This is a genomic window from Streptomyces sp. NBC_01384 (assembly GCF_045040035.1).
GTDB lineage: Bacteria > Actinomycetota > Actinomycetes > Streptomycetales > Streptomycetaceae > Streptomyces.
Genome location: NZ_CP109559.1, coordinates 3,143,768 through 4,066,513, shown reverse-complemented (window position 1 = coordinate 4,066,513; position 922,746 = coordinate 3,143,768). Strand labels below are relative to the sequence as shown.

Genomic DNA, 922,746 nt, shown 5'->3' with positions numbered 1-922,746 from the left:
GCGGCTCCTTCTTCAACCTCGGGCTGACCCACACCAAGGACCCGGAGAGCGGAATCCGCAATCTCGGGCTCTACCGGCTCCAGCGCCACGACAAGCGCACCATCGGCATGCACTGGCAGATCCACAAGGACAGCCGGAACCACTACCAAGTGGCGGCCAGGCGCGGAGAGCGACTGCCCGTCGCGATCGCCTTCGGGTGTCCGCCGGCCGTGACGTACGCCTCCACCGCCCCGCTGCCCGGTGACATCGACGAGTACCTCTTCGCCGGGTTCATCCAGGGCAAGCGGATCGAGATGGTGGACTGCAAGACGGTGCCGTTGCAGGTGCCCGCGCAGGCCGAGGTCGTCCTCGAAGGGTGGCTGGAGCCGGGGGAGATGCTGCCGGAGGGGCCGTTCGGCGACCACACCGGCTTCTATACGCCTCAAGAGCCGTTCCCGGCGCTGACCATCGACTGCGTCACCATGCGCAAGCGGCCGTTGCTCCAGTCGATCGTCGTAGGCCGTCCTCCGACGGAGGACGGACCTCTCGGTCGGGCGACGGAGCGGTTCTTCCTCCCCCTCCTGAAGGTCATCGTGCCGGACATCGTGGACTACCACCTGCCCGAGGCGGGCGGTTTCCACAACTGTGCGATCGTCGCGATCGACAAGAAGTACCCCAAGCACGCCCAGAAGGTGATGCACGCCATCTGGGGGGCGCACATGATGTCCCTCACGAAGCTCATCGTGGTCGTGGACTCGGACTGTGACGTCCACGATCTGCACGAGGTCGCGTGGCGGGCCCTCGGCAACACGGACTACGGCCGCGATCTCACCGTCGTCGAAGGCCCCGTCGATCACCTCGACCACGCCTCCTACCAGCAGTTCTGGGGCGGCAAGGCGGGCATCGACGCGACGAGGAAGTGGCCCGAGGAGGGCTATACGCGGGATGGGGGATGGCCGGAGATGGTCCTCTCCGACCCGGAGACGGCGGCGACGGTCGACCGCCGCTGGAAGGAGTACGGCCTGTGAGGTCCTTGAACAGCGGACGGGTGGGCGGCCGGTGAGCAGCGCATCCGCCGCGCTCCCGCAGCCGGGGCGTACCAGGGCGTTTCTGCGCCTCGTCATGATCGAGCACTCGGTGTTCGCGCTGCCCTTCGCCTACATCGCCGCGCTGACCGCGATGTTCGAGTGGGACAGGAACATCCACTGGGGCCGGCTGCTGCTCGTCACGATCGCGATGGTCGGGCTGCGCACGTTCGCGATGGCGGCGAACCGGATCATCGACCGCGAGATCGACGCCCGCAACCCGCGCACGGCCCACCGCGAGCTGGTCACCGGCGCGATGAGCGTGAAGAACGCGTGGACGGGTGCGCTGGTCGCGCTCGTCTTCTTCCTGGGCGCCGCCGCGCTCCTGAACCCCCTGTGCCTGGCCCTGGCCCCCATCGCCGTGATCCCGATGGTGGTGTACCCGTACGGCAAGCGGTTCACGAACTTCCCGCAGGCCATCCTGGGTCTGGCCCAGGCGATGGGCCCGGTCGGCGGCTGGCTGGCGATCTCGGGCGAGTGGTCCTGGGACGCCGTCGTCCTGGGGCTCGCGGTCGGCATCTGGATCGGCGGTTTCGACCTGATCTACGCCTGCCAGGACATCGAGACCGACCGCGAGATCGGGGTCATGTCCGTACCGGCGCGCTTCGGCATCCCGGCCGCCATCTGGGGCGCGCGCGGCTGCCACGCCGTCACCACCGCCCTGCTCGTCTGGTACGCCGTCGCCACCGACGCGGGTGCGTTCTTCTGGTTCGGCCTGGTGATCGTCGCGGGCGCCTTCCTCTACGAGCACTCCATCGTGAAGCCGAACGACCTGTCCCGCCTGAACCGCGCGTTCTTCCAAGTCAACGGTTTCATCGGCATCGCCCTGTTCGTGTGTGCCCTGCTCGATCTGCTGGTCCGCGGCCTCACGGTCTGAATCCCGACAGGCGCCGGATACCCTCGACACCATGAAGCCAGGACAGACGCAGCGCCGGCCTTGGATCGTGGGGGTGTCGGGCGCCTCCGGTACGCCGTACGCCGCCGCCGTGCTGCGGGCTCTCCTGGCGGCGGGGGAGAGCGTCGACCTGGTGGTCTCGCGCGCTTCCCGGCTCACGCTGCTCGACGAGACCGGCCTCCCCTTCCGCGACGCCCACTGGCAGGCCGACCTGCGGGAATGGCTGGCGCGGGGCGCGGACGGGAAGCCAGGCACCTTTCACGCCTTCGAGGGGCGCCTCGACGCCGTACGGCACTGGAGCGCCGGTGACCTGGCGGCGGGGCCGTCCTCGGGCTCGTACCCCTCGAAGGGCATGCTCATCGTGCCCGCCTCGACGGCCTGCGTGGCCGGAGTCGCCCTCGGGCTCTCGAAGGACCTGTTGCAGCGGGCCGCGAGCGTGACCCTCAAGGAGGGGCGGGGGCTTGTCGTCGCCGTCCGCGAGACCCCGTTGAGCGGGCAGACGCTGCGTCACCTGGTCTCCCTGGACGACGCGGGCGCCACCGTGCTGCCCGCCTCGCCGGCGTTCTACGCGGGCGCCACGCACATCCAGGACCTGGTGGACTTCGTCGCCGGGCGGGTGCTGGACGCGGCGGGCGTCGAGCACGGGCTGTACCGCCGGTGGGAGGGCGAACTCGGCGGCGGCTCCCGGGCGACCTGAGGTCCGTCCCGGTGTCACCTCGGCACCACTTGAGCACGCACCTCGGCACCACTTGAGTACGACTGAGCAACTACGACTGAGCAACATCGCACCACCCACGACTCACACACTTCAGCGGAAGGCTAGCGATCGCATGGACGCGGTGGACAGGCAGCTCATCCAGGCCCTGAGAGAGAACGGCCGGGCCTCCTACGCGGAGCTGGGGCGCCTCGTCGGTCTGTCGGGACCCAGCGTCACCGACCGCATCAACCGGCTGGAGGCGGCCGGGGTCATCACCGGTTACCGCGCCACCGTCGACTCTGCCTCGCTCGGTCTTGGCGTCATCGCCCTGATCGGCATCTCGCTGTCCGACGCCGCCGACCACGAGGACGTGGCCCACCGGCTGCGGGACCTCAGCGAGATCGAGGACTGCTGGTTCATCGCGGGCGACGACTCGTTCATGCTCAAGGTGCGGGCGAGTGATGTCGACGGGTTGGAGAAGACCATCCGACGGCTGTCGGGGACGAAGGGCGTCTCCCGCACCCGTACGACGATCGTGCTCTCCACGAAGTGGGAGAACCGGGTCGGAGAGCTGCCTGAGGAAGGCTAGGGCACGAAGTGCCTGATGGGGCCCCTCCCGCCCGGAGGGTGGGGGAGTACGGTTGTCAGGATTCGTCACGAGGAGAGGTAAAGGCATGGATGTCGGGCTCAAGCGCGAGCTGGAGGACAAGGTCCGGGCCGGTGAGCGGCTGACCCGCGAGGACGGCATCGCGCTGTACGAGTCGGACGACCTGGCCTGGCTGGGCGGGCTCGCCCACGAGGTGCGCACCCGGAAGAACGGCGACGTCGTCCACTTCAACGTCAACCGCCACCTCAACATGACGAACGTGTGCACCGCGTCCTGCGCGTACTGCTCGTTCCAGCGCAAGCCGGGCGAGAAGGACGCGTACACGATGCGCATCGAGGAGGCCGTCCGCCTCGCCAAGGCGATGGAGAACGACAACCTCACCGAGCTGCACATCGTCAACGGCCTGCACCCGAACCTCCCGTGGCGCTACTACCCCCGGTCGCTCAGCGAGCTGAAGAAGGCCCTGCCGAACGTCTCCCTGAAGGCCTTCACGGCGACGGAGATCCACCACTTCGAGACGATCTCCGGGCTGTCCGCCTCCGAGATCCTCGACGAGCTCATCGACGCGGGGCTCGAATCCCTCACCGGTGGCGGCGCCGAGATCTTCGACTGGGAGGTCCGGCAGCACATCGTCGACCACCGCACCCACTGGGAGGACTGGTCGCGCATCCACCGCCTCGCGCATTCCAAGGGCCTCAAGACGCCGTGCACGATGCTGTACGGGCACATCGAGGAGCCTCGCCACCGCGTCGACCACGTCCTGCGGCTGCGTGAACTCCAGGACGAGACCGGCGGCTTCCAGGTCTTCATCCCGCTGCGCTACCAGCACGACTTCGTGGACATGAAGGACGGAAAGGTCCGCAACAAGCTCCAGGCGCGCACGCAGATGGCGACCGGCGCCGAGGCGCTGAAGACGTTCGCGGTGTCCCGGCTGCTGTTCGACAACGTGCCGCACGTCAAGGTCTTCTGGGTGATGCACGGCGTCCAGACCGCGCAGCTCGCGCTGCAGCACGGCGCGGACGACATGGACGGCTCGGTCGTCGAGTACAAGATCACGCACGACGCGGACAACTACGGCACGCCGAACAAGCTGACCCGCGAGGACCTGCTCGACCTGATCCGCGACGCGGGCTTCCGCCCGGTCGAGCGCAACACCCGCTACGAGATCATCCGCGAGTACGACGGTCCGGACCCGGCGCGCCGCGAGTCGCCGCAGCCGATGCGGGTCTGACGCGGGTCTGACGCGGGTCTGGCGCGGGTCTACGTGGGTCTGGCGTGGGTCTGGCGCTTTGCGGGCCGGCTCCGGTGGCCCCGACCGTCACGCTCTACCCTCGGTGGTTGTGCCACTGACCTTCACCCTGTTCACCCGGGACGCGAAGCCGACCCACCCCCTGCCCGACCAGTTGCTCACCCTCTGGACGGATGTCACCAACGCGGGCGGTGCGGTCGGTTTCGTGCCGCCGGTGACGCCCGCCGACATACGTCCCCGCGCCGAGGCCCACCTTGCTGCGATAGCCGGGGGCCGTACCCAGCTTCTCGCCGGCTTCACCGCCGACGGCCGACTCGGGGCCACCGCGTTCCTCGCCCTCAACGACCACGTCCTCATGCGCCACTGGGCCTGGCTCTACACCGTCATGGTGGACCCCGCCCACCAGGGCCGCGGCTACGGCGCCGAGCTGCTCCGCGCGGCCGAGGACCGGGCCCGCGCCCTCGGCCTGGAGGGACTGCGCCTCACCTGCCGGGGCGGGGAGGGACTGGAAGGCTTCTACGCCTCCTGCGGCTACAAGGAGATCGGCCGGGCGCCCGACGCGCTGCGTGTCGCGCCGGGTGACGACCGCGACGAGATCACGATGCTGCTGCCCCTCCCACGTGTTCCGGGCGTTCCGGGTGAGGACTGAGGCCCCCCTGCACGTTTCGCCGTACCGGCGTGCTTCACTGGACGGTGCCCTTTGGGAACGTTCGAAACGGATTCGGAACGGAAGAGTGGATTGACATGGGCCGCTACACACTGATGCGCCTCGGCGTCTTCGCCGGCTGCCTCGTGGTCGTCTGGGGCCTCGTCTACTCGGGCATCGCCCCGCGTGGCCTGGGTGACTCCAACTACATGTGGATCGCCCTGCTCGCGCTGGTGATCTCCGCGCCCATCAGCTTCGTCGTGCTGCGCAAGGAGCGCGACCGCGCCTCCGTCCAGGTCGTCGCGCGCGTGGACCGCGTCAAGGCCAACCTGGAGCAGAACCGCAACCAGGAGGACGTCGCGGACGACGCGGCCCGTGGCGGCGCGCAGGGTCACGCGCAGGGGCACGCGCAGGGTCACGCGCAGGGCCAGACCTCGTAACGCTCTTCCGCGCCGGGTCGGTGGCGGCCGATCGTACGCTTGCCCGTATGGGTGCAGTGAAGAACAAGCGGATGCCGCGCGCGGTACGTGAACAGCAGATGCTGGACGCCGCCGTGCGGACATTCGGGCAGCGGGGTTACCGGTCCGCGTCGATGGACGAGATCGCCGATCTGGCGGGCGTGTCCAAGCCGTTGGTGTACCTGTACCTGAACTCGAAGGAAGACCTCTTCACCGCCTGCATCCGACGCGAGGCGGCCGCACTGACCGCGGCGGTTCGCGCGGGCGTCCAGTCCGGCCTGCCCGCCGACCGTCAACTCTGGGAAGGCCTGCGGGCGTTCTTCACGCACACGGCGGAGAACCCGGACGGCTGGGCGGTCCTGCACCGTCAGGCACGCACGCACGGGGAGCCGTTCGCGGCCGAGGTCGCCGCGATGCGTGAGGAACTCGTCGCGTTCGTCACCCAGTTGATCGTGGTCGCCGCGCGCGAGGCACACCGGGACCCGTCCCTGCCCGAGCGGGAGGTCGCCGGGCTCGCCGAGGCCCTCGTCGGCGCCGCCGAGTCCCTCGCGGCCTGGGCAAACGCCACGCCGGGCGTTTCGGCGAGGCAGGCGGCGGCGACGCTGATGAACTTCGCCTGGGCGGGCCTGGGCGACCTGATGGAGGACCGCCCGTGGTCGCCCCCGCAGGACTGACACCTCACCCTCACGCAGATGCCGCGGGCCGGGGCAGGGACCGTACCTCACCCACCAGATGCAGCCGGTCCGAGCCGCCGCCGCGCAGCTCGAACGCGGGGCCGTCGGCGGCGTAGGTGACGGTGCCCGGCAGCAGAACGGGTGCCTTGAAGTCGGCACGTACGCGCACCGCGTCCTGGGGGCCGTGTTCGGCGAGGCAACGGGCCACCGTCCACATGCCGTGGGCGATGGCACGGGGGAAGCCGAAGAGGCGGGCGGTGAGGGGGTGCAGGTGGATGGGGTTGCGGTCCCCTGAGACGGCTCCGTAGCGCCGCCCGACGTCACCGGCGAGCCGCCATTCGGCGCGGACGGGAAGGGGCTTGCCGCCGTCGGACTCGTGCCGGGGCGTGGACGTTGGCCGCGTGGTTGTCCGATGCCGAGCGAGATAGGTACTCCTCGACTCCCACACCAGTTCGCCGTCGACCCGTGCCTCGGTCACGACGCGGGCCTGCGTCCCACGACGATGAGGTTCCAGCTCCGCGACGCGCACGGCGAGTTCGTACGCGCCCGTGGCGGTCAGTGCACGCCGCTGGGTGATCTCGATCGAGGTGTGCACCAGCCCGAGCAACGGCAGCGGAAACGAGCGGCTCGCCATGATCCGCATCGCGAGCGGAAACCCGAGCACATGCGGATACGTCACCGGCAGCGCGTCCGCCCCCGTGGCGAACCCGCAGACCCGCTCGTACGCGGCGAGCCGGGCGAGGTCGATATGGACGCCGGGGAGGACGAGGCCGGTCGGGGGGACGGGGGCGTCCGGGCGGGGTCGCTTGAAGGGGGAGAGGAGGGCGCCTTGGGCGAGGAGAGGGGTCAGGTAGCGGTCGGCCATGGTCCAGCTCCCTGCTCGGATGTATTTACTCCGGAGTCAGGTTACCCAGGGTAAGGCCACGTCAATACCTGCCGGGACAGAGGGTCACCACGGCCGGAGTGGCCGCCGTGATGAGGAGTGCGATGGTCAGGCGCAGGAGGTGCATGGACCGAGGGCGCCCGGCTGGTGCGGCGGGCGGGATGTGACACTCGGCGTCGAAGTGTCACATTTTCGCGAGGGATGGTCGTGCCGGCGGGCCTCGGTGGAGGACTGCACCGCTCACCTTCGAAGGCCCGGTATCCCTTGAGCTAGCGGGTCGGACGGTGTCGCAGGCACGCGAAGAGTTCCTCGCGGCCGCTCACACCCAACTTGCGGTAGACGGCTCCCAAGTGGTCGTTGACGGTGCCGTACCGTCCGGTGCCCGGCGCGCGGTGGCCGTGATGTTGCAGACGGGGCTGAGCAGGGCCTCGTGGTCCAGCTTCGGGGGGCCCGGGGGGCCCGAGAGGCCCGTTGGTCTGTCGTCGGGTGCGGGCAGACACTCGTACAGCCAGTCCTGTACGCCGGGACTCGCCGCCTTGACCGTGTCGTCCCGGCCCACGACCACCACCCCGGGCGGGCCCTGGACCGAGTGCCCGATCTCGACGGACAGGGCTTCGCCGAGTTCCGCCGCGTTCGTCGCGTCGTCCGCGTCAGGTGTCCGCAATCCCGGGCCCGGAGGTAAGGAAGGCGGACCAGGTGGTGGGGGAGAGGGTGAGGTGGGGGCCGGTGGGGTTCTTGGAGTCGCGGAGGTGGATGGCGCGGGGGCAGACGGCGACCTCCACGCAATCACCGCCCTCACCGCTGCTGTAGCTCGACTTCCGCCAGGTGTAGGCGACTTCGAGACAGTCGCCGCCCTCGCCGTCGCTGTAGCTGGACTTGAACCAGTTGAGTTTCTCGGTGCTCACAGTTTCTCCAGCTTCTCTTCGATCAGGGCCCGGGACTCCATGGGGTTGAGCGCCAGTGCGCGCATAAAACCATAGCGGTCGGCGATCTTTCGGACCTCTTCTTGATCGGTGATCAGCCGGGGGTACCCCTGAGCCTCCGTGTACGCCACCTGCGCGTGCCTCTTGGGGACCAGCATGTTGAACGCGCTGTCCAGGTTGGGGTGTTCCTCCCGGTAGGTCGGCATCACCTGGATCTCGACGTTCCGCATGCTGCCGACGAGCAGCAGCCGCCGCAGCTGCTCCTTGTGGACGTGCCGTCCACCGAGCGGCCGGTCCAGTACGACCTCTTCGAGTACGTAACTCACGATGGGCGGCGGCCAACGGTCGAAAACCTGTTGGCGGGAGAGCCTGTCGGCGATCCGCTTCTCAATGGTCTCCTCGCTGAGGAAGGGGCGCCGTTTGCTGAACACGGCTCGGGCGTGATCCTCGGTCTGAAGAAGCCCGTGCATCGCGTGGTTGCAGTAGTGGTGCAGCTCGACAGCCTCCGCCTCCATCCCGGCGTATCCCCGATACCACTCCGGATGACGCGTCCGCGCCTTCTTCATCGCCTCCTTGACCTCGGGGATCGCCTGCTTCAACAGCCCCCCGGCATCAAGGAGTTCGTCCGCCCTCTCCAACAACTCGGGCCGAGTCACCCGTACGCCCCGCTCCATGGCGGAGATCGCGTCGGGCCCGTACCCCACCGTCTGCCCGAACTCCTTCTGCGTCAGTCCCGCCCGCTCACGCAAGAGCTTCAGCATCTTGCCGAGTGCCGTGAACAAGCCCGTCGTTCCCTCGGCCTCCGCCGGAGTCTCCGGCCTCCGGTCGGTCTCTTCCGTCACGCACGCCACCGCCTTCACACGCTCACCGTCACGGCCGACAACCCGCACACCCCGCGCACCGCACCCGTACGGCTACGCAGCGTCGCCGGGTTGCTCCTGGTCAGCGTAGGACGAGCCGACCACGCTCTGTGATGTGAACTCTCGAATCTCCACCCCCACCGACGAACTGATCCAGCGCCTCAGCTCCACCCCGCGCGGCGCCCGCCTGGCCCGTCGCCTCACCGCACACCAACTCGCCGCGTGGGGATACCCGCACGACAGCGACGCGAACGACACCGCACAGCACGTCGTGGCCGAACTCGCCGCCAACGCGGTCACCCACGGCCGCGTACCGGGACGCGACTTCGAACTCCGCCTGCTGCTCCTCCCGGAGGGCACCCTGCGTATCGAGGTGAGTGACACGCGCGGTGACCGGCAGCTGCGGTTCGGCGCGGGAGAGGTGGACGGTGAGGGAGGGCGGGGTCTGGTCATCGTGGCCCTGCTCGCCCCTGTCTGGGGCGTCGCGGACCGCCTGGTCGGCAAGACGGTATGGGCCGAACTTCCTTTGAAGGCTTAACATTTACCCGGGGTAACCCGCACCTCGCCCACCTCAAACACCCACAAACCCAACACTTCGGCCCCGTACGATCCTGGTCACCCCTGCCTCGCCTGAACCCCCCATGGCCCGGGGCCGTATGAGGCTTCTGAGGCTTGGCGCCCTCACCCCGCCTCACGCCCCCTGGTCCCGGCAGACAAGGAGCCGCCCCCGTGTCCAGCCCGTACCACTCCGACCCATCCGTCCCCTCCCTCGTGGAGCCCGAGATCAGGCGGCTGGACGGAGTCGTGCGAGAGGTGTCCGTGCCACCTTTCGTCGGCCAGGTCACCCACGGCTCGCTCGCGGACATCCCGTTCGACAACGCGACCGTGGCCCCGAACGAGGCGGTCCTCAGCAGGAAGAACGCCGACGGCGACTGGGAGGACGTGACCGCCACCGAGTTCGCCGCGCAGGTGCTGGCCGTCGCGAAGGGGCTGATCGCCGAGGGCCTGGCCCCCGGTGACCGCATCGCGATCATGGCGCGGACGACGTACGAGTGGACGCTGCTGGACTTCGCGGCCTGGGCGGCGGGTCTGGTCACCGTCCCCGTCTATCCCACCTCCTCCGTCTTCCAGGTCCGCTGGATACTCCAGGACTCGGGGGCCGTCGCCCTCGCCACGGAGACGGTGGCGCAGGCGTCCGCGCTCGGCCCGGAACGCGACCGGATTCCCGACCTGCGGCACATGTGGGTCTTCGAGAAGGGGCACGTGGAGCGGCTGGCCGAGCTGGGCCAGGACATCCCGGACTCGGAAGTGGCGGTACGCCGTGGGGTGTTGGGCCCCGACACGCTCGCCACCCTCATCTACACCTCGGGCACGACCGGCCGCCCCAAGGGCTGCGCGCTCACCCACGGCAACTTCTTCGCCGAGATCGACAACGCGATCGAACTGCTCTACCCGATCTTCAAGGCGAAGACCAAGGACGCCGCGTCGATGCTTCTCTTCCTCCCCCTCTCGCATGTCTTCGGGCGGATGGTCGCGGTCGCCTGTCTGCGGGCGCGGGTGCGACTCGGTCACGCGCCGAGCCTGCGTACCGAGGATCTGCTCGCGGACCTGGCGAGCTTCAGGCCCACCTTCCTGCTGGCCATCCCGTACGTCCTGGAGAAGGTGTTCAACACCGGCCGGGCGACCGCCGAGAAGATGGGCCGCGGGTCCTCCTTCGACCGCGCGGCGCGCATCGCGTGCAGTTACGGCGAGGCGGTCGAGGCCCAGCAGCACGGCACCGGCTCCGGGCCCTCGCGCTCCCTGCGCGCCGCCCGCGCCCTCTACGACCCGCTGGTCTACCGCCGTATCCGCAACGCGTTGGGCGGCAAGGTCCGGTACGCGATCTGCGGCGGCTCCCCGCTCGGCCGCCGCCTCGCCGCGTTCTACGCGGGCGCCGGCATCGAGATCTACGAGGGCTACGGCCTGACGGAGGCGACCGGCGCCGCGACGGTGACGCCCCCGCTCAAACCCCGGCTGGGAACGGTGGGCTGGCCGATCCCCGGCACCCGGGTACGGATAGCGGGCGACGGCGAGATCCTGCTGGGCGGCGAGCAGATCTTCCGCGGCTACTGGGACCCGCACGCGGGCGGTGTCGTCGACGCGGCCCCCGACGGCTGGTTCGCGACCGGTGACATCGGCGAACTGGACGACGGCGGCTACCTCACCATCACCGGCCGCAAGAAGGAGATCCTGATCACCGCGGGCGGCAAGAGCGTGGCCCCCGCGCCCCTGGAGAACTGGCTCCGCTCGCACCCCCTGATCGCCCAGTGCATCGTCCTCGGCGACCGCCGCCCGTACGTCACCGCCCTCGTCACCCTCGACCAGGACGGCATCAACCACTGGCGCCAGATGATCGGCAAACACCCCGTACCCCCGGAACTCCTCATGGACGACCCGGAGCTGAACGAGATCATCCAGCGCGCGATCGACGAGGCCAACAAACTCGTCTCCCGCCCCGAGTCCATCCGCCGCTTCGCCGTCCTCCCGGTGGACTTCACGGAACTGGCGGGCCATGTGACCCCCACCATGAAGCTCAAGAGGGCGGCGATCGAACGGGACTTCAGCGAGGAGATCGAGGAGCTGTACGTGCGGTAGGGCATAGGACGCCCCCCCCGCACAAAGGCAGGAGCCCCGCGACCGGCTGGCGCGGGGCTCCTTGGGTACTGCTATTCGTTCCGGATCAAAGCATTGGGCTCATGGAGCCGAAGGCTTAGATCGGGGTGACGTTCTCCGCCTGCGGGCCCTTCGGACCCTGCGTGACGTCGAAGGAAACCGACTGGTTCTCTTCGAGAGAGCGGAAACCGCTCGCGTTGATCGCGGAGTAGTGGACGAAGACGTCCGGGCCGCCGCCTTCCTGGGCGATGAAACCAAAGCCCTTTTCGGCGTTGAACCACTTCACGGTTCCGGTAGCCATAAGCCCTCCTTGGGCCCAAAGGGTTGCCCTGCTCCAGAACCTGCGATTGTGTAAACAACTGCATACGTCTGAAAACGACGAGAGCCCGCGGTCACATGCTCCGCAGGCTCTGTACTGCAAGGGAAACCAAACTGCAACTTGCGGCGAGCCTAGCACGCAGGCAGCCGAAAGCAATAGGGGGAAAGATCACGTCACCCGGATGTTTGACCCGCAAGGCGGATGGGTTGACGTGGTGGTGTCGACTGGCTGTCGCAAGGGTTGACACAAGAGGGCGGAAGGGTTTCAGAAACCACACGGGCACCCTGGAGACTGCACCGTACCTCATGGGGTCTAGCCTCGCGATGTGGACAATTACCGCACCCGGCCGCGCGTCGGCCACATCCAGTTCCTGAACTGCCTGCCCCTCTACTGGGGGCTCGCGAGAACGGGCACGCTCCTCGACTTCGAGCTCACCAAGGACACCCCGGAGAAGCTCAGCGAGAAGCTGGTACAGGGCGACCTCGACATCGGGCCCATCACGCTCGTCGAGTTCCTCAAGCACGCCGACGAGCTGGTCGCCTTCCCGGACATCGCGGTCGGCTGCGACGGCCCGGTGATGTCCTGCGTGATCGTCTCGCAGGTCCCGCTAGACCAGCTGGACGGCGCCCGTGTCGCGCTCGGCTCCACCTCTCGTACGTCTGTCCGACTCGCGCAGCTGCTGCTCGCCGAGAGCGTGGGCGTCCAGCCGTCGTACTACACGTGCCCGCCCGACCTCAGCCTGATGATGCAGGAGGCCGACGCCGCCGTACTCATCGGTGACGCGGCGTTGCGCGCCAACCTCCTCGACGCCCCGAAGTTCGGCCTGGAGGTGCACGACCTCGGCACACTGTGGAAGCAGTGGACGGGCCTGCCGTTCGTCTTCGCCGTGTGGGCGGCCCGGCGCGACTACCTGGAGCGCGAGCCGGTCGTCACCCGCAAGGTGCACGAGGCCTTCCTCGCCTCCCGGGACCTCTCCCTCGACGAGGTCTCCAAGGTCGCCGAGCAGGCGGCCCGCTGGGAGGCCTTCGACGAGCAGGTCCTGGAGCGGTACTTCACCACGCTCGACTTCCGCTTCGGCGGCCCGCAGCTGGCGGCCGTACGGGAGTTCGCCCGGCGGGTCGGTTCGACCACCGGTTTCCCGACAGATGTGAAGGTCGAGCTGCTGACGCCCTGAGACGACGAGAGTCCTGAGACGACGAGACTCCTGGGGCTCGGGCGCGCGTACGGAACTACCCTGCTGGGCAGTGCGTCCACTGCGTACGGGGGAGGTGTGAGCGTCATGCAGCCGCTCGGAGTCGACGAACCCACGGTCGTGGGGCCCTACCGGCTGCTCGGCCGGCTGGGTTCCGGCGGCATGGGGCGGGTGTACCTGGGCCGCAGCGCGGGCGGCCGTACGGTCGCGGTCAAGATCGTGCACCCGCACTTCGCGCTCGACGAGGAGTTCCGCGCCCGCTTCCGCCGTGAGGTCGAGGCGGCGCGGCGGGTGGGCGGCGCCTGGACGGCCCCGGTCCTGGACGCGGACCCGGAGGCGTCGGTGCCCTGGGCCGCGACCGGGTACGCGGCCGGTCCCTCGCTCGCCGCCGCCGTCGCGGACGCCGACGGTCCGCTTCCGGCGCATTCGGTACGGGTGCTGGGCGCGGGCCTGGCCGAGGCGCTCACGGCGGTCCATGCGCTGGGCCTGGTCCACCGGGACGTGAAGCCCTCCAACGTCCTGCTGACCCTCGACGGCCCCCTGCTCATCGACTTCGGCATCGCCCGGGCCACCGACGGCACGGCCTCCCTCACCTCGACGGGCGTCTCCGTCGGTTCCCCCGGATACATGTCGCCCGAGCAGATCCTCGGCAAGGGGGTCACGGGCGCGGCGGACGTCTTCTCCCTGGGCGCGGTGCTGGTGTACGCGGCGACGGGCGAGTCCCCGTTCCCCGGCGACTCCTCGGCCGCCCTCCTCTACAAGGTGGTGCACGAGGAACCCCGGCTCGGCTCCCTGGAGGGGGAGCTGCGGGAACTGGTGGCGGCCTGCCTGGCCAAGGACCCGTCCGGGCGGCCGACCCCGGGCGAGGTGGCCGCGCGCCTCGCGCCCGAGGGGGCGGCCCGGCTGGTGACGGCGGGCTGGCTGCCGGGTCCGCTGGTGGAGCAGGTCAGCCGCAGCGCGGTGCAGTTACTGAACCTGGAGGCGACGGACGCGACGCCGTCCGGGCCCGTGGGGTTCAGCAGCCCTTCGGTGGGCGCGGACGCCGACGTCGAGGCGCCGGTGAATCGCGGGGCGTTCGGGCCGCCGCCCGCGATGCCGACGTCCGCGATGCCGCCGCCCGAGATGCCGACGTACGTACCGCCGCCGTACGTAGCGCCGACGTATGGACCGCCGACGTATGTACCGGGGCAGCGCGAGGTACAGGACACCGTCGCGCCGCCCGCCGACCCACCGGGCAAACTCTCCGTCAGCCTGGCCGCGACCTCGGCCCCCACCGCGAACGGCCGTGGTCGCAGACTGAGTTGCACGGTCGCGCTGGCGGTCGCGGGCGCGCTGGCGGCGGTGACGGTGGGCTCGGTGTTCCTGTTCCGTCTGCTGCCGGGCGGCGGTGACGACGACACGGCTTCCAGCGGCTCCGGCTCCGCGGCGAGCCCTCCGGCGGCGAGCCGTCCGACGGCGACGCCGAGCGCGTCCGAGTCGGCCGAGCCGCCGCTCGGTTCCGTGCCCGCGCACTACCTCGGCACCTGGGAGGGCGACGCCTTCGCACTGAGCGGGAAGCTTCCCGCGGGCACGTTCCGCGTCACGCTCCACCAGGCCGCCGTGGGCAAGGAGGTGGGCACGTTCCGGTCGACCGACCTGATCGGCGGCGTCTGCGACGACGTACTCGTCCTGAAGAAGGCCACGGAGAACCAGCTCACCGCGACGAGCATCGCCAAGACGTCCAACCCCAGCACATGTACGACGGGCAGCCACGAGGTGCGGCTGACGCCCGCCGGGGGCGACCTCAAGTACGAGACGGACAACCCGGACGCGGGGAATCCGGTGGCGCGCATGTCGAAGGTCGAGTAGCCGAGGGCAGCAGCCGGACGATCCAAGGGAGTTGGGCAGCTACCGGTTGCTTCGGAGACTCGGTGCTGCTGGCCGCCGACGGGCCGCGCGTCATCGACTTCGGTATCGCCCGCGCGGTGGACGGAAACCGTATGACGCAGACGGGAGTTGTCGTCGTCGGTGAACAACAAGGACCCCGGCGAGCCCTGGCGGATGGCTCTCGGCGGCAACCGCCTTCTGGTGACCCATGATTACGAGATCCATGCCCTGCCCGCGGTGTGACGCCGCTGCGTAGGGTGGGCCCGTGGACCTCGATCTCTGGTCGATCCGGCCTCTCTGGCTGACCGCCGTCGCCGCGCTCTGGGGTGCGGCGACGGGGCTGCTGGTGCCGCGCGCCGCGTACCGGTTCGCGGTGCGGCCGGACGAGGCATGGCGCGACCGGTGTCCGCGGGGGCACGCGATCACGGGCGCGGCGGGCGGCTGGCTGGGCCTCGCCCGCTGCGCCACCTGCGCCTACTCCGTTCGTACGGCCCTGTCGGCATCCGGCGATACGTCGTTGCCGGCGCCCGGCGACGCGGGGCGCGAGACCTCTGACGACGCCCGGCCCCCGTATGGCTATGACTACGGCTACGGGTACGGGTACGGCCACGGGTACCGCTACGGCCCCGGCGCACTCCTCACCGCCCTCACCACCGCGCTGGTCTGTGCCGGCCTCGCTCTTGCCACCGGTGCCCGTCCCGAGCTGGCCGTCTGGCTGCTGCTCGCGCCCCTAGGCGTCCTGCTCGCGGCCGTGGACTTCCGCGTACAGCGATTGCCGGACGTGCTGACCCTGCCGCTCGCGGGCCTGGCGCTCGCGCTGCTGGGTGCGGTGGCCGTGGTACCCGAGCATGCGGGGGAGTGGTCGACGGCGCTGTTCGGATCGCTCGCGCTCGGCGGCGCGTACTTCCTCCTCTTTCTCATCAATCCGCACGGGATGGGCTTCGGGGATGTGAAGCTCGCGCTGGGGCTCGGGGCGGTGCTCGGCTGGTACGGGTGGGGGACGGTGGTGCTCGGCACCTTCGCCGGGTTCCTGTTCGGTGGTCTGTACGGCCTGGGGCTCGTCCTCGCGCGGCGCGCCGGGCGGAAGACGTCCATCCCCTTCGGACCGTTCCTGATCGCGGGGGCGTACGTCGGGCTCCTGATCGGGGCGTACGCGGCCTGACGTCGGGCTCCGGGCGGGGCTGGCGTAGGCTGGCCAGGTCCGCCCACCCGTCTCCCACCACCACCCTTGTTTCGAAGCGCTTCGCGCCTGTTTGATTCCTTACGAAAGGGACGCTCCCGGTGACCGAGAAGGCCGACCTCACGTCTTTTGATGTCACAGCCGTCCTCGACCGTGCGGCCGCGGGCGGGCGGATCACCCCCGAAGAGGCGCTCGTCCTCTACCGCGACGCCCCGCTGCACGCGCTGGGCGCGGCCGCCGACACGGTACGCCGCCGCCGGTACGCGGGCACCGAGCACATCGCCACGTACATCATCGAGCGCAACATCAACTACACGAACGTGTGTGTCACGGCGTGCAAGTTCTGCGCCTTCTACGCGGCTCCCAAGGACACCGCCAAGGGCTGGACCCGCGACCTCGACGACATCCTGCGCCGCTGCGCGGAGACCGTCGAGCTCGGCGGTACGCAGATCATGTTCCAGGGCGGACACCACCCGGACTACGGCGTCGAGTACTACGAGAAGCACTTCGCCGCGATCAAGGCCGCGTACCCGCAGCTGGTCATCCACTCCCTCGGCGCGTCCGAGGTCGAGCACATGGCCCGTATCTCCAAGGTGAGCGTGGAGGAGGCCATCCAGCGCATCCACACCGCCGGCCTCGACTCCTTCGCGGGCGCGGGCGCCGAACTGCTTCCCGAGCGGCCGCGCAAGGCGATCGCCCCGCTGAAGGAGTCCGGCGAGCGCTGGCTGGAGATCATGGAGACCGCGCACGGGCTGGGCGTCGAGTCGACGTCCACCATGCTCATGGGCACCGGCGAGACCAACGCCGAGCGCATCGAGCACCTGCGGATGATCCGTGACGTGCAGGACCGTACGGGCGGTTTCCGCGCGTTCATCCCGTACACCTACCAGCCCGAGAACAACCACCTGAAGGGCCGCACGCAGGCCACGCTCTTCGAGTACCTGCGGATGATCGCGATCGCGCGCCTCTTCCTCGACAACGTCGCCCACATCCAGGGCTCCTGGCTGACCACCGGCAAGGAGGTCGGCCAGCTGTCCCTGCACTATGGCGCGGACGACCTCGGCTCGATCATGCTGGAGGAGAACGTCGTCTCCTCGGCGGGCGCCAAGCACCGCTCCAACCGCATGGAGATCATCGACCTGATCCGCAAGGCCGGCCGCGTGCCCGCCCAGCGGACCACGACGTACGAGCACATCGTCGTCCACGACGACCCGGCGAACGACCCGGTCGACGAGCGGGTCATGTCCCACATCTCGTCCACCGCGATCGAGGGCGGCACGGCGCATCCCGAGCTGAAGCTGCTCGCCTCCAACTAGCGCCGCCGTGCTGACGATTCACACCGCCGACGAGCTGCGGTCCAGCTGGGACGCGGAGCCGGTGAAGGACGGCGCGGTGGCGGTGGAGGGCACCCGGGTCGCGGGCATCGGACCACTGGACGCGCTGCTGGAGCGTTTCCCGGGGGCGCGGGTGCGCAGGTGGCCCGGGGTCCTCGGGCCCGCACTTGTCCACGAGGGCCCACTGCCCGAGGCGCCGTCCCCACGGGAACGCGTTCACGCGGTGCTGAAGTCGGGCGCGGTGGCGGTTCTTGAGGGGCATGTCGACACGCCGGAACTCCGAGCCGCGGCCCAGCGAAACGACGTCGTCGTCCTGCCCCGCACCCGGCCCACGGCGATCGTGGACCAGGGCCGGGCCGACTTGGCGGTCTTCGACGCGGACGGAGCGTGCATCGCGACGGTGTGCGCGGGCCGCTTGGTGCACAGACGCCGCTGAGTTCTGGAGCCACTCCGGCCCGTGGATCAGGAGTCGGCCCGTGGATCAGGAGTGCCCGCTCACCCGGCGAACGCCTCCGCGAACGCCCCAGAACTCTGTGTCACCCCACTGCAATTGGTGGCCGCATTGTCCGAGGAAGCGTTATCGCTCGAACACTGCTGGTCCCGGAACGTCGACCACATCGACACCCAGGCGATCTTCTTCGACTCGGCAAACGCCCGCACCTGCGCCGCGTCCGAGAGGCTGAACGTCTCATTGGCCACGTCGTTGTCCCCGATCATCGAGGTCAACGCGAGTCCCTGCCAGGCCCCCGCGCTGGACAGCCCGAACACCTTCTGCAATTGATCATGGGATGCCTTGGCGGACGTCTCGGCATAGTCGCCCATGTCCCCGGCGTACGAAGTCCCGTAATTCATGGTCATGATGTTGACGGTGGAGACCGTCACGGAGTTGTCGTTAGCGGACTCCAGCAGCGCGAGGCTGTCGGAGTCCAGCCCGGACGGCATGACCGGCAGCGTGAAGGACACCTTCAGGTCACCGCGCTCCTTCTGGAGCAGCGCGATCGCCTTGGAGCGCAGCGCGACCGACGCGGAGTCGGTCAGCGCGTCCCCCTCGATGTCGAAGTCGGCCTGCGTCGACCCGGCGGCGTCGAGCGCCGCCCCGTAGGCCGCCGCGAGCGCGCTCGCGCTGTCGCAGACCTCCGCCAGCTCCTTGCCGGACGCCCCGCCGAAGGAGACGCGCACGCTCGCGCCGGACTCCTTCAGCGCGGAGATCCGGGACTTCACGGCGGCCTTGCCGATGGCGTCCGTCCCGTTCCACTTGGCCGTGCAGTTGGTGCCGTCGGAGATCACGAAGGCCAGGTTGTACGTGGCCGGAGATCCCTTCGAGTCCATGGCGGAGGCTTCCGTGGCGCTCACGTAGGGCGCGTACGAGGTGCTGGACGAGGTGCTGGACGAGGCCTCGGCCTCGGAGGTCTCGGGGGGCGCCGCACTCGTCCGCGGGGCCTCGGAGGTCTGCGTGGGCGCCGCATCCGAGGCGCCCGCACCGCCGGAAGAGCACCCCGCCGCTGCCAGAGCAAACAGGCAGGTGAGCCCGGCGGCCGGCCTCATAAAACCCGTCATTACGCATGCACCCGCTCTCGTGATTTCTGTCTCAGGACCGAAACAAATTGCGATTCGGGAGTTCCAAGGTGGCACATCCGAAGGGGATTCCTGAATACAGGAATTGCATAGGTGACCCATGGATAGGGGCGCTCGAATCGGATAAGTCGGGTCATGAAGCGGGGCATAAGGTCAATATATATCGACCCTGGGCTGCGCGGATGTTCAAGGATTCTCTCAGGAAATGGACAGCTTGGGCCAAGTTTCATGGGCGCCTCACATGAGAACCAGAGAATTGGCCACACAAAGGCGCCCTAATATCCGGGGAATGCAATCCGAGTCAGCCATCGAAAACAGCGCCCAAGTGCGCGGCCGTCGCCGCAAACGCGGCAACGGGTCCGGAGAGGGGCCCGTGTTCGTTGACAGCTCTGGGCGCAGAGCCCGTCTGCTGCGCAGAATCGGCATGCTCGTCGGAGCCGTCTGCCTCGGCTACGCGGTCGTACTCGTGATGGCCTTCATGGGCGTGGGCACCTCGCTCAGCCCGTCCTCACTGTTGCCGTTCGGCGGCGGCCAGGCCGGCTCCGCGCCCGGCGGCGGCTTCCAGCGGCAGGGCGGCGTGGCCCCCACCGGCAAGCCCACCGGCACCCCGCCGTCGGGCCTGTCCACCGGCGCGGCCCCCTCCTCGGCCTCTTCCTCGGCCCCGGCCTCGTCCGCCTCCACCGGCGCCAACTGACCGGAACGGACCCACCTCCATGACTTCGACGACGCCCTCGCGCGGCCGCCGACGTGCCCCCTCCAAGATGGAGCGGGCCGCAGGCAAGGCCGCGGCGCTGCAGAGACCGCGTGTGATCCTCGCCCTGCTGCTCCTGTTGGGGCTCACCAGCGTGATGCTGCTCGACGGCTATCTGCGTTCCGAGATCGGCAACGACGCGCGGGTGCGCGACGGCGCGGCCTACGACAAGGTGCCGCAGAAGATCCTCGACGGCGGTCCGCTCCTGACGTTCAACAGCGGCAACGCGAAGACCCAGTCCATCCCGAAGAAGACCATCGCGCTCACCTTCGACGACGGTCCGACCCCGACCTGGACCCCGCAGATCCTCAAGGTCCTCGAGGACAACGACATCGAGGCCACGTTCTTCATGGTCGGCTCGATGGTCTCCCGCTACCCGGGCGTCGTGAAGGACCTGGTGAACCAGGGCAACGAGGTCGGCATCCACACCTTCACCCACGTCGACCTCTCCTATCAGAGCTCGGCGCGGCTCAAGCGCGAGCTGGCCCAGACGCAGCTGGCGCTCGCGGGCGCGGCGGGCATCACGACCACGTTGTTCCGGGCCCCGTACTCGTCGGAGATCAACGCCGTCGACAACTACAGCTGGCCCGTCTACAAGGAGGTCGGCGGCCTCGGCTACGCCAGCGTCTTCGTCGACACCGACAGCGACGACTGGAAGAAGCCGGGCGTCTCGAAGATCGTCCAGTGGGCCACGCCGAAGAACAACAAGGGCGCCGTCGTCCTCATGCACGACGCGGGCGGCGACCGCTCGCAGACCGTCACGGCGCTCGACAAGTACATCAAGCAGATGAAGGCGAAGGGGTACTCCTTCACCACCGTCAGCGGCGCGATGGCGAAGCTGAACGGGGCGCCGAACGGCGCCGGTCGGACGGCCGCCACCGGTTCCGGAGGGGCCGTCGAGGCCGGCGTCGGACAGACCGGTGCGCAGACCGGTATGGAGACCGGTACGCAGAGCGGTGCGCAGACCGGTGCGGTGGGCGGGCAGCCGGGCGGCACGCAGTCCGCGCCCGGTTCGAGCTCCGCCGGCAATTCGAGCTCCGCCGGCAAGGTGAACGTCGAGCAGTCCGGCCAGCAGAAGGCCACCGGCGCCACCCTCTACGAGGGCAAGGCCCTTATTTACGCGGTCGCGGTCGCCGAATGGGTCCTGCCGCTGCTGTCCTGGCTGCTGCTCGTCGTCGGCGTCTCCGTCATGGGCCGCTTCGGGATGATGCTGCTCCTCGCCCGCCGCCACTACAGACAGCGCAACAAGAAGCGCGGCAAGGGCGGCAAGTTCAGCTGGGGAACGACGGTCACCAGGCCGGTGACCGTGATCGTGCCCGCGTACAACGAGAAGGAGTGCATCGCCAACACGCTCCACTCGCTGGCGAAGAGCACCCACCCGATCGAGATCATCGTCGTCGACGACGGCTCCACGGACGGCACCAAGGAGATCGCCGAGTCGCTGGGCCTTCCCAATGTCCGGGTCATCCGCCAGGAGAACGCGGGCAAGCCGGCCGCCCTCAACAACGGCGTCCGCAACGCCAGTTACGACATCGTCGTGATGATGGACGGCGACACCGTCTTCGAACCGGATGCGGTGCACCAGCTCGTGCAGCCCTTCGCGGACCTGGAGATCGGCGCGGTCGCGGGCAACGCCAAGGTCGGCAACCGCGACACCGTCATCGGGGCCTGGCAGCACATCGAGTACGTGATGGGCTTCAACCTCGACCGCCGCATGTACGACCTGCTGCGCTGCATGCCCACCATCCCGGGCGCGATCGGCGCGTTCCGCCGCGATGCGGTGCTCGGGGTCGGCGGGATGAGCGAGGACACGCTCGCCGAGGACACCGACATCACCATCGCCATGCACCGCGCGGGCTGGCGGGTCGTCTACCAGGAGCACGCCAAGGCCTGGACGGAGGCGCCGGGTTCGCTGAAGCAGCTGTGGTCGCAGCGCTACCGCTGGTCGTACGGCACCATGCAGGCGCTGTGGAAGCACCGCAAGTCGCTGACGGACAAGGGCCCGTCGGGCCGCTTCGGGCGCATAGGCATGCCGCTTGTCGTGATCTTCCAGATCATCACCCCGGTCCTCGCGCCGCTCATCGACGTGTTCACCATCTACTCGATGATCTTCGTGGACTTCTGGGCCTCACTGCTGGCCTGGCTGGCGGTGCTGGTCGTCCAACTCGTCTGCGCCGCGTACGCGTTCCGCCTCGACCGTGAGAAGTACCGCTACCTCGCGATGCTGCCGCTGCAGCAGCTCGCCTACCGTCAGATGATGTACCTCGTCCTGATCCACTCCTCCGTCACGGCCCTGACCGGCGGTCGCCTCCGCTGGCAGAAGCTCAAGCGCACGGGTGAGGTCGGGACCCCGGCAGGAGTGAGCTGACATGAGCTGGGGCTCGGAACAACAGGGGTACCAGGGGTACCAGGGGTACCAGGGGTACCCAGGGCAGCAGGGATACGAGTACGGGCAGGGCTGCGGGCACCCCGTACAGCCCGTCCCGTACGAGCAGCCGTGGCAGTACACATCCGAAGAACCGCAAGCCGCGTCGAGCACCATTCAGATGGACCCGGTTCCGGCTGGGCCCCCGCCTCCCACCCCTCCGTCCGAGCCCGAACCGAAATCGGAACCGGAACCGGAACCGAAATCGGAACCGGGACCGGGACCGGGACCGGAGTCCAAGCGCGAGCCCAAGCCGAAAGCCGGCGGACGCGACCGTTACTTCGACGCGCTGCGTGCCTTCGCGCTGGTCCGCGTCGTGGCGTACCACACCTTCGGCTGGGCCTGGGCCGGCATGGTCTTCCCGTCGATGGGCGTGATGTTCGCGCTCGCCGGCTCGCTGATGGCCAAGTCCCTTGAGCGCCCCGCGTTCAAGGTGGTCAAGAGCCGGATGCGGCGACTGCTGCCGCCCTTCTGGTTCTGGGGCTTCTTCGTCGTCCTGGCGATGCTGATCCACGACTGGATGCCGGGCTGGCAGATCGTCTTCTGGATCGTGCCGGTCGGTGACCCGCCGGGCAACCAGTGGGGCATCCAGGCCTGGGAGATCCTCTGGTACCTGCGGACGTACCTCTGGTTCGTCCTGATGTCCCCACTGCTCCTGAAGGTCTTCCGCAAGGCCCCCCTTCCGGTCCTGTTCCTCTCCCTCCTTCCGATCCTGGTCTTCCAGTACGCCTGGCAGCCGCCGTACAACCGCTTCGGCAGCGGCCTGACGGACTTCGCGACCTTCCTGTTCTGCTGGCTGGTCGGCTTCGCGCACCGCGAGGGCGTGCTCCAGCGGCTGAAGCCGGCCCTGGTGATCCTGGCGTCGCTGGCCCTGCTGGCGTACGGCGGCTGGTACGCCTTCGCGCACCAGGCCGAGTTCGGTACGTACGACCTGGACGAGGTCCCGGTCGCGCAGACCTTCTGGTCGGCCGGGTTCGTGACGCTCCTGATGTACTTCAAGGCGTACTACAACGTCGACTTCGCCTGGCTCGCCCGCTTCAAACGGCTCGACCGGATCGTGACGATCTTCAACGGGCGGGCGGTGACGATCTATCTCTGGCACGAGATCGCGCTGGTGCTCGCCGTCCCGCTGACCGACCAGTTCTGGAAGGTGCCCGCCTTCGAGAAGTGGCTGCCGCTGGAGAGCCAGTGGTTCATGTTCGGCGTCGGCTGGGTGCTGATCTGGATCGCGATCCCCCTGGTCGGCTGGGTCGAGGACGTGGCCGCCAAGAAGAAGCCGAAGCTGCTGCCCTGACAGGGGTCCGCAGGCGTTGCCTGAGACCGGCGTACGGGCCGGGCGCTGGAGAGTCGCCCGGCTCGTACTGCCACAATGGGACCGTGACCCGCGCATCCCTGGACAAGCAGCCGCACGAAGTCGCCTCGATGTTCGACGACGTGGCGGAACGGTACGACCTGACGAACGACCTGCTGTCGCTCGGCCAGGACCGGGTGTGGCGCAGAGAGGTCGCGAAGGCGGTCGACGCGCGCCCCGCGCAGAAGATCCTGGACCTGGCGGCCGGTACGGCCACCTCCTCGCTCCCCTTCGTGCGCACAGGCGCCTACGTCGTCCCCTGCGACTTCTCACTGGGCATGCTCCGGGTCGGCAAGAAGAACCACCCCTGGCTGCCGCTGACCGCGGGCGACGCGACGAGGCTGCCCTTCAAGGACGACACCTTCGACGCGGTGACGATCTCCTTCGGGCTGCGCAACGTCCAGGACACCGACACCGCGCTGAGCGAGCTGTACCGGGTGACCAAGCCGGGCGGCCGGGTCGTGATCTGCGAGTTCTCGCACCCCACCTGGGCGCCGTTCCGCACGGTCTACACCGAGTACCTGATGCGCGCGCTGCCGCCGGTCGCCCGTGCGGTGTCCTCCAACCCCGAGGCGTACGTCTATCTCGCCGAGTCCATCCGCACCTGGCCCGACCAGCCCGCGCTGGCCGAACGGCTGCGCAAGGCCGGCTGGTCGAAGGTGGCATGGCGAAACCTGACGGGCGGCGTGGTGGCCCTGCACCGAGGCTTCAAAACCGCCTAGCGGACCACCTGAACCTGAGCCCCGGTCTCACGGGAGCCCCGTCTCACCCGACCACCTGGCGCACCCGACCACCTGGCGCACCCGACCACCTGGCGCACCCGAGCTCCTGGCCGACCGGGTCGCCTGTCCCACCTGAGCGTCTCTGATTGGCTTAGTGATCCCAAGTGCTGCCGGGTGCAAGCCCATCGCCTTCGTGCCCTGGTGCTGACGGCAGGAGCCGTCAGCCCGCGTGGCACGTCCCTCCGGATGCTCGTCGGCCCAGCCCGCACAGCTATGGGGCCGAGGAGGGTGCCCTACGTCGCCTGAGCGCCGGGCCTGCGCGTGACAGCCTGGCACAGGCCCGTTACGGATCGCTCATCCGACCGGAGAGCCTCCGTCTCACCTGAGCCTCCGTTTCACCTGGGCCTCCGTCTCACCTGAGCACCTCGAACGGGTCCCCCGGCTCGTCGAGCTCACGGCGCATTCCGCCCGACGGCGGCCGTGGCAGCCGCGGCTCCCGCACCCCCGCACCGCCCTCCGCGTCACCGAGGTCGAACCAGACGGTGACCACGGCCCCGCGCGGCACCTCGGCCCCGGGCGGCGGAAATTGGCGTACGACGTAGTCGACGACCGTGAGATGGAAGTCGGGCCGATCGGGCGCCACGAGCAGCACGCCTTGCGCCTCGGCCGTCTCGCGTGCGTCCACGGCCATCAGGCCGATGAGCCGCGGCACGCGCACTTCGGGTGTCTCGGGTGTTATGCGCACAGACGTCACCCCCAGCGGTACCGGAAGGGTAAGCCTGGGCCGGGCCCTTCCGGAAGGCGTCAGGGAGCTCGCCCGCAGGGGTGAGGCCCGTCAGAGGGCGAGCCGGTAGCAGTGCGAGGGTTCGTCCAGCGTCGGGTGGGTGAAGACCTCGGCCAGTTTCATGCCGACGCGGCGGGTTACGGCGACGGACCGCTCGTTGCCGGGCCTGACCATGGCGACGACCCGGGAGACACCCGCCGCGCGGACCCGCTCCAGGGTGGTGAAAGCGGCGGCGGTGACATACCCCTTGCCCCAATGTGCCCGCCCGAGCCGCCAGCCGATCTCGATCTCGCCCCTGGGTCCCCACTCGCGTGGCCACGGCTGCGCGCCGGTGAAGCCCAGCACCTCGCCCTGCGAGTCGACCATGGTCCACAGGCAGAACCCGAGTTCTGCGTCGTGCCGGCGCTGCCGTGCGGTGAGTTCCTCATAGGCGGACAACTCGGCCGCCTTGCCGCCGTGGAACTCCATGACCTCCGGGTCGGCGAAGATCCGGTGCCAGGCGAAGGCGTCCTCGTCGGTGGGGACACGAAGGCGTACGTCGGGGAGAGCTCGGTTCACGGGGCAGCCCTTCAGCCGGGTGATCAGTACCGCTGCATAGACTGCCCATGTCCAGTGCCCGTCAGCACGCAGATTTCGAGTCTTGGGGAGACCCCGCCGTGACCGAGCCCCAACCCCTCTCCGAAAACACCGCAGATGTGATTGTCGTCGGGGCGGGACCAGCCGGTTCCACGACCGCGTACTACCTGGCGAAGGCCGGACTCGACGTCCTGCTCCTGGAGAAGACCGCGTTCCCGAGGGAGAAGGTCTGCGGTGACGGACTGACCCCGCGCGCCACCAAGCAGCTCGTCTCCATGGGCATCGACATCTCCGAGGAGGCCGGCTGGCTGCGCAACAAGGGCCTGCGCATCATCGGCGGCGGCGTCCGCCTCCAGCTGGACTGGCCGGATCTCGCCTCCTACCCCGACTACGGTCTCGTCCGTAAGCGGGACGATTTCGACGAGCAGTTGGCACGGCAGGCGCAGAAGGCGGGCGCGCGGCTGTACGAGCGCTGCAACGTCGGTGCCCCGATCATCGACGACCGCACGGGCCGTATCACGGGCGTGCACGCCAAGCTGGGCGACGCGGGGGAGAAGCGGGAGGTCACCTTCCATGCCCCGCTGGTGGTGGCGGCCGACGGCAACTCGACCCGCCTGTCCCTGGCGATGGGCCTGCACCGCCGCGAGGACCGCCCGATGGGCGTCGCGGTCCGTACGTACTTCACGTCCCCGCGCCATGACGACGACTACCTGGAGTCCTGGCTGGAACTGTGGGACCGCCGGGGCCCTGAGGACCGTCTCCTGCCCGGCTACGGCTGGATCTTCGGCATGGGCGACGGCACCTCGAACGTCGGCCTCGGCGTCCTCAACACCTCCGACTCCTTCAAGGAACTCGACTGGCGCGAGGTCCTGAAGGCCTGGTGCGCCTCGATGCCGGAGGACTGGGGCTACACGCCCGAGAACATGACCGGCCCGATCCGCGGGGCCGCCCTCCCCATGGCCTTCAACCGCCAGCCGCACTACACGAAGGGTCTGCTGCTGGTCGGCGACGCCGGCGGCCTGGTCAACCCCTTCAACGGCGAGGGCATCGCCTACGCCATGGAGTCCGGTCAGATCGCCGCGGACGTCATCGTCCAGGCCCACGCCCGCTCGACCCCCGCCCAGCGCGAACTGGCCCTCCAGCGTTACCCCCGCGTCCTCAAGGACACCTACGGCGGCTACTACACCCTCGGCCGCGCCTTCGTGAAGCTCATCGGCAACCCGAAGGTCATGAAGATCGCGACCCAGCGGGGCCTGACCCACCCGATCCTCATGAAGTTCACCCTCAAGATGCTCGCCAACCTGACCGACCCGACCGGCGGCGACGCGATGGACCGCATCATCAACGGCCTGTCCAAGGTGGCCCCGAAGGCGTGACGCCGTGACGGGCCCTGGCGGGCCACCAGGGCCGCGAACACGACGGACAGGGCCGCCGCCCTCAGGCGGCGGCCCTCAAGCCGTGTGAGTCGCGTCTGCGACTCGGGAACCCGTGCGACTCAGAGAACGCGCACCGCGCCCGTGGCCGGGTAGCCCGAAAGGTCCTGAATCAGCACACCCTTGGAGGGGTTGGCCGCGTCCAGGTACTGGCCGTTACCGATGTACACACCCACGTGGTACGCCGAACCGGCCGCACCCCAGTACAGGATGTCGCCGACCTGGATGTTGGACAGCGAGACCGGCGTACCGAACGTCGACTGGTCCTGCGAGACGCGCGGCAGATCGACACCGACCTGCTTGAACGCGGCCTGTACGAGGCCGGAGCAGTCCCACGTGTTGGGGCCCGTACCGCCCAGCACGTACGCGTCGCCGACCTGCGCCTTGAGGAAGGCTATGACGGTGGCGACACTGCCGCTGGCCGGGGCGGAGACGTTCGAGCTCGCGGAGGCGGACAGGACCGTCCGTGCGGAGGACCGCGAGACGGCCTGGGCGGCCGCGGCCTTCCGGGCGTCCTCGGCCTTCTTCTTGGCCTCCGCCTTGTTCTTGGCGTCGGCAAGGTCCGACTTGGCCTGCTTGGCGGCCTTTGCGGCGGCTGCGTCGCGCTCAGCCTGCAGCTCGTAGTTCGCCGCGGCCTGCTGCGTGGCGTCCGCGGACTGTGCGAGCTGCGTGGCCAGGTCGGCCGTCAGCGTGGGCAGTTCGAGGGTCTGCGTCACGGGTTCGGCCGCGTTCGCCGAACCGGCCGCACCGGCCACTGCCAGGGTGCTGAGAACGCCACTGGCAACTCCGGTACGCATCGCGAGCGTCGACGCGTTGCGGCGGGGCTTCCGGTGGCTGCGTATGTGAGCGGTGTGGGACATGGGTACAACCGGTATCAGGGGCTCCCTCATACCTTCAAGAAACGTGTGGTGCGCCACAGTTGTTCAATCCACGGCCGAATCCCGGGCGCGTCACTCTTTATTGACGCCGTAACGGGCATTACGGACAGAGGTGATCAAGCCTTTGATCATGGCCTTTCGGTATTACGTCCGAATTGCCCTCCGCTTACCACTGGTGGCAACCAGTGGCCAAGCCCGGCTTATCTGGCGCATAGGTAGATGTGGTGCAGGTCACAGAGTGGTCACTCCGGCGGCCGCGCCTCGCGCGTACATCCTGACGACCTCCGCTCGTGAACGCGCGCACGCACCCGCGGTCGTCCACACCCGTCCGCACACCTCCCCCGATGTGTGAATGCGCTCCTCTACCAAGCCGTCCCGTCCAGCACCAATTTGCATGCAGCGGAAGTCTCTTGATATTGAGACGCGGCCTCGGACCTGTGGTGACGAGCGGAAATGTCACGTCTGGTGATCGCATGGATGCTTCGCGTATGAAGATCACTGCTCATCCGACTTGATGATCGTTCGTCAGGTGGTGGAGATCACAAAGCTTGTGCAATACCCCGTGTCGCAGATCACAGACCGGCGGGCATAAGATGCGAGGCAGTTGGGCTTGTGACCTGCTTCACATGTACGCGATCTTCGTCGGGACGCACGGGGCTCGTGGGACGGGTGGGGCAGAAGTGCTTGCCTGACGCAACCGCCATGCAGTCAGTGCCGACTGAGAGGAGCGAGGAGCGTGAACGCGTATGCGCCGATCCTCGTACTGGGAGCCCTCGGGGCAGGCTTTGCGATCTTCTCCGTGGTCATGGCCACGCTTATCGGTCCAAAGCGATACAACCGGGCCAAGCTCGAGGCCTACGAGTGCGGTATCGAGCCGACCCCCACGCCGGCCGGCGGCGGGCGCTTCCCCATCAAGTACTACCTGACGGCGATGCTCTTCATCGTCTTCGACATCGAGATCGTCTTCCTCTACCCCTGGGCCGTCACCTTCGACGCCCTGGGTGTTTTCGGGCTCGTGGAGATGCTGCTCTTCGTGCTCACCGTCTTCGTCGCATACGCGTACGTATGGCGGCGCGGCGGCCTGGAATGGGACTGAGGGGCCTTAAGACATGGGACTCGAAGAAAAGCTGCCGAGCGGATTCCTGCTGACCACCGTCGAGCAGGCCGCGGGCTGGGTACGCAAGGCGTCCGTCTTTCCCGCCACATTCGGACTCGCCTGCTGCGCCATCGAGATGATGACGACCGGCGCGGGCCGCTACGACCTGGCGCGCTTCGGTATGGAGGTCTTCCGCGGATCACCGCGCCAGGCCGACCTCATGATCGTCGCCGGTCGAGTCAGCCAGAAGATGGCGCCGGTGCTGCGGCAGGTCTATGACCAGATGCCCAATCCCAAGTGGGTGATCTCCATGGGGGTCTGCGCCTCGTCGGGCGGCATGTTCAACAACTACGCCATTGTGCAGGGCGTCGACCATATCGTCCCGGTCGACATCTATTTGCCCGGCTGCCCGCCGCGGCCCGAGATGCTGATCGACGCGATCCTCAAGCTCCACCAGAAGATCCAGACCTCGAAGCTCGGCGTGAACGCCGAGGAGGCGGCCCGCGAGGCGGAGGAAGCGGCGCTCAAGGCGCTTCCCACCATCGAGATGAAGGGCCTGCTGCGGTGAGCGACGTGAACGGCAACGGCGCCAAGGGCGTGAGCGGCGCGGGCAACGGGGTCAACCCAGAGAAGGACCTCGGCGCCTCGAACCTCCCCGGCCGGCGAGGCGAGGGCGGCGAGGAGATCCGCGTCCAGCGCGGCATGTTCGGTGCCAACAACGGCGGCGACACCTCCGGCTACGGCGGCCTGGTCCGCTCCGTCCGGCTGCCCGGCCCGGCCACCCGCCCCTACGGCGGCTGGTTCGACGAGGTCGCCGACGAGCTGGAAGGTGCCCTGGAGGAACAGGGGCTCGTCCCTGAGAACGCCATCGAGAAGACGATCGTCGACCGCGACGAGCTCACCTTCCACATCGAACGCGAATACCTGGTCCGCGTCGCCCAGACCCTCCGCGACGACCCGGCCCTGCGCTTCGAACTGTGCACGGGCGTGAGCGGAGTGCACTACCCCAGCGACAAGGGCCGCGAGCTGCACGCCGTCTACCACCTGCGCTCGATCACCCACAACCGGCTGATCCGCCTCGAAGTCAGCGCCTCCGACGCCGACCCGCACGTCCCCTCGCTCGTCTCCGTCTACCCGACGAACGACTGGCACGAGCGCGAGACGTACGACTTCTTCGGCCTGATCTTCGACGGCCACCCGGCGCTGACGCGGATCATGATGCCGGACGACTGGCAGGGCCACCCGCAGCGCAAGGACTACCCCCTCGGTGGCATCCCCATCGAGTACAAGGGCGCCCAGATCCCGGCTCCGGACCAGCGGAGGTCGTACTCATGAGCACGCAGACCCCTTCTTCCGGCGCATCCGCCGCCTCGGCCCGCGAGACGACCGAGGGCACCGTATATACGGTCACCGGCGGCGACTGGGACGAGATCGCCCAGTCCGCAGCGAAGTCCGACGACGAGCGCATCATCGTCAACATGGGCCCGCAGCACCCATCCACCCATGGCGTGCTCCGGCTCATCCTGGAGATCGACGGCGAGACGGTCACCGAAGCCCGCTGCGGCATCGGCTACCTCCACACCGGCATCGAGAAGAACCTCGAGTTCCGCACGTGGACGCAGGGCACCACGTTCGTGACGCGCATGGACTATCTGACGCCGTTCTTCAACGAGACGGCCTACTGTCTCGCTGTCGAGAAACTCCTCGGCATCGAGGACCAGATCCCCGACCGCGCCACGATCATCCGTGTCCTCCTGATGGAGCTGAACCGACTCTCCTCCCATCTGGTGTGCATCGCCACCGGAGGCATGGAACTCGGCGCCACCACGATCATGATCTACGGCTTCCGTGATCGTGAACTCATTCTCGACATCTACGAGCTGATCACCGGCCTGCGGATGAACCACGCCTACATCCGCCCCGGTGGACTCGCCCAGGACCTGCCGCCCGGCGCGGTGGACCAGATCCGCGAGTTCGTGAAGAAGATGCAGAAGAACCTCCCCGAGTACGACAAGCTCGCCACCGGGAACCCCATCTTCAAGGCCCGTATGCAGGACGTCGGCTACCTCGACCTGACCGGCTGCATGGCCCTCGGCGCCACCGGCCCGATCCTGCGCTCGGCCGGCCTGCCGCACGACCTGCGCAAGGCCCAGCCGTACTGCGGCTACGAGACGTACGACTTCGAGATCCCGACCGCCGACACCTGCGACTCCTACGGGCGCTTTTTGATCCGTCTGGAGGAGATGCGCCAGTCGCTGCACATCGTCGAACAGTGTCTGGACCGGTTGCAGCCCGGGCCGGTCATGGTCGCCGACAAGAAGATCGCCTGGCCCGCCCAGCTCGCGCTCGGCCCCGACGGTCTGGGCAACTCCCTCGACCACATCAAGAAGATCATGGGCACCTCCATGGAGGCCCTGATCCACCACTTCAAGCTGGTCACCGAGGGCTTCCGCGTTCCGCCGGGACAGGCGTACGCGGCGGTCGAGTCGCCCAAGGGCGAGCTCGGGGTGCACGCCGTTTCCGACGGAGGCACCCGCCCCTACCGGGTCCACTTCCGTGACCCGTCCTTCACCAATCTGCAGGCCATGGCGGCGATGTGCGAGGGCGGCCAGGTCGCCGACGTCATCGTCGCCGTCGCGTCCATCGACCCCGTGATGGGAGGCGTCGACCGGTGACCACCACCCCCGAGGGCGTCAGCCTGGGCATGCCCCAACTGCCCGCGCCCGACTATCCGGACGACGTTCGAGCCCGGCTCGAAGCGGACGCGCGCGAGATCGTCGCCCGCTACCCGGACTCCCGTTCGGCGCTCCTTCCGTTGCTGCATCTCGTGCAGTCGGAGGAGGGCCATGTCACGCGCACGGGGCAGCGGTTCTGCGCGGACGTACTGAACCTGACCACGGCCGAGGTCACCGCCGTCGCGACGTTCTACTCGATGTACCGGCGCAAGCCGAGCGGTGACTACCAGGTGGGTGTGTGCACCAACACCCTGTGCGCGGTCATGGGCGGCGACGCGATCTTCGAGGCCCTGCAGGACCACCTGGGCGTCGGCAACGGCGAGACCACCGACGACGGCAAGGTCACGCTGGAGCACATCGAGTGCAACGCGGCCTGCGACTTCGCACCGGTCGTGATGGTCAACTGGGAGTTCTTCGACAACCAGACGGTGGCCTCCGCGAAGCGCCTTGTGGACGACCTGCGCACGGGAGCACAGGTCGCACCCACCCGCGGCGCCCCCTTGTGCACCTTCAAGGACACCGCGCGGATCCTGGCGGGCTTCCCCGACGAGCGCGAGGGAGCCGTGGAGGCGGGCGGCAGCGCGGGCCCAGCCTCACTGATCGGTCTCCGCCTGGCCAAGGGGGAGAGCGTCTCCGCGCGCGTGGTCCACCCACGAGGCGGTGGGGCACCGCAGGACCAGCCGCCGGCCGAGCACCTGAGCTCGCACGACGCGCCGCAGGACACATCGGCCTCCGATCCGTCGCACCCGGCGGGTCCTGCAGCCGAGGAGGGGGAGTGATGACGTTGGCAGCCGAGATCGACGAGACCAGCCCCGAGAAACTGCTCGCACCGGTGCTGTCGGCCTTCTGGGACGAGGAGAAGTCCTGGACGCTGGACGTCTACCGGAGGCACGAGGGGTACGAAGGGCTGCGCAAGGCGCTGGCCATGTCGCCGGACGACCTGATCGCGTACGTCAAGGACTCCGGTCTGCGCGGCCGGGGCGGCGCGGGATTCCCCACCGGAATGAAGTGGCAGTTCATTCCTCAGGGCGATGGCAAACCTCACTATCTAGTTGTCAACGCCGACGAGTCGGAGCCGGGAACCTGCAAGGACATCCCGCTCCTCTTCGCGAACCCGCATAGCCTCATCGAGGGCATTGTGATCGCGTGTTATGCCATCCGGTCTTCGCATGCGTTCATCTATCTCCGCGGTGAAGTCGTCCCCGTATTGCGGCGGTTGCACGAGGCCGTCCGAGAGGCCTACGCGGCGGGCTACCTGGGCGAGAACATCCTGGGCAGCGGGCTCGACCTCAAGCTCACCGTGCACGCGGGCGCGGGCGCGTACATCTGCGGTGAGGAGACCGCACTGCTCGACTCGCTCGAAGGCCGCCGTGGTCAACCGCGGCTTCGTCCCCCCTTCCCAGCCGTCGCGGGCCTCTATGCGTGCCCGACTGTTGTAAATAACGTCGAGTCGATCGCGTCAGTTCCCGCAATTCTCCAAAAAGGCAAGGAATGGTTCAGGTCGATGGGAAGCGAGAAGTCCCCGGGCTTCACGCTGTACTCGCTCAGCGGCCACGTCGCCAGCCCCGGCCAGTACGAGGCCCCGCTCGGCATCACACTCCGTCAACTCCTTCACATGAGCGGCGGGATGCGGCCCGGCCACCGGCTGAAGTTCTGGACGCCGGGCGGCTCCTCGACCCCGATGTTCACCGACGAGCACCTCGACGTCCCTCTTGATTACGAAGGAGTGGGTGCCGCGGGTTCCATGCTCGGCACGAAAGCACTCCAGTGCTTCGACGAGACGACCTGTGTCGTCCGGGCGGTCACGCGGTGGACCGAGTTCTACGCCCACGAGTCCTGCGGCAAGTGCACGCCGTGCCGCGAAGGGACCTACTGGCTCGTGCAGTTGCTGCGCGACATCGAGGCCGGCAAGGGCGTCATGTCCGACCTCGACAAGCTGAACGACATCGCGGACAACATCAACGGCAAGTCGTTCTGCGCCCTCGGCGACGGCGCCGCCTCGCCGATCTTCTCCTCGCTCAAGTACTTCCGCGAGGAGTACGAGCAGCACATCACGGGCCGCGGCTGCCCCTTTGACCCGGCCAAGTCCACGGCTTGGGCCGATCGCACGGAGGTGAACGCATGACGGTGACCACCAGCGCTCCCTCGGGAGGGGGAGAGGCGGCGGTGCCGCCGGAAGATCTCGTCTCGCTGACGATCGACGGCGCCGAGATCAGCGTGCCCAAGGGCACTCTGGTCATCCGGGCCGCCGAAGAGCTCGGCATCGAGATCCCCCGGTTCTGCGACCATCCGCTGCTCGACCCGGCCGGCGCCTGCCGCCAGTGCATCGTCGAGGTCGAGGGCCAGCGCAAGCCCATGGCGTCCTGCACGATCACTTGTACGGACGGGATGGTGGTGAAGACTCACCTCACCTCGCCCGTCGCCGAAAAGGCCCAGCACGGTGTGATGGAGCTACTGCTCATCAACCACCCGCTGGACTGCCCGGTCTGCGACAAGGGCGGCGAGTGCCCCTTGCAGAACCAGGCGATGTCGCACGGCAATGCCGAGTCCCGTTTCGAGGGCAAGAAGCGGACGTACGAGAAGCCGGTCCCGATCTCCACGCAGGTGCTGCTCGACCGGGAGCGGTGCGTGCTGTGCGCCCGCTGCACCCGCTTCTCCAACCAGATCGCGGGCGACCCGATGATCGAGCTCATCGAGCGGGGCGCGCTCCAGCAGGTCGGCACCGGCGAGGGCGACCCCTTCGAGTCGTACTTCTCCGGGAACACCATCCAGATCTGCCCGGTCGGCGCGCTGACCTCGGCGGCGTATCGCTTCCGCTCGCGCCCGTTCGACCTCGTCTCCTCGCACTCGGTGTGCGAGCACTGCGCGGGCGGCTGCGCGACCCGCACCGACCACCGGCGCGGCAAGGTCATGCGGCGCCTGGCCTCCCCCGACCCCGAGGTCAACGAGGAGTGGCTGTGCGACAAGGGGCGGTTCGGGTTCCGGTACGCGCAGCAGCGGGACCGCCTCGACACCCCTCTTGTACGTGGCGAATCGGGTGAACTGGAGCCCGCTTCCTGGCCGGAGGCCTTGGAAGCCGCGGCTCAGGGTCTGTTGGCGGCCCGCAGCCGCACCGGCGTCCTGACCGGCGGCCGCCTCACCGTCGAGGATGCCTACGCGTACAGCAAGTTCGCGCGCGTGGCGCTCGACACGAACGACATCGACTTCCGCGCGCGCGTGCACAGCGCCGAGGAGGCCGACTTCCTGGCGGCGCGGGTCGCCGGACGCGGACGGGACCTCGACGGTACGGGCCTCACGTACACCTCTCTGGAGAAGGCGCCCGCCGTCCTGCTCGTCGGCTTCGAGTCCGAGGAGGAGGCGCCCGGCGTCTTCCTGCGGCTGCGCAAGGCCTGGCGCGGGCACGGGCAGAAGACCTTCTCGCTCGCCACGTACGCGACACGCGGCCTGGAGAAGGCGGGCGGCACGCTGCTGCCCGCCGCGCCCGGCACCGAGACCGAGTGGCTGGACGCCCTCGCGAGCGGCATCGGCCTGGAGGGCGACGGAGCCAAGGCCGCCGAGGCGCTGCGCACAGAGGGCGCGGTGATCGTCGTCGGCGAGCGGCTCGCGGCCGTGGCGGGTGGGCTCACCGCCGCCGTACGGGCCGCGTCCGCGACCGGTGCCACCCTGGTGTGGATCCCGCGCCGGGCAGGGGAGCGCGGCGCGATCGAGGCGGGCGCCCTGCCGTCGCTGCTGCCGGGCGGGCGTCCGGCCACCGACCCGCGCGCGCGGGAGGAGGTCGCGGCCGCCTGGGGCGTCTCCGAACTTCCGCACCGCTACGGGCGCGACACCGGCCAGATCGTCGAGGCCGTCCTCGGCGGGGAGCTGCAGGCCCTGGTGGTGGCGGGCGTGGAGGTCGCGGACCTTCCCGACCCGGCACGCGCGCGTGCGGCCCTCTCCGAAGTCGGCTTCCTGGTCTCGCTCGAACTGCGGCCCGGTGAGGTCACCGAGCACGCGGATGTCGTCCTCCCGGTGGCCGCGGTCGCCGAGAAGGCGGGCACCTTCCTCAACTGGGAAGGCCGGGTCCGCTTCTTCGAGGCCGCGCTCAAGCCCGACCAGATGACCCGCCGCCTGGCGCCCACCGACATGCGCGTGCTGCAGATGCTGGCCGACGCCATGGACGTACACCTGGGTCTGCCGGATCTGCGCACCACGCGCGGGGAGCTGGACCGGCTCGGGGCCTGGGGCGGTCTGCGGGCCGCCGGGCCGGTCGAGATCGCGGCGTCGCTGCCGCGGCCGGCCGCCGGGGAGGCCGTGCTCGCGGGCCATCGGCTGCTGCTCGACCAAGGCCGCCTCCAGGAGGGCGACGACGCGCTCGCCGGGACCCGGCACGCCGCACGCGCGCGCGTGTCGGCCGCCACGGCAGCCGAGGCGGGCGTCAAGGAAGGCGACCTCCTCGCGGTCACCGGCAGCGCCGGAACCGTCGAACTCCCGCTGCAGATCACCGAGATGCCCGACCGTGTGGTCTGGCTCCCGCTGAACTCCACCGGAGGGGGCGTCGCCTCCGACACGGGGGCGCTGCCCGGCGCACTCGTCCGCATCGGCCCGGCGACGCTCGCCACCGAGGCCCCCAAGGAGGTGGAGGCATGACGCCGTACCTCGCCGCTGAAGACCTCTCCATGTTCGGCCGCGACCCGTGGTGGCTGGTCGTCGTCAAGGCGGTCTTCTGCTTCGCCTTCCTGATGGTGACCGTGCTCTTCTCCATCGTGTGGGAGCGCAAGGTCGTCGCCTGGATGCAGCTACGCATCGGACCCAACCGGCACGGGCCCTGGGGCATGCTCCAGTCGCTCGCCGACGGCGTCAAACTGATGCTCAAGGAAGACGTCATCGTCAAACGCGCGGACAAGGTGGTCTACATCCTCGCGCCGATCGTCGCGGCCATCCCGGCCTTCATGGCGATCGCGGTGATCCCCTTCGGTCCCGCCGACAACGAGATCTCGATCTTCGGCCACCGCACCACGATGCAGCTCACCGATCTGCCGATCGCGATGCTCTACATCCTCGCGGTCGCCTCGGTGGGCATCTACGGGATCGTGCTCGCGGGCTGGAGTTCCGGATCCACCTACCCGCTGCTCGGCGGTCTGCGGTCCTGTGCCCAGATGATCTCGTACGAGATCGCCATGGGCGCCGCCTTCGCCTCGGTGTTCCTCTACTCCGGGTCGATGTCGACCTCGACGATCGTCGAGCAGCAGCACGACCGCTGGTACATCATCCTGCTGCCGGTCTCCTTCGTGATCTACATCATCACGATGGTCGGCGAGACCAACCGCGCCCCCTTCGACATGCCGGAGTCCGAGGGCGACCTCGTCGGCGGCTTCAACACCGAGTACTCGTCCATCAAGTTCGCGCTGTTCATGCTCGCCGAGTACGTGAACATGGTGACGGTCTCGGCCGTGTCGACCACGCTCTTCCTGGGCGGCTGGCGGGCCCCGTGGCCCATCAGCACCTTCTGGGAGGGCGCCAACCACGGCTGGTGGCCGATGCTCTGGTTCGTGGTGAAGGTGCAGCTGCTGCTGTTCTTCTTCATCTGGCTGCGCGGCACGCTCCCGCGCGTCCGCTACGACCAGCTGATGAAGCTCGGCTGGAAGGTCCTCATCCCGGTCTCCGTGGTCTGGCTGATGCTCGTCGCGACCGTACGGACCCTTCGGAACGAGAACTACGACTTCGCCGACATCGCCCTGTACGTCGGCGGCGGTGTTCTCGTCCTGTTGCTGCTCTCGTTCGCCGCGGACATCTTCCGCGACAAGCAGGGGGCCCAGGAGACGCCCGCCGAGCCCGCCGCCTTCGACCCGATGGCCGGTGGATTCCCGGTGCCGCCGCTGCCAGGACAGGAGCTGCCGCCCGTGCCGCGGCGCCGCCCGCGCCGCGAGCGCGAGTTGATTGTCAGTGGCGGGTCCGATACTGCGAGTGACGGATCGAATGGCGGATCTCGTGACGGAAAGGAGGGGTCCGATGGCTGAGGAGCCGAAGGAGACCAAGCCCGGTTTCCAGAACCCCGTCGCCGGCTTCGGCGTGACCTTCAAGGCCATGTTCAAGAAGCGCCTGACGGAGCAGTACCCGGAGCAGCAGAAGACCACCGCCCCGCGGTTCCACGGCCGGCACCAGCTCAACCGCCACCCGGACGGCCTGGAGAAGTGCATCGGCTGCGAGCTGTGCGCCTGGGCCTGCCCCGCGGACGCCATCTATGTGGAGGGCGCGGACAACACCGAAGAGGAGCGCTACTCGCCGGGCGAGCGGTACGGCCGCGTCTACCAGATCAACTACGCCCGCTGCATCCTGTGCGGCCTGTGCATCGAAGCGTGCCCCACGCGCGCGCTCACGATGACGAACGAATTCGAGCTGGCCGACTCCAGCCGCGCCAACCTCATCTACACCAAGGAGCAGCTGCTCGCCGGGCTCGATGAGGGCATGGTCGACACACCGCACTCGATCTTCCCCGGCACGGACGAGCAGGACTACTACCAGGGTCTGGTGACCGAGGCGGCGCCGGGTACGCAGCGCCAAGTCGCCGTCTCCAAGGGCGAGAAGCCCACGGAAGAGGGGGTGGGGGCATGAGCGCGCAGCTCGCCGCCTACTCCACCTCCACCGGAGAGGCCTTCCAGTTCTGGGTCCTCGGCACGGTCGCTGTGATCGGCGCCCTGTGCACCGTCTTCATGAAGAAAACCGTGCACAGCGCGCTCTGTCTCGCCGGCACCATGATCATCCTGGCGGTGTTCTACCTCGCCAACGGCGCCTACTTCCTGGGCGTCGTGCAGATCGTCGTCTACACCGGCGCGATCATGATGCTGTTCCTCTTCGTGGTCATGCTCGTCGGTGTCACCGCGGCAGACTCCTTGAAAGAGACCATCAAGGGTCAGCGCTGGCTGGCCCTGGTGTGCGGACTCGGCTTCGCTGTCCTGCTGATCGCGGGCATCGGCAACGCGTCCCTGAAGGACTTCAACGGCCTGAGCAAGGCGAACGCCAACGGGAACGTGGAGGGCCTCGCCGCCCTCATCTTCACGAAGTACGTGTTCGCCTTCGAAATCACCGGCGCCCTGCTCATCACGGCCGCCGTCGGCGCGATGGTGCTCACGCACCGCGAGCGCACCGAGCGCGCCAAGACCCAGCGCGAGCTGTCCGAGCAGCGCGTACGGGAAGGCAAGCACGTACCGCCGCTGCCGGCACCTGGTGTCTATGCCCGGCACAACGCGGTGGACATCGCGGGCCTCCTCCCGGACGGTACCCCGTCCGAGCTGACCGTCAGCAAGACGTTGCGGGAGCGCGGCCAGATCCGTGATGTGTCCACCGAGGCGCTGAGCGATCTGAAGGCCCTGGAGCAGCGTGCCGAAGAACGCCTGGAGCGCACGAAGCCGGAGGAGGCGTCCAAGTGAACCCGGTCAACTACCTCTATCTCGCGGCCCTGTTGTTCACGATCGGCGCCACCGGCGTGCTGATCAGGCGCAACGCGATCGTGGTGTTCATGTGCGTCGAGCTCATGCTCAACGCCTGCAACCTCGCGTTCGTGGTCTTCTCCCGCCTGCACGGCAATCTCGACGGCCAGATCATCGCCTTCTTCACGATGGTCGTCGCCGCCGCGGAGGTCGTGGTCGGGCTCGCGATCATCGTGTCGCTGTTCCGTTCCCGCCACTCGGCCTCGGTCGACGACGCCAGCCTGATGAAGCTGTAAGGGGTCGCTGAATCGTGGAGAACCTGATTGCGCTGCTGGTAGCGGCGCCTCTGCTCGGAGCGGTCGTACTGCTGTGCGGCGGCCGACGGCTCGATGCCGTCGGTCACTGGATCGGCACGGCGCTCGCGGCCGCGTCCTTCGTGATCGGCGTGATCCTCTTCGCCGACATGCTGGGCAAGAGCGCCGGCCACCGGACCATGAGCCAGTACCTGTACAGCTGGATCCCCGTCGAGGGCTTCCAGGCGGACGTCTCCTTCCAGCTCGACCAGCTGTCGATGACGTTCGTCCTGCTGATCACCGGTGTCGGCTCGCTGATCCACCTGTACTCGGTCGGGTACATGGAGCACGACGAGCGGCGCCGCCGCTTCTTCGGCTATCTGAACCTGTTCCTCGCGGCGATGCTGCTGCTCGTCCTCGCCGACAACTACCTGCTGCTGTACGTCGGCTGGGAGGGTGTCGGCCTCGCCTCGTATCTGCTGATCGGCTTCTGGCAGCACAAGCCCAGCGCCGCCACCGCCGCGAAGAAGGCCTTCCTGGTCAACCGTGTCGGCGACATGGGCCTGTCGATCGCCATCATGCTGATGTTCACCACCTTCGGGAGCTTCGCCTTCGGACCGGTGCTCGGCACCCAGGAGCACCCGGGGCTCGTCGGCGGCGCCACCGAGGGCAAGCTCACCGCCATCGGCCTGATGCTGCTGCTCGCCGCCTGCGGCAAGTCCGCCCAGGTGCCGCTGCAGTCCTGGCTCGGGGACGCGATGGAAGGCCCGACCCCGGTCTCGGCCCTCATCCACGCCGCGACCATGGTGACCGCCGGTGTGTACCTGATCGTCCGCTCCGGCGCGATCTTCAACGCCGCGCCCGACGCCCAGCTCGTCGTCACCGTCGTCGGCGCCGTCACGCTCCTGTTCGGTGCGATCGTCGGTTGCGCGAAGGACGACATCAAGAAGGCGCTCGCCGGCTCGACGATGTCGCAGATCGGCTACATGGTGCTGGCCGCGGGCCTCGGCCCCATCGGCTACGTCTTCGCGATCATGCACCTGGTGACGCACGGCTTCTTCAAGGCCGGACTCTTCCTCGGCGCCGGCTCGGTCATGCACGGCATGAACGACGAGGTCGACATGCGGAAGTACGGCGGCCTTCGGACGTACATGCCGGTCACCTTCGTCACCTTCGGCCTCGGCTACCTCGCCATCATCGGCTTCCCGGGCCTGTCCGGCTTCTTCTCCAAGGACAAGATCATCGAGGCGGCCTTCGCCAAGGGCGGCACCGAGGGCTGGATCCTCGGCGGCGCGGCCCTGCTCGGCGCGGCGATCACCGCCTTCTACATGACACGCGTGATGATCATGACCTTCTTCGGAGAGAAGCGCTGGCAGCCGGACGCGGAAGGCCACGAGCCGCATCCGCACGAGTCGCCCAGGTCCATGACGATCCCCATGATCGTGCTGGCCTTCGGATCGGTCTTCGCGGGCGGCTTCTTCAGCATCGGTGATCGCTTCCTGCACTGGCTGGAGCCGGTGACCGGCCACTCGGAGGGCAACTCGCCCGTCAGCGCCCTCACGGTCACGCTGGCCACCATGGTGCTGCTCGTCGTCGGCGCCGGCATCGCGTACGCCCAGTACGGGCGCAGCCCTGTCCCGGTCGTCGCCCCGCGCGGTTCCCTGCTCACCCGGGCCGCCCGGCGCGACCTGCTCCAGGACGACTTCAACCACGTCGTGCTGGTGCGCGGCGGGGAGCACCTCACACGCTCCCTGGTGTACGTCGACCACACCCTGGTCGACGGGGTCGTCAACGGCACCGCGGCCTCCATGGGCGGCCTCTCCGGGCGGCTGCGCAAGCTGCAGAACGGCTATGCGCGCAGTTACGCGGTCTCGATGTTCGGCGGTGCGGCGATCCTCGTCGCCGCGACCCTGCTGATGAGGGCGGTCTGATACCGATGTCCTTTCCACTGCTGACAGCGACGGCGGCGCTCCCGGCCCTCGGGGCGATCGCCACGGCCGCCGTGCCGGCCGCGCAACGCGTCGCCGCGAAGTGGCTGGCGCTGCTCGTCTCACTCGGCACCCTGGTGCTCGCCGCGGTCGTCCTGGTCCGCTTCGACCCCGGCGGTGCCCGCTACCAACTCACCGAATCCCAGCCCTGGATCAAGGACTTCGGGGTGCGCTACGAGCTGGGCGTGGACGGCATCGGGGTGGCGCTCGTCGCGCTGACCGCGCTGCTGATCCCGTTCGTGATCCTGGCGGGCTGGCACGACGCCGACCCGCATGAGACAGGAAGCAGGCGCTGGCGGCCGACGCAGGGCTTCTTCGCCCTGATCCTGGCCGTCGAGGCGATGGTGATCATCTCCTTCGAGGCCACCGACGTCTTCCTCTTCTACATCTTCTTCGAAGCCATGCTGATCCCGATGTACTTCCTCATCGGCGGCTTCGGGGACCGTGCCCACGAGCACGGGGACGAGGCGGCGGCGACTCAACGCTCGTACGCCGCAGTGAAGTTCCTCCTCTACAACCTGGTCGGCGGCCTGATCATGCTGGCCGCCGTCATCGGTCTCTACGTAGTAGCCGGAAACTTCTCGCTCCAGGAGATCGTGCAGGCCCGCGCCAACGGCTCGCTGCACATGGCGACCAGTACGGAGCGATGGCTGTTCCTCGGCTTCTTCTTCGCGTTCGCGGTGAAGGCGCCCCTGTGGCCGCTGCACACCTGGCTGCCCAACGCCATGGGGGAGGCCACGGCCCCGGTCGCCGTACTGATCACGGCGGTCGTCGACAAGGTCGGCACCTTCGCGATGCTCCGCTTCTGCCTCCAGCTCTTCCCGGAGGCGAGCAAGTGGGCGACGCCGGTCATCCTCGTCCTCGCCCTCATCAGCATCATCTACGGGGCGTTGCTCGCGGTCGGCCAGCGGGACATCAAGCGGCTGGTGGCGTACGCGTCGATCTCGCACTTCGGATTCATCATCCTGGGCATCTTCGCGATGACCAGCCAGGGCCAGTCGGGCGCGACGCTCTACATGGTCAACCACGGGATCTCGACCGCCGCCCTGATGCTGGTGGCGGGCTTCCTGATCTCGCGGCGTGGCTCGCGTCTGATCGCCGATTACGGGGGGGTGCAGAAAGTCGCCCCGGTGCTCGCCGGCACCTTCCTGATCGGCGGCCTCGCGACCCTCTCGCTCCCAGGGCTCGCGCCCTTCGTAAGTGAATTCCTGGTCTTGGTGGGTGCGTTCGCGCGCTATCCGGCCGTCGGCATCGTCGCCACCTTCGGCATCGTCCTCGCCGCGCTCTACACGCTCGTCCTCTATCAGCGGACGATGACGGGCCCGGTGAAGGCGGAGGTCGCCGAGATGCCCGATCTGAGGGTGCGCGAGCTCCTGGTGGTCGCCCCGCTGATCGCGTTGCTGATCTTCCTGGGCGTCTACCCGAAGCCGGTCACCGACATCGTCAACCCGGCGGTCCAGCAGACCATGTCCGACGTACATCAGAAGGACCCCCAGCCCAAGGTGGAGGCGGCCAAGTGAGCACAGTAGCCGTCCACAGCCTGTGGACAACCGCGGCCGACCCGATCTCCAAGATCGACGCGCCGAAGATCGAATACGCCCAATTGTCGCCCACCTTGATCGTCATCGGGGCGGCGATCGTCGGAGTGCTGGTCGAGGCCTTCGTCCCGCGCAAGTCCCGTTACTACGCTCAAGTGTTCGTGTCCGTCGTCGCGCTCGCCGCCGCATTCGCCGCGGTCGTCGCCCTCGCGGCGGGCGGATACGGCACCACGAAGGCGCACATCGCGGCCATGGGCGCGATCGCCGTAGACGGGCCCGCGCTGTTCCTCCAGGGCACGATCCTGCTCGCCGGAATCCTCGGTGTCTTCACCTTCGCCGAGCGGCGGCTCGACCCGGAGGCACACGGCAATCGCGTGGACTCGTTCGCCGCGCAGGCCGCGTCCGTTCCCGGCAGCGACAGCGAGAAGGCGGCGGTGAAGGCCGGGTTCACCACCACCGAGGTGTTCCCGCTGCTGCTCTTCGCGATCAGCGGCATGCTGGTCTTCCCCTCGGCCAACGACCTGCTGACGCTGTTCATCGCCCTGGAAGTCTTCTCGCTCCCGCTGTACCTGCTGTGCGCCGTGGCCCGCCGCAAGCGGCTCATGTCCCAGGAGGCCGCGGTCAAGTACTTCCTGCTCGGCGCCTTCGCCTCCGCGTTCACCCTCTTCGGCATCGCCCTGCTCTACGGCTACGCGGGCTCGGTGTCGTACGCGACGATCGCGCAGGTCGTCGACGGCACGATCCCGAACGTCGACCCGGCGCTCGCCGGCACCATGGGCAACGACGTGCTGCTGCTCATCGGCACCGCCATGGTCGTCATGGGCCTGCTCTTCAAGGTCGGCGCGGTGCCGTTCCACATGTGGACGCCGGACGTCTACCAGGGCGCGCCGACACCGGTCACCGGCTTCATGGCGGCGGCGACCAAGGTGGCCGCCTTCGGAGCGCTGCTGCGTCTGCTGTACGTCGTCCTGCCGGGCCTGCGCTGGGACTGGCGGCCGGTCATGTGGGCCGTCGCGATCGTCACCATGCTGGGCGGTGCGATCGTGGCGATCACGCAGACCGACATCAAGCGTCTGCTGGCGTACTCGTCCATCGCGCACGCCGGATTCATCCTCGCGGGTGTCATCGCGACCTCGCCGGACGGCGTCTCGTCGGTCCTCTTCTACCTGGGCGCCTACTCGTTCGTGACGATCGGGGCCTTCGCGGTCGTGACGCTCGTACGGGACGCGGGCGGCGAGGCGACGCACCTGTCCAAGTGGGCGGGCCTCGGACGCAGGTCACCGTTGGTGGCGGCGGTCTTCGCGGTCTTCCTGCTGGCCTTCGCCGGTATCCCGCTGACCTCCGGTTTCGCCGGGAAGTTCGCCGTGTTCAAGGCGGCGGCGGAGGGCGGCGCGGGCCCGCTGGTCGTGGTCGGTGTGATCTCGTCGGCGATCGCGGCGTTCTTCTACATCCGGGTGATCGTGCTCATGTTCTTCAGCGAGCCGCGGCCGGAGGGACCGACGGTCGCCGTGCCTTCGCCGCTGACCATGACGGCGATCGGGGTCGGCGTGGCGGTCACGCTGGTGCTGGGCGTGGCGCCGCAGTACTTCCTGGACCTGGCGAGCCAGGCGGGGGTCTTCGTCCGCTGAACCACGCAGGCGTCGGGGCCCGCTCCCTCCTCGGGAGCGGGCCCTGAGGCATGTTCAGTGGGCTGAGTGCGCCGAGTGGCCTGCTGCGTGAGCGTCGTGGCCCGGGACCGCCGGGCACGTGACCCTGGGATTCCACCGGTCGAACACGCCGTTGGGGTTGTGTTTCCAGAGCCAGACGTGCAGGTCGTAATGGATGGATCGGCATGGTGGCGTTGTGGCCGGGCATCGGGCCGTCGAACTTCTGCCCTCCGAACATCGAGGGTCTGTCGTCGCTCGTCTTCAGGTTTTGGTCGGCATCCGGGACGATCCACTCCACCCCGGCGAGCCTGCGCCTCCCGTCCTTCCCGTCCTCATAGAGGAGAGCGGCGGGTTTGGCCGGGTCGACCGAGCCGTAGAGGGACTCATTGAAGTAGTGGGAGCCCATGCTGCCGTGGCCCGCGGGGTCCGAGGAGCACGGATTGGGGACGTATCCGTCGGCGATGGCGACCGATTCGTCGAGGTACTTCGCCGTTGCGGCGTACGCCGTGGCCAGCTCCGCCGGGACCGTCGGGTCGAAGGGACCGATCGCGGCGGCAGGAGCGGGGGCGGTGGCCAGGGAGATGGCCGCGACAGCGGCTGTCGCGAGCGTGCTGGCGGTCCTGAGAGGACGCTGGGACATGCGATGACTCCCAGAGGCGCGAGAGGCGCGAGAGGCGCGAGAGGCGTACGCGACGGCGCCGGTCCGTCGGCCGCGGGCCCCCTCCGCCCGCCCGAGCAGCATGTCCCCTGGTCACCAAGGGCTGCCATGCGAGCGGGGCCAACGGATTGAACGCACGCGGGGCGCGTCGTGGAGGAGAGCGAGACGGGAGTGAGACGGGAGCGGGGCCGGAGTGACAGGGGAGCGAGATGAGCCGGGCGCCGGTGCGTACTGAAGTCGGTCGGTCGCAGCCTGTGGATAACTCTCGGACTGTCGGCGCGGACCCCTATCGTGGACGCAGTGGTCGAGGCGCGACGTACGGGGGACAGGACGATGGGCGGGACGGGTGTGATGACCGAAGCGGACGCGACGGAGAAGCTGGGGGAGAGCGAGGCACTGGCCACGCTCCACCGGGTCTTCGGGTACGACGCCTTCCGCGGCGAGCAGGAAGCGATCATCGAGCACGTGGTGGCGGGTGGTGACGCCGTCGTCCTGATGCCGACGGGTGGCGGCAAGTCGCTCTGTTACCAGATTCCGGCACTGGTCAGACCGGGTACGGGAGTCGTGGTCTCCCCCCTCATCGCGCTGATGCAGGACCAGGTGGACGCGCTGCGTGCGCTGGGCGTGCGCGCCGGGTTCATGAACTCCACGCAGGACTTCGACGAGCGGCGCGTGGTCGAGGCCGAGTTCCTGGCGGGGGAGCTCGACGTGCTCTACCTGGCCCCGGAGCGGCTGCGCCTGGACATCACGCTGGACCTGCTGTCTCGCGGGAAGATCTCCGTCTTCGCGATCGACGAGGCGCACTGCGTGGCCCAGTGGGGTCACGACTTCCGCCCTGACTACCTGGCGCTCTCGCTGCTCGGCGAGCGCTGGCCGGACGTCCCGCGCATCGCGCTGACGGCCACGGCCACGCGCGCGACGCACAAGGAGATCACCCAGCGCCTGGCCATGCCGGCCGCCCGCCACTTCGAGGCGAGCTTCGACCGGCCCAACATCCAGTACCGGATCGTCCCCAAGGCCGACCCCAAGAAGCAGCTGCTGACCTTCCTGCGTGACGAGCACGCGGGTGACGCGGGCATCGTGTACTGCCTCTCGCGCAACTCGGTGGAGAAGACGGCCGAGTTCCTCTCCCGCAACGGCGTCGAGGCGGTGCCCTACCACGCGGGCCTGGACGCGGGCACCCGCGCCGCCCACCAGTCGCGCTTCCTGCGTGAGGAGGGCCTGGTCGTCGTTGCCACCATCGCCTTCGGCATGGGCATCGACAAGCCGGACGTGCGGTTCGTCGCCCACCTCGACCTGCCCAAGTCGGTCGAGGGCTACTACCAGGAGACGGGGCGCGCGGGCCGCGACGGACTGCCGTCCACGGCCTGGATGGCGTACGGGCTTCAGGACGTCGTCCAGCAGCGCAAGCTGATCCAGGGCTCAGAGGGCGACGAGGCGTTCCGCCGCCGGGCCGCCGCCCATCTGGACTCGATGCTGGGCCTGTGCGAGACGGTCGAGTGTCGGCGCTCCCAGCTTCTCGCCTACTTCGGCCAGGACCCGCACACCCCCGCGTGCGGCAACTGCGACACATGCCTCGCGCCGCCCGAGACCTGGGACGGCACGGTCGTGGCACAGAAGTTGCTGTCCACGGTGGTGCGGCTGCAGCGGGAGCGCGGGCAGAAGTTCGGCGCGGGCCAGATCGTCGACATCCTGCTGGGGCGGCGGACCGCCAAGGTGATCCAGTTCGACCACGACCAGCTGTCCGTCTTCGGTATCGGCGAGGAGCTCGCAGAGTCCGAATGGCGGGGCGTCGTAAGGCAGTTGCTGGCGCAGGGGTTGATCGCGGTCGAGGGCGAGTACGGGACGCTGGTGCTGACCGAGGGGAGCGGGACGGTGCTGCGGCGCGAGCGCGAGGTACCGCTGCGCAAGGAGCCGCCGAAGCCGACCGTTGCCCGCTCCTCGTCCTCTTCTTCCTCTTCCTCGCGGGGCGATCGCAAGGCCAAGTCCGCCGCGGCCGAGCTGCCCCAGGAGCTCGTGCCCGCCTTCGAGGCCCTGCGCTCCTGGCGCGCCGAGCAGGCCAAGGAAGGGGGCGTCCCGGCGTACGTCATCTTCCACGACGCCACGCTCCGGGAGATCGCCACGGTATGGCCCACCTCGGTCGAAGGCCTCGGCGGCATCAGCGGGGTGGGCGAGAAGAAGCTGGCGACGTACGGGGAGGGTGTGGTCGGGGTGCTTGCCTCCCTGGGCGGCGCCCCCGGAGGGGCGGCGGCTCCCGCGGCCGATGAGGCGCCGGACCCGGACTGGCCCGAGATGGACGCGGAGCCGGAGCCTGAGGACTGGATATAGGACCTCGCCCTGCGCCTGACCCTGCGGTCACAGCGCTCGTGACGCGTACGCCCTGACGTCCGCGTCGGAGTCCGCCGTGGCCGTGGTGAGGGCCGCGCGGGCGTCCTCGTCGACCGCCGAGTGCCGTACGAGTGCCAGAACCGCCGCCCTGCGGGCGTCGGCGTTCGGGTCGCCGAGCGCCTTGGCCGGAGCCGGGACGGCGATGTCGGTGCCCGCGGCGGACAGCGCGGTGGCGGCGCCGGAGCGGACCTGCCGGGCGGGGGCGGAGCGGACCTGCGGGTCGGGGTCGGCCAGGGCGGCGACGCACGGGCGGCCAGGGCCGCCGGGCAGCCCGCGAGGGTCGCGTCGCGAAGGCCGCCGCCCGGACCAGGTCGTCCGGGTCGGTCGTGAGCCGGTCCAGGGTGCCCTCGACGAGCCTGCCCGGGGTCAGGAGGCCGGAGCGATCCTGCCCGTCACCTCGCCCAGCCCCACCCGGATTCCGCTCGGGCCCGGAGCCCAGGCCGTCAGGGTGACCTCGTCGCCGTCCTCGAGGAACGTGCGCTTGCCGTCGGGGAGGTCGAGGGTGTCGCGGCCGTTCCAGGTGAGTTCCAGGAGCGAGCCGCGCTCGCGCTCGGAGGGGCCGCTGACGGTGCCCGAGCCGTACAGGTCGCCGGTGCGCAGGGAGGCTCCGTTGACCGTCATGTGGGCCAGTTGCTGGGCGGCCGTCCAGTACATGGTGGAGAAGGGGGGTTCGGAGACGACCTGTCCGTTGATGGCGACGGAGATGCGGAGGTCATAGCCGCTGGGCTCGTCCTCGGAGTCGTCCAGATAGGGGAGGAGAGGGTGGGTGCGGGTCGGGGGTGCGACCCGGGCGTCGTCCAGGGCGTCGAGTGGGGTGATCCAGGCCGACACGGAGGTGGCGAAGGACTTGCCGAGGAAGGGGCCCAGGGGGACGTACTCCCAGGCCTGGATGTCGCGCGCCGACCAGTCGTTGAGGAGACAGAGGCCGAAGACATGGTCGCGGAAGGAGGAGAGGGGGACGGGCGTGCCCATGGTCGAGGGCGCGCCTACCACGAAGCCGACCTCCGCCTCGATGTCGAGTCGGGTGGAGGGGCCGAAGACGGGGGCGGGGTCGGTGGCGGCCTTGCGCTGGCCCGACGGGCGGACCACCTCCGTGCCCGACACCACGACCGTGCCGGAGCGGCCGTGGTAACCGATCGGCAGGTGCTTCCAGTTGGGGGTGAGGGAGTCGGCGGCGTCGGGGCGGAAGATCTGTCCGACGTTACGGGCGTGGTTCTCGGAGGCGTAGAAGTCGACGTAGTCCGCGACCTCGAAGGGGAGGTGCAGGGTCACCTCGGAGAGGGGGATCAGGAGGGGCTCGACGGTCTCTCGGTGGGCCGGGACCGTCACCCAGGCCGTGAGCGCGCGGCGTACGTCGGACCAGGCCGTGCGGCCCGCCGCGAGCAGCGGGTTCAGGGTCGGCTGCGCGAGCAGTGCGGCGTACGGGGAGCCGAGGGCTCGCGCGGTCGCGCCCACGTCGAGGACGTGGTCGCCGAGTCGGACGCCGACGCTCCGCTCGGGCGCGCCGGCCCGGGAGAAGACACCGTAGGGGAGGTTGTGCGGGCCGAAGGGATCGCCCTCGGGGACATCGAAGGGGGGCATCGGGTGGTGCCTCGCTTTCGTGGTCGTACGCGCCGTACGCGCCGCGTGATCCGTGTGGTCCACGCGGTCCATGTGGAGGTGTTCCACCTGTTCCACGTGTCCCACGTGTTCCGTATGCATGTGTTCCACGTGTTCCGTGTGGTCGCGGCACACGTTACGGGGGAGTGACCTGCTGCGGCAGTGCCCAGAGAGTCGTCGTGAGTCGCCATGGGAGTACTCGAAGAGTTGCCCCGCCAGCGACTAAAGAGTTCGCAATGTCCGAATAGGCCTTGTCGGACGCGGCAATTCCGGCTTAGCGTCCTTTGGGGACATGGACGGGGTGGGTCCGGTCCGTAGGGGGGACACGTGGGGGGACCCGTGGCCAGGGGCGCCAGCAGAGTGCCGGTCGACGCCGACCGGGACGTTCCGGGCCTGATTGTGAAGTTCGGCGACTATCCGCTGCACCACGGCGGAGTGGGCGCCATCCGAAGTCTGGGCCGCCTCGGCATACCGATGTATGCGATCACCGAGGACCGTTACACGCCTGCCGCCGCCTCGCGCTATCTGCGCCGCGCCTTCGTCTGGCCGACGACGGGGACGGAGGAGCCGGAGCGTCTTGTCGAGGGGCTGCTGCGGATCGGTCGCCGCATCGGGCGGCCGACGGTGCTCGTCCCGACGGACGAGGAGGCGGCCGTCCTGATCGCCGAGCACCAGGACGAGCTCGGGGACCGTTTCCTCTTCCCGCGGGTGGACGCCAAGCTGCCCCGCCGCCTCGCCAGCAAGCAGGGACTGCACGAACTCTGTGAGGAACACGGCATCCCCAGCCCGGCGGCGGCCTTTCCGCAGTCCTACGACGAGATCGTGGCGTTCGCCGAGAGCGCCCGCTTTCCGATCGTCGCCAAGAACCGCGAGGCCTTCGTCAGAAGGAAACAGCCCGCCGTGAACGGGACGACGAAGATCGCGACCCGGGAGGGGCTGCTGACGCTCGCCCGGGACTGGGGTGATCAGCCGGGCGTGATCCTTCAGGAGTACCTGCCCAGGGAGGAGGCGGAGGACTGGATCGTGCACGCGTACTTCGACGCGGACTCGACGCCGCTCGCGATGTTCACGGGCGTGAAGGTCCGCTCCTGGCCGCCGCACGCGGGAATGACGGCGAATGCGTATGTCGTCGACAATCCGGAACTCGCGGACCTCGCCGCGCGTTTTATCAAACAGATCGGCTTCAGCGGCGTCATCGACCTCGACCTGCGCTTCGACCGCCGCGACGGACAGTACAAGCTCCTCGACTTCAACCCCCGGATGGGCGCGCAGTTCCGACTCTTCGAGAATGAGTCGGGGATTGACGTCGTCCGAGCCATGCATCTGGATCTGACCGGGCGCGCCGTTCCCGAGGGGGAACAGCGGGCCGGTCGCCGTTACATCGTCGAGAACATCGACCTGCCGGCCCTGCTCGCCTACCGGCGCAGCGGTTATACGACCCCGCACGCGCCGACTCGTGCGAGCGGCACCGAGCTGGCCTGGCTTGCGGGTGACGACCTGCGGCCTCTCTTTACGATGCTCGCACGCTTCGTGCGGCCGGGCGCGAAGCACCTGTATCAGCTGTGGCGGACCAACCGCCGTGGCAGCAGCACCAGTACGACCACGAAGTGACGGAAAAACGTCCTGGGGAGGGGACTTCGTGAATCATCCGGTAGCAGTCATCGGTGCCGGGCCATTCGGCCTGTCCACCGCCGCTCATCTGCGGGCGCGGGGCATTCCGGTGCGCGTGTTCGGCGAGCCCATGGTGAGCTGGCGCGACCACATGCCCGAGGGGATGCTGCTCAAGTCGACCCCGGCCGCATCCAGTATCGACGCCCCGCAGCGTGGACACACGATCCTCGACTACTGCAACGCGGCGGGGATCCGTCGGCTCGTCACGGACGAGGACATCATCCCGGTCGAGACGTTCATCGCGTACGGCGAGTGGTTCCAGCAGAAGTTGGTGCCCGAGCTGGAGCGGGTGCGGGTGGTGTCCGTCGACCGACGGGGCGGCGAGGGTTTCGAACTCAAGCTGGACTCCGGTGAGTCGTTCACGGCACGGGCGGTCGTCGTGGCCACCGGGCTGTACGGGCTCGCCCATCTGCCGCCCGAGCTCGGCGGCGCCGCGGCGGACGGGCCCACACCCACCGGCCCTGTCTCGCACAGTTCCCAGCACCACGACCTCAGCCGGTTCTCCGGCAAGGAGCTGATCATCGTCGGCGCGGGCCAGTCAGCCCTGGAGACGGCGGCGCTCGCGGCGGAGGCGGGCGCGCGGGTGCGGGTGGTGTCCCGGGGCCGCGGCAAGGTCGCCTTCGGCGCGCCGCCCTGGGAGCAGCCGAAGCTGCGCCCGGAGTCGCCCTTCGGGCGTGCCTGGTCGCTGTGGGCGCTCAGTTACTACCCCCACCCCTACCGCTATCTGCCCGCCGAGGCCCGGCACTACCTGGTCCGCCGGGTACTCGGTCCCCTCGGCGCCTGGTGGCTCCGCGACCGCTTCGAGGGCAAGGTCGAGGTCAGCGAGGTCTCCGGGATTGTCGGCGCCGGTGTTTCCGGCGGACGCCCCGTCCTCTCCGTCCAGACCCTGGGCGGCCGGGCCGAGGAGCTCTCCGCCGACCATGTCATCGCGGCGACCGGCTATCGCGTCGACATCGCCGCGATGGACTTCCTCGGACACGAGTTGCGTACGGAGCTCGCGGTGAGCCGCGGTACCCCGAAGCTCGGTGCCGGGTATCGGTCCTCCGTGCCCGGGCTGTACTTCACGGGGTTGCCGGCGGCGGCTTCGTACGGGCCGGTGATGCGGTTCGTGTGCGGTACGGAGTTCGCTTCGCCGCGGCTGGCCAAACACTTGGCGGGCGCGCACGGGTGAGGTGGCCGGGGTCCGTACGGCCGAGGGGGCGGTGGCTTGTGGGCCACGCCCCCGGGCCGGGGGCAACCCATCGCTCCAGAGCATGAGTTGGGGTTCGGCGGTCACATCCGGCGGTGCCGCGTCATCCTCTGGAGTGACATTCCGCTCGGAGTTTTTTCGTACCGCCCACTTCGGTGCGTGGGGGCGGAACCGGACGTTGTACGCCTGGAACGCCCCGTACGGTGGGCTGTGTTGCTGACGGGATACCGGACGTCGTCCGGTTCACGCCGGGCCGATGAGTCGTTCGATCCGTATTCTTCGGATCATGGCCGCTCCGACTGCATATTCACTCATCGCCACTGACTTGGACGGAACGCTGCTCCGCGGCGACGACACACTCTCCGACCGGTCCCGGGCCGCGCTGGAGAGGGTGGCCGAGGCGGGCGCCCGGCATTTGGTGGTGACGGGGCGCCCGGCGCCGAGAGTACGACCGCTGCTCGACGAACTCGGCGGTGTGGGGCTGGCGGTGTGCGGCCAGGGGGCGCAGTTGTACGACCCGGCGGAGGACCGCCTGCTGTGGTCGGTGACCCTGGACAGGGAGCTCGCGGAGACGGCGCTCGGCAAGATCGAGGCGGAGGTCGGGCTGCTCTACGCGGCCGTGGACCAGGACGGCGTGGACGGGCTGACGCTCATCGAGCCGGGGTATGTGATGCCGCATCCCACGCTTCCGGCGGTACGGGTGCGCCGCCGCGACGACCTCTGGACGGAGCCGATCAGCAAGGTGTTGCTCCGTCACCCGTCATTGTCCGATGACGAGTTGGCGGCGGCGGCCCGTGGAGTGGTGGGCTCCCTGGCCACGGTCACCATGTCGGGGCCCGGCACCGTCGAACTCCAGCCATGCGGCGTGACCAAGGCGACCGGCCTGGCCCTCGCCGCCGCTCACCTCGGCCTGACCCCCGCCGAGACCATTGCCTTCGGTGACATGCCCAACGACATCCCCATGTTCGACTGGGCCGCCCACGGGGTCGCCATGGCCAACGCCCATCCGGAACTGAAGGCGGTGGCCGACGAGGTGACCCTGTCGAACGAGGACGACGGGATCGCGGTGGTACTGGAGCGGTTGTTCCCCATCGACCTCGGCGGCCCCGTCGGCTCTGTCAGCTCTGTCAGTAGGGCCCGTTGACGTTGTCGATCGAGCCGTAGACCTTCGCCGCGTAGTTGCAGGCGGCGGTGATGTTCGCGACCGGGTCGTAGGGGCTCATCGAAGTGCCCGCCACGTGGTAGGCCTTGAACGTCGGGTCGATGACCTGGAGGAGGCCCTTGGAAGGGATGCCCTTCGCGGCGTTGGAGTCCCAGTTGTTGATCGCGAGGGGGTTGCCGGAGGACTCGCGCATGACGTTGCGGTAGATGCCGTTGTAGGTTCCCGGAATCCGGTTGCGGGCCATGATGTCCAGCGACTGCTTGATCCAGCCGTCGAGGTTGTTCGTGTACTTCTTCGGGGAGGCGGCGGTGGACTTGGCGGTCACCTTTTTCGCCTTTGTCGTATTGGCGGTGCTTTTGACGGTTCTCGTGCCCACGGTCAGTGTGAGGCCCGGGGGGAGCACCGTCGGGTCGGGACCGATGACCGCGCGGTTGGCCTGGTACAGCTTCTGCCAGCCGCCGCTTGAGGGGTACTTCTGCGCGATCGTGGCCAGGGTGTCGCCCGCGACCACCTTGTACGTGATGAGCTGGACGTCAGTGGTGGTCGCGGTGACGGTGGCGGCCTGGGCGCAGGTCGCGCCCAGGATCGGGAGGGCGAGCGCGACTCCACCCATTCCCGCGGCGAGGATGCCGCGGGCGAGGAAAGTGCGGGTCTTCGGGCAGCGGCCATTACCACGTGCGGCCATGACGGATTCCTCTCCGGCGCCTGCGAGGTGAGCTGTCGGGTTCGGGCGGGAGCTGCCCGGCCGCACGATATGTGCGACTTCACCCCTAGCCGTTCCGGTGTCCGGATCGGCGGCTTACCTGGGTCCCCCGCTCCTGCCGCGCGTGTGTGTGGGTGGGGTGGAATTTTCCGGGCGGCGGCAGGATTGGGCGGTCCGTCCGGATTGACGTGAACGTATGCGAGAGCACATGTCGGGAACAAGTCCTGATTTCCCGGTGTTGATCGCTTTCACCTGGGTTTAGTGAGGGGTGAATTGCCCGATTATTCCGGAACGTGACGCTCAACTTGCCTTATGCAAAGGGAGAGTCATTGGGCGGGGGTGGGGGATGTTCCCTGTTTGCGCGTGACCCAACTCACGCGACCAAGCGTGCGTAAAGCGACAATGGCGGCAACTCGGGCATTAAGGTGCGAGCGTCCAGGCGGCCGAGTCTTCGGGCGGGGCCGGGCGCACCTCCCACACGGACAGGTCCGTGTCGGGGTCGTCGTCGGGGAGCCGGCCCGCGTTGGGCTTGAAGTAGAGGCCGTAGGCCCAGTATCCGGGGAGTTCGTGGCACATCAGGTCGGGGTGGGGGCTGAACTCATGCCCCGCGTAAGTCCTGTTGATCCTCGCCACCGCTTCGGCCCGTGAGATCCCGAAGCGCGTGACCATCTCGTCGGCCATCTCGCGGAAGTACGCGAGCATCCCCTCGTCCAGGGCCATGAGGAATTCACCGGTCCGCGCCATGCTCCTCAGGGTTGCCCATGGCACTGCCAGGACTCCAGCCCGCCGTGCGCGGGATTCTCTTCTCCCACGTCCGGTGGAAGACCACCTCGTGGCCGTCCTTGCAGATCAGTTCGTTGGAGGTGATGAACTCGCGTGCGTCGCAGGTGATTTCGGAGCGGGTCTCGACCCTCGCGTCCCAGGACAGATCCGGGCGGTGCAGACGGATCGACCACGTCGAGCGGGCGCGGGCCGAGAGGGGGTCCGACTCGACGATCGCGTACGTGTCCAGCGCGTCCTGGGTGTATTCGAGGCCGTCCGGGTGGATGAGGGTGCCGCCGTGGCGGGGGGCCACCTCCAGGCGCCATTCACCTTTTGCCACGTCACGTACGACCAGGCGTTCGGGGCGGAGTTCGTCGAGAGTGGCCGGGACGGCCACCCCGAGGGGTTCGGACTGTTCAGGCTCCCCGAAGGCGATCTCGGGGTCCGACTCCCGCGCCCGTACCGGGAGTTCGAGAGAACTGCCCGCCGGGTCCAGGGTGAAGCCCGCCTCCGAGCCCGGCTGGGGCCAGATCCACGGCCAGTACGCCGAGGAGAGGGAGAGGCGGATGCGGTGACCGGGCGGGAAGGCGTAGCCAATGGCGGTCAGGTCGAAAACCACGTCCTCCGTAGAGCCCGGTTTCCAGGAGACCGCCTGATCGGGGCCGTAGCGCGCTGACAGGTCCAGGGCACCCCGGGTGACCAGGGTCGAGGAACCGTCGGGCGCCACGTCGCACACCCGGGCGATCACCTGGCCCCAGGGGGAGTGGGACGTCAGACGCAGGCGGACCCTCGGGCGGCCCAGGATCCAGGTCTCCCCAGGGACCTCGAACTCGAAGCAGGCCGACCTCGCGTCCTCCTCCCGCTGGTTCGGCGGCAGGTCCCCGTCGTTGCCGGCGGGACGGAAGCGGCCCGCGTCCACGCCGGTGTGCTGGGGGGAGCGCACCAGTACGGGTGCACCCCGGAGCACGTACGCGATCGGGGTCACGGAGGGGGAGGGCCAGACGGCGTCGCCCACCCAGCGGCCGGGGAGGGACGGGTACGTCGTGGCCGGGGGGCGCGCGTCCATGACGTACGAGCGCAGGAGCGGGAGCGGGAGCGGCGTCGCGTCTGTGCCGGTTACGTTCGCGGCGGTCGAGTCTGTGCCGGTTGAGCCTGTGGCGGTCGCGTCTGCGTGGGTCGCGTACGCGTCGGGCGGGTTCGTGTCGGGCGCGTTCGTGTCGGTCACATCCGTGGTGGGTGGCTTGAGCCAGTGGTCCCACCAGTTCAGCGTCTCCTGGAGGAAGCCGATCGCCGGGCCCGGCGGGAGGCCCCGGTCCGGGTACTGGTGGGACCAGGGACCGATCAGGCCGCGTACCCGGTCCGGGGGGCGCAGCACCGTGTCCCGGTACGGGTCGTGCCAGCCGCCCACCGCCAGTACGGCCGCCCCGATCCCGTCGTAGCCCCCGGCTTCGCGGACGCTGTCGTGGCGCCAGTACGCGTCGCGGGTCGGGTGGGACAGCCACGTATGGATGAACGGTTCCACCGTCTCCAGGCGCTTCACCCACATGTCGCGCCACATCACCTGGCCCACGTGCGCCGGGTCGGGCGGGCGGGCGACGTGGGCGAGCAGTCTGGCCGCCCGGGCGTGTGTGTCGAGGCCGAGGGCGGAACCTCCCATGTGGTGCACGTCGTTGTCGTAGCGATCGTCGGTCGAGCAGACCGCGACGATCGCCTTGAGCGGCTCGGGCGCGAGGGCCGCGATCCGGAGGGAGGTGAAACCGCCCGAGGAGATGCCGAACATGCCCACCTTGCCGCTGCACCAGGGCTGGGCGGCCAGCCAGTGGATCACCTCCACCCCGTCGGCCCGCTCGACCTCCCCGGACTCGTCCGACGGCATGCCCTCCGAGTTGCCGTGGCCGCGGGCGTCCACCCGGATGGAGGCGTAGCCGTGGCCCGCGTACCAGGGGTGGCGCTGCCAGTCGCGGGGCGCGGTCCAGTCGGTGAGGCGGGCGGGGAGGTATTCGAAGAGGGTGGGTACGGGGGCGTCGGTCAGTGGGCGCCATACGCGCGCGTACAGACGGGTGCCGTCCGGGAGTGGGATCCAGAGGTCCTTGTGGTTCGTCTCGTAGGGAAAGGACGTACGGATGTGCATGCTCATCACGGTGTCCTTGGTGTCCTGGTGTCCTGGTGTCTGTGTCTTTGGTGTCCCCGGTGGTCTCGGTGTCCTCGTCGCCTTCGTTCTCTTCGGCGGCCGGCCCTCGAGTGATTCGTTATATATCCGGTCGTATCAGATGATCAAGAACATACCGTTCGTGATCCGAAAACGCCCGGGCGTGGGACTGTCTGCCGCTCGGGGGACATCGGGTGGCGGGCGAGGGGGAAGTCGAGAGGAAGTCGGCAGTGGGGACGGTGGGCGCTCGTGGTGATCGAAACGTGACCGGATACGCTGACTTGAGTGATGGCAGCGACACATCGACAAACCGTGTCATCGACCGAATGATCGACCGAGTTCGCCATGTGATCGTCAGCAGACAGGAGAACCTCTCGTGACCGTCGTCGGGCCGTTCGGGCTGAGCGTGCGGGACCAGGCTCTCGAAGCCGATATCCAGGCCGGATTGGCGGCTGTGGAGGAGGGCTTGCTCGAAGTCACCAAGAGTGAGGTCCCCTTCATCACGGAGGCCGCACAGCATCTTCTGCGGGCCGGCGGGAAGCGGTTCCGGCCGCTGCTCGTGATGCTCGCCGCGCAGTTCGGTGACCCGTACGCGCCGGGCGTCGTGCCCTCGGCCGTGGTCGTCGAACTGACCCATCTCGCCACGCTGTACCACGACGACGTGATGGACGAGGCCGATGCCCGGCGCGGGGTGCCCAGCGCGAACACCCGTTGGGGCAACTCGCTCGCCGTCCTCACCGGTGATTTCCTCTTCGCGCGCGCGTCGCACACCCTGGCCGACCTCGGGCCGGAGGCCGTCCGCATCCAGGCCGAGGCGTTCGAGCGGCTCGTCACCGGGCAGATCCTGGAGACGGCGGGGCCGCGCGACGGGCGCGACCCGGTCGATCACTACCTCGACGTGCTCGGCGGCAAGACCGGCTCGCTGGTCGCCGTGGCGTGCCGGTTCGGCGCGATGATGTCGGGGGCCGACGAGACGGTCGTGGACGTGCTGACGCAGTACGGGGAGCGGCTGGGCGTCGCCTTCCAGCTCGCGGACGACGTGCTGGACATCGCGTCCGACTCGCACGAGTCCGGGAAGACGCCCGGGACGGATCTGCGCGAGGGGATCGCCACGCTGCCGGTGCTGCGGCTGCGTGAGCGGGCGGAGCGGCTCGGTCTGGCCGAGGACATCGCCCTGTGCGAGCTGCTCGACTCCGACCTCACGGACGACGAACGGCACGCCGAGGCGCTGGCTCTGCTGCGGGCGCACCCCGCGCTCGAGCAGGCCCGGCGGGACACCGTGCGGTACGCCGAGGAGGCCCGGTCCGCGCTCGCTCCGTTGCCGGAGTGCGATGCGAAGGCCGCGCTCGTGGAGCTGGTGGACGCGGTGGTGCACCGGGCCGGGTAGGTGCCCGGCGTTCGGCGCCTGGCCTGTGCCGCTGGTTTGCGCCGGTGCGCGCCGGTGCGCGCTGACGTGCGCTGACGTGCGCCTCTCGCGGTGTGGCGCACGTCACATAGCTGGATTGAGTCCAGGCTAGGAATCGATCCGTACTCCCGTACAGAAGCTGACGCAGGGGGTGTCAGCTGCAATACGGGGAGAAAACAGAATCATGGGATCGAACTCCACGTTCAGTGTCACGTCCGGTACGCGTCGCAAGAGCCTGATCCTGACCGGTGTCGTGGTGGCCGCCGCGACCGGTGTCGCCGCCGCCGTCATCCCGGCGGTCGCCGACAGCGGCAGTCACCACAACGGCATGACCCACTCGACGCAAGGCGACCAGGCCATCGTCGCGCAGAGCGGAGTCGTCGGCGGCAGCGGCGGCACCATCCTCGCCACCAGCCTCCGCGGCGCCAACGAGGTGCCCGTCCAGGGCGGCCCCGCCGTCGGCGACAAGGACGGCGCGGCGCTGGAGTTCATCAAGGTCAAGGGTGACAAGGTGTCCGTCGCCGTGACCTGGCGCGGCACCGGCAGGCCGACCATGCTCCACATCCACCAGGGCGCCAAGGGCACCAACGGCGGCGTCAAGGTCGACTTCGGCAAGCTGCTCGGGAAGATCAAGGGCCACCATGTCGTCGGCACCGTGAAGGTGAAGGACGCCGCCCTGTTGGAGCAGTTGACGAACGACCCCGGCGCGTTCTACGCCAATCTGCACACCGCCGAGTTCCCGGGTGGAGCCGTCCGCGGCCAGCTCCACAAGGTCACCGGTGCCTTCGACTTCCGCGACGCCCTCGACAACTTCCAGGCGTCCGTGGTCAAGGGCAAGCAGATCTACGAGTGCAAGCCGGTCGAGGGCGGCGGCTATGCCTTCGCGCAGCGTGACGTCGCGGCCCTGCTCGGCGGCGGCATCGCACACTCGTTCGTGAAGCCCAACTCCGGTACGCCGCAGTGGGTCGCGCCCGACCGCAGCGCGGTCACCGGGGCGCTGATCTCCAAGACCCCGAACGGCGACAAGAACATCCCCGAGCTGGACCTCAAGGCCACCCAGTCCGGCAAGCACCGTGGTCTGCTGGCCGACACGCAGGAGATCCTGCGACTCAACACCGTGGGCGGCATCGCCCCGGCCGGGTCCTGCACGCCGGGCGCGATCGTGGGCGTGCCGTACCAGGCGGACTACGTGTTCGTGCAGCGCTGACGGGTACCGGGGCTCAGTGAGGCCCAGGCGGTGGTTTCCCCAACCCCTACGGGTCGGGGGAGCCACCGCCTCCTCACGTCATACCGCAGGAGTACGTGGAGTTGAGTCCGGGGTCTGACGCTTCTCGTCGGCCGATTTGGTCAGATTGAGAACACCACTCCTCACCGGTTCGGGTGAGAATGGCGGCCATAGGGGTGGAGAAGTGCAGGACGGTAGGCCGCCGCCGACGACGGAGGTAAGGCACACATGGCACCGTACGAATCCGACAGGACCGCCGGGGCGGAAGGGCTGCCCGACGAGGCCGACGACGTCCGCGCCGGCCGGCGCAAGGCGGCTCGTTACGTCGTCCCGGTCGCAGTGGTGGGGGTGGCGGCGGCGACCATCGGGCTCGTCCCGGCGCTCGCCGACTCCGGGGACCCCAGCCTGCCGAAGATCACCGCACAGCAGCTGATCGAGAAGATCGCGGGGTCGGACGTCCAGCAGCTGTCCGGCACGGTCAAGGTCAGCACCGACCTCGGACTGCCCAGCCTGGGCGGCCTGGAGAGCAGTTTCCTGTCCGGCGCCACCCGGGGGTCCGGCGGCTCCTCCGCCGACCCGCAGTCCAAGCTCCTGGAGCTGGCCTCCGGCACGCACACGGTGCGCGTCGCGGCCGACGGCCCGGACAAGGCCAAGGTCTCCGTCCTGGACAGCGCCGCCGAGTACAGCGTCATCCACAACGGCAACGACGTATGGGCGTACGACAGCAAGTCGAACGAGGTGTACCACTCGACGGTCCCCACGTCCGACAAGGGGCAGGAGAAGGCGCCGAAGGACGTCCCGTCGACGCCCAAGGAGCTCGCCGACGAGGCCCTGAAGTCGGTCGACGACACGACCTCCGTGACCGTCGACGGTACGGCGCAGGTCGCGGGCCGTGATGCCTACAAACTGCTCATCAAGCCGAAGCAGTCGGGCTCCACGGTCGGCGCGATCACCATCGCGGTGGACGCGAAGACCGGGGTGCCGCTGAAGTTCACGCTGGTCCCGAGGAGCGGCGGCGCGGCCGTCGTGGACGCCGGCTTCACCAAGGTCGACTTCGCCAAGCCGACCGCCTCGACGTTCGACTTCGCCCCGCCGAAGGGCGCGAAGGTCACCGAGGGCAAGGACGCCAAGGGCACCAAGGACGCCAAGGGCACCAAGGGTTCCATGGCGTCGGAGTCCGCCGCGAAGTCCGGTGACCTCGGCAAGGGGCTCGACGGCCTGAAGACCATCGGCAAGGGCTGGAGCTCCATCGCCGAGTTCGGCACGGGCGGCCAGGGCGTGCCCTCCGGCTCGGCGTCCGGCAACAGCGATGTCTCCGGGTTCCTGAGCTCCCTCGGCGACCACGTCAAGGGCAAGTTCGGCTCGGGCACGGTCTTCTCGACCCGCCTGGTCAACGCGCTGATCACGGACGCCGGCAAGGTGTACGCCGGTGCCGTCACCAAGGACGCGCTGGTGAAGGCGGCCAACGCGGCCCAGTAGGCCCGTACGGTGAAATCCCGTACGCACAGGACGAAGTGAGGAGCCCATGGAGGAAGCGTCCGCCGCGGAGCCCGACCTGGTGGACAAGGGAGGCACCGCCACCGCGCCCGCCGAGGGCACGGTGATCGCCACCCGCGCGCTCACCAAGCGCTACCGCGGTGGACAGCTCGCCGTCGACGGTCTCGATCTGACCGTCCCGGCGGGCAGCGTCTTCGGCTTCCTCGGGCCGAACGGCTCGGGCAAGACCACCACCATCCGCATGCTGATGGGCCTGATCGAGCCGACCTCGGGCACGGCGCGCGTGCTGGGGCAGCCCATGCCCCGCGCCACCCGCGCCGTGCTTCCGCACGTGGGCGCCCTCATCGAGGGCCCCGCGCTGTACGGCTTCCTCTCCGGCCGCGACAACCTCCTCCGGTACGACGCCGCCGACCCGACCGCCGACCCGCGCACCCGGCATACGCGCGTCGCGGCCGCCCTCGACCGGGTCGGACTCACCGCCGCGGCGGCCAAGAAGGCGAAGGCCTACTCGCTCGGCATGAAGCAGCGGCTCGGGCTCGCGGCCGCGCTGCTCCAGCCCCGCCGCCTGCTCGTCCTGGACGAGCCGACCAATGGCCTCGACCCGCAGGGCATGCGCGAAATCCGCTCCCTGGTACGAGAGCTGGCCTCGGACGGCACGACCGTCTTTCTCTCCTCGCACCTGCTCGACGAGATCGAGCAGGTGTGCACGCACGCCGCTGTGATGGCGCAGGGGCGGCTGATCACCCAGGGCCCGGTCGCGGAGCTCGCGGCGGGGGCGCGCGGCCGGCTCGTGGTGACCACGCCCGACCCCGGGGACGCGGCGCGCGTCCTGAAGGAACAGGGCGTGGGGGACCTCGTCATCACGGATACCGGGGTGACGGCCGAGCCGCCGGACCGGGACCGCGAACTCGCCGAGCTGAACGCCGCGTTGGTCACGGCGGGCGTCCGGGTGCGCGGCTTCGGGGTGGAGCGGGCTTCGCTGGAGGACGCGTTCGTGGCGCTGACGGGGGAGGGGTTCGATGTCGCAGGCTGAGCAGGCTGAGCAGGCTGAGCAGGCTGAGCAGGCCGAGGCGGCTGAGGCGGCGTCCGTGCGGGGCGGGACTCAGGCCCGGGCCACGCGAAAGCCCAGTCCCCTCTGGACGTTCGGGTTGTTCCGGAGCGAGCTCGTCACCACCTTCCGGCGGTGGCGGACAATCGCGCTGCTGGGCGTGCTCGCCGCTGTACCGATCCTCATCGGGGTCGCCGTCAAGGTCGAGACGCGGAACGGTTCGTCGGCGGGCGGCGGAGGCGGTGGAGGCGGCCAGGGCCCGGCGTTCATCGCACAGGTCACCAACAACGGCCTGTTCCTGGTGTTCACGGCGCTCGCCGCGACGCTCCCCTTCTTTCTGCCGATGGCCATCGGCGTCATCGCCGGCGACGCGATCGCGGGCGAGGCGAACGCCGGCACCCTGCGCTACCTCCTCGTCGCCCCCGCGGGCCGGACCCGGCTGCTGGTCACCAAGTACGCGACCACGATGACGTTCTGCCTGGTCGCGACCCTGGTGGTGGCGATCTCGGCGCTGGCCGTGGGCGCGCTCCTCTTCCCGCTGGGCGAGCTGACGACGATCTCCGGGACACGGATCAGCTTCGCCGAGGGGCTCGGTCGGGCGTTGCTCATCGCGCTGGTCGTCGCCGCGTCACTGATCGGCGTCGCGGCTCTCGGCCTGTTCGTCTCGACGCTGACCAGCAGCGGCATCGCGGCGATGGCGACCACGGTCGGCCTCCTCATCACCATCCAGATCCTCGACCAGATCCCCCAGCTCCACGCCCTCCAGCCGTACTTCTTCTCCCACTACTGGCTGTCCTTCGCCGACCTCTTGCGCGATCCGGTGTACTGGGACGACCTGGTCCGCAACCTCGGCCTCCAGGGCCTGTACGCGGCGGTGTTCGGCTCGGCGGCGTGGGCACGGTTCACGGCGAAGGACATCACCGCGTAGGTGTCGGGTGTCGAGCACTGCCGGGGTTCAGGGGTGGTATGCGGCGCCGGTCAGGCGGGCCAGCGCGGCCGTCTCGCGGGGTGCTTCGACGGTGAGGTCGCCGATGCGCCAGGCCGGCACCCACGGCACCCGGTAGACGTCGATCGAAGATTCGATCACCTTGATGCGCTGAGCGAGTTGGCGGGGCAGCCGTCCGGGCGCGTCGGCGACCAGAACGACGGCGTCGAGGTCGAGCCCCGGGGGCGCGTCGCCCCGGCGGAAGGTGTCCAGGGTGTGCGCGACGGCGTCGAGTCCCGTCGCGTGCGTACGCCCGACGAGCAGCACCGAGCCCGGCTCTCCCTGCTCGGGCCGGGGCCAGTTCCGCCCCGTGTCGTGGCCGCCGAAGACCGCGGCGAGCGTCGAGGTACCGGCCCCACCGTGCGTGGCCACCCAGGCGAACCGGCGTGCGCCGACCACGACGGGGCCGCCGGACGCACCCACCGGTGCCGGTGAGGGTTCCGGTCCGGCGACCGGCCCGCGGATCCAGATCCCGGGCCCGTCCACCCCCTGCCGTGTGCTCCCCTGCATTGCCACTCTCCTCCGTCGTCGCCCCGTCGATCTTCGCGGCGTCCGGCACGTTTCGGTAATGGGATATCAGTTCCTGGGACGAGCCTGTGACGTCGTAGTGACGCATGCAGTGGGTGCGAGCGGAGAGACTCGACGACATGTCCGCCGTCGACGTCAGCGCCGGACAGAGCGGTGAGGTCGGTTAGCAGGCGGCAGGTGAATCCGGCACGATGGCTGAGGCGGAAGGGGAGAGAGGCGAGGATGCGTAGGACGAGGATGGTGACGAGGACGGTCGCGGCCGGTCCTTCGCCTTCGCCTTCCCCTTCTATTTCCCCTTCGCCTTCCCCGTCCTGTTCTTCGTCTTCCCCTACCCCGTCTGCTACTGCTTCTCCTTCTCCTTTTTCCTCTCCTTTTCCTTCTCCTTCCTCCCCCGATCGACCCGAGTGAGGGAATCGATGTCTCGACTCAGCCGCGAACAGAAGCGGGAATTCAAGTGGCAGCGCTCGGCGGCCGCCGCCGGGGGCACCCCGATCGAGGTGCGGGTACCCGCGCCCGTCGGGGGCACCGGGGGCGGGGCCACGGTCGGCGGTATGCCGGTCGTCGCCGCGCCCGGCGAGACGGTTCAGGCCGCCGTCCTGAACCACCTCCACCACCTCGCCCTGACCACCGGCCACCCCGTCCTCGCCACGGTCCACGACGAACGGATCGGTTTCCTCGTACCGCTTCAGGTGTACGTGGACGGGTCGAGCGGGTATGCGGGGGAGCCGGTGCGGGTGGGGCCGCCGGCCGAGGCGCCCGCCGTGCCGGCAACCCCTCCCGCGGTACCGGTACCCCCTCCCGCCGTATCGCCGGTTCCGCTGGGGGAGTTCGGCCCGGCCCCGGTGCTGGAGGCCATGTCTGTCACGGGTCCCGGGCGGGAACTGGAACCGAAAACGGAACCGAAAACGGAACTGGGACTGGAACTGGAATCTGAATTGGAATTGGAGCTGGAACCGGAGCCGAAGCCCACTCCCGCGCGCGGGTTCGACGCCGTCGCCGAGTCGGTGCTGGCACCGGTAGTGGGGGCGACGGAGGGCGCGGCGTTCCTGATGGAGCCCGTGGCGCGGATCAACGAGGCTGTGAAACAGGGGTGGATCGAAGAGGCCGCGGGGATGGCGGAACGGGCCGGGGTGGAGGCGTCGCGGTCGCTGGGCCCCGAACATGCGGAGGTGCTGCGGCTGCGTGAACTGACCGCGTACATCGCCTACTTGGCCGGTGACCCGCTCCGGTCGTTCCACCTGTCGCTCGACCTCGCCCAGGTCCGCAGGCGGCACCGGGACCCCGATGCCGCGTACGGCAACGTACAGAGCGCGGCGGCGGCCTGGCGTGCGGTCCGCGACCCCCTGCAGGGACTGAACCTGGGGCATGACCTGATCACGCTGTGGGCCGAACTCGTCGCCGACGGCGGCCCCGCCGCCGACGACCTCGAACAACTCGAGTCGGCTCGCACCCGCATGAACCGCCTCGCGGACCGAGCCAGGACCCGGGCCGTGGCCGACAATCCGTACACCCAGAGCCTGTACACCCAGAACCCGTACACCTAAAACGCGTATACGTAAACGCGTACACCTGGAACGCATACGCCTATAGAACCCGTCAGTGCACGCAGAATTCGTTCCCCTCCGGGTCGGCCATCACCACCCACTCACCCGCCGGCTCCCTGACGTGCCGCAGCACGCTTGCGCCCAGTCCCTCCGGTCGGGCGACCTCGTCGGCGCGTCGGCCCTCGCCCGGGTGCAGGTCGAGATGGAGCCGGTTCTTGACGTCGACGAGCCCCCACCGGCCCGCAGCAGCCCAAGAACCTCTACGGCTTGGCGTCGACGGGGTCGGCACCCCGCGCCCCGGCAACGGCGGCGCCAAGGCCACCCCCACCCCCACCGGCGCCGGCCCTGAGCATCCGAGCCGAACGGCGTGCGGTACGCAACGCGTCGAAGGTGAGCAGCGACAGCGCGAGCCAGACCAGCGCGAACCCGGCCCACCGCTCGGGCGGCATGGCCTCGTGGAAGTAGAGGATGCCGAGGAGGAACTGGAAGACAGGCGCGAGGTACTGCAGCAGCCCCAGCGTGGACAACGGCACCCGTATCGCGGCCGCGCCGAAACAGACCAGCGGCAGCGCGGTCACCACTCCCGTCGCCGCGAGCAGCGCCGAGTGCCCCGCCCCCTCCGAAGCGAAGGTCGCACCCCCGCTCGAACCCAGCCACAGCAGATACCCGAGTGCGGGCAGGAACTGGATCGCGGTCTCGGCGGCGAGCGACTCGAGGCCGCCGAGGTTGACCTTCTTCTTCACCAGCCCGTAGGTGGCGAAGGAGAAGGCGAGGGTGAGGGAGATCCACGGCGGACGGCCGTACCCGATGGTGAGGACGAGGACCGCGGTGAAGCCGACGCCGACCGCCGCCCACTGCACGGGGCGCAGCCGTTCCTTCAGGAGCAGTACGCCGATGGCGATGGTGACGAGCGGATTGATGAAGTACCCGAGGGACGCCTCGACCACGTGCTCGCTGTTCACGGCCCAGATGTAGACGCCCCAGTTGACCGTGATCACGGCCGCCGCGACGGTGATCAGCCCCAGCTTGCGCGGCTGCCGCAGCAGCTCGCCGAGCCAGGCCCAGCGCCGCATCGCCACCAGCGCGACGCCGACCACGGCGAGGGACCACACCATCCGGTGGGCGAGGATCTCGATGGCTCCGGCGGGTTTGAGCAGGGGCCAGAAGAGCGGAACGAGCCCCCACATGCCGTACGCGGCAAAGCCGTTCATCAGCCCGACGCGCTGCTCGCCCTTGGAGCCCTTGGAGCCGTTCGCGCCGTCGGAGCCCATCGCGCCCGTAGAACCCATCGCGCCCGACGAACCTGTTGAGCCCGACGAACCTGTTGCGCTCCCCGTCCGCTGCTGCACGGTCACTGGCCCTCCCTCTCGTACAGCTGCTCCCGCGCAGCCTCCAAGAAGGTAGCGCCGAGCACTCCCGCCTGTCATGCCCGTATCGCCATACGGTCATGACAGGCGGGGATTCGGAGGGTGACGGCGCCCCAGGGCCCTTAGGGCCTAAGGGCCCTTAGGCCCTGGGGGAGTCAGCCCTTCAGGGCCGCCGCGATCGACTCGGCGACCGGCGTGGTCGGACGGCCGGTCAGCCGGGACAGGTCACCGCTGGTGCCTGCGAGCTCGCCCTTCTCGATGGACGCGTCGACGCCCGCCAGGATCGCGGCGACGGGGCCGGGCAGTCCGGCGCCGGTCAGGATGCCCGTGAGGGCCTCGACGGTGACGGCGTTGTAGACGATCTCCTTGCCGGCCTGCTCGGCCACCAGGGCGGCGTACTCGGCGAAGCTCCACGCGGCGTCGCCGCTCAGCTCGTACGTCTTGTTCTCGTGGCCCTCGCCGGTCAGTACGGTCACGGCGGCGGCCGCGTAGTCGGCGCGGGCGGCGGAGGCGACCTTGCCGTCACCGGCGGCCTGGGTGACGGCTCCGTACTCGAGGACCGGGGCGAGGTTCTCGGTGTAGTTCTCGTTGTACCAGCCGTTGCGCAGCAGGGCGTAGGGCACACCGGACTCCAGGATCGCCCTCTCGGTGCCCTTGTGGTCGTCGGCGAGGGCGGCGGTCAGGCCGCCCGGGGCGCTGGTGTACGCGAAGAGCGCGACCCCGGCGGCCTTGGCGGCGTCCAGGACGACCCGGTGCTGGCCCACGCGCCCCTTGTCGAACTCGTTGCCGGAGATGAGCAGCACCTTGTCACCGGCGGAGAAGAGGGTCCCGAAGGTCTCGGGCTCGTTGTAGTTGGCGACCGCGATCTTCACACCGCGGGCCGCGAAGCCGGCGGCCTTCTCCGCGTCGCGGACGACGGCGGTGATCTGGTCGGCCGGAACCTTCTCCAGCAGCCCCTCGATGACGTGGCGGCCGAGGTGTCCGGTGGCTCCGGTGACGACGATGCTCATGGGTTAACTCCTTGTGGGGTGGGCCTTCCGCTAACCATAGGAGGTGCGCTAACTCTTCGAAAGTACTCACTTTGAAGTAAGGTACTGGCATGGGAGTAAGTGGGAAGCCTCCGGCAGCGACTCGGGCAGCGACTCGGGCCGTGACTCCGGTCGTGGACATGGCCGTGACTCCGGCTGTCTCCAAGTACGACACCGGCGAGGCGATGTGCCCGTACCGCCTTGTCCTGGAGCACGTCACCAGCCGCTGGGGCGTGCTCGTCCTGATCGAGCTCCTCGACCGCCCCTACCGGTTCAGCGAGCTGCGCCGGGCCATCGGCCGTGTCAGCGAGAAGATGCTTGCCCAGACCCTTCAGACCCTGGAGCGCGACGGCCTCGTCCACCGCGACGCCAAGCCCGTGATCCCGCCCCGCGTCGACTACTCCCTCACCGACCTGGGCCGCGAGGCCGCCGAGCAGGTGCGAGCGCTGGCCGTCTGGACCACGGACCGGATGGACGACGTCGAGAAGGCCCGCTACGCATACGACGAGGCCCGGGCGTCAGCCACCCGGGCCCCATGAACCGTTGATCAGCCACTGGCCAGCCGTTGATCGCCACTGATCAGCCACTGGCCAGCCGCTGGTTGATCAGTGATCAACCACTGATCAACCACTGAGGTTGCTCAGCCGACGACCGTCCAGGTGTCCCCGCCCGCCAGCAGCGTCGCCAGATCCCCCTTGCCGTTCTGTTCGATGGCCGCGTCGAGCTGGTCGGCCATCTGGGTGTCGTAGACCGGCCGCTCCACGGAACGGAACACGCCGATCGGGGTGTGGTGCAGGGTGTCCGGGTCGGCGAGCCGGGAGAGCGCGAAGGCCGTGGTCGGGGACGCGGAGTGCACGTCGTGGACCAGGATCTGCGCCTCGTTCTCCGGTGTGATGGTGACCACCTTCAGGTCGCCGGTCGCCTGATCCCGTACGACACCCTTGGCGCCTCCCCCACTCTCGGCTTCGCTCGAGCGGGAGGTGCCCTCACCGCCGAAGCGGATCTGTTGCCCGTGCTCCAGGCGGATCACCGCCTCCTTGGCCTGCTGCTTGTCCTTGAGCACCTCGAAGGCGCCGTCGTTGAAGATGTTGCAGTTCTGGTAGATCTCCACCAGTGCCGTGCCCGGGTGGGCGGCGGCCTGTCGCAGCACGTCGGTGAGGTGCTTGCGGTCGGAGTCCACGGTCCGGGCGACGAAGGACGCCTCCGCGCCGATGGCCAGGGACACCGGGTTGAAGGGCGCGTCCAGGGAGCCCATAGGCGTCGACTTGGTGATCTTGCCGACCTCGGAAGTGGGTGAGTACTGGCCCTTCGTCAGCCCGTAGATCCGGTTGTTGAAGAGCAGGATCTTCAGGTTCACATTGCGGCGCAGGGCGTGGATCAGATGATTGCCGCCGATGGAGAGGGCGTCGCCGTCACCGGTCACCACCCACACGGACAGGTCCCGTCGCGAAGAGGCGAGCCCCGTCGCGATGGCGGGCGCACGGCCGTGGATGGAGTGCATGCCGTATGTGTTCATGTAGTACGGGAAGCGGGACGAGCAGCCGATGCCCGAGACGAAGACGATGTTCTCCTTGGCGAGGCCGAGCTCGGGCATGAAGCCCTGCACGGCCGCCAGGACCGCGTAGTCACCGCAACCGGGGCACCAGCGCACTTCCTGATCGGACTTGAAGTCCTTCATGGACTGCTTGGCCTCGGCCTTGGGCACCAGAGTGAGCGCCTCGATCGTGTCCGCGCCTTCCGTGGTCGTCTCAGCCATCGATGGCCTCCTTGAGCGCCGTGGCGAGCTGTTCGGCCTTGAACGGCATGCCGTTGACCTGGTTGTAGGAGTGCGCGTCGACCAGGTACTTCGCCCGGACGAGCGTGGCGAGCTGGCCGAGGTTCATCTCGGGGATCACCACCTTCTCGTAACGCCCCAGCACGGTGCCGAGATTCCGCGGGAAGGGGTTGAGGTGGCGCAGATGGGCCTGGGCGATGTTCTCCCCGGCGGCGCGCAGTCGCCGCACCGCCGCGGTGATGGGTCCGTAGGTCGAACCCCAGCCCAGGACCAGGGTGTCGGCCTCGCCGGAGGGGTCGTCGACCTCGATGTCCGGGACGTCGATGCCGTCGATCTTCGCCTGCCGGGTGCGGACCATGAAGTCGTGGTTGGCGGGGTCGTACGAGATGTTGCCGGTGCCGTCCTGCTTCTCGATGCCGCCGATACGGTGCTCGAGCCCCGGTGTGCCCGGGATCGCCCACGGGCGGGCCAGGGTCTGTGGGTCGCGCTTGTACGGCCAGAAGACCTCGGTGCCGTCGTCGAGGGTGTGGTTCGGGCCCTGTGCGAACTGCACCCGCAGGTCGGGGAGTTCGTCGACCTCCGGGATGCGCCACGGCTCGGAGCCGTTGGCCAGATAGCCGTCGGAGAGGAGGAGGACGGGGGTGCGGTAGGCGAGCGCGATCCGGGCCGCCTCCAGGGCCGCGTCGAAGCAGTCGGCGGGTGTGCACGGGGCGACGATCGGGACCGGGGCCTCGCCGTTGCGGCCGTACATGGCCTGAAGGAGGTCGGCCTGCTCGGTCTTGGTCGGCAGGCCGGTGGAGGGCCCGCCGCGCTGGATGTCGATGACCAGCAGCGGCAGTTCGAGGGAGACCGCGAGCCCGATGGTCTCCGACTTCAGCGCCACGCCCGGCCCGGAGGTGGTGGTGACGCCGAGCGAGCCGCCGAAGGCCGCGCCCAGGGCGGCGCCGATGCCCGCGATCTCGTCCTCGGCCTGGAAGGTGCGGACGCCGAAGTTCTTGTGCCGGCTCAGCTCGTGCAGGATGTCGGAGGCCGGGGTGATCGGGTAGGAGCCCAGGAAGAGGGGCAGGTCCGCCTGCTGGGAGGCGGCGATCAGGCCGTAGGAGAGGGCCAGGTTCCCGGAGATGTTGCGGTAGGTGCCGGTCGGGAAGGTCTTGGTGGCCGGGGCGACCTCGTAACTGACCGCGAAGTCCTCGGTCGTCTCACCGAAGTTCCAGCCGGCCCGGAACGCGGCGATGTTCGCGGCCGCGATGTCGGGCTTCTTGGCGAACTTGGCCTTCAGGAACTTCTCCGTGCCCTCGGTGGGCCGGTGGTACATCCACGACAGCAGGCCCAGCGCGAACATGTTCTTGCTGCGCTCCGCCTCCTTGCGGGACAGGTCGAAGTCCTTGAGCGCCTCGAGCGTCATCGTCGTGAGGGGGACGGGGTGGACGGCGTATCCGTCCAGGGAGCCGTCCTCCAGCGGACTGGTCGCGTAACCGACCTTCGCCATGGCCCGCTTGGTGAACTCGTCCGTGTTGACGATGATCTCCGCGCCGCGCGGCACATCGCCGATGTTCGCCCTGAGAGCGGCCGGGTTCATGGCGACGAGGACGTTGGGCGCGTCGCCGGGCGTGAGGATGTCGTGGTCCGCGAAATGCAGCTGGAATGAAGAAACGCCCGGCAGGGTGCCTGCGGGCGCTCGGATCTCGGCGGGGAAGTTCGGCAGCGTCGAAAGATCATTGCCGAAGGACGCCGTCTCGGAGGTGAAGCGGTCGCCGGTGAGCTGCATTCCATCACCGGAGTCGCCCGCGAACCGGATGATCACCCGGTCGAGCCGGCGAGTTTCTTTCGCCCCCGCCGGTTTGCGCTGTTCTCCTACGACGGCTTCGTCGGCCTGCTCCGCTGGGCTACTGACCTGGCTGGTCACTTAACTGGACCTCCTTCGAGGCGGCTGTCTGGGAGCGGCCCTCCCGCAGGCCATCCCAGGATCAACCCTACGTCTGTAAGGGTCGCCTTCCCTCGGCCGTTCGCATGATGGACACCATTTTGAGACGGTTCGACGCCCTGATTTGTCATGATTTACTCGCCCCGCCGCTCCTCTGGAAGACGCTCCTACCTCATCCTTTGGTTCTTGCGCCGGCCTTGTGTCGCTCTGGTGCCGTGCCTGGCACAGTGTCAGGCCATTAGGAGTTGAGGTAGGTGAGGACGGCCAGAACACGCCGGTGATCCCCGTCGCTCGGGGACAGCCCGAGCTTCAGGAAGATATTGCTGACGTGCTTCTCGACCGCTCCGTCGCTCACCACCAGCTGGCGCGCGACCGCCGAGTTGGTCCGGCCCTCGGCCATGAGTCCCAGGACCTCCCGCTCCCGCGGGGTGAGCCCGGCCAGCACGTCCTGCTTACGGCTGCGTCCGAGCAGCTGCGCGACCACTTCCGGGTCCAACGCGGTACCCCCCTGGGCCACCCGCACCACCGCGTCCACGAACTCCCGGACCTCGGCGACCCGGTCCTTGAGCAGATAGCCGACGCCGCGGCTCGAACCGGCCAGCAGTTCGGTGGCGTAACGCTCCTCCACGTACTGCGACAGCACCAGCACCCCCAGTCCCGGGTGGTGCTTGCGCAGCTGCACGGCGGCCTTGACACCCTCGTCGGTGTGCGTCGGCGGCATCCGTACGTCGGCGACCACGACGTCCGGCAGCTCGCTCTGGGCCGCCAGGTCGGTGATGGTCTTGATCAGCGCGTCGCCGTCCCCGACACCGGCCACGACATCGTGCCCACGGTCGGTCAGCAACCGGGTCAGGCCCTCCCTGAGCAGCACTGAATCCTCGGCGATGACCACCCGCACCCTGTCCTCCACGATTTCTCGGCCCCCCAGCCCGTTGCCGGCCGACGCCGGCTGCGTCCCGCTCGTACGTCAGTCCTCAGCATTCCAGCATTCGGACCAAATGGCGGCCGTTCTTCAGCCTGTCCGCCGTTTGAGCGCGATTCCCTCCGGGCGAGCGGGGGCCAGGGGGCGGAGCCCCTTGGCGGGGGCCGGGGGGCGGAGCCTCAGGGGATGGATGGGGGTCCGTTCACCTGCTCGGGTGAAGCCGAGAGCTTGGGGGAGCGTGGGGGCGGGTGGAGGAACGTGGGGGCGGTGGGGGCGACTCACCCGCGCCAGGGCAACTCCGCCGTGATCCGAGTAGGACCGCCCACGGGCGAGTCCACCACCAGAACCCCGTCCACCGCATCGAGCCGCTCCGCCAGCCCCGCCAGTCCGGACCCGCCCGACACATCGGCTCCGCCCACACCGTCGTCCGTGACCTGGAGCATCAACCGGTTCTCCACCCGCCACACATCCACCATGGCGCGCGTCGCCCGCGAGTGTTTGCTGATGTTCTGCAGCAGTTCGGAGACGGTGAAATAGGCGATCCCCTCGATCGCGGGGGCGGGCCGGGCCGGAAGGTCCACCTCCACCTGCACCGGCACCGTGCACCGGGAGGCCACGGAGGACAGCGCGGCGTCCAGCCCGCGGTCGGTCAGCACGGCCGGATGAATCCCGCGCGCCAGATCCCGCAGCTCCTGCAACGCCGTCTTCACCTCACCGTGCGCCTCGTCCACCATCCGCGCCGCCGCCTGCGGATCCTCGGTGAGCTTCTCCTTCGCCAGGCCGAGCCCCATCGCGAGGTTGACCAGCCGGGCCTGTGCCCCGTCGTGCAGATCCCGCTCGATGCGCCGCAGGTCGGCGGCGGCCGTGTCGACCACGACCCCCCGGTCCGACTCCAGCTCGACCACCCGGGTCGCCAGCCGCGACGGCCCCAGCAGCCCCAGCACCATCAGCCGGTCCACCGTGGTCAGCGCCCGTACGATCCACGGCGTGGCCATCGTGATCAGCAGCCCTAGCAGCGCGGTGACCGTGATCTCGAAGGGGTTGTCCAGGTAGATGCTGTGCGTGTCGTCGCCGTAGAGCTGAAGGCCGCCCTGACCGCCGTACACCGGGAAGAGCCAGAACCACAGCGGATACGTCAGCATCGCCCAGCCGTACGCCCAGAAGCTCAGCGCCACCGCGAATGAGAACGCCGACCACGGGAGCTGCATCACCGCGTACAGCAGATGCCGCCACGACGAACCGCTCTTGAGGATCGCCCCCATCCACGCCGGCGCCCCCTGCTTCCGCACCCGCAGGGGCTCCGGCGCGGCCACGTCGAGCCCGAGCAGCCCGCGCGCCCGCGCACGCTCCAGTGCGCCGAACCCGCGGCAGCCCGCCAGCGCCCCGGCGAGCACCGGGATGCCCAGGAAGGTGATCAGCAGCCCCGCGCCGAGCGAGAACATCGTGACGGCGAACGTGAACATGATGATCCCGAGCGGCAGGCTCAGCATCACATAGCCGAACTCGCGCCAGCTGCGGGCCTCGATCGGTGCCCGCAACGGTGCCGGGAGACGGTGCCGCCGCTCCCCGGCACCCGCCCCGTGGAATCCGGGCCCGCTCCGGTGCCCGTACCCCTGTCCGTACTCCGTGGCCATCGGTGTCGTCCGTTCTAGTCGTCCTGCTCGTCGGCTCTGTACCCCAACCCTGCTGTTTCCGGCCCTCGCCGACCATGGAGCGGGTAGGGGTCTTGGAACGGGGGTTTTCCCTACCTCAAAGGGTCCGGAGGTCAAGAGGTCTGGAGGTCTGGAGGTCAGGATGCGCGGTCCCGCCATGGCAGCTCCGCCGTGATGGTGGTCGGCCCGCCGGGCGGGGAATCGATGACAAACAGCCCGTCCACCGCGCCGAGCCGGTCCGCGAGCCCCGCCATCCCCGTACCGCCGTCGAGGCCGGCCCCGCCGCGTCCGTCGTCGCGGACCTGTATGAGCAGCCGTTCGTCCGTCCGCCAGACGTCCACGGACGCGGATCTCGCCCCGCTGTGCTTGCTGACGTTCTGCAGCAGCTCGGAGACGGTGAAGTACGCGATGCCCTCGATGGCCGCGGCAGGCCTCGACTCGAGGTCGGCCGTCACCTTCACCGGCACGGTGCAGCGCGAGGCGACCGATGACAGGGCCGCGTCCAGTCCCCGATCGGTGAGGACCGCCGGATGGATGCCGCGGGCCAGGTCGCGCAGCTCCTGCAGGGCCAGTTTCACCTCGCCGTGCGCCTCGTCGACCATGGCCGCGACACTTTCGTCGGCTTGACCCTCCAGGAGCTTCTCCTTGGCCAGGCCGAGCCCCATCGCGAGGTTGACCAGCCGGGCCTGTGCCCCGTCGTGCAGATCCCGCTCGATGCGCCGCAGATCGGCGGCGGCCGTGTCGACCACGACCCCCCGGTCGGACTCCAGTTCGGCGATACGCCGCTCCAGCTCGTCCGAGGGCGACAGCAGCCCGCGCACCATGGCCCGGTCCACGTTCGTCAGCCCACGTGCGAGGAACGGCAGCACCGGCCACAGCACGAACAACGACACGAGCGTGACCGTGAAGGTGGCGATGCCCCACGGCAGCCGGATGAAGTCGTACAGCACCGTCCGCCAGCCCACCGGATCCTTCAGGCTCGACCACAGCCAGGGCAGGAAGCCGGTCCGGCGCACCGGCAGCGGGCTCGGCTCGTCGATCCGTACGCCGAGCAGCCTGCGCGCCCGCGCCCGCTCGAACTTGCCCAGCTGCCGTGAGCCCAGCAGCCCGAGCGCGAGCAGCGGCAGCCCGATCACCGTGACCGCGAGCAGCGAGCCCGCGAACGTCATCGTCACGACGTACACGAAGCCGAAGATCGAGACCGGCAGATTGGCGAGGAGGTGCGAGATCTCCTTCCATGTCTGCCGGTCGAGGGCGAGGCGCGCGGGAGGCAGCCGGTCGCTGTCGGCCGACTCTGCGGATGCGGCGGCCGAGTCCGGTGGGCCGACGAGGGTGAGGCGTTCGGTCATATTCGCTAGCCTGCCCGGCGGCGAGCCGCCGCGCCATGAGGTAGACCGCCACGATCCACTGGGGAAATCCCCACCCCTTGAGGTGAAAGTGGACGTTTCCGAGAGGTGTGCTGGGACGCTTCCGGGGGTGCGCGGGGACGTCTTCGCGAGGTGAAATGGGGAGTGACCGCGAGGTGCGAACGGGAAGCCGGAGACGTGCGAGGCGGACGAGCCCATGGCCAGCCCACGGCCAGTCCATGGCCAGTCCAAGGCAAGCCCATGACGTGTCCCCGAAAAGGCAACGCGTGACGGGCTGCTTACCGTCTCTTTAGCAGGCCCTAGACTCCCGTCCGTACAGATCGTCGAACAGGGCGCATCACGGCGTGCGCAACGGGGCGTATGCCGGGGCGCAACGAGGTCAGGAAGTTCAGGGAGTGAGGGGCTGACGTGCCGGAACCGACCGTTGTCACGGCAACCGGGGCCGTCGTCGCGGCGGGCTACTTCCAGTCCTACTCGGTCGTCGGACTGCTCGCCGTCGTCGGCGTGCTCTTCGTCGCCGTCGCCTTCGGGGCGGGCCGTCTGCTGCGGCCGGTGGTCCCCACCCCCGAGAAACTCCTGACGTACGAGTGCGGTGTCGACCCCGTCGGCGAGGGCTGGGCGCACACCCAGGTCCGCTACTACGTCTACGCCTTCCTCTACGTGATCTTCGCCGTCGACTCGATCTTCCTCTTCCCCTGGGCGACCGTCTTCGCCGCGCCCGGCTACGGCGCGGCCACCCTCGTGGAGATGTTCATCTTCCTCGGCTTCCTGGCCTTGGGCCTGCTGTATGCATACAAGAAGGGCGTCCTGACATGGACGTGACCCCCTCGCCGACCTCCGAGCCGGTGCTGTTGCCCGAGCCGAAGCGGCTGGGCGCGCTCTCCCGGCTGGCCCCCGAGCCGATGAAGGTGGTCCTGAACTGGGGCCGCCGCTACTCGCTCTGGGTCTTCAACTTCGGCCTCGCCTGCTGCGCGATCGAGTTCATCGCCGCGTCGATGGCCCGGCACGACTTCATCCGGCTCGGAGTGATCCCGTTCGCTCCGGGCCCGCGCCAGGCCGACCTGATGGTCGTCTCCGGCACGGTCACGGACAAGATGGCCCCCGCCGTCAAACGTCTGTACGAGCAGATGCCCGAGCCCAAGTACGTCATCTCCTTCGGCGCGTGCTCGAACTGCGGCGGCCCGTACTGGGACTCGTACTCGGTCACCAAGGGCGTCGACCAGATCATCCCGGTGGACGTGTACGTCCCCGGATGCCCGCCCCGCCCGGAGGCGCTGCTCCAGGGCATCCTCAAACTCCAGGAGAAGATCGCCCGGGAGTCGCTGGGCGAGCGCTACAGCTCCTCGCCGCGCCCGTCGGCGGCAGCTCTCCAGAGCGGCCTGGTACGCCCGCCCGCCGTGGGGGAGGACCGATGACCGTCGGCTGGCTCCCCGCCCCGGCCGAGGAACTCTTCGGCCCGGAGGCCACGGCCGAGGAGTCGTACGAGGTCCTGACGGTCGATGTGCCGCCCGCTTCCTGGATCTCCGCCCTGGAGACCGCGCGTGACAGGCTGGGCTGCACCTACTTCGACTGGCTGAGCGCCGTCGACGAACCCGGCACGGGCTTTCGCGTCGCGGCACACGTGGTGGCCCTGTCTCCCGTACGCCGCCTCCTCGTCCGTACGACCGTCCCGCACTCGGCACCCGTCCTGGCGTCGGCGGTCTCCGTGTACGCAGGTGCGGGCTGGCACGAGCGCGAGACCCACGAGATGTTCGGCGTCACCTTCGAGGGCCACCCTGGGCTGGCCCCCCTGTTGTTGCCAGAGGGCTTCGAGGGCCACCCTCTCCGCAAGGACTTCGTCCTCGCCGCCCGCGTCGCCAAGGCCTGGCCCGGCGCGAAGGAGCCGGGGGAGTCGGATCACGGTGGCCCGAAGCGCCGCCAGATGCTTCCGCCGGGCGTCCCCGACCCCAACGAATGGGGCCCCCTGAAGGGCCAGCTCCCACCGGCCCCCGCCCGCCCGGCCCGCGGCGCCGCCCGCGCCGCCGGCGACCGCCCGGTGCGCCCCGCCCGCACGGCGGGAGAGGGCTCAGCGAGCCAGGCCCCCGCCGTGGGTGCGGGCGAGGGTGCGGGGACTGGTGCCGCCACGGACGCTCCGGTGACGCCGCGCCGGGCACGCAGCGCGAGCCAGGGCTCGGCAAGCCAACAGCAGACGACTCCGGCCCCTGAACAACCGCCTGCTCAGCCTGCTTCAGATGCTGCGACTGCTGCGACTGCGGCGGCGGCTCCTGCCGGTCCCCGCCGTGCGCGCAGCGCCAGCCAGGGCTCGGCTTCGCAGCGGACCGAGGCGACGGGGGAGGACACCGGGCCGACGACTCCCCCCACCCCGACGAGGCCCACCGCGCCGCGCAGCGCGGACGCTCCGTGGCACCACGCCCGCCCCGCCTTCGACGAGCCGAATCCGGTACCTGAATCGGAATCGGAGGCGCGCCCGGAACCGGAATCGGAGGCGACGCCGAAGCCCTCCGCCAAGGCCGCCCCCACCCCCGACAAACCTCAGCCCGACCCCGCCGCCCCCACCCCTGACCCCGACGACACCTCCGGAGGCACGCAGTGAACGACGCTCTCGACGTTGCCCTACGCCTCCTCGTCGTCTTCGTCGTGTTCCTGACGTTCCCCCTGATCGTCGGTCAGACCGAACACAAGGTGATGGCCCACATGCAGGGCCGCCTCGGCCCGATGTACGCCGGTGGCTTCCACGGCTGGGCCCAGCTCGTCGCGGACGGCGTGAAGTTCGCACAGAAGGAGGACATCGTCCCCGCGGGCGCGGACCGCCGTATCTTCCAACTCGCCCCCGCCGTAGCCCTCCTCCCGTACCTCCTGGTTCTTCTCGCCATCCCGATCGGCCCGGGCCAGGGCGCGGTCGGCCAGGTCGTCGACGCGGGCATCTTCTTCGTCCTCGCCGTGATGGGCGTCGGCGTCCTCGGCTCGCTCATGGCGGGCTGGGCCTCGGCCAACAAGTTCTCCCTCCTCGGCGGCCTGCGCACCGCCGCCCAGCTGCTCGCGTACGAACTCCCGATGCTGCTGACCGCCGCCTCCGTCGCGATGGCGGCCGGCACCGTCTCCCTGCCCGGCATCGTCGACGCCTTCAAGTGGTGGTGGCTGCCCTGGCAGATCGTCGGCGCGATCGTCTTCTTCGTGGCGGGCCTCGCCGAACTCCAGCGCCCGCCCTTCGACATGCCCGTCGCGGACTCGGAGATCATCTTCGGTGCGTACACCGAGTACACGGGCCTGCGCTTCGCGCTCTTCCTCCTCGCCGAGTACGCCGGAATCGTCGTCCTGTGCGCCCTGACCACCGTCCTCTTCCTGGGCGGCTGGCACGGACCGTGGGGCGTCGACGGCCTCGGCTGGGTCTGGACCCTCCTCAAGGCGGCCATCCTCGCCTTCGTCGTCATCTGGCTGCGTGTCACCTATCCCCGCCTGCGCGAGGACCAGCTCCAGAAACTCTCCTGGACCCTCCTCGTCCCCCTCTCCCTCGCCCAGATCGCCCTCACCGGCATCGTCAAGGTGGTGATCTAGACCATGGCTGAGTCCCTCCCGCCCACCCGGCACAGCTCTCCCCCGCCCACCCGGCCCCGCATTCCTGGCTCCGGTCTCGCCAAGGGCCTGGCCGTCACCCTCCGCACGATGACGAAGAAGACCGTCACCGCGCAGTACCCGGACGCCCAGCCCGAACTGCCGCCCCGCTCCCGCGGCGTCATCGGCCTGTTCGAGGAGAACTGCACGGTCTGCATGCTGTGCGCCCGCGAGTGCCCGGACTGGTGCATCTACATCGACTCCCACAAGGAGACGGTCCCGCCGGCCGCCCCCGGTGGCCGCGAGCGCAGCCGCAATGTCCTCGACCGCTTCGCCATCGACTTCTCCCTGTGCATGTACTGCGGTATCTGCATCGAGGTCTGTCCTTTCGACGCGCTTTTCTGGTCCCCGGAGTTCGAGTACGCGGAGACCGACATCCACGAACTCACCCACGAGCGCGACAAGCTCCGCGAGTGGATGTGGACGGTCCCGGCCCCGCCCGCACTCGACCCCGGCGCCGAGGAACCCAAGGAACTGGCCGCCGCCCGCAAAACCGCCGACAAACTCGCCGCCGAGGCAGCCACGGAGGCAGCGCAGACCGAGGAGCCCCCGGCTCCGGGCCCGCAGCCTTCCGAGCCTGCCAAGGCCTTCGAGCGGCAGGAGGGTGAGTCGTGAGCCTCGCAGCAGCCGGCGTCGCCGCGGCGCGAGCCACGACCACCGCCGCAGAGAGCCACGGCTTCCTCTCCCCGACCGGCGTCGAGATCGCCTTCCTCCTCGTCGGTCTGGTCACTTTCGGCGCCGCGATCGTCACCGTCACCACCAAGCAACTGGTGCACGCCGCCCTGTGGCTGGTGGTGACCCTCGGCGGCCTCGCCGTCGAGTACCTCCTGCTCACGGCCGAGTTCATCGCCTGGGTGCAGGTCCTCATCTACGTCGGTTCCGTCGTCGTCCTCCTCCTCTTCGGCCTGATGCTCACCAAGGCCCCCATCGGCCGTTCCCCGGACGCCGACTCCGGCAACCGCTGGGCCGCCCTGACCGTGGCCGTCGCCGCGGCCGCCGCCCTGGTCTGGGTCGTCGTGGACGCCTTCCGCACGACCTGGGTCGACCTGGGCGGTCCCGCAGCAGGCTCCACCGAGGTCATCGGGGCGAGCCTTTTCCAGAGCTGGGTCCTCCCCTTCGAAGCGCTCTCCGTCCTTCTCCTCGCCGCCCTGGTCGGCGCGATCGTCCTCTCCCGCAAGGCGAAGGCGGACGCGACGATCACTGCGGGCGCGACGACCACCACCACGGGTGCCCAGAGCCGCCGGAGTGAGAAGGAAGGGCCTCGCTGATGCACCTCGCCTATCCCGCCGTGCTCTCCACCCTCCTCTTCTGCACGGGCCTGTACGGAGTCCTCGCGCGCCGCAACGCGATCCTGGTTCTGATGTCCGTCGAGCTGATGCTCAACGCCGTCAACCTCAACCTCGTCGCCTTCGACGTCTGGCTCTCCAAGACCGCCCGCGACACGCTCCACTCCGGCCAGGCACTGACCCTGTTCACCATCGCCATCGCCGCGGCCGAGATCGGCATCGGCCTGGCGATCGTCCTCGCCGTCTATCGAGGCCGTGGCACCTCGGACATCGACAAGCTCCGCGACACCGCCGAGGGCCCCGAAACGGACGGCCCCGACGGCGACGGCACCCACGGCGACGGCACCGAAGAAGCCCGCGTCCCGGGAGACGAGAAGGCTGAGGCCACCGCGTGACCACGACCACCCTCGCCGTCCTCGTCCCTCTCCTTCCGTTCCTGGGCGCCGCGGCCGGACTCCTCCTCGGCCGCACGGCCCCCGGCTATGTCCGCCCCCTCGCGGTCCTGCCGCCCCTCACCTCGCTGGTCCTCGCCGTGCTGGTCGCCGTGCGCCAGGGCGGCGACCAGGCCATCAACGCGGCCACCGAGCTGACGCCCACCGGCTCGGTCCCCGTCGAACTCGCCCTGCACATCGACGGCTTCGCCGCTCTCGTCGCCGTACTCGTCGGCGTCGTCGCCTCCTGCGTGCAGATCTACTCGACGGGCTACCTGCGCGACGACCCGCGCTACCCCTCGTACGCCGCTCTCGTCTCCCTCTTCACCTCCGCGATGCTGCTCGTCGTCTATTCCGGCGACCTGATCGTGCTCCTGGTCGGCTGGGAGGTCATGGGCATCTGCTCGTACTTCCTGGTCGGCCACTACTGGGAGACCCCCGAGGCCCGCGCCGCCTCGATCAAGGCATTCCTTGTCACCAAGCTCGGCGACGTCCCCTTCCTCATCGGTCTGTTCGCCCTTGCCACCGACGCCGGGTCTTTCCAGATCACCACGGTCCTCGGCACCGTCGCGAGCGGCGGGCTGCACCATCCGACGCTGGTCGCCCTGCTGCTCCTCGCCGGTGCGGCGGGCAAGTCGGCGCTGTTCCCTCTGCACACCTGGCTGCCCGACGCGATGGCGGGCCCGACACCCGTCTCCGCGCTGATCCACGCCGCGACGATGGTCGCCGCCGGTATCTACTTCATTGCCCGGCTCCTCCCCGTCTTCCAGGCCTCCTCGGCCGCGATGGTCGTCCTCGCCGTCATGGCCGCCGTCACGATGGCGGGCTCGGGGCTCGCCGCGCTCGCCCAGGACGACATCAAGCGCGTCCTCGCCTACTCGACGATCGGCCAGCTCGGATACATGGCCGGCGCCCTCGCGGTCGGCGACCGCGGTGCCGCCGTCTTCCACCTCCTCTCCCACGGCGCCTTCAAGGCGCTGCTGTTCCTTGCCGCCGGCGTGATCATCCACGCCTCCGGCACCAACTCGCTGGCCGTCATGTCCCGTATGACCGGCCTGCGCGCCCGCGTCCCCGACGCCTACTGGACGATGACCGTGGCGTTGCTCGCACTCGCCGCGATCCCCCCGTTCAGCGGCTTCTTCTCCAAGGAAGCCGTCCTCGGCGCCGCAGAGCACGTGGCCACCGGCCACACCGAACACGCTCCCGGCGCCGCGGGCTGGATCGTCCTCGTCGCCGGCCTGGTCACTGCCGTGCTCACCGCCGCGTACGCCACCCGCCTGTGGCTGCTGGCCTTCCACGGACGGGGCGCCGAAGCTCCTGACCACGGGCGGCAGCCACTCACGATGACCGCCGTGCTGTGGGTGCTCGCCATTCCGTCGCTCGCCTTCGGCCTGGCGTACGGCCCGCTGCCCGACTGGTTCGACGGCCGCGATCTGTCGCCGGTCCTCACCACCTCCGTCCTCGGCACGGGGCTCGCCCTGGTCGGCGGACTCGTCACCTACGGCGCCTGGCGGCACACGAGCACGGTGGCGGTGCGCGTACCTCCCCCACTCTCGGCTTCGTTCGAGCGGGGGCACCCCCACGGTGCGGTGGTGGCCCACCCCGACGCCGACGCCGGAACGGTCGAGGCCGAGGCCATCGCGCTCCACGCGTCGGCGTTCGGAGACATGGCCTACGCCCCCGATCCGGCGGACCCGGGCCGGCTGTTGCTCGGCCCGCTGCACCGGCACGCGGCCGTCGGCTTCCACCTCGACGCCGTGTACAACGTGCTGTTCGTCCGCCCGGTCCAGGCCGGAGCCGCACTCGTCCGGTTCCTCGACCGTGAGGTCGTCGACACCTACGTACGCGGCGCGGGCGCCCTACCCCGCCTGCTCGGCGCCGCCGTACGGCGCGCGCAGACCGGCAATGTGCAGACCTATGTGAGCGCGCTGCTCGCCGGCACCGTCGTCCTGGTGGTCGCCGCCCTCCTCGTCGCCACGGGAGCGTGAGCAGGCGTGATCGATATCAGTGAATCCGTGATGCAGATTCTTCTCGCGTTGATCGTCGTCGGGCCGCTCATCGGCGCCGCCACAGCTCTCCTGCCCGCACCGCCCGGACTGAAGGGGAAGTCGCCGGAGCAGGCCGTCCTTCGGCACGGCGTGATCGTCACCGGCGCGGTGCTCATCGCCGCGATCGTCCTCGCGCTCGGCTTCGACCACGACCACCCGTCGAAGATGCAGGCCACGACGGACATCAGCTGGATCCCCGCACTCGATGTGCGGATCCACCTCGGCATCGACGGCATTTCCCTCCCCCTTCTGGTCCTGACCGCGCTGCTGACCTTCCTCTGCGCGCTCTACAGCTACTTCAAGATGCCCGCGGGGCCGACCCCGAAGGCCTTTGTCGCACTGCTGCTCGTCCTCGAGTCCGGCACGCTCGCGACCTTTGCCGTCCTCGATCTGCTGCTGTTCTTCCTCGCGTTCGAGACGGTGCTCATCCCGATGTACTTCCTCATCGCCCGGTGGGGCGGTGCCCAGCGCCAGGCCGCGGCCTGGAAGTTCATCCTCTTCACACTGCTCGGTTCGGTCGTCATGCTGCTGGGCCTGCTCCTGATCGGAATCAAGGCGGGCACATTCGACATGGTGGCACTCGCCACTGACAACGGCCGGTCGCTGAGCACATCCGTGCAGGTCATCGCCGTTTTGGCGATCGGAATCGGACTCGCGGTCAAGACACCGATGTGGCCGCTGCACAGCTGGCTGCCGGACGCCCACACTGCCGCGCCCACCGTCGGCTCGGTCCTGCTGGCCGGTGTAATGCTGAAGATGGGTACGTACGGGTTCGTCCGGATTCTGCTGCCGATCGCGCCGGACGGGATGCACACCTTCGCCCCCTACCTCGCCGCCTTCGCCGTGGTCGGGATCATCTACGGATCCCTGGCCTGTCTGGCCCTCGCGAAACAGGGCGCGAAGGGCGATCTCAAGCGGCTCATCGCGTACTCGTCCGTCGGGCACATGGGCTTCGTTCTGCTCGGCATCGCGACGATGACCCCGACCGGCGTGAACGGCGCGCTGTTCGCCAACATCGCCCACGGCCTCATCACCGGCCTCCTCTTCTTCCTCGTAGGGGCGCTCAAGGACCGCACGGGCACGACCGACCTCGACACCCTCGCCGAGGAGACCGGCGCCGCGCTCTACGGCAAGGCCCCGCGCCTCGGCGGCCTGCTCGCCTTCGGCGCCGTCGCCTCGCTCGGGCTGCCGGGCCTCGCCGGATTCTGGGGCGAGATGCTGGCGCTGTTCGGCGCGTTCAAGCCCGCCGCGGACCTCAGCCGTCCCGCGTATCTGACGTTCATGGCGATCGCCGCCTTCGGCACGCTGCTCACGGCCGCGTACATGCTCGTCGTCGTACGCCGGGTGTGCATGGGCGAGACCCCGCGGCAGGAGGCGCCGACGCTCGCCGACGTCCAGAGCTACGAGTTCGCGGCCTGGACGCCGCTCGTCGCCCTCACGGTCGTCGCCGGCCTATGGCCCAAGGCTCTCCTCGGCCTGACCGATCCGGCCGTACAGCAGCTCCTCGCAGGAGGCACCCGATGAGCTCCTTGGTCCAGTCCGTCGACTGGCTCGCGATCGCGCCGCCCACCATCACCGCGGTCGTCGGACTCGCCGTGCTCGTCGCCGACCTCTTCATCGGAGAGGAGAAGAAGGCGGTACTCGGCTGGGTATCGGTGGCGGGCCTCGCCGCGTCCGCGCTCATGCTGCTGCCACTCCTGGACGGCGACCGCGCCACGTTCTGTCTGACGGGCGACGCGAACGCCTGCAGCTATACGGCGGACCGCTTCACCCTCGTCATCCAGTTTCTGGTCCTCGGCGGCGCGCTCCTGGCGGCCCTGCTGTCGGTCACGGCCTTGAAGGACGCCAACAAGGAACTCCCCGAAGGGGAGTTCTGGTTCCTGCTGCTCTCCTCGGCCGCGGGTGCCGCCCTGCTGCCCGCCTCCCGCGACCTCGCGACCCTCATCGTCGCCCTCGAAGTCGCCTCCCTGCCCGCCTTCGCGCTCGTCGGCATCAAGCGCGGCGACAAGAAGTCCTCCGAAGCGGCCCTGAAGTTCTTCCTCTCCTCCGTCACCGCGACCGCCGTGAGCCTGATGGGCGTCAGCTTCGTCTACGCGACGACCGGCACCCTCTACCTCACGCAGATCGCGGACAAGATCCAGCACGTAGACGGACAGTTCCACACCCTCGCCCAGGCGGGAGTCGTTCTCACCCTCGTCGGCTTCGCCTTCAAGACGGCCGCCGTGCCGTTCCACTTCTGGGTGCCCGACACCTATGTAGGGGCGCCTTTGCCGGTCGCCGCCTACTTGTCGGTCGTCGGCAAGGCGGTCGGCTTCTCAGGCCTGATCCTCGTCACCGTCGTCGCCCTCCCGTCGTACGCGGACGTGTGGGGCCCGGCACTCGCCGCGCTGGCCGCCCTCACCATGACCGTCGGCAATGTCGGTGCCCTGCGCCAGCAGGCCACGCGCGCGTACAGCGCGGTCCGGCTGCTCGCCTGGTCCTCCGTCGGCCAGGCCGGCTACCTCCTGGTGCCGATCGCGTCCGCCGCCTACTCCAAGGACGCCGGGAAGGCCATCGGCTCCACCGTCGCGTACGCCCTGATGTACGCGGTCGTGAACCTCGGCGCTTTCGCCGTGGCCGCCCTCGTCGCCCGCAGGAGCCCACTGAACCGCATCAGCGACTACCGAGGCCTGTACGCGACGAGCCCCCTCTCAGCCCTCCTCCTCGGCTTCTTCCTGCTGTGCCTCGCGGGACTGCCGCCGGGCATCATCGGACTCTTCGCCAAGGTCACCGTCTTCTCGGCGGCCGTCGACGCGGGACTCGGCTGGCTGGCCGTGATCATGGCCGTCAACGTCGTGATCGCGCTCTTCTACTACCTCCAGTGGACGACGCTGCTCTTCCGCGCCCCCGAGGGCGAACCCGAGAAGCACCGCGTCCCGGCCCCCCTCACGGCGGCGATCGCCCTGACAGCGGTCCTGGGCATCGCCCTCTCCGGGGCACCCCAACTGGTCCTGCGCTTCTCGGGCACCGGCCTGTTCTGAGGCCGTCACCCGGACGGCCCACGCGCGCCGCTGCCCGCACAAGGGAACTAGTGCTCCCCGCCTGGCGTTGACCAGTACGGGAGGTTCCACTGAAGAGTGGAAGCAAGGCACCAGCAAGCAAAGGGTTCCCCTGCCGCACCACTTGGAGGGCGTACCGTGCACCGCCGGCACAACGGGCTCAGGACCGCCGTACTCCTCGGGGGACTGTCCGCACTCATCATCGTCATCGGCAGCTTCTTCGGGCGTACCGGCCTCGTCGTCGCGCTGTTCATCGCGATCGGGACGAACGCGTACGCGTACTGGAACAGCGACAAACTGGCTCTACGCGCGATGCGCGCGCGCCCGGTGAGCGAGTTCGAGGCCCCGGCCCTGTACCGCATGGTCCGTGAGCTCTCGACCCAGGCCCGCCAGCCCATGCCACGTCTGTACATCTCGCCGACGGAGGCACCGAACGCCTTCGCGACGGGCCGCAACCCGCGCAATGCCGCCGTGTGCGTCACCGACGGAATCCTGCGCATCCTGGACGAGCGCGAACTGCGCGGCGTCATCGGCCACGAGCTCAGTCATGTCTACAACCGCGACATCCTGATCTCGTCGGTCGCGGGCGCCCTCGCCTCGGTGATCATGTTCCTGGTGAATTTCGCCTGGCTGATCCCGGTCGGCCGTTCGAACGACGACGAGGGCCCCGGCATCCTCGGCATGCTGCTGATCATGATCCTGGGACCGCTCGCCGCGTCCCTCATCCAGCTCGCCATCAGCCGCTCCAGGGAGTACGAGGCGGACGCGTCCGGCGCCCAGCTCACCGGCGACCCCCTCGCCCTCGCCAGTGCCCTGCGCAAGCTCGACGCGGGCACCAAACAACTGCCGCTGCCTCCGGAGCCGCGCATCGAGACCGCGAGCCACATGATGATCGCGAACCCCTTCGGCCCGGGACAGGGAATGTCGAAGATGTTCTCCACGCATCCGCCAATGGCGGAGCGCATCGCCCGGCTTGAGCAGATGGCAGGTCGCCAGCAATGAAGACAATTCTGAACGTCATTTGGCTCGTCCTGAGCGGCTTCTGGCTGTTCCTCGGCTACCTGGCCGCGGGTGTACTGCTGTGCATCACCATTATCGGCATCCCCTTCGGGATCGTTCTTCTGCGTTCAGCATCGCGCTCGGCTCGACCCGTCCTTCGATGACCATCGAGGGCAGTAGCTGAAGTTCCGGGAGAGGTACCTGTTCTACGTCCGCCAGGGCAGCGCACACACGGCTCCAGGTGTCGTCGGACGTCCAGGTGTTGAAGTGCTTCGAAGCCTGGATGGTGGCGCCGGTTTCCTTGATCACAACGGGCCAGGACTTGCCGGTGCGCGCCTTATAGAAGATGGCGTCCACGGATCGGCGAACGGTGCCCCGGCGCCCCTTAGGGAGTAGGGAAGCGACCTTTGCCCACTCCTCGTCGGAGAGCGCGGCAGCAGGGATGCCGAGGCCAGCAGCGGCGTACCAGGCACGAACGGTGCAGGGGACGCCGCCGCGCCGATCGACAGGCACCGGGCCCGTGATCGTGACCTTTAGTTCCATCATGGATAAAATGGCCGCTTGCTGCTCCGGAGCCATGCCCGGGAACGACTCCTTCGCCATGCTTGCCAGCGCGATGAGATCCCGGGCCTGCCGTTCGGACTCCTCCATCTCCGCGAGCCATTCGGCCGCCTCGTCGCGCAGGTTCTGAAGCTGTTGGAGTTCGTCGTTCAGGACGGCTGTAGCCGTTTCAATGGCGTCGGCTGACTTGCTTTGCTTGGCCGACGCGACGATGACGGCCGTGATCGACGCGTTCATACCCTCGATCTGGTGGTCAAGGGCTGCGATCCGGTCGACCAGGGCAGTGGTGTCCCCTTCCGCCATCCCGATCCATTCGGCAGCCAGCGCCTGGAGCTTTTTGCTATCGCTCGCGATCTCGGTGACGTGCCTCCACACATGCCTCTCAAGCGCGTTGGCGTCGATGCGCGAGCAGCCACAGGACTTCTGGCTAGGGTCTTTGGGCGTGTTGCCGGAGCATCGGTAGAACCGGGCGCCCTCCCGTGTTGGGGTGAAGCTGATCCCCGAATACGTCTTCCCGCAAAGGCCCAGGACCCGACCGCTCAGCGGATAGAACCACCGCTGCCCACTGCTCTGCTTCGCTGTCTCGGCGACCTTGCGCCGAAGCTCCGCGCTCTGTTCCGCGGTCAGGATTCGAGGCAGGTCAATGCGTACGGAGTCGCCCCAGATGGGATTGCCGTTCTCATCGGTACTGGCGTGCTTTCCGCGGAAGACGAGTACGCCGTCGAGGACAGGTATCGACATGATGCGATCCCGGAGGTTGTCGCGCGTCCACGTCTTGCCGGAACGCGCTGTGACCCCTTCGGCGATGAGACGGATGGTGGCCTTGCGAAGGTTGAGCCCTTCGCCGACGACCAGGTCGTACACATGCCGGATGATCTTCGCCTCGTCCTCGTCGATCACCAGGTATGAGCCGGGGGTCCCCTTGTTGGCGATGCGGTAGCCGTACGGCGGACGCCCGCCGATGTGCGCGGCCGGTGTCAGTTCGGCCTTCTCCTGCAAGCCGCCCTGAGTGCGGTCGCGGATCGTCTCCCACTCTGTCTCGGCGTAGTCGGCGTCACGGCGCATCTTCTTGCGCCCTTCGGTCGTGGTGTTGTCGTAGTCGTCGGCGACGACAGCGACGTACACCCCGATGTCTTCAAGGGCCCAGACTCACCGCCAGAAGGCACGGCCCTTGCGACCGATCACCAACGCCGGCTCCGAAGGCACCAACCGGGTCATCAAGACCATCGCCCGCGACGCCTACGGCTTCCGCAACCCCGGCAACCAGCGCTTACGCACCCGCTGCGCGACCACCCGTCGAGCCCGTGGACACCTCGATGCCCGCTAATTTCGTTGAGCCCGCACCCTGCAATCGTGTTGGCTAGCGGCACCGAACTGTCAGTACCGCAGGTGTCCGCTTGGCTGTAGCAGGGAGTTAAACGTGCAGGACATTGCTGTCGACCCCGTTGCCCACAATCGGGCAGCCTGGGACAAGTATGTCCAAGAGGGCAACGAGTGGTCGAGGCCGGTGAGTGCTGAGGATGTCGAGCGCGCCCGCATGGGCGACTGGTCGATTGTTCTCATCGGGCGTGAGCCAGTCAACCGCTCCTGGCTGCCGACGGACCTGACCGGCAAGGACGTGTTGTGCCTGGCCTCCGGCGGTGGCCAGCAGGGTCCGATCCTCGCCGCCGCAGGGGCGCGGGTCACCGTATTCGACAACTCACCCCGCCAGCTCGGCCAGGACCAGATGGTGGCGGCGCGCGACGGACTCGAGCTGCGCACCGTCCTAGGCGACATGCGCGACCTCAGCGCCTTCGGCGACGCAACATTCGACGTCGTATTCCATCCGGTCTCTAACCTATTCGTACCAGACTTGGCACCGGTGTGGCGTGAGTGCTTCCGCGTCCTGCGACCGGGCGGAACTCTGCTCGTGGGCTTCCTCAACCCTGATGTGTACTTGTTCGACCACGAGGCGCTCGACGAGCGCGGCGAGCTGATCGTCGTGCACAAGCTGCCCTACAGCGATGTCACGCAGTACTCCGCCGAAGAACGCGCCACGAAGTTCGGCGCGGATGCCGCTCTTGAATACAGCCACACCCTTACCGACCAGATCGGCGGGCAACTCGCCGCGGGGTTCGTCCTCACCGGCTTCGCGGAAGCGCCGCACCAATCCAACGCATCCGCTCAATACATGTCGAACTATTTTGCGACGCTGGCGGTCAAGCCGGGCTGACCCAGCCGTGGGGCCGGCCTAGACGACCGTGTCTCCGAATGGCCAAATGGAGCGCTGTGCCAGCCCGACCCCCACTAACTGCAGGCCCGTCAGCATCGACCTCAGATCGTCCTCTTCCTCACTCCCCGACAACTGGATGTACCGGGCGGGCCGGTACGAAGGCTCCCTCGAATTGCTCCGTTCAGGGGATCACCCTCCCTTGGTTGAGAGCTTCTGCTTGATAATTTCCGAGGCGGCGGTCAACGAACTGAAGAATCCACAGCCGCCGAACCAGACGATCCGCTTCTTCCGCAACGACGTGACCAAGTTCGCCTCTTCTGGCAAATCCTCAAACTGCTACCGAAGGGATACGGATTAGAGACCACAGAACGCCTCCCGATCGAGGAAGGCGCTCAGAAAGCCGCACTGCCGCTCGGAGTTCCCCTAACGAGCCTCAGACCCGCCGAGCAGCGACCTCGGTCAGCGCCCGCCGAACCGCTGATCCGTCGCAACCACCTCACGCCCAAGCGGCATGAGTGAGATCGGGATGAGCTTCAGGTTGGCCCACCCAAACGGGATACCGATGATCGACAGGAACAGCGGGATACTCGTGATCAAGTGCGCCAGAGCAAGCCACCAGCCTGCGAAGACCAACCACAGGACGTTGCCGATGCAAGAGGGCGCCCCGGCATCCGGTCGCTCTACAGTGGTTCGGCCGAACGGCCACAGCACGAACCCCGCGATACGCAGCGACGCGATGCCGAACGGGATGGTGACGATCAAGATGAAGCACACCAGCGCCGCGATCAGGTATCCGATCGCCATCCAGATGCCGCAGAAGACGAGCCACAGAATGTTCAACAGCAGGTTGAACAGCTTCATGATCGATACCTTTCCAGGTCGCTCCGCCGGCACTGCCTGCCAAGACAAGTATCAGCTCGTCAGGCGTTCAGGCGGAACCGCAGCGGCCTTGTGGCGTGATCGGGAACGTTCCGAGACGATCCCGTTCGGGATCGCCGCGTTCCGCATCGGCGTCTACGCCCTGTGACCCTTCGGCTATACGACGGTGGAGCGCCGTGACGCGGGCGCGGCCTCCTGTATCGGCAACGTCCTGTGGCTGGTCCTCGCGGGCTGGTGGCTCGCCCTCGCCCACATCATCACCGGCATCCTCCTGTGTATCACGATCATCGGCATCCCCTTCGGCATCGCCAACTTCAAGCTCATCCCGGTCTTGCTGCTCCCCCTGGGCCGCGAAATCGTCCGTACGGACGAGCCGTTCGCGACGCGCTAGCGGCGGGACGAGAGGGTGCAGAATCCGAAGTACGCGATGGCGGCGTACAGCAACAGGGGTGTCGGCGACTCGTTATGGGCCCTGTGCTAGGACGCCGCCGACGACCTCTACACCGATCCGCTCCCTCCGGCGCGGGTCCAGTACGACCTCCTCGGCTGCGCACCCCGGGGCGAGCTGGCCGGAGCCCTGGAGCGGGCCCGCACCACCGGCTCCGCGCCATTGGGCGGCCTATTACTACGGACGCTCGACGCCGCGCACACCCCGGTCGGGGAGGAATGGTCACTGGAGTACGTACGCGTCCTCGGCGACCGCCCGTGTCCGCTCGACCTGACGCGGCGGGACATCACCATCGAGGCGTCCGCGATACCCGACGACCAGGACGAATATCCCCAACGGCCGTCACTCTCCTCGGGATACCGGCTCCATGGTGCGGACGGCGAGCCATGGGGCCACTGCCGGGACCTCGGCCAAGTCCCGCGCGAGTTCTTCGAACCGGCCGAGCCACCCGTGCGCCTGCTCGGCTGTTCCCCGCACGGAAGTCTGCGCGACGTGCTGGAAGCGGGCGACGAGGACCTGGGGCACGCCCAGGTGTTGCGCCTCAACTGGGTCGGCTGGACGGTCGGCACCGTACTCGAAGGCGAGATCACCGCGTGGATCCCCTTCGCCCACGGCCGGTGTCTGGTCGATCTCACCCACGACACCTGGTCGCGGCGGCTGCCCCGCGCGGCCCGCGAGGCCTGGGACGTGTCGTGGCGCGAACGCCAGTCCGAGCCGAACAGCTGGGCCCGGTGCAGCCCGCAAGGACGCGAGTTCTGGCTCGACCGCGCCCAGGAAAGGACCAACCAGTACGGGTCCGACGAGGCGCCCGGCTCCACCTACCACCTCGACGGCCGTCACGTCACCGACGCGCCGGCCTTCCACTGCGCCCTGGGCGAGGCGGTGAACGGTCCCGGTGGTTACTTCGGCCACGACCTGAGCGAGGTCGTCGGCTGTCTGAGAGGCGGCTACGGCGCCGAGCCGCCCTTTACCCTCGTCTGGCACGACGCCGACGTCGCCCGCGCCTGCCTCGGCGTGTCGCCGTGCCGTGACCGCAGACCGCCGACGTTCGAGGAACTGCTCGTCTTTCTCGCCGATCACGGCGTCGACGTACGCCTGGCGTGATGGGTTATCCACAGCCTGCCCGATTGTCAGTGGCGCGCTGCATCATGAACCCATGACCGAAATCGAGCAGTTGCTGGCACGGGTCGGTGTGGAGGCCCGCAACACCCGCCCGTGGGGCTGGCCTTCGCTCCCCGAGCCCCTGGACGCGGCGGCGGTCACCCGCGCCGAGGCCGTCCTGGGCTTCGCCCTGCCGCCCCTGCTCGCCGCGCTCTACCTGCGGATAGGGGACGGCGGATTCGGCCCGGAGTACGGCCTGCTGCCGCTGCTCGACGGCTCCCCGTCCGGCGAGCCCGCCGCCGTCCCGCAGTACCTCGCCCATCGAGAGGACGGCCGCAAGGACCCGGACTGGCCCTGGCCCGAGGGCGTCCTGCCGATATCCCACTGGGGTTGCGGGATGTATGCGTGCGTGGACTGCCGCAGCCCCCAGGGCACGGTCCTGCTCTTCGAGCCGAACGCCAACGACGCCGACCACGCCTGGTACGTGGACGCCCCCGACCTCGAGGCCTGGCTGTGCATTTGGCTCGAGGGATCCGGCTGGTACGAGGAGTCCAACGACGATACGGACCTGGCCCCTTGGCCCGACTTCCGCATACGCACGGCGGCGGCACAGGCGTCGTAGCGTCCCGCCCCGCTATCGAGACTCGCTGGTGGCTACCGCGAGGCCGCCCACGCCCTCACGCCGTACGCCGCCGCCCCCACGCCCAGTACCGCCGCGCCCGCGACCACGGAAACCCCCGGCAGCGCGAACGCCAGCGTCACGCACCCGACGAGTCCCAGCACCGGCACCGCCCGCGCCGCCGGAGCCGGACTCAGCGTCCAGGCGGACGCGTTGGCCACCGCGTAGTACGCCAGCACCCCGAAGGAGGAGAACCCGATCGCGCCCCGCACATCCACCGTCGCGGCCAGCGCGGCGACCACCGCGCCCACGGCCAGCTCCGCCCGATGCGGCACCTGGAAACGCGGATGTACGGCGGCCAGGGCGCCCGGCAGATGCCGGTCGCGGGCCATGGCCAGCGTGGTCCGCGAGACGCCCAGGATCAGGGCGAGGAGCGAGCCGAGCGCGGCCACGGCCGCACCCACCCGCACCACGGGCACGAGCCCCGGCACACCGGCCGCCCGCACCGCGTCGGCCAGTGGCGCCGAGGCATGCCCGAGCCCGGCCGAACCCAGCACGGAAAGGACCGCGACCGCGACCGCCGCGTACACCAGGAGCGCGATGCCCAGAGCCGTCGGGATCGCGCGCGGAATGGTGCGCGCCGGATCCCGTACCTCCTCACCGAGCGTAGCGATCCGCGCGTACCCGGCGAACGCGAAGAACAGCAGCCCCGCAGCCTCAAGCACCCCGCCCACGCCACCGGAGACCCCGATGTCCAGTCGTCCGGCGTCAGCGGCGTCCGAGCCGAGACACACGACCACCACGGAAGCGAGGACCGCGAGGACCACCGCCACGATGGCCCGCGTCAGCCAGGCGGACTTCTGTACGCCGCCGTAGTTCACCGCGGTGAGGGCCACCACGGCCCCGACCGCCACCGCGTGCGCCTGCCCCGGCCAGACGTACGCCCCCACGGTGAGCGCCATCGCCGCGCAGGAGGCCGTCTTCCCGACGACGAACGACCAGCCCGCCAGGTACCCCCAGAAGCTCCCGAGCCGCTCGCGTCCGTACACATACGTGCCACCGGAAGCGGGATACAGCGTGGCCAGCCGCGTCGAGGACATCGCATTGCAGTACGCGACCACGGCGGCGACCGCGAGTCCGAGCAGCAGCCCGGACCCGGCCGCCCGTGCCGCGGGGCCCAGTGCCGCGAAGATCCCGGCGCCGACCATCGACCCGAGACCGATGACCACGGCGTCTGGGACGCCCAGGGTGCGTCGCAACTCGGAACCGGACTGAGTCATGGGCTGCACCCTACTGATCGCTGCAACCGATCGGCGCCGGCGAGGCGTCCTCCCAGACAAAGGCGCCATGAACACCAGCACGACCACGGGTACGACCACCGGCTGTTCGAACTCGAAGGCATGGACACAGCCCGGCCGGAGCAGGAGCACAGCACAGGCACAGCAGGGAGAGGCAGGTTCACGGCATGGGCATCATCAGCTGGATCATTCTGGGACTGTTGGCCGGAGCCATTGCCAAATTCCTGCTGCCGGGGCGTGACCCGGGCGGATTCATCGGCACGACCCTCATCGGCATCACGGGGGCCTTCATCGGCGGCTGGATATCCGCCCGCTGGCTGGACCACCCGATCACCAAGCAGTTCTACGACGGTGCCACGTGGGCCGCCGCGATCGGCGGCTCGCTCGTCCTGCTCATCCTCTACCGCATCCTGTTCGGCGACTCGCGCCGTTGAGGCCGTTGAGCGCGCGCTCTGAGACCGCAGCCAGCAGGCGAGAAGGGTGGGCACCTTCGGGTGCCCACCCTTCCTCGTACGCGCAACGAACCAATGGCCGGGCCCAGTTGACGGCCAACCGCTAGCGGTAGTTCACGAACTGCAGCGCGAAGTCGAAGTCCTTGCCCTTGAGCAGGGCCTGCACGGCCTGCAGGTCGTCACGGCTCTTCGAGCTGACGCGCAGCTCGTCGCCTTGCACCTGTGCCTTCACGCCCTTCGGGCCCTCGTCGCGAATGATCTTCGCCACCTTCTTCGCGTTCTCCTGGGAGATGCCCTCCTCGATGGATGCGAAGATCTTGTACTCCTTGCCGGAGAGCTGCGGCTCGCCCGCGTCCAGCGCCTTCAGCGAGATGCCGCGCTTGACCAGCTTGGTCTCGAACACATCGAGGACGGCCTTGACCCGCTCCTCGGAGTTCGCCTCCATCAGGATCTTCTCGCCGGACCAGGAGATGGAGGCGCCCACGTTCTTGAAGTCGTAGCGCTGCGAGATTTCCTTGGCGGCCTGGTTGAGGGCGTTGTCGACCTCCTGCCGCTCGACCTTCGAGACGATGTCGAAACTGGAGTCGGCCATGTCCTGTGGCTCCTTGTATCGGGGTGCGTAGGGGCGGCCGTCGAGCCCAGCATCGGTCCCCGGCCGCATCCGCATAAGCCTAGCCACCCGCTCCCCTCCGAGCGCAGATCAATCGGGTGGCGAAGCACCCCCGAGCATCAGGTATCGTTTACGTCGTTGCCAGGGAACACCGCCGAAAAGCGGTCCTCACGGCAGCAACCCCGGCGGTGTGCCCGAGCGGCCAAAGGGAGCAGACTGTAAATCTGCCGGCTCAGCCTTCCCAGGTTCGAATCCTGGCGCCGCCACACGACCGAAAGGGTCTGTGACCAGCAGCAATGCTGATCGCGGGCCCTTTCGTCGTTCCCGCGGCTGCGGCATCGATTTGGCCGCCTGATGTACTTCCGCGACAGCAGTCGCGTGTCCGCGACCTCTGGTCGAGTTCATTGACGTGGATGAGATCGACATCCAGGTCCAGCCCGGCGTGCCCCAATGGGGCACCGCCCGCCATTGGGGCCGAGCGCCTGTCTTGGTCACTGAGCGCGTGCCTCGCCCCGGGTGCGGCATTCACCGGCTGGCAAAGCGAGTTCACCGGTACGCATGCGTTGCTCCACCATCAGCCTTGACGTGACCGCGTCACAGCTCTACTGTCGCGGCACCAAGTGTTCATGTTGACATATGTAGTTCATGTACATGAACACTCCATGCTGAGAAATACGCGCGCCCGCCAACCGAGCCCACCGAGCCGACAGGAAGGCACCCCCCATGCGCATGCGTACGCTGCTCACCTCCCTGGCCACCGCCACCGCCGTCACCGGCGGCCTGGCCCTTGCGGCTCCCGCCGCGCCGGCCAGTTCACTTTCCGCCGCCGCGGGCGTAGCCGGCACACCCAGCGGCCAGCGCAGTACAAACGTCGTTTCCTCACCCATGGCGGACCCGTCCGTCGCGCCCGGTGGGAATTTCGACCTGTCGGTATGGCAGCTTCAGGAGCCGGTGGGCTCTCCCGGCTCACCGACGACGATCCCGTCCTCCCGGCTTCAAGGGGCCAACGGGTTCCAGGACTCGTACTTCTACACGGACACCCGTGACGGCGCGATGACCTTCTGGGCACCGGAGAAGGGTGTCACCACACCGAACTCGAACTACGCCCGCTCCGAACTGCGGGAGATGAACAGCAACGGCAGCGCCGCCAACTGGTCGCTCAGCGGCACGCATCAAATGAAGGCGACGCTGCGGGTCGTGTCCGTCACATCGAACGTCTGCGTCGGACAGATCCACCTCGGCACAGGAGGTTCGTCCACCAAGCCGCTGCTGGAGCTGTACTACCGGTCGAGCGGCGACATCGTCCTCGGCACGGAGAACTCGCCCTCCGGAGGCCAGACCACGCACACCGTCGGCCACGTATCGGTCGGCAAGACGTGGAGCTACACGATCGGCGTCTCGGGCGGGCACACCATCGACCTGACGGTCAACGGGAGCACCACGCACTACGCCATCCCGTCGTCGTTCGACGCCTACAAGCAGTACTTCAAGGCCGGTTCATACAACCAGTCGTCCTCCGACAGCACCACCAAGGGCGCTCGGGTCGCCTTCTACGGCCTCACCGTCTCCCACAGTTGAGCGAACCTCGACGCATCCCGCACCGTCAGCGAGGTCGTCAACCAGGCAGTCGGTGCGTCTCTTGGCCGCACGGCGCACCGCCGCGCCCCACCGAGACTGCCGCGGCGCGGTGGCCGCGCTGACAGGTTCCGGAATGTCGCGGGGGCCAGAGGCTGGTGCCCGCCCCGCTGCGAGGGCGCCGATCCTGGCGTTTGGTTGTGGGGCCCTTGCGGGGTGAGGGCGCCCGTCCGCAACGTTTCCGCAGGTCACGTTGGTTTGACTGCGAGGTCTGTAGATCTGCCGGCTCAGCCTTCCCAGGTTCGAATCCTGGCGCCGCCACACGGGAACAAAGGCCCCGTGACCTGCGTGAAGCGCAGGTCACGGGGCCTTTGCCATGGGCTCTCGTGAGGGGTGCGCTGTCGCGCCCTGTCGCGCATTCGAACGCTCCGTCTCGGGGGGCGTGGACGGGCCGGGGACGGTGACGCTGTGGCCGGCGCGCTTGGTCACGGGCTGAGCTTCTACTCCTGAGCCGAGCCACAATGGAGACTGCCGCGTGGCGTAGGTCATATGGTCGCTTGGCCAGCGGCGATTCCTTCTACGCGGCTGTCAGGGCGCATGATCGGGCTTCGGCCCAGACCTCGCCGTATCCGCCGTCCTGGATCAGCCCACCGCGCTGGGTCTGAAACAGCCGACCGTCGGGCGCCGTGCCGTACGCGGTGACGTGCCAGTGCAGTAGGGCCACGAGTTCGGGCGGGATCCGAACCGGTCGGACCGTCTTACTCGAACGGTGCTGCAGCCCCGCTTGTCGTGCGCTTCGCCGCTGTCCGTCCACGCTGAGCCCGATCGCGGCCGTGTCTGCCTGAGCCGAAGAATGCCCCAGCCGCGGCGCGGCAGGTCGCAGTCCTGGAGTCGTAGCCCGATGACCTCCGCCGGCCGCGCGGCGGCGTAGTACATGCAGCCGAAGAACCCCGACAGACGGCGACCCCGGGGGCTCTGGTCCCGCACGGCGGTCAAGGGTTCGGCGGCCTGCTCGGTCCGGCGCACGGGCCGGGTCCGCCTCCTGCTCCGCCTGCCCTGGCGCTTTCCACTTGATGCGGGTGGGCGGGTTCTCGGTGAGGAGTTCGGCCTTCACCGCGCACTCCGGGGAGTTGCGGAAGATCGCTCGCTTCCGCCGGATCGTTGCTGCCGCGGCCGTCTTGCCGTCCAGTTTCTTGGACAGGGTGGTGGCGAGCAGGCTGTAAAGCTCCCTTCGGACAGTCGAGTTGCACGGCCTCGAACATGTGGCATATCGGCTCAAGTGGATCAGTTCTGGATTTGTCGCACTGCCATGCATGATGTGTAACAAGGGGTGATTAGGTCACAGAGCTGGCTACAACCTCCCTATGACACCAGGAGCCGAGCGCGTACTGCTCATCTCAAGCGTTGCCGCCAACGTCCTTTCAGCGACTAGCGTTGCCGCCGGCGCGGCAGAGAAACTGCCCGATTTCCTCTTGCTGCCGGCTGTACTGGTCTTCGGGGGTACCGCCCTCTACCTGCTGCAGCGTTTTGTGCCGGTTGGAAGCGCCGCGCCGGCGAGACGCGTCATGCTGGCCACCACGCTGGTTCTCACGCTGCTCGTGGCCTACTGGGCTTCCAACAGCGCCTGGCCCGACCGATTTCCGCTGGGGAAGCAGTCCGAGGAGGCCGCGAATTCGGAAGCGCGGAAGCCGACTGCTGGGCCCACCTTCGTGAGCCTGGCGCGAGGGCTTGAGGTACGTGAGCCCCGGAAGCTCGCCCGGATCGGCACCTGTACAGCGGTCGCGGGCACCGGACAGATCCCGAAGGGCTACCAGATCTGGGCCGCCAACCTGAACGATCAAGGCGGCGCGCCCGACACACAAGGTCTGTTCAACCTTCGTCGCGCGACGCAGGGTGAGGGTGAGCGGGACTGGCGGACGGATGCCTTCGGTGTTGGCAGTACTGAGGCTGCGGGTAAGAACTTTTGGATTTACGTCTACCTGCTGCCCGACTTCGCCGGCAGCATCGTTGAGAATCTGATCAAGCCTGAGAAGGACAAGGGATGGCACCCGAGCCTGAGCGCACCGATTGCCGGCGTGGCACCGTTCGACAAGATTCCTGTTCAGAGGACCGCTGATAAAACGTGTGGGGGCTCGTGATCCTCAGTGTGCCGCCTCTCGCTCGGTGGGGGGTACGCATGGGGCTGCCCAGCGCCGGACGGCGGCCACAGGGGCTCTGGGTAAGAGCTTGGCGATGATCGCTAGGCGGCCGACCTCGTAGACCTTTGCGGGGAGCTTCTCCTTGAGAAACTTCTCGATGGACTCAAGGTGGTCGGCGCGGACGTAGTCGCCCTCGTCGGGCTCCACCGCGATCTCCACGGGCATTTCGGCCGGGGGTGAGGAACGGTCGCGGTCGTTGGCCCGAGCCGCGTCGGCTATCACGCCGTGCATCACGGTGTAGGCGAAGGAGCGGCCACCGTCCTGCCGGTCCAGCGTGAAATCAGCTTCGGACCAGGCGCGTACCAGCTTGACGGCGGTGGTCTGGACCAGATCCTCCCTCGCGTATTACATGCGCGCCCGGTTCACCAGGGTGGTCAGCAGCGCGGAGATTGGCTTCAGGAAGCTCATGGGGGCTGAAGGCAGGTAGGGGCATAACCCTATGGACTGCCTGTCGTTCTGCCTGGCGTACCCGCCGCGTGCTCGAAATGCGCGCGGTCCCCGCCGCCGGTGCCACGGTTTCGCCGAGGTGACCGGCCCAGCGTCCGGCGGGGCGGCAATCCCAGGGTGCGCTCGACCCGCAAGGGCCAGGCGCAGTCCAGATGTCGGCAATGCGTCACCGCCAGTGACGCCGCGCCCGACGGGGTGCGCCGGCCGTCGCCGAGGTGAGGGGGACCCTGGCCGGACGGATGGTGGGGTGTCCCAGGTGACGTGGGGTTTACCGCCCGAAGGTACCGTCGGTACGTCGGTACAACCCCTCCCCGCCGGGCACACTGATCGCATGTCATCGCGTCGCAGGAACTGCCCCGAGTGCCGTCGGGAGATCGCCGTCGTCGCGGGGCGGTTCGCCCGGCACGATCCGCCGGGTGCGCGCGGCAGCGGGGAGTTGGTCTCGTGTCCCGGGTCGCGCAGGCAGGCGCAGCTGGGGGCCGCCCAGCCCGCGCTGGACGAGTACTCCGTTCCCGAGTTCCCCGGGCAGCTCCCGCTGTTCTGACCGGGTTCCGAAGGCCCGCCGGGCGTCCGGGGCGCTCCGGTGGTGTTTCCTGGTGTTCCCCGTCGGTTCCCGTCGGTTCCCGTCGGTCCCTGACTCCCTAGTTTCCCGCCACCGACTTGACCGCCACCGAAATCGGCATCGAGCCGCTGATCAGCTCCAGGGTCAGCCCGGCCGTCGCCGGAGTGTCCACCAGCTCCGCGAGGACCGCGGCGACGTCGTCGCGCGGGATCGTGCCGCGGCCGGTCGAGGCCTCCAGGCGTACGAGGCCGGTGCCGGCGTCGTTGATCAGGGTTCCGGGGCGCAGGATCGTCCAGTCCAGGGCCGTACGACCGCGTACGTACTCGTCGGCCTCGCCCTTGGCGCGCAGATACACGTCGAAGACGTCGTCGCCCGGGTGTGACGGGTCCGCGCCCATGGACGACACGACGACGTAGCGCCGCACGCCTGCCCGCTCCGCCGCGTCTGCGAAGAGCACGGTGGCGCCCCGGTCCACGGTGTGCTTGCGTTCCACGCCGCTGCCCGGGCCCGCGCCCGCCGCGAAGACGGCCGCGTCCGCGCCCTGCAGGTGCGCGGCGACCTCCTCCACCGAGGCCGACTCCAGATCGCACAGGACCGGCTCGGCACCGGCCGCCCGCAGATCGTCGCCCTGCTCGGCGCGGCGGATGATCCCCGCGACCTCGTCCCCGCGCGCGGCGAGCAGTCGCTCCAGCCGCAGTGCGATCTGACCATGACCTCCAGCGATGACAATGCGCATGTTTCCGACCGTACGCCCGGATGGACGCCTCTGCCGTACGACCCTGTGGACAACTCACGGGTTATCTGAGCAATCGTCCCCCGGTCGGATGAGCGTCGGATGAGTAGTAGCCCTCCGGTCGGAGCGGCGCGCACAACGTGCCAACCGGCAGACGCCAGTTACGCGCGCGTGGAGGCATGAAAACGTCCCACGCGTGCGGAGCGGTCGGAGCGTTCTAGGACGGCTCCCCGCGTCCCTGCCGAGGCAGGTCCAACCCCACCGCCGCCGCCGAGTTGCCGTACTCCCGCACCGCGCTGGTCCGCGCCACCACGCGCCCCTGGTGCACCACGATCCGGCTGTACGCGAGTGACAGCGCCCCTGCGAGCCGGTCTCCGCGTACGGCGAGCAACTCGGCCGGAAAACCCGCCTCCACGCGCACCTCGGGCAGCCCGAGGGCGGCGCGCGCGCCGGAACTCACGGCGTCGTACGCGTCCGCGGGGCGCAGCCCGTGCCGTGAGGCCAGCAGGTACGCGGCCTCCAGGGGGTCCCCGCGGCCGACCGGGTTCGATACGTCGCGGAGGGCGCCGCTGCCCGCCGCGATCCGTACCCCGGCCGCCCGCAGTAGTCGTACCGGAGCCGTTCCGCGCCGGTCCACGCCCCCGCAGCCGCCCTGGGGCAGGCACACCACGGTGGCGCCGGCCGCGGCGAGTTGGTCGGCCGCGCGGGAGGCCGCCTCGGTGGGCAGTCGGCCGAGCCCGCCGCACGGGCCGAGCGTCACCCCCGGCCGCAGACCGCCCGCCATCGCCGCGAGCCGGGCCAGGCGGGCAGGGTCGCTGGCGTCCGTGTGCAGGTCGACCGGGCAGCCGTGCTCGGCGGCGAGTTCCAGGACCGCCTCCGCGTACCCCGTCGGATCGGGGTCGGCGTCCGGACAGCCGCCCACCACCGAGGCGCCCATCTTCACGGCGTCCCGGAGCATGGCGAGCCCGTCCGCCCCGGCGATCCCGGTCAGCACCCGCGGCATCGCCACCGTTGTCACCTCGGCCAGCCCGCGCAGCGCCCGCCGCGCCTGGAGCACCGCCGTCAGCGCGCCGAGCCCCTGTACGTCGCCGACGCGCACGTGCGAGCGCAGCGCCGTCGCGCCGTGCCCGAGTTGCAGCAGCGTGGCCTCGGTGGCCCGGCGCTGGACCTCCTGGGTGTCGTACGAGAGGGGGCCGTCGCCGTCGGCTGTCAGGGCCGTGTCGCCGTGTGCGTGAGGCTCGGCGGGGGCCGGCAGCAGCAGGTAACCGCTGAGGTCCACCTTCGCGGCGAGCGCCCCGGGGGTGCCTGCTGCCAGGCTTCCGGCGGTGCCGACCGCCTCGATGCGCCCGCCGCCCAGCCGCACGTCCACAGTCCGGCCGTCGGTGAGCCGCGCCCCGCACAGCAGCAGGGAGGCGGTGTCGGTCTGGCCCGACGAGGAGTGGGGTGGCTGCGGCTGGCTGTCGGGCATCGCGCTCCTGGGGCTCGGGGGCGGCTGCGGGGAGGGGCGACTACGCGGAGGGGCGACTACGGGGAGTGGGGTTGCGCGAGTGACGTTGCGCAAGTCGGTTTGCGGGATCGGGCTGTGGGATTGGCCTGTCGAGGTGGGGTTGCGGGCAGTGAGGGGCAAGATCACGCAGCGTGAGTCGAGCCTAGGGTGGCGAACCGTCCTCGTCGGGGAGGAGCGCAATAGTCGTACCGGTGTGGTCCGTCCACGGACAGAGAGCTCGGAGAAGCCCGCGCGGAGGTGGCAGAAGCCGGACGCAGAGGCGGCGGGAGAAGCGGCGGGAGAAGCCGGTGCGCGAAGGCGGGTGAATCGGACGGAGAGGCTGGTGAAGCGGTGGTGCGTCCGGGGTCCGCGGGGCGGAAGCGGCGCGAGTCACGGCCGTGAAGCACCGTCCGTGAGGGGCCGCAGAAACGGCCGGGGAACGCCCGGGAACAGGCCGGGGCGGGTGCCGCGAAACGGATTTGGGCGATCGGCGGGCGAGCGTGTAATGTCTTCATCGCTCGCCCCAATAGCTCAGTCGGCAGAGCGTCTCCATGGTAAGGAGAAGGTCTACGGTTCGATTCCGTATTGGGGCTCTGGTGTGTGAGGTTCCCGTCGCAAGACGGGTTCCGATCGCATCGCAGCGGTGTAGCTCAGTCGGTAGAGCAAGCGGCTCATAATCGCTGTGTCACCGGTTCAAGTCCGGTCACCGCTACAGACAGTAGCCGATTGCGGGGTCGGTCCTTCGATCGGCTACTCTTCTATGCGTTAATGTCCCATCCGTTCGTCAAGGAGCACTCCTGTGGCTGCCACCGACGTCCGCCCGAAGATCACGCTGGCCTGCGTGGAGTGCAAGGAGCGGAACTACATCACCAAGAAGAACCGGCGTAACGACCCGGACCGACTGGAGATGAAGAAGCACTGCCCGCGTTGCAACGCGCACACCGCGCACCGCGAGACGCGATAAATCAGGCTCGTACACGAGGCCGTCCCCAGTAACGGGGGCGGCCTCGCGTCGTTCATCGGCCGAGTGGTCCCGTTCGACCGGACGGACTCCGTCGGCCACCGGCCCTGTGCCGCCGCGACGGACTGTCGCCGCGACGGACACGGGCCGAGATTCGCTACAGCGGCTGAAAACCAGGAGGTGCCGAGCCCATGGCGCTCGACCAGTCCTTCGTGGGGCGGTCCTACCCGCCCACCGACCCGTATGAGGTCGGCCGGGAGAAGATCCGCGAGTTCGCGGAGGCCGTGGGGGACACCAACCCGGCGTACACGGACCCGGAGGCCGCCAAGGCGCTCGGGCACGCCGATGTGATCGCCCCGCCGACCTTTGTGTTCGCGATCACCTTCAAGGCCGCGGGGCAGGTTGTCCAGGACCCCCGACTGGGCCTCGACTACAGCCGTGTGGTGCACGGTGACCAGAAGTTCGCCTACACCCGCCCGGTGCGCGCGGGTGACCGGCTCACGGTCACCTCGACCATCGAGGCGATCAAGTCCATGGCGGGCAACGACATCGTGGACATCCGTGGTGAGGTTCACGACGAGCTGGGCGAGCACGTGGTGACGGCCGTCACCAAGCTCGTGGCACGCGCGGCGGAGGAGGACTGACCATGACCGCGAAGATCGCGTACGGCGACGTCGAGGTCGGCACCGAGCTGCCGGCCCAGACCTTCCCCGTGACCCGCGCCACACTCGTGCAGTACGCGGGCGCCTCGGGGGACTTCAACCCCATCCACTGGAACGAGAAGTTCGCGGTCGAGGTCGGCCTCCCCGACGTCATCGCACACGGCATGTTCACCATGGCCGAGGCGATCCGCGTCGTCACCGACTGGGCCGGCGACCCGGGCGCGGTCGTCGAGTACGGCGTGCGCTTCACCAAGCCCGTCGTCGTCCCGAACGACGACAAGGGGGCGACCATCGAGGTCAGCGGCAAGGTCGCGGCCAAGCTGGACGACAACACCGTCCGCGTCGACCTCACCGCGATGAGCGCGGGCCAGAAGGTCCTGGGCATGTCGCGTGCGGTCGTACGGCTGGCCTGACGGCACACCAGGAGTGATGGGTAAGGGGCGCTAGCCATTGGCAGGCGCCCCTTACGTGCACTCGCCCCGGCTCGCCCCTCATCCCTGTCCCCGGCTTGCCGCCCCATCCCCGCACCCACGCGCCGCGAGCCTGCTGATGTTCCTCGGGATGTTCGGCTCGATTTTCCTGCTCAGCCACTACATGCAGGGCGTCCTCGGCTACTCGCCCACCCAGGCCGGCCTGCGGATGCTGCCCTGGACCGGCATGCCGATGCTCGTCGCGCCGATCGCCGGGTACCTCTCCGACCGCATCGGCGGTCGTCCAGTGGTCGCCACCGGGCTCTTCCTGCAGGCCGCCGGGCTCGCGTACTACGCCACCGTGATCGCCGCCCACGCCTCGTACGCCGCCCAGCTGCCCGCCCTGATCATCAGCGGCATCGGAATGTCCCTGTACTTCGCCCCGGCCTCCAACCTGGTCATGTCCAGCGTCCGCCCACAGGAACAGGGCATCGCCTCCGGCGCCAACAACGCGCTGCGTGAGGTGGGCGGCGCGCTCGGTATCGCGGTGATGTCCTCGATCTTCTCCGCGCAGGGCGGCTACGGGACCGCGCAGACCTTCGTGGACGGCCTGCGGCCCGCGCTGGTGGTGGGCTCCGCGGTGGTCGCCCTGGCGGGTGTCGCGGCGCTGCTCATCCAGACGGCGCGGCGCGCGGCACGCACACAGGTTGGCGCCTCCGAGTCTGCCCAGGGTCTCCAACGGTGCGGCGATTGGCTTGGTGAAGCCGCGGAAAGCTGATTCCGGCTCGGGCGTGACCCTATGGACTGCCTCTCGTTCTACCTGATATACGCGCCGCGTGCTTGAAATGCGCGCGGTCCCCGCCACTGGCATCGTGCTTCACCTGCGGTGACCGGTTCAGCGTCCGGCGGGGCAGCGATCCCAGGGTGTGCCCGACCCGAAAGAGCCGGGCACAGTCCAGACGCCGGCACCGCGTCACCGCCAGTGACGCCGCACACGGGCTCTACCCGAGGATCGGCCCGGACTCGTCCGCGCTCGTTACCGCTTCCACCCCTCGGGGCCACGCGATAGCCCAGGATCCTTAAGAGTTCCAGAGACGCTCCAGCGCCGGTCATGGAAACCGCCTCGCACTGAGTCCGGAAGCCAAACGCTCACCCTCGTGCAGGGACCGGGATTCAAACCCTGGCACCGGCATCGCGTCCAGTATCCAAACCCTCGTATCCAAACCCTCGATCGACGCACCTCGTGAACCACGCAGAAGCGGCCCCGCCCCGACCGGCGGGGCCCTTCTCGTACTCTTGGCCCGTGCAGGAACTCCACGACGCCCCGCTCGCCCCGCTGACCACCTTCCGGCTGGGGGGTCCCGCGACCCGGTTGATCACCGCCACGACCGATGCCGAGGTGATCGCCGCCGTCCGCGAGGCCGATGACACCGGTACGCCGCTGCTGCTCATCGGCGGCGGATCGAACCTGGTCATCGGTGACAAGGGCTTCGCGGGGACCGCTCTGCGCATCGCGACGAGCGGCTTCGCCCTCGACGGTACGAGGCTGGAGCTGGCGGCGGGCGAGGTGTGGGCCGACGCGGTCGCCCGCACCGTCGAGGCCGGGCTCGCGGGCATCGAGTGCCTCGCCGGGATCCCCGGCTCCGCGGGCGCGACCCCGATCCAGAACGTGGGCGCGTACGGCCAGGAAGTGTCGTCGACCATCACCGAAGTGATCGCGTACGACCGCAAGGCGCGCGAGACGGTCACACTGACGAGCGCCGACTGCGCCTTCTCGTACCGCCACAGCCGCTTCAAGGCCGACCCCGAGCGCCATGTCGTGCTGCGGGTCCGGTTCGAGCTGGAGGACGCGGACGGGCTGTCGGCGCCGATCAAGTACGCCGAGACGGCCCGCGCCCTCGGGGTCGAGCCCGGCGACCGGGTGCCGCTCGCCACCGCCCGCGAGACCGTCCTGAAGCTGCGCTCCGGCAAAGGCATGGTGCTCGACCCCGAGGACCACGACACCTGGTCGGCCGGGTCGTTCTTCACCAACCCGATCCTCACGGACGCGGAGTTCGCCGCGTTCCACGCGCGCGTGGCGGAGCGGCTCGGCACCGAGGTCGTGCCGCCCGCGTACCCGGCGGGCGACGGCCACACCAAGACTTCCGCGGCCTGGCTGATCGACAAGTCCGGCTTCACCAAGGGCTATGGCTCCGGACCCGCCCGGATCTCCACCAAGCACACGCTGGCCCTCACCAACCGGGGCCAGGCCACCACCGAGGACCTCCTCGCGCTGGCCCGCGAGGTCGTCTCCGGCGTCCGCGACGCCTTCGGGATCACCCTGGTCAACGAGCCGGTGACGGTGGGCGTAGCGCTCTAGTGGTCGTAGCGCTCCAGCGGTCGACGACGCGGTTGTCGACCCGGTAGTTGATCCAGTGAACGACCGGGTGCCCTAGTAGGCGACTCCGACGCCCTGCTTCACCGTCCCCGGGTCGTTGATCATCGCCAGCATCGCGTGCGCCACATCGGCGCGCCCGATGAACCTGCCCTTGAGCGGGAAGCTTCCGACGACCGTGCGGTACGAGGTGGTCACCGGCTTGTTCTGCAGCCGCGGCGGGCGCACGACCGTCCAGTCGGTCGCGCTCCGGGCCAGTTCGCCCTCCATGTCCGCCAGGTCGGCGTAGACGTCCTTCAGAGCCAGTGAGACCAGGCCCCGCGCGGCGCGGTCGATGAATGCGGCGCCCTCGGGATCGGGGCCGACCGGCCCGGCGCTCACCACCAGCAGCCGGTGCACCCCTTCGGCCTCCATGGCGCCCAGCACCGTACGGGTCAGCCGGGTCGCGATTCCGGCGTCCTTGCGGCTGCGGGCGCCGAGCCCGGAGAGGACCGCGTCCCGGCCCCTGACCGCGGGGCGCAGCGCCTCCGGGTCCATGAGGTCCGCGCGGAACACCTCCAGGCCCGCGCCCCTGAAGGTCAGCCGCGCCGGATCCCGTACGACGGCCGTGACCTGGTGGCCGGAGTCCAGCGCCTGCCGGACGATCTCCTGGCCGATGCCTCCTGTGGCACCGAAGACGGTGAGTTTCATGGCGTGTTCCCATCGGGCGGACGTGGGTGGGAGTGAAGGGTGAGGGTGAAGGGTGGTGAGTATTCACTAACCCCTGCACTCTTCTAGAGTGAGTAAGTACTCACCCACCCGTCAAGCTTGAATGGGGCGGCCATGGAATCCTTGGGGCCCATGCAGCCCTTGCATCCCTCGCGGCCCACGCGGCAGAAACCGGCCCGGATCCGCATCCTCGACGCGGCGCACGAGTTGATGCTCACCATCGGCCTCGCCCGCGCCACGACCAAGGAGATCGCCAAGGCGGCGGGCTGCTCGGAGGCGGCGCTCTACAAGTACTTCCCGAGCAAGGAGGAGCTGTTCATCAGCGTGCTCAGGGAGCGCCTGCCACAGCTGGCCCCGCTCCTGGCCAGCCTCGCGGCCGAGCCGGGCCGGGACACCCTCCTGGAGAACCTCACCGAGATCGCCCGCCAGGCGGCCCTCTTCTATGAGCAGAGTTTTCCGATCGCCGCCTCCTTGTACGCGGAAACCCAGCTCAAGCGCCGGCACGAGGAGTCGATGCGCTCCATGGGATCGGGCCCCCACATGCCCATTCGGGGCCTCGACGCCTATCTCCGCGCCGAACAGGACGCGGGCCGTGTCCGCGCCGGAGTCGACACCTACGCCGCCGCCTCGCTTCTGCTGGGCGCCTGCGCCCAGCGCGCCTTCGCCTACGACTCCACGGAGGAGGGCAAGCCGCCGCCCGTGGACGAGTTCGCCGCCGCGATCGCCCGCACGCTGCTGGGCGGAATCTCCGTTGCGGACGAGCCCTCGTGACGGTCACCCTGGGCCGATGAGGCAAGCCCCTACCGCCGTGAGGCACCCCCTGTGCGGCTGAGCGTCACGGAGTTCACCCACTTCAGGCGACCGGGCCGGACAGCCAGTCGTCGACGCCGGACAGCAGCTTCTCCTTGACGTCCTTGGGTGCCGCCGTGGCCCGTACCGACTGGCGGGCCAGCTCGGCCAGCTCGGCGTCCGTGAAGCCGTGGTGGCGGCGCGCCAGCTCGTACTGGGCGGCGAGCCGGGAGCCGAACAGCAGCGGGTCGTCGGCGCCCAGGGCCATCGGGACCCCGGCCTCGAAAAGCGTGCGCAAGGGGACGTCCTCCGGCTTCTCGTACACCCCAAGGGCGACGTTCGACGCCGGGCACACCTCGCAGGTGATGCCGCGGTCCGCGAGCCGCTTCAGCAGCCGAGGGTCCTCGGCGGCGCGCACGCCGTGCCCGATCCGGGTGGCGTGCAGGTCGTCCAGGCAGTCGCGGACGGACGCCGGGCCGGTCAGCTCGCCGCCGTGCGGCGCGGCCAGCAGCCCGCCGTCCCGCGCGATCGCGAAGGCCCGGTCGAAGTCCCGCGCCATGCCCCTCCGCTCGTCGTTGGAGAGCCCGAAGCCGACGACACCGCGGTCCGCGTAGCGCACGGCCAGCCGGGCCAGCGTGCGGGCGTCCAGCGGGTGCTTCATCCGGTTCGCGGCCACCAGGACCCGCATCCCCAGCCCGGTGTCGCGCATGGCCGAGTCCACCGCGTCCAGGATGATCTCCAGAGCCGGGATGAGCCCGCCCAGCCGGGGCGCGTACGACGTCGGGTCGACCTGGATCTCCAGCCAGCCGGAGCCGTCCTTCAGATCCTCCTCGGCGGCCTCGCGCACCAGCCGCTGGATGTCCTCGGGCCCTCTCAGGCAGGACCGCGCCGCGTCGTACAGCCGCTGGAAGCGGAACCAGCCACGCTCGTCGGTGGCCCGCAGCTTCGGCGGCTCTCCGCTGGTCAGCGCGTCGGTCAGCGCTTCGGGCAGCCGGACGCCGTACTTGTCGGCAAGTTCCAGCAGGGTGGTCGGCCGCATCGAACCGGTGAAGTGCAGGTGCAGATGGGCTTTCGGCAGTTCAGAGAGATCACGTACGCGCTCCATTCCAGGATCCTGCCGCACGTTCCCGCCGTCCCGGTAGCGCTTTCCCCGTTAGTGGTCTTGCTCGCACGAAGAAGCGGGCCGTCTCCCCGGAGGGAAACGGCCCGCACACGCGCGTGGAGCACGGAAACGTCAGGCCTGTGCCTCGGCCAGCAGCTTCTGGATCCGGCTGACGCCCTCGACGAGATCCTCGTCGCCCAGGGCGTACGACAGACGCAGGTACCCCGGGGTGCCGAAGGCCTCGCCGGGTACGACCGCGACCTCGGCCTCCTCCAGGATGAGCGCGGCCAGCTCGACCGTGTCCCGGGGGCGCTTGCCGCGGATCTCCTTGCCGATGAGGGCCTTGACCGAGGGGTACGCGTAGAAGGCGCCCTCGGGCTCCGGGCACAGCACGCCGTCGATCTCGTTCAGCATCCGCACCATGGTCTTGCGGCGGCGGTCGAAGGCCTCGCGCATCTTGGCGACGGCCTCCAGGTCGCCGGAGACGGCGGCGAGGGCCGCGACCTGGGCGACGTTGGACACGTTCGACGTGGCGTGCGACTGGAGGTTGGTCGCGGCCTTGATGACGTCCTTCGGGCCGATGACCCAGCCCACGCGCCAGCCGGTCATGGCGTATGTCTTCGCGACGCCGTTCACGACGATGCACTTGTCGCGCAGCTCGGGCACGACCACGGGCAGGGAGTGGAATTCCGCGTCCCCGTAGACCAGGTGCTCGTAGATCTCGTCGGTCAGGACCCACAGGCCCTTCTCGGCGGCCCAGCGGCCGATCTCCTCGATCTGCTCGCGGCTGTAGACCGCGCCCGTCGGGTTGGACGGGGAGACGAAGAGCAGCACCTTGGTGTTCTCGGTGCGGGCGGCCTCCAGCTGCTCGACCGAGACGCGGTAGCCGGTGGTCTCGTCGGCGACGACGTCGACCGGGACACCGCCGGCGAGACGGATCGACTCCGGGTACGTCGTCCAGTACGGCGTCGGGACGATGACCTCGTCGCCCGGGTCGAGGATCGCGGCGAAGGCCTCGTAGATGGCCTGCTTGCCGCCGTTGGTGACGAGGACCTCGGCGGCCTCCACCTCGTACCCGGAGTCGCGGAGGGTCTTCGCGGCGATCGCGGCCTTCAGCTCGGGCAGGCCGCCGGCCGGCGTGTAGCGGTGGTACTTCGGGTTCTTGCACGCCTCGATGGCGGCTTGGACGATGTAGTCCGGGGTCGGGAAGTCGGGCTCGCCTGCGCCGAAGCCGATCACCGGACGCCCGGCGGCCTTGAGGGCCTTGGCCTTGGCGTCCACGGCGAGGGTGGCGGACTCGGAGATCGCGCCGACTCGGGCGGAGACCCGGCGCTCGGTGGGAGGGGTTGCAGCGCTCATGGGACCCATCGTTTCAGACCGGAAACGTCCCCGGCACGCGGGTTTCACAGACTGAACAACGGGAGAACAACCGTGCGGATCCGGACCTCTCACCGGTCGATCTTCGACGGACAAAGCCCGTACGGACACTTTCTGTTCGACGCCCGGCTCCGGACCACGTACACTCTCACCTCGTTGGCCTTCACCGGCCGCACTCATCCGGTGCACACCGAGCATCCGGACGGATGCGGTACGTTGGGGGAACAAAGGGTCGTAGCTCAATTGGTAGAGCACTGGTCTCCAAAACCAGCGGTTGGGGGTTCAAGTCCCTCCGGCCCTGCTACACACACCATCGCCAGGATGTGTGCGCATGTACGTACTGCAATGCACCGCCGTGCGGCTCAACCGGGCGCGGCACGGCCACGACCCGGAATCAGGTGAGGACGAGTGACGGACGCCGTGGGCTCCATCGACATGCCTGACGCCGAGGCGCCCGAGTCCCAGAAGAAGGCCCGCAAGGGCGGTAAGCGCGCCAAGAAGGGCCCGCTGAAGCGCCTTGCCACCTTCTACCGCCAGATCGTCGCGGAACTCCGCAAGGTCGTCTGGCCGACTCGCAATCAGCTGACGACGTACACCTCAGTGGTGATTGTCTTCGTCGTCATCATGATCGGCCTGGTGACCGTGATTGACTATGGGCTCAACCACGCCGCCAAGTACGTCTTCGGCTGAGCCGAGAGCGAAGGGCGCCGTCACCGGCGCCCCTTTCGCGCGTTCCACCCCCATGTATCCAGGAAGAAGCAGCCACCGTGTCTGACCCGAACCTGAACGGCGCCATCGAGTCGGTCGAGTCCGTTGACGACGAACTCGACATCGTCGAGGGCGCGGACGTCGAGGACGAGGTCGAGGCTGCCGACGAAGCCGCCGGCGAGCCCGCCGAGGAAGCGGCTCTGCACGTCGAGGACGAGTCCGGTGAGGACGTCGAGGACGAGGACGTTCCCGCCGAGGCTCTCGCCGTCGAAGCCGATGACGACGCCGACGAGACCGAGGACGCCGAAGACGAGGCTGAGGCCGAAGACGAGGCTGAGGCCGAGGAAGAGGCCGAGCCCGTCGACCCCGTGACCGCCCTGCGCGAGGAGCTGCGCACGCTCCCCGGCGAGTGGTACGTCATCCACACGTACGCGGGTTACGAGAACCGCGTGAAGACCAACCTCGAGCAGCGTGCCGTCTCGCTGAATGTCGAGGACTTCATCTTCCAGGCCGAAGTGCCGCAGGAAGAGGTCGCGCAGATCAAGAACGGCGAGCGCAAGACGATCAAGCAGAACAAGCTCCCGGGCTACGTCCTGGTCCGCATGGACCTGACGAACGAGTCCTGGGGCGTCGTCCGCAACACCCCCGGTGTCACCGGCTTCGTGGGCAATGCCTACGACCCGTACCCGCTGACTCTGGACGAGATCGTCAAGATGCTCGCCCCGGAGGCCGAGGAGAAGGCCGCCCGTGAGGCCGCCGAGGCCGAGGGCAGGCCCGCTCCGCAGCGCAAGGTCGAGGTCCAGGTGCTGGACTTCGAGGTCGGCGACTCGGTCACCGTCACGGACGGTCCGTTCGCCACGCTGCAGGCGACCATCAACGAGATCAACGCCGACTCCAAGAAGGTCAAGGGTCTGGTGGAGATCTTCGGTCGCGAGACTCCGGTCGAGCTGTCGTTCGACCAGATCCAGAAGAACTAGCACCTTCTGGACGTACGTCTTCCGAACAGGTCAGACGGGCTCTCGCAGCCCGTCTGACCTGCTCGGTTTTTGGCCGCGCATGGATACCCGTTATCGTTGTGCGGTATGCCTCCATCCGGATCATCACCTCGGTTGAAGGCAGCCGTCCGGGGCGACTCGGACGTAGGAAGGCGAAAACGAAAGAGGACCCGGAATGCCTCCCAAGAAGAAGAAGGTCACGGGGCTTATCAAGCTCCAGATCAACGCCGGTGCGGCGAACCCGGCCCCGCCGGTCGGCCCCGCGCTCGGTCAGCACGGCGTCAACATCATGGAGTTCTGCAAGGCCTACAACGCCGCGACCGAGTCGCAGCGTGGCTGGGTGATCCCGGTGGAGATCACGGTCTACGAGGACCGCTCCTTCACCTTCGTCACCAAGACTCCGCCGGCCGCGAAGATGATCCTCAAGGCCGCGGGTGTCGAGAAGGGCTCCGGCGAGCCGCACAAGACCAAGGTCGCCAAGATCACCCAGGCGCAGGTCCGCGAGATCGCCACCACCAAGATGCCCGACCTCAACGCCAACGACCTGGACGCCGCGTCGAAGATCATCGCCGGCACCGCCCGTTCCATGGGCATCACGGTCGAGGGCTGACACCCACCTTCGTAGGAACCATGCGGCGCGAGCCGCACGTGGCAGGGCCTGCTCGGCCCGTACCACGACTCCTCAGAACACATCAGGAGCAGTAGTGAGCAAGCGCAGCAAGTCTCTCCGCGCTGCGGACGCCAAGGTCGACCGGGAGAAGCTCTACGCCCCGCTCGAGGCCGTCCGTCTCGCCAAGGAGACCTCCACGAGCAAGTTCGACGGCACCGTCGAGGTCGCCTTCCGTCTGGGTGTCGACCCGCGCAAGGCCGACCAGATGGTCCGTGGCACCGTGAACCTCCCGCACGGCACCGGTAAGACCGCCCGGGTCCTGGTCTTCGCGACCGGTGACCGTGCCGAGGCCGCACTCGCCGCGGGCGCCGACATCGTCGGCTCCGACGAGCTCATCGACGAGGTGTCGAAGGGCCGTCTGGACTTCGACGCCGTCGTCGCCACCCCGGACCTCATGGGCAAGGTCGGCCGCCTCGGCCGCGTCCTCGGCCCGCGTGGTCTGATGCCGAACCCGAAGACCGGCACCGTGACCCCGGACGTGGCCAAGGCCGTGACCGAGATCAAGGGCGGCAAGATCGAGTTCCGCGTCGACAAGCACTCGAACCTGCACTTCATCATCGGCAAGACCTCCTTCGAAGAGGACAAGCTGGTGGAGAACTACGGCGCCGCGCTGGACGAGATCCTTCGTCTGAAGCCGTCGGCCGCCAAGGGTCGCTACATCAAGAAGGCCGCGATCAGCACCACGATCGGCCCCGGCATTCCGGTCGACCCGAACCGCACCCGCAACCTCCTCGTCGAGGAGGACCCGGCCGCCGTCTGAGCCTTCCGCTCACCCTGCAGGCCGCGTCGCATACGCGCTCTTGGCACGGGCCCCGCAACCTTTCGAGGTGCGGGGCCCGTCCCTATTTCCGGACACGTTTTCGGACACTTTCCCGGATGCCTTCCCGGCGGCCTCCTGGACGGCTTCCCGGACACGAAATCCGGATACGTGTGTCAGTGGGCTGCGCTAGCGTGCAGCTCTCAGGATTCACATAGGGGTGGGACGAATGAAGAGCACGACCGTGCGCCAGGTGACTCTCTCCATCGCGCTGGTGAGCGCGCTGACGGGAGTGGCCGCCTGCTCCTCGGGCTCCTCCGGGGGTTCCAGCAAGGACGACAAGGCGGCAAACAAGGGCACGACCCGTGTCAGCCCCATAGCGGCCCTGCAGTCCGCCGAGAAGTCCACAGACGGCGCCGACTCCGCCAAGATCGAGTCCACGACGAGCATGGGCACGCTGATGTCCATGAAGTCGGAGGGTGTCATGGGCTGGGGTAACGGCATCACCGGCAACGCGACGATCACGTACACCGGCGGCACGATGGCCGAGGCGATGCGCAAGGCGGGCAGCACCTCCATGGAGGCCCGCTATCTGTCCGACGCCTACTACGCGAAGATGGGCGAGACGTTCGCCAAGCAGGCGGGCGGCAAGCACTGGATCAAGTACGCGTACGTGGACCTGGCGAAGCTCGCGGGCGGTTCCGGCGCGTTCCTGAAGGACCAGATGCAGAACAACTCGCCGAACCAGTCGGTGAAGCTCCTGCTGGCCTCGGGAGATGTGAAGAAGGTCGGCGACGAGACGGTTCGTGGCCAGAAGACCACGCACTACGCGGGCACGGTGAACGTCACGGACCTCGCGGCCAAGAGCTCCCACCTCACCGCGAGCCAGCTCGCCAGCCTGAAGAAGCAGTTCACCAAGGCAGGCATCACGACGGAGGACGTCGACATCTGGGTCAACGGTGACGACCTGCTCGTCAAGGCGGCCTCGAAGGGCGAGCTGGCGAGCGGCACGATGTCCTCCACGACGTACTACAGCGACTACGGAGTGAAGGTCTCCACCGTGGCGCCCCCGGCCGGCGACACCGCGGACTTCAAGGATCTCCTGAAGAAGCAGGGCTTGACGCCCGGCAGCAGCGACACGTCGAGCGGGTCCGGCACGAGCTCTCGCTCCTGAGCTCGACAACTCTCCTGAGGCCCACGGGAATTCAGAAGATCCCGGAGACCCCCCTGAGTTACGCTCACGCCCAGTCTGTGAATCGCTCATGCGTTCCCTGGGGGGGATCTTGATGTTTTCTGTGCGTGACTCCGTACGGCATGGAGCGGCGGGCGCCGCACTCGCCGCGCTGGTGCTGGGGGGTGGCGCGGTCGCCTGTTCGAAGGGTGGCGGCGAGTCGCCGAAGATGACGCCCGCGGCGGCCGTGGCGAAAGCGGCGAAGAACAGTGAGGCCATCACGTCCCTCAGCTACCGCATGAGCGGCAAGGTCCCCGAGACGGGCCGTGTCGAGGCCCAGGCGTCGATGAGCATGAAGCCGCTGGCCATGAGCATGAAGATGACCGCCCTCGACCAGGGCGCCGACGGCAAGATGGAGATCCGGGTCGTCGACGGGGCGATGTACCTGGGCGGGGGCGAAGCCGCCGCCAAGGAGATGGACGGCAAGAGCTGGATGAAGTTCGACATCTCCGGGATGGCCAAGGGGGCCGGCAGCTCTCCGGGCATCGACGCGAGCAAGCTCTCGGACCAGGCCAACCAGGACCCGACCCAGGAGTCCACCTTCCTCACCGGCTCCAAGGACGTGAAGAAGGTCGGTACCGAGAAGGTCGGCGGCGTCCAGACCACCCACTACAGGGGCACGGTCACCCTCGACGACCTCCGCGCGGCGCTCAAGAAGGAGGGCAAGGCGACGCGGGACAAGCGCGAGAAGAGCCTGAAGCAGTACGAGGACATGGGCGCAGACAAGCTCACCATGGACATGTGGATCGATCCGGACGACCACACCAAGCAGCTCCGGATGCGCGCCGCCGCCGACAAGGGCCCGTTCGACGTGACCATGACCTTCCTCGACTACAACAAGCCGGTGACGGTGAAGGCCCCGCCCGCCAAGGACACCGTCGACCTCGCACAGATGGTGAAGGACGCCCAGAAGGGCTGATCCGGCACCGGACCGCCGCTGACATGAGGCGCCGCTGAGCGGATTTGCTTGACAGCGCCCCCGTCACGTACTGTGCTCCAGAAGCCAAAGACCGCTGGTCGTTGCCTTGCGCTCGCAAGAGGGCAAGGTGGCCGAAGGATCCGCTGAAACTGCGGACGACCCGCGTAGGTGACTGTGGATGTGCTCCCGGAGTTCGCTCGCTCAGCTTGCGGACGTACCGGTCGAGCTACGCCCCGTGCGCCTGCGCCGGGGCGTTTCGTTTTGCCCAGCCCCTTCCGAGCGGTCCTCATCACCCGGAAGGAGGCCGACGCTCTATGGCAAGGCCCGACAAGGCTGCCGCGGTAGCCGAGCTCGCGGACCAGTTCCGCAGCTCGAACGCCGCTGTGCTGACCGAGTACCGGGGTCTCACCGTGGCGCAGCTCAAGACGCTGCGCCGTTCGCTCGGTGAAGACGCCCAGTACGCCGTGGTGAAGAACACGCTGACCAAGATTGCGGCCAACGAGGCCGGGATCTCCACGCTCGACGACCTGTTCAACGGTCCGACGGCGGTCGCCTTCATCACCGGTGACCCGGTGGTGTCGGCGAAGGGTCTTCGTGACTTCGCCAAGGACAACCCGAACCTCGTCATCAAGGGCGGTGTCCTTGACGGCAAGGCGCTGTCCGCCGACGAGATCAAGAAGCTTGCGGACCTTGAGTCCCGCGAGGTTCTGCTCAGCAAGCTGGCCGGTGCGTTCAAGGGCAAGCAGTCCCAGGCTGCCTCGCTCTTCCAGGCGCTCCCGTCGAAGTTCGTCCGCACCGCGGAGGCGCTTCGGGTCAAGCTGGCCGAGCAGGGCGGTGCCGAGTAATTCGGCTCGCGCATTGACCGCCGCCTGAGGCGACGGTCGTAGCGGGCCGAACGTACGCCCGCCTCACATGTACATCCCGGCACCAGCCGAATTAGTGGAAGGATCGCCCATCATGGCGAAGCTCAGCCAGGAAGACCTGCTCGCGCAGTTCGAGGACATGACCCTCATCGAGCTCTCCGAGTTCGTGAAGGCGTTCGAGGAGAAGTTCGACGTCACCGCCGCCGCCGCGGTCGCCGTTGCGGGCCCGGCCGGTCCGGCCGCCGCCGCTGAGGCCGTCGAGGAGCAGGACGAGTTCGACGTCATCCTCACGGGTGCCGGCGAGAAGAAGATCCAGGTCATCAAGGTCGTGCGTGAGCTGACCTCCCTGGGTCTGAAGGAGGCCAAGGACCTCGTGGACGGCGCCCCGAAGCCCGTTCTCGAGAAGGTCGCCAAGGAGGCCGCCGAGAAGGCTGCCGAGTCCCTCAAGGGCGCCGGCGCCTCCGTCGAGGTCAAGTAGTCCCACGGGTCCGCTGCGGACCCCTCGCGAGCTGATACAGGTCTACTAGTGGCTCTGTAACGCTGACGCACTGAGGAGCGATCACCCATCTGGGTGGTCGCTCTTCGGCGTTCCAGGGGGTCCGGCGGCGGCTGCCTTGCACTGTCGGTGGCGACGAGTATGGTGATCTTCGTTGTGCCTCCGGCTGCGCCCGTGACGGGCTGCAAGACGGGTTGCAAGACAGGTTGTACGTGACGATCGCGGCACTTGCTTTGGGCATGGGGGGCCTTGACGAACCGCACGCAGCGCGCAATTCTCAGGACGCGTCGTCACAACGATCCGTATCCGAGGCATGGATCGACGACGAAGAGGGCAGTATCGATGTGCATTGAGGGCGTGGCTTGCGGCAGGTGTTGAGAACAACGAGGGTCTCAAAAAACCGGGACTGGACATCAGTGGGCCAACTGGCTACACTGACCCTTTGCGCTGCCTGTTAGCTGCCTCCTGCCCGTCACCAGGGGCATGCCCTCGCTTGAGCACCGATGACCGGATCATCTCTGACCTGGCCTTTTAGGCTGAGTCGGGAACGCTCTGTCTCTGTGCCCCAGTGGGGGGCCGGTACGCGCGTAGTGAGTCCGAGCCCTCGGAAGGACCCCCTCTTGGCCGCCTCGCGCACTGCCTCGACCGCGAATACGAACAACGGCGCCAGCACCGCCCCGCTGCGCATCTCCTTTGCAAAGATCAAGGAGCCCCTCGAGGTTCCGAACCTTCTTGCGCTGCAAACCGAGAGCTTCGACTGGCTGCTCGGCAACGACGCGTGGAAGGCTCGTGTCGAGGCGGCTCTGGACAACGGACAGGACGTCCCCACGAAGTCCGGTCTGGAGGAGATCTTCGAGGAGATCTCCCCGATCGAGGACTTCTCCGGGTCGATGTCCCTGACGTTCCGGGACCACCGCTTCGAGCCCCCGAAGAACTCCATCGACGAGTGCAAGGACCGCGACTTCACGTACGCGGCCCCGCTCTTCGTCACCGCCGAGTTCACCAACAACGAGACCGGCGAGATCAAGTCCCAGACGGTCTTCATGGGCGACTTCCCGCTCATGACCAACAAGGGCACCTTCGTCATCAACGGCACCGAGCGTGTCGTGGTGTCGCAGCTGGTCCGCTCGCCGGGCGTCTACTTCGATTCCTCGATCGACAAGACGTCCGACAAGGACATCTTCTCCGCGAAGGTCATCCCGTCCCGGGGTGCCTGGCTGGAGATGGAGATCGACAAGCGCGACATGGTCGGTGTCCGCATCGACCGCAAGCGCAAGCAGTCCGTCACCGTTCTCCTGAAGGCTCTCGGTTGGACGACCGAGCAGATCCTCGAGGAGTTCGGCGAGTACGAGTCCATGCGCGCCACCCTGGAGAAGGACCACACCCAGGGCCAGGACGACGCGCTGCTCGACATCTACCGCAAGCTGCGTCCGGGCGAGCCCCCGACCCGTGAGGCCGCGCAGACGCTGCTCGAGAACCTCTACTTCAACCCGAAGCGCTACGACCTCGCGAAGGTCGGCCGCTACAAGGTCAACAAGAAGCTGGGCGGCGAAGCCCCGCTCGACGCCGGCATCCTGACCGTCGAGGACATCATCTCGACGATCAAGTACCTGGTGAAGCTGCACGCCGGTGAGACCGAGACCGTCGGTGACAACGGCACGCAGATCGTCGTCGAGACCGACGACATCGACCACTTCGGCAACCGTCGTCTGCGCAACGTCGGCGAGCTCATCCAGAACCAGGTCCGCACGGGTCTGGCTCGTATGGAGCGCGTCGTTCGCGAGCGCATGACGACTCAGGACGTCGAGGCGATCACGCCGCAGACCCTGATCAACATCCGGCCGGTCGTCGCCTCCATCAAGGAGTTCTTCGGCACCAGCCAGCTGTCGCAGTTCATGGACCAGAACAACCCGCTGTCGGGTCTCACCCACAAGCGCCGCCTGTCGGCTCTTGGCCCGGGTGGTCTCTCCCGTGAGCGGGCCGGCTTCGAGGTCCGTGACGTGCACCCGTCGCACTACGGCCGCATGTGCCCGATCGAGACCCCTGAAGGCCCGAACATCGGTCTGATCGGCTCGCTCGCCTCCTACGGCCGGGTCAACGCCTTCGGTTTCGTCGAGACGCCGTACCGCAAGGTCACCGGCGGTATCGTCACCGACGAGGTCGACTACCTCACGGCCGACGAAGAGGACCGGTTCGTCATCGCGCAGGCCAACGCGCCGCTGACGGACGAGTTCCGCTTCGAGGAGTCCCGCGTCCTGGTCCGCCGTCGTGGCGGAGAGGTCGACTACGTCCCCGGTGAGGACGTCGACTACATGGACGTCTCCCCGCGCCAGATGGTGTCGGTCGCGACCGCCATGATCCCGTTCCTGGAGCACGACGACGCCAACCGTGCCCTCATGGGCGCGAACATGATGCGTCAGGCCGTGCCGCTCATCAAGTCCGAGGCGCCGCTGGTCGGCACCGGCATGGAGTACCGCTGCGCGGTCGACGCCGGTGACGTCCTGAAGTCGGAGAAGGACGGTGTGGTCCAGGAGGTCTCCGCGGACTACGTCACCACCGCCAACGACGACGGCACGTACACCACGTACCGCCTGCACAAGTTCTCCCGCTCCAACCAGGGCACCTCCGTCAACCAGAAGGTTGTCGTGGACGAGGGCGCCCGGGTCGTCGCCGGTCAGGTTCTGGCCGACGGCCCGGCGACCGAGAACGGCGAGATGGCGCTCGGCAAGAACCTGCTCGTGGCGTTCATGCCGTGGGAGGGTCACAACTACGAGGACGCGATCATCCTGTCGCAGCGCCTCGTGCAGGACGACGTCCTCTCCTCGATCCACATCGAGGAGCACGAGGTCGACGCCCGTGACACCAAGCTCGGCCCCGAGGAGATCACCCGGGACATCCCGAACGTCTCCGAGGAGGTGCTCGCCGACCTCGACGAGCGCGGCATCATCCGCATCGGTGCCGAGGTCGTCGCCGGCGACATCCTGGTCGGCAAGGTCACGCCCAAGGGTGAGACCGAGCTGACCCCGGAGGAGCGCCTGCTCCGCGCGATCTTCGGTGAGAAGGCGCGCGAGGTGCGCGACACCTCGCTGAAGGTGCCGCACGGCGAGATCGGCAAGGTCATCGGCGTCCGCGTCTTCGACCGTGAGGAGGGCGATGAGCTGCCGCCGGGCGTGAACCAGCTGGTTCGTGTCTACGTGGCGCAGAAGCGCAAGATCACGGACGGTGACAAGCTCGCCGGCCGCCACGGCAACAAGGGTGTCATCTCCAAGATCCTGCCGATCGAGGACATGCCGTTCCTGGAGGACGGCACCCCGGTCGACATCATCCTCAACCCGCTCGGTGTCCCGTCCCGAATGAACCCGGGACAGGTCCTGGAGATCCACCTCGGCTGGCTCGCCAGCCGCGGCTGGGACGTCTCCGGGCTCAGCGAGGACTGGGCGCGGCGTCTGCAGGCCATCGAGGCCGACCAGGTCGCCCCGGGCACCAACGTCGCCACCCCCGTCTTCGACGGTGCGCGTGAGGACGAGCTCGCGGGTCTGCTGCAGCACACGATCCCGAACCGCGACGGCGAGCGCATGGTGCTCCCGTCCGGCAAGGCGAGGATGTTCGACGGCCGCTCCGGTGAGCCGTTCCCGGAGCCGATCTCGGTCGGCTACATGTACATCCTCAAGCTCCACCACCTGGTCGACGACAAGCTCCACGCCCGTTCGACCGGTCCGTACTCGATGATCACCCAGCAGCCGCTGGGTGGTAAGGCCCAGTTCGGTGGCCAGCGCTTCGGTGAGATGGAGGTGTGGGCGCTGGAGGCGTACGGCGCCGCTTACGCCCTCCAGGAGCTGCTGACCATCAAGTCCGACGACGTGACCGGCCGCGTGAAGGTCTACGAGGCCATCGTCAAGGGCGAGAACATCCCCGAGCCCGGCATCCCCGAGTCCTTCAAGGTGCTCATCAAGGAGATGCAGTCTCTCTGCCTCAACGTGGAGGTGCTGTCCAGCGACGGTATGTCCATCGAAATGCGTGACACCGACGAGGACGTCTTCCGCGCGGCGGAGGAGCTCGGCATCGACCTGTCCCGGCGCGAGCCGAGCAGCGTCGAAGAGGTCTGACGGGAGTTCGGTACGGAGGCTCGGCGATGAACGTCAATGAGCCTCCGGCCGGCCCCAGGACCCCCGTATCAGACCCCATGACTTACAACCCTGAGAGGGATTGACGCATAGTGCTCGACGTCAACTTCTTCGATGAGCTCCGGATCGGTCTGGCCACCGCTGACGACATCCGTCAGTGGAGCCACGGCGAGGTCAAGAAGCCCGAGACCATCAACTACCGCACCCTCAAGCCCGAAAAGGACGGACTCTTCTGCGAGAAGATCTTCGGTCCGACCCGGGACTGGGAGTGCTACTGCGGTAAGTACAAGCGTGTCCGCTTCAAGGGCATCATCTGTGAGCGCTGCGGCGTCGAGGTCACTCGCGCCAAGGTGCGTCGTGAGCGGATGGGCCACATCGAGCTGGCCGCTCCCGTCACCCACATCTGGTACTTCAAGGGCGTTCCGTCGCGTCTGGGCTACCTGCTCGACCTCGCCCCGAAGGACCTTGAGAAGGTCATCTACTTCGCGGCGTACATGATCACGTTCGTCGACGAGGAGCGCCGCACCCGCGACCTGCCCTCGCTGGAGGCGCACGTCTCCGTCGAGCGTCAGCAGATCGAGAACCGTCGCGACGCCGACCTCGAAGCCCGCGCCAAGAAGCTCGAGACCGACCTGGCCGAGCTCGAGGCCGAGGGCGCCAAGGCCGATGTGCGCCGCAAGGTGCGCGAAGGTGCCGAGCGTGAGATGAAGCAGCTGCGTGACCGTGCGCAGCGCGAGATCGACCGTCTCGACGAGGTGTGGGCCCGCTTCAAGAACCTGAAGGTCCAGGACCTGGAGGGCGACGAGCTCCTTTACCGCGAGCTGCGTGACCGCTTCGGCACGTACTTCGACGGTTCGATGGGTGCCGCGGCGCTGCAGAAGCGCCTGGAGTCCTTCGACCTGGACGAGGAGGCCGAGCGCCTCCGCGAGATCATCCGCACCGGCAAGGGCCAGAAGAAGACCCGTGCGCTCAAGCGCCTCAAGGTCGTCTCCGCGTTCCTGCAGACCAGCAACAGCCCCAAGGGCATGGTGCTCGACTGCGTGCCGGTCATCCCGCCGGACCTGCGTCCGATGGTGCAGCTGGACGGTGGCCGCTTCGCGACCTCCGACCTGAACGACCTGTACCGCCGCGTGATCAACCGCAACAACCGTCTGAAGCGACTCCTTGACCTCGGTGCCCCCGAGATCATCGTGAACAACGAGAAGCGCATGCTTCAGGAGGCCGTCGACGCGCTCTTCGACAACGGCCGTCGTGGTCGCCCGGTCACGGGCCCCGGCAACCGTCCGCTGAAGTCCCTCAGCGACATGCTGAAGGGCAAGCAGGGTCGATTCCGTCAGAACCTGCTCGGCAAGCGTGTGGACTACTCCGCGCGTTCCGTGATCGTCGTCGGTCCGCAGCTGAAGCTGCACCAGTGTGGTCTGCCCAAGGCCATGGCGCTGGAGCTCTTCAAGCCGTTCGTGATGAAGCGTCTGGTCGACCTGAACCACGCGCAGAACATCAAGAGCGCCAAGCGGATGGTCGAGCGCGGCCGCACGGTCGTGTACGACGTCCTGGAAGAGGTCATCGCTGAGCACCCGGTTCTGCTGAACCGTGCGCCCACGCTGCACCGCCTCGGCATCCAGGCCTTCGAGCCGCAGCTGGTCGAGGGCAAGGCCATCCAGATCCACCCGCTCGTCTGCACCGCGTTCAACGCGGACTTCGACGGTGACCAGATGGCCGTCCACCTGCCGCTCTCCGCGGAGGCGCAGGCCGAGGCCCGCATCCTGATGCTGTCCTCGAACAACATCCTCAAGCCCGCCGACGGCCGCCCGGTCACGATGCCGACCCAGGACATGGTCCTCGGTCTGTTCTTCCTGACCACGGACGGCGAGCTGCGCGACGTCAAGGGCGAGGGCCGTGCCTTCGGCTCGACCGCCGAGGCGACGATGGCGTTCGACGCCGGGGAGCTCGCGCTCCAGTCGGCCGTCGACATCCGCTTCCCGGTGGGCACCATCCCGCCGCGCGGCTGGACCCCGCCGGCGCAGGAGGAGGGCGTTGCGTCCGATGGCGGCTACGCCGCGGGCGAGTGGCAGCAGGGTGACACCTTCCGCCTCCGTACGACCCTGGGCCGTGCGCTCTTCAACGAGCTGCTGCCCGAGGACTACCCGTTCGTCGACTACTCGGTGGGCAAGAAGCAGCTCTCCGAGATCGTCAACGACCTCGCCGAGCGCTACCCCAAGGTCATCGTGGCGGCGACGCTCGACAACCTGAAGGCGGCCGGCTTCTACTGGGCGACCCGTTCCGGCGTCACCGTGGCCATCTCCGACGTCGTCGTTCCCGAGGCGAAGAAGGAGATCGTCAAGGGCTACGAGGCGCAGGACGAGAAGGTCCAGAAGCAGTACGAGCGCGGTCTGATCACCAAGGAAGAGCGCACGCAGGAGCTCATCGCGATCTGGACCAAGGCGACCAACGAGGTTGCCGAGGCGATGAACGCGAACTTCCCGAAGACGAACCCCATCTTCATGATGGTTGACTCGGGTGCCCGAGGAAACATGATGCAGATGCGTCAGATCGCCGGTATGCGTGGTCTGGTGTCGAACGCCAAGAACGAGACGATCCCGCGTCCGATCAAGGCCTCCTTCCGTGAGGGCCTGTCGGTGCTGGAGTACTTCATCTCGACGCACGGTGCTCGTAAGGGTCTGGCGGACACGGCTCTGCGTACCGCCGACTCGGGTTACCTCACCCGTCGTCTGGTCGACGTCTCCCAGGACGTCATCATCCGCGAGGAGGACTGCGGCACCGACCGTGGCCTCAAGCTGCACATCGCGGAGCGCGGCGCGGACGGTGTCCTGCGCAAGGCGGAGAACGTCGAGACCAGCGTGTACGCACGTGCGCTGGCCGAGGACATCACCGTCGACGGCAAGGTGCTGGCCCCGGCCAACACCGACCTCGGCGACGTCCTCATCGACGAACTGGTCAAGCACGGCATCGAGGAGGTCAAGACCCGCTCGGTCCTGACCTGCGAGTCCGCCGTCGGCACCTGCGCCATGTGCTACGGCCGTTCGCTGGCCACCGGCAAGCTGGTCGACATCGGTGAGGCGGTCGGCATCATCGCCGCCCAGTCCATCGGTGAGCCCGGTACGCAGCTGACGATGCGTACCTTCCACACCGGTGGTGTGGCCGGTGACGACATCACCCAGGGTCTGCCCCGTGTCGTCGAGCTCTTCGAGGCTCGTACGCCGAAGGGTGTCGCCCCGATTTCGGAGGCCTCCGGCCGCATCCGGATCGAGGAGACCGAGAAGACCAAGAAGCTCGTCGTCACCCCGGACGACGGCAGCGACGAGACGGCGTTCCCGATCTCGAAGCGTGCCCGGCTCCTGGTGTCCGAGGGCGAGCACGTCGAGGTGGGCCAGAAGCTCACCGTGGGTGCCACCAACCCGCACGACGTGCTGCGCATCCTGGGTCAGCGTGCCGTCCAGGTCCACCTGGTCGGCGAGGTCCAGAAGGTCTACAACTCGCAGGGTGTGTCGATCCACGACAAGCACATCGAGATCATCATCCGGCAGATGCTGCGCCGGGTGACGATCATCGAGTCGGGCGACGCGGAGCTGCTGCCCGGCGAGCTGGTCGAGCGCTCGAAGTTCGAGACCGAGAACCGTCGTGTGGTCCAGGAAGGCGGCCACCCGGCCTCCGGCCGTCCGCAGCTGATGGGTATCACCAAGGCCTCGCTGGCGACCGAGTCGTGGCTGTCGGCGGCGTCCTTCCAGGAGACGACCAGGGTTCTGACGGACGCGGCGATCAACGCCAAGTCCGACTCCCTGATCGGCCTCAAGGAGAACGTCATCATCGGTAAGCTCATCCCGGCCGGTACGGGTCTGTCCCGCTACCGCAACATCCGGGTCGAGCCGACCGAGGAGGCCAAGGCCGCGATGTACTCGGCCGTCGGCTACGACGACATCGACTACTCGCCGTTCGGCACGGGCTCCGGCCAGGCCGTCCCGCTGGAGGACTACGACTACGGTCCGTACAACCAGTAAGGCGTACGTCTGAAGTACTGAAGGGCGGCCACTCCGTTTCGTACGGGGTGGCCGCCCTTCGGCGTTGTCGGATGCCAGTCGTCAGGTGCTGGTACCGGTGCCGGTGTCAGTCGCAGCGGTCAGCGGTCATCGGTCATCGGCTCAGCTGGAGGTAGGGCTCCAGGGCGCGCAGGCGGGTGTAGTTGTCCGGGTGGGTGGTCAGCAGTTTGGCCAGGCCGCCCGGTTCCTTGAGCTTTTTGCCGTGCGCCGCGGCCTGTGCCTTCACCGCGTCCTCCTGGGCCTGGAAATGGTGCAGGACCTGGGCCAGTTCGCGCGCGAAGCCGAGGTCCGCGGCCTGCCGGTCGGCGCGCAGCTCGCCCTGGCGGCCCATGTAGGCGAGCAGGTACGGGGCGGCGACGAGCGGGATGGTGATGTACCAGACGGTGACGAACCCGGCGAACACCGTGATCCCGATGAAGAAGTAGACCATCCCGGTCGCGGCCAGCGAGAAGACACCGGCGACCCGGATCGCGATCCGGGCGATGCCCCGCATGAAGGCCCAGGCGATCCGGCCGGGCAGCGAGTACCAGTAGCCGAGCAGACCGGTCCAGGCGTGGCCGCCGGTGTGGTGACCGAGTTCGTGGGCGAGTACGGCGGCCAGGTTGCTGCTGGGGATCTCGTTGAGCGCGTACGTGGTGACCCCGACGACGTGGCCGGCGGCCGCCACGGCGTTCAGTTCCACGCTGTTCTCCACCATCAGCTCGTACGTCTGTGCCTCGATGCCCGCGCGGGCGGTCACCTCGCGCCAGATCGGCTCCAGGCGGGCCCGTTCCGCGGCGAGCGGCACCCGGAGCTTCATCACATGGCGGGCGAAGGCCAGTTCGGTGGGCCGGTGGAAGACGAGCGCCCCGGAGGCCAGCCAGGCCAGCAGGACCAGCCAGCCGACGGCCGTGCCGAAGATCGCCACGGAGAAGGAGGCGACCACGGCGAGGCTGACCAGGAAGCCCGGCACCTGCACGGCCAGCTGCCCGATCGCGGTGGCGTCGGTGCCGCGCTGGTGCGCGGCCACGTGGACGCGGGAGCCGAGGTGGCGGTAGTCGAGGTCGTCCGGGGCGGCGGTGGGGGCGGGCGGGGCCTGCGGCGGTACCGGGGGAGCGGCGGGGGGCATCTGCGGCGGGATGTACGGCGGTGTGGTGGCGGTGGGGGGCTGGGGGCCGCTCGGGTACGTGGGGGGAGCGGCCGGGTAGCTGGGCGCAGCTCCTGGGTAGGAGGGTGCGGCGCCTGGGTACGAGGGTGCCGCGCCTGGGTAGGAGGGTGCGGCGCCTGGGTAGGAGGGTGCGGCGCCCGGGTAGGAGGGTGCGGCCCCGGCCCCCGCTCCCGGGTACTGGGGGGCGCTGCCCGGATACGGCGGGGGCGCGGGGGTTCCCGGGTACTGGGGCTCCGGTGCCGCCGGGTCTGGCGGGTAGGACATGGTGGGCTCCTTCAGGATGGGGACGTCAGCCGATGAGTAACCCGGCGGGAAGCAGCACCGTGCCCGCGCAGAAGGCGATCAGGCCGGTACGGATCCACTGGTGCTTGCGGGCGGCGATACGGCTGGTTTCGGTGAGCGCCGCGGTGAGTCCGGCGGCGGGGTCGCGGTCGGTGTCGGCGAGAGCGGTGGCCAACTGGCCTTCCCGTACGGCTCGTTGGATGTCGCCGAAGTAGCAGAGGGGCCGGCCCGGGGCCCAGGAGCTGCCGCGGTACCGGGGGAGCACCGCGAGCAGCAGCGCGAACAGGGCGAAGGTGAGGGCCAGGGCTCCTGCCCACCAGACGGCCGTGCCCGGCGCGGAGAGGTCGCTCGGCGACCAGTTCCGTCCGGCCAGCAGTCCGCTGAACACCCCTGCGGTCATGCCGAGCGCCGCCACCAGCACGGCCGCCTTGCTGTCGGCCCGGGCGATCTCGCCGCGCAGCTCGTCCAGCAGGCGTTCGGCGGACCTGTTGCCGGTGTTCGTACTGGAAGTGGTCATTCCGGTCCTGTCTCGGGGGACTCCGGAGACGGAGACGAAGACGGCGGCGGATAGGCCGAGGGAGCCGGCGGAATGGCGGGCGTGGGAGCGACGGCGGGCGGAACCGGGGGCTGAGTCTCGTACGGCTGCGGTGCGTACGGCTGCGCCGCGGGTGGCTGTGCCGCGTACGGCTGTGGTGGCTGTGGTGGCTGCGGCGGCACGGGTCCGGGCGCGGGCGGGACGTACGGCTGGTGGGACACGGGCGGGGCATAGGGCCGGCCCGGTACGCCGCCGGGCGCGGGCGGGGCGTAGGGCTGGCCCGGTGCGGCTCCGGGGGCCGGAGCGCCGTACGGCTGAGCGGGTCCGTACGGCTGTGGGGCGCTGTACGGCTGTGAGGGGTCGTACGGCTGCTGGGGTACGCCCCCGGGTGGCGGCGCCGGGTGTCCGGGCTGCGGCGGGGGCGGCGGAGGCGTCTGGCGGCTGCTCAGTTCCTTGACGACGCGCAGGGTGGAGCGGGCCGATTCGGCCTTCTGGAAGTCCTCCAGGGTGTCTCCGGCGATCAGTTCCAGCTGGCTCTCGATGACGGACAGCTGGTCCTTCTGGAGGGCGTTGATGACCATCCGGGTGTCCTCGGGGTGCGTGGCGAGGTGAAAGGCCCACTGGGCGACGCCCCCGTGCTGCAGGTGGTACTGGTAGAAGGCGATCTTCTGGGCCATCAGCTCCTGGGACTGCGTCTGGCGCAGCACCTCCAGCTCGTGCATCTGCTGGGCCTGGTGCAGCCGGTACGCGTGCTCGGGGTCGAGCATGTCGGTCTCGTAGCGCAGCGCCCGCTGCCGTCGGCGGTGGGCGATCGCGTCGTCGTCCAGGCGCAGCCGCACCACACAGGTGACCGCGAGCCCGATGCCCGCGGCGAAGACGCCCTTCTCGACGGCGTCCTGGACCTCGGCCTCCGCGTCCCGGCTGTCCTCGATCGAGAACCGCCGGCTGACCGGTCGCGCGAGCTGGTGGAGTTCGCGGGTGAGCCGGGTGGGCACGTCGCGCTCACCGCCCACCACGTACGCGATCGGGTCCGAGACCCGCCAGGTCAGGTCGGCCGTGGCGCCGAACGCGAACGCGTCGTCGTCACTGGGCAGTTCCAGCTCCAGTTGCACCGGGTGGCTGCCCATGTCCACCTCGTAGACCGAGGTGTAGCGGCGGGTCGCGGCGTCCGTGCGGCTCGGCCGGTGCGGCGGGATGTACTTGTGGTAGTCGCCGCCCACGGTGGCGAACACCAGGGCGTGGTCGATCGCGGAGACCGGCCGCCGGGCCGTGTAGTCGAAGCGGGAGATCGGCCGCACGGTGAGCACCGGGTCGATCAGCGTGCTGTGCCGGTCGGCCTGTTGCTGCCACTCCGGCGGGCGGCGGAATTCCGCCATGGGTCAACTCCTCGTGAAATCAGCGGGGATCAGCGTGGGTCAGCGGGGGGCTGCGCGGGTCTCCGTGGGTCGGCGTGGATCAAGACGTGGATCAGGGCGTGGCGGCGGTTGTCGGGTGCAGCAGGGTGAGCAGGCGGTCGGCGAGGGGCGGGCGCGGGCCGCCGTCCAGCGGGCGGAGCGTGCGCAGTTCGTGGCTGAGGCGTTTGTGGTCGTCCGCCGTGACCACCAGCGCGGGCAGCAGCAGCTCCAGGGCCTGGGCCGCGTCAGGGCGGCGCTCGGCCACGTACACCCAGGTGTGCAGGGCGTTCAGGGCGCCCCGGGTGTGGGCGCGGTCGCCGAGGGCGGTGCGCCAGAGGGTGGCGAGGTCGCGGGCCGAGTCCGCCTCGTACATGCCGGTGTCGGCGTACCACTCGACGAGCGCGCCCTCCTCGGCGTTGTCGCAGGCCCGTACGAACGCGCCCAGCGCCAGCGCGCGGACCGCCGGGGTGTCGTGGTGGAGGAGGCGGACCAGCTCGGAGAGCATTTCGCCGCGCCGGAGGCCCACGGAGAGCAGCAGGGCGGTGGACTCGATCAGGTTGGTCGCCTCGGCCGGGCTGCTGTTGTCGGCGCGGGCCCGGGCCGCGAGGGCGCTCAGGGCCGGGCCCGCCAGATCCGGGCGCAGCGGCGTGAGCAGCCCGAAGGCGCGGATGGCGGTCCAGCGGCGGGCCCAGTGGGAGTCCGTGCACCACTGGGTGAGCAGACGCAGGACGACGGGCGCGTCGAGGAGCTGGGCGAGCGTGAGCGTGTTCGCGGCGGTGACCCGGGGGCCGAAGGTCTTCGACACGGCCCAGCCGTCGATCAGCAGGGCGACTGCCGAGGGCAGGTCGGCGAGGGCGAGCATCGCGGTGGCCGCGGCGGCCCGGGTCCGTACGACGGGGCGGCCGTCGCGGGCCAGTTCCTTCAGCCAGGCGATCAGCGCGGGGCGGGCGGAGGGATGGCCGTTCCACACCTCGGTGAGCAGGACGCGCGGGGTGCGCTCCTCCCGGAAGCGCGCCGTGTACTGCGGGACCGGTCCCCAGTCGGTCGGCTCCTGCCGCAGCTCCCCGTCGGCCCGCGCGAGGTCGAGGCGGGCGGTGGGGGCGGGCCCGAACACCGGGATCTCCGGGGGCTGTTCGGGATGCTGGAGCCGCTGGAAGTGGACGAAGAGCTGGTCGGCGAGCTCGGCGGCGAGGACGTAGGGCGCCTGGTCGAAGACGGCGAGCGAGATCAGGAAGGCCTTGTCCCGCAGTTCGGTGTCGGGGTCGCTGAGCCAGCTGCGGCACTGCTTCTCGACCGCCGTCTGCCCGAAGTCCGCCAGCCGGGCCGCCGCCCGCTCGCTCCCGTCGTACCCGGCCAGCGCCTCGGCGAACTCGGCGACCTCGGCCGGGTGGGGGCGGCCGGGGGCCAGGAAGTCCCGGACGGGGCCGAGGGCGAGCAGCCGCTCCACGTCGTCGGCGGCGTCGGCGGCGTCGGTGCCGCCGGAGCGCCGGGCGCACAGGTGCGCCCGCACCACGGCCGCCGCCTCCGGGGGCTCCCAGGTCGTGGGAGAGATCCCCAGCAGGAAGGGCGAGTTCTCCACGGTCACCACCAGGTGGCCGTCGACCTTGGCGAGCTGGTCCCGGGCCGCGTACAGGTGGGTGTCCCGCAGCGGCCGGTTGCGGCTCAGCGGCAGATCGCGCAGGACGTGCCCGCCCGGGTGGACGAGATGGGCGGCCAGTGTCGCCGGGCCCGTCTCGGAGGGCAGGGCGTGCACGCTGGGTACGTTCAGGCGGTGCAGCAGGGCCAGCGCGGCGGCGTAGCGGCCGCTGGCGTGGGCGCCGGCCAGGACGAGGACGCGTTCCTCGCGCAGCCGCTTGAGGGCGGTCTCGAAGGCCGGGCTCTCGACGAAGACCGCGGCGAGCGCGTCGAGCCGCTCGCGCGGGATCTCTCCGGAGGCGTACGTCGTCGATGCCGACGGCCCGTAGTGGTGGATCTCCGTCTTGCCGCCCATGAACACGTCACCGGCGACCTCGCCGCCGGACACCCCGTGCTGGGCGCCGCCGACCAGGCTCCCGCCGAAGGACGCGGCCGAGCCGAGGATGAACCCCGGGGTGTGCGCGAAGAGTTCCCGCTGCGCGGCGCGCGCCTCCTGGGTCTGCTCCTGTTCCTCGGGCTCGGTGTCCGGTTCGAGGGCGGGGGCGGGGGCGGGATACGGGCCCTTCGGGGGTACGTCGTCGGGGGCCGGCGCCGGGGGAGGGGGCACCGTCATGCCGACTCACCTCCGGAAGTGCCGAGGTAGACGTTTCCGGTGACCTGGCCGCCGGAGACGCCGTGCTGGTCGCCGGCGACGAGGCTGCCGCCGAAGGAGGGGGTACCGCCGTTGAAGTTGAAGACGGCGCCCGCGGGAGCGGCGGAGGCCTGGGGAGTTCGAGCCTCGGGGGCCGGGGCTTCGGGGGCCGGGGCCTCGGGAGGCTGTGTTGCTCCCGTCTCCGGCGTTTCACCCGTCTCCGGCGTTTCGCCCTTCTCCGCCCTCGGTGCCGGGCGCTCCCCCGAGCTGGCGCCCGGCACCGAGGTTCCCCCCTTTTCACGGTGGTCGTTGTCGGTTCCCGGCGCCGAACCGTCCGGAACCGGGCCGTGCAGCCAGGCCCGCAGGGTGCCGTTCTTGCTGTCCACGGTCACCTGGTGGAAGTCCTGTGCCGGGATACCGGGGTGGTCGTGCCGCACGATCCCCATGTGCACGCCCTCCGAGACGCACAGGGCGAAGTCGTTCGCCCGCTCCCGCAGGGCGGCGCGCAGCAGCTGGGCGTCGAGGAGCCGGCAGGCGTGGTTGAGGTCGGAGCCGACCCAGCCGTCGTGCTCGTCCACGGCGACGTACCCCGTGGCGACGACGCCCCGCAGTCGGATCTGCGCCGAGCTGGACGCCATGCGGTTGACCGCCCGCAGCTGGGTGGGGACCTCGGTGAGCAGGGCGCGCAGCAGTGCGGTGACGGAGGCGTTGGCGTCGATGAGCTCCATCACGGAGTCGCCCCGGTCGGCGCGCAGGCGCAGGCGCTCGTCGATGCCGGCGCTCTCCAGGGTGCGGTCGGCGATGTCGTAGAGCATGCGCCGCAGGTACGCCTGCTCGATGTCGTCCCGGTCGCTGTACTTCTCGATGTCGAGCAGGAGGATCGTCCGGCTCACGGGGTCGGTCATGGTCGCCCTTCGCAGGTGGTACGGCGGTGATAAGGCGGTGGTGCGGCAGTGGCAGAAGAGTGGCGGGCGGTGTCGTGTTGCCGTGAGGGCGGATGACCCAGTCGGAGTGTGACCGTGTGCACAGAACCCCACGGCCGCCGCACGCCCTGAAGCCTCCGGCCGGGCACGGCGCCCCTTCAGAGGCGCGGGGACCTGCGCGACCGGCCCTCGCCCACCCGCGGTGATCCGCCGGGTTCTGGCCCCGCCTGTCGGCGGTGATCCGCGGGGTCCTGCCCTGGCCCCCGCCCACCTGCAGTGACCCACCTGCAGTGACCCACCGGATCCCGGCCCCCACCCACCCCCGCACCGACGCACCCCGCCTCACCCCCGTGCGATCTGCCGCAGTACATCCGGCCGCACGATCACCAGAGCCCGCCTCCCCGTCACCACGGCCCCCCGCTCGCGCAGGTCCTTCAGGAGCCGTTGGACCATCTCCCGGGAGGCGCCCACCGAACCCGCCAGTTCCTGTTTGCTCAGCGGGACGGAGAGCTCGATGCCCTGGTCGGTCCGGCGTCCGTGGGTGCGGGCGAGATCGAGGAGGAGGATCGCGAAGCGTTCGCGGACGCTCAGGGAGGCAAATTCCAGGCGGCGCCGGTCGGCGGCCCGGGTGCGGTCCGAGGTGAGGCCGAGGAGGGCGAAGGAGACGGCCGGGGAGCGGGAGAGGAACTCGGTGAAGCGGCCGCGTTCGACGGCGACCGTACGGACCGGCTCCAGCGCGGTCACGGTCGCCGAGCGCGGCCTCCCGGTGAGCGCCGAGGACTCCCCGATGATGTCTCCGGGGCCTCGTAGCGCGAGCAACGCCTCGTAGCCGTTGGTGGCCGCCGCGGTCACCTTCGTCCAGCCGTGCGTGACGAACAGGACGTGCGAGGACGGCTCGCTCTGGTGCAGGAGCACCATCCGGGGCGCGAAGGAGAGCTCATGGCCGAGTTCCAGCAGCGCCGAGCGGTCCTCGGTCTCCAGCCGGGCCAGGAACGGCACCCGGTCGTCGAGCCCCCCGTCGCCCGATGACCCCGGTAACCCCGATGCGTGTGCTGCCGTCATGTGGTCCCCCGATCGCCGCAGCCGACCGATCAAGGTACTGAAGGTGCCGCGGCCATGGACAGCGAATGCGCAGTACCGTCCGGGAACGGATACTTTTGGTGACGATGGGACCGCGACGGGACCGCGATGGGACGGCGACGGGATGGCACGGCGACCGCGACCGGGGCGTGATGGGACCTCGAACGGGTGACGGCGCGGTGGCAAGAAGTCCGGCGTGTCGCCCTGGACAGCATTTGTTTTGACCGGAGTCCGTGAGGTAGGTACGCTCAGACCTTGTGCCTGGGGTGTGCCCTGGCTCCCGTGCGTGCCTTCAAACCGCCGAGGGGAGCCGTAACCGGCCACCGTGATCTGCGCCCTTTTCGCCTTCCGGCGGGAGTCTGCAGCATTCGACACACCCGACCGCGTGGGTCGGCGACGTTCCAGGTTAGCTTCACCATTCGGCACATAGAAACCGGAGAAGTAGTGCCTACGATCCAGCAGCTGGTCCGGAAGGGCCGGCAGGACAAGGTCGAGAAGAACAAGACGCCCGCACTCGAGGGTTCCCCTCAGCGTCGTGGCGTCTGCACGCGTGTGTTCACGACCACCCCGAAGAAGCCGAACTCGGCCCTGCGTAAGGTCGCGCGTGTGCGTCTGACCAGCGGGATCGAGGTCACCGCTTACATTCCGGGTGAGGGACACAACCTGCAGGAGCACTCCATCGTGCTCGTGCGCGGCGGCCGTGTGAAGGACCTGCCGGGTGTTCGCTACAAGATCATCCGTGGTTCGCTTGACACCCAGGGTGTCAAGAACCGCAAGCAGGCCCGCAGCCGCTACGGCGCCAAGAAGGAGAAGTAGAAATGCCTCGTAAGGGCCCCGCCCCGAAGCGCCCGGTCATCATCGACCCGGTCTACGGTTCCCCTCTGGTGACCTCCCTCATCAACAAGGTGCTGCTGAACGGCAAGCGCTCCACCGCCGAGCGCATCGTCTACGGCGCCATGGAGGGTCTGCGTGAGAAGACGGGCAACGACCCGGTCATCACGCTGAAGCGCGCGCTGGAGAACATCAAGCCGACCCTCGAGGTCAAGTCCCGCCGTGTCGGTGGTGCGACGTACCAGGTTCCGATCGAGGTCAAGCCCGGTCGTGCCAACACGCTCGCGCTGCGCTGGCTCGTCGGTTACTCCCGCGCCCGTCGCGAGAAGACCATGACCGAGCGTCTGCTCAACGAACTTCTCGACGCCTCCAACGGCCTCGGTGCCGCTGTGAAGAAGCGTGAGGACACCCACAAGATGGCCGAGTCCAACAAGGCCTTCGCGCACTACCGCTGGTAGTCGCTACCCCCATCGAGACCGAGAGAAGACTGAAGCCTTATGGCTACCACTTCACTTGACCTGGCCAGGGTCCGCAACATCGGGATCATGGCCCACATCGACGCGGGCAAGACGACCACCACTGAGCGGATCCTCTTCTACACCGGCGTCAGCTACAAGATCGGTGAAGTCCACGACGGCGCTGCCACCATGGACTGGATGGAGCAGGAGCAGGAGCGTGGCATCACGATCACCTCTGCTGCCACCACCTGTCACTGGCCGCTTGAGGACAACGACTACACGATCAACATCATCGACACCCCGGGCCACGTCGACTTCACGGTCGAGGTGGAGCGCTCGCTGCGCGTCCTCGACGGTGCCGTCACGGTGTTCGACGGTGTCGCCGGTGTCGAGCCGCAGTCCGAGACGGTGTGGCGTCAGGCCGACCGTTACGGCGTGCCGCGCATCTGCTTCGTGAACAAGCTGGACCGTACCGGCGCCGAGTTCCACCGCTGTGTGGACATGATCTCGGACCGCCTGGGCGCCCAGCCGCTCGTCATGCAGCTTCCGATCGGCGCCGAGATGGACTTCAAGGGCGTTGTGGACCTGGTCCGCATGAAGGCGCTCGTGTGGTCCGCCGAGGCCGCCAAGGGCGAGATGTACGACGTCGTCGACATCCCGGCCACGCACACCGAGGCCGCTGAAGAGTGGCGCGGCAAGCTGATCGAGGCCGTCGCGGAGAACGACGAAGAGATCATGGAGCTGTACCTGGAGGGCCAGGAGCCCACCGAGGAGCAGCTGTACGCCGCGATCCGTCGCATCACCATCGCGTCCGGCAAGTCCAACGATGTCACGGTCACCCCGGTGTTCTGTGGCACCGCGTTCAAGAACAAGGGCGTTCAGCCCCTGCTCGACGCGGTCGTGCGCTACCTGCCGACTCCGCTTGACGTCGAGGCCATCGAGGGCCGCGACGTGAAGGACCCGGAGCTGGTCGTCAAGCGCAAGCCGTCCGACGACGAGCCGCTCTCCGCCCTCGCGTTCAAGATCATGAGCGACCCGCACCTGGGCAAGCTCACCTTCGTCCGGGTCTACTCGGGCCGCCTGGAGTCCGGCACCGCGGTGCTGAACTCCGTCAAGGGCAAGAAGGAGCGCATCGGCAAGATCTACCGTATGCACGCGAACAAGCGTGAGGAGATCGAGTCGGTGGGCGCCGGCGACATCGTCGCCGTCATGGGCCTGAAGCAGACCACCACCGGTGAGACGCTGTCCGACGACAAGAACCCGGTCATCCTGGAGTCCATGGACTTCCCGGCGCCGGTCATTCAGGTCGCCATCGAGCCCAAGTCCAAGGGTGACCAGGAGAAGCTGGGTGTCGCCATCCAGCGTCTCGCGGAGGAGGACCCCTCCTTCCAGGTTCACTCGGACGAGGAGACCGGCCAGACCATCATCGGTGGTATGGGCGAGCTGCACCTCGAGGTGCTGGTCGACCGTATGCGCCGTGAGTTCAAGGTCGAGGCCAACGTCGGCAAGCCGCAGGTCGCGTACCGCGAGACGATCCGCAAGGCCGTCGAGCGTCACGACTACACGCACAAGAAGCAGACCGGTGGTACCGGTCAGTTCGCCAAGGTGCAGATTGCGATCGAGCCGATCGAGGGCGGCGACGCCTCGTACGAGTTCGTGAACAAGGTCACCGGTGGCCGCATCCCGAAGGAGTACATCCCTTCGGTCGACGCGGGTGCGCAGGAGGCCATGCAGTTCGGCATCCTGGCCGGCTACGAGATGACTGGCGTCCGCGTCATCCTTCTCGACGGTGGCTACCACGAGGTCGACTCCTCCGAGCTCGCCTTCAAGATCGCCGGTTCGCAGGCCTTCAAGGAGGCCGCGCGCAAGGCCAGCCCCGTGCTGCTCGAGCCGATGATGGCCGTCGAGGTCACCACGCCCGAGGACTACATGGGTGAGGTCATCGGCGACATCAACTCCCGCCGTGGTCAGATCCAGGCCATGGAGGAGCGGGCCGGTGCCCGCGTCGTGAAGGGCCTCGTGCCCCTCTCGGAGATGTTCGGCTACGTCGGCGACCTCCGCAGCAAGACCTCGGGTCGCGCAAGCTACTCGATGCAGTTCGACTCCTACGCCGAGGTTCCCCGGAACGTCGCCGAGGAGATCATCGCGAAGGCCAAGGGCGAGTAACACACCCCGTTTACACGCTTTAGGCTTGACACCGACCGCCGGGGTCGGACCTCACGGAAAAACCCCGGCGGGCGGCATCCCAGCAAAGATCACCTGGCGCCGATGAGTAAGGCGTACCAGAACCACTCCACAGGAGGACCCAGTGGCGAAGGCGAAGTTCGAGCGGACTAAGCCGCACGTCAACATCGGCACCATCGGTCACATCGACCACGGTAAGACGACCCTCACGGCCGCCATTACCAAGGTGCTGCACGACGCGTTTCCGGACCTGAACGAGGCCTCGGCCTTCGACCAGATCGACAAGGCTCCCGAGGAGCGCCAGCGCGGTATCACCATCTCCATCGCGCACGTCGAGTACCAGACGGAGACCCGTCACTACGCCCACGTCGACTGCCCCGGTCACGCGGACTACATCAAGAACATGATCACGGGTGCGGCGCAGATGGACGGCGCCATCCTCGTTGTCGCCGCCACCGACGGCCCGATGCCGCAGACCAAGGAGCACGTGCTCCTGGCCCGCCAGGTCGGCGTTCCGTACATCGTTGTCGCCCTGAACAAGGCCGACATGGTGGACGACGAGGAGATCATGGAGCTCGTCGAGCTCGAGGTCCGTGAGCTGCTCTCGGAGTACGAGTTCCCGGGCGACGACCTTCCGGTCGTGCGTGTCTCCGCTCTCAAGGCGCTCGAGGGCGACAAGGAGTGGGGCCAGTCGGTCCTGGACCTGATGGCCGCCGTCGACACCGCGATCCCGGAGCCGGAGCGCGACGTCGACAAGCCGTTCCTCATGCCGATCGAGGACGTCTTCACGATCACCGGTCGCGGTACGGTCGTCACCGGCCGTATCGAGCGTGGTGTCCTCAAGGTCAACGAGACCGTCGACATCATCGGTATCAAGACCGAGAAGACCACCACCACGGTCACCGGCATCGAGATGTTCCGCAAGCTGCTCGACGAGGGCCAGGCCGGTGAGAACGTCGGTCTGCTGCTCCGCGGCATCAAGCGCGAGGACGTCGAGCGCGGCCAGGTCATCATCAAGCCCGGTTCGGTCACGCCGCACACCGAGTTCGAGGCCCAGGCCTACATCCTGTCCAAGGACGAGGGTGGCCGCCACACGCCGTTCTTCAACAACTACCGTCCGCAGTTCTACTTCCGTACGACTGACGTGACCGGTGTTGTGACCCTCCCCGAGGGCACCGAGATGGTCATGCCCGGCGACAACACTGAGATGAAGGTCGAGCTCATCCAGCCCATCGCCATGGAAGAGGGCCTGAAGTTCGCCATCCGTGAGGGTGGCCGGACCGTCGGCGCCGGCCAGGTCATCAAGATCAACAAGTAGGTCTTGTTGGCTTGATCGCCTGGTAGCTCCTCGCGAGCTCCTTGAAGGGGCCCGTACGACTTCGGTCGTACGGGCCCCTTTGCCGTTGCCCGTCCGCGACCGGGACCGCCGACGTCCCGACGATCTTGCCCGTGCCTCACCGTCGACCGTCCGCGTGGTCGGGTCGACCGGCAGACGCGGGCGGTGGTGAAGGCGGACTGGTCGCGGGCGCCGCGGGGCCGTACGGATGGTCGACCCGACGGTGGTGCTGCAACGGCTGGTGATCGACACGGGTGGGCTGCGGCCGACGTATCCCGGCCCGCCGGAGAGCCACCGCGTCGGCTGACCCGCACGCCAGGTGACCGTTCACCAGGTGACGGGGAGAGCCACCGGGCCGCGGATCATCGTGCGCTGCCGGAAGGGGACCTCGTGGGCGGACACGGCGAGGCGCAGATCCGGAAGGCGTTCGAGCAGGGTGTCGATGAGCAGTTCGATCTGCATACGGGAGAAGACGGCGCCCGTGCAGAAGTGCGGCCCGTTGCCGAACGCCAGATGGCCGCTGGTGTCCCGGTCGAGGTCGATCCGGTCGGGGTCGGCGAAGACGTCCGGGTCGCGGTTGGCAGCGAGGTAGGAGACGTAGACGGCGTCGCCCGCGCTGATGAGGGTGCCCTGGACGTAGACGTCCTCGACGGCGATGCGGGGCAGTCCGACGGCGGCGCGGTGCGGGATGTAGCGCAGGAGTTCCTCGATGGCGGCGGGGCGGGACGCGGGGTCGTTGCGGAAGCGTTCCAGCAGGTCGGGCCGGGTCAGCAGGAGGTAGAACATCTGGCCGGAATTGTTGGTGACGGCCTCGCCGCCGATCTGGAGCGGCCCGGCGACGCTGATCGCTTCCTCCTCGCCGAGCTCGCCCCGCCGCACTGCGGCACCGAGCAGGGACAGCACCTCCTCGCTGTCACCGTCGCTCTCGCTGTCGCAGCGTGCGCGGACGGCCTGCCCGATCCACCCGAACAGGCCCTTCTTGGCGTGCTCGGAGGCCGCGGCGCCGCCCGCGGTGCAGATGATCTCCCGCGTCCAGTCGTGCAGCTTCTCCCGCTCCTCGACGGGCACGCCCATGACCTCGCAGACGACGGAGATGGGGAAGGGTTCGAGGACCCGCGCGATGAGATCGGCGGGCGGCCCGCCGCGCACCATGTCATCCACCAGGGTGTCGAGCATCTCCTGGGCGCGGGGGCGCAGCCGGTTCACCGCGCTCACGGTGTAGGCGTTCGTGATGGCGCGGCGCAGCCGGTTGTGGTCGGGCTGGTCGACCCAGGCCAGCGCGCCGGGCCGCGGCGCGAAGTGCGGCGCCAGCCGGGTGACCTGCCGGACGGCGGCCTCCTTGCGGCTGAACCGGGGGTCGTTCGTGATCATCTTCACGTCGTCGTAGCGCGTCGCCAGCCACGCCCAGCCCTCCCCGTACGGTAGCTGGATCCGCGTCAGCGGCCCCTCCCGCATCAGCTCCGCGAGCACCGGCTCGAACTCGGTCGCGTTCAACTGACCGGCGGGCCAGTCCCGAACGGGGGGAAGGGGCTGCTCGGGCTCCTCGATGAGCGTGGTGGTCTGTTCTGCCATGCGTCCACCATCGTCCGGCGGGGGCGGGGTGTCGCGCGGGAGTGCTCCAGGCGGAGTGATGGCGGACTGGTGGCCGCCTGGCGGCGGAGTTGATCGCGGAGTTGATGGCGGAGTCATGTCGATGGGGAAAGCCCCTCGATGGCGCCTGATCTTCACCAGCCCCCGCTGTACGGCACCAGTTCCCGCTGTGCGGCACCAGCCCCCTCTGTACGGCGAGTCAGGACTTGGGCAGGGTGTTGACGTAGTGGGTCCCCGCGGCGCTGAAGCCGGTCACGGCCTTCTGGGCGTCCTTCACGGGCAGCGCCTTGCCGGCCTGGTAGTAGAGCCAGTCGACCCGCATGTCCCAGGTGCGCGGCCCCTTGAAGGGAAGGTCGATGAACCACGCGCTGAAGTTGATGCTCATGCCCTCGCGCGGGAAATAGCGGCTGCCGCTCCTGAACAGCGTGTGGCCGTCCACGGAGTAGGTGGTCATCCCGTCCACCGCGGTGATCACCATGGTGTGCCAGCCGCCGAGTTTCTCTGTGTGGGAGCTGGTGACCCGGTCCCCCAGCTCGCTGTTGCGCCAGCTCGTGGTGTCGAGCCGGGGCCCCAGCAGGCCCCACCCACCGTTGGGCATGTACTCGAAGTCGAGTTCGCTGTACTTCGACGACGCGTGGTTGGGGGAGATGGTGAAGAAGGACTCGGAGATGTGGTCGCCGTCGCTGCCGCTCGTCGGCTCGTCGCTGAGGTACACCCGGGCGACGAGGGTGCCGGTGAGGACGGTCGGCCCGGCGCGGTGGAACTCGGACTGCCGGGTGCCCTGCTCGGTGCCGTCCGTGTCGGCCCGCAGCTGGAGGGCCTGACCCCCCTGGGCGTCCTCCCCGGCAGGGAACGTGACGCCGTCCTTCGACCAGGTGTCCTTGACCCCCGGGCCGCCTTCGCCGCCGCGGACTTCCCAGCCGTTGGCCGAGAGGGCGGGGTCGTCGGGACCGGTGTAGTCGAAGTCGTCGAAGAGGACCCCCGTGGGCGGCGAGGCCACGGCCGCCTTCGGTGCGGGGGTGGACGTGCCCTGACCGGACGCGGGGGTGTCGCCGTTCGGTTCCTCTCCCCGCCCGCGCCGGCTGTCGCCGGTCACGGTCGCCCCTCCGGATTCCCTCCGGATGGAATCGGGAGGGAATGGGGATTTACCGGCCGGGTCGGCTACGAGGTTGTCGGGGGTTGCCGTTCGTCGGCCTGGCTCCTGTAGCGCGGCAGGTTCTGGGTCGAGATGGTCCAGTCGCCGATGGTGACGTCCTCGCCGTAGACGAAGTCCTTGCGGGTGGCGTAGCGGGGGCCGTCGGGGGTTGAGTGGATGTCGGTGAGGACGGCGCCGGTGCCGGTGCGGGGGTCGAAGACGGCATAGATGGGGATGCCGATCAGGGGGTAGTCACGCATCTTGCCGACCCAGTCGTTGTCCGGGTTGGAGCGGGAGACCACTTCGATGGCGGCGATGACGGTGCGTGGATCGATGGAGGCTTCGGTGTCCAGATCGGTCCAGGCGATCACCATGACGTCAGGGTGGCGCATGATGCCCTCGGGCTCGTCCTCCACGTCGGGGGTGCCGTTGTGGGCCAGCAGCTCGTCCGGCATGACCTTCTCCAGCCGACGGCTGATGTGTGCTGCCGTGACCTCGTGCGGCCCTCCCGGCGACATCATGTCGTGGACGATCCCTTCCTTGGTGATCTCGAATTTGCCGGGGAGGGTGTCGTCCATGGACTGAACGAAGCCCCTCATGGTCCGGTACAGGTGGGAGGCGCCCTGCTGCGCGTCGTCCGGGGCGATGGTCATGGCGCTCGCTCCTCGTCTGTGCCTGGGGGGAAGGATCGTCACGTTCATGCTAAGGCGGCCTCCGGGAGATCGGATCGGCAGTCGCGGCAGTGGCCGGGGGCGGGGGAGCGGAAGGCGCGGTCGCAGCCGTCGCAGGTCTGGAGCGGGTGCCGGGCGTCCGGGGGCGGGACTGGGGCTCTGAACGGGGGTGGGGGCGGGAGCTGGGCAGCCAGGCGATGGGCCAGGAGTGCAGCCGGGCGGCGCAGGGGGACCAGGGGGAGGTCCGTGGTCAGGCCTTGTTGTACGGCGGTGGGGGTGAGGTCGCGTTCGAGCCAGGCTGCGACGCCGGGGGCGAGGTGTTCCGTGTCGGTGGCGGAGAGGAGAAGGCGGGGGTCGTGGCGGCGGAGGGTGGCAAGGAGGTCGGTGGCGGTCTGGAGGAGGGTGGGGGAGGGATACGCGGGTCGGGGGACCGCCGGGAGTTTCTTGCGGGGTGGGCGGTCGTCCGGGGCGGGCCGTCGGGCGGGCGTCCTGGGGCCGTCGGCTGAAGTTCGGTGGTGTCCGGGCTGGTTGCAGGAGATCGTGCGGGTGACGATCCGGCCGCCGGGGGCGCGTTCGCGGGTGCGGCGGAGGTAGCCGTGGGCTTCGAGCTCGCGCAGGGCGGCGGCGATACGGGTCGCGCCCTCGGGGAAGCGTGCGGCGAGGGTCTTGATGTCGACGCGGGCGCCGGTGGGGAGCGACTGGATGTGCACGCCGAGCCCGATCGCGAGCCCCGACAGCTCGGGGTGCTGGGCGAGGTGGTTGCCGATCACCGTGAAGCGGGTGGTGTGGCGGGCGTTGTCGTGGACGACGCCGGAATGAGGGTGCCTGTGGGGGTGGTTTTTGCCCGGGATACGGGACTGGGCGTGCGGGGGCGCGCTAGGGTTTTCGGTGTCCATCGGGAAGCTCCTACTTCCTCGGTGGTCAGGCCCTCGCACTGGGATTGCAGTCCCGGCGGGGGCCGTCGCATTTTCTGCCGCATGTCTGCGGTGGTGCTGTGTCGCGCTGAGCGTAGGGCAGGCAACCCGTCCCGAATCCAGCTGAGTTGGGCATATTCACTCGGGGGAGTGAGTTTGCGCGGTGGTCGCCGCTGCGGCGGGCGGGAGGGGTGGGGCTTGGTGGGGTTTCTTTCTCCCCATGGTTTTTAGAAAAGACCGCCGGTCGCACCGGAGCACGGTTCGTCATGCCTCGGTGCCTGAAGGTGCAGTTCGGCCCAGACGGTCTTGCGCGGGACCGGGCCGAGTACGACGCCCCAGCGGTCGGCGAAGGCCTCGACGAGGAGGAGCCCGCGCCCCGATACGGCGTCCGTGGACGGGGGTTGGCGACTCGGAAGGTCGTCACCGCGTGTGTCCGTCACCTCGATCCGGAGTACGTCGGTGGTGGCGTGGAGGGCGAGGCGGAAGTCCCGGCCGGGGAGTCGGCCATGGGTCGCGGCGTTCGCGGCGAGTTCGGCGACGACGTGTTCGGCGGGGTGCATGACGCCGTGCGGCAGGTCCCACGTGCGCAGCCACTCCATGGCGAGGAGGCGGGCGAGGCGAGCGCCGCGTGGGGTGGGCGACAGGAGGACGCCGAAGTGACGGGTGGGGGAGTGGAGTTGGGTGGACTTTTCCTGGTTCACGTCACTGAGTGTGGCGGTATGTGCTTACCGTGAACGGTGACTCAGCCGGTCCGTACCGTGACTGTCCGGAGTTTGTCCGGTGCTGTCGGGGCTGTCGGCACGGGCTGTACGGGTAAGGGGCGTTGCGGCGCGGACATACGACGGAGGGGCGCGGGATGCAGCAGGTGAACGGTGACGCGGGTCGACTCAAGGGCGAGGCGGACGAGCCAGGTTGGGAGGTGGACCCGGACGACGACTGGGGTGTGGCGGTCGTCGCGACCGTCGGGCGGCAGTTGAAACTGCGGCGGGAGGCGAAGGGGATGCGGGCCGCCGAGTTCGGGGTGGCGGTGGGGTACGGGGAGGACATGGTCTACAAAATCGAGGGAGGTAAGCGGATCCCCCGGCTTGAGTTCCTGGACAAGGCGGACGAGGTGTTGGGGGCCGGTGGGCTGATCTCGGCGATGAAGGAGGACGTGGCGCGGGTCCGGTATCCGAAGAAGGTTCGAGACCTGGCCAAGCTGGAGGCCAAGGCTGTGGAGCTTCTTTCGTACGGCAGCCATGCCCTGCACGGCCTCTTGCAGACCGAGGAGCACGCGTGGGCGTTGCTGAGGACGCGGCGGCCTTCGCCCCCGGAGGAGGAGCTGGAGCGGGCGGTGGCCGCACGCATGGCCAGGAGGGAGATCTACCAGCGCTCACCGGCTCCCGAGCTCAGCTTCGTCCTGGAAGAGGCGACGCTGAAACGCCCGGTCGGAGGCAAGATGGTGAGGCGTAGGCAATTCGAACACCTCCTGGAGCTGGCGCAGTTGCGGAACGTCGAAATTCAGGTGATGCCGACGGCCCGCTGGGACCACCCTGGTACAGGAGGACGGATCCAGGTGCTGAAGTTCGGAGACGGAACTGCGGTTGGGCGCATGGACGACGAGTTCGGCGGGCGTCCCGTCTCCGACCCGAAGCAGCTGAGGATCCTCGAATTGCGCTATGGCATCATCCGGGCCGAGGCTCTGACCGCACGGGAGTCACTGGCCTTCATCGAACAACTGCTGGGAGAGACATGATCCGCAAGGCCTCTGCCGGAGACGCTTCCGAGCTGGCGTGGTTCAAGAGCAGCTACAGCGACACCAGCAACCCGAACGACTGCGTCGAGGTCGCCACCACCCCCGGCGCCATCCACGTCCGCGACTCCAAGAACATCAGCGGCCCCCAGCTCGCGCTCACCCCGGAAGCGTGGGCGGCCTTCGTGCCATACGCCTCCGAGGGCTGACCCACCGGGACACCTCGATAACTTCACCAGGGTGTGCGTCCTGCCCCGTGAGTACCCGTGCTCACGACCTTCACCGACGGTGCGTCGTGGCGGCGGCGCTCGTGGTGGCCACCGGCACCATCGGGGGTCTTCGAAGTCGAGCGGTGCGGCCATCTGCCGGCGCCCGCCCGCATTACCTTCGCCCACGAGGATGTGACACTTCAGGGTCGAGTGTCACATCCTCGTGCCTCACCACTCGGGCGCCTGCGCTCCCCGCCGCTCAACTTCGAAGACCCACCATCGGACGGTCGGTGATCGGGCTGATCCTGACCGCTACCGCGTCCCAGCACCCCGCCGTCCTGGACGACTTCCGGGACTTCGTGCGCACAGTCCGCCCGGACACCGGCGCGGCTTGGTAACGCGTCCCGCGGAAGCTCCCCCCGCGGCAGCGGCAGATCTTGAACCGACAATCCGACCCTTCATAGGTTGATTTCATGGGACTCTTTGACAAGCTGACCGGAACCAAGCGCCCGGCCGACGGTGTCGCCCCGCGATCCGCCGCCGAGGTCCACGCGGCCCTGCTCGGCCTCAACCGCCCTGATGTCCCGTACGTCATCCGGGACGGCCGTGCGGAGGGCGCCGACCTGGTGGCGGAGTGGCGGATGCTGGAACCGGCCTGGCAGACCTTCTTTGCCCGCACCCAGGTGAGTCGAGTGTTCCAGGTCCGTATGCGCCTAGTCCCGGAGAAGAACGAAGTCCGCTCCCTCGACCAGCAATACGAGGTCACATGGGTCGGCGGCACCCCCAGGCTGTCCATCTCGGCCGAGGCCCAACGCGGCCAGGTACAGACGGTCTCGAAGCAATGGACGCTCGGCGGGGGCAAAGAAGGCGACCTCGAAGCGACCGAAACGTTCAGCTTCGACAGCTCTGAGCTCAAGAACCCCCTGCAGGACGCCGTCCTGGGCGCGGGGTGGACCTGGCGCGGAGTCATCACCGGCAAACTGTGAGGTCGGCGGGACCCTGACTCGCCGCCTTGGCGCACGGCTTCCCCCACCGTTTGCCCGGACTGTGGACCCGGTGGACTCAGACGGATGGCGTTCGCCCTGGCCGATCCTGCTGACACCGGTCACGCAGGTCGCAGTGGGCGCTGCCGTACTGGTCGGGCTCTACTTCGCTCCGGGCTTTCGCCGCCTGGCCCGAACGGCTCGGCTCGCACTGCTCGGGCCCCTGGCCTGTGCCGTACCCGTGTTCGTCGTCCTGTGGGCCGCTGCCGTCGCCGCATGATCCGGAGCCCGCTCCGCGCGGACTCCTCGGCCACCGGCTGTCCGATCCACCGGCTGCCCGATCGTCGCCCACCGTGTCAGCGAGTGTCACGTACCGTGGCTGGATGTCCGCTCATCGTGAGCGCGCATCTCAGTCGAGCACCCCGAAGGGGGTGAGGGCGGCCTCCGCCGGGAGGTGCGGGCGCCCAGGGTTTGACCCACGTCACCCAAGGGGTACGATCCTCGGCTCCGATTGGCCAGCCCCCCACCTCGTATGGCAGACTAACGGGGTTGCTCGGTCGAGTGCCGATGCTGCGCGCCTCCCGCCGGGAGGACTGGAAGCGAGTCCCACAGTACTCGTCGCCCGATCTGCCGTAAGGCAGCGCTGGGGCGGACGTACGGGAATCTTCCGGGAAGTGTCAGCGGGGTGCAGACCAGGCGCCCGGTGGCCACGCATCAGCGAATTGGATGCAGCCGGCCCCCGGTCCTGCGGTTGTCTTTTGGGCTGAGCCGCGTCCCTGGGTAGGGAAATCCCTTGTGGATATCTCTGTCAGCAGGAGCGCGACACGCCCGACCGCGTGGGTCGGAGGTGACGGACACGGAACCCGGGCTCCAGAGCGTTTTAACGAGACAAAGGACTACTGAGTAGCCATGGCGGGACAGAAGATCCGCATCCGGCTCAAGGCCTACGACCACGAGGTCATCGACTCCTCGGCGAAGAAGATCGTCGAGACGGTGACGCGCACTGGTGCGTCGGTCGCGGGCCCGGTGCCGCTGCCCACTGAGAAGAACGTGTACTGCGTCATCAAGTCGCCGCACAAGTACAAGGACTCGCGCGAGCACTTCGAGATGCGTACGCACAAGCGCCTGATCGACATCCTCGACCCGACGCCCAAGACCGTTGACTCTCTGATGCGACTCGACCTCCCGGCCGGTGTCGACATCGAGATCAAGCTCTAGGGATCGGTGATCTGAGAATGGCTAAGCAGATCAAGGGCATCCTGGGCGAGAAGCTCGGCATGACGCAGGTGTGGGACGAGAACAACCGTGTTGTTCCGGTCACCGTCGTCAAGGCCGGCCCGAACGTCGTCACCCAGGTTCGTACCAACGACATCGACGGCTACGAGTCGGTCCAGATCGCCTTCGGCGAGATCGACCCGCGCAAGGTGAACAAGCCCCTCAAGGGTCACTTCGCCAAGGCCGACGTCACCCCCCGTCGCCACCTCGTCGAGATCCGCACCGCGGATGCCTCCGAGTACACCCTCGGCCAGGAGATCTCCGCCGAGGTGTTCGAGGCGGGCGTGAAGGTCGACGTCACCGGTAAGAGCAAGGGCAAGGGCTTCGCCGGTGTCATGAAGCGTCACAACTTCAAGGGCCTCGGCGCCGGTCACGGCACCCAGCGCAAGCACCGCTCCCCCGGCTCCATCGGTGGCTGTGCCACCCCGGGCCGTGTGTTCAAGGGCCTCCGCATGGCGGGCCGCATGGGCAACGAGCGGGTCACCACCCAGAACCTGACCGTTCACGCCGTTGACGCGGAGAAGGGCCTGCTCCTCATCAAGGGCGCGGTTCCTGGTCCGAACGGCGGCCTCGTCCTGGTCCGCACCGCGGCCAAGGGGGCCTGAGGACTATGAGCACCATTGACATTCTGTCGCCCTCCGGCGACACCGCCGGGACCGTTGAGCTCCCGGCCGAGATCTTCGACGTAGAGAAGATCAGCATCCCGCTGCTTCACCAGGTCGTCGTCGCACAGCTGGCCGCCGCCCGTCAGGGCACGCACAAGGTCAAGCGTCGTGGCGAGGTCCGCGGTGGCGGTAAGAAGCCTTACCGTCAGAAGGGCACCGGCCGCGCGCGCCAGGGTTCGACCCGTGCGCCGCAGTTCGCCGGCGGTGGCGTCGTCCACGGCCCCACGCCGCGTGACTACTCGCAGCGGACCCCGAAGAAGATGAAGGCCGCGGCCCTGCGCCACGCCCTCACCGACCGGGCCCGCAACGCTCGCATCCACGTCATCACCGGCGTGATCGAGGGCGAGACCCCCTCCACCAAGGCCGCGAAGAGCTTCCTCGGCAAGGTCAGCGAGCGCAAGAACGTGCTCCTGGTCATCGAGCGCTCCGACGAGGCCGCGCTGCTCTCCGCGCGCAACCTGCCCCAGGTCCACATCCTGGAGCCGGGCCAGCTGAACACGTACGACGTTCTCGTCTCGGACGACGTGGTCTTCACCCAGGCCGCTTTCGAGTCCTTCGTGACTGGCGCCCCGTCGAGGTCGGACGCTGACACCGAAGGGAGCGAAGCCTGATGGCTACGCGTCACCCGAGCATTGCCTCGAAGGCCGCCAAGGCCGCCAAGGCCGCGCGCGTCGCCAAGGCGAAGCGCCACGAGGCCGAGGGCAAGAACACCGTTGAGACCCCGCTGAGCAAGAGCTTCACGGATCCCCGTGACGTCCTCCTCAAGCCGGTCGTCTCGGAGAAGAGCTACGCGCTGCTCGACGAGGGCAAGTACACCTTCGTCGTGGACCCGCGGGCCAACAAGACCCAGATCAAGCAGGCCGTCCAGGCGGTCTTCTCGGTCAAGGTCACCGGGGTCAACACGATCAACCGTCAGGGCAAGCGCAAGCGGACCAAGACGGGCTTCGGCAAGCGTGCTGACAGCAAGCGCGCGATCGTGACCCTCGCTGAGGGCGACCGTATCGACATCTTCGGCCAGGCCTCCTAACGGAGCGCCCTGGTCCGAATATCGGACGAGGACTGAGAAATGGGAATCCGCAAGTACAAGCCGACTACGCCGGGCCGCCGTGGCTCCAGCGTCGCCGACTTCGTCGAGGTCACGCGGTCCACGCCGGAGAAGTCGCTGGTTCGCCCGCTGCACAGCAAGGGCGGCCGTAACAATTCCGGTCGTGTGACCGTGCGCCACCAGGGTGGTGGCCACAAGCGCGCCTTCCGAGTGATCGACTTCCGTCGTCACGACAAGGACGGCGTGCCGGCGAAGGTCGCGCACATCGAGTACGACCCCAACCGCACCGCGCGCATCGCGCTGCTGCACTACGCGGACGGCGAGAAGCGCTACATCCTCGCCCCCCGCAACCTGTCGCAGGGTGACCGCGTCGAGAACGGTCCTGGGGCCGACATCAAGCCGGGCAACAACCTGGCGCTCCGCAACATCCCGGTCGGTACCACGATCCACGCGATCGAGATCCGTCCCGGTGGCGGTGCCAAGTTCGCCCGCTCCGCCGGTACCTCGGTGCAGCTGCTCGCGAAGGAGGGCACCATGGCCCACCTCCGCATGCCTTCCGGTGAGATCCGCCTGGTCGACCAGCGCTGCCGCGCCACGGTCGGCGAGGTCGGCAACGCCGAGCAGAGCAACATCAACTGGGGTAAGGCCGGCCGTAAGCGCTGGCTGGGCGTTCGCCCGACCGTCCGCGGTGTGGCGATGAACCCGGTTGACCACCCGCACGGTGGTGGTGAGGGCAAGACCTCCGGTGGTCGCCACCCGGTCTCCCCGTGGGGTCAGAAGGAGGGTCGTACTCGTTCGCCGAAGAAGGCTTCGAACAAGTACATCGTCCGCCGCCGCAAGACGAACAAGAAGCGCTAGGAGCGGGTTTAGATGCCGCGCAGTCTCAAGAAGGGGCCCTTCGTCGACGACCACCTCATCAAGAAGGTGGACGTACAGAACGAAGCCGGCACCAAGAACGTCATCAAGACCTGGTCCCGTCGCTCGATGATCATCCCGGCCATGCTCGGCCACACGATCGCGGTGCACAACGGCAAGACCCACATTCCGGTGTTTGTCACCGAGTCGATGGTCGGCCACAAGCTCGGCGAGTTCTCGCCGACGCGCACCTTCCGGGGTCACGTCAAGGACGACCGGAAGTCGAAGCGCCGCTAACGCGGGGTGGAATGACCATGACAGACACTGGAAGGACAACCATGGAAGCCAGGGCCCAGGCGCGGTACATCCGCGTTACGCCCATGAAGGCCCGCCGCGTGGTGGACCTTATCCGTGGCATGGATGCCACGGAGGCTCAGGCGGTCCTGCGTTTCGCCCCGCAGGCCGCGAGCGTGCCGGTCGGCAAGGTGCTGGACAGCGCCATCGCCAACGCCGCGCACAACTACGACCACACCGACGCCGACAGCCTCTTCATCTCCGAGGCGTACGTCGACGAGGGTCCGACCCTGAAGCGGTTCCGTCCGCGTGCCCAGGGCCGTGCCTACCGGATCCGCAAGCGGACCAGCCACATCACCGTGGTCGTCAGCAGCAAGGAAGGAACCCGGTAATGGGCCAGAAGGTTAACCCGCATGGGTTCCGGCTCGGCATCACCACGGACTTCAAGTCCCGTTGGTACGCCGACAAGCTGTACAAGGACTACGTCAAGGAAGACGTCGCCATCCGTCGGATGATGACGTCCGGCATGGAGCGCGCCGGCATCTCGAAGGTTGAGATCGAGCGCACCCGTGACCGCGTGCGGGTGGACATCCACACCGCGCGTCCCGGCATCGTCATCGGCCGCCGTGGCGCCGAGGCCGACCGCATCCGCGGTGACCTCGAGAAGCTCACGGGCAAGCAGGTCCAGCTGAACATCCTCGAGGTCAAGAACCCCGAGACGGACGCTCAGCTGGTTGCTCAGGCCGTTGCCGAGCAGCTGTCCTCCCGCGTCTCCTTCCGCCGCGCCATGCGTAAGAGCATGCAGTCGGCGATGAAGGCGGGCGCCAAGGGCATCAAGATCCAGTGTGGTGGCCGTCTCGGCGGCGCCGAGATGTCCCGCTCGGAGTTCTACCGCGAGGGCCGTGTGCCCCTGCACACGCTCCGCGCGAACGTCGACTACGGCTTCTTCGAGGCCAAGACGACCTTCGGCCGTATCGGTGTGAAGGTCTGGATCTACAAGGGCGACGTCAAGAACATCGCCGAGGTCCGCGCCGAGAACGCCGCTGCCCGCGCCGGCAACCGCCCGGCCCGTGGTGGCGGCAACGACCGCCCGGCCGGCCGTGGTGGCCGTGGTGGCGAGCGTGGCGGCCGCGGCCGCAAGCCGCAGCAGGCTCCCGCTGCCGAGGCCCCCAAGGCCGAGGCTCCGGCGGCCGCTCCGGCTGAGAGCACCGGAACGGAGGCCTGACCGACATGCTGATCCCCCGTAGGGTCAAGCACCGCAAGCAGCACCACCCCACGCGCCGTGGTCAGGCCAAGGGCGGTACGCAGGTTTCGTTCGGCGAGTACGGCATTCAGGCCCTCACGCCGGCGTACGTGACGAACCGTCAGATCGAGGCCGCTCGTATCGCGATGACCCGCCACATCAAGCGTGGCGGCAAGGTCTGGATCAACATCTACCCGGACCGCCCGCTCACGAAGAAGCCCGCCGAGACCCGCATGGGTTCCGGTAAGGGTTCGCCGGAGTGGTGGATCGCGAACGTGCACCCGGGCCGGGTCATGTTCGAACTGTCCTACCCCAACGAGAAGATCGCCCGTGAGGCCCTCACTCGCGCAGCCCACAAGCTGCCGATGAAGTGCCGGATCGTCAAGCGCGAGGCAGGTGAAGCGTGATGTCGGCCGGTACCAAGGCGTCCGAGCTGCGCGAACTGGGTGACGAGGAGCTTCTTGCGAAGCTTCGCGAAGCCAAGGAAGAGCTGTTCAACCTCCGCTTCCAGGCGGCGACCGGTCAGCTCGAGAACCACGGTCGGCTCAAGGCCGTCCGCAAGGACATCGCGCGGATCTACACCCTGATGCGTGAGCGCGAGCTGGGCATCGAAACGGTGGAGAGCGCCTGATGAGCGAGAGCAACGTGACTGAGAACGCAGCCGAGGCGCGCGGATTCCGCAAGACCCGTGAGGGTCTCGTCGTCAGCGACAAGATGGACAAGACCGTCGTCGTCGCCGTCGAGGACCGCGTCAAGCACGCCCTGTACGGCAAGGTCATCCGCCGTACGAGCAAGCTGAAGGCCCACGACGAGCAGAACGCCGCGGGTGTCGGCGACCGCGTCCTCCTCATGGAGACGCGTCCGCTGTCCTCGACGAAGCGCTGGCGCATCGTGGAGATCCTCGAGAAGGCGAAGTAATCAGCGGGGGCTCAGCCCCCACTGCCCCCCGCCGGGGGTCGGCCGCACCGTGAGGTGTGCTGCCCCCGGCGGAGGTTTTCTCCCTCAAGAGGCCAAGTAATTCCTGCGGGGGCTACCCGCAGGACGGTTCCGCCAGGCTCGCGGGGTGACCCGAAAGGGACTCTGCGGGAACCGGCAGACAATCAGGAGATAGACGTGATCCAGCAGGAGTCGCGACTGCGCGTCGCCGACAACACGGGGGCGAAGGAAATCCTTTGCATCCGTGTGCTCGGTGGCTCCGGTCGCCGCTACGCGGGCATCGGTGACGTCATCGTCGCCACCGTCAAGGACGCGATCCCCGGTGGCAACGTGAAGAAGGGTGACGTCGTCAAGGCCGTCATCGTTCGCACCGTCAAGGAGCGCCGCCGTCCGGACGGCTCGTACATCCGCTTCGACGAGAACGCCGCTGTCATTCTGAAGAACGACGGCGACCCTCGCGGCACCCGTATCTTCGGCCCCGTCGGCCGTGAGCTGCGCGAGAAGAAGTTCATGAAGATCATCTCGCTCGCGCCGGAGGTGCTGTAAGCATGAAGATCAAGAAGGGCGACCTGGTCCAGGTCATCACCGGTAAGGACAAGGGCAAGCAGGGCAAGGTCATTGCCGCTTACCCGCGCGACGAGCGCGTCCTGGTCGAGGGTGTCAACCGGGTCAAGAAGCACACGAAGGCCGGCCCCACCGCCAGCGGCTCGCAGGCCGGCGGCATCGTGACCACCGAGGCCCCGATTCACGTGAGCAACGTTCAGCTCGTCGTGGAGAAGGACGGCAACAAGGTCGTCACGCGCGTCGGTTACCGCTTCGACGACGAGGGCAACAAGATCCGCGTTGCCAAGCGGACGGGTGAGGACATCTGATGGCTACCACCACCACTCCGCGTCTCAAGACGAAGTACCGCGAGGAGATCGCGGGCAAGCTGCGTGAGGAGTTCTCGTACGAGAACGTCATGCAGATTCCCGGCCTCGTCAAGATCGTGGTCAACATGGGTGTCGGCGACGCAGCCCGTGACTCCAAGCTCATGGACGGTGCCGTCCGTGACCTGACCACGATCACCGGTCAGAAGCCGGCCATCACCAAGGCCCGCAAGTCCATCGCGCAGTTCAAGCTGCGTGAGGGTCAGCCGATCGGTGCCCACGTCACGCTCCGTGGCGACCGCATGTGGGAGTTCCTGGACCGCACCCTGTCGCTCGCGCTGCCGCGCATCCGCGACTTCCGCGGCCTGTCCCCCAAGCAGTTCGACGGCCGTGGCAACTACACCTTCGGTCTCACGGAGCAGGTCATGTTCCACGAGATCGACCAGGACAAGATCGACCGTACCCGGGGCATGGACATCACCGTGGTGACCACGGCGACCAACGACGCTGAGGGCCGTGCCCTTCTCCGTCACCTCGGCTTCCCCTTCAAGGAGGCGTAAGCGAGATGGCGAAGAAGGCTCTGATTGCCAAGGCTGCTCGTAAGCCCAAGTTCGGCGTACGTGGCTACACGCGCTGCCAGCGCTGCGGCCGTCCGCACTCCGTGTACCGCAAGTTCGGCCTGTGCCGCGTCTGCCTTCGTGAGATGGCTCACCGTGGCGAGCTGCCGGGCGTGACCAAGAGCTCCTGGTAGTCCCGGTAATTCGGGATTCCAGAGGCTCTCGGTAAGTAAAGGGTTTGGTCAGGTGCCCACCTCTCCATGGCTTAGGCTAGGAGGGTTGGGCGCCTGCCGCCCCAATCGACTTACTACGCCGTAGGTCCCCGCACCGCACCCGTCCCGCCACTGAGTGGGGAGAGGGATGGCGCATACAGGAAACCCCGGCGAGAGAGGCCGAAGGCCAATTCATGACCATGACTGATCCCATCGCAGACATGCTTACTCGTCTGCGTAACGCGAACTCGGCGTACCACGACGATGTCGCGATGCCGCACAGCAAGATCAAGTCTCACATCGCGGAGATCCTCCAGCAGGAGGGCTTCATCACCGGCTGGAAGGTCGAGGACGCCGAGGTCGGCAAGAAGCTCGTCCTCGAGCTGAAGTTCGGCCCGAACCGTGAGCGCTCCATCGCGGGCATCAAGCGGATTTCGAAGCCGGGTCTGCGCGTGTACGCGAAGTCCACCTCCCTGCCCAAGGTGCTCGGTGGCCTCGGCGTGGCGATCATCTCCACGTCGCACGGTCTCCTCACCGACAAGCAGGCCGGCAAGAAGGGCGTAGGCGGAGAAGTTCTCGCCTACGTCTGGTAACGGAAGGGAACGGAGGAAACAGCTATGTCGCGTATTGGCAAGCTCCCCATCACGGTTCCCGCCGGCGTGGACGTCACCATCGACGGCCGTACGGTCCAGGTGAAGGGCCCCAAGGGCACCCTCTCCCACACCGTCGCGGCGCCGATCGAGGTCGCCAAGGGTGAGGACGGCATTCTCAATGTCACCCGCCCGAACGACGAGCGTCAGAACAAGGCCCTGCACGGCCTGTCCCGCACGCTGGTGGCGAACATGATCACCGGCGTGACCCAGGGTTACGTGAAGAAGCTCGAGATCAGCGGTGTCGGTTACCGCGTTCTGGCGAAGGGCTCCAACCTGGAGTTCTCGCTCGGCTACAGCCACTCGATCACCGTCGAGGCCCCCGAGGGAATCTCCTTCAAGGTCGAGAACCCGACGCGGTTCTCGGTCGAGGGCATCGACAAGCAGAAGGTCGGAGAGGTTGCGGCCAACATCCGCAAGCTGCGCAAGCCTGACCCGTACAAGGCCAAGGGCGTCAAGTACGAGGGCGAAGTCATCCGCCGCAAGGTCGGAAAGGCGGGTAAGTAAGCCATGGCATACGGTGTCAAGATTGCTAAGGGCGACGCTTACAAGCGTGCTGCCATCAAGCGTCGTCACATCCGGATCCGTAAGCACATCTCGGGTACGGCCGAGCGTCCGCGCCTGGTCGTGACGCGCTCGAACCGTCACATCGTGGCCCAGGTCATCGACGACGTTAAGGGTCACACCCTCGCGTCGGCGTCGACCCTGGACACGACGATCCGCGGTGGCGAGGCCGACAAGTCGGCTCAGGCCAAGTCGGTCGGCGCCCTGGTCGCCGAGCGCGCCAAGGCCGCCGGTGTCGAGGCTGTCGTATTCGACCGTGGTGGTAACCAGTACGCCGGGCGCATTGCCGCCCTGGCGGACGCCGCCCGCGAAGCCGGACTCAAGTTCTGAGTCGCCCGTCGCGCAGCGACTTGATTGACGCTGCGTAGCTAGCGGAAAAAGAGAGAGGTAATCCAATGGCTGGACCCCAGCGCCGCGGTGGCGGTGCCGGTGGCGGCGAGCGGCGGGACCGGAAGGGCCGTGACGGTGGCGCAGCTGCCGCCGAGAAGACCGCGTACGTTGAGCGCGTTGTCGCGATCAACCGCGTCGCCAAGGTTGTGAAGGGTGGTCGTCGCTTCAGCTTCACCGCGCTCGTCGTGGTAGGCGATGGTGACGGCACCGTCGGTGTCGGTTACGGCAAGGCCAAGGAGGTGCCGGCCGCGATCGCCAAGGGTGTTGAAGAGGCCAAGAAGCACTTCTTCAAGGTCCCCCGTATCCAGGGCACCATCCCTCACCCCATCCAGGGTGAGAAGGCCGCGGGCGTCGTCCTGCTCAAGCCGGCTTCGCCGGGTACCGGTGTTATCGCCGGTGGTCCCGTGCGCGCCGTGCTCGAGTGCGCCGGCGTTCACGACATCCTGTCGAAGTCCCTCGGCTCCGACAACGCGATCAACATCGTGCACGCGACTGTGGCGGCCCTCAAGGGTCTGCAGCGTCCCGAGGAGATCGCGGCTCGCCGTGGTCTGCCCCTCGAGGACGTCGCTCCCGCCGCTCTGCTGCGTGCGCGTGCGGGAGCGGGTGCGTAATCATGGCTCAGCTCAGGATCACGCAGACGAAGTCGTACATCGGTAGCAAGCAGAACCACCGCGACACCCTGCGTTCGCTCGGGCTCAAGCGCCTGAACGACGTGGTCGTCAAGGAGGACCGCCCCGAGTTCCGCGGAATGGTGCACACCGTCCGCCACCTCGTGACGGTTGAGGAGGTCGACTGATCATGGCGGAGAACAGCCCGCTCAAGATCCACAACCTCCGTCCCGCCCCGGGCGCCAAGACCGCCAAGACCCGTGTGGGTCGTGGTGAGGCGTCGAAGGGTAAGACGGCCGGTCGTGGTACCAAGGGCACGAAGGCCCGTTACCAGGTTCCGGAGCGCTTCGAGGGTGGGCAGATGCCCCTCCACATGCGCCTCCCGAAGCTGAAGGGCTTCAAGAACCCGTTCAAGACCGAGTTCCAGGTCGTGAACCTCGACAAGCTGGCCGCGCTGTACCCGGAGGGTGGCGAGGTCACCGTCGAGGGTCTCGTCGCCAAGGGTGCCGTTCGCAAGAACAGCCTCGTCAAGGTCCTTGGCCAGGGCGAGATCTCCGTGGCGCTGCAGGTTTCGGTTGACGCCGTCTCCGGCTCCGCCAAGGAGAAGATCACCGCCGCCGGCGGTACCGTCACCGAGCTCGTCTGATCCGTTCAGGCGTCTCGATGACATGAGCGATCCCGACCGGGGGTGCCCTTACAAATGGGGCATCCCCGGTTGGTCGTTCCAAGGTGGGCAGTCTCGCCGGTAAGGTGGCCTGCACTGCCGACTTTCGTCCGGCGTTCCGCCGGGCGGCAGCCGACCGATACCTACCTATTCGTCGAACCTCAAGACCGTCACCTCTGACGCACTTGCGCGGGGGTCGCAGGAGGCACCGTGCTTACCGCGTTCGCCCGGGCGTTCAAGACGCCCGACCTGCGCAAGAAGCTGCTCTTCACGCTAGCCATCATCGTGGTCTACCGGATCGGCACACATATTCCGATCCCAGGTGTCGACTACAAGAACGTCCAGACCTGTATCGACGTGGCCAGCTCGAACCGCGGTCTGTTCAGTCTGATCAACATGTTCAGTGGTGGCGCGCTGCTGCAGATCACGATCTTTGCGCTCGGCATCATGCCGTACATCACGGCGAGCATCATCCTGCAGCTGCTGACGGTGGTGATCCCGCGCCTCGAAGCCCTGAAGAAGGAGGGCTCGGCCGGCACCACGAAGATCACGCAGTACACCCGTTATCTGACGGTGGCCCTCGCCATCCTCCAGGGCACGGGTCTGGTCGCGACCGCGCGCAGCGGCGCCCTGTTCAGCGGCTGCCAGGTGGCCAATCAGATCGTTCCGGACCAGTCGATCTTCCAGACCGTGGTCATGGTCGTCACCATGACCGCTGGTACGTGTGTCGTCATGTGGCTGGGTGAACTCATCACCGACCGTGGCATCGGCAACGGCATGTCGATCCTGATGTTCATCTCGATCGCCGCGACCTTCCCGTCCGCCCTGTGGACGGTCAAGCTCCAGGGCAAGCTGGCCGGTGGCTGGATCGAGTTCGGCACCGTCATCGCGGTCGGCCTGGTCATGGTCGGTCTGGTCGTCTTCGTCGAGCAGGCCCAGCGGCGGATCCCGGTGCAGTACGCGAAGCGCATGATCGGGCGCCGGTCGTACGGCGGTACGTCGACGTACATCCCGCTGAAGGTCAATCAGGCGGGTGTGATCCCTGTGATTTTCGCCTCCTCACTGCTCTACATCCCCAGCCTGGTGGCCCAGTTCTCGAGCGGCAGCTCCAGCTGGAAGACGTGGGTCCAGAACAACCTGACCAAGGGCGATCACCCGGTCTACATCGCCGTGTACTTCCTGCTCATCGTGTTCTTCGCGTTCTTCTACGTGGCGATCTCGTTCAACCCCGAGGAAGTCGCGGACAACATGAAGAAGTATGGTGGCTTCATCCCGGGCATCCGGGCCGGCCGACCGACCGCTGAGTACCTGAGCTACGTACTCAACCGGATCACCTGGCCGGGGTCGCTGTATCTGGGTCTGATCGCTCTCGTGCCGACTGTGGCGTTGGTTGGTTTCGGGGCAAACCAGAACTTCCCGTTCGGTGGTACCAGCATCCTGATCATCGTGGGTGTCGGTCTCGAGACGGTGAAGCAGATCGAGAGCCAGCTTCAGCAGCGCAATTACGAAGGGTTCCTCCGCTGATGCGAATCGTCCTCGTCGGGCCGCCCGGTGCCGGGAAGGGAACGCAGGCCGCGTTCCTTGCCAAGAACCTGGGGATTCCGCACATCTCCACGGGCGACCTCTTCCGCGCCAACATCAGCCAGGGCACGGAGCTGGGCAAGCAGGCCAAGGCGTACATGGACGCCGGCAACCTGGTGCCGGACGAGGTCACCATCGGGATGGCCAAGGACCGCATGGAGCAGCCGGACGCCGCGAACGGGTTCCTGCTCGACGGCTTCCCTCGTAACGTCTCGCAGGCCGAGGCGCTCGACGAGATGCTCAAGGCCGAGGCCATGAAGCTGGACGCGGTCCTGGACCTGGAGGTCCCCGAGGACGAGGTGGTCAAGCGCATCGCCGGCCGCCGCATCTGCCGCAACGACTCGGCGCACGTCTTCCACGTGGCGTACAAGCCGGCGAAGCAGGAGGGCGTCTGCGACGTCTGCGGCGGCGAGCTGTACCAGCGGGACGACGACTCCGAGGAGACCGTCCGCAAGCGTCTTGAGGTCTACCACACGCAGACCGAGCCGATCATCGACTACTACAAGGCCCAGGGCCTGGTGGTCACGATCACGGCGCTCGGCAAGGTGGAGGACGTCACGGCGCGCGCCATGGAGGCGCTGCAGAGCAAGGCCGACGACAAGTAGTCGTCACGCTGCCATCGGCCGCGGCGCCCTCCGGGGGTGCCGCGGCTGCTCTTTGCGGCTGGACCGCCGCCGCTCTCGCGGACGTGGTGACTCGCCGTTGTGGTTGCTCAATTGATGGTTGCGGCAGACTTGAGCCAAGACGTTACTGGAAGCGGAGAGGCGACAGCCCGATGGTGCAGATCAAGACCCCCGAGCAGATCGCCAAGATGCGTGAGGCGGGGCTGGTCGTCGCCGCCATTCACGCGGCCACGCGTGAGGCGGCCGTGCCGGGTGCCACGACGAAGGACCTGGACGAGGTCGCGCGCAAGGTGCTCGCCGAGCACGGGGCGAAGTCGAACTTCCTGGGGTACGGCGGTTTCCCCGCCACCATCTGCACCTCGGCCAACAACGTCGTCGTCCACGGCATCCCGTCCGACGAGGTGGTCCTGAAGGACGGCGACATCATCTCGATCGACTGCGGCGCGATCGTCGACGGCTGGCACGGGGACGCGGCGTACACCGCGTTCGTGGGCTCCGGCCACTCTCCGGAGCTGATCGAGCTCTCCCGGGTGACCGAGGAGTCGATGTGGGCGGGCATCGCGGCGATGAAGCAGGGGAACCGGCTCGTCGACGTCTCGCGCGCCATCGAGACGTACATCCGCCGCCAGCCGAAGCCCGGCGGCGGCCGGTACGGGATCATCGAGGACTACGGCGGTCACGGCATCGGCACCGAGATGCATATGGACCCGCACGTGCTGAACTACGTCGAGAAGCGGCGCGGCAAGGGCCCGAAGCTGGTCCCCGGCTTCTGCCTGGCGATCGAGCCGATGGTGTCCCTCGGCACCCCGAAGACCGAGGTCCTCGAAGACGACTGGACGGTCATCACGACGGACGGCACGTGGTCCTCGCACTGGGAGCACTCGGTCGCTTTGACGGAGGAGGGCCCGTTGGTCCTGACCTCTCCGGACGGCGGCAGGGCGAAGCTGGCGGAGCACGGCATCACGGCGGCACCGGACCCGCTGGCCTGACGGCGGCCGCCCTGTGCCGCGACCACCGGTCGAAGCGGGCCCGTCGGTGCCGGCGGCTCCTGATGGCGGCAGGGCGAAGCCGGCGGAGCGCGGGGTCATGGCGGCACGGCGGCACCGGACCGGCTGGCCTGACGCGGCGGCCGACCTGTGCCACGACCGCGCGGGTGGCGTGGGACCCCGCCGGCACAGGGCCCCCTGGGGAGGGCGCGCCTGCGCCGGTGTCGTGGGGGCGGCGGGGCGGGGCCGGGGGTATCCGGCCTCGGCCTCGGGCCGGCGCGGCCCGGCGCGGAGTCGGAGTCGGAGTCGGAGTCGGTCGGGTTTCGAAGGAGCCGGTGCGGGCGGATGCCCCCGGCACATGCCCGTCGGCCCGCTCGTGGTCGACGGGCGCGGGGTGTCGGTTAACGATCTCCGTAGTGGGGCATTCTTTCTCGATTCGTCTTTCCAGGGGCCCTGACGTAGACTGACTCGTCGGCTCTCGTGCACCCGCATGTCTGCATGCGCTCGTGCGGAGTCGATCAAGGTAGTCGATTCGAAGGGCGAAGCGTGGCCAAGAAGCAAGGTGCCATCGAGATCGAGGGCACTGTCGTCGAGTCTCTTCCGAACGCCATGTTCAAGGTCGAGCTCCAGAACGGCCACCAGGTCCTGGCACACATCAGCGGCAAGATGCGTATGCACTACATCCGCATCCTCCCTGACGACCGGGTCGTGGTGGAGCTGTCTCCGTACGACCTGACGCGTGGCCGGATCGTCTACCGGTACAAGTAGATCTTGCCTTTGCTCCGTGTTCCCGGTTCGGGGACGCGGGTGGTGGCACTGACCCGGAGAACCTCACCTAATGAAGGTCAAGCCGAGCGTCAAGAAGATCTGCGACAAGTGCAGGGTGATCCGCCGTCACGGCCGGGTCATGGTCATCTGCGAAAACCCGCGCCACAAGCAGCGCCAGGGCTGACGCACGACCGCACCTTCTGCACCCGCAGATATTTCGCGCGACGCAAGCAGTACATGTTCATACGCAGAATCCAGGACTGAGTGTTATCAGTCCTGACACCCCCGGTCGGAGGCCGGGGACCCGGTTCGTACCGAATCTTCAGAAGAGAAGAGGACGGCGGGCGGGATCCGGTTCTGCGGAAGACCTCCGAACGACAACTGGAGCCATTGAATGGCACGCGTTTCCGGTGTTGACATCCCGCGCGAAAAGCGTGTGGAGGTCGCCCTGACCTACGTGTTCGGCATCGGCCGGACCCTTTCCCAGCTGACGCTGGCCGAGACCGGCGTGAACCCGAACACGCGCGTTCGTGACCTCTCCGAGGAGGAGCTGGTCAAGATCCGCGAGTACGTGGACGCCAACATCAAGACCGAGGGTGACCTCCGTCGCGAGATCCAGGGCGACATTCGCCGCAAGATCGAGATCGGCTGCTACCAGGGTATTCGCCACCGTCGTGGCCTGCCCGTCCACGGTCAGCGCACCAGCACGAACGCTCGTACCCGCAAGGGCCCGCGTCGCGCCATCGCCGGTAAGAAGAAGCCGGGCAAGAAGTAGTCCTCAGCGGACGCACTGTGTGTTCTGGGGGGATGCCCCCCAGACTCCCCAAGCGGTCTTCGCTGTAGGACCGACCACCTCCCGTAGGAGTAATAGATGCCCCCCAAGGGTCGTCAGGGCGCTGCCAAGAAGGTGCGCCGCAAGGAAAAGAAGAACGTCGCTCACGGGCACGCTCACATCAAGAGCACGTTCAACAACACGATCGTCTCGATCACGGACCCCGCGGGCAACGTGATCTCCTGGGCCTCCGCCGGCCACGTCGGCTTCAAGGGCTCGCGCAAGTCCACCCCCTTCGCCGCGCAGATGGCCGCCGAGTCGGCCGCCCGCCGCGCGCAGGAGCACGGCATGCGCAAGGTCGACGTCTTCGTCAAGGGCCCGGGCTCGGGTCGCGAGACGGCCATCCGTTCGCTGCAGGCGACCGGTCTTGAGGTCGGCTCCATCCAGGACGTCACCCCCACCCCGCACAACGGCTGCCGTCCGCCGAAGCGCCGCCGCGTCTGACGCACGGCCGCCGGTTGGTGGTTTGAGGTTTTCGGGCGGTACGGCTCCGTAAAAGGGCCGTATCGCCCGTACCCTTGCAATACCCGGCCTCTTCTGAGGTGCGGTTCCGTCGGGCGTCAAATAGCGGGCGTCCACGAGAGAAGGATCTGATCCACACATGCTGATCGCTCAGCGTCCCTCGTTGACCGAAGAGGTCGTCGACGAATTCCGCTCCCGGTTCGTGATCGAGCCGCTGGAGCCGGGCTTCGGCTACACCCTCGGCAACTCCCTCCGCCGCACCCTCCTGTCGTCGATCCCCGGTGCCGCTGTCACCAGCATCCGCATCGACGGCGTCCTGCACGAGTTCACCACCGTGCCGGGCGTCAAGGAGGACGTCACCGACCTGATCCTCAACATCAAGCAGCTGGTCGTGAGCAGTGAGCACGATGAGCCTGTGGTGATGTACCTGCGCAAGCAGGGTCCGGGTCTCGTCACCGCCGCCGACATCGCGCCCCCGGCCGGTGTCGAGGTGCACAACCCCGACCTGGTCCTCGCCACGCTCAACGGCAAGGGCAAGCTGGAGATGGAGCTGACCGTCGAGCGCGGTCGCGGTTACGTCTCCGCCGTTCAGAACAAGCAGGTGGGCCAGGAGATCGGCCGTATCCCGGTCGACTCCATCTACTCGCCCGTTCTGAAGGTCACCTACAAGGTCGAGGCGACCCGTGTCGAGCAGCGCACCGACTTCGACAAGCTGATCGTCGACGTCGAGACCAAGCAGGCCATGCGCCCCCGTGACGCCATGGCTTCCGCCGGTAAGACGCTGGTCGAGCTCTTCGGGCTCGCCCGTGAGCTCAACATCGACGCCGAGGGCATCGACATGGGCCCGTCCCCCACGGACGCCGCCCTCGCCGCCGATCTCGCGCTGCCGATCGAGGAGCTGGAGCTCACGGTCCGCTCCTACAACTGCCTCAAGCGTGAGGGCATCCACTCCGTGGGTGAGCTCGTCGCCCGCTCCGAGGCCGACCTCCTGGACATCCGCAACTTCGGTGCGAAGTCCATCGACGAGGTCAAGGCGAAGCTGGCCGGCATGGGCCTGGCCCTCAAGGACAGCCCGCCCGGATTCGACCCCACGGCCGCTGCCGACGCCTTCGGCGCCGACGACGACGTGGACGCCGGGTTCGTCGAGACCGAGCAGTACTAAGAACTCGGGTTCGACTGCCGGATCATGGCTGCGGGCAGGCTGTGGCTGGTCGCGCCCACGCGACGGAGCCGCAGAACGTCACAGCCCCGCGCCCCTTGGGACGCGGATCCTCCGGGCGCCTTGAAAGAGGCGCCCGGATCTCCGACGGGCAATCGCCCGCTCGGACACTGACCTCGGTACCTGATACGGCCGGGGCAGACACCTAGGAGAAACACCATGCCGAAGCCCACCAAGGGTGCCCGTCTGGGCGGCAGCGCCGCGCACGAGAAGCTGCTCCTCGCGAACCTCGCGAAGTCGCTCTTCGAGCACGGCCGTATCACCACCACCGAGGCGAAGGCCCGTCGCCTGCGCCCGTACGCGGAGCGTCTGGTCACCAAGGCGAAGAAGGGTGACCTTCACAACCGCCGTCAGGTGCTCTCGGTGATCACGGACAAGAGCATCGTGCACACGCTCTTCACCGAGATCGGCCCGCGCTACGAGAACCGCCCGGGTGGCTACACCCGTATCACCAAGATCGGTAACCGCCGTGGCGACAACGCGCCCATGGCCGTCATCGAGCTGGTGGAGGCCCTGACCGTGGCCCAGCAGGCCACCGGTGAGGCCGAGGCGGCCACCAAGCGTGCCGCCAAGGACGCCGAGGTCAAGGTCGAGGCTCCGGCCGAGGTCGTCGAGGACGCCAAGGTCGAGGACGCCAAGGTCGAGGACGCCGCCGAGGCCCCCGCCGAGGCTCCGGCCGAGGAGTCCAAGGACGCCTGAGGCACTGCCTGGCTGCGAAGCGGGTCCGTCCCTTCGGGGGCGGGCCCGCTTCCGCGTTCTTGAAGAGGATCTGGCCTTGAAGAGGATCTGGTGTTGAGAGGATCTAGGTGTGAGTGACGAAGTGCAGCCCGGGTTCGTACGGGTGCGGTTGGATCTGTCGTACGACGGGACCGAGTTCTCCGGGTGGGCCAAGCAGGCCGGGGGACGCCGGACCGTGCAGGGGGAGATCGAGGACGCCCTGCGGACCGTCACGCGGTCGAAGGACATCGCGTACGAACTGACCGTCGCCGGGCGCACCGACGCCGGCGTCCACGCGCGGGGCCAGGTGGCGCACGTCGATCTGCCCGCCGAGCTCTGGGCCGAGCACGAGGAGAAGCTGCTCAAGCGGCTGGCCGGGCGGCTGGCGAAGGACGTGCGGATCTGGTCGCTCACCGAGGCCCCCGCCGGCTTCAACGCGCGGTTCTCCGCGATCTGGCGGCGGTACGCCTACCGCGTCACCGACAACCCCGGGGGAGTGGACCCCCTGCTGCGCAACCATGTCCTCTGGCACGACTGGCCGTTGGACGTCGACGCCATGAACGAAGCCGCCGGGCGGCTCGTCGGCGAGCACGACTTCGCGGCCTACTGCAAGAGGCGTGAGGGCGCCACGACCATCCGTACCCTCCAGGAGCTGAGCCTCGTGCGCGGCGAGGACGGGATCATCACCGCCACCGTCCGCGCCGACGCCTTCTGCCACAACATGGTGCGCTCGCTCATCGGTGCGCTGCTGTTCGTGGGGGACGGGCACCGCGGGCCCGACTGGCCCGGGAAGGTGCTCGCGGTCGGCGTACGGGATTCGGCTGTCCATGTCGTACGGCCGCACGGACTGACCCTGGAGGAAGTCGGCTACCCCGCGGACGAGTTGCTCGCCGCGCGGAACAAGGAGGCGCGGAACATGCGGACCCTCCCGGGAGCCGGCTGCTGCTGACCCATGACTCCGGGCGGCTCGGGGGCGGCTCCAGACGGCTCCAAGTGACTCTGAGCGACTGTGATCGACTTCGAGCGACTCTGAGTGATTTGTGGGGCCTGTGGGGCTCCTGTTACCGATGACGAAACCCCTGCGTAACATAAACGTTCGGGCATACCTGTGAAAACTCGGTTAGGCTTTCGAGGCCCGGTTGAGAGTTTGAATAGGGGTCAACCGGGCACGGTGGGGGTTTATCGGGCCGATCCGGCCCCGGGGGTTTTTCATGAGTGGTGCGGTGGGTACCGCTGCGCGTTCTTCGCAGCACCGCAAGCGCAGGCGCATACCGGACAGTCATGGACTGTTGCCGCAGCCGCCGGACGATGCGGAGAAGTACTCGTACGCGAGACGTCATCTGTGGATGCTGACCTTCGGCTCGCTGGTCAGCTTCGCGTGTCTGGCGGTGAGTCAGTTCCTGTTCACGGCGTCCAGCCCGTGGTTCTGGCTGACGATGCCGCTGCTCGCGTTCGTCGTCGCGGACTATCTGATCTCGTTGTATCTGGACGGGCTGAGCAAGGACTTCGCTACGCGGCGGCCGGCACCGTCGGCCTGTGCTTCGTGATCCCGATGGCGATCCAGGGCTCGGGCGACCTGCGGGACGTCACCGGCTGGAACCAGTGGCAGAACACCTAAGCGGTATGCCGAAGGCGACGGCGACCGCGGCTTCCGCGTCGTGAAGACCCGCAAGCTGGACAGTCTCACGCTCGTGCTGTTCGAAAAGTCCGCCAAGGCGGCCACGGGCGACACCTCGGGCAAGAAGGACGACGCCGCCCGGCGCAAGATCCACACCTGAGCGCAGCACCCTCCCGGGCGGCTGTGCGGAACACGGCCGTCCCGCGGGGGAAAATTTGAGACCACATGGACGACATATGGGGAGGGGAAGGGAAATGACGAACAACGTGGGGGCGGGCACTGCGGTCACCGTGGTGATGCCCACCTACAACGAGGCGGCCAACCTGCCGAGAATGGCCGAATCCGTACTGCAACTGCCGCTCGACGGGCTCCACTTGAAGATCGTGGACGACTCCAGCCCGGACGGTACGGGCCGGATCGCCGACGAACTCGCGGAGAAGTACAACGCCGACGGGCGCCGCCGGATGAGCGTGCTGCACCGCACCGAGAAGGACGGGCTCGGGCGCGCCTACGCGGCCGGGATGAGCCTCGCGCTCGACGAGGGCGCCGAGTATGTCGTCCAGATGGACGCCGACGGCAGCCACCCGGTGGAGGCGGTGCCGCGGATGCTGGGTACGGCCCTCGCCAACGGGGTCGGGCTCGTCGTCGGCAGCCGGTATGTCGAGGGCGGCTCGCTGGACGAGGACTGGGGCGCGCACCGCGTCCTGCTCTCGCGCTTCGCGAACCGGTACGCCCGCGCCGTGCTCGGCACCCGCATCCGGGACATCACGGCCGGGTTCAACCTGTGGTCGGCGCAGGCCCTGCGCGACATCGACCTTTCCACGCTGGACAGCGCCGGTTACAGCTTCCAGGTCGAGCTCAAGTACAAGGCCGTACGGGCCGGGTACAGCGCCGTCGAGATCCCGATCCGCTTCGAGGAGCGGACCGAGGGGGTCTCGAAGATGACGCTGAAGACCCAGCTGGAGTCGGCGGTGGTGCCGATTCGGCTGCGCATGAAGCACAACAAGTAGCCGGGTGTACGGCGGCGGTGGTCGGCCGGTGGGCTGGTGCCTACTGGTTGGCCGCCGTCGACGCCTGGGCCTCGCCGCGGCGGCGGATCTGGCGGAAGGCGAACTCGGCCAGGTCGTCGCCGGTCGTGAAGACCTTGGTGTCCTTCGTCGTCACGTCCTTGCCGTTGGTGAAGCCGGCGAGGGTGAAGTAGGCGTAACGGCCGTAGGAGTTGGTGGTCGAGCGGCAGATCGCCGTACGGCAGAAGGTGGCGACGCCGTGGCCGGGCAGTGAGGTGAGGATGCTCTTGCTGTCCGCCTCGCCCTTCGCCTTGACCGCCTGGGCCGCGGTGTCGAAGACCGCGACGCCGACGGTCACCCCGACGCCGTCCTTGCTGTACGTGACGCGCATCAGCCGGGTGCAGTCGTTCTTGGTGAGGACCGCGGGGAGCGTGCCCTGCACGGCCGACGCGCAGTTCGTTGTCGAGGCGGTCGGGCCCTTGCGGTAGACGCGGTCACCCATTGTGAGCTGCGAACCCGGGAAGAGGATGTCCGGGCTGAGGGGCGCGGTGTCCTTCTTCGCGCTGGAGATGAACTCCACCGGGTCCAGCGGGGGTGGCGCCGAGGTGGGCGCGAACGACGGTGTCGACGCGGTGGTGTCGCTCGGGATGTCCGCGGTGGTGGGCAGCTTGGTCGGCCCGTTCGCGGCCTGGTTGTTGCCGTTCGAGGAGACCACGGCCACGGCGACGGCAGCGCCGACCGCGAGCGTGGCCACCGCCGCGCCGACGATCACCAGCAGCCTGCGGCGCCGGTTGCGCGTCTCGGACGCCTCGGCGAGTGCCGCCCAGTCCGGAGTCTGGTTCCGCGGGCCCCAGTCGGGTTGCTGAGAACCAGGCTTCCAGGGATCCCACGGGGGCTCGCCCTGCCCACCCTGCCCATAATTCATGGGCGCATCTTAGACGGGGCGCGGGGGGTGCCGTTCCGCACCGGAGGGCACTTGAACCCTTAGCGTGACCTGAGTGCACACGGGCAAAACTGACATCTCCGGGTGGTTGGTGCGTCACGCTTCCTGGCATGCGTGGCTGGTACTGGGCGTGGTGCTGTGCGCTCCGGTCGTGGAGGTCACGCGGCGCGGTCCGGACGGCGGGATGGGCAACGCGATCGGCGTACGGGCGGCACGGACCTGGCTCGACGGCGGCTCGCCGTACGCCGACCCGCACTTCCTCCACCTTCCGAGCGCCGTGCTCGCGGCGGTGCCGCAGGCGGTGCTGCCGACGGCCGTGCTGCGGGTGCTGGTACCGCTGACGGTGACCGCGCTGCCGGTCGTGGGCTGGGCGTGCGCCCTGCGCATCCACGGCGTGGGGTTGCGCAGCCGGTTCGCGGTGCTCGGTCTCACCGCGCTCGCGCTGGGTTTCGCGCCCTTCGGGCACCTGATGACGCTGGGCAACTGGACCGTGACCGCGGTGGTGGCGCTGGTCCTGGTCCCGGCGGTGGCCTCCGGCGGGGCGGCGCTGGTGATGCCGGATCCCGTGGGGTTCTTCACATGGACGCTGCCGTTCCTGCTCCGCGGACGGGATGACTTCGTACGGTTGCACGAGGCTTCGCCGGGGGCGGTACTGGCCGTGGCGGGGTGGGGGGTGTGGTGTGCGTACCGGCGGTGGGGGCGGGGAGACGCCGGGGCGCCGCGGGTCACCGAGACCGCCGCGCTGCTGATGCTCTTGGCCTTCCTGGTTTCCAGACCGTCGTACGACCACTATCTGCTGGTCGTGCTGCCGCTGCTGCTCGCGGGTGCGCTGACCCCGGGCTCGGCCGCCCGCGACCCCTGGTTCCGGCTCGCCCTCGTGCCGCAGGTGCCGGGCTTCACCTGGCCCGTTCCGGAGCCGTTGACCCGGCGGGCCTTCAAGGACTGCCTTACTCTGTGTGTACTTACCGCTTGTGTGGCCCTGCGTACCGCGGTAGCGGGGTCGTGTGTCCGCGTTTTGACCCGTCCGGGGAAGCGCGGGTACTCTTGCAGTTCGTTATGTGTATTGGCTTGCCCATTCTCACGTGGGGGGCCCTTACACCGGTCCACCGGGGCCGATGACCAGCGACCAGCACTCGGTATGCGTCACCGAGGTGCGGTCAGGGCTGTCGTGATCGTCCGTGGTGGCCATGTCAGGACCCACTCACTGAAGAAGCGAAGGCTACGACCGTGCGTACGTACAGCCCCAAGCCCGGCGACATCACTCGCCAGTGGTACGTCATCGACGCCCAGGATGTCGTCCTGGGCCGTCTGGCGACCACTGCCGCGAACATCCTGCGGGGCAAGCACAAGCCGATCTACGCGCCCCACGTCGACGCTGGTGACTTCGTCATCATCATCAACGCCGACAAGGTGCACCTCTCCGGCAACAAGAAGACCCAGAAGCTGGCGTACCGCCACTCCGGCTACCCGGGTGGTCTGCGCTCCGTCCGCTACGACGAGCTGCTGGCCAAGAACCCCGAGAAGGCCATCGAGAAGGCCATCAAGGGCATGATCCCCAAGAACACCCTGGGCCGTCAGGTGCTCTCGAAGCTGAAGGTCTACGCGGGCGAGAACCACCCGCACGCTGCTCAGCAGCCGGTCCCGTTCGAGATCACCCAGGTCGCGCAGTAGTTCCGGCCACCACCCCCTAAGACAGAAAAGAATCTGAGGAGAATCGTGGCCGAGACCACCGTTGAGCAGCCGGTCGAAGAGACTGAGCTTGTCGACATCGACCAGTACACCACCGAGTCCGAGGTCCCCGTCGAGGGCGAGTACACCTCGGAGTCGCTGGCGTCCCGCTTCGGCGAGCCGCAGCCGGCCGCCGGCCTGGGCCGTCGCAAGAACGCCATCGCGCGCGTTCGCATCGTGCCCGGCACCGGCAAGTGGAAGATCAACGGGCGCACGCTCGAGGACTACTTCCCGAACAAGGTGCACCAGCAGGAAGTCAACGAGCCCTTCAAGGTGCTCGAGCTCGAAGGCCGCTACGACGTCATCGCCCGCATCTCCGGCGGCGGTGTCTCCGGTCAGGCCGGTGCGCTCCGTCTCGGTGTCGCCCGTGCGCTGAACGAGGCCGACGTCGACAACAACCGCGGCCCCCTGAAGAAGGCCGGCTTCCTCAAGCGCGACGACCGTGCGGTCGAGCGCAAGAAGGCCGGTCTCAAGAAGGCCCGCAAGGCCCCGCAGTACAGCAAGCGTTAATCGCTGGCTGCTGCACATTCGTACGACCGTTCGCCCCGGCGGCACGCTGTGTGCCGTCGGGGCGTTCGTTTATCACAGCTCAGGGCGTATAACGGCACAAGGCGCTCAAAGGCTTGCACGATCGGATGACTTCCGAAAATTGAGTTTCATCAGGAGGACACCAGTGGGACGACTCTTCGGCACGGACGGCGTGCGCGGTGTCGCCAACGCGGATCTGACGGCGGAGCTGGCGCTCGGCCTCTCCGTAGCGGCGGCACATGTGCTGGCCGAGGCGGGTACGTTCGAGGGCCACCGGCCGGTGGCAGTGGTCGGGCGGGACCCGCGCGCGTCGGGGGAGTTCCTGGAGGCCGCCGTGGTCGCGGGCCTGGCCAGCGCAGGTGTGGACGTCCTGCTCGTCGGTGTGCTGCCCACCCCCGCGGTGGCGTACCTCACCGGTGCGCTGGGCGCCGACCTCGGCGTGATGCTCTCGGCCAGCCACAACTCCATGCCGGACAACGGCGTCAAGTTCCTCGCGCGCGGCGGCCACAAGCTCGACGACTCGCTGGAGGACAAGATCGAGACCGTCTACGAGGAGCACCGCACCGGCGCCCCCTGGGACCGGCCCACCGGTGCCGGGGTCGGGCGCGTGCGCTCGTACGACGAGGGGCTCGACCAGTACGTCGCCCACCTCCTCGGTGTGCTCCCGAACCGCCTCGACGGACTGAAGATCGTCCTCGACGAGGCGCACGGCGCCGCCTCCCAGGCTTCGCCCGAGGCCTTCACGCGCGCCGGTGCCGAAGTCATCACCATCGGGGCCTCGCCCGACGGCCTGAACATCAACGACGGCTGCGGCTCCACCCACCTCGGCCTCCTGAAGGCCGCCGTCCTCGAACACGGCGCCGACCTCGGCATCGCGCACGACGGCGACGCCGACCGCTGCCTCGCCGTGGACCACACGGGCGCCGAGGTGGACGGCGACCAGATCATGGCCGTACTCGCGCTGGCGATGCGGGAGCGTTCCGCACTGCGCTCCGACACTGTTGTCGCGACGGTCATGTCCAATCTGGGCTTCAAGCTGGCCATGGAGCGCGAGGGCGTGTCCCTCATCCAGACCGCGGTCGGCGACCGTTACGTCCTGGAGGAGATGAAGGAGCACGGTTACGCGCTCGGCGGCGAGCAGTCCGGCCACGTCATCATCCTCGACCACGCCACCACCGGCGACGGCACGCTGACCGGCCTGCTGCTGGCGGCCCGCGTCGCCCAGACCGGCCGTACGCTCCAGGACCTCGCGTCCGTCATGGAGCGGCTGCCGCAGGTCCTCATCAACGTGCCCGACGTCGACCGCTCACGGGTGCAGAGCTCCACCGAGTTGGCGGCCGCGGTCGCCGAGGCCGAGCGGGAACTCGGCTCCACCGGGCGGGTGCTGCTGCGCCCCTCCGGCACCGAGCCGCTGGTCCGGGTCATGGTCGAGGCCGCGGACATCGACCACGCGCGGTCGGTGGCCGGGCGGCTCGCGGACGCGGTGAAGTCCGCGCTCGGCTAACCGAGTTCCTGCGCACGCTCGCGCCGGCCCGCCCAGAACCGCTTCTGGGCGAGCAGCGTGAGCGTGCCGGACGCCACGATGCCGCCGAGGTTGGCGAGCGGTTGCCAGGTGGACCCTGCAGCCCGCGACTACAGCTACAGCTTGCGCAGACTCAGCCGCTGCACCTTGTGGTCCGGGCCCTTGCGGACGACGAGGGTGGCGCGGCCGCGGGTGGGGGCCACGTTCTCCAGCAGGTTGGGCTTGTTGATGGTCCGCCAGGTCGTACGGGCGTAGTCGAGCGCCTCCTCCTCGGAGACCTGGGTGTACTTGCGGAAGTACGAGTCGGGCTTCTGGAAGGCGGTCTGACGGAGCTTCTTGAACCGGTTGAGGTACCAGTGCTCGATGTCCTCGGTGCGGGCGTCGACGTACACGCTGAAGTCGAAGTAGTCGGCGAGACCGACGCGGGTGCGGCCGTCCTTGCCGGGGAGGGCGGGCTGCAGCACGTTCAGCCCTTCGACGATGAGGATGTCGGGGCGACGGACCGTCAGCCGCTGCCCGGGGACGATGTCGTAGATGAGGTGGGAGTAGACGGGGGCGGTGACCTCGTCCTTGCCCGCCTTGATGTCGGCGACGAAGCGAGTGAGGGCGCGGCGGTCGTACGACTCGGGGAAACCTTTCCGCGACATCAGGCCGCGCGCCTCCAACTCCTTGGTGGGGAGCAGGAAGCCGTCTGTCGTCACCAGTTCGACGCGCGGGTGTTCGGGCCAGCGGGAGAGCAGGGCCTGGAGCAGCCGGGCGACGGTGGACTTGCCGACGGCGACCGACCCCGCCACCCCTATGACGAACGGGGTGCCGGCCTGGGAGCCCTTCTCGCCGAGGAAGGTGTTCAGCGCCCCTCTGAGCCCGTCGGTGGCGCCGACGTAGAGATTGAGCAGTCTGGACAGCGGCAGATAGACGTCTCGCACCTCGTCGAGGTCGATGACATCGCCCAGACCGCGCAGCTTCTCGACCTCCTCGGCGTTCAGCGGGAGCGGCGTCTTTTCGCGCAGCGCGCTCCACTCGGCACGCGTGAGGTCGACGTAGGGAGTCGCCTCCGGCTTGGACCGGTGGGCGCTCCGGGGCATCGGGGAGACCGGAGAGATCACAGTCCATTGTTACGGGAGTGTGGACGGGATGGGGGGTGGGGTCGGTCACGCAGTCCGTCACGCAGTCCGTCACGCGGGGTCACCCAGGGGCGTGCCGGGGACCCGGCGGCCCCTGCGGAGGGTGGCTGGAATTTCCGATATCGGGCACGCGGTGCCGGGTTGGGGCCCGTGGTGGCGCTTAGGCTGCGGCCATGTGCGGAATCGTGGGATACGTGGGGTCGCAGTCGGCGCTTGACGTGGTGATGGCCGGACTGAAGCGGCTGGAGTACCGGGGATACGACTCGGCGGGCGTCGCCGTGCTCGCGGACGGTGGGCTCGCCGCCGCGAAGAAGGCCGGGAAGCTGGTCAACCTGGAGAAGGAGCTGGTCGGCCGGCCGCTGCCGACGGGAACGACGGGGATCGGGCATACCAGGTGGGCCACGCACGGCGGTCCCACGGACGCGAACGCGCATCCGCATCTCGACAATGCGGGGCGGGTCGCCGTCGTGCACAACGGGATCATCGAGAACTTCGCTCTCCTGCGCGCCGAACTGGCCGAGCGGGGGCACGAACTGGCCTCCGAGACGGACACCGAGGTGGTCGCGCACCTGCTCGCCGAGGAGTTCTCTGCGTGCGACGATCTGGCGGAGGCGATGCGGCTGGTGTGCCGCCGCCTTGAGGGCGCGTTCACGCTGGTCGCGGTGCACGCGGATGAGCCGGATGTGGTGGTGGGGGCGCGGCGGAACTCGCCGCTCGTGGTGGGCGTTGGAGAGGGCGAGGCCTTTCTCGCCTCGGACGTCGCCGCGTTCATCGCCCACACGCGGTCGGCGATCGAGCTGGGTCAGGACCAGGTGGTGGAGCTGCGCCGGGACGGGGTGACGGTCACCGGCTTCGACGGCCGTCCGGCGGACGTGCGCTCCTACCACGTCGACTGGGACGCGTCGGCAGCGGAAAAGGGGGGTTATGACTACTTCATGCTCAAGGAGATCGCCGAGCAGCCCAAGGCGGTCGCCGATACGCTCCTGGGCCGCATCGACACGGCCGGTTCGCTGACCCTGGACGAGGTGCGGATTCCGGTCCATGAGCTGCGCGAGGTCGACAAGGTCGTCATCGTGGCCTGCGGGACCGCCTTCCACGCCGGGCTGATCGCCAAGTACGCCATCGAGCACTGGACGCGGATTCCGTGCGAGGTGGAGCTGGCGAGCGAGTTCCGTTACCGGGACCCGATCCTGGGCGCGCGTTCGCTGGTCATCGCGATCTCGCAGTCCGGCGAGACCATGGACACGCTGATGGCGCTGCGGCACGCCCGCGAGCAGGGCTCCAAGGTGCTGGCGATCTGCAACACCAACGGCTCGACGATCCCGCGCGAGTCGGACGCGGTGCTGTACACGCACGCGGGCCCGGAGGTCGCGGTCGCGTCCACGAAGGCGTTCCTGACGCAGCTGGTCGCCTGCTATCTGGTCGCGCTGTATCTGGGCCAGGTGCGCGGCACCAAGTGGGGCGACGAGATCCAGGACGTGATCCGGGACCTGTCCCAGATCTCCGGCGAGGTCGAGCGGGTCCTGGAGACGATGGAGCCGGTACGGGAGCTGGCGCGCTCGCTCGCGGAGAAGGACACGGTGCTGTTCCTGGGCCGGCACGTGGGGTACCCGGTCGCGCTGGAGGGTGCGCTGAAGCTCAAGGAGCTGGCGTACATGCACGCGGAGGGGTTCGCGGCGGGTGAGCTGAAGCACGGGCCGATCGCGCTGATCGAGGACGATATGCCGGTGGTGGTCGTGGCGCCGTCCCCGCGCGGTCGCTCGGTCCTGCACGACAAGATCGTGTCCAACATCCAGGAGATCCGGGCGAGGGGTGCGCGGACGATCGTGATCGCGGAGGAGGGGGACGAGGCGGTCGTTCCGTACGCCGATCATCTGATCCGGATTCCTGCGACGCCGACGCTGTTGCAGCCGCTGGTGGCGACGGTGCCGTTGCAGGTGTTCGCGTGCGAGCTGGCGACGGCTCGGGGGAACGAGGTGGATCAGCCGCGGAACCTGGCGAAGTCGGTGACGGTGGAGTAGGCGTAGGTGGGCAGTGGGAATGTTACATACCGGGGGTATGTGTAACATTCGTGGATTTGCCTACCGTCGGGCGGTGGCCGTATGGCATGTCCGTGGACGCGACCGCCTCGACGAAGGCGCTGAAGGCTCCGGCCGGGAAGGTGAGGGTGGCCCTGGCCGGGGCCTTCGAGTCGCGGATGGCTATGTGGGTGGGTGAGTTCGCGATTTCCACGCACTCGTTGCCATCGTCGGGGCCTGAGTAGGACGACTTCCGCCAGTTGTCCATGGGGTGCCTCACAGCTCTTTCGCCAGCCGGTGGATGAAGTCACGCGACCGTTCGGGGTCGAGTGATACGGCTTCCACCTTACGGAAGCGCGTTCGAAAGGCGCTGAGCTGTGCTTCGGAGTCAATAAAGGCCGAGCCGTGAGGTACGTCGCGCACCACCGTGTCCAATTTGGGTACGGGGCCGCCCAGGTAGGTCATGGTGCTCGCGGCTCTGGCGAAGCCGTCCAGATCGAAGGGGATGACACGCACGGTGACGTGGTCCGCTTCGGAGAACTCCAGGAGGCGGGCGAGTTGGGCCCGGGAGGCGGCACGGTTGCTGACCCTGATGCGTAGGGCCGCCTCGTGGACCACCAGCTCGTACGGGATGGTGATCTCCTGGCGTGCCATTCGGTGGCGGACGCGCAGTTCAAGCTCTTCATGGGTGAGTTCGGGCACCCTGGAGGAGAAGACTGCGCGGGCGTAGTTCTCCGTCTGCAGCAGACCCGGTACGTACAGGATCGCCACGTCGCGCCGGAACGAGGCGTGGTGGTTCAGGTCGGAGAGGTCTAGAAACGACGTGGGTAGCAGGCCTCGGTACTCCTCCCACCAGCCGCGTGTCCGATCGGTGGCCAAGGCGACCAAGGCGTCGATGAACTCGCTGTCTTCACAGGCGTAGTGGGACGCAAGCCGGCGCAGCCGCTTCTCGCTCACGCCTGTGAGGCCCGACTCGATCTGGCTGATCTGCGCGGAGCTCACGCCGAGCAGTGCTGCCGCCTCGCGGGCCGTGAGGCCTGCCGCGTCGCGGAGCCTGCGCAGCTCGACCGCCAGGCGCATCTGGCGTGCCGTTGGCTCGCGCCTCAATGCCATCGCGTGCTCCTCCCAACGCGCGTGTATGCGCGACTCGTTCGGGGGTCAGGTTACGCGACCGGCTTGCGAAACTTAAAAAGCTAGGTCTACCGTCGGTGACGCGACGCACACGCTGCGAAACCCCGGGGTACCGGAAGCGCACCACTCCGTCCTGCCACGACGGCTGCGGCCATGCCACCACCCGCCACCGCCGCGTATCTCCAACCCCCCACCGCCCGAACGGAGTTCACCATGCCCGAAACCGTCGCCGAACCCTGGGAGTACATGATGTACATCCCCCACGACCTCCGCGCCGTCACCGTCAGTCGTCGTACCGTCCGCCTGATCCTCACCCTGCACGGCCTGATCCGCCTCACCGACGCCGCCGAGCTGATCGCGGCCGAGCTGGTCTCCAACGCCGTACGACACACGAAGGGCCAGGCGGCGCTACGGGTGCAGTGGCGGGCCGGGGTGTTGCGTATCGGCGCCTGGGACGCGGACCCCCAGCCGCCCGAGCCGTCCCTGCCGTGGGACCGGCTCACCGATGCCGAGGAGGGCCGCGGCCTCGGCCTCGTGCGGGCCTGTGCCGATCTGTGGGGCTGGCAGCCGCTGGCCAGGCACGGGCAGCGCGGCAAGTACGTGTGGTGCGAGCTTGCCGCCGCGTAGGCGACCGTAGGGTGCACGACATGAGCATCATCGGGGTTGGTATCGACGTAGCCGAGATCGACCGGTTCGCGGCGGCCTTGGAACGCACGCCCGGGATGGCCCAACGCCTGTTCCTGGAGAGCGAGTTGAACCTGCCGAGTGGGGAGCGCCGGGGCATCGCGTCCCTGGCAGCGCGCTTCGCCGCGAAGGAGGCGCTCGCCAAGGCGCTGGGCGCTCCGGCGGGAATGTACTGGACGGACGCGGAGGTGTACGTCGAGGACAGCGGTCGGCCGCGGCTGCGGGTGACGGGGACGGTGGCGGCGCGGGCGGCCGAACTGGGCGTCCGTTCGTGGCATGTGTCGCTGAGCCATGACGCGGGGGTGGCTTCGGCGGTGGTGGTGGCGGAGGGGTAGGCCCCGCGGAGGGACAGGCCCCGTGGAAGGGTGGTCGTCCTGGCCCGGGGCGGCACGGAGCGCCTCCGTGCGGGAGACTCGACCCATGCGTACTGCGTACAGCGTGGAGACCGTAAGGGCTGCTGAGCGGGAGCTGATGGCGCGGCTTCCCGAGGGAGCGTTGATGCAGCGCGCGGCCGCCGGACTGGCCGCCGCCTGCGCCGATTTGCTGGGGCGGGTGTACGGCAGCCGGGTCGTGCTGCTGGTCGGCAGCGGGGACAACGGCGGGGACGCCCTGTACGCGGGGGCGCGGCTCGCCCGGCGCGGGGCGGGCGTCACCGCGGTGCTGCTCGCACCCGAACGGACCCATGCCGGGGGCTTGGCTGCGTTGCGGCGGGCGGGCGGGGGTGTGCTGGCGAGTGAGGCGCCGAGCGAGGCTGGGAGTAGTGGGGACGGTTTCCGGAGCGCTGCTCAGTCGCTGATCCGGCGGGCCGACCTCGTCATGGACGGCATCGTCGGGATCGGGGGCAAGGGCGGGCTGCGGCCCGATGCCGTGCCGCCGGCCGAGTTCGCCGCGGACTCCCGGGCGGCCGTGGTCGCCGTGGATCTGCCGAGCGGGATCGAGGCCGATACCGGGGAGGTGCGCGGCGCGGCGGTGCGGGCGGACCTGACGGTGACCTTCGGGACGCACAAGCCGGGGCTGCTCATCGATCCGGCGCGCGAGTACGCCGGTTCCGTACGCCTCGTCGACATCGGACTCGAGCTGCCCGACGAGGCCGAACTGGAGGCTTTGCAGCACGCGGACGTGGCGGCGCGGCTGCCTGCGCCGGGGGCGGAGAGCGACAAGTACCGGCGGGGGGTGGTCGGGATCGCGGCCGGGTCCGCGCGGTATCCCGGGGCCGCCGTGCTCGCCGTGTCCGGGGCGTTGCGGGGTGGGGCGGGGGCGGTGCGGTACGTCGGCCCCGCGGCGGATGCCGTGATCGCCCGCTTTCCCGAGACGCTCGTCTCGGACCGGGGGCCCGCGCGGGCCGGGCGGGTCCAGGCCTGGGTGGTGGGGCCCGGGATCGGGGACGACGCGGGGTCGGTGGCGGAGGTGCTCGGGGCGGAGGTGCCGGTGCTGGTGGACGCGGACGGGCTGCGGCTCGCGGACCGTTCCGCGGTACGGGCCCGTACCGCGCCCACGCTGATGACCCCTCATGCCGGGGAGGCGGCGGCGTTGCTCGGGGTGTCGCGGGAGTCGGTGGAGCGGGCTCGGCTGGCGTCCGTGCGGGAGCTGGCGGTTCGTTACGGGGCGACGGTGCTGCTGAAGGGGTCCACGACCCTGGTTGCCGACCCGGGGGGTGGGGCGGTGCGGGTGAATCCGACGGGGACGGCGTGGCTGGCGACGGCGGGGAGTGGGGACGTGCTGTCGGGGCTGGCCGGGGCGTTGCTGGCGGCGGGGTTGTCGGCGTTGGACGCGGGGAGTGTGGGCGCGTATCTGCATGGGCTGGCGGGGCGGTTCGCGGCGGGTGGGGCGCCGTTGGGGGCGCATGATGTCGCGGCGGCGATTCCGGAGGCGTGGCGGGACGTACGCGACACGGCGCGCTGAGGACCTGTTCCTCGCCTTCCTCGCCCCCGGTTGCCCATAACGGGGGACCCCGTCCGCGCGGCTCACCCGGTCCTGCCCCGGCGTTGCGTATCGCTGGTCGCATGATGATGAGCAGACGAATGGGATGCCGGAGTGTGACGGTGCTGCTCGCGCTCCTGGCGGTGTTGCCGGTGCGGGGCGCCCTGGCCGAGGCCGGTGGGCCCCCGGCGCCCGGCCCGGGGAGTGATCTGGTGCCGGGGGTGGCGCCGGGGCCGCATCAGCCGTGGCAGGTGGACACGCCGGATCAGAGACTGCCGCCGAAGGTGTACACGCCGAGCGCGCGGGAGGACGCCGTGGAGCCGCGGGACGCTCCCGCCGAGACGGACGCGCTCATCGAGTACGTACCCCTTGGTGAAGCTGTTGCGGGCCGGGCCCTGGTGTGCAGCAAGCTGCCCGGGCCGTATCAGCGGCAGGTCGAGCGGTGGCTGAAGCGGAAGGTGGACGGGAAACAGTCGGCGAGCGACTGTGCCGCCACCCGGGCGTTCCAGAAGAAGCAGGGGATCGAGCCGGACATCGGCTTCGCCGGCCCCGTCACCTGGGCCCGGATGCGGCTGCGGTCCGCGATGAAGAACCCGAACGCGGCCGGGAAGTGCCCCGTCCGCTCCTACCGCGTCGCCTGTGTGGACCTGACCCGTCAGCTCACCTGGGTGCAGAAGGGGAAGAAGGTGTTGTGGGGACCGGTGCCGATGCGCAGCGGGCGGGCCGGGTACCGGACCAGGACCGGCTGGTTCAAGATCTACTGGAAGCACAAGAACCACTGGTCGACGCTGTACAACAGCCCCATGCCGTACAGCCAGTTCTTCAGCGGCGGGCAGGCCTTCCACGCCATCTACGGCAGCATCTACGATCCGAACGGCTCGTGGGGCTGTGTCAATCTGCGCCTCGCCGACGCCCGCACCCTGTGGAACCTCACCAAGACGGGCGACCGGGTGTACGCGTGGGGCCGCAGGGTCGGCACCTGACCGTACGAGAACCGGTCCCGGAGCCTGCGGAGCCTCTGGAGCGTACCGGCACAGGGGCGCTGTCAGACCCCTCTGAGACACTGGGGGCGCGATGAACGAGACAGCACCCCTGCGCGCCCGCGCAGAGATCGACCTGGCCGCCCTGCGAGCCAACGTGCGGACCCTGCGCGCCCACGCGCCGTCCGCGGCCTTGATGGCCGTGGTCAAGTCCGACGCGTACGGCCACGGGGCGATCCCGTGTGCCCGCGCGGCGCTGGAGGCGGGTGCCACGTGGCTTGGCACCGCCACCCCGGAGGAGGCCCTCGCCCTGCGCGCGGCGGGACTCCCGGGACGCATCATGTGCTGGCTGTGGACCCCGGGCGGGCCCTGGCGGCAGGCCATCGAGGCCGATCTCGATGTGTCGGTCAGCGGGATGTGGGCCCTGCGTGAGGTCACCGCGGCGGCCGAGGAGGCCGGGCTGCCCGCCCGCGTCCAGCTCAAGGCCGACACCGGACTCGGGCGCGGCGGCTGCCAGCCCGCCGACTGGCTCGACCTCGTGAGCGAGGCGCTGCTCGCCGAGGGGCGTGGGCTGATCACCGTCACCGGTCTGTGGTCGCACTTCGCCTGCGCCGACGAACCCGGGCATCCGTCCATCCAGGCCCAACTGAACCGTTTCCGCGAGATGGTGACGTACGCCGAGGAGCAGGGCGTGCGCCCCGAGGTGCGGCACATCGCCAACTCACCGGCCACGCTGACCCTTCCCGAGAGCCACTTCGACCTGGTACGGACGGGGGTCGCGGTGTACGGCATCTCGCCCAGCCCCGAGATCGGCACCCCGGCCGACTTCGGACTGCGCCCGGTCATGACACTGAGCGCGTCCCTCGCCCTGGTGAAGCACGTGTCGGGCGGCCACGGCGTCAGTTACGGGCACCACTACGTGACTCCGGGTGCCACCACCCTCGGCCTGGTGCCCGTCGGGTACGCGGACGGCATCCCGCGCCACGCCTCCGGCACCGGACCGGTCCTGGTGGGCGACAAATGGCGGACGGTCGCGGGCCGGGTCGCGATGGACCAGTTCGTGGTCGACCTGGGCGGGGACGAGCCGGCGCCCGGCACGGAGGCGATCCTCTTCGGCCCGGGCGACCGGGGCGAGCCGACCGCCGAGGACTGGGCACGGGCGGCGGGCACGATCGCGTACGAAATCGTCACCCGGATCGGAACCCGCGTGCCGCGTGTGTACGTGAATAGGGAACAAGACGGGTAACCCGCAAGGAGTACAGGGGGTGCCCCGCGCAGGACAACAGGGCAACAGGACATAGTTGCACCACCAGCGGCACCCGGTACGACCATCGGCACCACCAGCACCATCGGCAGCACGAGCACCACCAGCAGCATCACCTCCTGAAGTGAACGACATCCCGGTGAAGAGGAGCGGTACGTGAGCGAGAGCAGTACGGAGGCCGTCACGGGCGCCGCCGCGGTGGCCGTCGCCTCCGCCGCCGGGAACTGGCGCAAGGCCGGTATCGCCGGCGTCGCCATAGGCGTGGTCGCCGCGGGCGCCGCCGCCGGAGTCGCCATAGAGCGGCTCACGGTCGGCCGCGGTATGCGCAACAAGGCCCGCCTCGCACTCGACTCGACGGGCCCGTACGGCTCGCTGCGGGGCACCCCCGGCAAGGCGCACGCCGACGACGGCACCGAGTTGTACTACGAGGTGGACGACATCGAGCAGGATGTGACGTTCACCCCGCGCCGGCGCCGGCTCTTCGGGCGCAAGGCCCCGGCCCCCGTCACCGTCGTCTTCAGCCACGGGTACTGCCTCAACCAGGACTCCTGGCACTTCCAGCGCGCCGCGCTGCGCGGGGTGGTGCGCACGGTGCACTGGGACCAGCGCAGCCACGGCCGCTCCGGGCACGGGATCGCCCAGCTTCAGGAAGGGAAGCCGGTCTCCATCGACCAGCTCGGCCGCGATCTGAAGGCCGTCATCGACGCGGCCGTGCCCGAAGGGCCGATCGTGCTGGTGGGACACTCCATGGGCGGGATGACCATCATGGCGCTGGCCGACCAGTATCCGGAACTCGTACGGGACCGGGTGGTCGCCGTCGGCCTCGTCGGTACGTCGTCGGGGCGGCTCGGCGAGGTCAACTTCGGGCTGCCCGTCGCGGGCGTCAACGCGGTGCGGTGGGTACTGCCCGGCGTCCTGAGGGCGCTCGGTCAGCAGGCCGCCCTGGTGGAGCGGGGGCGGCGGGCCACGGCCGATCTGTTCGCCGGGATCATCAAGCGGTACTCGTTCGCGTCCCGGGACGTCGACCCGGCCATCGCCCGGTTCGCCGAGCGGATGATCGAGGGCACCCCGATCGACGTGGTCGCGGAGTTCTACCCGGCGTTCACCGATCACGACAAGACCGAGGCACTGGCGTCCTTCGCCGAACTGCCCGTGCTGGTGCTGGCCGGGGTCGGCGACATGGTGACCCCGAGCGAGCACAGCGAGGCCATCGCGGACCTGCTGCCGGACGCCGAACTGGTGCTCGTACCGGACGCCGGACACCTGGTCATGCTGGAGCACCCCGAGGTGGTCATAGACCGGCTCGCCGACCTCCTCATGCGCGCGGGCGCCGTCCCGGCAGGGGCTACCGTGGGTGGCTATGGAAGCACCAGCCACACCGCACAGCCCGGCTGAGCCCGCCGCCGCCGAGGGCGCGGGCGTCCGGATCACCGTCAACTCGCCCGAGCAGATGCGGGAGCTGGGCCTGCACCTGGCCAAGCTGCTGCGCGCGGGTGATCTCGTGATGCTGAACGGGGAGCTCGGCGCGGGCAAGACGACCCTGACGCGCGGGCTCGGCGAGGGGCTCGGCGTGCGCGGCGCGGTCACCTCCCCGACCTTCGTCATCGCCCGTGTGCACCCCTCTCTCGGCGGCGGTCCGCCGCTCGTGCACGTGGACGCGTACCGCCTGGGCGGCGGGCTCGACGAGATGGAGGACCTCGACCTCGACGTCTCGCTCTCCGACTCGGTGATCGTCGTGGAGTGGGGCGAGGGCAAGGTCGAGGAGCTGACCGACGACCGGCTGCGTGTCGTCATCCACCGGGCCGTCGGAGACACCACGGACGAGGTACGACACGTCACGGTCACCGGGCTCGGGGGGCGCTGGGCGACGGTGGACCTGAGCGTGCTCGCGACCTGATCTTTGCCTTTGTCCGGTCTTCGAACGTTCCGACAAGTCGTCGGCAAAATGTTGCGTTCGGCATCCCGGCCGTGGTCACATGGAGATCAGTCCTTAGTTAGGTCTACCTAACCACGCTTGCCCCCGAAGCCCCAGGAGGCGTCCATGTCGGCTTCAGAACGTGACGTGCCGGCGCAGCAGCCGCGTGTGGCGATGGCCGGGGTGTCGATGCGGGATCTACTGGCGTCGTGTGCCGCCGCCGACGCGGTGTCCCGGCCGCCGCGGGCGCCGTCGCCGGAGGCGCCGCGTGTGGCCGAGCAGCCCCGTAAGGCTGCGTGAGCGCTCCGCCGGGAGGTCGGTTCTCGGGCTACTGGATCACTACGACCTTTACGCCGATCGTCGCGAAGTTCCACATCGCGGTGCCGTCCGCGAGGGACTCTCGGATGCCGCCGAGTTTCTTGGAGGAGTCGGGGGAGGCCGTGGAGCCGTCGACCGCCGCGCTGAAGCCGACCGTGACGCCGTCGACGACGGTGAAGCGGACGACGTGCTCGATCTGGGCGCCGTCCGATCCGGTGAAGACCTTGGAGCGTGAGGTGACGGCGTGGGTGCCGACGGCCGGGTCCACCGTGCCGGGGGTGACCTTGAAGGTGCGCTGGGTCCTGTTGTCCGCCCCGACCAGCCAGACGCGGTCGTCGTCGACCGAGTAGACGACCCGCTCGCCGGTGCCGGAGCCGGTGGGCAGCGCCACCGGGTTCTTCTTGTCCCGGGGGGCCTTCGTGGCGGTGGCCTTGGGGGACGCGCTCGCCTGGGGCCTGCCAAGGGTGTCCGGCACGTTCGCCGACGCCTGGTAGGCGAGGAAGCCGACCACCGCGACGGCCGCCGCGGTGAGCCCGGCCACGAATCCCGAGCTGCTGCTAGCCACCTTGGGTGCCCACCTCTCCGTATCGCGTTAGTGTCCCTTACGTCCTGTGTGGTGACGGTAGCAGCCACTGTCCCGCAGACCGGGGCGGCCGTGCTTCCCGCTCGGGCGCCGTAGGCTGTTTGCGTGCTCTTGCTCGCTCTGGATACCGCCACTCCCGCCGTGACCGTCGCCCTGCACGACGGCACGTCCGTCATCGCCTCGTCGAGCCAGGTGGACGCGCGTCGGCACGGAGAGCTGCTGCTGCCGGCCGTCGACCGGGTACTGGCCGAGGCAGGCCTCAAACTGGACGCCGTCACCGGCATCGTCGTGGGCGTCGGCCCCGGCCCGTACACGGGGCTGCGCGTCGGCCTCATGACCGCTGACACCTTCGGCCTGGCGCTCGGCGTGCCCGTGTACGGCCTGTGCACCCTCGACGGGCTCGCCTACGCCACCGACGTCACCGACGGCACCGGCATCGAGGGGCCGTTCGTCGTCGCGACGGACGCCCGGCGCAAGGAGGTGTACTGGGCGCGGTACGCAGACCCCCGTACCCGTCTCTCGGAGCCCGCCGTCGACCGGCCCGCCGAGATCGCCGACACGGTCGCCGGCCTGCCCGCCGTGGGCGCGGGCGCGCTGCTCTACCCCGACACCTTCCCGGACGCCCGCGCGCCCGAGCATGTCTCGGCCGCCGCGCTCGCGTCTCTGGCGGCGGAGAAGCTGGCCGCGGGCGAGGAACTGGCCGCCCCCCGGCCGCTCTATCTGCGCCGCCCGGACGCCCAGGTGCCCAAGAACTACAAGGTGGTCACCCCGAAGTGACCGCCGAACTGCGCGAGATGCGCTGGTGGGACATCGATCCCGTACTGGCTCTGGAGAAGGACCTCTTCCCCGAGGACGCCTGGTCACGCGGGATGTTCTGGTCCGAGCTGGCGCATGCGCGCGGGCCCGAGGCGACGCGCCGGTATCTGGTCGCGACCGAGGGCGAGCGGCTCGTCGGATACGCCGGACTCGTCGCCTCCGGCGACCTGGGCGACGTACAGACCATCGCCGTACGCCGTGATCAGTGGGGCACCGGCCTCGGTGCCCGGCTGCTGACCGAGCTGCTGCGGGCCGCGACCGACTTCGAGTGCGCCGAGGTGATGCTCGAGTGCCGGGTGGACAACGTCCGCGCGCAGAAGCTGTACGAGCGCTTCGGCTTCGAGCCCATCGGTTTCCGCCGCGGCTACTACCAGCCGGGCAACGTCGACGCCTTGGTCATGCGCCTCCATGACCCTTCCGCATCCGTACGAGGAACAGAGAACAATGGCTGACGAACCGCTTGTCCTGGGTATCGAGACCTCCTGCGACGAGACCGGCGTCGGCATCGTCCGCGGCACCACTCTGCTCGCGGACGCCGTCGCGTCCAGCGTCGACGAGCACGCCCGCTTCGGCGGCGTCGTGCCGGAGGTCGCCTCCCGCGCCCACCTGGAGGCGATGGTGCCGACCATCGACCGGGCGCTGAAGGAGGCGGGGGTCGCGGCCTCCGACCTGGACGGCATCGCCGTCACCGCGGGGCCCGGGCTCGCCGGTGCGCTGCTCGTCGGGGTCTCGGCGGCGAAGGCGTACGCGTACGCGCTGGGCAAGCCGCTGTACGGCGTCAACCACCTCGCCTCCCACATCTGCGTGGACCAGCTGGAGCACGGGCCGCTGCCGGAGCCGACGATGGCCCTCCTCGTCTCCGGCGGCCATTCGTCCCTGCTGCTCTCGACCGACATCACCTCCGATGTACGTCCCATGGGCGCGACCATCGACGACGCCGCGGGCGAGGCCTTCGACAAGATCGCGCGCGTGCTCAACCTCGGCTTCCCGGGCGGTCCGGTCATCGACCGGTACGCGAAGGAGGGCGATCCGTCCGCGATCGCCTTCCCGCGCGGGCTGACCGGGCCGCGCGACCCGGCGTACGACTTCTCCTTCTCCGGTCTGAAGACCTCGGTGGCCCGTTGGATCGAGGCCAAGCGGGCGGCCGGGGAGGAGGTGCCGGTGCGTGATGTGGCCGCGTCCTTCCAGGAGGCGGTGGTGGACGTGCTGACCCGCAAGGCCGTACGGGCCTGCAAGGACCAGGGCGTCGACCACCTCATGATCGGCGGCGGGGTGGCCGCCAACTCCCGGCTGCGTGTGCTGGCCCGGGAGCGCTGCGAGGCCGCCGGGATCCGGCTGCGGGTGCCGCGGCCGAAGCTGTGCACGGACAACGGGGCGATGGTGGCCGCGCTGGGCGCGGAGATGGTCTCCCGCAACCGGGCCGCCTCCGACTGGGACCTGTCGGCGGACTCCTCGCTGCCGGTGACCGATCCGCATGTGCCGGGCCGCTCCCACGCGCACGATCATGTGCACGATCATGTGCACGAGGTCAGCAAGGAAAATCTGTACTCGTGACCGTCGCGCTGATGTGGGAGGCGCGGGCCGTCGCCGGGCGGGGCGAGGAGCTGCTCGCCTGGGTGCGGGCGCAGGAGCTGCCGGGGGAGCCGCTGCGGCGGGAGGTGCTGCGCGCGCCGCAGGACCGGGTGCTCGTCATCACCTGGTGGGATGCGGCATACGACGCCGAGCTGCCCGAACTCCCGGAGCCGGACGGGGAGTTGGTGACCCGGGCGGTCCATCGGTGGCGGTTCGAGTCGGTCTCCTGACGCCTTCGTTTCCGGCTGGGCTTCACGCCGACCTCATTTTTCCGGAAGACTCCTGCAAAGTTTCGCGCGTGGGCGTGGAACGGTAGAGGGGCGCTTGGACGTGTCGACGGAGGTGGGCGCAGTGGCCCGGGAGAGCATCAAGAACAAGGTGACGATCACCGAGATCGCCCGGCAGGCCGGCGTCTCGGTGCCCACCGTGTCGCGTGTCGTCAACGGCCGCTCCGACGTGTCGCCGGAGACCCGGGCCCGTATCGAGGATCTGCTGCGGCACTACGGCTACCAGCGCAAGTCGTCCGCGCCGGGTGACCGGGCGGCCCTGATCGACCTGGTCTTCAACGACCTCGACAGCCCCTGGGCCGTGGAGATCATCCGAGGGGTCGAGGAGGTCGCGCACGCGTCGGGCGTGGGCACGGTGGTCTCCGCCATCCATGGGGCGTCGGGCATCCATGGGGCGTCGGGCTCGGCTCAGCAGTGGATGACCAATCTGCGGGCCCGTGCCTCGGACGGCGTGATCCTGGTGACCTCGGTCCTGGAGCCCCGGCTGCACGAGGAGTTGCGGCGGCTCGGGGTGCCGCTGGTCGCGGTGGACCCGGCGGGGTCCCCGACCCTGGACGTGCCGACCGTCGGCGCCGCCAACTGGGCGGGCGGGATGGCGGCGACGGAGCATCTGCTCGGGCTCGGCCATCGCCGGATCGGGTTCGTCGCCGGGCCGGTGCGGTTGCTGTGCTCGCGGGCGCGGCTGGACGGATACCGGGCGGCGTTGGAGGGGGCGGGGGTCGCGGTCGACGATGCCCTGATCGTGCCGGGGGATTTCTACCACCAGTCGGGCTTCGACGGGTGCAATGCGCTGCTCGACCTGGAGGAACCGCCGACCGCGCTGTTCGCGGCGAGTGACCAGATGGCGCTGGGTGCCATCGAGGCGTTGCGGCGGCGGGGGTTGCGGGTGCCGGAGGACATGAGTGTCGTCGGGTTCGACGATCTGCCGGAGGTTCGGTGGTCCGCGCCGCCGTTGACGACCGTGCGGCAGCCGCTCGCGGACATGGGGAAGTTGGCCACGCGGACGGTGCTGCGGCTGGCGCTGGGGGAAGAGCCGGTGTCTCCGAGGGTCGAGCTGGCTACCGAGCTGGTGGTTCGGGCCAGTACCGCGCGTCGGGGTTGAGGGGCGCCCCGTAAGGGGCGCGGGGATCTACGCGACCAGCCCTCACCGGCCCGCACCCGAAGAACCACCCGAGATTTGTCAGGAGCGTTGACACGCCTGTCGCCGCCCCGTAACTTCCGGCGCACTCCACCGATAATTATCGGCCCTCTTCCGGAAGGTCTGCGATGCGAGCGTCGGGCAACACCTACACCTCTCTCTCCCGCCGGAGGTTCCTGGCGGCCTCCGCGGCGACCGGACTGGGGGCGGCCGCCCTGAGCGCGTGCGGCTCCTCCGACAGCGGGAACAGTTCGGGCAAGACCACCATCGAGTGGTGGAACATCACCACCACCCAGCCCGCGAAGAAGCTGTGGGCCCAGCGCGCCAAGGACTTCGAGGCCGCGCACCCGGACGTGAAGGTCAAGGTCGTCACGCTGGAGAACGAGGCGTACAAGTCGAAGATGACCGCGCTGACCACCTCGGGGAAGCTGCCGGACATCTTCCACACCTGGGGCGGCGGCGTACTCAAGCAGCAGATCGACGCGGGCCTGGTCGAGGACCTGACCGACAAGACCGCTTCGTGGACAAAGGACTATGTGCCCGCCTCGCAGGCGGCCTACCAGTTCGACAAGAAGACGTACGCCGTTCCGTTCGACATCGGCATGGTCGGCTTCTGGTACAACAAGGCGCTCTTCAAGAAGGCCAAGATCACCACCCCGCCCACCACCTGGTCCGGCTACCTCGACGCCGTCAAGGCCCTCAAGAGCGCCGGGATCACGCCCATCGCGCTGGCCGGCAAGGAGAAGTGGCCCGGCATGTACTACTGGGCGTATCTGTCGATGCGCGTCGCCGGGCTGGAGGCGATGCAGAAGGCGGCCACCGACGCCGACTTCACCGGCGAGGGCTTCGTGACGGCGGGTCAGCACCTCAAGGACCTCGTCGCGCTCGAACCCTTCCAGAAGGGTTTCCTCGGCGGGGCCTACTCCGACCCCAACGGCGAGGCGGCCCTGATGGGCAACGGCAAGGCGGCCATGGAACTGATGGGCCAGTGGGCGCCGACCGTCGAGAAGGACTCGGGCAAGGGCATCGGCGACGACCTCGGCTTCTTCTCCTTCCCCTCCGTGGAGGGCGGAAAGGGCGCACTCACCGAGGTGTTCGGCGGGGGCGGCGGCCACGCGCTCCGCAAGGGCGCGCCGGACGCGGCGGTGGAGTTCCTGAAGTTCTTCGCCGAGAAGGAGTTCGCCTCGAAGCTCGTCAAGGAGACCGGCCTGATACCGGTGTCCAAGGACGCGGCCGGCGCCCTCACCGACCCCAACCTCACCGCCGTCTCGGACGCCCTGAACAAGGCCACCGGCTTCCAGCTCTACCTCGACCAGGCGTACGCCCCTGCCATCGGCCAGGAGATCAACGACAGCGTCGCCGCGCTGATCGCGGGCTCCAAGTCCCCCGAGCAGGTCACGCGGTCGGTCACCCAGGTCGCCAAGAGCGAGAAGAGCTAGCGGGCGGCGATGACGCACTCGACCTCGACCTCGACCTCTGCTTCGACCTCGACCCCATCGACGTACGTGCCCGGTCTCGGTAAGTCGACCGGCGTGACCGCCGTTTCACCGGGCCAGGGGCCCCGCCGTCCCGCCCTGCGGCGCGTGCGCGACTGGTTCGCGGCCTTCGTCTTCACGGTCCCGGCGCTCGTCCTGTTCGGGATGCTCGTCCTCGTACCGATGGGCTACGCCTTCTACGTCAGCTTCTTCAACTGGGGCGGATTCGGGTCGCCCACCGACTCCGTGGGGTTCGATAACTACACCCGGCTCTTCCACGACCCCGTGTTCCTCGGGGACTTGTGGCGCGGCTTCCTGCTGGTCGCCTTCTCCCTCGTCCTCCAGCTGCCGTTCGCACTCGCCATGGCCGTGCTGCTCAACCAGAAGCTGCGCGGCCGGGCGATCTACCGGATGCTGTTCTTCGCGCCGTACATCCTCTCCGAGGTCATCACCGGCGTGCTGTTCAGCATGATCTTCTCGCCGGGCGACGGGCTCGCCGACAAGGTCCTCGGCGCGGTCGGCCTCGACGGCCTGGGCGGGCTCTGGTTCGCGGGCCAGAACACCGTCCTGCCGACCCTCTTCCTCGTCATGACCTGGAAGTACTTCGGCTTCCACATGATGCTCTACCTGGCGGGCCTGCAAGGTATCCCGGCCGAGCTGCACGAGGCGGCGCGCATCGACGGCGCCGGCAGCTGGCAGCGCTTCCGCCACGTCACGCTGCCGCTGCTCGCGCCGACCCTGCGGATCAGCGTGTTCCTGTCCGTGATCGGCGCCATCCAGCTGTTCGACCTGGTGTGGGTGATCTCCGCGGGCGGTCCCGACCATCACTCCGAAACCATGGTCATCAGCATGTTCCAGTACGGCTTCAAGCGCTACCAGATGGGCTACGCCAGCGCGATCAGCGTGGCCATGTTCCTGATCAGCCTCGTCTTCGCCCTCGCCTACCAGCGCTTCGTGCTGCGCCGCGACACCGAAGGAGCCATCACCACCATGCGAGCCAACCGATGAGCGCGGTCGTGAAGAGCACGGTCTCGAAGACCATGGTCCCGAAGAACACGGTCCCGAAGAGTGTCGTACGCCGTCGCAGGCTGCGCACCCTGCCCGTGTACGTGATCCTGTGGCTGGTCGGCGCGGTCATGGTGACCCCGCTGCTCTACGCCCTCGTCTCCGGCTTCAAGTCCACCGACCAGCTCTCCACCAACACCTTCGGCCTCCCGCACCCCTGGGTGACCTCGAACTACACATCACTGCTCGGCTCGGGCCCCTTCTGGCGGTCCGTCGGCAGCAGCACCCTGATCGCCGTGGCCACCGCCCTGCTGACGGTCGGCGCGTCGGCGCTCGCCGCCTACGCGCTCGCCCGGTTCGCCTTCCGGGGGCGGGAGGTGCTGTTCACCGTCTTCACGATGGGCCTGATGTTCCCGTTCGCGGTGGCGATCCTGCCCCTCTTCATCCTGCTGCGCACCTTCGGGCTCCTCGACAACCCCTGGGGCGTGATCCTGCCCCAGGCCGCCTTCGGGCTGCCCATGACGATCGTCATCCTGCGCGGCTTCTTCCGGGAGATCCCCGGCGAACTGGAGGAGGCGGCCACGCTCGACGGCTGCTCCTCCTTCGGTTTCTTCTGGCGCATCCTGCTGCCGCTGGCCCGCCCGGCGCTCGGCACGGTCTCCGTCCTCGCCATCGTGGGCAGCTGGAACAACTTCCTGCTCCCCCTGCTCGTCTTCAGCGAACCCACATGGTGGACGGTCCCCGTCGGCATCCAGCAGTTCCAGGGCCAGTACGCCTCCGACGTGGCCCGCATCTTCGCGTACCTGGTCCTCGCCATGGCGCCCGCCCTGGCCTTCTACGCGGTCGCCGAACGACAGCTGATCGGCGGCATCACGATCGGCGCGACCAAGGGCTGAACACCAGCCCCTCCAGATGCCTCAGTAGATGTGTGTATATACGCATAGATGTGTAGATGTGAGGAGTTATATGACCGACCCCTGGCAGGACCCCGCTCTGCCCGCAGACGTCCGCGCCGCCGATCTGCTCGCCCGTATGACCACGGAAGAGAAAATCGCCCAGCTCTACAGCGTGTGGCCCGGCTCGAACGAGACCCCGGGCGGCGACATGGCGCCGCTGCAGCACGCCCTGTCCGAGGAGATCGACCTGACGGAGCTGCTCCCGCACGGGCTCGGCCAGCTGACCCGCCCCTTCGGCACCGCGCCCGTCGACCCGGCCGAGGGCGCCGCCCGCCTCGCCTCCCTCCAAGAACGCATCCGCTGCGCCAACCGCTTCCGGCTGCCGGCGCTCGCCCATGAGGAGTGCCTCACCGGGTTCACGGCCTGGCAGGCGACGGTCTTCCCCACCCCGCTCGCCTGGGGCGCGAGTTTCGACCCGGCCCTGGTGAAGGAGATGGCGGCGGCGATCGGCGCCTCGATGCGCTCGGTCGGCATCCACCAGGGCCTCGCCCCCGTCCTCGACGTCGTACGCGACCCCCGCTGGGGCCGTACGGAGGAGTCGATCGGCGAGGACCCCTACCTCGTGGCGACCGTCGGCACCGCCTACGTCCAGGGCCTGGAGGCGGCGGGCATCGTCGCCACCCTCAAGCACTTCGCCGGGTACTCGGCCTCCCGCGGCGCCCGCAACCACGCGCCCGCCTCGCTCGGCCCGCGCGAACTGGCGGACGTCATCCTGCCACCGTTCGAGATGGCCGTACGGGAGGGCGGCGCACGCTCGGTGATGGCCTCGTACAACGACCTCGACGGGCTGCCCGCCCACGCCCACCGCCGCCTGCTCACCGAACTCCTGCGGGAGGAGTGGCAGTTCACCGGCACGGTCGTGGCCGACTACTTCGGGGTGTCCTTCCTGGAGTCCGCGCACGGACTCACCGACTCCCCTGCCGGGGCGGCGGCGCTCGCGCTCGCGGCGGGCGTGGACGTCGAGCTGCCCGCCGTGCGCTGCTACGGCGCCGGGCCCCTCGACGAGGAGGTGGTGGACCGGGCCGCGCTGCGGGTGCTGACGCAGAAGTGCGAGCTGGGGCTGCTGGATCCGGGCTGGGCGGCAGAGACCGCGGACTCCGGACCCGTCGATCTCGATCCGCCGCACATGCGGGCGCTGGCACGGCAGTTGGCGGAGGAGTCCGTCGTCCTGCTCGCCAACGGCGGTACGTTGCCGCTGGCGTCCGGGGTGCGGCGGATCGCCGTCCTCGGTCCGCTGGCCGACGATCCCGCGGCCATGCTCGGCTGCTACACCTTCCCCCGCCATGTCCTCCTCGACCACCCCGAGGTCGAGATGGGGGTGGGCGTGCCGACGCTGCTGGAGGCGCTGCGCGCGGAGCTGCCCGACGTGGAGTTCACGGACGATCCGGTGGCCTCCGATGTGTGCGTGGTGGCTGTGGGCGACCGCTCGGGGCTGTTCGGGCGCGGGACGTCGGGCGAGGGCTGCGACGCGGCCGACCTCGAACTGCCCGAGGGGCAGGGGGAGGTGGTGGACAAGGCGCTGACCGCCGGGACGCCGGTGGTGCTGGTGCTGCTCTCGGGGCGGCCGTACGCGCTCGGGCGCTGGGCGGACCGGTGCGCGGCGGTGGTGCAGGCGTTCTTCGCGGGTCAGGAGGGGGGTCCCGCGGTGGCCGGGGTGCTGTCCGGGCGGGTGAACCCCTCGGGGCGGCTCCCGGTGAGCGTGCCGCGCGAGCGCGCCGGGCAGCCGTGGACGTATCTCGCCCCGCCCCTCGGACAGCGCGGCGAGGCCAGCAACCTCGACCCGACGCCGCTGTTCCCGTTCGGACACGGGCTGTCCTACACGACGTACGACTGGCAGGTGCCGTCGGTCGACGACACCGCGTTCCCTACGGACGGCGAGACGACCCTGCGGCTGACCGTCCGCAACACGGGGGAGCGGGCCGGTACCGAGGTCGTGCAGCTCTATCTCCACGACCCGGTCGGCAAGGTGGCCCGTCCGGTGGCCCGGCTGGTGGGCTATGCGCGGGTGCCGCTGGAGGCGGGGGCATCGGCGGAGGTCCACTTCACCGTCCCGGCGGACCTGGCCGCGTACACCGGCCCGGACGGCGACCGGATCGTCGAACCGGGGGCGCTGGAACTGCGGTTGGCGGTCTCCAGCGCCGGGGGGGATGTGGGGTACGCGGTGCCGGTGACGCTGACCGGGCCCGAGCGGGTGGTGGGGCGGGAGCGGCGGATGCGGTGCGAGGTGCGGGTGAAGTGAGCCGTCGGTTGCTGTGGCCTCCGAATGTTCCGAATGTTTCCTTCCCATCCCCGAATGTTATGGATCTTCCTTAGGTCGGAGAGGGGTCGCCCCGCGTGTGACCGGGGATACCATCGCGCCCATGAATCCCGCGAAGCCCGTGGAAAAGCGGACGACTGACCGGCCCTCGGGGACCGCGACCCTCGCCGAGATCGCCCGCGAGGCCGGCGTGTCCGCTCCGACTGTTTCGAAGGTGCTCAACGGCCGGGCCGACGTCGCCCCGGCCACCCGCACCCGCGTCGAGGAGCTGCTGCGTGCCTACGGCTACCGGCGCCGCCGGGCCGAGGCGACCCGCTCACCCCTCATCGACCTGGTCTTCCACGAGCTGGAGAGCGCCTGGGCGATGGAGGTCATCCGGGGCGTCGAGAACGTGGCGCGGGACGAGGGACTGAGCGTCGTGCTGTCCGAGAGCGCGGGCCGGCTGACCCCCGGCCGGACCTGGGCCGACCAGGTCGCCGCCCGCCGCCCGCACGGCGTGATCCTCGTGCTGTCCCGGCTCGACGAGTCCCAGCGCGCGCTGCTGACCAGCCGGTCCATCCCGTTCGTGGTGATGGACCCGGCGGGCGACCCCGGCGACGACGTACCGTCCATCGGCGCCACCAACTGGCACGGCGGGCTGGCCGCGACCCGCCATCTCGTCGAGCTCGGGCACCGGCGGATCGGTGCGATCAGCGGGCCCTCGCGGATGATGTGCAGCCGCGCGCGGGTCGACGGATACCGGGCGGCGCTGGAGACGGCGGGCCTGCCGGTGGACCCGGAGCTGATCGTGACCGGGAACTTCCACCACGAGGACGGCTACCGGCTGGGCCTCGACCTGCTGCGCCGCCCGGACCGCCCGACGGCCGTCTTCACCGGCAACGACCTCCAGGCCCTCGGCCTGTACGAGGCCGCGCGCGAGCTGGGGCTGCGCATCCCGGAGGACGTGAGCGTCGTCGGGTTCGACGATCTGCCGGTGGCGCGCTGGGTCGGGCCGCCGCTGACGACCGTACGACAGCCGCTGACGGAGATGGCGGAGGCGGCGGCCAGGCTGGTGCTGGAACTGGGGCGCGAGGAGCAGCCGGCGGCGGGAACCAGGGTGGAGCTGGCGACGAGCCTGGTGGTGCGCAGCAGTACGGGGGCGGCTCCGGCATAGGGAACGGATTGCTGTTCCCGATATTGACGAGTGGGGCGCATGGCCCGACACTCTCCGAAGCCAATCGGTTGCACCACCGAAACTTTCGGAGGCACCCGCAATGAGAACCTCCCGAAACTCTCGAACTTCCTTACGTGCGCGCCTCACGGCGCTCCTCACCGGCTGCGTGGCGGTGGGCGCCCTGCTCGCGGTCGGAACGACCGCCCACGCGGCCGACACCCCGCTGCGCGACCTCGCCGCCGCCAAGGGCAAGGTCATCGGCACCGCCGTCACCGGCTCCAAGCTCACGGGGACGTACGGCGACATCGCCGGGGCCCAGTTCGGTTCGCTTACCCCCGGCAACGCCATGAAGTGGGAGACCGTCGAGCCCAGCCGGGGCACGTACAACTGGACCGAGGCCGACCAGATCGTCGCCTTCGCGCAGGCCCACAACCAGCAGGTGCGCGGCCACACCCTGGTCTGGCACAGCCAGAACCCGAGCTGGCTGACGAACGGCACCTGGACGTCCGCGCAGCTCAGTTCGCTGCTCCAGGACCACATCACCACCGAAGTGACCCGCTACAAGGGCAAGCTGGCCTCCTGGGACGTGGTGAACGAGCCCTTCAACGAGGACGGCACCTACCGCTCGACCCTCTGGTACAACGGCCTCGGCTCCGACTACATCGCCCAGGCGCTGACCTGGGCGCACGCGGCCGACCCGAGCGCCAAGCTCTACATCAACGACTACAACGTCGAGGGCGTCAACGCGAAGAGCACCGCCCTCTACAACCTGGTCAAGTCGTTGAAGCAGCGCGGCGTCCCGATCGACGGGGTCGGTCTCCAGGCCCACCTCATCCTCGGCCAGGTGCCGTCCACGCTCCAGCAGAACATCCAGCGCTTCGCCGACCTCGGCGTCGACGTGGCGGTCACGGAGCTGGACATTCGTATGCAACTCCCGTCCGACAGTACGAAGCTGACGCAGCAGGCCGCCGACTACAAGGCGGTGTTCGACGCGTGCGTGGCCGTGTCCCGGTGCTACGGCGTCACCGTCTGGGGCTTCACCGACTCCGACTCCTGGATTCCGGACGTCTTCTCCGGGTACGGCGCGGCGACCCCGTACGACGAGAACTACCTGCCGAAACCGGCGTACTACGCCATCGCGAGCTCACTGGGCGGGACCTCGACGCCACCGCCCACGGGGGCGTGCACAGCCACCTACAGCGTCCAGAGCCAGTGGAACACGGGGTTCACGGGACAGGTGAAGATCGCCTGTTCCGGGGCCGCGCTTTCATCCTGGAAGGTGAGTTGGACGTATGGCGCGGGCCAGCAGATCACCCAGGCCTGGAACGCCGACTGCACCCAGTCCGGGGCGGCGGTGACGTGCGCGAACGCCTCGTACAACGGAACGGTACCGAACGGCGGATCAGTGACGTTCGGGTTCAACGCGTCATGGAGCGGGAGCAATCCGGTGCCCACAGTGACGCTGGGCTGAGGGTGGCGTGAGAAGTCTGAGATTTTCCGAAGGAAACCCCAGAAGAGGTTCCTGCTCGTAATAATTCGGACTTACGTTCCTCCGCGTGACTGCAGAAGAGGAGCGTGGGGGCGAACGTGGGGCCGGGCGCGGGGACAAGAACGGGGCCGAGAACGGGGCCGAGAGCGGAGACGGGAACGAGGGCGCCGCGAGACGGAGTGGCCGGCGGCGAGGCCTGCTGAAGGTCGCCGGTGCCACGCTCGCCGGCGTCCTCGTGCTCTCCGTCGTGGGGGCGGGCTGGGCCTACTGGCATCTGAACCACAACATCAAGAGCGTGGACATCAACAGCGCGCTGGGCGACGATCGTCCGGCGAAGGCGGTGTCGACCCCGTCGGCGTCCGCCTCCGCCTCCGCGGCCCCGCTGCCGAGCGAGGCGCTGAACATCCTGGTCCTCGGCTCCGACTCGCGCAGCGGCAAGAAGAACGCGGCGCTCGGCGGCGGCGACAGCTCGGGCGCCCGCTCGGACACCGCGATGGTCGTCCACATCGACGAGGGCCGCACCAAGGCGACGGTGGTGAGCATCCCCCGGGACACCCTGGTGACCCGCCCGTCGTGCCCGACCTCGTCCGGCGGGACGACCTCGGTGGCGTACAACACGATGTTCAACAGCGCGTACTCGATCGGTGGTCCGGTCTGCGCGGTGAAGACCGTCGAGTCCATCACCGACGTCCGCATGGACCACTACATCGAGATCGACTTCTCGGGCTTCGCGAGTCTCGTGGACGCGCTCGGCGGCGTCACGGTGACGACGGACCAGAACATCGACGACGACAAGAGCCATCTGCACCTGAAGGCGGGCACGCACCACCTGGGCGGCACCCAGGCACTGGCGCTGGCCCGCACCCGCCACGGCATAGGCGACGGCAGCGACCTCGGCCGCATAGGCCTCCAGCAGAAGCTGGTGAAGGCGCTGCTGGAACAGATGGCGTCGACCTCCCTGCTGACCGACCCCACCAAGCTCTACAAGGTCGCCGACGCGGTCACCGGAAGCCTGACGACGGACACGGGTCTCGACTCGCTGGGTGAGTTGATGAAGCTCGGCCAGAGTCTCAAGTCCCTGTCCTCCGACAAGGTCAAGACGATCACCATGCCGGTGGTCACGGCTCCGTCGAACCCCAACCGGGTGGTGGCGAACGAGCCGGAGGCGAGCGACCTGTGGGCCTCGCTCAATTGACTGCTCCCCTCCCTGAAGGAAGGGGGTTCCTTCCCTTCAGGGCTGAGCGGGGATTCCTGGCTCAGGCTGCCTCTGGGAGCAGCGCTCCCGGTGGTCTTACGCCCTCGGTACCAGCCGGGTTCAGACCTGCCCGGACGAGCATCACGCGGGCGGAGTTCTTGTCTCTGGGGGAGACGGCTCCGCATGCGGTGCAGGTGTAGGTGCGCTCGGACAACGGCAGTGCGTGCTTGGTTCTCGCTCCGCAGGATGCGCAGTCCATGGTGGTGTGTGCAGGATGCACGAGACGGATGTCCCGTCCGTGCTTGCGGCCCATCTCGATCAGGGCCTTCTTCGTGGCGCCGATCGCTGCGTCCGCCGCCTTGCGCGCCATCGAGGACTTGGCGAGAAACTTCGGCCTGAAGTCCTCGACGGCGATGGCGTCGTGGTCGCTCACGACCTTCTTCGCCCACTTGCGGCCGGTGTCCTGCCGCTGCCGGGCGATCTTCGCGTAGGTCTTCGCCCGCCACTTCTTCGCCTCGCGGTAGCCCTTCGAGGCGGCCTGCCCCTTCTTCGGTCTGCGGCGGGCCATCATCCGGTCGTAACGGGTCAGCCCGGCCTGCGCCTTGCGGCCGTGCTGGGCGTGCGGCAGGTCGTGGGCGTTTGAGGTGGTGGTCGCCGTCTCCTTCACGCCCCAGTCCACGCCGAGCACCTGGGCGGTCTCCGGCAGCGGCCGCACCTCGGTGGGGACCACGAACGAGCAGTACCAGTGCCCGACGCTGTCCCGGTACACGCGCGCCGAGGAAGGGTCGCCCGGCAGGCTGCGCGACCACACCACCCTCAGCACGATCCCACCCGCCAGGTGCAGGCGATCGTCCTTCAGCCGGAACCCGCGCCGGGTGTAGTTCAGCGTCACCAAGGCCTCGCGCTTCTTCTTCCACCTCGGCATACCGGCCCGCTGCCGCTGAGGCAGGCGCTCCCGAATGTCCTTGTGCGCCTTCGCACGGGACCTGCCGAAGTCCCGGATCACCTGCTGCTGAACAACCGAGCTGCCCTCCCGCAGCCACGGCGTACGCTCCCGCGCCCCGGTCAGCATCCGGTCGAGCTGCGCCGGGCCACAGGTCCGCTTCTCCCCCGTGGCCTTGTTGTGCAGGTGGACCGCCTTGGACTTGGCGACGCACTCGTTCCAGATCCACCGGCACCGTGCCCACTCCGCCTCCAGCGCCGTACCAGCGCCCGAGGACACGCGAAGCCGGTACGTGTACCGGGCGCGCCCGGCCCCGTCGGCTTCACTGGGTGTCATCATGGCGCCAACATAACGTCATGATTCGTTTGTCACTCCGGATCCCGGCAGGCCTACCCGAACGGGTGACCGCTCAGACCACCGCGGACCGGGGGTCCCTCAACTCCGAGATCCTCCACCTCCTGGAGATCGCCCTCGCCGCTCACCGGGCGGACGCCGGATCGCCCGGCAGCGATCCGGCTTCTCCTGCCCCGCTCCGCGGGAAACCGGATTCCTCCCCAGCCTGAAGGCCGCGGCATCCTCCGGGAATCCCGGTGACGCCACCGACCCGGTACGTCAGCGGATAACGCCAGTAGAGGAGTTGGCGGACGCGGAAGCCCGGCAGCGGCCAGTTCGCCTCGCTTTGGACGTCCGCCAATGACATCCGCGGCTCGCGCACCGGCGCCGAGACCGGCACGGCCTCGCCGCGACGACGCCTGGTGGAACGCCTTCCTCGCCGGGGAGACGCCGGTGACCGAGCGGCCCCCGGCGGAGGCGGCGCGCTCGTCGGCGTACGGCGTGCTGACCCGGCTCGGCCGTGTCGACCCCCGGCTGACGCTGTCGGCGGGGGAGTGCGCGGAGCTGGAGGAGCGGGCAGCCGAGTGGTTCGCGCGGGGCGCCGGTGAGGCGCAGCTCGTACAGGCGATGACGTCGGGACTCCCGGACCAGGTGGCGCACGCGTTCGGCTTCGTACGCGCCCGGCTCCTCGCCAAGCTGCCGCCGTCGCCCGAGCCACAGCCGTCGGCGCCGGCGCCCCGGTACGAGGCGGTGTGCACGGGGTGCGGCGAGCCGGGCGGGGACGGTGAGGGGCTGCGGGGCGGGTTGTGCGGGGGGTGCTGGGGCGGGCGCCCCGCCCTCGCGACCGGTGAGGTGCACGCCCACGCCGGGCGGGTGCGCGCCGCTCTGCGTACCGGGACCCGTACGGAGAAAACAGAGAAAACGGAGAAAGGAGCGGGCGCATGACGACCTTGCAGCACGGACCGCCCGTGGTCGGGGCAGGATGGAGGGAAGGAGGCGACGCCATGACCCCCAGCACTGCCGACCGGCCCCAGATGCTCGTCGAGGAATTCGAGGAGCTCGCTCGTTACGCGCCCGAGTCGGCGCGGTTGGAATTCCTGAACGGAAAGATCGGGGTCAAGCCCATGCCGGACGGCAATCACGGCCAGATCGTCGCCTGGCTCCTCAAGCGGTGCATGCAGTACCGCCCTGAGCTCTTCCTCTTTCCGGAACAAGGTCTCCGAGTCGAGGCATATCGCAAGGGGCGTGCCCGGCCGGACGGGGCGTTGGCGCCCGAGGAGTACTTCATCGGAAAAGGCGAGTGGTCCGAGCCCGACGGCGTCCTGATGGTTGTCGAGGTCACCTCGCACGACCGGGACGCCGACCGGCGTGACCGGATCGAGAAGCCCGACGGATACGCGGCCGCGGGCATTCCCGTCTACCTCCTCGTCGACAGGGACACGAGCAGCGTGACCGTGCACTGCGACCCCGAGGGCGGTGTCTACCGCTCCCTCACCACCCGGGCGTTCGGAGCGGTGATCAAGCTGCCGGATCCGGTCGGGTTCGCGCTGGAAACGGCGAAGCTCAAGGACTTCGCCGACTGAGCCGCCTGACCCGGCTCCCCGCCCCCGGAAAAAAGTCGAAAGAAATCCGGGGACGGTGTCGAAACCGTCGTCTCCCGTTCGACGCAGGGGTGAGAGGCGGGGAGAAACCCCGCCTCCGAGACGCAAGAGACGCACGAGGAGTCACCATGCCGCGCTACCTGTCGCTCGTCCAGATCGACGAGAGCACCGCGCCCGCCGAGGGCCCGAGCCCGGAGCTGATGCAGCGGATGGGCGAGCTGATCGAGGAGATCACCAAGGCGGGGGTCATGCTCGACACCGCCGGGCTGACGCCGTCCGCCCAGGGCAAGCGGGTTCACTGGTCGGGCGGGCAGCTGTCCGTCACCGACGGGCCCTTCACCGAGTCCAAGGAGGTCGTCGGCGGCTACGCGCTCATGCAGTGCAAGGACATGGCCGAGGCCTTGGAGTGGACCAAGCGGTTCCTGAAGGTGCACGAGGAGCACTGGACGGTGACCTGCGAGGTGCGGGAGATCGCCGAGGGCTGAGCGGTTCCTTGGCCTGCGGCCGAAGCGGGTGTCTGATGGTGGGTTGTGGAAGAGCAACAGCCCACCGTCACGCCCGTCACGCAGCCCGTCGTGTCCGGGGCCACCCGAGGTGCCGACGAAGCGGTCGAAGCGGTCGAAGCCGTCGAGACGATCTTCCGGATCGAGTCGCCCCGCATCATCGCGGGCGTCACCCGTATCGTCCGCGACGTCGGCATCGCCGAGGAGCTCGCGCAGGACGCCCTGGTCGCGGCGCTGGAACAGTGGCCGCGCGACGGTGTCCCGGACAACCCGGGCGCCTGGCTGACGGCCACGGCCAAGCACCGCGCGATCGATCTCGTACGCCGCCGGGAGCGGTACGCGCGCAAGCTGGAGGAGGTGGGGCGGGACCTGTCGGTGACCGCCCCGCACCACCTCGACGAGCCCTCCGACCCGGACGACATCGACGACGACCTGCTGCGGCTCGTCTTCACCGCCTGCCACCCCGCCCTCTCCGCCGAGGCCCGTATCGCCCTCACCCTGCGCCTGCTCGGTGGTCTGACCACCCCGGAGATCGCGCGCGCCTTCCTGGTCCCGGAGGCGACCGTCGCCCAGCGCGTCGTGCGCGCCAAGCGGACGCTGGCGACGAAGGGCGTCCCCTTCGAGGTCCCCTACGGCCCGGAGCGCGAGGCCCGGCTCGGCTCCGTCCTCGAAGTCATCTACCTGATCTTCAACGAGGGGTACGCGGCCACGGCGGGCGACGACTGGCTGCGCCCCGCCCTGTGCGAGGACGCCCTGCGCCTGGCCCGCGTGCTGGCCGAGCTGATGCCCAAGGAGCCCGAAGTGCACGGGCTGGTCTCCCTGTTGGAGCTCCAGGAGTCCCGTGCCGTCGCCCGCACCGGACCGTCGGGCGAGCCCGTCCTGCTCAAGGACCAGAACCGGCGCCGCTGGAACCGCCTGCTGATCCGCCGCGGCTTCGCCGCCCTCGCCCGCGCGAACGCCGTCACGACCGGCGCCCCCGGCCCGTACGCCCTCCAGGCCGCCATCGCCGCCTGCCACGCCCAGGCGTACGCCTACGAGGACACGGACTGGCGGCAGATCGCCACCCTGTACAGCCTCCTCGCCGTCCGTTCCCCGTCCCCCGTGGTCGAGTTGAACCGCGCCGTCGCCGTCTCGATGGCGGACGGCCCCGGCCCCGCTCTGGAGATCGTCGACACCCTCGCCGCCGAGCCCGCCCTGCGCGACTACCACCTGCTGCCGAGCGTGCGCGGCGACCTGCTGGCCCGCCTCGGTCGTACGACGGAGGCCCGCGAGGAGTTCGTACGGGCCGCGGGCCTGGCCCGCAACGAACGGGAGCGGGAGCTGCTGGAGGCGCGCGCGAAGAACTGCCGCTAGGAGGGCTAGGAGGGCTACGAGGATGACTCCGGGGCGGCCGGGTGGCCCAGCAGCATCGTCGGTGCCCCCGCGACCCGGGTCAGGAAGACGGTGGCCGAGTGGGGGCCGTGCGACTTGGGCAGGGCCTTCCTGCGGAGTTCCTCCGGCTCGACCGCCGACCCCCGCTTCTTCACCGTCAGTACCCCGACCCCCCGCTCCCGCAGCAGCGCCTTCAACTTCTTCACGTTGAAGTGGAGGTGGTCGGTGATCTCGTACGCGGAGGCGTACGGGGTCGGGCGCAGCGTGTCCGCCGTGACGTACGCGATCGTCTCGTCGACGAGCCCGCCGTCGAGCTCCTCGGCGACCTCGGCGACCAGATGGGCGCGGATGACGGCGCCGTCGGGCTCGTACAGATAACGCCCGACCGGCCGCACCGCCGGGTCGGGCAGGCCACGGCCGCGCAGCTCACGCGGGCCCGGCAGCAGCGTGGCCCGCACCAGCCCCGGCTCGGTGCCGAACCACAGCACCGCCTCCTTCACGTCCCCGCCGTCCGAGATCCACTCCGCCTCCGCCTCGGCGGGGATCGCCTCGTGGGGGATGCCCGGGGCGATCTTCAGGGCGGCGAGCGGGGCCTTCAGGGCCGTACCGATCGCCCAGGAGAGCGGGGGTGAGTACGCCTCGGGGTCGAAGATCCGGCCGCGTCCTCCGCGTCGTGCCGGGTCCACGAAGACCGCGTCGTACGCGGCCGTGTCGACCTCCGTGACATCCGCCTCGCGGACCTCGATCAGGTCGGCGAGGCCGAGTGCGTCGGCGTTGGCGCGGGCGACCTCGGCCGTCAGCGGGTCGCGGTCGACGGCGAGGACGCGGATGCCGGCGCGGGCCAGCGCGATCGCGTCGCCGCCGATGCCGGAGCAGAGGTCGGCGACCGAGCGGACGCCGAGGGAGCGCAGGCGCTCGGCGCGGTGGGTGGCGACCGTGGTGCGGGTCGACTGCTCGACGCCGTTCGGCGTGAAGAACATCCGCTCCGCGTCCTCGGCGCCGAACTTCGCCGCCGCCCGCTGCCGCAGCCGCGCCTGCCCGAGCGCCGCCGAGACCAGCTCGGCCGGATGGTCGCGGCGCAGCCGGGTGGCGACGGCCAGTTCCTGGGCGGGTTCGGTGCCGCGCACCTCGTCGAGCAGGGCGTGGCCCTCGGGGGTGAGGAGGGAGGCGAAGGAGACGTCGTTCACGGGCCCATTGTCGGCCAGGGGCGACCGGTGTGGGCCAGTCGGTGGACGGTGCGCCTCCGGTCGCGGTGTCGGAGCCCCGTACGGGCGGTGTCCTGGAAGTATCCGGCACCATGCGATCAGTACGACAAAATGACAAAAACAGCGCAAAGGTGAACCCGGTGAAGAGCGCAAAGAGGAACCCGGCAAAGAGGGCAGGGGTGCGGGGCGGGGTCGCCTTCCTCGCTGTCGCCGCCCTCACCTCAGCCCTCGCATCCGGCTGCGCCGGCGGTGACGCGGAGGGCGCACACCAGGCGCCCGCGCAGCGGCAGGCGCTGCATGCCCCCCCGGCCGACGCCCGCGACTCGTACGCCACCCGACTCCGCAACGAACGAACCGCGCGGGTCGCCGCGGCCAAGCGCTGGGGGCTGGCCAAGGTCCCGCTGACCGCGCCGCCTGCCCCGGCCAGGAAGCCGGTCATCACACCCCGCGACGGCTTCGAGGTCAACAACCAGGAGGAGCTCGGCCTGCCCCCGGTCTTCACCACGGTCCCCACCAGGAACAAGGTCGTCTTCCTCACCATCGACGACGGTTCCGAGAAGGACCCGGCGTTCCTGAAGATGATGAGCGACCTGAAGATCCCGTACACCGCCTTCCTGAGCAACTACCTGGTCAAGAACGACTACGGGTACTTCCGCAAGATGCGCGACCAGGGCGTCACCCTCAACAACCACACCCTCACCCACCCCTACCTGCCCGGCCTGTCGTACGAGGAGCAGAAGGACGAGATCTGCGGCATGCAGGAGGTGATGAAGAGACAGTTCGGCAAACGCCCGACGGTCTTCAGACCGCCCTACGGCAACTACAACCGGGACACCCTGCGCGCGGCCAAGTCCTGCGGCATCAAGTACGCGCCCATCTGGGACGAGGAGGTCTTCGTCGACCACTGGGAGTACCGCGACTGGGACCGCGACCTGCACCCCGGCGACATCGTCCTCACCCACTTCCGCGGCAGGCAGGAGTGGGACGGCACCATGCCCGACATGATCCGCCGCTTCCTGAAGATGGTCACCGACAAGGGGTACGCGGTGGCGCGGCTGGAGGACTACCTGTGAGAACTCGGGTGCTGGTCGCGGGGGCGCTCGCCGTCGCGCTCCTGACCGGCTGCACCGGCTGTGCCCAGTCCGTCGACCCGATCGAACGGCTGGGCAAGAAGGCCGCGCAGGAGGTGAGCAGGTCGAAGCCGCACGGGCCGAGCCCCGCGACGTACCGCCGCTGGGGCCTGTCCACCCCGCTCACCCCCGCGCCGCGGCCGCCCACCCGGTCCGGCGTCCGCAGCGCGGCGCCGGGGCTGTTGCCCGTCGTGGCTCGCGTCCCCACCCACGACAGGGTGGTCTTCCTGACGTACGACGACGGTGCCGAGCGCGATCCGCGGTTCGTCGACATGGTCCGTGAACTGCGGCTGCCGGTCAGCATGTTCCTCACGGACAGCGTCGTCGGGCCGGGGTACGGGCACTTCGCGCAGCTGCGGACGGTCGGCGCGAGCGTCCAGAACCACACCCTCCACCACGCCTCGCTGCGCGGTCTGCCGTACGCGGGCCAGCGGGCCGAGATCTGCGGCCAGCAGGAGAAGCTCAAGGCCCGCTTCGGCATCCGCCCCCGGTTCTTCCGCCCCCCGTACGGCACATACGACACCACCACGCTGCACGCCGCCGCCGACTGCGGGGTCACGGCCGTCGTCCTGGGCCGGGCGGCCGACACCCGCCGGCTGCGACCCGGCGACATCCTCTCCGGCTTCGCCGAACCCAACCTCACGGACGCGACGGTCCGACTGCTGCGCCGCATCCAGGCGGAGGGCTTCACCCCGGCCCGCCTGGAGAACTACCTCTGACCATCCAGCGTCGGAGACCCTGGGGTGGCCTCAATCAGCGTTGGAGACCCTGTCCGGCGCTTGAGGAAGAGGCCGTTCAGGCCGATACGGGGGTCTGGGAGCGGAGCCCCCAGGGGACGCCCACACCAACGAACGGCAACCAAGAACCCCACGCCACGCCGAAGGCCTTTGGCACTCCGCTTGACCGAGTGCTAATCGCAGTCATAGTCTCGGCTCTGGCACTCCCCCCTGGAGAGTGCCAATAGCGACGGGCAGGTCCGGCACCCGCGACGACGGATCGACCTGGTCGCCACCTCAGACAGTTAACCCCGTGAGATCTCCGAAGGGGGAGGTCGGATCGTGACGACCGCCAGCTCCAAGGTTGCCATCAAGCCGCTCGAGGACCGTGTTGTGGTCCAGCCGCTGGACGCCGAGCAGACCACGGCCTCTGGCCTGGTCATCCCGGACACCGCGAAGGAGAAGCCCCAGGAGGGCGTCGTCCTCGCTGTGGGCCCGGGCCGCTTCGAGAACGGCGAGCGCCTGCCGCTCGACGTCAGCACCGGCGACATCGTGCTGTACAGCAAGTACGGCGGCACCGAGGTGAAGTACAACGGCGAGGAGTACCTCGTCCTCTCGGCTCGCGACGTGCTCGCGATCATCGAGAAGTAATTCACCCAGCTTCATCCAGCTTCACCCAGTTCCACCTGGCTTCACCCAGTTTTGCAGTGAACTGCGCCCCTGGCCCCCGCGACCTTTACCAGCCGGGCGTCGGGGGCGCGGTTCGTTCACCCCAGTTTTCCGAGAGGGCTGAATCGCTCCCATGGCGAAGATCCTGAAGTTCGACGAGGACGCCCGTCGCGCCCTCGAGCGCGGCGTCAACAAGCTTGCCGACACGGTCAAGGTGACAATCGGCCCCAAGGGCCGCAACGTCGTCATCGACAAGAAGTTCGGCGCACCCACCATCACCAACGACGGTGTCACCATCGCCCGCGAGGTCGAGCTCGACGACCCGTACGAGAACCTCGGCGCCCAGCTGGTGAAGGAGGTGGCGACCAAGACCAACGACATCGCGGGTGACGGTACGACCACCGCCACCGTGCTGGCCCAGGCGCTCGTCCGCGAGGGTCTGAAGAACGTTGCCGCGGGTGCCTCCCCGGCGCTGCTGAAGAAGGGCATCGACGCGGCCGTCAAGGCCGTCTCGGACGAGCTCCTCGCCACCGCGCGCCCGATCGACGAGAAGTCCGACATCGCCGCCGTCGCCGCGCTCTCCGCCCAGGACCCGCAGGTCGGCGAGCTCATCGCCGAGGCGATGGACAAGGTCGGCAAGGACGGTGTCATCACCGTCGAGGAGTCCAACACCTTCGGTCTGGAGCTGGACTTCACCGAGGGCATGGCCTTCGACAAGGGCTACCTGTCGCCGTACTTCGTGACGGACCAGGAGCGCATGGAGGCCGTCCTCGAGGACCCGTACATCCTCATCCACCAGGGCAAGATCAGCTCCATCCAGGACCTGCTGCCGCTGCTGGAGAAGGTCATCCAGTCCAACGCCTCCAAGCCGCTGCTGATCATCGCCGAGGACGTCGAGGGCGAGGCCCTGTCGACCCTGGTCGTGAACAAGATCCGCGGCACGTTCAACGCCGTCGCCGTGAAGGCCCCCGGCTTCGGTGACCGCCGCAAGGCCATGCTCGGTGACATCGCCACCCTCACCGGCGGTCAGGTCATCGCCGAGGAGGTCGGCCTCAAGCTCGACCAGGTCGGCCTGGACGTGCTCGGTACCGCCCGCCGCGTGACCGTCACCAAGGACGACACCACCGTCGTCGACGGTGGCGGCAGCCACGACGAGGTCGCCGGCCGAATCAACCAGATCAAGGCCGAGATCGAGAACACCGACTCCGACTGGGACCGCGAGAAGCTCCAGGAGCGCCTCGCGAAGCTGGCCGGCGGCGTGTGCGTGATCAAGGTCGGCGCCGCCACCGAGGTCGAGCTCAAGGAGAAGAAGCACCGTCTGGAGGACGCCATCTCCGCGACCCGCGCCGCGGTCGAGGAAGGCATCGTCTCCGGTGGTGGCTCCGCGCTCGTCCACGCCGTGAAGATCCTCGAGGGCAACCTCGGCAAGACCGGCGACGAGGCCACGGGTGTCGCGGTCGTCCGCAAGGCTGCCGTCGAGCCGCTGCGCTGGATCGCCGAGAACGCCGGCCTGGAGGGTTACGTCATCACCTCCAAGGTCGCCGAGCTCGACAAGGGCCAGGGCTTCAACGCCGCCACCGGTGAGTACGGCGACCTGGTCAAGTCCGGTGTCATCGACCCGGTCAAGGTCACCCGCTCCGCCCTGGAGAACGCCGCCTCCATCGCCTCCCTGCTCCTCACGACCGAGACCCTGGTCGTCGAGAAGCCGGCCGAGGAAGAGGCCGACGCCGGTCACGGCCACGGCCACGGGCACTCCCACTGACGTGTGACGCCTTGAAGAGGTCCCCGTTCCCTGGAGGGAGCGGGGACCTCTCGCGTGTACGGCAACCCCGTGCTCGTACGGGAACGTCTGGCTCGTACGGCAACCCCTGGCGCGTACGGGATTCAATTCTCCAGTGCGTCCAGCGCCCCGAGCTGACCCATCAGCCCCAGCCGGTCGTACTGCCACCAGCCTTCGGTGATCTTGCCGTCCTCCCGGCAGCGGAAGATGGTCGCCCCGGTCATGGAGGCCTGCTTCCCGGTCACCGCGATCCCCAGGAAGTCGCCCTTGTGGGTGCCGTTCCAGGTCCACCGCGTGCAGACCCGGTCGCCCTCGGTGATCTGGTCCTCGACAGTGACGGTGAAATCGAACCCGCCGCGCCACATCTCGATCTCGCGCCGCATCGCGTCGAGGCCGAGGGTGTCCTGCTCGTTGGCGGGATCGTGGTCGTGGTAGTTCTCCGCCATCAGGCTGTTGAGCGGCGGCAGTTCACCCTTGGCGGCCACCGTCTCGAAGAACCTGCGGACGTTGGCCGCGTACAACTGCTCGTCGCGCACCACGTCCAGGTCGGTGAACATGGGCATCTCGTCGCAGAGCGCCACCATCTCCCGGAAGATCGTGTCGGTCTCGGGGAGGTTCGAGTTCCGCATCGCCTCCTCATACGAGGGGAACTCCACGATCTCTATGAAGTGGGTCGCGTCGGACCGGTCCTTGCCGATCACACTGTGCGTCGCGGTCCGCTTGCCATGGGTCCTCTCGACCCATGTGTCCATGAGCCGGTTCATCTCATCGAATCGGCTGGTCTTGCAATCGATGAGCTGCACGAATGTCATGACGCCGCCTCCCGGCCCCCCTGGGTCCGGTCTGATACGCCCATCTTCCCACTGGGACGGCGGCGCCACCCTGCTTCCGCCGTGGCGTTGCTTCTGCCGTGGCGTTCTGGCGCGTTGTGCGGGAGGCGTTCTACTGCGGCCCGTACTTCCGGCCCGTCTTCGAGGTGATCCCGCCCAGCAGCCCCCGCGGCGCCACCTTCACCAGGCCCATCAGCGCCTTGTAGCGGGGGTCGGGGATGGACAGCGACTTGCCGCGGGCCAGGTCCGCGAGCGCCGCCGCGACCAGCTTGTCCGCGTCCAGCCACATCCAGTTCGGGATGTTGTCCGTGCCCATCCCGGCCCGCTCGTGGAACTCGGTGCGCACGAAACCGGGGGCCAGCGCCATCAGCCGTACCCCGCTGCCCGCGAGATCCTTCGCCGCGCCCTGCGTGAACTGCACGACCCACGCCTTGGACGCGCCGTACGTACCCCGCGGCACGAACGCGGCCACCGACGCGACGTTGACGACGCCGCCCCGGCCGCGCTCGCGCATCGCCTCGGCCGCCGCCGAGGTCAGCCGGAGCACCGCCTCGCAGTGCACCTTGAGCATGGTCAGCTCATCGGCCATCGGTACTTCCAGATAGCGGCCCTTGTTGCCGAAGCCCGCGTTGTTGATCAGCAGGTCGACCGGGTTCTTGCGGTCGGAGAGGCGGGCGGCCACCGCCTCGATGCCCTTGTCCGTCGCCAGGTCGGCCGTCAGCACCTCCGCCTCGATGCCGTGCCGGTCGTGCAGCTCGGTCGCCTGCTCGCCCAGCCGCTTGGTGTCGCGCGCCACCAGCACGAGGTTGTGCCCGTCAGCCGCCAGCCGCCGCGCGAAGGCGGCGCCGATACCCGCGGTCGATCCCGTAATCAGAGCCGTTGTCATGGCCCAAGGCTAGTGACCTGACCAGGAGCCCCGCGCCCCCCGTCACCCAACGATCCGGCCATGCTCCACCAGTCCTGCGCACACCCCGGAGGGGCTGTTAACCGCCGTGCTGCGCCACGTACTTCTCCGCCGCCTCCCGCGACTCCGGGTGCAGCGCCCCACCCGCGGCCAACAGCCGTGGCAGCAGCCCCCGTTCGGTCGTCACGGCACGGAACTGGAGGGCGACCGTCACCTCGTGGTCCGGCCGGAGCACGACCTCGATCGGGTCGCCCGCCCGGATCTCGCCCGGCTCGATCACCCGCAGATACGCACCGGGCGCGCCCTTCTGGGTGAACCGCTTCACCCAGCCCCGCTCACCGACGTGTTCCTGGAACGTGCGGCAGGGGATGCGCCCGCAGGTGACTTCGAGGACCACCTCGGAGCCGATGCGCCAGCGCTCGCCGATCCGCGCGCCGGACACGTCGAGCCCCTGGGTCGTCAGGTTCTCGCCGAACGCGCCGCCCGCCAGCGGCCGGCCGAGCTCACGCGCCCAGTCGTCGAGATCCTCGCGCGCGACCGCGTACACGGCCTGGTCGTCCCCGCCGTGATGGCGCAGGTCGCACACCGAGTCCCCGGCCAGACCGCTCGCGCCGACACCCTTGGGCCCGGGCGCCGCAACCCGCACCGGCCCGTCCACCGGTTGCTTGCCGATGCCGGTCACGCCCTCGGCCTGGTCCGTGTACGGGACGGCCCGCGGACGGCCCACGTTCAGAGACAGAAGCTTCATGTCAGCACGCTAAGCGATGCGGGTCAAAGCGGCGACGCAATATTCGCCGCCGTATCCAAGGCTCGCTTATGCTCGAAAGGTGATCGAGGCCCGTCATCTCCGCGTCCTGCGCGCCGTCGCCGCCACCGGCTCCTTCTCGGCGGCGGGACGCGAACTGGGCTGCACCCAGCCCGCCGTCAGTCAGCAGATGAAGGCGCTCGAATCGTCCGTCGGCACCCCGCTGCTGGTCCGGACAGGCCGCGAGATGCGCCTCACCCAGGCGGGTGAGGCCCTGGTCAAGCACGCGGCGAGCATCCTCGCCGGTCTCACCGCCGCGGAGGAGGAGGTCGCCGCGATCGCGGGCCTGCGTGCGGGCCGGGTCCGGCTCGTCTCCTTCCCGAGCGGCAGTTCCACCCTCGTCCCCACGGCCCTCGCCGCGCTGCGCGCCGCGCACCCCGGCACCCGGGTCTCCCTGGAGGAGGCGGAGCCGCCCGAGTCCGTCGAGAAGCTCCGGGACGGCGACTGCGACATCGCGCTCGCGTTCCGTTATGAGGGCGCGGCAGGTGTCGAGGAGTGGGACGACCTGGTCGTACGGCCCCTGCTGCGGGACCGGCTGGTCGGGCTGGTCCCCGAGGGGCACCGGCTGGCCCGGGCCGGGTCGGTCGCGATCGCCGAACTCGCCGGGGAGCCGTGGATCGCGGGCTGCCCGCGCTGCCGGGGACAACTGGTGGAGGTCTGCCGCGCCGCGGGCTTCGCGCCCCGGATCGACTTCGCCACCGACGACTACCCGGCCGTGGTCGGCCTGGTCGGTGCGGGTCTCGGCGTCGCGGTTCTGCCGGAGCTCGCCATCGAGTCCGTACGCCCCAAGGGTGCACGGACCGTGACCGTGGAGCCGCCGGTGCGACGGGAGATCGTCGCGCTCACGCTGCCGGACCTGGCCCAGGTGCCGGCGGTGGCGGCGACGCTGGACCAGCTGGCGAGGGCGGCGAGCCGGTAGCCCGGGTCGGGGCCGCGCAAGCGGGTCGGGGCCGCGAAGGGCCGCAAAAGTGCCGCAAAAGCAGGGGCGCGTGTGCGCGTGCCCGGCGGTGGAACTGATGTGTATCTGGCCGAGCTGGCGGATCTGGCGGATCCAGTGGATCTAGCGGGTCTTGCGGATCTGGTGGCTCTGGTCAGCTCTGCTGAATCTGGTGACTCTGACTGAAGAAACGTTCCTTCAGTTGTTCGAAGCGGAGTCGTTCCCGGTGGTCGACGCCGTCACCAACCGGTTGCGCGCTCGCCCCATGAGCTCTTCGCGCTCGTCCTCGGTCAGGCCGCCCCACACGCCGTACGGCTCGCGCACCGCCAGGGCGTGTGCCGCGCACTGGGCGCGCACCGGGCACCTCATGCAGACCTCTTTGGCCGAGTTCTCGCGGGCGCTCCGTGCCGCACCGCGCTCGCCCTCCGGGTGGAAGAAGAGCGAGCTGTCGACCCCGCGGCAGGCCGCGAGGAGCTGCCAGTCCCAGAGGTCCGCGTTCGGGCCGGGAAGGCGGGAGAAATCTGCCATTGCGTGTCCCCTTGTTGCCGTTCTGGGCTGCTCTGTGCCCACCGACCGTACATCTACGATCTAAGGAGATGAAAATATGACTCATTGCGAATCTAGCCGCAGACACCGGTAAATGGGAAGAAAACAGGCTGAATGGGGCATAGGTTGTGATGAAACGTTGAGGGTCCGTTGCACATGTCTGCACCGTGTTCGCCCCCTCACGTAGAGTGCCGAAGACGACTGGCTGCCCCGTAACTCTTTCGAGTGACCATCGTTGAGAGTGCGGTGGCGGTTGAAGGAACAAGCGCTCGGGCAGACGGCAGTTCCGTCGGCGAGTGTCGACCGCACAGGTGACGATTCGTACCAGCCTGGAGGCTCAAGGTGACGCGCATCAGCTGCGGAGGGCGGCCATGACATCCGTCCTCGTCTGCGACGACTCCCCGCTTGCCCGAGAGGCGCTCCGCCGCGCGGTGGCGACAGTGCCCGGCGTCGAGCGCGTGACGACGGCAGCCAACGGCGAGGAAGTCCTCCGCCGCTGGGGTGCCGACCGCTCGGACCTGATTCTGATGGACGTACGCATGCCCGGTCTGGGCGGCGTGGAGACCGTCCGGCGGCTGCTGTCCGCCGACCCCGGTGCGCGCATCATCATGCTCACCGTGGCCGAGGACCTGGACGGGGTGGCGCTCGCCGTCGCCGCCGGGGCCCGCGGCTATCTGCACAAGGACGCCTCCCGCGCCGAGCTGCGCGCGACCGTCACCCAGGCGCTCGCCGACCCCACCTGGCGGCTCGCCCCGCGCAGACTGCGGTCCGCCGAGATGGGTGCGGCGCCGACGCTCACAGCGCGTGAGATCCAGGTGCTGGAAGGCATGAGCCACGGCCGCTCCAACGCCGAGATCGGCCGTGAGCTGTTCCTCTCCGAGGACACCGTGAAGACCCACGCCCGGCGGCTCTTCAAGAAGCTCGGCGCCTCGGACCGCGCGCACGCCGTGGCGCTCGGTTTCCGGTGGGGTCTGGTTCGCTAGGTGAGCCGTCGCGGGGGTACGACGAACCCCGCCTACCGCATGGTGGGCGGGGCCGACAAGGGGGCTCTCCGGGCGTCCGCTGCGCGTTTCGCCGCGGATGCCGCATCCTTGAGGTGTGGAGTTCCTCGGGGACGAGTCGGTCGAGCGGAAGGGGAGGGCGCAGGAGATGAGTTCCGGCGCACCTGCTCATAACGCTTCGGTGCACAACTACGGACGCGGTGCCACGGACAGAACGACGCCGAGGCACCATGGACCGATGCGTGACGACGAGACGACGGTGATCGGTGCGCTCGTCCATCGCGCGGTCGACGGCGACGAGCAGGCCACGCACGACCTGCTCGCGCATGTACATCCCTTGGCGTTGCGCTACTGCCGCACCCGCCTTTCCCGACTTCCGGGTGACGCGCGGCATTTCGTCGAGGATCTGGCCCAGGAGGTCTGCGTAGCGGTGCTTCTCGCACTGCCGCGCTACAAGGACACCGGGCGCCCCTTCGAGGCGTTCGTCTTCGCCATCGCCGCGCACAAGGTCGCCGACCTGCAGCGCGCCGCGATGCGCCATCCCGGGTCGACGGCGGTTCCCTCGGACGAGATGCCCGAGCGCCCCGACGACTCGCTGGGCCCGGAAGAGCGCGCGCTGCTCAGCAGTGACGCCGAATGGGCCAAGAAACTCCTGGCCAACCTCCCCGAAAACCAGCGCGAGCTGCTCCTGCTCCGCATCGCGGTGGGCCTCACGGCCGAGGAGACGGGCCAGATGTTGGGAATGTCACCGGGCGCCGTACGGGTGGCCCAGCACCGCGCGCTGAGCCGGTTGCGCGCACTGGCGGAGCAGTAGGCGGGTCCCGGGGGCCTTCGGCCACCGGGACTTCCGGATACCGGGTTCTCCCGGGCGGCTGGTTCGCCCGCCGGTGTCTCCAAGGCGGCGGGTTCGCCTCGGGGGCCGGTGTCTCCAGGGCGTCTGGTTCGCCCCGGGGCCGGATTCTCCGAGGCGGAGGGCTCCCCCCCCCGGGAGGCCTGTTTCCCTTGGGTTTCCCTTGGGTGAGGGGTTCGCTCCGTTCCATTCCGCGCGTGTTCCGTGCGTGTTCCGCGCGTTCCTCCTGTCCTGCGCGTTCCTCCTGTCCCGCGCGTTCTTCTTGTTCCACCGGTTCCTCCTGCTCCCCCTGCTCCCCCTGCTCCGCCGCGAAGGCGAGCAGCCGCACGGCGGAGTCAGGCGGTGCCGAGCGAAGCTCGCTCGGGACGGCCTTCCCGTGCCGCAGGACGGCCTTCCCGAGCCCCAGGGGTGAGAACCGACACCATGAAGTCCCTCACTGGCGTCGAACCACCCCCCAGGGACCCGGCCCCGGCCAGTAAATGAACGGCCCAGCCACCCCGCCCGTACGAACCTACGAAGCCCGAGGGCAACCCGCACCATGGAATGAGAGAGCCTTGCTTCCCGTTAGCATGGACATCCGCACCGATCAAGGCCATTTGGGGAAGGTGTCATGACTGCCAACGTCGACGGAGTGCCCGCCAAATTCGCGACACTCGGGCTGACCTACGACGACGTGCTGCTGCTGCCGGGCGCCTCCGAGGTGCTGCCCAACGCGGTCGACACCTCGTCCCGTATCTCCCGCAACGTACGCGTGAACATCCCGCTGCTCTCCGCGGCGATGGACAAGGTGACCGAGTCGCGCATGGCGATCGCCATGGCCCGGCAGGGAGGCGTCGGCGTACTGCACCGCAACCTCTCCATCGAGGACCAGGTCAACCAGGTCGACCTGGTGAAGCGCTCCGAGTCCGGCATGGTCACCGACCCGATCACGGTGCACCCGGACGCGACGCTGAACGAGGCCGACGCGCTGTGTGCCAAGTTCCGCATCAGCGGCGTCCCCGTCACCGACGGCAGCGGCAAGCTGCTCGGCATCGTCACCAACCGCGACATGGCCTTCGAGACAGACCGGTCGCGTCAGGTCCGCGAGGTCATGACGCCGATGCCCCTGGTCACCGGCAAGGTCGGCATCTCCGGTGCCGACGCCATGGAGCTGCTGCGCCGCCACAAGATTGAGAAGCTTCCGCTGGTCGACGACGCGGGCGTCCTCAAGGGCCTCATCACGGTCAAGGACTTCGTGAAGGCCGAGAAGTACCCGAACGCCGCGAAGGACGCCGAGGGCCGTCTGCTGGTGGGTGCCGCCGTCGGCGCCAGCCCCGAGGCCCTGGAGCGCGCTCAGGCGCTGGCCGAGGCGGGGGTGGACTTCCTGATCGTCGACACCTCACACGGGCACAACAGCAACGCGCTCAACTGGATGGCGAAGATCAAGTCGAGCGTGCACGTCGACGTGATCGGCGGCAACGTCGCCACCCGTGACGGTGCCCAGGCCCTGATCGACGCCGGCGTCGACGGCGTCAAGGTGGGCGTGGGCCCCGGCTCGATCTGTACCACCCGTGTGGTCGCCGGCATCGGCGTCCCGCAGGTCACCGCCATCTACGAAGCGGCCCTCGCGGCCCGTGCCGCGGGTGTTCCGGTGATCGGCGACGGTGGTCTGCAGTACTCCGGCGACATCGGCAAGGCGCTGGCCGCCGGTGCCGACTCGGTGATGCTCGGCAGCCTCCTGGCGGGCTGTGAGGAGTCGCCCGGCGAGCTGCTCTTCATCAACGGCAAGCAGTTCAAGTCGTACCGCGGCATGGGCTCCCTCGGCGCCATGCAGTCCCGGGGCCAGGGCAGGTCGTACTCGAAGGACCGCTACTTCCAGGCGGACGTGGCCTCCGACGACAAGCTCGTGCCCGAGGGCATCGAGGGCCAGGTGCCCTACCGCGGCCCGCTGGCCAACGTGCTGCACCAGCTCGTCGGCGGTCTGCGCCAGACCATGGGGTACGTGGGCGCCGCCACCATCGACGAGATGGAGTCCAAGGGCCGTTTCGTCCGGATCACCTCGGCGGGCCTCAAGGAGAGCCACCCGCACGACATCCAGATGACGGTCGAGGCGCCGAACTACAGCCGTAACGACTAGTCGTACAACTACTTGAGGGCGGTCCCGGAGGTTCCGGGGCCGCCCTTGTCGTAGGCGTCGGGGATACTGGGAGGCGCAGAAGCGAAGAGGGAAAGGCCACACACGTGACTGAGATCGAGATCGGGCGCGGCAAGCGCGGCCGCCGGGCGTACGCCTTCGACGACATCGCCGTCGTCCCGAGCCGCCGTACGCGAGACCCGAAGGAGGTCTCGATCGCCTGGCAGATCGATGCCTACCGCTTCGAGCTGCCGTTCCTGGCCGCCCCGATGGACTCGGTCGTCTCCCCGGCCACCGCGATCCGCATCGGCGAGCTGGGCGGCCTGGGCGTACTGAACCTCGAAGGCCTGTGGACGCGGTACGAGGACCCGCAGCCGCTGCTCGACGAGATCGCCGAGCTGGACGCGGACACCGCGACCCGCCGCCTCCAGGAGATCTACGCCGCTCCCATCAAGGAGGAGCTGATCGGGCAGCGCATCAAGGAGGTGCGCGACTCGGGCGTGGTCACCGCGGCCGCCCTGTCGCCGCAGCGCACGGCCCAGTTCTCCAAGGCCGTCGTGGACGCGGGCGTGGACATCTTCGTCATCCGCGGTACGACGGTGTCGGCGGAGCACGTCTCCGGTGCCGCCGAACCGCTGAACCTGAAGCAGTTCATCTACGAGCTCGACGTCCCGGTGATCGTCGGCGGCTGCGCCACGTACACCGCGGCCCTGCACCTGATGCGCACGGGCGCGGCCGGTGTCCTGGTCGGCTTCGGCGGCGGCGCCGCGCACACCACACGCAACGTGCTGGGCATCCAGGTCCCGATGGCCACGGCGGTGGCGGACGTCGCCGCCGCTCGCCGCGACTACATGGACGAGTCCGGCGGTCGGTATGTGCACGTCATCGCGGACGGCGGCGTCGGCTGGTCCGGCGACCTCCCCAAGGCCATCGCCTGCGGCGCCGACTCGGTGATGATGGGCTCCCCGCTGGCCCGCGCCACGGACGCACCCGGCAAGGGCCACCACTGGGGCATGGAGGCGGTCAACGAGGAGCTGCCGCGCGGCAAGAAGGTCGACCTCGGCACCGTCGGCACCATCGAGGAGATCCTGACCGGCCCCTCGCACATCCCCGACGGCTCCATGAACATCTTCGGCGCCCTGCGCCGCGCCATGGCCACCACCGGCTACAGCGAGCTCAAGGAGTTCCAGCGCGTCGAGGTGACGGTCGCGGACTCCCAGCACAAGCGGTGACACCGCGCTCGGCTTAGACCGACGAAGGGGCCCGGTCACTCCACGTGTGTGGGTGACCGGGCCCCTTCGCGTGTCCAAGTGGCCCTGGTGGGGCGCGTTTTACGGCGGGGGCGCATGGTTGCGTTCGGGGCGAATGCGCGGCTGACCGCCGTATCGAGGCGATAGTGTCCGTGTCCGGCGCCCCAGTTGTTGGGGGCGCCCCCTTCCAAGGAAAAGGTTCCGGACCCCGGGCGTCGGGGCCCGGCCCGAGTTCCAACGTGCCGCCCACCGGGCCTCTGGGTGGCGTCGTGGAAGGGGGCGCCTATGGGCCGCCACCGCAAGCCCACCCACTGGGACCGGATCCGTCTGCGGATGGTGAAGTGTCGGAGGAGGTGGATCTTGCGGATTTTCGGATGGTGAGCGGCCACCCCTACAACCATTAGGGGTGGACACTCCGTGAACCATCCTGGAGCCTGCCGCAGTGTCCGCTGCGGTGGGCTCCACCTTTTTTGTACGGTACCGGATCCGCCGTCGGGCGGTGTGGTACCGGAGGAGGTGGATCTTGCGGATTTTCGGTTGGTGAGCGGCCACCCCCACACCAACTAGGGGTGGACACTCCGTGAACCATCCAGGAGCCTGCCGCAGTGCCCTCTGCGGTGGGCTCCACCTGTCCCCACGCTAGCGGTGCGGCCGCCCCGTACGCCACCAGCCCCAGGGGCACAGCCACCCGCACGCGCCCCCTTCACAACCTGTGCGCCGCCCCCGTAGGCGTAGCCCCCCGGGTGTCCAGGAGGAGCTGGGCCTTCACGGAGAGCCCCTGGAGGTCGTACGTGCGGTGCTGCTGGAGCAGGATCGTGAGGTCGGCGTCGGCGGCGGCCTCGTAGAGGGAGTCGGCGCGTGGGACGGGGCGGCCGAGGACGTTCCAGGCCGGGACGTGCGGGTCGTGGTAGCTGACGGTCGCGCCGAGCTCCATCAGACGCAGGGCGATCTCGTGGGCGGGCGTGCCCTGTTGGTCGGCGAGGTCGGGCTTGTAGGTGACGCCGAGGAGGAGCACGCGCGCGGCGCGGGCCGATTTCCCGTGCTCGTTGAGGAGCGTGGCGGCGCGCTGGATGACGTACCGCGGCATGTGGCTGTTGACCTGCTGGGCCAGTTCGACCATCCGGAGGGTGCGGCCCGAGTGGCCCGCCAGGTCGTGGGCGATTCCATGGCCGCCGACGCCCGGCCCCGGCCGGAACGCCTGGAATCCGAACGGCTTGGTCTCGGCGCAGCGGATGACGTCCCACAGGTCGACGCCGAGGTCGTGGCAGAGCACGGCCATCTCGTTGACCAGGGCGATGTTGACGTGCCGGTAGTTGGTCTCCAGGAGTTGCACGGTCTCCGCCTCGCGGGGGCCACGCGCGCGTACGACCTTGTCGGTGAGGCGCCCGTAGAAGGCGGCGGCCGATTCGGTGCAGGCGGGGGTGAGGCCGCCGATGACCTTGGGGGTGTTGGCGGGGGTGAAGTCGCGGTTGCCGGGGTCGACGCGGCTGGGCGAGTACGCGAGGTGGAAGTCGCGTCCCGCGCGGAGCCCGGAACCCTCTTCGAGGAGCGGTCGCAGGAAGTCCTCGGTGGTGCCGGGGTGCACCGGTGACTCCAGGATCACGGTGGTGTGCGGGCGCAGCCGCTCGGCGAGGGTGCGGGCGGCCGCGGCCACCTGGCCCAGGTCGGGTCTGCCGTCCAGGCCTTTTGGGGTCGGGGCGCAGATGACGGCGGTGCGGACGCGGCCGAGCTCGGCGGGGTTGGTGGTCGGCCGGAAGCCCCCCGAGAGCATCCGGCGCAGTTCGGCGGGGGTGAGCGAGCCGCCTTCCGGCCCGGTTTTGTAGCCGAGGGTGGGGATGCCGGCGGCGACGGCGGCCTGGGCCAGGGGCAGGCCGAGATGTCCGAGTCCGATGACGGCGAGATCTGCGGGCATGGCGTGGGCCGTCCTTCCCAATAACCGAAGCGGGACAGGTGCGCAAGCCCTGTGGACAGAACGGGCGAGCGCAATGTCAGACTAGGAGTAAATATGACCGATATGCGGGATTGGGTGGGCGAGTTTCCGGGAGTGTTGTCCACAGGCTGAGGGCGCGTGGTGGCCGATGACGGGCATCGCGGTCAGACTTTGGGGCAGGGGGACGTGAGCCGGGCGTCGCCGGACGGGTGCGGCCAGCGCGACAGACAGCGGGAGGCAGCGGTGAGGACAGCGACACTGGGGCCGGCGGAACGCGCCGAGTCCCTGGCGGGAATGGCCGAGCGCGAGCTGGATGTGCTGGTGGTGGGCGCGGGCGTGGTCGGCGCGGGCACCGCGCTCGACGCCGCGACGCGCGGCCTGACCACGGGCCTGGTCGAGGCACGTGACTGGGCGTCGGGTACCTCCAGCAGGTCCAGCAAGCTGATCCACGGTGGCCTGCGCTATCTCGAGATGCTCGACTTCGCTCTCGTGCGCGAGGCCCTGAAGGAGCGCGGACTCCTCCTCGGACGGCTCGCACCGCACCTGGTGAAGCCGGTGCCGTTCCTCTATCCGCTCCAGCACAAGGGCTGGGAGCGGCTGTACGCGGGATCGGGCGTCGCGCTCTACGACGCCATGTCGCTTTCGAGCGGCCATGGACGCGGACTGCCCACACACCGTCATCTGACCCGCGGCCACGCCCTGCGCGTCGCCCCGGCCTTGAAGAAGGAAGCGCTGGTCGGAGCGCTGCAGTACTACGACGCGCAGATGGACGACGCCCGCTATGTGGCCACCTTGGTGCGCACGGCGGCTGCGTACGGCGCGAAGGTCGCCAACCGCGCCCGCGTGACCGGCTTCCTGCGCGAGGGCGAGCGCGTGGTCGGCGCCAGGGTGCAGGACGTCGAGGGCGGCGGGGAGTACGAGATCCGCGCCAAGCAGATCGTCAACGCCACGGGCGTGTGGACCGACGACACCCAGGCCATGGTGGGGGAGAGAGGCCAGTTCCACGTACGGGCTTCCAAGGGCATCCACCTGGTCGTGCCGAAGGACCGGATCAACTCCTCGACCGGTCTGATCCTGCGCACCGAGAAGTCCGTCCTCTTCGTGATCCCCTGGGGACGGCACTGGATCATCGGCACCACGGACACCGACTGGGACCTCGACAAGGCTCACCCCGCGGCCTCCAGCGCGGACATCGACTATCTGCTGGAGCATGTGAACTCGGTGCTCTCGGTGCCCCTGACCCGCGACGACGTCCAGGGCGTGTACGCGGGGCTGCGGCCGTTGCTCGCCGGCGAGTCGGAAGCCACCAGCAAGCTGTCGCGCGAGCACACCGTGGCCCACCCGGTGCCGGGACTGGTGGTCGTGGCGGGCGGCAAGTACACGACGTACCGGGTGATGGCCAAGGACGCGGTCGACGAGGCGGTGCACGGCCTCGACCAGCGGGTCGCCGAGAGCGTCACCGAGGACACCCCGCTGCTCGGCGCCGAGGGATACCGGGCGCTGTGGAACGCGCGGGCGCGGACCGCCCAGCGCACCGGGCTCCATGTGGTGCGCGTGGAGCACCTGTTGAACCGTTTCGGAGCGCTCGCCGAGGAAGTCCTCGACCTCATAGCCGCCGACCCCGCGCTGGGCGAACCCCTTCCGGCCGCCGAGGACTATCTGAAGGCCGAGATCGTCTACGCCGCCTCGCACGAGGGCGCCCGGCACCTGGACGACGTGCTCACCCGGCGCACCCGCATCTCCATCGAGACCTTCGACCGCGGTACGCGCAGTGCCCGCGAGGCCGCCGAACTGATGGCGCCGGTCCTCGGCTGGGACAAGGACCAGATCGAGCGCGAGGTGGAGCACTACGAGAAGCGGGTCGAGGCCGAGCGGGAGTCCCAGCGCCAGCCGGACGACCTGACGGCGGACGCGGCGCGGCTGGGGGCGCCGGACATCGTGCCGCTCTGATCGGACTCCCTCTTTGACGGCCTCACCGGCCTGCCCCGGGAGTTCCGAGGACAGGCCGGGAACCGGGAGTTCCGAGGACAGGCCGGGAACCGGGAGTTCCCGGGACCTCCGGGGAATGTCACTCGAACGAGTGTCGGGAGCTGGGATCTTTGCTCGAAACCCGTCCGTTCTACTGGGTGCGGGGGCAGAACTCGGCGGAGAGCAGGGCGGGTTCGAGGTCCGGGTCTGCGATCCCGTCCGTGTTCACCCGGAAGGTGAGGACACGACGGCCGTCGACGGTGGCTGCGGTGCGCACGTAGCTGCCGGATATGCGGCCGTTGTGCCCCCACACCGTGGTGCCGCACGGCAGCTTCACGGGGTAGAGGCCCATGCCGTACAAGCCGTGTGCGGTACGGGTGTTGAGCATCTCGCGCAGTTGGCGGGACGGGAGCAGGTCGCCGGCGAGCAGGGCCGCGTAGAAGCGGTTCAGATCGGCGAGCGTGGTGACCAGCTCACCCGCCGCACCGGCCACGCGCGGGTCGAGGTCGGTGACGTCGGAGCCGTCGGCGGCGTACGCGCGGCCGTGCGGGGAGGGCAGCGAAGTGCGGGCGCCGGGGAAGGAGGTGTCCGTCAGACGGAGGGGGTTGATGATGCGCCGCTCGGCCTCGGTGGCGTACGAGTGGCCGGTGGCCTGGCGGATGACCAGGCCGAGCAGGACGTAGTTGGTGTTCGAGTAGGCGAATTGGCCGCGGGCGGCCGGAGGATGGGTGAGCGCGATGCGTACGGCCTGGCGCGGGGTGAGGGGGACGGCGCCCCTGGTGTCCGCGGTGAAGTCGAACAGACCGCTGGTGTGGGTGAGCAGGGAGCGCAGGGTCAGCCGTCGCCCGTCGTTGCCCGCCCCGCGCACCAGACCCGGAAGATGAGCGTCCACGGAATCGGACAGGGACAGCCGGTGCTCGGCGGCCAGTTGCAGCACCACGGTGGCGATGAACGTCTTGGTGATGCTGCCCGCGCGGAAGTGGTCGGCACGGGCGATTCCCTCGCCGGCACGGACGAAGCGCGCGCCGGAAGCGCCCGCGTCCGCAGGGCCCGAAACGCTTGAAGCGCCCGAAGTGTCACTGGCCAGCAGGGCCGCGGCGGGGGCTTTGCCGCGGGTGACGAGGAGGGGGAGAAGGCGGAGGAGCGCGCGGGCGGCATCCGTTGCCGGGGCGGCGGGTGTGTGCGAGCCCGCCGGGGTACCGGATGAGTCCTCTGGGGCACCGGATGGGCTCGCTGGGGCGCCGGACATGAGGGAGGTGAGGGAGTGACGGGCAGCCGAGGACATGGGGGAGTGGGAAGGGGAACCGGCTGGGATCAAGCCCGGCAGACCGGTCGGGGTCAGGGCAAGCAGTGTCAGGGACAGGGGTATGACCAAGAGTGTCCGAGGTGTCCGGCGCGGCGGCATCGGCGGTCCTTCCTTGTCGCGGCTCATCATGGGCGACGAACCTGTGCGGGCGACAGGCGGTCCGCAGGTGAGGGGCGTGCCGGTCGCCGGGGGTTGTCGCCCGAAGGGCCCCCTGGGCGCTGAGCGCTTGTCGGGTGAGGGACAATGGAGGCTCTGTCAGGGTGGGTTGCATGAGGGGACGCATGTCGGAGGCGGAGCGGGCGGGAGCATCCCGTCAGGACAAGAGCGAACGTCTCCTCGCCGGGCGCTACCGGCTGGGAGATGTTCTCGGCCGCGGCGGCATGGGCACGGTGTGGCGGGCCCAGGACGAAACGCTGGGGCGTACGGTTGCCGTCAAGGAGCTGCGGTTCCCGTCGAGCATCGACGAGGACGAGAAGCGGCGGCTGATCACGCGCACCCTGCGTGAGGCCAAGGCGATCGCGCGGATCCGCAACAACGGCGCGGTGACGGTCTTCGACGTGGTCGACGAGGACAACCGGCCGTGGATCGTGATGGAGCTCGTCGAGGGCAAGTCGCTCGCCGAGGTCATCCGCGAGGACGGCCTGCTCACGCCGAAGCGCGCCGCCGAGGTGGGGCTCGCGATACTCGACGTGCTGCGTTCGGCGCACCGCGAGGGCATCCTGCACCGTGACGTGAAGCCGTCGAACGTGCTGATCTCCGACGACGGCCGCGTCGTGCTGACCGACTTCGGCATCGCACAGGTCGAGGGCGACCCGTCCATCACCTCGACCGGCATGCTCGTCGGCGCGCCTTCGTACATCTCGCCGGAGCGGGCGCGCGGTCACAAGCCCGGCCCCGCGGCCGACCTGTGGTCGCTGGGCGGTCTGTTGTACGCGTCGGTCGAGGGCGTGCCGCCGTACGACAAGGGTTCCGCGATCGCGACGCTCACCGCGGTGATGACCGAGCCGGTGGAGCAGCCGAAGAACGCGGGTCCCCTGGAGAACGTGATCTACGGGCTGCTCGTCAAGGACCCCGCGCAGCGCCTCGACAACGAGCGCGCGCGGGCGATGCTCAGCGAGGTGATCCACGCCCCCGAGCCCAAGGAGACCGTGCCGGAGCCGGCGGACGCGACGAAGGTCGTGGCGCTGCCGCCGGTGCCGGACGAGGGACCGGGCAAGGGGAGTTCGGGCGGCACGAGCGGCTCGGGCGGCTCCGGAGCCAAGCGGGGCGAGGAGGCCGGGGAGCGGTTGCGCGGGGCGCTGCGTTCCGTGCGCAAGGCCGCCACGGCGGCCGGCGCGGCCACCGCGGCGGCAACGGCACGCGCGAAGTCAAGTGGTGCGAGCGGTGCGGGGAGTACGGCGGCATCCGGTTCGGTGGGGACGGAGGGGGCGGCTCCGAAGCCTCCTACGGCTCCGAAGGCTCCTACGGCTCCGAAGGCTCCTACGGCTCCGAAGGCTCCTGCGGTTTCTGCGGCTCCTGCGACTACGGCGAGCGTGGATGTGCCGAAGCCGGCCTCGGTGTCGGGGAAGCCCGGGGCTGCCACGCCGGGCCAGGGTGCCAAGGCGGCCGAGGCCTCCCGGAAGCCGGGCGCTCGCGACAGCGCGACGGTGGGCTTGAACTCCGGTTCTGTCGGCTCGAAAGAGTCCACGGGGTCGACGGGTTCCGCGGGTTCGACGGGTTCCGCGAGCTCGACGGGTTCGAGTGGTGCTGCCGGTACTACCGGTGCTGCCGGTGCGGCGCGGCAGGCCTCGGGGTGGCCCGTGGCGCCCGAGAGGCCGCCGCGGCCCGTGCCGCGGGCGGCGCTCACGGATGTGGTGCCGCGGCGGACGCTGGTGATCATCGCGGTGGTCGTGGCGCTCGCCGTCATCGGGACCGTGCTGGCCTTCATTTACGGGGGCGGTGACGACAGCGGGTCGAAGGGCAGCAAGAGCGGCGACACCAAGGCGGCCGCGTCCAGCGGGGTGACCGCGGGCAGCGGTGGCAAGGACGCGACCAGCGGCTCTCACACCGACAGTGGCGATAAGACGGACGGTGCCACCGGGTCGGCCGGGGACGGGAGTTCGGGCAGCACGCCGAGCACCGGTGCGTCGAGCGACGCCAGTGCGACGAACGGGACGAGCGGCGACGGCAAGGAGTCGGGCTCCACCGTCGTCTTGACGTACAAGGGCAGCCAGGGGTTCTCGATCGGGCTGCCCAAGGGGTGGAAGTACGTGTCGACGGAGGATGCGGGGGCCCGGTTCACCGGTCCCGACGGGCAGAAGCTCCTCGTCGGCTGGACGACCACGCCCAAGAGCGACCCCGTTGCGGACTGGAAGAACCAGGAGGGGTACATGACGCGCTCGCAGTACAAGCGGGTGCGCATAGAGAAGGTGGACTACCGCAACTGGAACACGGCCGACTGGGAGTTCACCTATCAGGAGGGCGGCACGAAGTACCGGACGATCGACCGCGGCTTCGTCGTCAACTCGCACATGGGGTACGGGCTGATGTACACGGCGAAGGCCTCCGACTGGGACAGCCAGCTGCGCAAGGACACCTGGCAGACGTTGACGGCGACGTTTGAGCCGAAGTCGTAGGGCTCACTATCACGTAGTGAGGTTCGAGAGGTTCGAGACGGTTCGCCCGGGGTGTCTGTTGTAGGGGTCGGTCACGGGGCGGTGACATCTCGCATCCCCGCTTTGTGGGTTGCCTCCGGCACGTATCGTGAGTGGTTGCGGACCGTACGAAGCCGTAACGGGACGCGAGGCGAACGGAATTGACCACCGGGCGGCCGGGGGAGGCATCGTGGACGACTATGCGGGACGGGTACTTGCCGACCGCTACCGCCTGCCGCGGCCGCCGTCCGACGAGTACGAACTCGCCGAGACGCGGGCCTTCGACACCTACAGCGGACAGGAAGTCCTGGTCCGGCAGGTGCCGTTGCCGGAGGTCGTCGAGGCGGAGGTGCTCGACGCGGACGGGTTGCCCGAGGGCTTCGTCGCGCGGGACGGAGGGGTGCGGCGCGCCTCCGCGCGGACCACGCGCCGGCCCACCGAACCCGCTGTGCGACGGGCGATCGAGGCCGCGCAGGCCGCCGCCCAGATTCCCGACCATCCCCGGCTGGACCAGGTCTTCGACGTGTTCGCCGAGGGCGGGTCGCTGTGGATAGTGAGTGAGTTGGTGCCCGCGCGGCCGCTGGCCGCGCTGCTCGCCGAGAAGCCGCTGAGTCCCTACCGGGCGGCCGAGGTCGCCGCCGATGTCGTCACCGCGCTGCGGGTGCTGCACGCGCACGGCTGGGTGCACCGCAACATCACCGCGCGCACGGTGCTCGTCTGCGACGACGGCCGTGTGATGCTGACCGGCCTGGCGGCCGGGGCCGCGGAGGAGGCGCTGTGCGGGTACGACCCGGTGCCGGTACGGGACTTCGAGGATTCCGGGGATTCCGGGGGTGACGGAGGCGCGGGCGCTGGTGTTTCCCCGCGTGGTGCGGGTGGTGCGGGTGGTGCGGGTGGTGCCGGGCCCGGTGGCGCGCGCCGTATGCCCGGGGCCGTGACCGGAGGCCTGCCCGGTGGGGTGAGCGGAGGTCTGCCCGGCGCGGGGGCCGGCGGAGCGACCGGCGGGGGCCCTGGCGGCTCGTTCGGCGCGGTGGTCGCCGGTGCGCAGGGGGCCGACGCCGAAGCCGCACGGCGGGCCGCGATCGAGGCGCGGGCCGAGAACGGTACTCCGGTGGGAGAGCCGCCCGCCGGAGGCGGAGCGGCCCTGGCACGCAGGGCACTGGAGACCGGGGGCGATGCGCGCGCGGCGCGGGCCGGGGCCATCGCCGCGTACCGTGCCGGAGCACGCGCCGCCGCCCGGGTGCACGAACAGCAGCGGGGCGGCCCGGCAGCCCTGCCCGCGCCCCGCCCTGTCCCGCAGCCCGACCCCTCCACTGCCTCCGCGCCGCCGGTCCAGGGCTCCGGGCAAGGGGTGGAGCAGCGGCCCGAGAACCCGCCACCCGGCCAGATCGCCGACCCGTACGGCGTCGGTGTGGGGCGCGCGGGCGCCTGGCACGGCGCCCAGCCCCGCCCCAGCGCCGGTACTGGCACTGATACCGGCACTGATACTGGTACCACCGGCAACGGTGGCAACGGCGGTCAGGGGCGTACGGCGCTCCCCGGCCCCGGCCCCGCAGCCGGAAACGGCATGAGCAGCGGCAGCGGCACCCCGATACCCCCGGGGCCCCAGGGCAACGGCACGCCCTCCCTCGTCCCCGCACCCGGGCAGCAGCCCACCCCCGCGACCTCCAACGGCCGTTGGGACGAGCTGGTCGCCGGTGCGCCGCCGCGCCGGGGTCCCGCCACCGCGCTCGCCGCGGAGCGGGCCCGGCAGACACGGATGGCCGTCGTCGGACCGGTGACGGAGCGATGGGCGCCGGAGCAGGCCGGGCCGGTGCACGAGAACTGGCAGTTGGCGGCGCCGATCGGGCCCGCGACCGATCTGTGGGCGCTGGGCGCGCTGCTCTTCCGGGCCGTGCAGGGGCACGCGCCCTACCCGGAGGAGAACACCGCCGAGCTGGTGCAGCTGGTGTGCGCGGAGCCGCCCGCGTTCGCCGAGGAGTGCGGGCCGCTGCGGCCCGTGGTGGAGTCGCTGCTGCGTCAGGACCCCATCGAGCGGATCGACTTCGAGGAACTGAGCGGCTGGCTGCGCTCGCTCGTGCGGTCCGCGCCCGAGCCCGAGGCGGGCACGCATGTCGTAGCGGCGCCCCCGGTCGACCCCAGCAGGCTGCCGATCGTACGGCGGCGGGGTGAGCTCGTCCGCAGGCGCCGCGCCGGACTGTCCGCGACCAGCCCGCACGCCCGCCACAAGCGCGCCAAGAACGACCGGCACGACCGGCACGACCGGCATGATCGGCGCGACCGACGTGATCGGCAGGCGAGGCCGGCCAGGGCGACGGGCTCGGCCCAGCCCCGAAAGCTGGGCCGGAACCTGGTCCTGCTGGTCCTGCTCCTGCTGGTCGCGGGAGTCGCGTACGCGATGGTCTTCCTGCCGAAGAAGACCGACCCGAACAGCGATGCGAACGGTCAGCGGACCGGCTCCGCGGGCCAGGTGAGCCCGGCACCCGGGAACTCCTCGGGCACGGGCGCCGATGGCAGTGCCAGCAGCCGGCCGCGCCCCGACCAGACCTCTCCCGGCACGGACACGAGTCCTTCGGGCGACTCCAGTTCGACGACCACGCAGTCCAACGACCCCACAGTCGCTCAGGGCTTCACGCTCCGCAAGGACTCCGAGGGCTTCCAGGTCGCCGTGGCCACCGGATGGAATCGCACGCCCAAGAACGGGCGCGGCCAGGTCGTCTACTCCCAGGGCGACTTCGAGCTCATCGTCGTCCCCGGACGGGACAGCACCGCGACGTACGGCAGTGATCCGCTGACGTACCAGCGGGAGCGGGAGAGCGAGCTGCAGCCGTTCCGCGACTCGACATGGGCCACCTCCAGCGGGATGCGGCGGATCGACGTGGGCGGACGGACCATGGCCGAGGGACAGTTCACCTGGCAGGACTCCGCGGGGCAGTCGCTGTATGTCCGCAATCTCGCGATCATCGTCGGCGGGCGCTACCACGTGGTGCAGGTACGCGGCCCGGAGGCCGAACGGGACGAGGTCACGCGGCTGTACGAGCAGGCGTCGGCGACGTATCAAGTCACCGGCTGAGCCACTTCCGTACTCATGTGGCGCTGAACGCCGGATGGTTCCCTCCCGTACTCGGAAGGGAGAACCGTCACAGTGCGGTCTCCGTACGACCCCGCTGGTTCCCTGCACGGGGACCGCTCTTTAGTCTGACCCTGTCAATACCATTGCGGGGAAACGTGAATCAAATGCAGGGCTTGCTCCTCGCGGGCCGCTACCGGCTTGTCGAATCCATCGGAAGCGGTGGCATGGGCCGGGTGTGGCGCGCGCACGACGAGGTGCTGCACCGCGCGGTCGCGATCAAGGAGCTGACGGCAGCGCTGTACGTGACGGAGAGCGACCGGGCCGTGCTGCTGGCGCGCACCCACGCCGAAGCGCGGGCCGCCGCCCGGATCAACCACTCGGCCGTCGTCACCGTGCACGACGTCCTGGATCACGACAACCGGCCCTGGATCGTCATGGAGCTGGTCGAGGGCAACTCGCTGGCCGACGAGGTCAAGGAGCAGGGGCGCGTCGAACCGGCCGAGGCGGCGCGGATCGGGCTGTGGGTGCTGCGCGCCCTGCGCGCCGCGCACTCCGCCGGCGTACTGCACCGTGACGTGAAGCCCGGGAACGTCCTTCTGTCCTCCGACCGACGGGTACTGCTCACCGACTTCGGGATCGCGCAGGTCGAGGGCGACACGACCATCACGCGCACCGGTGAGATCGTCGGTTCGGTCGACTATCTGGCGCCCGAGCGGGTGCGCGGCCACGATCCCGGTCCGTCCGCCGACCTGTGGGCGCTCGGCGCGACGCTGTACACGGCGGTGGAGGGGCGGTCGCCGTTCCGGCGCACCTCGCCGCTGACCACCATGCAGGCCGTGGTCGACGAGGAGCCCGCGCCGCCGCGCTACGCCGGTGCGCTCGGGCCCGTCATCACCGCGCTGCTGAACAAGGATCCCGCGGTGCGGCCCGGAGCGGAGGAGGCCGAGCAGATGCTGGCCGAGGCCGCCGAGGGGCGTCGGCCGAGCGCGGCGCAGGCGTATGTGCCGACGCAACACGTGGATACGAGCACCGTGGGGATAGGTGAACAGGGGGCGGCGTCCTACGGGATGGCGGCGCATGGGACGGCCGCATATGGGACGGCGTCGCACGGGACGGCGTCGCATGGTTCTGTGGCGCATGGTTCGGTGGCGCATGGGGTGACGCCGACGGTTCATGCGCCTGTGCCCGGGTCCATGAGCGAGGCCCCCGCTACCCCCAGGAAACGGCGTCGCGGTCGCATGATCGCCCTCGTCGTCGTCCTCGCCGCACTGATCGGCGGTGGTGGGGCCGTGGCCATGAACTACGTGAAGGGCTCGGGGACGGACCGCGCGGAGAGCGGCGCCTCGACCAGCACTAAGAAGCCCGGCAGCACGCCGACCGGTGGTACGCCGACGGGCAGCACGCCGACCGGTACCGGGGAGACCGAGCAGCCGGGCGGTGCCGTGCCCGACGGCTGGGTGCACAAGGACGACGTCGAGGGTTTCAGCCTCTCCCTGCCCAGCGACAGCTGGAAGCGCCAGGCCAACGGCAACCAGGTCGACTACACGCCCGACGGCGGCAAGCACTTCGTCCGTATCGCCATCGACGACTCGCCGGACTTCCCCACGCCGTACGCACACCAGCAGGACCTGGAACAGCAGTTGACCAAGCTGGTCGACTACAACCAGGTGCTTCTGCAGGCCAACACGTTCCGCGACTGTCCGGGCTCCCTGTGGGACTTCACCTGGACCGCGCTGCCGAAGCAGACGCCGTTCCCGGGCAAGCGCCGGGCGATCGAGCAGACGTATCGCAGCCGGGAGGGTGTCGAGTACGCGATCTACATGTCCGCGCCGGCGGCGGACTGGGCCACAGCGCGCCAGCAGTTCGACGTGATACTGCGCGGCTGGCTCCCCAAGACCTGACGGGTCCGGACTGGTCCGGAGTGGTCTGACGAGGCCGGATAACAGCCATCGCGGGAGCGGGAGCCCGGAGCGTATCCGTCCGGTGGGGCATGATGGGGCGCATGGGGACCGAGGGGGAGAACGTCCGTGTGATCGCGGGCCGCTACCGGCTGGAGGCCAGGATCGGGCGGGGCGGCATGGGCGTCGTCTGGCGCGCCACCGACCAACTGCTCGGCCGTCAGGTGGCGGTGAAGGAGCTCGCCCTCGACGACTCGCTCTCCGGCGAGGAGGCCCGGACGCAGCGCGACCGGACCCTGCGCGAGGCCCGCGCGGTCGCCCAGTTGCACCACCCGCACATCATCGTCGTGCACGATGTCGTCGAGGAGGACGAACGGCCGTACATCGTCATGGAGTTGATCGACGGCGGTTCGCTCGCCGAGCGGATCTCCGCCGACGGTCCGGTCGACGCGCGCGAGGCCGCCCGGATCGGCATCGCCCTCCTCGGCGCGCTGCGCCGCGCGCACGACGCGGGAGTCCTGCACCGTGACCTGAAGCCCGCGAACGTCCTGATGGAGGCGGGCACCGACCGCGTCGTGCTCACCGACTTCGGCATCGCCCAGGTCGCGGGCGCCACGACGCTCACCGAGAGCGGATCCTTCGTCGGCTCGCCCGAGTACACCGCGCCCGAGCGGATGTCCGGGGCCAGGACCGGCCCCGAGTCCGACCTGTGGTCGCTGGGCGCGCTGTTGTGCACGGTGTTGAGCGGTGAATCACCGTTCCGCCGGGACTCGTTGGGCGGCATCCTGCACGCCGTCGTCATGGACGAGATCCGCCCACCCGCCCAGGCGGCACCGCTGCTGCCCGTCGTACGGGGGCTGCTGGAGCGCGATCCGGAGCGGCGGCTCGACGCGGTGGAGGCGGAACGGCTGCTCAGTGCGTTCCGGGAGACGGGCCGAACGCCGCGGGCCGCGTCGGCCGGGTACACGCCGACGCAACGTGACGTACCGAAACGGAAGCCACCGGTCCAGTCGGCTTCGCACCCCTCTCCCGCACCGGTTCCTCCCCCTGCCGCCGCGCCCGACCGTGCGCCGAAGCGCTCGGCACGAGGCATGCTGGTCGTCGCGGCGCTCGTCGCCGCCGTGGCCGGGGCGGGCGTGTCGGCGGCGCTGCTGGTGAACGGCGACGGGGACGGCGGTGGGGGCGGTCGGTCGACTCCGTCCGCCCATTCGGCGCCGGGGACGTCCGTGAGCGCGTCGCATTCCCCGAGCGTGCCGGGCGTTTCGGGAGCGTCGGGGTCGTCGGCGTCGCCGAGTCCCGCACCCACGGTCACCGTCACCCGGCAGCAGACGCCGACCCCCTCCTCCCGTACGGCGCCTTCGGGGTACCAGATGGTGCACGATCCGAACGGGTTCTCGCTCGCGGTGCCCGACGGCTTCACGCGCGACCCGCAGGGCGAGCGGATCTTCTACATGTCGACGGGCCAGATCTTCCGGCTCGGCATCAAGGTGGCCGACCCCGAGACAGGAGGTCCGCTCGCGGTGATGCGGCGCGCCGACGCCGACGGGCCGTCCACGAACCCGGGCTACCACGACGGCACCGTCACCTCGACCACCCACGACGGACAGTCGGCCGCGCTCTGGGAGTTCACCTGGAACGGCTTCACCAAGGCGGAGGGCGCGCGGCACACGTACGACCTCTGCTGGGAGCAGGGCGGCCGGATGTACGACGTGTGGGTGTCGGCGCCGGTCAGCAAGGTGACGGAGGCGAAGGAGTACTTCGACGTGGCGCTGGACACGTTCACGGCGACTGCGACCGGCTGACGACGCCGACGACGCCGGCGAGGCTCACGGCAGTTCGGCCGCGCGAACGGGCGCGGCCGAACTGCCGTGTCCATGAGGTGAAAGGACCAGGAGGCAGAGGTCGAGGGAACGCCAAGCGAGTGAAGCGGGAGCCAGCGTGGCGTCTGGCTCCGTTGGTCACGGCTTCAGTTTGCCCGCGACCGCCTTGGCCAGCTTCGTCTTCGCCACCAGCAGCGCGAAGCGGTTCGCGGCACCGGGTGCGGGCTTCGCGTACCAGGGCAGGCCCCGGCGGCGCCACTTGGACGGTGCCAGATCCTTCGGGAGCCGGGGAAGGGGCACCGACCAGTCGGAGAGCCGCAGTTCGCCGCTCCAGGTGCCCTCGGAGAGGTCGGACACGGACACCCGGGCGGTGAAGGTGTCGCCGTGCGCGGTCCGGGTGACCGGGAAGGTGGCCGTCTCGCCGCTGTCGCTGCTCAGTGCCAGGATCAGCGGCCCGTCGGGGTATGCGCCGAGCGTCCACCGTCCGGTGATCTGCAGTTCGGTGGGGGTGCTGGCGTTCCAGCGGGCCGCCCCGATCTTCAGGTGCGACAGCACCTGGTGCTTCTTCTCGCCGAGGTCGATCGTGAAGTTGCCGTGCGGGTTGGTGGTGTACACCGTGAGGGGGCGGACGCCCCGCGCGGTGTCGATGACACGGGTGTCGGCCTTGCCGGACACGTCCTCGGCCCGCTTGCTGCCGATCCGCACCTCGCGCGACAGCCCCTGAGCGCCGACCGCCAGGGAGATGTCCCACAGCCCGTCACCGAGCGGCGCGCCGTCGGCGGCGGTGTCGATGTCGATGGAGGCCACGAATCCGGCCTTTTCGTAGGCGTAGTGGCCCTCGTCCTCGTCCGCGCCGAGGCCCGGGGTGGGGGTGTGCGTGACCGGGAGGCGGTATTCGGTCCCGTTGTCGCGCTCGCGCAGGACGAGTTCGGTGGTCACGTCCTTGGTCGCCACGCGGTGCAGATACGCGTGCCCGGCGAGGTGGAGCGTGGCGCCGCGCAGCTCGGCCAGGGAGACGTGGTGCCGGACGCCGACCTTGTCGGTGACGTCGTAGCAGATGTCGGGGACGGCGCGGGCGGGGTCGCGGAGGAAGGGGTAGCGGGCGTAGGCCCTGCCGTCCTCGATGAGGAGGGGGGTGGAGATTCCGCTCCTGCCCAGATCCTTCTCGAACTGGATCAGTTCGAGGATCTCGTCGAGCATCTGATGGCGTATGAGGTGCACCCGCAGCCGGGCCATGGCCGAGAGCTGGTCGTTCATCCCGTCGTGCCACACCCGGTCGATGATCTCGGCCATCCGGGCGAGGGTCTTCACCTGCTCGCTGCGGGCCTCGTGCACCAGGCAGCCCTTGAGGAGCACCTGCACCTCGACGGTCAGGTGACGGTGCGCCAGGTGGTCGCGGCCGATGCCGAACGGCACGTTCTCCAGCAGCAGGTCGACCATCGCGGAGAGGAACTGCAGCCGGGGCTCCGCGCCCACGGTGCGCGTGGTGACGTTGCCCCCGTCGTCCCGCAGGGTGCAGAACAGGCAGTCGTAGTCGGCGATCACGGAGACGCCCGACGCGTGCAGATAGGCCAGGGCCGTGAACGGCTGGTCCTCTCCGACGGGCAGGCCGGTCGCGAAACGCAGCTTGTGCCGCTCCAGCAGCTCGCGCCGGAACAGTTTCAGCGGGCTGAGGGTCCAGTACACACGGGAGTTGAAGACGTCGGTCTTCGGCTGATTGCGCTTGAACATGGAAGCAGGCATTCCGCGTCCGCCGACGCCCACCATTTTTCCGAGGACGATATCCGTGTTGTTCTTCTCCGCCATGGCGACCATGCGTTCCAGGGTCTCCGGGCCGACATAGTCGTCGGCGTCGAGAAAGAACACGTACTGCCCGCGCGCGAGTTCGAGCCCACGGTTTCGCGGGGAGCCGGGGCCGCCGGAGTTCTCCTGCCGCTCGACGTGTAGCAGGCCCGGGTACACGCTGGTCAGGCGTTCCAGCTCCGCCGAGGTCCCGTCGGTGGAGCCGTCGTCGACGATGATGACTTCCATCTGCTCTTGGCCGATGCTTTGCTCGGCGAGAGAGGAAACGCTGCGCGTCACGTAGGGCATCGCGTTGTAGGCAGCGATAATCACCGACACTGTGGGCACAGTCATCGTCACATTCTCCTGGGCAGGGCGGGGCACGCCTTGTTCTTTGACCGCATCGAAAACCGTGTGAGCGAGGTTCATTAGCGGGGGAGAAGGCGCCGACAGCGATGTGAACATACCGTGAGTTGCCAGTGCGTTCAACATGAATGATCCATGAAGCAGCAGCTCAGGCCGTGGTTAAGGTCACCATCACGATGGCCGATTTGCCCATCCTTGTCAGGAATACATTGTTCCGGTTCGTTGATGCCCGAGGGGTGCGGTCGCGAACTCCTGTATGCCGCTCGTAGCGACAAAGCACATGTAAAGCAGGGGTTGTCACTTTGTATAGCCCAGAAATCCAGTCCGCTTTTGCGACGGCGGGGCGTGGCTGCCCGAGCCCTGGCCGTGTGTGGGTGCTGTCGGTGGGTGTCCAGTGGGTGTCCCCGCGGCGGCCGGCGGGTGCCTGGTGGGAGCGCGGCCGGTACCTGGCGGACGTGATCGGTGACCAACTCGTGATCGCCGGGGCCACAACGCCCTGATCAGGTCATTCGTTGCCAGCGATCACTGGCGCCGTGTGTGTACTCCGTGAAAGCCGATTACCGACGGGTACCCAAAGCCCTCGCTCCGTCATACGCTGCGCGTCATGACGGACTCGCAGGCCTCGGAAAAGACCAGTACGGACAGGCCGGAAAAGACCGGTACGGACCAGCTGGAGAAGACCGGCACGGCCACCACTGGCACCAACCCCCTCGCCCCCGTCCCCGTGGGCGCCCGCACGGCCGCCGACGTGGTCACGCCCGAGCTGGTCGCACAGCTCACCAAGGGAGTGGTCGGTTCCGGACGGACCGCCAACCACACCCCGTTCACCGGCGAGAAGCTGGCCGACCTGCCCGAGTCCACCCCCGAGGACGTGAGAGCCGCCTTCGAGCGGGCTCGCGCCGCCCAGCAGGCCTGGGGCGCCACCCCCGTACGGCAGCGCGCCGCCGTGCTCCTGCGCTTCCACGACCTGGTGCTCGCTCGCCAGGCCGAGGTACTCGACCTCATCCAGCTGGAGACCGGCAAGGCCCGGCTGCACGCGCATGAAGAGGTCCAGGCCGTCGTCGTGGCCGCCCGCCACTACGGCCGCAGGGCGCCCGCGTACCTCCGCCCCAAGCGGCACGCCGGTGCCATGCCCACCCTCACCAAGGTCACCGAGCTGCGCCACCCGCGCGGCGTCGTCGGCCAGATCGCGCCCTGGAACTACCCGCTGGAGCTTTCGGTCGGCGACGCGCTGCCCGCCTTCGTCGCGGGCAACGCCGTCGTCATGAAGCCGGACACCGAGACCTGCCTCACCGCCCTCTGGGCGCGCGATCTGCTCATCGAGGCCGGGCTGCCCGCCGAGGTCTTCCAGGTGGTCATCGGGGACGGCCCGGTCGTCGGCCCCGAGGTCGTCAAGCACGCCGACTACGTGTCCTTCACCGGGTCCACGCGGACCGGCCGCGAGGTCGCCCAGGGCGCCGCCGCCCGCCTCATCGGCGTCTCCCTCGAACTCGGCGGCAAGAACGCCATGGTGGTCCTGGAGGACGCCGACATCGACAAGGCCGCCGCGGGCGCCGTCCGCGCCTGCTTCTCCTCGGCCGGCCAGCTCTGCATCTCCATCGAGCGGTTGTACGTCCACGAGTCCGTCGCCGACGCGTTCACGGAGCGCTTCGCCGCCCGCACCAGGGCCATGCGGCTCGGCACATCCCTCGCGTACGGGGCCGACATGGGCTCGCTGGTGGGGGAGCGGCAGCTGGAGACCGTGACGCGGCATGTGGAGGAGGCGGTCGCGAAGGGCGCGAAGGTCGTCGCCGGTGGCGTAGCCCGCCCGGACGTCGGCCCCTACTTCTACGAGCCCACCATCCTCGACGGCGTCGAGGCCCCGATGGCCGTCTGCAACGAGGAGACCTTCGGGCCCGTCGTCTCCCTCTACCGCTTCAAGACGGACGACGAGGTCGTCGAACTCGCCAACGCGACCCCGTACGGCCTCAATTCGTCCGTCTGGACGAAGGACGGGCGGCGCGGACGCGCGGTCGCGGCCCGGCTGCGCACCGGCACGGTGAACGTCAACGAGGGGTACGCGCCCGCGTACGGCAGCGTCCAGTCGCCGATGGGCGGCATGAAGGACTCCGGCCTCGGCCGCCGGCACGGTTCCGAGGGCATCCTCAAGTACACCGAGGCACAGACCGTCGCCCAGCAGCGGCTGCTGCCGATGGCGCCGTCGCTCGGCATGGACGACGAGAAGTACGCGCAGTTCATGAGCCGGAGTCTGAGGGTCATGAAGGCGCTGCGGCTCCGCTAGCGCCCCTTTGGGGGGGATCGTTCTCAACGAGGAGAGTACGTGTCGTACGACTACGACGTCATCGTCGTCGGCTCCGGCTTCGGCGGGTCGGTGACGGCCCTCAGGCTCACCGAAAAAGGCTACCGCGTAGGTGTGTTGGAGGCGGGCCGTCGCTTCACCCGCGACGCGCTCCCCAAGAACTCCTGGGACATCAAGAACTACCTGTGGGCTCCGGCGCTCGGCATGTACGGCATCCAGCGCATCCATCTGCTGGGCAACGTCATGGTGCTGGCGGGCGCCGGAGTCGGCGGCGGCTCCCTGAACTACGCCAACACCCTCTACGTACCGCCGAAGGCCTTCTTCGACGACCCGCAGTGGAAGGACATCACGGACTGGCAGGAGGAGCTGAAGCCGTACTACGACCAGGCCCGGCGCATGCTCGGCGTACGGCTCAACCCGACGATGACCCCCTCCGACGTCCACCTCAAGGCGGCCGCGCAGCGGATGGGGGTCGGCGACACCTTCCACATGGCGCCGGTCGGTGTCTTCTTCGGCGACGGACAGGACGCGGACGGGACGGCGAAGACCAGGCCCGGCGGCGAAGTGGAAGACCCCTACTTCGGCGGCGCCGGACCCGCCCGCAGGGCGTGCACCGAGTGCGGCGAGTGCATGACCGGCTGCCGGCACGGAGCGAAGAACACCCTCAACGAGAACTATCTGTATCTGGCGGAGAAGGCGGGCGCCGTCGTGCACCCGATGACGACCGTCGTCTCCGTCACCGACGACTCGCAGGGCGGATACGCCATCGCCACCCTGCCCACGGACGAGAAGCGCAAGGGCGCGGGGCGGACCTTCAAGGCGCGCAGGGTCGTCATCGCCGCGGGTACGTACGGCACGCAGACGCTGCTGCACCGCATGAAGGCGGGCGGCCAACTGCCCTACCTCTCCCCGAGGCTGGGCGAGCTGACCCGCACCAACTCGGAGGCGCTGGTGGGCGCGCAGACCGACAACCGCCGCTACCGCAAGGCGCACGGCACCCCCAGGGCCGACTTCACCCAGGGCGTCGCCATCACCTCCTCGATCCACCCGGACGAGAACACCCACATCGAGCCCGTCCGTTACGGCAAGGGCTCGAACGCCATGGGCGGCCTGTCCATCCTCCAGGTCCCGTACGCGGAGGGCTCGTCGAGGGTGGCGGGGTGGCTGGCGAACGCGGCGAAGCACCCGCTGCTCGTGCTCCGCTCGCTCTCCAACCGCCGCTGGTCGGAGCGCACCATCATCGGCCTGGTGATGCAGTCGCTGGACAACTCGCTGACGACGTATCTGAAGCCGAAGGGCGCGGGGAAGGGCTTGCTGACGGCCCGCCAAGGCCACGGCGCACCCAACCCCAAGCAGATCAGGGCCGCGTCGAAGGCCGCGTCCGCCGTCGCCGCCGAGATCAACGGCTTCGCGGGCAGCAACGTGGGCGAGCTGATGGGAACACCGCTCACCGCGCACTTCCTGGGCGGCTGCCCGATCGGCGACTCCCGGGAGACCGGCGTGATCGACCCGTACCACCGGCTGTACGGCCACCCGGGCATCTCGGTCGTCGACGGCGCCGCGATCTCCGCGAACCTCGGCGTGAACCCGTCGCTCACCATCACCGCCCAGGCCGAGCGCGCGATGTCGTACTGGCCCAACAAGGGCGAGGCGGACCCGCGTCCGGCGCCAGGTGCGGCGTACGAACGCCTCAAGCCGGTGGAGCCCCGCGACCCGGCGGTGCCGGCGGACGCCTTCGGCGCGCTGCGGCTGCCGTTCCTGGGGATGCCTACGGTGCCGCCGAAGCAGTGACTCCGTAACACCCTGTAACACCTTGACCCCCGGATACGCGAAGAACCTGCACCCCCCTCCGAGCGCAGGTCCTTCGCGTAGCCGTAGCCACTGGCTCCTTACGCGGCCGCGTCACCCGACTTGCGGCGACGCACCACGAACACCGCACCCGCACCGGCGACGACGGCGAGACCGCCGGCGAGCGCGATGGCCGGGAGGGCCGAGGAGGAACCGGTCGACGCGAGGCTGCCGGTGGCCGGGATCTCGTCGGCGCCGCCCTGCGGCTGCTTGCCGCCGGACGGCTTGTCACCCTTGCCCGGCTTGGCCTCGCCGGGGTTGTCGTTGCTGCTGCCGGCCGCGAGGACGGTCAGGTCGTAGAGCGCGAAGGAACTGTGGACGCAGTTCTTCTCCTGGTCCACGTAGCCACCGAAGCCGAGGGCGAAGCCGTCGCCGGCCGGGGCCTTCGCGCCAATGTTGACGCGGAGCTTGATGGCGACCGTCTGCTTGGCGTTCAGCTTGGTCTCGCCGAAGTAGAAGCCGTTGCCGACCTCGTCGGCGATGGAATCCCACGACTTGGTCGCGGGGTTGAAGTACTCGAGCTGGGCGTAGGTGCTCAGCCAGTCCTTCTCGTTGTCACTGTCCGAGTAGTTGTCGACGGTGGCGAGCCACTGGACCTGACCGAGGTCCTTGTCGCTGTGGTTGGAGGCCGTCAGCGAGAAGTTGTGCCAGCCGCTGCCTGCGACGATCTTGCCGGGCAGCCCGGAGACGGCCAGCGACAGCTGGGAGTCGGGGTCCACGCCGTTGCCGTCGACGGGGCAGGGGCTCGGCAGCTCCGTCGGCTCCGCGGACTGCGTCGGCGAGGCCGAGGCCGAGGCCGAAGGCTTGCTCGACTCGGTCGCGCTGGCGCTGGCGCTCGCGCTGCCGCTCGGAGCCGGGGCGGACTCGCTCGCCGACTCGGAGGCGGAGGAGGAGGCGCTCGGCGCGGGAGCGGAGTCGCTCGGCGACGCGGACGCCGACTCACTCGCGGACTCGGACACCGTCGTGCTCGGGGAGGAGCTCGCGTCCGTCGCGAACGCGGCCGGCGCCGAAAGCAGCGCCAGTGGGGCTATGGCTGCCGTCGCGGCCGCAACGGCCATGGCACGGCGAAGCTTCATGAAGACCTCGGAAGTCCGGTGTACCGCTGTGCCGCGGTACTCGTATGGGGTGAGGCCTCCGCGTGTGGGGCGCGGGTGTGGCCGTTGGTTCTGCAGGTGTGACGTGGGAAACCTGTAAAGGGTTGTGTCTCCATTCACAGAATTCTTATGTGTGCTGGGTCACACATGGATGTGGCTTGCGCGCAACCTTTCGATCGACTTAGAACTGACCTTCGTGTCTGACAAGCAGCCCGAAGGGGCGGGGGAGTTCGGGAAGTCCGGGGGGTCCGGGGAGTCCGGACAACCCTCCGTTCCCGATGACGTGTGGGAGCGGTTCGCCCGCGACACCGAACGCGACATCCGCGACTCGGCCCCGAAGGAGCCGTCCGCACGGGCGCGCATGGTGACGGAGCGGCTGCGCCGGCAGGACGCCCGCGGTGGCCTGCCGGACGGGTGGCGATCCGGCCCCGCTTGGCGGGAGATGGACGGTCGCGCGGCCCGTCGCCGCCGGCTGTGGGCGATCATCGGCCTGCCCGTCGCGATCGCCGTGGCGCTGGTGGCGGTGAAGCCGTCGTTGCTGCCCGGCGACCCCTTCGGAACATCGTCCTCGTCCGACGGCGCCGCGGCCGCCTCCCCGCTGCCGGCCGAAACCGCGCCCCCGACCGCCGCTCCTTCCAGCGCCGCGCCCGACACTCCCACGCTCGACAGGCCGTTCGCCGGATCGCCCGCCGAGCGCTGGGCCGACGGCGCCGCCGGCATCGTCGTACCGAAGGCCACGCCGGTCGGCTCGCTCACCCGGGCCCAAGTGGCCACCGCCCTGGAACAGACGAAGGCCCTGCTCGTCGGCGCGAACCTCAACCCTCGGACCCTGCGCGGCGAGCGCCCCGCGGCCGCGATCGCCACCCTCGACCCGAAGCAGCCCGGAATGCTCGACGATGTGAACAGCTGGCTGCGCGCACCGGACAAGAAGCATGATCCGCTGCTGCTCTTCAGCCGGTTCGATCCGGACGAAGTGCGGCTGGTCGGGGATGTGGTCAAGACCCGTGGCCGGATCACGTTCAAGGCGGGCAAGCACGCGTCTGTCGCCATCCACGCGGACTACACCTTCGTCTACCCCTTGACTCCGGCCGGCAAGGCGGCGAGCGGGACCCCGACGGCGGCCGCGAGCGGGGGCTCGAGCGGGGGCTCGACCGAAGTGGCCCGCACCATCGTGCGCCGCGTCCTCGACGTGGAGGTGTCCGACCCGAGGAAGTACCAGGTCACCCCCGGCAAGCTGTCGATCCTCCGGTACGACCAGGACCTCGGCAACACCGCGTGCGGCATCTACGACGGTTTCCTGCACCCACAGTTCTCGTCGTCCGACCCGACCGGCGCGGCTCCGACGGGGCCCACGACCGATCCGTACGACCGGAGCCGGGACATCGAGCACTCCGGAACGGAGTCGTGCGGCACGCTGTCCCGGACCTGACGCGCGGACGGAAAGACGCTGTTGGCGCATCCCGGTCGGCGTGGTGGGCGGTCTGGCCGGTGCCCCGGGGGCCATGGTGTGTGGCCCGGCGAATGTGACACTTGCGCGGCGAGTGTCACATTCCCGCGGCCGACCACCCGGCCGCAGCGGCTGCGCCAACAGCGTCGACGGAAACCGCGGGGCCCTTCTTCGTCAGCACCGACGTCAGTGCAGCGCCGGTGCCTGGGGAGCGGCGCCGGGGGTTGCGCCGGGGGGTTGCGCCGGGGGGTTGCGCCGGGGGGTTGCGCCGCGGGTCTGGAGTGACCGCCGGTCGGCCCCGGGCGTCCCCGGAGCCGACCGTTCTCTTGAGTGACCGGGCCGCTGTCCCCTGCCGTCCAGTCACACCCCTGGGACGAGGTCCCACGACGCACAGCACGATCCGTACGTCTCATCGCCCCAGCGGAGCCACGCGTGGTTCTTTCGGGCCCGCCCCTGGCTGGCACGGACACCGGGACCAACGAAGCCCGCGGCGCCCCGGTCACGCGCCGTACGGGTGAGGGGCCACGCGTACGTGCGTACGTGTGCGTACGTGGGTCCGGAGTACGGGCGCGGTCCGGGGGTTCAGATACGGCCGCGGCACAGCTCCAGCAGCGTCATGGCCAGCGACGTGCCCGGCTTGCCCAGCGCGTCGCTGTAGTGGCTGAGGATCTCCATCTCGCGGGAGAGGTTCACGCGACGGCCGCCGGACTCGATCCGGGCCTTCTGGATCACCGCCGAGACGGCCATCCGTTCCTGGATGAGGCCGATGATCCGGTCGTCGAGGGCGTCGATGCGTTCGCGGGCGCCGGTGATCACGTCGGCGGCCTCGTCGGTACGGGCGCCGGTCCTGTCGAGTACGTCGGTCACGGTGGGGCTCCTTCTGTTCGGTTGTTCGGTGGAAGGGGTGCCCCGGAGCGACAGCGCCCGGAAACGGCAGGCGCCCCGGGCCTTGTCGGCCCGGGGCGCCTGGGAAGTCGCTTGTCAGTAGCTCAAGCAGCACGACCATGGCAGCCGGTGGGCCGGTTGCCATAGGTAAAGACGTAGGTCTGGTGCGTGAGCATGACGCCAGTATGCCCGCCAGGGCGGAGCGGGTCCAAGCCGGTTCGCATACTGAGACCCGGTCGTGCCGCGCCGGGGTTTCCTTCGGCCGAGGGCGGGCGGGGGCTGATCGCGCAGTTCCCCGCGCCCCTTTCGCGGCGCTCCTACCAGGGCCGCTCAGCTGATGAGAGACGCTTCCGAAACCCGCCGAAGGCACCCCCACGCCCACCCCCGGTAGACTTGACACCCCACACCCCATGCTCACCGCCGGAAGGCAAACCGTGCCAGAAGCGTCCCCCGCCGCCCCCGACACCGTCCTGGTCGTCGACTTCGGTGCGCAGTACGCCCAGCTCATCGCCCGTCGCGTCCGCGAGGCCCGGGTCTACAGCGAGATCGTGCCGAGCACCATGCCGGTCCAGGAGATGCTCGCCAAGAAGCCGGCGGCGATCATCCTCTCCGGCGGCCCCTCGTCGGTGTACGCCGAGGGCGCCCCCCGCCTCGACCGAGAGATCTTCGAGTCCGGCGTCCCCGTCTTCGGGATGTGCTACGGCTTCCAGCTGATGGCGACGACCCTCGGCGGCACGGTCGACAACACCGGCGCCCGCGAGTACGGCCGTACGCCCCTGCACGTCTCGCAGTCGGGGTCTCGCTCCACCCTCTTCGAGGGCACCCCGGACGAGCAGTCGGTGTGGATGTCGCACGGCGACGCGTGCAGCGCCGCCCCCGAGGGCTTCACGGTCACGGCGTCCACGGACGTCGTCCCGGTCGCGGCCTTCGAGAACGACGAGAAGAAGCTGTACGGCGTCCAGTACCACCCGGAGGTCATGCACTCCACGTACGGCCAGCAGGTCCTGGAGCACTTCCTGTACCGCGGCGCGGGCCTCACCCCCTCCTGGACGACCGGCAACGTCATCGACGAGCAGGTCGCCCTCATCCGCGAACAGGTCGGCGAGAAGCGCGCCATCTGCGGCCTCTCCGGCGGCGTGGACTCCGCCGTCGCCGCCGCCCTCGTACAGAAGGCCATCGGCTCACAGCTGACCTGCGTGTACGTCGACCACGGCCTGATGCGCAAGGGCGAGACCGAGCAGGTCGAGAAGGACTTCGTGGCCGCGACCGGCGTTCAGCTGAAGGTCGTGGACGCGGAGGAGCGTTTCCTCACCGCGCTCAAGGGTGTCTCGGACCCGGAGGAGAAGCGGAAGATCATCGGCCGGGAGTTCATCCGGGTCTTCGAGCAGGCCCAGGCGGAGATCATCGCCGAGGCGGCGGAGGGCGAGGACGTCGCCTTCCTCGTCCAGGGCACGCTCTACCCGGACGTCGTCGAGTCCGGCGGCGGCACCGGCACGGCCAACATCAAGTCCCACCACAACGTGGGCGGCCTCCCCGAGGACCTCGAGTTCGAGCTCGTCGAGCCGCTGCGCAAGCTGTTCAAGGACGAGGTCCGGATGGTCGGCCAGGAGCTCGGCCTGCCGGACGAGATCGTCCAGCGCCAGCCCTTCCCCGGCCCCGGCCTCGGCATCCGGATCGTCGGCGAGGTCACCAAGGAGCGCCTCGACCTGCTCCGCGAGGCCGACGCCATCGCCCGCGAGGAGCTCACGGCGGCCGGCCTGGACCGCGACATCTGGCAGTGCCCGGTGGTCCTGCTCGCCGACGTTCGCAGCGTGGGCGTCCAGGGCGACGGCCGCACGTACGGCCACCCGATCGTGCTGCGCCCCGTCTCGTCCGAGGACGCGATGACCGCCGACTGGTCCCGCCTCCCGTACGACGTCCTCGCCAAGATCTCGACCCGCATCACGAACGAGGTCGCGGACGTCAACCGAGTCGTCCTCGACGTGACGAGCAAGCCCCCGGGCACCATCGAGTGGGAGTAGTCCCGAAGCTCGTCCGCGTTCATCGGCGCCTGAGAGTCCGCACCGGCTCTCCGGGCTTCCAGATCTCGACGACCAGATACGTGTCGTCCTCGACGTAGGTCCGTACGACCTCTGTCAGCTCGGTGCGGAAGAGGTGGAACGGCTCCGGCGGTTCCACCTCTTTCACGTACGCGGCCTTGGCCGCCCCGTCGTCGACCTCGACGGCCCGTCCGCTGATCCGGACGTCTCCGCCCCCCATCGCCGTGCCCGGCCCCGGGTTGGCCTGGAGCGCGAAGCGCGGGTCGCGGCGCAGGTCGAGCGCCTTGAGCGAGTCCGGCATCATGCCGAGCCACAGCTCGCCGCGCAGGAAACGCACCTCCAGGCCGGTGGTCCGGGGCGAACCGTCCTCGCGGAGAGTCGCGAGGACGTGGTGCGTGAAGGCCCCGAAACGCTCTTCGACCGACTGGGCGAGTGAGGGTTCGGCTGCGGCGAAGGTGCCCCAGCGCGCAGGGTTCGCATGTTTGGCTGGGCTCTCGGTAGCGCTCATACGGTGAGTGTGGCACCAATACCCGACACCCCCTGTCGGGTATTGGCGGGCGCTCGGCAGGCGCCATCGGGCAGCGGCCCCGGCCGTCTCGTAACGGTTGCGCACTCTCTTCACCGAACGGCCCTGTTCTCCTGTGCCGACCGGAGGTAACTTCCGCTCGTTACCGAACACGCCAGTGCTGGAGGACCTATGCAAGGGCCCACGCCGCCCCTGCCCCTGCCCACCGACCAGCTGCAGTTCGCCATGCCACCGATGTACGACTCGCTGGACGACGAGCGATGTCACCGCAAGGAGCGGCTGGCCGGGGCGCTGCGGATTTTTGGGCGGCTCGGCTTCGAGGACGGGGTCTCCGGGCACATCACCGCGCGCGACCCGGAGTACAGCAACTGCTTCTGGGTGAACCCCTTCGGGATGCCCTTCAAGCACGTCACCGTCAGCGACCTGGTCATGGCCAACCAGGACGGACAGGTGATCGAGGGCCGCTATCACGTGAACCAGGCGGCGTTCACCGTGCACGCCCAGGTCCACGCCGCCCGCCCCGACGTCGTCGCCGTCGCGCACTGCCACTCCGTGCACGGCCGCGCCCTCTCCGCCCTCGGCGACCTCCTCGACCCGATCAGCCAGGAGAGCTGCGCCTTTTACGAAGATCACGCACTGTATGCCTCCTACACCGGTGTCGCCGTGGACACCGAGGAGGGCCGCCGGATCGCCGCCGCGCTCGACACCCACAAGGCGCTCGTGCTGCGCAACCACGGGCTGCTGACCGTCGGCGACTCGGTGGACGCGGCGGCCTGGTGGTTCCTGTCGATGGAACGCTCCAGCCAGGTGCAGCTGACCGCGCGGGCCGCGGGCCGCCCGATCCTCATCGACCACAAGCAGGCGGTCGCGACCCGGGAGCAGCTCGGCGGCGACCTGGTGGCGTGGATCAACTACCAACCGCTGTGGCAGGACATCAGCAGAAGCGAACCCGACCTCCTCAGCTGAAAGCCCCGGAGTGTGGCCGTCACAACCCTTGAGCGCCGCCGACGACCCCGGAGCGCAGCCGTCAAAAACCTCGGAGTACCGCCGCCTTCGTCGCCGCGAACTCCTCGTCCGTGAGCACACCGTCGCGGTGCAGCTCGCCCAGCTCCCGCAGCCGGCGCAGGAGTACGTCGTGGTGGTCGGCCTGGGGCGGTACCGGTCCTGCCGGTCCTGGTATCGGCCTTGGTCCTGGTACCGGTCCTGGTGCCGGTGCGGCGGCGGCGAGTTGCGGCGGCCGGTCGACGTACCCGTTCGCCCGGACGGACGGATGCGGCAGCCGGGCGGTCACCGCGGCGGCGACGAGCGCCGTCAGCAGATCACGGCGGGCGCTGCCCCACAGGTCGAGCGCGAACGGGTCCTTCTCGGGCGGCAGTTTGGAGAACACGGTCTCGCGCGTCACGAACCGCAGGAAGCCGTCCTCGTAGCCGGAATTGGGCAGCCACTCCACCTGGACCAGGTCCCCGACGGAGATGATCCGCGGGCCCGTCGCCCGCTTGACCCGGTCGGAGGTGTCGGCCCAGTCGATCCGCACCTGCGCGCCGTCGAAGGAGACCGTGCCGTCGCTGGACCGGACGGACACGGGCACGGGCGGCCCCATGAGGAGGAAGGCCTTCGCCGGTTCCTTGGGGATCTGGTCCAGGAGCAGGGCGTGCCGGATCTCCTCGGCGACGTACTCGGCGACTCCGGAACGGTCGATGTCGACCGTCAGCCGGTACGGGTCCGCCGGGTCGGGAAGCCGGCCGCCGGTCGCCTGGAGCAGCGGGTCGGCACCCTCACGGAGCCTGAGGCGCAACCGGCCGCGCTTGCGCTCGGGTTCGTAGGCGATGCCGGAAACCGCCTCCAGGGGAACGGCGATCTCCCCGTATGTCTGCCGGAACAGCGGCACGGAGCGGTGGAGTCCCGGTGTGATCCTGACCGTGCTGCCGTCGAAGGCCCAGGTCCCGTCGCGCTGGATGATCTCGGCCATAGGGAAATTCTCGCAGCCGGGTCAACACGGGGTCCGCCGCTTCACCCGCGCTGACCAGACCTGCCGGACGCGAGCACTGATTCGTACGGCACAATGCGCTGTCATTGCAGGGCAGTTGCAAGGTCGGCGTGGCTTGCGGGTCAGCTGTACGGCAGTTGTACGGCAGTCAGGTGTGCGGAGTCGTACGGAAACGTGCGGGGCGCGCGGAAGTTCTGGCCGCACGGGAGTTCTTGGGCGCGGGGAAGGCGGCAGCGGGCGTGGCGGTGCAGGAGGCGAGACACGGCGCGGAGCGCGGTGGCGGGCTCGGCGCGGGGCAGGGGGCCGCGCACGGGGGCGGCTGCACCTGCGGGGACTGTCCGCACGGGGCGCGTGAGGGGCACCGGCGGGCCGTCGCCGCGTTCCTCGCCAAGCGCGACGAGTTGGCGTCCGGGCAGGGACTGCCCGCGGCCGTCGCACACTCGGCGTCCGCGTCCCGGCAGTGGGTCTCCGACGAACTCACCCAGTCCGCCGACCTGGTCGCCGAACGCGGACGCGTCGACGGCGAGGCATGGCTGGGGCGCCTGTGGCGACGCACGGCATACGCCGTGTGGGCAGCCGTCCTGGCACTGCTCCTGGTGCAGGCACTGACGGCGATCGGCGCGGGCTGGACGGCGGCGCGAACGGCGGGCCTGCTCGCCGCTCTGTTGGTGGCCGGCGGGCTGACGGGCGCGGGCTATCTGCACCGGGCGCGCGGCGGCGCCCTCGCCCCGGTCATCGGCGAGGACAACCGCCTCTCCACCTCGCGGGCGATGGCGGCCGGCTGGGTCCTGTTCGTGGTGTACGCCGTACTCGTCCTGGTGGGCCAACTGGCGGCGGCCTCCGCCCACGGCAAGCGCGACGACCTGATCGCCGGCCTCGAACTCGCCCGCGGTGCCGGAGTGGTGACCGTCATCGCCGTCGTCTGCGCGATCGCGGTACTGGTACGACGGGTGGTGGGCCTGCGGGTCCTCGGGCAACGCCTGCAGAAGGTACGCGCCGACCGGCCGCGCGCCGCCGACCTTCTCACGGACGACTCCGGCCGGGGCAGCTTCGCCGACATCCAGTACGTCGTCGTCGGCGCCGTCGCCCTCGTCTTCGCGGCGGTACGGCTGGCCCGGCGCCCGGAACAGCTCCCCGACCTCCCCTGGGGCCTGGCGCTCCTGGTCCTCGTCTCGGCGGCCACCTACCTCGCCGGAAAGTACGCCGAGGGTGGCCGGCCCGTCATTCTCTCCGTCGTCCGCTCCCGCGAGGCCGGCGACCTCGACGCGCCGATCCGCACCGGCGACGACATCGAGATCCGGGGGGCCGGTTTCGTCCCGCCGGGAGCACAGACCGCGGACCGCCTGTCCCGCATGGTCGTCCGCATCGGTGCCGTGCATGTCCACGTTCCCCTCGTGCCGGTCCCCGGCGGCTTCAGCAACCCCACGGACGCCGTCCTGACCGTGCCGGTCCCGGTGGACGTGGAGCCGGGCCGGGTGGAGGTCCAGGTGGTGACGGCGGCCGGCGTCGAAACAAACCGCTGCGTGATCGAGGTAACGGACTGAGCTCTCTCCGCCCCCGGGGCGGCGGGTGCGAAAAAACTGGGGCCCGGCGGTTGAACGGGGACCCGCAGTCGTACGTATGGTCTATTGAGGGGTCACGGCACGTGGGCGAGAGGCGGCGAGAGTGATGACTCACGGTATGCAGACAGACACCCAAAGCCCCTACCTGAACGGTGGCGGACGAAGCTGGCGGGACACCGCCACCCGCTACGCCCTGTTGCCCATGCGCATCTTCCTCGGTGTCACCTTCATCTACGCGGGCCTCGACAAACTCACCAACAGCGCCTTCCTGTCCGACTCCGGCTCCGGCTCGGTCGGCGACCTGATGCGCGCGGTGCGCGACTCCACGGCGATCCCGGCCCTGGTCGACCTCGCCCTGAAGAGCCCCGTCGGCTTCGGCTACGCCATCGCCTTCGGCGAGCTGGCCGTCGGCATAGGTACCCTGATCGGCCTACTGGCCCGTCTTGCCGCGCTCGGCGGCGCGCTCATCTCCCTCAGCCTGTGGCTGACGGTGAGCTGGGCCTCCGACCCGTACTACTACGGCAACGACCTCCCGTACATGTTTTGCTGGGTGCCTCTCGTGCTGGCCGGGGCGCCCTACTGGTCACTGGACGCCCTGATCAGGCGCAGGCGGGCGGCTACCACCTGAGGGGCGGGAGCTACCCGAGGTAGGGGGGTCTCCCGGCCCTCCAGGAAGTGACTCACACACCGGACGCACCCTTGACGGGTCGGTGCCGCCCAGCCACCCCAGGCCGAGCGGTCCGTCCGCGCACGCCCGGCACTGCCCCGGCGCGCCCGAACCCCCAGGCTCGGCGCCCCGCCCGTCCCAGCTCGCTCCGCTCGCCCCGTCCCGGCTTGCCCCGCCCGATCCCTGTTACCCGGCCACCCCCGTGTCCGACGGCGAGGAATCCGCGCCGCCCGCGCCCCGCCCACCGGACCGTCGTCGGCGTATGCCATGGGTCAGGGACGCCACCGCCCCCGCCAGACAGAGCCCGCCCATGACGACGGGGATCACCACGAACCACGGTGTGTCCCACCAACCGCCGGCGTCACCGGCGTAGATGGTGCCCGCGGCGGTGAGGAAGAGGCCGGCGACCAGCTTTCCCGGCTGGAACTCATGACGTAGCACGGATCACCTCCGCCTGTCCCACGGCGACCTGGAGGCTCAGGTCGAGCGTGCCGCCGTCCTTGCCGCCGGTCGTGGGCGGCAGGGTCACCTGCTTGTGCTTGCCCGGTGCCACGTCCACATCCTTCTTTTTGTCGCCCGGCAACTGGATGTCCCCGAGGCCCACGTCGATGGTCAGTTTCACGGTCGCGTCCTTGGGGACGAGCACCTTCAGCTGGCCCGCGCCCACCTCCGCGTTCGTCGACACCGTCTGGCCCTTGGCGAGGTCGAGGCGGGTGAGGTCGAGGGTGCCCACCCCCGTGCCGAGGTCGTAACTCTGCTGTACGTCGGCCGCGGTCGCGGGAGTCCACTCGGTCCGTGTCCAGTGCGTGCTGATGTCCTTCGGCAGGGCCACGGAGCCGGCGAGCAGCGCCGCGGTGATCACTGCGAGGAAGACGGACCCCGCGCCCGTGCGCCCGACGAACGCGCTGAGTGCGATGCCCAGGCCGAACACGATGAGCGCGCAGGACAGACCGATCTGCAGGCTGTTGCCGAGTGTGTGGTCGTGCCACGTCAGGTCCGTGCCGAGGCCGTCGGCGAGGAGCGCGAGCAGGAACACCCAGCCGCCGATCCAGCGCGGGCCGCGCGGCCGTGACTCCCGCGCCGCGCGGAGGTCCCGTATGTCCGGGCGGGGGATGCCGCGGGCGATGTTGAGCGCGGCCGCGACATCCCGGTCCCGGGCGTCCTGGGGGCCCCACAGATAGCCGGTGCCGCCGACGTGCGAGCCGTCCTTGACGATCGGGTCGCGCCACCAGGAGGGGTAGGAGGCGGGGACGGGCGGGGCCTGTGCCTCGGGCGGGGCGTCGGCCACGGCCTGCGCGGCGAGCTGGTCGGGGTCGGGGGCGCCGCGCTGCTGCGACCAGTACCCCGCGCCCGCGAGAAGCAGGGAGAGGACGACGGCGAACGTGAGCACGCTGCCGTTCTTCAGCATCGACAGGAACACCCCGCACCCGACCAGGGCGAAGAGCACGGCCGTCAGCGCCTGGCCGTCGACTCGGCCGGTGAGGAGCTTGCGGACCTCGTTCTCCTCGTCGTCGTCGTACGGAACGAACAGCCAGACGAAGCCGTAGAAGATGAGTCCTATGCCGCCGGTCGCGGAGAGCACCGCGAGCACGATCCGGAAGATCACCGGGTCCATGTCGCACTGCCGCCCCAGCCCGGCGCACACCCCGCCCAGCAGCTTCTGCCGCCGGTCGCGCCGGAACTTGCGCGGAACCTCCGGCGCCGCCGGACCCTCGTGCGCGCGCGGCTCCTCACCGATGGCGCCCGGGGTGCCTGCGGCGGCGCCCGGGCCCGGGCCGGGCCCGGGGTCCGGCTCCGCTGCCGCGTGCTGCTGATCTGTCATGCGTCCATGGTGACGGGCGGGGCGGCGCGATGGCAGTCGGGATGACCCTGGCCGAACCCTGATATCGGCCCTGACGGGGGCGGCGGGATCCGTTCGATCCACGGCTTCTCGAAGATCAGGGGAGTCTCGGGGGTCGACCCTGATGCTCCGGCCCTCCGGCCGTGTGAACATCGATGGCATGCCGGAAGCCGCAGCACTGCCCGTCGACGATCCGCGGCCCCCGCGCAAGCTCTACCGCAGCAGTGACGGACGCTGGCTCGGGGGCGTGGCGCGAGGGCTCGCCGGGCATCTCGGGCTGCCCGTGATCTGGGTGCGGCTGGTGTTCGTCGGCCTGTTCATGGCGGACGGGCTCGGGGCGTTGCTGTATGCCGCTTTCTGGTTCTTCGTGCCGCTCGGCGTCGGCGGCGTCGGCTCCGGGCGCACCCCGGCCTTCACCACCGAGACCGCGCCCGACGGCCGCCGCAGACTTGTGGCCCGCAAGCCGGACAAGGGCCAGATCGTCGCCCTGCTCCTCATGGTCGTCGTGGCCATGGTCTTCGTCGGCAATGTGAATCTCGGCGGCGGGGCGAAGGCCTATCTCTGGCCGACCGTCCTCGTCGGTGCGGGCGTCGCCCTGGTCTGGCGCCAGGCGGACAACGCACGGCGGGCCCGTTGGGTGGAGGTCGGCCGCCGTCGCCGCACGCTCACGCTGCTGCGGTCCGCGGCCGGGGTGCTGCTCGTCACCGCGGGCGTCTCCGGGATATTCGTGCTCCAGGGCTCGGCCGCCCACCTCGGCTCGGTCCTGCAGGCGGCGCTCGCGGTCCTGGTCGGCATAGCCCTCCTCGCCGGCCCCTACCTCGTGCGCATGACACAGGACCTCTCCGAGGAGCGCCTGATGCGTATCCGCGCCCAGGAGCGGGCGGAGGTCGCCGCCCACGTCCACGACTCCGTGCTGCACACCCTGACCCTGATCCAGCGCAACGCGGAGAACGCGAACGAGGTACGACGGCTCGCTCGCGCCCAGGAGCGCGACCTGCGCGCCTGGCTGTACAAACCGGCGGGCAGCGGCAAGTCCGCGGAGGACGCTGCCGACGAGCCCACCACCCTCGCCGACGCGGTCCGGCGCAACGCGGCCGAGGTCGAGGACAAGCACGGCGTCCCCATCGAGGTCGTCGTGGTCGGCGACTGCCCGCTCGACGAGGGCCTGACCGCACAGATGCAGGCCGCGCGGGAAGCGATGGTGAACGCCGCCAAGTACGGTGGCGAGGGCGGCGCCGTACAGGTCTACGCCGAAGTCGAGGGCAGGACGGTCTTCGTGTCCGTCCGTGACCGTGGCCCCGGCTTCGACCTCGACGCGATACCCGCCGACCGCATGGGCGTCAGAGAATCGATCATCGGCCGTATGGAGCGCAACGGCGGCACGGCGCGGCTGCGCGCGGTGCCGGACGGCGGCACGGAGGTCGAGTTGGAAATGGAGAGGGCGGAGAAGACGTCATGAGCGACGCGAACGGGCCGACCGGGCAGACTGCTGGGTCGTCCGCGCACACCGGCCCGACAGAGCCGAGCGGCACCGCGACCGCAGCGGGGGCGGTCGGAGGGGCTCCGGCATCGAGCGGTTCGGTCGAGGTGGGAGCCAACGGGTCTGCCGAGAGCGGCAGTTCGGCAGCCACGGGGGCCTCCCTGGTTTCCGGCGAGCCTCAGGTGCCCGGCGGAGCCCCGGTGTCCGGAGAGTCTGACCTGGCCACCGAGTCCGTGGCCGCCACCGAACCCGTGGCCGTCATCGAGCCCGTGGTCGCGGCAGCGTCGGTGGGTGCCGCAGGCGGGCGTCGCGTGCGGGTCGTGCTCGTCGACGACCACCGTATGTTCCGTACGGGCGTGCAGGCCGAGATCGGGCAGACCGAGCAGACCGGCGTCGAGGTGATCGGCGAGGCCGCGGACGTCGACCAGGCGGTCACGGTCATCACGGCCACCCGGCCCGAGGTCGTCCTGCTCGACGTCCACCTGCCGGGCGGCGGCGGTGTCGAAGTGCTGCGCCGCTGCGCCCCGTTGATGGCCGACGCCGAGCAGCCGGTCCGTTTCCTCGCGCTGTCCGTGTCGGATGCCGCGGAGGACGTCATCGGCGTGATCCGCGGCGGCGCCCGGGGGTACGTCACCAAGACGATCACCGGCGCGGACCTGGTGGACTCCATCTTCCGCGTCCAGGACGGTGACGCGGTCTTCTCGCCCCGCCTGGCCGGATTCGTCCTGGACGCGTTCGCCTCGACCGACGCCCCGCCCGTCGACGAGGACCTCGACCGCCTCACCCAGCGCGAGCGCGAGGTGCTGCGCCTCATCGCTCGCGGCTATGCGTACAAGGAGATCGCCAAGCAGCTGTTCATCTCGGTGAAGACCGTCGAGTCGCATGTCTCGGCGGTCCTGAGGAAGCTCCAGCTTTCCAACCGGCACGAGTTGACGCGGTGGGCGACCGCGCGTCGACTGGTGTGACGTGACATGACGGTCCGGTGGGCGTGGCCCCGTCCGCACCACACCGGAGCGGCTCCCGCGTTTTTCACGCCACCCGGGTGGCCCCCGCGAACGGCATCTCGTCGACCGGTGCCAGGCGGACCGGCGCCGACGGATTCGGGGCGTGGATCATCTGACCGTTGCCCACGTAGATGCCCACGTGGCTGATGCCCGAGTAGAAGAACACCAGGTCACCGGGGAGGAGTTCGGAACGCGAGACCCGGCGGCCGGCAGCGATCTGGGCGTACGTCGTGCGCGGCAGCGAGATGCCCGCGGCGCGGTACGCGGCCTGGGCCAGGCCCGAGCAGTCGAAGGCGGCGGGCCCGGTGGCGCCCCAGACGTAGGGGCTGCCGAGCTTTCCGTAGGCGTACGAGACGGCGGCCGCCGCACGGGAGTCGGGAGCCGCGACGGAGCCGGACGACGCCGGCGGTCCCAGGTCCCGCGCGGCGGAGCGCGAGGCGTGCTGCCCGGCGCTTCTCGCGCTCCCCGCGCCCCCGGCCGCCCCGAGGTCCCCGAGCCGTGCGCGCTGCTCGTCGGTGAGCTGTCCCCACAGCAGCCGCGCCGTGTCCAGTTTTCCGGTGATCGTCTTCTTGGTTCGCTTCAGCTCCGCCTGACGCGACGTGAGCGAGGCCAGCTCGACGCGCGCGGCCCCGCGCAGCTGCTCGATCTCCCGCAGCTGCTTGCGTACGCGGGCCACTGCCTCCGCCTGCCGGCTGCCGGCCCGCTCGGCGAACGCGGCACCTTCCAGGTACTGGTCGGGGTTGTCGGAGAGCGCGAGCTGCAGCGCGGGGTCCAGGCCTCCGCTGCGGTACTGTGCCGCGGCGAGCGAACCCAGTGCGTCGCGCGCCGAGTTGAGCCGGTCCTCCTTGCGTGCCGCCTCGTCGCGCAGTGCGTTCAGCCGCTGCTCGGCCTTGTCGGCCTTCTCCTTCGCTCCGTCGTACTTCTGGGTGGCGATCTCCGCCTCCTCGTACAACTTGTCCACCTTGGCCTTCACCTGCGCCGGTGAGAGCTGTGGGTCCGCGTGCCCCGTTCCGTCGAAGCCCGCGGCCGTCGCCGCGCCCGCGAGGGCGATGGTCGCGGCGGTGCGGGCCGTGTTCCCGCCGAGCGAGCGCTGTCTGGGCTTGCGGTGCGCTGCCACGAGGGCCCACATCCTTCCCGGGGGGACTTCCGTACGACCGCCGGGACGAGCGCGGTCGGCGGGGGACGCGTCCGGCGGCGGCTCACACAGGGGGAGCGGGCCGCCGCCGGACCTTTCTCGGCGGTGGTGTCCGGCGGCCGCCCCTGGCCCGGGCGGCGGTGGGGAGCCGGTCACCTGGTGGAGGACGCTAAACCTCAGAGTGATGCGCCGGTAACGTCATGTACGGAACTGGCGCCACTGGATCGCCGGGTGACCGTATGTGACCGTGATCCCAGCCTGGCGCCGTCGACTTCACGCAGTGCGATGACCGATGGGGTGGTTCCGGGACAACCGGCGGTTCCCAGGTGGTACAGGTCTACATGGGGTGGGCCGGTGACAAGGGGGACCAGGGCCGCCTATTAGGCTCCGGCTCCATGGACGTACTCATCCATCTCTTCGTCGGCCTGCACATCATCGGCATCGCCGCGCTCCTCGGCGGTTTCCTCACCCAGATGAAGGCGATGGGCCAGGGCACCGCCCGGTTCGTCCCCGCCATGCTGCACGGCGCGCTGACCATGCTGGTCACGGGCATTGTTCTCGTCGGTCTCAACCAGGCCGACGACCACTCGGTGAACACGATCAAGATCGGCGTGAAACTGGCCCTGCTGATCGTGATCCTCGGGCTCGTCTATGTGAAGCGGGACGACGAGAAGGTGGAGAAGCCCCTGTTCGGGCTGGTCGGGCTGCTGACCATGGCGAACATCTTCATCGCGGTGCTGTGGACCTGAGCAGTGCCGTGGACCTGACGGTTCCGGCCGCCATCACCAACCAGGCCGCCACCGCGATCCACAGCAGCACCCGCCCGAGCCCCTTGGGCCACGAGACGTCGACGGCGGTCGCGACCGTCAGGGCCGCCGCCGCGGTCATGCCCATCGGGAACACGGTCGCCCAGCGCCGCACGTCGTAGCGCGGGCGCGGCCACAGCAGCTCCGCGACGGCCAGGACGAGGTACCAGCCGAGGCCGAGCACGAGCAGGCCGACGGTCACGCCGTGCAGCACGCCGTTGTCGTCGTCGTTCCAGAGGTAGGGGTTCACTCGGTACGCGGCGATCAGCTTCGATCCGGCCAGGGCCGAGATGGTGAGCGCGCCGCCCGCGATCCAGTGTTCCCCGGCCCCCACGGCGACCTCGCGGAAGTCGAAGCACAGCAGCGCCACCACGTACAGCGCGATTCCCAGCCAGAACAGCACCAGCGCCGTGTGCGCGAGCCAGTCCGCGCGCACGGCCGGGGCGAGCGCCGCGCCCAGCACCGCGAGCCCCTCCGTGGCCACGGCCGGGAGAAACACGGTTCCGGGCATACCGCGCGCGATGTGCCGTACGACCAGGAAGAGCAGTCCCGGCCAGAGCGCGGCCGACAGGGCGAGCAGGGCCTCCGCCGGCACCTGCCACCCCAGCGTGACCAGCCGGGTGCCGAGCACGGTGGTGGCCGCGACCGAGGTGAGCGCGCCGGGCGTGCCGGCCTCCGCCACCCACCGCCGCCGCTCCCGCAGCAGCCGTACGACGAAGTCCGTGGCGAGCCCGAGCCAGCCGACGGCCGCCAGGGCCAGCGCGATGCGGGAGAGGGTCTCGTAGCCGGTCAGCTGCAGCCCGACCGAGAGGGTTCCGGTGGCCATGACGGCGGCTCCGGCACTGGGCGGACGCTGCGCCCACCAGGTGTGCAGTCGGGCCCACCGGGCGCGGGGCGGGGAGGTGGCTGGCATGGGCCCGATGCTAGGGATCTTTGAACGGGTTGCCCGCGGGGCACGCGCGCGAAGCCGGGAAAACGCCCCCACGCGCGTGTGGCGCACGAAAACGCGGGGCACGCGCGCGTGGAGCCCGATGAGTTTCACGCGCGCGTGCCCCGCGGCAAGGCGTTATGCCGGACGCACCACGCTGTGGATGATCGACTCGCCGCCGTAGAAGATCGACTCCTCGCGGACGTACGCGCCCGGCTTGGGGGCGTGGATCATCATGCCGTTGCCGATGTACAGGCCGACGTGGCTGATGTCGTCGTAGAAGAAGACGAGGTCACCGGGCTTGATGTCGGCGAGGGCCACGGTGGTGCCCACGTTCACCTGGTCGTAGGTGGTGCGCGGGAGGGCGACGTCGGCGGCCTTCCAGGCGGCCTGGGTGAGGCCGGAGCAGTCGTACGAGCCGGGCCCGGTCGCACCCCACACGTACGGCTTGCCGATCTGGGCGCGGGCGAAGGCGATGGCCTTGTCGGCCTTGGTGGCGTAGGAGGAGTCGGCCGCCGAGGTCCCGGAGGTTCCAGAGGTCCCGGTGGTCGCGGAACCTGTCTGCTGCTGGGCCGCCGCCTCCTGGGCCTTCTTCGCCGCCGCGGCCTGCTGCTGCGCCAGCTCCGCCGCTTTGCGGTCGGCCTCTTCCTGCTGCTTCTTCTCGATCGCCGCGAGCCGGGCCTTGTCCTCGGCGGTCAGCTTCGAGAGCAGTTCGCGCGCTTCGGCGAGCTTGCGCTGGACATCGGCCTTGGACGTCTTCAGGGAGTCCTGCGACGTGGTGAGCGTCTGCAGGCTCTGGGAGGCCTCCGCACGTTTCTTCGTGGTGGCGGCCTGCTCGGTGACGTAGTCGTCGACGGCCGCCTTCTGGCGGGTGGTCAGACGGTCCATCAGCTGGCTCTGGTCGAAGTAGTCCTGCGGATTGTCGGCCAGCAGGAGGCTCGCGGTGTCGGGGACGGCGGCACCGGTGCGGTACTGCGCCGCCGCGAACGAACCCAGCTCCTCGCGCGCGGTGTTGAGCTTCTCCGTGCGCTTGGCCACGTCGGTGAGGAGGGAGTCGACGCGCTTGCGCTGCTGGGCGGTCTTCTCCCTGGTCGCGTTGTACTTCTCGGTGGCCGTCTCGGCCTGGTGGTAGAGATCGTCGACCTTCTTCTCGACCTCTTCGATGCTCGGCTTGGAATCGGCCGACGGCGCGGCGTTCGCCGTCTGGGAGAGCAGGGCCACGGAGGTGAGGGCCGCGGTGGCGAGGGCGGGGGTCCGTATGCCCGCTATGCGCGTACCCGTAGGACTCCACTTGCGATGTGACGCCAAGAGAGGCGACTCCTTCCGTCATCCGCCTACCGAGTTAGCTGTCGGGTTCGGGCGGGTACTTCCGGAAGGTTTGCCCTACGGTCCTTGCCCCACAAGGCAGTTGGACCGATTCACCCCAAGGTCGGTTTGGGTCCCCGGTTCCGGCTGCCGCGCGGGCGCACCGGATTCGGCGGAGACCGCACGGCCCGACGACGTTCGCCGGTTGCTGTCGAGCGGTCTGCCCGGCACGGTAGCCAAGTCATAAGTGTTCTGTGAAGTTTGATGTGCGATATGCCCGATACATTTTCGTGACCTTGACCCTGGGGGCCGCCGGTCATGGCTGACCGTAAGGAAGCGATTCTGAACGGTGACGGCGGGCCGTGGTGGGTGATGGTGGGCTGTGGCGGCGGAAAGACGGCACGCGGTCACGGAAAAACCGGTCGGGTTTCCAGGGTGGCCTCGGGTTGTCAGTGGGGCGGCCTAGACTCGGAGAGCGATGAGCAGCCTCTTTGACGACAGCTTCCTGGCGGACCTCCAGCCTTCAAGGGCCCATGAGGAAGAGCCCCCGCCGCCGCCCGAGGACGGGGCGCCGGAGCCGCTTCCGGACGACCTGTTCGGCGGCCGTTTCGACGTGCCCGCGAGCCGGGACACGTACTACCGCGACGGTGCGCACCGCCCTGCCGTGGACCCGGCGGCCCTGCTGGACGGGCTGAACGAGAACCAGCGCGCGGCCGTGGTGCACTCCGGCTCCCCGCTGCTCATCGTGGCCGGTGCCGGCTCCGGCAAGACCCGGGTGCTCACGCACCGGATCGCGCATCTGCTGGGCGAGCGCCATGTCCACCCCGGCCAGATCCTCGCGATCACCTTCACGAACAAGGCCGCGGGTGAGATGAAGGAGCGCGTCGAGCAGCTCGTCGGCCCGCGCGCGAACGCGATGTGGGTGATGACCTTCCACAGCGCGTGTGTGCGGATCCTGCGCCGCGAGAGCAAGAAGCTCGGCTTCACCTCCTCCTTCTCGATCTACGACGCCGCCGACAGCAAGCGTCTGATGGCGCTCGTATGCCGTGATCTGGATCTCGATCCGAAGCGTTTCCCGCCGAAGTCCTTCAGCGCCAAGATCTCGAACCTGAAGAACGAGCTGATCGACGAGGAGGACTTCGCCGCCCAGGCCGCCGACGGTTTCGAGAAGACCCTCGCCCAGGCCTACGCGATGTACCAGTCCCGGCTGCGTGAGGCCAACGCGCTCGACTTCGACGACCTGATCATGACCACGGTCAACCTGCTGCGCGCGTTCCCGGATGTCGCCGAGCACTACCGGCGCCGCTTCCGACATGTCCTGGTCGACGAGTACCAGGACACGAACCACGCGCAGTACGCCCTGGTCAGGGAGCTCGTCGGCCCGGCCGCCGGTGACCGGTCCGAGGACGTGTCGCCCGCCGAGGGCGACCTCGAGCCCGCCGAGCTGTGCGTCGTGGGTGACGCCGACCAGTCGATCTACGCCTTCCGTGGCGCGACCATCCGCAACATCCTCCAGTTCGAGGAGGACTACCCGGACGCGACGACGATCCTGCTGGAGCAGAACTACCGCTCCACCCAGACGATCCTGTCCGCCGCCAACGCGGTCATCGAGCGCAACGAGTCCCGCCGCCCCAAGAACCTCTGGACCAACGCGGGCGCCGGTTCGAACATCACGGGCTATGTCGCCGACACCGAGCACGACGAGGCCCAGTTCGTCGCCGACGAGATAGACCGTCTCACCGACGCGGGTAAGGCCAAGGCGGGCGACGTCGCCGTCTTCTACCGTACGAACGCCCAGTCCCGTGTCTTCGAAGAGGTCTTCATCCGCGTCGGCCTGCCCTACAAGGTCGTCGGCGGCGTCCGCTTCTACGAGCGCAAGGAGGTCCGGGACGTCCTGGCGTATCTCAGGGTCCTGGCCAACCCCGAGGACTCGGTCCCGCTGCGCCGCATCCTGAACGTTCCCAAGCGCGGTATCGGCGAGCGCGCGGAAGCCATGATCGACGCGCTCTCGCAGCGCGAGAAGATCAGCTTCGCGGGGGCACTGCGCCGCGTCGACGAGGCGTACGGGATGGCGGCGCGGTCGACGAACGCCGTGAAGCGGTTCAACACGCTCATGGAGGATCTCCGTACGATCGTCGAGTCCGGCGCGGGCCCGGCGACCGTCCTGGAGGCGGTTCTCGAACGCACCGGCTACCTCGCCGAGCTGCAGGCCTCCACCGACCCGCAGGACGAGACCCGGATCGAGAACCTTCAGGAACTCGCCGCCGTGGCCCTGGAGTTCGAGCAGGAGTCCGGCGAGGGCGAGGGCGAGGGTGAGGGAGAAGGCACGGGTGCGGCGGCCGGCGCGGGCGCGGCGTCCGGTGGGCTCTCCGCCTTCCTGGAGCGGGTCGCGCTCGTCGCCGACTCCGACCAGATCCCGGACGAGGAGGACGGCAACGGCGTCATCACGTTGATGACCCTGCACACCGCCAAGGGTCTGGAGTTCCCGGTCGTCTTCCTCACCGGCATGGAGGACGGCGTCTTCCCGCACATGCGCGCGTTGGGCCAGGTCAAGGAGCTGGAGGAGGAGCGGCGCCTCGCGTACGTCGGCATCACGCGCGCGCGGGAGCGGCTGTACCTCACCCGCTCCTCCATGCGCAGCGCATGGGGCCAGCCCTCGTACAACCCGCCGTCCCGCTTCCTGGAGGAGATCCCGGACGTACACCTGGAGTGGAAGCGCACGGGCGCGACGGCTCCCGTGTCCTCGGGCCCCGTCTCCGGCGTGGCCGCCTCGCTGTCGGCCTCGCGTTCGCGGTCCGCGGCGTCCGGCGCCTCCGGCTTCGCGACGCGTCGCGGGGCCTCCGAGAAGCCGGTGGTCTCGCTGGCGGTCGGCGACCGGGTCACCCACGACCAGTTCGGGCTGGGCACCGTGGTCGGCGTGAAGGGGACGGGGGCGAACGCGGAGGCGACGATCGACTTCGGCGAGGCGAAGCCGAAGCGGTTGCTGCTGCGGTACGCGCCGGTGGAGAAGCTGTAGCTCCACGGGGGCTGTAGCTCTACGGGGCTACAGCTCTACGAGGCTGTGGCTCTACGGGTCTGTGGCTCTACGGGTCTGTGGCTCCGAGCGGCGTGGGGCGGCCCGGCGGTGGGTTACGTCGGGTCCAGGCCGTGGCTGCGCAGCCACGGCAGCGGGTCGATCGCCGAACCGCCGGCGGGGCGGACCTCGAAGTGCAGGTGCGGCCCGGTCGAGTTGCCGGAGTTCCCGGAGAACGCAATCTGGTCACCGGCCTTCACGACCGTCCCCGACGGCACCTTGTAGCTGGAGAGGTGGCAGTACCAAGTCTCCGTGCCGTCCTTCGCGGTGACGATCGCCATGTTCCCGTACGCGCTGTTCCACTGCGTCCGTACGGTCCCGTCGGTCGCGGCCATCACCGTCGTGCCGTACGACACCGGGAAGTCGATGCCCGTGTGCACGGACATCCAGTTGATGCCGGCCTGGCCGAAGTAGGCGCTGAGGCCCTTCTGCGTGACAGGGAGGACGAATTTCGGCCGCAGCCGCTCTTTGCGGGCCGCCTCCGCCGCCGCCTTCTGCTTCTCGGTGGCCTGCTGAGCCTTGAGGTCGATACGTTCCTGCGTCCGGCTGGCCCGGTCGGCGAAGTCGTCCGCGCCCGCGGAGAGGCTCTGGAGCTGGGTGTCCAGTTTGTTGTTGGCGGCCGACGGCTTCACCGCGATCCCGTCGGACGCGCTGAGTGTCGTGTCCTTGCTGTCGTTCCCGCCGATGGTGCCCACAGAGGCGGCGGCGATCCCCGCGACCCCCATCACACAGGCCGAGGGCACGGCGACGGTCAGCAGGGCGGAACGCTTCGCCGGGGTGCGACGGCGGGAACGGGAGGCGGACCGGGTCGCGGAGCGAGGGGCCGGAATGACCTCTTCCATGTCGTCGAGCAGTGGCGTGTCCTGCGCCTCACCGGCGTCCTCGAACTCGTCCTCCGCTGCGGCGGGTTGCTCGTACGACGCCTGTTCGAAGGTGGCGGTCGCCTGCTGGTCGAAGGGCTCGGGGCCGGCGTCGGTCTCGGGCTGGTGCTCGTGCGCGTCGGTCGGCGTCTGCTGCTCGTACGCCTCGTGCGTCTCGTACGTGGTGTGGTCGCCCGTGGTGTTCCACTGCGTGGCGTCGTACGCGCCCGTTTCCTGGGTCTGCAGGGTCCACTGCTGGGTCTGGCCGGTCTGCTCGGCCTGGAGCCAGGCGGCCGCGTCCCACTGGCCGGTGGCGTCGGGGCCCGGGTACTGCGCGGGGATGTCGGCGAGCTGCTGGTAACCGGTTGCCCAGGCCGTCGTGTCGTAGGCGCCGGTGTCGTACGCGGCCTGGTGCTGCGCCGCGTACGGGTCGTAGTACGGCGTCTGGTGGTCTCCGGCGTTCCACTGCGTGGCGTCGTACGAACCCGTGCCGTCGCCGCCCACCATGTGACCGAAGAGGGGATCGGTGGCGTAGCTTCCGGTCGTCTCGTAGCTTCCGGTCGCGTAGGCGCCGGTGGCGTAGCCGTCATGCGTGGTGAAGTCGCCGTACTGGGCTTCCTGGCCACCGTACGACGCATAGGGCGCCGAGGCGGCATCGGAGGCCGGAGCCGGGGGCATTGTGATCCCCGACGGGTGACGGTCGTTCACCAACTTCTCTTTCGCCTCGACAACAGGGGCTGGCAGAGCAGTGCGGCGACTGTACCCGGCGGTACGCGGGCGCGACAATCGTCGGCAGGTTTCCTCCATTCAGGAAACGGGCATTCGGCAGTGTTTCGGGGGAGTGCGGGCACGGCCTTGGCCTGGCGTTCGATTGGCGTTCGAGGGCGAGGCGGTGTCCGAGGGCTGCCCCCAGGGTCTCCAACGGTGCGGCGATTGGCTTGGGGAAGCCGGGGAAAGCTGATTCCGGCTCGGGCGTGACCATATGGACTGTCTCTCGTTCTACCTGACATACACGCCGCGTGTTTGAAATGCGCGCGGTCCCCGCCACTGGCATCGCGCTTCCCGTGCGGTGATCGGTTCAGCGTCCGGCGGGGCAGCGATCCCAGGGTGTGACCGATTCGAAAGTGCCGGGCACAGTCCAGACGCCGGCACCGCGTCACCGCCAGTGACGCCGCACACGGGCTCTACCCAAGGATCGGCCCGGACTCGTCCGCGCTCGTCATCGCTTCCACCCCTCGGGGCCACGCGACAACCCAGGATCCTCAAGAGTTCCAGAGACGCTGTCAGGCCACTGTCAGGCCGCCTGTGTCGGTGTCGGTGGCGGTGGTGGCCGCGTGGGTGCGGGCTCCCGTCTCCTCCATGTCGAGTGCCTGCCCTATGCCGGCGGCGACGGCGGGGTGGAAGGGCAGGGCGAGATGCCCGATACCGCTCACCTGGACGTTCTGTACGAGCAGGTCAGGGTGGTCGATGGCGGCGGTCCTCAGCGGCTCCATCAGATGGTCGAGGTCGCTCCAGAAGCACACGAACTGTGTGCGGCAGTCCGGCGCGGGTTTGCGCAGCTCCTCGATCACTTTGGAGCCCGGGCGCATCTGACGGACGATCGGATGCGCGTTCATCAGCGGGATGACCCGGGTGCCCGCGTGCGGCGTACCGAGCGTGACCAGGGTGCGGACACGCAGGTCACCGCCGAGGCGCTGGACGTAGTACCGCGCTATCAGTCCGCCGAGGCTGTGCCCGACGATATCCACCCGCTCCTGTCCCGTTCGGTCACATATGTCCTCTATGTGTCGACCGAGCAGCTCCGCGGCGGTGCGGATGTCGTACGTCAGCGGCGAGTAGTTGAGCGACTCGATGTGCCGCCTGCCGTGCTGCGCGAGCTTGCGGCGCAGGAGGACGAACACCGAGCGGTTGTCGATGAAGCCGTGCAGCAGGACGACCGGGGGCTTGGCTTCGGTGGGCAGTCGGGGGGCGTCGGGCGAGGGAGGTGCGGGGATGGTGCGGCGCTCCGGGGCAATGCCGGACGGATAGAGGAAGAGGTGCCCGGCGAGGATGGCGATCTCCAGGGCCGTCGCCTTCAACAGGGCTGCCGAGAGCCCCGCCAGGCTGCTGGGCAGCAGGCGCTTAGGGAGACGGGGAAAGGGCAACTGTGCCCCGGTGACCTTCATGGCCGACCTCCAGTCGGCACGCCGCGGGACCGCTTTGTCCCCCGTGTGCCCTAGTGAAAAGCTGCCGGTGGTGGCGCTGGCGATGCTACCGGCGGTGGCCGACGGTGCGTCCGTGATGTGCGTTACGTCGGTGACGCGACGGGATTCCCTGTTCATCCCTGCCGTCGTGCTCCCGCCGATGTGCCTCCCTGGCGCGGCGGTGGTGCTGCCCCCTGCTGGCGGCTTTCCTTGCGCAGGCTCCGGCCATGGTCCGCGCACCGCGATGTCCGCGGTGCGGGTGCCGCAGAAACGCGGAGCGGTGCGCGGCGAATGTGTCCCACCGTGTGATTTCCCCCTCGGTCTTCAGCGGGAAACTGCGGTTTGCACGGATCTGGCGATAACGTTCGTTCACTTCCCCGGCCCGTGCGGCGCGGGGCGCCTGTGCCGCAGAAGGGCGTCCGGTGCGGCGAGCGGCGGTATGTTCGATAAATGTCGGTACAGGTTGATGTAGTCCGTTCATGGAGGCAGTGATGGGTGTGGCAGCCGGTCCGATCCGCGTGGTGGTGGCCAAGCCGGGGCTCGACGGCCACGATCGTGGGGCCAAGGTGATCGCGCGGGCGCTGCGCGACGCCGGTATGGAGGTCATCTACACCGGGCTCCATCAGACCCCCGAGCAGATCGTCGACACCGCGATCCAGGAGGACGCCGACGCGATCGGGCTCTCGATCCTCTCCGGCGCCCACAACACGCTGTTCGCCGCCGTCATCGAACTCCTCAAGGAGCGCGACGCGGAGGACATCAAGGTCTTCGGCGGCGGGATCATCCCCGAGGCGGACATCGCGCCGCTGAAGGAGAAGGGCGTCGCCGAGATCTTCACGCCGGGCGCGACGACCGCGTCGATCGTGGACTGGGTGCGAGCGAACGTGAGGCAGCCGGCCGGGGCGTAGCGCCTCGCCGGCGGGGGCGCGGTCCCGTTCGCTTGTGGGGCGGCCGCGGGTGGGTGAGGGCTGGCCGCGCAGCTCCCCGCGCCCCTGAAGGAGCGCTCCTGTCAGTGCGGGCCTGCGCCGTCCAGCTCCGAGGACATCACCGCGCGCAGGCGCAGCGTGGTGACGAGCCGTTGGAATGCCTCGGCCCAGTAGCCACCGGCGCCGGGCGCCGCGTTCTCCGGCTCGTCGGAGAGCGCCGTGAGCCCCTCCAGCCGCCCCGCCTCGGAAGGATCGAGGCACCGCTCGGCCAGCCCCATCACCCCACTGAAGCTCCACGGATAACTCCCCGCGTCCCGCGCGATATTGAGCGCGTCGACCACCGCCCGTCCCAGGGGCCCCGCCCACGGCACCGCACACACCCCGAGCAGCTGAAACGCCTCGGACAACCCGTGCGTGGCGATGAACCCCGCAACCCACTCGGCCCGCTCGGCGAAGCCCAGCGTGGCGAGCAGCTTCGACCGCTCCGCCAGTGACACCGCCCCGGGCCCGCCGGCCTCCGGGGCGGACGGTGCGCCGAGGAGCGCCCGGGACCACCCCGGGTCCCGCTGCCGTACCGCCGCCCGGCACCACGCGGCATGCAGCTCGGCCTGCCAGTCGTCCGCCACGGGCAGCGCCACGATCTCCTCCGGCGTACGTCCGCCGAGCCGCCGCGACCACGTGCGAAGCGGCGCTGATTCGACCAACTGGCCCAGCCACCACGACCGTTCCCCTCGTCCCGCCGGAGCTTTCGGTACTACACCGTCTCGCTCCATGCTCGCGTCGCACTCGTGCGGCGCTTCAACGACGATCGAGGGCGTGTGGTGCGTACGGTCGACGGCCACACAGGAACCGGCCCGGGCGGCCATCCGTGCGGCGAGTGCCGAATCCGGCAGTGCGGACAGCAGCTCCGCAGCCGTGGCCCGCACATTGCGGCTCCGGTCGGCGAGCGCCCGCTCCAGGAACGGTTCGTCCGCCGCGCACAGTCCGGAGCGCAGGGAGTCGAGGAACATCAGCCGGTCCTCGGCCCGCTCCGTGGTCCAGGTGGTGGCGAGCAACGCGCGGGCTGCCGTGGGGTCCTTGACGCGCAGGGCGGTGAGCAGCGCGACCCGCTCGGCGAAGAGGCCCTCCTGCCAGAGCTGCCCCGCGCGCTCGGGTTCCCCGGGGCCGGGCAGCGCGGCGCCGCCGCCCGGCATGGAACGCAGTGCGAACCGCCAGTCCGGGTTCAGCCGGGCGAGCCACAGGGCGCGTGGCCCGGCGAAGGCCAGCGCCGCCGGCCGCAGGTCCGTACGTCCCCGGGCCGCGTCGAGGAGTGCGGGCAGGGTTTCCGGAGGCGGAGCGAAGCCCCGCGCGTTTGCCAGCGCGAGCCATTGGGGCAGCAGCTCCATGAGGTCGGGCGCCGCGCCCCTGCGGCCACCGCCTCCCGCGCCGGGCCGGTCGGCCAGCAGCATCGCGAGCCGGCGGGCCGCGGCGGGCGGGAGAGACGGTCGTGGGTCCGGCGCCGCGGGCTCGGGCCGGGCGGCTGCCTTCGCGGGTCGTACCCCGGCCCGTCGCCGCAGGGTCTCCACGGCGGCCGCGTCCAGCAGGGCCACCGGTGCCTCCCGCCCGGCCGCCCATCCCGGAGGCGTACGCCGCTCGGTGCCGAGCAGCGCCATGGTGACGAGCTCCTCCCAGGAACTCCCGAGGGGCGCGCCCGCGGGAGCGGAGGTCGTGTTCATGAGCGTCCTTTCCGTACGGGCATGGTGGCGGGGGTGGTGGCGGGAGTGGTGGAGGCCGCGTGAGTGGCGCCGGTGATCAGCACAGCGGCACCGGCTCCCCTTCGCTCTCCGGCCAGGCAGTCAGGGGGGTGAAGCCGCGGTGGCCGCACTCGCCGAAGACCGTGACGGGGGCGCCGCCGGAGAGTGCGGCGAGGCGCCACAGGCCGGGGCGGGAGAGAGAGGAGAGCGTGATCGGGAGTGCGACGTCGCCCTCGGCATCCGCGAGTTGCCAGGTGTCGCCGTCGGGGGTGGGTATCACCCGGGCCAAGGTGACCGGGTAGGAGTCGAGCCAGGGGTCGGCCCGCAGGGCTTCGCCGTAGCGGGCTGTCGCTTGGGCGGTGGTCAGCGCTGGTGGGCGTAGGTGCGCGGGGGCGGGGAGCGTGAACTGCTTGCCCAGGGAAACTCGGAGCTGCCCCCCGCCCTGGTAGGCGGACATCTCCGCCTCGAAGGCCAGGCCCGCGGGCAGCGTCAACTCCGGTGCGCGGCCGGCGGCCCCGTAGGAGAGGAGCAGTGCGGTACGGCCGCACTCTGTGCCGTACAGCCAGATCCTGCGGGTCGTGAGCCGGCTGTCCGCCGTGTCGTACTGGGCGAGGACCAGCCAGCGGTCGCGCTGCGGCGGGCCGTCGGCCGGACCGGTCAGGCCGACCCGCGAGCGTACCGTCGCGGCCAGGGCGTCCGGCAGCCGCTCGCGGCGCAGCCAACCCTGGTCGAGGAGGTGGAGCAGCGCGCACTCCTCGAGCAGCCGCACCGGCCAGCCCGGGCCGGAGGAGGGAATCGCCCCCAATTCCCTGACCCGCGCGGCCAGTCCGGGCGCCTGCGCGTCGACCATGCGGGCCGCCGTCTCCTCCCACATTCCGTACCCCGCCTGCTCGGCCGACGCGAGGCCGGCCCGCAGCAGGTCCGCCAGCCGCTGCTCCAGCTCCGCCGCCCCGGCGGTGATCCGCTCGGCCCGCCGCGCCGCCCTCCGCCGCGCCGCCTCCGGATCACCCGGTGACGCCGTCCCAGATGCCGCGCCCGTCGTCCGCTTCTCCTCGACTCGCCCTCTTCTCCCCTCTATCCACTGCTCCGCCCAGTCCGGCGCCTGTCCCCGCGGCACCTCGCCGTCCTCGCCCGCCCAGAGCAGCAGCAGCCCCAGCGCGTGTTTGCACGGGAACTTCCGGCTCGGACAACTGCATGTGTACGCGGGCCCGGTGGAGTCCGCGATGTCGATGACCGTCTGATAAGGCTTGCTGCCACTTCCGCTGCACAGTCCCCACACCGTCCCCTCGTCAGAACTGCCCGTCCCCGACCACGGCCCGGCCGCGCCGAGTTTGCTGCCCGCCGCGCGTGACGCTGCGTCAGGCGCCAGCGCCAGCACCTGATCCGCCGTCCAGCGCACCCCCTGCTGAGTCATGTCATCGAAGGTAGGTCCCGCCACTGACAATCGGTCTCCGCGGGCGCGTTTGTGCAGGTCAGGACGCATTGTCAGTGGCGTGGTGCACGGTGGAACCAGATCCGAACCGGCCGAGCTGGAGGGGGACCGAGTCATGTCCGTGTCAGTTGAGTCTGTTGAGCCTGTTCAGTCCGTCGAGTCCGTCGAGTCGACGGACGTTCGTCGGGCTTCCGTCCATCCGCCCGCGGGTGAGGCGCTGCGGCCGCATGCCGAGCACGCCTTCGCCGCCGAACTCGCCGCGCTGGCCGCGCAGGACGACCGGCCTCGACCGGCCCGCTGGCGGCTGTCGCCGTGGGCGGTGGCGACCTATCTGCAGGGTGGCACACTGCCGGACGGCACCGTGATCACACCGAAGTACGTGGGACCGCGCCGCATCGTCGAGGTCGCCGTCACCACGCTCGCCACCGATCGCGCCCTGCTTCTGCTAGGCGTGCCCGGCACCGCGAAGACCTGGGTCTCCGAGCACCTGGCCGCGGCGGTCAGCGGCGACTCGACCCTGCTCGTGCAAGGCACGGCCGGCACACCGGAGGAGGCGATCCGGTACGGCTGGAACTATGCGCAGTTGCTCGCGCACGGGCCCAGCCGGGACGCGCTCGTGCCGAGCCCGGTCATGCGGGCCATGGCGGACGGGATGACCGCCCGCGTCGAGGAGCTGACCCGCATCCCGGCCGACGTCCAGGACACGTTGATCACGATCCTCTCCGAAAAGACCTTGCCGATACCGGAGCTGGGGCAGGAGGTGCAGGCCGTCCGCGGCTTCAACCTGATCGCCACGGCCAACGACCGCGACCGCGGGGTGAACGAGCTGTCCAGCGCCCTGCGCCGCCGCTTCAACACGGTGGTGCTGCCGCTGCCGGAGAGCGCGGACGCCGAGGTCGACATCGTCGCGCGCCGCGTCGACCAGATCGGCCGCTCACTCGACCTGCCCGCCGTGCCCGAGGGCATCGACGAGATTCGCCGCGTCGTCACCGTTTTCCGCGAGCTGCGCGCCGGGGTCACGGCCGACGGGCGGACGAAGCTGAAGTCGCCCAGCGGCACGCTGTCCACCGCCGAGGCGATCTCCGTCGTCACCAGCGGTCTCGCCCTGGCCGCTCACTTCGGCGACGGTGTGCTGCGCGCGTCCGACGTCGCGGCGGGCATCCTCGGCGCCGTCGTCCGTGACCCGGCCGCCGACCGGGTGATCTGGCAGGAGTACCTGGAAGCGGTCGTCCGCGAGCGGGACGGCTGGAAGGACTTCTACCGGGCCTGCCGGGAGGTGAGCGCATGACGGTCTTCACCGGAGGGCCGTTGCTGCTCGGGGTGCGGCACCACGGTCCCGGGTCGGCCCGTGCCGTGCGGGCCGCGCTGGAGGCGGCCGCTCCTGGGGTCGTACTGATCGAGGGGCCCCCGGAGGCGGACGCGCTCATCCCGCTCGCCGCCGAGAAGGACATGCGTCCCCCCGTCGCCCTCCTCGCCCATGTAGTGGACGAGCCCGGCCACTCCGCCTTCTGGCCGCTGGCCGAGTTCTCCCCCGAGTGGGTGGCGATCCGGTGGGCCCTGGACCACGGAGTCCCGGCCCGCTTCATCGACCTTCCGGCGACCCACACGCTGGCGTGGGGAAAGGAAGCGCCGCCCGAGGTGGAAGAGGAGAAGGAAAAGGAAGAGGAGGAGGGGGAGGAGAAAGGGGAGGAGAGAGGGGACGAGAAAGAGACCGTCGCATCCGGCCGGCCCGTCGACGAAGCCGTGCGGATCGACCCCCTCGCCGTACTCGCCGAGACAGCCGGTTACGACGATCCCGAGCGCTGGTGGGAGGACGTGGTCGAGCACCGGGGCGGGGCCGGCAGCGGAGCCGACCCGTACGCGCCGTTCACCGTGCTCGAGGAGGCGATGGGGGAGCTGCGGGAGACCTACGGGGTCGGTGGACACGACCGGGACCTGCTGCGCGAGGCGTACATGCGGCTCCAGGTGCGGTCGGCGCAGCGGGAGTTCGGGGACGAGGTGGCTGTGGTGTGCGGAGCCTGGCACGTGCCCGCGCTGCGGCAGAGGACCACGGTCGCCGCCGATCGGGCGCTGCTCAAGGGGCTGCCCAAGGCGAAGGTCGACATGACGTGGGTGCCATGGACGCACCGGCGGCTGTCCCGGGTCAGTGGGTATGGAGCGGGCATCGACTCGCCGGGCTGGTACGGGCATCTGTTCGGCGCCCCCGACCGCCCCGTCGAGCGCTGGATGACGAAGGTGGCCCGGCTGCTGCGCGACGAGGACCGGATGGTGTCGTCCGCGCACGTCATCGAGGCGGTGCGGCTGGCCGACACACTCGCCGCGATGCGCGGCCGCCCACTGCCGGGGCTGACCGAGACCACCGATGCCGTACGGGCCGTGATGTGCGAAGGCTCGGACGTGCCACTGGGGCTCGTGCACGACCGGCTCGTGGTCGGTGATGTGCTCGGCGAGGTGCCTCAGGCCGCTCCCGCGGTGCCGTTGCAGCGCGACCTCGCGCGGACGCAGAAGCGGTTGCGGCTCAAACCGGAGCCGCTGGAGCGCGAGGTGGAACTGGACCTGCGGGGGGAGACCGACGCCGGGCGGAGCAGACTCCTGCATCGGCTGCGACTGCTCGGTGTCGGGTGGGGCGAGCCCACCGTCTCGCGCGCCGGCACCGGCACCTTCCGCGAGACCTGGCGGCTGCGCTGGGAGCCCGAGTTGTCCGTGCGGGTCGCCGAGGCCGGGGTCTGGGGCACGACCGTCCTGTCGGCGGCGACCGGCAAGGCCGAGGCGGACGCCGTCGCCGCGCCCTCCCTGGCCGACGTCACGGCACTCGCCGAGCGCTGTCTGCTCGCCGAACTCCCGGACGCGCTGCCCGTGGTCATGCGGGTCCTCGCCGACCGGGCGGCCCTGGACGCGGACGTCGGCCACCTCGCCCAGGCCCTGCCCGCGCTGGTCCGTTCCCTGCGGTACGGCGATGTGCGCGGCACGGACACGCACGCCCTCACGGACGTCGCCGTGGGTCTCGCCGAGCGGATCTTCGTCGGACTGCCCCCGGCCTGCGCGGTCCTCGACGCCGAGGCCGCCGAGGACATGCGACGCCATGTGGACGCGGTGCACGGGGCGGTGGGGTTGTTGGGCGAGATGGCCACGATCTCCGCCGGTGGCGGGCCGTCCGCCGGTGGCACGCCATTCTCCAGTGGCAGGCCGTCCGCCGGTGGCATACGCGAGCGCTGGCACTCGGTGCTCCGGGTGCTGACCGGGCGGGACACCGTTCCGGGGGTGATCCGCGGGCGGGCCGTACGACTGCTGCTGGACGACGGCGAGTTGGCGCAGGGCGAGGCCGCGCGGCTCATGGGGCTCGTGCTGTCGCCGGGGACGGCACCGGGGGACGCGGCCGCGTGGATCGAGGGATTCGTCGGCGGTGGTTCCGGGGGCGGGATGCTGCTCGTGCACGACGAGCGGCTGCTCGGGCTGGTGGACGCATGGCTGACCGGCGTGCCGGCGGAGGCGTTCACCGACGTACTGCCGCTGCTGCGACGCACGTTCTCGGCGTACGAGGCAGGGGTGCGCCGGACGCTGGGCGAGCTGGTCCGGCGCGGCCCGGGGGCGCGGGGGAGCGCCGAGGCCGCCGCCTCCGGCGTACCGGGGTTCGCCCCCGAACTCGACGCCGAGCGCGCGGACGCCGTTCTGCCGGTGCTGAGCCTGCTGCTGGGGCTGGACGAATCCGACGACAACGACTTGGTGGAGGTGGCCCGATGACAGCGACGCAGGTGGACATGACCGGATCGACCGCCACTGCCGACGAGCGGCTGCGGCGATGGCGGCTCGTGCTCGGGGGCGAGGACGCGGACGGCACCGGATGCGTGCTCGCGGGGCAGGACGCCGCGATGGACGGGGCGCTCACCGCGTTGTACGGGAAGGGGGGCAAGGGGCCGTCGGGGCGGGACCGTTCGGCGGGGCTCGGGGCGTCCGCGCCGTCGGTCGCGCGCTGGCTCGGGGACATCCGGACGTACTTCCCCTCGTCCGTCGTCCAGGTCATGCAGCGGGACGCCATCGACCGGCTCGGGCTGGCCGCGCTCCTGCTGGAGCCCGAGATGCTGGAGGCGGTGGAGGCCGACGTTCACCTGGTGGGCACGCTCCTCTCCCTCAACAAGGCCATGCCGGAGACGACGAAGGAGACGGCGCGGGCCGTCGTGCGCAAGGTCGTCGAGGATCTGGAGAAGCGGCTCGCCGGCCGCACCCGGGCCACGCTCACCGGCGCCCTGGACCGCAGCGCCCGCATCACCCGTCCCCGTCACCACGACATCGACTGGAACCGCACGATCGCGGCGAACCTGAAGCACTACCTGCCCGAGTACCGCACGGTCGTGCCCGAGCGGCTGATCGGCTATGGGCGCGCCGCGCAGTCCGTGAAGAAGGAGGTCATCCTCTGCATCGACCAGTCGGGGTCGATGGCGGCGTCCGTCGTCTACGCGTCCGTGTTCGGCGCCGTCCTCGCGTCGATGCGGTCCATCGCCACCAGGCTCGTCGTCTTCGACACGGCCGTCGTCGACCTCACCGACCAGCTCGACGACCCGGTCGACGTCCTCTTCGGCACCCAGCTCGGCGGCGGTACGGACATCAACAGGGCGCTCGCGTACTGCCAGTCGCAGATCACCCGGCCCGCCGAGACGGTGGTCGTGCTCATCAGCGACCTCTACGAAGGGGGTATCCGCGACGAGATGCTGAAGCGGGTCGCGGCGATGAAGGCGTCGGGGGTGCAGTTCGTGACGTTGCTGGCGCTGTCCGACGAGGGGGCGCCCGCGTACGACCGCGAGCACGCGGCGGCACTCGCGGCGCTGGGCGCACCGGCGTTCGCCTGCACCCCCGATCTGTTTCCCGAGGTGATGGCGGCGGCGATCGAGAAGCGCCCGCTCCCGATACCGGACACCGTATGAGGAGAGTTGAAAAAGCGGACATGAACGCCCATCGGTAAGGGGACTTGCGCAACCTCGGGAGCGTCTCCAGAACTCTGTGTGTGCCTGTGGTTTCCAGGCTTTTCTGGCGCGGCGTGGTACTACGGTCCCGTTCGCCCTGGTGCGAACGCCGACCGAGTTGCCGTGCGCGGCGAGCACCGTGGTGTGGCAGCGAGGCCGACCCCCGCGCGTCAGGCACCTCCCGGCGACTCCCACGACCCCATGGGTGCGCTGGGCGATCGGTCGGCCGTCGGCAGCGGTGGGCCGCGGCACGGCGACCCGCACCCTCGCGTACGGCGTCGAGGACGGCGTCGGCGGCTTCGCGAGCGGCGTCACCGGCGACGTGCGGCCGTTCGTCGGCGGCGTCACCGGCGAGGTCGGGCCGCTCGCGGGGCACGCGGTCACCGGGGTCCAGGGCGTGGCCGAGTCCGTCACGCCGGGCTATCTGCGGAACGCCCACGCGTCGAGCCGGCTGCCGCACGCGCAATACGGCCAATACGGCACGTACGCCCTCTGACGTCCCTGCCACCGACTCCGTGGGGCCACGGCCCCGTGCGGCCGAACGCCATTGGGCCGTGCGACCGAAACCCTGCGGATAGGGCGGGTGGTCCCCATTGGGGTGAGGACCACCCGCCCTGGGCCCCTTCGGGGCCGTTCAAGGGGCCTTACCAGGCAAACCCCAGCCTGGTGGGGCCCTGTTTAGGCCAGATCTGTGACAGGTATCACCGCGCAGGTGTGATCTGCGATTTAGGGACCCACGTCCTGCGGCGATAACCTGCGAGACGGACATGCCGCGCGCTCGGACACCGTGTGCGCCACCCTTGTGACAGCGGACGTCACGTTGCCCTTCGCGGCACGCCCACGCATCCAACGAACCGCGAGATCACTGATAGGGACGGACGCGCGTGGACCTGTTCGAGTACCAGGCGAGGGACCTCTTCGCCAAGCACGGTGTACCGGTGCTGGCCGGTGAAGTCATTGACACGCCTGAGGCAGCCCGCGAGGCGACCGAGCGTCTTGGCGGCAAGTCCGTCGTCAAGGCCCAGGTGAAGGTCGGTGGCCGCGGCAAGGCCGGCGGCGTCAAGCTCGCCGCCACCCCGGACGAGGCCGTCGCCCGTGCGACGGACATCCTCGGCATGGACATCAAGGGCCACACGGTCCACAAGGTGATGATCGCCGAGACCGCGCCCGAGATCGCCGAGGAGTACTACGTCTCGTACCTCCTCGACCGCACCAACCGCACCTTCCTCGCCATGGCGTCCGTCCAGGGCGGCGTGGAGATCGAGGTCGTCGCGGAGGAGAACCCCGAGGCCCTCGCGAAGGTCCCGGTCGACGCCAACGAGGGCGTCTCGATCGAGAAGGCCCGCGAGATCGTCGCCCAGGCGAAGTTCCCGGCCGAGGTCGCCGAGCAGGTCGCCGAGATCCTGGTGACGCTGTGGGACACCTTCATCAAGGAGGACGCCCTCCTCGTCGAGGTCAACCCGCTCGCCAAGGTCGCCGACGGCCGCGTCATCGCCCTCGACGGCAAGGTGTCGCTGGACGAGAACGCCGAGTTCCGTCAGCCCGAGCACGAGGCGCTCGTCGACCACGCCGCCGCCAACCCGCTCGAGGCGGCGGCCAAGGCCAAGAACCTCAACTACGTCAAGCTCGACGGTGAGGTCGGCATCATCGGCAACGGCGCGGGTCTCGTCATGAGCACCCTGGACGTCGTCGCGTACGCCGGTGAGAACCACGGCGGCGTGAAGCCCGCCAACTTCCTCGACATCGGCGGCGGCGCCTCCGCCGCGGTCATGGCGAACGGCCTGGAGATCATCCTCGGCGACCCGGACGTCAAGTCCGTCTTCGTCAACGTCTTCGGTGGCATCACCGCCTGTGACGAGGTCGCCAACGGCATCGTCCAGGCGCTGCAGCTGCTCGCCGACAAGGGCGAGGAAGTCACCAAGCCGCTGGTCGTGCGTCTGGACGGCAACAACGCCGAGTTGGGTCGCAGGATCCTGTCGGACGCCAACCACCCGCTGGTCCAGCGCGTGGACACCATGGACGGCGCGGCCGACAAGGCCGCCGAGCTCGCGGCTGCGAAGTAAGGGACGAGGGACTAAACAGCCATGGCTATCTTCCTCAACAAGGACAGCAAGGTCATCGTCCAGGGCATGACCGGTGCCACGGGCATGAAGCACACCAAGCTCATGCTGGCCGACGGCACGAACATCGTCGGTGGCGTGAACCCGCGCAAGGCGGGCACGTCCGTCGACATCGACGGCACCGAGATCCCCGTCTTCGGCACGGTCGCCGAGGCGATGGAGAAGACGGGCGCCAACGTGTCCGTCCTCTTCGTGCCGCCGGCCTTCGCCAAGGCCGCCGTCGTCGAGGCGATCGACGCGGAGATCCCCCTCGCGGTCGTCATCACCGAGGGCATCGCCGTCCACGACTCCGCCGCCTTCTGGGCGTACGCGAAGTCGAAGGGCAACAAGACCCGCATCATCGGCCCGAACTGCCCCGGTCTCATCACCCCGGGCCAGTCCAACGCCGGCATCATCCCGGGCGACATCACGAAGCCGGGCCGCATCGGCCTGGTCTCGAAGTCCGGCACGCTGACGTACCAGATGATGTACGAGCTCCGTGACATCGGCTTCTCGTCCGCCGTCGGCATCGGTGGCGACCCGGTCATCGGTACGACGCACATCGACGCGCTCGCCGCGTTCGAGGCCGACCCCGACACCGACCTGATCGTGATGATCGGTGAGATCGGTGGCGACGCCGAGGAGCGTGCGGCGGACTTCATCGCCAAGAACGTGACGAAGCCGGTCGTCGGCTACGTCGCCGGCTTCACCGCGCCCGAGGGCAAGACCATGGGCCACGCCGGCGCCATCGTCTCCGGCTCCTCCGGCACGGCCGCCGCGAAGAAGGAGGCCCTCGAGGCCGCCGGCGTCAAGGTCGGCAAGACGCCGACCGAGACGGCGAAGCTGGCGCGCGAGATCCTCGCCGACTGAAGCCGGACGAGTCCGAACGCGGATGGGCCCGCACTCCCTTGCCGGGGGTGTGGGCCCATCCGCGTAGGCATCCCGCCGTACGGCGTACGGCGGGATGCCTACGGCGCGCGACGGATACGGCGTACTCAGCGTGGCTGCGGAACCAGTCGCTCCGGACCGTTCACCGCTTCCGCCCTGAGCTTGGCGCGCAGGAGCAGCTTCTCTGCGGACAGCGGCCCGGGCGCGACCCGTGGCGGCAGCCCGAGCACCAACGCGCCCGGGGCGAGCGGCGGCTCGTAGTGGTCGGCTGCCGTACGGAGCGTCACCGTCGTGGCGCCGATGAGGACGACCGTGAAGGCGATGGCCGCGCGGGTCCACTGCCGGGCGCGTTGCTCGCCGCCACAGCGGACGTTGAGGGGTTTCGCGGCGCGCAGCCGCTCCGTGCCGGCGAGTTCGACGAGCCGCCGGTGCAACTCCTCCGGCACCGCCAGCTCCGGCAGCCGGGCGGTGATTGCCTCGCGTGCGCGCAGCAGCCGGTTGGCCGCCGCGGGCGTGCTCGCCTCCGTCTCGGCCGCGGTCTCCGGCAGGCCGAGCCCGACCCCGTCGTAGAGCAGCAGGGTCCGCCGGTACATGGGCGGCAGTTTCAGGAGTACGTCGAGCAGTGCGCGGTCCGCGGCATCCGCGGGCGGCGGTTCCGGGTGCCGGTGCCGGGGGCGCATCTTGTGCCAGGGTGAGAGCGCGAACTCGTGTGCCGTCGCCCGCACCCACCCCGCCGGATCCCGGTCCATGGCCACCTCGGGCCAGCGGTGCCAGGCCAGTTGGAAGGCCCGCTCCACGGATTCGCGCGCCAGTTCGCGCCGTCCGGTGAGCAGATAGGTCTGCCGTACGAGGGCGGGGGCGCAGTAGGCGTAGAGGGCGTCGAACGCCTGAGCCGGGGTCAGGGAGGCCGCTTCCGGCTCGGAAGGGGAACCGTGGGAGGGCTCGGGCCGGGGCTCGCGCACCGGCTCGGGCTCGGGCTCGCGTCGGGGCTTGGGTTCGACCTTGAGGTCGGACTGGGCCTGGGGCTGGGACTGGGGCTGGGGCCTGGGTTCAGGGGCGACCTTGAGCTCGGGCTGGGGTTCGAGCTCGGGTCCGGGTTCGGGTGTGGGGTCCGTCTGTTCCTGGGATGTCTGTACGGGGCCGGTGGCGGCGCCGACCAGAGACGGAGCCGACCGCTCCTGAGGAACGGTCACCTCGGCGGCCGTCAGCAGCCGTACGTACGCTTCCCGTTTGCGACCGCGCGGTGTCTTACGGCCGGTCTCCCATGAGCGGACCGTCTCGCGGGTGACGCCCACCGCGGCAGCGATGTCCGCCTGGCTCAGCGACTTGGCCTCGCGCAGACGGCGGCGCTCTTTGGGGGAGGGCAGGGGGGGTGCAGGGTTGCGTGTCATTTCGGACCCCACCCGGTGCCCTTTAGTACGAAAAGGTACATAGCTGCATATTGAGCGACACCGCCGATGTTCGCCTGTTACGAGGAGAAAGCGCGTGTCGTTGGGAGCATGGTGGGTGTGACCCAAATGACCGACCGCAGGCTGTCGTTGTCGCCCCTGCTCACCCGGATGCGCCACCGATCACCCGGACTGGCCGCCAGCCTCCTGGGTGGCGCCCTTGCGGCGGGGCTCGGACTGGGCTCGTTCGCCGCCCTCGTCATGGTGCTGTGGATCAGCTCGCCGTACCCGGACGGCGGACCGGGCGGAGCGCTGCATGTGGCTGCCGCGTTGTGGCTGCTCGCGCACGGCGTGGAGCTGATCCGCACCGAGACGTTGTCGGGCCTGCCCATGCCGGTGGGGGTGACACCGCTGCTGCTGGTCGTCCTGCCGGTGTGGCTGTTGTACCGGGCGGCGCGCGACGCGGCGGACGCCGATGCCGAGGCGATGGCGCACACGGTGTGGGCCGGGACCGTCGTGGGCTATCTGACCGTCGGCGGGGCGGCCGCGCTGTACGCCTCGGGCGGGGAGTTGCGGCCGTCGTGGGGGTGGACGGCGGTGTGCCTGCCGCTGCTCGCCGGGAGCGCGGCCGGGGCGGGGGTGTGGCCGGAGTGCGGTCGCCCCCGCGGGCGCGTTCCCGCGTGGATGCGCCGGATTCCTGCCGTACTGCCCGCCGGTGTGCGCCGTTGCTTCCCCGAGCTTTTCGGGGCCTCGGCGCGGGCGGCGGGGGCCGGGGCGGCGGTGCTCGTCGGAGGTGGGGCGCTGTTGGTGGGGGCGTCACTGGTGTGGCACGGCGGCGCCGCCCGGGACTCGTTCCAGCAGGTCACCGAGGTGTGGTCGGGGCGGTTCGCGGTGTTGCTGCTCTGTCTCGCCCTGGTGCCGAACGCGGCGGTGTGGGGCGCGGCGTACGGGCTCGGGCCAGGGGTGGTGCTGGGGGTCGGGCATGTCGCGGGGCCGTTCTCCGTGGCGGGGCCGGAGCCGTCGCTGCCGGCCTTTCCGTTGCTGGCGGCGGTGCCGGTGCCGGGAGCGGGGGCGGGGGCGGAGTGGGGTTGGGTGGGTGGGGTGGTGCCCGGGGCGGCGGGGGTGACGGTGGCGTGGTTCCTGGTGGCTGCGGGGGTGCCGCGGGTGCCGCGGGTGCCGGGGGAAGGGCGTGAGGTTTGGTCGTGGGGGCGGATGGTGGTGGGGATGGGGCTGGCGGGGGTGTTGTGCGGTGTTGTGCTGGCGGTGCTTGCCGGGGTGGCGGGTGGGCCGTTGGGGGTGGCGGCGTTGGCGCACTTCGGGCCGGTGTGGTGGCAGGTGGGGGGTGCGGCCGTTGTGTGGACGGTGGGGGTGGGAGTTCCGGTGGGGGTGGGGGTACGGGGGTGGAGGCTTCGGGAACGGCATCGACGTTCGTGGCGGGTGTGGCCGTCGCGGCCGGTGTGGCCGGCGTGGCTCTCTTGGCCGGGGCGGGCTGGGTGGCCGGGGTGGCCCGCGCGGGCTTCATCGGGCTCGTTGACGCCATTGGTCTCATGGCGGTCATGGTGCGCACGGCCCTTGCGGCTCTTGTGGCTGTTCCGGGGGAAACGGTCGCGTGGTGACGGGGTTCAGGTGTCGCCCGCCACGCCTGCCATGCCTGCCGTGCCTGCCATGCCCGCCTCGTCGGCTGCGCCGGTCTCGGGTCCGGAGCGGGATTCTGGGGGCGAGCTGTATGATTTTCTGCCCTCCGACGCCGCGGGATCGGCGTGGCACGAGGATGCGGCTCGTGAGTCCCGGTGGGAGGCGTTGAGGGAGGCGTCGTCGTTGCCGCTGGAGTCGCTGGAGTCGCTGGAGACTCCAGCGACTCCAGAGCCGGATCGGTGACGCGCCGTGCGTGATGCGTCCCGCCGCTGCCCCCCGCCCCTTCCCCTGCCCGTCCCATCCAGCGGGTGGGCGGGGGCGCCGGTCGGCACCGTCAGCTGCGTGTTCCCAACAGGCCCCGCAGGTCCTTCGGGAGAAGGTCGTTGCAGGACTGTTTTGCCGTGTTGGTGAGGGCGTCGTTCGTGCAGGAGTAGTAGTCGCTGTAGACGAACTGCGCGGTGAAGGTCGCGGCGACCATGACGATGGCCAGGGACGCGGTGACCAGACCGCTCACCGCGGCGGTCGTCTGAGGGCGGGCGTTCGAGTCGGGAGCCGGGGCGTCCGGGTCCGGGGTGCGGGGCTTGGCGCGCAGGGCACTGCCGCCCCAGTACAGGGCGAGCGCGCCGAGCAGCAGCGCCACGTACGGCCAGCTGAACAGGGCGAAGAAGAACGCCCACATCCCGGAGAGCAGCGCGTACCGCGCACGGCGCTGGGCCGGGTCCGTCGGGTCCCAGCGCATCCCGGAGCCCGGACCGCCGCCGGGTCCCTCGGGGCCGCCCTGGCCCTGCGGGGCCCCGGGTCGGTCACCGAAACCGCCGCCGGTCGAACGCCCCGGCTGCCGGTCGCTCCACTGACTGCCCCACGGGAGCTGCCCGGGGCCGGGACCGGAACCGGAGTCACCGTTCTCGTCCGAACCCTGCCCGCCGGTCGGACGCCTCGGCTGCCAGGGCCGGTCGGGCGTCCCCTCCGGCGGCGGAGCGAACGGATTGTCGTCGGAGCCGGAGCCGGAGCCGGAGCCGGAGCCGGAGCCGGAGCCGGAGTCGGAGCCACCCGTCGAGCCGCTCCCGTCCGCGGAGTCACGTCCGCCCGAGGAGCCGTACCCGCCCGCGGGCGAGTCCCCGCTCTCCTGCGGCGGGGTAGGCGAAGGGCGCCGCTCGCGCAGCAGCAGCGGAGGGAGTCGGAGACTGCGGTCCGGCATCAGGTGTGCGTCTTCCCCTTGGTGGTTCTGGCGGGCGGCGTGTCCACACGGCATCGTGCTCGCGACGCGCACCCCGAGCTTCCTGACCAGGGCCCGCACCCTGGACGTTCGTTTCGAGGACGTTCGTTTCCAGGACCGGCACCCCGAGCGTTCTACCGTCCCTGGTCAACGTTCCACGCGTACAGGGCGTTCCCCATGCGGAACGGCGTCCCCGGGGATGGTCCTCCCTAGACGCTACCTTCCGGCCACGCCCCCGTCCCGTGGGGGCCGCCCGGTGTGCCGGTATCGTTGCTGACGGTCGGCCGCTTCGTAGACTTCCCCGTATCCCGGGGCGCGAAGCATTCGTACGACCGTACAAACGCTCCCCCGAGAAAGGGCCCCGCCGTGGCCAAGACCAAGCGCCTCGTCGTGCTGGTCTCCGGATCAGGCACGAATCTGCAGGCACTGCTCGATGGCATTGCCGAGGCCGGGCCCGAGGCCTACGGGGCCGAGATCGTGGCCGTCGGTGCCGATCGCGACGGCATCGAGGGGCTCGCCCGGGCCGAGCGGGCCGGGCTTCCCACCTTCGTGTGCCGCGTCAAGGATTACGACAGCCGGGACGAGTGGGACCGAGCGCTCGCCGAGGCCGTCGCCGCCCACGAGCCCGACCTCGTCGTCTCCGCGGGGTTCATGAAGATCGTGGGGAAGGAATTCCTGGCCCGGTTCGGTGGGCGGTTCGTCAATACGCACCCCGCCCTGCTGCCCAGTTTTCCGGGGGCCCACGGCGTGCGCGACGCGCTCGCGTACGGCGCGAAGGTCACCGGATGCACCGTCCACTTCGTCGACGACGGCGTCGACACCGGACCGATCATCGCTCAGGGCGTGGTGGAGGTCCGGGACGAGGACGACGAGAGCGCTCTGCACGAGCGCATCAAGGAAGTCGAGCGAAGGCTGCTCGTCGATGTCGTGGGGCGGCTCGCCCGCAACGGCTATCGCATTGAGGGACGAAAGGTAGTTATCCAGTGACCGCCGACAGCACAGTCACGGCCGAGAGCACCGAGAGCACCAAGCGGATCATCCGGCGCGCGCTCGTCAGCGTCTACGACAAGACCGGGCTGGAGGAACTGGCTCGCGGGCTGCACGAAGCCGGTGTCGAGCTCGTCTCCACCGGGTCCACCGCCGCCAAGATCGCCGCGGCCGGTGTCCCCGTCACCAAGGTCGAGGAGCTGACCGGCTTCCCCGAGTGCCTGGACGGCCGGGTCAAGACCCTGCACCCCAAGGTCCACGCGGGCATCCTCGCCGATCTCCGTCTCCCCGATCACCAGCGGCAGCTGGCGGAGCTGGGCGTCGAGCCGTTCGGCCTCGTCGTCGTCAACCTCTACCCCTTCCGCGAGACCGTCGCCTCGGGCGCGTCGCCCGACGAGTGCGTCGAGCAGATCGACATCGGCGGGCCCTCGATGGTCCGCGCGGCCGCCAAGAACCATCCCTCCGTCGCCGTCGTCACCAGCCCGGCGCGGTACGGCGACGTCCTCGCCGCCGTCAAGACCGGTGGCTTCGACCTGCGCACCCGTAAGCGGCTAGCCGCCGAGGCCTTCCAGCACACCGCCTCGTACGACGTGGCCGTCGCCTCCTGGTTCGCGGACGACTACGCGGCCGCCGACGACAGTGGCTTCCCCGACTTCCTCGGCCACACCTACACGCGCAAGAACACCCTGCGCTACGGCGAGAACCCCCACCAGGGCGCGGCCCTGTACGTCGACGGCACGGGCGGCCTCGCCGAGGCCGAGCAGCTGCACGGCAAGGAGATGTCGTACAACAACTACACGGACACGGACGCCGCACGCCGTGCCGCGTACGACCACGAGGACCCCTGCGTCGCGATCATCAAGCACGCCAACCCGTGCGGCATCGCGGTCGCGTCGAACGTCGCCGAGGCGCACCGCAAGGCGCACGCCTGTGACCCGCTGTCCGCGTTCGGCGGTGTGATCGCGGTCAACCGGCCGGTGACGAAGGAGATGGCCGAGCAGGTCGCCGAGATCTTCACCGAGGTCATCGTCGCGCCGGAGTACGAGGACGGCGCCCTCGAAGCCCTCACCAAGAAGAAGAACATCCGCGTGCTGCGCGCCCACCGGGCGCCCGCGGGCCCGGTCGAGGTCAAGCAGATCGACGGCGGCGCGCTGCTCCAGGCCGCCGACCGCCTGCAGGCCGCCGGCGACAACCCGGCGACCTGGACCCTCGCGACCGGCGAAGCCCTGAACGAGGGCGAGCTCGACGAGCTGGCCTTCGCCTGGCGGGCCTGCCGCGCGGTGAAGTCCAACGCGATCCTGCTCGCCAAGGACGGCGCCTCGGTCGGTGTCGGCATGGGCCAGGTCAACCGCGTCGACTCCTGCAAGCTGGCCGTGGAGCGGGCGGGTGCGGAGCGGGCGCGTGGCTCGTTCGCCGCGTCGGACGCGTTCTTCCCGTTCCCGGACAACATCGACGTGCTGAGCGCGGCCGGTGTCAGGGCGATCGTCCAGCCCGGCGGTTCGGTCCGCGACGAGCTGGTGGTCGAGGCGGCGAAGAAGGCCGGCATCACCATGTACTTCACGGGGACGCGGCACTTCTTCCACTGACCCGCACACGGCTGCTCGCGGACGTGCGCGGCGGTGGCCTCCAGTCCTCCCCGAGGGGGCCGGAGACCACCGCCGCGTTGTCGGCCTCGTGGCGGGGGTGTGTGCCGCCGGTGGGCTCAGACCGAGTACACCGACGGCTTCGGCACTCAGACCGAGTACTTCGTGCGGTTGAACCAGGCGGCGCCGTCCGCCTTGCCGACGAACACCGCGATGAGGATGGCGAGCACGGTGTGCACCAGGCCGACGACGATGAACGGGTAGATACCGAGGATCGCGGTGAGGATGCCGAACACCAGCGCGGCGACGCGGACGCCGTTGCCGCCGTTCGCGCACTTGACGCCGAGCCAGATCGCGAAGACGCCCCAGGCCAGGACCGCGACCGTGACGCCCCACAGGACGCCGGCCGAGTAGTCCGCGAGCTGCTGGAACCGGACGTCGTCCTTGTGGCCTGCGTTGTTCTTCGCGGCGGCGACGGCGAGCGCCGAGATCGCGATCAGGATGGCGCCGAGCACCTGCAGACCGGCGATGACGAACAGCATCACGCGCGCGGCCTTCACCCCGCCGGGCATCTCCATGGGGCCGCCGGGGTAGCCGCCGTAGCCGCCGTACTGCTGCTGCCCGAGCGGCGGGGCCTGCGGGTAGCCGTAGCCGGGCTGCTGCGGGGCGCCCTGGGGGTAGCCGTAGCCGGGCGGCTGGCTCTGGGGCGGGTAGCCGGCCGGCTGGCCCTGCGGGGGACCGTAGGGGTTGTTCGGGTCGCCGAAACTCATGGCGGGTGTTCCTCCGTTGCCTGGTGCGGGGACGACGCGCGGCAAGGTGCGGAGGAGAGTTCTACAGAGCGGTCCGTCCCCCCGGTACTGCCCGCGGCACTGTGTGGTTCATCGTTCTAAAAGCCTTACTTATTTGTCCAGGGCCCTTCCGGTTGTGTTGTGCACGTGTTGTGCAAGCGCAACATCGCTGATCGCAGGGGGAAAGGGGCGCCCGGATTGGAACCGGGAGCGGGTCATCCGCGAGGATGGGTCCATGACCGCCCAGATTCTCGATGGCAAGGCCACCGCAGCCGCGATCAAGTCCGATCTGACCGTCCGCGTGGCGGCCCTGAAGGAGAGGGGTGTCACGCCCGGCCTGGGGACCGTCCTGGTCGGCGACGACCCCGGCAGCCAGAAGTACGTCGCGGGCAAGCATCGCGACTGCGCCCAGGTCGGTATCGCCTCCATTCAGCGTGAACTGCCCGCGACCGCCACGCAGGAGGAGATCGAGGCGGTGGTGCGCGAACTCAACGAGGACCCCGCCTGCACCGGCTACATCGTGCAGCTCCCGCTCCCCAAGGGCATCGACGAGAACCGCATCCTCGAGCTGATGGACCCGGACAAGGACGCGGACGGCCTGCACCCGATGAACCTCGGGCGCCTCGTCCTCAACGAGCCCGCCCCGCTGCCCTGTACCCCCAACGGTGTCCTCACCCTCCTGCGCCGCTACGGCGTGGAGATCAAGGGTGCCGAGGTCGTGGTCGTCGGCCGCGGTGTGACCATCGGGCGTCCGATGCCGCTGCTGCTGACGCGGCGCAGCGAGAACGCCACGGTCACCCAGTGTCACACCGGCACCCGGGATCTGTCCGCGCACCTGAAGCGTGCCGACATCATCGTCGCCGCGGCCGGTTCCGCGCACCTCATTCGGGCCGAGGACGTCAAGCCGGGCGCCGCCGTCCTGGACGTCGGTGTCTCGCGCAGCGCCGAGGGCAAGATCGTCGGAGACGTCCACCCGGACGTCGCCGAGGTCGCCGCGTGGATCTCCCCGAACCCGGGCGGCGTCGGCCCGATGACCCGCGCCCAGCTGCTCGTCAACGTGGTGGAAGCGGCGGAGCGCAGTGTCGGCTGAGGGCAGGTCCAAGGACAGCGGGGCACGGCGGGCGCGGGCCGCCGGTGCCGAGTCGGCCCTGCGGGATGCCGAGGCCACCTTGCGGGACGCCATCGGCGCGACCGACGCCGGCGCTGCGACCGAGGTCACCGGTGCGACGCACACCACCGGTGCGACGCACGCCGTCGGTGCGACCACCGCCATCAGCGCGCCCGGCGGCGAGGGGCGGCCGCGTCGCACCACGCGCCGCTTCCCGCTGTTCACGAGGGACACCGCGCGGCCCGAGGGCGGCGGCCGGGCGGCGCCCCGTGACGCTCCGGCCCCCGCCCGTCAGTGGCCCATCCTCGCCGTGCTGTCGGCCGTCGGCCTCGGTCTGCTGCTGACCGCCCTCGACGTGTTCCGGCTCGGCACGATCCTGATCGGCGCCGCGCTGCTGGCCGGCGCCGTGATGCGCTGGATACTGCCCGACGTGGGCATGCTCGCGGTCCGCTCCCGCTTCACGGACATGGTCACCTACGGCGTGCTGGGCGTTGCCATCGTGATGCTCTCGCTGATGGCACAGCCCCACCCGTGGCTGGTGATTCCGTTCCTGGACGACACCCTGCACTTCACGGTCCGCTGAACCCCGTACGACCCCCGGACGAGACGCGGCCCGGCAGTTCGCTGTGGCACGGAAGTGACCATTCCGCCACGGTGTCCGCGCCGCGTGACGGGAACCGTCCACTGCCGGCCGTCGTCCCTCGCTCACGGGGAACGCCGCAGGAGCGCGGGGTCGGTACAGGGCTGGAGGTGGGTGAGCGATGGGTGCCTGGCAGCCGCTACCGGAGGAATTTCCGGCGGAGGTGCGGCACTTCGTCGAGCAGTTGCGGCTGCTCAAGGACCGCACGGGGCTGAGCCTGGTCGCGCTGGGCGCACGCACCGCGTACAGCAAGTCCTCCTGGCAGCGCTACCTCAACGCGACCCAGCCGCCGCCCCGGCAGGCGGTCGTCGCCCTGTGCCGGGTCGCGGGTCTGCCGGGCGAGGAGACCGAACGCTTCGGAGTGCGCTGGGAGCTGGCGGTACGAGCCTGGCCCCGCGAGCCCGCGCCCGTATCCCCCGTATCCTCCGCGTCCTCCGTATCTCCCATATCTTCCGTATCGCCCGGAAGATTCTCGGAGGCCGGATACGAGGAGGACCCCACCCTCCCGTGGTGGGATCTGCTCGACGAGGAGCCCCGGCCCGCCGCCGCCCCGCGTACGGGCCGTCTCCTCCTCTACGCGGCCCTGCTCGCCCTCGCTCTCCTCCTCGCCGTCGTCGCGGGTGCCGTCACTCTGGGGTGATGCTGAGCGCTCTTGTGACGCGTGAGGTCGCATCTGTGTTCCCGTTGTGTCGATGTCTTGACAAGTTCAGGGATTTACCCTGATCCGTCCCAACGACCCGGTTAACGTGGGTAATCGGCACGGTCCCGGACATCCCATGCGGAGGCGGAGCATCCGATGGGCGGGCACGTTGTCGATGGGACACTGGACCGGGGTCCGACGGGCGTGCAACGGTGCATGCCCCGGCCCGAATGCTCCCGTACGCCCCCACTCCGGGAACTGAGATCCTGACCGAGCGCATCCCTGTGGGTAGCCAGAACGGGGATCAGCGGGGACGAGTGGGGACTCGGCGGAGCGGGGGGACCCCCGCGAACGCAGTTGAGAGCTCGGGGGAGCCACGTACGGGGGCAACAGTCAGGCACATACGGGGGGAAAGAAGCAGGGGGGAGCAGTAATGCCTCGTTGGAGGGCCTTGCCGGATGAACTCGATCCGCAGGTCAGGGAGTTCGCCAGCCAGCTGCGCCGGCTGGTCGACCGGAGCGGGCTGAGCATCGCCGCCGTGGCCGACCGTACGGGCTACAGCAAGACATCCTGGGAGCGTTACCTCAACGGCCGGCTCCTCGCGCCCAAGGGCGCGATCGTCGCCCTGGCCGAGGTGACCGGGACCAGTCCCATCCATCTGACGACCATGTGGGAGCTGGCCGAGCGGGCCTGGAGCCGCTCGGAGATGCGCCACGACATGACCATGGAGGCGATCCGGATCTCCCAGGCGCGCGCCGCGCTCGGGGAGTTCGGGGCGCCCCCGGCGAAGGGGAGCAACGGCAAGCAGGCCCGCAAGGGCGGCAGCGCGACCGCGATGCCCGGAATCGCCGGGCCCGCGGGAGTGTCACCGACGGTGCCGCCGCAGCCGTCCGCCACGGAGGTGGAGGACTCGGTGTACGGCTCCTCGACGTCGTACGGGGGTGGCTCGCGGGGCGGTGCGGGATACGGCGGGTCCTCGTCCGGCGGGTCTTCGTCCGGCGGATCCTCCGCGGGTGGGGCTTCGCGTGGCGGCAGTTTGGGGGCCGTCGCCACGCCGTCCGGTGACGCGGGACCGTACGGTCCTTCGGCTCCGGTCGGTCCCGCCGCACCCGCCGCACCCGCCGCGCCCGTTGGTGGTGACGGTGGCGGTGGTGGCAGTGCTTCGACGGGCGGTGCGGTGGACGGGGCCGCGCGGCGCAAGCGGCGGCTGACGATGTTCCTCGCGGGGGTCGTGGGTGCGCTCGTCGTGATAGCCGCGGCCGTCTACTTCACCGGAGGCGGCGACAGCAAGAAGGACCAGAGTGCGCCCAAGTCGGCTCCGACGTCCGCCTCCGCCAACCCCGACCTGCCGGCCGGAGTGAAGTGCAGCGGCGCCGACTGCACGGGCAAGGACCCGGAGAACATGGGGTGCGGGGGGCAACTGGCGACGACCACCACCAGCGTCACCGTCGGCACCACCCTCGTCGAGGTGCGCTACAGCAAGACCTGTTCCGCCGCCTGGGCCCGTATCACCCAGGCCGTGGCCGGCGACTCGGTCCAGGTGTCCGCCGGTACCGCGCCCAAGCAGACCGGTACCGTCGGCACCCGCACCGACGCCTACACCCCGATGGTCGCCGTCAAGGACGCCACCGAGGCGAAGGCCTGCGCCACCCTGAAGTCGGGCCGGCAGGGCTGCACGAAGTGAATGAGCGGGGGCGGGGGCTCCGCTCCGGATCGACGCTGTTGGCGCATCCGCCGCGGGTAGGGTGCCGGCCGCGGGAATGTGACACTTTCCGTGCGAGTGTCACATTCCCGCGGCCACCCACCGGGGGTCTGGTGCCGAAGGTCGGTCGCCCGCGCCGTCGATGGCGTGGGCGCGTGGTTCCCCGCGCCCCTTGCGGTCCGCTCCGGGGGTTGTGGGGTGGGCCACACGGGGCCCGGCCGTGCGGGGTGGCTGATGCGCGATAGCCTGACGGCGGATCTCTCTTGACGCCGAGAGATCGATCATCGGTTCCTTTGATCGATCATTGCGGTGGATGCAGGGGAAGATCCTGCACCCCGGGGCAGGGACGCCCCACCGCCAGCTGTCATACGGAGAACGCCATGACCCGCACTCCCGTGAACGTCACCGTCACCGGCGCGGCCGGCCAGATCGGTTACGCCCTGCTCTTCCGCATCGCCTCCGGCCAGCTGCTCGGCGCGGACGTGCCGGTCAAGCTGCGCCTCCTGGAGATCACCCCGGCGCTGAAGGCCGCCGAGGGCACCGCCATGGAGCTCGACGACTGCGCCTTCCCGCTTCTCGCGGGCATCGACATCACCGATGACCCCAACGTCGCCTTCGACGGCACGAACGTCGGCCTGCTCGTCGGTGCCCGCCCCCGCACCAAGGGCATGGAGCGCGGTGACCTCCTCGAGGCCAACGGCGGCATCTTCAAGCCGCAGGGCAAGGCCATCAACGACCACGCCGCGGACGACGTCAAGATCCTGGTCGTCGGCAACCCGGCCAACACCAACGCCCTCATCGCGCAGGCCGCCGCGCCCGACGTACCGGCCGAGCGCTTCACTGCGATGACCCGCCTCGACCACAACCGCGCGCTGACCCAGCTCGCGAAGAAGACCGGCTCCACGGTCGCGGACATCAAGCGCCTCACCATCTGGGGCAACCACTCCGCCACCCAGTACCCGGACATCTTCCACGCCACGGTCGCCGGCAAGAACGCCGCCGAGGTCGTGAACGACGAGAAGTGGCTCGCCGAGGACTTCATCCCGACCGTCGCCAAGCGCGGTGCGGCGATCATCGAGGCCCGTGGCGCGTCCTCCGCCGCCTCCGCCGCCAACGCCGCCATCGACCACGTGTACACCTGGGTCAACGGCACCGCCGACGGCAACTGGACCTCCATGGGCATTCCGTCGGACGGGTCCTACGGCGTTCCGGAGGGGATCATCTCCTCCTTCCCGGTCACCACCAAGGACGGGCAGTACGAGATCGTCCAGGGCCTGGACATCAACGAGTTCTCCCGCGCCCGTATCGACGCCTCCGTCAAGGAGCTCGAAGAGGAGCGCGACGCGGTCCGCGGTCTCGGCCTGATCTGAATCATCTGAGTCACTCGCAATCATCTGAGTCACTGGCACCACGTCGGCCCCGCCCGGGAAGTGATCCGGGCGGGGCCGACATGTGCGTACAGAAAGTACGTATCGAACGTCCGTGCTTTCTCGCTGTATGCGAGGGCGCACTGGGAGTAACTCTCGCTATCGTCGTGACGTACGGTCCGCCAGGGAAGCGCAGGGGCGCTCAGGGAAGCTGGGGCGTGGCCGGGGGAGACACGCGGGGGTGGTCCCAATGGCGGGATCGGAGAGACGGTACGCGCACAGTGAGGCGACCCGGCTGTTGTGCGCCGGGGTGCATCTGGACACGGTGTTCCGGGCGCGGGTCATCGATGAACTCATAGGACACGAGGAGCGGCCCGCGGCGCCGTCCCTCGGCGTCGACGTCGTCGCCGTACTCGCCCACGCGCTGCGGGCGCGCCGCCGGGAGGCCTTGACCGGGCTCGGGCTGCTCGCCATCTGGGTCGTGTTCTTCCTGGTGGAGGTGGTCCGGGCGGTCCACGAGGGGCCCTCCGTCGGGGCCCTCTCCTCCTTCGCGGTGATGTTGTACGCGGCCGTCTGCGCCCTGCTGTGGCTGGCGCGGGCCGCGTCCGGGTGGGGCATGACCATGTACGCCGCGAGCCGGGACGAGTTCGCCCGCCTGCGCCTGCCGCGTCGGGCGACCGCCTGGGGGCTCACCATCGTGGCGCGGGTCACGGAACTCGGCTACTGGGGCTTCGCCCTCTCCCAGTTCGCCCACGACCCCTTCCCGACGCTCTTTCCGCTCCTGCTCGCCTTCACCATCGGTGTGCACCGCTCCCAGGTGGCCACGGTCATGAGGGTCGAACTCTCCCGGGACACCTTCGCCCAGGCGTCCGTGGCGCCGCCCGTGGGCAGCGCGCGCCAGGTCCGGGTCGCGCAGGCCGTCACCTTGGAGCAGCACGCCTCCGTCGCCGTCTACGACGCCTACCGGCCGTTCGTCGGGGCCGGAAGGCCGTACGAGCCCTGGTCGTTCGCGATGGAGATCACCCCCGCCAAGAAGCCGTACGAGGGCTTGAACGGGACACTGCCGGAGCCCGCCGGCGACGGATCGACGAACGGGCAGCGCACACCGGTGCGGCTGACCAACCGACAGATCCTCGACCTGGTCGTGCCGAAGCTGCAGGCGCTGCGCGAGTCCGCCGCACGCACCAGCCGGGACCGGCTCAAGGACCTGGAGGTCGAGGAGTTCGTCTATCTGCCGTCGGGCGTGGGCCGGTACCAGGGCGTGTACGAGCCGTCGTCGGCCCGGTTGCACCTGGACGGAGCGGTGGACGAGGGCGGCGAGGCGCGCCGCCACTTCCTGCGCGTCAGAATCGGCGCCTGGGACGAGCAGGTGGTGGTCTCGGTGCTGGTCCGCGTCCACACACAGGGCGGGATGCTGGTCCTGGAGGTCGTGCCGCACGTCCTGGGACCGATCGTCGAGGAGTACCGGCGGGTGGACTTGATCGCGGCGGCCCGGGAGGGCGAGACGGGCCGCGAGGTGCTGCGGACGGTGCTGTCCGCCCCGGCGACGGGCGTCGTGGCCGGATTCTCCATGCTGCGCACCCTCGTCCAGATCCTGCGCACCTGGCTGGCCCGGCCCGAACAGGCCCCGCCCGACGCGCCGTTGGTCTCCGTGCGCGAGCTGGGCAGCACCGACCGGCTGTCGCTCTTCCAGGAGATGGACGTCAGCCGGTACATCAAGACCGTCGAGGACCGCATCGCGAGCGGGGTGCGCGAGGCGCTGCGGCGCAGCGGCTGCGAGACGGGCAGCTTCGAGCAGAACATCTTCAACGTGGCCGCGGGCGGCCAGTTCATCGGTCAGATGAGCGGCGGCACCGCGGTGGGCCGGATCAGCAAGAGCGCCGTCGCCATGGGCAGCGGCGGCGCCTCGTACACGGAGGGGAACAGGGATGACTGACGGCACGGGCGGACGGGTCGACCGGATCAAGCGCAGCGCGGTGAACTTCGGCGACCACGGCACCGCCAACTACCAAGAGGCGCCGCGCGCGGCCGCCGCCGACGAGACGACCGCGGCGCTCCTGGAGGCCGTCCGCACACTGCGCGAGCATCTGCGGCTGCTCACGGAGACGGACGACACGACCGCACTCGACGGCGAACTCGCCGTCGTACAAGGGGAGATCGAGAGAACGGGCCAGGCGGACCGAGCGCGGCTCGGCCGACTGCGCATGCGGCTGCAGACCGCCGCCACGGCGGTCGCGGGGCTGGCGTCGACGGCGGCCGTGGTGCAGGTCATCGCGCAGCTGGCGGGCTAGCGGGCCGGCGGGGCAGCGCGGGGATCGGCCGAGTGGGAACGGGGTGACGAGGTGGCGCAACGGTGGGACGCCGACCGCCAGCGGTGGGTCGACGACGACGGGGCCGGCGGGCAGGACGGGGGCGGGGCCGGCGGGGGCGGGGCGCCCCCGGACGCGGAGCAGCAGTGGTGGGCGTCGGCGGCGACCCAGGCGGGGCCGTTGCGCCCGGACCTGGGTCCGCCCGAGACGCCCGTCACGCCACCGCCATCGCCGCCACCACCGCCGTGGACCGGGCCCGAGCCGGGGCCCGGGCTGCCCGAGCCGGGGCCCGGGCTGCCCGAGCCGGGGCCCGGGCTGCCCGGGCAGGTTCCCGGGGGCGGTCGGGGGCCGGGCTCCGCGGACTCGCGCCGACTGCTCGTGGTGATCGTGGCCGTGGCGGTCCTCGCGGGTGGTGTGGGAGGCGGGGTGTGGGCGCTGACCAGAGGCGACTCGTCCGGGCACACCGACTCCGGCTCGACACGCCCGGCGGTGACCGTCACGGCCACCCAGACCGCTCCCACGCCGGACGGCGGGTACACCTCCGGAAGTCCGGACACCTACGCCGACCCGGCGCAGTCCACCGACCCGGCGGCGCAGTCCACCACGCCTGAGCCGTCGCCCGGCTACAGCAGGGCGGTGGATCCGGTCGGCTACACGGTGGACGTGCCGGACGGGTGGGTGCGCAAGGAGGTCCGGGGCAAGCTGGCACCGGTCGTCACGTACACGGCTCCCGGGGGCAACGGCAGGCTCATGCTGTTCGAGGTCAAGGAGAGCTCCCTGGCCGAGTCGGCGGCCCAGGCCGAGGAGATCTCGCGGAAGCTCCCTGGGTACCAGCTCGTCGACCGGCGGAGCGGCTCCGACTGGACGGAGGTCACCTACCGCTACGACAGCCCGCAGAACGGTGCCACGCACGTGGTCGACCACCGTTTCCAGGCCGTCGACGGCACGCTCTACGCGATCAACGCGAGCGGCCCCGAGAGCGAGGACATGACCGGCCCGCTCACCACGGCCGTGAACTCCTTCTGTCCCACCGGCGCCGACTGCGCGAGCAGCGCCTGAGGCCCCGTCGGGGGCAGTCGGGCGTCCCATCACCCTCAGCGTACGTTTCGCGGTTTCCGGTCCCATTTCTGGCGTTTTTTCAGTGACCCGGCGCACTTTTGGTCACTGATTGTGCATGCATTCCGGTTCGAGGGGCAGGTGCTCCCGGTCCCCGAGAGTGACACCCGTGTGACACAGGGGCACTCAGGGGCACGGAACAGGAACGGAAGGCAACACCGACCATGGCCGGACAGCAGGCACACCAGGCACAAGCGCACCAAGCACACCAGGATCAGCAGGCACGGCAGACCATTCATGTGGGCGGCGAGTGGCGCGCGGCCGTCTCCGGCGCCACCCGCGAGATCCTCGACCCCGCGGACGCCAAACCGTTCGCCGTCGTCGCGGAGGGTGACGGGCGGGACGCGGACGCGGCCGTCGCCGCCGCCCGCCACGCCTTCGACACGGGGGAGTGGCCCCGCACCCCCGTCGCCGAGCGCGCCGCGCTGCTGCGCCGCGTCGCCGACCTCCTCGTCCGCGACCGCGAGGAGCTCGGGCTCCTGGAGAGCCGTGACGCGGGCAAGACGACCGAGGAGGGGCGCGTCGACATCGACTGCGTCGCGGACGCCTTCCGGTACTTCGCCGATCTCGTCGTCGGGGAGGGCGGCGGGCGGGTCGTCGACGCCGGGTCCGACGACATCCACAGCGTCGTCGTGCACGAGCCCGTCGGCGTCTGCGCGCTGATCACCCCCTGGAACTACCCGCTCCTGCAAGCCAGTTGGAAGATCGCCCCCGCCCTCGCCGCCGGGAACACCTTCGTGGTCAAGCCGAGCGAGATCACCCCGCTGACGACGGTCGCACTGATACGGCTGCTCACCGAGGCCGGACTCCCCGCCGGGGTCGCGGGCCTCGTCACCGGCCCCGGACACACCGTCGGCGCCCGCCTCGCCGAACACCCCGACGTCGACCTCGTCTCCTTCACCGGCGGACTGGTCAGCGGTACGAAGGTCGCGCGGGCCGCCGCCGAAACCGTCAAGAAGGTCGCCCTGGAACTCGGCGGCAAGAACCCCAACGTCGTCTTCGCCGACGCCTGCGCGACGGACGAGAGCTTCGACACCGCCGTCGACCAGGCTCTCAACGCCGCCTTCATACACAGCGGCCAGGTCTGCTCGGCCGGATCGCGGCTCATCGTCGAGGAGTCCGTGCGCGAGCGCTTCGTCGCCGAACTCGCCCGCCGGGCCGGGCGGATCAGGCTCGGCCGCGGTACCGAGGACGGCGTCGAGTGCGGCCCCCTCGTATCGGAGGGGCAGCGGGAGAGGACGGAGGCGTACGTCGCCTCGGCGCTCGCGGAAGGCGCGGTGCTTAGGGCCGGCGGCAGGCGCCCCGAGCCGTCCGACGTGCGGCCCGCCACCGGGTACTTCTACGAGCCGACCGTCCTCGACCAGTGCCACCGCGAGATGAAGGTGGTCCGCGAGGAGGTCTTCGGGCCCGTTCTGACGGTGGAGACCTTCCGGACGGAGGACGAGGCGGTCGCGCTCGCCAACGACACCGAGTACGGGCTCGCGGGCGCCGTCTGGACCGCCGACGCGGGCCGCGCCCGCCGCGTCGCGGGACGGCTGCGGCACGGCACCGTCTGGATCAACGACTTCCACCCCTACCTCCCGCAGGCGGAGTGGGGCGGCTTCGGGAAGAGCGGCGTGGGGCGCGAACTGGGCCCGGCGGGCCTCGCCGAGTACCGCGAGTCGAAGCACGTGTACCAGAACCTGGCGCCGAGGCCGGTCCGCTGGTTCGCGGGCTGACCCCAGCGACGTAATAGCCCCCCACCTCCCCGTCCCCCCACCTCCCTGTCTTCCCACCGCGCACAGCGCACAGCACTTCGCACCTTGGAGCACCCCCACATGTCCCCACACGAAAACACGTACGACTACGTCGTCATCGGCGGCGGCACGGCAGGCTCCGTCATCGCCTCCCGCCTCACCGAGAACCCCGACGTCACCGTCGCCGTCATCGAGGGCGGCCCCAGTGACGTCGGCCGCGAGGACGTCCTCACCCTGCGCCGCTGGATGGGTCTGCTCGGCGGCGAGCTGGACTACGACTACCCGACCACCGCGCAGCCGCGCGGCAACTCGCACATCCGGCACAGCCGCGCCCGCGTCCTCGGCGGCTGCTCCTCCCACAACACGCTGATCGCGTTCAAGCCGCTGCCGTCCGACTGGGACGAGTGGGAGACGGCGGGCGCCAAGGGCTGGGGCGCGGTGCCGATGGAGGCGTACTTCGCGCGGCTCCTCAACAACATCGTCCCGGTCGACGAGAAGGACCGGAACGCCATCGCCCGCGACTTCGTCGACGCCGCCCAGGGCGCGCTGGGCGTGCCGCGCGTCGAGGGGTTCAACAAGGAGCCGTTCACCGACGGCGTCGGCTTCTTCGACCTCGCGTACCACCCCGAGAACAACAAGCGCTCCAGCGCGTCGGTGGCGTATCTGCACCCGGTGATGGACGAGCGGCCCAACCTGACGCTGCTGCTGGAGACCTGGGCGTACAAACTGGAGCTGGAGGGGGCGCGCGCGACGGGCGTGCACGTGCGTACGTCGGACGGCGAGGAGATCCTCGTACGGGCCCGGAACGAGGTCCTGCTGTGTGCGGGCGCGGTCGACTCGCCGCGGCTGCTGCTGCACTCCGGGATCGGACCCGCCCACGACCTGGCGGAGCTCGGCATACCCGTCGCCCACGACCTGCCCGGCGTCGGCGAGAACCTGCTCGACCACCCCGAGTCGGTGATCGTCTGGGAGACGCACGGGCCGATCCCGGAGAACTCGGCGATGGACTCCGACGCGGGCCTGTTCGTGCGCCGCGACCCCGAACACGCGGGCCCCGACCTGATGTTCCACTTCTACCAGATCCCGTTCACGGACAATCCGGAGCGGCTCGGCTACGAACGCCCCGCGCACGGCGTCTCCATGACCCCCAACATCCCCAAGCCGCGCAGTCGCGGCCGTCTGTACCTGACCAGCGCCGACCCGTCCGTCAAACCCGCCCTCGACTTCCGCTACTTCACGGACGAGGACGACTACGACGGCCGCACCCTCGTCGACGGGATCCGTATCGCCCGCGAGATCGCCCGGACCGAGCCGCTCGCGGGCTGGCTCAAGCGTGAGGTGTGCCCGGGGCCGGAGATCACGGACGACGAGGAGCTGAGCGCGTACGCACGTCAGGTCGCGCACACCGTGTACCACCCGGCGGGCACCTGCCGTATGGGCGCCCCGGACGACCAATGGGCCGTGGTCGACCCCGAGTTGAGGGTGCGCGGGCTCGACGGTCTGCGCATCGCCGACGCGTCCGTCTTCCCGACGATGCCTGCGGTGAACCCGATGATCGGGGTGCTCATGGTCGGGGAGAAGTGTGCCGAGCTGATCGGAGGTGGTGCGTGATGAGTACGCCCGCCAGTACCGCTGCCGGTACCACCGCCCATACGGCTGCCCATACCGCCGCTTCGGTCTTCTCCGTCGAGGGCCTGTGGAAGGTGTTCGGCCCGAAGGCCGAGCGGGTCCCCGCCGACCCCGAGCTCGCCGCCCTCACCCCGGCCGAACTCCGCTCCCGCACCGGCTGCACGACCGCCGTCCGGGACGTGAGCTTCGACGTCCGCAAGGGTGAGGTCTTCGTGGTCATGGGCCTGTCCGGCTCCGGCAAGTCCACGCTGGTCCGCTGTCTGACCCGGCTCATCGAGCCGACCGCGGGCACCATCGCCATCGACGGCGAGGACGTACGCGCCATGGACAAGACCCGGCTGCGCGAACTGCGCCGCCACCGCGCCGCGATGGTCTTCCAGCACTTCGGCCTGCTCCCGCACCGGTCGGTACTGGACAACGTGGCGTACGGCCTGGAGATCCAGGGGGTCGGCAAGGCGGAACGCCGGGCGCGGGCCACCGAGGTCGTCGCCAAGGTCGGCCTGGAGGGCATGGAGCAGCGCCGGCCCGGTCAGCTGTCCGGCGGTCAGCAGCAGCGCGTCGGGCTGGCCCGCGCCCTCGCCGTCGACCCCGAAGTGCTGCTCTTCGACGAGCCGTTCAGCGCGCTCGACCCGCTGATCCGGCGCGACATGCAGGAGGAGGTCGGCCGGCTGCACCGCGACGAGGGCCGCACGATGGTCTTCATCACCCATGACCTGAACGAGGCGCTGCGGCTGGGCGACCGCATCGCGCTCATGCGCGACGGCCGCGTCGTGCAGCTCGGCACGCCCGAGGAGATCGTCGGCTCGCCCGCCGACGACTACGTCCGCGAGTTCGTCCGGGACGTACCGCGCGAGCAGGTCATGACGGTACGTACGGCGATGCGGGCCGCGTCCGCCGGAGAGGCGGCCGGCCGGGGCCCGGCGCTGGCACCGGACGCGACGGTCTCGCAGGCCATCGAGGTGGTGGCGCGCTCGGGCGACCCCGCCCGCGTCATGGACCAGGGGCGCTGCGTCGGCGTCGTGGACTCGACGACACTGCTCGGAGTGGTGGCCGGCGCGGACACACCCGCCGGTGAGCCGGTGGACGCCCCGCCCGCCGGTGAATCGCCGGACGCCTCCCGTGAGGAGGCCGTCTGATGGCCGCCGTCACCGCGACCGTCGGTCACACCGGTGTCTCCGCGCTGCTCAAGGGCGTCGGCAGACACCGGGCCGCCGGCAAGCTGCTGCTGCTCGCCGCCGTGGCGGCCGTGATCGTCCCGGTTCTCGACTCCCGTTGGGCGAGCGGCACCTGGCCCCACGCGCTCACCGTCGACCTCTCCGCACCCCTCGGCAGGGCCAGCGGCTGGATCATCGACAACCGCGACAGCCACCCCCTGTTCCTGTACTTCTTCGGGTACGTCAGCAAGGCCGTCGTGCTGTCCGTACGCGCCGTCTATCTGGTGCTGCTCGCGGCGGGCTGGGCCGGTGTGACGGCGGTGGCGGCGCTCGTCGCCTGGCGTGCGGCGGGCGTACGGCTCGCGTTCGGTACGGCCGTCGCGTTCCTCGCCTGCGGGCTGCTCGGTATGTGGGTGCCCACCATGCAGACGCTCGCGCTGATGGTGGTCGCCGTGCTCGCGTCCGTCGTGCTGGGCGCGGTGCTCGGCCTCGCCGCCGGGCTCTCCGACCGTACGTACCGCGCGCTGCGCCCCGTCCTCGACACCATGCAGGTACTCCCGGCGTTCGCGTACCTCCTCCCCGTCGTCCTGGTCTTCGGCATCGGCGTCCCCGCCGCCGTCCTCGCCACCGTCGTGTACGCCGCCCCGCCCATGGCCCGCCTCACCGCGCTCGGCCTGCGCGACGCCGACACCGGCGTGATGGAGGCCGTCACCTCGCTCGGCGCCACCGCCCGCCAGCGTCTGCTGACCGCCCGCCTCCCGCTGGCCCGCAAGGAACTCCTCCTCGGCCTCAACCAGACGATCATGATGGCCCTGTCCATGGCGGTCATCGCCTCCGTGATCGGCGCGGGCGGCCTCGGCGACCGCGTCTACCAGGCCCTCGCCACGGTCGACGTGGGCGCCGCGCTCGCGGCCGGTATCCCGATCGTGCTGCTCGCGGTTGTTCTGGACCGGGTCACGGGTGCGGCCGGGGAGCGGCTCGGCTCGGACTCCGGGGCGACGGCACTCCGCTGGGTGTACGCCGCTGTGGCAGCCGTGGTCGTGGCGCTGGCCGGACGGCTCACGGACCGTCTCGACTGGCCCGCCACCTGGACCCTCCCCATCGCCGAGCCCGTGAACCGCGCCGTCGACTGGATGACCAGCCACCTCTACTCCGGCGTTCCCTACATCGGCGGCACCGCCGACTGGGCGGGACACTTCACCACCTGGGTCCTGGACCCCGTCCGGGACGGACTCCAGTGGCTGCCCTGGTGGTCGGTCCTGCTGATCGTGGCCGCCCTGGCCTGGCTGATCGGCACCTGGCGCACCGCGCTCACCGCGGTCCTCGCGATGGCCGCGATCGGGGTACTGGGCGTGTGGAAGCCGTCCCTCGACACGCTGTCGCAGGTGCTCGCGGCGGTCGCCGTGACCCTCGTGCTCGGCTTCGCGACCGGCATCGCGGCGGCGCGCAGTGAGCGCGTCGAGCGTCTGCTGAGGCCCGTACTGGACGTTCTCCAGACGATGCCGCAGTTCGTTTATCTGATCCCCGTGGTGGCGTTGTTCGGCGTGGGCCGCGCGCCCGCCGTCGCCGCCGCGGTCGTCTACGCCCTGCCCGCCGTCGTCCGCATCACCACCCAGGGCCTGCGCGCCGTCGACCCGGCCGCGCTGGAGTCGGCCCGCTCGCTCGGCGCCACCGGCGCGCAGCAGCTGCGTCAGGTCCAGTTGCCGCTCGCCCGCCAGGCGCTGCTGCTCGCCGTCAACCAGGGTGTCGTGCTCGTCCTCGCCGTCGTCATCATCGGCGGTCTGGTCGGCGGTGGCGCGCTCGGCTACGACGTCGTGTTCGGCCTCGCGCAGGGCGACCTGGCCACCGGGCTGGTCGCCGGAGCGGCGATCGTCTGCCTCGGCCTGATGCTCGACCGGGTGACGCAGCCCACCGGGCGGCCCACGAAGAAGGGAGCGTGACATGTCTCGTATACGGACACGGACGACGGCCGCCCTTGCTCTGCTGGTCCTGACGACCGGCTGCGGCGCCGTCGACATGACCAAGCAGGCCTCGCCCTTCGCGGGTGCCCAGGGCGCGAAGACCGTGACCCTCTCCGTCCAGTCCTGGGTGGGCGCGCAGGCCAATGTGGCCGTCGCGCAGTACCTGCTGGAGCACGAGCTCGGCTATCGCGTCGACACCGTCCAGGTCGACGAGGTCCCCGCGTGGGACGCGCTCAGCCAGGGCCGGGTCGACGCCATCCTGGAGGACTGGGGCCACCCCGACCAGGAGAAGCGGTACGTCGAGGAGAAGAGGACCATCGCCCCCGGCGGGAACCTGGGGGTCACCGGGCACATCGGCTGGTACGTCCCGACGTACTTCGCCAAGCAGCACCCGGACGTGACGGACTGGAGGAACCTCAACAAGTACGCCGACCGGTTGCGCACCGCGGAGAGCGGCGGCAAGGGCCAGCTCATGGACGGTTCACCCTCCTACGTCACCAACGACAAGGCCCTGGTGGACAACCTGAAACTGAACTACCAGGTGGTGTTCGCCGGTTCGGAGGCCGCGCAGATCACGCAGATGAAGCAGTTCGCGAAGGAGAAGAAGCCCTTCCTCACCTACTGGTACTCGCCCCAGTGGCTCTTCAAGAAGGTCCCGATGACAGAGGTGAAGCTGCCGCCGTACAAGGAGGGCTGTGACACCGACGCGGCGAAGGTCGCCTGCGCCTACCCGCACACGCCGCTGCAGAAGTACCTGAACGCCGACTTCGCGAAGAGCGGCGGCAGGGCAGCCGCCTTCCTGAAGAACTTCAAGTGGACCACCGAGGACCAGAACGAGGTCTCCCTGATGATCGCGGGCGACAAGCTGTCGGCGCGGGAGGCGGCGAAGAAGTGGGTGGACAGCCACGCGTCGACGTGGCGCGCCTGGCTGCCCCGGTAGTTCGGCGCAGGGTGCCCCCCGCGGGGCACCCTGCGGGCCAGAGCCCCAGGCAGCGGGTGGTCGATGGCGGCGTACGTTCCTTCGTGCCCTCCGTCAGTGGCGCTGCCCCGCCTCGTAGTGGCCCGGGACCATGCGCGTGGTCACCCCGAACCGGTTCCACGCGTTGATCACCGTGATCGCGGCGATCAGCTGCGCCAGCTCCGCCTCCTCGAAGTGCCGGGCGGCCTTCTCGTACACCTCGTCCGGTACGAAGCCGTCGGTGAGGACGGTGACGGCCTCGGTCAGCTCGATCGCCGCCAGCTCCTTCTCCGTGTAGAAGTGCTTCGACTCCTCCCACGCGCTGAGCTGGACGATCCGCTGCGCGCTCTCCCCGGCCGCCAGCGCGTCCTTGGTGTGCATGTCGAGGCAGAACGCACAGTGGTTGAGCTGCGAGGCACGGATCTTCACCAGCTCGCGCAGCTTCGGGTCGAGCCCCTGCTGGGCCGCCGTCTCCAGCCGGAGCATGGCCTTGTAGACCTCGGGGGCGTACTTGGCCCAGTGCAGGCGGGGGCTGTGCTCGGGGGCGTACTCGGCGGTGGTGGCGGTGGTGGTTGTGGTGTTGTCGTTCGTCGTCATGCTCTTGACCCTACGAGCGAAGCAGCCCAGGAGTATGGTCCATTTCCATGGCGAAATCTTGGGCCACTTTGGGTGTCGACCTCCATGTCGAGCCGACCGGACCCGGCGTCCGCAGAGGTCTGACCGACGCCCTCCGCGAAGCGGTCCGCGGCGGCCGTCTCGCCCCCGGCACCCGGCTGCCCTCCTCGCGTTCCCTCGCCGCCGACCTGGGCATTGCCCGCAACACGGTCGCGGACGCGTACACGGACCTGGTCGCGGAGGGCTGGCTCACCGCCCGCCAGGGCTCGGGCACGAGCGTCGCGATGGGGGTACCTCCCACGCCTTTCGGGCAGTGGGGGAGTCCGGTGCCGCCGCCCTCCGCCGCCCCGGCACCCGGCCGCCGCGCCCGCTCCCGCCCGGCGTACGACCTCGTCCCCGGCTCCCCGGACCTGTCCTCCTTCCCCCGCACGGCCTGGCTGAAGGCCTCCCGTCGCGCGCTGACCGTCGCCCCGTACGAGGCCCTCGACTACAGCGACCCGCGCGGCCGCGTCGAACTGCGCACCGCCCTGGCCGGCTATCTGGCCCGGGCCCGCGGTGTCCGCGCCGACCCGGAACGCATCGTCATCTGCTCCGGCTTCGTGCACGGGCTGATGCTGCTCGGCCAGGTGCTGCGCGGGCGCGGACTGACGTCGCTGGCCGTGGAGCCGTACGGGCTCGACGCGCACTGGAGGCTGCTGGAACGGGCCGGACTGCGCACGGTGCCGCTCGGATTCGACGACCTGGGCGCGCGCACGGAGGAGCTGACGGACCGGGCGGGTGAGGCGACCGGCGTACGGGCGGTACTGCTGACCCCCGCGCACCAGTTCCCGATGGGTGTGCCGCTGCACCCCGACCGGCGGGCCGCGGTGGTGGACTGGGCGCGCCGCGGCGACGGTCTCATCCTGGAGGACGACTACGACGGGGAGTTCCGCTACGACCGCCAGCCGGTCGGCGCGCTCCAGGGCCTCGACCCCGACCACGTCGTCTACCTGGGCACGGCCAGCAAGTCCCTGGCCCCCGGTCTGCGCCTGGGCTGGCTGGTGCTGCCGCCCTCGATCGCGCCGGAGGTGGTCGCGGCGAAGGGCGGGGTGGACTGGTCGTGCGGGGTGCTGGACCAGCTGACCCTGGCGGAGTTCATCACCTCGGGCGCGTACGACCGCCATGTCCGCGCGGCCCGGCTGCGCTACCGGCGCCGCCGGGACGCCCTGGTGGCACGGCTCGCGGCGCGGGCCCCCGAGGTCCGGGCGACCGGTATCGCGGCCGGCCTGCACGTGGTGCTGCGCCTCCCGCCGGGCACCGAGCGGGCGACGCTGCGGGCGGCGGCGTGGCAGGGGCTCGCGGTGCACGGCCTTGACCGCTACCGCCACCCGGAGTCGACCGCCGGGCGGACGGACGCGCTGGTGGTGGGGTACGGGACACCGCCGGACCACGCGTGGCCGGGGGCACTGGACGCGTTGTGCGCGGCATTGCCTTTCGGTAATGCTTTGGACGATACTTTGGGCGATACTTTGGATAAGAAGGAAGCCGATGGTCCATTTCATGGATAGAGTCGCACCATGGGCAATAGCGACTCCATATTCCGTGTGGCCCTGAAGAAGATTACCCCCGATGTATCCGGTGCGATGGGTGCCCTGCACGGCGCCGCCGTTTCCGCGGCCCAGGACGCCAAGGTCGAACCGGAACTGCTGGAACTGATCAGGATTCGCGCCTCGCAGATCAACGGCTGCGCGTTCTGCCTCGACATGCACACCAAGGACGCCCGCGCCGAGGGCGAGACCGAGCAGCGGATCTACGCGCTGAACGCCTGGCGGGAGACCCCCTTCTTCACCGAACGGGAGCGTGCCGCCCTGGCGTTGACCGAGGCGGTGACGCTGGTCCATGACGGACATGTGCCGGACGCGGTCTACGCCGCGGCCGCGGAGGTCTTCGACGAGGCCCAGATCGCGGCGCTGATCTGGGCGGCCACGGTCATCAACGCGTACAACCGGATCGCGATCGCGACACGGATGGTTCCGGGCGGCTATCAGCCCGCGGGGAAGAAAAGCTGAATTCTGGCAGCATGGAGAGCGCCGGGTCGAATTCACATTTCGACCCGGCGTTATTCGTCCGGCTCCTGCTCCTTATGATTCAGCCAGCGATCGGCCGATATTCATTTGATCGAGTCGGTTGACTGATTCAGTTGAATGATTCAGTTGAACGAGTCAGTCGATCGGCAGCGGCTCCATCATGCCGTCCAGCCATTGCCGCCATTCCGGGGCGCGCACCGCCGGCGCCGCCGCCATCGGTCGTCCCGTCCAGCCCGTCACCGGCCGGATTCCGTGCAGTGCGTTCACCAGCCACACCTCACGGCCGTCGAGCTCGGCCACGGTCCGCTCGCGGTGGGCGATGCGGATTCCGGAGTGCCGGGCCCGTCCCTGGATGAGGCCGACGGTCACTCCGGCGAGGACCGGCAGCTGCGGCGAGGGCAGGCACAAGGTGTCGTCCTCCCACCACAGCACGCTGGCGGTGGCCGCCTCCAGCACCGCACCGCAGGGCGCGATCAGCACCGCCTCCTCCGCGCCCTCCCCGGCCGCCCGCCGCCGGACCCGGGCCAGGGTGTCCAGGTCCGGTCCCTTGCGACGGGGAACGGTCCGCGGATCGGGCTGCCCCGCCGCCCAGACCCGCACGCCCGTGCCGAGCGGCGGGGCGTGCCGCAGCAGCAGCCTCAACTCCATCGAGCCCGAGGCGAGTTCGACCCGGGGAAACCACTCCCCGGTGCGCGGCAGCGCGGCGGTCATGTCCCGCCAGAACTCCACGAGCCGGTCCAGCGGCGGGCCGCCGCAGTCGCCGCAGGCCCGCAGGAAGCGTTCCCGGTGCCGGTCGAAGCCGCGCATCCGGCCGTCCCGCAGCAGCCATGAGTCCGCGACGAGCAGCCGCCCACCCGTGGGCGCAGTGGTCGCCGGGCCGGAGGTCGGTCCACGGCCGGGCGACCACACCAACAGCCCCTCCGTGATTGCCGGTTGTGTCACTCCATGCCCCTCTCAGTACTTGCGCCCCGGCACGGCGGGCGCGCCGTGCCGGGGTCCGTACGGTGCGTGCTCCAGCCAGGAACCGCACCACGGCAGCACGGGCGCGAGGGCCGCCGCCGCACGTTGCTTCACCCGTACGATCCGGCGCCGTGGCCGCAGATGGTCCAGCGCCGTCCCGGCGGCGGCGCTGTTGAACAGGGCCGCCGCGCGCCGGACGTCACCGAACCCGGCGACTGCCTCCGCCGTCCCGGCGGCCACGGCCCGCGCGGCCGCCGCCGGAACATCGGGCCCAGGTAGAAACCGCGGTCGGCGAGCAGGGGCTGCTGCTGTCGCATGTGCCCGTTCCTTTCGGTCATCGTGTTGCCGGTGGTGGTCGTGGTCACCAGGCGCCCTGACGGACCAGGTGGCGGCGGAGCTTCCCGGTGGGGGTGCGGGGCAGGGACGGGACGAAGCTGATGTTCCTGGGGACCTTGAACGCGGCGAGGTGCTCGCGCGCCAGGCGCACCAGGTCGGCCTCCAGACCGGACGGACCGGACAGGCCGGTCACGCCCGACGGCAAGGGCGCGACGGGGACGACGAAGGCGCGCAGCCGGCTGAAGCCGCGCCAGTCGGTCATGGCCGCGACCGCGACCTCCTTCACCGCCGGGTGGGTCCGCAGGACGGCCTCCACCTCCAGCGGGGAGACGGTGATCCCGCCGACCATCTCCAGGTCGTCGGTGCGGCCCAGGTGCCGGTAGCTGCCGTCCGCCTCGCGGCGCGCCCGGTCGTGGGTGGCCAGCCAGCCGCCCACCAGGGTGCGTTCGGTCTCCTCGGGCCGGTTCAGGTAGCCGGGCGTCACCGTCGGCCCGCGCACCCAGAGTTCGCCCTCCGCGCCGTCCGCCACCGGCAGCCCGGCACGGTCGCGCAGCTCCACCTCGAAGCCGGGGACCGGACGGCCGACCGTGCCCGGGTGGTTGTGCTCGAAGCTGTTGGCGCAGAACGCGTGCCCGGCCTCGGTGGAGCCGATCTGCTCCAGGACCGGCGCGCCGAGCAGCTCGGTGACCTGCCTTCCGAGCCCCTCCGGCAGGCCTTCCCCGGCCGACATCGCGGCCCGTACCGAGCCGAAGCAGGCCGCGTGGCCGCTGCCCCGGTCGGCGACCAGGGCGGCGAACGCGGAGGGCACGGAGTAGAGCAGGGTCACCCGGTGCCGGGCGACGAGTTCATCGACGGCGGCCGGGTTCGGACGCCGGTCCACCAGGACGGCGGACGAGCCGGAGAAGAGGGGGAAGACGAACGCGTTGCCGAAGCCGTAGGCGAAGTACAGCTTCGACACCGACAGGGTGACGTCGTCCTGGGAGATCCGCAGCAGCCGCCGGCCGATGAGGTCGTAGTACGTCTTCGGGTCGCCGTGACAGTGCACGACCCCCTTGGGGCGGCCCGTGGTACCGGAGGTGTACTGGACGTAGAGCGGGGTGTGCGCGTCGACCGGGTGCGCGGCGGCGGGCTCGGCGTCGGCGGTGAGCGCGATCAGCTGATCGGCGCCGAGGCGTACGCGGTCGGTGAAACGATCCTCCAGGCCCGGTCCGGTCACACAGAGCACGGCCAGGGTGTCCTCGGCCATGAACGCGTGGTCGGCCGGGGGCAGTTCGGGGTTGACCAGCACGGCGACGGCGCCCAGCCGGGCGGTGCCGAGGAAGGCCGCCACCCAGGTGATGCCGTCGGGCAGCGCGAGCAGCACCCGGTCGCCGGGGCCCACTCCATGTCCGGCGAGCACGCCGGCCGCGCGGGCCGCGAGCTCGTGCACCTCGCCGTGCGTCCAGGCCCGGTGGCCCTGGTGGAAGGCGATCCGGTCGCCCCACCGGCGCCGCTCGGCGAGCGCGGCGAGATGGGCGGCGAGATTGCCGGGGGCGTCGGCGTCGGCGTCGGCCGAAGGCGGGATGACGTGAGAGCCCGTCACGGACTGTGCGGCCGTCACGGACTGTGTGGCCGTCACGGACTGTGCGGCCGTGGTGGACTGCGGGTCCGTCGTGGAGGTTGGGGTCGTCATCGGGCGGGCTCCTCGGCGACGGCCGGTACGGCGGTGCGCTCTTGCCGGGTGGGCACGGTGGCGCGCTCCCGATGGGTACGTGCGCCGGCGTGCTCCCGATGGGCCCGCATCTGCGCCGCCGTCTTCAGCAGCATCTCGTCGTACTCCGCCGCCGGATCGGAGCCGAGGACGATCGCGCCCCCGGCGCCCAGGTGCATCAGTCCGTCCGCGAGCACGGCGGTGCGGATGACGATGTTGAGGTCCGCGCCGCCGCTGCACCCCAGGTAGCCGAGGGCGCCGGAGTACACACCGCGTGCCTCGGTCTCCAGGGAGTCGATGATCTCCATGGTGCGGAGCTTGGGCGCGCCGGTCATCGAGCCGCCGGGGAAGCAGGCGCGGACGCAGTCCACCGTGTCCGTGTCCTCGCGCAGCCGGCCCTCGACGGTGGAGACGAGCTGGTGCACGGTGGCGTACGACTCGGTGGCCATGAGCCGGGAGACGCGTACCGTGCCGGTCCGGCAGACCCGGCCCAGGTCGTTGCGGAGCAGATCGACGATCATCAGGTTCTGGGCGCGGGTCTTGGCGTCCGAGGCGAGCGCGTCCCTGAGGCGCGCGTCCTGCTCAGGGGTGTCGCCGCGCGGTGCGGTGCCCTTGACGGGCCTGGCCTCGGCGACGCCGTCCCGGGTGATCCGCAGGAAACGCTCGGGGGAGGCGCCCGCCACGTCGAGGTCGCCGAAGCGCAGAAAGGCCGTGTACGGTGCCGGGTTGACCCGGCGCAGCACCCGGTAGAAGTCGTACGCGTCGGGCGGGGCGGGCAGCCGGGCGGCGTTGGTCAGACAGATCTCGTAGCTGGTGCCCGCTCGCAGTTCCCGCCCGCAGGCCTCGATGTCCGCGAGGTAGGTCGCCCGGTCGCGGACCAGCCACGGCTCGGCGGCGCCGGGATCCGGCTCGGCGGTCAGGGGTGCGTGGGGCTTCTCCGTGGAGACGAAGGTGAGCTGGGCGAGCGCGCCCTCCAGCCAGTCGACGGCCTCCCGCGTGGCCGCCGGGGTGTCCTCGGCCAGGCAGACGGCGTAGGTGAAGCCCTCCTGGTGGTCCACCGCGATCAGCCGGTCGGCGAACAGCCAGCAGGCGTCGGGGGTTTCGGCCCGGTGCCGGTTCGGGGAGCCGCATTCGGCCTTCAGTTCGTAGCCGAAGTAGCCGACGTAACCGCCGGTGAAGTCGAAGGGCAGACCGGTGGCGTCCACGCGGCGGTTCGCCAACTGCCGCTTGAGGTAGTCGAAGACGCTCGCCCGGACCTTGCGCGGCGGCCGCCCGGCCCGCTCGATCTCACAGCGGCCGCTCGTGACGTCGTACCGCACGAACTCGGACAGCGGCCCCGAGCCGTCGCCGAAGAACGAGAACCGGGACTGCCCTTCCTCGACCCGCGAGCTGTCCAGCCAGAACGACCGGGGGGCGGCGGCGTACATCCGGGTGAAGGCGGCCTCCGCGTCGATGGCGGTGGCGATCCGGCGGGTGTGCAGGCGGTAGACGGGGCCGACGGTCCGCGCGGGGCGGGGGATCGCCGCCGCGGAGCGGATGGCGGCGGCGACCGGGGTGACCGCGGTGTTCTTCGTACGGGGCTTGCGGGCGCGTTCCGCCGTGAGGTTGCGGAAGTTCATGAGCATCCGGCGGCCGTACTCGGTGAGGACGGACTCCGGGTGGAACTGCACTCCCCACAGGGGCCGGGTGCGGTGCCGCAGCCCCATCAGGACGCCATCCTCGGCCCAGGCGGTGGCCTCCAGGGTCTCGGGCAGCGGCTCGCGCACGGACAGCGAGTGGTAGCGGACCGCGGTGAAGTGCTGCGGCAGCCCCTGGAACAGGTCCCGTTCGTCGTGCCGGATCGTGGACAGATGACCGTGCCGGGGCTCCGGGGCGGGCAGCACCCGGCCCCGCTCGCCCAGCGCGATGCCCTGGTGGCCGAGGCAGACGCCGAGCACAGGGATCGTGGACTCGGCGAGCACTCTGGCGCTGAATCCGAAGTCACGTTCCGCGGCCGGGTGCCCGGGACCGGGCGACACCACCACATTGTCGAATTCCGCAAGATCCGGAATTCTGTCTGCGGGGGCGTCATTGAGGATCACCACCGGCTCCTCGCCGTTGACCTCGGCGATCAGCTGGAACAGGTTGTACGTGTACGAGTCGTAATTGTCGATGAGCAGGGTCTTCACCCGCCCACCTCCCTTTGGTCGTTCTCGGGCCTACGCGGTCCGTTTATGTCGTCCACGGAGTGCCTGGAGCGGTGGGTACAGCCATTTCTTGAAGAAACGCTGAAGGCGCGGCATGAGAATCCAGGTGACGAGGGCCGTCACACACAGGCACAGCAGCAGCGTACGGATGAGCGGATTGATGCCGCTGAGATAGGGGAGCACGGTCACATTGAATATGAGCACCGGCGGGAATACCGCGCTCATATTCACGAACCAGAGCTTCCATTTCGAGGGCGGGCGCGGCGCGGCCGGCGGGTCGGGTGTGCCGGTCTGGGCGTCGAACCACTTCTTGGAGTCCCGCACGCTCCGCCGGCCCGTCTCGCGGGCGAACGGGTCCGCGCGGGCGGTCCACTGCGCCCAGGTGATCGAGTCTTCCCAGGCCAGGGCCGACCCCTAGCTGTCGAAGCGGTAGACCACATGCCACTCCGCCTCTCCGTCGGCAAGTACTCCATCCCCTAGGAAGCCCGGTTCACGAGCGCTCGCCCGCAGCACGGCCCACCCCCATGAGTGGAAGTCGGTCTCGCGGCCGGGGATCACGTGAAACGCCAAGGTGACGGTAACGGGATTCCTGGTCACCCCACCGAATACGCACGGGCCTCGAGCCGCGTTCAAATCTTCAACGAAGTTTTTCCAGTGTCCTGATAGTTACCTTTTGGTTACCTTTTGGTTATCTTGATATCTTCTGCGCGGCGCTACTCCTGGTAACTCTTCGGAAATTCTTGAAAGCGCTTGCGAGGGTCGCCGATAAAGCTGCACGATCGCCATCCGGATAAACAGCCGGGAGGACATGGCGACGTTCATGGCGCACCATGTGTTCGCGGTATGGGACTTCATGTCCCTGCTGAAGTCCCTGCAACGGGAACTGACCTGCGTCGACGTCCCCTGGGTACCGCGCGGCACGGAGGTCGGCCGACGGCTGATCAACGACATCGTGCTCGTGGAGGAGAGCGACGAGCTGAACGGCGGTTTCACCAGCCACTTCGAGCTGTACCGCGCGGGCATGGCCGAGGCGGCGGCCGACACGACCCGGATCGACACCTTCCTCGCCTTGATCACCGAGGGCCACGACGTGTCCTCCGCACTCCGCGTCTCCCAAGTCCCCGCCCCCGCAGCCGAGTTCGTCCGCACCACCTTCGAGATCATCTCCGACCGGCCGCTGCACTGCCGGGCGGCCGCCTTCGCCTTCTCCCGGGAGGACCTCATCCCGGACATGTTCGACCAGGTCATCAAGAAGGAGGGCACCGACCGTTTCCCGCTCTTCTGCGACTACCTGGCCCGCCATATCGAGGTCGACGGCGAGGAGCACACGCCCATGGCCATGCAGATGGTGGCCGACCTCTGCGGCGCGGACGACGCGCGCTGGCAGGGGGCGGTCGAGACGGCGACCCTCGCCCTTGAGGCCAGGTCCCGCCTCTGGGACGGCATCGCGGAGGCGATGGCCTGAGGGCTTGAGGACTTGAGCGGTGCGCCGCGGCGGGCTGGCCCCCCGGGCGCGCACCAGCCGGGCGAGCCGGCTGAGGTGGGCCGGTTTGCGCACAAATCCGCGGCGGACCGGTTCGTCCCAGGTCTCGGACCCTGGCTGTGCCCCCGGCCCGGGGAATCGGACGCTGTCGGCGCATCCCGGTCGGCGTGGTGGGCGGTCTGGCCGGTGCCCCGGGGGCCATGGTGTGTGGCCCGGCGAATGTGACACTTGCGCGGCGAGTGTCACATTCCCGCGGCCGACCACCCGGCCGCAGCGGCTGCGCCAACAGCGCCCCGGAGGCCGGAAGCCGGGGGGCGGGGGTCGGGGCGCAGGTGGTGGGGACGGGAGTGGGGGTCAGCCCAGTTGCTTGTGCGTGTAGCCGCTCTCGTACGGGCGTGCTCCGACGAGTGGGGCCGGCAGCCGCTTTCCCGGCTCGGGCATCGGGGCAAGCTGGTCTGGTGCGAACTGGGGGCCGGGTAGGGGCCGCGGTGGCGAGGCGACGCCCGGCCCAGCCCCGTCGCCCCGTCGACCCGTCACGCCTCCTCCACCGGCGCCTCCCCGAACCGTGCCAGCGCCAACGCCCCCGCCACCGCCACCACGAACCCCAGCACGGCCAGCCACTCCAGCCCCTCCCGCGTACGGTCGCCCAGCCAGACCACCCCCACCAGCGCCGGCCCGATGGTCTCGCCGATGACAAGACCGGCCGTCGCCGTCGTCACCGAACCCCGCTGCAGGGCCGTGGTCAGCAGCATGAACGCGGCACCTCCCCCGATGAGCAGTGCGTACGTCGCCGGATTGCGGACCAGCGCCCCGAGCGCCAGCTCGTCGATCAGCCGCACCGACACCTCGACGACCCCGAACCCGAACCCGGCCCCCAGCCCGAGGACCAACGCCCGCCCCCGCCCCGACAACCGCCCGCCGACGAACCCGAGCAGCAGCACCACCACCGCGGTCCCCAGCATCCAGTACTTCAGCGTCATCGACCCCGCCTCGCCGCCCTCCGTCCCGGACGCCAGCCCGAGCATCGCCAGCCCCGCGCACACCACCCCCACCGCGGCCCACTCCACCCCGCTCAACCGCACCCGCAACAGCCGCGCGGCGACCACCGCCGTCACCGCGAGGCTCGCCGCCAGCGCCGCACCCACCGCGTAGATGGGAAGCGACCGCAGCGCCGCGATCTGCAGCAGGAAACCCAGCCCGTCCAGCGCGAGGCCCGCGAGATACCGCCACTGCCGCAGCGCCCGCAGCAGCAGCGCCGCGTCCCCGCCCGCGCCGCCGCTGCCTCCGGTGTCGGCTGCCGCCCGCGCGGCGATCGCCTGCAACACCGTCGCCGTACCGAAACAGACCGCCGCACCAAGTGCGCACACCATTCCAAAGAGCACGAAGTGACTGTAGTGACTGCAGGGGACGCCGAATCCCAGGGGGGGTCCCGCCCACCTGCCGCAACCGTTCTCTAGTCTGATCCCTTGCTCCAAGCAGGACGCACAGAAAACGACAACGGGGGATCGAAGATGGCGGACACGCGACGGCAACTGCGCTCGGGCACGGTCGTACTCGGCGGCATGGGACTCCTCGCGGCGGCCCTCACCGCCTGCTCCTCGGACCCCGACAAGCGCTGTGTCGACCGCGACAGCTACACCGCGGCCAAGGGCTACGAGGTCGTCGCCGACAAGAACTGCAAGACCACCACGACCTCCTTCAACGGCGGCTGGTACTACGGCGGCAAGAAGAAGAGCGGCTGGGTCGACGGCGGCTCCTTCACCAAGTCGAGCAAGGGTTCCGGCAGCAGCACCAGCGGCGGCAGCCACCACTCCGTCGACCGCGGCGGCTTCGGCAGCGGCAAGGGCAGGTCCGGCGGCTGAGCGACACCACGCCACCGGCACCGCACCCGTAGGCCGCGCGCCCAGCACCGATCGGACCCGTACGCCATGGAACGCCGCACCATCGAGCCCCGCCGCGGCTGGCAGCAGACGGTCGAGCAGCAGGGCCTCATCTATCCCCTGACCCGCTACCCGGACGACTCCCTGCGCCCCTACTGGGACGAGAGCGCGTACTACGTCTTCTCGCTCCCCGAGGTGGAGGAGCTGGAGGAGGTCGTCGAGGAGCTGCACCGCATGTGCCTGGCGGCAGCCGGGCACATCGTCACGGCGAACCGTTTCGCCGACCTCGGCATCACCGACCCGCGCGTGGTGCGGGCGGTCGCCGAGGCCTGGCACCGCCGCGCCGAACTGCCCTCCGTCTACGGCCGCTTCGACCTCCGCTACGACGGCACGGGCCCCGCCAAACTCCTGGAGTACAACGCCGACACCCCGACCTCCCTCGTCGAGGCGGCGAGCCCCCAGTGGTTCTGGATGCAGGACCGTTTCCCCGGCGCCGACCAGTGGAACTCCCTGCACGAACGCCTGATCGCCGCCTGGAAGAAACAGGCCGCCCTCCTTCCGCCGGGCAGCCCCCTCTACTTCGCGCACTCCGCCGCCGACGAGCTCGGCGAGGACCTGATGACCGTCGCGTATCTGAAGGAGACGGCGGAACAGGCGGGCCTCGACACCGACTGGATTTCCATGGAAGAGATCGGCTGGGACCCGCTCTCCGGCCGCTTCGTCGACAACCAGCTCCGCTTCATCCGCAGCTGCTTCAAGCTCTACCCGTGGGAATGGCTGACGACGGACCGTTTCGCCGACCACGTCCTGGACACCCTCGACAACGGCGGCGGTACGGGCACGACCCTGTGGATCGAGCCCGCCTGGAAGATGCTCCTCAGCAACAAGGCCCTCCTCGCCGTCCTCTGGGAGCTGTACCCGGACCACCCCAACCTCCTCCCCGCCTACCTCGACGGCCCCCGGGAGCTGGCCACGGACAAGGGGTACGTCGCCAAGCCCCTCCTCGGCCGCGAGGGCGCCGGGGTGACGGTGCACGAACCGGCAACCGGGACCGCCGCCCCCGTCCTACGCGACGACGAACCCTGCTGCTACCAGGAGCTGGCCCCGCTGCCCGCCTTCGACGGCAACCACGTCGTCCTCGGCGCCTGGGTCGTGGACGGCGAGTCGGCGGGCCTCGGCATCCGCGAGTCCTCCGGTCTGATCACCGACGAGTACGCCCGCTTCCTGCCCCACGTGATCCTCTAGCCGCCCCCTACGGCGCCCAGCACGGCGCGCAGCTGAGCCAGCCCCCAGTCCAAGTCCTCCTTGCTGATGACCAGGGGCGGGGCGATCCGGACCGTCACCCCGTGGGTGTCCTTGACCAGGACGCCCCGGTCCATCAGCTGCTCGGAGATCTCGCGTCCCGTGCCGTACTCCGGCGCGATGTCGACGCCCGCCCACAGCCCCCGCCCGCGCACCGCCGTGACATGCCCGGTGCCCGCCAGCAGCCCCAGCTCCTGGTGCAGATGCTCACCCAGTTCCGCCGCGCGCCCCTGGTACTCGCCCGACCGCAGCATCGCGATCACCTCAAGCGCCACCGCACAGGCCAGCGGATTCCCGCCGAACGTCGACCCGTGCTCCCCGGGCCGGAACACCCCGAGCACCTCCCCGCTCGACACCACCGCCGACACCGGCACGACCCCGCCCCCGAGCGCCTTGCCCAGCACGTACATGTCCGGCACCACGCCCTCGTGCTCGCACGCGAAGGTACGGCCCGTGCGCCCCAGCCCGGACTGGATCTCGTCCGCGATGAACAGGACGTTCCGCTCCCGTGTCAGCTTCCGCACCCCGGGGAGGTAACCGTGCGGCGGCACCAGTACCCCCGCCTCGCCCTGAATCGGCTCCAGCAGCACGGCGACCGTGTTCTCGGAGAGCGCCGCCCGCATCGCGGTCAGGTCCCCGTACGGCACGATCTCGAACCCCGGCGTGTACGGCCCGAAGTCCGCCCGCGCCTCCGGGTCCGTGGAGAAGCTGATGATCGTCGTCGTACGGCCGTGGAAGTTGTTGCCCGCGACCACAATCTTCGCCATCTCCGCGGGCACGCCCTTGACCCGGTACCCCCACTTCCGGGCCGTCTTCACCGCGGTCTCCACCGCCTCCGCGCCTGTGTTCATCGGCAGCACCATCTCCATGCCGCACAGCTCCGCCAGCTCCGCGCAGAAGTCGGCGAACCGGTCGTGGTGGAACGCCCGCGACGTCAGCGTCACCCGTTCCAGCTGCGCCTTGGCCGCGTCGATCAGCCGTCTGTTGCCGTGTCCGAAGTTCAGCGCCGAGTAGCCGGCCAGCAGGTCGAGGTAGCGGCGGCCCTCGACATCCGTCATCCAGGCCCCGTCCGCCGTCGCCACGACGACCGGCAGCGGGTGGTAGTTGTGCGCGCTGTGCGCGTCGGCCGAGGCGATCAGCCGTTCGGTGGTGGTCACGGAATCTCCGTTTCCTACGGCACAGGGGTCCCTACAGCTTTCCCTGCACAGCCCTCACTCCTATCGTCTCGCTCGCATGGTGGACCGAGGAACCCCGCGATCCGGCGCGCCCGGTAGGCTGACCGGCGGGGCCGTGACTGGCGCGCTGGGATGGGACCGACCATCGGGGAGCGGCCCTGTGAACCGAGTGCCGTGCGCCTGGGCCGACCCGTGAACGCTGAACGCCACGTCCGGAGGCCGTCACATGCCTGAGCCCCTCTCCACCGAGTCCACCGCCTTCCGCAGCGCCCTCGACGTGATCCGGGCCGTGGAGCCCCGCGTCGCCGACGCCATCGGCCAGGAGCTCGCCGACCAGCGCGACATGCTCAAGCTGATCGCGTCCGAGAACTACGCCTCCCCGGCCACCCTGCTGGCCATGGGCAACTGGTTCAGCGACAAGTACGCCGAGGGCACCGTCGGCCGCCGCTTCTACGCCGGCTGCCGCAACGTCGACACCGTCGAGGCCCTCGCCGCCGAGCACGCCCGCGAGCTCTTCGGCGCCGAGCACGCCTACGCCCAGCCGCACTCCGGCATCGACGCCAACCTGGTCGCCTTCTGGGCCGTCCTCGCCCAGCGCGTCGAGGCCCCGGCCCTCGCGAAGGCCGGTGTCCGCAACGTCAACGACCTCTCCGAGGCCGACTGGGCCGAGCTGCGCCAGGCCTTCGGCAACCAGCGCATGCTCGGCATGTCCCTGGACGCCGGCGGCCACCTCACCCACGGCTTCCGCCCGAACATCTCAGGAAAGATGTTCGATCAGCGCTCCTACGGCACCGACCCCGCCACCGGCCTCATCGACTACGAGGCGCTGCGGGCGTCGGCCCGTGACTTCAAGCCGCTGATCATCGTCGCCGGCTACTCCGCCTACCCCCGCCTGGTGAACTTCCGCATCATGCGGGAGATCGCCGACGAGGTCGGCGCGACGCTCATGGTCGACATGGCGCACTTCGCCGGGCTGGTCGCCGGCAAGGTCCTCACCGGCGACTTCGACCCCATCCCGCACGCCCAGATCGTCACCACGACCACCCACAAGTCGCTGCGCGGCCCGCGTGGCGGCATGGTCCTGTGCGACGAGACCCTCGCCGAGCAGGTCGACCGCGGCTGCCCGATGGTCCTCGGCGGCCCGCTCCCGCACGTCATGGCCGCCAAGGCCGTCGCGTTGGCCGAGGCCCGCCGCCCCGAGTTCCGCGACTACGCCCAGGCCGTCGTCGACAACGCCCGCGCCCTCGCCGAGGGCCTGATGCGCCGCGGCGCCACCCTGGTCACCGGCGGCACGGACAACCACCTCAACCTGATCGACGTCGCCTCCTCCTACGGCCTCACCGGCCGCCAGGCCGAGTCCGCGCTGCTCGACTCGGGCATCGTCACCAACCGCAACGCCATCCCCGCCGACCCGAACGGCGCCTGGTACACCTCCGGCATCCGCATCGGCACCCCCGCGCTGACCACCCGTGGCCTGGGTACGACCGAGATGGACGAGATCGCCGGTCTGATCGACCGCGTCCTGACCGCCGCCGAGCCCGGCACCACCGCCAAGGGCGCCCCGTCCAAGGCCCAGCACGTCCTGGACCCGAAGATCTCCGACGAGATCGCCCACCGCGCCACCGACCTGCTGACGCCCTTCCCGCTCTACCCGGAGATCGACCTCGGCTGACGCCCCCGGGCCGGCCCGGTCGGCCGGCCGGCCTACAGGTCGATCAGCTCCTGTCGTGGTTCCCGCGGCGGTCCGGCAGCATCACGCCGGGCCGCCGCGCGGCGCATCAGGAGCGTGCCGCCGACGCCGAGGACCAGCCCCGCGGCCAGCCCGGGCAGCCCCCACCTCGCACGCTCCTCCAGACCCGGTTTCGAGGTCGCCGCCGCCGCACTCCCGGCGAGCAGCCTCCCCTGCCGCACCACCTGCTCGAACACCGAGCGCGGCGCGCGATGCCAGCGGATGTCGTCGTCCACCACCTCGGGCGAAGGGTCCGTGCGCACCCAGGGCGTGCCGTCCGCCGCCAGGAACAGCTGGTCCTGGCGCTCCATGGCGACAGCGCTCCCCGGCGCGCCGTCGGTCTGCGGCCAGCCCCCGACCCCGCTCCGCCCCCACACCACGGTGACCCGTACCCGCGGGAAGTCGCCCGCCACCCAGGCGTCCGGTACCCGCACCGTCCCCGTGTACGTGGGCGCCAGCAGGTCCCACAGCCGCGCGAAGTCCCGCCCTCCGGAGTGCAGCGTGGTCGTCCGCCCCGTGCCGCCCGCGATGACCAGGGCGATGTCCGGGCCGGTCCGCCCGGCGGTCGGCGCGGAAGCCCGCGCCGGGGGTGCCCCCAGCAGGGCGAGCACCACACCCACGAGGACCGCGATCCCCGACTTCGTCCGTCTGCCCCTGCCCGTCATGCGTCCCCCGTCCGGCCCCCGTACGTCCCTTGAGTATCCGCCCCTGTCACCGGTCCGGGGAGATCTCGTATCCCACCTGTTCCCGAGCTCCCGGGCGCACCTGAGAGAATGGTGAGCATGGCCTCTGATCGTCCTCGCGTGCTCTCCGGAATCCAGCCCACGGCAGGTTCGTTCCACCTCGGCAACTACCTCGGCGCCGTCCGCCAGTGGGTGGCTCTGCAGGAGTCCCACGACGCGTTCTACATGGTCGTCGACCTGCACGCGATCACCATTCCGCAGGACCCCGCGGACCTGCGCGCGAACACCCGGCTCGCCACCGCGCAGCTGCTCGCCGCCGGTCTGGAGCCGGACCGCTGCACGCTCTTCGTCCAGAGCCATGTCCCCGAGCACGCCCAGCTCGCCTGGATCATGAACTGCCTGACCGGCTTCGGCGAGGCCTCGCGCATGACCCAGTTCAAGGACAAGTCCGCCAGGCAGGGCTCGGACCGCGCGTCCGTCGGCCTGTTCACGTACCCGATCCTCCAGGTCGCCGACATCCTGCTGTACCAGGCGAACGAGGTCCCGGTCGGTGAGGACCAGCGCCAGCACGTCGAGCTCACCCGCGACCTCGCCGAGCGCTTCAACGGCCGCTTCGGCGAGACCTTCACGATCCCGAAGCCGTACATCCTCAAGGAGACGGCGAAGATCTACGACCTCCAGGACCCGTCGATCAAGATGAGCAAGTCGGCGTCCACGCCCAAGGGCCTCATCAACCTGCTCGACGAGCCGAAGACCACCGCCAAGAAGGTCAAGAGCGCGGTCACCGACACCGACACCGTCATCAGGTATGACACCGAGCACAAGCCGGGTATCAGCAATCTGCTGACCATCTACTCGACCCTCACCGGAACCGGTGTCGCGGAGCTGGAGGAGAAGTACGCCGGCAAGGGCTACGGTGCGCTGAAGACGGACCTCGCCGAGGTCATGGTCGACTTCGTGACGCCGTTCCGGGAGCGTACCCAGCAGTACCTGGACGACCCGGAGACGCTCGACTCGATCCTGGCCAAGGGAGCCGAGAAGGCGCGTGCCGTCGCCGCGGAGACGCTCTCCCAGGCGTACGACAGGGTGGGCTTCCTGCCCGCCAAGCACTGACACCGGCACGGCGACCCGCGCCACAGGCCCGCGCCACAGCTCCGCACCGCAGGCCGCTACCACATCCCGTCCGGCCGTTCGTACGAGACGAGCACAACACCTGTACGACGGCCGGTTCCGGGCTGCACCGCCGTACAGTCGATAGCCGAGCCGACCGAGCAGTCGGCCCTGCCCGCGCGAAGCGACATCCGACCATCGGGACAACGACAGGAGACGACGTGGGGACCGTAACGATCGGCGTGTCGATCGCGGTCCCGGAGCCTCACGGCAGCCTGCTCCAGGAGCGGCGCGCGGGCTTCGGCGACCCCGCGGCTTGTGGCATCCCCACGCACGTCACGCTGTTGCCGCCGACGGAGGTCGACGACTCGGCGCTGGGCGCGGTGGAGGCGCATCTCGTCGAGGTCGCGGCCGCCGGGCGCCTCTTCCCGATGCGGCTGTGCGGGACGGGCACCTTCCGGCCGCTGTCACCCGTCGTCTATGTGCGGGTCGTCGAGGGCGCCGAGGCCTGCGCCTGGCTGCAGAAGCAGGTCCGGGACGCCTCCGGGCCGATGGCACGCGAACTGAACTTCCCCTACCACCCGCACGTCACCGTGGCGCACGGCATCGACGACGCGGCGATGGACCGGGCGTTCGAGGAACTCGCCGACTACGAGGCCCAGTGGTCGTGCACCGGGTTCGCGCTCTACGAACAGGGCGCGGACGGCGTGTGGCGCAAGCTGCGCGAGTTCGCCTTCGGCGCAGCGGTGGTGCCGCCGCAGGCGGTCGCGCCCGCGGAGTGCGACACCACACTGCCGGCCTAGAACGGGCCCGGTCCGGGTCAGATCGGCAGGCGCCGGAACACCGCCCGCGGTACGTGCCGCAGCGCCGCCATCACCAGCCGCAGCGTCCCCGGCACCCACAGCGTCTCCGAGCGCCGTCGCAGCCCCGCCTCGACGGCCGTCGCGACCGCCTCCGGAGTGGTGGCCAGGGGCGCTTGTGCGAGATGCGCGGTCATCCTCGTACGGACGAACCCCGGCCGTACGACCATGACGTGCACGCCGGTGCCGTGCAGGGCGTCGCCCAGGCCCTGCGCGAAGGCGTCCAGGCCCGCCTTGCTGGAGCCGTAGATGAAGTTGGAGCGGCGGGCGCGCTCGCCCGCGACCGACGAGAGCACCACCAGGGAGCCGTGCCCCTGCGACTGGAGGGCCCGCGCGCACACCAGCCCGGCCGACACCGCGCCCGTGTAGTTGGTCTGCGCGACCCGTGCCGCGGCCACCGGTTCCCGCTCGTCGCGCGCCTGGTCGCCGAGCACCCCGAACGCCAGCAGCACCATGTCGATGTCGCCCTCGGCGAAGACCTTGTCGAGCACCGTCTCGTGGGACTCGGAGTCGAGCGCGTCGAAGGCGACCGTACGCACGTCCGCGCCCAGCGCGCGCAGATGCTCGGCGGCCTGCTCCAGGGCGGGTGAGGGCCGTCCAGCGAGCCACACCGTGCGGGTGCGCCGGACGATCAGCCGGCGCGCGGTGGCCAGCGCGATCTCGGACGTGCCGCCGAGGATCAGCAGGGACTGGGGGATTCCGAAGGCGTCCTTCATGACAATCTCCTAGAGGTCGAGGCGACGGGACAGGTCCGAGGTGAACACCCCGCGCGGGTCCAACTCGGCCCGCAGCTCCCGGAATTCGGCCAGGCGCGGATACATCCCGGCCAGCAGTTCCGGCCGCAGCCGCGCGTCCTTCGCCAGGTACACGCGCCCCTGTGCCCCGGCCACCTCCTCGTCCAGTTCGTCGAGGAAGGCACCGAGGCCCGGCAGGTTCGCGGGGAGGTCCAGGGCGAGGGTCCAGCCCGGCATCGGGAACGACAGCCAGCCCGGATCGCCCTCCCCGAAGCGCTTCAGGACGGCGAGGAAGGACGGGCAGCGGCGCTCGGAGATGCGCCGCACGACCCGGCGCAGGGCCTCCTCCCGCCCGTGTCCGACGACGAACTGGTACTGCACGAAGCCGCCCCGCCCGTAGATCCGGTTCCAGTGCGGTACCCCGTCGAGGGGGTGGAAGAAGGTCGACATCTTCTGGAGTTCACCGGCACGCGCGCGGGGTGCCCTCCGGTACCAGAGCTCATTGAAGAGGCCCACCGTCGTACGCCGCAGCAGTCCTTCCGGTACGAAGGCGGGCGCGGACGGGAACTGCGAGGGGCGGAAGGCCAGCGGGTGTCTGCGCGCGCGTGGGGGCAGGGCGGCCGGCGGCGCGTGATCGCCGCGGGTCAGCACCGAGCGCCCCGTCGCCGCCCCGCGCGCGAGCAGGTCGATCCAGGCGACCGAGTACCGGTAGCGGTGGTCCGTGGCGGTGAGACGGGCCATCAAGTCGTCCAGGTCCGCCGCGCGTTCCGTGTCGACGGACATCAGCGAGGTCTCGACCGGGTGCAGCCGGACGGTCGCCGCGAGGATCACCCCGGTCAGTCCCATGCCGCCCGCCGTGGCGTCGAAGAGGGGCGTGCCGCGGCTCACCGTACGGATCTCGCCGTCCGCGGTCAGCAGTTCGAAGGAGAGGACATGGCGGGCGAAGGAGCCGGACACATGGTGGTTCTTGCCGTGGATGTCCGCGCCGATCGCGCCGCCGACGGTCACATAGCGGGTCCCGGGGGTGACCGGCACGAACCAGCCGAGCGGGAGCAGGACCTCCATCAGCCGGTGCAGACTCACGCCCGCGTCGCAGCGCACGGTCCCGCCGTCGGCGTCGATCGCGTGGATGCGGTCCAGGCCCGTCATGTCGAGCACGGCCCCGCCCGCGTTCTGCGCCGCGTCCCCGTACGCCCGTCCGAGGCCCCGCGCGATGCCGCCGCGCGCCCCGCACGCGCGGACGGCGGCCGCGGCCTGCGCGTAGGTGCGCGGGCGGACCAGACGGGCGGTGGTCGGGGCGGTACGGCCCCAGCCCGTGACGGAGACGGATCCGGCCGTGTCGGAGAGGCTGTCGGCAGGCATGACCGTGACCGTATCGGCGAAAAGGTGCATAACGCCCTAGTCTTCCCCGTCTTCGCGGCTCCTCACCGAAATGGGTGATTAATGGGATGTCGTCAAAGATTGCCGTAATTCCGCGGCCACTCCCTAGAAGAGTGAGATCACATGGACGACCTTGACGACATGGACCGCCGCCGGTGGGACGCCGTGGACCGCCGACAGTGGGACGGCATGGACCGTCGGCTGCTGTCGGCCCTCCACGAGCGCGGCACCGATCCACGCGTGGCGGCCGTCGCGCGCGCCCTGTCCCGGAGCGGGGAGCACGGTGCGCTGTGGCTCGCGGCCGGGCTCACGGGGGCGGTGGCCGACCGGGAACGGCGCGGCGCGTGGCTGCGCGGCACGGCGCTCACCGCCACCGCGCACCTCGCCAGCATGGGCGTGAAGCGGATCGCGCGCCGTCCACGCCCCGCGCATGTGACACCGCTGGTGCGCACCGCCGGACGTCACTCGTTCCCCAGTTCGCACGCCACGGCGGCGACGGCGGCGGCGCTCGCGTACGGGGCGGCGGCGCGGGGGACGCTCGGCGCGCGCCTGGTCCCCGCGCTCGCCGCCGCGATGTGCCTGTCCCGGATGGTCGTCGGCGTCCACTACCCCTCGGACGTGGCCGCGGGCGCCGCCCTGGGCGCCCTGACGGCCCGTCTGGGCGCCCGCTGGATCGAGGCCGGGATCGAGGCCGGGATCGAGGTCGGCCATGGCTGAGCGCACGGCACTCCTGGACCGCCCGCCGCCCGCCCCGGCGCCCCCGAGGAGCCTCACCGGCCTCGCCCGGGGCCTGCTCAGGACCGCCCGCCCCCGCCAGTGGGTGAAGAACCTGCTCGTCGTGGCGGCCCCGGCGGCCGCGGGCCGGCTCTTCTCCCGGCACTCGGTGATCCAACTCGCGCTCGTCTTCGTCCTGTTCACGGTCTGCGCCGCCGCCGTGTACCTGATCAACGACGCCCGGGACGCCGCCGCCGACCGGGCCCACCCGGTCAAGCGCCACCGCCCGGTCGCCGCGGGCCAGGTCCCCGTCCCGCTCGCGTACGCCGTCGGAGGCGTCCTCGCCGTCCTCGCCCCGACCGCCGCCGCCCTGCTGTGCTCCCCGGTCACCGCGGCGCTGCTGACCGCCTACCTCGGCATGCAACTGGCGTACTGCATCAGCCTCAAGCACGTCCTGGTCGTCGACCTCGTCGTCGTGACGACCGGCTTCCTGATGCGGGCGATGATCGGCGGGCTCGCGCTCGGCATCCCGCTGTCGCGCTGGTTCCTGATCACCACGGGCTTCGGCGCGCTCTTCATGGTGGCGGCGAAACGGTACTCCGAGGCCGTCCAGATGGCCGGGCAGTCCGGTGCCACCCGCGCGCTGCTCACCGAGTACACCACCGGCTACCTGCGTTTCGTCTGGCAGCTGGCCGCCGGTGTCGCCGTCCTCGGCTACTGCCTGTGGGCCCTGGAGGAGGGCGGGGGGCCCGGCGCCGGCGCGCTGCCCTGGCGGCAACTGTCCATGGTCGCCTTCATCCTGGCCGTCCTGCGGTACGCGGTCTTCGCCGACCGGGGCGCGGCGGGGGAACCCGAGGACGTCGTCCTGCGCGACCGCGCGCTCGCCCTGATCGGCCTGGTGTGGCTGGCGATGTACGGGCTGGCGGTCGTGAACTGGTGAGCCTCGCCCAGCGGCCCATGGCCCAGGAGCTTCTGGGCTTCGCCACCGTGGGCGTCCTCGCCTACGCCGCCGACCTCGGCCTCTTCCTCCGGCTGCGCGGCCCGGTGGGACTCGACCCGCTCACCGCCAAGGCGCTGTCGTTCGTGGCGGGCTGCTCGGTGGCGTACGCGGGCAATGCCCTGGGGACGTACCGGCACAGCACCGCGCGGGGGCCGCGGCAGTACGTCGTCTTCTTCGCCGTGAACATCGCGGGCGCCCTGGTCCAGCTTCTCTGCCTCGCCGTCAGCCACTATGTCCTCGGGCTCACCTCGCAGCGCGCCGACACGGTCTCCGGCGCCGGGACCGGCATGGCACTCGCCACTGTCCTGCGTTTTTGGGGTACCCGGACATGGGTTTTCCGAGGCGAGGGCAGAGTCGGATCATGGACTGGCTGAAAAAGCTCCCGGGCGTGGGACCGTTGGTCACTCGCCTGATGGTCACGCACGCGTGGCGGTCGTACGAGCGTCTGGACCGGGTGAAGTGGGCACGGCTCGCCGCCGCGATGACCTTCATCAGCTTCGTGGCGCTCTTCCCGCTGCTGACCGTCGGCGCCGCGATCGCCGCCGCCACCCTCACCAGTCACCAGCAGAAGCAGCTTCAGGACAAGATCGTCGAACAGGTGCCGGGCATCTCCGACCGGCTCGACATCAACGGGCTGGTCCAGAACGCCGGCACCATCGGCCTCATCGCGGGCGCCGTCCTGCTGTTCACCGGCATCGGCTGGGTCGGCTCCATGCGGGACTGTCTGCGCGCGGTCTGGGAACTGCCCGACAGCGAGGAGAACCCCCTGCTGCGCAAGCTCAAGGACGGCGGGGTCCTCGTCGGTTTCGGCGGCGCCGTGCTCGTCACCATCGCCGCCTCCACCGTCGCGTCCTCGCTGGTCGGCTGGTCGGCCCGGCGGCTCGACGTCGACGAGCACGGCTGGGGGAGCGTGTTCCTGCAGGTCGGCGCGTTCGCCGTCGCCGTACTCGCCGACTTCCTGGTGCTCCTGTACGTCCTGACGCTGCTGCCGGGCGTCGAGCCGCCGCGCCGTCGGCTCGTCGTCGCGGCGCTGATCGGCGCCGCCGGCTTCGAACTGCTCAAGCTGCTGCTCAGCAGCTATATGCGGGGCGTGGCGTCGAAGAGCATGTACGGGGCCTTCGGGGTGCCTGTCGCGCTGTTGCTGTGGATCAACTTCACCTCGAGAGTGGTGCTGTTCTGCGCCGCCTGGACGGCCACGGGGCCCGACGACTCCGCGTCCGGGGAGGACGGCGGCGGCCCGGCGGCGGTCAGCGGCGCCGGCGCACCAGGTCCGGCAGCGGCCAGCGGCGGTTGACCAGGAAGACACCGGCGGCGATCAGCGCCAGCAGGCCGCCCGTGATGGCCAGGGCGATCACCATCCCGCCGGAGCTGTCCTTCGCCGCCGCGGAGGCGGCCACCGGCTTCGACGACGCCTTGCCCCCGCGGCCCCCGGTGGACGCGGACGCGCCCGCCTGCACGCCGGTGTCGACGCCCTTCGGCGGCACCAGTTCCCCCACCGGCGTGACCTTGCCCGTGGCCTTGAAGCCCCAGTCGAGCAGCCGCGCGGCCTCCTTGTAGACCTCGTTGTGCTCGTTCTTCTCCGGGTTCATCACCGTGACCAGCAGTACCTTGCCGTTCCGCTCGGCGACACCGGTGAAGGTGGCGCCCGCGTTGGTGGTGTTGCCGTTCTTCACGCCCGCGATGCCCTGGTACGTGGAGATGTCGCGGTCGCCGGTCAGCAGCCGGTTGGTGTTCTGGATCTCGAAGGACTCGCGGGTGGTTTTGCCCTTCTTGTCCTTCTTCGTCTCGCCCGGGAACTTCGCCCGCACCGTCGAGCAGTACTCCCGGAAGTCCTTCTTCTGCAGCCCGGAGCGGGCGAACAGCGTCAGGTCGTACGCCGACGACACCTGGCCCTTCTGGTCGTAGCCGTCGGGGCTGACCACATGCGTGTCCAGGGCCTGCAGATCCTCGGCGTGCGCCTGCATGTCCTTGACCGTCTGGTCGACGCCGGCGTTCATCGCGGACAGCACGTGCACGGCGTCGTTGCCCGAGCGCAGGAAGACACCGAGCCACAGATCGTGCACGGTGTACGTCTCGTCCTCCTTTATCCCCACCATGCTGGAGCCCGCGCCGATGCCCGCGAGGTCGGTGACGGCGACCTTGTGCTTCTCGGTCCTGGGGAACTTCGGCAGCAGCGTGTCGGCGAAAAGCATCTTCAGGGTGCTCGCCGGGGGCAGCCGCCAGTGCGCGTTGTGGGCGGCCAGGACATCGCCGGACTCGGCGTCGGTGACGATCCAGGAGCGCGCGGTCACGTCCTTGGGCAGTACCGGGGCGCCCGCGCCGAGGTTCACCTGGGTTCCCGCCCGGCCGAGCCGCACTCCGCCCACGGTCGACATGTTCGCCGGGGGTGTGGCGCTCGGGCTCGGAGTCGCTGACGGCTTGTCGGCCGCGAGGACCGGAGCGGCCGTCAGCGAAAGGGACAACAGGGTGGCGGAAGTGACCAGCAGCGATCGCCGGATGGTCTTCTTGGAGGCGGGCACGGTCGAGAAAGTACAGGGCGCGGGACGGTAAGTCCCATCACCGGATACAGGAGTCCCCTCGTCCCGGCCACCCCGGCGCCGGGTCCCGGCCGGCGACGGCGATACTGGACCCATGAAGCTCAGCCGCCCCGTCTCCTGGTTCCTGCTCGCCTTCGGGGTGTGGAGCTGGGTCATCTGGATCACTTTCGTCAAGAACCTGTGGAAGGACGGCAGCGGGCTCGCGTTCAACGACGCGGGAGATCCGACGGCGTACTTCTGGGTGCACCTGACGCTCGCCGTCGTCTCCTTTGTCTTGGGGACGGTTGTCGGAGGCATCGGGTTCCGCGGACTGCGCGCGTTGCGCCAGATGTCATAACAACGGGGGATACGTCTTCGTGGTCGTCGTCCAGGTGCTGGTGGGTCTGGTCGTCCTGGCCGTGGTCGCGGGGCTGTACTGGTACGTGTGGCGCCGTCTGGTGCGTGACACGACGTCCGGTCCGGGGCTCGCCCGGCGCGCGGGCGTGCCCTTCTGGCTTCAGCAGGTGCTGGCCTGGCCCGGGTTCCTGTGGATGGCGCTGTCGATCTATCTGCTGCTGGGTGTGGTGGCGGGAGCCACCGCTCAGGACTCCACCGCCCAGGAATCCGCTGCCCTGGAACTCAGCGCCCTGGAACCCGCCCCCGCCGAGCCGCCACGGCCCGTCACCGCCCCCTCCCGCCGTCTCTTCGTCTCCCGCGCCGTGGGCGGGGCCGCCGCCGCCGTTGCCGTGGGGACCGTCGGGTATGGGACGGCCGCCGACCCGAGTGGGGGCGCCGTCCGACATCACGGTCGTGGAACTGGCGTCCGAGCAGGCCTGAGACACGAACCTGAGAACCGGCTGTGAAACAGGACTGAAACGGCCTTTCCCAATACCCCGTTTGATTCTTCAGACACCTCTTCCCTCAGGAGAAACACCTGTGGTTGGGTGATGCGCGCCACTGGGGAGTGGCACGGGGCGTGGCCTGGGGAGGGGCGCCGATGCGATCGGTTCGCATACGGATTCTCGCGGTGCTGGTGGTACTGGCCGCCGCGGGAGTGGGCGGCTGGCAGTTGCTGCCGTCGAAGGTGAACGACAACAGGACCATCACGGTCGGGACGACGGACGCCGTCACGTCACTCGACCCCGCGGGCGCGTACGACGCCGGTTCCTGGGCGCTGTTCAGCAATGTCTTCCAGTCGCTGCTGACGTTCGAGCCGGGCGGCGCCGCCCCCGTGCCGGACGCGGCCAAGAGCTGCGGGTTCGTGGGAGGCGGGCTGCGGACCTATGCCTGCACGCTGCGCGACGACCTGACGTTCCCGAGCGGGCGCAGGATGACCGCCGAGGACGTGAAGTTCTCCTTCGACCGGGTCAAGGCCATCAACTCCGAGGTGGGGCCCGCGTCCCTCCTCTCCACCCTGGGCTCGGTGGACGCCAAGGGGCTCACGGTCACCTTCCATCTGTCCTCGCCGGACGCCACCTTCCCGTTCAAGGTGGCCACCGGTGCCGGGTCGATCGTCGACCACACCCGCTACCAGACGCACGCCCTGCGCACCGATTCCGGCGCCGACGGCACCGGAATGTACGTACTGAAGACGTATACGAAGGACAAGCGGGCCGTCCTCGCGCCCAACGGGCGCTACCGGGGCGCCGTCAAGGACGGCGGCAGGCCCACCGTGCTGCGCTACTACGCCGACCCCAAGGCGCTGGAGAGCGCCTGGAAGGCGAAGCAGGTCGATGTCGCGACGCGTCAGCTGCCGCCCGCGACGCTCGCCGCCCTCTCGCCGAGCGACCCCGACCAGCACGTCACCGAGGCCGACAGCGCCGAGACCCGCAACCTCGTCCTCAACGTCCGCGCGAGCTCGCCGCTGCACGACCGCCTCGTACGGCAGGCCATCGCCTCACTGATCAACCGCGAGCAGTTGGTCAGCCAGACGTACAAGGGGACGACCGATCCGCTCTACGGGCTGATCCCGGCGGGCATCACCGGGCACTCCACGTCGTTCTTCGACGCCTATCCCCAGCCCGACGCGAAGAAGGCGAAGGCCCTGCTGACCGAGGCCGGGGTGTCGCTGCCGGTGCGCTTCACCTACGGGTACGCCGAGGGGCGGGGCGCCGCCGGTGAGGAGGCCGTCGAGCTCAAGCGGCAGCTGGAGGCGAGCGGCCTGTTCAAGGTGGACATCAAGGGCTACGAGTGGACCGACTTCCAGAAGCGGTACGCGGAGGGCAAGCTGGACGCGTGGGCGGTCGGCTGGGTCGCCGACTTCCCCGACCCGGACACCTTCAGCACCCCGCTCGTCGGCACCGGCAACAGCATGAAGAACGGCTACAGCAGCAAGGAAGTCGACCGGCTGATTCAGGACAGTCAGCAGTACGAGGACCGCAGCCGTACGCCGGACGACTTCCGGACACTGCAGGAAATCGTGGCCCGCGACGTTCCCCTGATTCCCCTGTGGCAGCGCAAGGAGTACGTACTCAGCACTGAGGACGTCGGAGGCGGCCAGTATCTGTCGGACGGGACCGGTGTCTTCCGCCTCTGGCGGCTGAACTGGATATGACACGTGACGTGATCTCGGGGGGTGGCCCCCCACCCCGGTGACATCGCGCTGTCGCCCGACGCAGCACCAAGTGAGCACCATGTGCCGGAGGTGTGTGCGGGGTGAGGAGCTGACGTGCTGAGACGCGACTCGTTCCGGCTGCCCCGGCACCCGGCGTCCGTCGGCCTCGCCCGGCGCCGGGTGCGCGACCATCTCGCGGACTGGGGTCACGGCCCCGACGACCCCGCCCTGGCTGACGTCGTTCTGCTCGTCTCCGAACTGGCGACCAACGCCGTACGCCATGGACCGCTTGTCGAGCGGGAGTTCGAGGTCGCGGTGACCGCCCTCGCCGACGGCTCCTGCTTCATCGAGGTCTCCGACGGGGGCCGCGCCGCACCACGACTGCGGCCGGTCTCCGTGGGGGAGGAGACCGGCCGCGGGCTCCCTCTCGTGGAGAGCGTCGCCGTGGCGTGGGGGGTGTGGAGCCGGGGGCGTTACGGCAAGACCGTGTGGGCGTTGGTGTCCACGGCCGTGTGACGCACCGGGTTCATCCGGTTCACGGGGCCGGGGTCGAGCCGTACGCCGTCAGGAAGCGGTCGCGGAAGGCGTCCATCTTCCAGACCGGGGTGTCCTGCTTCGGCTGCAGGCCGTCTGCCCAGTTCCAGTCGGCGATCTTGTCGAGCACCTTCGGGTCCTTGGCGACGATCGAGACCGGCACGTCACGGCTGGCGTGGTTGCCGCTGACCCGGGCGATGGGCTGGTGGTCGCCGAGGAAGATCAGCACGGTGTTCTTGTTGCCGTACTTCACCAGGTAGTTGATGAGGCTGGAGACCGAGTACTGGATGGACTTGCCGTACTCCACCTTGGACTTGGGGGAGGAGGTGATGATGTCCCCGGGCTTCTTGCCGGCCTTCTCGATCGCGTTGTAGATCGACCCGTCGCCGACCTGGTCCTGCGGGACCAGCTTGGGGATCGGCGCCCACGGCTGGTGGCTGGAGGTCAGGATGATCGTCGACATCAGCGGCTTGTCGTGCTTCTTGCTGTGCACCAGGCGCTCGAACGCGGTCAGCGCGTACTGGTCGGGCATGGTCGACCAGCTGAACTTCGGGCCCTTGTAGCCGAGTTTGTGGGAGTCGTAGACCTTGTCGATGCCGTAGAAGTTCTGCTCCGGCCAGGCCTTCTGGACGCCCGGCATGATGCCGACCGTGTCCCAGGCGCCCGTCTTCTTGAAGGCGCCGGGGAGGGTCAGACGCTCGCCCGCGGTGACGGTGCGGTAGCGCTGCTGGTTGCTGATCCACAGGCCCGACAGGAAGGTGGAGTGGCCCAGCCAGCTGCTTCCGCCATACGTTGCCGAGGTCAGCCAGCCGCTCTTCGCCGCGAACCCGGCCTTGGTCAGCTTGTCGTTCTCGGCCGTGAGCGTCGCGTCCACGCCCGGCGCCATGACCGGGTCCTCGATCGCGCTGCGGCCGTAGCTCTCGATGAAGGTGATCATCATGTCCTTGCCGCGCAGCCCGGTCAGCAGCTGGTCGGGCGGCGTGTTGGCGAAGTCGTCCTTCTTGGCGATCTTGGCGAACGCGGCCTCGTCCCGCAGCGTGGCCCGAACCCGCCGGGCACGGTCCTGGATCAGGGCGGCCGTGTGGTCGGAGGCGACCGGCACGCCGGTGAACTGCACGCTGAGCGCCGAGCAGGTGACCCAGGCGGTCCCGAGCACCAGGGTCGTACGCGTCGCGATGACGGTGTGCCGGCCCATGAGGTTGGCCAGCCGGACGACCGACAGCGTGGTGAGGGTGAGCAGCACGAGGACGAGGACGACGATCGCGACGACGGCGAGCAACGCGCGAGTCCTGCCGAAGGTGTCCTGGACGTACGACTGGGCGTCGCTGAACAGGGCCCAGTCGAGGACGACGTTGAATCCCCGGCCCAGGTATTCGTTGAAGCCGATGTCGAGAAGGTTCAGGACGGTCAGCGCGCCGAGGCTCAGCCCGGCGAGCGCCGCCACGATGATGCGCGGCTTGCGCGGCAGGACGATCAGTACGGCGGCGCCGAAGATCGCCTCGACCGGCAGGCGCGTGAACGCGGAGAGCTTCACAAGCTCGATCCGGTCCGGCATGAGCAGCGCGACGAGCACGACGGCGCCGGCCAGGAGGGTGAGAACCCACGCGAGAACGCGCGCCGCGATGGGGTACTTCGCCCGCCATCCACGCCACGGGGGGCGCCGCCGGTCTTGCTGGGGGGTGGCGGGGGTGTCGGAGGTGCTGGGGGTGTCGGATGCGTCGGGGGTGCCGGGAGTTTCAGGGGCGTTGGAGGCCTCCGGGGCATCGGAGGCATCGGAGGCATCGGAGGTGTCGGATGCGGCGGGGGCCTCGGGGGAGGGCACGGCGACGGCTTGGTCCGAGGCTTCGGCCTCGGGGGCTTCAGCTTCCGAGGCTTCCGCCTCCAGAGCCGAGGCCTCCGCGGATGCGACCTGCGGGGCCTGCGCCTCCGGGGTTTCCGCCTGCGGGGCTTCCTCGTCTGCGGCTTCCGCCTCCGGAGCCTGCGTCTCCGGGGCTTCCGCTTGCGGGGTCTTCGCCTCGGGGGTTTCCGCCTCCAGAGCTTCCGCTTCGGGAGTTTTCCCTTCCACGACCTTCACTTCCGGGGTCTCTGCCTCTGCGGCTTCTGCCCCAGAGGTCTCGGCCTCTGCGGTCTCCGTCTCCCGGGTTTCCTCCACCTGGGTTTCCTCCACCGGGGGTTCCGCCTCGGGGGCTTCGGCTCGGGCGGGGGCGTCCAGGGGTGTGCCCTCCTCCGAGGGCACGTCCTTGGGTGTCTCGTCCGTGTTCGTCAGCTGTCGAGAGCTCGTTTTGAACGACAACCCGGCGGTCCTTCCGTGCGAAGCCCGGTGGTGGTGCGGCGGACCAGGCTGAGGTCGGGCCGCCTTCACCTGTTGGGTACGAGGTCACGGCAGCCGCTGTTCAATCATCCAGGTTTGCTTATGTTCAAGCGAGTCACCGAGCTTGTTAAAGCAGCTCACCGCGTGGGAAGCGTCACCGTCACCGCCAGCCCCTCGCCCGGCGCCGTCCGTACCGCCACGTCACCCCCGTGCGCCGTCACCACCCCCTGGACGATCGCCATCCCGAGCCCGCTGCCCGCGCCGCCGCCCGCCCGGAAGAACCGGTCGAAGATGCGCGCCGCGTCCTCGTCCGCGAGTCCGGGCCCCTCGTCCGCGACGGACAGCCGTACGACGCCGTCCTCGCGCTCAAGACCCAGCCGCACCGGCACCTCGGCGGGCGTGTGCGTCCGTACGTTGGCCACGAGGTTGCCCAGCACCTGCCGCAGCCCCGATTCGTCGGCGTGCACCAGCAGTGTGCCGTCGGCGCCCACGGTCACCGGGCGCCCCGGCTGCTGGGCCCGCAGATCCTCGGCCGCGTCGCGCACGAGACGGCTCAGGTCGACGTTCTTGAAGCGCAGTTCGGGGTGCTGGTCGAGGCGGGCCAGGGTGAGCAGCTCGTCCACGAGCCGCCCCATGCGGTCGGCCTCGGCGTTCATCCGGTCCCAGGCCCGCTGGCGCTCACCCGGCTCGCGCAGCATCCCCTTCTCGTACAACTGGAGGTAGCCGCGGATCGCCGAGAGCGGGGTGCGCAGTTCGTGCGAGGCGTCCCCGACGAAGCGGCGCAGCTGGGCGGCGCTGCGCTCGCGTGTCCGGTACGCCGATTCCACCTGGTGGAGCATGGAGTTGAGGGCGAGCCGCAGCTGCTCGACCTCCTGGGTCGAATGGTGGCTGGAGGGCACCCGGCGCGTCAGGTCTCCCTCGGCGATCGCCGACGAGGTCTCCACCATGTCCTCCAGCGGCCGCATCCGCCGTCTCACGCTGATCATGGTCAGCACCGCGAGCAGCGACAACAGCAGGGTCCCGACGCCCAGATCGAGCTTGAGCGCCTTGGCGATGCCCTTGTGCAGCGCGTCGGTCGAGGTGGCGAGCAGCACGTAGGTGCCGTCGGCGAGCCGTGCCCCGGTCACCCGGTAGGAGGCGCCGTGCACGGTGGTGTCGTGCAGTGCGGGGTCGTGGGCGAGAGCGTTCGGATCGTCCACCGCGGCGACCAGTGCGCGCTGGGTGTCGGTGGGCTTGAAACCGCCGACGTTGAGGGGGGCCCCATGGTTGTCCAGCACCGCGAAGATCGAGTCCGGCTTCGAGGACTGGTCCGTGCCGGGGGCCATCCGGTCGCGTACGAACGCCAGTGCGGTGAGTGAGTCGATCTGGTGGAGGGTGAGCCGCGAACCGGTCAGCGAGTCGCGCGTCTTGGCGAGCTCCGTGTCGACCTGGTCAAGCAGATAGTGCCGCATGCCCATCAGGCTCACGGCGGTCGCCACGATGATGCCCAGGGCCAGCAGCCCCACGTTCGCGAGCGTCAGCTTGCCGCGCAGTGAGTGGATGCCGTGACGGCAACGCGGCGGCCGGTCCCTCACCCGGGCCGGGATCTTCACGCGGGCCATAAACCTCATGCGAGCCCGTACCCGACGCCCCGCCGGGTCTGGATCACCGGCGGCCCGAGCGGGTCGAGCTTGCGCCGCAGGTAGCTGATGTACGTCTCCACGACGGTCGACTCCGCCGAGTGCTCGTACTGCCATACGTGGCGCAGGAGCTGCTCCTTGGGTACGATCCGCCCGCCGTTGCGGACGAGGAAGCGCAGCAGGGCGTACTCGGTGGGGGTGAGCTCCACCGTACGGTCCCCGCGGTGCACGGAGTACGTCGTCTCGTCCAGCTCCAGTTCGCCGTAGCGCAGCGGCGGGCGCTGCGGCAGGACGTCGTCGGGGCGCGTGCGGCGCAGTACGGCCGTGATCCGGGCGACGACCTCGTCGATGTTGAACGGTTTGGTGATGTAGTCGTCGCCGAAACCGAGCGCGCCGACGATCTCGGCGGGCGCGTCCCGCGCGGTGAGGAAGACGATCGCCAGGTCGGGCTGCCGTACGCGCAGTTCACGGCCCAGCGCCCGCCCGTCGCCGTCCGGGAGCATCACGTCGAGCAGCGCCGCGTCGGGGCGGGTGCGCTCGGCGAGCGTGAGCGCCTGGCGGACGGTGGCCGCCGTCATGACCTCGAAGCGGTGGTAGCGCAGGGCGATGGCAAGGACGTCCGCGATGCTCGGCTCGTCCTCGACGACGAGAATGGTGGCCCCCTCATGAGCGGTCATGCCCCCAGTATCCGCGCGCCGGTCGCGCCGGGGGGCGGCTCCCGCTTTGGAGTTCCTTGTGAGTCATGGGCGGACGGTGTCACCGCGCGAGCGCGCTGGTCGATGGTGGGTCCCAGGACCTGGGGGACCAACCGACAACCGACTGACTGACTGACTGACTGACTGACCGGCCGATCGACTGACCGATCGACCGATCGATCGACTAAGGAGCTTTGAGCGTGGCGACATTGGCACGGTGGTGCTATCGGCACCGGCTGGTGGTCCTGTTGCTGTGGGTGGGGGCGCTGTTCGGGCTAGGGGCCTCGGCCTCGGCCGCGGGCACGGATTACGCGAACGTCTTCTCCCTTCCGAACACGGACTCCAAGCGCGCGTACGACCAGATGGAGAAGGCCTTCCCGGAGCGTGCGGGCGACACCGACACGGTGGTGTGGAAGGTCGACACGGGAACGGTCCGGGACCAGTCCGTACAGTCCCGGATCCAGCCCGCGCTGGACAAGATCGGCAAGATGGCGGGGGTGGGCGGCGTCACCAGCCCGTACGCGGGCGACCGGGGCGCGACACAGATCAGCGCCAACGGGCGGATCGCCTACGCGCAGATCACCTTCGCCCAGCAGGCGAACGCGGTGCCCAAGCAGCTGGTGCAGGACGTGGTCGACACCGCGCAGGGCGCCCGACGCAGCGGCCTGCACGTCGAGCTGGGCGGTCAGGCGATCCTACGGGTCCAGGAGCCGCCCACCGGACTCGCCGAGATGATCGGCATCCTGGCCGCGGCCGTCGTCCTCTTCCTCGCCTTCGGTTCGCTCTTCGCGATGCTGCTCCCGATCGGCATCGCCATCTTCGGCGTGGGCACGGGCCTGTTCTCCACCCAGCTGCTCAGCCACGTGACATCGGTACCCGACCTGGCCCCGCTGCTCGCGACGCTGATCGGCCTCGGTGTCGGCATCGACTACGCGCTGTTCATCGTCACCCGGCACCGGCGCGGCATCCTGCGCGGCATGGCGCCGGAGGATTCGGCGGTCATCGCCCTCAACACCTCCGGTCGGGCGGTGCTGTTCGCGGGCGGCACGGTCTGTATCGCGCTGGCCGGCATGCTGGTGACGAACCTGCGCTTCTTGGACGGCGTGGTCATCGGCACCTCGCTCACCGTCGTGTTCAGCGTGCTCGCGGCGGTCACGCTGCTGCCCGCACTGCTCGGCTTCCTCGGTACCCGGGTGCTCAGCCGCCGCCAGCGGCGCAAGCTGGCCGCCGAAGGCCCCGAGCCGGAGCGGGCCAGCGGCTTCGCGGCACGCTGGTCGGCGAGCGTCCAGAAGCGGCCCCGCTCGATCGCCGTGATGGCCCTCGTCGTCATGGCGATCCTCGCGATCCCGGTGCTGTCGCTGCGGCTCGGCGCCACCGACCAGGGCAACAACGACGCGTCGACGACGACCAGGAAGGCGTACGACCTCCTGGCGGAGGGCTTCGGCCCCGGTTTCAACGGCCCGCTCCAGGTGGTCTCCACCAGCGGCGACACGAACAAGCTGGTGCAGGGCATCCGCGCGACCACGGGCGTCGCCCAGGTCGCCGCGCTGCCGCCCGCGCAGGGCGTCACGGTGATCCAGGTGGTCCCGACCACGTCACCGCAGTCCGAGAAGACGGACCAGCTCATCGACACCCTGCGGGACAAGGTGATCCCGGAAGCGGGGGCGCAGGCCCACGTCGGCGGTGTGACGGCGATCTCCAAGGACTTCTCGACCGTCACGGGTGACCGCCTGCCGTACTTCATCGCCACCATCATCGGCCTCGGCTTCCTGCTCCTGATGGTCGCCTTCCGCTCCCTGGTGGTGCCTCTCACCGCCGCCCTGATGAACCTGATCGCCGCCGCCGCGTCCTTCGGCGTCCTCGTCGCGATCTTCCAGTGGGGCTGGGGCCTGAGCCTGCTCGGCCTCGGCAAGGAGGGCCCGATCAACGCCTTCCTGCCCGTCATCATGCTCTCCCTCCTCTTCGGCCTCTCGATGGACTACCAGGTGTTCCTGGTGAGCCGGATGCACGAGGAGTGGGTGCACACCAAGGACAACGCCCGCGCGGTACGGGTCGGCCTCGCGGAGACCAGCCGTGTCATCAACTCCGCCGCACTGATCATGGTCTGCGTCTTCCTCGCCTTCGTCCTGAGCGGCGACTCGGGGGCGGCGATGGCGGGCGTGGGCCTCGCGGCGGCGGTCGCGCTCGACGCGTTCATTCTCCGTACGGCGCTGGTGCCGGCCGCGATGCATCTGCTGGGCAAGTCCAACTGGTGGCTGCCGGCGGGTCTCGACAAGCGGCTGCCGCATCTGGCGGTGGAGCCGGCGGAGGAGGCGCCCGGGCTGGTGACCGAGGCCTCGGACGGCGGATCGACGGTCGTCCACGGCTTCGTCCGCGACGCGGAGGGCGCGCCGGTCGACGGGGCGGTCCTCACCCTGCTCACCAAGGGCGGGCGTCAACTGGACCGGGTGACCTCACTGGCGGACGGCTCGTACATCGTCTCGGTACCGGCTCCGGGGACGTATCTGCTGTCGGCGACGGCTTCTTCGTACGGTGCCCGGGCACGGCATGTCGTCGTGACCGACGAACCGCTGGTGCACGACGTGGAGTTGACGGAGGGGGAGGTGGACGCCGTCAATTAGCCTTCGGCTGCCCGGCCTTGAGGATTTCATCGACGTCGAGGGTGACCTTGGCGCCGATGGAGTCGGGCAGGGCGACGACCTCTCCGGGGGCGTGGACGCGGTGGCTCGCGTACGTGTCTGCGGAGAGGTCGGTGAGCACGTGGAGACGCTGGTGCTTGCGGTCGACGATCACGTAGACCGGGATCTTTGCCTTGGCGTATGCGCCGACCTTGGCGCGGAGGTCGTTCTCGTAGTTGCTGGAGGTGACTTCCAGGACGAGACGGAACGCGATCGGGTCGTAGCAGTTGTTCTCGACGAGGTGATCTTCAAAGTCGACGTCGACGACTGCGAGGTCGGGGATCGCATAGTCCTCGGCACCGGTGGGGAGCCAGAGCCCGAGTCCTTCGAGTACTTCGGTCTTGTCGCCATCCAGACCGGCGGCGACGAAGGGGCGCCTCAACCTGGACAGAGCGCGGGCGTGGGAACCGTTGGCAGGCGGGGTCACGGTGATCGAGCCTCCGATGATCTCGACGCGGTACCCCGGATTGCGGTCCATGAGCCGGTTCGCCTCGGCGATCAGCGGCCGGTCCTCGTGCGGTCGCTCGACAGCTGCTGCGGACATCACGTGCCTCCCATGGGCTGGTGTCGAGAACATCATCGTAGGCCGGACGTCTCCCCCATGTCCCGTATCACCGGCTTCACCCGATCGTGGTGCCCCGCCCCGGATCCGGCAGCAGCTTCGTCATCCCCGGCAAGAAGTCCGCGAACAGCTCGTGCACCTCGTGGACCAGCGGCCGCAGCACCCGGAAGCGGGCCAGTGAGACACCCCGGGTGGTGATGCGGGCGCCGCGCTCGGCGAGCCGGTAGCTGCGTTCGCGACCCTCCGTGCGGTCGAAGACCCAGTACAGGACGAGTCCCATCTGCGACAGCCACATCAGCTCGGGCAGGACGTCCCTCAGCTCCTCCGGAACCTTCGCCTTCGACCCGGCGAGCACCTCGCGGTGTATGGCGATGGCCTCCTCGCGCGGGCCCGTCGACTCGGGGGAGAAGGGGCTGAGCGGGCTCTCCGGATCGGCGGCGTTCTTGAAGAACTGCGCCGCGAACTCGTGGTACGGCTCCGCCACGTCCAGCCACGCCTTCAGCACGCCCGCGATCCGCGCCTCCAGATCCTTCTCGCGCTCCAGGACCGGCCGGATCGCCACCTGGTGCTCGGCGCCGATCCGGTCGTAGAAGCCCTGGATGAGGTGTTCCTTGCCGGCGAAGTAGTAGTACGCGTTGCCGACGGAGACCCCGGCCTCCTGGGCGATGGCCCGCATGGTCGTCTTGTCGTACCCCCGCTCCTGGAACAGCCGCAACGCGGTCTCCAGGATCAGGGCGCGGGTCTGCTCGCTCTTGGCGGGACCCTTTTCCCGGGCCTTTCCGGGTGCGCTCGTGTCGTCCGGGCCGGGGCTGTCTGTCGGTGCTGGCACGGTAAGAGAGCCTAACGAGTGGAGCAGGAGCCGTCGTCACAGCCGGGGGGCAGGTACATCCACCCGATGCTCGGCTCGTACGCCCACCCGTCCCCGCGCCGGTACGCGCCCCCGCCCCACCCCTGCGGGGCGTGCGCGGAGCGCCACTTCGCGGCGGCGAGCATCGCGCCCTTGGCCAGCCGCGCCCCGGCCGGAGTGCTCAGCCGGTGGGCGAGCGGCCGGTGCTCGCGCAGCGCCCACAGGCAGACGACCCAGGCGGCGGCCCCGCGGTAGACCTGACCGCCGTCCCCGACGACGGTGATCTCGTCGAGGGTGGCCCGGTGGTCGAGGGCGGGAAAGAGCGCCCGGGCCTCCTCGGAACCGGCCGGCACGAGCCGCAGCGGCACCAGCTGAGCCTGCTTGCCCAGCCAGTCACGCAGGAAGGTGCACAGCGAGCACTGCGCGTCGTAGAGAACGGTGAGCCCGAGGACCGGGACGCGCGCGGCGCCCCGGTCCTGGGTGGTGGCCGCGAGGCCGGTCACGGCGGTCACGCCCCGGCCGCCGGCGCGACCCAGTCCGTCGGCGCGACAGGCGGCAGCTGCTCCCGCTCCATGACGCCCCGCCGCCGGATCTTGTTGAGCACGTACACATTGCCGAGGTGCATGACCCCGAGGACGAGCAGGACGACGCCGAGTTTGGTCGACAGGGCCTCGAAGACCCCGCGGGCGTTGGCGATCTCGCCGTCGTCGCCGTTCAGGTAGAGCGCGACGAAGCCCAGGTTGACGAGGTAGAAGCCGACCACCAGGAGGTGGTTGACGGCGTCGGCGAGCTTCTCGTTCCCGTGCAGCACGTCGGCGAGGAAGATCCGCCCGTTGTGGCTCAGCGTGCGCGCCACCCAGACCGTCAGCGCGATGCTGACCAGCAGATATATGACGTACGCGACGACCGTGAGGTCCATGTCCCCACCCCTTCTTGAACGCGTTCAAAACGCTGTCGAGAAAGAATGTAGACCTGCTTTTGAACATGTTCAAGTCAGGGTGGGGTGGGCGGGGTCACGCCTGATGGCGGCCCAACTCGGGCCGCTTGCCGTAGTCCGTGAAGCCGATGACGTTGCCCCAGGGGTCGCCGATCTCGACGGTCCAGCCGGTGGCGACCGGGAAGGCGGGGGCGAGCGGCTGGATACCCGCCGAGGCCAGCGCGTCGGCCGCGGCCCGTGCGTCCCGGACCTCCAGCCACACCCGCGCCGAGGCCCAGGCCGGCGGCCGGGGGCTGAGCTCCTCCTCCAGTCGCAGCAGCAGCCCCGGCGTCTCCTTGCCCACCTTCAGCAGCGCGATCCCGGCCTCGTCCAGCCGGAATGCCACCGGAATCCCGGCCCGCCCGTAGAACTCCACGGCGGCGCCGAGGTTCCCGACGGGCAGCAGTACGTTGTCGAAACCGAGCAGCTCGTACGACACATCATCTGACATGCCATCAGATTAGGTACGGACCCTCCGGGGGGCTCGGGGGCTGACCGTGGGGGTCACTCATTGGGGCGAGGCGGCTGCCATTCCCTCTGGGTACGCTGAACCGACAGGCGAGACTCCGTCGCATGGGAGCAACCATGAGCGCCGCATCCGGGAACGGGCTCGACGACGAGCCGCCGTACCGCTGGCCGATCCCGCCCCCCGAGGGCTGGACCGCGGACGACCTCGACCGGATTCCGGGGCTCCCGCCGCACACGGAGTTGATCGACGGGAGTCTCGTTTTCATGAGTCCGCAGACCCGGTTCCACATGCGCTGTATGCGTCTGCTCGAGCACAGCCTTCTGGATCAGGTGCCGGATCACCTGGACGTCGACCGGGAATTCACCATCAAACTGGATCGCAGGAACCGGCCCGAGCCCGACATCTTGGTGATCCCGGTGGAGGCCGACCTGGGCCCCGATCAGACCTGGCACAGGGCTGAAGACGTACTCATGGCCATCGAAGTCGTCTCACCTGACTCCCGCGAGCGTGACCGCGAGGTGAAGCTCCGCAAGTACGCGCAAGCCGGGGTCCCGCACTTCTGGCGGGTCGAGCAGGATGACGACAAGGGCCTCCCCGTCGTCTACGTCTACGAGCTGGACCCGGCCACCAAGGCGTACGGCCTCACCGGAATCTTCCACGACCGGCTCAAGGTCACCGTTCCCTTCGAGATCGAGATCGACCTGACAGCCATCAACCGGCGGCGGGGCGGTTCGGAGCCGATGCGGGACTGAGCCGATCCGGGGGTCGGCCACGGGCGTTCGACGAGGGTCCCAGGGGCGGGGACGCCGGCGTCACTGTCCAAGCCGCCGCCGCGTCCTGCCCCGCCCCGGCGGCACCGCGAACGACGCGTCCCAACCAGTGGGCAGCGCGGCGATTCTGCTGAAGTCGTAACCTGCGGCCTCGATCAGGCCGTCGAGGCTGTCCACACGCGTGCGCAGCGAGTAGAGGTGGTCGGCAATGGCGGTACCAGTCGGCAGGGACCCCGACACGTCGTAGCCGTCGAGGGCGTCATCGATCCTGCCTACGTTCAGGAGCACTCCTTCATACACCGCCTGCACGTGGCGGAAGCTTGCGGGGAGCGACCGCATGCGCTCGCCGTACTGGGTGTCCAGGCGAGTGGAGAGCGATATCCGGGACGGCGGCAGGGCATTCCCGGCCCTTGCGAGGTCGAGGTAGTTCTCAAGGGCCCGCAGCACGGTCAGCATCGAGGCGTTGAGCGCGGTGCAGGTGTTCGTCGCCGAACGCAGTTCCTGCAGGTTCGACTGCTGCTCGTCCTGACTCCGTGCGACGCGGTCGGTACTGCGCGTCTGTACATAGGCCAGCGCACCCGCGAAGGCGGCGGCGATCGCGCCGATGTAGGCGGCAACTGCCTCCGCTGACCAGAGAGTCGACACCCAGCGCCCCCACGCCTTCCGCGGTCGGACCACCCAGTCTAAGAGTGAGGCACGGGTGAAACCAGGGGAACACCGAGGGCCCCGCTCCCAGGGGACGCTGTTGGCGAATCCGCTGCGGCCGGGTAGTCGGCCGCGAGAATGTGACACTCGGCGCCCAAGTGTCACATTCTCCGGGCCATACACCGTGACCCTTGGGCCACCGGCCAGACCGCCCACCACGCCGACCGGGATTCGCCAACAGCGTCCCAGGGGAACGAGGCCCTCGTTGCCGTACGGCGACAGAAGCCCGTACGGCAGAGAAGATCAGAAGCGGCGCGTGATCAGGGCGCGCTTGACTTCCTGGATCGCCTTCGTGACCTCGATACCGCGCGGGCAGGCGTCCGTGCAGTTGAACGTGGTGCGGCAACGCCACACGCCGTCCTTGTCGTTGAGGATCTCGAGGCGCTGCTCGCCCGCTTCGTCACGGCTGTCGAAGATGAAGCGGTGCGCGTTCACGATCGCGGCCGGGCCGAAGTACTGGCCGTCGTTCCAGAAGACCGGGCAGGACGACGTGCAGGCCGCGCACAGGATGCACTTCGTGGTGTCGTCGAAGCGCTCGCGGTCCTCGGCGGACTGCAGACGCTCGCGCGTCGGCTCGTTGGTGTCCTTCGTGATGAGGAAGGGCATCACGTCGCGGTACGCCTGGAAGAACGGGTCCATGTCGACCACGAGGTCCTTCAGGACCGTGAGGCCCTTGATGGGCTCGACCGTGATCGGCTTCTCGGGGTTGATGTCCTTGATCAGCGTCTTGCAGGCAAGGCGGTTCTTGCCGTTGATCCGCATGGCGTCCGAGCCGCAGATGCCGTGCGCGCAGGAGCGGCGGAACGTGAGCGTGCCGTCCACGTCCCACTTGATCTTGTGGAGGCCGTCGAGGACGCGCTCCTTGGGGTCGATCTCCAGCTGGAAGTCTTCCCAGGTCGCCTCCGCCGAGACCTCCGGGTTGAAGCGGCGGACCCGGAAGGTGACGGTGATGTAGGGGGAGGCGGCGGACTCGGCCTCGACCTTGTCCAGAACAGGGGTAGCCATCAGTACTTACGCTCCATCGGCTGGTAGCGGGTCTGGACGACCGGCTTGTAGTCGAGACGGATGGACTCGGTGCCGTCGTCGCCGACCTCGCGGTACGCCATGGTGTGGCGCATGAAGTTGACGTCGTCGCGGTTCGGGTAGTCCTCGCGGTAGTGACCGCCGCGGGACTCCTTGCGGGCGAGCGCGGAGACGGCCATGACCTCGGCCAGGTCGAGCAGGTTGCCCAGCTCGATGGCTTCCAGGAGGTCGGTGTTGAACCGCTTGCCCTTGTCCTGGATCGAGATGTTCCGGTAGCGCTCGCGCAGCTCGGCGATCTTCTCGACCGCGGTCTTGATCGTCTGCTCGGTGCGGAACACCATCACGTTGGCGTCCATGCACTCCTGCAGCTCCAGGCGCAGCGTGGCGACCCGCTCCGTGCCGGTGGAGTTGCGCAGGTGCTCGACCTGCGAGACGACCTGGGAGGCCGGGTCCTCGGGCAGCTCGACGTAGTCGGCCTTCGCCGAGTACTCGGCCGCGGCGATGCCCGCGCGACGCCCGAACACGTTGATGTCGAGGAGCGAGTTCGTGCCGAGACGGTTCGCGCCGTGGACCGACACGCACGCGACCTCACCGGCGGCGTACAGGCCCGGGACGACGGTCGTGTTGTCGCTGAGCACCTCACCCTGGACGTTCGTCGGGATGCCGCCCATCGCGTAGTGCGCGGTGGGCTGGATCGGGATCGGGTCCGTGTAGGGCTCGATGCCGAGGTAGGTGCGCGCGAACTCGGTGATGTCCGGGAGCTTGGCGTCCAGCTGCTCCGGCGGGAGGTGCGTGAGGTCGAGGTAGACGTGGTCGCCCTCGGGACCGCAGCCACGGCCTTCGCGGATCTCGGTGTAGATGGAGCGGGAGACGACGTCACGGGACGCGAGGTCCTTCATGACCGGCGCGTACTTCTCCATGAAGCGCTCGCCGTCCTTGTTGCGGAGGATGCCGCCCTCACCACGGGCGCCCTCCGTCAGCAGGATGCCCATGCGCCAGATGCCGGTCGGGTGGAACTGGAAGAACTCCATGTCCTCCAGCGGCAGCCCGCGACGGTAGACGGCCGCCTGGCCGTCACCCGTGAGGGTGTGCGCGTTGGAGGTCACCTTGAAGAACTTGCCGGTGCCGCCGGACGCGTAGATCACGGCCTTCGCCTGGAAGACGTGGATCTCGCCGGTCGCCAGTTCGTACGCGACCACACCGGCCGAGCGCTTGACGCCGTCGACCTCGGTGATCAGCTGGTCGAGGACGTAGAACTCGTTGAAGAACTCCACGCCCTCCTTGACACAGTTCTGGTACAGCGTCTGGAGGATCATGTGGCCGGTGCGGTCGGCCGCGTAGCAGGAGCGGCGCACCGGCGCCTCACCGTGGTTGCGGCTGTGACCGCCGAAACGGCGCTGGTCGATCCGGCCCTCGGGCGTCCGGTTGAAGGGCAGGCCCATCTTCTCCAGGTCGAGGACCGAGTCGATGGCCTCCTTCGCCAGGATCTCGGCGGCGTCCTGGTCGACCAGGTAGTCACCGCCCTTGACCGTGTCGAAGGTGTGCCACTCCCAGTTGTCCTCCTCCACGTTGGCCAGCGCGGCGGCCATGCCGCCCTGCGCGGCACCCGTGTGGGAGCGGGTGGGGTAGAGCTTCGTCAGCACGGCGGTGCGGCTGCGCTTCGTCGCCTCGATGGCGGCGCGCATGCCGGCGCCGCCGGCGCCCACGATGACGGTGTCGTACTTGTGGATCTGCATGAGTCGGTTACCTCAGCCCCGTGCCTAGCGGATGTTCGGGTCGAAGGTGAAGATCACCAGCGTGCCCAGCAGGATGGTGAACACCGTGGCGGTGTAGAGCAGGCCCTTGAGCCACAGCCGGGTGTTCGCGCGCTCCGCGTAGTCGTTGATGACCGTGCGCAGGCCGTTCGCGCCGTGCAGCATCGCGAGCCACAGCATCGCGAGGTCCCAGGCCTGCCACCACGGGGACGCCCAGCGGCCCGCGACGAACGCGAAGCCGATCTTGGAGACGCCGCCGTCGAGGACGAGCTGGATGAGCAGGTGGCCGATGACCAGGACGACCAGCACGATGCCGGACAGGCGCATGAAGAGCCAGCCGTACATCTCGAAGTTGCCGCGGGTGGACTTCGGGGTCTTCTTGGTGCGCTTGCGCGGGGCCTCGATGAGCGGCGCCGGGTTGTCGACGTCGTATCCGGAGAAAACGCCGGCGCCCTCGACGGGGCCGATGCCGGAAGCGGCGGTCTCTGTGGTGGACATCGGCGTCAGCTCCCGAAGACTTCGCGGAATGCGTGACCGAGGACGGGGTAGAGGGCCCCGACCATCAGCACGACCCAGATACCGACGGCCGACCAGAGCATCTGCTTCTGGTAGCGCGGGCCCTGCGACCAGAAGTCGACCGCGATGATGCGCAGGCCGTTGAGCGCGTGGAAGAGGATGGCGGCGACGAGGCCGTACTCCAGCAGCGCGACGATCGGATTCTTGTAGGTGGATACGACCTTGTCGTAGTCCTCGGGAGAGACACGGACGAGAGCGGTGTCCAGCACGTGTACGAACAGGAAGAAGAAGATGAGGACGCCGGTGACTCGATGAGCCACCCAGGACCACATTCCTTCCCGGCCGCGGTACAGCGTTCCAGCCGGCACGGAAGAACCCTCCGGGAGCGGGGATTTAGAGCCGCGCCGGCTTCTCTGTCGGTCGGGCCCGGCCGGGTACGGTCCACCGGCCCCGGCCATCGTAGCGACGACTTGTCGGAACGCTTACAGCGGCCCTATCTATGTGATCAAACTGGCAATCAATCAGGCACGTTCGGGCTATTCCGGGCGTGTGGGGGGCGTTGGTCGTGAGTTACAGCCCCGCGCTCCCGATGAGGCGGGTCAAGCGGCCCCTGGCCAAGCGGCGCAGCTCCTCCGCGGTGATGACCCGTTCCTCCTCCGGATCGTTTGTCAGTCGTGAGCGGATCGCGGCGAGTGCCTGGTCGAGGGCCTCCTCGGGGGCCATGTCGTCCAGACAGATGACGAACACATGTCCGAATCGGCTCTCGTATGCGGCGTGCGCGGCGCTCAGGGCCGTGTGGGCGGCGGAGTACGCGCCGTCCGGGGGCGGGGTGAGGGACTCGCCGGCCAGGGCCTCCGCGAGGTCGGCGGGCGTGAGGTCGTACGCCGCCTCGTCGGCCGCGGCGAGCAGGGCGTCCAGGTCCGGGTAGGGCCGGTGGTCGGCCAGGCGGTGGGCCCAGCGCAGGCTGCGGCAGCAGGTGAGGAGGACGTGCTCGACGGCGTCGGCGGGCGCGGAGTTGAACGGCTTCAGGGGCGCCTGGGATCGCGGCGCGCTCTGCTGCTCGGGTAGGGCGACCTGGCCGGGGAGGCGTGGGAGACGGTGCGAAGGCAGCGTGGGTCCTCGGCGTTGGAAGGCGGTGGGAGGCGATGCAAGGCGTTGTGAGGCGTCGGAAAGCGAGGGGAGCGTGACGCCCTGTGAACGTCACGTGTGGTGTGGCAGGGGAAGAAGTGAGGGTTGTTCTCCACGCTATAGAGGGTTGACGGGAGCTGTCCGACGGATGCCCGAATTTCACCCGGACGGGAGAGTTTCGGAATCTGCGGTGGACGGTTGGAACGGAGACGAGGACCGTGGTGTGAACGGGGGCGTACGACGTGAGGTGCGCGACGTGAGGTGTACGAAGGGCCGGATACGTACTCCTTACGACATGGCGTGGGCCTCGGTCGGCGAAGCGAAGGGCGTGGTGCGGTGAGCACGGGCAGGCGGCGGCGGGCGCCGGTGCGCGGTGAGAGGCGGCCGGTGCTGATAGGGGCCGGTGCGGCGGCGGTGACGGGTGCCGTGGTGGCGGCCGTCGCGATGTGGCCCTCCGGTGATGCCGGGGCGCCGACGGGGGCGAGCCTGGCGCCGGGCCGGGCCGCGTCCGCGTCCGCGAGCCCGTCCAAGGCCGCCCCCACTCCCACGCCGACCCGGACGTACCCCCTCTCCCAGACCCCCCGCACCATCCCCGCCGTACGTGAACACACCCCCGCCCGTGGCCCCGGCTGGCGTCCCGCCGCGGGCGCCCGCGTGGTCGTGGACGAGGCCGTCCTCGCCGACGAGGGCAAGCTGATCGCCGGCGAGCTGAAGCTGTCGTACGCCGGAGAGACGGGGGCCAAGGACGGGGATGTAGAACTGGGTCTGAACGGCACGGGCGCCGACCCGGAGTCGTACACCCTGACCGTCAAGAACCGCCGGGTCACGATCTCCGCCCCCGGCCAGGCGGGCGTCTTCTACGGCACCCGCACCCTCAAGCAGGAGGTGCACGGTGGCGGTACGGCGCCCGAGGGTGTCGTGCGCGACCAGCCCGCAAAGCCGCGCCGCGGGTTCATGCTCGACATCGCGCGCAAGCCGTACACGGCGGCCTGGATAGAGGACCGGATACGGGAACTGGGCGATCTGAAGTTCAACGAGCTGGGTCTGCACTTCTCCGACGACCAGGGCTTCCGCATCCAGTCGGACACGCACCCGGAGATCGTGTCGAAGGACCACCTCAGCAAGGCGCAGGTCCGCGAGATAGTCGCCCTCGCCGAGAGCCGGCACATCAATGTCGTCCCCGAGATCGACTCGCCGGGCCATCTCGGCGCGGTGATCGCCGCCCATCCCGACCTCCAGCTGCGCAGCGTCTCGGGAGCCGCCCCGCGCGGCACCGTCGACATCTCCAAGCCCGCCGCGGCGAGCATCGTCGACGACCTGCTGAACGAGTACGCCGATCTCTTCCCCGGCCCCTACTGGCACCTCGGCGGCGACGAGTACCAGGCGCTGACCGCGGCCAGCCCGTCGACCTCCTACCCGCAGCTGGCCGCCGCCGCCCAGCAGGCCTACGGCCCCGGCGCCACCGTCGCCGACCTCACCACCGGCTGGCTCAACGACCGAGCCCAGGTGGCGCACGGGCACGACCGGACCGCGCGGGCCTGGAACGACGGCTTCTTCCGCGGGGGCACGGTCCAGGCGGACAAGGACCTGGAGGTCGCGTACTGGACGGGCAAGGAGTACGGCGCACGCCCGCCCGTCGAGTACCTGAGCGCGGGCCGCAAGCTCATCAACTACAACGACGAGTACCTGTACTACGTCCTCGGCGAGCCGCAGACCTTCGTCTACCCGACCGGGCAGCGCATCTACGAGCAGTGGACCCCGCTCGTCCTGCGCGGCACCGCGTCCGTCCCCGCCCGGTACGACAGCCAGATCCTCGGCGGGAGCTTCGCCGTCTGGTCCGACCTCGCGAACTCCCAGACCCAGGACCAGGTGGCGGCGGGGATCAGGATGCCGCTGCGCGCGACGATCCAGAAGCTGTGGGATCCGGGCCGGCCCGCGCTGTCCTGGACGGACTTCAGGAGCCTGGCGAACCGGCTGGGCTGAGGCGGCCGGTCGTACGGGCCGAACCGGTTGGCCGCGGGGGCGCCGCGAACCGACATCATGGCGGCCGTGCTCGCCATCACCTCGGGGAGGGCGAGGAGGGCCTCACCGTCGACGACTACTTCCTGGAGCCCTCCGACGCCGCCGAACGGGCCGTCGCCCGGGCCGCGGAGGCCGGGCACACGGTGGTCGCGGAACCGCTCGTCGCCGTGCTCACCGCGGACGCCGACCCATTGGCCGAAAACCTCCTGTTCCGCTTCCTCGACCGGCTCGGTGTGGTGCCCCTGTGACACTCCCGCTCCGAAGCACGCAGTAAGGGGAAGTGCGGGCTCCGTAAGCGGGAGCGCCCTGTCGAGGGAGGCGTGATGAGCCTGGTGGACCTGATCGCTCAGGCCGACGAGCGTGGTCTGGTGGCGAGCGGACTGGCTTGTTTGGATCGGTGCGTGCCCCTGTTGGGCGACGACGACGAGGTGCTGCGGCCGCTCTGGTCGAGCCTCGCGGACGGCGACGCCTGGGGTGAACGGCTTGCCAAGGCACGGGCGGAACTGGACTCCGCCGAGTCCGACCTCGGCTCCGGCTCCGGCTCTGGCTCCGACGCCGACCCCGCCCTCGCGGTGGGCGACGAGGAGCGGGCCGTCGTGCTCGCCCGTCGGATGCTCGCCGCCGCCCCCGACGACCCCTCCGCCGCGCCCGCCCTGCGGGAATGGGCCGACGCCTGCTCGGCGGCGGCCCTGCAGATCCACCGGCTCCTCGACGTCGCCGCCGACGGCGACGGCCCGCTCGTCGCGGCCGAACTACGGCGCCAGGTCACCGTCCTGGAACTGCTCGCGGGCCGTGGCGCGGGCGGACTGCGCCCCGCCCTGGCGGTGTCGACGGAGGGACGGCGCGTCCTGCGCGCGGTGGTGTCGCGCCGGGCGCGCGGACGGTCGTAGCCCTCCGCGCACCCAGAGGACGTAAACCTGTTTCCCCGAGGGGTTCCTGTGACCGTCCTGCGAGGGGTGATGGGGGTTCTGGGACGGTGTCGCGGATGCGTCCCGGGCGTGTGACGAATCCTGCGTGGAAGGCGCTCTTGCGAGTGTGAACACACAGCAGGAGACCAGGCCGCACGCCGCGACGAAGCCCGGGCGCTGGGCGGCGGACGCCGTTTCGACGATGCGCGAGGGCGCCCGGCTGCGCCTCGACTACTCGGTGCAGAGCCTGTGGCGCGTCGACCGGCTGATCGAGGAGATACGCCGGGAAGGGGCGCCGTACGCCGCCGTCGAGACCGTGTTGCGCGGCTTCGGCGCGTACGCCGGTGAGGTCGTCGCCCGTGAGACCGGCGCCGAGTGGTGGGAATCCGGCGGCGAGCACTGGCTGCGCACCCCCGACGGCCGGTTGTGGGACCCGATCGACGAGGCCCGCCGCTGCTACGCGGGCGACGGTTCGCTGCGGCTGCTGTGCCGGGAGGCCAAGCGTTAGCCACACGGGCCTGGGAGGGAGGCCATGCGGGGCCCGTAGGACACGGTTTAGGGTACGCGACCGTTCCCAAATGGCGGGCTTCGGAGGGACGATGAGGGCAACCACTGCACTCGGGAGGCCCCATGGCCGACAACCGCCGCTGGTGGGCGCTCGTCGTCATCGCGCTCGCGCAGTTGATGGTCATCCTCGACATGACCATCGTGAACATCGCCCTGCCGTCCGCCCAGATCGACCTGAACATGTCGGACGGGAACCGGCAGTGGGTGATCACCGCCTACACGCTCGCCTTCGGCGGGCTGCTGCTGCTCGGCGGCCGGGTCGCCGACCTGGCCGGGCGCAGACTCACCTTCATGATCGGCCTGTTGGGCTTCGCCGCCGCGTCGGCGCTGGGCGGCGCGGCGGTGAACTCCGGGATGCTGTTCGGGGCGCGCGCCCTCCAGGGCGTGTTCGCCGCGCTGCTCGCGCCCGCCGCGCTGTCGCTGCTCACGACGACGTTCACCGACCCCAGGGAACGCGGCAAGGCCTTCGGCGTGTTCGGTGCGATCGTCGGCGCGGGCGCGGCGATCGGACTGCTCGCGGGCGGCCTGCTCACCGAGTACCTGGACTGGCGCTGGTGCCTGTACGTCAATGTCCCCATCGCGTTCATCGCGTTCGCCGGCGCGTGGGTACTGCTCGACAGCGGCGGCCGCTACGAGGACGCGCGCCTCGACGTGCCCGGCGCGCTGCTCGGCTCCGCCGGCATGCTCTCGCTGGTGTACGGCTTCTCGGAGGCGGAGTCGCGGAGTTGGGGCGACGGACTGGTCCTCGGGCTGCTCGCCGCCGGAGTCGTCCTGCTCGGCCTGTTCGCGTTCTGGCAGACCCGGGCGCGGGTGCCACTGCTGCCGATGTCGGTGGTGAAGGACCGTCAGCGCGTCGGCGCGTTCGTGACCATCCTCTTCGTCACCATCGGGATGTTCGGGGTCTTCCTCTTCCTCACGTACTACTTCCAGCGCGTCCTCGGGTACTCGCCGCTGAAGACCGGGCTCGCCTATCTCCCCATCACCGTCGGCATGATCACCGGCTCCACGCAGGTCGCGGCCCGCTTCCTGAACCGGGTCCCGCCGCGCACCCTGATCGTCCCGGGGCTGCTGCTGGCCGCGGGCGCGCTGGCGCTCATCGCACAGGTCGGCGTGGAACCGGCGTACGCCTCCCGTGTCCTGCCCGGCATGCTGATGCTGGGCCTCGGCATGGGGACGGCGATGATGACCTGCGTCTCCCTGGCCACGGGAAGCGTCGCCCCGCGCGACTCGGGCGCGGCCTCCGCCACCTTCAACACCGCCCAGCAGGTGGGTGGTTCGATCGGTACGGCGCTGCTGAACACGATCGCCGCGAGCGTGACGACGCGGTACGCGAGCGCGCACGCGGGGCCCGGCGTCGACCGCCGCGCCCTCGCGTCGCATGCCGCCGTCCACGGCTTCAACGTCGCCACGTGGTGGGCGATGGGTTCGCTGCTGCTGGCGGCCTCGCTCGCCGCGATCGTCGTGGACGCGGACCGGGTGCCGGTGCCGGAGGGACGGACGGACCGGGTGCCGGAGGTGGTGGAGAGCGCCGGGTGACTCCCGTACCCGCACAGCGGCCGAGACCCCCTTCCATGGCCAGGGTCTCGGCCGGGTGGCCCTCCCGCCTCGACGGTCCCGGGGGGAGTCGGAGCGGCGAGGCGGGAGGGCCGGAGGGGAATGGATGCTTTCCGGCCGTGACCGAAAACATCCACACCCCCCTCAGCGCACTCGGCGCCGCGGCTGTCACACCCAGGGCGTGAAGAAACGCGCGAGGACGCTCGAGGTGGGCGAATGGTTGTACGAACCCAGGTAACTCACCTCATGACCTTTGTCACTCCCGTCGCATGTGATGTCTCCCGTTCTGTTTCCGCTTGGTCTGGTGGACCGGGTCGTGGCCGCGCCCCGGAGGCACCGGGACACGGGGGTGGGGACGCGTGGAGGAGTGGACGCCGGTCGAACTGTCGATGCGACGGCAAGCGGCGCAGTTCGTGCGACAGATCACGGCGCGGAACAGGCTGCCGCTGGACTACTCCGTGAACAGCCTGCGGGTCGTCGACTTCATCGTCGACGGGCTGCGCAAGGGGAGTCCCGACCGCGACAGCGTCCAGCCCGTGCTGTTCGGGCTCGGGGTGTACGCCGGTGAGGTGCTCGTGCGGCGCGCCGGGGCCGAGTGGGTCGAGTTGGACGCCGATCAGCGGGAGCTGTTCGGCCAGCCCTTCGGCGTACGGATGCCCGACGGCCGCGTGTGGAATCCGCTCGGCAAAGTCGTGAAACGTTTCGAGGCGGGCGAGCGGGAGTCCATACGGATGCTGTATCTGCAGCTGCACGGGCGGGCACCCAGACCCCCGGTCACCTGCGACCGGCGGTCCGCATGAGCCGGCCGGGACGCCCGATCCGACACGGACGCCTGATGCACTGTGACATTTCTGTGAGGTCTGACGCTGATGACCATGGGGGTGTCGGCACGGTCAGTCGTGTCGGCAGAGCACATTCGGGCGAACTCGGTGCGAACGAGGACAGTGTTGGGCCAGGGAGGGGAACCCCGCCGCGGGCAGGCGTACGACGGGGAACTGGGCGTGGCCGTCGCGCGGGCGCAGGAAGGTGACGAGGCCGCCTTCGAGGTCGCGTACCGGCTCGTGCAACCCGGACTGCTCGGATATCTGCGCGGGATCGTCGGCGACGACGCGGAGGACGTGGCGTCCGACGCCTGGCTGGAGATCGCGCGGGATCTGGGACGCTTCCGCGGGGACGGTGCCGGATTCCGGGGCTGGACGGCGACCATCGCCCGGCACCGGGCGCTGGACCATCTGCGGAGGCTGAAGGTACGGCCCCGCGGGACCACGATCGAGCAGGACGTACTGGAACTGCCCGGCACGCACAACACGTACGACCAGGCACTGGAGACCCTCTCCACGGAGTACGCCCTGGAACTGGTCTCGCGGTTGCCGCGCGACCAGGCCGAGGCCGTGCTGCTGCGGGTCGTGGTCGGCCTCGACGGGCCGGCGGCGGCGCGAGTCCTGGGCAAACGCCCGGGCGCGGTGCGCACCGCCGCCCACCGCGGCCTGAAGAGCCTTGCGCGCAAGCTCGGCGCCGAGGGTGTGACGGATGAAGGACCCCAGACGCTGGGGGAGTCGAGATGAACGGAAAGAAGTCGTCGACCGGCAGGAAGCCGGCGGGCAGAGATGGAACAGGACATGGGTGAACGACACGGCGACGGCGGATTCCCCGACCGTCGGGTCGTGCATCCGGCGAGTCCCGCGAGCGATGAGCCTGCCCTGGAAGCGCTGCTCGCCGCCGCGATGCGCGGCCACGCGGACGACGCCGACGCCGAGGCGCAGGCCGTCGCCGCCTTCCGCGCCGCTCGGGACAGCGGCGCGCACGCCGCGCGTTCCCGGCGCCGGGACGACTGGCGGCCGCGGGAGCAGCGACGGGTGCGCCGCTCGGCGAAGGCCACGTTCGGCGTGCTGCTGGCGAGTGTGACGCTGGGCGGGGTCGCCGTCGCGGCCATCGGTTCGTCGTCGCACGGCGAAGGCGACAACGGGGGCGGCTCCCGGACCCAGCCGTCGAGCAGCGCCCCGGACAGCTCCGCCGCCGGGTCCGACGGCACCGGATCGCAGCGGCCCGGCTCGTCCGCGTCCGGCGCCTCCGCGCATCCGTCCGCCCATCCGTCCCAGGCCCAGGACACCGCGGCCCACTGCCGCGCGTACGAGAAGGTCGTCGGCCGGGGCAAGGCGCTGGACTCGACGGCCTGGCAGCGACTGGTCAGCGCCGCGGGCGGCGAGGACAAGGTCGCGGCGTACTGCGCCGAGCAGACGGGCCAGGACACCAAGCCCACCCAGAAGGCGAAGGCCACGCCCAGCGCGGCGGCCACGGCCACGCCGACATCGACGTCGACATCGACGTCGACGTCGAATTCCGGGAACGGGAACGGGAAGGGGAAGGGGAAGGGCAAGCAGTAGGCCCGCGCATCGCGAGCCGCAGTGAGCCGCAGCAAGAGGGTCCGCGCGAGAGAAGGCGTGGGCCCTTTCGCGTGCCCGAAGCACGCTCCTGTGCAACCCGTTCGCCTCGCCGATGGCAACGGCCGGGGCCGCCACCCCTGGCCCGACCGGGATATGAAGGGCCCCTGAACAGGCATTTCGTCGTCCGAGTGAAGGTTCTCGCTTACCGCCTAGGCCAGCCCCTATCTAGGTGTTTCCGACTGTTCCTGGCCGCTGTTGGTCACGCGTTGGCCACGCGTCCAACCGTCGGGCTCGGGGTCGAGCCGCAGCAGGCGAAGGCGGTGGACGGCGGCTGATCGATGAGTTGGTCGGCCGTGCCCAGGTCGACGGCCTCCGACTGACTGGCGAGGGTGGGCTGGTTCAGCGGCTGGGCAAGCGGCTGTTGGAGTCCGCGATCCAGGGCGAGATCGCCGACCGCCTCCTCGGTATCCACCTGGACAACGAAAGCGTGAACTTCGCCAACGACGCTGGCGTGGCCCTCGGTGGCGTCGCGTTCGGCTGGGATGCCGGCCTTGGCCCCTGCTTTGCGCGATCGGCCCAGTGTCGCACGGCCCTCGAAACGCAGGTCCATGACTCGTGATCGTGAGCGACAACTGGCGAGACTGCCTACTAATGTCTATGTTAGTAACGTTGTCGTTAGTATCATGCGTGGAGGTCGGCGGACATGGTGGACTTCGTAGGTCGTCGGCAGGAGCTGGCGACATTGGAGCGAGAGCTGCAGAAGGTGGCGGCAGGGGTTGGCGGGGAGCGGCCCGGTCGGTGCGTGATGTTGCGTGGGCGGCGCCGGGTGGGTAAGTCGCGGCTGGTCGAGCGGTTTGCGGAGCGCTCCGGGGCCCCGTTCTTGTTCTACGCGGCGACCGGTGCGTCCCCTAGAGGTGATCTTGCACGCCTCGCCCGGGACGCCCAGGCATCGACGCTGCCGATGGCGCGGCTCGTGGCCGCCGCACGGCCGGAGAGCTGGGACGCCGCGTTCGACGTGCTGGCTGCGGCGCTGCCCACCGACCGGGCGAGCGTGCTGGTCATCGACGAGGTGCCGTACCTGATGGATGCCGATGGCGCCTTTGAGGGGATGCTGCAACGGGCCTGGGACCGGGTGCTGGAGACCAAGCCGGTGCTGCTCGTCCTCATTGGCTCGGATCTGTCGATGATGGAGGCTCTGAACAGCTTCGGACGCCCCTTTCATCAGCGCGGCCGGGAGATGGTGCTAGGACCACTGAACCCCGCCGAGGTGGGGCAGATGCTCGGGTTGGAACCGGCGGAAGCATTCGACGCCGCGCTGGTCACCGGCGGGCTGCCGCTGATCTGCGCGGAGTGGCCGCGAGGTGCAGGGCTGTGGGACTTCCTCGGCGAGGCGCTGAGCGACCCGGTCTCGGCCCTGCTGGTGTCGGCCGAGCGCTCGCTAGCTGCCGAATTCCCCCCGCAGGCTCAGGCGCGTACGGTGCTGGCGGCTATCGGCAGTGGCGAGCGGACCTTCACCAACATCGCCCGTGCAGCCGGCGGAATCGGGGCTACGCCCCTGCAGCGAGCGCTGGAGCTGCTTACGGACAAGCGGATCGTCGCTCCGGAGCTGCCCGTATCGCTGCGTCCGTCGAAGGATCGCCGCTACCGGGTGACAGATCCCTACCTGCGGTTTTGGCTGCACCTGCTCGGTCCATCCATAGAGGAGATTGAGCGGGGGCGGGGTGATCTGACCTTGGCGCGCATCCGAGAGAACTGGACCAGTTGGCGCGGCCGAGCCGTCGAGCCCCTTGTTCGCGAGGCCCTGGCGCGGATACTGCCCGATGACAGGCTGCCCGCGGCCCCTGCGGTGGGCGGCTACTGGACCCGTACCAACGACGTCGAGATCGATATCGTCGGGGCGGACCGCGCCCCCATTGCCAAGGAACTGCTCTTCGTCGGCTCCATCAAGTGGCTGGAGCAGTCGCCCTTCGACCGGCACGACCTGGCGGTTCTCCATCGACACCGGGCCGCCCTCACCGGCGATCCTGTTCCAGTCGCGGCGGTCTCGCGCAGCGGAGTCGACTGTCCGGGGCTCGATGCCGCCTACGGCCCCGGCGACTTGCTGACCGCCTGGCCGCTGAGTGGCGGATGGCAGGCGAGGCACGAGAGTCGGTGAGCGCGATCAGACCCGCAGACGTTGCGGAGGAGTCCCGCAGACCTCGGCCCCTTGCCAGCGCTGTTGTGTAGCGTTGGCGATCCTGAGCCTTCTCGTGCTCTGTCGCGAATCCCGTTCTGGGATGGTGCTGGGATGGCGCCGTATACCCGCAGGTCAAAGCCTTGTGGTGGAGTTCCGCTTCAGCGTCTGGCGGGTGGCTTACCGCCACGTTGCTGATCTGGCAAATGATCCTTGCACCGGCTCGACCAGCATCACCAGGAGCTGCGGGATCGCGCGCCGGGGCCGACGCCAAGTCGCCGGCGAGTTCGGTGTCCGCCGCGTTGAAGTCGGTCACCGGCCGGGCGGCCGCCTGATCTTTCAGTCCGCGTGATCAACCGTGCCCGGCGGTGTGTGGCCGTTCTGCGTAGGATCGCGAGTCTGTTTCCCGGCTTGTGAGGAGCCCCAACGAACATGGCTGACGAGCGTGTTGTCGTTGTCACTGGCGGAGGCACCGGCATCGGCTCCGCGACCGCACGGTTGCTGCGTGCCGACGGACACCAAGTCGTCATCGGCGGACGACGGCCCGAGCCGCTGCAGAGTGTTGCCGACGAAACCGGTGCTCTGGCTCATCCCATGGACATCACGGACCCGACTGCCGTTCATGACCTTGTCGAAACCACTGTTTCCCGCTTCGGCAGGCTCGATGGTCTGGTCCTCAACGCGGGCGTCGGACGAGGCGGTGCGGTGGGAGACCTGACGGACGAGGCGTGGGAGACGGTGATGCGGACCAACGTGACCGGTCCCTTCCAGCTGCTGCGTGCCGCTCTCCCTCATCTGCTGGAGGCCCGCGGCTCGGTCGTCGCGGTCGCCTCCGTCTCCGCGCTGCGCAACGGGACGGGCAATGCCGCCTACGCGGTGTCCAAGGCGGCGCTGCTCCAGCTGTGCCGCTCGCTGGCCGTCGACTACGGGAACCGGGGGCTGCGGGCCAACACCGTGTGCCCCACTTGGGTGCGCACGGAGATGGCCGACCGCCGGATGGCCCGCTTCGCGGAGGACGCGGGGCTGGACGACGGGGTCGAGGAGGCGTACGAAGAGGCGACGCGGTTGGTGCCCGCGGGGCGCCCGGGCGATCCGTCCGAGGTCGCCGAGGCGATTGTCTGGCTGCTCTCGCCTGCCGCGTCCTTCGTCAACGGTGCGGTGCTCACGGTGGACGGCGGGGTCACGGCACTCGACCCGGGCACGGTGGCCTTCGACTTCGCGCTCCGGCGCCGCGACGGCGGTCACTGATCCCGGCCGCCGCCAGGACGCCGCCCACCTGCCGCTCGTAGTCAACTCTCGTTCCTGCACGCGGGATTGGTGTCGGCGTGGGCCGGAGCCGATCGATACGCCTTGGCCAGCCGCAGCAGGAAAGCCTGGAGTTGTCCGCCGCGCAGGTGCTGTGTTGCGGCCGCAACCGGGCGGAACTGCGCCGTCGGGCCGAGGCGCTGGGGCCCGAGGACAGCTAGTTCGCCAAGAGCCGTATCGCTGGAACACCGGCCGAAGTGGTCGACAAGATCGGCCGGTTCGCGGAGGCGGGTGCCACCCGGCTCTATCTCCAGCCGCTTGATCTGGACGACCTCGATCACCTGGAGCTGGTTGCTGCGGAGGTTCTGCCTCAAGTCGGATGACGGGCGATTCCCGCGGCTTCATGCTGGGCTCGGGCGACGCAGTGGGGAGTGAGGGAGCTGGTTCCCTGGCAATCACCGTCGGCGATGGCCGGGGCGCCCTGGCAGGCGTGCTGGTGATCCCGCTCTCGGCCGGGCGTGGATGGGCGGGCAGCTGACCCGCCTGACCAGGGTCTCGTCTTCGCGCGGGACGGATACATGCTCCGCAGGGACGGGATCACCCCCGGAGGGCCGCAGGACGCCGGCCAGGTCAGCGCCCGGTGGCGGACCACGAGAGAGAAGCTGGACCTCCCCGAGCGGTTCCGCATCCACGACTGGCGTCACAGCAAGGTCACCTACGACCTGGACGCGGGGGAGAACCCTGTGGAGGTCTCCGCGAATGTGAGGCACCACTCACCGGGCTACACCATGGCCCAGCACGGCACGCGCCGAGTCGAAGAGGCCCGCAAGCCGGCGTCCGGGACGGCTCAGCGCATCGGGCTGGGGAGGATCACATGAGGCGCCTGGCCGGTTTGGTCACGTGTTGGCCACATCGGCCAGCGATTCCGTGCACCGTCCCATGCCGGAGCGAGACACCACGGAGACGGCCGGGGCCGCCACCCCCCACAGGAGAGGCCCCGGCCGTCGCGCGGTACGGGCCGCGCGGCGGCCCGTACTCTTTACAGCGCCGCGGCTGCGTTTTGTGTCACACCTCGCTCCGTCACTGGTTAGTTGCATGCTGTACGAACATGGACGGGGAGTGGTTTCAGGCCGTAACGTGCCATTCGCGCCGGGGCGCGGAGGACGGACAACCGCACCCATGAGGGGCCTTAGACCGCAACCACCAATTGGGGAACCACGACGGCGAGCAACCCGGTCCGCGAGAGCGGCGCCGGTTTAGGCGCAGAGGGGCGCGCGGGTGCTGGGGGACGACGCGGAGCTGACCGCCGCGGTGCTTGCGGCACAGGACGGGGACGAGACCGCGTTCCGGACTGTGTACCGCTCGGTGCACCCACGGCTGCTCGGATACGTACGGACGCTGGTCGGCGACCCGGACGCGGAGGACGTCACGTCCGAGGCCTGGCTGCAGATCGCCCGTGACCTGGAGAGGTTCAGCGGCGACGCGGACCGTTTCCGGGGCTGGGCCGCCCGGATCGCCCGCAACCGCGCCCTCGACCACATACGGATGCGCGGGCGCCGTCCCGCGATCGGCGGTGACGAGACCGAGCTGGCCGGGAAGGCCGCCGAGTCGGACACCGCGGGCGAGGCGATCGAGGCGCTGGCCACCGACAGCACCCTCTCGCTGATCGCCCAGCTCCCGCAGGATCAGGCGGAGGCCGTCGTCCTGCGCGTGGTCGTCGGCCTCGACGCCAAGACCGCGGCCGAGACCCTCGGCAAGCGCCCCGGGGCCGTCCGCACCGCGGCGCACCGCGGTCTGAAGCGGCTCGCGGAGCTGCTCGGCGCCGATCCGGAGTCCGCCGGCGCCCTGGGTGCCGTCCCCCCACAAAGAGAGTCACGAAGAGAGTCGCGCACACGCGCGGTGACGTCCGCGGGTGTGACGCATACGCGTTCGCGGACGCAGAAGGACATGTGATGGCCGACGAGCACGACAAGTGGCTGGACCGCGACGCCGCGGAGCGTCTGCTGCGTGGTGAGCCGCTGGAAGCCGTCGACGCCGACACCCAGGGCCGGGCCAAGCAGCTGGCCGACGCGCTCGGTGCGCTGGCCCCCGAACCCGGGTCGGGCAGCACCGAACTCCCCGGTGAGGCCGCCGCGTTGGCCGCTTTCCGTACGGTACGCGCGGGCAAGGACGGCGAGTCGGCCCACCCCGGCCGCCGCGGTCGTACGCATGCCGCGACCCACTCCGCCGACACCGGTCTCGTACGTCTGGGCCGTCCGGCTCCGGGCGGTCGGAGCGGCCGCCTGGGCCGTCCCGTGCGCTTCGGACTGGCCGCCGCGCTGGCCGCCGGGATGATCGGCGGGGTCGCCGTCGCGGCCGGAACCGGCGTGCTGCCGACTCCGTTCCGTGACGACTCGCCGAACCCGACCGCGACGGTTTCCGCGGCGCGGACACCGCAGCGGGCGCAGGTCTCCCCGTCGCCGGGAGCGTCGGAGGCCGACGGTTCCGAGTCGCCGCTCCCGGACGCCGGCACCAGCGGGCCGGCCGGTACCGGCTCCGGGAATGCCGAGGCGCGGGGCTCCGGGGCGGCGAGCGGACAGCCCGGCTCGTCCGGCACGGGGCAGTCGGGCCGCTCCCGCGAGTGGTGGAGCGACACGCGCGCGAACTGCCGCGAGGTCCTGGACGGCAAGAGTCTGGAAGTCGGCCGCAGACGTGCCCTGGAGGACGCCGCGGGGGGCGGAAGGCGCGTGCAGACGTACTGCAAGGGCATCCTGGGCCAGTCGGGCGGAGCCACCGGCGAGGACCAGAACACTCAGAACAACCAGGGCAGTCAGGGCGGTCAGGACAACCACGAGAGCGGCAAGGGCTCGGGCACCGGCTCCGACCAGGGGTCCGGCGACGGCTCCGGCAATGGTTCCGGTGGCGGGGACAACGGTGGTGACGGCGAGGGCCACATACGCCCGGGCGGCAACGGCCGCCCCGGCCGCGGCGGGATCCTCGCTCCGGTGCAGCCCTCGGCCCTGACGTCGCTCGTGTCACGGAAACCGACGTCGCCGTCCCCGACCACCCCTGCGCCGGCCCCGCGCCCGACGTACAGCGTGCTGCCGCTGCCCTCGGCCCTGGGCCGCTGACCTGCGGTTTCTTATTTCTTTGAACTTTCTTCCGGCCAGGTGTGACGTTTTCGGCCGACGAGCCGCAGTAAAGGGTGAGCCGACTGGTCATCGGCCATCGCACCGCGCCGGGGTTCCCCCCGTACCCAGGCCTGGTGCACACGGCGCGGGCGGGACACGTTCCCCCGGTCCCGCCCGCGCCCCACTCGCCCTCCGGGCCCCGTCACCAGTAGACGACGACCTTGTCCCCGCTGCGGACCTGCGCGAACAGCGCCGCGATCTTCCCCTCGTCCCGTACGTTGACGCAGCCGTGCGAGGCGCCGTAGTAGCCGCGGGCCGCGAAGTCGGCGGAGTAGTGGACCGCCTGGCCGCCGCTGAAGAACATCGCGTACGGCATGGCCGTGTGGTAGATCGTCGACACGTGGTGGCGCGACTTGAAGTAGACGCTGAACACACCCTCGCGGGTCGGCGTGTACTGCGAGCCGAACCGCACATCCATCTCCGAGACCGTCTTCCCGTCGATCATCCAGCGCAGCGTGCGGCTCGTCTTGCTGACGCACAGCACCCGGCCCGTCATACAGCGCGGGTCCGGCCGCGCGGCGGGCTGCCCGCCGTACGGGTACAGCTCCCACGAGGCCGGCTTGTGCGTCATCCTCCGCAGCCGCTCCCAGGTGACGGCGTCCAGTTCGCCGGTCCGCGGCAGCCCCCGCCTGCCCTGGAAGCCCTTCACCGCGGCGACCGTCGGGGAGTCGTACGTCCCCGTGGGCGCGGGGATGAGCCAGGCGACCTGGTGCAGCCGGGCCTGGACCTCGCGGACGTCGGTGCCCCGGTCACCGCGGGACCAGAGGACTTTGGACGCGGCGGACGGCGATGTGTCGCCCTGCTTGTCGTCCTCGGACGTGGACGTGGACGTGGACGTGGACGTGGACGTGGACGTGTGGGAACGGTCGGTCTTCACGGCCGAGGGTGTCTTTCCGTGCGCGTCGACCGCCTGGGCCGTGCAGCCGCTCACCGCGACGAGCGCGACGAGGCTGGCCAGTGCTCTGCCCGTACCAGTTGTGCGCATTCCGGCCCCCCGGTTGTGTAGGCGTATCCCTTGAGATGTTCCCCACGCGCGCCCGGTTGCGAACGACGCGCCATCCTGGGGAATGAAGACGAGGAAGAGGTGGAGAAAAGAGGCGAAGGAAGCGGAAGGAAAACTGTGAACCGGTCTGTGAGCAAGGTCCCAGCGCGGCCCTCTCCACCCCGCGCACGGCCGCCGCTACAGTCCGTGGCGAGGGTCGGTCCTACCAGTAAGTAGCTTCAGCGGGAGGCACAGCAATGGCGCGCGAGTCGGAGTCCGGACTGCCCATCGAACCGGTCTATGGGCCCGAGGCCCTGGAGGGCTGGGATCCGGCGGAGAAGCTGGGCGAGCCGGGCAAGTACCCCTTCACCCGTGGTGTCTACCCGTCGATGTACACCGGCCGCCCCTGGACCATGCGCCAGTACGCCGGTTTCGGTACGGCCGTGGAGTCGAACGCGCGCTACAAGCAGCTGATCGCGAACGGCACGATGGGTCTGTCGGTCGCCTTCGACCTGCCCACCCAGATGGGCCACGACTCGGACGCCCCCATCGCGCACGGCGAGGTCGGCAAGGTCGGCGTGGCCATCGACTCGGTCGAGGACATGCGGATCCTGTTCGGCGGCATCCCGCTGGACAAGGTGTCGACGTCGATGACGATCAACGCCCCCGCGGCCCTCCTCCTGCTCATGTACCAGCTGGTGGGGGAGGAGCAGGGCGTCCCGGCCGATCAGCTGACGGGCACGATCCAGAACGACGTGCTCAAGGAGTACATCGCGCGCGGCACGTACATCTTCCCGCCCAAGCCCTCCCTGCGGCTGATCGCGGACATCTTCAAGTACTGCAAGGCCGAGATCCCGAAGTGGAACACGATCTCGATCTCCGGCTACCACATGGCCGAGGCGGGCGCGTCCCCGGCGCAGGAGATCGCGTTCACCCTCGCCGACGGCATCGAGTACGTCCGTACGGCCGTGGCGGCCGGCATGGACGTCGACGACTTCGCGCCCCGCCTGTCCTTCTTCTTCGTCGCCCGTACGACGATCCTGGAGGAGGTCGCCAAGTTCCGCGCCGCGCGCCGGATCTGGGCGCGGGTGATGAAGGATGAGTTCGGCGCGAAGAACCCGAAGTCGCTGATGCTGCGCTTCCACACGCAGACGGCCGGCGTCCAGCTGACCGCCCAGCAGCCGGAAGTGAACCTGGTACGGGTGGCGGTCCAGGGCCTGGGCGCGGTGCTGGGCGGCACGCAGTCGCTCCACACGAACTCCTTCGACGAGGCGATCGCGCTGCCGACGGACAAGAGCGCCCGTCTGGCCCTGCGCACCCAGCAGGTCCTCGCCTACGAGACGGACGTGACGGCGACGGTCGACCCCTTCGCGGGTTCGTACGTCATCGAGAAGATGACCGACGACGTCGAGGCCGCCACGGTCGAGCTGATGGCGAAGGTCGAGGAGCTGGGCGGCGCGGTGTCCGCCATCGAGCACGGCTTCCAGAAGGGCGAGATCGAGCGCAGCGCGTACCGGATCGCCCAGGAGACCGACTCCGGCGAGCGGGTCGTGGTCGGCGTCAACCGCTTCCAGCTCGACGAGGAGGAGCCGTACGAGCCCCTCCGGGTCGACCCGGCCATCGAGGCCCAGCAGGCCGAACGCCTCGCCAAGCTGCGCGCCGATCGCGACCAGTCGGCGGTGGACACGGCCCTGGCCGACCTGAAGAAGGCAGCCGAGGGCACCGACAACGTCCTGTACCCGATGAAGGACGCCCTGCGCGCCCGCGCGACGGTGGGCGAGGTGTGCAACGCGCTGCGGGGGGTTTGGGGGACTTACGTGCCGTCGGATGCGTTCTGAGGGTGCCGACCCGGATACGCTCTGTGAACGGGGTGTATCCGGGGAGGAGCTGGTGTGTCGGTGCCATCACGGCGGCGGACGACGGTCATCGAGGCGGAGGCCTGGCTCACCCGTGAGCTGGAGGGGTACCGGGGGGAGATCCTCTACGGGAGGCTCACCGCGACGCCGTGGGCCGACGGCCCACATCAGGGGACACTGACGCGCCTCATCACGACGTTCTTCGACGCCGGACTGGAGCACGCAGGGCTTAGGTGTCTGCTGGGCATCGGGTTGTGGCTGCCCACAGGGCCGGAGGACTTCGCGGTTCCCGACCTCTCGATCGTCGAGGCGGACTTCCTGAGCACGCACGTCCAGATCAACTGCTATGCGCCCCACGCCTTCCGGATGGTCTTGGAGGTGACCGCCTGCAACTGGTCCGACGACCTCGGCCTCAAGGTCGCCTGCTACGCCGAGGCGGGAATTCCCGTCTACGTCGTGGTCGACCGCCGGCACGACGAGGTGCTGCTCCACCAGAATCCGGTCGGCGGGAGGTACCCCGCTCCCCAGCGTTTCAAGCGTGGCCAGACTGTCCCCGTCCCCGAGTCCGTCGGTGTCACTCTCGACTTCTCGGTGGACACCCTCCTCGACGGCGACTGACCCCGACACCCGAAGGTGGAGTGCCGTACCCCCATGCGACACTCCCTCTCATGTTTGGTGTTATCGACCTCCCGACCTATCTCGCCGGACTCGTCCTGATCGTCCTGCTCCCCGGGCCGAACTCGCTCTACGTGTTGTCGGTCGCCGCCCGTCGTGGTGTGCGGGCCGGGTACACGGCCGCCGCGGGTGTCTGGTGCGGGGACACCGTGCTGATGACCCTGTCCGCGGCCGGGGTCGCCTCGCTGCTGCAGGCCAATGCCGTGCTGTTCGGGATCGTGAAGTACGCCGGGGCCGGATATCTGACGTGGCTGGCGGTCGGGATGCTGCGCGCCGCGTGGGGCATGTGGGGGACCCGGCACGAGCGGGCCGAGGAGAGCGAGGCGGCCGAGACGCCGGTCGTCGAGGAGCGGCCGTACCGGCGGGCGCTGGTGATCAGCCTGTTCAACCCGAAGGCGATTCTGTTCTTCGTCGCCTTCTTCGTGCAGTTTGTGGACCCGGGCTACGCCTACCCGGCCCTCTCCTTCGTCGTCCTCGGTGCCTTCGCCCAGCTCGCCAGCTTCCTGTACCTCACCGCGCTGATCTTCAGCGGGACGAAGCTGGCGGCGGCCTTCCGGCGGCGCAAGCGGCTGTCGGCGGGGGCCACGACCGCGGCGGGCGCCCTGTTCCTGGGCTTCGCCGTGAAGCTCACCCTGGCCAGCGCCTAGCCGCCGCCGGAGCCCTGTACAAACTGGCCTACGGCCGGGGCTTCGACAGCGCCGTGCGCAGTCTCGGCGTCAGCCAGTTCTCCACGTACCGGTTCAGCAGCCAGGCCAGCAGCAGCATGCTCGCCGCCGTCAGCAGGAAGGTGGCGTACGACGGGATGTGCAGCCCCTGGTGCAGAGCCTCGATGACGACCCAGCCCAGGTGTTCGTGGACGAGGTAGAAGGGGTACGTCAGCGCGCCCGCGACCGTCAGCCAGCGCCAGTTGGCCCAGCGCAGCCAGCCGAGGGCGATCGCGGCGACCGCGACGTAGCCGAAGGTGACGACCAGGACGATGCCGTAGGTGGTGCGGTAGGAGAAGCCGTTCGCCTGCGGGGCGTGCCACAGCCCCTGCACCGCGTAGTGCTGGCCGATCAGCCAGCTCACGGCCACGATGCCCCAGGCGTACACGTCCTTGCGGTCGCGGTGTACCAGGTAGAGGCCGACGCCGCCGATGAAGAACGGCGCGTACTGGGGCATCAGGACGATGTCCAGCAGCGGCATCTTCGCGCCCTGCGCGATGGCCGCCGCCAGCGTCCAGCCGGCGCAGAACATGATCACGCGCCGGCGGCTCGCGCCGGGCAGGACGACGCACAGCGCGAAGAGGGCGTAGAAGCGGATCTCCGCCCACAGCGTCCAGCACACGCCCAGTACCCGGTCGACGCCGAGCGGATACTGCATCATCGTGAAGTTGACCAGGGTGTCGCTCGGCGAGACCGTCTTGAACGCGACCATCGGCAGCGCGAACACCACCGTCACGAGGATGATGGCGGCCCAGTACGCGGGCAGCAGCCGGGAGGCGCGGGAGGCGAAGAACGAGCGCAGCGGGCGGCCCCAGCCGCTCATGCAGATGACGAAGCCACTGATCACGAAGAACACCTGGACGCCCAGGCAGCCGTACGCGAAGTACCCGTGCAGCATGGGGAACTGGTGGCGCGGTGAGCTGCCCCAGGCTTTCGCGACCTCGCCGTCGCGGCCGCCGTAGTGGTACGCGGCCACCATCAGCGCGGCGACCAGCCGCAGTCCGTCCAGTGCGCGCAGCCGCGTCTCGCGGGGCCTCGCCGGTTTCGCGGGGGGCGGTGCGTCCGTGAGCGGCAGGACTGCGCGGGCCACGGTGCCCGTGGAGGCCACTTTGGTGGCCTCGGGCGAGTCGATCACAGGTTTCCCCTCAACGGGACTCAGTGGACCCACAGCACGCTAATCCGATTAATAAGGTTTACCTGGCCACCTGGCCGACGATTCGCCCGACGGTCCGTACGTGTTCACCTGTACGTCGTTTCCGGTTCCTGGGCCGGTTGGTGAGGGGCCGGCCCAGGAACCGGTTCAGCGACCCACCGCCCGCTTCAGCGAGCGGGCGCGGCGCGCCACCCGGCGTACGGTGGCGTTGCGCGGGATGAACGCCAGCTGCGCTGGGACGGCGCCCGGCAGCGCCAGCGAGGTGAGGCGCTTGCGCTTGAAGTAGCGCCGGGTGTGGTGGGTCAGATGCTTGGTGAGATAGGCCTCGGTGGCCGGGCGCAGGTCCGGGTAGATCTTCGGCTGCATCGCGAAGCCGACGGCCCGGATGAGGTTCGTCAGTTCCGCCACGTTCATGCTCCGGCGCTGCTCGTTGACCGCCGACTTGTCCGAGAGGTCGGGCAGCAGCGCGTCCACGATGGTGACGGGGACGCGGTTGCTGTTCTCGTACGGAGTGAGGCGGTCGAGGAGGGGCCCGGTGCCGACGCGGGCGACCGGCAGGCCGTACAGCGCGGACGCGGTGAGCAGCGCGGTGGAGAAGCAGCCGACCACCAGGGCGGGGCGCATCCGCTGGTAGAGCACCTCGGCGAGGACGGGCGTGTCGAGGACCGTCAGGTCGACGCCGAGTTTGTCCGCCTCCTTCTCCAGGATCCGCGACCAGCGGGCCGGGGCCGAGGGGTGCGGCTTGAACACCACACGGGTGTGGCCGAGCGCGAGGGCGCCCTTCAGCATCCGTACGTGGAGGTTCTCCTCCTCCTCGGCGGTGAGGATGTCCAGCGCGGAGAGGTACTGGCCGAGCAGGAGGGCCGGTTCGTCGACGAAGGGCAGCTCGTCCCCGGTGTCGACCAGTTCGGCGAGCACCTTCGAGAACGCGTCCGTCGGCACGATCTCGGGCTCGACGCCGAACTCGGTGAGGAGCAGCGGCTTGAGGCCGGGGACGAGGTCGAGGTGGAGGAGGCGGGTCACGCGCGTGCCGACCAGCGGGTCGATCTTGTTGCGGGTGGGGCCGTAGCTCATCAGGCCGTCCGCGTACACGGTGACGGGCGCGCCCATGAAGATCTGCGCGACCCCGAGTGCCGGGTTGACCTGGATCGACTCGACGGCCAGCTCGATGTCGTCGTCGCCGAGGTTCCAGGCGAGCCGCAGATGCCGCTCCCAGAGGGGTACGTCGTCGGGCCGCGGGGCCCAGCCGCCCGGGTGGAAGGGGGAGATGGTCTCGTTCCAGGAGATCACCTCGTCGAAGCGGTCGCGCAGCTGCTCGAACCCGGGCATCTCGTCGACGCCGGGCGTCGTCTCGGGCGTCGCCGCGTTGTTGGAGACGAGCAGGATGCGCCGGTCGACGGGCCGGAAGCAGTCGGTGTCCAGGGCCGCGGCGAGCGTGGCCGTGCCGTACAGCGTGGACGCCATGAAGATCTGGGTGGTCACGCGGCCACCCCCGTGGCGGGAGCCGGGCGGCGGCGCAGCCGGCGCAGCCGTGTCGCGCGCTGGACGTCCATCGAGTCGAGGGCGTCGTCGAGCACGTCCTGCGGCATGTTCCGCAGCGCGACGGCGCTCATCGACTTCAGTTTCCGTGCCACCGCCGGCTCGAACCTTTCGATGGATCCCAGGTGATGGGAAATGATGGCGCAATAGGTGCGCACGGCTTTGGGCAGGAGTTTCTCCGCGTCGCGGTCCGCGGCGGTTTCCGCCACCACCTGGTCGAACGCGCGAATGAAGTCGAGCTGGCGTACGTCACCGATCTGGGTGAGGGAGGAGGCCACACCACGCCGGTAGAACACACCGAGAAGCCCCACCGTGGCGAAGGAATCCGCCTCCCGGTGCAGCTTCCAGATCCAGGGCCGGTCCTCGGCCGTTCGCAGGCCGTCGGTGAAGTGCAGCAGCCCCCGGTCGACCAGCCGGCGGTGGTACATGCCCGCCCAGGCGTAGGCGTAGTCGACGGAGGTGGAGCGGTCGGCGGGCAGTATCGCGTCGCGGGGATTCAAGACGACTCCCCGTCGGCCGTGCGGGACCCGGTGGATGGTGCGGGCCCGCGCGGTGCACTGGACGTGGTCCGTGCGGACGAAGTCGCAGCCCAGTCTCTCGATGGAGGAGACGAGCTGCTCGTAGTAGCCAGGGGCGAGCCAGTCGTCCCCGTCGAGGAACGTGAGGTATTCGCCGTGCGCCGCGTCGATGCCCGTGTTGCGCGCGGTCGCCAGCCCTCCGTTCTTCTCGTGTCGGACATACACCGCGCCGGGGAGCTCGCGCTCCGCGCGCGCGAGAATGTCCGGTGTCTCGTCGCGCGAACAGTCGTCGACGAGAATGAATTCGAAGTCCTCACGTGCGTTCGCACGCAGGCTCTTCAGGGTGTCGGGCGCATATTGCTGCACGTTGTAGAACGGCACGATGACGGAGAGCTTGACCACCCCTGTGACGTTAGGCGGCGGCCCGGCATTCGTCTTGACCGTTGGTGAGATGTCGGGTGAACGACACGTGGCGAAGCCGTGAACCCAGCTGATTTCCGGCTGGATCGCGGCCCGATTCGCCATTCGTCGATGTGCTGTTAACCGTTTGTTGTATTCGGGTTGGGCCGCAACTCGGAATGGCTTCCTAGCGTCTTGGACGTGCCAGCAAGTACCACGAAGTTCCTGCGGGTCGCCGTTCTAGCGGATTCCGATACCCGGTGGAAATGGGGCTCGCTCACCGCGAACCGCATTTCACCTGCCGAATCGTCTAATTCGGACATTCAAGAATCGGACATTCGTCTCGACGGTTATCTCCTGCGCGGCCGTGCGACCCCCACCGCCCGCCAGCTCGAAGAAGTCGGCGTCCGCGCGGATTCCCTCCGTGAGGTGACCGCCGTCGAATTCCTGCGCGCCATGGAGCGGGAGGAGTACGACCTCCTGGTCCTCGCCCTCGTCGGCGGTGGCGTCCAGGCGATCCTGCACGGCCTCGCCCACGCCTGGAAGGGGCGGACGAAGCGGCCCGTGGTCGTCACCGGCTATGTCGGCGTCGTCTACGAGAAGCTCGCCGACGGCCTGCTGCTGCGGCACGGCGCGGACCTCGTCCTCGCCAACTCCCGCCAGGACGCGGACCGTTTCCGGGCCGTGTACGAGGGAGTGGGCGCCGACGCCTCCTCGGTGACGGAGGTGGCGCTGCCCTTCCTCGGCGGGAAGCCGTACGTCGGCGGCCAGGACCCGTACACGGTCGTCTTCGCCGCCCAGCCCTCCGTACCGGAGAGCCGCAAGGACCGTACGTACCTGCTGGACCGGCTGATCCAGCACGCCCGGCTGCACCCGGACCGCGAGGTGCTGCTGAAGCTGCGCTCCAAGCCGGGCGAGCACACCACGCACATCGAGGAGCTGCCCTACCAGAAGCTGGCGCAGAAGACCGATCTGCCCGCCAACTTCCGGCTGGTGTACGGGCACATGGGCGAGGTGCTCGACCGCACCGACCTGCTGGTCACCATCAGCTCCACGGCGGCCCTGGAGTCCCTGCACCGCCGTATCCCCACCGTCGTCCTCAGCGACCTCGGGGTGCGCGAGGCGCTCGGCAACCACCACTTCGTGGGCTCCGGCTGCCTCGCCTCCTGGGACCAGCTCGACACCGGGCACGAGCCGACGCCCGACCCGGCGTGGGTGGCCCGGCAGGGCGTCGCCGCTGGGGGTCCCTCCGGGGGAGGCTCGTACGAGACGGCCTTCGACGCGGCGCGCGCCCGGATCACCGAGCTGCTGGCGGGCCCCGGGCTGGCGCCCCTCACCCCCTACTACACGCCCGTCACCGCCCCCGGCTACCTCCCCGGGATTCTCGCCCGCCACCACCTCGCCCCGGACGGCAGCCCGCTGCCCGGCGCCCCCGCGGCCGACAAGGCGCCCAGCCCCGTACGGCAGATCGTGCGCCGGGCGGCGCGCGGCGCCTACCGCCACGGAGTGCAGCGCGTGGCCCCCGTGATCCGGCGGATGGGGGAGCTGTGACCGCCGCCGATCCCTCAAGCCTTCCTCGTGTCCCTCGTCAAGGAGAACAGCGCATGACCAACTCGGAAGCGGGCCCAGCGGCACCGGTGCGCCGTGTGCTAGCGGTGATTCCCGCGCGCGGCGGCTCCAAGGGCGTCCCCGCGAAGAACCTCCTCCCGGTCGGCGGTGTGCCGCTGGTGGCCCGCGCGGTGCGCGAGTGCCGGGCGACGCGGCTCGTCACGGACGTCGTGGTCTCCACCGACGACCAGGCGATCGCCCGCGCCGCCCGTGAGGCCGGCGCCGAGGTCGTGCTGCGCCCCGCCGCCATCGCCGGTGACACCGCCACCTCCGAGGCCGCCGTCCTGCACGCCATGGACGCCCACGAGGCCCTGCACGGCGCCCCGGTCGACGTGGTGCTGCTCGTCCAGTGCACCAGCCCGTTCATCCTCCGCGAGGACATCGACGGTGTCGCCGCGGCGGTCGTCGAGAACGGCGCCGACACCGCCCTGACGGTCGCCCCGTTCCACGGCTTCATCTGGCGCGACGCGGCCGACGACCCGGCGGCCGTCGACACCTCCCGCACGTCCGAGGTCGCCGGCGCCACCAAGGTCGCCCACTCCACGGCGACGGTCACCGCCACCGCCACCGCCACCGACGGCGGCGGCTACGGCGTCAACCACGACAAGTCCTTCCGCCCCCGTCGCCAGGACCGTCCCCAGGACCTCCTGGAGACCGGCGCGGCGTACGCCATGGACGCGGCGGGCTTGCGCGAGCACCAGCACCGCTTCTTCGGGCGTACGGAACTCGTGCGCACCGACCCGGCCCGGGTGCTGGAGATCGACGACCCGCACGACCTCGCCCGCGCCCGGGCCCTCGCGCCGCTCTTCGACGCTAACAGGCCTGGCGCCCTCCCGACCGCCGAAGACATCGACGCGGTCGTCCTCGACTTCGACGGCACCCAGACCGACGACAGGGTGCTGATCGACTCCGACGGACGGGAGTTCGTCTCCGTGCACCGCGGAGACGGTCTCGGTATCGCCGCCCTGCGCAAGAGCGGGCTGACGATGCTGATCCTGTCCACGGAACAGAACCCGGTCGTCGCCGCCCGGGCCCGGAAGCTCAAGATCCCGGTCCTGCACGGCATCGACCGCAAGGACCTCGCACTGAAGCAGTGGTGCGAGGAGCAGGGCATCGCGCCTGAGCGCGTGCTCTACGTCGGCAACGACGTCAACGACCTCCCGTGCTTCGCCCTCGTCGGCTGGCCCGTGGCGGTCGCGAGCGCCCACGACGTCGTGCGCGGCGCCGCACGCGCGGTCACCACCGTCCCCGGTGGCGACGGCGCGATCCGAGAGATCGCCAGCTGGATCCTCGGCCCTTCTCTCGACTCCCTCGACAAGTAAGGAACTTCTCCACCATGAGCACCAACTCCCGTCTGCGCCAGTTCGGTTCGAAGACCGCCGGCCCCGGCCACCCCGTCTACGTCGTCGGCGAGATCGGCATCAACCACAACGGCGAGCTCGGACACGCCTTCAAGCTGATCGACGCCGCCGCCGAGGCCGGCTGCGACGCCGTCAAGTTCCAGAAGCGCACCCCGGAGATCTGCACCCCGCGCGACCAGTGGGACATCGAGCGCGACACCCCCTGGGGCCGCATGACCTACATCGACTACCGCCACCGCGTGGAGTTCGGCGAGGACGAGTACCGCCAGATCGACGAGTACGCCAAGAGCAAAAACATCGACTGGTTCGCCTCCCCGTGGGACACCGAGGCCGTCGCCTTCCTGGAGAAGTTCGACGTCCCGGCCCACAAGGTCGCCTCCGCCTCCCTGACCGACGACGAGCTGCTGCGCTCCCTGCGTGCCACCGGCCGTACGGTCATCCTCTCCACGGGCATGTCGACCCCGAAGCAGATCCGCCACGCGGTGGAGGTGCTGGGCTCGGACAACATCCTCCTGTGCCACGCCACGTCCACGTACCCGGCGAAGGCCGAGGAGCTCAACCTCCGCGTCATCAACACCCTCCAGGCCGAGTACCCGAACGTCCCGATCGGCTACTCCGGCCACGAGACGGGCCTGCAGACCACGCTGGCCGCCGTCGCCCTCGGCGCCACGTTCGTCGAGCGCCACATCACCCTCGACCGCGCGATGTGGGGCTCCGACCAGGCCGCCTCCGTCGAGCCGGGGGGCCTCACGCGCCTCGTCCGCGACATCCGCACCATCGAGGCCTCCCTCGGTGACGGCGTCAAGAAGGTCTACGAGTCCGAGCTCGGCCCCATGAAGAAGCTGCGCCGCGTCACGGGCGTCGTCGCCGAGGCGGAGATCGCCGCGGCCGCGGGCGAGCCGCTCGCGGTCTGAGGTCCTGACCTCTCGCACCCCCCACGCGTTACGTCTTACCTCCTTACGACAACTCCTTCCGACGGGACGGTCGTACGTCGATGAGCCCCCGCGCCGGATCCACCGGCCCCCACACTCTCGCCTTCGTCGAGAGTCCGGTACAGCTCCTGAACGTGCTTGAGTGGGCGCACACCGCCACCCACGACGGCACGGCGCACGGCGCGGGGCTCACCCTCGTCGTTCTGTCCCCCAATGACCCGATGACCCGCGGCCAACTGCGCCGGATGGCCGAACTGGCCCGCGACGAGGGCCACGCGATCCGCTGGGAGGAGGCGCGCGGCGGCACCACGGCGCCCTTCCACACGATCGGCGGGCTCGCCCCGCTGCTGCGCAGGGCACGCCGGATCGTGATGGGAGACCCGTTCTCCCGCTACGTCCAGCTGCTCCTGACCATCACCCGCGCCCCCGACCTGGTCGTGGTCGACGACGGCACGGCGACGATGGAGTTCGTCGCCCAGCTCGCCCGCGGCGAACGCCTGGTCCGCTGGCACCGCAAGGGCGGTCGTCCGGGCGTGCGTGACCTGCTGTTCGCCCCGGTGTCCTCCTCGGCCCGGCGCCGGCTGACACCGAGCGAGCACCGTACGGTCGAGGTGTTCTCGTCGATGCCGATCGACGAGACCCCGGACGGCGTCCGCGTCACCGCCAACGACTTCTCCTGGACCCGCGCCCGCTTCGGTCCGCCGCGCCTGACCAAGAGCGCGGACCTGGTCGGCACCTCGCTCGTCGAGACGGGCGTGGTCGACGGGGACCGTTACCTGGAGGCGGTCCGCGCCCTCGCCAGGACCCACGGCGCGACCCGCTACTTCGCCCACCGCCGCGAGAGCACGGAGAAACTCCACCGCCTCGCCGCGGAGACGCGCCTGGAGATCGTCCGCCCCGACCTCCCCCTCGAACTGATCGCCCGCCGCGGCCCCATCGGCCGCACCATCCTCAGCTTCCCCTCCACGGTCGTCCACACCCTCCCGCTGGCCCTGGCCGGCACCGAGGTCCGCGTCGCCGTCTGCGACATCGACCCGGCATGGCTGACCGAAAACGCCTCGCCGCGGGCACAGGGCTTCCTGTCCGGGGTGACGGGGACGGCACGGGACGTACACCGGTTGTCCTCGGTGGCGGCTGTTTAACACTTTCCGGGCCCGGTGGGCCCGCCGGGGCATTTCTCGCCCGGCGGGCCCACCGGGTTTTTCTCGTACCCTCCACGGGCGCACCCGGGATGTCTACGCGCATCCTCCACAGACGACGCACCGAACAGACATACGTTGTTCGTCGGCTGTCCACAGATCGCGCGTGGGACCGACATGATCCAGCCATTGAATCTCCCCGCACGGCACCAATCGGTCGCCGCACGCCTGTTCCGTTTACGCAGTGGGGGGACCACACGTGGCGTCCGCACATGTGGAGTCCGACAGATCGGATTCCGACAGACCCGCGCCCCGGCGGCCGTACGCCGCTCGTGGGCTCGGTGACCGGATCTTCCGGTACCAACTGACAGCCAGCGGTGTCGTCGTCCTCGCCATCATGGCGGGAGTTGGCCTCTTCCTGCTCCTGAGAGCCGGTCAGGCCCTCAAGGCCACCGGCTTCTCCTTCCTCACCACCGCCGAATGGCAGCCGGACGTCCACCGGTTCGGTATCGCGGCCGTGCTCACCGGCACCTTGCTGATCGCCGCCGTCGCGGTGACGCTCTCCGTGCCGCTGGCCGTCGGGACCGCGCTGTTCATCTCCGACGTCGCCCCGCGCAAGCTGCGCCGCACCCTCGTGACGATGGTCGACCTGATGGCGGCCGTACCGTCGGTGGTGTACGGACTGTGGGGGCTGTTCTTCCTCCAGCAGCATGTGATCGGACTGTCGCGCTGGCTGTCCACCTGGTTCGGCTGGATACCCCTGTTCACGGTGGACGGTGCCCAGCCGGGCGAGCCGCTCGCCTCCGACAGCGTCTACACCGCCTCCACCTTCGTCGCGGGGATCGTCGTCGCCCTCATGGTCGCGCCGATCCAGTGCTCGGTGATGCGCGAGGTCTTCGCCCAGGCCCCGGCCGGCGAACGCGAGGGCGCCTACGCGCTCGGCGCCACCCGCTGGGGAATGATCCGCTCCGTCGTCCTGCCGTACGGCAAGGCCGGCATCATCGGCGGCACCATGCTGGGCCTCGGCCGGGCGCTCGGCGAGACGATCGCGGTCTACCTGATCATCTCGCCGGTCTTCACCATCCAGCCGCACATCCTGCAGACCGGCTCGAACTCGGTCTCCTCGCTGATCGCCCTGCACTACGGCGACGCCTCCACCTTCGGCATGTCGGCGCTGATGGCGGCGGGCCTGGCGCTGTTCCTGCTCACCCTGGCGGTCAACTTCACCGCCTCCTCGGTCGTGGCCCGCTCCCGGTCCGGCGCACAGAGCGAGGCATGAGATGACCGTCGTAGAAGAGACTCTTGTCCCGGCCGCTCCGGCTGCCGCCCCGGCCGGGGCCCCTTCGGCCCCCGCGCCGGAGCCCGCCCTGCCCCCCGACCGGCCCCGCCGCATCGGCGGCGTCAGCCGCTCGGGCGTGCTGTCCCTCATCGGCGCCGCCGCCTCCGGGCTGTGCGTGACGATCCTGCTGTACGGCGAACTCGCCTCGTTCTCCGGCGCGTTGGGCTTCACCCTCACCGCCTACCTGCTCTTCCTCGCGATCTACGCGGTGTTGACGGGATTCGAAGAAGACGGGCAGGCCGTACGCGACCGCGTCATGACCGTCGTGCTGTGGACCGCGGCCACGCTGCTGTTCACGGCGCTCGTCCTCGTCGTCGGCTTCACCGCCTGGCGCGGCCGGGAGGCGCTGCCGCACGGCAACTTCTTCACCCAGGACATGCAGGCGGCGGGCCCGCTCGACCCCCTGACGAACGGCGGCATCGCCCACGCGATGCTCGGCACCCTCACCATGACCGCCATCGCGCTCGCGATCACGATCCCGCTGGGTCTGGCCTGCGCGGTCTACCTGAACCAGATCCCGGGGCGCTTCTCCCGCTTCGTGCGCACCATCGTCGAGGCGATGACCGCGCTGCCCTCGATCGTGGCGGGCCTGATGGTGTACGCCGTCTGGATCCTCGGCCTCGGCATGCAGAAGTCGGGCCTCGCGGCGGGCTTCGCGATCAGCGTGATGATGCTGCCGATCGTGATCCGCGCCGCGGACGTGGTGCTCCGGCTGGTGCCGGGGACCCTGACCGAAGCGGCCGAGGCGCTCGGCGCACCGCGCTGGCGCACCGTCTGGCACGTGATCCTGCCCACCGCACGCTCCGGCCTCGCCACGGCCGTCATCCTCGGCACCGCGCGCGGCATCGGCGAGACCTCTCCCGTCCTGCTGACCGCCGGTTTCACGGCGGCGCTCAACACCGACCCCACCAGCGGGCCGATGGTGTCCCTGCCGCTGGCCGTCTTCAACTTCGTCAAGTCGCCCCAGCCGACCATGATCGCGCGCGGCTTCGGCGCGGCGGCCGTCCTCATGGCCCTGGTCCTGGTGCTGTTCGTGATCGCCCGTGTGATCGGTGGCCGCGGCCCCGGCCACCAGACCAAGCGGCAGGCCCGCCGCACCGCCCGCGCCTCACGGCAGGACATGGCGCGCTTCGACGAACTGCACGCCCCCGGCCTGTCCCTGTTCGAAGGCCCGGCCCCGCTGCCCGGGAAAACCGTCACCCCCGGCCCGTCCGCGCTCGACGCCGCCGGCCCCCGCCCCGAAGCGTCCGCCACAGCCGACCCCACCGCCTCCGGAGAGAACGACTGATGCGCAGCCACCTCACCACCGCCCGTCGGCGCCTGCGCGCGCTGGGGACCCTGGGCGCCCTGTTCGGCGTGATCGCCGGACTGCTGGCCGGGCCCGCGGCGGCAACCGCCACGGCCGAGAGCTACACCCCGGTCGCCGGGGCCGGCTCCACCTGGGCCGAGAACGCCATCGACCAGTGGCGCAAGGCCGTCAACCAGTACGGCATGCGGATCAGCTACGCCGGCAACGGCTCCTCCGACGGCCGTCGCCAATTTCTCAGCAACACCGTCGACTTCGCGGTCTCGGACATCCCCTTCCAGACCCACCCGACCGACGGCTCGGCCGCCGAACGCCCCTCGGCCGGCAGTTACGCGTACATGCCGATCGTGGCCGGCGGCACCGCCTTCATGTACCACCTGACCGTCAACGGCAAGAGGGTCACCAACCTCCGCCTCTCCGGAGACGTCGTCACCAAGATCTTCACCGGCGCCGTCAAGACCTGGGACGACCCGGTGATCAAGGCCGACAACCCGGGGCTGCAGCTTCCGCACCGCCCCGTCGTGCCCGTCGTCCGCTCCGACGGCTCGGGCTCCACCGCCCAGTTCACGATGTGGATGGCCAACCAGCACACGTCGCTGTGGCAGGCGTACTGCGGGAAGGTCGGCCGTTCCGGGGCCTGCGGGCAGACCTCGTACTACCCGACCGTGCCCGGCATGATCGCCCAGTCCGGTGACCCGGGTGTGGCGGGCTACGTCGCCCAGAACTACGGCGAAGGTGCCATCGGCTACGTCAACTACTCGTACGCCATCAACGAGGGCTATCCGGTCGCCAAGGTCCTCAACCACGCGGGCTACTACACCGAGCCGACCCCGAAGAACGTCGCCGTCTCGCTCCTCAAGGCGCAGATCAACACGGACAAGAGCTCCGCCGACTACCTCACCCAGCAGCTCGACGGCGTCTACAACGACAGCGACAAGCGCAACTACCCGCTGTCCAGCTACTCGTACATGATCCTGCCCCTGAAGGTGCAGGGCATCTTCACCGAGGCCAAGGGCAAGACGCTCGGCGCCTTCTCGTACTACTTCATGTGCCAGGGCCAGCAGCAGATGCCCCAGCTCGGCTACTCACCGCTGCCGATCAACCTGGTCCAGGCGGGCTTCGACCAGATCCGCCGGATCCCGGGCGTGCAGGCCAAGAACATCAACATCAAGGGCTGCAACAACCCGACCTTCTCCAGCGACGGGCGCAACAAGCTCGCCGAGACCGCCCCCTACCCGGCGGCCTGCGACAAGCAGGGCGCCGCGGCCTGCAACACCGGCAGCGGCGGCGCCAAGGCGGGCTCCGGCTCGGGCGGTTCGAGCGGCTCGACGTCCGGCGGTGCGACGACGTCCGGTGGCTCTACGGGAGGGACCACCGGCGGCGGCTCGGCCGGCGGCAGCGCGGCGAGCGGCGGCAGCGGACAGCCGTCCGTCGACCCCGACACCGGGCAGACCGTGGCGCCGGGCGGAACCGGGGCAGCCACCGGCGGCAGTGGCACCGCCGTCGACGGCACCGTCGCCCTCGCCCAGCCGATCGCCGTGGCCGGGAAGAGTGGTTGGACCAGCACCCAGACACTGATGCTGCTCGCCGCGGCCCTGGTGCTCGGCCTGCTGCTCCTGCCGTCCCTCGTCTCTCGGGCGATGGCCGGGCGGACCGGGAGCGGCGCGAAGGACGACACGAAGGACGTCATGGACGGGGGTGCGCGATGAAGCGCGTACGCAACCTGCTGGTGCGCCTCGTCGCCGGCGCCGCCGTGGGCGCGCTGGCGGGCCTCGCGGTCGCCCAGACCGCCCAGCCCGCCACCGCCGCGAGCGGCACCGGCTCCGCCGTCACCGTCTCCGGGCGCGGCGAGTTCAAGGACATGAAGTTCACGGTCGACCAGACCAAGCACCTCACCAGCCAGGCGATCACCGTCTCCTGGAGCGGCGGTACCCCGACCGCCCTCGCGGGCACGCTGTTCAACACCGACTTCGTCCAGATCATGCAGTGCTGGGGCGACGACGACGGCACCGTCCCGGCCAACCCCGGCCCGTCGCGCACCCAGTGCCAGTACGGCGCCTCCCCGACCACCGACCGGGGCAACTGGCCGGGCAACGAGTACGACGACACCCGCAAGATCTTCTACAGCGCCGACCCCAGCAACTACGGCCAGGACGACCGCTACGGCGCCGGCGGCGTCTCGGGACAGGGCGAGGTGCCCTTCAAGTCCGTCGACGGCACGCTGATCACCTCCGGCACCCAGAACAACGCCCTGTACAGCCGCAACACCACCAACGAGGTCGACTTCGCCCGCACCGGCGCCGACGGCAAGGGCCAGGAGTTCTTCGAGGTGCAGACCGCCAACGAGGCCCCGCACCTGGGCTGCGGCGTCCCGGTGACGGAGAACGGCCGTACGGCGCCCCGCTCCTGCTGGCTGGTGATCGTCCCGCAGGGCCACCTCGACCTCGACGGCAAGCCGTACGCCGACACCAGCCAGGTCAACGCCGGCTCCCCGGTCTCCTCCACCAACTGGAAGAACCGCATCGCCGTCAAGCTCGACTTCAACTCCGTCGGCACCAACTGCGCCCTCGGCTCCGACGAACGCGCCACCACCGGCAGCGAACTCGCCGCCGACGCCATGACCAGCTGGCAGGCGGCCCTGTGCCCGACCGGCAAGGTGTTCGGCTACACCGAGCTCGGTGAGCCCGACACCCGCGCCCGCCTCACCAGCGACGGCTCCTCCGGGCTCGCCTTCACCACCCGCGCCCTCGGCGCGGACACCGGGACGACCGCCCCGACCGACAGCACCGTCTATGCGCCCACCGCGCTCTCGGGCACCGTCATCGGCTTCACCATCGAACGCAGACCCAAGGCCGGAGCCTCCGACGCGACCCGCCGCCTCGCCGGAACCAAGGTCGAGTCCATCGACCTCACGCCCCGGCTGGTCGCCAAGCTGCTCACCGAGTCCTACCGCAACTCCCCCTGGGGAGCGGTCCTCAGCTCCACCGTCGCCAAGGGCTACGGCTGGGCGAAGAACAACCCGGCGGGCCTGGCGAGCGACCCCGAGTTCATCGCGCTCAACCCCGAGTTCGCGGACCTGTCGGTCCCCGAGACCCCGGCCACCGACACCGACCTGCTGACCTCGCTCGGCCGCACCGACTCCGCCCGCGCCGTCTGGCAGTGGATCGTCGCCGACAAGGAGGCCCGCAACTTCCTCGCGGGCGTGTCCGACGACTGGGGGATGCGCGTCAACCCGTACTTCAGCACCAACGCGGACCTGAACCCGACCGGTTTCGCCTTCGACCCGGCGGGCACCGACACGTACCCCAAGAGCGACCCCTGGTGCACGGTCCCGCCCAACTCCGGTGCCACCGAAGACAACAAGCAGTGCATGATCGACTTCCACCCGTATGTGACGGACATGCACTCCGGCGCCCTGCACACCCGGCGCGCCGACAGCCTGTGGAAGGCGACCTGGGACCCGCTGGCCAGCCCGCCCGCGTACAAGAGCCCCGGCCCGCAGACGGTGGGCTCCCGGTTCGTGATCACCGTCACGGACGCGGCCTCCGCCGCCCGCTACGGCCTGCAGACCGCACGGCTGCGCAACACGGCGGGTAAGTTCGTCGCGCCCACCACCGCGTCCCTCACCGCCGCCGCGGCGAGCGCGTCCGGCGCCCACGCCGCCGAGATCAGCCCCACCAAGGCCACCGCGAAGGGCGCGTACCCGCTCGCGCAGCTGGTGTACGCGGCCGTACGTCCCGCCAAGCTCGACGCGGCCGCCCGCAAGGACTACGCGGCACTGCTGACGTACGCGGCCGGCACCGGGCAGGTTCCCGGCGCGGACCCGGGCCTGCTCCCGGCCGGCTACGCCCCGCTGTCGAAGGTGCAGCGCGCGAAGACGACCCACGCCGCCGACGCCCTCGCCCACTACACCGGGCCGTCCGCCACGGACGGCGGTTCCTCCGGCGGATCGAGCGGCGGTGGCACCGGTGGCACGGATGGCGGCTCCGGCGGTACGTCGGGCGGGGGCACCTCCGGCGGCGGTACGGGCGACGGCGGTACGGCATCGGGTGGCGGCGGGAGCGCGAGCCCCACGCCCAGCGGCGCGCCCTCGTACGACGGCGGCAAGGCCGTCGCGACCACGGCCGCGGGCACCACGCCGGCCGACCCGGCGAACACGCTCCGCTACGCCGTCCCGCTCGGCGCGGCGCTCGGCGCCGTGGCCGGCCTCGGCGCACCCTTCGCGGGCGGCAGCCGACTCCGCTTCCCGCTCCGCGTCCCCCTCCCCGGCGGCCGCACCCTGACCATCCCTGCCCTCACCCTCCCGGAACGGCTGCGCAAACTGCTGCCGCCCGGCCGGGACTGACCCCGTGCCACGGCCGCACCGCCCCGAGGCTCCGGGCCAGGAGAGCCAGGCCCGTATGGACCGGGGCCCCCGGCCAGGGGAGTCCGGCCCGCCGGGCCCAGGTTCTCGGACGACGGAGCCGGGCCCGCCGGGCTCGGGCTCTCGGACAGGGGAGTCCGGCCCGCTGGGCTGAGGCTCTCGACGAGGGAGACGAGGGAGACGAGGGGGTCGGGCCTGCCGGGCCCAGGCTCCCGCACAACGGAGCCAGACCCCTCCTGGGTCCCACGCTCCACAACGACGGAGCCAGGTCCGCCCGGGCCGGGGCTCCCCACAGACGGCCGTCCGCCCCGAAAGGCAGTCGGGGCGGACGGCTCGACCCCCCACCCTGCCAGATCCACCAGATCCACCAGATCCACCAGATCCACCTGATCCACCAGATCCACCTGATCCACCAGATCCACCTGATCCACCCGACGCAGAACCGACGCACAACCTCAGGAGATCCTCGATGCGCAGAATGCGCCTCACGGCAGCCATGGTCGCCGCCGCCGCGGTGTCCGGCACGCTGGCTCTCGCGAGCCCGGCGTCCGCCGACCCCACCCCCGCCGGGACGTTCCGCCAGCTCGTCGGCGTGGGTTCCGACACCACCCAGGACGTCCTCAACGCCCTCGCCGGTGACACCGTGAACGGCAAGAGCTACGCCGACACCGCCGTGAAGGCGGGCGACGCGGGCATCGCCTCGTACGACGCGTTCGTGCCCGGCGCCGCCACCTCCACCATCCAGACCCGCTCCGGCGGTCCGACCTTCCTGCGCCCCAACGGGTCCGGCCCGGGCCGCGCCGCCCTCAGCATGTCGCTGACGGGTGACAAGTTCCCGAACTCGACCGGTGTCGCCACCAAGGGACAGGTCGACTTCGCCCGCTCCTCCGGCGGCCCGAGCACCTCCGGCACCACCCTCACCTACGTCCCGTTCGCCCGGGACGCGGTGGGCGTCGCGGTCCGCGGCTCGGCCCTCGACACGCTGACGGTCGACCAGCTGCACGACATCTACGCCTCCGGCGACAGCCGCCTGAAGGTGCTGAACGGCCAGACCCTGCACGCGGTCCTCCCGCAGGCCGGCTCCGGCACCCGCAAGTTCTTCCTCGCGGCGATCGGCCTCACCGAGCTCACGGTCTCCCCGGAAATCCCGACCGTCCAGGAGAACCAGGCCAACGCCGCGCTCACCGAGGACGGCGCGCTCGTCCCGTTCTCCGTGGGCAGCTGGATCGCCCAGAACAACGGCATCGCCCCCGACTACAGCAAGACCGCGGTCGCCGCCGGCGCCCACCTGGCCAGCGTCCAGCTGCCCGGCGACACCGGCGCCACCAACCCGGTGACCACGGTGAACGGCAAGCTCACCCCGGTCAGCGGCTACTTCGACAACGCCACCTTCGGCCGCGACGTCTACAACGTCGTCCCGAGCCGCGCGATCGACCCCACCAGCATCTTCTTCGACAAGGCGCTGTACGACGTCTTCGTCACCAGCGGCACCCACGAGGCGGCCCTCGCCTCCGACACCGCCGAGAAGGTCATCGCCGACTTCGGCTTCCTGAACGAGTCGTACAACGGCTCGATCAACCCGGCCAAGCACGCCAAGCTCGGCGGCCTGGAGGAGTCGGGCGTCGACGTCAACACGCCCAACGCGCCCGCCCTGAAGGCCACCCCCGGTGACGCGAGCCTCAAGCTGAGCTGGACCGCCCCCACCCCCGCGCCCGCGCTCCCGGTCACCGACTACCGCGTCACGCTGACCGGTTCGGACGGCGCCGTCGTGGCCGTCAAGGACGTCCCGGCCACCACCACGTCGTACAGCTTCACCGGCCTGGCCATCGGCACCTACACCGCCTCGGTCTCCGCCGCCAACCTCAACGGCACGGGCTCCGCCGCCTCCTGGACCGGCGCCGTCAAGTACACCAGCTCCGTGAAGGCCACCGCCGCCACGACGGCGTACGGCAAGATCCCCAAGGTCGTCGTCGCCGTCACCGGCTCGCACGGCGTCGTCGCGAGCGGCAAGGTGACCGTCAAGGACGGCACCACCACGCTCGGCACGGGCACCCTGGACAGCTCCGGCAAGGTCACCATCGGCCTGTCCAACCACCTCAAGGTCGCCACGCACACCCTCTCGGTGTCCTACGGCGGCAGCACCAAGCTCAACGCGTCCTCGACGACCGCCAAGCTGACGATCACCAAGGCGACCGCGTCGGTCAGCAGCACCGCGCCCGCCTCGATCAGCCACACCGGCCACGCCAAGGTCGCCGTGAAGGTCACCGCGGCCGGCACCACGCCGACCGGCACGGTCCGCGTCTACGAGGGCTCGCACGTCCTCGCCACCGGCACCCTGAGCGGCGGCAAGGTGACCATCACCCTGCCCAAGCTGAGCCGTGGCAAGCACACCCTGCACGTGTTCTACGTGGGCTCCACGACGGTGAACTCGAAGAACGGCGCGAGCTTCATCATCAAGTCCACCTGACGCGACACCGGTTGGACCCTTTGATTCCCACCCCTGCCGGGGAGGCCGCGACCGCGGTCTCCCCGGCAGGCCCCCTCACCAAAGCCACCAAAGCCACCGAAGTCATCGAAGTCATCGAAGTCACCGAAGGAGACGCGTCGCCGTGACGGTCGCCGTACAGACCACGCTCGCCACGCCCGCGCCGCGGCTGCGCGTTCGGGGCGTCACCGCCGTGCGGCACCTCGCCCGGGGTGGCCTGCTCACCCTGGCAGCCCTGCTGCTCGGCCTCACCGCGCAACTGCTGCTCGTCAGCGGCATCCAGGAACGCGCCGCCCAGCACGCCGCGTACGACGCACTGCGTGCCCAACTCGCCCTCGGTACCGCCCCGGTGGCCCAGATCGACCAGCAGGGCAAACTGCTCGCGCCCGGCACCCCGGTCGCGCTCATCGACATCCCCGCCGTCCACGTCCACCAGGTCGTCCTGGAAGGCACCGACTCCGCCGTCCTCACCGACGGCCCCGGCCACCGCCGGGACACCCCGATGCCCGGGCAGGCCGGCACCAGTGTGCTGATGGGCCGCGCGGCCGCGTACGGCGGTCCCTTCGGCCGCCTCGACGAGCTCGCCATGGGCAACACGCTCACCGTGACCACCGGCCAGGGCAAGGCGGTGTACCAGGTTCTCGGCGTACGACGGGCCGGTGACCCGGCGCCCGCCGCCGTGGCCTCCGGCAAGGGCCGCCTGGTCCTGGTGACGGCCACCGGCCCGCGCTTCATGCCCGGCGGTGTGCTGCGTGTCGACGCCGACCTGATCTCCGCGCCCGCCCAGACCCCGGCCGCCGTCATCCGCTCGGGCACGCTCCCGGAGTCCGAACAGCCGCTGGCCCGCCCCTCCGGCGTGCCGTGGCCGCTGGTCATGTGGCTCCAGGCGCTGGTGGCCGTCGCCGTCGCCGCGGTGTGGACCTGGCACCGCTGGGGCCGGCACCAGACGTGGATCGTGTTCGCGCCGGTCGTCGCGGTGCTCGGCCTCCAGGTCGCCGTCCGCACCACCGAACTGCTGCCCAACCTGATGTGACCCCGCGGCCGAGGCCCGCTGTGGACCCCCTGACCGACCGACCCGACCCCGCCATGAGGTGCCCGACGTGACCGATGCGACCGCCGCGCTCAACAGCGCCGCGCCCGAGACCACCCCGACCCGAACCGAGACGGCCGTCGCCGACCCCGCCGTGGCCGACCCCGCTGTGGCCGACACCGCCGTGGCCGACACCGCCGTCCTGCCGCCCGTTCCGGCCGGTGCGCCCCCGCTGTCCGGTCCGCCCGCGGCCCCCGCGACGCTCGAAGCCCGTGCGGTCTCGGCCTGGTTCGGCAGCCACCAGGTGCTGGAACGGGTCTCCCTCACCATGCCCGCCGGACAGGTCACCGCCCTGATCGGCCCCTCCGGCTGCGGCAAGTCGACCTTCCTGCGCACGCTCAACCGGATGCACGAACTGATCCCCACGGCCGCGATGGGCGGCGAGGTGCTCTTCGAGGGCGAGGACATCTACGCCCCCCAGCGCCGGCTGACCGACGCCCGCCGCCGGATCGGCATGGTCTTCCAGAAGCCCAACCCGTTCCCCGCCATGTCGATCTACGACAACGTCGTCGCGGGCCTGCGTCTGACGGGCACGCGCGTGAGCCGCCACGAGAAGGACGAGCTGGTCGAGGAGAGCCTGACCCGGGCCGGCCTGTGGAAGGAGGTGCGGGACCGCCTCCGCCAGCCAGGCGGCGCGCTCTCCGGCGGCCAGCAGCAACGCCTGTGCATCGCCCGCGCCCTGGCCGTACGCCCCCGGGTGCTGCTGATGGACGAACCGTGCTCGGCGCTCGACCCCACGTCCACCCGCCGGGTCGAGGAGACCATCCACGAGCTCGCTGGCCAGGTGACCGTCGTGATCGTCACCCACAACATGCAGCAGGCGGCCCGCGTCTCCCAGCAGTGCGCGTTCTTCCTCGCCGAGCAGGGCACCCCCGGCGGCATCGTCGAGCACGGCCCCACCGACTACATCTTCAGCACGCCGAAGGATCAGCGCACGGCGGACTATGTGGCGGGCCGCTTCGGCTGACATCCTCGGCTCCATGCCGATCGGACGCCCCGTCATCAAACGCCGTACGCTCCTCACCGCGCTCGCGACGGCCCCCGTCCTGAGCACCGTCTCGGCCGCCGCGCCCGCCATGCCCGCGGCGGCAGCCGACGAACAGGCCTCGAACACCGCCCTCTACGCCAACCCCGTCTGGACCGAGGGCGTGGACTGGGGCCGCAGGTCCAGACGGCACCTGGTCGACGACCAGAGCGTGACCGGCCGCGCGCCCGTCATCCGGACCACGGTCATCGCCCCGCACGGCGGCGGCATAGAAGGGGGCACCTCGGAACTCTGCCTGGCGATAGCCGGTTACGCCCCGTCCGACCTCGCGCCCACCCCGGACGGGGGCCCGGTGCACGACTTCTGGATGTTCGAGGGCCTGATGAGAACCGGAAACACGGATCTGCACGTCACATCGACCCACTGCGACGACACGATCGCGCGCTCCCTGTGTGCCGGCAGCCTCAACGTGCTGTCCCTCCACGGGTGCAGCCCCGAGCAGGCCGGCCTGGAGGCCGGAGCCGCGGCGGTACTCGTCGGAGGCCTCAACGCCACCTTCCGGCAGTACCTCACGGAGGAGTTCACCGCGGCCGGCATCCGCGCGGTGACCGCGTCCGACGAGGAGGAGATCGCCGGCGTCTCCCCGGACAACATCTGCAACCGCACGCTGCTCGGCATGGGTGTCCAGCTGGAGATCACCACGGCCCTGCGCGCCTCGATGTTCGCCACCGGCAAGAATACGGTGGCCGACCGCGCGACCAACCTGCTGCCGTCCTTCTGGACCTTCGTGGCAGGGGCACGCAAGGCGATCGACCGCGTCGAGGCCGGCCAGACGGTGCTGTAAGCCCCGCCGGGCCGGGCGACCGCACCGGCGGTCGAGGACGGTGACGTATCGCTCCAACTGTGCGGCGGCCCCCTGTTCTCTCACCCCATGGCAGCTCCCGCCCCAAGCCTCTACGGCCGACGGTGGTGTTGATCTGCGGCATTACCCCAGCTCAGGCCCAACAACCCGGGTGGGGAAAGGCCAACGGGCAGCGGGCACGGAGAAGCCCCACCGATGCGTCACGGGGGGAGGACGCACAGGCGGGGCAGCCGACACGCTGAGTTGTGTCGCTCGCCGTCGCTCAGCGGGCCGGGGTCATTCGTCGCGCGTGACGCGGGCGTGGTCGGTCACGACACGGCGGAAGAGGTCATGACCTGTACGGCCGGTATGACGCAGGCACCAGTCCTGAGCCGTTCCCTGTTCTTCCTGGGGGCCGGACGTCTCGGCACAGCCGGACGCCACGCAGAAGGCCTCGAAGGTGACTCCGCCGTCTGGTACATGCCGGATCGTGTGGGTGACGTAGCGCAGCACGGCGCGGCTCATGCGGACGTCTCAAAGCGCCGTGCGGGGGCGTCGTCCTCGTCGTCCTCGTCGTCCTCGACGTCGATCACGTCCGGGTCATCCCGCATGGGTTCGGCCAGACGTGCGCCCCGGCTCTCCGCGATGCGGTGCACGTCGGTGAGAGCCTCGGTCAACTGGACGGTCAGCAAGTGGAGTTCGCCTGAAGTCCACTTGCGACCGTCAAGGACGTCTCTGGCTTCCTTGACGAGGTCGGCGGCCAGACTGAGTTGCATCCTCTCCATGTTGTCCGCGAGGCGCGAGAGGTAGCCGCCGGAACCGTCACTGGCGAGGTAACACGGCTTGCCCTCCGGACCCGCCCAGGGCAGGAGCCGCGCTACGTCGATGTGTCCCGTCATACCGACACCTCCGCCCCGTGAACCAGGCGCGCGATCGGCACATCCACGGACCGGACGGGGGACCGATGGCGCCCCAGAGCGGGGCGCAGAAGCCGCAACAGCGGCTCGGAGAAGCAGGCGATACCGTGGTTCATGTCGTCAACTCCGCGTAGTTGATGGCCACGCCCCCGGACCGTCCACCACGGTCGCGGGGGTCTTCGCGGCGGTTACCAATCCACACTTCCGGGTTGGGCAGGCCGTTCCTACTTCGTTCGGAGACCGTTAGGCACGGAGTGGGACCAACGTAACAAGCGTGCCTAACGTCCCTGGGGGTACCTGTGAACGAAGCTCTTCGCCGTGCCATGGCTCAAGCGCGAATGACGGACCGCCAGTTGGCAGAGAAGTGCGGCGTTGATATCAAGACGGTCGGGCGATGGGTCACCGAAGCGGGGCGGGTTCCTCGTGCCCGCCAGCGATGGGCCGTTTGCGAAGCACTCGGAGAGGACGAGGCGGTGTTATGGCCAGCGGCTGCAAAGAAGGCGATCAAGGTTGGTCCGGACCGTGAGGTCGTGTCCGTCTACCCCTACCGGTCCGGCTGTCCGGCCTCCCTGTGGCGGTCGCTGATCACCAAGGCTGAGCGAGAGCTGACCTTCGCGGGCTACACCAACTACTTCCTGTGGCTCGAACAGGCTCGGTTCGGTACCGCGCTGCGACGCAAAGCCGCCCAGGGGTGCCGAGTTCGCTTTCTGCTCGGTGACCCTGACAGCGACCTCACGCGGTCACGAGAACAAGACGAAGACGTTGCGCTCACCCTGTCCACCCGCATCCGCGTGACACTCGCTGAACTGGAGAAGATCAGAAGGCAGCCGGGCATTGACGCGAGGTTCAGTGATGGACACGCGTACCTGTCCGTGTTCCGCTTCGACGACGACATGATCCTTACGCCTTTGCTGACTCACAGCGTGGGGCACGATGCTCCCACGCTGCATCTGCGTCGCCACCAGAACGACGGCATGTTTGGTCGCTTCGCTTCCCACGTTGACGAACTGTGGAACCGCGGCACTCCGGTATGGGAAGGGGAAGTCAATGGGTAGGCGCGACTACGAGGACGATCCGAACGCTCCGGCCGCGAACAGCTTGGTCCCGGCTGCTTCCGCCGTCGTTGTCGACGAATCCGGGCGCATCCTGCTCCAACGCCGTCGCGACAACGACATGTGGGCGCTTCCCGGTGGTGCTATGCATATCGGCGAGTCGCTGCCGGAATGTGCCGTCCGGGAGACGCGTGAAGAGACCGGGTTTGATGTCGAGATCGTTGGCATTGTCGGCACCTACACAAACCCCCGCCATGTCTTCGCCTACGACGATGGCGAGGTGCGGCAAGAGTTCTCCGTTTGCTTCCTGGCGCGCCCCGTGGCCGGGCAACTGGCGGTGTCCGACGAATCCACCGATGTCCGCTGGTTCCAGCCCGGGGAGGTCGAAACGCTACCGATGGTCCCCAGCATCCGAAAGCGTGTGAACGACTGGCGCGACGGCAACATGCCCGCCGCCCGGTAGCTGAAGGGTAAGGCGGGTCATCGAAGTTGAGCGGTCCTACCTTGATGCGCGGGGAGCGCAGGCGCCCGAGTGGTGAGGCACGCGAATGTGACACTCGGCGCTGAAGTGTCACATCCGCGTGGGCGAGGGTACTGATCTTTGACCGGACGGTTGCTGACCGGGTCAAGTGCGGCATAACAGCTGTATGGGGGTTCGAAGTCGCAAGCCGGCAGACGTAGTTGATCTGGAGCGTCGGCGCCTCATGGCGGCCGATCTATTCGAACAGGGGATGCGGCCCTCGCAGGTCGCGCGGGTGCTGGGGGTGACCCGGCAGGCGGCCGATCAGTGGCGGCGCCGGTGGCGCGAGGGCGGCCGGGACGCGCTGCTGTCGCGGGGCATGGGCGGCCGTTCGTATCTGAGCGCCGAGCAGGTGGCGGAGCTGGACGGGCTGCTGAAGCAGGGTCCGACGGCGCACGGCTGGGACGACCAGCGCTGGACGTTGGCGAGGGTCGGCCGCCTGATCGAGGAGCGCTTCGGCGTGGTGTACGAGATCTCCGGCATCTGGCGGCTGCTGGACCGCCTCGGCTGGTCCTGGCAGGTCCCGGCGCGACGGGCCGTCGAGCGCGACGAGGAGGCGATCGCCGCTTGGTGCACGGAGACGTGGCCGGCGGTCTCCCATCCGCGCAGGCCAGGGACGCCGGAGGATGGATCTGCTTCGAGGACGAAGCCGGAGCATGGCTGAACGGACCGGTCCGCCGGACCTGGGGCAAGAAGGGGCACACCCCGGTGCTCCGACTGTCCGGGAAGCACAACGACAAGATCAGCATGGTCGCCTGGATCTGCTTCAGGCACGGTGAGGAACCGAGGCTGATCTACGCGGTCAAGCCCGCGGGCGGGTACACGAAGAAGGACTTCCCGCGCTTCCTGGCCCTGCTCCACCGCCGCCTGGACGGCCCGGTGACCATCGTGTGGGACAACTACTCCAGTCACATCAGCAAGCACGTGAAACAGTACGCGCAGCAGCACGACTGGCTCACCGTCGTCCAGCTGCCCTCGTACGCCCCGGAGTTGAACCCCGTCGAACTGCTCTGGGCCCACGCGAAGGAGCGGCTCGCGAACCGGGCCTTCCGTTCGATTACCGAGCTGCACGAGGCAGCCCGAGCGGCACTGCGCTACATCCAGAGACACCCCGACCTCCTCACCGCATTCCTCGCCGGAACCGGCCTCGAACTCACCCCACCAGCGTCAAGCCCGTAGTCAAAGATCAGTAGTACGGGCGGGCGCCGGCAGATGACCGCACCGGTCTGCGCGGGCCCAAGGCGGTCGCTGTGAGTCACCTCGTCGAGGTGGGCGGAGGTCCGGGCCGGGTCGGTGTCACCGTCCGGCGCTACCGTGGAGGCAGCGATACGCCCTGTAATCAGCGGAGGACCGCGGTGACCAGCAGGATCGAACGGCCGATGGCCATAGAGCCGACACCGACGGCCGGAGCGTTCGAGGACCTGCTCCGCATCGTCGAGGAGCTGGACACACCTGACGGCTACAGGGCCGAGCTCGTCCGGGGGAAGATCGTCGTGTCACCGTGGTCGAAGCTGCGCTACAAGAGGGCGATGAAGTCGCTGCGCCGACAGCTGGAGCCCCACGCGCCCAAAGGGCACGACGTCGACGTGGCGCCGTTCCTCTTCGTCTTCCCCGGCGCGGAGCGGGGCTTCGGCCCCGACCTGCACGTCGCCGACGAAGCGGCCTTCGACGCCGAAGGCCGTCACGCCGACGGCGAGGCTCTCTCCCTGGTCGCCGAGCTGACCTCCACGTCGACCAAGGACGTCGACTGGCCCGACAAGCTGGACACGTACGGGCGCATGGTCCCCGTCTACCTCGTCCTGGACATGCAGGCCGAGGACATCACCGCCTTCTGGGACCCGTCCGCGAAGGGATACCGCTCCCGTACCTCGGTCCCGTTCGGACAGCCGCTCCACGTGCCGGCCCCCTTCGACTTCGATCTGGACACCTCAGGGTTCGTCGCGCCCGCGAAGGAAGGGGAAGAGGGGGAGACGGACGAGGCCCGTTGAGTAGCGTCTCCCATCAGCCGAGCCTCGCGGCCGGGGTGGGCCGCCGTGGGTGCCTGGTGACCGGTAGTGACGGCGAGCACTTCGTGCTTCTGGTCCAGATGGGCGAGGATCGGGCCGGTGGGCCCTCGCTCCCCGCGTGACGGTCTTGAGCGGCGGTTGGCCGGCGGTGGTGTGTGGGGAGCCGTACACCCGATCTCGACGCGATCTGTGGGACCGTGGAGGACGGGAACGGGTTCGGCGACCCCGAGCGTTCCCCGATGGGCTCCGCCGGCATCAAGATCCACCCGCGAGGATCTGACGGCGCGGATTCAACCGCGAAGATCCACCCGCCCGGAAAGACAGGCGAGTGTACCCATCCCTCCCGATACCTATGCGGCGCGTGGCCAGGTTTCTTCCCCTAACGGGCTGAACTTTTGTTGATCGTGGGTCAGTTGGCCACCCCGTCGCCCTACCCTTCAAAGGGTGAACCAATTGATGTCCAGAGAGTCCGAGGCCGATTTCCCCGGGGAAGTGCCCCTCCCCGGCACGCTGCCCGACGCACTGCGTGCCGAGCTGATCGCGTTCCGCCGCGACATGCACATGCACCCGGAGCTCGGCAACCAGGAGTTCCGCACCACCGCGGCGCTCAAGGCGCGTCTTGAGCAGGCGGGCCTCAAGCCCCGCGTGCTCGACATCGGGACCGGCCTCATCTGTGACATCGGGCTCGACGGCGCCGAACGGGACGGTGTGGTCGACGGCGGATACGGCATGCTCGCCCTGCGTGCCGACATCGACGCGCTGCCCATCCCGGACACGAAGAGCGACTGTGCGTACCGCTCGACCGTCCCCGACCGCGCGCACGCCTGCGGCCACGACGTGCACACGACCGTCGTCCTCGGCGCCGGACTCGTTCTCGCCGAGCTGCATCGCCAAGGACTCCTGCCGCGTCCCGTACGGCTGATCTTCCAGCCCGCCGAGGAGGTGCTGCCCGGCGGTGCCCCCGACGCCATCGAGTCCGGAGCGCTGGACGGCGTGGGGCGGATCGTCGGCGTGCACTGCGACCCGAAGGTCGACGCCGGGCGGATCGGACTGCGGCACGGCCCCATCACCTCCGCCTGCGACCGGCTGGAAGTCTCACTCGACGGCGCCGGCGGCCACACCGCGCGCCCCCACCTCACCACCGACCTCGTCACCGCCGCCGCGCGCGTCGTCACCGACGTACCGGCCCTCGTCTCCCGGCGCGTGGACGCCCGCAGCGGGCTCGCGGTGACCTGGGGCCGGATCGAGTCCGGGCACGCCTGCAACGTCATCCCCCAGCACGCCGAGCTCTCCGGGACCGTACGGTGCCTCGATCTCGACGCCTGGCGGCAGGCGCCCGACCTGGTGCACGCGGCCATCGACGAGATCGCGAACCTGTACCGCGCCAAGTCCGAGATCAACTACATCCGCGGTGTCCCGCCGGTCGTCAACGAAGCGGCGGTCACGGAACTCCTGCGCGACGCCATGACCGCCCGGCGCGGCCCGCACTCCATCGAGGACACCGAGCAGAGTCTCGGCGGCGAGGACTTCTCCTGGTACCTGGAGCGCGTGCCCGGCGCCATGGCCCGCCTCGGGGTCCGTACGCCGGGCGAGCGCAGCACCCGTGACCTGCACCGCGGCGACTTCGACGCGGACGAGTCGGCGATCGCGGTCGGGGTCGAGCTCTTCACGGCGGCGGCCCTGCTGGACGCCGCCGTCCGCTAGGCCCGTTGCCGTTGCCGTTGCCGTTGCCGTTGCCGTTGCCGCACGAAGTGTGCCCGCAGGTGGCGGATAAGTGACGTAGGGGTGCCTTGATCGACGGTATGGGCGGTACGGTCATCGGCCCGAGCGATGTCCCGATCGGTACCCCTTCGTCCGCTTGCGTCACCCGGTCGTAACGGGTGGCGCGCAAACGTAACCCCGTGGCGGCACGGTTCGATAACGGCCAGGAGAAACCCCGTTCCCCTCCCCTTCTACGCGCGTTACTGTGCGCCGGAGTCGCTGCGTCGGCGGCGTGTTGGGGAAGCGGACCGGCGACGGCCGTGGGGATGAAGGGTGCTTGCTGTGCGTCTGATGTCTCGGAGGACCAGGTTCTCCCAAGCGGCGGTGGCCGTCTCGGTCATCGCCCTCGCGGCCGTGGGTTGCGGTAAGTCCAGCACCGACTCGTCGAGCGGCGGCTCGGACAAGAGCTCGTCGGGCTACACCGGCAAGGGCATCGGTCTCGCGTACGACATCGGCGGCAAGGGCGACCAGTCCTTCAACGACGCCGCGTTCGCCGGGTTCCAGAAGGCCGAGACCGATTTCAAGATCAGCGGCCGGGACCTCGAGCCGACCGACGGTGAGTCGGACGCCGACAAGGTGCAGCGCCTGGAGCAGCTCGCCAAGACCGGCTACAACCCGGTGATCGGCGTCGGCTTCGCCTACGCGCCGGCCATCAAGGAGGTCGCCGCGAAGTACCCGAAGATCACCTTCGGCATCATCGACGACGAGCAGGACAAGGCGGCCAACGTCGCCGACATGGTCTTCTCCGAGGAGCAGTCCTCCTACCTGGCGGGCGTGGCCGCGGCCAAGGCGACCAAGAAGAACCACATCGGCTTCATCGGCGGCGTGGACATCCCGCTCATCCACAAGTTCGAGGCGGGCTTCGACCAGGGCGCCAAGTCGGTCAACCCGAGCGTCAAGATCGAGTCGCAGTACCTGACGCAGACCCCCGCCGAGGGTGGCTTCTCCAGCCCCGACAAGGGCAAGGACGCGGCGGCCGGCCAGATCGACAAGGGCGTCGACGTGGTCTACCACGCCGCGGGCCTGTCCGGGCAGGGCGTGATCTCCGAGGCCGCCTCCAAGAAGGTGTGGGCCATCGGCGTCGACTCCGACCAGTACTCGCAGTCGGCCCTCGCCAAGTACAAGGACTACATCCTCGGCTCGGCGCTGAAGAACGTCGGCGGCGCGGTCTACAACCTGGTGAAGTCGGTCGTGGACGGCAAGCCCCTCTCGGGCGTCGTGCGCGGTGACCTGAAGTCCGGCGGCGTCGGCTTCGCGGACACCAACCCGAAGTACAAGGCCATGACGGACGTCGTCGCGGCCGTGGACAAGGCCAAGCAGGACATCGTCGGCGGCAAGGTCACCGTCAACACGAAGTAACTCCGTCGGTCAGGCGGAATCAACCACGCCCCCGCCCCCGGATGCGCCCCTACGGGCACGCCGGGGGCGGGGGCGCTTTGGCGACACCTGCGCGGGCGCGCCCCGGCCAGTGCTGTGACCGGGAAGGTTCGCCGGGTTTCCAGCCGGTGCCTGGAGGACGTGAATCCCCGCACTCGCGCTACGGTTCCTGCCATGCTCCGATCAACCGAAGCCGAGCCCTCGTGTGTCACCGCGGACGACCTGGACCAAGCGGTCCAACTCGCCGTCACCACCCTCCGAGAGGCGCCCCCGGAGGCCTGGGACGGCAAGGCCGGATCGCTGGAGTGGGACTGCTGGGAGACCGTCGAGCACCTCAGCGACGACCTCTTCGCCTATGCCGCCCAACTGGGCCCCAAGGCGCCGCCTTTGGAGGGCGAGGTGCCCTTCGTGTGGGAGAGCCGAAGGCTCGGCGGTCCCGCGAACGCCGTTCACGCGAACCGTGCGGCGGGGCCCGCCGGGCTGTTGCAGGTGCTGGAGGCGAGCGGCGCGCTGCTGGTCGCCATGGTGCGTACGACGCCGTCGCGGGTCCGCGCCTACCACGGCTTCGGGGTGTCGGACCCCGAGGGCTTCGCCGCGATGGGGATCGTGGAGACCCTGGTGCACACGCACGATCTGGCCGAGGGGCTCGGGCTCGCCTGGACCCCGCCCGCCGAACTGTGCTCACGGGTGCTCGCCCGGCTGTTTCCGGACGCTCCGTCGACCACGGACCCCTGGACCACCATGCTGTGGGCCACCGGACGCGCCGAACTGCCGGGACGCCCCCGTCTCACCACCTGGCGCTGGCACGGCACACCCCGGTCATAGGTTTCGGGTACCTCCGCCGGGCCTCAGGCATGTGCCCGACCCCCTCCCTCCCTTGCCTCCCGCAAGCGCCCCGCAGCGTTCCGTAACCTGCGCGCCATCTGCGGCCACAGCTCGGTAACGGACCGGACAGAAGGGGTTTTCCGTCTCGTCTACGCGCGTTACGCTGCGGCGGAACCAGCGCCTGGTTTGGGCGCTTGCACAAAGGAGTCACGTTCCATGCGCCGGGTGTCCCGAATCACAGTTGCGGGCGTTGCGACCGCTACCCTCGCCGTTGCTCTCTCCGCCTGTGGCGGAACGTCCAGCGACGCCACCAGCTCCAGCTCCAGCGGCGGCAAGACCAAGGGTCTCGCCCTCGCCTACGACGTCGGCGGCAAGGGCGACCAGTCCTTCAATGATGCCGCCACCGTGGGCATGACGAAGGCCGACAAGGAGTTCGGCTACACCTCGCAGGCCGTCGAGCCGACCGACGGTGAGTCGGACGCCGACAAGGTGCAGCGCCTTGAGCAGCTCGCCAAGCAGGGCTTCAACCCGGTGATCGGCGTCGGCTTCGCCTACGCGCCGGCCGTCAAGGAGGTCGCGGCGAAGTACCCGAAGATCTCCTTCGGCATCATCGACGACGAGCAGGACAAGGCGGCCAACATCGCCGACCTGGTCTTCCACGAGGAGCAGGCCTCCTACCTCGCCGGTGTCGCCGCCGCCAAGACCACCAAGTCGAACACCGTCGGCTTCATCGGTGGCGTGGACGTCCCGCTGATCCACAAGTTCGAGGCGGGCTTCAAGCAGGGCGTCACCGACACCAAGAAGGGCGTCAAGGTCAAGTCGCAGTACCTGACCGAGACCGCCGCCGAGGGTGGCTTCTCCAGCCCGGACAAGGGTGCGAGCGCCGCGCAGGGCCAGATCGACGCCGGCGCCGACGTCGTCTACGCCGCCGCCGGTCTGTCCGGCCAGGGTGTCATCCAGACCGCGTCCAAGGACAAGGTCTGGGCCATCGGCGTGGACTCCGACCAGTACAAGCAGGACGCGCTGGCGAAGTACAAGGACGCCATCCTGACCTCGGCCATGAAGGACGTCGCCGGGGCTGTGTACAACCTGGCGAAGTCGGTCCACGACGGCAAGCCCGAGACCGGCGTCGTCCGCGCGAGCCTCGCCACCGGTGGTGTCAGCCTCGCCGACTCGAACCCGGTGTTCAAGAACAACGCCGACCTGCAGGCCGCGCTGACGAAGGCCGAGGCGGGCATCAAGGACGGCTCGATCACGGTCAAGACCTCCTGAACGCGCCCATGATCCTGGCCTAGGTCACGACGTCATCACCAGGCGTCGAAACCATGGCCATGGCACCGCTGTAATGGCAGCGTTACGGCCACGGAACGGGGTGTGGGGAGGATGACCTTCTCGCGCCCCGTTCGCGCGGCACAATGCTCGGATCGGACCGGACCGCATCAGATCGAGATCGAAAAGTAGATCGATTTGAGCCCGGTTGGCCCGAGCACTATTTAAAGCAGGGGCGCTACGCGCGTAGATAGGCCCCTTTTCCAAGGAGAGTGCGCCATCGACGCGTCCAGCAGCCCTCCGCTCACCGCGCAGTCGACCGCGGTCGAGCTGGCGGGGATCACCAAGCGTTTCCCGGGTGTGGTGGCCAACCACGACATCCACCTGGCGGTCCGCAAGGGCACGGTCCACGCCCTCGTCGGCGAGAACGGTGCCGGCAAGTCGACGCTGATGAAGATCCTCTACGGCATGCAGAAGCCGGACGAGGGCACGATCACCGTCGACGGCGAGCAGGTCACCTTCCACAGCCCGGCCGACGCCATCGCGCGCGGTATCGGCATGGTCCACCAGCACTTCATGCTCGCCGACAACCTCACCGTCCTGGAGAACGTCGTCCTGGGCAGCGAGAAGCTGTACGGCATCGGTGGCGGCGCCCGTAAGAAGATCAAGGAGATCTCGGAACGGTACGGGCTGAACGTCCGGCCGGACGTCCTGGTCGAGGACCTCGGTGTCGCCGAGCGTCAGCGCGTGGAGATCCTCAAGGTCCTCTTCCGCGGCGCCCGCACCCTGATCCTGGACGAGCCCACCGCCGTACTGGTGCCGCAGGAGGTCGACGCACTCTTCGACAACCTGCGCGAGCTCAAGTCCGAGGGCCTCTCCGTCATCTTCATCTCGCACAAGCTGGGCGAGGTCCTGTCGGTCGCCGACGAGATCACGGTCATCCGGCGCGGTACGACGGTCGGCACGGCCGTCCCCGCCGAGACGACCTCGCGCCAGCTCGCGGAGATGATGGTCGGCAGCGAGCTGCCCACCCCGGAGACCGCCGAGTCCACCGTCACGGACAAGCCGGTCATCGAGGTCAAGGGCCTCACGGTCCTCGCCACCGGCGGCGCCTCCCTCGGTGAGCTCGCCGAGCCGTCGGCCGACGGTCTGCTCACGGAGGGCACGACCGAGACCGCCGCCGTGGTGCGGCGCGCCCTCGACGACGTCACCTTCACCATCCACGCCGGCGAGGTGATGGGCATCGCCGGTGTCGAGGGCAACGGCCAGACCGAGCTCATCGACGCGCTGATCGGTCTCAAGAACGCGGACTCGGGTGCCATCAGCTTCCTCGGCGACGAGATCACCGGGTGGGCCACCCGCAAGCGCCGTGAGAAGGGCATCGGGTACATCCCCGAGGACCGCCACCGCCACGGCCTGCTGCTGGAGTCCCCGCTCTGGGAGAACCGCATCCTCGGCCATGTCACCGAGGCCCCCAACGCGAAGGGCTTCTGGCTCGACATCAAGGGCGCCCAGGAGGACACCAGGCGGATCGTCAAGGAGTACGACGTCCGCACCCCCGGCATCGACGTCACCGCCGCCTCGCTCTCCGGCGGCAACCAGCAGAAGCTGATCGTCGGCCGCGAGATGAGCCACAGGCCGCGCTTCCTGATCGCCGCCCACCCCACCCGCGGTGTGGACGTCGGCGCGCAGGCCGCGATCTGGGACCAGATCCGTGAGGCCCGCCGTGAGGGCCTGGCCGTGCTGCTGATCTCGGCCGACCTGGACGAGCTGATCGGCCTGTCGGACACCCTCCGGGTGATCTACAACGGCAGGCTCGTGGCGGACGCCGACCCGGCGACCATCACCCCGGAGGAACTCGGCTCGGCCATGACCGGCGCCGCCTCCGGACACCTGGAGCACGTAGCGGAAAGCGCCGCCCCGGAGGACGAGGCCTGATGAAGAAGTTCGACAAGGAGCGCGTGCTCCTCGCGGTGGCCGGCCCGGTCATCGCGCTCGTCGCGGCGGTCGCCCTGACGTCGATCGTGCTGCTCGCCTCGGGCAAGAACCCGTTCGAGCCGTACTCCCTGATGCTGCAGCAGGCCACCTACTCCGACATCCAGGTCCTGATCATCAACCAGGCGTCGATGTACTACATCGCCGCGCTGGCGGTGGCCATCGGCTTCCGGATGAACCTGTTCAACATCGGCGTCGACGGCCAGTACCGCCTGGCCGCGATGATGACCGCGGTGGTCGGCGCGCACCTCGCGTTCCCGGCCTTCCTGCAGATCCCGGTGCTGATGCTGGTCGCCATGCTCACCGGCGCCATGTGGGCCGGTATCGCGGGCGTCCTGAAGGTCACCCGAGGGGTGAGCGAGGTCGTCGCGACGATCATGCTCAACGCGATCGCCACCAGCGTCATCGGCTACCTCACACTCTCCGACAAGTTCGGTGTGCAGCTCGGCAACAACATGACGACCGGCGTCATGAAGAAGTCCGGCTGGTTCCCCGGCATCAACCTCGGCGCGGACGTCGGCGAGATCTACGGCCTCGTCTTCCTCGCGATCCTCATGGGCGTCCTGTACTGGCTCGTCCTCAACCGCACCCGCTTCGGCTTCGACCTGCGCGCCACCGGCGCCTCCGAGACCGCTGCCGCGGCCTCCGGTGTCGACGCCAAGAAGATGGTGCTCACCGCGATGCTGATCTCCGGCGCGGTCGCGGGTCTCTCCGGTCTGCCGCTGCTGCTCGGCGACGCCCACACCTACAGCCTGACCTTCCCGACCGGACTGGGCTTCACCGCCATCACCATCGCCCTGCTCGGCCGCAACAGCCCCGTAGGCATCGCCTTCGCCGCCCTGCTGATCGCCTTCCTCGACAAGGCGTCCCCGGCGCTCGACTACGCGACCCCGGTGGCGTACGAGAAGGAGATCGCCACGATCATGCAGGGCCTGATCGTCTTCGCGGTCGTCATCTCGTACGAGGCCGTACGCGTCTGGGGCCTGCGCCGCCAGCAGAAGCGGGTCGGTGAGGAACTGGCCGCGGCCGCCGCCAACAACAACTCCCCGAAGGAGGTGGCTGCCCGATGAGCACCGCGACCGTCGCCAAGCCGCAGGCGCAGCAGCCCGGCAAGGGCAGCCGCCGATTCTCGCTCCCCGTACTCCTGCTGATCATCGCGGGCGTACTGATCCTGACCTCGGTCGTCCGCCTGATCACCGGCGCGGACGGCATCACCTCGACCGGACAGATGTCCACGGCGCTGCGCCTCGCGGTGCCGATCGGACTCGCGGGCCTCGGCGGTCTGTGGGCCGAGCGCGCGGGCGTCGTCAACATCGGCCTCGAGGGCATGATGATCCTCGGCACCTGGTTCGGCGCCTGGGCCGGTTACCAGTGGGGCCCGTGGACCGGTGTCGCCTTCGGCATCATCGGCGGCTGCCTCGGCGGCATCCTGCACGCCATCGCCACGGTGACCTTCAACGTCAACCACATCGTCTCCGGTGTCGCCGTCAACATCCTGGCGCTCGGCACCACCCGCTATCTGTCGAAGTTCACCTTCGAGGGCGCCCCTCAGGGCTCCTCCAAGCAGTCGCCGCCGGTCGACTCGCTCGGCACGTTCTCCGTCCCAGGGCTCTCCAGCGGGTTGGACACGCTCAACCACAAGGGCTGGTTCCTGATCTCGGACATCGCCGGTCTGATCGCCGGTCTGATCACCGACCTGTCGCCGCTCACCGTCGTCGCGGTGGCCCTCGTACCGATCACATGGTGGGTGCTGTGGCGCACGGCCTTCGGCCTGCGGCTGCGCTCCTGCGGTGAGAACCCGGTGGCCGCCGAGTCCCTCGGCGTCAACGTCTACAAGTACAAGTACATCGCCGTGATCATCTCGGGCGGCTTCGCAGGCCTCGGCGGCGCGTTCCTGTCCATCGTGGCGTCCAACGTGTACCTGGACGGCCAGACGGCCGGCCGCGGTTACATCGGTCTCGCCGCGATGATCTTCGGCAACTGGATGCCGGGCGGCCTGGCCCTCGGCGCGGGCCTGTTCGGCTACACCGACAGCCTCAACCTGCGCGGCGGCGGTACGAACGTCCACGCGCTGATCCTGCTGCTGGCGATCCTGCTGGTCTTCGGCGCGGCGTACCTGGTGTGGAAGAGGAAGTACGTCCCCGCCGTCATCACCGCCGCGGTCTCGGCGCTGATGTTCGTCTGGTACGTCACCACCAACGAGGTGCCCACGCAGGTCGTGACCGCGACGCCGTACATCGTGACGCTGCTCGTGCTCTCGCTGTCCGCCCAGCATCTGCGGATGCCGAAGGCGGACGGCCTGCCGTACCGCAGAGGACAGGGCAAGTGACGTCCGCCGACGCCGGGTCCCCGGCCGTCGACTGGGAGGCCCTGCGGGAGCTCGCGCGGGACGCCATGTCCCGTGCGTACGCCCCGTACTCGGGCTACCCGGTCGGCGTGGCGGCCCTCGTCGACGACGGCCGGACGGTCACCGGCTGCAACGTCGAGAACGCCTCGTACGGGCTCGGACTGTGCGCCGAGTGCGGTCTGGTCTCCCAGCTGCGGAACACCGGGGGCGGCCGGCTGACGCACTTCACCTGCGTCGACGGCCGCGGCGAGATCCTGGTGCCCTGCGGGCGCTGCCGCCAGCTGCTGTACGAGTTCGGCGGACCCGATCTGCTCCTGGAGACCCCGGCCGGAATCCTGCCGCTCTCCGAGATGCTGCCGCAGGCCTTCGGGCCGGAGAATCTCACCAAGTAACGCCTGCGCGGCCCCTCCCGACGACCGGACGATGGACGACCGATCGGGAGGGGCCGCGGATTTTCGGAAGTCTTCGGAAGGAAAGCCATGGCCATGGACGCCGTCTCCGTCATCCGCACCAAGCGGGACCGCGGTGAGCTCAGCGACACGCAGATCGACTGGGTCATCGACGCGTACACCCGCGGCGAGGTCGCCGACTACCAGATGGCCGCCCTCAACATGGCGATCCTGCTCAACGGCATGAACCGCCGCGAGATCGCCCGCTGGACCGCCGCGATGATCGCCTCCGGCGAGCGCATGGAGTTCTCCTCCCTCTCCCGCCCGACCGCCGACAAGCACTCCACGGGCGGCGTCGGCGACAAGATCACCCTCCCGCTGGCGCCGCTGGTCGCCGCCTGCGGCGCGGCGGTCCCGCAGCTGTCCGGACGCGGCCTCGGCCACACCGGCGGCACGCTCGACAAGCTGGAGTCCATCCCCGGCTGGCGCGCGCTCCTGTCGAACGAGGAGATGCTCCACGTCCTCGACACCACCGGTGCGGTGATCTGCGCGGCGGGCGACGGCCTGGCCCCCGCCGACAAGAAGCTGTACGCGCTGCGCGACGTGACCGGCACGGTCGAGGCGATCCCGCTGATCGCGTCCTCCATCATGTCGAAGAAGATTGCGGAGGGCACCGGCTCGCTGGTCCTGGACGTGAAGGTCGGCACCGGCGCCTTCATGAAGACCATCGAGGACGCCCGCGAACTCGCCTCCACGATGGTCGGGCTGGGCACCGACCACGGCGTGAAGACGGTCGCGCTCCTCACGGACATGTCGACCCCGCTGGGCCTGACGGCCGGCAACGCGCTCGAAGTGCGGGAGTCCGTCGAGGTGCTGGCGGGCGGCGGCCCCTCGGACGTCGTCGACCTCACCCTCGCCCTGGCGCGCGAGATGCTGGACGCGGCGGGCATCAAGGACGCCGACCCGGCGAAGGCCCTCGCCGACGGTTCGGCGATGGACGTCTGGCGCCGCATGATCGCCGCGCAGGGCGGTGACCCGGACGCCGCCCTGCCCACCTCCCGCGAGCAGCACGTGGTGACGGCCCCGTCCTCCGGCGTCCTGACCCGCCTGGACGCCTACGACATCGGCATCGCGGCCTGGCGCCTGGGCGCGGGCCGCGCCCGCAAGGAGGACCCGGTGCAGGCCGCCGCGGGCGTCGAACTGCACGCCAAGCCCGGCGACACCGTCACCGCGGGCCAGCCCCTGCTGACCCTCCACACCGACACCCCCGAGCGCTTCGAATACGCGCTGGAGTCGGTCGAGGGTTCGTACGACATCGCGGCGGCGGGCACGGACTTCAAGGCCACTCCGGTCGTGCTGGAACGTATCGCCTGATGCGGTGAGGCAGTTGAGAGGGGCCGGCCCCAAGAGACGCTGTTGGCGCCTCCGCTGCGGACGGGTAGTCGGCCGCGGGAATGTGACACTCGCCGCGCAAGTGTCACATTCCCCGGGCCACACCCCCATGGCCCCCGGGGCACCGGCCCGACCGCCGACCACGCCGACCGGGATTCACCAACAGCGTCCCAAGACGCCGGCCGCTCTCTCCCGCACCCCGTCATCCGAGGAGGGCCGCGATCACCACCAGCACCGGCACCGACAGGATCGTCGACAGCAGGATCGACTCCCGGGCCAGCGTCTCGCCGACCCGGTAGCGGGAGGCGTACGTGAAGAGGTTCTGGGCGGCGGGCAGCGCCGAGGTGACCACGACGTCGAGCAGGGGCGCGCCGCGCAGCCCGAACAGGCCGACGGCCAGGGCCCAGGCGGCCAGCGGCTGGCCCACCGACTTCAGGGCGACGGACAGCAGCACCGGTTGCCGGTCCGCGCCCCGGCCGGGCAGCGTGCTGCCGCACAGCGAGATGCCGAACGCCAGCAGCACGGCGGGCACCGACATGTTGCCGATCAGGGTGAGCGGGTCCATGACCGGCCCCGGCAGCGTCAGACCGGTCGCCGACACCGCGACCCCGCTCAGCGAGCCGACCGCGATGGGGTTGCGCAGCGGGGTGATCAGCCGCCGCCACAGCGGACCCTTCGCGCCCTGCCCCGACAGGTCGAGGACGGTGAGCGCGATGGGCGTGACCATGATCTGCTGAAACAGCAGCACGGGCGCGACGAGCGAGGCGTCACCGAGCACGTACACCGCGATCGGGATACCGAGGTTGCCCGAGTTGACGTAACTGGAGCAGAGCGCGCCGATCGTCGTCCGGCCCACGCCCCAGCCGCGTACGGCCCCGACCGCGACGAAGACGCCGGCCGCCGCGGCCGTGCTCATCGCCGTCACCAGGAGCCGGCTGGAGAAGATCACCGACAGGTCGGCCCGGGCGAGCGTCGTGAACAGCAGCGCTGGGGAGGCCACGTGGAAGGCGAGCTTCGTCAGCACCTCCCGCCCGTTGTCCCCGAGATAGCCGCGGCGCCCGATGACGTAACCGACCACGATGACGACGGCGATGACCGCGAAACCTGTCAACACCCCCTGCACGGCACCTCCTTGGAGGAAAGGAGGCAGCCGGTCATGTCATCGGGCACAGGTTCATGGGGCATACACCCAACCCTCTGGGGAAGGCCGGGCGCAGGTCAACGTGATCCTGGACGCGAGCGCGCGGGACCGGCCTGGTGATCCCCCGATGAGCTTCGTGATCCCCCCGATGAGTTCCGCGCCCCCGGCCGGTCTACTGACCGTGGACGCCACGACACCCGCCGTACTCGTGCTGCCCGGCCCCGTCACCCGCGACGAGGTGCCGGGGCTCTGCGACGCCGTGCGCGCACAGCTGGCCGCGACCGGGGCAGGGGTCGTCGTCTGCGATGTCGCGGGGCTCGGCGCGCCCGGCCTGGCCACCGTCGACGCACTGGCCAGGATGCAGCTCGCCGCCCGCCAGGCCGGGGGCCGTATCCACCTGCGCGCCCCGGCCCCACCCCTCCTCCTGCTCCTCGATCTAGTCGGCCTCCGCTTCGAGCTGGAGGGGAAGACCGAAGAGCGGGAACCAGCGCTTGGCGTCGAGGAAGCAGTGGAACCCGGCGATCCGGCCGTCTGATATCTCCAGGGCCTGGATCGCCCAGGCGCTGAAGCCGCCCTCCCCGGGATCGGGCTTGTAGTGCGCGAACCCGGGCAGACCGTTCACGGCGACCGGCAGCAGGCGCGAGCCCGCGCAGGAGGCACCGAGGGTCGTCATGAAGCCGGTGATGTCGCCCGTGCCGCGCAGCCACAGGTCGAACGGCGGCATCGTCATGATCGCGTCCTCGTGGAGCAGCGCGGTCAGCGCCGTCATGTCGTACCCCTCGAACGCGGCGACATAGCGCTCGAGCAGCTTCCGCTGCTCCTCGTCGAGCGGGTCGGAGACGGCGGCCTCGGTGGTGTCGCTCTCCGCGAGGGTCGCGCGGGCCCGCTGCAGCGCGCTGTTGACCGAGGCGACCGTGGTGCCGAGCAGCTCGGCGACCTCGCTCGCCTTCCACGCGAGGACCTCGCGCAGAATGAGCACGGCCCGCTGCTTGGCCGGCAGCTGCTGCAGGGCGGCCATGAACGCGAGCCGCACCGACTCCTTGGCGACCGCCGCCTCGGCCGGGTCACTGACGGTCGGCAGCACGCGCCCGTCGGGCATCGGCTCCAGCCAGGTGCTGTCCGGGCGCGGGGTGAGTGCCGCCTGAGCCAGCGGCGAGGGGCCGGTCAGATCCATCGGACGAGCCCTCCGGTTGTCCGCGTTCAGCATGTCGAGGCACACATTGGTGGCGATCCGGTACAGCCAGGACCGCATCGACGAGCGGCCCTCGAACTTGTCGTAGCTCCGCCAGGCGCGGACCATCGTGTCCTGCACCGCGTCCTCCGCCTCGAAGGACGAGCCGAGCATCCGATAGCAGTACCCGGTGAGCTCGACCCGGTGCTTCTCCAGCCGGACGTCCAGATCTGTCGTTGTCGCCGTACCGTCGCGCATAGCCAACCCGCCCCTGTGGCCGTTCCTGTCGCACCGTCGCCTCTCTGCGCCGGCACTTCGGAAGCTACCGCAGCCCACTGACAATGGCCCCTGGGGCGGGAAGAAGCGCAGCTCAGACCAGTTGCTTCACGGACATGAGCAGATGCCGGTACCCACCGCCCACTTCCGCCCCCGACCCGGCCTCGGGCCCGCGCCCGGTCCCGCTGAGCAGCGCCCGCTGCCCCGGCCCCAGCAGCTCCAGCCGCACCCGTGCCTCCTCGAAGGAGTTCAGGGCGTCCAGCAGATACGCCGGGTTGAAGGCGACCGTCATCTCGTCCGCACCGGTCAGCGTGGCGGGCAGCAGCTGGGAGGCCACGTCGTCGGCGTACCCGGCGCGCAGCAGCACGGACCCCTCGGCTCCCTCGCCACCGGTGAAGTCCAGCCGTACGGGACTGTTCGCCTCGGCGACGACGGCGACCCGCCGCACGGCCTCCGCCAGCGCCCCGCACTCCACCTCCGCTACCGCGGCGTCGGCCACGGAGAACAGCGAGCCGTGCCGCGGCAGCCGCCCCTCCATCAGCCGTACCGCCGTCCGCATCGCCCCGCCCGCGAAGCCGATCATGCCGCCGCCCGCGGGGTCGAGTCCGATGCGCACCTCGCCGGAGCGGGCCAACGAACGGGCGATCTCGTGCAGTCGCCGCGCGGGCAGCAGCGCCTCCACGACCCCGTCGAGGGCCGCCTCGGGCTTCCAGGCCAGGGTGCGCACCGCGTACCGGTAGCGGTCCGACGCGGAGAGCGTCATCTCCTGACCGGACAGCCGCAGTTGTACGCCGGTGAGCACCGGCAGCGTGTCGTCGCGCCCGGCGGCCACGGCGACCTGGGACACCGCGGTCGCGAACGCGGCGGCGTCCACGGTGCCGCGCGGCTCGGGCGGCACCGGCAGCGCGGGGTACTCGTCCTTGGGCAGCGTCGACAGGCCGAAGCGCGTGCCGCCCGCCTCCACCGTGAACCGGGTCCCCTCCAGCGAGCAGTTCACCGGCCCTGGTGGCAGCACCCGGCAGATGTCCAGCAGCCGACGCCCCAGCACGAGGATCTGTCCGCCCGCTCCCGTCTCGACATCGATCTCGATCCGCGCCGCCGTCTCGAAGTCGAACCCCGAGATGCTCAGCCGCCCCGGGCCCGCTTCCAGGAGCAGCCCGCCCAGTACCGGTACCGGCGAGCGGGTGGGCAGGGTGCGGGCCGCCCAGGCCACCGCCTCGGCGAAGTCGTCACGATCGGCGCGGAACTCCATGAAAAATCCCCCTGTTCGGGCCAGTTGACCGGGTGGAGGCTATGCGCCACCACTGACAACGGGCTCCGACCAGGGGGAACGTAGGAGCGGCTGGAACGCTCAGTGGGCCAGGGCCGGTTCGCGGCGGGCCTGCACCCGTGCCGCGCGCGAGCCGAACACCGTGATCGTGACGACCCCGAGGACCGCGAACAGTCCGAGCGCCACCGTCCCGGCCCAGCCGCCCGCGTGGAAGGCGACCGCGCCGAGCGTGCTGCCCGCGCTGGAGCCGATGTAGTACGCCGACTGGTAGAGCGCCGAGGCCTGGGCGCGGCCCTGCTTGGCGGTGTGGCTGACCGACGAGGACGCCACCGCGTGGCCCGCGAAGAAGCCCGCGGTGATCAGGACCAGGCCGAGCAGGACGAGCGGAAGGGAGTCGGCCAGGGAGAGGAGCAGACCGGAGGTCGTCGTGCCGCCCGCCAGGTACAGCGAGCCGCGCCGCCCCAGCCGGGCGACCAGCCTGCCCGCCGTCGACGCCGACACCGTACCGACCAGATACACCAGGAAGATCGAGCCGATGATGCCCTGCGGGAGGGAGAACGGTGCGGCGGTCAGGCGGTAGCCGATCACCGTGTAGACCCCGCCGAAGACCATCATGAACAGCGCGCCGATCGCGTACAGCCGGCACAGCAGCGGGTTCGCGAGGTGGTCACGGACCGTACGGGCCAGCACCCGCGGCCGCAGCGAGCCGGGCGTGAAGTGCTTCGGCGCGGGCAGCAGCAGCCGGAAGGCCACCGCGCACGCCACGGCGATGATCCCGATCGTGGAGACGGCCACCCGCCAGCCCCACTCCTGCGCGACCCAGCCGGTGATGACCCGGCCGCTCATCCCCCCGACGCTGTTGCCCGCCACGAACAGACCGATCGCGGTGATCAGCGCCTTGGGGCGGACCTCCTCGGCCAGATACGCCGTCGCCGACGCCGGAAGCCCCGCCAGCGCCGCACCCTGCACCGCCCGCAGCGCGACCAGCGCGCCGATGGAGGGCGCGAAGGGGACGAGCAGCCCGACCGTCACCGCGACCGCCAGCGACGCCGTCATCAACGTACGCCGCCCGAACCGCTCCGACAGCGCGCTCATCGGCAGCACGAACAGCGCCAGCGCGCCCGTCGCCGCCGACACCGTCCAGCTCGCCTCGCTCGCGCTGACCCCGAAGTCCGTGGAGACGAGCGGGAGGAGGGCCTGCGTGGAGTAGAGGAGCGCGAAGGTCGCGACACCCGCGAGGAAGAGCGCGAAGCTCATCCGGCGGTAGCCGGGCCCACCCGGGGTCAGACGGGAGTCGACGACGGGGGCGGAGGCGGGGGCGGAGGCGGTGGCGCCCACGGTGGTGGACGCCCCGGTACTGGCGGAAGGCATGCTTCGAAACTAAAGAGGCGCCGCTCATCCGTCCAATGCATGGAATCGCCATAATCGTTCCCATGGTGCATCAGCAGAGGTCAGGAACTCACCTGTCGCCGTCGAGTCACACAAGTGACGCAGAAGACAGCGCGCGCATGTCGAGGTTGCTCGCCCCACGCCTCGCGTACTTCGCCGGGGTCGCCCGCACCGAGCACGTCACGCGGGCCGCGCAGGAGATGCAGGTCCCGCAGTCCACCCTGTCGCGGGCCATGGTCCGCCTCGAACAGGACCTGGGCGTGGACCTGTTCGCACGCCGGGGCCGTACGGTCTCCCTCACCTCCGCGGGCCGTACGTTCCTCTCCTCCGTCGAACGCGCCCTCGCCGAGATCGAGCGCGCCGCCGACGAGGTCCGCGCGGACGCCGACCCGGCCACCGGCAAGGTCGCGTTCGGCTTTCTGCACACCATGGGCTCGGAGACCGTCCCCGGCCTGATCCGCGCCTTCCGCGCCGACCACCCCCGGGTCCGCTTCTCCCTCGTCCAGAACTACGGCGAGGCGATGCTGGAGGGGCTGCGCTCGGGCGAACTGGACCTGTGCCTCACCTCGCCGGTGCCGGACGCGCCCGATCTGGTGGGCCGCCGCCTCGACGAGCAGAAGCTGCGGCTCGTCGTACCGGCCGACCATCGCCTCGCCGCCCGCAAACGCGTCCGCCTCGCCGAGGCCGCCAACGAGACCTTCGTGACCCTCGAACCCGGCTACGGCATGCGCCGCATCACCGACGACCTCTGCCAGGAGGCCGGCTTCAAACCGCGGATCGCCTTCGAGGGCGAGGAGGCCGAGACCCTACGAGGCCTCGTGGCCGCCGGTCTGGGAGTAGCCCTCCTGCCCCCACCGGCCGTGGCCCGCCCGGGAGTCGTCGAACTGACGGTCACGGCCCCGCGCGCGGTCCGGGAGATCGGCGTGGCCTGGCTGGACGGCCACCCCGACACGCCCCCGGTGGCAGCCTTCAAGAAGTTCCTGCTGTCGAGACGGGGCCACTTGCTACCGGACTAGAGGGGCAGGCGTGCCCCTTTAGGGGCGCGGGGCTGTGACATTGTGCGGCTCCGCCGCGTGGGCGCGACCAGCCCCCACAACCCGCAGCCGAATGACAACCTAGCGACGCAGAGCCTTGCCGAAGCCGGAGGCAAGCGGCATCCGCAACCCCAAAGGCGGCGGAGCGGCAAGCGCATCCTCCAACGGCCGCGCCAGCCCGCGCCCGAACAACGCGCCCATCACGAAGTTCTCCGCCAGCGCATGGACTTCGGACCGGTACTGGTGCAACCCGTGCCCGTCGGAGTGGACCTCGAACCGGCAGATGTCCCGGTTGGACTTCTTGGCCCGTGCCGCGAGCCGGAAGGACAACTCCGGGTCGGAGCGCTCGTCGTTGGTGCCGTGCACGATCAGCACGCGCCGCCCGGCGAGCTGCTTCACCGGTTCGGGTGGCGCCGCCACGTCCTCCTCGGGGAGCCAGGGGGCGAGCGCCAGAACGGAGTTGACGGCGGTGTGACCGGCCGCGCGCAGCGCCGCCCGGCCGCCCATGTCCACACCGGCCAGGCACACGGGCACGTCCCCGTAGCGGCGTACGACCTCGTCGGCGGCCCAGGACGCGTCGCTCGCGAGGTGGGCCTCGCTGCCGTTCCAGCCGCGGAAGCGGTAGTGCACGACATGGGTCGCCAGGCCCTCCGTGCGTCCCGCGCGCGTGAGGCGGCGCCCGAGCGCGCGTACGGAGGCGGTCGCCAACATCGGGGACGGTCTGCGCGCGGAGACCTCGTCGCCGCCCGGGAGCAGCAGAACCACTCCGCTGACCGCCGTCGGCTCCGGGCCGAGCGCCCTCCCCAGCCGGGCCATGCGAACCGGCGTCGCTTGCTGTGCCATGACAGAACAGTCTCAGAAGTAGCGGTGTACGCCACCCGTCCGCTGGGTCACCGTTACGTATCGACGAACGGCGCAACCGGAAATCTACGCGCGTAGGGACTACAGTGCGAAAATGACGAGCCAGATCCAGAACACCCCGAGCTCGGATCAGATCCGCCGGGCGCCCAAGGTCCTGCTGCACGATCACCTCGACGGGGGCCTGCGCCCCGGGACGATCGTCGAACTCGCCCAGGAGGCCGGCTATTCCGGGCTCCCCGAGACCGACCCCGACAAACTCGACGTCTGGTTCCGCGAGGCCGCCGACTCCGGTTCCCTGGAGCGGTATCTGGAGACCTTCGCCCATACCTGCGCCGTCATGCAGACCCGCGAGGCGCTGGTGCGGGTCGCCGCCGAGTGCGCCGAGGATCTCGCCGAGGACGGGGTCGTATACGCCGAGGTGCGTTATGCGCCCGAGCAGCATCTGGAGGCCGGGCTCACCCTCGAAGAGGTCGTCGAGGCGGTCAACGAGGGCTTCCGGGAGGGCGAGCGGCGCGCGCGGGAGAACGGCCACCGCATCCGGGTGGGCGCCCTGCTCACCGCCATGCGGCATGCGGCCCGCTCCCTGGAGATCGCCGAACTGGCCAACAACTACCGCGACTTGGGCGTGGTGGGCTTCGACATCGCGGGCGCCGAGGCGGGCTTCCCGCCCACCCGTCACCTCGACGCCTTCGAGTACCTCAAGCGCGAGAACAACCACTTCACCATCCACGCCGGCGAGGCCTTCGGGCTTCCGTCGATCTGGCAGGCGCTCCAGTGGTGCGGTGCCGACCGGCTCGGCCACGGCGTCCGGATCATCGACGACATCCAGGTCGCGGCCGACGGCTCGGTGAAGCTCGGACGGCTGGCGTCGTACGTCCGCGACAAGCGCATCCCGCTGGAGATGTGCCCCAGCTCCAACCTCCAGACCGGCGCCGCCGACTCCTACGCCGCCCATCCGATCGGCCTGCTGCGCCGCCTGCACTTCCGGGCGACGGTGAACACGGACAACCGCCTCATGTCCGGGACGAGCATGAGCCGCGAATTCGAGCACCTTGTCGAGGCGTTCGGTTATTCGCTCGATGATATGCAGTGGTTCTCAGTCAATGCTATGAAGTCAGCATTCATTCCTTTCGATGAACGACTGGCCATGATCAATGACGTGATCAAGCCCGGCTATGCCGAACTCAAGTCCGAATGGCTGTTCCAGCAGACCGCTTCCACCAGGGGTTCTTTGGAGGATCAGGCCTGATCGGAGAGGTGAGAAGCGGCCGGGTCTTCACTCCGTCTCCATGAATCTGCCGCTTTTCGATGTTTGCGGAGGGTGGCTCCGCGTGTTTACGTTTTTGGACCGCTCACATCCCCGTCACACGGATCCAAGGACGCATTCATCATGAAGCAGTCTGCTGCCAAGACCCTCGGTGTCGCCGCTCTCGGTGCTGCCTTCGCCGCCGTCGGCGCGGGTGCCGCGAGTGCCGCGCCGGCCGTGCCGGACACCTCCCAGGCGCTGGACACCGTCACCCAGACGCTGCCCGCGCAGAACGCCGCGGCGGCGCTCCCGGGCGCGGGAGAGGCGATCGCCCAGGGGCAGGGCGCGCTCGGCGCGGGAGTGGCCGCCGCCCAGCCCGCTGTCTCGAAGGTGCTCGCCGACGGGCCGACCGCTCCGGTCGCCGGGCTGCTCGGCGGTCTGCCGCTGCACGGCCTGCCGACGCACGGGCTGCCGCTGAACGGGCTGCCGCTCGGCTGACACCTTCACCCGTACGAACGCCGGTGGGGCGCACCCTGGTCGGGGTGCGCCCCACCGCCGTGTCGCTCACCAGGCGGTGCGGGCCTTGTCCTCGGACGGGAACAGGATCCACAGCGCTATGTAGAGCAGGAACTGCGGGCCCGGGAGCAGGCAGGAGAGCACGAAGAGCACGCGCATCGTGGTCGCGGAGGTGCCGAAGCGCCGTGCCAGCGCTGCGCACACTCCGCCGATCATGCGGCCGTTGGTGGGGCGGGCAAGGGCGCTCATGGTGGCTCCTTCGTGAACCGTGGTGGAGTGCCGGGCAGTTGGGCTGTCCGGCTGCGTCGTCTTCGTCGATGTCCTCATCGATGTCTTCAACGCTACGGTGACGAAGCGGGCGAAGCGTCGCTCTACGGGGCGATACCGACCCTGGGAATCGTCGGGGTCCGACCCTGAGCCATGTCCTCCCGGGGGAGGGCCGAGCGCCGCCGCGTCTCGGTCCGGCGGCGGAGCCCGGCCCTGGCGGCGGGCACGATCGCGAGGTGGGCCAGGGCGACGCCGACCGTGTTGAGCAGCAGCGAGTCGACGTCCACGACCTGGCCCGGGACGCCGGTCTGCAAGAGCTCGATCCCCAGCGAGAGCAGCGCGCCGGCGGCGACCGTACGGATGAGGGAGCCGACCGGCGACGCGGCGAGCTTGCCGCCTGCCATCGGGAGCAGGACGCCGAGCGGGGCGAGCAGGCCGAGGCCCTCGCCGATACGGCGGGCCGCCTCCGCCGGGCCCAGCGCGAGGTCGGCTCTGATGCCGGCGAACGGGCGCAGGTTGGCGGGGCTCACCCAGGGGACGTCCAGCGGGCGCAGCGTGATCCAGGCGACGAGCGCGAGGTGTGCGACGAGGAGCAGAGCTCCTGCCGCACGGACGCGGTTCACGGCGCTGCCGCCGCCTTCGCCTTGACGTTGCACGCCTCCCAAGACGCGGGGGTCGACGGGATCGGTTCCGAGTTGTTGGTGAGCTTGGGGCTGGGGGGTGAGGGATGCGCCACATGTACGGGGCGGGGTGGGCTGGGCGCGCCCACGCGGCGGAGCCGAGCGGTGTCACAGCCCCGCCAGTGTCACAGCCCCGCGCAGTGTTACAGCCCCGCACCCCTGAAAGCCTCCCGCTCCCTCACACTCCGGCAATCGTCGTCGACGGTGGGGACTGGGTGGTGGGGTTGGCGCGGACGTCGGTGGTGCACTCGTAGCGGCGGAGCGGGGTGGTGCCGGGGCCGCCGAGGACGACCGAGCCGTCGTCCTGGGCGGCGGCGGAGTCGGAGAAGGTGCAGATGATCTGGGAGAGGGCCGCGGAGGTCAGCTCCTGGGGCGGGGTGCTGAGGCGGAGCGTGTCCTCGGGGTCCTTGGGGCCGGTCCCGGTCACGGTCATGCCGCCGCGCACGGCCGTCGTGTAACCCGCCTGCTGCTCGGGCGCGGAGGGCGTTTCGGCGAGCTCGTCCAGCAGCCCCTGCGCCACCAGCACCCGCCGCGCCCCCTCCGCCGTACCGCTGGGAATACGCACGGACCGGTCGACCGTGACCAGTTGCCCGGAGCAGAGCAGGAAGACCTGGACCGGGACGCCGCGAGAGGTCTGGGTGGAGATGTCGGGGCCGGACAGTGCGCACGGGACCCGCGACGGTGCCGGGCCGAAGTCCGTCGGGACCTGTGTGGAGCGGATGCCGCAGCCCGTGAGCAGCACGGCGAGGAGCAGGGCGGACAGGAGCGGGGCGGTCGGCCGCCTACGCGCACCCCGACGTCGTACAGGTGTCACAGGTGTCGTCACACGCGTCACGGGCGTCACAGGCGCCGTCGGCGGCACAGGATTCACCACAGTCGTCATCCGGCGCTGCCCTCCGTTCCGGTGCCGGTGCCGTTTCCGGTCCCGTTCACGGTTCCGTTCCGTTCGCGCTCGTCGTCGGCCAGCAGCTCCGAGGCGTCCTGCGGGAGCCGGAGCGTGAAGACGGCGCCCCCCTCGGGTGCGTTCGCGGCGGTGATCTCGCCGCCGTGGATGTGCGCGTTCTCCAGGGCGATGGACAGGCCCAGGCCGCTGCCCTCGGAGCGGGGGCGGGACGCGCTCGCCTTGTAGAAGCGGTCGAAGACGTGCGGGAGGACGTCCTCGGGGATGCCGGGGCCGTGGTCCTGGACCTCGATGAGAAGGTCGTCCGCCTCTTCGCGGACCGAGACGCGGACCGGGCTGCCGCCGTGCTTGAGCGCGTTGCCGATCAGGTTCGCCAGGATCACGTCCAGGCGGCGCGGGTCGAGGCGCACGATGATGCCGCGCTCGGCGTCCAGGTCGACGGCGTCCAGCCAGGCGCGCGCGTCCATGCACGCGGTGATCTGGTCGGCGATGTCCACGTCGTCCAGGACGAGCCGGGCGGTGCCCGCGTCGAAACGGGTGACTTCCATGAGGTTCTCGACCAGGTCGTTGAGGCGGCGGGTCTCGCTGACGACCAGCCGGACGGCGGGTTCGATCATCGGGTCGACGCTGCCGGTCTCCGCGTCCAGTTCCTCTTCGAGGATCTCCGTCACCGCGGTGATCGCGGTGAGCGGCGTGCGGAGTTCGTGGGACATGTCCGCCACGAAGCGGCGGGACGCCTCGTCGCGGGCGCTCATGTCCTCGACCCGCTTTTCGAGCGCCTCCGCCGTGTGGTTGAACGTCCGGGAGAGGTCGGCGAGTTCGTCGGTGCCCGACACGCGCAGCCGGGTGTCGAGCTTGCCCTCGCCGAGGCGGCGGGCGGCGATGCCGAGGCGGTGCACCGGCTTGAGGACCGTCGTCGCGGCGGCCTGGGCGAGCAGCGCCGAGCCGATCAGGGCCAGGCCGGTGGCGATACCGAGCGACCAGGCCAGCGAGTTGAGGTCCTTGGCCTCCGGCTCCAGGGACTTGAGCATGTAGCCGGTCGTCGTACCACCGATCACCTTCGCACCGCCCACCAGGTACGGCTTGTCGTGGTCGGTGATGCGCTGCCAGTACAGGTGATAGGCGGACTCGTTGTTCGAGGAGAGCGGCTGCTCCTTGTTCACCGCGTTCTGGAGGGACTTGGGCACGTCGTCCAGCGTGAAGGTGTCCAGCGCGGAGTTGCCGACGACGGTCTTGCCGCCGCCGGCCTGGGCGACGAGGAGCACACTGAAGCGCTGGCTGCTGTTGGCCATCTGCCCGGCCGTGCGCTGCAGTTCGTCCTGCGCCGGGTGCACCGGCAGCATGCTCGCGTGATTGCGCATCTCCTGCTGGAAGTCACGCAGCACCGCGTCCTGCGTACGCGTCAGCACGGCCTCGCGGTTGAGCCAGTAAGCGATGCCCGACGCCGATACGGCGGCCGTGAGCGCGACGAGTCCGAACACCACGACCAGGCGCAGCCTGAGGCTGGTGAAGCGCAGCCCTGCCAGTATCGCCTTGCGCGCCGCGGCCCAGCCGTGGAGCTTGTCCTGCGGTTTGGTCACTGAGGAGTGTCCAGTCGGTAGCCGACTCCACGGACCGTACGGATCAGCGTGGGCGAGGACGGCACGTCCTCGATCTTCGCGCGCAGCCGCTGGACACACGCGTCCACCAGCCGCGAGTCGCCCAGATAGTCGTGCTCCCAGACCAGCCGCAGCAACTGCTGCCGGGACAGCGCCTGTCCGGGCCGCCGGCTCAGCTCCAGGAGCAGCCGCAGCTCGGTGGGCGTCAGCTGCAGATCCTCGCCGTTCTTGGTGACCGTCATCGCCGCCCGGTCGATGACGAGGGAACCGAACGTCGCCGAGTCGTTGGCCTCGCGCTCCCCGCGCCGCAGTACGGCCCTGATCCGGGCGTCGAGCACCCGCCCCTGCACGGGTTTGACGACATAGTCGTCGGCGCCGGACTCCAGCCCGACCACGACGTCGATGTCGTCGCTGCGCGCGGTCAGCAGAATGATCGGCAACTGGTCCGTGCGCCGGATGCGCCGGCACACCTCGAACCCGTCGATGCCGGGCAGCATCACATCCAGCACGATGAGATCCGGCCGCTGCTCACGCAGCAGTTTCAGACCGTCCTCGCCGGTGGCAGCGGTGGCCACCCGGTGTCCCTGGCGCGTCAAAGAGAGCTCCAGGGCCGTACGGATGGCGTCGTCGTCCTCGATCAGCAACAGGGAAGGCACGGACGTCATTCTGGCCCATGGTGAGGGGGTCTTTCGACAGTTGGGGCGCTCCTACCCATCTCGCGCACAGAAGGGAGTGCCTCCGCGGCACGGAAGGGAGCGACCGGGGGACATCCGCGCGGTCGTACCGCGCTTCTCTGTGATCGCGCTGTGATCGTGCCGTGACGCGCCTGCGGACGGGCCCTGTGACAGGTCTGTGACAGTCGGCGGACACGGCCATGAAGTGGCCCGGGCAAGCTTTTCGTCACAAGCAAGGAAGCACGGCGGAACGAACAGAAGAACCGGAACTCCACGACGGGGGGCGCGAGATGAACACGCTGCACAGCACCAGCACTAGCGCAGTTGTCACGCGGCTCCACGACGTCACCAGGGGTTCGGAGAAGTCCGGTGCCGTGAGCGGGCGGGGGTGCGCACGCGGCACCGGGCGTCAGCACACCACGTACATGACGGTGGTTGACGCCTTCACGGGGGAGAACGGCGGTAACGGGGGAGCTCACGGGGGAGCCGCGTACAGGGAGGCCACGGGGGAACGTCGCTCGGTGTCGGAGGCGGAGTTCACCGCCTACGTCCAGGAGCGCCGCGCCTCCCTGTACGCAACCGCCTACCACCTGACCGGGGACCGCTTCGAGGCCGAGGACCTGCTGCAGAGCGCGCTGTTCTCGACGTACCGGGCCTGGGACCGGATCAGTGACAAGGCCGCGGTCGGGGGTTACCTCCGCCGCACCATGACCAATCTGCACATCAGCGCGTGGCGCCGCCGCAAGCTGAACGAGTACCCGACCGAGGAACTGCCGGAGACCGCCGGTGACACGGACGCGATGCGCGGCACCGAGCTGCGCGCCGTGCTGTGGCAGGCGCTGACCCGGCTGCCCGAACTCCAGCGCACCATGCTGGTCCTTCGTTACTACGAGGGCCGCACGGACCCGGAGATCGCGGAGATCCTCGACATCAGTGTCGGCACGGTCAAGTCGAGCATCTGGCGGTCGCTGCGCCGGATGCGCGAGGACGAGGTCCTCAGCTTCGGCCGTGACGAGGAGGAGTCCTTCGGGCAGCTCGTCGCCTGAAGGTCTGTGGGGGGAAGTAGGTAACCGGTAGTACGGGGGAGCAGTACCGGGGGAAATCCAACGGGGTCACGGGGGACCCTTGCGGAGCACGGGGGAGTACGGGGGATCACGGGGGAAACGAGAAAAGGTCCGGGCGGACGGGGGGTTCGCCTGGGCCTCTTTTCGTGTTTCCGTGTTCCCGTCGGTTCGTGTTTCCGTGGGTTCGTGTTTCCGCGCAGGGGGACCCGCGTGGACCCGCGGTTACGCCGGTGTCGCGCAGCGTCCGGCGGCCGCCGCGGTCAGCCGGCCCAGGGCCTCGGCCTTGTCGCAGGGGTGGGCGCCCAGCGCGGTCTGGCGGGCCACGATCGAGCGTTCGGCGCGCATCAGGCGCCAGCCGCGGCGCAGCAGGAACGGGACCGACTTGCGGCCCTCCCGCAGATCCCGCAGGAAACGGCGGCGGAACGTGGTCACCGGGCCGCGGGACAGACACAGCGCGTCGGCCAGCACGCCCAGCTCCCGGCAGCGCTCGACGATCTCGGCGGCGAAGATGCCCTCCGCGATGAACAGCGGCGTCCGCTCGATGTGCAGCGCCTCCGCGCCGGTACGGGCGCTCCGAGCGATGTCGTACACGGGGACGGTCGTACGTCCCGTACGGCACAGCTCCTCGATCGCCGCGACCGCGATGTCCGCGTCCCACGACTGCGGATGGTCCCAGTCGATGTCGGAACTGCCCACGACCTGAGGGAGCGTCGGGTCGGTGCCCTCTTTGTAGAAGTCGTCGAGGCGGAGCACGGGGAGCCCGGAGTCGGCCGCGAGAAGGGACTTTCCAGAGCCGGAGGGGCCGCAGAGCAGCACCACGCGGGTGGGTATCGGGGTGTGGGAGCCCAATTCTCTGTACCTTCTGTGACTCGACCGGGCCTCGCCGCGCTTCGGCAGGCCTCCGGGACATTATCCCGGAGGATTATCGGGGTGACGTCCGTATGTCTATTGACCCGCACGGGCGAACCCGCCGCCATCGCCGCCCGGGGCGGAAGCCGGGCCAACTACTGTGCGTGCGAATCCCCTTGCTCTCCGCTCGCATTCGCTGACGTTCAGCGAAGACACCGAAGACACCAAAGACACCGAAGAGGACTTCTGATGGCGCGACATGCAGCCCAGCAGACCACCCTGGCCCGCACCACCGCGCGGATGGCCGCCGCGGTCGGCGTGGTCGCTGCCGGTGCGGCCGCCGCGGCGACCCCGGCCGTCGCGGACACGGCCCCCGCCGTGGATCTGATGCGCACCCAGCCCACCTCGCTGGGCCATGTCGACCCGCAGGCGGGTCTGCGGGCGCTGACCGGCACGGTGGGATATGTCACCGGTCCGGTCGCGGGCCTCAAGCCCAACCCGCTCGCCGGCACCGGGGTCGACCCGCTCGACAACGGGGTCGGCACCCAGCTCGCCGACTTCAAGCCGCTGTCCTCCCAGGCGCTGACGAGGCCGCTCGCGCAGGCGCCGTCGGTGGGGAGTGTGCCGGTGGTGGGGCAGGCGTTGGGGGTGGCTGGGGCGTCGTGAGCTGCCCCGCACCCCCAAAGGGGCGCGGGGGCCACCGCGCGGAACCACTCAGTAGGACGAGCCCGACGCGCCCAGCGCACCCGTCGGGTGCCAGACCGTCTTCGTTTCCAGGAAGGCCGTCAGGCGGTCGATGCCGGGCGTCCGCGAATAATCCACAGGCTGTGGACGGACGACCCGCTTCAGATTGTCGGCCGCGGCGATCTCCAGCTCCTTCGCCAGTACGTCGTCCGCGCCCGCGAGGTCGATCGCGTTGACGTCCTGGTGCGCGGCGAGGGGAGTGGCGATCTCCGCCGTCTTGCCCGAGAGGACGTTGACGACACCGCCCGGGAGGTCGGAGGTCGCCAGCACCTCGCCCAGCGACAGCGCCGGGAGCGGGGACTTCTCGCTGGCGATCACGATCACCGTGTTGCCGGTCGCGATCACCGGGGCGATCACCGAGACCAGGCCCAGGAAGGACGACTCCTGGGGGGCGAGGACGGCGACGACGCCCGTCGGCTCCGGGGTGGAGAGGTTGAAGAACGGGCCCGCGACCGGGTTGCCGCCGCCCACGACCTGGGCGATCTTGTCGGTCCAGCCCGCGTACCAGACCCAGCGGTCGATCGCCGCGTCGACGGCCGCCGCCGCCTTGGACTTCGACAGGCCCTCCGCGTCCGCGACTTCCCGGACGAACTGCTCCCTCCGGCCCTCCAGCATCTCGGCGACGCGGTAGAGGATCTGGCCGCGGTTGTACGCCGTCGCGCCGGACCAGCCGCCGAACGCCTTGCGGGCGGCGACCACCGCGTCACGGGCGTCCTTGCGGGAGGAGAGGGGCGCGTTGCCCAGCCACTTGCCCTTCGAGTCCGTCACCTCGTACACCCGGCCGCTCTCGGAACGCGGGAACTTCCCGCCCACGTACAGCTTGTAGGTCTTGAAGACGCTCAGTCGCTGCTGCTCGGTCTTGTCGGTCTTGTCGGTCTTCTCAGACATCGAGGTACGCCTCCAGGCCGTGGCGGCCGCCCTCGCGGCCAAAACCGGACTCCTTGTAACCGCCGAACGGCGAGGTCGGGTCGAACTTGTTGAACGTGTTGGACCAGATGACGCCCGCGCGCAGCTTGCTCGCGACGGCCAGGATCCGGGAGCCCTTCTCGGTCCAGATGCCGGCGGAGAGGCCGTACTGGGAGTTGTTGGCCTTGGCGACGGCCTCGTCCGGGGTGCGGAAGGTGAGGACGGACAGCACCGGGCCGAAGATCTCGTCGCGGGCGACGGTGTGCGCCTGGGTGACGTTCGTGAAGAGCGTCGGGGCGAACCAGTAGCCGGAGGAGGGGAGTTCGCAGGCCGGGGACCAGCGCTCGGCACCCTCGGCCTCGCCCCGCTCGACGAGGGAGGTGATACGGGCCAGCTGCTCGGCGGAGTTGATCGCGCCGACGTCCGTGTTCTTGTCGAGGGGGTCGCCGAGGCGGAGGGTGGACAGGCGGCGCTTGAGCGAGTCCAGCAGCTCGTCCTGGATCGACTCCTGGACGAGGAGCCGGGAGCCCGCGCAGCAGACCTGGCCCTGGTTGAAGAAGATGCCGGTGACGATGCCTTCGACGGCCTCGTCGAGGGGGGCGTCGTCGAAGACGATGTTCGCGCCCTTGCCGCCCAGTTCGAGCGTGACCTTCTTGTTCGTGCCCGCGACCTGGCGGGCGATCGCCTTGCCGACGGCGGTGGAGCCGGTGAAGGCCACCTTGTTGACGTCGGGGTGCTCGACGAGGGCGGCGCCCGTGTCGCCGTACCCCGGAAGGATGTTGACGACGCCCTTGGGCAGGCCCGCCTGGCGGCAGATGTCCGCGAAGAACAGAGCCGAGAGGGGGGTCGTCTCGGCGGGCTTGAGGACGACCGTGTTGCCCGTCGCCAGCGCCGGGGCGATCTTCCACGCCAGCATCAGGAGGGGGAAGTTCCAGGGGATGACCTGGCCCGCGACGCCCAGGGGGCGGGGGTTCGCGCCGAAGCCGGCGTGGTCGAGCTTGTCGGCCCAGCCCGCGTAGTAGAAGAAGTGCGCGGCGACCAGGGGGAGGTCGGCGTCGCGTGTCTCCTTGATCGGCTTGCCGTTGTCGAGGGTCTCCAGGACGGCGAGCTCGCGGGAGCGCTCCTGGATGATCCGGGCGATGCGGAACAGGTACTTCGCGCGCTCGGAGCCCGGCAGCGCCGACCACTTCTCGAAGGCCTTGCGGGCGGCCTTGACGGCGCGGTCGACGTCCTCGGCGCCCGCCTGGGCGACCTCGGAGAGGACCTCTTCGGTGGAGGGGGAGACGGTCTTGAAGACCTTGCCGTCGGCGGCCTCGGTGAACTCGCCGTCGATGAAGAGGCCGTAGGACGGGGCGATGTCGACGACCGAGCGGGACTCCGGCGCCGGGGCGTACTCGAATGCGGAGGACCGCTTGTTCGTGTTTTCCGTGGTCATGGCGATCAGTCCACCGTCACGTAGTCGGGGCCGGAGTAGCGGCCGGTGGCCAGCTTCTGGCGCTGCATCAGCAGGTCGTTGAGGAGCGAGGACGCGCCGAAACGGAACCAGTGGTTGTCCAGCCAGTCCTCGCCCGCGGTCTCGTTCACCAGGACCAGGAACTTGATGGCGTCCTTGGTGGTACGGATGCCGCCGGCCGGCTTCACGCCGACCTGGACGCCGGTCTGGGCGCGGAAGTCGCGGACCGCCTCCAGCATGAGGAGCGTGTTGGCCGGAGTCGCGTTGACGGCGACCTTTCCGGTCGAGGTCTTGATGAAGTCCGCGCCGGCCAGCATGCCGAGCCAGCTCGCGCGGCGGATGTTGTCGTACGTCGAGAGCTCGCCCGTCTCGAAGATGACCTTGAGGCGGGCACTGGTCCCGCAGGCCTCCCTCACGGCGATGATCTCGTCGTACACCTTCAGGTACTTGCCCGCGAGGAACGCCCCGCGGTCGATGACCATGTCGATCTCGTCGGCACCCGCGGAGACCGCGTCGCGTACGTCGGCGAGCTTCACGTCGAGCGCGGCGCGGCCCGCCGGGAAGGCGGTTGCGACCGAGGCGACCTTCACGCCCGAGCCGGCGACGGCTTCCTTGGCGGTGGCCACCATGTCGGGGTACACGCAGACGGCCGCGGTCGTGGGCGTCGTACGGTCCGTCGGGTCGGGGTGGACCGCCTTGGCGCCGAGCGCCCGGACCTTGCCCGGGGTGTCCGCGCCTTCCAGCGTCGTCAGGTCGACCATCGAGATGGCGAGGTCGATGGCGTACGCCTTCGCGGTCGTCTTGATGGAACGGGTGCCGAGCGAGGCGGCGCGCGCCTCCAGGCCGACCGTGTCGACGCCGGGGAGACCGTGGAGGAAGCGGCGCAGCGTGCTGTCGGACGAGGTTACGTCGCCGAGCGAGTGTGCAGCAGGTGCAGTGGTGGGCATGGTCACCAGCCGAGCATATCTACGCGCGTAGCGGCTGTACACCCCCGGGGTCGGGTGTGGGAGCCCGAGGGATTTCGCTCCCGCCGCAGCGAACCACACCCCCGGGTCCGGGGCGCAGCCCCAGGGATGGGGCGGGGGTGACGGAAGTGTTCAGGGGGCGTCGGGCAGAATCGGGGGCATGACGACCCCGGATGACCAGCCACCCGTGCCGGACGCCTCGCGACCCGAGTCGAAGGACCGGATCTACCGGTCCCACGCCGGCATCGCGAGCGGCGTGCTGCTGCTAGCCCTCGCGGGCTGGCTCGGCATCGACGCGCTGGTCTCGGGACACGGCCGCACCCCGTGGCTGGCGCTCGCCGCGCTGATCCTCCTGATTCCGCTGGTGGTCGCCTTCACCCTGCGCCCCGCCGTCTACGCGAACGAGGACCGACTGCGCATCCGCAACCCGTTCCGCGTCATCGTGCTGCCCTGGAGCAAGGTCGCCTCACTGCGCTCCGGTTTCTCCAACGAGGTGGTCGACACCTCGGGCACCAAGTTCCAGCTGTGGGCGATCCCCGTCTCGCTGCGTGCCCGCAAGTCCGCGGCCCGACGGCAGGCGCGGAGCGCCGCGGCCGACAGCAGCGGCCGCACCTCCTCGGTGATGACCGGATCCACGCGTTCCCCGTCCGACCAGATCATGGACGACCTGCGCGAGCTCGCCGAGGCCCGGGCAGCCGCGGAGGGCGCGCAGGGCGAGGTGAGCGTGCGCTGGGCGTACGAGGTGCTGGGCCCCGCCCTCGCGGGGGCCGCGGTGCTGGCGATCCTGCTGGCCGTGGGTTAGGCACCCCGAGCACCGCAAACACCCAGAGCGCCGCACGTACCTCTCCCGGTGCCGGCCCGTTGATCAGGCGGACTCGCCGACCGTCCTCAGGGCGCGCTCGGCCACACCAGCACCATGTACGCGCCGCAGTACGCCGAACCCAGCAGCGCCGCGGTCAGGGCCAGTGTCCGGAAGCGGCGTGAGGCGCGGGACAGGTGCAGGGCCAGGGGGAGGAGGAGCGGGAAGCCGGGGAGCAGGAAGCGGGCGCGGGGGAAGTAGACGCCGCCGCTGCCCAGGACGATCAGGAGCAGGACGCCGGTGAAGACGAGCAGGGGGAGCGGCTGGCGGTCCCAGGCGGAGAGGGCGTAGAGGGCGACGGACACGATCAGTGTGAGTGTCACCATCACCAGGAACAGCTCCGGCCTGGAGTCCTGTGCCAGTACCTGCCACATTCTGCGCAGGGTCTCCGCGCCGCCGTCCCACTCGTTGTGCCACAGCCGCTGTACGGCGAAGTAGCCGTCCCAGCGGCCCAGCCGCAGGCCCACCCAGCCGACGTACACGAGCCAGCCCGCCGGGGCGAGGGCCGCCGCCGCGAGGGCGCGGGGCGAGAAGCGGCGGCGGAGGGAGAGCAGGGCCGTGAGGGTGACCGCGGCGGCCACCGCGATGCCCGTCGGGCGGGTCAGGCCCGACAGCGCCGCCAGGGCACCCGCCCAGAGCCAGCGGCCGGTGAGCACCGCGTACAGCGCCCAGGCGGCGAAGGCCGTGAACAGGGACTCCGTGTAGCCCATCCACTGGACCAGGCCGACCGGGAGGGCCGCCCACAGGAAGGTCAGCAGCACGGCCACGCGCCGGCCGTGGAGGTGGTGGCCGACGGCGAAGACGCCCCATGCGGCGAGGAAGGAGGCGGCGATCGAGATCACCAGGCCCGTGGTCGCGCGCGTTCCTGGTGTCAGCACCGCGACCGCCTTGACCAGGAACGGGTAGAGCGGGAAGAAGGCGAGGTTGTTCGCGTCGTACCGGGTGCCCAGGTGGTGGGTGTAGCCGTGCTGGGCGATGCCCAGGTACCAGTCCGCGTCCCACCGATCGGCCAGGAGGGGCCAGACGCTGTGGTGCTGGACGTGCGCCCAGTGGACGAGGAGGAGAAGGCCCACGAGACGTACGGCCGCGTAGGCGAGGAGGGCGGGGGCCGCCCGGCGCAGGTGGGTGCGGAGGGCGCCGACGGCGCGGAGGATGCGGAGGATGTGGAAGCGGGGCGCGGGGGTGGTTTCCGGCTCGGGGGGCTGGGGGCCCGTACTCGTACCGGCGTTCGTACCCGTACCCGTACCCGTGTTGGCAGGGAGTTCGCCGGGAGTGTTCCGGGGTGGGGAGGATGTCGGCCGGGAAGCGGTCGGGGACACGCGGCAGCTCCTGGGACTCGGCGGTGCGCTACCGCCAACCGTTCCTCGGTCGGATGGTGGCGCACCGGAGCGCTGCGACAACTGCCGGGCGGAAATCACCCGTAAGTGGCTGAGTCCTGGACCTGGGCCCGCACGGAGACGGTGTGTCAGATGCCGGCCGCCGCCGACAGGTCCCGCTTGATCGCCGCCAGCAGCTCGGCGGCCTTGGTGCGGGCCGCGGGCAGCTCGGCGTGCGAGCCGACCGGGACCACGACCTCCAGGTAGCACTTCAGCTTCGGCTCGGTGCCGCTGGGGCGGACGATGACGCGGGCGCCGTCCAGCGTGTAGCGCAGCCCGTCCGTCGGCGGGAGCCTGTCCGTGCCCTTCGTCAGGTCCTCGGACTTGGTGATGGGCAGGCCCGCCAGCCGCGTCGGGGGCTGTTCGCGCAGCCGGTGCATGGCGTCGGCGATGATCGACAGGTCCTCCACGCGGACCGAGAGCTGGTCCGTGGCGTGCAGACCGTGCTCCACGGCGATGTCGTCGAGGAGGTCGAGGAGGGTGCGGCCTTCTTCCTTCAGCTCGGAGGCGAGTTCCGTGATGAGGAGCGCCGCCGTGATGCCGTCCTTGTCGCGTACGCCGTCCGGGTCGACGCAGTAGCCGAGCGCCTCCTCGTAGCCGTAGCGCAGGCCCTCCACACGGGCGATCCACTTGAAGCCGGTGAGGGTCTCCTCGTACGGGAGGCCCGCCTTCTCGGCGATCCGGCCGAGGAGGGAGGAGGAGACGATCGACTCCGCGAAGGTGCCGCGCGCGCCGCGGTCGACCAGGTGCTGGGCGAGCAGCGCGCCGACCTCGTCGCCCCGCAGCATCCGCCAGTCCCCTCCTGCCCGGTCCTCCTTGACGGCCGCCGCGCAGCGGTCCGCGTCCGGGTCGTTGGCGATGATCAGGTCGGGGTCCGTCTCGCGGGCCTTCGCGAAGGCGAGGTCCATCGCGCCGGGCTCTTCCGGGTTGGGGAAGGCGACGGTGGGGAAGTCGGGGTCCGGTTCGGCCTGCTCGGCGACGAGGACGGGCTCCGGGAAGCCGGCGCGGGCGAAGGCGGCGAGCAGGACGTCCTTGCCGACGCCGTGCATGGCCGTGTAGACGGTGCGGGCGGTGCGGGGGGAGTCCTGGGCGAGTACGGCGTCCGTACGGGCCAGGTAGGCGTTCAGGACGCCCTCGTCGAGGATCTCCCAGCCGCTGTCCGGGCGGGGGACGTCGGCGAGGCTGCCGATGGCGTCGATCTCCGCGGCGATCTCGGCATCGGTCGGGGGGACGATCTGTGAACCGTCGCCGAGGTAGACCTTGTAGCCGTTGTCGCGGGGCGGGTTGTGGCTGGCGGTGACCTCCACGCCGGCCACGGCGCCGAGGTGCCTTATGGCGTACGCCAGTACGGGGGTGGGGAGGGGGCGGGGGAGTACGGCGGCGCGCAGGCCCGCGCCCGTCATCACCGCGGCGGTGTCGCGGGCGAAGTCGGCGGACTTGTGGCGGGCGTCGTAACCGACGACGACGAGGCCGTCCGTCCGGCCCTTCTTCTTGAGGTACGCGGCCAGGCCGGCGGCGGCGCGGATGACCACCGCGCGGTTCATGCGCATCGGGCCCGCGCCGAGTTCGCCGCGGAGGCCGGCGGTGCCGAACTGGAGGGTGCCGCCGAAGCGTGCGGTGAGCTCGGTGACGTCCTTGGCGTCGATGAGCCCCGCGAGTTCCTCACGGGTCTCCGCGTCGGGGTCCTCGGCCAGCCAGGCCTCGGCCCGTGCGATGAGTTCGTCCTGCACGTCGGGTGTACCTCTCTGTTGGTGGTGCCTTGCTGTGTACCCGGGCCGGGGCGCTTTTTCTCGCCCCCGCCGTCCCTTTCCGTCCCATCCTCGACCTGGGGCTCCCGCCCCGGACCCCGGGGGTCGTTCTTCTGCTGCGGGTGGTGGGGGCTGGGCGCGCCCACGCGGCGGAGCCGCGCAATGGCACAGCCCCGCGCCCCTTGCGGGGCGCAGGCCTGCATCATCCAGCCCGTCCGGCTACAGGCGGTCCAGGACCTGGGTGAGGAGGGCGCCCATGCGGGTGGCGGAGTCGCGGCCCGCCTGGAGGACCTCCTCGTGGTTGAGGGGCTCACCCGTCATACCGGCGGCGAGGTTGGTGACGAGGGAGATCCCGAGGACCTCCGCACCGGCCTCGCGTGCGGCGATGGCCTCGAGGACCGTCGACATGCCCACCAGGTCCGCGCCGAGGACACGGGCCATCCGGATCTCGGCCGGCGTCTCGTAGTGCGGCCCGGTGAACTGCGCGTAGACGCCCTCCTCCAGGGAGGGGTCGATCTCCTTGCACAGGGTGCGCAGCCGCGGCGAGTAGAGGTCGGTGAGGTCGACGAAGTTCGCCCCGACGATGGGGGACGTCGCCGTCAGGTTGATGTGGTCGCTGATCAGCACAGGCTGGCCGGGGCGCATGTCCGCGCGCAGGCCGCCGCAGCCGTTGGTGAGCACGATGGTCTTGCAGCCCGCGGCGACGGCCGTACGGACACCGTGCGCGACGGCGGCGACACCGCGGCCCTCGTAGTAGTGGGTGCGGCCCAGGAAGACCAGGGCCCGCTTGTCGCCGATCTTGTACGAGCGGATCTTGCCGCCGTGCCCCTCGACCGCCGGCGGGGGGAACCCGGGCAGCTCGGTGACCTGGAACTCGGCCTCGGGGGTGCCGAGGGCGTCCACGGCCGGAGCCCAGCCGGAGCCCATCACGAGCGCGACGTCGTGGGTCTCGGCGCCCGTGAGCTCGCGCAGGCGGGTGGCGGCGGCGTCGGCGGCGGCGTGGGGGTCGCCCTGGATGTCGTCCGGAAGAAGAGATGCGTTCACGCGCATGAGGGTAGCTGGTCCAGGCCTACGCGCGTAGATGACGGAGGTCACCGTCTTGCGATCGTTGTCTTGTCGTTTCCAACGAAGAGGTGGCCCGTCGTTTCCGACGAGGAGTGCGCAGAGGAGGACCGTCGTTTCCGACCAGGACCTTTCCTGAGGGCGCCGGGGGTGCCCTCAGCAAGGGCGCTTGCGGAGCTCCATCACATAGTCGTGGGGCGCCCCGGCCGACTCCGCCGCGTCGGCGAGCTCGCCGAGGTAGCGCGCGGAGGGGAGTCCGCCCTCGTACCCGTTCAGTACGTACACCCACGCGGGTTCCTCACCCTCTAGCGTGTGCACCCGTACGCGCATCCGGCGGTAGACGTCGAGGCCCACGCCCTCCCAGCGGTCCATGGAGTCCTCGTCCAGGGGGGCGATGTCGTACAGCGCCACGAAGACCTGTGAGCGGGGCGCCTCGACGAGGGTCGCCAGCGCGCCTTCCCAGCCCATGTGCTCGCCCCCGAACGTCAGCCGCCAGCCGTTCAGCCAGCCCGTGGCGCGTAGCGGCGAGTGCGGGGCGCGGCGCGTCATGAGCCGCGGGTCGAGATTGCCGGCGTACGCGGCGTAGAGCGACATGGGGTCGAGGGTACGGCAGCGACACGTACGTCTCTTGCGTAACAGAAGGAGCTCGGATGTACAGAGTCGGGGCCCTGGGGCGGAAGCACCTTGAACCGTGCGGGACAATGGAGTACGTGACTCGGATCGTGATCATCGGTGGCGGACCCGGCGGATATGAGGCGGCGCTGGTAGCCGCCCAGCTCGGCGCGGAGGTGACCGTCGTCGACTGCGACGGTCTGGGCGGGGCGTCGGTGCTCACCGACTGCGTGCCGTCGAAGACCCTTATCGCTACGGCCGAGGTGATGACCACCTTCGATTCGTCGTACGAGGAGCTGGGGATCATCGTCGCCGATGACACCCCGCCCATGGAGCAGGCCGCCCGGGTCGTCGGCGTCGACCTCGGGAAGGTCAACCGGCGTGTGAAGCGGCTGGCCCTCGCGCAGTCGCACGACATCACCGCCTCCGTGACCCGGGCCGGTGCGCGGGTGCTGCGCGGGCGCGGGCGGCTCGCGGGCATGCAGGCCCTGGACGGGTCGCGCAAGGTCGTCGTACGGGCCGCGGACGGCACCGAGGAGACGCTCACCGCCGACGCCGTGCTGATCGCGACCGGTGGTCACCCGCGTGAGCTGCCCGACGCGCAGCCGGACGGCGAGCGGATACTGAACTGGACACAGGTCTACGACCTCGACGAGCTTCCCGAGGAGCTCATCGTCGTCGGGTCCGGTGTCACCGGTGCGGAGTTCGCCGGCGCCTACCAGGCGCTCGGATCGCGCGTCACGCTCGTTTCCAGCCGTGACCGGGTGCTGCCGGGCGAGGACCCGGACGCCGCCGCCGTCCTGGAGGACGTGTTCCGGCGCCGCGGCATGAACGTCATGGCCCGCTCCCGCGCCGAGGCCGCCAAGCGGGTCGGTGACCGGGTCGAGGTCACGCTCTCCGACGGCCGGGTCATCAGCGGCTCGCACTGTCTGATGGCGGTCGGCGCCATTCCCAACAGCAGCGGGATGGGCCTGGAGGAGGCCGGGGTCAAGGTCAGGGACTCCGGGCACATCTGGACCGACAAGGTCTCCAGGACCACGGCCCCGGGCGTGTACGCCGCCGGTGACGTGACCGGCGTCTTCGCTCTCGCCTCGGTGGCGGCGATGCAGGGACGTATCGCCATGTACCACTTCCTGGGCGACGCGGTCGCTCCGCTGAACCTGAAGACGGTGTCGTCCAACGTCTTCACCGACCCCGAGATCGCCACCGTCGGCTACTCGCAGGCTGACGTCGACGCGGGCAAGATCGACGCTCGGGTCGTCAAGCTGCCCCTGCTGCGCAACCCGCGCGCCAAGATGCAGGGCATCCGGGACGGCTTCGTCAAGATCTTCTGCCGCCCCGGCACCGGGATCGTCGTCGGTGGTGTGGTCGTCGCGCCGCGCGCCTCGGAACTGATCCATCCCATCTCGATCGCGGTCGACAACAATCTGACGGTCGAACAGATCGCGAACGCGTTCACCGTGTACCCCTCCCTTTCGGGCTCGATCGCCGAGGTGGCACGGCAGTTGCACACGCGGAAGTTGGGCGACGAAGCCTGACCCCACACCCCGACTTCCCGCTGGTCACGGGGAGTTGTCGACCATTCGTGCGGCATAGGCGGCGTGAGTAGGCGTGTATACCACTTCGCGTACTGCCGTGCGAACAACTTCTGTTATTCGGCGCAAACTGCTGAAAGCAGACGGTCGTTGGGGTTACTGTCAGTTTCGTGTTCGCTGCAGAACGTCGCCAATTGATCCTCGAAATGGTGCGAGCGAACGGGGCCGTGTCGCTCCGTGAGCTCGCCCGCGTCGTCCAGACCTCCGAAGTGACCGTACGGCGGGACGTGCGCGCACTGGAGGCAGAAGGACTCCTCGACCGCCGGCATGGCGGTGCGGTATTGCCGGGCGGGTTTACGCGGGAGTCCGGCTTTCCGCAGAAATCGCATCTCGCGACCGCCGAGAAGACGGCCATCGCCGATCTCGCCGCGGGTCTCGTCGAAGAGGGCGAGGCCATCGTGGTGGGGGCGGGCACCACCACGCAGGAGCTGGCGCGCCGGCTCGCGCGGGTGCCCGGGCTGACCGTCGTCACCAACTCCCTGCTGGTGGCGCAGGCGCTGGCCCATGCCAACCGCGTCGAGGTCGTGATGACCGGCGGCACCCTGCGCGGTTCCAACTACGCCCTGGTGGGCAGCGGCGCCGAGCAGTCCCTCCAGGGGTTGCGGGTCTCGCGGGCCTTCCTCTCCGGCAGTGGGCTGACCGCCGAGCGCGGCCTGTCCACCTCCAACATGCTGTCGGCGTCCGTCGACCGCGCGTTGGTGCAGGCCGCCGCGGAGGTCGTCGTCCTCGCCGACCACACCAAGCTCGGCACCGACACCATGTTCCAGACGGTGCCGACCGATCTGATCACCCGCCTGGTCACGGACGAGCCGCCCGCGCACGACGACCGCGCGGTCACCGAACTGCAGGCCCTGGCGGACCAGGGCGTGCAGATCGCGGTGGCCGGGCAGTCGGGCGGTGGTACGGGAGGAGATACCGTCCCGGCGGGGCGCCAGCCACGCCGGGACATGCCGCTCCCCGGTCCGCGCCGCCAAGTTCCGGGAGCGGGGCCGCAGTTGCGCAGCGCTACCGTTCTGGGCGAGCAGTCGCCCGGCGAGCGGGCGCGGGTGGCGGATTTGCGCCGCCGCTGACCCCGTCCCCTCCCGTCCCCTTGCCTTGCCTCGCCTCGGTGTGCCTCGACGGTGACGGGGCCGGGCCTCGGGCCTCCAGGGGTGCCGTTGGCGAAACGGCTGCGGCCGGGTGGTCGGCCGCGGGAATGTGACACTCGCCGCGCAAGTGTCACATTCGCCGGGCCACACACCATGGCCCCCGGGGCACCGGCCAGACCCCCCACCACGCCGACCGGGATGCGCCAACACCCGCCCGGGTCGGTACCCACCCGCCCGGGTCGGCGCTCACCCTCCAGAGTGGGTTCTCACTCGCACGGGCGAGGAGGGTGTGCGGCCATTCCGCCAGGCCGCTTCTTGGGATGTCCCCCTCTGTCCATGCGTGCCCCGGCTTGCGGCGTCTCCTTGTGCACCCTCACGCTGTCCATGACGACGACGGGAGGCGGTGACGCACAGGTGAACGACGGATCGCGTCGTTCGCACCGACGACGGATGCGGTACGTCGTCCTGGGGAGCCGGCCCGCCCGTGCAGTGGGGGCGGTGGCGCGGGCACGCAAGGCCGGGACGGCGATGCGGCGTGCCGGGGACGGCGACGGCGTGGTCGTGCACCAGGGCCTGCGGGTGGCCGCGGCGTACGCCTGGCGGCTCCTCGTCCTCGGGGCGGTCGTGTACGCGGGCTTCAAGATCCTGGGGCGGTTGCAGCTGGTCGCCGTGGCGCTGTTCCTCGCGCTGGTCGTGACCTCGGTGCTGCGGCCGCCCGCCGACCTGCTGGCGCGATGGCTGCCCAGGCCCGCGGCCGTCGTGGTGAGCGTCCTGGGGAGCCTGGTGCTGCTGCTGGGGCTGCTGGCGCTGGTCGGCAGCCTGGTGGCGGGCGAGTCGGGCCAGTTGGGGCAGCAGTTCGCCGGGGGCATCGGGCGGATCCAGCGGTGGCTGGAGGGCCCTCCCTTCCGCGTCCGCCCCACCGTGCTGTCGAATCTTCAGGGCAAGGTGACGACGTTCGTCTCGGAGCACCGTTCCATACTGATCAGCAGCGCGCTCAGCGGTGCCGGGCGGGCGTTGGAGGTGCTCACCGGAGCGGTGCTCGCGCTGTTCTGTTCGCTGTTCTTCATCCACTCCGGGGACAAGTTCTGGAGCTGGTTCCAGGGCCTGCTGCCGGAGGAGGCGCGGGACCCGTGGGGCCGTGCGGGACGGGCGGCGTGGCGGACGTTCGCCGGGTACACACGGGGCATCATCATCGTGGCCGCCACCAACGCCGTACTGGTCGGGATCGCCCTGTTCGCGCTGCGCGTGCCGCTGGCCCTGCCGCTGACCCTGCTGGAGTTCTTCGCCGCGTTCATCCCCCTGGTGGGCTCGCCCATCGCGCTGGCCGTGGCCACGGTCGTCGCGCTCGCCTCGCGGGGGCCGGTCGTCGCGCTCGCGGTGCTCGCCCTGATCGTGGTCGTCGGCCAGATCGAGGGCCATGTACTGCATCCGCTGGTGATGAGCTGGGCGGTCCGGCTGCACCCCGTGGTGGTGGCCGTGTCCGTCATCGGGGGCGGCATCCTGGCCGGCGTGATCGGCGCGGTCGTGGCCGTGCCCATGGTCTCGGTCGCCTGGTCCGTGATCAGCGAGATGCGCGCCCCGCCCGAGCCGGACCACCCCGGGCGGTCACCCGGCTGACACATGGGCGGTCACCCGGCCGACGCAGGTGCGAGCGCTTTCCTGCGGCTCCCCGCTTTCCTGCAGCTCCCCGCCACCGCCCGCGACGGGGGAAACCGAAGCGCCCGGCGGACTGACTGCTCGGTCCGCCGGGCGCCTCGGATGTCGTAGGACCGGGTGTCAGTCCTTGATCTCGCAGATCACGGCGCCCGACGTGACGGACGCGCCGACCTCCGCGCTCAGGCCCTTGATGGTGCCGGAGCGGTGCGCGTTGAGGGGCTGCTCCATCTTCATGGCCTCCAGGACGACGACCAGGTCGCCTTCCTTGACCTCCTGGCCCTCCTCGACCGCGACCTTGACGATCGTGCCCTGCATGGGCGAGGCGAGGGTGTCGCCGGAGGCGACCGGGCCGGACTTCTTGGCGGCGCGGCGCTTGGGCTTGGCGCCCGCGGCGAGGCCGGTGCGGGCCAGCGACATGCCCAGCGACGACGGGAGGGAGACCTCCAGGCGCTTGCCGCCGACCTCGACGATGACCGTCTCGCGGCCCGTCTCCTCGTCGGTCTCCGTGTCCGCGGGGGCCGCGAAGACGGGGATCTCGTTGACGAACTCGGTCTCGATCCAGCGGGTGTGGACCGTGAACGGGTCGGTGGAGCCGGTCAGCTCGGGGGCGAACGCCGGGTCCTTCACCACCGCGCGGTGGAACGGGATGGCGGTCGCCATGCCCTCGACGGTGAACTCCTCGAGGGCGCGGGCGGCGCGCTGCAGCGCCTGCTCGCGGGTGGCGCCGGTGACGATCAGTTTGGCGAGGAGGGAGTCCCAGGCCGGGCCGATGACACTGCCGGACTCGACGCCCGCGTCCAGGCGGACGCCGGGGCCGGAGGGCGGGGCGAACAGCGTCACGGTGCCGGGGGCGGGGAGGAAGCCCCGTCCCGGGTCCTCGCCGTTGATACGGAACTCGAAGGAGTGGCCGCGCAGTGCGGGGTCGCTGTAGCCGAGTTCCTCGCCGTCGGCGATGCGGAACATCTCGCGGACCAGGTCGATCCCGGCGACTTCCTCGGTGACGGGGTGTTCGACCTGGAGGCGGGTGTTGACCTCAAGGAAGGAGATCGTGCCGTCCATGCCGACCAGGAATTCGACCGTGCCCGCGCCGACGTATCCGGCCTCCTTCAGGATGGCCTTCGAGGAGGAGTACAGCTCGGCGACCTGCTCGTCGGACAGGAACGGCGCGGGGGCCTCCTCGACGAGCTTCTGGTGGCGGCGCTGCAGCGAGCAGTCACGGGTGGAGACGACGACCACGTTGCCGTGGGTGTCGGCCAGGCACTGGGTCTCGACGTGGCGGGGCTTGTCGAGGTAGCGCTCGACGAAGCACTCACCGCGGCCGAACGCGGCGACGGCCTCGCGGACGGCGGACTCGTACAGCTCGGGGACCTCTTCGAGGGTGCGGGCCACCTTCAGCCCGCGCCCGCCACCGCCGAAGGCGGCCTTGATCGCGATCGGCAGCCCGTGCTCCTGGGCGAACGCGACGACCTCGTCGGCGCCGGAGACCGGGTCGGGGGTGCCGGCGACCAGGGGGGCGCCGGCGCGCTGGGCGATGTGCCGGGCGGCGACCTTGTCACCGAGGTCGCGGATGGCCTGCGGCGGCGGGCCGATCCAGATCAGCCCGGCGTCCAGGACCGCCTGCGCGAACTCCGCGTTCTCGGACAGGAAGCCGTAACCGGGGTGGATGGCATCGGCCCCCGAGTCCTTGGCGGCCTGCAGCACCTTGGCAATGTCCAGGTAACTGGTGGCCGGGGTGTCACCGCCCAATGCGAACGCCTCGTCCGCCGCTCGGACATGCGACGCGTCCCGGTCCGGTTCCGCATACACGGCAACGCTCGCGATCCCGGCATCCCGGCACGCCCGGGCCACGCGGACAGCGATTTCGCCACGGTTGGCGATGAGCACCTTGCGCACGATGGCTCCCTCCTTGAAACAAGCCGAGTTTAGGGACTGCCGACACGACCTTTCGACCCGTCCCCAATGGTGAGCTTGCCCACACGGAGCGTGATTCGAGGCCCGCTCGACCCGCGAGATCCCTTGTCACACCGCGGTACGCAGGAATCCTTGGGTGAACCCTAGTCCTCCTGTGTGGCCAAGGTCTCTGTGCGGCCGTGCCGCGCCGCACAGCGTTTCTTTGTGGAGTCCCTACGAATGGCCCAACGATTCTTTGCCCGCGGCGGAACCCTTGTCCCGGCGTTTACCCGTTAGTAGCGTTCGGGATGTCCCGAACATACTCGGGGTAACAGCACTGGGAAGTGGGTGGGGACCGGTGGTGCGCAGACCGCTGGCGTGGGTGGCGGCGATCGTTCTCTTCGTGGAAGCGATCGGCATCGCGCTGCTGAACTGGTTCCTCGGCGTGGTCATCGACCACCAGGACATGTCCCTGGCGGGGCTCGACTCGGACATGATGTCCGTCTCGTCGAAGGTCGGGGGGTTGGTCTTCGGCCTCTACTTCGCGCTGTGCGGGGTCGCCGTGCTGCTCGTCGCGGTGCGCGACCGCGCCCCGGGCCTCTTCGGCCGCATCCTGCTGATCAGCGCCGCCGTGGCGCACGCTCTGCTCGGCGCGTTCACGGTGGGCCTGGTGGGCTGGGGCGCGTTCGCCTTCATGATGGTGGTGTTCGGGCTGATCGTGTTCACCCTGATGGCGTTCGACCCGGGGGAGGGTCCTGCCGACGCCGCGCCGGAGAACGGCAAGGGCGGTCAGGACGGCAACGGTGGCGCGAACACAGACACGAACGCAGACAATGGGGGAAGCCCGGTCACGGCTCCCCCGGCGCCCTCCGCCTCCTGATCACGTCTCTCGCGGTGTCCACAGCTCCGTGATGCTGACGCCCAGCTCGGCCAGCAGTCGGCGTACCAGCGGCAGTGAGATGCCGATGACATTGCCGTGGTCGCCGTCGATGCCCTCGATGAACGGGGCCGAGAGGCCGTCGAGCGTGAAGGCCCCGGCGACGTGCAGCGGTTCGCCCGAGGCGACGTACGCGGCGATCTCGGCGTCGGTCGGCTCGCCGAAGCGGACCACGGTGGACGCGGTCCCCGACGCGTACCGCTTGGCCGCCGTGTCGTAGACGCAGTGCCCCGTCTGGAGGGTTCCGGCCCGGCCGCGCATCGACTTCCAGCGCGCGGTGGCCTCCTCGGCGTCCGCGGGCTTGCCCAGCGCCTCGCCGTCGAGGTCGAGGACCGAGTCGCAGCCGATCACCAGGGCGCCCTGGACCTCGGGTTTCGCGGCCACGACGGAGGCCTTGGCCTCGGCCAGGGCGAGCGCGAGTTCGGCGGGGGTGGGGGCGGAGACGGCGTCCTCGTCGACCCCGCTCACGATCACCTCGGGGTCGAGTCCGGCCTGACGCAGGAGTCCGAGCCGGGCGGGGGACTGCGAGGCGAGCACGAGGCGGCGGCGCGGCTGATCAGTCATGCGGTCAGGGTATCGGCGTGGCCGTACCGCCTCGTATGGCACCGCCTCGTACAGCACCGCCTCGGCTCACATCACACCCAGGACGATCATCGCGAGCAGCATGGCCAACGCCATGAGAAGACCCAGCCGCCGCAACATGTCCTGCATGTCGCGCAGTTCCTTGGGCGGCTCGTTCTCGGGGTCGGACCACAGCATGCCTTCGATCGTGCGGCGGTCAGGGTGCGGGCGCCTGAGTACGCGTACTCAACTTGTCCTCGACCCGGGTGAAGCCGTTTGTGAGCGCGGGCCGGTGGGGCTGGTCGCGCCCACGCGGCGGAGCCGCACATGTCACAGCCTCGCGCCCCTTACGGGGCGCTCCAGCCGGCGCGGTCAGTAGGTGGCTAGGCCGGCCAGTACGTGCGGGTCCAGGCCGTGGGGCCCGGCTGGGGCAGGTGCTGGGCGGCTATGCGGGACGGGTCTGACCAGGAGTCCCTGGTGCCGGGCGCGCCGGACGGCGTGGTGGTCGCCGCCGCGGCGCGCGCTCGGACCACCGCCAGGGCGGCGGCCAGCTCCTCGGGGGTCGGATTGCCCCGTACGACCTTGATCGTCATGTCTGCTCCCAAGGGTCCGGGGTTCTAGAGCGGGATGTTGCCGTGCTTCTTCGGAGGGAGTGATTCCCGCTTCGTGCGCAGCTGACGCAGGCCCCGTACGACGTGGGAGCGGGTGTCGGACGGCGTGATCACCGCGTCGATGTAGCCGCGCTGGGCCGCCGTGTAGGGGTTGAGGAGCGCGTCCTCGTACTCCTGGATCAGCCGGGCCCGGGTGGCGTTCTGGTCCTCGGCGGCGGCGATGGTGCGGCGGTGCAGGATGTTCACCGCGCCCTGCGCGCCCATCACCGCGATCTGGGCGGTCGGCCAGGCGAGGTTGAGGTCGGCGCCCAGGTGCTTGGAACCCATGACGTCGTACGCGCCGCCGAAGGCCTTGCGGGTGATGACCGTGATGAGGGGGACGGTCGCCTCGGCGTACGCGTAGATCAGCTTGGCGCCGCGGCGGATGATGCCCGTGTGCTCCTGGTCGACGCCCGGGAGGAAGCCGGGGACGTCCACGAAGGTGATGACGGGAACGTTGAAGGCGTCGCAGGTGCGCACGAAGCGGGCCGCCTTCTCGGACGCGTCGATGTCCAGGCAGCCGGCGAACTGCATCGGCTGGTTGGCGACGATGCCCACCGGGCGGCCCTCGACCCGCCCGAAACCGGTGAGGATGTTCGGCGCGAACAGCGCCTGGGTCTCGAAGAACTCGGCGTCGTCCAGGATGTGTTCGATCACCGCGTGCATGTCGTACGGCTGGTTCGCGCTGTCCGGCACGATCTCGTCCAGCTCGCGGTCCTCGTCGGTGAGGGCGAGGTCCGCCTCCTCCGGGAAGACCGGGGGCTCGCTGAGGTTGTTGGACGGCAGGTACGACAGCAGTTGCTTGACGTACTCGATGGCGTCCTTCTCGTCGCCCGCCATGTGGTGGGCCACGCCCGACACCGCGTTGTGGGTGCGCGCGCCGCCGAGCTCCTCGAAGCCGACGTCCTCGCCCGTCACCGTCTTGATGACGTCCGGGCCGGTGATGAACATGTGCGAGGTCTGGTCGACCATCACCGTGAAGTCGGTGATCGCGGGGGAGTAGACCGCGCCGCCCGCGCAGGGGCCGACGACGAGCGAGATCTGCGGGATGACGCCGGACGCGTGCGTGTTGCGGCGGAAGATCTCGCCGTACATACCGAGCGCGCTGACGCCCTCCTGGATGCGGGCGCCGCCGGAGTCGTTGATGCCGATGACCGGACAGCCTGTCTTCAGCGCGAAGTCCATCACCTTCATGATTTTCTGGCCGAAGACCTCGCCCAGGGCGCCGCCGAAGACCGTGAAGTCCTGCGAGAAGACCGCGACCGGGCGGCCGTCGACCATGCCGTAACCGGTGACGACACCGTCGCCGTACGGGCGGTTGTTCTCCATGCCGAAGTCGGTCGAGCGGTGCTGCGCGAACTCGTCCAGCTCGACGAACGAGCCCTCGTCGAGCAGCAGCTCGATCCGCTCACGGGCCGTCAGTTTGCCCTTGGCGTGCTGCTTTTCGACAGCGCGCGCCGAGCCGGCGTGCGTCGCTTCCTGGACGCGGCGCCGCAAGTCCGCGAGCTTGCCCGCGGTCGTGTGGATGTCGGGGTGGTGCAGCTCTTCCGGCTCGGACATCGGGATGCGGCTCCCTGCCTGCTCAGTGGGGAAATGAGGGTGATGTGCTCAGGGGGTTGCTACTGACTCGTAGGGTAGTGGTGTCGATACGGTTCGGCAGTGCGGCGTTTACCACACCTAGGGTGGGTTGCATGACGCCGCGAGATGCATCAGACGCGAATGACAACCGGTGGTCCGACCTGGACCGCCCGCCGCTGAACGGGGCAGCCCTGCGCCGGGCTCTGGTCCGCGAGGGCGGGCTCTGGTGCGATGTCGAGGTCGTGCAGCGCACCGGGTCCACCAACTCCGACCTCGTCGCCCTCGTCACGGAGCGGAAAGCCGACGAAGGGGCCGTCCTTGTCGCCGAGGAGCAGAACGCCGGGCGGGGCCGCCTGGACCGCCACTGGACCGCGCCGGCCCGCTCGGGCCTCTTCTTCTCCGTCCTGCTGAAGCCCACCGGGGTCCCCGTGGAGCGCTGGGGCTGGCTGCCACTGCTCACCGGGGTCGCGGTGGCCACGGCCCTGACCCGGGTGGCGGGCGTCGACACGGCGCTCAAGTGGCCCAATGACCTGCTGGTGACGGTCGACGGCGAGGAACGCAAGGCCGGCGGCATCCTCGCCGAGCGCGCCGGAACAGACGCGGTCGTCGTCGGTATCGGCATCAACGTCACCCTGCGCGACGACGAACTTCCCGTGCCCGGTGCGAGCTCCCTCGCCCTCGCGGGCGCCACGACCACGGACCGTGACACCGTGCTGCGGGCCGTTCTGCGCTCCCTGGAGCAGTGGTACGAGAAGTGGCGCGCGGTCGGCGGCGACCCCGCCGCGTCCGGTCTCCAGGAGACGTACGCCGCAGGATGCGCGACCCTCGGAAGAGTGGTGCGGGCCGAACTGCCCGGCGGTACGTCGATCACCGGGGAGGCGGTGGCCGTCGACGGGGACGGGCGCCTGGTCCTGGCCACGGAGGAGGGCGTACAGCAGCCGGTCGGCGCCGGGGACATCGTCCATCTGCGGCCGGCCTGAGCCGAGGAGGCCGGCAGGCCGTACTCAGCGGTGGAGCCCGGGAAGCGATCGTGCTACCGAGCCCCGACCGCACGTACGAGTCAGGAGTGAGCCAGCGCACACCTGCCGTAGAGTTGACCGCGGTCGATCCCTGACCACGGCAGATCGGAAGGGCAGCAGGCGTGACCGTCGACGACACGGGCTCGGGCACGGGTGCACACCCCGCTCCCGACGGTGAGCCGGGGCGTACTGCCGGGTCGGTCACCGACCCGGCGCCCGCACACGTCGACGCGAACGGCACTACGGATGCGACCACCGGGACCGGCGGAAACGGCGGAAACGGTGTGAACGGGCGGAGTGACACGGGCGCACACGTGGACCTGAACGAACGGACGGACCTGAACGACCGGACGGACCCGAGCGACCGGACGGACACGGACGGCCGGCGGGACGGGCAGAGCTGGCTGGACGCGGAGGTCGCCGACTCCGGCGAGGACCCCCTCGCGCTCCGTCTCGAACAGCTCATCCTCGGCGCCGAGCGCCGCTACACCCCCTTCCAGGCCGCCCGCAGCGCCGGTGTCTCCATGGAACTGGCCTCCCGTTTCTGGCGGGCCATGGGCTTTGCCGACATCGGCCAGGCCAAGGCGCTGACGGAGGCCGACGTGCTCGCGCTGCGGCGCCTGGCCGGTCTCGTCGAGGCGGGCCTGCTGAGTGAGGCCATGGCCGTGCAGGTGGCGCGCTCCACCGGTCAGACCACCGCCCGGCTGGCCGAGTGGCAGATCGATTCCTTCCTGGAGGGCCTGACCGAGCCTCCCGAACCGGGGATGACGCGCACCGAGGTGACGTACCCCCTGATCGAGCTGCTCCTGCCCGAGCTGGAGGAGTTCATCGTCTACGTCTGGCGGCGCCAGCTCGCCGCCGCGACCGGCCGGGTCGTCCAGGCCGGCGACGACGAGGAGATGGTCGACCGCCGCCTCGCCGTCGGCTTCGCGGACCTCGTCGGCTTCACGCGACTGACGCGCCGCATGGAGGAGGAGGAACTCGGCGAGCTCGTCGAGGCCTTCGAGACCACCGCCGCCGACCTGGTGGCCGCGCACGGGGGGCGCCTCATCAAGACCCTCGGTGACGAGGTGCTGTACTCCGCGGACGACGCCGGTGTCGCCGCCGAGATCGCCCTGCGCCTCATCGAGACGATGGCGCACGACGAGACCATGCCGGAGCTGCGCGTCGGCATCGCCTTCGGTACCGTGACGACCCGGATGGGCGATGTCTTCGGTACGACGGTGAACCTCGCCTCCCGTCTTACGTCGATAGCGCCGCGGGACGCCGTCCTGGTGGACGGTGCCTTCGCGGAGGAGCTGGTCCGCACTGCGGACGCCCCCGCCTCCGAGGCGGCGGCCGCCGAGGCCGCGGCCGCCGCGGAGAAGGAGGGCGAGAAGCCGCCCGCGTACCGCTTCGCCCTCCAGCCGATGTGGCAGCGCCCGGTCCGGGGCCTCGGCGTGGTCGAACCGTGGCTGCTGGCCCGCCGGGACGGCGAGCTGTAGCCGCCCTGGCTGTTTGTTTCGGCTTCCCGGCTTTTTCCGTACCTTCCCGGCTGTTTCAGTGGTTTCCGGCAGGGCCCGCCAGATCGTTCACGCAGATACCGACGAGCGGCACGCACAGACCCGGCGGGTTCTGGCTGGGCCGCGGAGCCGGGGCGTGGGGGTTGGCACTCGGCGTGGGCTGCGGGGCGGGGGCGCTCGCGGCCGGCGGCTGTGCGTGCGGCCGGGACGCTGCGACAGGGGCGGTGGGGATACCGGTCGAGTCGGGCGCACCGCCCACGGGGTCGTCCGCGCGGGCGGACGGGATCGCCGCCGCCGGTGATGGCGCCGCCGACGGTGGCGTGGGGGCGAGGAGCACGCCCGAGGTCGGGGTCGCGTTCGCCCCGCCCATCGCGGAGGTCGTCTCGGGGGACGTGGGATACGCGGAGGGCATGATCCAGGCGGTCGGCGAGGCGTCGACCGCCTCGTCCGTGGCGACGCCGGCCCTCGGCTCGGCCTCCGCGTTCACACCACCGCTGCCGTCGCCGACCATCGAGTCCGGCGTCATCCGCACCAGGCTCACCCCCGCGGCAAGCGCGAGGCCGCCCACGGCGAAGAGCACCCGTCGGGGCCGCGGCTTGCGGTGCCGCCCCCGGACGGAGCGTTCCCGGAGGGGAGCGGAGACGGACTCGGCCGCCGAGAGGTCGGCCGAAGGACCCGTCACGTCCGTCGTGGTGCCGTTCGTCATGGTCGTCCCTCCCCGGTGGGCCTGCGCCCCCGATGTGCTGGGCGGTGCGCAGGTTATGCGTCCTTTGGGGGCGTGGGACGGGAGTTGGGCGGGATGTCACTCGAACGAGGAGCGGAGGGAGCGGGGGCCAGGGGAGGGCGACGGGAGGGCGACGGGAGGGCGACGGGTTTCGCCGGGCGGCGTCGGCTGCGATGATCGGAGGCGTCGGAAGTTAACCCGCGTTAACCGGTTATCGGGAGGGTGTCATGGCGGAGCAAGGGGACGAGCGGCGGTTCGGGGAGTTCGTCGTCGTACGGCGGCACGAGTACGTCGCGGAGCTCGCCCTCGACCGGCCGAAGGCCATGAACGCCGTGTCCACGGACATGGCCCGCTCCATTACCGCCGCCTGCGAGGCGCTCGGCGGCGAGCGCGACGTACGCGTGGTCGTGCTGACCTCCACCGCCGAGCGCGCCTTCTGTGTCGGCGCCGACCTGAAGGAGCGCAACTCCTTCAGCGATGCCGACCTGGTCCGGCAGCGCCCCGTCGCGCGGGCCGCGTACACCGGCGTCCTGGAGCTGCCGATGCCGACGATCGCCGCCGTGCACGGCTTCGCGCTCGGCGGCGGCTTCGAGCTCGCCCTGTCCTGCGATCTGATCGTGGCCGACCGTACGGCGGTGCTCGGGCTGCCCGAGGTGTCGGTCGGGGTGATTCCCGGCGGCGGCGGTACGCAGCTGCTGCCCCGCCGGGTCGGCGCGGCCCGCGCGGCCGAGCTGATCTTCTCGGCGCGCCGGCTGGAGGCGGGCGAGGCACGGGAGTTGGGGCTCGTCGACGACCTCGTGGACGAGGGCCGGGACCGTACGGAGGCCCTCGCGCTCGCCGCCCGCATCGCCGCCAACTCCCCCGTCGGCCTGCGCGCCGCCAAGCGCGCGCTGCGGCTCGGGCACGGGCTCGACCTGCGCGCGGGTCTGGAGGTCGAGGACGCCGCCTGGCGGTCCGTCGCCTTCTCCGGGGACCGCGCCGAGGGCGTCGCCGCGTTCAACGAGAAGCGCAAGCCGCAGTGGCCGGGGGAGTAGCCGCCCTCGCTTCCCGGCGCCCTCCGGCCGGTACGGCTACTCGGACCCCTGTTCGCCCTACCAATGTCCCGAATCGTCGTGAATATCCCTAGCCTGGAGTGATGGGTGAGGACAGACGGCTGACGGCCGTGGTGGAGCTGGCGCAGGGGATGGCGGCGGCGCCCACCCCGCGCGAGTCCTGGCGGGCCGCGGCGCTCGGGGCCTGCCGCGCGCTCGCCGGGAGCTTCGCCGCGCTCTCCGTGTGGGAGCGCGAGCTCGGCCGGCTCAAAGTCCTGGTGAACGTGGGCGAACGCGCGGCGGACGAGGAGGAGTTCCCGGACGGGGAGGCGTATCCGGTGCACCAGTTCCCGGAGATCGCCGAGTTCCTGCACGAGCGCTGGGCCGGGGGCGGCGGGCCGAACGCCTGGGTGGAGACGGCCGACGGTCCGGAGGGAGGCCGCGCCGGGTACTGTCACCAGCGCGTCGCCGCCCTGCGCAGGCGCGGCCGCGGCTGCTGCGTCGTCGCCCCGATCGTGCTGCACGGGCGCGCCTGGGGCGAGCTGTATGTGGCCCGCCCGGCCGCGGCACCCGTCTTCGACCGCGCCGACGCCGACTTCGCGACCGTACTGGCCTCCGTCGTCGCCGCCGGGATCGCCCAGGTCGAGCGCCTGGAGGAGGCCCGGCGTCTGGCGTTCACGGACGCCCTCACCGGGCTCGCCAACCGCCGCGCCGTCGACGTACGCCTGGACGAGGCCATCGAGCGGCACCGGCGGGAAGGCGCCGTGGTCAGTCTCGTCGTCTGCGACCTCAACGGGCTCAAGTACGTCAACGACACCCGCGGGCACGCCGTCGGCGACCGGCTCCTGGAGCGGTTCGGGTCGGTGCTGTCGCTGTGCGGGGCGATGCTGCCGGGCACCCTCGCCGCACGTCTCGGCGGCGACGAGTTCTGCCTGCTCGCGGTCGGCCCGCCGGCCGACGCGATCGTCCGTATCGCCGACGAACTCTGCCGCCGCGCCGCCGAGTTGGAGCTGGGCGAGGGGGTGGCGTGCGGGGTGGCCTCGACCGAGGACCCGATCGGTCCGGTCCGCTCGGCCCGTCGCCTCTTCCGGCTGGCCGACGCCGCCCAGTACCGTGCGAAGGCCGTACGGGCCGCCGGACCCGTCGTCGCCGGGCGCCAGGGCCCCGACGACCCGGTCGTGCGCCTGGCCGACGCACCGTCCCCGGTCCAGCGGGAGCGCCGCCGTTTCCGGGGGCGCCACGAGCCGCCCCGCCCGTGAGTTTGTGACACATGGGGGTCCCTGTGTGACGTACGTCGAAGTAAGGGGTCAACCGGCCACCCACTAGTGACATCATTGAATTCACTGCGTACGCTCCTGAATATGGATATGCATACTGTGGTGGTGGGGACGTCCGGAGTGACCGCGTCCGACGTTCTCGCCGTGGCGCGCGGCGGCGCCCGGATCGAGCTCTCCGGCGAGGCGGTGGGCGCCCTCGCCGCGGCCCGCGAGATCGTGGACGCGCTGGCCGCCAAGCCGGAGCCCGTCTACGGCGTCTCCACCGGGTTCGGCGCCCTCGCGACCCGGCACATCAGCCCGGAACTACGCGCCCAGCTGCAGCGCAACATCGTCCGCTCGCACGCCGCCGGGATGGGCCCGCGCGTGGAGCGCGAGGTCGTCCGCGCGCTGATGTTCCTGCGGCTCAAGACCGTCTGCTCGGGGCACACGGGCGTGCGGCCCGAGGTCGCGCAGACCATGGCGGACATCCTCAACGCCCAGATCACCCCGGTCGTCCACGAGTACGGCTCGCTCGGCTGCTCCGGCGACCTGGCGCCACTGTCCCACTGTGCGCTGACGCTGATGGGCGAGGGCGACGCGGAGGGGCCGGACGGCACGGTCCGCCCCGCCGGTGAACTCCTCGCCGAGCACGGCATCGCGCCCGTCGAACTGCGCGAGAAGGAAGGCCTCGCCCTCCTCAACGGCACCGACGGCATGCTCGGCATGCTGGTCATGGCCCTCGCCGACCTGGAGACGCTCTACAAGTCGGCCGACGTCACCGCCGCGCTCTCCCTCGAAGCCCTCCTCGGGACGGACAAGGTGCTCGCCCCCGAGCTGCACGCCATCCGTCCGCACCCCGGGCAGAGCGCCAGCGCCGCCAACATGCTGGCCGTGCTGAAGGGCTCGGAGCTCACCGGCCACCACCAGGACGGCGCCCCGCGCGTCCAGGACGCCTACTCCGTGCGCTGCGCCCCGCAGGTCGCCGGCGCCGGCCGTGACACCCTCGCGCACGCCCGGCTCGTCGCCGACCGGGAGCTCGCCTCCGCCGTCGACAACCCGGTCGTCCTGCCCGACGGCCGCGTCGAGTCGAACGGCAACTTCCACGGCGCCCCGGTCGCGTACGTCCTCGACTTCCTCGCCATCGCCGCCGCCGACCTCGGCTCCATCGCCGAGCGCCGCACCGACCGCCTCCTCGACAAGAACCGCTCGCACGGCCTCCCGCCGTTCCTCGCGGACGACGCCGGGGTCGACTCGGGCCTGATGATCGCCCAGTACACGCAGGCAGCCCTGGTGAGTGAGATGAAGCGGCTCGCCGTACCGGCGTCCGCGGACTCCATCCCGTCCTCCGCCATGCAGGAGGACCACGTCTCCATGGGCTGGTCGGCCGCGCGCAAGCTGCGCACCGCCGTCGACAACCTCACCCGTATCGTCGCGATCGAGCTGTACGCCGCCACCCGCGCGATCGAGCTGCGCGAGGGCCTGACCCCGGCGCCCGCCTCGCAGGCCGTCATCGAGGCCGTCCGCGCGGCCGGCGTCCAGGGCCCGGGCCCCGACCGCTTCCTCGCCCCGGACCTGGAGGCTGCGGACGCGTTCGTGCGCGGCGGCCTGGTCGTGGCGGCAGTGGAGCCGGTGACCGGACCGCTGGCCTGACCGCCGGTCTGACCGGAGCACCGTCGGGCCGCCGCTGTCACAGCGGCGGCCCGAAGTGTGCTACTGTCTCATTGATACGTTTTTGGTACCCATTTACTTTGTGCGCCTGATCGGAATCCTCCGCAGGCGCGTTTTGTTTTACCGGCATCTCCGGCTTTTCCCGGTGCATCTCCGGATTGGGGCCCTACCTATTCAGGAGAAAAACATGGCTACAGGCACCGTGAAGTGGTTCAACTCGGAAAAGGGCTTCGGCTTCATCGAGCAGGACGGCGGCGGCCCCGACGTCTTCGCCCACTACTCCAACATCGCCAGCTCCGGCTTCCGTGAGCTGCTGGAGGGCCAGAAGGTCTCGTTCGACGTCGCGCAGGGCCAGAAGGGCCTGCAGGCGGAGAACATCATCCCCGCCTGATTTCGGGGACGCGCTTTTCCAGAGCCGGGGCCCGCACCTTCGGGGTGCGGGTCCCGGCTCGTGCTGTGAGTGCTTGTGAGGTTGCGAGCGCTGTGCGTGCAGTCCGTGGGGCCCAGGAAGGAAATCCAGATCCAGCATGACTCGATCCGAACGTCCCGTCCGTAAGCGGCCGGCAAACGCACGTGGTGGCGCCCAGACCGGCGGCTTCGCGAAGGGTGCGGGCCGCGGCGGCGGCCGCGGCACCGGCAAGGGCCCGGCCCGCAAGGCCGTGGCGCCGCAGGAGTTCTCCCTGCCCGAGACCATTACACCCGCCCTGCCCGCCGTCGACTCCTTCGACGCGCTGGACATGCCGGCCGCCCTCACCAAGACCCTCGCGGCGCAGGGCGTCACCGAGCCCTTCCCGATCCAGGGCGCGACCCTGCCCAACTCCCTCGCCGGACGCGACGTCCTGGGCCGGGGCCGCACCGGCTCCGGCAAGACGCTCGCCTTCGGGCTCGCCCTGCTGGCCCGTACGGCAGGCCGCCGGGCAGAGTCCAAGGCTCCGCTCGCGCTCGTCCTCGTCCCCACGCGCGAGCTCGCGCAGCAGGTCGACGACGCCCTCACGCCGTACGCCACCGCCGTCAACCTGCGGGTGGCCACGGCCGTCGGCGGGATGTCGATCGGCCGCCAGGCCGGCACGCTGCGGCGCGGCGCCGAGGTGCTGGTCGCCACCCCCGGGCGGCTCAAGGACCTCATCGAGCGGGGCGACTGCGTCCTCGGCCAGGTCGCGATCACCGTCCTCGACGAGGCCGACCAGATGGCTGACATGGGCTTCATGCCGCAGGTCACCGCGCTGCTCCAGCAGGTCGAGCCCGGCGGTCAGCGACTGCTCTTCTCGGCCACGCTCGACAAGAACATCGACCGGCTCGTCCGGATGTTCCTGACCGACCCCGTGGTGCACTCCGTCGACCCCTCGGCGGGCGCGGTGACCACCATGGAGCACCACGTGCTGCACGTCGCCGACGAGACCGACAAGAAGGCCGTGGCGGTGCGGATCGCGGCGCGCGACGGCCGGGTGATCCTGTTCGTGGACACCAAGCGGGGTGCCGACCGGTTCACCAAGCGGCTCCTCGCGAGCGGTGTACGGGCGTCCGCGCTGCACGGCGGGCGCAGCCAGCCGCAGCGCAACCGCACCCTGGACCAGTTCAAGAACGGTCAGGTCACCGCGCTGGTCGCGACCAACGTGGCGGCCCGCGGCATCCACATCGACGACCTCGACCTCGTGGTCAACGTCGACCCGCCGACCGACCACAAGGACTACCTGCACCGTGGCGGACGCACCGCCCGGGCCGGTGAGTCCGGCAGCGTCGTCACCCTCGTCCTGCCCGAGCAGCGGCGGGAGATGACGCGGCTGATGGCGGACGCCGGCATCACCCCGCGCACCGCCCGGATCAAGTCCAGCGACGAGGAACTGGTCCGCCTCACCGGCGCCCGTGAGCCCTCCGGCGTCCCGGTCGTCATCGAGGTGCCGCAGCCGGCCGAGCCGCCGAAGCAGCGGCCGAGGTCGCGGACGCGGCGCCCTGCGGGTGGCGCGGGTGGCGCGGGTACGGGTTCGCGTACGGGTGCGGAGTCGCAGGGGCGGCAGCCTCGGCGTGCCGCCGGCGGTACGGGCGGTACGGGCGGTACCGGGGGTGCTGGGCGTTCCACCGGTGGGCGTGGGCGTGCGCCGCAGCAGCGGCGTGGTGAGCGCGGTGGGCAGGGCGGCGGGCAGGGCGGCGGGCGCCGAGCAGCGTAGGCGCTCCGCTTGAAGCCCGGTTCACAAGTGACACAAGTGCGGGCCGTCTGTGGCCGGTCGCGCCCGCGCGGCGGCGCCGCAACTGTCCCAGCCCCGCGCCCCTTTCGGGGCGCGGTGCTCACCGGGGTTTCTCAGTCCTCGAAGTCGCCCAGGAAGCCTGGGTCGATCTTGTCGAGTTCCAGGCCGGTGTTCCTGTGGAGTTTCAGGAGGTCGGTCATGTGGAGGGCGCGGCGGCGGGCCGCGGGGAGGTCGCGGCGGGCGGCGGCCGTCCACAGGACCGGGGTGAACGTGATCCCGTAGGACGCCGGCAGGGGACCCGTCTCACCGCGCCAGCCGGGCCAGCGCAGGTTGTCGTACAGCTGCTCCGTGCCGTCCTCCAGGAACCAGTTGAACCAGATTTCGTGGCCCGCTTCGAGGTCCTCCCAGCGCAGGGCGTCCGGCGCGAAGTACACCACCTCGCCGGGCTTGCCGGGGCGGCCCACCGCCTCCGGGTCGGGCCCGTTGAGGACGAAGGTGCCGCCCAGTACGTCATGGGCGATGACGAGCCCGCCCTCCGGCCGCCACGCCGGGTCGAAGTGCTCGGGGAAGCCGTTGACCTCGGCGAGGCTGGGCAGCCCGTGGGAGGCTTCGGCACCGGGGCTGCCGTAGAAGCGCAGCCAGCCGCTGTCCAGCAGTACCCCGCCGCAGTTGAGCACGAAGGCGCCGAGCCAGGAGCGTGCGCTGATCTGCATTTGCAGCAGGGTCGCGCGGGCCTGCGCGGGGTCCACCGGAAGCACGTCCATGGACACCATGCTCGTGGAGAGTGCCTCGGACAGGAGCGGCCACGCGGGCTCCTCGACATCGGTCAGCTCGGTCAGGTCTCGCATGGGTATCCCGTGGGGTGTACGGGCCGGAGCGTCGCGCTCAGAAAGCCGCCGTGCGCTCCCGGCGCACCGAGTAGGTCACAAAGCCGGCGCCGAGGCCGAGGAAAAGGGTGCCGCCGACGACGAACGGCGTCGTGTCGATGCTTCCGGTGTCGGCGAGCCGGGTCTGCGCGTCGTTCGACCCGGATGCGGTCGTCCCGGATGCGGTCGTCCCGGATTCGGTCGACGCGGAGTCGGCCGTCCCGGACTCGGTCGACGCGGACGCGGTGTCGCCGGACTGCCTGTCGACCGACTGCTTGTCCTCCGACTCCGTGGAAGTCTGCACCCGCAGCGAGTTTCTCGCCGTCATGGTCGTCGGCGCGGAACCCCGCTGAACAGGGTCTTCCTGAGTCGCATGGGCGGACGGAACGAACCACAGGGCTCCCAGGAGGGTCCCCGCTGCGGTGGCGGTCAGCAACGAGCGACGTGCGGCGGACACGTAATATCGATCCCCTTGTGGCGCTGGCGAATTGGCCGTGTGGGCCGATGCTAGTGAAAGGCGCGGGTCGCGGGAAAGTCGCGGGAGCCACGGGCCGTACGCTCCGTCTTATGAGCACTCCTGAGACATCACGATTTGTCCGGCTTCGCGTGGAGCTGGTATTGGAAATCGATGACGCGGACGCCGTCACCAAGGCCGCGTTGCGTCGCGTCGCGGACGATTCCGGCATGCCGGCCGACGAGCGGACGCAGGCCGAGAACGCAGTGACGGAAGACACCGCCGAGGCCCTCGCTTATCTCGTCGATCCGTTCGACCTGGTCAGCGAGGTGCCCGGGGTCGACCTCGCCCAGGCGTCCTGGAGCAGTGAGCCGATCGACTACGACCCGGACTCGTCGGAATGGGACCTCGACGAGGATGATGACGACGAGGACGACGAGGGAGTCGGGGTCGGCTGACGCCTCTTGGGAAAATCGTGACCCCGGGTGGCAACCGCCGCCCGGGGTTTCCTCGTCTCAGACGACGCACTGGCCACCTCCGCACCAGAAGTCGGTCCGGCAGTCGGTACCACTCGATCGGGGTCCGCTGGATCCGATTGATTCGGTTGATGTCGTTGACGGACGTGGTGTGTCCCACACATTCGAGGGATGTGGAACGGGATGAACCGGTCGTAGCGTTGATGGATCTTACGGGGCTCTCGTGATTTTTGGTGATTCGGCAACGATGGAGAAGCGTGTGATGACGAACAGTATGCGGCGCAGGCGTCTGATGACCGCGTCCGCACTGCTCGGCGGGGTGCTGGTGCTCTCTGCGTGCAGCTCAGGCGGCGGCAAGGCCAGTGCTTCGGAAAGCAACGGCGAGACCTCGCAGGCCCAGGCCGACGCTGCGGCGGCCAAGAAGAGCTCCGCGGCTCTGATCAAGATCACGCCCGCGGACGGCTCCGACAACGCCTCCATCCACAACGCCGCGGCGGTCACCGTGAGCCAGGGCACGCTCACGTCCGTCAGCATGACGACCGCGTCGGGCACGCCCGTTTCCGGTCAGATATCCGCCGACAAGAAGAGCTGGAAGCCCGCCGCCCAGCTCGACCGCGCCACCACGTACAAGGTGGCCGCCGAGGCCACCGACTCCGCGGGCCTCGTCGCCCACGAGAACGCCTCGTTCACCACGGTCTCCCCGGCCAACAGCTTCATAGGCAACTTCACGCCGGAGGACGGCTCCACCGTCGGCGTCGGCATGCCGGTCTCGATCAACTTCAACAAGGCGATCACGAACAAGGCCGCCGTGCAGAAGGGGATCACCGTCTCCTCCACCAGCGGCCAGGAGGTCGTCGGCCACTGGTTCAACGCCAACCGCCTCGACTTCCGCCCCGAGAACTACTGGACCGGCGGCTCCACCGTCACCCTCAAGCTGAACCTCGACGGTGTCCAGGGCACGAGCGGCGTCTACGGCGTGCAGCAGAAGACGGTCACCTTCAAGATCGGCCGCAACCAGGTCTCGATCGTCGACGCCCAGACCAAGACCATGAAGGTCACGCAGGACGGCAAGACGATCAAGACGATCCCGATCTCCTCGGGTTCTCCGGAACACAAGACGTACCAGGGTCAGATGGTGATCTCCGAGAAGTTCAAGGAGACCCGGATGAACGGCTCGACGGTCGGCTTCACGAAGACCGACGGCAAGGGCGAGTACGACATCAAGGACGTACCGCACGCCATGCGTCTGTCGAGCTCCGGCACCTTCATCCACGGCAACTACTGGGGCGCGAAGTCCATCTTCGGCGCGGTGAACACCAGCCACGGCTGTGTGGGTCTGTCCGACACCAAGGGTGCGGGCGACCCGAGCACCCCCGCGGCCTGGTTCTACAACCACTCGCTGATCGGTGACGTCGTGGTCGTCAAGAACACCGGCGACAAGACCATCGCCCCGGACAACGGCCTCAACGGCTGGAACCTGAGCTGGGCGGCCTGGAAGGCCGGTTCGGCCGTCTGAACACCCCTTTGCGGCTAAACCGCCGCCGCTCTCGCGGGTGTGGTTGCTCGCCGTAAGGGTTCCTCAATTGATGGTTGCGGTCTTCGTCGTTTGAATGACGGCCGCTCTCGGTACGACGGCCCGCACCCCGCCAGGGGTGCGGGCCATCGGTCTTGGCGGGGTGCACAGGATTCCTCGGCGGCCCACAGGTGAACTCTCGGGCCGCCACAGCCTTCTCATGCTTCTCTTATGCGGGCCTTATCGCGCCATCACGCGCAGTACCTAGCTTTCCGCCATGTTCTTCACCTACCTGAGGCGCGAACTGCGCCGCCGCAGGAAGGCGGCGCTCGTCGTCGCCTCCGGACTCGCCCTGGGCATCGCCCTGGTCATCGTGGTCAGCTCCGTGTCGTCCGGCATGGAGAAGGCCCAGGGCAAGGTCCTCCAGTCGCTGTACGGACTGGGTACGGACATGACCGTCACCAAGGCGGCGGCGCCGGCGACGAGTACCAGCCAGCGCCCGCGCTTCAACTTCGACGCGCAGGACAACGGCTCCGACAAGGAGCAGAGCAGCGACCGCGTCATGGTGCAGGGCTTCCAGACCCTGGCCGCCTCCACGGTCACCAAGGTCGACTCCCAGAAGGGCGTCGCGGACTCCGTCGGCGGACTGAGCCTCCAAGTCATCCGGATCAACGGCCAGTTCACGCGGGGTCAGTTCAAGCAGAACCAGAACAGCGGCGGCCAGGAGGGCGGGCGCCCGAACGCCCAGCAGTCCCCGCAGGGCCGCGTCCAGGGCGGCGGCGCCAACTTCGACGTCAACAACTACTCGGTCTACGGCACCGACGTCACCAAGCCCGCCCTGGGCCCGCTGACCTCCTCGAAGATCACCAGCGGCCGTACCTTCAAGACGTCCGAGACGAACGACAAGGTCGTCGTCGCCGACGTCTCGTACGCCAAGGAGAAGAAGCTCAAGGTCGGCAGCACCGTCACCATCAAGAGCGTCAAGTACAAGGTCATCGGCATCGCCACGCCCGACAGCGGGGACGCCGCGGCCAACCTGTACATCCCGCTCAAGCAGGCGCAGACGCTCAGCGGCTCCACGGACAAGGTCACCACGATCTACGTCAAGGCGTCGGACTCGCAGCAGATCTCCAGCGTCAAGAGCACCATCCAGAAGAACATCTCGGGGACGACGGTCACCACCTCCGCCGACCTCGCGTCCACCGTCTCCGGCTCCCTCTCCACCGCCTCCAGCCTCGCGTCGAACGTCGGCAAGTGGCTGTCCATCGCGGTGCTCGTGGCCGCGTTCCTGGTCGCCGGTCTGCTCACCTCCTCGGCCGTCTCCCGGCGCGTGCGCGAGTTCGGCACGCTCAAGGCGCTCGGCTGGAAGTCGGGCCGGGTGACCCGTCAGGTCGTCGGTGAGGCCATGGTGAACGGTCTGGTCGGCGGCGCGCTCGGTATCGCGCTCGGCCTCGCGGGCGCGTACGTCGTCACCGAGATCAGCCCCACCCTGCAGGCGCAGGTGGGCGGTTCGGGCGGCGGCGGACAGGGCGGTCCCGGCGGTGGCGGCGGCTTCGGCGGTCCCGGCCGGCAGGCCGCGACCAAGGCCCTCGACGTCGCGCTCACCGCGCCCGTCAGTCTCAGCACCATCGCCGGCGCGGTGGCCCTCGCCGTCACCGGTGGCCTGATCGCCGGCGCCTTCGGCGGCTGGCGCGCCTCCCGGCTGCGGCCCGCGGACGCCCTGCGCCGCGTCGAATAGGTCCTAGGGGCCTGTCTTCTGGATCAGGCCTCGGCCGCGGGGTCTGGCACGCACATCTGCGGCGTTGTCGTCGGTCAACGACGCTCCGCGTCGCTTCCCTCCTCCGCCTTGCAACTGCACGCACCAGACCCCGCTCACCGGCGCCGGTCAAGCGCCCTTTCCTTGAAGTGGCCTGATCCAAACGACAGGCCCCAGCCCCCTCAGGGGGTGCCTGCCGCACCGGGCACCCCCTTCACGTCATCCAGGAGTTGCACCATGTACGAACTCAAAGGCGTCACCAAGCGCTATACGCGGGGCAAGGAGACGATCGACGCGCTCGCCGGGGTCGACCTGACCATCGCGGACGGCGACCGGCTCGTCATCCAGGGCCCGACCGGTGGCGGAAAGTCCACCCTTCTGCAGATGCTCGGCGGCCTCGACCGTCCCACCGACGGCAGCATCGAACTCGACGGCACCGACATGGCGAAGCTGTCCGAGGCGAAGCTCACCAAGGTGCGCAGCGAGAACATCGGTTTCGTCTTCCAGAGCTTCAACCTGATTCCCACGCTCACCGCCCAGGAGAACGTGGAGACCGCCCTCGTACCGCTCGGTGTGAAGGTGAAGGAGCGGCGCGCGCGGGCCGCCGAGGCACTGGAGTCGGTGGGACTGGCCGAGCGGCTCGGGCATCTGCCCGCCGAGCTCTCCGGCGGTCAGCAGCAGCGCGTCGCCATCGCCCGCGCCCTGGTCAAGCAGCCGAAGGTACTGCTCGCCGACGAACCCACCGGCAACCTCGACGAGTCGATGCGCGACGAGATCATGGAGGTGCTGGAGACCATGTGGAAGGAGCGCGGGCTCACTTTCATCATGGTCACGCACGATTCCGCGATCGCGAAGAAGGCCCCGCGCATCGCGACGATTCGCAAGGGAAAGCTCACCGTCAAGGAGAACGCGGGGGCATAAAGGGGAATAAACGGCAGCGTGCGGGGGCGTTGCGGAACAATTCCGTCAACTCATCACGCTCGCCCCGCTATTGAGGGGGCGATCACCCCCCGGCATACTTGCGTATTCCGGGGGGCGTGCGTGCATGCGTGCGGGGCTTCCCCCGGCCGGATGAATGGGGATTCGTCCGGACCTCATCTCCAGGGGGAGACTTGCGCAGACAAGTGAAAAGAGCGTGCGCGGCGTCCGTCGCCACGGCGGCGGCCGTGGCTCTGGCGGCGGGAATGACCAGTCCGGCGTCGGCGAAGGCGGAGCAGCGCACGGCGAGCACCTTCGCGGCCGGCAAGGCGGCCGGGATCACGGCCAAGCACCGCATCACCCTGATCACCGGTGACCGGGTGGTCGTCGACGCCAAGGGACGCGTCGTCGGCTTCGAGCGGGCCAAGGGCCGTGAGCACGTTCCCGTCCAGATCCGCAAGGCCGACGGCCACACCCTCGTGGTGCCGGCCGACGCGCAGGCGCTCATAGCCGGCGGCAAGCTCGACCGGCGGCTCTTCGACATCACCGAGCTCAACAAGACGGCGGTCCGCAAGTCTCAGCAACGGGGCCTGAAGGTCATCGTCGGCTACCAGGGAGCCGCGACGGCCGCCAAGGCCGACGTCCGCGAGGCGGGCACGCTCCGCAGGTCCCTGAAGACCCTGAACGCGGACGCGGTGCAGACGCCGCAGCGGGACGCGGCCGAGCTGTGGTCCGCGGTGACGAACGACGGGCGGACGGCCTCCGGTATCGCGCACGTCTGGCTGGACGGCGTCCGCAAGGCGAGCCTCGACAAGTCCGTGCCGCAGATCGGTGCCCCCAAGGCGTGGGCGGCCGGTTACGACGGCAAGGGCGTCAAGATCGCCGTCCTGGACACCGGTGTCGACGCCACCCACCCGGACCTCAAGGACCAGGTGATCGCCTCCAAGAACTTCTCCACCGCCGCCGACGCCACCGACCACGTCGGCCACGGCACGCATGTCGCGTCCATCGCGGCGGGCACCGGCGCCAAGTCGGGCGGCAAGTACAAGGGTGTCGCGCCCGGCGCGAAGATCCTCAACGGCAAGGTCCTCGACAACACCGGCAACGGCGACGACTCCGGCATCCTCGCCGGCATGGAGTGGGCGGCCGAGCAGGGCGCCGACATCGTGAACCTGAGCCTGGGCGGCCAGGACACCCCCGACATCGACCCGTTGGAGGCCGAGGTCAACAAGCTCTCGGCCGAGAAGGGCATCCTCTTCGCGATCGCCGCGGGCAACGGGGGCCCCGAGTCGATCGGTTCGCCCGGCAGCGCGGACGCCGCGCTCACCGTCGGCGCCGTCGACGACAACGACAAGCTGGCGGACTTCTCCAGCACCGGCCCGCGCGTCGGCGACGGCGCCATCAAGCCCGACGTCACCGCGCCCGGCGTGGACATCACGGCCGCCGCGGCCCCGGGCAGCCTCATCGACCAGGAGGTCGGCGAGAAGCCCGCGGGGTACCTGACCATTTCCGGTACGTCGATGGCGACCCCGCATGTCGCGGGCGCCGCGGCGATCCTCAAGCAGGAGCACCCGGACTGGACGTACACCGAGCTCAAGGCCGCGCTGACGGGCTCCGCGAAGGGCGGCAAGTACACGCCGTTCCAGCAGGGTTCGGGCCGTATCGCCGTCGACAGGGCGATCCAGCAGACCGTGCTCGCCGAGCCGTCGTCGCTGAGCTTCGGCATCGCGCAGTGGCCGCACACCGACGACAAGCCGGTGACCAAGCAGCTGACGTACCGCAACGTCGGTACCAAGGACGTCACCCTCACCCTCGCGGTCTCGGCCACCGACCCCAAGGGCCAGGCGGCCCCCGCGGGCTTCTTCGCACTCGGCACCAAGACGGTCACCGTCCCGGCGGGCGGCAAGACCTCCGTCGAGGTCACCGCCAACCCGAAGCTCGGCGGCACGCTGCTGGGCGCGTACTCGGCGTATGTGACGGCGACCGGTGGCGGTCAGTCGGTACGGACGGCGGTGGCCATCCAGCGGGAGGCGGAGTCGTACAACGTCACCCTGAAGTACGTCAACCGCGCCGGTGAGACGCCCACGCACCTCACCGACCTGGAGGGCTACTCCGGTCTCGGCGCCCAGCGGGACTACAGTTCGCTGAGCACGGCGGACACCGTGACCCTGCGGGTCCCCAAGGGCAGCTACCTGCTCGACTCCCTGTTCGCGCAGGACCTGGTGACGGCCAAGGGCGGGATCGACTGGCTGGTCCAGCCCCGGCTGAGCGTCACCAGGAACACCACGGTGACCCTCGACGCCCGTACCGCCAAGGGCGCCGACATCACGGTGCCGGACGCGCAGGCGAAGCCGCTGTCGGCGACGGTCAGCTACACCGACAACACCACGGGCCTCGGCAACTCCATCCAGCTGACCTCCTTCCAGGACCTGCGCACGGCGCACGTCGGCCCGGCCATCTCCTCCGGCCTGTTCCAGAGCTGGGCCGGACAGTGGACCAAGGGCGCGGGCACCGAGTACGACACCTTCACCGGCGCCAAGACCACCAAGCTCCAGGGCGCGCACGTCAAGCACTACCAGGCGAGCGAGCTGGCCAAGGTGAGGACGAACCTCGGGGCCGCGGCCTCCGGCAAGACGGGCGCGGTCAGCGCGTACGGCTTCCTGCCCGACGACGAGAGCATGAGCGTCGCGGTCGACCAGAAGCTGCCGGGCTCGCGCACGCTGTACGTGTCGACCGGTGAGAAGGCCCAGTGGGCGCTCGCCTTCGAGCAGCGCGCCGGCGTCGACTCCACCGGAACCCCGGTCATCGACGCCTACTACACGGACGACTACCCGCAGATCTTCAAGGCGGGCAAGAGCTACACGAAGACGTTCAACACGGCGGTCTTCGGCCCGAAGATCAGCGCGGACTACGGTGTGTTCCGCAACGACAACAGCATCAGCGGCTACCTGCCGCTGTTCGCCGACGGGGACGGCCACCCCGGCTCCTCGCTGTACACCTCCGTGACGACGACGCTGTACCGCAACGGTGCGAAGGTCGGCTCGAACGACGACCCGCTCGTCGGGATGAAGGAGTTCAAGGTCCCGGCCGGCGAGGCCACGTACAAGCTCACGACCTCGGTCAAGCGCACGGTGAAGGTCGCCGCGGCCTCCACGCGGATCGACGCCAGCTGGACCTTCAAGTCCAAGAAGACCGACTTCGCCAAGCTGCCCACCTCCACGGTCCGCTTCAACGCCGCGACCGGCCTGGACAGCCGTGTCGAGGCCGGCAAGACGGTCACGATCCCGCTCACCGTGCAGGGCTCGGCCGCGGGCAAGAACCTCAAGTCGCTGTACGTCTACGTCTCGTACGACTACGGCCAGACCTGGACCATGCTCAAGGTCAAGAACGGCAAGATCACCGTCAAGAACCCGGCGAAGGGAAAGGGCATCTCCTTCCACGCGAAGATCACCGACAAGAACGGCAACAAGTCGACGGTCTCGATCTACAACGCGTACTACGGGAAGTGAGGAGTAGTACGTAGCTGAGGTCGGCGCATCGGCTGTTCGGCATATCGGTGCATCGCGGCAGTGTCGGGCCCTTCGAGATTCCCTCTCGAAGGGCCCGTTTGCCGTGCCGGCGTCACGATGATCCAGGGACCGGCGTGTGAAGGAAGATTCACAGGCTGAGGGTGATGGCGGCCCCCATGCCGCCGAGGCCGAGGGCGAAGGCGGCTTCGGCCCAGCCGCCCGTACCCCAGCGGAAGAACCGGTCGATGGCCAGCCGACCTGGACCGATGGCGGCGATGGCGAGAGCGACGATGGCAATACAGACGTTGTATTCCACGCCGCCTTCCGTCTCCCACAGACCGTGGGCACCGGCAACGGTCACCATCGCATTGATCATCACTCCGATGAGGGCGGCGGCCGCGAGCGGGATGAGTAGCCCAAGAGCCAGACCAAGGCCGCCGAGGAACTCGGACAGACCGCCGATCACCGCGAAAACCTTCCCCGGTCGGTAACCGAGAGCGGCGAACCCCTTCCCCGTAGCTGTCAGACCCGCGCCCCCGAAGAGCCCGAAGAGTTTCTGAGCGCCGTGCCCGGCCATCAGCAGCCCGATGGTCAGCCTGATCAGCAGCAGTCCCCAGTCGCGAGCGGACGACCACGGCGCAACGGTGTCCTGCGCTGCCGGCTCCGTGGGAGCCAACAGCCAGTCCGTACTGCGCTTCTCCATCCGAAATGCTCCGGTAGGGATACCGAAACGGCCACCATTCCCAGCCTGAACAGGCACCGGTTCACCGGTAGGCGGTCAGCACCCGCGCGCCATCGCAGGACGCGGACCACCCCTACCGATACTTCCGCAAGTCGGGTGATGTCGCACGCCGAGCGACTGGGCGCGGAGTGAGCCTCCGTGCCTGGACGGGTCAGTTGGTGGTGTGACCGCCGTCGACGTCGAGGATGTGCCCGGTGATGAATGAAGCTTCGTCCGACGCCATGAAGACGATGGCGTCGGCAAGCTCCTCCGGGAGGCCGAGGCGATCCAACGGAACCTCCGCCACCAGAGCCGCTTTGTTCTCCGGTATGCCGGTGAAACGGGTCAGCATGCCGGTGTCCGTAGGGCCGGGCGCCACGCCGTTCACGCGGATTCCGGACTGGGCGACCTCGAGCGCCACGGACTTGGTGATGCCTTCGACGGCATGCTTGCTGCCGACATAGACGGAGGCTCCCGCCGCACCCTTGTGCCCGTAGGTCGAGGAGATGTTGATGATCGTTCCGCTGCCCTGGCCCTGCATGACGCGCACTTCGTGCTTCATGCTCAGGATCACTCCGAGAACATTCGTGTCGAACGTCGCGGCATAGCTTTCCGCGGTCTGGTCCGTGATCGGGCCGGCCCGGCCCTCGGTGCCGGCATTGTTCACCGCGACGTCGAGACGGCCGAACTGGGCGACGGTCTCGTCGACCAGAGCGCGGACGTCATCTTCCTTGCGGACGTCGGCGTCGATGAACTCGGCCTCGGAACCGAAAGAGCGCAGCTCCTCGGCAAGCGCCTTGCCGGCCTCATCGTGCCGGCCGGCAACGACCACCTTCGCGCCCTTCTTGGCGAAGGCGGCGGCGGTGGCGCGGCCGATGCCGCTGAGCGCTCCGGTGATGAGAACAACGGGCTTGTTCATTTCAACTCCTGTGCGTGTGTGCCGGGCGGCCTGGTCGTGGACCCGTTCGCTCGGACTTGGGTGTGTATTCCTTGGCCGTATTTCGTGTCTCAGCCGGCGATGAGGTCGAGCTCGTTGCCTTCGGGGTCGGCGAACGTCGTCCAGCGGGCGGAGCCCTGGGCGGCGTCGCGGATCCGGGAGGCGCCGAGCGTGATCAGCCGCTGAGACTCGGCATCGAAGGTGGGGCTGAGAGGTCGAGGTGCAGCCGGTTCTTCACCGACTTGGGCTCGGGGACCTGGTGGAAGCTCAGCCGCGGGGTGGCCCCGTCCGGGTCGAGTGTGGCGAATTCGGGGCCCGCGCCTGAGGCGACTTCCCGCCCGAGTGCTTCGGCCCAGAAGTGGGCGAGTTTCTCGGAGTCGGCGGCGTCGACGCTCAGGCCGTACATGGTGTTGCTCATGAAGGTTCTCCTCTTGAGAGTAGGCGGGTTCAGATGGCGGTGCGGCCGCCGTCGACGGCGACGGTCGCGCCGGTGACGTAGCCGGCCTTTGCCGAGACGAGGAACGCGACGACTTCGGCGACCTCGGCGGGCTCGGCGGCGCGCTTCATCGCCGTGGTCTCGGCGAGCGCGTCGAACAGGTCGCGGGCCTCGGGGCGGGTGTAGACCGGGCCGGGGGCGACGGTGTTGAAGCGGACGCCGCGGCCGCTGTACTCGGCCGTCCAGCCTCGCGTCAGTGACGCCAGCGCGGCCTTGGTCGCGCCGTACGCGGCCCCGGTGGCCAGGCCGAGGCTGCCGGCCATGCTGCCGATGTTGATCACGCTCCCCGACCCCTTCGCCGCCATCGTCGGGGCGAACGCCGCCACGAGGAAGAACGGCGCGCGGACGTTGCCGGCGAACATTGCGTCGTAGTCGGAGACCTTCATCTCCTCGGTCGGTGCCCAGACGGCTTGCCCGGCGTTGTTGACCAGGACGTCGATCTCGCCGACCTCCGCGGCGAGCCGGTCGACGCCGCGAGCAGCTGAGCGAAGGAGTGGCCGGACTTCGAGGCCGGCGGGGCGTTTCGCCGAGCGCTGACACGGCGTGGTGGCCCGTCGGAAGGAGAGCTTCCGGTGGGTCGTCCGTGTTTGTGTGGGGGGTATGACCGAATCGACTGTCGAGTACATCCGGTACCGCATTCCCGAGGAGCAGTCCGCGGAGTTCCTGGCCGCTTACACCCGGGCCGCGACCCAGCTCGCCGCGGCGCCGCAATGCGTGGACTACGAGCTGGCGCGCTGCGAGGGGGACGTCGAGTACTTCATCCTGCGGATCACCTGGACCTCGACCGAGGACCACGCCGAAGGCTTCCGGCAGTCGGAGCTGTTCCCCGGCTTCCTCGCCGAGATCCGCCCCTACATCCCGTACATCGAGGAGATGCGCCACTACGCGCCGACGACGGTACGGGGCGCGGGGGCGTCCGTGCCCACGCTGTACTCCTGGGCCGGGGGCGCCGAGGCCTTCGCCCGCCTCACCGAGGTCTTCTACGACAAGGTCCTCAAGGACGACGTCCTCGCACCGGTCTTCGCCGACCTCGCCCCCGAACACGCGGTGCACGTCGCCCTCTGGCTCGGCGAGGTCTTCGGCGGGCCGCCCGCCTACTCCGAGACCCAGGGCGGCCACGGGCACATGGTCGCCAAGCACTTCGGCAAGAACATCACCGAGGTGCAGCGCCGCCGCTGGGTCAACCTCCTCCAGGACGCGGCGGACGACGCCGGGCTGCCGACCGACGCCGAGTTCCGCTCCGCGTTCGTCGCGTACGCGGAGTGGGGTACGCGCCTGGCCGTCTACTTCTCCGGCCCGGACGCGGCCCCTCCGGGGGACCAGCCGGTACCGAGGTGGACATGGGGAGCGGCCCCGCCGTACCAGCCCTGACGAGGCTTTCAGAGGCGCGGACCCGGGGTCCGGGGCGCAGCCCCCGGAGGCGTGGGCGGGGCTACGTGGGCGTGGGCGTCGTCGCGCCCGCGCGGGTCGCGTCCGTGCCCCAGCTGGCCAGCAAACGCAGTGCCTCCGCCGAGGCGGAACCCGGCTCCGCGTGGTACGTGATCAGCGCCTGCTCACTGTCGTCCGGCAGCCGGAACGACTCGTACTGCAGCGAGAGATCACCCACCAGCGGATGCCGCAGCCGCTTCACGCCGTGGCTCTTCTCCTTCACGTCGTGCGTGGCCCACAGTCGCCGGAACTCCTCGCTCTTCACGGAGAGCTCGCCGACCAGCGCCGACAGTCGCGGGTCGTCCGGGTGACAGCCCGCGTCCATGCGCAGCAGGCAGACGATGTCGATCGCCTTCTGCTCCCAGTCCACGAACAGATCGTGGTACTCGGGCTTCAGGAACACCAGCCGCGCCCAGTTCCGCTCCTGCGGCGCCAGCTCCGACCAGTCACCGAACACGGCCGCGGCCATCCGGTTCCAGACCAGGATGTCCGAGCGCCGTCCGCTGATGTACGCGGGGATGCCGTCCATGGAGTCCAGGAGCTGCCGCAGGGCGCCCCGCACCTGCTGCGGGCGCGCCGCCTGCTTCTTCTTGTGCGCCTTGGGCTTCGCGAGGTGGGTGAGATGCGCGTGCTCGGCGCCGGTCAGCCGTAGGGCGCGGGCGATCGCGTCGAGCACCTCCGCCGACACGTTCCGTCCGTTGCCCTGCTCCAGGCGCGTGTAGTACGCGACCGACACTCCGGCCAGCTGCGCCAGCTCCTCGCGCCGCAGCCCCGGTACCCGGCGGTGCCGTCCGAAGTCCGGCAGCCCCACGTCCTCCGGCTTCAGCCGGGCCCGGCGGGTGCGCAGGAACTCACTGAGCTCGGCACGCCGGTCCAGCGGCGGGGAGGGCTGTTCGTCCATACCTACAGTATTCACGGTCGTACGCCGGTGAACCTGACCCCGCCAGTAGTAGGACCGGCGGACGTACGCAGAACTGTGGCCTGGGTGAAAGCTGTGCCGTTCGGCAGGCTGGACGCCGTGCCCGGACGAAAGACGAAGGCAGCCGGGCACTGCACACTCCTTAGGAGAACCCCCGGCATGACCACTGTTGCTGCGTACGCCGCTCCCGCCGCCAAGGCTCCGCTGGAGCGCACCACCATCGAGCGCCGTGAGGTCGGCGAGTTCGACGTCCTGATCGACATCAAGTTCGCCGGTATCTGCCACTCGGACATCCACCAGGCCCGCGAGGGCTGGGGCGAGGCGATCTTCCCGATGGTGCCCGGCCACGAGATCGCCGGCATCGTCTCCGAGGTCGGTTCCGGCGTCACCAAGTTCAAGGTCGGCGACCGCGCGGGCGTCGGCTGTCTGGTCGACTCCTGCCGTGAGTGCGAGAACTGCAAGGCGGGCCTGGAGCAGTACTGCACCGGCGGCGGCGTCGGCACGTACAACGCCCTCGACAAGAACGGCGAGCCGACCTACGGCGGCTACTCCGAGAAGATCGTCGTCGACGAGAACTACACCCTCCGCATTCCCGACGGACTGTCCCTGGACGTGGCCGCGCCGCTGCTGTGCGCGGGCATCACCACGTACTCCCCGCTCAAGCACTGGAACGCCGGCCCCGGCAAGAAGGTCGCGATCCTCGGCATGGGCGGCCTCGGCCACATGGGCGTCAAGATCGCGGACGCGCTCGGTGCCGAGGTGACCGTCCTGTCGCAGTCCCTGCGCAAGAAGGACGACGGGCTGAAGCTGGGCGCCGACCACTACTACGCCACCAGCGACCCGAAGACCTTCGAGGAGCTGCGGGGCTCGTTCGACCTGATCCTGTCGACCGTGTCCGCCCCGCTGGACCTGGACGCGTACCTGTCCCTGCTGAAGACGGACGGCGCCTTCGTGAACGTGGGCGCGCCCGAGGAGCCCGTCAAGCTCAACCTCTTCTCCGTGATCGGCGGCCGCAAGACCCTCGCCGGTTCCGGTATCGGCGGCATCCGGGAGACCCAGGAGATGCTGGACTTCTGCGCCGAGCACGGCTTGGGTGCCGAGATCGAGCTGATCGGCGCGTCCGAGATCAACGACGCGTACGAGCGGGTGCTGGCGAGCGACGTCCGCTACCGCTTCGTGATCGACACCGCCACCATCTAGTCACCCCCCGGTCACCACCCAGTTATCACCCAGTCACCATCGAGTCACGCGCCGCGTGGCAGGAGGGCGCCGACCGGTCGTACGACTGGTCGGCGCCCTTGGTGTTCCCTTTCGTTCACAGGACACGCCGTCCTGGGTTCGAGGACATATCAGCCTAAAACGTGTGTTATTCATTCATGCACACACCTACGCGGCGTACCTTGCTCGGTGCCTCGATCGTGGCCGCCGGCGCGGGAGTCCTGGCCGGCTGCTCCGGGTCCGACTCCCCGTCCGGGTCGGGCTCCCACTCCGGTGCCGGTCCGTACCCGGGAGCCGGGGTCGGCGGCCACCGGGGCGGTGGCTTTGTCCCCAAGGGGCCCAAGGGATACGTGAACCCGTCCGATCCCGAGGTCATCGCCGCCGAGAAGAGACGTGGGTCCGGGCCCGTCCGCACGTTCTCGCTCACCGCCACCGAGACCTCCCTCGACCTGGGCGGACGGACCGTCAGGTCATGGGCGTACGGCGATGCGCTGCCCGGCAGGGAGGTCCGGATCACCGCGGGCGACATCCTCAATCTCAAGATCGCCAACCATCTGCCCGTGGCGACGACACTGCACTCGCACGGTGTTCGTATGCGGTGCGACATGGACGGCGTACCGGGCATCACCCAGTACTCCATCAAGCCCGGCGCGGACTTCACCTACCGCTTCGCTGTGACGCACCCCGGCACGTACTGGCTGCACTCGCACTCGGGACTGCAGCTCGACCGCGGCCTGTACGCCCCGCTGATCATCGAGGACCCCAAGGAGCCGCTGTCCTACGACAAGGAGTGGGTCGTCGTCCTGGACGACTGGGTGGACGGCGTGGGCGGTTCCACCCCGGACCGTGTGCTCGCGCAGTTGCGCGACGGCAGGGCGCCGATGGACATGGGGGAGGACACCGGACACGACGGTACGGGCCACGACAAGTCCGCCGGCGGGCACGCGGGCGACAAGGCCACCGGGCCCTCCCGCATCCTACGGAACTCCCACAGCCGCCTGCTGGAGGGCGAGGGCGGCAATGTCGACTACCCGTACTACCTGGTCAACGGCCGCCTCGCGCACGCTCCTTCGATCTTCCGGGCCCGTCCCGGGGACCGCATCCGGCTGCGGATCATCAACGCCGGGGGCGACACGGCCTTCCGGGTGGCGCTGGGCGACCACGAGATGACGGTGACGCACACGGACGGCTACCCGGTCGAGCACAGGAAGACGGACGCGCTGCTGCTCGGCATGGCCGAACGCTACGACGTGCTGATCACCGCCAAGGACGGGGTGTTCCCGCTGGTCGCGCTCGCCGAGGGAAAGAACGCGAAGGCCCTGGCCGTCCTGCGTACGGGCAGCGGGGGGCTCCCCCGGCCCTCGGTACATCCGGACGAGCTGGACGGCGAGATCGTGCCGGCCAGACGTCTAGTGCCGGACGAGTCCGTGGCCCTCGACGACCGCGCCCCGGACCGCGAGATGCGCTTCAGAATGACTGGCAACATGAGGCAGTTCAACTGGAGCTTCGACCACCGGCCCTACTCCGTCGAACAACGCCACCCGGTCCGCGAGGGCGAACGGGTCCGCCTGACCCTCATCAACGCCACCGACATGTGGCACCCCATGCATCTGCACGGCCACACCTTCGCCGTCACCGGCTTCGGCGCGTCCGGCGCCCGCAAGGACACCGCCTACGTGCTCCCGCACCGCAAACTCGTCGTCGACTTCAACGCCGACAACCCGGGCCTTTGGATGCTCCACTGCCACAACCAGTACCACGCAGAGTCCGGGATGATGACGATCCTCGGCTACCGGAAATGACGATCCTCGGCTACCGGAAATGACGATCCTTGGCTACAGGAAATGACGACGACGGGGCGCGTAACGCGCTGCCCACCGGGCCGGAGCCGGTGATCAGCGCGTTCAAGCCGAGCCAGGCCAAGCTCCTGTCGAGCCGAGCCGAGCTCCTACCAAGCCGAGCCATGCTCAGCCCTGCCCAGTCCGATCGCTCTGATTCCCTACCGGAGGCCGCCATGGGGCGAGCTCTCGGTGATGTCCTGGGGCATGCGGCCGCCGTCGCCGTCAGCCCGCTCCCGATGATCGCGATGATTCGACAGCGGCCCCAGCGGCTTCTTTACCCGGGGTGCGGACGACGTACGCGCGGGATACGCTTTTCGACGGCAAGGTCAGGTTCCCCGGCGGGTTTTGCAGACGCCGGGGCCTCGTTCGCGATGAGCAATTCCTCCTGCGGTGACCTTTGACGAGTGTCGCGCCCCCTTCACATTCGCAGGGGTGAGCTGCGGCCGAATCCCATCTTCGAAGGCGTGCCCCGCGCTTTGGGCGCCGTAGGAGTGCTGCCTCAGGGCCCGCAGCTTTGCAGTCCCTGAAATGGAGGTCGGCATGAGAGTTGTCGTTGATCTTTCCCGGTGTCAGGGGTATGCGCAGTGCGCGTTCCTGGCTCCGGACGCTTTCCGGATGCATGGCGAGGAAGCGCTGATGTACAACCCGAACCCCGACGATGCTCAGCGCGAGCAGGTGGTACGCGCCGCGGCGGCCTGCCCGCTCCAGGCCATTCTGGTCGACCAACTGGAGGGACGGGACGCACCGGTGGGAGCGTCGCCGTCATGAGCAGCGCCGACACCCTGCAGGGGTTCAAGCGCGACGGCCGCGTCGTGATCGTCGGGGCGTCACTGGCGGGACTCCGGGCCGCGGAGGCTCTGCGCGGCGAGGGGTTCACCGGGGCGTTGACCATGATCGGTGACGAATTGGGTGAGCCTTATGACCGGCCCCCGCTGTCCAAGCAGGTGCTGACCGGGTGGGTGCCGGCCGGGGGCACCAAGCTGCCGCGACGTCGTGACATCGACGCGGAGTGGCTGCTGGGCGTGCCCGCCGACGGGCTGGACCTGGCGGCCAACCACGTGCATCTCGCCGACGGCCGCGAGGTTCCCTTCGACCGAGTGCTGATCTCCACCGGGGTACGGGCCCGGCCTTGGTTCGTCGAGAGCGAGGCGGCCCTGGACGGGGTGTTCGTCGTGCGCACACGCGAACACGCCGACGGCCTGCAGCGAGCCCTCGCCGCCGGGCCCTCCCGCGTACTGGTCATCGGCGCGGGCTTCACCGGCTCCGAGATCGCCTCCATCTGCCGCGAGCGGGACATCCCGGTGACCGTCGCCGAGCTCGCCTCGGCCCCGTTGGTCGGGGCGCTCGGCGCCATGATCGGTGAGGTCGCGGCGGACATGCAGCGCGCCCACGGCGTCGACCTGCGCTGCGGTGTCAAAGTCACCCAGCTGGAGGGCGACGCGCAGGGGCGCTTTCGCCGCGCCCACTTCTCCGACGGCAGCACCATCGACGCCGACGTGGCGGTGGTGGCGCTCGGCGGCATCCGCAACACCGAGTGGCTGCGGGGCTCGGGACTGGCGGCAGGCCCATGGGGCATCGCCTGCGACACGGGTTGCCGCGCCCTCGACCTCAACGGCCTGATCACCGACGACATCTTCGTTGCCGGAGACGTGGCACGCTGCCCGAACCCGATCTACGAGTACCGGCTCATCTCGCTGGAGCACTGGGTCAACGCCGTGGAACAGGCCGAGATCGCGGCGCACAACATGGTCAGCGCCCAGGCGGACCGCTGGCCGCACCTGTCCATCCCGACGTTCTGGTCGATCCAGTTCGGCGTCAACATCAAGTCCGTCGGTGTGCCGACCTTCGCCGACGAGGTCGTCGTCACCCAGGGATCAGTGGCCGACCACCGCTTCGTCGCCGCATACGGCTACCAGGGCCGCGTCACCGCGGCGGTCAGTTTCAACAACGCGAAGTGGCTGGACCACTACCGGCAGTTGATCGAGACGGCCGCACCCTTCCCGCCGCCCTGCCCCACGCCCGACGAGCCCGCCGACGCGAAGCCGGTGCCCGTCGACTTCCCCGGCCCCACTCTGCTCGCCCAGGGCGCCACCGTGGTCGTCACCGGCCACGACCCGGGAGAGCGGCGCGTCACCGCCGCGTGGCAGCACCGGTAGGAGGGAAAGCGACATGACCACGACCGAGACGCCCGACATCCTGCACCAGATCCTCGACTACTCCGCCCGGGCCGACCCGTACCCGCTCTACGCCGAGCTGCGCAAGACCCCGGTGGCCCTGCAGGAGGACGGCAGCTATGTCATCAGCACCTACCGCGAACTCGCCGGCATACTGCACGACCCGCACCTGAGCTCCGACGTCCGCCACCTGTCGCGGCCGATGCCCGCGACCGAGGCACACACCACGCCGTCGTTCATCAACCTCGACCCGCCCGAGCACGACCGCCTGCGGCGCCTGGCCATGCGCCACTTCGGCCCCCCGCACACCCCGGGGCTGGTGACCGGCATGGAACCCGACCTGACCGCCATCGTCAGCGGCCTGATCGACGACTTCGCGGACAAACAGCGGATCGACATCGTCGACGACTTCGCCTACCCGTTCCCCGTCACCGTGATCTGCCACCTGCTCGGGGTGCCGCGCGAGGACGAACCGCGGTTCCACGTGTGGGTGAACGCCATCATCGACGCGATCGACTACGACCCCAGGACCGACCCGAAGGAGAAACTGGACAACGGCGTGCAGGCCAGGAAAGACCTGCGCCAGTACCTCGGCGGGCTGCTGGAACAACGCCACGACCGGCCCGGCGACGACCTGCTGACACGGCTGGCCAACGACGACGGGCCCGACGGGCGGATGACCGACGACGAAATCGTCAGCACCGCCAACCTGCTGCTCATCGCCGGCCACGAGACCACCGTCAACCTCATCACCAACGGCATGCTCACCCTGCTGCGCCACCCGCAGGTGCTGCAGCGGCTACGCGACGAACCGGACCTGGTCGTGCCGCTGGTCGAGGAACTGCTGCGCTACGAGCCGCCGGTGCACATCATTCCCTGGCGGGCGGCGTACAGCGACATCACCGTCGCCGACACCGTCATCCCCAAGGGCTCGCAGATCATGCTCCTGCTCGCCTCGGGCAGCCGCGATCCGGAGCGCTTCGACGATCCCGACCGCTTCGACCCAGATCGGGAGGACAACCAGCACCTGGGGTTCGGCAGCGGTATCCACCTGTGCTTCGGCGGACCGCTGGCCCGGCTGGAGACCCAGATCGCGCTGAACGCGCTGGTACGCCGCCTGGACCGGCCCAGGCTGGTCGAGGACCCGCCGCCGTACCGGCCCAGCCCCGTTCTGCGAGGTCCCATCCACCTGCACATCGAGCAGAGTTGAAGGCGAACCATCCGACGGGCCGGCTGGTCCGAACGCTGTCATGCGGAAGCCACCACCTCGCCGGCCATGACCTGGGGAGGGTTGGGGAGCAGTGACGCAAGGCTGTCCCGCGCGAAGTCCGCAGCCCTCGAGATCGATTCCTCGGCACCGGCCTGGTCCTGGAAGACGCTGGTCGAGACCATCACTCCGTCCCCGGCATCGATCCAGTAGTAGGCCACGAAGCCGGAGACCTGGCGCATGAGCGGCACGAACCCCTCGTTCACGAGACGTGCGGCCTCGGCCGAATCGGTCACTCCTTCATACCGCCGGACTGCTGCGTACATCGCCAAGCTCCTCACGGCGTTCTGGGTTCGTCCTCTGCTGAGACGTCGTACCCCTGCGACGGCTGCCTGGCTCATGAGGCGTCCGGAAATCACCTGAAGGGCCGCCTTGGGTGATCCGAACGGCGGCCGCCGGCTTGATGACTCACGTCATCCGGTCCCGCTTCCACGCGGCGGGAAATCGGCCCTCGCGGACGGCGGGCAGGACGCTCCCCGGTTCGTCTCGAACGGGTCACCTAGCTTGACCCCCGTCCCCCCGTCCCCCCGTCCCCCCGTCCCCCCGTCCCGCCGATCCCGCAGTACCCCGCCGGATTTTTGTCCGAGTACGAAGCGAGGCGGCCATGCGGTAATCGGCTCTCTGGACGCCGCCGTGGGACCGTCGGCCCTCCCCGCCAGGCCGAACGTCACTGGCCGCCGGAGCGGCGCGGTGCTGTCATGGGTAGGGGAGACGGCGTGGACGAACGGCCGCGGAGGCCGGGGCGCCGCCCCGTCGCGAAGCGGAGGAGGCCGATGCCATGCTGCACCGCCGCACGGTCGGTGACGTGATGACCGAGGAGGTCATCACCCTCCGACCCAACACGCCGTTCAACGAGATCGCCGCCCTGCTGGACGCGAACGACATCGCTGCGGTCCCGGTCATCGACGACGAGGGCGCCCCCATCGGCGTCGTGTCCGCGTCAGACGTGCTGCGGCACGAGACCGGCATGCCCGAACCGCAAGGGCAGGACGGGAACGACGAGCGCGCCTGGGGCAAGGCCCGGGCCAGGACCGCGAGCGCGCTCATGAGCAGCCCCGTCTTCACCGCCCGTGCCGACTGGACGATCCCCCGGGCCGCGCGGGAACTCCGCAGGCGGCACGTCAAGCAACTGCCGGTGGTCGGCGACCACGGGCTCCTCACCGGCATCGTCAGCCGCAGCGACCTGCTGGACACCTTCATCCGCTCCGACGTTGAGATCCGCGGCGAGGTCGAGCGGGACGTCCTGGGGCGCATACTCGGCCTGGAAGAGGGCACCGTCGCGGTCGAGGTCCGGGACGGGGACGTTACCCTGCGGGGTCACGTCCCGGAACCGCGTCTCGTCCCGGTGGTCGTGGGCCTGTGCCAGGGCGTCGACGGTGTCGTCGCCGTGGACGCCCACCTCGCGGCCGCCCGGGCGGACTAGCCGTTGGTGACTTCGCGGGCCGGAGCGGTGCGCGTCGAGCCGTACGTCCCTGTTTGATCGCTCGACGTCCTGGACTCACGGAACTGCCCAAGCAGGTTGAAGAGCCCGGTCACCGCGGCAGCGTCTTCGTCTGCGGTCAGCGACCAGAAGCGCGATGCGTCGACTGCCGGCAGTACGAGGCGGAGGGCGAGTGCTTCCCAGATGAGGTTGGTGCCATGGCCCAGCTCTTCGGCCAGCCACTCGCGGAAACCGGCGAGCGCCGTACGTCCGCTGCCCTCGTGGTACCCGTTGAGGTAGGCCGCGTAGCACCAGAAAGTGCCGTCCAGGCCGTAGGCGCCGGGGCGCCGCCGGATGTCCGCCAGCAGATCCGGGAGATCAAGCCGTACCGCCTGATCTCCCGGAAACGAGTCACTCACTCTTCGGTGAACTTCGCGACCCCGATCGGGCACGACACGCCGGTCCCCGCGGTGGTCTGCTGCCATGTGGCCCATGGGCGGCGTCGGCCGCGGAGCGTGACGCCGGGGCGCGGTATCACCCTGGTGGACTAGAGCAGGACGTCCCATCAACAGGCCTCCATCGCCCGCGGGCTCGCTCGACCGGTGGGCTGACAACGCCGTAATCGCGGGGCGTCAGTGCGTTCCATGGCGCTCAGTGGCCGTCATGCGCATCCGCCGGGGCGCTGCGACGATCGTCGGTAACCGGCAGCCGACCGCGTACGGTCCGGCACCCGCCGAGGGTCCCAGTCCGGAGGCCACTGGTGCCGTGTCCCACCGACCTGAGCCGAGGTGACAAGCCCAGTGATCAGCAGACGGATCGTCCTTCAGGCCGCGTTGGCAGGCGGGACGTCACTCTTTTCCGCTTCCGGCACGGCGATGCCGCGGGCTGCGCCGGCGGAAGCAGAGATCCTTGATCCCGCGGCGATACGGAAGTACGCGGCCGAACTTTTGATACCCCCCGTCATGCCGCTGGACAGCCGGGTCGGCCGGGACATCTACACGATCGGCATCCGGCAGTTCCGGCAGCAGGTGCTCCCCCCGGGCATGCCGGCCACAACGGTGTTCGGATACGGCTCGACCGGGCGTCCCGAAACGTTCCACTATCCCGCCCTCACCATCGAAGCCAGGTACGGACGAGCAGTCCAGGTCAGGTGGGTCAACCAACTGGTCGACGCGAACGGCGGACATCTCCCGCATCTGCTGCCGGTCGACCCCGCACTCCACTGGGCGAACCCACCGGGCGGGGCGAGGTGGCGGGACTCCCGCCCCACGTTCACTTCGACACCCGGGCCGTACCGCGGACCGGTTCCCGTCGTCACCCACCTGCACGGCGGGGCGAACACGGAGGAGAGCGACGGCTACGCCGAGGCCTGGTACCTGCCCGACGCGCATGGCATCCCCCGCGGTTACGCCCGAGTCGGATCCTTCTACGAGGAGTTCGCGAAGAAGTCCGAAGCGAAGTTCGCTGTGCCCTGGGGCCCCGGCGAGGCCGTCTCCCACTACGCCAACCTCAACCGGGCCGCCACCCTGTGGTTCCACGACCACACCCTGGGCATCACCCGGCTGAACGTGTACGCCGGAATGGCGGGCTTCTACCTGCTGCGCGGCGGGCCGTCGGACCTGGGGGAAGGCGTCCTGCCCGGGCCCGCGCCGAGGCTCGGTGACCCGCCCGGCACGCGTTACTACGAGATCCCGATCGTCGTCCAGGACCGCTCGTTCCGCACCGACGGGACCCTTTTCTACCCGGCGAGCCGGGCGCTCTTCGACGGGTTCAAGGGCCCCTATGTGCCCGGCAGCGACATTCCGCCGATCTGGAACCCGGAGTACTTCGGCAACGCGATGGTCACCAACGGCAGGACCTGGCCGGTGCTGCCCGTGGAGCCGCGCCGCTACCGGTTCAGGTTCCTCAACGGCTGCAACGCACGTAGCCTGATCCTCAAGATCGTCGCTGACCCGTTGGGCCGCAGGCCGGTACCGGCGAAACTCGCCCTGTGGCAGGTGGGAAGCGACGGAGGCTTTCTGCCCGCACCTGTTCGGCGCGACCAACTGCTGCTCGCGCCGGCCGAACGCGCCGAAGTCATCGTCGACTTCTCCTCGACCCCGGTCGGCACGGAGCTGTACCTGATCAACGAGGGACCGGACGCCGTGTTCGCCGGAGGTACGGTCGGGACCGGATTCCCCGCGGCGAACCCGAAGACCACCGGGCAGGTCGTGAAGTTCGTGATCAAACCGCTCGTCACGGCGGACACCTCGACGCCCCCCGCACAGCTCACGCTGCCGCCCTTCGAGCCCCTGGGCGCGGCCGACCGCACCCGTCGGGTCTGCCTCGGAGAGGAGGCCTCGGCCCGCGTGCCGGGCGTCAGTCCCCGCGAGGTGCTGCTCGGCGTCATCGGTCCGAGCGGCAGACCGAAACTCCTGGGATGGGCCGATCCCATCACGGAGAACCCCGCCGTGGGATCAACGGAGATCTGGGAGATCCACAACCTGACGAAGGACGCCCACCCCATGCACATCCACGAAGTCCAGTTCCAGGTCGTGGACCGGCAAACGCTCCCGGCCGGCGGCCGTCGTCCCCCGGAGGCGTGGGAGCGCGGTTTCAAGGACACGGTGCTCGCCTATCCGCAGGAGACAACCCGGGTCAAGGTGCGCTTCGGTCAGGCCGGCCGGTACATGTGGCACTGCCACATCCTGGAACACGAGGACAACGAAATGATGCGTCCCTTCCGCGTCGGCCCAGCCTGACACTCGACCAGTAGACCGCTGGGGCCGCGCCGCGGGCGGACTTCGCGGCACGTGACCGCTGGGGCGCCGCGGGGGACTCACGGGACTTCCGGCGCCGGAGCGAGGCCCGTCGGGCAGGAGGCGCCCCAGTTCGTTTCGAACGGGTCACTTAGCTTGACCCCCGTCCCGCCCAACCCGCAGTACCCGTCCGGGTTTTTGCTGCCCGAAAGGTACTGCTGGTGGTAGCCCTCGGCCGGGTAGAAGGTGCGGCCCTGCGCGGGGAGGAGTTCCGTGGTGATCGTGCCGTAGCCCGAGGACGTCAGGACCTTCTGGTAGGCCTCGCGGGAGGCGGCCGCGACGGCTGCCTGCTCGGGGGTGTGGGTGTGGACGGCGGAGCGGTACTGGGTGCCCACGTCGTTGCCCTGGCGGAAGCCCTGGGTCGGGTTGTGGGACTCCCAGAAGACCTGGAGGAGGCGCTCGTAGGAGACGACGGACGGGTCGTAGACCACGCGGACCGCCTCGGTGTGGCCGGTCAGGCCCGAGCAGACCTCCTCGTACGTGGGGTGCTCGGTGAAGCCGCCCTGGTAGCCGACCAGGGTCGTGTACACGCCCGCCGGGAGCTGCCAGAACTTGCGCTCGGCGCCCCAGAAACAGCCCAGGCCGAAGTCGGCGATCTCCTGGCCCTCGGGGTAGGGGCCGAGGAGCGGGGTGCCGAGGACGGTGTGCCGGTCGGGGACCGTGAAGATCGGCTCCGGGCGGCCGCGCAGTGCCTGCTCGGCGGTCGGGAGCTGCGGGGTACGGCTGTACAGGAACATGCGGTCTCCACCGGGTCGGGGCACGGGGCCGGGGCTGCGGGACGAGAGTGGGCGCGTGTCGATCAACGCGTGGGCCCCGGTCGGAATTCCGACGCTGTTGGCGCATCCGCTGCGGCCGGGTAGGCGGCCGCGGGAATGTGACACTCGCCGCGCAAGTGTCACATTCCCCGGGCCACATACCGGGACCCTTGGGCCACCGGTCAGACCGCCCACCACGCCCACCACGCCGACCACGCCGACGCCGACCGGGATTCGCGCCTCAGCGGGGGAGCGACGCCGGGGTGCCGCCGTTCGCCTCGTAGCCGGCCACCGCCAGCGCGCGGTACAGCGCGTAGTCCGCGGCCGGGTCGGGGGTCAGGGTCCAGGGGAGAGCGCCCACGTGGCCGTCTATGTGCACCAGCTGGTTCATCGCCTCCGCCCAGCGCTCGCCGCGGACCAGGAAGAACACCAGGAGGTGGCGGACGTGCGCCAGCATCGGGTCGTCGGGGCGGGCCGCGTGCACGGCGTAGAGCGCGCCGTGGACCGCCTTGGTGACGACCTCGCTCTGGTAGAAGCTGCGGACCAGGTTCACCTCGGGGAGGTGCTCGAAGACCGCGAAGAGGGGCATGGCGGCCAGGAGGGAGCCTTGAGGGGCACGGGCCGCCGCGGATTCCGCGAAGGAGTACGCCACCTCGCGCGAGCCGTGCCACTTCTCGCACCAGTAGTGAAGGGCCGCCAGATGCGCGCCCATGTGGGCCGGCGCGCGGTCCAGGATCTTCAGCCAGAGCTGCTCGAACTCCGGCTGGGGATAGGCGAGTCCGCGGGCCACCGACAGCTCGATGATGTACGGGACCGGGTCACCCGGGGAGAGGAGGGCCGCCTCTCCGCACGCCGTCCTCGCCTCCTCCATGATGATCCGGAACTCGTCCGTCCCCGGCGTCGACGTCCGCCACGCCTGCTGCACCAGGAACTCCGCGTGCACCGCCGCAGCGCCCGCGTCCTTGGGCTTCTCGGCCCGCCACACCCGCAGCCACTGCCCGCCCGGCATCTCGCTGACCCCGCCGGGGCGCTGCTGCAGCTCCAGCGACGCGGCGCCCGCGAAGGCCTGCACCCGCTGCCAGCGCGTCTCGCCCGCGATCTCCGTACCCGCCAGGAGCTGGGAGGCCGCGTGGTAGTCCTGGCTGCGCTGCACCACGTCCAGGACGTCCAGGAGATCCCCGTCCGGTCCGGGCATACGGATGTCCAGCTCCTCCTGGCGCAGGAATCCGTAGTTCGCCGGGTCCGCCGCGTCGGGGTCGCCGGGCGACACCAGCTGAATACCGGCGCGCCTGCGCCTGAACACCGGCAGCAGGACCATGCTGAACAAGGCCAGCGCCATCAGGACCCAGATAATCTCCATGTCTCAAGCGAACCAGACGGGTCCGACAATTGGCCAACGAGGTCGGACCGCGGCCCGGTGCGGCGGGCGTGAGCCGTCACGAACCCCGGGGGAGCACTACGCTCGGGACCCATGAGCGACAGGCACATCAGTCAGCACTTCGAGACCCTCGCGATCCACGCGGGCAACACCGCCGATCCCCTCACCGGCGCGGTCGTCCCGCCCATCTACCAGGTCTCGACCTACAAGCAGGACGGCGTCGGCGGCCTGCGCGGCGGCTACGAGTACAGCCGCAGCGCCAACCCCACCAGGACCGCCCTGGAAGAGAACCTCGCCGCCCTCGAGGGCGGCCGCCGCGGCCTCGCGTTCGCGTCCGGACTGGCGGCCGAGGACTGCCTGTTGCGTACGCTGCTCAGCCCCGGCGACCACGTGGTCATCCCCAACGACGCGTACGGCGGTACGTTCCGCCTGTTTGCGAAGGTCGTCTCGCGGTGGGGTGTGGAGTGGTCGGTGGCCGACACCAGTGACCCGGCCGCCGTACGGGCCGCCCTCACGCCGAAGACCAAGGTCGTGTGGGTGGAGACGCCCTCCAACCCGCTCCTCGGCATCACCGACATCGCCGTGGTCGCCCAGATCGCGCGCGAGGCGGGTGCCAAGCTCGTCGTCGACAACACCTTCGCGACCCCCTACCTCCAGCAGCCCCTGTCGCTCGGCGCGGACGTCGTCGTGCACTCGCTGACCAAGTACATGGGCGGCCACTCCGACGTCGTCGGCGGCGCGCTGATCGTCGGCGACCAGGAGCTCGGCGAGGAGCTGGCGTACCACCAGAACGCGATGGGCGCGGTCGCCGGGCCCTTCGACTCCTGGCTGGTGCTGCGCGGCGCCAAGACGCTGTCGGTGCGCATGGACCGGCACAGCGAGAACGCCACCAAGGTCGCCGACATGCTCACCCGGCACGCGCGCGTGACGCGCGTTCTGTACCCGGGCCTCCCGGAGCACCCCGGTCACGAGATCGCCGCCAAGCAGATGAGGTCGTTCGGCGGCATGATCTCCTTCCAGGTCGAGGGCGGCGAGGAGGCGGCGGTCGAGGTCTGCAACCGCGCCAAGATCTTCACGCTCGGTGAGTCCCTGGGAGGCGTGGAATCCCTGATCGAGCACCCCGGGCGCATGACGCACGCGTCCGCCGCCGGTTCGGCCCTGGAGGTCCCGGCCGACCTGGTCCGCCTCTCCGTGGGGATCGAGAACGTCGACGACCTGCTCCAGGACCTGCAGCAGGCCCTCGGCTAGACCGACAGGGCCAAGCCCGGCCGGAAGGTCACCAGCCCGTCAGCGGTGGAGTCGTCTCGGACGGCGGCTCCACCCACGGGCGGGCCGTCGCCGCCCAGACGATGAAGGCGACGGCCGCCGCGAACAGCAGCAGCCACATCACCCGCCGGGCCAGCGTCCTGCGACGCAGCATGCGGCCCCCACGGCGCATGACGTCCGGGTACAGGTCGGGTGGCACCGCGGGGTGCTGCTGCTCCAGCAGCCGCCGTACGGCCGCCTCGCGTTGGGGCAGGTTCATGACCGGGCCACCACCGCCGGTGCCGGTCCCCGGGGCGGGTGCAGCAGCGTCGTCATGGCGCGGGCGCAGATCGCCCGGACCCGTTCCGTGGAGAGCCCGAGCAGGGCCGCCACCTGCTCCTCGGCCACCCCCTCGTACATCCTGAGGACCAGGATCAGCCGCTCCTGGGGCGTGAGCCGCGCCAGGACGCCACCGGGAGACGGACGGGAACGGGAGCGGCTCAAGCCGCCGTACTGGTGCCATGCCCCGCGCGCGAAGCGGACGGCCAGGTGCTGGCGGGCCCGGTCGTACGGGTCCTCGCCGCGCAGCCGGTCCCAGGAGGCGTACGTCTGGGCCAGGGCCAGCGTCAGCAGGCGCCGCGCGCGCGGGTTGGCGTCGGGCGGCTCCGCCGTGAGCAGCGTGGCGGCATGCAACAACCGCCCTGCCGCGCCCGCGACGAACGCTTCGAACTCCCGGGCCCGGCGGGCACCTTGGGACGCACGCCGATCTCGCACCACGCCTCCCGCCCGAGGGCGACTCTGAGGGAAACGGGGCCCCGGCCGCGCACGACGCGCCGTGCGACGGGCCGCACCGCGTGCGACAGGGACCCGGTCTCATATGAGGCCAGACGCGGCCTCCCGGTCAAGAGCCCGGCGCACGGTCAGGAAGTCGGCTGCTCCGCCGCGGTGCCCCCGGTGGTGGCCATCCGGGTCGACAGCGCGCTGTTGAAGCGCGTGAGGAGCGTGCAGAAGGCCTCGCGCTCCTCCGGCGCCCAGTCGTGTGTCAGCTCGGCCATCAACTGACGCCTGGAGGAACGCACTTCCTCGAGGCGGGACTGTCCGCGCGGCGACAGCTGGAGTACCACGGCGCGCCCGTCCTCGGGGTGCGAGGTGCGCTTGACGAGGCCGGTGTCGACCAGCGGGGCCACCTGCCGGGTGACCGTCGACGAGTCGATGCCCATGCTCGCGGCGAGCGCCTTGACACCCATCGGGCCTTCGTTGTCGAGGCGGTTGAGCAGCAGGTATGCGGCGCGGTCCATGGAATTGCGGACCTGCCCCACCCCGCCGAGCCGGGTCTGTTCGGCACGGCGCGCGAACAACGCGACCTCGTGCTGCAGCGTGTCGAGAAGACCGGTGTCACCGACGGTCGTCATGTCCATCGACATTTCTGGTGTTGTGGGCATGGCCGGGGGCTCAATTCATGCGTGGGGAGCTGGGTTGGGGGACAGGGTACGCGGCTGGAAGGCGGGTCGTACCGGCGCTTCGCAAACCAGTCTCGGAGCGTGGTCACACCAGGAGTCCTCGGGTGTGAACTGCGAGACTGGTGGTCATGAGCTACAGCACGGCTGACTCCTTTCCCAGTGTGACTCTGGACGATGTGCGAGGCGCCCAGAAGATGCTCACGGGCGTGGCGCGGACGACCGCGATGGAGGGCAGCAGGTACCTGTCCCAGCTGGTGGGCGCGCCGGTGCACCTCAAGTGCGAGAACCTCCAGCGCACCGGATCGTTCAAGCTGCGCGGCGCGTATGTGCGGATCGCGGGGCTGCTGCCCGAGGAGCGCGCCGCGGGGGTGGTCGCGGCCAGCGCCGGCAACCACGCGCAGGGCGTCGCTCTCGCCTCCTCGCTGCTCGGGGTGCGTTCCACGGTCTTCATGCCGACCGGCGCCCCGCTGCCCAAGGTCGCGGCCACGCGCGACTACGGCGCCGAGGTGAGGCTGCACGGTCAGGTGGTCGACGAGACGCTGGCCGCCGCGCAGGAGTACGCGGCCGAGACCGGAGCGGTGTTCATCCACCCCTTCGACCACCCCGACATCATCGCGGGCCAGGGCACGGTCGGCCTGGAGATCCTGGAGCAGTGCCCGGAGGTGCGCACGATCGTCGTCGGAATCGGCGGCGGCGGGCTGGCTGCGGGCGTGGCGGTCGCGGTGAAGGCGCTCCGCCCCGATGTGCGGATCGTGGGCGTGCAGGCGGCGGGCGCGGCGGCCTACCCGCCCTCGCTGGCGGCCGGGCGCCCGGTGTCGATCGAGAACCCGGCGACGATGGCCGACGGCATCAAGGTCGGACGGCCCGGCGACGTGCCGTTCCGGATCATCGACGACCTGGTGGACGAGGTCCGCACGGTCTCCGAGAACAACCTGTCCAGCGCGCTGCTGCTCTGTCTGGAGCGGGCCAAGTTGGTCGTGGAACCGGCCGGCGCGAGCCCCGTCGCGGCGCTGCTGAGCGAGCCCGAGGCCTTCGAGGGCCCGGTCGTCGCGCTGCTGTCGGGCGGCAATGTGGACCCGCTGCTGATACAGCGCATCCTGCGCCACGGCATGGCCGCGAGCGGCCGCTACCTCGCGGTCACGCTGCGCCTGACGGACCGTCCCGGCGCTCTGGCCACACTTCTCGGGGTGTTGTCGGTGGCGGACGCCAACGTCCTCGATGTGAGCCACGTACGGACCGATCCCCGGCTCGGGCTCACGGAGGTGGAGGTCGAGCTGCACCTGGAGACGAAGGGCCCGGAGCACTGCGTCGAGGTCGGCCGCGCCCTGCGCGCGGCGGGCTACACGGTCATCGACTGAGACCGTCGTCCCACGCTTCTCGGAAAAACCTGTTGAGTGACGCGATACATCGCGTTACGGTGTGTCTTCACCGTGGAAATCCCCAACGACCGGACGCTGTCGGTGCGCAAGTACCGGTCCGCCACCGCGTGACCCGGGCATGACGATGCCCCGGCCGCGTGGCCGGGGCATCGTCGCGGTAGTCGGTCCTGGGCTCAGCCCTGGTACGGCTCGGCCTTGAGGATCTTCACCGAGGTGAGCTTGCCGTTGGGCAGCTCGTACTGGGCGTCCTCGCCGACCTTCTTGCCGTTCACACCGGAGCCCAGGGGGGACTGGGGCGAGTAGGTCTCGATGTCGGCGCTGGCGTACTCGCGGGAGGCGAGCAGGAAGTCCAGCGTGTCGTCCTCGTCGCCGTCGAAGGCGATGGTGACGACCATGCCGGGGGCGACCACGCCGTCCGCCGCGGGAGCCTCGCCGACCTTGGCGTTCTCCAGGAGCTGGGTCAGCTGGCGCACACGGAGCTCCTGCTTGCCCTGCTCCTCCTTGGCCGCGTGGTACCCGCCGTTCTCGCGCAGGTCGCCCTCCTCGCGCGCGGCCGCGATCTTGGCGGCGATCTCCGTGCGCGCAGGACCAGACAGGTAGTCCAGCTCGGCCCTGAGCTGGTTGTACGCCTCCTGGGTCAGCCAGGTGACGTTCTCGCTGGTCTGGGTCACAGGTGCTCCTCGTAGGTACTGGGAATACAAAGCATCGCCCTACCAGAAGAATGTGCTTTCACGGGTGGGCGAAACCACGAGCCTAACAATTCCGCGGCTGAAGGGGGAGGACATAAGACATCAGAATTACGTCAACGCAGGTCAGCGTGCGTAGGTGCCAGGGGCGGTGTCAGTCGGCGTGGCAGCCCAGCAGCTCCGCCGTGCTGCCACGGGCAGTGGTACGGAGCGTGACGACCTTGTCGATCCGGGAGGAGTCCTGGTCGAAACGGAAGTCCGCGCGGCCCACCTCGCTGCCGTCGTCGGCCTGCGAGCGCAGGGTGCAGTACCCGTGGGCACCCGCGTCCTTGCGGACCTCCAGATGCACCTCGACCGCGCTGTCCGAGGCGGCCTTGAAGGTGATCACCTCGGCGCTGATCTTGTTCGAGAAGACGTAGTAGTAGGCGAACCAGCCCATCAGGGCGAGCAGGGCCACGCCCAGCACACTGCCGATGATCTTGAGTTTCCGGTCGGCACGCTCGTCCGCGGAGCGGCCGTACCGGCCCTCGGGCAGCTGCGTGCTTGCCGTGCTCATGATCGTCCTCTCGGGGAGGGGGTCCCGGAATTATTCGCCCCCCGATTCCGTCACTATAGAAGCCGCCCATCACGCCGATTCACGCCGGGCGCCGACTGCCGACCGGCCGACCTACCGACTGGCCGACTTACTGAGGATTGAGTCTTGACTGACCAGCTGCGACTGATGGCCGTGCACGCCCACCCCGACGACGAGTCGAGCAAGGGCGCGGCCACCATGGCGAAGTACGTGTCCGAGGGGGTGGACGTGCTGGTCGTGACCTGCACGGGCGGGGAGCGCGGCTCCATCCTCAACCCGAAGCTCCAGGGCGACAAGTACATCGAGGAGCACATCCACGAGGTACGCAAGAAGGAGATGGACGAGGCCCGCGAGATCCTCGGCATCAAGCAGGAGTGGCTCGGGTTCGTGGACTCGGGCCTTCCGGAGGGTGACCCGCTGCCGCCGCTCCCCGAGGGCTGCTTCGCGCTCGAGGACGTGGACAAGGCGGCCGGAGAGCTGGTCCGGCAGATCCGCTCGTTCCGTCCGCAGGTGATCACCACGTACGACGAGAACGGTGGTTATCCGCACCCCGACCACATCATGACCCACAAGATCTCGATGGTGGCGTTCGAGGGGGCGGCGGACGCCGAGAAGTACCCGGAGTCGGAGTTCGGCCCGGCCTTCCAGCCGCAGAAGCTCTACTACAACCAGGGCTTCAACCGCCCGCGCACCGAGGCGCTGCACAACGCCCTGCTGGAGCGCGGCCTGGAGTCGCCGTACGGCGAGTGGCTGCAGCGGTGGTCGGAGTTCGAGCGCGCCGAGCGCACGCTGACCACGCACGTTCCGTGCGCCGACTTCTTCGAGGTCCGTGACAAGGCGCTGATCGCGCACGCCACGCAGATCGACCCCGACGGCGGCTGGTTCAAGGTCCCCATGGAGATCCAGAGGGAGGTCTGGCCGACCGAGGAGTACGAGCTCGCCAAGTCCCTCGTCGATACCTCCCTCCCCGAGGACGACCTCTTCGCGGGCATCCGCGACAATGCCTGACATGAGCGCAAGCCTGGCACTGACGCACCTCGTCCCCCTCGCCAAGGACGTCGACGAGAACAAGGTCACCCCCGGCGTCCTCGGCTTCATCGTCTTCGCGGCGTTGGCCCTGGCGGTATGGGGGCTGATGAAGTCCATGAACCGGCACATGGGGAAGGTCACCTTCGAGGAGGACCCGGAGGCGTCGAAGAAGGACGCGGCGGTCTCCGGCAAGGGGATCGGCTCCGGTGCCGGCCCCGGCGGGAAGGCCTCGCCCGCCAACGGCTGAGTGACGTCAAGTCCGGGGGGCACGCTCAGCGCGAGTGGTCAGCGCGAGTGGTCCGCCAGGGACGGCAGCAGGTGTGCGGACTCCGGCCGCAGATGGTCGGAGTGCGCACCCGCCGGGCCGTTCCCCCGTACGAAGACATCGCTCGCGTCGACGCTGACGAAGCGGTGGTCGAGGGCGTCGTGCGGATACGGCTCCCCGACGGGCTGAAACGCGGCAAGTTCGTGCGCGCGTCCGACGAACGACACCGAGATCCCCCTCGTCCCCGAACCGCCCCACCGCCCCACCGCCCCACCGCGCTAGGGCGCCGCGGTCACGGCCACCCCCATGATCTCCCGGGCGTGCCGGCTCGGCACCATGCGCAGGCGCCAAGCCTGCCATCCCGCGTCCAGGTCGACCCCCCGTTCCAGCAAGAGCTGGTACGCCTCCACGTAGTCGTCGATTTTTCCGTCGCGGGACGGGTGACCGCCGCGCGAGAGCTGGGCCAGTTCCTCCTGAGCGACGGCGCTGCCCACTTCGAGGCCGCCCGGGGAGGCGTACGGCAGCAGGGTGCACCTCAGGAACCGGGCCCAGTCCTCGCCGCGCCGATCGCCGTACGAGGCGAAGAGACCGGCCGCCTCGTCGCACAGCGCGAGGGCCCCCGGCGTACGGGCGTTGCCCGCGTCGACCACCGCGAGCTCCAGGCAGGTCCACGCCTCGCCGTGGGCCACGCCGATGCGCTGGAAGTCGGCGCGGGCGTCCACCAGGAGCTGGCGGGCGAAGCCCGAGTTGCGCAGGGAGCCGGTCTGCGCGGCGCGTTGGTCACGGGTGACGCGCGCCGAGTGGTGGCGCGCGCAGGCGAGCCCGTACACGTCCCGCATCCGCGAGAACATCGTGCGGGAGCGCTCCAGTTCACGGACCGCCTGATCGAGGTTGCCGGTCTCCTCCAGGGCCTGGCCCAGGTAGTAGATCGTCCACGCCTCGCCGCGCGCGTCCTCGTTCTCGCGGTGCCGGGAGGCCGCCTGGCGCAGTCCGTCGACCGCGGTGGACGGATCGCCGTCGACGAGGCGGGCGCGCGCCAGCTGGGTCAGGGCCCAGGCCTCGCCACGGGCGTCGCGCGTACGGCCGTACAGGTCGAGGGCCTCGCGCAGCTCCCGCTCCGCGCGCGGTACGTCGCCCATCCGCAGGCCCAGCTGGCCGAGCTGGAAGTGGGCCCACGCCTCGCCGTGCACGGACTCGCCCTCGCGGTGCAGGACCAGGGCCTCGGTGAGCAGGTTCAGGGCGAGGAGGACGTGGCCCCGGTCGCGCTCCACGGCGGCCAGCGCGTGCATCGTCCAGGCCCGGTCCGCCGCCAGGTCGGGGGAGGCCTGCAGGTCCATGGCCTCCTGGAGCTTGGCGGCCGCCTCGGTGAGGTTGCCCTGGTGGTGCAGGGTGATGCCGAGGGAGCACAGGGCCCGGGCCGCGCCCGCGTCGTGGTGCGCCTCGAAGTAGAGGTTCACCACGGACGACAGGGTGGTGTGGGCCTTGTCCAGCTCGCCGAGCTGGCGGGCCGCGATGCCGGTGCGCCACTGCACCGAGCGCACCAGCAGGCCCTGGTCGACTGCCTGCGTCAACTCGCTGATCTCGCCCAGGCGGTAGAGGTCGCCGCGCAGCAGGCAGTAGTCGCACAGGGCGCCCAGCAGGTGCAGTACGGCCGCCTGGTTCACGCCCTCCGCGTGGCGCAGGGCCGCCGTGATGAAGCTCGACTCGTCGTCCAGCCAGCGCAGGGCCGCGTCGAGGGAGGTGAAGCCGTGCGGGCCGACTGTGCTCGATTGGAAAGACGTATCAGCCCTCGTCGACGTCTTGCCGTCGACCAGGCGGATCACCGAGTCGGCCAGCTCCGCGTAGTTCACGATCAGGCGCTCCTGCGCCGCCGTCCGCTCGGCGGGGTCCTCCTCGTCGAGCAGCCGCGCCTGGGCGAAGGCCCGGACGAGGTCGTGCAGGCGGTAGCGGCTGCCGCGGACATGGTCGATCAGGCCCGCCTGCGCGAGCGCGGTGAGGTGGCGGGCGGCTTCCTGCTCGTCCGTCGCCAGCAGGGAGGCCGCCGCGGCGGCGCCGAGCGAGGCCCGGCCGGCCAGCGCCAGCCGGCGCAGCAGCCGCCTGGCCGGCTCCTTCTGGTCCGTGTAACGCAGCCACAGCACCCGCTCGACCGGCTCCACGGGGCCGTATGCGCCGAGGTCGGAGGCCAGTTGGCGCGGGGTGCGCGGGCCGAGGGAGGAACCCGCGACGCGCAGGGCGAGGGGGAGACCGCCGCACAGCTCCGTCACCCGGTCGGAGGATTCGGCGTCGTACGGGTCCGGCTTCTCCTGAGCCGCCGCGTTCAGCAGTTCCTCGGCGCCCGCCGCGTCCAGTGCCTCGACCGGGAGCTGGTGCACCCAGGCGGGGAGGTCGGCGGGCAGGTCGAGCGGTTTGCGGGCCGTGACCAGGACCAGGCTCTCGGAGCGTTCGGGAATCAGGGCGCGGACCTGCTCGGCGTCGCTCGCGTCATCCAGCACGATGGTGACCGGCAGGTCCGTCAGGTGCTGGTGGTACAGCTCGCTGAGGCGTCTGACCTGCTGGTCCTGCGAGGAACGCTCACGGAAGAGGAGCTGCTCGCGGGGTGCGCCGAGCCGGTTGAGGAGGTGGAGCATGGCGTCGCGGGTGGGCAGGGGCGGCTCCTCGGCGCTGTCGCCGCGCAGGTCCACCACGCACGCGCCGCGGAACTGGTCCTTCAGGCTGTGCGCCGCCCGGATCGCGAGGGTGCTGCGGCCGGAGCCGGGGGCGCCGTGCAGGACGACCACCGTCGGCTTCGTCTCGGTGCCGGCGCGGGCCGCGTGCACCCACTGCGCCACCCGGGACAGCTCGGCCCGGCGCCCCACGAACGGGCCCACCGGTTCGGGAAGCTGCCCGAACGACTGCTCCAGCACGCTGCGCCGGCGCGCGGCGGCGCTCTTGTCGGTGCGCCGTAACTGGGGCGCGCCCTGTTTGGCCCCCGTGGCGGCGCTGAGCACCCGCTGCTGATCGAGGAACGGCCGGATACCGCGTACCTCCAGGGCCGTCAGCCACTGGAGCCGCAACTGCGCGGGGCCGCCCGGCTGGCCCACGGCCCCTGCCCGGCGGCTCGCGGCCGGCACATGCGAGGCGGTCACCTTGAGCACGGTGGCCGCCGCGCCCACCACGGCGACGGCCGCGCCCGCGCCGACGGCCGTTCCGGCCCCCGTGCCCAGTGCCAGGTCCGCCACGCAGGCCGCGACGGCGGCAACGGCCGCCACCAGCAGGGGAGTTCCGGCACCCTCCCGGGCATAGCGCTGCCCGAACGTCAACTGCCCGGCCTCTGCCTCGTCCAGGGCGTGGGTGTAGGCCCCGTACTCCTCGGCGGCCGCTGCTCCCATGGTGTCGAGCGCGGCGCGGGCCCGCGACAGCAGCACGGCCCCGTCGCTGCGTCCGCCCGAGCGCCGTACCTCTTCCTCCACGGCCCGGGTCAACAGCCGCTCCGCCTCCGCCCGATCGCCTTCCCGCATGTCACGTCCCCCTCCGGCGGCAACTCCTTTGATTTCCAGTGTCCTTCGTGGGAGGGCGTGAGCGCGAGGGGGCGGCGCGATCAATGGGGTGCCTGCGACCGCCACGTTCCTGGTCGTCGTGCGGGGGGTGGCCGACGCGTCAGGGGCCGGGTACTGCGGCAGGATGGACCCATGCCGAACCGACTGGCCCACGAGACGTCCCCCTACCTCCTCCAGCACGCTGACAACCCCGTCGACTGGTGGCCCTGGTCGGCCGAGGCATTTGAGGAGGCCAGGAAGCGCGGCGTGCCCGTGCTGCTCAGCGTCGGCTATTCGTCTTGTCATTGGTGCCATGTCCTTGCACGGGAAAGTTTCGAAGACGAACAAACCGCGTTGTACATGAATGCCCACTTTGTGAACATCAAGGTCGACCGCGAAGAGCGCCCCGACGTCGACGCCGTCTACATGGAGGCCGTGCAGGCCGCCACCGGTCAGGGCGGCTGGCCCATGACCGTGTTCCTCACGCCGGACGCCGAGCCCTTCTACTTCGGGACCTATTTCCCGCCCGCCCCCCGCCATGGCATGCCCTCCTTCCGGCAGGTGCTGGAAGGCGTGCACAGTGCCTGGACCGATCGACGGGGCGAGGTCGCCGAGGTCGCGGGGAAGATCGTGCGGGATCTCGCCGACCGGGAGATGAGTTTCGGGAGCGGTGAGGTGCCGGGGGAGGAGGAGCTGGCCGGGGCGCTGCTCGGGCTCAGCCGGGAGTACGACGCCTCGCGCGGCGGCTTCGGGGGTGCGCCCAAGTTTCCGCCGTCCATGGTGATCGAGTTCTTGCTGCGGCACCATGCCCGGACCGGTTCCGAGGGTGCCCTCCAGATGGCGCAGGACACCTGTGAGCGGATGGCGCGGGGCGGGATCTACGACCAGCTCGGCGGGGGGTTCGCCCGGTACTCCGTCGATCGCGAGTGGGTTGTGCCCCATTTTGAGAAGATGTTGTACGATAATGCGCTTTTGTGTCGTGTGTATGCGCACCTCTGGCGTTCCACCGGCTCCGAGCTCGCCCGCCGCGTCGCCCTCGAAACCGCCGACTTCATGGTGAGTGAACTCCGTACGAATGAGGGCGGGTTCGCCTCCGCGCTCGACGCCGACAGCGATGACGGGACGGGCAAGCACGTCGAGGGCGCGTACTACGTGTGGACCCCGCAGCAGCTCCGGGACGTTCTTGGTGCGGAGGACGCCGAACTCGCCGCCCGCTACTTCGGGGTGACGGACGAGGGGACCTTTGAAGAGGGCTCCTCCGTTCTGCAACTGCCGCAGCAGGACGAGCTGTTCGACGGGGAGAAGGTGGCCGACATGCGACGTCGGCTGCTCGCCGCGCGCGCCGAGCGGCCCGCTCCCGGGCGCGACGACAAGATCGTCGCCGCCTGGAACGGGCTCGCCGTGGCCGCCCTCGCGGAGATCGGAGCGTACTTCGACCGCCCCGACCTCGTGGACGCCGCCATCGCCGCCGCCGACCTCCTCGTACGGCTGCACATGGACGACCGGGCGCGGCTGGCCCGCACCAGCAAGGACGGTCGAGTCGGCGCGAATGCGGGGGTGTTGGAGGACTACGCCGACGTCGCCGAGGGGTTCCTCGCGCTGGCCTCCGTCACCGGGGAAGGGGTGTGGCTGGAATTCGCCGGGTTCCTGCTCGATCAGGTGATCGTGCGGTTCACCGATCCCGAGTCCGGCACGCTGTACGACACCGCGGCCGACGCCGAGCGGCTCATCCGCCGCCCCCAGGACCCCACCGACAACGCCACGCCCTCCGGCTGGAGCGCGGCGGCCGGTGCCCTGCTGAGCTATGCGGCCCAGACGGGTACCGAGCCCCATCGGACCGCCGCCGAGCGGGCGTTGGGCGTCGTGAAGGCGCTCGGGCCGCGCGCTCCCCGCTTCATCGGCTGGGGGCTGGCGGTGGCCGAGGCGCTGCTCGACGGGCCGCGTGAGATCGCCGTCGTGGGGCCGGCCGACCATCCCGCCACAAAAGCCCTGCACCGGACGGCGCTGCTGGGCACCGCGCCTGGTGCCGTCGTCGCCGTAGGCACTCCGGAGAGTGACGAGCTGCCTCTCCTTGTTGACAGGCCACTCGTGAAGGGCGAACCCGCCGCGTACGTCTGCCGTAACTTCACGTGTGACGCTCCGACGACCGATCCTGAGCGGCTTCGCACGGCCCTGAGCGGCTGAAACGCAGATCGCCGAACCACTCATCAACCGGTAGAAACGCGACCACTGTTCGAATTGTTCAGCAAATCATCCGACAGTGATGAAACACGCTCTTCACCAGAAGGGCCTGCGCGCTTCACAGATCACCCATAGTCTCTGCACCGTGACGCGATGGATGTGACACATCGTCGCGACTGGGGGTTTTGGGATCTGGGGGGATCTGTTGCTCACGTCTGTCTTTATTGCTGCCGTTTCACTGGCCTTGTTCTGGATGGCGGCTTTCACTCTCTGGTGGCAGATGCACGCGTGGCGCACGCCCGAGGTGCTGGCTTCCACCCGGTTCAGCAGACCGGACGGCGATGACCGGCTGGCCTTCTCGCTGCTCCTGCCGGCCCGCCACGAACAGGCCGTGCTCGACCACACCATCCAGCGGCTGCTGGAGTCGAGCCACACCGACTTCGAGATCATCGTCATCGTCGGGCACGACGACCCGGAGACCACCACGGTCGCCCGGCAGGCCGCCGCCCGCGACGAACGGGTGCGCGTCGTCGTCGACCACCATGAGAAGAAGAACAAGCCGAAGGCCATGAACACGGCGCTGCCGCACTGCCGCGGCGACGTCGTCGGAGTCTTCGACGCCGAGGACCAGGTCCACCCGGAGCTGCTCGCCCACGTCGACCACGCGTTCCGCACGACGGGTGCGGACGTCGTCCAGGGCGGGGTCCAGCTCATCAACTTCAACTCCAGCTGGTACAGCCTGCGCAACTGCCTGGAGTACTTCTTCTGGTTCCGCTCGCGGCTGCACCTGCACGCGCAGAAGGGGTTCATCCCGCTGGGCGGCAACACCGTCTTCGTACGGACGGATGTGCTGAGGGAAGCGGACGGCTGGGATCCCGAGTGCCTCGCCGAGGACTGCGACCTGGGCGTACGGCTCTCCAGCGTCGGCAAGAAGGTCGTCGTCGCCTACGACTCCGACATGGTGACCCGGGAGGAGACCCCGGGCAGCCTGGTGTCGCTGATGAAGCAGCGCACCCGGTGGAACCAGGGCTTCCTGCAGGTCTACCGCAAGAAGGACTGGAAGCAACTGCCGGGCTTCGGGCAGCGGTTGCTGGCCCGCTACACGCTCATGACGCCGTATCTGCAGGCCGTCTCCGGGGTGGTCATCCCGCTCAACGTGGCCATCGCGCTCTTCCTGGACGTGCCGGTCGGCATCGCCTTCATCACCTTCCTGCCGGCCGTGACCGCCCTGGTCACCTTCGTCTTCGAGCTCGTCGGACTGCACGACTTCGGCAAGCAGTACGGGCTCCGCGTCCGCTTCGTCCACTACCTGAAACTCGTGGTCGGCGGCCCCTTCTATCAGGTGCTCCTCGCCGGTGCGGCCGTCCGTGCCGTATGGCGTGAGCAAAGGGGCCGCAACGACTGGGAGTTGACCAGCCATGTCGGTGCGCACCTCGCCGAGGCCGAAGCGACCCACTAGGGCCTGAGGCGACCCGCCGGGCATCCACTCCGGCGGGAACGCCTTGGTTCCGTATGCCCTGGTTCCGCAGGCTTTGGGCCAGAACATCCAGAAATATACCGAAAGTCCCGAGAGGACCTTCCCGCGTGACCTCGACACTTCCCGCGGTGACCACCTCCACGGTCCCCGCGGCGCGACCCACCGCGCCCGACATCGTCCACGACCACCCCCCGCTCCAGCGGCTGCGCACCTCGCGCCCCGACCTCCTGCTGTGCGGCGTCCTGCTGCTGGCGATCATCGTCGTGCAGGGCTGGAACATCGCCGACTACCCGACCCTCAGCGACGACGAGGGCACCTATCTCGCCCAGGCGTGGGCGGTCCAGCAGGGCAAGGGCCTCGCGCACTACACGTACTGGTACGACCACCCGCCGCTGGGCTGGATCCAGATAGCCGCCCTGACCTGGATTCCCGCCCACATCAGCCCCTCCCTGATGACGGTCGGCTCGATGCGGGTCGCGATGCTCGCGGTCAGCGCGGTGAGCGCGGTCCTCCTGTACGTCCTCGCGCGCCGCCTCTCGCTGCCGCGCTGGGCCGCCGGGCTCGCGATGGCGCTCTTCGGGCTCTCCCCGCTGTCGGTCGTGCTGCAGCGCGAGATCTTCCTCGACAACATCGCGGTGATGTGGACGCTGCTCGCGTTCTGCCTCGCCGCGTCCCCGAGCCGCCACCTCTGGCACCACTTCGCGGCGGGCATCGTGGCCGCCGCCGCCGTGCTCACCAAGGAGACGATGCTCGTCATCCTGCCGGCGCTCCTGGTGACGATGTGGCGTCACGGCCACCGCGACACCCGCAAGTTCGCACTCACCGGAGCCATCACCGCCTGCACCCTGATCGGCCTCGCGTATCCGCTGTTCGCCCTGCTCAAGGGCGAGCTGCTGCCGGGCGCGGGCCATGTCTCGCTCTGGGACGGCATCACGTACCAGATGAGCCGCCCCGGCTCCGGCTTCATCCTCGACCCCGGCTCCGGTTCGTACGGCGTGCTGCACTCCTGGCTCTACTACGACCGGGTGCTGATCCTCGGCGGCCTCGCCGGAGCGCTCCTGCTCCTGGTCTCCTGGCGCTGGTCGGTCACCGCCCGCGCGCTGGCCGGACCCGCGCTCGTCGTGGCGATCCTCGCCCTGGTGGCGCTGCGCCCCAGCGGCTACCTGCCCGCGATGTACGTCATCCAGGCGCTCCCCTTCCTCGCGCTCGTTCTCGCCGGAGGCACCGCCAGCCTCGCCCATCTGGTGCTGCGCAGGTGGCGGAGCGAGGAGGAGAAGCCGTACGTCACCTGGGGACGGCGGGTGACAGCGGCCGCGCTCGTGGCGGTCGCCGCCGGCTATGTCCTGCCGCACTGGTACGACGGCGATCACACCGCCGTGACCGCCGACGCCAACGCCCCCTACCGGGCGGCGGCCTCCTGGCTGAAGACCGAGGTCCAGGACCCGGCGGACACCCGGGTCCTCGTCGACGACGCCCTCTGGCTCGACCTCGTCCACGACGGCTACCGGCCCGGGCTCGGCGTCATCTGGTTCTACAAGGCGGACCTCGACCCCGCGGTGACCAAGACGATGCCGCGCGGCTGGAAGGACATCGACTACGTCGTCGCCTCCCCGACGGTGCGGCGCGACGCGGTCGACCTGCCCAACGTCAAGGCGGCCATCGAGCACTCGACGCCGGTCGCCACCTTCGGCAAGGGCGCGGACCGGATCGAGATCCGGCGGATCTACGACAGCACAGGAAACACCATGACCACGACGGCGTCCGGAGGCAGTCGATGAGCAGTTTCGAGAGCACTGTCCCCGGGGAGCTGGGAGATCCCGCCGTACGCGCGGCCACCGCGAGTGAGCCGGAGGGGCGCGCCGGTGTCGAGAGGGCATGGGGGTCCCCCCGCTCGAGCGAAGTCGAGAGTGGGGGAGCGCGGAGGCCCGAAGGGTTGAGCACGATCGCCCTCTCGACACCGGCTGGAGCGCCCCGGAGGCGAACCGAGCGCGAAAACACAGTTCCCGAGCCCGGCGCCGTCACCATCGTCGTCCCCACCTTCAACGAGTCCGCGAACATCCGCGAACTCCTGCACCAGATCACCGAGTCCGTGCCGTCCCGGCTGCCCTGCGAGGTCGTCTTCGTGGACGACTCCACGGACGACACCCCCGAGGTGATCTCCCGGGAGGCGCAGGACTGCCCGTTCCCGGTGACCGTGCTGCACCGCGACCAACCCGTGGGCGGGCTCGGCGGCGCGGTCGTCGAGGGGCTGAAGGCGGCCGGCTCCGACTGGATCGTCGTCATGGACGGCGACTGCCAGCATCCGCCGTCCCTGGTACCGGAGCTGGTCGCCTCCGGTGAGCGCGCGAACGCCGGGCTCGTCGTCGCCAGCCGGTACATCAAGGGCGGCAGCCGCGAGGGGCTCGCGGGCGGCTACCGCATCGCCGTCTCCCGCGGCGCGACCTGGCTGACCAAGACGCTCTTCCCGCGCAGACTGCGCGGCATCAGCGACCCGATGAGCGGCTTCTTCGCGATCCGCCGCAGCGCGGTCACCGCCGACATCCTCCAGCCGCTCGGCTACAAGATCCTCCTCGAACTCGCCGTGCGCAGCCGTCCCCGCCAGGTCACCGAGGTGCCCTTCGTCTTCCAGGACCGGTTCGCCGGCGAGTCCAAGTCGACCGCGCAGGAGGGCTTCCGGTTCCTGCGTCACCTGGTCGGGCTGCGCACCGCCTCGCCGGTCGCCCGGATGGTGGTCTTCGGCCTGATCGGCGCCACCGGCTTCGTGCCGAACCTGCTCGGCCTGTACGCGCTCACGGCCGCCGGCATGCACTACGTACCGGCGGAGATCCTCGCCAACCAGCTCGGCGTGGCCTGGAACTTCCTGCTCATCGAGCATCTGCTGTTCCGTGAGCGCCGGGGGCACCGCACCTGGTGGGACCGGGTGGGCCGGTTCGGGCTGCTCGCCAACGCCGATCTGGTGCTGCGCATCCCGCTGATCGCCCTGTTCGTCGACCACTTCGGGATGGGCGCGCTGTCCGCGACCGCGCTGGCCCTGGTGACGACCTTCGTCCTGCGCTTCGTGGGGACCGAGGCGCTGGTCTATCTGCCGCGCCGCAGCAGTGAGCCCGCGGGCGGGAGCCGCAGCCGCGCAACAAGGAGAGCCGCGTGACATACCTGGTACGACCCAGACGGAGAACCTCGCTCCTGGCCGTGGTGGGTCTGGCCGCCGGGCTGCTGCTCGTCTCGCCCCAGCCCGCCTCCGCCGCCAACCTCGTCACCAACCCGGGCTTCGAGACCGACGGCACGGACGGCATGCCGTACTGCTGGGAGAAGTCCGGCTGGGGCGACAACGACTTCACCTTCTCCACCGTCGCCGACTCCCACTCCGGCTCCAAGGCCATGAAGGTCACGCTGACCCGGCGTGTCGACGGCGACCGCAAGGCGCTGATCACGGAGTCCGCGACCTGCGCGCCGGTGGTCACCGCGGGCAAGCAGTACGATCTCGGCCTCTGGTACAAGTCGACCACCCCGGACACCGCGATCACCCTCTTCCGGCACGACACCACGGCGGGCTGGCAGTACTGGACCGACCTCAAGACGCTGGACATGGCCGCGAGCTGGACGCAGGCGGGCGTCCGCACTCCCGCGGTCCCGGCCGGTACCGACCGCATCACCTGGGGCGTCTCGGTGTACGGCACCGGCTCGGCGACCACCGACGACTACACGATGGAACAGGTCTCCGACCCGATCCCGCCGGCCACCTGCACCGCCACCGCCGACGAGTGCGCGAACGGCCGCTGGGACGTGCTGCCCACGCAGAACCCGGTGCGCTCCATGCACTCCGTCGTCCTCAACAACGGCAAGGTGCTGCTGATCGCGGGCTCCGGCAACAGCGAGGAGAACTTCGACGCGGGCACGTTCACCAGCGCGGTCTACGACCCGGTGAACGGTACGTACAAGGTGATCCCCACGCCGAAGGACATGTTCTGCTCGGGGCATGTCCAGCTCGCCGACGGGCGGGTGCTGGTGATGAGCGGCAACAAGGCGTTCCCGGTCGCGGGCGGGCACGGCTACGAGGGGTACAAGGACTCGTACATCTTCGACCCGGTCACCGAGACGTACAGCAAGACGAACGACCTGAACGACGGCCACTGGTATCCGTCGGCCACCGAGCTCGGCAACGGTGACGTCATCTCGTTCGGCGGGCTGCGCGAGGACTCCACCGGTTCGGTGACGGCCGAGCGCTGGTCGGCGGCGCAGCAGCAGTGGCTGCCGTTCACGCAGGTCAACCAGACCTGGTCGTACTGGGGTCTGTACCCGTCGATGATCCTCATGCAGGACGGGCGACTCTTCTACTCCGGCAGCCATGTCTTCGGCAACGGCACGCCGGGCACGGGCTCGTCGATCTACGACTACGACGCCAACACGGTGACGGCGATCTCGGGGCTGCAGAACAAGGACGAGCGCGACCAGTCCGCGAGCGTGCTGCTGCCCCCGGCCCAGGACCAGAAGGTGCTGACGATCGGCGGCGGCAACATCGACTCCAACCCGGAGGCGAACCGGCTCACCGACATCATCGACCTGAAGGCCGCGAACCCGACGTACACCGTCGGCCCGCAGATCCCGCAGGGCACGGTCGACCTCGGCAACGGCAAGGTCGCCGAGACCGGCAACCAGGGCAAGATGTACGTCTCCGCCGTACTCCTGCCGGACGGCAAGGTGCTGGAGACGGGCGGCGGGCTGCACAACCGCGCCAATCCCGTCTTCGAGGCGTCGATGTTCGACCCGGCGACCTCCACCTTCGACCCGGTGGCCGCCGATCCCGAGGCACGCGGCTACCACTCCTCCGCGTTCCTGCTGCCCGACGGCCGGGTGATGGCCACCGGCGACAACCCGGGCAACGGCACCTGGAACCACAACGTGTCCATCTACACCCCGCCCTACCTCCTCAAGGGCACCCGCCCGACGATCACCTCGGTGATCGACAGCGAGTGGGTGTACGGCGACACGCAGCGCATCACGGTCGACCGGCCCATCGTGAAGGCCGAGCTGATCCGCCCGGCCGCGGTGACGCACTCCTCCGACCCGAACCAGCGTTTCGTGGACCTCCCCCTGTCGGTGGACGGCAACAACGTCGACCTGAACGTGACGAGCAACCCCGACATGGCTCCGCCGGGCTGGTACATGCTCTTCGCGGTCGACGCGAACGGCGTCCCGTCGGTCGCCAAGTGGGTGCACCTCCAGGGCCCCTCCGCGCTGGCCACGGACACCGCCTCGGCCCACGTCCACTCCTTCGCCGACTCCCTTGAGGGCACGGTCACCAAGGGCGGCAAGAAGCGGACCTCGCAGAAGGTCAGCACCACGATCTCCGGCTGCGACCGGCACTACGGCACGATCAACGTCTGCGTGCCGACCGTCTTCCCGGACGGCGTCAAAAAGACGACGGCCTCACGGTGCGCCTGGCTGAAGACGAACGACTACGGCCGCCTGAAGGTCAACGGCAAGGACGACCCGCTGGGCCTCGACCCGAACAAGGACGGGGTGGCCTGCGGAGCCAAGGATCTGAAGCGCCGCTAGTTCTCAACCGGTTCCGAACTCGGCGAGGGCGCGCCCCACGATGGCCTCCAGGCTGTCGTGGTGCGCGCCCTTCCAGTAGGCGCGCCCGCACTCCTCGCACTGCGCGAACACGTCGTACGACCGCTCGGTGCCGCCCTCCAACTGCCCGGCGACCTGCTGCTTGGTGGCCTCTTTGAGGAGGCCGTTGCAGGCGGTGCAGCGCGTCCAGGGCTTCAGCTCGGGTGCGAACCGGCCGAGCACGTCCCGGAGTTGGTCATCGGGCCGGGTGCTGTAGATGAACGCGCCCGCCCACAGCTCCCGGCGGCGCAGCAGGCCCCGGTCACGGCTGAGCATCACGCGCCGTTCGGCGGCGGAGCGCGCGGCGAGGGCCGGGTCACCGATGTCCGTCGACTCGTACGCCGAGTCGACCCCGAGGAGACGGAGCCGGCGGGCGAGGGTGCCGAGGTGGACGTCGAGGAGGAAACGGAGCGGGGCACCGGGGACCCGCTGCGGGCGCTCGACCGCCCGTACGTCGACGGTCTCGCCGGCCGCCGGGATGTGCGAGACGGGCACCTCGCGGCCGTCCACGACGAGGGCGCCCACCTCGGTCAGCGGGACGCCGAGCGACTCGACGACATGGCCGAGGGTGGAGGAGCCGTCGGTGGCGATCACCGTGGCGCCCGACCGCCGCCCGTGCGGGACGAACATCCCCAGCTCGGGGGCGAATGCGACGTGGATCTCCGGTCCGTTCACCCGGTCAGGATGTCATGATCCCTTCGAGACCGGCAGGGAGTTTGCGGGTCACCACGGCGGGACTCACAGGTCCCGGTAGACGTCCCGGCGATGGGCGACGGTGAGGACCCACACGACGAGTTGACCGTCCTCGACCGTGTACACCGCGCGGTGGTCGCCGACCCGGAGTCGCCAGCGCGCGCTGTGCCCCTGGAGGGCCTTGATGTCGAGCGACGAGGTGTCGTTCGCGTCCAAGGCCTTCTGAAGCTCGGTGAGCCGGTGGAGGATCCGCAGGGCATCCGGGCGGGGGATCTTGAGCATGTCCCGCTGCGCGTGCGGCGTGAATCGTGTGACGTACCCCATCGCGGTCAGGCGTGGTGGGAGCGGAGCAGGGCAGCCATCTCTTCGAGCGAGACGGATCCTTCAAGGCCCTCGGACTCCGCCTCGTCGGCCAGCCGGTTGAGCCAGGCGTCTTCGGTCCGCTCCGCGAGCTCACGCAGGCGCTGGTACTCGTCGATGTCGATCACCACGGCTTCCTGCTTGCCTCGCCGCGTGATGATGGTGGGGGTCTCGCCCCGGTGAGCGCGGTCTATGACGTCCGCCAGGTGCTTGCGAACGTCGGCCATGGGGGCAATCACGGGATCGCTCATGTAACAAATGTAGCAGGTGTACATGTGGCGCGGTTTCAGGCGTTGTGGACCGGCAGGCCGTTTTCGAGGACGTCCAGGGCGCGGTCGACGAGGTCCGCGAGATCCCCTTGGTGACCGTTCTCGGCCCAGTACAGGGAGGTCTCCATGAGGCCGCCGATGAAGGACATCGCGTAGACGCGGACCTCCAGGCTGTCGGGGTCGCGGCCGGTGCGTTCGGCGAGGATCTCGCAGAGCATGCGGCCACTGACCGACATGCTCTCCATCATCCGGGAGCGCACGGCGGGCACGTCCACCATGAGCTGGGTCCGTACCCGGGACTCCTCGAGGTTCTTGCCGATCCCGAGGCCGATGGCCTTGCGCATCACGTACCGGATGGAGTCCGGCCATGACTCGTCGGCGGGCCGGGCGCGCAGTTCCGCCTTGATGAACGGGTCGTCCTCGTCGGTGAGGACGATGTCCTCCTTGGTGGGGAAGTAGCGGAACACCGTGGACGCGGAGACCTCGGCCGCCTCCGCGATCTGCTCGACGGTCGTCGCGTCGTACCCCTGCTCCCGGATCAGCCGGTAGGTCGCGTCGCGGATCGCGATACGGGTCTTGAGCTTCTTCCGTTCGCGGAGCCCCATCCGGGGCTCCGCGTCCGGCGTGGAGCTGTGTGCGGAGGCGGCCATGGTGGTCATTGTCGGGCATCTGCCGGGGTGACGGCCATGTCGGGGTCGGGGCCGGGGCTGGGGTCCGGCGTGCCGTGGGCCGGCTTGGTGTTCGGGAGCAGGGCCGCCGCGAGAAGCCGAAGCCGAGCCCGGCGATCGACAGCCACAGCGCGGTGAACCCGTACCCGTCGGCGACGGTCGTACGGCATGGATTGAGGCTCTTGGTGTTGGGGTGTGGTGTGTCCGGGCATGGCGAAGGGCCGCGGCTCGTAAGCCGCGGCCCTTTGGGAGGAGCTGGTGGGAGGGGGCTATCCGTGCTGGTAGGCCACCAGCGAGATGCCCACGTAGTGCACGACGAACGCCGCGAGGGTGAGGGAGTGGAAGACCTCGTGGAAGCCGAACCAGCGGGGTGACGGGTTGGGGCGCTTGATCCCGTAGATCACACCGCCCGCGCTGTAGAGCAGTCCGCCGACGATCACCAGGACCAGGACGGCGATCCCGCCGGTGCGCATGAAGTCCGGGAGGAAGAAGACGGCCGCCCAGCCCATCGCGATGTAGCAAGGGGTGTAGAGCCAGCGCGGGGCGCCGACCCAGAACACCCGGAAGATGATGCCGGCCGCCGCGGCGGCCCAGATGCTCCACAGGAGCCACTGCCCCTTGGCGCCCGGGAGCAGGAGCATCGTCAGCGGTGTGTAGGTGCCCGCGATGATCAGGAAGATGTTGGCGTGATCGAGCCTGCGCAGCACGCCGTCCATCCGCGGGCTCCAGTTGCCGCGGTGGTAGAGCGCGCTCACTCCGAACAGGAGGCAGGCCGTCAGGACGAAGATTCCGCAGGCGATGCGGGCGCGGGTGGAGCTGGCCAGGGCGGTGAGTACCAGACCGGAGATCAGGACGGCCGGGAACATGCCGAGGTGCAGCCAGCCGCGGAGCTTGGGTTTGACCGGATGCGACGGGGAGAGCGCTACGGGGCTGCGGCCTGCGGCCGGCGAGTCCGTGGGTGCGTCGGGGACGGGCGCAGTCATAGGCGGAATCCTACCTACGGAACCGTAAGTTACGTATCGGTACGGCACGCGGAACAGCCAAGAGTGGCCATGTTCTCACAAGCGTGGCCCAAGGCGGCGCTTACGCAAAAAAACCTTCAGCTGAACCAAACGTGTACGCAAAGAAACGCGGATACACGTGGCGATGCTCACTCCGCTCACGTGTGAGGCCCTCTGGACATATGGGCGAACCCGTCGGATGATCAAATGAGTGCGGTCGGCACCGGATGAGCGCCGAGGGTTTCCACGCCCCGCAGCATCCGGGTCGCAGCCCCCACGGGGCCTCAACAAAAAACCCCTCATCTAGGAGCAATCGTGGCGCGCGACATCGCGGCTCCCTCCACCGTCCCCACCCAGCACAAGGAACTGATCTCGTGGGTGAACGAGATCGCAGAACTGACCCAGCCGGACAACGTGGTCTGGTGTGACGGATCCGAGGCCGAGTACGAGCGACTGTGCGGGGAGCTCGTACAAAAGGGCACCTTCAAGAAGCTCGACCCGATCAAGCGCCCGCATTCCTACCACGCCGCCTCCGACCCGACCGATGTCGCACGGGTCGAGGACCGGACGTTCATCTGCTCCGAGAAGGAGGAGGACGCGGGGCCGACCAACCACTGGAAGGCGCCCGCCGAGATGCGGGAGATATTCGCGGGGGACCAGGGCATCTTCCGCGGCTCGATGAAGGGCCGGACGATGTACGTCGTCCCGTTCTGCATGGGACCGCTCGGCTCGGACCTCTCCGCGATCGGCGTCGAGATCACCGACTCCGCGTACGTCGCCGTGTCCATGCGCACCATGACCCGCATGGGACAGCCCGTCCTGGACGAGCTCGGCTCCGACGGTTTCTTCGTGCGTGCTGTGCACACGCTCGGAGCGCCGCTGGCCGAGGGCGAGGCGGACGTGCCGTGGCCGTGCAACTCCACCAAGTACATCTCGCACTTCCCCGAGTCCCGCGAGATCTGGTCGTACGGCTCGGGCTACGGCGGCAACGCGCTGCTCGGCAAGAAGTGCTACGCCCTGCGTATCGCGTCCGTGATGGCGCGCGACGAGGGCTGGCTCGCCGAGCACATGCTCATCCTGAAGCTGACCCCGCCGCAGGGAGAGTCGAAGTACGTCGCCGCCGCCTTCCCGAGCGCCTGCGGCAAGACCAACCTCGCCATGCTGGAGCCCACCGTCTCCGGCTGGACCGTCGAGACGATCGGTGACGACATCGCCTGGATGCGGTTCGGCGAGGACGGCCGGCTGTACGCGATCAACCCCGAGGCCGGTTTCTTCGGCGTCGCGCCCGGCACCGGTGAGCACACCAACGCCAACGCGATGAAGACGCTGTGGGGCAACTCCGTCTTCACCAACGTCGCGCTCACCGACGACAACGACATCTGGTGGGAGGGCATGACGGAGGAGACTCCGGCCCACCTGATCGACTGGAAGGGCAACGACTGGACGCCGGAGTCCGGTACGCCCGCCGCGCACCCGAACGCCCGTTTCACCGTTCCCGCCTCGCAGTGCCCGATCATCGCGCCCGAGTGGGAGGACCCCAAGGGCGTGCCGATCTCGGCGATCCTCTTCGGCGGGCGCCGCGCCACCGCCGTACCACTGGTGACGGAGTCCTTCGACTGGAACCACGGCGTCTTCCTCGGCGCCAACGTGGCCTCCGAGAAGACCGCCGCCGCCGAGGGCAAGGTCGGCGAGCTGCGCCGCGACCCCTTCGCCATGCTGCCGTTCTGCGGCTACAACATGGGCGACTACATGGGGCACTGGGTCGACGTCGCCAAGGACAAGGACCAGGCGAAGCTGCCGAAGATCTACTACGTGAACTGGTTCCGCAAGAACGACGCGGGCAAGTTCGTGTGGCCGGGCTTCGGTGAGAACAGCCGTGTCCTGAAGTGGATCGTGGACCGCCTCGACGGCCGGGCCGAGGGCGTCGAGACCCCCATCGGCATCCTGCCGGCCAAGGGGGCCCTCGACACCAAGGGCCTCGACCTGTCCGAGTCCGACCTCGACTTCCTGCTCACCGTCGACAAGGACGTGTGGCGCGAGGAGGCGGCGCTGGTGCCCGAGCACCTCAACACCTTCGGCGACCACACCCCGAAGGAACTGTGGGACGAGTACCGGGCGCTGGTGCAGCGCCTGGGCTAGCCCCAAAACAACTCCGCGGCCGGTCCGGCTTGCCCTGACCTGCGACGTCGTCAAGACCGGCCGCGGTGACAGCACCACCAACCGGGCCGGGGGCCCGCCCGTACAACGGCGTACGGGCGGGCCCCCGGCCCAGTTCTCGGTTCTGATCATCCACCCCCGAAAACCATTACCGGCTCCGCCGGTTGCTCGGCGACCGAGGTCAACTGGCCCGCCGCTGGCATACGTTCGTACGGGGGCCGGCCCCGGCGCACAGTCCAAGCACGGTGGCGATGGTGACCAGCGTGTGGACCATCAGGACGGCGGGTGGGCGCAGCCGCACCAACAGGACGATGGGGATCGGCAGCGCCATGACGATCCGCCAGCAGGCCCGGCCCACATACCCCAACAGTCCGAGCGGTGCCGGCGTCATCGCGACCAGAGGGCGCGCGATTTCGGCCGTGCGCCGGAAGAGCGCGACGAGCGCCGCCAGGGCCACCGCTGCGATCAAGGTCGCCGAGGTGGGTGAACTCGGAGACCAGGCGCATCAGGCCTGGGTAGGCCGGGGAGAACGCGGCCGAGTTCGCCTGGAATGTGTACCAGGGGGAAAACTGTCGACGCGATCTGACCAGCGACTGCGCCGATGTGGGTACTTATGCGGCGAAAACTGGCAATTGCGAGGATTCGGCCAGTAATCTTCGAGCGTCAGTCAGCGCACGACGAAGGAAGTCTGGCCATGTCATTCAACTCGGGGGAGCAGCTCAACTTCGGTGGTGAGGCCGCTGTCGTGCTGGAGGACCGCGGTGACGGTGGCTACCTGATCTCCAGCGGCCCGGCGCAGCTGCCGATCGTGGTCCCCGCCCCCACCCTTGAGGATGCGCAGCTCAAGCCCGCCGCGAAGCGGCTGTTCACCCCCACCGCACCGCACCTGCTCTCCGTGGATGACTTCCTCGACGACCCGGACGAGGTGCGCGAGATCGCGCTCAGCGCCAGCTACCACACCGATCTGCAGTACTTCAAAGGCCTGCGCAGCGACCACCGGTTCCTCTGGCCCGGCCTGCGCGAGGAGTTCTCGCGGCTGCTCGGCACTCCGGTCACCGAATGGCTCGGCCACAACGCCAACGGCGTCTTTCAGCAGACCGCGCACGACGACCCGCTGGTCTGGCACCACGACTCGCAGAGCTACGCCGCCGCGATCTACCTGAACCCGAACCCGCCTCCCGGTGCCGGCACCAGCTTCTGGCGCGACAGGACCTACGGCTGCCGGCGTGCGCCCAGCCATCCGAAGGAACAGGCGCGCCTCGGCAGCTCCGAGGCCGTCGAGGCCGCGCGCTCGGTCGTCTACGACCCCTACAACTTGGAGCACGAGGACAACTGGGAGCTGATCGAGTCGGTCTACGGTCAGTACAACCGGCTGGTGATCTGGGACGCGAAGCTGATGCACTCGGCCACGTCGTACGAGCACTTCGCCGGGGAGCACGGCACCCACCGCCTGGTGCAGCTCTTCTTCTTCGACATCAACGTCTGAGAGGGCGTTTGACGTGGACGGATTACCCCTTATGTCCTATTGGGTTCCTCGCGGGGTGGGTGCGGTCTCGTCCGTTATGCGCTTGGTGAGGTTGTCGACCGAGGCGATGCGGATCATGGCCTCGGAGTCGGCGGGCAGGGCCTCGTAGCCGCGGGTGAGGCGTTGGCGCATCGCGATCCGTCTGATACTCCGCTCCACCACCCAGCACCTTTTGACGACATGGAAGCCACGGACTCCCGGGTTTCTGGCGACACCCTCGACGTCGATTCCGAGGCCGGCCCCGTGTTCGACGACGGCGTTTTTGAAGCCGGTATCGACCCAGTGTCCGAAACATCCGACTCCTGCGGTGAACGCCATGGGGAGGAATGCCAACTCGGGGTTGCTCTTGGTTTGTGGGGGTTCGGTTGTTGGCTGGGGTGTCGACCGAAGGTGATCTGGAAGGCGTTCAGGGGCGCCTTCGCGCGCCGTGAGGCGCCGGGGAGGGTGGGAGCAGTGCCGACAAAGCCGGGGTGTAGCAGCACCGCCACCAGTTCGTTGGTGGCGGGGAACTTTCGGGAGTCGTGAAGCCGATGACCGGGAGGCCGCGGGGAAGGTCTGCGGCGTAGCGATCGAACCGAGCTGATGAATCGAGGCCAGTCCTCGGCCGTGTGAAAAAGCGGCATTCATGGGCAATTCGCCTATGGTGATGCCATGCGCGGAATCCTGTTGGCCGGAGGCACCGGCTCGCGACTTTGGCCGTTGACCCGCTCGGTGTCGAAGCAACTGCTGCCGGTCTTCGACAAGCCCATGGTCTATTACCCGCTCTCCACACTGGTGATGGCCGGTGTCCGGGAGATTCTGATCATCACCACCCCCGAAGACCAGCACCAATTCCGCCGGTTGCTCGGCGACGGCAGTCAACTGGGCCTGCGACTGGAATACGTGGCACAGGAGCGCCCGGAGGGCATTGCTCATGCTTTCGTACTGGGAGCCGACTTCATCGACAATGAGCCGGTCGCCCTGATTCTGGGCGACAACATCTTTCACGGCAGCGGCCTTGGCTCACGGCTGGCCCGCCACGACGATCTGAAGGGCGGCAGGGTATTCGCCTACCAGGTCGCCAACCCCTCGGCCTATGGCGTGGTGGAGTTCGACGAACTGGGCCAAGCGCTGTCCATCGAGGAGAAGCCGGCCCGGCCCAGGTCCCGGTACGCCGTGCCCGGACTGTACTTCTACGACAACCACGTCGTGGACATCGCCCGCGGCCTACGGCCCAGCGTCAGGGGTGAGTTGGAGATCACCGACCTCAACCGCGTCTATCTGGAAGCCGGGGCGCTGCACGTCACCCGGCTCGACCGGGGCACCGCGTGGCTCGACACCGGAACCTTCAACTCCATGGTTCAGGCTTCGGAATTCGTCCGGGTGATCGAGGAACGCCAGGGCTTCAAGGTCGGCTGCGTCGAGGAGGCGGTCTGGCGGGCCGGCCTGATCGACGACGACCGGCTCCGGAAACTGGCCCAGCCGCTGCTCAAGAGCGGATACGGCAACTATCTGCTGGGGCTGCTGGAGGACTCCCGATACGTCGTCATGCCCCAAAGGGGCAGCGGATCGCCTCGCGAAGAACTGCTGCGCATGGGGCCGGGCGCTGCGGTGTAACCAACATCCCGAGACGCCCGTGCCGCGGCACCCATCCGGTCGACCAGGTCGCCGCCGCCCCTCCCACCCTGCGCAAGGTGTGGGTGGACGGCGGCGACCACCTGGCCACGGTCGTTCTCATGGCCCGCCGACTCACCGGCGAAGCCCCCGTCTCCTGGGGAGACAACGATCTCTCAGGCGTGTCCCGATCAGCTCCGGTGCTGCGGCATCGTCTCCTAGCGACGCAGCAGCACAAAGCCGCCCTGCTGCGCCACCAAGGCGTACCCCGCGCGGAGGGCTTCCGCCAAGTGCTGCTGTTCCGCTTCAGCGCTGAGCGGCGCGCCCAGCCACCCTCGCGCGCTGTCCGGCGCCCAGACGTCCACCATGATCCACTGGGGGTTCGGGCGGCTGTCGTACGAGCCGTAGAGGCTGACGCTCGTACGGTTGGAGAGCTGGGGCACCAGATGATCGGACGTCTGGACCGTGGCACCGTCGGGGATCTTGTCCATCAGACGGTGGGCGACGGCGACGCGAGGATCGGTCCGCCAGGTGTCCGGCTGGACCAGCTGGAACAGGGGGAAGTTCGGAAGGATCATGAGGGTGATCGCGGCGCAGCCCGCGAGGTAACGGCGCAGACCGCGCTCGCTCGTCCCGCGTCGCACCAGGGCGTCGATGAAGGCCGCGAAGACCATGGGCATCAGAACGAGCGAGTAGTGGAAACCCGTCCCCCAGTGCAGGCCGTTGCTCGACGCGAAGCGCCACACCAGAGTCGGCAGGGCGACCCACAGCAGCGGGGACCGCATCGCCAGGAACACGGTGGGAGCCAGCATGAGGACGAAAGTCGACACCTTGGTCTCGGGGGTGACGAGACCGATCGTGCCCCGGTGGAGCAGATCCAGCAGACCGCCTCCACTGGCACTGTTGACTCCAGGTGTTCCAGAGCCGTCCTCGACCAGGGACCAATAGGCGAAGGACCCACTCGGGTTGAAGGCCGGCAGAACCACGAACAGCGCCAGCGCCGCTGCGGCCAGACCGGCTGCAACCGTGAACATGCCGAGCCTGCGGTCGCCTCGCCAGGCGATGACGAGACCGATGACGAGAACCGTGAGTCCGAGGTCCTCCTTCACGAGCAGCAGGGGCAGAGCCCAGTACGCCGCGGCGGCCAACCGGTCATTCCCGAGGGCGGTCAGCGAGAACGCCAGGAGCGGCACGGCGAACGCCACTTCGTGGAAGTCGTAGCCGACAGCACTCGCGATTCCCCAGGAGAGGCCGTAGCAGGCACCGATCACCGCGCCGGCCGGGCCGCCCAGGGTCCGGCGTGCCCAGAGAGTCAGCGGGACGACGCTCACGGCGAGGAGCGCGGCCTGCACGACGAGGAGTGTTTCCGCTCCCCGCCACACCCAGTAGAACGGCGCCACGAGCGCGAGGATGGGAGAGAAGTGATCCCCGAGGACGGGAAAGTCCTGGCCCTTCACTTCGGAGACCGGCAAGTGTCCTTCCGCGTATGAGCGGACGACCTGATCGAAGATTCCCAGGTCGTAGCTGCTCGTGATCATCCGCTGGTGGAGACGGAGCGACACCGCCGCGTACATCACGAACAGCGCTCCGGCCATGGCCCAGATCCACCATGTGCCGTCGAAGCGGCCGTTGTGCGGTGATGCGGCCACCGCCTTTTTCTCGAGGGTCGATTGCTGCGCCGGGAGCGTTGCGCTTTTGGTGGGGGGTGTTTGCATCGTGAGCCCTTCAGGAAACCGGGAGTGGCGGCCATCAAGATGCCAGCAGCACGCGGTATCCGACCTCGCCCAAACTCCCGTGTGGTCAGAATCCCCCGAATGGCCGCACACATCCGCCTCGCCACGTAGGGCACGGTCTAAAGTCGCGCGTCATATGTCCCGAAGACACGGAGGTAGTGAGCGGCGAAAAAGCCGCGCGGTGGAAGGGAGCATCACGTGAGACCACTGGGCATCGAAGGGGCCTGGGTGGACACACCCAAGGTTTTCGCGGACAGCAGGGGACGATTCCACGAGTGGTTCAAGAGTGAAAGGTTCCACGATTCCATCGGTCAGGGGCTCCAACTCGAGCAGGCCAATTGCTCCCGCTCCGCTCGCGGCACTCTCCGCGGTATCCACTATGCGTCGGTCCCGCCCGGCCAGGCCAAGTACGTCACGTGCGTCAGCGGCGCCGTCCTCGACGTGGTGGTGGACATCCGCACCGGCTCCCCGGATTTCGGGAAATGGGAGGCGGTCCGGCTCGATGACACGACGCACCGCTGCGTCTACCTCTCGGAAGGACTGGGCCACGCCTTCATGGCGCTGGAGGACAACTCCACTGTCGTCTACCTGTGTTCGCAGGGATACGCGCCGCAGCGTGAGTACGGGATCAATCCGCTCGACCCCGCGTTGGCCATCGCCTGGCCCGAGGACCTCGCACCGTGTCTTTCGGACAAGGACACGGCGGCGCCCACACTGGAGGAAGCGGAGCGGCAGGGTCTGCTGCCTTCCTTCGAGGACTGCACCGCGTATCGCGGAAGTCTCGTGAGCGGCGCCTGAGACGGTCGGCCTTCGGCGAAACCCCGCCCTTGCGGCGGGGCTTCGCGCCGTCGGCAATCACCGGCCGCCATGACATTGCGCCGGAAAGCCGGTACTACGCCGGAATCGGCCTGAGAAAGTGCATTGAGGCCGCACGGGTGATCTTCGCCTATGACACGGACCGAAGCGTAATTATTCAATCTCCGGATGTGAAAACTGGCTGTGTCAGTAACCGAAGCCACGTGACACGCATGCGAATGAAGCGCACCGAGTGCGCGCGCTTGCGGTCTGATGCCTCCAAGTTCCCGAGGAAGGTTCTCTGTGAGCCGTAGAACGATCCGAAGTTCACGCGTGAAGTCCGCCGCTATGGTGTCGGTCGGCGCGCTTGCCGTAGTGCTCAACATGGCCCCGAGCGCGACGGCCATCGCTGACGCGATCCACAGGTCCGGCACCGGCGCCGGCACCGGCGCTGGTGAGGTTGCGACGCCCGGCCCGAACGGCGCTATGAGCGCCCGCGGCGGCCACGGCGGCGACCATGGGCCGCAGGGGCCTCGCGGCCACGACGGCCGCGACGGCCACGACGGCCACGACGGCCACGAGGGTAAGCGGGGTCCGCAGGGCCACCAGGGTGCGCAGGGTAAGCGGGGTCCGCAGGGCTTCCAGGGTGCGCAGGGTGCGCAGGGTAAGCGGGGTCCGCAGGGCTTCCAGGGCAACCAGGGTGACCGGGGTCCGCAGGGCTTCCAGGGCGACCAGGGCAACCAGGGCAACCAGGGCAACCAGGGTGCGCAGGGTGACCGGGGTCCGCAGGGCTACCAGGGTGCGCAGGGCAACCAGGGTGCGCAGGGCAACCAGGGTAAGCAGGGTGCGCAGGGCAACCAGGGTAAGCAGGGTGCGCAGGGTGACCGGGGTCCGCAGGGCTTCCAGGGCAACCAGGGCAACCAGGGCAACCAGGGCAACCAGGGTGACCGAGGTCCGCAGGGCTACCAGGGTAACCAGGGCTTCCAGGGCAACCAGGGTAACCAGGGCTTCCAGGGTGACCGGGGCAACCAGGGCAACCAGGGCTTCCAGGGCAACCAGGGCAACCAGGGCTTCCAGGGTGACCGGGGTCCGCAGGGCTTCCAGGGCAACCAGGGCAACCAGGGCAACCAGGGCTTCCAGGGCAACCAGGGTAACCAGGGCTTCCAGGGTGACCGGGGCAACCAGGGCAACCAGGGCTTCCAGGGCAACCAGGGCAACCAGGGCAACCAGGGCAACCAGGGCAACCAGGGTTCCTCCGGCATCAAGACGTACGTCAGGCTCGCCACCTTCGACCCGCCCGCCCAAACGGTGACTGCGACTTGCGACCCGGGCGACATCGCCACCGGCGGTGGATTCAACGGAAACAGCGCCAACGTCCAGACCAGTAGGCCCTTCACCTTCGGTAGTGGAGACACCCCCACGGGGTGGCAGGTTTCCGTCTCGGCTTCCCCCGGTGCCCCCCCAGGCGCCAACACGCAGACCGCCTATGTGGTCTGCGCCGATATCACCCCGTAACTCCCACGCGAGCGGTAGCGCGCTACCGGCCATTCGCTTCCGCTTCCCCTGGGAATGAGCGACGGTGCCCCCGAGGTTTCGGCCTCGCGGGCACCGTCCGCATTGTGTCCGCGCCCGCGACCTGGCGTCTGAAGCTTTGGTGCTGGACCCTGGGCAGCAAAAAACTCGGAGAAATATGCGCATCCTTGTGACCGGCGGCGCCGGATTCATCGGTTCGGAATACGTCCGCCGACGGCTGGAATCGGATCCGTCAGCGCGGATCACCGTCCTCGACGAACTCACCTACTCGGGGGTCGAGGCCAATCTGGCACCGGTGGCGGTACATCCGGGCTACACCTTCGTCCGGGGCGACATCTGTGACCCGGACGTCGTCGACCAGGTGATGGCGGGCCAGGACGCGGTGGTGCATTTCGCCGCCGAGTCGCACGTGGACCGGTCGATCGAGGGGGCCGGTCCGTTCGTCCGCACCAATGTGATGGGAACCCAGGTGCTGCTGGACGCCGCGCACCGGCACGGTGTCGGCCGCTTCCTCCACGTCTCCACCGACGAGGTGTACGGCTCGATCAGTGAAGGCTCGTGGACCGAGGGATGGCCACTGGCACCGAATTCCCCGTACTCCGCGTCGAAGGCCGGCTCCGACCTGCTCGCGCTCGCCTACCACCGCACCCACGGCCTGGACGTGGTGGTCACCCGGTGCACCAACAACTACGGGCCGTACCAGTTCCCCGAGAAGGTCATCCCGCTCTTCATCACCCACCTGATCGACGGGAGGACGGTGCCCCTGTACGGAGACGGCCGCAACCTCCGCGACTGGCTGCACGTCTCCGACCACTGCCGGGGCATCGACCTGGTCCTGCACGGCGGCAGGGCCGGGGAGGTCTACCACATCGGCGGCGGCACCGAGTTGAGCAACCACAAGCTCACCGGCCTGCTGCTGGACGCGGTCGGCGCGGGCTGGGACCGGGTCGAGTACGTGGCCGACCGCAAAGGCCACGACCTGCGCTATTCGCTGGACGACAGCAAGATCCGCGAGCACCTCGGCTACGCCCCGCAGGTCTCCTTCACCGACGGTCTGGCCGCCACGGTCGCCTGGTACCGCGCACACCGCTCCTGGTGGGAGCCGCTCAAGGAGAGGGCCGAGCTGCGATGACCACGAGCTGGCTGGTGACCGGTGCACGCGGGCTCCTCGGCCAGGACGTGCTGACCGAGCTCGCCGACGATCCGGACGCCGTGGTGACCGGACTGGGCCGTGACCAGCTCGACATCACGGACCCGACAGCCGTCCGCGCGGCCGTCACAGGTCACCGAGTGGTCGTCAACTGCGCCGCGTGGACGGACGTCGACGGCGCCGAGCGGGCCGAGGCGGCGGCCACAGCCGTGAACGGCACGGGCGTACGCCATCTCGCAGGTGCCTGCGCGGACGGCGGAGCACTCCTGCTGCACATCTCCACCGACTACGTGCTCCCCGGCGACTCCCGTCGACCGTACCCGGAAGACGCACCGACGGGGCCCGTCAACGCCTACGGACGGAGCAAACTGGCAGGGGAGCGGGCAGTCGTCGAGCTGCTGCCCCGCGCCGGATACATCGTGCGCACCGCCTGGCTCTACGGCGCGCACGGCCCCAACTTCGTGGCCACCATGCTGGAACTCGCCGCCCGGCGCGAGACCCTGGACGTGGTGGCCGACCAGCACGGCCAGCCGACCTGGTCCCGTGCGCTCGCCCGGCAGCTGGCGGCCCTCGGCCGTGCCGCCCTGGCCGGTCGGGCCCCGGCGGGCATTTACCACGGCACGGCGGCCGGTCACACCACCTGGTGCGGCCTGGCGCGTGAGACTTTCCGTCTCAGCGGCCTCGATCCCGAGCGCATCCGCCCGGTCGGCTCGGACAAGTTCCCACGTCCAGCCACCCGCCCGGAGTTCGGTGTACTCGGTCACGGCAGCTGGCTGCGGGCCGGCCTCGCGCCACTGCCCCGCTGGGACGACCAGCTGACCGGGGCTTTGAAGACGCCCGCCCTCGCCGCTCTGGCCACCGCGGCGCGCACGAGCGGCGGACGCCTGCTGACCTGAGGGAAGGCAGGGCGACGACCGAGACGGAACGGCCCAGAACGCGACGAGGCGCCCGACGGAACCTGACCCCGCCGGGCGCCTCGTCGCGCAGGGTCCTAGACCAGCAGCGGTCCGCCGCACCGGGCGGCCCCCTCCTTCATCGCGATGAGGTTGGCGACCACGTACGAGATGTCGTTCTGGGAGTGCCACTCGGTCGGGAAGTAGGTGACCAGCCGCGACATCTGGAACTGGGCCTCGAGGTCGGGCACGAAGGCACGGTACTCGTTGTCCGTGTAGTACCAGAACGAGTTCTCGTTGTAGTAGGCGACGTGAGTCGGGTCCTGGTACGCGCCGCGGCCGTCGGAGCTGGGCGTCATGGTGAGGAGCATGCCGCCGGGTGCCAGCAGCCGGTACAGCTCGTTGATCAGCGGCACCTTCCCGGGCACGTGCTCCAGGAACTCGGTCGCCCGCATCAAGCCGACCGATCCGTCGGGCAGGTCCAGCTTCCCGGGCAGGGCCGCGACGATGTCCACACCCTCTCCCGGGTACTGGCCCACGCCCACGTAGCCGGGCGGCCTCTGGCGGGCCGCGCCGAGGTCCAGCGCGAGCAGTCCGCGCCGCTGGGTCCAGGCGAGGGCGTTGGCCTCGATGTACTTGTCGTACAGGACGACTGTCTCGCGCTGGATGTGTGCGTTGATCTCCGGGTCGAGCTGGGTGTTCGAGGAATGGATCCGCTGGAGGTACAGGCAGCGGTTGATGTGGTGGAAGTCGCCGGCGTGGAAGAGACGGCACATCAGATCCTGGTCGTCCAGGACCGTACGCGTGGCGTCGTACCCGCCGACCTCCTCGTAGATCTCCTTGCGGAACGCCCGCACATGGTTGGGCGCGTACCAGATGTAGGCGACGTTGTGCGGCGTCGGCGCCATGGAAACGGCTTGCAGCAGCTTGCGGCCGTCGACGTCCACCTCCTCGTACTCCCAGCCGCACGTCTCGTCGAAACGGAGTTCCTCCCGCTTGCCTTCCTCGGTGATGTGCGCGGTGTTGCTGTAGACGAAAACGGCTTCGGGGTGCGCGTCGAACGCCTCGCCGAGCTCCGTCAGGCAAGCCTTCGCCAGGAGATCGTCGTGGTCGAGTTCCACGAGGATCTCGCCGCGCGCCAGTTCGCAGGCCCTGCGCTTCGCCGCCCCGACGCCGTGGATGTCGTCCGCGATCTCCACACGGACCCTCTCGTCGGGTCGATCCGGCCGCCACCGGGCGCCGTTGTTGAGCAGGACGATCCACTCCCAGTCCGAACAGGTCTGCGCCTGCAGGGACGCCAGGCACTCATCGAGAAAACGGGGACGGTGGCTGGGGGTGAAGACGGAGAATCTCGGTGTCGCGGTCGACGTCATCTGGTGCTCCCTGCTTGGCTCGATGTCGGGGAGGGGTCTACGGAATCCCGGAATCGTTCCGGTACTTGGGACTGCAGCGAGGGATCGGCCGCGACGGCACGACGGAACGCTTCCCCGGCTTCGTCGTCGCGGTCCTTGTCCGCCAGGATCTGTCCGAGTTGCAGATAGGCCGTGGCTGTCTTCGGATCGGTGGCAATGGCCTGCTTCAGGAGTCCGATGGCCCGGTCGGTGTCACTCGACTTCAGCAGGATCGCCTCGTTGAGGAGAGCCGACGTGAACGACGGATCGATCTTCAGGGCCTTTTCGTAGGCTGTACGGGCATCGGCCGTCTTGCCGTCCTGCTGCGCGATGACGCCCAGGTTGTACCAGGCGAGCTTGTTGTGAGGGTCCAGTTTCAGCAGCCGCCCGTAGGTATTGGCCGCCCCCTTGGAGTCGTTGAGCTGTCGCTGTTGCAGAAGAGCGGTCTGCATAAGCGCGTCGACCTGTTGGTGCTTCGTCCAGGTTGCCGGCGCGGTCTTGGAATCCGGGGCCAGGGTCGGATGGGGCCGAATCGCCCAGACGGTCACGCCTGTGGCAACCGCCAGCGTTCCGGCGAGCCCTGCCCACAATCGCCTATGTTTCACTTGGTCACATCTCGCGGAATAGTGAGGGACGGATGGATGCGGCTGATTTCCGAATCACCGTCATCTTCACCGACGTTACGAGGCCGTCCTGATGAGTCGCCGTGTGGCAGGCACTTGGGGCTTGCAGACCACCCGAATGTACGCATCAAAGATGTGGTTCGCCGAAACGGATATCGCGAATCTCGTGCTGTCATCGGGTAATTGGGCCGGCTGTTCGGCAATTCGCCCGCCGGCAAGGCCGCCGCCGCGGTCGCTCAGGTCGATGAACACGACTGCCCGGGCCAGCCTCTTTGCATGGCCGCAAGCACCTGGATACCGTCACGCATCGGTCATTTGTCACTGCGGAGTTGGATGGTATCCGTGAAGCCAACGGTCTGCCTGAACATGATCGTCAAGGATGAAGCCCCGGTGATCCGGCGTTGTCTCGAATCCGTACGGCCCTTGATCGACACCTGGGTCATTCTGGACACGGGTTCGACCGACGGTACCCAGGACGTCATCCGCGACGTCTACAGCGATCTGCCCGGCGAACTGCACGAACGGCCCTGGAAGGGGTTCGACGGGAGCCGCACCGAGGCGATCGAACTCGCCCGCGCGGGCGCGGACTACCTGCTCTTCATGGACGCCGACGACGTCATGGAGGTGGGTTCCGGCTTCCGCATGCCGGAGCTGACGCTCGACGCCTACAGGGTCGCCGTGCACGAAGGGCCCAGCATCCACTCGCGCCGCGCTCTGGTCTCAACGCGGCTGCCGTGGCGGTACGTCGGCGTCCTGCACGAGTACCTCGACTGCGGCTCGCGGACCACTTCCGGGACTCTCGAAGGTGTCAACATCCTCATCGTGGGCGGCGGGGCACGCGGCAGGGGGGTAAGCCTGCGGGAGAAGTACCTGCGCGATGCGGAGACCCTCCGGCAAGGCCTGATCAAGGAGCCCGACAACGCCCGTTACGTCTTCTACCTCGCCCAGAGCTGGCGCAACGCCGGCGAGCTGGAGAAAGCCCTGGAAGCCTATGACCGCCGGGCGGCCATGGACGGTTGGGCCGAGGAGGGCTTCTGCGCCCACCTCTCGGCCGCACGGCTCGCGGAAGCGCTTGAGCGGCCGCAGGCCGAGGTGATGGACCGCTACCTTCGTGCGCACGAGAGCCGCCCCTCACGCGCCGAAGCGCTCGGCGACCTCGCGCGGCTGTGCCGTGTCAACGGCGGGCGCTGGCCGCTCGCCTACATGTTCGCGCGGCAGGCGGCGCGGATCCCGTATCCGAGCGACCACATGTGCGTCGAATTCAGCTGGTACGACTGGCGCGCACTCGACGAACTGGCGGTGTCCGCGTATTGGGTCGGAGAGTACGAGGAGGCGAAGAGCTGTTGCGAACGCCTCCTCAATGGCGGCAAGCTGCCCGCCGAACATCGCGAGCGTCTGACCCAGAACCTCGAGTTCGTACAACGCGATCTCGGCTCGAAGGAACTCGTAGGAGCCTGAACGCGGCGTGAGCCCGTACGGGGGAGCCCGGGGGCTCAGTGTGAGGCGAGGGCTCGGGGGTCGGCGGCGTGGGCGTGGGCGTCCATGCGTTCGGCGGCCAGGATCGCGGCGGTGGTGTCCGTGCGGGACGCGGCGACGACGAGGGCGCGGCCGGCGAGGGTGTGGGCGCGCCGGTGGAGGGCGAGGGCGAGGGTGTGCGGTTCGTGCACGGTGGCGGCCACCGACGCGCGGACCGGCGGTACTCCTCCGCGCAGGCGCGCCACCTGTTCGGCGAGCCGCTCGGCCGCCGCGTCCAGGTCGGCGGACGGAGTTGGTCGCGCGGATCTCGTCGGTCACGGCGAGGAGGGCCGCGAGGTGCCCGGCGAGCTGGATGTCCAGCTCCTCCTCGCGCGACCGGTGGGGAAAGTCGGAGGGGGCGCCGGTGACCGTGTGGACCGACTTGGTGCGGATCGGTTCGTACATGGAGACGGCCTCCCGTGTTCTTACAGGAAGCCACCCCAGCTTGGATTTCGTCTAAAGTTGAGTCGAGTCGCAGAAGAGGGGCGTGAGCATGGGAGGCCCTTACGCAATGTGAGCGGTATGGCCGGTTGTGGGCGGTTATGGCTGGCTGTAACCGTCCAGGAAGTTCCCGATCCGGGTCACGGCGTCGGTCAGATCGCCGACGGTCGGCAGGGTGACCACCCGGAAGTGGTCCGACTCGGGCCAGTTGAAGCCCGTCCCCTGGACGACCATGATCTTCTCGCGGCGCAGCAGGTCGAGGACCATCCGCCGGTCGTCCTTGATCTTGAAGACCTTCGGGTCGAGCCGGGGGAAGAGGTACAGCGCCCCCTTGGGTTTCACGCAGCTCACGCCCGGGATCTGCGTCAGCAGCTCGTACGCGACATCCCGCTGTTCCTTGAGCCGCCCGCCGGGCAGCACCAGCTCATTGATCGTCTGCCGCCCGCTGAGTGCGGCGACCACCCCGTGCTGACCGGGCATGTTCGCGCACAGCCGCATGTTCGCGAGGATCGTCAGCCCCTCGATGTACGACTCGGCGTGTGCCCGGGGGCCCGAGACCGACATCCAGCCGACCCGGTAGCCCGCCACTCGGTATGCCTTCGACATGCCGTTGAAGGTGAGGGTGAGCAGGTCGGGGGCGACCGAGGCGGTGGGGGTGTGCGTGGCGCCGTCGTAGAGGATCTTGTCGTAGATCTCGTCCGAGCACACGAGGAGGTTGTGGCGGCGGGCGATGTCGGTGAGCCCGCGCAGCATCGCCTCGTCGTACACCGCGCCCGTGGGATTGTTCGGGTTGATGATGACGATCGCCTTGGTGCGGTCGGTGACCTTCCGCTCCACGTCCGCGAGGTCCGGCATCCAGTCCGCCTGCTCGTCGCAGCGGTAGTGCACCGCCGTGCCGCCCGACAGCGAGACCGCCGCCGTCCACAGGGGGTAGTCCGGCGCCGGTACGAGCACCTCGTCGCCGTCGTCCAGCAGGCCCTGCATCGCCATCACGATCAGCTCGGACACGCCGTTGCCGATGAAGACGTGCTCGACGTCCGTCTCGATGCCGAGGGTCTGGTTGTGCATGACCACGGCGCGGCGGGCGGCGAGCAGGCCCTTCGCGTCGCCGTAGCCGTGCGCCGACGAGACGTTCCGGAGGATGTCCTCAAGGATCTCGGGCGGGCACTCGAAGCCGAACGCGGCCGGGTTGCCGGTGTTCAGCTTGAGGATCCGATGACCCGCAGCTTCCAGCCGCATCGCCTCCTCGAGCACCGGGCCCCGGATCTCGTAACAGACGTTGGCGAGCTTGGTCGACTGGATCACCTGCATGTCCGTGAGCTTACGGCCGAGTAACGCTTCGCGGGGGGTGTTTTTCACCACGTGAGACGTGGCGTTTTGGTCTGCTTTCTTCCCGCGTTGTGCCGCAAGCCCTTGCAGTCCTTACAATTCGCGCCCATGTCCTGGCAGAACGGTGAGACCGAGGCCGTGCCGAGGGTGTACCTCCCGCGCGGTGACGGCGAGGCGCCCCCGGCGTACGAGGCGTACGCGGATCCGGCGGAGGCACATGGCTGGCAGGACGCGTATGACGGCGCCAGCGCCAGCGCCAGCGCCAGCACCGGCACCGGCGTCGGTGATGCCGCCGACGCCGCGGATGCCGCCGACGCCGTCGATGTCGGGGACGGTGCCGACGCCGGGGATGGCGACACCCTCGTCCAGGGTCGCGCCGTGGTGACGCCTGCCGGGCCGAGCCGTCTTGAGCGGTCGCGGCAGCGGCGCCGCGCGCCTCTGCCGCGGCGGGTGGCCGTGGTGGGCGGCGCGGTGTGTGCCGTCGTCCTCGCGGCGGTGGTCGGGGGACTGTTCGACTCCGGGTCGTCCGCGGGCTCCTCGCCCTCGGGACGGAGTACGGGCGACGCCGGCCAGTCGGCCGTGTCCTCGGATTCGACGACGTCCGAGGGCGGCTCACCCGCTGCGGGGGGTGTGTCGGCGCCGGGCGAGGTGCCCACCGCCTCCGGCACGGCCGCGGGCCGGGACGGAAGCTCTCCGAGAGTGAGTGCGAGCGCGCGTACGGGTGCGGGCGCGTCCGCCTCCGCGAGCGTGTCGACGCCCCCTTCGGCCGACGCGTCCACCACCCCCACTGCCACCGCCAGTGCGAGCCGAGGCGGTACCGGCCACGGCCGGGGTGCCACCAAGCGGCCCAAGTAGCCGCGGGCTCCCACGAGTTCGCGCGCACCCCAGCGCGTACCGCAGCCGCACCCCAAGCACATCGCATACCGCGGCGCCCGCCGAACGCCCGCGCACGTCACGTATACGACGTGCGCCGGTGCGACGTGCTCCGGCGCCGCCCCGACGCGCCCGCGGCCGGAAACAACTCCTTGCCCACCACGCTCCCTCGCCTCACAATGCGCATGACAAAACTGAAGTGGCCGGAAGATCTCCGGTCGCCCAAGTCGCAAGAGGGGACCCCCACATGAGAAAACCTCTCGTCGCCGCGCTCTTCGCCCTGGTGATCGCCGGGGCGGGCGCGGCACCCGCGGTCGCGGCTCCCACGCCCGCGTCCGCACCGGCCGCCCGGTCGTCGGTCTCGCAGTCGTCGGCCGAGAAGGTGTCGACCGTCCAGACGCCCACCCTCCAGGCCGTGGACTACGCCGGCACCGTCGCGCTCAGCAACTGCTCCGGCTCCGTCATCCGCATGCCGAACTCCGTGGACAGCGACCCCGCGCTCGTCCTCTCCAACGGCCACTGCCTGGAGACCGGCTTCCCGGCCGCCGGCGAGGTGATCGTCGACCAGGCCTCCACCCGCTCCTTCACCCTGCTCAACTCCGCGGGCACGGGTGTCGCGACGCTGCGCGCCAGCAAGGTTGCGTACTCGACGATGACCGACACCGACATCACGATCTACCAGCTCACCCGCACCTACGCGCAGATCAAGAGCTCGTACGGCATCAGCGCCCTGACCCTCAGTGACACGCATCCGACCGCCGGCACCGCCATCAAGGTCGTCTCCGGCTACTGGAAGCGGACCTACAGCTGCAACATCGACGGGTTCGTGTACCGCCTGGAGGAGGGTGACTGGACCTGGAAGGACTCGGTCCGCTACACCTCCGCCTGCAACACCATCGGCGGCACCTCGGGCTCGCCCGTCATCGACAACGCCACCGGCAAGGTCGTCGCCGTCAACAACACCGGCAACGAGGACGGCGAGACCTGCACCGAGAACAACCCCTGCGAGGTCGACGCGAGCGGCAACGTCACCATCCACCAGGGCATCAACTACGCCGAGGAGACGTACCAGATCGTCCCCTGCTTCGGGACCGGCAACAAGCTCGACCTGAGCGCCACCGGGTGCGCCCTGCCCAAGCCGTAGTCTCCGGCGGCGCGGGCGGTCATGCCGTACGGCGGACCGCCCGCCCCGCCAGTACGTCCGTCCGTCGCCCGTCCTCGATCACGAAACGGCCGTCGATCAGCACGTACGGGATGCCCGTGGGGAGTCTGCGCGGGTTCTCGAAGGTCGAACCGGCCGCGACCGTGGCCGGGTCGAACAGGACCAGGTCGGCGCGGTAGCCCTCGCGGACCAGGCCGCGGTCGGGCAGGCGGAGCCGCGCGGCCGGGCGGCCGGTGAGGTGGGCGACGCACTCCTCCAGGGAGAGGATGCCCAACTCCCGTACGTACCGGCCGAGATACCGCGGGAACGTGCCGTACGCGCGCGGGTGCGGCTTGTCGCCGCGCAGGATGCCGTCCGAGCCGCCGGTGTGCACCCGGTGCCGCATGATCGCGCGGACGTTCTCCTCGTGGCCGACGTGCTGGAGGATCGTCGAGCCCAGCCGGTCGTCGAGGAGGAGACGGCGGGCGGTGGTCCAGGGGCTCTCGCCGAGCCGCTCGGCGGACTGCTGGACCGTGCTGCCGACGTACGACGCCAGCGCCGGGTCCGTGACTCCGGAGATCTCGATCGTGTCCCACTCGATGGGCACGCCGTGGCAGCCGTCCGCGCCGACGACCTCCATGTGGTGCCGGACGCGTTCGGCGGTCCCGTCGTCCTTCAGGCGCGCGAGGATCGCCTCCGGGCCGCCCTCGCTCGCCCAGCTCGGCAGCATCGCCACGAGGGTGGTGCAGCCGGGGGTGTAGGGGTAGGTGTCGAGGCTGATGTCCGCGCCCGCGGCGAGGGCCTTGTCGAGCAGGGTCAGCAGCTCCGGGGCCCTGCCCTCGTTCACACCGAAGTTCATGGTGGCGTGGGCGAGGTGGAGCGGGCAGCCGGCCTCGCGGGTGAGGGCCACCATCTCCTCGTACGCCGCCAGGGCGCCCGCCCCGTACGAGCGGTGGTGCGGGCAGTAGTAGCCGCCGTGCGCCGCCACCACCCGGCACAGCTCGGTGAGTTCGGCGTCCTGGGCGTACATGCCGGGGGTGTAGGTGAGGCCGGAGGACATGCCGACGGCGCCCTCGCGCATGCCGTCGGCCACCAGCTGCCGCATGCGGTCCAGCTCCCGCGCCGTCGCCGGGCGGTCGTCCCAGCCGACGGCGAGCATCCGGACCGTGCCCTGCGGGACGAGGTAGGCGGCGTTGACCGCGATGCCCTCGCCGTCGAAGCCGTGGTCGAGCCGGTCCAGGTACTCGCCCACCGAGCGCCAGCTGAAGTCGATGTCGTCGCCGGGGCCGTTCCAGCCGGTGATCGCGCTGCGGACCTCGGCGAGGGTGCGGTCGTCGACGGGCGCGTACGACAGCCCGTCCTGGCCGATGACTTCCAGGGTCACCCCCTGCGCCGCCTTCGCGCTGTGGTCCGGGTCGCGGAGCAGGGCCAGGTCGCTGTGGGCGTGCATGTCGATGAAACCGGGAGAGAGGACGAGGCCCTCGGCGTCCAGGACCCGCCGGGCGAGAGGCCGCAGACAGCCGGCCGCCGCGCCCTCCTTGAGCACGGCGGTGATCCTGCCGCCCTCGATGCCCACGTCGGCGCGGTACGAGGGGGCTCCGGTGCCGTCGACGACTTCGGCGTCGCGGATGACGAGATCCATCACAGCGGGCTCCTGGAAGTTCTAGAAGAACGTACGGATGTAGTCGACGACCGTGCCGTCCGCCTCCACCAGCGGAATCAGCTGCCACTTGTCGAAGGACGTGCAGGGGTGGGAAAGCCCCAGGCCCACCCAGTCCCCGACCTCCACGTCCGCCTCCGGCGTCGTGCGCAGCCACGCGTGCTGGTCGGAGAGCGCGGTCACCGAGATGCCGGTCGCCGGGCGCTCGGCACCGTCACGGCGCACCACCTGGACCTCGGGCAGATCGAGGTCGTACGCCGCGTCCCGCTTCCCCGCGTTGACGAAGGCCTGCTCGGGGGAGGGCCGGGAGACGACCTGGGCCCAGAGGCGGAAGGCGGGGTGCAGGGCGCCCTCCTCGGGGACGCGGGTGAAAGGGGTGAGCCGGCGGTAGTGGCCGTCGTCGTGCGAGACGTACGCCCCCGAGCGCAGCAGCTTCAGTACGGGCAGGGAGAGGTCGGGGAGCTCGGAGAAGACGTCCGCGACGGCGTCGAACCACGCGCTGCCGCCCGCGCTGACGACGATCTCCGCGACCCCTTCGAACCGGCCCGCCTTGTCGAAGTCCACCGCCAGCGCGGTCAGGCGGCGCAGCCAGGCGTGGACCCGGTCGGGATCGGCCCCCGGAACCTCGCCCTCGTACCCCGCCACGCCGACCAGCCGCAGGGTCCCCGTCGCGGCCACCGCGTCCGCGACCGCCGCGCACTCCGCCTCCGTACGGGCGCCGGTGCGGGCGCCCGCACCGGCGGCGAGCTCGACGACGACGTCCACGGGGCGGGTGGAGCCGTGCAGCGCGGCGTCCGTCAGGGCGGCGTCCATGAGCTCGACGCCGCGTACCGAGTCGACGTAACAGATGAAGCGGAAGTCCGGGTCCGCCGCGAGCTCGGACGCGATCCAGCGCAGCGCCGCCGCGTCGACGAGTTCGTTCGCGAGGAAGACCCGGCCGATGCCGAACTCCCTGGCCACGCGCACCTGGTGGGGGACGGCGAGGGTGATGCCCCAGGCGCCGTGCTCGATCTGCCGCCAGAACAGCTGCGGGGCCATCGAGGTCTTGCCGTGCGGGGCGAAGGCGAGGCCGTGGCGGACGGCGTACGTCTCCATCAGTTCGAGGTTGTGCGTCAGGCGCTCGGCGGAGAGGGCGAGGACGGGGGTGGTGAAGCCGCCGGTGAAGAGGTTGCGGCGCTGGGCGGCCAACTCGCCGACGGTCAGGCCCCCGGCGTCCGGGGGAAGGCCCTTGAAGCGGTGGTCGACGCGTTCGGCCGCGAGACGGGCGGCGGCTTCGGAGACGGTCATGGGACCTTCCCTTCAAGAGTGTTGCATCATGCGCAACGGCCATTGCGTATATCGATTACCGCTGTCTAACATCCCAGCCAACGCAGGGTCAACGGTCCCGTTCGCCACCGTCGGCCGCGAGAGCGAGGAGCCCCAGTCATCGTGACCCCCACCGTTGTCGACGTCGTAGCGCTCGGCGAGTCCATGGTCACGTTCCTGCCCACCCGGCCGGGGCGCCTCGCCGATGTGCCGTCGTTCGAGCGGGGGATCGGCGGCGCCGAGTCGAATGTGGCGTGTGTGCTCGCCGCGGCCGGGCACACCGTGCGGTGGGTCGGCCGGGTCGGCGCGGACGGCTTCGGCGATCACCTCGTCGAGGCGATCGCCGCGTACGGCGTCGACACCTCCGCCGTACGACGGGATTCCGCGCGCCCGACGGGCGTCTACTTCCGTACGGCGGGCGACCGGGGGACCGACGCCCACGAGGTCGCGTACTACCGGGCCGGTTCCGCCGCCTCCGCGATGGCGGCGGGCACCATGGACCTGGACGCCGTCCGCGCGGGACGGGTGCTCCACCTCTCCGGCATCACCGCCGCGCTCTCCGAGGACTGCCTCGCCCTGATGCGCGAGCTCACCGCGCGCCGCCCCGGCCGCCCCCTCGTCTCGTTCGACGTCAACCACCGGGCCCACCTCTGGCACCACCAGGAACCGGGCCGGGTCCTGCTGGACCTGGCCCGCGGCAGCGATCTCGTCTTCGTGGGCGAGGACGAGGCCGAGACCGCCTGGGGCGTCACCGGCGGCCCGGCGGCGATCCGCGCCGCGCTGCCCGAACCCCGGGCGCTGGTCGTGAAGCAGGGGTCCAGGGGTGCCACCCTTTTCGAATGTGACAGTGAGGGCGGCAGTGTCACATTCGTGCCGGCCCTCCACGTCGACGTCGTCGCCCCGGTCGGTGCGGGCGACGCCTTCGCCGCCGGGTTCCTCTCCGCCACCTTGCGCGCACTGCCCGCCCGGGACCGGCTCCGGCACGGCCACCTGATGGCCGCCGCCGCCCTCACCGCCCCCGGCGACCTCGCCGCCCCGCCCTCCCGGCACCACGCCGACCGGCTGGCCGCTCTGGACGACGACGCGTGGGAGACACTTCGACTCGGCCCCGGCTGGACCGAAGCCGTCGACCAAGCCGTCGATCGGGCCGAGGAGGAGGTACGTACCCCATGAGCCAGACCGTCGACCGAGCGCTGAGCATCCTGCCGCTGCTCGCCGAGGGACCCGCCGACCTCGGCCAGGTCGCCGACCGCCTCGGCGTGCACAAGTCCACGGCGCTCCGCCTCCTGCGCACGCTCCACGAGCACGGCCTCGTCTACCGCCAGTCCGACCAGCGCTACCGCCTCGGCGCCCGCCTCTTCGCCCTCGCCCAGGAAGCCGTCGAGAACCTCGACATCCGCGAGATCGCCCACCCCCACCTCGTACGCCTCAACGAGAGTTGCGGGCACACCGTCCATCTCGCGGTGTACGAGGAGAACGAGGTCCTCTACATCGACAAGGTGGAGAGCCGCTACCCGGTGCGCATGTACTCGCGGATCGGGAAGCCGGTGGCCATCACCGTCGCCGCCGTGGCGAAACTCCTCCTCGCCGATCTCCCCGAGCCCGAGCGCCGCGCCCTCGCCGACAAGCTCGACTACCCCATGTACACGGCCCGTTCGACCCCGAACGCCCCCGCCTTCCTGAAGGAGTTGGCGACGGTGCGCGAACAGGGCTGGGCCACCGACCTCGGTGGCCACGAGGAGTCCATCAACTGCGTCGCCGCCCCCATCCACGGCGCCGACGGACGCGTCGTCGCCGCCATGTCGGTCTCCGCCCCGAACGTCGTCGTCACCGCCGACGAACTCCTCACCCTGCTCCCGCTGGTGCGCCGTACCGCCTACGCCATCAGCCACGAGTACTCCGGCAAGCCCCCCGCCAAGGAAGGAAGTCCAGGACGTTCATGACCGAGAAGATCGCGCTCACTCCCAAGACCCACACCACCCCGCCCGCCAAGTTCTCGCACGGCGTGAAGAAGGGGAACATCCTCCAGGTCGCCGGGCAGGTCGGCTTCCTCCCTGCCGAGGAGGGCAAGCCGCCGACGCCCGCGGGCCCGACCCTGCGCGAGCAGACCCTCCAGACCCTCGCCAACGTCCGGGCGATCCTCGAAGAGGGCGGCGCGACCTGGGACGACGCGATGATGATCCGCGTCTACCTCACGGACGTCGCCCACTTCGCCGAGATGAACCAGATCTACAACACCTACTTCGAGGAGCAGGGCCTCACCGCACCCCCCGCCGCCCGCACGACGGTGTACGTCGGTCTGCCGGCCGGCCTCCTCGTCGAGATCGACGCGCTCGCCGTACTCGGCTGACCCGGCCGTACTCGGCTGACCCGGCCGTACTCGACTGACGGGCGGTACTCGGCTGACCCGACCCTGAGCCGAGGCTCGTCTCCCCCTTCTCCCGCACCCCGTACGTCATCACGGCACGGCGTCCCCCCATGGGGCGCCGTGCCGCGATCCCCCCTGCCCGAAAGCCGCATGCCCCACTTACCCGACTGCAGAGGTCCCCCGCCCATGTCCTTGCCCGTGTCCTTGCCCATGTCCGTGCCCGTGTCCTTGCTCGCAGCCACCACCACACCACCGGCCCCACCCCACACCGGCGGCCTGATCGCCCTCATCCACGGCACCGCCGGTCTGCTCACCGTCGCCGCGCTCGGCATCGCCCTGCTCCTCGTACTGATCATCAAGGCGAGACTCCAGCCCTTCGTGGCGCTGCTCGCGGTCTCCATAGCCGTCGGCCTCGGGGCCGGTCTCTCCGTCACCGAACTCTTCGGCACGGTCCAGCGCTCCGACGCCGTCTCCCTCATCGAGTCCGGCATGGGCGGCACCCTCGGCCACATCGCGATCATCATCGGGCTCGGCACCATGCTCGGCGCGATCCTCGAAGTCAGCGGCGGGGCGGAGGTGTTGGCGTCCCGGCTGCTGAACCTCTTCGGCGAGAAGCGGGCACCCCTCGCCATGGGCCTCACCGGCCTCATCTTCGGCATCCCGGTCTTCTTCGACGTCGGCATCTTCGTCCTCGCGCCGATCGTGTACGCGGCCGCCAAGCGTGGCGGCAAGTCGATCCTGCTCTACTGCCTGCCGTTGCTCGCGGGTCTCTCCATGACCCACGCGTTCCTGCCGCCGCACCCGGGCCCGGTCGCCGCCGCGGGACTGCTCCACGTCCAGCTCGGCTGGGTCATCCTCATGGGCATCGTCTGCGGCATCCCCGCCGTGCTCGCCGCCTGGGCCTGGTCCGCGTGGATCGGCAAGCGGATCTTCGTCCCCGTACCGCAGGACATGGCCGAAGCCGCCGACGAGGCGAAGGCCGCGCTGGCCGAGGAGCAGCGGGCCGCCGGGGTCCAGCCGCAGGAGAAGCCGGTGCCGCTCGGCACGGTCCTGGCCATCATCGGTACGCCGCTGGTGCTGATCCTGCTCGCGACCTTCTCCTCGATCGCCTTCGACCCCTCCACGGGCCGTTCGGTCATCACGTTCTTCGGCCACCCCTTCGTCGCGCTGACGATCGCGCTGCTGCTGGCGTACTACCTGCTCGGCATCCGCCGCGGCTGGTCCCGCAAGTCGCTGGAGACGGTGTCCACGGCCTCGCTGAAGCCGGTCGGCAACATTCTGCTCGTGGTCGGCGCGGGCGGGGTCTTCGGCGCGGTCCTCAAGGGCAGCGGGGTCGCCCAGGCCCTCTCCGACACCTTCAACGACGTCGGCCTGCCGGTGGTCGTCCTCGCCTACCTCATCTCCCTGGTCCTGCGCGTGGCCCAGGGTTCGGCGACGGTCGCCATCGTCACCACGGCCGGCATCGTGGCCCCGCTGCTGACCGGGGGCGACCACTCGCAGGCCTTCGTCGCCCTCGTCATCATGGCGATCTCGGCGGGCTCCATCTTCGCCTCGCACGTCAACGACGGTGGCTTCTGGATGGTCGCCAAGTACTTCGGCATCAGCGAGCGGGACACGCTGAGGACATGGACGGTCCTGGAGTCGGTGCTGTCGGTGGCGGGCTTCGCGGTGGCGGCGGTGGTGAGCGTGTTCGTGTAATCCCGGCGGACGTTCGGCGATGGCGGCGACGCGGGGCAGTTCATGGACGAGTGATGTGCACTTCTTGAGACAACTCACGCCCCCGGCGCCCCACGCCACAGCATCGTCCGCCATACTGCCCGCTGTGGAGCAGCGCATAGGTTCGAAGAGCCAGCCCCTGGACGCGGCCGCGGTGAACCCGGCCTACATCCCCGGGCTTACGTCACCCGTGCCGGCGGAGCCGAAGGACGCGGCCGTCGAGGACGCGGTCGTCGAGGAGGCGGTCGTGTCGGAGGACGCGGTCATCTCCGAGGAGGCGGTCGTGTCCGAGGACACGGTGGTCTCCGAGGAGGCGGTCGTCGAGGAGACCGCCCCTGAGGAGACGGTCTCCGAGTCCGAAGAGGAAGCCGACGCTGCGGCCGACGCCGACGCCGACGCCGAATCGGACCCGGAGCCCGACCCCGACGGGCCGGTTTTCGAGGCCTCCGACCGGCGCGCCTCGATCAAGGCCGACCACAGCGGCGTACACCTTCGCCTGGACGACCAGGAGGCGGAGTTCCGCTGGGAGGAGATCGGCGCCGTGGAGACGGAGTCGCCGCGCTTCGGGAAGCGGTTCACCATCACGGTCCACACCCCGGACCGCCGTTGGTACCCGATCGAGATCGAGGCGACGGCCCGGGCGCGCTTCAAGGAGTGGGAGGACCAGCTGGACGCGGTCCTGGACGCCTACTTCGAAGACGGTGACGACTCCGAAGAGGCCCCGGACGAGAGCGCCCCGTAGGGGCGCACAGCGCACCGCCCCTGATCCCCGGTCAACTGCAGTACTGCGTCGCCTTCCCGATCGATCGGTACATGCAGTCCGCGTTCTCCAGCAACTGCAACACCGCATCCCGGTTCCGTGAGGTCTCCCGCTCGATCACCTCGTCGGGCGGGTAGAAGCCCCCACCGGAACTGGACGTCGGATACATCTCGAAGGTGAAGTCGAAGATCTTCTGGGAGCCCCAGAGATAGTCGTCGATCGACCCGTCGGTGATGTACAGGTCGCTGGACTGCTCGGCGGTGTACCCATTGCTGGCGGCCATCTTCTGGCCGACGGCCTTGAACGCGGCGGCGTCGTCCGCGGTCATCCCGGTCGCGGTGTCGGCGGTGGTGTACCCGAAGGGCCACAGCACGAGTTCGCTGTACGTGTGGAAGTCGATCCCGGCCGTGATCTGCTGCTTGCCGCCGATGACCCGGCTGCGTACGAAGTCGGCGACGACCTTCACCTCGGGCGCCGACTCGGCGGAGGCGCCGCGGTAGGTCTCGGAGGACGTGGACCCGGACGACCCGCCGCAGCAACCCCACCGGTAGTTCCAGTTCCGGTTGAGGTCCGTGCCGACGTTCGACGAACCGGAGTTGGGCTGACGGTTCTTGCGCCACGAGCGGTAGGACCCGGTCGCGATGTCGTACTCGCCGCCGTCCGGGTTGAGGTCCGGGACGATCCAGATCTCGCGGTTGTTCACCATGTTGGTGACGCGGGAGTCGCTGCCGTATCCGGCCCCGAGCTCGCGCAGCAGATACAGCGCCATTTCCACGGTCAGGTGCTCGCGGGCGTGCTGGTGGAAGGTGAGGAGGACCTCGGGCTCGTTCTCGTCGGTCGCCACGTTGTCGCTGACCTTGATGGCGACGATGTCCCGGCCCTGGTACGACTTCCCGATCACCTGCTTGCTCATGATGCTCGGGTAGGCCGCGAGCCGCTGGTCGATCTCCGTGTTCATCTCGGCGTAGTTGTGGTAATTCGAGTCGGCCGAGGGGAAGTCGAGGACGCGGAGGTCGTCGGCGCCGCGGGAGCGGTTCGGCGCCGAGCCCAGGAGAGAGACGTCGTAGCCCAGTTGGCGCAGCTTCTTGGCCTGGTCGGCGCGGCCCGAGACGACGACGGTCTCCTCGTCGGCCTCGTCCACGGTGACGCCGGTCCGCTGGATGGCGGTACGGGTCACCGGGGTGGTGCTCTGGTGGATCTCGTACTGGTGGATGTCGTCGGCCGAGGGCGTGGGGGCCTTCGCTCCGGTCGCCGTGGCGTGGGTGGCGGTGGCGGTGATGGGGGCGGCGAGGGCGAGCGCGAGGAGGGTCGCGAGGGTGGCGGTGCGCCTGCCGCGTCTGTGAAGTCGCATGAAGTCTCCTTAGCGGAGTGGGGGGTGGAATCAGTGCGACGTACGGAGTGCGGGTGTGGCGCTCATGGTGAGTGTTTGGCATGGGCAGGTCAACATTCGATAAAGAGCCGGTGGCGGAAACCGGTCATGCGTGGGGCCCCGCAGGCAGGTACGGCCGACGGGGCCCGAGTCGTGAGAGAGGTGAGGGAACTCAGCCCAGGCCGCGCCACTTCGCACTGAGGGCGATCGCCCGGAGCTGCTTCGACGTGAGCGCGGGGGCGGCGCGCGTCGCGGCCGTCACCTGGCTGCCGGAGTTGAAGGCACTGATCACCACACGGAACCCGTCGGTCCTGAGGGTGTCGGCGGTCCACATGACGACGTCGGCGCGGCCCGTCTCGCCCGGCCCCTCGCGCGTGACGACCTTCGTGCCGTCGGCCAGCGTCTCGGCGTCCGCCCCGAAGAGCTGGTCCTCGACGTCCGACATGTTCGACTGCACGGTGATCTGGACCAGACTCCTGCCCTTGCCGTCGTCGAGGACGACATAGGCGTACCCGCTGTCCGGGCCGCTCTTGGCGACCACCTTGACGCCCTTGGGAAGCAGCGAGACGAGCGTCGAAGTGACCGCGCCGCCGTCGATGCCCGTGGGCTGTGCGGGTGCCGCAGTCGGGGCCTTGGGATCCACGGGGATCGCATCGACGACGCCACGCCACGCACCGGCGGTGGCCAGCGCCCTCAACCGCGCCGTGGAAAGGGGCGGTTCGGGCCTGCTGACCGGTGCGCCCTTCTCGGCCGCCGCGTTCCATTCACTCACGCTGACGTGCTGACCCTTGGGGGTGACGAGGTCCGCCGTCCACAGCTTCGTGTCCGCGCGGCGGTCCGGGTACTCGTACCCCTGGAAGAGCTTGAGCGCCGAGCCGTCGGGCAGCTTGGCCGTGGCGCAGCTGTCGTACGGCGTCAGGGTCTTGTCCGGGCACTCGGTGGTCTGGCGGGCCTGCTCGCTGCCCGGTAGGACCCGGTCGAGGCCGACGGCGACGGCCGCCTCGCCCTTGCCGTCGTTGTAGACGACCTGCGCGTACGGGGGCAGCTTGTCGTCCGTGCCGCGTGCTTCCGCCGAGCCGAACTCGCCCCGGGGGAGCAACTTCTTGAGGATGCCGATCAGTTCGTCGCCGGTGTACGACGCCTTGGGGGCGGCCGAAGCGACGGGGGTCTTCGCACCGGTGGCCACGGAGCCTTGTCGGCCGCGCCCCGCTACGCTCGCGCAACTGCGCGCCGACATAGGCCGAAAGTTCGTCGACGTGCTCCTCGTTGTAGGCCCACAGGACGTGGCCGACGCAACGGGTCTGCAGCCAAAGGGGCTGCCAGAAGAACGGATCCTCACTACCGCCCAGTACCGCGCCGACCAGACCGGCGCCCCGCACCTCGGGTTCCCAGCCGGCGACGGCACCGCACCCTCCGCAAGCCAGACGGCGTGGCTGGAACAAAAGCTCGCTGAAGTACCTGGGTGCAGGAAGACCAGGCCGGGGAACCACGAGCGCGCAGCCGCCGCACTGCGGGCAGACCACGAGCATTCGGCCCGCGAACCGGGCCAACCAGCCCCCTGGGTCGTAGTGGCGCGCAGGGGCGTCACCCGGCTCAGAATCCATGGCGAACACCTTCGCAGGTTCGCGGCGCCGCCCGCGACCTAACAACCCCTCGGCCCGCCACCGCCGAGACCGTTCGCACCTGGCAACAAGCCGTGATGCGATGACAGCTCCGGGCGGGGCGGGCCGTGCTTGGGGGGCCTGGCGAGAGGTGCGTCAGCCGAGCGCGTGCACGTGCGCCCCCACCGAGTTCGACCACGCGTTGCCCGCCGCCGCGTCCCAGTTCGTCGACCAGGTCATCGCGCCGCGCAGGTCCGGGTAGGTCTTGGAGGGCTTGAAGGAGCCGCAGTTGGTGCCCTTGGCCAGGCAGTCCAGGGCGTTGTTGACGACGGTCGGTGAGACGTAGCCGCTGCCCGCGCCGCTCGTCGAGGCCGGCAGGCCCAGGCCGACCTGGGACGGTGCGAGGCCGCCCTGGAGCTGGATGCAGGCGAGGGCGGTGAGGAAGTCGACCGAGCCCTGGCTGTAGACCTTGCCGTCGCAGCCCAGCATCGAACCGCTGTTGTAGTACTGCATGTTGACGACCGTGAGGATGTCCTTGATGTTCAGGGCCGTCTGGAAGTACGTGTTCGACGTGGACTGCATGTCGATCGTCTGCGGGGCCATCGTGATGATCAGGGACGAGCCCGCCTTGGCGGAGAGGGACCTCAGCGCCTGGGTCATGTACGTCGCGTTGAGGCCGTTCTCCAGGTCGATGTCGACGCCGTCGAAGCCGTACGTCTGCATCAGGGAGTAGACGGAGTTCGCGAAGTTCGCCGCGGACGTGGAGTCGCTGATCGACACCGTGCCGTTCTGGCCGCCGATGGAGATGATGACCTTCTTGCCCGCGGCTTGCTTCGCCTTGATGTCCGCCTTGAACTGGTCGACCGTGTAGCCGCCGAGTCCGGCCGAGTCGAGGGTGAAGCTCACCGCGCCCGGTGTGCTCGTCGCGTCCGCGAAGGCCACGGCGATGATGTCGTACTGGGACTGCACGTCGGAGATCTTCTGGACCGTCGCGCCGTTGTTGAAGTTCTGCCAGTAGCCCGTGACGGCGTGCTTGGGGAGCGCGGTGCCACCGCCGCCACCCGAGGACGCGCTCGTCGTGCCCGTCACCGCCGTCGACTTCGCCGACTCACCGGCCGAGTTCGTCGCCGTGACCTGGAAGGAGTACGAGGTGGAGGCCGCGAGGGAGGAGACGGTCGCCGACGTTCCCGTCGTCGACTGCACCTTCGTACCGGCCTGGTAGACGTTGTAGCCCGTCGCGCCCGACACCGTGCTCCAGGAGAGGGAGACGGAGGAGGACGTGGTGGAGGAGACCGTCAGACCGGTGGGCGCTGCCGGGACCGTCGGGGCCGGGTCGCCGCCTCCGCCGCCGTCGGGGCCGTAGACCGAGAGGTCGTCGGCGTAGTACGGGGCCTGGCCGTACCACCCGTGCGTGTACACCGTCACCGAGGTCGTTGACGCGCCCGTGGTGAAGGTGGTCGAGAGTTGTTTCCAGGAGGTGGAGTCCGGGGTCCAGGTCGAGACGTCCGTGGTGCCCGTGCCCGTCACGCCGAGGTACGCGTACCCGCCCTGCATCCACGCGCTCAGCGTGTACGTCGAGTTGGGCTTGACCGCGACGGACTGGGTGCACTGGGCGTCGTCCTGCCCGGCGGGCGTGCCCTTGAGCGCGGCCGAGCCGCTGTGCACCGGCGAGGAGACGGTCGTACCGCTGGCCGCCGTACAGGTCCAGTTGCTCAGGCCCGACTCGTAGCCGCCGTTCTTGGCGTTGTTGATGTCCGCGGCCTGGGCCTGGCCCGCCAGGCCGGTGAGGGAGAGGACGGAGGCGGTGACGGCGGCGGCGAGGGCACCCGCCCATCTCCGTGCCGCCCAACTCCGTGCGGGCGTGCGTGTGACGCGGTCCACTGGGTCCTCCGGGGAGGTGGGGGAGGGATACGGAACGGTGGCCACCGCTGGATGTACAAGTTGGTCCAGACCAATTGGGTTGTCAAGGCCTCTGGCGGCCTTCGGGGTTCCAGGGGTTCGTCAACACCCCCCTCGCGTGGGCGACTTGTGGCATATTCGTCTTACTCTCCGTTGATCAAGCTCGCACCTTGCGTGAGTTGATCTTGGAGATTCTGTGTTGAGGCGGCCATGCCGTGGATATGGTGCTGATGCAAGAGGACGTCACAGGGGCCATCTGGGGCGGTGGTCGACCACCCCGCCGCAGTGAACGGGGTGTGCAGCGTGCCGACCGCGATAGCCGTCACCAGTCCCGACCTGGTGCTGCCACCGCACGACCGGCAGACACCCCCCGCGGTCGTCCAACCCCTCGACAGCCTCGAAAGCTCCCTCACGGGGATGCACGCGCTCATCGAGCAGCACGGGTACGTGATCTCGCTCTACCCGGCCTCGGTCGACGGAGCGGTCACCCAGCGGCTGCACACCGTCCGCTCCATGCTGGAGAGCGACCGTATCGCGCTGCTCGGCATCGATCTGCCGCCGCTCGGAGTGGCGTTACTGGCCCAGCAGCTGCGGCAGCTGTCGGTCTGCGACTTCAGCCCGGGCGTGCTCGCCTCCTCCGCCCGGCTGCTCGCCCACTACATCTACGCCGGCGCCCTGCTTGGCTCGGTCGCCAAGCTCGACCGGGTCCCGGTGACGATGAAGTCGCACGCCAAGTCGTGGGTGCCGGGCGCCCAGTTCGCCGTACTGTCCCATCCGCGCCCGCAGCTGGCCCGGATCGGGCAGGACGAGCTGACCGGGCCCGAGTTCGGCACCCGGCTGCTCGTCGCCGCGGGCCAGCCGCCCTCCGACTGGGTCACCGCGACCCTCGCGCCCGCCTGGCGCGTGCAGAGCGTGGCGACCGTACCGCTGCCGGAGGAGTCGGCGCGCTGGTGGGGCACCACCAAGCTCGCCGAGTTCGCCGCCGGACTGCACGACGTCTCCGTGCTCTACCAACTCGTCTCGTCCGTACGACGGGAGGAGTGCCACTGGTGCGGTCTCGAACTCATCGGTGACCGTTGCGGGTTCTGTGCCGCACCGCTGCCCCCGCCCTCCGAGCTTCCGCCGGCCACTGTGCGGGCAGCATCCTCAGTACGCGCTCTGCCCCGAGGCGCCACGTAAGGCACGTCCGTACGGCTGAATCACACGCTGAACAACACGGTGAACACCCCGCTGAACGACTCACTGAACAACCCACTGAACAGCTCGCTGAACAACATCAGGCACGACCGCTCGACCCCGCCGTCCCCGCCCCACGATCGAGGTTGTCCGCGTCATGAACTCACGCCAGCGCCGCGGCGTCATCCTGCTGGTCCTCTCGGTCCTGTGCGCCCTGGGCGCCTTCGCCGGAGTGCTCTCGGTGATCCGCGACGTGAACTCCAAGGTCGGCCCGGAGGTGGCGGCGTACCGCCTGAAGAGCGACATCGCGCCCTACAAGGAACTGTCGGCCGACCAGTTCCAGAAGATCTCGATGCCCAAGCGCTGGCTGTCGAGCACGGCGGTCACGAGTCTCAGCCAGATCCGCGGGAAGATCGCCGTCACCCAGCTGGAGCAGGGCTCCCTGCTCCAGACCGACATGATCGTGGACCGGCCCGCGCTGGAGGCGGGCCAGCAGGAGATCGCGATCATGATCGACGCGTCGACGGGCGTGGCCGGAAAGATCGACCCCGGCTCCCGGGTCAACATCTACGCCACCTTCAAGGCCGCCAACGACAAGGGCAAGAACCAGTCCAAGGTGATCGTCGAGAACGCCCGCGTCATCGACGTCGGCAAGCTCACCGCCCTCGACCCGGACCAGTCCAGCACCGAACGCAGCCGCATCGCCACCCAGGCCGTCCCCATCACCTTCGCGCTCGACACCGCCGACGCCCAACGCGTCGCGTACGCCGAGTCGTTCGCCGAACACGTCCGCCTCGCCCTGGTCGCGGGTGGCTCCGACGTGACCGTCGCCCCCGGCGACCGCACGTACACCCTCGACGAGGACAAGTAGGAGGCCGCGCATGAGGTCCATCCCCACGGGGCTGCGCCGATGGCCCCGCACGAGGCCGACGACTACGAGGCCGACGATTACGGGGCAGCGCCGATGACCATCCGTATCCTCCCGGCCGTCAGTGACGTCGACTCGGCCCGTGCGCTCGCCACCCTGCTGAGCCAGCTCGCGGACGCCGAGCCGGCCCCGCCCGTCCCCGACTCGACGGCGCTCCTCGACACCCTGGCGCGGCTCGCCGCCGAGTCTCTCGACGAACTGCCCGAAGTGGTCCTGGTCCACGAACGCATAGGTCCTGTACCGGCGTTGGACCTGATCCGCGACGTGGTCATGCGCTTCCCCGCGATCGGCGTCGTCTTCATCACCGCGGACACCAGCGCCGGTGTCCTCACCGCCGCCATGGACTCCGGCGCCCGCGGCATCATCGGCCTGCCGCTGGCCTACGACGCCCTCGCCGAACGCGTTCAGGCCGCCGCCGGGTGGTCGCTCGGCATGCGCCGCCACCTCGGCAGTGGCACGCCCGAGCTGTACGCGGGCCCCGGCGGCACCGTCGTCACGGTCACCGGGGCGAAGGGCGGCGTCGGAGCGACGGTCACCGCCGTCGAACTCGCCCTCGCCGCCCAGGCGTCGGGGCGCAGCGTCGCGCTGGTGGACCTCGACCTCCAGTCCGGGGACGTGGCCTCGTACCTGGACGTCCAGTTCCGGCGGTCGATCGCCGACCTCGCCGGAATCAGCGACATCAACCCCCGCGTCCTCCAGGACGCCGTCTACACCCACGACAGCGGAGTGGGCCTGCTGCTGGCCCCGGCCGAGGGGGAACGCGGCGAGGAGGTCACCGACCGGGTGACCCGCCAGGTACTGTCCGCCCTGCGCTCCCGCCACGACGTCGTGGTCGTCGACTGCGGCGCCCAGATGAACTCCGCGACCGCCGCGGCAGTCGAGATGGCCGACCGGGCCCTCCTCCTCGTCACCCCCGACGTCGTCGCCGTCCGCGCCGCCAAACGCATGGTCCGCATGTGGGACCGCCTCCAGATCCGCAAGGCGGAGGAGACGACGACGGTCGTCAACCGTTTCGGGCGCGGTACGGAGATCCAGCCCTCCCTCGTCGAACGCGTCACCGGCACCAAGGTCGCCCGCTCCGCGATACCCGCCGCCTTCAAGGAACTCCAGTCGGTCGTCGACGCGGGCCGCCTCCAGGACCTGGACGCCCGCTCCACGGTCAAGCAGGCGCTGTGGGCGCTGGCGGGGGAACTCGGGCTCGTGGTCGCCCAGGAGACCGGCGGGGGTGGCGGCAGGCGCCGCAAGGCCTCCTCGGACCGGGGCGCACTGGCGCTGCGGCGGCGGGGCGGCGACCGGGGCTCGGTCACCCTCGAATTCGCCGGCATGTTCCCCATCCTGCTCGTCGTGATGACGATCCTGTGGCAGTGCGTGCTGTACGGCTACTCGTACTCGTTGGCCGGGAACGCGGCGGACGAGGCGGCGCGGGCGGCGACGGCGGCGAATGCGGTCACTCCGGGGGCTTATCAGGGCGCGTGCGCGGCGGCAGGGAGCAAGCATCTGCCCGGTGCCTGGAAGGGCGCCGCGATCAACTGCAATCCGGCGGGCTCGGTCATGAAGGCCACCGTCGACGTCAAAGTGCCACTGTTCTTTCCCGGCTTCGACGCCGGGTGGCGTGTGAAGGGGAGCGCGGGCGCGGCGCTGGAGGGGGACAACCGATGAGGCCCTTACGGTGGCTGAAGCGGCGGCTCCGCGACGACCGGGGCGTCTCCATGCTGGAGTTCGCCGGGTTCCTGCCCATCCTGCTCGTCATCGGGATGGCCGCCATCCAGCTCGGGCTCATCGGGTACGGGATCAACCAGGCGGGGACGGGGGCGCGGGCGGCGGCACGGGTCGCCTCCCAGCAGGGTGGCCCCGCAGAGGGGACCGCCGCAGGTCAGGCCGCCGTGAGTGGATGGCTGAAGCCGGACGTTCCACCTCCCGCGAAGGGCGCGGACACGACCACCGCGACGGTCACCGTCCACGTCCCGTCCGTCATCCCCCTCTTCGGCCCCTACACCGTGACCCGCCACGCCACCATGCCCACCGACGACTGACCGGGAGGAGCCGAAGACATGAGCCTGCGTTCCCGACTCTCCACCCCCGACGAGGGCGGCCCCGCCCGCGAGGACGGACACCTCGTCGCCGTCTACCGAGCCAAGCTCCTCGAGGAGATCGACCTCGCCGAGATGTCGAGCCTGGCGGCAGCCGAACGCCGGGTACGCCTGGAGCGCGTACTCGGCCACATCATCAGCCGCGAGGGCCCGGTTCTGTCCTCCGCCGAGCGCTCGCAGCTGATCCGGCGGGTCGTCGACGAGGCCCTCGGGCTGGGCGTCCTCGAACCGCTCCTCGCCGACGCCTCGATCACCGAGATCATGGTCAACGGGCCCGACTCCATCTTCGTGGAGCGGGCGGGACGCGTCGAACAGCTCCCTCTCCGCTTCGCCTCCACCGACCAGCTCATGCAGACCATCGAGCGCATCGTCTCGACCGTCAACCGGCGCGTCGACGAGTCGAACCCCATGGTCGACGCCCGCCTCCCCACCGGCGAGCGCGTCAACGTCATCATCCCGCCGCTCGCCCTCACCGGCCCCACCCTCACCATCCGCCGCTTCCCCCGCGCGTACACCCTCCCCGAACTCATCGGCCTCGGCTCGCTCGACGAGCAGATGCTGATGCTGCTCGCGGCCTTCGTGCGGGCCCGCTTCAACCTCATCGTCAGCGGCGGTACCGGCAGCGGGAAGACGACCCTCCTCAACGCGCTCTCCGGCCTGATCCCGTCGCACGAACGCATCATCACCATCGAGGACTCCGCCGAACTCCAGCTCCAGCAGGAACACGTCATCCGCCTGGAGTCCCGCCCCCCGAATGTCGAGGGCAAGGGCCAGATCACCATCCGCGACCTGGTCCGCAACTCCCTGCGCATGCGCCCCGACCGCATCATCGTCGGTGAGGTCCGCGGCGGTGAGACCCTCGACATGCTCCAGGCCATGTCGACCGGCCACGACGGCTCGCTCGCCACCGTCCACGCGAACTCCGCCGAGGACGCCCTCATGAGGCTCCAGACCCTCGGCTCGATGTCCGAGGTCCAGATCCCCTTCGAGGCACTGAAGGACCAGATCAACTCGGCCGTGGACGTCGTCGTCCAGCTCACCCGCCACGCCGACGGCTCCCGCAAGGTCACCGAGATCGCCCTGCTGATCTCGCACGGCCGCGAACAGTTCCGCGTCATCCCCGTCACCCGCTTCGTCCCCCGCCCCGCCGGCCCCGACCGCGTCGTGCACGGCCGCTTCGAGCACCTCCCGCTGCCGCGCCCGGTCGCCGAGAAGCTGTACGTCGCCAACGAACCGCTGCCGCCCGCGTTCGGCGTCGCCGAGGTCCTCGACGTACTCGACACGAGGCAGGCCATCGGATGACCGACCCCGCCCCCGAAGGGAGGCAGCCATGAACGACCCCGCACTCCTCGCCCTCGGCGCCACCGTCCTGTGCGGCACCCTCGCCGTCGCGGGCGTCCACACGTACGTCTCGGGCCGAGCCCAGCGCCAGGCCCTCGTCGACCGCCTCGCCGGCGGTGGCCCCCTGCGCATCGCGGCCGGCCGCGTACGCCGCTTCGCCGCGATCGACCGCCGACTGCGCCGCACCCGCCTCGGCCGCACCATCCACCTGCGCCTGTCGGCGACGGGCCTCGACGTCACGGCGGGGGAGTTCGCCACGTACGTCACCGCCGTCGTCGTCGCGCTGTGGCTGATCGCAGCCTCGACGCTGGCTCCCTTCTTCGGTCCGATCGCCGCCGTCGTGGGCATCTGGAGCGCGGCCATCTTCCTGAACTGGCAGCGCCAGAAACGCATCGAGGCCTTCATCAACCAGCTCCCCGACGTGGCCCGCCTGCTGGCCAACGCGGCCGCCGCCGGACTGGCCCTGCGGACGGCGCTGGCGATGGCGGCGGAGGAACTCGAAGCCCCCGCGGGCGAGGAACTCGCACGTGTCGCCGACCAGTTGATGCTGGGCCGCACCATCGACGACGCCCTCGGTGAACTCTCCGAACGCCTCCCCTCCCGCGAACTGATCGTCCTCGTCACGACGCTCGTCCTCGCCAACAAGGCGGGCGGCTCGGTCGTCAGCTCCCTGCGCAACCTCACCCACACCCTGGAGGACCGCAAGGAGACCCGTCGCGAGGTCCGCACCATGCTCTCCGAGGTCAACGCCACCGCCTTCACGGTCCCGATGCTCGGTCTGGGCTCGCTGCTCCTGATCAACTCCTCGAACGACGGCGCCCTCGCCCGCGTCACCGGCTCCGGCCTCGGCCAGGCCCTCGTCCTGATCTCGCTCGGCCTGTACACCGTCGGTTTCTTCGTCATCCGCCGCCTCGGCAAGATCGAAGTCTGAGAGAGGAGGAGTCACGTTGCTCGCGCTGCTGCTCGCCCTCCTGACGGCCGGGGCCGTCGCGGGCGCCCTGCTGGGCATCCGCATGATCCGCGCCGACGCCAAACTCCCCAGCGACCTCGCCCTCGCCCTGGAGGTCGGCGGGACCCGCGTCTCCACGGCCGAGTCCGCCGTCGACCGCCTCGGCATGCGCTTCGCGCCCACGGTCCTGCGCCTGATGGGCCCGCGCCGCGTCGACGGCAAACGCCGCCGCATCGACATGGCGGGCAACCCCGGCGGTCTGACCCTCAACCGCTACGCCGCCCGCCGCGCGGTGTACGGCATCTTCGGCGTCGTACTCGGCCTCGTCTTCCTCTCCAACGGCCACCCCCTCCTCGCCCTCTTCACGCTGGCCTTCGGCCTGCTGGCCGCCGACGCCCTCATCTGGCAGGCCGTCCGCGAACGCAAGGAGGTCATCGACCGCACCCTCCCGGACTTCCTCGACGTCCTCGCGGTCGTGGTCTCGGCGGGCCTCGGCTTCCGCCAGGCGCTGGACCGGGTGGCGGAGAAGTACGAGGGCCCCTGGGCGGACGAACTGCGCATCACCCTGCGCCAGATGGACATGGGCGTCAGCCGCCGCCAGGCCTTCGACGAACTGCGCAAGCGCAACTCCTCCGAGCAGGTGGCCCAGTTCGTCTCGGCGCTGCAGCAGGGCGAGGAGCTGGGCTCTCCGATCGCCGAGACCCTGATCCAACTGGCCACGGACATGCGCCGCACCGACGCCCAGAACGCCCGCCGCCGCGCCGCCAAGACCATCCCCAAGGCGACGATGGTGACCCTCGTCTTCATGCTCCCGGCGACGATGATCCTGATCGCCACGGGCATGTTCCTCGGGTCGGGCACGAACTTCGGCTCGATCCTGGGCCGCTGATGACCAGCCGCCGTACTCCCCTACCGAGGCCGTCACCGCTGTCGACGCTCTCGCTGTGGCTTTCGGGGTCCCTGCCGGGGTTCCTGTCGGGGCCGCTGTCGTGGCTGTCCCGGCTGTGGGCGCGACGCCACCTGGTGAGCACCGACGGCGGCTATCTGGCCGACGACGCCCCGGCCCCCGGAAGCGTCCGCCTCCAGCTCAACGCCCTCCAGGCCCTGTGCCGCCAGGCCTTCGCCGTCCGCCTCGCCGCGATCGCCATCGGCGCCCCCTTCGCGATGACCAACGCCACGAGCGGCCCGTCCCGCTACACGGTCCTGGCCGCCGCCGTCCTCGGCGTCATGGGCTCGTACGCCATGCTCAGGGACTGGGACCGCTTCGGGCCCCGCCTCCTCGCCCACCCCAGCCTCATGGCCGTGGACCTGACCTTCGGCGCGGTCCTGCTCCTGACGGCGTCCCCCGCGTCCCCCCTCGCGTACGCGACCGTCTGCACTCCACTCCTGGCGGGCCTGCTGTACGGCTGGCGGGGCTCGGGCATCTTCACCGGCCTCCAGCTGATCGTCCTGGTGACGGTGTACAGGGCCTGGCAGCACCACCCGGGGGCCGGCGCCAGCACCCTCCTGGTCGCGGGCTTCTGCGTCGGCGCCGGCATCATCGGCGTCACCCTGCGAAACCTGATGTTCCGCTTCGGTACGGCGAGCCAGGCGCTGTCGGAGGCGAACTCCCGCCTGGCCGTCGCCGAGGCGGTGGAGTCCGAACGGGCCCGCCTCGCCCGCGAGATGCACGACTCGGTCGCGAAGACCCTGCACGGTCTGGCCCTGGCGGCCGAGGCCCTCGCCACGTCGGCCGCCGCCGGGGGCGCGGACCCGCACACGCTGGGACAGCAGGCGACGATCGTCGCGGGCGCGGCCCGCCGGGCCGCCGCGGAGTCCCGCGACCTCCTCTCCGACCTGCGCCGCCACACGGACCTCACGAGTGCGAACACGGACGTCCTGTCAGAACTCGACGCCCGCGTACGGGCCTTCGAGTCCCGCACGCACCTCCCCGCTTCCCTCCACCACCGGGGCGAGCGTCCGGTCCTCCCGCACGCCACCGCCCACCACGTCCTGGCGATCGTGTCCGAGGCGTTGGAGAACGCGTACCGCCACGCGGACGCGACGCGGGTGACGGTGGAACTCGACGTGTCGGAAGCCGAGTGCGCCGTACGCGTACGGGACGACGGAACCGGCCTGCCTCCGCCCGTCGCCCTCGACGACCTGACCAGATCCGGCCACTTCGGTCTGCTCGGCATGGTGGAGCGAGCCGCGTCACTGGGCGGCCGTATCGACCTGAACCGTTCCCCGCAAGGAGGCGCGGAGATCCACCTGACCCTCCCGCTCTCCTTCGCCGTCCCCCACCTTCCCCCCACCCCCCAAGAGGAGGCCGCACATGCCTGACCAGGCACTTCCCGGCCCGAACCTCCGCGTACTCGTGGCCGACGACAACCCGGTCGTCCGGGCCGGCCTGGCCGCGCTGCTCGACGGCCACCCGGACCTGGAGGTCGTCGCGAAGGCGGCCGACGGGGAGGAGGCCGTCAGGGCCGCCACCAGACTGCGCCCGGACATCGTCCTCCTCGACGTCCGCATGCCCGGCACGGACGGGCTCACCGCCCTCCCCGCCCTCGCCCGCCTCGCCCCCGTGATGATGCTGACCTACAGCCGCGAACCCGAGGTCGTGGCCGAGGCGTTGCGCCGGGGGGCGGTCGGCTATCTCGTCCACGGCGAGTTCACGGCCGCCGAACTGATCACCGCCGTACGGGAGATACGGCATGCGTGGGCAACTGTCCCGGATTCACTCGGTGTTTCGTACGAACCGAACGATTTTCCTTCGCATCTGCAACCGCTTGTGGGACAGTCGTCAAAAGCCCGGTCCGGCTTCGCGGCAAGGCTCCATCGCCGCGTGCCCAATCGGCTCAACTTCGGCCTGAGTTCACGGGAGGTGGAGGTCATGGATCTCATCGCGTCCGGCATGAGCAATCAGCAGATCGCCGCCGCCTGCTTCATCAGCGAGAAGACCGTCAAGAACCACATCAACCGCATCTTCGCAAAGCTGCACAGTTCCTCGCGCAGCGAAGCGATCGCCCACTGGCTGGGCACGGCGCGTGAGGGGTGGAGCCGATGACTCCACCGACGGGAAGTTGGGCCCCTGGGCCCACCCGGAGTAGGCGCGTTCTCACGTACGGTGCTCGGGTCGGTAGTGGTGGCGTCGGGTGGGAGGACAGGGGCCATGGTGACGAGGGACTGGACGCTGAGGGCGACGGTTCGGGTGGAAACCTGGGCGCGTGCGGTCTCCGGCCGGGTGCGGGGGCGGGAGCGGGATGCGGGGGCCGGGTTCGTGGAGTATGCGGGGTTGATGATCATCATTGCGGGGATCTTCGTACTGATCAGGGGTCTGAATCTGGCCGGCACGATCTCGGGAGCGATCGGGACCGCGGTCAACAACGTCATCGGCGGCGGCTGACCGCCGTACACCTGCGCGGCGACCGAGGTCAGACTCTCCCCATCTACATCTGGCTGACGGGGATTCTGCTCTTCGCTGCGCTCGCCTTCTTCGTGTTCGCCCAAGCAGCGTCCGCCCGGAATGGAGCTCAATCCGCGGCGGACGCTGCGGCGTTGGCGGCCGCACAGGACTCCCGCGACGAGCTGATGACGGGCCTGGCGGGGGCCGTGGGCACAAATGACCACTGGCTGGACTGGCTCAAGGGCGACCTGTTCAAGGGTGCCGGAGCCACGGCCGCGGCCGACCGGCTGGCCGCCGAGAACGACTCGACGGTGCAGGGGATTGCCCAACCCACCACCGTGAACGGATTTCCGGGCTACCGGGTGGAGATCGAGACCCGTTACACGGTCGGCAAGTCGATCATCCCGGGTACGGAGGGCATGCGTGCGAGGGCTCACGCCATCGCCGTCATCGAGCCGCGCTGTCATTTCGATCCGGCTGCGGATCCCAAGAAGCCCGTCGAGCTGACATGTGACGGCGCGACCCTGAACATCGACCCCGGGCACTTCGATCCGGGCTCTCTTCCGGACGCGTCCGTGCTGTTCTCTGTGCATCTGGCCGAGTGAAAGGAATCCGTACCGATGGACTTTCGGCACACCATGAAGGGCCGCAGGGCGCTGAGCGCGGTGGCGATCACGACTGGGTTGCTCTTCACGGTGGCCGGCTGCGGCGGGGGAGGCGACGGAAAGTCCGAGAAGGAAGCATCGACTTCATCGACTTCATCGGCTTCCGCGCAGAGCAGCAGCGGCAGCGGCACGTCGGGATCGAAGGCATCGGAGTCCGACACGGTGCTCGCCGAAGTCAAGGGCGAGAACGGCCTGGTGCTCACGGTCACCTCCGCCAAGCGTGACGAGGGAGGCTTCGTGACCGTCGAGGGGACGGTTACGAACAACACGAGCGCCCTGTGGGTCGCGGCGGAGTGGCGCGGCGACGAGAGCGAGTTGGCCAGGAACGGCGGGTCCATTGCCGGTGCCAGCCTGATCGACCAGAAGGGCAAGAAGAAGTACCTCATTCTCCGGGACACCTTGGGTCGCTGCCTGTGCACGCAGTTCTCCGGCGGTGTGCGTGCGGGCGCGACCGCCGACTGGTTCGCCCAGTTCCCCGCGCCCCCCGCCGGCACCACCGCCATCGACTTCCAAGTCGGCTCCATGCCCCCCGCCTCCATCCAGATCTCCGAGGGCGAGTAGCCATGGCCCTCCCACCCCGCAGCGCCGCGACGACGCTCACGGCCCTCGCCGTACTGGCCGCGCTGAGCCTCACCGGCGGCCCGGCGTACGCCGACGGCACCGACCCCAGTGCCCCGCCGGGCAGCGTCACCACCTCCCCACCCCCCACCGTCGACCCCACCAGCCCCGGCCTGAAGCTCGCCGACGGCGCGACGCTGGCGCCGGCCAAGGTGTTGGACATCAAGTCGGTAGTGGAGGACCTCGGCGGCGAGGAGCGGCGCGAGGACACCAACTCCGATGTGACGTTCGCGCTGCAGGCGGAGGTTCTCTTCCCCAAGGACAGCTCGAAGCTGAACCCCGACGCCCATTCCCGTATCCAGGCGATCGCGGACGAGATCAAGAACCAGAAGGCGACGACGGTCCGGGTGTTCGGGTTCACCGACAACCTCGGCTCGTACGCCCACGGCCTGGTCCTCTCCAAGAAGCGTGCGGAGATCGTCCACGACGAACTGGCGGCGGCGCTCGGCTCGACGGACGTCACCTTCGAAGTACGCGGCTACAGCGAGGACTACCCGATCGCGGACAACACCTCGGAGGAGGGCCGCCGCAAGAACCGCCGGGTGGAGGTGACGTTCCCGAGGGGCGCGTCCACGAGCGGGAGCGAACAGGGCTGACCGGTTGACCAGGTTCGACCACCGTGTCGTCGCGGTCGTGAGCATCAAGGGCCTGCGGACGGACCGCGAACTCTTCGAGAAGGCGCGTGAGGGCAAGGGGTGGTCGATCCTGGAGCAGCCACGGCACCCCACGGGCACCCCACGGGCACCCCACGGGCACCCCGCGGGCACCCCGCGGGCACCCTAGGGGCCTGAACTCCGCGAGGTGGAGTACACCGTGGAGATCCGGCTGCCGGGCACTTACGGCGGGGCCGTCCGTGGTGCCCGGCTTCAGATGGAGAGGGTGACCCGTTGAAACGGAGTTGGTTCTCGTACACTGACCCGCCGACACAGGCGTCCCCGTACGCCCCCGTACATCCCTGCACGCACCCATATGTCCCCGTATGTCCCGGCCTGGGTGTGCTTCCGCTTCCGGCGCCTGGCCGTCATGCTCCACCTGCGTGGCACTGGGTGCCGGCTACGTGCGACGACCGGGGCGGAAGCCTTGACCCTGACGCGCCGAACGCTGCCCGGAACGGCGCCGGTGCCGCCCGGGATTGGGGTCCGGAGCCCGGAGAACGACCCCGAACAGCCCCGAGCGATGCGGTGGGACAGCGATCTTGTGCTGGGCGCCTGGGCTATCGGGCTATCTGTATCTGCTTCTGGCTTGGTGCTCATGCCTGTGCTGCTTACTGGTGGCGATTGGAGCGGAAGTCCCCGCCCTCCGGCCCCGCCCTCTAGTTCCCCCTCTCCAGGCTCCGCATCGCCCAGACGGCCGCCCCGGACGGGCCCTGCGGCTGACCGCGCCGAGCCGCACGCCACGGCTCCGCCACAGCACCACCTCCCGCACCCCCGCCCCCCACCGCCCGCCGAATCGTGGCGATCACCGTCCCCGGCGAGCGGAACACCTCCTCGGCGGTGAACCGCAGGGCGATCCGGACCTCGGGGCACTGCTGGAGGTCGTTGAAACGGGCGACGTCCCGGCGGTGGTCCTCGCGGCTGCCGTGGTACGCGTACCCCTCGATCTCGACGGCGACGCCCTGTGCCCGGAACAGGAAGTCGGGGCGCAGGACACGTCCGGCCAAGGTGACGACCTCGGCCTGCGTCTCCGGGTGCAGCCCGGCGTCGTGCATCCGCAGCCGGGCCATCGTCTCCGCCGGTGACCCGCTCGCCGGATCGGCGAGCGTCAGCCATCCGCGGGCCCGGGCAGCGCCGCGCGACCGTTGCCCGAGGGCGGCGGCGACCGCGTCGAGCCGGGTGAGCGGCATCCGACGGACTCGCTGCTCGCCCACGGTGACCGTGCGGCGGGCGAGCGCGGAGTCAACGGCCACCAGGGCCTCGTCCCGGGGCCCGGACAGGAGCAGGTCGGCCAAGGTGCGGTCGACGCTCGTGGCCCGCAGCCCGCCCCGCTCGACCACGTCCTCGGCCGGCAACGCGCTGCGGTGTACCCGCACCCCCGTCCGCTTCCGAACCCCCTCCGGATCGGTGAACTCCGCCTCCACCCGAAGGAGTTCGATCCGCCACAACCAAGCCGCCGCCCGATGGCTCACCACCAGCTCCGGTGTGGTCAGCTGCGCCGCTCTGAGCCGTATCCGAAAGTCCGTCCTTGCCCCCGGCTCCGCCCAGACACCCTGCCCGAGCCCCGTCCACCCCTCCTCCTTCAGGCGTCGGAAGAGAGAGGGACGAGACCACCCTTCCCCCACCGCCCACGACGTCAGCAACAGCCCTGCCCGGGCCACATCCCGCAACTCCCGCACCCCCCAACTCTCCCGCACTCCCCCCCGCCCCCCAGCCCCCTGTGGATAACTCCCCCCACGAACCCGGAGCCAGCTGGGTCCCTCTGGGAGGGGTAAGTGTCTTTTCAGTCTCAGGGGGCTGCTGACGTGAGGCCTCTGACCTGGACGTATGCGATGCACGTCGACGAATTCCTGAGACCGGATGCCCAATTGACTCATGCCCCAAGGGCGGCCCGGGCGGCCGCGAGACTTTCCGACGCCGGGGACGCATAGTGCGGGCGGTTGCCGGTCAGACGGGCGGTTGCCGGCTAAAGCGGTTGTTTGTGTGGCGGTCGGTCGGTAGGAAGGCCGTATGACTGCTCTCGGTGCTGTGTTCCGGCCCCAGCTGCCTCCCGAACGTCTGCGTGCCGTCGCGCGTGCGGCGGATGACGCGGGCCTGGAGGAGCTGTGGCTGTGGGAGGACTGTTTCCTCGAAGGGGGCATCTCGGCCGCGGCGGCCGCCCTCGCCTGGACCGAACGGGTGCGGGTCGGCGTGGGACTGCTGCCCGTCCCGCTGCGGAACGTCGCCGTCACCGCGATGGAGGCCGCCACGCTGCACCGGATGTTCCCGGGGCGCGCGATCCTGGGCGTCGGCCACGGCGTACAGGACTGGATGGGGCAGGTCGGCGCGCGGGCCGAGTCTCCCGTGACGCTGCTGCGCGAGCACCTCGACGCGCTGCGCGCCCTGCTGCGGGGCGAGCGGGTCAGCACGGACGGCCGGTACGTGAAGCTCGACGGCGTCGCCCTCGACTGGCCGCCGACGGGGACACCGGAGGTGCTCGTGGGTGCCACCGGGCCGCGTACGCTCCGGCTCTCCGGCGCCGCGGCCGACGGCACCATCCTCACCGCCGCCACCGCACCCGAAGGGGTACGCAGGGCGCGCCAACTCATCGACGAGGGGCGGAAGTCGGCGGGCCGGACCGGCCACCACCGGGTGGTCGTCTACCTCCACACGGCCACCGGACCGGACGCCGCCGCCCGGCTGCGCGCCGAGATCGAGGCGGGCGGCGAGGAGCCGGTCCCGGAGCATGGCGTCGCCGGGGACGCGGGGACGGTCGCCAAGGCCGTACGGCGCCTCGCGGACGCCGGCGCCGACACGGTCATCCTCCAGCCCACCGCCGACGAACCGGACCCCGAGGGCTTCGTACGGTTCGCGGCCACGGAAGTACGGCCGCTTCTCTCGTAGGCAGGCGTTGTCGGTGTCCGCGTGGGGCCTCTGGCATGGGCTATGGGGCATGGGCGATGAGGCATGGGGCCATGGGGCATGGAGCGGGGGAGGGAGGGGCTGTTGACGAGCATCCCGGAACCCTGGCGGCTCCCCTTCGAGCTCGCCTGGGAGGCCTTCCGCGCCGGCAGCCGCCCCATCGGCGCCGTCCTCCTCGACAGCGAGGGCCGACTCGTCGCCACCGGCCGCAACCGCAGCCAGGAATCCACCGCCCCACCCGGCCAGTTGGTCGGCACCGCGATCGCCCACGCCGAGATCAACGCCCTCGCGCAGCTGCCCGCGGGCCGCCACTACGAGAACCACCGCCTCTACACCACCCTCGAACCCTGCCTGCTGTGCAGCAGCGCCCTCCTCCACACCCACGTCCGCCACGTCCTGTACGCCGCCCCCGACCCGTACTGGACCGGCATCGAGCACGTGCCCGGCGTCGGAGGGCAGATCGGCGCGCGCTGGGCCCGCCGGGAAGGCCCCGCCGCCGCGCCGCTCGCCGCGTTCAGCACGCTGCTCATGAACCTCTGGGCTGTGCTGCACGCACCGTCCGACCTCGGGAACCAGGGGGACGACGGCTCGGCCGCGTCGGCCCGGCACTGCCTGACCGTCGACGGCCTGCTCGGCGCGCCCACGGCGGAGGCCGTCTACGGGCTCGTACTTCCGTGGTTGCCGTCCCCTCCGCTGCCTCAGCCCGGGCGGTGATCTCCCGTGCTCCCGTCGATCAGCTCCCGCACGATGTCGAAGGAAAATGCCTCGCCTCCCCACCGCCCCGTTGGGAAGATCCGCCTATGACCGCCACCCGCCGCACCTTCGAAGAGCTGGTCGCCGAGGCCGTGGACGCGCCGGTCGAGGGCTGGGACTTCTCCTGGTTCGAGGGCCGCGCCACCGAGGAGCGGCCCTCGTGGGGGTACGCGCGGGCGATGGGGGAGCGGCTGGCGCACGCGTCCGCCGCGCTCGACATCCAGACCGGCGGGGGTGAGGTCCTCGCCTCCGCCCCGCACCTGCCCCCGCTCACCGTCGCCACCGAGGGCTGGCCGCCGAACGTCGCGAAGGCCACCGCCCTGCTCCACCCGCGCGGCGCCGTGGTCGTCGCCTCCTCGGAGGACGCGCCGCTGCCCTTTGCGGACGGGGCCTTCGACCTGGTCACCAGTCGGCACCCGGTCACGACACACTGGGCCGAGATCGCGCGGGTCCTGCACCCCGGCGGCACGTACTTCTCCCAGCAGGTCGGCCCGGCGAGCGTCTTCGAACTCGTCGAGTACTTCCTCGGCCCGCAGCCGGAGGCCGTCGTGAGCGGCCGTCACCCCGACCGCGCCCGGGCCGTCGCCGAGGCCGCCGGACTCGAGGTCGTCGACCTCCGCTCGGAGCGGCTGCGCATCGAGTTCCACGACATCGGAGCCGTTGTTCATTTTCTGCGCAAGGTGATCTGGATGGTCCCCGGTTTCACCGCCGACCGCTACGGGCCCCAACTCCGAGCGCTGCACGAGCAGATCGAGACGAAGGGCCCGTTCGTGGCCCACAGTGCCCGCTTTCTGATCGAGGCGCGCAAGCCGCATCGTCCCTAGGGAGGGTGGCCGTCCTTAGGGAGGGTGGACTCGCGTGGAACGGACGCGGGCATCACCAGGTCCCCGCCCACGGCCCGGTGCGGGCCACGATCTCGGCGCCCAACTCGTCGATGGCCGGCCGTACGCCGCCCAGGGCCACCCCGGCTGAACGGGGTGATCGACACACGCGGGCGCTGATTGACCGAAAACACCCTGATGCGACCCACCATGTGTGAGATGTCCGTCCATATGCCGGACGAACGCATGGGCGAACGTGCGGGGTTTCCACATCGTTATCGGGGGTGACATGTTCCGGCTGTTTGCTTCGCGTAAGTTCAGACCAAGGTAATTCGCGTGAGCAAAGCTGCGCGTGTGGCACCGCGCGGTGGAGGGGGCTGCGCGGTGCCGCGTCCACCGTCTGACGTGGCGTCACCGGCCGTGCATCGTGACGCGCACCCCGCGTCGCACGCCCCACCGCTCCATCGCCCCGGCCTCCGCCTCCAGTACGTACCGGGAACGCGGGCGGGGCCGTCCCAGCCGGCCCGGACGCATCGTCCGCACCGCCAGGACCCGGAACTTCCGGTCCAGATAGGCGACGTCGATGGCGAACCGCATCCCCAGGGTGTGCACCGCGCTCGCCGGACCGAGCAGCAGGGCCCCATCGATCCCGTCGCGTCCGAGCAGTCCACGGTGCCGGGCCCGCGCCGATTCGGCGACCTCCAGCGGGACCGGCTCGGGCGTCTGGGGAGTGGTGAACGTGGCCATGGCTGCGAAGTTAGCGGCGCCGTCAAGCGGGCGACGCCGACGCGCGTCACTCTCCCGGAGTACGTGTGGACAAGTCGCCGACGGAAACCCAACCGGGTGCAAACCCTCTGGATCTCTCCCTTTACCTCGTCATTCCCTTTGAATCTGCTGTGATTCAGTCATGATCACGGCCTGAATGAGGGGTTCCGCGGCCACCATGGCGTCGTCGGGTGATTCCGGAGAGTAGTTGTGGCACGCCGATGCACGCAGCATCACTCACGAAGGGTTATGGTGGAAACCCCCCCTCGGGCCGGTCCGTCTCCCCCCCACGGACCGGCCCGTTTTTTGTGCCCACCCGCACCGCCCCCGCCGCCGCCTTCGTCTGCGCCCCCGTGCGCCCCCCTGGCCCCGCGGGACGGTTCTGGTAACGCAGCGCCGCCCGCCCGACATGCGGGGTCCACCCGACATGCGGGGTCCACCCGACACGCGGGGTCCGCCCGACACGTGGGCCCGGCCGCGAACCCCCGCCGCCCCTCCCCGTCCCCTCCCCGTCCCGTTCCCATCCCCTTCCTGGGGGACTCCGCCCCCGGAGCGGATCGACGTCGATCCGACCGGTAGCCGACACTCCATCGCCTCGTACCACTCCGTTGCGGCCCGGTACGACAACACGCCGTTCAGGGGTGCGAACCTGTGTGAGAGCACTCACACCCCTTGGGGAAGCCTTCGTTTCACGGGGGTAGGCTTCGCCCCCGGGGGGACCGCCATACGGACAGGGACTGCGCAGAGCGAGCCGCTCCGCCGCGCCCGTCCGATCCGCACGGAGGGGCTGACAACACGTGAACCTGCGGGACGACCTGCGCCGGCTGCTGCTCAGGTTCTACACACGCAGGGTGGAGGGCCACCTCGACCACGACCAGGTGCCCAAGCACATCGGGGTCATCATGGACGGCAACCGCCGCTGGGCGAAGGCGGCGGGCAGCACCGCCGCCCAGGGCCACCGCGCCGGCGCCGACAAGATCGAGGAGTTCCTCGGCTGGTGCTCGGAGACCGACGTCGAGGTCGTCACCCTCTGGCTGCTGTCGACGGACAACTTCGACCGCCCCGAGGACGAACTCGTCCCGCTGCTCGGCATCATCGAGGGCGTCGTCCGCACCCTCGCCGCCGACGGCCGCTGGCGTGTGCACCACGTGGGCACGCCGGACATCCTGCCCTCGCAGATGCAGACCGCGCTGAAGGAGGCCGAGGAGGCCACCGCCCACGTCGACGGGATACTCGTCAACGTCGCCATCGGCTACGGCGGCCGCCAGGAGATCGCCGACGCCGTACGCTCCATGCTCCTCGACGCCGCCGACAAGGGCGCCTCGATCGAGGACGTCGCCGACATCGTGGACATCGACCTCATCGGCAAGCACCTCTATACGAGTGACCAGCCCGACCCCGACCTGGTGATCCGTACCAGCGGGGAGCAGCGCCTGTCCGGATTCATGCTCTGGCAGACCGCCCACTCGGAGTACTACTTCTGCGAAGTCTTCTGGCCGGCGTTCCGCAAGGTCGACTTCCTGCGCGCCCTGCGCGACTACGCGGCGCGACACCGCCGTTACGGAGGCTGACCCCCAGGGGTCCGAGGGGTGCGCGTCACCAGGAGTTAACGAACGCGTGGTCATCCGTGCTGGCATGGCCGCGTGTGTTCGAGGGCATAAGCCTTCCAGGTCGACGCCCGAACCACGGGTGTCGGATCTCAGCGGACGGCACGGGGCCGTCCGCCCGGGAGGCCCTTTGCACCAGCCCGACCGTGCGGTCAGTACGGACGAGACGGAGGGCCGGTCTCCGGCCCGCGCAATGCGGCCAGGACCGGTCCAGCTCCTCTCCGTCGCTCCCCGACCTCATCCGAGGGGGTACGTCCTTCCGTGGTGACCAGCACAAAGCGCCACAAGCCAGACCGGCGCACCTATGTTCTCGACACCAGCGTCCTGCTGGCCGACCCGAATGCCCTGAGCCGCTTCGACGAGCACGAGGTCGTGCTGCCGATCGTCGTGGTGACGGAACTGGAGGCCAAGAGGCACCATCCCGAACTCGGCTACTTCGCCCGGCAGGCCCTGCGCCTGCTCGACGAGTTCCGGGTGCGGCACGGCCGCCTCGACTCCCCCATTCCGATCGGGGATCTCGGCGGGACCGTACGCGTCGAGCTCAATCACTCGGACCCCAGCGTCCTGCCCAGCGGGTACCGCCTGGGGGACAACGACTCCCGTATCCTCGCGGTCGCCCGCAATCTGCAGGCCGAGGGGTACGACGTCACCGTCGTCTCGAAGGACCTGCCGCTCAGGATCAAGGCCTCGTCCGTCGGACTCCTCGCCGAGGAGTACCGCGCGGAACTCGCCATCACGGGCTCCTCCGGCTGGACCGGAATGTCCGAACTGAACCTGTCCGGTGAGCAGGTGGACGTCCTCTTCGAAGAGGGGCACGCGTACGTCCCCGAAGCGGCCGACCTGCCGGTGCACACCGGTCTGACGATCCAGTCGGAGCGCGGCAAGGCCCTGGGCCGTGTCACCTCCGAGGGCAACGTCCGGCTGGTGCGCGGCGATCGGGAGGCGTTCGGCATCAAGGGCCGCAGCGCCGAGCAGCGCATCGCGCTCGATCTGCTGCTCGACCCGGACATCGGGATCGTGTCGATGGGCGGCCGGGCCGGCACCGGCAAGTCCGCGCTCGCGCTCTGCGCGGGCCTGGAGGCCGTCCTGGAGCGGCGTCAGCACCAGAAGGTGATGGTCTTCCGGCCGCTGTACGCGGTCGGCGGGCAGGAGCTCGGCTATCTGCCCGGCTCCGAGTCCGAGAAGATGAGCCCCTGGGCGCAGGCGGTCTTCGACACGCTCTCCGCGGTGACGAGCCGTGAGGTCATCGAGGAGGTCACCGCGCGCGGCATGCTGGAGGTCCTGCCGCTCACCCACATCCGCGGCCGCTCCCTCCATGACGCCTTCGTGATCGTGGACGAGGCCCAGTCACTGGAACGGAACGTGCTGCTGACCGTGCTGTCCCGCATCGGCGCCAATTCGCGGGTGGTTCTCACCCATGACGTGGCACAGCGGGACAATCTGCGCGTCGGCCGGTACGACGGTGTGGTCGCCGTCGTCGAGAAGCTGAAGGGTCATCCGCTCTTCGCGCACGTGACGCTGAACCGTTCCGAGAGGTCCCAGATCGCGGCGCTCGTGACCGAAATGCTGGAGGACGGGCCGATTTAACCCAGGTGGTGAACGTGTAGTAGCTACTGGGCAGTTTGGTAGTGGACGCCGTCCGGCGAAAGGCGAAGAGCCTAGCCGGGCGGCGTCTTCGTGCGCGCTTGTTTCCGTAAAATTCCTGGGCCAAACGAGGTGTGAGCTTTCACACGTAACTGAGAATTGCCTCGTGCCGTTCGGTTACGGCAGAGTCTCACTCCTGTCAGGCCCCGCATACGACACACGTGTACCCCCAGCGGTACCGCACCTCAGGAACACCAGAACTCCATAGAGTCGTCGTATGCCGCCCGTGCACCACGCGGCACTCCCGTCAAGGGAGTTGCCCACCGGGCCCGTGCCTCCCGTGACCCCGCAGTTGGGAGGCCAGCGTTCAGGGGCACGATTGCGTCCGCGAGGGTCACCTAAGCGGGCGATGCTGGAAGGAAACCGTGTGAGCCGGATTTCGGTCCGGGGACTCGCCGTGGCTTCGGCCACCGCAGTCACCGCTGTCGGCGCCGTTAGTGGTGTTGCCTCGGGCAGCACTGGGCAGCCGTCGATCGACGCCGAGGCTACGGCGAGCGACTCGACCCTCCTCGCGGACATACCTGCGGGCCAGCAGGCCCAGGTGCAGACCGCGTCCCTGACGCAGCAGGCCGACGCACAGGCCATCGCCGCGGACGCAAGCGCCAAGAAGGACGCGGAGGAGGCCGCCCGCAAGCAGGCCGCCCAGGACGCGATCGCCAAGCAGGAGGCCGCGGCCAAGGCGGCGAAGGCGGAGAAGGAGGCCAAGGCACGCAAGGCAACCGAGGAGGCCGCCAGCCGCTCCGCGACGCGCAGCGCCTCCAGCTTCGCCGTCCAGGCCTCGTACTCCACCTCGCAGATCCAGGCGATGGCGTCCTCGATGGTCCCCAGTGGCCAGTTCCAGTGCTTCAGCAACATCGTGGACCACGAGTCCAGCTGGAACTACCGGGCGGTCAACGCTTCTTCCGGTGCCTACGGTCTCTTCCAGGCCCTGCCCGGTTCCAAGATGTCGTCCGTCGGCTCCGACTGGCAGACGAACCCGGCCACCCAGATCAAGTGGGGCCTCAACTACATGGACAGCCGTTACGGCAGCCCGTGTGATGCCTGGTCGTTCTGGCAGGCCAACCAGTGGTACTAGGCTGTACCAGCCCGCACGCGGGCCGCTCAACCTTTCGAAGCCCCTCCCCGTCCTACGGGGAGGGGCTTCGGCCATGTACGGTCGGAGCCGACGACTCCAGGGGGGAGTGGTGGGGAGCAGCGGGGGAAGAGGACGGATCATGTCGCGAGTGCCAGGGTGGCTCGGCCGGCTCGGCGCCGGGCTGACCGAGCTGGGGGAGCGGTTGGACGAGCGCCGCGCCGAGGTGGAGAAGGAGTCGGGGGGGTCGCTCGATCTGGGCGAAGCGCCCGAGGACAGGACGGTACGCGACTTCACGGACGTACCGCAGGACGCGAAGGCTCCCGTGCCGGCATCGGCACCCACGCCGACACCGGTCCCCACGCCGGCGCCGGCGACGACACCTGCATCTGCACCCGCGCCCGGACCCACCCTCGTTTCCGCCGCTCCTGAGCCCATTTCCGTACCGACTTCCGGACCCACTGCCGTGCCCGCGCACGCGTATGCCTACGGGCCGGAGATGACCGCTCGGCCCGATCCCGTTCTCGCCGTGCCGTGGAGCGTACGGGTCGCGGCCGAGGCCGGCTGGCGGCTGCTGGTCCTCGCGGGCACGGTCTGGGTGCTGATGCGGGTGATCAGCGCCGTCCAACTGGTCGTACTGGCCTTCGTCGCCGCGCTGCTCATCACCGCGCTCCTCCAGCCGACCGTGGCGCGTCTGAAGCGGTACGGGTTCCCGCGGGGCCTGGCCACCGCGCTCACCGCGATCCTCGGCTTCGTCATCATGGGGCTGGTGGGCTGGTTCGTGGTCTGGCAGGTCCAGGAGAACATCGACAACCTCTCCAACCAGATCCAGGACGGCATCGACGAGTTGCGCAAGTGGCTCCTCACCAGCCCGTTCCATGTGACGGACAAGCAGATCAACGAGATCGCCAAGAACCTGCGGGACGCGATCGGCGCGAACACGGACCAGATCACGTCGGCGGGCCTGGAGGGCGTGACGGTCATAGTCGAAGCGCTGACCGGCATCCTGTTGACGATGTTCTCGACCCTCTTCCTCCTGTACGACGGCAAGCGCATCTGGGAGTGGACGCTGAAGCTGGTGCCGGCGGCGGCGCGGCCGGCGGTGGCGGGAGCGGGGCCCCGTGCGTGGCGGACCCTGACGGCCTACGTGCGCGGCACGGTGATAGTGGCTCTGATCGACGCGATCTTCATCGGCCTCGGCATCTACTTCCTCGACGTCCCGATGGCCGTTCCCCTCGCCGTCTTCATCTTCCTCTTCGCGTTCATTCCGCTGGTGGGCGCGGTGATGTCGGGGGCGTTGGCGGTGGTGGTCGCGGTGGTGACGCAGGGCGTGTTCACCGCGCTGATGACGCTGGCCGTCGTACTCGCGGTGCAGCAGATCGAGGGCCACATCCTGCAGCCGTTCATTCTGGGGCGGGCCGTGCGGGTGCATCCGTTGGCGGTGGTGCTGTCCGTCGCGGCGGGTGGGCTGGTGGCCGGGATCGGTGGGGCCGTGGTGGCGGTGCCACTGGTGGCGGTCACCAACACGGTGGTGGGGTACCTGCGTTCGTACTCGCGTGAGCCGGGGCTGCGGCAGGCTCCGGAGCCGCGGGGCGCCACGGCGGTGGATGTGGCCTCTGCACGCCCACCATCGTCGTGAGCCGGGGTTCCGTCCCAGACCCCGGGTGTGTTCTTCGGTCGCGGGTGGGTGAGGGCTGATCGCGCCCACGCGGCGGAGCCGCACGATGGCCGGCCCCGCGCCCCTGAAAGCCGCACCCCGGCCCGAAGAAAGACCGAGGCCCCGCTCACCAACGAGGTGAACGGGGCCCAGGAAAGTGGCGGAGGGTCACTCCGCGAGGACCGCCTCGGCGTCCAGCGTCGTGGCGACCGCCTGGATCACTGACGCGATCTTGAAGGCTTCCTGGATCGTCTCCCGGTCGACGCCCGCCTTACGGAGCACCTGCTCGTGGGAGTCGAGGCACTGGCCACAGCCGTTCACCGCGGACACGGCCAGCGACCACAGCTCGAAGTCGACCTTCTCCACGCCCGGGTTGCCGATGACGTTCATCCGCAGGCCGGCCCGCAGGGTCCCGTACTCCGGGTCCGACAGCAGATGGCGCGTGCGGTAGAAGACGTTGTTCATCGCCATGATGGCGGCAGCCGACTTGGCGGCGGTGTACGCCTCCGGCGACAGGTTCGCCTTCGCCTCGGGCCCCAGCTCGCGCAGCACCCGCGGGGAGCGGGACGCGATCGCGCACGCCAGCACCGTGCCCCACAGCTGCTGCTGCGGCAGATCCGAGTTGCCGATGACCGAGCCCAGGTTCAGGCGCAGGTCCTTCGCGTAGTCCGGTACGGCGGACTTCAGTTCGTCGAGGGCCATGGAGGGTTACTCACCCGCCAGGAGCGCCACCGGGTCGAGGGTGTTCTCGCCCTTGGTCCAGTTGCACGGGCAGAGCTCGTCCGTCTGGAGAGCGTCGAGGACCCGGAGGACCTCCTTCGGGTTACGGCCGACGGAACCCGCGGTCACCATGGAGAACTGGATCTCGTTGTTCTGGTCGACGATGAAGACGGCACGCTTGGCGAAGCCGTCCTCACCCTCGATGCCGAGGTCCCGCATGAGCTCGTGCTTCGAGTCGGCCATCATCGGGAAGGGCAGGTCACGCAGGTCGTCGTGGTCCTTGCGCCAGGCGTGGTGCACGAACTCGGAGTCGCCGGAGAAGCCGAGCACCTGGGCGTCACGGTCGGCGAACTCGTCGTTCAGCTTGCCGAAAGCGGCGATCTCGGTCGGGCACACGAAAGTGAAGTCCTTGGGCCACGCAAAAACGACTTTCCACGCGCCCTCGTAGGTCTTGTGGTTGATCGTCTCGAACTCCTTGCCCTTCTCCAGAGAGACGCAGGCAGTCAGTTCGAACTCGGGGAACTTGTCACCGACAGTGAGCACACGCTCTCCTTGCAGCGAGGAAAAGCCCCTTTTGGGGGCGTTTCCCGGGGGTTGGACGCTCTTGATGTTGGCACAGGCTGCATTGATTGTGGAAATAGCTACACTCGGGTGTGTTGATCGGCTGCAACTATCAGTGACTATGAGTAAGAGGTACGGCCATGGCCACCAAGGGGAACGGGCGCCGTCAGCCGACCCTCGCCCAGCTGCGCGCCTTCGCCGCCGTCGCCGAGCACCTGCACTTCCGTGACGCCGCCGCCGCGATCGGCATGAGCCAGCCCGCGCTGTCGGGCGCGGTCTCCGCCCTGGAGGAGACGCTCGGGGTGACCCTCCTGGAGCGTACGACCCGCAAGGTGCTGCTCTCACCCGCCGGCGAGCGTCTGGCCGTACGCGCGAAGGCGGTACTGGAAGGAGTCGGCGCGCTCATGGAGGAGGCGGAAGCGGTGCGCGCCCCGTTCACGGGAGCCCTCCGCCTCGGCGTGATCCCCACCGTGGCGCCCTATCTCCTGCCCACCGTCCTCAAGCTGGTCCACGACCGCTACCCGGACCTCGACCTCCAGGTCCACGAGGAGCGGACGGCCAATCTGCTGGAGGGGCTCGCGGTCGGACGGCTCGACCTGCTGCTTCTCGCCGTGCCTCCCCCAGCCTCGAACAAGCTCGGCCGGGGGGACCCCCATGGGATGCCCGGAGTCGTCGAACTCCCGTTGTTCGACGAGGACTTCGTGCTCGTGACCCCGCTGGACCACTGGCTGGGCGGGCGGGAGGGGATTCCGCGTGAGGCGTTGCGCGAGCTCAACCTCCTCCTGCTCGACGAGGGGCACTGTCTGCGCGACCAGGCCCTCGACATCTGCCGGGAGGCGGGGCGCGCGGACGCTCCCGTCACCACCACCGCCGCCGGCCTGTCCACCCTGGTCCAGCTCGTCGCCGGTGGCCTCGGCGTGACCCTGCTGCCGCATACCGCCGTCAAGGTCGAGACGACCCGCAGCAACGAGCTCCTCACCGGCTACTTCGCCGACCCGGCGCCGACCCGGCGCGTCGCCCTGGCGATGCGCACCGGAGCGGCGCGCGGCGCCGAGTACGAGGAACTGGCGGCGGCGCTCCGGGAGGCGCTGCGGCCGTTGCCGGTACGAGTTCTGGACCGGAATGCCTGAACTGCCATAAAAAGACGATCAATTGAGAGTGAACATCACGCCATGAGTTGACGATTGGTTTCATCTTCCGTCACCTGGTGCGACATTCGCTTGGCTGTACGTGCCGGACTGATAAACATGCTTCCTCAGTGCTACGCGTCACGCGTATGTGCGAAATGGCGTGCGCCGTCATGAAGTGAAAAGGCGCGCCCGCCGTTTGCCGACGCTCGCATGGCCGTTCGATGCGACAGTCAGGGGGAGTGATGTCGGGCCTTCGGGATTCCCTTGACCGGGTCGGCTACCGCCTGCTGTCGAGCGAGCTGGCCGAATGCGCACGGGACGCGGTCACCGGAGAGCTGCGGGTGTCGGGCAGGCCAGGAGGCACCTTCCATCTCCGGAGAGGGGCCGTGGTCGCGGTCGAGAGCCCGGGGGCTCCGGGGCCCGAGGCGCTGTTGTTGCGCTCCGGCCGGATCAATGGTGCGCAGTGGGCCGAGCTGCTCGGTGAGGCGGGGACGCGGCGCTGGCCGGAGGCGGAGCTGATCGCTCACGGCTATACGGGCGCCGCCCAGCTCCGGGTCGTGTGCGTGATGGCGATGCAGGACGCGGCCTTCGCGGTCGTCGCGGGCCGGATGGAGGGCTGCGAGAGGCTCACCGGGTGCGAGCCGTTCGGCCCGGTCGTCGCCGGTGAGGCGCCGGCCCGGCTGCTGCGGGACGCGGCCCGCAAGCTGTCGGCCGTCGCCTCGCTGCCCTGTCCGGTACGGCCCGAGGTCGAACGACCGGTGCCCGCCCCCGGAGCCGACCGTCGCGACCTGCAACTCTCACCTCTCGGAGGGGAGTTGATCGCCCATGCCGACGGCCGCCGCACCGCACGCGACATCGCGTTCCTGACCGGCCGGGGCGTCTACACCGTGACGGTGGAGATGGCCCGACTGCTCCACGAGGGGCTGCTGGAGTGCGCCGCTGAGGAACCGCCCACCGCGCCCCTGGTGGTACGGGGGCCGGTGAACGGCCTGGTGAGGAGGGTCCGGCCCAGGGGAACGGAGCCCGGGAGCTCGGTGGCCGGGAGCGCCGGGGCCGTGCCGGCCGGGTCCGCGGCGACCGGGGGCACGGCGGCCGGGACCGCGGAGACCGGAACCGCGGAGACCGGAACCGCGGGAGAGTGCCCGGCCGCCTCCCGCCCGGCCTCCGTCGTGCGGCACGTCGACCGGGCGTCCCGGCTGCCCCCGGCCGTGTTCTCGGCCCTCGCCTCCGCGGTGGCCGCGGACGCGTCCGGGATCCGGGCGGACAGCGAGCCCGCCCCGGCCCCGGGCAGCCCCCGCGCCTTCGACGGGCCGAGGCCGCCCTGCCCCGTCGAAGGCCCCGCCCCCGCGTTGCCCCGGCGCGAACCCGGTGCGAGCGGTATCACAGAAACTCTCGTCCCCGAGAAGAGCGGGACGAGTTGGAAAGGGTTCTTCCGATTCAGGGAACGGAAGGCCACATCGGATTCCAGTGGCTGAGTTTCCGGAGAACCGCGGAACAGGAAAGCGCCGTAGAGCGCGAAGACGAACAAGTGCGACCAGGCGCCAGGGAGTTCACTATATGGATTACGAGGCATTGGCCATGGAAATGCAGGGCCTGCGGAAATCGGTGACCGGTGTCACCGACACGGCGGTGGCGGCCGCCGACGGACTGCTCATCGCGGCGGACACCGAGGACACCATCGACCGCGAAGGACTCGCCGCGATCGCCGCGGCCGGCCTCGGCCTCGCGCGGCGGACCACCGAGGCGACCGGCCGGGGCACGCTGCGTCGGCAGGTGACCTACGGCAGCCACGGCTGCGCGGCCTTCTACGCCGTGGGAGAGACCGCACTGATGGTCGTCCTCGGCGACGAGGGCATGGACCTTGACCGCCTCCACCAGGAGACCCAGCCCGCGCTGCGCCGGATCGACTCGATCCTGACCGCGGTCGAAGGAGCATGAGAGGGTGGCGACGAAAAGGATGACGCCGGGATTTTCGGACCAGGTCATGGGTCTGGTCAAGGCGCTGCGCGCGTCCGCACCGGACTGCGTGGCTTCGGGCGTGGTCGACATGTCCACCGGGATGCTGCTGTCGTACGAGACGGTGGACAATCACCCGCCCGAGGTGCTCGACCTGCTCGCGGGCGCGACCCTCGACCTGTTCCAGGGGCGTACGGTCGTGATGATCGAGGACGTCTTCAAGGAGCGCCGCGGCATCGCCAGCGAGGGCCACTTCTTCCAGGAGATCCTCGTCAACAGCGACAATCTCACTCACCTGTTCGTGCGCATGAGTGAGCAGCAGGACGTTGTCGCCGTGACCGTCTGCCGCAAGACGGTGAACGTGGGGATGCTCTTCGCCCAAGTGCGCCGAGTAGTGCGGGAGTACGGCCTCTGAGACTTCGTTGAGACCCCGTGCATGCCGTGAGGCGGTCACCGCCCACTGTGGGAGGTGACCACCTCACGGCGCCGGGAGGCGGGCCGTCACCGCGCGGGACAGACCGCGCGGGACGGGCCGCGCGCGGCCCGGCCGGGCCGCGGCCCGTCTACTCCGTGCGCAGCCCCTCCGGCCGCATCATCCGCACCAGCGGCGGCAGGCTCAGCAGCGTGACCACCAGGACCACCAGCGCGCCAATGCCTGTCATGGACAGCACGCTCAGCCAGTCCACCGTGACCGGGGTGTCGGCCATCTTCAGCAGGACCGCGCCCAGGGTCAGGCCCACCGCGGCCGCCAGCACCAGTCCGATGCCGACCGGGACCGCGGTCTGCCACAGCACCGACAGGCTCAGCGTGCGGCGCCGGGTACCGAAGGCGACCAGGGCCGAGAGCAGCTTCTTGCGCTCGCGCAGCTGCTCCAGCTGGGAGACCAGCAGGCTCGCGCCGATCAGCGCCAGGACACAGGTCGCGCCCACGAACAGGCCGGTGCGGATGGACGAGTAGCGCCGGGACTCGGTGGACACGAACCACTGCGAGTCCCTGGCCAGCGGATCGATCTTCGCCATGGTGTTGCGTACGAGATCGAGCACGTCCGGCACCGACTGGTCGAGGTTGAGGTAGACCTCACCCCTGACCGCGGCGGCGGCCTCCGCGGGCAGTGCGCTCGGCGTGGCCAGGATGCCGTCGCGCTCCATGCCTGTCACGTGGACGCGTGTCCCGGCCTTCTTGATGCCCTGCGGCACCGTCCAGACGGTCGCCCGGTGCTTGAACCCTCCCGTATAGACGGGGTCGAGGTAGACCGTGCGTCCGGGCTCGCTCAGCTTCGAGGTGTCCGGGTCATCGGCGCTTTGTGTGGTGAAGACATCGCCTTCGCGGCACGAGGGCAGTTTGGCCATCTCACGCAGTGCCGCGCAGTCGCCGACGGTGAGAGTCGTGTTCAGCTCGGCATCCTTGCTCCGCTCGCCCAGCGAGACGGAGGAGAACGCCGTCGTGCGGCGCACGCCCTTGGTCCTCGCCAGCTGCCGGTCGGCGTCGGCGAGCGAGGCGCCGTACGGCAGGTCGACCGATATCTGGACGCGTGAGACGTCCTGCCCCGTGGACCTCGTGTACGCGCCGGAGGTCCCGGCGAAGAGCATCTGCAGGGCGATCGCGCCGGCCACCGCCACCGCGATGCCGTTGACCATGCGGGCCGCTGTGCCGCTGCTCAACTGGAGCCTGCGGACGGCCAGTTGCCAGGACACGCTGCCCGAGCCGAGCCGCGCGACGACCGTCTCCACCACCCACGGCAGCAGGGCGGTGATGCCGACCAGCAGCAGGACGACACCGGCGGTCACCATGTACTGGTTGAAGTTCCCGTTGCTGTTGCCCTGCCCGATCATCGGGTAGAGCATCGCGAGCCCGCCCAGCGGCAGCAGCAGCCGCCACCACAGTCGGCGCCGCGGGGGTCTGGCCGTGCGCACCACGCCGAGCGGCTCGATGACCACTCCGCGCATCGCGAGCAGCGTCACCGCCACCGCCGCGGCCGGCACCGCGACCGCGACCAGCGCGGCAAGGGCGAGCGACGGGTTGAGGTAGCTGGGGAACACGCTGATGTCGAGGATCTCGACGGAGCCCGCCACCTGACGGCCGATCATGAAGAACCCGGCGCCGAGCACCAGCCCCAGCAGGGCCCCGGCCAGTGCCTCACCGGCGGCGATCCTGCGGGTCATCCCGCTGTCCGCGCCGACCAGCCGCAGCGCGGCCAGCCTGCGGTCCCGCCGTTCGCCGCCGAAGCGCACGGCCGCGGCGATGAAGACGCCGACCGGCATCAGCAGCACCACGAAGACCACCAGGACCAGCAGCAGGAGGACCGGATCCCAGCGCTCGGACGGCGTGCTCGGTGCTCCGTACTTGTCGATGCGCGCCACCCGGGCGCCGTCGACCTGCGGGGCGAGCTTTTGGGCGCCCGCGACGAAGGCGAGTTCGTGCGAGCCGACCAGTCCGCGCTCGCCGATGGTGCCGACCGTGCGGTATGGCAGACGCTCCCGCAGCAGCTTGCCGCCGTCGGACTTCAGCAGCCGGTCGAGCGCGGGGGAGACCAGCATCTCGCCCGGTGCGGGGAACTTCGTCACCCCGGGCGGCAGCGGAGCCTTCACACCCTCGGGCTCCAGTCCGCGCCCCCGCACGTCCTTGTCGCGGTAGGTCGTGTCGAGGTTGGCGACGAGCAGCGTGTTCTCGGCCTTGGGCGTGCCCGAATCGCTGTACGCGAGGTCCGTACGGGCACTTTCACGGTCGTGCCGCACCTGAAGCATGTTCGGTATCGCCGCGGTGAGCAGCAGCAGCGCCACGCCGAGGCCGACGCCGATGGCCGTGAGCAGGACCCGGGCCCAGCCCTCCCGGCCACCGGTGACCGCGAACCTGACGCCCATGGACAGATCCTTGGCCCAGCTCATATGGCCCGCTCCATGTCACGGGACTTGCCGTCCCGTACGACGATCTCGCGGTCCGAGTAGGCGGCCACCCGCGCCTCGTGCGTGACGAGCACGACCGCGGCGTTGGTGGACCGGGCGGCGTCCGTGAGCAGTTCCATCACGCGTTCGCCGTTGAGCGAGTCGAGGGCGCCGGTGGGCTCGTCGGCGAAGAGGACGCGCGGGCTGGTGACGAGCGCGCGGGCCACGGCGATCCGCTGTCCCTGACCGCCGGATGTCTCGCCCGGCCGCTTGCCCTTGAGGTCGTCGACCTCCAGGCGCTCCATCCAGGACAGGGCGGTGCGCTCGGCCTCCTTGCGGGAGGTGCCGTTCAGCCGCAGCGGCAGCGCGACGTTCTCGACGCAGGTCAGCTCCGGGACGAGCTGACCGAACTGGAACACGAACCCGAACTCACTCCGCCGCAGCGCACTGCGCTGGGCGTCGTTCATGGTCGCCATCTCCTGGCCGTTGTAGACGATCGAGCCGGAGTCCGGTGTCACGATGCCGGCCAGGCAGTGCAGCAGGGTCGACTTGCCGGAGCCGGAGGGGCCCATCACGGCGACGACCTCGCCCGGGTGGATGGAGAACTCGGCGCCGTCGAGGGCGTTGGTGGGGCCGTACGCCTTGCGCAGGTCGTGGGCCGTGAGCAGGGAGCCTGCAGGGGTCATCGGGTTACCGCCTCGGCGAGTTTCTCGAGGCGCGCGGCGGTGAGCTCCAGCCACCGCAGGTCGGCCTCCAGGTGGAAGAGGGCATGGTCGCAGATCAACTGGTCGGCGAGATCGCCCTTGCGCTTGCGGTCGGTCAGGATGCGCATCATGCGCAGATGCTCGGACCGCTGAGTGTCGAGGATCTCGGACGCGTTCCGATGCGTGAGCAGCGCGAGAACGACCTTTGTGTACAGGGTCGACTGCAGATACGGCTCGGGCTTCTCCGGCGTCGCGAGCCAGTGCTGTACGTCGGTGATCCCGGCCTCGGTGATCGCGTAGCGCTTGCGCTCGGGCCCGCCGCCCGCCTCGATCCCGTCGACCTCGACGAGCCCGTTCTTGAGCAGCCGCGACATCGTCGAATAGACCTGGCCGTAGTGCAACGGCCGGTCGTGACCGAACTTCTCGTCGAAGGCCCGCTTCAGGTCGTAACCGTGACGGGGCCCGGACTCCAGGAGTCCTAGGAGGGTGTGACCGATGGACATGCGGAGCACTCTACACACGGCGTATACATCGTGTGTATACATGCCGCGAATAGATCGTGGTGAGGGGTGCGTCGGGGTGAGTACCCGCAGGCCGGCCGCGGTTGTCACGGTTCTGTCACCGGCTTCCATCGCCCGAACGGCCTCGTCCTCGAACGCCGGACGGGCTGGAAGCCCCGTAAGGGGTGCGGGGAACTGCGCGACCAGTCCCGGGGAGGCGGGGGCGACTGTTCTGCCCAGCCTGACAACCTTTCGCCCCGCCCGCTCGTCGGTTCAGGTGGGGTTGATGGGCAGTGCGTGCACTGTGCGTGCGATGTGCGTGCAATGTGAGTGCTGTTTGTCACGTCCGTAAAAGACCGGATCGGCATCCCTTTGTCATAGCGCGTGGTGTTAGTTTGCTGAGCTGACCTGAGCGGCGAACCTGTGTGACGCGCGAGAACGAACGCGAAACGAGAACACGACACGAGAACGTGTCAGAGAAAGCGTGAGAGAACGCGGCAGGACACGCGTACAAGAGAGCGCGACACGAGAGCGAAGCGGAGCGGACGGAGCCATGGGACGAGCGGAAGAGAGACGAGCGCGGCAGCGTGGTGACCACCGCGTCGTGGTCATTGGCTCGCCCGGAGCCAAGCCCCGCCGCAGCGGCATACGCAGGTTCCTCAACTGGAAGACGATCCTCGGCACGTTCCTCGGCTTCTGCCTGCTGGGCATGGGCGCCTTCGTCGTGCTCTACATGGTCGTCTCCATACCCCAGGGCAACGCGGACGCGCAGCGGCAGAGCAACATCTACAAGTACAGCGACGGCACGGTGCTGGCCCGTACGGGCAAGGTCAACCGAGAGATCGTGGGCCTGGACAAGGTCCCCAAGAAGGTCCAGCTGACCTTCGTCGCCGCCGAGAACAAGTCCTTCTACAAGGACGCCGGCGTCGACCTCAAGGGCACCGCCCGGGGTCTGATCAACACCCTGTCCGGCAAGGGCAAGCAGGGTGGTTCGACGATCACCCAGCAGTACGTCAAGAACTTCTACCTCAACCAGGACCAGACCGTCACGCGCAAGCTGAAGGAACTGGTCATCTCGTTGAAGCTGGACCGCCAGCAGTCCAAGGACGACATCCTCGCGGGCTACATCAACACCAGCTACTACGGGCGCAACTCGTACGGCATCCAGGCCGCGGCGCAGGCGTACTACGGCAAGGACGCGAGCGCCCTCACGGTCCAGCAGGGCGCGTACCTCGCCTCGCTGCTCCAGGCCCCGAGCCAGTACGACTGGGGTGTCGCCACCGCCACCGGCAAGCGGCTGGTCACGGCCCGCTGGAACTACACCCTCGACAACATGGTCGAGGAGGGCTGGCTGAACTCCGCCGAGCGCCAGGCCATGAAGTTCCCGATACCCCAGGACCCCAAGGGCGTGCCCGGTCTGGAGGGCCAGACCGGCTACATGGTCGACGCGGCCAACGGCGCGCTGGCCAAGCGGCTCGTCGCGCAGGGCGTGGCCGCCAACTACGAGGACGCCAAGGCGATCGTCGACGCGGGTGGCTGGACCATCACGCTCAACATCGACAAGTCGAAGCAGACGCAGCTGGAAGTCGCCGTCAAGACGAAGCTGACCAGCAAGCTCGACTCCAAGAAGCGTTCGGTCGACGGTGACGTCGAGGCCGGCGCCGTGTCCGTCGACCCCAAGACGGGCAAGGTCGTCGCCATGTACGGCGGCAAGGACTACTTCGAGCACTACCTCAACAACGCGACCCGAACCGACTACCAGCCCGCGTCCACCTTCAAGCCGCTGATCTTCGCGGCGGCCCTTGAGGAGAAGGCCACGACGCAGGACGGCCAGGAGATCACGCCGAACACGCTCTACGACGGCACGAGCGGCCGGTCCGTCAAGGGCAGCAACATCGCCTTCGCACCGCCGAACGAGGACGACCAGAGCTACGGCGACGTCACCGTCCAGACCGCGATGAACAAGTCCATCAACTCCGTCTTCGCGCAGATGGGCGTGGACGTCGGCATGGACAAGGTGCTCAGGGTCGCGGGCGAACTCGGCATGAACACCGAAACCCTGGAGGCCGTGCCCGCGCAGACCCTCGGCAGTATGGGCGCGAGCCCGCTGGAGATGGCCGGCGCCTACGCGACCCTCGACAACCACGGCCGGAAGGTCACCCCGGCCCTCGTGGCCTCGGCCGAGCACAAGGACCGTACGGTCGACTTCCCGAACCCGATCGGCGACCAGGTCATCAGCGCTCAGGCGGCCGACACGGTCACCTCGGTCCTCACCGGCGTGGTCGACGACGGTACGGCCAGGGTCTCGGTCGCCCAGGCCGTCGACCGCAACGACCAGCAGGTCGCGGGCAAGACGGGTACGTCCGACAACAACAAGTCGGCCTGGTTCACCGGCTACACGCCGAACCTGGTCACCTCGGTCGGGCTGTTCGGCGAGGTGCCCAAGGACCGCAAGGAAACGAGCGGGACGGTGGTCAAGCGGGGCACGCAGGTGTCACTGAAGGGCGCGGCGGGCGGTGGTCGCGTCAACGGAGGTGGCTTCCCGGCGCAGATCTGGGCGGCGTACACCTTCAACGCGATGGGCCAGGTCACCGACTTCGCCCTGGACACCACCCAGGGCGCGGCGATGGAGCCCACCCAGACGCCGACGATCAGCGAGACGCCGAGCGAGACGCCTTCGCAGACGCCGACCACCGAGGAACCGACGACCGAGCCGCCCACGAGCCAGGCCCCGACGACTCCGACGTCCGAACCGGCGACGACCCCGACCACCCCGACGACCACGGAGCCGGCCACCACGCCGGCGCAGACTCCGACGGACGAGATCACACAGGTCGACCCGTTCAATCCGAACAACCAGCAGTAGACGTACGAGAAGGGGCGCCCGGTGATCCACCGGGCGCCCCTTCTCGTTCTCGCACCGCTCAGCGTTCGTACCGCTCAGCCGCCGTTGACGTCGCTCGCGATCCGGTCGCCGAGTTCCTTGTCGATGTTGCGCCAGTACTGCAGGGCGCGGTCGAGGACCGGGCGGGACACACCGGCCTTCAAATGGCCGCTGACGTTCGACACCAGCCGGTCGCGGGCCGCGTCGTCCAGGACCTGGCGGACCATCGTGCCCGGCTGGCCCCAGTCGTCGTCCTCGCGGTGCAGCTTGTACGCCTCGCGCACCAGCTCGCCCGTGGCCTCCCAGCTCGCCGGTTCGCCGAAGCGCGAGAAGTCGGCCGCGGGGCCACCGTAGGAGTTGGGCGCGTACGGGCGGGCCGCGTGCGAGGGCTCGTAGCGCATCGGGCCGTCCTTGGCGTACGAGTTCACCAGGGTGTGCGGCCGGTTCGGCGGCAGCTGCGCGTAGTTCGGGCCGATCCGGTACCGGTGCGTGTCCGGGTAGGAGAACAGCCGGCCGAGCAGCATCTTGTCCGGCGAGGGGCCGATGCCCGGCACCAGGTTGGACGGCTCGAAGGCGGCCTGCTCGATATGGATGAAGTAGTCCTCGGGATTCTTGTCGAGGGTCATCCGGCCGACGTCGATCAGCGGGTAGTCCCCGTGCGGCCAGATCTTGGTCAGATCGAAGGGGTTGAAGCGGTAGTCCGCCGCGTCCTCGAACGGCATGATCTGGACCTTCAGGCTCCAGCTCGGCGCGTTCCCGGACTCGATCGCCTTGTAGAGGTCCATGCGGTGCAGATCCGGGTCCGTACCGGCCAGCTCGTCGGCCTCCGCCTGGGTGAGGAAGTCGACGCCCTGGTCGGTCTTGAAGTGGTACTTCACCCAGAACCGTTCACCGGCGCCGTTGATCCACATATAGGTATGGGAGCCGTAGCCGTTCATATGGCGGTACGACTTCGGAATGCCCCGGTCGCCCATCAGATAGGCCACCTGGTGCGCCGACTCGGGCGAGAGCGTCCAGAAGTCCCACTGCATGTCGTTGTCGCGCAGCCCGTTGTCGGGGCGGCGCTTCTGCGAGCGGATGAAGTCCTGGAACTTGATCGTGTCGCGCACGAAAAAGATCGGGGTGTTGTTGCCCACCAGGTCGTAATTGCCCTGCTCAGTGTAGAACTTGAGCGCGAAGCCGCGGGGGTCGCGCCAGGTGTCGGGCGAACCCTGCTCGCCGGCCACGGTGGAGAAGCGGGCCAGCATTTCCGTACGTTTACCCGGCTGGAAGAGGTCGGCCTTGGTGAACTGGCTGACGTCATTCGTTACTTCGAAGAATCCGTACGCGCCACTGCCCTTGGCGTGCACCACCCGCTCGGGGACCCGCTCCCGGTTGAACTGGGCCATCTTCTCGATGAGGTAGTGATCCTGGAGCAGGATCGGGCCGTCGGGACCGACGGTCAGCGAGTGTTCGTCGCTCTCCACCGGAATGCCGACGTTGTTCGTGGTGTACGGAGTCTTCTGAGGTGCTGTCTCGGTCACTGGTCCTCCCTGGGCAGGTCCGGTCACTCGAACCGGTGAAATGTCGCCAGGGGAACGTCTGTGCCCGCCAGGCGCGCTAGCGTCAGGGGCACCGGGCTGGTTCCAACCCGGCTGGTGTTGATCGCGTAGGTCTCAGCCGCTCGCTGAGCGGTTGAGCGGCGTGAGCCAGGAATCCCTCCGCCATGGCAGAGGGAGGGTTCAAGAGCGTCCTCCCGTCATGGACGACGTCCGGCCGGGTGGCCTGTGCCACCCGGCCAGTCAACTCTCTCCACGCGACGTCGGCAACATTTGGACGGGGTCTAACTTCAGTCCAATTCTGAGAGTGCTCGCTGGTTCACCCTCGGCTCAACTCGAACCAGACCACCTTTCCGGTGCTCAGCCGCGTGGCGCCCCACCGTCTGGCCAGTTTGTTGACCAGGTAGAGGCCGCGTCCGCCCTCGTCCGTGGCGCGCGCCTGGCGCAGCCGGGGCAGCTGTGGCACGTCGTCGCCGACCTCGCAGCGCAGCACGTCCGTGCGCAGCAGCCGCAGCGTGACCGGACGTGACGCATAGCGCACGGCGTTGGTGACGACCTCGCTGACGAGCAGCTCCACGGAGTCGCTCATGTCCTCCATGCCCCAGCGCGACAGCGCCCGCCGGGCGAGCCGCCGGGCCCGTCCGGGAGCGGCGTCCTCCGGCTCCAGGGACCAGTACGCCACGTCACTCGGCGCGATCCCGTCGAAGCGGGCGGCGAGCAGCGCGATGTCGTCGTCCCGGTCGCCAGGACCGAGCATGTCGAGCACCTCGTCGCACAGCGCTTCCAGCGGCGGAGGATGGTCCGGGCCGGTGAGCTGCGCGGTGGCGGCGAGCTTCTCGCGCAGCTGCTCTATCCCGGTCCACACGTCCCTCAGGCGCGACTCGACCAGGCCGTCCGTGTACAGCAGGAGCGTCGCCCCGGCGGGCGCGTCCAGCTCGACCGCCTCGAAATCGACTCCTCCTACGCCGATGGGGGCGCCCGGTGGCACCCGCAGCACCTCGGCTCGGCCGCCCAGGTGCAGCAGCACCGGCGGCGGATGGCCCGCGTTGGCGATGGTGATCCGGTGTGAGACCGGGTCGTAGACGGCGTACAGACAGGTCGCCATGCGGTCGGTGCCCAGGCGCTGGGCCTGCTCGTCGAGGTGGTGCAGCACCTCCTGCGGCGGCAGGTCGAGCCCGGCGAGGGTCTGTGCGGTGGTGCGCAGCTGGCCCATGATCGCGGCCGAGGTCATGGAGTGGCCCATGACGTCACCGACGACGAGGGCGACGCGGCTGCCGGGCAGCGGGATCGCGTCGTACCAGTCGCCGCCGACGCGCGCGGTCTCGGCGGCGGGGAGATAGCGGCTGGCCAGCCGCACACCCGTCGGCCGGGGCAGCGTCTCGGGCAGCATCGTGCGCTGCAGCTCGTCGGCGATGTACGCCTCGCGGCCGTAGAGCACCGCCTTGTCGATACCGAGCGCGCTGTGCGTGGCGAGCTGGGCCGCGACGAGCAGGTCGTCGGGCTCGAAGGGCATGCGCTCGGGGCGGCGCACGAAGAGCGCCGCGCCGATCACCCGGCGCCGCCCGCGCAGCGGGGCCAGGATCGCGCGCTGGCCGGTGGGCACGATCAGCTCTTCGCCGAGCAGCTCGGGCAGTGCGGCCCGGGCGGCCGGCGCGTCCGCGAAGACCGGGCGCACGCCGCGCAGCACCTCGGCGAGGGCGCCGCCGGGGCGCACCTCGCACAGCTCGGCCGTCATCGCCGACAGCTCGTTCGGCTCGGGCCGCAGCGCGGGCATGAAGCCGTTCTCGGTGTCGCGCTCCTCGGGTATCCGGTCGGTGCGCCGCAGCCGCAGTACGAGGGGCCCGGTGGGCCGCTCGTCGCCGACCGGCAGCGGGTCGCGCAGATAGACCAGGATCGCGTCCGAGAAGGTCGGCACGGTGGCCCGGCACAGGCCCATGACGATCTCGTCGAGGTCGATGCCGCGGGCGATCCGCCGGGTCGCGGCGCCCACGAAGCGCAGCCGGTCCCCGTCGCGCCGCATCGGCATCGGGCCGCTCTGCGGCAGCCCCTGTCCGGTGCGCCGGTCCTTGCCGCCGCCGCTTCCGGAGGTCCGGTCCTGGTCGACCGGCTGGGCCGGGATGCCCTCGGGAGCAGGGCGCGGGCGGTGCGGATCGGGCTCGGTGGCCGACGGCTGGGAGTGCTCGGGGCCGGGGGAGGCGGGCGGTGGCGTGGGCGCGCCGGTGCCGGAGGGCGACGGCGTGTCGGTGCTCGCCGCGGCCTGGTTGCCGGACGGTCCGTGCATGCCGCGGGCCGTGTCCGTACCGGTGCCGTTCGTACCGGAAATGCCCGTACTGGAACCGGTCGTACCGGAACCGGCCGTACCGGAGACGTTCGTACCGGAACCGGTCGGGTCATCGCTGGGGCGGGTGGGCTGCGCCGGTAATGCGCCCGGCGCGCGCAGCGGCTCCGGGGTATGCAAGAGCGCCCCGCGGGGGTCCGCAGGGGTGGAAGGCCGGCCGGCGCCGCTCTGGCGGCGCTCGTGCGAGGTGGGGTGCTCCGTCACGCGTGTCGAATCCATCCGTCCGGGGCTGCGCGCCGCGCGTGCAGTTCGTCCCGCAGCCCCGATACCCGGAATGTGTGTCCCAGGAACGGAATCTGCGCGTCGTCAGGACGGGGCCCGGCCGTCGTCGACGTGAACGCCGTCGTCGGACCGAACGCCGTAGCTGCCCCGTGCGGTCCGGCGGGCCGTCCGCCGACCGTACCGCCGTGGCTCTCGTACCCCTCGCTCACGTCCTGCCGCCCCTCGGTGACGTATGGTCAAGCCCAGCGCATGGTGCGGGAGTTGCTGCTGTAATCCCACCCGCCTCCCGACCACCGCCCCTCAATGACGGCGCTGCGCACCGGCCTTGATTGTTTGATGCGGAGGACGATCCTACGGTTGTACCACGGGGGCGCATCAAGGGTCTCACGAGGATACGTGCGCGGGCGTACGGTCCCAGTCATCCGGCAGGGCGGGAACCGGCCAGGAGGAATCCGGGCGCCAACGCTGCCAGCCGTCCGAGAACGGCGCACCCCATGCACGGATCACCTCCACCGCCCGCAGTCCCGCCTCCCTCACCTGCCCGGCCAGTTGAGTATCCATCAAACCGGCCCGTTGCGCCTGTGCGAACTCATCCTCATCGAGCCAGCGCCAACTGCGGTCCGGGTGCACGGAGATGTCCAGGAAGTGATCCTCGGAGTCGACCCCGCCCTCCCAACGGGCCAGCGGCGCCTCCAGGTTCACGTACCAGTTCTTGAACCGCCAGCCCGACTCCCAGAAAAGCCACACCGACCAGGGCTCACCGGGCCGCGCGAGCTTCAGCACTCCGGTGCCGAACCAGCGGCCTCGCTGCACCGTCCGCGCCTTGGTGTAGCGGGACTCCAGCGGTTCCCCGTGCACCGGCGTACCGTCGGCGAGCACCGGCTTCACACACTCCGTGCCGGGCGCCATCCACACCGCGAGCAGTTCCTCGTCGTCCCGTACGACGGTCACGGGGCGGCAGATGTGGAAGCGCTCGCCGGCGTTCTCCCGGTACCGCCACAGGATGTGACTCCCGGGGGCCCAGTACACCGTCGACCCGCCTGCTTCCATGCGCCGCACCGCTCCACCCTCTGCCATGACCAGATATTAGGTGCCCCAGGCATACGACGCTGCGGCGCGCGTCACGGTTCGCGCCATGGAGCGAATGACGTAACGGAGGCGTCATTCAACGGCCTCCAAGGTCATCCGGGGAGTGAACACCGTTTACGGATGCGTCATCCTCAGGACATCGAGCGCCTCGTCGAGCTGCTCCAGGGTGAGGTCACCGCGCTCCACGTACCCGGATTCCAGGACGACCTGGCGAATCGTCCTGCGCTCCGCCAGTGCCTTCTTGGCCACCTTCGCGGCCTCCTCGTACCCGATGTACTTGTTGAGCGGCGTCACGACCGAGGGAGACGACTCGGCGTACTCGCGGGCCCGTTCGCGGTGCGCGACGATCCCGTCGACGGTACGGTCGGCGAGCAGCCGCGAGACGTTGGTGAGCAGCCGGACGGATTCGAGGACGTTCTTCGCGATGACCGGAAGCATGACGTTCAGCTCGAAGTTGCCGGCGGCCCCGGCGACGGCGACCGTCGCGTCGTTGCCCATCACCTGCGCCGCGACCATCAGCACGGCCTCGGGAATGACCGGATTCACCTTGCCGGGCATGATCGAGGAGCCGGGCTGAAGGTCGGGCAGACTGATCTCGGCCAGCCCGGTGCGCGGCCCGGACGCCATCCACCGCAGATCGTTGGCGATCTTCGTCAGCCCGACGGCGATGGTCCGCAGCTGCCCGCTCGTCTCGACGATCCCGTCCCGCGCGCCCTGCGCCTCGAAGTGGTCGCGGGCCTCGGTGAGCGGCAGCCCGGTGGAGCGCGCCACCTCCGCGATCACGGCCGCGGAGAACCCGGGCGGCGTATTGATCCCGGTGCCCACGGCGGTCCCGCCCAGCGGCAGTTCGGCGAGCCGGGGCAGCGCGGCCCGGAGGCGCTCTACGCCGTACCGCACCTGGGCCGCATACCCCCCGAACTCCTGTCCGAGCGTCACTGGCGTGGCGTCCATGAGATGCGTACGCCCCGACTTCACGACGTCCGCGAACTCCCGCGACTTCCGCTCCAGGGCGGCGGCGAGGTGTTCCAGGGCCGGAATGAGATCGCGGGTGACGGCGGCGGTGGCGGCGATGTGGATCGAGGACGGGAAGACGTCGTTCGACGACTGCGAGGCGTTCACGTGGTCATTGGGGTGTACGCCCCTGCCGAGCCGCTCGGTCGCGAGCGTGGCGATGACCTCGTTGGTGTTCATGTTGGAGGACGTACCGGAACCCGTCTGGAAGACGTCCACCGGGAAGTGCGCGTCCCAGCGCCCCTCGGCGACCTCGCCGGCCGCCTCCTGGATGGCCTCGGCCACGTCCTTGTCGACCACCCCCAGCTGCGCGTTGACCTTGGCGGCCGCGCCCTTGATCAGCGCCAGCGCCTCGATGTGCGCGCGCTCCAGACGCTGACCCGAGACGGGGAAGTTCTCCACGGCCCGCTGGGTCTGGGCCCGCCACTTCGCGTCCGCGGGCACCCTGACCTCACCCATGGAGTCGTGCTCGATCCGGTACGGGGCTGCTGCCTGTTCGTCGGCCATCGACGATCACCTCCAGTGGGGACAGCATCGCGGACGTGTCCCGTGTTCCCGGGAACACGGGACACGTGTTCCCGGGGGAGTCCGCTCGCGTTTTCCCTGGGAGTCAGTTCCGTGGCCTGGGAGTCATTTCGGTGCGCCGCCGAGCGGGCCGGTGCACGCGGACTCTCCGCCGACCTTGGCGCAGGCCTCCGCACCGCGCGGGCTCGACACGGCCAGCATCGGGCTGCTGTAGCCGTCGGAGGGGTCGCCCGGGTAGGCGGCGGACAGCTCGTCCTCGTCCGATCTGATCGAGATCTCCCGCGCACCGCCCGTCGTGGTGTGGACCTCGGACCAGACCGTCGCGCACGACGGGGAGAAACGCAGCAGCACGACCTGCCTGGCGCGTGTGACGGTGCTCTCCGTACGCGCGTCACGGCCGCAGGTCTCGGCGGTCGGGAACTGCCCCTGGCAGCCCCGGCCGCGGCAGGGGGCGACGGGGCCGGGGGCGACGGGGCCGGGGGCCGCGGGGCGGTCGGGGTCGAGGACCTCGGCGGCGCCCGCGGTGACCACCACCGTGGCCGCCATCGCCGCGAGGGTGACGACGGCCCGGTTCGGCTGCCGGACGCGCCGGCCCCGAACCGACGCGTCCGGGACCAGGGCCTGTGGGACCGCGGCCTGTGGGACCGGGGCCTGTGAGGGCGGGGCCTGCGGAGGCGGGTTCGCCGCTCTGGACTGGGCCCGGGACGCGGCGTCCCACAGGGAGAGGAGGGGACCGGGGTCGGTGTCCGCCAGCCGGCCGAGGGACTCGACCGCCGAACGGGGCGGGAACTGATCACCGTTGAGATAGCGGTGCCAGGTCGACTTGCTGAACGGGGTGGCGGAGGCCAGCGCGGCCAGACTCAGCCCTGTCCGTTGTTTGAGCCTGCGGAGTCGCTCCCGCAGGAGTTGCTCCTCGTCGTCCGAGGAGTCGGGCAGCGGCTGCCTCTTGACCGTCACGTCGCGCTCCATCTCGCTCCCTCGCCCTGCCGGGGTGACCGCCCTGATGTGTTCCCTCGCGCGGTGCCCGGGCACACCCCGATCGCCCGAATGCGAACCGCATATGAAGGGGACTTGACCTGCTGTTTCGTCAAGGGAGTGGGGTCGTCGGCTGATCGACTTGTCGGACCGGTCGGCGGGGTGGACCTCGCCCCGCCGGCCGGCGCCGGATCTCAGGGCCGAGCGCTGCCGGCTCTCAGGAGCCGCGCGTTGCCGGAATGCGGGAGCCGAGCGGCGAGGTGTTTGTCAGCACCAGCGGACGACGCCGCGGTTGCGGACGTAGTAGGCGGAGACGTAGCCCTTGTGGTGGCCGAGCTTGTACCAGCGCCGGTTGCCCAGGATGTTGGAACCCTGCTTCTTGCAGATGATGGTCACCACCCGGCCGGTCCGCAGCGAGCCGATGATCCGATAGCCGGTGCCCGGTCCGGACCGGACATGCAGCCGCAGGTGGTGGGTCGTCACACGGCCCGTGACGTGGCGGGTGACGTGGTGCCGGGCGTGGTGGGCCACGGGGTGCCGGTGGTGGTGGATCGGGGCCTGCGGCTTGGTGTGCGGGGCGCGCTGGGGGCCGGGCAGGCTCGGGACCGAGGACTGCGGGACGGTGAGGTACCAGCTCGACGACGCGGCCGGCGAGGGCGGGGTGCCCCGGCCGGGAACGTGCGTGGCCGGGGCGGCGGAGGCGACGGCTGTCACCGGGAAGACGGCGACAGCCGCGATGGCGGCCACCAGGACGCCGCGCAAGATGCGACTAATCATGGGATTTCCCTCCGAGATGACTTGCAGACCACAGGCTGTGATCCAGTCATCACGGAGGGTTTCCGGCAAAGCTCCCGAAAATGCTGTCCCATCCGTTCCTGGGACGAAGTGGGACGGCATCGGGGCGAACCGGGACGGCACCCAGGCGGTCGACGGGTGCGATGAGGCGTCCCGAAGACCCGGCCTGTCCGGGCGTTCGAGGGCGAGGCTGTTCGGGGCGGCGGGGGCGAAATCCATCCCCGGTCGCCCCGAAGGCGCTACGCCAGCCCGGGCCCCCGGACCGGGATCGATGTGAACGTCGGCTGCGGGGCCGGATTCTGGAAGAAGTCGTTGCCCTTGTCGTCGACAACGATGAACGCCGGGAAGTCCTCGACCTCGATCTTCCAGACGGCCTCCATGCCGAGCTCCTCGTACTCGACGACCTCGACCTTCTTGATGCAGTCCTGGGCGAGCCGCGCGGCGGGGCCGCCGATGGAGCCGAGGTAGAAGCCGCCGTGCGCGTCACAGGCGTTGGTGACCTGAGCGGACCGGTTGCCCTTCGCGAGCATCACCTTGGAGCCGCCCGCCGCCTGGAACTGCTCCACGTAGGAGTCCATGCGGCCGGCGGTCGTCGGGCCGAAGGAACCGGACGCGTAGCCCTCGGGGGTCTTCGCCGGACCGGCGTAGTACACCGGGTGGTCCTTCAGGTACTGCGGCATCTCCTCGCCCGCGTCCAGCCGCTCCTTGATCTTGGCGTGCGCGATGTCGCGTGCCACGACGAGCGGGCCGGAGAGCGAGAGGCGGGTCTTGACGGGGTACTTCGTCAGCTCGGCGAGAATGTCGTCCATCGGCTGGTTGAGATCGATCCTGACGACGTCGTCCGCGGCGGAGTCCAGGTGCTCGTCCGTGGTCTCCGGCAGGAAGCGCGCGGGGTCGGTCTCCAGCTGCTCCAGGAACACGCCCTCGGCGGTGATCTTCGCGACGGCCTGCCGGTCGGCGGAGCAGGACACCGCGATCGCGACGGGGCAGGACGCGCCGTGCCGCGGCAGGCGCACCACGCGCACGTCGTGGCAGAAGTACTTGCCGCCGAACTGCGCGCCGATGCCGATCTTCTGCGTCAGCTCGAAGACCTTCTCCTCCAGGTCCTTGTCCCTGAAGCCGTGGCCGAGCTCCGAGCCCTCGGCCGGGATCTCGTCCAGGTAGTGCGCGGAGGCGTACTTCGCGGTCTTCAGGGCGTACTCGGCGCTCGTACCGCCGACGACGATCGCCAGGTGGTACGGCGGACAGGCGGCCGTGCCCAGCGAACGGATCTTCTCCTCCAGGAACTTCATCATGGAGGCCTCGTTCAGAACGGCCTTCGTCTCCTGGTAGAGGAAGCTCTTGTTCGCCGAACCGCCGCCCTTGGCCATGAACAGGAACTTGTAGGCGCCGCCGTCGGTCGCGTACAGCTCGATCTGCGCCGGGAGGTTGGAGCCGGTGTTCTTCTCCTCCCACATGGTGAGCGGAGCCATCTGCGAGTAGCGCAGGTTCAGCTTGGTGTACGCGTCGTAGATGCCGTGCGAGAGGGCCTCTTCGTCGCCGCCCTCGGTGAGCACGTTCTGCCCGCGCTTGCCCATGACGATCGCGGTGCCGGTGTCCTGGCACATGGGCAGCACTCCGGCGGCCGCGATGTTCGCGTTCTTCAGCAGATCCAGGGCGACGAACTTGTCGTTGCCGGACGCCTCCGGGTCGTCGATGATGCGCCGCAGCTGGGCCAGGTGCGCGGGCCGCAGGTAGTGCTGGATGTCGTGGATGGCCTCCGCGGCGAGCTTGCGCAGCGCCTCCGGCTCGATCTTGAGGAACGTCCGCCCGTCGGCCTCGAAGGTGGAGACACCTTCGGAGGTCACCAGCCGGTACGGGGTGGTGTCCTCTCCCTGGGGGAGCAGATCGGTGTACGCGAACTCAGGCATCTCGCCCATTCCTCACTCGACAGACAGCCGCTTGCCTCCATTGGCAGCGTCCACCAGCGTAGAACCTGACGCGGACGGCGAGTCTGTGAGGTAAGGCTCAGTTCGGGCGATGGACGTACCCGTCTGTCGGCTTTCCACAGGTCGCGAGAAGGGGTAGTCGCGATCTATCGCGTTTGGGTACCCTGCTGTCGTGGACCTTCAGAAGCGCACCGAAACCAGTGCCTCCGTCGCCGAACTCCGGGCTTCCGACGCCGACCGTGACCGGATCGCCGACATCCTGCGCGAGGCCCTCGCCGAGGGGCGCCTCACCGCCGACGAGCACGCCGAGCGGGTCGAGGGAGTGCTGGCCACGAAGACGGTCGGCGAGCTCGACCAGTTCGTCCGCGACCTGCCCGCCGAGCGCGCGGGCCGCGCGGCCCCCGCGTACGCGAGCGTGCCCAACCGCCCCGCGGTGGGCCCGATCCCGGCGGAGGCCGACGAGAACGTGGTGGCGGTGTTCAGCACCGCGGCGCGCAAGGGCCGCTGGCGCGCCGGGCGCCGCATCCACGCGTACGCCGTCTTCGGCACCGTGGAGATCGACCTCAGCGAGGCGATCTTCGAGTACCAGCAGGTCGCGATCAAGGCGATAGCGGTCTTCGGCAGCGTCGACATCCGTGTCCCGGAGAACGTGTCGGTGCGCAGCAGCGGCGGCGGAGTCCTCGGCAACTTCGAGGCGCACACCATGGATTCGGGCGACCCCGACGCCCCCGTGGTCTACGTCGAGGGCCTGGCGGTCCTGGGGAGCGTCGAGGCACGGCCCAAGCGCGGCAAGGTGGTCGCCGACATCCTCGACCGCGCGATGGACCGGGTGGACCGGAGTTTGCGCAAACACCTGGACCGTTGACGCTTGTGAAGTCGACGGCGCCCGGGGCGCAGAGGTCCGGCCGCCCGCGCCCAGTTTCGAACCACCGGCTCCGCTCTTCGGAACTCAGTGCATAGGCGCGCGCACAGCGGGTAGGGCTTGCTGCATCGTCTCTTGGAGGGCGCTGCGGGAATTCCTGCGGTGCCCGGCACGTTCGCGAAGCCGTCGTCAGGAGTAGACCGTGCTGCAACCGCCGCATCAGTCCCTGCAGGTAGCTGCCGTTCCGGCCCAGCGGGCGCCAGTGCGGGACAGGGATCAGGAAGCCCCATGGCACACGGAGGCGGTGTGCCGACGCGACGAGGCCGGCCTGTTCTTCGCGCCCTCCAAGGAGCCCACCGCGGCCCGGCTGTCCCGCGAGGAGGCGGCCAAGCGCGTCTGCGCGCGCTGTCCCGTGATGGTCGAGTGCCGCGAACACGCGCTGCTGCAACCCGAGCCGTACGGAGTCTGGGGCGGCCTCACCGCCGCCGAGCGCCGCGTGGTGCTGGCCCGACGCCGCCGCCGAGACGTCGAACTCAAGAAGGCCGCCCGAGGCACGATAGCCGCAGCCGGCTGACCCACACGCACACCGAAGGGGCCACCCCTCCGCACGGGGGTGGCCCCTTCGGCGTACACACTTCTTCACGCGCCCCGTAAGGCACGCGCCCCGTAAGGCATGCGCCCCGTAAGGCACGCGCCCCGTAAGGCACGCGGGGCTGTGACATATGCGGCTCCGCCGCGGGGCGCGACCGGCCACAACGCGCCCGCAGTGACCCACTACTCGTAGCTCCCCGGCACTCCCGGCGGAGCGACCCCGCGGAGCTACTTGGCCCGGTCGAAGTCGATCGCGCTGTACGCACGCAACTTGCTGAGCCGGTGCTCGGACCGAATCTGCCGCACCGTACCCGACTTGGACCGCATCACGATCGACTCGGTCGTCGCGGTCTCCGCCCGGTACCGCACCCCGCGCAGCAGCTCGCCGTCCGTGATGCCGGTGGCGACGAAGAACACGTTCTCGCCGGAGACCAGGTCGTCGGTGAGCAGAACGCGGTCGAGGTCGTGCCCCGCGTCGACCGCGCGCTGCCGCTCCCCGTCGTCCTTGGGCCACAGCTTGCCCTGGATGGTGCCGCCCAGACACTTCACGGCACAGGCGGAGATGATGCCCTCGGGCGTACCGCCGATGCCGAGGAGCAGGTCGATGCCTGTTCCCTCGCGCAGGGCGAGGATCGAGCCCGCGACGTCGCCGTCGGAGATCAGTTTGATGCGGGCGCCGGTCTCGCGGATCTCCTTGATGATCCCGTCGTGGCGCGGCCGGTCGAGGATGACGACGGTGACGTCCTCGGGCGAGGACTTCTTCGCCTTGGCGACCCGGCGGATGTTGACGGAGACGGGCGCGTTGATGTCGACGAAGTCGGCGGCCTCCGGCCCGGTGACCAGTTTGTCCATGTAGAAGACCGCGGACGGGTCGAACATGGTGCCGCGGTCGGCCGCGGCCAGCACGGCGATCGCGTTGCTCATGCCCTTGGCGGTCAGCGTGGTGCCGTCGATCGGGTCGACGGCGATGTCGCACTCGGGACCGGTCCCGTCTCCCACGCGCTCCCCGTTGAAGAGCATCGGGGCCTCGTCCTTCTCACCTTCACCGATGACGACGACGCCGTTCATCGAGACGGTGGAGACGAGGGTGCGCATGGCCCGTACGGCGGCGCCGTCGGCGCCGTTCTTGTCGCCGCGGCCGACCCAGCGGCCCGCGGCCATCGCGGCGGCCTCGGTGACCCGGACCAGTTCCAGGGCGAGATTTCGGTCGGGGGCCTCGGAGGGGACCTCGAGTTCGGACGGCAGATGATGCTCGGTCATCGGAGCGCACCTTTCTGATACGGCGACGGCCGGATGAGGGTTGGTCCCGACTCTATCGCCAGGCCGACAAAATGAGCAGGGGGCCCCACGGATGAGCAGGCCGGGGCACCTGCGACGATAGGGGCGTGGCAGGTACGAAAGGCAAGCAGACGGTCCGGGACATGCTTCTCTCCCTGGCCTTGATCGGGCTCATGGCGGGCGTGATCTACATCTTCATCCCGCACGACGACTCCGCGCCTCCTCTCAAGCGCGTCGACTACCGCGTCGAGCTGCTCACGGCGCGCCGTGCGGCGTCGTATCCGGTGGCGGCGCCCGTGGGTCTGCCGACGGCGTGGAAGGCGACCTCGGTGCGGTATGACGGCACCCAGTTCGATGCCTGGCACCTGGGCTTCCACGACCCCGACGGTCAGTACGTGGCGATCGAGCAGTCCACTCAGCGCCCGGCCGCCTTCATCGACTCGGCCAGCCAGGGCGCCACGGAGACGAAGACCACCCAGCGGATCGGTGACCAGACCTGGCTGCGGTACAAGGGCGACAAGTACGACGCCCTCGTACGCAAGGACAAGGGTTCGACCACGGTGGTGACCGGGACGGCGTCGTTCGGGCAGCTGACGAAGATGGCGGAGGCGCTGAAGACGTCGTAGTACCTCCGCGTACTGCCGCGATGTCCGCGCACGCATGAGCACGCATGAGAGATGTCCGCGCACGCATGAGAAGGGGCCCCCGGCGCCATTGCCGGGGGCCCCTCTCGTACGTAGGCGCTGTCGCGTCCGCGGGGGATCAGACGGTCGTGACGACCTCGTCGAAGTCCAGGCGCGGGGAGCGCGGGAACCAGGCGTCATCGCCCGGCTTGCCGATGTTGATGACCATCAGCGGGGTGTGGTCGTCGTCCAGGAACTCCTCCTGGACACCCGCGAAGTCGACACCGGTCATCGGGCCGGCGGCGAGGCCGGCGGCGCGGACGCCGATGATGAAGTACGCGGCCTGCAGGGCGGCGTTCAGCGAGGCGGCACCCTCACGGGCCGGGCGCTCGGCGAAGAAGAGGTCCTTGGCCTGCGGGAAGTGCGGGAAGAGGGCGGGGAGCTCCTCGTGGAACTCGTTGTCCGCGGAGAGGATCGCAACCAGCGGGGCGGTGGCGGTCTTCGGCTGGTTGCCCTCGGCCATGTGCTTCACCAGGCGCTCGCGGGCCTCGGCGGAGCGGACCAGGGTGATGCGCAGCGGCGACTGGTTGAAGGCCGTCGGGCCGTACTTGACCAGGTCGTAGATCGCCTGTACCTGCTCGTCGGTCACCGGCTCGTCGGTGAACGTGTTCGCGGTGCGGGCCTCGCGGAACAGGAGGTCCTGGGCGGTGGGGTCAAGGGCGAGAGACATGAAGAAACCTTCTCGGGATGCGCGAGTGGATCCGGGGCGATCGGTTGGCAGTCCCGACACTACGACACAGAGGTTTAAAGTTCAATCAAAAGGGGGGTGGGGTGACCCGCTTCACAGGGTTGGGGGCTGGTGAGATCGTCGCGACTGTGAGTAAGGGGGCGTGAGCCGGGAATCGGCGGGGCCGATGGGCTCACCGGAGGGGCGGCCGGAGCCGGCCGGACCTGGGTGTCACCAGGTCCGGAGAGGAGCGATCGCCAGTCGCGGTCGCGGTTGCGGTCGTAGGCGCGGTCGTAGTCGCCGTCGCCGTCGCCGTCGCAGACGTCGTGATCGTTACTCGGAGTCGTCGTCCCCGTCCCCCGACTCCTCCTCGGTCAGCGCCGCGTCCAGTCGGGCCCGCGCGCCCTCCAGCCAGCGGCGGCACACCTTCGCCAGCTCCTCGCCCCGCTCCCACAGCGCCAGGGACTCCTCGAGGGTCGTACCGCCCGCCTCCAAGCGGCGTACGACCTCGATCAGCTCGTCCCGCGCCTGCTCGTACCCGAGCGCCTCGTCCACCTTGCTGGTCATGCGCCCACCCTATGCATCGACTCGTACCGTGAATTCACCCTCGGCGACCCGCGCCCGCAGCGCCTCGCCCGCGGCCACCTCGTCCGGGTCCCGGACCACATGCCCGTCGGCCTTCTGCAGCACCGCGTACCCCCGCTGGAGGGTCGCGGCGGGGGAGAGGGCCACCACGCGCGCGCGGGTGTGCGTCAGCTCCGAGTCCGCGCGGTCGAGGAGGTGGCCGAGCGTGCGCCGCCCGCGGTCCAGCAGCGCGGCGACCTGGTCGGCGCGCTCGTCGACCATCCGGTGCGGATCCTCTATCGAGGGCCGGGCCAGCGCGTGTGCGAGCCCGCGCTCCTCCCGCTCGACGAAGGCCTGGACGCTCCGCCGCGCCCGGTCCCGCAGGAACCGCACCCGCTCGTACTCCTCCCCGACGTCCGGCACGACCCTCTTGGCCGCGTCCGTCGGCGTCGACGCCCGCAGGTCGGCCACGAAGTCCAGCAACGGGTTGTCGGGCTCGTGCCCGATGGCCGACACGACCGGCGTACGGCAGGCCGCGACCGCCCGTACGAGCTGCTCGTCCGAGAAGGGCAACAGGTCCTCCACGCTGCCGCCGCCCCGCGCCACGATGATCACGTCCACGTCGTCGAGCGCGTCCAGCTCCTTCACGGCCTGCACGACCTGCGGCACCGCGTGCACGCCCTGCACGGGAACGTTGCGCACCTCGAAGCGGACGGCCGGCCAGCGGTGCCGCGCGTTCTCCAGCACGTCCCGCTCGGCCGCGGACGCCCGCCCGCATACCAGCCCGATGAGCTGCGGCAGGAAGGGCAGCGCCTTCTTGCGCTCGGCCGCGAACAGCCCCTCGCTCGCCAGGGACTTCTTCAACTGCTCGAGCCGCGCGAGGAGTTCACCCACCCCCACCGGCTTGATCTCCGTGGCCCGCAGCGACAGCTGCCCCCGCGGCGCATACCACTCCGGCTTCGCCAGGACGACGACGCGGGCCCCCTCGCTGACCACGTCCGCGACCGCCTCGAACACCTGCCGAAAGCAGGTGACGCTCACGGAGATGTCGTACGACGGGTCGCGCAGCGTCAGGAAGACGACGCCCGCGCCGGGACGCCGCGACAACTGGGTGATCTGCCCCTCGACCCACACCGCGCCGAGCCGGTCGATCCATCCTCCGATGAGCCGCGACACCTCGCCGACGGGCAGCGGGGCGTCCGCGGACGTGTTGAGAGCCATGCGCCCGAGCGTAACGGCCCCCACTGACACCCGTCCCCCGCCGCGGAGCGCCGGAGAAGTCCCGCTGTCCGTGGACGCGTCCCCGACCATGAAGGCGATCGGAGGCGATCCACGAAGGCGGTCGGAGGCGATCTCTGACGCGTCGGGCGCGGCCTTACGATGGGTGCCATGACTGCTTCGCCTGGCCGCCGTGTCCTGCTCGCCGCCCCCCGTGGCTACTGCGCGGGCGTGGACCGCGCCGTGATCGCCGTCGAGAAGGCCCTGGAGCAGTACGGGGCCCCGATCTATGTCCGCCACGAGATCGTCCACAACAAGTACGTCGTGCAGACCCTGGAGAAGAAGGGCGCGATCTTCGTCGAGCGGACGGCGGAGGTCCCCGAGGGGGCCATCGTCATGTTCTCGGCGCACGGCGTCGCCCCGGTCGTCCACGACGAGGCCGCGGCCGGCAAGCTCGCCACCATCGACGCGACCTGCCCGCTGGTCACCAAGGTCCACAAGGAAGCGGTCCGGTTCGCGAACGAGGACTTCGACATCCTCCTGATCGGGCACGAGGGCCACGAGGAGGTCATCGGCACCTCCGGCGAGGCGCCCGACCACATCACCCTCGTGGACGGCCCCGGGGACGTCGCCAAGGTCGAGGTCCGCGACCCGTCCAAGGTCGTCTGGCTCTCCCAGACCACGCTGTCGGTCGACGAGACCATGGAGACGGTCGACGCGCTGAAGGAGAAGTTCCCGCAGCTCATCTCCCCGCCCAGCGACGACATCTGCTACGCCACGCAGAACCGCCAGCTCGCGGTGAAACAGATGGGTGAGGAAGCGGACCTGGTCATCGTGGTCGGCTCGCGCAACTCCTCCAACTCCGTGCGCCTCGTCGAGGTCGCCAAGCTCGCGGGCGCCCGGGAGGCGTACCTCGTGGACTTCGCCGACGAGATCGAGGAGGGCTGGCTGGACGGTGTGACGACCGTCGGTGTCACCTCGGGCGCCTCCGTCCCGGAGATCCTGGTCGAGCAGGTCCTGGAGTGGCTCTCCGCCCGTGGCTTCGAGGACGTCGAGATCGTCAAGGCGGCCGAGGAGTCCATCACCTTCTCGCTGCCGAAGGAGCTGCGCCGCGATCTGCGCGCGGAGGCCGCGGCACTGGTGGCGCAGCGGACGGCGGGTGCGTCCGCACCCTCCGAGAAGTGACTGTCAGTCGTACGACGTAACGTAGGGCCATGCAGATCTTCGGTGTGGACATCGGCGGATCCGGGATCAAGGGCGCCCCTGTGGACCTGGACCGCGGCGAGTTGGCGCAGGAGCGCTACAAAGTGCTCACTCCGCATCCGGCGACCCCGGACGCGGTGGCCGACGGAGTGAAGGACGTCGTCGGGCACTTCGGCTGGACGGGGCCCGTCGGCATCACCTTTCCCGGGGTGGTCACCGGCGGCGCCACCATTCGTACGGCCGCCAATGTCGACAAGGCGTGGATCGACACCGACGCGCGTGCCCTGCTGGGCGAGCGGCTGGGCGGCCTCCCGGTGACGGTGCTGAACGACGCGGACGCGGCGGGCGTCGCCGAGATGGAGTTCGGCGCCGGGCGCGACCGTCGGGGCACGGTCCTCCTGCTCACCTTCGGCACCGGCATCGGCAGCGCGCTCTTCATCGACGGCGAACTGGTTCCGAACACGGAGCTGGGCCACCTCGAGCTGCACGGTCACGACGCGGAGACGCGTGCCTCCACCAAGGCCAAGGAGGACCAGGAGCTGACCTGGGAGCACTGGGCCAACCGGGTCCAGAAGTACCTCGCCCATGTGGAGATGCTCTTCTCGCCCGAGCTCTTCATCATCGGCGGCGGTGTCAGCCGCAAGGCCGACAAGTTCCTGCCGCTGATCGAGGGCATCAAGGCGGAGATCGTCCCGGCGCAGCTGCAGAACAACGCGGGGATCGTGGGCGCGGCGATGCGGGCGGCGAAGGCGGGTTAGCCCCTCCGGGGAGCGCGGGGCAAGGGCCGGGCCGGGAGAGGGCAAGGGCCGGGCCGGGAGGGCGTACGCCGGTGCGGTCACGTCCGTCAGACCGGACGGCGGCGCGGCCGGGTCTTCGGGCGGGGAGCCTGCGCCCTGCGCCGGGCGGCCTTGCGGCACATCAGCCGTGCCTTGCGTACGGTCGAGATGACCCCCGCGACCAGCGTCCCCCCGTACAGCCAGCCCGCCTGTGTGGCGAGCGCGGTGACGAGCCCCATCAGCCGGCTCCCGATCCCGCCGCCCTCGTCGGCGACGGGCAGCAGCCCGAACGCGAAGGCGATCGGCACGACGACGGGCGCGGTGACGAGGTCTCCCCGCCGTACCCACAGCGCGGTGAGCGCGCAGACGGGCAGGAACAGCACCCCGTACACCACCAGTGACGCCCCGAACAGCAGGTCGTCGAGGCAGGCGAGCGCGAACATCGTCGCTCCGCAGAACAGCCCGCTGCCGAGCCCGGTGAGCCGGGGGTTCGGCAGCCGCCGTCCGGCCCGCGCGGGCCCCGGCGCGGGCCGCCGCGCGGGTGGCGCCCCTTTCCGTACACCGCAGGCCCCTCCCCGCCCGACTTGGGCGGGGAGGGGTGCGCCGCGTCGCGGTCTGTACTGAGGGGGACGCGTCCTGTGTTGCTCCACTGGACCAACTTAGGTCGGTTAATGTGCGGATTAGGCCCTCAGACACGCCGATGAGCAGACCTTGGCCATGCGTTCGACAGGTCGCCGGTAAGGGGCGCCGCACCCCGTAGACTGGTGGATCGGCCCGCGCTCCACGCGGACCTGTCGCCCACCCTCACGTACGGGAAGTCGCAACGTGTCGCTCACGATCGGAATCGTCGGTCTGCCCAATGTCGGCAAGTCGACCCTGTTCAACGCCCTGACCAAGAACGACGTGCTCGCGGCCAACTACCCGTTCGCCACGATCGAGCCCAACGTCGGCGTGGTCGGCGTCCCCGACGCCCGGCTGACCAAGCTGGCCGAGATCTTCGGCTCGCAGCGCCTCCTCCCGGCGACGGTCGACTTCGTGGACATCGCGGGCATCGTGAAGGGCGCCTCGGAGGGCGAGGGCCTGGGCAACAAGTTCCTCGCGAACATCCGTGAGTCGGACGCGATCTGCCAGGTCATCCGTGCGTTCAAGGACGAGAACGTCGTGCACGTCGACGGCAAGGTCTCGCCCAAGGACGACATCGAGACGATCAACACCGAGCTGATCCTCGCGGACCTCCAGACCATCGAGAAGGTCCTGCCGCGCCTCCAGAAGGAGTCGCGCATCAAGAAGGACACCGCTCCCAAGGTCGCGGCGGTCGAGGCGGCGAAGGAGATCCTGGAGAGGGGCGACACGCTCTTCTCGGTCGGCATCGTCCAGGGCTCCGGCAAGGAGGAGCTCCTGCACGACCTCCACCTCCTGACCACCAAGCCGTTCCTCTACGTCTTCAACGTGGACGAGGACGAGCTGGTCGACGACGACTTCAAGGCCGAGCAGCGCGCCCTGGTCGCCCCCGCCGAGGCGATCTTCCTCAACGCCAAGCTGGAGGCGGACCTCGCCGAGCTCGACGAGGAGGACGCGATGGAGCTCCTGGAGTCGGTCGGCGCCGAGGAGCCGGGCCTCGCCACCCTCGCCCGCGTCGGCTTCAACACCCTCGGCCTGCAGACCTACCTGACGGCCGGCCCCAAGGAATCCCGCGCCTGGACCATCAAGAAGGGCGCCACCGCCCCCGAGGCCGCCGGAGTCATCCACACCGACTTCCAGAAGGGCTTCATCAAGGCGGAGGTCATCTCCTTCGAGGACCTCGTCGAGACCGGCTCGGTCGCCGAGGCCCGCGCCAAGGGCAAGGCCCGCATGGAGGGCAAGGACTACGTCATGCAGGATGGCGACGTGGTGGAGTTCCGCTTCAACGTTTAGTGGCGGCGATAGCGTGGACGCGGTGATTTAGCAAACGTGCAGGTCAGGTGGGGTCGGCCCGAGTTGGGGTCGGCCCCGTTGGCGTGCCGGTGGCTGGATCCGTGCTGGATTTTCTGACGTTTCGTCATCTGTCGTCAGTCGTCGTTCTTCGCCCACCGCAACTACGACAGCTTCGCCCTTGACCGTGGCCTTGATCGCCGACAGCACGCACGCCAGACCCGGATCGCTCTGCTTGCCGCGTCGTTCGGGCGGAGCGCGGTTTCAGCCACGGCGGCGCACAACCGCCGCACGGCCGACCGGACTTCGGGCGGGGCGAGGGCGTTCACTTCGTCCGCCGTGCGGCACGGCCGTGCGCCGGTCGTCGTCGACCGATGGCTTGATGTCGTCGTCGCGCCTGCGAGAACCCGGCGTACGCGGGGCTCGCTTCGGGATCCGACTGCCCGCACACCGGTGAACGGCGGGCTCGCGCGAGCCTCCGGCGTGTCATCTCACGGAGAAACCCGTCGTGCTCGCGACGTTTCTGCAGATGCCGTCCGAGTTTGTGTGTGAAGTACCGCAGCCATCGAGAGGAAGGGCAATTCGAATTGCAAGGATGATTATCTTTATTAAGGTTTGACCGGGGGTGATGGCGAATTCCTGCCATATTGGTTCCGCGCTGATGACAGGTAACCGGGCGCCCGCCTAGCGTATTCGTCGTGACATCTGAAACGTCTCAGGGGATGGGGCGGCGCGGATTCCTCGGCGCCGCCGCAGCCCTCGCCGCCGGGACCGCCGCCGCCACTTCCTCACTCAACGCCCTCTCCGTGGCCAGGGCCGCCGACCGGGCCACGGATACCAGTCGCGACCTCGCCCGTAAACTCCTTCTGGTAGGGGACCGCGGAGAGGATCTGAAACTTCGCTATCTGCGGATCCTCATCGACCACGGCCTGCCCAAAACGACCCATCCGAAGAAAATCCTCATCGTCGGGGCCGGAATTTCCGGACTGGTCGCCGCCGCCCTGCTCAAGGGAGCCGGTCACCACGTCGTCATCGTCGAAGCCAACGGAAACCGCACGGGCGGTCGCATCAAGACCTTCCGGGGTGTTTTCTCCGACAAGGCATTGCACGCCGAGGCGGGGGCCATGCGGCTCCCGGATTTCCATCCGATGGTGCTGGCGCTCGCCGACAAGTTCGGCGTCAAACGGCACCTTTTCTACAACGCGGACGTCGCCCCCGGCGCCCGCGGCGTCGGGACCGTTCCGCCGGTGGTCTACAAGTCGTTCACCGGGGAGACCTGGAGCAACGGCCGGCCGACGGATTTCCGTGCGCCGGCGGCCACCATGCGCAGCCTCATCCAGGTCAACGGATTGCGCGTGTCGCGCGGCGACTACGCCCACGCGCCGGGCGCGGTCAACCGCTCGTTCGGGACCTCGGTGGCCACCACCATGTCCGCGGCCGTCGACGAGGCGCTGAAGCCGGTGACGGTCGCGCAGACCGGCGGCATCGACACCCAGATCGCCGGATGGGCCAAGGTCATCGACGACTTCGACAACTACTCCACGCACCGCTTCCTCGTCGAGCACGCCGGCTGGGAGCTGGCCAAGGTCGAGGCCGCCGGGACGCTGGAGAACATGACCTCGCGGCTGCACTATTCGCTCATCCCGACGCTGATGGACCGCGCCATCATCAACCCGACCTCCCGTTACTGGGAACTGGAGGGGGGAACGGCGTCCCTGACCGACAAGCTCACCGAGTCGCTGAGCGGCGTCATCCGCTTCAACCGGCGGATGACCAAACTCACCCAGACGCCCGGGGGCGTGCGGATCGAGACGACCGCGGAAACCGGCAGCGAGGAGTCCTGTGACGGCGCGCCCAACGCCCCGGTCCAGACATTCGAAGCCGATTACGCGATCGTCACCGCGCCCTTTTCCGCACTGCGGTTCTGCCACTTCCAGCCGGCCCTGTCCTACCCGAAGCGGCGCGCCATCACCGAACTGCACTACGACTCGGCGACGAAGGTGCTGCTGGAGTTCAAGACCCGCTTTTGGGAGAAGGGCGCCCAGGGCTTCACCGGCGGTGGCTGCGTCTCCGACAGCCCCAACCGCTTCACCTACTTCCCGTCCCTGGTCGAGGGGTCGCGGGGCGGGGTGGTTCTCGCCTCCTACACCTGGTCGGACGACGCCATGCGCTGGGACTCGCTCACCGAGGGCGAACGGTACGCGTTCGCGCTGGACAACCTGGAGCGGATGTTCGGCCCGCAGGTGCGGCGCGAGTTCACCGGCGTGGGGGCCACCCAGTCCTGGACACGGGCCCGTTACGCCCTGGGAGAGGCGGTCATCTTCACCCCGGGACAGCTCCACGAGCACCACGCCGCCACCCGGACCGTGGAAGGACGCGTCCACTTCGCGGGCGAGCACACCAGTCTCAAACCCGCCTGGATCGAGGGCGCGCTGGAAAGCGCGGTCCGCACCAGCCTGGAAGTGAACGACCGTTGAGGTGCCCTCCCCATCGCCCGCCGCCGTTGGTCGCGCCGACGGCGGTCGCGAGCCCTCTGGCTATGGCGAGCCCCCTGGCGGCGCCGAGTCCCGCACCCCGCGTGGTGCGGGCGCCTGACGGCGGCCAGGGACGGCGGTTCGCCGCCGCGGTGCTGCTGGGTGTGGTGGTCAGCGTGGCCGGTGCTCTTCCGGCTCACGCGACCGGCACGCCCGGTGCTCTTCCGGCTCAGGAGTCCGGCACGCCAGGTCCGGGCAGCCCCGTAGGCGTCCTGCCCGGACCTCAGGCGGCATACGGCGGATCCGGCGGCGTACTCCACAGCTCGGGTCCTGGGGTCCATGTGTCGCTCGGATGCTCGCGCGCCCCCTCGGGCGGCTCCGGGTGCGCGGTCGTCGTGAGGATCTGCGACGGCGACGGGCGCATGGTGTTGTCCATCGTGGTCGTTGAGGGCGACGGGGGTGTCCCCGGCCATGGCGGACCGGCGGGAAGCGGATTGTCCGTCGCGGTCGGCGGTCGGTGCGCCCGACGGGGCGGCCCTCCACCCCGGCCCCCGCAGCCTCCCGTGCCGCCCGCGCCGAGACCGGTCCCGCCCCCGACCAGCCCTTCACCCCCGCCTCAGCCGCCGCGGCATCCCGTACCCGTGCGGCCCGTCCCGCCTCGTCAGCCGGTGCGGCACGTCCGCCCGGTGCGGCCCGGCCCCGCCGTCTCCCCGCCCGCCGTCAACGCACCGGTGAACGTCGTCCCCCCTTCGCCACGGCCGGGTGAGCCGCCGCGGCGGGTGATCCTCCCGCAAGCCGTCCAGCAGTCCCCCTATCCGCGTCCCGACGACTCGGGGCCGTGGTGGCTGCTGACGATGACGGCCGTTCTCCTTCCCGCCGTCATCGCCGCCGTGGTCTCTTCCGGCTTCGTCGGCCGCCGCCGCTGACCGCTGCGGCCGCAACCGCACACTCGGAGTATGTCATGTCCATGTACGTTCTCAGCTTTCTCGCCACGCTCGGCGGCGTCCTGTTCGCCTTCGTCACCGCCAAGCTCCTCGGGCGCGGCCAGCGCGCGGCGAGCGGTGAGTTCAGCGGCCAGGCGCTCTCTCTCATCGGCGGTGTGCTGCTCAGCTCGTTCGTGCTGCTCACGGGCTTTCAGGTGGCCGGCAGCTGGTCGACGCTGAGCACCGCGCGGGCCCGTACTTACGACGAGGCCCGCGCGCTGACCGACACCTACTGGGCGGTGGGAAGCCTGTCCGACCCCGGCCGGAACACGGTGCGTACCCTGCTCAAGCGCTATACCGGCGACGTGAAGAGCGTCGAGTTCCCCGCGCTCGCCCAGGGCCACACCAGCATGGAGGCGTGGCACGCGCTGGACAGCGTACGAGCGGCGCTCAACGCGGCACCCGCGCCGCGACCGGAGCAGCAGGCGGCGAAGTCCGCGGCCCAGTCCAACCTGGCGACGGTCTACCAGACCCGTGCCGACCGCGCCGCGGAGGTACGGGCCGGCATCCCGCGGATCGTCTGGGTCGCCCTGCTCGTGGCCGGTGGCTTTCTGATCGCCTTCCCCGCGGTGCTCGGGCTCGCCTCCCATCCGCGCAACCTGGTGGGTCTGTGCTTCGTCGGCGCCGCGGTGGCGTTCGCCATCTGCCTCACCGCCCAGCTCGACCACGCCTTCCAGCCGCCGTTCGCCGTCCGGCCGACGGCGTTCTCCTTCGCCGAGACGCGCTTCCGGCAGATGGACGGCTGACCGGACGAAGGGCCCGCGAACGCCCGGTCACGCTCTCACGCCCAGCGCATGCCGACTCATGTCCAGCGCAGTCGCAGCAGCACGACCGATCATCATGCCGGGCACACCGCCAACCGCGCGAGAGCGCGGACTGCAGCGACCACGGCCAGCACCCCCGAAACCCGCTTGCACCTGCATGTATGAGGTATTCGGCAAGGGCAGCGTTCGTTGACCCCGTATCAGTTGGGTGAGAACACCCGGATCAGGCACTCGTTGATGTCGTCGATCGCGAACGGCGCGGTGGGGTACGTTCCGTCTTCGTTCTCGGGCAGGGAATCCTCGATCGGGCTGTCGCCGTGCCCTGCCGTGCACACCGGGTGTGCGGTGTTGGGTCCGCCGGCGAGGGTCTTCTGGTAGGTGATCTCGTGGCGCCAGCAGTCGCCGAGGTCGTAGGTGTAGCCCATGATGCTGCCCTTTCGGGGGAACGCGTCGGCGACGAGGACGGCGTCCTCGTCGTCGGCGTCCAGGTCGCACCAGTGGGGGGCGTAGGCGCGGCGGTCGGATCCTTGGAAGAGGTGCAGGTGGTCGCCGTCCCAGTCCAGGACGGTCCGGATGACCTCGTGCAGGTCGCCGAGGGTGAGGGTGGGACGTACCAGGACCCGGCGCCATACACCCCAGCCGGTCAGGGAGATCTTGAGTTGGTACACGCTGGGCTGTGACTGTTCGGCGCCGCTGCGCGCCAGATGGTCGGCGAGGGCCGCGGCATCGGGGTGGCCGCTGCCGTGCAGGGCGGTCAGGCGCTCGGGTCCGGTGGCGCCCGGCAGGTCGTGGAACCGTTCGAGCAAGCGTGCCGGGTCGTCGCCGAGCCAGGCCGCGGCGCACTCGTCGACCGCCAGCCAGAGCAGGTCCTGTGGGCTGAGTGCCTGCTGCGTGGGGTCGTCGTCCCACAGTATCCGGCGGGCCGGGGGGCCGAGGACCGGGTGGGCGGCGGCTTGGCGCCACGGCTCGTCGGAATCCACGGGGAGTTGGGCGGCGAGTTCGAGGGCGAGTCTGCGCCGCGGGGTGTCCGCCCGGCCGGCTTCGGCGAGCAGGCCTTGCAGCGCGGTGTCGGGGGCCTGGACCTCGATCCATGGCCAGATCGCCGGGTAGGGGTCGCGGGGCGGGCGGCGCTGAAGCTCTCCCAGCAGGTCGGTGGTGCTCATCCGCGGTGAGATCTGTGCCGGGCGCAGCTGCTCCAGTGCCCAGCTTCCGAGCGAGGTGAGGCCGCGGTTGCCATCGGCCGCCCCCGCGTCGACGAGGAAGGTGCGGAGCTGCTCGAACCCGTGCTCTTCCTGAGTCCAGAGAAAGGAGCAGCGCCAGGACAACGGCCACTGGCGGCCGCGTGTCATCTCGAGGATGCGGGCGCTGACGCAACCCGCGTCCCCAGGGTCGTCGGCGGTGGACAATGCCGCCAGCAGGAGGGCGATGCAGGTGGCGTGCTCGTCGTCGTCGCGCGGCCGTTCTGTGCCCGTGCCGAAGGGGATGGCTGCCGACAGGGCGTCGAGCCAGCGTCGCACCACGGTCTCCGGCGGCAGCTTCGGCCAGTCCGACTCCGCTGCGGCGCCGTGGCCCCGCCCGCCGTCGATGATCACGAAACCGCCCGCGCGGGCGAAGCGCCACACCACGCCGAGCTCGGGAATGTCGGCGGCACGGCGTGTCCGGCGTGGCGCAGGGATGCCCAGTGTGGCGGCGGCCTCGGGGGCGTCTGAGGGTTTCGGCATGCCCGTGGGGGTCAGTGCCCGTCCCGGACCGAGCCAGGCGGCGAGGGTTCGGGCGCGCGCGGCCAGCCGGCAAGAGCCGGCGGCGAGGGCGAGCGCGGGGGACGGGGACGTTGACGCGGTCACCGCAGCAGCCTAACGGGCCAGCACCACCCGTCGGCGGTGCGGGCGTTACCCGTCCGGAGTGACGGCGGCCCGTTCCCGCTCACGCTGTGCGCCGGGTCGCTGTCAGCCACGCCAGGTCGGCCGTGGCCTCGTCGCGCGCGTGCGCGGCGCTGGTGAACAGCTTGTCGGTCTTGGTCAGCACCAGGGTGTAGGGCCGCCCCTGCCGCCGGGTCTGGTGGCGCACCGGCAGCTCCGCCGCGTCGATCCGGGAGTGCACGTGCCGCCGTCCGTCTTTCGCCAGCGGCCACTCCAAAGTCCGCTGCGTCCGTGAGCCGAGAAACGTTCCCAGCCGGTCGCAGAGGTCGCACCCGCACCCGGTCCATTCGATCGACCAGTCGTCTTCGTCGCGCGGCGGCGTCGCGGCGATCCTGCCGAGCCGCTCCGCGCAGTCCCGGGCGACCTGGTCGAGCCCCGCCGCCCCGCGCGCGTCCGCCAGGCGCAGCGCCGGCATCAGACACTCCAGTACGGTGTCCGCGCACTCGCGCAGCGTTCCCGTGATCTCGTCGTGCAGGGTGTCGTCGGCCGCTTCCAGTAGCCGCGCCAAGGGCGAGCTCAGGAGATCCAGCTGTCGCCGGCGGACATCGCTGTGCGCGGTGGTGGTCCAGAGCCGGAGTCGGCTGTCCAGCCAGCCCCAGGCCCCGGCGGCCAGGAGCTGTGCCACGTGCGGGCTCCCGGTGGCACGCAGCGCCCCGCACAGCCCCGGCAGCATGGTGTCGGCCCACTCGGACAGGTCGGATCCGTACGGGTCGCGCTTCGACCCGAACCACCCGTCGACGACGCTCCGGGTCCACTGCTCGCCGTACCGCTCAGCCGCTGCCGCCAGCCCGGCCGCGTGCTCCTGCGCCAGCAGCTCCACACGGAACGGTTCAAGCAGCATCGCCGCAGGCCCGGCGGCATCCAGGCCCACCGCCACATCCAGGGCTGCCGGAAGCAGTCCTGCCTTCGTTCCCAGCTGGGACCAGAACGGCGCGAGCGACTGTGCCGCGCGGCGTGCGCCCGCCAGATCCCCGGCGTCGATGCGGTCACGGAGCTCACGCAGGGCCCACCAGGACCCGGCCTCGGCACGCGCCGCGAACGCCCTCTCGCGCGGCCACACGACGACCGCGGCCCGCCGGTACCACCGGTCCAGCGTGTTGCCGTAGTTGCCCATGTAGCCCTCGTACTCGGACTGGTAGGGAGTCAGGCCCGCGTTCGGGGTGGCTGCACACACCTCGTCCTCGCTGACGCGCAGCGAGATCGGTTCACCGCCGGCGCCGTCCGGTCCGGTCCACCAGTCGAGGGTGATCTCGTCGTCGATCAGCTCGTTGAGTTCGTAGTCCTCGGGATCCTCGTTCGGGCCGTCGCCGGTGTCGTCCTCCTCTTCCTCTTCGTCCTCGTAGTAGTAGTCGTCCCATGGGTCGCTGCCGGAGGGCAGAGCGTCCCAGGTCTCCTTCACCTCGGCGAGTGCCAGCACCGTCTCGCATCCGGCCTGCTCCGCCGCGGCGCGCAGCAGCGCGGCGCGCTCCGCGTCGGCGCCCTTGAGGCGCTGCCAGTTCAGGCCCCGCTGGGTGTACTCGTGGTCGAGGAGGAAGACCAGCCGGTTCGGCGGGGGCAGGACGCGGCGTGAGTATCGCGGGGTGACCGGCGTGCTGAAGTGCTCGGTCAGGCAGCGCACCGACTCGGCGGCGGGACCTGCCTCCACGGCCGGGGAACCGGCGTCGGCGAGCAGGTTGAAGGTGAGGGTCTCCCGGTAACCGGACCTGACCGGAGTCACCTGGTGACGACAGTCGGCGTAGAACGCGATGAGGGTCAGCTCGTCCTTCGACGCCTGGTACGCGATGCTCTCCCCGCCGTGCTCGATGACCAGTTCCCCGCCGGTGTGCGCCGAGGGCAGTGACACCACCAGGGAGCCCACCATCGCGTCGTCCTTCTCCGAGTCCTGGTGGGGGAGGAAGAACTGCCCCTTGCCGTACACCAGCATCGAGTGCAGCTCGGCACGGAGGCGGGATCCGCGTGGAAGCCCGAGCTCGTCACGGAAGTGCTCCAGCGCGCTGTCGAGCAGTGTCGGCCAGCCGGTTCCGCCCAGAGTGATCTGGTCCGGGGTCAGCTCCCAGGTGTCCCGGACGCTGGGGTCGGCCAGCGTCGCGTCCCCGCGCCCGAACTTCGCCGGCCGCGCCACCGCGATCAGCTTCTTCGCCAGGGGGGCGCGGAGCGGAAGTTTGACCGGCCCGACACCGGACACCTCGAGCCGGAGCAGGTCCGCCGGTGCCGACAGCTGAGCGCTGAACGATCCGGTGGGCTCGGCGCCGCCCAGCAGCCTCGCCAGCCGTTCCCTTGCGGTCTTCGCCATGCGCCCTCGTTCCCCCTTCCAGGATGTCACTCTATCGGCGTTGTGGGAGCCCGCGGCTCCCTTCTTGCCGTGGTGGCCGAGTAGCGAGAGTTGGGGTCCACGGCATCCGGGCAACGCGGCTGCGACGCCAGGTTCCGCGGGGGTTCGGCGTGGATCGTCACCGGTTTCGGCACGCAACCCCGGCCGGCCCGGGACACCCGCGGATCGGTTGGCGCATTCGGCTATGCCGGTCATGCGGCAAAGTCATGGTGGGCAGCAACGGGACAGCGTCTGCCACAGGCACTCCGAGTCCGCGGTCTGGAGCCGCCCCTGATCCGGCGATGACCCCATCGGCTGTTCTCCTGAGCGAGGCGCACCACGCGCCTTTTGATGGCGGCGTTCGTGGGCGGCCGTCCGGGTCCGCGGCGTCGCTGGGAGTAGTCTCACCGACGCGCAACCAACTTGCGGTGCCATGCCAGCAGTGTGCCCGGCTTGATCGGGAAGACCTGCGTCCAGCGGCGGCGGGGGATCAGCGAGGACAGGGCCGCGAACCACAGCCGGTCCGCGGGTTCGTACCGTGCGGGTACATGGAGCTGGCGTCGCAGCACCGCATTCTCGTGCCGCAACACGAGCAGTTCGGCAGCAGTGCCCGTGTCATGGCGCAACAGCACTGCCGGAACAGAGAGCAGACGTCGGGTCACCTGGTACAGGAGCGACACGATCACCCGAGCAGGGTCGCAGACCCCCCATGGGGAGTCGTGGCACTTTGACCAGCAGCGATGAATAACCGAGCCCCACAGGCCGGCAGTTGTATCGGAGATCGCCAATCAAAGCTGTGACCAGGGCGGATGATGTGTCGGCACCCGCAACGCCAGTCTCAGCAGCACGACCGATCACCATGCCGGGCACACCGCCGACCGCGCGAGAGCGTGTACTGCAGCGACAACGGCCAGCACACCCGAAACCCGCTTGCACCTGCATGGATGAGGTATTCGGCAAGGGCAACGTAGACGCACGCAATGCGGTGGCATCCTCTACGAGTACACGCATGGAGCCTGACCAGCATGGATGAGGTATTCGGCAAGCGTGAGGTCAGGACTTCCACCGGACCGGCAGCTGACGCGGGCCGCGGATGAGCATGCCGTTGCGCCAGGTCAGGGCGGCCGGGTGGGCGTCGAGGGCGAGGTCGGGGCAGCGCTCCAGCAGAGCACGGATCGCGATCCGAGCCTCCATGCGGGCGAGCGGCGCGCCGAGGCAGTAGTGGATGCCGTGGCCGAAGGCGACATGACCATTGGCGGGCCGCCGTACGTCGAAGCGGCCGGGGTCGGGGAAGCGTGCCGGGTCGTGGTTTGCGTCCGCCAGGGCCACGAGGACCAGCTCACCACCGCCGGGGATGACCGTATTGCCGATCTCGACCGGCTCGGTGGTGAACCTGAACGTCGGCGTCTCCACCGGCCCGTCGTAGCGCAGCATCTCCTCCACTGCGTTGTCCATGAGCGTCATGTCCTCGCGCAGCGCGGCGACTTGGTCGGAATGGGTCAGCAGGGCCAGTACGCCGTTGGAGATCAGATTGACCGTGGTCTCATGCCCCGCGACCAGCAGCAGCCAGGCGGTACCGCGCAGTTCGTCCGCAGACAGCCGGTCGCCCTCCTCGTCGGTGGTGCGAATCAGGGCGCTCATCAGGTCCTGGCCCGGGGCCAGGCGCTTACGCTCCAGCAACTCGGCGAGATACGTTGCCACCTCACCCGTCGCCGCCAGCCGCGCCCCCGGGTCGGGGTCAGTGAGGATCGTGCCGGTCCAGGCGCGGAACGCGGCCCGGTCCAGCATCGGCACGCCGAGCAGCTCGCAAATCACCGAGATTGGCAGCGGGAACGAGAGTGCCTCGACCAGTTCGGCCCGTCCGTCCGGAAGCGCCACCATCGCGTCGATCAACTCGTCGGTGATCTGCCGCACGCGCGGCGCGAACTGTTCGATCCGGCGCGGAGTGAACTCACGGACGACCAGCTTGCGCAGCCGCTCATGGTCCGGCGGGTCGGAGTTGAGCATGTGCGGGCCCGCAGATGGACTGGGGATTGGAAAGGTGGGCGACGCGTTCTTCCACTGCTTGGACAACCGCGGATCTACGAGCGCCGCTCGGCCGGCCTCGTACCCGACGACAAGCCAGGCCTCCGCACCCTCCGGAATCCGCACCTTGTGCACGGGTCCGCGCTCGCGCAGCGCCGCGTAAACCGGATACGGATCGCGGACGAAGTCCTCGCCCATCGCCACCAGATCGATCGCCTCGGCTGCCGCCACCGCCTGCCCCCGTCTCCCAGTTCGCCCGACGCTAGCAGTGGGCGGCGCTTCGGCGAAGGACGCATCCAGCCGAACGGGGCGGGGAAAAACGGGAACGACGCGGACGACAAAGGCGAGCACGGAAACCGCCATGAGCCTGAAGATCACGGTGGCGTGGGGGATGAAGGTGTCAATCCCCTCGCAGCATGGAGAGTTCCCATGCTTGCGCCTGCTGGAAACCCCGTCCGTGCAGGTCAGGCGGATTCCCCGTACAAGTAGTCGTCGACGCGCTCACTGAGGTCCTCGGGGCCATCGAAGACGGGGAGAGCCGCCAACCGGGGGCGGGAGTCTCGTCTGGCTCTACCAGGCGCAGCAGTGCTCACCGGGCCTCGTCGTCCTGCTCGCCGCGCGAGGTGTCGGCATTGCATGCGTCCGCCCACTCCTCGCTCCACCGCACCAGGAAAGAACGCCAGTCGAAGTTCTCATCCGCCAAGACGGCAATCCTTCCAGCCGCCACTCACAACACCGGTCTGCTGCACGGCAGTTGGACTCCCCGGACCGCCCTTCGGCCGTTCCGGTCATCCGCGGTGTCCACTCGCATCCGCGCTGCGGCATTCACTTCGACCCCTGGGGCGGCAGAACGAGCGTCTACGGTCACCCCCTGCTCCTTCACGACACGAAGTGGCCTACGGCAGAGCGCCGGCCCGGCAGCACACCGCGCCAACCGAACCTGGTGAGCCTTTCCGGCCCCAGCCCTATATTGGCCTGGGGCAACGTCGGTGCACTGCGGGGGGATTGAGCGCTCTTGCGATCAGGTAGAACGCGTCGAGCGGCTGCGGCCGCCTTGTGCTGCGCCGTTGCCGTGCTGTTCCTCGGCGCGTGCGGGACGCAGGTGGCCGGTCAGGGGGACGGGAGGTCACCGTCGTCAGCGGCGACCGAGCCGATCCCGTGGACCACGATGGAGCCCTCCGCGGTCACCGGAGCCCGTCTCGGCGACGACCGCCGCACGCTGCTCCTCGACGCGCCGGTGCCCAGTGGCGCACACGCGTGCGTGCGCAAGCTCAAGGCGGTGCTCACCGACCCGATGGCGGACCTCGTGCGGGTGCAGGTCACCTTCACCTCGCCGTCCGGGGACAGGGCTTCGGGGTGCACCAAGGAGAGTACGGCCACGGCAAAGGTCAGGCTGCCCAAGCCGTTGGGCGACCGGGACGTGATCGTTGACAACTACACGCGCTTCACCGCCGACGGTGCCAAGCCTCCCGGGCTGCGGCTGTGCGGGAAGCTGGGCTGCACACCGCCGGCCACCGGCTGCACCGCCGCCTCCTACGACCAGGCGTTGATGGCGGTCGACGCGCCCGAGCACACGTACCGGGACTCGGACAAGTGCGACGGGAAGTGGCTGGTGTTGGACTTCTCCTGGCGCACGGGACCGGCCTGCGGCGACTCGACGGATCCCGCCTGCTCGTCCCGGCTGGGCGACCGCTGGTACTTCCGGGCCAAGAAATCGGGCTGGGAGCCGATCGTCGAAGGTGCGGCCGGAGGCTGCCGGGACGTGCAGCGCAAGGAGCCCGCCTTCCCGACCTCGCTGTGCGCGTCGCTGGCTCCGCTGTCCCCCTCGCTGCACCCGAGTTTTCCTCCGCGGTCCGCCTCCCCGACCGCCGGTGTGCGTTCCACTGCGGCGACCACCCCGTGACGACCATGTGTGACGGGGGCCTCTCCAGGCTCTGCGTCCTCTTCCGGCCGTCTCATGGAGCGTCGCTACCCCGCTCCACTGTGCGGGCCGGCACAGGCGCCTCACCGCCACCGCCCGCGCATCGGCCGGCGTTTATGCTGCGGTGTTCGTGGCCGGCCTGCGTGTCCTGCATGGGCGCTGGATACGTGCTGGATCGGCGACGTGTGTCGGACGTTTCCGCAGGTAGTAGCCGAGTCGCCGATGTTCCTCTTCAACGTTTAGTGGGCGGTATAGCGTGGATGCGGTGATCTAGTAAACGTGCAGGTCAGGTGGGGTCGGCCCGAAGTGGGGCCGGCCCCGTTGGCGTGCCGGTGGCTGGATCCGTGCTGGATTTTCTGACGTTTCGTCATCTGTCGTCGTCTGTTGTTCTCCGTACGCTGGCTGGATCGGGGCTGGAGGGTGCTGAACGGGGAGTCAGTGTGGCTGGGCGGTTTCCGGCGGGTCGGCGTCGGGGGGTGACGGGCCCGCTGTGGCGTAGGTCGGTGTCGGGGTGGGCTCCGTGACGCGGTGCGGCCGGGGTGCGCCCACGCGGGCCGACAGTGCGGCCGTCGTGTGCCGTTTGCGGCAGCCACGGGCGCCGGCGCCCGATTCGCGGGAGTGCGCAGGTTCGAACCCTCGGCGGGGACCCGGGACGTGGGAACGGGAAGGCGCACAAGCCAAACGGGCGGAGCTGGTAATCGAGGCGATCGTCCGGTTGAAGCCGTAGGTGGCCAAGCCGAAGTACGAACGACCCCACCGCCGGGGGAAGAAGGACCGGGAGCTGCTGGCGGGCATGGCTTGCCGTTACCCGAACCCCTTCGCCCACTGGCGGTTTGGTCTCAAGACGCGTCGAACAAGGACAACTGCTCCTGCTCGTCCTGCGGTTCCGGTTCCTTCGCCAGCCCCGGGGCCTGAGGGTGCCGATTATTACGTCCGAGCTGGTCAGGCCACATGTGCGTACTCGTGGAAGAGGCCGCCGAGTCGGTCATGTCGACGGACGTCGAGGTGGTCGAGTCGGTCCGGTTCGGTGATCGGTTCGGGGAGCGGTCGCAGGGGAGCTGCGCTGTGCAGGGTGCGGTGAGGCCGATGCTGGTTGTAGATCGACTCGAACTCGCCGAGCGCGTGGAGTAGGTGGGCCTGGTTCCAGATCAAGGTGCGGTCGAGGAGTTCGTGCCGGCAGGTCTGTACCCAGCGCTCCATGATGGAGTTCATGCGGGGCATCCGGATGCCGGTAGTGACGACGTCGATGCCTTCGGCCTCGAAGACGGCGTCGAACGCGCGGGTGAACTTGCTGTCGCGGTCCCTGATCAGGTGTCGGACTTTGGCGCCGGCGTCCTGGAGGTCCATGACCAAGTTCCTTGCGGCTTGGGTGACCCAGTCCGCAGTGGGGTGGGCGGTTGCGCCGAGGATGCGGATGCGGCGGTTGGCGTGCTCGATGACGGCGAAGACATAAAGGGTTGGTCCGTTAACCTCGCCGTTTCGGTTGAGATGAGGCCGGAAGCCGGGAGGAAATGCGAAAGTGCCTTCTGAGCTGTTCTGAGCTGGGACGATGAACCTTGTCGAGGGGTTCTGTCGGTCCAAGCGGAAGGCACTTTCTGCGTGCAGGTTATCGAGAACACGAGCTGCGCGATCGACTCGATCCTCCGGCGGGCGTAGGGTGCGGCGGCGCGGGCACCCTTGCATAGGCTGGCCGTCTCATCCGACGCACCGCGACGAGGATCAGCCCGCCCATGCGCAGCAGCACCAGGATTCGCCTGATCGAGCCCACCGACGCCGCCCCGATAGCCGCGCATCGGGTGCGGGACTTCGAGGCTTTCCGGCCGTGGGAACCGGCCCAGCCGGCCGACTTCTTCACCCCGGAGGGCCAGGCGGAGCGGATCGACAAGCTGCTGGCCGGATACCGAGCCGGCACAGTCTGGCCGGGCGTGGTACTCGCCGACGACCAGGTGATCGGGCAGGTCACCGTCGGAGGCATCCTGCCGCAGCCGCACCTGCGCCGCGCCTCCGTCGGATACTGGATCGCCAGCGTCGCCCAGAACCAAGGGCACGCCGGGCACGCCGTCGAGCTTGTACTTCGGGTGATGACGGACGAACTCGGGTTGCACCGCGCCGAGGCGTCCACCAATCTGGAGAATCTGCCGTCGCAGCGGGTGCTGCGCCGCAACGGGTTCAGCCCGTACGGCGTCGCGCACTCCTCGATCTTTCTCGACGGGAGCTGGCGGGACGGGCTGCTGTGGGAGCGGATCCTCGGCGACTGATCTCGCCGTTTCGGTTGAGATGAGGCCGGAAGCGGGGAGGAAATACGAAAGCGCCTTCTGAGCTGCAATGCCGGTGAGTTAGCGCGTCGGTGCAGGTCAGGTGGGGTGTTTGGTAACTCTCAGTGTGTAGTGGACGTTACTGGGAGTGCGGGGCTGGTCCCGTTTTCTGACCTCGAAGGTGTTCTTGGACGGCTTCTTGATGCGCTGGCACTGCCGGTCGCGCCGGGTAGGGAGGAGGGCGGTCAGGAGTTCCGCTACGACCTCGCGGCGGGCGGTGCCCAGCGCGGTCGGGTCCGCTGCGGACTGGGCGGCGACCTTCAGGCGGGCAAGCTGCACCGTCACGGTGAAGGAGATCCGGTCGGGATCGATCCCGGCCTGCTCTGCGGCGTGCATCTCCAGTGCGCACAACGCCTGGTAGACGGTGAGGAGGGCGTAGATCTCCTGGCAGACCAATTCGGGCGCCTTGGAGCGCAGGATGAAGGCGGTGCCCCGCAGGCGGTTCTTCAGCTCCGCGAAACCGTTCTCGATCTCCCATCGCTGATGGTAGGTCATCGCCAGCTGGCGGGCCGGGGCGAGCCGGTGGTCCAGCAGGCTGGTGACCAGCCGGAACGTCTCAGTACGGGGCAGCCCGACTCGGGGCCGGACGGTCACGGTGTACTGGATGATCCGGACGGTGTGGCCTGTCGGCGGCTCGGCCAGGGTGCGGCCGGCAGCCCTGGCCTGTCCGTGCCGGATGGTCTCTTTCGGGGTCGGCATGACCGAAAGGTAGGACCCGTCGGGCAGTACCCGCAGCGGGACGAAGACCAGGTTCTTCTTGATTCGCCAGGCCAGATGGGCGCCGGTGGCCCGGGCCAGGCCCCACAGTTCGTAGCCGGAGAAGTTGCGGTCGGCCAGCAGCAGCATGTCCGGCCTCAGACAGGCCAGGAGCCGACGGGCGAGCTTGTGCTCGCTGAACTTGGCCACCGCGTCGAAGGCCGCGTCGACCAGGGCGTGGGTACCGCACTCGGTCAGCGCCATCAGGCGGACCTGGGGGTGTCCGCTCTGATTGACGCCGCCTTTGCCGGTGAAGCCGAACTCCCGTGCGTTGGCGGGGGTGTCGGGGACGTCCAGCGCTGTGCCGTCCCAGGCCACGAGTCGCAGCCCGAAGGCGAACACGCCCGGGGTGGCGGTCGTGGCCAGCGGGCCGCACCGCCGCTCGAACAGGATCTGCAGCGGCTTGGCGCCCAGCCGCTGCCGGGCCCGGGTCAGGGCGGAACTGCTGGGCAGTCGCTGCACGCACGCGCCCGGCAGGTGCCGCAGCTTCTCGGTCAGTGTGCGCAGGACCGACCGGTATCCCGGCGGACCGGTACTGTCGGAGCTGCTGAACAGGCACAACGCCAGGACGAAGTAGACCACCGCCCGGGCCGGCAGCAGTCGGCGGCGACGTTCGCCGCAGCCGGTCAACTCCACGACCTCGTCCACCAGTTCAGGGCTGATCTCCTCGGTCAACACGCCGAGACGGACATGCTCACCAAAGCGCCTGTCCGGCGGCACCACCAGCGGGTTCAACGGGACTTGGCCGTTCTCGTCGATAGCAGACGGCGGGCGGGCGATGGCACACTGAGCACCCAACGGAGTTCCCTTGCGGACAGTCGGATCTTGGTCGATCTTCTGTCCTACCGGGAGCTCCGTTGCTACGTCCCGGCCTCGCCGACACATCACCAGAAGTGACGAACTACGCAACGTCACCAGGGGATATTTCTGCCCAAGCCCATCACCGTCGAGCGCCTGACCTGCACCGACGCGCTAACTCACCGGCATTGTTCTGAGCTGGGACGATGAACCTTGTCGAGGGGTTCTGTCGGTCCAAGCGGAAGGCACTTTCTGCGTGCAGGGTATCGGTTCTCGTCCCAAGCTCCAGGTCTCCACTGACGGTTCGGGGGTGGTCGGGCGCACGTTTGCTGGCGGATCTTGCCGATGCCACCGGTCTGACCATCGCCTACTCCACTGCGCTCAGGCCGCTGCGACCGCGTGGCACCGGGCACGATCCAGGTCGGACCTTCACCGATCTCGCGGTGATGCTCGCCGACGGCGGTGAGGCGATAGCGGATCTGGCCGTGCTGCGGGACCAGGGCGAGGTATTCGGACCGGTCGCCTCCACGCCCACCGCCTGGCGGTTGCTCGCCGACACCGACGGGGCAGTACTCGCTTCGCTGCGAGCGGCCCGCGCCTCAGCCCGGGAAGTCGCCTGGATGCAGGCCACCGAGACCGGCCAGGGCATACCCGCCGTCCAGGCCGGCGGACGAGAACTTCCCGGCCTGGTCCTGGACCTCGACGCCACGCTGATCACCTCCCACTCGGAAAAGGAACAGGCCGCGCCCACTTACAAAGGCGGCTTCGGCTTTCATCCGCTGCTGTGTTTCCTCGCGAACACCGGCGAGGCCATGTCTGGCCGACTGCGGCCCGGCAACTCCGGAGCCAACACCGCCGCCGATCACATCGCGGTGCTGGACGACGCCCTCGCACAGATCCCCGACGCTCACCGGTACGGCACCCAGATCCTGGTCCGCACCGACAGCGCCGGATCCGCGAAAGCCTTCCTCACCCACATCCGGACCTTGCGCGAGCACGGATTGAACCTGCGGTTCTCGGTCGGATACGCGGTCACCGAGCCAGTCCGTCGTGCAATCCGCTCACTGCCCGAAGCTCTCTGGCATCCCGCCCTGGACCAGAACGGGACACTGCGAGACGGCGCCGAGGTCGCCGAACTGACCGGCATGGTCGACCTCGCCGGTTACCCGGCCGGCACCCGCATCACCGTGCGGTGCGAACGACCGCACCCCGGCGCCCAACTGTCCCTGTTCGACCACGACGAGGGCCTGCGGCACCAGGTATTCCTTACCGATACCCCGTACTCCGGCGGCGGCTCCGCACAGTTCCTCGAGGTCCGCCACCGTCGAGGACCACATCCGGTGCGGCAAGAACACTGGCTTCGGCCGCTTCCCCTCCCGCCATTTCGACGTCAACGCCACCTGGCTTGAACTCAGCCTCACGGCGATCGATATCCTCGCCTGGGCCCGCGTCCTCCTGCTGGATGGCGAACTCGCCGCCGCCGAACCCAAGAAACTTCGCTACCGGCTGCTACACGTTGCCGCCCGCCTCACCCGCGGTGGACGCCGCCTCCGCCTGCGGATCTCGGCGACCTGGCCCTGGAGACACGAACTGGCCACGGCTTTCCACCGCCTCGCCGCACTGCCCCGACCGGTTGACTGACCTGCGGCCCCCGCCCACCCACGATCCGAAGGACCCGGAGAACCCGACCATTGCGCCGGGACTCCACCATGCCCAGGCAACAGAATCGCCTCGACCACCCAACAGTTGATGATCAACGCAGCCGCCTCAGCCCAACCGAAACGGCGAGGTTAAGGGTAGTGACGGTGAAGAAGTCGCAGGCCAGGATCGCGTGGGCCTGGCCGCGCAGGAACGCGGCCCAGGTCTGACGGTCACGTTCGGGCGCCGGCTCGATCCCGTGCGCTCGGATGATCTCCCAGACCGTGGAGGGTGCCACCTTGATGCCGAGAACGGCGAGTTCGCCGTGGATGCGCCGATACCCCCAGGAGCTGTTTTCGCGGGCCAGGCGCAGGACAAGGATCTGGATGGAGCGACGGGTCGGCGGCCTGCCAGACCGCTTGCGACGGGAGGCGTCAGCGTGACGACGGCGCATGAGGTCACGGTGCCACCTCAGGACCGTCTCCGGCGAGACGATCAGATGCAGCTGCCGCAGCTTGGGCCTGGGTAGCCGGTGGAGGAGCGCGGCCAGGAAAGCGCGGTCCGCCGGGGTGATGCACGGCCTGTCGATCTGCCTCTGCAGGACAGCCAGCTGGTGGCGCAGCGTCAATATCTCGATGTCTTTGTCCACAGCGCTCATCGGCAGCAGCCGGAGGAAGGCGAACACGCTCGACACGGCGAGGTAGGGCAGTCGCAACAGCACGATCCACCAGCATGACTCGCCCATCCGACGATCACTGGCCGTTCGTGAGGATCTGCAGGTCACAGGCCATGGATGGGGTTTTCGGCACCCGCAATGTACTCGGATGGAAGTGCCTACTTTGGCATGCAGGATGAAGGAAAACAGATAGCCCTGGATTACGCGAGTCGTGGAAACTGGGACTCGAATGTGATCGAGGTCAGGATCCCCAGGGCCGACTTCGATGAGCACTTCTCGCAGTACGTCGAGTCGTACGACGGCCGCCCAGGAGCACAGGTGATCATCCCGCATACGGCGTTTGACCAACTGAACCAGTACCCGAGATCGATTGTTGGGCAATGAGTAGCGACGACAACATGCAGGTCAGCGAGTCAGAGCAGGCGCTCATCGGCACTATCGTCGATGGGGCGGTCGAGGCCGTCTTCCGGTGGGGAGTGATTGTCGACCTTGGGTTGTCCCATGTCGGCTTCATCGATGCCCTGTACATCGACAATGAAGATCACTATGAAGTGGGGGATAGGGTGAGTACCTACCTCACATGCTTCGATGCTCGCCAGAATAAGTTCTGGCTTCGGCCTCCAGGGCAAATTCCTGTTTCAGAGCGACTGAGGGAAAAAGGGTTCGAAATGTAGTTGCGACCCGAGGGCGCTGAGCTGCTTTCCGGGTGCGCATAGAGAGGTGTTTACGAGGCGGCGATGAATCCCCGTTGCACTGCGGACCAGGCCGTGGCGATCACGCCACCCGTGCGGCGCCACACCGCCGGTGTGGCCCTACAGTCCGGCGACGATGCGGCGGTGCTCCGACCTGGTGGGCGCCGAGCGGGAACGGCCAGGCGGATGGCCTGGCCGTTCCGTTCTGTATCCGTGTGTCGGGATCGGTTCCTCAGGCGTGTGGAACCAGGTTGTGCTCGGTGCCCAGGGTGCTCATGCCGGTGTCGACGTACATCGTGGTTTCGCCGTCGGACCAGCGGACGACGAGGTCGTCGGTGCGGTGGTTGGGGGTGAAGTTGCCGGTGGTCATCGCCGTGTTGTGGGTCCAGAGGCCATTGGGGTTCTGGATGCGTGCCTCGGTGCCGAGGGCGGAGGTGGTGGTGCCGACGTAGTTGTCGAGCTCGCCGTCCGACCACTGCACCATCAGGTCCCAGTTCTGACTGCCGGAGAACTCGCCGGCGGTCAGCAGTGTGGCGTTGGTCCAGGTGGAGTTGGGGTCCTGGAGCTTGTGCTCCTGTCCGAAGCCTCCGACGCCCACATTGGTGTAGAGGGTGAGTTCGCCGTCGGACCAGCGCACCATCAGGTCCGTGACGTAGGTTGAGGAGTTGAAACGGCCCGCGGCGATCTGGGTGGCGTTCTGCCAGGTGGAGTTGGGGCCGATCATCTGGGTGCCGGGCACGTTGAGGCCGTTGGTGCCGACGTCGCCGTAGAGGGTGACCTCGCCGTCGGACCAGCGGACCATCAGGTCGAACTGGTTCGATCCGGTGAAGTCGCCCGCGGTGATGGTCTCCGCGTGGGTCCAGGTCGAGTTCGGGGCCAGCAACTGCCGTTCGGAGATGAAGTGGCCTTGGCCGTCGTTGGTGTAGAGGGTTACCTCGCCGTCGGTCCACACCACGATCAGGTCGCTGTGGCCTGCTCCGTTGAAATCGCCGGCGGCCATCAGCTTGGCGTGTTTCCAGGTGTTGCCGTCACCCATGGAGTAGGGGAGGGCTGGCTGGTGGTAGGGGCCGTGGTCGGTGTGCAGGCCCTGCTGGGCGTCGTCGTAGAGCTGGAAGAACCGGTCGCTGTGCAGGGGGCTGTAGGTGATCCTGTTGTACAGCGGGCTGCTGGTATCCACATCGGGGCCGCCCTGCATGAAGCCGCCCACATTGCCGATGATCTCGCCGGTTTCACCCGAGGAGTCGAACTTGGAGAACCACGGTCCGCCGGAGACTCCTCCCCACATGCCGCCACAGTCGATCTGCATCTGGTTGTAGGCGGGCAGGGGCGTCGTCCAGACGTTGGCGCAGCGGAAGGCGCGGTCCTGCGGGTTGTGGTTGACCCTCGGGTAGCCGATGACAGTCACCTGGTTGACGAACCCTGGGGTGCGGGCCAGGGTGTTGGCGCCCACGACGTCCTGGACGTTGCGTCCGCCGTTCTCCTTCAGGCTTGCGAAGGCGAAGTCCAGGTCGGAGTTGGCGCTGCGGTCGGAGGCGTACTGCGAGTCGCGGAACCACTCCTTGACCGGCCAGATGCCGTATGGCTGGTCGCCCGCTGTCTTGGTGTGGTCGTACTTGGGCACGAACGCGGCTTTGTCGCCGAGGCAGTGACCGGCGGTGAGGATGAGGTTGCGCCCTCCACTGTTCACCATACTCGCGGTGCAGTAGTGGGCCTTCATGTCCTTGCTCTGGCTGAAGAGCGTGCCCACGGACTTGATGCCGTCGAAGTGCTCACCGTCGATCGCAGTCAGGGACCGCTTCTTGTGCGGTGCCGTCCAGCCCTGCGGCTGCGCGTCGCGACCCGAGGGGTCGGTGGCCGAGGCGATGCGCTCGGGCGTCCAGAACCGGATGGCGTCCTGGACCGTCCAACTGCCGTCTTGGTCAACGCTGTTGGCGGGCGTAGCGGGTCTCGGCGTGGGAGTAGTCTTGCCACTGGGCGCCTGCTTGGTGGTCGCGGGATGCAAGGGAGTTGGCGTCGGTCCTGCGGCCTGGGCCGCCGCGGCGTTGCCCAGCAGCAGTGCGGCGCACAGTGCGACGGCAGCCCCGAGACGTATTCGTTGGGTATGCAAGTAGATGTACTCCAGGTCAGGCATGCCGGAGGGCAGACCGGGGCCTGCGGACATGCGTAAGGGTGGCGGCCGCCGCAGAAGACGGGGCCGGGTCTCCGCGCCTGCGGAGGTCTCCCCTGAACTGAAGTCACGAGAGCTACCGCGGTCCGCGAAAGCTCGCGTGGCCTACGGGGTCGTCGCGTGTACCGGAGTCCTCCGAGCCTGCGGAGTCGGATCCGCCGCTACGAGATCAACGGCAGGGGGCGGCCCGTCGGGACGGGATCGTCGGTCTTGGCGCGGGCGTAACGCCGAACAGCGCTGTTGCATGCGGAGCGGCGGACGGCATGGTCCGCCGCTGTGCCGGCCGCAGGTCTACCGCTGCCTTGTCCGGTCGAAATCACCGCGCACCCCCCGATGCGTTCCCCCCCCATGCCGCCGTGAGGCGGATTCCACCGACCGTGGTCAGCGGTCGCGGCGCTTAGCATCGCACACGCTATGGGCATGCGCACGCCAATATCGCAGCGCTCGGGCTGCTCACCCAGTCGGTCGCAGCCGGGGGGAGCCCATGTGGATGGTGTCGCACACCGTCGCACGTACCTGCCGGCCGCGTGTGTCGGACATCTGCACCAAGGTGCCGTAGTCGGTGCGTGCCGGGTGCGGTGGCTGCACCGTGATCCTTGGATCCTCGTCGACCGGTATGGCGCAGTATCCGTCACGCAGAGGCGCCGCAGGGTAGAAGAGCGGGACCTCGACCGTGCGGCCGTGGTTCAGCAGCAGGCGGACCGGCGTCGTTGTCTTCGGCTTCGCCTCTACCGCCGGCCCCTTGCCCAGAAAGACCTCCACATACGGGTAACCGTCGAAGGCGCAGGGCGTGGTGCCGGTGTTGGTCGCGCTGAGCAGAGCCGTCGGCTCCTTGGCCGAGGGGGCGGCGAGACGCGTCAGCTTCCATCGCAGATGCCCGGTGCCGCATGCGGCACCCGCTCGGGCATCCGCTGAGGCCCGGGGGGACGTACTCGTCCGTGCCGGACCGGGGGGTGGTGCCGCCGTCCCCGACGACGGCCCGGTGCTCGGCTTCCCGGCGTCTTGATGCGCCGGACCGCACGCCACAGCAGCCACCATTACCGTCAGGCTGATAGCGGAGACTGCCGCTGTCCGCCGTGCCACGAGGACTCCCCCTCGGGAAGCGGCCCTTGCGGAGGCCGGGTGCCACCGCTCCTGCCTCCCGGACAGGGAGATGCATTCGTCTCCGCGAGGGTTCCTCTGGAGCGGTACCCCGTAGCGCTTCAAAATGGCTTCACCGGTTGTGAGCTGGGACTTTGTCCGATGGTCAGCTGGCTCGGTGGTACTCGTTGATGAGGCCGGCGACGGCTTGTCGGCGTTCGATCCGGGCTGTTGGGAGGGGGATGACGCTGGGGTCGTCGTTGGGCGCGAGCTGGTTGCGTCCTTGGTGGGGTCGGTGGCTGTTGAAGTGGTGGGCGTAGTGGTGGAGGGTCTTCTCGGCGTGGCCGCGGTCGAACAGCAGGACCCGGTCGGTGCACTCCTCCCGTGCTGAGCGTATGAACCGTTCTGCGTGGGGGTTGCAGTTGGGGCTGCGCGGAGGGATCTTGACCACGGTGATGCCTTCGCTGGCGAACACGGAGTCGAAGGCGGCGGTGAACTTCGCGTCCCGGTCGCGGATGAGGTGGGTGAACTCTGCGGCGCCATCGCCGAGTTGCCGTAGGAGCTGCCGGGCTTGCTGGGTGGCCCAGGCGGCGGTGGGGTGGGCGGTGACGCCCAGGATGTGCACGGTGCGGGTGCGTACCTCCATGACGAACAGCGCGTAGAGCCGTTGCAGGCCGATGGTGTCGATGTGGAACAGATCGGTGGCGAGCAGGCCGCTGGTCTGGGCCTTGAGGAAGGCGGCCCACTCGCCGTGCGTCGGCTGGAGGCGTGGCGCGGGGCCGAGACCGGCAGCACGCAGGGCCCGTCGGACGGTGGCGGGGCTGACCTTGTGTCCGAGGCGGCGCAGTTCGCCGTGCACGCGCCGGAAGCCCCATCGATGGTCCTCGGTGCCGAGCCGGATGATCAGGTCGCGGATCTCTTCCGGCAGGGGCGGGCGTCCCGGGGAGGGCGGTTGCGTCTATTTCTTCTTCGCCAGGCGTTGGTGCCAGGCCAGCAGGGTGTGCGGTGAGACGATCCGGTGCCCGCGCAGGGCTCGGGGGAGCAGTCGGGCCAGGGCGGCGAGCAGTGCACGGTCCGGCCAGCCGGGCTTGGGCGCGGTGACCTGCCGGCGGAGAACCGCGAGCTCGTGCCGCAGGATCAGATCTCGGCGTTCTTGGCGGCAGAGGATCGGGACAGCAGGACCAGCCATGCGAAGATCCGCATGGTGATCAGGTAGAGAAGTCGTACCAGCACGAGGCCTGATCATGCCGGACAAATGGTGGACCGCGTGCATTCCCCGAGGTCAGGAGCGGTGAACCCATTCTGGAGCGCTACGAGGCGGTACGGCAGGTGACGGGCGAGGGCTGCGAGCACTGCGCGGTCTGGCCAGGCAAGGCGCGGCCGGACGCCGAGCCGTCGGCGCAGGCACGGCCCGCGCCGTCGATCCAGGGCCCGGCCCGCCTTCCGGCCCAGGGAATTCCACACCGATCCTTTCTCTGCCGTGGTACCCGCTCAGCCGTAACCACCAGCCGCCCGGCGCATCGGACACGTCCGGGAGGCGATGCGCTCAGGTTCAGTTGAACGTCCCGGGCACGGACACGGCAGTAAGCACGATGAGAGCGCGCAGGGCGGACCGCACCGCTTCCCCCAGCTTGTCCGCCGGCCCCTGTCCCTCGGCGATGTCGGCCATCCGGGCCTCGACCGCCGTCGCGTCGGCGTCCGGTAGGGCCACGGCGTGCAGCCCCGCATGATGCAGCAGGGCGATCAGCGCCGCCGTCTGCTCCCCAGGCTCCTGGCCCTCCAGCACCACTGCGGTCAGTTCACGGCGCAGCGCCTCGGGCATGGCCGGGTCTTCCACCGGATACCGGTGGGACCCGAACACCCCCAGCACCCGTCGGCCCTCCTCGCGCACCAGCCCTTTGTCCTGCAGCCCCGTGTACGCCGCCGACACGGCCTGCTCCCGGACCGCGAGCAACCAGGATTGCGGCGACGCATCAGGGCGGCTTTGCACCTGCTCCGCCATCGCGGCGGCGACAGGCTCCGCGGGCGGTGCCAGCGGCGCCGCGACCAGCTTGCCGTCGCGCACCACGACATGTCCTGAGAGCATCAGTTCGAGTAACGGCGCTGCCGCGACCGCGAACCCCGCACGCATCGGCTCCCGCAGCGTGCCGCTGTCTTCTTCGAGCGCGAGCAGCACGACCTGCTCACCCAACGTCAGCCCCGAATGCATTCGTCCTCCTTCTCCGACTACTCCCCCCTCTTATCTACGTGTCGCAGGTGATCCCGGTTCCCTTGGGCTCGTCCCGGGCGGGGCCCGAGCCCCCCGAGGCGGCCTCCATCCGTTCCTGCTGCGGCGCGCCGTCGCGCTGGGTCCCGGTAGGACCAGGTGGCGCAGGAGGAAGGCCACCAGAGGGGCTGGGGTGCCGTATTCACCCGTCGGCCGGCGGATCCGGCGCGGGCGGGATTGTCCACGACGTGCCCGCCTGGTGGCCGCCAGGGGATTCTGCAGGACCGATTCCGAAGGGGCGTTCACGTCGTATCGGTCAAGGTCTCGAACTCGCGTAGCGCGTGCAGGAGGTGGCTCTGGTTCCAGACCAAGGTGCGGTCCAGGAGCTCACGGCGGCAGGTCTGTATCCAGCGCTCCATGACGGAGTTCATCCGGGGCATCCGGATGCCGCTGGTGACGACCTTCATGTCGGCGTCGGTGCGGTCGCCGGTGTGCATCGCGGTCAGGTACTCGGTGCACGCCACGTGCGGGTACACGTTCTTCCCGGCGGCGCGGGCGATCGTCTCGTCGGCTGCGACCCCTGTTCGAGACGCTGGCCGGACCCGTCGCGCACCACGGCCAGGCCGACGCGTTCTACCGCGGGCTGCGCGCCGTAGCCGTTGACGGCACGCTGCTGCACGCCCCCGACGACGAACAGGTCACCTGACGCTACCCCGAACGCATCGCGGAGACGCTGGAGTTCGGCTACCCGCTGCTGCGGCTGGTGGTCCTCGTGGAGTGTGGCACCCGCGCTGTCCTGGCGGCTGTCTTCGGCCCCGAATCCGAAGGCGAACTCGCCCACACACTTGCCTTGCTGGGAGGGTTTTGTGTAGCCGTCCGGGTGACAGTGCTCTGCGAGGTGACAGTGCTCTGCGAGGTGAGGGTGCTCTGCGAGGTAGCGGGCGCGGGCTGCGGGGTGTCTCGGGAGTCGCTGGTCATCACTACGGCTGCGGCGCCGCCACCCACGAGTGCCACCGCTAGTGCGGCCCCGGCGATCAGCAGCGACTTGCGCCGCTTGCGCCGACCGTCGCCCGCGCCGCCCGGATGGTCGTTGTGGTCGGCGGAGGGCACCCCTACGGTCGGCGGGGTGGTCGCCCGATTCTCGTCGTATGCTGCCGGGCCGGGCTCGGCTCGGTTGCCCAACCCGTGTGACGGCACCGGCGTGGGCGGTGTCGTCTGGGTCGGTTCCCGGGCGAAGCGGTCTTTGCCGGTGCTGTCCGTCGGCGGCGCCACCTGCGTGGGCGGATGCTCCGCTGCCCCGGGCGCGGGTGCGCGGCCACTTTGAGCCCGGGCGCGGCGAGTTCGCCGTGCACGCGCCGATAGCCCCACCCGGGATTTTCCTGTACGAGGCGCAGGACCAGGGCGCGGACGGAGCGGATGGTGCGGGGACGGCCTGGGCGTTTGGGGCGGGAGGCTGCCCCGTCAGGCGCGGTCCGATGACGTCGAATCAGGGCTGTGACCAGCGTGGATGCAATATTCGGCACGTACAGGGTTCACCTCGCTGTCGGGTCGGTCCGGCCCGGCGGCGGCGCCGGGTTCCGGCGACGGTGTTCGCCTCGTGTCCGCAGGGTGTCGGCGCCGGTTGTGAGGTCGGGTCCGCTGCGGCCACAGCAGTACGTACGCGGTGGACACCACCACGAATCCGAGGCGGATGAGCCCCCGCGTCGCGTCGTCCGGCACGACGAAGACGCTCCCGTGCAGGCTGAGAAGCGCGAGCCAGCTCCACCAGGGCACGAGGCGGCGCTGCCCGATGACGTCCCACATCAGGGTGCCGAGGAGTACTGACGCCGTGTAGTAGGTGTACACGCTCGGATCGAGGACGATCCGGGCGTTCGCGCCAAGCAGGACCACCGCCGCCCAGCGCCCCCGCCACACCGCTGTGCCGCCGAGCAACAAGCCGAGTGCGGCCTGCGCGGGGCGGTCCCAGCCAGGGGTGCGGGGGGCGGCGACGCCGAGCCAGCGCAGCGCCGAGGCGGGCTGGTTGGGGATGGAGAAGCCCGCCGCCGCCAGCGAGTGCGGATTGCTGAGGAAGAACGGTGCCCAGGTGAACGCGACCACCAGCGCGCACCAGACCCCCGCCCGCACCCGCTGATCGCGGGGAAGCGCGAACAGGAGCGTGACGAAGGCCAGCGCGGTCGGTTTGGAGTCCATGGCCAGTGCCAGGAACACCCCTGTGGCGACTCCGTTGCCGCGAGTCACCGCCCGCACGGCGAGCGCGGTGAAGAACAGAGCCAGCACATCGTCGAGGTGCCCGAAGCGGACCGCGACCTCGATCCACATCGGGATGAACGCGAAGCCTGCGATCAGCACGCGTTGGCGCAGCCGCTGATGATTGGTGCCGGTGCCGAGGAAGTGCCAGGCGGCGCTGCGCCCGGCGAGCACAAGGATCACCAGTCCGAGCAGGGACATCAGGGCCGCGGCCAGGAATTGCCCGGTCCGCTCCGGGAACGGGTTGAACAGACCGGCGACCAGGAAGCTGACCGGACCCATCTGCAGTTCCGGATGGTGGGCGTAGAGGTTCAGCCCGCCGGTGCCGTCACCGGACAGCCCCTGGTAGATCAGCCGCCCGCCGGTGCGCAGATAGTGCCATGAGAAGCCGCCGTTCGGCTCCACCACGGCGAACCATGCCAGGGTCCAGACGCTGAGCAGGATCAGATGCACTCTCTGACTGATGGCCGGCACGCGTCTTCAGCTCCCGTCTCTTCGCCGCACAACGGATTGCGCCGCGAGATCCTGCGGTGCCCTCAAGACAGATGTCGTGAATCCTCGATCCGTTCGCACAGCGGCCGCATTTTTTTTTGTTCCGTGTCGCCAGAGTGCGCCGATGCCGGCCAGGCTCCTCGGTCGGCACTCCCGTCGCCGCATGCTCGGCCGCGCACCTCCACAACCTGATGGCGCATCAGCTGTCTGGATCCGGAAACACCCTTCTGACCAGTGGGAACGGTGAAGTTCCCACGGAGTGCTAGGCCTGTGGCGCCCGCAGTTCCCGGCTCAGCCAGCCGAATGCGGCCGGGTACATGGCGGTCCAGGTGCCGTAGTTGTGGCCGCCCGCCGTGACCAACAGGGTCTTGAGGCGAACCGAGCTGCCGGCCGCCGCACGTGTGAACTGCGCGATGTAGCGCGGGGGGCTCAGGCGGTCCTGCGCCGACGTCGCGAGGAACAGGCCGACGTTGGCCGCGCGGGCCTTGGGGCTGTGCTCGATCAGCCAGGTCGGGCTGTTGCGGTGGCGCAGGGCCGGGTCGGTGAGGACCTGGGTGTCGCCGGTGAGGGGGTCCGGGTCCAGCGCCGCGCCCGCGCCGAAGACGCGCGGATACTGCAGCGGGAGCTTGGCGGCGCAGTAGCCGCCGGTGGAGAAGCCCATGAGCCCCCACGCCTTGGGGCCCGGCAGGGTGCGGAAGTGGTGGCCGATCAGGTCGGGCACGTCCTGCGCGAGCCAGGTCGCCGTCTTGTGCAGGGTGGTGTCGCTGCAATCCGTGTCGATGCTGCCGGGGTTGATGACCGGCATCGCCAGGATGAACGGGTGGGCCTGGTTCCCCTTGACCAACTGCTCGAAGGCGTCGGGCATCTCGCCGTGCTCCAGCCAGGACTCCGGCGAGCCGGGAACACCGTGCAGCAGCATCAGGACCGGGAAGCGCGTCTTCCTGAACTGCGGCTCGTCGTACTGCGGCGGCGTCCATACGATCACCTGGCCGGACAGGTGGGAGTGCGTGCCGCGGAAGTAGGTGTCGAGCATGTTGTTCGAGGCGTGGTTGAACTTGGCGCGCTTGGGCGGCGGGCCGGGCATCGCGATCTGTCGGGCTCCCTTGTCGGTGCCGAGCAGATCGTCCCAGGACGCGTACAGGCCGTAACTGTTGTTGATCCCCACCGCGACCACGGCGATCGCGGTGAGCTGACACAAGCCGATCAACACCAGGCGGGCCAGCCAGCGCACGGGCGGCGGTCCCGGGATCCTCGCCCACAGCAACAGGGTGGCGAGGACGGCGAGGCCCGTCACAATGGCCAGCACGACCTGGAACACCGTTCCCGTCAGACTCATCCCTGGCTCACACTCCAGTCGTCCCCTGGCCGGCCACTGTGTACTGAGGGGCGGCGGACAGGCTAACTCATCATCGCTCACGCGATACCGACGTGAAGTCGGTGCCAGTATCCGCGAACGGCCCGTCCAGCGAGCTGCTGGAGGAACTGGCCGCGCCGGCGGCCGAGAAGGTGCGCCTCGTCGGGCTGCCCGCCGGTACTCGTCCACCACATCAACAGGGCCACCGAGACGCTGCTCGTCAACGCGGTGACACTGCCCCTCTCGATGACCGCCATCGGCGTCACCCTCATGCCGACTCTGCGCCAGATCCGTTTGATGAACAGCTCCAACCAGTTGCTTCTCTGCGCAGCACCTCCGAGGGCAGGCGGTGCAGCAACGCCGCCAGGAACCCGGGTCGGCTTCGCTTGGCTCTTCGGAGCCGCCCTGCGGGGGGCTGGCCGTACGCCCTCCGCGCCCGAGTAAGACCGGAGTAAGCCGCCGCACACGCATTCCAGTGCGTCTCCGGGTTCAGTTACCGTACAGGTCATAGGGGCAGCGACGAGGGCCCGCGACGTACCGCGCATCCGGCTGCCCGTTCCCGACCGCGCCGGTCCCACCGGCAGACCTCAAGGTGACGTGTCACCATGCCCGCTCAGCAGTCCGTCCTCATCCCCCCGCAGCGCGGCCCGCGCCGTGAGTCGCCGCTCCCCACACCTGGGCCGAAGCTGCGCGCCCGCGCCGCCGCGGCCACTGTGTGGTATCTGCGGCTGGTCGCCGTGCTCAACATAGTCGCGGTACTGTCGGTGCCGTTCAGGCGGGCGGTGAACGAGCACAACACCGGCCGGATCTACGCAGGGCAACGGCACCATCTGCACCACGCGGGGGCGTTCTTCACGCCGTACCTGACCACCGCGGGTCTCGTGTCAGCCGTGCTCGCCATTTTCTTCGCCCTGGTGATGCGGCGCAGGAAACGGGCCGCTTGGGTCCTCAACATGTGCCTCGCGGGGCCGCTGTTCGCGCTGTACGTCCTCGCGCTCACCCAGGACCCGTACAACAGGCACGTCTTCAACTGGGTCTCCGCCCTGCTCACCGGCCTGTTCGTGGCCGCGCTGCTGATCGGGCGCCAGGAGTTCATCGCCGTCGGCGACCGAACCAACCCGAAGCTGGCGGTGGCGGTCTTCGCGGGCGGCATCCTGGTGAGCGGCTCGATCGGCACCCTGCTGGTCAGCGCCACCAACAAGCTGTACGGCGCCACGCTGTTCGACAAGATTGCCTACACGCTGCTGCGCGGCGTCAGCGTCGGCCCCCTCGCCGATCGCGTCGACGCTGTGCACGCCCCGCGCTGGGTGGACATCGTCATCAACGTCCTGATCGCCGCGACCTTCCTGCTCGTCCTGTACGCCTGCTTCCGCTCCCCGCGCGGCCGCGAGCTGCAGACCGCCGAGGACGAGCAGCGGCTGCGCGCCCTGCTGGACAAGTACGGTGCCCGTGACTCGCTCGGCTACTTCGCGCTGCGCCGCGACAAAGCCGTCATCTGGTCCCCGACCGGCAAGGCCGCCATCGCCTACCGCGCCGTCGGCGCGGTCAGCCTCGCCTCCGGCGACCCGATCGGCGACCCCGAGGCCTGGCCCGGCGCCATCGATGCCTGGCTCGCTGAGGCCCGCCGGCATGCCTGGACGCCGGCCGTGATGGGCGCCAGCGAGGAGGCCGGCACGATCTACGCCCGGCACGGCCTGGACGCCCTGGAGCTGGGCGACGAGGCCATCGTCGACGTCGCCGACTTCACCCTCGAAGGCCGCGCGATGCGCGGCGTACGGCAGGCTCACAACCGGGTCCGCCGAGCCGGTTACACCGTGCGCATCCGCCGCCACGAGGACATCCCGGACGACGAGATGGCCACCCTGATCGAGCTGGCCGACCAGTGGCGCGACGGCGCGACCGAGCGCGGTTTCTCCATGGCGCTGGGCCGCCTCGGCGACCCGGGCGACGGGCGCTGCGGAATGCTGGAGTGCCGGGACGGCGACGACCGGCCGCGGGCGCTGCTCAGCTTCGTGCCGTGGGGCGAGCAGGGCCTGTCCCTGGACCTGATGCGCCGGGACCGCGACTCCGAGAACGGCCTGATGGAGTTCATGGTCGTCGAGCTGCTACTGCGAGCCCAAGAGCTCGGCGTCGAGCGGGTGTCGCTGAACTTCGCGATGTTCCGCTCGGTCTTCGAGCGCGGCGCCCGCCTCGGTGCCGGGCCCTTCCTGCGGCTGTGGCGTTCGATCCTCACCTTCTTCTCACGTTGGTGGCAGATCGAGTCCCTCTACCGCGCCAACGCCAAGTACCGGCCGGTCTGGGAGCCCCGCTTCCTGCTGTTCGCCAAAAGCAGCGACCTCCCGCGCATCGGCATCGCCAGCGCCCGTGCCGAGGGCTTCCTCACCCCGCCCGCGCTGCCGTCCCTCAAGCGCCGCCGGGAGGAGCCGGCCGAGTCCGCCGACAAGACGGTCAAGTTCCCGGCATGACATGACCGTTGGGCTGGTTCATGTGGCGTCACGTCAACTGCCCGTCGCTAAAGCGACGGGCAGTCGGTCGGAGTCCGCGAAGGGCTGTGGCTGACGGCCGACCTGGTTGGCGTGGCTGTGGCCGGTGCTTCAGGCCTTGACGACCTCTACGGAAGGGCCGCACAGGAGAGTCAGGTCCTGGGGGTCGGAAGTGAGGACGGTGACCGGCTGGGGCGCGTTGCGGGCGATGACGGCGAAGGCGGCGTCGATGGCGTACTTGTGGCCGTGGAGATGATGGGCGCGAAGGAGGGCGGCGGCTTCGTCGGTGACCTCTCTGGTGACGTCGTGAACGTCGACGCGGGAGAGGACCCACTTGATGCGGGCCGGGTGGATCCGCTCGTAATCGGCCTCAAGAGTGGTCATGGCGCTGGTGGCCACGCGGACGCCTTCCTCTGATGCTGCCTGGACCAGAGCTACGACGGTGCGGTCCTTGCGGTAGAGCTTGGAGAGTCCTTCGCTGTCGAGCAGCAGGGTGCCAGGCATCAGGCGGCGGCACCGCCGACCTGTCGGTGGTCATGGCGCAGCAGCGCGCGGGCGGCCTCGACCTCCTCGCGGGTGAGCTCGTCGTTGTCGGTCTCGAAGTCGGCGACGATCTCCCGAAGCTTGTCCATGGCGACCCGTTGTTCCAGGGCTTCGGCGACGTAGGCGGAGAAGCCGCCGGGCCCGACATGGGCGCGTACGGCCTCGGCAAGGTCCTCGGGCAGACTGATGGAGTACTTTCTGCTACTGCTCATGGTGTCGATCCTACCGATGGTCGTAACTCTGTGGGTGCGAATAGTCATGGCAGCGCGGGGGAGGCGGCTCGGCGCGCTCCACCTCCCCCTTGCGGGAGGCTGCCCGGTCCGCAGACAGTCCGCAGGACGGTCGTAAACGCTCGTCGGGGGCCAACGCGACCAAACGGTGAAATCCCAGGTCGGCGGCCTGGGCGAAGCTTCGCCGCAGGTCAGGATCGGGGCTCAGGCATTCCGCTTCAATGTGTGATTATCGCATTGCTGTACGTTAATGCGATTGGTTTGACGTGTGGATTCGGGGTCGAGCCCTCTCGCGGGCTCGGCCACTTCGTCGTTCTCGTGCAGACTTGACGCCGGACTGTCGGCGGATGCTGACGCATTGACGTAATGTTTGCGTCATTCTATGGTGTGGGCATGCTCTTCCCCACGCCTGCTCTCAGCGCCGAGGATCAGCGTGTTCTCGGTGAGATCGACGATCTTCGTCACTCGTTGCGCCTGCAGGTCCGGTCCACTCCGGCGAAGTGGACCGAAGGGCTGCGTAAGTTCTTGACGGCGGATGCGGTGGCGGCCTCCAACTCGATCGAGGGCTTCAAAGTGTCCACCGTCGACGTCGAGGACCTTCTGGAGGGCGAGAGGGATGTCGACGTCTCCGAGGAGGACCGCGAGGAGACGCTCGCTTGTCAGCGAATGATGACCTACATCCAGACACTGCACGATGTCGCGGACTTCCGTTACAGCAAGGAGTTGCTCAACTCGCTCCACTGGATGCTGCAGGGACACCGGCACACCCCGCGCAAGCCGGCCGGGCAGTGGCGGCGCGGAGCGGTGTACGTGACGGACGCTCGCGACCCCAGTATCGCGGCATACACGGCGCCGGACGCGGCCGATGTGCCTGCGTTGACGGGTGAACTGGTCGAGTGGCTGAACACGGACGATGGCAGCCACCCGCTGGTACGGGCCGCCATGGCGCATCTGCATCTCGTTTCCATCCATCCGTGGGCGGATGGAAACGGCCGCATGTCCCGGTCCCTCCAAACACTCATGATCGCGAGAGAGGGAGAACTGGCCTCCGAGTTCTCCTCGATCGAGGCTTGGCTGGGGCGCCCCGGCAATACCTGGGAGTACTACCGCGAGTTGCAGCGCCGGGGGGCCACCTACCGCCCCGACCAGGACGTCTCTGACTGGGTCCGTTTCAACCTCACCGCGTACCACCAGCAGGCGCAGACCGTACGCAGTCGCTTGGATCGTTCGAGTCGGGTGTGGCTTCTGCTCGGTGAGTTCGCGGAGGTCCGGGGGCTGGAGGAGAGGGTGGTTTCCGCTCTGCATGACGTGGCGATGTCCGGGCGGGTGCGTCGTACACGCTACGAACGAGCGGAGGATCTGAGCCTGCAGCGGGCTCAACGCGACCTGCGGGACCTGGTCGCGGCAGGCGTCCTGACACCGGTCGGCCGTACCCGTGCCCGCTTCTACACCGCCGGCCCCGCCTTTCCGGAGCCAGCCCTGGAAGCAGCTCGGACGCCGCTGCCGCTGGCCGATCCGTACACGCGCTGAGGGCATCTCGCGGACTGCCGAGTCAATCACGATGACGGAGTGGAATACCTGCGCTCAAAGCATGCCCAATTCGTCCCGCCCAGTCTCAGTGAGAACACTGACCCGCCACGCCTCCCGAAGGGCAGCCAAGAGTGACCAAACCTGTACGGGGACTCGCGGTGTAGGGACCTATAGCCCATCGGGGGCGGATGGCAGCCGGGCTGTCGCCCACGGATAGGACGCCCATCCCTGATCGAGGACCGGGTTGCGGGCACCCGCGTGTCCCGTGAGGCATTCATTGAGCGCCCAAGTGGAGCGTTGGGGGTCAGCCGCGCGTTCCAGGAGCAGCGAGCTGGGAGTGGTGTCGGTCAAGGTCACCAGGCGTTCGAACTCCTGGGCGCCGACGACCGTGGTTGGGATATCGGGGACGGGTAGGTCCACGTGGGGCAGGTTGGCGTTGGCGATGGGAACGGCTCAAGGGTGACGATCAATGCTTGACGCGGACGGTCGGCCGGAATACCGGCGAATGCCGGGTTGCACTGGTCGATCTGGGCCGAGGCGCTGTTGACTTGACGGTAGGCGCGGGCCACGGCTTGCGTGTGCGCGAGTTCGAGGCGCAGCAGCACGACCGATCATGATGCCGTCCGCCTCTGTCGAGGTGAAGACAGCGAGGCGGCCGGCAGTTGTATCGGAGATCGCCAATCAAAGCTGTGACCTGGGCGGATGATGTATCGGCACCCGCACTGTCCATGGGAAGCCCTTTGATCGGCCGGCGGCCGACGCGGCACGGGCCCGCACCGGCTCAGACGGTGGTGGTGCCGCGTCAGGACGGTGCGACGGCGGTGTGGGCTGCGAGGAGGGCGGCGACGGGGTCGGCCGTGGCGGGGGCGCAGGGCCACCATTCGCCGCCGCGGCCTTCCTGGGCGTAGGGGTGCCAGCGGTTGTCGGGGCCGAGGCGGATCTGGACGCCCTCGTCATCGGCGGTGAGGCGGTTGCGCCAGGCGCGCAGCCGCATGGTGCCGACGGTGTCGTCCGCGGTGTCGGGGTCGGCGAGGGCGGTGCGGGCGGCGGCCATGGCGGCGGGGTCGGGGGTGAGGGGTGCGCGGGCGACGGCCACGCCGGCGGGTCCGCCGTGGCGCAGGGCACGGACCAGGCGTGCGAAGTCGAGCGGAGGCAGGCCGGTGGCGCGTACGAGCTGGTGGAACCAGCCCTCGCTGACGCCGGACGCGGCGAGGCGTACGGCGTCCTCCAGAGGTGTGCAGGTGAGCGAGGCGGTGTGCCCGGCGGCGAGGCGACGGGCACGTTGAGCGGTGTCGCGGGTGAGCGTCTCGAGGTCGTCGAGGGTGAAGGGGGCGCCGGGGGGAGGCGCGGTGGTGAGGGGGGAAGAGGCCGCTTCGGGTTCGTCCGGCGTGCTCTCGGCCGTCTCGGGGGCGGGTGGGGTGAAAACGCCGTTCCAGGAGGCGAACGCGTCGCGGGCGGGCACGCCCTGGCCGCGGGGCGTGCCGCCGGTTTGCGATGGGGCGTTGGTGAGGGCCTGGCGGCGGGTGCGCAGTGCGGCGAGGACGGCGTCCTTGGTGCGCCCGCGGAGGGTGAGGAGCCAGAAGGGGTCGTCGTCGAGTTGGGTGGCGGTGGCGTAGCACAGGGCGGCGGCGTGCTTGCAGGGGTAGCCCCAGTCGGGGCAGGAGCACTCCGGGTCGAGTTCGGCCGGTTCGGGCAGGAGGGGGACGCCGGCGGCGCGGGCGTCGTCGACGAGGTCGGTGGGCATCTCGCCGTCGAGGAGGGCGGCGGTGCGGCCGGCCTGCGCGGCGATGGCGTCGAGGAGGGCGTCCCACTGGGCGTCGGTGAGGACGCGCAGGCGGACCGCGGCGTCGTACGGCCAGGGGGCGCTGCCCTCGACCTCGGCGCGTAGCACGCCGGGGGCGGCGGTGACCGGGCCGACCATGCCCTTGCGGGCGTAGGTGCGACCGCGGGAGAGGCGGCCGGCGTCGAGGGTGGAGGCCTCCAGGGCGTCCACCCAGGCCTGGCCCCACCAGGTGGCGGCGAAGGCGCGGCTGCCGGTGCGGGGGGCCTTGCGTGCGGGGGTCATGCGTCGGCTCCGTGGGACAGTGCGACGAGGTCGGCGAGGTCGGCGTCGGAGAGTTCGGTCAGGGCGGTCTCGCCGGAGGCGACGATCTGGTCCGCGAGGGCGCGCTTGGCGCCGAGCAGGCGGGCGACCTTGTCCTCGACGGTGCCCTGCGTGGTGAGCCGGTGGACCTGGACGGGACGGTCCTGGCCGATGCGGTAGGCGCGGTCGGTGGCCTGGTCCTCGACGGCGGGGTTCCACCAGCGGTCGTAGTGGATCACGTGGGTGGCGCGGGTGAGGTTGAGGCCGGTGCCGGCGGCTTTCAGGGAGAGCAGGAAGACGGGGAACTCGCCGTCCTGGAAGGCGGCGACCATCTCTTCGCGCCGGGGTACGGGGGTGGCGCCGTGCAGGTAGCGGGCGCGGATGCCGCGGTGGGCGAAGTGCCGCTCCAGGAGCCGGCCCATCTGCGTGTACTGGGTGAAGACCAGGGCGCCCTCATCCTCGGCGGCCACCGTGTCGAGGAGTTCGTCGAGGAGATCCAGCTTGCCCGAGCGGCCGGCCAGCGGTCCGGTCTCGCGCAGGTAGTGGGCGGGGTGGTTGCAGATCTGCTTGAGCGCGGTGAGGAGCCCCAGCACCAGTCCTCGGCGGGCGATGCCGTCCGCCTTCTCGATCCGGGCCATGGTCTCGCGCACCTGCGCCTCGTACAGGGCGGCCTGCTCGCGGGTGAGGGTGACGGGGTGGTCGGTCTCCGTCTTGGCCGGGAGCTCGGGGGCGATGCCGGGATCGGACTTGCGGCGGCGCAGCAGGAACGGGCGGGTGAGACGGGTGAGTTGCTCGCCGGCCCGCCGGGCCTGATCGGCGGCTTCCTCACCGACCTCCGCGCCGAGCGCGCCGCGCTCGATGGCCTTCGCGAAACGGTCGCGGAAGGCGGACAACGGGCCGAGCAGACCCGGGGTGGTCCAGTCGAGCAGTGCCCACAGCTCGGAGAGGTTGTTCTCCACCGGAGTGCCGGTGAGCGCTACGCGGGCGCGGGCGGGCAGCGCGCGCAGCTCGCGGGCGGTGGTGGCGTACGGGTTCTTGACGTGCTGGGCCTCGTCGGCGGTGACGAGCGACCACTTGACGGTGGCGAGCCGCTCCCGGTCCCGGCGCAGCACTCCGTAGGTGACCAGGACGAGCTCGTCCCCGGCGAGATGGTCGAGAGTGCGCTCGCCGCCGTGGTAGCGGCGTACCGGGACGGCGGGGGCGAAGCGGGCGGCCTCGCGCTGCCAGTTGCCGAGCAACGAGGCCGGGCAGACCACGAGGGCGGGGCCTGCGGTGTCGGGCTGCTCCTGGCGGTGCAGGTGGAGGGCGAGCAGGGTGACGGTCTTGCCGAGGCCCATGTCGTCGGCGAGGATCCCGCCGAGCGCCAGGCGGGTCATGTCCGCCAGCCAGGCCAGGCCACGCTTCTGGTAGTCGCGCAGGGTGGCGGTCAGGCCCTCCGGTACGCGGACGGGGGCACGGCCCTCAGGGTTGCGCAGCCCGGCGACCAGTTCACCGAAGGCGCCGACCGCTTCCACCGCGACGCGCTCGCCGTCCCATTCCACCTCACCGGTCAGCACCGCCTGGAGCGCGTCCAGCGGGGCGAGTTCGCGGCTGCGCTGCCGCTTGAGGCGGGCCACCAGCTTCGGGTCGGCGACGACCCACTGGTCGCGCAGCTTGACCAGCGGGCGGCGGGCCTCGGCGAGCTGGTCGAGTTCGGCTTCGGTGAGCTGTTGGCCGCCGAGCGCGACATGCCAGGAGAAGTCGAGCAGGGCGTCTTTGCCCAGCAGGGTGTCCACGGTCGCGCCGGGCGCGGTGGCCGCCCCGATCTCCGCCCGTGTCTCAAGGGCCTTGACCAGCTCGCGCGGCCAGTGCACCCGCACGCCCGCTGTGCGCAGCGCGTCGGTGGCGTCCCCCAGCAGTTCCATGGCCTCTTCGTCGTCGAGGCTGAGCGCGCTGGGTGTGGCTTCGGCGAGCAGACGGGTCAGGGGCTGCCAGGCGCGTGCGGCGCGGCGCAGCGCGAGCAGCGCCTCCGCCTCGGCATGCGGGCCGAGCAGGCGCTGCGCGCGGACCGGGTCGGCCCACAACTCGGCGGCGTCCAGCACCAGCGACGGGTCGGCCGCGGTCCGCAGCTGCGGCACTGCACGGAAGGCGCGGCGCCGCCCGCCCGGAGGCTCGACCCGCAGCTCCACACTGACCTGTGCGGCCCGCTCGGCCGCCGCCTCGGCAGCCCACCCTGCCAGGTGCGGGTGCAGGGCGGTCGCGCGGTCGGCGTACGGGTTGCCGGGCGTGGCCCAGCCGGCGGCCGGAGTGCGGGGCAGGGCGTCCGCGAGCGCGTCGCAGAACTCTCGTACCAGGTCGGCAGGTTCGGCGATCCGCGGTGTCCGGTCGTCCGCCTGGGGCGCGGGGAGATTGTGGGCGTACGGGGGCAGGGCGGCGGCCAGCGCGTCCAGGTCCCGCTTGCCACGCGCGCCGGGCGGCCCGAAGCGCCAGGTGGCGTACGTGTCGGAGGTCAGCGCCGGATACAGGCGCCCCTCGCCCAGCAGCTCCAGGGCGCGGCGGGCGACGGCCGCCCACGCGGCGAGCGACGGATGTACGGCGGCCTCGGGCAGGTCGAGCAGGAGGGCGAGCGCACCGCCGGGGCCGAGCGCCCACCCCTCGACGGTGCGGGTGCGCACCCCGCCGCCGTGCGGCAGGACCAGTTCGAGCCGGACCCGCTCCACCGCCTCCGGCACGGCGACCGAGGCGGGTACAAGGCGGGCACCGGCGGAGGGCCGGTAGAGCACCAGCCGGCCGAGCCGGGTCGGCAGCCCCGGCTCGGCCGGCGCGAACACGGCTGCCCAACCGCCGGTGGCGAGGTGCTCGCACGCCCAGACGGCGGCAGTGGGGTCCGCGAGCGGCGCGGCCTCGGCGGTGATCTCCCTGACGAGTCGGCTCACGTGGCGCTCCCCGCCTTGAACGCGGTCTTCCGCAGCCGCTTGGCCAAGGCCTTGTCGACGGGCTTGACGGCGTCGGCCAACGCGCCGAGCACCTCGCCGGCGTGCGGGTGGCCGGCCCGCCACAGGTCGTCGGCGCGCTCGGCCACCTGGTCGAGCGGACGCTTCCCGTCCGCGGGGCCCGCCAGCAGCCTTTCGCGCAGCGCCTGTTCGCCCGTCGCGGCGAACGGCAGCGCGCCGTCCACCAGCATCCACTCCAAGCCCCACGCCGCTTCCCCCTCGGCGGGCTCACCGATCCGGCGCAGCATCGAAGCCGCCGCGTGCGCGCAGCCGGTGACCTGGGAGACGGCGGCCTTGCGCAGCACCGCCTTCGCCCGGCCGCCCCCGTCCGCTTCCAGTACGGCGGCCAGCACGCGCGGGGCCTCGAGGCGGCGCAGCGCGTCGGCCGGCTCCGTACCGTCGCAGGCGTCCACCACCTGCACCGCCGCGTCCGCCGGGGAGCGCGCCGCCAGCCAGCCCGCCACCTCCGCCGCCGCGTCCGCCTCGGAGGGGTACGAGGGGAGCGCGGTCAGCAGCTCGCGGGCGTCCGCCGCGGCGAGCGAGCCGATCAGCGGGGCCGGGATGCCCGCCGCTGCCAGCAGCGCGCGCAGGCCGGAGCGGCCCAGCGCCGTGAGCCGGAAGCGGTCGGCGGGCAGCAGGTCGTGACCGCCGCCGTCGAACAGCAGGGCGAGGGCGGCGCCCGCTGGGGGTACCTCCCAGGCCCTTTCGGGCACTGGGGGAGGCTCCTGGCCTTCGCGCTCGGCGGCGCCGAACAGCTCCAGTGTCCCGGCGGTGTCGTCGTACTGCTCGGCGAGGAGCGCCGACACCAGCTGTCGGGCCGGGCCCTCGGGCAGCCCCTCCAGACCGCCGGTGAGGTGGTCGGCGACATCCAGCCACTCCCCGTCGGGCAGCCCGTACGCGGCGAGCAGCATCAGGAACGCCAGCGGCGGCGCCTCGTCGGTCAGCTCCCGCAGCGGGGACAGTTCACCCAGCGGCCCGTCCAACACGGGGAAGGTGAGGGAGAGTTCGATCGCCGCGCCGGCCACCGCCCCCTGCCAGGCGGTCAGCAGCGCCGCGTCGTCGTCCTCGTCCGGCAGCTCGTCGCCGGCGTACGCGCGGTTGCCCTCCACCTCGACGAAGCCACAGTTCAGCGCCCATTCCCAGGGCAGGTCCAGCAGCTCCATGTCGCCCGCGCTGCGGATCTTCGCCAGCCGCGCCGCCCGCTCCTTGGGATCGCCCCACTCCTCGGGGTCGATGCGCCACAGCTCGGCCTCCTCCACGGCCTGCCGGGCGAGCTTCGGACGCAGCAGCCCCTTCGGGGTCAGCTCCCGCCCGCCCGCCCCCACTGCCTCAAGGGCGTGGGAGGTGCCCCCATCCCGCCACCACCCTTCCGCGGAAGCCCTTCGGGCCCTACTTTCTCCGCCGCACCAGTGCCCGAGCCGCACCGCCGCCATGAAGGCGGGCACCTCGCGCACCGCGCGGGCCAGCTCCGCCTCGCCGGGCAGCCGCACGGCCGGCAGCCGGATGTCGGCGGCGCCGAAGAGGCCGGACAGCGACTCCTCTTCGTCCTCCCCCACGCTCGAATTCGCTCGCGCGGGGGGACCCCCATCGCCGACGTCGGCGAGCGAGGCCGCGCCGTCGGGCCCGGGGTACGGCCCAGCGGTGGCCGGGACAGGGTGCAGACCGCCGCACTCGCAGCGGTACGTTCCCGGCGGGGCCTGGCGCTCGCCCTTCTCGCCGCGCCTCTTCCGCCGCGTGCCCTCCCCCACTGCCTTAAGGGCGTGGGAGGTGCCCCCATCCCGCCGCAGCCGCACCTGCGCGAGCGCCCGAGTGAGCGCGGCGGGGTCGAAGGCCGCCGGGTCGAAGCCCTCCTCGTACAGGTCGGCCAGCACCTCGTCGTGCAGGCCGTCGTACTCCGTCCACTCCTCACCGCCGTGCCGGACGACCGTGCGGCTCGGGCGTTCCCCGTCCTCGTACCGCTCCAGCAGCTCGGCCAGCCCCCACACGCCACCGAGGTCCTCGGAGGCCGGCATGGCCCGCCGCCCGCCCGTGCACACCGCACGCTCCCCCTCGCCCTCTTGGGCGGGACGTACCGCCTCCACCGTGATCCGGTGCAGCCAGTCGTCGCCGAAGTCGTAGGTGTAGTCCATGCGGTCGCCGGCGCGCGGCAGGACGTCCGCGACAGTGGCCTGCTCCTCGTCGAGGGCCGGGATACCGAAGCCGTCCGGCGGAGCGTACCGCCCGCCAGATCTGTCCTCGAAGGCGTGCAGGTGCATGTCCTGCCAGCCGAACGCCACCTGGATCACGTTGTGCAGCGACCCCAGAGTGAGGTCAGAGGGCACCACCAGCCGCCGCCACAGCGGAGGTTTCATCCCCTCCAGTTGGACCTTGAGCTGGTGGACAGAAGGGGTGCGCTCGGCGGAGCTGCGCTGGGCGGTCATGGACTGAGGGCTTCCCACTCGTCGGAGACGTACGCCCCGGGCACGATGCCTGCCCGCCACCGTACGCCGAACAGCTGACCCGGCCATTCTGGCAGCCTGGAGCCCTCGGCCCGGCCGCTCGGCGTAATTCCTCCGGCTCACTTGCACGCGGGCCGTATCTTGTGCTGAGACTGCCCCGGTACCCAGCGTTCCGCCGCGTGGCGAAGGGGGAACAACGGGACGCGACGGCAAGGCGCTCAACGGTCGAGGGAAACAGGCCGACACGGCCCTGGCCCGGCTGCGAGGACTGGTCGAGCGGGAGTTCGCCCCGCGAACTCACCGAGACCGACGCCGACGGCCACGTCACAACCACCGTCTACACCGCCACCACCGGCGCCAGCCCGACCTCCATCAAGGTCACCCGGCGTTCGCGTGTCGTTGTCTCATCAGGTCGCGGTGCCGGCGCAGGATGGTGTCCGGTCGGACGATCAGCCGCAGCCGGCGCAGTACCTTGCGGGGCAGTGGCTGCAGTAGTGCGGTGAGGAAGGCCCGGTCTTCGGCGGTGAACTTCAGTGTCGGCCGCCGCGGGCGGGGTCGGCACGGCCACCGGACGGTTCGCCCGGGAGCAGCGCGTCCCACTTGCCCGGCCCGCAGCCGCAGCAGCCTCGTGAAGCCGGGCTTCACCGTGCAGCCCCACCCAGCGCCAGGTCCTCGCTGTCCTGGCGGCCCAGGAGCCACTGGCCGCCCGTCCGCTCCGGTGCGATGACCGGTGGGCTCACACGGGGAAATTCGCCGTGTGAGCCCACGAGGAGCAGCTCACCACTGGATGGTTATCGCCACTCCCACTTCAGGGCGGGCTTCCGGTTGAGGACGCGGTGCAGCGCAGCAGCCATGTTCGTTCACCTCCCTTCGGTGTCGTTGACCTGTCTTGCGATGCGGTGGACGGTGAAGGGTCGAGGGACGGCGCCCTCGACCATGACGGGGCGCAGGTCGCCGCCAACGATGGTCAGGCGGGTGTCGCTGGTGAGCGCGGTCAGCGCTTCGGTCATCAACAGGTGTGCCACCGCTGCGCCGGCGCAGGTGAAAGGGCCTGCGCCGAACGGTATGTAGGGCCCGCGCTGTCCCGGTTCCGCCCAGCGCTCGGGGCGGAACACGTCGTGGTCGGGCCAGCCTTGTTGGCCGTGGTGCAGCAGGTAGGGGCTGACCGAGAGGATGTCGCCCGTCTGGAATCGGATACCGCCGAATTCAGTGGGATGGTGGACGCGGCGGCCGACCATCCACACCATCGGGCAATGCCTTAGCGATTCACGAACGATCCAGTCTGCTGGCCATGGCGGCGGCGAGTCCGACTCATGATGTGAATTGGCCAGTAGAACCGACCACGCCAGCGAGGCACTGACGGGCGCCACGATCGAACGGTACATGACAAGGAATACCTCGGCCACTTTCCGGTCCGTCAGTTCGTTCGGACACGCGCCGAGCACTGCGTCAAGTACATCGCGGGAATCGCCGGATCGGTTTCCTCGACGATATCCGACTTGCTCGGTGATCGTTGCGATAAGCTTGGCACGTAGCACTTCCGCACGCGCCCGTTGCCACGCGTGTGGTGCTCGAAAGACGACGCCGCCATGTACAGCCTTGTCCATTAGGCGCCGGACTTGAGACGGGGTATCCGGGGTCAATAGCAGCTCTGCCAAACCACGATACACAAGGTCGGTCGCAGTGGTCGGCCACGGGCTGGCCTTCGGCAGTCGAGCTACTTCGGTGACGAGTGCCCCACGGTACTCTGACACGTGGGCTCGCAGGAGGTCTCGGACCGCGTGGCCGACATCGACTTGTGCAGAACGGGTCGGCAGCAGATCCCCGAAGAAGCCCGACATGCCGGCGTTGAACTCCGGGTCGCGCAGCAGTACTCGTGCCAGGTCGGCGTCACTCACGCACCAGCCGCCCCAGGGCAGACGGAACACGCCCGATGAACTGCGGTGACGAAGTTCCTTGATGTACTCGAAGGGGTCGCACTCAAGCTGTCTCTGGTAGCTCACACCCATCGAACAACTCCCTGATGAGTTTCCGTTGTAGCGGACTCACGGATCCGGACCTGGTAACACCGACCCCGTTTTTGCCGTGCCAGGATGGCATCGCTGGATTCCGTGAGAGCGATAGAGCATTCGTCAACGGCCGGTCAGGAGCAGGGTCTTGCGCGAACCCAGGTCCGGTCCTCGGTCAGGAAGGCGTCGAACTCCAGGTCCGCCTCGCGTAGGCAGACGACAAGCTGCTCGTCGTCGAGCTCGTGGTTCGTGATCGTGTGCGTCCAGACCCGGCCGGCCATCCGGTATTCGAGCGTGGCAACAACCAGGTTCTCAGCGGCGCGGCGGACGTCGGCAACAGAAATCATCGCGCTACCGCTTCCGGTGGACCCGGCACCCGGCAGACGATGTGGCACAGTGCGGCGGATGAGGAGCGCGCCATCCGGCTGCAGATGGTTCCGGCAGGTATCCAGGAAACGACGGCGAAGGCTTTCGTCGGCCGAGTTCAGCAGGAAGGATCCGAGCAATACTGCGTCGAACCTCCGGCCGAGTCGAAGGTCTTCGATTCGGCCGCAGATGACCTCAGTGTCCACGTATTCCAGCATCTCCGGACACTCGTCCACTGCCACCATGGAGTGTCCGAGCGCAACGAGCTCGCGAGTGACCCGTCCCGCGCCAGCGCCCAACTCAAGGATCGTCGCTCCTGCGGGGATCGCTGAATGCACGATCGCCGGTTCATCCTTGACCCCCAGGAGCGCAAAGAACTCCACGGGGCTTCCATCCGGAGCGATCGGCCCGGGCCCGGTGCCCGACTGTCCCATACTTCCCATGACTGGCCCTCACTTCGCCGGCAGACGGGTTCGCTGCCGCGCTCCGGTATCCGGATCACGACCGCCCCTCGGAAGGCGACGCCTGCCGTGTTCGTGCGAGTGACTGCAGGTCAGGCGGTTCGAAACACATTCTGCCTCCGCGCCCGCCGACCGGACAGGACGTAGACCTGACGTTAACCTGACACTTGCGGCGGCTCGGGTTAGGCTCGTGCGCGAACTTCGTCTGATCAGCAGGACGTCGGGCAAGCACGCCACGGGGAACCGGGGGGACGTGTGGGGGCTGTCTTCGCTGCGCTGCTCCGGGAGCGGCGCCTGTCGGTGGGCTTGAGCCAGGACGCCCTCGCGGAACGCTCGGGTGTCTCCGCACGTTCGATCCGCGCCCTGGAGGCAGGCCGACGCCATCCGCGGATGTCCTCGGTGATTCACCTCGCCGAAGCGCTCGGTGTCGACTCCGACACACGCACCCAATGGCTGAAGGCAGCACGGGACACAGGCCCGCATCCCGCCGCTGTCCCCGGCGAACCCACCACCCCATTAGCGGCCCCACAGGCCGGTGACGGTGCCCGCCGCCCCTCCCCCGTTGGCCCGGGCTCCTCGGGTACCGCTACAGGACTCGACGTGCCACAGCAACTGCCTGCGGCAGTACGGCATTTCACCGGGCGCGTCCGTGAACTGGATGAACTCGATGCGCTGGTAGCCGATCAGATGCCCGGCTGCGGTGCAGTCGTGATATCAGCGATCGCCGGCACTGCCGGAGTAGGCAAAACCTCCTTGGCCGTGCACTTCGCCCACCGAGTGGCCGACCACTTCCCCGACGGCCAGCTCTTCGCAAACCTCCGCGGCTTCGATCCCATCGGCCCCCCAGCCGACGCAGTCGACGTCGCCCACGGCTTCCTGGAAGCGCTCGGCGTGCCAGCGCCCCGCATCCCGACCGACCCGGAGCGGCAGCTAGCGCTATACCGCAGCCGACTGGCGGGCACCCGAACCCTGATCATCCTCGACAACGCCCGCGAGGCAGAGCAAGTCCGCCCGCTGCTGCCCGGCTCTGCCACCTGCCTCGTGCTGGTCACCAGCAGGAAACGGATGCCCGGCTTGGTCGCCCTGGACGGCGCCGTTTCGCTCGCCCTCGACGTACTCTCCCGTGGGGAGGCACTTGAACTGCTCGCCCGCCGACTGGGCACAGAACCCCTGCGGGTACATCCGGAAGCGGCCGACGAGCTGGTCGAGCTGTGCGCCCGACTGCCGCTGGCCATTAACATCGCCGCCGCACGTGTGGCCGACCAGCCTGCCATCCCGCTGAGCGTTTGGGCACGTCAACTGCGTGACACGCACGCCCGCCTGGACCTGCTGTCGGCCGGCGACAACCGCGCGGACGTCCGCGCGGTGCTCTCCTGGTCCTACCGTTCCCTGCCCCCGAATGCCGCCCGCCTGTTCCGACTGCTGGGCCTGCACCCGGGCCCGCACATCAGCGCGCCCGCAGCCGCAAGCCTCGCCGGCCTGCCGCTCCCCGACACCCGCCGCCTCCTGGACGATCTCCATCGCGCCCACCTCCTCACCGCGTCGGACCGCAACCGGTACACCTTCCACGACCTGCTGCGCGCCTACGCCGCCGAACAGGTGGCCACCCACGATTCCACGCGGGCACAGGCCGAGGCGACGCTACGCATGCTCGACCACTACCTCCACACCGCGAACCGCGCCGGCTCCCTCGCCTACGCCGACGACACCTCGTGGCCACCGCTCGACCTCGGGGCACCAGCAGCCGGGGTGACGCCCGAGGCCCTCACCGACCGTCAGCAGGCCCTGGCCTGGTACCACGACGAGCAACCGGTACTCGAGCAGGTCGTCGCCCGAGCCCACCAGGGGGGGATCGATGATCACGCCTGGCAGCTCGCCGGCACGCAGGTGTCCTACCTGCTCAAGTCCGGATTGTGGCAGCAGTGGCAACGGGTCAGCGAGACCGCCCTGGCTGCCGCCGAGCGCACCGCGAACCTCGCCCGCCAGGCACATGCCCACCGCTGGCTCGGCCAGGTGCACCGCTCCCAGGGCCGCCAGCCCGAGGCCCACGCCGAACTGCGTCTCGCGCTCGACTTGTTCGGCGCGCTCGGCGACCGAACACGACAGGGCAAGACCCAGCTCGACATCGCCATCACCTACGGCGAGCAGCATGCACACACCGAAGCGGTAGCCGAGTCGCGGCGGGCCCTGAAACTCTTCGAGGCCCTCGACGATCACTCTGGGCAGGCCATAGCGCTGAACCTCATCGGCTGGTATCTGACAGTTCTCGGCGAACCCGAGCAGGCTCTCCCGTATTGCCGTCGTGCGCTGGAGCTCTCCCGCGACTCGGGCAACCTCCCCGCCGAAGCTTCCATCCTGGACAGCATCGGCTTCATCTACTACAACACAGGCAATTACCAGGAGGCACTGACCCCCTACTACGAATCCCTACAAGTGCGCCAGTCGCTGGGGGACTACTTCCTGCAGGCCGAGATTCACACTCATATCGGCGACACCCACCTGGCCCTCGGCGACCCCGAGGCAGCCCGGGTCTCCTGGGAGAACGGTCTCGCGATCCTGGAGGAACTACAGCACCGCGACGCGGAGGGCGTCCGCGCGCGCCTGGCTCGTCTCGCCCGTGGACGCCAGTAGGCCGGCAGTGACGTTTTCTCAGCGGTGATCATTTCCAGATTCGGTTGAGGACGAGGGCGGCGCGGGCGATGTCGCCGATCCGGCTCGGGCTGAGGGTGATGTGCTGCAGGGTGCGCCAGCGCTGCTTGAGCTCGGCGGCAGCGCGTTCTCCGAGTGCGCGGACACCGCTGATCAGGTTGTTCGTGGTGCGTGTGTCCGAGTGCAGGGCCTGTTCGGATCGGCCCTTCGGACGCCGGACCGGGACGAGGATGCCGATCCCGGCACCGATGTAGCCCTTGTCGGCCAGGGTGGGCAGGCCGTTGGCCGCCGCCTTGTCCAGGGCGGGGAGCGCGTGGATGCGGGCGGCGGTGCGGGTCAGGGGCTGGTCCACTTGGCGCGGTTGGTCTTGAACACCCCGCAGCCGAGGGAGAGCTCGACCCAGCCGTGGACGACGGCGTGGGCTGATCGCTCGACCTCCGTCCATGGGGTGGTCGCGCACCACACGTGCAGGGTGACGGCTCCATCGCCGCTGCAGTAGGCGTGGGTGCGGCTGTCGTCCGGATGCCCGTTCGCGCCGTCCCCGTAGACGATGTCGCACTCCACCGGGCTGGCGTGCACCCATGGTGAGAGCTGAGGGGCTGAGCGAGTGCTGGCGGTTGCCGCGCTCGCCGGAGCGGCAAAGGCCAGGGCGGCCGAGGCCGCCACCGTGGCGACGACCGCCGCGGATTGCTTTCGCATCCTGCTACGCATCGGTGATCGGTTCCTTTCGGCTCGTGGTCACAGGGAGTTGAGCCCGTTCCAGCCGGGTGTGCGGGAGAGCTTGCGCACCCAGAGGTTGGGCGCCCACGAGGGGCTGATGTAGATGGGGTCGTTCGGGCTGGGCAGTGTGAGGTTGTAGGCCTGCAACACGTCATAGGCGTGGTTCATGCAGTTGTCGCCGAAAAGGTCGTACCCTCTGCCGACGTTGGCCTGGGCTTGCAGGGCCGCGGAGTGCACCGCGCTCTGGGCCGCGTACGCGCAGGTGTACTGCTTGTAGTAGCCGCCCGGATGTTCGTTGGCCTTCGCGTTCCGGAACGTGTCGAGCGCTCTCTGCCAGTTGCCGGTATCCACCCATGCGCCGTTGCGCTGACCGGGAGGAATCTTGCGGGCGTTCGGGCCGCCCTCTTCGCCGCCCGCGCCCTCCGTCGCTCCGAAGAACCAGTGGTCGCCTGGCGGTTCCTGGAAGGCCCATCCGACGTGCCCGAATCCGCCGGCTCCTTTCGGCGCGAGGAAGACGCAGGCCTGGCCCCGGCCGAGCGCGAAAGCCTGCTGCGGCAGGACGACGCTCCCCAGGAGAAGCGCGACCACCACCGCAAGCAGCGCCGTCACGCTCGTACGCAGGCGACCGCGCCCGGCGATGCGCAGTGGTGGTGCGGACGACCGCGCTGACCCGCACCTCCTCGTACTGCGACTCATGAACTCTCCCATCCCGGCGCCCGTTTGACGCCGCTGGCCGGCGGTGGCGGCTGGGAAATCCCAACCGCCTGTCGTGGACCTGGTGGATTCGGGTGGTCCTGCTGTGCGGGCAGCGCGCAAATGCATGAATCCGCAGCCCCTGTGGCGTTCCACCGTCTCGGTCACTCCACGGTCTAGTGGGATCGGAGGTTGATGGGCATGATGCGTATCAGATGCGCCTGACCACGCATCAATGCATCAATCCATCGGGGGAGCCATGGGCCGTCGAGAGGTTGAGATCAATCCGCTGGCCGGGCCCGTCGAGGAACTGGCCGGTGCCCTCAGAGACCTGCGCGCCGCGTCCGGATTACCGACCTACCGGCAGATGGCCGCGCGCACCCACTACTCGGCCTCGGTGCTCTCGCGCGCGGCCAGAGGATCCCAACTGCCCTCGCTTGCCGTGGTCAAGGCGTTCGCCGAGGCATGCGGAGCCGATCCGGGCCCGTACGAGCAGCGGTGGCGGCAGGCGCGGCAGGCCCTCCATGCCGACGAACCGGCGGACGAGCGTGAGGCGACGCCCGCCCGTACCCGTCCCGTCCTGGAGGACACGGTCCCTGCCGCCTCTGCCACCTCGGACACTGTCCCGGCCCCGTCCGCCGGGCGAACGGCTCCCACCACAGGGCGGTGGCGCAGTCGGCGGCCCTTCCTCGTGGGCACGGGCATCATCGCCCTCACCACAGGGTGCGTCGCCGCTGCGTTCGCCATCAGCTCCCAGCAGCCCGGCTCCGCCACCGCACCACATGGCTGGCAGGCCGCCAACCAGCACGTCACTGATCAGCGTGAGCCTTCCGGCGCGCACGAGGACATGGACGGAGACGACCCGCGGGCCCGCGGTTGCGGCGCCGACGCCTCCACCGTGACGACCGTTCCTCTCGACCTACCCGGCGGCGAGCGCTTCGGCGATCTGCGGCTGCGGCGCAGCAACAAATGTGGGACAGTCTGGGCGTCGGCCTACTACAGCAATCCCTCCCTGTATACGGTGCGGTTGGCCGCGCACCGCCCCGCCGACGGCGCCGAGGTCCACTCCGAGTGGAGCAACAACACCCCGCCGGGCAGCTATGGCGACATGCTGTCCACCGCGTCGGGCTGCGTCTGGATCGAGTCCGTCGTCGTCACGCACAAGGGCACCGGCCCGACTGCCCGGACCCCCTGCCTGCAGTGAGTAGGTGGTTTTCTACGATGGCCATGAGGTGTTCGACTTTCGTCGGTCTGACTGATTGTCACGCGGGTCGCCCATAAGCCGGGTCGTGCTGGATCGGTGCTGGATTTTCTGACATCGAGTCAGGGGGAATCAGGTGTCGTAGACCGTGGAGCGATGCCCGACGTGTACGACCCAGACCACCAGCTCACCGTTATCAATCGTGTAGACGACGCGGTAGTCACCCAAGCGTAGGCGACGGCGTTCGGGCTGGGATGCAAGGGCTGTGGTGTTGAAGCCCAACGGATCGCTTTCCAGCTCCGTCAGCTTGGCCAGGATGCGGAGGGCCATATCCCGGGGGATCTTGCGCAGCTCGGCTTGCGCTTCGGGCCGCAAGACCGTGCGGTACTCACTCACTGCGCGCCAGCGTCTCCCTCATGATGTCCTCGATCGGGATTCCGGCCGCCGGGCTCGCCATGCGCTCGTCGATGATTCGGTTGATCTCGCGCTCTTCCCATTCCTGGTACTTCCGCAGCACCTCGATGGACACCACGGCGGCTACTTCCTTGCCTCGGCGCGTGATCACCGTGGGCACGTCGTCGCGGTCGGCCCGCTCCACGACCTCGGCCAGGTGTGCGCGGACATCGCGGATGGACTCTATGGGCAGCGGCTGCGTCATGTGCTCAAGAGTACCGAGTGTCCCATGTGTACACAACGGCTGGGTCGTCGGGTCGTGCTGGATGGCGGTCCACCGTGCTGGATGCGTGCTGGATGAGATCCCCAGAACAAGAGTCTTCGCAGGTGGGAGCTCTGTGATCAATATTCTGGTTCAACATGTGAGCGGTTCATTACTGCGAGCGCGCAGGCGCGCGGTGTGCGGCGGGACGACGGGGGTGCGGGCGCCGAGTTCCGTCAGGGCCCAGCGGATGCCGCCGGGCTCGGAGCAGTCGGCCGGGGTCCGCCGTTCCAGGCAGCCGCGGTAGGCGCGACACAGGGGCTCGACGGCGCCGCCGATCTCCAGGCTCGCCAGGGCCGTGGCCGCCCATAACGGTCTTCCGGCCACGGGACGCGGTCGTCCGCTGCCCAGTCCTCGAAGGAATCGCGTGTGAGGTCGATCCGGCGCCGGACCGGATCGAGCGGCTCGCCCGCTGCCGGAGGCCGGACGAACCGTCGGCCGTGCTCGGGTGGGATGTTTCTTTTCCCGGTTCTTTTAAGGGCGTCGCCTGGGACCGGGGCGCGGTTCGCCTCGGCGCGGTGGGAGTTGGGGTACGGAGGGACCGGAACGGGAGGTCATCGGGAAGGAGGCGTGGCAGTCTTCCGGGCTCCAGGCGAGGGAGGAGAGCACGGTGGGGGATGGCGCGCGGCGGGTGTTGTTGATCGAGCCGGAGCCACGGGTGGCCGAGGCGGCGGTGATGGCGGGGTTGGAGACGTGGTCGGTTCGGGACGTGGCTTCGGGGGTGGGGGAGGGGGCAGGGCACGTCGTAGGCCAGTCGGTGCGGGTCGGGCGGCAATTCGCTGTGGATACGGGGGACTTGGACGCGTTGCATGCGCTGTTGGTGGAGTGCGGGGCCGTCCATGGGATCGAGCACATCTTCTATTTCGGTGGGTCCGAGGTGCTGCATCGGGCGGTGGAGCGGGCGTTGCCGGCGGTCTCGCCGGGGCGTTCGGAGGCCTTGCGCAGGCTCAGTGATCCGGTGGTGATGCGGCGGGTGCTTGAGGAGGGAGGGGCGGGGCCGTCGTCGGGGGAGGGGTTACTGGTGGGGCCGGAGGTCAGTGTGGAGACGTTGACCTGTGAGGGCATGCACGAGGTGATCGGGATGACGGCGCTGCGGAGCGCCGCGCCGGTGGGGGTGGATCTGCTGTATCCGGCTCCGTTGTCGGAGGGGGACCGGATCGGGGTGCGGGCGACCGTGCGTTCGCTGCTTGATCTGGTCGGGTACGAGTGGGGGCCGGCGCGTACGCGGGTTGTGCTGACCTCGGGCGGGCCTCGTATCGCGTCGTCCCGGCCGCGGCCCAGCGGGCACCCGGTGACACGGCTGATGCGGGTGGCGACGGGGCGCGATCCGGAACGGGACATTCTGGCGGCGCTGGTCGGCAAGGCCCCGCGGAGGATGGAGAGGGCAGAGGCAGGGGGGACGGCGCGGTTTGCGGCTCTGGCGTGGGTGGCGCTTCCGGAGGGGGCCGCCGCTGGGGTGGCGGCACACCCGCGGGACGTCTTTCCGGTGCCCGAGGGTGGGGCGCGCGTCGGCACGGACGCCGGGGACCTGGTCGGCGGGCGGGCCGTTCAGGTGGTGGTGGACGGGGCGACGCCGGACGAGGTGGCGGAGCGGATCGCTGCGGTGCGGCGGCGGTGGACGGGTTAGCGGGAGAACTCCGGACCCCGGACCCCGGACCCTGGACCCCGGTTTTCAACTGTCCGGCCTGGCTGCGGCGTCAGGCTATTTGCTGTGGTGTCTCGGCCGGTGCCGGAGAAGGGGCCGGTAGCGGTGTCGGGTCCAGGTACGGCGGTGCGTCCATGAACGTGAAGAGGGTGGCCGCGGCGGTGCGGTGGGCGGCGGCCGCGACGGGGTCGCCGAGGGCTTCGGTGGCGGCGGCCATGCCGGTGAGGGCGCGGGCCTGTTCGGCGCGGTAGCGGATCGCCGAGGCCAGTTCGTGGGCGTGCGTGTGGAGGTCGAGGGCCTGGTCGTACTCGCCGCGGCGCAGGTGGAGTCGGCCGATCAGGTTCTCGACCTTGGCCTGCCGGGTGGGGCTGTCGCCGGCGTGGGCGAGGCGGAGGGAGAGTTCCGCATAGGCTTCGACCTCGGCGTACTGGCCGAGGCACTGGGCGACCTCGGCGGAGAGGGCGAGGACCAGAGCGAAGTCGCCCGGCGGGCTGGAGTCGTCGCAGCGGTCGCGGGCGCGTTCCAGGCAGGTGCGGGCGTCCTCGTACTCGCCGAGGCCGACGTGGGCGAAGGCGAGGTCGGTGAGGGCCATGACCTCGTTGTCGCGGTGGTCGACATCGCGGTGGATCGCCAGGGCCTGGCGGGCGGCTGCGGCGGCCTCCTCGTATCTGCCCCACTGTTCGTGCAGGGTGCTGAGGTTGGTGAGGGTCTCGGCCTCGGACCGGGGGATGTCCAGTTCGCGTTCCAGGGCGATGGCGCGTTCCAGGTGGGGGAGGGCCTCGGCGTGCTGGCCGAGCACGGTCAGGAGCAGGCCGATGGTGGACTCGCTGTGGGCCTCGGTGTGTTTGTCGCCCAGGCGCAGGGCGATGTCGCGGCCCTCGCCGACGACCTCGATGCCCTCGTCGAAGTGGCCGAGCTTCCAGCAGGCGACGCCGAGGTTGGAGAGGCTGACGCCGAGCAGGGCGAGGTCCTCGAGGCGGCGGGCGGCGGCCACCGCGATCTGGCTGAGGTCCCGGAAGTCCTCGAACCGTCCACGCGCGTTGAGCCGGAAGACGATGTTCCGGGTGAGGGCGACGGTGTGGCGGTCGAGGCCGTGGCGGTCGGCCAGGGTGACGGCGGAGAGCAGGCTGCTGTGCTCGCGGTCGAACCACTGGGCGGCGCGTTCCGGATCCGGGAGGGGAGGCAGTTCGCCGGGGAAGGTGGGGATGCCGGTGGAGCTGCGCTTGCGGCCGGGGAAGAGGAGCTGGCAGGCCTCCTCGGTGGCGGCCAGGTAGTAGTCGAGGAGGCGTTCGACGGCCTCGGAGTCGTCGCGTTCGGTGGCGGGGCCGCCCTGGCTCTGGGCGAAGTTCCGTACCAGATCGTGGAATCGGTAGAGGCCCATGTCCGGCTGCTGGAGGAAATGGACGTCCAGGAGGCGCTCGAGTATGGCCTCGGAGCCGTGCGGGTCCATGCCGAGGAGGGCGGCCGTGGAATGGGCGTCGAGGTCGGATCCGGGGTGGAGGCTCAACATCCGGAAGGCGGCGCGGTGTTCCTCGTCCATCGCCTGGAACGACAGGCGCAGGGTGGCGGCGACGCTGCGTTCGCCGACGCTGAGTTCCTCCAGGCGGCGCGTCTCGTCGTGGAGGCGGTCGACGAGGTACTGGACCGTCCACCGGGGCCGGTTGCGGAGGCGGGCGGCGACGATGCGCAGGGCGAGCGGGAGCCGGCCGCAGAGTTCGGCCAGTTCGGCCGTCGCTTTCGGTTCGGCGGCGACGCGGGCGGTGCCGAGCATCTCGGTGAGGAGCTGCTCGCCGTCGTCGTGGGACATGGGGCCGATGGAGATCCATTCGGCGCCGTCGAGGTCGAACAGGCGGGACCGGCTGGTGACCAGGACCAGGCAGCCGTGGGCGGGCGGGAGGAGGGGCAGGATCTGGGCGGCGTCGTGCGCGTTGTCGAGGAGGAGCAGCACGCGGCGGTCGGCGAGGGTGGACCGCCAGAGCGCGGCGCGGCCCTCGGTGTCGTCGGGTATGCGTTCGGCGGGTGTGCCGACCGCGCGCAGCAGGCTGTCGAGGGCGGACGCCGGGGTGACGGAGCGCTCGCCGGGGGTGAATCCCTGGAGGTCTATGTGGAGTTGGCCGTCGGGGAAGAGGTCGGCGACCTGGCGGGCTGCGCGCACGGCGAGGGAGGTCTTGCCGCTGCCGCCCATGCCGTCGATGGCGACCATGGTGGTGTGCTGCGGGGGCGCGTCCGCCGCGTTGGAATTCATCGACGAGCTCGACGAGTTCGAAGAATCGTTCTTTCGGTGGATGCAGGCGAGGAGGGCGGCGAGGTCCTCGCGGCGGCCCGTGAAGTCGGAGAGATCGTAGGGGAGGGTGCAGGGGGCGGGGGGCGCGGTGGGAGCCGCGGCGGTGTGTGAGGAGCGCGCGGGCGTGCCGGCACCAAGGGGTGGGCCGGGGACGAACGCGGGTAACGGTGCGGGCTCGGGGGGCTGAGCCGGCTCGGGCTGCGGGGTGGGGGGTGCCGGGGGCGCAGGCCGTTCGGGGGCGGCGAGTTCGGGGGCTTCGCGGAGGATGCCCTCGTAGAGGCGGGTCAGGGGGCGGCCCGGGTCTATGCCGAGTTCCTCGACGAGGAGTTCGCGGACCTTGCCGTACTCCTCCAGCGCCTCGGCCTGGCGGCCGCTGCGGTAGAGGGCCAGCATCAGATGGCCGCGCAGCGTCTCGCGCAGCGGGTGGTCGGAGATCAAGCGGCGGAGGTCCGCGATGAGTTCGGCGGCTTCCCCGAGGCCGAGGCGGAGTTCCAGGAGCTGCTCGGCGGCGGCGAGGTGCCGCTCATTGAGGGCGGTCGCGGCGGCCTCGATCACCGGGCCGTCCATGCCGGACAGCACGGGGCCGCGCCAGAGCGCGAGGGCATGGCGCAGCGCGGCGACGGCGTCGGCGGCGCGCCCCTCGGCGACAGCACGGCTCGCGGCGGCGGTGCGGCCGGTGAATTCGAGGAGGTCGAGCCGGGTGTCGTCGACCGATACGCGGTATCCGGGGCCTTCGGTGAGGATCAGCCCGTTGCCGCCGGGGACGCGCCGGCGCAGGTGGGCGACGGCCTTGCGGACCTGGTGTGCGGCGGTCGTCGGGGGCGCGTCGCTCCAGACGGCCTGGACGAGGCGGCTGACCGGCACAAGTCTGTCCGGTTCGAGCAGCAACGTGGCCAGAACGCGTTCCTGCACCGCGCCGCCAAGATGGAGCCGGGACGAACCGGACCAACCCTCCAGTGGACCAAGGATGTTGAAGCGTATCGGCTGCGGCCGCTTGCCTTCCTCGTTCTCCACATGCCCCCCTTGCCGGTCGCGGCGGTCGTCGGACCATGTCACCGGTTCATGCCGGACCCCTGTCGGTACCCCTACCGTCCCGGCGAGATCATAGGCGGTCGTCCCATGGGCTGGCACCCTCCGTTACCGGCCGGGAACGGAGGGCTGTGGGAGTGGGGGGGTGGGGGCTACGGGGGGCGGGGTCGGCTCGCCGGAGCGGGGAGCGGGGCGTGCCGAAGGCCGGGAACGGCTTCCCAGGGTCGGGAGCGGAGTGGTTCCGGGCCCCCGGAACCCCGCGTTCCCGGGGCGGAGCGGCGCGTTCCCGGGGGTGCGGGAACGGCGGTATCGGGGGCGGGAACGGGAGGGGAACGGTTCGGGAAGGGGCGGTTCGAGTATCGGTGCAGCCGAGCGAGAACCTCACCGATTCAAGGGGGAGCAAGACATGCGGAACAAGCCGAGCGGGTTCAAGGAAATCACCGGTCTCCTCACCGCCGCGGCCCTGGCCCTGGGGCTGGGTCTGGGTCTTGCCGCGGGGACGTCGGTGACCGCCGACGGGGGTGCCGCCGGCACCGTCACCGTCGCGGACAACCAGGGACCGGCCTCGGTCACCCCGTGAGGCCCCGGCCGGTCCGTACGCGGGTGAGTCACCTTCGCCGGTCACCCTCCACCGAACTCGCCTTGGAGTCACCTTGGACATCCGTCAGCTGACGACCTTCCACAAGGTCGCCACACTCCTCAGCTTCACTCGCGCCGCCACCGAGCTCAAGTACGCGCAGTCCAGTGTGACGGCGCAGATCAAGGGCCTGGAGACATCGCTCGGGGTCGAGCTCTTCGAACGACTCACGGGCAAGATCCAGCTCACCCCGGCCGGCCGGCGGCTGCTGCCCTACGCCGAGCAGATGATGTCGCTCGCGGGTGAGGCCCGCGGTGTCGCGCTCGGCGACGGGGAGCCCTCGGGTGTCCTCACCATCGGCACCATGGAGAGCGTCACCTCCTACCGGATGCCGCCGGTGCTGGAGTTCTTCCTCCACCGCTATCCGCTGGTGCACCTGGTGCTGCGGCCCAGTCTCTGCGCCGAGACCCTGCACTCGCTGCGTCAGGGCACCTTCGACATGGGCTTCCTCATGGAGGCCGAGACCCGGCACTCGGGTGTGGAGAACGAGGTGCTGGGCCGTGAGCCGCTGGTCCTGGTGGCCTCGCCCGGCCATCCGCTGGCCGGGGAGGAGAAGGTCACCCTGGAGCAGTTGCGCGAGGTGCAGGTACTCGCCCCGGAGGCCGGCTGCGCCTACCGAGAGCTGTTCGAGGCCGAACTGAACGACGGGACGGGTGAGCCGGTGCCGTTCCTGGAGTTCGGCAACATCGAGTCCATCAAGCGGGGCCTCACGGTCGGGCTGGGCGTGAGCCTGCTGCCCACGATGACCGTGGCCGACGACATCGCCGCGGGTTCGCTCAGCGAGCTGGCCTGGGACCCGCCGTTCGAGGTCTACACCCAGCTCGCATGGCGGCGCGGCCGACGGCTCAGTCGTGAGATGCGGCTGTTCATCGACCAGACGATGGAGTGCATGGCCGGGGAGTACGCCACGACGGCCGACAGCTGACCGGAGGCGGTACTGCCGACGAGACGCGGTAGCCGGCGGGGGCTGGATCAGGCCGACCCGGACCGACCTCCCGACCCGGACCGACCTCCCGGTCCGACCCACCTCCGGTCCGACCCACGCCGGGGACGACCGAACCTCGGGGACGACCAACCCCGTCCGGCCCAAGTTCGTTGATCGAACACAGTGATTCCCGGCATCGCGTATTCCGGGGGATCTTCCCTGGACGCCCTTGCACACGTCCGGACATGATTTTCGCAGTCCGCTGGTCATGCTACGGAGGAGGAATACGTGTCGAACAACATTGTGCGTAAAGGTAGGAAGTTCGTCGTGTCGAGCGTTTCCTCCGACGCGCATATGTGGAACCTCGTGTTTCTCCAACTATTGCTCGAAGAGCACGGTGGGGAGGTGCGCAATCTGGGGGCCTGTGTGCCCGACGAGCTCATCATGGAGGAGTGCCGCACCGAGCGCCCGGACGTCCTGGTCATCAGCACGGTCAACGGACACGGGCACCTCGACGGCCTCCGGCTGATCCGGAAGATACGCCAGGCGCCCGACCTCGCGGACATGCGCGTCGTCATCGGCGGGAAACTCGGTGTCCGTGGCGCGGAGAACATCGGGTTCGTCCAGGAACTCGTGTCGGGTGGATTCGACGCGGTATTCGAGTCCGAGGGCGGACTTCAGGATTTCCAGGAATTCCTTGCCGGGCTGGAGCCGGCCGCCCGGCCCGCGCTCTCCGGGGTCAGCGGGGGCGTCGGCGCCGGCGTTTCCGGGGCCGGGGCGTCTCACGCCTCCGAGCTGTCACCGATGGGTGCGGCAGCATGAACGCCGCACCCGCACCCGCACCCTTACCCGCGCCCGAGCGACGCGTCGACGCCGGCCCGGCGTCGACGCAGGGACAGGCGACCGCGCAGGGTCACACGGGTCAAGTGACCGCTCCCGGCCCGACGCGCAGCCGCTTCTCCTCGTTCGTCCGGGGGGCGGCCGACGCCGGCCGTCTCGTCGTGCAGCCGCGGATGGGGTTCGCCGAACTCCCCGTCATGCGCGAGGGGTTGCGCGGTGTCCGCGCCGCCCAGGCCACCGCCGTCGGCACCATCACCCTGGACAGCTACACCCGGGTCAACGACCACGACTCCGCCCGTGACGCGCTGCGCACCGGCGCCGAACTCAACGGTTTCCCGCTGGTAGCCCATGGTCCGCGGGCCACCCGGAAGATGCTCGACGGGCTGACAGGAGCGGACTTCCCGGTCCAGGTCAGGCACGGATCCGCGCTTCCGTACCCGCTGTTCCAGGCGATGGTGGAGGCGGGGATCGACGCCACCGAGGGCGGCCCCGTCTCGTACTGCCTCCCCTACAGCAGGGCGCCGCTCGCCGAGGCCGTCGACGCCTGGTCGCGCTGCTGCGATCTGCTCGCGGCGCAGGACGAGCAGATGCATCTGGAGAGCTTCGGCGGCTGCATGCTCGGCCAGTTGTGCCCGCCCAGCCTGCTGGTGGCGCTCAGTGTGCTGGAGGCGCTGTTCTTCCGGGAGCACGGCCTCACCAGCATCTCCCTGAGTTATGCCCAGCAGACCAACCAGGCCCAGGACCTGGAGGCGCTGGCCGCGTTGCGCCGGCTGGCGGGCGAGCGGCTGGGGGCCACCGACTGGCATGTCGTCCTCTACACCTACATGGGCGTCTACCCGCGCACCCCGGTGGGCTCCTTCCGGATTCTGGAGGACAGCGCACGCCTCGCGGTGCGGAGCGGGACCGAGCGGCTGATCGTGAAGACCCCGGCCGAGGCGTTCCGAATCCCGACCGTCGCCGAGAACGTCGACGCACTGGAGTTCGCCGCGGCCGTCGCCGTCGACGCCGCCGAGCATCCCGAGCATGTGGAGGCCACCGCGACGGGCCTGTACGAGGAGGCCCGGATGCTGGTGGACAGCACCCTCGAACTGGCCCCGACGGTGGGCGCCGCGCTGGTGGGGGCCTTCGCCCGCGGCCACCTCGACGTGCCGTTCTGCCTGCACCAGGACAACGCCAACGCGTCCCGCGCGTACGTCGACCCCCACGGTCTGCTGCGGTGGGCGCGGGCCGGCGCGATGCCGCTGGAACCGGAGGACGCCGAGTTCGCTCGGCCGCTCTCCGCGCAGAGCCTGATCGACATGCTCGCCTACAACGAACGGCGCTTCGACCGCGAACAACTCGTCCGAGTCCGTCAGTGGAGTCTGTCATGAGTACCGCGACCGAGATCAGCACCCGACTATCTACGGCTGCTTCGGCTCCCTCCCCCTCCCCGTCCCCGTTCCCGACCCTCGGCGAGGTCCGTGCGCGTGGTGCGCTGCGGGCCGTCGTCAGCCGGGGCATCGTCGGACTGTCGCGGTGCGGCGAGGGCGGCCGCTGGGCGGGGCTCGACACCGATGTGGCGCGGGCCGTGGCGGCCGCGGCGCTCGGGGACGCGGAGGCGGTCGAGTGGCTGCCGTCCGACCCGGCCGAGCGGCTGGACCGGCTCGTGGCGCGCGAGGCCGAGCTGACCGTCTGCAACCTGACCTGGACCCTGGGCCGTGAGGCGGGGTGGCCGGTGCTGTTCGCCGGGGTCACCTGCTACGACGGTGAGGGCTTCATGGTCCGCGCGGACAGCGGGATCGACGATCCGGCGCAGCTCGCCGGGGCCCGGCTGGCCGTGCAGGCCGGCACCACCAGCGCCGCCAACCTGGCTGCCTGGTACGGGAGAAGGGGCCTGGCGGCCGCCCGGCCGGTGGCCTTCCCGACGCCGGCCGAGACGCTGGCCGCGTACGCGCGCGGCGAGTGTGATGCGTACGTATTGGACCGGACAGCCCTTGCGGGCGAGCGGGCCGCGCTGCCGGACCCGTGGAACCACCGGGTTCTGGACACGTCGATCTCCCGTGAGCCGATGGGCGCCGCCGTCCGGGACGGCGACCCGCACTGGTACCGGCTGTGCCGCTGGGTGCTGCAACTGCTGACCGCCGCCGAGCACCACGTCGACGAGGCGGGTGAGGGCCATCGGGCCGAGGCACTCGACGAGGCCGCCCGGCTCGCCGGACCGCACGGCCCCGCGGTGGGCCTGGACGAGGAGTGGGCGGCGCGCGTCCTGGACGCCGTCGGTACCTACGCCGACATCTACGAACGGAACCTGGGCGGCGCCTCCGGACTGGCCGTGCCGCGCGGACTCAACGAGCTGTGGACCCGGGGCGGCCTGCACTACGCCGTCCCCCTGCACTGACCGGCGGGCCGGCCTCCGGCCGGCCCGTCCCGCGCCGACCCCGTGCGTCACCGTACGCGCCGCCGAGGCCGCGCGCGCCACCCCGCGCGTCGCGGAGTCTCCGTGAAGTCTCCGAGGAGGGACTGTCCATGAGTACAGACACACGTTCGGCCAACACCGAGCTGAAAGGAACGGTGGAACTGACGATCGCCATGGTGCTCTCGGGCACCATCGGCGTCTTCGTCGTCGAGTCCGGGGCCTCCCCGTTCAACGTCGTCTTCTTCCGCTGCGTCTTCGGGTCGGTCTTCCTGGGCCTCTACTGCCTGGTGCGCGGCTTCTTCACCAACCACAACTTCACCCCGAAGAAGCTGGGCCTGGCCGCGCTGGGCGGCGTCTTCATCGTTTTCAACTGGGCGTTCCTCTTCGAGTCGTACAAGTCGACCTCGATCTCCGTGGCGACCGTCGTCTACCACACACAGCCGTTCTACGTGGTGCTGCTCGGGGCGCTGCTGTTCCGGGACAAACTGACCGCCACCAAGTTCGGCTGGCTGGTCGTCGCCTTCGCCGGTCTGATCCTGACCGCCGGGGTCTCGCTCTCCGACCTCCGGGACGGCGGCCACTCCGCGTATCTGGTCGGGCTCGGCCAGGCGCTGCTCGCGGCCGTCTTCTACGCCTTCGCCACCGTCATCACGAAGCGGGTCACCGGGGTCAGGCCGCACCTGGTCGCGCTGGTGCAGGTGGTGCTCGGCATCCCGCTGCTGCTGCCCTTCGCCAACTTCGGCGCCATGAAGGGCATGGGCGCGGACTGGGGCTGGCTGGTCGGCCTCGGCCTGATCCACACCTGCCTGATGTACGTCCTGATGTACTCCTCGTACCAGAAGCTGCCCACCCCGAAGATCGCCGTCCTCGCCTTCATCTACCCGGCGGTCGCGATGCTCTGCGACTGGGCCGTGTACGGGCACAGGTTCAGCCTGCTCCAGGCGCTCGGCATCCCGCTGATCGTCGCGGCCAGCCTCGGCGTGAACCTGGGATGGAGCTTCGGACCGCGCCGCTCCTCCAGGACGGGCCGTGCGGTCGCCGGTTCCGGCACCGCGGCGGCGGCCACCGAGGTGAAGGCCGAAGAGACGACCGCCGAAGAGACGACCGCCGCCGCGCGGACCGACATCGCGCCGGCAGACGTTCCCGAGCACGCGCCGGCCGGTGCCGCCCGTGCCGAGAAGCTCACGATCGGAGAGTCCCGATGACCGACGCAACGGCTTCCGCCGAGTCAGCCGAGTCCGCACAGTCCAACGAATCCGGCCCGTCCGCGGCGCCCCGGGTGACGATCGTCGGTGCCACCGGCGCCGTGGGCAGCACCCTGATCGAGCTGATCGAGGAGCGCGGGCTGCGCTACCGCGAGCTGCATCTGGTCGCCTCCTCCCGGTCCGCGGGCCGCGTGCTCACCGTGGGCGGGAAGGAGTACGAGGTCCAAGCGATCGAGGACTTCGACTTCTCGCAGGCCGACGTGGCCTTCTTCTCCGCCGGTACGTCGGTGAGCGAGAAGTGGGTACCGGTCGCCACCGCCGCCGGCACCCTGGTGATCGACAACACCATCGCCTTCCGGATGGACCCGGACTCTCCGCTGGTCGTGCCGCAGGTCAACGCGCACGAACTGGACCGGGCCCCGAAGAGCGGCGTCATCGCCAACCCCAACTGCTCCACCATCCCGCTGGTCCGGCTGCTGCGCGGCGTCGAGGACCGCTGGGGCATCCGGCACGCGGTGGTCAGCACCTACCAGGCCGCCTCGGGTCTCGGCTACTCCGGCATGGACGAGCTGCACGAGTCCAGCAGGGCGGCCCTGGACGGCACGGGCGCCGCGTTCGAGCCGCAGCACTTCCAGCCGTCGCTCGCCTTCAACGTGATCCCGAAGATCGACCGCTTCCTGGACTCCGGTTTCACCCTGGAGGAGCAGAAGATGCTCCAGGAGTCCCGGAAGATCCTCGACCTGCCGCACCTGGACGTCACCACGACCTGTGTGCGCGTCCCGGTCGCCAACTGTCACTCCGAGGCCGTCTACATCGAGTGCCAGGAGCCGGTGGACCACGCCGAGCTGATCGAGGTTCTCGCCGGCCTTCCCGAGGTCGTCGTCCACGACCGGGACAACCCGAACGAGTTCCCGACGCCGGCGGCCGTGAGCAGCTCGGACTTCGTCCATGTCGGGCGGGTCCGGATCACGCAGAGCAACCCCCGCGCGTTCTGGCTGTGGCTGGTCGCCGACAACCTCCGCATCGGTGCCGCCCTCAACGCCGTCCAGATCGCGGAGGAACTGCTGGAACGGGGCACTCTGTGACTGCCCCGGCCGTACTGAAGTTCGGCGGCTCCAGTTTCCGCACGCTCACGTCGTACGGGGCGCTGGCCGAGGCGCTGGGCCGCCGGATCGACGAGGACGGCACCAAGCTGGTGGTGGTGGTCAGCGGGCAGCCGGGGGAGACCGAGCAGTTCCGGGACCGGCTCAGCCGGGTCAATCCGCACCCGGAGGACGAGACGGTGGCCGGCCTGCTGACCCTGGCGGACACCGTCGGCGCGCAGCTCCTGGCCACCGCCCTGCACCGGGTGGGCCGCAGTGCCACCGTGCTCGCCGGGCACCAGCTCGGCCTGGTGACCGACTCGGCGTTCATGTGGGCGCGTCTCGAGCACTCCGACCCGGAGCCGATCCGCGCCGCGCTGCGGGAGAACGACGTGGTGGTCGTGCCCGGCGGCCAGGCGGCGGACACCCAGGGCCGGCCGACCTGGCTGGGCAAGAACAGCTCGGACCTGTCGGCGGTGGCGCTGGCCGCCGCGCTCGGCGCCCCGCGCTGCGAGATCCACTCCGACGTGGACGGCATCTACAGCACCGACCCGCATCTGGTCAGCGGCACCCGGCTGCTGAAGGAGGTGTCGTACGACATCGCCGCGATGATGTCGCTGTACGGGGCGAAGGTGCTGCACCGGAGGTCCGTGCGGCTTGCGCAGAAGCACCGGGTGGAGATCGTATGCCGGCTCAACCGGGCCCCGTTCCGGGCGGGTTCGGTGATCGGCACGCGGGGCGCCTCGGCCGCCGCGGTGGTGCTCAACCAGCGGTCGACGGCCCTGCGGTACGCCTCGGACGAGGAGGCCGACCGTGCCTTCGCCGCCTTCCACGGCGCCAACATCGACACCGTCCGGCTCACCATCGGGCCGCTCGTCGCGGTGATCGGCGGCTTTGTCGACCTGGAGGAGTTCCAGCGCCGCAAGGGCCTGACTCCCGGTGTCGTCGCGGGAGTTCCGGTCACGGCGCTGCGCGGCAGCCGGGCGGCCACCCATGTCGCCGCGGACGAGGACGACGCGTTGCACCTGGCGCAGCGCCTGCACGACGTACTGCAGGACCGCGACGCCCTGTTCCCCGAATCGTTCCCCGAATCCGAAACCGAACTGCTAGGAGTGTGAGAAGAGATGAGCATCCTCGCCGACCACTTTCCGCGCGCCGTCGACGATCCCGTCGACGACCCCCGTGCGCGGCGCGAGGACACGGCAGCCACCACCGAGGCGGCCTCGGCCGCCGTGCCGGGGACCTTCACACGGATCGGGCTGTCCGACGAGGCGCGTGACGAACTGGGCGCCAGGCTGGCCGAACTGGGCGAACCCGGCGTCGACATCGACCGGTCGATGACCCGCTATCTGCAGATCTTCGCGGGACTCCCGACCGAAACCCTGCAGCAGATCCTCGACGTCGGCCGGCATGTGGACACCGCGGGCGTCGCGCTGGTCGACAACCTGCCGGTGGACGAGCGGCTGCCCGACACCCCCTCGGACGGCGGCCCGTGCCGGAACAAGCCGTCCTTCGTCGCCGAGGGCGTGCTGCTCGGCCTGAGCGGGCTGATCGGCGAGCCGATGGGCGTGCGCACGGAGAAGGCGGGGCAGCTCGTCCACGATGTGATCCCCGTCCAGGACGGCGCCAGGACGCAGACCAACGAGGGGTCGGAGGTCTTCCTCAACTTCCACAGCGACATCATGTATGACGCGATCGGCCGCTACGACATCGCCAACCCCGACTTCCTGGTACTGAGTTGTCTGCGCGCCGACCACGAGGGCGCCGCCGCCACGCACTACGCCGACGCCCGGGACATCTCGGCGGCGCTCGACCCCCAGACCCTGGAGACGCTGCGCTCCCCGCTGTTCCGGCTCAACGCGCCCGGCAGCTACACCCGCCGGGTGGCGGGCGGCGCGGAGGTGCTCTCGGAGCCGGTGCCGTTGATCAGCGGCAGCGACGCGTACCCGGAGATCGCCATCTCGGCCAACGGCGTCCGGCCGCTGACCAGTGGTGCGCGGGTCGCCCTCGACCGACTCCAGGAGGTCTGTGGTGCGGTGGCGCACGGGGTCCGGCTCCGCCCGGGCCAGGCGCTGCTCATCAACAACCGCAAGGGAGTGCACGCCCGCACCACCTTCACCGCCCGCTATGACGGGCGGGACCGGTGGCTGCAGCGCACCTATGTGCGGCGCAGCCTGTGGAGCGTCCGCTACCGGGTGACGCCGGAGAACCGCCGCGTGCACTACTGACCGGGCGGCCGGCCCTGTACAGATCCTTCCGTGCGGAACTGGAGTGGTGTGTCGTGTCAGGCAGGGAGTCGCGAGAGGCACGACAGGACAGGGCGTGCCAGGGGAAACCCGGCGGCGAGGAAAGGGAGGGACGGGGGGAACGGAAGGAGAGGCCGGGCCCCGACCTCTCGTCCCTGGCGGCCCTGATCGGCCAGGACGAGACCTGCGTGGACGTGTACCGGCTGGTGATCGCGGAGCCGGGCTGGGGAGTGACCGAGATCGCCCGGGGGCTCGGCCTCACGGAGCCGGAAGTGCGCTCCGAGCTCGACCGGCTGGCCCGGCTCTCCCTGCTCCACTGCGCGGGCGGCGCCGCCGACGTCGCCGCCATCAGCCCCGATGTGGGCCTCGCCGCCCACATCTGGCGGCGCGAGTCCGAAATCCTCGGCCAGCAGCGCGAGTTGGCCGCGATGCAGGCGTACTCCGCCGAACTCACCGCGGTCTACGCGGCGCAGCGGGCCGGCCACGGCAACCAGGGCCTGGAACTCCTGGAGGGGGTCAACGAGGTCCGGGCGCACCTGTCCGAGGTGGCCCGGAACGCCCGCAGCGAGCTTCTGGCGTTCATGCCCGGCGGCGCGCAGAGCCCCGAGGCCCTTGAGGCGAGCCGGCCGCTGGACGAGTGGAGCCTGCTCGCCGGGGTGCGGCTGCGGACCATCTACCTGGACAGCGTCCGCAACGACCGGGCGACCACCGAGTACGCGCACTGGCTCGCCGAACTCGGCGGCCAGATACGGACGATCCCCTCGCTGCCGCTGCGCATGCTGATCGCCGACCGGTCGACCGCGTTGCTGCCGCTCAGCCCGGAGGACAGCCGGGCGGGCGCGGTCGTGCTGCGTGCGCCCGGAGTGATCGACGCCCTGCTCGCGCTGTTCGACCTGGTCTGGGAGCAGGCGGTGCCCTTCGGGGCGGGTCGGCGGCCGGCGGCCAAGGGGCCGTCGCAGCAGGAACTGGAGCTGCTGCGGCTTCTCGAGCGCGGCCTCACCGACGAGGTCGCCGGGCGCAAGATGGGCCTCTCGCTGCGGACCACCCGGCGCATGATGTCCGGGATCTGCTCCCGCCTCGGCGCCCGCAGCCGCTTCGAGGTGGGCGTCCTCGCGGAACGGGCGGGGTGGCTGTGAACACGGGGGCCGTGTCGCGCTGTGATGTCGCCCCTGCTGTCGCCCGTGTTGCCGTCCCTGTTGTCGCCGAGGACGGGGCAGTTGCGGCCATGGCACCAAGGTGCCCCGCGTGGGAATGTCGCGGAGCGGCGGGCGCTGCGATTCTTGGCGACATGTATGCGATTCATATCGTCGAGCGGGCGGAGAACGCATCCGCGTCCGAGAACCTATTCGGTTTCGGGGAACTGTCCGATGTGCTCCCGCAGGTTTCCGCCTGCCGCGTGGAGCATGTATTCGCGTCGCCGTCGCCGAAGCCGGCCGCGGCGCCCGGGAATTTCGGGCGGTCCGGCGTGGTCTTCGTTTCGGCACCCTCCGCCGACGCCGCCGGCGTCGCCGTCCTGGCCGCCGTACACCGACTGATCACGCGCCTGAACGGGCAGTTCGTGGCCGAGTTGCGGCAACCCGAAAAGGGCGAGGGCGCCGGGCTGTGCCATGGGGTGGTCTCGGTCGGTGGACACTTGGCGCCATTGCAGCTTGGTGCCAGGAGTCGTCCCTTGAATTGATCTGAGCGCGCCTGAGACCTTTTTGGGGAAGGTCGGTCGAAGCCACATTCCGAACTCTCGTTTCCATGTCGTGAACCATTACTGGGAAGGGTCCATTCCCGTGAATCCTGGCGCGATTTCCAGCGAATCCCCGAATCGGCAGGTGCCGCTCGACGAATCGCTCACCCTGCACGAGAACTTCGAGCGCGTCGCCCGGCAGTACCCGGAGGCCGTGGCGGTCACCGACGCCCGCGGCGACCTCACCTACCGCGAGCTCGACGCCCGGGCCGGGCGGCTCGCCGCCGTCCTGCGCGCGGCCGGCGCCGGTCGCGACCAGCGGGTGGGCCTGTGCGTCGAGCGCGGCCGCGACCTGATCGTGGGCATCCTCGGCATCCTCAAGGCGGGCGCGGGCTATGTCCCCGTCGACCCGGCCTACCCGGCCGAGCGCCGCGACTTCGTCTTCGGGCAGTGCGACTCGGGCCTCGTCGTGACCGGCGCGGACACCGCCGAGCTGGTCACCGGCCTGCGGGTCGTCCGGGTCGACGCCGAACCGGCCGAGGGCGCCCGGGAGTTGACGTCGGCCACGGACGCCGACGGTCTTGCGTATGTGATCTTCACGTCCGGTTCGTCGGGCGCCCCCAAGGGTGTGCAGATCGAACACCGCAATGTGGTACGGCTGTTCACCTCCACCAGCGAGGTCTTCGGCTTCGACGAGACCGACGTGTGGGCCGGCTTCCACTCGGCCGCCTTCGACTTCTCCGTGTGGGAGATCTGGGGCGCCCTGCTGCACGGCGGCCGCCTGGTCGTCGTCACCCGGGACACCGCCCGCGACCCGCGCGGCTTCCATGAGCTGCTGCGCCGCGAGCGCGTCACCGTCCTCAACCAGACCCCGTCCGCCTTCCGCAACTTCATCAACGCCGATGCCGAGGCCGGTGCCGCCTCCGCCGAACTCGCCCTGCGCTACGTCGTGTTCGGCGGCGAGAAGCTGGACCACCGGATGCTCGCCCCGTGGGCCGGACGCCACGGCCTGGACAGCCCCGCGCTGATCAACATGTACGGGATCACCGAGACCACCGTCCATGTCACCTGGCGGCGGATCGAGGAGGCGGACCTCGTCGGCGAGGGCCTCAGCCCGATCGGCGTCCCCCTCTGCGACCTGCGCATCGACATCGTCGGCGAGGACGGGAAGTCCCTGCCGCTCGGCGCGGAGGGCGTCCTCCACGTCGCCGGCGCCGGGCTCGCCCGGGGCTACCTGGACCACCCGGAGCTGACCGCCGAGCGCTTCTTCGAGCGCACCGTCGCCGACGGCACCACCGAGCGCTGGTACAACTCCGGCGACCTGGGCGTGCAGGTGCGCCCCGGTGAGTACGCCTACGTCGGCCGCGCCGACCGCCAGCTGAAGATCCGCGGCTACCGGATCGAGCCCGGCGAGATCGAGGCCCGCCTCAGGAAGCACCCGGCGGTCCGCGACGCCGTCGTCACCGCGGCCGACTTCGGCGGCGGCGACCCCCGTCTGGTCGCCTACCCGGTGACCGACGCCGACCCGGAGACCCTCGCCGCCGAGCTGCGCGCCGAGGTCGCCCAGTCGCTGCCGTACTACATGGCCCCGTCGATGTACCTGTGCATCGAGGAGATACCGGTCACCGTCAACGGCAAGCTCGACCAGGCCGTTCTCGGCAAGCTCCTCGACGCCCGCCTCGCTCAGACGCGTGAGACCCGCGACGCGGAGAGCGCCGGCGCGGCCATCAGCGCCGACAGTGCCTCGGTCGAGGAGGCGCTGCGGGCGATCTGGTCCGAGGTCCTCGGCGTGGACGGGGTCAAGGACACCGACGAGTTCTTCGATCTCGGCGGCACCTCCTTCTCGCTCATCCACATGCTGCAGACCGTCAACAAGACGTTCCAGCTCTCGCTCAACGTCTCGACGCTCAGCAAGGGCGCCAACATCGGCGTCCTCAGCGCCGCCGTCAACCGCAAGCTCGCCACCGCTTCCCGCTAGGAGCCCCCAGAATGACCACCACCCTGCCCGAGACAGGTCAGTCGTTCGCGCTCTCCGAGAAGGAGCTCCAGCGCTTCCACCAGCAGGGCTTCATCGGCCCGTTCACCCTCTACGAGCCCGACGAGATGCGGGAGATCTGGCGTGGCACCCGCCTGGAACTGCTGGACCGCTCGGACGCCGTCTACCCCGCCGAGGACGCCATCTCCGGCGCCACCAACATCGCCAACTACGACCGTCACCTGGACAACGGCTTCCTCGCCTCGCACATCGGCCGCCGCGAGATCGTCGACCGGGTGGCGAGCATCCTGGGCCCGGACGTCATCTGCTGGCGCACCGAGTTCTTCCCCAAGCACCCGGGTGACGAGGGCACCGACTGGCACCAGGCGGACACCTTCGCCAACGCCTCCGGCAAGCCGCAGATCCTGTGGCCCGAGGACGCCGGCTTCGGCGGCACCATCACCGTCTGGTCCGCCTTCACCGAGGCGACCACGGAGAACGGCTGCCTCCAGTTCATCCCCCGCACCCACCAGACGATGTTCTACGACGAGACCAAGAAGATGCACTACGACCCCGAGAAGATCAACTCGGTCGACAAGGACGGCATCCGCCGCGGCTTCTTCGGCTACGACTACCGCGAGCTCCAGAAGGACCCGAACTGGACACCGGACGAGGACGCGGCCGTCGCGCAGATCATGCGGCCGGGCCAGTTCATCATCTTCTGGTCGACCCTGATGCACGCCTCGTACCCGCACCTCGGCAAGACCAACGACATGCGGATGGGCTTCGCCTCCCGCTACGTCCCCTCCACCGTCCACGTCTACCCGGACAGCGACCACATCGAGGAGTACGGCGGCCGGATCAGCCTGGAGAAGTACGGCAGCGTCCTGGTCAACGGCGAGAACCACCGGCCCGACAACCGTATGGTCACCGAGACCACGCGCGGGAAGAAGTTCTGACGTGGCCGGCGCCGAGAACACGGGCGGCGGCACCCGGCTCGGGCCGGAGGCACTGGCCCCGCTGCTGACCGTCCTCGACCTGGCCCAGCCGCTGCTGGCCGCGGCCGACACCACCCTGCGGGTGTTCCCCGCCGACGAGGCCGAGGCCGCCGCCCTCGACGCGCGGGCGGTGGACCGGTGCAACGAGGTGCTGGCCCACCTCGGCGCCGCCCACGACCTCACCGTGCCCCGGTTCGTGGCGCCCGCGCCGGACGCCCCGTCCAGCCTGGAGGTCGCCCTCAGCAACCTCTGCGACCTGGAACTCGGCTCCTGGCGGCCGCTCGCGGACAGCGCGGGCGAGCTGCCGGAACCGGGAACGGGCGGTGCCGTGGGGTCGGCGGGGTCGGTGGGGCCCGTGCGCTCCGGCAGCGCCGCCCTGCCGGGGCGGCACCGGGTGACGGTTCCCGGACTGCCCCCGTTCGAGAGCTTCGCGGCCGGGGACCCCGGCGACGAGGCGATCGTCCTGGTACCGCCCTGCGGAGTGCCGGCCGGGCTCTTCGCCCCCTGGCTCGACCGCCTTTCCGCCCGCCACCGGGTCATCACCTACGAGAACCCCTATCTGTTCGGCGACTGGGCGTCCCTGTCCACCCCGAGCGGCGACTTCGCCGAGGAGATCGCGCAGGTCGCCGCCGTCGCAGGGGAGTACGGGCCGGGGCGCGTACATCTGATCGGCGTCTGCGGCGGAGCACCCGTGGCGCTGGCCGCGGCCGCCCTACTGGGCGATCAGGTCGGCTCGTTGACGATGCTCCACCCGGATCTCAACTTCGGCCCCGGCGTCACCCGCACCCCGTTCCAGACCCAGTTCCACGGCCTGCTCGCCGGCGCGGGGAGGAGCCCGTCGCGGGCCCGCGAGGTGCTCTCCATGTTCCTCGACCCGAACATGCTCTTCGGCGTGCCGCCACGGCTGGCGCCGTTCGTGCTCTACCCGTACGGGGACATCGAACTCTTCCACCGCTACGCCAGACTGAACGACGCGCTGATGGCCTACGACGCGGGCGAGGCGGCGCGTGAGGCCGGTTCGCGCACGCTGATCGTCACCAGCCGCACCGACCGGATGACCCACCCCGACACCGCCCGTCACCTGCACGAGCTGGTGCCGGGCAGCAGGCTGGAGGAACGGGCGGCCGGCAGCCATCACGACATCCTCGTCCCGGACGACGAGATGTTCACGCTGATCCAGGCCTTCATCGACGACGCGACCCACGCGAGTGGGCCCGCCCCTGCTCCGGCCCTGGCCGCCGGGAGCCCGCCGTGAGTCCGCCGACGGTGCTGGATCCGTCCGCCGGCGGTCCGACGGACGTGCCGCCGGCCGAACGCGTCGTCGTGGTCACGCACGCGACGCTCTACGCCGGGCCGGGCGCGGTCTCCGCGCTGGGCGCCGCGGGTTTCACCGTTGTCTGCCACGACGAGACCTTCACGGACGACGAGAACCGGGAGAAGTTCGAGGCCGGTCACGTGTCCGCGGTGGCCTGCCCGGCCAAGACGCCTGCCGGGGCGGTGACCTGGGCGATCCGGCGGTACGGCCGCCTGGACGCGGTGATCAGCAACGACGTCTACCCGGGCAAGTACCTCCCGGTGGAGCAGGCCGACGTGACCGAGCTACGGGCCGCCGCCGAGGCGCTCCTGGTCGCCCCGGTCGCCGTCGTCGCCAAGGCGGCCGCCCAGATGAAGCGGCAGGGCCACGGGCGCATCGTCCTGGTCACCTCGGCCGCCCCCGTCCGACCCGAGGCCGGCTTCTCCTACTACACCTCGCTGCGCGCCGCGGCCTCCGCGTTCGCGCGGGCGGCGGCCCGTGAACTCGCCGCGCACTACGTCACGGTGAACGCCGTCGCCCCCAACTTCCTGGAGAGCGAGACCTATTACCCCGAAGAGGCGTGGGGCACCGAGGACGGGAAGGAGAGGCTGCGCGGCCTGTTGCCGATCGGACGTCTCGGCACCGCCCGCGAGATCGGCAATCTGATCGTCTTCCTCACCTCCGGCCGGGCCGACTTCGTGACCGGCGAGGTCGTCGGGTTCACCGGCGGCTGGGCCTGACCGCGAACGCACCGCAGTGACCGCCATCGCATCCGTACCGCTCCTGTCGCCGAACTCATCGGCGCCCGACACGACACGAAAGGAAGTCGCGCTGTGAGTACGCGGCAGACGACCCTCCTGGAGCCGGTGACCACCTCGGAGCCGAGCCTGGTGCAGCAGATCCTTCTGGACATCTGGCGCACCACGCTGGACCGTGACGTCACCGTCACCGACGACTTCTTCGAGACCGGCGGCGACTCGCTGCTCGCCCTGGTCACCATCGAGCAGATCAACCAGCGTCTCGGCTGGGCCCTCAACATGGGAGATCTGCTGCGGTTCCGCAGCATCGAGGGGCTGACCTCGAACAAGGCTCAGCCGCAGGCCGCCAACGGCGAACGCGCCGTCATCCGGATGAGCAACCAGGGCTCGCGCACCCCGATCGTCTTCCTGCACTCCGGTGCCGGCATGGTCGACGGCTACGCCCGCCTGGTCCGCCTGATGGGCGCCGACCGCGGCTGCTACGGCCTCCAGTCGCCGCTGCTGATGTCCACCGGGAAACGTGCCGTGCCCGACACGATGGAGGGTCTCGCGGAGCTCTACGCCGACCTGCTGGAGGACGAGTTCGGCGAGGACGAGTTCCACCTGGTCGGCTCCTGCGCCGGCGGGGCGATCGCCCTGGAACTGGCCAGGCTGGCCGAGGAACGCGGACTCGGGCTGCGCCGGACCGTCGTCATCGACGGCTACCTGGACGTGCACTCCACCGGCGAACCCGACCCCCAGGAACTCCTCGCCCAGTACCGCGACGACATCATCCGCCTCTCCGGAGCGTCCGGCGTCTTCCAGGAGGTCAAGCCCGACGACCTCGACGAGCACACCGCGATCCGTGACGCCTCGGCGGCGATCTTCGGCGCGGCCAAGGCCGACGACCAGGCCGCCAACGCCTTCGCCCGGCGGATCTACGAGGCGCACAGCCTCCACGCCCGCGCCCTCACCGCGTACCGTCCCGAGCCCGTCGACGCGGACCTGCTGATGCTGTTCGCCAAGGACAACTTCACGCTGGACGACTGGCGTTCGGTGGTGCGCGGCGAACTCACCGCCGAGGTCATGGAGTCCGACTCGTACGGCATGAAGCTGTGCATCACCGACGCCGAGACCCTCGCGGCCCGCATCGAAGACTTCGTCGGCGAGGAGTGACGTCATGAGCCAGAGCAGCAGCACCAATCCGTTCGAGGACGAGTCGGGCGTGTACCGCGTCCTGGTCAACGCCGAGGGCGAGTACTCGCTCTGGCCCGACTTCGCCGCCCTGCCCGCCGGCTGGGACACCGCTCACGGCCCCGACGTGCGGGCGGCCTGTGTGGCTTATATCGAGGAGCACTGGACCGGCCTGGCCCCGACCGGGGGCGGGGGCGGGGGTTTCGCGGCTTCGGCGCATTCGGCACGGGAGAAGGTCCGGAACTCATGACCGTCCAGCTGGAACACACCGGGAACGACACCGGGAACGACACCGGGAACGAGACGGGGAACGAGACGCGGAACGAGACGGGGAACGACACCGGCCCGAAGGCCCCTTGGCCGGGCGGCCTCGTCGCGCGCTTCGAGGAGCGGGCCGCCCGCACCCCCGACGCCCCGGCCCTGGTCTCGGGGGAGGTCACGCTCACCTACCGGGACGTGAACGACCGCGCCAACCGGATCGCGCACCGGCTCATCGAAGGGGGCATCGGCCCCGGGGACACCGTCGCGGTGGCGGTGCCGTCCTCGCCCGCACTGGTGTGCGGGCTGCTCGGCACCCTGAAGTCCGGAGCCTCGTACCTGCCGCTCGACCCGGCCTACCCGGCCGACCGGCTCGCCTACATGGTCGCCGACGCGGGCCCCCGGGTCCTGGTCACCACCCCGGAGACCGACGCGGCGCTCGACGGGGTCGGCGGCTCGTTGCCCCGGCTTCATCTGTCGCAGACGGGAGTCGGGGAATCGGCCGGGGGAGAACCGGCCGGGGAAGAGCCGTCCGAAGGCCCCGCCCCCGCCGACCCGGTGGGCCGCTGCACCGGCCCCGACCAGGCGGCGTACACGATCTACACCTCGGGCTCGACAGGCCGCCCCAAGGGTGTGGTCGTCACCCACCGCTCGCTGGCGAACTTCCTGGCCTTCATGGCGTCGCACTACGAAGTCGGGCCCGGCGACGTGGTGTTGTCCACCACCCCGGTCTCCTTCGACATCGCGGGGCTGGAGCTTCATCTGCCGCTCGCGACCGGGGCGTTGCTCCACCTCGTCCCGCGTGACGTCACCGTGGACGGCGTCGCGCTGCGCCGACGACTCGCCACCGCGCGCCCCACGCTGGTCCAGGGCACCCCGGCCCTGTGGCAGCTGCTGCGCGAGGCCGGCTGGGATCCGCGCGAGATGCCCGCGGGCACCCGGCTGCTCTGCGGCGGCGAGGCGCTGCCGCAGGACCTGGCCGACTTCCTCTCCGCCGACGGGCACGCCGAGGTGTGGAACCTCTACGGGCCCACCGAGACCACCATCTGGTCGCTGCTCTCCAGGGTGCGGGCCGGTGAGCCGGTCTCGATCGGAACGCCCCTGTGGAACACGGGCGTTCACATCCTCGACGAGCGCCTCGCCCCGGTGGCCCCGGGGGAGAGCGGCGAGTTGTATCTGTCCGGCGAGGGTCTGGCCCGCGGCTACCACCGCAGGGCCGCGCTCACCGCCGAGCGGTTCGTCGCCTGCCCGTTCGGCGCCCCGGGCAGCCGGATGTACCGGACCGGCGACCTGGTACGCCGACGCGCGGACGGCACGCTGGAGTTCGTCGGCCGGGCCGATGAGCAGGTCAAGATCCGCGGCTATCGCGTCGAACTCGGCGAGATCGAGGAGGCGTTGCGCCGGCTCCCCGAGGTGGCGCAGGCCCGCGTGGTGGCCCGGGAGGAGACACCGGGCGCGCGGTATCTCGCCGGATATGTGGTGCCGGCCGCCGGCCGCGCGCCCGAACCCGCCGCGCTGCGTGCCGCGCTGGGCGACTGGCTGCCCGCGCACATGGTCCCCGCCGGGATCGCGGTGCTCGACCGCTTCCCGCTCACCCCCGCGGGGAAGGTCGACCGAAAGGCGCTGCCGCCGCTGGACTTCTCCCGCTCCTCGTCGTCCGGGCGCGCCCCGGCGAGCGAGCACGAGCGGGCCGTGGCCGCGCTCTTCGGCGAGGTGCTGCGGATCGACGGCGTGGGCGCCGACGACAGCTTCTTCGACCTCGGCGGCAACTCGCTGCTCGCCACCCGCCTGGTGGCCCGGATACGCGCCGAGCTCGCGGCCGAACTCCCCATCCGCGCCGTCTTCGAGGACCGTACGGTGGCCGCCCTGGCACTCCGCCTCGCCGGAGCGGGTCAGGCGCGCCCCGCCCCGCGCCGCATGGAGCGCGGTCCGCACATCCCGCTCTCCTACGCCCAGCAGCGGCTCTGGTTCCTGCACCGTCTGGAGGGCCCCAGCGCCACCTACAACCTGCCCGTCGCGGTCCGCCTGACCGGTGAGCCGGACCTGACGGCTCTTGGCGCGGCCGTGCGCCACCTGGTCGCCCGCCACGAGAGCCTGCGGACGTACTTCGCCGACGGACCGCTGGGCGCGGAGCAGGTCGTGGTGCCCGCCGAGGAGGCGGTCGTCGACCTCACCGTCCACGACGTGAGCCCCGAGGCGCTGCCCGTCGCCCTGGACCGGGCCGCGGGCCACCTCTTCGACCTGGCCGCGGAGATCCCCGTCCGCTTCGACCTGCTGCGCACCGGTGAGCGCGACCATGTCCTGCTGCTCTGCATCCACCACATCGCCAGCGACGGCTGGTCCCTGGCCCCCCTGGTCCGCGACCTGTGCGACGCCTACGCCGCCCACCTCGACACCAGCGGCGCGGGACCCGACACCGCTGCCCTGGACGTGGGTTACGTCGACTACACCCTCTGGCAGCGCGACGTCCTCGGCTCCCCGGACGACCCGGACAGCCCCATGTCCCGGCAGCTCGCCTACTGGCGGGAACGGCTCGCGGGCGCACCCGAGCTCCTCGATCTGCCCACCGACCGCCCCCGCCCGGCGGAGGCCACCTTCCGCGGCGACGTGGTGCCCTTCGAGGTGCCGGCCGAGCTCACCGACCGTCTGCTCGCCCTCGCCCGGCAGGAGAGGGTCAGCCTCTTCATGGTCCTGCAGGCCGCCGCGGCCACACTGCTGACCAAGCTCGGCGCGGGCACCGACATCCCGCTGGGCAGCCCGCTGGCCGGGCGCGCCGACAGCACCCTCGACGACCTCGTCGGCTTCTTCGTCAACACCCTGGTGCTGCGCACCGACACCTCCGGCAACCCCTCCTTCACCGACCTCCTGGCCCGCGTCAACGCCTCCAACCTCGCCGCCTACGACCACCAGGACCTGCCCTTCGAGTACCTGGTGGAGGTGCTCAACCCGGCCCGCACCACCAGCCACCACCCGCTCTTCCAGGTGATGCTGGTGCTGCAGAACAACGTGGCCCCCGACTGGCGCCTGGCCGGTCTCACCGCCGAGCACGAGACAGTGCCCACCCACACCTCCAAGTTCGACCTGACCTTCGAGCTGACCGAGCGCTTCGACGAGGCCGGACGGCCGGACGGACTGCGCGGCGAGGTCGAGTACGCCACCGACCTGTTCGACCGTTCCACCGCCGCGGCCTTCGCCGAGCGGCTGCTCCGCGTCCTCACGGCGGTCGCCGACGACCCGCGCCGCTCCCTGGAGTCCATCGACGTCCTCGGCGAGCGCGAGCGCCGGCAGATCCTGCGGGACTGGAACGACACCGCCGTCGACCTCCCCGACGCCACCTACCCCGACCTGCTCGCCGCGCAGGTCGCCCGCACCCCCGACGCCGTCGCCCTGGTGCACGAGGACACCGAGCTCACCTTCGCCGAACTGGGCCGGCGCTCCAGCCGGATCGCCCACTGGCTGATCGCCCGGGGCGTGGGCCCGGGCGACGTGGTCGGGCTCTCGCTGCGCCGCTCCCCGGAGCTGCTCTGCGCGCTGCTCGGCATCCTCAAGGCCGGCGGCGTCTATCTGCCGCTCGACCCGGACTACCCGCCGGAGCGGCTCGGCTTCATGGTCGAGGACACCCGCCCCGCCCTCCTGCTCACCACCCGCGAGGTCGCCGGCCGGCTGCCCGAGGGCGCCCGCGAGGTCCCGCGTCTGGAGTTCGACGACCCGGCCGCCCTGGCCGAGCTCCACCGGATGCCCGGCACGGCACCCACGGACGCCGACCGGCACGCCCCGCTCCGCCTCGACGACCTCGCCTACATCATCTACACCTCCGGCTCGACCGGCCGCCCCAAGGGTGTCGCCGTCACCCACCGGGGCATCCCCAACCTGGCCCGCGGCTACCTCGACCGCTTCCGCCTCGACGGATCGTCGCGCTTCCTGCAGTTCTCCTCGATCAACTTCGACCCGACGTTCTGCGAGATGTGCTGCACCCTGCTCGCCGGGGCGACGGTGATCCTCACCTCCCCCGACGAACTGCTCTCCCCGGACCGGCAGCGCGCGCTCACCGCACGCCACCGCCCCACCCACATCACCTTCTCGCCGACCATCCTCGGCGGGATGGCCGAGGACGCCCTCGCCGACTGCGGCAACCTGATGGTCGCCGGTGAGGCCTGCCCGCCCGCGCTGGCCGCCAAGTGGTCGCGCGGCCGCCGCATGATCAACGCGTACGGGCCGACGGAGGCCACCGTCGACGCCCTGTACTGGGAGTGCGGCACCGCGGGCGACGGATACGAGGAGTACGAGAAGGACACCGTCCCGGTCGGCCGCCCGCTGCCCAACACCCACGTCTACATCCTGGACCCGGTGCTGCGGCCGGTGGCGCCCGGCGTCGTCGGCGAGCTCTACATCAGGGGCGCCGGGCTGGCCCGCGGCTACCTCAACCGGCCGGGGCTGACCGCGGAGCGTTTCGTGGCCTGCCCGTTCGGGCCCGACGGGTCCCGGATGTACCGCACCGGCGACCTCGCCCGGTGGCGGCCCGACGGAGTCGTCGACTTCGTGGGACGCGCCGACGACCAGGTGAAGATCCGCGGCATGCGTGTCGAACCCGGCGAGATCGAGGCGGTCCTCGACGCCCACGCGGGCGTGGCCCAGTCGGTGGTGGTGGTCCGCGAGGACACCCCGGGGCACCAGCAGCTCATCGGCTATGTGGTGCCCGACCCGGCAGCGGGCGAGCACGACGACGCGGACGACATCGAGCACGTCGACAAGTGGCAGGAGATCCACGAACAGGGCTACAGCGAACAGGAGGACCTGGGCGGGGAGCAGGACTTCACCGGCTGGAACAGCAGTTACGACAACGAGCCCATCCCCCTCGACCACATGCGGGAGTGGCAGGCCGCGACGGTCGACCGCATCCTGGAACTGAGGCCCCGCCGCGTCCTGGAGATCGGCGTCGGCTCCGGACTCATCCTCTACCAGGTCGCCCCGCACGTGGACGCGTACACGGGCGTCGACTTCTCGCCCTCGCTGATCCAGACCCTCGGCGCGGGCGTCGAACGCACCGAGCTGCGCGACCGGGTGACCCTGCACAGCCTGGCCGCCCACGAGGTGGGCGAACTGGCCGGGGAACGCTTCGACACGATCGTCGTCAACTCGGTGGCGCAGTACTTCCCCAGCGTCCGCTACCTCCTCGACGTACTCCGCGGGGCCATGGACCTCCTGGAGCCCGGCGGCCGGATCTTCCTCGGCGACATCCGCAACCTCCGTCTGCTGCGCACCTTCCTCACCGCGATCACCCTGCACAACGGCGCCCACACCGGCGAAACCCTCGCCGCGGTACGGGACATGGTGTCCCACCACAACGACCTGGAGAGCGAACTCCTCCTCGACCCGGCCTTCTTCGCCCGGATCGCCGAGGAGGTCCCGGGCGTCGCCGGCGTCGACATCCGGCTCAAGCGCGGCCGCCTGAACAACGAACTGACCGACTACCGCTACGAGGTGGTGCTCCACAAGCGGGGGGCTCGGCTACTGTCGCTGGCCGGGGCGCGCCAGGTCGCCTGGTCCGCGCAGGCCGGACCCGACGGGATACGCGCCCGACTCGCCGACGGGAGGCCGCAGATGCTGCGCGTCACCGGCATCCCCAACCGTCGCGTGGCCGCCGAGGTGGCCGTCGAACGGCGGGTGGCCTCGGGGGCGGCGACGCTCGTACGAGACCTGGGAGACAGGGAGTCCGGGCGTCCCGGCGTCTGCCCGGAGGAACTCGCGGAGTTCGGCGCGGAGCTCGGCTACACGGTCCACGCCACCTGGGCCGGCGGAGCGGGGGGACCGGCGGAGAACGAAGACCGCTTCGACGCGGTGTTCCTCGCCCCGGAAGCGGCGGCGCGGGCCGAACGCGCGGGACTGACCGATGTGTTCGTCACCGGCGTCACCAGCGTCACCGGCGTCACCAGCGTCACCGGCGTCACCGGCTCGGAGTCGTCCGATGTCAGTCCTTCCCTCTACGAGCTGGGCAACGATCCCCAGGCCGTGGACCACGCCCGCAGGCTGGGACAGGAGGTGCGCCGTCACGCGGCCCAGCGGCTGCCGGACCACATGGTGCCCGCGGCCGTCGTCGTCCTCGACCGGCTGCCACTCACCCCCAACGGCAAGCTCGACACCCGGCGCCTGCCCGCGCCGGACTTCACCTCCCGGACCGTACGCCCGCCCCGCACCCCCCAGGAGGTGACGCTGGCCCGGCTGTTCGCCGAGGTGCTCGGCCTCGACGCGGTCGGTGTGGACGATCGCTTCTTCGACCTCGGCGGCGACAGCATCCGTTCCATCCAACTCGTCAGCCGGGCCCGCGCGGAGGGCTTCCTGATCAGCCCGCGCGACGTGTTCCGCGACCAGACGGTCGAGGCGCTCGTCGCCCGCGCCGCCGAGGCGGCCGACACACACGACCCGGCCGCCGTCGCCGCCACCGAACTGGACGACTGGCTCAAGATCCTGCAGACCCCCGACCCGGCGTACCCGGCACTCACGGACGGTGAGGGGCCGCACGGTGAGGGGCCGGACCGTGAGCGGTGGGGTGTGCACGACCGCACGGTCACCGGCGACCTCGCCGACTCACTGACCGGGGACCTCCCGGCGATGTTCCGCTGCGGCCCCGAGCACATCGCGCTCGCCGCGCTCGCGCCCGCGCTCATCGAGTGGCGCCGTACCCGGGTCGCGGACGTCCGGTCCGCGCTGCGCATCGACATCGCCACCGGCGCGCCTCAGAGCGCGTACCCGGTGCGGCTCACCCCGGGCCTCGCCGACATCGACAAGGCCCTGGGGGACCCGAAGTCGCTGGCCCGCGCGGTCAAGCGGGTCAAGGAACAGATCCGTACGGTGCCGACCGCCGGGGTCAACTACCCGGCCCTGCGTGCCGGTTCGGAGACCGGCCCGCACCTCGCCCAGTACACCGGCTCCCAGGCCTGCTTCCGCTTCCTGCCGCCTCAGGCCGTCGAGTGCGCCGACGAGAACGGCGGCGGAACCGGCGGCTACGCCCTCCGCGTCGACGTCCGCCCCTCCGCCGACGGCGCGTCCGTGGCCGTCCGCTGGCACTGGGACCCGACGCTGCTGCGCGCGGAAGAGGTCGGCGCCCTCGCCGACCGCTGGGCCGAGCTGCTGTCCGGCCTCCGCGGCCTCACCGGCCATCCGGAACTCGGCGGCCTCACCCCCTCGGACGTAGGCCTCGTCGCCCTCAAGCAGTCCGCGCTGAACGCCCTCGAATCCGCCCACCCCGGCCTGACCGACGTCCTCCCCCTCGCGCCGCTCCAGCGGGGCCTGGTCCTGCACTCGGACGGCATCCCGGAGGGACCGGACCCGTACCAGGGCCAGTCCCTCTTCGACCTGGACGGGCCGCTGGACGCGGAACGCCTGCGGGAGGCGGCGCACACCCTGCTCATGCGGCACGACAACCTCCGCGCCGGCTTCGTCCACCGCGGCCTGGAGACACCCGTGCAGGTGGTCAGGGACCGGGTGGAGGTGCCGTGGCGGGTGCACGACCTGTCCGGGCTGACGCCCGCCGAGCAGGAGGAGCGGGAGGCGGCCGTCCTCGCCGAGGACGCGACGCTCCGCTTCGACCTCACCGACCCGCCGCTGCTGCGCTTCTCGCTCCTGCGGTACTCCGCCACCCGGCACCGGCTGCTCGTCGCCGACCACCACATCCTCCTCGACGGTTGGTCCACCCCCCTGGTCTGGGAGGAACTGTTCGCCCTCTACCGGGGCGAGGAGCCCGGGCCCGTCACCCCCTTCCGGGAGTACCTGGCCTGGCTGGCGCGGCAGGACCGTCAGGCGGCGGCGGACGCCTGGCGCGCCTACCTGGCCGGAGCCCCGGTCCCGAGCAGGGCCGGGGACGCGGAACCGGAGCCCGGTGTGCTGCCGCACACCACCGGCGTCCTGCTCTCCGAGGAGCTCACCGCCTCGCTGGCCCGCGCCGCCGCCAGGACCGGAGTCACCCTGAACACCGCGCTGCAGACCGCGTGGGGCATCCTCCTCGGCCGCCTCACCGGCCGCGACGACGTGCTGTTCGGCACGACCGTCTCGGAGCGCCCGGCGGAGATCGCCGGCATCGAGAACATGGTCGGCCTGCTGATCAACACCGTGCCGCTGCGGGTGCGTCGCGTCCCGGGCGAGCCGCTCCCGGCGACTCTGGCGCGGGTGCAGGAGGAGCAGCTGGAGATGTTCTCGTACCGGCACCTGGGCCTCAGCGAGGTGCAGCGACTGGTGGGCCCCGGCGAACTCTTCGACACGTACTACGTCTTCCAGAACTACCCGGACTCCCCGGACCGGGACAGCCGGTCCACAGGGCCGGACGCGCTGCGGGTCACCGAGCGCACGCAGAGCTCCAAGGGCGTCTCGCACTACCCGCTGGGCATCACCGTGATCCCGGGCGAGCGGATCGACATCCTCTTCGGCCACCATCCCGGGCTGTTCGACGACGCCCGGATCGAGGAGATCAAGAAGTCCTTCGTGGACATCGTCGAGACGGTCGCGGCCATCGGCCCTGACGTCACCACCAGTACAGCTACCAGTACAGCTACCAGTACAGCTACCAGTACAGCCACCAACACACCCCCACGGGAAGGCCGTTCATGAAAGACCTGCTGGCGATGGTTCGGGGCCTGCCGCCCGCGGTGCGGATCCTGCTGCTCTGCGCCACGGCCCGGTCGCTGAGCTTCTTCGCCGTCCTCGCCTACATGCCCATCTTCCTCCACGGCCCGGTCGGCATGAGCGGCGCGACCATCGGCTACGTCCTGGGCGCCTCCCTGCTGGTCGGCACCATCGCCAGCGTCTACGGCGGCTATCTCGCCGACCGGTTCGTGAAGGTCGACCTGATGATCGCGCTGGACGGCGTGCTCGTCCTGGTCTATCTCGCGCTGCCGGTGATCCATGACCCGCTCGCGGTGCCGGCCGTGCTCCTGGTGGCGAACACCGCCTCCTCCTCCATGGGGGTCACCGCCAACGCGCTGCTCGCCGACCTGGTGCCCTCGGAGCAGCGGGCGAAGGTGTTCTCGCTGCGGTACTCGCTGCAGAACATCGGCGCCGCCGTCGGTCCGTTCCTGGGCGTCGCGACCGTCGCCGCGGGCGGCGGCGGGCCGTTCCTGCTCGCGGCGGGCATCATCGTGGCCGCGCTCCTCCCGCTGATCGTCTTCCGCCGCCACTTCGTGGCCTCCCCGGCGGAGTCCGAGGGATCGGCGAACTCGGCGAACTCGGCGGAGTCGGCGGAGCCGGCGGAGTCGGCGGAGTCGGCGGAGTCGGAGGAGGCGCTCAACTTCCGTGAGGTGCTGCGGGTGATGCGGGCCGACCGCGCGCTCGCCTGGTTCACCCTGGGCGGCATCTTCAGCATCGTGGTCTACGGGCCGCTGCTGACCTTCATGTCGCAGTACCTGGTCATGGTGGAGAGCCGGGACACGGCCTACCGGCTCGTCGCCTACATCTCCGCGGCCAACGCGGTCGTGGTGATCTCCACCCAGTACCTGGTGGGCAGCAGGCTCAAGGACAACACCCTGATGCGGTGGCTGACCTGGGGCACCGCGGCGTTCGTGGTCGGCCTGATCGCCATGTCCCTCTCGACCCATGCCGCGCTGCTGGTCGCCGCCGTCGCCCTGTTCACCCTCGGCGAGGTGATCGTGGTGCCGGCCGAGTACATGTTCATCGACTCGATCGCGCCGAGCAATCTGCGCGGCAGCTACTTCGGCGCCCAGAACCTCGTGCACATCGGGGTGGCGATCGGTCCGGTCGTCTGCGGGTTCCTGCTCCAGCACTTCGCACCGGCGGTGATGTTCTACACCCTCGTCGCCATCGTGATCGCCGGCTGGTGGTTCTACGTCATCGGCTGCCGGGCCGCCGCCTCGGCCGCGCCCGCGCCCGCCAACGGGAAGGTAGTGAGTGAAGTATGAGCTTCGACCAGATCGCCGAGCGAACGTACTGCCCGTTCGCCAGGACGTCGAAAATGGGCCCGCCCGTCACCGTCACCACCGGCGAGTTCGAGAAGGAACTGCGCCGGCACAGGGACACCATCGCCGAGTTCTTCCGCACCGCCCGGGAGAACGCCTACGACGGCATGATCATCACCTTCGAGGACCCCTCGGCCGGAGACACCCTCGACGCCCTGGTCGACCTGACCCGCCGCTTCTACACGACGCTCACCGAGCTCTACCCGAGCGTCTACCTCCAGGACGACCCGGACCCCGACGAGACCTGGTACGCGATGATCGAGGGCGAGCAGTTCTTCGTGGTCTCCTTCGCGCCCTGCTACCCGGCCGACTCGCCGCGCCACACCTACGGCGACCGGTGCACCTACGTCCTGCTCCAGCCGGCCAGCACCTTCGAGCGGAACGCGGCGGCCATCGACCGTCGCCGGGAACGCATCCAGCGCGCCTTCACGGCGGTCGGCAAGCCCTACGACGCGCGTCTGGCCAACGTGGAGAACGACATGTTCAAGTCGGTCATGCCCATCGACCCGATCGATCAGCACATCCCTTGGTGGGACGAGTCGTGGAAGGACCAGCGGCAGGACGGCGGCAGGGCGCAGGATGTGAGGGTCGAGGTCGGGGCGCCGAGCCCGGCCGCCTGAGGCAGTCCGTCCAACCGCCCGAGGGAGCAACCCCGTTGACCAGTAACAGCCCGGCCCCGGACCTCACCCCGGACCCGGCATCCGATCCGCTCGCGGCCTACGGCTGGGACGCCCGGTGGGCCGCCGTGTTCGCCCCGTACGCGGCCGAGGGGCTGGTCCCGGGGCGGGTCGCGCGGGTGGACCGCGGCCGGTGCGACATCGTGGTGGCGGCCGGTGCGGTCGGCGCGCCCGGCACGGGTGGCGCGGCCGACGTGGGCACCGCGGGCGGTGCGGACGGTGCGGACGGCACCGTCACCGTGCGGGCCGACACCCGGCCCGCACGCACCGACGGCGACCCCGATGCCGTCGTGTGCACCGGCGACTGGGCCGCCGTCGACCTGGGCGCGGGCACCGGACCCGTGGTGCGGGCGCTGCTGCCGCGCCGCACCCGGTTCCTGCGCTCCACGTCGTCGGCGCGGTCCGAGGGGCAGGTGCTCGCGGCCAACATCGACCACGCCGTCGTGGTCGTCTCGCTCGCCGTCGAACTCGACCTCGGCCGCCTGGAACGGTTCCTGTCCCTGGCCTGGTCCAGCGGCTCCCAGCCGCTGGTCGCGCTCACCAAGACGGACCTGGTGCCGGACAGCACCCACCTGGTGACCGACGTCGAGGCGGCCGCCCCCGGCGCCCGGGTGCTGCCGGTCAGCGCCGTCACAGGGGACGGCATCGACGCGCTCGCCGCCGAACTCGCCGGTGGCACCGCCGCGTTACTCGGTCAGTCCGGCGTCGGAAAATCGACGCTGGTCAACGCACTGCTCGGCGCCGAGGTGCAGGCCCGCGGCGAGGTGCGCGGCAGCGACGGCAAGGGCCGGCACACCACCACCGCCCGCGAGCTGCTGCCCCTGCCCGGCGGCGGCCTGATCGTCGACACCCCGGGCCTGCGCGGCGTCGGTCTCTGGGAGGCCGACAACGGCCTGTCCCAGGTGTTCGCCGAGATCGAGGAGCTGGCGGCTCGGTGTCGCTTCCACGACTGCGAGCATCACGCCGAACCGGGCTGCGCGGTACTGGCCGCGGTGGCCGACGGCACGCTCTCGCACCGCCGCTTCGAGAGTTACCGCAAGCTGCTTCGGGAGAGCGCCTGGATCGCCTCCCGCACGGACGCCCGGCTCCGCGCCGAGCTGGCCCGCGAGTGGCGCCGCCGGGAGGCGGCAGGCCGGGAGATGTACGAGCGCAAGCGCGGCGGTGGCCACCGCAAGGCATTCTGAACGGCCGGTCGAGGCCATCGGCATTGGCCACTTGAAGCCACGGCACTTTGATGCCGGGCGGAATGCCTTGAGGTGAGCTCCGGACACTGGCACATTATTTCTCGTAAGCCGGAAACGTAAATCGGCGGAACGTCACGACTGAACATGACGACAATCCGCTCCGGAAATGAGAATGGGTCGGGCTCCGCGACGCGAGGTGACGGCGAAAATGTTCGGAACGTTCGGCAGGATCGGAGAGCCGGGGGAGTCCGGGAACTCCTTCACGCGCGGCCTGGCCGGCGCCGCGACCGTGGCCGTACTGGTCACGGGTGCCGCCCTGGTGCAGGCCACGAACACCGGTGCGGCTGACATCACCACAGGCCCGGAGCGTGCGGTCACCGAGACCGCCCCGGCCCCGAGCTCGGCCCCGAGCGGCGACAGCTGGGGCTGGGACTAGCCCGTCACGCGGCGCCCGTCCGGGTTTCCCATGTGATCCCCATGCGATCCACCACGCGATCCCCATGCGATCCCCCATCAAACGGTGTCCATCAAAAGGTTCCCTTCGGTCGGAGAGGGCGTTTTTCATGTCCGAATACCATGACGTGCTGAACTATGACCTGTCCCTCAAAGAGGCGGCTCGCCTGGAAAAGGTGATCGCCGAATTGTCGGAGGCCGGCTGTGACCCCGGAGAACCAGAGTTCCACGACCAGGCATGGGAATTCGTCTCGCGTCTGCCGATCGGGCTCCGCCGTTTCCTGGAGGATTTCCGGCGCGAGGACCCGGCCGCCGCCTTCCTGGTCCGCGGCTTCCCGGTCGACGACGCCGCGGTGGGCCCGACCCCCGGCACCTGGGCGGCTGCCGCGGCCTCGGACCGTACACGCCGGGAGCAGCTCTTCCTCGCGCTGATCGCCAAGTGCCTGGGTGAGGTCTTCAGTTGGCCCACCCTGCAGGCCGGCCGGATGATCCACCACGTGCTGCCGATCGCCGGCGACGAGCGCGAGCAGAGCGGCCACGGCAGCGACATCCTCCTGGAGTGGCACACCGAGGACGGCTTCCATCCCTGCCGCTGCGACTACCTGGCCCTCTTCGGGGTGCGCAACCACGACCGGGTGCCGACGACGCTCGCCTCCGTGCGCGATGTGCGGATATCCGACGAGAGTCGGCAGGCGCTGTTCGAGCCGCGCTTCTACATCTTCCCCGACGACGAGCACCTGCGGCAGCTCGCCGCCCACCAGCCCGACCACCCGGGCCTGCTGCGGATGCGCGCCATGCGCGAGACGCCCGAGCCGGTCGCCGTGCTCTTCGGTGCGGCCGACTCGCCCTACCTGTGCATCGACCCGTTCTTCATGCGCTGCGTCGACGGCGACACCACCGCCGAACAGGCCCTGAAAGAACTGGTGGTGGAGCTGGAGCGGGTCCAGCAGGACGTCGTCGTCGACGCGGGCACCCTGCTCGTCGTCGACAACTACCTCGCCGTGCACGGCCGTCGGGCGTTCACCGCCCGCTACGACGGCACGGACCGCTGGCTGCAGAAGGCCATCGTCACGCGTGACCTGCGCAAGTCACGCGCCACCCGCGACTCGGCCGCCGGCCGGGTCGTGGTCTGAGGGGGCCGGATGTCAGCGCCCAACGCTCTGCCGCTGGAGGCGGTCGTCCTCGCCGACCTGGCGATCGTCCTGACGGTGGGTGCCGCACTCGTCCACCTGGTACGGCGGCTGCGCCAGCCCCCCGTGGTGGTGGAGATCGCCGCCGGCCTGATGCTCGGGCCCAGCCTGCTCGGCCTGCTGCCGGGGGACCTGCCCGCCCGTCTCTTCCCGCCCGAAGCCCGGCCCGCGCTCTCCGTGCTGGCCCAACTCGGCCTGGCCCTCTTCATGTTCCTGGCGGGCTGGGAGCTCGATCCGCGCAGACTGCGCGGCCGGGGCCGGTCCGTGGGCACCATCGCCGCCCTCGCCATGGCGGTGCCCTTCGCCCTCGGCGGCGGGGCGGCGGCCCTGCTCCATGCCTCACAGGCACCCAAGGGCGTGAGCCTCGGCATGTTCGTGCTCTTCATGGCCACCGCGTTCTCGATCACGGCGTTCCCGGTCCTCGCCCGCATCATCCGTGACCGCGGCCTGGCCCGGACCCATGTCGGTGTGCTGGCCATGGCGTGCGCGGCGGCCGGCGACGTGGTGGCGTGGTGCGTGCTGGTCCTGGTGGTGGCCCTCGCGGGCGCCCATGGACCCGGCGGTTTCGCCACCGTCATCGCCCTCACCCTGGCCTACGCCGCGGCGATGATCCTGGTGGTACGGCCCGTCCTGCGCCGACTGCTGCGGGACTCCGCCCGCGGAGAGAGCCGGGGCACCGCACTGGTCCTGATCGTCTCCGGGGTACTCCTCTCCTCCTACGTCACGTCGTGGATCGGGGTGCACACCATCTTCGGGGCGTTCGCCTTCGGCTTGGTCATGCCGCGCGGCGACCGTGGTCTCGAGGAACGGATCGCGGAGCCGCTGGAGCGGACGGCCTCCCTGCTCCTGCCGGTCTTCTTCACCCTCACCGGCCTGTCCGTGGACATCCGCGGGCTCGGCTGGTCGGGCCTCGGGGTGCTCGCCTTCGTCCTGGTGACGGCGGTGGTGAGCAAGTTCGCCGGGGCGGCCGTGCCCGCCCGTCTGACGGGGAGCGACTGGCGGGAGGCCGGGGTGTTCGGAGCGCTGATGAACACCCGGGGCCTCACCGAGATCGTCATCCTCGGCATCGGACTTCATCTCGGTCTGATCGGACCGCAGTTGTTCACCATCATGGTTCTCATGGCCCTGATCACCACGGCCATGGCGGGCCCGCTCCTCAGCCTCTTCGGCGGCGACATCGCGAAAGGACAGAACCATGGCTCACGTCCCCCACTTCGGATACCAGAAGCGCCGCGACGGCTCCGTGATGATCACTCAGGGGTGCCGTCCCGTGCGGATCGTGGGTGACAGGGACGAGGCGACCGCCCTCCTCACCGAACTCGCCCAGGTGGACCCCCAGGAGACGCTGGCCCGCTGGGCGCACGAGCGCCCCCGCACGCCAGCCTGACGGACCCCGAGTCGTAACCCCCGGGTCTGCGTACCGACTTGGGGGTTACGGCGCTGTGCCCATGGGGAAATGCCCGGTCCTCTGTTTCCGATGATCCGCCGACGGCGGGCCGGACCGGGCCGGGCTGTCGGTGCCGGGCAGTAATGTCGGGCCCGTGGGGAAACGTGAGCGGAGTCTGCTCGCCGAGAGCGCCGGACTGCACGAGGCCGCGCGGGGTGTGCTCGCAGATCACGTCCGCGCGCTCGAAGCGGTGCGTGCCGCACTCGCGCCGATCCGCGCCGAACTCGTCGGCAGGGAGCTGGAGTCCATCCCGGTCTCCCGGCTGAAGGACGTCACCGAGGGGCGGCTGCGGCTCGGGGCGCTGGAGGCGGCCGGGTTCGGGTCCGTCCGGGCGGTGTACGAGACGAGCCGGTACGCGCTGCGGCAGCTGCCCGGGGTGGGCGCGCAGACCGCCGACCGGGCCCTCGGGGCGGCGCGGCAGATCGCGCGGGCGGTGGAGGAGACCGTTTCCGTACGGATCGACGTCGACCACCCCGAGCCCCGTACGACCGCCCTGGTGATCGCGCTGCGCACACTGGTCGAGGCCGGTCCTGAGCTGCGCCGGGCCGTGGACGCGGCCACGCGCCTCGATGCGCGGCTCGGCGAGCTGCTGCCCGAGGCCCGGCCCGCGGGCGGACGGCTGGGGATGCTCCTCGCGGGGCGCCAGAAAAGGGAGCGCGCACTCGCGGCGCTCGCCGCACTCCGCGAGCTGACCGCCGACGCGGGCGCCCGGGACGTACGTCTGCTGCTCGCGCAGGCCTCGGCCGACCTGCTGCGGACGCCCGCCTCCGAGCTGGAGGCGTGGGTCGACTTCGAGCTGCGCTCCCCGGAGTACTACAGCCAGCTCGCCGAGGTCTCCGAGCACCGTTCGGACGTGGCGGCCGCCGAGGGTTTCCTGCCGTCGGAGGTCGCCGAGCGGGTGCACGCCCAGGAGCTGGACGACACCCGGCGGCGGGTCTCGCTGCGCGGCTACCAGGACTTCGGCGCCCGCTTCGCGCTCGCCCAGCGCCGGGTCGTCCTCGGCGACGAGATGGGGCTCGGCAAGACCGTGCAGGCCATCGCCGCGCTCGCCCATCTCGCGGCGGACGGGCACAGCCACTTCCTGGTCGTCTGCCCGGCGAGCGTGCTGATCAACTGGACGCGCGAGATCGGCGCGCGCAGCACCCTGCGGGCCCTGCCGGTGCACGGCGCGGAGCGGCTGGAGGCGTACGAGGAGTGGCGGGAGCGCGGGGGCGTCGCGATCACCACGTACGACATGCTGCACAGCCTGCCCGCACCGGACGCGGCGGTCGGGCCGGACCCGGCGGACGTGGCGGATGGGCCGGTCGGGCCGGTCGGTGCGGGGGCGAAGCCGGGGATGCTGGTCGTCGACGAGGCGCACTACGTGAAGAACCCGGACACCCGCCGCTCCAAGGCGGTCGCGGCCTGGGCGGGGCACTGCGAGCGCGTCCTGTTCCTGACCGGGACGCCCATGGAGAACCGGGTCCAGGAGTTCCGCACCCTGGTGCGCTACCTCCAGCCCGCCCTCCTCCCCGCGATCCAGCACGGCACCGCGGCCGCCGGCCCGCACGCCTTCCGCAAGTCCGTCGCCCCTGCCTATCTGCGCCGTAACCAGCGGGACGTCCTCTCCGAACTCCCCGCCCTCGTCCAGGTCGACGAGTGGGAGGAGTTCAGCGCCGCGGACCGGGAGGCCTACCTCAGAGCGGTCGAGGACGGGAACTTCATGGCGATGCGCCGCGCCGCGTACGCCGACGCCGAGAAGTCTGCGAAGCTGGGGCGGCTGCGCGAACTGGTGGCCGAGGCGGCCGGCAACGACCTGAAGGTCGTGGTCTTCTCCTACTTCAAGGATGTGCTGGGAACGGTCCGACAAGCCCTGGGCGCGGACCGGCAGGCCCAGGCCACGGACCAACAGGCGGCCGGAAGACTCGTGTTCGGGCCGATCTCCGGTGCGGTGCCCGCCGCGCGCCGGCAGCGACTGGTCGACGACTTCACCGCCGCCCCCGGTCACGCGGTCCTCCTCTGCCAGATCGAGGCCGCCGGCATCGGCCTCAACCTCCAGGCGGCATCCGTGGTCGTCCTGTGCGAACCGCAGATCAAGCCGACGATGGAGCACCAGGCCGTGGCCCGCGCCCACCGCATGGGCCAGGTCCGCCCCGTCCAGGTGCACCGGCTCCTCGCCACCGACAGCGTCGACCAGCGCCTCCTGCACCTCCTCAAGAACAAGACCCGCCTCTTCGACGCCTACGCCCGCCGCAGCGACACCGCCGAACAGAACCCGGACGCCGTCGACATCTCCGACAGCGCCCTCGCCCGCCGCATCGTGGAGGAGGAACAGCTGCGGCTGGCGAAGGAGGCGGGCTGATACGGGCACCAGTCGGACCGATACGGCCACCAGTGCGCCACAACGAGTCGTCGTGGCGTGGGTATTGGACGGCCTGTGCCAGGCCACTGCAGGGTGGTGCGCGGGAGTCGTGAGAGACACGGGTTCCGCGGGCCAGGAGGCGTCAGTACGTGATGAGCAAGGTGTGGCTGGTCACCGGGGCCAGCAGCGGGTTCGGACGGGCGATCGCGGAGGCGGCGCTCGACGCGGGCGACGTGGTCGTCGGGGCGGCGCGGCGGGTGGAGGGGCTGGCGGATCTCGTCGCCGCTCATCCCGGCAGGGTCGAGGCGGTGTCGTTCGACGTCACCGACGTGGCGGCGGCCGAGGACCTGGTGCGGGGAGTCGTGGCACGCCACGGCCGCCTCGACGTGCTGGTCAACAACGCGGGTCGGACGCACGTGGGGGCCTTCGAGGAGACGGGGGACCGTGAGCTGCGGTCCCTGTTCGACCTGCATGTGTTCGGGCCTGCCGCACTCGTCCGGGCCGCGCTCCCGCACCTGCGGGAACGGCGGTCCGGCGCGATCGTCCAGATGAGCAGCATGGGCGGGCAGATGTCCTTCGCGGGCTTCTCGGCGTACTCCGGTACGAAGTTCGCGCTGGAGGGGATGAGCGAGGCGCTCGCCGACGAGGTGAAGGAGTTCGGGATCAAGGTGCTGATCGTCGAGCCGGGCGCCTTCCGCACCGCGCTGATGGACAGCAAGCGCGCGGGCGTCAGTCCCGATCTCGGCGTGTACGACGCCACGGTCGGCGCCACCCGCCGCATGGTCGAGAGCGTCGGCGGCACCCAGCCCGGCGACCCGGCGAAGGCCGCGGCCCTCGTCCTCGCCGCGCTGGACGCCGAACACACCCCGCTGCACCTGCCCGTCGGCGACGACGCCGTCACCGCCGTACTCGACCACCTCGACCAGGTGCGCGGCGACGTCGCGGCGTGGGAGAAGCACGCCCGGGACACGGCCTTCGACGAGTGAGTCCGGACAGGTCCTAGCGGCGCCGTACGGCGAGTTCGGCGAGCGCCGCCGGTCCGTGCACGGTGACGCGTACGAACCGGCCCTCGCGCAGCTCCACCAGGGGAGTGCGGCCCTCGCCCAGGCTGACCGTGGGCGTGGCCGGCGGCAGGCACTCCGCGTACCGCTACAGTGAATTCACCCGCCCGGTGAGCGACTTGAGGGAGGCGCTGATCCCCGGGAAGTGCCCCTGCCCGGCGTCCCGCGCCGCCGTGAGCCCGAACAGCCGGTGCAGTGTCAGAAGATCGCCTCGCGCAGTTCCAGTGTCCGTTTGGTCCACAGCCCGAGCGCGGAGTCCAGCCCGCGTATCCCCGCCATGGCGTCCAGCAACTCGCGTGCCGCGAAGGCCGCGTGCTCCGCCGGCACCCCCACCGCCTCCGCCAGTTCCGCCCGCGCCGCGCCCCCGGCCCCGTCCGCGAGGAACCCGAGCAGCGGCCACACCCCGGCCGCCGAGAACACCGTCCCGGTGGGCGCCGCCCCGGCCCATCGGGAGGTCAGCCCGTTGACCGCCCTGATTGTCGCGTTCGTGCTCCGCATTCCGCCCCCGCCCCTGCCCCGCTTACGATGCGCCCAGCCGTGCGCCCCGCCGTGCGACGAACATACGACCGCCGCACGACAGTTCCGTACTCAATTTCCGCACTCGATCCCCGTACGACCGACCCCGCCTGGAATGAGGAGCAAGGTAACCCGTGGCCATACCCCCGCCGCCCGGGCCCCAGCAGCCCGATGGCCCGTTCCCGCCTCCGTATCCACAGGGGCCGCACCAAGGGCCGTACCAAGGGCCGTATCAGGCGCCGTACGAGGCGTCGGGGCCGTATCAGGTCTGGGGGCAGGGTTACTCCCCGTACAACCGTCCCGCGCCCGTCAACGGGCTCGCGATCGCCGCGCTCGTGCTCGGCGTCCTCTGCTTCCTGCCCGCCGTCGGGCTGGTCCTCGGGATCGTCGCGCTCGCGCAGATCAGGAAGCGGGGCGAGCGGGGCAAGGGGCTGGCGGTGGGCGGCATGGTGATGTCCTCGCTCGGTATCGCGCTGTTCGCGCTGGCCCTCGCCACCGGCGGCGCGCGCGACTTCTGGGACGGCTTCAAGGACGGGGCGGGCGACTCGGCGGGGACGGCGTTCACGCTCAAGAAGGGCGACTGCTTCGACGCACCGGGCGGCTCGCTGGAGGGTCTGGCGTACGACGTCGACAAGGTGCCGTGCGCCGGGAGGCACGACGCCGAGGTGTTCGCCGACTTCAAGATGAGCGGTGGGAGCTACCCGGGCGACAGCAAGGTCGTCGACGCCGCCGACAGCAAGTGCTACGCGCTCCAGGACGCGTACGCGATGGACGCCTGGGCCGTTCCGGACAACGTCGACGTGTACTACTTCACGCCGACCCGGGACAGCTGGAGCGGCGGCGACCGCTCGATCACCTGCATGTTCGGGAACACGGACGAGAAGAGCGGTCTGAAGGGTTCGCTGCGCAAGGACGACTTCACCCTGAACGCGCACCAGTTCGCGTATCTGCAGGCCGCGGTCGTACTCAACGAGGCGATGGACTCGGCGCCGGAGAAGGGGTACGTCGAGGACGACCTGCCGGGGCACAAGGAGTGGGCGACCAGGGTGTCCGTCGCGCTCGACGACCAGGCCCGTCTGCTGCGCGGCCACGGCTGGTTCCCCGCCGCCGAGAAGCCCATCGCCGTCCTCGTCGACGACATCGAGGCGTCGCGGAAGGAGTGGACGAAGGCGGCGGCAGCCGAGGACGCGGACACCTTCTACGCCCACTACGAGAAGGGCCTGAAGCTCATCGACCCCCGGCGGACGGTCACCGCACGCAAGGTTCTGGGCCTTGCCACCACCCCGCCGTCGTCCGACGGGGGCGGTGGCAACCAGGGTGACGGAGGAGACGGCACGGGCGCTGAGGTGTGACGGCGGCTGTACCGGGGAGAAAGTGCCTGGGTAAAGCCCCCGACAGCCATAAGTAATCACATCGAGTGATTCTCTGGCCCCCACTTGCGTGACACAACCCACGGTTGCCAGGCTGTCGCTGTCTGTACAATCTGATGGGAGCGGCCAGTGACTTTCGGTGAGCAGCCGGCGTACCTGCGCGTCGCGGGTGATCTCCGCAAGAAGATCGTCGACGGCTCGCTGCCACCGCACACCCGCCTCCCCTCCCAGGCCAGAATCCGCGCGGAGTACGGGGTCTCGGACACGGTCGCGCTGGAGGCGCGCAAGGTGCTGATGGCCGAAGGTCTGGTCGAGGGCCGCTCCGGCTCGGGGACGTATGTGCGGGAGCGGCCGGTGCCGCGCCGGGTGGCCCGCTCCGGGTATCGCCCGGACAGTGGTGCCACCCCGTTCCGTCAGGAGCAGGCCGACCTGGCCGCGCGCGGCACCTGGGAGTCGCACAGTGAGCAGGCCGAGGCGAGCGGCGCGATCGCGGAGCGGCTGGCCATCCGGCCCGGCGACCGTGTGATGTGCACGAACTATGTGTTCCGGGACGGAGGCGAGGCCATGATGCTCTCCACGTCCTGGGAACCCCTCGCCGTCACGGGCCGTACGCCGGTGATGCTCCCCGAGGAGGGCCCGCTCGGCGGCATGGGTGTCGTCGAACGGATGGCGGCCATCGACGTGATCGTGGACAACGTCACGGAGGAAGTGGGCGCCCGCCCCGGCCTCGCCGAGGAACTCCTCGCACTGGGCGGCGTCCCAGGGCACGTGGTCCTGGTCATCCAGCGGACGTACTTCGCCTCGGGCCGTCCGGTCGAGACGGCCGACGTCGTCCTGCCGGCGGACCGGTATCGCATCGCGTATCACCTGCCGGTGAAGTAGGCGTAGGCGTTCGCGGGCTGTCGACGTCCGCGGGTGTGGACATGCGCAGAGGCGGGGGCGCGCCGACCGCCAAGTGACCCGCTCAGGACGTCGGTTGGAATCTGGCCTTTCTCAAAGGCCCTGCTCGGAGCGGAGTTCGCGCTGCCTGAAGGGCGCGCGAGCGGCGGCCGACGGCGCGTTCGGAGGCGTGCGCCCCCTCCGTCTTGGCTGGTTGCGTACCTCTTTGTGAAAAGGCGTATTCGCTGCGTGAAGGTTAGGCGTAGGCTCGGGCATATGCGGATTGCGGTTTCCTTAGAGCGTGGAGTACGGCGCGAGCCGGGGGCGGGAGGTGGAAGGGCTCGATGAACGACGGCACGATCACTCTTCCCTGGCTCGTCATACGACAGGACGACAACGGCAATCGCTACCGCGTCGGCAGGTACGCGACCCGGGCCGAGGCCCAGAAGATCGCCGACAGCCTCGACGACCGCGGCCACAAGCAGCTCTACTGGGTGGAGCGGATCGGGCAGAACGGAGCCAAGTGAAGGTCTGAGCGAGGGCCCGAGTGACGGCTGAGCGAGGGTCTGGGCGAGGGCCTGAGTGAGGGGACTTGCCTCCGGCGGATGATCCGCGCTGCCGGAGGTTGTGCGTCCACCTCGCACTGGGCCGGTGGTCCGCCGCGCTCCGTCCCCTGCCGTAGGCTCCGGCTCATGGACGAAAGGACCGTGGTGGTCGGCGGCGCACTGCTCCACGGCGGACGCCTCCTCGCCGCGCGCCGCAGCGCACCCCCCGAGCTGGCCGGCCGCTGGGAGCTGCCAGGCGGCAAGCTCGAGCCGGGCGAGGCTCCCGAAGCCGCCCTCGTACGCGAACTGCGCGAGGAACTCGGCGTCGCGGCGGAGCCCGTCGGGCGTGTCCCGGGCGAGTGGCCACTGCGGATGCCGTACGTCCTCCAGGTGTGGACCGCGCGGCTGCTCCCCGGTTCGGGGGAGCCCGAGCCCCTCGAGGATCACGACCAACTGCGCTGGCTGACCCCGGACGAGATCTGGGACGTGGACTGGCTGGACCAGGACGTCCCCGCCGTGAAGGCCGTGTTGCAGGGGTGGGACACCGGCGCCTGACCGGGGCGCACGCGCCGCTTGGCCCATGCCTGGGCGCACGCCTGGTGGTACGGCCGGCCGGCCGTACCTCTCGCTTCTCTCGCTTCTCTCGCTGAAACACTTCAGCGCACGGTCCCGGCGGCAGTCGCGGCGATCACGAGGAACGAGGCGGCGATCATCGTGGTGCCGGCGCCGACGCAGGCGCCGGTGTGCGATTTGGCGCGTGTGGCGTCAGGGAGCGAGCGAGCGTGAGGCGTGTCCGCGGTTCGGGGTCCCGTACGCCGTTCGTGCCACAGTGCACCTACGTGTGCGGTAAAGCATCCCGGATATCGGGTATGTGCCCATTAACCCCATGAAACCGGACATGGGCGGGTTCCTGGCCTGGGAAGTGATCGGCGTGATCGACACTGATGGCGACTGCGCCGAGTGGAGCTTTCCCGCGGATCCGGGTGCCGTTCGCAGCGCCCGCGCCGTCGTCCGGGGCCAGCTGCGCACCTGGGAGCTGGATTCCCTCGGTGATGTGACCGCGTTGCTGGTCAGTGAGCTGGTGACCAACTCCCTGCGGTATGCCACCGGCCCCATCGGGGTCCGTCTGGTCAGACCCGTCGGGGTGCCCGGCGCCCTCCTGGTGGAGGTGTCCGACCCGCTGCCCGACCCGCCCCGTGAGCGGGCCGCCGACGCCGACGACGAGAGTGGGCGGGGGCTGCAACTCGTGGCCGGTTCGTCCCGGCGGTGGGGTACCCGGCCCGGGAGCGCCGGCAAGACGGTGTGGTTCGAGCTGGCGGTGCCCGGCTGAGGGTGCGTCGGCTGCTCACCTGAGGGTCCGTCGGGCAGGGGGCGGGGCAACCGATTGGTTCAGGCCACCGGTGTTGTCCGGAGTCTGTGATTCGACGGGGCGCCACCTGGTTAGAAGACTGGGAGTATGGCGCGACCGGTCCAAAAACCATCGGGACCGTGCTGTGATCGTGAACACCGTGTTGTGCGGCGCCGTAGTGCTGGATACTGCGGGCAGCCGCCCCCGGTGACCGGTGCCGGACGCGGTGAGCTGGAGGGGACGGTTCGCGTGAGCGAGATACCAGCGAAGGCCACGGAGTCCGAGGACCCGTCGGACGGCGCGAGGGCGGAGGCCACGGGCGATTCCGCCGTGGCCGGGGCGACGGGCGGGGCGAGGCGCGATGCCATGACCGCGCAGCCGGGCGACGCGAGAACCGGCCCGACGGCCAGGCCACGGGGCGACGCGAGGCCCGAGCCGATGGGCGGCCCGGTGAGCGAGCCGACGGGTGAACCAGTGAGCGAGCCGATGGGTGACCCGGTGAGCGAGTCGACGGGTGAACCGGTGGGTGAGTTGACTGGTGAACCGGTGGGTGACGCGATGTGGCAGAGCAGTCCGCCCGGTTCGATCTACGACTACATCAAGGTCGCCTCGTTCTCCATCGGCGCCGACGGCCTCGTCGACCAGTGGAGTCTGCGTGCCGAGCAGCTCTTCGGGATATCCGCGCAACGCGCCCTGGGCATGGACCCCATCGAGGCGTTCTTCGAACCCGACCAGCGCGAGCGCGGCCAGCGCAAGATGGCGGAGATCCTGGACGGCCGTGAGTGGACCGGTGTGGTCCCCTTCAGGATGCCGGCCCCCGAGGACGCGGCGGACGGCGAGCGGGGCGCCGAGGGCCTCGCCGAGGTCTATGTGATGCCCACCACGACGGAGGACGGCGAGCGGGCCGCCGTATGCATCGTTGTGGACGTCCGGACCCTCCGCAGCATCGAGACGGACCTCGCCGCCTCGCAGTCGATTTTCGGTCAATCTCCGTTCGGCTTCCTCCTGATCGACACGGATCTACGGGTCCGGCGCGTCAACAAGCGGTTCGCCTCGGTGTTCGGCGGAAACGTGGAGGGCCACCGCGGCCGTACGGTCCACGACTATCTGCCCCGCTCCGAGGCCGAGCGGGTCGCCGCGACACTGCGCCGCGTCCTGGAAACCGGCAACTCCATCACGGACATGCACGTCACCGGCTTCGTCCCCGGCTCCGACGAACGCCGCCACTGGTCGATCAACCTCTACCGCGTACACAGCGGCACCGGCCGCCCCATCGGCGTCGCCTGGCTTGGAACCGACATCACCAGCCGGCGTGCCGCGGCCCGGGAAGCGGCTGCCGCGCGGCGCAATCTCGCCCTTCTGAACGAGGCGGGCGCCCGTATCGGCAACTCCCTCGACCTGGAGACCACCGCACGCGAACTCCTCGACGTCGTCGTGCCCGGTTTCTGCGACCTCGCGACCGTCGACCTCTACCAGGGCCTGCTGGCGGGCGACGAGACCCCGCGGGCGCTCGCCGACGGCAGCGCGGAGCTGCGCCGGGTCGCCTTCGCCAGCGCCGTGTCCGACGCGCCGTTCGTCGGCGGACCGGCACCGGTGGCCGTGGGCGCGGTCCACCACTACCCGTTCAACTCGACCTGCGCGGACGCCCTGCGCACCGCCCGCCCGCAGCACGTCCCCGCCGAGGACGGCGGGCTCATCCAGTCCACGCTGGCCGTGCCGATGGTCGCCCACGACACGGTGGTCGGCCTCGCCCAGTTCTCCCGTACGAAGGGCAGCGAGCCGTTCGGCGAACGCGACCGGGCGCTCGCGGTGGAGCTCGCGGCGCGCGCCGCGGTCTGCATCGACAACGCCCGCCTGTACCGCCGCGAGCACGAACGCGCGCTGATCCTGCAGCGCTCGCTCCTCCCGCCGGGCGACCCGGAGGCCTCCGGTCTGGACATCGCGTGTCGCTACCTGCCCGGCAACGCGGCCACCGAGGTCGGCGGCGACTGGTTCGACGTCATCGAACTCCCCGGTCACCGCACGGCGTTGGTCGTCGGCGACGTCATGGGCCGCGGCCTGCGCGCGGCGGTCGCCATGGGTGAACTCCGCACCGCGGTCCGCACCCTGGCCCTCCTCGACCTCGAACCCGCCGAGGTGCTCTCGGCGCTGGACGAGATCGCCCGCGGCCTCGGCACCCCCGGCGGCGTCCAGCAGGCCACCCGTGCCGCCCGCCAGCCCCGCGACGCCGACCTCTCCGAGGTGTATCTGGCGACGTGCGTGTACGCGGTGTACGACTCCGTGACCCGCCGCTGCACCTTCGCCAACGCGGGCCATCTGCCGCCGGTGCTGGTCGAACCGGGCGAGAGCGCGCTGATGCTCGACGTGCCCCCCGGCATGCCCCTCGGGGTGGGCGGCGAGCCCTTCGAGGAGGTGGAGGTCGAACTACCCGAAGGCGCCCTTCTCGCTCTCTACACGGATGGACTGGTCGAATCCCGCGACCACCCCCTCGACGAGGGCCTGCAAGCCTTCGTCGGCGCGCTCACCGACCCCTCCCGCCCCCTGGAGGACGTCTGCGACCACGTCCTCAACACCCTCGACACCCATCACGGCGAGGACGACATCGCCCTGCTGATGGCGCGTGTTCAGGGGCTGCCCGCCGATTCCGTCGGCGACTGGACGCTGCCGCGCGAGCCGCGCAGTGTGGGCCGGGCCCGCGAGTACGCGCGCACCCAGCTGACCGCCTGGGACCTGGAACCGCTCATCGACACCACCGAGCTCCTCGTCAGTGAACTCGTCACCAACGCCCTGCGCTACGGCGAGGGCGAGATCCGGCTGCGGCTGCTGCTCGACCGGACCCTTGTCTGCGAGGTCTGGGACGCGGGCCTCGTCCAGCCGCGCCGCCGTCGCGCCCGCGACACGGACGAGGGTGGCCGGGGTCTGCAACTCGTCGGCCTGCTCTCCGCCGCCTGGGGCTCACGGCGTACGCCGCGCGGCAAGACGGTCTGGTTCGAACTCCCGCTCCCAGACGCCGGAACGACCCTCACGGACCCGGCGGAGGCGCTACTGAGCCTGTTCTGACCCTGCGGTCCGGGGGCTTGTTCGGCTGCGGCTGGACGGGGGTTGATCGCACAGTTTCCCGCGCCCCTTACGGGGTGCAGGTCCGCATCATCCAGCCCGTCCGGCGTTTGAGGACGAGGCCGTTCAGGGCTTACCCGTCGCAGCCCCACTACGCCCCCGAGTCCTGGGCCCACCGAACCCCGCCGCCGGGCCCCCGGGCGCGTCCCCCAGCAGGATCCCGCCGAGCACCGCACCGCCGACTCCGGCACCGGCACCCTCGGGCCCGGCGTACGGATTCCCGTACGCCCGTACGTCCCGCTCCGCAAGCTGTTCCGCGTCCCGGGCGAGCGCGTCGGCCCGCCGGACGTCGGCGAGGGCGAGCGGCGTGAGCGCGAGATGGCGCTCCGCCTCCGCCAGCCGCGTCCGGGCCTCGCTGCCCACCGCCCCCCGGTGCGTGGTGACGAAGTCCGAGCCGAGGGCGACGGCGCTGCGGGCCGGGAGCAGGGCACGGTCGAGGAGGGCGAGGCCGAGGGGGACATGGGCCTCGGCCAGGCCCACTGCGGCCTCGGTGACACGTCGGAGAGCGTCGAGAGGGTCGTACGGGCGGCTGCCGCCGGCCGTATCCCCTATGTCTCCCGTATCTCCTACATCCCTCATCTCCCGCCGTACGTCCGCGACGATCGCCGCGGCATGCGCGATCCGGCCGGGCGACGCACCGACGCCCGGCAGAGCGCGGGCCGTCGCGAGCCCGGTCTCCGTGTCGTCCAGGGCGCCGGGCAACCGGTCCACCGCGGCGGCGAGTTCGGATGCCAGCCGGTCGACACCGGCCACGAACAGGCCCGCCTGGTCGACCGCCCCCTCGGCGGCCCGCAGATACGCCGTCGCCTTCGCGCCCTCGCCCCGGTCGAGGGACTGCCGGGCCTGGTTGAGGTGGGTGGTGGCGAACACGAGCCGGTCCTTGGCCTGTTCGACATGGCCCGCGACCGGCAGGGACGCGGAGGGCGCGTACCGCTCGTGGAGCTCGGCGAGCGTCGCCTCCGCGGCCGGGGTGCGCCCGGCGAGCTCCCGGAAACGGGCTTCCGCCAGCTCCAGCGCGGCAGGCAGGGTCCGCTCCAGGGCGCGCAGCAGGTCGAACCCGGCCGCCTCCGTGTCCAGCCGCCGCCCCGCCTCCGCGCACCGCGCGCCGATCTCCTCCAGCAGCTGCCGCCTCACGAGGTCGTCGTCCGGGACGGTGTCGTCCAGTCGCTGCCGCAGCCGGAAGGCCACGGACAGTTCGGAGCGCGCGTACGCCAGCGCCTGCGCGTACGCCCCGACGGCCTCCTCCCCGAACCGGGCCGCGGCCCAGCCGAGTTCCTCGGCGCTGGTACGCACACAGTCGTCGATCTCGATGAGCGACCGCCGCGAGCGCCGATCGAGTTCGGCGAACGGCACCGTGCGCGTGACGCCCCCACCGGGTGTCGTACGCGTCCGCGCGCGCCGTATTCGCCGTGTGTACGTGTACGCCGCCAGCGCTCCCGCGACGACCACCGTGACGAGGGGTATGACGAGGTCAACGGTGGACGTCCCGCCCTGCCTCGGCGGAGCCGCCACCGCTTCGGCACCCGCCCGCACGACGGGCAGCCCCAGCCACCCCGCCGCCGCCAGCCCTCCGAGCGCGGCATGTGCCACCCGCAGGGCTGTGGGGGACGCGGCTCGGCGCGACCGGCTTCGGCTCAGGGGCGACGTCACATTTGGGAGCGTATGACCGCTTGCGTGCGGCCGCGACCGGGGTGCGCCGACCCGGGGTCCGGGGCACCCTCACCACGGGTCGCCCTGATGTACCGGGCGACCCGCGACCGCCGCCGCGGCCCCGCCGCTCCTACGACGACGAATCCCGCTTCCTGATCTTCGACCCCAGCCACACCAGCGGGTCGTACTTGCGGTCGACCGCGCGTTCCTTCAACGGGATCAGGGCGTTGTCCGTGATCTTGATGCCCTCGGGACAGACCTCCGTGCAGCACTTGGTGATGTTGCAGTAGCCGAGGCCGTGTTCGTCCTGGGCGGTGCGCTTGCGGTCCAGGCCGGTGTCGGCGGCGGCGTCCAGCGGGTGCATGTCCAGTTCGGCGACGCGCATGAGGAAGCGCGGGCCCGCGAACGCCGGCTTGTTCTCCTCGTGGTCGCGCACGACATGGCAGGTGTCCTGGCACAGGAAGCACTCGATGCACTTGCGGAACTCCTGCGAGCGGTCCACGTCCTCCTGCTGCATCCGGTACTCGCCGGGGCCGAGACCGGCGGGGGGTACGAAGGCGGGGACCTGGCGTGCCTTGGCGTAGTTGAAGCCGACGTCCGTGACGAGATCCCGTACGACCGGGAAGGCGCGCAGCGGTGTGACGGTGATCGTCTCCTCGCGGGTGAACACCGACATACGGGTCATGCACATCAGCCGGGGGCGGCCGTTGATCTCCGCCGAGCACGAACCGCACTTGCCCGCCTTGCAGTTCCAGCGGACGGCGAGATCCGGGGCCTGGGTCGCCTGGAGCCGGTGGATGATGTCCAGCACCACCTCGCCGTCGTTGACCTCGACCGCGAAGTCCTCCAGGCCGCCGCCCCGCACATCCCCGCGCCACACCTTGAAGCGGGCCTCGTAGCTGCTCACTCGTAGAGCTCCTCTTCGGCGAGGTACTTGACCAGCTCCTCCTTCTCGAAGAGGGCGAGCAGGTCGGGGCGAATGGGTTCGGTGGTCTCGCGGCCGAGGTCGATCTGGCCGTGCACGGGGTCGGTCGCCGCCAGTCCGCCCGTGGGATCGGTGAGTTGGCACAGGAGGTTGATCCGGCGCCAGGACCGCTCCATCGTCGGGTGGTCCTCACGGGTGTGGCCGCCGCGCGACTCCGTGCGCTCCAGGGCGGCGCGGGCCACGCATTCACTGACCAGGAGCATGTTGCGCAGGTCGAGGGCGAGATGCCAGCCGGGGTTGAACTGCCGGTGGCCCTCGACGCCCGCCCGCCGCGCCCGTACTCGCAGCTCGGCGAGCTTCTCCAGGGCCTGTTCCATCTCTCCCTCGCGGCGGATGATGCCGACCAGGTCGTTCATGGTCTGCTGGAGTTCCTGGTGGAGGGTGTACGGGTTCTCGGGCGGCCGACCGTTCTGCTCGCCGGGCTCCGGACCCTCCGCCGAGAAGGGCCGCAGCGCCTCGGCCGCCGCCGTGTCGACCTGGACGTCGTCCACGGTCGGGCGGTCCCCGGCGAGGCCGGCGGCGTACTCGGCGGCGTGCAGCCCCGCCCGCCGTCCGAAGACCAGCAGGTCGGAGAGCGAGTTGCCGCCGAGCCGGTTGGAGCCGTGCATCCCGCCCGCGACCTCACCGGCGGCGAACAGACCGGGTACGCCGCGGGTCGCCGCCGTGTCCGAGTCGACGGCGATGCCCCCCATGACGTAGTGGCAGGTGGGCCCGACCTCCATCGCCTCCGCCGTGATGTCGACGTCCGCGAGCTCCTTGAACTGGTGGTACATGGAGGGCAGTCGGCGCCGGATGACCTCGGCGGGCATGCGCGTCGAGACATCCAGGAAGACACCGCCGTGCGGCGACCCGCGACCGGCCTTCACCTCGGCGTTGATGGCGCGGGCGACCTCGTCGCGGGGGAGGAGTTCGGGGGGACGCCGGTTGTGGTCCGGGTCGTCGTACCAGCGGTCGCCCTCCTCCTCGGACTGCGCGTACTTCTCCTTGAAGACGTCCGGGATGTAGTCGAACATGAACCGCTTGCCGTCGGAGTTCCTGAGCACTCCGCCGTCACCGCGCACCGACTCGGTGACCAGGATGCCCTTCACCGAGGGCGGCCAGACCATGCCCGTCGGATGGAACTGCACGAACTCCATGTTGAGCAGCGGCGCTCCGGCGAGCAGCGCGAGGGCGTGCCCGTCGCCCGTGTACTCCCACGAGTTCGACGTCACCTTGAAGGACTTGCCGATGCCGCCGGTGGCGATGACGACGGAGGGCGCTTCGAGCACGAAGAAGCGCCCGGACTCGCGCTCGTAGCAGAACACCCCGGAGACCCTCCCCCGGCCTTCGGCCGGTGGGACCCCCGTCTCGCCTCGCTCGCCGTCCTTCAGCACGCGCGTGACGGTGCACTCCTGGTACACCTTCAGCCGGCTCTCGTAGTCACCGGTCTCCTTCATGTCCTCCTGCTGGAGCGACACGATCTTCTGCTGGAGGGTCCGGATCAGTTCGAGCCCGGTCCGGTCGCCGACGTGCGCGAGCCGCGGGTACTCATGGCCGCCGAAGTTGCGCTGCGAGATCCGCCCGTCCTTCGTACGGTCGAAGAGCGCGCCCCAGGTCTCCAGCTCCCAGACACGGTCGGGGGCTTCGCGCGCGTGCAGTTCGGCCATCCGCCACTGGTTGAGGAACTTCCCGCCCCGCATGGTGTCGCGGAAGTGGACCTGCCAGTTGTCGTGGGGGTTGACGTTGGCCATCGCCGCCGCGATGCCGCCCTCGGCCATCACCGTGTGCGCCTTGCCGAACAGCGACTTGCAGATCACGGCCGTACGGGCGCCACGCTCGCGCGCCTCGATGGCGGCGCGCAGTCCGGCGCCGCCGGCACCGACCACGACGACGTCCCACTCCTGCCGATCGACCACGGACATCAGAAGGCCCCACTCAGCTAGAAGAAGCGCGGATCGTCGAAGACGCCGGACGCGACCAGATACACGTAGAAGTCGGTGAGCGCCACGCTCACCAGCGACGCCCAGGCGAGCAGCATGTGACGGGCGTTCAGCTTCCCGACGAACTGCCACGCCCGGTAGCGCACGGGATGTTTGGAGAAGTGCTTGAGCTTGCCGCCGACGATATGGCGGCAGGAGTGGCAGGAGATGGTGTAGGCCCAGATCAGCGCGATGTTCACCAGGAAGACCACGGTGCCCAGACCCATGTGGCCCCAGCGGTAGTGCTCGTCGCGGAAGGAGAGCACGGTGTCGTACGTGAGGACGCCCGCCACGAGGAGCGCCGCGTAGAAGAAGTACCGGTGGACGTTCTGCAGGATCAGCGGGAAGCGGGTCTCACCGGTGTACTTCTTGTGCGGCTCCGCCACCGCGCAGGCCGGGGGCGACATCCAGAAGCCGCGATAGTAGGCCTTGCGGTAGTAGTAGCAGGTCAGCCGGAAGCCGAGCGGGAAGATCAGGATGATGATCGCCGGGGAGATGGCCCACCAGCTCCCGAAGAGGTCCGCGTTCGGCCCCGCGTGCATGGTCAGGCACCGCTGTGCCAGACAGGGCGAGTAGAACGGCGAGACGTACGGCGCGGAGTAGTAGTGCGAGTCCGCGAAGGCCCGCCAGGTCGAATACACCACGAAGGCCAGCAGCCCGGCCGCGGTGGCGGCGGGTGCCAGCCACCAGCGGTCGGTCCGCAGATGCGGGGCGGAGATCGCGGCGCGCGTACCGGTCTGTACGCCGCCGCTGTTCAGATCGGGTTCGGTACCAGTGGTCAAGGGGGAGCTCCGGTCGGGGTCGGGTCAGGGGGCGTGCCGGTCGCGGGCGCCGAGACCCTCGTCGTCCGAGTCCGTCCACAAAGCCTTGTCGTACGGGGTGTCGGGGATGGGCACGAGATCGGGGCTCCGCGGCGAGGTGCGGCGGGGGGCCGTCTCACGCAGCAGTTCGACGCTCTCGCGCAGATGGTCGGCGTCGGCACGGACGCGGCGCATTTCGAGCCCGCCGCTGCCGATCTCCTGTTCCAGGCGGCCCACTGACCGGTTCAGGTCGTCGAGGCAGCGCTGTACTGACATCAGGTCGTCTTGCACGGACATGACGTGACCTCACTTCCGTGGGCCGTCGGGGCCCTGGGTGGCAACGTTCATGCGCCTGCGAGTGTTGCGCGTCACACCTGCCGGTGTGAAGGGACGTGCACCAATTGGCGGGCGCGCGCTGGGGGCGCCGTCCCCTGGGGGTGCGCCCCCAGGCCCCCGCTTCGGCCTGAACGACCTCGTCCGCAAGCACCGGACGGGCTGAATTGAGTCGGCCGGCGTTGCGCCGCACGGGTGCGCTTGCTCTTGCTCCTCGCGTGTCGTCACCGGCAGGCGAACCCTTTCCTCTTCAGTGGGTCCGTAGATCTGATCAGCTCCATATATCGGTAAATATACCGCCAAATGTGATCAGACCCCTTGTTCACCCACGGAGCGGCTTGTCCCGGAGGTTGCAGTGATGTCCCACGACGGCGTCGGACTGCGCGCGGTGATGCGCTCGGTCGCGTTCCTCACCGCAGGCGCGCTCGCGGTACCCGCTCTCGCCGCGTGCAGCGAGCAGGAGGAGGTGCTCAAGCCCGCCGCGGCGCAGGACATCGCGCCCGCGACCCGCAACCTGATCGCGGACGGCGGCACCCTGCGCTGGGCCGTGGACGCGGTGCCGGAGACCCTCAACACCTTCCAGGCCGACGCCGACGCCGCGACCTCCCGGGTCGCCGGCGTCGTGCTGCCCTCCCTGTACCGCCTCGACCCGAACGGTCGCCCCCAGCTCAACCCCGACTACCTCGAATCGGCCAAGATCGTCGAGGATGAGCCCAAGCAGGTCGTGCTCTACAAGCTCAACCAGCAGGCGGTCTGGAGCGACGGCCGCGAGATCGGCGCCGCCGACTTCGCCGCCCAGTGGCGCGCCCTGTCCGGCAAGGACAGCGCGTACTGGACGGCCCGCAACGCCGGCTACGACCGCATCGAGAACATCGAGCGCGGCAAGAACGACCTGGAGGTCCGCGTCACCTTCAGCCGTCCCTACGCCGACTGGAAGTCGCTGTTCACGCCGCTGTATCCGAAGGATGTGATGGGTACCGCGGACTCCTTCAACGACGGCGCGCGACGCAAGCTCAACGTCACCGCCGGACCCTTCGCCCTGCAGAAGGTCGACCGCAAGGACGGCGAGGTCGTCCTCACCCGCAACCCGCGCTGGTGGGGCCGCCCCACCAAGCTCTCCGAGATCGCGCTGGTCGCCGTCCCGCGCGACAAGCGGGCCGACGCCCTCGTCGCCGACAAGGTCGACATGGCCGAGATCGACCCCGAAGATGCGGAACGGATCACGCTCGCCGCCCGCGACAAGGGGAGCGCTCCTCTGCGGGGGCCGGGCGCCACGACCACCCCCGCCAAGGCGCTGCGCTCCTGGGCCGTGGCGCACGGCTCCGACCCGAAGGCCGCGCGGGACGAGCTCCGGGCCCGCGAGAAGCAGCGCGAGGCGCTCGCGACGTACGCCCGCCAGCAGGTGGCCCTGCGTGACTTCGTGGTCCGCAAGTCCCTCGAGCCCGCCTACACCCAGCTCGCCCTGAACGGCTCCGAGGGCCCGCTCGCCGATGAGCGCGTCCGCCGCGCCGTCGCCCGCGCCCTCGACCGCGGCGCACTCGCCAAGGCCGTCCTGGGGCCGCTGGGCCTGCCCGCCGTCCCGGTCGGCAGCCACCTCGCGCTCGCCGGCCAGCCGGCGTACGCCGACAACAGCGGCTCGCTCGGCGGCCAGGACACCAAGGAGGCGCAGGCGCTGCTGGCGGACGCCGGGTGGGTGTCCGGGGGACCGGTGAAGGAGCAGCAGGAGAGGAAGAAGGGCAAGGCGGCCGGGCCCGAGGGCAAGAAGGCGGACGCCACCTCCGGTGCCACCTCCGACGGCGGAACGTACATCGTCGGCGAGGACGACAAGCCCGGCGCGGCCGACAGGAAGAGGGCCGAGGCGCACAGGGAGAAGGCCGCGGACGACAGGGAGAAGGCCGCGGCCGACAGGGAGAAGAAGGACCCGAAGGACCACTCCGAGCAGCACGACCAGCGCCAGAAGCAGCACGCGGACGAGCAGGCCGGCAAGCACCTCGACGGCAAGGAGTACGCCCCCAAGGACAACCGGCAGGGCGGGGAGCCGGGCGCGTACGCCCCCAAGGGAACGGCCGCCCCGGCGGGCGCCGCGGCCGGTGCGCTCGCCAAGGACGGCAAGCCGCTGACGCTGCGCTTCGTACTGCCCTCGGGCCCCGGCTCGCAGTCGCTGCGCACCGTCGCCGACCGCATCTCGCGGATGCTGGAGCGCATCGGCATCCGTACGGAGATGTCCAGGGTCCCGGACGACAGCTACTTCAGGGACCACATCGCCTCGGGCCAGTACGACCTGGCGCTGTACTCCTGGCCCGCCTCCGCGTTCCCGGCCACCGACGCCCGCCCGATCTACGCGAAGCCGGTCCCGGCCGCCGACGGCTCCCTCACCGTCGAGCAGAACTACACCCGGGTCGGCACCGACCAGGTCGACCAGCTCTTCGACGAGGCCATCGCCACGCTGGACGAGGACGAGTCGCGCTCCCTGGTCCGCAAGGCCGACGCCCGCATCTGGGCCGCCGCCGGATCGATTCCCCTCTACCAGCGCCCCCAGCTCACCGCCACCCGCTCGAACCTCGCCAACGCCGGCGCCTTCGGCTTCCAGACGCCGGTTTACGAGGACATGGGCTATCTGAAGAAGGGGGTGCGGCCTTCGGTGAGCCCGTCGAGCGGGGGCTGATCCGACCGGAAGGGCCGGAGAATCGGCGGAGAACGCGCACCGGCAACAAGACGGCTCGTGCAGCCGCCCGTATTTCCTGCGGCGCGGACTCCGTCGCGGCGAAGGCCGCCTGACCGGTGCCGGAAGCCTTCCGCGAGGCCGCCGCACGGTCCCGCGGAGGCCGTCCCCGTCAAGGCCACGTACCATGGGGTAAGGCCGTGGCGTGTCCAGCCCGGCAGGGTCCGCGTAGCACTGATGTTCGCGCAGGCCGTCCACTCACTCCGGGAGAAGCGCCTCAATATGGCCACGCGCCACGACATCCGCAACGTCGCCATCGTCGCCCACGTCGACCACGGCAAGACCACCCTGGTCGACGCCATGCTCAAGCAGGCCGGTGCCTTCGCCGCGCACGCCGCCGAGTCGCTCGACGACCGCATGATGGACTCGAACGACCTGGAGCGTGAGAAGGGCATCACGATCCTGGCCAAGAACACGGCCGTGAAGTACCACCCCAAGGATGGCGGCGAGGCCATCACGATCAACATCATCGACACCCCGGGCCACGCCGACTTCGGTGGCGAGGTCGAGCGCGGTCTGTCGATGGTGGACGCGGTCGTTCTCCTCGTCGACGCCTCCGAGGGCCCGCTGCCCCAGACCCGCTTCGTGCTGCGCAAGGCGCTGCAGGCCCGCCTGCCCGTCATCCTGTGCATCAACAAGACGGACCGCCCCGACTCGCGCATCGACGAGGTCGTGAACGAGGCGTACGACCTCTTCCTCGACCTGGACGCCGACGAGGACCAGATCGAGTTCCCGATCGTCTACGCGTGTGCACGTGACGGCGTCGCCTCCCTGACCAAGCCCGAGGACGGCACGGTCCCGCAGGACAGCGACAGCCTGGAGCCGTTCTTCTCCACGATCCTGGAGTCGGTCCCGGCCCCGTCCTACGACGAGTCCGCCCCGCTCCAGGCACACGTCACCAACCTGGACGCCGACAACTTCCTCGGCCGTATCGCGCTGCTCCGCGTCGAGCAGGGCGAGCTGCGCAAGGGCCAGACCGTCACGTGGATCAAGCGCGACGGCACGATGTCCAACGTGCGCATCACCGAGCTGCTGATGACCGAGGCGCTCACCCGCAAGCCCGCCGAGGTGGCAGGGCCCGGTGACATCTGCGCCGTCGCCGGTATCCCGGACATCATGATCGGCGAGACCCTGGCCGACCCGGAGAACCCGATCGCGCTGCCGCTGATCACGGTCGACGAGCCGGCGATCTCGATGACGATCGGTACGAACACCTCGCCGCTGGTCGGCCGTGGTGGCACGGGCAAGGGCGCGGACGCCAAGGCCGCGGTCAAGGACAAGGACCGCAAGGTCACCGCCCGCCAGGTCAAGGACCGCCTCGACCGCGAGCTGGTCGGTAACGTCTCCCTCCGCGTGCTCGACACCGAGCGTCCGGACGCGTGGGAGGTCCAGGGCCGTGGCGAGCTCGCGCTCGCCATCCTGGTCGAGCAGATGCGCCGCGAGGGCTTCGAGCTGACCATCGGCAAGCCGCAGGTCGTCACCCAGGAGATCGACGGCAAGGTCCACGAGCCCGTCGAGCGCATGACGATCGACGTCCCCGAGGAGCACATGGGCGCGGTCACGCAGCTCATGGGCGTCCGCAAGGGCCGGATGGACAACATGTCCAACCACGGCTCCGGCTGGGTCCGCATGGAGTTCGTCGTCCCGTCCCGCGGTCTCATCGGCTTCCGTACGGAGTTCCTGACCGGCACCCGTGGCACCGGCATCGCCCACTCCATCCACGAGGGTCACGAGCCCTGGTTCGGCGTGCTGGCGACCCGCAACAACGGTTCGCTGGTCGCCGACCGCGCCGGCGCCGTCACCGCGTTCGCGATGACGAACCTGCAGGAGCGCGGTGTGCTGTTCACCGACCCCGGCACCGAGGTGTACGAGGGCATGATCGTCGGCGAGAACTCGCGCGCCGACGACATGGACGTGAACATCACCAAGGAGAAGAAGCTCACGAACATGCGGTCGTCCTCGGCCGACTCGTTCGAGGCGATCGTCCCGCCGCGCAAGCTCTCGCTGGAGCAGTCCCTGGAGTTCTGCCGTGACGACGAGTGCGTCGAGGTGACTCCGGAGTCCGTCCGCATCCGCAAGGTCAACCTGGACGGCCGTGAGCGCGCCCGCGCCGCGAGCCGGGCCAAGAACGGCTGACCTCGGCCGTTCCGCAGCACATTCGGGCACCTCGCATTCGCGGGGTGCCCGATTGCGTTGGGGCGCGCGGTGCGCATTGACGCCGGCGCGCGGTGGTATGGAGCGGCAGCAAAGGGAGGGTAGGGATAACCCTCTATTACGGAGGAGCAGCCCTCCAAGTTGGCCGATTCGCACTACCCTGCATCCACGTGGGTCTCGGCCGCACGGCGCGTCGTGGCGTCGTGGTCGCGCCGTCAGGGACGTACGCGCTCGACATCGAACGGCCCTGCCGCACACGGCTGTTGGCCGGAAGATGGGAAACCGTTCCCGCGAGCCCGGGGCGGGTGGGCATGCCGACGGCGCCCCTGCATGACGGCCACGATAGCCGCAACCCCTTTTCTCGCCCCATGCGTCCGCAATGCGGACAGTCGAGACCGATAGGTGTGTAACAAGTCCGTTTCGCAGGGATCTTTCTGCAAACCCTTTGTCCGGATTTTGGAAGAAGTAGGCGGCAGGTGTGATCGAACCGAGACCTTGTGAGTGTGGTCGGGCCCTGGCCCATGGCAGATAGTTAGGCGCGTAGAGCTCGGTACAAACGGGTCATGCGCCTTCAGGTGGCGTCGGCTCGCGAGCCGGGGGGCACCAGCACTTTCTCCGTCCCAAGTGTCGGCAACGTGTCTAGTGCTCCCTTTTGCGGTGAACCAATGGACTCATGAGGAGGAACCCATGCGCGGTGCCAAGAGCGCCAAGTGGGTCGCGATAGCCGCGGTTGTGGCGCTGGGAGCGACCGCCTGTGGTGGTGGCGGCGGTGGCGACAAGGGCAGCGACAGCAAGGCTGCCATCGACCCGGCCGGTAAGTTCTCGGTCGAGGTGGGCGAGCCGCAGAACCCGCTGCAGCCGGCCGACACCATGGAGTCCAACGGCAGCATCGTCATCAAGTCCCTCTTCTCGCAGCTCGTGAGCTACGACGAAAAGGGCAACATCGTCAACGTGAACGCCCAGTCGGTGGACACGAAGGACAACAAGACCTACACGGTCAAGCTGAAGGCCGGCTGGAAGTTCCACGACGGCACCCCGGTGACCGCCAACTCCTACGTCAAGGCGTGGAACTGGGCCGCCGCCCCCGCGAACAAGCAGACCAACAGCTTCTGGTTCTCGGACATCGCCGGTTACGACGACGTCGCCCCGGCGAAGGGCAAGCCGAAGGCCACGACCATGTCCGGTCTGAAGGTCGTCGACGACAACACCTTCACCATCACGCTCTCCAAGGCGATCCCCTACTACGTCTACAAGCTCGGCTACGAGGTCTTCTCGCCGCTGCCCGAGTCCTTCTACAAGGACCCGAAGGCCGCGGGCGAGCACCCGATCGGCAACGGCCCGTACAAGTTCGTCAGCTGGTCGCACAAGAAGCAGATCGAGGTCGCCAAGTTCGACGGCTACCAGGGTCCGGACAAGGCCAAGAACGGCGGTGTGATCTTCAAGAACTACACCAGCCTGGAAACGGCCTACGAGGACCTGAAGTCGGGCAACGTCGACGTCCTGCGTCAGATCGCCCCGAAGGACCTGCCGGTCTACAAGTCCGACCTCGGCAGCCGCGCGGTGGACAAGGCGTACTCGGCGATCCAGACCATCGCGCCGGCCTTCTACACCAAGCAGTGGAAGAACATCAACCCGAAGGTCCTGCAGGGCCTGTCGATGGCGATCGACCGCGCCACCATCACCAAGACGGTGCTCCAGGGCACCCGTGAGCCCGCCACCGGCTGGGTCGCGAAGGGTGTCCTCGGCTACGAGCCGAACGCCGGCGGCGACGTCTTCACGTACAACCCGACGAAGGCCAAGCAGCTCATCAAGGACGGCGGCGGCGTTCCGGGCAACGCCATCACCATCCAGTACAACGCGGACGGCGGTCACAAGGAGTGGGTGGAGGCGGTCTGCAACTCGATCACCAACGCCACCGGCGTCAAGTGCGCGGGCGACTCCAAGGCCGACTTCCAGGCCGACCTCAACGCGCGTGACGCTCACCAGGTCAAGTCCATGTACCGCAGTGGCTGGGTGCTCGACTTCCCGATGAACGCCAACTTCATCCGTGACCTGTACGGCAGCAAGTCGGACGGCAACCAGAGCGGCTTCTCGAACAAGACGATCGACGCGGAGATCGCCGCCGCCGACACCGCCAGCTCGCTCGCGGACTCGGAGAAGAAGTACCAGGACATCGAGAAGGAGCTCGTCAACTACATGCCGAGCATTCCGCTCTGGTACTACAAGGTCAACGCGGGCTACTCGGACAAGGTCACCGGCGTCGCGTACGCCCAGACCGGCGACCCGATCCTGACCGGCGTTGAGGTCAAGAAGAAGTAACCGCAATCAGCCCGCGATCCCGGGTGCCGCGCCGCATCGTGCGCCGCACCCGGGGGGACGGCAGCGGCCGGGGGGCCCTTTCCACGCGCATCGTTCAGGGGTGCGCGGGGAAAGGGCCCGTCGGCTGTCGTCGTAGTAACTACATGGAGGCACGATGGGGCGCTACGTCGCACGACGACTGCTCCAGATGATCCCGGTCTTCATCGGGACAACCCTGCTGATCTTTCTCATGGTCTACGCCCTGCCCGGCGACCCCGTGCGAGGCCTGTTCGGCGACAAGGGCGGCAGCCCCGCCGTCATCGCCTCTCTGAGACATCAGTACGGCCTGGACCAGCCAATCCTGGTGCAGTACTACCACTACATGAAGGACATGATCCTTCACTTCGACTTCGGCACGCAGATCGCGAGCGGCCGCCCCGTCACGGACGTGCTCGGTGAGGCGTTCCCGGTGACCCTCCGCCTCGCCTCGCTGTCCTTCGCCATCGAGGTCGTCCTGGGCATCGCCCTGGGCGTCTGGGCGGGCATGCGCGCCGGGCGGTTCGCGGACAACGCGATCCTGCTGGTCTCGCTGCTGCTGATCTCGGTCCCGGTGTTCGTCCTCGGCTTCATCCTGAAGGTCGTCTTCGCCTTCCAGCTCAACTGGCTGCCGCCGAACGTGAACGACTCCACGAACTACAACGAGTTGCTGATGCCGGCGTTCGTCCTCGCGACCGCCTCGCTGGCCTATGTGACCCGGCTCACCCGTACGTCGGTCGCCGAGAACCTGCGCGCCGACTACATCCGTACCGCCATCGCCAAGGGCCTGCCCAAGAGGCGTGTGGTGGGTGTCCACCTCATGCGCAACTCGCTGATCCCCGTGATCACCTACCTGGGCACCGACATCGGCGCGCTGATGGGCGGAGCCGTCGTCACGGAGGGCCTGTTCAACATCCAGGGCGTCGGCGGCACGATCTACCAGTCCATCGTGCGCCGCGAAGGCACGACGCTCGTCGGCCTGGTGACCATCCTGGTGCTGGTCTACCTCCTCGCCAGCCTGCTCGTCGACCTGCTGTACGCGGTCCTGGACCCGAGGATTCGCTATGCCTGACATCACCAGCCCTGTGTCCACCTCCGCCGTCGACGCGGTGCGCGCGATCGTCGCCGACGAACTCTCCCCGACGCCGGGCAAGCCGGAGAAGTCCCGCAGCCTGTGGGGCGACGCCTGGAACGACCTCCGGCGCAGCTGGATCTTCGGCGTCTCGGCGGTGCTGATCCTGCTGCTGCTGACGATCACCTTCTTCCCGGGGGTGTTCACCGACACCGACCCGGTCAAGGGCGACCTGGCCAAGCACTTCCTGCAGAAGCCGAAGCTGAGCCATGTGTTCTCCGCGGACTGGCTGGGCTACGACCAGCAGGGCCGCAGCGTCTACGCCCGTGTCATCTACGGCACCCGGGCCTCCGTGGCCGTCGGCTTCGGCACCACCTTCGTGGTGACGCTGCTGGGCGGTCTGGTGGGCATGATCGCCGGCTACTTCGGCGGCATCGTCGACTCGATCCTGTCGCGCCTGACGGACGTGTTCTTCGGCATCCCGTTCCTGCTCGCCACCATGGTCGTGCTGACCTCCTTCCCGGACCGCACGATCTGGGTCGTCATCGCGGCCCTGGGTGCCTTCGGCTGGACGCAGCTCGCCCGCGTGATGCGCGGCGCCGTGATCACCACCAAGCAGTCCGACTACGTGCACGCCGCCCAGGCCCTGGGCGCGAGTACCCCGCGGATCATGTTCCGGCACATCCTGCCGAACACCCTCGCCCCCGTGATCGTCGTCTCCACGATCTCGCTCGGCGTCTACATCTCCGCCGAGGCGACCCTGTCCTTCCTCGGACTCGGCCTCAACGGCGTGTCCTGGGGCAACGACATCTCGGACGGCGGCGCCGAGATCCGTGTGGCGCAGCACATCATGCTGTACCCGTCGATCATGCTCAGCATCACGGTGCTGGCATTCATCATGCTCGGTGAGGCCGTCCGCAACGCCCTCGACCCGAAGCTGCGCTGAGGGAGGCGTACGTGACCATCATCGAAGACTCCGTCCCGGTGCCCGCCCCGCGTAAGGGCGGCACCGACGACGGGCCGCTGCTCGAAGTGCGTGACCTGCACGTCGAGTTCCACACCCGCGAGGGCGTGGCCAAGGCGGTCAACGGCGTCAACTACAGCGTCAGCGCGGGCGAGACGCTCGCCGTGCTCGGCGAGTCCGGCTCCGGCAAGTCCGTGACCGCGCAGGCGATCATGGGCATCCTCGACATGCCGCCGGCGAAGATCCCGCAGGGCGAGATCCTCTTCCGCGGCCAGGACATGCTCAAGATGTCCGGCGAGGAGCGCCGCAAGATCCGCGGCCAGAAGATCGCCATGATCTTCCAGGACGCGCTCAGCTCGCTCAACCCGGTCCTGACCGTCGGCTACCAGCTCGGCGAGATGTTCCGGGTCCACCAGGGCCTCTCCAAGAAGGAGGCCAAGGCCAAGGCGATCGAGCTGATGGACCGGGTGAAGATCCCGGCCTCCGCGGCCCGCGTGAACGACTACCCGCACCAGTTCTCCGGCGGTATGCGCCAGCGCATCATGATCGCCATGGCGCTGGCCCTGGAGCCGGACCTGATCATCGCGGACGAGCCCACCACGGCGCTCGACGTGACGGTCCAGGCCCAGGTCATGGACCTGCTCGCGGACCTGCAGCGCGAGTACAACATGGGCCTGATCCTGATCACCCACGACCTCGGCGTGGTCGCCGACGTCGCGGACAAGATCGCCGTGATGTACGCGGGCCGGATCGTGGAGCGCGCCCCGGTCCACGAGCTGTACAAGCGCCCCGCGCACCCGTACACGCGGGGTCTGCTGGACTCGATCCCGCGCCTGGACCAGAAGGGCCAGGAGCTGTACGCGATCAAGGGGCTGCCGCCCAACCTGCTGCGCATTCCGACCGGCTGCGCCTTCAACCCGCGCTGCCCCAAGGCCCAGGACATCTGCCGCACCGACGTGCCGGCGCTGCTCCCGGTGAGCGAGCAGGACGGCACCGAGCTGGTCGGCCGCGGTTCGGCCTGCCACTTCTGGAAGGAGACGATCCATGGCTGAGCTCAGCAAGAACGACGAGCAGGAGGCCACCCCGAACGTCTCCGAGGTGGAGGTCGTCGACGCCCACTCCGAGGCGGAGGCGGTCGCCGCGATCGAGGCGCCGGTGGACCGCGGCGAGCCGATCCTGCAGGTGCGCAACCTGGTGAAGCACTTCCCGCTCACCCAGGGCATCCTGTTCAAGCGGCAGATCGGTGCGGTGAAGGCCGTCGACGGCATCTCCTTCGACCTGTACCAGGGCGAGACTCTGGGCATCGTGGGCGAGTCCGGCTGCGGCAAGTCCACCGTGGCCAAGATGCTGATGCACCTGGAGCGGGCCACCGCGGGCGAGATCTTCTACAAGGGCCAGGACATCACCAAGCTGTCCGGACGCGCCCTGAAGGCCGTGCGCCGCAACATCCAGATGGTCTTCCAGGACCCGTACACCTCGCTCAACCCCCGTATGACGGTGGGCGACATCATCGGTGAGCCCTTCGACATCCACCCCGAGGTGGCTCCGAAGGGCGACCGGCGGCGCAAGGTCCAGGAACTGCTGGACGTGGTCGGTCTCAACCCCGAGTACATCAACCGCTACCCGCACCAGTTCTCGGGCGGTCAGCGGCAGCGCATCGGCATCGCCCGTGGTCTCGCGCTCAACCCCGAGATCATCATCTGCGACGAGCCGGTGTCGGCCCTCGACGTGTCGGTGCAGGCACAGGTCATCAACCTGATGGAGAAGCTGCAGGACGAGTTCAACCTCTCCTACCTCTTCATCGCGCACGACCTGTCGATCGTCCGGCACATCTCCGACCGGGTCGGCGTGATGTACCTCGGCAAGATGGCCGAGATCGGCACCGACGAGCAGATCTACGACCACCCGACGCACCCCTACACCCAGGCGCTGCTGTCGGCCGTGCCCGTGCCGGACCCGGAGGCCCGTGAGCACCGCGAGCGGATCATCCTGACCGGTGACGTGCCGTCCCCGGCCAACCCGCCGTCCGGGTGCAGCTTCCGCACCCGCTGCTGGAAGGCCCAGGACAAGTGCTCCGTGGAGGTCCCGATCCTCGCGGTGCCCGAGGTCTTCATGGGCGTGGACTCGCCGGCGGCCCATGAGTCGGCGTGCCACTTCGCCGAGGAGAAGGACATCGTGCACGCGGCCTGAGCGCCACGCGTCCCGCGATCGACCGGCCGGTTCCCGGCACCGCCACCGCGGTGCCGGGAACCGGCTTTTTGGGGTTCGAGGTGGAGTTGGTGGCCCGGACGATGTGACCCCAGGTGCGCCCCGGCCCTACGCCGAGTCGTTCAGCAGCCGGGCAAGATGCTCCCGGCCCGGCCCCAACAGCTCCGGAAGCGGCGCGGCGCCCTCGTACCAGCGCTTCTCGTACTCCCAGCACAGCCAGCCGTCCCAGCCCTCCCGGGAGAGCAGTTCCACGCACTCGGCGAGGGGCAGGACGCCCGCGCCGAGGGGGAGCGGGGTGGTGTCCTCGGCGGAGGCGATGTCCTTGACCTGGAGGTAGCCGAGGTACGTGCACAGCGCCGCGTACGTCGCCGGGGGCTCCTCGCCGCCGAGCCAGGTGTGCATGACGTCCCACAGCGAGCCCACGTGATGGTGGCCGACCAGGCCCAGGATCCTGATCGCGTCCGCGCCGGTGCGGTGCGAGTCATGGGTCTCCAGCAGGATGCGTACGCCAAGGTCGGCGGCGTACTCCGCAGCCGTGCCGAGCCGCCGCGCCGCCGTCGCGTCCGCCTCCTCGACGCTCTGCTCGGGGCTCGCGCCCGGGAAGACACGTACGAACGGGGCGCCCAGGTCGCGGGCCAGGTCGAGGAGTTCGCCGATCTCGGCGATGACGGCGTCGTCGTCGCCCGGCGCCGCCACCCGCGCATACCCCGCGAGGCACAGGATCTCGATGCCGCCCGCCTTGAACTCGGCGACCACATCGGCCCGTTCGGCCGCCCCGATGCCGGGATGCACCGGCTCCTCGGGGTGCGCGCGCAACTCCACTCCGTGGTAGCCGTGCGTGGCGGCGAGTCGTACGACGTCGGGGATCGGGAGCCCGGGCACGCCGAGCGTGGAGAAGGCCAGCTTCATGCTTGGGGACCCTACCCGTCACTCCGCCGCGCTGTGCAGGTCGAGCCGCCAGTCCTGGCCGAGGAGGTCCGCGCCGAAGGAGCGGTGCGGCTTCTCGGCGACGAGGACGAAGCCGTGCCGCTGGTAGATGCGGCGGGCGGCGGCCAGTACGTCATTGGTCCACAGGACGAGTTCGCGGTAGCCGACTCCGCGGGCGAACTCGACGACGGCCTCGACCAGCCGGTCGCCGATGCCCAGCCCGCGCGCGTCCGGCTCGACGAGCAGGAGGCGCAGCCGGGCGGTCCCGGGCGCGTCGTCCCGTACGCACATCACGCACCCCACCGGCCGCCCGTCGAGCTCGGCGATCCACACCCGCTCCAGATGCGGATCGTGGTCCTCGGCGAAGTCGGCGACGATCCGGGCGACCAGGCCCTCGTAATCGGTGTTCCAGCCGTACTCGGCGGCGTACAGCGCGGCGTTGCGCTGCACGATCCAGCCGAGGTCACCGGGGCCGGGCTCGCGCAGCGCGACGTCCTCGCGGTGGGGACGGCGGCCCTCGGAGAGCAGGGTGCGCACGGTGTGCATCGCCTCGGCGAGCCGGGGCCGCTCCTCGGCCGGAACGGTCGCCAGCAGCGCCCCGACGGATTCCCGCGACCGCTCGTCCAGCAGGGCCGCGGTCTGGCGGCCGTGGGCCGTGAGGGTGATCCGGCGCCGTCGCGGATCCCGCTCCGAGGGTGCCCGCTCGACCAGGCCGTCCTGCTCGAACTTGTTGAGAATCCGGCTCAAGTACCCGGAGTCCAGGGACAGTACGGCGCGGAGGTCGGCGGCGTCGGTGCGCGCGGAGTGGGCGAGCTCGTACAGCACGCGGGACTCGGTGAGGGTGTACGGGGCGTAGAGGTGGCGGCCGTAGTCGAGGGCGCCGATGACGTTCGTATAGAAGCGGTTGAAGGAGCGGATGTCCTGGATGGTCATGATCAACCCCGGATGGTCGGCTCTGGATGATCGGCTGGGGATGGATGGTTGACTCAGTCAGAGGTGTGGGTCGAGCGTACGACGTCGACCAAGCGCGGGCAACGGCCGCGCAACGCACCGGCATCCACGGTCATGGCTTGGCCAACCCCATTCCGCACCTTGTCCACATGTTCACCGCGCGCCTCCGCCATCCCTCGTTCACCCCTAAGAGAGTGAAGCGACGGGCCCGCCCCCGCGCGGGCCGCAGTGCGACTCCGGAGAGCTGACGAAGTCTCGAGAAGGGATAGTGAATGGCAGGGTTGACACGTCGTAGACTTCTGGGATCGGCCGCGGGCGCCCTGGGCGGCGCCGCGGCGCTCTCCCTCCTCCCACCGAGCGTCCAGAAGGCCGTCGCGGCCGGGCCGGCCGAGCGCGGTTCGCTCCGCGACATCGAACACGTCGTCATGCTGATGCAGGAGAACCGGTCATTCGACCATTACTTCGGCACGCTGTCGGGTGTCCGCGGCTTCGCCGACCCGCACGCGCTGAAGCTCGCGGGCGGCCGGTCGGTCTTCTACCAGCCCGACGCCGTGAACCCGAAGGGGTATCTGCTCCCCTTCCGCCTCGACACCCACACGTCCAGCGCGCAGGCCATACCGTCCACGAGCCATGCGTGGGCGGTGCAGCACGAGGCGTGGAACGGCGGCCGGATGGACCGGTGGCTGCCGGCGCACCGCAAGGCGGACGGGGTGAACGGCCCGTACGTGATGGGCTACTACACGCGCGAGGACATCCCGTTCCAGTTCGCTTTGGCGGAGACCTTCACCATCTGCGACCACTACTTCTGCTCGGTGTTGGGCCCGACCTGGCCGAACCGCCTGTACTGGATGACGGGCACGATCGACCCGGGCGGCACCGAGGGCGGACCGGTGCTGGCCAACAAGGTGCCGACGCCGTACCGCTGGACGACGTACGCGGAGCGGCTCCAGGAGGCCGGGATCAGCTGGAAGGTGTACCGGCAGGACGACGACTACGGCTGCAACATGCTGGAGCAGTTCGAGAGTTTCCGCGCCGCGGTGCCGGGGTCCGACCTGTACGAGCGGGGCGTGCGCCCGCAGCCGGAGGGCACGTTCGAGGACGACGCCCGGGCCGATCGCCTGCCGGCCGTCTCGTGGATCATGCCGACGAGTTTCCAGTCCGAGCACCCGGACTACCTGCCCGCGGCCGGCGCCGACTTCGTGGCCTCGAAGATCGAGGCCATCGCGTCGAACCCGAAGGTGTGGCGCAAGACCGCGTTCATCCTGAACTACGACGAGAACGACGGCCTGTTCGACCACGTGCCCCCGCCGACGCCGCCGGCGGGGACGGCCGACGAATTCGTCCAGGGCCTGCCGATCGGCGGCGGCTTCCGAGTCCCCGCGATCATCGTCTCCCCCTGGACGGTGGGCGGCTGGGTGGCCTCGGAGCCCTTCGACCACACCTCGGTACTGCAGTTCCTGGAACGCTTCACCGGCGTCGAGGAGCCCAACGTCAGCGACTGGCGCCGGTCGACGTTCGGCGACCTCACCTCCGCGTTCCGCTTCTGGCACGCCCGTGCGCGCCGGCCGTGGCTGCCGGACGACACGGCGGAACAGCTGGAGAAGGCGAAGGAGGAGGTGGCGACCCTCCCGAAGCCGACGCTTCCGGGTGCCGACCAGTGCTTCCCTCGGCAGGAGGAGGGCCATCGCCCGCACGTGTGACCGCGGGGTGGGTGCGTGGGGCGGGGCCGTGCCGGTACGTCGAGCCCGTCGCCGCCGGATCAGACGTGGGCCGGGCAAGGGAGCCGCTGCTCGATCCGAACGTAAGCGACGGGCTTGCGACGTACCGGCACGGCCCCTTGCGCGGTCCGGCGGCTGCGGGTGGGAGCGGCCTCCAGGCACACACGCGCTGACGAGCCCGGCAAGGTGATGTTCCGGCCCCGCCGGCCCACTCCCTGGGCCCCTGGGTCCCTGGGTCCCTGGGGGCCCAGGGGGCCGGGCCGTCACGCCCGCGGCGCGCCCGTGGACCCTCGTACCATCAGCTCTCCCTGCACCGTGGCGATCCCGCCCGGCGGTGGTTCCTCGCGGCCCATGGCGATGCGTCCGGCCCGTGCCCCCGCCTCCGACAACGGCAACCGCACCGTCGTCAGCGCCGGTACCGCGTCGATGCTGAACGGCAGATCGTCGAACCCGGCCACGGACACGTCGTCCGGGATGCGCAGCCCCGCGTCGCGCAGCGCGGCGCACGCGCCGAGCGCCACGGTGTCGTTGGCGGCGACGACAGCCGTCAACGACGGGTCGCGGCGCAGGAGTTCGAGGGTCGCCTCGTAGCCGGCGCGACGGTCGTAGCGTCCATGCACCGTGCGGCGCGGATCGTCCTCGATGCCGTGCGCGGCAAGGGCGGCGCGGTGTCCCTCGAGGCGGTGGCGGGTCGTCGTCCGCTCCTCCGGGCCCGCGATGTAGCCGAGCCGGCGGTGGCCGAGCCCGATCAGGTGCTCGGTGAGCTGCTGACCGCCGCCCCGGTTGTCGAAGGTGAGCGCGATCGCCTCGGGGGCGTCGGGCGCGGGCGGGCGTCCGCACAGGACCACCTGGGTCCCGGCGTCCCCGAGCTTGCGCAGCTTCGCCGCGACCGCCGCCGCGTGCAGCGCGTCCTCGACGGCGCCGCCCGTCAGGACGACCGCGGCGGCGCGCTGGCGCTGAAGGAGCGTGAGGTAGGTCAGCTCACGCTCCGGGGAGCCGCCGGTGTTGCACACGACCCCGAGCCGTTCGCCGCCCGCCCGTCCACCGGGGCCGCCGATCTCCGACTGGATCGCGGCCGCCATGATCCCGAAGAAGGGGTCGGCGATGTCGTTCACCAGGATGCCGACCAGGTCGGAGGTGGCGGCGGCCAGTGAACTCGCGGGGCCGTTCAGCACGTAGTCCAGGTCGTCCACCGCGCGCAGCACCCGTTCGCGCGTGGACGCCGCGACGGGATAGTTCCCGTTCAGCACCCGGGACACGGTCGCGGGCGAGACCTGCGCACGCGCCGCCACGTCCGCCAGGGTCACGGTCATCTCGTCGTCCTCCGGTAAACGCATCTCGATTGTCGTCGTCCTCGGCGTCCTCGGGCACGCGGGCCGCGCATCACGCGCCCTCGCACCCGCACACCGCCGCTGACAGCCACGTACGGTCGCCAGGGGCTGATCCGTCCGCATGCTGGTCACATCCGACCGTGCTCGCACCCCCCACGTCCAGCCGTCCGGACGATCGAACATCTCGTCGCCCGCATGGTCTTGTCCAATCGGCTGGACAGAGGCTAGCTTCTCCCTAGGTAGAAAGCGCTTGCTGTCACGCTCGCCAGTGGGACGTATGCGGCGCGGAACCCGCGTACGAAGGGAATCACGTGACACGCAAGACGGTGCGAATCGCCATGAACGGCGTGACGGGGCGCATGGGCTACCGCCAGCACCTCGTCCGCTCGATTCTCGCCCTGCGCGACCAGGGCGGCCTCGACCTCGGCGACGGCACGGTGCTGTGGCCCGAGCCGATCCTCGTCGGCCGCCGCGAGCACGCCCTGACGGCGCTCGCCGAGCGGCACGGCCTCCAGCACTGGTCGACGGACGTGGACGCGGTCCTCGCCGACCCGACCGTCGACCTCTACTTCGACGCGCAGGTCACCTCCGCCCGCGAGGAGGCCATCAAGAAGGCCATCGCGGCGGGCAAGCACATCTACACCGAGAAGCCCACGGCCACCGGCCTCGACGGCGCCCTGGAACTGGCCCGCCTCGCCCACGAGAAGGGCATCAAGCACGGCGTCGTCCAGGACAAGCTGTTCCTCCCGGGCCTGCTGAAGCTCAAGCGCCTGATCGATGGCGGCTTCTTCGGCCGAATCCTGTCCATCCGCGGGGAGTTCGGCTACTGGGTCTTCGAGGGCGACTGGCAGCAGGCCCAGCGCCCCTCCTGGAACTACCGCGCCGAGGACGGCGGCGGCATCGTCGTCGACATGTTCCCGCACTGGGAGTACGTGCTCCACGAGCTGTTCGGCCGGGTCACCTCCGTCCAGGCGCTCACCGCCACCCACATCCCGCAGCGCTGGGACGAGCAGGACAAGCCGTACGACGCCACGGCCGACGACGCGGCGTACGGCATCTTCGAACTCGAAGGCGGCGCGATCGCCCAGATCAACTCCTCCTGGGCCGTCCGCGTCAACCGCGACGAACTCGTCGAGTTCCAGGTGGACGGCACGGAGGGCTCGGCGGTGGCAGGCCTGCGCAACTGCCGCGTCCAGCACCGCTCCGCGACGCCCAAGCCGGTCTGGAACCCCGACATCCCGGCCACGTACTCCTTCCGAGACCAGTGGCAGGAGATCCCCGACAACGCCGAGTTCGACAACGGCTTCAAGGCCCAGTGGGAGCTGTTCCTGCGCCACGTCTACGCCGACGCCCCCTACCACTGGGACCTCCTCGCCGGCGCCCGCGGCGTCCAGCTCGCCGAACTGGGCCTGAAGTCCTCGGCCGAGGGCCGCCGCCTCGACGTACCGGAGATCGCGCTGTGACCATCCAGCTGCCGGACGGCAAGGGAGGACTGAGGACGTACGAGCCGCGCACCGAGCCGCTCGCCCTCACCCCCGGCACCCCCTTCGCCTCCCGTACGGTCTTCTCGGCCGCGCACGTCGTCGCCGACCCGTACGCCGACGTGTCCCCCGACTCGCCCGCCGCCGTTGACTGGGACGCCACCCTCGCCTTCCGCCGCCACCTGTGGTCCCACGGGCTCGGGGTCGCCGAGGCGATGGACACCGCCCAGCGCGGGATGGGCCTGGACTGGGCGGGCGCGGCCGAACTCATCCGCCGGTCGGCGGCGGAGGCGAAGGCGGTCGGCGGCCGGATCGCGTGCGGCGTCGGCACGGACCAGCTCACCGGCCCGGCCTCGCTGGAGGAGGTCCGGGCGGCATACGAGGAGCAGCTGGCCCTCGTGGAGGAATCGGGAGCCCAAGCCATCCTCATGGCCTCCCGGGCCCTGACGGCGATGGCGAAGGCCCCCGAGGACTACTTGGAGGTCTACGGACACCTGCTCCGCCAGGCGGCCGAACCCGTGATCCTGCACTGGTTGGGCCCCATGTTCGACCCGGCCCTTGAGGGCTACTGGGGGTCGAGCGACCTGGACGCGGCCACGGACGTGTTCCTGGAGGTGATCGCGGCCCACCCCGACAAGGTGGACGGCATCAAGGTCTCCCTCCTGGACGCCCAACGGGAGATCGACCTGCGCCGCCGCCTCCCGCACGGCGTCCGCTGCTACACGGGCGACGACTTCAACTACCCCGAGCTCATCGCGGGCGACGACCAGGGCTTCAGCCACGCCCTGCTGGGCATCTTCGACCCGCTGGGCCCGCTTGCGGCGGAGGCGGTACGGGTCCTCGACACGGGCGATGTGAAGGGCTTCCGCGAGCTCCTCGACCCCACCGTCGAACTCTCCCGCCACCTCTTCCAGACCCCGACCCGCTTCTACAAGACGGGTGTCGTCTTCCTGGCCTGGCTGGCCGGCCACCAGTCCCACTTCACGATGGTCGGCGGCCTCCAGTCGGCCCGCTCGCTCCCGCACTTCGCGCGCGCCTACGAGCTCGCCGACACCCTGGGCCTGTTCCCGAACCCGGAGCTCGTCGAGACACGCATGAAGAACCTGCTGTCCCTGTACGGAGTGGCCTCATGAGCAATCCCCTCGAGCGCTTCAGCATCAACCAGATGACGGTCAGGCAACTGTCGATGCCCGAACTGGTCGAGTCCTGCCTGGCCCTGGGAGTTCCGGGCGTCGGCCTCTGGCGCGAACCCGTCCAGTCGTACGGACTCGACGCCACCGCCAAACTCGTCCGCGACGCGGGCCTGGCCGTCACCACCCTCTGCCGCGGCGGCTTCTTCACGGCGATCGACCCGCGGGAACGGGCCCGCGCCCTGGACGACAACCGCGCGGCCATCGACGAGGCCGCGACCCTCGGCACCGACACCCTGGTCCTGGTCTCCGGCGGTCTGCCGTCCGGCTCGAAGGACCTGCATGGCGCGCGGGAGCGGATCGCCGACGCCCTGGGGGAGCTGGGCCCCTACGCCGCCGCCCGCGGTGTCCGCCTGGCCATCGAGTCACTCCACCCCATGTACGCCGCCGACCGCTGTGTCGTCTCCACCCTCGCCCAGGCCCTGGACCTCGCGGAACGCTTCCCCGCGGACCAGGTGGGCGTCACCGTCGACACGTACCACATCTGGTGGGACGACACGGCTCCCGCCCAGATCGCCCGCGCGGGCGCCACCGGCCGCATCCACACCTTCCAACTCGCCGACTGGACCACCCCGCTGCCCGAGGGCGTCCTCAACGGCCGCGGCCAGATCGGCGACGGATCGATCGACATGCGGGAGTGGCGCGACTACGTCGAGGCGGCGGGCTACTCCGGCCTCATCGAGGTCGAGCTGTTCAACGACGCGCTGTGGGCGCGGGACGGGCGGGAGGTGCTGGCGGAGACGGTGGGGCGGTTCGTGGAGCACGTGCTGCGGTGATTCGGGGTCTGTCATGACGGCCGGCCACTGATCATAGGTAGGTCACCTGGTGGACGTAGAGGCACTCGTGGCGGGGGACGATCAGGTAGAGAAAGAACCCGCCGGGAACGTGCGCGATGTTTCCCTTCGGGCCTGCCTCCTGATACGAGGCACCGTCGAGGTAGAACGCCGCGGCGGCGCGGACGAGCTCGTCGGCTTTCTTCTCAACCTCCGCGACGAACGCCGGCGGAGTTCAGCCGATGACGTGTTCCTCGTCCGGGTCGTACTCCCACCTCCAGGTCATCCGGACACCGCCTGGCGGGCCTCGGTCTCAACGGCGCGGAGTTCGTCCACGGCCGTGCGGAACGCGGGGTCGTCCTTGCTGCTGGTGTTGTTCACTGCCGCGAGGGCGGTCTGATGGCGGGCGTGCAGATCGGACCGCCGCTCGATCTCGACCTGCACCTGCCAGTGGGTGAGCCAATGCTGGAGGTGGCCGATCTTGCTGTCCTGGATGGCTGCGGCCAGCGCCTGTTCCTTGTGCTGCTCCATTTCCCCGAGCCGGTGGGGGGCGATACGGGCCAGCGCGACGCGGACCGCTTCGGGGGTTCGTTCGGGGCGCGGGATCAGCTCACGCTCGTGGTCGGCCTGCGTGGTCACGCGAGGCTCCTTTGTCGTCTGCTCCTTGTGCCCCACCGTACTGGCGGCCACTGACCTTGGCACCGGATCACGGCTCCGGCGCCTCAGCCGTCGATGCGGCCCTCCTTGACGGCATTCACGAATGCCGACCAGCCGCCGGCCGAGAAGACCACCGCCGGACCAGTGACGGCCTTGCTGTCGCGGACGGGCACATTGGCGTAGCCGCGCGCGACCTCAAGGCATTCGCCTTGATCGCCGCCGCTGTAGCTGGACTTGTACCACCCGGACAGGCTGGTCGAGTCGGAGACGGTGTGCTCACTGCTGACCATGTGCGTGTTCCTCTGCTGCCGCCCTGACGAGGGCCAGTGACTCCTGCTGCGACAATGCGTCGCTCAGCGCTAGAGCGTAGGCCGTCTGGCTGGCGGCCACCAGCGCTGGATCATCCATCAAGTTGCCGGTGAGAAAGCCCTCGACGTAGGCCACCGGGGCAGAGTCCTCGAAGCCCATGAGCGTGAGCAGGCTCTGCTGGAGCGGGTGAGCCCCGACGCCGTACGGCAGGACGTGCAGCCGCAGCCGTCCCGCCTCGGCCATGTCCGCGATCTTGTGCAGCTGTTCGGCCATGACCTGCGGGCCGCCGACACGGCGTCGCAGTACGGACTCGTCGAGCAGTGTCCAGACGACCGGCTTCAACAGCCCGTCGAGAATCCGGGAACGCCTTGTTCGAATGACAACGGCTTCGTCAAGTTCCTCCGCCGTGTGGTTCGGCCGGTACGCGCGGAACAGGGCACGCGCGTAGCCGTCGGTCTGGAGCACGCCGGGAACCAGCGAGAGAGCGAACTGCTGGATCAGCGTGGCCTGTTGCTCCAGCTCGGCCACGGCCGCGAAGTGGTCGTTGTACTTCGAGTCCAGGTCCTCCAGCCAGCGCGCGAAGAACCCGTCGGTACCCAGCGCCCGGTCGATCCGCTGTGCGTCATCGGACTTCGGAAGCCGCCTGCCCGCCTCGAAGTGGCTGATCAGCGTGGGCGAGCACACGACCTGGTTGCCCAGGTCCTCCTGGGTGAGTTCGGCAGCTGTCCGCCGCAGCCTCAGTTCCTCTCCGTACTTCTCTCGCTGCGTCCGCGGCGTACGAGGCTTCGCCATGCTGCCAACTCCCAACTTGACGTGCGCGTTGTCAACCCCTTGGTACTGGAAGCGTAGCCATAGTCGACGCCACTCTGTGATGTATTCACCACAGAACGCAGTCATCGCAGGTGACAGCGGACCCCCGCGGCCGATGCGGTCGGCCCGGGGGCGTGGCCAACCCGACCAAGACGAAAGCAGGCTGGCGTGCCCGACTTTGTCGCCCGGCTCTTTGAACCGTTGCTGCGATTCCTCTTCCCGACCGGCAAGCGGCGGCGCCGTACATCGGCTTCGCGCACGTATCCGTACTCGTGCCAGTACGTTTGCGGCCCGACCGCCTACCGCACGGGAGAGCGCCCGTTGCGCGGTGAGGACAGCCCACTGGTACGCCCCTATCTGCTGGCACACGAGCGGGCCCACCGCGCGGGGGCGGTCACGTGAGCGGCGCGGGATACGAGCGGCCCGCCGGACGTCTGCTGCCTTGGGCAGGCCATGAGGGCAAGCCCTGCTACGTCGTGGGAGACGGCACGGGCTACGTTTCGCGGCTCGCCGACGACATCGAGAGCATCCAGCTGGGGATGGCCGGTGACCTGCTCGGTCATGCCGCCGAACTCCTCGCGGAACACGGCGCGACCGCCGGAGAGCTGCGCTACCTCGCGAGTCGGCTCACCGAGTCCCTGACAGATGTCAAACGGGTCGCGGAGAGCAGGGGCGCTCGGCTCGTCCCGGCTTCTGAGCCCTTGGACCTGGGCTGACGGCCACCCCGTTCCAGCAGCCGAAAAAATCTTCAAAACCCCGTGCAACCCTTTCCGCACCCCGTGGGTCGTACTTGGCATCAGGACTTCTGGAGGGGGATCCGGGGGGATCGCGGGGGTTCTGATGTTGGAGGGGAACCCGAGGGGCCCGGTCGACGGACCGGGCCCCTCGAAACATGTCGGGCCAGCGCTCTGACCGGGATGGTTCACCGGGTCGTGGTTCGCGTTGGTGGGCGCGGGGCCGGGACACCCGGCCATCACGCTCAGCCGGCGGGGACCGTCTCGCGCAGGAAGCCGGTCAGCAGGTCCGTCACAGCGGCAGGCCGCTCCAGACTGGGGAGATGGCCGGCCCAGGGCAGTTCGAGGTGCCGGGTGTCGGCGAGCAGACCCGGGAGTTGGGCCGCGATCTGCCGAAAATCCGCCAGGTCGCGGCCGCCCGAAAGAGCGAGACAGGGTGCCTTGATCGCTGACAGATCGATCTCCACCTCGATCCGCCCGGCCCCCTCGGGGGCGGCCAGTTGCACCTCGAAGGCATTCCGCTGCATCCCGCGCACCTTCTCCCGGACCGCCTCCTCGGCGTCCGGCCCCAGCCAGGTGTCCACGTTCAGTTCCACGGCCCCCGCGATATCGCCCGTCTCGAGCAGCGCGTCCTCCCGCTCACCGAACGCGCGCAGCTCATCGGTGGGTTCATGCCCCGGCAGCCCGGCGCACAACAGCGCCATGGCGGATACCCGGTCCGGACGGCGTGCGGCGATCTCCACGGCAACACGTCCGCCGTACGAGGAGGCGATCAGCGCCGCTTGCTCGATGCCGAGGGCGTCCAGCAGGTCCAGTACATCCTCTGCATCGTTGTGGCGCCGGTCCGGCAAGGGAGTCCGGCCGAAGCCCCGGAAGTCGCAACGCACCACCCGATATCCGGCGTCGACCAGGGCCGGCCACTGCGGATCCCACATCCTTCGGTCGCACACCGCGGAGTGCAGTAGTACCAGCGCGGGACCGTCTCCGGTTGCATCGTAAGCGAGAGTCATGCGGCAGACCCTAGGCGGCGAGTGATCGAAGCACCCATGAATTTCACCGCCGCCCGCCTCGCTCACGGGGTGGACCCCTCAACCCGGCGAACCTTCGCGGTCGGAGCACCTAGAAGAACACCCCGCACCGCAGCAGCACATTCGCGTACGGCCGTGCCTCTCCCGTGCGGACGATCAGTCGCGCGCCCGCCGACAGGGACTTCAGCTCCTCGTGCGGAACCAGCTCCAGTGCGGGAAAGTGCGCCTCCAACAGCGCCGTCGCCTCCGGGTTCGCCTCGCGGACCTCGCGGGCGGCCGTGGCCCCTTCGACCACGAGTTCCTCCAGCAGCCCGTCGAGCACCTCCGCGAAGGACGGCACCCCGGCCCGGAACGCCAGGTCCACGACGCGCGGGCCCGCCGGTATCGGCATCCCCGCGTCGCACACCAGGACCCCGTGCCCATGACCCAGCTCGGCGACCGCGCCCGCGAGATGGCGGTTCAGAATTCCGGCCTTCTTCACAGGGCCTCGACCTCCTCGGCGGTGGGGAAGGACTCCTGGGCGCCGGGCCGCGTGACGGCGGCGGCCCCGACCCGGGCCGCGTACGCGGCGGCGACGGGCAACGGCTCATCGAGCCCCAGCCGCCAGGCCAGCGCCGCGGTGAACGCGTCGCCCGCGCCCGTCGTGTCCACGGCCTCGACCTTCACGGACGGCACTCGCACAACTCCTTGGGAATCCGCCACCAGCGCGCCCTCCGAGCCCAGCGTGATGACCACCGAGCGCGGGCCGAGCGCGAGCAGCGCCGTCGCCCAGTCCTCGGGCTCCGGGCCCGCACCTGAGCCCAGCACCACCCGCGCCTCGTGCTCGTTGACGATCAGCGGGTCGCAGGCGGCCAGCACTTCGGCGGGCAGCGGCAGGGGCGGCGACGGGTTCAGTACGAAGCGGCTGCCGGGAGCCAGATTCCGTACGACTTCCACGACCGTCTCCAGGGGGATCTCCAGCTGGGCCGAGACCACCCGGGAGGACTGGACGAGGCTCCCGGCCGCACGGACGTCCGCGGGCGTCAGTCGGCCGTTGGCGCCGGGCGAGACCACGATGCTGTTGTCCCCGGACGGGTCCACCGTGATCAGCGCGACCCCGGTGGGAGCCCCGCCGGTGAGGATGCCGGCGGTGTCGACGCCGGCCGCCTGCAGGGAGTCGCCGAGCAGCCGGCCGTGCGGGTCGTCGCCGACCCGGGCCAGCAGCGCGGTCCGGGCTCCCAGGCGGGCGGCGGCGACGGCCTGGTTGGCGCCCTTGCCACCCGGATGGGTGACCAGGTCGGAGCCGAGGACCGTCTCGCCGGCCGCCGGGCGGCGGTCGACGCCGATCACCAGGTCGGCGTTGGCCGACCCTACGACCAGCAGGTCGTAGCCGTGCATCGTTGTGTCTCCTTACGTCGATTCGTCGTCCTGATCGGGGAGGATGTCAGGAGGAGAATTCGGCGACGTTCGCCTCGGTGACGACCTTGACCGGGACCTTGACCGTGGTCTCGACCTTCGTGCCCTTGGCGGCCTTGACGGCGTTCTGCACGGCCAGCTCGCCCAGCAGCTTCGGCTGCTGCGCCACCGAGGCGAACAGTGTGCCCGCCTTGACCGCAGTCAGGCCGTCCGGCGTGCCGTCGAAGCCGACGACCTTGACCGACTTGCCGGCCTTGCTGCCCAGGGCCTTGATCGCACCGAGCGCCATCTCGTCGTTCTGCGCGAAGATGCCGTTCACGTCCGGGTGGGCCTGCAGCAGGTTGGTGGTGACGTCCAGGCCCTTGGTGCGGTCGAAGTCGGCCGGCTGCGAGGCGACGATCTTGATGCCCGGGTAGGCCTTCAGGCCCTCGGCGAAGCCCTCGCCGCGCTCGTTGGCGGCCGAGGTGCCGGAGGTGCCCTGCAGGACCAGGATGGTGCCCTTGCCACCGAGCTGTTCGGCGATCGTCTTGGCGGCGAGCTTGCCGCCCACGATGTTGTCCGAGGCGACGGTGGTGGCGACCGTGGCCTTGTTGACGGTGCGGTCGGCGGCGATGACCGGGATCTTCGCGTTGTTGGCGGCCTTGACGGACGGGCCGGCGGCGTCGGAGTCCACCGGGTTGATGATGATCGACTTCACGTTCTGGCTGGTGAAGTTGTCGATCTGGTTGGCCTGCTGAGAGGCGTCGTTCTGGGCGTCGGTGACGGTGAGGGAGACACCCTCCTTCTTCGCCTCGGCCTGGGCACCCGCCTTCAGCTGGACGAAGAAGGGGTTGTTGAGGGTGGAGACCGACAGGCCCACCTTCAGGTCGGAGGAGCTGGACGACCCGGAGTTGCAGGCGGTGGCGGAGAGGGCGAGGGCGGCGACGGCGGCCGCGGTGATCGAGATCTGCTTGGTACGCATGGCTGTTCCTTGCGGGTGCGGGTGCGGGTGCGGGTGGAGACCGGGGGGACGGGAGAGCGGAGACACGAAGTCGGCTATGCGCGCCGGCGAAGCGTGTCCAGGAGGACGGCGAGCGCGATGACGACGCCGATGACCACCTGCTGCCAGAAAGCGGAGACCGACAGCAGGTTGAGGCCGTTGCGGAGCACCGCGAGGATCAGTGCACCGATGAGAGTGCCTGATGCCTTGCCGACGCCACCGGAGAGGCTGGCGCCGCCGATCACCACCGCGGCGATGGCGTCGAGTTCGTATCCGTACGCCGCCTGCGGCTGCGCCGAGGACAGCCGGGAGGCGAGGACGATTCCGGCCACGGCGGCGAAGCAGCCGGCCAGGGCGTAGATGACCAGCTTCTGGCGCTTGACGCGGATGCCGGAGAGCCGGGCGGCCTCTTCGTTGCCGCCGATCGCGTACATGGTGCGGCCTATGTACGTACGGTTCAGGATCACGGCGGTGATCAGGCCCATCACGATCATCACCAGGACCGGCACCGGCAGCCAGCCGCCGATGGTGGTGCCCAGGTTGGAGACCGAGTCGGGGAAGGCGATCGGGCTGCCCTGCGAGATGACCAGGGCGAGGCCGCGGCCGACCGACAGCATGGCGAGGGTCGCGATGAAGGACGGCAGCCTGCCGAAGGCGACGAGCGCGCCGCTGACCAGGCCGCAGCCGATGCCGGTGCCGAGGGAGAGCAGGACCGCGAGCCAGACCGGGAAGCCCTGGTTGGTGGCGGTCCAGGCCAGGACGGTGGCGGAGAGCGCGGCGACCGAGCCGACCGACAGGTCGATGCCGGCCGAGACGATCACGAAGGTGGAGCCGAAGGCCAGGATCGCGGTGACGGCTGCCTGGACGCCGACGTTGAGGAGGTTCTGGGTGGTCAGGAAGTCGCCGGACAGCAACGACATCGCCACGGCCAGGACCACCAGGGCGCTGAGGGCACCGTTGTTGAGGAGCATGCGGCGCAGCGCGGGGACACTGCCCGTGCCCGTACTGCTCTTGAGCGTGTCAGTGGCCACGGGAGACCTCCACATCCTTTGCTGCTGTGTTCGTTGTCGCGGTTGCACTGACGGCCAGTGCCATGACGGCGTCTTGTGTTGCTTCCTGCGCGGGGAGTTCGCCCGCGATCCGGCCCTGGGACATGACCAGGACGCGGTCGCTCATGCCCAGCACCTCGGGGAGGTCGCTGGAGATCATCAGAACCGCGTGCCCGGAGGCGGTCAGTTCGTTGATCAACTGGTAGATCTCGACCTTGGCGCCCACATCGATGCCGCGGGTCGGCTCGTCGAGGATCAGCACCTTGGTGTCGGCCAGCAGCCATTTGCCGATGACGACCTTCTGCTGGTTGCCGCCGGACAGGGTCCGTACGTGCTGGTGCAGTCCGGCCATGCGGACCTTGAGCTGCCCGGAGATCCGGTCGGCGGCCCGCCGCTGCCCGGCCCGGTCGACGAAACCCGCGCGGGTGGAGCGGCCCAGCGTGACCAGGCCGAGGTTCTCCTGCACGGTGGCGTCCAGCACCAGGCCCTGACCCTTGCGGTCCTCGGGGACCAGGCCGATCCCGGCGTCCATGGCGGCGTTGACGTCATGCCGACGGAGCGGGCGGCCCTGCACTTCGACGGTGCCGGAGTCGTACGGATCGGCGCCGAAGAGCGCGCGTACGACCTCGGTACGGCCGGCGCCGACCAGGCCCGCCAGGCCGACGACCTCGCCGGCCCTGACCTCGAAGTCGATGTCATAGAAGGTGCCGGCCCGGGTGAGTCCGTGAACCTTGAGCAGTGGCGCCCCGGCGTCCCCGCGTTCGCGCGGGTACTGCTGCTCGATGCTCCGGCCGACCATGAGCCGCACGAGCTCGTCCTCGGGGGTACTCGCCGGGACCTGGTCGATGCTGCGGCCGTCGCGCAGGACGGTGACGCGGTCGCCGAGGGCGGCGATCTCCTCCAGGTGGTGGGTGATGAAGACGATGCCGACGCCGTCGTCACGCAGCTTCCGTACGATCCCGAACAGCTTGTCGACCTCTTCGGTGGTCAGGACGGCGGTGGGCTCGTCCATGATCAGGACGCGCGCGTCGAGACTCAGCGCCTTGGCGATCTCGACCATCTGGAGCCGGGCGATGCCCAGTTCGCGCACCTGGGTGCGCGGGTCGACGTCGACACCGACGCGGGCGAGGAGTTGGGCCGCGTCGGCGTTCATCCGCTTGCGGTCGAGGAGGCCGAAGCGGCGCGGCTGGCGGCCCAGGAAGATGTTCTCGGCGACGCTGAGGTCGGGGACGAGGTTGAACTCCTGGTAGATGGTGGCGATGCCGAGCCGTTCGGCGTCCTGCGCGCCGTGGATGCGGGTCTCGGTGCCGTCGACCAGAATGCGGCCGCTGTCGGGGCGGTAGGCGCCGGAGAGCATCTTGATGAGGGTGCTCTTGCCCGCTCCGTTCTCGCCGAGCAGCACATGCACCTCGCCGCGGCGCAGATCGAAGTCCACGCTGTCGAGCGCGACGACGCCGGGGAAGGTCTTGCGTATCCCCTCGATACGCAGCAACTCGTCTGGATGGCTCACGTGGTGCTCCTCGGGTCCTTCAGGGAAGAAGCGGCCTCGCCGCACGAGCGGCGTACGACGAGACGGGCGGGAAGGGTGACGGACTGCGGGGGTCGCCCCTCGATCCGGTCGACGAGCGCGCGTACGGCGGCCCGGCCCAGTTCACCGGTCGGCTGGGCGATCGCGGTGATCGGCGGATCGGTGTGCACGAACCACGGGATGTCGTCGAACGCGGCGAGCGCGATGTCCTGGGGAACCCGCATCCCGCGCGCGCGGATCGCGTCCAGCGCGCCGAGCGCCATCAGGTTGTCGGTGGCGAAGACGACCTCGGGCGGCTCGGCCAGGTCGAGGAACCGCTCGGTGGCGCGGCGCCCGCTCTCGGCCTGGAAGTCGCCCTGCCCTATGTAGGCGTCGGGCAGCGCGAGGCCGTACTCGCCCAGCGCCTCCCGGAACGCCTCCACACGCTCACTGCCGGTCGTGGTCGCCGCCGGGCCCGCGATGATGGCGAGCCTACGGTGGCCGAGGCCGTGCAGATGGGCGACGAGATCGCGGATGGCCGTGCGCCCGTCCGCCCGTACGACGGGCACCTCGACGCCCGGGATCCAGCGGTCCACGAAGACCATCGGCGTCCCCGCACGCGCGGCGTCCAGCATCCCGGGGGAGCCGCCGTCGGCGGGGGAGACGAGCAGCCCGTCGATCCGCCGGTCCCGCAGGGTCCGTACGTGGTGGTCCTGCAGATCCGGCCGCTCGTCGGCGTTTCCGATGATCACGCTGTACCCGAGGGCGCGGGCCTCCTCCTCGACGGAGCGGGCCAGCAAGGTGAAGTACGGGTTGAGTACGTCGCTGATGACCAGGCCGAGGGTGCGGGTCTGGTCGGTGCGCAGGGAGCGGGCGACGGCGTTCGGGCGGTAGCCCAGGGTCTGTACGGCGGCCAGCACGCGGGTGCGTGCGTCCGGGCTGACCGACGGATGGTCGTTCAGGACGCGCGAGACAGTGGCGACGGATACGCCTGCCTCGGCGGCAACGTCCTTGATGCTCGCCATCGCCGCTCCACCTCCTCGTGGAATCGATTACACGGAGGATTGGAATCGATTACATGGCCGTTAACAAGACCCCGAGACCGGATCGTGATGAAGCTGTCCACAGATTCGCGCGCTGTCGGGGTGCTGACGGGATGGTGCCGGGGAAGTTGTCCACAGGGTCCGCGCGTTGTCGGAGGCGGGCGGTAGCGTCGGATCATGTCCAATCAGGCGGGGACCCGGCAGGTGCACCTGGCGGTGGTGGAAGGCGTACTGGAGCGGATCACGTACGCCAACGAGGAGAACGGGTACACGGTCGCCCGGGTCGACACCGGCCGAGGCGCCGGCGACCTGCTCACCGTCGTCGGTGCGCTGCTCGGCGCCCAGGTCGGCGAGTCGCTCCGGATGGAGGGCCGCTGGGGCTCCCACCCGCAGTACGGCAAGCAGTTCACGGTGGAGAACTACACGACCCTCCTGCCGGCCACCGTCCAGGGCATCCGCCGCTACCTCGGATCCGGCCTGGTCAAGGGCATCGGCCCGATCTTCGCCGACCGCATCACCCAGCACTTCGGGCTGGACACGCTCCAGATCATCGAGGAGGAGCCGAAGCGGCTCATCGAGGTCCCCGGCCTCGGACCCAAGCGCACCAAGAAGATCGCCGAAGCCTGGGAGGAGCAGAAGGCGATCAAGGAGGTCATGCTCTTCCTCCAGACCGTCGAGGTGTCGACGTCGATCGCGGTCCGCATCTACAAGAAGTACGGCGACGCCTCGATCTCGGTGGTCAAGAACCAGCCGTACCGCCTGGCCGCCGACGTCTGGGGCATCGGCTTCCTCACCGCCGACAAGATCGCCCAGTCCGTCGGCATCCCGCACGACAGCCCCGAGCGCGTCAAGGCGGGCCTCCAGTACGCCCTTTCGCAGTCCACCGACCAGGGGCACTGCTTCCTCCCCGAGGAGCAGCTGATCGCGGACGCGGTGAAGTTGCTCCAGGTGGACACGGGCCTGGTCATCGAGTGCCTGGCCGAACTGGCGGAGCCGACCGAGGCGGACGGCGAGTCAGGTGTCGTACCGGAGCCGGGTGTCGTACGCGAAAGGGTCCCCGGCCCCGACGGCGGACCGGAAACCGTGACGGCCATCTACCTGGTCCCCTTCCATCGAGCCGAACTCTCCCTCTCCGCCCAGCTGCTGCGCCTCCTGCGCACGGGTGAGGACCGGATGCCGGGCTTCCGTGACGTGGTCTGGGACAAGGCGCTGAGCTGGCTGAAGGGGCGTACGGGCGCGGAGTTGGCGCCCGAGCAGGAGGAGGCCGTCCGGCTGGCGCTGACGAAGAAGGTCGCGGTGCTCACGGGAGGCCCCGGCTGCGGCAAGTCGTTCACGGTTCGCTCGATCGTGGAGCTGGCGCGCGCGAAGCGGGCGAAGGTCGTGCTGGCGGCGCCAACAGGGCGTGCGGCCAAGAGACTTGCCGAGCTGACCGGGGCGGACGCCTCCACCGTGCACCGGCTCCTGGAGCTCAAGCCCGGCGGGGACGCGGCCTACGACAAGGACCGGCCGCTGGACGCCGACCTGGTGGTCGTGGACGAGGCGTCCATGCTCGACCTGCTCCTCGCCAACAAGCTGGTCAAGGCGGTGCCGCCGGGCGCGCACCTGCTGTTCGTCGGGGACGTCGACCAGCTCCCCAGCGTCGGCGCCGGCGAGGTCCTGCGCGACCTGCTGGCCGACAACAGCCCCGTCCCGTCCGTCCGTCTGACCCAGATCTTCCGCCAGGCCCAGCAGTCCGGAGTGGTGACGAACGCGCACCGGATCAACTCCGGGCAGCATCCGGTCACCGACGGCATGAAGGACTTCTTCCTCTTCGTCGAGGACGACACGGAGGAGGTCGGACGGCTCACGGTGGATGTGGCGGCACGGCGGATTCCGGCCAAGTTCGGACTGGACCCGCGCCGGGACGTCCAGGTTCTGGCGCCGATGCACCGGGGCCCGGCGGGCGCGGGCGCGCTCAACGGTCTGCTGCAGCAGACCATCACGCCCGGCCGCCCCGACCTCCCCGAAAAACGCTTCGGCGGCCGTGTCTTCCGCGTGGGCGACAAAGTCACCCAGATCCGCAACAACTACGAGAAGGGCAAGAACGGCGTCTTCAACGGCACGGTGGGTGTGGTCACCGCGCTCGACGCCGACGAGCAGCGCCTGACGGTACTGACGGACGAGGACGAGGAGGTTCCGTACGACTTCGACGAACTCGACGAGCTGGCCCACGCGTACGCGGTGACGATCCACCGTTCCCAGGGCAGCGAGTATCCCGCGGTGGTGATCCCGGTCACCACCAGTGCCTGGATGATGCTTCAGCGCAATCTCCTCTACACGGCGGTCACCCGGGCCAAGAAGCTGGTCGTCCTCGTCGGCTCCCGCAAGGCGATCGGTCAGGCGGTCCGCACGATGTCGGCAGGCCGCCGCTGTACGGCCCTGGCCTTCCGTCTCACCGCACGCTGACCGACGTCCTCCGCGCCCACGCGGCGGAGCCGCACATGTCACAGCCCCGCACCCCCGGCCGCAGGCATCGCAAAAAATGATCGATCAAACGAGTCGCAAAGGTCACACGGCACTTCCAGAACCAGGGCGAAGGGGGCAGGATGAGCAGGTTGGCGGCACTGAGTGCCGCCAATAGGCCCAATGGTCGACCCCGAGTGCACTCTCCAGGGCCAAATGGGGGATGGTAGAGACAGTCAGGGCACCTCGAAGAAGAGGCACAACGTCGGTGAGGGATGACGTGAGCGACAACTCTGTAGTACTGCGGTACGGCGATGGCGAGTACACCTACCCGGTGGTCGACAGCACCGTCGGCGACAAGGGCTTCGACATCGGGAAGCTCCGAGCCCAGACCGGGCTGGTGACTCTGGACAGCGGGTACGGCAACACCGCCGCCTATAAATCCGCGATCACCTACCTCGACGGTGAGCAGGGCATCCTCCGGTACCGCGGCTACCCGATCGAGCAGCTGGCCGAGCGCTCCACCTTCCTTGAGGTGGCCTCTCTGCTGATCAACGGCGAGCTGCCGAACGTGGACGAGCTCTCCACCTTCAAGAACGAGATCACGCAGCACACCCTGCTGCACGAGGACGTCAAGCGCTTCTTCCAGGGCTTCCCGCGCGACGCCCACCCGATGGCGATGCTGTCGTCGGTGGTCAGCGCCCTGTCGACGTTCTACCAGGACAGCCACAACCCGTTCGACGAGAAGCAGCGTCACCTGTCGACGATCCGCCTTCTCGCCAAGCTTCCGACGATCGCGGCGTACGCCTACAAGAAGTCGATCGGCCACCCCTTCGTCTACCCGCGCAACGACCTCGGGTACGTCGAGAACTTCCTGCGCATGACCTTCTCGGTCCCGGCGCAGGAGTACGACTTGGACCCGGTCGTGGTCGCCGCGCTCGACAAGCTGCTCATCCTGCACGCGGACCACGAGCAGAACTGTTCGACCTCCACCGTGCGCCTGGTGGGCTCGTCGCAGGCCAACATGTTCGCGTCGATCTCCGCCGGCATCAGCGCCCTCTGGGGCCCCCTGCACGGTGGCGCCAACCAGTCCGTCCTGGAGATGCTCGAGGGCATCCAGACCTCCGGCGGCGACGTCGACTCCTTCATCCGCAAGGTGAAGAACAAGGAGGACGGCGTCCGCCTGATGGGCTTCGGCCACCGCGTCTACAAGAACTTCGACCCCCGGGCGAAGATCATCAAGGCGGCCGCGCACGACGTCCTCTCGGCGCTCGGCAAGTCCGACGAGCTGCTGGACATCGCGCTCAAGCTGGAGGAGCACGCGCTCTCCGACGACTACTTCGTCTCGCGCAGCCTCTACCCGAACGTGGACTTCTACACCGGCCTGATCTACCGCGCCATGGGCTTCCCGACCGAGATGTTCACGGTCCTCTTCGCCCTCGGCCGCCTCCCGGGCTGGATCGCCCAGTGGCACGAGATGATCAAGGAGCCCGGCTCCCGCATCGGCCGCCCGCGCCAGATCTACACGGGCGTCGTCGAGCGCGACTTCGTCCCGGTCGAGGCCCGCTAGGTCCAGGTCGCTCCGGGTGCCCTGCGGCGGGTGAGCCGAAGGGGCGCGCATCCAAGCGCCCCGGAGGTGAACCGGGCCCCAGGAAAATCGAGCCCCCCAAGAAAAACGGAAAGCGCCCCGCTACCGGTCCCCCCACGGGCCGGCAGTCAGGGCGCTTTCCTTGTCCCGGTGCGGATTCCCCCCACGGGATCCGGCCGGGCGTCTGTGGGACAGCGCCTGAATCGCTGCGAGCGTGCTGACGCCGTGCCCCGGGCCGACCGCGTCGGCCGTGAGCAAAACGAGCAAAACTCTCTGTACTACTGCGGTGCTTGTGTACTGCTGCGGTGCGATCTGCCGGGACCCGTACGACGGGAGGGCCGCTCAAAGCTCCCCGGTGTACGTGCCCCGGCAACGCGATTTCCGGGAACGTCCCCCAAGACATCCCCAGATGTCAGACGAACGCCCCCCAAGACGTCTCTGACATCGCCAACTTAGACTCACGAACCCCTTCGATGGTTACGTTCGCATCACTGTGATGTGCGTCTCTTGCGTATGTCCTGAAGATACGCAAGAGCCTGATATGGCAATCGGGACCCAAGCGTAAGGAAGATGCGCGAGCCTTGTGAAGAGCTTATGTGAGGCTCCCGTTGGACTCTAGAGGGACTCTTACTTCGTCCTCATGAGAATGTCCTGAGCCGAAGGCTGTTCGTGACCACGAACACCGAGGAGAAGGCCATGGCGGCCCCCGCGATCATGGGGTTGAGGAGTCCGGCCGCGGCGAGCGGCAGCGCCGCCACGTTGTATCCGAACGCCCACACCAGGTTCCCCTTGATCGTGGACAGGGTCCTGCGTGACAGCCGGATCGCGTCCGCGGCCACCCGCAGATCCCCGCGGACCAGCGTCAGATCGCTCGCCTCGATCGCCGCGTCCGTCCCCGTCCCCATCGCGAGGCCCAGGTCGGCGGTGGCGAGCGCCGCCGCGTCGTTCACCCCGTCCCCGACCATCGCCACGGTCCGCCCCTCGGCCTGCAGCCGCTTGACGACGGCGACCTTGTCCTCGGGCAGCACCTCGGCGATCACATCCCCGGGATCGATGCCGACGGCGCGCGCCACGGACTCGGCGACCGCCCGGTTGTCACCGGTGAGCAGGACCGGCCTGAGCCCCAGGCCGCGCAGTGCGCGTACGGCCTCGGCGCTGCTCTCCTTGACCGCGTCGGCGACGGTCAGGACACCGAGCGCCACCCCGTCCCGGGTGACCACGACGGCCGTACGTCCGGCCGCCTCGGCCTCCGCCTTGGCGCGGGCCAACTCCGCCGGAAGCGCACCCTCGTGGAGACGCCCCACCTGAACCTCGTGTCCCTCCACCCGCCCGCGTACGCCGAGCCCGGGAACGTTCTCGAAGTTCTCCACAGCCGGAAGGTCCCCAGCCCGCTCCTGAGCGCCCGCGGAGATCGCCCGGGCCACCGGATGCTCGGAGGCGTGTTCCAGGGCGCCTGCGACCCGCAGGAGCTCCTTCTCGTCGGTGTCCGCGGCGACGTACACCTCCTGCAGTGTCATCCGTCCCGTCGTCACCGTGCCGGTCTTGTCCAGGACGACCGTGTCGACGCGACGCGTGGACTCCAGGACCTCGGGACCCTTGATGAGGATGCCGAGTTGGGCGCCGCGGCCCGTGCCGACCATCAGGGCGGTCGGGGTCGCGAGACCGAGGGCGCACGGGCAGGCGATGATCAGCACCGCGACGGCCGCGGTGAAGGCGGCGACGGTGTCACCCGTGACGCCCAGCCACACCCCGAAGGTGCCGAGCGCGATCACCAGCACCACCGGTACGAAGATCCCGGAGATCCGGTCGGCGAGGCGCTGCACCTCGGCCTTGCCGTTCTGCGCGTCCTCGACGAGCCGTGCCATCCGCGCGAGCTGGGTGTCGGCGCCGACCCGGGTCGCCTCGACGACGAGCCGGCCCCCGGCGTTCACGGTCGCCCCCGTGACGGAAGAACCCACCGCCACGTCCACCGGCACCGACTCACCTGTCAGCATGGAGACGTCGACCGCGGAGGAACCCTCCACCACGGTCCCGTCGGTGGCGATCTTCTCGCCGGGCCGTACGACGAAACGGTCACCCGTCTTGAGCCGCGCGACGGGGATACGGACCTCACGACCGTCCCGCAGTACCCCGACGTCCTTGGCGCCCAGCTCCATCAGTGCCCGCAGCGCGGCCCCGGCCCGCCGCTTGGAGCGGGTCTCCAGATAGCGGCCGAGCAGGATGAACGCGACGACACCCGCGGCGACTTCGAGATAGATCGTCGACGACCCGTCCGTACGCGAGACGGTGAGAGCGAAGCCGTGCCGCATGCCCGGCATCCCCGCGTCCCCCCAGAACAGCGCCCACAGGGACCAGCCGAAGGCGGCGAGTGTGCCGACCGAGATGAGCGTGTCCATGGTGGCCGCGCCGTGCCGCGCGTTGGTGAACGCGGCCCTGTGGAACGGCAGTGCGCCCCAGACCACGACGGGTGCGGCGAGCGTCAGCGAGAGCCACTGCCAGTTGTCGAACTGCAGCGCCGGGACCATCGACATCAGGACAACGGGGAGGGCGAGCAGCGTGGAGACGACGAGCCGCTCGCGCAGGGAGGCGAGTTCGGGGTCCTCGTCGGCGGAGACGGCCGGTTCCGGTGTCTCGGGCTGCGGCGGCGGGGGTTCCTCGGCCGTGTATCCCGTCTTCACGACGGTGGCGATCAGGTCGGCGACCTGTACCCCCACGGGGTAGGAGACCTTCGCCTTCTCCGTCGCGAAGTTGACCGTGGCGGTGACGCCGCCCATGCGGTTGAGCTTCTTCTCGACGCGGGCCGCGCAGGAGGCGCAGGTCATTCCGCCGATCGTGAGCTCCACCTCCGAGGTCGCGGATGTCGCGCCCGTCGCGGCTGTGTCAGCTGTGTCGGCTGTCGAAGTCGTCTCGGCTATGGCTGGCTCGGGTGCTGCGGTGGTCATGGTCCGGCTCCAGGAATGAGCCGGGCCGTACGGAGCCAGTATCAGCTGGTCGGTACGGCCCGGTGCGGAGAGCTGTGTGAAGAACGGGGTGATGCGCGAAGAAGTGGGTGATGCGGGGGAACTGGGTGATGCGGGAGAACGACTGACTGGTGAGGGCGAGGGTGAGGGCGGTGGCTCAGGCCTTGGCGACGAGCTCGAAGCCCGCCTCGTCGACGGCGGCGCGCACGGCCTCCTCGTCGAGCGGCGCGGCGGAGACCACGGTCACCTCGCCGGTCGCGGCCACGGCCTTCACCGAGCTGACGCCGGCGATCTCGGAGATCTCGCCGGAGACCGAGCCTTCACAGTGCCCGCAGCTCATTCCACTCACCTGGTAGACGGTCGTGACGGAACCCGGGGTGTCGGTCTGCGCGGTCATGGCGTACTCCTCGTCGGGGCGCGTGGGGCCTGGGTGATTTGCTTGGGTGACCCACACTATACCCCTAGGGGGTATTTCTCCAAGCGGAATCGCGGCGCGGCAGCGAGCGCGCCCAGCCGACCCCCGCGAGTGCGACGATGACCAGGCCTCCCACCGAGAACAGCGTGAAGAGATGTTTCTGCTCGTCGGTGGGCCCCGGCAGGTGGCCCTGTCCGAACAGGGTCCGGTCGAGCCCCGTCGCGGTCAGCCGCGCGACCAGCCAGAGCGCGATGTCGTGTGTCGAGTCCCACAGGGCGTGCAGCAGCGACACGCCGACGTAGGTGCCGACCGCCGGGCCGATCAACTGGAAGCGCCCGTTCGGGTGGCGGTACGCGAGCAGCGCCGCACCGGCGATCGCCGTCCACAGGCCGTGCCCGAGTGGCGCGAGCAGCCCGCGCAGGATCTCGGTCTCGAGCAGCGCGCGCAGATCCACACCCTTGAGTGAGACGGCCGCGTTGAACGCGTACCCCGCGCTCTCCAGCGCCGCGAAGCCGAAGCCGACACTCGCGCCGAGCACGAGACCGGCCCGCGGCCCTCGGATCCGGGGGTGGTGGCGCAGTACGAACACCAGCGCGGCCGGCTTCACGGCCTCCTCGATCAGCCCGACGCCCACGTACATCGACAGCGAAGGGTGGAGCAGGTGGTAGTCCATCACCGACGCGCCCAGCACCCCGAGCGTCCCGCCGGCCAGGAGGCAGCCGAGGATCACCTGTGCGCCGAGGTCGCGGCCGTGCCGCTCGTACGCCCAGAGCGCGAAGGTGACGGGCGCCAGGAAGCTGCCGAGCAGGATCAGTGTGGGCAGCAGGGTGGCGTTCCTCGTCGCGTACGTGACGATCGCGGTCAGCGTCCAGAGTGCGAGCCCGCCGCCCAGCCAGCGTCGCCACAGTCCGGTGCGGATCTGGGGGTGCGACGGCGGGGGCTGCTGGGGTCCGGGAATGCGGGCCCGGGGTGCGCCGGGCGGCTGATTCTGGGTCACGGCCTGTCCCTTGGGCTCGGGCTGGTTTGTCCGAACTTTATGGCAGGCATCCGCTGTGTCGCAGTTTGGGATGGTCCGGTCAGGGGGCCGGAGTCGTGGTGAGGTCTGCCGGGGTGAGGGTCGTGTCGCCTGTGAGCGGCTCGAGGTAGCGGAACAGGACGTCCTTCAGCTCCCGGACGTACGCGTCGCGCTCGGCCCCTTCGTGTGCGAGGACCAGCTCCAGGCCGGCCTTGTAGATGCCCAGGCAGATGTGTGCGGTGCGGGTGACGTCGGCGGCCGGCGTGCCGGGGAGGAACGCGGAGAGCAGCCCCTCGACGCGGGAGAGCAGGGTCTGGTGCAGGGCGTCGTGCTCCTCGGCGATCCGGCCCGGGATGTCCGGGCCGTGCATCAGGGCGAAGAACACGGGGTGCTCGCAGTTGAAGTCGATGAACCGGTCGACGGCGGTGCCGACGGCTTCCCTCAGTGTGGTCGTGGGGGCGGCCGGCGCGAGTGCCTCGCCGTATGTGTCGCGCATCTCGTGCATGAGCCGGTCGCCCAGCTCGATCGCGATGGCCTCTTTGTTCGGGAAGAACTGGTACAGCGTGCCCGGCGAGACGCCCGCCTCGCGGGCGATGGCGTTGGTGCTGGCGGCGGTGTAGCCGGTGGTGCAGAAGACGGAGGCGGCGGCCTCCAGCAGCTGGGCGATCCGGCGCTCGCCGCGGGCCTGCCGACGGCGGGGCTGTTCGTCGCCGGCCTGCTGCTTCTCGGGCTTGTCGGGCACGAGTTATCCCCAGCTCTCCGAACGTGATTGACAAACACGAGCGGTCGCTCGCATTCTGGTGAAACGCGAGTGATCTCTCGTGTTTGCCAGTCTATGGCAATGGCTGACCCATGCTGCCTGCGAGGATGCGCGGATGCGCGGATGTACGGACAGAGGGTCATGGTGAAGGGGACACCGCACGATGACCGAAGTCAACAGCGCAGATGACGGCCGCGGGAGTGGCGCGGGGCGCGGGAGGGGCGCGGGCGTCGGGGAGGGCGCGGGCGACGGTCCGCGGGGGAGCGGTAGCCCGCCGGTGAGCGGAAGTCCGCCGGTGGACGGCGGTTCGCGGCTGCGGGACAGTCGGCGGACGGCCGACGGCTCGCGGGTGGGTGGCAGTCCACGCGTCGGCGGCTGGACCCGGTTCGTGACCGCGCGGCCCCGGCTGTCCCTGCTCGTCGCGCTGCTGCTCACCGCGCTCGCCGTGGTCGCCGGCAGCGGGGTCGCAGACCGGCTGGGCAGCGGCGGGTGGCAGGACCCGACCGCGGAGTCGACTTACGCGACCAAGGCGCTGGAGCGGGAGTTTCCGGCCTCGCAGCCCAATCTGCTGCTCCTGGTCGGCTCGGGGCGCGCCTCGGTCGACGATCCCTCGGTCGCCGCCGAGGCGAAGCGGCTGGCGGCGCGGCTCGCCACCGAGCGGGGCGTCACCGGCGTCGGTTCGTACTGGGAGTCGGGTGCACCCGTCCTGCGGGCGAAGGACGGGCACGAGGCGCTGATCGCCGCGCGGATAACGGGCGACGAGAAGACCGCGAGCGAGACCCTGGACCGCCTCGCGCCCTCCTACCGGGGGATGCACGGCCCGGTCGAGATCAAGGTCGGCGGCCCGGTCGCCGTACAGCACGAGATGCAGACGACCATCCGTGAGGACCTGACCCGGGCCGAGTTGATCGCCCTGCCGGTGACCCTCGTGCTGCTGGTGATGGTCTTCGGCAGTGCGATCGCGGCCCTGCTGCCGCTCGGCGTCGGCATCGTCGCGATCCTCGGCACGAACGCGGTACTGCGCGCTCTGACCGAGTTCACCGACGTCTCGGTCTTCGCGATGAACCTCACCACTGCCCTGGGACTGGGCCTCGCCATCGACTACGCCCTGTTCATCGTCCGCAGGTTCCGTGAGGAACTGGCCACGGGCGCCGAGCCGGCGACCGCCGTCGGCACGACCCTGCGCACCGCGGGCCGTACGGTCCTCTTCTCCTCCCTCACGGTCGCCGTGTCCCTGGCCGCGATGCTGCTCTTCCCGCAGTACTTCCTGCGGTCCTTCGCCTACGCGGGCATCGCCGTGGTGCTGCTGGCCGCGGCCGCCGCCCTGGTCCTGCTCCCGGCCGCGCTGGTGCTGCTCGGCCACCGGGTGAACTCCTTCGACCTGCGGCGCCTGTTCCGGCGCGGAAAGCCGCCGGCGGCCGGCGGCGGGGCCGCCTGGGGGCGGACGGCCTCCCTCGTCATGCGCAGGGCACCGGTCTTCGCGGTGGCCACCGCCGTCGGACTGATCGTCCTCGGACTGCCCTTCCTGGGCGTGAAGTTCGGCACCGCGGACGACCGTCAGCTGCCCTCGGGCGCCGAGTCCCATGTCGTCCAGCAGCACGTCCGGGACGGCTTCCCGGGCAGCCCCGGCGGCGCCCTGGAGGTGCTCGCGGAGGGCCGGGCGACCGAGGCCCAGTACACGGCCTACAAGGACCGGATCGCCGCGCTGCCCGAAGTGCTGCGGGTGGACGGCCCCCTGGTGAAGGGCGACTTGGCGTACTTCACGGTGCTGCCGAAGGGCGAGGCCGTCGACGACGGGGCCCAGCGGCTTGTGGGTGAACTGCGCGCGACGGACGCCCCGTTCGACACGGCGGTGACCGGCACGGCGGCGGTCCTGGTCGACTCCAAGCACGCGATAGCCGACCGGCTCCCCTGGGCGGCGGCCTTCATAGCGATCGTCACCCTGCTCCTGGTCTTCCTTCTCACCGGCAGCGTGCTGATCCCGATCCAGGCGGTGCTGCTCAACGCCCTCAGTCTGACGGCGATGTTCGGCGCGGTGGTCTGGGTCTTCCAGGACGGCCATCTGTCGGGCCTGCTCGACTTCACCAGCTCGGGTTCGATAGAGACGACGCTCCCCGTCCTCATGTTCTGCGTCGCCTTCGGCCTGTCCATGGACTACGGCGTGTTCCTGCTCTCCCGAATGAAGGAGGAGTACGACCGGACGGGCGACCACCGGGAGGCGGTCCGCTTCGGCCTCCAGCGCACCGGCGGCCTGATCACCGCGGCTGCCGTCATCCTCGCGGTGGTGATGGTCGCGATCGGCACCTCGCGGGTGACCAACACCAAGATGCTCGGCCTGGGCATCGCGCTCGCCGTACTGATGGACGCGATGGTCGTCCGCAGCCTGCTGGTCCCGGCGGTCATGCGTCTCACGGGCCGCGCGACCTGGTGGGCGCCGGGGCCGCTGCGACGCTTCCACGACCGCTTCGGCCTGAGCGAGGAGGAGGCGCCGGAGGACAGCACCTGGGAGGCGGTTGATCGGGAGCGGGACAAGGTGGAGGCACGCGGCTAGCGTTCGCTCCGGAACGGTGATCTCCGGACGGAGGGGCGAGACGGATGCGGGCAGTGGTGTTCGAGCGGTACGGGGAGCCGGCCGAGGTACGTGAGGTGGCGGACCCGGCGCCCGCGGAGCACGGGGTGGTGGTGCGGGTCGAGGCCACGGGGCTGTGCCGGAGCGACTGGCACGGCTGGATGGGGCACGACCCGGACATCACGCTGCCGCATGTGCCGGGCCACGAACTCGCGGGGGTCGTCGAGGCGGTCGGTGCGAGGGTGACCGGCTGGCGGCCCGGCGAGAGGGTCACCGTCCCCTTCGTCTGCGCGTGCGGAAGCTGTCCGTCCTGTGCGGCCGGTGACCAGCAGGTGTGCGAGCGGCAGACCCAGCCGGGGTTCACGCACTGGGGGTCCTTCGCGCAGTACGTGGCGCTCGACCACGCCGATGTGAACCTGGTGGCGGTGCCGGACGAGCTGTCCTTCGCGACGGCGGCGTCGCTGGGCTGCCGGTTCGCCACGGCGTTCCGCGCGGTGGTCGCGCAGGGCCGGGTGGCGGCGGGGGAGTGGGTCGCGGTGCACGGCTGCGGGGGTGTGGGCCTGTCGGCGGTGATGATCGCGGCGGCGTGCGGCGCACGGGTCGTCGCCGTGGACCTCTCGGCCCGGGCCCTGGACCTGGCGCGGAAGTTCGGCGCGGCGGAAGTCGTGGACGCCTCCCGGGTCGAGGACACGGCGGCGGCGATCCGCGAGCTGACCGGCGGCGGCGCCCACCTCTCCCTCGACGCGCTCGGCTCCCCGCCCACCTGCGCGGCCTCGGTGAACGGCCTGCGCCGCCGCGGCCGGCACATCCAGGTCGGCCTGCTGCCCCAGGACCCCGCGGTTCCCATGGCCCGCGTCATCGGCCTCGAACTCGAACTCCTGGGCAGCCACGGCATGCAGGCCCACGCCTACCCACGGATGCTGGAGCTGGTCCGCGCCGGGGTGCTCCGCCCCGACCTCCTGGTCACCTCCACCATCCCGCTCGACGCGGTCCCGGCCGCGCTGGCGGCGATGGGCGCGGCGCCGGGCGCGGGGGTGACGGTCATCGACCCGTGGAGCTGAGCCCGGACCAGAGTTGTGCCCGGACAAGAGCTGTGCCCCGTTCCCGAGGGACGCTGTTGGCGCATCCGCTGCGGCCGGGTGGTCGGCCGCGGGAATGTGACACTTGCCGCGCAAGTGTCACATTCTCCCGGCCATACACCGTGGCCCTGGGGCCACCGTCCAGACCGCCCAGCACGCACGGGCCGCGGGGTCAGTCTCTTCGGCCGCGGTTTCCCGGGCGGGAGGCGACCCAGGTCCGGACGGTGTCCGCGTACCAGTAGGGCTTTCCGCTCTCCACGTGGTCGGGCGGGGGCAGGAGTCCGTGCTTGCGATACGACCGCACGGTGTCCGGCTGCACCTTGATGTGCGCCGCGATCTCCTTGTACGACCAGAGCCTATGGTCGGTCATGAGTGGCACCTCCCTGCGCGCACCGCGGCGGCGGCCGGGGGGTGGCCGTCGGGGGAGCCGGGCACTGCGCTGGCGATCACAAAGCCTGCGCCCGTTGAACGACACAGAGTCAGCACAGGGCCACGCCTGTTGACCGGATGTGACTCAAGACCCGCGTACACGCGACATGTGTGACAGGGGGGTGGTTTTTGTGACACGCGTGACGCATTCCTGCGTGTGTGTCGTGGTGGGCGCCGTATGCGTGCGGTGGGTCGGATCTGTGCCAGGCCCGACCCACCAGTTCCCCGCATCCCCCGCCGAATCAGCCACCGGAGGCTCACCCTGCAATCAACGCGGCCCACCGGTCTTGGAAAAAATCGCACCCCGGCCACTTTGATCGCTCCGGTCGGGGGAGCGCACCAGGCTCACGCCTTTCCCTGGGTATCCACCGTGATTCGTCATCTCCTGGCGTCATGCCGTCTGTCCGGCGCGGGTGTCGCACGTGGGTGCGAGGGTCGACTGCGTGACCTTGGTGCATCGCGGCGCAGGAGAGCCGGAAGGCCCGCCGAGCCCCGGGCTCTCGGCGGGCCCCGCACGGCCGCCCACGGGGCTCAGGCCCCGCGTGACATCAAGGAGCGGTTATGCCCCGCAGGACCTCAGGAACGCCCGGGTGCGCTGGGCGATCGGCAGCGGCTTGTCCGGCGGACAGGGGTACATGTCCTGCTCGACGATCGCGAAGAGGTCGACGTCGAGCTTCTGGGCGGCGGCGAGCACGGGCTCCAGCGCCGGTACGCCGGACGGCGGTTCGCACATCACACCCTTGGCCACGGCGGGCCCGAACGGCACCTCGTGCGCCCGTACCTCGGCCAGGACCAGCGGGTCCACCTGCTTGAGGTGGAGGTAGCCGATGCGCTCCCCGTAGGTCTCGATGAGCTTGACGTTGTCGCCGCCGCAGTACGCGTAGTGCCCGGTGTCCAGGCACAGCGACACCAGCGAGGAGTCGGTCGCGTCGAGGAAACGCGTGACGTTCTCCTCGCTGTCGATGTGCGTGTCGGCGTGCGGGTGGACGACGATCTTCAGTCCGTAGCGCTCCCGCACCTCATGGGCGAGCCGCTCGGTCTGAGCGGTCAGATTGCGCCACTGCGTCGGCGTCAGCGTGCTGTCCTCCAGCACCTCGCCCGTCTTGTCGTCCCGCCAGAACGCCGGAATGACGACGAGATGCTCGGCGCCCATCGCCTGGGTGAGCGCGGCGATGTCCGAGACGTGCGCCCAGGTGGCGTCCCACACCCCGGGACCGCGGTGCAGCCCGGTGAAGACGGTGCCGGCCGACACGGTGAGCCCGCGCCGCGCGGTCTCCTCCTTGAGTACCGCCGGATCCGTGGGCAGATAACCGTAGGGGCCCAGCTCGATCCACTCGTACCCGGACTGGGAGACCTCGTCGAGGAAGCGCTGCCAGGGGACCTGCTGAGGGTCGTCGGGGAACCAGACGCCCCACGAGTCCGGAGCCGAACCGATCCGGATGCGGGACAGTGAGGACTGAGGTGATGCCTGCGGTGACAACGACGTCATGGGCGTCAGCTTCCGGCGACGCGAGAGAGGTGTCAAGGCCTGGTCCGAATGTCCGGACAAACTGTTGACAGGGCTCCCCGCGCGGGACTAGACCTGGGGGCAGCCGAAGTGAAGGGAACTCGATGGCGTACGACCTGATCACCATGGGGCGGATCGGTGTGGACCTCTACCCGTTGCAGACGGGGGTCCCGCTGGCGCAGGTGACATCCTTCGGGAAGTTCCTGGGCGGCTCGGCGACGAACGTCGCGGTGGCCGCGTCCCGGCTCGGACGGCGTACGGCGGTGATCACGCGCACCGGTGACGACCCCTTCGGCGCGTACCTCCACGAGGCGCTGCGCGACTTCGGCGTGGACGACCGCTGGGTCACCCCGGTCGCCGGGCTGCCGACCCCGGTGACGTTCTGCGAGGTCTTCCCGCCCGACGACTTCCCGCTGTACTTCTACCGGCAGCCCAAGGCCCCGGACCTGGAGATCGACGCGCACGAACTCGACCTGGACGCCGTCCGCGAGACGCGCGTCTTCTGGGTGACGGGAACCGGCCTGAGCGAGGAGCCGAGCCGTACGGCGACGCTCGCGGCGCTCGCCCACCGCGCCAAGTCCGCCACGACGGTCTTCGACCTCGACTGGCGGCCCATGTTCTGGAGCGGTGACATGAGCGGCTGCCGCCGCGGACCGTCGTCCGCCAGGCCGTTCTATGCCGAGGCCCTGCGCCACAGCACCGTCGCCGTCGGCAACCTCGACGAGGTCGAGATCGCCACCGGCGTCCGCGAGCCGCACGCGGCGGCCGAGGCACTCCTCGAGGCGGGCGTGGAACTCGCCGTCGTCAAACAGGGCCCCAAGGGTGTTCTCGCCGTCCACCGCGACGGCACGTCGGCCGAGGTCCCGCCCCTCCCGGTGACGGTCCTCAACGGTCTCGGCGCCGGGGACGCCTTCGGCGGCTCCCTCTGTCACGGCCTGCTCGCCGGCTGGGACCTGGAACGGATCATGCGGTACGCGAACGCGGCGGGTGCCATCGTCGCCTCCCGGCTGGAATGCTCCTCCGCGATGCCCACACCCGAAGAGGTCGAGAAAGCGCTCGCGGCAGGAGCGGTCCGATGAGGGCCGGACGCGTGGGACACGAGGGCGGAGACGCGACCATGCCTCCCACTCGCACTCCCACCCCCGCCCCTTCCACCCCCACCCCGGCTCGGTCGGTCGACATAGCCGAACTCGTCCGCCTGCGCACCCACCACCCCGAGGCCGTCGCCGAGGCCGCCGCGCGTCGCCCCCGTCGCCCCCTCGTCAACGACGACGGGCGGCTGATGATCGTCGCCGCGGACCACCCGGCCCGCGGGGCGCTCGCCGTCGGCGACCGCAAGTTGGCCATGGCCAACCGCGCCGACCTACTGGAACGGCTCTGCCTCGCGCTCTCCCGCCCCGGCGTCGACGGCGTGCTCGCGACCGCCGACATCCTCGACGACCTGCTGCTGCTCGGCGCCCTCGACGACAAGGTGGTCCTCGGTTCGATGAACCGCGGCGGCCTGGCGGGTGCCTCCTTCGAGCTGGACGACCGGTTCACCGGCCACCGCCCGCAGGACATCGAGCGGCTCGGCTTCGACGCGGGCAAGCTGCTGCTGCGTATCGACTACGACGACCCGGGCTCGCTCACCACCCTGGAATCCGCCGCCCGCGCCATCGACGAGATGGCCGAGCGCCGGCTTCCGGTCTTCGTCGAGCCGTTCCTCAGCCGCCGTACAGCCGAAGGCAAGCTGGTCAACGACCTGAGCGCCGAAGCCGTCATCAAGTCCATCGCCATCGCCAGCGGCCTGGGCGGCAGTTCGGCGTACACCTGGCTGAAGGTGCCCGTCACCGAGAACCCGGACGACATGGCCCGGGTCATGGAAACCTCCACCCTGCCCGCCGTGCTGCTCGGCGGCGATGTCGGCGAGGATCAGGAGGGCGCGTACGAGAAGTGGCACGGCGCGCTCCAACTGCCCACCGTGCAGGGCCTGGTCGTCGGCCGCTCGCTGCTCTACCCGGCCGACGGGGACGTGACCGCCGCGGTGGACACCGCCGTAGGACTGCTGTGAGGACCCGATGACGGACTCGACGACGCGCAACGACCTGTACGTCCCCAAGGGCGCCACCGCCGGAGGGCTGTACGCCGTCGACATCGACCCCAAGCGCGCCGGCTGGACCCACAGCAGTCTGCGCGTGGTCGAACTCGGACCGGGTGGCACCCACACCTTCACCACCGGTGACAGCGAATGGATCGTGCTTCCACTCGGCGGTGCCTGTACCGTACACATAGAGGACGAAGAGTTCCAAATCCTGGGCAGGGAAAGCGTGTTCGCGGGAGTCACCGACTTCGCGTACGTGCCCCGTGACGCCCGGGCACAGATCGCCTCCGGCGCGGGAGGCCGCTTCGCCCTGGCAGGAGCGAAGTGCGAGCGCCGACTCCCCGCCCGCTACGGCCCCGCGCCGGAGGTTCCCGTCGAAGACCGAGGCAGTGGCAACTGCGCCCGTCAGGTGCGCAATTTCGCCTCCGCCGACGCCTTCGAGTGCGACAAGCTGATCGCCGTCGAGGTCGTCACCCCCGGCGGCAACTGGTCCTCGTATCCGCCGCACAAGCACGACGAGCACCGGCCGGGTGAGGAGAGCGAACTCGAAGAGATCTACTACTTCGAGATCGACGGCCCGAACGGTTTCGGCTATCAGCGCGTATTCCCTTCGCGCGAGGGCGGATCCGACGTCCTCGCCGAGGTCCGCACCGGCGATGCCGTCCTCGTCCCCGACGGATGGCACGGCCCGTCCATCGCCCAGCCCGGCCACACCATGTACTACCTGAACGTGATGGCCGGACCGGGCGAGGACAGGGAGTGGCGGATCTGCTTCCACCCGGACCACGTAAACAGCACAGACAACACAGCGAGCACAGAGGGATACCGATGACCTCAACGACGAGGCTGACGGTCGCACAGGCGCTGGTGCGCTTCCTGGCCGCCCAGTACACGGAGCGGGACGGCGAGCGACGGCGGCTGATCGGCGCCACCTGGGGCATTTTCGGTCACGGCAACGTCGCCGGACTCGGTCAGGCACTGATCGAGTACGCCGACGAGATGCCGTACCACCAGGGCCGTAACGAGCAGTCGATGGTGCACGCGGCGGTCGGCTACGCACGCCAGTCCAACCGGCTGTCGGCGCACGCCGTGACCACGTCCATCGGACCCGGCGCCACCAACCTCGTCACCGGCGCCGCGCTCGCGACGATCAACCACCTCCCGGTGCTCCTGCTGCCCGGCGACATCTTCGCGACCCGCCCCGCCGACCCGGTCCTCCAGCAGCTCGAAGTGCCGTACGCGGGCGATGTGTCGGTCAACGACTGTCTGCGTCCGGTGTCGAAGTACTTCGACCGGGTCACCCGTCCCGAGGCGCTCATCCCGGCCGCCCTGCAGGCGATGCGCGTGCTCACCGACCCCGTCGAGACCGGCGCCGTCACGCTCGCGCTGCCGCAGGACGTGCAGGCGGAGGCGTACGACTGGCCGGAGGAGTTCTTCCAGGAGCGGACCTGGACCGTGCGCCGGCCGGCGGCCGACGCCTCCGAGCTCGCCACCGCCGTCACGGCGATCCGTGAGGCCCGGCGCCCGTTGATCGTCGCGGGCGGCGGCGTCCACCACAGCCGCGCCGAGGACGTGCTCGCCGAACTCGCCGCCGCCACCCGCATCCCCGTCGCCTCCACACAGGCGGGCAAGGGATCACTGAAGTGGGACCATCCGCAGGACGTCGGCGGTGTCGGCCACACCGGCACGGCCACCGCGGACGAGCTCGCCCGCACCGCGGACCTGGTGATCGGCGTCGGCACCCGCTACACCGACTTCACCACCGCCTCCGGCACCCTCTTCACCGCTTCGAACGTCCGCTTCCTGAACCTCAGCATCGCGCCGTACGACGGTCACAAGCTGTCGGGGATCCCGCTGATCGCGGATGCGCGGGCCGGCCTCGAAGCACTCACCGAGGCGCTGCTGCTGCACGAGCACCGCGCCGAGCCCGCGTACGTCACCGAGTACACGGACGACAAGGAGCGCTGGGAGTACCGGGTCGACGCGGCCTACGAGGCCGAGGACCTGGACATCCGGCCCACCCAGCCGCAGGTCCTCGGCGTCCTCGACGAGCTCGTCACCGAGGACGACATCCTGATCAACGCGGCCGGCTCGCTCCCCGGTGACCTGCACAAACTGTGGAGGGCCCGGTCGCGCGACCAGTACCACGTCGAGTACGGCTACTCGTGCATGGGCTACGAGATCCCGGCCGCGATCGGCGTACGGATGGCGGCCCCCGACCGGCCCGTGTGGGCGCTGGTCGGCGACGGCACGTATCTGATGATGCCGACCGAGATCGTCACCGCCGTGCAGGAGGGCATAGCGATCAAGGTCCTCATCCTGCAGAACCACGGGTACGCCTCCATCGGCGGCCTCTCCGAGTCCGTGGGCGGCGAGCGGTACGGCACCGCGTACCGCTACCGCTCCGAGGACGGTACGTACACGGGGGCGCCGCTGCCCGTCGATCTCGCCGCCAACGCGGCCAGCCTCGGCATGCGGGTGCTGCGCGCGAAGACCGTCCGTGACCTGCGCGAGGCCCTTGCCGAGGCGCGCGCCTCGGACACTCCCACATGTGTCTACGTGGAGACCGAAACGGCAGACAGAGTGTCGGGCGCGCCCCCGGCCCAAGCCTGGTGGGATGTACCTGTGGCCGAGACCGCGACCCGATCGTCGGCGGTCAAGGCACGCGAGGAGTACGACCGGCACGTCGCCGCCCGACGCCGCCATCTGTGAAGGAGTTTTTGGCCATGACGAAGACCGTCAACCACTGGATCGGTGGCAAGACTGTCGAGGGTGCGTCGGGTACGTACGGGCCGGTCACCGACCCGGCGACCGGCGCCGTGACCACGCGGGTCGCCTTCGCGACCGTCGACGAGGTGGACGCCGCGGTCGCCGCGGCCAAGGACGCGTACGCGACCTGGGGCCAGTCCTCGCTGGCCAAGAGGTCCACGATCCTCTTCAAGTTCCGGGCGCTGCTCGACGCGCACCGCGACGAGATCGCCGAGCTGATCACCGCCGAGCACGGCAAGGTGCACTCGGACGCGCTCGGCGAGGTCGCGCGCGGTCTGGAGATCGTCGACCTGGCGTGCGGGATCACCGTGCAGCTGAAGGGCGAGCTGTCGACCGAGGTGGCCTCCAAGGTCGACGTGGCGTCGATCCGGCAGCCGCTGGGCGTCGTCGCGGGCATCACGCCGTTCAACTTCCCGGCCATGGTGCCGATGTGGATGTTCCCGCTCGCCGTCGCGTGCGGCAACACCTTCGTGCTGAAGCCGAGCGAGAAGGACCCGTCGGCGGCGATGAAGCTCGCCGAGCTGCTCGCGGAGGCCGGACTGCCCGACGGCGTCTTCAACGTCGTCCACGGTGACAAGGTGGCCGTCGACCGCCTCCTGGAGCACCCGGACGTCAAGGCGGTGTCCTTCGTCGGCTCGACCCCGATCGCCCGCTACATCCACACCACGGCCTCCGCGAACGGCAAGCGCGTCCAGGCCCTGGGCGGCGCCAAGAACCACATGCTGGTCCTCCCGGACGCCGACCTGGACGCGGCCGCGGACGCCGCCGTGTCGGCCGCCTACGGCTCGGCCGGCGAGCGCTGCATGGCCATCTCCGCCGTCGTCGCGGTCGGCTCGGTCGGCGACGTGCTGGTGGAGAAGATCCGCGAGCGCGCCGAGAAGATCAAGATCGGCCCCGGCAACGACCCGACCTCCGAGATGGGTCCGCTGATCACCAAGGTGCACCGCGACAAGGTGGCGTCCTACGTCACGGGCGCGGCGGCGCAGGGCTCCGAGGTCGTCCTCGACGGCACCGGCTACACGGTCGAGGGGTACGAGGACGGCCACTGGATCGGCCTCTCGCTGCTCGACAGGGTGCCGGTGACCTCGGACGCGTACAAGGACGAGATCTTCGGCCCGGTGCTGTGCGTGCTGCGCGTGGACACCTACGAGGAGGGCGTCGCCCTCATCAACGCCTCGCCCTTCGGCAACGGCACCGCGATCTTCACCCGGGACGGCGGCGCCGCCCGCCGCTTCCAGCTGGAGATCGAGGCGGGCATGGTCGGCGTGAACGTGCCGATCCCGGTGCCCGTCGGCTACCACTCCTTCGGCGGCTGGAAGGACTCCCTCTTCGGGGACCACCACATCTACGGCAACGACGGCACGCACTTCTACACCCGCGGCAAGGTCGTCACCACCCGCTGGCCCGACCCGGCCGACGCCCCCACCGGCGTCGACCTGGGCTTCCCGCGCAACCACTGAGACCCGCCCGTAGGGCTCGTGAGGCCGTCCGCTATGCGGACGGCCTCGTTTTTTTCTTCGCGCGTGCTGCGGTTCCCGTAGGACGGCAAGAAACCCCTCCGCTTGACCTGTTGTGCCTGGATGGGTGTTCGGATGGCTTTTCGCGTGCGGATTCCGTAGGTAAACAGCCATTGACGTGACGGTTTTCGTCGGATTCCATTCAGCCCAACCGGGAGCGGACGAAGAGACAGACAGGTACGACGCGAGCCGCCGGAGGCGATATCGCTCCCGACCGAATCACCTGACGCACGAGTCGTCTTCTGACGCATGAGTCGATCGGAACCGCTTCATGACCGACACGCTCCGCCCTGTCGAGACCGCCACCCCGGACGCCGCCCCCACGGCCTCCGGGAGCCCCCAAAAGCTCAAGCGCTCCATCGGCATCGTCGGCGGCACGCTGCTGACGCTCTCGTGTGTGACGCCCGCCTCCACGCTCTTCGTGGTCGTGCCCGACCTGTTCTCGTCCCTCGGTACGGCGACCGCGCTGACCATCGCGATCGGCTCGCTGCTCTGTATCGCCGTGGCGTTCTGCTACTCGGAGCTGGGCACCCTCATCCCCAGCGCGGGTGGCGAGTACGCCATGGTGTCGACGATGGCCGGACGGCTCGCGGGCTGGCTGGTCTTCGTGCTCTCCCTCCTCGTCGTCATGATCGTGCCGCCGGTGATCGCGATGGGCACGGCGGACTACCTGGCGCCGATCGTGCACCTGAACCCGTCGCTGGCGGGCGCCGGTGTCATGACCCTGGCCACCCTCGCGGGCCTGCTCGACCTGCGGGCCAACGCCTGGATCACCGGCGTCTTCCTGGTCCTGGAGGTCATCGCGGCGGGCGTCGTGGCGGTCCTGGGCTTCACGCACAGCCGGCGCGGCCTGGGCAGCCTCACCTCGATGCAGGTGGCGGGCTCCGGGGGCCACACGGACACCGTGACGGCCATGCTGGTGGTCTCGGGGCTCGCGATCGCCCTCTTCGTCACCCAGGGCTTCTCGACCGCGGTCTACCTCTCCGAGGAACTGGAGGACCCGCGCCGCAACGTCGCCCGTACGGTCCTGGCCACCCTCGCCATCTCGACCGTGGTCATCCTGGTCCCGGTCGTCGCGATCACCATGGGCGCCTCGGACCTGTCCACCCTCACCGGCGGTGACATCAGCAGCATGGTCACCGCCTGGTCCAACTCCGCCGTCGGCACCTTCGTCAGCCTCTGCGTGGCCCTCGCGATCATCAACGCGGGCATCGTCATGGTCATCCAGAACTCCCGGGTGCTGTTCGCCTCCGCCCGCGACAAGGCCTGGCCCGAGCCCGTCAACAAGGGCCTGTCCCGCCTCGGCCGGTTCGGCTCTCCGTGGGTCGCCACGCTCGTGGTGGGCGTCCCGGGTGCCCTCCTCTGCTTCGTCAACCTGGACACCCTGTACGGCGTCACGGGCGTCTCGGTGACGGCCATGTACCTGCTCGTCGCGGTGGCCGCGCTGCTCGCCCGGCGCGGACAGCACCGCCACACGCCCGCCTGGCGCATGCCGCTGTGGCCCGCGATGCCGGTGCTCCTGATCGCCGTCCTCGCCTACATCCTGAGCCAGCAGGAGACGACCTACCTGATCTGGACCGGCGGCATCACGGCCGTCGCCACTCTCTACTGGGCCTTCTACCTGCGCCCGCGCCGCGAGACCCGCTGGCTGGTGTCGATCCCGGAGGACGCGCAGGCGTAGTCGTACGCCTTGGCCGCCGTACCTTCATGTGAAAAGAACGGTTCGGCGGCGGTGGTGGCGCGGCGCGGCTCCATGGGGGGCGTACCACGGGCGCGGTACGCGGGACGGGGCTCGTACGCCCGTAGGAGGGGTGCGGGTTCAGACTGGTGGCTGCATCCGTTGTCGGTGGCGGCCCGTACCGTTGACGCATGGATCTTCGACTGCCCCGACTGCGCGGGCCCGCACAGCGAGGGGCCCGACGGTGGATCGCCGCCGCCGCGGCCGCCGTCGTCGTGCTCGCCGGAGCGGGTACGTGGACGGCTGTCGCCTCGGACGACGGCCCGGCCGTGCACCGCACCGACCGCGTGATGACCACGGGCGCCGGGGTGAACCTCGACACGTCGTACTTCACCGCGGGCTCCGGCCGCCGCCCCGCCGTGCTCCTCGCGCACGGCTTCGGCGGCAGCAAGGACGACATGCGGCGGGAGGCCGAGCAGCTCGCCCGCGACGGGTACGCGGTGCTGACCTGGTCGGCGCGCGGTTTCGGCAAGTCCACCGGCAAGATCGGGCTGAACGACCCCAAGGGCGAGGTCGCCGACGTCTCCAAGCTCATCGACTGGCTGGCGGGGCGCCCGGAGGTCCGGCTCGACAAGAGCGGCGACCCGCGCGTCGGCGTCGCCGGAGGTTCGTACGGCGGGGCGATCTCCCTGCTGGCCGCCGGGTACGACAAGAGGGTCGACGCGATCGCCCCCTCGATCACGTACTGGAACCTGGCGGACGCACTCTTCCCGAACGACGTGTTCAAGAAGCTCTGGGCCGGCATCTTCATCAACTCCGGCGGCGGCTGCGGCCACTTCGAGACGCAGCTGTGCGCGATGTACAACCGGGTGGCGGAGGCCGGAAAGCCGGACGCCGAGGCGCGCGCCCTGCTGGAGGCCCGCTCCCCGTCCGCCGTCGGCGACCGCATCAAGGTGCCCACGCTCATCCTGCAGGGCCAGACCGACTCCCTCTTCCCGCTCGGCCAGGCCGACGCGATGGCCAAGGCGATCCGGGCCAATGGCGCGCCCGTGGACGTCGACTGGATCGCGGGCGGGCACGACGGCGGCGACATGGAGACGAGCCGGGTCGAGGCGCGTGTCGGTTCCTGGTTCGACCGCTATCTGAAGGACGACAAGAACGTCGACACGGGCCCCGCCTTCCGCGTCACCCGCACCGGCGGCATCGACTCCACCGACGGCGCCGCGCAGCTGCGGGGCGCGAGCGGGGACGCGTACCCCGGCCTGGAGAGCGACGAGCACGCGATCGCGCTGCGGGGCAGGAGCGAGCAGACCTTCCAGAACCCGGCGGGCGCGAGTCCGCCCGCGATCTCCGCCCTTCCCGGACTCGGCGGCACCGGAGGCCTGTCCCAGCTGTCCGCCCTCGGGGTCGGGGTGTCGCTCGACTTCCCGGGGCAGTACGCGCAGTTCGAGTCCTCGGCGTTCCGCGACGACCTGCGAGTCACCGGGGCGCCGACCGTGACCGTCCACGTCAAGTCGAGCACCGACGACGCGGTCCTCTTCGGGAAGGTGTACGACGTCGGGCCGGGCGGCACCCAGCAGATACTGCCCTCGCAGCTGGTGGCGCCGGTGCGGGTGACCGGCGCGAAGGCGGGCAAGGACGTCACCATCGTGCTGCCCGCGATCGACCACGCCGTCCGCAAGGGCCACCGGCTGCGGCTGGTCCTCGCCTCGACGGACCTCGGCTACGCCTCACCCGCGGCCCCGGCGACGTACACGGTCTCCCTGAGGGGCGACCTGCATGTCCCCACCGCGCCCGGTGTGAAGACCGCCGCCGCCGCGCTGCCCTCGTGGGTGTGGTGGCTGCCCCTGGCCGGAGCGCTGGCCGCCGCCGCACTCCTGCTGACCGGCCGCCGTCGTACGGCTCCGGTCGCGCCCGACCCCGAGCTCGCCGAAGTCCCGCTCCAGATCACCGACCTGAGCAAGCGGTACGCGAAGTCGGCGGACCGGTACGCGGTGCGGGACCTGTCGTTCCGCGTGGAAAAGGGCCAGGTCCTGGGCCTGCTCGGACCGAACGGCGCGGGCAAGACGACCACGCTGCGCATGCTCATGGGCCTCATCAAGCCCGACGGCGGCGAGATCCGCGTCTTCGGGCACGCGATCCGGCCGGGCGCGCCGGTGCTCTCCCGGGTCGGGGCGTTCGTCGAGGGTGCGGGCTTCCTGCCGCACCTCTCGGGCCGCGAGAACCTGGAGCTGTACTGGCAGGCGACGGGCCGTCCGCCCGAGGACGCCCACATGGAGGAGGCGCTGGAGATCGCGGGCCTGGGCGACGCGCTGGCCCGCGCGGTCCGCACGTACTCCCAGGGCATGCGCCAGCGCCTCGCCATCGCCCAGGCGATGCTGGGCCTCCCGGACCTCCTCATCCTCGACGAGCCGACCAACGGCCTCGACCCGCCCCAGATCCGCGAGATGCGCGGGGTCATGATCCGGTACGCCGCCGCGGGCCGCACCGTCATCGTCTCCAGCCACCTCCTGGCCGAGGTCGAGCAGTCCTGCACCCACCTGGTGGTCATGGACCGCGGCCGGCTGATCCAGGCGGGCCCGGTGAGCGAGATCGTCGGCTCCGGCGACACCCTCCTCGTCGGTACCGGCGCGCCCGTGGACGGGCCGGTCGTCGAGAAGGTCGGCGCGCTGCCGGGCGTGGCCTCGGCCGTCGCGGCCGACGGCGGGCTGCTGATCCGCCTCGACGACGACGGCAGTGCCGAGCGCCTGGTCGTGGAGCTCGTACGGCTCGAAGTTCCCGTGCAGTCGGTGGGCCCCCACCGCCGTCTGGAAGACGCGTTCCTCACCCTGATCGGAGGTGCCGCATGAGTACGCTCGTCGAGCGGGCCGAGACGGCGGACGGGTACCGGGCGCGGCGGACGCTGCCGCTGCGCGTGGAGCTGCTGCGGCAGCTGAAGCGCCGCCGCACGCTCGTCATGGGTGCGATCCTCGCGGCGCTGCCCTTCGTGCTCGTCGTCGCGTTCGCGATCGGCGGTGACCCGGGCTCACGCAACGGCCAGGTCACGCTGATGGACACGGCGACCGCGTCCGGCGCCAATTTCGCCGCGGTGAACCTCTTCGTCTCCGCGGGCTTCCTGCTCGTCATCCCCGTCGCGCTGTTCTGCGGGGACACGATCGCCTCCGAGGCGAGCTGGTCGTCGCTGCGCTATCTGCTCGCGGCCCCGGTGCCGAGGGCCCGGCTGCTGTGGTCCAAGCTCACCGTCGCGCTGGGGCTCAGTCTCGCCGCGATGGTGCTGCTGCCGATCGTCGCGATCGCGGTGGGCACGGCGGCCTACGGCTGGGGCCCGCTGGAGATCCCCACCGGCGGCGCGCTCTCCGCGGGCACCGCGACCCAGCGGCTCCTCGTGGTCATCGCGTACGTCTTCGTCTCCCAACTGGTCACGGCCGGGCTCGCGTTCTGGCTGTCGACCAAGACGGACGCTCCCCTGGGCGCGGTCGGCGGCGCGGTCGGCCTGACGATCGTGGGGAATGTCCTGGACGCGGTCACCGCCCTCGGTCACTGGCGCGACTTCCTGCCCGCGCACTGGCAGTTCGCCTGGGCCGACGCCATCCAGCCGAATCCGGAGTGGGGCGGCATGATCCAGGGCACGGCGATTTCCATAACGTACGCGCTCGTGCTGTTCGCCCTGGCCTTCCGGGGTTTCCGGCGCAAGGACATCGTGTCGTAGATCTCCGGAGCGTCACCTACCGGTCTCGACGACCGCCCTTCGTGGCCGCTTCGAGATCCATCCGCAACGCTCCGTAGCGCACATCCGAGCCCCCTCGGGCGTCACAGTCACAGACGTCGGCCCATGGACGTCGGCAGACAGACGACTCACCGAGGGGGCACGGATGACACGGACGGGGAACGACGGTCACATACGGCGACAGCAGCCACAGCACCCACAGCAGCCACAGCAGCCACAGCGGCGACAGCGGCGACAGTCAGAGATCAGGCGACCGCGGCGACCGGGCGGCACCCTGCTCGGCCTGACCCTCGCGGGCGGCCTGCTGCTCACGGGCTGCGGCGCGGGCGACTCCTCGTCGGACGGTTCGAACAAGTCCGGCGGGCCCGCGTTCCCCCTGCCCGCCCCGAACCGGACCTCCAGCGCCGGCCAGGGCGAGCAGAAGGACACGCCGACAGGCGACGCGAACCGTGAGATCGCGCCGTCCCCGGACTATCTGTCCACCTTCGCCCTCGACGTCGACACCGCCTCCTACGGCTATGCCCGCCGCGCCCTCGCCGACGGCCGGCTGCCCGACGCGTCGACCGTCCGTCCCGAGGAGTTCGTCAACAGCTTCCAGCAGGACTACCAGCGGCCCGACGGCAACGGTTTCTCCGTCACCGTCGACGGCGCCCGTACGGAGGAGAAGGGCTGGTCGCTGGTCCGCGTCGGCCTCGCCACCCGCGAGGCCGACCAGGATGGCGAACGCCCACCCGCCGCCCTCACCTTCGTCATCGACATCTCCGGCTCGATGGGCGAACCAGGCCGCCTCGACCTCGCCCAGCAATCCCTCGACGAGATGACGGACCAACTGCGCGACGACGACTCGGTCGCCCTGGTCACCTTCAGCGACGAGGCCGAGACGGTGCTGCCGATGACCCGCCTCGGCCACCATCGCGGCCGCGTCCACAACGTGATCGACGGGCTGAGGCCGACGGAGTCCACCAACCTCGGCGCGGGCGTGCGCGCCGGGTACGCCACGGCCGTCAAGGGCCTGCGCGAGGGTGCCACCAACCGGGTCGTGCTGATCTCCGACGCCCTTGCCAACACCGGCGAGACCGACGCGGACGCCATCCTCGAACGCATCTCCACCGCCCGCCGCGAGCACGGCATCACCCTGTTCGGCGTCGGCGTGGGCAGCGAATACGGCGACGCCCTCATGGAGCGCCTCGCCGACAAGGGCGACGGCCACACGACGTACGTCTCGAACGCCGACGACGCCCGGAAGGTGTTCTGCCAGCAGCTCCCGCAGAACATCGACCTCACGGCCCGCGATGCCAAGGCGCAGGTCGCCTTCGACCCGGGGACCGTCCAGCAGTTCCGGCTCATCGGGTACGACGACCGTCAGGTGGCCGACAAGGACTTCCGCAACGACCGCGTGGACGGCGGCGAGGTCGGCCCCGGCCACACGGTGACGGCCCTCTACGCGGTCCGTACCAGGCCCGGCGCCTCCGGCCACCTCGCCACCGCCGACGTCCGCTGGCTCGACCCCGACACCCGCGCCCCGCACGAGGAGACCGGCCAACTGGAGACCGGCGCCCTCGACGAGGACCTGTGGACCTCCTCCACCCGTCTCCAGGTCGACGCCGTGGCCGCGTACTTCGCCGACGACCTGCGCACGCGCGACGACTCCGGGAACCCGCTGCCGGGCGCCCTCCCGCTGGCGGAACTCGCCGACCGCGCCCACCGGGTGGCGTCCGCCGCGGAGGACAAGGCGGTACGCGACCTGGCGGACGCGGTGGAGCGGGCGAGCGAACTGGCGGGCTGACAGCACCCTGGCCCCCGAGGCCGTCGCCCACTGGCTCACCGTCCGCGAACGGCCCGCCGACACCCCGCTGTCCGAGCTCGTCGCGCATCCCCGGCCGCGCGCCGTACGGGAACCGAGCGGTGAAGGGCGGGCCGCCAAGTACGTCAAGAGGGCCGCGGAGTAGGCCGAGAGGGCCGCGGAGTACGCGAAGAGCGGGCCGCCGAGGTGCTCGGCGGCCCGCTCTCGCGGTGCTGGGATCAGCTGTTGTTCGTGCCGTTGCCCGACAGGACCGGGATGTGGTCCAGGATGTGCGACAGCGGCTCGTCGCCCTTGGCCTGGGTGGAGTTCTCGACACACTGCTGGTTCTGCGGGGACGACAGGACCGGGACGTCCTGGACGGCGATCGGGACGACGCCGACGAGCGAGCCCACATTGGCCTTGGCGGGCAGGCCGACGCAGGGCTTGTTCAGCGAACCCTGGATGAGCGCCATCTGCGGGCTCATGTTGCCGTAGGTCGCCGAGTTGCCGAACGACTGCTCGGCACCGTAGCCGCTGACGGACGTGGTGCCACCGTCGTCGCCGATCGCCAGAGCCTGGGGGGCGGCCGCGGCCGAGATACCGGCGACAGAAGCGGCGATAGCCGCGGTTGCCCACAGCTTCTTCATGTTCATTCCCTTCGGAAAGCGGACTCCTGATTGAGGAGCTGCATGATCATCAACTGTGCAGACCGCGTAAGGGTTGCGGGTTATGCCCCATTTGGCCCAGCGTGTGGGGCGCCCGTCACGCATACGCCAGTGAGCCCCCCGAACGGACATGCAGGGGTCGATGCGTGGCGGATCGCTCGGACGGGGCCGCTCGTGGGCCGGGATCGGCGGACGGTCCTCGTGCGGCTCCCTGAACGACTGCTCCGTCTTCTTCGGGGCCCAGCGCGGGGTCGAACAGGCGTTTTCCACGGGCGGGTCGAACCCGGCCGGCGGAACGGTGGCGGACTCGGCGACCGGCAGCGGGACGCTTTTCTCGGGCGCGATGGTGGCGCGCTCGTCGGTTCCCAGCAGCGGAATTTGTGTCCCGTTTTTGCTCTGCTGGAGTGCATGGGGTGAGAAGAAGGGTGCCTTCTCTTCGTGACTCGGCACGTGTCTCGGCACGTGAAGGGCACGTGACTTGGTACGTGAAGGCTCGGCACCGATGCCGCTGGTGGACGTGGTACCACTGGGCATTCTGGTTCAACTGCCGCGGACGCCCTTGGTTGCTCCGATTCGCCCCGATGGCCCACAGCGAAGGGCGATTCGGCAGCCCGCGCACGCCACGGATCCCGCCGAATTCCCCGACGGTGAACGGACCGATCGGGTGAACTGCCGAAACCAATCCAGGACCGCCGGGTTGATGCGGGAGCAGGAACGTATGTCTCTGCCAGGAAAGGAACGGCACATGTTCAAGAAGGCAGTGGCCGCGGCGGTGGTCGCCGCTTCCGTCGTCGGTGTCTCGGCGGCGGCCGCGCCCCAGGCGCTTGCCATCGGTGACGACGGTGGCACCACGTCCGTGAGCGGGGACAACGCCAAGCAGTCGTTCGGCGACTCCGTGACCACGGGCGACATGAGCCCCCAGCTCAGCCTCGCGCAGGGCGCGCTGAACAAGCTCTGCGTCGGCATGCCGGCCAAGGCGAACGCCGGCTCGGCCCTCGGTGTTCTCGTGCCCGTCGCCGCCCAGGACGTCCCGGTCCTGTCGGCCCCGCAGAACCAGCAGTGCGCCGAGAACTCCACCCAGGCCAAGGGCGACGAGCCGCTGTCGCACATCCTGGACCAGATCCCGGTCCTCTCGGGCAACGGTGTCGGCAACCACTGATCGTCGCCTCCGAATCATCGACTGAAGAGGCCCGGGCCGCCCACGCGTTGTGCGCGGGTCGGCCCGCGCTCTTCTCTTATTCAAGGGAATCGTTTCTTCTTGTGTGGGTGTTCGTATGCACCTTCGGTGGCGATTCGAATGCGGGGCGATTCGAGTGAATTCCCAAGCGGCGCACGTTCTTTAGTTTCTTCGGACGGTCCTCCCTCGTTTACTGCCTGCAGGTCATGGTGCGAGCCGTTCAAGCCGTGCTCGCTCGGTTTCGGCCGTCACAGGGCTATGACCGCAGAGAAGAGAAGGGAAAGTACGTGAAGCACAAGAAGAGCGCTGCTGTTGTCGCCGGCGCGATCATGGCTCTGGGCATGGGCGCCCCGGCCTTCGCGGACGCCGGTGCAGAGGGTTCCGCCGTCGGCTCTCCGGGTGTCCTCTCGGGCAATGTGATCCAGGTTCCCATTCACGTTCCCGTCAACGTGTGCGGCAACACGGTGAACGTCATCGCCCTGCTGAACCCGGCGTTCGGCAACAGCTGCGTCAACAGCTGACGCGACAGCACCAGCCTTCCCGGCTGTGTCACGGTCGGCCTTGGACCGTCCTTTCGGATCCAAGGCCGGCTTTCCTCACCTCTTTCAAGCAGGAAGACAACGAGATTGCGACAGAACCTGAGTAGGGGAATGGTCGTGGGCGCGGCCGCGGCCACGACGAGCATCCTGTCCCTGTACTGCACCCCCGTGTTCGCGGACTCGCATGCGGACGGCAGCGCCACGGACTCGCCCGGCGTCGCGTCGGGCAACGCCGTTCAGGTTCCGGTGCACGTGCCGGTGAACGCCTGCGGCAACACCGTCAACGTGATCGGCGCGCTCAACCCGGCCTTCGGGAACTCCTGCACCAACGGCTCGGGTTCGCAGGGCGGCTCCTCCGGCTCCTCCGGCTCCTCGGCGTCCGGCCGTACCCAAGACTCGCCCGGCGTCCTCTCGGGCAACCTCGTCCAGGCCCCGGTGGACGTTCCGGTGAACGCGTGCGGCAACTCGGTCGACGTCATCGCCCTGCTGAACCCGGCGTTCGGCAACAAGTGCGAGAACGGCCCCAGGACGACGTCGACGACTCCTCCGACGGTCCCGCCGGTGACGCCTCCCGCGACGACGCCTCCGACGACTCCTCCGACTGTGCCGCCGGTGACGCCTCCGACCGTCCCGCCGGTGACGCCTCCCACGACGACGCCTCCCACGACGCCTCCCGCGACGACTCCTCCGACTGTGCCGCCGGTGACGCCTCCCACGACGACGCCTCCCACGACGCCCCCGGCCGTCCCGCCGGTGACGCCTCCCACGACGCCCCCGGCCGTCCCGCCGGTGACGCCTCCCACGACGCCCCCGGCCGTCCCGCCGGTGACGCCTCCCACGACGACGCCCCCGGCCGTCCCGCCGGTGACGCCTCCGACTGTGCCGCCGGTGACGCCTCCCACGACGCCCCCGGCCGTCCCGCCGGTGACGCCTCCCACGACGCCCCCGGCCGTCCCGCCGGTGACGCCTCCGACGGTCCCGCCGGTGATGCCTCCGACCGTCCCGCCGGTGACGCCTCCCACGACGACGCCTCCGACCGTCCCGCCGGTGACGCCTCCCACGACGACGCCGACGACACCTTCCACCACCCCGCGGGCGACCCCGCGGACCATCCGGCAGGCCTCTCTCCCTGGGAATTCGTCCACCCTGGCCCACACAGGCAGTGAGAACCTGCTCGGGGCCTCGGCCGCCAGCGCCGCGCTGCTGATCGGCGGAGCCGTCCTGTACCGACGAGGCCGAGTCGCGTCCCGCCGGTAGTACGACGCTCTGGGTGCCGGATGCCTCGCCGCGCCCGGCACCCAAGCCGTGTTGTTCCCTCTGTCCTTCCGCTCCTTATTGCCGGCCTGTCAGCGCCCGACCGCGTCCCGCCGTGCCGGTCCGCGGGCGCTGGGACCCGCCCGCCGACCGGCAGTCCGAGCCGCTCGGCGTAGAACCAGTCGTGCCGGCCGCAGCCCAGGCCGCCATGCGGGGTAGGGGCAGGCTGACACCACGGGCGCTCCCAGGCCGATGGCGCGTCGCCCGGTTCAGCTGCCCGGCGCGGCCAACTCCCGGACGTGGGTGCGTTGTTAGGCGAGCAGGGCCGCCACCAGCCCGGCCTGCCCGCCGCAGACCACCGTGACTCCAGCTGCTCTTCGCATGTGTCAGCGAAACCTCACGAACGTATCGGAATAGGGGAGTTCGTAGATGGTTGAGATCACTCATTTGGAGGCACAACCCGCGCGTGTGCTGCGCGTTGATTCCAGCACCGGGCATCCCGCCCGGATGTTGTGACGATTTCGAGGAGCACTTCTCCATGTCGCGTATCGCGAAGGGCCTGGCCCTGACCTCCGTTGCCGCCGCCGTCGTGGCGGGCACCGCCGGCATCGCCGCCGCCGACAGCGGCGCAAGCGGCTCGGCCACCCAATCCCCGGGCGTCCTGTCGGGCAATGTCTTGCAGGTTCCGATCCACGTTCCGGTCAACGTCTGCGGGAACACCGTGAACGTCGTCGGTCTGCTGAACCCCGCGTTCGGCAACACCTGCGCCAACGGCTGACATCAGCGCAGACCCTTCTGTCGGCCGTCCTCCCCAACGGGAGGGCGGCCGGTCCGCGTTGCCCCGAATGGGGGGGGGAAGCGGGTCCAAGGCCCCGGTATGGCCCCTCATCGGCGACGACGGCGACGGTACGGGCACCGGGTTGCTACATCAAGTGTCGGATCGGTTGCGGATCGTGACGGTGACTTTCACGGTGGGCACAAGATCCGACGCGCCATCGAAGGGAACATCCGTGAGTGCTCTGCCCACACGGCGCATAGCGTCCTCCGCACTCTGCGCCATGCTCCTGCTCGGGTAACCGGGCCGACCGCGACGGCGGCCGACAGTGACTCGGCGCGCGGCCGCACCCGTACGGCGGCACCCGTCCCTGGCGCGGACGCGCTCCTGGCGCAGGTGACGTCATGGGCCGACATCGGCGGCATGCTCACCCCGGTCATCGACCTGCTCAGCGCCGCGCTCAAGGCGGACAACGGTCAGCTCTCCGCCGACGAAGCGGCAAAGCTCAGCCAGGCCGTGAACGATGCGATCGCCAAGGTCACCGCGGCGCTGCCGGTGACGCCGTCGGCCACTGGGACGCCCACCACGCCCATGACGCCCACCACGCCCATGACGCCCATGACGCCCATGACGCCCATGACGCCCGTGATGTCGACGCCGCCGGGCGTGCCCACGCTGCCCTCGTCGACGAAGAACGCCCAGCGTCAGGAGGACAGCGGCGAAGGTGCCGGGAAGCGGGACAACAAGGCGTCGAGTGCCAAGGGCCCGCGCGCCGCGGCTCGTAGAGACCTCGTCGGCGACGCCCTCACGGCCCTGCGGAAAGCTGTCGACACGCTGGTCGTGGCGGTCACGTCCGGCGACGCCACCCAGGTGGTGCCCGCGGCCACCGCCGTGGTGACGGGCCTCGTCAACGTCGTCGTCGCCGGGGTCCTCGGCGGTGGCCTGCCGGCGTCGAGCCTGCCCGGCCTGTCGACGCCGCCGAGTCTGTCGTCCTCCTGAGCACGGGGAGCGGTGCGTGGGGCGAAGCAGTCGCCACCCCGCTGTCGTGCCGATCCTTTTCGGTCGGCATGACGGCTGTTTTGTGTGAGAATGCGACACGCCGTTCATTTCGGGTTGAGTGTTCGGGTGGGGTGCAGGAATTTTCCGCACAGGGTTTCCGTCGCGTCGGGAGCTCGTTAGTCCGGAGAAAGCGGGAATTCCCCCCGCTGATATGAGTTGCCGAAGAAAGGAACAGGATGAAGTCCCTGAAGGCTGCCGCTGTCGTTGCCGGGTCCATGGTCATCGCTGGTGCCGCCGCGCCCGCCTTTGCCGCCGAGGCCTCCGACCTCACGCCCACCAGCCTCAACGGCGCACTGGAGACCGTCACCAGCCAGCGCTCGCTCAGCCTGGAGGACCTGCAGCCCCTGCGGCACCAGTCGGACGCGCTCGACACCGAGAACAAGAGCTCGGTACTCAACACCGTGAACGGTGCGGCGAAGGCACTCAACGCGACCGGCGGCGCCGCGCGGCTCCTCGGCGGACTTCCCCTTCAGAACTGATCGGTTCCCTCCGGAGCCAGGCGGTTCCCTTCAGGGGGTAATGGGTTCACTTCATCGCGTGTCTTTCCGAAAGACCCGCGGACTCATCCCTAGACTGAAACAAATCACCAAGGAAAGGACGGACGATGAACACTGCCAAGAAGGCCGCTCTCATTTTCGCCACCGCCGGAATGGCCGCGGCTGCCGCCGCGGGCAGCGCCGTCGCCGACGCCGGTGCCCAGGGCTCGGCGGCCAATTCCGCCGGCGTCGCCTCCGGCAACGTCATTCAGATCCCCGTGGATGTTCCGGTGAACGCCTGTGGCCTCAGTGTCAACATCATCGGCGCGCTGAACCCGGCGTACGGGAACATGTGCGCAAACAAGTGACGTCGTAGGTCCTCGATCGACGTCGTACGCGGACTGAAAGGGCCGATTCCGTACCCGCGGAGTCGGCCCTTCGCGTTGTTCGAGACGCGTCCCTCATTCGTGTGGTCGCCCGGCGGTTGTCGTCCGTTCGGGTGAAAAAACGGCCGGGCCCTTTCGGGTGCGTCGATAAGGTTCCGCGGTGACCTCAACCTCAAACCAAACGCGCCCTTTCCGGGTCGCCGACCTCGGCACGCTCGCCGTCATGGCCTTCAGCGGTGAAGCCCCCGACGGCGACATGCCCTATCTCCTCGCCTACTCCCTGGGCGACGGCGAAGGCGGCCCGGCGGCCGCCACGGCCGCCATCGAGCAGCTGCTGCGGGACAACGGTCTGCCCGTCGGCGACTCGCTCCTCGACGGGGCCCGGCAGCCGAACCTGCCGCTCACCCTTCTCGTCGAGGCGGGCCAGGCCGTCGTCACCATGCCGTACCTCAACGCCCAGTGCGTCGTGCCGCCCGAGTGGCTCGCGGCGGTCGGCGAACGCGGCTACGCCTACTTCCTGTTCGCCACCCGCGTCTGGCCCGAGGCCGAGCCCGGCAAGCCGGTCGAGCCGGAGAGTCTGGCCGCCTTCGCGGGTGACGAGAAGACCCTCCTCAGCGCGGCCCACGTACTCCTGCCCGCGCGCAGTCTGCGCGGCTGATGACACGGCCCGCGGGCGGCGCCGTGGGGGTGCGGACGGCGGGGGGCAGCCGCGCGTTCGCCCTGCTGCTGGTGATCACCGGCGCGGCCGGTCTGCTCGCCGCGTGGGTCATCACGATCGACAAGTTCAAGCTGCTGGAGAACCCGAACTTCGTGCCCGGGTGCAGCCTGAACCCGGTCGTCTCCTGCGGCAACATCATGAAGAGCGAGCAGGCCGCGGCCTTCGGGTTCCCCAACCCGATGCTGGGTCTCGTCGCGTACGGCATCGTGATCTGCGTCGGCATGAGCCTGCTCGCGCGGGCCACCTTCCCGCGCTGGTACTGGCTGACCTTCGACGTCGGCACCGTCTTCGGCGTCGGATTCTGCACCTGGCTGCAGTTCGAGTCGCTGTACCGGATCAATTCACTGTGTCTGTGGTGCTGTCTGGCGTGGGTCGCGACGATCCTCATGTTCTGGTACGTGACGTCATTCAACGTGCGACATGCATTTCTGCCCGCGCCCGGCTGGTTGCGGGGATTCCTTGACGAATTCACCTGGGTCCCGCCGCTGCTGCACATCGGCATCATCGGCATGCTGATCCTGACGCGCTGGTGGAATTTCTGGACGAGCTGACTATTGGGTCCGTCGGGGGAATATTGAACTGAAGGCGTTCTCAGGATCGTTACCCGGTACGGATGCATATCCCCCGAATCCTGAAAGGGACCGTACCTGAGATGAAGCCGACCACTCGAGGAACTTTTGCCGCCGTCGTCACCGGGGTCGCGGCAGCGATGGGCGCCGCCGCCGCGACCCCGGCCGTCGCGGCCGAAACGGTCCCCGTCCCCGTACCTCTGGACGGTGTGGAGCGGGCCCTCAAGCTGCAGACGCCCAAGATCGCCGGGGAGCTGCCGGTGCCCATGCCGGGCGGCCCAGAGGGACCGCGGTACGTCGAGGGCCGACTGCTGCCCGACCGGGCGGTGCCGCGACTGCCGGTCGGCGCCGCACTGCCCGGGGCGGGCGTGCGCACGCCCCTTCCGCACCTCGTCGGGCACGGTTTCGACCACCTCGGGGCCGACGCGCCCGCGGCCGATCTGACCACGCTGACGCCCGGGCTGTCCCTGGACACCCCGCTCAGCGCGCCCAACCCCGACCACTACGGTCTGCCGGATCTGAAGGCCCCTCAGATCGCCGTCCTCGGACCGCTGCTGAAGACGGCGCCCGGGGCGAACGTGGGCATGGGAGCGGGGGCCTAGACCCACGGCCGGATCGCGCGTTGTACGCATGGGGGTGGGAGTGGGCGGTGGGGCCCGGGCGTCCGGCCCGGGCCCCACCGCCCCCACCCCCGGGACCGCCGCCACTGAATCCGTCGGGGAGAGAGCTCCGCGCGGGCGCCTGGTCCGGCTGCCCGCCTGGTGGCAGCGCAGGCCGATTGTGCTCAGGCACATAGCCGAGCAGACCTTCGCGCCGGGCGTCGAGTACCCCGAGCGCATCGTCAACGAGAAGCTGCGCCCCTGGCTGCGCGGCTCAGCCGAGGCGGCGTATCGGCGTGCCCGCGAGGAAGGCACGGATGTCCTCGACCGCCCCGCCGTAGTACGCCTCGTAGTTGGCCCGCGACACATAGCCGAGGTGCGGGGTGGCGAGCAGACGCGGGGCCGAGCGCATCGGATGGCCGGCGGGGAGCGGCTCGATGTCGAACACGTCCACGCCCGCTCCGGCGATCCGGCCCTCGTGCAGGGCGGCGAGCAGCGCGTCCTGGTCGACGATCGCCGCGCGTGAGGTGTTGACGAGGTAGGCGGTCGGCTTGAGCAGGGACAGCTCGGCGGCGCCGATCAGACCGCGGGTGCGTTCGCCGAGCGCGAGGTGCACGGAGACGAAGTCGCTGCTCGCGAGCAACTCCTCCTTGGAGGCGGCCAGTTCCACCCCGACCTCTTGGGCACGCTCCTTGGTGAGGTGCTCGCTCCACGCGCCGACCCGCATCCCGAACGCGAGGCCCACCTGCGCCACCCGGCTGCCGATCTTCCCGAGCCCCAGCAGGCCGAGCCGGCGGCCGTGCAGATCGGCGCCCACCGTGCTCTGCCAGGGTCCGCCCGTCCGCAACGCGCCGTTCTCCGGGAGGAGGCCCCGCGCGAGGCCCAGCAGCAGCGCCCACGTCAGCTCGACCGGGGGCGTCGAGGAACTCGGCGTGCCGCACACGGTCACTCCGTGCGCCTCGGCCGCCGCGTAGTCGATCACCGTGTTGCGCATCCCGGAGGCGATCAGCAGCTTCAGACGGGGCAGCCGGGCCAGCAGGGAGGCGGGGAAGGGCACCCGCTCGCGCAGGGTGACGACGATGTCGAAGTCCGCGAGTACGGCGGCGAGCGCGTCCTCCTCGCCGAAGTGCTCGCGGAAACTCACGACCTCCACGTCGTCGGTGACCGGCGACCAGTCGGCGGCCTCGGTCGCGACGCCCTGATAGTCGTCGAGCACGGCACATCGAAGTGGCATGTCAGGTCCCTCCCCATTCCTGCCGGACTCGACCGGACCCTACCCGAGCGGCGTTTTCGGTTTCCCCGGCGGCCCGTGAGGAGTCGGCTGTTCCGGAAGCCGCGACGGCCGTTCGCCGCGCATGGCAGTATCTGGGCTCCATGAGTGCGTCCCCAGAGGTACGGAGCCTGCGCGCGGCGGTGTTCGCCGTGCTGTGCGTGCTGCTGGCCGCCGGGGGACACGGGCTCTCGACGGGGCAGTCGCCGCCGCTGTGGGCGGACGGTGCCGGATTCCTCACCGTCTTCGCGGTCGGCTGTCTGCTGGGCGGACGCGAACGCTCGCTCGTCGGGATCGGCGGCGGGATGCTGGCCGCCCAGGCCGGACTGCACCTCGCGTTCGAGGCGGCGGACCCGCGGATGGCGATGAACATGCACGGCGCGACCATGGCGCACCCCACCGCGCATGCCCTGACGCCCTACGCCACCGCGGCCCACGTGACGGCCGCTCTGGTGGCGACCTGGTGGCTGCGGCGCGGCGAAGCCGCCTTCTGGTCCTTGCTGCGCCGGACCGCGGCGCTCGTACCGGGGCTCGCCGCCTGGTGGCGGGTAAGTGCGGGAGCCTTCGCCGCACCGGCCCGGCCGGACCTCGTATGCCGGAACGGCACCGCCCCCCGGCCCCTTCTGCAACTGCTGCTGCGGCACGCCGTCTCCCGTCGGGGACCGCCGGCAGGGCTTTCGTACACGCCTTGACCGCATTCACACCAGTACGGAGTTCCCCTGATGTCCCCGATTCGCACCACCCTGCGCCGCGCCGGCCTTGTCGCCGCCCTCACCACGGCCGGGGTCCTGACCACCGCGGGCGCCGCCTTCGCGCATGTGACGGTCCACCCCGAGAGCTACGCCAAGGGAGCCACGGACGGCGTCCTGACCTTCCGCGTTCCCAACGAGGAGGACACCGCCAGCACCACGAAGGTGCAGGTCTTCCTGCCGACGGACCACCCGGTTCTCGGTGTGCTCGTCACCCCTCAGGAGGGCTGGACGGCGCAGGTGACGACCACGAAGCTCAAGACCCCGGTCAAGACCGACGACGGCACCATCACCGAGGCCGTCTCGGAGATCACCTGGACCGGCGGCCGGATCCGGCACGGTCAGTACCAGGACTTCGACGTCGCCTTCGGCCAGCTGCCCGACGACACCGACCAGTTGGCCTTCAAGACGCTGCAGACCTACTCGGACGGCACTGTCGCCCGCTGGATCGAGGAGACGCAGAAGGGGGCGGCGGAGCCGGAGAACCCTGCGCCGGTGCTCGCCCTCACAGCCAAGTCCGCACAGAGCGGTTCCGACGGGACTGCGGATTCGTCGTCGGGCTCCGGCACCACCGCGTCCTCGGGCTCGACCCCGGCCGCCGCGGCCAAGAGCTCGGCCTCGGGCAGTGACTCCACCGCCCGAGGCCTGGGCATCGCCGGGCTGGTCGTGGGAGTCCTCGGCCTGGCCGCGGCCGGCTTCGCCCTCGTGCGCGGCCGAAGCACCGGCTCCGAGTAGGCGAGCGGCTGCTCACCGGCTGATGACCAGCCGCTGGGCAGTTACCGCCCCGCCGGTCTCATCCACCGTCGGCGGGGCGGACCGCCCACCGCTGTTCGACCTTGGCCAGCCGCCGGTACGCCAGGGCCCCGGCCCAGACGACCACGAACAGGCCGACGATGATGAACCCGACGTTGTCCAGGTCGAGTCCCGCGATCCAGCCGGTCACCGCGTCGCGCAGGTCGAGCTTGTCGTGCAACACGCTGACCAGCTCGATCGTGCCTATGAGGAAGGCGACGGCGATCGACAGCCCGGTGATGGTGAGGTTGTAGAACACCTTGCGCACCGGGTGGAGAAGGCCCACTGGTAGGCGAAGTTCATGAAGGTGCCGTCCAGGGCGTCGAACAGGCTCATCCCGGCCGCGAACAGCAGCGCCAGGCACAGGATCGCGTACCAGGGCAGTCCGGCCGCCGCGCCGCTGCCCGCCATCACCATCAGGGTGACCTCGGTGGCGGTGTCGAAACCGAGCCCGAAGAGGAAGCCCATCGGGAACATCTGCCCGGGCCGCGTGATGGACTTCATGAAGCGGCCGAGGATGCGGTTCATGAAGCCCCGGGAATCCAGGTGCTGTTCGAGCTCGGCCTCGTCGTACGTACCTGCCCGCATCGCCCGGAAGACCCGGCCGCCCCGCTGCGGCTGCCGCTCGCGCTGCCCGCACCGGTGGGCCGCCCACGCCTCCATGTCCGCCGCCACCGTTGCGCCCGCGTACCGCGCGGGCTCCTTCTCGTCCACGCGATCACTTCTCGGGGTCCGCCCGCCGGGACAGCTGTCGTCTGAAGACAGCCGGTTTCCCGGGGCGGCCTCCGTGCGTCCCGGGCCTCGGCCGTACGTCCCCGTGCGGCCGTCTCCCTCCCCGGATCCTCGGCCCGCCCTCGCGCGCCGGTCCGGATCCCGGATGACCCGAGAAGGACACCAGATGACCACTCCTGCCCTGCCCGCCTCACGTGACGCATCGTTGACGGCGTGGGCTGGTCGACGCGATGGCCTGACCTGACGGGGACGGTCGGAAAGAGGTGCGGCCCCGGATGCCTGGAGGGCGGGCCGGGGCCGCGGCGCACGGAGCCCCCGTGCTGCGGTCACTCACTGTTGAGTTGCCAAGGTGCGGTGGTTCTCAGTCCCGCGCCGATGGATTCTTCTTGCCGACGAAGAGCATTGCCGCGCCGCCGGCCACGAGCAGGGCGATGGCTGTGCCCGCGATGATCGGGGTCGCGCTCGAGCCGCCGGTTTCGGCGAGGTCGGTGCCCCCGGTGGAGGCGGCGCTCGACACTGCCGGGCTCGGTTCACCGACGGTCTGGGTCGTGATGTCGCTCGCGCTGCCCTGCGTCTTGCAGTCGAGCATGCCGGTGAACCGCTTCTCGAAACCGTTCGGACCGGTGAGCACGAAGTCGTACGCCTGGTCCTCCTGCAGCGGGACCGTCACCGTCAGGGACCTGCCCGCCTCGACGGTGTGCGAGGCCCCCGTCAGTTCGAAGGTGAACCGCTGGTCGCCCTTGTCGGCCGCCGTGACGTCCACGCCGCCCTTGGCGCAGTTCTTCTCGGCGGACAGCGCGGGTATCACGCCCTCCTCGGTCCAGTCGGCCGTCGCGGTCGCGGCGACCGTCGACTCGCTGGAACCCGCGAGGATCTGGGTCTGGCTGCGGGTCTGAGAGGCGAAGGCCCGGCCGACCGGCACGGTCGTCGACGCCTGCACGGTCAGCGCCGCCGAGCCGTCCGGGCTGTCCTTCGGCACGTCGAAGTAGAGCCGGCTGCCGTTCGCCGCCGAGGTGATCGCCTTGCCGTCCTTGCCGACGACCTTCACCCCGCTGGCGACGGCGTCCGCGGGCGGTGTCACCGTCACGCTGTCCGCGTTGGTGTACACCGTGATCGGGCCGAGCCGCTCGCCCGCGTGACCGGAGACCGCGGGCGGGTCGAGGGTCAGCGAGGCCTTGGGCTCCGCCACGTTCCGTGCGCTCTTCTGCAGATAGTCCGCGAGCTTCTCGGCCTTCGGGTCCACCGCGTCCACGTCGGCGCCGTCCGAGTACCGCCAGATGGCCACCTGGGTGCCGGCCGCCGCGTCCTGCTCGGTGAGGCCGCTCGCGCCGGCCTTCTCGGCCAACGCCGCGAGGTCGTTCACCTGCGGGTAGGAGTGCTGCAGGATCCAGCTGATCTTGCCCGCGTCCTTGTTGCCGTTCAACGAGGTGCCGCTCCAGGAGGTCTCCTGGTATTTGGCGTCCCGCTGGGTCGGGTTGTGGAGATCGATGCAGTAGGTCTGCAGCATGCCGCCGCCGTCGACGGACATCTCGAACAGACCGGCGGACACCTGCTGGTCCTCGCCGTGGTCGTGGACCACCGCGGCTCCGTACGTCTTCAGGTCGCCGATGGTCGCGGTCGCGCCGCCCTGGCTCTGCGGGGCGTCGTCGGCGACGGCCGCACCGGCGGTGGCCATCGCTCCCGCGGCGACGAGCCCCGACACCAACGTCGCGGCGGCGAGGCGAGCGGACCCTCGCCTGCGCGCGGACCACGCAGAGGACGAAGAAAACACAGAATTCCCCTTCGAGCAGGACCCGTTGACATGGGAGGACGGTCCCGCCAGCAGAATCAGAAGCCCCGTGAGCTATGCCCGGCATCCTAAGGACGCGGCGCACCGCCCTCCCCGGTCATGCCGTCGGATCACCGATCCGACTCGGAATCGTTATCGGTCAGCAAGCCTGTGAGCTGCGCTTATCGACAATTACATAGGGACCGTTCGGACCGTATTCGTCGATAAGCCGCAGTTCGGTCAGGTCGTTCGTTCAGGTCGATTCCGTACCTGACGTCAGGTCACTCCGGCGGGCTGCGGCTGCTGTTGAGAAGCCTCCGCGGGCTGAGCCGGTGGCTCCGTCTCCCAACTGGGCTCGGGCCGGGGCGCCGCGGTCGCGTCCCCCTCCTTGCTCGGGCGCCGGAAGGCCGACGTGCCACGAGAGAGGTCGTGGCCGATCGCCACCGCGTCGATGTCCGCCGACGTCCAGCTCTGCCCCTCGCGCACCTCGGTACGCACCTTCAACCTGCCCTGCACGATGACGGGATCGCCCACCGACAGCGACGCCCCCACGTTGGTGGCAAGCACTCGATTGGCCCACACGGTGAAGAAATTGGTGTGTCCGTCCGCCCAGGCACTCTTCTCGCGGTCCCAGTACCGTGCCGTCACCGCCAGGCGGAACCTCGCCGATGCCCCGTTCGCCAACTCTCGATACACCGGCCGCGTCGCCACGTTGCCCACTGCGCAGACCATCGTCTCGTTCATGACCGAACCCCTCTCCCGTACGGATGCGTCTGTCGCGGTGATCGCATGCGCTGCGATCGCCGCGAGTTCAGACTGCCCCCGTCGGGCAGAGCCCGCTGAGCGCTGTGTACGACCGGCCGGTTGTGGACAACCGCGTCGCCCGAAGGGGTGATGCCGCAGCAGCTCAGGGGGCGCGGTCTCACCCGACAGGCGCCGACGCCCCCGTGACCCGACCGTACTGCTCCCGTACCTCCCGATACCGCAGCAGCTCCGCCGCCACCGGATCGAGTACCCGGGCCCTCCCGCACCCGGCGGCGGCCTCGCGCAGTCGCCGTTCCGCTTCGAGCCCGTACCGCCGGGCCGGTCCCCGTGCCGCCATCCTGCTGCTCCACTCGACGGCCGGACCGCCGACGATGCCCGCCACCATCAGCAGCACCGGCACCCCGAGGTTCGGTGCCATGAACCCGATGATCTGTCCCAGCAGCCAGAGTCCGCCGATGATCTGAAGGATCGTCATCGAAGCCTGCCCGAGCACGGCGGCCGGCCACCAGCCGGGCCGCGGCGGTCGCCCGGCCGGTGTCGTGGCGCGCGTCGCCATCTCGTCCAGCGCCTCCGGCAGCCCCTGCGCACCCCGTACGGCCGCCTCACGCACCGCCTGCGCCCAGGGTGCGGGCAGGCCGCGGGCCGCCCGGTCCGCCACCGTACGTACGGCCTGCTCGACGCGCTGCCGGGCGGTGGCCTCCTCGTCCGCGGGCGCCCGTACCGACAGCCGTCCGGTCGGTGATTCGCCCTGGTCCCAGCACCACCGCCACAGCCGCAGCCAGGGCGTGCCGCACGCGCGGTTGGCGTTGCGGCGCCACGCGCGCTCGGCCGCCTGGCCGGCTGCGGTGGCGCCGACCGAGTCCGCGAGCCGGTCCGAGAACTCGTCGCGCGCCTCCTCGCTGAGCCCGGTGCGCCGACCGGTCGAGTAGAGGGGTCGCAGACGCGCGGCGGCCGCGTCGAGATCGGCCGAAACTCGACGTGCGGCGGCGCCCCGCTCGGCCACGAACTGGCTCAGCGCCTCGCGCAGTTCGCCGATGCCGTCCCCGGTGAGCGCGGACAGCGCGAGCACGGTCGCGCCCGGTTCGCCGTATTCGCCCAGTGCGATCCCGTCCTCGTCGAGCAGCCGCCGCAGATCGTCGAGGACCTGGTCGGCGGCCTCGCCGGGCAGCCGGTCCACCTGGTTGAGGACGACGAAGGTGACCTCCGCGTGCCCCGCCATGGGCCGCAGATAGCGCTCGTGGATCATGGCGTCCGCGTACTTCTCGGGGTCCACGACCCAGATGACCGCGTCGACGAGCGCCAGGACGCGGTCCACCTGTTCACGGTGCTGGACGGCGGCGGAGTCGTGGTCGGGCAGGTCCACCAGGACGAGGCCGCGCAGTTGCGCCTCCGCCTCCGGGCTCTGCAGCGGGCGCCTGCGCAGCCGTCCCGGGATGCCGAGCCGGTCGATGAGCGTCGCCGCGCCGTCGCTCCAACTGCACGCGATGGGGGCCGCGGTGGTCGGCCTGCGCACACCGGTCTCCGAGATGGCCACCCCGGCGAGCGCGTTGAAGAGCTGCGACTTGCCGCTGCCGGTGGCCCCGGCGATGGCGACGACGGTGTGCTCCCCGGAGAGCCTGCGGCGCGCCGCCGCCTCGTCGAGGACCCGGCCCGCCTCGGCGAGCGTCCTGCTGTCGAGCCGGGTGCGCGACAGCCCCACCAGCTCACGGAGCGCGTCGAGCCGTGACCTCAGGGGGCCGTCGTACGCCAGAGGGGGCGGCGGGGCTTGGACGACGATCTTGGTCCCCAGACTCGGGGCCGGGGCCTCCTGACCCGCGGCCGTCTCGGACACACGGCGGGCGATCAGCCCGTCGTCCCAGGCGGTGTCGGACTCGGCACGGGCGGACTCGACGCGGGTGGACTCAGTACGGGCGGACTCGACGCGGGCGGAGGAGTCGTCGTCCTTCACGCGTGCGTGCCCGGCGTCGCGTTCCACACGCGCGTGAGCGCCGCCAGGAGGGCCACTGGCGGAGGCGTCTTCCTGGGCGTCTTCCGGGCCTTCCTCGGCCCCTCCAGTAGCTCTTGCAGCCCTCGCAGCCCATTCGGTCTCCTCGGCATCCTCGGCCTTCGCCGTGGCTTCGGGGGAGGGCTCACCGGCGGTGGACCTGCCGGTCGTGGCCTCCTCAGAGACTTCCTTCGGGGACTCGACCTCGGAATGCGAGCCCCTAGGGAGACCATTTTCGGACGTGCCCTGGTCGGAAATGCCCTGGTCGGAAATGCCCTGGTCAGACGTACCGTCTTCGGAGGGCTCGTCTCCGGTGTGGTCGGCGTGATCCGTGCGGTCTGTGACGGCAGTCACCGCGGTCACCTCTCCTTCTGCAGTACGGACAGCGCGGCGATGAGTTCGGCCTGGGGCTCCGGATGGACGTTGAGCGCGTCGAGTGGGGCGAGCCGCCGCTCCCGCTCGGTGTGCAGCGCCCGGTCGAGGTACTCGGTGAGGAGGCGCCCGCCCCGGTCGCGCAGCCGCAGGGCGCCGTGCGCGCCGATCCGCTCGGCGAGCCCCTCGCCCGCCGCCCGGGCCCGGTGGCCGCCCAGGAGCGCGGTGGCGACCAGCGCGGCGACGACCTCGGCGTCCGGTGCCGCGCTCTTGTCGAGGCGGCCGACCTCGTCCTCGGCGTACTCCTCCAGGACCCGCCGCCACCGCCGTACGGCCACCCCGATCCGGTGCTCGGCGCTCTCCAGCGTCGGATCACGGTCCGTCAGCCCCGGAGCGCCCGCCGCCGGTTCGCGCCGCCAGGCCTCGTCCACGCGCTCGTCGGCGGCCGTGACGGCACACAGCAGGAGGGCGGCCAGGCTCTCGGCGAGCGCGTCGAGCAGTTCGCCGGCGGTGCAGTCGAGCGGGTAGGCGCGCCACCGCTTGAGCGCGTCCCCGGAGAGCACGGCCCCGGTCTGAAGACGCCCCTTCACGCGCGTGTGCTCGCTGTCGTACGCCCCGTCGACGGCAGCGGTGAGTCGCAGCGCGGCGGCGTACTGCGCGGCGGCCGCACTGGCCAGTTCCGGCATCCGGGCCTTCAACGAGTCGAGGACTCCGTGGGCCGTACGGGCCATCGCCTGGTGCCGGGCTCCCAGGTCCTGTACCTGGTGGACGAGCCATGTACGCAGGGGCGCGACGGCGGTGGCGGGCAGCAGGCCGCCGCCCCACGCGGACTCGGGCAGTTCCGGCACGGTGAAGCGGGGTACTTCGCCGAGCCCGGCCTTGGTGAGCAGGGCGCCGTACTGCCGCGAGACCTCGGACACCACCTGGTGCGGCACCCGGTCGAGGACGGTGACCAGGGTCGCCTTGTGCTCCTTGGCGGTACGCAGCAGATGCCAGGGCACGGCGTCGGCGTACCGCGCGGCCGTGGTCACCATGACCCAGATGTCGGCCGCGCAGATCAGTTCGGCGGCGAGCACCCGGTTGTCGGCGACCAGGGAGTCGATGTCGGGCGCGTCGAGGAGGACGAGGCCGCGGGGGAGGGTGTCGACGGTCTCGATCCGCAGAACCCGTTCCCCACGCTCGACGAGCGTGTGCAGTTCGTCGCCGGGTTCCTGGTGGGGCATCCACACGCGCGTGAGGTCGGGCAGCACGCGCATCCCGCTGAACCAGTGGTGGTCCTCCGGGTGGCACACCAGTACCGGTGTACGGGTCGTCGGGCGCAACACGCCGGCCTCGCTGACCCGTCGTCCCACAAGGGAGTTGACGAGGGTGGACTTTCCCGCCCCGGTGGACCCGCCGATCACGGCGAGAAGTGGTGCTTCGGGTTCCCTCAACCGGGGCACCAGATAGTCGTCGAGTTGTGCGAGCAGTTCGTCGCGGTTGGCACGCGCGCGTGGAGCCCCTGCCAGGGGCAGCGGAAAGCGTGCGGCGGCGACACGGTCGCGCAGGGCGGAGAGTGCGTCGAGCAGCTGAGGCCGTACGTCCAAGGTCACCACATGCGAAGAATGCCCAATTTTGGAGGCTTTCTGAAGCATATGACTATGTCTGCGCGCCGACAGGACACACGGGGCGGAAGGGACGACCGGGGCGCAGGCATAACGAGTGCACAACACCCGATGCGTGAGACGCCAAAAGCGGTGCGCGATTCGCACCTGCCTGCGATTATCAGGACCGCTTCACTGAACCTCCACATTGAGCCACGGAGGAGAAGCATCAGGGACAAGGACCCGGGAGCCCTATCCTTGTCCCCGGCAAGGTCACGGATCGGCCCACACCCGGGCACCATGACACCGGCCACCACACCCGGCCCCCGTAGCTCAGTGGATAGAGCAGGCGCCTTCTAAGCGCTTGGCCGCAGGTTCGAGTCCTGCCGGGGGCGCCACCGTCAGGCCCTACCTCGGTAGGGCCTTTTTGCTGGTCTGGGGCGACTTACTCGCACACTCCGAAGCCTCGGCCACTCCCTCGGTGTGCACGGGGCAGGTCCGGAGCTGTCCGGCTGTCACCGGGTTTTCGCGGGTCGCTGTGCCGAATACGTGTCGAGGTCAGGGGGTCGGCTTCGCCGTCCAGCCCAAGGATGGACGGCTGCCGGTCGTGGCCAACGTCAGCTCGGCGGCGACGATCGACGCCATGGGCGGATGGTGGCCGACGCAGGAGGCCGGCAGCGTCTCTCGCTGTCGACGTCCCGCGTGCCCGCGTTGCACGGTGCAGGCCGGACCACAGTGCATTGCCGGCGAGGACAGTGTGGCCGTCGGCTGCGCCCGGGAATACCACTCCGCTTCTGTGCCATTGAATGCCACGGCCCGGCCGGTGTGTATCCGTCCGGCGCGTGGCCGTCCCATCCCTGTCCGAGCCAGAAAGTGCGGTGAGCACGCGATGAAGGCGGTGCGGTTCCATACGTACGGCGGGATCGATGTACTGCGGGTGGAGGAGATGGCGCGGCCCGCGCCCGGCCCTGGGCAAGTACTGGTCGAGGTCCGCGCAGCCGGGATCCAGCCCGGCGAGGTGATGATCCGCGAGGGCGCGCGGCACGACCGCTGGCCGGCGACGTTCCCCTCCGGGCAGGGCAGCGACCTTGCCGGAGTCGTGGTGCAGGTCGGCTCGCAGGTGCGCGGTTTCGCGGTGGGCGATGAGGTCCTGGGCTTCACCCACAGCCGGGCGAGCCACGCGGAGTTCGTCGTGGTCGACGACGTGAATCTGGTGTCGCGTCCGGTGGGGCTCTCCTGGGACGTGGCCGGGTCGTTGTACGTGGCCGGCACGACCGCGTACGCCACGGTGTTCGCGGTGGACCCCGGACCGGCGGAGACGGTCGTGGTGTCCGGCGCGGCGGGCGGCGTCGGTTCCCTTGCCGTGCAGCTCGCGCGGCGGCGCGGCGCAACGGTGATCGGGCTGGCGAGCGCGCGGAACCACGCCTGGTTGAAGGAGCGCGGTGTCGTCCCGGTCACGTACGGGGAGGGCGTGGCCGAACGGATCCGGCAGGCTTCCGGCGGGGACGTCGACGCGTTCATCGACACGTTCGGCGACGGCTACGTGGACCTGGCGGTGGAGTTGGGCGTGAGACCCGAGCGGATCAACACGATCCGCGATTGGCAGGCCGCGGCCAGGGTCGGTGCGCGAACCTACGGAGAAGGCTCGGCGGCGTGCGCGGTAGTGCTCGGTGAACTGGCCCGGCTGGCCGCTCGCGGGGAACTGGAGGTGCCGATCGCCCGCACCTACCCGCTGGAGCAGGTGCGCGACGCGTTCCGCGAGCTGGAACGGCGGCACACCCACGGCAAGATCGTGCTCCGGCCGTAGCTCCGGCAATCCGAGGCGACCATCGCGCAGGCACCCCGGAACATCCCGTTGGCAGTCACATGACTTCCCGTCATGTGGCAGTCGGCGGAGATCACGATGGCCGGTGACACCTACAGGACGACAACCGGCCAAAGCGTCCCGGAATCGACAGCAAGCGCCTTGACGACTTTCGTTCCACTGGACGTCACCCCTGGCCGCGGGGTCGGGCCCCGGCAGCACGTCACAGAACAGCGCGCTCCGGTCTTGCCTCCCCGTACCCGGCCCCGTTACCTTGCGGCGGAGTTTCTGGCCAGGTACGCAGTGCGGTCCGGCGCATCAGTGTTCGGCGTACGGAACGGACATCGGGTGACAGGTCGAGGCAAGGGCCGGCAGGAAGCGCAGCACGGTCTGCTCACAAGCATCGCCGCCGAGGCGGGGGTCTCGCTCAGCACCGTGTCCAAGGTGGTGCACCGACGCCGGGACGTGGGCGCGGCGACCCGGGACCGGGTCGAGGAACTGCTGGCGCGGTACGGGTACGTCCGCCCGTGGGAGTGGGGTCCCGCGACGCCCCGGCAGATCATCGTCGTCTTCCGTGACCTGTCCGGCCCGTACACCCTGGAGGTCGCCCGGGGCATCGTGGACGCGGCCGGCGAGTTCGGCATCGATGTCGTCACCGGGACGACGAGCCGGCGGTCGATCTCCGGGTGGCTGGAGGAGTGCGTGGCACTCGGCGCGGCGGGGATCGTGATCGTGATCTCCATGCTGGCCGAGGAGGACCAGCGGCGGATCGTCGAGCAGCGGCTGCCTGTGGTGCTGATCGACCCCCTCAGCGCGCCTTCGGAGGACATTCCCAGCATCGGGGTGACGAACTGGAGCGGAGCCCGGGACGCCGTCCAGCACCTGCTGGCGCTGGGACACACCCGGATCGGCATGGTCGCGGGCCGCTCGCACTCCCTGGCGGGGGCGGCGCGCGTGCACGGTTACCGGGCCGCGCTGGAGGAGGCCGGGGTCGCCTACGACCCGGCGATCGTCCGCTCGACCGACTTCGACTACACCGAGGCGCTCGCCGCGAGCCTGCAGCTCCTGCGGGTCGGCGACCCGCCCACGGCCGTTTTCGCGGCCAGCGACGCGCAGGCGCTCGGCGTGCTGGAGGCCGCCCGGCAGCAGGGGCTCTCGGTACCCGACGACCTGTCGGTCATGTCCTTCGACGACACGCTCGTGGCGGCCATGGCCTGCCCGCCGCTGAGTGCGGTGCGCCAGCCGTTCGAGGAGCTGGGCCGCGAGGCGACCCGGGTGCTCATGGATCTCGCCGAGGGCCGGCCGCCCGCGGCGCCGCGCATCGAGCTGGCCACGGAACTCGTAGTACGGACCTCGACGTCCGTGCGCCGCCGGGTCAGTACCCCGTGACCCGCGAGGTCCACACCCCTTGACCCGCAAGGTCAATACCTCGTAACCCGCAACCGCGCGAAACCATTTCGCAACGTGCCGGTGACAGTGCGATGTCGCCTGCGAATACTGGCTTCCTGCCCCGCACCCCCATTTCCCCTCCCCACGGAGCCCCATGGAGCCCCATAGCCCCATGGAGCCCCTTGGAACGGGGTGCGCGATTCCTCCGGTGAAAGGAACGCCGTTGAAAAGATCCTGGGCGCGAAAGGTTTTCGCTTCGGCGACGGCCTTCGGCGTCGGCGTGGCATTCGCCATCGCCTCCGCGACGAGCGCGTCGGCGTATCAGCCGAGCCCCGCGAACTTGTATACGGCGGACAACACCGCCGCGTGCAACAAGAGCCCTTGCGTTCTCTACCCGAAGTCGGCACAGCTGCCGGACGGCCGGATCGTGGCCACGTTCGAGAACAGCCAGAGCGCTCCGGTGGGCCAGACGCTGCCCGTCTACAAGAGCGACGACGACGGCACGACGTGGGCGAAGCTGGCCGACGTCAAGGCCCCGGCGTACCTGTCCAGCGACAGCGCGTACGCGAAGTACACGAGCAACTGGACCAACCCGTATCTCTACGTGCTCCCGCAGAACGTCGGAAACCTGAGCGCCGGCACGCTGCTGCTCGCGAGCATCGTCTCCGGCGACGACTCCTACTACGAGGAGCAGAAGGCCGCCAACTCCAGCTGGACGCCGACCAGCGACGGCGACCGCAAGGACGTGGCGCTCGCCCTGTACGCCAGCACGGACGACGGCGCGACCTGGAGCTTCGAGAACATCATCGCGGCCGGGAGCTGGCAGGGCGGCAGCGCGGGCAGCATCGGCCGCGTCTCGACCGCCAACACCCACGCCCAGGTCGACCCCGTATGGGAACCCCACCTGCTCGCCCACAACGGCACGCTCATCGCCTACTACTCCGACGAGGACGACTACACCGGCTACGACACCACCACCGGCGCGCCGACCCTCGACCCGGCCAATGACACGGCGACGGACTCCGGCGGCCAGGTCCTCCTCCACCGCACCTGGAACGGCAGCAGCACGACGTCCTGGAGCAGCCCCGTCGTCGATGTCCCGGGCGCCACGGTGAGCATGGGCAACGGCAAGACGGAGATCGGCGGCGGCCGTCCGGGCATGACGACCATCGCCCCGACGACCGACGGCAAGTGGCTCCTGACGTACGAGTACTGGGGCGGCGGGACGAACGTCCGCTACCGGATCTCCGACGACCCGACGAAGTTCTTCTCGGCCACGGACGCCGCGATCACCTCGCTGCCCGTGCCCTCGGGCGGGAGCGCGCTGTCCACCGGCGGCAGCCCGGTCCTCCTCCCGATGCCGGACGGACGGATCGTCTACAACGCCTCGGGCAGCGGCGACGTCTGGGTGAACGAGTCCGGGCTGAGCACGGGCACGTGGAAGGAGTACAAGACACCGATAGCCGCCGGGTACAGCCGCAACCTGCAGTACGTCACCGGCACGGGACGCGTCCTGATCCTCCAGGCGTCCTGGAGCGGTGGCAGCGTCGGGCCGGTGAAGTACGCCGAGGTCGACCTCGGGCGGTCCGACGGCGCCTACTACAGCCTCGTCAACCGGCTGACCGGCCAGGTCCTCGCCACCGCGTCCGGCAAGACCCAGGATGCCAGCCTCACCGGGAACACCCCCGACCTCGTCCTGAGCGCCGCCGGCTCCACGGTCGACACCCAGCGCTGGCACCTGACCGCCAAGGGCAGCAACGTGACCCTGCTCAACAAGGCCGGCGGCCGCTCGGTCGCCATCTGGACCGGCACCGCGACGGCCGGGCAGAAGCTGGCCCAGTGGGTCGACGACGGAGCCACCGACAAACAGTGGACCCTCGTCTCCTCGACCAGCGGGTACTACAAGCTCCGCTCGGTCCTCAACACCAGCCTGTACATGACCGGTTCGACGACGGGCGGCTCCGTCACCGTGGCGGCGTCGACCACCGACGGCTCACAGGACTGGCAGCTGGTCCAGGACCCCCTCCCCACGGACTCGACCTTCACCCTGAAAGGCACGTACTCCAGCCGCTGCCTCGACGTCCCGAACGGCCAGACGGGCGTCCAGGTCCAGATCTACGACTGCTCGGGCAACGCCAACCAGACCATCACCCAGACCACGGCCGGCGAACTCCGCGTCTCCGGCAAGTGTCTGGCCGCCGACGGCGACGGCACCACCGCGGGCACCAAGCTCATCCTCTGGGCCTGCAACGGACAGTCCAGTCAGAAGTGGTCGTTCCGCGTGGACGGCACCATCGCCAACCGCTCCAACGGCCTGGTCATCGACGTGACCAACTGGGGCACGGCCAACGGCTCGAAGGTCGAGCTGTGGACACCGCTGGGCACCGCCACCCAGCAGTGGAGCCGAGGCTAGTCGTACCGGTTCAAGAAGAGGGCGGTGCCACCGGATCGGATCGACCGGTGGCACCGCCCTCGCTCACGCGTCCCCGCGGCTCACTCCCGTTCGACGGTCACCGGCACGCCGTGCTGCCGTACGACCGTCGCGTCCCGCTCCTCACCGACCAGCCGCACGACGTCCCGCACCGGAGTGTCCAGGCTGGAGGAGCCCGCCTGGAGCACGATCTCGCCGGGCTCTACGATGCGGCGGCCGGCCAGGCCGGTGAAGGCCAGGCGGTCGGTGTGGACGTGGAAGCGGACCGTGGCCCGCTCGCCGGGGGCGAGAGCCACCTTGGCGAAGCCGAGCAGGAAGCGCACGGGCCGCGTGACCTGGGCGACCGGGTCGACGGCGTACAGCTGGACGGTCTCGGAGCCCGCGACCGTCCCCGTGTTCCGCACCCGTGCGCGGACCGTGAACTCTCCGTCCGTCGGAACCTGTTCGCGGTCGACGGCGAGCAGGTCGACCTCGAAGGAGGTGTAGGACAGTCCGTGGCCGAAGGGGAACGCGGGGGTGGGGTCGAGGTTGGACAGGAAGCTCTGCCGGTCGGCGAGCGGTGGGTGCAGGTAGGTGTACGGCTGTCCGCCCGGCGAGGCGGGGATCTGCACGGGCGGCTGGGTCAGTAGACGCCGAGTCATGGGGGCCGGGCGTAATCCCGGCTCCCATTTCTCGCATCACCTCCGCCCCGCCGGGGATTTCGCGGGACACTCGGGACATCTCGCGGCGAACAACGTCCTGCGACGAACCCCGGACGACCCCGGAAATGAGGTGAGCGGGGTGCGCACACCCGTCAGTGACCCCATGAAGATCGGTCCGTACCGCATCGTGGGGCGGCTCGGCTCCGGCGGCATGGGATGGGTGTACCTCGGCCGCTCGCCGGCCGGACGCGAGGTCGCCGTGAAGGTGGTCCGCGCCGAACTGGCCGCCGAGGCCGAGTTCAGAGCACGCTTCGCCCGCGAGGTCGCCGCCGCCCGCGTGGTCAGCGGCGCGTACACCGCCGCCGTGATCGACGCCGACACCGAGGCCGAACTGCCCTGGCTCGCCACGATGTACGTGCCAGGACCCTCGCTCGCCGAGGCGGTCCGCACCGACGGCCCGCTGCCCGAGCCACAGGTACGACGGCTCGGCGCGGGCCTGGTCGAGGCGCTGGGGGCCATCCACACCGCGGGCCTGGTGCACCGGGACCTGAAACCGGCGAACGTGCTCCTCGCCTCCGACGGGCCTCGCGTCATCGACTTCGGGATCTCCTGGGTCGACGGCGCCCCCGGACTCACCCAGGTCGGCGTCGTGATCGGCACTCCGCCGTTCATGTCGCCCGAGCAGATCCAGGGGGCGCAGGTGGGCCCGCCGAGCGATGTCTTCTCCCTCGGCGGGGTCCTGGTGTACGCCCTCACCGGCCGCCCGCCGCACGGCAGCGGGGAGGCGGTGCGCTACCGGGTCGTCCTCGCCGAGCCCGAACTCGACGGCGTACCCCCGGGAATGCGGGAGCTGATCGCGCACTGCCTGGCCAAGCGGCCCGAGGGCCGGCCTCCACTGGCCGACCTGCTCACCGAGTTGCTGGCGCAGACCCCCAAGCCCGCGTCCTGGCCGCCGCCCGCCGTGGCCCGCAGCATCAAGGTGCGCACCCGCGAGCTGGCGGTCCGCCGCGGGGCCGGTACGAGCGTGTCCGTGCCCTCCTGTCTGCTGCTGCACGCCCAGGCGCTGCTGGACGCCGGACTGACCGACGCGATGGTCGCCGAGGCGGTGGGCCGTGGCGGCGCCTGAGCCCTTTCCCGGCAGGGAGTCCTTTCCCGGCCGGGAGTCCGTTCCCGGCCGACCCGGCCGAGAGCCTGGTCCCGGACGGGACCACGACATACTCGAAGTGGGCGCGCACTGGCGCCGGTTGGTGCAGAACTGGGTGGCCCGACGCAATTACCACACCGTGACCGACGCCGTTTCCGTGTCCCTGCAATTCGACCTCAAGGAAACGGGGCGGATGGTCACGGTGCGCTTCATGACGACCAAAAGGCTCCTTGTCGCCTTTGCGACGGACGGTCATTACCTGCGCCAGGACCAACTGGCCGTCGCCGCCGCGGCATCGAACGCGTGGAATACCGAACAACTGAATCCCATGCTGTCCGTGTGGGACGTACGAGGACCACGCCCCTGTCTCGCGGGTGTCTGCGATCTGCCGCTGACCTGCCGGATGACGCAGACGGATTTCGATGCTTTGGCCAGTGATTGGGTGGAACGGGCGCGGCAGATGTTCACCCGCTGCCATCAGGTTTTCAAGTTGTAGAAGTGAAAACCGGCGTATGCCCCCAACCTCTTCCGGGCGCACGCCGGTTGCCCCCACTATTGGGCGAGTGCCTTTCAGGCCACGGGGGGTTGCCCATGAGGCGTTCGCTGTATTTCATTGCGATTTTGGGAATGCTGGCCACACTTGTGTCGGCGGGGACGACAACGGCGGCCGCCGCGTCCTGCGAAACGAACTTCGAGGCACGCCTGAACTGCTGGTTCCGCTGGATCGGCGAAGGCACCTTCGTGGTCACCCTGAACGACACGCTGCCGTTCGACGGGGATCAGCAAGCCCGCAGGAGCGTCGAGCGGAAAGTGGTGACGACCAGCCGCAGTCACCTCATAGTCGAGGTGCCGGCGAACCATTACACCGGCCCCGGAGGCACGGCCCTGCTGCTGCTCGCGGGGGTCCGCTGGGTGGAGCCGAGCGCCCACATCGACAAGCTGTCGCCCGAGGCCGTGAAGGACCTGAAGGCCGTCAACGCCTGCGACTTCAACAACCACGCCGACCTGTGCGCCCGGCTCGCCGATCACCCGCTGCGCGGCAGCGACCTGATCAAGGCGGGCTCGTCGAGCGACCGTTCCCAGCACGCGTACTCCGTCGAGGCACCCTCCGACCCGCCCACGAGCACGCCTGCCACCACCCAGACCCCCACCGAGCAGACCGGGACCAAGAAGCCCGCCGACCCGCTCTTCGACAAGAAGACCACGGCCCTCGCCGGCCTCTGTGCCCTGCTCGTCCTGCTCCTCACCGCCTTCCTGGTCCTCGTCCGCCGCTCCTCCTCCCAGGGTCCCGCGACCGCAGCCCACCTCGCCGCGCCCACTGCGCCCACTGCACAGGCCGCGCAACCCCGGGCGCCCGACGAGCAGACCACCCGGCTCAGGACCGCACCTGCAACCGCACCCGCACCCGCACCCACACCCACACCAGCACCCGCATCCGCGTCCGCCCCCGCCCCCCGCCACGGACGCGAGGTCGGCGGCAGGCCGGGACCGGCGCAGACCGCCGTCGTCCGCACCGAACTGCACCCCCAGGGCTATGTCGAGCTGGACCACGTCCTGTACCGGGCGGTGTGGGCCGACCCCGGGCGCCCGCCGCCCGGCCCCGGCTCACTCGTCGACGTCACCGACGCGCGCCGGCGGGAATCCGACGTCCTGTACGCCTTCCCGACGGCCGCGGGACGCCATGACCAGACCACGCGGACTTGAGTTCTCAGACCGGGAGAGACAGAGATGCACAGCGAATACCCGCCCACGCTGCCGGCGGAGTACGCCGACATCGAGTTCGAGAACAACGCGCAGCGACTGCCGCTGGTGCTCTGTCTCGACACCTCCAGTTCCATGGCGGGAGCGCCCATCCAGACGCTCAACAACGCGCTCATGGAGTGGACCCGGGAACTCCACGACGACGTCAGCCTCAGCTACAGCGTGGAGGTCGCCGTCATCACCTTCGGCGGCCAGGGCGTCGGCGCCTGGCGCGGACCCCAACTCCTCGACCCGCGCGCCCCGGTGAGCCCCTTCGTGCCCGCCCACCTGTTCCGGCCTCCCCAGCTCACCGCCGCCGGGGTGACGCTGATGACCGAGGCCCTGGAGCTGTCGATGCACATCGTCGCGGCCCGCAAGGCCGAGCTGCGCGCCTCCGGGCTCCAGTACTACCGGCCGCAGATCTGCCTGGTCACCGACGGGCTGCCGACCGACGCCACGGGCCATCTCACCGACTCCTGGCACCGGTTGGTCCCCGTCCTCGCCGAGGAACAGCGCGCCCGCCGCTTCCGGCTCTACGCGATAGGCGTCGGCGGCATCACCGACATGGGCGAGCAGGTGCTCCAGGCCTTCGCGCCGAAGTTCAACGCCCGGCTGCAGGGATTCCCGTTCCGCGAGCTGCTGCAGATGATGTCCGCCAGCGCGAACGCCGAACAGAAGGGCGCGGGCGACGAGGTCTTCGAGAAGATCTTCAGCCAGTTCAAGACCCAGCGCCCGGCCTGGGAAGCCTGAGCGATGGCGGAGAGGGGCGAGCGGGAGTCGCCGTGGCGCATCCACGGCATGAGCGTCGAGGGCTACCGCCACCGGCGCCAGAACCTGCCCTGTCAGGACGCCTGCGCGTACACGGTCTCGCCGTCGGTGGCCGTCCTCGCGGTCGCGGACGGCGCGGGCAGCCGGCCGCGCTCCGACGAGGGCTCACGGCTCGCGGTCGAGCTGGCCGCCGAACACTTCGGACGGCGGGCGGCCGCGGCGGCCGGGTCGCACCCGGGCGAGGCCGTCCACGAACTCCTCGCGGACGCCTTCCACGACGTCAGCAAGGTCTTCCTCGACACCACCGGCGCGGACGCCGCCGACTTCGCCACCACCCTCACCGTCGTGGTGCTCGCCCCGGGCTGGCTGGGCCACCTCACCGTGGGCGACGGCTTCGTCGTACTGCGCGCCGGTACGGAGGACGGCGAGCGGCAGTTCCATCTGCTGCCGCAGGCCGCCGCGGCCAGCGAGTACAGCAACGAGACGGTCTTCCTCACCTCGCCGGACGCAGCCCGCTGGGTGCGCACCGACTGTGTGTCCGACGAAGGGATCGACGGGCTGCTGCTGTCCACCGACGGACTCGTCCAGGCCGCGCTCAACCGCTCCGCCAGTGGAGTGCAGGGCCCGAACGCGTCCTTCGCCGAGGCCGTCTTCCGCTCCCTCGACGCTCCGGGACCCGTGTCCGACAGCGCCCACGAGGGGCTGGCCGCGCTGCTCAGGTCGGACCGGCTGACCGCGCTGAACGCCGACGACAAGACCCTGCTGCGAGCCGTCCGCAAGGGGCGCGCATGAGCGGCCTCACCGTGTTCCTGGACGGCAAGCCCGTCACCCTCGCGGAGCTGCCACTGAAGGGCGGCGGCCAGGCGGCGGTCTTCCCGGTCGTCGGCGACGACGGGATCGTCGTCAAGCTCTACCGCGAACCCCCGGGCCCCGAGCAGGAGCGTCGGCTGACCCGGATGCTGACCATGTCCCCGCTCGCCGCCCGCCCCACCAACGCCTCGCAGCCGCCCGAACTGGCCTGGCCCACGGCCATCGCCCGCGGCGCCCAGGGCGAGTTCCTCGGCTACGCCATGCGCCGCTTCGGCGAACCCGCACACGTCCAGCTGATCGGACTGTTCACCCGCGCCCAGCGCCGCAAGCTCTTTCCCGAGCGGGCCGACTGGCGCTTCCTGCTCGGCGTCGCCTGGAACCTCGCCTTCATGACCGCCCGTATGCACCACGACAACCTCGTCATCGGCGACTTCTCCAGCAGCAACGTCGTGGTCGACGCCAACGGCTTCGTCACCTTCCTCGACTGCGACTCCATCGCCTTCACCGACCCGGCCACCGGGGAACTCTTCCCCTGCCTGATGCACACCACCGACTACTCGCCCCCCGAGCGCCAGGCAGGCGGCCCCGCCAGCCGCGTCACCGACGACTTCGCCCTCGCGGTCCTCGTCTACCAGCTGCTCACGGCCGGCAACCACCCCTTCGGCGGCGTCCCGCACGACAGCGCGTCCGAGTCGACCGTCAAGGACAACATCGCCGCCAGCTGCTCCTACGTGGTCCGCCCCGAGCGGGTCGTCATCCCGCGCGGCACCATCGACCCCTCGGTCCTGCCCCCCGACCTGCTCACCCTGGCCCGCGCCGCCTTCGGCCCCGGCGTCCTCGCCCCGGCCGCCCGGCCCCCGGCGGAGGCCTGGCTGCGCGCGCTGAACAAGGAGCGCTCCCAGGTGCGGGTCTGCGGGCTCCGCCCGCTGCACGCGTACGGCTCCCACCTCACCTCCTGCCCCTGGTGCACCCGGGCGGCGACCACGGGCCACGACGTGTTCAACGGGCCCGCGCCGGTGCCGCTGCCGGATCCACAGCCGCAGCCGCAGCCGCAGTCGCAGGAGGAGAAGAAGACCGGGTTCTGGCCGACGGCGCGGAAGGTCGCCCTGGTGATCGCGCTGGTGGTGATCCTGGTGATCATCGTGGGGAGCGTGTGACGAACCGCTCAGATACTCCCGCAGGCGGCCGAAGTCGGCCCGCAGCTCCTCCAGTTGGGCCGAGGGGTCCGGGAAGTCCGGCAGCGGCAGGCGCTCCGGCGGGGCGATCAGGGCGCCCGCGCCGTACAGCCCCGCGACGACGACGGGCCAGTACGGGCCCGCGAGCTGGCACTGCTCGCGACGGTGGGCTTGCAGTCGACGGCCACGGCCGTCGGCTGACCGATGACCACGGACCGGGGGGTGCGTGGCGCCCGGTCCGCGCGTCGCTGTGGATGCGCGCGGACCGGGGCCGTACGGGGGAGCCCGGGGGCTCAGCGGGACGCGAGTGCGCGGGGGTCGGTGGCCGGGGCGTGGGCGTCCATGCGTTCGGCGGCCAGGATGGCGGCGGCGGTGTCGGCGCGGGACGCGGCGACGACGAGGGCGCGGCCGGCGAGGGCGTGGGCGCGCCGGTGGAGGGCGACGGTGTGCGGTTCGTGCACGGCGGCGGCCACCGGGGCGCGGACCGGCGATACCGCTCCACGCAGTCGCGCCACCTGATCGGCGAGCCGCCCGGCCGCCGTGTCCAGGTCGGCGGACGGGGCGATCGCGCGGATCTCGTCGGTCACGGCGAGGAGGGCCGCGAGGTGCCCGGCGAGCTGGATGTCCAGCTCCTCCTCGCGCGACCGGTGGGGAAAGTCGGAGGGGGAGCCGGTGACCGTGTGGACCGACTTGGTGCGGATCGGTTCGTACATGGGACGGCCTCCTGTGTTCTTACAGGAAGCCATCCTAGCTTAGATTTCGTCTAAAGTTGAGTCGAGTCGCGACCTGCGGCGACAGGGCCCACCAGCTAGGCGGAAGTCGGGGCGATGGCGCCGGTGGTGGTGGCCCCGGTGGTGGCGGCGGTGGTGGCGATGGCGATGGCCTCCAGTGAACCGATGAGCAGGTCCCACAGGCGTTCGGTGTGCAGCTTCGTGGCCACGGAGGTGTTCGCCGGGCCGGAGCGGCCGCGGAAGTCGGTGACCGTCATGCCGTACGTCGCCGTTCCCCGCAGTTCGACCTCGACGTGCGCCGGGGTGACCTCTATCAGACTCGGGTCGATGGCCCGGCCGACCGCGCAGGCGTCGTGGATGGTGGCCATCGCGCCGTGCACCTCGGCGTAGGTGGCGTTGTAGTGGTTGAGGAGGTCGACGACGAACTGGGACACCGGTGTGCCCAGCGCCTCGATACGGGCCACCAGTTCCGGGGTGGCGGCGGCCTGCGCGGTCAGGTCGAGGCCGACCATGGTTACGGGCCAGTCCGCCGAGAAGACGACCGCGGCCGCCTCGGGGTCGGCGTGGATGTTGAACTCGGCCGCCGGTGTGATGTTGCCACGGGTGTACGACCCGCCCATGAGGACGACCTCTTTGACCAGCTCGGTGATACGGGGCTCCCGGCGCAGCGCCAGGGCGATGTTGGTCAGGGGCGCGGTGGGGACGAGGGTGATCTCACCGGGGTGGGCGAGGACCGTCTCGATGATGAGGTCGACGGCGTGCCGGGGGTCGACCTCCACGGTGGGAGTGATGAAGGCGGGACCGTCCATGCCGGAGTCCCCGTGGATCTCGGCGGCGAGGGTCTGATCGCGGACGAGGGGACCGCCGGCACCGGCCGCGACGGGTACGTGGTGCAGGCCGGCCAGGGTGCAGACCTGCCGGGCGTTGAGAGTGACCTTCTCGATGGTCTGATTGCCCGCGACGGTGGTGATGGCGACGATCTCGACATCGGGGTTACCGGCGGCGAGCAGGATGGCGATGGCGTCGTCGTGCCCGGGATCGCAGTCGATGAGGATCTTCTTGGGCATGGGCGTCCTTTGGGCGTAGGGCGGGCAAGTTCGATCGCCCCCTTTCAGCGCGGGACCACCGCCCCACGAGGGGCGGCGGCCCGGCTCACGTCCGGCTCGGAATCGGCCTGGAGTCGGCTCGGTTCCGGTTCACCTCAGCGGATGCGACGTTCTTCCCGACGCCGCGTCGATCTCGTCGTGTGCTTTCGTCAGCAGCTTCATCGCGAGTTCGTTGAGCGCCCGCGCGCCCGCGACCTCCTCGCCGACTCTCGGCTGGTTGGAGTCGGAGGGGTGCCGGCTGGTGTACCCGTGGGCGCGTACCTCGTTCCCGTCGGGGAGCCGCAGGAGGGCGGCGGCGCGGGTGCGGTGGTTGTCCTCCTCGAATTCCATCTCGACATGCCAGCCGACGGCGGTCCGTGCCTGCGACTGAGCCTGCTGCATGTGTGTCGTCTGCGTCATTGCGATCACCTCCGGGGCGGGCCCCAGCCCCTGGTACGGGCCTCGGCCCCTACTACCAGAGTGTGCTTCTTCACTCGACTCCGCACGGGGTGGCGGACGACGCGAGCTCGCGGTGACCCAGCGGACGCGAAGGGTCTCCATCCCCGCGGCACGGCCTCCTCTGTCGCGGGACTGTAAATCGTTCGGCCCTGTCTCACTTTCGGTGGTGACGGAGCGTGCTGCTGTCCGAGGAGGATCGCGGTGGCGCCGCAGCCACGCTTCGAGCGTGTCGGCTCTGCGATCATACGAAACCCCGGCCTCCGCCACGGTGGAAAGCGGATGACCGGGGTCGTATCGGGAACGCCGTCAGACTGGCCAGGAAGCGGCCGGATCGTCGAGCCAGGCCCGTTCGCCACCCTTGCCGACGGTGAGGCCGAACCTCTCGAAGCCGGGCTCGCCTCGCTCCGTCCACCAGGTGTGGGCGGCTTCTGTCTCGTCCCACAACCGGCGCGGGCCGCCCTGATAGACGGTGGACGTGGGGTGTCCGTCGCGGAAGAGCACGCAGGCCCAGGAACGGTCTGACAGCCCGTATAGCCACATCGGGCGGGCTCCGTGGCGCTTGTCGGCCACCGCACACAGACATTCAGGCACGCGCAGGCCCAGGGCGAAGCGCAGGGCGTCGAACTTGTCCCGTACGAAGTCGTCTTCCGTGACCACGGTCGACGAGGTGTCGCCGCTGGAGACGCCTTCGGCGGGGACGTAGTCGGCGTGCCGCGGCCAGGGCTGGCGCTGTGCGCGGAGCTTCATGAACCAGCTCACGACTTCGGCACGGTGTTCCGCCTCGCGCGCCGTGAAGCCGGAATCAGCTACTCGAAGATCGCGGCTGAGTGCGGCATCAAGCCGGAACGCGTCGGAGCACTGGCACGCGGCGAAGGCAGCGTGACCACCTTCGAGAAGATCACGCGGATCGCCGACGCCTTGCGCATTCCAGGAAGAGCGCTCGGCCTCGCTCCACGAGAGTGGGAAGCATCGGATCCGCCAGGTCGACCACCCGTTACGCCTGCACATGCCATGGCGACCAACGGAGACGGAGACGAAGTGCGGCGCAGGGAGTTCTTCCGGGCATCAGCCGGGGCCGGGCTGGCGGTAAGCCTGCCCGACCTCGCTCGTCCCATGGCCGGCCGCCAAGTCGGACGCGATTTTCCCGAACGGCTGCGTGAGCGCACGGCACGCCTGAGGCGCCTGGACGACGTGCTTGGCGGTGGCGACACCTATCGCGTCTATCTCGGCGAGTACCAGGCAACCAAGGCTCTGCTCCGCGACTGCACCTACACCGAGGACACTCGGAAAGCCCTGCTCTCCGTCCTCGCCGAGCAGGCGCAGCAAGCAGGATGGGCCGCGTTCGACGGAGGCAGGCACGAGGAAGCGACCAGCTTGTACAAGGACAGCCACACCGCCGGGGTGGAAGCCGGTGACACGGCCGTCGCCGGTAACGCGCTCGCGTTCCTCGCATACCAGGCGGTCAGCGGAGACCGGATGGCCGGAGTGGAGATAGCCTCGCGTTCGTGTGCCACGGCAGGCCCCGACGCCGCCCCAGGAGTGCGTGCACTGCTGTACGAGCGCCTCGCATGGGCCCACGCGGTCGCCGGGAACGCCGCCGAGACCGAGCGTGCCCTCGGCACCGCGGAATCCGCACTCGACGAGACGGACGCCGCCGCAGTTCCGCAACCCGACTGGGCGGCGTGGGTCGACCGGAACGAACTCCAGATCATGAGTGGCCGGTGCTGGACAGAGCTACGGCGCCCACTGCGCGCGGTCCCCGCCCTGGAAAGCGCACTCGACCGGTACGACGACACCCATGCGCGGGACAAGAGCCTGTACCTGTCGTGGCTGGCCGACTCGTACCTGAGCGCCGGAGAGGTTGAGCAGGCCGCCGCCACCACCGGCCGGGCGCTGGATCTGGCCGCCGGGGTGGCATCCGTCCGCCCCAGGCAGCGTCTGTCTCCTGTCCTGCGACGGCTCAGCGATCACAGAGCGCTTCCAGCGGTCGCCGAGGTGCTGGAGAAGGCCAGGGCTTGAAGTCCTACTCGGGGGGAGGCGTTGTGGTGGTCGTGGCCACCCACCGCAGGTATGCATCGGACCCGGCCACGATGGGTACCGCGGACACCTCCGGGTTCTTCCAGGGGTGGTGCGACAGCAGGTGGGCTTCCAGTTCGGCGTACCGAGCGGCATGGGTCTTCAGCAGAAGCTGCCACTCCTCCCCAGTCCCGAACTCACCCTCATGCCAGAACACGGAGACCACCGGACCGACGATCTGAGCCCCGGCGGCAAGCCGCCCGACGACTACAGAACGAGCGAGTTCCACCGCCTGTTCGCGGCTCTCTGTCGCTGTGGACACCTGCAAGAAGTCAGCCATGTGGGCGAGCGTAGCCACGGGCCGGAGATTTGGGTCCCACAAATTGCGCGGGCTCGCCACCTAGCGAGACGCCGCGCTCGTATGCTTGTCCCTGCTTCACCTGCTCTTCCTCTTCAACTCGTCGATCTCTTTGCGGGGACCGGCGGATAGATCCCTGACAGCCAGGGCCGGACGTTCGCTCTCGGGGCAGCAGCCGCTGTTCACGGGGTGGTTCACGGAGAAGGCCATGCGCAATGTTGAGAACGTGTTCGTCAGAGTGCGCGTGCTGGATCGAGTAGGCGACGCTCATGAGCGGGTGATCAACTTATTGAAGGGGGCCAATCGCGCGCCCTCCCATCCGGACCCGCCACCCCTCTGAACGACGGTCGTCCGTAACCGCACGCAGGACGAGAGGCCCCGGCTGGCCGCGCCCGGCGGCGCGCTAGCGGCAGCGGGCGCGAAGCTTACGGGTCCGTGATCACTCGCGCCAAAGCAGCTCCAGGCCAAAGTCGCTACGCCGACCGCGCGTTCGACATGACCGCCGGTTGGGTACAGGCCACAGATCGCGGGGTGCCTCTATGTGATCCGTCGAGTGGCGCTGGCTGTCAGGCGCCCCACGTCTTGGCATGCTCACGTAGGTAGTTGGCGAGTTCGGTCGGTTGGAGTTCGAGGGCTGTCACGGCTGCCGCGTCCAGCGCGACGCGGACTGGCGAGAAGTCGCCTATGTCGGGGTCGTCGAGCTCGGGGCCGTTGCGGCGGTTCGGATCCATGTCCAGCACGTCGGCGCGGAAGTAGTGCTGCACGACGGTCGTCCTCTCGCCCGGTTCGGTCAAGGTCAGGAACTCGGTGGCAGGGCCGATCGTGGCGCCGATCTCTTCCATGACTTCGCGGCGTAGGGCCGCTTCAAGGTCGGCGTCGTCGGGTTCGACGCCCCCGCCGACGGTTGTGTAGTAGGAGGAGCCGCCCGGCCATCCTCGGCGCAGGAACACCAGATGATCGTCGTCGAGCAGAACCGCGCGAACATTGTGACGGACCTTCATGTTCGCGACGATAGTGCGCCCGTCCTGGCGGGGGATATGGATTGCCAGTGTGGAGCCTCTGATGGGAACCCGAGACCCGAGCAGTGCGAAGCCTGGAGAAGGCCACACGTACCCCCTGCGTGCCCGATCAGGCAGCACCCAACGGGAAGTAGCGGGGAATCACGGCGAGCGCTCAGGAAACATGCAGGTCAGCGTCTCGCTAGATCAGACCGCATCTGGTTACGCGATCTTCCAAGCTGGTGCTCTACGGCACCGCCAGGTCACAGACCAAAGCCGTTCCGCCCATGCAGTAGCTTTCCCATGGAGGGGTGCCATGTCCGCGTGGATCATGTTGGGTTCCGGCTGCGTTTTCGTAATTCTGGGCGTGTTGACCTTGAACGGCCGGGGAACCGCGGCGTATGCGCCGTCGCCTAGGGCTGGTTGGGGTTGGATAGCGATGGCTGGCGGCCCCGTCCTGGACGGAGGACCCAAACTCCTCGGCTTCTCTTCCGGAGCGGCGATGGTGCTTTCCACCGTAGCTCTGGGACTCGTCGTGCTCGGTGCGATGCTTCTGGTCCGGGGCGGAGCATTCGCCAAGGCTCGTCGTGCTGGCGACGACGACTGAGTGCCGCCCCTAATCCCTATCTAGGACGACCGTCAAGTGGGCGACTGATGTCTGACACCAGCGGCTGACACCAAAAGCGGCGGACGAAGGCGGATCAGGGCGAACCCTAGGCACTGACAGCGCCACGAGGCTCGGACCGAGTGCCGTGCTGGGCCGTCCCTGGGCCGTGCGAGATCGCTCGGCAGTGACCGGCGGCGACAACCAGTGACAGGTCAGCTACCAGCGCGGTTGGCGAACGGCCAGGTCACAGGCCCCTGACCGAACGGGTTTCCTTCGAGGGGTAGCCGTCAGGCAAGATGGGGTGTATCTGCCCACTGCCGATTTCAAGCGTCCGGACGGTTTCTCTTGGCTGAGTTCATTTACACCATGCGCAAGACGCGCAAGGCGCACGGCGACAAGGTGATTCTCGACGACGTCACCTTGAGCTTCCTGCCGGGTGCGAAGATCGGTGTGGTCGGTCCCAACGGTGCCGGTAAGTCCACCGTTCTGAAGATCATGGCGGGGCTTGAGCAGCCCTCCAACGGTGACGCGTTCCTGTCGCCCGGGTACAGCGTCGGGATGCTGCTGCAGGAGCCCCTGCTCGACGAGTCCAAGACCGTCCTTGAGAACGTCCAGGACGGCGCCGCCGAGATCATGGGCAAGCTCAAGCGCTTCAACGAGGTCGCCGAGCTCATGGCGACCGACTACTCGGACGCGCTCATGGAGGAGATGGGCAAGCTCCAGGACGACCTGGACCACGCCAACGCGTGGGACCTGGACGCCCAGCTGGAGCAGGCCATGGACGCCCTGGGCTGCCCGCCCGGCGACTGGCCGGTCACCAACCTCTCCGGTGGAGAGAAGCGCCGCGTCGCGCTGTGCAAGCTGCTGATCGAGGCGCCCGACCTGCTGCTTCTCGACGAGCCCACCAACCACCTGGACGCCGAGTCCGTGCAGTGGCTGGAGCAGCACCTCGCGAAGTACGCGGGCACTGTCGTCGCCGTCACCCACGACCGGTACTTCCTCGACAACGTCGCCGGCTGGATCCTGGAGCTCGACCGCGGCCGCGCCATCGGTTACGAGGGCAACTACTCCACGTACCTGGAGACCAAGCAGTCCCGTCTCAAGGTCGAGGGCCAGAAGGACGCCAAGCGCGCCAAGCGGCTCAAGGAAGAGCTCGAGTGGGTGCGGTCCAACGCCAAGGGGCGTCAGGCCAAGTCCAAGGCCCGTCTCGCTCGCTACGAGGAGATGGCCGCCGAGGCCGACAAGATGCGGAAGCTGGACTTCGAGGAGATCCAGATCCCGCCGGGCCCCCGCCTGGGCTCCATCGTCGTCGAGGTCAACAACCTCTCCAAGGCCTTCGGGGAGAAGGTCCTCATCGACGACCTCTCCTTCACGCTGCCGCGTAACGGGATCGTCGGTGTCATCGGCCCGAACGGTGCCGGTAAGACCACGCTCTTCAAGATGATCCAGGGACTTGAGACGCCGGACTCCGGCACGATCAAGGTCGGCGACACCGTCAAGATCTCGTACGTCGACCAGAGCCGCGAGAACATCGACCCGAAGAAGTCGCTGTGGGCTGTCGTCTCCGACGAGCTGGACTACATCAACGTCGGACAGGTGGAGATGCCGTCCCGCGCGTACGTCTCCGCCTTCGGGTTCAAGGGTCCCGACCAGCAGAAGCCGGCCGGTGTCCTCTCCGGTGGTGAGCGCAACCGCCTCAACCTCGCGCTCACCCTCAAGCAGGGCGGCAACCTGCTGCTCCTCGACGAGCCGACCAACGACCTCGACGTCGAGACGCTGTCCTCGCTCGAGAACGCGCTGCTGGAGTTCCCGGGTGCCGCTGTGGTCGTCTCCCACGACCGCTGGTTCCTGGACCGGGTCGCGACGCACATCCTCGCCTACGAGGGTGACTCCAAGTGGTTCTGGTTCGAGGGCAACTTCGAGTCCTACGAGAAGAACAAGATCGAGCGCCTCGGCGCGGACGCCGCGCGCCCGCACCGTGCCACCTACAAGAAGCTGACCCGGGGCTGATCGATCTTGCGGCACATCTACCGCTGCCCGCTGCGCTGGGCGGACATGGACGCGTACGGCCACGTCAACAACGTGGTTTTCCTCCGGTACCTGGAGGAAGCACGTATCGACTTCCTGTTCCGCCCGGAGAAGGACTTCAAGCAGGGGTCCGTGGTGGCACGCCATGAGATCGACTACAAGCGGCAGCTGGTCCACCGGCACGCGCCGGTGGACATCGAACTGTGGGTGACGCAGATACGAGCCGCGTCGTTCACGATCGAGTACGAGGTCAAGGACCCGGACCAGATCTACGTCACGGCCCGGACGGTGATCGTGCCGTTCGACTTCGAGGAGCAGCGCCCGCGCCGGATCACGGCCGAGGAACGCGAGTTCCTGGAGTCGTACCGGGACGACGTGGACGAGACCGTCGCGGCATGACCGTGACCGTCCTGCACCTCGCCGACGACGGGGAGGCGGCGGACCTCGCCGCCTTCCTCGCCCGGCTGATCCACTACGACCGTGCCGCCGCCGTACGCCTCCAGGCGTCCGGCACCGCGCTCGCGGTCTTCGGCCGGCCGCCGTCGTTCGAGGTCCTCGCGATCCGTACGGCGCGGCTCGCCAAGCCGTACGAGAACGGGCTCGACGTCACGCTCGACGTGACCGTCTCCGCCGGTGAACTCCTGGAGTCCATCGACGAGTCCGCGGCCACCGTCGGTGTTCCCGAGGCGGTCACCGGGCCGTCGTGGGCCGGCGTCCTGCCGCCCCGCAGCGGCTGGCGGCCGGAGCCGGGGCTGCCCGCGCCGGACGCCGTGCGCGCCATAGTCGCCGCCGCGGTCGCCGAATTCCGGTCCCGTACACAGGAGTTGGCGCCCGAGGCCCGTACCCGCGCCGAACTCGACCGGATCGGGCGGGAGATCTGGTCCCGGCCGATCGGTGACACCGGTCTTCCGGTCCGCGCCGCGCACGCGGCGCAGTCGCTCGGGTTTCTGCGGCCCGTGCGCCAGGTCGAGCCCGGCGAGAGCCTGTTGGGGCTGTACTCGTCCGGGGCGTGGCTGCGGCTGCGTACGCCCTACGGGTCGATCGCCGTACGCCGGGCGGGGCTCGGAGCCCTGGACGTCAGCGTCCGCTGATCCGTCTGGCCTCGATCGCTCGATCGCTCGATCCCCCCGGCCCCCGATGGCTCAGCCGGCCGTGTTCACCATCGACGCCGCCGCGTACGTCAGGTAGTTCCACAGCGTGTGCTCGTGCTCCTTGGAGAGGCCGAGCTCGTCGACGGCGACCCGCATGTGCGCCAGCCAGGCGTCGTGCGCGGCCTGGTCGACGGCGAACGGGGCGTGCCGCATCCGCAGCCGGGGGTGACCGCGGTTCTCGCTGTACGTCGTCGGGCCGCCCCAGTACTGGATCAGGAACAGCGTGAAGCGCTCCTCGGCGGGGCCCAGGTCCTCCTCCGGGTACATGGCCCGCAGCAGCGGGTCCTCGGCCACTCCCTCGTAGAAACGATGCACGAGGCGCCGGAAGGTCTCCTCGCCGCCGACCTGCTCGTAGAAGGTCTGCTCCTGAAGCGTGCCGCGCCGAATCTCTTTCACGCCTCCCATGGTCTCAGACCGGGTGACCGAGGACTCAAGGCTTAGGACCACTCATGGTCCGCACCCGATCGGCCGGGTCGGCGCTCGCCTCGCGGCCCGTCGCGCCGCACAGTGGAGGTATGAGCACCCACGCTCTCGACCACGACCGTGACCACGACCGTGACCACGGCGACGACCGCGACCAGGGCCACGACCGCGACCGTGACCACGGCGACGACCGTGACCGTGACCACGGTCACGACCGCGACCTCGACGACCTCGCCGCCCTGGCGCGGGCGGCGCTGGTGCGCGAGATCGACAGAAGCGGGGCCTGGGCCGCCGACCCGGTCTGGCGGGAGGCGTTCGAGGACGTCCCGCGCCACCTCTTCGTGCCGTACTACTACGTGGGCGCCGTGGACGGCTTCGAGCGGGTGTGGGGCGAGGACCCCGACCCTCGCAGCCGGGAACGCTGGGTGCGCGGCGCCTACGCGGACGCCCCGCTGGCCACCCGGGTGCGCGACGGCGAGCTGGTCTCCTCCAGCAGCCAGCCGTCGCTGATGGCGATGATGCTCACCGCGCTGGAGGTACGGGACGGGGACGCCGTCCTGGAGATCGGCGCCGGCACCGGCTACAACGCGGCGCTGCTCGCCCACCGCCTCGGCGACGGCCTGGTGACCACGATCGACCTCGACCCGGAGATCACCGAGTCCGCGCGGCAGCACCTGGCCACCGCCGGGTACTTCCCGGCCGTCGTCACCGGCGACGGCGCCCGCGGGGTCCCCGAGCGCGCCCCCTTCGACCGGATCATCGCGACCTGCACGCTGACCTCGATACCGCGCCCCTGGCTGCCCCAGTGCCGCCCGGGCGCCCGTATCCTCGCGCCGCTGGCCACCGGCCTGATCGCGCTGCGCGTCCGGGACGCCGGGCACGCCGAGGGGCACTTCCTGCACACGCCCGCCTATTTCGTCCCCCTGCGCGGCGAGACCCGGCCCGAGCCGCCGGAGCCGCAGCGCCTGGGCGGGCTGCCGCGCCGGGCCCGCGGCGACGAGCTGCTGCGGTTTCTGCTGACCCTGACGGCGCACAGCCTCGATCCCTACGAGGCGTACGTGCTGTGGGAGCGCGAGAACCGGCCGGTGCGCGAGCGGTACGGGGTCACGGTCAGCGGCGCGGACGCGTGGGCGTGGCTGGACGACCCCAAGGGGCCGTACGCCTGGCCGCTGCCGTAGACCCTCCTGCCGTCAGCCCCTGCCGTCAGCCCCTGCCGTCAGCCGAGCCTGATGGTGATCGTCGTCCAGGCGCCGACGTGCACCCGGTCGCCGTCCTGGAGCGGTATCGGGACGAAGGGCTGGATGGGCTCCTCGCCGCCGTTGACCGTGGTGCCGTTCGTGGAGTTCTGGTCGACGACCGCCCAGCTGCCGTCCGGCTGCTGGACCAGGACCGCGTGCTGGTGCGAGACGCCCGGGTCCTCCGGGGGCACCGAGAGGTCGATGTCGGGGGTGTCGCCGGTGGAGTGCCGGCGGCGGCCGATCGTCATCTGGTTGCCGGTGAGCGGGCGCTGCTGCTCCGGGGAGTACGCGGGCAGGTTCAGGCCCGCGGCCTCGGGGCCGGAGCGCTGCATCATCGCCATGAAGTACTCGCGGTCGGGGCCGATCGTCGCGGACCAGGACAGCGGCTGCCGCTGCTGCTGGTAGGCGGGACCGGGGCCGGGCGGGGCCTGGGTCGAGCCGGGCTGCGGATAGCCGTAGCCGCCGACCTGACCCGTGCCCGGGCCGCCGGGCGAACCGCCCGACGGAGGGGAGATCACCCAGTCGTCGTCACCGCCGCCGAAGGACGGGCCCCCGGACTGCGGGCCGCCGGGCCCCGGCGGGCCCTGCTGCGGGAACGCGGGCGCGGCGGGCTGCTGCGTGAAGGCCTGCGGGGCGCCAGGACCACCGTGACCGCCAGGACCGCCAGGACCACCGGGCGTGGGCCCGGGCGGCGGCGGAACCGGACGCGAGGGGTCGCCGCCGAAGCCGCCAGGACCGCCAGGACCGCCCGGACGGGACGGATCGCCGCGGTAGCCCGAGGGGTCCTGCCCGTATGGCGGAATCGGTTCCGCGGGGCGGTTCATCTGTGAGGGCCGGGAGCTCTGGTACTCGAACGGGTCATGACCGGGACCGGTTCCGGGACCGCCTCCGGGACCGGGACGGGGGCCCGCTCCGGGACCGGTGGGCTGCCCTGGCGGGGGCTGCTGGAACCGCAGCGCCGGATTGGGCATCCCGGGCGCGGGCGACTGCGGACGCGGCGCCGCCGGGGTGTACGAGGTCGCCGTGTTCGTCAGGAAGTTCCACCGGCACTCCTCGCAGAACGGCGCACCGCCCTCACGGGGCGTGCGGCACTGCGGGCAGAGCTCCGGCTCGGCGTTGGGCACGGCGGCAAGGTGCGGGCGCCCACCGGGGCCACCAGGGCCACCGGGACCGGACGGCGGGGGCGAGCCGGGCGGCGGATAGCCGTAACCGGCGGCGGGCGGCGGCGGGGGAGGGAGCGGAGGCACGGCACCGGCCATGCGGTGACCGCAGACCTCGCACCAGTCGTCGGAACCCGACTGGTGTCCGTTCGGGCAGGTCGGCATGTCGGCGCTTCCCTCTCTCCTTTTCCGGCCGTTGTGACCGGGTTTCTCCAGTTCCTCGTGGAAACCGGGCTCGCTACTTCTTTACACGAACAGTCTTTGTGGACCGTGTCTCAAGGGTCATCTCGTCGGCCTCTTCGACCCTTGCCTTCAATCGCACAGTACCTGCCACGGCGTCGACCACGTCCACCACCTTCGCAAGCAGTTTCGCAGTATCGGCGTTGCCCGACGTGTTCGCGAGCTGAACGGCCCGGCCCAGCTTGGCTGTTGCCCCGTCGACATCTCCCGATTTGCGCAGATCGAGTCCTTGTTGGATGACTTGCGCCAGTTCCGCCTGACCTGTGTAGTGCGCGACCTGCGGATTGATCGACGTCGAGGCGGCCATGTCGTCGGTCCACACCGCTCGTACCAGACCCTGGGCGCCGAGGTTGTGGACGCTGCCGTCACCCTGCGGGACGACGAGCGCGACCCGGGCGGCCAGCATCTCCCGGCCGACGCCGGCCGCGGGGACCTCGACGCACACGTGGTAGTCGCGGGACTCGTCGCCCCAGGAACCGGTGGGATAGTCGCCGGAGCGCGGGCCCGACTCGGTGCGACGGTCGGTCAGTTCCTCGACCGTGGGGGCCACTTGCTTGACGAACTTGATCTCCGTGCCGACGGGTGTCCACAGCCTGAGGGAGACGTCCGCGACCTCCTTGCCCATGGCCGTCTCCATCATCTGCGTGAAGTCGGCGGACAGGGCGGCGGGGTCGGCGACGATGTCGGCGGTGCCGAGCAGCGCCGAGGCGATCCCGGTGACCTCCTTGACCTCCCAGTCCGTGCCCACTCCACGCGCGTCACACGTGAAACGTCCGGCACAGGAGTCGAGGGCGGCCTTGAGATCCTCGGGCGACTCGTGTTCGTTGCGGCCGTCGGTGAGCAGGATGCCGTGCCGGATCGATACCTCGGCCGAGGACAGCAGCCGGTCGGCGAGGCGCAGCCAGGTGCCGATCGCCGTACCGCCGCCCGCGCTCAGCCTGCGCAGCGCCTCCTTGGCCTGCCCGCGGGTCGCCGCGTCGGCCACCGCGAGGCGCCCATTGCCGGGGTAGACCTCCTTGGCGATGTGCGTGCCGCCGATCACCGCGAAGTGCACGCCGTCGCGCAGGGCGTCGATCGCGGCGGCCGTGGCCTCGCGGGCGCCCCGCATCTTGGTCGGCGGGTAGTCCATCGAGCCGGAACAGTCGACCATGATCGCCACGGCCGCGTCCGGGCCCTGCCCCGCCGCGTACAGGTGTGGCGCTCCGACCGCGCTCCCGATGGTGCCACCGCCGGTGGCGCTCACCGTGACGATCGCGTTGACCTCGCGGCCGCCCTCGGGCAGGTACTCGTTCTGGTAGACGTCGACCGAGAACTGCGGCGCGTTCGACTTCGAGAAATTGGCCATGCCTTCTTCGTCCCCCTCAAGGCCCCCGGTACTACGGGGGTGATGACTTTTCCGGACCGGTCCCCTCCGGTCCGAGGCCGACTCCATTGTCGGGGTTCTGCGGTGTTCTGCGGTTTCGCGGCCTCAGGCCGATCCTGCCCCCTGCGACGGGGCGGGGAACGGCACGACGGCCACTGTTACGTTGTCGTGGCCCCCGCCGTCCAGGGCGTGGCCGACCAGTACCTGGGCGCTGTGCAGCGGACGTTCGGCGGCGTCGAGCGGCACGACCTCGGCCATGTCCTCGGCCGCCTCCGCGTAGTTCCACAGTCCGTCGGTGCACACCACCACTACACCCGGCCGGTCCGGCTTGAAGGAAGCGGTGTGCGGCTCCAGTTCGTACGCGTCCGCGCCGAGCCAGCCCGTGATGGCGTGGGCGCGCTCGTCCGCGTACGCCTGCGCCTCGCTCATCAGGCCCGCGGCGACCATCTGCGCGGCCCAGGAGTCGTCCTCGGTGAGCCGGGCGGGCGGTGAACTCCGGTCGACGGGGACCCAGTAGGCGCGGCTGTCGCCGACCCAGCCGACGATCAGCAGGGCGGGGGTGACGACGGCGCCGACGAGCGTGCAGGCGGGCGCGTTCTGGTGCGGGGCGTGCTCCTCGTGCGCGGGGGGCGCCTCGGCCAGCGAGTTGACGGCCTCCGCGGCGGCGAGGATCGCCTCGTGCATGGCCTGCTGCGGGTGGGTGCCGAGCGGCAGGGCCGCAAGAAGTACCTCATTGGCCACGCGGGACGCGGCGAGCGAGGCCTCGTCGGGGCGGGTCGCCGAGGAGACGCCGTCGCAGACGATCGCGACGACCGCGAGGGAGCCGTCGGGCAGCGCGGTCGAGGAGACCGCGAACGCGTCCTCGTTGCGGTGGTGGCGCAGACCCCGGTCGCTGACCGCGGCGACCGCGCCCAACTCCTGTTCCATGTGGTCCCGTTCGCGCGGCTGTGCGTGGCCGCAGTTCTCGCAGTAGCCGTCGCTGTCCACGTTGCCGGAGCGGCAGGCGACGCACAGTTTGGTGCCTGCGGGGGGAGTGGCGGGCGGGGTGAGTTCGGCGGTGCGCGGATCGGTGACGGGCCGGGCGGGGGCTCCGGCAGGGGTTCCCGCCGGGGGAGCCAGCGGGTACTCGTCGGGCTCCGAGGGCCGGTCGAACCGTACGCCTGAAGGCTGTATGCCTGCCGATTCGGATTCCGATTCCGATTCTGATTCCGTGTCCGGGTGCGGGAGTTCGGAACCGCCCGAATCCATGCCCTGGATGTCGGCAGCCCGGTGCACCGGCGCGGGCGTGTGGGAGCTCGCCGGCTCCGGCGCGAGGGGCCAACCCGCGGCCGCGGGAGGGCGCGCCGACGTGCCGTTCATGGTGATCGTGGGGTGGTCCTCGGGCGGTGCGGGCACCGCCGACAGGTCGTACCCGCACGCACCGCAGAAACGGTCACCCGCCTCCAGCGGCTCCTCGCAACTGGGGCACCGCGAAAGGGCCGTCGGCTGGGGCATCTGGGACATCAATCACACCCACGTCCGGGGGCGGTAACGGTTGGCACGTTCCACCAGGTCGATCCTCTCCTCGCCGCCCTGCGCGAGGCGGGCCAGCGTGCGGTACGAACGCTCCAGACCGAAGCGGAGCCCACGCTCGTCCAGTTCACTGCCGAGCAGCACCCGTCCGCCGTCGGCGTGCGGGGCGGAACCCTGGCTACCGGAGAGTACCCAGTCCAGGGCGCAGCCGAGGACTTCCGTCGACAACTGCTCGCGTCGCACCGCGTCCAGACCGTATCCGTCCAGCGCCTCGACCTGGCCCGCGGCGGCGGTCAGGTCGTCCAGGAACGCCGCGACCGCCGCCTCCTCGGCCAGCCGCTGCCGCAGCCGCGCCCGTACGGCCGCGACCCGCGCCGCCGTGTAGTGGATCGACGACTCCGGTACGGATTCCAGGGTGCGTACGGAGCCACGGCGGTCGCCCGCCGCGAGCTGGACGCGGGCCAGGCCGAACGCCGAGCTCACATAGCTGGGGTCGGTCGTCCACACCAGGCGGTAGTACTCGGCGGCGTTGTCCAGCTGGCCGAGCACCTCCGCGCACAGGCCGAGGGCCAGCTTGGGCGCGGGCTCGCCCGGGAAGGCGTCGTAGATGGCGTCGAAGGACAGCGCCGCGGTCTCGTACTCGCCGGTCGCCAGCGCCGCGACGCCCCGGTACCAGACCACCCGCCAGTCGTCGGGGTGGTCCGCCTCCAACGCTTCGAGCGCCCTGCCCGCACTGGCCAGTTCCCTCATCTCCAGCCGGGCCCGCAGCTCGCGCAGCCGCAGCTCCAGGGAGCCGGTGGGCGCCGCGTGCAGCGCGGTGATCAGCTCCGCGGGCGCGGACGCCATGAGCGCCGCGAGGAAACCGGCGTTGGGGTCGCCCGGGTCGACCCGGGGGACCGGCAGCGCGAGGGCGGTGGCGGCGGCGTTGAGCGACTTGACCAGGGTGGCCGGGGTGGCCGGGGTGGGCGCCGGGGCCGTGAGGAGGGCAGGCCTCCCGCCTGCGCCCGGAGTGCCGCCTGCGCCCGGAGCGCCGCCTGCACCCGTCGGCAGCGCGGGCGCGCTCTTTTTCCACCGTCCGTTCCCCCGTCCATTCCCCCGTACGGGCACCGCCCGCGCCCCGTGCCGCGAGACATCCCCGTCCAGTTTCGTGAACAACTCCGTGTCCGTGACCTTGAGTTCGGGGCCGAACAGGGTGGACAGGGCCGGGCGGGCCCGTCCCGTCTGGAGGGACACGACCTCTCTGAGTACCCCCGTCAGCTGCTCCGCCATCTCCTGCGCGGAGGCGAACCGGCGGGCCGGGTCGGGGTCGGTGGCGCGGACGAGGAGCCGGTAGAAGGACTCGTAGGTCCGGAAGACGTCGATGTTGTCGGGGTCGGGCAGGGAGTCCACGAAGACGTTCGTGTACCCCTGGAAGTCGAAGGTCAGCACGGCCAGCGTGCGGGCGACCGTGTAGAGGTCGCTCGCCACCGACGGGCCGACCTCCGCCACCTCAGGGGCCTGGTAGCCCACCGTGCCGTAGATGGCCGACTCGTCGTCGTCCATCCTGCGCACCGCGCCCATGTCGATCAGCTTGAGCTGGTCCTCGGTCTGGATCGCGTTGTCGACCTTGAAGTCGCAGTAGAGCAGATTGCGACTGTGCAGATGGCCGAGCGCCTCCAGGGCCTCGATGCCGTACGCGCAGGCCTGCTCCACGGGCAGCGGATCGCGCTTCCCGTCCACCGTGCGCCGCCCGTTGGCGATCTCCTTCAGGGACTTGCCGCCGACGTACTCCATGACGATGTACCCGTCCAGCGAACCCGTCCGCTGGTCCAGGTGCTCCACGAAGTTGTAGATCCGCACGATGTTGGCGTGCTCGATCTCCGCGAGGAAGCGCCGCTCGGAGATCGCGGCCGCCATCGCGTCCTGGTCGCCCGTGTCGAGCAGGCCCTTGAGGACCACCCACCGGTCGGAGACCGCGCGGTCGACGGCGAGGTAGACCCAGCCGAGCCCGCCGTGCGCGAGACAGCCCACCACCTCGTACTGGCCGTGCACGATGTCGCCCGTGTTCAGCTTCGGCACGAACGAGTACGGGTGGCCGCACTTGGTGCAGAACCCCTCGGTGCGCCCGGCCTGCTCACCGCGCGAACGCCCCACCGGTGCCCCGCAGTCGGAACGCGAGCAGAATCGCTTCCGCTCGGGCACCTCCGGGTTCTCCAGCACCATGGCGCGCGGGTCGGGCCGTGGCACGTCCGGCACCTGCACCAGACCGGCGCCGAGCCGCCCGCGCCCACTGGAAGCGGCGGTCGAACCCGAGCTGCGCACCGACACCGAGCGGCCGGTCGACTTGCCGGAGACCGAGCGGGAGAGGCGCCCGGAGACCGAACGCCGCGACTGGGCGGAGCGCGAGGACGGACGGGAGGTGGAGCCGGAGCCGCGGGAACTCGCCCGCGAACTGCTGCTGGAGCCGCGCGAACCCTTGCCGCCCGCCGTGATCCCGGTGGGCGGCGAGCCGACCGACCCGTTCGCCGAGACGACGGGAGCCAGGCCGCACGTGTCGCAGTACAGCTCGCCGCCGCCCACGTCCTCGTACGACCCCGAGCAACCGGGCCGCTGGCAGTTCTGCTGCCCCGCAGGCTGCTGACTCACTGCATCACCTTTAACGCTCACGCGTTGGGCCCCCTCTGGTCCACACGGTCACTGGGCCCGCCCTGCTCCGGTACCCGCGGGCTCAGCAGATCGGCGGCGGCCCGCTGATAGCGCAGCACCGCATCCTCCGCCACCCGCAGATCGCAGGGCGCACTCCACAGCATGCGGCGCGCCGCGTCATAGCGCTCGATGAGGAACGGATCCTCCGCGAGGCCGTGCCGGGCGACCTTCGCCTTGTACGCGTCGAGGCGGCCGCGCAGCTCCGCGCGGACCGCCAGCGGTGCGGTGACCGCGGTCAACGACTCACGGGCACGCAGCAGCTCGTCCTCGGCCTTCTCCTCCAGCGCCTCCAGGAGGGGCGAGAGGCGGTGCCACTGGGCGTGTCTGCGGTACTCCGCTGCCATCGCCAGCTGCTCCTGCAACGCCGTCGGGGGGCCGCTCACGGCCGGCACCTCCGACGCGGCGATCTTCGCCAGTACCTCACCGCGGGCGCTGCGCGCCTCGGCGAGCGTGCGGTCGGCGCGGCTGAGCACGTCCCGCAGCCGTACGAGCCGCGCCTCCGCGTCCTGCCGGACGGTGAGCACCGCGTCGATCTCCCGGCGCACGTCCTCCAGGGCGCGCGCCTCGCGGTCGTACGTCGTCGTGTCCGGGCGTCCGCCGCCGGGCGCCGAACTCCCCTGCGCGGGCACCCAGAAGGCCAGCGGGTCGGAGACGACGCGCTCGCGCAGGGTGGTCAGCGTCCGGGTGATCCGCTCCAGGTCGTCGCCCGACGGATGCTCGCCGGGGCGTACACCGACGGAGTGCGCGAGCTGGCGGGTGCGCTGGAGCTCCGCGGCCAGTAAATCGATCCGGGCGGGCAGCGCGGACCAGACGGCGTCCGCGGCGACGACCATGTCGAGCGAGGACGCGTACAGCTCGTTCATCCGCTCCACCAGCGCGGCCAGCGAGAACTGCTCGCTGAGCCTGCCGGTGCCGGAGAGCGTCGGCGCGTTCGCCGTCGCGGTGGTCGAGCCGGCGACCGTGATGCTCGCGCCGCGCAGCAACTCGGTCAGCTCGACCAGGTCCTCACGGCTCGACCAGCGCCGCCGCGCACGGATGCCGCGGCCGGAGCGCAGCGCGTCCGTGTACGCGTCGAAGTACGCCCACAGCAGCGTGATCGACGCCTCCGCGGTCGCCCAGCGCTCCTTGGTCGTGCCGGTGAGCTCGGCGCCTTCGAGGAGTCTGCGGCCCGCGTGGTCCTGGAGGGCGAGGAGCGAGGTCTCGATGGCCTCGTGCTCCGCGCCGAGCCGCGCCAGCGCACGGTCCACCTCGTCCCGGTCCATCACCGGCCCGGGGGGTCCCGTGACGCCCATCGATCACCTCTCGCTCTCTTCGTTACTTGTAATGCGCCGTGGGCGGGGTCGCCGACGGGGAGTCCGCCTTCAGGGTGGCGGACAGCCACTTGTCGTACGAGGCCTGCCAGCCGCCGTTCTTGCGGTAGTCCACGAGCACCTGGTTGACCCGGCGTACCAGATCGTCGGCGCCCAACTTCATCGCCACGCCGTAGTAGTCCTCGGTGAAGGTCTTGCCCTTCAGCTCGACCGTCGGGTCCTGCGCCGCCTGGCTCGCGGCGAGCGCGCCGTCGGTCACCACGGCGTCGACCTGTCCGAGCTGCAGCCTTACCAGGCAGTCGAGTTGGTTGGGCACCGTGGTGGAGATGTCGGCGGAGGAGACGAGCCTGCCCTCCTTCTTGTCGGCCGACAGCTTGTCGTACGCCGTCGAGCCCGCCGCCGAGCAGATCCGCTTCCCCGTCAGCGTCTTGTCGTACCCCTTGATGCCCGAGGTCTTGGGGGCCAGTACCTGCTGGCCGGTCAGGAAGTACGGGGCGGAGAAGGCGACTTCCTTGAGGCGCTCGCAGGTGATCGTCATGGTGCGCACCACCATGTCGACCTGGTCGGACTTGATCGCGGGGATGCGCTGGTTGGTGGGGATGGCGTGGAAGCGGACGGCGTTCGGGTTGTCGAGGATCTCCTTCGCGATCTCGCGCGCGAGATCGATGTCGAAGCCCTCCAGGTCGCTGCTCTTGGCCGTGTTGTTGGGATCGCGGTAGCCCCAGCGGTAGCTGTTCTGGTCGACGCCGACCGACAGATAGCCGCGCTGCTTGATCGCCGCGATCGTGGTGCCGCTCTCGTCACCGGACGGGGTGAGGCTCTGGTCCTGCGGTTTCGTGCAGGTGTCGGCCTTCGCCTGCGTTCCCTGGGCCACGCCCGGGCCGCCTGTGTCCGTATCGCTGTCCCCGTCCCCACGGGCGCTGCTCAGCGGCAGCAGCAGGGCGAAGACCGCCGTGACGACCAGGGCGAGGGCCATCGCGCCCACGCCGCCCCAGCCCCTCAGGCTCGCCCTCAGACGTCGTGCGATCACCGCCATGCCCCCTTTCACCGCTTCCCCTCTCACCGGTACTCCGAAAGCCTGCGTCCGATGCCCAGCAGCGCGCCGGCGGCGGCCAGACCCGCGAGGACCCCCGCGCCCGCCGGCAGCCCGGTCATCGCGTCCCGCCCGTCGCCGGCGGCCTGCTCGAACTCACTCTCCTCGTGCGTCAGCGCCGCCGCGAGGTTGGTGTCGACGCCGTCGAAGCACTCGCCGGTCGGCTTGTCGGCCGTGGAGCCGATCACCTTGTTCAGGGCGCCCTGGTAGTCACCGGCGTCGTCGGCCGCGCGGGCCTCCTGGTGGCGGGACTTCCAGACCTTCATGTTGGCGGTCGCGGCCTCGACGGGCTTCTTGCCCGCCGTGTCGTCGGCGAGGCCCGCGGCCACGGCCAGGCCCTTGGTGAGGGTCTTCATGTCCTGCTGGAAGTCGTAGTCGTAGAGGTCCATCACCTGGGTGTCGGACACCTTTTTGGTCTCCGCGCCCCGGTTGACCAGCGTCAGGTTCTCGTTGCCGCGAGCCTTCAGGGAGGCGATCCGCGCGTCGTGCAGCACGTTCAGCGAACGAACCCCGTGGTTGTACGAGGAGTTCAGTCCGGCCCGGGCCACACTGTGCCCGACCACCAGCCAGAGCAGCACCACCGCGGAGGCGGCCGTGGCGGCGACCAGTCCTTGGTTCAACACCCGGTTCGTACGCCGGTAATGGCGCCGCTGGGCCCAGCCGAGGCCGCCGAGCGTGAGCACGCCCAGACCGATCGCGGCCCACGGGTAGGGCTTCGCGTCGGCGTAGTCGGCGCTCAGCCGCGCGTTCTCCCGCTTGTAGAGCTCCTCGGCCTTGGGGAGCATCTGCTGCTGCATCTTCTCGTTCGCGTACCGCAGATACGCGCCGCCGAGCGGATAACCCTGCCGGTTGTTGGCGCGGGCCCGCTCGATCAGGCCCTTGTACTCCGGCAGCAGCTTGTTGAGCTCGGCGATGGTGTCCGCGGACGGGGAACCCGGGTCGGAGTTGGCGGCGGCGGTGATGAGCCCCTGTGCGGCCGTCCTGATGTCCTGCTCGTAGCGGTCGCGGGTGGCCGCCGTCTCCTGGCCGCCGGCGAGGAAGCCGCTGGAGGCCGCGGTGTTGGCGTCCGCGAGTGAGCGGTAGATGTCGGCCGCGCCGGCGCTCAGCGGCTGGCTGCTGTGCAGCACGTCGTCCGCGGCGCTCGATCGTTGCGTCATCTGCCAGGCGGTGACCGTGCCGAACGCGACGACGAGGAGGGCGAGGACGGCGCCGATGATGCGCAGCCGGCCCGGTTCCGTCGTCGCCGCGGCGCGCAGGCGGTCCACGCCCTCCGCCCAGGCGGTGCGGCGGGCGGGTGCCGTGTCCGGTGCCGCGGGCCTGGCCTGTGACGCCGGGGGGCCGGCCTGCGGTGGCACGGCCGGCATCGTGGGCGTCGCCGGTGGTCCCTGTGGCCCCGGAGGCGCCGCCCTGCCGTTCGGCGGGTATGTCACTTGGGCTCCCGTGTGGGCACGTTCACCTTGAGGCCGGGGGGCACCGCCCCCTGCGCGCGGCTGCAGAGTTCAGCGGGCATGGGGCACTCCTTCTGGGCGGGTGGTGTAGGCGTAACCGTCGGCCCGTTGAAGGAGACGAACGCAACGATGAGAGACACCTTGGACCAGACCGCGACCGGTCTTGATGTTGAACCTGCCGCTCGTGCGGACGGCGACGCGGCCGGTGTGGACACCTTGGTTCTTGCCGCTGGGCACGTTCGCGCGTACGAGGTCGCCGGTGGCGTATCCGAAGTGCTGTTTGGTGCGGGGCAAGGTGCGGCGAGGAAATCCAAATCGGTCGCAGGCGGTGCGGCGATAGGCCCCGCGTCCGGTTGCCGTGACAGAAAGGATCGCGCGTGGGTATTGGAGGACCGTGTCCACGGCGCCGACGCACAGTGCGTCCAATGTGTGGGTCTTGGGCGTGTTGGTCCGCTGGCGGTTCCACTTAGTACGACCGCCCGACGACAGACGCACGTCGAAGCAGATTGTTTGGAGGGCGTTGACGAGCACGTCGCGGGTGACGTTCATCGCGGCCGCGTCGTGCAGCGGCTCCTTGGCCTGTGCCAGGAGCTGCGCGAGAAGAGTGGGTCTGCCCTTGAGGAAGTCCGCCACTGACTGATCGTTCTTTTGCTGGTTGCAGGGTACGCAGGCGAGGGTCAGGTTGGCGATACGGTCGGATCCGCCCCGTGAGCGTGGGTGAATGTGGTCGATGTTGAGGGGCACGCCGGTCGCGCCACAATAGGCACAGGTGCGGCGCCACTTCGACAGTAGGTATTGGCGGATTTCCACGCCATGAAGCGTCCCGTGCTGATACTCGGCCGCAGACAGCGGCTTCCCAGCGGCCATGGCATGGGTGTCGAAGGCGACGTGCTCCACATGAACCGCGCGGACAGGGATCCAGCGGGTGAGGCGGTCCACCCATGACGCGGTGGTGTCCACACGATGTCGCAAGGACGGTGGGAGCCAGCCTGCCGGACGGGTGCGGTTGTCGAAGCGAGGTGCGCGGTAGCGCAGGTTGCTTGAGCGGCGTCGCCGCCGCCCCGCGGCGCGCGCGGTGAGCCTGTCACGGATCTGGATGCCTCGGTGACCGAGTTCCATGGCGAACACGCCATAGCGAGCGTTGCCCTCGGGTGTCTCGACCGTGCGGAACACCGCGATTCCAGTGGCCTTGCTGCCTGGGTCGATGCCGAGCTCGATACCGTCCACCTCGCTGGATGCGACGGTGCGGTCCTTGAGTCGGATGACGAAGGGAGTCTGCCGGTGCACCACTGCACGCCCTTGCTTCAGGAGCTTGCGGGCGCGTGCGGGTGAGCACGGCATGAGCGGTTGATGGTGTTGGTCGAGAACGAACACGGTGGTGTGGCCCTCACGGGCCGCTCCCTCCCCCGCTGACGCGGTGTCAGGGTGACGTCCTGCCGCATGAGTGCCGATCGGCAGGATCTCCCCTCGCCCATGTTTCCCGCTCGGTTCCGCGGTCAGGCCGCAGCGTCCGTGAGCCGTTTCGTCCCTACTCCCCGGGTTGTCTGCTCTCACGGATTCCAGAGCCCGCCGCTGAGGAAGCACGGCGGGGTGGATCTTCTGTCCTGCGGAAAACGTAGTCATCAGGTGGCACCTCCCCGTGGTGATGACTAGGGCTGGTCAAACGCGGGCGCGGCGCTCAACAGAGCGACGAGCCCCGGCTCTTCGCCGGGGAGTGTTTGACTTGACCTCCCCCATGGTGAACCGCCCACTACTTCTGCCCGTATCTGGGATGGAGCGCTCGATCGCCAGTATCGCCGCAGAGACCGACATCCGCACAGGCATTCACTCGATCTTGTTCGGACCAGTTCGGACCGTGGAGCCAATCATCCTGCGCCAGAGGGCATGACGGGCTCCCCTGTCATAGGGCTGCCTTTGAACACGTGATTCGGCGTGGAACGGTTCCGCCCCACCACCAACCAGACGCGCCCGGCGCGGAGCCACAGCAGGCGTGGTACGGAGAGACGTTGTTGTCATCCCCCGAAGTGCGCCCGCAAGCGCGCGTGAACCTCCTCCTCCGCCACCACGTGATCGAGCCCGAGCAACGCCGCACCCAGTATGGGCCTGGCCGTCACCACTCGGGGAACCGCCTTGGGGGCTCGGTCGGACAGCAGTTCGCGGATGCGGTCGTCGAGTTGGGGATGGCGCGCGGCGAGGATGCTGCCGCCGAGGAGGACCGGGGTTTCCTCCTCCAACAGATCCAGGCGGGTGAGGGCGACAGTCGCCATGACGACCACCTCGTCCGCGAGCCGGTCGACGATCGCGCAGGCCACCGGGTCACCGTCCACCGCCGTGGCGAAGAGGACCGGCGTGAGTTCATGGCGGCGTGCGTGCCCGATGTGTTCCAGGTGCAGCGCCTCGATCAGGGCATACATCGAGTCGAGACCGAAGTGGGCGGGGAGGGTGCGGGCGAGGGCCGTCGGGCCGCCGCGGCCGTCCTCCGCCCGGGCCGCGTACCACAGGGCCTCCTCCGCCAGCCCCCAACCGCCACCCCAGTCCCCGGAGATACGGCCGATCGCCGGGAAGCGGGCGGTGCGGCCGTCGGGCCGCGTGCCGACGCAGTTGATACCGGCCCCACAGACGACGGCGACTCCGCGCGGCTCGGCGATCCCGGCGCGCAGGATCGCGAAGGTGTCGTTGCGCACCTCCACGCACGTGCCCCACGCGCGTGCGCGCAGCGCGGCCGCCAACTGCTCCTCCTCAATGGGGAAGTCCGCGTTGGCGAGGCAGGCGGAGACATGCTCGACCGAGGTGACGTCCGCCTCGGCGAAGGCCCGCCGTACGGCGTCGGCGACCGCATCCACCGCCGCCTCGATCCCGACCGCCGGGGGCCGGAATCCGCCCCCGCGCGCGGTGCCGATCACCCGCCCGTCCGCGGACACCACCGCGACGTCGGTCTTGCTGTTCCCCGCGTCGATGGCGAGCACCAGACCCGCGGGGCCGGATCCGGCGGCCGTCCCGGCGCCGGGTCCCGTTGACGTCATACCCACGCGAGGTGCTCCCGGTTGTGCGCGATCAGTTGGTCGGTGAGGGCGTCGGCGTACGCGTACTGGCCGATGAGAGGGTGGGCGAGGAGGGCCCGGAAGACCCGGTCCCGGCCTCCGCGCAAGGCAGCCTCCAACGCCAGGTCCTCGTACGCCGTCACGGCCGCCATCAGCCCCGCGTACAGGGGATCGACCGGCGGCACCGACAGGGGGGTCGGGCCGTGCGGACCGACCGCCGCCTGCACCTCGATCACGGCGTCGTCCGGCAGGAACGGCAAGGTGCCCTTGTTGTACGTGTTCACCACCTGGTAGGGGCTCCCTCCCCCGCCGAGCAGCGCGGCGGCGAGATCGACGGCCGCCTCGGAGTAGTACGCGCCGCCGCGCTTGGCGAGCAGCTCCGGCTTCTCGTCGAGCGCCGGATCGCCGTACATCTTCAGCAGCTCCCGCTCCATCGCGGCGACCTCCGCGGCCCGCGACGGCTTGGTGCGCAGCTCTCGTACGACCTCGTCGTGCGCGTAGTAGTAGCGCAGGTAGTAGGAGGGGACCACGCCCAGGCGGTCGACCAGCGTGCGCGGCAGGCGCAGGTCGTCGGCGATCGCGTCGCCGTGCTCGGCCAGCAGCTTCGGCAGGACGTTCTCGCCCTCGGGGCCGCCGAGGCGCGCCCCGGTCTCCCAGCTGAGGTGGTTGAGGCCCACATGGTCCAGATGGACGTCCACGGGGGCGACCCCGAGCATTCCGGCGAACTTGCGCTGGAAGCCGATCGCCACGTTGCACAGCCCGACCGTCCTGTGGCCCGCCTGGAGCAGCGCGCGTGTCACGATCCCGACCGGGTTGGTGAAGTCGATGATCCATGCGTCGGGGTTGGCGCGGCGGACCCGTTCGGCGATGTCCAGCACCACGGGCACGGTGCGCAGCGCCTTCGCCAGGCCGCCGGCGCCCGTCGTCTCCTGGCCGATGCAGCCGCACTCCAGCGGCCAGGTCTCGTCCTGCTCGCGGGCCGCCTGGCCGCCGACGCGCAGCTGGAGGAGTACGGCGTCGGCGCCCTCGACCCCCGCGTCCAGGTCGGCGGTGGTGACGATCCGGCCGGGGTGTCCCTGCCGGGCGAAGATGCGTCGGGCCAGGCCGCCCACCAGCTCCAGACGGTCGGCGGCCGGGTCGACGAGGACCAGTTCCCCGATGGGCAGGGTGTCCCGCAACCGGGCGAAGCCGTCGATGAGTTCGGGGGTGTAGGTCGACCCTCCGCCGACCACGGTGAGTTTCACTGGAGGTTCCCTCGCTTCGGGGTGCTGGGGACGTCGAGGCTGTTCGGCCGGGGGTCCGGGGGTTGTCCCCCGGGGAAACGCAGCATCTGTGTCAACCCTTCACTCCGGTGAGCGTGACGCCCTCGACGAACGCCTTCTGCGCGAAGAAGAACACGAGGATCACGGGGGCCATGACCAGTACGGTCGCGGCCATGGTGAGGTTCCAGTCGGTGTGGTGTGCGCCCTTGAACGACTCCAGGCCGTAGGAGAGCGTCCAGGCGCCGGGGTTCTCGGAGGTGTAGATCTGCGGGCCGAAGTAGTCGTTCCAGGCGTAGAAGAACTGGAAGAGGGCCACGGCGGCGATCCCGGGCTTCGCCATCGGCAGCACGATTTTCAGCAGTGTCCGCAGGTCGCCGCAGCCGTCGACCTTCGCCGCGTCGAGGTACTCGTTCGGGATGGTCATCAGGAACTGGCGGAGCAGGAAGATGGTGAACGCGTCGCCGAAGGCCATCGGGATGATCAGCGGCCACAACGTGCCGGACAGGTCCAGTTGTTTCGCCCAGAAGAGGTACATCGGAATGATGACGACCTGCGGCGGCAGCATCATCATCGAGATGACCAGCATCAGCGACAGGTTCTGGCCGCGGAAGCGGAACTTGGCCAGCGCGTAGGCGACCGGGATCGACGACACGACCGTCAGGACGGTGCCGGCGCCGGCGTACAGCAGGGTGTTCTTCCACCAGGTGAGGAAGCCGGGGGTGTCGAAGACCTTCTTGTAGTTGCCCCACTCCCAGGTGTGCGGGATCAGATCGCGGCTGAGTGCCTGCGAGTCGCTCATCAGGGAGGTCAGGAAGACGAAGACGAAGGGGAGGACGAAGAAGAGGGCGGCGGCGACGCCGAGGGCGTGGATCGCGACCCACTCCAGGAGCGCCCTGCGGCGGGCGGTGCGCTCGGCGGGCGAGACCGGAGCCCGCAACTCCACGGGCTTGTCGAGTACTTGTGTCATGGGTGTCAGTCACCTGCCTGGATGAGACCGCCCCGGCGCCGCATCAGGAACGCGGTGAACACCATGGACAGGGCGAACAGCACGAGCGCGACCACACAGGCGGAGCCGTAGTCGAAGCGTTGGAAGCCGAGGTTGTAGACGAGTTGCGGCAGGGTGAGCGTCGACTTGTCGGGGTAGCCGGGCTCGAACTGCGTACCGGCGCCCTGGATGACGCCCGACGCGACCTTCCCGGCGATGAGTGGCTGCGTGTAGCACTGCATGGCCTGGATCACGCCGGTGACCACGGCGAACATCACGATCGGCGAGATGTTCGGCAGCGTGACGTACCGGAACCGCTGCCACGCCGAGGCGCCGTCCAGCTCGGCGGCCTCGTACTGCTCCGTCGGTACGTCGAGCAGCGCGGCCATGAAGATGACCATCAGGTCGCCGATGCCCCACAGGGCGAGCAGGGTGAGGGCCGGCTTGGACCAGGCGGGGTCGTTGAACCAGCCGGGGGCCGGGATGCCGACCTTCTCCAGGATCGAGTTGACCGGCCCCGTACCGGGGTTGAGGAGGAAGGCGAAGGCCATCGTGGCGGCGACGGGCGGGGCGAGGTAGGGGAGATAGAAGAGGGTGCGGAAGACACCCGTGCCCGTCTTTATCTTCGTGATCAGCAGGCCCACGCCGAGTCCGAAGACGACCCGCAGGCTGACCATGACCAGCACCAGCCACAGGGTGTTGCGCAACGCGGGCCAGAACAGCGGATAGTGCTCGAAGACGTACGTCCAGTTCTTCGTTCCGCTCCACGTCGGCGGTTTGAAGCCGTCGTAGTGCATGAACGAGAAATAGAGGGTCGAGAGCAGCGGATACGCGAAGAAGACCGCGAAGCCGATCAGCCAGGGCGACATGAAGGCGGCCGTTTTCAGCGCCGCCCGGCGGCGCTTGGCGCGCAGTGTGTATGTGGCGCTCATGTCGGGCTACTTCGCCTGCGCGATGTCCGTGTCGATCTGCTGGGCGGAGCTTTCCAGGCCCGCCTTCAGATCCTTCACCTTGCCGCTCTCGTAGTCGTATCCGAACTGCTGGATCGTCACGAGGTACGTACCGCCGTTGATGGACGCGGGAGTCGTCGTCGAGTTCGGGTTCGACGCGATGTCCAGGAACGTCTTGAAGCGCGGGTCGTACTTCAGCTTCGGCGACTTGAGCGCCGCGAGCGTGGAGGGCACATTGTGGATGCCGTTGGCGAAGCCGACCACCGCGTCCGTGTCCGTGGTCATGTATTTGACCAGTTCCCAGGCCGCGTTCTGCTTCTTGCTGGTGGCCGCGATGCCCGCGATGGTGCCGGTGATGTAGCCCTTGCCGTACTGGTCCGCCTGGTCGTCGGGCACGGGCAGCGGGGCGACGCCGATCTCGAAGTTCGGCTTGGTGTCCTCGGCCATGCCGAGCCGCCACTCGCCGTCCAGCTGCATGGCGACCTGGCCGGTGTGGAAGGGGTGCTTGGGTCCCCATTCGTCGCCGAGCTTGGAGCGGTACTTCTCCAGCTTCTGGTAACCGCCGAGTTCGTCGACGAGCTTCTTCTGGAGGGTGAATCCGGCGGTGAAAGCGGGGTCCTTGGCGATGTTCGACTTGCCGCTGCTGGCGAAGTACGTCGGGGAGAACTGGCCGAAGTAGTGCTCGGTGGTGGTCTCCCAGCCGTGGTAGTTCGGCATGAAGCCGAGCTGGGAGTAGGAGTCGCCCTGGGAGATGGTGAGCTTCTTGGCGTCCGCCTCGAATTCGGACCAGGTCTTCGGGGGGCCGGCGATCCCGGCCTTCTCGAACTCGTTCTTGTTGTAGTAGAGGCCGTACGCGTCACCGAGCAGCGGAACCGAACAGCGGTTGCCGTCGAACTGGGTGTACTGGTTCATCGTCTTGGGGAACGTCGTCGCCGGGTCGATGTCCGCCTTCTTGAAGAAGGGGTTGAGATCGACGAGCGCGCCGGAGGAGCAGAACTTGCCCACGTTGTTGGTGGTGAACGAGGAGATCACGTCGGGAGCCCTGTCGCCGCCGGAGCGCAACGCCTGATTGATCTTGTCGTCGGTCATGTTGGCGACGGTGTTGACGTGGATGTTGGGGTGCGCCTTCTCGAAGCCCGCGATCAGGGACTTCACGGCCGCGACCTCACCGGGCGCGCTCCAGGCGTGCCAGAAGTTGATCGTCGTGTCCTTGGAGGCGTCGTCGCTCGCACCCGAGGACGACTGGCCGGTACAGGCGGTGGCGAGGAGGGCGACGGAGGCGGTGAGGGCCAGAGCCGTCTTTCGGACCACTTCGGGGATGACTTCGGGCATGACGGGGTCTCCCTAGGACAGGACTGAGGCGAAGGGGGGCGAATGGGGGCGACAGAGGGTGACGGTGATGACCGGGTGGTGACGCATGGTGAACGGCGGTAGGGCTGGACTCAGCGAGAGGTGTCGAAGACCTCGTCGCGGGTGGCCGCCAGCGCGCTCTCCAACGCGCCGCGCAGCACGGGGTGTTCGTGTACATCGCCGACCACGAGGCGTGGCCGGGAGGCGGCCAGCTCCTCCAGCTCGGCCTGCACCAGGGCGCGCAGCGGTTCACCGCCGGTGGTGAGCGAGGCGCCGCTGAGCACGACGAGTTCGGGGTCGAGCACGGAGACGAGTGAGGCGAGACCGGTGGCGAGACCGGTCGCGTACGTCTCCAGGAGCCGCAGATGCGGCCCCTCGTTGATGCGGGCGGCCTGCTCGACGAGGGCGGCGGCCACCTCGGTGTACGGTCCGGTCGGCACCGGCTGGATGCCCAGCTCGCGGGCGAGCTTGGGGATGGCCTGGGAACCGGCGAGCTCCTGGTAACCACCACTGTTGGCCTTGGTCACCTGGCGCACGAGGGGCGCGCCGGGCACCGGCAGGAAGCCGACCTCGCCCGCGCCGCCGGTCCACCCGCGGTGCAGCCGCCCGCCGAGGACGAGAGCGGCGCCGAGGCCCCCTTCGTTCCACAGCAGTACGAAGTCCTCGTGCCCCCGTGCCGCCCCGAGCCGCTGCTCGGCGATGGCCACGAGATTGACGTCGTTCTCGTACTCGACCGGCATGGGCAGCGCGGCCGCGAGCTCGTCGAGAAGGCTGGGGGAGTGCCAGCCGGGCAGGTGGGAGGCGTACCGCAGTCGTCCGGTGTTGGGGTCGAAGGCGCCGGGTGTGCCGATGACGAGCCGGTGGATGTCGTCGCGGGCCAGCCCCGCCGCCTTCACCGCGCCGTCGAGGGCATCGGTGACCTGGCGTACGACGGGCCGTGCGGGGCGCCGCCCGGGGGTGGGCAGCTCGTACTCGCCCACGGTCCGCCCGGTGACATCGGCGACGGCGGCGAGGATACGCTCCGGGGTGACATCCAGGCCCGCCGCGTACGCCGCGCCCGGATTGACCGCGTACAACTGGGCGTTGGGACCCGGGCGCCCCTCGCTCGTACCGGTGGCCAGAACGAGACCGGCGGCTTCCAGCCGTGCGAGGAGCTGTGAGGCGGTGGGCTTGGACAGCCCGGTGAGCTTCCCGATCCTGGTCCGCGAGAGCGGTCCGTGCGCGAGCAGCAGATCGAGGGCGGCGCGGTCGTTCATGGCGCGCAGGACGCGCGGGGTGCCCGGCGTACCGGCGGATCCTGCCATGGTCTCGACACCTGCCTTTCTCGACTGCCAGCTTCCCAGTGATCCGGTGAGGGCGTCCACGTGGGTCGGCCCCGAGTGGGCGGGTCCACCGCAAGATCACTGTTAGGAAAGTTTCCTATTTGGTGGGAGGAAGGTAGGCCCGGGGCCGCACGGGCGTCAAGAGAAACCGCCCCCGAGGCAACAGAGTCGTTACCTGGGGGCGGCGAGGGCGGTGTGTGTTCGTTCAGCCGAGCTGGGTGAGGGTCGGGTTGTCGCTGGGGGCTGCGCCAGCGAGCTGTTACGGGCCCGTTCGCGCCGCTTGAGAGCCAGCACCGTTTCTCGGACGGTCGGGTGGTAGCGCGTCTGCTGCGGCGCGGTCCGCCGGGCGCGTTGCAGGCAGGGTGACCTCGATCAGCGCCCAGTCGTAGTCGCGTACGCCCTTTTGCCCCGCGCCGGTCCGCATCCGCTGCCAGGCCCGCTTCGGCAGCCGGACGGCGGCCTTGGCCGCGCTCAGTTTCGCGGCCGGGGTGGTGACCTGGTGGTTGGAGCGCACTCCCACGACGTAGCCCAGGCCCAGCTCGCGGCAGGCGGTACGCAAGTCCCGCCCTCCGTGGGCCTCGTCACCCAGGAAGAACGAGGCGGATATGCCCTGCAGGCAGGCGGCTCGGAGCATGTGGGCCGCCAATTGCGGCTTGGTCGCAAAGCACAGCTCGTCGGGAACACCGGTCAGCTCGCGACGCTCCTCGTCGCCGGCCCACTCCTTGGTGAATACAGGCGCCGGTCGATCAGGCAGTGCCCGGCGGACGTGGCGAAGGTGAGGTGCACGGCGACGGGACGGCCGCCCACATGCCCGCACTCACCCCCATCACGCCACTGACCGGCCGCGATGAACACCGACAGAGCTATCTACAGCTGCCGTGTCAGCCGGTGTACCAGCGCGCGGGGGGTGCGGTCACGCTCTCCGTATGAGTAGCACAATTCCAGTGACGGCCACAGCCAGGCCGCCCAGGATCAAGAGAGCTCCGCCAGCCTCCCAGAGATTGCCATACGTATTCGCCTCGCGCGTGCTGCGAAGGTGCTTGACAAGCGACCCGGACACACAGACTTGCAGTGTCTGCCCGACCTGGTACTGCGTGTGCTTGGACTTCTCCAGCCACAGGGTCCCCTCCCGGGTCTTGCCGTCCAACTCGTAGCGCAGGCGCAGACTCGGCGGATAGGCGGTATAGGGCTGGTACATGGTGGTGCCGCCCGGTTTGGTCTCGGTCACCTGTGCAGTGACGACACGTCCGCGTCTCAGCGCCCGTGCGGCACGGTGGTCGCCTTCGATGGCGAGACGGACTCCCGAGAGGATGACCAGGATGCCAACGGCGATCTGCACGATGCCATGAACAACCATCTACGCCTCCGCGTGCCGAGCCCCGGTCGGCGCCATGCGGGCATCCGCACCGGGGGGAAAATCCCGGTCCGCGTCACGACTCGCGGGGTCCTCGAGTGCGCCAAGAGTTCCACGCTGCCGACCGCCGGGGGAACCCAGGTGCTCGGAATCGCCACGAGCCGGAGACCAGGACGGTGTCGATAGCCGTCATTGAGGGACCGTAACGGCCGTTCCAGATCGAGTCCCAGTCGATCAGCGATCCCGCGAGGGTCGTGTCTCGCGTCATGGTGTAGGGGATCAAGCGTTACGCGTTCCGGTACGAGGCCCCTGCTGATCTCCGGAGAGGCGGCAGTCCACGAGGCGCCCTGCTGAGGCGAGTTGAATACCCGGCTGGCGGAACCCGGGTGCAGGTGCGGTGTCGGTGCGTCAGCAGCGTGGCCCATGCCCATCACGGCTTCGTCACGATCGACCGGTGTGCGGGTGGGGCAGGGTGCAGGGCTTTGTGACGATGCGCCCCCTTGGGAAGGGTGACTTGGCCGCGCAGGGTGACGGCGGCCGAGGTGCTCCGCCATCACCCTCACAGGTTCCACTTCTTATGATCCGCCGCATGAAGGTGAACCGTTTGGCATGGGCTGTGCCGACCTGTCTGGTCGCGGCCTTCGCCGTGTCCTGTGGGGGCGGTGATGGCGAGAATCGTTCGGTTTCCGGGGAACGTTCCCGGGTGACGCCCGCGGCATCCAGCGCCTCGCCGTCCTGCTCGAAGGCATCGATACGGTGGGGCAAGGTGACGGTGGGCACGAAGCTGATCGCCGTGTCGCAGCTCGTGACGGTGGAGGACGGCCAGGAGCTCGGACGGGTCAAGCTCTCGCCCCACCACGTGCGGACCGTGACGTCCCGTATCGAGGCGAGCGGTGGCAGCGTGCCGATGGAGCGCGTCCTCGCCTCCCTGGAGAAGCGGCTCGGATACGACTCGCCGACCTTCAGGAGGCCCGGGAAATCGACGTCCGCCCGGCTGGAGAAGGACGGTCTCGGCTCGATCGACTTCCTGGGGCATCCCGGGCGGTTTCTCGTGGCTGCGGGAGTCAGGGTCGTCGAGGCGAGCTTCGCCCTCGACTGCTCCGGCTCCGCCGACACGCCGATCCACGGCAGCCTCACCTCGTGGTACGGGAGCAGCGGGGCCTCGATGAAGTGCGGGATCGTGCCGGAGAAGGGCAAGTGGTTCCGCGAGGCCTACGACCTGGTCTGCCCGGGGGCTCACTCATGAAGCTCATGAAGCCCGTGAAGCTGCTGATGGCGTGCTGGCGCGCGGCCGCGGCCAGGTGCGTGTCGCCGGCGCTCACCATGAGTTTCATCGACCTCGGGAACGACGGTTTCACGTGGGAATCCGTGAGCCAGAAAGTGGTCTTCAGCCCTCTGGTGTGGGGGATCCTGACGCTCCCGGTGGCGGCCCTCGGAGTGTGGTCGCTGCGGCGGCGGGCCGGTGCGGCCGGCATCGCGCTCTCTGCCTCGGCCCTGGACGATCGGCAGACGCACGTACTGCGTCCGGTACTGGTCTCGGACGGCTGGCAGGACCGGGTCCGCGAGGAACTGGCGACATCGGAGCGGGCGTTCCTCGTCGCCGAGAAGGGCGACGAGGAGATCCACTTCCGGTGGCGCCCCGGGCGGGGGAAGCAGTCCGTGTGGGGATCGATGTCCTTCGACGCACCCTCGGGGGACGTCGTCCTCGACGTCCGGGACGAGGAGGGACTCTTGGGGGTGTCCGGGCTGGGCAAGGGGGTCTCGTTCGTCGCGGTGTGTCAAATAGCCAGGGCCACCGGGCTGGAGTCCGGGACCGCTCGTGGATGAGCTGTCGTGGTACGGCGTTCGGTGTGTCTTCCGCCATCGTGAGCTGGAGGTCTACGAGGAGCGGGTGACCCTCTGGACCGCCGGCTCCCTGGACGAGGCCATCGGCCGAGCGGAGGCCGAGGCGGGTGAGTACTGCGCGGCACTGGAGGACACCGACTACACCGGCTTCGCCGAGGCGTTCCGGATGGACGGGGTGCCGGGGGAGGGGGCCGAGGTCTTCTCGCTCATGCGGGAGAGCGACTTGCCCTCTGGCGCCTATGTGGGGAAGTTCTACGCGACGGGGCGTGAGCGGACCGGCTGACGGGTGAGCATGGGTCCTGACGTGGTGAACTGCGCCCAGGCGGTCGGGGTGAGGCGGAGTATCGGACCGTCGGGGGACTTGGAGTCGCGGATGGCTATGGTGCCGGGGATGTTGCGGGCGACTTCGACGCATTCGCCACCGGAACTGCTGTAGCTGGACTTTATGAAGCTGAACTCGGGCACGGGTCAGTTCTCCTGGCGGATGCGTTCGATGAGCAGAGTGGCGTCGTGCTGGGAGAGGCTGAGGCGGGCCGTCCGGTCGAAGAAGCTGCTGTACGTGGCGCTCTCGGGCTCGTTCTCCACCCATACGGTAGAGACGATGGTGTCCACGTGCACCACGTCGACAGCTTCCGTCTCCGCGAACGAGACGATACTGAACGGGCCTGTGATGCAGGGGTGCCCGCCCGTATGGAACGGGAGCACCTGAAGGCGGACGTTCGGAAGTTTCGCGACGTCCAACAGATGCTCCAACTGGGCGCGCATCACGTTCGGACCGCCGACCAACTGCCGTAGCGCCGCTTCCCAGACGACCGCGTACACCTGGAGCGGACGTTCGTCGTGCAGGCGTCCCTGGCGGCGCATGCGAACCTCCACGATGCGCTCGATCTCGTCCGGGTCCTCCCACACTCCATCGCTGACGGCCAGTGAGCGTGCGTACTCAGCGGTCTGGAACAAGCCTGGGATCAGGGAGAGTTGCCAGGTGCGGACCCTGCTGGCGACGTCCTCCATCGCGATGTACTCGGCCAGCGCTCCCGCGTTCGGTGAGTGCTGCCACCATCCCTTGGCCTTGCGACGCTCGCGGTCCAGCCTTGCCAGCTCCATGAGCCGGGCTAGGACTTTGCGGTCCTCGATGCCGTAGAACTCGCACAGCACCCGGATGTCCGGGTCTCGCATAGGCACCCAGCCGCGCTCCATCTTCACGATCTTGGTGCCGGTCGCATTGATGGACTCGGCGGCCTGCTGCTGGGTCTTGCCTGCCGCATCACGCAAACGCAGGAGTTCACCACCGAGCCTGCGGCCAAGGACAGTTGATGCCCGGTTGCCTGCGGGTTGGGTTGATCGCTTCACGGTCACAGTCTGTCCCGCAAGGGTCACCGAGTCGACCGCCATCACTCTTTGGGGAATAACTTCCCCGAATTTATTGCCCCCGAGAAGAGCAGGCCACTACTTTCAGTGCACAACAGGCCACATAGCGGAGTCGCCCGCTTGGTGGTCCAGACCGCACAGAGAGGTGCGTGTCCCCATGACCGAAGCCCCACCCGTCCTCCACGAGGACCGTCTCGACTACACCCCCCTCGCCCGCAGCGTCACCCTCGCCCGCCGCAGAGCCGCACGGCTCGTCACGGAGTGGGGGCACCCCGCCCTCTCCGGAGACGTCGCCCTCGTCGTCTCCGAACTGATGACCAACGCGCTGCTGCACGGAAGCCTCCGGGACCGCCTCATTCGCGTACGCATCACGGCCACCGACTCCGTACTCCGGGTCGAGGTGAGCGACCCGCGCGGCGAGCGGCTGCCGTGCCCGCGTGCGGCGGAGGGCACCGATCAGTTCGGACGGGGGCTGTTACTCGTCGGGGCGCTGGCTCATCGCTGGGGGAGCGAGCCCCGGAGCATCGGCAAGACGGTGTACGCGGAGTGGGACCTTGCGGGGCGAGCCGATCTGTTCGCGGGCGCGGAGGAGTGACGGGAACGGCGCTAGCGTGGGCACGTGCCGAAAGGGCGCTGGGCGAGCGGAAAGGGCGGCCGATGACCATGCCGTACGCGCACGGGGACGGTCCGCTCATTCCCCGGCCCGAGCTCACGCTTCCGGCCCTCCGGCAGGCCGTGGCGACGGTCGTGCCGTCCCGGCTCCCCGAGTTCTTCGAGGACCTGCAGAGGGCCTTCGTGCGGGCGGGCGACGAGGACAGCGTCGTACCGATCCGGATGTTCTACCGGCGGTGGGGCGTCGTGGTCGAGACCGAGCGGCACCCCGAGACGGCCCGTCGCCTGCATGCTTCCGAGCAGGCCATCAGCAGCCCGGACCCGGCCGTACGCGAGCGCGCCATCCGTGAGGCCGGTGAGATCGTGCGCGCCGCGCACCGTGACGTCGCCGCTGGTTCGGGTGACGGCTTCCGGCCGTACGGCGAGACCCCGCGGGACATGACCGAGGGTCAGTCCGCCGTCTCCAGGAAGGCGGCCGTGTCGAGCGCGGGATACGGGGCGGGCAGCGGAAGCGGATGGCCCAGGTCGACCTTGATCTCGGAGTCGTAGTACGCCCCCGTGGGGGCGTCGTCGCCGGGCGGGATCGGGTCGGTGTAGCAGTGGGCCGTTTTCGCGTTGCGGTTGATCAGGACGTAGACGGGGACGCCTGCGGCGGCGTAGGTGTGGAGCTTGGGGCCGGTGTCCGTCCAGTGGTTGGTGGAGGTGACCTCACCGACCAGCGCGATCATGTCGATGGGGTACCAGCCCTTGTGGGTCTCGCGGTACGACTCGTCGAGCTCGGTTGCTTTGCGGCGGCGGACGTAGAAGTCCGGGATGAGCAGAGCCGTGGTGTCGCCGTTCTCGTCGGCCACGCGATAGCCGTTTCCCATCCCCGTATGGACGACTCCCGCGGAGTGAAGCTGGAAGCTCAGCTCGCAGGCGCCGTGGCTGTGTCCGTCATCCGGCATTCGCGGGACGATGACCGTCTCCGCGACGTACTCCGGCCGCATCGGTGCCGCGGCCGCTTTCTCCAGGGTGGCCAGCAGGCCGATGGGGTCCTGGAGGGGCTCTGTGCCCGGTGTCGCGATGAAGACAATGCCCATCACAGGTTCCCCTCGTCGTGCTGGCGTGAGGCGTCCGCCTCGGGAGAACCATGGGGCGGCCGGACGGTGCACGGAGCCCGAAGTCCGGACCTCTCACTCGAACGAGTGTGCTGAACCGTTACGGCGGTCAAGGTGCCGTACGGACGAGGGGCGGCCCCCGGAGCAGAACACCCGGGCGCCGCCCTTCGTCCGTACCGCCGCCGCCCCTACTTCGGAGCGGTTGACGGAGCCGGAATCGACGCGGGCGCCGGGGTGATCGGGGTGGTCGCCTCCGACTGCGGGGACGCCGGGTTGCCGAGGGCCGACGGGGCCGCGACGTTTTCCGTGGGGTCCGCGGTCTCGTCCTCCGGGGCCGTCGCCGGGCCGCCCACGATGCGGATGTGCGCCGCGTCGAAGGCGCGCTTGATGCGCCAGCGGAGTTCGCGTTCGACGCTCAGCGCCTTGCCGGGCATCGTTTTCGCCGAGACGCGGACGACCATCGAGTCGAGCAGGACGCTGTCCAGGCCAAGGACCTCGATCGGGCCCCAGAGGCGCTCGTTCCAAGGCTCTTCCTTGCTCATGGCCTCGGCGACCTCGGACAGCACGGACTGGACGCGGTCCAGGTTCTCCGAGGAGCGGACGGTGACGTCGACACCGGCCGTGGCCCAGCCCTGGGAGAGGTTGCCGACGCGCTTGACCTCGCCGTTGCGGACGTACCAGATCTCGCCGTTGTCGCCGCGGAGCTTCGTCACGCGCAGGCCCACCTCTATGACCTCGCCGGAGGCGACCCCCACGTCGATCGTGTCGCCGACTCCGTACTGGTCCTCCAGGATCATGAAGACACCGGAGAGGAAGTCCGTGACCAGGTTGCGCGCGCCGAAACCGATCGCCACGCCCGCGACACCGGCGGAGGCCAGCAGCGGCGCCAGATTGATCTGGAACGTGCCCAGGATCATCAGCGCGGCGGTGCCCATGATGAGGAAGGACGCGACCGAGCGGAGGACCGAGCCGATCGCCTGGGAGCGCTGGCGGCGGCGCTCGGCGTTCACCAGGAGACCGCCGAGGGCCGTGCCGTCGACCGCCTGGACCGTGCGGCTCATCCGGTCTATGAGCTTGGTGATCGCGCGCCGGACCACCACTCTCAGTACCGCCGCGATCACCAGGATCAGCAGCACGCGCAGGCCGATCGCCAGCCACGTGGACCAGTTCTGCTCGACCCAGCTCGCGGCGTTGGTCGCGCTCTGCTGGGCGTTCTGGAGCGTGGCGGTCGTCGGGTCCGTCGTCGCCGAGGGGGACGGCGACGGGGTGGATCCTGTGGCCGACAGGACGGTCGGGAACACGGCAGGTACCTCCAGGCGTAGCGGTCCGCCCGCGGCTTGGGGACACGTGAAGGCGCCGGCGGGCAGAACCACCACACTAACGGGGCATCGTGTGCCGATCGTTGCAATGTCCGGGGGAGAGACGGTCCTCACCTGGGGATGACAGAAGGTGTGGTCGAAAACACTCCCAGCCCGTTACCGGGACATGGTGGCGCTTCCACCAGGCAAGAGGAGAGACTGACTGCAGATCGTCCCGGCGCGAGCCACGCGCCGCCGGCGTACAAGGAGGCATCCGTGCCGCATGTCCTGGTCCTCAACGCGTCGTACGAGCCACTCGGCGTCGTACCGCTCCGCCGCGCGCTCGTCCTCGTCCTTGAGAACAAGGCAATCGCCCTCGAGGAATCCGGCGCCTTTATGCACAGCGCAACCGTTACTGTCCCCGCACCCAGCGTGGTCCGGCTGAAGAGGTTCGTGCGGGTCCCTTACCGGGGGCCCGTTCCGTTGACCAGGCGAGCTCTGTTCGCCCGGGACGGCGGCCGGTGCATGTACTGCGGTGGCGTCGCAACCAGCGTCGACCACGTCATCCCGCGCAGTCGCGGGGGTCAGCACGCCTGGGACAACGTGGTGGCGTCGTGCCGTCGCTGCAACCACGTCAAGGCCGACCGTCACCTGGTCGAGATCGGCTGGCGCCTGCGCCACAAACCCGCCCCGCCATCGGGGCTCGCCTGGCGCATCATCGGAACGGGGCATAGGGACCCGCGCTGGCTGCCGTACCTGCAGCCGTACGGCGCGGAGGATGCGATGGCCCGGATCGACGGCATTTCCGCCTGACGATCCGGGCCTTTGTGTTCTCTGCCGTGTTCCCTGTCGTGCCGTTCCGGCTCCCCAGGAGGACCCCCGTGCCTCCCGGGGAGCCGGGTCATCGAGCTCGCGCCCGCAGCTCGGGAAGGACCGGCGCTTCTCCTGCGACATGGCTCCTGACCTGCGCGTACACTCTCCGGAGTGTGGCGATGGCCAGGCTGATGCGGTGGAGTCAGGCGCCCGCGGCCGTGACGACGGCGTCCGTGGCGAAGCCGAGCAGGAGGCCGAACAGGATGCACCAGGTGGTGAGCGTCTTCAGCCCGGTCCTGCGGGCGACGGCCAGCAGTTCGATGACGACGTAGAGGATCGACCCGGCGGCGAGGCCGAGGAACGCGATCGACAGGGTGTCGTTGACCAGGTGCTGGCCGATGACCGTGCCGAGGAAGGTGGGACCGCCGCCGATCAGGCCGAGCCACAGCAGGGTGAGCCAGGACGGGCGCTCGCCTTCGGCGGCCAGTGGAGCGACGATGCCGAAGCCCTCGGTGGCGTTGTGCAGGCCGAAGCCGATGATCAGCAGGACGGCGAGGGAGAGCTCGCCCTGGGCGGCGGAGTTGCCGATGGCCAGGCCCTCGGCGAAGTTGTGCAGGCCGATGCCGGTGGCGATCATCAGCGCGAGCGAGCCCGCCTGGCTGCGGATCTTCGGCGCCAGCTCGGCGGTGGAGGCGGCACCGGGCCCCGCGGGATGTGCGTCGGGGGTCTTGCGGCGGCGGGCGATCCAGCCGTCGTAGTGCACGAGCCCGGCCAGCCCGATCGTCAGGCCCACGGCCAGGGTGCTGCCCCCGGAGGCGACCGTTCCCCACTCGTGCTTGCTCAGCGCCTCGTCGATCGGCTCCCACGCGTGGGTCAGCACGTCCCATACCAGGAAGGTGAGGATGCCGATGGCCATGGCGTTCAGGCCGGCTTTGAGCCGCGGCGTGGGCCTGCGCAGGCGGCCGACGGGGAGGCCGAGATAGATGGTGAAGCCTGCGATGGCGCCGAGCAGGGCGATGTTCGTGCTGGACATGGGGACTCCGGTCAGCTGTGCGGGGTGCGCACGAAACCTAGGCTAGGTAAGCCTTACCTAACAACCGCTATGCGCCGACTTGGGGAAAGCTTGGTGAAGTCATTGCGCGGGCCGGCCTTCTCGGCGTGCTGCGCCAGCGCGGTCATGACCTGCTCGCCGGCGAGCGAGTCGAGCGCGCCCGTCGGCTCGTCCGCGAAGACCACCTTCGGACCGGTCACGAGGGCCCGCGCCAGCGAGACCCGCTGGGCCTGGCCGCCGCTCATCTCGCCGGGCCGCAGCGACTCCTGCCCCCGTACGCCGAACCGCTCCAGCCACTCACCGGCCCGCTCCTGCGCCGCGGTACGCGCGGTGCCCGCGAGCAGCAGCGGCAGCGCCACGTTGTCGAGCGCGGTCAGCTCCGGGATCAGCTGCCCGAACTGGAAGACCACCCCGAAGTCGGTGCGGCGCAGCTCGCTGAGCCGTCTCTCGGGGAGCCGGTCGAGGCGCTCACCGGCATACTCCACCGTGCCCTCGTCGGGCCGGACGATCCCCGCCAGGCAGTGCAGCAGCGTGGACTTCCCGCTGCCGCTGGCCCCGGTGACGGCCAGGATCTCGCCGGTGCGCAGTTCCAGTGAGGCGCCGCGCAGCGCCAGGGTGACGCCGTGCGACTTGACGAGGTCCCGGGCTGCCAGAAGTGGCCGGCCCAAGCTGCCGCTCGTACTCCTGCCCGCACTCTTGCCCGTACTGCTGCTCGCACTCCTGCCCGTACTGCTGCTCATGCGGCGTCGACCTCCGCGGTCAGAGTCGTGAGCCGGGCCGCGGTGGTGTCCATCCAGCGGAGATCGGCGTCGAGGTGGGTGAGGGCGTAGTCGGCGGAAAGTACGGTCGCGAGATCGGCGCCGGGGGCCGTCTTGACCGCGGTCAACTCGCGCATCCGTGCCATGTGCGCGGCGCGCTGTGCCCGCAGATAGCCGGCGGCGTCCGTCGAGGCGAGGATCCCGACGACGACCTTGGCGAAGATCTCGTTGGCCACGAAGGGCGCCGGTGGGGTGATCTCCCCGGCCCACCGGGCCAGTTCATGGGCCCCGTCGTCGGTGGAGCGGTACATCGTCCGCTCCGGACCGCCGTCCGAGTCGGTCCCCTCGACCTCGGCGAGACCGTCGCGGAGCAGGCGCTGCAGGGTCGTGTAGACCTGCCCGTAGGCCAGCGGGCGGGCCTGCGGGAAGCGTTCGTCGTGGCGTCGCTTGAGGTCGTAGCCATGACTGGGACCTCCGGCGAGCAGCCCCAACAGGATGTGACGGGTGCTCATGGGGATCAGTATGTACTCAATATATGTACTGAATGAATAGTGGTCGCCGAAAAGTTCTCCAGGCCGCCGACATCCTGCCGCCGAGGGACGGGGACCAGGGGAACGGAATGTGACCGGAAGCACGTTGTTCGTCCGTGTACGTCTGCCATGGCGCCCGTTGGGTAGAGCTGCGATATCCCGCTTCCAGCCGTACGACGACAAGGAGGCCCCTGTGGCCGCATCGGCACACCTTCTGCTCCCGGCCCTCTCCAAACGCCCGGCGGAGTCCTCCGCCGAGCCCCATGTGTGCGTCTTAAGTGCCGAGGGCGCCTCCGCCGAACCGCCGCTGACCAGCGAACCTCCCCTCCCCGACGCCGAGCCGCTGACCAGCGAGCCGCCGCTGGCCAACGCCGCGCACCTGACCAGCGAGCCCCTCTCCACCGGCGCCGCAGCGGACGTCTCGGGGGTATAGATGGCGCCTTCCCCGTCCGTCGACCCTCCGTCCGTCGACCCTCCGTCCGCCGACCCCCGGGACTCGGCTTCACCCCTGTCGCGGCTCGCCGAACTGCACGGCGTCGCCACCTCCTACAGCCCGTCCCCGGACCGTACGGTCGCGGCCACGGAGACCGCGGTCGTCGCGGCCCTGGCGGCGCTCGGCGTCGACGCGAGCACCCCGGACGCCGTCCGCGCGGCCCTCGCGGCCCGGGAGGCCCAGACGCGGGAGCGGTTGCTGCCGCCGACGGTGGTGTGCTGGGGCGACCGCCCACCCGCCGCCCTCGCGGCCCTGCCGGCCGGCACCCGGCTGCGTATCACCACCGAACAGGGCCAGACCCGCGCCGCCGCCGAGCAACTCCCGCCCGGCGTCCACGCGTTGCACGCCACCGCGCCCGACGGCCGCACCGCCGACGCCCACCTCGTCGTCGCCCCCGCCCGGCTGCCCGCGCCGCCCGGACGCACGTACGGACTCCTCGTCCAGCTCTACTCCCTCCTCTCCCAGCGCTCCTGGGGCATGGGCGACCTCGGCGATCTCGCCGAACTGACCGCCTGGGCGGGCAGGGCGCTCGGCGCCGGATTCGTGCAGGTCAACCCCTTGCACGCGGCCGTACCCGGCGCCCCCACCGACCCCTCCCCGTACCGGCCCTCCTCCCGGCGCTTCCCCGACCCGGTGCATCTGCGGGTCGAGGACATCCCCGAGTTCGCCTACGTCGACGACCCCGACCGGGTGCGGGCACTGCTGGAGCGCGCCGAGCGGCTGCGCGCATCCGTGCTGCACAAGGGCGCGTTGATCGACCGCGACGCCGTGTGGGAGCTCAAGCGCGAGGCACTGGAACTGGTCCGCGAGGTGCCGCTCGGGCCCGGCCGGCGGGCCGCGTACGTCGACTTCCTCGCCGAGCAGGGCGAGGCGCTGGAGGACCACGTCACCTGGTGCGCGCTCGCCGAGGTGTACGGCCCGGAGTGGCAGAAGTGGCCCGCGGGCCTGCGTAACCCCCGCTCGCCCGAAACCGCCCGCGCCCGCGGCGAGTTGATGGACCGGGTCGACTTCCACAGCCGTCTCGCCTGGCTCACCGACGCCCAGCTCGCCACGGCGCAGCGATCCGCGCGCGACGCGGGGATGGCGGTGGGGCTCGTGCACGACCTCGCGGTCGGGGTGCATCCGGGCGGGGCGGACGCCTGGGCGCAGCAGGAGTACTTCGCGGCGGGCATGTCGGTCGGCGCGCCCCCGGACGCCTTCAACGCGCGCGGCCAGGACTGGGGCCTGCCGCCCTGGCGCCCGGACCGGCTGGCCGCCTCGGGCTACGCCCCCTACCGCCGCCTCCTGCGCGCCCTCTTCCGATACGCGGGCGCCCTGCGCATCGACCACGTCATGGGGCTGTTCCGGCTCTGGTGGATCCCGCAGGGACAGCCGCCCACGGAGGGTACGTACGTCCGCTACGACGCCGAGGCGATGCTCGCGATCCTGACGCTGGAGGCCTCGCGGGCCGGGGCGCTGGTGATCGGCGAGGACCTGGGCACCGTCGAACCCGGGGTGCGCGAGGCGCTGCACGAGCGCGGGGTGCTCGGCACCTCGGTGCTGTGGTTCGAACGCGACTGGGACGGCGACGGACAACCCCTGCCCCCCGAGCGGTGGCGCGCCGACTGCCTCGCCACCGCCACCACCCACGACCTGCCGCCCACCGCCTCCCGGCTCACCGGCGACCACGTCGAACTCCGCGACCGGCTCGGCCTGTTGACCGGCTCTCTGGCGGAGGAACGGGCCGCCGCCGCGGCGGAGATGCGGGAGTGGCTGGCGCTGCTCGCCCGGCTCGGGCTGCTGCACGGCGCGGGCGGCGGCGGCTTTGCCGTGTCGGAGGAGGCGGAGATCCAGGCCGTGCACCGGTTCCTGCTGCGCACCCCGGCCCGCATGATCGGCGTCTGGCTCCCGGACGCGGTCGGCGACCGGCGCCCGCAGAACCTGCCCGGCACCTGGGACCAGTATCCGAACTGGCGGCTGCCCATCGCGGACGCGGACGGCCGCCCGGTGACGCTGGAGGAGCTGGCCGCCTCGCCGCGGCTGTACGCGCTGATCGATGTGTTGCGGGTGCGTTCCGGGAACCGTGGCGGGAGCTATGGCGGGGACCGCGGCGGGAAGGATGGCGGGGACCGCGGCGGGAGTAAGGGCAGGGGTGACGGGTGGGAGCCACGGCGGGGGTGACGCCGGGGGTGCGGACGGGGTGACGCCGGGGGTGCGGGCGGGGCGTGAGGCCTCCGTACGGCACCCCGGGCGCGCGACCCATTCAGGTGTTCGCTACGTTTACACCGTGGACAAGAAGAACGCCCTGCGCGCCGGCGCCCTGGCTTCCGGTACGACGCTGATGATGCTGCTCATGTCGTCCCCCGCGCTCGCGCTGACCCGCGACGATGGTGACGACCCCGGCAAGGGCCTGAGCGTGATCGAAACGCTCGGCCTCTACGTCGTGACGCCGATCGTCCTGTTCCTGGTCATCGCGGGTCTCGTGATGGTCCTGGACAAGTCCCACAAGCAGCCGAAGCAGAGCTGATCCGATTCCGGCTCGCTTCCTGGAGCTTCGGCTTCTGGCCGAGGTCTGAATCTGATCCTTCTCGATCGAGGGAGTCCGCGTACCCACCGGGTGCGTGGACTCCCTCGACGCGTTTTCGGGGCTTCTTTATCGGGGCCTCTACGGGTGCGGCGCCGTGAGATACCGCTGCACCGTCGGCGCCAGCCACGCCACGATGGGTGCCCTGGGTGCCCTGGGCGACCGCAAGGACCGCCTCACCGTGGAGAGCTGGGCGAGCGACCGGCGTACGACGCTGCTCGTGCGGCCTGACGGATACGTGGCCTGGGCCGCCGAGTCCCCCGACGCGGCGGCGGTCGCGGCGGCGGTGACGGCGGCGGTGGGCGACTAGGGAGTGGCCGACGGCTGTCGGGGGTGTTCTCGGGGGCGGCTCAGGGAGATCACCGGGCACTCGCCGCGCTCCTGTGGATCGTCGGCATGGCCTTGCGCGCCGGATTCGAGTACTGGGTCACTCCCGGCGGCTCCGGCGGCGTGGCGCGGTTCATCCGCGACAACCTGATCACCGGTTCCGCCGTCTGGACCGCCTCGCTGCGGCTGATGGCGCCGGCACAGGTCCTGGGCCGGCTCGCCGTGATACACGTCAAGGCGAGCCAGGTCGCCACCGCGAGCTGAGGGCCCGCTGTGCCCCCCCGGGGCCTACGCGCCCGTGCCGACCAGCAACTCGCGCAACAGCTCGGCCAGTTGGCCGGCCTGTTCCTCGTCGAGATGGGCCAGGGCCTCCGTCTGGACGGCGAGCCCCGCGCCGACGGCCTCGTCGATGAGCCGCAGCCCCTTGTCGGTGAGCGTGACATGGAGCCCGCGCCGGTCGTGCGGGTCGGGCGAGCGCCGCAGCAGCCCCGCGCGCTCCAGTTTGTCCAGGCGCCCGGTCATCCCGCCGGTGGTGAGCATGAGCGTCGCCGAGAGCTGCCGGGGCGAGAGGGTGTACGGGGCGTTCGAGCGGCGCAGGGTCGCCAGTACGTCGAACTCCCCGCGCGAGATCCCGAACCGCGCGTACGCCTTCTCCATCCGGTCGCCCATCGCCCGCCCGAGGCGGAAGATCCGCCCGAAGACCTCCATCGCGGCGGTGTCGAGGTCCGGCCGGACGGTGGCCCACTGCTCGATGATCGCGTCGACGGGGTCTTGGGGCGTCTTCATGAGGCCGAGTATCCGCCGGGGGTCGGTTGCTCGCAAGAAAGTAGCTCGCAGGAAAGTAGATTAGGTGGAAGTGGCTTTATCGGAAGTTACTTAGGGCTAAGCTACTTTCCGCTGACCTACTCCGAATCGGGTGCCCCATGGCCGCGAACGCGAACCGCCCCGCCCTCATAGCCCTCACCGCGCTGGCCCCCATCTCCTGGGGCAGCACCTATGCCGTCACCACCGAGTTCCTGCCAGCCGACCGGCCCCTGTTCACGGCGGTGCTACGCGCCCTGCCCGCGGGACTGCTGCTCCTCGCGTCGGCGCGGGTGCTGCCGCGCGGCGCCTGGTGGTGGAAGGCGGCGACTCTGGGCGCGCTGAACATCGGCGCGTTCTTCCCGCTTCTGTTCCTCTCCGCGTACCGGCTGCCCGGTGGCATGGCGGCGGTCGTCGGCTCGGTCGGGCCGCTGTTCGTCGCGGGCCTCGCGGCCCTGCTGCTCGGCGACCGCCCGACCCCGCGGACGCTCCTCACCGGTATCGCCGCCGCCCTCGGTGTCAGCCTCGTCGTCCTGAAGGCGGCGGGCGCGCTGGACCCGGTGGGTGTCCTCGCGGCGCTCGCCGCGACCGCGTCGATGTCCACCGGCACGGTGCTCACCAAGCGGTGGGGGCGCCCGGACGGGGCCGGTCCGCTGGCGCTCACCGCCTGGCAGCTGACGGCCGGCGGACTGCTCATCGCCCCGGTCGCCCTCTTCGTGGAGGGCGCGCCGCCCGCGCTGGACGGCCGGGCGCTCGGTGGGTACCTCTACCTCGCGCTGGCGAACACGGCGGTCGCGTACTGGCTCTGGTTCCGTGGCATCGGCCGGCTGAGCGCCATGCAGGTCACCTTCCTCGGCCCGCTGTCACCGCTGACCGCGGCCGTCATCGGCTGGGCGGCGCTGGGGCAGGCGCTGACGCCGGTGCAGGTGGCGGGGATGGCGCTGGCGTTCGGGGCGACGGTGTTCGGGCAGCTCAAGCCGCGAGGCGTCAACGCCACGTCATCCCCGCGTGACGTATCTCCCGGAGGTCCCCGTGGCCGTCGACGTCGTGTGCCGCAGTTGCGGGAAGCTGTTGGCGGCGCGGGGCGGCCGGAAGGGGCGTAGCTCCGTGTACGCCGCCACCTCCGCCTTCCTCCGCCTTCCTCGCCTCCGACCATGCGGGCGGCATCACCGGCACCTTTGTCGACGTCACCGGCGGGATGTTCCCGGGCTGGGCCCGGCATGTGCCACCGTCACCAGGACCCCTTCCCGTTACAGCGACATGCCTTGACACTCTGGTGCCCCGAGTCGAGCCTTGACGGGACGCGGTCGGCGATCGCGCCGTCAAGCTCAACATCCCGGTGTGGAAGAGGAGTTGGCGTGCCCACCAAGTGTGTGATCCGTCCGCTGGGCAAGAGGGAGATCACCGGCGACAGCAACGCGAACGGCACCTGACCGGGGGCCCGGCATGCGGGGAACCCCGTATCCCACCCTTGACGAGCTGCTGCGACGCGCTCGCGCGATGGTGGCGGCACGGCCCGGCGTACTGCGGCTGCGTGACGTCGGGGCCTCGCGTGCCGGCCGGCCGCTGTGGCTGCTGTCGGCCGGACATGGCCCGCGGCACGTGCTCACGGTCGCCGGCGCGCACGCCAACGAGCCGGTGGGCGGGGCCACGTCACTCCGGCTGGCGGAACGATTCGCCCGCGACCCGGGCGTACTGGGTGGCGGCGACGGCGGGCTGGACTGCACCTGGCACTTCCTGCTCTGCCTCGACCCCGACGGCGCCAGCCTCGCCGAGCGCTGGATGACCCCGACGCCCGCCGGGACGACCGGGGCCGGATCGGCGTCGACCGGGGTCGGGATGGCGTCGACCGAGACCGAGGCGGTGTCCACCGGGGTCGGGGTGGCGCCGACCGTCGAGACGTACTATCGGCGCTTCTACCGCCCCGCCTTCGCCGCCCAGCCCGAGTTCCCGCCCACCGAGGGCGACCCGCGCCCGTCGATGCCGGAGTCCGGGATTCTGCTGCGGCTCCTCGACGAACTCCGCCCCGCCGTGCAGTTCTCGCTGCACGGCGTCGAAGTGGGCGGAACCTTCCTGCAGCTGACCCGCACCGTGCCCGGGGCGCCGGCCGCCTACCGGCGGATCGCCGCGGGTCTCGGCATCCCCCTGGAACACCGGCCGTTCGACGGCATGGGATGGCTGGTCGAGGGCCCGGGCGTACTCGTCCTGCCGGACGGGAGCCCGATCGAGGAACGGGACCCCTCGGGCTTCACCTCGCAGGCGACCTGGCTCTACGCGATGCGGCACGGCACCGTGTCGGCCGTCGTCGAGGCACCCTTCTGGAGCGCGGCGGGCGTCTGCGATCCGCGGCCGGTGGCCGAGCCGCGCCGCGAGGTCGCCGAGGCTTGCGAGGTCCTGCTCTACCGGGCCAAGCAGTTGGAGTCGGTGGTGGGGGAGTTGGACCCCAGCCCGCCGGAAACCCCCGACGAGCTGGCTCACTTCACCGCCGCCCGCGAACTCATGGACATCGGTTCCGCGGTCGTGGACACCTGGAACGCCGCCCACCTCGCCACCACCGTGGGCAACTCCGTCTCCCTCGGCATCGCCGCCCGGCGCATCCCGCTGCGCGCGGCGGCCATGATGAGCCAGGCCCTGGGCGGCGCACCGGCGCTGGACACGCTCGTCGGCGCCTGGTCGCGTGAGCTGGAGAGCACGTTCGACATACGGTGGGTACCCGTCGCCGACCAGGCCGAACTGCAGACCCGCACCATGCTCGCCCTCGCCCGCGCCCTCATATGAACGCCCGCGCCCTCATGCGAAAGAGGGCGCCCGGCACAATGCCGGGCGCCCCCCATCACGTACAACCAGCGACGACTGCGACTGCGACTGCGACTGCGACTACGAGGACGTCGCCGCCGCGTCAGCCGCCTGGGCCTTCAGCGCTCGCTCGACCCCGGAGCGGGACTCCGAGATCAGCCGCCGCAGGGCAGGGCTGGGCTCGGCGGAGGCCAGCCACGCGTCCGTCTTGGCCAGGGTCTCCTCGGAGACCTGGATCGACGGGTAGAGACCGACCACGATCTGCTGGGCGATCTCGTGCGAACGGGCGTCCCAGATGTCCTTGACCACGGAGAAGTACTTGTCCGTGTACGGGGCGAGCAGCTCACGCTGGTCGGTCTGCACGAAACCGCCGATCACCGCCTCCTGCACGGCGTTCGGCAGCTTGTCGGACTCGATGACCGCGGACCAGGCCTCCGCCTTCGCCTCCTCGGTGGGACGCGCGGCACGGGCTGTGTCCGCGTGCCGCTCACCGGCCGCCGTCTTGTCGCGCTCGGCCTCGCCGGCGATCTCCGCGTCGTCGTAGCGCCCGACCGCCGCGAGCCGCTCCACGAACGCCCAGCGCAGCTCGGTGTCGACGGCGAGGCCCTCGATGGTCTCGCGGCCCTCGAGCAGCCCCTCCAGGAGGTCCAGCTGCTCCGGAGTACGGGCGGTCGCCGCGAAGGCGCGCGCCCAGGCGAGCTGGTGGTCGCTGCCGGGCTCGGCCGCGCGCAGATGCGCGAGCGTCGCGTCCGTCCAGCGGGTCAGCAGCGCCTCGCGGGCCGTGGGGTCGGCGTACAGCTCGATCGCCAGCTTCACCTGGCGCTGCAGCGACTGCACGACACCGATGTCGGACTCCTTGCCGATGCCCGACAGGACGAGGGACAGGTAGTCGCGGGTGGCGAGTTCCCCGTCGCGGGTCATGTCCCAGGCCGAGGCCCAGCACAGGGCGCGCGGCAGGGAGGACTCGAAGTCGCCGAGGTGTTCGGTGACGAAGGCGAGCGAGTCCTCGTCGAGGCGGACCTTGGCGTACGACAGGTCGTCGTCGTTGAGCAGGAAGACGGCCGGGCGGCGCTTGCCCACCAGCTCCGGTACGGCCGTCAGCTCGCCGTCGACGTCCAGCTCGACGCGCTGGTCGCGCAGCAGCTTGCCGCTCTCGTCGTCGAGGTTGTAGAGGCCGATCGCGATGCGGTGCGGGCGGAGCGTCGGCTCACCCTTGGCCCCCGCCGGGAGCGCCGGGGCTTCCTGCCGGATCGCGAAGGAGGTGATGACACCGCCCGCGTCGGTCTCGACCTCCGGGCGCAGGATGTTGATCCCGGCGGTCTGGAGCCATTTCTCCGACCAGGTCTTCAGGTCGCGCCCGGAGGTCTCCTCCAGGGCGCCCAGCAGATCGCTGAGGCGCGTGTTGCCGTACGCGTGCCGCTTGAAGTACGCCTGCACGCCCTTGAAGAACTCGTCCATGCCGACGTACGCGACGAGCTGCTTGAGGACGGAGGCGCCCTTGGCGTACGTGATGCCGTCGAAGTTGACGAGGACGTCGTCCAGGTCGTTGATCTCGGCCATGATCGGGTGGGTGGAGGGCAGCTGGTCCTGCCGGTACGCCCACGTCTTCATGGAGTTGGCGAAGGTCGTCCAGGAGTGCGGCCAGCGGGAGCCGGGCCCGTACGCCTGGCAGGCGATGGAGGTGTACGTCGCGAACGACTCGTTCAGCCAGAGGTCGTTCCACCACTCCATGGTCACCAGGTCGCCGAACCACATGTGGGCGAGCTCGTGCAGGATGGTCTCGGCGCGCACCTCGTACGCGGCGTCGGTGACCTTCGACCGGAACACGTACTGGTCGCGGATGGTGACGGCACCCGCGTTCTCCATCGCGCCGGCGTTGAACTCCGGCACGAAGAGCTGATCGTACTTCTTGAACGGGTACGCGTAGTCGAACTTCTCCTGGAACCAGTCGAAGCCCTGCCGGGTGACCTCGAAGATCGCGTCCGAGTCGAGGAACTCGGCGAGCGAGGGACGGCAGTAGATGCCGAGCGGCACGCTCTGCCCGTTCTTCTCGTACACGCTGTGGACGGAGTGGTACGGCCCGACGATCAGCGCGGTGATGTACGTGGAGATCCGCGGCGTCGGCTCGAAGACCCAGGTGTCGTCCTTGGGCTCGGGCGTCGGCGAGTTGGAGATCACGGTCCAGCCGGTGGGCGCCTTCACGGTGAACTGGAAGGTGGCCTTCAGGTCGGGCTGCTCGAAGCTCGCGAACACGCGGCGCGCGTCCGGGACCTCGAACTGGGTGTAGAGGTAGGCCTGTTCGTCGACGGGGTCGACGAAGCGGTGCAGCCCCTCCCCGGTGTTGGTGTACGCGCAGTCCGCGACGACGCGCAGTACGTTGCGGCCCACCAGCAGCCCCGGGAGGGCGATCCGTGAGTCCTTGAAGACCTCGGCGGGGTCGAGGGGATCGCCGTTGAGGGTCACCTCGTGGACGGTGGGGGCCACCAGGTCGATGAAGGACTCCGCGCCGGTCTCGGCGGAGTCGAAGCGCACCGTGGTCACGGACCGGTAGGTGCCGCCCTCCTGCGCGCCCGAGAGGTCGAGGTCGATCTCGTACGAGTCAACGGTGAGCAGGTTTGCCCGCTGCTGCGCCTCTTCGCGGGTCAGGTTTGTGCCAGGCACGCGGTCATCTCCTCGTTATGTGACGGTTGCGCCATCCTTCCATGGGACCTGCACGGACGCGATGTCCGTTTCCCGCCGGAGCCGGGCCCGTGCGGGTGCGAGCCTGGAGACATGACGGCCTACACCGCACGCTCCATCGACCCGGCAGTCCTGAAGGATCTCCGCACAGCTGACGACGCGGACCGTCCGATGGTTCCCTTCGCGGACGAGGAGGGCGGCGCGCCGCTGCGCTGCTGCCTGCGCCGCAGCGAGCCGGACGAGGTCATCGCCCTCGTCTCCTACGCGCCGCTGCGCCGTTGGGCCGCCGAAACGGGCGCCGACCCGGGCGCGTACGACGAACAGGGCCCGGTCTTCATCCACGCCGACGACTGCCCGGGCCCCGACCTGTACGGCTACCCGTTCCCGGGCGCCCACCGCACGGTCCGCCGCTACTCCGCCGAGGGCCACATCCTGGGCGGCCGCCTGGTGGAGAACCCCGACGAGAACCCCGACTCCTTCGACGAGGCCTTCGACGAGGCCTTCGCGGAGGCGTTCGCCGATCCGGAGGTGGCGTCGGTCCACGTGCGGGCCGTGGAGTACGGGTGCTTCCTCTACGAGGTGCGGCGGGCGTGAGAAAGGGCGGTCACCGTACGGTGACCGCCCCCTGGGCATGCGGCGCGGGCGTCAGCCCCGGAGTTCCGCCGCCACCAGTTCCGCGATCTGGACCGCGTTCAGTGCGGCGCCCTTGCGGAGGTTGTCGTTGGAGATGAAGAGGGCGAGGCCGTGCTCGACGGTCTCGTCGGTGCGGATGCGGCCCACGTAGGACGCGTCCTGGCCGGCGGCCTGGAGCGGGTTCGGGATCTCGGAGAGGGCGACGCCCGGGGCGTCGGCGAGCAGCTCGGTGGCGCGCTCGACGGAGATCGGACGCGCGAAGCGGGCGTTCACCTGGAGGGAGTGCCCGGAGAAGACCGGGACGCGGACGCAGGTGCCGGAGACCTTGAGGGCGGGGATCTCCAGGATCTTGCGGGACTCGTTGCGGAGCTTCTGCTCCTCGTCCGTCTCGTGCAGACCGTCGTCGACGATGGACCCCGCGAGCGGGAGCACGTTGAAGGCGATGGGGCGCTTGTAGACGTGCGGCTCGGGGAAGTCGACCGCCCCGCCGTCGTGGGTCAGCTTGTCGGCGTCGGCGACGACCTTGAGCGCCTGGCCGTGCAGTTCGGCCACACCCGCGAGGCCGGAGCCGGACACCGCCTGGTAGGTGGCGACGACCAGCGCCTCCATCCCCGCCTCCTCGTGCAGCGGCTTCAGGACCGGCATCGCGGCCATCGTCGTGCAGTTCGGGTTGGCGATGATGCCCTTGGGGCGGTCGGCGATCGCGTGCGGGTTCACCTCGGAGACCACCAGGGGGACCTCGGGGTCCTTGCGCCACGCGGAGGAGTTGTCGATCACGACCGCGCCCTGCGAGGCGACCTTCTCGGCCAGCGCCTTGGAGGTCGCGCCGCCCGCGGAGAAGAGGACGATGTCCAGGCCGGAGTAGTCCGCCGTCGCCGCGTCCTCCACCGTCACACCGTCGAGCACCGACCCGGCGGAACGCGCCGAGGCGAACAGCCGCAGCTCCTCGACCGGGAACTTCCGCTCGACGAGGATCCTGCGCATGACTGTGCCGACCTGACCGGTGGCTCCGACGATTCCGACCCTCACAGCGACTCCCTTTGCGTGCGTTTTACGTGGTCCAGCGCTTCCATCATGCGTCTGACCGGTGCCCACGTGTCCAATCCTTTCCCCGTGCCGCCCGAGGAATGGGACGGAGCCTCCGTTCGGCATCCGTTCGGCATCCGAAAGAAAACCGTCCGTCGACCGCCGGGGACCGCAAACCGTACGGCCTGGGCCGTCTCGCGGGCCCCGGCCCGGTGTGACGTACGACTCCCTGGCGTGCGGCCGAACGTTTTGGCCCGCACCGGCGTCGTAGAGGAAACGCGGGAGGGGAGGGGTGGCTGTGCTGCGCAGAAAGGCACGCCGCGTCCAGGGGGTGGACGACCCCCTGGACGCGGCCCAGGAACGCCGGGTGCGGGCGGTGCTCGCGCTCGGTGGCGTACCACAGGCGGACCTGCCGGACGGGGTGCAGCAGGTCCGCCTGCGGTTGCTGGAACGCGCGGCGAAGGGGGACGAGGCGCCCCGTGACGTGTCCGCCTGGGTGGCGGTCGTCGCCTCGAACCTGGCGATGGACTGGCACCGGGCCAAGCGCCGTCAGGAGCGGCTCGGTGAGCGGCTCGCCGCACTGCGGCCGTCCGCGCACCCCGGCGACGAGGACTCCAGTGTGCTCTCGCTCGCCGTCGCGCGGGGACTGGACGAGCTGCCGGACCCCCAGCGTCAGATCCTGGTCCTGCGTTTCTACGCCGATCTGTCCGTGCGCGGGATAGCCGAGGAGCTCGGCATCCCGGAGGGCACGGTCAAGAGCAGGCTGCACTCGGCGGTCCGCGCCCTGCGCACCCGCCTGCACGAGGACGAGGTGGTGTGACGTGGCCGCATACGAAGGCGGGGCAGAGGACGGTGCGGCGGTGGACGGTGCGGCAGTGGACGCGCTGTGGGCCGCGATCACCGACGAACCGCTGCCCGAAGGGGTTCGCGACGATCCCGAGTTCCTGGCCGAGCACCGCTCGGCGACGGCGGACGTGGCGCTGCTGCGGGAGCAACTGGGTCTGATCGGCGCGCTGTTGGCGGGAGACAAGGTCGCGGGAGACGAGGTCGCGGGAGACGAGGTCTCGGCGGCGGACACCGGCGAAGGGTCCGTGAGTGAGGACTCGTCCGCGGCCCCGCCGGACCGTGGTCACCCGGCGCCGCCCGGCCGCTCGGCGCGGCCCGCTGCCGTGTCGTCGCCCCCGTCCCGGGCCCGCGGTTCCCGCCGTCCGCCCGGCACCCCCGGGCGTCGGCACCCCGGCGTGGCCGCCGTCACCTTCGGCACCCTCGCCGTGACCGCCGTCGCCGCGCTGATCGTCGGCATGGGCTGGCTCCTCGCGCACAACGGAGGTGCGTCGATGGGCGCGTCGGACAGCAGCGGGGCCAAGGCGGCGGACAGCGGGAGCGTGCGTGGCGGGGCCTCGTTCGGCGCCCGGGACCATCTCGCCTGCTCCCGGCTCGTCGTCGAGGGCACGGTCGCCGACGTCGAGCCGCTCCCCGGCACCACCGAGAACCGGATCACCCTCGACGTGGAGCGCTACTACAAGCCGGACAAGGGGGCGGCCGAGGTCGTCGTCGTCCTGGACGAGGACGTGGCTCCCCGGCCGCACAAGGGCGAGCACGTGCTCGTCGCCGTCCACGACGACCCGACGACACCCACCGTCTGGACCACGGGGGAGAAGGCCATCGCCGACGAACGGGCGTGGATCGTGAAGGCGCTGCCCGATTCCCGCGCCCTCACTTGCCCGTGAAACGTGCCCATGAAACGTGCCTGTGAAACGTGCCCGTGAAAAAGGGCGGGCGCCCGCTCCCGGACGCCCGCCCCCGCACCGCCGTAGGTGTTACGGCGTGACCTTCTCGATCTTCACGCTGCCGAGTGGCGCCGTCGGCCTCGGCCTCGGCGAGGAGGTCCGCGTCGTCCGAACCGAGCTTGGCGCTCGCGGACTTGGTGCCCGGGTCGGGCGTGGCGGGTGCGTGGTCCGCGGAGAAGGCCATGGGTATCGGCCCGGCCGCGGAGAGCGCGGCCACCAGGCCTGCGGCCACGGCGATGCGGGCCACGCGTCTCGCGCCCGATATCGGAGCGCGCTGAGGGTCGGTCATCGGCATCCCTTGTAGGTAAAGGAACGAGCGTGGAGTGACCGGTCCCGACGTTCCTACGGGACGCGATCACATCAGTCCGGTATGTGGACCCGGATGACCGCTCAGCTTTACCCAATGGGCAGTTGTTTGGGGAGAGTTGACCGAGGCGGGATGGAGCCATGGCGTACTTCCGCCATACGTCACGCCGGTCATAGCGGGGAATGACGGGACATGGTCAACCACTCCCCGCCTCCTCGGTGCCCGCTCACGCCTCCCGCGTGCGCGCGTAGTGGCGGGACGCCTTCGCCCGGTTACCGCAGGTTCCCTGGCCGGGGGCGATGTGCCGTAACGTCTGGGCATGCCGAAGCAGTTGAGGGTGGCGGCCTACGCCGTATGTGTGCGGGACGGGCGGATGCTGTTGGCCCGCTGGGTGGCGGGCGACGGACGCAAGCGATGGACCCTGCCCGGCGGGGGCATGGACCACGGCGAGGACCCCTACGACACCGTCATCCGCGAGGTCGAGGAGGAGACGGGCTACGCCGTCGAGCCGGTCGCGCTGCTGGGCGTCGACTCCGCACTGCGCTCGCACCCGCGCCGACTCGGCTCGCCCACCGACTTCCACGCCCTCCGTATCGTCTACGAGGCCCGCGTCACCGGCGGCGAGCTGCGCAACGAGACGAACGGCTCCACGGACCTGGCGGCCTGGCACCCCCTCGACGAGGTGTCCGCCCTCGACCGGGTCGGGCTGGTCGACATGGGCCTGGAGCTGTGGCGGGAGCGACCGCCCCTGGGGCGTGGCGGGCGGTCCGGGAAGTAGGTCCACTACCCCGGAAAATGAACGCCGAGTGACCGCGTCCAGGCCGTTCGGAGAGGGCCTGTGGACGCTCAGGATGGTTCAAGATCCACGTACGGTGATCGGCGTCGGCAGTTGCCGCCTCGTTAACGTCCAGGTCACCCCCGGTGCCAACGATCCAGTGTGAGCGGGGAGTTACCGCAACGAGCCCCCCGTGACCACTGCCGACGCGTTCGCACTCGGGGAGACCGCGCCATGTCGCGCATACGCTCTGTCGCCACTGCCACTGCCGCTGCCATGAACCGCCGTACCCTTCTCGCCGCCACCGGGGCGGTGACCATCTCCGCGGGCATCGGTTATGCACTGCGGCCCGGCTCCGAGGCGCATGCCGCCACCACGGGCGCGGGCACGGACGCGGGGGAGGTGCCCATCGCCGTGTCCACCCCGGCACCGGCTGCCCCCCTCGCTCCGTATGTGCGCGGTACCACCCTGGAGAGCGTGGCCGCGCCGCGCTCCGGCTCGGGCGGCTACCGGCGACTCGGGGACGGCCCCGCCTGGAAGCGGGTCGTACGCGGCGACCTGGCCGCGGCCAAGTCGGGGCGGGCCGACCGGCGCACCGCGCTCGCCTCGTTCGTGCAGTTCACCGACCTGCACCTGATCGACGCCCAGCACCCGCTGCGGCTCGAGTACCTGCGCAGCGGCGCCGTGAACGCCTGGCGTCCGCACGAGGCGCTGACCGTCGCGGGCGCCGTCTCGCTCGTCGAGCGGGTCAACGCGCTGCGGGGAGCCCCCGTCACCGGTTCCCCGCTGCACTTCGTCATGACCACCGGCGACAACACGGACAACAACTCCAAGACGGAGCTGGACTGGTTCCTGAAGGTCATGAGCGGCGGCCGGATCAGCCCCAACAGCGGCGACCCGCGCCACTACGAGGGCGTCCAGAACAGCGGCCTCAAGCTGTACTGGCAGCCGGACGCGGACCTGCGCGACGCCGACAAGCAGCTCGGCTTCCCGCATCTGCACGGCTTCCTCGCGGCCGCCATCCGCGAGCTGCGCAGCCCCGGCCTCGGCCTGCCCTGGTACTCCACCGTCGGCAACCACGACGCGCTGCCGCTGGGCTGCTACCGGCACGGCGACTCCTTCCTCGCCGAGTTCGCCGTCGGCGGCAAGAAGCTGATGACGCTGCCGGCCTCGGCGTCCGTCGCCCTGCGCGCCGCCATCAAGAACGACAAGGACCCCAAGGGCACCCAGCTCAGGGACCTGCTCAAGACACATGCGCGGCAGCTTCGCTCGGTCACCCCGGACGAGTCGCGCGCCCCCTTCACGCCCGCCGAGTACCTCAAGGCGCACCTCGACCCGGCGCACACCGGCCCCGGCCCGGTCGGCCACGGTTACTCGCAGGCGAACCTGGCCGCGGGCACCCAGTACTACGCCTTCCGCATCTCCGACGACATCATCGGCATCAGCATCGACACCACCGACCCGGGCGGCCACTACGCGGGCTCCATCGGCACGGCCCAACTGCGCTGGCTGGACAAGACACTCGGCGACAACAAGGACTCGTACGCCATCGTCTTCAGCCACCACACCAGCAAGTCGATGAGCAACCGCCGCGCCGACCCCGCGCACCCGAGCGAGAAGCGCCACGGCGGCGAGGAAGTGGTCTCCACCCTCACCAAGCACCGCAACGTGCTGGCCTGGGTGAACGGCCACACCCACAAGAACGAGATCATCGCCCACTCCGCGCCGGACAACGGCTCCTTCTGGGAGATCAACACCGCTTCCCACGTCGACTTCCCGCACCTCGCCCGCATCATCGAGGTCGTCGACAACAAGGACGGCACGCTCTCCGTCTTCACCACCCTCATCGAGTCCGCGGCCCCGCACCGCACCGACTTCTCCGACCTCAGCCAGACCGGCCTCGCGGCCCTCTACCGCGAGCTCGCCTTCAACGCCCCGGGCCGGACCGACATCCTGAGCGGCGCGTCGAAGGACCGCAACACGGAGCTGGTATTGAAGAAGGGCTGAGGAAGGTGATCTCCCTGTGGGGTCCACGACTTGATGAGCACTGCTTCCTGCAGAAGCGCCGGAATCCGCGCAAGGTGCGCAATCGTCGTGCCGAACGGACATGAGCAATCAGGGTCACCGGCGCAGCATGGGCGGTCGCAACCGGTAGCGGCAGCTCAGAATCCGCGAGTTTGTCCGGGGAGGCGTCAGGGTGCGAGAGGTCGACCTGGCCGACGGCGTCGGCGGTGCGGTAAGCGACCTGCGTTGTAGCGGATATCACAGAAGGGGCGGCGGTCGGGGTGTAGTAGCGGGAAGATTGGCTCGGGCCTTCGTTGCGGGTCCGTTGGCGCGGATGGGGGAGTCGCGTGGTGGACGGCGGGTGGGTGTTGCTGGTGCAGGTGGGGCTGGCGGATACCGGTGATCCGGAAGATGTTGATGATGCCGCGCTGTCGCTTCGGCGGGTCCTGGCGGAGGTCCCCGGAGTCGCGGTGCGCGAGGCACACACGGGTGCGGGGCCCGTTGGGTCGAAGGGACTCGGCCTCGAACTGGGCGCACTGGCGGTGACCGTACTGGGGGCGCCACGCGGGCTGCGGACGGCCGTGGACGCGGTACGGGTATGGGCCGAGCGGGACCGGCACCGCAAGGTCGTGGTGCGGATCGGGGATGACAGCGTCGAGATCGAGGGCATGTCGCCCGAGCTGAGTCGCGAACTGGCGGAGTCCTTCATCCGGCGCCGGACAACTGAGTAACGGGCATGTCCCGCTTCGCGCTTGTCCTGGGCAGCCACACTTTCACCGACTCCCGGCTGGACCGGCTGCGTTCACCGGCGCACGACGTCGGCGAGCTGTCGCGGGTACTGGCCGATCCGGAGATCGGCCAGTTCGTCATCACCAGCGCCGACAACCCGACCGCGCAGGAGCTGCGCTCCGGCGCCGAGGAATTCTTCGGGGGGAGGGACCGGGACGATGTCCTGTTGCTCTACTACACCGGGCATGGCATCAGGGAAGGCGACGAGCTCCTCCTCGCCGGATCGGACACCGACCTCGACGACCTCGCCGGAACCGCGCTGTCCGCGACTGTTCTGAAGAACCTGCTGGGTAGCTGCCGCGCCAGGCGCATCGTGCTGATCCTCGACTGCTGTTACAGCGGCGCCTTCGCCCACCGAATGGTGCCCATGGGCGAGCAGCGGGTGCATGTGCAGGAGTTTTTCGGCGGCCGCGGACTGACCCTGATCACCGCCTCCACAGCCCGCGAGTACGCCTTCGAGGCAGGAGAGGTCGCCGAAGCGGACCCGAGGCCGTCGGTCTTCACCGGCGAGCTGATCCGGGGTCTGGACAGTGGTGCCGCCGACCTCGACGGGGATGGCGAGATCACCCTTGACGAGCTGTACCAGTTCCTCTTCGACGCCGTGCAACTCGCCCAGCCCGGACAGCAGACACCGTGCCGGTGGGTCTACGGGGCCCGCGGCCGCATGGTCATCGCACTGCGCCGCCCCGGCCCGCGCCCACGGGTCACCGCCTCGTCCGCCCCCGACCCGGTCCGCCTCCCGGCTGTCCGCCGACAGGCCATCGCGATGGTGCCGGCTGCCGCGGCGGGGGCGGCGGCGCTGTGGGGGGCATGGCGGTACCACCTGGTGTCACTGGGGTTCACCGGGGGCTGCCTGCTGGTGGCAGCCTTGGCGGGGATGGCCGCCTGCCTGCTCGGAGAAACAGTCCTGGAAGCCGACGGGCTGCGGATACACGGATGGCACAACACACTTGTCCCATGGTCGTCGATCCTGGCCATCGAATGCCGGACGACGCTCTTCGGGACAACGGTCGCCGCGCACCGCGCGGACACAGCGGTCACACGGCGCGTCGTCCTGCCCGCGCCGAAACGGCTGCGGCCCTTCCGCCCAGTCGGCTTCGACGATGACGTGGAGACCCTGCGGCAGTGGACTCTGCGGCGTGGCTCGCCCGCGCCGGTGCACTACGGCCGGACCCTGCTGCCGCTCCGCAACGCCATAGCGGTGACGTTGATCGCCCTCACCCTGCTGACCGGGATCGACCACCCCTGGAACCGCGGAAACGACATCGCCAGCGTGCCACGAGCATGCCGCACGCTGGATAAGAAGACAGCGAACAGTTTAGTGGGGGGCGGGACGGCGACCCTGGTCAACCTGGCGGTCATCGTGCCCCGAGACCCGCCTGTCGAGACTATGAGTCAGCAGGAAAGCCGCTGTAACTGGACATACGCAGAGCTGTTCCTCTCCGTCGGGGACGTCGACTTGCAGTACACCCGGTACCAGACCGACGCCGACACGAGCGGTCCCCGGCAAGCGAGCCAGGTCGTCAGGAAGGACCTGGCCGGCGAACAGCGGAAACACTCCCGAGTCACGCGACCATGGCAACTGGCCAACGGTGGCGGCTTCACCGCCGAAGCCAGCGATCGCTCTGCTATCACTGTCGTGGCCGCCCGCGACAACATCGTCGTCACACTGACCTTCACCAGCAAGCAGCTGTCGATGCCTGATCAGGCGCAGCTCCTCGACATCGAGACCCGGGCCCTCCACGCGGTGAAACCTGCCTGACGAGCCCCAGCCATCTTCAGGGGGGAGCAGTCAAGTACTGGCTCGCTCCGAATCGCCGGATCGTGTTGTTGACGGTCTTCCGCAAGACCAGGCAGCGAGAAGCGGCCGAGGTCGAGCGGGCCCAGCAGGTGCAGAAGGTGTGCGGAGACGGATCACGGTCCTGCGGAGCACAGCTATGAGCGGATCGAGGAGGAGCGGCCGTGAACCACTCGCAGTGGAAGACCCGACGTACGAGGAAGCTGTCGGGTGACTCCATCGAGGAGTCCCCGGCCTACGTGGAGGCCGGGTACGCGTTCGCGCTGGGGCAGGCCGTCCACGACCGGCGTACCGAGCTCGGTCTCTCGCAGACCGAGCTGGCACGGCGGGCCGGCATGACCCAGCCGCAGATCTCCAACATCGAGGGCGGCGACTCCGTACCGACCCTGCCTCTGCTCACCCGCCTGACCAAGGCGCTCGACGCCTCCCTGACCATTGATCGACGGTGACATTTCGGCGTTCGTCCGGACGTTCGTCAGTTGCTTGAGCTTGTGTCGCGGATGTGGGTGACGAAGGCCGTCCACGCCGTGGGGGGCAGGAGGAGGGCGGGACCGGCGGGGTTCTTGGAGTCGCGGAGGGCGATGGCGGGGGGTATGCGGGCGGCTTCGACGCAGTTTTGGCCGGGGTCGCTGTAGGAGGACTTGAACCAGTTCTGCTCGGGGGTGAGTTCGTGGGCGCTGGGGTGCGTGGGCATGGACTACAGCTCTCGGTCTAGTCGGTGCAGGAAGTCGGGCGTGTCCTCGGGCGGGAGCGCTGATGCTGCCATGGCGTCGAACCGGCGGTGGAAGCGGTCGACCTCACGCGGTTTGTCCGAGGTGGAGACGGAACCCCAGGGGCTGTCCGCCTGGACGCGCGGAGGCAGTTCGTTGCCGAAGTCGAGGATCGCGAAGTCGTTCGTCGAGCGGTAGCTCCGGCGGAACGGCAGAACCTGGATGGTGATGTGGTCCCAACCCGACAACTCCTCGATCCTCACGTACTGTTCGCGCATTACCTCGGCGCTTCCGACCGGATACCGAAGCGCGGCCTCGCCGAGGATGACGTGCAGTTTGACCGGGTTCTCGCAAGTGATGACGTCCTGGCGCTTCATCCGCAGCTCCACGCTACTTCGGATGAACTCCGAGGTGTACTCCTCGATCGGCTTGTGTAGCTCGTGCGTGGCGCGTGCGTAGGCCTCGGTCTGGAGTAGTCCATACACCACGGTGGGGTGGTACGCCTTCATGGCGCGAGCCTCCGGCTCCAGCCCCACGAACCCCGGCATCCCCGCCGGCATGAGCCCCCGGTACTGAGTCAGCCAATCCTGCTGGTTGGACTCCCGGTTGAGGTTGATCAGCGACTCGACGACCTCCTCGTCACTGACCCCGTACTTGTCCAGCAGCTTGCGTAAATCTCCCACGTTGCGGAAGTTCAGCGAACCCGACTCGATCCGCTGCAGCGACGCCTCGGAAATCCGCAGCCCCACCACCGCCTGCTTGCGGGTGAAGCCTCCGCCTCGTTCGCCCAGACCGCAGCTCTCGCGCAACTGCCGTAGTTGAAGGCCGAGTTCCAGCCGCTGAGCGGTCCGCCCGCGCTTGGCCGCCATGTGCACCGTCCTTGTCTCACTGTGCGCACAACCTCGCACTGTGAGCAGAGTGTTACACCGTGTGTGCGTGCCGCGCAGCCGGTTGCGCGAATCCGGGCATAGTCCATTTATCAACCGACTGATTAATCAGCAGGTTTTCGATTGAAGTAGAACGCACCTTGCCGTCACGGTGGTTGGGACACGCCCCCACGAAAGGGACCCCCCATGCCCAACCCCCAACAACCCCCCACCCTCCTCACCCACGACTGGTCCATGGGCTACCCCATGACCCTGCGCAGTGTCCGGCTCGCCCGGCTGCAAGCTCGGCGGCGGCTGACCATGTGGTCGTGGGCCGGGGACATCGACGATGCCGTACTCGTCGTGTCGGAGCTGGTCGCCAACGCCGTCCGGCATGGGCGGGTGATCGGACACGAACTGTGGCTGAGGCTGGCCGAGTCGGAGGGCGGCGGGCTCGTGGTCGAGGTGTCGGATCCGGTGCGCGCGTTCCCTGAAGTGCGGGAAGCCGGAGGCGAAGGGGAGGGTGGGCGGGGTCTCCTGGTCGTCCGTGGACTCGCCCACGAACTCGACTGGTTCCTCCGCGCGGACGTCGGCAAGACGGTCCGGGCCCGGCTGTCCGCGCCCCGAGTCCCGCGCGCCGGAATCCCTAAGCGCGCACCCTCGTGATCAGGTCACCGTCGGTGAGACGACTTCCGGGCCCACCCGCCGGAGCACGCCGATGGTCCTCGACGTCGGCTCGCCGCGACCTGACGGGGCGAGCCGTCATCGTGCCGCCCTCCCGTATCGCGCGAGGACCGTGGCGCCGGTCCGCTCGGCCGAACGGCACTCCAGGTACGCGGGCGGGCCGTCGGCGGGGAAGAGCCGCTCGCCGGTGCCGAGGACCGTGGGGAAGGTCAGGAGCCGGTACTCGTCGACCAAGTCCTCGGCCATCAGCGCACGTACGACGCTCAGGCTGCCGCTGATGATCACATCCCGCCGCTGGTGCTTGACCGTGTCGACGAGGTCACCGTCGATGACCCCCGAGTTCGCCCACGCCGACACATCGGTCAGGGTGCGGGAGGCGACCAGCTTCCGCGCGGCGTTCATCCGCGCGGAGAACGGGTCGTCGCGTCCCGGCCAGAGCCGGGAGAACGACTGCCAGGTCGTACGCCCCAGCAGCAGGACCCCGTCGTCCAGGGCGCTGCCGAGCCGGAACTTGTCCCCGGCGATCTCCTCGCGGCCGTGCCGCAACGCCCAGCCGCCGGTCGGGGTGGCCCCGGACCCGTCCGGGTCGGACACGATCCCGTCAAGGGTGACGAACTGAATGACGATGACGCTCATGTCGGGTACTCCTTCGCTCGAAGCTCACCCGTACATACCGGCGGCACCGGCCCGACTCATCGCTCCCGGCGGCACTCGTCGGAAGAAATCTGCCGGGGCAGTCCGAAGGCCTCGAACACGCTCGGGTCGGCGAACACGACGTTGTGCGCGATCCGGCCGCCGGTGACCGTGAGGACCTGGAGCGTGTGCAGCCGCTGCCCGCCGCCGGGCTCCGGCGCGTACGCGGCGAGCGCGGGCTGTCCATTGGCGGTGAGGAGCCTGACGGCCCACCCCGTCCCGCGCATCTCGAAGACCCGGCGCATGAACAGGCCGTAGTCGCCGCTGCCCCGGTACCACAGTGGCACCGGCGGCATCTCCAGGACCGCCCCGTCGGTGAGGAGTCGTACGAGCGCGGGGACATCGGCCGCCTCGAAGGCCCGCATGTACCGCTGGATCACGGCGCGCACCTCGGGATCGTCCGGCTCGGGGACCTCCCCCGGGTCGCCCACGTCCGCGAGGGCGGCGCGGGCCCGCTGCAGAGCGCTGTTGACGGCCGGGACCGTGGTCTCCAGTTGTGTGGCGACCTCGGCGGCGCTGAACTCCAGTACCTCGCGGAGCACGAGCACGGCCCGTTGCCGTGGCGGCAGGACCTGCATCGCCGCCACCAGCGCGAGCCGCAGGTCGGCCCGCACCTCCGTGTCGTACCGCGTGTCGTACCGCGCATCGGGGAACGGCTGCAGCCAGGGGATGTCGAACGCCGGTGTGAGCGGCGCCCCGGGATCGTCGCTCGGCGCGCCCAGACCGGACGGCAAGGGCCGCCGCGCCCGCCCCTCCAGCGCGGTCAGACACGCGTTGGTCGCGATCCGGTACAGCCAGGTCCGTACGGACGCGCGTGTGCGGTCGTACCGGTCGCGGGCCTTCCACGCGCGCAGCATCGTCTCCTGGACCAGGTCCTCGGCCTCGTGGAACGAGCCCAGCATCCGGTAGCAGTAGGCCACCAGTTCACCCCGGTACGGTTCGAAGTCCACCGGCCCATCATGGCGGCGGGAAGGGCGACTCGACGAGAACGTGACGTACAAGAAAGCGGGGGGAACCCCACGGGAGCCCGACGGGTGCCGTACGAGGAGGGGCCGCCGGGTTGCCGACGACCCCTCCTCTCCCCTCCTGATACCACCCCGTCCGTCATTACCGGGGCAGGACCATGACATACGCCGCCGGATCCCGGTCGTTCGCCGCCATCAGCGCGGTGCGGACGACCGTCGCCTGCTGTTCCATCGCGCAGCGCAGCTTCCTGGGCGTGATGTAGACGACCGTGATGCCCAGCCGTTCCAGGTGTTCGCGCTTACGGGCGTACTCCGACCAGAGCGCGTCCTCGTCCTGCTCATGGCCTTGGCGCGGGGCGCGGGTGTCCAGCTCGACGGCCACCGCCTGCTCGGGCCAGTACGCGTCCAGGCCGCCCAGGTAGGGGCCGCCCGGCAGTCGCAGATCCACGTTCCAGACCGGGTCGGGAAGGCCGTACTCCCGCACCATCCGGTACAGGCGGTCCTCCGCGATCGCCCGGCCCTCCGCCAGCAGCGATTCCACCGCTTCCACCACGTGCGGGCGGCTCAGCAGCCGGGCCTGCGTCAACTCCCTCACCACCGCCGCCGGTTCGCAGTGCCCGGCGCGTACCGCCTCCGTCAGCAGCCGTCGTACTGCTCCCGCGTCCGACAGCTCCGCCACCGCGTCGGCGAGGGCGCGCGGCACCGGGGCGACCGGGACACCGGTGACGTACGAGGGGGTGGGCAGGGACGGCGTACGGACGATGTGGGCGCAGCCGTGCGAGCGGAGGCGGCGCAGCCGGGGGACCAGGACATCGATCTTGTCGAGGGAGGGCAGCGGGGACGCCGACGTGAAGCCGTGCAGGGTCAGGGCGGCCAGGCCCGTGATCATCGCGTCCGCGTACAGCCGCGGGGCGTGCGGCTCCTCGGCGCCCGGCTGGACCGGGATGCCGGTCGTCGGCTCCTGTGCGGGGGTGCGCCCGGCGAACAGCAGGACCGCGCTCAGGCGTTCCTCGGAGGTGGGCGCTCCCGGGTGGAGGAGGAAGACGCCCGGGAGGATCTGCTGCCAGGGGCCACCGGGCCGGCACTGTTCGTTCGTCGCGGCGGCCGTGACGCCGTGTGCGCGCAGCTGACCGGTGGTCAGGACCCGCCGCTGTACGTCGGACAGGTGGCGGAGGGGGCGGGGGGAGAGTGGGGTGTTGTGGTTCATGACCGGGGGTTTTCCGCGCCCGATCCGTCCCCTAACCGCTGTTACACACTCGTCGACAAATCCGGACAAGCTCGTCCTAAAGTACGGGCGTTCGACTGCCGAAAGGCGCTGCTCCAGCTGTGGTTACGGGGCCTTGTGCGCGGGTTCGGTAACGGCAGGGGCAGGCGCGGGGCTCGGCGGCCGGGCCGGGCCCGTGCGGCTGCCCGGACCGGCCGCCCCCCACCGTCCCTGGTGCTACGAGCTCACCGCCGCGTCACAGGCCTGCCCCCGCAGCGCCCGCGCCAGATCGTCCCGTGCCTCAAGAACCAGTCGGCGCAGGGCCGGTGCCGCGTCCTCGTGGGAGTCGAGCCACGCGTCCGTCGCGTCCAGGGTCTCCTGGGAATCCTGGAGCGACGGGAACAGGCCCTTCACCACGTCCATGGCGATCTGGATGGACCGCTCGGCCCAGACGCGCTCGATGGCGACGAAGTACTTGGCGGCGTAGGGAGCCAGCAGCTCCCGCTGGGACGACTGTGTGAAGCCGGCGATCGTCGCTTCGACGAGCGCGTTGGACAGCGCGTCCGACTCGACGACCTGCGCCCAGGCCTGGGCCTTGACCGCCGCCGACGGGCGGGCGGCGAGGCAGCGGACCTGGTGGCGCTTGCCGGAGGCCGTGTCGTCGCGGGCCAGCTCGGCCGCGAGGACGGACTCGTCGGCGACGCCGTGCGCGGCCAGTGGCTCCAGGAACGCCCAGCGCAGCTCCTGGTCGACATCCAGGCCGTCGATCTTGGCGCTGCCCTCCAGGAGATGCCGCAGCAGCTGCAGATCGGCCTTCTCGGAGGCGACCGCCGCGAAGAAGCGGGCCCAGGTCAGCTGGTGCTGGCTGCCGGGCTCGGCGAGCCGCAGTTCCTTCAGGGCGCCCTGGGCGAGCAGCAGGCCGCCCTCGGCCCGCCATTCGGGGGCCGCGTAGTGGACGAGCGCCGAGTTCGCCCAGGCGTGCAGCATCTGCAGCACGCCGATGTCGGACTCGCGGCCCGCGAAGCGCAGCACCAGGCCCACGAAGTCCCGGGCCGGCATCAGCGCGTCCCGGGTGAGGTTCCACAGCGCCGACCAGCACAGGGCGCGGGCGAGGGGGTCGGTGATGTCGCCGAGCCGGTCGCGCAGCGTGGCCAGCGAGTTCTCGTCGAAGCGGATCTTGCAGTACGTGAGGTCGTCGTCGTTGACGAGGACCAGCTCGGGGGCGTCCGCGCCGACCAGCTCCTCGACCACCGTACGGGGGCCGTCGACGTCCACCTCGGCGCGCGCGTACCGCACCAGCGAGCCATCCCCTCCTTGCCGCAGGCTCTCGCGTCGGTAGAGGCCCACGGCGATGCGGTGCGGGCGCAGTTCGGGGTGCGACTCCGGCGCCTCCTGCAGCACGGCCAGCTCCATGACGCGGCCCTCGGCGCTCAGGATCACCTGCGGAGTGAGGGAGTTGACCCCGGCCGTCTGCAGCCACGCCCGCGACCAGGTCGCCAGGTCGCGCCCGCTGGTCTCCTCCAGCGCCGACAGCAGATCGCCGAGGCGCGTGTTGCCGTACGCGTTCCGCTTGAAGTAGCGGCGCGCGCCCTCCAGGAACGCGTCCTGGCCGACGTACGCGACGAGCTGTTTGAGCACGCTCGCCCCCTTGGCGTACGTGATCCCGTCGAAGTTGAGCTTGGCGTCCTGCAGGTCGCGGATGTCGGCCGTGATGGGATGGGTGGACGGCAGCTGGTCGGCGCGGTACGCCCACGCCTTGCGGCGGTTGGCGAAGGTGATCCAGCCGTCCTTGAAGCGGGTCGCACCGACCAGCGCGAACGCGCCCATGAAGTCGGCGAAGGACTCCTTGAGCCACAGGTCGTCCCACCACTCCATGGTGACGAGGTCGCCGAACCACATGTGCGCCATCTCGTGCAGGATGACGTTCGCCCGGCCCTCGTACGACGCCTGCGTCACCTTCCCGCGGAAGATGTACTCCTCGCGGAAGGTGACGAGCCCCGGGTTCTCCATCGCGCCGAGGTTGTACTCGGGCACGAACGCCTGGTCGTACTTCCCGAAGGGGTACGGGAAGTCGAAGTGGTCGTGGAAGAAGTCCAGGCCCTGCTTGGTGACGAGGAAGATGTCGTCGGAGTCGAAGTAGGGGGCCAGGCCCTTGCGGCACATCGCGCCGAGCGGGATCTCCAGCGTCGTACCGTCGTCGAAGGTGCGCGCGTAGCTGTCCGTGACGTAGTGGTACGGGCCCGCCACGAACGCGGTGATGTACGTCGAGATCGGCTTCGTCTCGGCGAACTTCCATACGCCGTCGACGAGTTCACCGACGCCGTTGCTCCAGACGGTCCACCCCTCCGGGGCCCGGACCTCGAAGCGGTAGGGGGCCTTGAGGTCCGGCTGCTCGAAGTTCGCGAAGACGCGCCGGGCGTCGGCGGGCTCGTACTGGGTGTAGAGGTAGACCTCGCCGTCCTCGGGGTCGACGAAGCGGTGCATGCCCTCGCCGGTGCGGGAGTAGGCGCACCGGGCGTCGACCACCAGCTCGTTGTCGGCCCGGAGGTCTTCGAGCCGGACGCGGGAGCCGTCGAAGACCTCGCCGGGGTCGAGATCCTTGCCGTTGAGCGAGACGGCGGTCACGCTCGGTGCGATCAGATCGGCGAAACTCGCGGCGCCGGGTTCGGCGCAGCGGAAGCGGATCGTGGTCACCGAGCGGAACGTGCGCGGCTCGGCCTCGGTGTCACCCACCGCGGAGCGCAGGTCGAGGGACACCTCGTACTCGTCCACGGACAGCAGGGCTGCCCGTTCCTGGGCCTCGTCGCGGGACAGATTCTCACCGGGCACGGGCGGCACTCCCTCGTGGTGTCATGGAAACAAACTGGGCGTCATATGACGTCTACGACATCTTTGACATCTACGACCTCATGGACGTCATAGATACGTGTGAACAGGACCGATCCTGCCATGTGCCCCTGACGCGGGGCACCCGGGAATGAGGCGGGTCACCGGCGGTGTTCCTCCCGGAAAAGAAGACCTTCCGAGGAGAACCATGCCCGAGACCAGCTCTGCCAAGACCCCCGTCGACTTCTGGTTCGACCCGCTGTGCCCCTGGGCCTGGATGACCTCGCGCTGGGTTCTGGAAGTGGAGAAGGTCCGGGACATCGAGGTCCGCTGGCACATCATGAGCCTCGCGGTGCTGAACGAGGACAAGCTGGACCAGCTGCCCGAGGAGTACCGGGACATGCTCGCCACCAAGGCCTGGAAGCCGATCCGCGTGGTCACCGCCGCCTGGCAGAAGCACGGCGAGGACGTCCTGGGCCCGCTCTACACCGCGCTCGGCACCCGCATCCACAACCAGGGTGAGGGCCCGACCATCGAGGCGATAGCCGGCGCGCTCGAAGACGTCGGCCTCCCGGCCTCCCTGCTCGACTACGCCGATCAGGAGGACTTCGAGTTCGACGCCGAGCTGCGCGCCTCTCACAAGGAGGGCATCGACAAGGTCGGCCAGGAGGTCGGCACCCCGGTGATCGCGGTCCCGGGCGCCGACGGTGAGCAGGTTGCCTTCTTCGGTCCGGTCGTCACCCCGGCACCCAAGGGCGAGGCCGCGGCCAGGCTCTGGGACGGCACGCTGCTCGTCGCCTCGACGCCCGGCTTCTACGAGATCAAGCGGACGCGGACGGCGGGCCCGGACTTCAGCAACCTGTAAGCCTCGGTCCCTCGGCTCAGTCCTCCGGCTCGGGCATCTTCTGTGGCGGGTCGAACGGCTTGACCCGCCACGCCGTACGGATGTTGCGGCAGTCGTAGTCGGTGCGGCCGCAGATCCAGTAGTCATCCACATTCGCGTGGGGCTTCTGGATGTTCGCCAGCTTGCGGATGATCTCCCGCTCCCGGTCGTCCCGGGGCTGGCGGTGCGGCTGGTAGGACCCGCACGTGTGGCAGGGGTACGTCATTTCCCTCGGCATCCCGCAACGATGCCCCGGAAGCCCGGATATCGTAAGGCCCCGTGAGGGTCTCCAACGGTGCGGCGATTGGCTTGGTGAAGCCGCGGAAAGCTGATTTCGGCTCGGGCGTAACCATATGGACTGTCTCTCGTTCTACCTGACATACACGCCGCGTGCTTGAAATGCGCGCGGTCCCCGCCACTGGCATCGTGCTTCACCCGCGGTGATCGGTTCAGCGTCCGGCGGGGCAGCGATCCCAGGGTGTGCCCGACCCGAAAGAGCCGGGCACAGTCCAGACGCCGGCACCGCGTCACCGCCAGTGACGCCGCACACGGGCTCTACCCAAGGATCGGCCCGGACTCGTCCGCGCTCGTTACCGCTTCCACCCCTCGGGGCCACGCGACAACCCAGGATCCTTAAGAGTTCCAGAGACGCTGGTCTGCCGCCGTTGACGCATCCGCTGCGGGCGGGTGGGGGCTGGGTGCGGGAATGTGACACTCGCCGCGCAAGTGTCACATTCTCCGGGCCACACACCGTGGCCCTCGGGCCACCGGCCGGACCGCCCACCACGCCGCCCACCGCGTCGGCTGGTCCTCACGGGGCCTTCGCTCGACCCTTCGCTCCCGGGCCGGCACGTCGCTCCCGGGCCGTGACCTCGTCCCCGGGCCGACCTCTTGCCCACCAGGCCGAGGTGATCACCGCCCACCCGCTCGCCTCACCCGGCGAACGTTTTTCCCTTCCCCGTTTCCTTCCCCCGTTTCCTTATCTTCGTCCTTTCCCCGTCTTTTCCCGGTCCTTTTTTCGACCCGGACGCCGGGGCCCGCACGGCACGCTTAGCCGACCCGCAAGCGCGAGCAAGCCTCGCCCGGGATACTGGCGGGTCATGAGTACGACGAGCACCGCCGACGCCTTGAGCCCCCTGCCTCCGGTGAGCACGACCCTGCTGCTGGCCCGGCACGGCCAGACCGTCTGGCATGCCGAGAACCGCTACGCCGGGTGGAGCGACGTTCCCCTCACGGACGAGGGCCGCGCCCAGGCCGAGGCCCTCGGCCGCTGGGCCGGCGCGCACACCGTGGACGCCGTCTGGACGTCGACCCTCTCGCGCGCCGCCGCCACGGCCGAACCCGCCTGCCGCGCCCTCGGTCTCACCGCGCACCGCGAACCCGCCCTGCGCGAATGCGACTTCGGGGTGGTGGAGGGCCGCACCCTCGCCGAGTTCGAGGCCGAGAACCCGGCTCGGGCGAAGGCGTACCAGGCCGACCCGGTGTCGTACCCCTTCCCGGAAGCGGAGGACCCCCGCACCGCCGCCGCCCGCGGCGCGGGGGTCCTGCGCCGCATCGCCGCCGCACACCACGGCCAACGCGTCCTGGTCGTCGCCCACAACACCCTGCTCCGCCTGGTGCTCTGCTCCCTGCTGTCCATCCCGCTGGGCGAGTACCGCAGGGTCTTCCCACGGCTGCGCAACGCGGCGATCACCGAACTGCGCATGACGGACGGAACCGCCGCCCTGCTGTCCCTCAACGTGCCCTGCGCGTAAGGGGAGAACCCCCGCGAGTCACGTCCTCGCGGGGGGCTCCCCGTCTCTCCGCCCGCCACGTGAAGGGTGAGAAGACGATCACGAGCAGGCCTCCGGCTCATTGACGCCGAGCGAGGTCAGCGGGTTGCGCGTGCCTTCTGCCAGGCGTATCCGACTGCGGCGAGGAGCAGGGTCATCCCGCCCGTCGAGTACAGCTGCACCCGTGTGTCCGGCAGCCGGGCCATCAGGATGAAGATCGCGACCATGCCGGCCAGCGCCACCCACGTCAGCGCCGGGAACAGCGCCGCAGCCGCAGCCGCAGCCGCGCGACCGCGATGAATCGCTCGGCTGCGGGCCGGTGGGGGGCTGGGTGCGCAGTTCCCCGCGCCCCTGAAGGGGCTCTTCTGGCGGGGGTCTGAGGGTGGCAGCCCCCGGCGGGGTGCAGGGGCGGAATTGGTGGGTCCCTACAGCGGGCGTCCGCGTCACCCCCGCCGCCGAAGCAACCCCACCTCAGTGACCAGCATCACGCCGCCACGGGTATACGCGGCACTCTTTGTGAGGAGTCCACCAAGCCCCGGATCACCGCTTTGTCGACTACGCACGGTGATCCCCTCAGGCCCCCTGGGATAGCGTCACGGTGTCCCGCCCCCCTCGTCACCCGCCGGAGTCCCCATGAGCACCGCAGCCGCCACCCCCCGCCCAGGCATCCGCCCCGGCGAGGTCCTCGCCGACCTGCTCCCCGCCTCCCGCGTCAGGGACGCCGCCCTCGTACTCGGCGGTGCCGCCCTCACCGGCCTCGCCGCCCAGATCTCCCTCCCCGTACCGGGCTCCCCGGTCCCGGTGACCGGCCAGACCTTCGCCGCCCTCCTCGTGGGCACGGCCCTCGGCGCGGGCCGTGGCTTCCTCTCGCTCGCGCTGTACGCCCTCGTCGGCATGGCCGGCCTGCCGTGGTTCGCCGACGGCGGCTCCGGCACCGCCGCCCCCTCCCTCGGCTACATCTTCGGCATGATGCTGGCCTCCGCTGCCGTGGGCGCGCTCGCCCGCCGCGGCGCCGACCGCTCGGTGCTGCGCATGGCGGGCACGATGCTGCTGGGCGAGGCGATCATCTACGCGATCGGCCTCCCGTACCTGGCCGCCGCCACCGGCATGTCGTTGAGCCAGACCCTCGCGGCGGGTTTCACCCCGTTCCTGATCGGCGACGCCCTGAAGGCGGCACTGGCGATGGGCCTGCTGCCCACGGCATGGAAGCTCCTCGACAAGAACTGACGCCGCGCTCCTTGACCCAACTGACGTCTTGAACCAACTCAATGCCTTGAACCAACTGACGTCTCAGCCGCTGACGTTGTAGTTCCTTCGGAAGAGGTTCGCCGGGTCGTACGCCGACTTCAACCTGGACAGCGTCTTCAGCGTTTCCGGGCCCCCGGACCGACCGGAGGGGTGGGCCGGGACGCCGCGCGCACGGCATCCCGGCCCACCCCTCGTCACGCCTGCCGCTGCCGAGGCCGCCGCTGGGCCCACCACACCCCCGCAGCCCCCACGGAGACGAGCGCCGCCCCCGCCGCGCCGAGCGGCAGGAGGTCACTCCCGGCGCCGGTCTTGGGCAACTGGTCGCCGCCGGGCGTCACGGGCTTGTTCTCGGTGTCGAGCAGAAGCGGGGTGGTCGGGGCGTTCGGCGACGGGTTCGTCGCACCGAACGGCACCGGGCCCTGCTGCCAGAACGTGCTCTTTCCGCCGCTGTCCTGGACCGGCAGGCAGATCTTTCCGGTCTTGCTCAGGTCGAAGGTCGCGGCGACGTCGTACGACTGCGACTTTCCGGCCGCGAGATTTCCGACGTCGCAAACGAAACCACTGTTCGAACCCTTGGGCAGATCCTTGTCGGCCATGACGGCACAGCCCTTGACGCTCTTGACCTGCAGACCGTCGAAACCGACCACCAGGAGCCGAATCTTTCCGCTGTCCTTGGTCCCCTCATTCTTTACCGTGGCGGTAAGCGCCGTTTCGTGGGTGCTGTTGTCGACCGAGATCTTCTCGGGCAGCAACGTGGTCAGTTTCACGCCCGCCGGTGCCGGGTCGACGGCCTTTCCCCCCTTGCTGCTCCCTGGTCCCTGGTCGTCCGCGACGGCGGTGAAGGAAAGGATCATCACGGCCGAGAAAGATACAGTGAGCAGCGATCCCGCGATGGTCGTCGTGTGACGAGAACTCATGTTCGTCCCCCTTGGCTGCGCCTGAATTCGCAGTACTTGAAGAGGTACCACAAGATTTCTCCGCACTATGCTGGTACGGCATGAAGTGTGACCATTGTGTTTCTGTTGTGGCGGGCGATTGTGGCGGGTGTTGAGGGGGTGCAGGGGATTGACGGGGAATACGAGTGGCGGTGTTCCGGGATTATTGGTGACGGGTCGATATCGGCTGGCCGAGAGTATTGGCCAGGGGGGAATGGGGCGGGTGTGGCGAGCCACCGACGAGATGCTCGACCGGCAGGTCGCCGTCAAGGAAATGCGGATCGACGGACTCGACCCGGAGGACACCCGAACCCGCCGTGAACGCACCCTGCGCGAAGCCAGGGCCACCGCCCGGATCGACCATCCCAATGTCGTGCGCGTCTACGACGTCGTGGACGAGGGTGAGCGGCTGTGGATCGTCATGGAGCTCGTCGCCGGCCGCTCCCTCGAACAGATCGTGGTCGAGGACGGCCCGCTCGACCCGCCGACCGCGGCCCGTATCGGGCTCGGACTGGTGGCGGCGCTGCGCCAGGTGCACGCCGGGGGAGTGCTGCACCGGGACATCAAGCCGGGCAACGTCCTGGTCGAGCGGCGCGGCCGGCGGGTCGTCCTCACCGACTTCGGCATCGCCGCGCTGCAGGACGCGGAGGCGCTCACCATGGTCGGGATGCTGGTCGGCTCCCCCGACTACATGGCCCCCGAGCGGATCTCCGGCCGCCCGCAGGGCCCGCCGTCCGACGTGTGGTCCCTCGGCGCGACGCTCTGCGCGGCCCTCGGCGGCCGCTCCCCGTTCTCCCGCTCGACCACCCTGGCGACCCTGCACGCCGTCCTGCACGAGGAGCCCGAACTTCCTTCGGCAGCAGGTGACTTGGCGGAGATTCTGGCCGCCCTGCTGGAGAAGGAGCCGTCGACCCGGCCGGGTTTGGAGGAGCTTGAGACGGCGTTGCGGCCCATCGCGTTCCCGGAGCCGAGCCCTCCGGGGGAGGGGGAAGAGGCCGAACCGCCGGAGACGTCGGCGGTATCGGAGGTGCCGGAGGTGCCGGACGTACGGGAAGCGCCGGAAGTACCCGAAGTGCCCGAGTCGCTGGAAGCGCCAGAGGCACCGGAAGCCGTACCGTCCGTTCCCCTGCCCCACGAGGAGTCACCCACGCCCGTACTTTTGGACGCCCAGCTCATACGTGAGGCACGGTGTCTCCCGTCCCAGCCGCAGCCACCACCGCAGCCGGACCCGGAGCCACAGCACGAGCCCGCCCCCGAGCCCGCCCCCGTGCAAGATGCCATCCCGGTGCAGCACACCCCGACGTGGAAGAGCCCGCCGGAACGCGCACCCGAAACCGACACGTCAGTCCCCGTCCCCGCCCTTGTCCCTCTCCCCATGCCGCCGGGCGAACTCCCCGGCCCCGCCGTACCGTCCGGCCCACAGCGGAACCGCCGACGGATGGGGTTCGCCGCCGCCGGTGGCGTGGTGGTCGCGGGTGCCGTCGCCGGGCTCATCATCGCGGCGAACGGCGGCTCCTCCCACGACACCACCGGCGCGTCCGCGTCCTCATCCTCGGCGTCGTCCTCGTCGTCACCGAGCGCCTCGTCCGTGGACCCGTTGTCCTCCCCGCACCCCACCGTCGACAGCACGTCGCGTCCGCCGAGCCTGCCCGCGGGCGCCCGCAAGGAGGCCGGGCTGTACGCGTGGGTCCCGCCGCAGGGCTGGCAGCGGGTGGCGCAGAGCGGTTCCGAGGTGCACTACACCTCACCCGACCGGGCACAGGAGATCGTGGCCAACGCGACCCCGGCCAAGGGCGATCTGCTGGCGCAGTGGCAGCAGGCGGAGGTGGACACCAGCAAGGGCCTGAACTACCAGCGGATCCGCCTGGAGCGCACCACGTTCCGCAACGCGCCCGCGGTCGCCTGGGAGTACACCGTCACGGCCAAGGGCCGGCTCTGGCACGTCCGGCTGCTCGGCTTCCGGTCCGGCGGCACGTCGTACGAGATCAGCACCTGGTACCACCCGGACATCGAGACGGCCGCGCTCCGCGTCTACGACGAGGTGAAGAAGGGCTTCACGCCGCTATGAGCGAGCGGGTATGAGGGGGCGGGAGATCGCCACGACCTTGATCCCGGCGAACCAGAATTCGAATGCACCGTACGAGCCGACGGAGACGAGGTTGGTCGCGGCGAGCACGATCATCACGATGAGCGCCCAGCCCCACTGCGGTACGGCGGGCATCCACCCTTCGAGGATCTCGGCCCCCGCGGTCGCCTCGACGGCGAGCACGACCACCCAGAAGAACCAGTACAGCCAGCCGATCGAGAACCCGGCCCAGCGCCCGAGCGCGCGGTCGGCGTGCGCGGAGAACGAACCGGAGGTCGGATTGGCGGCGGACATCTCGCCCAGCATCCGCATCCGCATCACCAGCACCAGCACCAGCACCAGCACCAGCACCAGCACCAGCACCACGAGCGTGCCGACTTTTGTAGTTCTGCTCACATTTTCGCCGGCGGCACCCGGCGAGGCCGATCCGAAACAGCCATGTCACACTCGGAGCATGCGCGTGTATCTCGGCTCCGATCATGCCGGTTTCGAACTCAAGAACCACCTCGTCGAGTGGCTCAGGGCCGCCGGGCACGAGCCCGTCGACTGCGGGCCGCTCATCTACGACGCCCAGGACGACTACCCGCCGTTCTGCCTCCGCGCGGCGGAGCGTACGGCGGCCGACCCCGAGGCCCTCGGCATCGTGATCGGCGGCTCGGGCAACGGTGAGCAGATCGCCGCGAACAAGGTGGACGGGGCACGGGCCGCTCTCGCCTGGAGCGAGGAGACGGCGTCGCTGGGCCGCCAGCACAACAACGCCAACGTGGTGGCGGTGGGTGCCCGTATGCACACCGAGGAGGAGGCGACGAAGTTCGTGGAGGTGTTCCTCTCCACCCCCTTCTCCGGTGACGAGCGCCACATTCGGCGCATCGACATGCTCACGGCGTACGAGACGACGGGCGAACTTCCGCCTGTCCCGGCCCACCACCCCCAGCAGCCGTAGCCTCCGGCCGCGCGAGCCTTTCCCTCGCCCCCGCCACCCCCAGCCCCCAGCCCCCTGGGTCCTTTGTCGGCTGCGGGCGGGTGGGGGTTGGTCGCGCCCACGCGGCGGAGTCGCCCATTGAGTAGGAGGAGGGACCGGTGCCGGAGGGGCACACGATTCATCGGCTGGCCGAGGACTACGCGGCCAGGTTCGGTGGCGCTCCCACCCGCGTCACCAGCCCGCAGGGCAAGTTCACCGACGCCGCCGCCCTCCTCGACGGCACCACCTTCGAACACGCCGACGCCCACGGCAAACACCTCTTCCTCGCCTTCCGTGCCGCCGACTGGATCCACATCCACCTCGGCCTCTTCGGCAAGGTGAACTTCGGCGACGCCCCCGCCCCACCCCCCACGGACACGGTCCGCCTCCGCCTCGCGAACACCACGTCGTACGTCGACCTCCGCGGCCCCACCACCTGCGCCCTGATCACGGACGGCGAGAAGCAGGCGATCCACGACCGCCTCGGCCCGGACCCCCTCCGCCCCGACGCCGACCCGTCGACCGCGTACGGACGTGTCTCCCGCAGCCGTACGACGATCGCCGCGCTCCTCATGGACCAGAAGATCATTGCGGGCGTGGGCAACGTCTACCGCGCCGAGGTCCTCTTCCGTCACGGCATCGACCCGTACCGCGCGGGCAAGGACCTCACACCGACCGAGTGGGACGGGATCTGGACGGACCTGGTGGCACTGATGCGCGAGGGCGTCCGCAACAACCGCATCGACACCGTCCGCCCGGAACACACCCCCGAGGCCATGGGCCGCCCACCGCGCGTGGACGACCACGGCGGCGAGGTCTACGTGTACCGCAGGGCCAACCTGCCCTGCCACATCTGTGGCGGCGAGATACGCACCGCCGATCTCGCCGCCCGCAACCTGTTCTGGTGCCCGACCTGCCAGAACAGGTAAAGCCGTGAAGGAACCCGTGAACCGGGTCCAGAACCCGTGAACCGGGTCCAGAACCCGTGAACCGGGTCTAGAACCCGTGCGGCAACCAGGGCGCGACCGCTGACAGGAAGCCCACCGAGGCCTCGGCGAGCGCGCCCTGCCGCAGCTCCCGTACCCGCCCCGCCGCAGCGAGTGAAGCCAGGGACACCCCACCGAGATACGCGGCCCCCAACTCCCGTACGGACAAGGCGAGATCGGCGGCGTCCTGCGTGCGTACGCAGGCCGCACCCTTCGCATCCCCGGTGAGCCGCCAACGCCCCTCGTTCCAGGGACAGAACGCGTCCTCGACCTCGAACACCACATCCAGCGGCGCCTGATACGTCCGCGCCTCCAGCGCGGCGCCGACATCGACGAGCCGCAGGTGCAGCGCGTCCCGCATCCGCACCGCGCAGCGGCGGATGTCGGACACCATGTGCTGCCATGCCTCGTCGACGGGGCGACCGAGGGCGTGCAGCGTGGAGGTCAGGTCGATCTCGAAGAGGAACCGCCACAGCGCCGCGTGCGTCGCCGGGTCGAGCGCCTCCAGTTGATCGAGGCGGACGGTGAACATGGCCCCGCGGTGGTCGCCGTCCCGTTTGATCCGGTATCGGGCGTAGCCCACGACGTCGCCGTCCCGCTCGGCGACAACGCACTGCAACGGCGAAGCGCCGTCCCGCTCGCTCTCCGGATCGAGCAGCATCGCCCGGTCCCAGCCGGGCCGCCGCTCCAGCATGCCCGGCCGGCCCGGAACCAGCCGCGCGTACAACGCCTCGCAGGCGTCGAGTGCATCGGCCGGTGTGGCGTACCGCAGACGTACGTCATCGGTGCCGGGCGGTACGGACAGCCGTACCCGGGTCGTGTCGATCTCGACGTTGTACTGGTGTGTCGCGATGCCGTAGCCGAACCGGCCGTAGATCGTCGGCTCCGACGCGGTCAGCACGGCCAGCGGCTCGCCCCACGAGTGGATGTCGTCCAGCTGCCGCCGCATCATCGACCTGAGCAGTCCGCGCCGCCGGTGTGTGGCCGCGACGCTCACCATCGTGATGCCCGCGGCCGGTACGGAGGCGCCGCCGGGGACGGTGACCCGGAAGGAGAACGCCCCCGCGGTGCCCACGCACCGGTCGCCGTCCCAGATCCCCAGGAAACGGTCGTACTCTGTCAGCGCGTTCATCATTTCGCGCTCCTCGGACGACTCCGGTACGCCCCCGAACGCGCGGAGCAGGTTGTCGTACCACGTGTCCCACTCGGGCTGCCGCAGCACCCGCAAGTCAGTCGTCATACCCCATGCCTACCAGGGCAATGCGGTACGAGCGAGGGAATTTCGCCCGCCCCTGGAGGCGCCGTGCACTGTGATGTTGAGCGCTCGGACGGGGGACAAGTGGGACCTCCCGTGCCAAGCACCTGGTCCGATGGATAGGGTCCCGAACTAATGGCAGCAGGACGAGAGCGGCGCGCCGAAGCCGAGACGTTCACGGCCCGGTTGAAGAAGCAGTGGCACCGGGCTCGCATCGGCGTGCGCAGATCCGCCGTGGACTACTTCCGCGGGGACGGCTCCGACTGGATCGCGCTGGCCGGTCTGCTGCTGACGATTCCCCTGATCGCGGCCACGACGCTGATGAACTCGGTCTGGTGCTCCCCGGCCGCGCTGGTCCTCCCGATCGTCGCGGGTGGCCTTCTCCTGCGCCCCGCCAGCCTGCTCGGCCTGTACGCGGCCGCCGCCACCGCGCTGATAGTGGAGTCCGTGAAGCTGGGCCCGTACACGGAGGGCCCGTCCCGGGTCACCCCGGGCGTGGTGCTGGTGGTCGCGGCCTGCGGCTTCTTCGGCCTGCTGATCGCACAGTTCCGCAGCCGGGTCGGCGTGCCCTGGCGACGCGGCGGCACCATGCTCTTCGACCTGCGCGAACGCATCCGGGTACAGAGCAAACTGCCGAGCCTGCCACTGGGCTGGCACCGGGAGATGGCGCTGCGCCCGGCGGGCGGTCAGTCGTTCTCGGGGGACTTCGTCGTGGCCGCACGTACGAACGGCGGCCGAACCCTCGAAGTCGTCCTGACCGACGTCTCCGGCAAGGGCATGGACGCGGGTTCGCGCGCCCTGCTCCTCTCCGGGGCCTTCGGCGGCTTGTTGGGATCGCTCCCACCGCACGCCTTCCTCCCCGCCGCGAACGGTTATCTTCTCCGCCAGGACTGGGACGAGGGCTTCGCCACCTCGATCCACCTGGTCCTGGACCTGGACTCCGGTGACTACGAACTCTTCTCCGCCGGGCACCCGCCGGGACTGCAGCTCAGTGCGGGCAGCGGGCGCTGGGAGGAGAAGGCCGCCGAAGGTCCGCTCCTCGGGGTGTACGACGGTGCCCAGTTCGACCCCGTCAAGGGTTCCCTGCGCCCCGGTGACGTCCTGATGCTCTTCACGGACGGTCTGGTGGAAACCTCCGACCGCGACATCGTCGAAGGCATCGACCGCCTCACCGGCGAGGCCGACCGTTATGTCGCCGGCGGTTTCCACGGTGCCGCGTGGCATCTCATCGAAGCGGTGGCCAAGGACGTGAACGACGACCGGGCCCTCCTGCTGATCTGCCGACAGGGCGCGACGGCAATCCGCTGACCCCGCCGGCCCCGCTGCCCCCACTGGCGGTGGCGACGGCTTCGCCGCTTTTGTGCGGGTCCTTCGCCGGGGCGGTCGTCGTCCTCGGCCTGACGGCGGCCGGAGTCCCGGCCCGCGCGGCCCTGCGGCGGGAGACACTGGAGGAGTGACGCAAACTCTCCTGACCCTGGCCGAAATAGAGGCCCTCGCCCGCGCGGCGCACGCCGCCCAGACCGACAAGGCGGGGCGGCCCTACGCCGAGCACCTGCAGGCCGTCGCGGACGGGGTCCGTGAGCGCGGGGGCGATGACGAACAGATGGCGGCGGCCTGGCTGCACGACGCCGTCGAGGACGACGTGCTCTCCGAGGACTGGCTGCGCGAGGCCGCCCTGACCCCGCGTACGAAGGACATCGTGCTGGCGCTCACCAAACGCGAGGGAGAGCCCCCGGAGTCGTACGCGAAACGCATTCGTACGACTCCGGGGGCTCTCGTGGTCAAGGCGTCGGACCTGGCGCACAACGCCGATCCGGCCCGGCTCGCGGCCCTGGACGAGCACACCCGCGCACGGCTGGCGAAGAAGTACGCCACCATGCGGGCGCTGCTCGGACTGCCGCCGGACTGAGGGTGGCTACGCCGCGGCCTTGGCCCGTTCGCGGGCCAGCTCCGTGGCGTCCCGCTTGAACGCCCACTCCATGCCGGGCTCCATCGCGAAGCGGAACACCCGCCGCACCGGCACCGTGCACAGCAGGGTGACGGCCACGCCCGCGACGAGGGTCACGAAGATCTCGCCGAGCGGCCGGTGCAGCCACTTGTGGTCGAACCAGCCCCAGTAGTCGCCGCCCTTGACCAGGAAACCGTGCAGCAGATAGCCGTACAGGGTGCCCGCGCCGAGCGCCGTGAACCACATCCTGCGGCGCGGCACCCAAGCGAAGAAGCACGCGGTGAGCAGCAGCGAGCAGCCGAAGAGGGCGAGCACCATCACGGGGCCGACCCACCACGGCACCCCCAGTTCCCGCGCGCTGTCGCGGTGGTAGAACCAGGCGGGGTTCATCCGCGGCACCGCCCACCAGCTCACGACCAGCGCGGCGGCGAAGACCGGCACCGACAGGATGCGCACCTCGCGACGGCGCACCAGCTGGAAGTGTTCGGGCTTCATGCACAGGCCCAGCACGAAGAACGGCAGGAACTGGAGCACGCGCTGCAGATCCAGGTCGTCACCGATGTCCGGCGAGGTCGTCGCGAGCATGGCGACGGCGAGTGCGACCAGAAGCGGCCAACGCACCAGTTTCCACAGGGGCGTCGTCAGCCGCCAGACGAACAGCGCGCACAGGAACCAGGTGAGGAACCACGGGTCGAGCAGGCTGATCGGCAGCGACGGATCGTCGTCGGCCCAGCGCTTGAAGAGGACGTACGCCACTTCGAAGACGACGTACGGCACGGCGACACCGGTCACCAGCCGCTTCAGCCGGTCGGCACGGAAGTCGAAACTGCGCGAGAAATAGCCGGAGATGATGATGAAGGCCGGCATGTGGAAGGCGTAGACGACCATGTACGCCGCTTCGAGGACACGACTCCGGCCCTTCAGGGGCTCCCAGGCATGCCCCACGGCCACGAGCACGATCGCCAGGTACTTGGCGTTGTCGAAGAAGGCGTCGCGCGGTTTGTCGGGTCGGGTACCCGGGGCGGTGGACGTCTGACTCCGGGCCGGGCGCGGAGCCGGCACTCCCGCCACCGACTGCTCTGCCGGGGGGAGCGGCGCTCGCTGCGGGCCGTTCGGTCGCGTGGAACTGGGGGAACTGGGGGAGTCGATCCGGGACCTTGCTGCACTTGCGGGGGACGAGGCGGCGTGGAACATCTGAGGCACCCTAGCGTTGTCTGCGCGTCTTCGTGAAACTCCCCATGTCATTCCTGCTTATCGCCTGCGAGTACCCGCTGGGTATACCCCGGATTTAGGGATTTTCCCTTACCACGTAAGGTCGTTGTGGGGCTGTTCTGTCCACATTCGTCACGACCAAATGGTGCGTAACACTCGTGGGCGACTCTGGTGAAATATCCAGCCTTCGGCGCCTTCGATGCGCCTGTGGCAACAATTCGAATTACTTGCGAACGGGATGTGTGGATGCTGAAACGATGTCTCTGAATATCCCGTGCGGGTACACTCTCGAATTGCGGTGCGGGACCGCGGAGTTGGCCCGCCCCGAAGGGGGAGGGAGTGCCGGTCCCGGGCGTCCGTGGCCGACGTTGCGTCACCTTCGGCATACCGAAGCCGGGTTGGTGGCACGATGGTTGTGGCGGGGGTGTGCGGGGCTGCACCCCCGGGCCGGGAGCGGACCGACCGTAGGGTGTGATCAGTTGTGGCCATCTCGCTGTCAGTGGTACTGCTGTTGGCGATCGTCCTCGTGGTGCTGATCCGAGGGGGATCGATCAAGGCGGGGCCCGCGATCGTCGCGGTGCTCTTCGGCTTCTTCCTCGCGTCGACCGGAATGGCTCCGTCCATCCAACGGTTCCTCGACTCGATAGCGCAGACCATCAACTCGATCAGCTTCTGATCCCGCCCTGATCTCGCCCGGACGCGGACACCGACGGCCGCGCCCTCGGCCGACCACGTTCTCCGTGCCGGGTTCTCCGTGCCGAGCTTTCCGTGCCGGGTTCTCCCTGCGGGGCTCGCCACGCCGGACGGGCATCCCGGAAAACGATCAGGGCCGGGCCGGAGGAATGATCCTCCGGCCCGGCCCTGAGCCGTATGGAGCGGGCGACGGGAATCGAACCCGCGTAGCTAGTTTGGAAGACTAGGGCTCTACCATTGAGCTACGCCCGCAACAGAACGCGCCGCAGGTCGGTGACCCCGGCACAGAAGGCATCGTAGCGGGTCGTACCCCCTCGCCGCACACCCGTTCCGCCACCCCGTGGACGCGCGTGAAATGCGGCAGCCGCACTGCCTGCGGGCATGTACCCTACGTCTCGCACCGACGGGGTGTGGCGCAGCTTGGTAGCGCGTCCGCTTTGGGAGCGGAAGGCCGTGGGTTCAAATCCCGCCACCCCGACCACCAGCGATTTCCGGCGACGGACGAGGCGACCCCATGGTCACCGACGGTCGATGGCCGGGATCGCAAGATCGCCTTTTGGGCCGTGTACCGCCTGCGGTTACTATGCAGGTTGCGCGCCCGTGTGTCTGCACTGTTACGTCTCTCAAGGGCCGCGAATCCGCTGAGGCTCTGCCTGATCTCGGCAGAAGCAGACAGCAGAACCCCGCAGCAGTACCCCCAAGAAGTCAGCCACAAGGAGACCGAACCGTGAAGAGCGCCGTGGAGAACCTGAACCCGACTCGGGTTCGGCTCACTGTCGAGGTGCCCTTCGAGGAGCTCAAGGACAGCCTCGACGCGGCGTACAAGAAGATCAACCAGCAGGTCACGGTGAAGGGCTTCCGGAAGGGCAAGATCCCGGCGCGCGTCATCGACCAGCGGTTCGGTCGCGGTGCCGTGCTCGAAGAGGCCGTCAATGACGCGCTCCCGAAGTTCTACACCGAAGCGGTCAACGAGGCTGAGCTGAACGTCCTCGGCCAGCCCGAGGTCGACATCACCGAGCTGAAGGACGGCGAGACGCTGAACTTCACCGCCGAGGTCGACATCCGCCCGACCATCGAGATCCCGGACTACTCCGGCATCGAGGTCGAGGTCGACGCCGTCGAGGTCAGCGACGAGGACGTCGAGAAGGCCGTCGAGGAGCTCCGTGAGCGCTTCGCGTCCACCTCGCCGGTCGAGCGCGCCGCCCAGGACGGCGACGTCGTCACGATCGACCTGGAGGCCAAGGTCGACGGAGAGGTGCTGGAGGACGGCATCGCCTCCGACGTCTCGTACACCATCGGCTCCGGTGAGCTGCTGGACGGCATCGACGAGGCCGTGAAGGGCCTGGAGGCCGGTGGCGAGGCCACCTTCGCCTCCGAGCTCAAGGGCGGCTCCGCGGCCGGCAAGGAGGCCGAGGTCGCCGTCAAGGTCACCCAGGTCGCCGCCCGCGAACTGCCCGAGCTGGACGACGACTTCGCTCAGCTCGCCTCCGAGTTCGACACCCTCGACGAGCTCAAGGCGGACAGCCGCAAGCGCCTCGAGAACATGAAGCAGTACGACCAGGCCACGCAGGCCCAGGAGCGTGTCCTGGAGAAGCTGCTCGAGCTGGTCGAGGTGCCCGTCCCCGAGAAGCTGCTCGAGGACGAGATCAACACCCGTAAGCACAACCTCGAGCACCACCAGCTCGGCCAGATGGGCCTCGACCTCGCGAAGTACCTGGAGATCCAGGGCAAGACCGAGGAAGAGTTCGACGCCGAGACCAAGGAAGCGGCGATCAAGGGCATCAAGACCCAGTTCGTCCTGGACGAGCTCGTCAACAAGGAGAAGCTGAACGTCAACCAGGAGGAGCTCACCGAGCACCTTATGCGGCGCGCGGCCTCTTCCGGCATGTCCCCCGACCAGTTCGCCCAGGCGGTCGTCGAGGGCGGCCAGGTCCCGATGCTGGTCGGCGAGGTCGCCCGCGGCAAGGCCCTCGCGGTCGTCGTCGAGGCCGCCACGGTCAAGGACACCAACGGTGAGGTCGTCGACCTCGACGACGAGGAGGACGAGACGGAGTCGGCCACCGAGGTCGTCGCCGAGGTCACCGACGGTGACGAGGGCTCCGCCGAGGAGAAGACCGAGGCGTAAGCCTGCGGCGCTTCAGCAGCTGTGTGACGGGCCCCCGGGGACTTCTTGTCCCCGGGGGCCCGTCGGCCTTCGGGGGCGCGGGGAACTGCGCACTCAGCCCACGACAGGCCGCACCCGCCGCGACACGGTCCGCGGCAGACGGGACCGCGGCATTTTGTGCGGGGAGAGGGGGCGGATCGCGCCGTTCCCCGCGCCCCCGACGGGGCGGAGCCCCGCCGAACCCCCTGCCCGACCCGGCGGAGCGCATGCGCTCACAGCGAACAGTTCCTTCTGCGGGATTCCCCGGAGGGACCCGCGCGTTAGGGTCCATGAATACGAGGGCAGGGGAGTCCCCGAAGCCGCCCAGGGCGGTGTTGAACCGGGGTCCCACGCCCCCAGCAGAAGACGTGAGACGGCCCGGCGCCGTCGTAAGACGAGCAGGTGGATACGTGACGAATCTGATGCCCACAGCTGCCGGCGACCCCATCGGTGGTGGCCTCGGAGACCAGGTCTACAACCGGCTGCTCGGCGAGCGGATCATCTTCCTCGGCCAGGCGGTCGACGATGACATCGCCAACAAGATCACGGCGCAGCTGCTGCTCCTTGCCTCCGACCCGGACAAGGACATCTACCTCTACATCAACAGCCCCGGCGGATCGATCACGGCCGGTATGGCGATCTACGACACCATGCAGTACATCAAGAACGATGTGGTGACGATCGCGATGGGCATGGCGGCCTCCATGGGCCAGTTCCTGCTCAGCGCCGGCACCCCCGGCAAGCGCTTCGCCCTGCCGAACGCCGAGATCCTGATCCACCAGCCCTCGGCCGGCCTCGCCGGTTCCGCGTCGGACATCAAGATCCACGCCGAGCGGCTGCTGCACACCAAGAAGCGGATGGCGGAGCTGACCGCCTTCCACACCGGTCAGACGGTCGAGCAGGTCACTCGTGACTCGGACCGCGACCGCTGGTTCGATCCGATCGAGGCCAAGGAGTACGGCCTCATCGACGACATCATGCCCACCGCTGCCGGTATGCCGGGCGGTGGCGGCACCGGGGCGGCGTAAGCCCCTCAGCGCCCCCAGGGCGGCGCGGGGCCTCTCCACCGCTCCCGGGGCGCACCCAGCGCCCCGGAGCGGCTCAGACGGCCGCCGGCGCCCCCAGCCGACCGCCTCAGGCTCTTACAGGCTCTTCAGGAGACACAGTGAACGACTTCCCCGGCAGCGGCCTCTACGCCCGCACGCAGGCCGAGTACACCGGTCCTCGTGCGGAGTCCCGCTACGTCATCCCGCGCTTCGTCGAGCGCACCTCGCAGGGCGTGCGTGAGTACGACCCGTACGCGAAGCTGTTCGAGGAGCGCGTGATCTTCCTCGGCGTGCAGATCGACGACGCCTCCGCCAACGACGTCATGGCGCAGCTGCTGTGCCTGGAGTCGATGGACCCCGACCGTGACATCTCGGTCTACATCAACAGCCCCGGTGGCTCGTTCACGGCCCTCACGGCCATCTACGACACGATGCAGTTCGTGAAGCCGGACATCCAGACGGTCTGCATGGGCCAGGCCGCCTCGGCCGCCGCGATCCTGCTGGCCGCCGGTACGCCGGGCAAGCGCATGGCGCTCCCGAACGCCCGCGTGCTGATCCACCAGCCCTACAGCGAGACCGGCCGCGGCCAGGTCTCGGACCTCGAAATCGCGGCGAACGAGATCCTCCGGATGCGTGCGCAGCTGGAAGAGATGCTGGCCAAGCACTCGACCACGCCGATCGAGAAGATCCGCGAGGACATCGAGCGCGACAAGATCCTCACCGCTGAGGACGCGCTGGCGTACGGCCTGATCGACCAGATCATCTCCACCCGGAAGATGAACAATTCCGCGGTCGTCTGACGTATCGCTGTATCGTCTGCCGCTCGTCTGTCGCCCGTTGGCGTGGTTCACGACAAAGTGAACCGCGCCAAGGGGGGCCCGAACGGGGGGCTCGGCAAGGTACCGTCGGACATAAGGCAGCACCAGGAGCCGCTGGATTCAGGCGTCTCCCAGGCGAAGGGGAAGCACACCGTGGCACGCATCGGTGACGGCGGCGATCTGCTCAAGTGCTCGTTCTGTGGCAAGAGCCAGAAGCAGGTCAAGAAGCTCATCGCAGGCCCCGGTGTGTACATCTGCGACGAGTGCATCGATCTCTGCAACGAGATCATCGAAGAAGAACTCGCGGAAACGAGCGAGGTCCGCTGGGAGGAGCTCCCGAAGCCCCGCGAGATCTACGAGTTCCTCGAGGGGTACGTGGTCGGCCAGGAGTCGGCCAAGAAGGCCCTCTCGGTCGCGGTGTACAACCACTACAAGCGGGTCCAGGCCGGTGAGAACGGCGGCGGGCAGAACCGGGACGACGCCATCGAGTTGGCGAAGTCCAACATCCTCCTGCTGGGCCCCACGGGCTCCGGCAAGACACTGCTCGCCCAGACCCTCGCGCGCATGCTCAACGTTCCGTTCGCCATCGCCGACGCGACGGCGCTGACGGAGGCGGGGTACGTCGGCGAGGACGTCGAGAACATCCTGCTCAAGCTCATCCAGGCCGCCGACTACGACGTCAAGAAGGCCGAGACGGGCATCATCTACATCGACGAGATCGACAAGGTGGCCCGTAAGAGCGAAAACCCGTCGATCACGCGAGACGTGTCCGGCGAGGGCGTTCAGCAGGCGCTGCTCAAGATCCTGGAGGGCACGACGGCCTCGGTCCCGCCCCAGGGCGGACGCAAGCACCCCCACCAGGAGTTCATCCAGATCGACACGACGAACGTCCTGTTCATCGTGGGCGGCGCCTTCTCGGGCCTGGAGAAGCTCATCGAGTCGAGGGCGGGTGCCAAGGGCATCGGCTTCGGCGCGACGATCCGCTCCAAGCGCGAGCTCGAGTCCAAGGACCAGTTCGAGGCCGTCATGCCCGAGGACCTCGTGAAGTTCGGCATGATCCCCGAGTTCATCGGCCGACTGCCCGTCATCACCTCGGTCCACAACCTCGACCGCCCTGCGCTCCTGCAGATCCTCGTGGAGCCGCGCAACGCGCTCGTGAAGCAGTACCAGCGCCTCTTCGAACTCGACGGCGTGGAGCTGGACTTCGAGCGCGAGGCCCTGGAAGCCATCGCCGACCAGGCGATCCTCCGCCAGACCGGCGCGCGCGGCCTGCGCGCCATCATGGAGGAGGTCCTCCAGGCGGTGATGTACGAGGTCCCGTCCCGCAAGGACGTGGCCCGCGTGGTCATCACCGCCGACGTGGTCCTGTCGAACGTCAACCCGACGCTGATCCCGCGCGACGCGCGCGGACGCGGCCCGGGCGAGCAGAAGACGGCGTAACCGCCACCGGACAGACGTACGGCGAAGGGGCCCCGGTCAACCGACCGGGGCCCCTTCGCCGTTGCTGCGCTCGCGGTTGACTCGTGCGGTCAGATCTTGACGCGGACGTCGTTGCGGAGCTTGGCGGTGAGAGCGGCCGTGTCGTCCATGGAAGCGCTCTTGCCCGTGAGGAAGGCGGCGAAATCGAGCGACGTGACAGAGGCGACCGTGCTGTGGTCACCCCAGACGCACAGGGGCACCTTCACGGTCTTGGGGGTGCCGGCCGTCGAGGTCGACGAGTCGGTGTTCGTGATCTCGGCCTCCTGGCACTTCATGATGCCGTTGCTGAAGCCGGAGGGCTTGAACTCCTGCGGGCTGCCGAGCAGCTTGCCCTTGGTGCTGTCCTTGTTCTGGTTCTTCTGGGACTCCGTCTTCACCTCGGCGAACATGGCGTCGACGACAGCCTCCGGGTCGTCGATGGTGCCGTACACGCCGCTGTAGGAGAGGTTCTTCGCGGTCGCACCCGTGCCGTTCACGTAGCCCGCACCGACACCCTTGGCGTTCTTCACGCCCCACTTCTCGAAGTCCTTGATGTCGCTGGCGGACACCGTGGGGCTGTCGCCGGAGCTGTCGGACTTCTTGTAGGTGGCGTCGATGACCGTCGCGGGCGTCGTCAGCTTGTGCGGGCCGTCGTCCGCGACCGAACCGCTGCCGCTGCCGCCGAGGACGAGGGACGCCCCCACCGCGATCGCGGCGACGACAGCGACCGCGCCGATGATGAGCACCGTCTTCTTCTTGCCGCCGCCGGGCGCGGGCGGCTGCGGGACCCCGTAGGGCTGCTGACCGTACGGAGGCTGCTGGCCGTAAGGGGGCTGCTGGCCGTAGCCGGGCTGCCCGTAGGGGGACTGCTGGGGCGGGGCACCCTGGGGAGTCTGCTGGGGGTAGCCGTAACCGGGCTGCGGAGGAGACTGCGGAGCCTGCTGCGGGTAGCCGTAACCGGGCTGCGGGGCTTGCGGCGGCTGGCCGTACGGTCCGGGCTGCCCCGGCGGCCCGTACGGTCCGGGCTGCTGAGGCTGCCCACCGTACGGGCCCGGCTGGTTGTAGCTCATCTCTGGGTTCCCCTCCAGATGTTTATGTGTTCCTGACATCCTGGCGTAACCCCTGAGGCGCCAGGGCAGTGGTGGGCGGACCGTTACGAAGAATCGGGTTTCGGGACAGGGTGGTGACGCCCCTAAACTGACCCCGTGACCGAGAACTCTCAGCAGCCGCAATCAGAGCCCAATCCCGAACTGCCGACCCAGTACGCGCCGGCCGAGGTCGAGGGGACGCTGTACGAGCGCTGGGTAGAACGCGGTTACTTCGAGGCGAACGCGAAGAGCGACAAGCCGCCGTACACCGTCGTCATCCCGCCGCCGAACGTCACGGGCAGCCTGCACCTCGGGCACGCCTTCGAGCACACCCTCATCGACGCCCTCACCCGCCGCAAGCGCATGCAGGGGTACGAGACGCTGTGGCAGCCCGGCATGGACCACGCCGGCATCGCCACGCAGAACGTCGTCGAGCGGGAGCTGGGCAAGGAGGGTAAGTCCCGGCACGACCTGGGCCGGGAGGCCTTCGTCGAGCGCGTCTGGCAGTGGAAGGCCGAGTCCGGCGGACAGATCTCCGGCCAGATGCGCCGCCTCGGTGACGGCGTCGCGTGGTCGCGTGAGCGCTTCACCATGGACGAAGGGCTGTCCCAGGCCGTCCAGACCATCTTCAAGAAGCTCTACGACGACGAGCTGATCTACCGCGCCGAGCGCATCATCAACTGGTGCCCGCGCTGCCTCACGGCCATCTCGGACATCGAGGTCGAGTACCAGGACGACGACGGCGAGCTGGTCTCCATGAAGTACGGGGAGGGCGACGACACGATCGTCGTCGCCACCACCCGCGCCGAGACCATGCTCGGTGACACCGCCGTCGCCGTACACCCCGACGACGAGCGCTACCGGCACCTCGTCGGCAAGAACATCCGCCTCCCGCTCACCGACCGCTTCATTCCGGTCGTCGCGGACACCCACGTCGACCCCGAGTTCGGCACGGGCGCGGTCAAGGTCACCCCGGCCCACGACCCGAACGACTTCGAGATCGGCCAGCGCCACAACCTGCCGTCCCTCACCGTCATGGACGAGCACGCCGTCATCACCGCCCACGGCCCCTTCCAGGGTCTGGACCGTCTGGAGGCACGCTCCGCCATCGTCGCCGCGCTGCGCGCCGAGGGCCGGATCGTCGCCGAGAAGCGGCCGTACGTCCACTCCGTGGGCCACTGCTCGCGCTGCAAGACCACCATCGAGCCGCGGCTGTCCATGCAGTGGTGGGTCAAGGTCGGCCCGCTCGCCAAGGCCGCCGGTGACGCGGTCCGCGACGGCCGGGTCAAGATCCACCCGCAGGAGATGGAGAAGCGGTACTTCGACTGGGTCGACAACCTCCACGACTGGTGCATCTCACGGCAGTTGTGGTGGGGCCATCGGATTCCCGTCTGGTACGGGCCGAACGGCGAAGTCGTGTGCGTCGGCCCGGACGACGAGGCTCCGAGCGGTGAGGGCTGGCGGCAGGACACCGACGTCCTCGACACCTGGTTCTCCTCCGGCCTGTGGCCGTTCTCGACCCTTGGCTGGCCCGAGCAGACCGAGAGTCTCGCGAAGTTCTACCCGAACTCGGTCCTGGTCACCGGTTACGACATCCTCTTCTTCTGGGTCGCCCGGATGATGATGTTCGGCCTGTACGCGATGGACGGCACCCCGCCGTTCCACACCATCGCCCTGCACGGCATGGTCCGCGACCAGTTCGGCAAGAAGATGTCGAAGTCCTTCGGCAACGCGGTCAACCCGCTGGACTGGATGGACAAGTACGGCTCGGACGCACTCCGGTTCACGCTCGCGCGCGGTGCCAACCCCGGCGTCGACGTCCCGATCGGCGAGGACTGGGTCCAGGGCTCGCGCAATTTCGCCAACAAGATCTGGAACGCCACGCGCTTCGCCCTGATGAACGGTGCGACGGTCGAGGGTGAACTCCCGCCCGCCGAGGAGCTGTCGGCCACCGACCGCTGGATCCTGTCCCGGCTGAACGCCACGGTCGCCGAGGTCGACGCCCTCTACGACGACTACCAGTTCGCCAAACTGTCGGACGCCCTGTTCCACTTCGCGTGGGACGAGGTCTTCGACTGGTACGTCGAGTTGTCCAAGACGACGTTCATGGCGGGCGGCGAGCCGGCGAAGGTGTCGGGTCGTGTCCTGGGCGAGGTCCTGGACGTGACGCTCCGTCTCCTCCACCCGATCGTCCCCTTCGTCACGGAGACGCTGTGGACGACGCTGACCGGCGGCGAGTCGGTCGTCATCGCCGAGTGGCCGACCGACTCCGGCTTCCGCGACGCCGCCGCCGAGCGTGAGATCGAGACGCTCCAGCAGGTCATCACGGAGGTCCGCCGCTTCCGTGCCGACCAGGGGCTGCAGCCCGGCCAGCGCGTGCCGGCCCGGCTCACGCTGAACGGCACCGCCCTCGCCCCGCACGAGGCGGCCATCCGCCAGCTGCTGCGGCTGCAGCCGGAGGGCGAGGCCTTCGCGGCCACGGCGACGCTTCCCGTCGCCGGGGCCACGGTGGCGCTCGACCTCTCCGGCACGATCGATGTCGCGGCCGAGCGCAAGCGGCTCGCCAAGGACCTCGCCGCCGCCGAGAAGGAGAAGGCCCAGGCGGGCGCCAAGCTCGGCAACGAGGCGTTCCTCGCCAAGGCGCCGGACAACGTGGTGGAGAAGATCCGCACGCGGCTCGCCAAGGCCGACGAGGACATCGCCCGCATCCTGGCCCAGCTGGAACGCCTGCCGGAGGCGTAACCGCCGGTTCGTACGTGACCGAAGGCCCCCGGGACCCTTGAGGTTCCGGGGGCCTTCGGGGTTCTTCGGCCGCGGGTGGGTGGATCTGGTCACGCCTACGCGGCGGAGCCGCACAAACGAGGCCGTTCAGGCCGATGGGGGTCCAGGCCGATGGGGGTCCAGGCCGATGGGGGTCCAGGGGGGCGTAGCGCCCCTGGCGGGGTCTGGGGCGGAGCCCCGGAAGGATGGGACGGGCCGGGGCGGAGGGGGGCGAAAACCCCACCATCCCCCGGCTCCGTAGACTGGAACCGTGAGTGACCTTCCCCCGCACGACAGCAGCGAGTCAGACGAGTCGGAACCCCGCGACGCGCTCGGCCTCTTCGACGAGATCGTCGAGGCCGCGCAGACATCAGCCGCTTCCGCGGCGGGCGACCGCGACCCCGACCTCGTGGTGATCGAGGCCGGCAGCCGTACCCTGCGCACCCAGGGCAGCGACGCAGGCCGGCAGGCCGACGTGCCCGCGCGCCCGGCCGACCCCGAGGTCGACAAGGCGCTGCGCGAGGTGGAGTCCGAGCTCGCCACCCGCTGGGGCGAGACCAAGCTGGAGCCGTCCGTCAGCCGGATCGCCGCGCTGGTGGACGTCCTGGGGGAGCCGCAGCGCGCGTACCCGTCGATCCACATCACGGGCACGAACGGCAAGACCTCCACCGCCCGCATGATCGAGGCCCTGCTCGGCGCCTTCGACCTGCGTACCGGGCGCTACACCAGCCCCCATGTGCAGTCGGTCACCGAGCGGATCAGCCTCGACGGCGCCCCGATCTCCGCCGAGCGGTTCATCGAGACGTACAACGACATCAAGCCGTACGTCGAGATGGTCGACGGCCGGCAGGAGTACCGGCTGTCGTTCTTCGAGGTGCTGACGGGTATGGCGTACGCGGCCTTCGCGGACGCCCCCGTCGATGTGGCCGTCGTCGAGGTCGGCATGGGCGGCAGCTGGGACGCCACCAACGTGATCGACGGGGACGTCGCCGTCGTCACGCCCATCGACCTCGACCACACGGACCGGCTCGGCGAGACGCCCGGCGAGATCGCCGCCGAGAAGGCCGGCATCGTCAAGCAGGGCGCGACCGTGATCCTGGCGCAGCAGCCGGTGGACGCGGCCCAGGTGCTGTTGAAGAAGGCCGTGGAAGTCGACGCGACCGTGGCCCGGGAGGGCCTGGAGTTCGGGGTCGTCGCACGACAGGTCGCGGTCGGCGGGCAGCTCATCACCCTGCGCGGGCTCGGCGGGGAGTACGAGGAGATCTTCCTGCCGCTGCACGGCCCCTACCAGGCGCACAACGCCGCCGTGGCGCTCGCCGCGGTCGAGGCGTTCTTCGGCGTCGGCGCGGCGCACGCCCAGCGGCTCGACATCGACACCGTGCGGAAGGCGTTCGCCTCCGTCACCTCGCCGGGCCGCCTCGAGGTCGTACGGCGCTCGCCGACCGTCGTGCTGGACGCCGCGCACAACCCGGCGGGCGCCCGTGCCACCGCCGAGGCCGTGGGCGAGGCCTTCGACTTCAGCCGGCTGATCGGGGTCGTCGGCGCGAGCGGCGACAAGAACGTACGGGGGCTGCTCGAAGCCTTCGAGCCGATCTTCGCCGAGGTCGTCATCACCCAGAACTCCAGCCATCGCGCGATGGACGCGGACGAACTGGCCGGGATCGCCGTGGAGATCTTCGGCGAGGAGCGGGTCCAGGTCGAACCGCGGCTCGACGACGCGATCGAGTCCGCGATCACGCTGGCCGAGGAGGAGGGCGAGTTCGCGGGCGGCGGCGTTCTCGTGACCGGCTCCGTCATCACCGTCGGCGAGGCCCGACTGCTCCTGAGGAGGGGCTGACCGCTGTGCGTACGCTCTGTGCTTCGACTCTGATCGGCGAGTTCTTCGTCATCGGCTTCGCCGGACTCGTCGCGATGAAGGACCCCGATCTGTCCATGGCCACGGTGTGGACGGTCAGCGGGATCTTCATGGCGGTGAGTGTGCTGCTCTGCGGGATGATCACCCGGCCCGGGGGAGTCCAGCTCGGCTGGGCCCTGCAGATCGCGCTGATCGCCAGCGGGTTCTTCGTGGGATCGATGTTCTTCCTGGGGGCGATCTTCGCGGCGCTGTGGTGGGCCTCGGTGCACTACGGGCGGAAGATCGACGAGGCCAAGGCGAGGTTCGCCGCGCAGGCGGAGGCCGGGGGGAAACCGGCGTAAGGGTTCTCGCCCCCGCCGCCCCTGCCCGTCCCATCCTTCTGGGGCTCCGCCGCAGACCCCGCCAGGGGCGCCGCGCCCACCCGCCCCCGCCCACCTGACTCTGCGTAACGACCACCCAGACACGCCCTGTAGCCTCGATCACCCGCACACTTGTGACCCGAAGGAGCCACCACCGTGAGCCAGCGCACCCTCGTCCTCCTCAAGCCCGACGCCGTCCGTCGCGGCCTGACCGGCGAGATCATCAGCCGTATCGAGCGCAAGGCGGGCTGGCAGATCACCGCGCTGGAGCTGCGCACACTGGACCAGGACACGCTGGAGCAGCACTACGGCGAGCACAAGGGCAAGCCGTTCTACGAGCCGCTGGTGGAGTTCATGGCGTCGGGGCCGGTCGTGGCGCTGGTCGTCGAGGGCGAGCGGGTCATCGAGGGCGTGCGCGCGCTCGCCGGTCCCACCGACCCCATCGCCGCCGCCCCCGGCTCCATCCGTGGCGACTACGGCGTGATCGTCCGCGAGAACCTGATCCACGCCTCCGACTCCGAGGAGTCCGCCGAGCGCGAGCTGAAGATCTTCTTCCCCGGCCGCGTCTGAGGCCACTCGAGCCGTGCCCGACAGCCGTGCTCGACGCCTTCCTCGGCCGCTCCGACATCACGATTGCAAGATGTTCTTGTAACGGCTTGTAAAGGGCTTGGAGTGGCTTGTAAGGCACTTGCGCCTCACTTTGATGTCCGACCAGGGACGGCCGTGGAAATTCCGGCCGTCCCGCGGCATATGCGTGCCGATCGGGGGAACGCGTCCCCCTGTTGGCCCGTCTCCAGAAGCGGGGCGGCGCCACGCATGCTGACAATGGCGAAGACCCTCGCGCGGTGTTCGTGCAGGCGCGTCTACGATGGAAGCCTTCACGTCACTGCACCCACCTCGCCGTTCCTAAAAAGCCGTCAAAGCTCCGCTTGGGAAGGCCAGACGAATCCTGATGGGGAACTCAATGTCGTTCATCGGCCGTGACATGGCTGTCGACCTCGGGACCGCCAACACGCTGGTGTACGTCAGGGGTCGCGGGATCGTACTCAACGAACCGTCCGTCGTCGCGATCAACACCAACACCGGTGGCATCCTCGCGGTCGGCTCGGAGGCGAAGAAGATGATCGGGCGGACCCCGGGCAACATCGTTGCCGTGCGTCCGCTGAAGGACGGTGTCATCGCCGACTTCGAGATCACCGAGCGCATGCTCCGCTACTTCATTCTGAAGATCCACAAGCGGCGCTATCTTGCCCGTCCCCGTGTCGTCGTCTGTGTGCCCTCGGGCATCACGGGCGTCGAGCGCCGTGCCGTCATCGAGGCGTCGTCCCAGGCCGGCGCCCGCCAGGTGCACATCATCGAGGAGCCGATGGCCGCGGCCATCGGCTCCGGCCTGCCGGTCCACGAGGCCACGGGCAACATGGTGGTGGACATCGGCGGCGGCACCACGGAGGTCGCGGTCATCTCGCTCGGCGGCATCGTCACGGCCCAGTCCATCCGCGTCGCGGGCGACGAGTTGGACAATGCGATCATCCAGCACATCAAGAAGGAGTACAGCCTCCTCCTCGGTGAGCGGACCGCCGAACAGATCAAGATCACGATCGGTTCGGCGTACGACCTCGACACCGACGAGCACACCGAAATCCGCGGCCGGGATCTCGTCTCCGGGCTACCCAAGACCGTTGTCATCTCCGCGGCCGAAGTCCGCAAGGCGATCGAGGAACCGGTCAACGCGATCGTCGACGCCGTGAAGACGACGCTCGACAAGTGCCCGCCGGAGCTGTCGGGTGACGTGATGGACCGCGGAATCGTTCTGACCGGCGGCGGGGCGCTGTTGCGCGGGCTCGACGAGCGGCTGCGCCGCGAGACCGGCATGCCGATCCACATCGCCGAGGACCCGCTGGACAGCGTGGCGCTCGGCTCCGGCAAGTGCGTCGAGGAATTCGAGGCGCTCCAGCAGGTTTTGGACGCCCAGCCGCGCAGATGAGGTAACTCTTCGATTCCGCCGTACGAGATGAACCCTTCTCGTACGGCGGATCGTTGATATTGAGGCATAAGCTCCCCCATAACACCCTTGGGCGTCATCACTCGCTCGGGGTGCGTTCCTGTTGACCTGTTCGGATTCGATCCGGCCCATCGATCCAACCCATCGATCCGGCCCATCGATCCGACCCATTCCGACGAGGAAGGCACGGCCGCCGCACGTGAGGGACACACGAGAGAGCCGGCTGCTCCTGGTGCTGCTGATCGCCATCGCGTTCGCTTTGATCACGGTGGACATCCGCGGTGGACAGGACTCACCGGTCCAGGGTGCCCGCCAGGCCGCCGCGACGGTCTTCGGCCCGATCGAGAACGGGGTGTCCTCCGCGGTCAACCCCGTCGGCAACGCGATCGCCGCGGTCCGCGACTCCGGCGGCCGGCACGACCGCATCGCCCAACTCGAGCACGACAACTCGGTGCTGAAGGCCAAGCTCGGCAGTGACGACCGCAACCGCAATCGCCTCACCCAGCTCGACAAGATGCTGAAGATGGCCGGAGACGGGCAGTACGGCATCAAGGGCGCCGAGGTCATCGGCATAGGAGCGGCCCAGGGCTTCTCCTGGACCGTGACGATCGACGTCGGCTCGAACGACGGCATCCAGCGCGACATGACCGTCCTGAACGGCGACGGGCTCGTCGGCAGGGTCACCACCGTCGGGCCGAACACCGCCACCGTGCTGCTCGCCAACGACCCCGACTTCACCGTCGGCACGCGGATGGAGACCAGCGACGAGATCGGCTTCGCCTCCGGTCAGGGCGACCGCCCGCTGCGGGTGGAGATGCTCAACGGCAAGGCGAAAGTCAAAAAGGGGGACCGGCTGGTCACCTTCGGCTCGCAGGCCGACAAGCCCTTCGTGCCGGGCGTCCCGGTCGGCGTGGTCTCCCGCGTCGACCCGTCCGGCGGCGACCTGACCCGGACCATCTACGTCACGCCGTACGCCTCGTTCACGAAGCTCGACATCGTCGGCGTCGTCGTCGAGGCACCCCGCAAGGATCCACGCGACACGGTGCTGCCACCCAAGCCCAAACCGACGCCCACGCCGACCGTGACCGTGACGGTCACCCCCTCGGCGTCCGAGCCCGCCACCGGCCAGACGCCGTAGGAGCCGAATCCCATGCGTTTCAACCGGATGCTGCTCTCCACCACCCTGGTGGTGGTCGCCCTGGTGATCCAGGTGAGCGTCCTCGCCCGTCTCCACCTCCCGGGCGCCGTCCCGGATCTGGTCCTGCTCACCGTGCTGGCCCTCGCCATGGTCTACGGCCATGTCGGCGGCGCCCTCATCGGCTTCGGCGCGGGGCTGCTCGCCGACCTCGTCCCGCCCGCCGACCACGCCGCCGGGCGCTACGCCCTCGTGCTGTGCGTCGTCGGCTACCTCGCGGGCCTGGCCAAGCCGGAGAACGGCCAGCTCAAGTCCGCCACCGGCCCGATGGCCGTGGTCGTCACCGCCGCGATCGGCTCCACCCTGCTGTACGCCGGTGTCGGCGCCCTCGTCGGTGACACCGCCGCCCGCCATGTCGGCCTCGGCAGCCTGCTGTTCACGGCCGCCCTGTACGACCTGCTGCTCGCGCCGTTCGTGGTCCCGGGGTTGATGGCCCTGGCCCGGCGCTCCGAGAACAACCCGCTCTCCGAGACCGGATCGTCCGCCAAGGCCGCCGACGTCTCCTCGGGCTGGCTGTCCTCCGGGACCGGCCTGCGCATCGGCAGCCAGCGCGGCCACCGGGTCAAGGCCGCCCGGGCGCGCGTCGCCCGCGCGGGGCGCATCAAGGGGGTCAAGCGCCTGTGAGGGCACAACAGTTGATCGACCCCGGGGTGAGCGCCCTCAGGTTCACCGTGTACTCGTATGACGCGTACGCATGTGGTGACCGGTACGAATGCGGCTCGCGCGCCCATGTCTCGTACACACACTGAGAGGGGGAGGCAGCACCAGTGACCAACATTCCCGAGACCGGCAGGACCCCACGGGTCCAGATCCGACTCGTCGTCATCCAGATCCTCGTCCTCTCCCTCCTCGGCACCCTCGGCGGCCGCCTCTGGTACCTCCAGATCCGCAACGGCCAGGAGTACGCCAAGGAAGCCTCCGGCAACCACGTCCAGCAGGTCGTCCAGCCGGCCGTACGCGGCTCGATCCTGGACGCGCGGGGCGTGCCGATCGCCGACAACGAGACCCGCCTCGTGGTCTCCGCCTCGCGTACCGACCTGCTGAAGATGAAGGACGACGGCAAGGCGGTTCTGACCAAGCTGGCCGGCGTGCTGGGCATGAAGCCCGAGGACGTCATCCAGAAGGTGCGGCTGTGCGACGCGAAGACTCCGCAGCCCTGCTGGAACGGCTCTCCGTACCAGCCCATCCCCATCACCGACGAGGCCACCGCCAAACAGGCCCTGCAGATCCGCGAGCGCTCCGAGGACTTCCCCGGCATCACCGCCGAGCCCGAGGCCGTACGCCGCTACGCCGCCCCCGGCAAGGCCAACACCGCGCAGGTCCTCGGCTACCTCTCGCCCGTCACGGACGCCGAGATCACCCAGGCCAAGGACACCAGCTCGCCCTACCTCCGCTCCGACCAGGTCGGCCGCTCCGGCCTCGAGCGCCAGTACGACAAGGAACTGCGCGGCAAGGCCGGCGTCACCCGCTACGAGGTCGACAACCTCGGCCGGGTCATCGGCAAGGCCAAGAGCGACGCGGCTCAGTCCGGCTCCAACCTCGTCACCAGCATCGACTCCCGCGTCCAGCGGGTCGCCGAGTACGAGCTGGACACGGCGATGAAGGCCGCCCGCCAGCAGCTCGACAAGATCACCGGCGAGAACTACAAGGCGGACTCCGGCGCTGTCGTCGTGATGGAGGCCAAGACCGGCCGGATCGTCGCCATGGCGTCCGCCCCGACGTACGACCCGAACGCCTGGGTCGGCGGCATCTCCGCCAAGGACTACAAGAACCTCACCGGGAAGAACTCCGACTACCCGCTGCTCAACAGGGCCATACAGGGTCAGTCCGCGCCCGGTTCGACCTTCAAGGTGGTCTCCACGGCCGCCGCGGTCCAGGCAGGCTACGACTTCAACGGCAACTACCCGTGCACGAGTTCGTACTCTGTCGGCGGACAGGTCTTCAAGAACTTCGAGGGGGAGAACTTCGGCCCCATCTCGCTCGGCCGCGCCCTTGAGGTCTCCTGCGACACCGTCTTCTACGGCCTTGGCGACAACGAGTGGAAGAAGGACGGCGGCATCAACCCGAAGAAGGGTCAGCCCAAGGACTACTTCTTCAAGACCGCCCACCAGTTCGGCCTCGGCAAGCAGACCGGCATCGACCTGCCGGGCGAGGTCACCGGCCGCGTCCCGGACCGCCAGTGGAAGCTGAACTACTGGAAGGCCAACAAGGACGCCTGGTGCAAGTCCGGCAAGAAGGACGGCAGTTACGTCGAGAAGATCGCGTACGAGAACTGCCTCGAAGGCAACAAGATGCGCGAGGGTGACGAGATCAACTACTCCATCGGTCAGGGCGACACCCTCGTCACCCCGATCCAGGAGGCCATGATCTACGGGGCGATCGCCAACGGCGGCACCATCCACGCGCCGACCATCGGCAAGGCGATCATCAGCGCCGACGGCAAGACCGTCCAGGAGATCAAGCCCAAGGTCAGCGGCAAGCTGCCGATCAGCCAGGCCACGCTCAAGGGCATGGACTCGGCCTTCGAAGGCGTCGTCACCCGCGGTACCGCCGCCTGGAAGTTCGGCGGCTGGCCGCAGGACAAGATCGCGCTGCACGCCAAGACCGGTACCGCCGAGGTCTACGGCAAGCAGACCACCTCGTGGTTCTCCACGTACACCAAGGACTACACGGTCGTCATGACGATCGCCCAGGCCGGTACGGGCTCCGGCGCCTCCGGTGAGGCCGTGCGCAACATCTACAACGCGCTGTACGGCGTCCAGGCCGACGGCTCCATCGACGACAAGAAGGCCCTCCTGCCCACCCCGGAGAAGAGCCTCCCGAAGATCCAGACGGACGGCTCGATCGACACCCCGGAGATCTCCAAGGACCCGGTCAAGGAACTGCAGGCCAGCGAGTCGCCCTCGCCCGGGGCCACCGACCAGCAGCTGCCCGCGGGCACCACGCCGTCCCCGACGGCCAGTAACCGCACTACCCGAAGGCGTACGGACCGTCCGAAGAAGCGGCGGGGGACGAGGATCCTGACATGACCGGAGCGAACAACTTCTCCGTCTCCGGCTACGGCCCCGACCGCGGCGGACTGTCGCGCCTCTTGGCCCGCGACTCACTGGCCCGCCGCCTCGACTGGCCGATACTGCTGTCGGCCATCGCGCTCTCCCTGATCGGCTCGGCCCTCGTCTACTCGGCGACCCGCAACCGCACCGAGATCAACCAGGGTGACCCGTACTACTTCCTCATCCGCCACCTCATGAACACCGGCATCGGCATCGGCCTGATGATCGGCACGGTCTGGCTGGGCCACCGCACCCTGCGCACGGCGGTCCCGATCCTGTACGGCCTCTCGGTCTTCATGATCCTGCTGGTGCTGACCCCGCTGGGCGCGACGATCAACGGCCAGCGCAACTGGCTCGTCGCGGGCGGCCTGTCGCTCCAGCCCGCCGAGTTCACCAAGATCACGATCATCCTGGGCATGGCGATGCTGCTCGCGGCCCGGGTGGACGCGGGGGACAAGCTCTACCCCGACCACCGCACGGTCCTGCAGGCCCTCGGCCTCGCCGCCGTCCCGATGATGGCCATCATGCTGATGCCCGACCTCGGCACGATCATGGTCGCGGTCATCATCGTGCTCGGCGTACTGCTCGCCTCCGGCGCGTCGAACCGCTGGGTGTTCGGCCTGCTCGGTGCCGGTGCGCTGGGCGCGATCGCCATATGGCAGCTCAAGATCCTCGACGAATACCAGATCAACCGCTTCGCGGCCTTCGCCAACCCCAACCTCGACCCGGCCGGCGTCGGCTACAACACCAACCAGGCCCGCATCGCCATCGGCTCCGGCGGCCTCTTCGGCACGGGCCTCGGCCACGGCTCGCAGACCACGGGCCAATTCGTCCCGGAACAGCAGACGGACTTCGTCTTCACGGTCGCGGGCGAGGAACTGGGCTTCGCGGGCGCCGGCCTGATACTGCTCCTCCTGGGCGTGGTCCTCTGGCGAGCCTGCCGCATCGCCCGCGAGACCACCGAGCTCTACGGCACGATCGTCGCCGCCGGCATCATCGCCTGGTTCGCCTTCCAGGCCTTCGAGAACATCGGCATGACGCTGGGCATCATGCCGGTCGCGGGCCTGCCACTGCCTTTCGTCTCCTACGGCGGCTCGTCGATGTTCGCGGTGTGGGTGGCGGTGGGGCTGTTGCAGTCGATCAGGGTGCAGCGGCCCCTGTCGGCGTAGGTCTCCGGCGGTCGGGTGGGAGGGGGCGCGTTCGTGGCGCCCCTGAAAGCCTCACCCCGGCCCGCGTCATTCGGCCCGTCCGGCGTTCGAGGACGCGGCCGTTCAGGGGTGGCGGGGGCCGAAAACGGGCGTTCCCGGGAGTCCCGTAAGGCTCGGGCACTGCCATCCCGGCCCCGCTGCTACTAGATTCAGGTCATGGCGGACACCAAGCGCGAAATCGAGCGGAAGTACGAGGGTCCCCCGGCCGGCGGCGACGCGCCACTCCCGGACCTGACCGGCGTACCCGGAGTCTCGGGCGTCATCGACAAGGGTGTGGCCGAACTCGACGCCACGTACTACGACACGGCCGACCAGCGGCTCGCCACCGCCTCCCTCACCCTCCGCCGTCGCACCGGCGGCGACGACGCGGGCTGGCACCTCAAACTCCCCGTCTCCGAAGGCGTCCGCGACGAGATCCGCGCCCCCCTCTCCGACACCGTCCCCGAAGACCTGACCGCCCTCGTCCGCTCCCGCATCCGCGAGGCCGAGCTCGTCCCCGTCGTACGTCTCCGCTCGGCCCGCGACATCCGCCACCTCGTCGACGCCTCCGGTGACCTGCTGGCCGAGGTCAGCGTCGACCGCGTCCGCGCGGAGCGCCTGAGCGGCGGCGAGGACACGGGCAGGGGCACGGGCACGGGCACCGTCGAGTGGACCGAGATCGAGGTGGAACTCGCCGACGACGGCGACCCGGCCTTCCTCGACAAGGTGGAGAAGAAACTCCGGAAGGCAGGCGTCAACCGGTCGTCCTCGCCGTCCAAGCTGGCGAGGGCACTGGCCGAGACCGCCCCGCGGCGCAAGAAGCGGGGCGAGGCAGGTCCGGAACCCGGGAACGGTACGCAGCCGACCCCGGTCAGCGCGGGCGACCACGTCCTCGCGTACCTCCGCGCCCAGCGTGACGCGATCATCGAACTGGACCCCGCCGTCCGCCGCGACGTGTACGACTCCGTGCACCGTATGCGCGTCGCCACCCGCCGCCTCCGCAGCGCCTTCCGCTCGTACGGCAAGGTCCTCGACCGCACCGTCACCGACCCGATCGGCGACGAGCTGAAGTGGCTGGCCGCAGAGCTGGGCGTCGGCCGCGACCAGGAGGTGCTCACCGAACGCCTGACGACGGCGCTCGACGACCTCCCGCCCACCCTCGTCATGGGCCCCGTCCACACCCGGTTGAGCACCTGGGCGGGGGCCCGCGGCTCCGGCTCCCGGCAACGACTGCTCGCCGTACTGGACGGCCAGCGCTACCTGGACCTGCTGACCGCGCTGGACGCACTGCTGGCCGATCCGCCCCTGCTCAAGGCGGCTTCGAAGGCCCCGGAGAAGGAGATCGCCAAGGCCGTACGAAAGGACTTCACGAAGGTCTCGGACCTGATCGGCCAGGCCCTCGACCTGCCGCCCGGCGTCGACCGCGACCTCGCGATGCACGAGGCCCGCAAGAAGGCCAAGCGCACCCGCTACGCGGCCGAGGCGGCCACCCCCGCACTCGGCGAGCCCGCCGCCGACCTGGTCAAATCGATGAAGTCCCTGCAAACTCTGCTCGGCGACCACCAGGACAGCGTGATGGCCCGCGAGGCCCTGCGGGAACTCGCAGGTCTGGCGTACGCGGCGGGGGAGAGCTCGTTCACGTACGGCGTGCTCCACGGGCGCGAGGAGCAGCGGGCGGCGGCGGCCGAGGCGGCGCTTCCGGGGGAGTGGGAGTCGATCGCGGGCCAGGGCGGGGTCTGATCACGGGCACGAGCGCGGGCCCGGACGGACGCTCGGCGTACGAGGGCCGGTCCCGGCCGCGTTAGGCTGGATGGTCACTCCTGTCTGTACCTCCCAGCTCACGAAGGTTCGCGAGATGCCTGCCGAATCCGCTGTATCGGTGTTTCCACAGCTCGAAGCTCTGCTCCCGCATGTGCAGAAGCCGATCCAGTACGTCGGCGGAGAGCTCAACTCCACGGTCAAGCCCTGGGACGCCTGTGACGTCCGCTGGGCGCTGATGTACCCGGACGCGTACGAGGTCGGGCTGCCCAACCAGGGCGTCATGATCCTCTACGAGGTACTGAACGAGCGCGAGGGCGTCCTCGCCGAGCGCACGTACAGCGTCTGGCCGGACCTGGAGGAGCTGATGCGCGAGCACCGGGTCCCCCAGTTCACGGTGGACAGCCACCGCCCGGTGAAGGCCTTCGACGTGTTCGGCCTGTCCTTCTCCACGGAGCTGGGCTACACGAACATGCTGACGGCCCTGGACCTGGCCGGGATTCCCCTGGAGGCCAAGGACCGTACGCTCGACGACCCGATCGTGCTGGCCGGCGGCCACGCGGCGTTCAACCCGGAGCCGATCGCCGACTTCATCGACGCGGCGATCATCGGCGACGGCGAGCAGGCCGTGCTCGACATGACGGAGATCATCCGCGCCTGGAAGGCGGAGGGCCGCCCCGGAGGCCGCGAGGAGGTTCTCTTCCGCCTCGCGAAGACGGGCAACGTCTACATCCCCGCCTTCTACGACGTCGAGTACCTCCCCGACGGCCGTATCGCCCGTGTGGTCCCGAACAGGTCGGGCGTGCCGTGGCGGGTGTCCAAGCACACGGTCATGGACCTCGACGAGTGGCCGTACCCGAAGCAGCCCCTCGTCCCGCTCGCGGAGACGGTCCACGAGCGCATGTCGGTGGAGATCTTCCGCGGCTGTACGCGCGGCTGCCGCTTCTGCCAGGCGGGCATGATCACCCGCCCGGTGCGCGAGCGCTCCATCACGGGCATCGGCGAGATGGTCGAGAAGGGCCTGAAGGCGACGGGCTTCGAGGAGGTGGGCCTGCTCTCCCTGTCCTCCGCGGACCACTCGGAGATCGGCGACATCGCCAAGGGCCTGGCGGACCGCTACGAAGAGGACAAGATCGGCCTCTCCCTCCCCTCCACCCGCGTGGACGCCTTCAACGTGGACCTGGCCAACGAGCTGACGCGCAACGGCCGCCGCTCGGGCCTGACCTTCGCCCCCGAGGGCGGCTCGGAGCGCATGCGCAAGGTCATCAACAAGATGGTCTCGGAAGAGGACCTGATCAGGACCGTCGCGACGGCCTACGGCAACGGCTGGCGCCAGGTGAAGCTGTACTTCATGTGCGGTCTGCCGACGGAGACGGACGACGACGTCCTCCAGATCGCGGACATGGCGATGAGCGTGATCCAGAAGGGCCGCGAGGTCTCCGGCCAGAACGACATCCGCTGCACGGTCTCGATCGGCGGCTTCGTCCCCAAGCCCCACACCCCCTTCCAGTGGGCGCCCCAGCTCTCCGCCGAGGAGACGGACGCCCGCCTGGAGAAGCTCCGCGACAAGATCCGCGGCGACAAGAAGTACGGCCGCTCCATCGGCTTCCGCTACCACGACGGCAAGCCCGGCATCGTCGAGGGCCTGCTCTCCCGCGGTGACCGCCGCATCGGCGCCGTCATTCGCGCGGTCTACGAGGACGGCGGCCGCTTCGACGGCTGGCGCGAGCACTTCTCGTACGACCGCTGGATGGCCTGCGCCGAGAAGACGCTGCCGGCGTACGGGGTCGACGTCGACTGGTACACCACCCGCGAGCGTACGTACGAGGAAGTCCTCCCCTGGGACCACCTCGACTCCGGCCTCGACAAGGACTGGCTCTGGGAGGACTGGCAGGACGCCCTCGACGAGACCGAGGTCGAGGACTGCCGCTGGACCCCGTGCTTCGACTGCGGCGTCTGCCCTCAGATGGACCTCAGTATCCAAATCGGCCCCACGGGCAAGAAGCTCCTGCCGCTGACGGTCAAGAAGGACGCTGCGACCAGCGGACACGCTCACTGACGTGAGTGAGGCGTCGCAGCGGATCGCCGATGCCTTGGTGGACGCCGGTGACGAAGACAGGGCTGCCTTGCTGAACGTGCTCGGCGCTCAGGGTAGGCGGCAGAGGCCCGTGCGGGATACGCCGGGAACGCCACTGCCGCCTCCTGGAGGGTCTGAAGGCAAGCGGGACCGACTGGCTGCAACCCGCACTTCAAAGATTTCCCGGCAGGTGAGTGGGCGCCCGTCATGGCCCGGCAGCGGGCCCTGACGGGCAGGTGCACGGGCCGGTGCACAGGCCTGCCCGATTCGCGGGCGAGCGTAAGGGGCCATGAACACTCGCGCCACAGCAGCTCCCGGCCAAGTCGCTACGACGACCTGCGTGACGGAGCAGTCCCCGGCGGTGACCACCCGAACACCCCATTCCTTGCATCCGCTGAGCGTCGCCATGCCACTCCTTCCGAACGGCCGAACGGCCGAACGGCCGAACGGCCGAACCGCCGGGCCGAGAGGAACGGGAGAGTCGCGGACGGAGACCGGGGGGAGGAACATCGGAGTCACCGAGACAAGGTGGTGGCTATGGGGACACCGTCGATGCTGTTCAGCGAGAGTCCGGAGGATCCGTTCGCCCTCGGGCGTGGCGCTTCGGCTGTGCTCGACGATCACGGCACAGTGGTCGGCTGGAGCGTACGTGCACAGGAGCTGCTGGGCTATCCGGCCAAGGAAGTGATCGGACGGGCGTGGCAAGACCTCCTGATCGACGCCCGTGACCTGCCTGTCGCGCGGGCCGCCGCCGCAGACGCCATGAGCACGGGGGGCTGGTTCGGGGTCCTGCCCATCCGGCACCGCGACGGACGGCGTGTGGAGATGGGTTTCCGGGCCCGAGCGATCACCCGGGACGGGGACAGCCAGGAGTGGCTCCTGGTCGGTGCCCCTGCCGCGGAGGTCATTGCCTGGCAGCGGGACCGTGCGCTGCTGGACGGCCTGTACTACCGGTCCCCGATCGGTCTGGTCGTCCACAGCCCGGAGAGGACGGTGATCCGGGTCAACCGTGCGGTCGAAAAGGCGAGCGGCGTCCCGGCCGGGGACCCGGTAGGCCGTCGCCCAGGCGAATTCCTGGTCGACGAGGACGCGGGTCCGGCCGAGGAGCGGGTACGGCACGTCCTGGAGACCGGCGAGCCGTTGATCTTCACGGAGCAGTCCGCCCGGACACGCCATGATCCGGGTCGGGAACGGATGGTGTCCGTCTCGGCGTTCCGGATGGAGGACTCCTCGGGCCGGGTTCTCGGCGTGGCCGAGACGATCGAGGACGTGACCGACCGCCATCGGGCCCAACGCAGACTCACCCTGCTGAACGAGGCAAGCGCCCGGATCGGAACCTCACTGGACGTGACGCAGACCGCCCGGGAACTGGCCGAGGTGGCCGTCCACGGCCTGGCCGACTACTGCTCGGTGGATCTTCTGAAGCCGGTGACAGTTGGTGACGAACCACCCCCCGGTGTGGCAGGTCCGCTGCTCCGAGTAGCCCTCTCGCCCCCGGAACGCCGGGTCCCGTTCCAGGAGGGCGAGGTGGTCCCGGTCTTTCCGGGATCGCCGCAGGCGCGGGCCTTGGCCGAGCGTCGCCCGATCCTCGATGGGCTGCTGTCCCTCCGCCCCGAGTGGTACGCCATGGACCGGCGACGGATCGAGATCGCCATGGGTCTCGGCGTTCATTCGCTGATCGTGGTGCCCTTGGTGGCGCGCGGCCTGGTGCTGGGCGTAGTGAGCCTGTGGCGAGCGCGCCATTCGGAGCCCTTTGAGGACGACGATGCCGCGGTGGCCCAGGAGTTCTCCTCGCGTGCGGCCGTCTGCATCGACAACGCGCGCCGCTTCACCCAGCAGCAGAGCGCCGCTCTGACTCTGCAGCGCAGCCTGCTGCCGAGTGCGGCGTCCGACCTGCCGGCCGTCGAGGTGGCCTGTCGATACCTCCCAGCGAGCGGTGAACCGGGTATCGGCGGTGACTGGTTCGACGTGATCCCGTTGTCAGGGGCCCGGGTCGCCCTCGTCGTGGGGGACGTGGTCGGGCACGGGATTCACGCCGCGGCCTCGATGGGCCGCCTGCGCGCCGCCGTGCGCACCCTGGCCAGCCTCGACCTGGAACCCGACGAGGTGGTGGCCCGGTTGGACGATCTGGTCAGTCTGCTGGCCACCGAGCTGGAGGCGAACGCCGACGGCAATCAGTCGGTGGTTGAGCAGGTGCTCGGGGCCACCTGCCTCTACGCGGTCTACGATCCGGTCTCCCGGCACTGCTCCCTGGCACGCGCCGGCCACCCGGCACCGATGGTGTCCACCCCGGACGGCCAGGTGACCGTGCTCGACCTCCCCGCAGGTCCACCGCTCGGCCTGGGCGGGCTGCCGTTCGAAACGTACGACTTGGACCTCCCCGAGGGCAGCCTGCTCGCGCTCTACACCAACGGTCTCCTGGAGGCGCGCAACGGCGACATCGACGCCGCGCTGGAGCACCTGCACGAATGTCTCGCCCACTCCGCCGATCCTCTGGACAGCACCTGCCACGCCGTGGTTGAAGCGCTGCTGCCCACGGACTACCTCCCCACCGACGACGTCGCGCTGCTCATCGCCCGCACCCGGGTGCTACCGCCACAGAATGTCGCCTCATGGCAGCTGCCCCTGGAAGCGACCGCCGCTGCCCGCGCCAGGGAGCTGACCACGGCGATACTGGCCGAATGGGGGCTGACGGAACTGGCCTTCACCACCGAGCTGGTCGCCAGCGAGCTCGTCACCAACGCCTACCGGTATGCGGCCGACGGCCCCGTCACCCTGCGCCTCATCCGTACGCAGTGCCTGATCTGTGAGGTGTCCGACACCAGCCACACGTCCCCTCACCTCCGACGGGCCCTTACCACGGACGAGGGCGGACGCGGGCTCTTCCTGGTCGCGCAGCTCACGGAGCGGTGGGGCACCCGCTACGCCCACGACGGCAAGACCGTTTGGACGGAGCAGCCTCTGCCGCGCGCATGATCCGCTCCCTCCACGAGCGCAGACAACCACGAACAGCCGCCAACGGCCGACTGACCAGCCCACCAGACCTCGATACTTCCCAGCCAGTAGTCCGGGACCGAGTTGTCGCGACACGCCAATGCAGCCCTCGTACGCCCCTGCCGGAGCCCAGGGGCCCCTCGGCATCCACTCAGTGGTGGAGTGGGTCTGAGCTCGGTACGGGCCTTCGTACGGCTATGTTTCGCTCCGCGAGCGGCAGGCTCCGTGAGCGGCAGGGAACGGCCGGATCGCCGTCGTGCACCATGGCAGCCACAGGGGGGCGGCCGGGGTTCGGGCGTCACCCCGGCTGCCCGGTTGTGTGACCGGCGGCCTTCCTGTGCCCCTGCGCTGTTGCGGAGGGGAGTGGCCCGGCGGTGGAATCAAGTGTGAGGCACTTTGGCGGCGCCGCGTCCGCCGGCCGCCCCGCTCCCGGGACGGGGTCCGGCCGGAAAGGGCTCAAGAACGACGCCTTGGGCATGTTGTCCTCGGTGGCCATGGGCCTGGCCTCCACCGGCCCGGCGTACAGCCTGGCCGCCACGCTGGGCATCATCGTGGCCGGGGTCGGACTGCAGGCCCCGATCGTCACCATGCTGGCGTTCATCCCGATGCTGCTGGTCGCGTACGCCTTCCGGGAGCTCAACGCGAGCAACGCCGACTGCGGGACCACCTTCACCTGGGCCACCCGCGCCTTCGGACCGCGCACCGGCTGGATGGGTGGCTGGGGCCTCATCGTCGCCAACATCATCGTCATGGCGAGCCTCGCCGAGATCGCCGCTGCCTACAGCTTCCGCTTGGTGGGCTTGGACGACCTGGCGGAGAACCGGCTGTGGACCACCGTGGTGGGCATCGTCTGGATCGCCGTGCTGACCGTGATCTGCTACGTCGGCATCGAGGTCTCGGCGGCTGTCCAGCGCTGGCTGCTGTGTCTGGAAGTGGTGATGCTGATCCTGTTCGCCGTCGCCGCGCTGGTCAGGGTCTACACCAGCCCTCCCCCGACGGCGATCCACGTTTCCGCCTCCTGGTTCAACCCCTTCGAGGTGCCCTCGGTAAAGGCCCTGACCTCGGGCGTCCTCGCGGGGGTCTTCATCTACTGGGGCTGGGACACCTCATTCGCGGTCAACGAGGAAACCGTCGACAGCACGCGCGTCCCCGGGCGCGCCGCGGTCATGTCCACCGTGCTGCTCCTGATCACGTACGGGCTGGTGTCCACTTCGACGCAGGCGTTCGCGGGAGTCGGCACCTCGGGCATCGGGCTCGGCAACACGCACAACTCGGACGATGTGTTCTCCGGAGTGGGCGACGCCGTGTTCGGGAGCCACGACACGGGGCTGTTCCTGTCGAGACTGCTGATCCTGATGGTGCTGACCTCCGCGTTGGCCTCCGCCGAGACCACCATCCTGCCCCTGGCCAGGACCGTCTTCTCCATGGCGGTCCACAAGGCCGTCCCCTCCCGGTTCGCCCGGGTCCACCGCAGGTTTCTCACCCCGACCTGGGGGACCGTCGGCATGGGAGCGGTCTCGATCGCCTTGCTGGTCCTGCTGAAGACGTTCAGCCAGAACGTCCTGGCCGACTCGATCGACTCGGTCGGTCTCGCGATCGCATTCCAGTACGGGCTGACCGGCTTCGCCTGTGTCTGGTACCACCGCAAGATCCTCACCCGCAGTGCCGAAGACCTGGTCTTCAAGGGCGTGTTGCCGGGGCTCGGCGGGCTGATCATGCTCCTGCTGTTCCTGTACGCCACCTTCGTCGTCTACGCGAACCCCGGTTACGGCACGACCACCGTCGACCTCCCGCTGATCGGAAGGACGGGCGGGGTCACCGTCCTGGGCCTGGGCGCCCTGCTGCTCGGTTTCCTGCTGATGCCGGTGGTCACCCGTGGCCACGCCGTGGCCCTCAAACTCCAGCGGAGCCTGCTTCCGCGCCATCTGCCGCCGCACGTCGCCGTTGACTCGGCGAGCCGCTACCTGCCCGCCGACAGCGGGTCCGGGGTGGGCGGCGACTGGTACGACGTCATCCCCCTGTCGGGCACCCGGGTCGGCCTGGTCGTCGGGGACGTGCTCGGTCACGGGCTGCGCGCCGCGGCCACCATGGGACGTTTGCGCACGGGGGTGCGCGTCCTGGCCCGGCTGGACCTGAGCCCGGACGAGCTCCTGTCCCGCCTGGACGACCTGTTCGAGCTGACCGCGCAGGAGCGCGGGGTCGGCCAAGGCCCGGGCCACCCGAGGCCGAAGGCCGACGAGGCCCTCGGCGTGACCTGCCTGTACGCGGTGTACGACCCCGTCTCGGGGAAGTGCAGCCTGGCGCGGGCCGGGGAGCCGGTACTGGCGGTCGTCGAACCGTACACGGGCGTCGTCGACTATCCGGAGCTGCCCCCCGGACCGCCGCTGGGGATCGGTGGCGTGCCCTACCAGAGCACGGAACTGGAGCTCCCGCCGGGCAGTCTCGTCGCCCTCTTCACGGGCGGCCTCCTCCAGGCGACCGCCGGCCGTGACGCCGGACTCGCGCAGCTGTCCCAGATCCTCGCCGACGACCGAACGTCCCTGGAAGAGCTGTGCGACCGGGCGGTGACCACCCTGCTGCCCGGGGCGGTGGACGAGGACGCGACGCTGCTCATCGCCCGCACACGCCTGCTCGACCGGAACCAGTTCACCCAGTGGGAACTGCCCCCGGACCCGGCGGTGGTGGCCACCATCCGCACCGCCGTCAGCAAGCAGCTCCGCGACTGGGGGCTGGACGACCTGACGTTCACCAGCGAGCTCATCGTCAGCGAACTGGTCACCAACGCCATCCGCTACGTCGGAGGCCCGATCCAGGTGCGCCTGATCCGCGACCGGACCCTGATCTGCGAAGTCTCCGACACCGGCCACACCACGCCCAATCTGCGGCACGCCGCGAACGACGACGAGGGAGGCCGGGGCCTGTTCATCATCGCCCAGATGACCCACCACTGGGGCACGCGCTACACACCCACCGGCAAGACGATCTGGACCGAGCAGGACCTGCCGTCGGCGGACGGCGAGTAGCACCCCCCGAGGTCCGAACAGGCTGCGGCCTGGTCGACGCGAGGAGCGCGGTACGGAACCAGTGTGGCCCTGGTGCCGCGGTGGAGGCCGAGCGTGCTGGATGACGCGCCTCGCGGTGGGTACCCGGGGATGTATGGCTGTGGCTGTGCAGCAGCGCGCTCGGGTCCGGATGACCGCAGGCCCCGGCGTTTCGCGCGCCGGGGCCTGCGAGTCTCCCTGGTGTCCTGCGGTTATCCCTTGGACGACCAGAAGGACGGGATGTGGTACGGGAGCTTGGCTGTCCCGCTGCGGTCGGTGTGCCAGCTGCAGTTGGCCAGGTAGTGGCCGTACTTCCAGGTCATCTGGTCCCGGTGCGCACCCGCGTGCAGGTACCCGAGCCTCCAGGAAGAAGGAACCGTCCAGGAGTCCCTGTAGGTGACGCTCGCTTCGAGCTTGAGCGCGATCGACGCGTTCACCTGGGCCTTGGCACCGGCCACGATCGCGTTGATGCTGCCTTCGACCTGGCCGCCGACGGTTCCGGTGACGCTGGTCCCGGCGGTGATGGCGATGCTGAGGGTGTGTCCGCCGGGTGCGCTCGCCGGGGGCACCATGCCCACGTTGTGCGAGCTGACGCCCGAGTAGGCGTATCCGGGGTCGGGCGGGCAGCTCTGGGGCACCGCGGCCTGTGCCATGGCCGGAGTCACCCCCAGGAGTGCGAACAAGGATATCCCGGCTGCGGCGGCCAGGGTGCGGGCGCCGTATCTCCGTGCGTTCTGCGTATGCATCTGCGTGAACTCCCCGTAGTTGTCGTCATGCCCACCGCGGGAGGGGGCCGTCCCGCTCCCGCGGTCACGTCAAACTGCCCAGATGGCGAATCTCCACCCGACGCTCTGCCCCACGGACAGGTGGATGAGACCGTCTGCCGTCGAACTGCGGAATCCGGTGGTGTATACCGATGTGCCGTCGCACCCGGCGACGTTCAGGATGAAGCCGCCCGAGGAATCGGTGACCTTGGCCTGCCCCTGCCCGGAGCACACGAACCGGATGGTCACCCTTCTGCTTTTCTTGGCGAGAGCGGCGAGCGAGACGTCACTCTTTCCTTTTCCGGCAGTGGATTTCAGCATGGCACCCGCCGGGGTATCCGATCCCTTCAGATCGACGATATCCGGGAGGATGACCGGGGACGGTGTCGCATCTTCGTGTGACGGACTCGAATTCCCCGACTGGCTGCTTCCAGGGCGGTACAGATTGTCCGGCGCGTGCTTTCCCTGACTTCCGCAACCGGCTGTCGCGGCAAGTGACAGGGCCAGGGCCAACCCGCAGACGGCGGTTCGCCGTCGCATCCTCATCCCTTGGTCGACCAGAAGGACGGGATGTGGTACGGGAGCTTGGCTGTCCCGCTGCGGTCGGTGTGCCAGCTGCAGTTGGCCAGGTAGTGGCCGTACTTCCAGGTCATCTGGTCCCGGTGCGCACCCGCGTGCAGGTACCCGAGCCGCCAGGAAGCAGGAACCTTCCAGGAGTCGGTGTAGGTGACGCTCGCGCTGAGGGTGAGCGCGATCGACGCGTTCACCTGGGCCTTGGCGCCGGCCACGATCGCGTGGACGTCACCCGAGACCGAGCCGCCGACGGTTCCGGTGACGCTGGTCCCGGCGGTGATGGCGATGCTGAGGGTGTGTCCGCCGGGTGCGCTCGCCGGGGGCACCATGCCCACGTTGTGCGAGCTGACGCCCGAGTAGGCGTATCCGGGGTCGGGCGGGCAGCTCTGGGGCACCGCGGCCTGTGCCATGGCCGGAGTCACCCCCAGGAGTGCGAACAAGGACATCCCGGCTGCGGCGGCCAGGGTGCGGGCGCCGTATCTCCGTGCGTTCTGCGTATGCATTTATGTGCTCCCCGTTGTCGTCGGCCTGGGAAATGAATCTTCAGCCTGTGGGTCAACGGGGAAAACGTATGAGGTCGAAGTGACATACGAAAGTCGCCAGCGGTCAAGGTCCAGTAAAGAGGTTGTAGTGAATTCCCCTCGGCACATCTCGTTTCCGTCCATCAGGGACCAATCGGACGTGCGGAATAAGTGATTCCGGTGCCTGGGATCCGGTGAAGCTCAAAGGAAGCTCAAATCCTGGTTTTCGGGGGCGCCGACCGAATTCAGGTATTCGCGAACCAGCATTCTTTTTTCCAGGGTGTGAGTCGGTAAACCCGACTCAGGTGGGAACGGACGCTCGTGACCAGGTCACTTCATGGGCTCCCGGTCGCTGCTGGACGCGATGTCCGCGTCCAGCAGCCGACGGTAGCCGTGGGTGCCATGGAAATGGATCTCGGCACTCGCGTCCTGGGCGCGCCGATTGGGCCGGAACCCATAGCGGACCGGCTTGAAGTCGGCCTCGAAGATCGGTTCCCATACCAGCTTCAACCACCAGCTTCAACGCGGCCTGGACGACCCGGTCGGCGATCACGGGGACGGAGGCGGCGAACTGCCACCTCGTTCGGGGCGCGTATGACGCCACCGGTGGAGTAGACCGACCGCGGTCCAGCGCCGGAGAGTCAGTCGGGTGGGTTCGGGTGGGCGAGTCCGAGGTCGTAGGCGAGGATGACCGCCTGGACCCGGTCGCGGGCTCCCACCTTCGCCAGGACGCGGCCGACGTGGGTCTTCACGGTGGATTCCGCCACGACCAGGCGCTCGGCGATCTCACTGTTGCTCCAGCCCTGGCCGATGGCGACGAAGATCTCGTACTCCCGTTCGGTGAGGGCGCGTACCCGGGGGTCGTCCGCCGTCCTTTGACCCGGCTGACCCGACGACTCACGGGGCAGGTGCTTGGCGTAGGCGTCGAGGAGGCGGCGGGTCAGTGCGGGGGCGATCACGGCGTCGCCCGCCGCGACCGCGCGGATGCCGGCCAGGAGTTCCTCTGGGTGGGCGTCCTTGAGGAGGAAGCCGCTGGCTCCCGCGCGCAGCGCCGCGTGGGCGTATTCGTCCAGGTCGAACGTGGTCAGGATGAGGACGCGGGAGCGGTCGCCGGAGGCGACGACGCGGCGGGTGGCCTCGATGCCGTCCATGCCGGGCATCCGTACGTCCATGAGGATCACGTCCGGGCGGAGTTCGGCGGCCTTGCGGACGGCGTCGGCGCCGTGGGCGGCCTCGCCGAGGACTTCGGTGTCGGGGGTGCTCTCCAGGAGCATCCGGAAGCCGAGGCGTTGCAGGGGCTGGTCGTCCACGATGAGCACGGTGGTCACGCCGCACCGCCTGTGGCGGCCGGCGGGGTGACGTCGGTCTCGGCCAGGGGGGTGAGGTCGAGGGTGGCCCGCACCGTCCAGCCTCCGCCGGGGGCGGGTCCCGCGGTGACAGTCCCGTTGTAGAGGGCCGCGCGTTCTCTCATGCCGGCGAGTCCGTGTCCTTCGTCGTGAGGTGACCCGGGACGGACGGTACCGCCGCCCGGGCCGGTGTCGTGGACGTCGATGTGCAGCCGCGTGTCCTTGACGCTCACCGCGAGCTCGACGCGGGTCTCGTGACCCGCGTGCTTGAGGGCGTTGGTGAGGGCCTCCTGGACGATGCGGTAGACGGTCAGCTGGACACCGCGGTCCAGGGTGTCCAGCTCGCCGCCGGTGCGGTAGACGACCTGGGGACCGGCGGCGCGGATCCGGGCGCACAGGGCGTCGATGTCCGCGATGCCCGGCTGGGGGCTGAGCTGGGGCCCGGCGGGGGTCTGGGTCTGCTCGCGCAGCACGCCGAGCATGCGGCGCAGTTCGCCCAGCGCCTGGCGTCCGGTGTCCCCGATGAGCAGCAGGGCCTGCTTGCCGCGTTCCGGTGCGAGGTCGGTCGCGTACGCGCCACCGTCGGCGAGGGTGATGATGACGGAGAGGTTGTGGCCGACGATGTCGTGCATCTCGCGGGCGACCCGGGTGCGTTCGGCGGCGGCGGCCAGTTTGCTGCGCTGGTCGCGTTCGATCTCCAGGCGGGTCGCGCGGTCGCGCAGGACGGCGAGCTGGGCGCGCCGGATCCGTACGGCCAGACCGAGCGCGACCGCCGCTGTGAAGGTGCTGAACAGGAAGAACAGCGCGTCCAGGACGGACACCACGGTCTCCAGCCGCACGGCGACCAGGACCAGGGCGCAGGCTGTGACGGCGCACGCCACGGGCAGTCGCCGGAGCTGTCCGTGCACCACCAGGCTGTAGAGGGCGATCAGCAGGGCGATGTCGGCGCGCAGCCAGACGCCCACGGCCAGCTGGAGGAAGAACACCGCGGCGATCACGGCGAAGGCGAGGGTCGGCCTTCTGCGCCGCCACAGCAGGGGCAGGACCAGTCCGGCCTGCAGTGCGACAGTCGCCGGCCAGGGCAGATGGGTGAAGTGGGTGTCGAAGCCCCGTCGTTCACCGTGGCCGTCGTGCACCAGGTCCGGCACGCAGAACATCAGCGCCACGACCATGATCACGCCCGCGTCCAGGATCCACGGACGGTTCCGGTCGCCCTGCTTGAGCCGTCGACCGAGGCGGGACAGCCCATGGGCCAGGGGGTGGTTCCACGGGAGGTCCGCCTCCGCGAAGGGCGGGTCGGAGGGTTCCCCTGCACGGGCGGTGTCGTCGATGCTCATGGGTGTCACTGGTCCGCGTTCATGGGTGTCACCTGTCCATTGTGTGTCCGGCCGCTTCCCCGCCGCGTGTCCGTCGTGGCCCGGGAAACGGCCGACCGGCGCGGCACCGGGTCCGGTGACCCGGTCGGGGTGCCGCGCCGGCGAGGAGGTCAGGCGTCAGGATCAGACGTCCGGGGCAGACGTCAGGGTCAGGCGTCGCTGCGTACGAGGCGGTAGGCGGCGCCTGCCAGCGCGAGCAGGGTCCAGCCGAGGAAGACCAGGAGTCCGGCGGTGGGCGACAGGGCCGTCGAGTCGTGGGTCAGCGCGAACATCGACTCGCCCGCGTTGCTGGGCAGGTACGGGCTGATGTTGTCCTGCCACGAGGTGGGCAGCAGGTGGATCAGACCGGGGATCAGCATCAGCGAGGCGACCAGGACCGAGATGCCACCGGCGACCGAACGCAGCAGCGCGCCCAGGGCGGTGCCGATCACGCCGACCAGACCGAGGTAGAGGCCCGCGCCCAGCAGGCTGCGGACGACGCCGGAGTGGGAGATCGTCAGGGCCGCGGGGGTGCCGGAGACGATCCCGCTGGTGATCAGGAACGCGACGAAGACGCCGACCGTGGAGACGACGAGGGCGACCAGGCCGAACACCGCCGCCTTGGACCACAGCACCGGCAGGCGGCGCGGGACGGCGGCCAGCGTGGAGCGGATCATGCCGGTGGAGTACTCGCCGGCGGTGACCAGCACGCCCAGGACACCGAGCGCCAGTTGCGCGAAGTTCGTGCCGAACACGGAGAGGCTGAGCGCGGTGGCCGACACGTCGTCCGGGCGCAGCCGCTCACCGGAGTCGATCTGGGACTTGTAGTGCGCGGCGGCGATCACGCCGAACGCGATCAGGAACAGCAGGCCGAGACCGAGGGTGATCCAGGTGGAGCGCAGGGACCACAGCTTCGCCCACTCGGAGCGCAGGACACGACGCCCGGTGACCTTGTACGTCGGACGTGCCGCCGGGACCGGTGCGGGCGCGGGGCTGTCGGTGTCGGTGACGGTGATGGTGCTCATGCCGCCCTCCCGGGGGTCTCGACGGTGGCGGTGGCGTGGTACTCGACGGCGTCGCGGGTCAGGTCCATGAAGGCCTGTTCCAGGGAGACGGTCCGGGAGCTGAGCTCGAACAGGGGGATGCCGTGCTCGGCGGCCTTGAGGCCGATGGCCCGCGCGGACAGGCCCGTCACGTGCAGTTCCTCGGAGCCGACCTCGCCGGTGATCTCGACGTCGGGGCCGGCCAGTACCTCGCGCAGGCGGGCCGACTGGTCGGAGGCCACGGTCACGGTGTCGCCGCCGGCCTGCTGGACCAGTTCCTTGACGGTGGTGTCGGCCAGCAGGCGGCCGCGTCCGACGATGATCAGGTGGTCGGCGACCAGGGCCATCTCGCTCATCAGGTGCGAGGAGACGAAGACCGTACGGCCGTCCGCCGCGAGGCCGGTCAGCAGGTTGCGGATCCACAGCACGCCCTCGGGGTCCAGCCCGTTGACCGGCTCGTCGAGCATGATGGTGGCCGGGTCGCCCAGGAGGGCCGCGGCGATGCCCAGGCGCTGGCCCATGCCGAGGGAGAAGGCGCCCGCGCGCTTCTTGGCCACGGACTGCAGCCCGGTCAGCTCGATGACCTCGTCCACCCGGCGGCGCGGAATGCCGTGGGTGTGGGCCTGTGCCATCAGGTGGTCGAACGCGGACCGGCCCGGGTGGATCGACTTGGCCTCCAGCAGCGCGCCGACCTCCTGCAGGGGCGCGGTGTGCTGGGCGTAGTGCTTGCCGTTGACCGTGACGCTGCCGCTGGACGGAGCGTCCAGTCCGACGATCATGCGCATGGTGGTGGACTTGCCGGCGCCGTTCGGGCCCAGGAAGCCGGTGACCGTGCCGGGCTTGACGGCGAAGTCGAGCCGGTCGACCGCGGTCTTCTCGCCGTACCGCTTCGTCAGCTGATGTGCCTCGATCATCGCTCGCTCTTCCCTCACGTTCGGGGGGCCGGACCCCGCCTGACTGCTCACTCGCCACGCTAGGGGCCGGCGGACCGGGATCCGTCGTACCCGGGAGCTCAATGAAGCGAGGCCTGTAGCACCGCAGTACCACTGAGCTGGGCGTGTCGGATGACATCACCGCCCGGGCCGGGTGCGTCCGTCCGGGTTGCGGGCTTGGTGGCGCGAACGATGGCGGAGCGCATGCCGTCGGCGACGGGGTGCGTGGGCGCGATCTCGACCTGCGTGAACCCTGCCGCTTCGAGGCCTTCGCGGTACTCGGTGGATTCGCGGTACTCGGTGAAGGAGCGGTGTCCCGTACCGGAGGCGGCGGTGGCGCGCGCCACCGCCCGCGGCCCGGGCGTCACGCGGATGCCGGGCCGCAGGAACCCCGTACTGCTTATTACTGAAGCTACGTACTGAAGCTGAAGCTACTTACTGAAGGCGAACTACTTGCTGATGGCGAAGCGCATCAGGGCGTGCTCGTCCCCCTGCTTGATCTTCCCCGTCGCATTGATGACCTCGAGCTTCCAGGCACCGCCGACGCGAACGGCCTTGGCCACGGCGCAGCCGTTGTCCTGGGTGAGCAGACTCGGCCAGATGTCGGCGACCTGCTGGGAGTTGCCCCCGGTCGCGTCGTACACCTTGAAGCTGATGTTGCGTGCCTTCTGGAAGGAGCTGCCCTTCTTGAAGGCGGCGGCGACGAACACGATCGACGTGATGTGGGGCGGTATCCGCGCGAACTCGACCGTCACCGTCTCGTCGTCGCCCTCCCCGCGCCCGGTCTGGTTGTCGCCGCTGTGGACCAAGGAGCCGTTGCCCATGGGGTCGAGGGAGTCGAGGCCCGCCAGACGCACCGGGTCCCCGCCCTGCATGGCGATGGCGATCAGGTCCAGGTCGGTGCCGGCCTTGCGGCGGAGTGCGCCCATCACCCCGCCGCTGCTGCCGGCGGTGGGATCCCAGGACACCCCGATGGACAGATGGGTCACTCCGTCCAGATCCGCCGGGCCGTCTTCCTTCGTGAGCGTAATCATGCGTGGATCATCCTCTTGGTGACGTGATGTGACTACGACACGCAAAGTGTGCCTGGAGCCCCGCCCGTTGCACACGGCTGGTTCCTTGGTTACCGTTTCACCCCCTTTGCACCGCGTCGTGCCACCGACGTGCCGCGTCTCGGTACCGACCCCGCGTGGACTCGGGTGGCTCGTACGGATGATCTTCAACGGCATCGGTGCCGGGCTCTACTGGACCCTGCGTGTCCTGCTCGTGCTGCCCGCGCTCGCCCTGTGGCGCTGGGTGCTGGTGCCGATCGGGCGCTTCCTCGCTGTTGTCGGGCGGGAGATCGGGGGCGCGCTCGGGCACGCCTGGCGGGTCGCCGGGCACCTCTCGCTCGCCGTCGGACGGTTCCTCGGACGACTCTTCCGGTGGATCTTCGTGGAGCCCGTGCGCTGGGTGTACCGGAGTGTGTTGACGCCCCTCGGGCACGTCGTCCGGGACACGGTCCTGCGGCCCGTCGCCGAGGCCGCGCGCGGTGTGGGCCGCGTGACCCGGCAGGCCCTGGCCACCGCGCGTGAGTCCGCCCGGCAGGCCCTGGCCACCGCCCGTGAGTCCGGCCGGCAGGCCCGCGCCGACTTCCGCCGCATGCTCTTCGGCGCGCCCCGGGACCTTCGGGCCGTGCCCCGTCGGGAACCAGGGGTCCGCGAGACGCGTACCCTAGAGCAGAGGTCCGGTTGCGAGGTTTCCCCGCCGACGCGGGGGTGATCCGGCGCCAGTCGGAGTTGTTCCCGCGCACGCGGGGGTTGCGCAACCGACCGCCGCACACAAGGAGAAGTGACACTGGGCAAGCGACAGCCCGAAGGCCCACCGCCCGCACCCGCGGTGCAGCGCATCCGACTGCGCTACACCAAGCGCGGCCGCCTCCGGTTCACCAGCCACCGTGACTTCCAGCGCGCCTTCGAGCGTGCGCTGCGCCGTGCCGAGGTGCCGATGGCGTACTCGGCGGGGTTCACGCCGCATCCGAAGGTGTCGTACGCCAATGCCGCACCCACCGGCACGGGCAGTGAGGCGGAGTACCTGGAGATCGCGCTCACCGAGGCGCGTGACCCTCAGAAGCTGTGCGAACTCCTCGACGAGTCGCTGCCCGACGGGCTCGACATCATCGAGGCGGTCGAGGCCCGGACGTCGGGTCTCGCCGACCGGCTCACCGCATCCGTGTGGGAGCTGCGCCTCGACGGCGTGGCGCCCGCGGACGCCGAGCGCGCGGTCGAGGCCTTCAAGTCGGCCGACACGGTGGAGGTCCAGCGCAGGACCAAGAACGGGATGCGCACCTTCGACGCCCGAGGCGCCGTGGCGAGCCTCGAGGCGCACGGTCCGCAGGCCGATAGGCCGACCGACCAGCCCTGTGCGATACTGCGGCTGGTTGTTCGGCACGTGACGCCTGCCGTACGACCCGACGACGTCCTGTCCGGTCTCCGCGCCGTGGCCGACCTGGCGCCGCCGGTCGCCGCAGCGGTGACCAGGCTGGCGCAGGGGCTGTTCGATGAAGAGACCGGCACGGTGACCGACCCGCTCGCGCCCGACCGCGAGGCAGTCACGGCCGCCCCAGCCGATCGCACAGGGGCCGCCGAAACTGCCGCCGCGAAGGCGTCGGCGTAAGGAAGGTCCCGCGTAAGGACGGACGTCGTAGCGCCGCCCTCGTATCCGGGAGCCACCTGGGTCGGGCAGCGCACCGACCAGAAGACTTTCGCCAGGCCGTACGCACACATGGCGTACGGAACCGGCGAGACAGGACACAGAGAGCTCCCGTGCGGCGCCCGCGCCCCGGACGGCGGCACCGCGCATCGCGCGAGCCGCGGACGTCACCGGCACTGCCGGACCAGGCGCGGCGCCCGGGAGCCTGACGGGAGATCCACCCGCATGCTCGAGCCGACCGAACCCACTGAGGGTTCCGACAACAACAACACTCCGAGCGACACCCTGCCGCCGCGGCGCCGCCGCCGTGCGGCGTCGCGCCCGGCCGGCCCGCCCACGGGCGCGGCCGACTCCGAGGCCGTGGCCGAGACCACGGCTCCGGCTATACCGCCGGTGGCATCTGCTGAGGCCGTGGCCGCCGCCGAGACGGCAGCGGCCGTCGAGACCGAAGAGACGGCCGAAGCGGCGACCGGAGAGACGGTGGCGGAGGCGGTGGCTCCGGCCGCTGCCGCCGAGCCCGTCGCGCCGGTCGAGTCCGCCGAGGACGCCGCACCGCGTCGTACGCGTCGCCGTGCCACTCGCCGGGTGTCCGCGCCCGCCGGTGCGCCGGGGGCTGCCGAGACGGCGGAGACCGCGGTGCCCGCGGCCGCGCCTGCCGAGGCCGAGGCCCGGGTCGAAGAGACCCCCGCCGTCGAAGAGGCTCCCTCCGTCGAGCAGACCCCTGCCGTCGAGGAGGCCGCGCCCGCCGCCCGTCCGCGCCGCCGCGCGACCCGCCGCGCCTCCGCGCCGACCGGTGCGCCCAAGACGGCCGAGGCGGCCGACGCGGCCGAGCCCGTCGAGCCCGCAGGGGCGATCGCGACGGCGGAGGTCACCGAAGCCGCTGCCGCTGCCACTGAGGAGCCGGTGCCCGCCGCCGAGGACGCCGCGCCCCGCCGTACCACCCGTCGTCGCGCCACCCGGCGTGTCTCCGCGCCCGCCGGTGCGCCCGAGGGCGACGCCGCCGACGAGCGTGTGGAGGCGCCCGTGACCAGCGAGAACAAGCCCAGCGAGCCCAGCGAGCCCGTCGCCGCCGAAGCCGAGACCGCCGAGGAGGGTGCCCCGCGCCGTACCCGCCGTCGCGCCACCCGCAAGGCCGCCGTCGGTTTCTCCGCCCCCGCGCCGAAGGAAGCCGAGTCCGCGCGGCGACCCGCGCGTCCGGCCGTCGCCGTGTTCCAGGCGCCCGTGTTCACCGAGCCGATGTTCCAGACGCCGGAGCGGGCCGCCGCCGCGGCTGCCGCCGAAGCGGCGGAGGAGGCCGCGGAGGTCGCGGAGGCTCCCGAGGCCGAAGCGGTCGTCGAGGCCCCCGCCGCCGTCGAGGAGGAGACCGGCGGACGCCGTCGTCGCCGTCGCCGGGCCGTCGAGGAGGCGCCCGCGGCCCAGGCCGCGGAGCCGGCCGACGAGGTGGAGGAACCCGCCGAGCCCGCTGAGTCCGCAGAGGACGCCGAGGACGTCGTCGAGGGTGACGAGTCCGAGGAGGAGTCCGCGAGCTCGCGTCGGCGTCGCCGCCGCGGTGGCCGTCGCCGTCGTCGCGGCGAGTCCGCCGACGCGGACGGTGAGGTCGGCGACGACGAGTACGCCGCCGAGCAGGCCGAGCAGGACGCCGAGGACACCGCCGAGCAGGTCGAGGAGGACGCCGAGGAGGCGGACGAGCACGAGGAGTCGGGTGGTTCCGGCTCCAGCAGCAGCCGTCGCCGCCGTCGCCGTCGCCGTCGTGCCGGTGACTCCGGCTCCGACGTCGAGCTCGGTGAGAACGACCCCGAGCGCACTGTCGTCAAGGTCCGCGAGCCGCGCGGCAAGAAGGACGAGCACCCGAGCGACGAGGTTCAGTCCATCAAGGGCTCGACCCGCCTGGAGGCCAAGAAGCAGCGCCGCCGCGAAGGGCGTGAGCAGGGTCGTCGGCGCGTTCCGATCATCACCGAGGCCGAGTTCCTGGCCCGCCGTGAGGCCGTCGAGCGCGTGATGGTCGTCCGTGAGAGCGGCGAGCGCACCCAGATCGGCGTCCTTGAGGACAACGTGCTCGTCGAGCACTACGTCAACAAGGAGCAGTCGACCTCGTACGTCGGCAACGTCTACCTGGGCAAGGTCCAGAACGTGCTGCCGTCGATGGAGGCCGCCTTCATCGACATCGGCAAGGGCCGCAACGCCGTGCTGTACGCCGGTGAGGTCAACTTCGAGGCACTGGGCATGGCCAACGGGCCGCGCCGCATCGAGAGCGCGCTGAAGTCCGGCCAGTCGGTCCTCGTGCAGGTCACCAAGGACCCGATCGGCCACAAGGGTGCCCGCCTCACCAGCCAGGTGTCGCTGCCCGGCCGCTACCTGGTCTACGTGCCCGAGGGCTCGATGACCGGCATCAGCCGCAAGCTGCCCGACACCGAGCGCGCGCGCCTGAAGACCATCCTCAAGAAGATCGTCCCCGAGGACGCCGGCGTCATCGTGCGCACCGCCGCCGAGGGCGCGAGCGAGGACGAGCTGAGCCGTGACGTCGAGCGGCTGCAGGCGCAGTGGGAGGACATCCAGAAGAAGGCGAAGAGTGGCGGCAGCTCGAACGCGCCGACCCTGCTGTACGGCGAGCCGGACATGACCGTCCGCGTCGTCCGCGACATCTTCAACGAGGACTTCTCCAAGGTCATCGTCAGCGGCGACGAGGCGTGGGAGACCATCCACGGGTACGTGTCCCACGTCGCGCCCGACCTGGCCGACCGTCTGTCGAAGTGGACCTCCGAGGTCGACGTCTTCGCGACGTACCGCATCGACGAGCAGCTGATGAAGGCGCTGGACCGCAAGGTCTGGCTGCCCAGCGGCGGTTCGCTGGTGATCGACAAGACCGAGGCCATGGTCGTGGTCGACGTCAACACCGGCAAGTTCACCGGGCAGGGCGGCAACCTCGAAGAGACCGTGACCAGGAACAACCTGGAGGCGGCCGAGGAGATCGTGCGCCAGCTGCGGCTGCGCGACCTGGGCGGCATCGTCGTCATCGACTTCATCGACATGGTCCTGGAGTCCAACCGGGACCTGGTGCTCCGGCGCCTGCTGGAGTGCCTGGGACGCGACCGTACGAAGCACCAGGTCGCCGAGGTGACCTCGCTGGGCCTGGTGCAGATGACCCGTAAGCGCGTCGGTCAGGGTCTGCTGGAGTCCTTCTCCGAGACCTGTGTCCACTGCAACGGCCGTGGCGTGATCGTGCACATGGAGCAGCCGACCTCCGTCGGGGGCGGCGGCAAGCGCAAGAAGCGCGGCCGTGGCGGCGCCGAGCAGGTCCCCGAGCACGACCACGAGTTCGAGGAGACGCACGAGCTCGCCGAGGAGCCGGCGACGGTCGAGCGCGAGGCCGAGGTGGCCGCCGAGGTCGCCGCGCCCGTCGCGCTCGCCGAGCCCCCCGTGGCGGAGCCGCTCATGGGTGCCTTCCAGCCGGACGAGGAGCTGTACAGCAGCGCCGCCGAGGCGGAGGCCGCGGCTACCCGTGGCCGTTCGCGGCGCCGGGCGACCCGGCGCGCGTCGGCTCCGGCGGGTGCGCCGAGGGCCGAGGAGCGCGCTCCCCGGAGTCGGCGTGAGGAGCGGGCCGAGCGGACCGAGCGGGCGCTGACGTCCCGCGACGCCGCCGAGTCCGAGCCGGTCGCGGTCGAGGACCCGGTCGTCGAGACGCCGGTGGCCGAGGCGCCGGTCATGGAGACGGCGGTGGCCGAGGCCGCCCCGGCCCCCGCGGTCGCCGTACAGGAGGACGAGGCCGCCCCCAAGGGGCGTACGCGCCGTCGTGCGACCCGGAAGGTGTCGGCCCCGGCCGGTTCCCCGAAGGCGGCGGAAGAGGCCGTGGTGACGGTCTCGGAGCCGGTGGCGGTTCCCGCGCCGGAGGCTGCCGCCGAGGTCGTCGAGCCGAAGCCCGAGCCCGTGGCCGAGCCCGCCGCCGAGAGCGCGGCCCCGGCCCGCCCGCGTCGCCGCGCCGTCCGCAAGGCCACCGCGCCCACCGCGTCCGAGGAGGCGGCCGTCGTGGTCGTCCCGTCGGCTTCGGCGGAGCCGGTCGCCGAGACGGCCGAGGTGTCTGGGCCGGCTGAGCCGGCTGAGGTGGCTGAGACGGTGGCCGAGGCCGACGTCGAGGCTCCGGTCGCGGCCAAGAAGACGGCCGCCCGCAAGACGGCCAAGAAGGCGACCGCGACGAAGGCCGCCACCAAGAAGACCGCGGCCAAGAAGACGGTCGCCAAGAAGGCCACGGCCAAGAAGGCGACCGCGACGAAGAAGACGGCCGCCAAGACCACGGCGAAGAAGACCGCGGCGGCCGGGCAGCAAGACCGTCCGACGGTCTCGGCGACCACGGAGGACTGACGGACGACCGGCGGACGACCGGCGGAGGACTGACGGAATTCCGTCCTCCCTCCGACCGCTCCAACTGCTCCGACCGCTCCGACTGATCCGACAGCACGACGGCGGCCCGCCCGGTTCCCACCGGGCGGGCCGCCGTCGTGTGCGTGGTGCGCGATTCGGCGCAATGGGGAAGGGGCGTTCGTCGACCGGAGACGAGGGATCGCGGATCCCCGTGGCCACGGGAACCGCGTTGCAGCGGTATCCGGCGGACGACGGGCCGGGCCGTCCCGGTGGGCGGTGACGGTTCCTCGCCCGTGGCGAGGGGGTCGGGGCCCGGTTTGACCCCTCAAGCCGGGCCCCGTAACCTAGACCGTCGGCGTGTCCCCTGACGCGCCGCACCCCCGTAAACCTCTTCCTCCCGGAATTTTGCGTGTCATGCGGTTCCTGCGTGTCATGCGTTTCGGGAGAGGCCGCTCGCGCAGCGCGTGGCTGGACTGCGGGGTTCCGTTCCGAGCGAGAGAGAGATCCGCGTGTACGCCATCGTGCGCAGCGGTGGTCGCCAGCACAAGGTTGCTGTCGGCGACATCGTTGAGGTTGACAAGATTTCCACTGCCAAGGTTGGCGACACGGTCGAGCTCTCGACCCTGCTCGTTGTCGACGGCGACGCCGTGACCAGCGACCCGTGGGTCCTTGCCGGCATCAAGGTCCAGGCCGAGGTCGTGGACCACCACAAGGGCGTCAAGATCGACATCCTTCGCTACAAGAACAAGACCGGTTACCGCCGTCGTCAGGGCCACCGCCAGCAGTACACGGCGATCAAGGTCACTGAGATCCCCGCGGCTGCGAAGTAAGGGACTGAGGAGAGATGGCACACAAGAAGGGCGCATCGTCCACTCGGAACGGTCGCGACTCCAATGCTCAGCGGCTCGGCGTGAAGCGCTTCGGCGGTCAGGTCGTCAACGCCGGTGAGATCCTGGTCCGCCAGCGCGGCACCCACTTCCACCCGGGCAACGGCGTCGGCCGTGGCAAGGACGACACGCTGTTCGCCCTTGACGCCGGTGCGGTGGAGTTCGGTACCCACCGTGGCCGCAAGGTCGTGAACATCGTTCCGGTCGCCTGACCGGTTCTTTCGCGAGGCGGACCTCACTTCCCCCACGGGAAGCGGGTCCGCCTTTCGCGTGTTACAGCTGAGACATTCCCGTACGTTTCTGGAGGCACTGAACCATGACCACCTTCGTGGACCGCGTCGAGCTGCACGTCGCCGCGGGTAGCGGAGGCCACGGCTGTGCCTCCGTACACCGGGAGAAGTTCAAGCCGCTCGGCGGCCCCGATGGCGGCAACGGCGGCCGTGGCGGTGACGTGATGCTGGTCGTCGACCAGTCCGTCACCACGCTGCTCGACTACCACCACAAGCCGCACCGCAGCGCCACCAACGGCAAGCCCGGCGAGGGCGGCAACCGCTCCGGCAAGGACGGGCAGGACCTGATCCTGCCGGTGCCGGACGGCACGGTCGTGCTCGACGGGGCGGGCAACGTCCTCGCGGACCTCGTCGGCCACGGCACGTCGTACGTCGCCGCCCAGGGCGGTCGCGGTGGCCTCGGCAACGCGGCGCTGGCCTCGGCCCGTCGCAAGGCCCCCGGCTTCGCACTGCTCGGCGTCCCCGGGGACTTCCAGGACATCGTCCTGGAGCTGAAGACGGTCGCGGACGTGGCCCTCGTCGGCTACCCGAGCGCCGGCAAGTCGTCGCTGATCTCCGTCCTGTCGGCCGCCAAGCCGAAGATCGCGGACTACCCCTTCACGACCCTCGTCCCCAACCTCGGTGTGGTGACGGCGGGCGAGACGGTCTACACGATCGCCGACGTGCCCGGTCTCATCCCCGGCGCCAGCCAGGGCAAGGGCCTCGGCCTCGAGTTCCTCCGCCACGTCGAGCGCTGCAGTGTGCTGGTCCACGTGCTGGACACGGCGACCCTGGAGTCCGAGCGTGACCCGGTCACCGACCTCGACATCATCGAGGAAGAGCTGAAGCAGTACGGCGGTCTCGGCAACCGTCCGCGCATTGTCGTCCTCAACAAGATCGACGTACCGGACGGCAAGGACCTCGCCGAGATGGTCCGCCCCGATCTGGAGTCCCGCGGCTACCGCGTCTTCGAGGCGTCGGCGGTGGCGCACATGGGCCTGAGGGAGCTGTCCTTCGCACTCGCCGAGATGGTCGGGCAGGCGCGCGCCGCCAAGCCCAAGGAGGAGGCGACCCGGATCGTCATCCGCCCGAAGGCGGTCGACGACGCCGGGTTCACCGTGGTCCAGGAGGAGGACGGCCTCTTCCGCGTGCGCGGCGAGAAGCCCGAGCGCTGGGTCCGCCAGACCGACTTCAACAACGACGAGGCCGTCGGCTACCTCGCCGACCGCCTCAACCGCCTAGGCGTCGAGGCGGAGCTGATGAAGGCGGGCGCCCGCTCGGGTGACGGCGTCGCCATCGGCCCCGAGGAGAACGCGGTCGTCTTCGACTGGGAGCCGACCGTCATGGCCGGCGCCGAGATGCTCGGCCGCCGTGGCGAGGACCACCGCCTCGATGTTCCCCGGCCCGCCGCGCAGCGCCGCCGCGACAAGCAGGCGGAGCGGGACGACGCGGACAAGGAGTACGACGACTTCGAGCCGTTCTAGACCCAGCCCACCGTCACCCAGCCCACGGTCACCCAGCCCACGATCCTCTGGAGCCTCCGCCCGCCCCGCCAGGGGGTGGGGCCGGCGGTCGGCTCCGACGTGTCGGTCGCGGACATCGGCGGCGACGGGCGTGACGATGGGTGGGACGTCAACCACCGGCAGATCGCCGGACGCCGGCAGATCACCAGACACTGACAGATCAACAGCCCCGTCGCCGCGGTTACCACCTCTTCGACATCCGCCACGACGGCATCGACGCCACCGTCCGCGCCCCGCAGACCGTCCTGCGGCCGGACGCAGCATCCAGCACGCCGGCCCGACTGCGGGTCGATGCGGGAAAGCCGGGCGTACGTCTGCTCTGAGCAGTGCTGTTCTGGGACTCACGAGGGTCTCCAACGCTTACGGGACTCACGCGGACTCATGTGAGTCCCAGGACATTCTCAGGTAAGACTCAGGTAAGATATTTAACCTCCCTTGATCATGGAGACCGACTGTACGACTCACGACTCGGCGGCCCCTGAGGCGGAAGGCGTAAAAGCCGTCAAGGACGTCAAGGACGTCAAGGACGTCAAGGCCCTCAAGGCCGATGGAGCCGCCCAGAAGAGCGCCCCCGCGCCGCTGCCCCCCGGCACCCGGCTGCTGCACATCGGCCCGCACAAAACCGGGACCACGTCGATCCAGGGCGCCTTGTTCGCCGCGAAAGACGCGATGGCCGGGCACGGTGTCGAGTTCCCGGCCCACAGCAGGCACCCCATGGAAGCGGCCCTCGCGGTCTGTGCCCTGCCCGGGATGATGGGAGACATCAAGCCCACCGAGGGGCACTGGAAGCGGCTCGTCGACGCGGTGCACGCCACCGGGAAGCGCACCTCGGTGGTCAGTAGCGAGTTCTTCGCCGACGCGCCCGACGACGAGGCCATCGCCCGGATCGTCGACGGCCTCGGCCGGGACCAGGGCCGGGTTCATGTCCTGGTCACCCTGCGCCCGCTGGCGAAGATCATGCCCTCGCAGTGGCAGCAGTACGTGCAGAACGGTCTGCGCATGGGCTACGAGGACTGGCTGGAGCACATGCTCCGCAAGCCCCCGTACGAGAAGCCCAATCCCAGCTTCTGGCACCGGCACCGGCACGACCGGCTGGTGGAGCGGTGGGGCCGGGTCGTCGGTCCGGAGCGGGTCACCGTCGTCGTGGTCGACGACCGCGACCGGGACGGACTGCTCCGCGCCTTTGAGCAACTGCTGGGACTGCCGGGGAATCTTCTGCGGCCCGTTCCGGACGCGGTGAATCGTTCCCTTACTCTCGCCGAGACCGAAATGCTGCGGAATCTTAATGTGGAATTCCGCAGCAATGGGTTGCCCGACGAACTCTATTCGAAACTCATCCGTAACGGCGCGGTCATGCATATGAAGAACGCGTGCAGCCCCGCGCCGCAGGACGTGAAGATCTCCACGCCCCGGTGGGCCGTCGAGGTGGCGGCCGGGATCGGTGCCGAGATGACGGAGCGGATCACGGCGACGGGTGTGCGGGTCATCGGTGATCCGGCGCTGCTGTCCGCCGTACCGACGGCGGCCGACGACGCGTCCGTCGTGCCGCGGATCGCTCCCGCGGTGGCCGCTCAGGCCCTGTACGGGGCGCTCGCAGCGGCGGCCGCGGCGCCGGTGCGGAACACCGCGCCCGCCAAGTCGCGCAGCGTTCACCAGACGTCCTCGAAGGAACTCGTGAAGGTGCTCGGGCACCGCTGCCTCAAGCGGCTGCGGCGGCGCTGAGCCGACACGGCGTCACGTGCCGCGACGAGAAGGCCCTGTGGGCATGCACAGCAATTTCATGGATTGCTGCAAGGGAGTCACGGTGCAATTACTGCGCGTGCAAGGTTAATGGCAGGTTGCGTGCGGATAGGCACCAGTCGACGCTCCTCTTGCACAACGCTTACCAAAAGTGGGAGCATTCCGAGGCTCCCTGTCGCCCCGAGGTAGGTCCACCTGTGTCCCAGCACATTGCCAAGCCCCGTACCACCGCAGTGATCCTCGCCGGCGGCACCGGTCAGCGCGTGGGTCTGTCTATTCCGAAGCAGCTGCTGAAGATCGCCGGTAAGGCGGTCATCGAGCACACGCTGACCACCTTCGAACAGGCCGACTCGATCGACGACATCATCGTGCTGATGGCCCCGGGCTATGTGCCGGACGTCGAGAAGATCGTCGCGAAGGCGGGGCTGAAGAAGGTCACCAAGGTGATCGAGGGCGGCTCGACGCGGAACGAGACCACCGAGCGCGCGATCGCCGCCCTCGGCGAGGGCCTGGCCGAGGGCGAGGACGCCAACGTCCTCTTCCACGACGCCGTACGCCCCCTGCTGTCGGAGCGCGTGATCGACGACTGCGTGGCGGCGCTCGAGCGCTACCAGGCCGTCGACGTCGCCATCCCGTCCGCGGACACCATCATCGTGACCCGCACCCACGGTGAGGACGGCGAGTTCATCACCGAGATCCCGGACCGCTCCCGGCTGCGCCGCGGCCAGACGCCCCAGGCGTTCAAGCTGTCCACGATCCGCCGTGCCTACGAGGTCGCGGCCGGTGACCCCAACTTCCAGGCCACCGACGACTGCTCGGTCGTACTCAAGTACCTGCCGGACGTGCCGATCCACGTCGTCGCGGGCGACGAGTACAACATGAAGGTCACCCAGCCCGTCGACGTCTTCATCGCCGACAAGCTCTTCCAGCTCGCCTCCACCGCCGCGCCCGAGCAGGCCGGCGAGGCCGCCTACCGCGAGCTGCTCACCGGCAAGACCGTGGTGGTCTTCGGCGGTTCGTACGGCATCGGCAAGGACATCGCCGAACTCGCCGAGGGCTACGGCGCGAAGACCTATGCGCTGGGCCGTTCGACCACCGGCACCCACGTCGAGAACCCTGAGGAGGTCGACGACGCGCTGTCCACGGCGTACGCGGAGACCGGGCGCATCGACTACGTCATCAACACCGCGGGCGTGCTGCGCATAGGCAGGCTCGCGGAGACGGACAACGCGACGATCGAGGAAGCGCTGAAGGTCAACTACCTGGCCCCGGTGCAGATCGCCCGCTCCGCGTACAAGTACCTCGCCGAGACCCAGGGCCAGCTGCTGCTCTACACCTCCAGCAGCTACACCCGCGGCCGCGCCGAGTACAGCCTCTACTCCTCCACGAAGGCCGCCATGGTGAACCTCACCCAGGCGCTGTCCGACGAGTGGGCCGGCGACGGCATCCGTGTCAACTGCATCAACCCGGAGCGCACCGCGACCCCGATGCGCACCAAGGCCTTCGGCCAGGAGCCCGCCGGTTCACTGCTCTCCTCCGAGGCGGTCGCGCGCACCTCGCTCGACGTCCTCCTCTCCGAACTCACCGGTCATGTCATCGACGTGCGGCAGCAGGACCCGACGGCCGGCGCCGGCCGGGGCTCCGGCTTCGAGGCGGCCCTGGCCGGGGTGCTGGACCGTCAGGACGGCGTTGCGTAATTAACACCCATTAGTTTTCTTGGAATTCAGGCCTCTGCGGCTGCGCGTTTGCCGCACATTCACAGAGGCCTGAATCCGTAAAATTCCCGGATTGTCCGCCATCCCCCACAAGGCCCATTTCGGGAATTATCAGTACCAAAACCGGCACTCACCCCTCAAGAGCAGGTTTCTCCGTGATTTCCACCGCTATACGCGTTGCCCGGGTGGGGAGTGCGGCCGAGCTGGCCGCGGCGGCCCTCATGATGCTGGGCTTCCCCTGCCTGATGCTGGCCGCGCTCCTCCCGAGTGTCGGCGCCTTCGCCGCCGCAGCCGCCGTGACGTACCTGGCGGACCACTATCTGCACCGGCGCGGCAGCTATCTGATCAACCGCCTCAGCAAGGTGCGCGCCGGTCTGTCCATCCGGTTCCTGATCCGACAGTTGCTGCTGATCCTGCTGCTGGCACGCCTGGACCTGTCCGACAGCATGGTCTTCTACGCGGCGATCGCGTGCTTCCTCGCCTTCTACGGCTTCCAGGCCCCGCACAGCGCGCTGATCACCCTGATCCGGTCGCGCCGCAAGATGCCCGTCGCCACCCGCAACGTCGACCTGGCCTCGCGCATCCGCATCCCGGACGCGCCGCCGCGCGTGCTGGTGAACCGGGCCGCAGAGAAGATGCTCCACCTCGACCTGGTGGCGGTCGCCGGCGTCCTCGTCACCGGCGCCACCGACTCCGACGTGTTCGGCTTCGCGGGCATCGCGGTCAGCCTGGTGCTGGCGTTCGTCTACGTCGTCGCGCTCGTCCCGTACATCCGCGACAAGAAGACCCCGCCGCACGCGGACAAGGTCCTGGCGGCGGTCGACGGCTGGCTGCGCGAGTACCGCCCGGAGACGGTGCTGTACTTCTCCGGCTCCAAGGACTCGGCGTACCAGGTCAACATGTGGCTGGAGACGATGGAGCAGCTGGACACCCGGCCGCTGATCCTCCTGCGCGAGCGCGCCGTCCTGGAGCGCATGGCGCCCACCACCGTGCCGGTCATCTGCGTGCCCGGAGGGGTGCACCTGATGAACATGGACCTGTCCACGGTGCGCGTCGCGCTGTACGCGGCGAACGTCGGCAAGAACATCCACATGCTGCGCGTCCCGACCATGAAGCACGTCTTCATCGGCCACGGCGACAGCGACAAGCTCGCCAGCGTCAACCCGTTCAGCAAGGCGTACGACGAGGTGTGGACCGCCGGCCGTGCGGGCCGCGACCGCTACGCCATCGCCGACGTCGGTGTCCTCGACGACGACATCGTCGAGGTCGGCCGCCCGCAGCTCGCCCCGATCCAGACCTGGCAGGGCGTGCCCGAGGGCCGTATCCCGACCGTCCTGTACGCCCCCACCTGGGAGGGCTGGGACGACAACCCCGGCAACACCTCGATCCTGCTGGCCGGCGCCAACATCGTGCGCGCCCTGCTGAAGGCCGAGCAGCCCGTCCGCGTCCTCTACAAGCCGCACCCCTTCACCGGCACCCGCAGCACGCAGGCCAAGGCCGCCCACGAGAAGATCGTCGCGCTGGTCGAGAAGGCGGCCGCCGAGCGCGCCGCCGACCCCCGCTTCACCGTCGACGCGGCGGCGCAGTCCGAGGCCAAGGCCGAGCTGGCCCGCATCAAGGCCCGTGTCGAGCAGCTGACCGGCGTCACCGAGAGCGGCGACGAGGCCGAGGGAACCCGTGACGGCCTGGTCGACACGGCGGCGCACGCCGAGGTCGCCCGGATGCGCGCCGAGTGGAACGACGCCTACTGGCGCTCCTTCGGCAGCTGGGAGCACCGTGTCATCACAGGCGCCGAGCCGCGCCTGTACGACTGCTTCAACGTCTCCGACGCGATGGTCTCGGACATCTCCAGCGTGGTCTCCGACTTCATCGCGAGCGGCAAGCCGTACGCGGTCACGGACTCCGCGGAGCTGGGCGTCGAGGAGTTCCTGCGGCAGAACACCGCGGTGCGCGCCGCCGTGATCCTGTCCAACTCGGCCGCCGAGCTCGGCGCGCTGCTCGCCCAGGTCACCGACCCGTCCTCCGACGCGCTGGCCACCGAACGCCGGGAGCTGAAGGAGTACCTGCTCGGCCCCGACGAGCCGGCCTCGATCGACCAGTTCAACGCCGCGGTGCGCAACCTGGCGAAGAAGTCCCGGGCACGCAACCACGGCCAGGAGACCGGCGCGTCGGCCGCCGCCGTGGAGCTGGCCAACGGGGCCAACGCGGTTCCCAGCCAGCGGAAGGCCACGGCGGACGAGACGGCGGGCGGTAGGGCCGTGAAGGGCTGAGCCACGCCGCCCCGGCATGACAGGGCCTGGTCACGAGGAGCATCCTCGTGACCAGGCCCTGTGCCGTGTGTCCCGTTCCTGAGGGACCCGGTTCCTGAGGGAACCGTTCCTGATAAACGTATGAACTGCGTCACACTTGGGGTGCCGCCGGGCAACCTACTGGCGCATTTAATCGTCCTCCAGGTATTCCTTGGGTGATACCGGGGGAAATGTTCGGATGACAATGGAGAAACGTGACCGTGACGCAGCCTGATGTGAGCGTGATCATCGGGGCGTACGAGGCCATGCCCTACCTGGTGAAGACCCTGGAGTCGGTGGAGGCTCAGACGCTCGACCCCGCTCGTATCGAGGTCATCGCCGTCGACGACGGGTCGAAGGACGGCACCGGCGAGTACCTCGAGGAGTTCGCTGAGCGTGTGGCCATGGCCGTCACGGTGATCCGGCAGGCCAACTCCGGCGGCCCCAGCGGCCCGCGCAACGTCGGTCTCGACAAGGCCCGCGGACGGTACGTCTTCTTCCTCGACGCCGACGACTACTTCGGCCCCGAGGCCCTGGAGCGCATGGTCGCCATGGCCGACGCGCAGGGCACGGACGTGGTGCTCGGCAAGGTCGTCGGCGTCAACCGCAACGCCCCCAAGTCGATGTGGGGCAAGACCCAGCCCCGTACGGACGTCTTCTCCTCGCAGATCAAGTTCACGCTCAGCGCGCAGAAGCTGTTCAGGCGCGAGCTGCTCACGCGGCACGACATGCACTTCGACGAGTCGCTGAAGACCGGTGAGGACGCCCTCTTCACCATGGAGGCCTACCTCCGCGCCGACGGCGTCTCCGTGATCGCCGACTACGACTGCTACTACCTGGTCGGCCGCGACGACGGCAAGCACGTGACCAAGAGCGGCAGCTACATCCTGCGCTTCGACTCCGCCCGCGCCCTGATGGGCCTGATCGCCGAGCATGTGCCCGCGGGCAAGCGCCGCGACGGCCTGATGGTCCGGCCCTTCCTCATCACCCTGCTGCCCCAGTTCGGGCCCGTCTTCCTCAGGGACAGCGAAGAGGTCAGACAGAACAAGCTCGCGCTGGCCAAGCCGCTGGTCGACGCGTACTGGACCGAGGGGGTCGCGGACCGCCTCAAGGTCAACGAGCGGCTCCGGGTGAACCTCGCCGGGCTGGGCCGGGGCGACCTCCTGGCCGACGTCCTGGACTTCATCAAGAAGAAGAAGGCGCCCACGCTCCACGTGGACCCGAGCAGCCGCAAGGCCTACCTCGGCTACCCGCACTTCCGCGACAAGAACGCACCGCTCCCGGACAGCTGGTTCATCCCGACCTCGCGCGAGACGGTCACCATCGAGAGTTTCAAGTTCGCCCCCGCCGCCCGCTTCCCCGGCATGCGCACCGCACGCAAGGTGGCGCGCAAGGTGCTCGGGCCGCGCCGCGCGGGCTGACACACACGCCTGTTCCGTAGCCCCTGGGGGCGTACGGAACGGGCGTTCGATGAATCGCGTACCAAGACCGATGGGGGCCATGGGCGCCCCGGCCGACGAGGGCTACTGGCGCCCTGACGGCAGAGCGTCTCTGATGGGCTTGGTGATCCCAAGCGCGAGTGGCTACGCGCCGGTGATCATCAGGGTCGAACGCCGTCCGCAGGCTGGACCGACGGGCGCCGCCCCCGCCTCTTCGCGTAGATTGCCCGGCGGGACCGCCGGACCGACGCGAGGGGACACACCGCAGGTGGCAGGGCAGGTGACTGGGCACATGGCAGGCCAGGTGGCAGGGGCGAGGCAGGCCGTGGCGGGGGCCCACAGAATCGTCGTCAAGGTGGGTTCCTCCTCGCTGACCACGGCCGCGGGCGGACTCGACGCGGACCGCGTCGACGCGCTCGTCGACGTCCTCGCCAAGCGCCGCAGTGGTGGCGAGAAGGAGATCGTCCTCGTCTCGTCCGGGGCCATCGCGGCCGGCCTCGCCCCCCTCGGGCTGCGCCGCCGCCCCAAGGATCTGGCCAGGCAGCAGGCCGCCGCCAGCGTCGGCCAGGGCCTCCTGGTCGCCCGCTACACCGCCTCCTGCGCCCGCCACGGCATCCGCGTCGGCCAGGTGCTCCTCACCGCCGACGACACCAGCCGCCGCGCCCACCACCGCAACGCCTCCCGCACCCTCGACAAGCTCCTGGCGATGGGCGCACTGCCGGTCGTCAACGAGAACGACACGGTCGCCACGGACGAGATCCGCTTCGGCGACAACGACCGGCTCGCCGCGCTCGTCGCCCACCTCGTACGGGCCGATCTGCTGGTCATGCTCTCCGACGTGGACGGCGTGTACGACGGCGACCCCAGCAAGCCCGGTACCTCGCGGATAGCGGAGGTGCGCGGCCCGCAGGACCTCGCGCACGTCGACGTCGGCAGCGCGGGGAAGGCCGGCGTCGGCACCGGCGGCATGGTCACCAAGGTCGAGGCGGCCCGGATCGCGGCGGCCGCGGGCATCGCCGTCGTGCTCACCTCCGCCGTGCACGCCGCCGAGGCCCTCGCGGGCGGGGACACCGGCACGTACTTCCACCCGACCGGCAAGCGCTCCGCCGACCGGCTGCTGTGGCTGCAGCACGCCTCGACCCCGCAGGGCGCGCTCGTCCTGGACGACGGGGCCGTGCGCGCGGTCGTCGACCGGCGCACCTCACTGCTGCCGGCGGGCATCGCGGCTGTCGAGGGCGACTTCACCGCGGGCGACCCCGTCGAGCTGCGCGACAGCACCGGCCGGGCGGTCGCACGGGGTCTGGTGAACTTCGACGCCAAGGAGATTCCCCAGCTGATCGGCCGCTCCACCCGGGAGCTGGCGCGCGAGCTGGGCCCGGAGTACGAACGCGAGGTCGTACACAGGGACGACCTGGTGCTCCTGCACCAGTAAGACGCCTGTTCCCACCGCCTCCGAAACAGCTGTCCAGTACACCCGTAAACGGCCGATTCCGAGGCCCTCGCCGGGGGACGTTGTGTAAAAGCGCCACGCGGAGGCGTCCCACCTGCTCAACTTTGTGGGCAGGGAGACTCCGGGATTCAGTACGACCATTACGACCATTGCGTAAAGGAGGCCGTCGTGAGACGAGTGCGCCCTGGGGCGGCAGCGTCCCACGGTGGTGCCGCCTCCCGCGCGGGTGGGGCCAGTTCCCGTGCGGGAGGTGCGGCTGCCCGTCCAGGTGGTGCCGCCTCCCGTCCGGCGGGCGAGGAGCGGGCCCTGACGAGTGTCGCGGCCGGAGAGACGTACGGGGGCGAGAAGCCCGCCGACCAGCCCCGGCTGTGGCACGTCACGCTCAGCGTCTCGGGCGGCGAGGCCCCGCTGAAGGAGGTCCGGCGCGCCCTCGAACAGCTGGCCCACGACCACCCCTTCCTGCTGACCAGCCGGTACGCCAACGACCACGCGGAGATCCGCTACTGGGAAGAGGCCCGCGACCTGCACGACGCGGCGGCCGTCGCCCTGCGCCTGTGGGGCGAACACCGCCAGACCGCCAAGCTCCCGCCCTGGGAGATCGTCGGCCTGGAGGTCATCGACCGTGAGACGTACCACCAGCGGATCGCCGAGGGGTACGGGCCGCTTCCGGCGACTCCCGTCGGAGTACATCCCTTTTGACGTACATCCCTTTTCGCGTACATCCCTTTTGACCCTGTCTCGGGGTGTGGGACGGGCGCTGGACGGGCTCGTTCGGCGCACTACCCTTCCGATATGACCACGCTCTCGCCGTACGACTCGATGTCCCCGGTCACCCAGGCCGCCTACCGTGCGAAGGCCGCCGCCGCCGACCTCGCGCCCCTGCCGCGGGCCGAGAAGGACGACGCGCTGCTCGCGATCGCGGACGCGCTGGAGGTCCGTACGAGTGAGATCGTCGCGGCCAACGCCAAGGACATCGCGCGTGCCCGCGAGGCCGGCACCAGCGAGACCGTCATCGACCGGCTGACGCTGACGCCCGAGCGCGTGCGCGCCATCGCCGCGGACGTGCGTGACGTCGCCGCGCTGCCCGACCCGGTCGGCGAGGTCGTCCGCGGCTCGACCCTCCCGAACGGCATCGACCTGCGCCAGGTCCGCGTCCCGCTCGGCGTCGTCGGGATCATCTACGAGGCCCGCCCGAACGTCACGGTGGACGCCGCCGCCCTCTGCCTGAAGTCCGGCAACGCGGTCCTGCTGCGCGGCTCGTCCTCGGCCTTCGAGTCGAACACCGCCCTGGTCCGCGTGGTGCGCGACGCCGTGGGCGGCGCCGGGCTGCCCGCCGACGCCGTGCAGCTCGTGCCCGGCGAGAGCCGCGAGTCCGTACGCGAGCTGATGCGCGCCCGCGGTCTGGTCGACGTCCTCATCCCGCGCGGCGGCGCCTCGCTGATCCGTACGGTCGTACAGGAGTCCACCGTCCCGGTCATCGAGACCGGCACCGGCAACTGCCATGTGTACGTCGACGCGCACGCCGACATCGACATGGCGATCGACATCCTGATCAACTCCAAGGCCCAGCGGCCCAGCGTCTGCAACTCCGCCGAGACGCTCCTCGTCCACCAGGACATCGCCCCCGAGTTCCTGCCGCGCGCCCTGGACGCCCTCGCGGACGCCGGAGTCACCGTGCACGCCGACGAGCGCGTCCTCGCCTACGCCAAGGACTCCAAGGCCACCGTCGTCGAGGCCACGCCCGAGGACTGGGAGACCGAGTACCTCTCGTACGACATCGCCGCCGCCGTCGTCGACTCGCTCGACCGGGCCGTCGAACACATCCGCCTGTGGACCTCCGGCCACACCGAGGCCATCGTCACCACCTCGCAGCAGGCCGCCCGCCGCTTCACCCAGTTGGTGGACTCCACCACGGTCGCCGTGAACGCCTCGACCCGGTTCACCGACGGTGGCCAGTTCGGCTTCGGCGCCGAGATCGGCATCTCCACACAGAAGCTGCACGCGCGGGGGCCGATGGGGCTGCCGGAGCTGACGAGCACCAAGTACATCGTCACGGGCGACGGGCACATCCGGCGCTGAAACGGGCGCGTCCGGCGCTGCAGCGTCAGGGGGGAGCGTCCGTGCCGTCAGGGGGGCGCGCGTGGTGTGCCGTGCGCGGCCCGCGGCCCGCGCCTCGTCGTGAGACGCGTCTCGTCAGGCAGATGAATTTCCATACCGTCTGCCCAAAATGACCCCCCAGGTCTACTCTGGATCCGTGCCGGAGGACGTGGGGGGCACGCCGTTCCCTGACGGCTGGGAGCCCGACGACGACCGCGACCGCGGGGGTGCGGACGAAGAGTTCGCCTCCGTGGTCTTCGACGAGGACTTCGTACGTGCGGCGGTGATCCATGAGCCGACCGCCGTCGAACGCCTCCTAGCAGCCGCGGAGGCCCGCGCGGAGGCCTCCGAGGCCGAAGCGCGCCGGGCGCACTCCCGGGGCGCCCGCGGCGACGACGAGCGCTACGAGGACGGTTTCGGGCCCGACGGCCATGGCGATTTCGGCTATGACCCGGATCTGGACGACCTGGACGACACCGAGGTCCTGGAGGGCCGCTACGGAGCTCCAGGGTCGTACGGCCGCTACGGCAGATTCGGCAGGGCCTACGGAAAACAGCCCCGCTGGCACCGCCCCGTCGCCTGGGTGCTCGCCCTGGTGATGGGCATCGGCATGGTCGCCCTGGCCTTCACGGCGGTCTACCGGGGGGCCTCCTCGGGCCCCCAGGACCAGGTCCCGCCACCCGCCTCGACAGGCCTCGAACAGGGCCAGGAGAAGGTCACCGGCACCGCTCCCTCCGCTTCGGCCGACTACTCCCACCCGGCCGTGTCGGCGGACCCTCGAACACCCTGACGATCCCTGGCGGTCCCTGACGATCCTGGTGAGAACCTGTCAGAACTTGTCGTGTACCAGGGCGTTTACCTGGGCTCCCGGAGACCTACTCTGAAGGTATGGGCGGACCTGGAGACCCACCTGAGGGGACACCCGAGGGCGCTTCCGCAGGTGGAGAGGACGAATACCGATCCGTCGTCTTCGACGAGTCGTTCGTCCGAGCTGCCCGCCTCCAGGAGTTCTCCGCCCAGGAGCGCATGGCCGACCACGCCCCGGCCGTACGCCGCCGCCCCGCCCTCCGGCGCGGCCTGCCCCGGCAGGCGCTGATCCTGGTCCTGCTGATCGCCGTCGCCTTCGGCACCGCGATCTACATGGGCGTACGACACCCGTACCAGACCCCGGCCGCCCAGTCCCCCGAACCGCTCCGCATGACCGTCATACCCCTCGCGCCCCAGACCGCCGTGCCCGGGGCCACGAGCGTCGACCAGCTGTACACGCACAGCCCCGCCGCCCAGTTCCGCGTCGGCGCCAAGGGCATCACGATGCCCGCCTACCGGCGCACCGCGCACTTCTCCGAGGGCCAGGTCGTGGCCGCGCTGACCACAGCCAAGGATTACCTCGTGGAGTCCTCGCTCGACCCCGAGGTGCTCACCGGCGCCACCAACCGGCCCGTACGGATCCTGCTCGACCCGCGGCAGCTCGACCAGTTCGACCAGAGCTTCGACCACCCGGCCGCCGACGGGCGGCACGCGCCGACCGGCTGGCTGATCCGCTTCGATCCCTCCCGCACCCAGCTCGCCGACTCCAAGATCCGGGTGCAGGGCACCCTGCAGGCCGCAGAGTTCGACTCCAACATCCTTGAGGTCGTCGCCGACCACACCTTCGTGTACGCCCTGAAGCCGACCGGCTCGGGCGCCGGCGCGAAGGCCTCGCTGTTCACCGTCCGGCGCGAGCTGCACTTCCGCTTCGACCGCGACGACCTGCGCATGAACCAGGCCGAGCTGGCCGTCTCCTACGTCCAGGCCGGGCCGCTCGCCTGCTCCGAGGACTCGGTGAACCATCTGCATCCGCTGCTCGCGGGACAGACCGCGAAGGCGGGCGGCCCGGCCGGCACCGACCCGTACGCCACGGGCAGCGCGACGGCACTGTGCGGCTCACTGGCGACGAGCGCCCAGCCGAAGGTGTGACCGTCAGTCCTCGTCACCGGGGGCACTGTCCCCGGGCGGCTGCTCCTGGGGCGGGGCCTGGTCCTTGGGCGGGGCCTGGTCCTTGGGCGCGCCGCTCGCGAAGCCCTCGAACCCGCGCCGCACCCGGCCGCCGAGGCCACCCGCACCGCCCGCGAGGTCGCTGACCAGCTTCATCAGCGGGTCCTTGGAGTTCTTCACATTGGTGGCATAGGTCGATGCCGACTGCCGGAAGGAGTCCGAGACCGAGGTCTCCTTGTCCTCGCTACGTCGCGGATAGTGACCATCCATGATCCGCTGGTAGTCGCGGGACTCGGCCCACTTCTTCAGCTCGGCCGCGCGCACGGTGGTGAAGGGGTGCGTACGGGGGAGGGTATTGAGGATCTTGAGCACGGAGTCGCGCAGGTCACCCCCGGTCTCGTACTCCTCGGCCTGCGCGAGGAAGGCGTCCACGTTCATCTCGTGCAGGTGATTGCCTCCCGCGAGCTTCATCAGGCCGCGCATCGAGGCCTTCAGATCCTGTCCGACGAGGAGCCCCGCCCGGTCGGCCGACAGCTCCGACTTGCGGAACCACTCGCGCAGCGCGGTCACGATCGTCATGATCGCGAGGTTGCCCAGTGGGATCCAGGCCACCCGGAGCGCCAGATTGGTCAGGAAGAGCAGGATCGTGCGGTAGACGGCGTGGCCGGACAGCGCGTGGCCGACCTCGTGCCCGACGACCGCCCGCATCTCCTCCTCGTCCAGCAGCTCGACGAGCCCGGTCGTCACGACGATGATCGGCTCGTCCAGACCGATGCACATCGCGTTGGGCTGCGGGTCCTGGGTGACGTACATCGGCGGAACCTTCTCCAGGTCCAGGATGTGGCACGCGTCCCGCAGCATGGCGTTGAGGTGCGCGAACTGGGCGTCCGAGACGCGCACCGAGTCGGACAGGAACAGCAGCCGCAGGCTGCGCTCGGGCAGCAGGCCGCTCAGGGCCTTGAAGACCGTGTCGAAGCCGCTGAGCTTGCGCAGGGCCACCAGGGCCGAGCGGTCCGCCGGGTGTTCGTACGCGCGCGAGGAGATCCCCTCGAAGCGCCTGCGCTGCCTGCTCGGCACGTTCTCGTGCCCGTTGAGCTGGTGGCCGTCGTCGGACATGTGTTCCCCCATGTGCGTCTGAGTGCCCTATGTGCCCCCAAGGCACGGCCCAGCCTAAGCGGATATACCGTTGACGGGCAGTACAGAGAAGGAGTCGTACGCCATGGAGCACATCCCCGCAGCCGCCTGGCTCACCGAGGCCGCGAGCGCGGCACATAGGCAGGGCCCGGGCGATCTGCTCCGTGTCGTGCTGATCGTGATGATTGTCGGAGTGGTCCTGACCGCCTGGTTCCTGCTGCGGGGGTACAAGCGCGACGACTGACGCGACGACCGACGTGACCACCGACGCGACGTCCTAAGGGTGTGCCTGAGGGGTGCGCCTGCCGAGGAGGCCGCGGCAACCGGCGTCCCCGACGGCGGAGTCGGCGTGATCGTGACCGAGGCCCCCGCATACGATGGGCCGACGTCTTTATCCCGCCCACACCGGATAGGTCCTGCCGAGATGAGCTTCCACAGCACTGCTGCACAGTTGGTCACCGTTGCCGCCGAGGGCGAGCAGGGGGGCAACCACGAGAGCCTCAGCCCGTTCCTGACCGGGGGCGGTGCCCTCTTCGTCCTGCTCCTGCTGCTGTGGATCACTACGCGCTTCAACCGCGACCGCTGAGCCATTTCGGCCACCCGCGGCCGTCCCCCGGGACCCCTGTCGGGCGGAGACCGTCGACCGGGCCGGTAGGGTCTGCACGCATGGGAGAGCAGGACATGCCTACCGGTCCGGCGAGTGACACGGAGAGCGGTGCCGTCGGCGACGCCGCGCGTGACGCGCTGGGCGGCACAGTGAGAGGCGGGGCCGACCGGCTGACGACCGGCCCCGGCAACGGCCCCTCGAATCCGGGGAAGCGCCGCCTCGGCGTCATGGGCGGAACGTTCGACCCGATCCACCACGGGCACCTCGTGGCAGCCAGTGAGGTCGCCGCGCAGTTCCACCTCGACGAGGTGGTGTTCGTACCGACCGGTCAGCCGTGGCAGAAGTCCGACCGCAAGGTCTCCCCGGCCGAGGACCGCTATCTGATGACGGTCATCGCCACCGCCGAGAACCCGCAGTTCTCGGTGAGCCGCATCGACATCGACCGCGGCGGCCCGACCTACACCACGGACACCCTGCGCGACCTGCGTGCCCTCAACCCCGACACCGATCTCTTCTTCATCACCGGTGCCGACGCGCTCGGCCAGATCCTCACCTGGCGGTACGCGGAAGAGCTTTTCTCCCTCGCGCACTTCATCGGCGTCACCCGGCCCGGCCACACCCTGACCGACCCGGGGCTGCCCGAGGGCGGCGTCTCGCTCGTCGAGGTTCCCGCGCTGGCCATCTCGTCCACAGACTGCCGTGCGAGAGTCGCGAAGGGCGATCCCGTCTGGTATCTGGTGCCGGACGGCGTAGTGCGCTACATCGACAAGCGTGAGCTGTACCGCGGCGAGTGAGCCGAGAGGGGCACCGGTGAACGACCGATACGACGGATACGCAGGCGGCGACCAGTACGAGCTCGTCGGCTACGACGAGTTCGGGCAGCCTGTGTACCGGCAGGCGCCGCCCCAGCAACCGCAACGGGGCTACGATCCCTACGCGGGGGCCCAGCAGAACCAGGGCTACGGTTACGACCCGTACGCGACCGGCGCGACCACCTATGACACCGGTCAGCAGCCGCCCGTGTCGCCGTACGACACCGGGCAGCAGCAATCCGTGCCGTCCTACGACACCGGTCAGCAGACGGCCGTCCCCGCGTACGACCCGTACGGCGCCGGCGCATCCGCAGCCGCCGGGACGGCGACGGCGTACGACCCCTACGGGCAGACGGCGCACACCGGGCAGCAGCCGCGGGTCGCCGAGCAGACCGCCCGCATCCCGCAGCAGGCGCGTCCCGCGGACGAGAACGAGCCCCGGGCCGACCGGGACTACCGCACCGAGCAGTTCGCCTTCGCCGAGGAGCAGGAAGCCGAGTCCGAAGACGTCATCGACTGGCTGAACTTCACCGAGAACCGCACCGAGCGCCGCGAGGAGGCCAAGCGCCGCGCCCGGAGCAGGACCGTCGCCCTGGTCGTGGTGCTCGCCCTGGTCGTGGTCGGCGGCGTCGGGTACCTCTGGTACGCGGGCAAGCTGCCCGGCACCTCCTCGGACGGCAAGTCGGCCGCGACGACGGCCACGGGCGCCCAGAACCGCGATGTGATCGTCGTCCACCTGCACAACACGAAGGGCGGCGGCACCTCCACGGCGCTGCTCGTCGACAACACCACCACCAAACAGGGCACCACCGTCCTGCTGCCCAACTCCCTTGCCCTGACGGACGAGGACGGCTCGACGACCACGCTCGCCAAGTCCGTCGGCTCCGACGGCTCCTCCGGGACCCGGGACTCGATCGACACGGTGCTCGGCACCAACATCCAGGGCACCTGGCGCCTCGACACGCCCTACCTCAACAACCTTGTCGAACTCGTCGGCAACATCGACCTCAACACCAACGCCGATGTACCGGACCCCGATTCCAAGAAGAAGGGCGAGGCGCCCCTCGTGAAGAAGGGCGAGAACCAGAGCCTCAGCGGCAAGATGGCCGTCGCCTACGCCACCTACCGGGCCTCGGGTGAGTCCCAGAACGCCCAACTGGAGCGGTTCGGACAGGTCATGCAGGGCGTGCTGCGCAAGCTGTCCTCCGACAAGCAGGCCGCGACCATCACGGTGCAGACCCTGGCGCAGATCCTCGACCCGTCTCTGACCGACCAGGACCTCGGAGCCTTCCTCGCCAAGCTCTCCGACCTCGCCAAGGGCGGCGACTACAAGACGGCGCTGCTGCCCGTGCAGCAGGACGGCACCCTGAGCGAGAGCGCCACCAACAGTGTGATCAAGGACGTGCTGGGCGGCACCGCGAAGAGCCCCGACGCGGGGTCCGCCGTCCGCGTCGGCATCAAGAACGCCACCGGCAAGAAGGACGCCACCGAGAAGGTCCGCGTGGTCCTCGTCAACGGCGGCTACACCTTCCTGGACTCCGGCACGGCCGCCACCGCCCAGAGCGTGTCCCAGATCACCTACACCGACGCGGCAAGGAAGAGCGACGCCGTCGAGGTCGCGAAGACGCTGGGCCTGCCCGTCAGCACCGTGAAGAAGGTCACGGGCACGTCCAGCGCGGACGTCTCCGTGATTCTCGGCCAGGACTACAAACTGACCACCTCCACGGGGTGATCGCGGGGGGTGGTCCTGGGGTCGATCCCGGGGCGGTCGCAAGGTGATCGGCACCACGTCCCGGGGCCCCGGGACGTGGTCGCGGAAACGCGTGGGGTGCCGTCGGCGGTCCGTGAGACCCTTGAGTCATTACTGACCGCCGACGGAAAGCCGCGTAGTGACCGCCACGGACCGCTCCATCGAGCTCATCAACACCGCCGCGCAGGCGGCCGCCGACAAGCTCGCGCACGACATCATCGCCTACGACGTCAGCGACGTTCTCTCGATCACCGACGCCTTCCTGCTGGCGTCCGCCCCCAACGACCGCCAGGTCAAGTCGATCGTCGACGAGATCGAGGAGCGGCTGAACAAGGAGCTCGGCGTCAAGCCGGTGCGCCGCGAGGGCGACCGCGAGGCCCGCTGGGTGCTGCTCGACTACGTCGACATCGTGGTGCACGTGCAGCACAGCGAGGAGCGCGTCTTCTACGCCCTGGAGCGGCTCTGGAAGGACTGCCCGGAGCTGGACCTGCCCGCCGACGCCAAGGCCACCCGTGGCAAGGCCGCCGAGCACGCCAAGCTGCAGGCCGAGGAGGACTCCGCCGAACTCGGGGAGCTGCGGTGACCGCTGCGGGGGCCGAGACGGCGGCCGGGACGGCGGCCGACACGGGCAGGGCCCCGGCCCCGGTCGCGGTGGGTGCCGAGGCCGGGAAGGAGCCGGGCCGCGGCCGCCGCGTCATCCTGTGGCGGCACGGCCAGACCTCCTGGAACGTGGATCGCCGCTTCCAGGGCACCACGGACGTCGAGCTCACCGAGACGGGCATCGGCCAGGCCCGCCGCGCCGCCCGTCTGCTCGCCTCGCTGAAGCCCGATGCGATCGTCGCCTCGGACCTCCGGCGCGCCGCGAACACGGCCGCCGAGCTGTCCGCACTCACCGGCCTCGACGTCATCCACGACGAGGGCCTGCGCGAGACCTACGCGGGCGTCTGGCAGGGGCTGACGCACGAGGAGATCATCGCCCGGTACGGCGACGAGTACGCCGCCTGGAAGCGCGGTGAGCTGGTGCGCCGAGGCGGCGGCGAACTGGAGACCGAGGTCGCCGACCGCGCCGCCCCCGTGGTGCTGAGCCACGCCGACAAGCTGCCCGAGGACGGCACCCTCGTGGTGGTCAGCCATGGCGGCACCATCCGCACCACCATCGGGCGCCTGCTCGGTCTGGAGTCCTGGCACTGGGAGAGCCTCGGCGGCCTCTCCAACTGCTGCTGGTCCGTCCTCGGAGAGGGCGCCCGCGGCTGGCGACTGCTCGAGCACAACGCCGGCACACTGCCGGAGCCGGTGCTCGGCGACGACGACTGAGCGGCCCCTGTCCGGTCCCGGGGGCCCGGCGGGACCGGATTTCACTTTCTGGCAGGTCGCAGGCTAAAGTTCTTCTTGTTCGCCCCGCAGGGCGGGAAGAACGCAAGGGGCTATAGCTCAGTTGGTAGAGCGCCTGCATGGCATGCAGGAGGTCAGGAGTTCAATTCTCCTTAGCTCCACAGATCAACTCTCTTGAGTTGTCAAAGACGAGCAAAGATCAGTGGTAAAGATCCCGTTCCCTTCAGGGGGCGGGATTTTTCATGTCCCCCAGGGCATCGGCTATATCGGTCCCATGGCTCCCATGGCCACCGCATGTGATGGTGGCCACAAGCTCTCCCGTCGCTCCCGCAGGAGGACGTCGCCGACGTGTCTGCCGTACGAGGAACGCAGTGTCGCCACCATCAACGGCAGTTCGCTGTCACGGAACACCACCGGGCAGTCGGGCTCGGGGACGGTGAACAGTGTCCACAGCGCGTTGGGGACGCCGATGCCGAGCGTCTGCGGCACGAAGAGCAGGTCGCGGTAAGGGGGTTGGCGGCCAGGATGTCGTACCGCGCGTTGCAGACCGCCGTACGAGTCCCGGCTCGCCCGGCGCGGTCGCGCGCCGCCCTCCAACGGGTCCTGATCCCGGCAGCGTTCGTGATCGCCGCCGTGTCCGTGGCCGGCGTCGAAGCCGTGCTGAAGGGCGGGAGCGACGGCGGTCCGTGGCTGTACGTGGCGTTCGCGGGCGTGGGGACCGGCCTCACGCCGGGCTTCAGCCCCACGCTCACCCGGGCCCTGGCCACGGTGCGGCCCGAGGACGCGGCGGACGCCGGCGGACTGCTCGCGACGGTCGCCCAGCTCGGTCGGCTGATCGGTGTCGCGGCCTTCGGCACACTCTTCTTGAACCGGCTTGAGTCACTTGGGGCCCCGGGGGCGTATACATCTGCGGACGCGCTCCTCGTGTGCACGTATGCGCTGGCCGCGACGGCCACGTCGGGTGCCGTGTCCGGACTGGTACGAAGGCGTCGCTGACCGTATTGCTCCGGCCGTGGCAGAATCAAACGGCCGGAAGGGGGCGCGGCCCGACGGGAGGGAGAAGCGATGCCTGCGAGCATCCTCGAGGAGGTCGACGATCTCCTCGATGTGGCACAGACACGTAGAAGAGCCACTCTCCTCGACTGCCCTTTCTGCGGATCGGTCCACGTCGCCCAGGTTCTCGGCGACAACGGCGGGATCTCCTACGTGTGCACGGCCTGCGGCCACAGCTGGAGCTGATCGATGGGTGCACACAGGCGGAAGTGCGATTGGTGCGGCAGTGGTACGCCGATCGTCCGCGACATGGAACCGGTCAACCACGACTACCAGTACTGGTGCGAGGAGTGCGCACGGGCGCTGATCATAAAAGGCGACCCGATCGAGACGTACCGGGAACTGGAGGGCGAGCCGATCTACGGCCGGCTCCTCGACGAGCACTGCACGCTCAAGCGGTTCTATTCGTTCGCCACAGCCTGACCCCGATGAGGGTCAGGAAGGCGAAACCGGTTCCCGCGTAGAGGGCGGACAGCGTCAATTCGGCGCCGGTCTGGTGCAGTTCGAGCCTGCCCGGTCCGTGCGGCACCCACCACAGCGCGTACGTGCAGAAGGCCAGGGCCGTGCAGACGGCGGCCGCCCGGCCGCGCGTCCCGAGGATCAGCACCATCGGCACGCACCACACCCAGTGGTGCGACCACGACACCGGGCTGACCAGCAGCGCCGTCACCGCACAGGCGGCCACCGCCCAGGCGCGCCGTCCGCGCAGCTCCGCCGCCACGGCGACCGTGAGGCCCAGGGCTCCCACCACGGCCGCCACGGCGATCCACCACAGGCCGGGACGGGTGGTGTGCAGCAGCCGGGCCAGCACCCCGCGCAGCGACTGGTTCGCGGTGTCCTCCACGAGCCCGACCCGGCCCGTCTCAAAGACCATCCGGCTCCAGAAGTGCCACGAGTCGTACGGCAGGGCGGCCGTGGCCGGCAGTGTCGCCCCGGCGAACGTGACGGCCGCCCCGCGCGCGTGCCGCAGCCAGGGGCCTTTGTCACCCCGCCGTGCGCGTGCCACGACACCGGTGACCAGTAGGAATGCCGCGAAGAGCGCCGGTGTCAGCTTGATCGCCGCCGCGAGTCCGATGCCCACCCCGGCCCAGCGCTGCCCGGGCCGCCGCGTCAGGTCCCACAGCACCAGTACGCCGAGCAGCAGATTGACCTGGCCGTAGCGCAGCGTCGTCCACACCGGCTCGCACCACACGGCCGCCGCCGACGCCCACCAAACACTCTCCACGCGCGCGTGGTCGACGAGCCGCAGTGAGAGGGCGACGAACACCACAAGAAGGGCCAGGTTTCCGGCCGTCGCCAGTGTCCGCATGCTCCCGGTGTCCAGCAATGTGAGTGGCGTGAACAGCAGCGCCGCGAACGGCGGGTAGGTGGTGGGCAGATGGGCCTCGGTCGTGCGCAGCGCGTAGAGGTCGCCGCCCGCGCGTACGGTCTCGCCCTCCGCCCGGTACACCATCAGGTCGATCATCGACACGTGCGCGGCCCGTTGCGCGCACCAGAAGGCCGCGAAGGACAACAGACACGCCCCCAGGGCGACGGGCGCACGGCGGCGGACACGGGGGAGCGCGATCACGGTCACGAAGGCCGACACTATCCCTCATGTCCGCATTGTCCGCACGGCATGGAATCGATTTGGTGGTCCACGGGGAGGACCGTGTAATGTTGGCGTCGCCGCCGGGGAAACCGGGCGACACGGTCAATATGCGGCTTAGCCGCGTGGCCGCGAGGGGCTATAGCTCAGTTGGTAGAGCGCCTGCATGGCATGCAGGAGGTCAGGAGTTCAATTCTCCTTAGCTCCACAAACATTGAAGGCGGGTCACCCGATCAGGGTGACCCGCCTTCGTCGTGTTCAGCGGCCGCTGCCGAGCGCCCGACGGCCGCGGCGCTGCGAGAGCACCGGCAGGTTGTTGCGTGCCGGTGCGGAGGACCGGGTGTCCTCCTCGATGCGCAGGGCGAGCGCCGGGCAGCGGCGTACGGCCCGCAGCGCCTTCGCCTCCGCGTACCGGGGCACCTGGGCCTGCGCGACGGTGGGAAAGCCGTCGGCGCCCAGTTCGAAGACCTCGGGAAGGATGTCCGCGCACAGGCCGTGTCCGCGGCACAGGGTCCAGTCGACGTAGATCTTCTGGCGGCTGGGGCCCGCCTCCTCGACCGCCTGGCCGCCCGGGATGCCGGTGGGGAGCTGACCGCCCTCGAAGAGCGGCAGAACGCCCTCCACGGGCCTTCCGCAGCCATTGCCGAGGACATGGGCGGCCAGGTCGTCCGTGAACGCCTTGATGGTCGACTCGATGAACATCGCAGAGCCGTCCGGGTGCGAGCAGGCGCCGCGTCGTTTCACGGCCTTGGCGACCTGCTTCACGGCCTCCAGGGCGGCCGGTCCGCCGCCGTTGAGGATGTCCTCCAGGCCGCGCGCCGCGGCGGGCAGGCCGAGGTAGCAGGGACCGCACTGTCCCGCGCTCTCCTCGGCCAGCCACTGGGCCACCCGGAGCGACTCGCCCAGCGGGCACGTCTCCTGGGTGATCGGGAGGATCGCGCCGGCGCCGAGCGCGCCGCCCACCGCGTCCAGGGAGTTGCGCGAGACGATCGCCTCGTTGACCGTCGCCGCGTCCAGCCACTTGCCGTGGTAGCCGCCGGTCAGCACGCCCTGCGGCATCGGCGGGGCACCGGCCAGCTGGAGCACGTAGCGCAGCGGCACGCCGGTGGGGACCTCGATCACCATGGGGCGGGCGACCGCGCCGGAGATGGTGAGCATGACGGTGCCGGGCTCGTCGTACAGACCGGTGTTGCGGTAGCGGTCGGGGCCGATACGGGCGGCGATGGCCAGCTGCGCGTACGTCTCGGCGTTCGACAGCAGGGTGGGCGCGCCGCCGACGCCGCTCTGCGACGCGCTGATCTTGCGGCCCGGCGGGATGGCCGGGCCGCCGTCGATGGAGCGGATGAGCGAGGCGGCCGCTCCGGTCACCATGCGCACCGGATTGCGCTGCACACGCGCGCGGAGAGGCGATCCGCGCCGGTCGCTCAGGCCGCGCTCGGCCAGCGCGGCCTCCATGGATCGCTGGGTCGACTCACGGGTCACCCCGATGACCAGGGTGCGGGAGCCCATGGCTTCCGCGGCCAGCAGGGCGCCGTCCAGGATGAGGTGCGGGGCACGGTTGATGAGCACCGTGTCCTTGCGGCAGGCGGGTTCGTCCTCACTTCCGTTGACGACGACGACGGGTCGGATGCCTTTGCTGATGGCCGACTCGGCGACCGAGCGCAGTTTCTTGGCGAAGGGGAAGCCCGCGCCGCCGCGGCCCTTCAGGCCGATCGCCTCGGCGAGGCCCGCGAGCTGTTCACCGCCCATCGGCTCGAGCGGCCCGTGCACCTTGAGGTGCATGGGCAGATCGAGCCGTTCAACCAGGTCGAAACCCGACGTGAGCTGTGGAAGCCCGACGACGCGGACCTCCGGGACGTCGGGCAGGGCCTCGTTCACTTAAAGCCTCCGGAAGGGGCGTTCCATGGTTCACCGGAGCCAGGAGCGTCGAAGGCGCCCGGCAGTACGTCAGGCGTGGGACCGCTGTCGTACGTGTCGTTGGTGTTGTACGTACCGAAGGCGGGGTTCGTCTCACCGGTGTTGTACACGTCACTCGTGCCGTACCCGCCGGTGGCCGAATTGTCATAGACGGGGATGTTGTATCCCGTGTCGGCGAGCGGGTCGTACGCGGAGCGGGGCGCCTCACCGACGGGCGGCGGGGACGGGATGGGCCAGTTGCCCGAGGGGCTGCTGCCGTCTGCGCGGGGAAACATCTCCGTGGGCTGCATGTCCGTGGGCATCTGGATGCGCTCGGTCGGGGCGGCGGCCGTGGGGTTCCCGCCAGGTGTGCCCGACATGGCCCGGTAGGCCGCCGCGAAGCCGGGCGCCGAGCCCGCGGTGGCGGCGGGGTCGACCGGAGTCTGGTAGAGCGACTGCTCGGGGGACGGCGTGCGCTGCGGGGGGACGAACGGGTCTCCCGAGGACTGCTGGGCGGGACGCGGGGCGAAGCCCGGCAGGGAGTTCTCCGCCAGGGTGGCACGGGATGCCGTGAGGTCCTCGCGGGCCATGCGGCCACTGACGCCGCCGCCGTTACCGAGGATCGCCATGATCCGGTCGGCGACCTTGCGCTTGACGGGGTGGGGAGCCGCACGCAGGGCGAGGGCCGCGCCGACCCCGACCAGGCACAGCTCGTACGACACCATGAAGAACGTCTTCGCCGGCCGTCCCGCGAAGAGACCGTGGATCAGCGCCGCGCACAGGGCTGGGTAGGCCAGCATGTGCATCGCGCGCCAGCGCGCCGCGACCGGTGCCGGGGCCGCGAACTGGTTGCGCAGTGCGCCGGTGATGCCCACGAAGATCATGAGCAGCCCGGCCAGGGAGCCGAGGCCGATGAGTCCGGCGCTGCCCTGGACGCCCAGGCTGAAGGGGATCAGCGCGGCGATCAGGACGGTGTGGTCCAGCGCCAGTTTGATGGTGATGTGCACCAGGAGGAACGCGATCGAGGCGACGGCCGTCACCCGGTGGACGCCCTGTGCCACGATCCGCTGACGCGTGTCGAGGATGAGCCGGTCCTGGGCGATGAGGCCCCAGATGACCGAACACGTGAGGGAGACGAGCGACAGGACGCCCGCACCGAAGTTGAGGAAGTCCTGGACTTGGTTGCCTCCGGCCAGCACGACCACGGGTATGAGCAGCAGGGCGGCAGCCGTCGCCACCCCGTAGGCCGAGCGGCCTGGTCGGGGAAGCGTGCTGCCACTGCGACGAGGGTTCATAGGGGGTTACTCCCAACGGTTCGGGGAAGCGGTCCCGAAGCCGAACTCTAAGTCGAGCCATACCGATGGGTACGAGGTTTGAGTTATTGCGTTGTTACCAAAGGGCAACTAGGTCTTTGTGTTGTCCCCTGGCGTCCGTTACGCGAAGTAAAATTTGAACATTGGTCAGTTTTTTTGGCGTGATTGTGACGCGTGGCACGGCGTGTCACGCGCCGCCGGAAGCTCGTCGCGGCGCGCGCGGGGGCTGCGGTACCCTGACGCCATGCGTGCCGTACGCCTTCTGCTTAGCGAGCCGCGCTGATCAGTCCCGACCACTGACGATTCGTGGTCGGAATCGGCGCGGCGTCCCCTCCTGTGCGAGGGGATTTTTCATTTCTAAGCCGCTGGCAGAGACGATCGATGGAGCTTTGAGGATCATGAGCGAGACGAACCCCGCTGCCGCCTCCGAGGTGGCAGCGCCGCACCGCTACACGGCCGCGATGGCCGCTGAGATCGAGGCACGCTGGCAGGACTTCTGGGACGCCGAGGGCACGTACGAGGCGCCGAACCCCAGCGGTGACCTGGCGGGCGACCCGGTGCAGGTCGCCAAGCCCAAGAAGTTCATCATGGACATGTTCCCGTACCCCTCCGGTGCGGGACTGCATGTCGGCCACCCCCTGGGCTACATCGCCACCGATGTATTCGCCCGGTTCCAGCGCATGACGGGCCACAACGTCCTGCACACCCTGGGCTTCGACGCCTTCGGCCTGCCCGCCGAGCAGTACGCCGTGCAGACGGGCACCCACCCGCGCGTGTCCACCGAAGCGAACATCGAGAACATGAAGGTCCAGCTGCGCGCGCTGGGCCTGGGCCACGACAAGCGCCGGTCCTTCGCCACGATCGACCCGGACTACTACAAGTGGACCCAGTGGATCTTCCTGCAGATCTTCAACTCCTGGTACGACGACGAGGCGGACAAGGCCCGCCCGATCTCCGCGCTGATCGCCCAGTTCGAGAGCGGCGACCGCGCCGTAATGGGGGATGACGGCTCCGCGCGCGCGTGGAACGAGCTGACCGCCGTCGAGCGCGCCGACGTCCTGAGCGAGTACCGCCTGGCGTACGCCTCCGACGCGCCCGTCAACTGGTGCCCCGGGCTGGGCACCGTACTGGCCAACGAGGAGGTCACCGCCGACGGCCGCTCCGAGCGCGGCAACTTCCCCGTCTTCAAGGCCAAGCTGCGCCAGTGGAACATGCGCATCACCGCCTACGCCGACCGCCTGCTGGACGATCTGGAGGCGCTGGACTGGCCCGAGGCCATCAAGCTGCAGCAGCGCAACTGGATCGGCCGCTCCGAGGGTGCCCGCGTCGACTTCCCGATCGACGGCGAAGCCGTCACGATCTTCACCACCCGCCAGGACACCCTGTTCGGCGCCACCTACATGGTGCTGGCACCCGAGCACCCGCTGGTCGACAAGTTCACCCCGGCCGCCTGGCCCGAGGGCACCCACGAGGTGTGGACCGGCGGTTACGCGAACCCGGCCGAGGCCGTCGCCGCCTACCGTGCGCAGGCCGCCTCGAAGTCCGACGTCGAGCGCCAGGCCGAGGCCAAGGACAAGACCGGCGTCTTCACCGGCGCGTACGCGACCAACCCGGTCAGCGGCGAGCAGATCCCCGTCTTCATCGCCGACTACGTGCTGATGGGCTACGGCACCGGCGCGATCATGGCCGTGCCCGCGCACGACACCCGTGACTTCGCGTTCGCGCGCGCCTTCGAACTGCCGATGCGCTGCGTCGTCGAGCCCTCGGACGATCGCGGCACGGACGCGTCTACCTGGGACGACGCCTTCGCCTCGTACGACGCGAAGATCGTCAACTCCTCCGGCGACGAGGTCTCCCTGGACGGTCTGGGCGTCGTCGAGGCCAAGGCGCGTATCACCGAGTGGCTGGCCCGCAAGGGCATCGGCGAGGGCACCGTCAACTTCCGTCTGCGTGACTGGCTGTTCAGCCGCCAGCGCTACTGGGGCGAGCCCTTCCCGATCGTCTACGACGAGGACGGCGTCGCGCACGCGCTGCCCGAGTCGATGCTGCCCCTGGAGCTGCCGGAGGTCGAGGACTACTCACCGCGCACCTTCGACCCGGACGACGCGAACACCTCCCCGGAGACGCCGCTGTCCCGCAACGAGGACTGGGTCGACGTCACCCTGGACCTGGGTGACGGCCGCGGCCCGCAGAAGTACCGCCGCGAGACCAACACCATGCCCAACTGGGCCGGTTCCTGCTGGTACGAGCTGCGCTACCTGGACCCGCACAACGACCAGAAGCTGGTCGACCCGGCCATCGAGCAGTACTGGATGGGCCCGCGCGAGGGCCAGCCGCACGGTGGTGTCGACCTGTACGTCGGCGGCGCCGAGCACGCCGTGCTGCACCTGCTGTACGCGCGCTTCTGGTCGAAGGTGCTGTACGACCTGGGCCACGTCTCCTCGGCCGAGCCGTTCCACAGGCTGTTCAACCAGGGCATGATCCAGGCCTTCGTGTACCGCGACAGCCGTGGCATCGCGGTGCCCGCCGCCGAGGTGGAGGAGCGCGACGGCGCGTACTACTACGAGGGCGAGAAGGTCTCCCGGCTGCTGGGCAAGATGGGCAAGTCCCTGAAGAACGCGGTCACCCCGGACGAGATCTGCGCCGAGTACGGCGCGGACACGCTGCGCCTGTACGAGATGGCGATGGGTCCCCTGGACGTGTCGCGGCCGTGGGACACGCGCGCGGTGGTGGGCCAGTACCGGCTGCTGCAGCGGCTGTGGCGCAACGTCGTCGACGAGAGCACGGGTGAGGTCACGGTCGTCGACACCGAGGACGCCGACATCGACGCGGACACCCTGCGGGTCCTGCACAAGGCGATCGACGGCGTGCGCCAGGACCTGGAGGGCCTGCGCTTCAACACCGCCATCGCCAAGGTCACCGAGCTGAACAACCACCTGACCAAGGCCGGCGGCCCCGTGTCGCGCACGGTCGCCGAGGCCCTGGTGCTGCTGGTCGCGCCGCTGGCCCCGCACATCGCAGAGGAGCTGTGGCGCAAGCTGGGCCACACCGACTCGGTCGTCCACCAGGACTTCCCGGTGGCCGATCCGGCGTACGCCGTGGACGAGGCCGTGACCTGCGTCGTGCAGATCAAGGGCAAGGTCAAGGCGCGCCTGGAGGTCTCCCCGTCGATCTCCGACGCCGAGCTGGAGAAGATCGCGCTGGCCGACGAGAAGGTCGTCGCCGCGCTGGACGGCGCGGGCATCCGCAAGGTGATCGTGCGGGCACCGAAGCTGGTGAACATCGTTACGACGTAACCGCTTCCCCCGGTCTCGGCACGGGTTGGGGCGTTGGCTCGGGGTAGTCCCCTACGGGCAGGTTCGGGGTTCTTCTGGAACTCCGGACCTGCCCGTAGCGTTTACCGTTGAAGAGCGCCGCGGCGGCTGCCGCGACCGTCCGGAGGAGGAGCGTGGTGGAAGCCGTGATCACAGTAATCGCTCTGCTCTTCCTGCTGTTCGTGGTGCTGGGCGCATACGCCACGGTGAAGGCCATCGGCGCCGCCAAGCGCGGTGTGGACCGCACGATCTCGCAGGCCCGCCGCACGGTCGAGGACACCACCCTGCGCGCCAAGACCCTCGCCCAGCCGGGCCCGGCGGGCGAGATCGCCCAGCTGAGGCTGACGCTGCGCACGTCGATGCGGGCCACGCAGGACGCGCTGCACGCGGGCGTGACCGAGGACGAGTCGCTGAAGGAGTCCCTGGGCCTCTTCGAGCGGCTGAGTGTGCACGGCCGCGAGCTGGACGACGAACTCAAGCGCCTGGAAACCGAACCGGACAAGAGGACGCTGGCCGCGCGGCTGCCCGAACTGCGCGAGCGCACCGAGCGGATCACCCGGTCCGCGGACTCGCTGCGCTGGGCCGCGCGCGACCGGGCCCGCCGGTTCGCCGTCGACGACCTGGACTCGCTGAGCGCACAGATCGACGTGGAGGCGGGCGCGTTGCGGCACTGGACGACCGAGCCGAAGCCCTCGGCGTCCTGGCCCGAGGCGTCGGCACCGGACGCGGCCGCTTCCAACGGTCAGACGTGGCCGGAGCCCCCGGGATTCCGGGCGCCCGACGAGCCGCCGCGCTCCGCCATCACCTCGCCCGGGCGGCGGCCCACCTACCCCTGGCAGAAGAAGCCCCGCCCCGAGAGCACGACTTGACCCGACCTAGACCGCAGGTGAAAGGGGCCGGGCTGCCGTCCACGCCCCCCGGCAGGTAACCTCCAGCTCATGTCCTGCCATGTCGCGATCGTCACCGATTCAACGGCCTACCTGCCGCCCCGGACGATGGAGCGCCACGGCATCACAGCGGTGCCCCTGACCGTGGTTATCGGCGATCAGGCGCTCGAAGAGGGCACCGAGATCTCGGCCCGCTCCCTGGCACAGGCGCTCCAGAAGCGGCGTCCCGTCACCACGTCCCGGCCCAGCCCCGAGGTCTTCGCCGCGACCTACCGCAAGGTCGCCGAGTCGGGCGCTACCGGCATCGTCTCGCTCCACCTGTCCGCCGAGTTCTCCGGCACGTACGACGCCGCCGTCCTCGCGGCCCGTGACGCCCCCGTGCCCGTGCGCGTGGTGGACACCGGCATGGTCGCGATGGCCCTCGGGTTCTGCGCGCTGGCCGCGGCAGAGTCCGCGGAGGCGGGGGGCACCATCGACGAGGCGGTCACGGCCGCCGAGAAGCGGGCCGACGGCACCTCCGCGTACTTCTACGTCGACACCCTCGACTATCTGCGCCGCGGTGGCCGGATCGGGGCCGCACAGGCGCTGCTGGGCTCCGCGCTCGCGGTGAAGCCGTTGCTGCAGCTCGACGACGGGCGCATCGAACTCCTCGAGAAGGTACGGACGGCGT

805 protein-coding genes, 9 tRNA genes, 32 pseudogenes and 3 riboswitches (2 of these 849 only partly in view) are annotated in these 922,746 nt (G+C 69.9%); of the genes and pseudogenes, 531 read left to right on the top strand and 315 right to left on the bottom strand.

The features are described 5' to 3' along the window. From OG747_RS18480 to OG747_RS18445, 8 genes are all read left to right on the top strand, one after another. Positions 1 to 1,007 carry the 3' portion of a menaquinone biosynthesis decarboxylase gene (locus tag OG747_RS18480; RefSeq protein ID WP_405880427.1) on the top strand. Its footprint begins 451 nt before the window's first position, so only the last 1,007 of its 1,458 coding nucleotides appear in the window; its start codon lies beyond the left edge, outside the window; its stop codon occupies positions 1,005 to 1,007. Between the two features lie 31 nt (positions 1,008 to 1,038). Further along, the gene (mqnP, locus tag OG747_RS18475; RefSeq protein WP_405880426.1) at positions 1,039 to 1,941 is read left to right on the top strand and encodes a menaquinone biosynthesis prenyltransferase MqnP; all 903 of its coding nucleotides are present in this window, start codon (positions 1,039 to 1,041) and stop codon (positions 1,939 to 1,941) included. Positions 1,942 to 1,972: 31 nt separating this feature from the next. Continuing rightward, the gene (locus OG747_RS18470) at positions 1,973 to 2,656 is read left to right on the top strand and encodes a UbiX family flavin prenyltransferase (protein WP_405880425.1); all 684 of its coding nucleotides are present in this window, start codon (positions 1,973 to 1,975) and stop codon (positions 2,654 to 2,656) included. Between the two features lie 133 nt (positions 2,657 to 2,789). Then, positions 2,790 to 3,245 (top strand): Lrp/AsnC family transcriptional regulator, encoded by a 456-nt coding sequence (locus tag OG747_RS18465; protein WP_266627400.1) that lies wholly within the window; start codon positions 2,790 to 2,792, stop codon positions 3,243 to 3,245. Positions 3,246 to 3,330: 85 nt separating this feature from the next. Further along, on the top strand, positions 3,331 to 4,494 hold the full coding sequence (gene mqnE, locus OG747_RS18460; RefSeq protein WP_405880424.1) for an aminofutalosine synthase MqnE: 1,164 nt from the start codon (positions 3,331 to 3,333) through the stop codon (positions 4,492 to 4,494). Between the two features lie 109 nt (positions 4,495 to 4,603). After that, entirely contained in the window at positions 4,604 to 5,161 is a 558-nt protein-coding gene (locus OG747_RS18455) for a GNAT family N-acetyltransferase (RefSeq protein WP_405880423.1), read from the top strand. A gap of 95 nt (positions 5,162 to 5,256) precedes the next feature. Continuing rightward, entirely contained in the window at positions 5,257 to 5,598 is a 342-nt protein-coding gene (locus OG747_RS18450) for a DUF4229 domain-containing protein (protein ID WP_405880422.1), read from the top strand. A gap of 47 nt (positions 5,599 to 5,645) precedes the next feature. Beyond that, a complete protein-coding gene (locus OG747_RS18445; protein WP_405880421.1) occupies positions 5,646 to 6,290 on the top strand; it encodes a TetR/AcrR family transcriptional regulator in 645 nt (214 codons plus the stop codon). A 10-nt stretch (positions 6,291 to 6,300) separates the two neighbouring features. Here OG747_RS18445 and OG747_RS18440 read toward each other — a convergent pair whose 3' ends face one another. The 4 genes from OG747_RS18440 to OG747_RS18425 all read right to left on the bottom strand — a co-directional run bounded on the left by OG747_RS18440 (position 6,301) and on the right by OG747_RS18425 (position 8,938). Next, entirely contained in the window at positions 6,301 to 7,155 is an 855-nt protein-coding gene (locus OG747_RS18440; protein ID WP_405880420.1) for a MaoC family dehydratase, read from the bottom strand. 337 nt (positions 7,156 to 7,492) lie between these two features. Next, the gene (locus tag OG747_RS18435) at positions 7,493 to 7,837 is read right to left on the bottom strand and encodes a hypothetical protein (RefSeq protein ID WP_405880419.1); all 345 of its coding nucleotides are present in this window, start codon (positions 7,835 to 7,837) and stop codon (positions 7,493 to 7,495) included. Further along, positions 7,824 to 8,078 carry a DUF397 domain-containing protein gene (locus OG747_RS18430; RefSeq protein ID WP_405880418.1) on the bottom strand — a complete coding sequence of 85 codons (255 nt, stop codon included), beginning with the start codon at positions 8,076 to 8,078 and terminating at the stop codon, positions 7,824 to 7,826. The genes OG747_RS18435 and OG747_RS18430 overlap by 14 nt, the downstream gene beginning before the upstream one ends. Further along, the gene (locus OG747_RS18425; RefSeq protein ID WP_405880417.1) at positions 8,075 to 8,938 is read right to left on the bottom strand and encodes a helix-turn-helix domain-containing protein; all 864 of its coding nucleotides are present in this window, start codon (positions 8,936 to 8,938) and stop codon (positions 8,075 to 8,077) included. Before OG747_RS18425 ends, OG747_RS18430 begins: the two co-directional genes overlap by 4 nt. 133 nt (positions 8,939 to 9,071) lie before the next feature. On the opposite strand from OG747_RS18425, the gene OG747_RS18420 reads away from it, so the two are divergent. Both OG747_RS18420 and OG747_RS18415 read left to right on the top strand, forming a co-directional pair. Continuing rightward, the gene (locus OG747_RS18420; RefSeq protein WP_405880415.1) at positions 9,072 to 9,494 is read left to right on the top strand and encodes an ATP-binding protein; all 423 of its coding nucleotides are present in this window, start codon (positions 9,072 to 9,074) and stop codon (positions 9,492 to 9,494) included. A 191-nt stretch (positions 9,495 to 9,685) separates the two neighbouring features. Next, a complete protein-coding gene (locus OG747_RS18415) occupies positions 9,686 to 11,590 on the top strand; it encodes an AMP-dependent synthetase/ligase (RefSeq protein WP_405880414.1) in 1,905 nt (634 codons plus the stop codon). 115 nt (positions 11,591 to 11,705) lie between these two features. On the opposite strand, the gene OG747_RS18410 is transcribed toward OG747_RS18415, so the two are convergent. After that, positions 11,706 to 11,909, bottom strand: coding sequence for a cold-shock protein (locus tag OG747_RS18410; protein ID WP_028805073.1), 204 nt, complete (start codon positions 11,907 to 11,909; stop codon positions 11,706 to 11,708). A 343-nt stretch (positions 11,910 to 12,252) separates the two neighbouring features. On the opposite strand from OG747_RS18410, the gene OG747_RS18405 reads away from it, so the two are divergent. The 5 genes from OG747_RS18405 to OG747_RS18385 all read left to right on the top strand — a co-directional run bounded on the left by OG747_RS18405 (position 12,253) and on the right by OG747_RS18385 (position 17,935). Next, complete coding sequence (locus OG747_RS18405) at positions 12,253 to 13,101, top strand: menaquinone biosynthetic enzyme MqnA/MqnD family protein (protein WP_405880413.1); 849 nt, start codon at positions 12,253 to 12,255, stop codon at positions 13,099 to 13,101. Between the two features lie 105 nt (positions 13,102 to 13,206). Continuing rightward, complete coding sequence (locus OG747_RS18400; RefSeq protein ID WP_405880411.1) at positions 13,207 to 14,967, top strand: protein kinase domain-containing protein; 1,761 nt, start codon at positions 13,207 to 13,209, stop codon at positions 14,965 to 14,967. 283 nt (positions 14,968 to 15,250) lie between these two features. Further along, a complete protein-coding gene (locus OG747_RS18395) occupies positions 15,251 to 16,147 on the top strand; it encodes a prepilin peptidase (RefSeq protein ID WP_405880410.1) in 897 nt (298 codons plus the stop codon). 119 nt (positions 16,148 to 16,266) lie between these two features. After that, positions 16,267 to 17,481 (top strand): cyclic dehypoxanthinyl futalosine synthase, encoded by a 1,215-nt coding sequence (gene mqnC / locus OG747_RS18390; RefSeq protein WP_405880409.1) that lies wholly within the window; start codon positions 16,267 to 16,269, stop codon positions 17,479 to 17,481. Positions 17,482 to 17,488: 7 nt separating this feature from the next. Continuing rightward, positions 17,489 to 17,935 carry an imidazolonepropionase-like domain-containing protein gene (locus OG747_RS18385; protein ID WP_405880408.1) on the top strand — a complete coding sequence of 149 codons (447 nt, stop codon included), beginning with the start codon at positions 17,489 to 17,491 and terminating at the stop codon, positions 17,933 to 17,935. Positions 17,936 to 17,994: 59 nt separating this feature from the next. On the opposite strand, the gene OG747_RS18380 is transcribed toward OG747_RS18385, so the two are convergent. Continuing rightward, positions 17,995 to 19,056: a chitinase gene (locus tag OG747_RS18380; RefSeq protein WP_405880407.1), complete on the bottom strand. Its 1,062-nt coding sequence runs from the start codon at positions 19,054 to 19,056 to the stop codon at positions 17,995 to 17,997. A 391-nt stretch (positions 19,057 to 19,447) separates the two neighbouring features. On the opposite strand from OG747_RS18380, the gene OG747_RS18375 reads away from it, so the two are divergent. From OG747_RS18375 to OG747_RS18360, 4 genes are all read left to right on the top strand, one after another. Continuing rightward, positions 19,448 to 19,768, top strand: coding sequence for a hypothetical protein (locus OG747_RS18375; protein ID WP_405880406.1), 321 nt, complete (start codon positions 19,448 to 19,450; stop codon positions 19,766 to 19,768). A 19-nt stretch (positions 19,769 to 19,787) separates the two neighbouring features. Then, a complete protein-coding gene (locus tag OG747_RS18370; RefSeq protein ID WP_405880405.1) occupies positions 19,788 to 22,193 on the top strand; it encodes a bifunctional polysaccharide deacetylase/glycosyltransferase family 2 protein in 2,406 nt (801 codons plus the stop codon). A gap of 1 nt (position 22,194) precedes the next feature. After that, positions 22,195 to 23,544, top strand: coding sequence for an acyltransferase (locus tag OG747_RS18365; RefSeq protein WP_405880404.1), 1,350 nt, complete (start codon positions 22,195 to 22,197; stop codon positions 23,542 to 23,544). A gap of 83 nt (positions 23,545 to 23,627) precedes the next feature. After that, positions 23,628 to 24,323 carry a demethylmenaquinone methyltransferase gene (locus tag OG747_RS18360; RefSeq protein ID WP_405880403.1) on the top strand — a complete coding sequence of 232 codons (696 nt, stop codon included), beginning with the start codon at positions 23,628 to 23,630 and terminating at the stop codon, positions 24,321 to 24,323. 412 nt (positions 24,324 to 24,735) lie between these two features. On the opposite strand, the gene OG747_RS18355 is transcribed toward OG747_RS18360, so the two are convergent. Next, entirely contained in the window at positions 24,736 to 25,068 is a 333-nt protein-coding gene (locus OG747_RS18355; RefSeq protein ID WP_405880402.1) for a PASTA domain-containing protein, read from the bottom strand. 90 nt (positions 25,069 to 25,158) lie between these two features. Continuing rightward, positions 25,159 to 25,665: a GNAT family N-acetyltransferase gene (locus OG747_RS18350; RefSeq protein WP_405880400.1), complete on the bottom strand. Its 507-nt coding sequence runs from the start codon at positions 25,663 to 25,665 to the stop codon at positions 25,159 to 25,161. Positions 25,666 to 25,763: 98 nt separating this feature from the next. Between OG747_RS18350 and OG747_RS18345 the strand changes: the two genes are divergently transcribed. After that, complete coding sequence (locus OG747_RS18345; RefSeq protein ID WP_405880399.1) at positions 25,764 to 27,059, top strand: geranylgeranyl reductase family protein; 1,296 nt, start codon at positions 25,764 to 25,766, stop codon at positions 27,057 to 27,059. A gap of 119 nt (positions 27,060 to 27,178) precedes the next feature. Here OG747_RS18345 and OG747_RS18340 read toward each other — a convergent pair whose 3' ends face one another. Beyond that, positions 27,179 to 28,006 carry a C40 family peptidase gene (locus tag OG747_RS18340; protein WP_405880398.1) on the bottom strand — a complete coding sequence of 276 codons (828 nt, stop codon included), beginning with the start codon at positions 28,004 to 28,006 and terminating at the stop codon, positions 27,179 to 27,181. Positions 28,007 to 28,730: 724 nt separating this feature from the next. Here OG747_RS18340 and OG747_RS18335 point away from each other — a divergent pair. The 15 genes from OG747_RS18335 to recQ all read left to right on the top strand — a co-directional run bounded on the left by OG747_RS18335 (position 28,731) and on the right by recQ (position 47,682). Then, a complete protein-coding gene (locus OG747_RS18335) occupies positions 28,731 to 29,090 on the top strand; it encodes an NADH-quinone oxidoreductase subunit A (protein ID WP_007383963.1) in 360 nt (119 codons plus the stop codon). A gap of 13 nt (positions 29,091 to 29,103) precedes the next feature. After that, positions 29,104 to 29,658 carry an NADH-quinone oxidoreductase subunit B family protein gene (locus OG747_RS18330; protein ID WP_053743379.1) on the top strand — a complete coding sequence of 185 codons (555 nt, stop codon included), beginning with the start codon at positions 29,104 to 29,106 and terminating at the stop codon, positions 29,656 to 29,658. Further along, positions 29,655 to 30,425 carry an NADH-quinone oxidoreductase subunit C gene (locus OG747_RS18325; RefSeq protein WP_405880397.1) on the top strand — a complete coding sequence of 257 codons (771 nt, stop codon included), beginning with the start codon at positions 29,655 to 29,657 and terminating at the stop codon, positions 30,423 to 30,425. Before OG747_RS18330 ends, OG747_RS18325 begins: the two co-directional genes overlap by 4 nt. Then, positions 30,422 to 31,765 carry an NADH-quinone oxidoreductase subunit D gene (locus OG747_RS18320; RefSeq protein WP_405880396.1) on the top strand — a complete coding sequence of 448 codons (1,344 nt, stop codon included), beginning with the start codon at positions 30,422 to 30,424 and terminating at the stop codon, positions 31,763 to 31,765. Before OG747_RS18325 ends, OG747_RS18320 begins: the two co-directional genes overlap by 4 nt. 29 nt (positions 31,766 to 31,794) lie before the next feature. Beyond that, positions 31,795 to 32,604: an NADH-quinone oxidoreductase subunit NuoE gene (gene nuoE / locus OG747_RS18315; RefSeq protein WP_405885589.1), complete on the top strand. Its 810-nt coding sequence runs from the start codon at positions 31,795 to 31,797 to the stop codon at positions 32,602 to 32,604. Continuing rightward, entirely contained in the window at positions 32,601 to 33,950 is a 1,350-nt protein-coding gene (nuoF, locus tag OG747_RS18310) for an NADH-quinone oxidoreductase subunit NuoF (RefSeq protein ID WP_405880395.1), read from the top strand. Before nuoE ends, nuoF begins: the two co-directional genes overlap by 4 nt. Next, positions 33,947 to 36,451 (top strand): NADH-quinone oxidoreductase subunit G, encoded by a 2,505-nt coding sequence (locus tag OG747_RS18305; RefSeq protein ID WP_405880394.1) that lies wholly within the window; start codon positions 33,947 to 33,949, stop codon positions 36,449 to 36,451. The genes nuoF and OG747_RS18305 overlap by 4 nt, the downstream gene beginning before the upstream one ends. Next, on the top strand, positions 36,448 to 37,821 hold the full coding sequence (gene nuoH, locus OG747_RS18300; protein WP_405880393.1) for an NADH-quinone oxidoreductase subunit NuoH: 1,374 nt from the start codon (positions 36,448 to 36,450) through the stop codon (positions 37,819 to 37,821). The genes OG747_RS18305 and nuoH overlap by 4 nt, the downstream gene beginning before the upstream one ends. Continuing rightward, positions 37,814 to 38,416: an NADH-quinone oxidoreductase subunit NuoI gene (gene nuoI / locus OG747_RS18295; RefSeq protein WP_097225118.1), complete on the top strand. Its 603-nt coding sequence runs from the start codon at positions 37,814 to 37,816 to the stop codon at positions 38,414 to 38,416. Before nuoH ends, nuoI begins: the two co-directional genes overlap by 8 nt. Beyond that, positions 38,413 to 39,231 (top strand): NADH-quinone oxidoreductase subunit J, encoded by an 819-nt coding sequence (locus OG747_RS18290; protein ID WP_405880392.1) that lies wholly within the window; start codon positions 38,413 to 38,415, stop codon positions 39,229 to 39,231. The genes nuoI and OG747_RS18290 overlap by 4 nt, the downstream gene beginning before the upstream one ends. After that, positions 39,228 to 39,527 (top strand): NADH-quinone oxidoreductase subunit NuoK, encoded by a 300-nt coding sequence (gene nuoK, locus OG747_RS18285; protein WP_095853175.1) that lies wholly within the window; start codon positions 39,228 to 39,230, stop codon positions 39,525 to 39,527. The genes OG747_RS18290 and nuoK (OG747_RS18285) overlap by 4 nt, the downstream gene beginning before the upstream one ends. 14 nt (positions 39,528 to 39,541) lie before the next feature. Then, complete coding sequence (nuoL, locus tag OG747_RS18280) at positions 39,542 to 41,455, top strand: NADH-quinone oxidoreductase subunit L (protein ID WP_405880391.1); 1,914 nt, start codon at positions 39,542 to 39,544, stop codon at positions 41,453 to 41,455. 5 nt (positions 41,456 to 41,460) lie between these two features. Next, a complete protein-coding gene (locus OG747_RS18275) occupies positions 41,461 to 43,032 on the top strand; it encodes an NADH-quinone oxidoreductase subunit M (protein ID WP_405880390.1) in 1,572 nt (523 codons plus the stop codon). Next, a complete protein-coding gene (nuoN, locus tag OG747_RS18270; protein WP_405880389.1) occupies positions 43,029 to 44,678 on the top strand; it encodes an NADH-quinone oxidoreductase subunit NuoN in 1,650 nt (549 codons plus the stop codon). The genes OG747_RS18275 and nuoN overlap by 4 nt, the downstream gene beginning before the upstream one ends. Positions 44,679 to 45,687: 1,009 nt before the next feature. Continuing rightward, entirely contained in the window at positions 45,688 to 47,682 is a 1,995-nt protein-coding gene (gene recQ, locus OG747_RS18265) for a DNA helicase RecQ (protein WP_405885588.1), read from the top strand. Between the two features lie 27 nt (positions 47,683 to 47,709). On the opposite strand, the gene OG747_RS18260 is transcribed toward recQ, so the two are convergent. Then, a complete protein-coding gene (locus OG747_RS18260) occupies positions 47,710 to 47,907 on the bottom strand; it encodes a hypothetical protein (protein WP_405885587.1) in 198 nt (65 codons plus the stop codon). Between the two features lie 201 nt (positions 47,908 to 48,108). Then, positions 48,109 to 49,323, bottom strand: coding sequence for a fumarylacetoacetase (gene fahA / locus OG747_RS18255; RefSeq protein WP_405885586.1), 1,215 nt, complete (start codon positions 49,321 to 49,323; stop codon positions 48,109 to 48,111). A gap of 378 nt (positions 49,324 to 49,701) precedes the next feature. Between fahA and OG747_RS18250 the strand changes: the two genes are divergently transcribed. The 3 genes from OG747_RS18250 (at position 49,702) to OG747_RS18240 (ending at position 53,345) form a co-directional block, all read left to right on the top strand. After that, positions 49,702 to 50,952 (top strand): ATP-grasp domain-containing protein, encoded by a 1,251-nt coding sequence (locus OG747_RS18250; RefSeq protein ID WP_405880388.1) that lies wholly within the window; start codon positions 49,702 to 49,704, stop codon positions 50,950 to 50,952. A gap of 28 nt (positions 50,953 to 50,980) precedes the next feature. Beyond that, a complete protein-coding gene (locus tag OG747_RS18245) occupies positions 50,981 to 52,183 on the top strand; it encodes an FAD-dependent oxidoreductase (RefSeq protein ID WP_405880387.1) in 1,203 nt (400 codons plus the stop codon). 304 nt (positions 52,184 to 52,487) lie between these two features. Further along, a complete protein-coding gene (locus tag OG747_RS18240; protein WP_405880386.1) occupies positions 52,488 to 53,345 on the top strand; it encodes an HAD family hydrolase in 858 nt (285 codons plus the stop codon). Here the strand turns inward: OG747_RS18240 and OG747_RS18235 are convergent. The 3 genes from OG747_RS18235 to OG747_RS18225 all read right to left on the bottom strand — a co-directional run bounded on the left by OG747_RS18235 (position 53,329) and on the right by OG747_RS18225 (position 56,959). Further along, positions 53,329 to 54,048 (bottom strand): transglycosylase SLT domain-containing protein, encoded by a 720-nt coding sequence (locus tag OG747_RS18235; protein ID WP_405880385.1) that lies wholly within the window; start codon positions 54,046 to 54,048, stop codon positions 53,329 to 53,331. The two genes, OG747_RS18240 and OG747_RS18235, sit on opposite strands and share 17 nt — an antisense overlap. 4 nt (positions 54,049 to 54,052) lie before the next feature. Then, positions 54,053 to 54,213, bottom strand: a riboswitch (cyclic di-AMP (ydaO/yuaA leader). Positions 54,214 to 54,486: 273 nt separating this feature from the next. Next, positions 54,487 to 54,810 (bottom strand): hypothetical protein, encoded by a 324-nt coding sequence (locus tag OG747_RS18230; protein WP_405880383.1) that lies wholly within the window; start codon positions 54,808 to 54,810, stop codon positions 54,487 to 54,489. Continuing rightward, the gene (locus tag OG747_RS18225) at positions 54,794 to 56,959 is read right to left on the bottom strand and encodes a CocE/NonD family hydrolase (RefSeq protein WP_405885585.1); all 2,166 of its coding nucleotides are present in this window, start codon (positions 56,957 to 56,959) and stop codon (positions 54,794 to 54,796) included. Before OG747_RS18225 ends, OG747_RS18230 begins: the two co-directional genes overlap by 17 nt. A 394-nt stretch (positions 56,960 to 57,353) precedes the next feature. On the opposite strand from OG747_RS18225, the gene OG747_RS18220 reads away from it, so the two are divergent. The 5 genes from OG747_RS18220 (at position 57,354) to OG747_RS18200 (ending at position 63,080) form a co-directional block, all read left to right on the top strand. Then, positions 57,354 to 58,364, top strand: a complete 1,011-nt coding sequence (locus tag OG747_RS18220; RefSeq protein WP_405880382.1) for a polyprenyl synthetase family protein — start codon at positions 57,354 to 57,356, stop codon at positions 58,362 to 58,364. A gap of 202 nt (positions 58,365 to 58,566) precedes the next feature. Continuing rightward, the gene (locus OG747_RS18215) at positions 58,567 to 59,589 is read left to right on the top strand and encodes a CHRD domain-containing protein (RefSeq protein ID WP_405880381.1); all 1,023 of its coding nucleotides are present in this window, start codon (positions 58,567 to 58,569) and stop codon (positions 59,587 to 59,589) included. A gap of 246 nt (positions 59,590 to 59,835) precedes the next feature. Further along, complete coding sequence (locus OG747_RS18210; RefSeq protein WP_405880380.1) at positions 59,836 to 61,086, top strand: LolA family protein; 1,251 nt, start codon at positions 59,836 to 59,838, stop codon at positions 61,084 to 61,086. A gap of 46 nt (positions 61,087 to 61,132) precedes the next feature. Next, entirely contained in the window at positions 61,133 to 62,137 is a 1,005-nt protein-coding gene (locus tag OG747_RS18205; RefSeq protein ID WP_405880379.1) for an ABC transporter ATP-binding protein, read from the top strand. Further along, on the top strand, positions 62,124 to 63,080 hold the full coding sequence (locus OG747_RS18200) for an ABC transporter permease (protein ID WP_405880378.1): 957 nt from the start codon (positions 62,124 to 62,126) through the stop codon (positions 63,078 to 63,080). Before OG747_RS18205 ends, OG747_RS18200 begins: the two co-directional genes overlap by 14 nt. A gap of 27 nt (positions 63,081 to 63,107) precedes the next feature. Here the strand turns inward: OG747_RS18200 and OG747_RS18195 are convergent, their stop codons facing one another. After that, positions 63,108 to 63,647 (bottom strand): DUF6668 family protein, encoded by a 540-nt coding sequence (locus OG747_RS18195; protein WP_405880377.1) that lies wholly within the window; start codon positions 63,645 to 63,647, stop codon positions 63,108 to 63,110. 434 nt (positions 63,648 to 64,081) lie between these two features. On the opposite strand from OG747_RS18195, the gene OG747_RS18190 reads away from it, so the two are divergent. Beyond that, positions 64,082 to 65,209, top strand: a complete 1,128-nt coding sequence (locus OG747_RS18190) for a tetratricopeptide repeat protein (RefSeq protein WP_405880376.1) — start codon at positions 64,082 to 64,084, stop codon at positions 65,207 to 65,209. Positions 65,210 to 65,261: 52 nt separating this feature from the next. On the opposite strand, the pseudogene OG747_RS18185 reads toward OG747_RS18190, so the two are convergent. The 3 genes and pseudogenes from OG747_RS18185 to OG747_RS18175 all read right to left on the bottom strand — a co-directional run. Then, positions 65,262 to 65,429: pseudogene (locus OG747_RS18185) on the bottom strand (VOC family protein); the annotation flags it as partial. A 40-nt stretch (positions 65,430 to 65,469) separates the two neighbouring features. Further along, positions 65,470 to 66,498, bottom strand: coding sequence for an EamA family transporter RarD (gene rarD / locus OG747_RS18180; RefSeq protein ID WP_405880375.1), 1,029 nt, complete (start codon positions 66,496 to 66,498; stop codon positions 65,470 to 65,472). Between the two features lie 233 nt (positions 66,499 to 66,731). Further along, entirely contained in the window at positions 66,732 to 67,586 is an 855-nt protein-coding gene (locus tag OG747_RS18175) for an SDR family oxidoreductase (RefSeq protein WP_405880374.1), read from the bottom strand. A gap of 158 nt (positions 67,587 to 67,744) precedes the next feature. On the opposite strand from OG747_RS18175, the gene OG747_RS18170 reads away from it, so the two are divergent. Beyond that, the gene (locus tag OG747_RS18170; protein WP_405880373.1) at positions 67,745 to 68,143 is read left to right on the top strand and encodes a winged helix-turn-helix transcriptional regulator; all 399 of its coding nucleotides are present in this window, start codon (positions 67,745 to 67,747) and stop codon (positions 68,141 to 68,143) included. Positions 68,144 to 68,244: 101 nt separating this feature from the next. On the opposite strand, the gene OG747_RS18165 is transcribed toward OG747_RS18170, so the two are convergent. The 5 genes from OG747_RS18165 to OG747_RS18145 form a co-directional block, all read right to left on the bottom strand. Then, a complete protein-coding gene (locus OG747_RS18165; protein WP_405880372.1) occupies positions 68,245 to 69,360 on the bottom strand; it encodes a 2-oxoacid:ferredoxin oxidoreductase subunit beta in 1,116 nt (371 codons plus the stop codon). Continuing rightward, on the bottom strand, positions 69,353 to 71,284 hold the full coding sequence (locus tag OG747_RS18160) for a 2-oxoacid:acceptor oxidoreductase subunit alpha (protein ID WP_405880371.1): 1,932 nt from the start codon (positions 71,282 to 71,284) through the stop codon (positions 69,353 to 69,355). Before OG747_RS18160 ends, OG747_RS18165 begins: the two co-directional genes overlap by 8 nt. Before the next feature lie 256 nt (positions 71,285 to 71,540). Next, positions 71,541 to 72,200, bottom strand: a complete 660-nt coding sequence (locus tag OG747_RS18155) for a response regulator (protein ID WP_405885584.1) — start codon at positions 72,198 to 72,200, stop codon at positions 71,541 to 71,543. 302 nt (positions 72,201 to 72,502) lie between these two features. Further along, positions 72,503 to 73,858 (bottom strand): sensor histidine kinase, encoded by a 1,356-nt coding sequence (locus OG747_RS18150; protein WP_405880370.1) that lies wholly within the window; start codon positions 73,856 to 73,858, stop codon positions 72,503 to 72,505. 155 nt (positions 73,859 to 74,013) lie between these two features. Then, a complete protein-coding gene (locus OG747_RS18145; RefSeq protein ID WP_405880369.1) occupies positions 74,014 to 75,225 on the bottom strand; it encodes a sensor histidine kinase in 1,212 nt (403 codons plus the stop codon). A 426-nt stretch (positions 75,226 to 75,651) separates the two neighbouring features. Here OG747_RS18145 and OG747_RS18140 point away from each other — a divergent pair, with 426 nt between their 5' ends. From OG747_RS18140 to OG747_RS18085, 12 genes and pseudogenes are all read left to right on the top strand, one after another. Beyond that, positions 75,652 to 76,065 carry an NADH-quinone oxidoreductase subunit A gene (locus OG747_RS18140; protein ID WP_405880368.1) on the top strand — a complete coding sequence of 138 codons (414 nt, stop codon included), beginning with the start codon at positions 75,652 to 75,654 and terminating at the stop codon, positions 76,063 to 76,065. Next, the gene (locus OG747_RS18135) at positions 76,056 to 76,658 is read left to right on the top strand and encodes an NADH-quinone oxidoreductase subunit B (protein ID WP_405880367.1); all 603 of its coding nucleotides are present in this window, start codon (positions 76,056 to 76,058) and stop codon (positions 76,656 to 76,658) included. The genes OG747_RS18140 and OG747_RS18135 overlap by 10 nt, the downstream gene beginning before the upstream one ends. Further along, positions 76,655 to 77,836, top strand: coding sequence for an NADH-quinone oxidoreductase subunit C (locus tag OG747_RS18130; protein WP_405880366.1), 1,182 nt, complete (start codon positions 76,655 to 76,657; stop codon positions 77,834 to 77,836). Before OG747_RS18135 ends, OG747_RS18130 begins: the two co-directional genes overlap by 4 nt. Beyond that, a complete protein-coding gene (locus tag OG747_RS18125) occupies positions 77,833 to 78,798 on the top strand; it encodes an NADH-quinone oxidoreductase subunit H (protein ID WP_405880365.1) in 966 nt (321 codons plus the stop codon). The genes OG747_RS18130 and OG747_RS18125 overlap by 4 nt, the downstream gene beginning before the upstream one ends. A gap of 3 nt (positions 78,799 to 78,801) precedes the next feature. Continuing rightward, positions 78,802 to 79,470, top strand: coding sequence for a NuoI/complex I 23 kDa subunit family protein (locus tag OG747_RS18120; protein WP_405880364.1), 669 nt, complete (start codon positions 78,802 to 78,804; stop codon positions 79,468 to 79,470). Further along, on the top strand, positions 79,467 to 80,123 hold the full coding sequence (locus tag OG747_RS18115) for an NADH-quinone oxidoreductase subunit J (protein WP_405880363.1): 657 nt from the start codon (positions 79,467 to 79,469) through the stop codon (positions 80,121 to 80,123). The genes OG747_RS18120 and OG747_RS18115 overlap by 4 nt, the downstream gene beginning before the upstream one ends. Further along, entirely contained in the window at positions 80,123 to 80,536 is a 414-nt protein-coding gene (gene nuoK / locus OG747_RS18110) for an NADH-quinone oxidoreductase subunit NuoK (RefSeq protein WP_405880362.1), read from the top strand. The genes OG747_RS18115 and nuoK (OG747_RS18110) overlap by 1 nt, the downstream gene beginning before the upstream one ends. Then, positions 80,533 to 82,560 (top strand): NADH-quinone oxidoreductase subunit L, encoded by a 2,028-nt coding sequence (locus tag OG747_RS18105; RefSeq protein WP_405880361.1) that lies wholly within the window; start codon positions 80,533 to 80,535, stop codon positions 82,558 to 82,560. Before nuoK (OG747_RS18110) ends, OG747_RS18105 begins: the two co-directional genes overlap by 4 nt. Positions 82,561 to 82,566: 6 nt before the next feature. Next, positions 82,567 to 84,144: an NADH-quinone oxidoreductase subunit M gene (locus tag OG747_RS18100; protein WP_405880360.1), complete on the top strand. Its 1,578-nt coding sequence runs from the start codon at positions 82,567 to 82,569 to the stop codon at positions 84,142 to 84,144. Next, on the top strand, positions 84,141 to 85,640 hold the full coding sequence (locus OG747_RS18095) for an NADH-quinone oxidoreductase subunit N (RefSeq protein ID WP_405880359.1): 1,500 nt from the start codon (positions 84,141 to 84,143) through the stop codon (positions 85,638 to 85,640). The genes OG747_RS18100 and OG747_RS18095 overlap by 4 nt, the downstream gene beginning before the upstream one ends. A 156-nt stretch (positions 85,641 to 85,796) precedes the next feature. Continuing rightward, positions 85,797 to 86,660, top strand: a complete 864-nt coding sequence (gene htpX / locus OG747_RS18090; RefSeq protein ID WP_405880358.1) for a zinc metalloprotease HtpX — start codon at positions 85,797 to 85,799, stop codon at positions 86,658 to 86,660. Beyond that, a pseudogene (locus OG747_RS18085) lies at positions 86,657 to 86,785 on the top strand (YccF domain-containing protein); the annotation flags it as partial. The gene htpX and the pseudogene OG747_RS18085, both read left to right, overlap by 4 nt. Here OG747_RS18085 and OG747_RS18080 read toward each other — a convergent pair. Beyond that, positions 86,751 to 88,283: a transposase gene (locus OG747_RS18080; protein ID WP_405885583.1), complete on the bottom strand. Its 1,533-nt coding sequence runs from the start codon at positions 88,281 to 88,283 to the stop codon at positions 86,751 to 86,753. The pseudogene OG747_RS18085 and the gene OG747_RS18080 sit on opposite strands and share 35 nt — an antisense overlap. 106 nt (positions 88,284 to 88,389) lie before the next feature. Here OG747_RS18080 and OG747_RS18075 point away from each other — a divergent pair, with 106 nt between their 5' ends. Both OG747_RS18075 and OG747_RS18070 read left to right on the top strand, forming a co-directional pair. After that, positions 88,390 to 88,545 carry a transposase gene (locus tag OG747_RS18075; RefSeq protein ID WP_405880357.1) on the top strand — a complete coding sequence of 52 codons (156 nt, stop codon included), beginning with the start codon at positions 88,390 to 88,392 and terminating at the stop codon, positions 88,543 to 88,545. Positions 88,546 to 88,638: 93 nt separating this feature from the next. Further along, positions 88,639 to 89,430: a class I SAM-dependent methyltransferase gene (locus OG747_RS18070; RefSeq protein WP_405880356.1), complete on the top strand. Its 792-nt coding sequence runs from the start codon at positions 88,639 to 88,641 to the stop codon at positions 89,428 to 89,430. 459 nt (positions 89,431 to 89,889) lie between these two features. On the opposite strand, the gene OG747_RS18065 is transcribed toward OG747_RS18070, so the two are convergent. Beyond that, positions 89,890 to 90,291 carry a YccF domain-containing protein gene (locus OG747_RS18065; RefSeq protein WP_266627508.1) on the bottom strand — a complete coding sequence of 134 codons (402 nt, stop codon included), beginning with the start codon at positions 90,289 to 90,291 and terminating at the stop codon, positions 89,890 to 89,892. 118 nt (positions 90,292 to 90,409) lie between these two features. On the opposite strand from OG747_RS18065, the pseudogene OG747_RS18060 reads away from it, so the two are divergent. From OG747_RS18060 to OG747_RS18050, 3 genes and pseudogenes are all read left to right on the top strand, one after another. Continuing rightward, positions 90,410 to 90,700 (top strand): annotated as a pseudogene (locus tag OG747_RS18060) (YccF domain-containing protein); the annotation flags it as partial. Positions 90,701 to 90,919: 219 nt separating this feature from the next. Beyond that, positions 90,920 to 91,861, top strand: coding sequence for a hypothetical protein (locus OG747_RS18055; RefSeq protein ID WP_405880355.1), 942 nt, complete (start codon positions 90,920 to 90,922; stop codon positions 91,859 to 91,861). 52 nt (positions 91,862 to 91,913) lie between these two features. After that, positions 91,914 to 92,480, top strand: coding sequence for an SMI1/KNR4 family protein (locus tag OG747_RS18050; protein WP_405880354.1), 567 nt, complete (start codon positions 91,914 to 91,916; stop codon positions 92,478 to 92,480). A 32-nt stretch (positions 92,481 to 92,512) separates the two neighbouring features. Here OG747_RS18050 and OG747_RS18045 read toward each other — a convergent pair whose 3' ends face one another. Continuing rightward, positions 92,513 to 93,757: an APC family permease gene (locus OG747_RS18045; protein ID WP_405880353.1), complete on the bottom strand. Its 1,245-nt coding sequence runs from the start codon at positions 93,755 to 93,757 to the stop codon at positions 92,513 to 92,515. 185 nt (positions 93,758 to 93,942) lie between these two features. Here OG747_RS18045 and OG747_RS18040 point away from each other — a divergent pair, with 185 nt between their 5' ends. After that, the gene (locus OG747_RS18040; protein ID WP_405880352.1) at positions 93,943 to 94,209 is read left to right on the top strand and encodes a GlsB/YeaQ/YmgE family stress response membrane protein; all 267 of its coding nucleotides are present in this window, start codon (positions 93,943 to 93,945) and stop codon (positions 94,207 to 94,209) included. A 121-nt stretch (positions 94,210 to 94,330) separates the two neighbouring features. On the opposite strand, the gene OG747_RS18035 is transcribed toward OG747_RS18040, so the two are convergent. Continuing rightward, on the bottom strand, positions 94,331 to 94,819 hold the full coding sequence (locus OG747_RS18035) for a YajQ family cyclic di-GMP-binding protein (RefSeq protein WP_099500598.1): 489 nt from the start codon (positions 94,817 to 94,819) through the stop codon (positions 94,331 to 94,333). A gap of 202 nt (positions 94,820 to 95,021) precedes the next feature. Here OG747_RS18035 and OG747_RS18030 point away from each other — a divergent pair. The 3 genes from OG747_RS18030 (at position 95,022) to OG747_RS18020 (ending at position 98,550) form a co-directional block, all read left to right on the top strand. After that, positions 95,022 to 95,103: transfer RNA gene (locus OG747_RS18030), tRNA-Tyr, on the top strand. 457 nt (positions 95,104 to 95,560) lie between these two features. Beyond that, positions 95,561 to 96,415, top strand: a complete 855-nt coding sequence (locus tag OG747_RS18025) for a polysaccharide lyase family 7 protein (RefSeq protein ID WP_405880351.1) — start codon at positions 95,561 to 95,563, stop codon at positions 96,413 to 96,415. 1,361 nt (positions 96,416 to 97,776) lie between these two features. Beyond that, positions 97,777 to 98,550, top strand: a complete 774-nt coding sequence (locus OG747_RS18020) for a hypothetical protein (protein ID WP_405880350.1) — start codon at positions 97,777 to 97,779, stop codon at positions 98,548 to 98,550. 3 nt (positions 98,551 to 98,553) lie between these two features. On the opposite strand, the gene OG747_RS18015 is transcribed toward OG747_RS18020, so the two are convergent. After that, entirely contained in the window at positions 98,554 to 98,832 is a 279-nt protein-coding gene (locus tag OG747_RS18015; protein ID WP_405880349.1) for a hypothetical protein, read from the bottom strand. Positions 98,833 to 99,388: 556 nt separating this feature from the next. On the opposite strand from OG747_RS18015, the gene OG747_RS18010 reads away from it, so the two are divergent. Further along, on the top strand, positions 99,389 to 99,601 hold the full coding sequence (locus OG747_RS18010; RefSeq protein ID WP_405880348.1) for a hypothetical protein: 213 nt from the start codon (positions 99,389 to 99,391) through the stop codon (positions 99,599 to 99,601). Positions 99,602 to 99,698: 97 nt separating this feature from the next. On the opposite strand, the gene OG747_RS18005 is transcribed toward OG747_RS18010, so the two are convergent. Together OG747_RS18005 and OG747_RS18000 are read right to left on the bottom strand one after the other, a co-directional pair. Further along, positions 99,699 to 100,355, bottom strand: a complete 657-nt coding sequence (locus OG747_RS18005; RefSeq protein WP_405880347.1) for an SDR family oxidoreductase — start codon at positions 100,353 to 100,355, stop codon at positions 99,699 to 99,701. A 214-nt stretch (positions 100,356 to 100,569) separates the two neighbouring features. After that, on the bottom strand, positions 100,570 to 101,820 hold the full coding sequence (locus tag OG747_RS18000; RefSeq protein WP_405880346.1) for a hydrolase: 1,251 nt from the start codon (positions 101,818 to 101,820) through the stop codon (positions 100,570 to 100,572). Positions 101,821 to 102,358: 538 nt separating this feature from the next. Between OG747_RS18000 and OG747_RS17995 the strand changes: the two genes are divergently transcribed. The 7 genes and pseudogenes from OG747_RS17995 to OG747_RS17965 all read left to right on the top strand — a co-directional run bounded on the left by OG747_RS17995 (position 102,359) and on the right by OG747_RS17965 (position 106,230). Further along, positions 102,359 to 102,431: transfer RNA gene (locus tag OG747_RS17995), tRNA-Thr, on the top strand. A 46-nt stretch (positions 102,432 to 102,477) separates the two neighbouring features. Continuing rightward, positions 102,478 to 102,550, top strand: a tRNA-Met gene (locus OG747_RS17990). Between the two features lie 87 nt (positions 102,551 to 102,637). Beyond that, positions 102,638 to 102,802, top strand: coding sequence for a 50S ribosomal protein L33 (rpmG, locus tag OG747_RS17985; RefSeq protein WP_004571794.1), 165 nt, complete (start codon positions 102,638 to 102,640; stop codon positions 102,800 to 102,802). A gap of 188 nt (positions 102,803 to 102,990) precedes the next feature. Further along, complete coding sequence (locus tag OG747_RS17980) at positions 102,991 to 103,443, top strand: MaoC family dehydratase N-terminal domain-containing protein (RefSeq protein ID WP_405880345.1); 453 nt, start codon at positions 102,991 to 102,993, stop codon at positions 103,441 to 103,443. A 2-nt stretch (positions 103,444 to 103,445) separates the two neighbouring features. Continuing rightward, the gene (locus OG747_RS17975) at positions 103,446 to 103,874 is read left to right on the top strand and encodes a MaoC family dehydratase (RefSeq protein ID WP_405880344.1); all 429 of its coding nucleotides are present in this window, start codon (positions 103,446 to 103,448) and stop codon (positions 103,872 to 103,874) included. Positions 103,875 to 103,995: 121 nt separating this feature from the next. Continuing rightward, positions 103,996 to 104,649: pseudogene (locus OG747_RS17970) on the top strand (MFS transporter); the annotation flags it as partial. A 525-nt stretch (positions 104,650 to 105,174) separates the two neighbouring features. Continuing rightward, positions 105,175 to 106,230, top strand: coding sequence for a UDP-N-acetylmuramate dehydrogenase (locus OG747_RS17965; RefSeq protein WP_405880343.1), 1,056 nt, complete (start codon positions 105,175 to 105,177; stop codon positions 106,228 to 106,230). 72 nt (positions 106,231 to 106,302) lie between these two features. Here the strand turns inward: OG747_RS17965 and OG747_RS17960 are convergent, their stop codons facing one another. After that, a complete protein-coding gene (locus tag OG747_RS17960) occupies positions 106,303 to 106,935 on the bottom strand; it encodes an NAD(P)-dependent oxidoreductase (RefSeq protein WP_405880342.1) in 633 nt (210 codons plus the stop codon). Positions 106,936 to 107,085: 150 nt separating this feature from the next. Here OG747_RS17960 and OG747_RS17955 point away from each other — a divergent pair, with 150 nt between their 5' ends. Further along, entirely contained in the window at positions 107,086 to 107,724 is a 639-nt protein-coding gene (locus tag OG747_RS17955; protein WP_405880341.1) for a TetR/AcrR family transcriptional regulator, read from the top strand. Between the two features lie 82 nt (positions 107,725 to 107,806). Here OG747_RS17955 and OG747_RS17950 read toward each other — a convergent pair whose 3' ends face one another. Next, positions 107,807 to 108,847 carry an adenosine deaminase gene (locus OG747_RS17950; RefSeq protein ID WP_405880340.1) on the bottom strand — a complete coding sequence of 347 codons (1,041 nt, stop codon included), beginning with the start codon at positions 108,845 to 108,847 and terminating at the stop codon, positions 107,807 to 107,809. Between the two features lie 129 nt (positions 108,848 to 108,976). Beyond that, positions 108,977 to 110,203 carry a pyridoxal phosphate-dependent aminotransferase gene (locus OG747_RS17945; protein ID WP_405880339.1) on the bottom strand — a complete coding sequence of 409 codons (1,227 nt, stop codon included), beginning with the start codon at positions 110,201 to 110,203 and terminating at the stop codon, positions 108,977 to 108,979. Positions 110,204 to 110,449: 246 nt separating this feature from the next. Between OG747_RS17945 and OG747_RS17940 the strand changes: the two genes are divergently transcribed. The 11 genes from OG747_RS17940 (at position 110,450) to OG747_RS17890 (ending at position 125,000) form a co-directional block, all read left to right on the top strand. Continuing rightward, positions 110,450 to 110,522 (top strand) — tRNA-Trp (locus tag OG747_RS17940). A 107-nt stretch (positions 110,523 to 110,629) separates the two neighbouring features. After that, entirely contained in the window at positions 110,630 to 110,911 is a 282-nt protein-coding gene (gene secE, locus OG747_RS17935; RefSeq protein WP_405880338.1) for a preprotein translocase subunit SecE, read from the top strand. Between the two features lie 77 nt (positions 110,912 to 110,988). Continuing rightward, entirely contained in the window at positions 110,989 to 111,906 is a 918-nt protein-coding gene (gene nusG, locus OG747_RS17930) for a transcription termination/antitermination protein NusG (protein WP_405880337.1), read from the top strand. A gap of 193 nt (positions 111,907 to 112,099) precedes the next feature. Next, entirely contained in the window at positions 112,100 to 112,534 is a 435-nt protein-coding gene (gene rplK / locus OG747_RS17925; protein ID WP_266761707.1) for a 50S ribosomal protein L11, read from the top strand. 94 nt (positions 112,535 to 112,628) lie between these two features. Then, positions 112,629 to 113,354 carry a 50S ribosomal protein L1 gene (rplA, locus tag OG747_RS17920; RefSeq protein ID WP_405880336.1) on the top strand — a complete coding sequence of 242 codons (726 nt, stop codon included), beginning with the start codon at positions 112,629 to 112,631 and terminating at the stop codon, positions 113,352 to 113,354. A 226-nt stretch (positions 113,355 to 113,580) separates the two neighbouring features. Beyond that, entirely contained in the window at positions 113,581 to 114,525 is a 945-nt protein-coding gene (locus OG747_RS17915) for a hypothetical protein (RefSeq protein ID WP_405880335.1), read from the top strand. A 121-nt stretch (positions 114,526 to 114,646) separates the two neighbouring features. After that, positions 114,647 to 115,501 carry an LppX_LprAFG lipoprotein gene (locus OG747_RS17910; protein ID WP_405885582.1) on the top strand — a complete coding sequence of 285 codons (855 nt, stop codon included), beginning with the start codon at positions 114,647 to 114,649 and terminating at the stop codon, positions 115,499 to 115,501. A gap of 314 nt (positions 115,502 to 115,815) precedes the next feature. Then, the gene (gene rplJ, locus OG747_RS17905; RefSeq protein WP_055528987.1) at positions 115,816 to 116,346 is read left to right on the top strand and encodes a 50S ribosomal protein L10; all 531 of its coding nucleotides are present in this window, start codon (positions 115,816 to 115,818) and stop codon (positions 116,344 to 116,346) included. A gap of 112 nt (positions 116,347 to 116,458) precedes the next feature. After that, entirely contained in the window at positions 116,459 to 116,842 is a 384-nt protein-coding gene (gene rplL, locus OG747_RS17900) for a 50S ribosomal protein L7/L12 (protein WP_067367157.1), read from the top strand. A 638-nt stretch (positions 116,843 to 117,480) separates the two neighbouring features. Beyond that, entirely contained in the window at positions 117,481 to 120,966 is a 3,486-nt protein-coding gene (gene rpoB / locus OG747_RS17895; protein WP_405880334.1) for a DNA-directed RNA polymerase subunit beta, read from the top strand. Positions 120,967 to 121,076: 110 nt separating this feature from the next. Beyond that, positions 121,077 to 125,000, top strand: coding sequence for a DNA-directed RNA polymerase subunit beta' (locus OG747_RS17890; RefSeq protein ID WP_405880333.1), 3,924 nt, complete (start codon positions 121,077 to 121,079; stop codon positions 124,998 to 125,000). A 133-nt stretch (positions 125,001 to 125,133) separates the two neighbouring features. Here the strand turns inward: OG747_RS17890 and OG747_RS17885 are convergent, their stop codons facing one another. The 6 genes from OG747_RS17885 to OG747_RS17860 form a co-directional block, all read right to left on the bottom strand. Beyond that, positions 125,134 to 126,450, bottom strand: coding sequence for a M48 family metalloprotease (locus tag OG747_RS17885; protein WP_405880332.1), 1,317 nt, complete (start codon positions 126,448 to 126,450; stop codon positions 125,134 to 125,136). Positions 126,451 to 126,475: 25 nt separating this feature from the next. Then, positions 126,476 to 126,985, bottom strand: coding sequence for a Pycsar system effector family protein (locus OG747_RS17880; protein ID WP_405880331.1), 510 nt, complete (start codon positions 126,983 to 126,985; stop codon positions 126,476 to 126,478). Continuing rightward, on the bottom strand, positions 126,982 to 128,379 hold the full coding sequence (locus OG747_RS17875; RefSeq protein WP_405880330.1) for a PE-PGRS family protein: 1,398 nt from the start codon (positions 128,377 to 128,379) through the stop codon (positions 126,982 to 126,984). Before OG747_RS17875 ends, OG747_RS17880 begins: the two co-directional genes overlap by 4 nt. Positions 128,380 to 128,470: 91 nt before the next feature. Continuing rightward, positions 128,471 to 130,645 carry a hypothetical protein gene (locus tag OG747_RS17870; protein WP_405880329.1) on the bottom strand — a complete coding sequence of 725 codons (2,175 nt, stop codon included), beginning with the start codon at positions 130,643 to 130,645 and terminating at the stop codon, positions 128,471 to 128,473. Next, the gene (locus OG747_RS17865) at positions 130,642 to 131,568 is read right to left on the bottom strand and encodes a hypothetical protein (protein ID WP_405880328.1); all 927 of its coding nucleotides are present in this window, start codon (positions 131,566 to 131,568) and stop codon (positions 130,642 to 130,644) included. Before OG747_RS17865 ends, OG747_RS17870 begins: the two co-directional genes overlap by 4 nt. 360 nt (positions 131,569 to 131,928) lie before the next feature. Then, the gene (locus OG747_RS17860; RefSeq protein ID WP_405880327.1) at positions 131,929 to 132,648 is read right to left on the bottom strand and encodes a Crp/Fnr family transcriptional regulator; all 720 of its coding nucleotides are present in this window, start codon (positions 132,646 to 132,648) and stop codon (positions 131,929 to 131,931) included. 462 nt (positions 132,649 to 133,110) lie between these two features. Here OG747_RS17860 and rpsL point away from each other — a divergent pair, with 462 nt between their 5' ends. The 5 genes and pseudogenes from rpsL to OG747_RS17835 all read left to right on the top strand — a co-directional run. After that, the gene (gene rpsL, locus OG747_RS17855; RefSeq protein WP_003948652.1) at positions 133,111 to 133,482 is read left to right on the top strand and encodes a 30S ribosomal protein S12; all 372 of its coding nucleotides are present in this window, start codon (positions 133,111 to 133,113) and stop codon (positions 133,480 to 133,482) included. 2 nt (positions 133,483 to 133,484) lie between these two features. Next, positions 133,485 to 133,955 (top strand): 30S ribosomal protein S7, encoded by a 471-nt coding sequence (rpsG, locus tag OG747_RS17850; RefSeq protein WP_003974303.1) that lies wholly within the window; start codon positions 133,485 to 133,487, stop codon positions 133,953 to 133,955. 39 nt (positions 133,956 to 133,994) lie between these two features. Further along, positions 133,995 to 136,121 carry an elongation factor G gene (gene fusA / locus OG747_RS17845; RefSeq protein WP_405880326.1) on the top strand — a complete coding sequence of 709 codons (2,127 nt, stop codon included), beginning with the start codon at positions 133,995 to 133,997 and terminating at the stop codon, positions 136,119 to 136,121. A 142-nt stretch (positions 136,122 to 136,263) separates the two neighbouring features. Continuing rightward, a complete protein-coding gene (tuf, locus tag OG747_RS17840; RefSeq protein ID WP_405880325.1) occupies positions 136,264 to 137,457 on the top strand; it encodes an elongation factor Tu in 1,194 nt (397 codons plus the stop codon). Between the two features lie 226 nt (positions 137,458 to 137,683). Next, a pseudogene (locus OG747_RS17835) lies at positions 137,684 to 137,782 on the top strand (hypothetical protein); the annotation flags it as partial. Positions 137,783 to 137,802: 20 nt separating this feature from the next. Here the strand turns inward: OG747_RS17835 and OG747_RS17830 are convergent. The 5 genes from OG747_RS17830 to OG747_RS17810 form a co-directional block, all read right to left on the bottom strand. Beyond that, positions 137,803 to 139,047, bottom strand: a complete 1,245-nt coding sequence (locus tag OG747_RS17830) for a cytochrome P450 (protein WP_405880324.1) — start codon at positions 139,045 to 139,047, stop codon at positions 137,803 to 137,805. Positions 139,048 to 139,264: 217 nt separating this feature from the next. Then, a complete protein-coding gene (locus OG747_RS17825; protein ID WP_405880323.1) occupies positions 139,265 to 140,161 on the bottom strand; it encodes a glycoside hydrolase family 16 protein in 897 nt (298 codons plus the stop codon). A gap of 65 nt (positions 140,162 to 140,226) precedes the next feature. After that, the gene (locus OG747_RS17820) at positions 140,227 to 140,853 is read right to left on the bottom strand and encodes a Uma2 family endonuclease (protein WP_405880322.1); all 627 of its coding nucleotides are present in this window, start codon (positions 140,851 to 140,853) and stop codon (positions 140,227 to 140,229) included. Between the two features lie 44 nt (positions 140,854 to 140,897). Beyond that, entirely contained in the window at positions 140,898 to 141,767 is an 870-nt protein-coding gene (locus OG747_RS17815) for a helix-turn-helix domain-containing protein (RefSeq protein WP_405880321.1), read from the bottom strand. Between the two features lie 245 nt (positions 141,768 to 142,012). Further along, positions 142,013 to 142,486: an ATP-binding protein gene (locus OG747_RS17810; RefSeq protein WP_405880320.1), complete on the bottom strand. Its 474-nt coding sequence runs from the start codon at positions 142,484 to 142,486 to the stop codon at positions 142,013 to 142,015. Positions 142,487 to 142,641: 155 nt separating this feature from the next. On the opposite strand from OG747_RS17810, the gene OG747_RS17805 reads away from it, so the two are divergent. The 37 genes from OG747_RS17805 (at position 142,642) to OG747_RS17625 (ending at position 165,352) form a co-directional block, all read left to right on the top strand. After that, on the top strand, positions 142,642 to 143,520 hold the full coding sequence (locus OG747_RS17805) for a helix-turn-helix transcriptional regulator (RefSeq protein WP_405880319.1): 879 nt from the start codon (positions 142,642 to 142,644) through the stop codon (positions 143,518 to 143,520). After that, a complete protein-coding gene (locus OG747_RS17800; RefSeq protein ID WP_405880318.1) occupies positions 143,517 to 143,726 on the top strand; it encodes a DUF397 domain-containing protein in 210 nt (69 codons plus the stop codon). Before OG747_RS17805 ends, OG747_RS17800 begins: the two co-directional genes overlap by 4 nt. A 473-nt stretch (positions 143,727 to 144,199) precedes the next feature. Then, positions 144,200 to 144,712 (top strand): hypothetical protein, encoded by a 513-nt coding sequence (locus OG747_RS17795; RefSeq protein ID WP_405880317.1) that lies wholly within the window; start codon positions 144,200 to 144,202, stop codon positions 144,710 to 144,712. Positions 144,713 to 144,782: 70 nt separating this feature from the next. Then, positions 144,783 to 144,989: a hypothetical protein gene (locus OG747_RS17790; RefSeq protein WP_405880316.1), complete on the top strand. Its 207-nt coding sequence runs from the start codon at positions 144,783 to 144,785 to the stop codon at positions 144,987 to 144,989. A 629-nt stretch (positions 144,990 to 145,618) separates the two neighbouring features. Further along, complete coding sequence (gene rpsJ / locus OG747_RS17785; protein WP_003948644.1) at positions 145,619 to 145,927, top strand: 30S ribosomal protein S10; 309 nt, start codon at positions 145,619 to 145,621, stop codon at positions 145,925 to 145,927. Positions 145,928 to 145,944: 17 nt separating this feature from the next. Beyond that, a complete protein-coding gene (rplC, locus tag OG747_RS17780; RefSeq protein ID WP_101400119.1) occupies positions 145,945 to 146,589 on the top strand; it encodes a 50S ribosomal protein L3 in 645 nt (214 codons plus the stop codon). A 5-nt stretch (positions 146,590 to 146,594) separates the two neighbouring features. Continuing rightward, positions 146,595 to 147,260 (top strand): 50S ribosomal protein L4, encoded by a 666-nt coding sequence (rplD, locus tag OG747_RS17775; protein WP_405880315.1) that lies wholly within the window; start codon positions 146,595 to 146,597, stop codon positions 147,258 to 147,260. After that, positions 147,260 to 147,676 (top strand): 50S ribosomal protein L23, encoded by a 417-nt coding sequence (gene rplW / locus OG747_RS17770; RefSeq protein ID WP_037626998.1) that lies wholly within the window; start codon positions 147,260 to 147,262, stop codon positions 147,674 to 147,676. Before rplD ends, rplW begins: the two co-directional genes overlap by 1 nt. 39 nt (positions 147,677 to 147,715) lie before the next feature. Next, complete coding sequence (gene rplB, locus OG747_RS17765) at positions 147,716 to 148,552, top strand: 50S ribosomal protein L2 (protein WP_405880314.1); 837 nt, start codon at positions 147,716 to 147,718, stop codon at positions 148,550 to 148,552. Between the two features lie 12 nt (positions 148,553 to 148,564). Next, positions 148,565 to 148,846, top strand: a complete 282-nt coding sequence (gene rpsS / locus OG747_RS17760; RefSeq protein ID WP_005481224.1) for a 30S ribosomal protein S19 — start codon at positions 148,565 to 148,567, stop codon at positions 148,844 to 148,846. 41 nt (positions 148,847 to 148,887) lie between these two features. Further along, positions 148,888 to 149,235 (top strand): 50S ribosomal protein L22, encoded by a 348-nt coding sequence (rplV, locus tag OG747_RS17755; RefSeq protein WP_003974262.1) that lies wholly within the window; start codon positions 148,888 to 148,890, stop codon positions 149,233 to 149,235. Then, positions 149,235 to 150,068 carry a 30S ribosomal protein S3 gene (rpsC, locus tag OG747_RS17750; protein ID WP_405880313.1) on the top strand — a complete coding sequence of 278 codons (834 nt, stop codon included), beginning with the start codon at positions 149,235 to 149,237 and terminating at the stop codon, positions 150,066 to 150,068. The genes rplV and rpsC overlap by 1 nt, the downstream gene beginning before the upstream one ends. 5 nt (positions 150,069 to 150,073) lie before the next feature. Beyond that, positions 150,074 to 150,493, top strand: a complete 420-nt coding sequence (rplP, locus tag OG747_RS17745; RefSeq protein WP_405880312.1) for a 50S ribosomal protein L16 — start codon at positions 150,074 to 150,076, stop codon at positions 150,491 to 150,493. Further along, the gene (gene rpmC / locus OG747_RS17740; RefSeq protein ID WP_003998824.1) at positions 150,493 to 150,717 is read left to right on the top strand and encodes a 50S ribosomal protein L29; all 225 of its coding nucleotides are present in this window, start codon (positions 150,493 to 150,495) and stop codon (positions 150,715 to 150,717) included. The genes rplP and rpmC overlap by 1 nt, the downstream gene beginning before the upstream one ends. Next, positions 150,717 to 151,004 (top strand): 30S ribosomal protein S17, encoded by a 288-nt coding sequence (rpsQ, locus tag OG747_RS17735; RefSeq protein WP_405880311.1) that lies wholly within the window; start codon positions 150,717 to 150,719, stop codon positions 151,002 to 151,004. Before rpmC ends, rpsQ begins: the two co-directional genes overlap by 1 nt. A 195-nt stretch (positions 151,005 to 151,199) precedes the next feature. Next, positions 151,200 to 151,568 carry a 50S ribosomal protein L14 gene (rplN, locus tag OG747_RS17730; RefSeq protein ID WP_003998823.1) on the top strand — a complete coding sequence of 123 codons (369 nt, stop codon included), beginning with the start codon at positions 151,200 to 151,202 and terminating at the stop codon, positions 151,566 to 151,568. 2 nt (positions 151,569 to 151,570) lie between these two features. Next, complete coding sequence (rplX, locus tag OG747_RS17725) at positions 151,571 to 151,894, top strand: 50S ribosomal protein L24 (RefSeq protein ID WP_018543913.1); 324 nt, start codon at positions 151,571 to 151,573, stop codon at positions 151,892 to 151,894. Further along, positions 151,894 to 152,451, top strand: coding sequence for a 50S ribosomal protein L5 (gene rplE, locus OG747_RS17720; protein ID WP_266437223.1), 558 nt, complete (start codon positions 151,894 to 151,896; stop codon positions 152,449 to 152,451). Before rplX ends, rplE begins: the two co-directional genes overlap by 1 nt. A gap of 5 nt (positions 152,452 to 152,456) precedes the next feature. Continuing rightward, positions 152,457 to 152,642, top strand: coding sequence for a type Z 30S ribosomal protein S14 (locus tag OG747_RS17715; protein WP_003948630.1), 186 nt, complete (start codon positions 152,457 to 152,459; stop codon positions 152,640 to 152,642). Between the two features lie 212 nt (positions 152,643 to 152,854). Beyond that, positions 152,855 to 153,253, top strand: coding sequence for a 30S ribosomal protein S8 (gene rpsH, locus OG747_RS17710; RefSeq protein ID WP_055614920.1), 399 nt, complete (start codon positions 152,855 to 152,857; stop codon positions 153,251 to 153,253). Positions 153,254 to 153,277: 24 nt separating this feature from the next. After that, positions 153,278 to 153,817, top strand: a complete 540-nt coding sequence (rplF, locus tag OG747_RS17705; RefSeq protein ID WP_405880310.1) for a 50S ribosomal protein L6 — start codon at positions 153,278 to 153,280, stop codon at positions 153,815 to 153,817. A 3-nt stretch (positions 153,818 to 153,820) separates the two neighbouring features. Further along, the gene (gene rplR, locus OG747_RS17700; RefSeq protein ID WP_060901491.1) at positions 153,821 to 154,204 is read left to right on the top strand and encodes a 50S ribosomal protein L18; all 384 of its coding nucleotides are present in this window, start codon (positions 153,821 to 153,823) and stop codon (positions 154,202 to 154,204) included. 65 nt (positions 154,205 to 154,269) lie between these two features. Continuing rightward, positions 154,270 to 154,875 carry a 30S ribosomal protein S5 gene (gene rpsE, locus OG747_RS17695; protein WP_016645168.1) on the top strand — a complete coding sequence of 202 codons (606 nt, stop codon included), beginning with the start codon at positions 154,270 to 154,272 and terminating at the stop codon, positions 154,873 to 154,875. A 2-nt stretch (positions 154,876 to 154,877) separates the two neighbouring features. Further along, positions 154,878 to 155,060, top strand: a complete 183-nt coding sequence (rpmD, locus tag OG747_RS17690; RefSeq protein WP_060901490.1) for a 50S ribosomal protein L30 — start codon at positions 154,878 to 154,880, stop codon at positions 155,058 to 155,060. 2 nt (positions 155,061 to 155,062) lie between these two features. Then, positions 155,063 to 155,518 (top strand): 50S ribosomal protein L15, encoded by a 456-nt coding sequence (gene rplO, locus OG747_RS17685; protein ID WP_351706123.1) that lies wholly within the window; start codon positions 155,063 to 155,065, stop codon positions 155,516 to 155,518. Between the two features lie 228 nt (positions 155,519 to 155,746). Then, positions 155,747 to 157,060 (top strand): preprotein translocase subunit SecY, encoded by a 1,314-nt coding sequence (gene secY / locus OG747_RS17680; protein ID WP_405880309.1) that lies wholly within the window; start codon positions 155,747 to 155,749, stop codon positions 157,058 to 157,060. Further along, positions 157,060 to 157,722 carry an adenylate kinase gene (locus OG747_RS17675; protein ID WP_405880308.1) on the top strand — a complete coding sequence of 221 codons (663 nt, stop codon included), beginning with the start codon at positions 157,060 to 157,062 and terminating at the stop codon, positions 157,720 to 157,722. The genes secY and OG747_RS17675 overlap by 1 nt, the downstream gene beginning before the upstream one ends. A 170-nt stretch (positions 157,723 to 157,892) precedes the next feature. Next, positions 157,893 to 158,729: a type I methionyl aminopeptidase gene (map, locus tag OG747_RS17670; protein WP_405880307.1), complete on the top strand. Its 837-nt coding sequence runs from the start codon at positions 157,893 to 157,895 to the stop codon at positions 158,727 to 158,729. A 543-nt stretch (positions 158,730 to 159,272) separates the two neighbouring features. Continuing rightward, positions 159,273 to 159,494 carry a translation initiation factor IF-1 gene (gene infA / locus OG747_RS17665; RefSeq protein ID WP_003948620.1) on the top strand — a complete coding sequence of 74 codons (222 nt, stop codon included), beginning with the start codon at positions 159,273 to 159,275 and terminating at the stop codon, positions 159,492 to 159,494. Between the two features lie 70 nt (positions 159,495 to 159,564). Continuing rightward, entirely contained in the window at positions 159,565 to 159,678 is a 114-nt protein-coding gene (gene rpmJ / locus OG747_RS17660; RefSeq protein ID WP_003998809.1) for a 50S ribosomal protein L36, read from the top strand. Positions 159,679 to 159,888: 210 nt separating this feature from the next. After that, positions 159,889 to 160,269 carry a 30S ribosomal protein S13 gene (gene rpsM / locus OG747_RS17655; protein WP_081218901.1) on the top strand — a complete coding sequence of 127 codons (381 nt, stop codon included), beginning with the start codon at positions 159,889 to 159,891 and terminating at the stop codon, positions 160,267 to 160,269. Between the two features lie 96 nt (positions 160,270 to 160,365). Next, positions 160,366 to 160,770: a 30S ribosomal protein S11 gene (gene rpsK, locus OG747_RS17650; RefSeq protein WP_006376016.1), complete on the top strand. Its 405-nt coding sequence runs from the start codon at positions 160,366 to 160,368 to the stop codon at positions 160,768 to 160,770. A gap of 157 nt (positions 160,771 to 160,927) precedes the next feature. Next, on the top strand, positions 160,928 to 161,950 hold the full coding sequence (locus OG747_RS17645; protein WP_019055532.1) for a DNA-directed RNA polymerase subunit alpha: 1,023 nt from the start codon (positions 160,928 to 160,930) through the stop codon (positions 161,948 to 161,950). A 216-nt stretch (positions 161,951 to 162,166) separates the two neighbouring features. Next, positions 162,167 to 162,706, top strand: coding sequence for a 50S ribosomal protein L17 (rplQ, locus tag OG747_RS17640; protein ID WP_405880306.1), 540 nt, complete (start codon positions 162,167 to 162,169; stop codon positions 162,704 to 162,706). Between the two features lie 109 nt (positions 162,707 to 162,815). Further along, entirely contained in the window at positions 162,816 to 163,673 is an 858-nt protein-coding gene (gene truA, locus OG747_RS17635; protein WP_405880305.1) for a tRNA pseudouridine(38-40) synthase TruA, read from the top strand. A 274-nt stretch (positions 163,674 to 163,947) separates the two neighbouring features. After that, positions 163,948 to 164,271, top strand: a complete 324-nt coding sequence (locus OG747_RS17630) for a hypothetical protein (RefSeq protein WP_405880304.1) — start codon at positions 163,948 to 163,950, stop codon at positions 164,269 to 164,271. 325 nt (positions 164,272 to 164,596) lie between these two features. Then, positions 164,597 to 165,352, top strand: coding sequence for a polyprenol monophosphomannose synthase (locus OG747_RS17625; protein ID WP_405880303.1), 756 nt, complete (start codon positions 164,597 to 164,599; stop codon positions 165,350 to 165,352). 40 nt (positions 165,353 to 165,392) lie between these two features. Here the strand turns inward: OG747_RS17625 and OG747_RS17620 are convergent, their stop codons facing one another. After that, positions 165,393 to 166,274 (bottom strand): hypothetical protein, encoded by an 882-nt coding sequence (locus OG747_RS17620; RefSeq protein ID WP_405880302.1) that lies wholly within the window; start codon positions 166,272 to 166,274, stop codon positions 165,393 to 165,395. Between the two features lie 109 nt (positions 166,275 to 166,383). On the opposite strand from OG747_RS17620, the pseudogene OG747_RS17615 reads away from it, so the two are divergent. From OG747_RS17615 to glmM, 4 genes and pseudogenes are all read left to right on the top strand, one after another. Continuing rightward, positions 166,384 to 167,271 (top strand): annotated as a pseudogene (locus OG747_RS17615) (hypothetical protein); the annotation flags it as partial. Positions 167,272 to 167,519: 248 nt separating this feature from the next. Next, positions 167,520 to 167,963: a 50S ribosomal protein L13 gene (gene rplM, locus OG747_RS17610; protein WP_405880301.1), complete on the top strand. Its 444-nt coding sequence runs from the start codon at positions 167,520 to 167,522 to the stop codon at positions 167,961 to 167,963. Between the two features lie 45 nt (positions 167,964 to 168,008). Then, positions 168,009 to 168,530, top strand: a complete 522-nt coding sequence (gene rpsI, locus OG747_RS17605; RefSeq protein WP_266437184.1) for a 30S ribosomal protein S9 — start codon at positions 168,009 to 168,011, stop codon at positions 168,528 to 168,530. Between the two features lie 163 nt (positions 168,531 to 168,693). Continuing rightward, positions 168,694 to 170,052 carry a phosphoglucosamine mutase gene (gene glmM / locus OG747_RS17600; RefSeq protein WP_405880300.1) on the top strand — a complete coding sequence of 453 codons (1,359 nt, stop codon included), beginning with the start codon at positions 168,694 to 168,696 and terminating at the stop codon, positions 170,050 to 170,052. Positions 170,053 to 170,186: 134 nt separating this feature from the next. Here glmM and coaA read toward each other — a convergent pair whose 3' ends face one another. Further along, a complete protein-coding gene (coaA, locus tag OG747_RS17595; RefSeq protein ID WP_405880299.1) occupies positions 170,187 to 171,155 on the bottom strand; it encodes a type I pantothenate kinase in 969 nt (322 codons plus the stop codon). Between the two features lie 212 nt (positions 171,156 to 171,367). On the opposite strand from coaA, the gene glmS reads away from it, so the two are divergent. Beyond that, entirely contained in the window at positions 171,368 to 173,215 is a 1,848-nt protein-coding gene (gene glmS, locus OG747_RS17590; protein ID WP_405880298.1) for a glutamine--fructose-6-phosphate transaminase (isomerizing), read from the top strand. Between the two features lie 22 nt (positions 173,216 to 173,237). On the opposite strand, the gene OG747_RS17585 is transcribed toward glmS, so the two are convergent. Both OG747_RS17585 and OG747_RS17580 read right to left on the bottom strand, forming a co-directional pair. Then, complete coding sequence (locus tag OG747_RS17585; protein WP_405880297.1) at positions 173,238 to 173,480, bottom strand: DUF397 domain-containing protein; 243 nt, start codon at positions 173,478 to 173,480, stop codon at positions 173,238 to 173,240. An 8-nt stretch (positions 173,481 to 173,488) separates the two neighbouring features. Continuing rightward, positions 173,489 to 174,325, bottom strand: coding sequence for a helix-turn-helix domain-containing protein (locus OG747_RS17580; RefSeq protein WP_405880296.1), 837 nt, complete (start codon positions 174,323 to 174,325; stop codon positions 173,489 to 173,491). A 231-nt stretch (positions 174,326 to 174,556) separates the two neighbouring features. Between OG747_RS17580 and OG747_RS17575 the strand changes: the two genes are divergently transcribed. From OG747_RS17575 to OG747_RS17540, 8 genes are all read left to right on the top strand, one after another. Continuing rightward, positions 174,557 to 174,970, top strand: a complete 414-nt coding sequence (locus OG747_RS17575) for an ATP-binding protein (protein WP_405880295.1) — start codon at positions 174,557 to 174,559, stop codon at positions 174,968 to 174,970. 20 nt (positions 174,971 to 174,990) lie between these two features. Next, positions 174,991 to 175,362 carry a holo-ACP synthase gene (locus tag OG747_RS17570; protein WP_405880294.1) on the top strand — a complete coding sequence of 124 codons (372 nt, stop codon included), beginning with the start codon at positions 174,991 to 174,993 and terminating at the stop codon, positions 175,360 to 175,362. A gap of 85 nt (positions 175,363 to 175,447) precedes the next feature. Next, positions 175,448 to 176,929 (top strand): NAD(P)H-hydrate dehydratase, encoded by a 1,482-nt coding sequence (locus OG747_RS17565; RefSeq protein ID WP_405880293.1) that lies wholly within the window; start codon positions 175,448 to 175,450, stop codon positions 176,927 to 176,929. A 119-nt stretch (positions 176,930 to 177,048) separates the two neighbouring features. Next, positions 177,049 to 177,930 carry a L,D-transpeptidase family protein gene (locus tag OG747_RS17560; protein WP_405880292.1) on the top strand — a complete coding sequence of 294 codons (882 nt, stop codon included), beginning with the start codon at positions 177,049 to 177,051 and terminating at the stop codon, positions 177,928 to 177,930. A 91-nt stretch (positions 177,931 to 178,021) separates the two neighbouring features. After that, on the top strand, positions 178,022 to 179,173 hold the full coding sequence (alr, locus tag OG747_RS17555) for an alanine racemase (RefSeq protein ID WP_405880291.1): 1,152 nt from the start codon (positions 178,022 to 178,024) through the stop codon (positions 179,171 to 179,173). 174 nt (positions 179,174 to 179,347) lie between these two features. Continuing rightward, entirely contained in the window at positions 179,348 to 180,586 is a 1,239-nt protein-coding gene (locus OG747_RS17550; RefSeq protein ID WP_405880290.1) for an alpha/beta fold hydrolase, read from the top strand. Next, positions 180,552 to 181,088: a tRNA (adenosine(37)-N6)-threonylcarbamoyltransferase complex ATPase subunit type 1 TsaE gene (gene tsaE, locus OG747_RS17545; RefSeq protein WP_405880289.1), complete on the top strand. Its 537-nt coding sequence runs from the start codon at positions 180,552 to 180,554 to the stop codon at positions 181,086 to 181,088. Before OG747_RS17550 ends, tsaE begins: the two co-directional genes overlap by 35 nt. A 144-nt stretch (positions 181,089 to 181,232) precedes the next feature. Further along, a complete protein-coding gene (locus OG747_RS17540) occupies positions 181,233 to 181,406 on the top strand; it encodes a hypothetical protein (RefSeq protein ID WP_405880288.1) in 174 nt (57 codons plus the stop codon). 28 nt (positions 181,407 to 181,434) lie between these two features. Here the strand turns inward: OG747_RS17540 and OG747_RS17535 are convergent, their stop codons facing one another. Further along, positions 181,435 to 181,989 (bottom strand): hypothetical protein, encoded by a 555-nt coding sequence (locus OG747_RS17535; RefSeq protein ID WP_405880287.1) that lies wholly within the window; start codon positions 181,987 to 181,989, stop codon positions 181,435 to 181,437. A 123-nt stretch (positions 181,990 to 182,112) separates the two neighbouring features. Here OG747_RS17535 and tsaB point away from each other — a divergent pair, with 123 nt between their 5' ends. The 12 genes from tsaB to OG747_RS17475 all read left to right on the top strand — a co-directional run bounded on the left by tsaB (position 182,113) and on the right by OG747_RS17475 (position 195,350). After that, on the top strand, positions 182,113 to 182,784 hold the full coding sequence (tsaB, locus tag OG747_RS17530; RefSeq protein WP_405880286.1) for a tRNA (adenosine(37)-N6)-threonylcarbamoyltransferase complex dimerization subunit type 1 TsaB: 672 nt from the start codon (positions 182,113 to 182,115) through the stop codon (positions 182,782 to 182,784). 17 nt (positions 182,785 to 182,801) lie between these two features. After that, positions 182,802 to 183,275: a ribosomal protein S18-alanine N-acetyltransferase gene (gene rimI / locus OG747_RS17525; protein WP_405885581.1), complete on the top strand. Its 474-nt coding sequence runs from the start codon at positions 182,802 to 182,804 to the stop codon at positions 183,273 to 183,275. Then, entirely contained in the window at positions 183,268 to 184,377 is a 1,110-nt protein-coding gene (gene tsaD / locus OG747_RS17520; protein ID WP_405880285.1) for a tRNA (adenosine(37)-N6)-threonylcarbamoyltransferase complex transferase subunit TsaD, read from the top strand. The genes rimI and tsaD overlap by 8 nt, the downstream gene beginning before the upstream one ends. Continuing rightward, entirely contained in the window at positions 184,374 to 184,625 is a 252-nt protein-coding gene (locus OG747_RS17515) for a hypothetical protein (protein WP_405880284.1), read from the top strand. The genes tsaD and OG747_RS17515 overlap by 4 nt, the downstream gene beginning before the upstream one ends. Positions 184,626 to 184,725: 100 nt before the next feature. Continuing rightward, positions 184,726 to 185,784: a LacI family DNA-binding transcriptional regulator gene (locus OG747_RS17510; protein WP_405880283.1), complete on the top strand. Its 1,059-nt coding sequence runs from the start codon at positions 184,726 to 184,728 to the stop codon at positions 185,782 to 185,784. Positions 185,785 to 185,948: 164 nt separating this feature from the next. Continuing rightward, positions 185,949 to 187,259, top strand: a complete 1,311-nt coding sequence (locus OG747_RS17505) for an extracellular solute-binding protein (RefSeq protein WP_405880282.1) — start codon at positions 185,949 to 185,951, stop codon at positions 187,257 to 187,259. A 9-nt stretch (positions 187,260 to 187,268) separates the two neighbouring features. Further along, the gene (locus tag OG747_RS17500) at positions 187,269 to 188,303 is read left to right on the top strand and encodes a carbohydrate ABC transporter permease (RefSeq protein WP_405880281.1); all 1,035 of its coding nucleotides are present in this window, start codon (positions 187,269 to 187,271) and stop codon (positions 188,301 to 188,303) included. A 32-nt stretch (positions 188,304 to 188,335) separates the two neighbouring features. Next, a complete protein-coding gene (locus tag OG747_RS17495; RefSeq protein ID WP_405885580.1) occupies positions 188,336 to 189,196 on the top strand; it encodes a carbohydrate ABC transporter permease in 861 nt (286 codons plus the stop codon). Between the two features lie 70 nt (positions 189,197 to 189,266). Then, positions 189,267 to 191,495, top strand: coding sequence for a glycoside hydrolase family 3 N-terminal domain-containing protein (locus OG747_RS17490; RefSeq protein ID WP_405880280.1), 2,229 nt, complete (start codon positions 189,267 to 189,269; stop codon positions 191,493 to 191,495). 121 nt (positions 191,496 to 191,616) lie between these two features. Next, positions 191,617 to 192,666, top strand: a complete 1,050-nt coding sequence (locus tag OG747_RS17485) for a LacI family DNA-binding transcriptional regulator (protein WP_405880279.1) — start codon at positions 191,617 to 191,619, stop codon at positions 192,664 to 192,666. 100 nt (positions 192,667 to 192,766) lie between these two features. After that, positions 192,767 to 194,137 carry an endo-1,4-beta-xylanase gene (locus OG747_RS17480; RefSeq protein ID WP_405880278.1) on the top strand — a complete coding sequence of 457 codons (1,371 nt, stop codon included), beginning with the start codon at positions 192,767 to 192,769 and terminating at the stop codon, positions 194,135 to 194,137. A gap of 214 nt (positions 194,138 to 194,351) precedes the next feature. Then, positions 194,352 to 195,350, top strand: coding sequence for an LCP family protein (locus tag OG747_RS17475; protein WP_405885579.1), 999 nt, complete (start codon positions 194,352 to 194,354; stop codon positions 195,348 to 195,350). A 61-nt stretch (positions 195,351 to 195,411) separates the two neighbouring features. On the opposite strand, the gene OG747_RS17470 is transcribed toward OG747_RS17475, so the two are convergent. Next, on the bottom strand, positions 195,412 to 196,629 hold the full coding sequence (locus OG747_RS17470) for an RNA-guided endonuclease InsQ/TnpB family protein (protein WP_405885578.1): 1,218 nt from the start codon (positions 196,627 to 196,629) through the stop codon (positions 195,412 to 195,414). Between the two features lie 65 nt (positions 196,630 to 196,694). Here OG747_RS17470 and OG747_RS17465 point away from each other — a divergent pair, with 65 nt between their 5' ends. The 5 genes from OG747_RS17465 to OG747_RS17445 all read left to right on the top strand — a co-directional run bounded on the left by OG747_RS17465 (position 196,695) and on the right by OG747_RS17445 (position 200,083). Next, positions 196,695 to 196,856, top strand: a complete 162-nt coding sequence (locus OG747_RS17465) for a hypothetical protein (protein WP_405880277.1) — start codon at positions 196,695 to 196,697, stop codon at positions 196,854 to 196,856. A 223-nt stretch (positions 196,857 to 197,079) separates the two neighbouring features. After that, positions 197,080 to 197,571, top strand: coding sequence for a hypothetical protein (locus tag OG747_RS17460; protein ID WP_405880276.1), 492 nt, complete (start codon positions 197,080 to 197,082; stop codon positions 197,569 to 197,571). 59 nt (positions 197,572 to 197,630) lie between these two features. After that, positions 197,631 to 198,209, top strand: coding sequence for a Uma2 family endonuclease (locus OG747_RS17455; RefSeq protein WP_405880275.1), 579 nt, complete (start codon positions 197,631 to 197,633; stop codon positions 198,207 to 198,209). A gap of 146 nt (positions 198,210 to 198,355) precedes the next feature. Continuing rightward, positions 198,356 to 198,712 (top strand): YciI family protein, encoded by a 357-nt coding sequence (locus tag OG747_RS17450; protein ID WP_060901481.1) that lies wholly within the window; start codon positions 198,356 to 198,358, stop codon positions 198,710 to 198,712. Between the two features lie 90 nt (positions 198,713 to 198,802). Then, positions 198,803 to 200,083, top strand: coding sequence for an RNA polymerase sigma factor (locus OG747_RS17445; protein WP_405885577.1), 1,281 nt, complete (start codon positions 198,803 to 198,805; stop codon positions 200,081 to 200,083). Between the two features lie 14 nt (positions 200,084 to 200,097). On the opposite strand, the gene OG747_RS17440 is transcribed toward OG747_RS17445, so the two are convergent. Continuing rightward, positions 200,098 to 201,288 (bottom strand): THUMP-like domain-containing protein, encoded by a 1,191-nt coding sequence (locus OG747_RS17440; protein WP_405880274.1) that lies wholly within the window; start codon positions 201,286 to 201,288, stop codon positions 200,098 to 200,100. 110 nt (positions 201,289 to 201,398) lie between these two features. On the opposite strand from OG747_RS17440, the gene OG747_RS17435 reads away from it, so the two are divergent. The 4 genes from OG747_RS17435 to groL all read left to right on the top strand — a co-directional run bounded on the left by OG747_RS17435 (position 201,399) and on the right by groL (position 205,583). Then, positions 201,399 to 202,379: a polysaccharide deacetylase family protein gene (locus OG747_RS17435; RefSeq protein ID WP_405880273.1), complete on the top strand. Its 981-nt coding sequence runs from the start codon at positions 201,399 to 201,401 to the stop codon at positions 202,377 to 202,379. Beyond that, positions 202,376 to 203,155 carry a polysaccharide deacetylase family protein gene (locus OG747_RS17430; protein WP_405880272.1) on the top strand — a complete coding sequence of 260 codons (780 nt, stop codon included), beginning with the start codon at positions 202,376 to 202,378 and terminating at the stop codon, positions 203,153 to 203,155. The genes OG747_RS17435 and OG747_RS17430 overlap by 4 nt, the downstream gene beginning before the upstream one ends. Positions 203,156 to 203,494: 339 nt before the next feature. Continuing rightward, the gene (gene groES / locus OG747_RS17425) at positions 203,495 to 203,803 is read left to right on the top strand and encodes a co-chaperone GroES (protein ID WP_405880271.1); all 309 of its coding nucleotides are present in this window, start codon (positions 203,495 to 203,497) and stop codon (positions 203,801 to 203,803) included. Positions 203,804 to 203,954: 151 nt separating this feature from the next. Beyond that, positions 203,955 to 205,583, top strand: coding sequence for a chaperonin GroEL (gene groL / locus OG747_RS17420; RefSeq protein WP_405880270.1), 1,629 nt, complete (start codon positions 203,955 to 203,957; stop codon positions 205,581 to 205,583). 122 nt (positions 205,584 to 205,705) lie between these two features. Here groL and OG747_RS17415 read toward each other — a convergent pair whose 3' ends face one another. The 3 genes from OG747_RS17415 to OG747_RS17405 all read right to left on the bottom strand — a co-directional run bounded on the left by OG747_RS17415 (position 205,706) and on the right by OG747_RS17405 (position 208,083). Then, entirely contained in the window at positions 205,706 to 206,413 is a 708-nt protein-coding gene (locus tag OG747_RS17415) for an ester cyclase (RefSeq protein ID WP_405880269.1), read from the bottom strand. A 130-nt stretch (positions 206,414 to 206,543) separates the two neighbouring features. After that, positions 206,544 to 207,317: an SDR family NAD(P)-dependent oxidoreductase gene (locus tag OG747_RS17410; protein ID WP_405880268.1), complete on the bottom strand. Its 774-nt coding sequence runs from the start codon at positions 207,315 to 207,317 to the stop codon at positions 206,544 to 206,546. Between the two features lie 97 nt (positions 207,318 to 207,414). After that, a complete protein-coding gene (locus OG747_RS17405; protein WP_405880267.1) occupies positions 207,415 to 208,083 on the bottom strand; it encodes an MOSC domain-containing protein in 669 nt (222 codons plus the stop codon). 79 nt (positions 208,084 to 208,162) lie between these two features. Here OG747_RS17405 and OG747_RS17400 point away from each other — a divergent pair, with 79 nt between their 5' ends. Next, a complete protein-coding gene (locus OG747_RS17400; RefSeq protein WP_405880266.1) occupies positions 208,163 to 209,059 on the top strand; it encodes a LysR family transcriptional regulator in 897 nt (298 codons plus the stop codon). Positions 209,060 to 209,275: 216 nt separating this feature from the next. Here OG747_RS17400 and OG747_RS17395 read toward each other — a convergent pair whose 3' ends face one another. Next, positions 209,276 to 209,605, bottom strand: a complete 330-nt coding sequence (locus OG747_RS17395) for a WhiB family transcriptional regulator (protein ID WP_405880265.1) — start codon at positions 209,603 to 209,605, stop codon at positions 209,276 to 209,278. A gap of 389 nt (positions 209,606 to 209,994) precedes the next feature. Between OG747_RS17395 and OG747_RS17390 the strand changes: the two genes are divergently transcribed. The 4 genes from OG747_RS17390 to OG747_RS17375 all read left to right on the top strand — a co-directional run bounded on the left by OG747_RS17390 (position 209,995) and on the right by OG747_RS17375 (position 214,819). Next, a complete protein-coding gene (locus OG747_RS17390; protein ID WP_003948568.1) occupies positions 209,995 to 210,606 on the top strand; it encodes a response regulator transcription factor in 612 nt (203 codons plus the stop codon). Between the two features lie 256 nt (positions 210,607 to 210,862). Continuing rightward, positions 210,863 to 211,438 (top strand): sigma-70 family RNA polymerase sigma factor, encoded by a 576-nt coding sequence (locus OG747_RS17385; protein ID WP_060901477.1) that lies wholly within the window; start codon positions 210,863 to 210,865, stop codon positions 211,436 to 211,438. A gap of 646 nt (positions 211,439 to 212,084) precedes the next feature. Continuing rightward, positions 212,085 to 213,590: an IMP dehydrogenase gene (gene guaB / locus OG747_RS17380; RefSeq protein ID WP_405880264.1), complete on the top strand. Its 1,506-nt coding sequence runs from the start codon at positions 212,085 to 212,087 to the stop codon at positions 213,588 to 213,590. A gap of 104 nt (positions 213,591 to 213,694) precedes the next feature. Further along, complete coding sequence (locus OG747_RS17375; protein ID WP_168529730.1) at positions 213,695 to 214,819, top strand: GuaB3 family IMP dehydrogenase-related protein; 1,125 nt, start codon at positions 213,695 to 213,697, stop codon at positions 214,817 to 214,819. Positions 214,820 to 215,540: 721 nt separating this feature from the next. Here OG747_RS17375 and OG747_RS17370 read toward each other — a convergent pair. After that, positions 215,541 to 216,749: a nucleotide sugar dehydrogenase gene (locus OG747_RS17370; protein WP_405880263.1), complete on the bottom strand. Its 1,209-nt coding sequence runs from the start codon at positions 216,747 to 216,749 to the stop codon at positions 215,541 to 215,543. A gap of 261 nt (positions 216,750 to 217,010) precedes the next feature. Here OG747_RS17370 and OG747_RS17365 point away from each other — a divergent pair, with 261 nt between their 5' ends. Continuing rightward, positions 217,011 to 218,717: a glycerol-3-phosphate dehydrogenase/oxidase gene (locus OG747_RS17365; protein WP_405880262.1), complete on the top strand. Its 1,707-nt coding sequence runs from the start codon at positions 217,011 to 217,013 to the stop codon at positions 218,715 to 218,717. Between the two features lie 169 nt (positions 218,718 to 218,886). Here the strand turns inward: OG747_RS17365 and OG747_RS17360 are convergent, their stop codons facing one another. Continuing rightward, positions 218,887 to 220,140, bottom strand: a complete 1,254-nt coding sequence (locus OG747_RS17360) for a serine hydrolase domain-containing protein (RefSeq protein ID WP_405885576.1) — start codon at positions 220,138 to 220,140, stop codon at positions 218,887 to 218,889. A 182-nt stretch (positions 220,141 to 220,322) separates the two neighbouring features. Here OG747_RS17360 and OG747_RS17355 point away from each other — a divergent pair, with 182 nt between their 5' ends. From OG747_RS17355 to OG747_RS17340, 4 genes are all read left to right on the top strand, one after another. Next, complete coding sequence (locus OG747_RS17355; RefSeq protein WP_405885575.1) at positions 220,323 to 222,656, top strand: serine/threonine-protein kinase; 2,334 nt, start codon at positions 220,323 to 220,325, stop codon at positions 222,654 to 222,656. 208 nt (positions 222,657 to 222,864) lie between these two features. Beyond that, positions 222,865 to 225,747, top strand: coding sequence for a protein kinase (locus OG747_RS17350; RefSeq protein WP_405880260.1), 2,883 nt, complete (start codon positions 222,865 to 222,867; stop codon positions 225,745 to 225,747). 164 nt (positions 225,748 to 225,911) lie between these two features. Beyond that, entirely contained in the window at positions 225,912 to 227,648 is a 1,737-nt protein-coding gene (locus OG747_RS17345) for a serine/threonine-protein kinase (RefSeq protein ID WP_405880258.1), read from the top strand. Between the two features lie 101 nt (positions 227,649 to 227,749). Next, positions 227,750 to 229,447, top strand: coding sequence for a serine/threonine-protein kinase (locus OG747_RS17340; RefSeq protein ID WP_405880257.1), 1,698 nt, complete (start codon positions 227,750 to 227,752; stop codon positions 229,445 to 229,447). Positions 229,448 to 229,603: 156 nt separating this feature from the next. Here OG747_RS17340 and OG747_RS17335 read toward each other — a convergent pair whose 3' ends face one another. Next, a complete protein-coding gene (locus OG747_RS17335) occupies positions 229,604 to 231,601 on the bottom strand; it encodes a glycosyltransferase family 2 protein (RefSeq protein WP_405880256.1) in 1,998 nt (665 codons plus the stop codon). Between the two features lie 616 nt (positions 231,602 to 232,217). On the opposite strand from OG747_RS17335, the gene OG747_RS17330 reads away from it, so the two are divergent. Together OG747_RS17330 and OG747_RS17325 are read left to right on the top strand one after the other, a co-directional pair. Continuing rightward, positions 232,218 to 233,894: a succinic semialdehyde dehydrogenase gene (locus OG747_RS17330; protein WP_405880255.1), complete on the top strand. Its 1,677-nt coding sequence runs from the start codon at positions 232,218 to 232,220 to the stop codon at positions 233,892 to 233,894. Positions 233,895 to 233,933: 39 nt separating this feature from the next. After that, positions 233,934 to 235,703 (top strand): GMC oxidoreductase, encoded by a 1,770-nt coding sequence (locus OG747_RS17325; protein WP_405880254.1) that lies wholly within the window; start codon positions 233,934 to 233,936, stop codon positions 235,701 to 235,703. Positions 235,704 to 235,801: 98 nt separating this feature from the next. On the opposite strand, the gene OG747_RS17320 is transcribed toward OG747_RS17325, so the two are convergent. Next, the gene (locus OG747_RS17320) at positions 235,802 to 236,836 is read right to left on the bottom strand and encodes an LPXTG cell wall anchor domain-containing protein (RefSeq protein WP_405880253.1); all 1,035 of its coding nucleotides are present in this window, start codon (positions 236,834 to 236,836) and stop codon (positions 235,802 to 235,804) included. Between the two features lie 214 nt (positions 236,837 to 237,050). Between OG747_RS17320 and OG747_RS17315 the strand changes: the two genes are divergently transcribed. Then, positions 237,051 to 238,283, top strand: a complete 1,233-nt coding sequence (locus tag OG747_RS17315) for a hypothetical protein (protein WP_405880252.1) — start codon at positions 237,051 to 237,053, stop codon at positions 238,281 to 238,283. 600 nt (positions 238,284 to 238,883) lie between these two features. Here OG747_RS17315 and OG747_RS17310 read toward each other — a convergent pair. Next, the gene (locus tag OG747_RS17310; RefSeq protein ID WP_405885574.1) at positions 238,884 to 239,222 is read right to left on the bottom strand and encodes a chorismate mutase; all 339 of its coding nucleotides are present in this window, start codon (positions 239,220 to 239,222) and stop codon (positions 238,884 to 238,886) included. A gap of 374 nt (positions 239,223 to 239,596) precedes the next feature. Between OG747_RS17310 and guaA the strand changes: the two genes are divergently transcribed. Further along, positions 239,597 to 241,207, top strand: a complete 1,611-nt coding sequence (guaA, locus tag OG747_RS17305; RefSeq protein ID WP_405880251.1) for a glutamine-hydrolyzing GMP synthase — start codon at positions 239,597 to 239,599, stop codon at positions 241,205 to 241,207. Between the two features lie 19 nt (positions 241,208 to 241,226). On the opposite strand, the gene OG747_RS17300 is transcribed toward guaA, so the two are convergent. Further along, positions 241,227 to 241,733, bottom strand: coding sequence for a pyridoxamine 5'-phosphate oxidase family protein (locus OG747_RS17300; RefSeq protein WP_405880250.1), 507 nt, complete (start codon positions 241,731 to 241,733; stop codon positions 241,227 to 241,229). Between the two features lie 189 nt (positions 241,734 to 241,922). On the opposite strand from OG747_RS17300, the gene OG747_RS17295 reads away from it, so the two are divergent. Further along, the gene (locus OG747_RS17295; RefSeq protein WP_405880249.1) at positions 241,923 to 242,717 is read left to right on the top strand and encodes a class II aldolase/adducin family protein; all 795 of its coding nucleotides are present in this window, start codon (positions 241,923 to 241,925) and stop codon (positions 242,715 to 242,717) included. Between the two features lie 61 nt (positions 242,718 to 242,778). On the opposite strand, the gene OG747_RS17290 is transcribed toward OG747_RS17295, so the two are convergent. Further along, positions 242,779 to 243,720 carry a DUF4429 domain-containing protein gene (locus OG747_RS17290; protein WP_405880247.1) on the bottom strand — a complete coding sequence of 314 codons (942 nt, stop codon included), beginning with the start codon at positions 243,718 to 243,720 and terminating at the stop codon, positions 242,779 to 242,781. A 257-nt stretch (positions 243,721 to 243,977) separates the two neighbouring features. Between OG747_RS17290 and OG747_RS17285 the strand changes: the two genes are divergently transcribed. Together OG747_RS17285 and OG747_RS17280 are read left to right on the top strand one after the other, a co-directional pair. Further along, positions 243,978 to 245,282, top strand: coding sequence for a hypothetical protein (locus OG747_RS17285; RefSeq protein WP_405880246.1), 1,305 nt, complete (start codon positions 243,978 to 243,980; stop codon positions 245,280 to 245,282). A 124-nt stretch (positions 245,283 to 245,406) separates the two neighbouring features. Further along, on the top strand, positions 245,407 to 245,928 hold the full coding sequence (locus tag OG747_RS17280; protein WP_405880245.1) for a DoxX family protein: 522 nt from the start codon (positions 245,407 to 245,409) through the stop codon (positions 245,926 to 245,928). A gap of 225 nt (positions 245,929 to 246,153) precedes the next feature. Here OG747_RS17280 and OG747_RS17275 read toward each other — a convergent pair whose 3' ends face one another. Together OG747_RS17275 and OG747_RS17270 are read right to left on the bottom strand one after the other, a co-directional pair. Further along, the gene (locus OG747_RS17275; protein ID WP_405880244.1) at positions 246,154 to 246,408 is read right to left on the bottom strand and encodes a hypothetical protein; all 255 of its coding nucleotides are present in this window, start codon (positions 246,406 to 246,408) and stop codon (positions 246,154 to 246,156) included. Continuing rightward, on the bottom strand, positions 246,395 to 247,789 hold the full coding sequence (locus OG747_RS17270; RefSeq protein ID WP_405880243.1) for a PspC domain-containing protein: 1,395 nt from the start codon (positions 247,787 to 247,789) through the stop codon (positions 246,395 to 246,397). The genes OG747_RS17275 and OG747_RS17270 overlap by 14 nt, the downstream gene beginning before the upstream one ends. Positions 247,790 to 247,967: 178 nt before the next feature. On the opposite strand from OG747_RS17270, the gene OG747_RS17265 reads away from it, so the two are divergent. Together OG747_RS17265 and OG747_RS17260 are read left to right on the top strand one after the other, a co-directional pair. Continuing rightward, complete coding sequence (locus tag OG747_RS17265; protein WP_405880241.1) at positions 247,968 to 249,266, top strand: PspC domain-containing protein; 1,299 nt, start codon at positions 247,968 to 247,970, stop codon at positions 249,264 to 249,266. A gap of 254 nt (positions 249,267 to 249,520) precedes the next feature. Then, positions 249,521 to 250,252, top strand: coding sequence for a LuxR C-terminal-related transcriptional regulator (locus OG747_RS17260; RefSeq protein WP_405885573.1), 732 nt, complete (start codon positions 249,521 to 249,523; stop codon positions 250,250 to 250,252). A 64-nt stretch (positions 250,253 to 250,316) separates the two neighbouring features. Here OG747_RS17260 and OG747_RS17255 read toward each other — a convergent pair whose 3' ends face one another. Next, on the bottom strand, positions 250,317 to 251,408 hold the full coding sequence (locus OG747_RS17255; RefSeq protein WP_405880240.1) for an NlpC/P60 family protein: 1,092 nt from the start codon (positions 251,406 to 251,408) through the stop codon (positions 250,317 to 250,319). Positions 251,409 to 251,821: 413 nt separating this feature from the next. On the opposite strand from OG747_RS17255, the gene OG747_RS17250 reads away from it, so the two are divergent. Further along, positions 251,822 to 252,175, top strand: coding sequence for a hypothetical protein (locus OG747_RS17250; RefSeq protein ID WP_405880239.1), 354 nt, complete (start codon positions 251,822 to 251,824; stop codon positions 252,173 to 252,175). Here the strand turns inward: OG747_RS17250 and OG747_RS17245 are convergent. Further along, a complete protein-coding gene (locus OG747_RS17245) occupies positions 252,153 to 253,145 on the bottom strand; it encodes a tellurite resistance/C4-dicarboxylate transporter family protein (RefSeq protein ID WP_405880238.1) in 993 nt (330 codons plus the stop codon). The genes OG747_RS17250 and OG747_RS17245 overlap by 23 nt on opposite strands. A 153-nt stretch (positions 253,146 to 253,298) precedes the next feature. Then, the gene (locus OG747_RS17240; RefSeq protein WP_405880237.1) at positions 253,299 to 254,468 is read right to left on the bottom strand and encodes an NlpC/P60 family protein; all 1,170 of its coding nucleotides are present in this window, start codon (positions 254,466 to 254,468) and stop codon (positions 253,299 to 253,301) included. Positions 254,469 to 254,475: 7 nt separating this feature from the next. Next, positions 254,476 to 254,650, bottom strand: a riboswitch (cyclic di-AMP (ydaO/yuaA leader). 293 nt (positions 254,651 to 254,943) lie between these two features. Here OG747_RS17240 and pcrA point away from each other — a divergent pair. After that, the gene (gene pcrA / locus OG747_RS17235; protein ID WP_405880236.1) at positions 254,944 to 257,481 is read left to right on the top strand and encodes a DNA helicase PcrA; all 2,538 of its coding nucleotides are present in this window, start codon (positions 254,944 to 254,946) and stop codon (positions 257,479 to 257,481) included. Between the two features lie 113 nt (positions 257,482 to 257,594). Here the strand turns inward: pcrA and OG747_RS17230 are convergent, their stop codons facing one another. Further along, a complete protein-coding gene (locus OG747_RS17230; protein ID WP_405880235.1) occupies positions 257,595 to 259,076 on the bottom strand; it encodes a M23 family metallopeptidase in 1,482 nt (493 codons plus the stop codon). Between the two features lie 605 nt (positions 259,077 to 259,681). Further along, positions 259,682 to 260,563 (bottom strand): esterase/lipase family protein, encoded by an 882-nt coding sequence (locus OG747_RS17225; RefSeq protein ID WP_405880234.1) that lies wholly within the window; start codon positions 260,561 to 260,563, stop codon positions 259,682 to 259,684. 509 nt (positions 260,564 to 261,072) lie between these two features. Here OG747_RS17225 and OG747_RS17220 point away from each other — a divergent pair. Beyond that, a complete protein-coding gene (locus OG747_RS17220) occupies positions 261,073 to 261,489 on the top strand; it encodes a cobalamin B12-binding domain-containing protein (RefSeq protein ID WP_405880233.1) in 417 nt (138 codons plus the stop codon). 101 nt (positions 261,490 to 261,590) lie between these two features. On the opposite strand, the gene OG747_RS17215 is transcribed toward OG747_RS17220, so the two are convergent. Next, positions 261,591 to 263,222: a DUF5691 domain-containing protein gene (locus OG747_RS17215; protein WP_405880232.1), complete on the bottom strand. Its 1,632-nt coding sequence runs from the start codon at positions 263,220 to 263,222 to the stop codon at positions 261,591 to 261,593. A 76-nt stretch (positions 263,223 to 263,298) separates the two neighbouring features. Beyond that, complete coding sequence (locus tag OG747_RS17210; RefSeq protein ID WP_405880231.1) at positions 263,299 to 264,654, bottom strand: SWIM zinc finger family protein; 1,356 nt, start codon at positions 264,652 to 264,654, stop codon at positions 263,299 to 263,301. A 133-nt stretch (positions 264,655 to 264,787) separates the two neighbouring features. On the opposite strand from OG747_RS17210, the gene OG747_RS17205 reads away from it, so the two are divergent. The 6 genes from OG747_RS17205 (at position 264,788) to sucD (ending at position 272,599) form a co-directional block, all read left to right on the top strand. Further along, positions 264,788 to 265,960, top strand: coding sequence for an AAA family ATPase (locus OG747_RS17205; protein ID WP_405880230.1), 1,173 nt, complete (start codon positions 264,788 to 264,790; stop codon positions 265,958 to 265,960). Further along, entirely contained in the window at positions 265,957 to 268,413 is a 2,457-nt protein-coding gene (locus tag OG747_RS17200) for a DUF5682 family protein (RefSeq protein WP_405880229.1), read from the top strand. Before OG747_RS17205 ends, OG747_RS17200 begins: the two co-directional genes overlap by 4 nt. Beyond that, positions 268,410 to 269,591 (top strand): VWA domain-containing protein, encoded by a 1,182-nt coding sequence (locus OG747_RS17195; RefSeq protein ID WP_405880228.1) that lies wholly within the window; start codon positions 268,410 to 268,412, stop codon positions 269,589 to 269,591. Before OG747_RS17200 ends, OG747_RS17195 begins: the two co-directional genes overlap by 4 nt. Before the next feature lie 244 nt (positions 269,592 to 269,835). Next, positions 269,836 to 270,126 carry a hypothetical protein gene (locus OG747_RS17190; RefSeq protein ID WP_405880227.1) on the top strand — a complete coding sequence of 97 codons (291 nt, stop codon included), beginning with the start codon at positions 269,836 to 269,838 and terminating at the stop codon, positions 270,124 to 270,126. Between the two features lie 388 nt (positions 270,127 to 270,514). Then, a complete protein-coding gene (gene sucC / locus OG747_RS17185) occupies positions 270,515 to 271,693 on the top strand; it encodes an ADP-forming succinate--CoA ligase subunit beta (RefSeq protein ID WP_369248679.1) in 1,179 nt (392 codons plus the stop codon). Positions 271,694 to 271,714: 21 nt separating this feature from the next. Further along, positions 271,715 to 272,599, top strand: coding sequence for a succinate--CoA ligase subunit alpha (gene sucD, locus OG747_RS17180; RefSeq protein ID WP_405880226.1), 885 nt, complete (start codon positions 271,715 to 271,717; stop codon positions 272,597 to 272,599). Between the two features lie 125 nt (positions 272,600 to 272,724). Here the strand turns inward: sucD and OG747_RS17175 are convergent, their stop codons facing one another. Next, positions 272,725 to 274,008 (bottom strand): sigma factor-like helix-turn-helix DNA-binding protein, encoded by a 1,284-nt coding sequence (locus OG747_RS17175; protein WP_405880225.1) that lies wholly within the window; start codon positions 274,006 to 274,008, stop codon positions 272,725 to 272,727. Between the two features lie 108 nt (positions 274,009 to 274,116). On the opposite strand from OG747_RS17175, the gene OG747_RS17170 reads away from it, so the two are divergent. Next, positions 274,117 to 275,883: a DUF6350 family protein gene (locus tag OG747_RS17170; RefSeq protein ID WP_405880224.1), complete on the top strand. Its 1,767-nt coding sequence runs from the start codon at positions 274,117 to 274,119 to the stop codon at positions 275,881 to 275,883. A gap of 91 nt (positions 275,884 to 275,974) precedes the next feature. On the opposite strand, the gene OG747_RS17165 is transcribed toward OG747_RS17170, so the two are convergent. Beyond that, complete coding sequence (locus OG747_RS17165; RefSeq protein WP_405880223.1) at positions 275,975 to 276,838, bottom strand: hypothetical protein; 864 nt, start codon at positions 276,836 to 276,838, stop codon at positions 275,975 to 275,977. 384 nt (positions 276,839 to 277,222) lie between these two features. Here OG747_RS17165 and purN point away from each other — a divergent pair, with 384 nt between their 5' ends. Continuing rightward, entirely contained in the window at positions 277,223 to 277,843 is a 621-nt protein-coding gene (gene purN / locus OG747_RS17160) for a phosphoribosylglycinamide formyltransferase (RefSeq protein ID WP_405880222.1), read from the top strand. Beyond that, positions 277,840 to 279,429: a bifunctional phosphoribosylaminoimidazolecarboxamide formyltransferase/IMP cyclohydrolase gene (gene purH / locus OG747_RS17155; RefSeq protein WP_405880221.1), complete on the top strand. Its 1,590-nt coding sequence runs from the start codon at positions 277,840 to 277,842 to the stop codon at positions 279,427 to 279,429. Before purN ends, purH begins: the two co-directional genes overlap by 4 nt. Before the next feature lie 146 nt (positions 279,430 to 279,575). On the opposite strand, the gene OG747_RS17150 is transcribed toward purH, so the two are convergent. After that, a complete protein-coding gene (locus OG747_RS17150) occupies positions 279,576 to 280,196 on the bottom strand; it encodes a hypothetical protein (protein WP_405880220.1) in 621 nt (206 codons plus the stop codon). A gap of 253 nt (positions 280,197 to 280,449) precedes the next feature. On the opposite strand from OG747_RS17150, the gene OG747_RS17145 reads away from it, so the two are divergent. The 13 genes from OG747_RS17145 (at position 280,450) to OG747_RS17085 (ending at position 296,516) form a co-directional block, all read left to right on the top strand. After that, complete coding sequence (locus OG747_RS17145; protein ID WP_405880219.1) at positions 280,450 to 281,304, top strand: bifunctional methylenetetrahydrofolate dehydrogenase/methenyltetrahydrofolate cyclohydrolase; 855 nt, start codon at positions 280,450 to 280,452, stop codon at positions 281,302 to 281,304. Next, a complete protein-coding gene (locus OG747_RS17140; protein WP_405880218.1) occupies positions 281,294 to 281,905 on the top strand; it encodes a DUF3017 domain-containing protein in 612 nt (203 codons plus the stop codon). Before OG747_RS17145 ends, OG747_RS17140 begins: the two co-directional genes overlap by 11 nt. Before the next feature lie 178 nt (positions 281,906 to 282,083). After that, positions 282,084 to 282,602: a helix-turn-helix domain-containing protein gene (locus tag OG747_RS17135; RefSeq protein WP_405880217.1), complete on the top strand. Its 519-nt coding sequence runs from the start codon at positions 282,084 to 282,086 to the stop codon at positions 282,600 to 282,602. Positions 282,603 to 283,035: 433 nt separating this feature from the next. Next, a complete protein-coding gene (locus tag OG747_RS17130) occupies positions 283,036 to 284,286 on the top strand; it encodes a DUF2690 domain-containing protein (RefSeq protein WP_405880216.1) in 1,251 nt (416 codons plus the stop codon). Between the two features lie 398 nt (positions 284,287 to 284,684). Then, complete coding sequence (locus OG747_RS17125) at positions 284,685 to 285,674, top strand: malate dehydrogenase (protein ID WP_405880215.1); 990 nt, start codon at positions 284,685 to 284,687, stop codon at positions 285,672 to 285,674. A 247-nt stretch (positions 285,675 to 285,921) separates the two neighbouring features. After that, complete coding sequence (locus tag OG747_RS17120) at positions 285,922 to 287,607, top strand: hypothetical protein (protein WP_405880214.1); 1,686 nt, start codon at positions 285,922 to 285,924, stop codon at positions 287,605 to 287,607. Continuing rightward, the gene (locus tag OG747_RS17115; RefSeq protein WP_405880213.1) at positions 287,600 to 287,962 is read left to right on the top strand and encodes a hypothetical protein; all 363 of its coding nucleotides are present in this window, start codon (positions 287,600 to 287,602) and stop codon (positions 287,960 to 287,962) included. Before OG747_RS17120 ends, OG747_RS17115 begins: the two co-directional genes overlap by 8 nt. 51 nt (positions 287,963 to 288,013) lie before the next feature. After that, positions 288,014 to 289,039, top strand: a complete 1,026-nt coding sequence (locus OG747_RS17110; RefSeq protein ID WP_405880212.1) for a hypothetical protein — start codon at positions 288,014 to 288,016, stop codon at positions 289,037 to 289,039. Positions 289,040 to 289,260: 221 nt separating this feature from the next. Beyond that, positions 289,261 to 290,814: an aldehyde dehydrogenase family protein gene (locus tag OG747_RS17105; protein WP_405880211.1), complete on the top strand. Its 1,554-nt coding sequence runs from the start codon at positions 289,261 to 289,263 to the stop codon at positions 290,812 to 290,814. A 99-nt stretch (positions 290,815 to 290,913) separates the two neighbouring features. Further along, positions 290,914 to 292,443, top strand: a complete 1,530-nt coding sequence (locus OG747_RS17100) for a GMC family oxidoreductase (RefSeq protein ID WP_405880210.1) — start codon at positions 290,914 to 290,916, stop codon at positions 292,441 to 292,443. Further along, positions 292,443 to 293,597 (top strand): glycine betaine/L-proline ABC transporter ATP-binding protein, encoded by a 1,155-nt coding sequence (locus OG747_RS17095; RefSeq protein ID WP_405880209.1) that lies wholly within the window; start codon positions 292,443 to 292,445, stop codon positions 293,595 to 293,597. The genes OG747_RS17100 and OG747_RS17095 overlap by 1 nt, the downstream gene beginning before the upstream one ends. Continuing rightward, on the top strand, positions 293,597 to 295,555 hold the full coding sequence (locus tag OG747_RS17090; protein WP_405880208.1) for an ABC transporter permease: 1,959 nt from the start codon (positions 293,597 to 293,599) through the stop codon (positions 295,553 to 295,555). Before OG747_RS17095 ends, OG747_RS17090 begins: the two co-directional genes overlap by 1 nt. A gap of 10 nt (positions 295,556 to 295,565) precedes the next feature. Next, entirely contained in the window at positions 295,566 to 296,516 is a 951-nt protein-coding gene (locus OG747_RS17085; protein ID WP_405885572.1) for an ABC transporter substrate-binding protein, read from the top strand. Positions 296,517 to 296,609: 93 nt separating this feature from the next. Here OG747_RS17085 and OG747_RS17080 read toward each other — a convergent pair whose 3' ends face one another. Beyond that, positions 296,610 to 297,131 (bottom strand): carboxymuconolactone decarboxylase family protein, encoded by a 522-nt coding sequence (locus OG747_RS17080; protein WP_405880207.1) that lies wholly within the window; start codon positions 297,129 to 297,131, stop codon positions 296,610 to 296,612. A gap of 47 nt (positions 297,132 to 297,178) precedes the next feature. Here OG747_RS17080 and OG747_RS17075 point away from each other — a divergent pair, with 47 nt between their 5' ends. Further along, positions 297,179 to 298,696 carry a PLP-dependent aminotransferase family protein gene (locus OG747_RS17075; protein ID WP_405880206.1) on the top strand — a complete coding sequence of 506 codons (1,518 nt, stop codon included), beginning with the start codon at positions 297,179 to 297,181 and terminating at the stop codon, positions 298,694 to 298,696. A 9-nt stretch (positions 298,697 to 298,705) separates the two neighbouring features. Continuing rightward, positions 298,706 to 299,197 (top strand): carboxymuconolactone decarboxylase family protein, encoded by a 492-nt coding sequence (locus OG747_RS17070; RefSeq protein WP_405880204.1) that lies wholly within the window; start codon positions 298,706 to 298,708, stop codon positions 299,195 to 299,197. Positions 299,198 to 299,350: 153 nt separating this feature from the next. On the opposite strand, the gene OG747_RS17065 is transcribed toward OG747_RS17070, so the two are convergent. The 5 genes and pseudogenes from OG747_RS17065 to OG747_RS17045 all read right to left on the bottom strand — a co-directional run bounded on the left by OG747_RS17065 (position 299,351) and on the right by OG747_RS17045 (position 304,984). Next, positions 299,351 to 300,157 carry an aminotransferase class IV gene (locus OG747_RS17065; RefSeq protein ID WP_405880202.1) on the bottom strand — a complete coding sequence of 269 codons (807 nt, stop codon included), beginning with the start codon at positions 300,155 to 300,157 and terminating at the stop codon, positions 299,351 to 299,353. 12 nt (positions 300,158 to 300,169) lie between these two features. Continuing rightward, a pseudogene (locus OG747_RS17060) lies at positions 300,170 to 300,433 on the bottom strand (monooxygenase); the annotation flags it as partial. 103 nt (positions 300,434 to 300,536) lie between these two features. Then, positions 300,537 to 302,183, bottom strand: a complete 1,647-nt coding sequence (locus tag OG747_RS17055; protein WP_405880201.1) for an AMP-binding protein — start codon at positions 302,181 to 302,183, stop codon at positions 300,537 to 300,539. Continuing rightward, the gene (gene pabB, locus OG747_RS17050; protein ID WP_405880200.1) at positions 302,180 to 304,369 is read right to left on the bottom strand and encodes an aminodeoxychorismate synthase component I; all 2,190 of its coding nucleotides are present in this window, start codon (positions 304,367 to 304,369) and stop codon (positions 302,180 to 302,182) included. Before pabB ends, OG747_RS17055 begins: the two co-directional genes overlap by 4 nt. Positions 304,370 to 304,399: 30 nt before the next feature. Beyond that, positions 304,400 to 304,984: pseudogene (locus OG747_RS17045) on the bottom strand (antibiotic biosynthesis monooxygenase). 181 nt (positions 304,985 to 305,165) lie between these two features. Between OG747_RS17045 and OG747_RS17040 the strand changes: the two are divergent. Next, positions 305,166 to 305,852 carry a DUF3050 domain-containing protein gene (locus OG747_RS17040; protein ID WP_405885571.1) on the top strand — a complete coding sequence of 229 codons (687 nt, stop codon included), beginning with the start codon at positions 305,166 to 305,168 and terminating at the stop codon, positions 305,850 to 305,852. Between the two features lie 551 nt (positions 305,853 to 306,403). Here the strand turns inward: OG747_RS17040 and OG747_RS17035 are convergent. After that, a complete protein-coding gene (locus OG747_RS17035) occupies positions 306,404 to 307,240 on the bottom strand; it encodes a hypothetical protein (protein ID WP_405885570.1) in 837 nt (278 codons plus the stop codon). 141 nt (positions 307,241 to 307,381) lie between these two features. On the opposite strand from OG747_RS17035, the gene OG747_RS17030 reads away from it, so the two are divergent. Both OG747_RS17030 and OG747_RS17025 read left to right on the top strand, forming a co-directional pair. Further along, positions 307,382 to 307,732 (top strand): hypothetical protein, encoded by a 351-nt coding sequence (locus tag OG747_RS17030; RefSeq protein WP_405880199.1) that lies wholly within the window; start codon positions 307,382 to 307,384, stop codon positions 307,730 to 307,732. 66 nt (positions 307,733 to 307,798) lie between these two features. After that, entirely contained in the window at positions 307,799 to 308,995 is a 1,197-nt protein-coding gene (locus OG747_RS17025; protein WP_405880198.1) for a glutathionylspermidine synthase family protein, read from the top strand. Here OG747_RS17025 and rocD read toward each other — a convergent pair. After that, positions 308,992 to 310,209: an ornithine--oxo-acid transaminase gene (rocD, locus tag OG747_RS17020; RefSeq protein ID WP_405880197.1), complete on the bottom strand. Its 1,218-nt coding sequence runs from the start codon at positions 310,207 to 310,209 to the stop codon at positions 308,992 to 308,994. The genes OG747_RS17025 and rocD overlap by 4 nt on opposite strands. Positions 310,210 to 310,332: 123 nt before the next feature. Beyond that, positions 310,333 to 310,420: riboswitch (ZMP/ZTP riboswitch) on the top strand. 33 nt (positions 310,421 to 310,453) lie between these two features. Here rocD and OG747_RS17015 point away from each other — a divergent pair. Next, the gene (locus OG747_RS17015) at positions 310,454 to 311,899 is read left to right on the top strand and encodes a glycine hydroxymethyltransferase (RefSeq protein WP_405880196.1); all 1,446 of its coding nucleotides are present in this window, start codon (positions 310,454 to 310,456) and stop codon (positions 311,897 to 311,899) included. A gap of 32 nt (positions 311,900 to 311,931) precedes the next feature. Here the strand turns inward: OG747_RS17015 and OG747_RS17010 are convergent, their stop codons facing one another. Then, on the bottom strand, positions 311,932 to 312,621 hold the full coding sequence (locus OG747_RS17010) for a hypothetical protein (protein WP_405880195.1): 690 nt from the start codon (positions 312,619 to 312,621) through the stop codon (positions 311,932 to 311,934). A 117-nt stretch (positions 312,622 to 312,738) separates the two neighbouring features. Between OG747_RS17010 and trpS the strand changes: the two genes are divergently transcribed. Together trpS and OG747_RS17000 are read left to right on the top strand one after the other, a co-directional pair. After that, positions 312,739 to 313,752 (top strand): tryptophan--tRNA ligase, encoded by a 1,014-nt coding sequence (trpS, locus tag OG747_RS17005; RefSeq protein WP_405880194.1) that lies wholly within the window; start codon positions 312,739 to 312,741, stop codon positions 313,750 to 313,752. Positions 313,753 to 313,970: 218 nt separating this feature from the next. Next, a complete protein-coding gene (locus OG747_RS17000) occupies positions 313,971 to 314,552 on the top strand; it encodes a 2'-5' RNA ligase family protein (protein WP_405880193.1) in 582 nt (193 codons plus the stop codon). 17 nt (positions 314,553 to 314,569) lie between these two features. On the opposite strand, the gene OG747_RS16995 is transcribed toward OG747_RS17000, so the two are convergent. Together OG747_RS16995 and OG747_RS16990 are read right to left on the bottom strand one after the other, a co-directional pair. Beyond that, a complete protein-coding gene (locus tag OG747_RS16995; protein WP_405880192.1) occupies positions 314,570 to 315,325 on the bottom strand; it encodes a decaprenylphospho-beta-D-erythro-pentofuranosid-2-ulose 2-reductase in 756 nt (251 codons plus the stop codon). Positions 315,326 to 315,334: 9 nt separating this feature from the next. Then, on the bottom strand, positions 315,335 to 316,705 hold the full coding sequence (locus OG747_RS16990; RefSeq protein ID WP_405880191.1) for an FAD-binding protein: 1,371 nt from the start codon (positions 316,703 to 316,705) through the stop codon (positions 315,335 to 315,337). 141 nt (positions 316,706 to 316,846) lie between these two features. Between OG747_RS16990 and OG747_RS16985 the strand changes: the two genes are divergently transcribed. Genes OG747_RS16985 through OG747_RS16970 form a run of 4 tightly spaced genes read left to right on the top strand, consistent with a single transcriptional unit; the run spans position 316,847 to position 319,731 of the window. Further along, entirely contained in the window at positions 316,847 to 317,440 is a 594-nt protein-coding gene (locus OG747_RS16985) for a phosphatase PAP2 family protein (RefSeq protein ID WP_405880190.1), read from the top strand. Further along, complete coding sequence (locus OG747_RS16980) at positions 317,433 to 318,377, top strand: decaprenyl-phosphate phosphoribosyltransferase (protein WP_405880189.1); 945 nt, start codon at positions 317,433 to 317,435, stop codon at positions 318,375 to 318,377. Before OG747_RS16985 ends, OG747_RS16980 begins: the two co-directional genes overlap by 8 nt. 17 nt (positions 318,378 to 318,394) lie before the next feature. After that, positions 318,395 to 318,811, top strand: coding sequence for a GtrA family protein (locus OG747_RS16975; RefSeq protein WP_405885569.1), 417 nt, complete (start codon positions 318,395 to 318,397; stop codon positions 318,809 to 318,811). Then, positions 318,799 to 319,731, top strand: coding sequence for a YihY/virulence factor BrkB family protein (locus tag OG747_RS16970; RefSeq protein ID WP_405880188.1), 933 nt, complete (start codon positions 318,799 to 318,801; stop codon positions 319,729 to 319,731). Before OG747_RS16975 ends, OG747_RS16970 begins: the two co-directional genes overlap by 13 nt. Here OG747_RS16970 and OG747_RS16965 read toward each other — a convergent pair. Further along, on the bottom strand, positions 319,685 to 320,956 hold the full coding sequence (locus tag OG747_RS16965) for a D-alanyl-D-alanine carboxypeptidase family protein (RefSeq protein WP_405880187.1): 1,272 nt from the start codon (positions 320,954 to 320,956) through the stop codon (positions 319,685 to 319,687). The two genes, OG747_RS16970 and OG747_RS16965, sit on opposite strands and share 47 nt — an antisense overlap. Before the next feature lie 112 nt (positions 320,957 to 321,068). Between OG747_RS16965 and OG747_RS16960 the strand changes: the two genes are divergently transcribed. The 4 genes from OG747_RS16960 (at position 321,069) to OG747_RS16945 (ending at position 324,023) form a co-directional block, all read left to right on the top strand. Then, positions 321,069 to 321,311: an SCO4848 family membrane protein gene (locus OG747_RS16960; RefSeq protein WP_405880186.1), complete on the top strand. Its 243-nt coding sequence runs from the start codon at positions 321,069 to 321,071 to the stop codon at positions 321,309 to 321,311. A 19-nt stretch (positions 321,312 to 321,330) separates the two neighbouring features. After that, positions 321,331 to 321,816 (top strand): hypothetical protein, encoded by a 486-nt coding sequence (locus OG747_RS16955; RefSeq protein ID WP_405880185.1) that lies wholly within the window; start codon positions 321,331 to 321,333, stop codon positions 321,814 to 321,816. 134 nt (positions 321,817 to 321,950) lie between these two features. Further along, entirely contained in the window at positions 321,951 to 323,507 is a 1,557-nt protein-coding gene (locus tag OG747_RS16950) for an ABC transporter substrate-binding protein (RefSeq protein ID WP_405880184.1), read from the top strand. A 114-nt stretch (positions 323,508 to 323,621) separates the two neighbouring features. Further along, positions 323,622 to 324,023 carry an ATP-binding protein gene (locus OG747_RS16945; protein WP_405880183.1) on the top strand — a complete coding sequence of 134 codons (402 nt, stop codon included), beginning with the start codon at positions 323,622 to 323,624 and terminating at the stop codon, positions 324,021 to 324,023. A gap of 19 nt (positions 324,024 to 324,042) precedes the next feature. Here OG747_RS16945 and OG747_RS16940 read toward each other — a convergent pair whose 3' ends face one another. The 3 genes from OG747_RS16940 to OG747_RS16930 all read right to left on the bottom strand — a co-directional run bounded on the left by OG747_RS16940 (position 324,043) and on the right by OG747_RS16930 (position 328,648). Further along, the gene (locus OG747_RS16940; RefSeq protein WP_405880182.1) at positions 324,043 to 326,334 is read right to left on the bottom strand and encodes a sulfatase-like hydrolase/transferase; all 2,292 of its coding nucleotides are present in this window, start codon (positions 326,332 to 326,334) and stop codon (positions 324,043 to 324,045) included. Between the two features lie 155 nt (positions 326,335 to 326,489). Beyond that, positions 326,490 to 327,953, bottom strand: coding sequence for an ATP-binding protein (locus tag OG747_RS16935; protein WP_405880181.1), 1,464 nt, complete (start codon positions 327,951 to 327,953; stop codon positions 326,490 to 326,492). 5 nt (positions 327,954 to 327,958) lie between these two features. After that, positions 327,959 to 328,648, bottom strand: coding sequence for a response regulator transcription factor (locus OG747_RS16930; RefSeq protein WP_405880180.1), 690 nt, complete (start codon positions 328,646 to 328,648; stop codon positions 327,959 to 327,961). Positions 328,649 to 328,875: 227 nt separating this feature from the next. Between OG747_RS16930 and OG747_RS16925 the strand changes: the two genes are divergently transcribed. After that, positions 328,876 to 331,287, top strand: a complete 2,412-nt coding sequence (locus OG747_RS16925) for an MMPL family transporter (protein WP_405885568.1) — start codon at positions 328,876 to 328,878, stop codon at positions 331,285 to 331,287. Here OG747_RS16925 and OG747_RS16920 read toward each other — a convergent pair. The 5 genes from OG747_RS16920 to OG747_RS16900 form a co-directional block, all read right to left on the bottom strand. Further along, on the bottom strand, positions 331,280 to 331,888 hold the full coding sequence (locus tag OG747_RS16920; RefSeq protein WP_405880179.1) for a Uma2 family endonuclease: 609 nt from the start codon (positions 331,886 to 331,888) through the stop codon (positions 331,280 to 331,282). The two genes, OG747_RS16925 and OG747_RS16920, sit on opposite strands and share 8 nt — an antisense overlap. A gap of 76 nt (positions 331,889 to 331,964) precedes the next feature. Then, positions 331,965 to 332,735 carry a TetR/AcrR family transcriptional regulator gene (locus tag OG747_RS16915; protein ID WP_405880178.1) on the bottom strand — a complete coding sequence of 257 codons (771 nt, stop codon included), beginning with the start codon at positions 332,733 to 332,735 and terminating at the stop codon, positions 331,965 to 331,967. Between the two features lie 11 nt (positions 332,736 to 332,746). After that, positions 332,747 to 333,256 (bottom strand): thiol-disulfide oxidoreductase DCC family protein, encoded by a 510-nt coding sequence (locus tag OG747_RS16910; RefSeq protein ID WP_405885567.1) that lies wholly within the window; start codon positions 333,254 to 333,256, stop codon positions 332,747 to 332,749. A 5-nt stretch (positions 333,257 to 333,261) separates the two neighbouring features. Next, positions 333,262 to 333,672: a hypothetical protein gene (locus OG747_RS16905; protein ID WP_405880177.1), complete on the bottom strand. Its 411-nt coding sequence runs from the start codon at positions 333,670 to 333,672 to the stop codon at positions 333,262 to 333,264. Positions 333,673 to 333,766: 94 nt separating this feature from the next. Beyond that, positions 333,767 to 334,180, bottom strand: coding sequence for a VOC family protein (locus OG747_RS16900; protein ID WP_405880175.1), 414 nt, complete (start codon positions 334,178 to 334,180; stop codon positions 333,767 to 333,769). A gap of 134 nt (positions 334,181 to 334,314) precedes the next feature. Here OG747_RS16900 and OG747_RS16895 point away from each other — a divergent pair, with 134 nt between their 5' ends. Then, complete coding sequence (locus tag OG747_RS16895; protein WP_405880174.1) at positions 334,315 to 334,950, top strand: Uma2 family endonuclease; 636 nt, start codon at positions 334,315 to 334,317, stop codon at positions 334,948 to 334,950. A gap of 60 nt (positions 334,951 to 335,010) precedes the next feature. Here the strand turns inward: OG747_RS16895 and OG747_RS16890 are convergent, their stop codons facing one another. From OG747_RS16890 to OG747_RS16865, 6 genes are all read right to left on the bottom strand, one after another. Beyond that, positions 335,011 to 335,613, bottom strand: coding sequence for a hypothetical protein (locus tag OG747_RS16890; RefSeq protein ID WP_405880173.1), 603 nt, complete (start codon positions 335,611 to 335,613; stop codon positions 335,011 to 335,013). A gap of 303 nt (positions 335,614 to 335,916) precedes the next feature. Continuing rightward, positions 335,917 to 336,678, bottom strand: coding sequence for a succinate dehydrogenase iron-sulfur subunit (locus tag OG747_RS16885; protein WP_405880171.1), 762 nt, complete (start codon positions 336,676 to 336,678; stop codon positions 335,917 to 335,919). Then, complete coding sequence (gene sdhA, locus OG747_RS16880; RefSeq protein WP_405880170.1) at positions 336,678 to 338,432, bottom strand: succinate dehydrogenase flavoprotein subunit; 1,755 nt, start codon at positions 338,430 to 338,432, stop codon at positions 336,678 to 336,680. The genes OG747_RS16885 and sdhA overlap by 1 nt, the downstream gene beginning before the upstream one ends. A gap of 24 nt (positions 338,433 to 338,456) precedes the next feature. Continuing rightward, positions 338,457 to 338,948, bottom strand: coding sequence for a succinate dehydrogenase hydrophobic membrane anchor subunit (locus OG747_RS16875; protein ID WP_405880169.1), 492 nt, complete (start codon positions 338,946 to 338,948; stop codon positions 338,457 to 338,459). A gap of 5 nt (positions 338,949 to 338,953) precedes the next feature. After that, positions 338,954 to 339,334 (bottom strand): succinate dehydrogenase, cytochrome b556 subunit, encoded by a 381-nt coding sequence (gene sdhC, locus OG747_RS16870; RefSeq protein ID WP_405880168.1) that lies wholly within the window; start codon positions 339,332 to 339,334, stop codon positions 338,954 to 338,956. A gap of 202 nt (positions 339,335 to 339,536) precedes the next feature. Beyond that, positions 339,537 to 340,076 (bottom strand): 2-oxo-4-hydroxy-4-carboxy-5-ureidoimidazoline decarboxylase, encoded by a 540-nt coding sequence (locus tag OG747_RS16865; protein WP_405885566.1) that lies wholly within the window; start codon positions 340,074 to 340,076, stop codon positions 339,537 to 339,539. Between the two features lie 462 nt (positions 340,077 to 340,538). Between OG747_RS16865 and OG747_RS16860 the strand changes: the two genes are divergently transcribed. The 8 genes and pseudogenes from OG747_RS16860 (at position 340,539) to OG747_RS16825 (ending at position 347,529) form a co-directional block, all read left to right on the top strand. Then, the gene (locus OG747_RS16860) at positions 340,539 to 342,077 is read left to right on the top strand and encodes a beta-N-acetylhexosaminidase (protein ID WP_405885565.1); all 1,539 of its coding nucleotides are present in this window, start codon (positions 340,539 to 340,541) and stop codon (positions 342,075 to 342,077) included. Between the two features lie 77 nt (positions 342,078 to 342,154). After that, positions 342,155 to 342,364 (top strand): annotated as a pseudogene (locus OG747_RS16855) (hypothetical protein); the annotation flags it as partial. A 75-nt stretch (positions 342,365 to 342,439) separates the two neighbouring features. Then, positions 342,440 to 343,006: a hypothetical protein gene (locus OG747_RS16850; protein ID WP_405880166.1), complete on the top strand. Its 567-nt coding sequence runs from the start codon at positions 342,440 to 342,442 to the stop codon at positions 343,004 to 343,006. Between the two features lie 145 nt (positions 343,007 to 343,151). Further along, the gene (locus OG747_RS16845) at positions 343,152 to 343,532 is read left to right on the top strand and encodes a hypothetical protein (RefSeq protein ID WP_405880165.1); all 381 of its coding nucleotides are present in this window, start codon (positions 343,152 to 343,154) and stop codon (positions 343,530 to 343,532) included. Between the two features lie 122 nt (positions 343,533 to 343,654). After that, positions 343,655 to 345,127 (top strand): DHA2 family efflux MFS transporter permease subunit, encoded by a 1,473-nt coding sequence (locus OG747_RS16840; RefSeq protein ID WP_405880164.1) that lies wholly within the window; start codon positions 343,655 to 343,657, stop codon positions 345,125 to 345,127. 407 nt (positions 345,128 to 345,534) lie between these two features. Next, entirely contained in the window at positions 345,535 to 345,945 is a 411-nt protein-coding gene (locus OG747_RS16835) for a hypothetical protein (protein ID WP_405885564.1), read from the top strand. Between the two features lie 147 nt (positions 345,946 to 346,092). Further along, on the top strand, positions 346,093 to 346,710 hold the full coding sequence (locus OG747_RS16830; protein ID WP_405880163.1) for an RNA polymerase sigma factor: 618 nt from the start codon (positions 346,093 to 346,095) through the stop codon (positions 346,708 to 346,710). A 54-nt stretch (positions 346,711 to 346,764) separates the two neighbouring features. Next, on the top strand, positions 346,765 to 347,529 hold the full coding sequence (locus OG747_RS16825; RefSeq protein WP_405880162.1) for a hypothetical protein: 765 nt from the start codon (positions 346,765 to 346,767) through the stop codon (positions 347,527 to 347,529). Between the two features lie 259 nt (positions 347,530 to 347,788). Here OG747_RS16825 and OG747_RS16820 read toward each other — a convergent pair whose 3' ends face one another. Further along, on the bottom strand, positions 347,789 to 348,139 hold the full coding sequence (locus OG747_RS16820; RefSeq protein WP_405880161.1) for a hypothetical protein: 351 nt from the start codon (positions 348,137 to 348,139) through the stop codon (positions 347,789 to 347,791). Positions 348,140 to 348,232: 93 nt separating this feature from the next. Between OG747_RS16820 and OG747_RS16815 the strand changes: the two genes are divergently transcribed. Further along, complete coding sequence (locus OG747_RS16815; protein WP_405880160.1) at positions 348,233 to 349,684, top strand: ATP-binding protein; 1,452 nt, start codon at positions 348,233 to 348,235, stop codon at positions 349,682 to 349,684. Between the two features lie 450 nt (positions 349,685 to 350,134). Then, complete coding sequence (locus OG747_RS16810) at positions 350,135 to 350,950, top strand: SDR family NAD(P)-dependent oxidoreductase (protein ID WP_405880159.1); 816 nt, start codon at positions 350,135 to 350,137, stop codon at positions 350,948 to 350,950. Positions 350,951 to 350,991: 41 nt separating this feature from the next. On the opposite strand, the gene OG747_RS16805 is transcribed toward OG747_RS16810, so the two are convergent. Then, entirely contained in the window at positions 350,992 to 351,321 is a 330-nt protein-coding gene (locus OG747_RS16805) for a hypothetical protein (protein WP_405880158.1), read from the bottom strand. Positions 351,322 to 351,525: 204 nt separating this feature from the next. On the opposite strand from OG747_RS16805, the gene OG747_RS16800 reads away from it, so the two are divergent. The 3 genes from OG747_RS16800 to OG747_RS16790 all read left to right on the top strand — a co-directional run bounded on the left by OG747_RS16800 (position 351,526) and on the right by OG747_RS16790 (position 354,057). Continuing rightward, positions 351,526 to 351,825 carry a hypothetical protein gene (locus OG747_RS16800; RefSeq protein WP_405880157.1) on the top strand — a complete coding sequence of 100 codons (300 nt, stop codon included), beginning with the start codon at positions 351,526 to 351,528 and terminating at the stop codon, positions 351,823 to 351,825. A 400-nt stretch (positions 351,826 to 352,225) separates the two neighbouring features. Next, complete coding sequence (locus OG747_RS16795) at positions 352,226 to 352,900, top strand: RNA polymerase sigma factor (protein ID WP_405880156.1); 675 nt, start codon at positions 352,226 to 352,228, stop codon at positions 352,898 to 352,900. Then, a complete protein-coding gene (locus OG747_RS16790) occupies positions 352,900 to 354,057 on the top strand; it encodes a hypothetical protein (protein ID WP_405880155.1) in 1,158 nt (385 codons plus the stop codon). Before OG747_RS16795 ends, OG747_RS16790 begins: the two co-directional genes overlap by 1 nt. 202 nt (positions 354,058 to 354,259) lie before the next feature. Here the strand turns inward: OG747_RS16790 and OG747_RS16785 are convergent, their stop codons facing one another. Then, on the bottom strand, positions 354,260 to 355,102 hold the full coding sequence (locus OG747_RS16785; RefSeq protein WP_405880154.1) for a L,D-transpeptidase family protein: 843 nt from the start codon (positions 355,100 to 355,102) through the stop codon (positions 354,260 to 354,262). A 254-nt stretch (positions 355,103 to 355,356) separates the two neighbouring features. Here OG747_RS16785 and OG747_RS16780 point away from each other — a divergent pair, with 254 nt between their 5' ends. The 3 genes from OG747_RS16780 to leuE are packed head-to-tail and all read left to right on the top strand — an operon-like array spanning position 355,357 to position 358,277. Continuing rightward, entirely contained in the window at positions 355,357 to 356,937 is a 1,581-nt protein-coding gene (locus tag OG747_RS16780) for a methylmalonyl-CoA mutase (RefSeq protein ID WP_405880153.1), read from the top strand. 54 nt (positions 356,938 to 356,991) lie between these two features. Then, positions 356,992 to 357,573, top strand: coding sequence for a Uma2 family endonuclease (locus OG747_RS16775; protein WP_405880152.1), 582 nt, complete (start codon positions 356,992 to 356,994; stop codon positions 357,571 to 357,573). Positions 357,574 to 357,623: 50 nt separating this feature from the next. Continuing rightward, the gene (gene leuE, locus OG747_RS16770; protein WP_405880151.1) at positions 357,624 to 358,277 is read left to right on the top strand and encodes a leucine efflux protein LeuE; all 654 of its coding nucleotides are present in this window, start codon (positions 357,624 to 357,626) and stop codon (positions 358,275 to 358,277) included. Positions 358,278 to 358,305: 28 nt separating this feature from the next. Here leuE and OG747_RS16765 read toward each other — a convergent pair whose 3' ends face one another. The 3 genes from OG747_RS16765 to OG747_RS16755 all read right to left on the bottom strand — a co-directional run bounded on the left by OG747_RS16765 (position 358,306) and on the right by OG747_RS16755 (position 361,946). Continuing rightward, positions 358,306 to 359,409 (bottom strand): acyltransferase family protein, encoded by a 1,104-nt coding sequence (locus tag OG747_RS16765; protein ID WP_405885563.1) that lies wholly within the window; start codon positions 359,407 to 359,409, stop codon positions 358,306 to 358,308. Positions 359,410 to 359,634: 225 nt separating this feature from the next. Next, complete coding sequence (locus tag OG747_RS16760) at positions 359,635 to 360,969, bottom strand: alpha-2,8-polysialyltransferase family protein (protein WP_405880150.1); 1,335 nt, start codon at positions 360,967 to 360,969, stop codon at positions 359,635 to 359,637. Next, positions 360,966 to 361,946 (bottom strand): glycosyltransferase family 2 protein, encoded by a 981-nt coding sequence (locus OG747_RS16755; protein WP_405880148.1) that lies wholly within the window; start codon positions 361,944 to 361,946, stop codon positions 360,966 to 360,968. The genes OG747_RS16760 and OG747_RS16755 overlap by 4 nt, the downstream gene beginning before the upstream one ends. 198 nt (positions 361,947 to 362,144) lie before the next feature. Between OG747_RS16755 and OG747_RS16750 the strand changes: the two genes are divergently transcribed. The 12 genes from OG747_RS16750 (at position 362,145) to OG747_RS16695 (ending at position 379,395) form a co-directional block, all read left to right on the top strand. Next, on the top strand, positions 362,145 to 363,494 hold the full coding sequence (locus tag OG747_RS16750; protein ID WP_405880147.1) for a DUF6716 putative glycosyltransferase: 1,350 nt from the start codon (positions 362,145 to 362,147) through the stop codon (positions 363,492 to 363,494). A 53-nt stretch (positions 363,495 to 363,547) separates the two neighbouring features. Beyond that, positions 363,548 to 364,873 (top strand): cytidylyltransferase domain-containing protein, encoded by a 1,326-nt coding sequence (locus OG747_RS16745; protein WP_405880146.1) that lies wholly within the window; start codon positions 363,548 to 363,550, stop codon positions 364,871 to 364,873. A 14-nt stretch (positions 364,874 to 364,887) separates the two neighbouring features. Continuing rightward, positions 364,888 to 365,826: an N-acetylneuraminate synthase family protein gene (locus OG747_RS16740; RefSeq protein WP_405880145.1), complete on the top strand. Its 939-nt coding sequence runs from the start codon at positions 364,888 to 364,890 to the stop codon at positions 365,824 to 365,826. An 80-nt stretch (positions 365,827 to 365,906) separates the two neighbouring features. Continuing rightward, a complete protein-coding gene (locus OG747_RS16735; protein ID WP_405880144.1) occupies positions 365,907 to 366,986 on the top strand; it encodes a hypothetical protein in 1,080 nt (359 codons plus the stop codon). Between the two features lie 256 nt (positions 366,987 to 367,242). Next, complete coding sequence (gene pstC / locus OG747_RS16730; protein WP_405880143.1) at positions 367,243 to 368,262, top strand: phosphate ABC transporter permease subunit PstC; 1,020 nt, start codon at positions 367,243 to 367,245, stop codon at positions 368,260 to 368,262. A gap of 1 nt (position 368,263) precedes the next feature. Beyond that, positions 368,264 to 369,610, top strand: coding sequence for a phosphate ABC transporter permease PstA (pstA, locus tag OG747_RS16725; RefSeq protein WP_405880142.1), 1,347 nt, complete (start codon positions 368,264 to 368,266; stop codon positions 369,608 to 369,610). Continuing rightward, a complete protein-coding gene (locus tag OG747_RS16720) occupies positions 369,610 to 371,337 on the top strand; it encodes a substrate-binding domain-containing protein (protein ID WP_405880141.1) in 1,728 nt (575 codons plus the stop codon). The genes pstA and OG747_RS16720 overlap by 1 nt, the downstream gene beginning before the upstream one ends. Further along, the gene (locus OG747_RS16715; RefSeq protein ID WP_405880140.1) at positions 371,334 to 373,973 is read left to right on the top strand and encodes a hypothetical protein; all 2,640 of its coding nucleotides are present in this window, start codon (positions 371,334 to 371,336) and stop codon (positions 373,971 to 373,973) included. The genes OG747_RS16720 and OG747_RS16715 overlap by 4 nt, the downstream gene beginning before the upstream one ends. 487 nt (positions 373,974 to 374,460) lie before the next feature. After that, complete coding sequence (locus tag OG747_RS16710) at positions 374,461 to 376,458, top strand: Ig-like domain repeat protein (RefSeq protein WP_405880139.1); 1,998 nt, start codon at positions 374,461 to 374,463, stop codon at positions 376,456 to 376,458. Positions 376,459 to 376,600: 142 nt separating this feature from the next. Continuing rightward, positions 376,601 to 377,509: a sortase gene (locus tag OG747_RS16705; RefSeq protein WP_405880138.1), complete on the top strand. Its 909-nt coding sequence runs from the start codon at positions 376,601 to 376,603 to the stop codon at positions 377,507 to 377,509. Between the two features lie 229 nt (positions 377,510 to 377,738). Then, positions 377,739 to 378,533 carry a phosphate ABC transporter ATP-binding protein PstB gene (pstB, locus tag OG747_RS16700; protein ID WP_405885562.1) on the top strand — a complete coding sequence of 265 codons (795 nt, stop codon included), beginning with the start codon at positions 377,739 to 377,741 and terminating at the stop codon, positions 378,531 to 378,533. Between the two features lie 13 nt (positions 378,534 to 378,546). Then, positions 378,547 to 379,395: a poly-gamma-glutamate hydrolase family protein gene (locus tag OG747_RS16695; protein WP_405880136.1), complete on the top strand. Its 849-nt coding sequence runs from the start codon at positions 378,547 to 378,549 to the stop codon at positions 379,393 to 379,395. Between the two features lie 294 nt (positions 379,396 to 379,689). Here the strand turns inward: OG747_RS16695 and OG747_RS16690 are convergent, their stop codons facing one another. After that, positions 379,690 to 379,917, bottom strand: coding sequence for a hypothetical protein (locus OG747_RS16690; protein WP_405880134.1), 228 nt, complete (start codon positions 379,915 to 379,917; stop codon positions 379,690 to 379,692). Next, the gene (locus OG747_RS16685; RefSeq protein ID WP_405880133.1) at positions 379,914 to 380,291 is read right to left on the bottom strand and encodes a hypothetical protein; all 378 of its coding nucleotides are present in this window, start codon (positions 380,289 to 380,291) and stop codon (positions 379,914 to 379,916) included. Before OG747_RS16685 ends, OG747_RS16690 begins: the two co-directional genes overlap by 4 nt. 317 nt (positions 380,292 to 380,608) lie before the next feature. On the opposite strand from OG747_RS16685, the gene OG747_RS16680 reads away from it, so the two are divergent. The 14 genes from OG747_RS16680 (at position 380,609) to OG747_RS16615 (ending at position 395,224) form a co-directional block, all read left to right on the top strand. Next, a complete protein-coding gene (locus OG747_RS16680; protein WP_405880132.1) occupies positions 380,609 to 381,364 on the top strand; it encodes a DUF5919 domain-containing protein in 756 nt (251 codons plus the stop codon). Further along, positions 381,357 to 381,824 (top strand): NUDIX hydrolase, encoded by a 468-nt coding sequence (locus tag OG747_RS16675; RefSeq protein WP_405880131.1) that lies wholly within the window; start codon positions 381,357 to 381,359, stop codon positions 381,822 to 381,824. The genes OG747_RS16680 and OG747_RS16675 overlap by 8 nt, the downstream gene beginning before the upstream one ends. A gap of 184 nt (positions 381,825 to 382,008) precedes the next feature. After that, the gene (locus tag OG747_RS16670; protein ID WP_405880130.1) at positions 382,009 to 382,545 is read left to right on the top strand and encodes a winged helix-turn-helix domain-containing protein; all 537 of its coding nucleotides are present in this window, start codon (positions 382,009 to 382,011) and stop codon (positions 382,543 to 382,545) included. Further along, complete coding sequence (locus tag OG747_RS16665; RefSeq protein ID WP_405885561.1) at positions 382,452 to 383,060, top strand: IS630 family transposase; 609 nt, start codon at positions 382,452 to 382,454, stop codon at positions 383,058 to 383,060. The genes OG747_RS16670 and OG747_RS16665 overlap by 94 nt, the downstream gene beginning before the upstream one ends. A 176-nt stretch (positions 383,061 to 383,236) precedes the next feature. Then, on the top strand, positions 383,237 to 383,869 hold the full coding sequence (locus OG747_RS16660) for a Uma2 family endonuclease (RefSeq protein WP_405880129.1): 633 nt from the start codon (positions 383,237 to 383,239) through the stop codon (positions 383,867 to 383,869). A 474-nt stretch (positions 383,870 to 384,343) separates the two neighbouring features. Continuing rightward, a complete protein-coding gene (locus OG747_RS16655) occupies positions 384,344 to 385,591 on the top strand; it encodes an amidohydrolase (RefSeq protein WP_405880128.1) in 1,248 nt (415 codons plus the stop codon). A gap of 348 nt (positions 385,592 to 385,939) precedes the next feature. Beyond that, entirely contained in the window at positions 385,940 to 387,007 is a 1,068-nt protein-coding gene (locus OG747_RS16650) for a BMP family protein (RefSeq protein WP_405880127.1), read from the top strand. Positions 387,008 to 387,199: 192 nt separating this feature from the next. Further along, positions 387,200 to 387,850 (top strand): hypothetical protein, encoded by a 651-nt coding sequence (locus tag OG747_RS16645; protein WP_405880126.1) that lies wholly within the window; start codon positions 387,200 to 387,202, stop codon positions 387,848 to 387,850. 216 nt (positions 387,851 to 388,066) lie between these two features. Continuing rightward, on the top strand, positions 388,067 to 389,122 hold the full coding sequence (locus OG747_RS16640) for a BMP family protein (protein ID WP_405880125.1): 1,056 nt from the start codon (positions 388,067 to 388,069) through the stop codon (positions 389,120 to 389,122). Between the two features lie 276 nt (positions 389,123 to 389,398). Continuing rightward, positions 389,399 to 391,057 (top strand): ABC transporter ATP-binding protein, encoded by a 1,659-nt coding sequence (locus tag OG747_RS16635; RefSeq protein WP_405885560.1) that lies wholly within the window; start codon positions 389,399 to 389,401, stop codon positions 391,055 to 391,057. Next, entirely contained in the window at positions 391,057 to 392,184 is a 1,128-nt protein-coding gene (locus OG747_RS16630; protein ID WP_405880124.1) for an ABC transporter permease, read from the top strand. Before OG747_RS16635 ends, OG747_RS16630 begins: the two co-directional genes overlap by 1 nt. Then, positions 392,181 to 393,443, top strand: a complete 1,263-nt coding sequence (locus tag OG747_RS16625; RefSeq protein WP_405880123.1) for an ABC transporter permease — start codon at positions 392,181 to 392,183, stop codon at positions 393,441 to 393,443. Before OG747_RS16630 ends, OG747_RS16625 begins: the two co-directional genes overlap by 4 nt. Beyond that, entirely contained in the window at positions 393,440 to 393,853 is a 414-nt protein-coding gene (locus OG747_RS16620; protein ID WP_405880122.1) for a cytidine deaminase, read from the top strand. Before OG747_RS16625 ends, OG747_RS16620 begins: the two co-directional genes overlap by 4 nt. Positions 393,854 to 393,940: 87 nt before the next feature. After that, a complete protein-coding gene (locus OG747_RS16615) occupies positions 393,941 to 395,224 on the top strand; it encodes a thymidine phosphorylase (protein WP_405880121.1) in 1,284 nt (427 codons plus the stop codon). A gap of 220 nt (positions 395,225 to 395,444) precedes the next feature. On the opposite strand, the gene OG747_RS16610 is transcribed toward OG747_RS16615, so the two are convergent. Then, on the bottom strand, positions 395,445 to 396,365 hold the full coding sequence (locus OG747_RS16610) for an AEC family transporter (RefSeq protein ID WP_405880120.1): 921 nt from the start codon (positions 396,363 to 396,365) through the stop codon (positions 395,445 to 395,447). A 166-nt stretch (positions 396,366 to 396,531) separates the two neighbouring features. Between OG747_RS16610 and OG747_RS16605 the strand changes: the two genes are divergently transcribed. Continuing rightward, positions 396,532 to 396,918 (top strand): STAS domain-containing protein, encoded by a 387-nt coding sequence (locus OG747_RS16605; RefSeq protein WP_405885559.1) that lies wholly within the window; start codon positions 396,532 to 396,534, stop codon positions 396,916 to 396,918. Here OG747_RS16605 and OG747_RS16600 read toward each other — a convergent pair. The 3 genes from OG747_RS16600 to OG747_RS16590 all read right to left on the bottom strand — a co-directional run bounded on the left by OG747_RS16600 (position 396,820) and on the right by OG747_RS16590 (position 400,471). Beyond that, positions 396,820 to 397,812, bottom strand: a complete 993-nt coding sequence (locus OG747_RS16600; RefSeq protein WP_405880118.1) for a sigma-70 family RNA polymerase sigma factor — start codon at positions 397,810 to 397,812, stop codon at positions 396,820 to 396,822. The genes OG747_RS16605 and OG747_RS16600 overlap by 99 nt on opposite strands. A 112-nt stretch (positions 397,813 to 397,924) precedes the next feature. Beyond that, on the bottom strand, positions 397,925 to 399,082 hold the full coding sequence (dnaN, locus tag OG747_RS16595) for a DNA polymerase III subunit beta (protein ID WP_405880117.1): 1,158 nt from the start codon (positions 399,080 to 399,082) through the stop codon (positions 397,925 to 397,927). Between the two features lie 99 nt (positions 399,083 to 399,181). Beyond that, positions 399,182 to 400,471, bottom strand: coding sequence for an MFS transporter (locus OG747_RS16590; RefSeq protein WP_405880115.1), 1,290 nt, complete (start codon positions 400,469 to 400,471; stop codon positions 399,182 to 399,184). 62 nt (positions 400,472 to 400,533) lie between these two features. Between OG747_RS16590 and OG747_RS16585 the strand changes: the two genes are divergently transcribed. After that, on the top strand, positions 400,534 to 401,505 hold the full coding sequence (locus tag OG747_RS16585) for a LysR substrate-binding domain-containing protein (protein WP_405880114.1): 972 nt from the start codon (positions 400,534 to 400,536) through the stop codon (positions 401,503 to 401,505). A gap of 99 nt (positions 401,506 to 401,604) precedes the next feature. Here the strand turns inward: OG747_RS16585 and OG747_RS16580 are convergent, their stop codons facing one another. Continuing rightward, on the bottom strand, positions 401,605 to 402,366 hold the full coding sequence (locus tag OG747_RS16580; RefSeq protein WP_405880113.1) for an alpha/beta hydrolase: 762 nt from the start codon (positions 402,364 to 402,366) through the stop codon (positions 401,605 to 401,607). A 112-nt stretch (positions 402,367 to 402,478) separates the two neighbouring features. Between OG747_RS16580 and OG747_RS16575 the strand changes: the two genes are divergently transcribed. Both OG747_RS16575 and OG747_RS16570 read left to right on the top strand, forming a co-directional pair. Then, positions 402,479 to 403,633, top strand: coding sequence for an adenosine deaminase (locus OG747_RS16575; protein ID WP_405880112.1), 1,155 nt, complete (start codon positions 402,479 to 402,481; stop codon positions 403,631 to 403,633). 141 nt (positions 403,634 to 403,774) lie between these two features. Continuing rightward, positions 403,775 to 404,128: an ATP-binding protein gene (locus OG747_RS16570; RefSeq protein ID WP_405880111.1), complete on the top strand. Its 354-nt coding sequence runs from the start codon at positions 403,775 to 403,777 to the stop codon at positions 404,126 to 404,128. Positions 404,129 to 404,194: 66 nt separating this feature from the next. Here the strand turns inward: OG747_RS16570 and OG747_RS16565 are convergent, their stop codons facing one another. The 5 genes from OG747_RS16565 to afsQ1 all read right to left on the bottom strand — a co-directional run bounded on the left by OG747_RS16565 (position 404,195) and on the right by afsQ1 (position 408,248). After that, on the bottom strand, positions 404,195 to 404,395 hold the full coding sequence (locus OG747_RS16565; protein WP_405880110.1) for a PspC domain-containing protein: 201 nt from the start codon (positions 404,393 to 404,395) through the stop codon (positions 404,195 to 404,197). Positions 404,396 to 404,517: 122 nt separating this feature from the next. Next, the gene (locus OG747_RS16560; RefSeq protein ID WP_405880109.1) at positions 404,518 to 405,069 is read right to left on the bottom strand and encodes a VanZ family protein; all 552 of its coding nucleotides are present in this window, start codon (positions 405,067 to 405,069) and stop codon (positions 404,518 to 404,520) included. 202 nt (positions 405,070 to 405,271) lie between these two features. Beyond that, positions 405,272 to 405,919: a hypothetical protein gene (locus tag OG747_RS16555; RefSeq protein ID WP_405880108.1), complete on the bottom strand. Its 648-nt coding sequence runs from the start codon at positions 405,917 to 405,919 to the stop codon at positions 405,272 to 405,274. Between the two features lie 53 nt (positions 405,920 to 405,972). Beyond that, positions 405,973 to 407,574, bottom strand: a complete 1,602-nt coding sequence (locus OG747_RS16550; RefSeq protein WP_405880107.1) for an ATP-binding protein — start codon at positions 407,572 to 407,574, stop codon at positions 405,973 to 405,975. Continuing rightward, positions 407,571 to 408,248 carry a two-component system response regulator AfsQ1 gene (gene afsQ1, locus OG747_RS16545; protein WP_054233761.1) on the bottom strand — a complete coding sequence of 226 codons (678 nt, stop codon included), beginning with the start codon at positions 408,246 to 408,248 and terminating at the stop codon, positions 407,571 to 407,573. The genes OG747_RS16550 and afsQ1 overlap by 4 nt, the downstream gene beginning before the upstream one ends. A 308-nt stretch (positions 408,249 to 408,556) precedes the next feature. On the opposite strand from afsQ1, the gene OG747_RS16540 reads away from it, so the two are divergent. Further along, complete coding sequence (locus tag OG747_RS16540) at positions 408,557 to 409,312, top strand: SigE family RNA polymerase sigma factor (RefSeq protein ID WP_405880106.1); 756 nt, start codon at positions 408,557 to 408,559, stop codon at positions 409,310 to 409,312. Between the two features lie 240 nt (positions 409,313 to 409,552). On the opposite strand, the gene OG747_RS16535 is transcribed toward OG747_RS16540, so the two are convergent. Next, on the bottom strand, positions 409,553 to 410,179 hold the full coding sequence (locus OG747_RS16535; protein ID WP_405880105.1) for a uridine kinase: 627 nt from the start codon (positions 410,177 to 410,179) through the stop codon (positions 409,553 to 409,555). A 249-nt stretch (positions 410,180 to 410,428) separates the two neighbouring features. Between OG747_RS16535 and OG747_RS16530 the strand changes: the two genes are divergently transcribed. After that, positions 410,429 to 410,845 carry a hypothetical protein gene (locus tag OG747_RS16530; protein ID WP_405880104.1) on the top strand — a complete coding sequence of 139 codons (417 nt, stop codon included), beginning with the start codon at positions 410,429 to 410,431 and terminating at the stop codon, positions 410,843 to 410,845. 48 nt (positions 410,846 to 410,893) lie between these two features. On the opposite strand, the gene OG747_RS16525 is transcribed toward OG747_RS16530, so the two are convergent. From OG747_RS16525 to deoC, 3 genes are read right to left on the bottom strand one after another with little or no spacing between them, the layout of a single operon-like run. Next, positions 410,894 to 411,811: an aldehyde dehydrogenase family protein gene (locus OG747_RS16525; protein WP_405880103.1), complete on the bottom strand. Its 918-nt coding sequence runs from the start codon at positions 411,809 to 411,811 to the stop codon at positions 410,894 to 410,896. Beyond that, on the bottom strand, positions 411,804 to 413,264 hold the full coding sequence (locus OG747_RS16520) for an aldehyde dehydrogenase family protein (protein WP_405880102.1): 1,461 nt from the start codon (positions 413,262 to 413,264) through the stop codon (positions 411,804 to 411,806). The genes OG747_RS16525 and OG747_RS16520 overlap by 8 nt, the downstream gene beginning before the upstream one ends. 5 nt (positions 413,265 to 413,269) lie before the next feature. Next, entirely contained in the window at positions 413,270 to 414,229 is a 960-nt protein-coding gene (deoC, locus tag OG747_RS16515; RefSeq protein ID WP_405880101.1) for a deoxyribose-phosphate aldolase, read from the bottom strand. A 178-nt stretch (positions 414,230 to 414,407) separates the two neighbouring features. Here deoC and OG747_RS16510 point away from each other — a divergent pair, with 178 nt between their 5' ends. Then, positions 414,408 to 415,049 (top strand): PH domain-containing protein, encoded by a 642-nt coding sequence (locus OG747_RS16510; RefSeq protein ID WP_405880100.1) that lies wholly within the window; start codon positions 414,408 to 414,410, stop codon positions 415,047 to 415,049. 86 nt (positions 415,050 to 415,135) lie between these two features. On the opposite strand, the gene OG747_RS16505 is transcribed toward OG747_RS16510, so the two are convergent. The 4 genes from OG747_RS16505 to OG747_RS16490 form a co-directional block, all read right to left on the bottom strand. Further along, positions 415,136 to 416,425 carry a mannosyltransferase family protein gene (locus OG747_RS16505; RefSeq protein ID WP_405880099.1) on the bottom strand — a complete coding sequence of 430 codons (1,290 nt, stop codon included), beginning with the start codon at positions 416,423 to 416,425 and terminating at the stop codon, positions 415,136 to 415,138. 146 nt (positions 416,426 to 416,571) lie between these two features. Then, complete coding sequence (locus tag OG747_RS16500) at positions 416,572 to 418,212, bottom strand: phospho-sugar mutase (protein ID WP_405880098.1); 1,641 nt, start codon at positions 418,210 to 418,212, stop codon at positions 416,572 to 416,574. Between the two features lie 237 nt (positions 418,213 to 418,449). Further along, positions 418,450 to 419,274, bottom strand: coding sequence for a purine-nucleoside phosphorylase (locus tag OG747_RS16495; protein ID WP_405880097.1), 825 nt, complete (start codon positions 419,272 to 419,274; stop codon positions 418,450 to 418,452). 174 nt (positions 419,275 to 419,448) lie between these two features. Continuing rightward, positions 419,449 to 419,886 (bottom strand): gamma-glutamylcyclotransferase, encoded by a 438-nt coding sequence (locus OG747_RS16490; RefSeq protein WP_405880096.1) that lies wholly within the window; start codon positions 419,884 to 419,886, stop codon positions 419,449 to 419,451. Between the two features lie 107 nt (positions 419,887 to 419,993). On the opposite strand from OG747_RS16490, the gene OG747_RS16485 reads away from it, so the two are divergent. From OG747_RS16485 to OG747_RS16475, 3 genes are all read left to right on the top strand, one after another. After that, a complete protein-coding gene (locus tag OG747_RS16485; RefSeq protein WP_405880095.1) occupies positions 419,994 to 421,442 on the top strand; it encodes an NAD(P)H-quinone dehydrogenase in 1,449 nt (482 codons plus the stop codon). A 167-nt stretch (positions 421,443 to 421,609) separates the two neighbouring features. Then, complete coding sequence (locus tag OG747_RS16480; protein ID WP_405880094.1) at positions 421,610 to 422,569, top strand: DeoR/GlpR family DNA-binding transcription regulator; 960 nt, start codon at positions 421,610 to 421,612, stop codon at positions 422,567 to 422,569. A 402-nt stretch (positions 422,570 to 422,971) separates the two neighbouring features. Beyond that, positions 422,972 to 424,204, top strand: coding sequence for an AI-2E family transporter (locus tag OG747_RS16475; RefSeq protein ID WP_405880093.1), 1,233 nt, complete (start codon positions 422,972 to 422,974; stop codon positions 424,202 to 424,204). Between the two features lie 159 nt (positions 424,205 to 424,363). On the opposite strand, the gene OG747_RS16470 is transcribed toward OG747_RS16475, so the two are convergent. Next, positions 424,364 to 426,136 (bottom strand): acetyl/propionyl/methylcrotonyl-CoA carboxylase subunit alpha, encoded by a 1,773-nt coding sequence (locus tag OG747_RS16470; protein ID WP_405880092.1) that lies wholly within the window; start codon positions 426,134 to 426,136, stop codon positions 424,364 to 424,366. A gap of 355 nt (positions 426,137 to 426,491) precedes the next feature. Between OG747_RS16470 and OG747_RS16465 the strand changes: the two genes are divergently transcribed. Continuing rightward, positions 426,492 to 427,013, top strand: a complete 522-nt coding sequence (locus OG747_RS16465; RefSeq protein ID WP_405880091.1) for a hypothetical protein — start codon at positions 426,492 to 426,494, stop codon at positions 427,011 to 427,013. Here the strand turns inward: OG747_RS16465 and OG747_RS16460 are convergent, their stop codons facing one another. From OG747_RS16460 to OG747_RS16445, 4 genes are all read right to left on the bottom strand, one after another. Then, positions 427,014 to 427,634 (bottom strand): Maf family protein, encoded by a 621-nt coding sequence (locus OG747_RS16460; RefSeq protein ID WP_405880090.1) that lies wholly within the window; start codon positions 427,632 to 427,634, stop codon positions 427,014 to 427,016. A 66-nt stretch (positions 427,635 to 427,700) separates the two neighbouring features. Beyond that, positions 427,701 to 427,829 (bottom strand): morphogenic membrane protein MmpB, encoded by a 129-nt coding sequence (gene mmpB / locus OG747_RS16455; protein ID WP_405880089.1) that lies wholly within the window; start codon positions 427,827 to 427,829, stop codon positions 427,701 to 427,703. Between the two features lie 185 nt (positions 427,830 to 428,014). Next, positions 428,015 to 428,224 (bottom strand): acyl-CoA carboxylase epsilon subunit, encoded by a 210-nt coding sequence (locus OG747_RS16450; RefSeq protein WP_405880088.1) that lies wholly within the window; start codon positions 428,222 to 428,224, stop codon positions 428,015 to 428,017. Positions 428,225 to 428,248: 24 nt separating this feature from the next. After that, positions 428,249 to 429,841, bottom strand: coding sequence for an acyl-CoA carboxylase subunit beta (locus OG747_RS16445; RefSeq protein ID WP_405880087.1), 1,593 nt, complete (start codon positions 429,839 to 429,841; stop codon positions 428,249 to 428,251). Between the two features lie 131 nt (positions 429,842 to 429,972). Here OG747_RS16445 and OG747_RS16440 point away from each other — a divergent pair, with 131 nt between their 5' ends. Both OG747_RS16440 and OG747_RS16435 read left to right on the top strand, forming a co-directional pair. After that, the gene (locus OG747_RS16440) at positions 429,973 to 430,839 is read left to right on the top strand and encodes a biotin--[acetyl-CoA-carboxylase] ligase (RefSeq protein ID WP_405880086.1); all 867 of its coding nucleotides are present in this window, start codon (positions 429,973 to 429,975) and stop codon (positions 430,837 to 430,839) included. A 161-nt stretch (positions 430,840 to 431,000) separates the two neighbouring features. Then, the gene (locus OG747_RS16435; RefSeq protein ID WP_405880085.1) at positions 431,001 to 432,362 is read left to right on the top strand and encodes an adenylate/guanylate cyclase domain-containing protein; all 1,362 of its coding nucleotides are present in this window, start codon (positions 431,001 to 431,003) and stop codon (positions 432,360 to 432,362) included. Between the two features lie 55 nt (positions 432,363 to 432,417). On the opposite strand, the gene OG747_RS16430 is transcribed toward OG747_RS16435, so the two are convergent. Further along, positions 432,418 to 433,086 (bottom strand): hypothetical protein, encoded by a 669-nt coding sequence (locus OG747_RS16430; RefSeq protein WP_405880084.1) that lies wholly within the window; start codon positions 433,084 to 433,086, stop codon positions 432,418 to 432,420. Positions 433,087 to 433,331: 245 nt separating this feature from the next. Here OG747_RS16430 and OG747_RS16425 point away from each other — a divergent pair, with 245 nt between their 5' ends. From OG747_RS16425 to OG747_RS16405, 5 genes are all read left to right on the top strand, one after another. Continuing rightward, positions 433,332 to 434,138 carry an enoyl-CoA hydratase/isomerase family protein gene (locus tag OG747_RS16425; RefSeq protein ID WP_405880083.1) on the top strand — a complete coding sequence of 269 codons (807 nt, stop codon included), beginning with the start codon at positions 433,332 to 433,334 and terminating at the stop codon, positions 434,136 to 434,138. A 101-nt stretch (positions 434,139 to 434,239) separates the two neighbouring features. Continuing rightward, the gene (locus OG747_RS16420) at positions 434,240 to 435,394 is read left to right on the top strand and encodes a diguanylate cyclase domain-containing protein (protein ID WP_405880082.1); all 1,155 of its coding nucleotides are present in this window, start codon (positions 434,240 to 434,242) and stop codon (positions 435,392 to 435,394) included. Positions 435,395 to 435,502: 108 nt separating this feature from the next. Beyond that, on the top strand, positions 435,503 to 437,041 hold the full coding sequence (hutH, locus tag OG747_RS16415; protein ID WP_405885558.1) for a histidine ammonia-lyase: 1,539 nt from the start codon (positions 435,503 to 435,505) through the stop codon (positions 437,039 to 437,041). Between the two features lie 205 nt (positions 437,042 to 437,246). Further along, entirely contained in the window at positions 437,247 to 437,450 is a 204-nt protein-coding gene (locus tag OG747_RS16410; RefSeq protein ID WP_028803001.1) for a cold-shock protein, read from the top strand. A 136-nt stretch (positions 437,451 to 437,586) separates the two neighbouring features. Then, positions 437,587 to 439,224: a DEAD/DEAH box helicase gene (locus tag OG747_RS16405; RefSeq protein ID WP_405880081.1), complete on the top strand. Its 1,638-nt coding sequence runs from the start codon at positions 437,587 to 437,589 to the stop codon at positions 439,222 to 439,224. A gap of 131 nt (positions 439,225 to 439,355) precedes the next feature. On the opposite strand, the gene OG747_RS16400 is transcribed toward OG747_RS16405, so the two are convergent. Next, positions 439,356 to 440,090: a DUF2625 family protein gene (locus OG747_RS16400; protein WP_405880080.1), complete on the bottom strand. Its 735-nt coding sequence runs from the start codon at positions 440,088 to 440,090 to the stop codon at positions 439,356 to 439,358. Between the two features lie 37 nt (positions 440,091 to 440,127). Beyond that, positions 440,128 to 440,565, bottom strand: a complete 438-nt coding sequence (locus tag OG747_RS16395) for an LPXTG cell wall anchor domain-containing protein (RefSeq protein ID WP_405880079.1) — start codon at positions 440,563 to 440,565, stop codon at positions 440,128 to 440,130. Positions 440,566 to 440,675: 110 nt separating this feature from the next. On the opposite strand from OG747_RS16395, the gene OG747_RS16390 reads away from it, so the two are divergent. The 5 genes from OG747_RS16390 to OG747_RS16370 all read left to right on the top strand — a co-directional run bounded on the left by OG747_RS16390 (position 440,676) and on the right by OG747_RS16370 (position 448,734). Continuing rightward, positions 440,676 to 441,020: a hypothetical protein gene (locus OG747_RS16390; protein WP_405880078.1), complete on the top strand. Its 345-nt coding sequence runs from the start codon at positions 440,676 to 440,678 to the stop codon at positions 441,018 to 441,020. Between the two features lie 280 nt (positions 441,021 to 441,300). Continuing rightward, positions 441,301 to 442,554 (top strand): Ig-like domain-containing protein, encoded by a 1,254-nt coding sequence (locus tag OG747_RS16385; RefSeq protein ID WP_405880077.1) that lies wholly within the window; start codon positions 441,301 to 441,303, stop codon positions 442,552 to 442,554. A gap of 274 nt (positions 442,555 to 442,828) precedes the next feature. After that, a complete protein-coding gene (locus OG747_RS16380) occupies positions 442,829 to 444,289 on the top strand; it encodes an ABC transporter permease (RefSeq protein WP_405880076.1) in 1,461 nt (486 codons plus the stop codon). A gap of 255 nt (positions 444,290 to 444,544) precedes the next feature. After that, complete coding sequence (locus OG747_RS16375) at positions 444,545 to 445,228, top strand: ABC transporter ATP-binding protein (protein WP_405880075.1); 684 nt, start codon at positions 444,545 to 444,547, stop codon at positions 445,226 to 445,228. A gap of 263 nt (positions 445,229 to 445,491) precedes the next feature. Next, positions 445,492 to 448,734 (top strand): S8 family peptidase, encoded by a 3,243-nt coding sequence (locus tag OG747_RS16370; protein ID WP_405880074.1) that lies wholly within the window; start codon positions 445,492 to 445,494, stop codon positions 448,732 to 448,734. 148 nt (positions 448,735 to 448,882) lie between these two features. Here OG747_RS16370 and OG747_RS16365 read toward each other — a convergent pair whose 3' ends face one another. The 5 genes from OG747_RS16365 to OG747_RS16345 form a co-directional block, all read right to left on the bottom strand. After that, on the bottom strand, positions 448,883 to 449,437 hold the full coding sequence (locus OG747_RS16365; RefSeq protein ID WP_405880073.1) for a DoxX family protein: 555 nt from the start codon (positions 449,435 to 449,437) through the stop codon (positions 448,883 to 448,885). Positions 449,438 to 449,627: 190 nt separating this feature from the next. Further along, a complete protein-coding gene (locus OG747_RS16360) occupies positions 449,628 to 450,374 on the bottom strand; it encodes an SDR family NAD(P)-dependent oxidoreductase (protein WP_405880072.1) in 747 nt (248 codons plus the stop codon). Positions 450,375 to 450,463: 89 nt separating this feature from the next. Next, a complete protein-coding gene (locus OG747_RS16355) occupies positions 450,464 to 450,547 on the bottom strand; it encodes a hypothetical protein (RefSeq protein WP_405885557.1) in 84 nt (27 codons plus the stop codon). A gap of 20 nt (positions 450,548 to 450,567) precedes the next feature. Then, positions 450,568 to 450,810: a VOC family protein gene (locus OG747_RS16350; RefSeq protein ID WP_405880071.1), complete on the bottom strand. Its 243-nt coding sequence runs from the start codon at positions 450,808 to 450,810 to the stop codon at positions 450,568 to 450,570. A gap of 29 nt (positions 450,811 to 450,839) precedes the next feature. After that, positions 450,840 to 451,514 carry an SDR family NAD(P)-dependent oxidoreductase gene (locus OG747_RS16345; protein ID WP_405880070.1) on the bottom strand — a complete coding sequence of 225 codons (675 nt, stop codon included), beginning with the start codon at positions 451,512 to 451,514 and terminating at the stop codon, positions 450,840 to 450,842. On the opposite strand from OG747_RS16345, the gene OG747_RS16340 reads away from it, so the two are divergent. After that, the gene (locus OG747_RS16340) at positions 451,489 to 452,259 is read left to right on the top strand and encodes a group II truncated hemoglobin (RefSeq protein ID WP_405880069.1); all 771 of its coding nucleotides are present in this window, start codon (positions 451,489 to 451,491) and stop codon (positions 452,257 to 452,259) included. The genes OG747_RS16345 and OG747_RS16340 overlap by 26 nt on opposite strands. Before the next feature lie 61 nt (positions 452,260 to 452,320). On the opposite strand, the gene OG747_RS16335 is transcribed toward OG747_RS16340, so the two are convergent. Further along, entirely contained in the window at positions 452,321 to 453,217 is an 897-nt protein-coding gene (locus tag OG747_RS16335; protein ID WP_405880068.1) for a helix-turn-helix domain-containing protein, read from the bottom strand. A gap of 177 nt (positions 453,218 to 453,394) precedes the next feature. Between OG747_RS16335 and OG747_RS16330 the strand changes: the two genes are divergently transcribed. The 5 genes from OG747_RS16330 to OG747_RS16310 all read left to right on the top strand — a co-directional run bounded on the left by OG747_RS16330 (position 453,395) and on the right by OG747_RS16310 (position 459,678). Further along, positions 453,395 to 454,435, top strand: coding sequence for an NAD(P)-dependent alcohol dehydrogenase (locus tag OG747_RS16330; RefSeq protein ID WP_405880067.1), 1,041 nt, complete (start codon positions 453,395 to 453,397; stop codon positions 454,433 to 454,435). Between the two features lie 176 nt (positions 454,436 to 454,611). After that, on the top strand, positions 454,612 to 456,255 hold the full coding sequence (locus tag OG747_RS16325; RefSeq protein ID WP_405880066.1) for a multicopper oxidase family protein: 1,644 nt from the start codon (positions 454,612 to 454,614) through the stop codon (positions 456,253 to 456,255). A 579-nt stretch (positions 456,256 to 456,834) separates the two neighbouring features. Next, the gene (locus OG747_RS16320; protein ID WP_405880065.1) at positions 456,835 to 457,062 is read left to right on the top strand and encodes a ferredoxin; all 228 of its coding nucleotides are present in this window, start codon (positions 456,835 to 456,837) and stop codon (positions 457,060 to 457,062) included. Next, on the top strand, positions 457,059 to 458,450 hold the full coding sequence (locus OG747_RS16315) for an NAD(P)/FAD-dependent oxidoreductase (RefSeq protein ID WP_405880064.1): 1,392 nt from the start codon (positions 457,059 to 457,061) through the stop codon (positions 458,448 to 458,450). Before OG747_RS16320 ends, OG747_RS16315 begins: the two co-directional genes overlap by 4 nt. Before the next feature lie 13 nt (positions 458,451 to 458,463). After that, the gene (locus tag OG747_RS16310) at positions 458,464 to 459,678 is read left to right on the top strand and encodes a cytochrome P450 (protein ID WP_405880063.1); all 1,215 of its coding nucleotides are present in this window, start codon (positions 458,464 to 458,466) and stop codon (positions 459,676 to 459,678) included. A 38-nt stretch (positions 459,679 to 459,716) separates the two neighbouring features. Here OG747_RS16310 and OG747_RS16305 read toward each other — a convergent pair whose 3' ends face one another. Continuing rightward, on the bottom strand, positions 459,717 to 460,001 hold the full coding sequence (locus OG747_RS16305) for a hypothetical protein (RefSeq protein ID WP_405880062.1): 285 nt from the start codon (positions 459,999 to 460,001) through the stop codon (positions 459,717 to 459,719). 512 nt (positions 460,002 to 460,513) lie between these two features. Between OG747_RS16305 and OG747_RS16300 the strand changes: the two genes are divergently transcribed. Next, positions 460,514 to 461,158: a CBS domain-containing protein gene (locus tag OG747_RS16300; RefSeq protein ID WP_405880061.1), complete on the top strand. Its 645-nt coding sequence runs from the start codon at positions 460,514 to 460,516 to the stop codon at positions 461,156 to 461,158. Here the strand turns inward: OG747_RS16300 and OG747_RS16295 are convergent. Then, entirely contained in the window at positions 461,155 to 461,574 is a 420-nt protein-coding gene (locus OG747_RS16295; RefSeq protein WP_405880060.1) for a hypothetical protein, read from the bottom strand. The genes OG747_RS16300 and OG747_RS16295 overlap by 4 nt on opposite strands. A gap of 543 nt (positions 461,575 to 462,117) precedes the next feature. Here OG747_RS16295 and OG747_RS16290 point away from each other — a divergent pair. Further along, positions 462,118 to 463,896 (top strand): multicopper oxidase family protein, encoded by a 1,779-nt coding sequence (locus OG747_RS16290; RefSeq protein ID WP_405880059.1) that lies wholly within the window; start codon positions 462,118 to 462,120, stop codon positions 463,894 to 463,896. 77 nt (positions 463,897 to 463,973) lie between these two features. Here the strand turns inward: OG747_RS16290 and msrA are convergent, their stop codons facing one another. After that, entirely contained in the window at positions 463,974 to 464,690 is a 717-nt protein-coding gene (gene msrA / locus OG747_RS16285; RefSeq protein ID WP_405880058.1) for a peptide-methionine (S)-S-oxide reductase MsrA, read from the bottom strand. A 259-nt stretch (positions 464,691 to 464,949) separates the two neighbouring features. After that, positions 464,950 to 466,068, bottom strand: a complete 1,119-nt coding sequence (locus OG747_RS16280) for a hypothetical protein (RefSeq protein ID WP_405880057.1) — start codon at positions 466,066 to 466,068, stop codon at positions 464,950 to 464,952. Positions 466,069 to 466,179: 111 nt separating this feature from the next. Here OG747_RS16280 and OG747_RS16275 point away from each other — a divergent pair, with 111 nt between their 5' ends. Beyond that, on the top strand, positions 466,180 to 467,334 hold the full coding sequence (locus OG747_RS16275; protein WP_405880056.1) for a cystathionine gamma-synthase: 1,155 nt from the start codon (positions 466,180 to 466,182) through the stop codon (positions 467,332 to 467,334). Positions 467,335 to 467,362: 28 nt separating this feature from the next. Here OG747_RS16275 and OG747_RS16270 read toward each other — a convergent pair whose 3' ends face one another. The 3 genes from OG747_RS16270 to OG747_RS16260 form a co-directional block, all read right to left on the bottom strand. Beyond that, positions 467,363 to 467,611, bottom strand: coding sequence for a hypothetical protein (locus OG747_RS16270; RefSeq protein ID WP_405880055.1), 249 nt, complete (start codon positions 467,609 to 467,611; stop codon positions 467,363 to 467,365). Next, positions 467,608 to 468,105, bottom strand: a complete 498-nt coding sequence (locus tag OG747_RS16265) for a sigma factor-like helix-turn-helix DNA-binding protein (protein WP_405880054.1) — start codon at positions 468,103 to 468,105, stop codon at positions 467,608 to 467,610. The genes OG747_RS16270 and OG747_RS16265 overlap by 4 nt, the downstream gene beginning before the upstream one ends. Before the next feature lie 146 nt (positions 468,106 to 468,251). Further along, positions 468,252 to 468,755, bottom strand: a complete 504-nt coding sequence (locus tag OG747_RS16260; protein ID WP_405880053.1) for a MarR family winged helix-turn-helix transcriptional regulator — start codon at positions 468,753 to 468,755, stop codon at positions 468,252 to 468,254. 164 nt (positions 468,756 to 468,919) lie between these two features. Here OG747_RS16260 and ilvA point away from each other — a divergent pair, with 164 nt between their 5' ends. Then, on the top strand, positions 468,920 to 470,149 hold the full coding sequence (gene ilvA, locus OG747_RS16255; protein WP_405880052.1) for a threonine ammonia-lyase: 1,230 nt from the start codon (positions 468,920 to 468,922) through the stop codon (positions 470,147 to 470,149). Positions 470,150 to 470,343: 194 nt separating this feature from the next. Here ilvA and greA read toward each other — a convergent pair whose 3' ends face one another. Both greA and OG747_RS16245 read right to left on the bottom strand, forming a co-directional pair. After that, positions 470,344 to 470,841: a transcription elongation factor GreA gene (gene greA, locus OG747_RS16250; RefSeq protein WP_405880051.1), complete on the bottom strand. Its 498-nt coding sequence runs from the start codon at positions 470,839 to 470,841 to the stop codon at positions 470,344 to 470,346. A gap of 169 nt (positions 470,842 to 471,010) precedes the next feature. Continuing rightward, positions 471,011 to 471,412, bottom strand: a complete 402-nt coding sequence (locus OG747_RS16245; RefSeq protein ID WP_405880050.1) for a DUF4307 domain-containing protein — start codon at positions 471,410 to 471,412, stop codon at positions 471,011 to 471,013. Between the two features lie 144 nt (positions 471,413 to 471,556). Between OG747_RS16245 and mca the strand changes: the two genes are divergently transcribed. Together mca and OG747_RS16235 are read left to right on the top strand one after the other, a co-directional pair. After that, the gene (gene mca, locus OG747_RS16240) at positions 471,557 to 472,438 is read left to right on the top strand and encodes a mycothiol conjugate amidase Mca (RefSeq protein ID WP_405880049.1); all 882 of its coding nucleotides are present in this window, start codon (positions 471,557 to 471,559) and stop codon (positions 472,436 to 472,438) included. Continuing rightward, positions 472,431 to 472,706, top strand: coding sequence for a hypothetical protein (locus OG747_RS16235; RefSeq protein ID WP_405880048.1), 276 nt, complete (start codon positions 472,431 to 472,433; stop codon positions 472,704 to 472,706). Before mca ends, OG747_RS16235 begins: the two co-directional genes overlap by 8 nt. Before the next feature lie 38 nt (positions 472,707 to 472,744). Here OG747_RS16235 and OG747_RS16230 read toward each other — a convergent pair whose 3' ends face one another. Continuing rightward, complete coding sequence (locus OG747_RS16230) at positions 472,745 to 472,951, bottom strand: hypothetical protein (RefSeq protein ID WP_405880047.1); 207 nt, start codon at positions 472,949 to 472,951, stop codon at positions 472,745 to 472,747. A 51-nt stretch (positions 472,952 to 473,002) separates the two neighbouring features. Beyond that, on the bottom strand, positions 473,003 to 476,221 hold the full coding sequence (locus tag OG747_RS16225) for an AAA family ATPase (RefSeq protein ID WP_405880046.1): 3,219 nt from the start codon (positions 476,219 to 476,221) through the stop codon (positions 473,003 to 473,005). A 171-nt stretch (positions 476,222 to 476,392) separates the two neighbouring features. Between OG747_RS16225 and OG747_RS16220 the strand changes: the two genes are divergently transcribed. From OG747_RS16220 to OG747_RS16200, 5 genes are all read left to right on the top strand, one after another. After that, complete coding sequence (locus OG747_RS16220; RefSeq protein ID WP_405880045.1) at positions 476,393 to 478,423, top strand: thioredoxin domain-containing protein; 2,031 nt, start codon at positions 476,393 to 476,395, stop codon at positions 478,421 to 478,423. A 202-nt stretch (positions 478,424 to 478,625) separates the two neighbouring features. Further along, positions 478,626 to 479,879, top strand: a complete 1,254-nt coding sequence (locus OG747_RS16215; RefSeq protein WP_405880044.1) for a glycosyltransferase — start codon at positions 478,626 to 478,628, stop codon at positions 479,877 to 479,879. A gap of 125 nt (positions 479,880 to 480,004) precedes the next feature. Then, the gene (locus tag OG747_RS16210; RefSeq protein WP_405880043.1) at positions 480,005 to 481,675 is read left to right on the top strand and encodes an ArnT family glycosyltransferase; all 1,671 of its coding nucleotides are present in this window, start codon (positions 480,005 to 480,007) and stop codon (positions 481,673 to 481,675) included. 164 nt (positions 481,676 to 481,839) lie between these two features. Then, positions 481,840 to 483,045, top strand: a complete 1,206-nt coding sequence (locus OG747_RS16205) for a glycosyltransferase (RefSeq protein WP_405885556.1) — start codon at positions 481,840 to 481,842, stop codon at positions 483,043 to 483,045. Positions 483,046 to 483,050: 5 nt separating this feature from the next. Then, positions 483,051 to 485,453, top strand: a complete 2,403-nt coding sequence (locus tag OG747_RS16200) for a galactose oxidase-like domain-containing protein (RefSeq protein ID WP_405885555.1) — start codon at positions 483,051 to 483,053, stop codon at positions 485,451 to 485,453. Positions 485,454 to 485,456: 3 nt separating this feature from the next. Here the strand turns inward: OG747_RS16200 and OG747_RS16195 are convergent, their stop codons facing one another. The 5 genes from OG747_RS16195 to OG747_RS16175 form a co-directional block, all read right to left on the bottom strand. Continuing rightward, positions 485,457 to 486,185, bottom strand: coding sequence for a Mut7-C RNAse domain-containing protein (locus OG747_RS16195; RefSeq protein ID WP_405880042.1), 729 nt, complete (start codon positions 486,183 to 486,185; stop codon positions 485,457 to 485,459). 63 nt (positions 486,186 to 486,248) lie between these two features. Next, positions 486,249 to 486,527 carry a type II toxin-antitoxin system RelE/ParE family toxin gene (locus tag OG747_RS16190; RefSeq protein WP_405880041.1) on the bottom strand — a complete coding sequence of 93 codons (279 nt, stop codon included), beginning with the start codon at positions 486,525 to 486,527 and terminating at the stop codon, positions 486,249 to 486,251. A gap of 5 nt (positions 486,528 to 486,532) precedes the next feature. Continuing rightward, positions 486,533 to 486,814, bottom strand: coding sequence for a type II toxin-antitoxin system Phd/YefM family antitoxin (locus OG747_RS16185; RefSeq protein WP_405880040.1), 282 nt, complete (start codon positions 486,812 to 486,814; stop codon positions 486,533 to 486,535). 35 nt (positions 486,815 to 486,849) lie between these two features. Beyond that, positions 486,850 to 487,491, bottom strand: coding sequence for a TetR/AcrR family transcriptional regulator (locus OG747_RS16180; protein WP_405880039.1), 642 nt, complete (start codon positions 487,489 to 487,491; stop codon positions 486,850 to 486,852). 278 nt (positions 487,492 to 487,769) lie between these two features. Continuing rightward, positions 487,770 to 488,483: a hemolysin III family protein gene (locus tag OG747_RS16175; protein ID WP_405880038.1), complete on the bottom strand. Its 714-nt coding sequence runs from the start codon at positions 488,481 to 488,483 to the stop codon at positions 487,770 to 487,772. A gap of 333 nt (positions 488,484 to 488,816) precedes the next feature. On the opposite strand from OG747_RS16175, the gene OG747_RS16170 reads away from it, so the two are divergent. Then, entirely contained in the window at positions 488,817 to 490,640 is a 1,824-nt protein-coding gene (locus OG747_RS16170; protein WP_405880037.1) for a phosphoenolpyruvate carboxykinase (GTP), read from the top strand. A 199-nt stretch (positions 490,641 to 490,839) separates the two neighbouring features. Here the strand turns inward: OG747_RS16170 and OG747_RS16165 are convergent, their stop codons facing one another. After that, on the bottom strand, positions 490,840 to 491,127 hold the full coding sequence (locus tag OG747_RS16165) for a hypothetical protein (RefSeq protein ID WP_405880036.1): 288 nt from the start codon (positions 491,125 to 491,127) through the stop codon (positions 490,840 to 490,842). 225 nt (positions 491,128 to 491,352) lie between these two features. On the opposite strand from OG747_RS16165, the gene OG747_RS16160 reads away from it, so the two are divergent. Continuing rightward, positions 491,353 to 492,144, top strand: a complete 792-nt coding sequence (locus OG747_RS16160; protein WP_405880035.1) for a DUF6445 family protein — start codon at positions 491,353 to 491,355, stop codon at positions 492,142 to 492,144. Between the two features lie 36 nt (positions 492,145 to 492,180). Here OG747_RS16160 and OG747_RS16155 read toward each other — a convergent pair. After that, positions 492,181 to 492,465: pseudogene (locus tag OG747_RS16155) on the bottom strand (IS5/IS1182 family transposase); the annotation flags it as partial. A gap of 369 nt (positions 492,466 to 492,834) precedes the next feature. Here OG747_RS16155 and rfbA point away from each other — a divergent pair. Next, entirely contained in the window at positions 492,835 to 493,779 is a 945-nt protein-coding gene (rfbA, locus tag OG747_RS16150; RefSeq protein WP_405880033.1) for a glucose-1-phosphate thymidylyltransferase RfbA, read from the top strand. Between the two features lie 215 nt (positions 493,780 to 493,994). Here rfbA and OG747_RS16145 read toward each other — a convergent pair whose 3' ends face one another. Then, the gene (locus OG747_RS16145; RefSeq protein ID WP_405880032.1) at positions 493,995 to 495,425 is read right to left on the bottom strand and encodes a DUF2079 domain-containing protein; all 1,431 of its coding nucleotides are present in this window, start codon (positions 495,423 to 495,425) and stop codon (positions 493,995 to 493,997) included. Positions 495,426 to 495,707: 282 nt separating this feature from the next. Here OG747_RS16145 and OG747_RS16140 point away from each other — a divergent pair, with 282 nt between their 5' ends. From OG747_RS16140 to rfbD, 4 genes are all read left to right on the top strand, one after another. Then, the gene (locus OG747_RS16140) at positions 495,708 to 496,307 is read left to right on the top strand and encodes a dTDP-4-dehydrorhamnose 3,5-epimerase family protein (RefSeq protein ID WP_405880031.1); all 600 of its coding nucleotides are present in this window, start codon (positions 495,708 to 495,710) and stop codon (positions 496,305 to 496,307) included. Positions 496,308 to 496,637: 330 nt separating this feature from the next. Further along, positions 496,638 to 497,819 carry a collagen-like protein gene (locus OG747_RS16135; RefSeq protein WP_405880030.1) on the top strand — a complete coding sequence of 394 codons (1,182 nt, stop codon included), beginning with the start codon at positions 496,638 to 496,640 and terminating at the stop codon, positions 497,817 to 497,819. A gap of 175 nt (positions 497,820 to 497,994) precedes the next feature. Then, on the top strand, positions 497,995 to 498,969 hold the full coding sequence (gene rfbB, locus OG747_RS16130; RefSeq protein ID WP_405880029.1) for a dTDP-glucose 4,6-dehydratase: 975 nt from the start codon (positions 497,995 to 497,997) through the stop codon (positions 498,967 to 498,969). Next, positions 498,966 to 499,883: a dTDP-4-dehydrorhamnose reductase gene (gene rfbD, locus OG747_RS16125; RefSeq protein WP_405880028.1), complete on the top strand. Its 918-nt coding sequence runs from the start codon at positions 498,966 to 498,968 to the stop codon at positions 499,881 to 499,883. The genes rfbB and rfbD overlap by 4 nt, the downstream gene beginning before the upstream one ends. Before the next feature lie 95 nt (positions 499,884 to 499,978). Here rfbD and OG747_RS16120 read toward each other — a convergent pair whose 3' ends face one another. Both OG747_RS16120 and OG747_RS16115 read right to left on the bottom strand, forming a co-directional pair. Beyond that, the gene (locus tag OG747_RS16120) at positions 499,979 to 501,253 is read right to left on the bottom strand and encodes a glycosyltransferase (RefSeq protein ID WP_405880027.1); all 1,275 of its coding nucleotides are present in this window, start codon (positions 501,251 to 501,253) and stop codon (positions 499,979 to 499,981) included. Beyond that, positions 501,250 to 501,819: a tetratricopeptide repeat protein gene (locus tag OG747_RS16115; protein WP_405880026.1), complete on the bottom strand. Its 570-nt coding sequence runs from the start codon at positions 501,817 to 501,819 to the stop codon at positions 501,250 to 501,252. The genes OG747_RS16120 and OG747_RS16115 overlap by 4 nt, the downstream gene beginning before the upstream one ends. Before the next feature lie 258 nt (positions 501,820 to 502,077). On the opposite strand from OG747_RS16115, the gene OG747_RS16110 reads away from it, so the two are divergent. Further along, the gene (locus tag OG747_RS16110) at positions 502,078 to 503,352 is read left to right on the top strand and encodes a glycosyltransferase (RefSeq protein ID WP_405880025.1); all 1,275 of its coding nucleotides are present in this window, start codon (positions 502,078 to 502,080) and stop codon (positions 503,350 to 503,352) included. A gap of 35 nt (positions 503,353 to 503,387) precedes the next feature. On the opposite strand, the pseudogene OG747_RS16105 reads toward OG747_RS16110, so the two are convergent. Both OG747_RS16105 and OG747_RS16100 read right to left on the bottom strand, forming a co-directional pair. Further along, a pseudogene (locus tag OG747_RS16105) lies at positions 503,388 to 503,814 on the bottom strand (hypothetical protein). A gap of 135 nt (positions 503,815 to 503,949) precedes the next feature. Further along, the gene (locus OG747_RS16100) at positions 503,950 to 505,161 is read right to left on the bottom strand and encodes a pyridoxal phosphate-dependent aminotransferase (RefSeq protein WP_405880024.1); all 1,212 of its coding nucleotides are present in this window, start codon (positions 505,159 to 505,161) and stop codon (positions 503,950 to 503,952) included. 126 nt (positions 505,162 to 505,287) lie between these two features. On the opposite strand from OG747_RS16100, the gene OG747_RS16095 reads away from it, so the two are divergent. Both OG747_RS16095 and OG747_RS16090 read left to right on the top strand, forming a co-directional pair. Next, positions 505,288 to 506,034, top strand: a complete 747-nt coding sequence (locus OG747_RS16095) for a hypothetical protein (protein WP_405880023.1) — start codon at positions 505,288 to 505,290, stop codon at positions 506,032 to 506,034. Between the two features lie 265 nt (positions 506,035 to 506,299). Further along, positions 506,300 to 507,196 carry a serine protease gene (locus OG747_RS16090; protein ID WP_405880022.1) on the top strand — a complete coding sequence of 299 codons (897 nt, stop codon included), beginning with the start codon at positions 506,300 to 506,302 and terminating at the stop codon, positions 507,194 to 507,196. Between the two features lie 19 nt (positions 507,197 to 507,215). Here the strand turns inward: OG747_RS16090 and OG747_RS16085 are convergent, their stop codons facing one another. Together OG747_RS16085 and OG747_RS16080 are read right to left on the bottom strand one after the other, a co-directional pair. After that, positions 507,216 to 508,835, bottom strand: coding sequence for an amidohydrolase family protein (locus tag OG747_RS16085; RefSeq protein ID WP_405880021.1), 1,620 nt, complete (start codon positions 508,833 to 508,835; stop codon positions 507,216 to 507,218). 21 nt (positions 508,836 to 508,856) lie between these two features. After that, complete coding sequence (locus OG747_RS16080; protein WP_405880020.1) at positions 508,857 to 510,140, bottom strand: alanine racemase; 1,284 nt, start codon at positions 510,138 to 510,140, stop codon at positions 508,857 to 508,859. Positions 510,141 to 510,281: 141 nt separating this feature from the next. Here OG747_RS16080 and OG747_RS16075 point away from each other — a divergent pair, with 141 nt between their 5' ends. From OG747_RS16075 to OG747_RS16055, 5 genes are all read left to right on the top strand, one after another. After that, on the top strand, positions 510,282 to 511,331 hold the full coding sequence (locus tag OG747_RS16075) for a sugar kinase (RefSeq protein WP_405880019.1): 1,050 nt from the start codon (positions 510,282 to 510,284) through the stop codon (positions 511,329 to 511,331). Next, complete coding sequence (locus tag OG747_RS16070; RefSeq protein WP_405880017.1) at positions 511,328 to 512,101, top strand: IclR family transcriptional regulator; 774 nt, start codon at positions 511,328 to 511,330, stop codon at positions 512,099 to 512,101. Before OG747_RS16075 ends, OG747_RS16070 begins: the two co-directional genes overlap by 4 nt. Beyond that, on the top strand, positions 512,098 to 512,508 hold the full coding sequence (locus OG747_RS16065; RefSeq protein ID WP_405880016.1) for a RidA family protein: 411 nt from the start codon (positions 512,098 to 512,100) through the stop codon (positions 512,506 to 512,508). Before OG747_RS16070 ends, OG747_RS16065 begins: the two co-directional genes overlap by 4 nt. Before the next feature lie 228 nt (positions 512,509 to 512,736). Next, positions 512,737 to 514,224, top strand: coding sequence for a GntP family permease (locus OG747_RS16060; RefSeq protein ID WP_405885554.1), 1,488 nt, complete (start codon positions 512,737 to 512,739; stop codon positions 514,222 to 514,224). Between the two features lie 124 nt (positions 514,225 to 514,348). Beyond that, the gene (locus OG747_RS16055) at positions 514,349 to 514,984 is read left to right on the top strand and encodes a hypothetical protein (protein ID WP_405880015.1); all 636 of its coding nucleotides are present in this window, start codon (positions 514,349 to 514,351) and stop codon (positions 514,982 to 514,984) included. Positions 514,985 to 515,015: 31 nt separating this feature from the next. Here the strand turns inward: OG747_RS16055 and OG747_RS16050 are convergent, their stop codons facing one another. The 3 genes from OG747_RS16050 to OG747_RS16040 all read right to left on the bottom strand — a co-directional run bounded on the left by OG747_RS16050 (position 515,016) and on the right by OG747_RS16040 (position 519,853). Next, positions 515,016 to 516,353: a M14 family metallopeptidase gene (locus tag OG747_RS16050; RefSeq protein ID WP_405880014.1), complete on the bottom strand. Its 1,338-nt coding sequence runs from the start codon at positions 516,351 to 516,353 to the stop codon at positions 515,016 to 515,018. A gap of 190 nt (positions 516,354 to 516,543) precedes the next feature. After that, complete coding sequence (locus OG747_RS16045) at positions 516,544 to 517,557, bottom strand: hypothetical protein (RefSeq protein ID WP_405880013.1); 1,014 nt, start codon at positions 517,555 to 517,557, stop codon at positions 516,544 to 516,546. A 571-nt stretch (positions 517,558 to 518,128) separates the two neighbouring features. Further along, positions 518,129 to 519,853 carry a chitinase gene (locus OG747_RS16040; RefSeq protein ID WP_405880012.1) on the bottom strand — a complete coding sequence of 575 codons (1,725 nt, stop codon included), beginning with the start codon at positions 519,851 to 519,853 and terminating at the stop codon, positions 518,129 to 518,131. 321 nt (positions 519,854 to 520,174) lie between these two features. Here OG747_RS16040 and OG747_RS16035 point away from each other — a divergent pair, with 321 nt between their 5' ends. The 14 genes from OG747_RS16035 to OG747_RS15970 all read left to right on the top strand — a co-directional run bounded on the left by OG747_RS16035 (position 520,175) and on the right by OG747_RS15970 (position 531,806). After that, the gene (locus OG747_RS16035) at positions 520,175 to 521,050 is read left to right on the top strand and encodes a hypothetical protein (protein WP_405880010.1); all 876 of its coding nucleotides are present in this window, start codon (positions 520,175 to 520,177) and stop codon (positions 521,048 to 521,050) included. A gap of 154 nt (positions 521,051 to 521,204) precedes the next feature. Further along, positions 521,205 to 521,918, top strand: coding sequence for a Flp pilus assembly protein CpaB (gene cpaB, locus OG747_RS16030; RefSeq protein WP_405880009.1), 714 nt, complete (start codon positions 521,205 to 521,207; stop codon positions 521,916 to 521,918). A gap of 93 nt (positions 521,919 to 522,011) precedes the next feature. Next, positions 522,012 to 523,634 (top strand): CpaE family protein, encoded by a 1,623-nt coding sequence (locus OG747_RS16025; protein ID WP_405885553.1) that lies wholly within the window; start codon positions 522,012 to 522,014, stop codon positions 523,632 to 523,634. Next, on the top strand, positions 523,631 to 524,008 hold the full coding sequence (locus OG747_RS16020) for a TadE/TadG family type IV pilus assembly protein (protein WP_405880008.1): 378 nt from the start codon (positions 523,631 to 523,633) through the stop codon (positions 524,006 to 524,008). The genes OG747_RS16025 and OG747_RS16020 overlap by 4 nt, the downstream gene beginning before the upstream one ends. A gap of 18 nt (positions 524,009 to 524,026) precedes the next feature. Then, complete coding sequence (locus OG747_RS16015; RefSeq protein WP_405880007.1) at positions 524,027 to 525,367, top strand: CpaF family protein; 1,341 nt, start codon at positions 524,027 to 524,029, stop codon at positions 525,365 to 525,367. A gap of 28 nt (positions 525,368 to 525,395) precedes the next feature. After that, on the top strand, positions 525,396 to 526,337 hold the full coding sequence (locus OG747_RS16010; RefSeq protein WP_405880006.1) for a type II secretion system F family protein: 942 nt from the start codon (positions 525,396 to 525,398) through the stop codon (positions 526,335 to 526,337). Between the two features lie 16 nt (positions 526,338 to 526,353). Beyond that, positions 526,354 to 527,244 (top strand): DUF5936 domain-containing protein, encoded by an 891-nt coding sequence (locus OG747_RS16005; RefSeq protein WP_405880005.1) that lies wholly within the window; start codon positions 526,354 to 526,356, stop codon positions 527,242 to 527,244. After that, positions 527,244 to 528,677 (top strand): sensor histidine kinase, encoded by a 1,434-nt coding sequence (locus tag OG747_RS16000; RefSeq protein ID WP_405880004.1) that lies wholly within the window; start codon positions 527,244 to 527,246, stop codon positions 528,675 to 528,677. Before OG747_RS16005 ends, OG747_RS16000 begins: the two co-directional genes overlap by 1 nt. Further along, entirely contained in the window at positions 528,670 to 529,401 is a 732-nt protein-coding gene (locus tag OG747_RS15995) for a response regulator (protein WP_405880003.1), read from the top strand. The genes OG747_RS16000 and OG747_RS15995 overlap by 8 nt, the downstream gene beginning before the upstream one ends. A 105-nt stretch (positions 529,402 to 529,506) precedes the next feature. After that, on the top strand, positions 529,507 to 529,740 hold the full coding sequence (locus OG747_RS15990) for a hypothetical protein (RefSeq protein WP_405880002.1): 234 nt from the start codon (positions 529,507 to 529,509) through the stop codon (positions 529,738 to 529,740). 53 nt (positions 529,741 to 529,793) lie between these two features. Beyond that, positions 529,794 to 530,345 carry a pilus assembly protein TadG-related protein gene (locus tag OG747_RS15985; protein ID WP_405885552.1) on the top strand — a complete coding sequence of 184 codons (552 nt, stop codon included), beginning with the start codon at positions 529,794 to 529,796 and terminating at the stop codon, positions 530,343 to 530,345. Between the two features lie 15 nt (positions 530,346 to 530,360). Continuing rightward, a complete protein-coding gene (locus OG747_RS15980) occupies positions 530,361 to 530,966 on the top strand; it encodes a hypothetical protein (protein ID WP_405880001.1) in 606 nt (201 codons plus the stop codon). Positions 530,967 to 530,968: 2 nt separating this feature from the next. After that, positions 530,969 to 531,619: an OmpA family protein gene (locus OG747_RS15975; RefSeq protein ID WP_405880000.1), complete on the top strand. Its 651-nt coding sequence runs from the start codon at positions 530,969 to 530,971 to the stop codon at positions 531,617 to 531,619. A gap of 4 nt (positions 531,620 to 531,623) precedes the next feature. Next, positions 531,624 to 531,806, top strand: a complete 183-nt coding sequence (locus tag OG747_RS15970) for a hypothetical protein (protein ID WP_405879999.1) — start codon at positions 531,624 to 531,626, stop codon at positions 531,804 to 531,806. A gap of 529 nt (positions 531,807 to 532,335) precedes the next feature. On the opposite strand, the gene OG747_RS15965 is transcribed toward OG747_RS15970, so the two are convergent. Next, positions 532,336 to 533,148, bottom strand: a complete 813-nt coding sequence (locus OG747_RS15965) for a hypothetical protein (protein ID WP_405879998.1) — start codon at positions 533,146 to 533,148, stop codon at positions 532,336 to 532,338. Between the two features lie 538 nt (positions 533,149 to 533,686). Here OG747_RS15965 and OG747_RS15960 point away from each other — a divergent pair. The 3 genes from OG747_RS15960 to OG747_RS15950 all read left to right on the top strand — a co-directional run bounded on the left by OG747_RS15960 (position 533,687) and on the right by OG747_RS15950 (position 536,154). Beyond that, positions 533,687 to 534,559: an LLM class flavin-dependent oxidoreductase gene (locus tag OG747_RS15960; RefSeq protein ID WP_405879997.1), complete on the top strand. Its 873-nt coding sequence runs from the start codon at positions 533,687 to 533,689 to the stop codon at positions 534,557 to 534,559. A gap of 102 nt (positions 534,560 to 534,661) precedes the next feature. Beyond that, positions 534,662 to 535,291, top strand: a complete 630-nt coding sequence (locus OG747_RS15955; RefSeq protein WP_405879996.1) for a nucleoside deaminase — start codon at positions 534,662 to 534,664, stop codon at positions 535,289 to 535,291. An 86-nt stretch (positions 535,292 to 535,377) separates the two neighbouring features. After that, on the top strand, positions 535,378 to 536,154 hold the full coding sequence (locus tag OG747_RS15950; RefSeq protein ID WP_405879995.1) for a class I SAM-dependent methyltransferase: 777 nt from the start codon (positions 535,378 to 535,380) through the stop codon (positions 536,152 to 536,154). A gap of 408 nt (positions 536,155 to 536,562) precedes the next feature. Here OG747_RS15950 and OG747_RS15945 read toward each other — a convergent pair whose 3' ends face one another. Continuing rightward, positions 536,563 to 536,898 carry a DUF192 domain-containing protein gene (locus OG747_RS15945; protein ID WP_405879994.1) on the bottom strand — a complete coding sequence of 112 codons (336 nt, stop codon included), beginning with the start codon at positions 536,896 to 536,898 and terminating at the stop codon, positions 536,563 to 536,565. An 815-nt stretch (positions 536,899 to 537,713) separates the two neighbouring features. Here OG747_RS15945 and OG747_RS15940 point away from each other — a divergent pair. From OG747_RS15940 to OG747_RS15925, 4 genes are all read left to right on the top strand, one after another. After that, positions 537,714 to 538,487 (top strand): isoprenyl transferase, encoded by a 774-nt coding sequence (locus tag OG747_RS15940; protein WP_405879993.1) that lies wholly within the window; start codon positions 537,714 to 537,716, stop codon positions 538,485 to 538,487. Positions 538,488 to 538,784: 297 nt separating this feature from the next. Continuing rightward, positions 538,785 to 540,110, top strand: coding sequence for a PhoH family protein (locus OG747_RS15935; protein ID WP_405879992.1), 1,326 nt, complete (start codon positions 538,785 to 538,787; stop codon positions 540,108 to 540,110). Positions 540,111 to 540,516: 406 nt separating this feature from the next. Further along, positions 540,517 to 541,242, top strand: a complete 726-nt coding sequence (locus OG747_RS15930) for a lytic transglycosylase domain-containing protein (protein WP_405879991.1) — start codon at positions 540,517 to 540,519, stop codon at positions 541,240 to 541,242. Between the two features lie 139 nt (positions 541,243 to 541,381). Continuing rightward, positions 541,382 to 542,878, top strand: a complete 1,497-nt coding sequence (locus OG747_RS15925; RefSeq protein WP_405879990.1) for an AI-2E family transporter — start codon at positions 541,382 to 541,384, stop codon at positions 542,876 to 542,878. 186 nt (positions 542,879 to 543,064) lie between these two features. On the opposite strand, the gene OG747_RS15920 is transcribed toward OG747_RS15925, so the two are convergent. Together OG747_RS15920 and OG747_RS15915 are read right to left on the bottom strand one after the other, a co-directional pair. Further along, positions 543,065 to 543,598 (bottom strand): alkyl hydroperoxide reductase, encoded by a 534-nt coding sequence (locus tag OG747_RS15920; protein WP_405879989.1) that lies wholly within the window; start codon positions 543,596 to 543,598, stop codon positions 543,065 to 543,067. Positions 543,599 to 543,604: 6 nt separating this feature from the next. Next, complete coding sequence (locus tag OG747_RS15915; protein WP_405879988.1) at positions 543,605 to 544,159, bottom strand: peroxiredoxin; 555 nt, start codon at positions 544,157 to 544,159, stop codon at positions 543,605 to 543,607. A 158-nt stretch (positions 544,160 to 544,317) separates the two neighbouring features. On the opposite strand from OG747_RS15915, the gene OG747_RS15910 reads away from it, so the two are divergent. From OG747_RS15910 to OG747_RS15895, 4 genes are all read left to right on the top strand, one after another. Continuing rightward, entirely contained in the window at positions 544,318 to 545,307 is a 990-nt protein-coding gene (locus tag OG747_RS15910; protein ID WP_405879987.1) for a LysR substrate-binding domain-containing protein, read from the top strand. Positions 545,308 to 545,549: 242 nt separating this feature from the next. Then, positions 545,550 to 546,782 carry a MarR family transcriptional regulator gene (locus tag OG747_RS15905; protein WP_405879985.1) on the top strand — a complete coding sequence of 411 codons (1,233 nt, stop codon included), beginning with the start codon at positions 545,550 to 545,552 and terminating at the stop codon, positions 546,780 to 546,782. Between the two features lie 82 nt (positions 546,783 to 546,864). Continuing rightward, positions 546,865 to 547,245: a roadblock/LC7 domain-containing protein gene (locus tag OG747_RS15900; protein WP_382182926.1), complete on the top strand. Its 381-nt coding sequence runs from the start codon at positions 546,865 to 546,867 to the stop codon at positions 547,243 to 547,245. Positions 547,246 to 547,264: 19 nt separating this feature from the next. Continuing rightward, positions 547,265 to 547,678, top strand: a complete 414-nt coding sequence (locus tag OG747_RS15895) for a hypothetical protein (protein ID WP_405885551.1) — start codon at positions 547,265 to 547,267, stop codon at positions 547,676 to 547,678. A 148-nt stretch (positions 547,679 to 547,826) separates the two neighbouring features. On the opposite strand, the gene OG747_RS15890 is transcribed toward OG747_RS15895, so the two are convergent. Genes OG747_RS15890 through OG747_RS15880 form a run of 3 tightly spaced genes read right to left on the bottom strand, consistent with a single transcriptional unit; the run spans position 547,827 to position 551,352 of the window. Next, positions 547,827 to 550,148 carry an ABC transporter permease gene (locus tag OG747_RS15890; protein WP_405879984.1) on the bottom strand — a complete coding sequence of 774 codons (2,322 nt, stop codon included), beginning with the start codon at positions 550,146 to 550,148 and terminating at the stop codon, positions 547,827 to 547,829. Then, a complete protein-coding gene (locus OG747_RS15885) occupies positions 550,145 to 550,831 on the bottom strand; it encodes an ABC transporter ATP-binding protein (RefSeq protein ID WP_405879983.1) in 687 nt (228 codons plus the stop codon). The genes OG747_RS15890 and OG747_RS15885 overlap by 4 nt, the downstream gene beginning before the upstream one ends. Then, a complete protein-coding gene (locus OG747_RS15880; protein ID WP_405879982.1) occupies positions 550,828 to 551,352 on the bottom strand; it encodes a PadR family transcriptional regulator in 525 nt (174 codons plus the stop codon). Before OG747_RS15880 ends, OG747_RS15885 begins: the two co-directional genes overlap by 4 nt. A 550-nt stretch (positions 551,353 to 551,902) precedes the next feature. Here OG747_RS15880 and OG747_RS15875 point away from each other — a divergent pair. Beyond that, entirely contained in the window at positions 551,903 to 554,215 is a 2,313-nt protein-coding gene (locus tag OG747_RS15875; RefSeq protein ID WP_405879981.1) for a transglycosylase domain-containing protein, read from the top strand. Between the two features lie 74 nt (positions 554,216 to 554,289). Here OG747_RS15875 and OG747_RS15870 read toward each other — a convergent pair whose 3' ends face one another. The 7 genes from OG747_RS15870 to OG747_RS15840 form a co-directional block, all read right to left on the bottom strand. After that, a complete protein-coding gene (locus OG747_RS15870; RefSeq protein WP_405879980.1) occupies positions 554,290 to 555,756 on the bottom strand; it encodes a catalase in 1,467 nt (488 codons plus the stop codon). A gap of 334 nt (positions 555,757 to 556,090) precedes the next feature. Next, positions 556,091 to 558,328 (bottom strand): SpoIIE family protein phosphatase, encoded by a 2,238-nt coding sequence (locus OG747_RS15865; protein WP_405879979.1) that lies wholly within the window; start codon positions 558,326 to 558,328, stop codon positions 556,091 to 556,093. Between the two features lie 387 nt (positions 558,329 to 558,715). Next, positions 558,716 to 559,408 carry a DUF402 domain-containing protein gene (locus OG747_RS15860; RefSeq protein WP_405879978.1) on the bottom strand — a complete coding sequence of 231 codons (693 nt, stop codon included), beginning with the start codon at positions 559,406 to 559,408 and terminating at the stop codon, positions 558,716 to 558,718. A 126-nt stretch (positions 559,409 to 559,534) separates the two neighbouring features. After that, positions 559,535 to 560,938 (bottom strand): class II fumarate hydratase, encoded by a 1,404-nt coding sequence (locus OG747_RS15855; RefSeq protein WP_405879977.1) that lies wholly within the window; start codon positions 560,936 to 560,938, stop codon positions 559,535 to 559,537. 123 nt (positions 560,939 to 561,061) lie between these two features. Then, a complete protein-coding gene (locus OG747_RS15850) occupies positions 561,062 to 561,913 on the bottom strand; it encodes a DUF2690 domain-containing protein (protein WP_405879976.1) in 852 nt (283 codons plus the stop codon). 285 nt (positions 561,914 to 562,198) lie between these two features. Further along, complete coding sequence (locus tag OG747_RS15845) at positions 562,199 to 562,708, bottom strand: SH3 domain-containing protein (protein ID WP_405879975.1); 510 nt, start codon at positions 562,706 to 562,708, stop codon at positions 562,199 to 562,201. Positions 562,709 to 562,965: 257 nt separating this feature from the next. Continuing rightward, positions 562,966 to 564,636, bottom strand: a complete 1,671-nt coding sequence (locus tag OG747_RS15840; protein ID WP_405879974.1) for a fumarate hydratase — start codon at positions 564,634 to 564,636, stop codon at positions 562,966 to 562,968. A 190-nt stretch (positions 564,637 to 564,826) separates the two neighbouring features. On the opposite strand from OG747_RS15840, the gene OG747_RS15835 reads away from it, so the two are divergent. Next, on the top strand, positions 564,827 to 565,519 hold the full coding sequence (locus OG747_RS15835; RefSeq protein ID WP_405879973.1) for a DUF1707 domain-containing protein: 693 nt from the start codon (positions 564,827 to 564,829) through the stop codon (positions 565,517 to 565,519). 199 nt (positions 565,520 to 565,718) lie between these two features. Further along, a complete protein-coding gene (locus tag OG747_RS15830; RefSeq protein ID WP_168510855.1) occupies positions 565,719 to 566,090 on the top strand; it encodes a WhiB family transcriptional regulator in 372 nt (123 codons plus the stop codon). A 245-nt stretch (positions 566,091 to 566,335) separates the two neighbouring features. Here the strand turns inward: OG747_RS15830 and glpX are convergent, their stop codons facing one another. After that, positions 566,336 to 567,367: a class II fructose-bisphosphatase gene (glpX, locus tag OG747_RS15825; RefSeq protein WP_405879972.1), complete on the bottom strand. Its 1,032-nt coding sequence runs from the start codon at positions 567,365 to 567,367 to the stop codon at positions 566,336 to 566,338. A 125-nt stretch (positions 567,368 to 567,492) separates the two neighbouring features. Here glpX and OG747_RS15820 point away from each other — a divergent pair, with 125 nt between their 5' ends. Continuing rightward, positions 567,493 to 568,011, top strand: a complete 519-nt coding sequence (locus tag OG747_RS15820; RefSeq protein WP_405879971.1) for a DUF4245 domain-containing protein — start codon at positions 567,493 to 567,495, stop codon at positions 568,009 to 568,011. Between the two features lie 136 nt (positions 568,012 to 568,147). Here the strand turns inward: OG747_RS15820 and OG747_RS15815 are convergent, their stop codons facing one another. The 3 genes from OG747_RS15815 to xseA form a co-directional block, all read right to left on the bottom strand. After that, on the bottom strand, positions 568,148 to 568,738 hold the full coding sequence (locus OG747_RS15815) for a malonic semialdehyde reductase (RefSeq protein WP_405879970.1): 591 nt from the start codon (positions 568,736 to 568,738) through the stop codon (positions 568,148 to 568,150). A gap of 330 nt (positions 568,739 to 569,068) precedes the next feature. After that, on the bottom strand, positions 569,069 to 569,302 hold the full coding sequence (locus tag OG747_RS15810; protein WP_405879969.1) for an exodeoxyribonuclease VII small subunit: 234 nt from the start codon (positions 569,300 to 569,302) through the stop codon (positions 569,069 to 569,071). Between the two features lie 9 nt (positions 569,303 to 569,311). Further along, the gene (gene xseA / locus OG747_RS15805) at positions 569,312 to 570,520 is read right to left on the bottom strand and encodes an exodeoxyribonuclease VII large subunit (protein WP_405879968.1); all 1,209 of its coding nucleotides are present in this window, start codon (positions 570,518 to 570,520) and stop codon (positions 569,312 to 569,314) included. Positions 570,521 to 570,679: 159 nt separating this feature from the next. Between xseA and OG747_RS15800 the strand changes: the two genes are divergently transcribed. Next, positions 570,680 to 571,702: a 4-hydroxy-3-methylbut-2-enyl diphosphate reductase gene (locus OG747_RS15800; RefSeq protein ID WP_405879967.1), complete on the top strand. Its 1,023-nt coding sequence runs from the start codon at positions 570,680 to 570,682 to the stop codon at positions 571,700 to 571,702. 29 nt (positions 571,703 to 571,731) lie between these two features. Beyond that, positions 571,732 to 572,478 (top strand): polyphosphate--glucose phosphotransferase, encoded by a 747-nt coding sequence (ppgK, locus tag OG747_RS15795; protein WP_405879966.1) that lies wholly within the window; start codon positions 571,732 to 571,734, stop codon positions 572,476 to 572,478. Between the two features lie 86 nt (positions 572,479 to 572,564). Here ppgK and OG747_RS15790 read toward each other — a convergent pair whose 3' ends face one another. Next, the gene (locus OG747_RS15790; RefSeq protein WP_405879965.1) at positions 572,565 to 572,939 is read right to left on the bottom strand and encodes a DUF6542 domain-containing protein; all 375 of its coding nucleotides are present in this window, start codon (positions 572,937 to 572,939) and stop codon (positions 572,565 to 572,567) included. 382 nt (positions 572,940 to 573,321) lie between these two features. Between OG747_RS15790 and ychF the strand changes: the two genes are divergently transcribed. The 4 genes from ychF (at position 573,322) to OG747_RS15770 (ending at position 578,610) form a co-directional block, all read left to right on the top strand. Then, positions 573,322 to 574,410, top strand: a complete 1,089-nt coding sequence (gene ychF / locus OG747_RS15785) for a redox-regulated ATPase YchF (RefSeq protein ID WP_405879964.1) — start codon at positions 573,322 to 573,324, stop codon at positions 574,408 to 574,410. Between the two features lie 719 nt (positions 574,411 to 575,129). Then, the gene (locus tag OG747_RS15780) at positions 575,130 to 576,884 is read left to right on the top strand and encodes a flavin monoamine oxidase family protein (RefSeq protein ID WP_405885550.1); all 1,755 of its coding nucleotides are present in this window, start codon (positions 575,130 to 575,132) and stop codon (positions 576,882 to 576,884) included. Positions 576,885 to 577,549: 665 nt separating this feature from the next. After that, positions 577,550 to 577,807, top strand: a complete 258-nt coding sequence (locus OG747_RS15775; protein ID WP_405879963.1) for a hypothetical protein — start codon at positions 577,550 to 577,552, stop codon at positions 577,805 to 577,807. A 35-nt stretch (positions 577,808 to 577,842) separates the two neighbouring features. Then, entirely contained in the window at positions 577,843 to 578,610 is a 768-nt protein-coding gene (locus OG747_RS15770) for a hypothetical protein (RefSeq protein ID WP_405879962.1), read from the top strand. 218 nt (positions 578,611 to 578,828) lie between these two features. Here the strand turns inward: OG747_RS15770 and OG747_RS15765 are convergent, their stop codons facing one another. From OG747_RS15765 to OG747_RS15750, 4 genes and pseudogenes are all read right to left on the bottom strand, one after another. Beyond that, positions 578,829 to 580,472: a plasmid pRiA4b ORF-3 family protein gene (locus tag OG747_RS15765; RefSeq protein WP_405879961.1), complete on the bottom strand. Its 1,644-nt coding sequence runs from the start codon at positions 580,470 to 580,472 to the stop codon at positions 578,829 to 578,831. Between the two features lie 79 nt (positions 580,473 to 580,551). Next, on the bottom strand, positions 580,552 to 582,840 hold the full coding sequence (locus OG747_RS15760; RefSeq protein WP_405879960.1) for a 2OG-Fe(II) oxygenase: 2,289 nt from the start codon (positions 582,838 to 582,840) through the stop codon (positions 580,552 to 580,554). A gap of 305 nt (positions 582,841 to 583,145) precedes the next feature. Beyond that, positions 583,146 to 583,544 (bottom strand): annotated as a pseudogene (locus tag OG747_RS15755) (integrase); the annotation flags it as partial. Between the two features lie 367 nt (positions 583,545 to 583,911). Continuing rightward, positions 583,912 to 585,081: a cytochrome P450 gene (locus OG747_RS15750; protein WP_405885549.1), complete on the bottom strand. Its 1,170-nt coding sequence runs from the start codon at positions 585,079 to 585,081 to the stop codon at positions 583,912 to 583,914. A gap of 970 nt (positions 585,082 to 586,051) precedes the next feature. Between OG747_RS15750 and OG747_RS15745 the strand changes: the two genes are divergently transcribed. After that, on the top strand, positions 586,052 to 586,786 hold the full coding sequence (locus tag OG747_RS15745; protein WP_405879959.1) for a hypothetical protein: 735 nt from the start codon (positions 586,052 to 586,054) through the stop codon (positions 586,784 to 586,786). Between the two features lie 960 nt (positions 586,787 to 587,746). Here OG747_RS15745 and OG747_RS15740 read toward each other — a convergent pair. Next, positions 587,747 to 588,274, bottom strand: a pseudogene (locus tag OG747_RS15740) (integrase core domain-containing protein); the annotation flags it as partial. Positions 588,275 to 588,534: 260 nt separating this feature from the next. On the opposite strand from OG747_RS15740, the gene OG747_RS15735 reads away from it, so the two are divergent. Continuing rightward, the gene (locus OG747_RS15735; protein ID WP_286246941.1) at positions 588,535 to 589,062 is read left to right on the top strand and encodes a GNAT family N-acetyltransferase; all 528 of its coding nucleotides are present in this window, start codon (positions 588,535 to 588,537) and stop codon (positions 589,060 to 589,062) included. A 96-nt stretch (positions 589,063 to 589,158) separates the two neighbouring features. Here the strand turns inward: OG747_RS15735 and OG747_RS15730 are convergent, their stop codons facing one another. Then, entirely contained in the window at positions 589,159 to 590,673 is a 1,515-nt protein-coding gene (locus tag OG747_RS15730) for an IS4 family transposase (protein WP_405879958.1), read from the bottom strand. A 226-nt stretch (positions 590,674 to 590,899) separates the two neighbouring features. Here OG747_RS15730 and OG747_RS15725 point away from each other — a divergent pair. Continuing rightward, positions 590,900 to 592,314 (top strand): annotated as a pseudogene (locus OG747_RS15725) (IS1380 family transposase). A gap of 151 nt (positions 592,315 to 592,465) precedes the next feature. Here the strand turns inward: OG747_RS15725 and OG747_RS15720 are convergent. Then, positions 592,466 to 593,032: pseudogene (locus tag OG747_RS15720) on the bottom strand (integrase); the annotation flags it as partial. 335 nt (positions 593,033 to 593,367) lie between these two features. Between OG747_RS15720 and OG747_RS15715 the strand changes: the two are divergent. After that, positions 593,368 to 593,661: a S1 RNA-binding domain-containing protein gene (locus tag OG747_RS15715; protein ID WP_405879956.1), complete on the top strand. Its 294-nt coding sequence runs from the start codon at positions 593,368 to 593,370 to the stop codon at positions 593,659 to 593,661. Between the two features lie 250 nt (positions 593,662 to 593,911). Here OG747_RS15715 and OG747_RS15710 read toward each other — a convergent pair whose 3' ends face one another. The 9 genes and pseudogenes from OG747_RS15710 to OG747_RS15670 all read right to left on the bottom strand — a co-directional run bounded on the left by OG747_RS15710 (position 593,912) and on the right by OG747_RS15670 (position 603,482). Further along, positions 593,912 to 595,810: a trypsin-like serine peptidase gene (locus OG747_RS15710; protein ID WP_405879955.1), complete on the bottom strand. Its 1,899-nt coding sequence runs from the start codon at positions 595,808 to 595,810 to the stop codon at positions 593,912 to 593,914. 489 nt (positions 595,811 to 596,299) lie between these two features. Beyond that, positions 596,300 to 596,884, bottom strand: coding sequence for a DUF4232 domain-containing protein (locus OG747_RS15705; RefSeq protein WP_405879954.1), 585 nt, complete (start codon positions 596,882 to 596,884; stop codon positions 596,300 to 596,302). 208 nt (positions 596,885 to 597,092) lie between these two features. Further along, positions 597,093 to 597,827: an integrase core domain-containing protein gene (locus OG747_RS15700; RefSeq protein ID WP_405885548.1), complete on the bottom strand. Its 735-nt coding sequence runs from the start codon at positions 597,825 to 597,827 to the stop codon at positions 597,093 to 597,095. A gap of 57 nt (positions 597,828 to 597,884) precedes the next feature. Further along, positions 597,885 to 598,115: a hypothetical protein gene (locus OG747_RS15695; protein ID WP_405879953.1), complete on the bottom strand. Its 231-nt coding sequence runs from the start codon at positions 598,113 to 598,115 to the stop codon at positions 597,885 to 597,887. Between the two features lie 363 nt (positions 598,116 to 598,478). Continuing rightward, positions 598,479 to 599,135 carry a GPP34 family phosphoprotein gene (locus OG747_RS15690; RefSeq protein ID WP_405879952.1) on the bottom strand — a complete coding sequence of 219 codons (657 nt, stop codon included), beginning with the start codon at positions 599,133 to 599,135 and terminating at the stop codon, positions 598,479 to 598,481. A 317-nt stretch (positions 599,136 to 599,452) separates the two neighbouring features. After that, positions 599,453 to 599,608, bottom strand: a pseudogene (locus OG747_RS15685) (integrase); the annotation flags it as partial. A gap of 985 nt (positions 599,609 to 600,593) precedes the next feature. Further along, positions 600,594 to 601,853, bottom strand: coding sequence for a hypothetical protein (locus OG747_RS15680; RefSeq protein WP_405879951.1), 1,260 nt, complete (start codon positions 601,851 to 601,853; stop codon positions 600,594 to 600,596). Positions 601,854 to 602,133: 280 nt separating this feature from the next. Beyond that, entirely contained in the window at positions 602,134 to 603,207 is a 1,074-nt protein-coding gene (locus tag OG747_RS15675; RefSeq protein ID WP_405879950.1) for an alpha/beta hydrolase, read from the bottom strand. 77 nt (positions 603,208 to 603,284) lie between these two features. Further along, the gene (locus OG747_RS15670) at positions 603,285 to 603,482 is read right to left on the bottom strand and encodes a hypothetical protein (protein ID WP_405879949.1); all 198 of its coding nucleotides are present in this window, start codon (positions 603,480 to 603,482) and stop codon (positions 603,285 to 603,287) included. A gap of 348 nt (positions 603,483 to 603,830) precedes the next feature. Between OG747_RS15670 and OG747_RS15665 the strand changes: the two genes are divergently transcribed. Then, on the top strand, positions 603,831 to 605,690 hold the full coding sequence (locus tag OG747_RS15665) for a phosphatidylglycerol lysyltransferase domain-containing protein (RefSeq protein ID WP_405879948.1): 1,860 nt from the start codon (positions 603,831 to 603,833) through the stop codon (positions 605,688 to 605,690). Positions 605,691 to 605,819: 129 nt separating this feature from the next. Here OG747_RS15665 and OG747_RS15660 read toward each other — a convergent pair whose 3' ends face one another. Further along, positions 605,820 to 606,212: a DNA-binding protein gene (locus OG747_RS15660; protein ID WP_405879947.1), complete on the bottom strand. Its 393-nt coding sequence runs from the start codon at positions 606,210 to 606,212 to the stop codon at positions 605,820 to 605,822. Beyond that, positions 606,212 to 606,463, bottom strand: a complete 252-nt coding sequence (locus OG747_RS15655; RefSeq protein ID WP_073946283.1) for a hypothetical protein — start codon at positions 606,461 to 606,463, stop codon at positions 606,212 to 606,214. Before OG747_RS15655 ends, OG747_RS15660 begins: the two co-directional genes overlap by 1 nt. Positions 606,464 to 606,874: 411 nt before the next feature. Between OG747_RS15655 and OG747_RS15650 the strand changes: the two genes are divergently transcribed. Next, on the top strand, positions 606,875 to 608,011 hold the full coding sequence (locus OG747_RS15650) for a Fic family protein (protein WP_405879946.1): 1,137 nt from the start codon (positions 606,875 to 606,877) through the stop codon (positions 608,009 to 608,011). Between the two features lie 802 nt (positions 608,012 to 608,813). Here OG747_RS15650 and OG747_RS15645 read toward each other — a convergent pair. The 5 genes from OG747_RS15645 to OG747_RS15625 all read right to left on the bottom strand — a co-directional run bounded on the left by OG747_RS15645 (position 608,814) and on the right by OG747_RS15625 (position 618,262). Then, positions 608,814 to 610,076: an SWIM zinc finger family protein gene (locus OG747_RS15645; RefSeq protein WP_405879945.1), complete on the bottom strand. Its 1,263-nt coding sequence runs from the start codon at positions 610,074 to 610,076 to the stop codon at positions 608,814 to 608,816. Next, complete coding sequence (locus tag OG747_RS15640; RefSeq protein WP_405879944.1) at positions 610,073 to 613,009, bottom strand: DEAD/DEAH box helicase; 2,937 nt, start codon at positions 613,007 to 613,009, stop codon at positions 610,073 to 610,075. The genes OG747_RS15645 and OG747_RS15640 overlap by 4 nt, the downstream gene beginning before the upstream one ends. Continuing rightward, positions 613,006 to 615,486 (bottom strand): IS1096 element passenger TnpR family protein, encoded by a 2,481-nt coding sequence (locus tag OG747_RS15635; protein ID WP_405879943.1) that lies wholly within the window; start codon positions 615,484 to 615,486, stop codon positions 613,006 to 613,008. Before OG747_RS15635 ends, OG747_RS15640 begins: the two co-directional genes overlap by 4 nt. An 878-nt stretch (positions 615,487 to 616,364) precedes the next feature. After that, on the bottom strand, positions 616,365 to 617,513 hold the full coding sequence (locus tag OG747_RS15630; protein WP_405879942.1) for a cytochrome P450: 1,149 nt from the start codon (positions 617,511 to 617,513) through the stop codon (positions 616,365 to 616,367). Positions 617,514 to 617,647: 134 nt separating this feature from the next. Further along, the gene (locus tag OG747_RS15625) at positions 617,648 to 618,262 is read right to left on the bottom strand and encodes a class I SAM-dependent methyltransferase (protein ID WP_405879941.1); all 615 of its coding nucleotides are present in this window, start codon (positions 618,260 to 618,262) and stop codon (positions 617,648 to 617,650) included. Between the two features lie 333 nt (positions 618,263 to 618,595). On the opposite strand from OG747_RS15625, the gene OG747_RS15620 reads away from it, so the two are divergent. After that, on the top strand, positions 618,596 to 620,971 hold the full coding sequence (locus OG747_RS15620; RefSeq protein ID WP_405879940.1) for an ATP-binding protein: 2,376 nt from the start codon (positions 618,596 to 618,598) through the stop codon (positions 620,969 to 620,971). 28 nt (positions 620,972 to 620,999) lie between these two features. Here OG747_RS15620 and OG747_RS15615 read toward each other — a convergent pair. The 3 genes and pseudogenes from OG747_RS15615 to OG747_RS15605 form a co-directional block, all read right to left on the bottom strand. Beyond that, positions 621,000 to 621,299: pseudogene (locus tag OG747_RS15615) on the bottom strand (transposase family protein); the annotation flags it as partial. A gap of 26 nt (positions 621,300 to 621,325) precedes the next feature. Continuing rightward, entirely contained in the window at positions 621,326 to 621,688 is a 363-nt protein-coding gene (locus OG747_RS15610; RefSeq protein WP_405879939.1) for a hypothetical protein, read from the bottom strand. A 39-nt stretch (positions 621,689 to 621,727) separates the two neighbouring features. After that, on the bottom strand, positions 621,728 to 622,318 hold the full coding sequence (locus OG747_RS15605) for a hypothetical protein (RefSeq protein ID WP_405879938.1): 591 nt from the start codon (positions 622,316 to 622,318) through the stop codon (positions 621,728 to 621,730). 343 nt (positions 622,319 to 622,661) lie between these two features. On the opposite strand from OG747_RS15605, the gene OG747_RS15600 reads away from it, so the two are divergent. After that, positions 622,662 to 623,606: a helix-turn-helix domain-containing protein gene (locus tag OG747_RS15600; protein WP_405879937.1), complete on the top strand. Its 945-nt coding sequence runs from the start codon at positions 622,662 to 622,664 to the stop codon at positions 623,604 to 623,606. 129 nt (positions 623,607 to 623,735) lie between these two features. Here the strand turns inward: OG747_RS15600 and OG747_RS15595 are convergent, their stop codons facing one another. The 3 genes from OG747_RS15595 to OG747_RS15585 form a co-directional block, all read right to left on the bottom strand. Next, positions 623,736 to 623,999 carry a type II toxin-antitoxin system RelE/ParE family toxin gene (locus tag OG747_RS15595; protein ID WP_405879936.1) on the bottom strand — a complete coding sequence of 88 codons (264 nt, stop codon included), beginning with the start codon at positions 623,997 to 623,999 and terminating at the stop codon, positions 623,736 to 623,738. Next, positions 623,992 to 624,261: a type II toxin-antitoxin system Phd/YefM family antitoxin gene (locus tag OG747_RS15590; protein ID WP_355985746.1), complete on the bottom strand. Its 270-nt coding sequence runs from the start codon at positions 624,259 to 624,261 to the stop codon at positions 623,992 to 623,994. The genes OG747_RS15595 and OG747_RS15590 overlap by 8 nt, the downstream gene beginning before the upstream one ends. Positions 624,262 to 624,411: 150 nt before the next feature. Beyond that, a complete protein-coding gene (locus OG747_RS15585; RefSeq protein WP_405879935.1) occupies positions 624,412 to 624,645 on the bottom strand; it encodes a hypothetical protein in 234 nt (77 codons plus the stop codon). 283 nt (positions 624,646 to 624,928) lie between these two features. Between OG747_RS15585 and OG747_RS15580 the strand changes: the two genes are divergently transcribed. Next, the gene (locus OG747_RS15580) at positions 624,929 to 625,945 is read left to right on the top strand and encodes a hypothetical protein (protein ID WP_405879934.1); all 1,017 of its coding nucleotides are present in this window, start codon (positions 624,929 to 624,931) and stop codon (positions 625,943 to 625,945) included. Positions 625,946 to 626,015: 70 nt separating this feature from the next. Here the strand turns inward: OG747_RS15580 and OG747_RS15575 are convergent, their stop codons facing one another. Next, a complete protein-coding gene (locus OG747_RS15575) occupies positions 626,016 to 629,261 on the bottom strand; it encodes an AfsR/SARP family transcriptional regulator (RefSeq protein ID WP_405879933.1) in 3,246 nt (1,081 codons plus the stop codon). 421 nt (positions 629,262 to 629,682) lie between these two features. Between OG747_RS15575 and OG747_RS15570 the strand changes: the two genes are divergently transcribed. The 26 genes from OG747_RS15570 to OG747_RS15445 all read left to right on the top strand — a co-directional run bounded on the left by OG747_RS15570 (position 629,683) and on the right by OG747_RS15445 (position 664,977). Beyond that, positions 629,683 to 629,856, top strand: a complete 174-nt coding sequence (locus OG747_RS15570; protein ID WP_405879932.1) for a hypothetical protein — start codon at positions 629,683 to 629,685, stop codon at positions 629,854 to 629,856. A 73-nt stretch (positions 629,857 to 629,929) separates the two neighbouring features. Next, positions 629,930 to 630,838, top strand: a complete 909-nt coding sequence (locus OG747_RS15565; RefSeq protein WP_405879931.1) for a LysR family transcriptional regulator — start codon at positions 629,930 to 629,932, stop codon at positions 630,836 to 630,838. Between the two features lie 288 nt (positions 630,839 to 631,126). Further along, positions 631,127 to 631,660, top strand: a complete 534-nt coding sequence (locus OG747_RS15560) for a cobalamin B12-binding domain-containing protein (RefSeq protein ID WP_405879930.1) — start codon at positions 631,127 to 631,129, stop codon at positions 631,658 to 631,660. A gap of 104 nt (positions 631,661 to 631,764) precedes the next feature. Next, positions 631,765 to 633,048, top strand: coding sequence for a methylaspartate mutase (locus tag OG747_RS15555; RefSeq protein ID WP_405879929.1), 1,284 nt, complete (start codon positions 631,765 to 631,767; stop codon positions 633,046 to 633,048). After that, entirely contained in the window at positions 633,045 to 634,055 is a 1,011-nt protein-coding gene (locus OG747_RS15550; RefSeq protein ID WP_405879928.1) for an amino acid ABC transporter substrate-binding protein, read from the top strand. Before OG747_RS15555 ends, OG747_RS15550 begins: the two co-directional genes overlap by 4 nt. A gap of 128 nt (positions 634,056 to 634,183) precedes the next feature. Beyond that, positions 634,184 to 635,278 (top strand): DMT family transporter, encoded by a 1,095-nt coding sequence (locus OG747_RS15545; protein WP_405879927.1) that lies wholly within the window; start codon positions 634,184 to 634,186, stop codon positions 635,276 to 635,278. Next, positions 635,275 to 636,363 (top strand): aspartate-semialdehyde dehydrogenase, encoded by a 1,089-nt coding sequence (locus OG747_RS15540; RefSeq protein WP_405879926.1) that lies wholly within the window; start codon positions 635,275 to 635,277, stop codon positions 636,361 to 636,363. Before OG747_RS15545 ends, OG747_RS15540 begins: the two co-directional genes overlap by 4 nt. Beyond that, positions 636,360 to 637,478 (top strand): aspartate kinase, encoded by a 1,119-nt coding sequence (locus OG747_RS15535; protein ID WP_405879925.1) that lies wholly within the window; start codon positions 636,360 to 636,362, stop codon positions 637,476 to 637,478. The genes OG747_RS15540 and OG747_RS15535 overlap by 4 nt, the downstream gene beginning before the upstream one ends. Before the next feature lie 6 nt (positions 637,479 to 637,484). Next, complete coding sequence (locus OG747_RS15530; protein ID WP_405879924.1) at positions 637,485 to 638,588, top strand: TauD/TfdA family dioxygenase; 1,104 nt, start codon at positions 637,485 to 637,487, stop codon at positions 638,586 to 638,588. Between the two features lie 206 nt (positions 638,589 to 638,794). Then, entirely contained in the window at positions 638,795 to 639,742 is a 948-nt protein-coding gene (locus tag OG747_RS15525; RefSeq protein ID WP_405879923.1) for a TrmB family transcriptional regulator, read from the top strand. Between the two features lie 152 nt (positions 639,743 to 639,894). Next, entirely contained in the window at positions 639,895 to 640,284 is a 390-nt protein-coding gene (locus OG747_RS15520; RefSeq protein ID WP_405879922.1) for a hypothetical protein, read from the top strand. Between the two features lie 142 nt (positions 640,285 to 640,426). Beyond that, positions 640,427 to 642,259 (top strand): amino acid adenylation domain-containing protein, encoded by a 1,833-nt coding sequence (locus OG747_RS15515; RefSeq protein ID WP_405879921.1) that lies wholly within the window; start codon positions 640,427 to 640,429, stop codon positions 642,257 to 642,259. Between the two features lie 11 nt (positions 642,260 to 642,270). Further along, on the top strand, positions 642,271 to 643,215 hold the full coding sequence (locus tag OG747_RS15510) for a chlorinating enzyme (protein ID WP_405879920.1): 945 nt from the start codon (positions 642,271 to 642,273) through the stop codon (positions 643,213 to 643,215). Between the two features lies 1 nt (position 643,216). Next, entirely contained in the window at positions 643,217 to 644,509 is a 1,293-nt protein-coding gene (locus tag OG747_RS15505) for an alpha/beta fold hydrolase (RefSeq protein WP_405879919.1), read from the top strand. Continuing rightward, a complete protein-coding gene (locus OG747_RS15500) occupies positions 644,506 to 645,288 on the top strand; it encodes an SDR family oxidoreductase (protein WP_405879918.1) in 783 nt (260 codons plus the stop codon). Before OG747_RS15505 ends, OG747_RS15500 begins: the two co-directional genes overlap by 4 nt. 93 nt (positions 645,289 to 645,381) lie before the next feature. Beyond that, complete coding sequence (locus OG747_RS15495; protein ID WP_405879917.1) at positions 645,382 to 646,461, top strand: alpha/beta fold hydrolase; 1,080 nt, start codon at positions 645,382 to 645,384, stop codon at positions 646,459 to 646,461. Positions 646,462 to 646,465: 4 nt separating this feature from the next. Then, positions 646,466 to 646,729, top strand: a complete 264-nt coding sequence (locus tag OG747_RS15490; RefSeq protein ID WP_405879916.1) for an MbtH family protein — start codon at positions 646,466 to 646,468, stop codon at positions 646,727 to 646,729. Further along, positions 646,726 to 655,338: an amino acid adenylation domain-containing protein gene (locus OG747_RS15485; protein ID WP_405879915.1), complete on the top strand. Its 8,613-nt coding sequence runs from the start codon at positions 646,726 to 646,728 to the stop codon at positions 655,336 to 655,338. The genes OG747_RS15490 and OG747_RS15485 overlap by 4 nt, the downstream gene beginning before the upstream one ends. Beyond that, positions 655,335 to 656,642 (top strand): MFS transporter, encoded by a 1,308-nt coding sequence (locus OG747_RS15480; protein ID WP_405879914.1) that lies wholly within the window; start codon positions 655,335 to 655,337, stop codon positions 656,640 to 656,642. Before OG747_RS15485 ends, OG747_RS15480 begins: the two co-directional genes overlap by 4 nt. Then, on the top strand, positions 656,639 to 657,319 hold the full coding sequence (locus tag OG747_RS15475; RefSeq protein ID WP_405879913.1) for a YqcI/YcgG family protein: 681 nt from the start codon (positions 656,639 to 656,641) through the stop codon (positions 657,317 to 657,319). Before OG747_RS15480 ends, OG747_RS15475 begins: the two co-directional genes overlap by 4 nt. Before the next feature lie 35 nt (positions 657,320 to 657,354). After that, positions 657,355 to 658,560 carry a ribosome small subunit-dependent GTPase A gene (gene rsgA, locus OG747_RS15470; RefSeq protein ID WP_405879912.1) on the top strand — a complete coding sequence of 402 codons (1,206 nt, stop codon included), beginning with the start codon at positions 657,355 to 657,357 and terminating at the stop codon, positions 658,558 to 658,560. Positions 658,561 to 658,768: 208 nt separating this feature from the next. After that, positions 658,769 to 658,996, top strand: a complete 228-nt coding sequence (locus OG747_RS15465) for a hypothetical protein (RefSeq protein WP_405879911.1) — start codon at positions 658,769 to 658,771, stop codon at positions 658,994 to 658,996. A gap of 127 nt (positions 658,997 to 659,123) precedes the next feature. After that, on the top strand, positions 659,124 to 660,146 hold the full coding sequence (gene gntD, locus OG747_RS15460; RefSeq protein ID WP_405879910.1) for a guanitoxin biosynthesis L-enduracididine beta-hydroxylase GntD: 1,023 nt from the start codon (positions 659,124 to 659,126) through the stop codon (positions 660,144 to 660,146). Between the two features lie 9 nt (positions 660,147 to 660,155). Continuing rightward, the gene (locus OG747_RS15455; RefSeq protein ID WP_405879908.1) at positions 660,156 to 661,490 is read left to right on the top strand and encodes a cation:proton antiporter; all 1,335 of its coding nucleotides are present in this window, start codon (positions 660,156 to 660,158) and stop codon (positions 661,488 to 661,490) included. A 254-nt stretch (positions 661,491 to 661,744) separates the two neighbouring features. Next, the gene (locus OG747_RS15450; RefSeq protein WP_405879907.1) at positions 661,745 to 663,991 is read left to right on the top strand and encodes a DEAD/DEAH box helicase; all 2,247 of its coding nucleotides are present in this window, start codon (positions 661,745 to 661,747) and stop codon (positions 663,989 to 663,991) included. Positions 663,992 to 664,143: 152 nt separating this feature from the next. Further along, entirely contained in the window at positions 664,144 to 664,977 is an 834-nt protein-coding gene (locus tag OG747_RS15445; RefSeq protein WP_405885547.1) for an oxidoreductase, read from the top strand. A gap of 87 nt (positions 664,978 to 665,064) precedes the next feature. Here OG747_RS15445 and OG747_RS15440 read toward each other — a convergent pair. Continuing rightward, positions 665,065 to 665,188: pseudogene (locus OG747_RS15440) on the bottom strand (threonine synthase); the annotation flags it as partial. 74 nt (positions 665,189 to 665,262) lie between these two features. Next, positions 665,263 to 665,550 (bottom strand): annotated as a pseudogene (locus OG747_RS15435) (proteinase inhibitor I4 serpin); the annotation flags it as partial. 152 nt (positions 665,551 to 665,702) lie between these two features. Here OG747_RS15435 and OG747_RS15430 point away from each other — a divergent pair. From OG747_RS15430 to OG747_RS15405, 6 genes are all read left to right on the top strand, one after another. Then, entirely contained in the window at positions 665,703 to 666,920 is a 1,218-nt protein-coding gene (locus tag OG747_RS15430) for a DUF4190 domain-containing protein (RefSeq protein WP_405879906.1), read from the top strand. A 147-nt stretch (positions 666,921 to 667,067) separates the two neighbouring features. Then, positions 667,068 to 667,820 (top strand): GntR family transcriptional regulator, encoded by a 753-nt coding sequence (locus OG747_RS15425; protein WP_405879905.1) that lies wholly within the window; start codon positions 667,068 to 667,070, stop codon positions 667,818 to 667,820. Between the two features lie 341 nt (positions 667,821 to 668,161). Beyond that, a complete protein-coding gene (locus tag OG747_RS15420; protein WP_151479001.1) occupies positions 668,162 to 668,344 on the top strand; it encodes an SPOR domain-containing protein in 183 nt (60 codons plus the stop codon). A 165-nt stretch (positions 668,345 to 668,509) separates the two neighbouring features. Then, positions 668,510 to 668,917 (top strand): (deoxy)nucleoside triphosphate pyrophosphohydrolase, encoded by a 408-nt coding sequence (locus OG747_RS15415; protein ID WP_405879904.1) that lies wholly within the window; start codon positions 668,510 to 668,512, stop codon positions 668,915 to 668,917. Between the two features lie 331 nt (positions 668,918 to 669,248). Continuing rightward, positions 669,249 to 669,692, top strand: coding sequence for an ATP-binding protein (locus OG747_RS15410; RefSeq protein ID WP_405879903.1), 444 nt, complete (start codon positions 669,249 to 669,251; stop codon positions 669,690 to 669,692). A 267-nt stretch (positions 669,693 to 669,959) separates the two neighbouring features. Further along, the gene (locus OG747_RS15405; RefSeq protein ID WP_405879902.1) at positions 669,960 to 672,770 is read left to right on the top strand and encodes a SpoIIE family protein phosphatase; all 2,811 of its coding nucleotides are present in this window, start codon (positions 669,960 to 669,962) and stop codon (positions 672,768 to 672,770) included. A 123-nt stretch (positions 672,771 to 672,893) separates the two neighbouring features. Here the strand turns inward: OG747_RS15405 and OG747_RS15400 are convergent, their stop codons facing one another. From OG747_RS15400 to OG747_RS15380, 5 genes are all read right to left on the bottom strand, one after another. Continuing rightward, positions 672,894 to 674,477, bottom strand: coding sequence for a hypothetical protein (locus OG747_RS15400; RefSeq protein ID WP_405879901.1), 1,584 nt, complete (start codon positions 674,475 to 674,477; stop codon positions 672,894 to 672,896). Positions 674,478 to 674,607: 130 nt separating this feature from the next. After that, positions 674,608 to 675,384 (bottom strand): succinate dehydrogenase/fumarate reductase iron-sulfur subunit, encoded by a 777-nt coding sequence (locus OG747_RS15395; protein ID WP_405879900.1) that lies wholly within the window; start codon positions 675,382 to 675,384, stop codon positions 674,608 to 674,610. Continuing rightward, the gene (locus tag OG747_RS15390; RefSeq protein WP_405879899.1) at positions 675,381 to 677,363 is read right to left on the bottom strand and encodes a fumarate reductase/succinate dehydrogenase flavoprotein subunit; all 1,983 of its coding nucleotides are present in this window, start codon (positions 677,361 to 677,363) and stop codon (positions 675,381 to 675,383) included. The genes OG747_RS15395 and OG747_RS15390 overlap by 4 nt, the downstream gene beginning before the upstream one ends. A gap of 17 nt (positions 677,364 to 677,380) precedes the next feature. Beyond that, entirely contained in the window at positions 677,381 to 678,202 is an 822-nt protein-coding gene (locus tag OG747_RS15385; protein ID WP_405879898.1) for a hypothetical protein, read from the bottom strand. A gap of 24 nt (positions 678,203 to 678,226) precedes the next feature. Next, positions 678,227 to 678,517 carry a hypothetical protein gene (locus tag OG747_RS15380; protein WP_405879897.1) on the bottom strand — a complete coding sequence of 97 codons (291 nt, stop codon included), beginning with the start codon at positions 678,515 to 678,517 and terminating at the stop codon, positions 678,227 to 678,229. Between the two features lie 394 nt (positions 678,518 to 678,911). On the opposite strand from OG747_RS15380, the gene OG747_RS15375 reads away from it, so the two are divergent. The 7 genes from OG747_RS15375 (at position 678,912) to OG747_RS15345 (ending at position 689,989) form a co-directional block, all read left to right on the top strand. Next, positions 678,912 to 681,218 carry an ABC transporter substrate-binding protein gene (locus tag OG747_RS15375; RefSeq protein WP_405879896.1) on the top strand — a complete coding sequence of 769 codons (2,307 nt, stop codon included), beginning with the start codon at positions 678,912 to 678,914 and terminating at the stop codon, positions 681,216 to 681,218. A 279-nt stretch (positions 681,219 to 681,497) separates the two neighbouring features. After that, positions 681,498 to 683,411: a translational GTPase TypA gene (gene typA, locus OG747_RS15370; protein WP_405879895.1), complete on the top strand. Its 1,914-nt coding sequence runs from the start codon at positions 681,498 to 681,500 to the stop codon at positions 683,409 to 683,411. 705 nt (positions 683,412 to 684,116) lie between these two features. After that, on the top strand, positions 684,117 to 685,748 hold the full coding sequence (locus tag OG747_RS15365) for an ABC transporter substrate-binding protein (RefSeq protein ID WP_405879893.1): 1,632 nt from the start codon (positions 684,117 to 684,119) through the stop codon (positions 685,746 to 685,748). A 154-nt stretch (positions 685,749 to 685,902) separates the two neighbouring features. After that, entirely contained in the window at positions 685,903 to 686,835 is a 933-nt protein-coding gene (locus OG747_RS15360; protein ID WP_405879892.1) for an ABC transporter permease, read from the top strand. Continuing rightward, positions 686,828 to 687,781 carry an ABC transporter permease gene (locus OG747_RS15355; RefSeq protein ID WP_405879891.1) on the top strand — a complete coding sequence of 318 codons (954 nt, stop codon included), beginning with the start codon at positions 686,828 to 686,830 and terminating at the stop codon, positions 687,779 to 687,781. The genes OG747_RS15360 and OG747_RS15355 overlap by 8 nt, the downstream gene beginning before the upstream one ends. Before the next feature lie 11 nt (positions 687,782 to 687,792). After that, positions 687,793 to 688,851 carry an ABC transporter ATP-binding protein gene (locus tag OG747_RS15350; protein ID WP_405879889.1) on the top strand — a complete coding sequence of 353 codons (1,059 nt, stop codon included), beginning with the start codon at positions 687,793 to 687,795 and terminating at the stop codon, positions 688,849 to 688,851. Further along, positions 688,844 to 689,989, top strand: coding sequence for an ABC transporter ATP-binding protein (locus OG747_RS15345; protein WP_405879888.1), 1,146 nt, complete (start codon positions 688,844 to 688,846; stop codon positions 689,987 to 689,989). Before OG747_RS15350 ends, OG747_RS15345 begins: the two co-directional genes overlap by 8 nt. A 126-nt stretch (positions 689,990 to 690,115) precedes the next feature. Here OG747_RS15345 and OG747_RS15340 read toward each other — a convergent pair whose 3' ends face one another. After that, positions 690,116 to 690,916, bottom strand: a complete 801-nt coding sequence (locus tag OG747_RS15340) for a sugar phosphate isomerase/epimerase family protein (protein WP_405879887.1) — start codon at positions 690,914 to 690,916, stop codon at positions 690,116 to 690,118. A gap of 18 nt (positions 690,917 to 690,934) precedes the next feature. Continuing rightward, complete coding sequence (locus tag OG747_RS15335; protein ID WP_405879886.1) at positions 690,935 to 691,867, bottom strand: GNAT family N-acetyltransferase; 933 nt, start codon at positions 691,865 to 691,867, stop codon at positions 690,935 to 690,937. Positions 691,868 to 692,157: 290 nt separating this feature from the next. Between OG747_RS15335 and OG747_RS15330 the strand changes: the two genes are divergently transcribed. Beyond that, entirely contained in the window at positions 692,158 to 693,585 is a 1,428-nt protein-coding gene (locus tag OG747_RS15330) for an alkaline phosphatase family protein (RefSeq protein WP_405879885.1), read from the top strand. Between the two features lie 281 nt (positions 693,586 to 693,866). Here OG747_RS15330 and OG747_RS15325 read toward each other — a convergent pair whose 3' ends face one another. Next, entirely contained in the window at positions 693,867 to 694,916 is a 1,050-nt protein-coding gene (locus OG747_RS15325) for a LacI family DNA-binding transcriptional regulator (protein WP_405879884.1), read from the bottom strand. A gap of 329 nt (positions 694,917 to 695,245) precedes the next feature. On the opposite strand from OG747_RS15325, the gene OG747_RS15320 reads away from it, so the two are divergent. From OG747_RS15320 to OG747_RS15310, 3 genes are read left to right on the top strand one after another with little or no spacing between them, the layout of a single operon-like run. Continuing rightward, positions 695,246 to 696,397: a Gfo/Idh/MocA family protein gene (locus OG747_RS15320; RefSeq protein WP_405879883.1), complete on the top strand. Its 1,152-nt coding sequence runs from the start codon at positions 695,246 to 695,248 to the stop codon at positions 696,395 to 696,397. After that, complete coding sequence (locus tag OG747_RS15315; protein WP_405879882.1) at positions 696,394 to 697,548, top strand: dihydrodipicolinate synthase family protein; 1,155 nt, start codon at positions 696,394 to 696,396, stop codon at positions 697,546 to 697,548. Before OG747_RS15320 ends, OG747_RS15315 begins: the two co-directional genes overlap by 4 nt. Further along, positions 697,545 to 698,381 carry a sugar phosphate isomerase/epimerase family protein gene (locus OG747_RS15310; RefSeq protein WP_405879881.1) on the top strand — a complete coding sequence of 279 codons (837 nt, stop codon included), beginning with the start codon at positions 697,545 to 697,547 and terminating at the stop codon, positions 698,379 to 698,381. Before OG747_RS15315 ends, OG747_RS15310 begins: the two co-directional genes overlap by 4 nt. A 279-nt stretch (positions 698,382 to 698,660) precedes the next feature. On the opposite strand, the gene OG747_RS15305 is transcribed toward OG747_RS15310, so the two are convergent. From OG747_RS15305 to OG747_RS15295, 3 genes are all read right to left on the bottom strand, one after another. Beyond that, positions 698,661 to 699,017 (bottom strand): hypothetical protein, encoded by a 357-nt coding sequence (locus OG747_RS15305; RefSeq protein ID WP_405879879.1) that lies wholly within the window; start codon positions 699,015 to 699,017, stop codon positions 698,661 to 698,663. An 83-nt stretch (positions 699,018 to 699,100) separates the two neighbouring features. Beyond that, positions 699,101 to 699,325: a DUF397 domain-containing protein gene (locus tag OG747_RS15300; RefSeq protein ID WP_405879878.1), complete on the bottom strand. Its 225-nt coding sequence runs from the start codon at positions 699,323 to 699,325 to the stop codon at positions 699,101 to 699,103. Beyond that, positions 699,312 to 700,136, bottom strand: a complete 825-nt coding sequence (locus OG747_RS15295) for a Scr1 family TA system antitoxin-like transcriptional regulator (RefSeq protein WP_405879877.1) — start codon at positions 700,134 to 700,136, stop codon at positions 699,312 to 699,314. The genes OG747_RS15300 and OG747_RS15295 overlap by 14 nt, the downstream gene beginning before the upstream one ends. A 186-nt stretch (positions 700,137 to 700,322) precedes the next feature. On the opposite strand from OG747_RS15295, the gene OG747_RS15290 reads away from it, so the two are divergent. Together OG747_RS15290 and OG747_RS15285 are read left to right on the top strand one after the other, a co-directional pair. Next, entirely contained in the window at positions 700,323 to 700,556 is a 234-nt protein-coding gene (locus OG747_RS15290) for a hypothetical protein (RefSeq protein WP_405879876.1), read from the top strand. Next, complete coding sequence (locus OG747_RS15285; RefSeq protein ID WP_405879875.1) at positions 700,553 to 700,870, top strand: hypothetical protein; 318 nt, start codon at positions 700,553 to 700,555, stop codon at positions 700,868 to 700,870. Before OG747_RS15290 ends, OG747_RS15285 begins: the two co-directional genes overlap by 4 nt. A gap of 263 nt (positions 700,871 to 701,133) precedes the next feature. Here OG747_RS15285 and OG747_RS15280 read toward each other — a convergent pair whose 3' ends face one another. From OG747_RS15280 to OG747_RS15250, 7 genes and pseudogenes are all read right to left on the bottom strand, one after another. After that, complete coding sequence (locus tag OG747_RS15280; RefSeq protein WP_405879874.1) at positions 701,134 to 701,898, bottom strand: alpha/beta fold hydrolase; 765 nt, start codon at positions 701,896 to 701,898, stop codon at positions 701,134 to 701,136. A 109-nt stretch (positions 701,899 to 702,007) separates the two neighbouring features. Then, complete coding sequence (gene rbsD, locus OG747_RS15275; RefSeq protein WP_405879873.1) at positions 702,008 to 702,397, bottom strand: D-ribose pyranase; 390 nt, start codon at positions 702,395 to 702,397, stop codon at positions 702,008 to 702,010. After that, positions 702,394 to 703,293: a ribokinase gene (locus OG747_RS15270; RefSeq protein WP_405879872.1), complete on the bottom strand. Its 900-nt coding sequence runs from the start codon at positions 703,291 to 703,293 to the stop codon at positions 702,394 to 702,396. Before OG747_RS15270 ends, rbsD begins: the two co-directional genes overlap by 4 nt. A 46-nt stretch (positions 703,294 to 703,339) precedes the next feature. Further along, positions 703,340 to 704,206, bottom strand: a pseudogene (locus OG747_RS15265) (substrate-binding domain-containing protein); the annotation flags it as partial. Positions 704,207 to 704,349: 143 nt separating this feature from the next. Then, positions 704,350 to 705,321 (bottom strand): annotated as a pseudogene (locus OG747_RS15260) (ABC transporter permease); the annotation flags it as partial. Next, entirely contained in the window at positions 705,311 to 706,849 is a 1,539-nt protein-coding gene (locus OG747_RS15255; RefSeq protein WP_405879871.1) for a sugar ABC transporter ATP-binding protein, read from the bottom strand. The pseudogene OG747_RS15260 and the gene OG747_RS15255, both read right to left, overlap by 11 nt. After that, on the bottom strand, positions 706,846 to 707,871 hold the full coding sequence (locus tag OG747_RS15250; protein ID WP_405879870.1) for a LacI family DNA-binding transcriptional regulator: 1,026 nt from the start codon (positions 707,869 to 707,871) through the stop codon (positions 706,846 to 706,848). The genes OG747_RS15255 and OG747_RS15250 overlap by 4 nt, the downstream gene beginning before the upstream one ends. A 195-nt stretch (positions 707,872 to 708,066) precedes the next feature. Between OG747_RS15250 and OG747_RS15245 the strand changes: the two genes are divergently transcribed. Together OG747_RS15245 and OG747_RS15240 are read left to right on the top strand one after the other, a co-directional pair. Next, a complete protein-coding gene (locus tag OG747_RS15245) occupies positions 708,067 to 710,334 on the top strand; it encodes an ATP-dependent RecD-like DNA helicase (RefSeq protein WP_405879869.1) in 2,268 nt (755 codons plus the stop codon). A gap of 277 nt (positions 710,335 to 710,611) precedes the next feature. Further along, a complete protein-coding gene (locus OG747_RS15240) occupies positions 710,612 to 711,901 on the top strand; it encodes a citrate synthase (protein WP_405879867.1) in 1,290 nt (429 codons plus the stop codon). Positions 711,902 to 712,557: 656 nt separating this feature from the next. Here the strand turns inward: OG747_RS15240 and OG747_RS15235 are convergent. The 4 genes from OG747_RS15235 to OG747_RS15220 all read right to left on the bottom strand — a co-directional run bounded on the left by OG747_RS15235 (position 712,558) and on the right by OG747_RS15220 (position 717,051). Then, positions 712,558 to 714,861, bottom strand: a complete 2,304-nt coding sequence (locus OG747_RS15235; RefSeq protein ID WP_405879866.1) for a heavy metal translocating P-type ATPase — start codon at positions 714,859 to 714,861, stop codon at positions 712,558 to 712,560. Positions 714,862 to 715,036: 175 nt separating this feature from the next. Continuing rightward, positions 715,037 to 715,276, bottom strand: a complete 240-nt coding sequence (locus OG747_RS15230; RefSeq protein WP_405879865.1) for a heavy-metal-associated domain-containing protein — start codon at positions 715,274 to 715,276, stop codon at positions 715,037 to 715,039. A 64-nt stretch (positions 715,277 to 715,340) separates the two neighbouring features. Continuing rightward, complete coding sequence (locus OG747_RS15225; RefSeq protein ID WP_405879864.1) at positions 715,341 to 716,291, bottom strand: PrsW family intramembrane metalloprotease; 951 nt, start codon at positions 716,289 to 716,291, stop codon at positions 715,341 to 715,343. A gap of 79 nt (positions 716,292 to 716,370) precedes the next feature. Next, the gene (locus OG747_RS15220) at positions 716,371 to 717,051 is read right to left on the bottom strand and encodes a TetR/AcrR family transcriptional regulator (protein ID WP_405879863.1); all 681 of its coding nucleotides are present in this window, start codon (positions 717,049 to 717,051) and stop codon (positions 716,371 to 716,373) included. Positions 717,052 to 717,457: 406 nt separating this feature from the next. Between OG747_RS15220 and OG747_RS15215 the strand changes: the two genes are divergently transcribed. Together OG747_RS15215 and OG747_RS15210 are read left to right on the top strand one after the other, a co-directional pair. Further along, positions 717,458 to 719,620 carry an MMPL family transporter gene (locus OG747_RS15215; protein ID WP_405885546.1) on the top strand — a complete coding sequence of 721 codons (2,163 nt, stop codon included), beginning with the start codon at positions 717,458 to 717,460 and terminating at the stop codon, positions 719,618 to 719,620. A gap of 44 nt (positions 719,621 to 719,664) precedes the next feature. Beyond that, positions 719,665 to 720,699: a zinc-dependent alcohol dehydrogenase family protein gene (locus OG747_RS15210; RefSeq protein ID WP_405879862.1), complete on the top strand. Its 1,035-nt coding sequence runs from the start codon at positions 719,665 to 719,667 to the stop codon at positions 720,697 to 720,699. Between the two features lie 190 nt (positions 720,700 to 720,889). On the opposite strand, the gene OG747_RS15205 is transcribed toward OG747_RS15210, so the two are convergent. Continuing rightward, positions 720,890 to 721,087: a helix-turn-helix transcriptional regulator gene (locus OG747_RS15205; RefSeq protein WP_405879861.1), complete on the bottom strand. Its 198-nt coding sequence runs from the start codon at positions 721,085 to 721,087 to the stop codon at positions 720,890 to 720,892. A gap of 618 nt (positions 721,088 to 721,705) precedes the next feature. Then, the gene (locus OG747_RS15200; protein ID WP_405879860.1) at positions 721,706 to 722,635 is read right to left on the bottom strand and encodes a sugar phosphate isomerase/epimerase family protein; all 930 of its coding nucleotides are present in this window, start codon (positions 722,633 to 722,635) and stop codon (positions 721,706 to 721,708) included. 122 nt (positions 722,636 to 722,757) lie between these two features. Between OG747_RS15200 and iolC the strand changes: the two genes are divergently transcribed. The 9 genes from iolC to OG747_RS15155 all read left to right on the top strand — a co-directional run bounded on the left by iolC (position 722,758) and on the right by OG747_RS15155 (position 736,210). After that, positions 722,758 to 723,732, top strand: a complete 975-nt coding sequence (iolC, locus tag OG747_RS15195; RefSeq protein WP_405879859.1) for a 5-dehydro-2-deoxygluconokinase — start codon at positions 722,758 to 722,760, stop codon at positions 723,730 to 723,732. A 38-nt stretch (positions 723,733 to 723,770) separates the two neighbouring features. Further along, positions 723,771 to 724,703: a deoxyribose-phosphate aldolase gene (locus tag OG747_RS15190; RefSeq protein WP_405879858.1), complete on the top strand. Its 933-nt coding sequence runs from the start codon at positions 723,771 to 723,773 to the stop codon at positions 724,701 to 724,703. 7 nt (positions 724,704 to 724,710) lie between these two features. Then, on the top strand, positions 724,711 to 725,565 hold the full coding sequence (iolB, locus tag OG747_RS15185) for a 5-deoxy-glucuronate isomerase (RefSeq protein WP_405879857.1): 855 nt from the start codon (positions 724,711 to 724,713) through the stop codon (positions 725,563 to 725,565). Beyond that, positions 725,562 to 727,445, top strand: coding sequence for a 3D-(3,5/4)-trihydroxycyclohexane-1,2-dione acylhydrolase (decyclizing) (gene iolD, locus OG747_RS15180; RefSeq protein WP_405879856.1), 1,884 nt, complete (start codon positions 725,562 to 725,564; stop codon positions 727,443 to 727,445). The genes iolB and iolD overlap by 4 nt, the downstream gene beginning before the upstream one ends. A 14-nt stretch (positions 727,446 to 727,459) precedes the next feature. Next, a complete protein-coding gene (gene mmsA, locus OG747_RS15175; protein ID WP_405879855.1) occupies positions 727,460 to 728,962 on the top strand; it encodes a CoA-acylating methylmalonate-semialdehyde dehydrogenase in 1,503 nt (500 codons plus the stop codon). Positions 728,963 to 729,290: 328 nt separating this feature from the next. Continuing rightward, positions 729,291 to 730,700 (top strand): APC family permease, encoded by a 1,410-nt coding sequence (locus OG747_RS15170; RefSeq protein WP_405879854.1) that lies wholly within the window; start codon positions 729,291 to 729,293, stop codon positions 730,698 to 730,700. Between the two features lie 188 nt (positions 730,701 to 730,888). Further along, on the top strand, positions 730,889 to 733,546 hold the full coding sequence (locus tag OG747_RS15165) for an alpha/beta fold hydrolase (protein WP_405879853.1): 2,658 nt from the start codon (positions 730,889 to 730,891) through the stop codon (positions 733,544 to 733,546). Further along, positions 733,543 to 734,406, top strand: coding sequence for an ABC transporter permease (locus OG747_RS15160; RefSeq protein WP_405879852.1), 864 nt, complete (start codon positions 733,543 to 733,545; stop codon positions 734,404 to 734,406). The genes OG747_RS15165 and OG747_RS15160 overlap by 4 nt, the downstream gene beginning before the upstream one ends. Positions 734,407 to 734,569: 163 nt before the next feature. Next, positions 734,570 to 736,210, top strand: a complete 1,641-nt coding sequence (locus tag OG747_RS15155) for a von Willebrand factor type A domain-containing protein (protein WP_405879851.1) — start codon at positions 734,570 to 734,572, stop codon at positions 736,208 to 736,210. A gap of 236 nt (positions 736,211 to 736,446) precedes the next feature. On the opposite strand, the gene OG747_RS15150 is transcribed toward OG747_RS15155, so the two are convergent. Beyond that, on the bottom strand, positions 736,447 to 736,854 hold the full coding sequence (locus OG747_RS15150) for a rodlin (RefSeq protein ID WP_405879850.1): 408 nt from the start codon (positions 736,852 to 736,854) through the stop codon (positions 736,447 to 736,449). Between the two features lie 763 nt (positions 736,855 to 737,617). Between OG747_RS15150 and OG747_RS15145 the strand changes: the two genes are divergently transcribed. The 11 genes and pseudogenes from OG747_RS15145 to OG747_RS15095 form a co-directional block, all read left to right on the top strand. Next, positions 737,618 to 738,031, top strand: coding sequence for a rodlin (locus tag OG747_RS15145; protein WP_405879849.1), 414 nt, complete (start codon positions 737,618 to 737,620; stop codon positions 738,029 to 738,031). Positions 738,032 to 738,378: 347 nt separating this feature from the next. Continuing rightward, the gene (locus OG747_RS15140; protein ID WP_405885545.1) at positions 738,379 to 738,570 is read left to right on the top strand and encodes a chaplin; all 192 of its coding nucleotides are present in this window, start codon (positions 738,379 to 738,381) and stop codon (positions 738,568 to 738,570) included. A gap of 105 nt (positions 738,571 to 738,675) precedes the next feature. Next, a pseudogene (locus OG747_RS15135) lies at positions 738,676 to 739,320 on the top strand (chaplin); the annotation flags it as partial. A gap of 1,060 nt (positions 739,321 to 740,380) precedes the next feature. Then, positions 740,381 to 740,620 (top strand): chaplin, encoded by a 240-nt coding sequence (locus tag OG747_RS15130; protein ID WP_405879847.1) that lies wholly within the window; start codon positions 740,381 to 740,383, stop codon positions 740,618 to 740,620. 393 nt (positions 740,621 to 741,013) lie between these two features. Next, positions 741,014 to 741,616 carry a hypothetical protein gene (locus OG747_RS15125; RefSeq protein WP_405879846.1) on the top strand — a complete coding sequence of 201 codons (603 nt, stop codon included), beginning with the start codon at positions 741,014 to 741,016 and terminating at the stop codon, positions 741,614 to 741,616. A gap of 236 nt (positions 741,617 to 741,852) precedes the next feature. Beyond that, a complete protein-coding gene (locus tag OG747_RS15120; RefSeq protein ID WP_405879845.1) occupies positions 741,853 to 742,155 on the top strand; it encodes a hypothetical protein in 303 nt (100 codons plus the stop codon). Between the two features lie 125 nt (positions 742,156 to 742,280). After that, positions 742,281 to 742,520 (top strand): chaplin, encoded by a 240-nt coding sequence (locus OG747_RS15115; RefSeq protein ID WP_405879844.1) that lies wholly within the window; start codon positions 742,281 to 742,283, stop codon positions 742,518 to 742,520. A gap of 178 nt (positions 742,521 to 742,698) precedes the next feature. Continuing rightward, on the top strand, positions 742,699 to 743,196 hold the full coding sequence (locus OG747_RS15110) for a DUF5949 family protein (RefSeq protein ID WP_405879843.1): 498 nt from the start codon (positions 742,699 to 742,701) through the stop codon (positions 743,194 to 743,196). Beyond that, positions 743,196 to 743,807: a vitamin K epoxide reductase family protein gene (locus OG747_RS15105; protein WP_405879842.1), complete on the top strand. Its 612-nt coding sequence runs from the start codon at positions 743,196 to 743,198 to the stop codon at positions 743,805 to 743,807. Before OG747_RS15110 ends, OG747_RS15105 begins: the two co-directional genes overlap by 1 nt. 101 nt (positions 743,808 to 743,908) lie before the next feature. After that, positions 743,909 to 744,427 carry a hypothetical protein gene (locus tag OG747_RS15100; protein ID WP_405879841.1) on the top strand — a complete coding sequence of 173 codons (519 nt, stop codon included), beginning with the start codon at positions 743,909 to 743,911 and terminating at the stop codon, positions 744,425 to 744,427. Positions 744,428 to 744,560: 133 nt separating this feature from the next. Continuing rightward, positions 744,561 to 744,689, top strand: a pseudogene (locus tag OG747_RS15095) (DUF2087 domain-containing protein); the annotation flags it as partial. A gap of 9 nt (positions 744,690 to 744,698) precedes the next feature. Here the strand turns inward: OG747_RS15095 and OG747_RS15090 are convergent. Further along, complete coding sequence (locus tag OG747_RS15090) at positions 744,699 to 745,658, bottom strand: D-2-hydroxyacid dehydrogenase family protein (RefSeq protein ID WP_405879840.1); 960 nt, start codon at positions 745,656 to 745,658, stop codon at positions 744,699 to 744,701. A gap of 140 nt (positions 745,659 to 745,798) precedes the next feature. Here OG747_RS15090 and OG747_RS15085 point away from each other — a divergent pair, with 140 nt between their 5' ends. Together OG747_RS15085 and OG747_RS15080 are read left to right on the top strand one after the other, a co-directional pair. After that, entirely contained in the window at positions 745,799 to 746,386 is a 588-nt protein-coding gene (locus OG747_RS15085) for a hypothetical protein (RefSeq protein WP_405879839.1), read from the top strand. A 30-nt stretch (positions 746,387 to 746,416) separates the two neighbouring features. Next, complete coding sequence (locus OG747_RS15080) at positions 746,417 to 747,178, top strand: YcnI family protein (RefSeq protein WP_405879838.1); 762 nt, start codon at positions 746,417 to 746,419, stop codon at positions 747,176 to 747,178. A gap of 58 nt (positions 747,179 to 747,236) precedes the next feature. Here the strand turns inward: OG747_RS15080 and OG747_RS15075 are convergent. The 5 genes and pseudogenes from OG747_RS15075 to OG747_RS15055 all read right to left on the bottom strand — a co-directional run. Continuing rightward, positions 747,237 to 747,838: pseudogene (locus OG747_RS15075) on the bottom strand (HoxN/HupN/NixA family nickel/cobalt transporter); the annotation flags it as partial. Between the two features lie 490 nt (positions 747,839 to 748,328). Beyond that, positions 748,329 to 749,642 carry a Cys-Gln thioester bond-forming surface protein gene (locus OG747_RS15070; protein WP_405879837.1) on the bottom strand — a complete coding sequence of 438 codons (1,314 nt, stop codon included), beginning with the start codon at positions 749,640 to 749,642 and terminating at the stop codon, positions 748,329 to 748,331. A 369-nt stretch (positions 749,643 to 750,011) separates the two neighbouring features. Continuing rightward, positions 750,012 to 750,479, bottom strand: a complete 468-nt coding sequence (locus tag OG747_RS15065) for a single-stranded DNA-binding protein (RefSeq protein ID WP_405879836.1) — start codon at positions 750,477 to 750,479, stop codon at positions 750,012 to 750,014. 178 nt (positions 750,480 to 750,657) lie between these two features. Continuing rightward, complete coding sequence (locus tag OG747_RS15060; protein ID WP_405879835.1) at positions 750,658 to 752,475, bottom strand: GTPase; 1,818 nt, start codon at positions 752,473 to 752,475, stop codon at positions 750,658 to 750,660. A gap of 368 nt (positions 752,476 to 752,843) precedes the next feature. Continuing rightward, entirely contained in the window at positions 752,844 to 754,451 is a 1,608-nt protein-coding gene (locus tag OG747_RS15055; protein ID WP_405879834.1) for a dynamin family protein, read from the bottom strand. Between the two features lie 310 nt (positions 754,452 to 754,761). Between OG747_RS15055 and OG747_RS15050 the strand changes: the two genes are divergently transcribed. The 4 genes from OG747_RS15050 to OG747_RS15035 all read left to right on the top strand — a co-directional run bounded on the left by OG747_RS15050 (position 754,762) and on the right by OG747_RS15035 (position 760,045). Beyond that, positions 754,762 to 754,837 (top strand) — tRNA-Arg (locus tag OG747_RS15050). Positions 754,838 to 755,328: 491 nt separating this feature from the next. Further along, positions 755,329 to 756,246: an NADP-dependent oxidoreductase gene (locus OG747_RS15045; RefSeq protein WP_405879833.1), complete on the top strand. Its 918-nt coding sequence runs from the start codon at positions 755,329 to 755,331 to the stop codon at positions 756,244 to 756,246. Between the two features lie 345 nt (positions 756,247 to 756,591). Beyond that, positions 756,592 to 757,632, top strand: coding sequence for a LacI family DNA-binding transcriptional regulator (locus OG747_RS15040; protein WP_405879832.1), 1,041 nt, complete (start codon positions 756,592 to 756,594; stop codon positions 757,630 to 757,632). Between the two features lie 172 nt (positions 757,633 to 757,804). Continuing rightward, complete coding sequence (locus OG747_RS15035) at positions 757,805 to 760,045, top strand: RICIN domain-containing protein (RefSeq protein ID WP_405879831.1); 2,241 nt, start codon at positions 757,805 to 757,807, stop codon at positions 760,043 to 760,045. 80 nt (positions 760,046 to 760,125) lie between these two features. Here OG747_RS15035 and OG747_RS15030 read toward each other — a convergent pair whose 3' ends face one another. Beyond that, positions 760,126 to 760,704: a fibronectin type III-like domain-contianing protein gene (locus tag OG747_RS15030; RefSeq protein WP_405879830.1), complete on the bottom strand. Its 579-nt coding sequence runs from the start codon at positions 760,702 to 760,704 to the stop codon at positions 760,126 to 760,128. 139 nt (positions 760,705 to 760,843) lie between these two features. On the opposite strand from OG747_RS15030, the gene OG747_RS15025 reads away from it, so the two are divergent. The 6 genes from OG747_RS15025 (at position 760,844) to OG747_RS15000 (ending at position 766,323) form a co-directional block, all read left to right on the top strand. Continuing rightward, positions 760,844 to 761,830 (top strand): protein kinase domain-containing protein, encoded by a 987-nt coding sequence (locus OG747_RS15025; protein ID WP_405879829.1) that lies wholly within the window; start codon positions 760,844 to 760,846, stop codon positions 761,828 to 761,830. Between the two features lie 97 nt (positions 761,831 to 761,927). Then, entirely contained in the window at positions 761,928 to 762,344 is a 417-nt protein-coding gene (locus OG747_RS15020; protein WP_405879828.1) for a hypothetical protein, read from the top strand. 131 nt (positions 762,345 to 762,475) lie between these two features. Further along, entirely contained in the window at positions 762,476 to 763,552 is a 1,077-nt protein-coding gene (locus tag OG747_RS15015; RefSeq protein ID WP_405879827.1) for a hypothetical protein, read from the top strand. A gap of 24 nt (positions 763,553 to 763,576) precedes the next feature. Next, on the top strand, positions 763,577 to 764,338 hold the full coding sequence (locus tag OG747_RS15010) for a vWA domain-containing protein (RefSeq protein ID WP_405879826.1): 762 nt from the start codon (positions 763,577 to 763,579) through the stop codon (positions 764,336 to 764,338). A gap of 3 nt (positions 764,339 to 764,341) precedes the next feature. After that, on the top strand, positions 764,342 to 765,148 hold the full coding sequence (locus OG747_RS15005; RefSeq protein WP_405879825.1) for a PP2C family serine/threonine-protein phosphatase: 807 nt from the start codon (positions 764,342 to 764,344) through the stop codon (positions 765,146 to 765,148). Continuing rightward, positions 765,145 to 766,323, top strand: a complete 1,179-nt coding sequence (locus tag OG747_RS15000) for a hypothetical protein (RefSeq protein ID WP_405879824.1) — start codon at positions 765,145 to 765,147, stop codon at positions 766,321 to 766,323. Before OG747_RS15005 ends, OG747_RS15000 begins: the two co-directional genes overlap by 4 nt. Positions 766,324 to 766,329: 6 nt before the next feature. Here the strand turns inward: OG747_RS15000 and OG747_RS14995 are convergent. From OG747_RS14995 to OG747_RS14975, 5 genes and pseudogenes are all read right to left on the bottom strand, one after another. Continuing rightward, a pseudogene (locus tag OG747_RS14995) lies at positions 766,330 to 766,518 on the bottom strand (hypothetical protein); the annotation flags it as partial. A gap of 116 nt (positions 766,519 to 766,634) precedes the next feature. After that, positions 766,635 to 767,054 (bottom strand): hypothetical protein, encoded by a 420-nt coding sequence (locus tag OG747_RS14990; protein ID WP_405879823.1) that lies wholly within the window; start codon positions 767,052 to 767,054, stop codon positions 766,635 to 766,637. A gap of 95 nt (positions 767,055 to 767,149) precedes the next feature. Further along, on the bottom strand, positions 767,150 to 768,139 hold the full coding sequence (locus OG747_RS14985; protein WP_405879822.1) for a nucleoside hydrolase: 990 nt from the start codon (positions 768,137 to 768,139) through the stop codon (positions 767,150 to 767,152). Between the two features lie 129 nt (positions 768,140 to 768,268). After that, a complete protein-coding gene (locus OG747_RS14980; RefSeq protein WP_405879821.1) occupies positions 768,269 to 768,577 on the bottom strand; it encodes a DUF1876 domain-containing protein in 309 nt (102 codons plus the stop codon). Between the two features lie 345 nt (positions 768,578 to 768,922). Continuing rightward, on the bottom strand, positions 768,923 to 769,375 hold the full coding sequence (locus tag OG747_RS14975; protein ID WP_405886095.1) for a hypothetical protein: 453 nt from the start codon (positions 769,373 to 769,375) through the stop codon (positions 768,923 to 768,925). Between OG747_RS14975 and OG747_RS14970 the strand changes: the two are divergent. Next, positions 769,325 to 769,486 (top strand): annotated as a pseudogene (locus OG747_RS14970) (hypothetical protein); the annotation flags it as partial. The gene OG747_RS14975 and the pseudogene OG747_RS14970 sit on opposite strands and share 51 nt — an antisense overlap. Before the next feature lie 141 nt (positions 769,487 to 769,627). Beyond that, complete coding sequence (locus tag OG747_RS14965) at positions 769,628 to 770,635, top strand: XRE family transcriptional regulator (protein WP_405885544.1); 1,008 nt, start codon at positions 769,628 to 769,630, stop codon at positions 770,633 to 770,635. A gap of 4 nt (positions 770,636 to 770,639) precedes the next feature. Here OG747_RS14965 and cutA read toward each other — a convergent pair whose 3' ends face one another. Both cutA and OG747_RS14955 read right to left on the bottom strand, forming a co-directional pair. Beyond that, the gene (cutA, locus tag OG747_RS14960; RefSeq protein WP_405879820.1) at positions 770,640 to 770,972 is read right to left on the bottom strand and encodes a divalent-cation tolerance protein CutA; all 333 of its coding nucleotides are present in this window, start codon (positions 770,970 to 770,972) and stop codon (positions 770,640 to 770,642) included. A 584-nt stretch (positions 770,973 to 771,556) separates the two neighbouring features. Further along, positions 771,557 to 771,991, bottom strand: coding sequence for an NUDIX domain-containing protein (locus tag OG747_RS14955; RefSeq protein WP_405879819.1), 435 nt, complete (start codon positions 771,989 to 771,991; stop codon positions 771,557 to 771,559). Between the two features lie 949 nt (positions 771,992 to 772,940). Between OG747_RS14955 and ettA the strand changes: the two genes are divergently transcribed. From ettA to OG747_RS14940, 3 genes are read left to right on the top strand one after another with little or no spacing between them, the layout of a single operon-like run. Then, positions 772,941 to 774,605 carry an energy-dependent translational throttle protein EttA gene (gene ettA, locus OG747_RS14950; protein ID WP_405879818.1) on the top strand — a complete coding sequence of 555 codons (1,665 nt, stop codon included), beginning with the start codon at positions 772,941 to 772,943 and terminating at the stop codon, positions 774,603 to 774,605. Positions 774,606 to 774,611: 6 nt separating this feature from the next. After that, complete coding sequence (locus OG747_RS14945) at positions 774,612 to 775,022, top strand: acyl-CoA thioesterase (RefSeq protein WP_405879817.1); 411 nt, start codon at positions 774,612 to 774,614, stop codon at positions 775,020 to 775,022. A 2-nt stretch (positions 775,023 to 775,024) separates the two neighbouring features. Further along, the gene (locus OG747_RS14940; protein WP_405885543.1) at positions 775,025 to 775,714 is read left to right on the top strand and encodes a hypothetical protein; all 690 of its coding nucleotides are present in this window, start codon (positions 775,025 to 775,027) and stop codon (positions 775,712 to 775,714) included. 51 nt (positions 775,715 to 775,765) lie between these two features. Here the strand turns inward: OG747_RS14940 and OG747_RS14935 are convergent, their stop codons facing one another. Continuing rightward, entirely contained in the window at positions 775,766 to 776,179 is a 414-nt protein-coding gene (locus tag OG747_RS14935; RefSeq protein WP_405879816.1) for a globin, read from the bottom strand. A gap of 110 nt (positions 776,180 to 776,289) precedes the next feature. Between OG747_RS14935 and OG747_RS14930 the strand changes: the two genes are divergently transcribed. Further along, the gene (locus OG747_RS14930) at positions 776,290 to 777,375 is read left to right on the top strand and encodes a methyltransferase domain-containing protein (RefSeq protein ID WP_405879815.1); all 1,086 of its coding nucleotides are present in this window, start codon (positions 776,290 to 776,292) and stop codon (positions 777,373 to 777,375) included. A gap of 38 nt (positions 777,376 to 777,413) precedes the next feature. Here the strand turns inward: OG747_RS14930 and OG747_RS14925 are convergent, their stop codons facing one another. From OG747_RS14925 to OG747_RS14850, 16 genes are all read right to left on the bottom strand, one after another. Continuing rightward, on the bottom strand, positions 777,414 to 778,760 hold the full coding sequence (locus OG747_RS14925; protein WP_405879814.1) for an FHA domain-containing protein: 1,347 nt from the start codon (positions 778,758 to 778,760) through the stop codon (positions 777,414 to 777,416). A 73-nt stretch (positions 778,761 to 778,833) separates the two neighbouring features. Next, positions 778,834 to 780,180 carry a VWA domain-containing protein gene (locus tag OG747_RS14920; RefSeq protein ID WP_405879813.1) on the bottom strand — a complete coding sequence of 449 codons (1,347 nt, stop codon included), beginning with the start codon at positions 780,178 to 780,180 and terminating at the stop codon, positions 778,834 to 778,836. 123 nt (positions 780,181 to 780,303) lie between these two features. Then, positions 780,304 to 781,704 carry a protein phosphatase 2C domain-containing protein gene (locus OG747_RS14915; protein ID WP_405879812.1) on the bottom strand — a complete coding sequence of 467 codons (1,401 nt, stop codon included), beginning with the start codon at positions 781,702 to 781,704 and terminating at the stop codon, positions 780,304 to 780,306. Then, the gene (locus tag OG747_RS14910; RefSeq protein ID WP_405879811.1) at positions 781,705 to 784,335 is read right to left on the bottom strand and encodes a tetratricopeptide repeat protein; all 2,631 of its coding nucleotides are present in this window, start codon (positions 784,333 to 784,335) and stop codon (positions 781,705 to 781,707) included. A gap of 17 nt (positions 784,336 to 784,352) precedes the next feature. Beyond that, positions 784,353 to 785,687 carry a hypothetical protein gene (locus OG747_RS14905; protein ID WP_405879810.1) on the bottom strand — a complete coding sequence of 445 codons (1,335 nt, stop codon included), beginning with the start codon at positions 785,685 to 785,687 and terminating at the stop codon, positions 784,353 to 784,355. Between the two features lie 22 nt (positions 785,688 to 785,709). Next, entirely contained in the window at positions 785,710 to 786,741 is a 1,032-nt protein-coding gene (locus OG747_RS14900) for a glutamate ABC transporter substrate-binding protein (protein ID WP_405879809.1), read from the bottom strand. A gap of 23 nt (positions 786,742 to 786,764) precedes the next feature. After that, positions 786,765 to 788,162, bottom strand: a complete 1,398-nt coding sequence (locus OG747_RS14895; RefSeq protein ID WP_405879808.1) for a hypothetical protein — start codon at positions 788,160 to 788,162, stop codon at positions 786,765 to 786,767. A gap of 135 nt (positions 788,163 to 788,297) precedes the next feature. After that, entirely contained in the window at positions 788,298 to 789,620 is a 1,323-nt protein-coding gene (gene iscB / locus OG747_RS14890) for an RNA-guided endonuclease IscB (RefSeq protein WP_405879807.1), read from the bottom strand. Positions 789,621 to 790,258: 638 nt separating this feature from the next. Further along, positions 790,259 to 791,269, bottom strand: a complete 1,011-nt coding sequence (locus tag OG747_RS14885; RefSeq protein ID WP_405885542.1) for an N-acetylglucosamine kinase — start codon at positions 791,267 to 791,269, stop codon at positions 790,259 to 790,261. Then, on the bottom strand, positions 791,266 to 792,531 hold the full coding sequence (locus OG747_RS14880) for a 6-phospho-beta-glucosidase (protein ID WP_405879806.1): 1,266 nt from the start codon (positions 792,529 to 792,531) through the stop codon (positions 791,266 to 791,268). Before OG747_RS14880 ends, OG747_RS14885 begins: the two co-directional genes overlap by 4 nt. Before the next feature lie 91 nt (positions 792,532 to 792,622). Beyond that, a complete protein-coding gene (locus tag OG747_RS14875; RefSeq protein ID WP_405879805.1) occupies positions 792,623 to 793,516 on the bottom strand; it encodes a carbohydrate ABC transporter permease in 894 nt (297 codons plus the stop codon). A 5-nt stretch (positions 793,517 to 793,521) separates the two neighbouring features. Beyond that, positions 793,522 to 794,466 (bottom strand): carbohydrate ABC transporter permease, encoded by a 945-nt coding sequence (locus OG747_RS14870; protein ID WP_405879803.1) that lies wholly within the window; start codon positions 794,464 to 794,466, stop codon positions 793,522 to 793,524. A 6-nt stretch (positions 794,467 to 794,472) separates the two neighbouring features. After that, on the bottom strand, positions 794,473 to 795,816 hold the full coding sequence (locus OG747_RS14865; RefSeq protein ID WP_405879802.1) for an ABC transporter substrate-binding protein: 1,344 nt from the start codon (positions 795,814 to 795,816) through the stop codon (positions 794,473 to 794,475). Between the two features lie 110 nt (positions 795,817 to 795,926). Continuing rightward, a complete protein-coding gene (locus tag OG747_RS14860; RefSeq protein ID WP_405879801.1) occupies positions 795,927 to 797,138 on the bottom strand; it encodes an ROK family transcriptional regulator in 1,212 nt (403 codons plus the stop codon). Between the two features lie 277 nt (positions 797,139 to 797,415). After that, on the bottom strand, positions 797,416 to 797,973 hold the full coding sequence (locus OG747_RS14855) for a transposase (protein WP_405879800.1): 558 nt from the start codon (positions 797,971 to 797,973) through the stop codon (positions 797,416 to 797,418). Between the two features lie 96 nt (positions 797,974 to 798,069). Beyond that, positions 798,070 to 798,513 carry a DUF3592 domain-containing protein gene (locus OG747_RS14850; protein WP_405879799.1) on the bottom strand — a complete coding sequence of 148 codons (444 nt, stop codon included), beginning with the start codon at positions 798,511 to 798,513 and terminating at the stop codon, positions 798,070 to 798,072. Between the two features lie 763 nt (positions 798,514 to 799,276). On the opposite strand from OG747_RS14850, the gene OG747_RS14845 reads away from it, so the two are divergent. The 3 genes from OG747_RS14845 to OG747_RS14835 are packed head-to-tail and all read left to right on the top strand — an operon-like array spanning position 799,277 to position 800,638. Then, positions 799,277 to 799,756, top strand: a complete 480-nt coding sequence (locus OG747_RS14845; RefSeq protein WP_405879798.1) for a hypothetical protein — start codon at positions 799,277 to 799,279, stop codon at positions 799,754 to 799,756. Continuing rightward, positions 799,753 to 800,337, top strand: a complete 585-nt coding sequence (locus tag OG747_RS14840) for a hypothetical protein (RefSeq protein ID WP_405879797.1) — start codon at positions 799,753 to 799,755, stop codon at positions 800,335 to 800,337. Before OG747_RS14845 ends, OG747_RS14840 begins: the two co-directional genes overlap by 4 nt. Then, the gene (locus OG747_RS14835) at positions 800,330 to 800,638 is read left to right on the top strand and encodes a hypothetical protein (RefSeq protein ID WP_405879796.1); all 309 of its coding nucleotides are present in this window, start codon (positions 800,330 to 800,332) and stop codon (positions 800,636 to 800,638) included. Before OG747_RS14840 ends, OG747_RS14835 begins: the two co-directional genes overlap by 8 nt. Here OG747_RS14835 and OG747_RS14830 read toward each other — a convergent pair. Both OG747_RS14830 and OG747_RS14825 read right to left on the bottom strand, forming a co-directional pair. Then, complete coding sequence (locus OG747_RS14830; RefSeq protein ID WP_405879795.1) at positions 800,608 to 800,820, bottom strand: DUF397 domain-containing protein; 213 nt, start codon at positions 800,818 to 800,820, stop codon at positions 800,608 to 800,610. The genes OG747_RS14835 and OG747_RS14830 overlap by 31 nt on opposite strands. A 3-nt stretch (positions 800,821 to 800,823) precedes the next feature. Continuing rightward, the gene (locus OG747_RS14825; RefSeq protein WP_405879794.1) at positions 800,824 to 801,747 is read right to left on the bottom strand and encodes a helix-turn-helix domain-containing protein; all 924 of its coding nucleotides are present in this window, start codon (positions 801,745 to 801,747) and stop codon (positions 800,824 to 800,826) included. A 133-nt stretch (positions 801,748 to 801,880) separates the two neighbouring features. Between OG747_RS14825 and OG747_RS14820 the strand changes: the two genes are divergently transcribed. Then, entirely contained in the window at positions 801,881 to 802,318 is a 438-nt protein-coding gene (locus tag OG747_RS14820; RefSeq protein ID WP_405879793.1) for an ATP-binding protein, read from the top strand. Between the two features lie 62 nt (positions 802,319 to 802,380). Continuing rightward, on the top strand, positions 802,381 to 802,884 hold the full coding sequence (locus OG747_RS14815) for a hypothetical protein (protein ID WP_405879792.1): 504 nt from the start codon (positions 802,381 to 802,383) through the stop codon (positions 802,882 to 802,884). Here the strand turns inward: OG747_RS14815 and OG747_RS14810 are convergent. Together OG747_RS14810 and OG747_RS14805 are read right to left on the bottom strand one after the other, a co-directional pair. After that, a complete protein-coding gene (locus OG747_RS14810; RefSeq protein WP_405879791.1) occupies positions 802,785 to 803,417 on the bottom strand; it encodes a Uma2 family endonuclease in 633 nt (210 codons plus the stop codon). The two genes, OG747_RS14815 and OG747_RS14810, sit on opposite strands and share 100 nt — an antisense overlap. Positions 803,418 to 803,623: 206 nt before the next feature. After that, positions 803,624 to 804,736, bottom strand: a complete 1,113-nt coding sequence (locus OG747_RS14805; protein WP_405879790.1) for a mechanosensitive ion channel domain-containing protein — start codon at positions 804,734 to 804,736, stop codon at positions 803,624 to 803,626. A 273-nt stretch (positions 804,737 to 805,009) separates the two neighbouring features. Between OG747_RS14805 and OG747_RS14800 the strand changes: the two genes are divergently transcribed. Further along, on the top strand, positions 805,010 to 805,546 hold the full coding sequence (locus OG747_RS14800) for an HNH endonuclease (protein ID WP_405879789.1): 537 nt from the start codon (positions 805,010 to 805,012) through the stop codon (positions 805,544 to 805,546). A gap of 202 nt (positions 805,547 to 805,748) precedes the next feature. Here the strand turns inward: OG747_RS14800 and OG747_RS14795 are convergent, their stop codons facing one another. From OG747_RS14795 to OG747_RS14785, 3 genes are read right to left on the bottom strand one after another with little or no spacing between them, the layout of a single operon-like run. Beyond that, positions 805,749 to 806,579, bottom strand: coding sequence for a ZIP family metal transporter (locus OG747_RS14795; RefSeq protein ID WP_405879788.1), 831 nt, complete (start codon positions 806,577 to 806,579; stop codon positions 805,749 to 805,751). A gap of 53 nt (positions 806,580 to 806,632) precedes the next feature. Continuing rightward, entirely contained in the window at positions 806,633 to 807,337 is a 705-nt protein-coding gene (locus tag OG747_RS14790; protein WP_405879787.1) for an ABC transporter ATP-binding protein, read from the bottom strand. After that, positions 807,334 to 807,867 (bottom strand): PadR family transcriptional regulator, encoded by a 534-nt coding sequence (locus OG747_RS14785; protein WP_405879786.1) that lies wholly within the window; start codon positions 807,865 to 807,867, stop codon positions 807,334 to 807,336. Before OG747_RS14785 ends, OG747_RS14790 begins: the two co-directional genes overlap by 4 nt. 211 nt (positions 807,868 to 808,078) lie before the next feature. Between OG747_RS14785 and OG747_RS14780 the strand changes: the two genes are divergently transcribed. From OG747_RS14780 to OG747_RS14760, 5 genes are all read left to right on the top strand, one after another. Beyond that, positions 808,079 to 808,318, top strand: coding sequence for a hypothetical protein (locus OG747_RS14780; RefSeq protein WP_405879785.1), 240 nt, complete (start codon positions 808,079 to 808,081; stop codon positions 808,316 to 808,318). Next, positions 808,319 to 810,538, top strand: a complete 2,220-nt coding sequence (malQ, locus tag OG747_RS14775) for a 4-alpha-glucanotransferase (protein WP_405879784.1) — start codon at positions 808,319 to 808,321, stop codon at positions 810,536 to 810,538. It begins immediately after the preceding gene. 106 nt (positions 810,539 to 810,644) lie between these two features. Then, the gene (locus OG747_RS14770) at positions 810,645 to 810,884 is read left to right on the top strand and encodes a hypothetical protein (RefSeq protein WP_405879783.1); all 240 of its coding nucleotides are present in this window, start codon (positions 810,645 to 810,647) and stop codon (positions 810,882 to 810,884) included. Positions 810,885 to 811,038: 154 nt separating this feature from the next. Next, positions 811,039 to 811,251, top strand: a complete 213-nt coding sequence (locus tag OG747_RS14765) for a hypothetical protein (RefSeq protein ID WP_405879782.1) — start codon at positions 811,039 to 811,041, stop codon at positions 811,249 to 811,251. Positions 811,252 to 811,337: 86 nt separating this feature from the next. Then, complete coding sequence (locus OG747_RS14760) at positions 811,338 to 811,532, top strand: hypothetical protein (protein WP_405879781.1); 195 nt, start codon at positions 811,338 to 811,340, stop codon at positions 811,530 to 811,532. 24 nt (positions 811,533 to 811,556) lie between these two features. Here OG747_RS14760 and OG747_RS14755 read toward each other — a convergent pair whose 3' ends face one another. After that, positions 811,557 to 812,054: a MarR family winged helix-turn-helix transcriptional regulator gene (locus tag OG747_RS14755; RefSeq protein WP_405879780.1), complete on the bottom strand. Its 498-nt coding sequence runs from the start codon at positions 812,052 to 812,054 to the stop codon at positions 811,557 to 811,559. Positions 812,055 to 812,191: 137 nt separating this feature from the next. Between OG747_RS14755 and OG747_RS14750 the strand changes: the two genes are divergently transcribed. Both OG747_RS14750 and OG747_RS14745 read left to right on the top strand, forming a co-directional pair. Then, entirely contained in the window at positions 812,192 to 813,172 is a 981-nt protein-coding gene (locus OG747_RS14750; protein WP_405879779.1) for an EamA family transporter, read from the top strand. A gap of 343 nt (positions 813,173 to 813,515) precedes the next feature. Continuing rightward, positions 813,516 to 814,847, top strand: a complete 1,332-nt coding sequence (locus tag OG747_RS14745) for a M14 family zinc carboxypeptidase (protein ID WP_405879778.1) — start codon at positions 813,516 to 813,518, stop codon at positions 814,845 to 814,847. Positions 814,848 to 814,946: 99 nt separating this feature from the next. Here OG747_RS14745 and pepN (OG747_RS14740) read toward each other — a convergent pair whose 3' ends face one another. After that, positions 814,947 to 817,526 (bottom strand): aminopeptidase N, encoded by a 2,580-nt coding sequence (gene pepN, locus OG747_RS14740; protein WP_405879776.1) that lies wholly within the window; start codon positions 817,524 to 817,526, stop codon positions 814,947 to 814,949. A 111-nt stretch (positions 817,527 to 817,637) separates the two neighbouring features. On the opposite strand from pepN (OG747_RS14740), the gene OG747_RS14735 reads away from it, so the two are divergent. Beyond that, the gene (locus OG747_RS14735) at positions 817,638 to 818,138 is read left to right on the top strand and encodes a DUF1203 domain-containing protein (RefSeq protein WP_405879775.1); all 501 of its coding nucleotides are present in this window, start codon (positions 817,638 to 817,640) and stop codon (positions 818,136 to 818,138) included. Between the two features lie 51 nt (positions 818,139 to 818,189). On the opposite strand, the gene OG747_RS14730 is transcribed toward OG747_RS14735, so the two are convergent. Then, positions 818,190 to 819,206: an aspartate-semialdehyde dehydrogenase gene (locus tag OG747_RS14730; RefSeq protein ID WP_405879774.1), complete on the bottom strand. Its 1,017-nt coding sequence runs from the start codon at positions 819,204 to 819,206 to the stop codon at positions 818,190 to 818,192. A gap of 289 nt (positions 819,207 to 819,495) precedes the next feature. Between OG747_RS14730 and OG747_RS14725 the strand changes: the two genes are divergently transcribed. After that, on the top strand, positions 819,496 to 820,023 hold the full coding sequence (locus OG747_RS14725) for an RNA polymerase sigma factor (RefSeq protein ID WP_405879773.1): 528 nt from the start codon (positions 819,496 to 819,498) through the stop codon (positions 820,021 to 820,023). 1 nt (position 820,024) lies between these two features. Further along, positions 820,025 to 820,933 carry a hypothetical protein gene (locus OG747_RS14720; protein ID WP_405879772.1) on the top strand — a complete coding sequence of 303 codons (909 nt, stop codon included), beginning with the start codon at positions 820,025 to 820,027 and terminating at the stop codon, positions 820,931 to 820,933. Here the strand turns inward: OG747_RS14720 and OG747_RS14715 are convergent. Continuing rightward, complete coding sequence (locus OG747_RS14715; protein ID WP_405879771.1) at positions 820,920 to 821,282, bottom strand: hypothetical protein; 363 nt, start codon at positions 821,280 to 821,282, stop codon at positions 820,920 to 820,922. The two genes, OG747_RS14720 and OG747_RS14715, sit on opposite strands and share 14 nt — an antisense overlap. Positions 821,283 to 821,619: 337 nt before the next feature. On the opposite strand from OG747_RS14715, the gene OG747_RS14710 reads away from it, so the two are divergent. The 6 genes and pseudogenes from OG747_RS14710 to OG747_RS14685 all read left to right on the top strand — a co-directional run bounded on the left by OG747_RS14710 (position 821,620) and on the right by OG747_RS14685 (position 827,176). After that, a complete protein-coding gene (locus OG747_RS14710) occupies positions 821,620 to 822,078 on the top strand; it encodes an NUDIX hydrolase (RefSeq protein ID WP_405879770.1) in 459 nt (152 codons plus the stop codon). A 231-nt stretch (positions 822,079 to 822,309) separates the two neighbouring features. Then, the gene (locus tag OG747_RS14705; protein WP_405879769.1) at positions 822,310 to 824,082 is read left to right on the top strand and encodes a TIGR03767 family metallophosphoesterase; all 1,773 of its coding nucleotides are present in this window, start codon (positions 822,310 to 822,312) and stop codon (positions 824,080 to 824,082) included. Between the two features lie 344 nt (positions 824,083 to 824,426). Next, entirely contained in the window at positions 824,427 to 824,810 is a 384-nt protein-coding gene (locus OG747_RS14700) for a hypothetical protein (protein WP_405879768.1), read from the top strand. Between the two features lie 5 nt (positions 824,811 to 824,815). Next, entirely contained in the window at positions 824,816 to 826,630 is a 1,815-nt protein-coding gene (locus OG747_RS14695; protein ID WP_405879767.1) for a caspase domain-containing protein, read from the top strand. A gap of 14 nt (positions 826,631 to 826,644) precedes the next feature. Continuing rightward, positions 826,645 to 826,834, top strand: a pseudogene (locus OG747_RS14690) (type II toxin-antitoxin system RelE/ParE family toxin); the annotation flags it as partial. Then, positions 826,831 to 827,176: pseudogene (locus OG747_RS14685) on the top strand (helix-turn-helix domain-containing protein). The pseudogenes OG747_RS14690 and OG747_RS14685, both read left to right, overlap by 4 nt. Here the strand turns inward: OG747_RS14685 and OG747_RS14680 are convergent. Both OG747_RS14680 and OG747_RS14675 read right to left on the bottom strand, forming a co-directional pair. Next, the gene (locus tag OG747_RS14680) at positions 827,142 to 827,360 is read right to left on the bottom strand and encodes a DUF397 domain-containing protein (RefSeq protein ID WP_405879766.1); all 219 of its coding nucleotides are present in this window, start codon (positions 827,358 to 827,360) and stop codon (positions 827,142 to 827,144) included. The pseudogene OG747_RS14685 and the gene OG747_RS14680 sit on opposite strands and share 35 nt — an antisense overlap. A gap of 3 nt (positions 827,361 to 827,363) precedes the next feature. Continuing rightward, positions 827,364 to 828,245 carry a helix-turn-helix domain-containing protein gene (locus tag OG747_RS14675; protein ID WP_405879765.1) on the bottom strand — a complete coding sequence of 294 codons (882 nt, stop codon included), beginning with the start codon at positions 828,243 to 828,245 and terminating at the stop codon, positions 827,364 to 827,366. 204 nt (positions 828,246 to 828,449) lie between these two features. Between OG747_RS14675 and OG747_RS14670 the strand changes: the two genes are divergently transcribed. Further along, the gene (locus OG747_RS14670) at positions 828,450 to 828,908 is read left to right on the top strand and encodes an ATP-binding protein (protein ID WP_405879764.1); all 459 of its coding nucleotides are present in this window, start codon (positions 828,450 to 828,452) and stop codon (positions 828,906 to 828,908) included. Between the two features lie 96 nt (positions 828,909 to 829,004). Here the strand turns inward: OG747_RS14670 and OG747_RS14665 are convergent, their stop codons facing one another. The 4 genes from OG747_RS14665 to pepN (OG747_RS14650) all read right to left on the bottom strand — a co-directional run bounded on the left by OG747_RS14665 (position 829,005) and on the right by pepN (OG747_RS14650) (position 834,617). Continuing rightward, positions 829,005 to 829,562, bottom strand: a complete 558-nt coding sequence (locus OG747_RS14665) for a dihydrofolate reductase family protein (protein ID WP_405879763.1) — start codon at positions 829,560 to 829,562, stop codon at positions 829,005 to 829,007. A gap of 56 nt (positions 829,563 to 829,618) precedes the next feature. Then, positions 829,619 to 830,620, bottom strand: coding sequence for a sigma-70 family RNA polymerase sigma factor (locus tag OG747_RS14660; RefSeq protein ID WP_405879762.1), 1,002 nt, complete (start codon positions 830,618 to 830,620; stop codon positions 829,619 to 829,621). A gap of 106 nt (positions 830,621 to 830,726) precedes the next feature. Beyond that, the gene (locus OG747_RS14655) at positions 830,727 to 831,791 is read right to left on the bottom strand and encodes a hypothetical protein (RefSeq protein WP_405879761.1); all 1,065 of its coding nucleotides are present in this window, start codon (positions 831,789 to 831,791) and stop codon (positions 830,727 to 830,729) included. Between the two features lie 234 nt (positions 831,792 to 832,025). Further along, positions 832,026 to 834,617 carry an aminopeptidase N gene (gene pepN / locus OG747_RS14650; protein ID WP_405879760.1) on the bottom strand — a complete coding sequence of 864 codons (2,592 nt, stop codon included), beginning with the start codon at positions 834,615 to 834,617 and terminating at the stop codon, positions 832,026 to 832,028. A 205-nt stretch (positions 834,618 to 834,822) separates the two neighbouring features. On the opposite strand from pepN (OG747_RS14650), the gene OG747_RS14645 reads away from it, so the two are divergent. Beyond that, a complete protein-coding gene (locus tag OG747_RS14645) occupies positions 834,823 to 835,479 on the top strand; it encodes a DsbA family protein (protein ID WP_405879759.1) in 657 nt (218 codons plus the stop codon). Between the two features lie 16 nt (positions 835,480 to 835,495). Here the strand turns inward: OG747_RS14645 and OG747_RS14640 are convergent, their stop codons facing one another. Beyond that, complete coding sequence (locus OG747_RS14640; protein ID WP_405879758.1) at positions 835,496 to 835,723, bottom strand: hypothetical protein; 228 nt, start codon at positions 835,721 to 835,723, stop codon at positions 835,496 to 835,498. Positions 835,724 to 836,597: 874 nt separating this feature from the next. Here OG747_RS14640 and OG747_RS14635 point away from each other — a divergent pair. Next, the gene (locus OG747_RS14635) at positions 836,598 to 837,251 is read left to right on the top strand and encodes a histidine phosphatase family protein (protein ID WP_405879757.1); all 654 of its coding nucleotides are present in this window, start codon (positions 836,598 to 836,600) and stop codon (positions 837,249 to 837,251) included. A gap of 116 nt (positions 837,252 to 837,367) precedes the next feature. Here the strand turns inward: OG747_RS14635 and OG747_RS14630 are convergent. After that, positions 837,368 to 837,529 (bottom strand): annotated as a pseudogene (locus tag OG747_RS14630) (amino acid transporter); the annotation flags it as partial. A 373-nt stretch (positions 837,530 to 837,902) separates the two neighbouring features. Between OG747_RS14630 and OG747_RS14625 the strand changes: the two are divergent. Continuing rightward, entirely contained in the window at positions 837,903 to 838,496 is a 594-nt protein-coding gene (locus tag OG747_RS14625) for a biotin transporter BioY (RefSeq protein WP_405879756.1), read from the top strand. 215 nt (positions 838,497 to 838,711) lie between these two features. On the opposite strand, the gene OG747_RS14620 is transcribed toward OG747_RS14625, so the two are convergent. Further along, positions 838,712 to 839,434 carry an LPXTG cell wall anchor domain-containing protein gene (locus OG747_RS14620; RefSeq protein ID WP_405879755.1) on the bottom strand — a complete coding sequence of 241 codons (723 nt, stop codon included), beginning with the start codon at positions 839,432 to 839,434 and terminating at the stop codon, positions 838,712 to 838,714. 232 nt (positions 839,435 to 839,666) lie between these two features. Here OG747_RS14620 and OG747_RS14615 point away from each other — a divergent pair, with 232 nt between their 5' ends. Next, on the top strand, positions 839,667 to 841,520 hold the full coding sequence (locus OG747_RS14615) for a protein kinase domain-containing protein (RefSeq protein WP_405885541.1): 1,854 nt from the start codon (positions 839,667 to 839,669) through the stop codon (positions 841,518 to 841,520). Between the two features lie 24 nt (positions 841,521 to 841,544). On the opposite strand, the pseudogene OG747_RS14610 reads toward OG747_RS14615, so the two are convergent. Then, positions 841,545 to 841,928 (bottom strand): annotated as a pseudogene (locus OG747_RS14610) (amino acid permease); the annotation flags it as partial. A gap of 64 nt (positions 841,929 to 841,992) precedes the next feature. Between OG747_RS14610 and OG747_RS14605 the strand changes: the two are divergent. Further along, positions 841,993 to 842,481, top strand: coding sequence for a ribose-5-phosphate isomerase (locus tag OG747_RS14605; RefSeq protein ID WP_405879754.1), 489 nt, complete (start codon positions 841,993 to 841,995; stop codon positions 842,479 to 842,481). Between the two features lie 137 nt (positions 842,482 to 842,618). Continuing rightward, positions 842,619 to 843,428 (top strand): Fpg/Nei family DNA glycosylase, encoded by an 810-nt coding sequence (locus OG747_RS14600; RefSeq protein ID WP_405879753.1) that lies wholly within the window; start codon positions 842,619 to 842,621, stop codon positions 843,426 to 843,428. Between the two features lie 67 nt (positions 843,429 to 843,495). On the opposite strand, the gene OG747_RS14595 is transcribed toward OG747_RS14600, so the two are convergent. After that, positions 843,496 to 844,725 carry a GNAT family N-acetyltransferase gene (locus tag OG747_RS14595; RefSeq protein ID WP_405879752.1) on the bottom strand — a complete coding sequence of 410 codons (1,230 nt, stop codon included), beginning with the start codon at positions 844,723 to 844,725 and terminating at the stop codon, positions 843,496 to 843,498. A 150-nt stretch (positions 844,726 to 844,875) separates the two neighbouring features. Here OG747_RS14595 and OG747_RS14590 point away from each other — a divergent pair, with 150 nt between their 5' ends. Beyond that, on the top strand, positions 844,876 to 846,048 hold the full coding sequence (locus OG747_RS14590; protein ID WP_405879751.1) for a PP2C family protein-serine/threonine phosphatase: 1,173 nt from the start codon (positions 844,876 to 844,878) through the stop codon (positions 846,046 to 846,048). A 145-nt stretch (positions 846,049 to 846,193) separates the two neighbouring features. Then, the gene (locus tag OG747_RS14585; protein ID WP_405879750.1) at positions 846,194 to 846,649 is read left to right on the top strand and encodes an HD domain-containing protein; all 456 of its coding nucleotides are present in this window, start codon (positions 846,194 to 846,196) and stop codon (positions 846,647 to 846,649) included. A gap of 6 nt (positions 846,650 to 846,655) precedes the next feature. Here the strand turns inward: OG747_RS14585 and OG747_RS14580 are convergent, their stop codons facing one another. Next, on the bottom strand, positions 846,656 to 847,750 hold the full coding sequence (locus OG747_RS14580; protein WP_405879749.1) for an acyltransferase family protein: 1,095 nt from the start codon (positions 847,748 to 847,750) through the stop codon (positions 846,656 to 846,658). Positions 847,751 to 848,381: 631 nt separating this feature from the next. On the opposite strand from OG747_RS14580, the gene OG747_RS14575 reads away from it, so the two are divergent. Further along, positions 848,382 to 848,576 carry a hypothetical protein gene (locus tag OG747_RS14575; protein WP_329368370.1) on the top strand — a complete coding sequence of 65 codons (195 nt, stop codon included), beginning with the start codon at positions 848,382 to 848,384 and terminating at the stop codon, positions 848,574 to 848,576. A 195-nt stretch (positions 848,577 to 848,771) separates the two neighbouring features. Here the strand turns inward: OG747_RS14575 and OG747_RS14570 are convergent. Further along, a tRNA-Gly gene (locus OG747_RS14570) sits at positions 848,772 to 848,845 on the bottom strand. Between the two features lie 152 nt (positions 848,846 to 848,997). On the opposite strand from OG747_RS14570, the gene OG747_RS14565 reads away from it, so the two are divergent. The 5 genes from OG747_RS14565 to clpX all read left to right on the top strand — a co-directional run bounded on the left by OG747_RS14565 (position 848,998) and on the right by clpX (position 854,040). Continuing rightward, positions 848,998 to 849,074, top strand: a tRNA-Pro gene (locus tag OG747_RS14565). 246 nt (positions 849,075 to 849,320) lie between these two features. Then, on the top strand, positions 849,321 to 850,718 hold the full coding sequence (gene tig, locus OG747_RS14560; protein ID WP_405879747.1) for a trigger factor: 1,398 nt from the start codon (positions 849,321 to 849,323) through the stop codon (positions 850,716 to 850,718). A gap of 440 nt (positions 850,719 to 851,158) precedes the next feature. Next, entirely contained in the window at positions 851,159 to 851,764 is a 606-nt protein-coding gene (locus tag OG747_RS14555) for an ATP-dependent Clp protease proteolytic subunit (RefSeq protein WP_149513863.1), read from the top strand. Between the two features lie 137 nt (positions 851,765 to 851,901). Further along, a complete protein-coding gene (locus tag OG747_RS14550; RefSeq protein WP_362087703.1) occupies positions 851,902 to 852,582 on the top strand; it encodes an ATP-dependent Clp protease proteolytic subunit in 681 nt (226 codons plus the stop codon). Between the two features lie 171 nt (positions 852,583 to 852,753). Next, entirely contained in the window at positions 852,754 to 854,040 is a 1,287-nt protein-coding gene (gene clpX, locus OG747_RS14545; protein ID WP_390927316.1) for an ATP-dependent Clp protease ATP-binding subunit ClpX, read from the top strand. A gap of 89 nt (positions 854,041 to 854,129) precedes the next feature. Here the strand turns inward: clpX and OG747_RS14540 are convergent, their stop codons facing one another. Beyond that, positions 854,130 to 855,128 (bottom strand): hypothetical protein, encoded by a 999-nt coding sequence (locus tag OG747_RS14540; RefSeq protein ID WP_405879746.1) that lies wholly within the window; start codon positions 855,126 to 855,128, stop codon positions 854,130 to 854,132. A 135-nt stretch (positions 855,129 to 855,263) separates the two neighbouring features. Between OG747_RS14540 and OG747_RS14535 the strand changes: the two genes are divergently transcribed. From OG747_RS14535 to OG747_RS14475, 13 genes are all read left to right on the top strand, one after another. Further along, positions 855,264 to 857,888: a valine--tRNA ligase gene (locus OG747_RS14535; RefSeq protein WP_405879745.1), complete on the top strand. Its 2,625-nt coding sequence runs from the start codon at positions 855,264 to 855,266 to the stop codon at positions 857,886 to 857,888. Between the two features lie 289 nt (positions 857,889 to 858,177). Then, entirely contained in the window at positions 858,178 to 859,743 is a 1,566-nt protein-coding gene (locus OG747_RS14530) for a bifunctional folylpolyglutamate synthase/dihydrofolate synthase (protein ID WP_405879744.1), read from the top strand. 5 nt (positions 859,744 to 859,748) lie between these two features. Next, on the top strand, positions 859,749 to 860,102 hold the full coding sequence (locus tag OG747_RS14525) for a DUF4233 domain-containing protein (protein ID WP_405879743.1): 354 nt from the start codon (positions 859,749 to 859,751) through the stop codon (positions 860,100 to 860,102). Positions 860,103 to 860,276: 174 nt separating this feature from the next. Then, entirely contained in the window at positions 860,277 to 860,690 is a 414-nt protein-coding gene (gene ndk / locus OG747_RS14520) for a nucleoside-diphosphate kinase (protein WP_054231901.1), read from the top strand. A 394-nt stretch (positions 860,691 to 861,084) separates the two neighbouring features. Beyond that, a complete protein-coding gene (locus OG747_RS14515) occupies positions 861,085 to 862,104 on the top strand; it encodes a rod shape-determining protein (RefSeq protein ID WP_037645353.1) in 1,020 nt (339 codons plus the stop codon). A 217-nt stretch (positions 862,105 to 862,321) separates the two neighbouring features. Then, positions 862,322 to 863,260 carry a rod shape-determining protein MreC gene (gene mreC, locus OG747_RS14510; protein WP_405879742.1) on the top strand — a complete coding sequence of 313 codons (939 nt, stop codon included), beginning with the start codon at positions 862,322 to 862,324 and terminating at the stop codon, positions 863,258 to 863,260. Positions 863,261 to 863,272: 12 nt separating this feature from the next. Further along, complete coding sequence (gene mreD, locus OG747_RS14505; RefSeq protein WP_405879741.1) at positions 863,273 to 863,941, top strand: rod shape-determining protein MreD; 669 nt, start codon at positions 863,273 to 863,275, stop codon at positions 863,939 to 863,941. 143 nt (positions 863,942 to 864,084) lie between these two features. Continuing rightward, positions 864,085 to 866,346 (top strand): penicillin-binding protein 2, encoded by a 2,262-nt coding sequence (gene mrdA / locus OG747_RS14500; protein ID WP_405879740.1) that lies wholly within the window; start codon positions 864,085 to 864,087, stop codon positions 866,344 to 866,346. Next, positions 866,343 to 867,539 (top strand): rod shape-determining protein RodA, encoded by a 1,197-nt coding sequence (gene rodA, locus OG747_RS14495; RefSeq protein WP_405879739.1) that lies wholly within the window; start codon positions 866,343 to 866,345, stop codon positions 867,537 to 867,539. Before mrdA ends, rodA begins: the two co-directional genes overlap by 4 nt. A 195-nt stretch (positions 867,540 to 867,734) precedes the next feature. Next, positions 867,735 to 869,297 carry a CHAD domain-containing protein gene (locus OG747_RS14490; protein WP_405879738.1) on the top strand — a complete coding sequence of 521 codons (1,563 nt, stop codon included), beginning with the start codon at positions 867,735 to 867,737 and terminating at the stop codon, positions 869,295 to 869,297. Between the two features lie 115 nt (positions 869,298 to 869,412). Continuing rightward, complete coding sequence (locus tag OG747_RS14485) at positions 869,413 to 871,374, top strand: TIGR03960 family B12-binding radical SAM protein (protein ID WP_405879737.1); 1,962 nt, start codon at positions 869,413 to 869,415, stop codon at positions 871,372 to 871,374. 555 nt (positions 871,375 to 871,929) lie between these two features. Beyond that, complete coding sequence (locus OG747_RS14480) at positions 871,930 to 874,368, top strand: SpoIIE family protein phosphatase (RefSeq protein WP_405879735.1); 2,439 nt, start codon at positions 871,930 to 871,932, stop codon at positions 874,366 to 874,368. Between the two features lie 494 nt (positions 874,369 to 874,862). Continuing rightward, positions 874,863 to 877,409 (top strand): amino acid permease, encoded by a 2,547-nt coding sequence (locus OG747_RS14475; protein WP_405879734.1) that lies wholly within the window; start codon positions 874,863 to 874,865, stop codon positions 877,407 to 877,409. 230 nt (positions 877,410 to 877,639) lie between these two features. Here OG747_RS14475 and OG747_RS14470 read toward each other — a convergent pair whose 3' ends face one another. The 10 genes from OG747_RS14470 to OG747_RS14425 all read right to left on the bottom strand — a co-directional run bounded on the left by OG747_RS14470 (position 877,640) and on the right by OG747_RS14425 (position 884,995). Continuing rightward, on the bottom strand, positions 877,640 to 878,173 hold the full coding sequence (locus tag OG747_RS14470) for a hypothetical protein (RefSeq protein ID WP_405879733.1): 534 nt from the start codon (positions 878,171 to 878,173) through the stop codon (positions 877,640 to 877,642). Between the two features lie 69 nt (positions 878,174 to 878,242). Further along, on the bottom strand, positions 878,243 to 878,731 hold the full coding sequence (locus OG747_RS14465; protein ID WP_405879732.1) for a hypothetical protein: 489 nt from the start codon (positions 878,729 to 878,731) through the stop codon (positions 878,243 to 878,245). A 2-nt stretch (positions 878,732 to 878,733) separates the two neighbouring features. Next, positions 878,734 to 879,267 (bottom strand): hypothetical protein, encoded by a 534-nt coding sequence (locus OG747_RS14460; RefSeq protein WP_405879731.1) that lies wholly within the window; start codon positions 879,265 to 879,267, stop codon positions 878,734 to 878,736. Between the two features lie 348 nt (positions 879,268 to 879,615). After that, positions 879,616 to 879,795, bottom strand: a complete 180-nt coding sequence (locus OG747_RS14455) for a hypothetical protein (protein ID WP_405879730.1) — start codon at positions 879,793 to 879,795, stop codon at positions 879,616 to 879,618. Positions 879,796 to 879,926: 131 nt separating this feature from the next. Further along, positions 879,927 to 880,613, bottom strand: coding sequence for a response regulator (locus tag OG747_RS14450; RefSeq protein WP_405879729.1), 687 nt, complete (start codon positions 880,611 to 880,613; stop codon positions 879,927 to 879,929). Further along, positions 880,610 to 881,968, bottom strand: a complete 1,359-nt coding sequence (locus OG747_RS14445) for a sensor histidine kinase (protein ID WP_405879728.1) — start codon at positions 881,966 to 881,968, stop codon at positions 880,610 to 880,612. Before OG747_RS14445 ends, OG747_RS14450 begins: the two co-directional genes overlap by 4 nt. A 188-nt stretch (positions 881,969 to 882,156) precedes the next feature. Then, positions 882,157 to 883,011: an ABC transporter permease gene (locus OG747_RS14440; RefSeq protein ID WP_405879727.1), complete on the bottom strand. Its 855-nt coding sequence runs from the start codon at positions 883,009 to 883,011 to the stop codon at positions 882,157 to 882,159. Beyond that, on the bottom strand, positions 883,008 to 883,943 hold the full coding sequence (locus tag OG747_RS14435; RefSeq protein WP_405879726.1) for an ABC transporter ATP-binding protein: 936 nt from the start codon (positions 883,941 to 883,943) through the stop codon (positions 883,008 to 883,010). Before OG747_RS14435 ends, OG747_RS14440 begins: the two co-directional genes overlap by 4 nt. Before the next feature lie 98 nt (positions 883,944 to 884,041). After that, positions 884,042 to 884,329 carry a hypothetical protein gene (locus tag OG747_RS14430; protein ID WP_405879725.1) on the bottom strand — a complete coding sequence of 96 codons (288 nt, stop codon included), beginning with the start codon at positions 884,327 to 884,329 and terminating at the stop codon, positions 884,042 to 884,044. 81 nt (positions 884,330 to 884,410) lie between these two features. Continuing rightward, the gene (locus tag OG747_RS14425) at positions 884,411 to 884,995 is read right to left on the bottom strand and encodes a TerD family protein (protein WP_405879723.1); all 585 of its coding nucleotides are present in this window, start codon (positions 884,993 to 884,995) and stop codon (positions 884,411 to 884,413) included. Positions 884,996 to 885,110: 115 nt separating this feature from the next. Between OG747_RS14425 and OG747_RS14420 the strand changes: the two are divergent. The 15 genes and pseudogenes from OG747_RS14420 to OG747_RS14350 form a co-directional block, all read left to right on the top strand. Continuing rightward, positions 885,111 to 885,722: pseudogene (locus tag OG747_RS14420) on the top strand (hypothetical protein); the annotation flags it as partial. A 117-nt stretch (positions 885,723 to 885,839) separates the two neighbouring features. After that, on the top strand, positions 885,840 to 886,616 hold the full coding sequence (locus tag OG747_RS14415; protein ID WP_405885540.1) for a TIGR03936 family radical SAM-associated protein: 777 nt from the start codon (positions 885,840 to 885,842) through the stop codon (positions 886,614 to 886,616). Between the two features lie 261 nt (positions 886,617 to 886,877). After that, positions 886,878 to 891,008: a ribonuclease E/G gene (locus OG747_RS14410; protein ID WP_405879722.1), complete on the top strand. Its 4,131-nt coding sequence runs from the start codon at positions 886,878 to 886,880 to the stop codon at positions 891,006 to 891,008. A gap of 509 nt (positions 891,009 to 891,517) precedes the next feature. Next, positions 891,518 to 891,838, top strand: coding sequence for a 50S ribosomal protein L21 (gene rplU / locus OG747_RS14405; protein ID WP_007381993.1), 321 nt, complete (start codon positions 891,518 to 891,520; stop codon positions 891,836 to 891,838). Positions 891,839 to 891,852: 14 nt separating this feature from the next. Beyond that, the gene (rpmA, locus tag OG747_RS14400) at positions 891,853 to 892,107 is read left to right on the top strand and encodes a 50S ribosomal protein L27 (RefSeq protein ID WP_028802588.1); all 255 of its coding nucleotides are present in this window, start codon (positions 891,853 to 891,855) and stop codon (positions 892,105 to 892,107) included. Positions 892,108 to 892,211: 104 nt separating this feature from the next. Continuing rightward, entirely contained in the window at positions 892,212 to 893,648 is a 1,437-nt protein-coding gene (gene obgE, locus OG747_RS14395) for a GTPase ObgE (RefSeq protein ID WP_405879720.1), read from the top strand. 480 nt (positions 893,649 to 894,128) lie between these two features. Beyond that, positions 894,129 to 895,409, top strand: a complete 1,281-nt coding sequence (locus tag OG747_RS14390) for a hypothetical protein (RefSeq protein ID WP_405879719.1) — start codon at positions 894,129 to 894,131, stop codon at positions 895,407 to 895,409. 215 nt (positions 895,410 to 895,624) lie between these two features. Then, positions 895,625 to 897,124, top strand: coding sequence for a D-ribitol-5-phosphate cytidylyltransferase (locus OG747_RS14385; protein ID WP_405879718.1), 1,500 nt, complete (start codon positions 895,625 to 895,627; stop codon positions 897,122 to 897,124). A gap of 173 nt (positions 897,125 to 897,297) precedes the next feature. Further along, positions 897,298 to 899,412 carry a hypothetical protein gene (locus OG747_RS14380; protein WP_405879717.1) on the top strand — a complete coding sequence of 705 codons (2,115 nt, stop codon included), beginning with the start codon at positions 897,298 to 897,300 and terminating at the stop codon, positions 899,410 to 899,412. 233 nt (positions 899,413 to 899,645) lie between these two features. Then, on the top strand, positions 899,646 to 900,851 hold the full coding sequence (locus OG747_RS14375; protein WP_405879716.1) for a glycosyltransferase family 2 protein: 1,206 nt from the start codon (positions 899,646 to 899,648) through the stop codon (positions 900,849 to 900,851). A gap of 343 nt (positions 900,852 to 901,194) precedes the next feature. Then, the gene (gene proB / locus OG747_RS14370) at positions 901,195 to 902,301 is read left to right on the top strand and encodes a glutamate 5-kinase (protein WP_405885539.1); all 1,107 of its coding nucleotides are present in this window, start codon (positions 901,195 to 901,197) and stop codon (positions 902,299 to 902,301) included. Positions 902,302 to 902,487: 186 nt separating this feature from the next. Continuing rightward, positions 902,488 to 903,018, top strand: a complete 531-nt coding sequence (locus tag OG747_RS14365; RefSeq protein WP_405879715.1) for a hypothetical protein — start codon at positions 902,488 to 902,490, stop codon at positions 903,016 to 903,018. 93 nt (positions 903,019 to 903,111) lie between these two features. Further along, positions 903,112 to 904,398 carry a glutamate-5-semialdehyde dehydrogenase gene (locus OG747_RS14360; RefSeq protein ID WP_405879714.1) on the top strand — a complete coding sequence of 429 codons (1,287 nt, stop codon included), beginning with the start codon at positions 903,112 to 903,114 and terminating at the stop codon, positions 904,396 to 904,398. Positions 904,399 to 904,546: 148 nt separating this feature from the next. Next, the gene (locus OG747_RS14355) at positions 904,547 to 905,206 is read left to right on the top strand and encodes a hypothetical protein (protein WP_405879713.1); all 660 of its coding nucleotides are present in this window, start codon (positions 904,547 to 904,549) and stop codon (positions 905,204 to 905,206) included. A gap of 98 nt (positions 905,207 to 905,304) precedes the next feature. Beyond that, positions 905,305 to 906,372 carry a hypothetical protein gene (locus OG747_RS14350; RefSeq protein WP_405879712.1) on the top strand — a complete coding sequence of 356 codons (1,068 nt, stop codon included), beginning with the start codon at positions 905,305 to 905,307 and terminating at the stop codon, positions 906,370 to 906,372. A gap of 3 nt (positions 906,373 to 906,375) precedes the next feature. Here OG747_RS14350 and OG747_RS14345 read toward each other — a convergent pair whose 3' ends face one another. Then, on the bottom strand, positions 906,376 to 907,506 hold the full coding sequence (locus OG747_RS14345) for a M48 family metallopeptidase (protein ID WP_405879711.1): 1,131 nt from the start codon (positions 907,504 to 907,506) through the stop codon (positions 906,376 to 906,378). A gap of 70 nt (positions 907,507 to 907,576) precedes the next feature. Between OG747_RS14345 and OG747_RS14340 the strand changes: the two genes are divergently transcribed. From OG747_RS14340 to OG747_RS14310, 7 genes are all read left to right on the top strand, one after another. Continuing rightward, positions 907,577 to 907,768 (top strand): hypothetical protein, encoded by a 192-nt coding sequence (locus OG747_RS14340; protein WP_405886093.1) that lies wholly within the window; start codon positions 907,577 to 907,579, stop codon positions 907,766 to 907,768. Positions 907,769 to 907,948: 180 nt separating this feature from the next. Then, the gene (locus OG747_RS14335) at positions 907,949 to 908,110 is read left to right on the top strand and encodes a hypothetical protein (RefSeq protein ID WP_402036200.1); all 162 of its coding nucleotides are present in this window, start codon (positions 907,949 to 907,951) and stop codon (positions 908,108 to 908,110) included. Between the two features lie 248 nt (positions 908,111 to 908,358). Beyond that, on the top strand, positions 908,359 to 908,925 hold the full coding sequence (nadD, locus tag OG747_RS14330) for a nicotinate-nucleotide adenylyltransferase (RefSeq protein ID WP_248297702.1): 567 nt from the start codon (positions 908,359 to 908,361) through the stop codon (positions 908,923 to 908,925). Positions 908,926 to 908,941: 16 nt separating this feature from the next. Further along, positions 908,942 to 910,675, top strand: a complete 1,734-nt coding sequence (locus OG747_RS14325; protein WP_405879710.1) for an LCP family protein — start codon at positions 908,942 to 908,944, stop codon at positions 910,673 to 910,675. A 157-nt stretch (positions 910,676 to 910,832) separates the two neighbouring features. Then, complete coding sequence (gene rsfS, locus OG747_RS14320; RefSeq protein WP_362018242.1) at positions 910,833 to 911,276, top strand: ribosome silencing factor; 444 nt, start codon at positions 910,833 to 910,835, stop codon at positions 911,274 to 911,276. Positions 911,277 to 911,344: 68 nt separating this feature from the next. Beyond that, positions 911,345 to 912,007: a histidine phosphatase family protein gene (locus OG747_RS14315; protein WP_405885538.1), complete on the top strand. Its 663-nt coding sequence runs from the start codon at positions 911,345 to 911,347 to the stop codon at positions 912,005 to 912,007. A 106-nt stretch (positions 912,008 to 912,113) separates the two neighbouring features. Continuing rightward, positions 912,114 to 912,186 (top strand) — tRNA-Ala (locus OG747_RS14310). A 100-nt stretch (positions 912,187 to 912,286) separates the two neighbouring features. On the opposite strand, the gene OG747_RS14305 is transcribed toward OG747_RS14310, so the two are convergent. Next, positions 912,287 to 912,514: a hypothetical protein gene (locus tag OG747_RS14305; protein ID WP_405879709.1), complete on the bottom strand. Its 228-nt coding sequence runs from the start codon at positions 912,512 to 912,514 to the stop codon at positions 912,287 to 912,289. 96 nt (positions 912,515 to 912,610) lie between these two features. Here OG747_RS14305 and OG747_RS14300 point away from each other — a divergent pair. The 3 genes and pseudogenes from OG747_RS14300 to OG747_RS14290 form a co-directional block, all read left to right on the top strand. Beyond that, positions 912,611 to 913,021 (top strand): annotated as a pseudogene (locus OG747_RS14300) (MFS transporter); the annotation flags it as partial. A gap of 69 nt (positions 913,022 to 913,090) precedes the next feature. Continuing rightward, positions 913,091 to 913,264, top strand: coding sequence for a hypothetical protein (locus tag OG747_RS14295; RefSeq protein ID WP_405879708.1), 174 nt, complete (start codon positions 913,091 to 913,093; stop codon positions 913,262 to 913,264). A gap of 3 nt (positions 913,265 to 913,267) precedes the next feature. Continuing rightward, positions 913,268 to 913,501: a hypothetical protein gene (locus tag OG747_RS14290; RefSeq protein WP_010986886.1), complete on the top strand. Its 234-nt coding sequence runs from the start codon at positions 913,268 to 913,270 to the stop codon at positions 913,499 to 913,501. On the opposite strand, the gene OG747_RS14285 is transcribed toward OG747_RS14290, so the two are convergent. Further along, a complete protein-coding gene (locus tag OG747_RS14285; protein WP_405879707.1) occupies positions 913,470 to 914,654 on the bottom strand; it encodes a glycosyltransferase 87 family protein in 1,185 nt (394 codons plus the stop codon). The two genes, OG747_RS14290 and OG747_RS14285, sit on opposite strands and share 32 nt — an antisense overlap. Before the next feature lie 147 nt (positions 914,655 to 914,801). Between OG747_RS14285 and OG747_RS14280 the strand changes: the two genes are divergently transcribed. Next, positions 914,802 to 914,874 (top strand) — tRNA-Ala (locus OG747_RS14280). Between the two features lie 50 nt (positions 914,875 to 914,924). Here the strand turns inward: OG747_RS14280 and OG747_RS14275 are convergent. Both OG747_RS14275 and OG747_RS14270 read right to left on the bottom strand, forming a co-directional pair. Beyond that, positions 914,925 to 916,544, bottom strand: a complete 1,620-nt coding sequence (locus tag OG747_RS14275; RefSeq protein WP_405879706.1) for an NADH-ubiquinone oxidoreductase-F iron-sulfur binding region domain-containing protein — start codon at positions 916,542 to 916,544, stop codon at positions 914,925 to 914,927. Continuing rightward, entirely contained in the window at positions 916,541 to 917,857 is a 1,317-nt protein-coding gene (locus tag OG747_RS14270) for a cytochrome b/b6 domain-containing protein (protein ID WP_405879705.1), read from the bottom strand. The genes OG747_RS14275 and OG747_RS14270 overlap by 4 nt, the downstream gene beginning before the upstream one ends. A 416-nt stretch (positions 917,858 to 918,273) precedes the next feature. On the opposite strand from OG747_RS14270, the gene leuS reads away from it, so the two are divergent. The 3 genes from leuS to OG747_RS14255 all read left to right on the top strand — a co-directional run. After that, the gene (gene leuS / locus OG747_RS14265; RefSeq protein WP_405879704.1) at positions 918,274 to 921,171 is read left to right on the top strand and encodes a leucine--tRNA ligase; all 2,898 of its coding nucleotides are present in this window, start codon (positions 918,274 to 918,276) and stop codon (positions 921,169 to 921,171) included. A gap of 155 nt (positions 921,172 to 921,326) precedes the next feature. Then, on the top strand, positions 921,327 to 922,058 hold the full coding sequence (locus OG747_RS14260) for a hypothetical protein (protein WP_405885537.1): 732 nt from the start codon (positions 921,327 to 921,329) through the stop codon (positions 922,056 to 922,058). Positions 922,059 to 922,127: 69 nt separating this feature from the next. Then, a protein-coding gene (locus tag OG747_RS14255) for a DegV family protein (RefSeq protein WP_405879703.1) crosses the window boundary here: on the top strand, positions 922,128 to 922,746 show its 5' portion. Its footprint extends 227 nt past the window's final position; 619 of the gene's 846 nt are visible here — the first part of the coding sequence; it begins with the start codon at positions 922,128 to 922,130; its stop codon lies beyond the right edge, outside the window.

Coding starts and splice junctions, on each gene's coding strand:
- OG747_RS18470 (WP_405880425.1), top strand. CDS start 1,973: ATGAAGCCAGGACAGACGCAGCGCCGGCCTTGGATCGTGGGGGTGTCG.
- OG747_RS18465 (WP_266627400.1), top strand. CDS start 2,790: ATGGACGCGGTGGACAGGCAGCTCATCCAGGCCCTGAGAGAGAACGGC.
- mqnE (WP_405880424.1), top strand. CDS start 3,331: ATGGATGTCGGGCTCAAGCGCGAGCTGGAGGACAAGGTCCGGGCCGGT.
- OG747_RS18450 (WP_405880422.1), top strand. CDS start 5,257: ATGGGCCGCTACACACTGATGCGCCTCGGCGTCTTCGCCGGCTGCCTC.
- OG747_RS18445 (WP_405880421.1), top strand. CDS start 5,646: ATGGGTGCAGTGAAGAACAAGCGGATGCCGCGCGCGGTACGTGAACAG.
- OG747_RS18440 (WP_405880420.1), bottom strand. CDS start 7,155: ATGGCCGACCGCTACCTGACCCCTCTCCTCGCCCAAGGCGCCCTCCTC.
- OG747_RS18410 (WP_028805073.1), bottom strand. CDS start 11,909: ATGGCTACCGGAACCGTGAAGTGGTTCAACGCCGAAAAGGGCTTTGGT.
- OG747_RS18400 (WP_405880411.1), top strand. CDS start 13,207: ATGCAGCCGCTCGGAGTCGACGAACCCACGGTCGTGGGGCCCTACCGG.
- OG747_RS18380 (WP_405880407.1), bottom strand. CDS start 19,056: ATGACGGGTTTTATGAGGCCGGCCGCCGGGCTCACCTGCCTGTTTGCT.
- OG747_RS18370 (WP_405880405.1), top strand. CDS start 19,788: ATGACTTCGACGACGCCCTCGCGCGGCCGCCGACGTGCCCCCTCCAAG.
- OG747_RS18365 (WP_405880404.1), top strand. CDS start 22,195: ATGAGCTGGGGCTCGGAACAACAGGGGTACCAGGGGTACCAGGGGTAC.
- OG747_RS18340 (WP_405880398.1), bottom strand. CDS start 28,006: ATGAGGGAGCCCCTGATACCGGTTGTACCCATGTCCCACACCGCTCAC.
- OG747_RS18330 (WP_053743379.1), top strand. CDS start 29,104: ATGGGACTCGAAGAAAAGCTGCCGAGCGGATTCCTGCTGACCACCGTC.
- OG747_RS18320 (WP_405880396.1), top strand. CDS start 30,422: ATGAGCACGCAGACCCCTTCTTCCGGCGCATCCGCCGCCTCGGCCCGC.
- nuoE (WP_405885589.1), top strand. CDS start 31,795: ATGCCCCAACTGCCCGCGCCCGACTATCCGGACGACGTTCGAGCCCGG.
- OG747_RS18305 (WP_405880394.1), top strand. CDS start 33,947: ATGACGGTGACCACCAGCGCTCCCTCGGGAGGGGGAGAGGCGGCGGTG.
- nuoH (WP_405880393.1), top strand. CDS start 36,448: ATGACGCCGTACCTCGCCGCTGAAGACCTCTCCATGTTCGGCCGCGAC.
- nuoI (WP_097225118.1), top strand. CDS start 37,814: ATGGCTGAGGAGCCGAAGGAGACCAAGCCCGGTTTCCAGAACCCCGTC.
- OG747_RS18290 (WP_405880392.1), top strand. CDS start 38,413: ATGAGCGCGCAGCTCGCCGCCTACTCCACCTCCACCGGAGAGGCCTTC.
- OG747_RS18275 (WP_405880390.1), top strand. CDS start 41,461: ATGTCCTTTCCACTGCTGACAGCGACGGCGGCGCTCCCGGCCCTCGGG.
- recQ (WP_405885588.1), top strand. CDS start 45,688: ATGGGCGGGACGGGTGTGATGACCGAAGCGGACGCGACGGAGAAGCTG.
- fahA (WP_405885586.1), bottom strand. CDS start 49,323: ATGCCCCCCTTCGATGTCCCCGAGGGCGATCCCTTCGGCCCGCACAAC.
- OG747_RS18240 (WP_405880386.1), top strand. CDS start 52,488: ATGGCCGCTCCGACTGCATATTCACTCATCGCCACTGACTTGGACGGA.
- OG747_RS18235 (WP_405880385.1), bottom strand. CDS start 54,048: ATGGCCGCACGTGGTAATGGCCGCTGCCCGAAGACCCGCACTTTCCTC.
- OG747_RS18230 (WP_405880383.1), bottom strand. CDS start 54,810: ATGGCGCGGACCGGTGAATTCCTCATGGCCCTGGACGAGGGGATGCTC.
- OG747_RS18225 (WP_405885585.1), bottom strand. CDS start 56,959: ATGCACATCCGTACGTCCTTTCCCTACGAGACGAACCACAAGGACCTC.
- OG747_RS18215 (WP_405880381.1), top strand. CDS start 58,567: ATGGGATCGAACTCCACGTTCAGTGTCACGTCCGGTACGCGTCGCAAG.
- OG747_RS18210 (WP_405880380.1), top strand. CDS start 59,836: ATGGCACCGTACGAATCCGACAGGACCGCCGGGGCGGAAGGGCTGCCC.
- OG747_RS18205 (WP_405880379.1), top strand. CDS start 61,133: ATGGAGGAAGCGTCCGCCGCGGAGCCCGACCTGGTGGACAAGGGAGGC.
- OG747_RS18200 (WP_405880378.1), top strand. CDS start 62,124: ATGTCGCAGGCTGAGCAGGCTGAGCAGGCTGAGCAGGCTGAGCAGGCC.
- OG747_RS18195 (WP_405880377.1), bottom strand. CDS start 63,647: ATGCAGGGGAGCACACGGCAGGGGGTGGACGGGCCCGGGATCTGGATC.
- OG747_RS18190 (WP_405880376.1), top strand. CDS start 64,082: ATGTCTCGACTCAGCCGCGAACAGAAGCGGGAATTCAAGTGGCAGCGC.
- rarD (WP_405880375.1), bottom strand. CDS start 66,498: ATGGGTTCTACGGGCGCGATGGGCTCCGACGGCGCGAACGGCTCCAAG.
- OG747_RS18175 (WP_405880374.1), bottom strand. CDS start 67,586: ATGAGCATCGTCGTCACCGGAGCCACCGGACACCTCGGCCGCCACGTC.
- OG747_RS18170 (WP_405880373.1), top strand. CDS start 67,745: ATGGCCGTGACTCCGGCTGTCTCCAAGTACGACACCGGCGAGGCGATG.
- OG747_RS18165 (WP_405880372.1), bottom strand. CDS start 69,360: ATGGCTGAGACGACCACGGAAGGCGCGGACACGATCGAGGCGCTCACT.
- OG747_RS18150 (WP_405880370.1), bottom strand. CDS start 73,858: ATGGCCACGGAGTACGGACAGGGGTACGGGCACCGGAGCGGGCCCGGA.
- OG747_RS18145 (WP_405880369.1), bottom strand. CDS start 75,225: ATGACCGAACGCCTCACCCTCGTCGGCCCACCGGACTCGGCCGCCGCA.
- OG747_RS18135 (WP_405880367.1), top strand. CDS start 76,056: ATGGACGTGACCCCCTCGCCGACCTCCGAGCCGGTGCTGTTGCCCGAG.
- OG747_RS18130 (WP_405880366.1), top strand. CDS start 76,655: ATGACCGTCGGCTGGCTCCCCGCCCCGGCCGAGGAACTCTTCGGCCCG.
- OG747_RS18120 (WP_405880364.1), top strand. CDS start 78,802: ATGGCTGAGTCCCTCCCGCCCACCCGGCACAGCTCTCCCCCGCCCACC.
- nuoK (WP_405880362.1), top strand. CDS start 80,123: ATGCACCTCGCCTATCCCGCCGTGCTCTCCACCCTCCTCTTCTGCACG.
- OG747_RS18095 (WP_405880359.1), top strand. CDS start 84,141: ATGAGCTCCTTGGTCCAGTCCGTCGACTGGCTCGCGATCGCGCCGCCC.
- OG747_RS18080 (WP_405885583.1), bottom strand. CDS start 88,283: ATGCGCCGTGACGCCGACTACGCCGAGACAGAGTGGGAGACGATCCGC.
- OG747_RS18065 (WP_266627508.1), bottom strand. CDS start 90,291: ATGAAGCTGTTCAACCTGCTGTTGAACATTCTGTGGCTCGTCTTCTGC.
- OG747_RS18050 (WP_405880354.1), top strand. CDS start 91,914: ATGACCGAAATCGAGCAGTTGCTGGCACGGGTCGGTGTGGAGGCCCGC.
- OG747_RS18045 (WP_405880353.1), bottom strand. CDS start 93,757: ATGACTCAGTCCGGTTCCGAGTTGCGACGCACCCTGGGCGTCCCAGAC.
- OG747_RS18040 (WP_405880352.1), top strand. CDS start 93,943: ATGGGCATCATCAGCTGGATCATTCTGGGACTGTTGGCCGGAGCCATT.
- OG747_RS18035 (WP_099500598.1), bottom strand. CDS start 94,819: ATGGCCGACTCCAGTTTCGACATCGTCTCGAAGGTCGAGCGGCAGGAG.
- OG747_RS18025 (WP_405880351.1), top strand. CDS start 95,561: ATGCGCATGCGTACGCTGCTCACCTCCCTGGCCACCGCCACCGCCGTC.
- OG747_RS18020 (WP_405880350.1), top strand. CDS start 97,777: ATGACACCAGGAGCCGAGCGCGTACTGCTCATCTCAAGCGTTGCCGCC.
- OG747_RS18010 (WP_405880348.1), top strand. CDS start 99,389: ATGTCATCGCGTCGCAGGAACTGCCCCGAGTGCCGTCGGGAGATCGCC.
- OG747_RS18005 (WP_405880347.1), bottom strand. CDS start 100,355: ATGCGCATTGTCATCGCTGGAGGTCATGGTCAGATCGCACTGCGGCTG.
- OG747_RS18000 (WP_405880346.1), bottom strand. CDS start 101,820: ATGCCCGACAGCCAGCCGCAGCCACCCCACTCCTCGTCGGGCCAGACC.
- OG747_RS17980 (WP_405880345.1), top strand. CDS start 102,991: ATGGCGCTCGACCAGTCCTTCGTGGGGCGGTCCTACCCGCCCACCGAC.
- OG747_RS17975 (WP_405880344.1), top strand. CDS start 103,446: ATGACCGCGAAGATCGCGTACGGCGACGTCGAGGTCGGCACCGAGCTG.
- OG747_RS17960 (WP_405880342.1), bottom strand. CDS start 106,935: ATGAAACTCACCGTCTTCGGTGCCACAGGAGGCATCGGCCAGGAGATC.
- OG747_RS17955 (WP_405880341.1), top strand. CDS start 107,086: ATGCAGCCCTTGCATCCCTCGCGGCCCACGCGGCAGAAACCGGCCCGG.
- OG747_RS17950 (WP_405880340.1), bottom strand. CDS start 108,847: ATGGAGCGCGTACGTGATCTCTCTGAACTGCCGAAAGCCCATCTGCAC.
- OG747_RS17945 (WP_405880339.1), bottom strand. CDS start 110,203: ATGAGCGCTGCAACCCCTCCCACCGAGCGCCGGGTCTCCGCCCGAGTC.
- rplK (WP_266761707.1), top strand. CDS start 112,100: ATGCCTCCCAAGAAGAAGAAGGTCACGGGGCTTATCAAGCTCCAGATC.
- OG747_RS17915 (WP_405880335.1), top strand. CDS start 113,581: ATGAAGAGCACGACCGTGCGCCAGGTGACTCTCTCCATCGCGCTGGTG.
- rplJ (WP_055528987.1), top strand. CDS start 115,816: ATGGCAAGGCCCGACAAGGCTGCCGCGGTAGCCGAGCTCGCGGACCAG.
- rplL (WP_067367157.1), top strand. CDS start 116,459: ATGGCGAAGCTCAGCCAGGAAGACCTGCTCGCGCAGTTCGAGGACATG.
- OG747_RS17885 (WP_405880332.1), bottom strand. CDS start 126,450: ATGTCCTACCCGCCAGACCCGGCGGCACCGGAGCCCCAGTACCCGGGA.
- OG747_RS17880 (WP_405880331.1), bottom strand. CDS start 126,985: ATGACCACTTCCAGTACGAACACCGGCAACAGGTCCGCCGAACGCCTG.
- OG747_RS17875 (WP_405880330.1), bottom strand. CDS start 128,379: ATGGCGGAATTCCGCCGCCCGCCGGAGTGGCAGCAACAGGCCGACCGG.
- OG747_RS17870 (WP_405880329.1), bottom strand. CDS start 130,645: ATGACGGTGCCCCCTCCCCCGGCGCCGGCCCCCGACGACGTACCCCCG.
- OG747_RS17865 (WP_405880328.1), bottom strand. CDS start 131,568: ATGACCGACCCCGTGAGCCGGACGATCCTCCTGCTCGACATCGAGAAG.
- OG747_RS17860 (WP_405880327.1), bottom strand. CDS start 132,648: ATGACGGCAGCACACGCATCGGGGTTACCGGGGTCATCGGGCGACGGG.
- rpsG (WP_003974303.1), top strand. CDS start 133,485: ATGCCTCGTAAGGGCCCCGCCCCGAAGCGCCCGGTCATCATCGACCCG.
- fusA (WP_405880326.1), top strand. CDS start 133,995: ATGGCTACCACTTCACTTGACCTGGCCAGGGTCCGCAACATCGGGATC.
- OG747_RS17830 (WP_405880324.1), bottom strand. CDS start 139,047: ATGGCAGAACAGACCACCACGCTCATCGAGGAGCCCGAGCAGCCCCTT.
- OG747_RS17820 (WP_405880322.1), bottom strand. CDS start 140,853: ATGACCATCGCCCCGGACGACGCGCAGCAGGGCGCCTCCCACCTGTAC.
- OG747_RS17815 (WP_405880321.1), bottom strand. CDS start 141,767: ATGGACACCGAAAACCCTAGCGCGCCCCCGCACGCCCAGTCCCGTATC.
- OG747_RS17805 (WP_405880319.1), top strand. CDS start 142,642: ATGCAGCAGGTGAACGGTGACGCGGGTCGACTCAAGGGCGAGGCGGAC.
- OG747_RS17800 (WP_405880318.1), top strand. CDS start 143,517: ATGATCCGCAAGGCCTCTGCCGGAGACGCTTCCGAGCTGGCGTGGTTC.
- OG747_RS17795 (WP_405880317.1), top strand. CDS start 144,200: ATGGGACTCTTTGACAAGCTGACCGGAACCAAGCGCCCGGCCGACGGT.
- rpsJ (WP_003948644.1), top strand. CDS start 145,619: ATGGCGGGACAGAAGATCCGCATCCGGCTCAAGGCCTACGACCACGAG.
- rplC (WP_101400119.1), top strand. CDS start 145,945: ATGGCTAAGCAGATCAAGGGCATCCTGGGCGAGAAGCTCGGCATGACG.
- rplD (WP_405880315.1), top strand. CDS start 146,595: ATGAGCACCATTGACATTCTGTCGCCCTCCGGCGACACCGCCGGGACC.
- rplW (WP_037626998.1), top strand. CDS start 147,260: ATGGCTACGCGTCACCCGAGCATTGCCTCGAAGGCCGCCAAGGCCGCC.
- rplB (WP_405880314.1), top strand. CDS start 147,716: ATGGGAATCCGCAAGTACAAGCCGACTACGCCGGGCCGCCGTGGCTCC.
- rpsS (WP_005481224.1), top strand. CDS start 148,565: ATGCCGCGCAGTCTCAAGAAGGGGCCCTTCGTCGACGACCACCTCATC.
- rplV (WP_003974262.1), top strand. CDS start 148,888: ATGGAAGCCAGGGCCCAGGCGCGGTACATCCGCGTTACGCCCATGAAG.
- rpsC (WP_405880313.1), top strand. CDS start 149,235: ATGGGCCAGAAGGTTAACCCGCATGGGTTCCGGCTCGGCATCACCACG.
- rplP (WP_405880312.1), top strand. CDS start 150,074: ATGCTGATCCCCCGTAGGGTCAAGCACCGCAAGCAGCACCACCCCACG.
- rpmC (WP_003998824.1), top strand. CDS start 150,493: ATGTCGGCCGGTACCAAGGCGTCCGAGCTGCGCGAACTGGGTGACGAG.
- rpsQ (WP_405880311.1), top strand. CDS start 150,717: ATGAGCGAGAGCAACGTGACTGAGAACGCAGCCGAGGCGCGCGGATTC.
- rplX (WP_018543913.1), top strand. CDS start 151,571: ATGAAGATCAAGAAGGGCGACCTGGTCCAGGTCATCACCGGTAAGGAC.
- rplE (WP_266437223.1), top strand. CDS start 151,894: ATGGCTACCACCACCACTCCGCGTCTCAAGACGAAGTACCGCGAGGAG.
- OG747_RS17715 (WP_003948630.1), top strand. CDS start 152,457: ATGGCGAAGAAGGCTCTGATTGCCAAGGCTGCTCGTAAGCCCAAGTTC.
- rpsH (WP_055614920.1), top strand. CDS start 152,855: ATGACCATGACTGATCCCATCGCAGACATGCTTACTCGTCTGCGTAAC.
- rplF (WP_405880310.1), top strand. CDS start 153,278: ATGTCGCGTATTGGCAAGCTCCCCATCACGGTTCCCGCCGGCGTGGAC.
- rplR (WP_060901491.1), top strand. CDS start 153,821: ATGGCATACGGTGTCAAGATTGCTAAGGGCGACGCTTACAAGCGTGCT.
- rpsE (WP_016645168.1), top strand. CDS start 154,270: ATGGCTGGACCCCAGCGCCGCGGTGGCGGTGCCGGTGGCGGCGAGCGG.
- rpmD (WP_060901490.1), top strand. CDS start 154,878: ATGGCTCAGCTCAGGATCACGCAGACGAAGTCGTACATCGGTAGCAAG.
- rplO (WP_351706123.1), top strand. CDS start 155,063: ATGGCGGAGAACAGCCCGCTCAAGATCCACAACCTCCGTCCCGCCCCG.
- OG747_RS17675 (WP_405880308.1), top strand. CDS start 157,060: ATGCGAATCGTCCTCGTCGGGCCGCCCGGTGCCGGGAAGGGAACGCAG.
- map (WP_405880307.1), top strand. CDS start 157,893: ATGGTGCAGATCAAGACCCCCGAGCAGATCGCCAAGATGCGTGAGGCG.
- rpmJ (WP_003998809.1), top strand. CDS start 159,565: ATGAAGGTCAAGCCGAGCGTCAAGAAGATCTGCGACAAGTGCAGGGTG.
- rpsM (WP_081218901.1), top strand. CDS start 159,889: ATGGCACGCGTTTCCGGTGTTGACATCCCGCGCGAAAAGCGTGTGGAG.
- rpsK (WP_006376016.1), top strand. CDS start 160,366: ATGCCCCCCAAGGGTCGTCAGGGCGCTGCCAAGAAGGTGCGCCGCAAG.
- OG747_RS17645 (WP_019055532.1), top strand. CDS start 160,928: ATGCTGATCGCTCAGCGTCCCTCGTTGACCGAAGAGGTCGTCGACGAA.
- rplQ (WP_405880306.1), top strand. CDS start 162,167: ATGCCGAAGCCCACCAAGGGTGCCCGTCTGGGCGGCAGCGCCGCGCAC.
- OG747_RS17625 (WP_405880303.1), top strand. CDS start 164,597: ATGACGAACAACGTGGGGGCGGGCACTGCGGTCACCGTGGTGATGCCC.
- OG747_RS17620 (WP_405880302.1), bottom strand. CDS start 166,274: ATGAATTATGGGCAGGGTGGGCAGGGCGAGCCCCCGTGGGATCCCTGG.
- coaA (WP_405880299.1), bottom strand. CDS start 171,155: ATGCCCCGGAGCGCCCACCGGTCCAAGCCGGAGGCGACTCCCTACGTC.
- glmS (WP_405880298.1), top strand. CDS start 171,368: ATGTGCGGAATCGTGGGATACGTGGGGTCGCAGTCGGCGCTTGACGTG.
- OG747_RS17585 (WP_405880297.1), bottom strand. CDS start 173,480: ATGGACAACTGGCGGAAGTCGTCCTACTCAGGCCCCGACGATGGCAAC.
- OG747_RS17580 (WP_405880296.1), bottom strand. CDS start 174,325: ATGGCATTGAGGCGCGAGCCAACGGCACGCCAGATGCGCCTGGCGGTC.
- OG747_RS17575 (WP_405880295.1), top strand. CDS start 174,557: ATGCCCGAAACCGTCGCCGAACCCTGGGAGTACATGATGTACATCCCC.
- OG747_RS17570 (WP_405880294.1), top strand. CDS start 174,991: ATGAGCATCATCGGGGTTGGTATCGACGTAGCCGAGATCGACCGGTTC.
- OG747_RS17565 (WP_405880293.1), top strand. CDS start 175,448: ATGCGTACTGCGTACAGCGTGGAGACCGTAAGGGCTGCTGAGCGGGAG.
- OG747_RS17560 (WP_405880292.1), top strand. CDS start 177,049: ATGGGATGCCGGAGTGTGACGGTGCTGCTCGCGCTCCTGGCGGTGTTG.
- alr (WP_405880291.1), top strand. CDS start 178,022: ATGAACGAGACAGCACCCCTGCGCGCCCGCGCAGAGATCGACCTGGCC.
- tsaE (WP_405880289.1), top strand. CDS start 180,552: ATGGAAGCACCAGCCACACCGCACAGCCCGGCTGAGCCCGCCGCCGCC.
- OG747_RS17540 (WP_405880288.1), top strand. CDS start 181,233: ATGTCGGCTTCAGAACGTGACGTGCCGGCGCAGCAGCCGCGTGTGGCG.
- rimI (WP_405885581.1), top strand. CDS start 182,802: ATGCGCTGGTGGGACATCGATCCCGTACTGGCTCTGGAGAAGGACCTC.
- tsaD (WP_405880285.1), top strand. CDS start 183,268: ATGGCTGACGAACCGCTTGTCCTGGGTATCGAGACCTCCTGCGACGAG.
- OG747_RS17505 (WP_405880282.1), top strand. CDS start 185,949: ATGCGAGCGTCGGGCAACACCTACACCTCTCTCTCCCGCCGGAGGTTC.
- OG747_RS17500 (WP_405880281.1), top strand. CDS start 187,269: ATGACGCACTCGACCTCGACCTCGACCTCTGCTTCGACCTCGACCCCA.
- OG747_RS17495 (WP_405885580.1), top strand. CDS start 188,336: ATGGTCCCGAAGAACACGGTCCCGAAGAGTGTCGTACGCCGTCGCAGG.
- OG747_RS17490 (WP_405880280.1), top strand. CDS start 189,267: ATGACCGACCCCTGGCAGGACCCCGCTCTGCCCGCAGACGTCCGCGCC.
- OG747_RS17485 (WP_405880279.1), top strand. CDS start 191,617: ATGAATCCCGCGAAGCCCGTGGAAAAGCGGACGACTGACCGGCCCTCG.
- OG747_RS17480 (WP_405880278.1), top strand. CDS start 192,767: ATGAGAACCTCCCGAAACTCTCGAACTTCCTTACGTGCGCGCCTCACG.
- OG747_RS17470 (WP_405885578.1), bottom strand. CDS start 196,629: ATGACACCCAGTGAAGCCGACGGGGCCGGGCGCGCCCGGTACACGTAC.
- OG747_RS17455 (WP_405880275.1), top strand. CDS start 197,631: ATGACCCCCAGCACTGCCGACCGGCCCCAGATGCTCGTCGAGGAATTC.
- OG747_RS17450 (WP_060901481.1), top strand. CDS start 198,356: ATGCCGCGCTACCTGTCGCTCGTCCAGATCGACGAGAGCACCGCGCCC.
- OG747_RS17435 (WP_405880273.1), top strand. CDS start 201,399: ATGCGATCAGTACGACAAAATGACAAAAACAGCGCAAAGGTGAACCCG.
- groL (WP_405880270.1), top strand. CDS start 203,955: ATGGCGAAGATCCTGAAGTTCGACGAGGACGCCCGTCGCGCCCTCGAG.
- OG747_RS17415 (WP_405880269.1), bottom strand. CDS start 206,413: ATGACATTCGTGCAGCTCATCGATTGCAAGACCAGCCGATTCGATGAG.
- OG747_RS17410 (WP_405880268.1), bottom strand. CDS start 207,317: ATGACAACGGCTCTGATTACGGGATCGACCGCGGGTATCGGCGCCGCC.
- OG747_RS17405 (WP_405880267.1), bottom strand. CDS start 208,083: ATGAAGCTTCTGTCTCTGAACGTGGGCCGTCCGCGGGCCGTCCCGTAC.
- OG747_RS17395 (WP_405880265.1), bottom strand. CDS start 209,605: ATGGCAGATTTCTCCCGCCTTCCCGGCCCGAACGCGGACCTCTGGGAC.
- OG747_RS17390 (WP_003948568.1), top strand. CDS start 209,995: ATGACATCCGTCCTCGTCTGCGACGACTCCCCGCTTGCCCGAGAGGCG.
- OG747_RS17385 (WP_060901477.1), top strand. CDS start 210,863: ATGCGTGACGACGAGACGACGGTGATCGGTGCGCTCGTCCATCGCGCG.
- guaB (WP_405880264.1), top strand. CDS start 212,085: ATGACTGCCAACGTCGACGGAGTGCCCGCCAAATTCGCGACACTCGGG.
- OG747_RS17370 (WP_405880263.1), bottom strand. CDS start 216,749: ATGCCCGCAGATCTCGCCGTCATCGGACTCGGACATCTCGGCCTGCCC.
- OG747_RS17360 (WP_405885576.1), bottom strand. CDS start 220,140: ATGCCGCCGCGCCGGACACCTCGGACACTCTTGGTCATACCCCTGTCC.
- OG747_RS17355 (WP_405885575.1), top strand. CDS start 220,323: ATGTCGGAGGCGGAGCGGGCGGGAGCATCCCGTCAGGACAAGAGCGAA.
- OG747_RS17345 (WP_405880258.1), top strand. CDS start 225,912: ATGCAGGGCTTGCTCCTCGCGGGCCGCTACCGGCTTGTCGAATCCATC.
- OG747_RS17340 (WP_405880257.1), top strand. CDS start 227,750: ATGGGGACCGAGGGGGAGAACGTCCGTGTGATCGCGGGCCGCTACCGG.
- OG747_RS17335 (WP_405880256.1), bottom strand. CDS start 231,601: ATGACTGTGCCCACAGTGTCGGTGATTATCGCTGCCTACAACGCGATG.
- OG747_RS17330 (WP_405880255.1), top strand. CDS start 232,218: ATGACGGACTCGCAGGCCTCGGAAAAGACCAGTACGGACAGGCCGGAA.
- OG747_RS17320 (WP_405880253.1), bottom strand. CDS start 236,836: ATGAAGCTTCGCCGTGCCATGGCCGTTGCGGCCGCGACGGCAGCCATA.
- guaA (WP_405880251.1), top strand. CDS start 239,597: ATGCTCACCGCCGGAAGGCAAACCGTGCCAGAAGCGTCCCCCGCCGCC.
- OG747_RS17300 (WP_405880250.1), bottom strand. CDS start 241,733: ATGAGCGCTACCGAGAGCCCAGCCAAACATGCGAACCCTGCGCGCTGG.
- OG747_RS17295 (WP_405880249.1), top strand. CDS start 241,923: ATGCAAGGGCCCACGCCGCCCCTGCCCCTGCCCACCGACCAGCTGCAG.
- OG747_RS17290 (WP_405880247.1), bottom strand. CDS start 243,720: ATGGCCGAGATCATCCAGCGCGACGGGACCTGGGCCTTCGACGGCAGC.
- OG747_RS17280 (WP_405880245.1), top strand. CDS start 245,407: ATGACTCACGGTATGCAGACAGACACCCAAAGCCCCTACCTGAACGGT.
- OG747_RS17270 (WP_405880243.1), bottom strand. CDS start 247,789: ATGACAGATCAGCAGCACGCGGCAGCGGAGCCGGACCCCGGGCCCGGC.
- OG747_RS17265 (WP_405880241.1), top strand. CDS start 247,968: ATGCCGGAAGCCGCAGCACTGCCCGTCGACGATCCGCGGCCCCCGCGC.
- OG747_RS17250 (WP_405880239.1), top strand. CDS start 251,822: ATGGACGTACTCATCCATCTCTTCGTCGGCCTGCACATCATCGGCATC.
- OG747_RS17245 (WP_405880238.1), bottom strand. CDS start 253,145: ATGCCAGCCACCTCCCCGCCCCGCGCCCGGTGGGCCCGACTGCACACC.
- pcrA (WP_405880236.1), top strand. CDS start 254,944: ATGAGCAGCCTCTTTGACGACAGCTTCCTGGCGGACCTCCAGCCTTCA.
- OG747_RS17230 (WP_405880235.1), bottom strand. CDS start 259,076: ATGCCCCCGGCTCCGGCCTCCGATGCCGCCTCGGCGCCCTATGCGTCG.
- OG747_RS17225 (WP_405880234.1), bottom strand. CDS start 260,563: ATGAAGGTCACCGGGGCACAGTTGCCCTTTCCCCGTCTCCCTAAGCGC.
- OG747_RS17220 (WP_405880233.1), top strand. CDS start 261,073: ATGGGTGTGGCAGCCGGTCCGATCCGCGTGGTGGTGGCCAAGCCGGGG.
- OG747_RS17215 (WP_405880232.1), bottom strand. CDS start 263,222: ATGAACACGACCTCCGCTCCCGCGGGCGCGCCCCTCGGGAGTTCCTGG.
- OG747_RS17210 (WP_405880231.1), bottom strand. CDS start 264,654: ATGACTCAGCAGGGGGTGCGCTGGACGGCGGATCAGGTGCTGGCGCTG.
- OG747_RS17205 (WP_405880230.1), top strand. CDS start 264,788: ATGTCCGTGTCAGTTGAGTCTGTTGAGCCTGTTCAGTCCGTCGAGTCC.
- OG747_RS17200 (WP_405880229.1), top strand. CDS start 265,957: ATGACGGTCTTCACCGGAGGGCCGTTGCTGCTCGGGGTGCGGCACCAC.
- OG747_RS17195 (WP_405880228.1), top strand. CDS start 268,410: ATGACAGCGACGCAGGTGGACATGACCGGATCGACCGCCACTGCCGAC.
- sucD (WP_405880226.1), top strand. CDS start 271,715: ATGGCTATCTTCCTCAACAAGGACAGCAAGGTCATCGTCCAGGGCATG.
- OG747_RS17175 (WP_405880225.1), bottom strand. CDS start 274,008: ATGACACGCAACCCTGCACCCCCCCTGCCCTCCCCCAAAGAGCGCCGC.
- OG747_RS17170 (WP_405880224.1), top strand. CDS start 274,117: ATGGTGGGTGTGACCCAAATGACCGACCGCAGGCTGTCGTTGTCGCCC.
- OG747_RS17165 (WP_405880223.1), bottom strand. CDS start 276,838: ATGCCGGACCGCAGTCTCCGACTCCCTCCGCTGCTGCTGCGCGAGCGG.
- OG747_RS17150 (WP_405880220.1), bottom strand. CDS start 280,196: ATGAGTTTCGGCGACCCGAACAACCCCTACGGTCCCCCGCAGGGCCAG.
- OG747_RS17145 (WP_405880219.1), top strand. CDS start 280,450: ATGACCGCCCAGATTCTCGATGGCAAGGCCACCGCAGCCGCGATCAAG.
- OG747_RS17135 (WP_405880217.1), top strand. CDS start 282,084: ATGGGTGCCTGGCAGCCGCTACCGGAGGAATTTCCGGCGGAGGTGCGG.
- OG747_RS17130 (WP_405880216.1), top strand. CDS start 283,036: ATGCCTCGTTGGAGGGCCTTGCCGGATGAACTCGATCCGCAGGTCAGG.
- OG747_RS17125 (WP_405880215.1), top strand. CDS start 284,685: ATGACCCGCACTCCCGTGAACGTCACCGTCACCGGCGCGGCCGGCCAG.
- OG747_RS17120 (WP_405880214.1), top strand. CDS start 285,922: ATGGCGGGATCGGAGAGACGGTACGCGCACAGTGAGGCGACCCGGCTG.
- OG747_RS17115 (WP_405880213.1), top strand. CDS start 287,600: ATGACTGACGGCACGGGCGGACGGGTCGACCGGATCAAGCGCAGCGCG.
- OG747_RS17105 (WP_405880211.1), top strand. CDS start 289,261: ATGGCCGGACAGCAGGCACACCAGGCACAAGCGCACCAAGCACACCAG.
- OG747_RS17100 (WP_405880210.1), top strand. CDS start 290,914: ATGTCCCCACACGAAAACACGTACGACTACGTCGTCATCGGCGGCGGC.
- OG747_RS17095 (WP_405880209.1), top strand. CDS start 292,443: ATGAGTACGCCCGCCAGTACCGCTGCCGGTACCACCGCCCATACGGCT.
- OG747_RS17090 (WP_405880208.1), top strand. CDS start 293,597: ATGGCCGCCGTCACCGCGACCGTCGGTCACACCGGTGTCTCCGCGCTG.
- OG747_RS17080 (WP_405880207.1), bottom strand. CDS start 297,131: ATGACGACGAACGACAACACCACAACCACCACCGCCACCACCGCCGAG.
- OG747_RS17075 (WP_405880206.1), top strand. CDS start 297,179: ATGGCGAAATCTTGGGCCACTTTGGGTGTCGACCTCCATGTCGAGCCG.
- OG747_RS17070 (WP_405880204.1), top strand. CDS start 298,706: ATGGGCAATAGCGACTCCATATTCCGTGTGGCCCTGAAGAAGATTACC.
- OG747_RS17055 (WP_405880201.1), bottom strand. CDS start 302,183: ATGACGACCCCAACCTCCACGACGGACCCGCAGTCCACCACGGCCGCA.
- OG747_RS17035 (WP_405885570.1), bottom strand. CDS start 307,240: ATGGTGTGCGCACTTGGTGCGGCGGTCTGTTTCGGTACGGCGACGGTG.
- OG747_RS17030 (WP_405880199.1), top strand. CDS start 307,382: ATGGCGGACACGCGACGGCAACTGCGCTCGGGCACGGTCGTACTCGGC.
- OG747_RS17025 (WP_405880198.1), top strand. CDS start 307,799: ATGGAACGCCGCACCATCGAGCCCCGCCGCGGCTGGCAGCAGACGGTC.
- OG747_RS17015 (WP_405880196.1), top strand. CDS start 310,454: ATGCCTGAGCCCCTCTCCACCGAGTCCACCGCCTTCCGCAGCGCCCTC.
- OG747_RS17010 (WP_405880195.1), bottom strand. CDS start 312,621: ATGACGGGCAGGGGCAGACGGACGAAGTCGGGGATCGCGGTCCTCGTG.
- trpS (WP_405880194.1), top strand. CDS start 312,739: ATGGCCTCTGATCGTCCTCGCGTGCTCTCCGGAATCCAGCCCACGGCA.
- OG747_RS16995 (WP_405880192.1), bottom strand. CDS start 315,325: ATGAAGGACGCCTTCGGAATCCCCCAGTCCCTGCTGATCCTCGGCGGC.
- OG747_RS16990 (WP_405880191.1), bottom strand. CDS start 316,705: ATGCCTGCCGACAGCCTCTCCGACACGGCCGGATCCGTCTCCGTCACG.
- OG747_RS16985 (WP_405880190.1), top strand. CDS start 316,847: ATGGACGACCTTGACGACATGGACCGCCGCCGGTGGGACGCCGTGGAC.
- OG747_RS16980 (WP_405880189.1), top strand. CDS start 317,433: ATGGCTGAGCGCACGGCACTCCTGGACCGCCCGCCGCCCGCCCCGGCG.
- OG747_RS16975 (WP_405885569.1), top strand. CDS start 318,395: ATGGCCCAGGAGCTTCTGGGCTTCGCCACCGTGGGCGTCCTCGCCTAC.
- OG747_RS16970 (WP_405880188.1), top strand. CDS start 318,799: ATGGACTGGCTGAAAAAGCTCCCGGGCGTGGGACCGTTGGTCACTCGC.
- OG747_RS16960 (WP_405880186.1), top strand. CDS start 321,069: ATGAAGCTCAGCCGCCCCGTCTCCTGGTTCCTGCTCGCCTTCGGGGTG.
- OG747_RS16950 (WP_405880184.1), top strand. CDS start 321,951: ATGCGATCGGTTCGCATACGGATTCTCGCGGTGCTGGTGGTACTGGCC.
- OG747_RS16935 (WP_405880181.1), bottom strand. CDS start 327,953: ATGGCCCGCGTGAAGATCCCGGCCCGGGTGAGGGACCGGCCGCCGCGT.
- OG747_RS16930 (WP_405880180.1), bottom strand. CDS start 328,648: ATGACCGCTCATGAGGGGGCCACCATTCTCGTCGTCGAGGACGAGCCG.
- OG747_RS16920 (WP_405880179.1), bottom strand. CDS start 331,888: ATGTCCGCAGCAGCTGTCGAGCGACCGCACGAGGACCGGCCGCTGATC.
- OG747_RS16905 (WP_405880177.1), bottom strand. CDS start 333,672: ATGGACCTCACGGTCGTCGCGTACGTCATATATCTGCTGGTCAGCATC.
- OG747_RS16900 (WP_405880175.1), bottom strand. CDS start 334,180: ATGTCAGATGATGTGTCGTACGAGCTGCTCGGTTTCGACAACGTACTG.
- OG747_RS16895 (WP_405880174.1), top strand. CDS start 334,315: ATGAGCGCCGCATCCGGGAACGGGCTCGACGACGAGCCGCCGTACCGC.
- OG747_RS16885 (WP_405880171.1), bottom strand. CDS start 336,678: ATGGCTACCCCTGTTCTGGACAAGGTCGAGGCCGAGTCCGCCGCCTCC.
- sdhA (WP_405880170.1), bottom strand. CDS start 338,432: ATGCAGATCCACAAGTACGACACCGTCATCGTGGGCGCCGGCGGCGCC.
- OG747_RS16875 (WP_405880169.1), bottom strand. CDS start 338,948: ATGTCCACCACAGAGACCGCCGCTTCCGGCATCGGCCCCGTCGAGGGC.
- OG747_RS16860 (WP_405885565.1), top strand. CDS start 340,539: ATGTGGCCCTCCGGTGATGCCGGGGCGCCGACGGGGGCGAGCCTGGCG.
- OG747_RS16850 (WP_405880166.1), top strand. CDS start 342,440: ATGAGCCTGGTGGACCTGATCGCTCAGGCCGACGAGCGTGGTCTGGTG.
- OG747_RS16840 (WP_405880164.1), top strand. CDS start 343,655: ATGGCCGACAACCGCCGCTGGTGGGCGCTCGTCGTCATCGCGCTCGCG.
- OG747_RS16835 (WP_405885564.1), top strand. CDS start 345,535: ATGCGACGGCAAGCGGCGCAGTTCGTGCGACAGATCACGGCGCGGAAC.
- OG747_RS16825 (WP_405880162.1), top strand. CDS start 346,765: ATGGGTGAACGACACGGCGACGGCGGATTCCCCGACCGTCGGGTCGTG.
- OG747_RS16820 (WP_405880161.1), bottom strand. CDS start 348,139: ATGGACCTGCGTTTCGAGGGCCGTGCGACACTGGGCCGATCGCGCAAA.
- OG747_RS16815 (WP_405880160.1), top strand. CDS start 348,233: ATGGTGGACTTCGTAGGTCGTCGGCAGGAGCTGGCGACATTGGAGCGA.
- OG747_RS16810 (WP_405880159.1), top strand. CDS start 350,135: ATGGCTGACGAGCGTGTTGTCGTTGTCACTGGCGGAGGCACCGGCATC.
- OG747_RS16800 (WP_405880157.1), top strand. CDS start 351,526: ATGCTCCGCAGGGACGGGATCACCCCCGGAGGGCCGCAGGACGCCGGC.
- OG747_RS16790 (WP_405880155.1), top strand. CDS start 352,900: ATGGCCGACGAGCACGACAAGTGGCTGGACCGCGACGCCGCGGAGCGT.
- OG747_RS16785 (WP_405880154.1), bottom strand. CDS start 355,102: ATGCGCACAACTGGTACGGGCAGAGCACTGGCCAGCCTCGTCGCGCTC.
- OG747_RS16780 (WP_405880153.1), top strand. CDS start 355,357: ATGGCGCGCGAGTCGGAGTCCGGACTGCCCATCGAACCGGTCTATGGG.
- leuE (WP_405880151.1), top strand. CDS start 357,624: ATGTTTGGTGTTATCGACCTCCCGACCTATCTCGCCGGACTCGTCCTG.
- OG747_RS16745 (WP_405880146.1), top strand. CDS start 363,548: ATGACCAACTCGGAAGCGGGCCCAGCGGCACCGGTGCGCCGTGTGCTA.
- OG747_RS16740 (WP_405880145.1), top strand. CDS start 364,888: ATGAGCACCAACTCCCGTCTGCGCCAGTTCGGTTCGAAGACCGCCGGC.
- OG747_RS16735 (WP_405880144.1), top strand. CDS start 365,907: ATGAGCCCCCGCGCCGGATCCACCGGCCCCCACACTCTCGCCTTCGTC.
- pstA (WP_405880142.1), top strand. CDS start 368,264: ATGACCGTCGTAGAAGAGACTCTTGTCCCGGCCGCTCCGGCTGCCGCC.
- OG747_RS16720 (WP_405880141.1), top strand. CDS start 369,610: ATGCGCAGCCACCTCACCACCGCCCGTCGGCGCCTGCGCGCGCTGGGG.
- OG747_RS16715 (WP_405880140.1), top strand. CDS start 371,334: ATGAAGCGCGTACGCAACCTGCTGGTGCGCCTCGTCGCCGGCGCCGCC.
- OG747_RS16710 (WP_405880139.1), top strand. CDS start 374,461: ATGCGCAGAATGCGCCTCACGGCAGCCATGGTCGCCGCCGCCGCGGTG.
- OG747_RS16695 (WP_405880136.1), top strand. CDS start 378,547: ATGCCGATCGGACGCCCCGTCATCAAACGCCGTACGCTCCTCACCGCG.
- OG747_RS16690 (WP_405880134.1), bottom strand. CDS start 379,917: ATGAGCCGCGCCGTGCTGCGCTACGTCACCCACACGATCCGGCATGTA.
- OG747_RS16685 (WP_405880133.1), bottom strand. CDS start 380,291: ATGACGGGACACATCGACGTAGCGCGGCTCCTGCCCTGGGCGGGTCCG.
- OG747_RS16675 (WP_405880131.1), top strand. CDS start 381,357: ATGGGTAGGCGCGACTACGAGGACGATCCGAACGCTCCGGCCGCGAAC.
- OG747_RS16670 (WP_405880130.1), top strand. CDS start 382,009: ATGGGGGTTCGAAGTCGCAAGCCGGCAGACGTAGTTGATCTGGAGCGT.
- OG747_RS16655 (WP_405880128.1), top strand. CDS start 384,344: ATGTCCAGAGAGTCCGAGGCCGATTTCCCCGGGGAAGTGCCCCTCCCC.
- OG747_RS16650 (WP_405880127.1), top strand. CDS start 385,940: ATGTCTCGGAGGACCAGGTTCTCCCAAGCGGCGGTGGCCGTCTCGGTC.
- OG747_RS16645 (WP_405880126.1), top strand. CDS start 387,200: ATGCTCCGATCAACCGAAGCCGAGCCCTCGTGTGTCACCGCGGACGAC.
- OG747_RS16640 (WP_405880125.1), top strand. CDS start 388,067: ATGCGCCGGGTGTCCCGAATCACAGTTGCGGGCGTTGCGACCGCTACC.
- OG747_RS16630 (WP_405880124.1), top strand. CDS start 391,057: ATGAAGAAGTTCGACAAGGAGCGCGTGCTCCTCGCGGTGGCCGGCCCG.
- OG747_RS16625 (WP_405880123.1), top strand. CDS start 392,181: ATGAGCACCGCGACCGTCGCCAAGCCGCAGGCGCAGCAGCCCGGCAAG.
- OG747_RS16615 (WP_405880121.1), top strand. CDS start 393,941: ATGGCCATGGACGCCGTCTCCGTCATCCGCACCAAGCGGGACCGCGGT.
- OG747_RS16605 (WP_405885559.1), top strand. CDS start 396,532: ATGAGTTCCGCGCCCCCGGCCGGTCTACTGACCGTGGACGCCACGACA.
- OG747_RS16600 (WP_405880118.1), bottom strand. CDS start 397,812: ATGCGCGACGGTACGGCGACAACGACAGATCTGGACGTCCGGCTGGAG.
- dnaN (WP_405880117.1), bottom strand. CDS start 399,082: ATGGAGTTCCGCGCCGATCGTGACGACTTCGCCGAGGCGGTGGCCTGG.
- OG747_RS16590 (WP_405880115.1), bottom strand. CDS start 400,471: ATGCCTTCCGCCAGTACCGGGGCGTCCACCACCGTGGGCGCCACCGCC.
- OG747_RS16585 (WP_405880114.1), top strand. CDS start 400,534: ATGGTGCATCAGCAGAGGTCAGGAACTCACCTGTCGCCGTCGAGTCAC.
- OG747_RS16580 (WP_405880113.1), bottom strand. CDS start 402,366: ATGGCACAGCAAGCGACGCCGGTTCGCATGGCCCGGCTGGGGAGGGCG.
- OG747_RS16575 (WP_405880112.1), top strand. CDS start 402,479: ATGACGAGCCAGATCCAGAACACCCCGAGCTCGGATCAGATCCGCCGG.
- OG747_RS16570 (WP_405880111.1), top strand. CDS start 403,775: ATGAAGCAGTCTGCTGCCAAGACCCTCGGTGTCGCCGCTCTCGGTGCT.
- OG747_RS16565 (WP_405880110.1), bottom strand. CDS start 404,395: ATGAGCGCCCTTGCCCGCCCCACCAACGGCCGCATGATCGGCGGAGTG.
- OG747_RS16540 (WP_405880106.1), top strand. CDS start 408,557: ATGAACACGCTGCACAGCACCAGCACTAGCGCAGTTGTCACGCGGCTC.
- OG747_RS16530 (WP_405880104.1), top strand. CDS start 410,429: ATGGCGCGACATGCAGCCCAGCAGACCACCCTGGCCCGCACCACCGCG.
- OG747_RS16525 (WP_405880103.1), bottom strand. CDS start 411,811: ATGTCTGAGAAGACCGACAAGACCGACAAGACCGAGCAGCAGCGACTG.
- OG747_RS16520 (WP_405880102.1), bottom strand. CDS start 413,264: ATGACCACGGAAAACACGAACAAGCGGTCCTCCGCATTCGAGTACGCC.
- deoC (WP_405880101.1), bottom strand. CDS start 414,229: ATGCCCACCACTGCACCTGCTGCACACTCGCTCGGCGACGTAACCTCG.
- OG747_RS16510 (WP_405880100.1), top strand. CDS start 414,408: ATGACGACCCCGGATGACCAGCCACCCGTGCCGGACGCCTCGCGACCC.
- OG747_RS16490 (WP_405880096.1), bottom strand. CDS start 419,886: ATGTCGCTCTACGCCGCGTACGCCGGCAATCTCGACCCGCGGCTCATG.
- OG747_RS16485 (WP_405880095.1), top strand. CDS start 419,994: ATGGAGTACGTGACTCGGATCGTGATCATCGGTGGCGGACCCGGCGGA.
- OG747_RS16475 (WP_405880093.1), top strand. CDS start 422,972: ATGACGACGACGGGAGGCGGTGACGCACAGGTGAACGACGGATCGCGT.
- OG747_RS16460 (WP_405880090.1), bottom strand. CDS start 427,634: ATGACTGATCAGCCGCGCCGCCGCCTCGTGCTCGCCTCGCAGTCCCCC.
- mmpB (WP_405880089.1), bottom strand. CDS start 427,829: ATGCTGTGGTCCGACCCCGAGAACGAGCCGCCCAAGGAACTGCGCGAC.
- OG747_RS16450 (WP_405880088.1), bottom strand. CDS start 428,224: ATGACGATCAAGGTCGTACGGGGCAATCCGACCCCCGAGGAGCTGGCC.
- OG747_RS16445 (WP_405880087.1), bottom strand. CDS start 429,841: ATGTCCGAGCCGGAAGAGCTGCACCACCCCGACATCCACACGACCGCG.
- OG747_RS16440 (WP_405880086.1), top strand. CDS start 429,973: ATGACGCCGCGAGATGCATCAGACGCGAATGACAACCGGTGGTCCGAC.
- OG747_RS16430 (WP_405880084.1), bottom strand. CDS start 433,086: ATGACGAACGGCACCACGACGGACGTGACGGGTCCTTCGGCCGACCTC.
- OG747_RS16425 (WP_405880083.1), top strand. CDS start 433,332: ATGGCGGAGCAAGGGGACGAGCGGCGGTTCGGGGAGTTCGTCGTCGTA.
- OG747_RS16420 (WP_405880082.1), top strand. CDS start 434,240: ATGGGTGAGGACAGACGGCTGACGGCCGTGGTGGAGCTGGCGCAGGGG.
- hutH (WP_405885558.1), top strand. CDS start 435,503: ATGCATACTGTGGTGGTGGGGACGTCCGGAGTGACCGCGTCCGACGTT.
- OG747_RS16410 (WP_028803001.1), top strand. CDS start 437,247: ATGGCTACAGGCACCGTGAAGTGGTTCAACTCGGAAAAGGGCTTCGGC.
- OG747_RS16405 (WP_405880081.1), top strand. CDS start 437,587: ATGACTCGATCCGAACGTCCCGTCCGTAAGCGGCCGGCAAACGCACGT.
- OG747_RS16400 (WP_405880080.1), bottom strand. CDS start 440,090: ATGCGAGACCTGACCGAGCTGACCGATGTCGAGGAGCCCGCGTGGCCG.
- OG747_RS16390 (WP_405880078.1), top strand. CDS start 440,676: ATGAGCACTCCTGAGACATCACGATTTGTCCGGCTTCGCGTGGAGCTG.
- OG747_RS16385 (WP_405880077.1), top strand. CDS start 441,301: ATGACGAACAGTATGCGGCGCAGGCGTCTGATGACCGCGTCCGCACTG.
- OG747_RS16380 (WP_405880076.1), top strand. CDS start 442,829: ATGTTCTTCACCTACCTGAGGCGCGAACTGCGCCGCCGCAGGAAGGCG.
- OG747_RS16375 (WP_405880075.1), top strand. CDS start 444,545: ATGTACGAACTCAAAGGCGTCACCAAGCGCTATACGCGGGGCAAGGAG.
- OG747_RS16370 (WP_405880074.1), top strand. CDS start 445,492: ATGACCAGTCCGGCGTCGGCGAAGGCGGAGCAGCGCACGGCGAGCACC.
- OG747_RS16365 (WP_405880073.1), bottom strand. CDS start 449,437: ATGGAGAAGCGCAGTACGGACTGGCTGTTGGCTCCCACGGAGCCGGCA.
- OG747_RS16360 (WP_405880072.1), bottom strand. CDS start 450,374: ATGAACAAGCCCGTTGTTCTCATCACCGGAGCGCTCAGCGGCATCGGC.
- OG747_RS16350 (WP_405880071.1), bottom strand. CDS start 450,810: ATGAGCAACACCATGTACGGCCTGAGCGTCGACGCCGCCGACTCCGAG.
- OG747_RS16340 (WP_405880069.1), top strand. CDS start 451,489: ATGACCGAATCGACTGTCGAGTACATCCGGTACCGCATTCCCGAGGAG.
- OG747_RS16345 (WP_405880070.1), bottom strand. CDS start 451,514: ATGTACTCGACAGTCGATTCGGTCATACCCCCCACACAAACACGGACG.
- OG747_RS16335 (WP_405880068.1), bottom strand. CDS start 453,217: ATGGACGAACAGCCCTCCCCGCCGCTGGACCGGCGTGCCGAGCTCAGT.
- OG747_RS16330 (WP_405880067.1), top strand. CDS start 453,395: ATGACCACTGTTGCTGCGTACGCCGCTCCCGCCGCCAAGGCTCCGCTG.
- OG747_RS16325 (WP_405880066.1), top strand. CDS start 454,612: ATGCACACACCTACGCGGCGTACCTTGCTCGGTGCCTCGATCGTGGCC.
- OG747_RS16320 (WP_405880065.1), top strand. CDS start 456,835: ATGAGAGTTGTCGTTGATCTTTCCCGGTGTCAGGGGTATGCGCAGTGC.
- OG747_RS16315 (WP_405880064.1), top strand. CDS start 457,059: ATGAGCAGCGCCGACACCCTGCAGGGGTTCAAGCGCGACGGCCGCGTC.
- OG747_RS16310 (WP_405880063.1), top strand. CDS start 458,464: ATGACCACGACCGAGACGCCCGACATCCTGCACCAGATCCTCGACTAC.
- OG747_RS16305 (WP_405880062.1), bottom strand. CDS start 460,001: ATGTACGCAGCAGTCCGGCGGTATGAAGGAGTGACCGATTCGGCCGAG.
- OG747_RS16300 (WP_405880061.1), top strand. CDS start 460,514: ATGCTGCACCGCCGCACGGTCGGTGACGTGATGACCGAGGAGGTCATC.
- OG747_RS16290 (WP_405880059.1), top strand. CDS start 462,118: ATGCCGCTGGACAGCCGGGTCGGCCGGGACATCTACACGATCGGCATC.
- msrA (WP_405880058.1), bottom strand. CDS start 464,690: ATGTTCCTGTACAGCCGTACCCCGCAGCTCCCGACCGCCGAGCAGGCA.
- OG747_RS16280 (WP_405880057.1), bottom strand. CDS start 466,068: ATGGAGATTATCTGGGTCCTGATGGCGCTGGCCTTGTTCAGCATGGTC.
- OG747_RS16275 (WP_405880056.1), top strand. CDS start 466,180: ATGAGCGACAGGCACATCAGTCAGCACTTCGAGACCCTCGCGATCCAC.
- OG747_RS16270 (WP_405880055.1), bottom strand. CDS start 467,611: ATGAACCTGCCCCAACGCGAGGCGGCCGTACGGCGGCTGCTGGAGCAG.
- OG747_RS16260 (WP_405880053.1), bottom strand. CDS start 468,755: ATGTCGATGGACATGACGACCGTCGGTGACACCGGTCTTCTCGACACG.
- ilvA (WP_405880052.1), top strand. CDS start 468,920: ATGAGCTACAGCACGGCTGACTCCTTTCCCAGTGTGACTCTGGACGAT.
- OG747_RS16245 (WP_405880050.1), bottom strand. CDS start 471,412: ATGAGCACGGCAAGCACGCAGCTGCCCGAGGGCCGGTACGGCCGCTCC.
- OG747_RS16235 (WP_405880048.1), top strand. CDS start 472,431: ATGCCTGACATGAGCGCAAGCCTGGCACTGACGCACCTCGTCCCCCTC.
- OG747_RS16225 (WP_405880046.1), bottom strand. CDS start 476,221: ATGCGGGAAGGCGATCGGGCGGAGGCGGAGCGGCTGTTGACCCGGGCC.
- OG747_RS16220 (WP_405880045.1), top strand. CDS start 476,393: ATGCCGAACCGACTGGCCCACGAGACGTCCCCCTACCTCCTCCAGCAC.
- OG747_RS16190 (WP_405880041.1), bottom strand. CDS start 486,527: ATGGGGTACGTCACACGATTCACGCCGCACGCGCAGCGGGACATGCTC.
- OG747_RS16185 (WP_405880040.1), bottom strand. CDS start 486,814: ATGAGCGATCCCGTGATTGCCCCCATGGCCGACGTTCGCAAGCACCTG.
- OG747_RS16180 (WP_405880039.1), bottom strand. CDS start 487,491: ATGACCACCATGGCCGCCTCCGCACACAGCTCCACGCCGGACGCGGAG.
- OG747_RS16175 (WP_405880038.1), bottom strand. CDS start 488,483: ATGACTGCGCCCGTCCCCGACGCACCCACGGACTCGCCGGCCGCAGGC.
- OG747_RS16160 (WP_405880035.1), top strand. CDS start 491,353: ATGTCATTCAACTCGGGGGAGCAGCTCAACTTCGGTGGTGAGGCCGCT.
- rfbA (WP_405880033.1), top strand. CDS start 492,835: ATGCGCGGAATCCTGTTGGCCGGAGGCACCGGCTCGCGACTTTGGCCG.
- rfbB (WP_405880029.1), top strand. CDS start 497,995: ATGCGCATCCTTGTGACCGGCGGCGCCGGATTCATCGGTTCGGAATAC.
- rfbD (WP_405880028.1), top strand. CDS start 498,966: ATGACCACGAGCTGGCTGGTGACCGGTGCACGCGGGCTCCTCGGCCAG.
- OG747_RS16120 (WP_405880027.1), bottom strand. CDS start 501,253: ATGACGTCGACCGCGACACCGAGATTCTCCGTCTTCACCCCCAGCCAC.
- OG747_RS16100 (WP_405880024.1), bottom strand. CDS start 505,161: ATGCAGGTGATCCAGTCGACCAAGCTCGCCAACGTCTGTTACGAGATC.
- OG747_RS16095 (WP_405880023.1), top strand. CDS start 505,288: ATGTCCTGGCAGAACGGTGAGACCGAGGCCGTGCCGAGGGTGTACCTC.
- OG747_RS16090 (WP_405880022.1), top strand. CDS start 506,300: ATGAGAAAACCTCTCGTCGCCGCGCTCTTCGCCCTGGTGATCGCCGGG.
- OG747_RS16085 (WP_405880021.1), bottom strand. CDS start 508,835: ATGGATCTCGTCATCCGCGACGCCGAAGTCGTCGACGGCACCGGAGCC.
- OG747_RS16080 (WP_405880020.1), bottom strand. CDS start 510,140: ATGACCGTCTCCGAAGCCGCCGCCCGTCTCGCGGCCGAACGCGTCGAC.
- OG747_RS16070 (WP_405880017.1), top strand. CDS start 511,328: ATGAGCCAGACCGTCGACCGAGCGCTGAGCATCCTGCCGCTGCTCGCC.
- OG747_RS16065 (WP_405880016.1), top strand. CDS start 512,098: ATGACCGAGAAGATCGCGCTCACTCCCAAGACCCACACCACCCCGCCC.
- OG747_RS16060 (WP_405885554.1), top strand. CDS start 512,737: ATGTCCGTGCCCGTGTCCTTGCTCGCAGCCACCACCACACCACCGGCC.
- OG747_RS16050 (WP_405880014.1), bottom strand. CDS start 516,353: ATGCGACTTCACAGACGCGGCAGGCGCACCGCCACCCTCGCGACCCTC.
- cpaB (WP_405880009.1), top strand. CDS start 521,205: ATGAACTCACGCCAGCGCCGCGGCGTCATCCTGCTGGTCCTCTCGGTC.
- OG747_RS16025 (WP_405885553.1), top strand. CDS start 522,012: ATGACCATCCGTATCCTCCCGGCCGTCAGTGACGTCGACTCGGCCCGT.
- OG747_RS16020 (WP_405880008.1), top strand. CDS start 523,631: ATGAGGCCCTTACGGTGGCTGAAGCGGCGGCTCCGCGACGACCGGGGC.
- OG747_RS16015 (WP_405880007.1), top strand. CDS start 524,027: ATGAGCCTGCGTTCCCGACTCTCCACCCCCGACGAGGGCGGCCCCGCC.
- OG747_RS16010 (WP_405880006.1), top strand. CDS start 525,396: ATGAACGACCCCGCACTCCTCGCCCTCGGCGCCACCGTCCTGTGCGGC.
- OG747_RS16000 (WP_405880004.1), top strand. CDS start 527,244: ATGACCAGCCGCCGTACTCCCCTACCGAGGCCGTCACCGCTGTCGACG.
- OG747_RS15995 (WP_405880003.1), top strand. CDS start 528,670: ATGCCTGACCAGGCACTTCCCGGCCCGAACCTCCGCGTACTCGTGGCC.
- OG747_RS15990 (WP_405880002.1), top strand. CDS start 529,507: ATGGTGACGAGGGACTGGACGCTGAGGGCGACGGTTCGGGTGGAAACC.
- OG747_RS15980 (WP_405880001.1), top strand. CDS start 530,361: ATGGACTTTCGGCACACCATGAAGGGCCGCAGGGCGCTGAGCGCGGTG.
- OG747_RS15975 (WP_405880000.1), top strand. CDS start 530,969: ATGGCCCTCCCACCCCGCAGCGCCGCGACGACGCTCACGGCCCTCGCC.
- OG747_RS15960 (WP_405879997.1), top strand. CDS start 533,687: ATGACTGCTCTCGGTGCTGTGTTCCGGCCCCAGCTGCCTCCCGAACGT.
- OG747_RS15950 (WP_405879995.1), top strand. CDS start 535,378: ATGACCGCCACCCGCCGCACCTTCGAAGAGCTGGTCGCCGAGGCCGTG.
- OG747_RS15945 (WP_405879994.1), bottom strand. CDS start 536,898: ATGGCCACGTTCACCACTCCCCAGACGCCCGAGCCGGTCCCGCTGGAG.
- OG747_RS15930 (WP_405879991.1), top strand. CDS start 540,517: ATGCTGGAAGGAAACCGTGTGAGCCGGATTTCGGTCCGGGGACTCGCC.
- OG747_RS15925 (WP_405879990.1), top strand. CDS start 541,382: ATGTCGCGAGTGCCAGGGTGGCTCGGCCGGCTCGGCGCCGGGCTGACC.
- OG747_RS15920 (WP_405879989.1), bottom strand. CDS start 543,598: ATGGCCCTCGACGAACTGAAGTCCGCCGTACCGGACTACGCGAAGGAC.
- OG747_RS15910 (WP_405879987.1), top strand. CDS start 544,318: ATGGCCACCAAGGGGAACGGGCGCCGTCAGCCGACCCTCGCCCAGCTG.
- OG747_RS15905 (WP_405879985.1), top strand. CDS start 545,550: ATGTCGGGCCTTCGGGATTCCCTTGACCGGGTCGGCTACCGCCTGCTG.
- OG747_RS15900 (WP_382182926.1), top strand. CDS start 546,865: ATGGATTACGAGGCATTGGCCATGGAAATGCAGGGCCTGCGGAAATCG.
- OG747_RS15895 (WP_405885551.1), top strand. CDS start 547,265: ATGACGCCGGGATTTTCGGACCAGGTCATGGGTCTGGTCAAGGCGCTG.
- OG747_RS15890 (WP_405879984.1), bottom strand. CDS start 550,148: ATGAGCTGGGCCAAGGATCTGTCCATGGGCGTCAGGTTCGCGGTCACC.
- OG747_RS15885 (WP_405879983.1), bottom strand. CDS start 550,831: ATGACCCCTGCAGGCTCCCTGCTCACGGCCCACGACCTGCGCAAGGCG.
- OG747_RS15880 (WP_405879982.1), bottom strand. CDS start 551,352: ATGTCCATCGGTCACACCCTCCTAGGACTCCTGGAGTCCGGGCCCCGT.
- OG747_RS15875 (WP_405879981.1), top strand. CDS start 551,903: ATGGGACGAGCGGAAGAGAGACGAGCGCGGCAGCGTGGTGACCACCGC.
- OG747_RS15865 (WP_405879979.1), bottom strand. CDS start 558,328: ATGGATTCGACACGCGTGACGGAGCACCCCACCTCGCACGAGCGCCGC.
- OG747_RS15860 (WP_405879978.1), bottom strand. CDS start 559,408: ATGGCAGAGGGTGGAGCGGTGCGGCGCATGGAAGCAGGCGGGTCGACG.
- OG747_RS15855 (WP_405879977.1), bottom strand. CDS start 560,938: ATGGCCGACGAACAGGCAGCAGCCCCGTACCGGATCGAGCACGACTCC.
- OG747_RS15845 (WP_405879975.1), bottom strand. CDS start 562,708: ATGATTAGTCGCATCTTGCGCGGCGTCCTGGTGGCCGCCATCGCGGCT.
- OG747_RS15840 (WP_405879974.1), bottom strand. CDS start 564,636: ATGCCTGAGTTCGCGTACACCGATCTGCTCCCCCAGGGAGAGGACACC.
- glpX (WP_405879972.1), bottom strand. CDS start 567,367: ATGACCGAGCATCATCTGCCGTCCGAACTCGAGGTCCCCTCCGAGGCC.
- OG747_RS15815 (WP_405879970.1), bottom strand. CDS start 568,738: ATGTCTCTCGCCCTTGACCCCACCGCCCAGGACCTCCTGTTCCGCGAG.
- OG747_RS15810 (WP_405879969.1), bottom strand. CDS start 569,302: ATGACCAGCAAGGTGGACGAGGCGCTCGGGTACGAGCAGGCGCGGGAC.
- xseA (WP_405879968.1), bottom strand. CDS start 570,520: ATGGCTCTCAACACGTCCGCGGACGCCCCGCTGCCCGTCGGCGAGGTG.
- OG747_RS15800 (WP_405879967.1), top strand. CDS start 570,680: ATGGGTGCCATGACTGCTTCGCCTGGCCGCCGTGTCCTGCTCGCCGCC.
- ppgK (WP_405879966.1), top strand. CDS start 571,732: ATGCAGATCTTCGGTGTGGACATCGGCGGATCCGGGATCAAGGGCGCC.
- OG747_RS15790 (WP_405879965.1), bottom strand. CDS start 572,939: ATGTTCGCGCTCGCCTGCCTCGACGACCTGCTGTTCGGGGCGTCACTG.
- OG747_RS15780 (WP_405885550.1), top strand. CDS start 575,130: ATGGGGCGGCGCGGATTCCTCGGCGCCGCCGCAGCCCTCGCCGCCGGG.
- OG747_RS15770 (WP_405879962.1), top strand. CDS start 577,843: ATGTCCATGTACGTTCTCAGCTTTCTCGCCACGCTCGGCGGCGTCCTG.
- OG747_RS15760 (WP_405879960.1), bottom strand. CDS start 582,840: ATGGCGAAGACCGCAAGGGAACGGCTGGCGAGGCTGCTGGGCGGCGCC.
- OG747_RS15750 (WP_405885549.1), bottom strand. CDS start 585,081: ATGGGCGAGGACTTCGTCCGCGATCCGTATCCGGTTTACGCGGCGCTG.
- OG747_RS15745 (WP_405879959.1), top strand. CDS start 586,052: ATGGAGCCCTCCGCGGTCACCGGAGCCCGTCTCGGCGACGACCGCCGC.
- OG747_RS15735 (WP_286246941.1), top strand. CDS start 588,535: ATGCGCAGCAGCACCAGGATTCGCCTGATCGAGCCCACCGACGCCGCC.
- OG747_RS15715 (WP_405879956.1), top strand. CDS start 593,368: ATGAGTAGCGACGACAACATGCAGGTCAGCGAGTCAGAGCAGGCGCTC.
- OG747_RS15710 (WP_405879955.1), bottom strand. CDS start 595,810: ATGCCTGACCTGGAGTACATCTACTTGCATACCCAACGAATACGTCTC.
- OG747_RS15705 (WP_405879954.1), bottom strand. CDS start 596,884: ATGGTGGCTGCTGTGGCGTGCGGTCCGGCGCATCAAGACGCCGGGAAG.
- OG747_RS15695 (WP_405879953.1), bottom strand. CDS start 598,115: ATGGCTGGTCCTGCTGTCCCGATCCTCTGCCGCCAAGAACGCCGAGAT.
- OG747_RS15690 (WP_405879952.1), bottom strand. CDS start 599,135: ATGCATTCGGGGCTGACGTTGGGTGAGCAGGTCGTGCTGCTCGCGCTC.
- OG747_RS15675 (WP_405879950.1), bottom strand. CDS start 603,207: ATGAGTCTGACGGGAACGGTGTTCCAGGTCGTGCTGGCCATTGTGACG.
- OG747_RS15670 (WP_405879949.1), bottom strand. CDS start 603,482: ATGGCGGTCATCGAGAGGGGCAGTGTCACCGCGTTGACGAGCAGCGTC.
- OG747_RS15665 (WP_405879948.1), top strand. CDS start 603,831: ATGCCCGCTCAGCAGTCCGTCCTCATCCCCCCGCAGCGCGGCCCGCGC.
- OG747_RS15660 (WP_405879947.1), bottom strand. CDS start 606,212: ATGCCTGGCACCCTGCTGCTCGACAGCGAAGGACTCTCCAAGCTCTAC.
- OG747_RS15655 (WP_073946283.1), bottom strand. CDS start 606,463: ATGAGCAGTAGCAGAAAGTACTCCATCAGTCTGCCCGAGGACCTTGCC.
- OG747_RS15650 (WP_405879946.1), top strand. CDS start 606,875: ATGCTCTTCCCCACGCCTGCTCTCAGCGCCGAGGATCAGCGTGTTCTC.
- OG747_RS15645 (WP_405879945.1), bottom strand. CDS start 610,076: ATGACCCCCGCACGCAAGGCCCCCCGCACCGGCAGCCGCGCCTTCGCC.
- OG747_RS15635 (WP_405879943.1), bottom strand. CDS start 615,486: ATGACCGCCCAGCGCAGCTCCGCCGAGCGCACCCCTTCTGTCCACCAG.
- OG747_RS15630 (WP_405879942.1), bottom strand. CDS start 617,513: ATGGGTGTGAGCTACCAGAGACAGCTTGAGTGCGACCCCTTCGAGTAC.
- OG747_RS15610 (WP_405879939.1), bottom strand. CDS start 621,688: ATGCGAAAGCAATCCGCGGCGGTCGTCGCCACGGTGGCGGCCTCGGCC.
- OG747_RS15600 (WP_405879937.1), top strand. CDS start 622,662: ATGGGCCGTCGAGAGGTTGAGATCAATCCGCTGGCCGGGCCCGTCGAG.
- OG747_RS15590 (WP_355985746.1), bottom strand. CDS start 624,261: ATGACGCAGCCGCTGCCCATAGAGTCCATCCGCGATGTCCGCGCACAC.
- OG747_RS15570 (WP_405879932.1), top strand. CDS start 629,683: ATGCGGAACAAGCCGAGCGGGTTCAAGGAAATCACCGGTCTCCTCACC.
- OG747_RS15550 (WP_405879928.1), top strand. CDS start 633,045: ATGAGTACCGCGACCGAGATCAGCACCCGACTATCTACGGCTGCTTCG.
- OG747_RS15545 (WP_405879927.1), top strand. CDS start 634,184: ATGAGTACAGACACACGTTCGGCCAACACCGAGCTGAAAGGAACGGTG.
- OG747_RS15540 (WP_405879926.1), top strand. CDS start 635,275: ATGACCGACGCAACGGCTTCCGCCGAGTCAGCCGAGTCCGCACAGTCC.
- OG747_RS15530 (WP_405879924.1), top strand. CDS start 637,485: ATGAGCATCCTCGCCGACCACTTTCCGCGCGCCGTCGACGATCCCGTC.
- OG747_RS15520 (WP_405879922.1), top strand. CDS start 639,895: ATGTATGCGATTCATATCGTCGAGCGGGCGGAGAACGCATCCGCGTCC.
- OG747_RS15510 (WP_405879920.1), top strand. CDS start 642,271: ATGACCACCACCCTGCCCGAGACAGGTCAGTCGTTCGCGCTCTCCGAG.
- OG747_RS15490 (WP_405879916.1), top strand. CDS start 646,466: ATGAGCCAGAGCAGCAGCACCAATCCGTTCGAGGACGAGTCGGGCGTG.
- OG747_RS15485 (WP_405879915.1), top strand. CDS start 646,726: ATGACCGTCCAGCTGGAACACACCGGGAACGACACCGGGAACGACACC.
- OG747_RS15480 (WP_405879914.1), top strand. CDS start 655,335: ATGAAAGACCTGCTGGCGATGGTTCGGGGCCTGCCGCCCGCGGTGCGG.
- OG747_RS15475 (WP_405879913.1), top strand. CDS start 656,639: ATGAGCTTCGACCAGATCGCCGAGCGAACGTACTGCCCGTTCGCCAGG.
- OG747_RS15465 (WP_405879911.1), top strand. CDS start 658,769: ATGTTCGGAACGTTCGGCAGGATCGGAGAGCCGGGGGAGTCCGGGAAC.
- gntD (WP_405879910.1), top strand. CDS start 659,124: ATGTCCGAATACCATGACGTGCTGAACTATGACCTGTCCCTCAAAGAG.
- OG747_RS15455 (WP_405879908.1), top strand. CDS start 660,156: ATGTCAGCGCCCAACGCTCTGCCGCTGGAGGCGGTCGTCCTCGCCGAC.
- OG747_RS15445 (WP_405885547.1), top strand. CDS start 664,144: ATGAGCAAGGTGTGGCTGGTCACCGGGGCCAGCAGCGGGTTCGGACGG.
- OG747_RS15420 (WP_151479001.1), top strand. CDS start 668,162: ATGAACGACGGCACGATCACTCTTCCCTGGCTCGTCATACGACAGGAC.
- OG747_RS15415 (WP_405879904.1), top strand. CDS start 668,510: ATGGACGAAAGGACCGTGGTGGTCGGCGGCGCACTGCTCCACGGCGGA.
- OG747_RS15410 (WP_405879903.1), top strand. CDS start 669,249: ATGAAACCGGACATGGGCGGGTTCCTGGCCTGGGAAGTGATCGGCGTG.
- OG747_RS15390 (WP_405879899.1), bottom strand. CDS start 677,363: ATGTCCGTGGTCGATCGGCAGGAGTGGGACGTCGTCGTGGTCGGTGCC.
- OG747_RS15380 (WP_405879897.1), bottom strand. CDS start 678,517: ATGTCCGTGCAAGACGACCTGATGTCAGTACAGCGCTGCCTCGACGAC.
- OG747_RS15375 (WP_405879896.1), top strand. CDS start 678,912: ATGTCCCACGACGGCGTCGGACTGCGCGCGGTGATGCGCTCGGTCGCG.
- typA (WP_405879895.1), top strand. CDS start 681,498: ATGGCCACGCGCCACGACATCCGCAACGTCGCCATCGTCGCCCACGTC.
- OG747_RS15365 (WP_405879893.1), top strand. CDS start 684,117: ATGCGCGGTGCCAAGAGCGCCAAGTGGGTCGCGATAGCCGCGGTTGTG.
- OG747_RS15360 (WP_405879892.1), top strand. CDS start 685,903: ATGGGGCGCTACGTCGCACGACGACTGCTCCAGATGATCCCGGTCTTC.
- OG747_RS15355 (WP_405879891.1), top strand. CDS start 686,828: ATGCCTGACATCACCAGCCCTGTGTCCACCTCCGCCGTCGACGCGGTG.
- OG747_RS15345 (WP_405879888.1), top strand. CDS start 688,844: ATGGCTGAGCTCAGCAAGAACGACGAGCAGGAGGCCACCCCGAACGTC.
- OG747_RS15340 (WP_405879887.1), bottom strand. CDS start 690,916: ATGAAGCTGGCCTTCTCCACGCTCGGCGTGCCCGGGCTCCCGATCCCC.
- OG747_RS15335 (WP_405879886.1), bottom strand. CDS start 691,867: ATGACCATCCAGGACATCCGCTCCTTCAACCGCTTCTATACGAACGTC.
- OG747_RS15330 (WP_405879885.1), top strand. CDS start 692,158: ATGGCAGGGTTGACACGTCGTAGACTTCTGGGATCGGCCGCGGGCGCC.
- OG747_RS15325 (WP_405879884.1), bottom strand. CDS start 694,916: ATGACCGTGACCCTGGCGGACGTGGCGGCGCGTGCGCAGGTCTCGCCC.
- OG747_RS15310 (WP_405879881.1), top strand. CDS start 697,545: ATGAGCAATCCCCTCGAGCGCTTCAGCATCAACCAGATGACGGTCAGG.
- OG747_RS15300 (WP_405879878.1), bottom strand. CDS start 699,325: ATGGTCAGCAGTGAGCACACCGTCTCCGACTCGACCAGCCTGTCCGGG.
- OG747_RS15295 (WP_405879877.1), bottom strand. CDS start 700,136: ATGGCGAAGCCTCGTACGCCGCGGACGCAGCGAGAGAAGTACGGAGAG.
- OG747_RS15280 (WP_405879874.1), bottom strand. CDS start 701,898: ATGACTCTCGCTTACGATGCAACCGGAGACGGTCCCGCGCTGGTACTA.
- OG747_RS15270 (WP_405879872.1), bottom strand. CDS start 703,293: ATGCACGGCTACGACCTGCTGGTCGTAGGGTCGGCCAACGCCGACCTG.
- OG747_RS15250 (WP_405879870.1), bottom strand. CDS start 707,871: ATGGCGAGCATCAAGGACGTTGCCGCCGAGGCAGGCGTATCCGTCGCC.
- OG747_RS15245 (WP_405879869.1), top strand. CDS start 708,067: ATGTCCAATCAGGCGGGGACCCGGCAGGTGCACCTGGCGGTGGTGGAA.
- OG747_RS15235 (WP_405879866.1), bottom strand. CDS start 714,861: ATGACCACCGCAGCACCCGAGCCAGCCATAGCCGAGACGACTTCGACA.
- OG747_RS15230 (WP_405879865.1), bottom strand. CDS start 715,276: ATGACCGCGCAGACCGACACCCCGGGTTCCGTCACGACCGTCTACCAG.
- OG747_RS15210 (WP_405879862.1), top strand. CDS start 719,665: ATGCGGGCAGTGGTGTTCGAGCGGTACGGGGAGCCGGCCGAGGTACGT.
- OG747_RS15205 (WP_405879861.1), bottom strand. CDS start 721,087: ATGACCGACCATAGGCTCTGGTCGTACAAGGAGATCGCGGCGCACATC.
- OG747_RS15200 (WP_405879860.1), bottom strand. CDS start 722,635: ATGACGTCGTTGTCACCGCAGGCATCACCTCAGTCCTCACTGTCCCGC.
- iolC (WP_405879859.1), top strand. CDS start 722,758: ATGGCGTACGACCTGATCACCATGGGGCGGATCGGTGTGGACCTCTAC.
- OG747_RS15190 (WP_405879858.1), top strand. CDS start 723,771: ATGCCTCCCACTCGCACTCCCACCCCCGCCCCTTCCACCCCCACCCCG.
- iolB (WP_405879857.1), top strand. CDS start 724,711: ATGACGGACTCGACGACGCGCAACGACCTGTACGTCCCCAAGGGCGCC.
- iolD (WP_405879856.1), top strand. CDS start 725,562: ATGACCTCAACGACGAGGCTGACGGTCGCACAGGCGCTGGTGCGCTTC.
- mmsA (WP_405879855.1), top strand. CDS start 727,460: ATGACGAAGACCGTCAACCACTGGATCGGTGGCAAGACTGTCGAGGGT.
- OG747_RS15170 (WP_405879854.1), top strand. CDS start 729,291: ATGACCGACACGCTCCGCCCTGTCGAGACCGCCACCCCGGACGCCGCC.
- OG747_RS15165 (WP_405879853.1), top strand. CDS start 730,889: ATGGATCTTCGACTGCCCCGACTGCGCGGGCCCGCACAGCGAGGGGCC.
- OG747_RS15160 (WP_405879852.1), top strand. CDS start 733,543: ATGAGTACGCTCGTCGAGCGGGCCGAGACGGCGGACGGGTACCGGGCG.
- OG747_RS15155 (WP_405879851.1), top strand. CDS start 734,570: ATGACACGGACGGGGAACGACGGTCACATACGGCGACAGCAGCCACAG.
- OG747_RS15150 (WP_405879850.1), bottom strand. CDS start 736,854: ATGAAGAAGCTGTGGGCAACCGCGGCTATCGCCGCTTCTGTCGCCGGT.
- OG747_RS15145 (WP_405879849.1), top strand. CDS start 737,618: ATGTTCAAGAAGGCAGTGGCCGCGGCGGTGGTCGCCGCTTCCGTCGTC.
- OG747_RS15140 (WP_405885545.1), top strand. CDS start 738,379: ATGGCTCTGGGCATGGGCGCCCCGGCCTTCGCGGACGCCGGTGCAGAG.
- OG747_RS15130 (WP_405879847.1), top strand. CDS start 740,381: ATGTCGCGTATCGCGAAGGGCCTGGCCCTGACCTCCGTTGCCGCCGCC.
- OG747_RS15120 (WP_405879845.1), top strand. CDS start 741,853: ATGAAGTCCCTGAAGGCTGCCGCTGTCGTTGCCGGGTCCATGGTCATC.
- OG747_RS15115 (WP_405879844.1), top strand. CDS start 742,281: ATGAACACTGCCAAGAAGGCCGCTCTCATTTTCGCCACCGCCGGAATG.
- OG747_RS15105 (WP_405879842.1), top strand. CDS start 743,196: ATGACACGGCCCGCGGGCGGCGCCGTGGGGGTGCGGACGGCGGGGGGC.
- OG747_RS15100 (WP_405879841.1), top strand. CDS start 743,909: ATGAAGCCGACCACTCGAGGAACTTTTGCCGCCGTCGTCACCGGGGTC.
- OG747_RS15090 (WP_405879840.1), bottom strand. CDS start 745,658: ATGCCACTTCGATGTGCCGTGCTCGACGACTATCAGGGCGTCGCGACC.
- OG747_RS15085 (WP_405879839.1), top strand. CDS start 745,799: ATGAGTGCGTCCCCAGAGGTACGGAGCCTGCGCGCGGCGGTGTTCGCC.
- OG747_RS15080 (WP_405879838.1), top strand. CDS start 746,417: ATGTCCCCGATTCGCACCACCCTGCGCCGCGCCGGCCTTGTCGCCGCC.
- OG747_RS15070 (WP_405879837.1), bottom strand. CDS start 749,642: ATGGCCACCGCCGGTGCGGCCGTCGCCGACGACGCCCCGCAGAGCCAG.
- OG747_RS15065 (WP_405879836.1), bottom strand. CDS start 750,479: ATGAACGAGACGATGGTCTGCGCAGTGGGCAACGTGGCGACGCGGCCG.
- OG747_RS15045 (WP_405879833.1), top strand. CDS start 755,329: ATGAAGGCGGTGCGGTTCCATACGTACGGCGGGATCGATGTACTGCGG.
- OG747_RS15035 (WP_405879831.1), top strand. CDS start 757,805: ATGGAGCCCCTTGGAACGGGGTGCGCGATTCCTCCGGTGAAAGGAACG.
- OG747_RS15030 (WP_405879830.1), bottom strand. CDS start 760,704: ATGACTCGGCGTCTACTGACCCAGCCGCCCGTGCAGATCCCCGCCTCG.
- OG747_RS15015 (WP_405879827.1), top strand. CDS start 762,476: ATGCTGGCCACACTTGTGTCGGCGGGGACGACAACGGCGGCCGCCGCG.
- OG747_RS15010 (WP_405879826.1), top strand. CDS start 763,577: ATGCACAGCGAATACCCGCCCACGCTGCCGGCGGAGTACGCCGACATC.
- OG747_RS15005 (WP_405879825.1), top strand. CDS start 764,342: ATGGCGGAGAGGGGCGAGCGGGAGTCGCCGTGGCGCATCCACGGCATG.
- OG747_RS15000 (WP_405879824.1), top strand. CDS start 765,145: ATGAGCGGCCTCACCGTGTTCCTGGACGGCAAGCCCGTCACCCTCGCG.
- OG747_RS14990 (WP_405879823.1), bottom strand. CDS start 767,054: ATGTACGAACCGATCCGCACCAAGTCGGTCCACACGGTCACCGGCTCC.
- OG747_RS14985 (WP_405879822.1), bottom strand. CDS start 768,139: ATGCCCAAGAAGATCCTCATCGACTGCGATCCCGGGCACGACGACGCC.
- OG747_RS14980 (WP_405879821.1), bottom strand. CDS start 768,577: ATGACGCAGACGACACACATGCAGCAGGCTCAGTCGCAGGCACGGACC.
- OG747_RS14965 (WP_405885544.1), top strand. CDS start 769,628: ATGGCGACCAACGGAGACGGAGACGAAGTGCGGCGCAGGGAGTTCTTC.
- cutA (WP_405879820.1), bottom strand. CDS start 770,972: ATGGCTGACTTCTTGCAGGTGTCCACAGCGACAGAGAGCCGCGAACAG.
- OG747_RS14955 (WP_405879819.1), bottom strand. CDS start 771,991: ATGAAGGTCCGTCACAATGTTCGCGCGGTTCTGCTCGACGACGATCAT.
- OG747_RS14935 (WP_405879816.1), bottom strand. CDS start 776,179: ATGGGAGGCGTGAAAGAGATTCGGCGCGGCACGCTTCAGGAGCAGACC.
- OG747_RS14930 (WP_405879815.1), top strand. CDS start 776,290: ATGAGCACCCACGCTCTCGACCACGACCGTGACCACGACCGTGACCAC.
- OG747_RS14925 (WP_405879814.1), bottom strand. CDS start 778,760: ATGCCGACCTGCCCGAACGGACACCAGTCGGGTTCCGACGACTGGTGC.
- OG747_RS14920 (WP_405879813.1), bottom strand. CDS start 780,180: ATGGCCAATTTCTCGAAGTCGAACGCGCCGCAGTTCTCGGTCGACGTC.
- OG747_RS14905 (WP_405879810.1), bottom strand. CDS start 785,687: ATGGGCGTCACGGGACCCCCCGGGCCGGTGATGGACCGGGACGAGGTG.
- OG747_RS14900 (WP_405879809.1), bottom strand. CDS start 786,741: ATGGCGGTGATCGCACGACGTCTGAGGGCGAGCCTGAGGGGCTGGGGC.
- OG747_RS14895 (WP_405879808.1), bottom strand. CDS start 788,162: ATGCCGGCCGTGCCACCGCAGGCCGGCCCCCCGGCGTCACAGGCCAGG.
- OG747_RS14885 (WP_405885542.1), bottom strand. CDS start 791,269: ATGACGTCAACGGGACCCGGCGCCGGGACGGCCGCCGGATCCGGCCCC.
- OG747_RS14875 (WP_405879805.1), bottom strand. CDS start 793,516: ATGACACAAGTACTCGACAAGCCCGTGGAGTTGCGGGCTCCGGTCTCG.
- OG747_RS14870 (WP_405879803.1), bottom strand. CDS start 794,466: ATGAGCGCCACATACACACTGCGCGCCAAGCGCCGCCGGGCGGCGCTG.
- OG747_RS14865 (WP_405879802.1), bottom strand. CDS start 795,816: ATGCCCGAAGTCATCCCCGAAGTGGTCCGAAAGACGGCTCTGGCCCTC.
- OG747_RS14860 (WP_405879801.1), bottom strand. CDS start 797,138: ATGGCAGGATCCGCCGGTACGCCGGGCACCCCGCGCGTCCTGCGCGCC.
- OG747_RS14850 (WP_405879799.1), bottom strand. CDS start 798,513: ATGGTTGTTCATGGCATCGTGCAGATCGCCGTTGGCATCCTGGTCATC.
- OG747_RS14840 (WP_405879797.1), top strand. CDS start 799,753: ATGAAGCTCATGAAGCCCGTGAAGCTGCTGATGGCGTGCTGGCGCGCG.
- OG747_RS14825 (WP_405879794.1), bottom strand. CDS start 801,747: ATGGCGGTCGACTCGGTGACCCTTGCGGGACAGACTGTGACCGTGAAG.
- OG747_RS14820 (WP_405879793.1), top strand. CDS start 801,881: ATGACCGAAGCCCCACCCGTCCTCCACGAGGACCGTCTCGACTACACC.
- OG747_RS14815 (WP_405879792.1), top strand. CDS start 802,381: ATGACCATGCCGTACGCGCACGGGGACGGTCCGCTCATTCCCCGGCCC.
- OG747_RS14810 (WP_405879791.1), bottom strand. CDS start 803,417: ATGGGCATTGTCTTCATCGCGACACCGGGCACAGAGCCCCTCCAGGAC.
- OG747_RS14795 (WP_405879788.1), bottom strand. CDS start 806,579: ATGTCCAGCACGAACATCGCCCTGCTCGGCGCCATCGCAGGCTTCACC.
- OG747_RS14790 (WP_405879787.1), bottom strand. CDS start 807,337: ATGAGCAGCAGTACGGGCAGGAGTGCGAGCAGCAGTACGGGCAAGAGT.
- OG747_RS14785 (WP_405879786.1), bottom strand. CDS start 807,867: ATGAGCACCCGTCACATCCTGTTGGGGCTGCTCGCCGGAGGTCCCAGT.
- malQ (WP_405879784.1), top strand. CDS start 808,319: ATGGCGCCTTCCCCGTCCGTCGACCCTCCGTCCGTCGACCCTCCGTCC.
- OG747_RS14760 (WP_405879781.1), top strand. CDS start 811,338: ATGGCCTTGCGCGCCGGATTCGAGTACTGGGTCACTCCCGGCGGCTCC.
- OG747_RS14755 (WP_405879780.1), bottom strand. CDS start 812,054: ATGAAGACGCCCCAAGACCCCGTCGACGCGATCATCGAGCAGTGGGCC.
- OG747_RS14750 (WP_405879779.1), top strand. CDS start 812,192: ATGGCCGCGAACGCGAACCGCCCCGCCCTCATAGCCCTCACCGCGCTG.
- OG747_RS14745 (WP_405879778.1), top strand. CDS start 813,516: ATGCGGGGAACCCCGTATCCCACCCTTGACGAGCTGCTGCGACGCGCT.
- OG747_RS14735 (WP_405879775.1), top strand. CDS start 817,638: ATGACGGCCTACACCGCACGCTCCATCGACCCGGCAGTCCTGAAGGAT.
- OG747_RS14715 (WP_405879771.1), bottom strand. CDS start 821,282: ATGACCGACCCTCAGCGCGCTCCGATATCGGGCGCGAGACGCGTGGCC.
- OG747_RS14710 (WP_405879770.1), top strand. CDS start 821,620: ATGCCGAAGCAGTTGAGGGTGGCGGCCTACGCCGTATGTGTGCGGGAC.
- OG747_RS14705 (WP_405879769.1), top strand. CDS start 822,310: ATGTCGCGCATACGCTCTGTCGCCACTGCCACTGCCGCTGCCATGAAC.
- OG747_RS14695 (WP_405879767.1), top strand. CDS start 824,816: ATGTCCCGCTTCGCGCTTGTCCTGGGCAGCCACACTTTCACCGACTCC.
- OG747_RS14680 (WP_405879766.1), bottom strand. CDS start 827,360: ATGCCCACGCACCCCAGCGCCCACGAACTCACCCCCGAGCAGAACTGG.
- OG747_RS14675 (WP_405879765.1), bottom strand. CDS start 828,245: ATGGCGGCCAAGCGCGGGCGGACCGCTCAGCGGCTGGAACTCGGCCTT.
- OG747_RS14670 (WP_405879764.1), top strand. CDS start 828,450: ATGCCCAACCCCCAACAACCCCCCACCCTCCTCACCCACGACTGGTCC.
- OG747_RS14665 (WP_405879763.1), bottom strand. CDS start 829,562: ATGAGCGTCATCGTCATTCAGTTCGTCACCCTTGACGGGATCGTGTCC.
- OG747_RS14655 (WP_405879761.1), bottom strand. CDS start 831,791: ATGAACCACAACACCCCACTCTCCCCCCGCCCCCTCCGCCACCTGTCC.
- OG747_RS14645 (WP_405879759.1), top strand. CDS start 834,823: ATGCCCGAGACCAGCTCTGCCAAGACCCCCGTCGACTTCTGGTTCGAC.
- OG747_RS14640 (WP_405879758.1), bottom strand. CDS start 835,723: ATGACGTACCCCTGCCACACGTGCGGGTCCTACCAGCCGCACCGCCAG.
- OG747_RS14635 (WP_405879757.1), top strand. CDS start 836,598: ATGAGTACGACGAGCACCGCCGACGCCTTGAGCCCCCTGCCTCCGGTG.
- OG747_RS14625 (WP_405879756.1), top strand. CDS start 837,903: ATGAGCACCGCAGCCGCCACCCCCCGCCCAGGCATCCGCCCCGGCGAG.
- OG747_RS14620 (WP_405879755.1), bottom strand. CDS start 839,434: ATGAGTTCTCGTCACACGACGACCATCGCGGGATCGCTGCTCACTGTA.
- OG747_RS14615 (WP_405885541.1), top strand. CDS start 839,667: ATGGGGCGGGTGTGGCGAGCCACCGACGAGATGCTCGACCGGCAGGTC.
- OG747_RS14605 (WP_405879754.1), top strand. CDS start 841,993: ATGCGCGTGTATCTCGGCTCCGATCATGCCGGTTTCGAACTCAAGAAC.
- OG747_RS14595 (WP_405879752.1), bottom strand. CDS start 844,725: ATGACGACTGACTTGCGGGTGCTGCGGCAGCCCGAGTGGGACACGTGG.
- OG747_RS14590 (WP_405879751.1), top strand. CDS start 844,876: ATGGCAGCAGGACGAGAGCGGCGCGCCGAAGCCGAGACGTTCACGGCC.
- OG747_RS14555 (WP_149513863.1), top strand. CDS start 851,159: ATGCCCACAGCTGCCGGCGACCCCATCGGTGGTGGCCTCGGAGACCAG.
- OG747_RS14540 (WP_405879746.1), bottom strand. CDS start 855,128: ATGAGCTACAACCAGCCGGGCCCGTACGGTGGGCAGCCTCAGCAGCCC.
- OG747_RS14515 (WP_037645353.1), top strand. CDS start 861,085: ATGTCGTTCATCGGCCGTGACATGGCTGTCGACCTCGGGACCGCCAAC.
- mreD (WP_405879741.1), top strand. CDS start 863,273: ATGCGTTTCAACCGGATGCTGCTCTCCACCACCCTGGTGGTGGTCGCC.
- rodA (WP_405879739.1), top strand. CDS start 866,343: ATGACCGGAGCGAACAACTTCTCCGTCTCCGGCTACGGCCCCGACCGC.
- OG747_RS14490 (WP_405879738.1), top strand. CDS start 867,735: ATGGCGGACACCAAGCGCGAAATCGAGCGGAAGTACGAGGGTCCCCCG.
- OG747_RS14485 (WP_405879737.1), top strand. CDS start 869,413: ATGCCTGCCGAATCCGCTGTATCGGTGTTTCCACAGCTCGAAGCTCTG.
- OG747_RS14480 (WP_405879735.1), top strand. CDS start 871,930: ATGGGGACACCGTCGATGCTGTTCAGCGAGAGTCCGGAGGATCCGTTC.
- OG747_RS14475 (WP_405879734.1), top strand. CDS start 874,863: ATGTTGTCCTCGGTGGCCATGGGCCTGGCCTCCACCGGCCCGGCGTAC.
- OG747_RS14470 (WP_405879733.1), bottom strand. CDS start 878,173: ATGCATACGCAGAACGCACGGAGATACGGCGCCCGCACCCTGGCCGCC.
- OG747_RS14465 (WP_405879732.1), bottom strand. CDS start 878,731: ATGCGACGGCGAACCGCCGTCTGCGGGTTGGCCCTGGCCCTGTCACTT.
- OG747_RS14460 (WP_405879731.1), bottom strand. CDS start 879,267: ATGCATACGCAGAACGCACGGAGATACGGCGCCCGCACCCTGGCCGCC.
- OG747_RS14445 (WP_405879728.1), bottom strand. CDS start 881,968: ATGAGCATCGACGACACCGCCCGTGCAGGGGAACCCTCCGACCCGCCC.
- OG747_RS14440 (WP_405879727.1), bottom strand. CDS start 883,011: ATGAGCACCATCACCGTCACCGACACCGACAGCCCCGCGCCCGCACCG.
- OG747_RS14435 (WP_405879726.1), bottom strand. CDS start 883,943: ATGATCGAGGCACATCAGCTGACGAAGCGGTACGGCGAGAAGACCGCG.
- OG747_RS14425 (WP_405879723.1), bottom strand. CDS start 884,995: ATGATTACGCTCACGAAGGAAGACGGCCCGGCGGATCTGGACGGAGTG.
- OG747_RS14410 (WP_405879722.1), top strand. CDS start 886,878: ATGCTCGAGCCGACCGAACCCACTGAGGGTTCCGACAACAACAACACT.
- rpmA (WP_028802588.1), top strand. CDS start 891,853: ATGGCACACAAGAAGGGCGCATCGTCCACTCGGAACGGTCGCGACTCC.
- obgE (WP_405879720.1), top strand. CDS start 892,212: ATGACCACCTTCGTGGACCGCGTCGAGCTGCACGTCGCCGCGGGTAGC.
- OG747_RS14390 (WP_405879719.1), top strand. CDS start 894,129: ATGGAGACCGACTGTACGACTCACGACTCGGCGGCCCCTGAGGCGGAA.
- OG747_RS14360 (WP_405879714.1), top strand. CDS start 903,112: ATGACCACGCTCTCGCCGTACGACTCGATGTCCCCGGTCACCCAGGCC.
- OG747_RS14355 (WP_405879713.1), top strand. CDS start 904,547: ATGACCCCCCAGGTCTACTCTGGATCCGTGCCGGAGGACGTGGGGGGC.
- OG747_RS14350 (WP_405879712.1), top strand. CDS start 905,305: ATGGGCGGACCTGGAGACCCACCTGAGGGGACACCCGAGGGCGCTTCC.
- OG747_RS14345 (WP_405879711.1), bottom strand. CDS start 907,506: ATGTCCGACGACGGCCACCAGCTCAACGGGCACGAGAACGTGCCGAGC.
- OG747_RS14335 (WP_402036200.1), top strand. CDS start 907,949: ATGAGCTTCCACAGCACTGCTGCACAGTTGGTCACCGTTGCCGCCGAG.
- nadD (WP_248297702.1), top strand. CDS start 908,359: ATGGGCGGAACGTTCGACCCGATCCACCACGGGCACCTCGTGGCAGCC.
- OG747_RS14295 (WP_405879708.1), top strand. CDS start 913,091: ATGCCTGCGAGCATCCTCGAGGAGGTCGACGATCTCCTCGATGTGGCA.
- OG747_RS14290 (WP_010986886.1), top strand. CDS start 913,268: ATGGGTGCACACAGGCGGAAGTGCGATTGGTGCGGCAGTGGTACGCCG.
- OG747_RS14270 (WP_405879705.1), bottom strand. CDS start 917,857: ATGAACCCTCGTCGCAGTGGCAGCACGCTTCCCCGACCAGGCCGCTCG.
- leuS (WP_405879704.1), top strand. CDS start 918,274: ATGAGCGAGACGAACCCCGCTGCCGCCTCCGAGGTGGCAGCGCCGCAC.